Source organism: Delftia sp. HK171, from assembly GCF_001886655.1.
GTDB classification, from domain to species: domain Bacteria; phylum Pseudomonadota; class Gammaproteobacteria; order Burkholderiales; family Burkholderiaceae_C; genus Comamonas; species Comamonas acidovorans.
The window spans coordinates 4,723,866-5,632,662 of sequence record NZ_CP018101.1 but is presented as its reverse complement, the minus strand read 5'-3'; the positions used below and the strand labels follow the sequence as shown (position 1 = coordinate 5,632,662).

The window sequence follows — 908,797 nt, the reverse complement described above, 5'->3', positions numbered from 1 at the left end:
TGCAGGACCTTTGGAGCGGCAAGCTCGTGCAGCACCGCGAAGTGGTGAACTACGCCCTGTCAGGCGACGCTCTGCACATCCACATGCAGCTGGCCGTGCTCGATGGCCATGCAGATGACTGGGGGCTGGTGCTGCTGTCGCTGGTGGACATCACGGCGCGCAAGAAGGCCGAGGCCTACCTCGAATACCTGGGCAAGCACGATGTGCTGACCCAGTTGCGCAATCGCGCCTTCTATATCGAGGAACTCAATCGCCTGGCACGCAAGGGGCCCTGGCCGCTGGCGGTGATTGCCATCGACATGAATGGCCTCAAGGAGGCCAATGACGAGCATGGCCATGCTGCAGGCGACGACATGCTGCGCCGCGTGGGCGAAGTGCTGACCAAGGCCGTGGATGCGCCTGCCTGCGCGGCGCGCATAGGCGGCGACGAATTCATGGTGCTTTTGCCGGCTTCGGACGAGCGCGGCGCCGAGGCGGTCAAGGAGCGCATCCTCTCGCTGCTGGAGCTCAACAACCAGTTCTATCCGGGCCAGGCGGTCAGCCTGTCCATGGGCGTGGCCTGCTGCGATTCGGGCAGCCAGGTCGAGGCCACCGTCTCGCGCGCCGACCAGGCCATGTATGCCGAAAAGGCGCGCTACTACAAGGAAAGAATGCTGGACCGCCGCGCGGGCCGCGCTTAGCGGTCTTGCACCGCAGTGCCTGTCAGGCCTCCGAGGCGTGCCGCCCGATTTCGGGCCAGCGGTGGTGCAGGTAGATCCAGGACGCCAGCCCGATCAGCATCATGCTGATCGAGCCCAGGGCCAGCAGTACGGTCGAATGCATCACCAGCGGTGCAATCATGCCGGCCACGATGCCATTGGCCGTGGAGCCGACCACGGCCTGCAGCGATGAGGCCAGGCCGCGCCGCTCCGGGTGGATGTCCAGCACCAGCAGCGTGACCACGGGCACCATCATGGCCCAGCCGAAGGCGAACACCCCCACGGGAATCAGCGCCCAGCTCACGTGGGCGGGCCAGATCAGGTTGGCGACCAGGTTGATGATGGACACGACGAACATGATCAGAAAGCCATGGCGGATCTGGTGCTTGGGCGGAATGCGCCCGGCCAGACGGCCGCTCACCCATGCGCCGCCCATGATTCCCGAGATCGAGATCACGAAGAACCAGAAGAACTGCTGCGGCTGCAGGTGCAGCAGGTCGCCCAGGAAGGCGGGCGCCGACAGCACATACAGAAACATGCCGTTGAACGGCACGCCGCTGGCAAAGGCCAGCAGCACAAAGCGCGGATCGCTGCACAGCTCCTTGTAGCCGTGCATCAGAGGCTTGAAGCGGAAGGGCTGGCGCTGCGCCTGTGGCAGGGATTCCGGCAGGAATCGCCAGTTGATGCCCCACAGCAGCACGCCCACCAGGGTCAGGAACCAGAACACTGCCGCCCAGCCCAGGTGTATGAACAGCCAGCCGCCCATCACAGGGGCCAGGGCTGGCGCTATGCCAAAGAAGATGGTGATCTGCGCCATCACGCGCTGGGCCTGGGCGGGTGGAAACAGGTCGCGCACCACGGCGCGCGACACCACGATGCCGGCACCCGTGGACAGGCCCTGCAACGCGCGAAACAGCACCAGCTGCGTGATGTTCTGCGACAGCGCACAGCCCGCCGATGCCAGCGTGAATACGGCCAGCCCCCACAGCACCACGGGCCGGCGGCCAAAGCTGTCGGCCATGGCGCCGTGGAAAAGGTTCATGAAGGCAAAGCCGAACAGATAGGCCGACAGCGTCTGCTGCATCTGCAGCGGCGTGGCGTTCAGGGCCTGGGCGATGCCGGAGAAGGCGGGGATGTAGGTATCGATCGAGAACGGCCCCAGCATGCCCAGGATGGCAAGCAGGACGGCCAGGGCCCAGCGCGGGCCCTGCCAGAGCGGGGAAACATTTTGTGGCATGCAGGCGAGGCGGTTGTGCGTTGCGGGAGACCGCAGGCGCAGAAAAAGGCCGCGCGCCCTTGCGCCTGCGGCAGGGTGACACTGTAGCGGCTTGGCTGGAATCCGGTGTGACGGATGGCTTGGCGAATGACCTGGGCGATGGAATGGGTCGATAGTTTGTATCTAAATGATGTAAATATCGATAGAATTTATCTTTTGCGCCAGCATGCACAGGTCCGCCGTGGGGTGGATGGCATGGTTCTGGGCGCTTTCGCCAAGGATCTTTCATGACTGTTTCTCGCCGCACGTTGATATCGGGTCTGGCCCCGGCTGCGTTGCAACTGACCGCCGGCGCTGCCTGGTCCAAGGGCCGCCGACTGCAGCTGTCGGCGGCCTATGGCGATGGCATCTTCCACACGCAGAACCTGCGCAACTTCGCGGCGCGCGTGGGTGCCGATACCCAGCAGGCGCTGGAGATCGATGTGGTGTCCAACTCTGCGCTCAAGCCCATGGCGCAGGTGCTTCCTGCGCTCAAGCGCAATGAAATCCAGTTCGGCGAAGTTCTCATGTCGTCCTATGTGGATATCCATCCGCTGCTGGCCATGGACTCGCTGCCTTTCATCGTGCGTGGCTTTGACGAGGCCGCGCGCCTGTGGCAGTTGACCCGTCCCGTGCTGCAGGAGTTCTTGCTGGCCCAGCAGGGCGCGCGCCTGCTGTTTGCCGCGCCCTGGCCGGCGCAGGGTCTCCTGAGCCGGCGCCCGGTCCACAGCATCGCGGATCTCAAGGGCCTCAGGCTGCGCGTGCAAAGCGATGCGACCAAGCGGTTGGCCGAGCTCTGGGGGGCGCAGCCGGTGGTGATTGCCGCAGGCGATCTGGGTGCCGTTGTGGAGCAAGGTGGCATCGATGCCATGATTACCTCCAGCGCCACGGGCGCCGACATCCAGGCCTGGAAGGCCATGAAGGTGTTTCTGGATATCAAGGCCTGGATTCCCAAGAACATGCTTTGCGTCAGCGAACTTGCCTGGAGGGGCTTCACCGAGCCTGAGCGCCAGGCCATCGGCCGCGCTGCCGAGTCGGCTGAAAAAGAGGGCTGGGCGCTCGCCCAGCAGGCCGATGAGCTGGGCAAGAAGATCCTTGCCGACAACAAGGTATCCGTGGCCGCGCCTTCGGCGGATCTGCGCCACATGCTGGATCTGGTGGGCGAGCGCTTTGGCCGGGAGTGGGTGGCCAAGGCTGGCAGCAGCAATATGTCTGTGCTGATGGAATACAACAAGAAAAGGCACTGAGCGCTGTCGCGCCGAGTGCCTTGTTCTGGGTATTGGTGGTGGGCCCTGAGTGATTCGAACACTCGACCAACGGATTAAGAGTCCGCTGCTCTACCAGCTGAGCTAAGAGCCCACGTATTTCTGCGTGGATGCCTGATGAGATCAGGCAAAAAAATTCTTGGTGGGCCCTGAGTGATTCGAACACTCGACCAACGGATTAAGAGTCCGCTGCTCTACCAGCTGAGCTAAGAGCCCCCTCGGGTATTCCGAAGGAATCAGCCTGGATGAATCCAGGCTGAAAAGGAATTTTTGGTGGGCCCTGAGTGATTCGAACACTCGACCAACGGATTAAGAGTCCGCTGCTCTACCAGCTGAGCTAAGAGCCCCAAAAACAAGTCTGCGCTGCAAACGAGACCGCAATTATGCGGCATTTTTTGTGCGCTTGCAGGAAGACGCGCCAAATTTTTAGTTCATGGCCTGGTGGCACTGAGCCGGGCCCGCGTGCCGCCCGGTGCGCAGCCGCAAAAAAAGGCGGCCGATGCCGCCTTTGGGGTGCTGGCGCGCAGCGCGCTTACATCAGCAGATGTTCGCCTGCGTTGTCACCGCCCAGGATCACGTAGTTGACCTTGCGGATGTCCATCAGCTTCTTGCCGCCGGAGTAGCTGATCGAGCTTTGCACGTCCTGCTCCATCTCGATCAGGGTGTTGGCCAGAAGGCCCTTGACGGGTTCGAGGATGCGCTTGCCCTCCACGTGCTTGTACTCGCCCTTGTTGAAGTCCGAGGCCGAGCCGTAGTACTCCTTGAAGCGTTGGCCGTTTTCCTCGACGGTCTGGCCCGGCGATTCCTCGTGGCCCGCGAACAGCGAGCCGATCATCACCATGGTGGCGCCAAAGCGCACGCTCTTGGCGATGTCGCCGTGGCTGCGGATGCCGCCATCGGCAATGATGGGCTTGGTCGCCACGCGCGCGCACCACTTGAGCGCCGACAGCTGCCAGCCGCCCGTGCCAAAGCCCGTCTTGAGCTTGGTGATGCAGACCTTGCCGGGGCCGATGCCGACCTTGGTGGCGTCAGCGCCCCAGTTCTCCAGGTCGATCACGGCTTCGGGCGTGCCCACGTTGCCGGCGATCACGAAGGACTTGGGCAGCTTTTCCTTGAGGTAGCCGATCATGTTCTTCACGCTGTCGGCATGGCCGTGGGCGATGTCGATGGTGATGTATTCGGGGCACAGGCCTTCGGCGACGAAGCGGTCCACGGTGTCGTAGTCGGGCTTCTTGACGCCCAGTGAAATGGAGGCGAAGCAGCCCTTGCCCTGCATCTCGCGCACGAACTGCACGTTGTCCAGGTCAAAGCGGTGCATCACGTAGAAGTAGCCGTTCTGGGCCAGCCAGGTGCAGATGCTCTCATCCACCACCGTCTTCATGTTGGCCGGCACGGCCGGGATGCGGAAGGACCGACCGCCCAGCTCCACGCTGGCATCACACTCCGAGCGGCTTTCCACGCGGCACTTGCGCGGCAGCAGCAGGATGTTGTCGTAGTCGAAGATTTCCATTTGATTCCAAGCTCCATGAAAGGTCGCGGCAGGAACATCCCTCCGCGATGGGGCGCTTGGCTTGGAGGCCGGTCTTGCGGGCGGCGCGGGCGGGCCGCGTCGCCAGGGCGGCTGTGGCCCGGGCACAAAAAACCGGACCGCAAGAAACTTGGGCCCGGTGATTGATTCTATACGTTGCCGGCGACGGGCCTGGGCACCCTGTCGATATAGCGGTTATAGGGATGGCGTTATGAACCTGCAAGGGCGCGCTGCGCGGGCCTATTGCGGCCAGATCGCGGGCAGATTTCGGGCAGATTGCGGGAAATGCGGCATCGGTTTCCCTGGGGAGCGAGGTGCTTTCTACAATGCCAGGATGTTCCCGATCGATCTGCTCGACGGCGCCTCCGGTGCCGCGCCCGCCCCCAACTCCCCTTTGCTGACCCACCTCAATGAGGAGCAGCTCGCTGCCGTCACGCTTCCGGCCGGCCACGCGCTGATCCTGGCCGGTGCGGGCTCGGGCAAGACGCGGGTGCTGACCACGCGCATCGCCTGGCTGCTGCAGACGGGCCAGGCCACGCCGGGCTCCATCCTGGCCGTGACCTTCACCAACAAGGCGGCCAAGGAAATGCTGGCCCGCCTGTCGGCCATGCTGCCCTACAACGTGCGCGGCATGTGGATCGGCACCTTCCACGGCCTGTGCAACCGGCTGCTGCGCGCCCACCACCAGGCGGCAAAGCTGTCGTCTACCTTCCAGATCCTGGACACGCAGGACCAGCTGTCGGCCGTCAAGCGCCTGTGCAAGCAGTTCAACGTGGACGACGAGCGCTTTCCGCCCAAGCAGCTGCAGTACTTCATTGCCGGCTGCAAGGAAGAGGGCATGCGCCCCGGCGACGTGGTGGCCAATGACCCGGACACGCGCAAGAAGGTCGAGATCTACCAGCTCTACGAGGAGCAGTGCCAGCGCGAAGGCGTGGTCGATTTCGGCGAGCTGATGCTGCGCTCCTACGAGCTGCTGCGCGACGATGCCGCGCTGCGCGCCCACTACCAGCGGCGCTTTCGCCACATCATGGTCGACGAGTTCCAGGACACCAACAAGCTGCAGTACCAGTGGCTCAAGCAGCTGGCGGGCGACATGGTGGATGGCCGCCTGCAGGCCACGGGCAGCGTGATCGCCGTGGGCGACGACGACCAGAGCATCTACGCCTTTCGCGGTGCGCGCGTGGGCAACATGCAGGACTTCGTGCGCGAGTTCGACGTGCGTCAGCAGATCAAGCTGGAGCAGAACTACCGCTCCTACAGCAACATCCTCGACTGCGCCAACGCGCTCATCAGCCACAACAGCCAGCGCCTGGGCAAGAACCTGCGCACCACCCAGGGCCCGGGCGAGCCCGTGCGCATCTACGAAGCGCCCACCGACATGGCCGAGGCGCAGTGGATGGTCGAGGAAATCCAGCAGCTTGTGAAAAAGGACGGCTGGCAGCGCCAGGAAATCGCCGTGCTCTACCGCAGCAATGCGCAAAGCCGGGTGATCGAATCGCAGCTGTTCAATGCCGCCATTCCCTACCGCGTGTACGGCGGGCTGCGCTTTTTCGAGCGCGCCGAAATCAAGCATGCGCTGGCCTACCTGCGCCTGCTGGAGAACCCGCACGACGACACCAGCTTTCTGCGCGTGGTGAACTTCCCGCCGCGCGGCATCGGCGCGCGCAGCGTGGAGACGCTGCAGGACGCGGCGCGCAGCGCGGGCTGCTCGCTGCACGATGCCGTCTCGGCGGTGCCGGGCGCGCCGGGCACCAAGCTCGCAGGCTTTGTCGCCAAGATCGACGTGCTGCGCGAGCAGACCCAGGGCCGCACGCTGCGCGAGATCATCGAGGCCATCGAGGAAGAAAGCGGCCTGCTCGAGCACTACCGCAACGAAAAGGAAGGCGCCGACCGCATCGAGAACCTGCAGGAACTCGTGAACGCGGCCGAGAGCTTTGTCACCCAGGAAGGCTTTGGCCGCGATGCCGTGGCCCTGCCGCTGGACGAGCACGACGGCGCCAGGGCGCTGACGCAAAGCCCGGCCAGCCAGGGCCTGGACCCTGCGCTGCCGCTGCTGGACACGCCGCTCACGCCGCCGGCCGGCACCGTGGCCGGCATGGTCGATGCCGATACCGGCGAGACACTGTCGCCGCTGGCCGCCTTCCTGACGCACGCGGCGCTGGAGGCTGGCGACAACCAGGCCCAGGCCGGCCAGGACGCTGTGCAGCTGATGACCGTGCATGCCTCCAAGGGGCTGGAGTTCGACGCCGTCTTCATCGGCGGCGTGGAAGAGGGCCTGTTCCCGCATGAGAACGCCATGATGGACCGCGGCGGCCTGGAGGAAGAGCGCCGCCTGGCCTATGTGGCCATCACCCGCGCGCGCAAGCGCCTGTACCTGAGCCATTCGCAGACGCGCATGCTGCACGGGCAGACGCGCTACAACGTCAAGAGCCGCTTCTTCGACGAGCTGCCCGATGAGGCGCTCAAGTGGATCACCCCCAAGCAGGGCGGCTTTGGCAGCTACGCGCCCCGCCCCGGTGGCGGCGGTGGTGGCGGCTATGGTTCACGCGATCGCGGCGGCTTCGGCAACAAGGCCGAAGGCTGGCGCAGCGAGGTCTTCGCCAGCCCGCCCGTGCCGCCGCAAAAGGCCGCTCCGGGCCACGGCCTGCGCGTGGGCCTGAACGTGTTCCACAACAAGTTCGGCGAAGGCAAGGTGCTGGCCCTGGAAGGCACGGGCGACGACGCGCGCGCCCAGGTCAGCTTTGGGCGCCACGGCACGAAGTGGCTGGCGCTTTCCATTGCCAAGCTCACGGTCGTGGAGTGAGGCGCGGGCTGCCGCGCGCGGCGCTCAGGGCTTGACTTCGAAGCTCAGCGTCGTGGTGTGGCGCACGTCGGTGTACTTCTTGCCGTCCAGCGTGACCGAGCCGTTGTCCACGCGCGCCGTCACCTCCAGCACGTACAGGCCCGGGAAGTAGGGCTTGAAGCTCACCGTGCCGTCCTGCGATGGCGTGAGCGTGCGGTACCAGCCCTCGCTGGTCTGCACATTGACCTGGCTGGCCGCGACCTTGCGGCCCTTGAACACCAGCTGGAACGTATCGCCGCCCGCTGTGGTCGGCACCAGCTCCAGGTCGTTCACGGCCTTGGTGTCATTGCGGCCGAAACGGGCCTGGTAGTACGTCAGCACGCCATTGGCGCCGGGGCGCGTGGCGGCGATGCGCACATCGCCCTGGCCTGCGTCCGCGGTGAAATGATTGGCATCGGCCTTCAGGGGAAGGCTCTTGCCGTCGGGCAGGACCTGCTTGGCGTCTTCCAGGGCCGGCAGCTGTTCCAGCGGCTTGCGCAGCTCTCCGGCATAGGCCCGGGCCTGTCCTGCGTCCTGCTGCAGCCAGAGATAGTCGGCATGCGCGGCCGGCACCGCCAGTGCGGCGGCGGCGGCCAGCCATGCGGCGGTGCTGCGAAGGATGCGGGAAGGTTCGGTCATGGAGTCTCTCCTGTGGTGTGGCTCTGCGTGCGCCTGCCGGGCCTTGAGGAGCGTGATCCGGCGGGGCTGAAGATGGTGCGATGGCGGGCGAGCGACGCCGCAATGCATCAGAAATTATAGCGATCAGGTGAGAATGACTCTTGTTTTGCACGCTAAGAGTCGGGTTCATGACATCCATGCAATTGCGACGCAGACATGAAAAAAGGCCATGGAAATCCATGGCCTTTGTGTGGCTGCGCCACGCGCCGCAGGGCGGCGGGGCGCTGGGGCAGCGGTCAGGCCGACAGCTTGGGCTGGGCAGCGGAGCCGGTCAGGTAGCCGACGGCGGCGCCGAACTTGCCGCGATAGTTGGCGCTGATCAGCGGGTCCAGCGTGGGCTTGACCACGTTGTGGATGGCGCCCCAGTCACCGGCGTGCTGGAAGTTGCTCATGATGTAGGTCCAGCCGTTGATCTCGTCCACGGCATGCAGGCCGGTGGATTCGCCGCCGGCGGGAATCGACATCAGGCGCGACAGCTGCTTGGTGTCGATGTTGTAGGCCCACAGGAAGTTGTTCACGTGCTGGCCGCTGTCCTCGCCGATGAACAGGGTGCGCATCTTCTCCGAGAACTTGAGGTTGTCGGGGTTGCAGATCTTGTTCGGGTTGCCGGTGTTGCCCAGCGCGTCGGCGCTGATGTCCTCGCCCGCCAGCAGGGCCTTGGTGTCCACGGGCATCCACTCGCTGTTGATGGCGGCGCCTGCCGTGTCCTTCTGGCCGCCGCGCAGGTTCAGTGCCATCACGGCGCCGGCCTTGAGCTGCTTGGGGATGGACACGCCGTTGCCGGCCACGTTCAGCGCATCACCGGCCACCATGGACTTTTCGCAGTTCTGCAGGGCCGAGTAGGCCACCTTGTCCTTGGCGTTGACGGTCGTGCCTTCCATCTTGGTGAAGCCCATGCTCGCGCCCTTGAAGGCGGCGTAGCGGTGGGTTTCCAGGAAGGCGGCAGCCTTGTCCATGCCGGGGTTGATCTTGATCCACTCGACCTTGCCGTTGGCCGTGATCTTGGTGTAGCTGGCGTCGCCCGGATCGGTCTTGGCCACGGTCATGATGTCCGTGGGCTTGAGCGTGTTGGCCAGCTGCTCGATCTCGGCGCTGGTGGCCGAGCCCAGCTTGATCCAGGTCAGCGCGGCGGCGCTGCCCGATGCGGGGTCGATGGAGAAGCCCGCGCCCACCTTGGCCACGTACAGCGAACCCGAGGACAGGTCCTTTTCCTTGTCGGCCACGAAGACGAAGTAGCCGCTGTTGGTGGCGTCGTCGCCCATCAGCGCCGTGCGCTGGTCGGGCATGACCTGGACCAGCTCGTGCGAGATGCGGCCCATGCAGAAGTGCTTCTTGATGCTGGCCGTGCCGTCCGCGTTGACCGTCACTTCGGGCATGTGGCCGTAGTGGTAGGGGTTGGCCTTGGTCTGGTCGCCATACAGGTTCTGGCTGAAGGCCTGCAACTGCGCATTGCCGGTGGCGAAGGCGTCGGGCTCGTACTCTTCGCTGGACAGATGGGTGCCCCAGGGCGACAGGCTGGCGCCGCAGGTGATCCACAGGCCGTGCACCTTGGAGGTGTCCACGTTGTGGTACTTGACCAGGCTGAGCTTGCCCGTGGTCTGGTCCTGGTCCAGCGTCAGCACGGCGATGGGCGAGGGCAGCTTGCCGTACATGTCGGTCTTGCCGTCCTGCGCCCAGGTGGTGTATTCGAACTGCACCACGGCGAACACGGGCTTGCCCTTGACGCCGTCCACCTTGGCATTGGGCACGGTCAGCAGTGAGGTGCCGTCGGGCGAATCGGAGAAGAAGTGGCGCTCGCTGCCGGCCACGGTGCGGTCGATGATCTTGTTGTTGTTGATGTCGTAGTAGCCGCCGGCCAGGATCTTGCCGCCCTTGCCGTCGGACACTTCATCGCCGGTGACGAAGAAGGGCTGGTAGCCCAGGTCGAAGCTCTGCTCGCTGTTGTCGCTGAACTGCACCTTGAGCTGCGAGGCCACGGTCATCCTGGCCATGGCCTGGGGGTTGGCCAGCGTGGGCGCTGCCATGGAGGTGAAGCTGGCCGCCACATAGTTCTTCGCGGGGCCGTCGTCACCGCCGCCGCAGGCGGTCAGCAGGCCGGTGGCGGACACGGCGGAGCCGAGCGGCAGCAGGGGGGCGCCGGTCAGGAATTGCAGCGCCTTGCGGCGGGAGAGCATCGTGGATTGGGACATGGGGCTTCCGTTATGGGTTTGTCAGCGTCAACCCATCGGGGGCGGGATGGGCCGGGATGCCGCCGCGCACTCGCTGGCTTGACATCCGCACGGCATGCTAGGCAGCCGGTGTGACACAGCGATGGCATCCGCATGACGAAACCGTGACAGCGTCATATGACAGCCGCCAGGCGAGGGGTACCAGGCGATGCGGCCAGTCAAAAAAACAAAGAAGAGGCGCGAAGAGGGAGCCGAAGAAGGGCCCGAAGAAAGGTCCAAAGAAAAAGCCCCTTGAAAGAGGCTTTGTGGGGTGCAGTGGCGAAGCGCTCAGCCGGACAGTCCGGGCGGCGCAGGCGGCTCGGTGCCGATGGCGTCGCTGCCATCGCTTTCATCGGGCGCTGCAAAGCAGTCGCGGAAGGTGAAGACGATGGAGGTGAAGAACATGGCGGCCAGCAGCATGGCCGTGCCGATCATCAGGCCGTTGGCAATGCTGCCCAGCACCTGGGCCAGCACGGCCGAGATCAGGGCCATCACGATGCCGGCCACGATGAACACGCCCATCCAGCTCAAGCCGAAGACCACCAGCGCGCCGATGTTGCGCACACAGGCCACCAGGCTGAAGAACACGGCCTTGACCGGGGGCACGTTGTGCCAGTGCACCAGCCCCGGCGCGTGCCAGAACAGCAGTGACAGCGGCAGGTACAGGCCCATGCTCAGCCACATGGCGGCCTGGAAGTCGGGCGACTCGGCGATCTCGCGCGTCAGCGGCTCGCCGCCCAGGTAGACGTTGGCAAACTGGCCGTCGTCCACCAGCATGGACAGGCCCATGATTAGCAGGAAGCCTGCCGCATACATGGCGCCCAGCGTGAGCATGGAGTTCAGGCGCTGGCGCCCGGTACGAAAGGCCACCAGCAGCAGGGCCGGCGTGGGCGCACGCCCGTGCGATGCCTCGGCCGCCGCCACCATCATGGCCAGCGAGGTGGCCGGCAGCAGGCCCAGCGCGATCACGGGGCCGATCAGCGGCAGCACCGTGACCAGCGACATGGCCGCCATCGACAGAAAGAACAGCGCCGCCAGTGCCAGCGGCTGCTGGCGGAAGGTGCGGATGCCCTGCTGCACCCATTGCAGGCCGGTACGGGCGGGAACGATGAGAAGTTTCATGGGGTGAGGAAGTCGGGGCGCCTGGATGGGGCATGGCCTCTGGCATGGGCCGCGCCGCTGGCGCCCGAACGGGGACTGTACCCGAGGACGCGCGGCCCGTGGACCGCAAAGCCCTCTGTCGGCCGCGCTGTGGCGGTCTTCGGACGTCAGTCCAGCGCCACCGGGTGGGCCAGGCGCTGGCGCAGCACGCGCTCGAAATGGGTGGGGTCGTGGGGCACGAGCATGGAGGCCTCGCGCGGCAGGTGGAAATCCCACAGGCGGGAAATCCAAAAGCGCAGCGCGCCCGCGCGCAGCATGGGGTTGAACAGCTCGCGCTCGGCGGCGGTCAGGGGGCGTACCGACTGGTAGGCGTCGATCATGGCCCTGGCCTTGGTGGCGTCATGGGCGCCGGTGGCGTGTTCGATGCACCAGTCGTTGAGGCACACGGCCAGGTCGAACAGCCAGCTGTCCACGCCTGCGAAGTAGAAGTCGAAGAAGCCGGTCAGGCGCTCGCCCTCGAACATCACGTTGTCGCGGAACAGGTCGGCATGCACGGGGCCGCGCGGCAGCGCCGCATAGGCGGGCGAGGCGGCCACATGGTTCTGGAAGGCCAGCTCGGAGCGCAGCAGGTCGGCGGTGGGGGCGTCTATGTGCGGGATGACCGTGGGCACGGTCTCGTTCCACCAGGGCAGGCTGCGCAGATTGGGCTGCTGGCGATCGTAGTCGCGTCCGGCCAGGTGCATGCGCGCCAGCATCTCGCCCACGGCGGCGCAGTGCGCGGGCTGGGGCGCCAGCTCGCTCTTGCCGGGCAGGCGGTTGACGATGGAGGCCGGCTTGCCGCACACGCTCAGCAGGATGTCGCCGCTGCGCGTCTCGGCCTGCGGGTCGGGCACGGGAATGCCGGCCTGCGCCAGGTGCTTCATCAGGTACAGGTAGAAGGGCAGTTGCTCGGCCGTCAGGCGCTCGAACAGCGTCAGCACCCACTCGCCCTGTTCGGTGGTGAGAAAGTAGTTGGTGTTCTCTATGCCGCCCTGGATGCCGCGCAGCTCCTTGAAGGAACCCAGGGACATGCGGCGCAGCAGCTCGCGCGCGTCTTTGTCGGAGACTTCGGTGAAAACGGCCATGTTGCATTGCCGGCCTTCAGGGCGCGGCGGAAATCGTTGTCGTCAGATATGGAAAGAGGGCAGCGCCGTCAGGTGCTGCCCCCTGGGATGCCGCCGGGCCGGGGGCCCGGACAGTCCGGTGAGGATCAGAACTTCTTGAGGTTCCAGACGCGCGTGCCATTGGTGCCGTCGCCATCGCCGCGGTTGCGCGAGGAACGGGCGCCGTCGTTGGACTGCACTTCATACGAAGGCATGTCGCCGACCTTGGGCTGCACGGTGATGCTGCGGGTCTGGCCGCCCACGCGCAGCTCGTCAACGCGGCTGCCGCCATCTTCCACATGGATGTGTTCCACGCGCTGGTTGGTTCGGTCGCGCCCCTCGGGCTTGGCCGTGTCCGGCGCGGTCTGCTCGGTCGCCGCCGCAGGAGCGGTGGAGGCAGCCGGGGCAGGCGTGGGGTTCTGGGCCAGCACGGAGCTGGCGGCCAGGGTCAGGAAGATGAAAAGTGGAGCGGCGCGCATAGGCTCCATTGTAGAACTTGCAGCGGGCGCTGTCCCGCCCTGTCACCCTGCCGGCGCGTGCACAATCGGCGCATGAGCAATTCCAAGACCCTGGTGCTGATCGACGGCTCCAGCTACCTCTACCGCGCCTACCACGCCATGCCGGACCTGCGCGCCGAGCCCGGCAACCCGGAAAGCCCCGCCACGGGCGCCATCCGCGGCATGATCAACATGCTCCAGGCGATCAGGAAGGAAGTGGCGGCCGACTACGCCGTCTGCGTGTTCGATACCAGCGGACCCACCTTCCGCGACACGCTCTACCCCGAATACAAGGCGCACCGCTCGCCCATGCCCGACGATCTGCGCTCGCAGATCGAGCCCATCCATGAAGTGGTCCGCCTGCTGGGCTGGCCCGTGCTGGCCATCCAGGGCGTGGAGGCCGACGACGTGATCGGCACCCTGGCCAAGACGGCCGCCGCCCAGGGCGTGAACGTGGTGATCTCCAGTGGCGACAAGGACCTGTCCCAGCTGGTGGACTCCCACATCATGGTGATGGACACCATGAGCGGCAAGCGCCGCGACGTGGCCGGCGTGACGGCCGAGTTCGGCGTGCCGCCCACGCAGATGATCGACTACCAGGCCCTGGTCGGCGATGCCGTGGACAACGTGCCCGGCGTGTCCAAGGTGGGCCCCAAGACGGCCGTCAAGTGGCTGGCCGAGCACGGCTCGCTCGACGGCCTGATTGCTGCGGCCGACGGCATCAAGGGCGTGGCCGGCCAGAACCTGCGCGATGCCATCGCCTCGGGCCAGCTGGCGCTGAGCCGCCAGTTGGTCACCATGAAGACCGACTGCGACCTGAGCGCCGAAGTGCCCACCCTGCCGGTGCTCGACGCGCTGGCGCCGCGCGAGCCCGATACCGCGCCGCTGCGCGACTTCTATGAGCGCTACGGCTTCAAGGGCCTGGCGCGCATGCTCGGCGGTGCCGCGCCCGAGCCCGATGCGCTGGAAGCCGTCAAGGCCGGCCGCAAGCCAGCGGCCAAGCCGCGTGCCGACCAGTCCACGGGCGACATGTTTGCCCAGGAGCAGGCCGAATCCGACGAAGCCACCACCGAGGCCGAGGCCGTCCAGCAGCGCCCGCTGGACTATGACGTGGTGCTGACCTGGGAAGCGTTCGACCAGTGGCTGGCCAAGATCAACGCCGCCGAACTCACGGCCCTGGATACCGAAACCACCTCGCTGGACGAGATGCGTGCCGAGATCGTGGGCATCTCGCTGAGCGTGGAGCCCGGCGCCGCTGCCTACATCCCCCTGCGCCATGCCGGCCCCGACGCGCCCGAGCAACTGCCGGCCGACGAAGTGCTGCAGCGCCTCAAACCCTGGCTGGAGGATGCGGCCCGGCCCAAGCTGGGCCAGCACATCAAGTACGACCGCCATGTCTTCGCCAATGCCGGCATCGAGGTGCAGGGCTATGTGCACGACACCATGCTGCAAAGCTATGTGCTGGAAGTGCACCGCCCGCACGGCCTGGCCAGCCTGGCGCTGCGCCACACCAACCGCACGGGCATCAGCTATGAAGACCTGTGCGGCAAGGGCGCCCACCAGATCCCGTTCGCCCAGGTGCCCGTGGACAAGGCTGCCGCCTATGCCTGCGAGGATGCCGACCAGACCCTGGACGTGCACCGCGTGCTGTGGCCGCAACTGCAGGCCAACGACGGCCTGCGCGGCGTCTACGAGCTGGAGATCGCCACCAGCGAGGCCCTGTTCCGCATAGAGCGCAACGGCGTGCTCATCGATGCCGCCACGCTGGCCAAGCAGAGCAACGACCTGGGCCAGCGCATCGTGCAGCTGGAGCAGGAGGCCTACGACATCGCGGGCCAGCCCTTCAACCTGGCCAGCCCCAAGCAGCTGGGCGAGATCTTCTTCGACAAGCTGGGCATGCCCGTGGTCAAGAAGACGGCCACCGGCGCACGCAGCACCGACGAAGAGGTGCTGGAGAAGCTGGCCGAGGACTATCCGCTGCCCGCCAAGCTGCTGGAGCACCGCAGCCTGTCCAAGCTCAAGGGCACCTATACCGACAAGCTGGCCCAGCTGGCGCTGCCGCGCACGGGCCGCGTGCACACGCACTACGCCCAGGCCGTGGCCGTGACGGGGCGCCTGTCCAGCAACGACCCCAACCTGCAGAACATCCCCATCCGCACGCCCGAAGGCCGGCGCGTGCGCGAGGCCTTCATTGCCGCGCCCGGCCATGTGATCGCCAGCGCCGACTACTCGCAGATCGAGCTGCGCATCATGGCCCACCTGTCGGGCGACGAGTCCCTGCTGCGCGCCTTCCACGAAGGCCGCGACGTGCACCGTGCCACGGCATCGGAAGTCTTCAACGTGGAGCTGGAGCAGGTCAGCAGCGAGCAGCGCCGCTATGCCAAGGTCATCAACTTCGGGCTGATCTACGGCATGAGCAGCTTTGGCCTGGCCAAGAACCTGGGCATAGAGACCAAGGCCGCGGCCGCCTACATCGACCGCTATTTCCAGCGCTATCCGGGCGTCAAGCGCTACATGGACGAGACGGTGGAATTCGCGCGCGACCACGGCTACGTGGAAACCGTCTTCGGCCGCCGCCTGTACCTGGTGGACATCAACGGCGGCAGCGGCCCGCGCAAGAAGGCGGCCGAACGCCAGGCCATCAACGCGCCCATGCAGGGCACGGCGGCCGACCTGATCAAGAAGGCCATGGTGGCGGTGCAGGCCGAGCTCGATGCCAGGCAGTCCGAGGTCCGCGTCATCATGCAGGTGCACGACGAACTGGTGTTCGAGCTGCCCGAAGGCGAGTCGGACTGGGTGCGCACAGAAATCCCGCGCCTGATGGCCGGCGTGGCCGACCTGAAGGTGCCGCTGCTCGCCGAGGTGGGCCTGGGACCCAACTGGGACAAGGCACATTGAGCTTCACGCAGGCATCGTAGACTTGGCCGGTTCTCAACCACCACCAAGGAGAGATGCATGCGTGATGATCAGCAGCAAGACCTGAAGGCCCTGGTTCCGGGGCGCAGCAGCGAAGAGGGGCCCACGCGGCGCCTGGCATTGCAGACGGCCCTGGGCCTGGGCTATGCCGCAGCGGCCACGCCGCTCATGGCGCAGACCGCCATCTCCACGCCGGCTGACGGCCTGACGGCCGGCGAGGTGCATTTCACCGTGAACGGCTTCAAAGTGCCGGCCTACCGCGCCGCGCCCGCCGGCAAGAAGAATGTGCCCGTGGTGCTGGTGATCTCCGAGATCTTCGGCGTGCACGAATACATTGCCGACACCTGCCGCCGCCTGGCGCGTGCCGGCTACCTGGCCATTGCCCCCGATCTGTATGCACGCCAGGGCGACCCCAAGACCTATACCGACATCGCCAAGCTCATGAGCGAGCTGGTCTCCAAGGTGCCCGACGAGCAGGTCATGGCCGACCTGGACGGCGCCGTGCAATGGGCCGGCACCCAGGGCGGCGATACGGCGCGCGTGGCCATCACGGGCTTTTGCTGGGGCGGGCGCATTACCTGGCTGTATGCGGCCCATGGCCCGGTCAAGGCCGGCGTGGCCTGGTACGGCCGGCTGGAAGGCGCCAAGACCGCGCTGCAGCCACGCCATCCGCTGGAGCTGGTCTCCAGCCTCAAGGCGCCGGTGCTGGGCCTGTATGGCGGGCAGGACACGGGCATTCCGCTGGAATCCGTGGAGCGCATGCGCGAGGCGCTCAAGCAGGGCTCGGCAGCGGCCAAGGCCTCGGAGTTCGTGATCTACCCGGAGGCGCCCCACGCCTTCCATGCCGACTACCGGCCCAGCTACCGCGAGCAGGCTGCGCGCGACGGCTGGCAAAAAATGCTGGCCTGGTTCAATAAGCATGGGGTGACCCCCTGAGCGGCTGCGCCGCTTCCCCCGTTGCACGGCGCCCTCTCTCGCTTCGCGGGAGGGGGGCGTCCGGGCAACCGGCGACACCCTCGGTGCGGGGCGGCGCGGCCGGCGTAGGCCCTTCCTCGGTGTCCCTGGTGTGAGGACGCGCCAGTTTTTAAGGTATTGCTGACTGGCTTTCAACTTTATTCGCGCAGGGGGGCTTGACAGCTTCTGTAGGCTGAAACCGAGGGCACCCGACACCGTGGCCTGCTTCCTTCATGGGATCGCAGGCCACGGCTGCGATGGGGCCTGTCTTTCTGCGAGAATTCGCGGGTTTCGCCTGCAAGGGCATACGGTTGAAGCACAAATCGCTATGACATTGGTAGCAATCATTCTGGCCACCCTGGCCGCCGGTATTGGCAGCGTCTGGGTGGCCGCGTTGTTGATGGGGCTGGGAGGCAATCGCTCGCCGGGCATGATGCCGCAGCGGCTGTTGAGCCTGGCGGCGGGCGCACTGCTGGCCACGGCCTTCATGCACCTCTTGCCCGAAGCCTTCGAGAGCGAGGCCGGGGCGCATGACCTGTTCGTGACGCTGCTGGTGGGCCTGGTGTTCTTTTTCCTGCTGTCCAAGGCCGAGCTGTGGCACCACGGGCATGAGCACGGCGCGCCGCCGGCCCATGAGCACGATCACCACGAACATCACGATCACCAGGGCCACGCCCATGACCATTCCCATGACCACCATCACGGCCACCGCCACCGCCACGGCGGCTGGGCGGTGCTGACCGGCGACAGCGTGCACTGCTTCGGCGATGGCGTGCTGATCGCCTCCGCCTTCATGGCCGACATGCGCCTGGGGCTGATCGCGGCGGTGTCGGTGCTGGCCCACGAGGTGCCGCACCACATGGGCGACATCGTGGTGCTGCGCCAGTCCAGCTCCAACCGGCGCGTGGCGCTGATCAAGGTGTCCATGGCCGGGGCCGTGACCACGCTGGGTGGCATTGGCGGCTATTTCCTGGTGGGACAGCTGCAGGAGCTGCTGCCGTACTTCCTGGCCGTGGCCTCCAGCAGCTTCATCTACGTGGCGCTGGCCGACCTGATTCCCCAGCTGCAAAAGCGCCTGAGCGCGCACGAGACCGTGGCCCAGGTGGGCTGGCTGATGCTGGGCATCGTGCTGGTCACCGTGGTCAGCCGCGCGGCGCACGCGCACTGAGGCTGATGTTGAGGCTGAGGCGCGGGTCCTAGCCTGCGCGGGCCTCCTGGGGTGTCGTCCCCAGCAGGTCGGCGTAATCCACCGCGTACTTGATGAAGGCCGCATGGCCGTCGATGCGCAGCTTGCGGCGCAGGTGCAGGCGGTGGGTTTCCACGGTACGCACCGAGGTGCCCATCAGCGCGGCGATTTCCTTGTTGGAGCGGCCCTCCGAGATCCACTGCAGCACGCTGGCCTCGCGCGGCGTGAGGGCGCGTCGGGGCCCGGACGCGCTGCCGTCTTCTTCGGCCACGGGCTGCAGGCCGGGGCTGAAATACAGGCCGCCGGCGTAGACCCGGTCTATGGCCTCGATGAGCTGCTGCGCAGGCGCGTCCTTGAGCACATAGCCGCGCGCGCCCAGCGCCACGGCGCGGCGCACGTATTCGGGATCCTCATGCATGGACAGCACCAGCACGCGCACCAGCGGGAACTGATCGCGGAACAGCGCGGCCAGGTCGATGCCGCTGGCGCCCGGCATGCGGATGTCGGTGACCACCAGGTCGGGCGACAGCTCGCGGGCCAGCGGCAGGGCCTGGTCCACGCTGGCGGCCTCGCCCACCACACGGATATGGTCCGTGGCCTGCAGGCGCATGGACACGCCGTCGCGCACGAGAGGGTGGTCGTCCACCAGGAGGATGCGGATCATGGGGTTCATGCAGCGGCCCGTGGTAGTTCGAATTCCGGTGAGGGAGACAGCGGCATGCCGCCATCGCGGTAGAGCACGGCGACCAGCCGGGTGCCGCGGCGCCCCGAACTGATGGACAGGTGGCCGCCCAGGCCTTCGATGCGCTCGCGCATGTTGCGCAGGCCGATGCCGCCCTGGCGGTCGCGCTGCACGCGGCGCATGTCGAAGCCCTGGCCGTCGTCGCTGACCTGCAGCACCACGCGGCGGCGCTGAAAGTGCAGGCTGACATCGATGCGCGTGGCCTGGGCATGGTTTTGCGCATTCGTCACGGCCTCCTGGGCCACGCGGAACAGGGCCGTGGCATGGCTGGGCGGCAGAAAGCGGGTCTCGCCCCGGCAGCCGAACTGCATGCGCAGGCCATCCTCGGCCTGCATTTGCTGGCTCATCAGCGCCAGGGCCGGGGCCAGGCCCAGGTCGTCCAGCAGGGCGGGGCGCAGGCCGTGGGAGACACGCCGTATCTCCACCAGCGCGTGGTTGAGCTGCTCCAGGCCCTGGTCCACCATGCGCTGGGCCGTGGCCGGGTCCTGCGCGGCCAGCCGCCTGAGCTGGGCCTGGGCCGTCTCCAGCAGGAACTTGGAGGAGACCAGCACCTGCACCACGCCGTCATGCAGGTCGCGCGCCACGCGCGTGCGTTCCTCTTCCTGCGAATGCACCACGCGCTGGGCCAGCCGCTGCAGCTTGTTGCTGGACACGCGGTGATCGCTGAGATTGAACACCAGCCCCGCCACGCCGATGAGCACGATGCACAGCGCCGCAATGCCGAAGATGCGCCAGCGCGTGGCCGCGATGTTGGCCTGGGCGCTTTCGTCGATCTGGCGCAGCGCCTGCTCCACATCGTCCAGGTACAGGCCCGTGCCCAGCGACCAGCCCCATTCGGGCACCGTGGCCACATAGGCAAGCTTGGCCTCGGTACGCAGCGATGACGGTTTTTGCCACTGGTAGCGCACCAGGCCGCCGCCGCTGCGCGCGGCGTCCAGGATGATCCGGGCGGGTCCTGCGCCGCCCGGGCTGTTGGGATCGCACAGGTCCACGCCCGACAGGCCCATCTGGCGCGCATCCAGCAGCACGTTGCCGTGTTCGTCGTAGACAAAGAAGTAGCCGTCCTCGCCGAACTGCATGCGCGCCAGCGTATCCAGCGCCTGGCGCCGCTGCACGGATTGCTCCTCGCCGCTGGACTTGATGCGCGTCAGCGCCGTGGTCGCCAGCTGGACGTAGTGGCGCAGCTCCGTCTCCTTGCTGTGCAGGTAGGCGGTCTCGACCAGTTCGCGTTCCTGGTGGGCCAGCTCCAGGGTCTGGTGCTGCACGGTCGCCGCGACCAGGCCCAGGGCGAGCGCGATGGCGGCAATCGACAGAAGTGCAAGTTTCAGCGGAAGTTGCATGGGAGCCTGTGTGGGGTGCACCGACGATCTTTTCCGCCCAGTGGCCGGGCCTTGTCAACAGGGCTTGCGCGCATGCCGCCAGCGCCAGGGCGGCGGCCTTTGAATGGCAGGCGCTGTATTTTCCAATGGCCTGCGCGCCCCGTATATCCACACGGATTCACGCGCGCGTGAAAAGGCGTTTGAATATCCCAAGGGAAACGCCATGGAAAATGGTTTTTGGGCGCGAAACAATATCCCATGGATACTGGAAATACGAGATGCATTTTCTTGGTGCGTACTCCCCTTTTTGGGGTTTTTGATAATCGTTTTGCCGTATTGTGGTGCGCCGTCCCTCTGATGCCTGATGTGCTGCTTGTTGTTGAGCAGATTCCGTGCCAAACCATTGTTTTCAAAGAATGTTGAAGGGTTGCGTAGCACTGCGTGGGTCCGTGTGCGTAGTGGTGCGTAGGGGAAAATTCATTATCGAATGCCCCAGATCCCTGCCTAGAATTTCTCCGTGAGATCACGAATTCGAATCATTTTGTATCGATGATTCAGGTCACCTCTGAGGACTGGGTTAATGGTGACAAAGTGTTTCCATAACGCCAATGCAGTAATGCGTGGCACGGCAGTGGCAGCTTGTATTTTTGTTTGAGAAGGGCAATACCATGGATATTCGAACGAACCTGGGGCGCATGGCGCTGGCATGCGGGGTGGCGGTGACGGCGGCGGCGCTGGTGGGTTGCGCTGCGCCCAACAAGCGCGAGGTGCTGTCCACCACGCAGATCTACCCGGCCATCGGCCCGTACTCGCAGATGGTGGCGCATGGCAACACCATCTACTTCTCGGGCGTGCTGCCGCTGAACGCACAGGGCACGGCCATCCAGGGCGCCACCATCGAAGAGCAGACGCGTGCCGTGCTCGACCACATCGGCGCCAAGCTCAAGTCCCAGGGACTGGGCTATGAGGATGTGCTGTCCACCTCGGTCTTCATGAAGGACCTCAACGAGTTCGCCGCCATGAACAAGGTCTATGGCGAGTACTTCAAGACCGGCGCCCCCGCTCGGGCCACGGTGGAGGTGGCGCGCCTGCCGCGCGATGTGAAGATCGAAATCTCGGCCATCGTCGGCCGCCGCTGACCGCTTGCGCAACGACAGGAGGACCGCATGAACGCACGACACCCCCAGATCGCGGCCGAGCAGGCCACATCCCTGACCGCCACTGCGGCCGCCGGCGAATCCGGCTATCCCGCGCGCTGGACTTCCAAGCGCCGCGACTTCCTGCGCATGCTGGGCTACGGCACCGGCGCCGCCACGCTGGGACCGCTGCTGGCCGCCTGCGGCAGCGGCAACGCCCAGACCTCGGCCGCCGCGCTGCGCGAGCAGCTCATGCGCGACGAGGCCTTCTGGACCGACGTGCAGAGCATGTTCATCCTCAAGCCCGAAAAGACCTACATGAACATCGGCACGGCCGGCTCCATGCCCAAGCTGGTGCTCGACGTGTTCGATACCGAAAACCGCAAGAAGGCCGCCGACTCGGGCAACGGCTACAGCAACCTGCTGGACCTGCGCAAGCAGGTGGCGCCGGGCTTTGGCGTGGATGCCGACGAACTGGCCTTCTCTGCCAACACCTCCTCGGGCATGTGCCATGCCATCCTGGGCATCGACTGGCAGCGTGGCGACGTGGTGGTCACCACCAACCACGAGCACGGAGGCGGCGACACGCCGCTGAAGATCGCGCAGGACCGCTACGGCATCGAGGTCTCGCGCATTGCGCTGCCCGTGGGCAACAACCAGACGGCGGCCACCTACGTGAACCTATTCGACGAGCGCATCCGCGCGCTCAAGGCCCAGGGCAAGCGCGTGCGCGCCATGATGTGGTCCTCGCCCACCTACAAGACCGGCACCATGCTGCCCATTGCCGACCTGATGGGCGTGGTCAAGGCGCATGGCCTGATCAGCATCGTGGACGGCGCCCACCTGCCGGGCATGATGGCCTACAACTATGCGGAGCTGGGCATGGACTTCATGTCCGGCGCGGGCCACAAGTGGCAGTGCGGCCCGGGCTCGACGGGCATCCTCATCATCCGCAACAAGATGCGCGCCTCCAACCCGCTGCCCCTGCCCAAGTGGTACCCGGTGCACACCAGCGCCTACCCGGCGCTGGAGCGCACGACCACGGCCAAGGAGACCTACGACATCGCCGCCTCGGTCACCTCCTGCGGCAGCGTGCACACGCCCATGTTCATGGCGCTGGCCCAGGCCTGCGCGCAGTGGGACAGCATCGGCCGCAAGAAGATCGAGACCTATGACCTGACGCTGTCGTCCTACCTCAAGGAAAAGATCGTCGAGCGCTGGGGCGTGGACTCGCTGTACTCGCCCAAGGACGATCCCAAGCTGCTGTCGGCGCTGACCTGCTTCAACCCGTTCCAGAACAAGGACGACGTGATGAACGGGACCAAGTCATCGACCTTCGTGGCGCGCATGCTCAGCGACTATCCGCAGGGCTTTGTGATCCGCAACTCCAACTTCCCCGTGATCGGCGCGGCGGCAGACCACTACGGCGTGCGCGTGTCCACGCACCTGTGGCATGACGCGCGGGACGTCGATCTGCTGGTGGATGCGATGTGGGATCTGTCTAGAAAGATGGCTTGACCCCCTGAGCCGCTTCGCGGCTTCCCCCTTCTCGCTTCGCGGAGGGGGACGACACCCTCGCTGCGGGGCGGCGCGGCCGGCATAGGCCCTTGCTCGGTGTCCCTCGCGTTGGGCCATGCTTGTGTTGGGGGCGTGCTTTCTGGCGCAGGGGGCTGTCTTGGGCCGGGCTTCTTGAGCCCTGCGCCTCAGCCGGGCTGTCCTTCGTCGCGGATGGCGGCGCGGACCTGGGGGAGCTGGCGGCGGGAGACCATGAGCAGTTCGGGGATGCCGTGCAGGCGCAGGGCCCAGCCTTCGCCTTCGGTGGGGTCGTCGTGGCGTTCCAGGGCGCGCAGGGCGCTGCGGGCCACCAGCGCGTTGCGGTGCACGCGCAGCAGGTGGTCGGCGTGGCGGGTTTCCAGGTCGGCCAGGGCGCCGTCGAGGATGTAGCTGCGGCCCACGGTGCGCACGGTCACGTATTTCTGTTCGGCCTTGAGGTAGAGCACTTCGGACAGGGGCAGGCGTACGGTGGTGCCCCGGTCCTGTATCAGCAGCACGGGGCCGCTGTCGCGCTCGGCCGTCTGGTGCACCGCCGTGCGTGCGGCCTTGGCCAGGGCCTGCTGCAGGCGCTCGCGGCGCACGGGCTTGGTCAGGTAGTCGGCGGCGTCCAGGTCGAAGGCCTCGACCGCATGGCCGGCATGGGCGGTGACGAAGACCACGGCAGGCGGCAGCGGCAGGCGGCGCAGTGCGTGCGCCAGGGCCAGGCCGTCCTGGCCCGGCATGTGGATGTCCAGCAGCGCCAGTTCCACGGCGCGCGGGCCCGGCGCCTGCAGCACGGCCATGGCCTGGCGCGCGTCTGCCGCTTCACTGACCTGGTGCGGGCCGGTGCCCGTGCAGGCTTCCACATCGGCCAGCAGGGTGCGCAGTCGCGCGCGGGCCAGGGCTTCGTCGTCAACGATCAGGATGTGCATGGTCCTTCTTCTTCGATACGGCCTTCGTGGGGTGGCTGGCAGGCGCAGCCAGCGGCAGGCTGATGCGCACCACGAAATGGCCCTTGAGCGTGCGCGCCGTGAGGTGGGCCTGCAGGTCGTGCAGCAGCGACAGCCGGGCGCGCACATTGGCCAGCGCAATGCCGTTGCCGCGCGTGCCAGCTGCGCTGGCGGAATCGATCTCGGTGGGCAGGGTGTTGGTGATGCGCACCTCCACCAGATCGCCACGGCGCTCGGTGCGCACCTGCAGCTTGCCGCCGCGTGCGCTGGGCTCCACGCCATGGCGTATGGCGTTTTCCACCAGCGGCTGCAGCAGCAGCGGCGGCAGCAGGGCGCCGTGGGCGGCAGGGTCCAGTTGCCAGCGCACCTGCAGCCGTTCGCCGAAGCGCACCTGCTCGATGGCCAGGTAGCGCTGGGCCAGCTCGATCTCCTCGGCCAGCGTGGTCGTGCTGTGCGGCTCGGCCAGCGCGTAGCGGAACAGGTCGCTGAGGTCTTCCAGCAGGGCCTCGGCCTTGGCGGGCTCGGCACGCACCAGGGCGATGGCGCTGTTGAGCGTGTTGAACAGGAAATGCGGACGTATGCGCGACTGCAGCTCGGCCAGCCGCGCCTGCGTGTCGGCGGGGGTGTGGCCGCGTGCGCGCAGCACCAGGGCGGCCACCAGCAGGGCCGCCAGCAGTCCGCCGGACATGGCGCTGGCCAGCCAGGGGGCGCTGGTGCCGCCGGCCAGTTGCAGCATGGCGCAGGCATACAGCCCGGCCGCCATGCCCAGCAGCACGCCGGCTGCGTACTGCCCGGTGGACGGCAGGCGCTGCAGCGGATGCTTGAGCAGGCAGGCCGCCACCAGCCAGACCAGGGTGCCGGGCAGGCTGGCGCCGGTCAGCAGGGCCATGTTCTCCAGCCACTGCAGCAGCGAGTCGGCGCCGAACATCGCGGCCGTGGCCGCCACGGCCTGCACGAAGAGCACGGCGCGCAGCACCACGCCGACGTTGCAGGCGTCGAAGACCAGCGCCGCAGGCAGGGGCGGCGGGGCGGTGGTGGGGGTCGGCTGGGTCGGCAAGGGGCGGCAGGTAGTGTTTCGGCGGGTGGGGTTCGCGCCGCATGCCCGGATTATGGTCATGCCGGGCGGGCCTGCACAGCGGTCACACCGCCCATGCAGGCCCCTGCACGGGCGTGGCGCCGCCCAGGTCGATAGAATCTTCGCTTCCTGCCCGCGCGGGGGCGTGCCGCCCGCCGCCTGCACCGCCTAATCGAAGATCGCGTCCTCACATGTCTGCCAATCAACCAACGTCCGCCTCGCACAACCAGCTCGACACCAAGGCCCAGGCCTGGTCCGCTCTCTTTGAAGAGCCGATGAGCGATCTGGTCAAGCGCTATACCTCCAGCGTGTTCTTCGACAAGCGCCTGTGGCAGGCCGACATCACGGGCAGCCTGGCGCATGCCGAGATGCTGGCGGCCCAGGGCATCATCGCCGCCGCCGACCACGAGTCCATCCGCAAGGGCATGGCGCAGATCACGCAGGAGATCGAGTCCGGCCAGTTCGAGTGGAAGCTCGACCTGGAAGACGTGCACCTGAACATCGAGGCCCGCCTGACCCAGCTGGTCGGCGACGCCGGCAAGCGCCTGCACACGGGCCGCAGCCGCAATGACCAGGTGGCCACCGACGTGCGCCTGTGGCTGCGCGGCGAGATCGACCTCATCGAAGGCCTGCTCGGCGAGCTGCAGCTGTCCCTGGTCGAAGTGGCCGAGAAGAACGTTGACGTGATCCTGCCCGGCTTCACCCACCTGCAGGTGGCCCAGCCCGTGAGCTTCGCCCACCACCTGCTGGCCTATGTGGAAATGTTCAAGCGCGACGCCGAGCGCATGCTGGACCTGCGCCGCCGCGTCAACGTGCTGCCGCTGGGCAGCGCCGCCCTGGCCGGCACCACCTACCCGCTGGACCGCGAGCGCGTGGCCCGCACCCTGGGCATGGAAGGCGTCTGCCAGAACTCGCTGGACGGCGTCAGCGACCGCGACTTCGCCATCGAATTCACCTCGGCCGCCAGCCTGTGCATGGTGCACGTGAGCCGCCTGTCGGAAGAGCTGATCATCTGGATGAGCCAGAACTTCGGCTTCATCCGCATCGCCGACCGCTTCACCACCGGCTCGTCGATCATGCCGCAGAAGAAGAACCCCGACGTGCCCGAGCTGGCACGCGGCAAGACCGGCCGCGTGGTCGGCCACCTGATGGGCCTGATCACCCTGATGAAGGGCCAGCCCCTGGCCTACAACAAGGACAACCAGGAAGACAAGGAGCCGCTGTTCGACACGGTGGACACCCTGAAGGACACGCTGCGCATCTTCGCCGAGATGATCGGCGGCCAGGCCGACCCGGCCACGGGCGGCAAGAAGGGCGGCATCACCGTCAACGCCGAAGCCATGCGCGCCGCCGCGCTCAAGGGCTACGCCACGGCCACCGACCTGGCCGACTACCTGGTCAAGAAGGGCCTGCCCTTCCGCGACGCGCACGAGACCGTGGCCCATGCCGTCAAGCTGGCCTCGCAAAAGGGCGTGGACCTGACCGAGCTGCCGCTGGCCGAACTGCAGGCCTTCAACCCCGGCATCGAGGCCGATGTCTTCGAGGCGCTCAGCCTGGAAGGCTCGCTCAATGCGCGCAACACCCTGGGCGGCACGGCGCCGGCCCAGGTGCGCAAGCAGCTCGCAGGCCACCAGGCGCGCTTGAATGCACGCCTGAACGCACGCCTGGGCTGATCCCCCCGTTCGCCGGAGCCGCGCCATGACATCCTCCCGCCGCCAACTGCTGACCGGGGCGCTGCGCGCCGCCGGCGCAGTGACTGCCGTTGCCGCCTCGTCGGCCCTGGCTCCGCTGGCCTGGGCACAGCCCGGGCAGGCCATCCGCATCCTGGTGGGCTTTCCGCCGGGCGGCGGCACGGATGCCATCGCGCGCCTGCTGGCCGACCGGCTCAAGGACGTGCTGGGCACCACGGTGCTGGTGGACAACCGCCCCGGCGCGGGCGGGCAGATCGCGGCGCAGCAGCTCAAGGCGGCTGCGGCCGATGGCCACACGCTGTTCCTCACGCACGACCACACCATCTCCATCCTGCCCCAGGTGGTGAAGAAGCCGGGTTTCGACCCTGGCCATGACTTCGTTCCCGTGGCCGGCTTTGCCACCTTCGTGAACGCGCTGGCGGTCTCCGCCAACACGCCGGCGCGCAACCTTGCCGAGTATGTGGAGTGGGTGCGCCAGGGCGCAAAGCGCGGCAGCATCGGCATTCCCGCGCCCGCGTCCACGCCGGAATTCCTGGTCAGGCTGCTGGGCGAGCACTACAAGCTGGACCTGGTGGCCGCGCCCTACCGGGGCAGCGCGCCCATGCTGGCCGACATGCTGGGCAACCAGATTCCGGCCGGCATCGCCTCGGTGCAGGACTTCATGGAAAACCACAAGGCCGGCAAGCTGCGCGTGATCGGCGTGCTGGGCACGCGCCGCCAGGCCACCATGCCCGAAGTGCCCACGCTGGCCGAGCAGGGCGTCAAGGGCTTCGAGGACACGCCCTACTACGGCATCTACGCGCCGCGCGGCACGCCCCAGGCCTTCATCGACCGCTTCTCCGCCGCCGTGGCCACCGTGCTCAAGCAGCCCGATGTGCACGAGCAGCTCACCGCCCTGGGCCTGACCGTGGGCCACATGCCACCCGCGCAACTGGCCGAGCGCGAGCAGGCCTATACCCAGGTCTGGAAACGCATCATCCAGACCAGCGGCTTCCAGCCGCAGTAAGCGCGCGTCCAGCGGTCCCGCATGTTCTACGCGATTCCGCTGGAGGACCGGCCCCGCTGGAGCAATCCGCCGTGGATGACGCTGCTGATCATCCTCGTGAACGTGCTGGTGTTCTTCGGGCCGCAGCGCTCCGAGGAGCGTGCCCAGCAGGCGGCGTCGCAGTTCTATGCCGCCAGCGCGCTGCCGGGCATCGAGTTGCCGCGCTTCGTGGACTGGCTGCAGCGCACGGATTCGCCGATGGCAAAGCAGGCAAAGGCGCTGCAGAAGAGGGGCCTGGTCGAGCCGCTGTTGCAGCGCATGGAGCGGGAGCCGAAATTCCTGGCGCTGCTGCGCAGCGGGCAGATCGTTGTGGCCAGCGATCCCCTGCACGGACAGTGGCAGACGGACCGCAGCCGCTACGAGGCCTTGCAGCCGCCGCCCTTCACCACGCGCTGGGCGCAGGACTATGGCGAGGAAGCGCCGCTGCGCCCGGTGACCTGGATCACGTCGGCCTTCCTGCATGCCAGCACGGGCCATCTGGTCGGCAATATGCTGTTTCTCTTCATGTTCGGCTTTTCGGTGGAGCTGGCACTGGGGCGGGCCACCTATCTGCTGTTCTATCTGCTGGGGGCCGTCGGGGCTTCGCTGCTGTCCTCCTGGGTCCATGGGGGTGCGGGCGTCTATGGTCACGGGCTGGGCGCTTCGGGCGCGGTCGCAGCGCTGATGGGCATGTACGCCGTCATGTACCGGCTGCGGCGCATCCGCTTTTTCTACCAGTTGTTCTTCTACTTCAACTACGTCACGGCACCGGCCCTAATCCTGTTGCCGGCCTGGATTGCGAATGAAGTGCTGCAGCACTTCTTCAGCGGTCGGGGCGTGGACTACATGGCCCATCTGGGCGGTCTGCTGACGGGCGCAGCCCTGATGGCCCTGCATCTGCGCCGCAAGCCACGGGCGGCGGTGGTGGGCCGCCATTCGGCGCCGGACGATGGCTTCGACACGCATGTCGCCAACGCGCGACGCCTGGGCCAGGCGCTGGACATGGAGGGCGCCCTGCGCGCCTGGCGCGCCGCCGCCCAGCTGCGGCCTGCCGACACCGAGGTGCTGCGCGCCTGGTTTGCCGCAGCCCGCTATGCGCCTGCCAGCGAGGACTTCCACCGTGCGGCCCGGCGCATCTTCAGGCTGCCGGCCCGTGATGCCGCCACCCTCGCCTGGCAGCACGCCAGCTACCGCATCTACCTGGACCTGGCCCGCCCAGGCGCCAGGATCGCGCCCGAGGACATGGCCAGGCTGGTGCGCCGCTTCACGCGTGCCCGTGCGTTCGACGATGCCGAGAAGCTGTGCCACGCGCTGCTGCAGGCAGCACCCGGCCAGCCGGGCCTGGGCGAGACGCTGTGCCTGCTGGTCAACGGCCTGCTGCAGCAGGGGCTGGCACAGCGCGCCCGCGCCTGGCTGCCACAACTGCAGCGCTGGGCGCCCGATGAGGCCGTGACCCGGCTGTTGCTCGACGGGCAGGCCCGGTCCCAGGCCACGGCGTGATCAGTGCGGGGCCGGGCGCGGGTCCGGTCCCTGTTCCGGTTCCGGGTCACGCAGCAGCCACCGCACCTCCTGCGTGGCCTCGCTGTCGGGATGGCGCGCCTGCAGCGTGGCCAGGATGCCCTGGGCCATGTCCCGGCGCCCGAAGCCCTGCAGCATCAGGCGCGCCGCCAGTTCATAGGCATGGGGCACGGCGGCATGGCCCTTGAAGCGTTTGTCGAAGCCCGAGATCAGGGTCAGCGTCGCCTGTGCATCGCCCGCGCGCCAGGTGCTGCGCGCCAGGGCCAGTGTCTGGTCGGCATCGTCCAGCGCAAAGCTCGCTTCCTTGGCGCGGCAGGCCTGGAACACCTTGAGCGCCTCGGCGGTCTGGCCCTGGCGCAGCAGCAGGGCGATGAAGCGCCGGCCGTGGTCCAGCAGCGTGGCCGTCTTGTCCGACAGCAGCAGCAAGCGGTGGTAGCGGCGCTGGGCATGCGTGTCGTCGGGGTGGGTGCGCTGGTCCTCGTAGGCCAGGCCCAGCGCGGCGGCCAGGTCGCCAGCGGCCACGTGCTCGGCCACGTCCTCGTCCAGCTGCTGGCGGGCGATCTGTTCGGGCGTGCGCGCAGGCGCCCCGTCGGGCCCGCTGTCTGCCTGGGGCACGGCGTCGATGCCCAGCGCCTCATGGTGCTGGTACATCACATAGCCCAGCAGGCTGGCCATGACCCAGCCGAAATAGATCATGGCGAAGTTGAACAGCGGCAGCAGGATCAGCCCGCTGAACAGCGGCAGCAGCAGCGACATGGCGATCTGCGCACCGCTGCTCAACAGGAACAGAAAAAAGCACAACAGTGCATAGGGCTTGCCGATGATGCGCACCGTGTCCAGGATCAGCAGCGGATTGAGTGCGGAGAAAAAGCCCGTCGTCTGCACCAGCACGATGATGCTGGCCGGCAGCAAAAAGGACAGCAGCAGCAGGGCCAGCTGCGCCATGCCCAGGCTCACCCGCGCACACCAGCCGACGATGATGCCGTGCACCACCAAAATGGCGAACAGCTTCCAGGGCAGATGGGTCCAGTCCGGGTCCAGGTGGCGAGGATAGTCCGCAGCGCGCGATATGCCCTGCGAACCCAGCGCTGCCACCTTGAAACCATAGCGGCTGGCGGCCAGCAGGATACCGATCTGCACCAGCCCGATGGCCAGGGGTGCGGGCAGGAAGAACAGCGCCTTGAACAGCAGGCTGCCCAGCGACAGCAGCAGCGCATAGCCCAGCGGCTGTGACTGGAACGGAAAGGCGAAGAACTGGTTGATCCGGTGCCAGAACGGCTGAGGCACGGCAACGTGGTTCGGCTTCATGGACGGACTCTCTCCCTGTGTTGTATCCGCGCAGTATAGGCAGCACGCTTTATGTAGTCTGACGGGGCCTGTGTTGGGAGGTGAGCCCTGTGATCGCACGGATATGACGTGTTGATGCGTCGATGTCTTACAGATGGATACACCGCAGACCCGGTTCCGGGCACCCGCAGCAGGGCCTGCAGCGGATGCGGGCCGGTATCATCCCGCGCAGTGGTTTTCAGCCGCAGCGGATGCGGCCCTGCATTCGGTGCATGCGGGCGACAGGCCTGCGCCTTGTTCCAGCCCTTGCCGCCGAGCCCTGCCTGCAACGCAGGGTTTTTCATTTGCAGCGTGTCATGCGGACAGCTCGCGTCGCAGTGCTGAAAGCCTGCTCATTCCAAGAAAACAGCGGGCCATCTGAGCCCGACAGAAGGGATTGCCATGGGGGTGCTTCGCAAGAAAGCGATCGGTGGGTTGCAGGGGGCTCCGGCGCACAGCCGGCCCTGGGGCCGGTGGGGTTTGGGCCTGCTGCTGGGATCGGCGGCGCTGACGGCGCAGGCCGTGGGCGTGCGCCAGTTCAGCCCGCAGGGAGAGGTGGCCAAGGTCGAGCAGGTGGTGGTGCAGTTCGATGGCACGGCCGTGCGCTTTGGCGACCCCAAGGCGGCCGCGCCGGTCACGCTCAGCTGCAGCGATGCGGCGGCCACCCAGGGCACGGGCCGCTGGAACAGCGACCGGGAATGGGTGTTCGACTTCAAGCAGGCCCTGCCGCCCGGCGTGCGCTGCACGGCCCAGCTGGTGGCCGGCTACAAGTCGCCTGCGGGCACGGCCGTGACGGGCGCTGCCAGCTACCAGTTCCAGACCGGCGGCCCGGCCGTGCTGGACATGGCGCCCGACACCTATGAACAGATCGACGAGGAGCAGTACTTCGCGCTGCGCCTGTCGGGCCCGGCCACCTTGCAAAGCCTGCAGCAGCACATGTGGTGCACGGCCGAAGGCGTGGGCGAGCGCATACCCGTGCGCCTGATCGAAGGCAAGGAGCGCGACGAGCTGCTCAAGCACCGCGGCTGGGACAAGGCCGCCGCCAAGAACCCGCTGCAGTACGCCACGCTGGCCTGCAACCGCCGGCTGACGGCGGGCACGACCATGAAGCTGGTTTTTGGCGCCGGCATCGCAACGCCCAATGGCGTGGCCAGCCGCCAGGACAAGCGCTTCGAGTACCGCGTGCGAGAGCCCTTCGCGGCCGAGTTCAGTTGCGAGCGCGAGAACGCCCAGGCCGCCTGCCTGCCGATCCGTCCCATGCGCCTGAACTTCAATGCCCCCGTGCCGCGCAAGCTGGCCGAAGGCATTCGCCTGAGCAGCGGCGCCTCCAAGGTGGCGCCCGTGATCGACGGCGAATACGGCGAAAAGCTCAGCGAGGATTCGCTGGTGCAGAACCTGAGCTTCCCGGCCACCATGCAGGCCCAGGCGCGCTACACGGTGGAGCTGCCTCCGCAGTTCAAGGACGCGGCGGGCCGCAGCCTGAGCAATGCCGACATGTTCCCGCTGCAGGTGGCCACGGGCGCGCTGCCGCCGCTGGCCAAGTTCGCGGCCTCGCCCTTCGGCATCGTCGAGCGCTATGCCGAAGGCCCGGACGGCCCGGCCCTGCTGCCTGTGACGCTGCGCAATGTGGAGTCCGAGCTGGCCACCAAGTCCCTGGATGCCAGCCGCGTGAGCACCAAGCAGCCCGGCAGCGATGCCGAGATCATCGCCTGGATGCGCCGCGTGGCCGACTACGAGTCCTCCGACATGGACCGCAAGCGCGCCTCGCGCGACATCAAGGGCCCGCTGCCGCCCGTGATCGACAACGAAAACCGCGACTATGTGCAGACGCGCATGCTGTCGCTGCTGGCCGGGCAGGGCGACGTCAAGACGCTGGAGCTGCCCAAGCCCGTCAAGGGTGATCCGCGCCCCTTCGAGGTGGTGGGCATTCCGCTCACGCCGGGCTTTCACGTGGTCGAGATCGCCTCGCCGCTGCTGGGCCAGTCGCTGCTCGATGAGCGCTACGGCTCGGCGCGCAGCATGTATGTGCGCACCTCCGCCCTGGTGACCAACCTGTCCGTGCACTTCAAGCTCGGCCGCGAGAACGCGGCCGCCTGGGTGACCACGCTGGACAAGGGCCAGGCCGTGGCCAATGCCAAGATCCAGGTCTCCGACTGCAATGGCAAGGTGCTGACCTCGGCCACCACCGACGCCAGCGGCGTGGCCCGCCTGGAAGGCCTGTCGCCCGAGCCTCCCCAGTGCACGGGCGGTGTCGGCTACCGCTCGCCGGCCTATTTCGTCAGCGCACGCGCCCAGGGCAAGGACGGCCAGCAGGAGCTGGCCTTCACCTGGAGCGACTGGCAGCGCGGCATCGAGTCCTGGCGCTTCAACGTGCCCACCAGCCGCAGCGCCCAGCGCGACGAGGTGGCCCACACCATCTTCGACCGCACGCTGCTGCGCGCCGGCGAGACCGTGTCCATGAAGCACCTGATGCGCACCCAGACCGGCATCGGCCAGGGGCAGGGCGGCTTTGCGCTGCCCGAGCAGCGGCCCACGCAACTGGTCATCACCCATGAAGGCAGCGGCCAGCAGTACACGCAGCCGCTGCAGTGGCGTTCCACGGGCACCGGCGGCCTGAGCGCCGAAAACAGCTTCTCCGTGCCCAAGGGCGCCAAGCTCGGTTCGTACTCCGTGGAGCTGCGCGGCGATGGCAATGGCTCGCGCGGGCGCAACAGCCGCTTCGGCACGGGCAGTTTCCGTGTCGAGGAATTCCGCCTGCCCGTGCTCGAAGGCCGCGTGGGCCCCGAAGGCAAGCAGGCCCTGGTCGGCGTCTCCAGCCTGCCGGTGCAGGTGCAGGTGAACTACGTCTCCGGCGGCCCGGCCGCCAACCTGCCGGTGCGCGTGTCCGCCCTGGTGCGCTCCACCTGGATGGACCGCAGCGACTGGCAGGGCTTCAGCTTCTCGGCACCGCGCAGCGCCCAGGACACGGGCCAGAGCGATGACGAGGAGGCCACGGCCTCCCAGGACAGCAAGGTGGTGGCCGACAAGCTGCCCGTGACGCTGGACCGTGAAGGACTGGGCAAGCTCAAGATCGAGAACCTGCCCAAGCTGCGCGAGCCGCGCGAGCTGCTGATCGAGGCCACCTATGCTGACCCCAATGGCGAGGTGCAGACCCTGCGCAGCACGCAGATGCTGTGGCCTGCGGCCATCGTGGCCGGCGTGCGCGCCGAAAGCTGGATCACCACGGGCCGCAAGCTGCAGTTCCAGGCGCTGGCCCTGGGCGTGGACGGCAAGCCCCAGGCCGGCGTGCCGGTCAAGGTCGAGGCCATCTCCCGCGTCACCACCAGCAGCCGCAAGCGCCTGGTGGGGGGCTTTTACAGCTACGACAACCAGACCACGCTCAAGTCCATGGGCACGGTGTGCACGGGCAACAGCGATGCCCAGGGCATGGTGCAGTGCGAGGCCCAGCTGTCGCAGCCCGGCGAGGTGGAGCTGATCGTCACCGCCTCCGACAAGGACGGCCGGCCCGCCCAGGCCGCCTCCAGCGTCTGGGTCACGCGCCAGGGCGAACTGTGGTTCGGCGGCGAGGACCATGACCGCATGGACGTGCTGCCCGAAAAGCGCAGCTACGAGCCCGGCGAGACCGCGCGCTTCCAGGTGCGCATGCCCTTCCGCTATGCGACGGCCCTGGTCGCCGTGGAACGCGAAGGCATCGTCAGCACCCAGGTCATGCAGCTCAATGGCCAGAACCCCACCGTGGAGCTGAAGGTCCAGCCCGACTGGGGCCCCAACGTCTACGTGAGCGTGCTGGCCCTGCGCGGGCGGCTGCGCGAGGTGCCCTGGTACAGCTTCTTCACCTGGGGCTTCAAGGCGCCGCGCGAATGGTGGAACGCCTTCTGGCACGAGGGCAAGGAGTACATCGCGCCCACGGCCCTGGTCGATCTGTCCAAGCCCGCCTACCGCCTGGGCATGGCCGAGATCCGCGTGGGCACCAAGGCCCACCGCATCGACGTCAAGGTCACGGCCGACCAGGCCAGCTACCAGGTGCGCGGCACCGCCAAGGTCACCATCAGCGCCACGCTGCCCGACGGCAAGCCCGCCGCTGGCGCCGAGGTGGCGCTGGCGGTCGTGGACCAGGCCCTGCTGGAGCTCATGCCCAACACCAGCTGGCAGCTGGCCGACGCGATGCTGCGCCGCCGCGAGTGGGGCGTGCAGACCTCGACCGCGCAGATGGAGGTGATCGGCAGGCGCCACTACGGCCGCAAGGCCGTGGCCGCTGGCGGCGGCGGTGGCCGCAGCCAGACGCGCGAGCTGTTCGAGACGCTGCTGCTGTGGAATCCGAGCGTGGTGCTCGATGCCCAGGGCAAGGCCCAGGTCAGCGTGCCGCTCAACGACTCGCTGACCACCTTCCAGGTGGTGGCGGTGGCCGACCATGGCGTGTCGATGTTCGGCACGGGCCAGGCGCCCATCCGCACGGCCCAGGACCTGCAGATCATCAGCGGCCTGCCGCCGCTGGTGCGTGAGGAGGACCAGTTCCGTGCCATGGTCACGCTGCGCAACACCTCGGCCAAGGCCATGAAGGTGCAGGTCACGCCGCGTGCCACGCTGCTGGAGCTGGCAGCGCAGACCGTGGAGATTCCCGCGGGCGAGGCGCGCGAGGTGGCCTGGAACGTCACGGCGCCGGCCCAGCTGGGCCAGACGCGCGCCGAGGCGCTGATCTGGGAGATCGAGGCCCGCGACACCGCAGGCGGCGACAAGCCGGCCAGCGACAGGCTGAAGGTCAGCCAGCGCATCATCCCGGCCGTGCCGCTGACGGTGCAGCAGGGCACGCTGATGCAGGTCGATGGCAGCATCAACCTGCCCGTGCAGCTGCCGGCCGATGCACTGTCCGGCCGCGGCGGCCTGCGCATGTCGCTGGCGCCCAAGCTGGCCGAAGGCCTGCCCGGCGTGCGCGACTGGTGGGCGCGCTATCCCTACAGCTGCCTGGAGCAGGTCACCAGCAAGGCTGTGGGCATGAGCGACGCCACGCTGTGGCAGTCCACCATGGGCCAGCTGCCCAGCTACCTGGACAGCGACGGCCTGGCCAGCTACTTCCCGCTGGCGGGCGACGGTTCGGGCCGTGCGGCCCGCGGCAGCGATACGCTGACGGCCCACCTGCTCAACCTCTCGGCACTGGCACAGGGCGTGGACAAGCGCTTCGTGCTGCCGGCGGCCGAGCGCGAGCGCATGGAAAACGGCCTGATCGCCTTCGTCGAAGGCCGCATCCAGCGCAGCTTCTGGAGCCCGCGCAAGGATCTGGACATGCGCAAGCTGGCCGCCATCCAGGCGCTGGCGCTGACGGGCCGCGCCAATCCGCGCATGCTCGACAGCATCACCATCGCGCCCAACGACTGGCCCACGCATGCCGTCATCGACTGGGTGGCCCTGCTCAAGCACATGCGCGAGCTGCCCCAGCGCGAACAGCAGCTGGCCCAGGCCCAGCAGATCCTGCGTGCCCGCCTGAGCTACCAGGGCACGCGCGTGGCCTTCAGCAATGAGCAGGACGACCAGTGGTGGTGGCTGATGCAGGGCCCCGAGGTCAACCTGGCCCGCCTGATGCTGGTCAACATGGACGACCCGACGTGGAAGGAAGAGCTGCCGCGCCTGGCCAACGGCTTCATCTCGCGCCAGAGCAACGGCGCCTGGGGCACGACCACGGCCAACCTGTGGGGTGCGCTGGCACTGCAGCGCTTCTCGCAGCAGTTCGAGGCCACGCCCGTGACGGGCGCCACCCAGGCGGCTTTGGGCGCGTCCCAGGCCCGCGTGGAGTGGAGCCAAGTCACGCGCATGCGCGCCAGCGACACCGAGGGCGCAGCCCACCAGGCGTCCAGCTTCGGCGCGACCACGGTGGTCGGCGGCCTGCGCAACAACACCATGTTCCTGCCCTGGAGCGCGGTGGGTGATGCCCGCAAGGGCCAGCTGACGGTGACCCAGCAGGGCACCGGCAAGCCCTGGCTCACGCTGCAGTCTGTGGCGGCCGTGCAGCTGAAGGCGCCGTTCAGCGCCGGCTACACCGTCACGCGCACGGTCAAGCCCGTGGAGCAGGCCGACAAGAGCCTGCCCGCAGGCCAGTACTCGCGCGGCGACGTGCTGCGCGTCACGCTGGAGGTGCAGGCCCGCACCGACATGACCTGGGTGGCCATCACCGACCCCGTGCCCACGGGCGCCACCATCCTGGGCGGCGGTCTGGGGCGCGACTCGGAGATCGCCTCGGGCGGCGAGCGCGCGGAAGGCGCGGGCTGGCTGGCTTATGAAGAGCGCAGCTTCGAGGCCTACCGCGCCTACTACCAGTACCTGCCCAAGGGCAATACGCGCGTGGAGTACACCGTGCGGCTGAACAATGCCGGCGACTTCGCGCTGCCGCCCACGCGGGTGGAGGCGCTGTATGCGCCCGAGATGTTCGGCGAGGTTCCCAACGCCCGCATCAAGGTGAGCGACAAGCGCTGATGCAGCGTTGATGGCGCCCTGACAAGGGGGCGGCCCTGCGGCCTATGATGGCTGCAGGACCGCCCCCTTTTTTCATCACCCTCCGCTCCATGGCACAAGTCATCCTCTCCCCGGTTCCCGCAGGCAGCGCCCTGCAGGACCGCCTCAAGACCGCCTATTTCCACGACAGCTACCAGCTGCAATTGCCGGACGACGGCAGCAGTCCCATGGCGCTGTACCTGCGCTGCGTGGGCCGCACGCCGGGCTGGATCGACTTTCTGATGCGCCTGCGCAACCGCGTGGTGGCGCCCTTCGGCATCAAGGACCTGGGCACGCTCAGCGGCGTCGATGCGCAGCGCCAGCCATCGAGCTACCGCGTGGGCGACCGCGCCGGCATCTTCCGTGTCCATGCCCTGAGCGACAGCGAAGTGGTCCTGGGCGACAGCGACCGGCACCTGGACGTGCAGGTCTCCCTCATGCGGCTGCCCAGCCCCGAGGGCGCGCCGTCCGGCACCTTCACCGCCGCCATGTCCACCGTGGTCCATGTGCACAATGCGCTGGGCCGCATCTACATGCTGGGCGTGGCGCCGGCCCACCGCGTCATCGCCCCGGCCGTGGTGGCCAAGCTGGCCGGCTGAAAGCTGCGGATGGAGCCGTCGGCTGTCCAGACCATCAAAATGGCCGTCATGGGTGCCTCGGGGCTGTCCAAGGACGCCTTGCATATCTACGTGGGCCTGACGGTGGCGCTGGCCGCCTGCGCCGTGCTGCGCAGACCCCTGGGCAGCTGGACGCCCCTCCTGGCGGCCCTGGCGGTGGCCATGACGGGCGAGCTGCTGGACATGCGCGACGATATCGCGAGCCTGGGGTATTGGCGCTGGGGCGCCAGCCTGCACGACATTGCCAATACCGTGTTCTGGCCCGCCGTACTGGCTGCGCTGGCGCGCTGGAGCAGCGTGCTGGGGCGTCGGCCCTGAAGTCAGCAAATCGGAAGCCTTTGGCGTTGGCGTCCGACGCCTGCTTCCACGCCGCCCCTTGCATACTTGCGGCCTTTGCCCGGCGGACATCCCCCGAGCAGGGAACGGGGCCCGCCCCACAAGGGCAGGGCCGCCACCATTGCGAATCGGTTCCCGGGCACACCATTGATCACAAGAGAGAGGGTATATGCCAGACACGACCACCGATCCCCGACCGGCGCCACCCGCGCCACCGGATGCACCGCAGGCGGCCACGCCATCGCCTGCCGAGCCTGCACCGCGCATCACGTTCTCCGGCCCCGTCGTCATTCCTTCCCTGCTGGTGCTGGGCCTGCTGCTGCTGTACTGCGGCCTCATGCCCGACAGCGCCGACCGGCTGTTCTCCAGCGCCCAGGCCTGGGTGGTGGGGCACATGGACTGGTTCTATGCCGTCTCGGTCACGCTGTTCCTGGTCTTTCTGATCTTCGTCGCGTCCAGCCGTTTCGGTGATATCCGCCTGGGTCCCGATGATGCGGAGCCCGAGTTCAGCTTCATCTCCTGGACCGCCATGCTGTTCGCCGCCGGCATGGGCATCGGCCTGATGTACTTCGGCGTGGGCGAGCCGCTGCAGCATTTCCTCAAGCCGCCCACGGCCGTGCCTTCCACGCCGGCTGCCGCGCGCGAGGCGCTGCAGTCCACCTTCTTCCACTGGGGCTTTCATGCCTGGGCCGTCTACGGGACCATGGGCCTGGTGCTGGCGTACTTCGGCTTTCGCTACAACCTGCCGCTGACCATGCGCTCGGGCCTGTACCCGCTGCTGGGCAAGCGCATCAACGGCCCCATCGGCCACAGCGTGGATGCCTTCGCGCTGGTGGGCACCATCGCGGGTATCGCCACCACGCTGGGCTATGGCGCGCTGCAGCTGGCCGCCGGCCTGCACACGCTGACGGGATGGGACACCTCCACGGCGCTGTTCCGCATCTCGGTCATCGTCATCGTGGTCGGCCTGGCCGGGCTGTCGGCCGTCTCGGGCCTGGACAAGGGCGTGCGCCGCCTGAGCGAGTTCAACCTCGTGCTGGCCTTCATCCTGCTGGCCTTCGTCATCGTGGCCGGGCCCACGGTCTTCCTCTTCGAGGCGCTGAGCGAGAACATCGGCAACTACCTGTCTGGCCTGGTGCAGCTGTCGTTCCGCACCTTCGCCTACGAGCCGCCCAGCCAGGAAGGCTGGTTCGGCGGCTGGACCATCCTCTACTGGGCCTGGTGGATCTCCTGGTCGCCCTTCGTGGGCATGTTCATCGCGCGCATCTCGCGCGGGCGCACCATCCGCCAGTTCGTGACCGGCGTGCTGCTGGTGCCCACGGCCTTCAACCTGCTGTGGATGACGGCCTTCGGCAACAGCGCCATCTGGATAGACACCCACGTGGCCATGGGCGCGTTGGGGCAGACGGCCTCGAACGTGGATGCGCTGCTGTTCCGCTTCTTCGAGTACCTGCCCTGGTTCAAGCCCGTGGCTTGGCTCACCATCGTGCTGATCGCGGTGTTCTTCGTCACCTCGGCGGACTCCGGGGCCTTCGTGGTGGACAACATCGCCTCGCGCGGCCATGCGCGTTCGCCGGTCTGGCAGCGGCTGTTCTGGGCTGCCGTGCTGGGCGTGACGGCCATGGTGCTGATGCTGGCCGGCGGCCTCAAGGCGCTGCAGGCCATGACCCTGGTGGCGGCCCTGCCGGTGGCCGTCATCATGCTGGCCCTGTGCTACGGGCTGTGGCGCGGCCTGCAGGCCGACCGCGCGCACTTCTCGCCCGACCTGGCTCCGGCCACCAGCTTCTGGAGCGGCCAGCACTGGCGCAAGCGCCTGGAGCAGATCGTGCACCAGCCCTCGCGCGCCGATGTGCGCAGGTTCCTGGCTGGCGTGGTGCTGCCGGCCATGAACGAGGTGGCCGCCGAGATGCAAAGGCGCGGCGTGCAGGCCGTGGTCACCGAGGACCTGGATGGCGAGGGCGCCGTGCGCCTGACCGTGCCCGATCCCTCGCTGCGCGACTTCGTCTACGGCGTGCGCGCCACGCGCCGCACGGTGCCCACCTTCCTGGTGAGCGAGGCGGCCAGCGAGCAGGAGCGCCGCCATGTCTACGAGCCCATCACCTTCTTCGAGGACGGACGCCTGGGCCACGACATCCAGTACCTGCGCAGCGAGGAAGTCATCGCCGACATCCTGCGCCACTACGAGCGCTACCTGTCGCTGAGCGCCGACCAGCGCACGCATCTGCTGAACCGGGCTCCGGGCCACAGCTGAGCCGTGCCTGGCAGCGCCGCCGTCGCGGCACCCCGGGCCTTTGGGTAAACACCGGGGTGCCAGCCGGCGGCCGCCTGCGGATACTGGGCGCTGCCATGCAGCTCGAATACTCTACCCATTCGCAGGAGCCACGCCATCGTTTCGACTACTGGCACGAGGTGGTCTGCCGCCACTGCATCCCGGCCGACAGCCACCGCGCGCAGGGGGATGGTGCAGGTCCCGGCGGCTTCGGGGCCACGCTGTCCGTGCGCTCCCTGGGACTGCTGGAGATCAGTGCCATGTCGGCGCCCAGCCACCGCTGGGTGCGCAACGCAGCCCACCTGCGCCTGCATGCCCGCGATGAGCTGTGGCTGGGCTATCTGCTCCAGGGCCAGGCCGAGGTGCGCCAGGGCGGGCAAGTGGCCCGGCTGAGTGCGGGCAATCTGGTGCTTTATGACGCTGCGCAGCCTTTCGAATTCTCGGTGGCGCCCCGCGATATCCTGCTGATGCGCATTCCGCGCAGCGAATTGTTGAATCGCTTTGCCCGTGCACCCTTGCACGCGGGCCGGGCGCTGCATGGCCATGCCCCGGCCGTGGCGCCGCTGCGGGCCATGCTCGGCGAGGCCATCGCCATGCCGCCTGCGCCGCACGGTGATGCCTTGGCGCAGCGCTTCGGCATGGCGCTGCTCGATGTGCTGGCCCTGGCGCTGGAGATGCAGGAAATGGCCGTGCAGCCCCGCTCGGAAAGGGACCTGCACGGCCGCATCCAGGCGTTCATCCAGGACAACCTGGGCTCGCCCGAGCTGTCGCTGCAATGGCTGGCGCAGCAGCACAACGTCTCGCCGCGTACCGTGACGCGGGCCTTTGCGCGGCGCAACCAGACGCCCATGGGCCTGGTATGGCAGCTGCGGTTGCAGGCCAGCCGCCAGGCCCTGATGCAGGGGCGCTGCTCCAGCGTGACCGAGGCGGCCTTCGCGCATGGATTCTCCGATGCGGCGCACTTCAGCCGAGCCTTTCGCAAGGCGTTCGGCTGCACGCCCCGCAGCCTGCTGGCCGCCTGAGCAAGGTCGCTGTCCCTCACGAACAAGCGTCGGGGCTGCCGGCTCCCTAGCATGGATCTGCCGTGCGTCCCGTGCGGCTTTTCCAGTGCAACAACGGTGGCGCCCCGGAGCCGGGCGCCGGGAGACATGCCATGAACGACAGCGAACTGCACCATCTCGAACTGCTGGAGGTGGGGCGTGAGATCCAGTCCCGCCGCATTTCCTCGGAAGAGGTGACCCGCCACATGCTGGCGCGCATCGAGGCCGTGGACGCGCGGCTGCACAGCTACGTGACGGTGATGGCGCAGCAGGCGCTGGAGGACGCCCGCCGCGCCGACGCCGAGATCGCGCAGGGCCGCCGCCGTGGTGCGCTGCACGGCGTGCCGCTGGCGCTCAAGGACCTGCTGTGGACCCGGGGCGTCCCCACCACGCATGGAATGACGCTGCACCGCGACCATCGCCCCACGGAAGATGCCACCGTGGTGCGCAGGCTGCGCGAGGCCGGCGCCGTCATCCTGGGCAAGCTGCAGCAGACCGAAGGCGCCTTCGCCGACCACCATCCCGAGATCACTGCCCCCGTCAACCCCTGGGGCGCCCAGCTGTGGCCCGGCGCCTCGTCCAGCGGCTCGGGCGTGGCCACGGCGGCGGGGCTGTGCTTCGGATCGCTGGGCACGGACACCGGGGGCTCCATCCGCTTTCCATCGGCCGCCAACGGCATCACGGGGCTCAAGCCCACCTGGGGCAGGGTGAGCCGCCACGGCGCCTTCGAACTGGCCGCGTCCCTGGACCACATAGGCCCGATGGCGCGCAGTGCTGCCGATGCCGCAGCCATGCTCGCGGCCATCGCCGGGGCGGACCCGCTGGACCCTACGGCCAGCCAGTGCAGCGTGCCCGACTATCTGGCCATGATGACGCGCGGATTCTCCGGCCTGCGCCTGGGCATGGACCGGCAATGGGCACTGGACGGCGTGGATGCCCCCTCCCGCCAGGCGGTGGAGCAGGCCCTGGCGGTGGCGCAGCGCCTGGGGGCCAGCGTGCAGGAAGTCCGCTTTCCCGATGCCACCCAGGCGGTGGAGGACTGGCCGGCGCTGTGCGCGGTGGAGACCGCCGTGGCGCACGGCGCCACGTTCCCTGCACGGCGCGAGGCCTATGGCCCCGGGCTCGCCGGGCTGATCGACCTGGGGCTGGGCCTGTCCGCCACCGACTACCAGCGGCTGCTGCTGCGCCGCGCGGACTTCACGGGCCGGGTGCGTGCACTCTTCGCGCAGGTGGATCTGCTGCTGGTCCCCGCCACGGCCTTTGCGGCCCCCACGCTGCAACGCATGGCGCATTTCGGCTCCGATGCCGAGCTGTTCTCGGGCATGCTGCGCTACACCTGCCCGTTCGACCTCACGGGCAGCCCCACGATCACGCTGCCCGGCGGACGCACTTCTGAGGGCGCGCCCGTGGCCTTCCAGTTCGTGGCCCCCGACTTCCGCGAAGACCTGCTGGTGCGCGCGGGCTGGGCGTTCCAGCAGGCCACGGATTGGCACAGACAGCACCCTGCTGCCTGAGCTGCATGGGGCGCCAGGCCGGTGGCGCGACACGGGCCTGTCACACAGCCTTCCTAGACTGGCGTGATGTCCTTGATCGAGATGGAAGGTGTCGCCAAGTCCTGGGGCGGCACCACGGCACTGCAGGCGCTGGATCTGCGCATTGAACCCGGATCCTTTTGCGTGCTGCTCGGTCCCTCGGGCTGCGGCAAGTCCACCACGCTGCGCATCATCGCGGGCCTGGAAAGCGCCACCTCGGGCCGCGTGCGCATCGATGGCCAGGACGTCACCCACCTGCCGCCCGCACGGCGCGGCATTGCCATGGTGTTCCAGAACTACGCGCTGTTCCCGCACCTGACGGTGGCGCAGAACATCGGCTTCGGCCTGTCCGTGCGCAAGGTCCCGGCGGCCGAGGCGCGCCGGCGCATCGACGAGGCCGCCGCGCTGCTGGGCCTGGACGCGCTGCTGGCGCGCCGGCCCGGCCAGCTGTCGGGCGGCCAGCAGCAGCGCGTGGCGCTGGGCCGCGCCCTGGTGGCTCAGGCCCGGGTCTGCCTGATGGACGAGCCCCTGTCCAACCTCGACGCCCAGCTGCGCCAGGAAATGCGCACCGAGCTGCGCGAGCTGCAGCGGCGCCTGGGCCTGACCGTGGTTTATGTCACGCACGACCAGGCCGAGGCCATGGGCATGGCCGACCAGGTGGTGCTGCTCAGCCAGGGGCGCGTGGAGCAGTGCGCCGCGCCCCAGGAGATCTACAGCCGGCCCGCCACCACCTTTGCCGCGCGCTTCATCGGCACGCCGGCCATGAACATCGCGCGCCTCGACGGCCTGCACATCGCGGGCAGCCATGCCAGCGCCGCGCCCGCCGGCCTGCAGCAGCCGGGCCAGGCGCGCTGGCTGGGCGTCAGGCCCGAGGACATGCGCCTGTCGCTCCAGGGCGATGTCGGCAGCGGCCCCGTGGTGGCTGCCGACATCGAAAGCCTCGAATACCTGGGCGCCGATCTGGTGCTGCGCTGCCGCGTGGGCAGCGAGCAACTGATGGTGCGCACCGCTGGCAGCCAGCTCGGCGGCCTGCAGCCGGGCCAGCTCGTGGGCCTGCGCTGGGCGCGCGAGGCCACGCATTTCTTTGACGAAAAGGGGCGGCGCTGCACGGCCTGATTCCGAGGCACCGGCCCCCAATTCCTTCGCCAATTCACCGTTTCAGCCGTTTCAGCCGTTCCGGCTTTCGCACCCGAAGCACCTTCCAGGAGAGTCCGCCATGCAACGCCATGCCTTCCTCAAAACCCTCGCAGCCGCAGCCGCCCTGGCCGCCACGGGCCTGCTGAACACCTCCAGCGCGCAGACGCCGCTGGAGGTGCCGTTCTACTACCCCGTGGCCGTGGGCGGCCCCATCACCAAGGTGATCGACGGCTATGCGGCCGAGTTCAACAAGGCCCATCCGCAGTACCGGATCACGCCCGTCTATGCGGGCACCTACCAGGAGACCATCGTCAAGGCGCTGACGGCCCACAAGTCGGGCAAGCCGCCGGCCAGCTCGGTGCTGCTGTCCACCGACATGTTCACGCTGATCGACGAGGACGCCATCGCCCCCATCGACGACTTCGTGAAGACCGATGCCGACCGGGCCTGGCTCAAGGGCTTCTATCCGGCCTTCATGGCCAACAGCCAGACGGGCGGCAAGACCTGGGGCGTGCCCTTCCAGCGTTCCACCGTGGTCATGTACTACAACAAGGAAGCCTTCAAGGAAGCCGGCCTGGACCCGAACAAGGCGCCGCAGAACTGGAAGGAACTCAAGGAAGCCGCCCACAGGCTGACGAAGAAGGACGCCAGCGGCAAGGTCGTGCAGTACGGCATACAGATCCCGTCCACCGGCTTTGCCTACTGGATGCTGCAGACCCTGACCACGCCCAATGACGTGCTGCTGGCCAACGAGGCCGGCACCCAGGTCACGCTGGACAGCCCCAAGGTAGTGGAGGCGCTGGACTTCTGGGTGGGCCTGGTCAAGGAGGGCGTGCACCCGGCCGGCGTGGTGGAGTGGGGCACTACGCCCAAGGACTTCATGGAAAAGAAGGCCGCCATCATCGTCACCACCACGGGCAACCTGACCAATATCCGTGCCAATGCCAAATTCGACTTCGGCGTGGGCCAGATCGCAGGCAATGTGCGCAAGGGCTCGCCCACGGGCGGCGGCAATTTCTACCTGTTCAAGAAGGCACCCCGGGAGCAGCAGGAGGCGGCCTTCCAGTTCATGAAGTGGGTCACCCAGCCCCCGCTGGCCGCGCAGTGGAGCATGGACAGCGGCTACGTGGCCGTCTCGCCCGCCGCCTATGACACGCCCGCGCTCAAGAAGTACGGCCAGGACTTCCCGCAGGCCCTGGTGGCGCGCGACCAGCTGCCGGTATCGGTGGCCGAGTTCTCCACGCATGAGAACCAGCGCGTGACCAAGGTGCTCAACGACGCCGTGCAGGCCGCCCTCAACGGCAGCAAGACCTCGGCCCAGGCCCTGCAGGATGCGCAAAAGGAAGCAGACCGCATCCTGCGCCGCTACAAGTGATGGCGCAGTGCCGCTGACCGCATGAGCTACGCTCCCGCCTCCCTTGTCCGCGGCCGCCAGGCCGTCCATGCCTGGCTGATGCTGCTGCCGGCGCTGGTGCTGCTGGTGGCCTTCACGCACTGGCCGGCCGTGGCCACGCTGATCGACAGCCTGCATGCCACGCCGCGCGGCGGCCAGCCGGGGCCATGGGTGGGGCTGGAGAACTACGCCGTCATGGTGGACGACCCGGTGTTCTGGCAGGCCGTGCGCAACAACCTGTGGTTCGCGGCGGCCACGATTCCGCTGTCCATGGCACTGGCGCTGGCCATGGCGCTGTGGGTCAACGAGAGGCTGGCCGGCCGCGCCTTCATGCGCATGGCGTATTTCACGCCCACGGTGCTGCCCATGATTGCCGTGGCCAACATCTGGCTGTTCTTCTACACCCCGCAGTACGGACTGCTGGAGCAGCTGCGCGGCGCACTGGGCCTTCCCGCGCACAACTGGCTGGGCGACCCGTCCACGGCGCTGGCCTGCGTGACCGTGGTGGCGGTGTGGAAGGAGGCGGGCTTTTTCATGATCTTCTACCTGGCCGCGCTGCAGACCCTCAACCCCAGCCTCAAGGAGGCGGCGGCCATCGAGGGGGCCTCGCGCTGGTACTTCCTGCGCCGCGTGCAGTGGCCGCTGCTGATGCCGACCACGCTGTTCGTGCTGGTCAATGCGGTGATCAATGCCTTCCGCCTGGTGGACCACCTCTTCATCCTCACGCGCGGCGGGCCGGACAACGCCTCCACGCTGCTGCTCTATCACCTGTACGAGGTGGGCTTCAAGTTCTGGGACACGGGCTATGCGGCGGCCCTGACCGTGGTGCTGGTCGCCGTGCTGGCGGCCGTGGCGCTGCTGCAGTTCTTCGTGCTCGACAAGAAGGTGCACTACCAATGAGCGCCGCACCCATTGCCCCGCGCCATGCGCCGCCCGCGCTGTATGGCGCCACATGGCTGGACACGCTGGCCGCCTGGCTGCTGGCCCTGCTGTGGATACTGCCGCTGGCCTATGCGTTCTGGACGGCCTTCCATCCGCCCGAATACTCGGCACGCTTCGACCTGGCCGCGCCCTGGACGCTGGAGAACTTTCGCCGTGCCTGGCAGGCCGCGCCCTTTGCGCGCTATTTCCTGAACACGGCCGTGCTGGTGGTCATGATTTTGGCGGCCCAGCTGGTGCTGGGCACGCTGGCCGCCTATGCCTTTGCGCGCTACCGCTTTCGCGGCCAGGGCCTGGCCTTTGCCCTGGTGCTGGTGCAGCTGATGATCATGCCGGACATCCTGCTGGTGGCGAACTACCAGACCCTGTCGCGCCTGGGCGCCGTCGATACGCTGCTGGGCATCGGCCTGCCGTACTTCGCATCGGCCTTTGCCATCTTCCTGCTGCGCCAGACCTTCCTGGGCATTCCCCGGGAACTGGACGAGGCCGCGCGGGTGGAGGGCGCCAGCACCCTGCAGATCCTGTGGCGCGTCTACGTGCCGCTGGCGCGGCCCGTGTACCTGGCGTTTGCGCTGGTGTCGGTGAGCTTTCACTGGAACAACTTCCTGTGGCCGCTGATCATCACCAACAGCGTGCAGGCGCGCCCGCTCACCGTGGGGCTGCAGGTGTTCTCCAGCGTGGAGTCGGGCGTGGAGTGGGCCACCATCACGGCCGCCACGCTGATGAGTTCGGGCCCGCTGCTGGTGGCCTTCGTGCTGTTCCAGCGCCAGTTCGTGCAGAGCTTCATGCGTGCGGGGATCAAGTGAGGGCGGTGCTAAAGTTCCTTGTCCCAGCCTTTCACCCCGAGGTCCACCATGTCCGGTCCCGCATCCGCAGGTCTGTTCATCTACGCCAAGCAGCCTGACCGGCTGGCGCTGTTCTACATGGAGGTGCTGGCCATGCGCATGCTGCACCACACGAGCGAGCTCATGGTGCTGCAGTCGCCGGACCTGCAACTGGTGCTGCACGCCATTCCCGAGGCGATTGCGCGGCACATCACCATCACCGAGCCACCCCAGCCGCGCGAGAACGTCGCCCTCAAATTCTTTGCCACCGTGACCAGCTTCGCGGCCGTTCGTCCCCTGGTCATCGCCCATGGCGGCCAGCTGTGGGAGCAGTCCTGGCAGGGTCCTGGCTTTCGCGTCTGCAACGCCATGGACCCCGAAGGCAACCTGTTCCAGCTGCGCGAGCCGCTGCCCGCATGATGCAGATCCTCACCTGGAACACCCAATGGTGCCTGGGCCTGGACGGCCGCATGGACCCGGAGCGCATCGTGGCGCATGCGCTGTCCATGGCCGATATCGACGTGCTGTGCCTGCAGGAAATCGCCATCCACTATCCCGGCCTGGAGGGCGCGCCCGGCGACCAGGTGGCGCAGATCCGCCAGGCCCTGCCCGAAGGCTGGAAGGTCTTCTTCGGCGCCGCCGTGGACGAGTTCACGGCCGTGGGCCGGCAGCGCTTTGGCAACCTGGTGGCCACGCGCCTGCCGGTGCTGCAACTGGCCCACCACCGCCTGCCGTATCCGCACGATGGCGGCGTGCGCAGCATGCCGCGCTGCTGCACGGCAGTGACCGTGATGGATGCCGCACTGGGCCCCGTGCGCGTGATGAGCACCCACCTCGAATATTTCTCGCGCCGCCAGCGCATGGCCCAGGCGCTGGCGCTGCGTTCTCTGCAGATCGAGGCCCTGGGCCAGGCCGAGGCGCCGCCCCAGCCCGCCAGCGACGGCTCGCCCCAGCAGACCAAGCCGCACACGCCGCATGCCGTGCTCTGCGGCGACTTCAACTTCGAGCCGCATGAGGACGAGTACGCCGGCCTGTCCGCCCCCTGGGCGGCCGGCGAGCAGGGCGCCCTGAGCGCCGGCCAGTGGCACAACAGCTGGAGCGTGCTGCACCCGGACCAGCCCCAGCCACCCACCTTCCGGTTGTTCGACCGCCAGTGGGGTCCCGAGCCCGGCGCCTGCGATTTCGCCTGGGTCAGCGACAGCCTGCGCGGCCATGTGCGTGGCTGGGCCGTGGACAGCGACACAAGGCTCTCGGACCACCAGCCCGTGCTGCTGCAACTGGATTGATCCAGGTCAGGGTCCGCCGCCAAGCCGGCCTTGGCCTACAGACAGTGTTGCGGGCCTGCTCCAAGGTCATGGGGACTGTTTTGAAGGAGCATCCATGAGCCCCAATCCGCTGTCCACGATTCTTCACCGCACCTGGTGGGTGCTGCTGCTGCGCGGCCTGGTCGCCATCGCCTTCGGCGTGCTGACCTGGGCGCAGCCGGCGGTATCGCTGGCGGCGCTGGTGCTGACCTTCGGCGCCTTCACCTTTGTCGATGGCCTGCTGGGCGTGTACTCGGCCATCCAGGGGCGCGACCAGATGCGCCATTGGTGGGTGCTGCTGCTGTGGGGCCTGGCCGGCGTGGTGGTGGGCGTGCTCACCGTGGTCGCGCCCGGCGTCACGGCGCTGGTGATGACGCTGTACATCGGCGCCTGGGCCCTGGTCACGGGCCTGCTGCAGATCGTGGCGGCCGTGCGGCTGCGCAAGGAGATCACGGGCGAGTGGCTGCTGATCCTGGGCGGCGTGCTGTCCGTGCTGTTCGGCGCCTTCGTGCTGGCCCAGCCAGGCGCGGGCATGATGGCCATGCTCTGGGTGCTGGCCACGTATGCGGTGGTCTTCGGCGTGCTCATGGTGCTGCTGTCCTTCAAGCTCAAGAAGGGCATACGCCATTCTTCCTGAGCCGCGGGTGCAAAGGCGGACAATGCCGGCTCCATGATCGAATCCCGGCGACCTTCTCCCTTCATGCGTCTTCCCCGCGCGGCCCTGGCGGCCGCGCTGCTGTTCGCGGCGGCCGGTGCCGCCCAGGCGCTGCCCAGCTTTTCCGAGGTCCGCGAAGGCCACCGCTCCTCCGAGACCGAATTGCTCTCGCGCGAGGGCGAGGTGCTGCAGCGCCAGCGCACCGACGCCAGCGTGCGCCGTGGCGACTGGGTGGCCCTGGCCGACATCTCGCCTGCGCTGCGCACGGCTCTGGTGCTCAGCGAGGACAAGCGCTTCTACGAGCACAGCGGCGTGGACTGGGCGGCCGTGTCCTCCGCCGCCTGGGGCAACCTCTGGAACCAGCGCACGCGCGGCGCCAGCACCATCACCATGCAGTTGGCGGGCTTGCTCGACGGCGACTGGCGCCAGGGCCCGGGCGGGCGCAGCGTAGTACAGAAACTGGGCCAGACCGTGTCGGCCCAGGTGCTGGACCGGCGCTGGCGCAAGGACCAGATCCTGGAGGCCTACCTGAATCTGGTGCCCTTCCGGGGCGAGATCGTGGGCATCGATGCGCTGTCGCGCACCCTGTTCGGCAAGGCCGCGCACGGGCTGGACGCGCGCGAGGCCGCCATTGCCGCCGCCCTGGTGCGCGCGCCCAACGCCTCGCCCGAGCGCGTGGGCCGGCGCGCCTGCGGCGTGCTGCAGTCGCTGGCGCCCGAGGACGCGGCGGCGCGCGATTGCACGGCCATGGAACTGCTCACCGCCAGCGTGCTGCTGCGCCGGCAATGGGCGGCCAGCGAAGGCCAGGCCCCGCATCTGGCGCGCCGCTTGCTGGCCGAGCCGCAGTCCAAAGGCCAGGCCCGCGTGCGTTCCACGCTGAGCGCGCACGTGCAGCGCTTTGCCGTGCAAAGCCTGCAGCAGCAACTGCGTGAGCTGCAGGGCCGCAACGTGGAGGACGGCGCCATCGTCGTGCTGGACAACGCCACGGGCGAGGTGCTGGCCTGGGTGGGCTCGTCGGGCGAATTGAGCCAGGCGGCCGAGGTGGATGGCGTCACGGCCATGCGCCAGCCCGGCTCCACGCTCAAGCCCTTTCTCTATGCCCAGGCCATTGCCGAGCGGCGGCTGACGGCGGCCTCGCTGATCGAGGATTCATCGGCCCACATTCCCACGCAGAACGGGCTCTACATCCCGCAGAACTACGACCGGCGCTTCAAGGGCTGGGTCTCGGCGCGCACGGCGCTGGCGTCGTCGCTCAACGTGCCGGCCGTGCGCACATTGGTCATGGTTACACCCGATGCCTTCTTCTCGCAACTGCAGCGCCTGGGCCTGCCCCTGCGCGAAAGCGGCGGCTACCACGGCTTCAGCCTGGCGCTGGGCAGCGCCGAGGTGCCGCTGCTGCAGCTCACCAACGCCTACCGCGCCCTGGCCAACGGCGGGCAACTGACGCCCGTGCGCTGGGCGGCGCAGCCCACGGGCGCGGGGTCCGCAGCGCAAAAGTCGGCTGCGCCCGTGCAGGCCATCGACGCACGCGCGGCCTTCATCGTGGGCGACATCCTGTCCGATCCCATGGCGCGCGCGCCCACCTTCGGCACCGACAGCGTGCTGGCCACGCGCTTCTGGTCGGCCGTCAAGACCGGCACCAGCAAGGACATGCGCGACAACTGGGCCGTGGGCTGGTCGCAGCGCTACACCGTGGGCGTGTGGGTGGGCAATGCGCGCGGCGAGGCCATGCACTCGGTCAGCGGCACCAGCGGCGCGGCACCTGTCTGGGCCGCCGTGATGGGCTTCCTGCACGCCCACACGCCCAGCCGCGCGCCCAAGGCGCCGGCGGGCGTGCTGCAGCAGGCCGTGCGCTTCGGTCCCGATGCGTCGGGCCTGCCGCTGGAGAGCGCGCGCAGCGAATGGTTCGTGGCGGGCACGCAGCAGAGCCTGTTCGCCATGGCGGGCAGCGGCCTGCCTGTCGCATCCGCATCAACACGCGGGACTTCGGCCGCCTCGCCCGTGCGCATTGCGCGCCCCGCCAACGGCACCATCCTCGCGCTGGACCCCGACATTCCGCCAGACCGCCAGCGCGTGCAGCTGTCGGCCCGCCCCGCAGGCACGGCCGCCACGCAGGAATGGCAGGACGCCAGCCTGCGCTGGCGCATGGTCAGTGCTGCCGCGCCCGGCGCGGCCGAGCCGCCGCCCAAGGAGATCGGCCGGGGTGCTGCCGCCGCCTGGATGCCCTGGCCCGGCCGCCACCGGCTGGAACTGGTCGATGCCAAGGGGCAGGTGCTGGACAGCGTGCAGGTGGAGGTGCGCGGCGCCGGCGTGGTGGCTCCGCGCGCGGGCGGGCGCTGATCAGGCGCCGGTCGTGATCACTGCGCAGCGCGGGGGCCCGCCGCGCGGATGCCCGCCGCACGGAAGCCCGCCGCAGTGAAGGCCACCAGCTCGTCGATCACATGCTCCACGGGGTCGGCGCGGTGGCCGCCGCCCAGCATGCGGCTGACTCGGCCGTTGTCGGAGCGGATGTACATCATGGCGCCGTACATGCATTCCAGGCGCCACTGGAAATCGTGCTGCGACAGCTGCGGCAGAGCCTGGCGCAGCAGGGCCGCAAAGCGTTTGGCAGCCTCGTCGTAGGCGGCAAAAACCACCTCCCTGACTGCCTGGTCGGGATCGACCGAACACAGGGCCGTGACGCGGTTGAAGTCGGCCTCGCCCTCGCTGTGGGCGGCGCGCAGCGCGGGGGCGATGAAGGCCCGAAGAATGTCCTCCACGGCGGGCTGCGGCGACTGCTGCTCCAGCCTTTGCAGCAGCGCATGGCGCTGTCCGTTGACGGCCATCACGCGCTGCTCGAACAAGGCTTTGAGCAGGCCCAGCTTGTTGCGGAAGTGGTAGTGGATGGCGCCCGTGTCCACATCGGCCAGCGCCATGACGGCGCGCAGCGACGTGCCCGCGTAGCCATGCCGCGCAAACAGCTGCTCGGCGGCTTGCAGAAGGCGTTCGCGGGCCTGGGCGCGGGGTTCCTCGGCCGCGGTGTCATCGGTGCTGGACGTCATGGCTGCGGATCATAGACAGCGCCAGGCCCTTGCCGCACCAAACCATGGCATGGTGGTGGCATGGATTGATTCAGTCGACTGACTGAATTAACATGCGCAGCCATCACACAACGACAAGGAGACACAGCATGACCACCCGCAAGTGGCTCGGCGCCCTGATGGCGCTGGGCTGCACCCTGGCCACCGCGCAGGAGCCGTTCCCGTCGCGGCCGCTGACCCTCATCAACCCCTGGGCGGCGGGCAGCTCCACCGATGTGATGGCGCGTACGCTGGCCGAGGAATTCCGCAAGCAGCTGGGCCAGAGCGTGGTCGTGGTCTCGCGCGATGGGGGCTCGGGCGTGATCGGCATGAATGTGCTGGCCCAGGCGCCGGCCGACGGGCTGACGCTGGCCTTCACGCCCATGACCCCCATCACCGTGCAGCCCCACTACGTCAAGGGCCTGAAGCTGGGGCCCGACAGCGTGCAGCCGCTGTGCGGCGTGACGGAGAATATCCTGGGCGTCAGCGTGCGCGCAGACAGCCCTTTCAAGACGATAGGCGAGCTGGTGGCGGCGGCGAAGAAGGGCTCGCTGAGCTACGGATCGCCGGGACCGAACTCGGCGCCCTTCCTGGCCATGGACCAGCTGGAGCGCGACCAGGGCCTCAAGCTTGTGCATGTGCCCTACAAGGGCGATGCCGGCTCGATACAGGAATTGCTGGCCGGGCGGCTGGACTTCGTCAGCAGCATCGCGGCCTCGGCTGCGCCCCAGATACGCGCGGGCAAGCTGCGCCTGCTGGCCGTGGCCTCGGAGCGCCGCCACCCGGCCTTCCCCGAGGTCCCCACCTTCAAGGAACTGGGCATGGCGGTGCAGGAGGAATCGTTTGCGGGCCTGTTCGTGCCGCGTGGCGTGCCCGAGGCGGTGCTGGGCCGGCTGGACGCTGCCTGCGCCGCTGCAGCTCGGTCCGATGCCGTCAGGCAGGTGGCCCAGCGCGGCGACCAGGTGGTCTTCCACCAGGACCGCCGTCAGTGGGACCGGCGCATCCACGACGAATTCCGCAAACAGGGCGCAGCGGCCGAACGCCATGCGCAGTGACCTCCTTTCCCCCATCTCTTCATCCATGACCGATTCCAGCCTGCCCCCCATCCGCCGCGTGATCACGGCCAACGACGCACAGGGCCGCTCCTTCATCGCCGAGGACGGCGCCTCGCCCGCCGTGCGCCTGGTCGAGGAACGCCCCGGCTACCGCATCACCAACCTGTGGCGCACCGATGCCTCACCCGCGCAAATCAATGCGCCCGACACCATTGCCATCCACCAGGGCGTGGCACCGCCGCCCTATGGCACGGTGCTGCGCATCCTGGACATTCCGCCCGAACCTGCCGATCCGCAGGAGCTGGCGCGTGCCCTGCATGCCACCTTTACACGCATGTACGGCGACGCCCACCGCAACGTGCAGCCCGGCGAGCATCCGGGCATGCACCGCACGGATACCGTGGACTACGCGCTGATGCTGGAGGGCGAGCTGGTCGCCATCCTGGATCGCCAGGAAACCGTGCTGCGCGCCGGTGACGTGCTCATACAGCGCGGCACCAACCATGCCTGGGCCAACCGCTCGGGCCGGCCTGCGCGCATTGCCTTCGTGCTGGTGGCGGGCGAGCAGGGCTCCTGACTCAGGGGGCCTGGACTGCCCATGCCGCCACGCCAGGGCGTGGCCGCACGAAGCGCTGCTCGATCACGGTCTCGCCCCATTGCTGGCCTGGCCATTCCTCGGCCAGGGTGAAGCCTGACGATTCGTAGAGCCGGCGTGCTGCATCCAGGCCCCGGAAGGTCCACAGCTGGGTGGCCTCGAAGGCCTGCTGGTCGCAGAACGCCAGGGCCTGCTGCAGCAGCTTGCGCCCCGTGCCGGCGCCGCGCAGGCCGTCTTCCAGGATGAACCAGCGCAGGTGCGCCTGGCGGCCCTCGGGGTGCTTGCCAAGGTCCTCTCCATCGATGGCCACGGAGCCCACGACGCGGTCGCCGTCCAGCGCCGTCCACAGCTGGTTGCAGGGCTTGTCCAGCCGGCCGGCGAACTCGGCCAGGCCGCTGGCCACGCGGCTTTCGAAGAAGACGCCAAAGCCTGCGTGGCGCGCATAAAAGCGCGCATGCATGTCCACGATGCGGCCCAGGCAGCCGGGCCGGTATCCGGGCAGGACCTGTATCTGTGCGGGTACGGGCTGGGGCTGGGGCAGGGGCTCCTCCTGCCGGTGCGCCTGCAGCGCCCGGGCGTACAGTGCCAGCCCTTGGGCGACGGCCTGCTGCTGCGGCGCCTGCATGCGGTCCAGCGCCGCCGTCACCTGCTGGCGCCCGAAGGCCTCGATGGCGGCCAGCGTGCGCCGGCCCTTGGCGGTCAGGGCCAGCTGCTTGACGCGGCCATCCTCTCCATCGGCGGCCTCCTTCAGCTCGCCCGCCTCCACCAGCTTGCGCACCATGCGGCTGACGCTGGATTTCTCCAGCCCCAGGACCAGTGCCAGCTGCGAGGCCGCCATGCGCCCCTGTGCGCCGATCTCCAGAATGGCATGCACGGCCGAGGGCGGGTAGTCCGTGGCCGCCAGCGTGGCCTGCATGAAGCCCAGCTCGCGCACCATCTGGCGCGAGGCGGCGCGGATGCCATCCACCAGGGAAAGATCGTGCTGCGGCATGGGTGCTCCTTGGGGCCGTGCAGGGTTTGAATATGGTTGCATGGTACAACCATAAATGCCGCTGCGCATCTGTTGATGCAGCGATGCCTACCCCAGGCGTAAAAAAGCCGCCCGGCGCATGCGGGCGGCTGTAGCCTGGCGCAGATGCGCAGGGCTCAATTGACCATCAGGCGGAACGGCCAGACATAGGCCTGCAGCGTCACGAAGATGCCCATCAGGCAGGCCAGGGCGACGGAGTGGAAGAACACGTAGCGCAGGATGTCGCCCTCATGGTTGAACCAGCGCGTGGCCGTGGAGGCGACGACGATGGACTGCGCATCGATCATCTTGCCCATCACGCCCCCCGAGCTGTTGGCCGCGCCCATGAGGTTGGGCGACAGGCCCAGCTGCTCGGCCGCCACCTTCTGCATGCCGCCGAACAGCACGTTCGATGCCGTGTCCGAACCCGTCAGCGCCACGCCCAGCCAGCCCATCAGGGTGCCGAAGAAGGGGTAGAACACGCCCGTGTTGGCGAAGGCCAGGCCAAGCGTGGTGTCCGTGCCCGAGTAGCGCGTCAGCGTGCCCAGGGCCAGCATCAGCACGATGGTGATGAGCGAATAGCGCACCAGCCAGATGGTGCGCACGAACTGGCTGACCAGTTGCACGGGGTTGTACTTCATGACCAGGCCGCCCACGATGGCCGACAGCAGGATGCCCGTGCCCGTGGCCGACAGCAGGTTCAGCGTGTAGATGGCGCCTTCCTTGGTGGGCTGGCGCACGACGGGCGGCACCTTCTCGATCAGGTTGTGCAGGCCTTCCATGGGAAAGGCGGGGGCGAACAGGCCGTTGAGCGCGGCCTTGACCGAGGGCAGGCCCCAGATGAAGACGAAGACCGTGAGGATGGCCCAGGGCGTCCAGGCGCGGATCACGTCGGCGCGCGGGTGCTGGGTCACGGCGCGGGGCGCCTGGGCCTCGCCGCCGCTGTTCTCATGGCCCTTGAGCGAGGTCGAGCGCCAGATGGTCCTGGGCTGCCACATGCGCAGGAAGCCCACCGTGCAGACCATGGAGACAATGGCCGCGATGATGTCCACCAGTTCGGGACCGATGAAGTTGGACACCAGGTACTGCGGAATGGCGAAGGACACGCCGGTCACCAGGATGATGGGCCAGATCTCCATCATGGCCTTGCGCCCGGCAAAGGCCCAGATCAGCCAGAACGGCACCAGCACCGAGAAGAACGGCAGCTGGCGGCCGACCATGGCGGTGACCTCCATCAGGTCGTAGCCGTGCACCTTGGCCAGCGTGATCACCGGCGTGCCCAGCGCGCCGAAGGCCACGGGCGCGGTATTGGCGATCAGCGACAGGCCCGAGGCGGCCAGCGGCGAAAAGCCCAGCCCGATGAGGATGGCCGCCGTCACGGCCACGGGCGTGCCGAAGCCGGCCGCGCCCTCGAAGAAGGCGCCGAAGGCGAAGGCGATCAGCAGCAGCTGGATGCGCCTGTCCTCGGTGATGCCGGCAATGGAGTCCTGCAGGATCTTGAAGCTGCCGTTCTTCTCGGTCAGCTGGTGCAGGAAGATGATGTTCAGGACGATCCAGCCGATGGGCAGCAGCCCCGTGAAGCCGCCGAACAGCGCCGCGCGCCCGGCCATGCCTGCCGGCATGTTGTAGACGAAGACCGCGATCACCAGCGCCGCAATCAGCCCGGCGCCGGCCGCCAGGTGGGCCTTCATGTGCAAAAAGCCCAATCCCACCAGCATGACCACGACCGGGATGGCCGCGAGCAGTGTGGACAGCCACATGTTGGAAAGAGGGTCGTAGACCTGCTGCCAAACCATAGGAGCGTCTCCTGAAGAGTTTTTAGGATGTTGTGCGGGGCGGATCGTCGCTCTCATGGCTGGTTGGCACACTAGCGTTAGCCCTCGGTTGGGCTGCGAGAGAGAAAATTTCAATCGGCGCACAAATCACTTCAAACCCGAACGGGTGACTGGAACGCGCCCTGCGCACTACCATGCTCGGCAGTCCCGCGGCATGCGGGTTCCAGAAAGCCAGAAAACGTGTCCACCGACCTTTCCAAAATCACCTGCATCGAAGACCTGCGCGTCGTGGCCCAGCGCCGCGTGCCGCGCATGTTCTATGACTACGCCGACTCGGGCTCCTACACCCAGGGCACCTACCGCGCCAACGAGGACGACTTCCAGAAGATCAAGCTGCGCCAGCGCGTGGCCGTGAACATGGAGGGGCGCAGCACGCGCACCACCATGATCGGCCAGCAGGTGGCCATGCCCGTGGCCATTGCGCCCACGGGCCTGACCGGCATGCAGCACGCCGATGGCGAGATCCTGGGCGCGCGCGCGGCCCAGGCCTTCGGCATTCCGTTCACGCTGTCCACCATGAGCATCTGCTCCATCGAGGATATTGCCGAACACACGGCCCGCCATCCGTTCTGGTTCCAGCTCTATGTGATGCGTGACCGCCGGTTCATGGAGCGCCTGATCGAGCGTGCCCGTGCAGCCAACTGCTCGGCCCTGGTGCTGACGCTGGACCTGCAGATCCTGGGCCAGCGCCACAAGGACATCAAGAACGGCCTGTCCACGCCCCCGAAGCCCACGCTGCGCAACCTGGCCAACCTGGCGACCAAGCCGCACTGGTGCCTGGGCATGCTGGGCACCAAGCGCCGCACCTTCGGCAACATCGTCGGCCATGTGGATGGCGTGGCCGACATGAGTTCGCTGTCGTCGTGGACCGCCAGCCAATTCGACCCCAGCCTGAACTGGGGCGATGTGGAGCGCATCAAGAAGCTCTGGGGCGGCAAGCTCATCCTCAAGGGCGTCATGGACGCCGAGGACGCGCGACTGGCGGCCGACAGCGGCGCCGATGCGCTCATCGTCAGCAACCACGGCGGCCGCCAGCTCGACGGCGCACCCTCGTCCATCGAGGCGCTGCCCGGCATTGCCGAGGCGGCGGGCAAGGACATCGAGGTCTGGATGGACGGCGGCATCCGCAGCGGCCAGGACGTGCTCAAGGCGCGTGCCCTGGGCGCCCAGGGCACCATGATCGGCCGCAGCTTCCTCTACGGCCTGGGCGCCTACGGCCAGGACGGCGTGACGCGTGCACTGCAGATCATCCAGAAGGAGCTGGAGACCACGATGGCCTTCTGCGGCCATACGCAGATCGATACCGTGGACCGCAGCATCCTGCTGCCCGGAACCTATCCGGGCGCCGTGCGCTGAACCGGCAAAAGCCGCACGAGAAAAGGACCGCCACGGCGGTCCTTTTTTCCTTTCAGGCTGCGCCTCAGGCTTGGGCAGGTACGCGCCGGCTTTCCGGCTGCGCCGCCACCAGCCGGCCCGCCGCATGCAGCACGGCCAGGATGGACGCGGTCACGATGTTGGCATGGCGCCCCGCACCGAAGCGCGTGCCCGCCACGCCGGGCAGGGCGGCCTCGACGATGGCCAGCGCCATGGCCCCGGCGCCCTGGCCCAGGCTGCGCTCCTCGTAGTGGTCAATGCGCAGCGCCACGCCCAGGTGCTGGCCGAGGGCGGCGGCCACGGCATCGATGGGGCCGCTGCCTTCGCCATACAGCTGCAGTCGAAGGCCGTCTGGCCGCACCACTTCCAGCGCAATGCCCTGGCCCTGGGCGCTGTCGAACAGGTGGTGGCTGCGGTAGTGCCAGGGAAGCTGCAGGGGTGCGAGGTAGGTCGCCTCGAACAGCTTCCACAGGTCGTCGCTGGCCAGCTCGGCCTCGCAGGCGTCCGCCTGTTTTTGCACCACGGCGCTGAACTCCACCTGCATGCGGCGCGGCATGGTCACGCCATGGTCGCGCTGCAGCAAAAAGGCAATGCCGCCCTTGCCCGACTGGCTGTTGACGCGAACGATGCTGTCGTAGGTGCGGCCCAGGTCCTGCGGGTCGATGGGCAGGTAGGGAACGCGCCAGGGCGCATCGGGCCGCTGCGCCGCAAAGCCCTTGGCGATGGCGTCCTGGTGCGAGCCCGAGAACGCCGTGAACACCAGGTCGCCTACATAGGGGTGGCGCGGATGGATGGGCAGGGCCGTGCATTCCTCCGCAATGCGCGCCACGGCGGCGATGTCCGAGAAATCCAGGCCCGGCGCGATGCCCTGCGTGTAGAGGTTCAGCGCCAGCGTCACCACATCGAGGTTGCCGCTGCGCTCGCCATTGCCGAACAGGCAGCCTTCCACGCGCTGGGCGCCGGCCAGCAGCGCCTGCTCGGCGCAGGCCACGCCCGTGCCCCGGTCGTTGTGCGGGTGCACGGACAGCACGATGTGCTCGCGCCGTTCCAGGCGGCGGTGCATCCACTCGATCTGGTCGGCGAAGACATTGGCCGTGCTCACTTCCACCGTGGTCGGCAGGTTGATGATCATGGGCCGCGCGGGGCCTGCATCCCAGGCGCGGATGGCCGCGTTGCACACGGCCAGCGACACGTCGAGCTCGGCCATGCAGAAGGTCTCGGGCGAGTACTGCAGCACCCATTCGGTCTCGGGGTGGGCATCGGTCAGTTCGCGCAGCAGGGCGATGTGGTGCTCCACCATGGCGATGATCTCGGGCACCTGCATGCCGAAGACGATCTCGCGCCAGGCCGGGGCAATGGCGTTGTAGAAGTGCACGATGGCGCGCCGCGCTCCGGCCACGCTGTCCACCGTGGCGCGGATCAGGTCCTCGCGCAGCTGGGTGATGACCATGGGCGTCACGTCGCCGGGGATCAGCCCGTTGTCGATCAGGTGGCGCACGATGCCGTAGTCGGTCTGCGAGGCCGAGGGAAAGCCAACCTCGATCTCCTTGAAGCCTATGCGCACCAGTTCGTGGAACAGGCGCAGCTTGCGCTCGCGGTTCATGGGCTCGAACAGGGCCTGGTTGCCATCACGCAGGTCGGTGGACAGCCACACGGGCGCCTGGCTCAGCTGGCGTGAGGGCCATTGGCGCTCGGGCAGGTCGATGGCGGGGAAGGGAAGGTATCTGGACGCGGGATTCTTCAGCATGCGGGCCTCGCAGGAAACGCTGGGGTTTGCAGCCACCGGATCGGCCGGCGGCCCCGCTCTCCTGGCTTCCCGGTGTGGGAAGCTGCGCCAGGCCGGGATCAGGGAGAGTCGGTGCGAAATGCGGCGCCTGCGCAGGCGCCCGGACCCCGGCCATGGGCCAGGGGTGGTAGGGAGGGCGAGGGCAGGCGGTGCATGGTGCGATGGCGGTGAATCACAGGGAACGGGTGCCAGTTTGCGGGCAGGGTGCTTGTCTGTCTTTATAGAATTTCTCATTTTCTATATGGATCTGGACAATATGCGCACGACCCATGTCCCGGCTTCGGCAGCCTCCGTTCCCTGCAGCCATGCCGGGCTGCCCGAGCTGCAGGCCGCCGCACCGCTGCCGGTCACGGGCGTGGCCGCCGACTATCCGGCGGGGCTGGAGGTGGAGGAACACTCCCACGAATGCTGCCAGCTGCTCTATGCCGTGCAGGGGGTGCTGGAGGTGCGCGCAGGCAGCGGGCGCTGGGTGGTGCCGCCCACGCGCGGCGTCTGGCTGCGCTCGGGCGTGCCCCACGGCCTGCGCATGCGCGGCGCGGTACAGGTGCGCAGCCTGTTCGTCGATGCGCAGGCCGCTGCAGCCCTGCCGGGTACGGACTGCGTGATCGAGGTCTCTCCCCTGCTGCGCGAACTCATCAGCGAGGTGGCGCGCTGGCCTGCATCGGCACCGCCGGGGCGGCGTGAATCCATGGTGGTCGAGCTATTGCTGCAGGAGCTGCGCCAGCCGCCCGTGGTGCCGTTTCACCTGCCCTGGCCGCAGGATGCGCGCATGGCTGCTGTCTGCCATGCGCTGGCCGAAGGAGACGGGGCGGATGGCTTTGCCGCCACAGCCGCCGGCTGGGCTGCACGGCTGACCATGGGCGAGAAGACCTTCCATCGCCACTTTCTACAGGCCACGGGAATGAGTTTTGGCCGCTGGCGTCAGCGCGCACGGCTGCTGTCATCCATGCAGGCGCTGCTGGCCGGAAGGCCCATCGTGCAGGTGGCGCTGGAGGCCGGCTATGAAAGCCACAGCGCCTATTCGCTGGCCTTCAGGCGCCAGTTCGGCATGCCGCCCTCGGCCTTCGGGGCCAGGGGCGACAGGCCGTAGGGGGGGGGCCGGGCCGCGTCAGGCGGCCTTCCAGATGATGTAGTCGGCCTGGTACTGCACGACCTGCTTCTGGCCCAGCGTGGAGCTGTTGCAGGCCATGGAAGGGGCCACGCCGCCGCGCGTGGCCACGCGCTGGATATAGGTCACGCCCTGCATGGCGCCCATGCCGGTGGCGGGCTCGGCCTTGACAAGTTGCATGGGGATGTTGCCCGCGCTGGACGGAGCCACGGCGACCTGGGTGGCCGTGACCTTGGAGCCGTCCTGGTGCGCCCAGGTGGCGGGCGGGCCGAAGTAGCGGCCGATGACGCGGCCCTGGCGGTCCGTCAAACGCGCATCGGGGCCGACAAAGGCCCATTCCTGCTCCATCGCCTGGTCCTTCTTGGCGCGGCATTCATAGGTGATCTGGCCTATGCCCACCGTCTCCATGGCAACCTTGTGGCCTGCGGGCACCTGCACGGCGGCCGGCAGGTCGGTCTGGGAATAGCTCTTGCCCATGTCCATGGAGGAGCAGGCGCCAAGGGTCAGTGCGGCCATGGTGGCCAGGCCGAGGGGGAGGATGTAGCTCATGAAGGTCTCCAGGTCGATGGGTTGAGGGGTGTCGCCTTGAACCGCTGTCCGGGGCGCGACACAGGGAATACGCAGCAAGGCAGCGGCTGGATTCACCTGGATGGAAAAAAATTTATCCGCATCCGGTTCGCAATGCGCTGCGTATTGCTCACGGAGAGCCGGTGCAAGCCGGGAGACCCCTGCCAGACCTTCTGCAAACCCCCGGCTGAGCACCGATATGCCCCTTGAATCCGATCGAAAGACAGAACAAGCCCCCGGGCGGCCACGCAACAGTGCGGGCCACGGGGCCGCCCGCTCGCCCACAATGCGTGCATGGGCACCACACCAACCGACCAAGAGCTGATGGACCTTCTGGACCGCATCGCAGCGCAGGACGAGCCCGCGCTCCGCAGCCTGTACGAGGCCACCTCGTCCCGGCTGTACGGGCTGGCGTTGCGCATCCTGCGGCACAAGGACTGGGCCGAAGACGTGCTGCAGGACAGCTACCTGCACATCTGGCGCAGCGCCTCGGGCTACCGGGGCACGCTCAGCCCGCCGTTGGCCTGGATGGGCCTGGTGGTGCGCAGCCGGGCCCTGGACTTTCTGCGCCGTCGCCGCGCCGAACGCCTGCACCTGAACGAAGAGTTCGACGAGGCGCAACTGGCGGCCCATGGCGGTGGGAACGATGAAAGCCAGGGCCCGCTGCAACTGGCCGAGGCCAGCGAACAGGCCGTGGCGCTGTACCAGTGCCTGGAGCGGCTGGAAGGCCGCCAGCGCGAGGTGGTCAGCCTGGCCTATCTGCGCGACCTCAGCCATGGCGAGCTGGCGGGCCAGCTGCAACTGCCGCTGGGCACGGTCAAGACCTGGATACGGCGCGGCCTGGAGCAGCTGCGCCGCTGCCTGTCACGCCATGCGTGAAGCAGTTGACATGCTCTGAGCGGCCAAAGGATTTGCCATGAATATTTCCCGACACCCCGAACTGCTGGACCGGCTGGCCGCCGCTTACGCCCTGGGCACGCTGCGGGGCGCGGCACGCCGCCGCTTCGAGCAACTGGCCCGTGACCAGGCCCCGGTGCGCGCTGCCGCCCTGCTGTGGCAGGGCCGCTGGTCGGCCCTGTCCGAAATGCAGGCGCCCGTACGCCCTGACGATGCGGTCTGGGTCCGTATCGACAACCTGCTGCAGGCCGAAAAGGCCCGCGCCGCCCAGGCGCACCGGCGGCGCGCCGACGATGCGCCTGGCATGGCCCGGCGCACGGAATCCGCCGTGGGCCGCGCCCTGGCCTGGTGGCGCGGCGCCGCCGTGCTGGGCGCCTGCGCCACCGTGGCGGCCGTGGCCGTGGGGCTGTGGTCGCACCAGGACCTGCGCCAAAGCGGCGAGCGCCAGCTGGCCGTGCTGAACAACCAGTTGCAGGCCACCCAGGCTGCGCTGCAGGCCGCGCCCCAGATCCAGTATGTGGCCGTGCTGGCCGACGACAAGGCCGATGCCTCCATGCTCGTGACCTTCGACCCCGGCAAGAACACCCTGGTGCTGCAGCGCGTGGGCGACTTCCATGAGGCCTCCGACAAATCACTGCAGCTGTGGGCCCTGCCGCCCCAGGGCGGCCCGCAATCGCTGGGCGTGCTGGGACGCGACAAGCTGGTCAAGCTGACCGCTGCGGCTGCCGAGGTCCAGGGCGTGCCTGCCCTGGCCATCAGCCTGGAGCCCAAGGGCGGCGTGCCCAGCCAGACCGGGCCCACGGGACCGGTGCTGTTCAAGGGCGCTCTGATCCGGCGCGACCTGTAGCGCGCAGCGCAGGCCCGCTCGCCATTGGCGACGGCCGTGCTGCTGCACAACGCAGCCTGCTTGCCCTGGCCAGAGCAGGGCGCGCGTGCAGCGCTGGCTGGCCGGCCTCTGTTTCGCTGCCGGGCGCGGCAGCCTTCTCCAAGCGCGTGCGCCTGGTGCCCGACCGGCGGCTATGCTGGCCGGCACTCAGCCGCCCGCGCCTTGCCGGCGGTGCCTTCCCTTTTTTGCCGACATGCTTTCTTCCCTCCAAGACCTGACCTGGCTGTGGGTGCCCGTGGTGCTGTTCGCCGCAGCCGCCCAGACTGTGCGCAACACGGCGCAGCGCTCGCTGACCGCCGAGCTCGGCACCCTGCCGGCCACCCTGGTGCGCTTTCTGTACGGCCTGCCGTTTGCAGGCATCTACCTGCTGGCGCTGTACCTGGGAGGCGATGGCGCCTGGTCGCTGCCCCGGTTCTCCTGGGCCTATCTCGGCTGGATCGCGCTGGGGGCCTTCTTCCAGGTCGCGGCCACGGCGGCGCTGCTGCTGGCCATGAAGGAGCGCAACTTCGCCGTGGCCGTCACCCTGTCCAAGACCGAGGTGCTGCAGGTGGCCCTGTTCGCCGGCATCTTCCTGCATGAGTTGCCCACCGCCGTGGCGCTGGCGGCCATGGCGCTGGCCACCTTCGGCGTGCTCATCCTGTCGCTGCCGCCGCGCGGCCAGATGCTGTCGCTGTCGGCCTGGGCCAGCCGCTCGGCGCTCTACGGCCTGGCCTGCGGTGCCTGCTTTGCCATCGCCACCGTGGGCTACCGGGGTGGCGCCGTGGAACTGGCGCGCCTGGGCGAGATATCTCCCTGGCTGTCGGGCGCCTGGGGCGTGCTGATCGCCCAGCTCATGCAGACCCTGGGCCTGGGCGCCTGGATCGCGCGCACCCACGCGCAGGGCCTGCGCCCCATCTTCCGCGCCTGGCGCGTCTCGCTGCTGGCCGGCGGCATGGGCGCGGCCGCCTCGCTGGCCTGGTTCACCGCCTACGCCATGCAGGGCGCGGCACCCGTGCGCACGCTGGGCATGGTCGAGGTGGTGTTCAGCTACATCGTCTCGCGCCGCGTGCTCAGCGAAAGCCTGAGCCGCCAGGAAATGATCGGCATGGCTCTGATGGTGCTCGGACTGGTGCTGATCTGCCTGCAGGGATGAATGGTCCAGGGCCTGTGTGAACAAGCCTTGCAGGCTGTATGAATGCACAGTTGCCGCAATAATGGCGGCGTGCCTGAAACGACACCCACGACACCCCCGACACCCGCAAGCCCTGCCGATGCTGCGCCCCCGCGCCGCATCGCCCACCTGGACATGGACGCCTTCTATGCGTCGGTGGAACTGCTGCGCTATCCGCAGCTCAAGGGACTGCCCGTGGTCATCGGCGGCGGACGCCGCGCGCACGACGAGGCGCTGGATGCGCGCTACGCCGGCCGGCTGCACGAGATTCCGGTGGACGAGTTCTCGCGCCTCAAGGACTACGTGGGCCGGGGCGTGATCACCACGGCCACCTACCCGGCGCGGCAGTTTGGCGTGGGCTCGGCCATGGGCATGATGAAGGCCGCGCGCCTGTGCCCCCAGGCCATCCTGCTGCCCGTGGACTTTGCCGAGGTGCGGCGCTTCTCACGCATGTTCAAGGAAATCATCGTCTCCATCGCCCCGCTGATGGAGGACCGCGGCGTGGACGAGGTCTACATCGACTTCACCGACGTGCCTGGCGGCCAGCGCGAAGGCGGGCGCGTGCTGGCGCGGCTGATCCAGAAAACCATCACCGACGCCACAGGCCTGACCTGCTCCATCGGCGTGGCGCCCAACAAGCTGCTGGCCAAGATGGCCAGCGAATTCAACAAGCCCAACGGCATCTCCATCGTCCAGCCCGACGATCTGCAGGCCGTGATCTGGCCGCTGGCCTGCCGCAAGATCAATGGCATAGGCCCCAAGGCCGATGCCAAGCTGCAATCGCTGGGCATACAGACCATTGGCGAGCTGGCCAAGCAAAGCCTGCCCCAGCTCGTGCAGTGGTTCGGCCGCGCCTACGGCAACTGGCTGCATGGCGTGTCCTGGGGGCGCGATGAGCGGCCCGTGGTGACGCACAGCGAGCCCGTCTCCATGAGCCGCGAAACCACCTTCGAGCGCGACCTGCACGCCGTGCGCGACCGGGCCGAGCTGAGCGCCATCTTCACCGACCTGTGCGAACGCCTGGCCCAGGACCTGCAGCGCAAGGGCTACATGGGCCGCACCGTCGGCATCAAGCTGCGCTACGACGACTTCAAGACCGCCACGCGCGACCACACGCTGGAGCTGCCCATGGCCGATGCCGCCACCCTGCGCCGCGCCGCAGGCCAATGCCTCAAGCGCGTGCCCCTGGCCAAGCGGCTGCGCCTGCTGGGCGTGCGCGTGGGCAACCTCGTTCGCACGGCCGACTGGAACGCCACCGCCCACGACCCGCTGGCGCGCGAGCAACTGCTCAGGGGACCGGCACAGGCCGCGCCGGACAGCGATCCCTTTACACCTCAACTGTTCTGAATCATCACCACAAATCTGGCGCACACGCTGTAAACCCATGCACCAGTTCCGAGCATGAGACTGCGGTTGCCGTGCTGTGAGATGATTTGGAAATGTGAATTTGTGTTTCCGTTTGATGGATTCCGGTGGCTTCAGAGCGTTTCGCCATGCCATTTCACAAGAACAAGAGACATCCCAAAGGAGTGGTACCCATGCGCGTGAATTTGCCCGTCAGCCAGCTCAACTACGACTTTCCGGGCGATGAGCTGCTGGTATCCGTCACCAACACCAAGGGCGAGATCACCCATTGCAACCCGGCCTTCGTGCGGGTCAGCGGCTATTCCTACGAGGAACTGATCGAGCAGCCGCACAACCTGATCCGCCACCCGGACATGCCGGCCGCCGCCTTCAAGGACATGTGGCGCACCATCGCCCACGGCTACCCATGGACTGCCCTGGTCAAGAACCGGCGCAAGAACGGCGACCACTACTGGGTGCGCGCCAACGTCACGCCCATCATGGAAGGCGGCCGGCCACGCGGCTACCTGTCGGTGCGCACCAAGCCCCGGCCGGACGAGATCGAAGCCGCCGAAGCCCTCTATGCCCGCATGCGCGCCGAAGCCGATGCCGGCCAGGAAACCCTGCGACTGCGCGGCGGTGAACTGCGCCGCCTGGGCCTGGCAGGCCTGTGGGACCGCCGCAGCGACCTGGGCCTGACAGCCCGCATGGCGCTGATGCTGGGCGGCGTGGGCCTGGCGGCCATGCTGCCCGACCTGCTGGGCTGGCAGGGCGCCGCAGCCTGGGGCACGCGCCTGGCCGCCTTGCTGGCGGGTGGCAGCTTTGTGCTGTGGCGCTTCCAGCAGCGCTGCGTGGCGGGCCTGGAGCAGGCCAGCGGCTTTGCCGCCGACATTGCCAGCTGCCAGCTGGGCACCAACATGCAGCACGACTACAGCGGCCCCATGGGCGCCCTGATGCAGCGGCTGCAGCAAATCCAGATCAACCTGCGCGCCGTGGTCGGCGACGTGCGCACCGAAATGCGCGGCTTTGCCACCACCGCCCACGAGATCGCCCAGGGCAGCTTCGACCTCGCGCAGCGCACAGAATCCCAGGCCACCAGCCTGCAGCAGACGGCGGCCTCGATGGAAGAGATATCAGGCACCGTGGCGCAGACCGCCGACACGGCCCAGCTCATGGCCCATGAAAGCGACCAGAGCCGCCAGGTTGCCGGCAAGAGCGGCGCCGCCATCCAGGAAGTGGGCGCTGCCATGGAGCACATCCGCGGCTCCTCGCGCCGCATGGGCGAGATCATCGGCGTGATCGAAAGCATTGCCTTCCAGACCAACCTGCTGGCCCTGAATGCCGCCGTCGAAGCAGCACGCGCAGGCGAGCAGGGCCGCGGCTTTGCCGTCGTGGCGGGCGAAGTGCGCGCCCTGGCCCAGCGCAGCGCCTCAGCCGCCAAGGAAATCAGCGGCCTCATCAACCGCACCGTGGACGGCATCAACGATGGCAACGCCCGCATGGACGCCGCAGGCCGCACCATCGACGGCATGGTCGACGCCGTGGGCCGCGTCAGCGATCTGGTCCACCAGATCAGCATCGCCACGCGCGAACAATCCGTAGGCATCGCCCAGGTCAACGACGCCGTGGCCCAGCTCGACTCCGTCACCCAGCAAAACGCCGCCCTGGTCGAACAATCGGCCGGCGCGGCAGGCTCGCTGCGTGCCAGCGCCCAGTCGCTGGAGCGGTCGCTGGAGGTGTTTACGTTGCGGTGAGGGGAAGGGCCGGCAGGATGACGCCGGCTTGGGGCAGGCCACGGTCAGGTCATGGCCTGTGGCTGCCTTGAAATGCCAGGGCAGTTCAGAAATCCCGGCTTTCAATGAAACAGAATTCGGTGCGATTGGCGCCTGAGTCGGTCTTGAGGCGAGAGTCCGCGCTCACGATATGCAGCTCGTTGCCATAAGCATGCACGTAGTTGAAATCATTGCCGGATGCCACTACACCTGATTCTGTATCTATGCTTGTATGGACTGATTGGTCTTGATGACTGATGCGGTGTACTAGGAGCTTCCTATCATTTACGCCAACCCAGGCAATGTCTTTGCCCACCTCTACCATCTTCCCAAAAATGGAAGCGATGTTCTGACGTTGATGAAGCTTGGTTCTCCCTAGAAATCCAAAATTCTAAGATCGTTTTTCTACATAAAGCTGCTAGCCGATCTAGTAGCTGATGGCCAGATATCCGCGATGGAGTGCAATGCCTGTGGTTGCAATTTCCGCTCAAAGGCTATTTCCATGTTCTGTATTGACTCTCCTATTGGCTTTGTTTAATTTCGAAATGTGATTTGGTATTCTTGAGAAGGTCATGGAAATCTCAATTAATAAAAAGTATCTGTTAATTGTTTTTGAATGTGAATCGTTAAATGATTCTTGAATTAATTTGATATGTGTTCATATTCCATTCTGTAATCCTTTGTTGTCTTGCATCATCTTGTTCGAATTTTTTGAGTTGCCGTAGGAAATGTTGAAATATTTTTACCATTTCAGATAATTTATGATGTTTTCAAGTATGTATACTAATTTTCGCTTGTATACATGTCTTGCAAAAAGTGGTGGAGAATAATTATTTTAATTTAACATATCCAGGCATTCTTTCTTTTTTTCTGAGTTTGATTCTGGAAATGATTCTTTGATTTCATTCATTATATAATCATTAATCATTTTGTATTCTTCCGTTTTTCTTGACGCGGCTTGCTGTTCCTTTGTTGTGTCGCTATATGAGGTTTCCATCTTTTTCTTCCATTTCTCGAACGCCTCAGGCGTGACTGATTTGCAATAATGCTCATATGAGTCGGTTAGTGATAATTTATATTCCAAAGGAAAATCAAAGACGGCAAAGCTTGGTGTGTGTGTAAGCAATAATTTCATTAAAATATAGAATCCGAAAAGATGCCGAGTTGAGGAAATTTTCTTGTGCATGATGGTTTTGATAATTTGAATGGATTGATGTTTTTTTGCTTGAGTGAAGATTAATAATTATTCTAATTAAAGAAGACGGTTATTTAGGGTTTGGCTAGGGTGTGCACATTCTATGTCATGCAGTTTTTTATTTTCATGATGTTTTTTGTTGAGTTGCATCAAATTTTCTTGTGATAGTTTTATATTCGGTTGATTATTTCTGCTGCGGCATCGCCACCTATAAGGCTTTGCGATTATCTTGGCCTTATCTTCCTTGAAAATTACCCTCATCAATAACTGGGTATTTATGTGATCTGGTTGGACTTGGGTGACACGCTCTAAGGTAGGCAATGGCACGTGTGCCCGCCTGCAGATCGCTAGGCGTCAGATCCTGCTGGTCTAGGATGCGCCGGCCTTCCTCGTCATATGCGGGATTGTTGCAAGCGTATCAATTCATCGCCATTTATAAGGTTCCGCAGTAATTCCCACCTTGTCATCTCGAAATATGATAATCATCTTCAATTGGGTGTTCAGGCGGTCTGCTTGGATTTTTTCAATAAGCTCTGGATTCAATATAGATGTCAGGTCTACACGTTGTATATGGTGGGCATTTGTGGCCTGTAGTTTCTTGTAAATTTCATCACTTGCGCTGGAGTATTTTATTTCGCTTGGAGTATTGTTTGACCAATCGGAGAATTCTTTGCTATGTAGAAACCACTCTACTTCTACCGATTGCGGTATTCCGCCTTTAGTATCTCCTGGCATGAAGCTCATCATTGCTCCTTCGGTATTACTTGGGCCTAAATAGCCAGGTATTGGCCCTCTCTTTCCATCAAAATCAAACCTTCTGGTTGTTAGCGGGCGAAGACCTTTATTGTAAAATTCCAGTGATAGACCAATACCATCCCTACGACTGGCGCAACCGATTGCTGGAAATATTGTTGCTGCAAAAAAACAGCTTATTGCAGTGCGACGGTCAGTCCGTAATTTTCTTTCAACCATTTCGCATAATCCTTCATATCTATATCGCCGGTGATTGTTGATGAGCCATCCCTGTCAAACCCAGGTCTGTCTCTGTATTTGATGAATCTTTGGCTTTCAGCATGCGTCATTCCCTCTATTTTGGCAACACGGCGGTGCGTACATTCGCCTGTTTTTTCGTTGTTCTTCTTCAGGCAAAATAGACTATCTTCTGGAATGCCGCCAGATTGAGTTAAGCTTTTGTCGTGCAGAACTGGTTCGGTTATGGCGCCCCATTTTTTGTCGCCAGCGGCCTCCCAGCCTTTCATTGTCAGACCACTTTCCTTCGCCTTCTCAGCGATCCAGTTCAACGCCACATTCGATAAATCCCCGGTGCCAAAGCTGCCACCAATGTCTGCATGGCTGCCTATGAATCCAAGTTGAGTACCCCGATCTATAGATTCCCCCGGGAATAATTGGCGATGTTCATTGAGTGCGACTGCTTGAAAAACATGCTGCACTTCCGGAGGAATGGCCAGTTGCCATTGATCATTGAGGCGTCCGGTTGCACCGAACTGTGCCACCGTATCCCATAGGCCTAGAAACCGTAGCTCCATGCATTCGGATTTCTCTTTCCACTGCTGTTCTTTGATACGGGTGGCAACCCGGTTCGCAAAGTCCCGGCCCATGGCTGCACCACGGCTGAAACCCACGATATCGATGCTGACCTTTTTGCCGTCTGCAAACGTATGTTCCTCCATGAATTTGTCCAGATTTTTCAGCATATGGTCTACGCGCGCACGTGCGGTACTGGCTACCATGTGGTCATTCCATGGTGCTGTAATTTTGCTTTCGTCGTCATAGCGGCCAATGCCATTCATATACCATCTTCTTCCGTTCTTTTCTTGGTCATAAGCTAAATAGAATTTGTAAACGTTGGACCAAGTGTCTTTTCCTGGCGGAGGATTGGAATTACCTGTCCCATCAAACGCAAAAAGAATCAGCCCTTCCGGATCCACATACCTCAGCGGATTACCCCGCACATAGCTGTAAGGATTGGGTCCATCCGGCATGCCCAACGGATCGGGTGTGAGGTATTGGCCCCGGTCCGGGTCGTAGTAGCGGTGCAGGTTGTAGTGCAGCCCGGTTTCGGCATCGTGGTACTGGCCCGGCAGGCGCAGCGGCATTTCAAAGCCCGGGGCTGAAGGTTGGGACATCACCTGCTGCCGGCCAAACGCCGTGTAGCGTGCACGCCAGATCAACTGGCCCTGCGTGTCGGTGGCCGCTTCCACGGCACCCAGGTGGTTGGTGTGCAGCCAGGCCAGGCGTTCGCCGCCGCCGCCCAGCCAACGGCCCGCGATGGTGCCCAGGTCCTGCACGATGCGCCCCAGCGTGCCGGCGCCATCCGCAGGCTTGCGGCCTTGGGGCGTGTCGATGACGGCCAGGGGCCACTGGCCCAGGTGGATGTACTGGCGCGTGATGCGGCCCTGGGCATCGAGTTCGGCGCCGAGTTGGCCAGATTCGTAGAGGTACGCCCGGCTGCCTCCTTGGGCCTTGCCGGTGTGTTTTGCAATGCGCTCGCCCCGGTGGTTGTAGCGGTAGCGGGCCAGCGGGGCGCCCTGTTCGTTGACCTGTTCCAGCCGCCCCAATGCGTCCCAGCGGTAGCTGCGCGGGCCTGCCTGCAGGGGCTGGCCGTTGGCGTTGTACTGGGTGCGCTGGGTGGTTGTGTCTTTCTGGTCCGCTGCACGCTCGGCACTCCAGCGGTGGCTGCCTGGCAGGTAGGCGATGGCCCGCGTGCCCGCCTGCAGATCGCCGGAGGCCACGTTCTGCTGGTCCAGGGTGCGCCTGCCGGCCTCGTCATAGTGGTAGCGGCTGGAACGCAGTTCCTGGCCCGTGCGCTGGACCTGGACGATCAGGCGGTCGTGCATGTCGTAGGCATGGCTGTCCTGGTGCAAAGTCTGCGGGGCTTGGCTGTAGTGGTCCTGGCGCAGCAGCAGGTTGCCTTGGCTGTCCCACAGGTAGCGCATGTCCAGCAGGGCTTGGGGGTCGGTGGGCTGGCCCAGGGCTCCGGGCTGGTCGGGCGCCGGTTCGGCTGTCGTTTGCGCGGCAGTTGCTGCAGTGGCCTGTGCCTTGGCTTGCATGGGCTCGGCCGCATGGGCCGGGGTCAGGCCTAGCAGTTGCTCTGCAATGTCGGTAGGCCGGGCGCCCAGCATCCAGTCATGGGATGTGCCAGAGGCAGTGCGTGTGTTGTTCTTGCCGGTCTGGCGGTAGACGATGCGCGCCAGCAGGCCTTCGCGGCTGCGCTGATAGCGGGCCTCGATGCCGTTGCCTGCCTGCCAGCTGCGCAGTGCCACCAGATCGCGCTCGAATCCGGTGGCAATGGTTTGCGCCGGGCTGAGCCAGCGCAGCCAGGGAGTGCGCACGCGCTGCCGCTGCAGGCCGGTGATCTGGCCATGGCCGTCGCGCAGGTAGTGCAGCCAGCTGCCGTCGGGAAGGCTGGCGGCGGAGAGTCTGCCGTGGCTGTCGTATTCGTAGTGGAGGGTGTGGTGCTGGCTGCTCTCCCCGCTTTCACCGTTTGCACCGCTTTCTTCATGGCGGGTGATGCGCTTGCGCACGCGCAGGCCCCTGTCGTTGTATTCGTAGGCCTCGCTTTGCTCGGGATGCTCCAGCGCCACCAGCCTGGGGCCCTGGTAGCGCCAGCGGGTGGTGGTGGTGCGTGGCCGCGCGCCATCTTGCGGCAGTTGCGTGATGGTCTGGCGCAGGATGCGGCCGCGCAGGTCGTATTCGTAGCGCGCCTGCTGGCCCAGGGCGTCGCGGCCCGAGACCAACCGGTCGGTGGCGTCGTAGCCGCGAATGCTCAGGCCGCTGTCGGGGCTGAGGGTGGCGACGCTGCGGCCGAAGTCGTCGTAGAACTGGCGTGCCTGCGGTGCAGGTTCAGTGCCGGCCTCGTCTGCGGCGGATGGCGGCTGCTCTGGCGCGCCGGGCTGGTAGGTCTGCACCTGGGCCATGAGGCGGCTGCCGTCATCGGCGCGACCACCGTAGCGACCGGACTGCAGCAGGCGGCTTTCCGTGTCGTAGCGGTGCTGTGTGAAGCTGCCTCGGACATCGGCGCTCCACAGCAGGCGGCCCAGGGCGTCATGGTGCTGGCGGCTCTGGGCCGCATAGGCGGCATTGCTCGTCTTGTCCCCGTTGCCGGGCCAGCCGCCGGTGCCGGTTTCCGTGAGGTGGCCCAGCGCGTCGTAGCGCCAGCTTTGCTCTTGCAGCACGCTGGCGTCGGGGGCCAGGCTGCGCATGGCCACCAGTCGGGCCTGGGCGTCGTGGCGCAGTTCGGTGCGCCAGCCCGTTTCATCCTCCTTGGCCGAGGGATCCCGGCTGTGCATCTGGATGATGCGCCCGGCCTGGTCATGCTCCAGCGCCACGGCGGTGCCATCGGGCTGCAGCACGCGCGTGACGTGGCTGCCGCTGCGGTCCCAGCGCAGCCGCGTGAGATCGTTCTGCGCCGGGCTGCCGTCGTCATAGCCTGCCAGCGAGGTGGGCAGCGGCCCGTCGATGTCCACCAGCACGCTGCGGCCGTTGATCTCGGTGTAGCGGTAGCGCGTGCTGCGTTCGATGGGCGTGGCGCCGTCCGCATTGCCTGCGGGCTGGCCCTGGGCGTTCAGCGGACTGAAGCCCGCCTCGGTGATCTGCAGCGGCTGGCGGCTGCTGTTGTAGCGGATGAGGATCTGGTGTTCGCGCCCGGGCACGACGCTGGGCCGGGCGATGAGTTCGGGCGCGTATTGCTTCCAGGGGTCCTTGCCGTAGCCGTAGCGCACCTGCAGCTGCGGGGCCCGGGCTTGGCCTTGTGTGTAGGCGATGCGGTACACGGCCAGCGGGCGGCCGAAGGGGTCCAGGTCCGTGCGCGTGCCTTCCAGCGGGCGGCCTGCGGGATCGAGCTGCGTGGCTTCGGTCAGGCGCCCTTGCGCGTCGTACCGGTAGCGCATGTCGCCGGGGCCGCAGCTGGCGCAGCCCGGGCCGCGTACTTCAAGCAATCGCCATTGCCCGCCGATGGTGTCGTAGTGGTAGGTGGTTGTTTGCCCAAGGCTGTTGGTGAGGGTGTTCTTCCAGGGCTGGCTGAGGTCCAGGGTGACTTTTTCCTGCTGGCTGTCCGGCGGGCCGCGCACGCTCAAGATGGCGCGGCCGGTGTCGCCGTAGGCGTAGCTGGCGATGCGCTCGTCCATGGGCTTGCCGTCGCTGCCCTGGCCCTGGACGCTGATGCCGGTGAGCAAGGTGGGGTGGCGCGGGTCCTCATAGTGGTAGTGGCGCTGGACCGGGGCTTGGCCATCGGCCGATGTGAGGCTGACCTGCACGAGGCTGGCGTTCAGCTTGGCCTGGGGCTGGGTGCTGCCGGGCAACGGTGCGCTGCCGTGGCGGTAGTCGATGCGGCCCAGCGGAGTGTCGATGGCCTGCACGCCGGTGAAGCTGCCCTCGCCCGAAGATTGGGCGTAGTGCAGGCGCAGGCTGCGGCCCTGCGGATCGGTGACCTTGAGCAGGCGGTTGCCCTTGGCGTTGTAGTCCAGGCGGACCTGTTCGCCCGAGGGTAGGCTGATGCGGGTCAGGCGCCCCCGGTGGTTGAAGCGCAGCTCGCGCCCGTCCATCCACTGCCAGGTGTAGTGCCTGTCGGGGCCGGCTTCGGCGGCCTTGGCACCCTGGCCTTCGATGCGCACGATGCCGTTGCCCGGCTGCTCGCTGGCGCACAGGCTGGGGTGCTCGCGCAGCTTGCTGAAGATGATGCGGGTGCCGTCGGCCTGCACGACCTGCAGGTTGGTGGGGTGGTCGTAAAGGCGGGCCTCGTAGCTGAGCAGCCAGCCGCGGCCGAGCAGGCCCGGGGGCACGTAGGCCCGGCTGTAGCTGCTGTTGTAGTGGCGCACGACTTCCAGGCCGAGCAGGCCGGGCAAGGCGGGCATGTCCACTTCACGCTGGTATTTGTTGCCGTTGATGAGGTGGATGGGGTTGCCTGCGCCCTGGTGGGTGCTGCTGGAGTTGCCCTGGGTGGCGGGGCCTGCGCCGCCGCAGGGGCTGCCGCCGGGCGTGGGGGTGCAGGTGCCGCCGCCCGAGCCGCCACCGCCACCGCCGAGGTCGATGCCGCCGCCCGTGCCGGGGGCGCAGCTTTGCACGGTGGGGTCGCATTTGCTGGAGCCGCCGCCCAGATTGGGGGCGGCAGTCGCCAGGGTGGGCATGGCCTGGGCCAGCAGTGCAGCGAGGCACAGCAGGGCGCTGTGCAGCAACTGAATGAGGTACGTCCTAGTGAGCATCATGCTTTCCCCTCGCAACTGGGGCATTCGGCCCCTTTGCAGTCCTTGTCGTTTCCATCGCCATCGCCTTCATTGCCTCCATCTCCATCTCCGCCACCGTCACCGTCACCGCCACCGTCACCGTCTTCTTCACCCTCATCGCCCGGCCCCGGCGGCCCGACCGTGGTGCAGCCCACGGTTTCGCAATCGGGCGGTTCACCGGGTTCCGATGTATCGGGCTGGCCTGGGTCCTGCGGATTGCCCTTGTTGCCTTTGTCGGGAATGGATACCGTGGCATCGCTTTGCATGGCGTCGCTTTGCATGTGCAAGGTGGCTTGCGCGACGATGGGCAGCCGTCCGTGCCGTATGAGTTCGGTGTGGAAGGGGTCGCTGCCGTCGTCCAGCCAGCGCAGGTAGTGCTGGTAGATGCCGCGCACCAGCGGGATCTTGAGTTCGTAGCCGTGGGTGACGCGGATCTTGAGCAGGTTGGCGTCCTGCACGCTCTGGCCCGACTTGCTGCCAATGTCTTTTTTGTCTCGGTGCGCCAGGCCGGCGTTGGGGATGGCGGGCACGCCATATTTCTCTTTCAGGTGGGGCTCGCTCCAGTCCTCGAAGCTCTCGCGCGTGGGGTTGATGAGGTCTATGCGCAGGTGGCCTTCAAGGTCGGCCTTGGCCTTTGTCTTGGCATCCGCCAGTTCGTCACTGTTGCTGCCACCGCCATACAGCGGAACCATGGCGCGCAGATAGGCGTCACGGATATCGTCCATGCGCGCATGGGCCATGGTGCCCGCGCGGGCGGCCATGAAGCTGGCGTGATTGATCTGGTTCTTGTTGAAGAAAACCAGGCCGTACTGCAGCAGGGCCAGCCCCAGCAGGGTGATGATGGGGCCGACCACGGTGAACTCGACCATGGCGCTGCCGCGCTGGCGCGGCCTGCGGAATGAGGTGCTCTGGCGCATGAGGATGCCTGCAGGTTTGCGGCCGGCGGACGGGCTTGTATCCACCCGCTGGCCATGCTTCAGGGCCTGTTTGGGTGTGGCAGGGGGATGTGGATGGGCACGTCCGGTCCGGCCTTGTCCTTGCGCATCAGCATCAATTGCATGGTGCCCTGGGGGCCGGCGCCGAGGATGTGGATGATCTCGGCCTGCTTGCCGGTGATTTCGCCTTCGAGGCCATCGAGGGTGTAGTCCTGCCGGGTGAGGGGTGTGTCGGGCCGTGGAGCATCTGCGCGGACGTCGCTCGCAGGGCCTTCCAGCACGACGTTGATGCGTTGGCTGCGCGAGTCAGGGATCAACTGCGAGTTCACAAACGTCAGCTCTGGCACTTCCATCACTGTGCGCCTCTGGCTTTTGGGGTCTGTGTAGTCGATCTTTACGCCAGTGAGCTTGCCCGTGGCCGTATTGAATTCCGCCTCGTAGTTGACGCCGGTGTCCAGTATGTCGGTGGTGTACGGGTCCAGCCGTTGTGCCGTGCCGGCCAGCGTGCTGACACTGCCGATATAGGTCACGGTCGACTCGCTCGGCGCCTGGCTCTGGTCGGTGAGCAGTCTGATGGCGGAAATCCAGTTGGTGTTTTCGCTGCGCATGTTGGGCATGCGGCCGACCATGCTGAGGTTCTGGCCTTCCGAGAAGGTGGTGCCCCAGATGCCTTCCTCGTGCTGGTCCGGTGGTCCTACGAGGAAGATGACGCCTGCATCGCCGCTGATGTTCTTGTAGTGGCTCTGGCCCGCCTCCGGGTAGTGCGTGACCTGCGGGTACTGCCTGCCCTGCACGATGAAGGTGTTGCGCCCTACCTGGAAGTCGCGCCTTGCCATGCCGTAGGAGCTGTAGATGAAACTGCTTTCGATGGCCTGGCCCGGCTGCTGGCTATAGGTGAGTGTGGTGTTGTGGATCACACCCACGCCGCTGAAATCGATCAACGACGTTTGTGCATCGGGATCGGTGATGAGTTTGATCAGGTCAGACTCCTCAATGGCCGATGAGGTGGGTTGCAGACAGTTGCCCGTGCTGCTGAGTTTGGTGCACAGCGGGCCTGAGGGGGCGATGAAGACGCCGGAACTGGCGGTGCCTCCGGGGCCTGGGTCTCCCGCGCCGCCTTCGTTGCCGGAGCCGCCACCGCAGGCGGTCAGGGCCAGGCCAGCGGCGCAGGCCAGTAGCCAGGATGAAGGGTGTGTCAGCCGCATGTGCGTGGCACCGTGGTCTGTGGGAGAGGTGATGGATGGATGGTGCATGTCCGTAGGTTTTTCAATGCGTAGTGGAGGAAGGCCGGCAGGGCCGGCTGGCAATTCACTTTGGTGTGTTCTGGGCAATGCGTTGTGTGGGCACCTCCGCGGCGTTGCATTAGGAGTTGGACCCGTCAGGGGTGAAGGCGCAGACGTTCAGCGCAGCCCCGGCACCTTCGATGGGCCAGGGCTGCAACTGCATGCCCGGCACCAGGCCCTGGCAGGCGATGGCACCTGCACGCATCTCCAGCACATGGGCGCTGCCGCGTCCGCCCCGGCTGAAGCGCCAGGGGACAACGCCAGGGCGCAGGCCGGTGATGCGGCCCTGCCGGTCGAGGTAGACGATGTCGATGGCCTGCCGCATGAAGCAGGTGTGCACGCTGGTGCAGCGCGCGATGAGCAATGCGCAGCGGGCGGCGGGTTGGGCCTGGCCCATGAGGCCGGCAAGGCGCTGCCAGAAGCCGCAGGCCTGGCGCACCAGGAAGGGGGAGGGCGGCATCTGCATCACAGTCCCGAGTTCAGCAGCTTCATCGCTATGGGGAACAGCAAGACGATGAAGGTGCAGGGAAAGATGAAGGCGATCAGCGGAAAGAGCATCTTCACGGGCGCTTCCATCGCGAGTTTTTCCGCGCGCATGAAGCGTTCGGAGCGGCGCTGATCGGCCTGTGCCCGCAGCACGGGGCCGAGGTTCATGCCCATGCTCTCTGCCTGGATCACGGCGGAGGTGAAGTTGGCGACGCTCGGTTCGTTCAGGCGCTCGGCCATGCCGCGCAGTGCTTCGGCACGCGCCTTGCCGGCGCGTATATCGCGCAGCACGCGCTGGAATTCGTCGCGCACCAGTCCCTGGGGACCTTTGGCCACGGCCTGGGTCATGGCGCCCTGCATGTTCAGGCCGGCTTCCACGCACAGCGTGATGATGTCCAGGAAGAAGGGCAGCATGCGCAGCAGTTCGCGCCGGCGCACGGCGATGCGATCCCTGAGCCAGATGGCGGGGTAGGCCCAGCCCAGCAGTGCACCTGCGGCCATGGCCTGCAGATAGATGGACAGGGCGATGTGGCGCGCGCCGCCATCGGCGCCCCGGGGCAGGCCGTCGAAGCTGGAGACCAGCCACCAGGCCGCCAGCGCGGCCATCCCGGCGCCAACGATGCGGCTGGCGATGAACTGCGCAGGACTGAGCGCGTAGTCCAGTCCCGCCTGTCGCAACCGCAGTTGCACGGCTTGCGCGGTTCTGCCCGTTCCGAGCCGGGGCGACAGGTGGTGGCTGATCCACTGGATGGGCCACCAGACCATGCGCAGGGCCAGTGGCGGCGGATCCTTGTAGCTGCGGTCCTCGGCGGGAACGCTGCTCATCGAGTGGCCCAGGAGCCAGGCCACCAGGGCAGCACTGAGTCCGGCTGCCACAGCGATCAGGGCGAGTATCACGGTGTTGGAGTCCATGGCACGGCCTTCAGACGTCGATGGCGACGATCTTTCGGATGACATAGATGCCCATGGTCTCGAAGCAGGCGATCACGGCCAGCGCCCCCCAGCCCACGCGGGAGTGCCAGAGCATGGACATGGCTTGCGGCTCCATCCGGTCGAGGATGAGCATGAGGACGAGGGGCAGGGCGCCAACGACCCAGGCCTGCAGTTTTCCCTGGGCGGTGAGGGAGCCGATCTTGGCTTCCATTTGCAGCCGGCTGCGCACGGTGGAGGCCGTGCGTTCCATGGTCTCGGCCAGGCCGCCTCCGGTTTCGCTGGCGATGCGCATGGCCGAGGTGATGAGCACGGTGCTCTGGGTGGGCACGCGCAGGCTCAGGTGATTGAGTGCCTGTTCCAGGGATACGCCCAGGCGCTGCTCGCGCAGCATCAGCGAGAACTCCTGGCTCAGCGGCGGGCGGGACTCGGCCACAAGCTGGGCGATGGCGCTGCTCAGGCCAATGCCGGCGCGCAGGCCGCCGCTGAGCATCATCAGCGCATCGGGCAACTGCTCTTCAAACTTGCGCAGCCGGCGCTTGCGCATGTGCCGGTACAGCAGCCTGGGCAGCAGCCCCAGCGCGAAGAAGGCGGGCACAGCCAGCAGATGGCTGCCGCTGACCAGCCACACCAGGACGCCGCCCAGCGACATGACTGCCAGGTTGGCCAGGAAGAGTTTGCGCGGGTCGATGAAGAGAAAGAATTCCGCTGCCTGAAAGCCGGCGCGCTCCGTGAAGCCGGCCCGGTAGCGCTTGAGCGTGGAGCCTCCCAGGTCCAAGGCCAGCCATGTCAGTAGACCGACGCAGAGGGCGACCACGGCCGTGATCAGGGCCAGGACGGTGTCTGGCGAGAGCCCGCTCATGGCCGCTCTCCGGCATGCAGGTCCGCGCTCTCGGAGCCCGGACGGAAGATATCCAGGTCCAGCGCATGGCCGCTGGCGCGCAGTTCGTCGTAGAAGTGGGGAACGACGTCGCAGCCGGTGAACAGGCCCTGCACCTTGGCCAGGCCGTTGGCCTGGGCGGCGTAGCCTTTGTTGGCAAAGCGGAACAGCTCCTGCAGCTGGATCTTTCCGCTTTCCATGCCGCTGACTTCGCAGATGTGGGTGACCAGGCGTGTGCCGCAGGCAAAGCGGGTCTGCTGCACGATGATGTCCACGGCGCTGGCGATCTGCTCGCGTATGGCCGCCAAGGGCAGTTCCATGCCGGCCATCAGCACCATGGTCTCCAGCCGGGCGAGCCCGTCGCGCGGGGTGTTGGCGTGCAGCGTGGTCAGAGATCCCTCATGGCCCGTGTTCATGGCCTGGAGCATGTCCAGCGCCTCGGCGCCGCGGCATTCGCCGACCACGATGCGGTCCGGGCGCATGCGCAGGGTGTTGCGCACCAGTTCTCGGATGGGCACGCCGCCCTTGCCTTCCACATTCGCGGGGCGCGACTCCAGGCTGATCAAATGCTCGTGGGCCAGCTTGAGTTCGGCGGCGTCCTCGACGGTGATCACGCGTTCGCCGGACGGGATGAAGTTGGACAGGATGTTGAGCAGCGTGGTCTTGCCAGACCCCGTGCCGCCCGAGACGATGATGTTCTTGCGGGCCTCCACGCAGATGCGCAGGAAGTCGGCCATTGCCGGGCTGAGCGCGCCGAACTGCACAAGGTCGGCGGCGTTGAGCTTGCGCCTGGCGAACTTGCGGATGGTCAGCGTGGAGCCCTTGAGTGCCAGCGGCGCGATGATGGCGTTGACGCGCGAGCCGTCCTTGAGCCGTGCATCGACCATGGGCGAGGATTCGTCGATGCGCCGGCCCAGCGGTGCCACGATGCGCTCGATCACGCCCATGACGGCGCGATCGCTGGTGAAGCTCAGGGCATGCTTTTGCAGGCGCCCCGCGCGCTCGACATAGATTTCGTCGAAGCGGTTGACCATGATTTCGCTGACCGTTTCGTCGGCCAGCAATTCCTCCAGCGGCCCCAGTCCCACGGCCTCGTCCAGAACCTGCCTGCGCAGCGCGTTGCGGTCCAGCTGGGCCGGTATCTCGTCGTCCATGTCCTGCAGCGTTCTGGCGATGAGCCGGTCCGCCTCGGCGCGCAGGTGTTCGTCGGACATGCTGGAGACGTCATGGCGGCGCAGGTCCATGGTGTCGATGAGCTTGGTGTGCAGGCGCTTGCGCCATTCGAATTGCAGCGCCTGCAAGTGGGCGTCCCCGGGCTCGGCTGCCGCAGGCTTGGGCGCGTCGGCAGGCGCTGCCAGCGGCGTGTCCTGTGTGCTCTGCATGGGCGCTGTGGTGGCGGCATGCGCTGCGGCCGGTACAGGAAAAGGCGCGGCTTGCGGCTCTTCACCGCTGTTCAGGATGCGCAACTGGAACGGGCCAATGCCGATGAGGTCGCCGTTTTGCAGCGGGCCGTATTGGGCGGTGATGCGCTGACCGTTGACCAGCACGCCCCCGAAGCTGCCTGCGTCGTCGATCAGCACGCCCGAGGGGCTGGTGAAAAGGCGTGCATGCTCCTTGGCAAGGCGCCAGTTGTCCAGGCGGACTTCGCACTGGGAGCCTTTGCCGATGGAGCACATATCGGGCACGCTCAGCGGCTGGCGCCGGCCGTCGGGGTGGATGATTTCAAGGTCGATCATTGGGGGCTGCCGGTTGCGGAGGTCAGGGGTGAAAGCCACTGGGTCTCGGCCCAGCCCAGCCGGTCATCAATGCGCACGGCCGAGAACTGGGCCTGCGGGGCCTGGGGCAGCACTTGCACAAGGCTGCCCACGGGCAGGTTCTGGAGGACGGGGGCGTTGATGTCGGGGGAAACGCGAAGGGCCAGCCCATCAAGGCCCACGCGGTAGATGCCTGGTGCGGAGTGGCGCGTGGTGGCGCCGGATTCATGGGGCGTGAGAGCCCGGCCTTGCCGCGCCTGGCGCGCATGGGGTCCGTCGGGTGCGGGCTGCATGCCGGGAACGTGCGCGACGGGCTGCAGGCTTTCATCGCGCACCCAGCCCGTCAGGGCTGCGACCGCCACCGCGCGCCAGCCGGAGTGCGGGTTGTGGGCGGCAGATGAACCGGGTGCGGCACGCACGAAACTGCCTTGGCCCAGTTGCAGCAGGGTGTCGCTTTGCGCCCGAGGTTCGGCATGCAAGGCCAGCCCGTCATGCACCACGCGCCAGTGGTTGACCAGCGGCTGGTCCGCTGCTGCCGCGGAGGCCAGCGGGTTGCCGGTGTGCGGCAGGGCGGGCCAGTGTTCGGGCAGGGTCGCGGTGGCCGGTGCGGGCAGGGGCCGCACTGGCACGGGGAGTTCCTGCACAGGCGCCGCGATGCTGGCGCTTGCGCTGGCCACAGGCAGGGGCGCCAGCCGGGGAGGATGCTCGGGCGCAGGGCCGGGTTCGGTCAGGTAGGGCTGGGGACCGTAGCGCTGGCCCAGGCGCGCACCGGCGTCTTCCACGCGCTGCAGCAGGCCCGGCGAGCGGCTGTTGATCACCGTGGGCGTGACGAAGACCACCAATTCGGTCTCTTCGTTCTGGAATCGCTGGGACCGGAACAGGGCACCCAGCACGGGCAGGTCTCCCAGGAAGGGAACCTTGTCGACGTTGTCGCCACCCTTGCGTGACAGCAAGCCGGCCAGCACCATGGTCTCGCCGTCCTGGACGTTGAATTCGGTGAAGGTGCGCCGAGTGCTCAACCCGGGCCCCGAGGGCGTGGAGAACGATGGGTCGATGTTGCTGACCTCGCTGTCGATCTCGGCCCTGATGACGCCGTTGCGGTCAACGCGCGGCGTGATGCGCAGCTTGACGCCGTAGGGCTTGAACATGACCACGGGGCCGTAGATCGTGGCCACGGAGTACGGATATTCGCCACCGGCCAGGAACTCGGCCTTGGAGCCATTGCGCGCCGACAGCTGGGGCTGGGCAAGAATGCTGGCCTTTCCGTCACGGGCCAGCAGGTCCAGCCTGGCTGTCAGGCCCATGTTGACGGCGGTGAGGACGTTCAGGCCTCGGGGCAGCGGGCCTTTGTCACCGCTTTCCGGGGTGATCGGTGGGTTCTGGACGCCGATGACCAGACCGGGCTGATGGCCGCGCCGCGCCGGCGCCCAGATGCCTCCCACGCTGGCCCCGCCCTGGGCGGTCCAGCGCAAGCCGAATTCGCGCAGCTCATTGACCGGGAATTCGACCACCTTCACGTCCATGAGCACCATCTGCTCCCAGCCGATCTGGTTGGTGAAGTTGATGATCTGCGGGTAGTGCTTTCTGAGGTCTTCGATCTTCTTGAGATCGACATCGCTGAGATGGTCACCTTCGACCACCACCTTGTCACCAATGATGGAGGCCAGCGCGTTGGGGATGGTGCTGAGAAAGGCTGCGATCTCGCGCGCATGGCGGCTTGTGTCGCCGCGCACCACATGGATCTTGACGCGCTGATATCGGCCGTCGGCGTTCCACACGAACAGCGAGGAGGTGCCAACCTCGTTGGCGAAGATGATGACCTCGCGCTCGTCCAGCGCGGCGGCCGTCAACACCCGGCCATTGCCCACGGCAATGCGCGCCACGCCGGGGCTGGGGAAGACGCGCGATTCGCCCACGAACATCTCGATTTCCGGCACCTGAGCCTGGTCGTCCGGTTTCTGTATGGGGCGGTACGGCTGGCCTGCCGCTGCCTCGCGGCTGGGCACGCCCTGCAGCATGGGCGCGAATCCACCCGGCATGCCGAGGGATTGCGCAGAGCCTGTTGCATCCTCTGGTATCTGGGCTGTTGCCGGGCCGGCCAGGCTCCAGCCCAGTGCCAGCACGAAGCCGCAGCGCAAGGCATGCAGAAAGGGCGTTGGACTGGAGCAGGCGGACAGGGATGCAGTGGGGGCTGAACGGATGGACATTGGGATCAGGCGCATGGAGCGATGAAAAAGGCAGGAGCGGGTGAGACGCCTTCAGCGAGGCAACGCGCTTGGCTGGATCGGGAAGGACGCAGGGAAAAGAGGAGCCTGGCCTGGTTGCAGTGCGGCTTGCGGAGCCGGTTGAACAGGCGTGGGGGCTGCGGCTGCCTCGGGCGGGCCTTCGCCGGCATCGTGGGCCTTGTCCTGGCGCAGCAGCAGGTCTTCGGGCTTGAAGTCCATGCGGCGTCCGCCATAGAGCACGGGAACGGCTCGGCCCGGCGATTGCGCTGCGCCCGCTGTCTGAATCAGGGACTGCACGTCGCCTGCCAGGCCCAGCAGGGCGGCCATGGCAGCGCTGTCTTCTTCGACAACCTCCGAGTCCTTGGGATTGCGCAGCAAGGCGGTGATCTTTCCCGCCTCGCGCGCGATGATCACGCTCCGGGCCTGCGCCTTGGAGGTGTCCAGCGTGACCGTGGAGTACTGGCGCCGCTCACCGCTTCTGGGGTCATCCACGGACCGCTGGCCGGTGGCCATGACCTGGACGTTCTGCAGCAGTGGAAAGGTGGTCTTGCGGCCTTTCTGATCCAGGGTGAGCATCAGGTCGATGGCATCCCCCGGCTCCAGCAGGCCCGAGATGGAGTTGATCTCGTCCACGTGCACGGTGATGGCTCGCCTCCCTACCTCGATGCGGGCCGAGAAGGTCGGCACCTTGTCGCCTTCGAGCAGGTTCCACAGCAGGATGTCGCCGTGCTGCATGCCATGCTCCAGCGCGCGGCCTGCAATGCGGGAAAAATCCTCGGGGCCGATGGCTAGCGAGTGCGCGTAGTCATGGGGAACGTTGCGCACGGCAATGGTCTCCTTGGAGATGGGATCGCCTTTGCTGAGATTGCGCTTGGCAACGATCAGCGGCCGGGTTTTGCTTTTTCCGCGCGCTTCTATGGCCTCCATCTGGCGATGCAGGTAACTGCGTGCAATGACGGCTGCGCCCAGGCCGATGGCCAGGGCCATGGCAAGAGCGACCCAGGTTTTGTTGGGACGCAGGGCGGTGATTCGGGCGAGTGCGGAGTTCATGGCTGACGGGTCAAATGGGCAGGGAGAGGGCGAAGCTGAACTTCTGGTAGGCAGCCTGCAGGGCGAGCAGCAACTGGTGCAGCACGCTGTTGCTGTCCACCATGCCGACGCCCAGCGCGAAGGCCAGGGCCGCGCAGACCACGGCGTACTCCACCGAGGACTGGCCGCGCAGGCGATGGGCAAGCTTCATGGCGTGGTCTCCACCGCCACGCTGGTGACGAGAACGATGCTGGTGAGGCCCAGCGCATTGCGGGAAATGACGGCCGTCGCCTCTTTGCCCGGGCCGCGCATCAGCACCGTGATGGCGCCGGTCTCAGAGCCGAACGCGTGTCCCTTGGTGTCTGTTGCGGCGTCGAAGCGGCGTTCCAGCGCATAGCCCTGCTCCTGCAACGCCGCCGTGAGGCGCTGCGCATTGAGCGCCTCGCCATGCCGGTTTGTCGCAACGAGATGGGTGGACAGCCAGCCACCGTCCTGGGTGTTCAGCAGGCTGGCGATCTCGGTGCCCGCAGGCAGCAGGCGCTGCCAGCGGGCTCTTTCATCCTGGCTGCGTGCCTGGCCGCGCAAGGCTGCGCGCAGGTGGGTGACTGCCATGAGGCCGCGCGTGCCGCCGCCGGGGGCGGGTTCCAGTCGGATGGTGAGGTAGTGCTCGCCCTGGGCGCGGCCCAGAATGCGCTGGCCATCGCGCTGGTCGTCCATCAGGGGCTGGCCCAGGGTGCGCACAAACCAGTCGCCGGTCTGCCTGGGTGTGCTGCGGGTGGCGAAGCCGGTCAGCCGCATGGGCAGGCCGTCCAGGTCCATCTGCTGGCCGATGTGGTAGCTCCTGGCGTGTTCGGGCAGCGGGATTTCGGGCCAGTTGGCCTGGGCAAAGGCATGGGTGAGCCCTGGCGTCAGCAGGCCCAGGCAGATGGAACGGAGCATGCGAGCCGTTGTCATCATTCGGCCCTGAGCCTGTCTGCCGGAACAATGTCCTGCCACTTGTCCAGGCGTCCGAACTTGGGGGCCGGCACCTCCATCAACTCGAAGACCGGTATGGCCACATCCAGCAGCGTCTCCACCGGGGAGAACAGGCTGTTGAGCGGCGCCAGCCGGCCGAACCGGTCCATGGTCTGCTCCACGGAGCGCGAGGCCCAAGGCTCGATGAGCACGCTGGTGTGGCGTGTGACGCGCAGGTCCAGTTGGTCGAAGGGGGTGTAGCTTTGGATGCCTGCGGGCAGGTTGGCCAGTGGCACGGAGATGTTGGCGCGGTAGATGCCTGGGGCGTTCAACCCGATGCGTCCGTGGTTCGCCAGAGGCACTATGCTGAAGGGTACGCCGTCTGGGCTGGCCGTGAAGGCATCTCTGTGCGCTGTGGACTGGCTTTCTCCAAAGCTGACCGAAATGTCTGAAAAGCGCGGGATCAGCGGATTGCCTGCGGGGTCCGTCCACAGCGGATTGCGGTGTGCGTCGAAGTCGCCTGCCGTATCGTCCGTCTTGATGGGGGCGTCGGGTCGGCTGAAGTAGCGCCTGCGCACCTCGGCTGCCAGTTGGGCAGGCGGCTTGTAGCTGCCCGCCGCGTCGTTGTGTACCGTGGCATCGAAGGCCGCATAGCGGCTGGCCATCTGGGTGGCATGGGCAATGTCCTGGTACTTGCCGATCATGGGCATCAGCAGGAACAGGCCCAGCAGGGGCGCCGCCATGGCCAGGAATTCGACCAGGGCCTGGCCTGCCTGCCGCCTTGGGTAGCGGGCGCGGTTCAGGAGGTTCATGGGATCAGCCCTCGCTGGCGCATCTGCTGGCCAAGTACATCGGGTTGGGAGTGGATCAGGCGCACCTGCCAATACGGGTTGAACAGGCTGGGCAGCTCCAGGGGGAGACCCTGGCTTGCGCCATAGCGGTTCTGACGCTGTGCCAGAGGGCGCTCGAAGAACACTTCGGACGTGGCAACGGCCACCATTTCGCCTTTGGCGACCTGGCTCTGATAGGCGTTGATGCGGCTGTCCGGCGTGCCGCTTATTTCGCTGGCGCCATCGGAGGTGCGCAATTCGCTGCGCGCCCGCGACAGGCGCACACTGAACCGCAACGTGGGGTCGTCGTCCTTGGTCAGTTGCGGCTTGCTCAGGTCGTAGTAGCTGGGCAGGCCGGTGTATTGGCGCCACTTGTTGGATGAGGCCTGGCTGGACGCCTTTGCGTTGGTGCGCGCACCTCCCAACCATGCGCCTGAATCATCCTGATCCTCGGGGTGGGCCTGCTGTTCGCCCCAGGCGATGGGCTCCTCCCTGAGCCGGCAGCGTGGAATGAGCCCGCCCTTTCGCTGGGCGCGCCAGAACGACTCGGTGTCTTCGGCGATCCACTCGTCGTAGTTGACCAGTTCGGTACCGCCGCGTCGGCGCACCTCGCTTTTGCGCCACATGAGGATGCAGATTTCGTCTGGGCCAGGCACTTCTGCCTCGGCCGTCCAGACACGCTCCTTGGTGAATCTGTCGCTATGCGCCGCATACACAGCCAGTTTGGCCATGCGGCCTCGGTCCTTGCCGCTGTAGCTTTGGGTGAAGCCACCAAGGTCGTCGGTCAGCGCTACGGCGGCACCGGGGCCTATGGGCTCCACCTTTACGCTGCCATCGCCCGCGTAGTTGGCCTGGGCCACGTCCTTCATCACACTGCTGCGTATGTCCTGCAGGTAGGAGCGGGCGTGCAGCAGGTTGTGCGCCTTCTGTATTGCCTGTTTGTTGGCCTCCACGGCTGTGACCGTATCGAATGCCAGCGACGGCACCATCTGGGCCATCTGCCGGATGTACTGGCCCGCGTACTGCACGGTGGCGTAGCACATGATCGCGTACATCTCGTTGTAGTGGAATGCAGCACCGATCAATGCGCCCCAACCGGTGTAGTCAGCACATTCGGGGAACTGCGTGGGCAGGTTCTCCGCGTGGGTCTGTGCGTATTGCGCCCACGAGGACAGGCTCACCATCTGCGCCACCAGCACCTCGTTGGCGATCAGGGCGCGATTGCCGTAGGCCTTGAAATTCATCGCCCGCGCGTGCATCACGCCGGCGCTGTAGGCCACGGCATCGGCCGTGCTGACGAGCTTGGTTTTTTCCTGGGAGAGCTGGCCGGTGTTGAACAGAAAGAACAGCGAGGCCAGTGCACCGATCAGGACAAAGATGCCGTAGATCAGTGCCTGCCCGCGCTGCCTGTCCCGCCTCTGTATTCGACCGCCGCGCAGGGTGGTGATGGTGGACATGGGCAGGCCCGCTTACTTGTTCTCGTAGGCGTCGAGGCCTTTTTCCTTGCGCTCTCCATCGGCCTTGCCGGCTGCAGTGCCTGCCGCCTGGATGGCCGTCTTGGCTGACTTGCCGGCCACTTCATTGGCAATGCCGGAAGTCTGGGCGCGGATGGTTTCGCCAAAGTACTGGTAGACGGCAATGGCGGCCACGCCAATCAGGGCCACGATGATGATGTACTCGGTCATGCCCTGGCCGCGTTGCTTGCGAGATTGAAGTGAGGTATTGAAGGTGGTCATGCAAAAGCTCCTGTGCTGGTGGAAGAATCTGTAGGGACGTAAGCAGGCGGACGCAGGGCTGCAGCCGTGCATCACGGAAACGGGAAAAAGGGAAAACGCAATTCAGGAATAAGCGGGCACCAGGGCGGTGGCTGGCGGTTCTTCCGAATTGCGCATGTGCAGGGAATAAGCCGCGCCCAGGCACAGGGCCTTGGCGTCAGCGCACTGCGTCAAGGCGCTGAATGAAAGCGATGCATGGATGGTCTCTCCCTCAAGGTTGGCGGTGGACTGCCGCTTTGGCGCTGCGCGCCAGGACAGTTCTGCGTGGGGCATTGGCAGGAAAAAGGCGCCTGCATATGCCTGATTTTCAGGTGGCGATTCATTGCGCCCCGAAGTCATTTCTTGTGCCGCCAAGCCTATGAATTTTTTTCTCGCATGTCTCTAAGACAACTCCTGACGATGTTTCTGAATGCATCGATGGAGATTTTTGCTGTCATTTCAATAGCAAGCTATTTAGTGAATTCCGTGTTTTCGACGATCCATCCGTTTCAGATAAATCGAGGCGAAATAGGCCCAAATAGGGTGATCTGAAAAGTCAATCTGAATCGATGCAGGACGATTCCTATTTTTCAGAATTCAGGTGCGGGCCGCCGACAGGAGCCTGGGCGGGGGGCTCGATGGGCGGGAGTGCGGGCATGCCGCTGCGGCGTCGGCATGCCGGTGAAAAGCTTGAAATGACGGCCGGCTTGAGGATGGCCGGCCGCCTCTTTTACTGCCGCGCCGAGCGCACGTTGGCCGGCAAGGCGCCAGGATGGCTGGTGCGGAATGGGTTGATGTCCAGGCCGCCACGGCGCGTGTAGCGTGCGTAGACCGAGAGCTTGAGGGGGCGGCAGCGGGTCCAGATGTCCATGAAGATGCGTTCCACGCATTGCTCATGGAATTCGTTGTGGTTGCGGAAACTCACCAGGTATTGCAGCAGGCCTTCCTGGTCGATCTGCGCGCCGCTGTAGCGGATCTGCACGCTGCCCCAGTCGGGCTGGCCCGTGACCAGGCAGTTGCTCTTGAGCAGGTGGCTGACCAGGGTTTCGGTGACGGGGCCTTCTTCATGGTTGGCGCGCAGCAGCTCCGGGGCGGGCTGGTATTGCGTGCACTCCACATCCAGGCGGTCCAGCAGCAGGCCGTCGAGCTCCTGCACCATTTCCTGGTCGAAGCGGTCCAGGCCGATGATCTTCACGCCGATGCTTCCCTTTTGCTCGCTGCCGCGCCACAGCGCTTCGGCCAGGTCGGTGCGCAGGCGTGCCTGGACTTCGGCCGCGTCGGCCAGGCGGGTGTTGTTGAAGCTGTTGAGGTAGAGCTTGAAGGACTTGCTTTCGATGAGATTGGGGGTCTCGCAGGGAATCGTGAAATGCACGAGCGCCACCTGCGGCTTGCCGCGCAGGTTGAGCCAGGACAGCTCGAAGGCCGTCCACAGGTCGGCGCCGAAGAAGGGCATCTGGCTGCCTTGAATGCCGATTTCTTCGCGCTTGGGCGCGCGGGGCAAGGGAAACAGCAGCGAGGGGGCGTACTGGTCGATGTAGGCAGAGCTTTTGCCCAGCTGGGATTGTTCGGGAGTGTTCATGGAAAAAGGGCCGGCCGTGCCGGCGCTGGTCAGGCCTGGACGGTCCGCGCGGAGCGCGTGGACCCAGGCTTTGAAGCTAACTGAATTTCCATGCCCGCAGGCATGGGCGGCCATATAAGGTCAATAAGGGGCGGTGCGCCCGGGTTCGCTGGCTCTTCAGTGGAATTCGCGTTCGCGCAGCCATTTGGTGGCGATCCATTTCTCGCCGGCCAGCACGGGCGCGCCGCCGTGCAGGGTGCGCGTGGAAGGGTCGGGGCGCTCATAGCTGAAGAAGACGGCGTTGCCCCGGCGCGGCACGACCTGCAGCGGCACTTCGGGAAAGATGGTGGCGCCGCCCCGTTCGGGCTCGTTCAGGTAGATGACCAGGGTGCCCACGCGCTGGCCGCCGCGCTTGAGGATGGTGGGCGTGCCGGGTTCGCCGGGCGCGAAGTAGTCGTGGTGGGGCTTGTATTCGGCGCCCGGGCCATAGTGCAGCACCTGCAGGCCTTCGCCATGGTCCAGCGGCCAGCGCAGCAGGCGGGCGATGCGTTCTTCCAACTGGCTGACGATGCCGGTTTCCCCACGCTGGAAGAACATGCCGTTGCTGGTTCGGTCGTCATTGATCTCTTCACCGCCGCTTTGCGTGGCCACGGTGAGCGAGCGCGCCATGCGCGGACGCGCGGCGGCGATGATGGCGTCGCACTCCTCGTGCGAGAGCAGGTTGCCGAAGACCACGATGCGCGGGTTGCGCATGCTCACCAGCACCTGGACCTGGCGGTCGCCGACATCGATGCTGCTGGGGTCCTGGGCAAGGTCCGGTTCGGGCAGGCTCGAGGCCGAGATGACGACGGCCGGTGGCGACACCTCGCCCTGTTCGGGCAGGTCCAGCGCCCGCCTTGCCAGTTCTTCGCTCCAGCCCACGTCGCGCATGGAGCGCAGCAGGGCCGCAGGCCCTATGCCGGATGCGCGCTGGTCGCGCACCCATTGCATGAGTTCAGGCGTGAGACCGACGGGCAGGTCCTGCGCGGTGGTCTGGGAATCTGGTGAGGATTTGAGGCTCATGGCGTGCAGTGCGGCCCTTGCCGCAGTGAATGGACTCCAAAGGCATCGAGGCCGGGGCCGGCCGGTGGCCGGCGAGGCTCAGTCAGCGGTCTTGCGACGGAACACCAGGCGCGCAGGCGTCGAGGAAGCTGGCGCCAGCGCGTAGCCCTCCAGATCGAAGGCTTCGAGTTCAGCCGCGCTGCGAGCGCGTCGTTGTATGGCAAATCGTGCCATCAGCCCGCGCGCACGTTTGGCATGGAAGCTGATGATCTTGTAGGCGCCGTTCTTGTAATCCTCGAATGCGCATTCCACCACCGGGGGCTTGAGGTGCTTCAAGTCTACCGATTTGAAGTATTCCTGCGAAGCCAGGTTGACGATGACGCGCTCGCCCGCCGGCTGCTTGGCCGCGCGCTGGTTCAGGTGCTCGGCAATGCGGCTGCCCCAGAACTGGTAGAGGTTGCTGCCATGCGCGGTTTCCAGCCGCGTGCCCATTTCCAGGCGGTAGGGCTGCATGCGGTCCAGCGGGCGCAGCACGCCGTACAGGCCGCTGAGGATGGCCAGGTGCTGCTGGGCCCAGTCCAGGTCCTCGGCATCCAGGCTGCGTGCCTGCAGGCCCTCGTAGACATCGCCGTTGAAGGCGAGCAGCGCCTGCCGGGCGTTGGTGGCCGTGAAGCGCGGGCTGAAGGCCTCGTAGCGCGCCACGTTGAGCGCGGCCAGCTTGTCGCTGATACCCATCAGTTCCGACAGTTGCTGGGGCGACTGGCGGCGCAGCACTTCGATCAGCTCCAGCGGCTGTTCGGAGAAGACGGGCAGCGTGTGCGGCAGTTTCGGGGGCAGTGGCGTGTCGTAGTCCAGCGATTTGGCGGGGGAGAGCAGCAACAGCATGGCGGGACGGAAGCTCCTGGAAAGAGGTGGACGGAAGGCGTGGGGAGACAGATGAGGTGAGGGCGGAGGCGGAAACAAACAGGGGCCGCGAGGGCCCCTGTGTTGTCACTGTCTGTGGTCAGACCTGGGCCGCGCCCTGTGGCTGCGGCTGCTGCTCGAACGGCAGCTGCAGTTCGCTGAGGTCCTTGCGTGTTTCCACGAGGATCAGCGGGCCGTCATCCAGAGCGACCACGGGCGGGCGCTCGCGCACGACGCGCTCGGGCTGCGGTTCGGCGGCGATGGCTGCCTGGGCTGCCGCCACCTTGTCGGCATCGGAGCCCACCCATTGCAGGCCCGAAGCGGCGGCCAGCGCCTGCAGCTCGGACATGGGCAACTGGTAGGCCTGGACCTTGGGCAGGCCGCGTTCGGCGGTTGCTTCAACGGCCTTGGCTGCTGCGGGCGCGACTGCCACTGCGGCAGGAGCGGCCACGGGTGCAGGTGCTGCCACGGGTACCACCACGGGGGCGGGTGCGACCGGCGCGGGGGTCACCGCAGCCACAGGCGCGGGAGCGGCAATCTGCTGCTCGGGCACGGGGGCCGCGACGGGTTGCTGCACCGCTTGGGCTGCTGCGGCTGCTGCGGGCTGCGCAGGCACTTGCGCTTCGGCCATGGCTTCAGGAGCCTGGGCTTCGGCGGCAGGGCTGGCTGCGTTGAAGTAGCTGCGGCGGGCAGGCTGGTCCTGCTCGGGAGCGGCGGCTTCGAAGGACTGGACGGCTTCGCCCTCCGCTTCGCGCGGTGCGCGCTCTGCACGGTCACCGCGATCGCCACGCTCGCGGCGGTCACGGCCATAGCGGTCGCGCGAACGGCGCTGGCGCGGCTGCTCTTCGCCGGAGGCGGGGGCAGCGTTGTCCAGGGACGGGTCCTGTTGCTGGGCCTGGTTGTCCAGGTTCTCTTCGGTCTCGGGAGCGACTTCGAACTGGCGGGGCTGGCGCTCGCTGCGTTCGGCGCGTTCACCACGTTCACCGCGCTCGCCACGTTCGCGGCGGCCTTCACCGCGCTCCTGGCGCTCGCCACGCGGGGCGCGCTCGGGACGCTGCTCGATGGTGCTGCCATCTGCAGCGACAGCGGCCACGCCGTTCACGGCTTCCAGCGGCTGGCGGCTTTCACCGTCACGGCTGCGTTCACCACGGCCACGGCGTTCGCCGCGGTCGGCGCGCTCACCGCGCTCGCCGCGATCCGGGCGCTCTCCACGCTCCGGGCGTTCACCGCGTTCAGTGCGCTCGCCACGCTCGGCATTGCGGCGGTTGCGGTCGCCGTTGCCGGCCTGGCGTTCGGCATTGGGGGCGCCAGCGCGCTCGCCATTGCGCTCCGAGCGCTCGCCACGCTCACCATTGCGTTCGTTGCGGCGGCCACGGTTGTCGTTGCGGCCATCACGGCGTGCTTCGCGAGCGGGGGCTTCGGCGGCCGGAGCGGGCGCTGCGACCGGCGCAGGTGCCGCGCTAAAGCCGAACAGGCTCTTGAGCCAGGCAAAGAAGCCTTGCTCGCGGACCACGACGGGGGCGACGGCCGGTGCGGGCGCTGCAGCGGTTGCCGCAGGCTTGGCATCACGCTGCTGGCCGTTGGCCGGGCGGTTGCGGCTGCCTTCGGGACGGGGCTCGGCGATGGGGGCCGGCATGTCGGGCAGCACGCCCTTGATCATGGGCGTCTGCTTGTTGGTGGGCTCCTGCGAGCGGCGCGTCACCGTGGTTTCCGCGTCCAGCTCCTCGGCCAGCTTGTAGCTGGCTTCCATGCTTTCCAGGCGCACGTCGTCGTGCTTGAGGCGCTCGAGCTTGTAGTGCGGCGTGTCCATGGACTTGTTGGGAACCATGATCACGTTGACGCGCTGCTTGAGTTCGATCTTGGTGATCTCGCCACGCTTTTCGTTGAGCAGGAAGCTGGCCACTTCCACGGGCACCTGGCAGTGCACGGCGGCCGTGTTGTCCTTCATGGACTCTTCCTGGATGATGCGCAGGATCTGCAGCGCCGAGCTTTCCGTGTCACGCACGTGGCCGGAGCCACCGCAGCGCGGGCAGTTGATGTGCGCGCCTTCGGACAGGGCCGGCTTGAGGCGCTGGCGGCTCATCTCCATGAGGCCGAACTTGCTGATGGTGCCGAACTGCACGCGGGCACGGTCCTGGCGCAGCGCGTCGCGCAGGCGGTTCTCGACCTCGCGGCGGTTCTTGCTCTCCTCCATGTCGATGAAGTCGATGACGATCAGGCCGCCCAGGTCACGCAGGCGCATCTGGCGCGCGACTTCGTCGGCGGCTTCCAGGTTGGTGCGTGTGGCGGTTTCCTCGATGTCGCCGCCCTTGATGGCGCGGGCCGAGTTCACGTCGATGGAGACCAGCGCTTCGGTGTGGTCGATGACGATGGCGCCGCCCGAGGGCAGGGTCACGGTGCGCGCGTAGGCCGATTCGATCTGGTGCTCGATCTGGAAGCGGCTGAACAGCGGGGCGTCGTCACGGTAGCGCTTGACGCGGGCGGCATGCTCGGGCATGACGTGCTGCATGAACTGCTGCGCCTGCTCGTAGATGTCGTCGGTGTCGATGAGGATGTCGCCGATGTCGCCGTTGAAGTAGTCGCGGATGGCGCGGATCACCAGGCTCGATTCCTGGTAGATCAGGAAGGCGCCCTTGGCCGACTTGGCGGCGCCGTCGATGGCGTTCCACAGCTTGAGCAGGTAGTTCAGGTCCCACTGCAGCTCGGGCGCGGTGCGGCCGATGCCGGCGGTGCGCGCAATGATGGACATGCCCTTGGGGTACTCAAGCTGGTCCATCGCCTCCTTGAGTTCGGCACGGTCCTCGCCCTCGATGCGGCGCGAGACGCCACCGCCGCGCGGGTTGTTGGGCATCAGCACCACGTAGCGGCCGGCCAGCGAGATGAAGGTGGTCAGGGCCGCGCCCTTGTTGCCGCGCTCTTCCTTCTCGACCTGGACGATCAGTTCCTGGCCTTCGCGGATGACTTCGTTGATGCGGGCCTGGCTGGGGGAGACGCCTTCGGCGAAATACTGCTTGGAGATTTCCTTGAAGGGCAGGAAGCCGTGGCGGTCCTCGCCGTAATCGACGAAGCAGGCCTCGAGGCTGGGCTCCACGCGCGTGACCACGGCCTTGTAGATGTTGCCCTTGCGCTGCTCGCGCCCTTCGATTTCGATTTCGTAGTCGAGCAGCTTCTGGCCATCGACGATGGCAAGGCGACGTTCTTCCGACTGCGTGGCGTTGATGAGCATCCGTTTCATGATGCGTTTCCTTTATTCGTTTTCTCTGGGGCGCGCCGGAGTGCAGCCTCTGCTGCCAGACCGTCACGCCTTTGACTCGTAATCAAAGACAGGCTCGCGAGGGAGCCGAGATGCCGGACTGACGCGTCGAAACGAAAGGAATCGCCGGATGCCCTGATGCTTGAGACCTGGCTCAAGTCAGCAATGGGGGCAAGGGCAGGGGGACGAGAGCGATGAGAGAGGCACGCCGTCCAGCTTCAAGCGAAGCTGCTGCACGTGCGGGGCAGGCGGGAGGCTTGGGGGCGGCAATGATCCTGGGCGCAGGCGTTTTCCTGCTCCACAGCGTGACCATCCATGCCCAAAAGATCCACATGCTCGCTTTTGATCCGCTGGCAGCGGTGGACGCCGGGTCCGACCCCTTCTGCCAGCTTGAGATTCCGTATCAGTGTTTCAATTCGTCAGCCACAACCGATGCAACGACGAACTTCGCAGGCCATCTTTTCCTGCTGTTTCGCGTGCATGACACCGGATGGCATCGACCTGCCTGTGCGGGGAAATGGCTGTTTGGACTAAACTCCATGAGAATCAACCACTTATAAATAGTTCGGCACAGGTGAAACACATTATAGAGGGCAAACCGGCAGACGACCGTTCCCTGAACGCAGCCACTGCCGCAGTGCGGCTGATCGAAGTCGATGACGATTCGGCCGGACAGCGGTTGGACAACTTTCTCATACGCCATCTCAAGGGCGTTCCCAAGACCCATGTCTATCGCATCATCCGCAGTGGAGAAGTGCGCATCAACAAAGGGCGCGTCAGTGCGGAGACCCGCGTTTCGACCGGCGATATCGTCCGCATACCGCCCGTGCGCATTTCCGAAAAAGTCGCCGAAAAGGCCGAGCGGCCAGCGCCAGCCAGGGATTTCCCCAGTCTGCTGGAAGACGAGCACCTGATCGCCATCGACAAGCCCGCCGGTGTGGCCGTGCATGGCGGCTCGGGTGTGAGTTTTGGTGTCATCGAGCAACTGCGCCAGGCGCGGCCGCAAAGCCGTTTTCTGGAGCTGGTGCATCGGCTCGACCGCGAGACATCCGGCATCTTGCTGGTGGCCAAGAAGCGCTCGGCGCTGACGCATCTGCAGGACCAGTTCCGCGAGCGCGAGACCGGCAAGACCTACCTGGCCCTGGTCCAGGGCACCTGGCCGGCCAACCACAAGGTGATTGATCTGCCGCTGCACAAATACCTGCAGGCCGACGGCGAACGCCGCGTGCGGGTGACCACGGCCGATGATCCTGACGGCATGCGCTCCGTCACGCTGGTGCGCGTTCGCAGCACGCTGGCGCCCCAGCCCCTGCTGGGACTGCCGGCCATGAGCCTGCTGGAGGTGACCATCAAGACCGGGCGCACGCACCAGATCCGCGTGCACCTGTCCAGCCAGGGGCATCCGATTGCGGGCGATGACAAATATGGCGACTTCGACCTGAACCGACGCCTGCAGAAACAGGGTCTCAAACGCATGTTCCTGCACGCATGGCGGCTACAGTTCACCCACCCGGCCAGTGGCGAGCGGGTGGAGCTGCGCGCCGAGCTTCCCGAAGAACTGGCCCGTTTCGCCGGCTGACGCTGGCTATGACTCCTTGTAGATATGACAAATCCTGGTTCTTCCGAGATGCACCGTGCGCGCCGCTTCGATCTCATTGCCTTCGACTGGGATGGGACGCTGTCGGATTCCACCGCGGTGATCGTCAAGTGCATTCAGGCGGCCGTGGCCGATGTGGGGGGCACGCCTCCCAGCGATGAGGCGGCGTCCTATGTGATCGGCATGGCGCTGATGCCCGCATTGGCGCGTGCAGCGCCCGATGTGCCGCCCGAAAAATACCCCGAGCTGGGCAACCGCTATCGCCACCATTTCATCAAGCACCAGGACGACATCAGCCTGTTCGCCGGCGTGCTGCCCATGCTGGCGGCGCTGCGCGAGCGAGGGCACCTGCTGGCCGTGGCCACGGGCAAGAGCCGCCGTGGTCTGAATGATGCGCTGCAGGACCCGCAGTTGCGCGGCATGTTCGACAGCTCGCGCACGGCGGACGAGACCGCCGGCAAGCCGAATCCGCTGATGCTGCAGGAGCTGATGGCCGAATTTGGTGCGGACCCTTCGCGGGTGCTGATGATCGGCGACACCACGCACGACCTGGAACTGGCCCGCAATGCAGGCTGTGCCAGCGTGGGCGTGGGCTATGGCGCGCATCCCACCGACGGCTTTGGCGTGCTGAAGCCGTTGCATGTGGCGCAGAGTGTTGCGGATTTGCATCAGTGGCTGTTGGCCCATGGCTGAGTCGTCATGCCCGCGTCAGCGCGTGGATTCATGCTCGTGAGGTGTGCCGTTGACCGTTGAACGCATCGTTCTGTGCGCCAGCGATGCCCTGCAGGAAGGGGCGAATGCCGTGCCTTTCGACGTGGTCTACGCGGGTCATGCCTGCCGCGCATTCGCCATCCGCTTCGAGGGACAGGTGCATGCCTATCTGAATCGCTGCACCCATGTGGCCATGGAGATGGACTACCAGCCGGACCGCTTTTTCGATGACACCGGACGCTGGCTGCTGTGCGCCACCCATGGAGCGGCCTACGCGCCCGACAGCGGCGCCTGCGCTGGCGGGCCCTGCCGTGGCGGCCTTGTGAAAATCTCCCTGAGCGAAAGCGCGGGGGTGGTGCACTGGCATACTGCCGATAACCTGAAACCCGTCGAGTTCTGACATGACTTCCCCCATACCTCCGGAAAATCCTGGCTCCGCATCGCACCCATCCCCAGGGGCGGACCTGTGGGCCCGGGCCACGCCTGCCACGGCGGCTGCCGATGCGCGCACGGCGGCATCGAGCGGCTGGGAGCGGGAGGTGCTGGAAAGGCTGGTCTTCGCCACCATCAACGAGCAACGTGCCTCGCGCCGCTGGCGCCTGTTTGGCCGCCTGCTGTGGACGGCGCTCATCCTCGTGGTGCTGTGGGTGCTGTTTGCCAAGGACACGGCGACCACCACCAGTTCCTCCCCGCACACGGCCGTGGTCGAGGTCAAGGGCGAGATCGCCGCAGGTGCCGACGCCAGCGCGGAATTCGTGGTGGCCGCCATGCGCAGTGCCTTCGAGGATTCGGGCTCGCGCGCCGTGGTGCTGCTGATCAACTCGCCGGGCGGCAGCCCTGTGCAGGCCGGCATCATCAATGACGAAATCGTGCGGCTCAAGGGCAAGTACGACAAGCCCCTGTATGCCGTGGTGGAAGAAACCTGCGCTTCGGCCGCCTACTACATTGCCGCCGCCGCCGATGAGATCTTTGTGGACAAGGCCAGCATCGTGGGCAGCATCGGCGTGCTCATGGATGGCTTTGGCTTCACCGGCGCCATGGAAAAGCTTGGCGTGGAACGCCGCCTGCTGACGGCTGGCGAGAACAAGGGTTTCCTGGACCCGTTCAGCCCCATGTCCGAAGGGCAGCGCGAACATGCCCACAAGATGCTGGGCCAGATCCACTCGCAGTTCATCAACGTGGTCAAGGCTGGCCGTGGTGACCGCCTGCATGAGACGCCCGAGACTTTCAGCGGCCTGTTCTGGACCGGCCAGCAGGCGGTGGAGATGGGCCTGGCCGACAAGCTGGGCAGTCTTGACTATGTGGCCCGTGAAGTGGTCAAGGCGGAAGAGGTGGTGGATTACACGCGCCGCGACAACGTGGCCGAGCGCCTGGCCAAGCGTTTCGGCGCGGCCTTTGGCGGCGGTGCGGTGCAGGCACTGCGTTCCAGCCTCCCGGCTCTGCGCTGATTCTTGCGGGGTTTCCCGCTCGGTCTGCCAAGACGAAAAAGCCCGCCTTCCTGTCGAAGGCGGGCTTTTTCGCTGGTGGGCGGCTTCAGCGGCCGATGGAGAACACCACCGGCGTGCGGTTGTCCGGCGCTTCCTTGTGCTGGCGCCACTCGCGCACCAGCCGGCTTTCGATGCGGGCGCTCTCCAGCGTCAGGCCGCAGGCCAACGCCAAACGGGTATGGGGTTGCAGCGTCTGCAGCAGGGCTTGCCAAAGCGCGGCGTTGCGGTAGGGCGTCTCGATGAACTGCTGGGTCTGGCCTTGGCGCAATGCCAGGGCTTCAAGCTCCTTGATGCGCTGTACCCGTCCGCCGGCATCCTGGGGCAGGTAGCCCACAAAGGCATAGTTCTGTCCGTTGAGCCCGCTGGCGGCCAGCGCCAGCAGCAGCGATACGGGTCCGATCAGCGGCACGACACGTATGCCCAAATCGTGCGCGGCGCGCACGATGGAGCTGCCGGGGTCGGCCACGGCGGGCATTCCGGCCTCGCTGACCAGTCCCATGTCGTGTCCGGCCAGCAAGGGGGCGAGCAGTGGCTTGGCGTCAAAGACGGCGGCACCCTTGTCGCCATGGTCCCCCTTCTTGTGGGCCTCGCGCGGCAGCTCGGTGATCTGCTGGGTCTGCAAGGGCTGGGCCAGTGCATGCAGCGCGTCGATGCGCTTGAGATAGGCGCGTGTGCTCTTGGCGTTTTCGGAGATCCAGTGGGTCAGCCGTGCAGCGGTGCGCAGTGTCCCGTCGGGCAGGACCTGCGTCAGCGGCGTTTGCTCATCGCAGCCGAAGTCCAGCGGAGCGGGCACCAGGTAGAGCGTTCCTGTCAGGGGCTTGGTGATGGCGTCGCTCATGGCAGCACGGCTCCTGCGGCGCGCAGCAACTGGCACGTGCGGATCAGCGGAAGGCCGATCAGTGCCGTGGGGTCGTCGCTGACGATGGCGTCGAGCAGGGCAATGCCCAGGCCCTCGCTCTTGGCGCTGCCTGCGCAGTCATAAGGCTGCTCGGCGCGCAGGTAGCGCTCGATTTCCGCATCGTTGAGATCGCGAAAGCGCACCTGAACCGTCACCACGTCGGTCTCGGAAAAGCCGGTTTCCTGGCAGACCACGCTCACGGCAGTGTGGAAATTCATCTGGCGCCCGCTCATCTGGCGCAACTGTTCGGTGGCGCGTTCATGGTTGCCGGGCTTGGACAGCGGCAGGCCATCGAGCTCGGGCACCTGGTCGGAGCCGATGACAACGGCGCCGGGGTGCAGCGCAGCCACGGCCTGGGCCTTGGCCAGGGCCAGGCGCAGGGAAAGGGCGTGCGGTGTCTCTCCTGCCAGAGGTGTTTCATCGACTTCCGGGGAGACGGTCTGGAATGGCAGCCGCAGCCGCTCCAGGAGTTCGCGGCGGTAGCGTGAGGTGGAGCCAAGGATCAGGGGACGCGCCAGGCCGGGAGCCTGGGCTAAGGCGGGGTGGGGAGCTTGCATGCCCGGATTCTCTTACACTGCCCGCATGAGCAAGGAATTTTCTGCGGCCCGCCTCGATGTTCGCGCTTTCGCGCAATCGCAGGGCCATCTTCAGGACCAGACAACACTGTCAGTCTTCCCGCGTCTGGCCCAGGATGCGCAGCCGGATGCCGGTGATACGCACGGCCAGGTGCACTGGCAGGCGGACGGCGAGCTGGTCGAGCAGACCGGCGGCCCTGGTCAGGTGTGGCTGCATCTGCAGGCCGATGCCGTCGTGCCCATGGTGTGCCAGCGCTGCCTGGCCCTGGCGCCCATCACCCTGCAGGTTGATCGGTCTTTTCGCTTTGTTGCGGATGAAGCCACGGCCGAGTCCGAGGACGATGAAAGCGATGAGGACCTGCTGGTGCTCAGCCGCGAGTTCAATCTGCTCGAACTCATAGAGGACGAGTTGCTCATGGAACTGCCCGTGGTGCCGCGTCACGACGTCTGCCCCGAGTCTGTGAGCTTGCAGTCCAGCGACGCGGACTTCGAGCAGGCCATCGAGGACAAGCCCAATCCGTTCGCCGTCCTTCGCGGCCTGGATGTGGGCAAATCCGCAGACTGATCGAGATGCCCGGAAAAAAGGTCGAGGCCGGGAAAAGCGATTGCGCTATAATCAAGGGCTTCGCGCGAAACCCCCTCGTGTCTTTAATGGGCTGATCGCGTTTTTTACCAACCCTTTTCAGATACACAGGAGCCATCATGGCTGTTCAGCAGAACAAGAAGTCCCCCTCCAAGCGCGGTATGCACCGTTCGCACAATGCACTGAATGTGCCTGGCATCGCCGTGGAACCCACCACGGGTGAAACCCACCTGCGTCACCACATCAGCCCCAACGGCGTGTACCGCGGCCGTCAAGTGCTGAAGAACAAGTCCGAAGCCTGACCTTCGACCGTTCCCGCAGAGCCCGCGGCTACAGTTTTCGTAGCGCGGGCTTTTGTTTTTTCTGATGGCCGCTCCTATCTTTCCAGGCCTTGCAACAGGCTTGCCAGTCGCTCATGATCACTTTGGCCGTTGACTGCATGGGGGGTGATCACGGCCCCCGCGTCACGCTCGCGGCGTGCCGCCAGTTCCTCGATTCCCATTCCGACGCCCGGCTGCTGCTGGTCGGCCAGCCCGATGCGCTGGCTGGCTTTGCGCATGAGCGCGCCAGCGTGGTGCCGGCCTCGGAAGTCGTCGGCATGGATGACCCGATCGAGGTGGCGCTGCGCAGGAAGAAGGATTCCTCGATGCGCGTCGCCATCCAGCAGGTCAAGGATGGCCAGGCTGCTGCTGCCGTGTCGGCTGGGAATACGGGTGCGCTGATGGCCATCTCGCGCTACCTGCTCAAGACGCTGGATGGCATCGATCGCCCAGCCATCGCTCCCCAGTTGCCCAATGCCAAGGGTGGTGCCACCACGGTGCTGGACCTGGGTGCCAACGTGGATTGCTCGGCCGAGCATCTGCTGCAGTTCGCCGTCATGGGCTCGGCCCTGGTGTCTGCGCTGAACAACGAAGAGGCGCCCTCGGTGGGCCTGCTCAATATCGGCGAAGAGCAGATCAAGGGCAGTGAAGTCATCAAGCGTGCGGGCGAACTGTTGCGCGCGGCAGGCAAGGCCGGTCACCTGAACTTCTACGGAAACGTCGAAGGCAACGATATCTTCAAGGGCACGACCCAGGTCGTGGTCTGTGACGGCTTTGTGGGCAACGTGGCCCTCAAGTCTTCCGAGGGGGTGGCGTCCATGATCTCCAATGCCCTCAAGCAGGAGTTCAAGCGCAACATCTTCACCAAAATGGCTGCAATCGTTGCCTATCCGGTGTTAACTGCGCTGATGAATCGCGTGGACCATCGGCGTCACAACGGTGCGGCGCTGCTGGGCCTTCGTGGGCTGGTGTTCAAAAGCCATGGGTCAGCCGATGCCTTGGCTTTCGAGCACGCGCTGAACCGCGCGTATGATGCGGCCCGCAACAACCTGCTCGACCGTGTCCGTACCCGCATCTCCGCAGCCCTGCCTCTTTTGCTGGCTGCGCAGTCGGAATCGGGACCGTCGGCGCCCTAATACAGATGAGACGCTACGCACGCATCACCGGCACGGGCAGCTACCTGCCACCCCGCCGACTCACCAATCACGATCTGGCAGCCGAGCTGGCCCAGCGTGGCATAGAGACCTCGAACGAGTGGATCGTTGAGCGCACTGGCATCCATGCCCGTCACTTTGCCGCGCCCGACGTGGCCAGCAGCGATCTGGCCCTGGAGGCGTCGAAGAAGGCGCTGGAGGCCGCTGGCTGCCAGCCACAGGACATCGACCTGATCATCGTCGCCACCTCGACGCCCGACATGGTCTTCCCGTCCACTGCCTGCATCCTGCAGAACAAGCTTGGCGCCAACGGCTGCGCGGCCTTTGACGTGCAGGCTGTGTGCAGCGGCTTTGTCTACGCTCTCACGGTGGCCGATGCCATGATCCAGTCCGGCGCCGCAAGCCGCGCGCTGGTGGTGGGTTCCGAAGTCTTCAGCCGCATTCTTGATTTCAATGACCGCACGACCTGCGTGCTGTTCGGCGATGGCGCCGGCGCGGTGGTGCTGGAGGCGTCCGAGCAGCCTGGGATCCTGGCGTCCGACCTGCATGCCGATGGCAAGCATGTCGGCATCCTCTGCGTGCCGGGCAATGTGTCCGGCGGACAGGTGCTCGGTGATCCGCTGCTGAAGATGGATGGACAGGCCGTGTTCAAGCTGGCGGTTGGCGTGCTGGAAAAGGCCGCCCGCGCGACGCTGGACAAGGCCGGGCTCACCGATGCCGACATCGACTGGCTGATCCCTCACCAGGCCAACATCCGCATCATGCAAAGCACGGCGCGCAAGCTCAAGCTGTCCATGGACAAGGTGGTGGTGACCGTGGACCAGCATGGCAATACCTCGGCCGCCTCGATCCCGCTGGCGCTGGACCACGGCGTGCGCAATGGCCAGGTCAAGCCTGGGCAGACCGTGCTGCTGGAAGGCGTGGGCGGTGGCTTCACCTGGGGTGCGGTGCTTCTCAAGATGTGATGCGGGATGCTTGCCTGTCGGCAGGCTCCCATGGCGCGGCTTTTATTTTTGAAAATATGAAGAAGTTTGCATTCGTCTTTCCTGGCCAGGGCTCGCAATCGGTGGGCATGCTCGACGGATGGGGTGACCATCCTGTCGTGGCGCAGACGCTGGCCGAAGCGTCCGAGGCGCTGGGTGAAAACATCGGCCAGCTGATCCAGCAAGGACCGAAGGAAGCCCTGGCGCTCACCACCAACACCCAGCCCGTGATGCTGGTGGCCGGTGTGGCCGCCTGGCGCGTGTGGCAGGCCGAAGGCGGCGCGCTGCCCGATGTCGTGGCAGGCCATTCGCTGGGCGAGTATTCCGCCCTGGTCGCCTCGGGCGTGCTGACGCTGGCCCAGGCTGCCCCGCTGGTGCGCCTGCGTGCTGCAGCCATGCAGGAGGCCGTGCCCGTGGGCACGGGCGCCATGGCGGCCATCCTGGGTCTGGACGCCGACAAGGTGCGCGCAGGCTGCGCCGAGGTCACGGCTGCCCTGGGTGGCGCTGAAGTCGTCGAAGCTGTCAATTTCAACGATCCTTCGCAGACCGTGATCGCCGGCAGCAAGGCTGCTGTCGAAAAGGCCTGCGAAGCCCTCAAGGCCGCAGGCGCCAAGCGTGCCCTGCCGTTGCCCGTGTCGGCGCCGTTCCATTCCAGCCTGATGAAGCCTGCGGCCGAAAAGCTCAAGGCGGCGCTGGCTGCCACGGCGCTGGCTGCGCCGCAGATTCCCGTGCTCAACAACATCGACGTGGCGGTCGAGCAAGACGCCGACGCCATCCGCGATGCGCTGTATCGCCAGGCCTTTGGCCCGGTGCGCTGGGTGGAATGCGTTCAGGCCATGAAGGCGCGCGGCATCGTGCATCTCGTCGAGTGCGGTCCCGGCAAGGTGCTCATGGGCCTGACCAAGCGGATTGACGCGGACCTGACGGCCGCTGCCCTCTATGATCCGGCCACGCTGGCCGACGTGAAAGAATCCCTCGCATGACTGACAACCAGAACAAGCCCCAGGTTGCCCTGGTGACGGGTGCCTCGCGTGGCATTGGTGCTGCCATTGCCCAGGAGCTGGCAGCGCGCGGCTACCGCGTGATCGGCACGGCCACCACCGACGGTGGCGCGGAAAAGATCGGCCAGGCGCTGTCGGCCCATGAGGGCTGCCGCGGCGTGAACCTCAATGTCACGGATGGGGCGGCCGTCGACGCCTTGATCGACAGCATCGTCAAGAATGACGGCGGCCTGCATGTGCTGGTCAACAACGCCGGCATCACACGCGACACGCTGGCCATGCGCATGAAGGACGACGACTGGGATGCGGTGATCGACACCAATCTCAAGGCCGTTTTCCGAGTCAGCCGTACGGCCATTCGGCCCATGATGAAGCAGCGTTTTGGCCGCATCATCAACATCACCAGCGTCGTTGGCGCCTCCGGCAACCCCGGTCAGGCCAACTATGCAGCCGCCAAGGCCGGCGTTGCCGGCATGACGCGCGCGCTGGCCCGTGAACTGGGCAGCCGCGGCATCACGGTCAACTGCGTGGCGCCTGGTTTCATTGCCACCGACATGACGGCGGAGCTGCCCGAAGAGCAGAAGAACGCGCTCAAATCGCAGATCGCCATGGGCGATCTGGGCCAGCCCAGCGATATCGCCCATGCCGTGGCCTACCTCGCATCTGCGGGTGCGGGATACGTCACCGGCCAGGAATTGCACGTCAACGGCGGCATGTACATGTAAGTGCTGCGGCGGCTTCGGGCAGACCCCTGCCAGAAGCCGGCGTTGCTTGCAACAGAAGAGGCCGTTTCCTCGCGACGGCCGGCTGAAGAGGGCCTGAGGCCCGAAGCAGCTAGAATCGCGGGTTCATTCACAACCCCCAGAGGGAAACCATGAGCGATATCGAAGCACGTGTCAAAAAAATCATTGCCGAACAACTCGGCGTTGAAGAGTCTCAAGTCACCAACGAAAAGGCCTTCGTGGCTGATCTGGGTGCTGACTCCCTGGACACGGTGGAGCTGGTGATGGCCCTGGAAGATGAATTCGGCATCGAGATCCCCGACGAAGACGCGGAAAAGATCACGACGGTGCAAAACGCCATCGACTACGCCAACACCCACCAGAAGGCCTGATAGGGCCCTGACCCGAGCGATCAGCAGAAGGTTTTACGCATGAGCCGTCGTCGCGTTGTCGTGACCGGCCTGGGTTGCATCTCCCCCGTGGGTAACACGGTGGGCGACGCCTGGGCCAATCTTTTGGCCGGCCAGTCCGGCATTGACCTCATCACCAAGTTCGATGCCTCGAACTTTGCCTGCAAGATTGCGGGTGAGGTCAAGGGATTCGATGTGGAGTCGTACATGAGCGCCAAGGATGCGCGCTCCATGGACACCTTCATCCATTACGGCATCGCTGCTGCGGCGCAAGCCGTGCAGGACTCAGGTCTGCCCACGGGCGAGGCCTTGTCGGATGATCTGGCCACGCGCATCGGCTGTGTGATCGGTTCGGGCATCGGCGGCTTGCCGCTGATCGAGAACACCCACGCGGAACTGGCTGCGCGCGGACCGCGCCGCATCACGCCGTTCTTCGTGCCTGCCTCCATCATCAACATGGTGGCTGGCCATGTGTCCATGCGCTTCGGCTTCAAGGGGCCGAATCTTGCTGTTGTGACTGCCTGCACGACCGGGCTGCACTGCATAGGCGAGGCGGGACGCATGATCGAATACGGCGATGCCGATGTGGTGGTGGCTGGTGGCACGGAAGCCACGGTCTCCCCCTTGGGCGTCGGCGGCTTTGCCGCCATGCGCGCCCTGTCCACGCGCAATGATGATCCCAAGGCCGCTTCGCGCCCCTGGGACAAGGACCGCGACGGCTTCGTGCTGGGCGAAGGCGCGGGCGTGCTGGTGCTGGAAGAGTACGAGCATGCCAAGGCCCGCGGTGCCAAGATCTACGCCGAACTGTGCGGCTACGGCATGAGTGCCGATGCCGGCCACATGACGGCACCCAACATGGACGGCCCGCGCCGCGCCATGCTGGCAGCTTTGCGAAATGCCGGCATCAATGCCGACCAGATCGACTATCTGAACGCGCACGGCACTTCCACGCCGCTGGGCGACCTCAACGAGACCAACGCCATCAAGGCGGCTCTGGGCGATCACGCCAAGAAAATCGTTGTCAGTTCGACCAAGTCCATGACAGGCCACCTGCTGGGCGGTGCTGGTGGCATCGAGAGCGTCTTCACCGTGCTGGCACTGCACGAGCAAAAGATTCCTCCGACCATCAACCTGGACAACCAGGACCCGGAGTGCGATCTCGACTACTGCGCCAATACGGCGCGGGACGCGACGATCGAGGTGGCGGTGAAGAACAACTTCGGCTTCGGAGGCACCAACGGAACGCTGGTGTTCAAGCGGATCTGAGGCCTGCGCAACGCACATGAAAAGCCCGCCCCGCAAGGGAGCGGGCTTTTTTATTTCGCGCATGTGCCAGGTGAAAGCAGGATAAATGTCGGTCATGCTGCGGTTTTGCGACACTGCAGGCATGCCGTCTCGCCATGCGCCGCCCGCAGTTCGCCATCCGCTGAAGCCATCGCGCACCGTGGCAGTGTGTCTTTGTGCGCTTTGGCTGCTGGCCGCCATGCTTTTGCTGGCATGGGCCTTGAATCTCCAGTCAGGGTGGTGGCCTGCAGCCGTGGCCGTTGCGGTTTGCCTGGTTGCTGCTGCCGGCATGTGGCATGGATGGCACAGCCTGGGTAAGGGTTTCATCGCCTGGGATGGCGTGCAGTGGTCGATCTGCGAGTCGGACCCAGGCCAGGCTGCGCAGCCGGTGCTGCTGCAGGTGCGCGCCGATGGTGGATCGTGGTTGTGGGTGCAGGTCCGTCCCCTGGTTTCCATGGTGCCGGCGGGGCCCTTGCGTTGGCGTAGCTCCCGCTGGCTTCTCCTGTTGTGCAGGCAGAGTCCGGAAACCTGGGGTGATTTGCGGCGTGCTGTATATTCCCCGGCCAGACCTACAGAACGGGCGCAATGACTGCGCCAGGGCCGCCGCGGCCCGTCTTCACCGATTTCATGACGCCTCCCGAATTCCCGCCTTCTTCTGCCGATAGCGACCTGGCTCTGGTCGAGCGCACCAACGCAGGAGACATGCGGGCCTTCGAGCTACTGGTCATCAAGTACCAGCGCCGCATCGAGCGCCTCATCGGCCGCATGGTGCGCGACGTGGACCTGGTGCCGGACATTGCGCAGGAAACCTTCATCCGCGCCTATCGTGCCCTGCACCAGTTTAGGGGTGATGCCCAGTTCTATACCTGGCTGTACCGCATTGCCGTGAATACTGCCAAGAAGGCGCTGCTGGACATGAAGCGCTCGCCGCTGATCACCGAAAGCGCGTTACACAACGGGGATGACGATGATGAAACTTCCCGGGTCAGCCAGGAACTAACCACCGAAGAAACGCCCGAAACGATCCTGGCAGCCCAGGAAATTGCCCAGGCAGTCAACGCCGCCATGGAGGCTTTGCCCGAGGATCTCCGACAGGCTGTCACGTTGCGCGAAATTGAAGGCCTGAGCTACGAGGAAATCTCGAACGCCATGGGTTGCCCCATCGGCACCGTGCGCTCACGGATTTTTCGCGCACGGGAAGCGATTTCAGCCAGGGTCAAGCCTTTGCTGGAGCGCCAGTCGGGCAAGCGTTGGTAGGCGTGATGGGTTGTGGCCGCCGGTGGCGCATTTTTTGGGTACAGGGTCTCAAAGCAGACAAGCAGGTGATTGATCATGAATGACGATCTGACGAAGCGCGAACAATTGTCGGCATTGGCTGATGGTGAACTCTCTGCCGCAGAGTTGCAGGCCGTGCTGGCCTATGCGGAAAGCGATGCAGGCCAGCAGGAGTGGCGCATGTACCACCTCGTGGGCGATGTGCTGCGGTCCCCGGAATTGGCGCATCACAGCCGGCACGATGTGCTCTCCGGAATCCGCGCCCAACTGGCCAACGAGCCTCGTCGTCCGCTGGTTTCCGTGGCCACTGAAGAGCTGGCGCAAATTGCGCATCCGGCGCAGGACCGGGCCGTGATCAATGGCGCGCCGCTGCGCGATGCGGCCAATGCCTCGGTATTCCGCTGGAAGATGGCGGCGGGCTTTGCCTCCGTGGCGGCCGTGGCTGCCATTGGTTGGAGCGTGATGCTGGGCGCGCCTGCCGGTCCCGGCGTGGCGCCGGGCCGGGCCCTGGCGGCCCTTGAGACGGGCGCTCCTTCGGCGCCGGTTGCGGTGGCTGGCAATGCCCAGGACTTCCCGCTTGGCGATACGGCCCAGTCTTCCTCGGTCGTGGCGGTGGCCGGACCCTACGGGCAGAGCGTGATGCTGCGTGATCCGCGCCTGGATGCGCTGCTGGCCTCCCATCCGCAATACAGTGGGCCCGCCACGTTGCAGATGCCTGCCAGCTTCTTGCGCAACGCCAACTTCGCCTCGGCACCGCGCGCCAACCAGCGCTGAATCTCACAGGAGAGCATGGCTCTCCTGCCTTCTTTTGCACCCGCCTCCAGCCTTTCGGCATTGAAATGGACGCGGGTGCAGTCATTTGTGCTCCATGCACGGCGGCCCGCGCCCCATGCATGCTGCCGATTCGGGAACTAACCGCGTCTTTCAGGCTTCTGAGCCATCGTCTGGCCGATGCTCGCCAGGACTACGCCAGAATGTGACGTTCGTCCGAAAGCAAGTCGGCTGCCATGTGTCCGAACAAACCGCCTGGGCGCGATGGCGTCGGGGCAACGTAATGATTGAGATGGAAAGGATGACCATGACCACTGTTCGATGGAAGACGCTGCAGTCCTGCACACTGGCCGGCGTTCTGGCGCTGGCTGCAGGCAGCGCAGGAATGCTGGTGCCGGTGAGTGCCGCCCATGCGCAAAGTGGCGCCGTGGTGCGGGGGCTGCCGGACTTCACCGATCTGGTCGAGCAGGTCGGCCCTTCCGTGGTCAACATCCGCACGCTGGAGAAGGTGTCGGCCAACTCTGCCGAGGCGCTGGGCATGGACGAGGACATGCTCGAATTCTTCCGCCGCTTTGGCCTGCCCGTGCCCAATGTGCCGCGCCAGCGCCCACAGCCGCGTTCACAGCCTGACGAGGAGCAGCCGCGCGGCGTGGGTTCCGGCTTCATCCTGACGGCCGATGGCTTTGTGATGACCAATGCCCACGTGGTCGAAGGCGCTGACGAAGTCATCGTCACGCTGACCGACAAGCGTGAGTTCAAGGCCAAGATCGTGGGCAGCGACAAGCGCACCGACGTGGCCGTGGTCAAGATCGACGCCACAGGGCTGCCGGCCGTGAAGATCGGCGATGTGAACCGCCTCAAGGTCGGCGAGTGGGTGATGGCCATCGGCTCGCCCTTCGGCCTCGACAACTCCGTCACGGCGGGCATCGTCAGTGCCAAGCAGCGCGATACGGGCGACTATCTGCCGTTCATCCAGACCGATGTGGCCATCAACCCCGGCAACTCGGGCGGCCCGTTGCTGAATATGCGCGGCGAGGTCGTGGGCATCAACAGCCAGATCTATTCGCGCTCCGGCGGCTTCATGGGCATCAGCTTCGCGATTCCGATCGATGAGGCCGTGCGTGTCAGCGACCAGCTGCGCGCCACCGGCAAGGTCACGCGAGGCCGCATTGGCGTGCAGATCGGTCCGGTCACCAAGGACATTGCCGAATCCATTGGCCTAGGCAAGGCACAGGGCGCACTGGTGTCGGCCGTCGAGCCGGATTCGCCCGCTGCCAAGGCGGGCGTCGAGGCTGGTGACGTGATCATCAAGTTCGACGGCAAGGCCATCGACAAGGTGGCCGACCTGCCGCGCCTGGTGGGCAATACCAAGCCCGGCACACGCAGCACCATCACCGTCTTCCGTCGCGGCGCAGCCAAGGATCTGACCATGGTGATCGCCGAGGTCGAGCCGGACGGCGCGGCTCCGCAGGCCAAGGCCACCGGCAAGGGCAGCACCCTGGTTTCCCAGCCGCTGGGCCTGACGCTGGCCGAGCTCACGGATGCCCAGAAGAAGGAGCTGGGCATCAAGGGCGGCGTGCGCGTGACGGCGGCCGTCGAGGCTGCGGCACGTGCGGGCCTGCGCGAAGGCGACGTGATCCTGCAACTGGCCAATGTCGAGATCACGGGGCTCAAGAGCTTCGAGGCCACGCTGGCCAAGGTGGACAAGAGCAAGCCGGTGAACCTGCTGGTGCGCCGTGGGGAATGGGCACAGTACGTGCTGATCCGTCCGACGCGCTGAGGCCGCAGGGGAGGGCGGTTTTCCGGATCCTGGGGAATACCCTCGGAATCCTGACCCGGAGCCGCCCATGCCCCTTGGGGCATTGGGTAAAATGCCCCACCAAAGCGTGACGGCTCAAGGCGTCAGAAACCTGTTTTCAAAGGGGATTGTTGCGGTGCAAAAGCACCGCGCTATCCGGTGATCGACGGGCGAGAAATGGCTCGGCGGTTCTGTTGATAAACTGTTGATAAATAATTGTGACAGATCAAGCCCGGACCTTTGCAGGCCTTGTCAGGGCTTGGTTTTCAGCCCGTTTTGCCTACAATAAAGTCCCAACTATCGCAGTTGCCAGAGATTGTTGGTTCGGGGCGCGTCGTTCATGGACGCGCCCTTTTTTCTTGCGCGCCGGCCCTGTCGTTTTCCACTTTCACTAGCAGTCCTTCCCGTTGATGAACCACATCAGAAATTTTTCCATCATTGCGCACATCGACCATGGCAAGTCGACGCTGGCTGACCGCCTCATCCAGCGTTGCGGAGGCTTGGCTGACCGTGACATGGAAGCCCAGGTGCTGGACTCGATGGATATCGAGAAAGAGCGCGGCATCACCATCAAGGCGCAGACCGCAGCCCTGCAGTACAAGGCCAAGGATGGCCAGGTCTACAACCTCAACCTCATCGACACGCCCGGCCACGTGGACTTCTCGTATGAAGTCTCGCGTTCGCTGTCCGCCTGCGAGGGTGCACTGCTGGTGGTGGACGCCTCGCAGGGCGTCGAGGCGCAGACCGTGGCCAACTGCTACACCGCGCTGGAACTCGGCGTGGAAGTGACGGCGGTTCTCAACAAGATGGATCTGCCCCAGGCCGATCCCGAAAATGCCAGGGCCGAGATCGAGGATGTCATCGGCATCGATGCCAGCGACGCCATTCCCTGCTCGGCCAAGACCGGCATGGGCATCGAAGAGATCCTGGAGGCGGTGGTCGCCAAGGTGCCGCCGCCAAAGGGCGATCCCAATGGCCAGCTGCGCGCCATGATCATCGACAGCTGGTTCGACACCTATGTCGGCGTCGTGATGCTGGTGCGCGTGGTCGATGGTGAACTCAAGCGTGGCGAGCGCTTCAAGATGATGGCCTCGGGCGCTGCCTATGAAGCCAACAACCTGGGCGTGTTCACCCCGGCCGACGTGCCGCGCGACGTGCTGCGCGCCGGCGAGGTGGGCTACATCATTGCCGGCATCAAGGAGCTCAAGGCAGCCAAGGTGGGCGACACCATCACGCTGGAAAAGAAGCTTCCCAACAATCTGGGTCCTGCCACCGAGGCCCTGCCCGGCTTCAAGGAAATCAAGCCCCAGGTGTTCGCGGGTCTGTACCCCACCGAAGCCAGCGAATATGACCAGCTGCGCGATGCGCTGGAGAAGCTGCAGCTCAACGATTCGTCCCTGCAGTTCGAGCCTGAAGTCTCGCAGGCGCTGGGCTTCGGCTTTCGCTGCGGCTTCCTGGGCCTGCTGCACATGGAAATCGTGCAGGAGCGCCTGGAGCGCGAATTCGACCAGGACCTGATCACCACCGCGCCCAGCGTGGTCTACGAAGTGGTCAAGGGCGATGGCGAGGTCATCCAGGTCGAGAACCCGTCCAAGATGCCCGATGCCGGCCGTATCGAGGAGGTGCGCGAGCCCATCGTCACCGTCCACCTGTACATGCCCCAGGACTATGTGGGCCCGGTGATGACGCTGGCCAACCAGAAGCGCGGCGTGCAGATCAACATGCAGTACCACGGCCGCCAGGTGATGCTCACCTATGAGATGCCGCTGGGCGAAATCGTGCTGGACTTCTTCGACAAGCTCAAGTCGGTCTCGCGCGGCTATGCCTCCATGGACTATGAGTTCAAGGAGTACCGCGCCTCCGATGTGGTGAAGGTGGACATCCTGCTCAACGGCGAGAAGGTCGATGCGCTGTCCATCATCGTGCACCGCTCCCAGGCCACGTACCGCGGCCGGGCCGTGGTGGCCAAGATGCGCGAGATCATCAGCCGCCAGATGTTCGATGTGGCCATCCAGGCCGCCATCGGCGCCAACATCATTGCGCGGGAAACCGTCAAGGCCATGCGCAAGAACGTGCTGGCCAAGTGCTACGGCGGCGACATCACCCGCAAGCGCAAGCTGCTGGAAAAGCAAAAGGCCGGCAAGAAGCGCATGAAGCAGATCGGATCGGTGGAAGTGCCCCAGGAGGCCTTCCTGGCCATCCTGCAAGTGGAGGATTGATGCAAGCCATGCAATGGATTACGGCCGTCGTACTCGCGGCCTTCGTGGGCTATATCGGCGCCTGGTACACAGGCTTCATCGAGGGCAACTTCGCGCTGCTGCTGTTCCTGGCCACCGTGGTCACGGGCCTGTACTGGGTGGCCGAGCGGCTGTACTTCCTGCCGCGCCGCCGCCGCGCTGCCGTGGCCATCGAGGAGGCTGCCGTGGCACGCCGCGCAGAACTCGACCGCATGGGCATCGCCAAGACCGACATCGAGGTGTCGGAAGAGGCCAAGGGCCGCATCCTCATGCAGCCCTGGTGGCTGGACTGGACGGCAGGCCTGTTCCCGGTGATCGCGATCGTCTTCGTGCTGCGCTCGTTCCTGTTCGAGCCGTTCAAGATCCCGTCTGGCTCCATGATCCCCACGCTGCTCGTGGGCGACCTGATCCTGGTGAACAAGTTCACCTATGGCGTGCGCCTGCCGGTGATCAACACCAAGATCACGCAGGGAACGCCGCTGCAGCGTGGCGATGTGGTGGTGTTCCGCTACCCGCCCCAGCCCAGCCTGGACTACATCAAGCGGGTGGTGGGCCTGCCGGGCGACGAGATCGCCTACCTGAACAAGCGGCTGACGATCAATGGCAAGGAAGTCCCGGTCAATGCACTGCCCGACTTCTTCGACAAGGATGCGATGCGTTACTTCAAGCAGTACGAGGAGTCGCTGGGCGACAAGCCGCACCGCATGATCGTGAACCAGGACGTGCCCGCCTTCATCCAGGGCGCCAGCGGCTTCGAGTTCCGCGAGAGCTGCCGCTACAGCGTCGAAGGCATCACCTGCAAGGTGCCGGAGGGCCAGTACTTCATGATGGGCGACAACCGCGACAACTCGCTGGATTCGCGCTACTGGGGCTTTGTGCCCGACAAGAACATCGTGGGCCGGGCTTTCTTTGTCTGGATGAACTTCGGGGATTTCAAGCGCATCGGCAGCTTCCATTGATCACATCACATCACATGCATGCCTGAGGACCGCAGTGGCCCGGGCATGCGCGAGGGATTCACATCGGAGGAGGAAAAAGCATGTTGACATCGAACAACCGGCGTTCGCGCCAGCGCGGCCTGTCCTTTCTGGGACTGGTGTTTGTGATTGCCCTGGGCGTGGGCGTGGTGGCCGTGGGCGCACAATCCGTGCCGGTCTTCCTGGAATACCAGGCCATCGTCAAGGCCGCCAACAAGGCGGCCCGCGAGGGCAATTCCGTGGCCGAGGTGAAAGCCAGCTTCGAGCGTTCCGCTGCCATCGATGACTTCACGTCCGTCAAGGGTGGCGATCTCGAAGTGACCAAGATCAATGACCGCGTGGTGGTGGGGTTCGAATATTCGCGCGAGATCCATCTCGTGGGCCCCGCGTACCTGACTTACCGTTTTAAGAAGCAGACCCAATAGGTGCCTCCCTTACTGAATGCGCTGCAGCTGAGGCTGCAGCATCAATTTGCCGAGCCTGCATTGCTGCAGCGTGCCGTCACGCACCGCAGCTTCTCGGCAGACAACAACGAGCGCCTGGAATTCCTCGGTGACTCGGTGCTGAACCTTGCCATTTCCAGCCTGCTCTACCAGCGGCTCAGTTCCATGCCCGAGGGCGATCTGTCCCGCGTGCGCGCCAACCTGGTCAAGGAAGGCACGCTGCACCAGATCGCGCTGAGGCTGCAGTTGCCCGATCTGCTGCGCCTGGGCGAGGGTGAATCCAAGTCGGGCGGCAAGCAACGCCCCTCCATCCTGGCCGATGCGGTCGAGGCCCTGATCGGCGCGGTCTATCTGGATGCCGGCTACGCGGCGGGCGAGAAGGTGGTACACCATCTTTTCGAGGGCGTGGACATCAACCCCCACATGCGCGCAGCCGAAAAGGATGCGAAGACGGCCCTGCAGGAATGGCTGCAGGGACGGCGCATGAAGCTGCCGCAGTACGAGGTGGTCGCCACCACGGGAGCCGCCCACCGCCAGACCTTTGAAGTGGCCTGCGCGATTGCCGAGCTGCAATTGCAGGCCCGGGGAACGGGTGCCTCGCGCAGAGCCGCAGAGCAGACGGCTGCCACAGCCATGCTGGAACTATTGAAAGCAAGACACGCATGAACCAAGACAAACCTCCGGCGCCGGCACAGACCGCCGCCGAACTCGATGCCCTGCTGGCTGCGGCCAAGCCCGGCGCCGGCGCAGCACGCACGGCATCCGCCCCTGATGAAGCCCAGGCGCCCGAGGTGCCGACAGGCCCGCAGCGCTGCGGCCTGATCGCCATCGTCGGCAAGCCCAATGTGGGCAAATCCACGCTGATGAATGCGCTGGTGGGCCAGAAGATCAGCATCACCTCGCGCAAGGCGCAGACCACGCGCCACCGCATCACGGGCATTCGCTCGCGCGCCGCGACGCAGTTCATCTTCGTCGATACACCGGGTTTCCAGACCAAGCACAGCACGGCGCTGAACAAGTCGCTCAACAAGACCGTGATGGGCGCCATCGGCGACGTGGACCTGATCCTGTTCGTCGTGGAAGCCGGCCAGTTCACGCTGGCCGATGCCAAGGTGCTGTCGCTGTTCAAGCCCGGCATTCCCACGCTGCTGATCGCCAACAAGCTCGATACCGTGGGCCGCCGTGCCGAGATCGCCCCCTGGCTCAAGAGCATGCAGGAGCGCCATCCGTTTGCCGAGTTCGTGCCCATGTCGGCCAAGAGCAAGGGCGACATCGAGCGCCTGTTCGGCATCTGCGAGAAGTACCTGCCCGAGCAGGACTGGATGTATGCGCCCGACGAGCTGACCGACCGCAGCGAGAAGTTCCTCGCCTCGGAAACCGTGCGCGAGAAGCTGTTCCGCTTCACGGGCGACGAGCTGCCCTACACCTCCACGGTGGTCATCGACAAGTTCGAGGAAGAGGCCAGCAAGCAGCACAAGCGCTTCATCCGCGTGGCGGCGACCATCGTGGTCGAGCGCGACGGACACAAGGCCATGATCATCGGAGAGAAGGGCGAGCGCCTCAAGCGCATCAGCACCGAGGCCCGCCAGGAGCTGGAAAAGCTCATGGATGCCAAGGTCTTCCTCGAAGTCTGGGTCAAGGTGCGCTCGGGCTGGGCCGACGACGAGGCCCGCGTGCGCTCCTTCGGCTACGAGTGAGAAACCTCCCCGCAAGGCCCTCTGTCCATGGCTAGCGCCAAGCGTGTCTCGGATGAGCCGGCCTATGTGCTGCACAGCTATGACTGGAGCGAGTCCAGCCTGATCCTCGAGGTCTTCACGCGGCACCGGGGCCGCGTGGCGCTGGCGGCCAAGGGCGTCAAGCGCCCGACCTCGAACTTTCGCCCCGTGCTGCTGCCGCTGCAGCCGCTGAGCCTGAGCTACAGCCTGGGCGGCGAGGGCAATGCCGAGATCCACACCCTCAAGGGCGCCGAGTGGGTGGGCGGCCATGTCATGCCCCAGGGCGACGCCCTGATGTCGGGCCTGTACCTCAACGAGCTGCTGATGCGCCTGCTGGCGCGAGACGATCCCTATGCGGCGCTGTTCGACATCTATGCCGGCGTGGTGCGCGTGCTGGCGGGCCAGCATGGCGATGCCATCGAGCCCGTGCTGCGCACCTTCGAGCTGCTGCTGCTGCGCGAACTGGGCCATCTGCCCGCCTTGAATGAGGAAAGCGCCACGCTGGCGCCGCTGGCCGAAGGCCGCCGCTATGCGCTGGTGGCCGAGGGCGGCCTGCGCCCGGCGCTGCAGGGCGAGCGCGCCGTGCTGGGCGCTGCGCAATGGCAGGCCATTGAAAGCGCGCTGCAGGCCCGGCAGGCCTTCAACGCCACGCTGCATGTGGTGGCTCAACCCGAGCAGGCGCTGGCCCTCAAGCCCCAACTGAGGGCCCTGCTGCAATACCATTGCGGCAGTCCCATGCTGCGCACCCGCCAGCTGATGATGGATCTGCAATCGCTATGAATCTTTCCCACGCTTCGCAGCGCACGGCGCTGTCGGTCAATGTCAACAAGGTTGCGCTGCTGCGCAACACGCGCCACCTGGGCATTCCCAGCGTGACGCGCGCCGCGCGCATCTGCCTGGAGGCCGGTGCCCAGGGCATCACCATCCATCCGCGTCCCGACCAGCGCCATATCCGCAGCGAGGATGTCTATGAACTGCAGGCGCTGATGACACAGTGGCCGCAGGCGGAGTTCAACATCGAGGGCAACCCGACGCAGAACCTCATGGACTTCATCCGCGACACACGCCCGCACCAGGCCACCTTCGTGCCCGACAGCGAGGACCAGTTCACCAGCGACCATGGCTGGAACTTCCCGCAGGACGCCGAGCGCCTGAAGCCGCTGATTGCCGAATGCCGCCAGCTGGGCGTGCGCGTCAGCCTGTTCATGGACCCCGTGCCCGCCCAGATGGCCGCTGCGCGCGCCGTGGGCGCCGACCGGGTCGAGCTGTATACCGAACCCTACGCAGCTGCCTGGGGCACGGCAGACCAGGACGCGCAACTGCAGGCCTATGCGGCGGCGGCCCAGGCGGCTTTGGATGCCGGGCTGGGCATCAATGCCGGCCATGACCTCAGCCGTGACAACCTGGCCGCCTTCGTGGCGCGCGTGCCGGGCCTGCTCGAAGTCTCCATCGGCCATGCGCTGATCGCCGACGCGCTGGAGCTGGGCTACGCCGAAACCGTGCGCGCCTACCAGCAGTGCATAGACCAGGGCATGGCGGCGCGCGCCTGAAGCTTTCGCGGAGCGAATCCATGATCTACGGCATCGGTACCGACATCTGCGACGTGCGCCGCATCCGCGCCAGCCTGGAGCGCCATGGCGACCGTTTCGCCGAGAAGGTGCTGGCCGAGGGCGAGCTGGCCACCTGGCGTGCCCGCCGCGCGCGCTGGCCTGAGCGCGGCATCCGCTTCGTGGCCACGCGCTTTTCCGCCAAGGAGGCCTTTTCCAAAGCCATAGGCATGGGCATGGTCATGCCCATGACCTGGCGCAGCTGCGAGGTCGTCAAGCTGCCCAGTGGCCAGCCTGCCATCGTGCTGCACGGCGCGCTCAAGGAATGGTTCGAGGCGCGCAACCTGCAGGTGCACCTGTCCGTGACCGACGAGAGCGACTACGCGGCCAGCTTCTGCGTGGTCGAGCGCCGCGCCTGATACCCGGCCAGCGTGACGCTGGCTTTTTTGACTCCACAGGATTCATAGGAACTCCCGGCATGACCGAGCACGCACCCCTCATCATCGACATCGCCGGCAAGGCACTCACCGATGTGGACCGCCAGCGCCTGGCGCATCCGCTGGTCGGCGGCATCATCCTCTTTGCCCGCAACTGGGAAAGCCGCGAGCAGCTGGTGCAGCTGTGCGCCGATATCAAGGCGGTCAAGCCCGATTTGCTGATCTGCGTGGACCATGAGGGCGGGCGCGTGCAGCGTTTTCGCGCTGACGGCTTCACGCACCTGCCGCCCATGCGCGCCTTCGGCCAGATGTGGATGGACGACGGCCAGGGCAGCAAGCACCGCGAAGGCAGCGGCGCCCTGGCCGCCATGAATGCCGCCACGGCGGCCGGCTACGTGCTGGGCACCGAGCTGCGCGCCTGCGGCGTGGATTTCAGCTTCACCCCGGTGCTGGACCTTGACTACGGTGCCAGCAGCGTCATCGGCGACCGCAGCTTCCACCGCGACCCGCGCGTGGTGGCCGCGCTGGCCCGCAGCCTCATGCACGGCCTGCTGCAGGCCGGCATGGGCAACTGCGGCAAGCACTTTCCCGGCCACGGCTTCGTCAAGGCTGATTCGCATGTGGACATTCCGGTCGATGGCCGCAGCCTCACCGCCATCCTGGGCGAGGACGCTGAGCCCTATCCCTGGTTGTCCAGCGTGCTCACGGCCGTGATGCCGGCCCATGTGATCTACCCCAAGGTGGACAAGCGCCCGGCCGGTTTTTCTGCAAAGTGGCTCAAGGACATCCTGCGCAGCCGCCTGCGCTACGACGGCGCCATTTTCAGCGACGACCTGAGCATGGAGGGCGCGCGCCGCATCGACGGCCAGCTCATCGGCTATACCGACGCGGCCCTGGCCGCGCTGGAGGCGGGCTGCGACATGGTGCTGCTGTGCAACCAGAGCCTGGGCCTGGGCGAGCATGTGGACGAGCTGCTGGCCGGCATGGAGGCCGCGCAGCGCAGCGGCCGCTGGCAGCCCGATGCCGACAGCGAATCGCGCCGCGTGGCCCTGCTGCCGGAGACCGTGCCCCAGCCCTGGGACGACCTCATGCGCCAGCCTGCCTATCTGCAGGCGCTGGACCTGCTGCCTTGATGGATTGAAGAATGCCGCCGCTGGCCGCTCCGAGGGCCAAGGCGGGCTTTGCAAAGGCATGTGCGTGTCGTAAAGGGCGCGTCGGCCGGTGTTTCACAGGAGAGTTTTCCCATGCGCGTTGGCGTGCTGACCGGAGGTGGCGACTGCCCCGGCCTGAATGCGGTGATCCGTGCGGTCACCAAGTCCCTGATCAACCACGGCCAGTGCGAGGTGCTGGGCATTGCCGACGGCTTCGAGGGCCTGATGCTCGACCCGCCCGGCGTCAAGCCGCTGGGCTGGGACGAGGTCTCGGGCATCCTGCATGTGGGCGGCACCATCCTGGGCACCAGCAACAGCGCCAACCCCCTGCGCGATGCGGCCACGCTGGAGCATGTGGGCCGCAATGTCCGGGCGCTGGGCCTGGACGTGGTGGTGGCCATCGGCGGCGACGGCACCATGAGCCTGGCGCATGGCCTGGCCGAACAGGTGGGGCTGACCTGCGTGGGCGTGCCCAAGACCATAGACAACGACATTGCCAATTGCGAGCGCAGCTTTGGCTTCGACACCGCCGTGGCCACGGCCACCGAGGCGCTGCGCCGCATCGAGAGCACGGCCAACAGCCACCACCGCGTGATGATCGTCGAGACCATGGGGCGCCATGCTGGATGGCTGGCGCTGGAGGCCGGCATTGCCGGTGCGGCCGACGTCATCCTGCTGCCCGAGATCGATTACGACCTGCAGGCCATCGTCGACTTCTGCCGGGGCCGCGAGCAGCGCCAGCGCTACACCATCATCTGCATCGGCGAGGGCGCCAAGGAAAGCGGCGCCAGCCTCACGGTGCGCGAGCGCATCGAGCAAAGCCCCGACCCGGTCCGCCTGGGCGGTGTCGGCCATGTGCTGCGCGAGCGCCTGCAGCCCCACCTCAGGAGCGAGGTGCGCACCACGGTCCTCGGCCATGTACAGCGCGGCGGCGACCCCACGCCCTTTGACCGCGTGCTGGCCACGCAGTACGGCCACCATGCGGCGCAACTGGTGCTGTCGGGGCGCTTCGGCCGTATGGTCACGCTGCAGGGTGGCGAGATCGGCAGCGTGGAAATCTCCCGCGTGGCCAACACCCAGCGCACCGTGCCCCTGGACCACGGCCTGCTCACCATGGCGCGCGACATAGGCATTTGCCTGGGCGAGCCATGCAAGCAGGATGCGCGGCCGGCCGCAGCCGGCAGCCACTGAGCATGCCATGCGGCAGCAGGGACGTCTCACCGGCTGGAAGGACGAGCAGGGCTTTGGCTTCATCGAGCCCGATGGAGGCGGCGCGCAGGTCTTTGTCCATATCAAGTCCTTCACCGATCGCCGCCGCAGGCCCGAGGGCGGCGAGCGTGTCAGCTACGTGCCCAGCCGCAACGCCCAGGGAAAATGGCGCGCGCAGGATGTGGCCTTCATTGACGAACCAAGGACCGGCCGCCCGCAGCCTGCGCGGCGAAGCCGTGCCGGCATGCCTTCGCGGCCTCTACCGCCTGTGCGAGGCCCGGTGGCGGTAGGCCTGGCCGCTGCCTTCTTCTGCGTGTTGCTGGCTGTTGCCTGGAGCGGCCGCATGCCCTGGACACTGGTCGGCCTGTATTCGGCGGCAAGCTTTGTGACCTTCATGGTCTATGGATTCGACAAGTCCGCCGCCAGGAACGACCGCTGGCGCACCAGCGAAAGCCGTCTGCACCTGCTGGCACTGCTGTGCGGCTGGCCCGGCGCGCTGCTCGGGCAAGGGCTGCTGCGGCACAAGTCCAGCAAGGCTTCATTCCAACTGGTGTTCTGGATCACCGTGGTGCTCAACTGCGGCCTGCTGGCATGGCTGCTGTCATCGGCAGGTGCGCCGCTGCGGGCGCTGGCGCCCGGCATCTTCTGAAAATTGAAGGAACTGGCGATGACCCATGCTGGACCACGGGCCAAAATGCCCACCGCAAACGATGCATCGCTGCAGACCTGGCAGGCGTCTTGGGAGAGCGCCTGGTCCGCACTGGGTGCCAGCGCATCGCAGACTGTGCTGGCCGAGTTGCTGCAAAGCTACAGCGAGCCCCAGCGCCACTACCACACGCTGCAGCATCTGGGCGAGGCCATGGGCCTGCTGCAACCGGCGCTGGGCCTGGCCGAGCACCCCGGCGAGGTGGCACTGGCGCTGTGGTTCCATGACGCTGTCTACCAAACGCAAGCCAAGGACAACGAGGCGCGTAGCGCCGACTGGGCCGTGGCCGTGGTGCGCGGGCAGGGTCTGCCTGCAGATATAGCTGAGCGCGTGCATGGTCTGATCATGGCGACCTGCCACGCTGCACAGCCGTCCGGAATCGACGCCCAACTGCTGGTGGATGCCGACCTGGGCATTCTGGCGGCCGACCCTCTGCGGTTTGCCGAGTACGAGGTACAGGTGCGGGCCGAGTACGAATGGGTGCCCTTGCCGCTGTACCGCGCCAAGCGCCGCGAGGTGCTGCAGGGCTTCATGCAGCGCGAGGCCATCTACTGCACTGACTGGTTCCGGCAACGGCTGGAGGCGCGGGCGCGGCGCAACCTCGCGCAGGCGCTGGGTTTGTAGGCGGCGCCTGCGTCGGCGTCCTATGATCGGGGGCTGCTGCGGGCCGTGCAGGCCTGCCTCCCTCTCTTTCTTATCTTGCCCAGGCTCCGCCTGGCTCACAGGACGCGCAGATGACCACCCTTGGAACCCCTTACTCCCCCCATGCCACCAAAGTCATGCTGCTGGGCAGCGGCGAACTCGGCAAGGAAGTGCTGATCGCGCTGCAGCGCCTGGGCGTGGAAACCATTGCCGTGGACCGCTACGAGAACGCGCCCGGCCAGCAGGTGGCCCACCACGCGCGCACCATCACCATGAGCGATCCGGCCCAGCTCAAGGCCTTGATCGAGGCCGAGAAGCCCGACCTGGTCGTGCCCGAGATCGAGGCCATTGCCACGCCCATGCTCGAAGAGCTGGAAGCAGCCGGTGTGGTCACCGTGATCCCCACGGCCCGCGCCGCGCGCCTGACCATGGACCGGGAAGGCATCCGCCGCCTGGCCGCCGAGACGCTGGGCCTGGCCACCAGCCCTTATCGCTTCTGTGATTCGCAGCAGGAGCTGCAGGCCGCCATCGACGGCACCGATGGCCAGCCCGCCATCGGTTTCCCCTGCGTGGTAAAGCCCGTGATGAGCAGCTCGGGCAAGGGCCAGAGCAAGCTGGACGGCCCGGACGACGTGGCCAAGGCCTGGGACTACGCCATGGCCGGCGGCCGCGTGAGCCATGGCCGTGTGATCGTTGAGGGCTTCATCGACTTCGACTACGAAATCACCCAGCTCACGGTGCGCGCCAAGGGTGCGGACGGCCAGGTGCAGACGCATTTCTGCGATCCGATCGGCCACATCCAGCAGTCCGGCGACTATGTGGAGAGCTGGCAGCCCCATCCCATGCACCCGGCGGCGCTGCAGAAGTCGCGCGACATCGCCAAGGCGGTGACCGATGACCTGGGCGGCCTGGGCCTGTTTGGCGTGGAGCTGTTCGTCAAGGGCGAGCAGGTCTGGTTCAGCGAAGTCTCGCCGCGCCCGCACGACACGGGGCTGGTCACGCTGGCCACGCAGTGGCAAAGCGAGTTCGAGCTGCATGCGCGCGCCATCCTGGGCCTGCCCGTGGATGCCTCGCTGCGCAACCCCGGAGCCAGCGCCGTGATCTATGGCGGGCAGGATGCCGAAGGCCTGGTGTTCGACGGCGTGGACGAGGCCTTGGCCGTGCCGGGCACGGACCTGCGCCTGTTCGGCAAGCCAGAGAGCTTCGTCAAGCGCCGCATGGGCGTGGCCCTTGCGCGCGCCCAGGATGTGGAGCAGGCGCGCACCAACGCCAAGCTGGCCGCCAGCAAGGTCCGGCCGCGCAAGCCCTGAGGCGCGCTGCTCAATGGCGAAGCCGCCGTCCCTTTGCCGGGCGGCGGCTTTTTTCATGCGGTGTCGGCCTTAGTTGGTCGTGTGCATGGGCGGCTGCGAGGGCTGGGCATCATGCGGCGTGGTCAGCCGGATGGCGCGCTCCTCCTCGCCATGGCTGGCATGCTCGCCATCCACACCCAGGCCGCCCTTCCAGCGCCGGACCACGCGCTGGAAGATCAGCGAGTTGGGGATCTGCAGCAGGTTGGGTGAGCCATCGGGCGCATGGGCGTCCTGCAAGGTGGTGTAGAGCATGTTGATGTCGATCACGCGGCCCTTGGCACCGGGCTTTTCGGCCGTGTCCAGCACCTCGATGTAGTCACCCAGGCGAAAGGGCCCGACGATGACGATGAGCAGGGCGCAGAACAGGTTGGACAGCACGCTCCAGGCCGCGAAGAAGGCCACGGCGCCCACGGTGGCAAAGCCGGTGAAGGCCGTCCACAGCACGGTGGCCGAGACGCCCAGGCGCTCCAGTACCAGCGGCACGGTGGCGGCGATGAGAATCCAGCGGAACACGCCGCGCAGCGGCACCAGCAGCTCCGGCGGCAGGCCGTAGTGCCGGCCCGCGCGTGCGATCAGCCGGCGAACCAGGCGATTGAGCAGCCAGGCCGCGCCGATGATCAGCAGGATCTGGGCACCGGGGATGATGAACTCCAGCCAATCCTGCATCCAGGTGGGCAGGTGCGCTTGAAAACGACGCATAACTTCAAACATTCAGGAAACAGGAATCCGCTTTCGGGACCCGGATGCGCAGCTCGCGCGCGCCCGGCGTTGAGCTGCGATCGTAAGCGCAGGCGCAAGGCCCGGCAGTCAGGTGCGGCGCTGCTCCACCGTGTCCATCTGCATCTCGAAGCTGAAGAAGCGGTCTCGCCCCTGCGCCTTGGCCGCGTACAGTGCCTGGTCGGCGCGCATGAGCATGGCTTCGGCGCTGGTGTATTCGTCGGGAATGCAGGTGGTGATGCCGCCCGACAGCGTGAGACCCGATTCATGGGGCGAATCGGGGTGGCGTATGCGCAGCACGCGCAGCATCTGGCCCACGGCGCGCGCAAACGTCATGGCGCCCGAGCGCGGCGTGCGCGGCAGGATGAGCGCGAATTCCTCGCCGCCATAGCGCGCCGCCACGTCACGGGGGCGTACGCAGACCTCGCGCAGCAGGCGTCCGATCTGTTTCAGGCATTCATCGCCATGCACGTGGCCATAGGTGTCGTTGTAGCGCTTGAAATGGTCCAGGTCGCAGAGCATCAGCGTCAGCGGCTGGCCTTCGCGGCGGGCCGAGGCGATCTCTGCATGCAGGATGCGGTCGAAGCCTCGGCGGTTGACCAGGCCCGTGAGCTGGTCGAGCTCGACCATTTCGTTGAGCTTCTGGTTGGCCTCGTGCAGCTCGGCCGACAGCGATACCAGGCGCCGGCGCATGTCCAGCAGGCGGCGCATGGCGCGCAGCTTGGCCACGAGCACGATGGGCTTGACGGGCTTGACCAGGTAGTCGTCGCCTCCGGCCTCGATGCCGCGCCACACATCCAGGTCATTGTCCAGGCCGGACAGGAAGATGACGGGCGTCCACTCGCCGGGCTCGGCCTCGCGCAGCTGGCGGGCAACCCAGTAGCCATCCTCGCCGGGCAGGCGGATGTCCAGCAGCACCAGGTCGGGGCGCTGCTCGCGGAACAGCACCAGGGCGCTGGGGCCATCGGCGGCCTCCAGCACGCGGGTCACACCCGCGTGCAGCAGCTCGCTGACCAGGCTGGTGCGCACCGAGGCCTGGTCTTCCACGACCAGCACGCAAAAGGGCGCGGACTCGTCCGTTGGCTTGGCGAAGCGTGCTCCGCTGGGCTCGATGGCGGGGGAGTCGGCGCTGTCGGTGGGCAGGGGAGGTGGGGCGGGGGGCATGGCCTTCATGGTTGCGAAACCAGGAATGGATCAAGGGGCCGCGCAGTGCGCGGCGGGGGATGGCGCCAGTGTAAGTCGGGTGTCGCGTCCGTGTGCGATTGTGTGCAACGGGGCTTTTGCTAGGCCAGCGGCAGATCCGTGCGGGCGCGGCTGGCCTCGTCATGCCACTGCACAAAGGCGTCGGCAGCCGGGCAGATGCGCGGGTTGCCCAGTTGCTGCAGCAGCCTGCAGGCAGCAAAGCACTGGGCTTTGCTGTCATAGGCAAGTGCCCACTGGCGGCGCTCCTCTTGCCGGTCTTCGGGAATGGGCCAGCTGCGCAGCGAGGTGGATAGGCCGGTCAGGCCCATGCGCCAGGGCTTGCCGGAGACACGTGCGCGAAAGCATTGCTGGCGCTCGCACAGCAGGGCATAGAGCGGATCCACCTGCAGGGCGTCGAACAGCCGCCCGACGGCCGGATCGTCCGATGCGAAATCGGCATGCGTGACGATGACGCGCAGGCCCTTGGGTGTTTCGTAGACGCGCAGGCCCCAGTCGGGGTGGCTTTGTTGGAAGGTCTGCACGCGCTCCATGGCGCGGGTGGCCGGCGAGTCCGTGGCCGCACGCTGGCGCGCCTGGCGTGCTTCCCACCAGCGCTGCACGCGCCGCATGGCCAGGAACAGCAGCAGCACGACCAGTGCCGTGGCCACCATCCGCGAATTGTTCTTGTGCGGTGCCAGCCGGGCCAGCCAGATGGCGACCGAAGCCAACAACAGCAGGGTCACGACGGGAAAGCGCACGGCGCTGGGCGGCTCGGGCAGGTCGATATCGGCGATGGCCACGCCCTCGGTGTTCAGGCAGTGGGCGCCGTAGCTGTTGCGCGTCATCACCGTGCCGTCGCGGCGCTGCAGGACTTCTTCGCGGATGGGGGTGGTGAAGCCGTCGAGCGCGTACTCGTTCTTCCATTCCATGCGAGGCTCGCCCTTTGGAAGCGCCGCATTGCGGGCGGCTTCCAGGGCCTTGGCGGCACGCTCCTGGGCGTGGGCCTGGGCGGCTTCCTGGCTGGTGTCGGACCATCCCCAGCGCTGGACGGTGATGCCGTGGGTGGGGCGGCTTTCATGCCGCAGGCGCGCCTGCGCCCAGTAGGTGGGGATGTGCATGGCGAGCCAGTATAGGGAAAAGCCGCCTGGCTCCCAAGGGAACGCAGGCGGCTTCAGTTGGTAACGCGCGCAGGCGCTGGATGCCGTGGGTTTTACTGTTCGCGGCGCAGGGCAGGGAACAGGATCACGTCGCGAATGCTGGCGCTGTCGGTCAGCAGCATCATCAGGCGGTCGATGCCGATGCCGCAGCCGCCCGTGGGGGGCATGCCGTACTCGAGGGCACGCACGAAGTCGTGGTCGAAGTACATGGCTTCGTCGTCGCCACCGTCCTTGGCCTGGACCTGGGCATTGAAGCGCGCGGCCTGGTCCTCGGCGTCGTTGAGCTCGGAAAAACCGTTGCCGAATTCGCGGCCCGTGATGTACAGCTCGAAGCGCTCGGTGACCTCGGGGCGCTCGTCATTGGCGCGCGCCAGCGGCGAGATCTCGGTGGGGTGCTCCATGATGAAGGTGGGCTGCCAGAGCTTTTCTTCCACCACTTCCTCGAAGTACAGCACCTGCAGGCTGGCCAGGGTGCGGGCGGACAGGCGGTCCTTTTCTTCCGTCATGCCCAGCTTGCGCAGCGCATTGGTCAGCCATTCGCGGTCGGCCACCTTGTCGCCGGCTTCGGTGAACTTGACGATGGCCTCGGGAATGGTCAGGCGCTGGAAGGGCTGGGACAGGTCCACGGGCTTGCCGCCGTAGGTCAGCTGCAGCGTGCCCACGGCCTTTTGCGCGGCGTCGCGCACCAGGGCCTCGGTGTAGTCCATCAGGTCGCGGTAGTTCCAGTAGGCCGCGTAGAACTCCATCATGGTGAACTCGGGGTTGTGGCGAACCGAGATGCCTTCGTTGCGGAAGTTGCGGTTGATCTCGAACACGCGCTCGAAGCCGCCGACCACCAGGCGCTTGAGGTACAGCTCGGGCGCGATGCGCAGGTACATCTCCTGGTCCAGCGCGTTGTGGTGGGTGACGAAGGGCTTGGCGTTGGCGCCGCCGGGAATGGGGTGCAGCATGGGCGTTTCCACTTCCAGGAAGCCGTGCTCCACCATGAATTCGCGGATGCCCGAGACGGCCTTGCTGCGTGCGATGAAGCGGCGGCGGGCCTGCTCATCCATCATCAGGTCCACGTAGCGCTGGCGCACCTTCTGCTCCAGGTCGGCCATGCCGTGGAACTTGTCGGGCATGGGGCGCAGGCTCTTGGTGAGCAGGCGCAGCGTCTGCACCTTGACCGACAGCTCGCCGGTCTTGGTCTTCATCAGCGTGCCCTCTGCGCCCAGGATGTCGCCCAGGTCCCAGCGCTTGAAGGCCGCATAGACCTCCTCGCCCACGGTGTCGCGCGTAATGTACAGCTGGATGCGGCCGTGCGTGGGGCCCAGCGATCCGTCCTGGATGGTGGCAAAGCTGGCCTTGCCCATGACGCGCTTGAGCATCATGCGGCCGCCCAGGCTGACCTGCACGGCTTCGGCGTCCAACTGCTCGGCGCTCTTGTCGGCATGGGCCTGCTGCAGCGCCTCGGCGCGGTCGGCGGGCTTGAAGTCGTTGGGGAAGGCCACGCCGCCCTGTTCACGGACCTGTTCGCGCAGGGCCTTGAGTTTTTCGCGGCGCTCGGCGATGAGTTGGTTTTCGTCCTGGGGAGCGGTCTGGTCCGCTGCGGATGGGGTGTTGTGTTCGGTCATGACAATGAGCGCCAGCGCAAAACGCCGAGGGGCCGGAAAAAAGCCGGAGGAAAAAAAGCGGGAAAAGCCGAAAAAAGCCAGGCGCAAAGGGCTGGAGGGCGCAGAGGCGGCAGCAAATGCCACCGGCAAGCCCCGCAGCTGGCGGGCTGAATCCGCGATTTTAAGTTTTTTGGCGCGCTTTCGGTGCGCGGTGCTGCCAATGTGCCGGACGCCGCTGCGGTATGACGCCGCAGTCCTGCCAAATCGTCAGTGCCCGGCGGAAGGGGAGCCGGGTGCCGGGCCCTGGGCATGGCCTATGCCGCTGCGCTCCAGCACATCGGCCACGAGCTCCAGCCGCACCAGCGGGCTGTCCAGCGCCATCAGTTGCTGTTTGATGGAGATCGGCATGGGCAGCAGCTCGGTCCAGCGGTTGGCCACCCAGCCGCAGTCGCCCATCTGTTCGGCGCTGGGCAGCCGGGCATGGTCGGCGTCTGTGGAGCGCGCGTGCAGCTGCATCAGCACCTGGGCCAGGGCCTGGGCGGTGGCGAGCAGGTGGCTGGGGATGGGCACGGCGGCATCGGCAGGCAGCATCTGCACATCGGCCACCCACAGGCCGTGGGGCAGCTGGCGGTGCTCCTGCATGCGAAAGCGCTGCGTGCCTTCGCACTGCAGGTGCAGCAGGCCGGGCTGGGGCTGCTGCAACTGGACGATGCGGGCCAGCGTGCCCACGGCGTGCAATTGCTCGGCGGCCGCGCCGGCCTTGCGCACTTCGCTGCCGGCCTGCAGCGCCACCACGCCGAAGGGAGCGCCCGTGCGCTCGCACTTGCGGATCATGTCCAGGTAGCGGACTTCAAAGACGCGAAGGCTCAGCAGGCCTTGGGGAAAGAGGACGCTGCCCAGGGGGAACAGCGGCAGGGAGTGCAGTGCGGTAGGGGCGGTCATGTGATGGGCGGGATGCGGCAGCTATCATCCCATGCTGTGCCAAGGCCGGATGGCCGTGGTCCGATCTTCCTCCCGCAGTCCTACAACGCCATGCTTTTTCAGATCGTTTCCTTTTTGCTCGACGTGGTCGTTGGCCTGTTGACCGGCGTCTGCCTGCTGCGCATGTACATGCAGGCCCAGCGCGTGCCCTTCGGCAACCCCGTGGGGCAGCTGGTGTTTGCGCTGTCCGACTGGATCGTGATGCCGCTGCGCCGCATCATCAAGCCGGCCGGGCGCTGGGACATGTCCAGCCTGATCGCCGCCTTCCTGCTGCAGATGCTGCAGTTCGTGCTGCTGTGGCTGTTGATGGGTGGGCAGTCCACCGTGGTTGCCCTGCCCTGGCTGGCGCTGTGCGGCCTGGCGCGCGTGGCGCTGTCGGGCATGGTGGGCGTGCTGCTGATCTATGCCATCTTGTCGTGGGTGCAGCCGCAGTCGCCGATGTATGGCGTGCTGCAGCGCCTGTCCGAGCCGATGCTGCGGCCCATCCGCCGTGTTGTTCCGCTGATCGGCGGTATCGATCTGTCGGCACTGGTGGCTCTGGTGCTGCTGCAGATCGCGCTGATGGTGCTGGGGTATATCCAGGGATCGGGCCTGATGCTGCTGGCCTGATTTCCCCGGTTTCCCTGGTTTCTTGGACGTGAAAAAGCCGCCGCAGGCATCAACCTGCGGCGGCTTTTTTTGTGTCTGCGCGAGGCTTTACTGGACCGCGTCGGCCGGCAGGCGCTGCAGCATGGCAAGCGAGGCGGCGATGCGGTCGCGCAGCTCGCGGCGGTCCACGATCATGTCCACGGCGCCCTTGTCCTGCAGGAACTCGGCGCGCTGGAAGCCTTCGGGCAGCTTCACGCGCACGGTGGTTTCGATCACTCGCGGGCCGGCGAAGCCGACCAGGGTCTTGGGCTCGGCAATGACGATATCGCCCACGAAGGCAAAGCTGGCGGAGACGCCACCGAAGGTGGGGTCGGTCAGCACCGAGACGTAGGGCAGGCCCTTCTTGGCCAGGCGCGTGAGCGCTGCATTGGCCTTGGCCATCTGCATCAGGCTCAGCAGGCCTTCCTGCATGCGCGCACCGCCCGTGGCGGTGAAGCAGATGAAGGGGACCTTCTGCTCGATGGCGGTCTCGACACCGCGCACGAAGCGCTCGCCGACCACGGAGCCCATGGAGCCGCCCATGAACTCGAACTCGAAGCAGGCTGCGACCACATTGACGCTCTTGATGGCGCCGCCCATGACGACCAGGGCATCGGTCTCGCCGGTGTTCTCCAGCGCTTCCTTGAGGCGCTCGGGGTACTTGCGGCTGTCCTTGAACTTCAGGGCGTCGACGGGGATGACTTCCTGGCCGATTTCATAGCGGCCTTCGGCATCCAGGAAATGGTTCAGGCGGGCGCGGGCGCCGATGCGGTGATGGTGGCTGCAGCTGGGGCAGACGTTCTGGTTTTTCTCCAGATCGGCCTTGTAGAGCACGGTCTCGCAGCTCGGGCACTTGATCCACAGACCCTCGGGGATCTGCTGGTGGCGATCCGTGGGGTTGGTTTGCTGGATTTTGGCAGGCAGGAGTTTTTCAAGCCAGGACATGGTGTTTCCTTTTCAGGCGCAGGGCATGCGGCACCGGGCCGCATGCAAGGGCTGCATTATGCGACCTACGCGTCGAGTGCCTTGCGCACGCCGCGCAGGAAGTCGATGGTCAGGGGGACGATCTTTTCGTGGGGCTGGCCGTCCAGCATCTCGATGATGCGGCTGCCGATGACCACGGCATCGGCCACCCGGCCAATGGCCTGGGCCGTGGCCGCGTCGCGGATGCCGAAGCCCACGCCCACGGGAATGCTCACATGCTCGCGGATGCGCGGCAGCATGGCTTCCACGGCCGCCGTGTCGAGCGTGCCTGCTCCGGTCACGCCCTTGAGCGAGACGTAGTAGACATAGCCGCTGGCCACGCGCGCCACCTGCTGCATGCGCTCGGTGGTGGAGGTGGGCGCCAGCAGGAAGATGAGGTCCATGTCGCGCGCACGCAGTTGCGCGGCGAATGCCTCGCACTCCTCGGGCGGGTAGTCCACGATGAGCAGGCCGTCGACGCCGGCCTCGGCCGCATCGTCCACGAAGCGGTCATTGCCGTGGATCTGGTCGTAGCGCTCCACCGGGTTGGCGTAGCCCATCAGCACCACGGGCGTGGTCTGGTTCTTCTGGCGGAACTCGCGCACATAGGCCAGCACCTGCACCAGGCCCACGCCATTGGCGATGGCGCGGTCGCCTGCCTTCTGGATGGTGGGGCCGTCGGCCATGGGGTCCGAGAAGGGCACGCCCAGCTCGATCACGTCGGCGCCGGCCTCCACCATGCCGTGCATCAGCGACGGCGTGATGGCTGCGAACGGGAAGCCTGCGGTGATGTACGGGATCAGGGCCTTGCGGCCTTCTTCCTGGAGTTTGGCGAAAGTCGTGGTGATGCGGCTCATTGAGCTGCTCCTCCCTTGACCGTGAGCCCGCGCATGGAGGGACGGTCGTAGTAATCGGCGCCCGAGAGGTCGGCCACGGTGCCGATGTCCTTGTCGCCGCGACCGGACAGGTTCACGAGGATGGACTGGTCGGCGCGCATGGTCTTGGCCAGTTGCATGGCATAGGCCACGGCATGGCTGGACTCCAGGGCGGGAATGATGCCTTCGGTGCGGCACAGGTAGTGGAAGGCCTCCAGCGCCTCCTGGTCGGTGATGCCCACGTACTGGGCCCGGCCCAGTTCCTGCAGCCAGGCGTGCTCGGGGCCGACGCCGGGGTAGTCGAGGCCGGCGCTGATGCTGTGCGTCTCGGTGATCTGGCCGTTCTCGTCCTGCAGGATGAAGGTGCGGTTGCCGTGCAGCACGCCGCTGCTGCCGCGCTGCAGCGAGGCCGAGTGCTTGCCGCTGTCCAGGCCTTCGCCGGCAGCCTCCACGCCGATCAGGCGCGTGTTCTCGAACGGGATGTAGGGGTGGAAGATGCCCATGGCATTGCTGCCGCCGCCCACGCAGGCGACCACGGCATCAGGCTGGCGGTCGGCGCCCAGGAATTCGGGCATCTGCGTCAGGCATTCCTCGCCGATGACCTTCTGGAAGTCGCGCACCATCGCCGGATAGGGATGGGGGCCGGCCACGGTGCCGATGATGTAGAAGGTGTTGTCCACGTTGGCCACCCAGTCGCGCATGGCCTCGTTGAGCGCGTCCTTGAGCGTGCGGCTGCCCGACTCCACCGGCACCACGGTGGCGCCCAGCAGGCGCATGCGGTAGACGTTGGGGCTTTGGCGCTTCACGTCCTCGGCACCCATGTAGACGATGCATTCGAGGCCGTAGCGCGCGCAGATGGTGGCCGTGGCCACGCCGTGCTGGCCGGCGCCCGTCTCGGCAATGATGCGGGGCTTGCCCATGCGCCGGGCGAGCATGGCCTGGCCGATCACGTTGTTGATCTTGTGCGCGCCCGTGTGGTTGAGGTCTTCGCGCTTGAGGTAGATCTGCGCGCCGCCCATCTCGCGCGACATGCGTGCCGCGTGGTAGACGGGCGAGGGACGGCCGACGAAGTGGGCCAGCTCGGACTGGAATTCGGCAACGAATTCCGGGTCGTTCTGGTACTTGGCGTAGGCGTCGCGCAGCTCGGTCAGAGCGTGTGTCAGGGTTTCGCTGGCAAAGCTGCCGCCGAAGCGGCCGAAGTGGCCGGATGCGTCAGGGTACTGGTATTCGAACATGGCTTGTCTGCAAAAGTTGGTCATCGGCCGCGCGCACGGCGGCGATGAATCGGTGTATCTTGCCGGCGTCCTTGATGCCCCTGAGGGGCTTGCCGTCGGGACCATCGGCCTCGACGCCGGAACTGACATCAACGGCCAGCGAGAGTCCTCGCGGGCGCACTTGCAAGATGCCATCGGTCACGTTTGCAGGCGTGAGTCCACCAGACAAAACGAGGTGAGAGGCGACGTTTGGTGGAAGGAGTGACCAATTGAATGCTTTTCCGCCACCACCATAGCCGTCGACATGGGCGTCGAGCAGTATGGCCTGGGCTTTCGAGTAACGCTGGGCATATTCTACGAGGTCGAAGCGCGCGGCGTCGGGACCAAGGGGAATGCGTGCGGCGCGCAGGAAGGCGCGGGTGCCGCCCGATGTGGCGGCAAGGCAGTCCTCGGGGGACTCGTCGCCGTGGAACTGCACGCAGGCGCCCGGGATGGCGGCGCAGGCAGCCATCACGTTGGCGGCGCTTTCATTGACGAACAGCAGCACCGGGGTCACGAAGGGCGGCAGGCGCCGCGCCAGTTCTGCAGCGCGCTGCACCGTCACGGCGCGCGGACTGGGGGCGTAGAGCACAAAACCCACGGCATCGGTGCCCGCAGCCACGGCGGCGTCCACGTCCTGTTCGCGGGTGAGTCCGCAGATCTTGATTCGAGTGCGCTGCATGGGGGCTGAAGAATGGGGGAGGGCTTGTCCGTTCAAGGGAGCCAATCATAGGCCGGGCTGCGCGAAGGAAGGCCCCATGAAGGATCGTATACGGGGCCCAGAAAGTACAGGCCGTCGGGCGAGAAGGTGGGCGCGGCGGCATCGCGGGAACGGGCGTCCAGTACCTGCTGCATCCACTGCGGCGCATATGCGCCCTGGCCGATGGCGATCAGGCAGCCCATGATGTTGCGCACCATGTGGTGGAGGAAGGCGCTGCCTTCGAACTCGAAGCGCCAGTAGCAGCATTCCATGGCCGCGTCGCCGGGCCGCATGGAGCTGGCTGCGGCCATCTGGGCGCCATCGCCTGCCATGCGGCGGGTGATGGACAGGCGGTGCAGCGTCTTGACGGGGGACTTGGCCTGGCAGCCCGATGCGCGGAACGAGCTGAAGTCGTGCTCGCCCAGCAGGTGCCGGGCGGCGGCCTGCATGGCATCACCATCGAGCGCATGGAACACCCAGCCCACGCGCCCGGCCTCCACGCTGGGGCGCACGGGCGATTGCAGCAGCACATAGGCATAGCGCCTTGCCGTGGCACAGGCGCGCGAATGGAAGGCATCGGGCACGGGCTGGGCCCATTGCACGGCAATGTCCGGCGGCAGGAAGGTGTTGGTGCCACGGACCCAGGAGAACGGGGCCCTGTCCAGCGGCGTGTCGAAGTGGACGACCTGCATGAGGCCGTGCACGCCGGCATCGGTGCGGCCCGCGCAGAGGGTGTGCACCTCCTGAGCGGCAAAGCGGCCCAGGGCCGCTTCGAGATGGTCTTGAATGGTGTTGCCAGACAGCTGGCTTTGCCAGCCGCTGTAGCGCTGGCCGTTGTAGGCGACGCCGAGGGCTACGCGCATTGCGAGGCCTCCGGCATGGGTTGGGTGTGCATCAAGTTGTCAGTTTTCCATGGCGGCTTGCACCACCCTGTCACGCGAAACCGGTGCGGCGCCTGGGCAGGTGCCGCCGGGCTTCAATCTATCTCGGCCAGCAGGCGCTGGGCCTTGGCTTTGAGATCGCCGTGGGCCTCGGCGATCACTTCCTCGATCAGTGTACGGGCTCCGTCACTGTCGCCGATGGCGTTGAATTCCTGGGCCAGTGCGAGCTTGGTGGCCAGCGGGTCTTCAGGGGCCGAGGGCGGGGTTGCCACGGCAGGGGTGTCGTTGCCCAGGTCCAGGGACAGGCTGCCCAGGTCGAATTCCAGCGACTCGGCCGGTTCCGGCTTGGCCTTGGCCGCCGTCTCCAGCACGCCGCCTGCCTGGGGTGTTGCCGGCGTTGGGGCGGGTGCCTCCGTGCTCAGGCCTTCCAGGTTGAACTCCATGGCGTCCAGCGACAGCAGCTCGGTCTTGGCATGGCTGTCGTCCGTGGTGGAGCTGGTCAGGGGCGAGGGCTCGGTGGCCGGGAAGCTGTCGGACGCCTGCGTGCCGGGCATGTCCAGCGACAGCATCTCGGTCGGCTGCATGCCGTCCATGGCGTTGCTGTGGTTCAGGGCGTCCGTCAGCGAGGCGTGGGCCGTGGGCTGGAAGCCGGGCATGTCCAGCGATGCAACGGGTGGCTCGACGTGGGGCTCGATGCGAGGTGTGTCGTCCTTTGCGGAGGGCGTGGCTTCCAGCGGCGCGCGCAGCGTGGGCTCCAGCGCTGCGAAGTCCTGTTCGCTGGGCATGGGGGCCGGTGCGGGCAGGGGGCTGGCGTGCTGCGCGGGCAGGCTGGCATCGGCCAGGCCGCCGGGCAGGTCCATGTTGAGGTCCATGTCCAGGTCCATGGGCAGGGTGGCAGGGCCTTCGCGGTGCGCGTCCATGTCCAGGGGGCGGCTGGCCAGCGAGGCGGCAGCCAGCCCTGCAGCAGCCACTGCGGCGCCACCGGCAACGGTGCCAGCAGACAGGGGCGCGGCGCCTGCAGGCTGGTAGAGAGCGTTTTCCGGGTCCAGGATGCGGCCCTGGTCGGCCAGGCGCTGCCAGTCCACGCCCTTGCCCTGGGTCAGGCCATGCAGGGTCTGCGCGACGGCCTCGAAGGCCTTGCGGTCATGGCGCTTGGCGTAGATGTCGGCCAGCTTCTGGTGCAGTGCGGTGCGGTTGGGGTCGGTGCGCAGCGCTTCCTTGAGGATTTCCTCTGCCTGCAGGTCGCGGCCATAGGCCAGGTAGACGTCGGCCTCGGCCACGGGGTCCACATCGCCCGCATCAAGCTGGCTGGGCGAGTAATGCATGGAGGTGCCGGACAGCTGGCTCGAAGTGCCGGTGTCCACGCGTTGGCCGCCGCTGGCGCCAAAGAAGGAGTCGGCTGCCAGCTGGCTGTCGCCAAAGGCGCTTTCGCTGGAGGCTGCAGCGGCGCGGCGGCGCTGCATGACGCGGTAGCCGCCATAGCCCAGCAGCAGGGCCAGCAGGGCAGCACCGGCCAGCGGGATGGTGGGGTCTTCCAGCAGCGTATCGATGAAGCTGGGCTCGGCGATCGGCGCGACGGGGGCGGGTGCCGGCTTGGGCTTCGGCGGCTCGGCCGGAGCGGGCGTGGCGGGCGCGGCTTCTGCTGCGGGCGCTGCCGAGCCGGCTGCATTGGCTGCGGCGTCTGGAGCAGCGGCCGCAGCAGCTGCATCGGCAGGCGCTGCCGGGGCCGCGGGAGTTGTCTGGGGTGCTGCAGCTTCAGGCGCTGCAGGCACGGTCGGCGCGCCCGGCACAGCGACGCCGTTTGCCGTGCCGCTGGCTGCCGAGGCAGGTGCTGCAGCAGCACCTTCGGCGGGCTTGGTGGCGGCGGCGATCTGGCTCAGCTCGGACATGTTGCGCTGCAGCTCGGCCGTGCGCGATGCCTGGTCGTCCGACTGCTTTTGCTTGGCCAGGCGCTCGTCGGCCTCCACGCCCTTGACGGCGCCCTTGGACAGGGTGAGCTTGTCGGGTGCTGCGGTGGACGGCTTGCGGTCTTCGACCTGGGCCTGGACGCTGCCCGATGCTTCACGGTTGGCCGATGCCACGGGCGCGGCCGGCGCGGCGCTGGCCAGCTGGCGGCGGAACTGGTTGAAATCGCGGGACTGGGCGGCAACGATCTGGCGCGCTTCGCGCGGCGAGGTGGCCTGGGCCGTGGCTTCGTCCGGCACGGTGAGCACGGCGCCGGAGCGCATGCGGTTCACATTGCCGTTGATGAAGACCTTGGGATTGGTGCGCAGCATGGCCACCAGCATCTGGTCCAGCGAAACGCCGGCTGGCAGGTGGGCGGCGGCGATGCGGCCTGCCGTGTCCCCAGCCTTGATGCGGACTTCGGAGGCCTCGGACGGCGCGGGAGCCGCTGCGGCGCGCTCGCGGGCTGCCGGGGCGGCACGGCGCGCGGCTGCTGGCGCGGGGCGGCTTTCCTCGGTGTTGCCTGCAGCGGCTTGCGATGGAGCTTGCGAGGGGGTGGGGGCTGCGCGGCGCGGCGCTGCGGCGGGCTCGGGTGCCGAGGCCTGGGCTGCAGCCGTCACGGCAGGCGGGAGCTTTTGCAGGGTGGGCGGGTCCAGCAGCAGGGTGTAGTTGCGCTGCAGGTTGCCCGAAGCCCAGCTGGCGTCGATCACCAGATCGACAAAGGGTTCATTGACGGGCTGTGTGCTTGTGAGGCGCAGCACGGCCGAGCCATCCGCGCGGCGCTGCACGCTGACGCGCACCTGGCTGGCGGTGGCGTTGTACTCCATGCCCTGGGTGCGGAAGACGCCGGGAGAGGCCACGCCCACGCGCAGGCCTTCGGCTTCAGCGGCGGTGATCTGGGGGATTTCGACTTCGGCACGCAGGGGCTCGCCCAGGGCCGATTGCACGTTAACCCGGCCCAGAGCCAGTGCCCAGGCCTCGGAGGCGGGCAGTGCGACCGAGACGACGGCCGCAGTGGCCAGCACAGAGAGTTTCCAGCGATGCATAAAGCGTCAAACCTGTGTGGATGCAATTGGGCAGGCACTATTGTTATTGTGGGAATGCCCGCGCTTGCACATGTAATTGAAATTTACCCGGGGATAGATGGCACGCCATCTACCAAGGTGCTTGGGTCGCATTGTCGGCCACGCTATAGGATCGCAAGCGTCTGGTTGCCGGCGAACGCCAATAGTTGTTGTCGAACGGCAACGAGAAGAAACACAATGTATCTTTGGTGATTGTAGGCAACCACCTACAGCCAATGGACAAGAGACCTGGGCATTGTGCCCAATTGCCCAGGGCTTAAAGCCGAAAAAAGCGCCATGTCCCGGCCCGGGACATGGCGCTTTTTGTGTTGGCTCAAGCCGGCGATGCTCAGGCGGCGAGCAGGATGCGCAGCATGCGGCGCAGCGGCTCGGCGGCGCCCCACAGCAGTTGGTCACCGATCACGAAGGCCGACAGGTACTCGGGGCCCATGTTCAGCTTGCGCACGCGGCCCACGCCGACTTCCAGGCCGCCGGTGATGGCGGCAGGGGTCAGTTCCTTGACGGTAATGGCGCGGTCGTTGGGAACCCACTTCACCCAGGGGTTGCCGGACTTGATGATGGCTTCCAGCTCTTCCAGGGGCAGGTCCTTCTTGAGCTTGAGGGTCAGCGCCAGGCTGTGGCAGCGCATGGCGCCGATGCGCACGCACAGGCCATCGACAGGGATGGTCTGCTCGGTGCCCAGGATCTTGTTGACCTCGGCCTGGCCCTTCCACTCTTCCTTGGACTGGCCGTTGTCCAGTTGTGCATCGATCCAGGGGATCAGACCACCGGCCAGCGGTGCGCCGAAGAATTCGGTGGGCACGTCGGTGCGGATGGTCTGGGCCACCTTGCGGTCGATGTCCAGGATGGCGGATGCGGGCGTGGCCAGTTCGTCGGCCACGGCAGCGTGCACCACGCCCATGCCCTTGAGCAGTTCGCGCATGTGGTTGGCTCCGCCACCGGAGGCTGCCTGGTAGGTCATGGAGCTGACCCATTCCACGAGACCGGCCTTGAACAGGCCGCCCAGGCCCATCAGCAAGATGGAGTTGGTGCAGTTGCCGCCAATCCAGTTCTTGCCGCCCGCGGCGAGCTTGGACTGGATCAGGCCTTCATTGACGGGGTCGAGCACGATGACGGCATCGCCTTCCATGCGCAGCGACGACGCGGCATCGATCCAGTGGCCGTTCCAGCCCGAGGCGCGCAGCTGGGGGAAGACTTCCTTGGTGTAGTCGCCGCCCTGGCAGGTGATGATGATGTCGCACTTGGACAGCTCTGCAATGTCGTTGGCATTGCGCAGCTCGGTGTGGGTCTTCGCCATGGCCGGGGCCTTGCCGCCGGCGTTGGAGGTGGAGAAGAACACGGGCTCGATCAGGTCGAAGTCGCCCTCTGCCTGCATGCGGTCCATCAGCACGGAGCCGACCATGCCGCGCCAGCCGACGAGGCCTACCAATTGCTTGCTCATTTTTGAAACGCCCTTTCAGTGTGAAAACAGTGCTTGATCAAGACTGTTGTCGCCCGGCTCGTCTAGGCCAGGTGAGGGCGCACGACGAACCGGGCTGGGTCAGCCTTTGATTGTCGTAATGGTTGTGGAGGTGATTGCGCGCGCAGCCACACCAGCCAGGGCGGCGGGTGCAATGTTCAGCAGGAGGAACGGGCGGGCGGCAAACATAAGAGACGTCATTCTATCGAATACGCCAGGAAAGAGAATGTCTGTTTTGATGAATATCTTCGTCGGACCGGCGAAAACTGGACGTCTATTTTGACGTTTTGCCATGTTGTGGCGAAGCAGGGCAGCACCTGCCCGCCACAGGGACGGCCGCAAACCTGGAGGCTGGCGGCCGTCATGGACTTCAGGCCAGTGCGGCCACCACGGCATCGCCCATCTCACGGGTGGAGACCTTGGTCGTGCCTTCGCTGTAGATGTCGGCCGTGCGCAGGCCCTGGGCCAGCACCTTTTGCACGGCGGCTTCGATGCGCTGGGCGGCGGCTTCCTGGTTCAGCGAGAAGCGCAGCATCATGGCGGCCGACAGGATGGTGGCCAGCGGATTGGCAATGCCCTTGCCGGCGATGTCGGGGGCCGAGCCGTGGCTGGGCTCGTACAGGCCCTGGCCCCTGGAGTTGAGCGATGCCGAGGGCAGCATGCCGATGGAGCCGGTCAGCATGGAGGCTTCGTCGGACAGGATGTCGCCGAACATGTTGCCCGTGACCACCACGTCAAAGCGCTTGGGTTCCTTGACCAGCTGCATGGCGGCGTTGTCCACGTACATGTGGTCCAGTTGCACATCGGGGTACTGCTGGCCCACTTCGGTGACCACGTCCTTCCAGAACTGGAAGGTTTCCAGCACGTTGGCCTTGTCCACGCTGGTCACGCGCTTGCTGCGCTTTTGCGCGGCCTGGAAGGCGACATGGGCGATGCGCTCGATCTCGGGCTTGGAGTAGCGCATGGTGTCGAAGGCTTCCTCGGCACCGGGGAAGTGGCCGTCGGTGGCCACGCGGCGGCCGCGCGGCTGGCCGAAGTAGATGTCGCCGGTCAGCTCACGGATGATGAGGATGTCCAGGCCCGCGACCAGCTCGGGCTTGAGGCTGGAGGCGTGGGTCAGTTCCGCATAGCAGATGGCCGGGCGGAAGTTGGCGAACAGGCCCATGTGCTTGCGCAGGCCCAGGATGGCCTGCTCGGGGCGCAGCGGGCGGTCCAGCGTGTCGTACTTCCAGTCGCCCACGGCGCCGAACAGCACGGCGTCGGACTCCATGGCCAGCTTCAGCGTGGATTCGGGCAACGGGTGGCCGGCAGCTTCGTAGGCAGCGCCGCCCACGGGGGCCGTCTGCATGTCGAAGTCCAGGCCCAGGGCGCCCAGCACCTTCACGGCTTCCGCAACGATTTCGGGGCCGATGCCATCACCGGGCAAGACTGCGATTTTCATGGTGTTCCTTTTGAGAGACTGTTCGGATGGTGGAAGGCCGCCGGCGGCTGGTTCAGCAACGCCTGCGGCCCATTGATGCGCGCAAGTGGAGATCGATCAGCGCTGCACCAGCGTGTGGGCCAGCCAGGGCTTGGTGGCCAGGCGCTCGGCCTCGTAGGCGCGGATCTTGTCGGCGTGGCGCAGCGTCAGGCCGATATCGTCAAAGCCGTTGAGCAGGCAGAACTTGCGAAAGGCGATGACATCGAAAGGGATCTCCTCGCCCTGCGGGCGCACGATCACCTGGCGATCCAGATCAATGGTCAGCTCGTAGCCAGGGAAGGCCGCGATCTCGTTGAACAGCATGTCGATCGTGGCCTCGGGCAGCACGATGGGCAGCAGGCCGTTCTTGAAGCAGTTGTTGAAGAAGATGTCGGCAAAGCTGGGCGCCAGGATGGCGCGAAAGCCGTACTGGTCCAGGGCCCAGGGCGCGTGCTCGCGGCTGGAGCCGCAGCCGAAGTTCTTGCGTGCGACCAGGATGGAGGCGCCCGCATAGCGCGGCTGATTGAGCACGAAGTCGGGGTTGGGCTTGCGCGAGGCCGGGTCCTGGCCGGGCTCGCCATGGTCCAAGTAGCGCCATTCGTCGAACAGGTTCACGCCGAAGCCGGTCTTCTTGATCGACTTGAGGAACTGCTTGGGAATGATGGCGTCGGTATCGACGTTTTCGCGGTCCATGGGGGCGACAAGGCCCTTGTGCACGGTGAATTGTTGCATGGCTGTATCGGATTCAGGGTTCAGCGGGCGGCGCGTTCGATGGCGCTGCCCGCGCTTTGCACGTCCTGGCCAATGCCCTTGACGGTATTGCAGGCGGCCAGGGTGAAGGCCAGGCCGATCAGGAGGATCGAGAAGGAGGGCTTCATGGTGTGCAGGCGGGGCAGTTGCGGGATCGGATCAGGAGAACCTGCGGATGTCCACGAAGTGGCCGTGGATGGCGGCGGCCGCAGCCATGGCCGGGCTCACCAGGTGGGTGCGTCCGCCCGCGCCCTGGCGGCCTTCGAAGTTGCGATTGCTGGTGGAGGCGCAGCGCTCGCCGGGCTCCAGGCGGTCGGCATTCATGGCCAGGCACATGGAGCAGCCGGGCTCGCGCCATTCAAAGCCTGCCGCCTTGAAGATCTGGTCCAGGCCTTCGCGCTCGGCCTGTTCCTTGACCAGTCCGGAGCCGGGCACGACCATGGCCAGCTTGATGTTGCGCGCCACCTTCTGGCCCAGCTTCTTGACCACGGCGGCGGCCTCGCGCATGTCTTCGATGCGGCTGTTGGTGCACGAGCCGATGAAGACCTTGTCCACGAAGATGTCGTCGATCGCCTTGCCGGGCTCCAGCGCCATATAGGTCAGCGCGCGTTCGATGGCGCCGCGCTTGCTGGCATCCTTTTCCTTGTCGGGGTCCGGCACGCGGGCATCCACGCCCAGCACCATCTCGGGTGAGGTGCCCCAGGTGACCTGCGGCACGATCTCGCTGGCCTGCAGCTCGACCACGCGGTCGAACTTCGCATCGGCATCGGAGTGCAGCGTCTTCCAGTAGGAGACGGCGGCATCCCATTCGGCGCCGGTGGGGGCCAGCGGGCGGCCCTTGACGTACTGGATGGTCTTGTCGTCCACAGCCACCAGGCCTGCGCGCGCGCCGCCTTCGATGGCCATGTTGCAGACCGTCATGCGGCCTTCCATGCTCAGGTCACGGATGGCTTCGCCGGCGAACTCGATGGTGTAGCCCGTGCCGCCGGCCGTGCCGATTTTGCCGATGATGGCCAGCACGATGTCCTTGGCCGTGATGCCGGGGGCCGCCTTGCCGCTGACGTTGATCAGCATGTTCTTGGCCTTCTTGGCCAGCAGGGTCTGGGTGGCCATCACGTGTTCGACCTCGGACGTGCCGATGCCGTGGGCCAGTGCGCCGAAGGCGCCGTGCGTGGACGTGTGGCTGTCGCCGCAGACCACGGTCATGCCGGGCAGGGTGGCGCCCTGCTCGGGGCCCATGACGTGGACGATGCCCTGACCCTTGTCCATGAAGGGGAAGAAGGCCGCAGAGCCGAACTCGCCGATGTTGGTGTTCAGCGTGGTGATCTGTTCCTTGCTGATGGGGTCGGCAATGCCGTCATAGCCGCGCTCCCAGCCGTCGGTGGGGGTGTTGTGGTCGGCCGTGGCGACCACGGAGCTGATGCGCCACAGCTTGCGGCCGGCCATGCGCAGTCCTTCGAAGGCCTGGGGGCTGGTGACTTCGTGCACCAGGTGGCGGTCGATGTAGAGGACGGCGGTGCCGTCATCCTCGGTGTGGATGACGTGCTCGTCGAAGATCTTGTCGTAGAGGGTGCGTCCCATGGCGTTCTCGAATGGTTGGTGTCGTGGGGAAATTTTTGGGGCATCCAGCGGCCAAGTGGCCTTCAGGATGCGCTGGCCGGCGGGCTCAGGTGCTCGACCAGCAGGCGGGCCGTGACGGGTAGCGCGTCGAAGTCACGCGCCACGATGCTCAGCTCGCGCCGAGCCCAGTCGTCGCTGAGCTCCAGTGCGCGCAGATGGCCCACGCCGTGCATGAGCTCGAAGGCGCGGTCGGGGATCAGTCCCACGCCCAGGCCGTTGTCGATCATGCGGCACATGGCATCCAGGCTGGTGACCTGGATGCGCTGGTGCAGCGCATGCCCCGCCTGTGCGGCGGCCGCACGCATGGCCAGGCTGATGGAGGAGCCGGCCTGCAGGCTGACGATGTCCCATTCGAGCACATCGGCAAAGGCCACGCTGTCGCTGTGCGCCAGCGCGTGCTGCTCGGGCACCACGACGACCAGGCGATCCTCGCGGTAGGGGCGGTGCTGCAGTACGGGAGTGGCCTGGCCATTGCCCAGCGGCATGTACGCCATGGAGCAGATGCCGATGTCGGCCGTGCCTTCCTGTACGGCAGCCAGTACGGCGGGGCTGAGCTGCTCCTGCAGGTCGATCTTGACCTGGCCGTGCTTGCGCGCGAACACGCCCAGGTCTTCCGGCAGGAACTGCACGATGGCAGACATGTTGGCGTGGATGCGCACATGGCCGCGCACGCCATCGGCGTACTCGGACAGCTCGCCCTGCATGCGCTCCAGGCCGTACAGCACGTTGCGGGCATGGTGCAGCAGGCTTTCGCCGGCCGGCGTCAAGGTCACGCCACGGCTGTGTCGGTACAGCAGGGCTGTGTCCACCGTGGCCTCGAGATCGGACAGGCGCTTGCTCACCGCCGAGGCTGCAATGAACTCACGCTCGGCCGCGCGGCCGATGCTGCCAAGTTCGCAGACAGCCACGAACAGCTGCAGGGAGGTAAGGTCTATGCGCCGTGCAAAACTGCGCTCTGAATTCTTCATGTGGTGGGGTTCAGGCTTCTCATTAGGAGAAGTTGGATGGATTTTCTCGCACAAGTCATCGATCTGTCATCTTCAAGCGCGATGTCTTTGGTGATGTCGTGCGATTTCATGGAGATGGGGGTCATGTCCCCTGGCGATGGCTGCGGTCGGCCTTTCCTGTCGGAACGCCGGTTGCATACTGAAAGAATTTGTCAATCTTTGCGCCAGTCGCCTGCATGGATTGCTGCAAAAATAAGAGCATATGAACGATCGATACCCGACGGGCCTGCGAGCCCTGCCTGCAGGCCTGTCATTGCTGCTGGCCGCAGCCCTGTCCTGCATGGCCGTCCCGGCGTCTGCCAAGCCGCAGCCACCAGCGAAGAACACGGCCAAGAGCGGTGCTAAGGCACCGGCCAAACCTGCCGCCAGACCTGCAGCCAAAGCGGCAGCCAGGCCAGCGGGCAAGGCCGCCGTCAAGACCGGGGGCAAGTCGGCGCCCTCTCCAACCCGCAATGCGCCGGCCAAGGCCGCCGCCGCTGGCGTGGCGGCAGGGGCCGTTGCGGCCGGAACTGCCGCAGCCGCAGTGGGCCATGCCCCAAGGGCGAGCCCGGCCTGAGCGCGGCCGAGGTCGCAGCGCTGCACCAGCATGCCGAGCAGGGCGAGGCCAGCGCCCAGTACGCGCTGGGCTCGCTGTACAAGCGCGGCCAGGGCGTTGCCCTGAGTGCCGAGACGGCGGCCCAGTGGTATGAGAAGTCTGCGCAGCAGGGCTATGCGCCAGCCCAGTCCGACCTGGGGTTGATGTATGCGAATGGCCGTGGTGTGGCGCGTGACGATGCCCAGGCCGTGCAGTGGTATCGCAAGGCTGCCGAGCAGGGCGATGCCGTGGCCCAGAACAACCTGGGCCTGATGCTGGCCGAGGGGCGCGGAGCCGCCAAGGATCCCGCGCAGGCCGTGCAGTGGTTCCAGCGCTCCGCCGAGCAAGGTGAAGCGGCCGGTCAGTACAGCCTGGGCGTGATGTATGCCACGGGCCGGGGCGTGGCCGAGGACGTGGCGCAGGCGCTGCGCTGGTTTGTGGCGGCGGCAGGCCAGGGCCATGCCGATGCGCAATTCAATGCCGGCATGCTCTATGCCGAGGGTGGCGTGGTCGATCGCGATATGGCGCAGGCCGCCCACTGGCTGGAGAAGGCGGCCGAGCAGGGCAATGCCGCAGCCCAGTCCAACCTGGGCGTGCTGTATGCCAATGGCCAGGGCGTGCCCGCCAGCGACGAGAAGGCCGCGCGCTGGCTGGAGCGTGCCGCCCAGCAGGGCGATGCGCTGGCGCAGTCCAATCTCGCCAGTCTTTATGCGTCGGGCAAGGGCGTGGAGCGCAGCCCGTCCCAGGCCTATTTCTGGATGCTGCTGGCGGCGGGCAGGGACAGCTCGCTGGCCGCCAAGCGTGACAGCATGGCCCAGCCGCTGAGCGCGGCCGAGCGTGCACGCACCGAGCGCCAGGCGGCGGCCTGGAAGGCCAAACCCGCTCCCTGAGCCCTGTTGAGCATGCACCAATGAAAAACGCCTCGGAAGAGGCGTTTTTGTTGGGGGCTCAGTGCTGCATCAGCTGAAGAAGCTCTTGAGCCTGTCGGTCCAGCTCTCGCCGCTGGGCGAATGCTTGGCGCCGCCCTTCTTGAGCGATTCCTCCAGCTCGCGCAGCAGCTTGCGCTGGTACTCGGTCAGCTTGACGGGCGTCTCGACCACGATGTGGCAGTAAAGGTCGCCGGGATAGCTGGAGCGTACGCCCTTGATGCCCTTGCCGCGCAGGCGGAACTGCTTGCCGGCCTGGGTGCCTTCGGGGATGTCGATGGCCGCCTTGCCCGACAGGGTGGGCACCTCGATCTCGCCGCCGAGCGCCGCCGTGATGAAGCTCACGGGCACGTTGCAGTGCAGGTCGTCGCCGTCGCGCTCGAAGATGTCGTGGTCCTTGATGCGGATCTCGATGTAGAGATCGCCCGCCGGTCCGCCATTCGTGCCGGGTTCGCCATTGCCGGAGGAGCGGATGCGCATGCCGTCGTCGATGCCGGCTGGAATCTTCACTTCCAGTGTCTTCTGGCGCTTGACCTTGCCCTGGCCGCCGCAGCTGGTGCAGGGCTCGGGAATGATCTTGCCCGTGCCCCGGCAGTGCGGGCAGGTCTGCTGCACGCTGAAGAAGCCCTGGCGCATCTGCACGCTGCCCATGCCGTTGCAGGTGGTGCAGGTCTTGGCACTGGTGCCGGGCTTGGCGCCGCTGCCGTGGCAGGTGTCGCAGCCATCCCAGCTGGGGATGCGGATCTGCGCATCCTTGCCGTGGGCGGCTTCCTCCAGCGTGATCTCCATGGCGTAGCTGAGATCGTTGCCGCGGTAGACTTGGCGGCCGCCACCGGCGCCGCCGCGTCTGCCGCCACCTTGGTTGAACATGTCGCCAAAGATGTCGCCAAAGGCTTCGGCAAAGCCACCAAAGCCTTCGGCGCCGCCGCCCATGCCGCGGTTGGGGTCCACGCCCGCATGGCCGTACTGGTCGTAGGCCGCGCGCTTGTTGCTGTCGGAGAGCATCTCGTAGGCCTCCTTGGCCTCCTTGAATTTCTCTTCCGCCCCGCTTGCAGCATCCCCCTGGTTGCGGTCAGGGTGGTACTTCATCGCCAGCTTGCGATAAGCCTTCTTGATGTCGTCGTCCGAGGCGTTCTTGGCAACGCCGAGGACCTCGTAAAAATCGCGTTTGGACATGGTGTTTGCTAGCCAGTCAGTGAGAACAGGAACGCCGCGTCAGCCCCTTGGCAGGGCCGAGCGCGGCGGCAAGCGGTCGTCAAGGGACCACGCGCTGGGTTCAGTCCTTCTTGACTTCCTTGACTTCGGCGTCAACGACGTTGTCGTCAGCGGCTGCTGCACCGGCCGAGGCGCCTGCTGCACCGGCCGCTGCGGCGGCTGCTGCTGCCTCGGGGCCGCCGGCTGCCTGCGCATCGGCGTACATCTTCTCGCCGAGCTTCTGGCTGGCCGTCATCAGCGCCGTGGTCTTGGCGTCGATGGCGTCCTTGTCCTCGCCCTTCAGGGCCTCTTCCAGGTCCTTGACGGCGCTCTCGATGGCGGTCTTCTCGCCAGCGTCGAGCTTGTCGCCATGCTCGCCCAGGCTCTTCTTGACGCTGTGCACGGCAGCTTCGCCCTGGTTGCGGGCCTGGACCAGTTCCAGCTTCTTCTTGTCGTCGGCTGCGTTCAGCTCGGCGTCCTTCACCATCTTCTGGATCTCGTCCTCGGACAGTCCCGAGTTCGCCTTGATGGTGATCTTGTTTTCCTTGCCCGATGCCTTGTCCTTGGCGGACACGTTCAGGATGCCGTTGGCGTCGATGTCAAAGGCCACTTCGATCTGGGGCACGCCACGCGCTGCGGGCGGAATGCCTTCGAGGTTGAACTCGCCCAGCATCTTGTTGCCCGAAGCCATCTCGCGCTCACCCTGGAACACCTTGATGGTCACGGCCGGCTGGTTGTCGTCGGCCGTCGAGAAGGTCTGTGCGAACTTCGTCGGGATGGTGGTGTTCTTCGTGATCATCTTGGTCATCACGCCACCCAGCGTCTCGATGCCCAGCGACAGCGGCGTCACGTCCAGCAGCAGCACGTCCTTGCGGTCGCCCGACAGAACCTGGCCCTGCACGGCGGCGCCCACGGCCACGGCTTCGTCGGGGTTCACGTCCTTGCGGGGTTCCTTGCCGAAGAATTCCTTGACCTTCTCCTGCACCTTGGGCATGCGGGACATGCCGCCGACCAGGATCACGTCATCGATGTCGGACACGGAAACGCCTGCGTCCTTGATGGCCGTGCGGCAGGGCGCAATGGTGCGCTCGATCAGGTCTTCGACCAGGCTTTCCAGCTTGGAGCGGGTCAGCTTGATGTTCAGGTGCTTGGGACCCGAGGCATCGGCCGTGATGTAGGGCAGGTTGATGTCGGTCTGGGCCGAGTTCGACAGCTCGATCTTGGCCTTCTCGGCGGCTTCCTTCAGGCGCTGCAGGGCCAGCACGTCCTTGGCCAGATCAACGCCCTGGTCCTTCTTGAACTCGGTGATGATGTAGTCGATGATGCGCTGGTCGAAGTCTTCGCCGCCCAGGAACGTGTCGCCGTTGGTGGACAGCACTTCGAACTGCTTTTCGCCGTCCACATCGGCGATTTCGATGATGGACACGTCAAACGTGCCGCCGCCCAGGTCATACACCGCGATCTTGCGGTCTCCCTTGTCGATCTTGTCCAGGCCGAAGGCCAGCGCAGCTGCCGTGGGCTCGTTGATGATGCGCTTGACTTCCAGGCCGGCGATGCGGCCGGCATCCTTGGTGGCCTGGCGCTGGGCGTCGTTGAAGTACGCGGGCACGGTGATCACGGCCTCGGTCACGGGCTCGCCCAGGTAGTCTTCGGCGGTCTTCTTCATCTTGCGCAGCACTTCGGCGGAAATCTGCGGCGGGGCCAGCTTCTGGCCGCGCACTTCCACCCAGGCGTCGCCGTTGTCGGCACGCGAGATGGTGTAGGGCATCAGGTCGATGTCCTTTTGCACTTCCTTCTCGTCGAACTTGCGGCCGATCAGGCGCTTGGCGGCGTAGATGGTGTTGCGGGGGTTGGTGACGGCCTGGCGCTTGGCCGAGGCGCCGACGAGGATCTCGCCGTCTTCCTGGTAGGCAATGATCGACGGCGTGGTGCGTGCACCTTCGCTGTTCTCGATCACGCGCGTGGTGTTGCCGTCCATGATGGCCACGCAGCTGTTGGTGGTGCCCAGGTCAATACCGATGATTTTTCCCATTTTGAGTTCTCTCCGCGTTCTGTGAAATGTTTGAATGACTGCTAACTTGTGGCCGGCAGGCGCTGCTTCAAGGGGCTTTGCCTCTTTTTTGTCAGCGATGCCGTGAGCGCACGCTTACTGGGGCTGGGCCACGGTCACGAGGGCCGGGCGCAGGATACGGTCGGCAATCAGGTAGCCCTTTTGCAGCACCGACACCACGGTGTTGGCTTCCTGCTGGGCAGGCACCATGCTGATGGCCTGGTGCAGGTTGGGGTCGAATTTCTCGCCGGCTGCCGGGTTGATGGTCACGACCTTGTTGCGCTCCAGGGCCGAGGTCAGCTGGCGCAGCGTGGCGTCGGCGCCTTCGCGCAGCTGCTCTGGCGTGGCCTGCTGGATGGCCAGTGCGGCATCCAGGCTGTCGCAGACGGGCAGCAGGCTTTCGGCAAAGCTCTCGATGCTGAACTTGCGGGCCTTGGAGACTTCGTCTTCCGCGCGGCGGCGCACATTCTCTGCCTCGGCCTTGGCGCGCAGGAACTGGTCGGCCAGCTCGGCGCTCTTGGCCTTGAGTTCGGCCAGCTCGGCCTGCAGGCGCTGCAGCTCGTCGGCGGCGTTGGCCGCCATGGCGGCTTCGATTTCTTCCGGGGCTGCGTCTTGAAAGGGGTTGGAGTTTTGTTCGGACATGGATGGAGACTTCAGCTACAAAACAAAAAGATCGCCGCGCTGGAGGCCAGGCTTGGCGATTGCACGATCTTGAATCGAGATGCGAGCGGATCGGTGTATTTTCAAGGGCTTTGTGCCTGTGCATGCGCACTGCAGGTGCACACGGTGGGGGCAAAAGCCGGGCGAAGGGGCAAAAGCCCCACACGAATCCGGGGTCTCGGACAGTGCGGAGTGTACAGATGGAAGAGGGCTGCGCTAGAATCCAATGCTTTGCCTTGCCGCACCGCTACAAGACGCAGTGGGCGGCGTTTTCCCAAAAGGAGTCGATATGCGTCATTACGAAATCGTTTTGTTGATCCACCCGGATCAGAGCGAGCAGGTTCCCGCCATGCTGGAACGCTACAAGGGCATGATCACCGCTGGCGGTGGCAAGGTCCATCGCGAAGAAGACTGGGGCCGTCGCCAACTGGCTTACATGATCAACAAGCTCGCCAAGGCCCACTACCTGTGCCTGAACATCGAAGCCGACCAGGCTGTGATGGCTGAGCTGGAGCATGCCTTCAAGTTCAACGATGCCGTGCTGCGTCACCTGACGGTTCAGAAGAAGAAGGCCGACACTGCGCCTTCCTCGATGATGAAGACCGTCGAGCGTGAAGAAGCCCGCAAGGCCAGCCAGACCGAACAGGCCTGAGCCCAGCCCTTTCAGAACCTGAAGGAGTGGAGAACCACGTTGCACTGACGGCCGCCATCGCAGAGCTTCAAGCACTGCGCTACACGCCGGCAGGGCTGCCCGCCCTTGAACTGCGACTCGAACACGCGTCGCGGCAAAAGGAAGCAGGAAGCGAACGCAGCGTGACGGCATCTGTCAAGGCGGTGGCCTTTGGCGCGCTGGCTGAAAAGCTGGCCCGCCAGGCGCTCGGCAGCCAGTGGAAGTTCCAAGGCTTCCTGGCAACGCCCCGCAACGGCAAATTGCTGGTTTTCCACATCCAGGACATTCAACAAAACTAATTTTCAAGAGGTCCAGAAATGGCCACGTTCAAGAAATTCAACAAGGACAAGCGCCCCAAGCGCAACACGCAGTCGCTGCTGTTCAAGCGCAAGCGCTTCTGCCGCTTCACCGTCGCCGGCGTCGAAGAAATCGACTACAAGGATGTGGACACCCTGCGTGACTTCATCGGTGAAAACGGCAAGATCGTGCCCGCTCGCCTGACCGGCACGCGCGCCATCTACCAGCGTCAGCTGAACACGGCCATCAAGCGCGCCCGCTTCCTGGCTCTGGTTCCTTACTCTGACCAGCACAAGATCTAAGGAATACAACCATGCAAGTCATTCTGCTCGACAAGGTTGTGAACCTCGGTGGCCTCGGCGACATCGTCAAGGTCAAAGACGGCTACGCCCGCAACTTCCTGATCCCCACGGGCGCTGCCCGTCGTGCCACGGCTTCCGCCAAGGCCGAGTTCGAAGCCAAGCGCGTCGAACTGGAAAAGCAAGCGGCTGAAAAGCTGGCTGCTGCTCAGCAACTGGGCGAAAAGCTCAACGGCGCAAACGTCAAGCTGACCCAGAAGGCTGGCGTTGACGGCCGCCTGTTCGGCTCGGTGACCAACGCCGACATCGCCGAAGAACTGACCAAGGCCGGCTTTGCCGTTGCCAAGTCGCAAGTTCGCCTGGTCAACGGTCCCATCAAGACCGTGGGCGACGCCACCGTGGTCGTGGCACTGCACACCGACGTCAGCGTCGAAGTGACGGTGTCGGTCTACGGCGACCACTCCTGATCCGGGGCTTGTCCCGTATCACCAAAAAGCCGCCTTAGGGCGGCTTTTTGCTTTGCCGTGCCAGGGTTATGACGCCGGGTGGCGCGGCCTTTTGCCAGCCGCTACGATGGCGGGCTCATCTCCAGGAATTCCATGTCGTCCGTAATGCCCCCGCTCGATCTCGATGATGCGTTCGCACCGCTGCCTGCTGGCGACCAGCAGGTGGCCCAGTTGCGCGTGCCGCCGCATTCGATGGAGTCCGAGTCCAGCGTTCTAGGGGGGCTGCTGCTGGACAACAACGCCTGGGAGCGTGTTGGTGATCTGCTGGTGGATGGTGATTTCTACCGCCATGAGCACAAGCTGATCTACGAGGCCATCGGCAAGCTGATCAACGGCAGCAAGCCGGCCGACGTGATCACGGTCTACGAGCATTTGCAGAGCATGGGCAAGGCCGAGGAAATCGGCGGCCTGCTGTACCTGAACCAGCTGGCGCAGTACGTGCCCAGCGCCACCAACATCCGGCGCTATGCGGAGATCGTGCGGGAGCGCTCCATCCTGCGCAAACTGGTGACCGCCAGCGACGACATCGCCACCAATGCCTTCAATCCGCAGGGCAAGACGGTCGATCGCATCCTGGACGAGGCCGAGCAGAAGATCCTGGCCATCGGCGAGGAGGGTGCGCGCAACAAGCAGGGCTTTCAGTCGCTCGACACGCTGGTGGTGGACTTGCTGGACCGTGTTCAGGAGATGGCTGACAACCCCATGGACGTGACCGGCGTGCCCACGGGTTTCGTCGATCTGGACCGCATGACCAGCGGCTTGCAGGCCGGTGACCTGGTGGTGCTGGCTGCCCGTCCCTCGATGGGCAAGACCTCGTTTGCGGTGAATATCGCCGAGCATGTGGCGCTCAACGAGGGCCTGCCGGTCGCCATTTTCTCCATGGAAATGGGCGCGGCCCAGCTGGCGGTTCGTATCGTCGGCTCCATCGGTCGCGTCAACCAGGGCAATCTGCGCACGGGCAAGCTCAACGACGACGAGTGGCCGCGCCTGACGGAAGCCATCGAGCGGCTGCGCACGGTATCCCTTCACATCGACGAGACGCCAGGCCTGTCCCCCACGGAACTGCGCGCCAATGCGCGGCGCCTGGCGCGCACCTGCGGCAAGCTGGGCCTGATCGTGGTGGACTATTTGCAGCTGATGAGCGGCTCGGGTTCGGCTGCCAGTTCCGACAACCGTGCGACCGAGCTGGGCGAGATTTCGCGGGGCCTGAAAATGCTGGCCAAGGAACTGCAGTGCCCGGTGATTGCCCTGTCCCAGCTCAACCGCTCGGTGGAGCAGCGCACCGACAAGCGTCCCATGATGTCCGACCTGCGCGAGTCGGGTGCCATCGAGCAGGATGCCGACATCATCATGTTCATCTACCGTGATGACTACTACAACAAGGACAGCAAGGAGCCGAACATTGCCGAAGTCATCATCGGCAAGCAGCGTAACGGTCCCACGGGAACGGTGAAGGTGTTCTTCCAGAAGAACCAGACGCGCTTCGAGAACCTGGCTGTGGGCTACGGTGGCGGCGACGAGTACTGACCGGAATACCCCGGCTTTGTGCCCGCAATGAAAAACGGCCCCGAGGGGCCGTTTGCTTTGGGTGGTTGGCGATCTACATGCGCCAGACCTGGATCAGCAGGCCCGCCACGCAGACGCCAAGGATGGCGCATGCCCAGGCCAGCCGCTGGGCGCCCGTGCGCAGCGCGCCCACGGTGGCCACGATCTGGGCGTTCTGCTCCGCCAGCTTTTCGATCAACTCCAGCGACTGGCGCTGGGATTGTTCCAGTTGCACGATGCGTGCGTCCTGGGCCTGGATCAGCTGCAGCGCCTGTTCGCCAGCCGAGCGCGGCGGTGCCAGCGGCTCGACGGCCGCAGGCTGCTGTGCATCGAGCTCCTGCGCAGCGTCCTTCTTGCGCAGCAGGTTCTTGGCGGCCTTGACGACCAGGGGCGTGGCCTCGATGACATCGCCCCAGGGCACCAGCTTCAACGCGGTGATCCAGCTGATCGCCATGGCTTAGAGCACCTCGCTGGCGAAGTCTGCCAGGCGTGAACGCTCGCCGCGCGCCAGCGTGATGTGGCCGCTGTGCGGCCAGCCCTTGAAGCGGTCCACGGCGTAGGTCAGGCCCGAGGAGCCTTCGGTCAGGTAGGGCGTATCGATCTGCGCCAGATTGCCCATGCAGATGATCTTGGTGCCGGGGCCGGCGCGCGTGATCAGGGTCTTCATCTGCTTGGGCGTCAGGTTCTGGGCCTCGTCGATGATGACGTACTTGTTCAGGAAGGTGCGGCCGCGCATGAAGTTCATGCTCTTGATCTTGATGCGGCTGCGGATCAGCTCATTGGTGGCCGCGCGGCCCCATTCGCCGGCATTGCCGCCATCGCCCTTGGCCAGGAATTCGAGGTTGTCGTCGAGGGCGCCCATCCAGGGGCCCATCTTCTCTTCCTCGGTGCCGGGCAGGAAGCCGATGTCCTCGCCCACGCTCACCGTGGCGCGCGTCATGATGATCTCGGTGTAGCGGCGGTCGTCCAGCACCTGGGACAGGCCGGCGGCCAGGGCCAGCAGGGTCTTGCCGGTGCCGGCCGTGCCGGTCAGCGTGACCAGGTCGATGTCCGGGTTCATCAGCAGGTTCATCGCGAAGTTCTGCTCGCGGTTGCGCGCCGTGACGCCCCAGACGGCGTACTTGGGATTGCCGAAGTCCTTGAGCGTCTTGAGCACGGCCGTCTTGTCGCGGATCTCGGTCACGCGCATGAACAGGCTGGGCTCGCCCGGAGCCTCGTGGTAGACGAACTGGTTGATCATCAGCTGGTCGACGATGGCGCCGCTGATGCGGTAGTAGGTGATGGCGCCTTCCTGCCAGCTCTCGACGTTCTTGCCCGCCTTGGCCCAGAAGTCCTGGGGCAGGGCCAGGGCGCCTGCGTACAGCAGGTCGCCGTCGTCCAGTACCTTGTCGTTCTGGTAGTCCTCGGCCGCCAGGCCCAGCGCGCGTGCCTTGACGCGCATGTTGATGTCCTTGGACACCAGCACGACTTCGCGCTCGCTGAACTTCTTGCGCAGCGCGGCGACCACGCCCAGGATCTGGTTGTCCGCCTTGCCCTGGGGCAGGCTGTCGGGCAGCGAGGTCTCCAGCGGTTCCGTCTGGAAATACAGCATGCCCGTGGCGCTGCGCTGGCCCGTGGCATTCAGCGGCAGGCCCTTGTCCAGCGTTTCGGAGGGCTGGGAGGCGACCAGCGAATCCAGCGTGCGGCTGACCTGGCGGCCGTTGCGCGCCACTTCGGTCATGCCCTTCTTGTGTCCGTCGAGTTCTTCCAGCACCACCATGGGCAGGAAGATGTCGTGTTCCTCGAAGCGGAACAGGCTGGTCGGGTCGTGCAGCAGCACGTTGGTGTCGAGCACGAACAGCGTCTTCGGCCCTGTGCGAGTGCGGCGCGGGCGAACCGGTGCTGCCAGCAGTGCTGCCGGCTTGGCTTCAGTGGAGGACCTTTTTGCCGAGCGGGCGCTGGACGGCGCTGCCGTTGCGTTGGAATTGTCAGTTGCGCGGCGCTGCCGATTGGCAGGGGCCGCAGTCGCGGGCGCAGGAGCTGGTGCCGGTGATGCGGGCTTGGTGTTGCGGCCGCGCGCCGGTGCGGGCTTTGCAGTTGTAGCGGTGTTGTTGGAGGCGGCGGCTGGGGCCGGCTTGCGCTTGCGCGTCGCGGCGGCAGCTACGGCCTCGGCTGCATCGGGAAGATCGTCAGCGGGCAGGGGGTCTGCGTGCTGGGCACCGCGCACGGGAAGAAAGGCTTCGGGGGAGAGCTTGGCGGCACGGCGGCCGGGTGCGGGGGGCAGGGGCATAGTGGACGAACCGTTCCTCAACAGGTATCAAAAAGCACAAAGCCGCCTGGAAACCGAGGCGGCTTTGGTGGGGTGACAGGGAAAAGCGTCTTTGCTAAGAGGCATCGTCCCATTATGCATAGGCTGATGGCCTGAATATGTCGGCCGGCGCTTTGTCGCCTGTCAGATTGTCGCTATCAGGCGGCCTGCTTCAGTGCCTTCAGGGTCTTGACAGCCTTGAGCACCTCGTCAACGTGACCGGGGACCTTCAGGCCGCGCCATTCCTGCACCAGCAGACCATCGGTGCCCACCAGGAAGGTGGAACGCTCGATGCCCTTCACCTTCTTGCCGTACATGATCTTGTTCTTGACCACGCCGAACATGTGGCACATCTTTTCTTCCGTGTCGGCGATGAGCTCGAACGGCAGTTCCAGCTTTTCCTTGAAGTCGTCGTGCGACTTCATGTTGTCGCGCGAGACGCCAAACACGGTGGCACCAGCTTTCACGAAGTCCTTGTACTTGTCGCGGAACTGCATGGCTTCAGTGGTGCAGCCAGGCGTATTGTCCTTTGGGTAGAAATACAGGATCAGAATCTGGCCCGTGTGGGAGGTGTTGGTCACCTTGATCCCGCCGGTAGCGTTGGCTTCAAATTCGGGAAGGGGTTTGTTGACAACGATCGCCATGCGCTTATATCTCTCGGGTGTAGTCGTTGAAATGCCGAGGGCCGTGTTTGTGTTTTTGCTTTTATCGGAAATGCCCCCAACCGCAACCTGCAATTTTACCCTGAAAACGGGATTTCACCCAATCAGGGGGGCAGGAGTCTACTCCAAGAGTAGGGCCGCGACGACGTTACGGCCTTCGCTGGCAAGGATGTTGTAGGTGCGACACGCGGCCTGCGTGTCCATGCTTTCCAGGCCTATGCGCCGGGCCATGAGGGGGCGCAGCCAGGCCGCCGGCGGGAAGCGGTTGCGCTGGCCGCTGCCCAGGATGATGACCTCGGCATCCAGTTGGGACAGCGCCTCGAAATGCTCGGGCGTCAGGTCCTCGAAGCGGACGCAGTCCCAGGCTTGGCGCAGGCCCTTGGCGCCTACCAGCAGGCTGTGCTCGAATTTTTCCCTGTCCACGGCGACCCAGCCGGGGCCATAGCCCGTGATGCTCTGTGCTTCGGATTTGTCGGCGTGGAATTTCATGGATGAGGGTGGCGCGGTCTGCGCGAAGGGGGTGGCCGCCACATGGCCGGGGCCAGGGCGATGCTGCATTGCGGAACTGTGGTCAAATTATAGGTTTCACCAGGGTGCATGGGGCACTTTGGCGTGCATGAAGGCCGCAAGCCCGCGCCGGCCACTTTCATATTCTCAGCATGAAAACCGTTCTCAAATCCGCAAAACTAGCCAACGTCTGTTATGACATCCGCGGGCCCATCATGGACGCGGCGAAGAAGATGGAAGAGGACGGGCAGAAGATCATCAAGCTCAATATCGGCAACCTGGCCGTGTTCGGCTTCGATGCCCCCGAGGAAGTGCAGCAGGACATGATCCGCAACCTGCCCAATTCGGCAGGCTACTCGGACAGCAAGGGCATATTCGCAGCGCGCAAGGCCGTGATGCACGAGACCCAGCGCCAGGGCATCCTGGGCGTGACGCTGGACGATATCTACCTGGGCAATGGTGCATCCGAGCTGATCAGCCTGGCCACGAACGCGCTGCTGGACGACGGCGACGAGATGCTGCTGCCGGCGCCCGACTATCCGCTGTGGACTGCCGTCACCAGCCTGTCGGGCGGCACGCCCGTGCACTATATGTGTGACGAGTCCAATGGCTGGATGCCCGACCTGGAAGATATCCGCGCCAAGATCACGCCGCGCACCAAGGGCATCGTCGTCATCAATCCCAACAACCCGACGGGCGCCCTGTACAGCAAGCAGCTGCTGCAAAGCATCGTGGCGCTGGCCCGCGAGCATGGGCTGGTTATCTTTGCCGACGAGGTCTATGACAAGGTGCTGTACGACGATGTCGTGCACACGCCGCTCGCCAGCCTGTCCACCGATGTGCTGACGCTGACCTTCAACTCGCTGTCCAAGGCCTACCGCAGCTGCGGCTACCGCGCCGGCTGGATGGTGGTCTCGGGCGACAAGAAGGCGGCCCGGGACTATATCGAGGGCCTGAACATGCTCTCCAACATGCGCCTGTGCGCCAATGTGCCCGGCCAATGGGCCGTGCAGACGGCGCTGGGCGGCCACCAGAGTATCGACGAGCTGGTGCAGGAGGGCGGCCGGCTGCGCGTGCAGCGCGATCTGGCCCACAAGCTGATCACCGAAATCCCCGGCGTGAGCTGCGTCAAGCCGCAAGCCGCGCTGTACATGTTCCCGCGCCTGGACCCCGAGATCTACCCGATCAAGGATGACCAGGCGTTCTTCCTGGAAGTGCTGCAAGAGACCAAGGTCATGCTGGTGCAGGGAACAGGCTTCAACTGGCCGCACCCCGACCATTTCCGCATCGTCTTCCTGCCGCACGACACCGACCTGCGCGAGGCCATCCGCCGTCTCGCAGTGTTCCTCGAGAAATACCGCAAGCGCCACGGCACGGACCGCGGCTGAGCTGTGCGGGCCGGTGGAGGAGAGGGCCTTCCGCCGGCCATTGCTTTTTACCGGCTGCCGGCGCGCACCCTCTGGGCGCCGCAGCGTTTTTTGACTGGCAAGTAGTTTATGAAACCGATCCAAGTAGGCCTTCTGGGCATTGGCACCGTGGGCAGCGGCACCTTCAACGTGCTGCAGCGCAATCAGGAAGAGATCCGCCGCCGTGCGGGCCGCGGTATTGAGATTGCCATGGTGGCCGACCTGGATACGGAACGCGCCCGCTCCGTCGTGGGCGACACGGCCAAGGTGGTCGGCGATGCGCGCGAGATCATCGCCAACCCCGAGATCGACGTGGTGATCGAGCTGATCGGCGGCTACGGCATTGCCAAGGCCCTGGTGCTGGAAGCCATTGCCGCCGGCAAGCATGTGGTCACGGCCAACAAGGCCCTGCTGGCCGTGCATGGCAGCGAAATCTTCAAGGCCGCCGCCGAGAAGGGCGTGATGGTGGCCTACGAAGCGGCCGTGGCCGGTGGCATCCCCATCATCAAGGCGCTGCGCGAAGGCCTGACGGCCAACCAGATCCAGTGGGTGGCCGGCATCATCAACGGCACGACCAACTTCATCCTGTCCGAAATGCGCGACAAGGGCCTGGACTTCGACGTGGTGCTCAAGGAAGCCCAGCGCCTGGGCTATGCCGAAGCCGATCCGACCTTCGACATCGAAGGCGTGGACGCCGCCCACAAGGTCACGCTGATGAGCGCCATCGCCTTCGGCATTCCCGTGCAGTTCGACAAGGCGCATGTGGAAGGCATCACCAAGCTGTCTGCGGCCGACATCAAGTACGCCGAGCAACTGGGCTACCGCATCAAGCTGCTGGGCATCACCAAGCGCACGGACAAGGGCATCGAGCTGCGCGTGCACCCCAGCCTGGTGCCGACCAAGCGCCTGATCGCGAACGTGGAAGGCGCGATGAACGCCGTCGTCGTCCATGGCGATGCCGTTGGCACCACGCTGTACTACGGCAAGGGTGCGGGCTCCGAGCCCACGGCCAGCGCCGTGATCGCCGATCTGGTGGACATCGCCCGCCTGCACACGGCCGATCCCGAGCACCGCGTGCCCCCGCTGGCCTTCCAGTCGAACACGCTGGTCGCCGCAGGTGGCGAGCTGCCCGTGCTGCCCATGAGCGAGGTGGTCACCAGCTACTACCTGCGCATCCGCGTGGCCGACGAAGCCGGTGTGCTGGCCAAGATCACCAGCATCCTCGCGGGCATGGGCATCAGCATCGACGCCCTGCTGCAGCGGGAGGCCGGCGAAGTGAGCGGCGACAGCGAAGGTAGCCAGGGCGTGCCGCAGACCGACCTGATCATCCTGACCCATGCCACGCGCGAAGGCGATATGGACACGGCTCTGGCCCAGATCCAGCAACTGCCCACGGTGCTGGCTCCTATCAACCGCATCCGCAAGGAAGAGTTGAACTAAGACACCCCCTGAGCGGCTGCGCCGCTTCCTCCTCTCTCGCACGCGGGAGGGGGACGACGCCCTCGCTGCGGGGCGGCCCTTGCTCGGCATCCCTGGCATCGGCCGCGCCCCGTCTCACAGAATACTGACGAGGAAGCGACATGCTTTATCTTTCCACGCGCGGCCACGCGGACCGCAAGCGCTTTTGCGACATCCTGCTCGAGGGCCTGGCGCCCGATGGCGGGCTGTACCTGCCCGAGCACTATCCGCAGATCGATGCCGCCCGCCTGGGCGAGCTGCGCAGCATCTACAAGGAGCAGGGCTACGCGGCGCTGGCCTTCGAGATCCTGAGCCTGTACATCGACGACATCCCGGCCGAGGATCTGCGCGCCCTGTGCGCCAAGACCTATACGCAGCAGGTGTTCGGCACGGCCGAGATCACGCCGCTGCGCCAGCTGGAAGACGGCTTGTGGCTCGAAGCCCTGTCCAACGGCCCCACGCTGGCCTTCAAGGACATGGCCATGCAGCTGCTCGGCAACCTGTTCGAGTACGAACTGGGCCGCCGTGGCGAGGAACTGAACATCCTGGGCGCCACCAGCGGCGATACCGGCAGCGCGGCCGAGTACGCCATGCGCGGCAAAAAGGGCGTGCGCGTGTTCATGACCAGCCCGCGCGGCCGCATGAGCCCCTTCCAGCAGGCCCAGATGTTCAGCCTGCAGGACGCCAACATCCACAACATCGCCATCGAGGGCGTGTTCGACGACTGCCAGGACATCGTCAAGGCCGTCTCCAACGACCACGCCTTCAAGGCGAAGTACAAGATCGGCACGGTCAACTCGATCAACTGGGCCCGCCTGCTGGCCCAGGTCGTCTACTACTTCGCCGGTTACCTGCAGGCCACGCAGAGCAATGACCAGAAGGTCAGCTTCACGGTGCCCAGCGGCAACTTCGGCAACATCTGCGCCGGCCACGTGGCGCGCCAGATGGGCCTGCCGATAGCGCGCCTGGTGGTGGCAACCAACGAGAACGACGTGCTCGACGAGTTCTTCCGCACGGGCGCCTACGTGGTGCGCGGCAGCGAACATACCTACGAGACATCGAGCCCCTCGATGGACATCTCCAAGGCCAGCAACTTCGAGCGCTTCGTGTTCGACCTGCTGGGCCGCGATGGCCAGGCCACGCGCGAATTGTTCGCCGAGGGCGTGGCACGCCAGGGCCGCTTCGACCTGGGCGGCAATCCGCTGTTCCAGGAAGCTGCTGCCCGCTACGGCTTCGTCAGCGGCAAGAGCACGCATGCCGACCGCCTGGCCACCATCCGCGATACCTTCGAGCGCTTCGGTACCATGATCGATACGCATACGGCCGACGGCGTCAAGGTGGCGCGCGAGCAGCTGCAGTCCGGCGTGCCCATGATCGTGCTGGAGACGGCACTGCCCATCAAGTTCGCCGCCACCATCGAGGAGGCCCTGGGCCGCCTGCCCGATCGCCCGGCCAAGTTCGAAGGCATCGAGGACCTGCCCAAGCGCGTGACCGACTTGCCGGCCGACGCCGAGCAGGTCAAGGCCTATATCGCCCGGCATTGCGACTGATGCGGCAGCCGGGCTGCCCAAAGGTCCGCAGCAGGAGTGCATGGCGATGAAGGTCATAGGCTTCGCCGGCTACTCGGGCTCGGGCAAGACCAGCCTGGTGGAGCCCCTGATCACGCTGATGCGTGCGCAGGGGCTCAGCGTTTCGGTGGTCAAGCATGCCCACCACCATTTCGATGTCGATCACGAGGGCAAGGACAGCTGGCGCCACCGCAAGGCGGGCGCCTATGAAGTGGTGCTGGCCTCGGATCGCCGTCTGGCGCTGATGCGCGAATTCCCCCGTCCCACGGAGCTGTCGGTGCACGACATGCTGGCCGAACTCGATCCGCGCGTGGATTGGGTGCTGGTCGAAGGCTTCAAGCACGCCGACCTGCCCAAGATAGAGATCTGGCGCGACCAGCCCGAGCGCGCCAGCGCCGGCAAGACCCAGGCGCCCCTGTATCCGCACGACCCCCATGTGCTGGCCATTGCCACCGACGCACCGCAGCGCCTGCCAGAGCCGCCGCGCCAGCCCGTGCTCGATCTCAATGCGCCAGGGCAGATACTGCAATGGCTGCTGGAGCATGCGCAGCAACTGCGCTACCGTGCCCCAGGCCTCCCTCGAAATTAGGAAAACACCATGCGAGCCCCGCTCAAGCCCCTTGACGAAGCGCTGGCCGAATTGCTGGCCCAGGCACTGCCGCTGGCCGGCGATGACACCGTGGACAGCTTCGATGCCGATGGCCGTGTGCTGCTGGCCGATGCCGTCTCTCCGCTGCAAGTGCCGCCCCAGGACAACAGCGCCATGGACGGCTACGCCGTGCGCAGCGCCGAATGCACCCAGGGCAATGCCGAGCTGCCCGTCTCGCAGCGCATCCCCGCAGGCGCCATGGGCCAGCCGCTGGGCGTGGGCATGGTGGCGCGCATCTTCACGGGCGCTCCGGTGCCCGAAGGTGCCGATGCCATCGTCATGCAGGAAGACTGCGAAGTCCTGGAAGACGGCCGCGTGCGCATCAAGGCGCGGCCCGAGGCCGGGCAATGGATACGCCGCTCGGGCGAAGACATCCGGCGCGGCGCCACCGTCATCGCGGCCGGCACGCGCCTGTCGCCGGCCGAGCTGGGCCTGGCGGCCAGCATCGGCCTGGCCTCTTTGCGCGTGGCACGCAAGCCGCGCGTGGCCCTGTTCTCCACAGGCGACGAGCTGGTCATGCCGGGCACCGTGGCGCCCGAGCAGATGCCGCCCGGCAGCATCTACAACAGCAACCGATTCTTCCTTCGCGCCCTGCTGCAGCGCATGGGCTGCGAGGTCACCGACTTCGGCATCGTCCCCGACCGGCGCGAAGCCACTGTGGATGCTCTGCGCGAGGCGGCCCGCGCGCATGACCTGATCCTGACCAGCGGCGGGGTGTCTGTCGGCGAAGAAGACCATGTCAAGCCCGCCGTGCAGGCGCTGGGCCAGCTCGACCTCTGGCAGATCGCGGTCAAGCCCGGCAAGCCCTTCGCCTATGGCCGCGTGAACCGCGATGGCGAAGGCTTTGCCCACTTCATCGGCCTGCCCGGCAACCCTGTCTCCAGCTTCGTCACCTTCCTTTTGCTGGTACGCCCCTTCGTGCTGCGCCTGCAGGGCGTGCAGCAGGCGCTGCCGCGCTCGGTCGAGGTGCGCGCCGACTTCCATTGGCCGCGCGGGGACAAGCGCCGCGAATTCCTGCGCGTGCGCTACAACGACAGCGGCGGGCTGGAGCTGTTCCGCAACCAGAGTTCGGGCGTGCTGACCTCGGCGGCCTGGGGCGATGGCGTGGTGGACAATCCGCCGGGCCAGGCCATTGCGCCGGGCGACCGGGTGCGCTTCATCGCCTTTTCGGAGCTGCTGTCATGAGCCAGGCCGTCCCCATCGCCATCACCGTGCGCTATTTCGCCTCCATCCGCGAAGCCCTGGGCACGGGCAGCGAAACCCTGTCAACCGAGGCAGCCACCGTGGGCGCGCTGCGTGAAGAACTGATTGCGCGTGGCGGTGCAGCCGCCGAAGCGCTGGCCCCTGGCAAGGCCGTGCGCATGGCGCTGAACCAGGTCCTGTGCGATGCCGGTGCCGCCATTCGCCAGGGGGACGAGGTGGCTTTCTTCCCTCCCGTGACCGGAGGTTGACCCAAATGACCTTCGACAAGCCCGTGGACCAGGCCATCAGTGCACGCACGCGCAAGGCCCTGTCCGAAGCCAAGGCGCGCGGCGTGCAACTGGGCCGCGCAGGCGCAGACAACCTGCGCGCCACCGTGGAAAAGCGCAAATCCACGGCCGATGCCTTCGCCCAGCAGCATGAGGCGCTGTTCGCCGAACTGCAGGCGCGCGGCCTGACGCACCGCGCCATGGCTGCCGAACTCAATGCCCGCGGCATTGCCGCGGCCCGGGGCGGCGAGTGGACGCACGGTCAGGTGCAACGCATCCTGAACCGCTATGCCGACCTGCGCTCGGCAGCACCATCTGCAGACGGCAGCAGCGGCAGCTGAATCCCGGCCAGCCGCTGCGCCAGCGCGGCCGATGCCGGCTGCATGGGCGCCCGCAGCGTTGCCCGCATTCGGCCCTGCTGCGCCAGCAAGGCCTTGATGGGTGCGGGATTGGGCTCGGCAAAGCAGGCGGCGATGTGCGGCTGCAGCGGCTGCCACAGCGCACGGGCAGCGGGCAGGTCGCCGCGCTCCAGGCATTGCATCAACTCGACGAAGTGCCGTGTATGCGCGTGCGCGCTGGCAGCAATCGCTCCCGCACCGCCCAGGGCCAGCGTGGAAAAGATCTGCGCGTCTTCGCCGGCCAGCACCTGCAGTTGCCCATCGGCGATCAGTGCCTGGGTCTTGGCGGCATCGCCCCCGCAATCCTTGATGGCCACGATGCGCTCATGTGCGGCCAGCGCACGCAGCGTGGCCAGCTCCAGCACCACGCCGGTGCGGTAGGGAATGTCGTAGACGATGACCGGATGGGCGCTGCGCTCGGCAATCGCCGTGAACCACTGCAGCAGGCCTGCCTGCGACGGGCGTATGTAATGCGGCGCGGGCACCAGAATGCCGGCCAGCGGCAGGGCGTTCAGTGCCTGGACACGGGCCAGCGCATGCCCCAGGTGGCAGTCCGAAACGCCCATGACCACGGGCATGCCCTGGGCCGCTGAGAGGATGGTGGACAGGGCGGCATCGTGCTCCGCTTCGCTCAGCGCGGCGGCCTCGGCGGTCGAGCCGCAGGCCACATAGCCGGCGATGCCGCTGGCGTTGTAGTGCTGCACAAGGGCGCGCAGCGCCCCGTGGTCCACCGCCGCCTCATCTCCAGGAAGAAAGGGCGTGACCAGCGGAAGCCACAGCCCCTGGAATCGGGCTTGCGGCGAGGTGGTGGAAGGCAAAGACATGGAAGATCCCTTCGGGTGATTCAAACAATGAACGACCGGACGCAGCCACCGGCCAGACCGAGGGCGGAAAGGCAGGCGCCTGAAGGGATGCGGGAAGGGGAGATGGAGGCTGCCGGGCCGGTTCCGTCGCTCATCTGGACGGAACCTCAGCTCCGGTCAGACGAGCTGGGGTTTGCAGGCTTTGCCCAGGCACAGGCGCACGGCATCACCGTGGCATGTGGGGAAGGCAAAGATTGCAGGCATGGCGCGCAGTGTAGCGTGCCTGAGCGCCTGAGCGCCTGAGCGCCTGAGCGCCTGAGCGCCTGGGTGAGGGGTGGCGGGTGGCCTTCAGGCTGCGCCGTCGGCGCCGGGAGGGGGTGATGCATCGGGCAGCAGCGGTGCCTGCCACTCCAGCAGCTCGGCCAGGCGCTGCACGATCCAGCGCGCCTCGCCAGGGCTGACGATGGAGCCCTCGGCCGCCAGGCCCGCGTGCATGCCCAGCAGCACGCCTTGCTCCGAGGAGTTGCCGGAGTGATAGAGCGTCTGCGCCTGCTCGACCAGGTGGCTGGCCAGGTCCTCGCACAATTCATAGCGCCCGACCACGTCTGCAATCGATGCCTTGAGCCGGCCGTGCCGGTCGGCATACAGGGCGGCAAAGCTCGGCGGCGGCTGTATCTGGCTGGTCTCGTCCATGGCGCGCCTCAATCGGGTTCAAACAGGCGCTCGAAGCGTGCAAGGTCTTCGGCCAGCTCGCAGCTCACGAGCTGGCCCATCTTGCCGTCGGCCAGGCGGTGGGCTGCGAACAGCGTGGCCTTGCCGCGAAAGTTGTAGTCGGGCAGATGGATGATGGTGTAGGGATGGGACACGAACAGCTGATGCTCGTAGACCACGCGCTGCTCGTTGCGCGGCGACGGGTAGAGCGTGTATTCGGGGGTGGTGATCGTGAGTGTGGCCATGCATGGCCCGCTGCAGCAAAAGGCCGGCGGCGGGGGAGGGCAATGCTACCGCGTTCATCACACCCTGGTGCGCCGCCGCCTGCGACAATGCGGGCATGCAAGCAGCCCGTGTATCCATCCAGACCGAGGATTTCGACGTATCGGCCGAACTCGCCGCCCTGCGCGGTGGCGACGCGCGCGTGGGCGCGGTCTGCAGCTTCATCGGCACGGTGCGTGACCGCAACGAGGGCGCCGCCGTGGCCAGCATGGAGCTGGAGCACTACCCGGGCATGACCGAGAAATCCATCGAGGCCATCATCGACGAGGCGGTCCAGCGCTTCGGCATCCATGGCGCGCGCGTCATCCACCGCATCGGTCCGCTGCAGCCCATGGAACAGATCGTGCTCGTGGCCGTCACCGCCTCGCACCGGGGCATGGCCTTCCAGGCCTGCGAATACATCATGGACTACCTCAAGTCGCTGGCGCCTTTCTGGAAGAAGGAACAGACGCCCGAGGGCGCGCGCTGGGTGGATGCGCGCGTCAGCGACGAAGAGGCGCTGGCGCGCTGGCGCCAGTGAAGCGGCGGGGCTTCAGGCCTTGAGCGCAGCACCCCGCAACCATTGCGGCGGGCGGAACACCAGCAGGTTTCCGAGCATCACCAGCAGCAGCCCGCCCACGGCCAGCGGCGTCCAGACATAGCCCTCGAACAGGGCCGAGATGCTGAGCGCAACAATGGGGAACAGCACCGTCGCATAGGCCGCCTTCTCTGGGCCCAGCCGGCCCACCAGGGTCAGGTAGGCCGTGAACGCAATCACCGAGCCTGGAATGGCCAGGTACAGCCAGGAGCCCACATAGGTGCAGCTGGCATCGAAGCGCCAGGGCAGGCCTGCCACCAGCGCATAGCCGGTCAGCAGCAGCGTGCCGGCCAGCATGCCCCAGGCATTGGTCTGTGCGGGCCGCCAGCCCATGGACTGCAGCGACGCAGACAGCATGTTCCCGCAGGAAAAGCACAGCGTGCCCAGCACCGCCCAGGCCAGGCCAGGCAGGCTGGCATGCCGGCCTGCGCGCAGCTCGGGCCAGAACAGCGCCACCAGGCCTGCAAGGCCAAAGAGGCTGCCGGCCAGCACATGGGGAGCCAGCCTGCGGCCGTGGATGATGCGCGCCAGCAGCGCGTTCCAGAGATTGGCGCTGGAGAACACCACGGCGGCCAGGCCGCTGGCCAGCGTCTCGCTGGCATGCATGAAGCACACGAAGTTGAAGCTGAACAGGCACAGGCCCTGCGCCAGCACGCGCGGCAGCGCCGGGCCGCGGGGCACGCGCAGCTGCCGCGACCAGGCCAGCCAGGCGAACATCAGCACGGCGGCCAGCGCAAAGCGGTAGGCAATGGACAGCTCCACGGGCACGGCGCCCAGCTGCAGCTTCAGGGCGATCCAGGTCGAACCCCAGATCAGCACGACCAGGGCATAGAGGGTGGCAGTCATGGCCGGTGATGATGGCGCCGCAGGCTGGGCGGGCATGGCAGATTCCTGCGGTTTGATGGCCTGGCGCCATGCGTCGGTATGGCTGCGGGACCACAATCGCTGCCATGACGCCCACGCCGCTGCCCGAGCTGCCCTCCAGCCACCTGTGCCAGGTGCTGTCACGCTCCAAGGCCCGGCTGCAGCGGCGCGTGCGCCTGAGCGAAGGGGTGGAGCTGGCCGTCTGGGCCAATGTGGACGACGAGGTGCGCTACTGCCAGCCCGGTCACCACACGCTGTCGGTCTACCTGGCCGGGGGCGAGGGCTCGCAGCTCAAGGCGCGGCCCGAGGCCATGGGGGCGCCGGGGCGCATCTGCATCTTCACGCCAGAGGACGAATCGCACTGGCTGGTGCGCTCGCCCGTGCAGTTCCTGCACCTGTATGTGTCCGACCTGGCCTGGGCGGGGCGCGTGGTCCGCATGCTGGATGCCGAGCCCCGCTCGCGCACCTTGCGTGCGCAGATCTACGGGGATGATCAGGCCTTCCACGCCGGTGCCCGTGCGCTGATGCAGCTGGACTGGCAGGACCCGCAGCAGCAACTGGCGGCCGATGCCATTGGTCAGCAACTGGTGGATCGGCTGGTGCTGCAGTCCGCCACGCCGCGCCAGCTGCAGGCGCTGCAGCGGCCGCTGGGCGGGCTTTCTGCGGCCATGCGGCGCAGGGTGTTGGCCCATGTCGAGGCGCATCTGCATGACTCCAAGGCCGTGTCGCTGCCGGCACTGGCGAGACAGGCCTGCCTCTCCGAATTCCATTTCGCACGCATGTTCCGCCAGAGCATGGGCTGCACGGTGCACGAATGGGTGCTGCAGCAGCGCCTGGCCCAGGCACGGCGCGCCCTTTCTGCGCGCAACGTGCCGCCGTTGGCCGAGCTGGCGCTGGATTGCGGCTTTTCCAGCGCCAGCCACCTGGTGCGCAGCTTCCGGGCGCATTTGGGCGTTACGCCTACGCAGTTCTCGATCTTTCAGCGCAATGCTTGAGAAGGATGGCCGGTCTCGCCGGCCTTGATCTGGCGCAAGCGTCTGCCCTTGCAGGCCGGGCATGGCTTGAAATTTGCCCTGCCGGTATCAGATAAATCGCAATGACCCTGTTTCAGGAGCGAAAAGAAACACCATGCGAATCGACAAACTGACAACCAAGTTCCAGGAAGCCCTGGCCGACGCGCAAACGCTGGCCCTGGGCGGTGACCAATCCAATATCGAACCCCTGCACCTGCTCGTGGCGCTGCTGCGCCAGGACGATGGTCCGCGCTCGCTCTTGCAGCGCGCCGGCGCCAACGTGGGCCAGCTGCAGGCCGCGGCCGAGAAGGCCCTGGCCGATCTGCCGCGCGTGCAGCACCAGGACCAGGTGCAGGTCGGCTCCGAGCTGGGCCGGCTGCTGCAGGCGACCGAGAAGGAAGCCCTCAAGCGCGGCGACCAGTTCATTGCCAGCGAGCTGTTCCTGCTGGCGCTGACCGACAGCAGCGGCTCCTCCACGCGCGCAGGCCAACTGCTCAAGGAAAGCGGCGTGACGCGCTCCAGCCTGGAGTCGGCCATCAACGCCGTGCGCGGCGGCCAGACCATGGACAGCGCCGAAGGCGAAGGCCAGCGCGAGGCCCTCAAGAAATACACCATGGACCTGACCGAGCGCGCGCGCATCGGCAAGCTCGATCCGGTGATCGGGCGTGACGACGAAATCCGCCGCTCCATCCAGGTGCTGCAGCGCCGCAGCAAGAACAACCCCGTGCTGATCGGCGAGCCCGGCGTGGGCAAGACCGCCATCGTCGAGGGCCTGGCCCAGCGCATCGTGGCCGGCGAGGTGCCCGAAAGCCTCAAGAACAAGCGCGTGTTGTCGCTGGACATGGCGGGCCTGCTGGCCGGCGCCAAATACCGTGGCGACTTCGAGGAACGCCTGAAGTCCGTGCTCAAGGAAGTGGCCCAGGAAGAGGGCCGCATCATCCTGTTCATCGACGAGATCCACACCATGGTCGGTGCCGGCAAGGCCGATGGCGCCATGGACGCGGGCAACATGCTCAAGCCGGCCCTGGCGCGCGGCGAGCTGCACTGCATCGGCGCGACCACGCTCGATGAATACCGCAAGTACATCGAAAAGGATGCGGCGCTGGAGCGGCGCTTCCAGAAGGTGCTGGTCGAAGAGCCTTCCGTGGAGGACACCATCGCCATCCTGCGCGGCCTGCAGGTACGCTACGAGGCCCACCACGGCGTGGACATCACCGACCCGGCCATCGTGGCTGCGGCCGAACTGAGCCACCGCTACATCACCGACCGCTTCCTGCCCGACAAGGCCATCGACCTGATCGACGAGGCGGCGGCCAAGATCAAGATCGAGATCGACTCCAAGCCCGAGGTCATGGACAAGCTCGAGCGCCGCATGATCCAGCTCAAGATCGAGCGCGAGGCCATGAAGAAGGAAAAGGACGAGGCCTCGCAAAAGCGCCTGCAACTGATCGAGGAGGAACTCGGCAGCCTGGAGCGCGAGTACGCCGACCTGGAAGAGGTCTGGAAGAGCGAGAAGGCCAGCGCCCAGGGCTCCGAGCAGATCCGCAAGGAGATCGACCAGATCCGCATCCAGATCGAGGAGCTCAAGCGCAAGGGCGACTTCAACAAGGTGGCCGAGCTGCAGTACGGCAAGCTGCCCTCGCTGGAAAAGCAGCTCAACGAAGCCCAGGCCAACGAGCAGGGGCAGGGCGGCGCGCCCGCCCACAGGCTGCTGCGCACCCATGTCGGCGCCGAGGAAATTGCCGAAGTGGTCAGCCGTGCCACCGGCATTCCCGTGGCCAAGATGATGCAGGGCGAGAAGGACAAGCTGCTGCGCATGGAAGACCGGCTGCATGACCGCGTCGTCGGCCAGGACGAGGCCATCTCGGCCGTGGCCAATGCCATTCGCCGCTCGCGCTCGGGCCTGTCCGATCCCAACCGGCCCACCGGCTCCTTCCTGTTCCTGGGCCCCACGGGCGTGGGCAAGACCGAGCTGTGCAAGGCGCTGGCCGGCTTCCTGTTCGACAGCGAAGACCATCTGGTGCGCATCGACATGAGCGAGTTCATGGAAAAGCATTCCGTGGCCCGCCTGATTGGCGCGCCGCCGGGCTACGTGGGCTACGAGGAAGGCGGTTACCTGACCGAGGCCGTGCGCCGCAAGCCCTACAGCGTGTTGCTGCTCGATGAGGTGGAAAAGGCCCACCCCGACGTGTTCAACGTGCTGCTGCAGGTGCTGGACGATGGTCGCCTGACCGATGGCCAGGGCCGCACCGTGGACTTCAAGAACACGGTCATCGTGATGACGAGCAACATAGGCTCTTTGCTGATCCAGGCCATGGTCGGCGAGGATTACGATGATGTGAAAGATGCGGTCTGGGGGGAACTCAAGAACCATTTCCGACCCGAATTCCTCAACCGCATCGACGAAACCGTGGTCTTCCACGCGCTCGACGCGAAGAATATCGAGTCGATCGCAAGGATTCAGCTCAAGCTGCTGGAGCGTCGTTTGGAGAAAATGGACCTTGCGCTGCAGGTGTCCGACCAGGCACTGGCCGAACTGGCCAAGGTGGGCTTCGATCCCGTTTTCGGGGCCCGGCCGCTCAAGCGCGCGATTCAGCAGCGGATCGAGAATCCGCTGTCGAAACTGCTGCTCGAAGGGCGCTTCCCGCCCAAGAGCACGATTGCGGTACATGTGGACCCGGTACAGGAGCCGGGCGTATTCCGGTTCGATGCGGCAGACCCCGCCTGACGCACCGGGCCAGCCAAGAAAGGCTTTGCTTTGAACGATTTTGTCGCCACCCTGACCCGCTGGGCCGTTCGCATCCTGCTGATGCTTGTGGGCCTGGTCTTCTTTGTCAGCCTGCTGACCGCCGCGGCGCTGCTGGCCCTGGTCTGGGCCGTGAGAGCGCTGTGGGCCAGGCTCACCGGCCAGCCGGTGATGCCCTGGGCCATGCGCATGAGCCCGCGGGCGGGCTGGCAGACTGTGTACCGCTCCGGCTCCGAGTGGATGGCACAGCGTCCGCAGCGCGCCTATGGCGCTGCCGAGGGCGGTGGTCGCCGCGCCGGTGCCGGCGTACTGCCGGGTGCGGGCGAGGTGACCGACGTTCAGCCCCGTGAAGTGCGCGAGCCCTGAAGCGTCTTGCTGCAGCCTTTACGCGGCCTGCGCATCTTCGTGCCCAGGCCGCGCGTGGCGGCCCGTATAGTCTGAAACCCTCGGGAGCCCGTGCAAGGCTCCCTTTTTTTTCCTGCCGCTGCATGCCAACATGTGCCGCGCCGCATCCTTGGAATGCGGCGCATGCAAGTGTCTTCTTACCATTGAGCCTATGACCCAGCTGGATCTCCACCGCGTCTTCGACCTTCAGTACCAGGCCAGCCGGGCGCAGGTGGACGTGCCCCTGCTGGTACGCCGCGAACGCCTGCTGCGCATGCAAAAGCTGCTGGACGAGCACGGCCCCGTGCTGGCTGCCGCCGTGCAGGCCGACTTCGGCATGCGCTCGCCACGGCTGACCGAGATGGTGGAGCTGTTCGTGCTGCGCAACCTGCTTAAGCACACGCTGCGCCATCTGGCGCGCTGGTCGGGGCGCCAGCGGGTGCGAACGCCGCTGATGCTCATGCCCGGCCGGGGCTGGATAGAGCGCCAGCCGCTGGGCGTGGTGGGGGTGATTTCCCCGTGGAACTATCCGGTGCAGCTGGCGCTGGGGCCGGCCATCACGGCCCTGGCGGCGGGCAACCGCGTCATGCTCAAGCCCAGCGAACTCACGCCGCACACATCGGCCCAGCTGGCGGCGCTGGTGGGGCAGTTTTTCGCGCCCGAGGAATTCGCCGTCATCGAAGGCGATGTGAGCATTGCCACGCAGTTCTCGGGCTTGCACTTCGACCATCTGCTGTTCACCGGCTCGACTGCCGTGGGCCGGCGCGTGGCCCAGGCGGCGGCGGCGCACCTGACGCCGACGACGCTGGAGCTCGGTGGTAAGTCGCCCTGCATCATCTCCACCGACTGCGACCTGAAGGAGGCCGCGCTCAAGATCGCGCATGGCAAGCTCGTCAACGCGGGCCAGACCTGCATCGCCCCCGACTACGTGCTGCTGCCGCGCGGGCAGGAGGCGGAGTTTGCCGAGGCCTTCCGCACCGCGGCACGGCAGCTGTTCCCGCGCTTTGCCGGCAATCCGGACTATGCGGCCATCCTCACCAAGCGCCACCTGGCGCGCCTGCGGCAGATGCTGCGCCAGGCCCAGGGCATGGGGGCGCATGTCGAATGGATGGAGGACGGCGGAGCCGGCCAGGAGAGCGCCGACATGGCCTGGGGCGATGCCGTGGAGCGCCAGATGGCGCCGGCCCTGGTCTTCAATGCCACCAGCCAGATGCAGCTCATGCAGGAGGAGATCTTCGGCCCCATCCTGCCCGTGATCAGCTACGACAGGCTGGATGACGTGGTCTCGGCCATCAATGCGGGGCCCAGGCCGCTGGCGCTGTACTGGTTCGGCCGCGATGAGAAAGTGCGTGATGCCGTGCTGTCACGCACCATCAGCGGCGGGGTGACGGTCAACGACACCCTGCTGCACTTCGCCCATGAGAACCTGCCCTTCGGCGGCGTGGGCGACAGCGGCTGGGGTGCCTACCATTCGGAGCAGGGCTTTGCACGGCTGAGCCATCAGAAGGCGGTGTTCGTGCAGTCGCGCTGGTCGGGGGCTTCGATGCTGTATCCGCCCTATGGCGCAAGGTTCGACCGCATCATGGAGTTGATGCGCCGCTGGCTGTGAGCGAGGGGGTGATTTCTCACCGTTGCCGGGCTTGCCTGCATCGTGAGAAATTGTCAACTGATTCCTTGCCAAGCCTTGTGTCGCATGAACCAGCTGCTCTTTTTTGGAGAGCACATAGCACATCCCAATGCCGAGGGCAAGAAAACGAGCACAGCCGTACTTGCGTGCATGGCTAAGAGCCGCAACGCACGCAAAAAGCGCGATTCCTGTGAAAATCACGCCCTTCTATTTTCACCTGTTTTCGTTTCGGTTTTTCCATGTCTAGTATCCAGGTTCGTCCAGCCACTCTCCGCGATGCAAAAGCGATTGCCCAGATCCATACTGCTTCCGCCATGGAGGCTTATCGCGGTCTGGTTCCCGATGACCAGCTCAAGAGCATGTCGTCGGTAGAAAAACGCCAGGCCTATTGGCGCGAAGCCATCGAATTTTGCGAACCCCAGGTTCAGGTTGCCATCGACGGCGACAAGATCGTCGGCTTCGTCGGTTTCGACCGCTCGCGCGATGAAAAGTCGCGCCAGACCACCGGTGAAATTTGGGCCATCTATGCCTCTCCCACGCACTGGAATCAGGGTGTGGGCGTGGCCCTGTGGGACGCCGCACGCGACGGCCTGCTTGAAGAAGGCTGCACCAATGTCACCTCGTGGGTGCCGCTGCGCAATGAACGCGCGCTGCGCTTCCATGAGCTCGCCGGCTTCAAGCGCGAAATGTCCACCGCCAAGACGGCCCAGGTTGGCGCTCTCAAGATCGAGGAAGTGCGGCTCAAGCGCGCACTGAACTGATCGATTCGCCAAACCATCCACCCATCACTCACGGAGCAGCAGGCCTTGTCCTCTTCCCAGAACTGGTCCCTGCTGCAGTGGCAGGAGCACGAGGCCACCCAGGTTGCCCTGTGGCGCGCGGACAGCACCATGACCGCACCGCGCCGCATCGTCATCGCTGACGACAGCCTGGCCGCCGACAGCGCCTACCGCCTGGCCTGCGAAGGCCAGGCCATGCTGTGGCGCGGCGATTTCCAGAATGCCCGGCAGTTGCTGTCGGCCCTGGGCCGCCGCCTCGACAAACCCGCACGTGAGACTTCCGCCAAGGCGCGCCATCGCCGCGCCGGCAAGGAAGACGCCAAGCCGGTCTTTCCCCACGCCTTCCACCTGCACCGCCAGGCACTGGCGCAGCGTGCGCGCATCCTGTCCAGCGTGATGATCGAGCTCGATACCCGCTGGCACTGCGCCCTGCGCCGCGCACCGGACTGGAGCGAAGCCTGTCGCGAAGCCTGGGGCGAGATTCCCGCCGACCAGGGTGCTCAAAGCGTGATCGTTCCCCTGCGTGAACTGCTGGGTGCCCTGGGCGCACATGAGTGGCGCAAGAAGGGCGTGGCCCTGGCCGTGCCGGGCATGCCGGAGTTCAGCATTCACCCGCACTACGGCGTGTTCTCCCCGGTGCGCGGCGAGTACCTGGATCTGGTGGCCCAGGCGCCCCTGCCTGCCGCAGCCCAGCAGGCCGATGCCGCGGTCTGGGATATCGGCACGGGCACGGGTGTGCTTTCCGCTCTCTTGCTGCACCGTGGCGTGCGGCAGGTGGTGGCCACTGATCTGAGCGACCGGGCACTGGCCTGCGCGCAGGACAACCTGCAGCGGCTGGGTCTGGCGCAGCGCGTGAGCCTGCGCAAGGCGGACCTGTTCCCTGAAGGCCGGGCCGCCTTGGTGGTCTGCAATCCGCCGTGGCTGCCGGGCAAGGCCAGTTCCTTGCTGGAGCAGGCCGTCTATGACGAAGGCAGCCGCATGCTGCGCGGTTTTGTCGAGGACCTTGCTGCACATCTGCTGCCGGGCGGCGAAGGCTGGCTGATCCTGTCGGATCTGGCCGAGCACCTGCAGTTGCGCTCGCGCGAGGAACTGCTGGGCTGGATCGATGCCGCAGGCCTCCAGGTCCTGGGCCGCGAGGACATCCGCCCGCGCCATGGAAAGGCTGCGGACTCCACCGATCCGCTGCACGCGGCACGCGCCGCCGAGCTCACCTCGCTGTGGCGCCTGGCGCCGCGCTGATCGCGCGCGCGTCCACCCTTCGATTCCGTCTAGGCGCCCTGTGCCGTCGCTGCCTCCTGGGGCAGCAGATGCCGCAGGCGCTCGCGCAGGGCATCGGCGCGCTCGTCGCCCGCATGTTCCTGCACGGTCTGCAGCAACTGCAGGGCGGCGGCCTGCAGTGCCTCAAGATCGCGCGCCTCGCGCAGCAGATGGCGCAGCACCTGGGCCTTGTCCTCATGGCGGTTGGCAAACATGCGCTCGCACATATCGAACAGGTACATGCGTGTGCCGGCAAGATTCAGCGTGGCAGCGGGGCCGGGCGGGGTGGATTCCTTCGCAGCGGCCGGTGCCATGGAAGGGGCCTGGGGCGATGACGCGGCGGCTTGGCCAGTCAGGCGCTGCAGGTGGCCGCTGGCGATCAGTTGCTCGATCAGTTCGCCGGCCTGTGCGCCCAGGACCTGCTGCAACTGCTCCTCGGTGCGGCCATCGGCCATCAGCAGCACCGAGCGCTCGCGCAGCGGCAGGCTGCGGCGGCCGGGCTGCAGCTCTTCAAGGGCCTTGGCAGTTTTTTGCAGCAGCATGGTGGGGGCAGGGAGTCTGACAAGCCCCGATTGCACGTTACATGAATGACCGTGGCGTGAAGAAGCCATGACAACTGGTCCACCCGGTGTTCTGCGGCAAGCGCACAATCGCCTGCCATCGCATGGGCGGGCGCTGATTTCCAGAGGCTGGCGGCCGATGCCGGTCTCAGAAATATTGTTTGATCTGTAACAGGAAGACGGGGCGCAGGCCCCGCGACATAGGTGATGAGACTGTTGCTGGCGCCCATGGAGGGCTTGCTTGATTTCGTGCTGCGCGATGTGCTCACGCGCGTGGGCGGCGCAGACCGCTGTGTCTCGGAGTTCATCCGCGTCACGGGGACCGTGCTGCCCGACAAGGTGTTCCTGCGCACCATGCCGGAGCTCAACAACGGCAGCCGGACGCTGACAGGTGTCCCTGTGCGTGCGCAGCTGCTGGGCTCGGACCCGGACAGCATGGCGGCCAATGCGGCCAATCTGGCGCGCCTGGGTCCGGAAGGCATCGACCTGAACTTCGGCTGCCCCGCCAAGGTGGTCAACCGCCATGGCGGCGGTGCTGCGCTGCTGCAGGACCCTGAGCAGATCGCGCGCGTGGTGGGGGCCGTGCGTGCTGCCGTGCCGGCGGCCATGCCTGTGTCGGCCAAGATGCGCCTGGGTTTCAACGACACGGCCCTGATGACCGAATGCGCCCAGGCCATGCAGGCCGGTGGCGCCTGCGAGATCGTCGTCCACGCCCGCACCAAGCTCGACGGCTACCGTCCGCCTGCCTACTGGGACATGATCCCGCGCATCTGCGAGTCCGTGACCGTGCCCGTGGTGGCCAATGGCGAGATCTGGACGGTGGAGGATGCGCTGCGCTGCCGCGAGCAATCGGGCTGCGGCGATCTGATGCTGGGCCGGGGAATCGTTGCCGACCCAGGCCTGGCGCTGGCCATTCGCGCTGCCGTGGAAGGCGGGCAGGCACCGGTGGAACAGCTTGCAGCACAGGTGGTCTGGAGCGATCTGGTCCCGCAGGTGCAGCGTTTCTGGGACATGGTCTGCGAGGATCTGGAGCCGCGCCAGCGCGCAGGCCGCCTCAAGCAATGGCTGAACCTGCTGCGCCGCCGCTTTCCCGAAGCCGAGCAGGCCTATCAGGAAGTGCGCACGCAGACTGACCAGCGCGAGATCACGCTGTGGGTACAAGCGCTGGCGCGGCGCCAGGAGTGGGCCGGGCTTTAGCGCGATCGGCCGGTCACAGCAGATGGTCGGGCGCCAGCGGGCCAATGAGCTTGAGCATCAGGCGCAGACCCCAGCTGGCATCGGGCTCGCTGTGCTCGTCACCGCGCTCACTGTCTTCCGAAGCCCGCCACACCAGCTCGCCATCCTTGTCGAGCTCGACGCGCCAGCTGCCATCCTGCAGGCCCTCGTCAATGCTTTGCGTGGCCAGGCGGCCGAACTCGCGGCTGGCGATGAGCAGGGCAATCTCGGTGTTCTGCAACTGGGAGCGCAGATCCAGGTTCATCGAGCCGACTGCCACCAGATGCCCGTCCACCACCAGCAGCTTGGAGTGAAGCATCGCACGTGAGGCGCCTGTCGAGCCGGAAGGACCGCCACCGCCCGTGCTACCCGAGCCGAATGCAGAGCGGACGCTGGCCGCCGTGCTGCGCATCTCGTAGAGTTCAACGCCCATCTCCAGCAGTGCCTTGCGGTGGCGCGCGTAGCCGGCATGGGCCAAAGGTGCATCGTTGGAGGCCAGCGAATTGGTCAGGATGCGCACGCGCACTCCGCGTTGCCGCGCGCCACGAAACGCCTCCATCATGTCCGGGCCTGGCACGAAGTAGGGAGAGACCACCAGCAGATCGCGCCGGGTCTTGCGCACCAAGGCCAGCAGACCATCGACCACCGAATCGGCCTCCAGCACCGGACGCGCCGCCTGGCGCAGGGCGCCAGCCGGCTGGCCCATGGGCAGCGTGCCGGCAGGCCTGGCCTGCGGGCTGTGCGGAGCGGGGCTGGCCTGTGCGGACGCATCCGTGCCAGCGCCTGTGCCGGAGCCTGGGCCGTCATCCCTGTCCAGCGGAATCTTGGCGGGCTCATCCACCAGCACGGCGGCCGATGCCCAGGTCCAGCGAGCTTTGCGCAAATCCATGGGATGCTGGTCCCAGATGATCCGGCGCTGCTCGGCCGTCTGGTCATCTGCCTTTGCCTCCTTCGGGGGAACGGCAGGCGTGGGGTCCTCCTCCTGCGCCTGGTCATCATCGCCCGCAAAGCGCTCGCGCAACTGCTTGAGTTCCTTGAGGCTGATCAGCGACTGGACGGGATAGGCGCGCTGGTTGTTCCAATAGCTGTCGAAGCTGCGTGACAGGTCGTTGACCACCGGCCCCGCCGCCAGCACGTCGAGGTCCACGAAATTGCTGGCGCTGTCCGCATCGAAATACGCATCGCCCAGATTGCGTCCCCCAATCACGCCCATGGCGTTGTCGGCGATGAACAGCTTGTTGTGCATGCGCTGCTGGGCCCGCTGGAAATCCGTCAGCAGCGTATAGGCCCGGCCCAGCGCCGAGCTGCGCGCGCCCGCCAGGGGGTTGAACATGCGCATCTCGATACCCGGCACAAAGGCCAGGCGCATGACCTGCGCATTCGCGCCCGTGCTGTGAAAATCGTCCAGCAGCACGCGCACGCGCACGCCACGCCGGGCTGCCTCAACCACGCCGCGCAGCAGGCGCTGCGTGCTCTCGTCGGCATGGATGGCGTAGTACTGCAGGTCCAGCGTCTGCTGCGCTCCCTCGACCAGTGCCAGCCGGGCGCCATAGGCGGCCTGGGCGCCGGACAGGAGGGTGAAGGCGGAGGTTTGAGGCTTGACGCTGGCAGGCCGCAATTGCTGAGCCAAAGACCCCAATGGCGTGCTTTGCGGGGCTTCCAAGGCTGCAGTGACGGGGCGATCGACCTGGGAGGGCAAGCTGCTTGCGCAGCCGCAGACCACGGCGGACACCAGCAGGACAAGCGTGGTCCGCAGGCCTCGAAACAGGCTGGTGGATGGAAGGGGCTGTAAGTTGCGAGCGCCGGACATGATTGGAAGATTTGGCCCAAGGATCGGTCAATCGGGTGTCGGACGGCTGCGCCAGCCGGTGGTCCAGGAAGCCGCTGTTCGCGTCAGAAGCTGGCGCGGTCCACAACGCGGGCCACAACGCGCAGATCTGGCCCGATGCGGTGCACATCATGCAGTGCCAATGCAAGGGCCTCGGACAGCGCGTCCAGCGGCCCGAAACTGGCGATGCCCATGCCACCCGTGCCCAGCAGCTTGGGGGCCAGGTACAGCAGCAGCTCATCGACCAGCCCCTCGCGTACCAGCGAGCCATTGAGCTTGAAGCCGGCTTCCACATGCAGCTCGTTCGTGCCGCGCGCCGCCAGGTCACGCAGCATGGCGCACAGGTCCACCTTGCCGTGCGCGTTGGGCATGGGAATGACGGTCGCGCCCAGGTCCTGCAGTGCACTGGTTTTCGATGCATCCCGGCTGCTGGTGTAGATCAGGCAGCCGGCCGGGGCCTGGAGTACCTGGGCGGTGAGCGGCATGTCCAGCCGGCTGTCCACAACAGCGATGCGCGGCTGGCGCGACGTAGCCACATCCCGCACGTTCAGGCGCGGGTCATCTTCCAGCACCGTGCCTATGCCCGTCAGTACGGTGCATGCCCTCGCACGCCAGGCGTGGCCATCGGCGCGTGCCTCGGGGGATGTGATCCATTGGCTGGTGCCGTTGTGCAACGCGGTCGCCCCGTCAAGGGAACTGGCCGCCTTCATGCGCACCCACGGTATGCCGCGCAGCATGCGGCTGAAGAAGCCGATGTTCAGCTCCCGGGACTCGTCTGCACCCGGCCCCACCACCACATCCACGCCTGCCGCGCGTAGGCGCGCGAAGCCCTGGCCGGCGACCTGGGGATTGGGGTCCGTCAGTGCGCCTACCACCTTGGCAACGCCAGCGGCGATCAGGGCATCGCAGCAGGGACCCGTACGGCCCTGGTGCGAGCAAGGTTCCAGCGTCACATAGGCGGTAGCTCCGCGCACATCCTCGCCTCGGGCCACGGCATCGCGCAGTGCCATCACTTCGGCATGTGGGCCGCCAGCCTGCTGAGTGAACCCTTGGCCGACGACTCTGCCATCAGGTGCCGCCAGCACGCAGCCCACGCGCGGATTGGGCGAGGAAAGAAAAAGCGCCTGGGCGGCGAGCCCAAGCGCTTGGTGCATGTGTCGAGGGGAATCTGCCATGGCCAGCATGGTAAGGCAGCTTGGCTGTGTGTCTTACTTGCCCCAGCAATCGGCTTTGAATGCCGAGTCCGACGAGACCTTTCCATCGGCGCCGCGCAGCCCGGTGTTGCTCAGCGTATAGGTTCCGCATTTGTCACCTGTCTGCGGGCCACGGGGCACTGCCGTCAAGGTGTAGCTTGCATTGCTATTGTTTGCTGCGAATCCGATGGTGTAGCGCTTGCTGTTGTCGCCTGCCCAGGTGAGGGTGGTCGGCAGTGCAGTGGGATAGACGCCTGTGGCGGTAGAAGCCCTTTCCAACCACTGCTGGGCCTGCAGCAGCCCCGCACGGGCATCGGCCCTGTGTCCGCGGCGTATGTACTCGGAGTAGCTGGGTATGGCAATGGCCGTGAGGATGCCGACGACCGCCACCACGATCATCATCTCGATTAAGGTGAAGCCTTGGTTCTTGCGTTTCATATATGGCTGCTCAACTGGGACGAAAGATAACATCCGCAAGCCTACTTGATGTGGCGCCAACTGGGGCGCAGGGATTCTTCAGGCATGGGTGCGAGCTTCTCCTTCTCGTTTTTCGAATCAATGTCGATATTTATCTTGCTGCTGGAGAGCACGGTATGCGATCCCTTGCTGACCTGTGCGCGCGAGACACCGCCATCATTGACATTGAAAAAGCCATCTTTGTTCTTGTCCACGATCTGCACGGTCGGCCGCTTGCCGTCCATGATGTTGATCAGCGTTCGGTACTGGCGCTCCTCATCCACGGAAGTGGACTCGCAGCTTTCCACGCTGAGATCCACGTTCGAACCTTTGGCCGGCACCTGCGTGTACATCGTCAGGATGTTGCTTCCGTCATAGAACTCCATTGGCTTGAGCAGGCGTTCCCCAATGGCGGGCATGTCCATGAACCAGCCGTTGTAGTTTGCCCAGGTTTCCTTCTTGAGTTCGTTTTCCGCATTCCTTGCATCCACCGTACCGTATTCGCCGTTGCCGAGTTCGCTGATTTTCTGTTCGGCCAGCTTGGCATTGGCTACGCCTTCGCCCAAGGCCAACGGTGAAGGCACGCAGGTGGTTGCTGACGGCGCGCAGACCCCGTCGCCAGGGTGCACCTCCAGGCGCTTGCCTTTGGCGGTGTCGATGATGCGGTAGCGTGTGTTGTCAAGAACTGAGTAAAGGCTTTGCACCTGTACGCTGTTGGGATCGTCCTGGGTGACGTTGCGGCCCGTGCCGAACGCGATCATCATGCCGGTTACGGGGACCGTCTTGGCATTTGTTCCCGTGCCTATCGTCATGGTGCGGTCATTGGTGCGCACCGTAGGTGCGACCGTGATGGGCTGTACATTGGTGCGTGCGGACGAGTTCAGTGCGGTCGGCCCCTTTGCCGTGAATAAGGGCTGACCTCTGAAGGCCACGTTCCAGTTGGAATCGTTGATGCTGGTCACATCGAACTTCCAGAGATTGCCCAGGTTGTCTCCGGCATAGATGACGTCGGGTCGGCCATCGCCGTCGATGTCCACCAGGCGCGGGGCCGACAGGCCGTTGTCTGCCGCCTTGCCTGTGCCAGCCGTTTCCGTGGTGACGGGGATACGCACCAATTCCTGTGCGCCATCCAGATACTGGACCAGCAGCACGGGGCGTTGATTGGCACTGTTGTAGCCATTGCCCATCACCACGGCCCAGCGGTTGTTGTTCATGCGTGTGATCTGTGTGGTGCGCATGGGGTCGTTTTCGTCGAGCACGGGGCGGGCGGTAATATGGCCGATATCCCTGTCCTCTTCCACAGCTTTCAGGCATGCGGCCTTCTCGGACACGCCTATACCCGTTCTTGCACAGTCAAGCACCGTCTCCCCAGCGCCGCGGGTACGGTCGAGTTTCACCAGTTGCGAGGCATTGGCTTCGGTGAAGCCCAGAGCGCCATCCGTAGTGCTGGCTGAGTTTGGATTGGTGACATCCAGCACGAAATAGCCCTTGCCTCCGGCGCCAAGGGCTCCCACCAGCAGCGTACGCCATTTGGCCGTGTAGTTGATCGCATAGTTGGGATCGTCGGTCGCCTGGATGCCAGTGCCCAGGTCCACATCGCCAGTCATTGGCGAGCCATCCACGAAGTATTTGTGCGTGCTGTTGTAATCGGGAGATGTCAGCAGCTTGAGGTTGGGAATCACGCCGCGGGGGACATAGGCAATTTTCTCGCTGCCGTCGGCGGCCGAAAAACCGTGCAGCATGCCATCGTTGCCGCCCACATAGATCATGGCGGGGCGATCGGCATTGTTGCGTGTGAATTCGGCATAGCCGGTCAGGGCGTAGCTGCTCGAAGGCTTGCCGAGATACCACACCACGGAATTGATTATGTCGCCCTGGCGGCTCTTGCGTTCGCGGAATGGTTGGGATGGGGTGTAGCCATTGTTGTCGGAGCCTTCCAGGCTGCGGTCGCCCCGGATGAAGTTGAGCCGGTTCTGTCCGTTCGTTGCCACGGTGACACTGGTGTCGCTGGGGTTGAGCCCCAGCATTGCCTTTTGCGCCGTGCTCAGATTGGCCTCATCGTTGGCCCATTTGAAGGACGCGCCTCCTTTGTATTTGGTGGTGTCCCATTTGTCGCTCCAGCTCAGGATCAGACGGCTGGCCACGCTGGTCAGCGCATCGAGCTTGTCTGCCGTATTTTTTCCGCCCCATCCGGGAGCAGAAACCGTCGTGCCATCCTTTTGCACGGTCTCTGCCGTCACGAAGCCCTTCCAGGCGTTTTGCGGCTCATAGGCACCGGTGAATTTGCCGACATCGTTGCGTGAGGTGTTGGAGCCACTGGTGGCAGTGGATGTCAGGTCGGGTTCGGTCTGCGTGTTGATCTGACCAAAGATCTCACGGAAGGCCTTTTCCAGATCCTCGCCTTTTTCCACGGCATAGAAGCGTCCGCGACCATTGAGTGCCGCATGCCACAGATCCAGGGCATTGCGCGACTCCGTGCTGGCGGTCAGGTCAGGCCAGCCGATGGCGCCGTTGGCCAAGCCTGGGAAACTTCCGTCGTAGCCAAACGGTACCATTTGTGTCGGACGCGTGATGGATGAATAGCTCCATTCGAACGCCATCTTGCTGAAGCCGATGGTGTAGGTCACCATATGGGGCCAGGTGGCCGGGTTGTAGCGTGGATTCCAATAGCGATCCAGTGTGGCAGAGGTGCCGCTGGCACTGGTGAAGGTTTCGGTGGAGGATGCCTTGCGGTAGTCGGCGGTAGGCTGCATGGTCCCTGTCAACCCCGAAGTCTGCAGCGGATTGGCCCAGCTGTAGAACGCCCAGTCGGCCAAGGTCGTACCTTTGGATTCGTCACGGTAGAGGGCGGACTTCTTTTGGTCCGCTGTGCTGCCGCCGTACACCATGTTGTCGTTGAACTTCAGGTTGGTCGCATTGTCTCTCCAATTCGTATTGGGGACACTGGTAGCTGTGCCATTCCAGCGGCCATCGGTCATCATGATGTGGTAGTTGCGTCGGCAGGCAAGGTAAGGCGCGCCGGTATTGCCTGGATCGCTGGCCCACGGCCCGTCCTTGCTGACTGCGCGGCGCATGTAACTGTCCGCCTGACTGAACATCAGGTGCGACGGTGTGCCGTTGTTGGGGCTCAGGTTGTTGATGAAGGAGATGAAGTTCGTGCGATGCGAGCCTTGCAGCGGGCGCATAGAGTTCGTATTCATCTGGACGGCGCTTCTGCCACTGCCGCTGTCCACATTGCCGGCATCGGAAGAGCGACCGTTGTTCCACATGGCCTGCCAGGCCAACCGAATTTTCTTGTCGGGCAGCAGCGTGGTGTCTCGGAAGATGCCGCCGGATCCATTGTTTCCGATGAGTGCGTACTTGAGTACGTTGACACGGCGGCTGCTCATGGGCCAAGTACCATCCGAGTTGGGTGTGGTCTGGTTGCTCGCGCCGCTGGTGCTTTCGCTGTCGAGCCGGAAATTCATACTTCCCGAATCGTCAATGGAGATGATGACGTTGGGTGAAACGTAAGGTTCCTTGGTGCCGGGTGGCGACTGCGAAAGATCCAGCGCCATGGCGCCTTGCGGCAGCAGCGCGGCTGCCGCGGCCAGCGAAAGCAAAGTCCGGGGGAAGGTGTGCAGCGAAACGGGGGGCTTGCATTTCATGGCGCTTGCTCCTCTTGGTGTCAATATGGTGGATGTGGAAGGGTTTGCAGGCCTTGGCGGATGGCAGGGCGTGGGGGCCTAGTTCTTGCGTTTTTGCTGTGCGTAGGTCTGCTGCAGGACCACCATGGTGTTCGGCTTGCGCCCATAGGCCAGCGCCGTGACGCGATACACCACGAAGGGCTTGAGGTTCAGCGGCAGCAGGTTGTGCGGGCCGCCCATGATGAGGCTAGAGTTCTTGTTGTCCTGGTAGGGAAGAACCTCCATCCAGTACCAACCTCCCCGATTGGTGCTGCCTGTGTCCGTCAGGATAGGGTTGGCGGGCTCGGAACTGGAGCCTTTCGCTGCGCCCGTGTACTGGCCATAGCGCGCACCGACCGTACTGGCCGTCATCTGTGCCAACGTGGGCCCCTGAGATTCGTCCGAGTTGTTCCAGAAATCCTGCTTGCCCGTGCGCTTGGCGCAAAGGCCATTGCGGCATCGGGTCGGCTGTGCTTCCAGTTGGCCCAGCAAAGGAGTGACGTCCTGTGCCTCCAGAGGAATCTTGTCTGCGGTCGTCTTGCGGCAGACATCGCCGCTGCCGCTGCATTCCGCGCCGTTGGACTGTTCGCCGCGTATATCCAACTCGGCATCCTGCAGCAGTGCCTGGGCGGCCTCATAGGCGCGCTGGTAATCGGCATCGTTGCCGACCACCATCTCATTGAACAGCGAGGTGCGGGTGGCCCACAATGCCAGGAGCATAGAGAGCATGACGAACACGAGGACGACGAACAGCGCCACGCCACGCTGCCGGCGGTACATTGGATAGAGTTGCATGCGCAGGTGCATGGAGGAGTTGGCAAAAAAGGTCACAGCACGGTCCCGACCAGCCCTTGGCTGCGGAGCTGGTAGACACTGCGGAACGTCAGGTGCATGCGTCGGGTCCGAGGGGCGGCCAGCGCCGTCATGTCGACGGCCGTACCGTTGCAGTTCACATAGGTGCTTCCGGCGGGCATTTCCACGGGCTCGTTGCCATAGATCTCCAGGCATATCTCTACCGCCTGTACCTTGCCCCAGTTGTCCACGTTCGTGGCGGCCACATACTGGATCTTGGGTTTGCCCAAGGTCGTGTTGTCCTGCAACGAGTAGCGCACCTGGAAGCTGGCGACGTTTTGCGCCAGGGTCTGAGGGGTTGACCCGTTACCCTGGCATTGGAGTTGGCTGCCACTGAGCTGGAACACACTTTCCACGCGCTGATCGGTGCTGGCATTGGCCGGGCCTCCCAGGCAATTGCGCGCCAGCGATTGCTCGTCGGCACTGCTGTAGACAGGCTCCTTGTAGCGGCGATAGCCCACCGAGAGTGTGGTCGGGCTGGCTGTGCCCAGAATGGCATTGGTGACCGGATCGAAGGTATTTCCCTTGTTCACTGACTCCGCCTTGGTCTCGAATGCCACCGGAGCGGCGGAACTGTTGGCCGCGATCGCGCTAGTCGGGTTGAGGTTGAGATACAGAGAGCCGGACTGGCGCAGCTGTAGGCCGATGACGCGTAAGGCGTAGGCGGCCTGCTGCTGCAGGCCGCTGGCATCGCTCACCGTGCCGGAGACGCCGCGCGACACCATCAGTGCCGCCATGGACACAGCCACGACCAGCAGGCCTATGGCAATGCCCACCATCAATTCAATCAGGGTAACGCCGCGTTGCGCCATGGCGCGCCGAGGGCCTGCAAGCATAGGCTTAGCACTTAGTGCGCCGGGCCGCGGGGTTTTAAAGAACTGGATTCGTGTGGCCATGGTTAGGCTCCCGGGCAGTAGAACTGGACTGGATTGCCTAGAGGTTGGTAAGGCGCGCAGCGGGCAGCTATGGGGATGTATTGCAGATGGCAGGTGAATCCATCCGGGCAGGTGGCGGCTGTGCCTGCCCCGGAACTGAGGGTGCCGTCGGCTGCCCGCACCTGGGTGGCGTCTATGTTGTCCTTGTAGGTTTTCTTGTCGGCTGCATTGGCAATGTCCCGCTCGTTTTCACGCCAGCCGACCATAACGCCCAGTTGCCGACGATTCGTGGCGGAAGTATCTGCTGGTGCAATGAACACATTGGCCCGGCCCAGCGGAAGTGTGTCTCTGACGGACTGCTTCCATGAGCCGATGTCATAGGTGGACAGCAGATCCTGAGTACACGCAGTGTTGCGGCAGTCGCCGGGCGAAGGGCTACTGGAGAAGTCGGAAACGTAAGCGTCAAGACTGGCCAATGCGTTGGGGTTGACCCTCATCCGCTCGCTCAGGTCTTCTATCAGTCGAATGGCCTGCGCGCGGCGCAGGGTGGTTTGCGTATCGGTCAGCGTACGCATCTGTGTGCCTAGAATGCCAAGAATGCCCAGGGCAGCCACCACGATGGCCACCAGGGACTCGACCAAAGTGATGCCGCCCTGTCGGCGGTGCGGGGTTGGCCGGGTGTGTTTCGGCTGGTTCATGGAATGGTCTCGGGTTGAGTTCAGGGGCATGCCTCGCTGCCCTTTGCTTGAACGATTCGTCCGCCCGTGCCTGCACACAGGCGGATCGCGCTCTTGTCGCTGACATCTTTGCCTTTGGGGACGATGACGAACTCCATCGCCATGGCTGTGGCGTCTGCGCCACCGCTAGTCAGCATGCCCCAGCGGTCCACGGCAATGCTGCCCGTGAGGTTGGTCAGGCTGACTTCTACGCGGTTGGGCGCAGGGCTTTGCTGTATCACGGTGCCGCCGCTGGTTACTACGCGCCAGCCGCAGTCCCAGGAGGTGTTGCCGACGGTGCTGGTGCAGCCATTGCCGCTGGCTAGTTTGTCGATGAGAACGTTGCCACCGCGCTTGATGGCCTCAGAGCGCGCAAGGTAGATCGTCGCTTGCAGGTCCTCAACCACCCCGCGCGCGCGCCAGCGTTCGACGATCAAGGTGAAGCTGGGCACGGCAAGCGCTGTGAGTATGGCCAGGATGGCTACCACCATCATCAGTTCCAGGGTGGTGAACCCTCTGGCGCCCTGGTTGGGAGACCTGACTCGTGGTGGCCGTCGCGGAGACAATGCATGCATACCCGGATGCTAGGCATTGTGTCCAGAGGCTGGCGAAGGAGCCGGATGAATGGATGCAACCTCGGGATGAGTGGCTGGTGGAACTGCCTGGTGGTTCCCGCATCACGAGGGTGCATGGGGCCCGTTGATCGCAATGGACCCTGGATGATTGCCTGGGAAACAGGGCAAGTATGCGCAGGGTTATCTGCCCCAGCATTCAGCGGCTGTGGTGCTGGATGCCACATTCGCTCCACTGCGCTCTCCGGTATGGGTCAGTGTGAAATCGCCGCATCGGTCGTTGAGCTGGGAGCCACGGCGCGTGGCGATCAGGGTGTAAGTGTCGTCGTCGTGGCCGCTGGTTGCCAAAAAGTCGATGGTGTAGCGCTTGCTGGAGTCGCGGGCCCAGGTCAGATCGACGGGGAGCTTGGTGGGGTAGACCCCGTTGGCCGTGGCTGCGCGCTCCAGCCATTGCTGGGCCTGAAGCAGGCCGGCGCGGGCATCGGCGCGGTGGACTCCGCGAATGTATTCGTTGTAGCTGGGCACGGCGACGGTGCCGAGGATGACTATGACGGCTACGACGATCATGAGTTCTATGAGTGTGAAGCCCGGGGGAGGAGGGTGGCGCATTGTGCGGCTCATTTCATTTGGCGCCAGCTGGGGCGCAGGGATTGCTCGGGCATGCGGGCGAGGACGTTGCGGCGGCCATCGGTGTCGTAGCCAATGGCGTGATGGCCTTTTTTGAGCAACGTCTGGGATCCCCCGGAGACGGTTGCGCGCGAGGCTTCCTGATCCGCCGTGTCGTAGACGCCGTCGCCGTTGCTGTCCATCAATGGAACACTGGGCCGCTTGCCATCCATGATGTTCATGAGCGTCAGAAATTGGCTTTCCTCGCTCACATTGCAGGCGTCAGCGGGGCGGCTTATGGCTTCACCAGGACGCCTGGAGGATCTGGCGGGTATCTGGCTATAGATCGCGAGGAGGTTGCTGCCGTCGTAGAAACTCATCGGCTTGAGCAGGCGCTCGCCTGACAGGGGAAGGTCCATGTACCAGCCTTTGTGCCGCGTCCAGTCGAGGTCGGTGGTGGAGTCCACTCGCCAGGTGCCACGGCCTACGATCCCTTGCGTCTGAGGGTTCACCGAGCGTTTGGCCAGCTCATCGATGCCGGATACAGGGGCTGGACGCTGCCCTGCAGGCAGCTTGCACTCAGAGTCCGAGTCACCCGTGCAAGGCTGTACCCGGCCGTCCGCGAGCAGCTTGTAGCGGGTGTTGTCGAGGATGGAATAGATGCTCTGCACCGCCGTGTTGCCAGTGTCCTGCTGGGTGATGTTGCGTCCTGTGCCGAATGCCACCAGCATGCCGCCCACAGTCACGCGTTCATCGCTTCCTTTGGGTTCTGTGGTGACGCTGTACCGGTCATTGGCGCGTACGGACGCAGGGGCGGTAATGGGCTGGCGCAGCGCGCGAGAGGCAGTTGGCGAACTGCCACCCATGGCGGTGTACAGCGGCCGGCCGTCGAAGGCCATGCCCCAAGCGGAAGAGGCATCGCTGGCGATGATGAATTTCCACAGATTGCCCTGGAGGTCGCCCGCATAGACCACATCGGGCCGGCCATCGCCATTGATGTCCACGAGGCGTGGGGCAGAGAGCCCATTGTTGGTGGTATCCGGTGTGGTGCCGGTGGGGATGTCGCCTGTGGCCACGATGCGCAGCAGCTCCTGGTTGCCATCGAGGTACTGGATCAGCAGCACGGGTCGCTGGTTGATGCTGTGGTAGCCGTTGCCTGTCACCAGAGCCCAGCGGTTGTTGTTCAACTGCGTGATCTGGGTGCTGCGTTGCGGGTTGGCATCGTCCCGTACGGGCGCTGCAAGGATATGGCCCAGGTCCCTGTCTTCCTGGCAAGTGGTGCGCTGCCAGAGGTCGGCGGAGATGGCGCAGTCACCGGGATCGCTGTTGCGGGTCTGGGTGCGGTCCAGCAGGACCAGCGTGCCGGCGCCGTGTTCGTTGAAAGCCTCTGGGTGCGTGATGTCCAGCACAAAGTAGCCTTTGGCACCGGCGCCCGGCATGCCTGCCAGCACGGTGCGCCACTGCGGGGATGCATGGCTGCCTGAGTTGATGTCGCCGCTCATGGCAGAGCCATCCACGAAGTAGCGATGCCGGGTGTCGTAATCGAGATCGGAAAGGCGTGGCAGCCCCGAAATCACGCCACGGGGGATGTAGGCGATCTTCTCGCTGCCGTCAGTGGCAGAAAAGCCGTGCAGCATGCCGTCGTTGCCGCCCACGTAAATCATGGGCTGGCGCTTCTGCTGGGCGAGTGCATAGGCCGCGTAGCCCGGCAAAGGCGAGTTGTCCACGGGGTGGCCGGTGTGCCAGATCTGGGAGTTGACGATATCGCCCTGGCGCGAGCCGCGTTGGCGAAAAGGGTGGGCCGGGTCAGGGCGCGGCGGTTGTCCCGCAGCTTCCATGCGGCGGTCGCCACGTATGAAGTTGAACCTGTGCTTGCCCAGTTTGTCTGCCCTGCCTTCGGCATCGACGCTGAAAGAAGCCTTTTGGGGGCGGTCCAGCTCATGCCATTGGAAAGACACGCCCCTTTGCAGTCTGTCACTCCAGGTCAGGATCAGGCGTTCATTGAGTACCTGTTGATCACTGAGTGCATCCAGGTGGTCAGCCGTGCTTTTGCCTTGCCAGCCGGCTGCTGCGGTGATGCTCCCGTCGGCTTGGACCGTTTCTGCGTTGATCCAGCCGCTCCAGGCAGCTTTGGCACTGTAGCGGGCCGTGAATATGTCCACGCCTGCCTGTGCAATCACGCTGCCGTTGGAGGTGGCGGAGCTGCTGCGGCCCTTGGCATTGGCTGGCTGGCCTGTCAGGCAGTCTTCAATGGGCGTGGCAAATTCTTTGTCTTCTTTCTGCGCCAGGGAAACTGGCGTGCCTGCCTCAGAGAAACTTTGGGCCTGGCTGTTTTGCGCGGCCAGGACTGCGGCGATCACGGCTGGCAGCAGGAGGGGGCGGAACCCAGGGTGGAAGAGATAAGGCATGTCAGACGTTCTGAATCAGTCGCGGCGCTTCTGGCGGACATAGGTCTGTTGCAGCACCACCTGGGTGCCGCTCTTGCGGCCGTGAGCGATGGCTGTGATGCGATAGATCACCTGGGGCTGCATGTAGAGGGCCAGACGGGGTGAGTCATTGGCGATGAGGCCTGAGTTCCCTGCGTTGGCGTCATAGGGCAGGATCTCTATCCAGTACCAACCCCCCTTTCCTGTCTCACGGCTTGCCAGGATGGGATTGCTCTTGCCTCCAGAAATGGCGCCCGTGAACTGGCCGTAGCGTGCGGCTACATCGGTGGCGGTCATCTGGCTCAGCGTGATCCCTTTGGTCTCGTCCACGTTGTTCCAGAAGTCCTGAGGCCCTGTGCGCTTGGTGCACAGGGCGTCTCTGCAGCTTGTGGGGGTGGCTTGGTTCAGGTTGGCCAGCAGCAGACCTACCTGCTGGCTTTCCTGGGGAAACTGGGTGATGGTTGCAGCGTTGCGGCAGACGGATGGCTGGCTGCTGTTGGCGATGCAGGCGGCGCCGTTGGCCTGTTCGCCTCGAATGTCCAGTTCGGCATCCTGCAGCAATGCCTGTGCAGCTTCGAGGGCGCGTTGGTAGTCGGCATCGTTGCCCACGAACATCTCGTTGAACAGGGCGCTGCGCGATGCCCAAAGTGCCAGCAGCATGGAAAGCATGACCAGGGTGATCACGATGAACAGTGCGACGCCTTTCTGGCGCTGCGTGGCAGAGGTGTGGGCATGCCGCATGCCTGCTGCTTTGGCGGTCATCCAGCAATCCCCTGGCTGCGCAACTGATACACGCTGCGAAAGACCATGTGCAGGCGCCGGGTCCTGGGCGCCGGCAGCGTGGTCATGTCGATGGATTCGGCTGCGCCGTCACTGCTTGCGCAATCGGTGTAGCGGCTGTCGGCGGGCATGTTGATGATTTCGATCCCGAAAAGCACCAGACAGACCTCGGCGGCAACGACGCGTGACCAGTCCTGGCCCACGGCGGCTGCGTTGACGTACTGCAGGCGTGCATCACCTTTCGGCGACTGGATCAGATAGCGCACCTGGAAGTTTGCGACGTTCTGGGCCAGTGGCTGGGCTCCCGCAGAGGGTGCTCCGGTGCAGCGCAGGGTGTTTTTGCGGGCGTCCAGCGCAAAGCGGCTCAGGATCAGGTTGTGGCTGTTGGCCTGGCCCAGGCAATTGCGCTGCAGTGAAGTTTCGATGGCCGAGCCGTGTAGCGGTTGCGTGTAGTTGCTGTAGCCCACGGTGAGCTTGTATTGAGCGCGGCCTGGCGCATCAAGGCCCAGGATGGTGTCGTGCACAGGGTCGAAATCTTGTGCGCTTGCCTCGAATGCAACGGGGTCCGCCACGTCAACGGTGTCTGTTCCCTTTTTTGCAGACGAGAGAAGCAGCCGAAGAGACCCCGCCTGCCGGATCTGCCGGCCCATGACGCGGAAGATGTGGGATGCCTGCTGCTGCAGCTGGCTGGCATCGCTGACGGTGCCGGAGACGGCGCGTGATGCCATGAGTGCGCCCAGGGCCACGCCGATGATCAACAGTCCCAGGAGAAGGCCCACCAGCAGTTCGACCAGGCTCAGGCCCCGTTGACCAGGCTGCACCAGCGTTGCGGCGGCGATGCGGGTGTGCTTCATGGGCTTGCGCAGAAGAACTGGACTGCGTTGTTGGCAAGATATGGCGCGCAACGAGCGCTGAGCGCTATGTATTGCAGGTGGCAGGTTCTGCCGGTGGGGCAGGCCATGGCTTCGTCGCCGTGTGTGCCATCGCTATGGAGTCCGATGGGTTTTTTGTAGTCGGCTTTGCTGGATTTCTCGTTTTCACGCCAGCTGATCACGATGCCCAGGTGCCGTCCGTTGCTGGTGTCGTCTGCTGCAGGGAAGACCTTGGCGGCTCCGCCTGGCAGCAGTTGGTGCACGGAAGCCTTCCACAGCGCGAGGTTGTAGCTGGCCAGCGTTTCCGGGTCGCATGGTGTGGAGCTGCAGTCGGCGGTGGATTCAGGGGTGTGATCCCAATCGGATTCGTAATTGCCCATCTGCCCGAGGGAGTTGGGATTGGCGTGGGTGCGCTCGCTGAAGTCTTCGATCAGCCGGATGGCCTGAGCGCGGCGCACGCCGCTTTGGGTGTCGGCCAGGGTGCGCATCTGCAGGCTCAGGATTCCCAGAACACCCAAGGCCGTGACGACGGTGGCAACCAGGGTTTCGATCAGGGTGAAGCCTTTGGCGTGCCGAGCGTGGGTACTTGTCAGGCGCATGGAATGCCCTCCCGGCCGACCACCCGGATGCGTCCGCCGGACGAAACGCAGATGCCTTTCGCTGCAGCAGAGACGAGGCCGGCGGAAGACGGGGCGACAGCGAAGCCCATGGCGGTGAATCCACCCATTTGTCCCCATCGGTCCACACTGATGATGGCGGCGGATCTGGAGCGGATGACAAGGATGCGAGCGGGAGTGTCGAAGCGCTGCAGTTCTTCCCGGGGATCCCAGCGCTTGTTGCCATTGCGGTCAACGAACACTACCCAGCCACAGCCCCAGTCCGCATGACGTGCAGCCAGAGTGCAGCCGTTGGTGCCTTGGGGTAGTTTCTGGATGAAGACGCCGCCCCCGCGCCGCACGGCTTCGGAGCGCGCGTATTGCAGCGTCGACTGCAGGCCCTCGACGGTCTGGCGAACACGCCATCGCTCAATGATGAGGTGGAAGCTGGGTGCTGCCAGCGTGGTGAGCACGGCGAGGATGGCGACGACCACCATCAACTCGATGGCCGTGAAGCCTTTTGCGCCCGGGTGGGCCTGAGGCCAGGTCGATGACATGTCTTGAATCCCTCCCCGTCGATCTGCTTGCGAAGCGCTGGTTGTCCTTGCGCGCCGCTCAATCTATTGGGGTTGTTCGTACATGTCTTTCAGACAAATCTGTTTCTGCCCTCAACAATTAGGAGTCGTGCCGTTGGTGCAGGGTCATCCGGCATGACTATGCGTCAAAAAATCCAATGGTGACAAGGTATTGCCGGCTTTGCCGCTATCGGACTCCGGGGTAGGACTGTTTTTTGTTGGGGGAACGTTCAGCGCCGCTGTCTGCCGGGTGGCGGCCGGGTATATCCGGCGCATGCCCCGGCGTTGTGCCTGCCCTGGCATTCGCGGTACAGCCGCTTGTCGCGTTGCTCGGACGATTCCTCGGAGCTGCTGCGCTGGGTTGGAACACGGACCCGCTGTCCGCCTTTTTTGCGCTTGGCGCCTTGCGCGGCCGATGTGTCGGAGCGGTGAGGGCTCGCCTGGGCCGGCAGGGCCAGGCATAGGGCCGCGACCAGGCTCAGCAGGGCGCATTGCTGCCGATGTGCGCGCCAGGTTGCAGCAGTGAATGAAAAACGCGTCGCCATGGTGTTGCTCTCCCGTGATCTATGAATGTCTGCAGGCTTCGCGGCATTCTGGGCGGGCTGTCGGCCGGCGCGGTGTGGGGCCACAAAGCATGTGTGGATGCTGGACAGGGCGCGCTTGTTATAATCCCAGGGTTTTGCATGGTGCAAGACGCACGTCGGGGCCTTTCCAGTCCCGGCGCAAGTAACCAAGGCTGCCTCCCTGCTTTTGTCTGTGAGGGGCCAATTTCAAAGGAAAAAAAATGATCGCATCTTCCGTGAAGGCTGAAGTCGTCAAGTCCAACGCACGCTCTGCCAACGATACTGGCAGCCCAGAAGTGCAAGTGGCCCTGCTGACCGCACGCATCAACGAGCTGACCCCTCACTTCAAGCAACACGCCAAGGACCACCACGGTCGTCGCGGCCTGCTGCGCATGGTGAGCCGTCGTCGCAAGCTGCTGGACTACCTCAAGTCCAAGGACGCTGATCGCTACACCGCACTGATCGCCAAGCTGGGCCTGCGCAAGTAAGCACGGTGGGAGATCAAAACGCCTGAGTTAGCCTGTCTAGCTCAGGCGTTTTTTACTTCGGAGAATGCAAGACAGAGCGAAGCTGTGTCATTCCAATGCTGCTGATTTGATAGCAGTGAATCCAGCACTGGAATGGCATCGTGTTCTGAATTGCTCTCCATCATGGCCCGATGAGTGCGTCGGTCCACCCATTCCAAAGGAGCAACAATGTCCATCTTCAACAAAGTCACCAAGACCTTCCAGTGGGGCCAGCACACGGTCACCATGGAAACCGGCGAGATCGCCCGCCAGGCTTCCGGCGCCGTGCTGGTCAACATCGATGACACCGTGGTGCTGGCCACCGTGGTGGCGTCCAAGCAGGCCAAGTCCGGCCAGGACTTCTTCCCGCTGACCGTCGATTACATCGAGAAGACCTACGCTGCAGGCAAGATCCCCGGCAGCTTCTTCAAGCGCGAAGCCAAGCCCAGCGAACTCGAAACCCTGACCAGCCGCCTGATCGACCGCCCGATCCGCCCGCTGTTCCCCGAAGGTTTCTACAACGACGTGCACGTGGTCATCCACACCGTGTCGCTGAACCCCGAAGTCGATGCCGACATCGCCGCCCTGATCGCCACCTCGGCTGCCCTGTCCGTGTCGGGCATTCCCTTCAATGGCCCCATCGGTGCTGCCCGCGTGGGTTACATCAATGGCGAGTACGTGCTCAACCCCGGCCAGACCCAGCGCAAGGATTCGCAGATGGATCTGGTCGTGGCCGGTACCGAAGCCGCCGTGCTGATGGTGGAGTCCGAAGCGCAGCAACTGCCTGAAGACGTGATGCTGGGCGCCGTGGTCTTTGGCCACGAGCAAGGCCGCATCGCCATCGAAGCCATCCACGAGCTGGTGCGCGAAGCCGGCAAGCCCGTCTGGGACTGGGTTGCTCCCGCCAAGGATGAAGAGCTGATCGCCAAGGTGGCTGCACTGGGTGACGAAGCCCTGCGCACGGCCTACCAGATCCGCAACAAGCAAAGCCGCACGCAAGCCTGCCGCGAAGCCTACGCCGCCGTGAAGGCTGGCCTGACGGCCCAGGGCGTGGAGTTCGACGGCGTCAAGGTCGAAGGCATGCTGTTCGACATCGAGGCACGCATCGTTCGCAGCCAGATCCTGGCCGGCGAGCCGCGCATCGACGGCCGTGACACGCGCACCGTGCGCCCCATCGAAATCCGCAACTCCGTGCTGCCCCGCACGCACGGCTCGGCCCTGTTCACGCGCGGCGAGACGCAGGCCCTGGTCGTGTCCACGCTGGGCACCGAGCGTGACGCGCAGCGCATCGACGCGCTGGCTGGCGAGTTCGAGGACCGCTTCCTGTTCCACTACAACATGCCTCCCTTTGCCACCGGCGAAGTGGGCCGCATGGGCTCGACCAAGCGCCGCGAAATCGGCCACGGCCGTCTGGCCAAGCGCGCCCTGGCGGCCTGCCTGCCCAGCAAGGAGGAGTTCCCCTACACCATTCGCGTGGTGTCGGAAATCACCGAGTCCAACGGTTCCTCGTCCATGGCTTCGGTCTGCGGCGGCTGCCTGTCGATGATGGATGCAGGCGTTCCGATGAAGGCCCACGTGGCCGGCATCGCCATGGGCCTGATCAAGGAAGACAACCGCTTCGCCGTGCTGACCGACATCCTGGGTGACGAAGATCATCTGGGTGACATGGACTTCAAGGTGGCTGGCACGACCAGCGGCATCACTGCGCTGCAGATGGACATCAAGATCCAGGGCATCACCAAGGAAATCATGCAGGTCGCCCTGGCCCAGGCCAAGGAAGCGCGCATGCACATCCTGGGCAAGATGCAGGAAGCCATGGGCGAAGCCAAGGCCGAGATCTCGTCCTTCGCTCCCAAGCTGTACACGATGAAGATCAACCCCGAGAAGATCCGTGACGTGATCGGCAAGGGTGGCTCCACCATCCGTGCGCTGACCGAAGAGACCGGCACGCAGATCGATATCGGCGAAGACGGCACCATCACCATTGCCTCCAGCGATGCCGCCAAGGCCGACGAAGCCAAGCGCCGCATCGAAGAGATCACGGCCGAAGTCGAAATCGGCAAGATCTACGAAGGCCCGGTCACCAAGATCCTGGACTTCGGTGCTCTCGTGAACCTGCTGCCCGGCAAGGACGGTCTGCTGCACATCAGCCAGATCGCCCACGAGCGCGTGGAGCGCGTCGCCGACTATCTGCAGGAAGGCCAGATCATCAAGGTCAAGGTCATGGAGACCGACGAAAAGGGGCGTGTCAAGCTGTCGCTGAAGGCGCTGACCGAGCGCCCTGCCGGCATGGAGCGCAGCGAGCGCCCCGCGCCTGCCGAGCGTGAGTTCCGCCAGCCGCGTGAGCCCCGCCAGCAGCGCGAGTTCCGCGAGCCGCGTGAACCCCGCGAGCCCCGTGACGGCGGCCGTCCGGCTGCCGAGGGCGAGCAGCAACAGCAACAGCAGCAGTAATGCCCGGCAAGGCCATTCCCCAAAAGGGGGTGGCCTTGCAGGTGCGTGTGGTGACTGGCAAAAAGCGCTGACCTGTTCAGCGCTTGTGGCATTTTTGACAGGGATTGCGAGGTCGAAAGATGGAAAAGCAAATCATGCGTGCCGTGGAACTCACGGACTTTGGTGCTCCCGAGGTATTGCGCCTGGGCGAGCGTCCGCTGCCCGTTGCGGGTGCGCAGGAGTTGCTGATCCAGGTGTCGGCCAGTGGTGTCAATCGCCCTGATGTGTTGCAGCGCAAGGGGCACTATGCTCCGCCGCCGGGCGCCTCCGATCTGCCCGGGCTGGAAGTGGCTGGGGTGATCGTGTCGGGCGACGACGAAGCCATGCGGCTGGCAGGCCTGCGCGTGGGAGACCGCGTGTGCGCGCTGCTGGCCGGCGGTGGCTATGCGGAGTACTGCGTTGCGCCCGTGGCCCAGTGCCTGCCCATCCCGGCGGGGCTCAGCGAGGTGGAGGCTTCGGCATTGCCCGAGACCTTCTTCACCGTCTGGAGCAATGTGTTCGACCGCGGTGCCTTGCAGGCGGGCGAAACCCTGCTGGTGCAGGGCGGCAGCAGCGGCATCGGCGTGACGGCCATCCAGCTGGCCAAGGCGCGCGGCGCCACGGTCATCGTGACCGCTGGCTCCGATGCCAAGTGCGCCGACTGCCTCAAGCTGGGTGCCGACCATGCCATCAACTACCGTACCCAGGACTTTGCCGCGGAGGTGCAGCGCATCACCGAAGGCAGGGGCGTGGACGTGATCCTTGACATGGTGGCGGGTGGCTATGTGGCGCGCGAAGTGCAAAGCCTGGCAGAGGATGGCCGCCTGGTCATCATTGCGGTGCAGGGTGGCATCAAGGCAGAGTTCGACGCGGGCCTGGTCCTGCGTCGCCGTCTGCTGGTGACGGGCTCCACACTGCGTCCGCGGCCTGTGGCTTTCAAGGCAGCCATCGCCCAGGCCCTGCGCCGCGAGGTCTGGCCGCTCATCGAGGCAGGCGACATTCGTCCTGTGATCCATAGCACCTTTGCTGCCGCTGATGCCGACAAGGCGCACGCGCTGATGGAGTCGAGTCAGCACACCGGCAAAATCGTTTTGACGTGGTAACCATGAAGAAGAAACTCATCGTCGGCAACTGGAAGATGAATGGCAGCCTGGCTGCCAATGCCGTTTTGCTCAAGGCCCTCAAGGAGGGTCTGCCCGAGGGGGGCAATGCGGGCGTGGCTGTGGCCGTGCCTGCCGTCTATCTGGCCCAGGCCCAGGCCGAGCTTGAAGGCTCGGCCATCGGCGTGGCCGCGCAGGACGTGTCGCAGCATGAATCGGGTGCCTATACGGGCGAGCTGTCGGCCGCAATGCTTCGGGATTTTGGCGTGCGCTATACGCTGGTGGGGCACTCGGAGCGTCGCCAGTACCATGGCGAAACCGATGCCGTGGTGGCGCTGAAGGCGCAGGCTGCGCTGGCCAAGGGCGTCACGCCCATCGTCTGTGTGGGCGAAACGCTGGCGGAGCGCGAGGCGGGGCAGACCGAAGAAGTGGTCAAGCGCCAGCTGGCGGCCGTGATCCACCAAGTGGGTCAGTGCATCAATGAGCTGGTCGTGGCCTATGAGCCCGTCTGGGCCATTGGCACCGGCAGGACCGCCACGCCGGAGCAGGCCCAGCAGGTGCATACCGTTCTGCGCGCCCAACTGGCGGCTGCCAGCCAGCAGGCCGATCGCATCGCCTTGCTGTACGGTGGCAGCATGAATGCCTCCAATGCGGCCCAGCTGCTGGCCCAGGCCGACATTGACGGTGGCCTGGTGGGTGGAGCGTCGCTCAAGGCGGCCGATTTCCTGACCATCATCGCTGCGGCCCAGTAAGCCGGGGCGGTTTTTCCATTCGCTTTTTTAGCTCTCGCGTTACTAGCAGGTACAACCAATGAATGCATTCGCAAGCGTGATCCTCGCCGTTCAGATGCTGTCGGCTCTCGGCATGATCGGCCTGATCCTGATTCAACACGGCAAGGGTGCCGACATGGGCGCCTCGTTCGGCAGCGGCAGCTCCGGCAGCCTGTTCGGTGCCTCCGGCAGCGCCAACTTCCTGTCGCGCTCCACGGCAGGCCTGGCCACGGTGTTCTTCGTGGCCACGCTGGCGCTGGCCTATCTGAGCAATGCGCGTCCCGTCAGCTCGGGCAGCGTGCTGGAAGGTGCCGCACCCATCACGGCGCCGGCTCCTGCGGCCTCTGGCGCTGCTGGCGAAGTGCCTGCTCCTGCTGCAGGCCAGGCGCCTGCTGCCGGTGCTGAAGGCGCCGCCCAGATCCCCACGAAATAATTTCGAACAAAGTCCTCGGTCCTCCGGGTCCGAGGGTTTTTCAGAGTAGAATCTAGAGATTGTTCGGTAGGCGGAATCTTTGCAACGGAGATAAAGAGCCAGCCGAAATCAAGACTTGCCGTCGTGGTGAAATTGGTAGACACGCTATCTTGAGGGGGTAGTGGCGAAAGCTGTGCGAGTTCGAGTCTCGCCGACGGCACCAAGATATAACTAAGAGCCTGCCCTGCTGATCAGGCTGATCGGTGCGGGCATGCCTTTCAAGGTAGCCGCACACGATGAACATCGACCAGTATCTTCCCGTTCTTTTGTTCATTCTCGTCGGCATGGGTGTCGGCGTGGTCCCCCTGGTACTGGGGTATGTGCTGGGTCCGAACCGACCCGATGCCGCCAAGAACTCCCCCTATGAATGTGGCTTCGAGGCCTTCGAAGACGCACGCATGAAGTTCGATGTGCGCTACTACCTCGTCGCCATCCTGTTCATCCTGTTTGATTTGGAAATCGCCTTTCTGCTGCCCTGGGCCGTTGCGCTTCGGGACGTGGGTGGGGCTGGTTTCGCCGCTGTCCTTATTTTCCTGACCGTTCTCGTCGTGGGCTTTGTCTACGAATGGAAGAAGGGTGCGTTGGACTGGGACTGAAGCGGGTTCACTAAGGAAACACGATGATCGAAGGCGTGATGAAAGAAGGCTTCATCACCACGAGTTACGACTCTGTGGTGAACTGGGCCAAGACGGGCTCGCTGTGGCCCATGACATTTGGTCTGGCCTGCTGCGCGGTGGAGATGATGCACGCTGCGGCGGCGCGTTACGACATCGGTCGCTTTGGCTCGGAAGTCTTCCGTGCCAGCCCGCGGCAGTCGGACCTGATGATTGTGGCCGGCACCCTGTGCAACAAGATGGCGCCCGCCATGCGCAAGGTCTATGACCAGATGTCCGAGCCCCGCTGGGTCATCTCCATGGGCTCGTGCGCCAACGGCGGCGGCTACTACCACTACAGCTATTCCGTGGTGCGCGGCTGTGACCGCATCGTGCCGGTCGATGTCTATGTGCCTGGCTGCCCCCCCACGGCGGAAGCCCTGATCTACGGCATCATCCAGCTGCAGCAGAAGATCCGCCGCACCCATACCATCGCTCGCGTCTAAGGGCTAGATGATGACTGCTATTGCGATTCACCCCGAAGTGCTTCGGGATGTGGTGGCTGCTGCCTTGGGCGACAAGGCGCGCAGCGTGACCGTGGCCCTGGGCGAGGTGACGGTCGAAGTGTCCGCCGCCCAGTATCTGGAGGCCATGCAGGTTCTGCACACCGCCCCGGATTGCCGGTTCGAGGTCCTGGTGGACCTGTGCGGCGTGGACTACTCCACCTATGCAGAAGTCGGGCGTGAAGGCCCGCGCTTTGCCGTGGTATCCCACCTGCTGTCGATCAGCCTGAACCAGCGCCTGCGCGTTCGTGTCTTTTGCACCGACGACGATTTCCCGGTGGTGGCTTCCGTCACTTCCGTTTGGGCGGGTGCGAACTGGTTCGAGCGCGAAGCGTTCGACCTGTTCGGCATCGTCTTCGACGGCCATGACGACCTGCGTCGCATCCTGACCGACTACGGCTTCATCGGCCATCCCTTCCGCAAGGACTTCCCGCTGTCGGGCCATGTGGAAATGCGCTATGACCCCGAGCAACAGCGCGTGGTGTACCAGCCGGTCACCATCGAGCCCCGCGAGATCACGCCGCGGATCATCCGCGAAGACAACTACGGGGGCCTGCACTGAAGGCGCTCCAGGCGCCTTTTTGATGGACGACCATGGCTGAAATCAAGAACTATTCCCTGAACTTTGGTCCGCAGCACCCGGCAGCGCACGGCGTGCTGCGCCTGGTGCTGGAGCTCGACGGTGAAGTGGTGCAGCGCGCAGACCCGCACATCGGTCTGCTGCACCGTGCCACAGAAAAACTGGCAGAGAGCAAGACCTACATCCAGTCGCTGCCCTATATGGACCGGCTGGACTACGTGTCCATGATGTGCAACGAGCACGCCTACTGCCTGGCCATCGAGAAGCTGCTGGGCATCGAGGTGCCCATCCGCGCCCAGTACATCCGCGTGATGTATTCGGAGATCACCCGCATCATGAATCACCTGATGTGGCTGGGCTCCAGCGGCAACGATGCGGGCAGCTCCACGACGCTGATCTACACCTTCCGTGAGCGCGAAGACCTCATGGACATGTACGAGGCGGTTTCGGGCGCGCGCATGCACGCGGCCTATTTCCGTCCGGGCGGCGTCTACCGCGACCTGCCCGACACCATGCCGCAGTACAAGGCCAGCAAGGTGCGCAATGCGCGCTCGGTCGAGATCATGAACCGCAACCGCCACGGCTCGTTGCTGGACTTCATCGACGACTTCACGCAGCGCTTCCCCAAGTGCGCCGACGAGTACGAGACCCTGCTGACCGACAACCGCATCTGGAAGCAGCGCAACGTGGACATCGGCGTGGTGACGGCCGAGCGTGCCATGAACCTGGGCCTGACCGGCCCCATGCTGCGTGCCTCCGGCGTGGCCTGGGACATGCGCAAGTCGCAGCCCTATGAGGTCTATGACCGCATGGACTTCGACGTGCCCGTGGGCAAGACCGGCGACTGCTACGACCGCTACCTGGTGCGCGTGGCCGAAATGCGCCAGTCCAACCGCATCATCAAGCAGTGCGTGGACTGGCTGCGTGCCAACCCGGGCCCGGTGATCGTGGACAACCACAAGATTGCCCCGCCGCCGCGCGAAGGCATGAAGTCCAACATGGAAGAGCTGATCCACCACTTCAAGCTCTTCACCGAAGGTTTCCGCGTGCCCGAAGGCGAGGCTTACGCGGCCATCGAACACCCCAAGGGGGAGTTCGGCATCTACATCGTGAGCGATGGGGCCAACAAGCCCTACCGCCTGAAGATCCGTCCGCCGGGATTCGCCAATCTGTCCGCCATGGACGAAATGTGCCGAGGCCACATGCTGGCCGACGCCGTGATGGTGCTGAGTACCCTGGACATCGTGTTTGGAGACGTTGACCGATGATTACCGAAGCGACCAAGGAGCGCTTTGCGCGCGAGGTGGCCAAGTACCCGGCCGACCAGAAGCAGTCTGCCGTGATGGCCTGCCTGTCCATCGTGCAGCAGGAGCAGGGCTGGGTCAGCGCCGAGAGCGAGGCCGTGATTGCCGAGTTCCTGGGCATGGCCGAGATCGCGGTGCATGAAGTCACCACGTTCTACAACATGTACAACCAGCGCCCCACGGGCACGTACAAGCTGAACGTCTGCACCAACCTGCCTTGCCAGCTGCGCGACGGCTACAAGGCGCTGCATCATCTGGAATCCCGCCTGGGCATCAAGATGGGCGAGACCACGCCTGACGGCATGTTCACGCTGCAGCAGTCCGAGTGCCTGGGCGCCTGCGCGGATTCGCCGGTGATGCTGGTGAACGACCGCTGCATGTGCAGCTTCATGAGCAACGAAAAGCTCGACGAATTGATCGACGGCCTGCGCGCCGCGGAGGGCAAGGCATGAACGCCGCCGCACAATCGGTCCTGGCCAAGTTTGCCTCTTCGGGCAGCGAAACCTGCTTTCACGACCGCCACATCAATCCACAGATCTACGCCGACCTGACCGGCGCCAACTGGTCCATCAAGGACTACGAGGCACGCGGCGGCTATCAGGCGCTGCGCAAGATCCTGGGCAAGGATGGCAGCGAAGGCCTGACCCAGGATCAGGTGATCGCCACCGTCAAGGAATCGGGCCTGCGCGGCCGCGGCGGCGCAGGTTTCCCCACGGGCCTGAAGTGGAGCTTCATGCCCCGCCAGTTCCCGGGCCAGAAGCACCTGGTCTGCAACTCGGACGAAGGCGAGCCTGGCACCTGCAAGGACCGCGACATCCTGGTGCACAACCCGCACATCGTGATCGAGGGCATGATCATCGCCGCCTACGCGATGGGCATCTCCCTGGGCTACAACTACATCCACGGCGAAATCTTCGAAGCCTATGAGCGCTTCGAGGCCGCGCTGGAGGAAGCCCGCGCCGCCGGCTACCTGGGTGACAACATCATGGGCAGCAGCTTCAGCTTCCAGCTGCACGCGCACCATGGCTTCGGCGCCTACATCTGCGGCGAAGAGACGGCGCTGCTGGAGTCGCTGGAAGGCAAGAAGGGCCAGCCGCGCTTCAAGCCGCCGTTCCCGGCCAGCTTCGGCCTGTACGGCAAGCCCACCACCATCAACAACACCGAAACCTTTGCGGCCGTTCCCTGGATCATCCGCAACGGCGGCGCTGCGTACCTGGAGTGCGGCAAGCCCAACAACGGCGGCACCAAGATCTTCTCGGTCAGCGGCGACGTGAACCTGCCCGGCAACTACGAAGTGCCGCTGGGCACGCCCTTCAGCAAGCTGCTGGAGCTGGCAGGTGGCGTGCGCACGGGCCGCAAGCTCAAGGCGGTGATCCCCGGTGGATCGTCCTCGCCCGTGCTGCCGGCTGACATCATCATGGAATGCACGATGGACTACGATTCCATCGCCAAGGCCGGCTCCATGCTGGGCTCGGGCGCCGTGATCGTGATGGACGACTCGCGCGACATGGTCGAAAGCCTGCTGCGCCTGTCCTACTTCTACCAGCACGAGTCCTGCGGCCAGTGCACTCCCTGCCGCGAAGGCACGGGCTGGCTGTGGCGCGTGGTCAACCGAATCGAGCACGGCGAAGGCCGTCCTGAAGACATCGAGCTGTTGGACTCGGTGTCCGTGAACATCATGGGGCGCACGATCTGTGCGCTGGGCGATGCGGCAGCGATGCCTGTGCGCGCCATGATCAAGCACTTCCGCCACGAGTTTGAAGCGAAGATCCAGAACGCTTCCAAGCAGACGGTCCACGCCGCCTGATCGCGAGAAAAGCATATGGTTGAAATTGAACTGGACGGAAAAAAGGTGGAGGTCGCCGAAGGCTGCATGGTCATGCATGCAGCCGAGAAGGCAGGCACCTACATCCCGCATTTCTGCTATCACAAGAAACTTTCCATCGCCGCCAACTGCCGCATGTGCCTGGTGGATGTGGAAAAAGCCCCCAAGCCCATGCCCGCCTGCGCCACGCCCGTGACGCAGGGCATGATCGTGCGCACCAAGAGCGAGAAGGCGATCAAGGCACAGCAATCGGTGATGGAGTTCCTGCTCATCAATCACCCGCTGGACTGCCCGATCTGCGACCAGGGCGGCGAATGCCAGCTGCAGGATCTGGCCGTGGGCTACGGCAGCTCCGCCTCGCGCTACGAGGAAGAAAAGCGCGTGGTCTTCCACAAGGACGTGGGCCCGCTGATCTCCATGCAGGAGATGAGCCGCTGCATCCACTGCACCCGCTGCGTGCGCTTCGGACAGGAAGTGTCCGGCGTGATGGAGCTGGGCATGATCAACCGCGGCGAGCACTCCGAGATCACCACGGTGGTGGGCGATACGGTGGACTCCGAGCTGTCGGGCAACATGATCGACATCTGCCCCGTGGGCGCGTTGACCAGCAAGCCCTTCCGCTACAGCGCCCGCACCTGGGAGCTGTCGCGCCGCAAGTCGGTTTCGCCCCATGATTCCACGGGTGCCAACCTCATCGTCCAGGTCAAGAACCACAAGGTTCTGCGCGTCGTGCCCTTCGAGAACGAAGAGGTCAACGAGTGCTGGATCGCCGACCGCGACCGCTTCTCCTACGAAGCCCTGAACAGCGACGAACGCCTGACCCGCCCCATGCTCAAGCAAGGCGGCGAGTGGAAGGAAGTCGATTGGCAGACCGCCCTCGAATACGTGGCCAACGGCCTGCGCCAGATCAAGAACGACCATGGCGCCTCCGCCATCGGTTCGCTGGTCAGCCCGCACAGCACGCTGGAAGAGCTGTACCTGGCAGGCAAGCTGGTGCGTGGCCTGGGCAGCGAGAACATCGACTACCGCCTGCGCAATGCCGAGTTCACCGCCGCCCAGGGCGTGCAGTGGCTGGGCACGCCCATCGCGTCGCTGTCCAAGCTGCAAGGCGTCCTTGTGCTGGGCTCCAACCTGCGCAAGGACCATCCGCTGTTCGCGCAGCGCATCCGCCAGGCTGCCAAGCAGGGCTGCGCCGTGCTCGCCATCAATGAGCGTGTCTACGACTGGGCCATGCCGGTGACGGCGTCCATCGTGGCTGCCCCGGACTGGGCCCAGGCGCTGGCCGATGTGGCCGCCGCCGTGGCGCAGGAAAAGGGCGTTGCCGCTCCCGTGGCCGCCGCCGACGTGCATGCCGAGGCCCAGGCCATCGCTGCCGCGCTGCTGCGCGGCGAGCGCAAGGCCATCTTGCTGGGCAATGCCGCTGCGCACCACGCACAGGCATCGACCCTGCTGTCTCTGGCCAACTGGATTGCCGAGCAGACCGGCGCCTCGGTCGGCTACCTGACCGAAGCCGCCAACACGGTGGGCGCCCAGTGGGTGGGTGCACAGCCTGCCGCTTCGGGTCTGAACGCAGGCCAGATGCTGGCCGGCGGCCTCAAGGCCGTGCTGCTGCTGAACAACGAACCCGTGTTCGACTCCGCTGCCGGCGCCCGCGCCGCAGAGGCACTGGGCAAGGCCGAGATGGTCGTGACCCTGAGCCCCTTCAAGGCCAACATGGAATTCAGCGACGTGCTGCTGCCCATCGCCCCGTTCACGGAAACCTCGGGCAGCTTCGTCAATGCCGAAGGCCGCCTGCAGAGCTTCCACGCCGTGGTCAAGCCGCTGGCCGAAGCCCGTCCGGGATGGAAGGTGCTGCGCGTGCTGGCCAACCTGCTGGGCGTGCAGGGCGTGGACTACGAGACGTCGCAGGACGTGCTCGCAGCCGCCACGGCCGCTGCCACCAGCGTGCCGGCCAACCTGCTGGGCAACGGTGCGCCTGCCGTGAATTCCATCGCCAACGGTGCCGGCCATGCCGCGCCCGTGGTGGCCAGCATTTATCAGCTCGACAGCATCGTGCGCCGCGCGACATCGCTGCAACTGACGGCAGATGCACGTCAGGCTCGTGAGGGAGGCGCCGCATGATTGACGCACTCAAGACGGCCGGTGCCGGCCTGATCGCCGCACCCTGGTGGACCGACGTGGCCTGGCCCGTGCTCTGGATCCTGCTGGGCATCGTTGCCATCGTCGCCCCGCTGATGGGCGCCGTGGCCTACCTGACGCTGTGGGAACGCAAGCTGCTGGGCTTCATGCAGGTTCGCATGGGTCCCAACCGCGTGGGTCCCTTCGGTCTGCTGCAGCCTCTGGCCGACGGCCTGAAGCTGCTGACCAAGGAACTGATCCAGCCCACGGCTGCTGCCAAGGGCCTGTTCTACGTGGGCCCGGTGATGGCCATCATGCCCGCCCTGGCGGCATGGGTGGCGATCCCCTTCGGTCCCGACGTGGCCCTGGCCAACGTCAATGCCGGCCTGCTGCTGATCATGGCCATCACGTCCATCGAAGTCTATGGCGTGATCATTGCGGGCTGGGCCTCCAACTCCAAGTACGCCTTCCTGGGCGCGCTGCGTGCCTCGGCACAGATGGTCAGCTATGAAATCGCGCTGGGCTTCTGCTTCCTGGTGGTGATCATGGTCACGGGCAGCATGAATCTGACGCAGATCGTGCTGAGCCAGGGCCAGGGCCAATTCGCCAGCATGGGTGTCAGCGTCCTGTCGTGGAACTGGCTGCCGCTGCTGCCGATCTTCGTGGTCTACCTGATCTCGGCCGTGGCCGAGACCAACCGCCACCCCTTCGACGTGGTCGAAGGCGAAGCCGAAATCGTGGCCGGCCACATGGTCGAGTACTCGGGCATGGGCTTTGCCATCTTCTTCCTTGCCGAATACGCCAGCATGTGGCTGGTGTCCATTCTGGCCGTGGTGATGTTCCTGGGCGGCTGGCTGCCTCCGTTCGACTTCCTGTCGTTCATCCCCGGATGGATCTGGCTGGCGGCGAAGACTTTCCTGGTCGTGTCCATGTTCATCTGGATCCGTGCCACCTTCCCGCGCTTTCGCTATGACCAGATCATGCGTCTGGGCTGGAAGATCTTCATTCCCGTCACCCTGGTGTGGCTGGTCGTCGTGGGTGGCTGGATGCACTCGCCTTGGAACATCTGGAACTGAGCGGAGCAAGAATGTCTGCGGTTGCTGCTACCCCATTTTCGATCAAAGATTTCCTCAAGAGCTTCATGCTCTGGGAACTGGCCAAGGGCATGGCCCTGACTGGCCGCTACACCTTCCGCCGCAAGGTCACGGTGCAGTTCCCCGAGGAAAAGACACCCCTGTCGCCGCGTTTTCGCGGACTGCACGCCCTGCGCCGTTATGACAACGGCGAAGAGCGCTGCATTGCCTGCAAGCTGTGCGAGGCGGTGTGCCCGGCCATGGCCATCACCATCGAGTCCGATGTGCGTGACGACGGCTCGCGCCGCACCACGCGCTACGACATCGACCTGACCAAGTGCATCTTCTGCGGCTTCTGCGAGGAAAGCTGCCCGGTGGACTCGATCGTCGAGACGCATATCTTCGAATACCACGGAGAAAAGCGCGGCGACCTGTACTTCACCAAGGACATGCTGCTGGCCGTTGGCGATCGCTACGAACCCGAGATTGCCGCCGCCAAGGCTGCGGACGCCAAGTACCGCTGAAGCGGCTCCTTGATCACTTGAAAAGATTCGATCCATGGACGCCAAAACTGGTTTCTTCTATCTGTTCTCGGTCGTGCTGCTGTTTGCAGCCTTCCGGGTCGTCACGGCACGCAACCCCGTGCATGCCGTGCTCAACCTGATCCTGGCCTTCTCGCAGGCTGCCGGCATCTGGCTTCTGCTCAAGGCCGAGTTCCTGGGCGTGACCCTGGTGCTGGTCTACCTGGGCGCCGTGATGGTGCTGTTCCTGTTCGTGGTGATGATGCTGGACATCCGCATCGACGCCGTGCGCCAGGGGTTCTGGAAGCATTTCCCCTTCGCTGCCCTGATCGGCGCACTGATTGCCTTTGAAATGGGCATGGTGCTGATGGGCGGCTTCAGCGGCGTCGAGGAGCCCAAGGCCATTGCGGCCACGGTCAACGCTGCCGGCCAGACCGTGCAGTACTCCAACACCCAGGCCCTGGGCAAGCTGCTGTACACCGAATACCTGTACCCCGTCGAGATCGCTGCCGTGATCCTGCTGGTGGCCATGATTGCCGCCATCGCCCTGACCCTGCGCAAGCGCAAGGACAGCAAGGCAGTGAACCCGGCCCAGCAGATCCGCGTGCGCGCAAAGGATCGCCTCGAGCTGGTCAAGGTGCCGGTCACCCAGGCGCCGCAGGCACCGGCCGCCGAGGCAACCCCCGCCGTGGAGACAAAAGCATGACGTTGACTTTGGGCCATTATTTGACGCTGGGCGCCATGCTGTTCGCGCTCTCCGTCGTTGGCATTTTTCTGAACCGCAAGAACCTGATCGTGCTGCTGATGGCCATCGAGCTGATGCTCCTGGCCGTCAACACCAACTTCGTGGCGTTCTCCAGCTATCTGGGTGACATGCACGGCCAGGTGTTCGTGTTCTTCATCCTGACAGTGGCAGCCGCCGAGTCGGCCATCGGTCTGGCGATCCTGGTGCTTCTGTTCCGCAACAAGACCAGCATCAATGCGGAAGATCTCAACTCCCTCAAGGGTTGAGTCCGCCGTAACTTGCAAGGTTCTTAAGAATGAGTCAAACACTCTCTGCATCCATGCTCCTGGCGGTGCCGCTGGCACCGCTGGCGGGCTCCGTGCTCGCGGGCATCTGGGGCACGGCCTTCGGCGGCAACAAGATCGGTCGCGGCGGCAGCCATACCCTCACCATCGCGGGCGTGCTGATCGCCTTCATCCTGTCGGCCATCACGTTCAACAGCGTGATCTTCGACGGCGCGCGTTTCGACCAGTCCATCTATACCTGGATGGAAATCGGCGGCCTGAAGATGGAGGTCGGTTTCCTGATCGACAGCATCACGGCCATGATGATGTGCGTGGTGACCTTTGTGTCGCTGATGGTGCACATCTACACCATCGGCTACATGCAGGAAGATGACGGCTACAACCGTTTCTTCTCCTACATCTCGCTGTTCACCTTCTCCATGTTGATGCTCGTCATGAGCAACAACCTGCTGCAGCTGTTCTTCGGCTGGGAAGCCGTGGGCCTGGTGTCCTACCTGCTGATCGGCTTCTACTACAACAAGCCCACGGCCATCTTCGCCAACATGAAGGCCTTCCTGGTCAACCGTGTGGGTGACTTCGGCTTCATCCTGGGCATCGGCCTGATCGCTGCCTACACCGGCACCATGAACTACGGCGAAATCTTCGCCAAGCTGCCCGAGATCCAGAACACCCTGCTGCCGGGCACTGGCTGGCTGCTGGTGACGGTGACGGCCATCTGCCTGTTCATCGGCGCCATGGGCAAGTCGGCACAGTTCCCGCTGCACGCCTGGCTGCCCGATTCGATGGAAGGCCCGACCCCCATCTCGGCACTGATCCACGCCGCCACCATGGTGACGGCCGGCATCTTCATGGTCTCGCGCATGTCGCCGCTGTACGAGCTGTCGGACACGGCACTGAGCTTCATCCTGGTGATCGGCTCCATCACGGCGCTGTTCATGGGCGTGCTGGGCATCATCCAGAACGACATCAAGCGCGTGATCGCGTACTCCACGCTGTCGCAGCTGGGCTACATGACCGTGGCCCTGGGTGCCTCCGCCTACTCGGTGGCCGTGTTCCACCTGATGACCCACGCCTTCTTCAAGGCCCTGCTGTTCCTTGGCGCCGGCTCGGTGATCATGGGCATGCACCACAACCAGGACATCCGCTGGATGGGTGGCGTGCGCAAGTACATGCCCATCACCTGGATCACCTTCCTGCTGGGCAACCTGGCGCTGATCGGTACGCCGTTCTTCTCGGGCTTCTACTCGAAGGACGCCATCATCGAAGCCGTGCACGCCACGAACCTGCCGGGCGCTGGCTTCGCGAACTTCGCGGTGCTGGCCGGCGTGTTCATCACGGCCTTCTACTCCTTCCGCCTGTACTTCATCGTCTTCCACGGCAAGGAGCGCTACGACCAGAACCCGGACGCGCACCACGATGACCACCACGGTCACGATGACCACCACGGCCATGGCCACGATGCCAAGCCGCACGAGTCGCCCCTGGTCGTGACCGGCCCGCTGATGCTGCTGGCCATCCCCTCGGTGGTGATCGGTGCCATCGCGCTGATGCCCATGCTGTTCGGTGACTTCTTCAAGGGCGTGATCCACGTCGATGGCGCAAAGCACGGCGCCATGGCCGAACTGGCCGAGAAGATCCACGGCTGGGTGCCCATGGCACTGCACGGCTTCACGGCCGCGCCGTTCTGGCTGGCACTGGCAGGCGTCGTCGTCTCCTACCTGTTCTACATGGTCAAGCCCGAAGTCCCTGCGGCCATCAAGTCGGCCATGCAGAAGATCGGTGTCTACCAGGCACTGGAAGGCAAGTACGGCGTGGACTGGGTCTACGAAAACATCTTCGCCCGTGGTGCTCGCGCCTTCGGCAGCTTCTTCTGGAAGGTCGGCGACCAGGCCATCATCGATGGCGCCATCGTCAACGGTTCGTGGAAGCTCATCGGCCGCATCGGCCAGTGGGTGCGCAAGCTGCAGTCGGGCTATCTCTATCACTACGCGTTGGTCATGCTGCTGGGCGTGTTCGCTCTCATGACGTATTTCGTGTGGCTCAACAAGTAGTAGAGGAAGAACAAAAATGCATTGGTTGAGTCTTTCAATCTGGGTGCCGATCGCATTCGGCGCCCTCCTGCTGGCCCTGGGCCGCGAGGATCAGGTCAAGGCAGTGCGCTGGCTGGCCCTGGTCGGCGCCCTGGCCGGCCTGGCGGTCACGCTGCCGCTGATCCAGCAGTTCGACAACAGCACGGCTGCGATGCAGTTCGTGGAGAAGGCGCTGTGGATCGAGCGCTTCAACATCTACTACCACCTGGGCGTGGATGGCATCTCGTTCTGGTTCGTGCCGCTGACGGCCTTCATCACCGTGATCGTCGTGATCGCGTCGTGGGAAAACATCACCGAGCGCGTGAACCAGTACATGGGCGCGTTCCTGATCCTGTCCGGCCTGATGGTCGGCGTGTTCAGCGCACTGGACGGCCTGCTGTTCTACGTGTTCTTCGAAGCCACGCTGATCCCGATGTACCTGATCATCGGTATCTGGGGCGGACCCAACCGCATCTATGCGGCCTTCAAGTTCTTCCTGTACACGCTGATGGGTTCGCTGCTGACCCTGATCGCGATCATCTATCTGTACACCCAGTCCGGTGGCAGCTTCGAGATCCTCGACTGGCACAAGCTGCCGCTGTCCATGACGGCCCAGACGCTGATCTTCTTCGCCTTCTTCGCGGCCTTCGCCGTGAAGGTGCCGATGTGGCCGGTGCACACCTGGCTGCCCGACGTGCACGTGGAAGCGCCCACCGGCGGCTCCGCCGTGCTGGCAGCCATCATGCTGAAGCTCGGTGCCTACGGTTTCCTGCGCTTTTCCATGCCCATCGCCCCTGATGCATCGCACAAGTGGGCCTGGCTGGTCATCGCGCTGTCGCTGGTCGCCGTGATCTACGTGGGTGTGGTCGCCCTGGTGCAAAAGGACATGAAGAAGCTGGTGGCCTACTCGTCCGTGGCCCACATGGGCTTCGTGACCCTGGGCTTCTTCATCTTCAACCCGCTGGGCGTTGCCGGCGGCATCGTGCAGATGATTGCCCACGGCTTCGTGTCGGGCGCCATGTTCCTGTGCATCGGCGTGCTCTATGACCGCGTGCACTCGCGTGAAATCGCCTCCTACGGCGGCGTGGTCAACACCATGCCCAAGTTCGCGGCCTTCGCACTGCTGTTCGCCATGGCCAACTGCGGCCTGCCCGCAACGGCCGGCTTCGTGGGCGAGTGGATGGTGATCCTGGGTGCCGTCCAGTACAACTTCTGGATCGGCCTGGGCGCTGCCACGGCGCTGATCTTCGGCGCCGCCTACACCCTGTGGATGTACAAGCGCGTCTACCTGGGTCCGGTCACCAACGACAATGTGCGCGGCCTGACCGACATCGGCAACCGCGAGTTCCTGGTGCTGGGTCTGCTGGCCATCGCCGTGCTGTACATGGGTCTGTATCCCAAGCCCTTCACTGACGTGATGGATGTGTCCGTGGCCGAGCTGCTCAAGCATGTGGCCATGAGCAAGCTGCAGTGACCAGACTGAAACGAGAGAATCGAGATGATTGACAACATCAGCTGGCTGGCCATCTATCCGGAGATCCTTCTCCTGGTCATGGCCTGCGTGATCGCCCTGGTGGACCTGGGCGTCAAAAGCCCGCGCCGCACGGGCACCTATGTTCTGACGCTGCTGACCCTGGGCGTGGTGGCCGTGCTGCAAGGCATGTACGCCTCCAGTGGCAACACGTTCTATGGCTGGGGCAACATGGTGGTCTCCGACGCCATGGGCAACTGGCTCAAGTGCTTCGCCACCGTGGCCATGATGGTCACCCTGGTCTACGGCCGCCCCTACGCCGCCGACCGCGACATGCTGCGCGGCGGCGAGCTGTTCACGCTGGCCATGCTCGCGCTGCTGGGCATGTTCATCATGATCTCGGGCAACAACTTCCTGGTCATCTACCTGGGCCTGGAGCTGCTGACGCTGTCCAGCTACGCCCTGGTGGCCCTGCGCCGCGACCACACGGCGTCGGTCGAGGCCGCGATGAAGTACTTCGTGCTCGGCGCCATGGCCAGCGGCTTCCTGCTGTACGGCATGTCCATGCTCTACGGAGCGACTGGCTCGCTGGACATCGGCCAGGTCTTCAAGGCCATCAACTCGGGCGAGATCAAGCACCAGGTGCTGGTGTTCGGCCTGGTCTTCGTGGTCTCCGGCCTGGCCTTCAAGCTGGGCGTGGTTCCCTTCCACATGTGGGTTCCCGACGTCTACCAGGGCGCTCCCACGGCCATCACCACCATGATCGGTGGCGCGCCCAAGCTGGCCGCCTTCGCGATCGTCATCCGCCTGCTGGTGGATGGCCTGCTGCCGCTGGCCATCGACTGGCAGCAGATGCTGGCGGTGCTTGCCATCGCCTCGCTGCTGGTCGGCAACCTGGCCGGCCTGCAGCAGACCAACCTCAAGCGCATGCTGGCCTACTCGACCATCTCGCAGATGGGCTTCGTGCTGCTGGGCCTGATGTCGGGTGTGGTGGATGGCAAGGTCGATCCGGCCACCATCGAGAACGCCTACAGCTCGGCCATGTTCTACGTGGTGACCTACGTGCTGACCACGCTGGCCGCCTTCGGCGTGATCCAGCTGCTGGCCCGCGAAGGTTTCGAGAGCGAAGAGGTCGCCGACTTTGCCGGCCTCAACCAGCGCAGCCCGCTGTATGCCGGCGTGATGGCGATCTGCCTGTTCTCCATGGCCGGTATCCCCCCCCTGGTGGGCTTCTACGCCAAGCTGTCGGTGCTGCAGGCGCTCGTGGCATCGGGCCACAGCCTGTACATCGCGCTGGCCGTGTTTGCCGTGGTCATGTCGCTGATCGGCGCCTTCTACTACCTGCGCGTCGTCAAGGTCATGTACTTTGACGAACCCATCACCGCCACCAGCGTTTCCGCTTCGCTGGACGTGCGCGTGGTGCTGACCCTCAACGGCGCCCTGGTGCTGGGGCTGGGCCTTCTGCCGGGTGGCCTGATGGCCCTGTGCGCCGACGCCGTCGTGCGCGCCCTGGCTTCATGATCCACTTTCCCGATGCGGGGCCCTGCATGCAGGGCTCCGCGGTGAGGACATCGGCTTGTCGCAAACCGCTTCGATCTGGCTCGTGATATTGGCTGCCCTTGTGGCAGCCAATTTGCCTTTCTTCAACGCCCGCTGGCTTCAGCTGGGGCCGCTGCGCGCCCAGCGCAAGCCGCTGGCCATGTGCCTGCTGGAGATGGTGCTGCTGTACTTCATCGTCGGCGGCGTGGCGCTGCTGCTGGAGCGCCGTGTGGGGCAGATCGCGCCCCAGGGCTGGGAGTTCTATGCCGTCACGGGAGCGTTGTTCCTGACGCTGGCCTTCCCCGGTTTCGTCTATCGTTTCCTGATTCACCGCCGCGGCTGAGGCTGCGGTGCCGGTTGTCTCATGGGTGGGGGTGCGTGATGAAAGTGCTCGACCTGCATTGCCCGCACGGCCATCTGTTCGAGGGCTGGTTCGCCTCGGAAGATGATTTCCAGGGCCAGCTGCAGCGCCAGCTGGTGCTGTGCCCCGTCTGCGGCCACAGCGACATCACCAAGCGACTGAGCGCCCCCCGCATCAATCTTGGCGCCAAGCCCTCAGCCACGCCCCCGACTGCGGCGGCTGAGCCTGCTGCAGCCGCCTCGGCTGCCAGTGCGGCAGCCGTTCCCTCACCGTCCATGCCGCCCCAGGCGCGCGAGCAGCTGCAGGCCATGCAGGCCGCCTGGCTGAAATGGTCGCGCCAGGTGGCGCAGCAGACCGAGGACGTGGGCGAGCGCTTTGTCGATGAAGCCCGCCGCATGCACTACGGCGAGACGGACGAGCGCGCCATCCGCGGCAAGGCCAGCCCCGAGCAGGCCATGCAATTGCTGGATGAAGGCATTGCCGTCCTTCCATTGGCCTTGCCCGAAGGCAGCAAGGAAACGCTGCAGTAAGTGGCGACTGGCACGTGCTGTCTTGGCGACGACAATTGCGCCCATTGCAATGGATTGGCAATCTCCAGGCCAGGCCTTTGCTTGTTGCTATTGATTGAGTAGCGCTAAAGCTGACTTTGTCGTCCTTCAATTGAAGAGGCGACAAACTCAAGCATATCCGCGGCTTTTCGCATAGTGACTGAGCAGGCCACAGGGAGATTGCCGACCTGGGTGTTTCCCGTAAGGCAGCGGACATTGGCCGCTGCCCTGTAAGTCGCAAAAAGGGTAGTTTGCTATCGCTTTGGAAGCGCTCTGGCCTTCCGTGTGGGCCGCGCCGGGCCGAGATGCTGGAGAACCCTAGGCCCTGCCTGCCACCGCGGCACCTTACAGCCCCGTCTGTGCTTGATTATTTCAAGTGTGAGTGGTTGCTTCTTTCGTTTGCGAAGGCCAGGCTTGATGCGCCATGCTGCAGTGCGGGGCAGGGCCTGTGCTTAGGAGCACCTACGTAGGCGTTTTCCCGCTGCGGTGCACAACGTCGGCAAGCCTACGATGCGTCCGACCCTGCACAACGCCCGCCAGAGCCTCTGGCGACGCGTTGGGGGCTGGCAGCATCAACGGAGCAGGCGAAGCGCACATGAGCGACGTTATTCTCGAAACCCGGAACCTGACCAAAGAGTTCAAGGGATTTACGGCGGTGAGCAAGGTGGACCTTTCGGTGCGCCGTGGCTCCATCCATGCCTTGATCGGCCCCAATGGCGCAGGCAAGACCACCTGCTTCAATCTGCTGACCAAGTTCCTGGAGCCCACCTCCGGCACCATCCGTTTCAATGGCGAGGACATCACGCGGGAAGCACCGGCGCAGATTGCGCGCCGTGGCGTGATCCGGTCCTTCCAGATCTCGGCCGTGTTCCCGCATTGCACGCTGCTGGAGAACGTGCGCATCGGCCTGCAGCGCAAGCTGGGCACGGAGTTCCATTTCTGGCGCAGCGAGAAGAGCCTGTCGCAGCTCGATGACCGCGCCATGCAGTTGCTGGCCGAAGTGGGCCTGCAGGATCTGGCCGACGAGGTCACGGTCAACCTGCCCTATGGCCGCAAGCGCGCGCTGGAGATTGCCACCACGCTGGCCATGGAGCCTGAGCTGATGCTGCTGGACGAACCCACGCAGGGCATGGGCCACGAAGACGTGGACCGCGTGACCCAGCTGATCAAGAAGGTCTCGGCCGGCCGCACCATTCTCATGGTGGAGCACAACATGAAGGTGATCTCCACCATTGCCGACCGCATCACGGTGCTGCAGCGCGGCGCCGTGCTGGCCGAGGGGCCGTACGAGGAAGTTTCGCGCAACCCGCAAGTGATGGAAGCGTATATGGGCACCACCGACGGCCAGTTGCAGGGAGCGCATTGAGATGACTGCACCGGCATTGGAAATCAAGGGCCTGCAGGCCTGGTATGGCGAATCCCATGTGCTGCACGGCATGGACCTGGTGGTCCAGCCCGGCGAGGTGGTCACGCTGCTGGGGCGCAACGGCGCGGGCCGCACGTCCACGCTGCGCGCCATCATGGGTCTGACGGGCGCGCGCAAGGGCTCCATCCGGATCAACGGCGTGGAGGCCATCCACCTGCCCACGCACCGCATTGCCCACCTGGGCGTGGGCTACTGCCCTGAAGAGCGCGGCATCTTCTCCAGCCTCTCGTGCGAAGAGAACCTGATGCTGCCGCCGCCGCTCAAGACCGGCCAGCCGGGCATGAGCGTGGATGAGATCTACGCCATGTTCCCCAACCTGGCCGAGCGCCGCCACAGCCAGGGCACGCGCCTGTCGGGTGGCGAGCAGCAGATGCTGGCGGTGGCGCGCATCCTGCGCACGGGCGCGCGGCTGCTGCTGCTCGACGAAATCTCGGAAGGCCTGGCACCCGTCATTGTGCAGGCGCTGGCCCGCATGATCACCATGCTGCGCACCAAGGGCTACACCGTGGTCATGGTGGAGCAGAACTTCCACTTCGCGGCGCCGCTGGCCGACCGCTTCTACGTGGTCGAGCACGGCCATGTGGTCGAGCGTTTCGGCGCGTCCGAACTGCAGGCCAAGATGCCCGTGCTCAACGAGCTGCTCGGAGTCTGACCCGGATATCCATCGTGGCCGGCGCCTGGGGCTCGCCGGCTGCATTCCTGCCATGGCCCTGTGACAAAAACCCAAGACATCAACGCGAAGGAGACACCAATGAAAGCAAAACTGACCGCACTGTCGTGCATGCTGGCTGCGGCCGGCCTGGCCAGCCCGCTTGCCATGGCACAGGAGAAGGTGAAGATCGGCTTCGTGACCGACATGTCCAGCCTGTATGCGGACGTGGAAGGCAAGAACGCCGTCACCGCCATGCAGATGGCCATCGATGACTTCGGCGGCAAGGTGCTGGGCCAGCCCATCGAGCTGCTGAGCGCCGACCACCAGAACAAGGCCGACATCGCCGCCTCCAAGGTGCGCGAGTGGGTGGACACGCAAGGTATCTCGCTGGTGTTCAGCGGCACCAACTCCGGCACGGCCCTGGCGGTGTCGCAGGTGGCCAATGAGAAAAAGCGCGTGCACTTCAACAGCGGTGCGGGTTCCTCGGCACTGACCAACGAGCAGTGCAACGCCTACACCGTTCACTACGCCTATGACACCGTGGCCCTGGCCAAGGGCACGGGTACGGCCGTGGTCGAGCGCGGCGGCAAGGACTGGTTCTTCCTGACGGCCGACTACGCCTTCGGCCACGCGCTGGAGAACGACACCACGGCCGTGATCAAGGCCAAGGGCGGCAAGGTGGTGGGCGGCGTCAAGCACCCGCTCAATGCCTCGGACTTCTCGTCCTTCCTGCTGCAGGCGCAGGCCTCCAAGGCCCAGATCCTGGGCCTGGCCAACGCCGGTGGCGACACCATCAACGCCATCAAGGCCGCCAAGGAATTCGGCATCAACAAGAGCATGAAGACCGTGGGCCTGCTGGTGTTCCTGACCGACATCCACAGCCTGGGCCTGAAGAACACCGAAGGCATGCAGTTCACCACCAGCTGGTACTGGGACCAGAACGATGCCACGCGCAAGTTCGGCGAGCGCTTCTTCGCCAAGACCAAGCGCATGCCCACCTCCATCCAGGCTGCCGACTACTCGGCCGTGACCAGCTACCTCAAGGCCGTGCAGGCCGTGAAGTCCACGGATGCCGACAAGGTCATGGCCTACCTCAAGAGCACGCCCATCGACGACTTCTACGGCAAGGGCTCGATCCGTCCCGATGGCACCTTCGCCCACGACATGTACCTGGTCGAGGTCAAGAAGCCCGCCGAGTCCAAGAAGCCCTGGGACTACCTGAAGGTCGTGGCCACGCTGCCTGCCGACCAGGTCTGGACCACCAAGGCCGAGACCAAGTGCGCGCTGTGGAAGTAACGCTGCGCCGCCACTGACCCCCAACCGCCACCCGGCCAACCACGACAGCTGCATCCCATGGAAATCTTTGGTGTTTCCCTGCCAGGCCTGATGAGCCAGCTCCTTCTGGGGCTGGTCAACGGCTCGTTCTACGCCATCCTCAGCCTGGGGCTGGCGGTGATCTTCGGCCTGCTCAACGTGATCAACTTCGCCCACGGCGCGTTGTTCATGCTGGGCGCCATGGTCACCTGGATGGCCATGAGCTACTTCAACATCAACTACTGGGTGATGCTGGTGCTGTCGCCGTTGCTGGTGGGCCTGCTGGGCGTGCTGATCGAGCGCTTTTTATTGCGCTGGATCTACAAGCTCGACCACCTCTACGGGCTGTTGCTGACCCTGGGCCTGTCGCTGCTGATCGAGGGCCTGTTCCGCTCGGTCTACGGCGTCTCGGGCCTGGGCTACGACACGCCCGAGCTGCTGGAAGGCGCGACCAACCTGGGCTTCATGATCCTGCCCAACTACCGCGCCTGGGTGGTGCTGGCCTCCATCGTGGTCTGCGTGGCCACCTGGTTCATGATCGAGAAGACGCGCATCGGCGCCTACCTGCGGGCCGGCACCGAGAACCCGCGCCTGGTCGAGGCCTTCGGCGTCAACGTGCCCGTGATGATCACGCTGACCTATGCCTTCGGCGCGGCGCTGGCGGCGTTTGCTGGCGTGCTGGCGGCGCCCGTCTACCAGGTCACGCCGCTGATGGGGCAGAACCTCATCATCGTGGTCTTCGCCGTGGTGGTGATCGGGGGCATGGGCTCCATCATGGGCTCCATCCTCACCGGCCTGGGCCTGGGCGTGATCGAGGGCCTGACCAAGGTCTTCTGGCCCGAGGCTTCGTCCACCGTGGTGTTCTTCATCATGGTCATCGTTTTGCTCATCCGCCCCGCCGGCCTGTTCGGCAAAGAGAAATAACAAGAACGAGGACAAGGGGCCGACCACATGAAATCCAAGACTCTCGTTCAACGCATCGCCCCCTGGGGCTATGGCCTGCTGCTGCTGGGCCTGCTGGCGGCGCCCATGCTGGGTGCCTACCCGGTGTTCGTGATGAAGCTCATGTGCTTCGCACTGTTCGCCTCGGCCTTCAACCTGCTGCTGGGCTACACGGGCCTGCTGTCCTTCGGCCACGCGGCCTTCCTGGGTGGTGCGGCCTATGTGACGGGCTACGCCATCAAGGGCTGGGGCTTCACGCCCGAGCTGGCCATGCTGGCCGGCACGGCCGGGGGCGCGCTGCTGGGGCTGATCTTCGGCTGGCTGGCCATCCGCCGCCAGGGCATTTATTTCTCGATGATCACGCTGGCGCTGGCCCAGATGCTGTTCTTCGTGTGCCTGCAGGCGCCCTTCACGGGCGGCGAGGACGGACTGCAGGGCGTACCGCGCGGCAAGCTGTTCGGCCTCATCGACCTGACCAGCGACCTGACCATGTACTACGTCACGCTGGTCATCGTGGTCCTGGCCTTCCTGCTGATCGTGCGCACCATCCACTCGCCCTTCGGCCAGGTGCTCAAGGCCATCAAGGAGAACGAGCCGCGCGCAACCTCGCTGGGCTATGACGTGGCGCGCTTCAAGCTGCTGGCCTTCGTGATCTCGGCCGCGCTCACGGGCCTGGCCGGTTCGCTCAAGACCGTGGTGCTGGGCTTTGCCACGCTGTCGGATGTGCACTGGACCACCTCCGGCCACGTGATCCTGATGACGCTGATGGGCGGCCTGGGCACGCTGTCCGGCCCCATCCTGGGCTCGGCCGTGGTGGTCATGCTGGAGAACAAGATCGGCGAGTTCGGCAGCTTCCTGCAGCGCCTCACGGGCGTGGAGTGGTTCTCCACGCTGGGCGAGTCGGTGACCATCGTCACCGGCCTGATCTTCGTGGTCTGCGTGCTGCTGTTCCGCAAGGGCATCATGGGCGAGCTGATCGCCTGGCTGCAGAAAAAGCGTACTCCTTGAGAGCCTGAAGACCGCACCGAGCGGCGGGAAGGGCAGGCCACCAGGACCGCATCTGATCCTGGTGGCCTGCCCTTATCCGTTGTCGGGTTCCTGCATCCATGCCGGTATGTCCCGCTGGCCGTGCAGCACACGCCATACATCGACGTGATGGGCGTGCTCCACATAGAACACCATGTACGGGTAGCGCGTCAGCGGCCAGGCGCGCAGACCGGGCAGATGGAGTTCATGGGCATAGCGCAGCGAGCCTGTGGAGGGGTGGCGGCCTATGTGTGCGTAGGCCTTCTCCAGCGCGTCGATGAAGCCCAGGGCTGCATGTGCTGCCTCCTCGTCCAGGTACCAGGCAAGTATCTCTTCGACGTCCCGGGTGGCCTGCTCGCGGGGGACGATGGCCTTGGCCTTCACCTCCTGGCCTTTGCCCGCTCACGCAGTCCATCGAAATAGCCCGCATCCACCGCGGCAGCCGGCGCCGAACCCGCTCCAGCCAACAGCAGGTTGCGCAGTTGCTGGCGCTCCTGATCCCTGCGGATCAGCTCGCGGACATACTCGCTGCTTGTGCCGTAGCCACGCTGGCTGACCTGCTCATCCACGAAGGACTTGAGGGCGTCAGGCAGGGAAATGTTCATGGTGCTCATGGCGCCAGTGTGGGTCGCTTGGCAAAAATTGGCAAGATTCCCATTCAGCCACTGCAGTTTGAAGAGGTTTTCATAGCTGCAGCGGCCGGGCGTAGCCCGTCATCTCCAGGTATCCCTGACCGGCTCGCGCCTCCTGGCCCGGGCCGGTGGGCTTTTGGAGGCTGCACAGGCCCTCCCAGTAGATGGCGCCGGTGGAGGCGCTGCTGTCCAGCTCCTGGTCATCGACCAGGGCGTTCACGGTGAAGCGGCCAGCGGGCGTTTCCACCTGCCATTGCACGGGGTAGCGCGCGCCGCTGGCGGGGCTGCTCCAGTGGCGCAGCGGTGTGAACCGAACGGCATCGTGGGCGAAGACCTGTACCTTGCCATCGGCGCCGCGCAGCGAGCCTCCGGCCCACAGCGCGCTGCCATCGCTGCGGCGCACTCTGAAGGCAGTGAGCGCGCCGCCGTCGAACAGGTTCATGCCTATCCAGTCCCAGCCCACGGCCTCGGGGTGCATCAAGGCCTGGCTCCATTCATGGTCCAGCCAGGCGCGGTTGTCACCGGGTTCGCGTGCGGCTTCTATCGCCATGCGCTGGCCTGCCAGCTCCAGCGTGCCGCTCACCTGCAGCTGCGGGCGGCTGTAGTAGTAGCTGGCCTGTTCGGGCTCCGGCCCCTTGCGCGAGAGGCCGGCGCGGCCCTGCAGCAGCGGGTGCTCGCGGGTTTCGAAGCGCAGGTCCAGTGCGAATGCGGTGCTGCGTATGCTGGTGGTGTAGCGTTCGGCCTCGCCGTTACCGGTGCCTTCATCGGTGCGCTGCAGCGACCAGTCCTGCAGCCGCACGTCGGCATCGGTCTCGCTGGCCTGGGCAATGCCAAAACCTGCGCGCGCGATGCGCTGGTCGTGGTGCAGGCGGGCGCCCTGCACATCGCACAGCGCCGCATGGGCAAACAGCAGCTGGCGCGCCGCAAAGGCGGAGCGCAGCTCCTGCGTGGCCTGCACGCGCGACCGAAAGAAGGTGATCTGGAAACCCCAAGCCCGGCCCGCCGCGCGTGCCTGGCCGGTGATGTACCACCACTCGGTGCGCAGCCCGGGGTGGCTGCTATGGTCGCGCGGGAAGACCAGCGTGCGTGGCGGCAGTGCCTGGGCGGGCAGTCCTGCCGCCCCCAGGCCCAGGCCTGCAGCCAGGCCCAGCAGATGGCGGCGGGGCAGGGGCATCATGGATCAGCTTTGCAACTGCGCGATGCGCGCCTGGGCCGGCCCGCAGTCGCCGATGCGCTGCATCACCCAGTCCGCATCATGGTAGGTGGGCAGGTAGCGCTCGCCCGCATCGCACAGCAGCGAGAGGATGGAGCCCTGCTCGCCGCGCTGGCGCATCTCGCTGGCCAGCCTGAGCATGGCCACGTAGTTGGTGCCCGTGGACGGCCCCACGCGCCGGCCCAGCAGTGCGGACAGGCTGCGCATGGCGGCCAGGGAATCGCAGTCCGCCACCTCCTCCATGCGGTCCACCAGGGTGCGCACAAAGCTGGGCTCCACGCGCGGGCGGCCTATGCCCTCGATGCGCGAGCCCGGCGCGGTGAGGGTGGCATCGCCCGTGCGGTGGTAGGCGGCGAACACCGAGCCCTCGGGGTCGGCCACGCAGATGCCCGTGGCATGGCGCTGGAAACGCACGTAGCGGCCAATGGTGGCACTGGTGCCGCCCGTGCCCGCGCCCACCACGATCCAGCGCGGCACGGCATGGCGCTCGCGCAGCATCTGGGTGAACATGCTCTCCGCAATATTGTTGTTGCCACGCCAGTCGGTGGCGCGCTCGGCATAGGTGAACTGGTCCATGTAGTGGCCGCCGGTCTGCGCGGCCACGGCGCGTGCCTCGTCGTAGACCTGGCCTGCGCTGTCCACGAGATGGCAGCGACCGCCGTAGAACTCGATCAGCGCAATCTTCTCGGCCGAGGTGCTGCGCGGCATCACGGCCACGAAGGGCAGGCCCAGCAGGCGCGCGAAATACGCCTCGCTCACGGCCGTGGAGCCGCTCGATGCCTCGACGATGGTCGAGCCCTCATGCACCCAGCCATTGCACAGCGCATAGAGAAACAGCGAGCGCGCCAGCCGGTGCTTGAGGCTGCCCGTGGGGTGGGTGGATTCGTCCTTGAGGTAGAGGTCGATCCCCAGGTCGGCAAAGCCGGGCAGGGGCAGCGGGATCAGGTGCGTGTCGGCACTGCGCTGGTAATCGGCCTCGATGCGGTTGATGGCCTCATGCAGCCAGGAAGAGGTGGTGTGCGGCATGGCGGCCATTGTCGCAGGCTGCTTCCTACCAATCCTCCTTGACCGCCAGCACTGCCTCGCGCCCTGCAGCCGCACGCCCGGCCAGCCAGGCCGTCAGCGTGCCTGCTGCGATCACGCTGGCAGCCAGCGCCAAAAGGCGGGGCCACGGCAGGGACAGCTCCATGGTCCAGTGAAAGCTTTGCGGATTCACCACATGCACTAGGATCACGGCCACGCCCAGGCCCAGCAGGCTGCCGGCGATGGCGCCCGCCGTGGTCCAGGCCATGCCCTCGCCAGCCACCACGGCCAGGATGTCGCGCCGCGTCAGGCCCAGGTGGGCGAGCAGGCCGAATTCCTTGCGCCGTGCCAGCACCTGGGCGCTGAAGCTGGCCGCGATGCCGAACAGGCCGATGCCGATGGCCACGGCCTGCAGCCAGTAGGTCACGGCAAAGCTGCGGTCGAAGATGCGCATGGAGCGCTCGCGCAGCGCGCCGCTGCTGGCGAACTCCAGTGCCTGCGCGGCGCCCGGACCGGTCAGCAGGGACTGGATGCGCGCCTGAAGCTGTTGCGCCGTGGCCGTGTCGTCGCCGTCCGGCCAGATGGCGATTTCGGTGGGGCCTGCCGTGGTGGCGCTGCCCTTGGCGAGCTGTTGGTAGTCGTCCCAGTCCATGGCGATGGCGCCGAACTGGCGCACATAGTCGCGCCAGATGCCGGCCACAAACACGCGGGAATCTTCCGACGGCAGGGCCTGGGCCAGCAGCGGCCACTCCTGGCCCGGCCGCACGTCATAGAGTTGGGCCACGGCTTCACTGACATAGACGGGCGTGCTGCCAGCGGGCGCTTGCACGGGGCCTTGTATCCACGGCAACTGCTGGCCCTGGGGGCCATGCAGCGGACGCAGCAGCAGGCTGACGGCGGGGCGATCCGGGCTGAGCCACAGGCTGGTGCTGCGCATGGGCTGGGCGCGCTGCACGCCAGGCAGGGCGGCAATGCGCGCGGCCAGATCGGCGGGCAGGGGCGCGGCATCGGCACGGCCTGCGCTGCCGGCCGTGCGCAGGTACAGCGGGGCGGGCAGCACGGCATCCAGCCAGGCGATCATGCTGTCCCTGAAGCTGGCCACCATCACGGTCAGCGCCACGGCCAGGCTCAGGCTGGCCACCACGCCGCCCACGGCCACCGTGGTGCTGCGGCGCATGCGCCGTGCGCGCTCCACGGGCAGCAGGGCCAGCGGCTGGCGCAGCAGCGATTGCGGCACCAGGCGCAACAGCTGGCCCAACAGCCAGGGCAGGGCGGCCATGCCGCCCAGCAGCAGCAGGGCCACGGCGGCATAGGCGGCCAGGGGAATGCCGGCCACGGGCGGCACAAAGGCCAGGGCCACGCTGGCTGCCATCAGCAGCAGGGCCGGCAGGCCGCGCGCCGCGCGTTCGGAGCCCGCGCCCTGGCCCTTGAGCGTGGCGGCGGGCGGCAACTCCATCGCCTGGCGCGCCGGCCACCAGCCGCCAGCCACGGTGGCGGCCACGCCCAGCAGTCCAAAGGTCAGCGCGGCGCCGGCGCTCCACTGCAGTGCAGGCTGCACGCCGGCAAAGTAGCCGCCGCCCAGGTCACCGCCCAGCAGGTGCAGGGCCAGCCAGGCCAGGCCCGCGCCCAGCGCAATGCCGGCCGCGCTGCCCACCATGCCCAGCAGCAGCGATTCCAGCAGCACCAGGCCCAGGCGCTGGCGCGGCGTCAATCCCAGCACGGCCAGCAGGGCGAACTGCGGCGCGCGCTGGGCCACGCTGAGCGCCAGCACCGAGAACACCAGGAACGCCCCCGTGAACAGCGCCACCAGGGCCAGCACCGTCAGGTTGACGCGGTAGGCGCGCGACATCTCGGCAATGCGCTGCTGGTCGTCGCCGGGGCGGCTGGCCAGGGCCTGGGCGGGCCAGTCGGGCAGGCGGCGCAGCTCGGCCAGCAGGGACTCGCGCGTGGCGCCTTCGGCCAGCAGCACATCGATGCGGTCCACCTGGCCCCAGCGCTGCAGGCTGTCCTGCAGCGCACCTATGTCCATCACGGCCAGCGGCGGGCCGGATGCGGCCACCGTGCCCGCGATGCGCAGGGTCTGCGCGCGCCCGCCCAGTTGCCATGGCAGGGGCGTGTGCCGCGCCTGCTCCGGCGTCAGGCCCAGGGCTTCGAGTGCCGTTGCATTGAGGAAGACCGCATCGGGCGCGAACAGGTCCAGCCGCCCGCCGCCATCGAACAGCCGGGGCATGAGCGCAGGCGCTACGGGCGCCAGCCGCAGCGCATCGCCGCCCAGCACGCGCAACTGCACCGGCGTGGCGGTGCCGGCCAGGGCCGTGGCTTCGATCCAGGGGGCGGCCAGGCTGACCTGGGGCTGCTGCGCAACACGGCCATACAGCGATTCGGGCAGGCCGCCCTGCATGGCACGCAGCTCCAGGTCCGGCTGGCCGCTGACCGTGCGCACGGCGCGCGAGAACTCATCGAGCGCGGACTGGTTGATCACATGCACGGCAAAGCCCAGCGCCACGCCCAGCATGATGGCCACCAGGGCGGTGGCCGTGCGCCAGGGATGCTGGCGCAGCTCCTGCCAGGAAAAGGTGCGAAGCAGGGCGAGCATGGGCGAGCGATCTTTGGCGCTAGGCGGGCTGCATGCCCTGTGCGGTCAGGCGCAGCACGCGGTCGGCACGGCGCGCGGCCTCGATGGAGTGCGTGACCAGCACCAGGGCGGCCTGGTGTTCCCGGGTCTGCTGCAGCAGCAGTTCCATGACCTGTGCGGCCGTGCCGGGGTCCAGGTTGCCGGTGGGCTCGTCGGCCAGCAGCAGGGCCGGGCCGTGGACCAGGGCACGTGCAATGGCCACGCGCTGCAGCTGGCCGCCGCTGAGCTGCCAGGGCAGGCGCTGCTCCAGCCCCTGCAGCCCGACGGCCTGCAGCAGTTGCTGCACGCGCTGGCGGCCCGCCGCATCCAGCCGCTGCAGCAGCATCAGCGGCAGGGCCACGTTGTGCCAGACATCCAGATGGGGCAGCACATGGAAGGCCTGGAACACGAAGCCCACATGGCTGCGCCGCCACAGCGCGCGGCCGGTTTCATCCAGGGCCGACAGGTCCTGGCCTTCGTGCAGCACGCGGCCCTGCTGCCACTCATCGAGCCCGGCCAGGCAGTTGAGAAAGGTGGACTTGCCCACGCCCGAGTCACCCACGATGGCCACGAACTCGCCGCGCGCCACGCTGCAGTCCACGTTCTCGAAGACGGCGGTTTCCGTGCCGCCGTCGTTGCGGTAGCGCCGCGCCAGGCCCTGGACCTGAAGCAGCGGCGGCTGAGTCAGCGGCGTGTTGTCCTGGGGCGCGGCAGTCATGAAGGCGGTTTCCTGTTCAGCCGTTGCGGGCCTGGGTTGCTGCGGCCACCACGGCCATCGCTGCCTGCAGCAGTTGCTGCTGGGCATCGGGCGCATCGCAGGCGATGGCATGGCGGGCGGGCATGCTGCGCAGCCAGGTGATCTGGCGCTTGGCCAGCTGGCGCGTGGCGGCAATGCCGCGTTCGCGCAGCGAGTTCATGGAGTACAGGCCGTCCAGCGATTCCCAGGCCTGGCGGTAGCCCACGCAGCGGATGGAGGGCAGGTCCAGGTGCAGGTCGCCGCGCGCGCGCAGTTGCTGCACTTCGTCGATGAAGCCGGCGTCCAGCATGGCGTCGAACCGCTGGGCAATGCGTGCATGCAGCCAGGCGCGGTCCTGCGGCTCCAGCGAGAAGAAACCGCCGGGGCTGATCAGGCCCTGTTCGGCATTCTTGCCACTGCGCGTATGAAAGCTGGACAGCGGTTTGCCCGACACATGCCAGACCTCCAGCGCGCGCTGTATGCGCTGGCTGTCGGCCGGCGCCAGGCGCGCGGCCGTGGCGGGATCGACCTGGGCCAGCAGCGCATGCATGGCGGGCCAGCCGATCTGCGCGGCCTGGGCGTCCAGCCGCTCGCGCACGGCGGGGTCGGCGGCCGGCATGTCGTCAATGCCATCCTGCAGGGCCTTGAAATACAGCATGGTGCCGCCCACCAGCAGCGGCAGGGCGCCGCGCGCGCGGATCTCGGCCACCAGGCGCTGCGTGTCCTGCACGAATTCGGCCGCGCTGTAGGCCTGCAGCGGGTCGCGGATATCGATCAGGTGATGGGGGCAGGCAGCCAGTTCTTCGGGCGTGGGCTTGGCCGTGCCGATGTCCATGCCGCGATAGACCAGGGCCGAGTCCACGCTGATGATTTCTGCGGCCTGGCCCCGTTCGGCCAGCAGCCTGGCCAGGGCCAGGGCGGCAGCGGTCTTGCCTGAAGCGGTGGGGCCGGCGATGGCCAGGCAGGGGAGCGGGGAAGCGGTGGACATTCGAGAAACGGGAACGCAGGAAAGTGGAATCAGCGGTGGCCATCGACCCGGCCGTGGCGGCGCACCAGCCCCCAGGCGACCAGGGCCGTGCACACGCCCCAGAACCAGATGCCGAAGGCCATGGGCCGGGTGGACTGGCCGTCCAGGTGCAGGCCCAGCCAGTGTCCCATGGCAAAGGCGATGAGCATCATGGTGAAGCCGTTGAGCGCCGAGGCCGTGCCCGCCGACTGCGGGAAGGGCGCGATGGCATTGCTCTGGCCGCAGGGCATGTGCACGCCATGGGCGATCTGGAATATATAGAAGGGCAGGGCATAGGCCCAGAGGCTGCGCGCATCGGCCAGCGCCGCAATGCCGATGGCCGTGGCCGACAGCAGGCTGGCCAGCCCGGCAATCTGCACGGCGCGCCGCACATCCATGCGCTGCAGCAGCCAGCGGCACAGGAAGGTGCCCGCGATGTAGCACAGCGCATTGCTGCCCATCAGCAGGCCGTAGCCCGTGCGGCTCACGCCCAGCACATGGATATAGGTGAAGGAAGATGCGGCCAGGTTGGTGAACAGGGCTGCATAGGTGCAGCAGGTCAGCAACTGGTAGGACTGGAATCCCGGGTGGCGCAGGATAGTGATCCAGTTGCGCGCCAGGGCCAGCGGCTGCAGCGCCGTGGGATTGGTGCGGGCCAGTGTCTCCGTGAAGCGCAGGGCCACCAGCAGCAGGGCCAGCGCACCCATCACGGCCTGGGCCAGCATGGTCGAGCGCCAGCCCAGCGAATCCACCAGCAGGCTGCCGCTGACGGGGCTCAGGAAGGCGATCACGCCCAGCCCGGTCAGCGCCTTGGACATGACCTGGGCGCCCAGGTGCGGCGCGAACAGGTCGCGCACCATGGCGCGTGCACACATCACGCCGGCGCCCAGCGATGCCCCCTGCAGCGCGCGCCAGGCGATCAGCGACTCCATGGTCTCGGCACTGGCGCTGCCCAGCGCGGCCAGCACGTAGATGGACATGCCCGCCAGCAGGATGGGCCGGCGCCCGAAGCGGTCGGACAGCGGCCCCCAGGCCAGCTGCGAGCAGCCGAAGGCCAGCAGGAACGCCGTCAGCGTGAGCTGCACCTGGGACACCTGGGTGGAGAAGGCCGCCTGTATCGACGGCAGGGCCGGCAGGTACAGGTCGGTGGCCAGCGGCTGCAGTCCCAGCAGCAGGCCGAGCAGGACGACGACCAGGACGGGGGACATGGCCGGCTGCGCTTGCGCGGCGGCGGGAGACAGGGGCGCTGACATAGGCGACCGAGGGTAGCAGAGAACAAGGGGTGTCGCTGTCCATGTTCGGGCGGTGCATATCCATCTGCGGATTGCGCAGTTGGGAACCGGCCGGGCCCTGCCTACATTGCATTGCAGAGGAATCAACCCGATCAACGCAACTGTGAACAAAGGACCGCAATGGCAACGCTGACCGCTTTCTCCTCCCTTCCCGCCGCGCTGCGCCAGGGGGCGTGCACCCTGCTGTGGGGCGTGGCCCTGGTCGGTGGTGCGGCCCATGCCAATGCGCCTGTGCCCGAAGGCCCGCTGGTCAGCACCGAATGGCTGGCGGCCAACCTCAACCGCGCCGATGTGCGCATCGTCGAGGTCAGCGTCAACCCCGGCCTGTACGAACGCTCCCATGTGCCGGGGGCCGTCAACTTCTCTTGGCACAACGACCTCAATGACAAGGTGCGCCGCGACATCGTGGGCAAGGAGCAGTTCGAGAAGCTGCTGTCCCAGGCCGGCGTGAAGGAAGGCAACACGGTCGTGCTGTACGGCGATACCAACAACTGGTTCGCGGCCTGGGGGGCCTGGGTCTTCGACATCTATGGCGTGCAGAACGTCAAGCTGCTGGACGGCGGCCGCAAGAAGTGGGAGGCCGAGAACCGCCCCCTCAACAACCGCGCCCCGGAATATGCGGCCACCACCTATCGCGTGGGCAAGGTCAACACAGCGCTGCGCGCGCGCCTGACCGATGCGCTGGCCTCGGCCGAGGGACGCAGCGACGCCAGGCTCGTCGACATCCGCTCGGCCGACGAATACCAGGGCAAGGTCTTCGCCCCGGCCGGCGTGCCGGAGCTGGCCATCCGCGCAGGCCACATCCCCGGCGCCGTCAACGTGCCCTGGGGGCAGGCCGTGCGCGAGGACGGCAGCTTCAAGTCCGCCGAAGAACTCAAGAAGCTCTATGCGGGCGTGGGCATCGACGGCAGCAAGCCCGTCATCACCTACTGCCGCATCGGCGAGCGCTCCAGCCACACCTGGTTTGCGCTGTCCAAGATCCTGGGCTACCAGGTGCGCAACTACGACGGCTCGTGGACCGAATACGGCAACTCCGTGGGTGTGCCCATCAACAACCCGGCCGGCACGGTCTGGGCCGCGAAATGAACCTGCAGTCGATCAACCTGTCTTGAAGGCGGGGGCCGGGCGAGGGGTGTCGGTGCTCTTGGTTTGACGGATCAGGGGTGGTGACGAGTGGCTTTGGCAAAAGCTCGGCTCCTTTGGGGCCCGCAGACTGCGGGCCCCTTTTTTTATGCGTGGATGGCAACAAAGGGGGCAGGAATGACAAGCGTGACCGGTGAGCACACGCAGAACGTGAATGGCGGGCACAGGGCAAGGGACTGGACCAGATGGCTGCCCTTGGCCGCCGTGCTGGTCGCAGCCTGGCTTGTGGCGGCGCAGCTGCAGCTGCAAGGCGGCGGGCGCACCCTGGTCTTTGCGCTGGCGCTGGGCCTGCTGCTGGGGCTGGTGCTGCAGCGCTCGCGCTTTTGCTTTTACTGCCATGCGCGCGACTGGTTCGAGTTCGGCGACCCGCGCGGCGTGCTCTCCATCCTGCTGGCGCTGGCCGTGGGATCGGCGGGCATGACCGTGGTGCTGGGCAGCTGGGTGGCCGTGCCCCAGCCGGGCCAGTTGCCGCCCGACATGCACATAGGTCCCGTGAGCTGGGTGCTGGTCCTTGCGGGCCTGGCCTTTGGCGCGGGCATGTCGGTCTCGGGCTCGTGCATCAGCGCCCACTGGTACCGGCTGGGCGAGGGCTCGCCCGTGGCGCCGTTTGCCCTGGTCGGCACGGGCCTGGGCTTCGTGCTGGGGTTTCGCAGCTGGAACCCGCTGTACAGCCTGGCCATTGCCGATGCACCCGTCATCTGGCTGCCGGCGCATCTGGGCTATGGCGGCGCGCTGGCGCTGCAACTGGCCGTGCTGGGACTGCTGGCGGCCTGGGTCTGGGGCATTCATGGGCGCTCGGGTCGCGCACAGCCACGGCCTGCGGCAGAACCGGCGCAGCCACCGGGCCTGCGCCAGCTGTGGCTGTCACTGTGGCAAGGCCGCTGGAACGCCGCGCTGGGCGGCCTGGCCGTGGGCCTGATCGCGGCCGCCGCCATCGTGCGCATGCGGCCGCTGGGCGTGACCACCACGCTGGGCAGCACCGTGCGCGGCTGGGCCCAGGCGGGCGGCTGGGTGCCCGAGCGCCTGCACGGCCTGGACACCCTGGGCGGCTGCGCCACGGCCGTACTCAACAGCCTGCTCACGCCCCATGCCGTGCTGCTGCTGGGCCTGGTGGCCGGTGCCTGGGGCGCTGCCGTGGCCAGCCGCCAGTGGACGCCGCGCCGCCCCACCTGGCGCGATGCGGCACGCGGCCTGGCCGGTGGCGCCTTGCTGGGATGGGGCGCCATGACGGGGCTGGGCTGCACCATTGGCACGCTGCTGTCGGGCAGCATGGCGGGCGCGCTGTCGGGCTGGGTCTTTGGCGCGGCCGTGTTCACGGCGCTGTGGGCGGGTTTCGTGCTGCGGCGCTGGCAGGCCAGCCGGGACTGAGGGCCTTCAGCCGGCAGCCACCCCCAGCAGCAGATCCGCGATCTCCTCCGGATACCGCTGCCGGCTTCCGTCGATGAGCACGCAGCCGGGCGCCTCGGGGTCGGGCCTGGCCAGGGGCATGCCGTGGTCGATGAGGGCCTGGGCGCAGCCCAGCCAGTCGCCGCCGCCGGGTTCCGTGGATTCGGGCCGGTTCAGCGATGCCCAGCACAGGGTGCCTGCGCAGTTGTCGCCATAGGCGTGGCGTTCGGTCCACTGTGCGCCGTGCTCCAGCAGGAAGCGCGCCATGGCGGCATCGCCACGGAACACGGCCTGGTTCAGTGCGGATGCATCCCAGTCGCCGCCGCGCGCGGCGATGGGCCAGCCCAGTTCCACCATGCAGCGCACGGCGTCCATGCAGCCCAGGGCCGCCAGTTCGGGCAGCATGCGCAGTTGTTCGGGTGCCAGGCCCTGGAGCAGCCCGGGGTGGGCTGCGGCAAGACGGCGAGCCTGTGCTGCGTCGCCCACGGCGCAGGCGGCCAGGAGCTGCTCCTGCGGCGTGGTGGGCTCGCTGCCCGCCGCCTGTTCCAGCAGGGCGGCCACGTCGGCCAGGCCAAAGCGCCGCGCCAGTGCAGCGGCACGCAGGCCCTGCGGCGTGCGGACCGACGGATCGGCGCCGGCATCCAGCAGCGCCTGCACATGGGCGGGCGAGCGGCGCCGGCGGATGGCCCACAGCAGCGGGCGGCCCCATTCGCCCTGGCCGTTGTCCTCGTTCGGATCGGCGCCGTGGTCCAGCAGCAGGCGCAGGGCCTGCACATCGTCCAGGTCCAGCACGCGGAACAGGGCATTGCTGCCGTCCGCGCGTGCGCCGGCTTGCAGCAGCAGCCGCGTGCATTCGCGGCTGGCGGGCGTGCCTTCCAGCGAGTGGTAGAGCGATTCGCCGTCGTTGGGGTCGGCGCCGGCCTGTAGCAGCATCTGCGTCAGTTGCGCATCATGGTTCTGGCCTGCTGCGCCATAGAGGGCCGACAGCCGCTCGGTATCGGAGGGGGTCTGCAGCGAGGCGGGGGGCCAGCGGTTGCCTATGGTCTGCAGCGGGTCGGCGCCCGCGTCCAGCAGCCAGCGCGCGCATGCGTGCAGGTGCTCGGTGAATTCGGGCAGGCGCAGCAGGCAGGAATGGGTGACGGCCATCAGCGGCGGCAGCGCCAACGGCCCGCCTGCTCGGCGCAGCCAGCCGGGGTCGCTGCGCTCGGCCTCGCGCAGCACGGCCAGATTGCCGGTGGCGCAGGCTACCCAGGGATCACTGCCCGCAAGTTCCGGCCGCTCGTCCAGCAGGCGCCGGGCCAGCGCGGGCTGCGCGCGGTGCGTGCCGCCCGCCACATCGCCGGCATAGACCAGGGCCAGCCAGTGCAGCCGGGATTTCTCGGGGTCCGCCGCCAGGCGCTGGCATGCCTCGACGTAGCCTGACAGCTCGCTCCATGAAGCGAAACCGTGTTCGCGCGCCACGCAGGACTGGGCGTCGTGCAGCCGCAGGTCCTTGGCGGCGAGCGCCTCATCGGCAAGGCCTTTGGCTGCTGGCAGGTGGGAGCGCAAGGACTCCATGGCCTGGGCCGAGCCTGAGCGATAGGCGGCCAGCAGTTGCTTGGCCTGTTTCTTGAGGTGGCCCATGTCGGGCCGGGCGGGAATGCGTTTCACAGGGATACCTCCGTGCACGAAGGCCAATGACCTGCAGCTTGGCGCACAAAGGCATGTGGCAAGAGAAAAACGCCGGGAGGCGCATACAGGTGGGTTCAACCCTTCCCGCAGGTCCGGGTGCGGCCTGCACCGCAAGCGCGGATGTTAGCGCAAGGCGACAGTCATCTGGGTGACAGCCGGCAGCCCCTGCTTGCGGGTTCCTACCCGCATGGCGGGCCAGTTGTCTGGCATAGGCTGCGTCGGCAATCCCGCTTGAACCTGATTTTTTTGCGCGCGTTCCCCTCAACACCTTCATCCCAAGGAGACAGTCTTATGCGAGCCCTGCGTTGGAATCGTTGGAAGTATCTCGGTCTGCTGGCGGCCACGGGCCTTGCGGCCTGCGGCGGGGGGGACGGTGATGCGCCCGAGGAGACGCGGGCACAGGACAGCCGCAGCTTTGCGCCGGCCAATCCTTCGGCCACCAGCTTCGACGCGCTGGCCGCCGCTTCGGGCGATGTGGTCGACAACGCCAGCACCAGCCGCTGGGCCGGTGTGCTGGAAGGCGCGGCCTACCGCATCGAGGTGCCGGCCAACTGGAATGGCCGCCTGGTGATGTATGCCCACGGCTATGCGGGCGAGGGCAGTGCGCTCAACGTCACCAATCCGTCCATACGCCGGTACCTGATCCAGAACGGCTATGCCTGGGCGGCGTCCAGCTACAGCAAGAACTACTACGACGTGCGCGCCGGCGTGGAGGACACGAATGCGCTGGCGCTGGCCTTCAACCGCCTGGCCGCATCCCACGGCCGGCCGCTGGCGCAGCCGCAGCGCCTGTACATCACCGGCCATTCCATGGGCGGCCATGTCACGGCGGCGGCCATCGAGGCCGAGGCCCAGGCCACCGCGAGGAACAAGGTGCGCTACCAGGGCGCCGTGCCCATGTGCGGCGTGACAGGAGATACCGAACTGTTCGACTACTTCGCCGCGGCCCAGGTCACCGCGCAGGCCATGGCCGGCGTGGCCCAGCGCCCTGTCACCGAGTGGGCCGCCATCCAGGGCCAGGTGACCTCGGCCCTGTTCACCACCTTTCCGTCGGCTCCCACCGCGACGGGGCGCGCCTATCTGTCGGTCATCCAGAACCTCACGGGTGGCCCGCGCCCGCTGTTCGATCTGGGCGTGGCCGTGGGCGGCTCGTTCGCGCCGGTCTGGGGCGTGTTCGGCAGCGATGGCTCGGTCAACGGCATCCTGAACCGCAATGTGACTGATACCAACCGCTTCACCTACCGCATCGACGGGGATGCCGCGGCCTCGGCCGCGCTCAATGCCGCTGCGCAAAAGCGCACGGCCGCGCCCGATGCCAACCGGCCGCGCCGCGACGGCCTGCGCTGGATTCCCGTGACTTCCGGCGATATCAACATTCCCGTGGTGACCCTGCATACGCTGGGCGATCTGTATGTGCCCTTCAGCATGGAGCAGATCTACCAGCGCCGCGTGGCCGACAAGGGCCGGAGCCAGTGGCTGGTGCAGCGCGCCATCCGCGGCGCATCGCACTGCGACTTCACCGTGGCCGAACAGGTGGAAGCCTTCGATGCCATGGTGCAGTGGGAGCAGGGCGGCGCCAAGCCGGGCGGTGACGATGTGCAGACGGCCGCCACGGTGGCCGCGCCCACCTATGGCTGCCGCTACACGCGCAACACGCTGGGCCCGGATGACAGCACCACCACGCGGCAGTTGCGCGCCGTGATCTCGCAGAACGCAGCAAGCTGCCCGTAGCGCGGAAGGCGGCGCCGGCTGCGCCGCTCAGCGCGGGCTTGCTGGCGCTGTGGGCGCCTGTGCGAGCAGGCGCAGCCCGAACAGCTCGTCCAGCGCCTGCCGGTATTGCTCCATGGCGCGCGACTGGGTGTTGTGGTGGTTGCCGCCTTCGATGAGTACAAAGCGCTTGGGCTCGCTGGCCGCCTCGAACAGCTGGCGGCCCAGCGTGGCGGGGATCAGCGGATCGGCGCTGCCGTGCACGACCAGCAGCGGCGAGCCTATGCCGGCCACCTTGTCGATGGAGGCAAAGCGCTGCGTGATCAGCGGCCCCACGGGCAGCCAGCCCCAGCGGAAGCTGCGGACCACGTCGGGAATGCTGGTGAAGGTGGCCTCGACCATGACGCCGGCCTCATCCTGGACGCTGCGCGCCAGGTCGATGGCGATGGCACCGCCCAGCGAATGGCCGAAGATGAAGCGCGGCCGGCCCGGAGCGTGCCGGCCCAGCCAGTCCCAGCCTGCGCGTGCGTCCTCGGCGGCCGATTCCTCGGACGGCAGGCCGGCGCTGCTCTTGCCAAAGCCCCGGTAGTCGATGGCCAGCACCGAAAAGCCCAGTTCGTGCAGCCGCCGGATGCGCGGCGAGGAGCCGGCAACGTTCCAGCGCGCGCCATGCAGGTACAGCAGCACGGGGGCGTTGCCGGCCGTGGCCGGCTGGGGCAGCCACAGCGCATGCAGGCGGGCGCCGTCCTGCGCTGGCATGTCGATCCAGACATCTTCCATGCCGGCCGTGTTGGCGCCGGGCCAGCTGCGGTCGCTGGGCTGGAAGATCCATTCGCGCTGCTTGGTGTCCAGCACGGAGCAGCCGCTGGCCGCCAGCAGCGCGGCCACGCCCAGCGCCGCCGTGATCCGGTGCAGGCGCCTTCGGGGCCACAGAAAGGGAAGCATTGAGGGCATGACGCAACAATGGATGCACGGGCCGGCCAAAAGTTCAGCGCCGCTGCCCTGCGGGCCGGCGCTGTCATGGATTGGCGCTATTCTTGCCGCTGGTTCGCGGGCCGACAAGGCGATGCGGACCTCTCCCCACTGTTGATGAGTGAACCTGTATGCCGATACGCCTGGGCCTGGCCGCCAACCGAATCCACCACCAAACCGAGGATGCCGCACTGTTCGGCTGGCTGCGCGCCTGCGAGTCCGGCATCCGCGAGCTGCAGCTGGGCCTGCATGCCGTGGGCCGTACCTTCGACGCCATCCAGGCCGCCGGCATGCTGGCGTCCTACCGGGGCCTGCGCCGCTATCCCTATGGCCGCGAAGGCGGGCTGATGAAGCTGGTGGCCGAGGTGGTGGGCGTGGAAGGCGACGAGCGCACGATTGACGGCGCCATTTATCTGACCGACCCGGTCGATCCGTCCTCCATCTTCCCCGAGGCCGTGGCGCTCAAGCGCCAATGCGTGATCCACGGCAAGCCCTTCCTGTCCACCGTGGCCTCGGCGCGCGACTGGATCGAGATGGAGCGCATCCATGCCGGCCTTCCCAGGGATGCGGGCGCGCAGCGCTTCCATGACTATGCGCAGCAGACGCTGGCGCTGATCGCCCACGATGCGCTCAAGCCCACGATGCTGGATTTCGCGGCGCGCAACTTCGAGCTGCTGTCGCGCTTTGGCCGGCGCGTGGGCACGGGCACCACGGGCCAGCGGCTCAACGAAATGGCCTGGAGCCGTGGCTGGCCCGAGGACCGGCCCTGGGTGGACCGCTACAACAGCGGCCCGCTGGGCGGCGATGCGCAGATCGCCGACCTGGTGCTGGACCGCCGCTGCCAGCGCGTGATCTTCTTCGAGGACCCGCATGTGGCGCGCCAGCACGAGGCCGACATCCAGCTGCTGGAGCGCGCCGTGACCACGGTGACGCACGACACGGTCTGCACCACTTCTCCGGCCGTGGCGCAGCGCTGGTGCGATGCGGCCTTGATGCGCCGCTGAAACCTTCGTCGCGCAGACGACAGCCTTGCGGCCTGCGGGCGGGCGAACACCCGTGACCGGCCGGGGGCTTTCTGCAAGACTGGCCGTTTCCAAAACCAAGGAGACAACGATGGTCAGTCCGCTCTTTCGGCGTTCCCGGCATGCCATGGCCCTGCTGGCCCTGCTGGCGCTACAGCCCGGCTGGGTGGCGGCCCAGGCACAGGCCCCCGCAGCGCCCGCGCTGCCGCCGCCCGACAGCGTGCGCCTGGAGCAACTGGGGCTGATGCAGGGCTTTCCGCCGGTCGCAGACAAGCGTGTGGACGTGTCCAACGGCTACCGCTATCCGCAACTGCGCTGGGTGGTGCAGCACCTGCGCGAAATCCAGCCCACGCAGAACATCCGTCGCGGCGCGGCGGCGCCCTCGGCCCTGCCCGAAGCGCCCATGGCCCTGGGCGGCCTGCGCTTTGACGACGACAAGGGCCAGCCCGTCACCGTGGACCAATGGCTGGACCGCACCTATACCGACGCCATCGTGGTGCTGCACAAGGGGCGGGTGGTCTTCGAGCGCTACCAGAACCAGATGCAGGCCAGCTCGCCGCACCTGCTGTTCTCGGTCACCAAATCGTTCACCGGCCTGATGGCCGCGCAACTGGCCCACGAGGGGCGCATCGACCCCCAGGCGCTGGTGACGAAATACGTGCCCGAGCTGGAAGGCTCGGCCTGGGGCGACATGACGGTGCGCCAGGTCATGGACATGACGGGCGCCGTGCGCTTTCGCGAGGACTACACCGACCCCAAGACCGAGATCTTCGGCTACTCCTGGGCCTCGGGCATGCTGCCGCGTCCGCCCGGCTACGCGGGGCCGACCAATGTCTACGACTTCCTCAAGACGCTGCCCAAGGAAGGCACGCATGGCGAGGGCTTTGTCTACCGCACCGTGCACTCCGAGGTGCTGGGCTGGATCGTCTCGCGCGTCACGGGCCGGCGCTGGAGCGATCTCATGAGCGAGAACATCTGGCAGAAGCTGGGCATGCAGGAAGACGCCTATGTGATGGTGGACAGCACCGGCACGCCGCTGCAGGGCGCGGGCCTGAACGCCACGGCGCGTGACTTGGCGCGCGTGGGCGAGATGCTGCGCCTGGGCGGCAGCTTCAACGGCCAGAAGATCTTCGACAAGGCAGTGCTGGACGACATTGCGCGCGGCGGCGACCGCGAGCAGTTCAAGTTCCGCGGCATCCAGGCCGCGCGGCCCGGCTACAGCTACCGCAACCAGTGGTGGGTGCTGCACAACGCCGACGGCGCCTACGAGGCCGCCGGCATACACGGCCAGTTCATCCACGTGAACCCGGCCGCGCAGATGGTGGTGGTCAAGCTGTCATCGCACCCGGTGGCGGGCGCGGCCTTCACGCATGCGCTGACGCTCAAGGCCTGGGCGGCGCTGGCCGATGCGGTGCGCGACAGGTAGCAGGAACAGGCAGCAGGAACAGGTCGCAGGCAGCAAAAAAGGCAGCGTGCGCAAACACGTTGCCTTCGGCCCGTGGGCAGGCCGGGCCGGCTTCTGATCGCCTGGCACGGCCCGCAATGGAGCGCACGCGTCAGACCTGGCGGCGCCGCATCCGGGTCATGCCGAACAGGGCCAGCAGGGCCGACATGGCTATCAGGCACCACTGCGACAGGGTGGGCACCGCGGTGGTGGTGGCGGCTGCCGCAGGCATGGCCACGACCACGGGGTCGAGGATGGCGCCGTCCTGGGCTCCGTCATCGTCGCCATCGCCGCCGTCCGTGACGGTGTAGCTGGCAGTGCCACCATTGAAGCTGGAAATCTTCACCCACTGGGCAGGCGTTGCCAGCGGCTTCCATTTCAGCAGAACGGCACCTGCGGGCACGTCTGCATGCGTCACCTGCATGGTCAGCGTGTCGCCGACGGTGCAGTCCCGGGTCTCAAACTCCAGCACGGGCCTGGGCATGTCGGGCACGGCCGTGAAGCCGGCGGGCAAGGGGCCGGGCAGGGCGCTGGTGAATGCGACATGGCGGAAGGTGCAGGTGCCATTGGGCTGGCCTTGCGTGAACTGTGTCCTGCTCGTTCCATCGGCGTGCTGTGTGAGGCCGAGAACAGTCACGGAGACGGTGCCGGTTGCGGCTGCGTAGTTCAAGGGATCGCTGCTGGCCTTGGTCCCTCGCACGACGCAGGTGCCGGTGGCCGTGCCGGTCAGCTGGTTGCCGCTGACCGTACATGGCCCGCTCAGGAGCTGGAAGGCGGGGACGGCATTGCCTATGCCGCCGCTCAGGGCCAGGGTGGTGGTTTCGCCCACGGCGACGGCTGTCGGCGTCGCGGTCACGGTGGCTGCCTGGGGCTCGGGGATCTTGATGGGATTGAGCGTGTAGCTGCGGTCCAGCGTATTGGCTTTGCTGTCGGTGACCCGGACCGTGAACGAGGTGCTGCCTGCGGCCGTGGGCGTGCCGCTGATCGTGCCTGTGGCGGGGTCCAGTTCAAGGCCTGCAGGCAGCGCTCCGCTTTGCAGTGCAAACGTGTAGGGTGCGCCCAGGCCGCCGGTTGCCGTCAGCGTCCGGGAGTACAGGCTGCCGACCTGGGGGCTGGGCAAGGTCGAGGGGCTGATGCTCAGGGGAATAAAGGGCTCGACGGAAACGGACTGCAGAGCCGCACCCACAATGTCGGCGGCCGAGAAAGTGATTTTCACGGTGCTGCTGTTGGTGATGGGCTCGTCCAGCGCAATGGTGGAGATGCCCACCGGTGCCGTCTTGGTGTACGTCACGGCGCCCGATGTGATGGTCAGTGGCAACGGATTGGCCGTGCTGTTGCGCATCACGAATGACTGGAAATTGATCTTTCCGGAGAGAGCGGTCACGGACCAGGAGGCAAAGGGATAGGCCGCGTCGCTGATGCGAAAGCTCATCCAGCCGCTGCTGTCGGTTCCGCAGCGGATGACGCCACTGGTCATCTGTGCAGAGAAAAGATAGCTGGGCGATGAAGGCGTCGTGTCAGTCGTGGATATGCAGTAGCCGTTGGCATCCAGATTGGGTTTGAAGCCGAGGGATTCATAGGCGAAGGCATTGCCCAGTGACAGGGCAGCGGCGCCGACGAGCAGCGCTTTGGTGATGGGTCCAGGGAGCATAGGGAACGGGGGTGGAGACAGGGCGCGCTGAGTGTCCTCTCCCGTTAGCCGGCGAATCTGAGCAATTCTGAGAATTGGCTTTCAGTGGCCAAGGCCGTCGCACTTTCTGTGGTGCGGCCCAGCCATGAAAAAAGCCCATGCAGCAGGCTGCATGGGCTTTCGTCAGGGATGGGGAGCGCTGATGCTCAGATCACGCCCTGGGCCAGCATGGCGTCGGCCACCTTGACGAAACCGGCGATGTTGGCGCCGTCGATGTAGCTGACCGTGCCGTCCTCGCGCTTGCCGTACTTCAGGCAGGCGGCGTGGATGCCTTGCATGATCTGCAGCAGGCGGGCATCGACTTCCTCGGCCGGCCAGGACAGGCGGGCCGCGTTCTGGCTCATCTCCAGGCCCGAGGTGGCCACGCCACCGGCGTTGCTGGCCTTGCCCGGGGCGTACAGCACGCCGGCCTTCTCGAAGGCCTTGGCGGCTTCGATGGTCGAGGGCATGTTGGCGCCTTCGGCCACGCAGACCACGCCGTTGGCGATCAGCACCTTGGCGTCTTCCTCGGTCAGTTCGTTCTGCGTGGCGCAGGGCAGGGCCACGTCCACCTTCAGGTGCCACGGCGTCTTGCCGCGCAGGAATTCGGCGCCCACCAGCTTGGCGTACTCGTCCACGCGGCCGTAGCGGTGGTTCTTCACATCCATCAGGATGGCCAGCTTCTCGGTGGTGAAGCCGTCCTGGTCATACACGGTGCCCGAGGAGTCGGAGACCGACACCACCTTGGCGCCCAGTTGCAGGGCCTTCTCCACGGCGTACTGGGCCACATTGCCCGAACCCGAGACGGAGACGGTCTTGCCTGCGAAGGACTGGCCGCGCGTGGCCAGCATTTCCTGGGCGAAGTAGACGGTGCCGTAGCCGGTGGCTTCGGGGCGGATCAGCGAGCCGCCGAAGGACAGGCCCTTGCCCGTGAACACGCTGGCGGCGCTGTTGGACAGCTTCTTGTACATGCCGGCCATGAAGCCCACTTCGCGGCCGCCCACGCCGATGTCGCCTGCCGGCACGTCGGTGTCCGGGCCCACGTGGCGGAACAGCTCGGTGACGAAGGCCTGGCAAAAGCGCATGACTTCAGCGGGGCTCTTGCCCTTGGGATCGAAGTCCGAGCCGCCCTTGCCGCCGCCCATGGGCAGCGTGGTCAGCGCGTTCTTGAAGGTCTGCTCGAAGGCCAGGAACTTGAGCACGGACAGCGTGACCGAGGGGTGGAAACGCAGGCCGCCCTTGTAGGGGCCGATGGCCATGCTGTGCTGGATGCGGAAGCCGCGGTTGACCTGCACATGACCCTTGTCGTCGGTCCAGCTCACGCGGAACATGACCACGCGCTCGGGCTCGACCAGACGCTCCAGCAGGCCGAGTTCGGCGTACTTGGGGTTCTTCTCGATGAAGGGCCAGAGGCTTTCCATCACTTCGGTGACGGCTTGCAGGAATTCGGGCTGGCCGGGGTTGCGTTGCGCCACTTCTTCAAGGAATTGGCCGACGGACTCGTACTTCATGGAAAAACCTCTGACTAAAAAACGGCTGCGGGAAGGGGTGAGTGCAAACCAAAATTATGCCAAAAAGTTATGCCGTCATGCATCGTTTTGGTGAACGGTGCCCGTGCTTGGTGCCTGAATGCCGTTTTTCGGTGCATTTCCAGAGAGGTGCCGACGGTATTTGGTGCATGGGCAGGGCCTGCGTGCCGCAGTGAGCGGGCAGGCTGCGGCCTGGATCAGCCGTATCCGGTGGCGTGCATGGTCATGGCGAATGGGAATGGCTGGCGCCATGCCAGTCGACATGAAGAGTGGCTAGGAAGGCCTTGTAGCCGGACGGGGCTTGGGCCCGCCCGGCCATCCCATCGACGGCCTTTCAGCTGCGCTGCAGCTGGGGATGGCGCGCGAACAGGTCGGCCGCCCAGTCCACGAAGGCCCGCACCTTGGCACTGAGGTGGCGATTGGGCGGATAGACCACGTGAATGGGCAGCGGCGGCTGGGTCCATTCCGGCAGCACCTCGACCAGTTCGCCGCTGTCGATCAGCGGCTGGGCAAAGGCCGTGACCAGCTGCGCGATGCCGAAGCCCGCCAGCACGGCGGCCGTGTAGGCATTGCTGTCGTTGGCCGCGATGCGGTAGTTGCCCGCCACCTCAATGGATTCATCGCCCCGCTGGAATTCCAGCGGGTACATGCGCCGCGTATGGCCCGCGAAGAAGGCGACGATCTGGTGCTTCGTATCCAGCTCGGAAGGGTGCTGGGGCACGCCGTGGCGTGCCAGGTAGGCGGGCGAGGCCACGGTGACCCAGTTCATCGAGCCGATGCGCCGCGCCACCAGGGATTGGTCGCTGAGCTCGCCCCCGCGGATCACGCAGTCCACGTTGTCGCTGATCAGGTCCACCAGGCGGTCGCCCACGCCCAGGTCGATCTGTATGTCGGGGTAGCGTTCGCAGAATTCGGTCAGCGCCGGAATGATGATCAGCCGGGCCATGGAGCTGCCCACGTCCAGCCGCAGCCGCCCGCTGGGCGCGGTCTGGGTGTTGACCATGCTGGCTTCGAGATCGTCGAAGTCGTTGAGCAGGCGTGCCGCGCGTTCGTAGTAGGCCGCGCCATCGGGCGTGACAGTGACGCGCCTCGTCGTGCGGTTGAGCAGCTTGACGCGCACGCGCGCCTCCAGCGCCTGTATCTGTTTGGTGACCGTGCCCTTGGGCAGGTCGAGCGAATCGGCGGCGCGGGTGAAGTTGCCGGCTTCCACCACGCGAACGAAGACACGCATGGCCTGGATCTGGTCCATGGAAAGTTGCTCCTGCAGCGCCCGGCAAGGGAATGCCGGCTCGGCGGAATTCTCACATGCGCGGTATCGGGCGATTGTTCGTGAAACGGAAACAGAGCGATGGCTGCGTTGCTATTTCAGACATGGCCGGCGCCGCCTATATTCCAACCATCGACCATTGCCGCAGGTTCGCGCCATGTCCACTTCCCCGTCGCTTCCGAACGGCCCCGCCGCCGGGGCGCAGATTGCCGAAACAGAATTCTCCATCGAGCTGCCCGAGCACGGCACCGTGGCTGCGCGCGCCTATGGCCAGCGCAGGCCCGGCACGGTCTCGCCGCTGGTGCTGCATTTCCATGGCGGCACCTTTGTCTGCGGCACGCTGGACAACGGGCGCTACATCGGCCGGCTGCTGGCCGAGGCGGGCGCCGTCGTGGTGTCGCTGGCCTACCCGCTGGCGCCCGAGCATCCGTTTCCCCAGCCCATCGAGGTGGGCTACGCCGTGCTGCAGTGGCTGTACAAGCACCGCGTGAAGATGGCGGGCAAGGGCGCGCCGCTGTTCCTTGCGGGTGAAGAAGCCGGCGGCAACCTGGCCGCCGCCGTGGCCGTGATCTCGCGCGACCGGGGCCATCCGCCGCTGGCGGGCCAGATCCTGGTGTCGCCCATGCTCGATCCCTGCACCGGCACCGCCTCGCAGCGCGAGGCCACGCCCGAGGCCGGCGAATGCCGCTGGGCCACGGGCTGGCGCGAGTACCTGAGCTGCCCCAAGGACGCCATGCATCCCTATGCCGTGCCCGGCAGCTCGCTGCGCCTGGCCCAGCTGCCGCCGGCCCTGGTGCTGGTGGGTGGTGACGACCCGCTGCGCGACGAGGCCCAGGCCTATGCGGCCCGCCTGCGCGCGGCCGGGGTGACGGCCAGCAGCCATGTGCTGCCCAGCGCGTCGAACTGGCCGCAGGCCCTGTCCGAGGCCGAGGCCTGTACGGCCTGCAGCGCCGCCGTGTTCCAGCATGTGCATGACTTCTTCGAGGCCACCATGAACAAGCCCGCAGCACCGGGCTAGGCCCCGCGCCGCCGCAGCCGGCGACACCTGCTGCCCCGTTTTCCCCTTCCGCCTTCCCGGCGCGTTCAGGCGCCGGGCGGGCATCGTGTTCCCTGAATTTCGCAAAAAAACACCATGTCCACCGAATCCACCTCATCCTCTTCTTCCCCTTCTTTCGCTTCGGCCCAGCGCAAGGGCTGGAGGCTGCCTGCCGCCGCTGCGGCCATCCTCGCCGTCAGCGCCGGCCTGTTCGGCCTGCATGGCTTCGACGCCAAGGCCGATGACGCGCCCGCCAGCGCCCAGCCCGCCGCCACGCCCGTGTCGGTGGCCACGGTCGCCGAAAGCGAGGTCACCGCCTGGGACGAGTTCTCGGGCCGCCTTGAAGCCGTGGAGCGCGTGGACATCCGCTCGCGCGTGGCTGGCGCCGTGCAGGCCGTGCACTTTCGCGAGGGCGCGCTGGTCAAGCAGGGCGATCTGCTGATCACCATCGACCCCGCACCGTATGCGGCCGAGGTCGAACGTGCCGAAGCCCAGGTGGCCTCGGCCCAGGCGCGCCAGTCCTATGCGCGCAGCGAGCAGGAGCGCGCACGCCGCCTGTGGGACGAGCGGGCGATTGCCCAGCGCGAGCTGGACGAGCGCATCAACGCAGGCAGCGAGGCCGAGGCCAATCTGCGCGCGGCCCAGGCGTCCCTGCAATCGGCGCGGCTGAACCTGGGCTACACCCAGGTGCGCGCCCCCGTGTCGGGCCGCATCGGCAAGCGCGAGATCACCGTGGGCAACCTGGTGGCCGCAGGCCCGGGCGCGCCGGTGCTGACCACGCTGGTCTCGGTCAGCCCCATCTATGCAAGCTTTGATGCCGATGAGCAGGTCATCACGCGCGCGCTCAAGGAGCTGGGCGGCGGCGCGGGCAACCGCGCCAAGATCGACAGCATTCCCGTGCAGATGGGCACGGCCACGGCCGGCAGCACGCCCTTCGAGGGCCGGCTGCAGCTGATCGACAACCAGGTCGATGCCCGAAGCGGCACGGTGCGCGTGCGCGCGGCCTTCGACAACAAGGACGGCGCCCTCATGCCCGGCCAGTTCGCCCGCATCCGCATGGGCCAGGCGCGCGACAGCAGCATGCTGCTGGTCAGCGAGCGCGCCATCGGCACGGACCAGAGCAAGAAGTACGTGATGGTGGTGGGCGGCGACAACAAGGCCGTCTACCGCGAGGTGGCCCTGGGCGCCTCGGTCAACGGCCTGCGCAACGTGACCCAGGGCCTGCAGCCCGGCGAGCGCGTGGTCGTCAACGGCCTGCAGCACATCCGCCCCGGCGCCCTGGTCGCGCCCAAGGAGGTGTCCATGGATGCGCGGGCCGATGCCCGCCAGCCGGGCACCCGGCAGGCAGCCGAACAAGTGGCTGACGCAACCAAGTCCTGATCTAGCCGCACACCTTTCCTGCCTCTGAAATGCCGCCTGACCGCAGGCGGCATGGGCCGCGCTTTGCCGTGGCGGAGCCAAACACCATGAACCTATCCAAATTCTTCATTGACCGGCCGATCTTCGCAGGCGTGCTTTCGCTGCTGATGCTGATCGCCGGCCTGATCGCCATGGGCGGGCTGCCGATCTCGGAATACCCCGAGGTCGCGCCGCCGTCCGTGGTGGTGCGCGCCCAGTACCCGGGCGCCAATCCCAAGGTGATCGCCGAGACCGTGGCCACGCCGCTGGAAGAGCAGATCAACGGCGTCGAAGGCATGCTCTACATGGGCAGCCAGGCCACCAGCGACGGCGTGATGACGCTGACCGTCACTTTCCGCCTGGGCACCGATCCCGACAAGGCGCAGCAGATGGTGCAAAACCGCGTCTCGCAGGCCGAGCCGCGCCTGCCGGAAGAGGTGCGCCGCCTGGGCATCACCACGGTCAAGAGCGCACCCGACCTGACCATGGTGGTGCACCTGGTCTCGCCCAACCAGCGCTATGACATCAACTACCTGCGCAACTACGCGGTGCTGAACGTGAAGGACCCGCTGGCGCGCATCGAAGGCGTGGGCCAGATCCAGATCTTCGGCGGCGGCGACTACGCCATGCGCGTGTGGCTGGACCCGCAGAAGGTGGCGCAGCGCGGCCTGTCGGCCAGCGATGTGGTGGCTGCCATCCGCGGCCAGAACGTGCAGGCTGCGGCCGGCGTGGTCGGCGCCTCGCCGGGGCTGCCGGGCGTGGACATGCAACTGTCCATCAACGCCCAGGGCCGCCTGCAAAGCGAGGAGGACTTCGGCGACATCATCGTCAAGAGCGGCTCCGACGGCGCCGTGACCCGCCTGCGCGACATCGGCCGCCTGGAGATGGGCGCGGCCGACTATTCGCTGCGCTCGCTGCTGAACAACGACCCGGCCGTGGGCATGGGCGTGTTCCAGGCGCCGGGCTCCAATGCGCTGGAGATCTCGGCCAACGTGCGCAAGACCATGGAGGCCCTGAACAAGAACATGCCCGAGGGCCTGGAGTACCGCATCGCCTACGACCCCACGCAGTTCGTGCGCGCCTCCATCGAATCGGTGGTGCACACGCTGCTGGAGGCCATCGTGCTCGTGGTGCTGGTGGTGATCCTGTTCCTGCAGACCTGGCGCGCCTCCATCATCCCGCTGCTGGCCGTGCCGGTGTCGGTGATCGGCACCTTCGCCGTGCTGCATCTGCTGGGCTTTTCCATCAACGCGCTGAGCCTGTTCGGCCTGGTGCTGGCCATCGGCATCGTGGTGGATGACGCCATCGTCGTGGTCGAGAACGTGGAGCGCAACATCGAGGCGGGGCTGACGCCGCGCAACGCCACCTACCGCGCCATGCGCGAGGTGTCCGGGCCCATCATCGCCATCGCCCTGGTGCTGGTGGCGGTGTTCGTTCCGCTGGCCTTCATCAGCGGCCTCACGGGCCAGTTCTACAAGCAGTTCGCGGTGACGATCGCCATCTCCACGGTGATCTCGGCCATCAACTCGCTGACGCTGTCGCCCGCGCTGGCGGCCCTGCTGCTGCGCGGCCACGATGCGCCCAAGGACGCGCTGACGCGCGGCATGGACCGGGCCTTCGGCTGGCTGTTCCGCGGCTTCAACCGCATGTTCCACCGGGGCTCCGAGGCCTACAGCGGCGGCGTGGGCCGCGTGATCTCGCGCAAGGCGCTGATGCTGGCCATCTACCTGGCGCTGATCGCCGTGACCTTCGGCCTGTTCAAGGCCGTGCCTTCGGGCTTCGTGCCCGCGCAGGACAAGCAGTACCTGATCGGCTTTGCCCAACTGCCCGACGGTGCCACGCTGGACCGCACGGACGAGGTGATCCGCCGCATGGGCGAGATCATGAAGGACAACCCCAACGTGGAGGACACCATCGCCTTCCCGGGCCTGTCCATCAACGGCTTCACCAACAGCTCCAACTCGGGCATCGTCTTCGCCACGCTCAAGCCCTTCGACGAGCGCAAGCGCGCCGACCAGAGCGGCGGCGCCGTGGCCGGCCAGCTCAACCAGGCCTTCGCAGGCATCCAGGACGCCTTCATCGTCATGTTCCCGCCGCCACCCGTGGCGGGCCTGGGCACGACGGGCGGCTTCAAGCTGCAGCTGGAAGACCGCGCCTCCCTGGGCTATGACCAGATGGATGCGGCCGTGAAGGCCTTCATGGCCAAGGCCTACCAGACGCCCGAGCTGACCGGCATGTTCACCAGCTGGCAGGTCAACGTGCCCCAGCTGTATGCCGACATCGACCGCACCAAGGCGCGCCAGCTCGGCGTGCCGGTGACGGACATCTTCGACACCATGCAGATCTACCTGGGCAGCCTGTATGCGAACGACTTCAACAAGTTCGGCCGCACCTACAGCGTCCGCGTGCAGGCCGACGCGCCCTACCGCGCGCGTGCCGAGGACGTGGGCATGCTCAAGGTGCGCTCCAGCTCGGGCGAGATGATTCCGCTGTCGGCGCTGATGAAGGTGGACTCCAGCTTCGGCCCCGAGCGCGCCATGCGCTACAACGGCTACCTCACGGCCGACATCAACGGCGGTGCCGCACCGGGCTTCTCTTCGGGCCAGGCGCAGGATGCCATCAAGCGCATCGCGGCCGAGACCCTGCCCAAGGGCATCGATTTCGAATGGACCGACCTGACCTACCAGGAGATCCTGGCCGGCAATTCGGCGGTGATCGTGTTCCCGCTGGCGCTGCTGCTGGTCTTCCTGGTGCTGGCCGCGCAGTACGAGAGCCTGACCCTGCCGATTGCCATCATCCTGATCGTTCCCATGGGCCTGCTGGCGGCCATGACCGGCGTCTGGCTGTCGGGCGGGGACAGCAATGTCTTCACGCAGATCGGGCTCATCGTGCTGGTGGGGTTGAGTGCGAAGAACGCCATCCTGATCGTGGAGTTCGCGCGGGAGCTGGAGTTCGAGGGGCGCACGCCCATACAGGCCGCCATCGAGGCGAGCCGGCTGCGCCTGCGCCCCATCCTGATGACCTCGCTGGCCTTCGTCATGGGCGTGCTGCCCCTGGTGCTGTCCACGGGCGCGGGCTCGGAAATGCGCCGCGCCATGGGCGTGGCCGTGTTCTCGGGAATGATCGGGGTGACGGCCTTCGGCCTGTTCCTGACGCCCGTGTTCTACGTGCTGATGCGCCGCCTGGCAGGCAACCGGCCGCTCAAGCAGCATGGGCCCGAGATGGAGGAAGAGGCCCCTGCACATGCACCCGCCCACGGCCATGCCTCGGGTGGCGGCGCGCTGCCCATGCCCTCTGCTGCGCGTGGCGAGCATGAATGAGCCCACACCACAAGAACAGGAACCGATCATGAAGATCCCATCGCTTTCGAAACTGTCCAGGCGTCTGCTGCCCCTGGTGGCGGCGCTGGCCCTGGCCGGCTGCGCCAGCGTGTCCCAGAGCCTGCCAGAGCTGCCGGCCGCCCCTGCCTTCAAGGAGCAGGGCGCCGCACCGCAGGCGGGCTGGACCCAGGCCCTGCCCGCCGAAGCCCAGGCACGCGGCCAATGGTGGCTGGCCTTTGCGGATCCGGCGCTGAACGCGCTGGTGGACAAGGCCACGCTGGACAACCAGAGCATCCAGGCCGCGGCCGCACGCCTGGCCGAGGCCCGTGCCCTGGCGCGAAGCGCCAATGCCGAGCGCCTGCCCCAACTGGGCCTGGGCGCAGGGGCCACGCGCGGCGCGGGGCTGGACAAGGCCTCGGGCACGCGGCCTGCCACCCTGGTCAATGCGGGACTGAACCTGTCCTATGAGGTCGATCTGTTCGGCCGCATTTCCCAGGCGGCCGACGCATCGCGGCTGGACGCCGAGGGCCGCGAGGCCCTGCTGCAAAGCACGCGGCTGGCCGTGCAGGCCGAGGTGGCGCAGACCTATCTGCAGCTGCGCGCGCTGGACGCCGAGCGCGCCCTGATGCGCGAGACCGTGGAGGCCTACCGCGACACGCTGCGCCTGTCGGAGCGAAGGCTGCAGGCCGGCGACATTGCCGAGCTGGACGTGGCGCGTATCCAGGCCGAGCTGTCGGCCACCGAATCGGATGCGCTGGCGCTGGACCGTCAGCGCGCCCAGGTCGAGCATGCGCTGGCCGTGCTGGTGGGTGACTCGGCCTCGCGCTTCGGCCTGGGCGAAGGCGCCTGGACCACGACGCTGCCCTCCATCCCAGCCGGCGTGCCGGCCACGGTGCTGATGCGCCGGCCCGACATCTCGGCAGCGCAGCGCGCCGTGTTCGCCGCCCAGTCGCGCGTGGGCGTGGCCAAGACAGCCTGGTTCCCCAGCATCTCGCTGACCGGCGCGGCCGGCCATGCCTCGCCCGAGGTCGGTGACCTGTTCAAGTGGTCCATGCGCTCCTGGGGCGTGGGCGCCCTGCTGTCGCTGCCGCTGTTCGACGGCGGCCGGCGCGAGGCCGGCGTGCAGGCCGCAGGCGCGCAGCTCGATGCCGCGCTGGCCGCCTACCGCCAGCAGGCGCTGGTGGCCTTCCAGGAGGTGGAGGACCAGCTGTCATCCATCCGCATCCTGCAGGAGCAGTCCACCGTGCAGGGCCAGGCCGTGGTGGCCGCCAAGCGTGCCACCAGCCTTTCGGACACGCGCTACCGCAATGGCTACGTCAGCCAGCTGGACCTGCTGGATGCGCGCCGCAGCGAACTGCGCAACCGCCGCCAGGCGCTGCAGGTGAAGTCTGCGCAGTACCAGGCAGCCGTGGGCCTGATCCGCGCGCTGGGCGGGGGCTGGGATGTGCCGGCTGACGTGCCGGTGGCCCAGGCCGCGCTGCGCTGAGGCTCCCTCAGGCCAGTACGTCAATGGAGCGGAACACGCGCTGCAGCACCGGGTCCGGGCTGTGGCGGCAGGCGTGGACCTGCTCCATGAGGTGGTGCACGAAGCGCTCGGCCACCCAGGGCAGGGGGCCGTGGCCGCGCTGGACCACGCCCACCGTGTGGGGCTCGAACTGCTCGCGCAGGGACAGTGGCACCAGGGTGCCCTGGGGCACGCCCGATTCGATCAGCGGCCAGGGGCACAACGAGAGCATGTCGCTGTGCGCGATCAGGTGCAGCAGCAGCGATGCCGAATGCACCAGGTGGATGTGGCCCACGGGCACGGGCAGGCCGTGGCGCAGGAACAGGCGCCGCACCAGATCGTCCTCTTCGGGCGGGGTGTAGTTGAGCAGCCAGTCGCAGTCCATCAGCTCGGCCAGCGAACGGGCGCCTGCCAGCGGGTGGCCGGTGCGGGCCACGACGGTGGCGTCATAACGGAACAGCGGCGTGCCATGCAGGTCGCCGCCCGAGGGGCCCGAGGGCACGCGGCCGATCAGCAGGTCCAGCGTGCCTTCGCGCAGGCGCGGATGGGCCACGGCCGACAGGCCCTCGAACAGTTCCAGCCGCACCTGGGGCAGTTCGGCGCGGAAGGCGCGCAGCACATGGGGCAGCAGGCTCTGGCCCACCCAGGGCGTCACGCCCACGGACAGGCGCGCCACGGCGCAGGTGTCGCGCAGGCGGGCCATTTCATCCTCGGCCTGGGCCATCTGCCCGGTGATCAGCTGGGCGTGGCGCAGCAGCGTGCGCCCGGCCGGCGTGAGGACGATGCCGCTGCTCTGGCGCTCGAACAGCGCAAGGCGGTGGCCTTCCTCCAGTTCGCGCAGGGCCTGGGTGATGGCCGACTGCGTGATGCCCAGCGCCCGTGACGCGGCGCGCACGCTGCCACAGCCGGCCACGGCGACGAGGTAGCGCATCTGGTGCAGCTTCATGGCGGGACCGGCATCGGGGTGGGGCTGGGAATGCATGGGCCGATCTTGCAGGTTTCGTGCCATGTCTGCCATCCCTGCCATTGCTGTGATCGGCGCATGCCGGGGATGACAGGCAATGCCTGGCAGGGCAGGCGCTGGCGGTCTTCCGCCCGCTGCCCACGCTTCCTAGACTGCGGGCATGAACATTGAACCGCCCGCTTCCACCACGGCCGAAGCCGCCGATCCGGTGCTTGCCGGCATACGCGCTACGCAGGCCGAGATGGTGGCCCTGCGCCATCACCTGCATGCCCATCCCGAGCTGGCCTTCGAGGAGTTCGCCACCAGCGACTTGGTGGCCGAGCGCCTGGCCTCCTGGGGCTACGAAGTGCACCGGGGCCTGGGAGGCACGGGCGTGGTCGGCACGCTGCGGGTCGGGGCAGGCACGCGCCGGCTGGGCCTGCGTGCCGACATGGACGCGCTGCCCATCCACGAGCAGACCGGCCTGCCCTATGCCAGCCGCCACGCGGGCCGCATGCATGCCTGCGGGCATGACGGCCATACCGCCATCCTGCTGGCCGCCGCGCGCGAGCTGGCCCAGGCACGCGGCTTCGACGGCACGCTGCACCTGATCTTCCAGCCGGCCGAGGAGGGCCTGGGCGGGGGGCGCAAGATGGTGGAGGATGGCCTGTTCGATCTTTTCCCCTGCGATGCCATCTTTGCGCTGCACAACATGCCGGGCTTTGCCGAGGGACAGTTCGGCTTTCGCGAGGGCTCGTTCATGGCTTCGTCGGACACGGTGATCATCACCGTGCGCGGCAAGGGCGGCCATGGCTCGGCCCCCCATCTGTCGGCCGACCCGGTGGTGGCGGCGGCCCACCTGGTGCTGGCGCTGCAGACCGTGGTCTCGCGCAATGTCGATCCGCGTGACATGGCCGTGGTCAGCGTGGGCGCCATCCATGGCGGCGATGCGCCCAACGTGATCCCTGGCGAGGTGGAGCTGCGCCTGTCCGTGCGCGCCTACCGGCCCGAGGTGCGTGCCCTGCTGCGCGAACGCATCACCGCGCTGGCCCATGCCCAGGCCGCCACGCTGGGGGCCGAGGCCGTGGTGGACTACCGCTGGCGCTATCCGGCCCTGGTCAACGATGCGGCCAGCACGGCCTTCGCCCGCGAGGTGGCGCGCGACTGGCTGGGCGAGCAGGGGCTGATCGCCGACCTGCAGCCGCTGACGGGCAGCGAGGACTTCTCCTTCATGCTCGAACAATGCCCGGGCAGCTACCTGATCGTGGGCAACGGCGTGGGCGACACGCATGGCACGGGCGGCTGCATGGTCCACAACCCCGGCTACGACTTCAACGACCGCATCCTGCCGCTGGCAGCCACCTACTGGGTGAAGCTGGCCCGGCGTTTTCTGTCCGCCGCCTGAGGCGCCGCGCCCGCACCGGATTCCTTTCACGACTTCACCTGCGATTGCCACCATGCGCACTGTATTTCCTCTCTCCTCCGAGGCCCGCCAGGTCCTGAGCCGCCGCAGCCTTCTGGGCGCCGCTGCGCTGGGGCTGGCCCTGCCGGCTGCTGCACAGGTCGGCTTTCCTGCCAAGCCCTTGAAGCTGGTCGTCGGATACCCGGCCGGTGGTTCGGTGGACCTGGTCGCCCGCGTGGTGGGCGATGCGCTGGCCGCGCGGCTGCGCGGCACGGTGGTGGTGGACAACGTGGGTGGGGCGGCCGGCGCCATTGCGGCCCAGCGCGTGGCCTCGGCACCGGCCGATGGCTACACGCTGCTGGTGGGGGCCAGCAACGAGCTGGTGGCCACGCGCATCGTCAACCCCGCGCAGCGCTACGACGGCCGCCGCGATTTCACGCCGCTGGGCCTGGTGGCCACCGGCCCGCTGATCCTGGCCGCACGCCCGGGCCTGGGCGTGAAGAGCATGGCCGACTTGCTGGAGCTGGCGCGCCGCCAGCCCGGCAAGCTCAGCTACGGCAGCTCGGGCGTGGGGTCGACCCTGCATTTCGCGGGAGAGCTGTTCAAGCAGCGCGCCGGTGTTTCCATCACCCATGTGCCCTACCGCGGCGTGGCGCCGTTGACCAGCGACCTGGCGGGCGGCAGCCTGGACCTGGCCATGCTCTCGCCCACGGCGGCGCAACCGTTTCTGCAGAGCGGGCGCATCGTGCCCCTGGCGGTCACCAGCGCGCAGCGCCTGTCCGCCTTGCCCCAGGTTCCGGCCATGGCCGAGCTGGCGCCGCTGCGCGGTTATGAATTGGTGGGCTGGTTTGCGCTGATGGCGCCGCGCGGGCTGCCCGCCGCCACCGCGCAGCACATCACGGCGGCCCTGCAGGAGGCGCTGGCCGAGCCCGCCGTGCGCAAGCGCCTGGAAGATGCCGGCATGGTGCCCGCCTCGGGCCGCGAGGACCTGGCGCGCCTGATCGCCGAGGAAGACCGCAAGTACGAGCAGCTCGCGGCCTTCGCGAACATGCGCGACTGACGGCGTTGACGGTGTAGACGGTGCTGACGGCGCTGGCGGCAGCCGCGCAGGTTCAGCGACCGCGCAGGAACAGCGCGTCCAGCTCCTTCATGCTCATCTGCCGCCAGGTGGGGCGGCCGTGGTTGCATTGGTCGGAGCGCTCGGTGACTTCCATCTGGCGCAGCAGGGCGTTCATCTCGTCCAGCGTCAGGCGGCGGTTGGCGCGCACGGCGCCGTGGCAGGCCATGGTGGCCAGGATCTCATTGCGCGCGCGCTGAACCACGGTGCTGGCGTCGTGCTGGGCCAACTCGGCCAGCACGCTGCGCGCCAGCTCCACGGCATCGCCCTGGGCCAGGGTGGCGGGCACGGCACGCACGGCCAGCGTCTTGGGCGAGAAGGGGGAAACCTCCATGCCCAGGGCCTGCAGCGTGTCGCCATGGGCCTCGGCCGTGGCCACCTCCTCGGGCGTGGCGGCGAAGGTGGCGGGAATCAGCAGCGGCTGGCTGGGGATCTGCTCTGCCGCGTTGACGGCATTCTTGAGCTGCTCGTAGACGATGCGCTCGTGCGCCGCATGCATGTCCACCACGACCATGCCCTGGGCGTTCTCGGCCAGGATGTACACGCCGTGGATCTGGGCGACGGCGCGGCCCAGGGGCCAGATGGTTTCCTCGGCAGCGGCAGGGGTGTCCGCTGCCGGGGGCGTGAAGTTCGCAGGTGAAGGCTCGGTGACGGTGACTGGCCGGGGCTGTGCGGCGGGTGCGTAGCTGGCGGGCACATCGCCGGCAGGCCATTGCACGCCGGGCGTGTCCACCGCGACTTCGGCGGCACCGGCAGCCTGCATGGCCGTCTGGGCAGGAAGCGCCACGGGGGCCGGCGCGGCTTCGCGCATGGGTGCCCACAGGCCCGCCATGTTGCTGACCTTGTGGCCGCCCTGTTCATCGCCAAAGCTCATGCGCGCCTGGGGCCAGGCGGGAGCCGCCACCTTGGGTGCGGTGGCCGGTGCGGCAGGGGCCAGCTCCGGGGTGCGGGCGGCTTCCTCGGCGGCAGCGGCGGCGGCGGCCGCCGCCGCGCGGGGGGCGGCCAGCGCGTTCTCTATGGCGTGGCGCACGGCCTGGTGCACCTCGCGGCTGTCGCGAAAGCGCACCTCGATCTTGGTGGGGTGCACGTTCACGTCCACGCGCGCAGGGTCGATCTCCACATACAGCGCATAGACAGGCTGCTTGTGGCCGTGCAGCACATCCTCGTAGGCGCTGCGCGAGGCGTGGGTCAGCACCTTGTCGCGCACGAAGCGGCCATTGACGTAGCAGAACTGGTGGTCGGGCCGGGAGCGCGCCGCATCGGGAATGCCCGCGCGGCCCGTGACGTGGACGGCGCCCGACCAGTGCTCCACCGTCACGGAGTTCTGCACGAAGGCGTCGCCCAGCACATCGCCCAGGCGGCGCGCAAGGGCTTCATCCGACATGCCGCCGGCGGCACGCCACTGCTCGACCAGCTTGCCTTCGTGCCAGATGGCAAAGCCCACGTCGGGCCGGGCCAGCGCATGGCGGCGCACGGACTCGATGCAGTGGGCCAGCTCCGTGGCATCGCTCTTGAGGAATTTGCGGCGGGCCGGCGTGGAGAAGAACAGCTCCTTGACCTCGACCGTCGTGCCCTGGTTGCGGGCGGCGGGGCGCAGCTCGCCGCTGCGCGCATCGAGCAGATAGGCCGAGTCCTGGCCCGCAGGGCGCGAGAGGATGGACGCCTCCGACACCGAGCAGATGGCCGCCAGCGCCTCGCCGCGAAAGCCCATGGTGGCCACGGTCTCCAGGTCGTGCAGGTCGGTGATCTTGCTGGTGGCATGGCGGCGCAATGCCACGGGCAGCTCATCGCGCGGGATGCCGCCGCCGTCGTCCTCCACCGAGATCAGCCGCACGCCGCCGGCCAGCAGCCGCACGTTGATCTGGCGGGCGCCCGCATCCAGTGCGTTGTCCACGAGTTCGCGCACCACCGAGGCAGGGCGCTCGACGACTTCGCCGGCCGCGATCTGGCTGATCAGCTCGTCGGGCAGGTCGCGGATGGGGCGGCGGGGGAGGGTGTCGGAGGAGGAGATGGATGCGTTCACGCGGCAATTCTAGGGGCTCGCATCCACCGCTTGCGGGCTGTGGGAATGGGGTGTGCGGCGCCGGCGCCCGCAAAAAAAGGAGCCGCGAAAGCGGCTCCAAGAGGCGTCCCCGGCAACAAAGGCCGGAGCCGGGGGCACTCTTTGAATGAGGGTGGCTGCAGGGTCAGCGGCGGCGGCCTGCGCGGTCGCTGTTGCTGCCCATCTGGTTGCCGACCAGCGCACCGGCCGCGGCGCCGCCCACGGTGCCCAGCGTGGTGCCGAACAGCGCGCTGCCCAGCACGCCACCGGCCACGGCGCCCACGCCCGTGCCCAGTTGCGCATTGTTGGGACGGTGGGCACAGCCGCCCATCGCGAGCGCGCCGGTCAGCAGGGCGGCGATGGCCAGGGTGCGGCCCATCGTGGAGCCGGACTGGCGTTCGGACTTGTGCGCGAAAGTGCGAAGGGTCTTGTTCATGGCTTGCTTCCTTGTGTCTTGGCGATGGTGGTGAGGCCGGGCCGGCATTGCCGACGGCATGGAAGCACTTTGCCTGCAAAAAGCTGACGCACTCATGAGTTTTTCGTAGAGTTTTATCAAGTTGTGTAACAAAACAAGCTTGATTTCAAGCATTTGTAGATTCCTGCAAGCGCCGGTGTGTGCGATGGCGTGACCGGCTCCGGCTCGGCCGTGGGGGCATGCCGGCGAAGTACAGTACGGGCCGGTGCGGCGCCCGCCGCGGAGGACTCTCTTTTGGAAATCATTCAGTTCCTGATCGACTTCATCCTGCACATCGACAAGCATCTGGAGGCCTTTGTCGTGGCCTATGGACCCTGGGTGTATGCGCTGCTGTTTCTCATCGTCTTCGTGGAGACGGGCGTGGTGGTCATGCCCTTTCTGCCTGGCGACTCGCTGTTGTTCATCGTCGGCGCGCTGTGCGGCGCGGGCCTCATGGACTATTCGATCGCCTGCACCGTGCTGCTGGTGGCGGCCGTGCTGGGCGACCAGTGCAACTACACCATCGGCCGCTACATAGGGCCCAAGGTGTTCCAGTGGGAGGACTCGCGCTGGTTCAACCGCCGCGCCTTCGACCAGGCCCACGCGTTCTACGAGCGCTATGGCGGCATCACCATCGTGCTGGCCCGCTTCATGCCGTTCATCCGCACCTTTGCGCCCTTCGTGGCCGGGGTGGCCGCGATGAACCGGGGCAAGTTCACGGCCTTCAATGTGGGCGGGGCGATTGTCTGGGTGTTCGGCATCAGCGCAGCCGGCTATTTCTTCGGCAACCTGCCCTGGGTGCGCGAGAACCTGGAGAAGATCATCTGGGGCCTGATCCTGGTGCCGGGCCTGATCGCCATCTTTGGCGCCTGGCGTGCGGGGCGCGCGCCCAAGACGGCTGCCTGAGCTTTCAGCGCATAGAAAAAACCCCTTGCACCTTCATGGCGCAAGGGGTTTTTTCGTGGAGCGGGAGTGGGGATCAGCGGCGGTCGTTGCGCTTGCCCACCTCGTTACCGATCAGTGCACCGGCGGCTGCACCGCCCACGGTGCCCAGCGTGCTGCCGAACAGGGCATCCCCCACGACACCACCGGCCACGGCGCCTACGCCGGTACCGATCTGTGCACTGCTGGGATTGGTGGAACAGCCGGCAGAGAACAGGGCAATGGCTGCTGCGGCGGCAATGGAATAAAGGCGTGTCTTCATGTTCATCTCCTGTGATGGCCTGCCTTGTCGCCGTGAGTGGCGTGTGGCGCAAGCACTGTGTGGAACATGTTTGCATGCTCTCATTCAGGGCTTGCGTCAGCGGTAGGAGATCTGCCCGAGCTGCCGCCGGGCGGCTCGGAAGTGTCGCGTCTTTACCGTCCGACAGCGGCTGCGGGCGGCATCGCCCGCGGCCTTCGCCTGGCTCTGTCAGACGGAGCGGCTGCGTGCCAGCGGCGGGTTGTGCGCGAAGTAGTTGCGGATGCCGCGCATCAGCGCGTCGGCCAGTTGCACCTGGTAGGCGCTGCTGCGCAGCCGGGCCTCTTCCTCGGGGTTGCTGATGAAGGCGGTTTCCACCAGCACGCTGGGAATGTCGGGCGCCTTGAGCACGGCAAACCCGGCCTGCTCCACGCGCGGCTTGTGCAGCTTGGCCATGTTGCCGATCTCGCCGAGCAGGGCGCCGCCGAGCTTGAGGCTGTCCTTGATCTGCGCCGTGGTGCTCATGTCCAGCAGCATGCGCTGCACATGCTGGTCCTGCGAGCCCATGTTCAGGCCACCGACGATGTCGGACTGGTTTTCCTTGTTGGCCAGCCAGCGCGCGGCCGTGCTGGAGGCGCCCTTGTCGCTGAGCGCAAAGACGCTGGCACCACGCGCGGCCGGCGTGGTGAAGGCGTCGGCGTGGATGCTGATGAACAGGTCGGCCTGCACGCGCCGGGCCTTTTCCACGCGCGTGGCCAGGGGCACGAAGAAGTCGGCATCGCGCGTCATGAAGGCGCGCATGGGGCTGCCGCCGATGCGGGTGTCGTTGATGCGGTCGCGCAGCAGGTGGGCGATCTTGAGCACCACGTCCTTTTCGCGCGTGCCGCTGGGGCCGGTGGCGCCGGGGTCCTCGCCGCCGTGGCCGGGGTCCAGCGCCACGATGATGATGCGGTCGGTCTGGCGCGAGGTGGCGATGTTGGGCGCGGCAATGGGGGCAGGGGCCGGAACGGGCGCAGGCGCGGGAGGGCGGGGCGCCGGGGCCGGAGCGGCTGGGGAAGGTGCCTGTGCCACCACGGCGGGCGGTGCAGGCGTCTTGCCGCCGGAGCCGCTGCTGTGCTGGGCGATCAGGTCGCCCAACGGGTCGGGGGCTGGCGCCGTGGGGCCTGAGGGCCGGGGCAGCGGTGGTGGAGGCGGCGGCGGTGCCGATGCGACAGCGGTATCGTCGCCGGAGGCATCGCGCAGGCGCTCGCTGATCAGCGCCTCCAGCGGGTCCACGGCCTTGGCGGGGTACAGGTCGAACACCAGCCTGTGCTTGTAGGCCGCCACGGGCTGCAGCGTGAAGACCTGGGGCTTGGCGGGCTGCTTGAGATCGATCACCAGGCGCACCACGCTGGGCGAGTTCTGGCCCACGCGGATGGAGGCGATGTTGGGATCGTCGGAGCGGACCTTGGCCACCAGTTCACGCAGCGCGGGATTGAGGTCGATGCCCTCGATGTCCACGGCCAGCCGCGGGGGCTGGTCCACGAAGAACTGCTTGGCAGCCAGCGGCCGGTCGGACTCTATGGTCACGCGCGTGTATTCGGGCGCGGGCCAGACACGCACGGCCACGATGGTGGCGCCGTGCGCGATGTGCTGGCGGCCCAGCAGCAGCACGATGGAGCCCGCCTGCAAAAGATTGCGGCGCGACAGGCCGGACGGATAGGAGGAGGAGTTGGCGTCGCTCATGCCTTGAGTGCTTGGATCACGGCGCGTCCGACGGGCGTGCCGGCGAGCAAGGTCACCTGGCGCTGCGTCTCGTCGATTGCTTCGATATGAATAGCTATATCTGCCGCAGGCGTAAGCGCTGCGGCCTTTTCGGGCCATTCTGCCAGCTTGAGACCGGGGCTGGCGAAAATATCGCGAAATCCTGCATCCTCCCACTCGCGCGGATCATCGAAGCGGTAGAAGTCGAAGTGCCAGATGGCCAGGTCCGGCGCCTCATGCGGCTCCACCACGGCATAGGTGGGGCTTTTGATGCGGCCCTGCACGCCCAGTGCGCGCAGCCAGTGCCGCACCAGCGTGGTCTTGCCTGCGCCCAGGTCGCCGTGCAGCGTGACGTAGGCGTTGCGCAGCGCGGGATGGTCTGCAAGCTGCTGCGCAAACCGCTGCGTGTCTTCCTCGCTGCCCCATATCCAGCGATGGCCCGCAGTTTCCGCATCCTGCGGCTGGGCGCTTTCTACAATCGAGGGAGTATGTTGTGCAGCAGTCAATTGGTTCCTTTGATGCAAGGCTGGGCCCGCGAGCTGGGATTTTCCCAAATTGGCGTGGCCGGCGTGGATTTGTCTTCTGCGGAGCCGGGTTTGATGCAGTGGCTGGCCCAAGGGTTCCATGGCGAGATGGACTATATGCAGGCCCACGGCCTGCGCCGCGCCCGGCCTGCCGAGCTGGTGCCGGGCACGGTCAGCGTGATCACGGCGCGCATGGACTACCTGCCGCGCGACACGCCTGCCGATGCGCCGGGCGCCTGGCAAGCGGTGGAGTGGGCGCGGCTGCAGCGGCCCGACGAGGGCATTGTCTCCGTCTATGCCCGGGGGCGCGACTATCACAAGGTGCTGCGCAACCGGCTGCAGAAGCTGGCCGAGCGCATTGCACAGGAAGTCGGCCCCTTCGGGCACCGCGCCTTCACCGACTCCGCGCCCGTGCTGGAGGCCGAGCTGGCCCGGCGCAGCGGCCAGGGCTGGCGCGGCAAGCACACGCTGGTGCTCAATCGCGAAGCGGGCTCCATGTTCTTCCTGGGCGAGATCTATGTGGACCTTGCGCTGGAGCCCACGGAGCCGGTGACCGCGCACTGCGGCAGCTGCGCGTCCTGCATCACGGCCTGCCCCACAGGCGCCATCGTGGCGCCGCACCGGGTGGACGCGCGGCGCTGCATCTCCTATCTGACCATCGAGCACGCGGGCGCCATTCCCGAGGAGCTGCGGCCGCTGATGGCCAACCGCATCTATGGCTGCGACGACTGCCAGCTGGCCTGCCCCTGGAACAAGTTCGCCCAGCCCAGCCGCCTGCCCGACTTCGATGCGCGCGAGGCCCTGTCCGGCGGGCAGCTGGTGCACTTCTTTGCCTGGGACGAGCCGACCTTTCTGCGCCTGACCGAAGGCAGTCCCATCCGGCGCATAGGCCATGCGCGCTGGCTGCGCAATGTGGCCGTGGCGCTGGGCAATGCCTGGCGTGAAACCGGCAACGCGGCATTGCAGCAGGCGCTGGCCAGCCGCGCCCAACATCCGGACGCCCTGGTGCGCGAGCACGTGGCCTGGGCGCTGTCGCAAAGATCGGATTGAGCTGATAAGACCAGGGCGCTTGTGTGTGAAACAATTGTTGCGCTCTGTCGGAGTGCCCCCCGGCGGCCTGTTGCGGGCCACTGCCCTTGAAGGCGCGGGGCCTGTGTGACTCAACATGATGTTTGATATGCGCGCAAAGCCTCCCCGCAGCCTGTCCCGCCTGCTGAACGCAGAACCGCTGACCCAGACCACTGTGGCCGTCTGGGTGGGCCTGTGCTGCGTGCTGCTGGCCACGGTGGCGTACTGGACGGTGCTGGTGGACAGCCACCGCACGCAGCGCAGCTTTACCGAGTCCCAGTCCTGGCTGCGGGTGGGGCAAATGTCGCATGCGGTGTCGGTGCAGGTGCAGACCCTGCTGTCCGGCCTGGACTACACCATGCGCGGCCTGGAATCCGACTTTGCCGATGGCGATGTCGACGGGTTCCGGCGTGCCGTGCAGACCACGTTCGACGCCTACCCGGCCGGCACCTTCCTGCAGATCGCCGTGGCCGACGAGAAAGGGGACATCGTGTACTCCAACCTCCAGCAGGAAGCGGAGACGCGGGCTGCCAAGGTCTCCATCCGGGACCGCGAGCATTTCCAGGTGCATGCCAACCGCGAGAACATGGGCATGTTCATCGGCCGCCCCGTACAGGGGCGTGTCTCCCACAAATGGACCATACAGCTGAGCCGCGCGCTGTACCGCCAGGGGCAGTTCTCGGGCGTGCTGGTGCTGTCGCTGTCGCCCGAATACATTTCGCGCTATTTCCAGTCCATCTTCGATGGCGCCAACGACGTCATCCTGCTGCTGCGCACCGATGGAGCCTACCTGGCGCGCTCGCAGGGGCAGGAGCAGGTGATGGGCCGCTCGGTCTCCGATGTGCGCGTGGCGCTGTTCGCACCGGCCCTGGAGCGCGGCACCTACGAGGCCGAATCGTCCGTCGATGGCGTGCAGCGCATGTATGCCTGGAGCCGGGTGGAGGGTTATCCGCTGATCGTCAGTGCAGGGCTGGACAAGAAAGCCATCTTCGAGTCGCTGGAGGCATCGCTGGAGCGCGGCCTGCTGCGCAACGGCATAGGCACGGCCGTGCTGCTGCTGGGCATGCTGCTGACGCTGTGGCTGGCGCGCCAGCGCCAGCTCAGCGAGCGCATGCGGCTGCAGGGTGAGCGGCGCTTCGCGCGGCTGGCGCAGGAGGTGCCGGGCGGGTTGTTCCAGTTCCGCATAGGCGCGGATGGACAGTTCCGGTTCCCTTTCACCAGCCCCGGATTCTTCGAACTGCATGGCGCCAAGGCCGATGCCGCCAGGTTTGCCGACCATGAACTGCTCAAGCGGGTCCACCCCGAGGATTTGCCGGCCCTGGCGGCCTCGGTGCAGGCCAGCGTGGGCAGCAAGGGTGTCTGGGAGCACAAGTACCGCGTCTACGGCCCTGCAGGCGAGCTGCGCTGGCTGCATGGTCACGCCCGGCCGCAGCAGGAGGAAGACGGCTCCCTGCTGTGGCATGGCTATGTGCACGATGTGACGCAGGACCAGGCCATGCAGGAATCCATACGCCACAGCGAGGAACGCCTGCGCCTGACCGTGGGCGCCGTGCGCGACGGCCTGTGGCAGTGGGACTGCCGCAGCGGCCATGTGGAATGGGATGCCCGCTGCTACCAGATGCTGGGCTTCGAGGCCGCGCAGTTTCCCATGAACTATGACGCCTTCTGCGCCATGGTCCATCCCTCGGACAGGGCGCGGATGCTGGCGCGGCTGCAGCGCCATGCCGAGGCCGGGGCCGATTTCCGCGTGGAGATGCGGCTGCGCAGCTCGGCCGACAGCTGGCTGTGGGTGGAGTCGCGCGGCGAAATCACCCAGCGCGATGCCGACGGCAAGCCCGTGCGCATGCTGGGCACGCACACCGACATACAGCAGCGCGTGGAGCAGTCCCGGCTCATCAAGGCCTTGCTGGACCGGGGAAGCGCCCTGATCGTCATGGCCGGTCCCCAGCGCGAAATCCTCTATGCCAACGAGCGCGCGGTGCAGACCTTCGAGATCGAGACAGACCGGCTGCCCGGCGGCGTGAACTTTCGCGCCCTGCATGTCAGCGACGAGAGCTTCGAGCGCTTCGGCCAGCTCTACGCACAGCTCAACGCACGCGGCACGGTGCGCACGGAATGGATTTTGCGCATGCCTTCGGGCTCGGGCCACTGGTTCGACATGCAGGGCTCGCTGCTGGACCCCGACGAGGACGACGGCCGCGTCATCTGGACCATGATCGATACCGACGCGCGCCGGCGCGCCGAGACCGCGTTGGCCGAGACCCAGCACCGGCTGGAGGCCATCATCGACCGCTTTCCCGCAGGCATTCTGGTCACAGACGCCCAGGGCCGCCAGGTGCTGGCCGCCAACCGCATGCTGGCGGCCGCGCTGCGGCTGGACATGGCGCCTGCCGCCCTGGTGGGGCTGGGCATGCCGGCGCTGATCCAGCTGCTGCCGCCTTCGGTGGCTGGCGTGCTCAGTGCCGGGCCCGTGGCTGGCCGGTCCTTGCATGCGCTGCCCGACGACCACTATGTGGAGATCGAGGGCATGCAGCTGCGCGACGGTGACCGCTCCATCGGCCACTGCTGGGTCTTCCACGACGCGACGGAGCGGCAGCAGCGCGAATCCCAGCTGGAGACCCTGGCGCTGACCGACGCGCTGACCGGCATTCCCAACCGCCGCGCCTTCATGGAGCGGCTGGCGATGGAGCTGGACCATCTGCGCAGCGGACTGGTGGCGCACTCCACGCTGATCATGCTGGACATAGACCACTTCAAGCAGGTGAACGACGGCTACGGCCATGCGGTGGGCGATATCGTGCTCAAGGAGCTGCTGGCCTCGGTGGCGCAGGAAATGCGCAAGGAAGACATGGTGGGCCGGCTGGGCGGCGAGGAGTTTGCCGTGCTGCTGTCCGACACCGATGCCGAGGTGGGCCTGCGCCGCGCCGAAAGCCTGCGCGAAACCGTTGCCGCGCGCGCCATCGATGCGGGCCTGGCCGGCGATCTGCGCATCACCATCAGCCTGGGCGTGTACGAGCTGCAGCGCAGCGATGCCTCGGCCCAGGGCTGCCTGGAGCGTGCCGACGCCGCGCTGTACTACTCCAAGCGCAACGGCCGCAACCAGTCCACGCTGTGGAGCGAGCGGCTGCCTGCCATCGCGCGCTGATACGCGCTGATCCGGGCTGGTGCGGCGCACAGGCCTAGGAATTCACCCCGGTGAATTTTCAGAATCATCCAATGGCCTGATCGGGCCGCAATCCCGAAAATCCTGGGTTCATGCTGTCGCGTGGACCTGCCGCCTCTTGCCTGGCCCCAACACTCGGGTGCGGCCGACTCTCCGTGCAACCCATCACAAAAGGAGGCTGCGCGCCGAGCGCAGGGCGAGGAATGTATGACGTACAACCGCTGGTCCACGGTGCATATCGCGCCGCTTTCGCGAGCGCAGTTCTGGAGCGATGCCAGCCGCGAGGCGCAGATGCCGCACACGCCCTTGGTTGCGCAGCCCGAGCGCTTCGAGGCCGTGCTGACATCGCGCGGCGTGGGCGCGGTGGTGCTCAACCGCATCCAGATGGCGGCCGAACATGGCATGGAGCGCCTGCATGACGATGGCCAGCGCGCAGGCCCGCCCTGCCTGCTGTGCGTGCTCTATGCCAAAGGTGGAGCCCAGGTATTCGCACCGGATGCACCTGACGTACCTGACCTGTCGGACGTGCCGGACGTACCGGATGCCTCGGCGTCATCCGGGGAGCCGGGCATGGCGGTTGCGGGCAGGAGGCTGCAGGCGCAACCCGGCCAGCTGTTCCTGCTGGATGAGCGGCGCGGCTACCGCATCTGGCAGAAAGAGGCCGTGGACCTGGTGGTGCTGGCCGTGCCGCTGGCACTGATCGATTCGCGTGGCGGCCTGGCTTCGCAACTGCTGGCACGCAGCCTGCCCGACTGTGCATCGCTTCAACTGCTGGTCCAGCAGATGCAGTTGCTGGCCGCGTGGCAGGACCCCTTGCCCGAGGCCGAATCCGCCAGGCTGTCCGACTTGGTCATCAACACCGTGAAGACCGTGCTGCAGGCCAGCGCCGACATGGCGACGGCCCGACCCGGCGCGCCCATGCACGTGCTGTTGCGCAGGGTGCGCCAGCTCATTGCCCGCCAGTACCCGGACCCGGCGCTGGGGCCCGAGCGCGTGGCGTCCAGGCTGGGGCTGTCCGTGCGCTCGCTGCAATCCCAGCTGTCGCGCGAAGGCACCAGCCTCAGCGCCGAACTCATGGCCTATCGCCTGGAACGCGCCCATGCGCTGCTGCGTGGCACGGAGCCGGGAACGCTGGGCATCGCGGAGATCTCGCAGCACTGCGGTTTCAGCTCACCCGCGCATTTTTCCCGGCGGTTCAGGGCACGCTACGGCAGCACGCCGCTGGGGCTGCTGCGGGATGCGGAGGGCGGGCAGGGGGCCTAGGCAGGCTGGGCGGAGCCACTCCCGGCTTGGCGTGCGCAGATCAGGCCGAGGATTTCGAACATCATCTGCGCGCCTGCGTGGGCGGTGTTGGTGGTGGCGTCGTAGGCTGGCGACACCTCCACCACATCGCCGCCCACGATGTGGATGCCGGCCAGGCCGCGCACCATGGCCTGTGCCTCGCGCACGGTGAGTCCACCGACCTCGGGCGTGCCCGTGCCGGGCGCAAAGGCCGGGTCCAGGCAGTCGATGTCGAAGGAGACGTAGACGGGCGCATCGCCCACCACCTCGCGTGCGCGGGCAATGACGCCGTCCACGCCCAGCGCGGGAATGTCTTCGGCATGGATCACGGTCATGCCCGACTCATAGGAAAACTCCCAGAGATATTCGGCCGCGCCGCGTATGCCGATCTGAATGGTCCGCGTGGGGTCGAGCACGCCGTCCAGCACGGCCTGACGAAACGGGCCGCCGTGGTGAAAGCGGCTGCCGTCGAAGGGGCCCCCGGTGTCGCAGTGGGCGTCGAAATGCACCAGGGCCAGTGGCCGCTCGCGGCCCAGTGCGCGCAATATGGGCAGGGTGATGGAATGGTCTCCACCAGCGGCCAGCGGAATCACGCCGGCCGCATGGATCTTCGCGAAGGCCGACTCTATGTCGCGGTGCGACTGCTCCAGGCTGTAGCGGCTGGACAGCGGCACGTCGCCGATGTCCGCCACGCGCAGCTCGCGTGTGGGAGCGGATCGAAGCACATGGTTGTAGGGGCCCACGCGTTCGATGGAACGCAGGGCCCGGGGGCCGAAGCGGCAGCCGCTGCGGTTGCTGATGCCCAGGTCCATGGGCACGCCGATCAGTGCGGCCTGGAGGTCGCCGAAATCCGGGCGGCTCCAGTCCAAGGGACGCATGGGTGCGTCCAGCAGCGTGGGCATGCCTGCGTAGGGTGCGTTGCGCGTGCCGCTGGCATCGATGATGTGGGCGGCCACGGCGCGGAAATGCGGGTCGTGGATCACAGACTCGTTGGCGCCGCCGAAGCGTGCGCGCAGCGCCTGCAGCCTGTCTGGTGTGAAAAGCGTCATGTCGTCTCCGATTCAGTGCCGGATTCAGGATTGAATGCCCGACAGCGAACGCTGCTGCGTGCGCTGCGCCAGGCTGATGAGGATGAAGCTGGCCGTGCTCACGGCCAGGCTGGCATAGATGGGCGTGTTGGACGCCAGGCCGTCCCTGACCATGAAGGCGACGGCCGTGGCGCAGCCCAGCAGCATGCTGGCGATGGCGCCCGCCGTGGTGGCCCGGCGCCAGTAGATGGCGCCGATCAGCGGCACCAGCATGCCGCCCACCAGCAGGTTGTAGGCGGTGGTCAGGGCATTGAGCACATCGTCCACCACCAGGGCGATGCCGAGCACGGCCAGCCCCACCAGCAGCGTCAGCAGCCGGTGCCAGCGCACATCGACCAGCGGCCGGCCGCCCCGCAGCAGGGGCACGAGGTCCTCGGCCAGCACGGTGGAGCCGGCCAGCATGGCGGCGCTGGCGGTGGACATCATGGCCGCCAGTGCGGCAGCGATCACAAGGCCGCGGATGCCGTCCGGCAGGCTGGCCTGCACGATGGCGGCAAAGGCATTGTTGGCGTTGTCCAGGTCCGGCAGCAGCACGCGCGCTGTCATGCCCACCAGGGCGCCGACCAGTCCGTAGACCACGCAGTACACGCCGGCGAGGCTGCCCGCCACGGCGGCCACCCGTTCGCTGCGGGCCGTGAACACGCGCTGCCACACGTCCTGGCCGATCATGATTCCGAAGAAATAGATGACGAAGTAGGTGGCGATGGTGTCCCAGCCGATGTGGGTGACATCGAAGCTGGACGCAGGCAGCCGTGCAACCAGCTGGTCCCAGCCGCCCACGCGGTACAGGCAGATGGGCAGCAGGATCAGCATCAGGCCCGCGGTCTTGATCACGAACTGCACGATGTCCGTCAGCGTCAGCGACCACATGCCGCCCACGGCCGAGTAGATGACCACGACGCCCCCGCCCACCAGGATGGAGATCCACAGCGGCAGGTCGAACAGCACCTGCATCACGGTGCCGATGGCGATCACCGACGTGGCCGCCAGCATCAGCGAGTAGGCCAGCATCACCAGGGCGCTGGCCTGCTTGGTACGGGCGCTGTAGCGCCGCTCCAGCACCTGGGTCACGGTGCAGATGCGCAGCCTGAGAAGGGGCTTGGCCAGGAACAGGTTGAGCACCAGCAGGCCCGCGCCCAGCGCCGCGCACAGCCAGAATCCGGAGATGCCGTACACATAGCCCAGGCGCACCGTGCCCACGGTGCTGGCGCCGCCTATCACCGTGGCGGCCATGGTGCCCATGTACAGGCCGGGCCCGAGGTTGCGGCCGGCCACGAGAAAGTCCTCCTGCGTCTTCGCGCGGCGCATGCCGTACCAGCCCAGCAGCAGCATGGCCGCCGCGTAGATCACCACGACCGAGATATCGAGCAACATGGTTTGTCTCCCTTTTGTTGCGGCCCTGTTGGCAGGGGCCTCTTGAAACAGCGGTATCCATGGAAGTGAATCCCCTGGACCGCCCCTCTTGTTCTGTATTGCAGTCCCTCTTTGTTCAATCCAGATGTGCTGCAACAGCCGTGGATGCTAGACAGCAGCCCGGATTGCATCCATTTCAAGTTCCATTTACAAACATCGATAAGAATCGATCTTTTCCGAGTGAAAACCCCATGCTCCATACCGTTTCAGACTTGGACCTGCGGCTGCTGCGCGTGTTTCTGGCCATCGTTGACGCGGGCGGCGTGTCGGCGGCGCAGGCCAGCCTTGGCGTAGGGCAGTCCACGCTCAGCAGTCAGCTGTCCACACTGGAGACGCGGCTGGGTTTCAGTTTGTGCGAACGGGGGCGCGGCGGCTTTCGCCTGACGGCCAAGGGCCGGCGCTTCGTCGATATGGCTCGCACGGCCCTGCAGGGACTGGAAGGCTTCAGTGCGCAGGCGCGCAACATGCACCGGCAGCTGGTCGGCAGCCTGGCCATCGGCCTGATCGGCAATGCACCCATGGAATACAACGCGCTGATGGGGCGGGCCATACAGCGCTTTCGCCAGCGCGACGAGGCTGTGCGCCTGTCGGTGCTGGTGCGCGGGCCGCGCGAGCTGGAGGAAATGCTGCTGCGCGACGAGCTCCAGGTCGCCGTGGGCTATTTCCTGCACCGTGCGCCGGCGCTGGAATACACGCTGCTGTTCAGCGAAAGGCAGGTGGCCTATTGCAGCGCCAGCCATCCCTTTGCCGCACGCGCGGGCTGCATCGGCGCGCAGGAGGCGGGCGAGGCCGACTGGACCTGGCGCACCTATCCGCTGCCGCAGGCCCCGCTGACGGGGCGCCCGCGCCATGTCACCTCAGAGGCGGACAACATGGAGGCGGCCGCCATCCTCATCCTGTCAGGCGCCCACCTGGGCTACCTGCCAGAGCACTACGCGGCGCCCTATGTGGCTGCCGGCCTGCTGCAAGCGCTGGACGAATCCCTCTTCAGCTATGACGTGGACATCACCATGGTGGCCAAGAAGCGCGCACGCCAGGACGACATCACGGCCGCCTTCACGGACGACATGCGTGCCGTGCTGTAGGGGCGCCGCGGCACAGCGGCATCAGAACTGCAGCAGGCTCAGCGCAAACGGCAGGCTGAGCACGCCCAGCAGCGTGGACAGCGTGACCAGCCCCGCCACATACGAGCCGTTGTAGCCCATGCGCGCGGCCAGCACATAGCACGACGATGCGGTGGGCAGGGCCGAGAAGGCCATGAGGATCAGCGCCTGCGCACCGCTCAGGCCAAACGCCCGCACCATGGCATAGGCGATCAGCGGCTGCACCAGATGCCGCACGGCCAGCAGGCACACGGCCAGCAGCTTGCCGGCGGCCAGCGCGCCGAACTGCATGCCGGCGCCGGCCGACATCAGGCCCAGCGCGATGGAGGCTGCGCCTATGCGGGAGATCGACGGCTCGATCAGCGCGGGCAGCTTCAGCCCCAGCGCGCTGAACACCAGGCCCGACAGCGTGCCCACGATCAGCGGATTGCGCACCAGCTGCCCCAGGAAATGCTGGTTGCTGCCGCGCGCCATGGGCCAGACGGCCGCGATATTGCACAGCGGCACGCTCACGCCGATCAGCACCGAGATGAACAGCAGGCCCTCAGGCCCCGCCAACCGGCTGGCCAGCGCCAGGCCGATGAAGGAGTTGAAGCGAAACGCCACCTGCACGGCGCCGGCATGCTCGCGTGTGTCGATCCGGCCGCGCAGGCCCGGCCACCAGGGCAGGCTGTAGGCTAGGCCGATGCCGACCACGGCCGCGCACACGCCAGCGGCCAGCAAGTGGGAGGTGGCCCCCCAGTCCACCGGGCTCTTGACGATGGAGTGGAACAGCAGCACCGGGAACAGCAGGTAGTACACCAGCGCCTCCACTGCCTGCCAGACCGTGCGGTTGAGCTGTGTGAAGCGGCACAGCACGTAGCCAAGCACGATGAGCGAAAAATCGGGGAAGAGCAGCACGGCGTAGTTCACGGGGGCAGAGCATAAGCGCAACCCCGCAGTCGCCGCGTCTCCCGAGAAACCATGGCGCGAGGCTAGGGGTAAACACCGGGAAATCAGTGCTGCGACAAACTGTGACAACCGGGCCCCGGGCCTTAGCATCGCTGGGGTCCACACAGCCGATCCGAAAGCGCAGGTCCTGACGACCGTCAAGCGCGCAGCGGGCTCCAGGCCCCACCATGGCTGTTCCGTGGCAGCGTTTGCGAGCCTTCGTTTCGCAGACCATCCATCCGCAGGCACGGCCTTGCGGATGTCCATGAAACCTTCTTCGTCAACACGACCCCCAAAAGGAGATCTTGTATGAATCGTCGCAGCTGGATGGGCCTGACCCTGGTCCTCGCAAGCACCGGAGCCCTGGCCCAGGCCTATCCCACCAAGCCGATCAAGCTGGTGGTGCCCTTCGCCCCCGGTGGCACGACCGACATCATCGCCCGCGTGATCGCCGAACCCCTGACCAAGGAACTGGGCCAGCCCGTGGTGGTGGACAACCGCGGCGGCGGCGGTGGCGTCATCGGCGCCATGGAAACCGCGCGCTCGCAGCCCGATGGCTACAGCCTGGGCATCGCCACGGTCTCGACCACGGCGACCAACCCCGCGATCAACCCCAAGATCTCGTACAACACGCTGACGGACTTCACGCCCATCATCAACGTGGCGGCCACGCCCAACGTGATCGCGGTGAACCCCAAGTTCCCCGCCAAGGACTACAAGAGCTTCGAGGCCGAACTCAAGAAGTCCCAGGGCAAGTACTCCTATGCCTCCTCGGGCACGGGCGGCATCCAGCACATGCTGATGGAGCTGTACAAGAGCCTGACCAACACCTTCGTCACCCACATCCCCTACCGCGGCGCGGGCCCGGCGCTCAACGACGTGGTGGCGGGCCAGGTGCCCATGGTGCTGGACAACCTGCCCTCGGCCCTGCCGTTCATCAAGGACAACCGCCTGGTGCCCATCGTGGTGGCCGCGCCCCAGCGCCTGGCCGTGCTGCCCAATGTGCCCACCTTCAAGGAAGTGGGCCTGGAGCCGGTGAACCGCATGGCCTACTACGGCATCCTGGGCCCCAAGAACATGCCCAAGGACGTGGTGGACAAGATCAACGCCGCCGTGCGCAAGGTGCTGCAGGACCCGGCCGTGCGCAAGCGCATCGAGGACACGGGCTCCCTAGTCATCGGCAACTCGCCTGAAGAGTTCGCCAAGCAGATCAAGGACGAGTACGAGACCTACAAGAAGGTGGTTGCTCAGCAAAAACTCACGCTGGAGTAAGCACCGCCTTGAGCGGTTGGCTCAGAACCCGAGGCTCCTTGCGGACCTCGGGTTTTTTCGTTGTAGGCTTGATGGGATGTCCCAAGTGCCTGTTGCTTCCATCGCTTCCCCATCGGCTGCCGAAGCCGAATCTGCTGCCGATCCTGCATCCTGGCCGGCGCCGCTGCCTGCCAGCCTGGATGCGCTGGACCTGTTCATGGATGCGCTGCTGCTGGAGGACGGGCTGTCGCGCAATACGCTGGCGGCCTATCGCCGGGATCTGACGGCCTGGGGGCGGTGGCTGGCGCACCAGCAGCCGCCGCTGGCGCTGGATGCGGCGGGCGAGCTGGAGCTGCAGGGCTATTTCGCGGTGCGGGTGGAGCAGACCAAGGCCAGTTCTTCCAACCGGCGGCTGACGGTGCTGCGCCGCTACTACCACTGGGCGCTGCGCGAGCAGCGCATTGCCGCCGATCCAACGGCACGCATGCTGGCGGCCCGGCAGCCGCCGCGCGTGCCGCATACGCTGACGCAGGCGCAGGTGGAGGCACTGCTCAGGGCGCCCGATGTCGATACGCCACTGGGCCTGCGTGACCGTGCCATGCTGGAGCTGATGTATGCCAGCGGCCTGCGCGTGAGCGAGCTGGTGGATCTGCTCTTGCATGGCATCGATCTGCGCTCGGGCGTATTGCGCGTGACGGGCAAGGGGCAAAAGGAAAGGCTGGTGCCCTTCGGCCAGGAGGCGCACTGGTGGCTGGAGCGCTACCTGGCCACGGCGCGCGGTGCCATCCTGGGCGGGCAGCGCAGCGATGCGGTCTTCGTGACCCAGCGCGGAGCAGCCATGAGCCGCGTGATGTTCTGGGTCATCGTCAAGCGCTGCGCGCAGGTTGCGGGCGTGACGGCACCGCTGTCGCCGCACACGCTGCGCCATGCCTTCGCCACCCACCTGCTCAACCATGGCGCAGACCTGCGCGTGGTGCAGATGCTGCTGGGCCATGCCGACATCTCCACCACCACCATCTACACCCATGTGGCGCGCGAGCGGCTCAAGGCATTGCACGCTTTGCACCATCCGCGTGGTTGATTGGGTGTGGAGGGTTCGCCGGTTTGGGCGTTTCTGCCGTTGAAATCGTCGAAGTGGCAAAGCCTGTCCCGGGGATATGCGCTTTGCAGAACAATCACCGCCGTGTTCGATGTGTTTCTGCGGAGTTTTCGATGACTGATTTCCTGCGCCGGCATGTGCTGGTGACTTCCATGCTGGCGGCGACGGTCGCTGCTGCGGCCTTGCCGATGTCCGCGTCGGCCGCCGATGCCGCCTGGCCCAGCCGGCCCATCCGCGTGGTGGTTTCCTATCCGGCCGGTGGCGTCAGCGACGTGGTGGCGCGCGCCCTGGGCGAGAAGCTGGCCGCCCGCCTGGGCCAGCCCGTGGTGGTGGACAACAAGGCCGGCGCCGGCGGCGCCATCGGCCTGGACCTGGTGGCCAAGGCCGCACCTGATGGCTATACGCTGGGCTTTTCCTCCATCAGCCCGCTGACGCTGAGCCCGCACCTGGGCAAGCCGCTGTTCGATCCGCAGCGCGATCTCGTGCCCGTGACCAGCGTGATGTATTCGCCCGTGCTGCTGCTGGGCACGGCCCGCTCCACGGCGCCCGATTTCAAGGCACTGGTGGCGCAGGCCAAGGCCCAGCCCGGCGAAGTCCGTTGGGCCACGGCAGGCCTGGCATCGCTGGGCCACATCATGCTCGAGCAGATCATGTATGCCTCGCAGGCCAAGATCACGCACATCCCCTACAAGGGCGGCGGCCAGCAGCTCAATGATGGCCTGAGCGCCCAGTTCGAGGTGCTCTCCACCAACGCCGGGCCGGCCGTGCTGCAGCACATCAAGGCGGGCAAGTTCAAGGCCCTGGCCGTTGGTGCTCCCCAGCGCCTGGAGTCGCTGCCCGGCGTGCCCACGCTGGCCGAGCTGGGCTACAAGAGCGCCAACATGACCTCGGTGTTCGGCATCTTCGCGCCCGCAGGAACGCCCGCGTCCGTGCTGCAAAGGCTCAATGCCGAGATCAACCAGGTGCTGACCCAGCCCGACATGCGTGCCAAGCTGGAGGCCACCGACAACGTGGCCACGGGCGGCAAGGCCGAGGATTTCGCGCGCCAGATCGAGGCCGAGTCCCAGTCCAACGCGCGCATCATCCAGGCTGCAGGCATCAAGCTGAACTGATACTGCTGCGGCGCGTGGCATGCAAAAAGGGCTTGCGGCTTCCCGGCCGCAAGCCCTTTGCCATGGTGGCTGGCCCGTTCAGACCGTGGCGTCGTCCGCCGTGAGGTTGTCGGCCCAGGCCAGTGCCTGCAGATGCGCCCAGTTGACCTGGTGGTTGGACAGCTGCAAGGCGTTGGCAGCGCGCGCAAAGCCTTCGTCGTCGCCGCTTTCGCAGGCGCGCGTCAGCTCCAGGAAGGGCGCGAACACGCCCTTGTTGTGCACCAGCGCATCGATCACGGGCTGGGGCAGGGCGATGGATTCCAGCGCCTTTTCCATGGGCTGGCCCAGCATCACGTCCAGCAGCGAGAACACGCCCACCACGAAGGCGTTGTCGCATTCCTCGGGCGAGAGCAGCTCGGCCGTCAGCAGCTCCATCAGGCGTCCGCGCACCACGGCGGTCTGGCCCACGGCCGGCGGCGTGCCGCCCGCGCGCGAGGTGGTCAGCAGCAGCGCGGCCCAGCGGAACAGCTTCTTGAGGCCCAGGATCATCACCGCGTGGCGGAACGAGGTGATCTCGCAGGACAGGCCGAATCCCGAGGAGTTGATGAAGCGCAGCAGGTTGAAGGACAGCGTGGGGTCCTTCTTGAGCAGGGCCTCGATCTCGTCCGTGCTGGCCTGCTGGCGCACCAGGTTGATCAGCTGGATGATGGTGGCCTGCGTGGGGCGGATGGTGCGCGCCTGCACCAGCTGCGGCTGGGCGAACCAGAAGCCCTGGAACAGCCGCACGCCCAGGTCGCGCATGCGCTCGAACTGCTCGGAGGTCTCGACCTTTTCGGCCACGATCTGGGCATTGGTATGGGCGCGCGCGAAATTCACCAGGGTCTCGGCATCGGCCAGTGCAAAGGTCTGCATGTCCAGCTTGATGAATGCGGCCGCAGGCAGCCAGCTGGCATAGGCGCGGCGCAGCAGGTGCTGGTTGAAGGCCAGGCGGAAACCGCGCTGGCGCAGGGCCTGGAAGGTGGGCAGGCGCTCTTCGATATCGGCTGTGGTGGCGTTCTCGCCCAGCGTGGTCACTTCCAGCACCACCTTGTCGGGGTGGATCAGTTCCAGGTGGCCGCCGGCCAGGCTGTCATGCGTGCAGTTGATGAAGACCGTCTTCTTGCCCACCAGCGCCTCGGCTCCCGCATACGACAGTGCGTTGAACAGCAGGGCGGCATCGGAGGCCGCCGTGTGCGCATGCTGGGCTGTGGAGCGATCGAAGAGTTCATAGCCGAAGACATCGCGCGCCTCGTTGACGATGGCCTGGCGCGCAATGACGGCCACCTGTCCGTCCTCCACTCCTTCTGGCAGGGGTGGTGGCGGAGCGGAGGAGTTGTCGTTGGTAGTCATTTGGAAGCTGAGAAAGATGAAGGAGCGGCGGCGTTGAGTTGCGTGCGATAGCTCATGACTATAGCGAGCTGTCTGCCAGTTGGTCGGTCCAGGCCAGGGCCTGCAGATGGGCCCAGTTGATCTGCTGGCTGCTCAGGCGCAGTGCGTCTGCGCTGCGGTTGAAGGCTGCGTCGTCGCTGGCTTCGCAGGCCTGGGCCAGGATCAGCAGCTCGCCCAGCACGCCTTCATGGCGCAGCACGGCGGCGGAGACGGCATCGGGCACGGGGATCAGGCTCATGGCCACGTCCTGGGGCAGGTCCAGCATGCTGCCCAGCAGCGAGAAGATGCCGACGACGAAGGCCTGGTCGGAGTCTTCCTCGCTCAGCGATTCCTGGGCCAGCAGCTCCATCAGCCGCCCGCGGATCACGGCGGTCTGGCCGATGGCCGGCGGCGGGCCGCCGTTGCGCGATGCGGTCAGCAGCATGGCCGCCCAGCGGAACAGCTTCTTGAGGCCCATGAGCATCACGGCCTGGCGGAAGGAGGTGATCTCGCGTTGCACGCCAAAACCCACGGAATTGATCAGGCGCATCAGGTTGAAGGCCAGGCCCGCATCCTTCTTGAGCACATCCTCGATGGCATCGGTGCTGGCCTGCTGGCGCACCAGATTCAGCAGCTGGACGATGCTTTGCTGCGAGGGCGACAGCAGCTTGGTGCGCACCACCGTGGGCCGCGCAAACCAGAAGCCCTGGAACAGCTGTATGCCCAGGCGGCCGACCTGCTCATGCTGCTGGGCGCTTTCCACCTTCTCGGCGATCAGCTCGGCGCGCGTGTGGCGGCCAGCGAAGTTGACCAGCACGGCCAGTTGATCGGGGGCCAGCACGGACAGGTCGAACTTGATGTAGTCGGCCAGGGGCAGCCAGGCCGCATAGGCGGACTCCAGCACCGTGTGATTGAAGGCCAGGTTGAAGCCGCGCGCGCGCAGATTGCTGAGGATGGGCAGGCGGGCCTGCACCTCTTGTTGTGCGGCCAGGCCCAGCGGCGGGATCTCCAGCACCACCTTGTCGGGGTTGAGCAGCTCCAGATGTCCGCCGGCCAGGCTTTCATGCGTGCAGTTGACGAACATCAACTTGGTGCCGACCAGGTCCTCTTCGCCGGCATGCGACAGGGCCGTGAACACCAGGGACACGTCCGAGGCCGCCGTATGGTCCGGGTAGGCGCGCGAACGGTTGAAAAGCTCGTAGCCGATGATCTGCTGCACCCCGTTGACGATGGCCTGGCGCGCGATCATTCCCCGGTCTGTGGACGCGGGGCTGGCCGCAGGGGCATCGTTGAAGAGATGGACAGGCAATTCGGTCATGGAGTGTTCGGTCGAAGAGGCACGGTAAGCAGCAGATCTGATTGTAGGAATGTTCTGAATAAATATGCCGACAGGCAGTGTCTGCTGGGACAAGTCCGATTGCGGAGTCGGACCCATCCTAGTTTGTAAACCATTGTGCGGCCATGCGGACGGGACGGGCCCGTCCGCGCGGCTGTGGCGGTCTTTCTTCAGACCTGCTGCAGCCAGGCCAGTTCGGTATCGGTGAAGCCAGCGGCACGGCGTGCGCGCTCGTTGAAGGGCGGGCGCAGGCGCGGTGCCTCGTAGCGCTGCGTCAGGTGCTGGTAGTGCGCCTCCGGCTCCAGGCCTTCACGCTCGCACAGCCAGCGGTACCAGTGGTTGCCTATGGCCACGTGGCCCACTTCCTCGCGCAGGATGATGTCGAGGATGTCCACGGCCGCCAGCGCATCGGGCGCGCGCGTGTTGCGCAGCTTGTTCTGTATCTGGGGCGTGGCGTCCAGGCCCCGTGCCTCCAGCGTGCGTGGCACCAGTGCCATGCGGGCCACCACGTCATGCGCGGTCTTCTCGCACATGGTCCACAGGCCCTGGTGGGCAGGGAAGTCGCCATAGTCGTGGCCCAGGTGCGCGCGCAGATGCTCGCGCAGCAGGCGAAAGTGCTTGGCCTCCTCGGCGGCCACCTGCAGCCAGTCCAGGTAGTACTGCTGCGGCATGCCGTCAAAGCGCCAGACGGCATCCAGCGCCAGATTGATGGCGTTGAACTCGATGTGGGCAATGGCGTGGATCAGCACGGCCCGGCCTTCGGGCGTGGCCGGCGAGCGCCTTGCAACGGCGGTGTGGTGGCGCAGCTCGGGCCGCAGCGGGCGGCCCGGCAGGTCCGGTGCGGGATCGGGCAGGGCCGGTGCCTGCGCTGCTATTGAATAAAGCGCCTGCCGTGCATACATGTCCAACGCGGCGGCGGCCTTTTCTTCGGGGTCCGGGAGGCACAAAACCTCAAGGGCGCGGTGACGTAACTCCATCCCTACAATTCTAGGTTTCCTGCCATCACCAATAATTGACGGAGACAAAGACCCATGGCGATTTATGAACTGGATGGAGTGGCCCCTGAAGTGGCAGCATCGGCCTGGGTGGCCGACAGCGCCGAGGTCATGGGCAATGTGCAGCTGGCCGAAGACGCCAGCATCTGGTTCGGCGCCGTGCTGCGCGGCGACTGCGAGAGCATTTCCATCGGCGAGGGAAGCAACATCCAGGACGCCAGCGTGCTGCATGCCGACCTGGGCAAGCCGCTGGTCGTGGGGCGCCATGTGACCGTGGGCCACCAGGTCATGCTGCATGGCTGCACCATCGGCGACGAGTCGCTGATCGGCATCGGTGCCGTGGTGCTCAACGGCGCGAAGATCGGCAGGAACTGCCTGGTCGGCGCAGGTGCCCTCATCACCGAGGGCAAGGAGTTTCCCGATGGCTCGATGATCATCGGCAGCCCGGCCAAGGCCGTGCGCCAATTGACGCCCGAGCAGATCGAAGGCTTGCGCCGCAGCGCCCAACACTATGTCGATAATGCGCGCCGGTTCAAGACCGGGTTGCGCAAGCTGGGCTGAGCGAGGCCCGGCACTTTTTTACGGAATCCATCAGCGTGTCTGAACTGCATAAATTCATCTTCGAAGGCCTGCCCGTGCGCGGCTCCATCGTCCGCCTCACCGACGCCTGGCAGGAAATCCTGCAACGCCGCGCGGGAAACGGCGAGACCGGCGCCTACCCCGCCGCCGTGCGCGAACTGCTGGGCGAAATGGCGGCTGCCGGCGTGCTCATGCAGTCCAACATCAAGTTCAACGGCGCCCTGGTCTTCCAGGTCATGGGCGACGGCCCGGTCAAGCTGGCCGTGGCCGAGGTGCAGTCCGACTTCGGCCTGCGCGCCACCGCCACCCTGATCGGGGAGGCGCCCGAAGGCGCCACGCTGGAGCAACTGCTCAATGTGAACGGTGGTGGCCGCTGCGCCATCACGCTGGACCCCAAGGGACGCCAGCCGGGCCAGCAGCCCTACCAGGGCGTGGTGCCGCTGCAGGATGCGCAAGGCCGCAGGTTCTCCAAGGTGTCCGATGCTCTGCAGCACTACATGCTGCAGTCCGAGCAGCTGGACACCGTGCTGGTGCTGGCCGCCAATGACCAGTTGGCTGCCGGCCTGCTGATCCAGCGCATGCCGGTCAAGGGCGAGGCCAACCTGGCCTCCGCCACCGAAAGCGAGCAATCGGGCCAGGACGCCATCGGCCTGAACGAGGACTACAACCGCATCGCCACGCTGGCCGCCAGCCTGACGCGCGACGAACTGCTCACGCTGGATGTGGAAACCATCCTGCGGCGCCTGTTCTGGGAAGAAAAGCTGATGCGCTTCGTCCCCCAGCAGGACGAAGAGCGCCCGCGCTTTGCCTGCACCTGCAGCCGTGAGCGCGTGGGCGCCATGCTGGTCTCGCTCGGCATTGAAGAGGTGGACAGCATCCTGGAGGAGCGCGGCAATATCGAGGTGGGCTGCGACTTCTGCGGCAAGCAGTACGAGTTCGATCCCATCGATGCCGCTCAGCTGTTCACCGAAGCCGGCAAGCAGCCGCCGACCTCGACGAACGTCCAGTAAATACGCTCGAAGTCAGTCTCGCCCGCTGCGCAGCGCGTCGAACAATCGCCGCTCGCAGTCCGGGTCGCTGCACTGCTCGCAGCCGTAGGGGCGAAGGCGCGCGCTGCCTTGCGCGGGGCTTGCGGGCAGCCAGGACCAGTCCATTTGCGGAGCCTTGAGCCTGAGCGACTCGGCCAGCTGTTGCCATTGCCGGGCGGTATTGCCGTAGAGCACCACGTAGTCGCGCGACTGGCTTTGCAATTGGTCGCGCCAATGCTGGAGCTGTGCGGCAGGGCCATTGCTCACTCCTTCGTGCTCGGTGACGGAGGCTCTCCAATCCAGTCCCAGCAGGTAGACGGCCCCATGTTCCGGCAGAGACTGCCCCGGCTCGGCCGCCAGGCATTGCCAGTCAGTGGGAGATGCTCCGTGGTGCCGCCAGGCCTGGCGCAATGCATGGGCCATTGAAAGCGCGAGCGCGGGCGGCGATCCCAGAAGAATCACCGGGGGCGGGGGCAAGCGGGCTGTGTCCAAGTACCTGTCTCGGCTTGCGCGCAGGCCCGGTTAAGGGGCGCAGGCGCCTTGTTGCAAAAGCACAAGGCCGGCATGAAGCCGGCCCTGATGCAAAAAATCCCAACCCTCAGCGCCGCACGATCTGCACGAAGATCTCGTTGGGCTTGACCATGCCCAGCTCACTGCGGGCCTTTTCCTCGACCATGGCCAGGCCGTCCTTGAGGTCGTTGACCTCGGAGGCCAGGCGGTCGTTCTCGGCCTTTTCCAGGGCATTGGCCACGTTCTGGTCGTGGATCTGCTGCTGCAGTTCCTTGACGTAGGCCACGCTGCCATGGCCCAGCCACAACTGCGCGTGCACGGCGGCGAGCAGGGCGAGCAGGACAAGGGGGACGACGCGGTTGACCATGGCAGCAGATGTTGCGGAAAGGAAAAAGGCTTGCAGGCCGGATGGCTTGCAAGCCTAACGCTTTTCAGCGCAGGTTGTAGAAAGCCTCGCGGCCGGGGTAGTGGGCGATGTCACCCAGGTCTTCCTCGATGCGCAGCAGCTGGTTGTACTTGGCGATGCGGTCCGAACGGCTCAGCGAGCCGGTCTTGATCTGGCCGGCATTGGTGCCCACCGAGATGTCGGCAATCGTCGAATCCTCGGTTTCACCCGAGCGGTGCGAGATCACGGCGGTGTAGCCTGCGCGCTTGGCCATTTCGATGGCGGCAAAGGTTTCGGTCAGCGTGCCGATCTGGTTGATCTTGATCAGGATGGAGTTGGCGATCTTCTTGTCGATGCCTTCCTTCAGGATCTTGGTGTTGGTGACGAACAGGTCGTCGCCCACCAGCTGGACCTTGGCGGCCAGGCGGTCGGTCAGGATCTTCCAGCCATCCCAGTCGCCTTCGGCCATGCCGTCCTCGATGGAGATGATGGGGTACTTGTCACACCAGCCGGCCAGCATTTCGGTCCACTGGGTGGCGGTCAGCGTCAGGTTGCCTTCACCGGCCAGCACGTACATGCCGTCCTTGTAGAACTCGCTGGCGGCGCAGTCCAGGCCCAGGGCGATCTGTTCGCCGGCCTTGTAGCCTGCATTTTCGATGGCCTGCAGGATCAGCTGGATGGCGGCTTCGTGGTTTTCCACGGAAGGCGCAAAACCGCCTTCGTCGCCCACGGCCGTGCTCATGCCCTTGTCGTGGATGATCTTCTTGAGCGCGTGGAAGACTTCGGCACCCCAGCGCACGGCTTCGCGGAACGAAGGCGCGCCCACGGGGATGATCATGAATTCCTGCAGGTCCAGGCTGTTGTTGGCGTGCGCGCCGCCGTTGATGACGTTCATCATCGGCACGGGCAGCTGCATGCCGCCCATGCCGCCCAGGTAGCGGTACAGCGGCAGGCCGGCTTCTTCGGCAGCGGCGCGGGCCACGGCCATCGAGACGGCCAGCATGGCGTTGGCGCCCAGGCGGCCCTTGTTGTCCGTGCCGTCCAGGTCGATCAGGGTCTTGTCCAGGAAGGCCTGCTCGGAGGCGTCCAGGCCCAGAACGGCTTCGGAGATCTCGGTGTTGATGTGCTCGACGGCCTTGAGCACGCCCTTGCCCAGGTAGCGGCTCTTGTCGCCGTCACGCAGTTCGATGGCTTCGCGCGAGCCGGTGGACGCGCCCGAAGGCACGGCGGCGCGGCCCATCACGCCCGATTCCAGCAGCACGTCGCATTCGACGGTGGGGTTGCCGCGGCTGTCCAGCACTTCGCGGCCTACGATGTCAACGATTGCACTCATGGCATTTCCTTTGCGGTTTTTGAAATCGGTGTGCAGGCGGGTTCCGGTGAGGTTGCGCCCTGGTGCTTGCCGGGCAAGCGGTATGGGTGGTCGATGGCGTGGCTGGCTGCCGTGCCACCAGGCACAGCCGTGCTCCGCGGCGCAGTATCTGCGATCGGGCGGCGGCTATTGTGCACAAATTGGTTGTATGGCTTTGTATGCGCTGCGCTCTTGACGAGCCGGGGTGGCTGGCCGTCAGACGCCTTCCACGCAGACCATGCGCATGATGGATGCGCCTTCACGCGCCTCGCGGGCACGCAGGTACTCGGGCGTGTCGTAGAAGGCCCGGGCTGCCTCGAAGCTGGGGAACTTGAGGATCACGGTGCGGCCGGGGTTCCAGTCGCCTTCGAGCACTTCGACCTTGCCGCCGCGCACGCAGACTTCGGCGCCATGCACGCGCATGGCCTCGGTGCTCCACTTGCGGTATTCCTCGTACTGCTCGGGCTTGGTGACGGTGACGGACGCAATGATGTAGCCGCTGGCCATGGGTCAGACTCCAAAGTCGTTTTCGAGGAAGCCGTTCTTCTTGGTCACGTCGTCGAGCGCGACCAGGGTTTCGAGCAGGGCCTTCATGTGCTTGAGCGGCACCGCGTTGGGGCCGTCGCTGAGGGCGCAGGGAGGGTTGGGATGGGTTTCCATGAACAGGCCCGCCACGCCCACGGCCACGGCCGCGCGCGAGAGCACGGGCACCATCTCGCGCATGCCGCCGCTGCTGGTGCCGTTGCCGCCGGGCAGCTGCACGCTGTGCGTGGCGTCGAAGACGACGGGCGCGCCGGTCTCGCGCATGATGGACAGGCTGCGCATGTCCGAGACCAGGTTGTTGTAGCCGAAGCTGGCGCCGCGCTCGCAGGCCATGAAACTGTCCTCGGGCAGGCCGGCTTCCCTTGCAGCCGCACGGGCCTTGTCGATGACATTCTTCATGTCATGCGGGGCCAGGAACTGGCCCTTCTTGATGTTCACCGGCCGGCCCGACTGGGCGACGGCGCGGATGAAGTCGGTCTGGCGGCACAGGAAGGCCGGCGTCTGCAGCACGTCCACAACCTGGGACACGGCCGGGATTTCGGACTCGGTGTGCACGTCGGTCAGGATGGGGACCTGCAAGTCCTTCTTCACCTTGGCCAGGATCTCCAGGCCCTTGTCCATGCCCGGGCCGCGAAAGCTGGCGCCCGAGCTGCGGTTGGCCTTGTCGTAGCTGCTCTTGAAGATGAAGTGGATGCCCAGGGCCGCCGTGATTTCCTTGAGATGCCCCGCCACGTCCATCTGCAGCTGTTCGGACTCGACGACGCAGGGGCCTGCAATGAGAAAGAAGCGCCGGTCGAGGCCGACATCGAAGCCGCAGAGTTTCATGGTGGGGATTCCTTGGGAAATGGTGGGCGGCGTTGCGGGGGTCAGGACTTGCGCGGCGCCTTCTGGCGTTCGATCGCAGCCTTCACGAAGGCATTGAACAGCGGGTGGCCGCTCCACGGCGTGGACTTGAACTCGGGGTGGAACTGCACGCCGATGTACCAGGGGTGAACTTCCTTGGGCAGCTCGACGATCTCGGTCAGCTGCTCGCGCTGCGTCAGCGCCGAGATCACCAGGCCCGCTTCGCGCAACTGGTCCAGATACTGGACGTTGGCTTCATAGCGGTGGCGGTGGCGCTCGGTGACCACATCACCGTAGATGCTGTGGGCCAGCGTGCCGGCCTGCACGTCGGAGGACTGCGCGCCCAGGCGCATGGTGCCGCCCAGGTCGGAGTTCTCGTCGCGGGTCTTGACCGTGCCGTCGGCATCCTTCCACTCGGTGATCAGGGCGATCACGGGGTTGGCGGACTTGGGGTCGAACTCGGTGGAGTTGGCGCCTTCGAGGCCGGCCACATGGCGGGCGTATTCGATGGTGGCCACCTGCATGCCCAGGCAGATGCCCAGGTAGGGCACCTTGTTCTCGCGGGCGTAGCGGGCCGTGGAGATCTTGCCTTCCACGCCGCGCGAGCCGAAGCCGCCGGGCACGAGGATGGCGTCGTACTGCGAGAGCTTGTCGCGCGCATTGGCGTCGCTGATGGTCTCGGAATCGACGTGGGTGATCTTCACTGCCACATGGCTTTGCATGCCGGCGTGCTTGAGCGCCTCGTTGACGGACTTGTAGGCGTCCGACAGCTCGACGTACTTGCCGACCATGGCGATCTTGACCTCGCCCTGCGGGTGCTCGGTCTCGTGGACCAAGTCGTCCCAGCGCTTGAGGTTGGTGGGCGGCGTGTTCAGGCGCAGCTTGTCGCAGATCAGGCCGTCCAGGCCCTGCTCGTGCAGCATGCGGGGCACCTTGTAGATGGTGTCCACGTCCCACATGGAGATCACGCCCCACTCGGGAACGTTGGTGAACAGCGAGATCTTTTCCTTCTCCTCTTCCGGCACCTGGTGCTGCGCGCGGCACAGCAGGGCGTCGGGCTGGATGCCGATCTCGCGCAGCTTCTGCACGGTGTGCTGCGTGGGCTTGGTCTTGAGCTCGCCGGCCGTGGCAATCCAGGGCAGGTAGGTCAGGTGCACGAAGGCCGTGTTGTTGGGCCCCTGCTTGAGGGCCAGCTGGCGAACGGCTTCGAGGAAGGGCAGGGACTCGATATCGCCCACCGTGCCGCCGACTTCGCAGATGGCGACATCGACAGCGTCAGGCGTGCCCAGGCCGGCGCCGCGCTTGATGTACTCCTGGATTTCGTTGGTCACGTGCGGGATCACCTGCACGGTCTTGCCCAGGTAGTCGCCGCGGCGCTCCTTTTCCAGAACGCTCTGGTAGATGCGGCCGGTGGTGAAGTTGTTGGACTGCTTCATGCGCGTTTCGATGAAACGCTCGTAGTGGCCAAGGTCCAGATCGGTCTCGGCGCCATCATCGGTCACGAACACTTCACCGTGCTGGAAGGGCGACATGGTGCCCGGGTCCACGTTGATGTAGGGATCCAGCTTGATGAGGGTGACTTTGAGGCCGCGCGATTCGAGGATCGCAGCAAGGGAGGCTGAGGCGATTCCCTTGCCCAGGGAAGACACCACACCGCCTGTGACGAAGACAAATTTGGTCATGTCTTTTATTGGTGGTGGTAAAGCAGGATTATAGATGCGCCGCCGAATTCGCCGCGCCGCGCGGGGCTGCTCGGATGCTCCGGCTCTGCTAAATTGCGCGCCATGACTGAAGTGTTCGCAGGTAAACATCTGGTGCTCGGCCTCTCCGGAGGCGTGGCTTGTTACAAATCTGCCCAGCTGGTGCGCCTGCTGGTGCAGGCCGGGGCCACCGTGCAGGTGGTGATGACCGAGGCGGCAGAGCAGTTCATCACGCCGGTGACCATGCAGGCGCTGTCGGGCCGCCCCGTCTATGGTTCGCAGTGGGACGCGCGCGAGCCCAACAACATGCCCCACATCAACCTCAGTCGCGAGGCCGATGCCATGCTGATCGCGCCCTGCAGCGCCGACTTCATCGCGCGCCTGGTGCAGGGCCGCTCCGACGAGCTGCTGAGCCTGATGTGCCTGGCGCGCCCCATGGACCGCGTGCCCCTGTTGCTGGCGCCTGCCATGAACCGCGAGATGTGGGCGCACCCGGCCACGCAGCGCAACCTGGCGCAGGTGGCGGCCGACGGTGCGCTGGTGCTGGGCGTGGGAACGGGCGACCAGGCCTGTGGCGAGGTGGGCGACGGCCGCATGCTGGAGCCCGAGGAAATCATGGAGGAGCTGGCTGCCTTCTTCACGCCCAAGCTGCTGCAGGGCCGCCAGGTGCTGGTCACGGCGGGCCCGACCTTCGAGGCCATCGACCCCGTGCGCGGCATCACCAACCATTCCAGCGGAAAGATGGGCTTTGCCATTGCGCGCGCCGCACGCGAGGCGGGCGCCCAGGTGACCCTGGTGGCCGGGCCCGTGCACCTGCGCACGCCGCGCGGCGTGCAGCGCATCGACGTGCAATCGGCGCAGCAGATGTTTGATGCCGTGCACCAGCAATTGCCGCAAGCCGGCGTGTTCATCGCCACGGCGGCCGTGGCCGACTGGCGCCCGGCCACGGCGTCAGACCAGAAGATCAAGAAGGACGGCTCGGGCCAGACCCCCACGCTGACCTTCGTCGAGAACCCCGACATCCTGGCGGCCGCCGCGCAGTCCGAGCCTGCGCGCAGCGGCCGACTGTACTGCGTGGGCTTCGCCGCCGAAAGCCATGACCTGCTGCAGCACGCCAGCGCCAAGCGCCTGCGCAAGCAGGTGCCGCTGCTGGTGGGCAATATCGGTCCCGCAACCTTTGGGCGGGATGACAATGCCCTGCTGCTGATCGACGAGGCCGGCACCATGGAGCTGCCGCACGCCTCCAAGTCCCTGCTGGCGCGCCAGCTGGTGGCCGAGATCGCCCGGCGCCTGCCGCCCGTCCGTTGACACCACCGAAGGCCCGCATGTCACAGAACACCTACGAAGGCCCCCGCCACGGCGACTATGTGCGCTATGTGGATGAGCTGCTGCGCGCCAGCCCCCTGTACCGCTCTGCGGCCCACGGCTGGATGGCGCAGGGACGCAGCGATTTCACCGATGCGGTGGCCACGCCGGGCGCGCAGTCCCAGTCCGTGGTCGAGCGCGTGCGCGAGCAGGTGCAGGCTGCGGCCGAGAAGGCGCGCATCGCCGCGCAGCAGGCTTCGGTGCCCGCCCTGCCGGGGCGCCAGCCATCTGCAGGCGACAGGAATGGTGGCAGGGCCGATCGCGGCCGGCAGGCGGCCCGGGCACAGCAAGCCCAGGCCTCCTCCGCCGCCAAGGCTGTCAAGAAGACGGTCTTCAAGATAGGTCCGGGCCAGTTGCTGGGTATCGTGATCGGCCTGATCCTGGCCGTGGTGATTCCGGGCATCGGCCCCTTCATCCTGCTGCTCACCATCATCAATGCCATCGTCAAAGGCTTTCGCAGCGGGCTCAAGTCGTCCGGGTGACGGCGCGGGGCACAATGCGCGCTTTGCTTTTCAAGAGAGCCTGCCGTGAGGCGCTCCCCAGATTGTTTCCATGAACGTTGATATCAAGATCCTTGACGCGCGCCTGCGCGAGAACATGCCCGCCTACGCCACGCCGGGAAGCGCGGGCCTGGACCTGCGCGCCTGCATCGATGCGCCTTTGATGCTGGAGCCCGGCCAATGGCAACTGGTGCCCACGGGCATGGCCATGTACCTCAAGGACCCCGGCTACGCGGCCATGATCCTGCCGCGCTCGGGCATGGGCCACAAGCACGGCATCGTGCTGGGCAACCTGGTCGGCCTGATCGACAGCGACTACCAGGGCCAGCTCATGGTCAGCGCCTGGAACCGCTCGACCACGGCCTTCACGCTGCAGCCCATGGACCGCCTGGCCCAGCTGATCATCGTGCCCGTGGTGCAGCCCAGCTTCAATGTGGTCGAGGAGTTCGAGTCGGCTTCCGAGCGCGGCGCGGGCGGCTACGGCTCTACAGGCAAGCAATAAGGCGCTCAGCCAGAAAACGCCCGCAGCCGCGCTGCCCGGGCATCGCTCCAGGGAGGAATCCGCATGGCCAGGCCATCCCGGCGCACGCGCCACCGCCCATCCGCATCATGGACGCGCGTGATGCTGACGCAGGAAGACCGCATGCGCCGCCGCCTGCAGCAGCGCCACTGGCTGCGCCTGCATGCGGCACTGACGGGCGGGTTGAGCCTGGCCGGCATGTCGCTGTTGAGCCTGGGCCTGCTGCATGCGGGCATGCACAGCATGGCGCTGCGCTATGGCGTGGCCCTGGCCTGCGGCTATCTGCTGTACCTGCTGCTGCTGCGCCTGTGGGCCGAATGCATGCTGCGCCGCGACTGGGAGGTGTCCGATGTTCCCGATGTGACGCCCGGCGGCAGCGGTTCTTCACCGGCCCGCACGCCGGAGGCTGGCGGATTCGACAGCGGGCAGGGCGGCTCGTATGGCGGCGGTGGCTCCAGCGGCAGCTGGGATGACGGCGGCGCCATGTCCGAGGCCGCTTCCTCGGCCTCGCAAGGCTTTGATGTGCCGGGCATCGATGGGCTGGACGAAGGCGCCGTCGTCCTGGTCCCGGTGCTGCTGGTGTTTGCGGCGCTGCTGGTCGCGGTCACGGGGGCAGGGTCGCTGCTGTGGCTGGTCTTTGGGGCCGACCTGTTCCTGGCCGTGGCGGTGGAGGTGGCCTTTGCGCTGCTGATGGCGCGCACGCTCTACGTGGTGGAGCGCGAGGGCTGGCTGCTGGCCGCGCTGCGCCTGAGCTGGAAGCCGGTGCTGGGCGCACTGGTGGCCGCCGTGGCGCTTGGCGCGCTGGCCGACTGGCTGTTTCCCCAGGCAGACACCCTGGTGCAGGTGCTGCGCGCGCTGAGAGGACACTGAAAGGACCCTGAGAGGGCACAGAGCCGCTGCTGCGCGGCTCCTGCCGTCACGCCTGTCTTTTTGCCCCCGGCAGGCGCAGCTGCATGCGCAGGCCGCCCAGCGGCGAGCGGCTGGCCGCGATGCTGCCGCCATAGGTCTGCACCAGGTCACGCACGATATCCAGGCCCAGGCCTGCGCCGGGCCTGCGTTCGTCCAGGCGCTCGCCGCGCTCGAAGATGCGGCCAAGGTCGGCGTCTTCGATGCCGGGCCCGTCATCGTCCACCGTCAGCAGCAAGGGGCCGCCGGCCTGATCGTGCTCCAGGCCCTGGACTTCCAGGCTCACGGCCTGGGCCGCCCATTTGCCGGCGTTGTCCAGCAGGTTGCCCAGGATTTCCATCAGGTCCTGGCCATCGCCCAGAAAGTCCCAAGGCTGCGCATCGCCCTTCAGCGCGAAGCGGATGCCGCGGCCGGCGTGCAGCCGCTCCATGGTGCGCACCAGCGAGGCCAGCGGCGGCTCCAGCGGCGTGCGCAGGCCTGTGGCCTGGCGGGCCGCAGCGCGGGCGCGTGCCAGATGGTGGTCCACCTGGCGGCTGGCGCTGGCGACCTGCTCGCGAACCAGTTCGGCCAGCGCCCCGCCTTCCTGCGCGGCGGCATTGCCGAGGATGGACAGCGGCGTGTTCACCGCATGGGCCAGGTTGCCGGCCTGCGTGCGCGCGCGCTGCACCATGTCGGCGTTCACATCCAGCACATGGTTGAATTCCTGCACCAGGGGGCGCAGTTCCTGCGGAAACCGGCCTTCGAGGCGCGGCGTTGCCCCCTTGCGCACGTCGGACAGGCCTTTGCGCAGCAGCTGCAGCGGCCGCAGCGCCAGGCGCAGCTGCAGCACCACGGCCAGCACCAGCCCGGCCGCCAGCGTGCCCAGTGCGGCGATCAGCATGGTGGTGAAGCGCTGCATGGGCTCGGCCAGCAGGGCGCTGTCGGCCGCAACGATCAGGCGCAACGGCGGCGCGTCGGCTTCGGGCAATTGCAGGGGGCGTGCCACGGCCACGAGCTGGTGGCCCTGGCCATCGGGCAGCATGCCGGTGTTCAGCGCCGTGTCCTCGTGGTGCTCATCCGGGCGGCCGGCATCGGCGCGGAACTGGTGCCAGTCCAGCGTCTGGTCCCACAGCGAACGAGAGCGCAGCAAGCCGGCCTTCTCGGGCGGACCCGCGCCATCGCTCACCTGGTCGATCTGCCAGTACAGGCCTGACAGCGGCTGCGCCAGGCGCGGATCGCCCACGGCCAGTCCGACTTCGATGCGCCCTCCGGGCAGGCTGTTGACGGCTGCGCTGAGCTGGTCGAGCTGCATCACCAGCTGCGCCTGCAACTGCTGCGCGATGTGGTCGCGGAACAGGCCGCGCAGCCCCCAGCCCGCCAGCAGCACGGCCGCCAGCACCCAGGCCAGCGTGCCGGCCAGCAGGCGCAGGCGCAGCGAATCGCCAAGCCGGGATACCTGTCTTTCCTGTGGCGCGTTCATGCAGCGGGCGCGCCTTCCACCAGCCGGTAGCCCAGTCCGCGCACGGTCTCTATGCTGCCGGCCGGCAGCTTCTTGCGCAGGCGGCCGACGAAGACCTCGATGGTGTTGGAGTCGCGGTCGCTGTCCTGCGGGTAGATGTGTTCTGACAGTTCGGTGCGCGATATCACCTGCCCCACGCGCTGCATCAGCAGGGCCAGCACCTTGAATTCATGGCTGGTGAGCGTCAGCGGCTGGCCGGCGACGCTCACGCGGGCATGGCGCGAGTCCAGCACGATGGGGCCGCATTGCCACTGGGCGCTGGCGTGCGGGCTGAGCCGGCGCAGCAGGGCTCGCAGGCGGGCCATCAGCTCTTCCATGTGGAAGGGCTTGGCCAGATAGTCGTCGGCGCCGGCATCCATGCCGGCCACCTTCTCATGCCAGGCGCCGCGCGCCGTGAGGATCATCACGGGCATGACCCGCCCTTGTTCGCGCCAGGCGCGCAACACCGTCAGGCCATCGCGCACGGGCAGGCCCAGGTCCAGCACGGCGGCGTCGAATTCCTCGACCTCGCCCAGGTACTGGGCCGTTGCGCCGTCCGCGGCCGTCTCCACCGTATGGCCTGCCTGCTGCAAGGCCTGTACCAGTTGCCCGCAGAGCGTGGGCTCGTCTTCCACCACGAGGATTCGCATCTGCGTCTAGTCCTTGCGCTTGAAGCTCAGCACCTTGCCATCGCGCGCATCGATCTTGAGCTTGGCCACGCGGCCGCCCGATTGCAGCAGCCGGATCTCGTAGATGAAGCGGCCGTCGTCATGCTCGAACTCGACCTTGATGACCTGGCCCTGGTAGTCGCGCTCGACCTGGTCGAGCACGGTGCGCAGCGGCAGCACGCGGCCTTGCTGCAGGGCCTGGCGAGCGAGTTCATGGTCGCTGTCGCCGGCATCCGAGGGCGTGGTCCAGGAGGCCAGGGCCGCCGCCATCAGCAGCAGTGCGGCCAGCAGCATCCAGGACCTGCGAGGAATGGAGAAGGATGGAGTGGGCATGGAAAACTTTATAGCCCAGCGTGGATGAACCTCGGATGAACGGCTGCTTCAGCTTGCGTTCATGGCCTGCATCGAACAATGGCTGCACGCCGTCGCAATCCACCGGAAACGAAGGCGCAGCAGCCGGCAGATGCGGCCTTTTCAGATGCAAATCGCCGACCCAATCGCCGGCCCAGTCGCCGACCTTCACATGCCAAGGAGAACCTCATGCCTTCCATCCGACAACTGATTTCCCGCGCTGCACGCCATGGCCTGACGGGCCTGGGCATTGTTCTGATCGCCACTGCCGGGCTGGTCGCCCAGGTGCAGGCCCAGGCCGCTGCCACGGGCGGGCCTTCCGTGACCGTACAGGCCGGCGAGGCCGTGGCCACCACGGTGGCCTCCGTGCGCGGCGCCTTCCAGGGGCCGGGGCTGAGCATCCGCGAAGTCTTCGAACGCATGGAAGTCCTGGGCTACCGCGACCTGCGCGAGATCGAGTGGGAGGACGGCCTCTACCAGGTCAAGGGCCAGACCGGCGATGGCCGCCCTGTGAAGCTCTACGTCGATGGCAACAACGGCAACGTGCTCAGCATCCGTGCACGCAATTGAGGCCGGGCGGGCAGGCTGATTTTTGTCAGCAAGTGTTCTGTCCGGTCGGCAGGCATGCGGCCTGGGACGTTGAAGCGGTATGCAGCCGCCGGCCTGTCCGGTGGCTGCCCTTGATCGATCCACGGACAGTACACAGGAGATTCTCATGCCTTCCATTCATCGCTTGAGCGCCATGGGCGCCGGCTGCATTGCCGCGCTGATGCTCAGCGCCTGCGCGGGCTACCCCCAGCAGGGCGGATATCCGGGTGGCGGCTATCCGACCAGCGGCTATCCAGCCGGGGGCTATCCGACCAGCGGCTACCCCAGCGGTGGCTATCCCAACGGCGGCCAGCCTGGCACGGCCTACCCGGGCGGCGGTGGCTATGTGCAGCAGGGGCGCGTGACCAATGTGCAACTGGTGCAGATCCAGCAGCCCAGCGGCATTGGCGGCTCGGGCATAGGCGCCGGGGCCGTGGTGGGCGGCGTGGTCGGCGGGGTGCTGGGCCGGCAGGTGGGCAAGGGCAGTGGGCGCGACATCGCCACCATTGCGGGCGTGGTGGGCGGTGCCATGGCGGGCAATGCCATCGAGAAGAACACCGGCCCTGGCGACCTGCGCGATGTCTACCGCGTCACCGTGCAGTTGAACGACGGCAGCACGCGCGTGTTCGACTACCAGAACAATCCGCAGCTGCGCATAGGCGAGAGCGTGCGCGTGGACAACAACCAGCTGATTCGCTGAGTACCAGGCTCGCTCCATGCAAAAGGGCTCCCCGCAGGGAGCCCTTTGCCATTTCAGCGCGGCAATTTCAGTGCAGCGTGTCGTTGCCCGGTGCCATGGGCTGGATGCGGAAGAATCCGGTGCCGGCCGAGCCGCGGCCGATTTCCTCCTCGGTGGCTTCGCGCACGCTTTCGACCTTCAGGTGCAGGCGCAGCGCAATGCCGGCCAGCGGGTGGTTGCCGTCCAGCACCACATGCTCGGGATAGATTTCCGTGACGGTGTAGAGCAGGTCGGGCTGCACGGCGCTGCAGCCCTTGGGCAGGGCGCTGGCCTCGAAGCTCATGCCTTCCTCCAGCTCGGCCGGGAACAGGGCGCGCGGCTCCAGGAAGATCAGGCTTTCGTTGTAGTCGCCAAAGGCTTCCTCGGGCTCCAGGTGCAGGTCCAGGGTCTTGCCCTGGCCGTGGCCTTGCAGGGCTTCCTCGATGCGCTTGAGCAGATCGTCGCCGCCGACCAGGAACTCCACGGGCTCATCGAGCACGTCCAGTTCCTCGCCCAGGGTGTCCTTGAGGGTCCAGGTCAGAGCGACCACGCATTGTTCTGTGATTTCCATGGTGTGCAGCTTGTGCGGCCCATGCCGCGGTGGGGAAAAAGAAAGACCGCCGCGCGCGCCCGTGTTTGACGAAGGCATGCCGGCGGCCGCGTTGGCGCGATTTTCCCACGGCTGCCCGGCTGCTGCGCAGGCCGGGCGGCGAGTCCTGCCGATCAGAACGGATAGTGGCGGGGGGTGGTCTGCATGGTGATCCAGCGCGTCTCGGTGAAGGCATCGATGCCTGCCTGGCCGCCGAAGTGGCCGTAGCCCGAGTTTTTCACGCCGCCAAAGGGCATCTGGGCTTCGTCATGCACGGTGGGTCCGTTGACGTGGCAGATGCCGGCCTCGATGCGCGCGGCCACGCGCCAGCCGCGTGCGGTGTCGCGGGTGTAGACGGACGAGGACAGGCCGAATTCGTTGTCATTGGCCATGGCGATGGCCTGCTCCTCTCCGCGCACGCGCACGATGGCCTTGACGGGGGCGAAGGTTTCCTCGCGGAAGATGTCCATCTCGGGCGTGACGCCGTCGATCAGCGTGGCGGCCATCAGGGTGTTGGTGGCCTTGCCGCCGCACAGCAGTTTTGCGCCCTTGGCCAGCGCGTCGTCGATCAGGCGGTTGGCGCGCTCCACGGTGGCCATATCCACCACCGAGCCCAGCACCACGGGGCCCTTGCGCGGATCGCCCAGCGGCAGCGAGGTGGCACGGGCCACCAGCTTGTCCAGGAAATCACCGGCCACGGACTCGTCCACGATGATGCGTTCGGTGGACATGCAGATCTGGCCCGAGTTGGCGAAGGCACCGAAGGTGCAGCCGGCCACGGCGGCGTCGATGTCGGCATCGTCCAGCACCACGAAGGGCGCCTTGCCGCCCAGCTCCAGGATGGCGGGCTTGAGGTACTTGGCGCAGGTCTGGCCGAGGATGCGGCCCACGCGCGTGGAGCCGGTGAAGTTCACGCGGCGCACGGCCGGGTGGGCCACCATGGCTTCGACCACGGCCCCCGCATCTTCGGGCGCATTGGTCACGAAGTTGACCACGCCGGGCGGCAGCCCGCCTTCCTGCAGGGCCTCGATGATCAGGCCGTGCGTGGCGGGGCACAGTTCCGAGCCCTTGAGCACCACGGTGTTGCCGCAGGCCAGCGGCGTCGCAATGGCGCGCACGGCCAGGATGACGGGCGCATTCCAGGGCGCAATGCCCAGCACCACGCCAGCGGGCTGGCGCACGGCCATGGCCAGGCTGCCGGGCACGTCAGAGGGAATGATCTGGCCATTGATCTGGGTGGTCAGCGATGCGGCCTCCAGGAACATGTTGGCGGCCAGGTGCACGTTGAAGCCGGCCCAGATGCCCGAGGCGCCGGTCTCGGCGGCCATGGCGGCGGCAAACGCCTCGGTCTTGGCCTCCAGCGCCTGCGATGCCTTCATCAGCATCTGGCGGCGTTCGGTCGGGCCCAGTGCGGCCCAGGCGGGGAAGGCCTTTTGCGCGGCCTCGACGGCGCGCACGGCATCTTCGGGCGTGGCGGCCGGGGCGCGCGTGGCCACCGATCCGTCCAGCGGGTTGCGGCGCTCGAAGGTGGCGCCATTGCCGGCCTGTGCGGCCTGGCCTGCGATGAGCATGGTTTGTTCGATCATGACTGTCTCCTTGGTATGCGGTTGTGGCCTGGGCGTTGGCGCAGCCGGGCGTGCCGGTCATCGTAGAAGCAGGCGATGGCGCAGGCAGCCCGCTGCGCGCACAAAGCGCATGACGGATCGTGCACAGGCTCCGGGGTTTACCCTTGTCCTGGCTGTCCGCGGGGAAAGCCATGGGGCGCGACGGGCCTGCACTTTCCCATAATCACGTCCATGGCCGCACACAGATCCTTCACCCGTGCGGCGAGCAGGAGAGACCGCACATGACCGATGCCATGGTGTTGAGCACCGACGGACTGCCGCCCGGCGAGACGGCGTCGGCCTGGCACGCCTGGATGTCGCGCCTGTTTGCGGGCCTGGACACCGATGTCTATGGCGATCGCCTGTTCGAAGGCCATGTGCGCGTGGCCAATGCCGGCGATGTGGTGCTGACCCGTCTGGAGGCGGGCCGCCACCGCGTCATGCGCAGCATGCAGGGCCTGCGCGCCCATGAGTCCCCCTATCTGAAGATCGTCGCGCCCTGGGAGGGCGTGGCCAGCGTGCGCCAGCACAACCGCGAGGCCAGCGTGCGCAAGGGCAGCTGGGTGATCTATGACACGGCGCAGGAGTACGAGGTCACCAACCCCGAATGGTCCGAACACCTCATCGTGATGCTGCCGCGCCAGGCCATCGTGGAACGGGGCATCCGACTGGAAGGGCTGATGGGGCGCAATGTGGGCGGCAGCTCGGGCATTGCCCGCATCGCGCTGGAAACCATGCGCAGCACCTACCAGGAGCTGCCCGGCATGGCGCCGCATCTGGCGCGCCGCGCGGGCGAGCTGCTGGTGGACATGGTCCATCTGTCGCTGCAGGAGCTGGCCGGGCAGGGCACGGCAGGCACGCAGCAACTGGCGCTGCAGGACCGCATCCGCGCCCATGTGGCGGCCCATCTGCGCGACCCGGGCCTGTCGGTGGAGTCCGTGGCCGCCGCCCTCAACTGCAGCAAGCGCCATCTGCACAACGCCTTTGCGGACAGCCAGACCAGCCTGGGCGCCTTCATACAGCACAGCCGCCTGGAGCTGTGCATGCGCGAGCTGCTGCAGCCCGCCCAGGCGCAGCGCACCATCACCGAGGTCGCCATGGATTGCGGCTTTGGCAGCACCGCGCATTTCAGCCGCGCTTTCAAAATCTATACGGGCCTGTCGCCCTCGGATTTCAGGGCCATGCGCAAGCCGGCCGGCTGACTGCCACGAAGCCATTGCGGGGCAGCTTGCGCTGGCGCCAGGACAGGGCAATGCCCGCATAGGACAATGCCGCCCTGTCTCTTCGCTCACTTCGGACCATTTCATGGACACCAACACACCGCTTGCCCTGCTGGGCGGGCTTACCGCTTCCCAATTCATGCGCCGCCACTGGCACAAGAAGCCCTTGCTGGTGCGCCAGGCAATCCCGGGCTTCAAGCCCCTGATTCCCCGCGCCAGGCTGCTGGCCATGGCAGGCGAGGACGGTGTGGAATCGCGCCTGATCCAGCAGCAGGACGGTGGCCACTGGAAGCTCAGCCACGGCCCGCTGTCGCGCCGCAGCCTGCCCTCGCTGCAAAAGCCCGGATGGACCGTGCTCGTGCAGGGCGTGGACCTGCACGACGACGGCGTGCACCAGCTGATGCAGCAGTTCCGCTTCGTGCCCGAGGCGCGGCTGGACGATCTGATGATCAGCTTTGCCACCGACCAGGGCGGCGTCGGCCCGCATTTCGACAGCTACGACGTCTTCCTGCTGCAGGCGCATGGCCGTCGGCGCTGGCGCATCGGCCGCCAGAAGGACCTGTCGCTGCAGCCCGATGTGCCGCTGAAGGTGCTCTCGAATTTCGAGCCCGAGGAGGAGTTCGTGCTCGAGCCCGGCGACATGCTCTACCTGCCGCCCAAGTGGGCCCATGACGGCATCGCCGAGGGCGAATGCATGACCTACTCCATCGGCTTTCGCTCGCCCGCGCGCGACGAACTGGCCCGCGAGCTGCTGCTGCGCATGTCCGACGAGCCCGATGAGCCCGAAGCGCCCATGGTCTACCGCGATCCCGACCAGCCCGCCGTCGAGGCCCCGGGCGAGATTCCGTCGAGCCTGCACGACTTCGCGCGCAAGGCGCTGGAGCGCGCGCTGGCCGAGCCGCTGGCGCTGGAGCGCGCGCTGGGCGAGTACATGACCGAGCCCAAGGCCAATGTCTGGTTCGAGCATGGCGAGGAACACGGCATGTTCGAGAGCGTGGTCCTCGATCGCCGCACGCGCATGATGTATGACGCAAAACACATCTTCATCAACGGCGAAAGCTATCTGGCCGGTGGCCGCGATGCCACCCTGATGCGCAAGCTGGCCGATACGCGCGCCCTGTCACGCGCCGATCTGGCCAAGGCCAGCGATGACGCGCTGGAGCTGCTGTCCTCCTGGTTTGACGCCGGCTGGGTGCGAGGCGGGCCGCTGTCCTGAACCGGGTAGACGCTGTGACGCAGTCATGCTAAGTTCGGGCATTCACCGTTGACAGCGTTCTGCTGATTCAAGGCGGACTCCGATAGATTTGTAAAGAATTGTCTTGGGTTCGTCAGTAAATTGACAGCAACCTGGTTTTGTTACACAGTGGACGCCAAGGCAGCTTCTTGCTGCCCCATTCGGACTTGGCAAGAGGATTTGTGCGGAATTGTTCAGAGGTTGTCAGTTTCAGTCAGCCTCGAAAAAATCTCCCTATAATTCGCTCCAAGTCGAATGAATGTGTTTGACGTGGCCTGGCCGCCGCGTACCGGTTGCCCGCATCCGGTGGCGCAAGTGGCGGGGCCCCTCCTGTGTACTGTCTTCTTACCTACTCTCTAGGAAACTGTGATGAAGAACTCTCTGATCCTGGCTACCGTGATCGCTGCTGCAGCTCTGGCCGCTTGCGGCAAGAAGGAAGAGGCTCCGGCCCCCGCTCCCGCACCCGCCGTTGAAGCTCCCGCACCGGCAGCTCCCGCTCCCGCAGAAGCTCCTGCTGCTCCCGCCGCCGACGCTGCTGCTCCCGCAGCGCCTGCCGCTGACGCTGCAGCACCTGCTCCCGCTGCTGACGCTGCCGCTGCAGACGCCGCCAAGGCTGCTGCCGACGCTGCCGCCAAGGAAGCCACCAAGCAGTAATTCGGCCCTCGCCGATGGCAGAGGTTTCGGCCTCTGCCGCGAAAAAACCGCATCCTTCGGGCTGCGGTTTTTTTTCGCCTTCGCTTTGCTTTGGTCCAGTAAAAAAGCCACCGGCAAATGACTGCGCGGTGGCTGCAAGCCAAGGGCAGACGCTGCCGCCCCAAGGCCCGAAAAGAGGCTTGCTTACTTCATGTCGTCGGTGATGACGCGCACGATGCGCTGGGCATTGGCCGATGTCTCGGGCTGGCCCTGGGTGTTGAGCACGGTGACGGTGGACTTGTCGCCTTCGCTGCGCACCTGGATCTGGTACTTGACCGGCGCGGCCGCATCGGGCGAGCGGCTGAACAGCTTGCTGAAGAAGCCCTTGGGCTCGACCTTGGCGTCAGGCGCGACATAGCGCACGAAGTAGATGCCGCGGCTGCGGTCACGGTCCTCCACGGTGAAGCCCGTGCGGTCCAGGGCCACGCCGACACGGCGCCATGCGCGGTCAAAGCCTTCGTCGATCTGCAGCACAGGCTGTCCGTTGGCGGATTCCATGCGCACGCTGCCGGTGGCGGCTGCCGTGGTGGTGTTGGCCTTGGCCACGGCATCGGCCTGCTCCTGGCTCACGCCGAGCTTGACCATCAGGCGGCGCAGGAATTCGGTTTCCAGTTCCGGATCGGAGGGGCGCGGCTGCCAGATGGTCTGGTCCTTCTGGGCGCTGGTGTAGACCTCCTGCATGCCGCGGTGCGTGATGTAGACCTCGGTGGAGCCATCGGCCGAGCGCTCCAGGCGTGTGCGGAAGCGGTCGCGCTCGCTGGTGGAGTACAGGCCGTCGAAGACCTTGCCCAGCGTCTTGCGGATCACGTCCTGCGGGATCTTGGCGCGGTTCTCGGCCCAGTCGGTCTCGATGATGCCCAGCTGGCGGTCTTCGGTGGTGAAGATGAAGCCATTTTCCAGCCAGAAGTCACGCACCGGCTCCCACAGCTGGTCGGCCGGGCGCTTGATCACCAGCCAGCGCTGTTCGCCATTGCGCTCGATGCGCACATCGCCCATTGCAACGGTGGCCGTGCGGCCTTCGCTGGGCTTTTGCGCCTTGGAGTTGGCTTCCATGGCTGCGGCGGAGACCACGCCGCCGGGCACGGCATAGCGCGAATCCGTGGACAGCTGGGTCAGGTCCGGGGGGACTTCCAGGGTGGGTGCCTGCTGCTTGCCGGCGCTCTTGTAGTCGATCTTGCTCTCTTGGAACGTGGTCGTGCAGGCTGTCAGGCCGATGGCCAGGCTCAGCAGGCTCAGACGTGCAATGGGCTGTTTCACGCGAATATCCTTGGTGCGTTCGGTCGGTGGGGCGGGGCGCCTCACAGCAGGCCAGCGGAGCCCAGGGCGGCTTCCACGGTGGCTTCCAGGTTCTTGCTCAGAGGTGTCATCGGCAGGCGCATGGCCGGGCCGCACAGGCCCAGGCGCGCTGCGGCCCACTTGACGGGAATGGGGTTGGCCTCGACGAAGAGGTTCTTGTGCACGGGCATCAGGCGCAGCTGGATGTCCATGGCGGTGCGCACATCACCGGCCAGGGCCGCCTTGCACAGATCGCTCATCAGGCGCGGTGCCACGTTGGCCGTGACGCTGATGTTGCCATGGCCGCCGCACAGCATCAGGGCCACAGCGGTCGGATCATCGCCGGAGTACACGCCGAAGTCCTTGGGCACTTCGCGGATCAGCCACTGGGCGCGCTCGATGTTGCCCGTGGCTTCCTTGATGCCGATGATGGCGGGGATCTGCGCCAGGCGCAGCACGGTGTCGTGCTGCATGTCGGCCACGGAGCGGCCGGGCACGTTGTAGAGCACCACCGGCAGGTCGCCCACCGCTTCGGCAATCGCCTTGAAGTGCTGGTACTGGCCTTCCTGCGTGGGCTTGTTGTAGTAGGGCACGACCTGCAGCTGGCTGTCGGCGCCGACCTTCTTGGCGTAGCGGGCCAGCTCGATGGCTTCGTGCGTGCTGTTGGCGCCGCAGCCGGCCATCACGGGCACGCGGCCTGCGGCCTGCTCGACGGACACGCGGATGATTTCGCAGTGCTCCTCCACGTTGACGGTGGGGGATTCACCTGTCGTTCCCACCACGCCGATGCAGTCCGTGCCTTCGGCCACATGCCAATCGATGAGTTTTCGCAGCGCCGGGTAGTCAACACTACCGTCCTCGTGCATGGGCGTGATGAGGGCAACGATGCTGCCAGTGAGAGCGACGGAGGAGGATGTCATGTCCGCAAGAAAAAACGGGAAAGGATCATTCTAACGAGTGTCGGAGGCAGGCCCAAGGCGGGCGCCTGTAGGGATTCAGGCGATTGCAGAGCCTGACGCCTTCTGATGCGCCAGCATGGCCACGGGTTCCCGGCCTGTTGCATCGGGGCGCAGCGCCGCAATGCGCTGGACCATGCGATCGGGCTCGCCCAGCTGGCCGTGCTCGTAGGCCACGATGTGCCAGCCCGCGCAGGCCTGCAGCAGCTCGCCGGGCGCCAGCAGGAAATCGGGGCGGGAAGGCTTGCCGAAAGCCTCATTGCCCTGGGCAAAGGTTTCGTACAGCAGCACGCCGCCGGGGGCCACGCTGTCCAGCAGTGCCGGCCACAGCGGGCGCCACAGATAGTGGGTCACGACCACGGCGCCGAACTGCCGGCCGGGCAGGGGCCAGGGGCCGTTTTCGATGTCGGCGCACAGCAGCTCGCCCACGCCCTGCAGGCCGGCCAGGGCCTGGGCGTCGCGGTCCACGCCGGTGACGGCGTGGCCACGCCCATGGAACCAGCGCATGTGCCGGCCGGGCCCGCAGGCCACGTCAAGCACCGAGGCCTGGGGTGCCAGAAGGTGCGACCAGCGTTGGATCCAGGACGAGGGCGGCGTGGCTGCGTGCATGTGCAATTTTGGAAATAAAGTGAAAGCGGCCGACATTGTGCCGCCAGGCCTTCGCCGCTGCCGCTTCCATTTCAGAAGCAGGCCCAGATCTGGTCTGCCATGCCCAGCATGAACTGCGGCTGCAGGTAGAGCATGAAGACCAGGCCCAGCACCAGCAGCACGGCGGCCCACAGCGCCAGCCTGCGCAGGATGCGTGGGCGGGGCCTGGTGGATGTGGTCATGGATGTCGTCATGTCAGGCAGCGGCCTGGGCTGCGCGCAACCGTGCCACGGGGGCTTCGCGTATGGGCAGGTTCAGCAGGCCGGCGGCCACGCCCAGGCCGATGGCCAGGTACCAGACCACCTGGTAGCTGCCCGTGTGGTCATAGAGATAGCCGCCCAGCCAGACGCCCAGGAAGCTGCCCACCTGGTGGCTGAAGAACACCATGCCGCTCAACATGGACAGATGCTGCACGCCGAAGATCTGGGCCACGGTGGCATTGGTCAGCGGCACGGTGGACAGCCACAGCAGGCCCATGGCGGCAGAGAAGATGTAGACCGACCAGGGCGTCAGCGGCGCCAGCAGGAAGAGCACGATCACCACCGAGCGCGTGAAGTAGATGGTGGACAGCAGGTAGCGCTTGGGCAGGCGCTGGCCCAGGTTGCCGGCCACGTAGGTGCCAACGATGTTGAACAGCCCCACCAGCGCCAGCGAGATGCTGGCCACCTGCGGCGCCAGGCCGTAGTCCTTGAGGTAGCTGGGCATGTGTACGCCGATGAACATCACCTGGAAGCCGCAGACGAAGTAGCCGGCCGTCAGCAGCACGAAGCTGGGCGTGCGCAGCGCTTCGGCGACGGCCTGGCCCGCGCTCTGGTCGCGCACGGGACGGGCGTTGCCGGGCTGGAAGCCCGGCTCGCGCAGGCCGAAGGCCAGCGGAATGATCATCAGCGCGCACAGCGACAGCAGCAGCAGGGCGTTGGACCAGCCGAAGTTCGAGATCAGGCTGCCTTCCACGGGCACCATGAAGAACTGGCCGAAGGAGCCCGCCGCCGCCGTCACGCCCATGGCCCAGCTGCGCCGCGCCACGGGAATCTGGCGGCCCAGCACACCGTAGATCACGGCATAGGTGGTGCCTGCCTGGGCTGCGCCGATCACCACGCCGGCCGTCAGGGCGAACCAGGTTGTCGTGGGCGCCATGGCCATGCCGGCCAGGCCCAGCGCATACAGCAGCGCGCCCACCAGGAGCACGCGGAAGGCGCCGAAGCGGTCGGCCAGCATGCCGCCGAAGATGCCGAGCACGCCCCAGGACAGGTTCTGGATGGCGATGGCCAGCGCGAAGGACTCGCGCGTCCAGCCCATCTCCTGGGTGATGGGCTGCAGCCACAGGCCGAAGCCGTGGCGGATTCCCATGGACAGCGTCACGACTGCGCCCCCGCACAGCAGTATCTGCACCATGGACATGGGTTGGTTGTTTTTTTGCATGCGGCAAACTTTAGCGAAACTCCGGGTTTTGCGCTGTGCCGCTTGGGTCGCCCATGCGCCAGCGCGGCCCTTGATGGCAGCGGCTTTTTCGGGATAGTCAATGTCAATGACTGTGAATGCATCCAGCACTGAGCCGGGCCGCGCACTACAATCCGCCCCCATGGCAGTCAAACCATCTCCCACTTCCGCCAGCGAATACTCCGAAGGCTCGATACGCGTGCTCAAGGGCCTTGAGCCCGTCAAGCAGCGTCCCGGCATGTACACGCGCACCGACAACCCCCTGCACGTGCTGCAGGAGGTGATCGACAACGCGGCCGACGAGGCACTGGCCGGCTTCGGCAAGAAAATCCGCTTCACCCTGCATTCCGACGGCTCCTACAGCGTCGAAGACGACGGCCGGGGCATCCCCTTCGGCATGCATCCCGAGGAAAAGGCGCCCGTGGTGGAGCTGGTCTTCACCCGGCTGCATGCGGGCGGCAAGTTCGACAAGGGCAAGGGCGGCGCCTACAGCTTCTCGGGCGGCCTGCACGGCGTGGGCGTCTCGGTCACGAATGCGCTGGCCACGCGCCTTGAGGCCTGCATCCACCGCGAGGGCAAGGTGGCCACCATCGCCTTCTCGGGCGGTGACGTGGTCGAGCCCCTGCAGTCGCGGCCGCTGGCCGCTGGCGAACGCAAGCAGGGCACGACCGTGCGCGTGTGGCCCGATGCCCGCTATTTCGAATCGCCCCAGTTGCCCATGGGCGAGCTGGTGCATCTGCTGCGCAGCAAGGCCGTGCTCATGCCAGGCGTGTCGGTGACCCTGGTCAACGAGAAGACGCGCGACACCCAGACCTGGCAGTTCAAGGGCGGCCTGCGCGACTACCTGCAGCAAAGCCTGCATGGCGAGGCGGTCATCCCTCTGTTCGAGGGCGAGGGCTTTGCCGACCGCCACCACGACAGCTTTGCCGAAGGCGAGGGCGCCGCCTGGTGCGTGGCCTTTACCGAGGACGGCGCACCGCTGCGCGAAAGCTATGTCAACCTGATCCCGACCACCGCCGGCGGCACGCATGACAGCGGCCTGCGCGACGGCCTGTTCCAGGCGGTCAAGGCCTTCATCGAGATGCACTCGCTGCTGCCCAAGGGCGTCAAGCTCATGCCGGACGACGTCTTTGCGCGTGCCAGCTATGTGCTCAACGCCAAGGTGCTGGACCCGCAGTTCCAGGGCCAGATCAAGGAGCGCCTGAACTCGCGCGATGCCGTGCGCCTGGTCAGCGGCTATGTGCGCCCCGCGCTGGAGCTGTGGCTCAACGAGCACGTGGAATGGGGCCGCAAGCTGGCCGAGATCGCCATCAAGGCCGCGCAGACCCGCCAGAAGGCGGGCCAGAAGGTCGAAAAGCGCAAGGGCTCGGGCGTGGCCGTGCTGCCGGGCAAGCTCACCGATTGCGAAAGCCGCGACCTGAGCCTGAACGAGGTCTTCCTGGTCGAGGGCGACTCGGCCGGCGGCAGCGCCAAGATGGGCCGCAACAAGGAAACCCAGGCCGTGCTGCCCCTGCGCGGCAAGGTGCTCAACACCTGGGAGGTGGACCGCGACCGGCTGTTCGCCAACAACGAAATCCATGACATCTCGGTGGCCATCGGCGTGGACCCGCATGGCCCCAACGACACGCCCGACCTGTCGGGCCTGCGCTACGGCAAGGTCTGCATTCTTTCGGATGCCGACGTGGACGGCTCGCACATCCAGGTGCTGCTGCTGACGCTGTTCTTCCGCCATTTCCCCAAGCTCATCGAGGCCGGCCACATCCATGTGGCGCTGCCGCCGCTGTTCCGTGTGGACGTGCCTGCGCGCGGCAAGAAGCCTGCGGCCAAGATGTACGCGCTGGACGAGGGCGAGCTGACCGCCATCCTGGACAAATCGGCCAAGGACGGCGTGCCGCGCGAGAAATGCCAGATCAGCCGCTTCAAGGGCCTGGGCGAGATGAATGCGGAGCAGCTGTGGGAGACCACGCTCAACCCCGACACGCGCCGCCTGCTGCCCGTGCAGTTCATGAACCTGGACTTCGCGGCGGCCGAGCAGGTCGTCACCAAGCTCATGGGCAAGGGCGAGGCCGCAGCGCGCCGCGAGCTCATGGAGCTCCATGGCGACGCCATTGAAGTCGATATCTGACCCATGACTGTGCTCCGTGCCGCCCTGAAGCACCGCCCGCACCTGGCGCGCGGCGCCGGGGTGCGCGCGCTGGCGGCGCTGGGCCTGGCCCTGGCGCTGTGGGGGCTGGCGCGGCCGGCGCATGCCGATCTCTGGGCCTTCGTGGACGAGCGCGGCATCACGCACTTCGCTGCCGAGGCGCTGGACGAGCGCTACAGGCTGTACTTTCGCGGCTCGGTCTATGACAGCGCCGAGCAGGGGCTCAAGCCCCCGATGGTGCAGGCCGAGGCCGCTGCCGACGCTGACGGCAGCGGCGATGCCGGCCGCAGGCTGCAGGCGCATACGCGGCTGCAAAGCTTCTTCGACATCTCGCCGCGCTACAAGAGCGTGCGCGGCCATCTGCGCAAGGCGGCGGACCACACGGGCGTGGACTACGACCTGCTCAAGGCCGTGATCGCCGTCGAGTCGGGCTTTGACGCGCAGGCCATCTCGCCCAAGGGGGCGGTCGGCCTGATGCAGCTGATGCCGGCCACGGCCCAGCGCTTCGGCGTGGAGGCCAGCCGCCAGCGCAGCGTGCAGCAGCAACTGGCCGATCCGGCCGTCAACGTGCCGGCCGGCGCGCGCTACCTCAACCATCTGATGGGGCTGTTCCCCGGCCGGCTGGACCTGGTGCTGGCCGCCTACAACGCAGGCGAGGGCGCCGTGCGGCGCGCGGGCCAGGCCATCCCTCCCTTCCAGGAAACCCGCAATTACGTGAAGGCCGTGCTCGGCATCTACGAGCAGCTGCAGGGCGGGCGCGAGCGCGCGGGCCCTGCAGCGCCTGCAGCAGCGGCGTTGCCGGGCACCACGCCCCGGGTGCGCATGACGCTGCCCACAGGACTGCCCACGCCGCAATGAGCGGCATTCATTGCATTTTTTGAGATCACGAATTTCTTCATGAGCGACCAAACCTCTCTGGATCTGGCACAACAGGCGGCCGGCGATGCACTGGACCTGGGCCAGTACGCGCAACGGGCCTATCTCGAATACGCACTGTCCGTGGTCAAGGGCCGGGCACTGCCCGATGTGACCGACGGCCTCAAGCCCGTGCAGCGGCGCATTCTGTACGCCATGGACCGCATGGGCCTGAGCTACAGCGGTCCCAACCACAACACGGCGGCCAAGCCCGTCAAGAGCGCACGCGTGGTCGGCGATGTGCTGGGCCGCTTTCACCCGCACGGCGACCAGTCGGCCTACGACGCGCTGGTGCGCATGGCGCAGGACTTCAACCAGCGCTATCCGCTGGTCGATGGCCAAGGCAACTTCGGCAGCCGCGACGGCGACGGCGCAGCCGCCATGCGCTACACCGAGGCGCGCCTGTCCAAGATCACGGGCCTGCTGCTCGACGAGATCGACATGGGCACGGTGGACTTCGTGCCCAACTACGACGGCAGCACGCAGGAGCCGCAGCAACTGCCCGCGCGCCTGCCGTTCGCCCTGCTCAATGGCGCCAGCGGCATTGCCGTGGGCCTGGCCACGGAAATCCCCAGCCACAACCTGCGCGAGGTGGCCGACGCCTGCGTGGCCCTGATCAAGCGGCCCCAGCTCAGCGACGAGGAACTGTTCCAGATCATCCCCGGCCCCGACTATCCGGGTGGCGGGCAGATCATCAGCAGCGCCTCCGACATCCAGGACGCCTATCGCACGGGCCGTGGCAGCCTCAAGCTGCGCGCGCGCTGGAAGATCGAGGAGCTGGCGCGCGGCCAGTGGCAGATCGTGGTGACCGAGCTGCCGCCCGGCGTCTCGGCGCAGAAGGTGCTCGAAGAGATCGAGGACATCACCAATCCCAAGGTCAAGACCGGCAAGAAGGCCTTGAGCCAGGAACAGACCCAGCTCAAGGCCAGCATGCTGGCCGTGCTCGACGGCGTGCGCGACGAGTCCAGCAAGGATGCGCCGGTGCGCCTGGTCTTCGAGCCCAAGACCGGCAAGGTGCCGCAGCAGGAACTGATCACGGCGCTGCTGGCGCATACCAGCCTGGAGTCGTCCAGCTCCATCAACCTGACCATGATCGGCCTCGATGGCCGCCCGGTGCAGAAAAGCCTGCGCCTGATGCTCGAGGAATGGATCGCCTTCCGCCAGACCACGGTCACGCGGCGCAGCCAGCACCGGCTGGCCAAGGTGCTGGACCGCATCCACATCCTCGAAGGCCGCCAGGCCGTGCTGCTGAACATCGACAAGGTCATCGCCATCATCCGGGCCAGCGACGAGCCCCGGCAGGCGCTGATCGATGCCTTTGCGCTGTCCGAGCGCCAGGCCGACGACATTCTTGAAATCCGCCTGCGCCAGCTGGCGCGGCTGGAGGCCATCAAGATCGAGCAGGAACTCAAGGAACTGCGCACGGAGCAAGGCAAGCTCGAAGACATCCTGGGCAGCGAAAGCACCATGCGCCGCCTGATCTGCAAGGAGATCGAGGCCGATGCCAAGCAGTTCGCCGATGCGCGCCGCACGCTGATCCAGGAGGAAAAGAAGGTCGTCGCCGAAGTCAAGGTGGTCGATGAACCCACCACGGTCATCATCTCGGACAAGGGCTGGGTGCGCACGCGCCAGGGCCATGGCGTCGATGCGGGCACGCTGAGCTTCAAGGCCGGCGACAGCCTGCACGGCACCTTCGAATGCCGCACCGTGGACCAGTTGCTGGCCTTTGGCAGCAACGGCCGCATCTATTCGGTGCCGGTGGCCCAACTGCCCGGCGGGCGCGGCGATGGCCAGCCCGTGACCACGCTCATCGAGCTGGAGGCCGGCACCCAGATCCTGTACTACTTCGCCGGTGCCGAGGGCACGGCGCTGCTGCTGTCGGGGTCGGGTGGCTACGGCTTCGTGGCCATGGTGAGCGACATGGTCTCGCGCCAGAAGGCGGGCAAGGCCTTCGTCACGCTGGCCGACGGCGAGACGCTGTGCGCCCCGTCCACGGCCTACGGCGTGCCCATGGGCGCACGTGCGGAGCCGCAGGAAGGCGAGCAGGGCGCGGGCCTGTTGCTGCCGGCCACGCATGTGATCTGCGCTTCCACGGGTGGCCGCATCCTCACCTTCGAGATCGCCAGCCTCAAGCACATGGCCAAGGGCGGTCGCGGGCTGATGCTGCTCGATCTGGAGGACAAGGACACGCTGGCGGGCGCTGCCGCCTACACGCGCAGCATCCGCATCGATGGCGTGGGCCGCGGCGGCAAGGAGCGCAGCGAGACGCTGGAGATCCGCAGTCTCAACAATGCCCGTGGCACGCGCGGCCGCAAGGGCAAGTCGGCCGACCTGGGCTTCAAGCCGCAAAGCGTGACGCGCGTGGAGTAAGAGCGCGGCCGCCCCTGCAATGCCCTCCGCGAAAGGGGCGGATCAGGGGTTTCCTCTGGGTTTTTCCGCCCACCAGGCCTTCTTCCAGGCCTCAACATGGAGTCTTCCAAAATGAGGGAGACTGGATATGCTGCGACTTCGCATGGCACACAAGCTGTGGCTTGCAGTGGCCGCCATCGTGGTGGCGCTGGTGGGCGTGGTCGGCTTGTCGGGCTATCGCTCGGCCCAGGTCCAGGCCCGGTCCGAGGCGGTGACCCAGGAGATGCAGGCGCGGGTCCAGGCCGCCGTGCGCTGGATGGGGCTGACCGAAACCAACGCGGCCCGCACCCAGGCAGTGGTGGTCAGCAGTGATGCCGCTGTCGAGGCCGAGTTCAAGGACGTGATCAGCGCCACCTCGGCGCGGATCACCGAGGTGCAGAAATCACTGGAAGCCATGCCCCTGTCCGACGCAGACAAGGCGCAGATGGCCAGGATTGCGGCAGCCCGCAAGACCATGATCGAACTGCGTGCCCAGGCACGCCAGCTCAAGGCCGATGGCCGGCAGGAGCAGGCGTTGGCCCTGGTCAAGCAGTCCTACAACCCCGCCGTGGATGCCTATCTGCAGTCGCTGCGCGACTTCGTGCAGATGCAGGAGCAGGTGGCGCGTACCAGCCAGCAAGAGATGGCCGCCTCGCGCAGGCTCACCGTGGGCTTTGCCGCTGCGGCCGTGGGCCTGCTGCTGCTGGGCATCGTCATCGGCGCCCATTTCCTGATTGCCAGCATCCGCCGGCCCCTGGCCGAGGCCAGCGAACTGGCCGAACGCATTGCCGCAGGCGACCTGAGCGCAGGCGTGCAGGGACAGGCACAGCGTGCTGATGAATTCGGCGACCTGCTGCGCTCGCTGCAGGCCATGAGCGAATCGCTGTCGGGCATGGTGCAGCAGGTGCGCCAGAGCACGGACAGCATCGCCATCGCCAGCGCCGAGATCGCCACCGGCAACCAGGACCTGTCCGTGCGCACCGAGCAGACCTCCAGCAACCTGCAGGAGACGGCTGCCGCCATGGAACAGTTCACCAGCACGCTGCAGCAAAGCGCCAGCAGTGCCCAGCAGGCCAGCAGCCTGGCGGCGGGCGCGTCACAGGTGGCCCAGCGCGGCGGCGAGGTCGTGGCCCGGGTGGTCGAGACCATGAAGGGCATCAACGACAGCAGCCGGCAGATTGCCGACATCGTCGGCGTCATCGACTCCATTGCCTTCCAGACCAATATCCTGGCGCTGAACGCCGCCGTGGAGGCGGCCCGCGCCGGCGAGCAGGGCCGTGGCTTTGCCGTGGTGGCCAGCGAGGTGCGCACGCTGGCACAGCGCAGCGCGGCGGCTGCCAAGGAAATCCGCCAGCTCATCGGCGCCTCGGTGGAGCGGGTGGAGGACGGCGCCCGCCTGGTGGGCGACGCGGGCACCACCATGGAGGGCATCGTGCAGTCCGTGCAGCGCGTGGCCGACACCATCAGCGAGATCACGGCGGCCTCTTCGGAGCAAAGCGCGGGCGTGGCCCAGGTCAATCAGGCCGTGGGACAGCTGGACCAGATGACGCAGCAGAACGCGGCCCTGGTCGAGCAAAGCGCGGCCGCAGCGCAAAGCCTGCGAGAGCAGGCCGAGCAGCTGTCGCGCACGGTGGCGGTGTTCAAGGTGGCGCACCTGGCGCCTTCGCCGACGACGCTCGCAAGGCAGGCTGCGCCGGCGGCGCGCACTTTGCACAGCGCTGCCGCAGCGCCAAGGCGGCCGGCAGCAGCCGTGGCGCCTGCGGCTGCCGGGCCGGTTGCCGCGCGGCCTGCCGCAGCAAGGGCGGCGGCGCCCAAGCTGGCCTCGGCGCCCCGGCCTGCCGCACCGGCAGCCGAGGATGGCCAATGGGAGAGTTTCTAGCCGCCTGCGAGCACGGCGGCGCCGTGCGGCGGCATGCTGCCGATCAGGCCAGTTCGGCGATCAGCTCGATTTCCACGCAGGAGCCCAGCGGGATCTGGGCCACGCCGAAGGCGCTGCGCGCATGCGTGCCGGCATCGCCGAAGACCTGGCCCAGCAGCTCGCTGCAGCCGTTGGCCACCAGGTGCTGCTCGGTGTAGTCGCCCGTGGAGTTGACCAGGCACATCAGCTTGACGATGCGGCGCACGCGGCCCAGGTCGCCGCCGGCGGCATGCTGCAGCGTGCCCATCAGGTCGATGGCGATGGCGCGCGCGGCCTGCTGGCCGTCGGCAGTCTGCAGATCACGGCCCAGCTGGCCGGCCCAGACCTTGCCGTCCTTGCGCGCGATATGGCCGCTCAGGAACACCAGATTGCCCGTCTGCACATAGGGCACGTAGGCCGCCGCCGGGATGGCAGGCGACGGCAGTTCGATGTTCAGGGCCTTCAGTTGTTCGTAAACGCTCATCGTTGATTCCTTCGAGACAAGAAAAATCCGGCGCCAGTGCCGGGGTGGCGGACAGTGTGACACAGCCCCTTGCACCCTGGCATGTCAGGGCCTGGGCTTCCGCCAGTCTGATTGTTGTCTGAATCCGAGGCGCTGCATGGTGGCTGCGCGGCATCCGCTCCTAGCATGTGTGGATGCACCCTGCGGCAGCTGCCCAAACCCTCTCGCCGTCTTCCTGGACGCCCCTGCTGCTCGGCTGCGTGGCCGGTGCGGCCTGGCAGGTCACGCAGCCGCGCCTGTGGCCGCTGTGGATGTATCTGCTCTTGGCGGGCATGGGGCTGGCAGGCCTGGCCTGGAGGGCGTGGCGGGCATGGGCAGGCCGGCGCTGCCGTGGTGTGCACCGCCTGTGGGCCGCCGTCTGCGCCGCCTTGCTGGTGGGCGGGTTGACCGGCTGGCGGGCCCAGGACTTTGCGGGCCAGGCGCTGTCTGCGCCGTTGGAGGGGCGTGACCTGCGCATCGTCGGCGTCGTGGCATCGCTTCCCCAGAACATGGCCCAGGGCATGCGCTGGCGCATGGAGGTGGAGCAGGCTCGGATCGTCGGCAGCGAAGAGGTCTTGGCGCCGTTTCCTGCACTGATCGAACTGTCCTGGTACGCCCCCCGGGGCCGGCAGTCCAGGGGTGTTGCCATGCTGCCCGATCTGCGGCCAGGCCAGCGCTGGGCGCTGACCGTGCGGCTCAAGCGCCCGCATGGCGCGCGCAATCCCCATGGTTTCGACTATGAGCTGTGGCAGTGGGAGCAGGGCGTGCAGGCCACGGGCCATGTGCGCGAACAGCCCGCTGCACGCCAACTGGCCGACACCGGCAGCCATGCCCTGCAGCGCTGGCGCCAGCAGATGCGCGACGCCATCCTGGGCCGCACATCCGCGCTTGCGGCATCCCTACAGCGCATCGGCCTGGACCCTGCCCATGCGCCGCGCATGCTGGGTGTGGTGGCCGCCCTGGCCATGGGCGATCAACAGGCCATTGCGCGGGATGACTGGGCGCTGTTTAGGCATACCGGCGTGGCCCATCTGATGAGCATTTCCGGCCTGCACATCACCTTGTTCGCCTGGCTGGCAGCACTGGTGGTGGGGCGGCTTTGGCGCTGCAGCGCACGGGCCTGCCTGTGGTGCCCGGCGCCGCAGGCGGCCCTGCTGGCCGGCGTGCTGCTGGCGGGCGGCTATGCGCTGTTCAGCGGCTGGGGACTGCCGGCGCAGCGCACCGTCTGCATGCTGGCCAGCGTGGCTGCGTTGCGCGGCGCCGGACTGCGCTGGCCCTGGCCCGCCGTGTGGTGCCTGGCGCTGGCCGTGGTCGTGGTGCTGGACCCCTGGGCCCTGTGGCAGGCCGGCTTCTGGCTGAGCTTTGTGGCCGTGGGCGTGCTGCTGGCCACCGATGCGCGCATGCAGGGCGCGCAGCGGCCTTCGCTGCCTGCCCGTGCGCTGGCCCTGTGGGGCGAGCAATGGCGCATCTCGCTGGCGCTGGCGCCGCTGGGCCTGATGCTGTTCGGCCAGCTGTCGCTGTCGGGGCTGCTGGCCAATCTGGCGGCCATTCCCTGGGTGACCTTCGTGGTCACGCCGCTGGCCCTGCTGGGTGCCTTGTGGCCGCCCTTGTGGACAGGTGCGGCGCTGGCGCTGGCCCCGCTGCTGGAGCTGCTGCAATGGCTGGACCAGTGGGCATGGGCCGTGGTGCAACTGCCGCAGCCGCCGCTGTGGGCAGGGCTGGCTGCGCTGTGCGGTGGCCTGGCGCTGGTGGCTCCGGTGCCTGCCGGATGGCGCTGCTGGGGCCTGGCCATGTGCCTGCCGGTCCTGTGGTGGCCGTCGCCATCACCGGCGCATGGCGAGTTCGACCTGATGGCCGTGGACATAGGCCAGGGCAATGCCGTGCTGGTGCGCACGGCGCGGCATGCCTTGCTGTATGACGCGGGGCCGCAGTACGGCATGGACAGCAATGCCGGCGACCGGGTGCTGGTGCCGCTGTTGCAGGCTCTGGGTCTGAGGCTGGATGCCCTGTGGCTCAGCCACCGTGACAATGACCACACGGGCGGTGCATTGGCCGTGCATGCCGCGCAGCCGCAGGCGGAGGTCTGGGGATCGGATTCCGTGATCCTCGACCCTGCGCTGGCCGGCCTGGGCGCTGTGCGCCGCTGCCAGGCGGGCCAGCACTGGGAATGGGATGGCGTGCGGCTGGAGGTGCTGCATCCGTCTGCCGGCGAACGGTTGCCCTCCGCACGGGCGCTGGCCCATGCCAATGCGGGCAGCTGCGTGCTGTTGCTGCGCTCTGCATCTGGCGTGCAGGCCTTGCTGGCCGGTGACATCGAGGCTGCGCAGGAGCGGTCACTGGCAAGGGCCGGCGCCCTCGCGCCCGTGCAGTGGCTGCTGGTGCCCCACCACGGCAGCCGCACTTCATCGAGCACCGCCCTGGTGCAGACCCTGGCACCGCGCTGGGCCATGGTGCAGGCGGGATATCGCAGCCGCTATGGCCATCCTGTCCCCGAGGTGGTGCGCCGCTATGAGGCCCATGGCGCCGGCGTGGTGCAGTCGGCCCGCTGCGGCGCGGCGCACTGGCGCTCTTCGGACCCCGTGCACCTGGTCTGCGAGCGGGAAAGGGCGCGCCGCTATTGGGATGTGCACGTCACGCAGGGGCAGGGCGGATAGGGCGTGCGCCGATGGCGGAGCAGGATGCATATGCTGGATACCGCTTGTCCGGATTGAGGTTACCTATCGCTACACTGGTGCGATACGAGGGCTGGCCCGTAGCTTGCTAGACCCCGTACACATGCAGCGACAGGAGGTGACGAATGCATCCATTTGACGAGATGTACACGATGACGCCGTTCGACGGCAGCGATGTGCGCCTGCACTACAAGGACTACGCGCAATGGCTTGCGCGCCAGTCCGAACAGACGCTGCGAGCGCGCAGCGCCGAGGCCGAGATCATCTTCCGGCGCGTCGGCATCACGTTCGCCGTCTACGGCGACAAGGACGAAAGCGGCGCCGGCAACGAGCGCCTCATCCCCTTCGACCTGATACCGCGCGTCATTCCCGCACATGAGTGGTCGCGAATGCAGGCGGGCCTGGTGCAGCGCGTGACGGCGCTCAACCGCTTCCTGCACGATGTCTATCACGACCAGGAGATCCTGCGCGCGGGCCTGGTGCCGCGCGAACTGGTGCTGAACAACAGCCAGTACCGGCCCGAGATGCGGGGCCTGGCGGTGCAGGGCGGCATCTACGCCCACATTGCCGGCATCGACATCGTGCGCGCCGCCAATGCCCAGGGCGAGGGCGTGTACTACGTGCTGGAGGACAACCTGCGCGTGCCCTCGGGCGTGTCGTACATGCTGGAGAACCGGCGCATGATGATGCGGCTGTTCCCGGACCTGTTCTCGCGCCATCCCGTGGAGCCCGTGGCCCACTATCCCGACATGCTGCTGGAGACGCTGCGCGCCAGCGCGCCGGCCGGCACGCCCGAGCCCACGGTGGTGGTGCTGACGCCCGGCATGCACAACAGCGCCTACTTCGAGCATGCCTTCCTGGCCCAGCAAATGGGCGTGGAGCTGGTCGAGGGCCAGGACCTGGTGGTGGACAAGGACGTGGTCTACATGCGCACCACGCGCGGCCCGCAGCGCGTGGACGTGATCTACCGGCGCGTGGACGATGATTTTCTCGACCCCGAAGTCTTCCGCCCCACCTCCACGCTGGGCTGCCCCGGCCTCATGCGCGCCTACCGTGCCGGCAACGTGAGCATCTGCAATGCCGCGGGCACGGGTGTGGCCGATGACAAATCGGTCTACCCCTATGTGCCGGAGATGATCCGCTTCTACCTGGGCGAGGAGCCCATCCTGCAGAACGTGCCGACCTGGCTGTGCCGCAAGCCCGATGACCTGCGCTACGTGCTCGACCACCTGGACGAACTGGTGGTCAAGGAAGTCCACGGCGCCGGTGGCTACGGGATGCTGATCGGGCCTGCCGCCTCGCGCGGCGAGATCGAGGATTTCCGCCGCGCGCTCATCGCCAATCCCGGCGGCTATATCGCGCAGCCCACGCTGGCGCTGTCCACCTGCCCCACCCTGGTGGAGCAGGGCATCGCACCAAGGCACATCGATCTGCGGCCCTTCGTGCTCAGCGGCAACCAGGTGCGCATGGTGGCCGGCGGCCTCACGCGCGTGGCGCTCAAGGAGGGCTCGCTGGTGGTCAATTCATCACAGGGCGGCGGCACCAAGGACACTTGGGTGCTCGGGGCCGGTGAGTCAAATGAGGGAGGACATTGAATGCTCAGCCGTACTGCCGATCATCTGTACTGGATGTCCCGCTACACGGAGCGTGCGGAGAACACCGCCCGCATGCTCAACGTCTCCTATGACACCTCCATGCTGCCCCAGGCGCCGCAGGTGGCGCGCAAGGCCTGGCAGGGTGTGCTGTCCATCAGCGAGCTGATCCCCTCCTACGCCGCCCGCCACGGCGAGGTGCAGCGCGAGGCCGTGCTGCACTTCATGGTGCGCGACGAGAGCAACTCCTCGTCCATCGCCTCCTGCCTGCGCGCTGCGCGGGAGAACGCGCGCGCCGTGCGCGGCGCCCTGACCACCGAGGCCTGGGAGACCCAGAACCAGACCTGGCTGGAGCTCAAGCGCCTGCTGGCCGAGGGCGACTGGGAGCGCGATCCGGGCCAGTTCTTCGAATGGGTCAAGCACCGCTCGCACCTGTCGCGCGGCGTGACGCTGGGCACCATGCTGCAGGACGAGGCCTTCCACTTCCTGCGCCTGGGCACCTTCATCGAGCGCGCCGACAACACGGCACGCCTGCTGGACGTGAAGTTCCACGCCATCGAGCGCGACTACCACGGCAGCGCACGCAACGGCGCATCGGGCAAGGCGGCCACGCCGTTCGACTTCTACCACTGGAGCGCGCTGCTGCGCAGCGTCTCGGCCTTCGAGGTCTACCGCAAGGTCTACCGCGACGTGATCACGCCCGAGCGCGTGGCCGAGCTGCTGATGCTGCGCAGCGACATGCCGCGCTCGCTGCTGGCCAGCATGCTGGAGGTGGTGGCCAACCTGGAAAGCGTGGCCAACGCCCAGTCGCGCGAGACCCAGCGCAAGGCAGGCCGCCTGCTGGCCGACCTGCGCTATGCGCGCATCGACGAAATCCTGGCCACGGGCCTGCACGCCTATCTCACGCAGTTCCTGGACCGCGTGCACGACCTGGGCCAGGGCATCAGCCGGGACTTTCTGGTACCGGCCTGAGGCCGCCCGCCGCCATGCAGCACAAAGCCGCCCTCGGGCGGCTTTGTTCATTGGTTCATTGGGTGGGCCGAATTCAGGCCTGCACGCTGCCCAGGTCCAACACAACGCCCTCGGCGCCGCCGATGGGCAGCACGTCGCAGTTGTCGCCAGGGCCGCCACGGTCGATCACGATGAAGCGCGCCGGCGCATTCAACGCGATCAGCGAGTGGTGCCAGACGCCGCGCCGGTAGTTCACGCCCTGGCGGCCGTTGGTGATGAAGGCGCGCAGGTCGGCGGTTGCCACCTGTTCGCCCAGGGGGGCCACCACCACGATGAAGGGCTGTGCATCCAGCGGCATGAAGGCCTGGCTGCCCAGGGGGTGGCGCTCCATGCTGGTCAGCCGCAGGGGCAGCGCATAGGGCCGGGCATGGAACAGGTTGATCAGCCCATGGCCTTCGCTGCCGCCCGTGTCCACGCGGGCCAGGGCGTGGTAGCGCTCGGTCATGCCATCGTTGATGAGCAGCGGTGTGTGGCCTGTGCTGTCCAGGACCTCGCCAAACTCGGCAAAGGCCTCGGCGGTCAGCGGCTGGGCGCGCAGGCAAAGGCTGGCGGGGCGGGTCTCTGACAAGGTGTTCACGAAGTTTTGCCTCTTGTTTTCATACTGGTAATACCAGTCTGCAGCTGGACCGGATTTTTGTCAAACCTCGGGGAATTAGTTTTGCTTGCGTTGAATTGGGGTAAATGCGAGTGCACATGGCAAAGCGCTGGAGGTACCGTTCGCTTCGTAATTCATACCGGTAATACCAGTTGGTCGCAACTCCTCAACCAAGGACTCCCTGATGTCATCTCTTCCCGCATCTGCCGAGGTCGCCGGCGCGGCGCCGGCGCTGGCCAGCGAAACGCCGGCCGAGGCCGCCGTCTACCGCAAGGTGGCCTGGCGCCTGCTGCCCTTCATCATGGCCTGCTATGTGGCGGCCTACCTGGACCGGGTGAACGTGGGCTTCGCCAAGCTGCACATGCTGGCCGACCTGCAGTTCAGCGAGGCCATGTACGGCCTGGGGGCGGGGCTGTTCTTCATCGGCTACTTCTTCTTCGAGGTGCCCAGCAACATGCTGATGCACCGCATAGGCGCCAAGGCCACCATCTCGCGGATCATGATCATGTGGAGCCTGATCTCGGCGGCCATGATGTTCGTGAGCACGCCCACGCAGTTCTACGTGCTGCGCTTTCTGCTGGGCGCGGCCGAGGCGGGCTTCTACCCCGGCATGATCCTGTACATGACCTACTGGTTTCCGTCGTACCGGCGCGCCCGCATGGTGGCGCTGTTCATGTGCGCGATTCCGGTCTCGGGCATCCTGGGCGGACCGCTGTCGGGCGGCATCATGGACCTGATGCAGGGAGTGGCGGGGCTGCGCGGCTGGCAATGGCTGTTCCTGCTCGAGGCCATTCCCTCGATGATCCTGGGCCTGGCCGTGCTCTGGTACCTGGACAACGGCATCCGCGCCGCACGCTGGTTGACCGAGGCGGAAAAGACCCTGCTGGAGCGCAACATCGCCCGCGAGAACGCCAGCAAGAGCGATAGCCATGTGACGCTGCGCGCGCTGTTCTCCGACCCCCGCATCATCAAGATGGCCCTGATCTGCTTTTGCACCGTCATGGGCCAGTACGGTCTCACGTTCTGGCTGCCCAGCCTGATCCGCCAGTCGGGCGTGGAGGGGGCCTTTCACATCGGCCTGCTGACGGCCGTCCCGTTCTCGGTGGCCGTGGTGTCCATGAACCTGGTCAGCCGCAGTTCGGACCGCATGCGCGAGCGCCGCTGGCACCTGATCGTGCCGTTCTGCGTGGGCGCAGCGGGCCTGATGCTGTCGGCCATTTTCAGCGGCAACGTCTATCTGTCGCTGGCCGCCCTGGCGCTGGCCGCGGGCGGCAGCCTGGCGACCTCTCCGCTGTTCTGGAGCCTGCCCACGGCCATCCTGTCCAGCGCGGGTGCGGCAGCCGGCATTGCGCTGATCAACTCCTTTGCCAACCTGGCCGGCTTCATCAGTCCCTACATGATCGGCCTCATCAAGGATGCGACACAGAGCACCAATGCCGCCATGTTCGTGCTGGCCGGCGTGCTGCTGTTCGGCGCCTTCCTGACCTATACGGTGCCGGCCAAGCTGGTCAACAAGTAGAGGCACCAACGCTGCACGACCCACGACCACACGACCCACGACCATGCGGCAGCGGTGCGCAGTCGCTAAGATCAGCGCACCTGCCGCCCCCGACCCCGAGACCTGCCAACGCATGGAACCCAGCACCGCTTCCAGTCCTTCCGCCAGCACCGCCGTTGCCGGCAATGCCGCCCGCGTGATCCGCGAGTGGATCGAGGGCGGCGTGTATCCGGTGGGCGCGCTGCTGCCGTCGCAGCGCGACCTGTCGGAGCAACTGGGCATCAGCCGGACCTCGCTGCGCGAGGCGCTGTCCACGCTGCAGGGGCTGGGCCTGGTCGTGGCGCGGCCCGGCAAGGGCATGTACGTGACCGAGGCCACCGACGCCCCGGCCTCTGGCGCAGAGGCCTGGCGCTTTGCCGACTCGCATGCGCTCACCGATGTCTATCAGCTGCGCTATGCGCTGGAGGGCTTTGTCGCACGCCTGGCCGCCCTGGTGGTGCAGCCCGAAGACGTGGCGGCCCTGCAGGCCAACCTGCAGGCCATGCAGCAAAGCATCGAGCTGGCCGATTTCGTGCAGGCCACGCGCCTGGATTTCGAGTTTCACCTGCAGATTGCCACCATCTCGGGCAACCATGCGATTGCCGACGTGCTGCGCGGCAGCGGCGAGGTCATGCAGGAAAGCCAGCGCCTGCCGTACTACAAGCGCGGCGCGCGCCATGCGACCGCCGAGGAGCATGCCGCCATCATCGAGGCCCTGTCCCAGGGCCGGCCCGAGCTGGCGCAGCAGGCCATGGCCACGCACATCGTGCAGGCTGCCCAGCGCGCGGGCGTGCACTTTCCCACCGGCCTGTAGGCGCGCCGGCACGAGCCCGATCGGCCGGGTTTTTGGCCTTACCATCCTTGGCGCAACGCATTTTTCCCCTCTCCACAGACCGCCACGGATGCCGATCCATGACAAGCCAAGGAAATGAACTCTGCAGACTGGCAGACGCCCTTGCGGCGCAGCGCGAAGGACTCTTGCAGACATGGCGCAAGGCCGTCAGGCGGGACCCGGCACTGACCGCCGGCGAGGCGCTTCCCCGCACCCAGTTGAACGATCACATTCCGGCCGTGCTGGCCGCGTTCGAGCAGCAATTGCGGGCCCTCGGCGGTGCCCCGGCAGGCGCTGCCGAGCCGCCGGTCGATGGCGAGCAGGCCGCCGCCCACGGCCTGCACCGCTGGCAACAGGGCTATGACCTGCATGAAGTCGTGCGCGAGCTGGGCCTGCTCAACGAAGTCATGGTGGCGCAACTGGAGGCCTATGCCGAGGAGCATCCCGATGCGCATGGCGCCATGCCCGTTGCGCGCAAGGCCTGGGCCGCCACCTACACGCGCGACGTGCAGGACAGCAGCACCCAGTATTTCCGCCTGCAGCAGCAGGAGGCCGAGGGCCATGTCCGGGACCTGGAAGCGGCGCTGCATGACGTGAGCACGCTGGACCTGCAGCGCTCGCAACTGTGGGAGCAGGTCGCGCATGACCTGCGCAGCAACGTCGGCGTGGTGGCCAATGTGACGCATGGCCTGGGCATGCAGCATGCGCCGGCGCAGTCGCGCGAGAAACTCCTGCGCATGCTGGACCGCAACGTCCAGTCGCTGCGCCATCTGCTGGATGACGTGACGGAGCTGGCCAAGCTGCACGCCGGGCGCGAGCATCGCCAGCTGACCTCCTTTGACGCAGCCGAGGTGATCACCCATCTGTGCGAGGGACTGCAGGCCCTGGCCAACGATCGCGGCCTGTACCTGCACCTGCAGGGGCCGGGGACGATGCCGGTGGAAGGGGATGCCTTGAAACTGCGCCGCATCGCGCAGAACCTGATACTCAACGCGCTCAAGTACACCCAGGAGGGCGGTGTCACGGTGAAGTGGGCTCTGGGTGATGGGGAGGACCGGCGCCGCTGGATGCTCTCCATCGGGGACACGGGCCCTGGCATGGCGCCTGCGGCGCCTTTGGTTGCCGCCCTCAAGCAGGCCACGGACATGGACCCTTCGGGCCACCTGGGGACGGCGGCGTCCGGGGAGGTCCGCACCGGGGGCGCGCCGCAGCAAGGCGGTGCGGCGGCCAGCTACCGCAGCGGCGCAGGCGAGGGGATCGGCCTGTCCATCGTCAAGCGGCTGGCGGAATTGCTGGACGCCACCATCGAGGTGCAGTCGGCCGCGCAGACCGGCACGACCTTTCTTCTGTTGTTTCCGCTGCGATACGCCGACGAGTGACCGATAGCCGGGCCAGAAGATGAAAAAACGGGCACACAGGCCCGTCGTTTCGAGTGCGGGGTGCGGCCTGTGCCGCCACCCCTGAGTCCGATGCTCAGGACTCTTCGTCCATCTGCGACTGCAGGTAGTTCTGGATGCCGACCTTGTCGATCAGGTCCAGCTGGGTTTCGAGGTAGTCGATGTGCTCCTCGGTATCGTCCAGGATCTTTTGCAGCAGATCGCGCGAGACATAGTCGCGCACGCTTTCGCAGTGGGCGATGCCGTCCTTGATGGTCTGCTGCGCGGTTTTCTCGCTGCTCAGGTCGCAAGCCAGGGCTTCGGGCACATCCTCGCCGACTTGCAGCTTGCCCAGGTCCTGCAGGTTGGGCAGGCCGTCGAGCACGAAGATGCGGTCCATGAGCCAGTCGGCGTGCTTCATCTCGCCGATGGACTCCTTGTATTCCTTCTTGGCCAGCCTGTCGAAGCCCCAGTGCTTGTACATGCGGTAGTGCAGGAAGTACTGGTTGATGGCCGTCAGCTCGTTCTTGAGCTGGGCTTGCAGCCAGGTGATGACTTGTGCGTCGCCTTGCATGGGGAACTCCTTTGTTGTACGTGGGGGACCGCGCCGATCGCCGGCCGCTATAGGGGTGGATTGTCTAGGGTTTCTGCGTCAGATCAAGCAAACCCCTGTTATCGCGCATTGGCTGCTTATGAGGCGCGTTCTCGTTTGCGGGCCGGCTGCCGACGCGGCTGCGGGGTTGCTGCATTGCCTTGTCATATTTCGGCCCAAAATAGCCTCTTCAGGCCGGTGGCGGGCTGGTCAAGCCCGCAGGCCTGGAGACCAAGGATGTTCACATAGTTTTTGGCAATCGGATGAATTCAATCAATTCATTGGATCAATCGGTTGCCTGGGCCTAGACTTCGTCCTGTGTTCACTCACCAACCACAAAGGAAACAGCAATGTCCGTGATCAACACCCAAATCAAGCCCTTCAAGACGCAGGCCTTCAAGAATGGCAAGTTCATCGAAGTGACCGAAAAGGACGTCCTGGGCAAGTGGGCCGTGTTCTTCTTCTACCCCGCTGACTTCACCTTCGTGTGCCCCACCGAACTGGGCGACGTGGCCGACCATTACGACGAACTGCAAAAGCTGGGCGTGGAAGTCTTCTCCGTGTCCACCGACACGCACTTCGTGCACAAGGCATGGCACGACACGTCGGACACCATCCGCAAGATCAAGTACACGATGCTGGGCGACCCCACCTGGGAAATCAGCAACAACTTCGAAGTCCTGCGTCCCGGCCAGGGTCTGGCTGACCGCGGCACCTTCATCGTCGATCCCGATGGCGTGATCCAGGCCGTGGAAATCACCGCCGAAGGCATTGGCCGCAACGCCGTCGATCTGCTGCGCAAGGTCAAGGCTGCCCAGTACGTCCGCAACCACCCGGGTGAAGTCTGCCCCGCCAAGTGGGAAGAAGGCGACAAGACCCTGGCTCCCTCGCTCGACCTGGTCGGCAAGATCTAAGCGGTACACCGCTTCCTGTTCACAGTTGAACTGTTGAAGACGCCCGGGTGCCTGGCGCCCGGGCTTTTTTTTCCGAAAATTCGTATTTCCCTAGGAGTCCGACATGCTTGACAACAACCTGAAAGCCCAATTGCAGGCCTACCTGGAGCGCCTGCAGCGTCCGGTGGAGCTGGTGGCTTCGCTGGATGACAGCCAGGGTGCGCGCGAGCTGAAGGAACTGCTGCTGGAAATCCGCGAGCTGAGCGACAAGATCACCGTCGTCGAGCACAACGACGCCGAGGTGCGCAAGCCCTCGTTCCTGATCACCAATCCCGGCGTGGACAGCGGCGTGCGTTTCGCAGGCGTCCCCCTGGGCCATGAATTCACCTCGCTGGTGCTGGCCCTGCTGCAGGTCGGCGGCCATCCGTCCAAGGAATCGGCCGAGCTGCTGGAGCAGGTGCGCAATATCGACGTGCCGCTGCACTTCGAGACCTATTACTCGCTGTCCTGCCACAACTGTCCCGACGTGGTGCAGGCGCTGAACCTGATGTCCGTGCTCAATCCCAAGATCAGCCATACCGCCATCGACGGCGGGCTGTTCCAGAAGGAAGTCGAGCAGCGCGAAGTCATGGGCGTGCCCACCGTCTTTGTGAACGGCGAGCGCTTCGGCCAGGGCCGCATGGAGCTGGCCGAGATCGTCGCCAAGGTCGATACCGGCGCCGCTTCGCGTGAAGCGGCCAAGATTTCCGCCAAGGATGCCTTCGACGTGCTGATCGTCGGCGGCGGCCCGGCCGGCGCCGCGGCTGCCATCTATGCGGCACGCAAGGGCATCCGCACCGGCATCGCCGCCGAGCGCTTCGGTGGCCAGGTGCTGGACACCGTGGACATCGAGAACTTCATCTCGGTCTCCAAGACCGAAGGCCCGCAACTGGCCGCCGCCATGGAGCGCCATGTGCGCGACTACGAGGTGGACATCATGAACCTGCAGACGGCGTCCAAACTGATTCCGGCCGCCACGGAAGGCGGGCTGATCGAGGTGCAGACCGCCTCGGGCGCCAGCCTCAAGGCCAAGACGGTCATCCTCTCGACCGGCGCGCGCTGGCGCAACATGAATGTGCCGGGCGAGGACAAGTACCGCACCAAGGGCGTGACCTACTGCCCGCACTGCGACGGTCCCTTGTTCAAGGGCAAGAATGTGGCCGTGATCGGCGGCGGCAATTCGGGCGTGGAAGCGGCCATCGACCTGGCCGGCATCGTGCGCAGCGTGACGCTGCTGGAGTTCGCCAGCGAGCTCAAGGCCGACGCCGTGCTGCAAAAGAAGCTGCGCAGCCTGCCCAACGTCACGGTCATCCTCAACGCCCAGACCACCGAGGTCAACGGCGATGGCAAGAAGGTCACCGGCCTGACCTACAAGGACCGCACGACGGAAGAGGTCAAGACCGTGGCGCTGGAAGGCATCTTCGTGCAGATCGGCCTGCTGCCCAACACCGACTGGCTCAAGGGCACGGTGGAGCTGACACGCTTCGGCGAGATCGTGATCGACGCCAAGGGCCACACCAGCGTGCCCGGCGTGTTCGGCGCAGGCGACTGCACCAACGTGCCGTACAAGCAGATCATCATTGCTGCCGGTGCCGGCTCCACGGCTGCACTGTCGGCCTTCGATCACCTGATCCGCCACTGATCAGCCATTGACCAGTTGCTGCTCCGCCATGGTGCGGAGCAAGCCGGAGAAAGGGCCCGGATGCCATGGCATCCGGGCCCTTTTTTCATCGCCCTGCCAGGGGCAGAAGGCCTGGCGCAGCAAGGGGAGGGCAGGGGCTGTTTTTCATGCCCGCGTCTTCAGGCGCGGGCCTTGTCGCTGTGGGTGTCGCACAGATAGCTGCCTGGCGGCACACGGCGCCAGCAGGGTTTGTTCCGGGGCCCATGCGCCAGATCAAATCAATAAATGAGAACTATTCGCATATAATTTTTCTTCATCCAGCCAGCACATGACGCGCCAACGGCTGGCGGGCCACCCGCCAGCCGCTGCAAGCAGAAGCCAGCTCTCGCACATCCATGTTGATCAGAGAGAGAGGGCTTCGCAATGGCTTACGACTTCGCAATGCAATCAAGCGCCCGGCGGGCGCGCCATCCCCTGGCCGCCGCCTGCGCGCTGCTGTGCGCCTCCGCTGCCCTGGCCCAGGATCCGGGGCAGGCCGCCGCAAACGTTGCAAATGCCGGGGATGCCGACACGCAATTGCTGGCGCAGGCCGCGTCCGGGGTACGGACCCGTGCCCCTGCTCTCAAGGAGATGGTGATCAGCGCCTCGCGCGAGGTGCAGGACCCTGACACCCTGCCCATGAGCATCGACGTGATCGACGCCGGCCGCATGGAACGCGAGCAGGCCAGCGACATCCGCGAGATGGTCAACCTGCTGCCCAATGTCGAGGTGCCGCGCGCCCCGGCGCGCTTCTCGCTGGCGACCTCGTCGGCCGGGCGTGACCAGAACAGCGGCTTCAACATCCGTGGCCTGGATGGCAACCGCGTGCTCATGCTGGTCGATGGCGTGCGCCTGCCGCGCAGCTACAGCTTCAGCGCCAACAGCTTCGGCCGCGACTACCTGGACCTGGGCCTGGTGCAGCGCGTGGAAATCCTGCGCGGGTCCACGCCCGCGCTGTATGGATCGGACGGCATGGGCGGCCTGGTCAACTTCGTGACCGTGCAGCCGGACGATCTGCTGGGCAAGGACAAGCGCATCGCCGGCCGCGTGGCTGCCGGCTACGACGGCTCGGACAACGGCCGCAAGCTGGGCGCCACCGTGGCGGGCCGTGCCAGCCCCGAATGGGCATGGCTGCTGTCGGCGGGCCTGGGCCGCTCGCACGCGCTGGAGAACATGGGCACGAACAACGTGACGGGCGCGGCGCGCACCACGCCCAATCCCGAGAAAGACCGCAGCGAATCGCTGATGGGTCGCCTGGTCTTCACGCCCAGCGCCGTGCAAAAGCATGTCTTCACCTTCGAGAACGTGGACAAGCGCGCCGACTACGCCCTGCTGTCCGCGCGTTCGGCCACCGTAGCCAATTCCGACTCGCGCACTGACATGAAGCGCTGGCGGGCCAGCTGGCAGGGCCAGTGGCAGCAACTGGGCACGGCGCTGGCCGACGAACTGCAGCTGATGGCCAGCTACCAGAAGTCCGACGCGCGCGAATTCGTCACCGAGACGCGCATCGGCCTGCCCTACCGCGAGCGCGACGTGACCTATGACGAGGACGCGATCCAGCTGCACGCACAGGCCAGCCGCCTGCTGCGCTGGAGTTCCTCGGCCAGCGGCAAGTTCACCTATGGGCTGGACTACCTCCGCAACAAGGTGGTCAACGCGCAAAACGGCATCACGCCGCCCGTGGGCGAGAGCTTCCCGCTCAAGCGCTTCCCCGACACCACCGAAAGCGCCACCGCCCTGTTCGCCCAGGCCGAACTGCACAACGGCCCCTGGAGCGTGACCCCGGGCCTGCGCGCCGAGCACTACAGCATCAAGCCCCGGCAGAACGGCTTTGTGCCCACCGTGGTCAGCAACTCGGACTCCGCGCTCTCGCCCAAGCTGGGCGTGATGCTGCAGGCCAGCCCGGCCTGGTCCGTCTATGGCAACTATGCGGCGGGCTTCCGGGCGCCCAACGCCGGGCAGATCAATGCCTTCTTCGAGAACCCGGTGGCGTTCTACCGGAACATTCCCAACCCCAACCTGCGGCCCGAAAAGAGCCAGACCTTCGAGCTGGGCCTGCGCGGGCGCATGGAAAGGCTGCGCCTGGACGCCGCCGTGTTCACGGGGCGCTACAAGGACTTCATCGTCGACCAGCAACTGGTTGCGGGCCAGCCCGGCAACGCGGCCAACCCCGCCATCTACCAGTCCATCAACGTGGGCCGCGCCCGCATCAGCGGCTTCGAACTCAAGGCCGACTACGACTGGGGCCGCTGGGCCGGCGGCGACTGGCAGACGCGCCTGGCCTACGGCTACACCGACGGCAAGGACACGCAGTCCGACAAGCCGCTGGACACCATCTCGCCCCAGCAACTGGTGCTGGGCGTGCGCTACGAGCACTCTGCCGTGGGCGTGCAGTTCAACGTCTCGCACTGGAGTGGCAAGAAGGCCGGCGACGTGTCCAACGGCAGCGCCGCCTGGCTCAGTCCCTCGGCCACCGTCGCCGACCTGAGCGCCCAGTGGCGCATACGCCCCGACCTGCGCCTGAACGCCGGCATCTACAACCTGACCGACAAGAAGTACTGGCGCTGGGCCGATGTGCGCGGTCTGGCTGCCAGCACGGCGATTGCCGACGCCTACAGCCAGCCCGGCCGCCATGTGCGGGTGTCGATGGTCAAGGATTTCTGAAGCATGCGCCTGTGGCGCGGGCGCATGCATGTGCAACGCTGCCAACTGAAACGCAAGGAGAACCCCATGCATCCATCCAAGAGTGAGAGCCTTGCCCAGGACGAGGAATACCTGCTGCCCGAGAACGAGGCCGCGCTGGCTGCCACGCTGGCCCTGATGACCGGCTTCGGCCACGGCTGCTGCGACACCCATAGGCCGGCCATGGCCGCCCGGGTGGCCGAGCAGCTCGAAAACCTGGCCTGCGCGGGCGGCTTGTCCCATGACATGCGCGCCCTGCTGGGGCGGCTGCAGCAACGCTGGCAGGCAGTGGCCGATGCGGGCGCGCCGTCGCGCTCGCACCGCGCCGTGTCCGATGCCGGAGTGTCCCTGCCTGGAGCCCATGCAGCCCATGCAGCCCAGCCGGTGCCCCATGCGCTCTGGCACGCACCGCTGGACACCCTGCAATGAGCAGCGCCGTCCACGATGCCGAGGAGGGCGGTCTCCTGATTCCCGTCGATGCTCCCGCAGTCCGCCAGCGCTTTGCGCGGGCGCGCCAGGGTGGCCTGCGCGCCAAGGAGGCCGCCGATTCCCTGGGCCTGCCGGAAGGCGCCGCCATTGCCGCGCATGCGGGCCAGCATGAGGGCAGCCTCCAGGCCGTGCCGCTGCGCGCCGAATGGCTGGCCATCCTGAAGGGCTTGCAGGACTGCGGCCCCGTGATGGCGCTGACGCGCAACGAGTCCACGGTCCACGAAAAGACCGGGGTCTACCAGAAGCTTTCGGCCAACGGCGGCGTGGGCCTTGCCCTGGGCCGCGACATCGACCTGCGAATGTTCTTTGCCCAATGGCATGCCGGCTATGCCGTGACCGAGCAGCCTGCCCATGCCGGCAGGCCGGCCATGCGCAGCCTGCAGTTCTTCAATGCGCAGGGCCGTGCCGTGCACAAGGTCCATGCGCGCGAGTCCACCGACCTGCAGGCGTGGGAGGCGCTGGTGCAGCGTTTCGCCGAGCCCAGCGCTGGTTACCTGTTCCGCCATGCCCGCCCGCGTGCGCTGCCGCAGGCCGACGAGGCCATCGACGTGCCCGGCCTGAGCACTGCCTGGGCCGCCATGCAGGACACGCATGAATTCTTCGATCTGCTGCGCCGGTTTGGCGCCGAGCGCCAGCAGGCCTTCCGCCTGGTGCCCGGCCACTGCGCGCGGCTGGCGCCCGAGTCCGTGGCCCAGTTGCTGGGCGATGCGGCCGTGGACGGCCTGCCCATCATGGTCTTCGTGGACAGCGGCGGCTGCATACAGATCCACACCGGCCCCGTGCACAACATCCAGCCCATGGACACGCCCGGCGGCGCACAGTGGATCAATGTGATGGACCCGAATTTCAACCTGCATCTGCGCTGCGACCTGATCGCCAGCGTCTGGGCCGTGCAAAAGCCCACGGCCGATGGCGTGGTCACCTCGGTCGAGGCCTTCGATGCCCAGGGCGACCTGATGGCCATGTTCTTTGGCGAGCGCAAGCCGGGCCGGGCCGAGTTGCCCGGCTGGCGCGAACTGGTGGCGGGCCTGCCGCGCCTGGCAGTGCAGGCGCTGGCCTGAGCGCACCCAGGCCCTGAAAACAACGGTCCGGCCCTGCGACGGGCCGCGTCAGAGATGCACGGTGGCGGCCACCAGCTTGCCCACCAGCGGACGCACCACCATCACGCAGACAAAGGCCACGGGCATGGCCAGCACATAGGCCTGTATCACGCGCCGCAGGTAGTCGGCGCCCAGGCCACTGTTGGCGCCGACGATGGCGCAGCACATCAGAAACGCCATGATTGCCGACATGTAGAAGGCAAAGACGATGGGTGCGAAGCGGCGGTGCAGCTTGCGGCTGCGGGGGGCTGCAGGGGAAATGGAGGCAGAGGCAGAGGTAGATGCGGAGGTAGGAGGCATGGACACGGATCCGGTCAGGCCGCTTGTCGATTCGGCGCGGCAAGTGCAGGACTGTAGGCAAGGCCCGTGCTGCCGTGTAGAGGGCTGCAGCTTGGTGCACTCGTAAGCTATATTGATGAATCCATTTTTCATCCATAGTTTTTTGTGCCTAATCTGCGCTCCATCGAGACCTTCGTCAAAGCCCTGGAAGGCGGCTCCATTGCCTCGGCTGCGCGCCAGCTGGGCATTTCTCCGGCGGCGGCCAGCCAGAACATCGCCCGGCTGGAGCGCGAGCTGGGCACGCGGCTGATCACGCGCACCACGCGATCCATGGCGTTGACCGAGGCGGGCGAGCGCTATCTGGCGCGCGTGGGCCCCGTGCTGCAGGAGCTGGAAAAAGCGCAGTCCGACCTGTCCCAGCTGCACGGCGAGTTGCAGGGCCGGCTGCGCATCGCCTGCATGGCAGCCTTTGGCCGCCATGTGCTGGCGCCGCTGCTGCCGGCCTTTGCCGCGCAGCATCCCCGGCTGGAGCTGGAGTTGCTGGTGGTGGACCGGCAGGTGGATGTGCTCAAGGAAGATGTGGACATCAGCGTGCGTTACCGCGATGTGCTGGAGCCCGGCATGGCCGTGCGCCAGCTGGCGGCCGTGCCGCGCGTGCTGTGTGCATCACCGGCCTATCTGCAGGCCCATGGCAGGCCACGGACGGCCCAGGATCTGCTGGACCATGCCTGCCTGCTGTACCGGCGCGAGGCCGATGGCCGCTTCATGCGCTGGCCGTTTTCACGCGACGGCAAGCGTGTGGACCCGCAGCTGCGCGTGACCGCCATCGCCAGCGATGTCGATGCACTCACCGAGATGGCCGTGGCCGGGGGCGGCATTGTCTGGATCGGCAGCTTCATTGCCCACCGCTACATGCGCGAAGGACTGCTGCAGCCGCTGGCCCTGGGCCCGGCGCGCAAGGGGCAGCTGCATTTCGAGGACACCACGCTGGATTTCTTCGCCTGCTTTCGCGACCGCCAGTACGTGCCGACCAAGGTGCGGGCCCTGGTGGACTACCTGGTCGAGACGCTGCCGCAGCAGCCCATGCTGCGCTGGAACGTCCCGGCCTGAGCAGCGCAGGGGAGGCTAGTGCCCCAGGTGCTGGGGCAGCACCTCCTGCAGGATGGTGGTGGCGATTTCCTCGATGGACTTGGTCGTGCTCGACAGCCACGGTATGCCGCTGCGGCGCATCATGGATTCGGCCTCGGCCACCTCGTAGCGGCAATTGACGAGGCTGGCGTACTTGGAGTCGGGCCGGCGTTCGTTGCGGATGCTGGACAGGCGCTGCGGATCGATGGTCAGGCCGAACAGCTTCTTGCGCGAGGGCACCAGGGCGGGCGGCAGCTGCTTGCGCTCGAAATCCTCGGGGATCAGCGGGTAGTTGGCCACCTTGAGGCCGAACTGCATGGCCAGGTACAGGCTGGTGGGGGTCTTGCCGCTGCGCGAGACGCCGACCAGGATCACGTCGGCGCCCGTCAGGTCCTGGTGGGTCTGGCCGTCGTCATGGGCCAGCGTGTAGTTGATGGCCTCCATGCGCTCCAGGTACTCCTTGCTCTCGCTGATGTCGGCGAAGCGGCCCACGCGGTGCAGCGATTTCTGGCCCAGCTCCAGCTCCAGCGGCCGCACGAAGGTGCCGAACATGTCGAACACCTTGCCCTTGCACTGGCTCTCGATCAGGTCGAGCATGTCCTGGTTGACCAGGGTGGTGAAGACGATGGGCTTGTGGCTTTCCGACTCGGCCACATGGTTGATCTGGCGCACGGCCTGGTGCACCTTGTCCATGGTGTCCACGAAGGGGATGCGGACCAGGCGCGACTTGGTGTCGAACTGGGCCATGATGGCCGTGCCGAAGGTCTCGGCTGTAATGCCAGTGCCATCGGAGATGACGAAGATGGTGTGGGTGTGCATGGTGGTCGGACTCTGGACAGGGGGGCTGCCGTCGGTTCACGGCAAACGCCTACAATGGCGCCCATTATTCCCAATTTCCCATCCATGCTCGCTGCCGGCCTCCAACCAGAACAGCAAAGCCTCGCGCACGCCTGCGTGGATGGATCGACCGTGCCCGGCTTTGGCAGCCGGGGCGGCGCACGACGGTTTTCAACTTCTGGAGCTTTCCCATGTCTCAACTGTTCGAGGCCACCGCCCTCGTCGTTCCGTTTGAACAACTGAGGATGACCGATGTCGAGTCCGTAGGCGGCAAGAACGCCTCGCTCGGCGAAATGATCTCGCAGCTGCCGCAAGGCGTGCGCGTTCCCACGGGCTTTGCCACCACGGCCCACGCCTTCCGCCAGTTCCTGGCCCACGACGGCCTGGCCGACAAGATCAGCGCCAAGCTGGCCGCCCTGGACGTGGAAGATGTCCGCGCCCTGGCCCAGGTCGGTGCCGAAATCCGTGCCCTGGTCGAGAACCAGCCCTTCCCGGCCGATCTGGAGCAGGCCATCCGCGAGGAATTCGTGCGCCTGCAGGGCGGCAACGAGGCGGCCTCGTTCGCCGTGCGCTCCTCGGCCACGGCCGAAGACCTGCCCGACGCTTCGTTCGCCGGCCAGCAGGAAACCTTCCTGAACGTGGTGGGCATCGAGTCGGTGCTGCACAAGATGAAGGAAGTGTTCGCCTCGCTGTACAACGACCGCGCCATCTCCTACCGCGTGCACAAGGGCTTTGCCCACGACGTGGTGGCCCTGTCGGCCGGCGTGCAGCGCATGGTGCGTTCCGACCTGGGCGCGGCCGGCGTGATGTTCACCATCGACACCGAATCGGGCTTCGAGGAAGTCGTCTTCATCACCTCCAGCTACGGCCTGGGCGAGACCGTGGTGCAGGGCGCCGTCAATCCTGACGAGTTCTATGTGCACAAGCCCATGCTCAAGGCCGGCAAGAAGGCCCTGATCCGCCGCAACCTGGGCTCCAAGCTGATCCAGATGGTCTTTGCCTCGCCCGAGGAAAAGGCCGCCAGCGGCAAGCTGGTCAAGACCACCGACGTGGCCCATGAGCTGCGCAACCGCTACTCGCTGTCCGACGAGGACGTGCAGCAGCTGGCCCACTATGCCCTGGTCATCGAGCAGCACTATGGCCGCCCCATGGACATCGAGTGGGGCAAGGACGGTACGGACGGCCAGCTCTACATCCTGCAGGCCCGCCCCGAGACCGTGAAGAGCCAGGCCAAGGGCCAGGCCGAGCAGCGCTACGCCCTCAAGGGCACGGGCAATGTGCTGGCCGAAGGCCGCGCCATTGGCCAGAAGATCGGCACGGGCCCCGTGCGCCTGGTCAATGACATCGCCAACATGGACCAGGTCCAGCCCGGCGACGTGCTGGTGACCGACATGACCGATCCCAACTGGGAGCCGGTGATGAAGCGCGCCTCGGCCATCGTCACCAACCGTGGCGGCCGTACCTGCCACGCGGCCATCATTGCGCGCGAACTGGGCATTCCGGCCGTGGTCGGCTGCGGCAACGCCACCGACCTGCTCAAGGACGGCACCCTGGTCACCGTGAGCTGCGCCGAAGGCGATACCGGCAAGATCTACGACGGCCTGATCGAGACCGAGATCACCGAAGTGCAGCGTGGCGAGATGCCCGCCATCAAGACCAAGATCATGATGAACGTGGGCAACCCCCAGCTGGCCTTCGACTTCGCCCAGCTGCCCAACGAGGGCGTGGGCCTGGCCCGCCTGGAGTTCATCATCAACAACAACATCGGCGTGCACCCCAAGGCCATCCTGGACTACCCCGCCGTCGATGCCGACCTCAAGAAGGCCGTCGAGTCCGTGGCCCGCGGCCATGCCTCGCCCCGTGCCTTCTATGTGGACAAGGTTGCCGAAGGCGTGGCCACGATTGCCGCCGCCTTCTGGCCCAAGCCCGTCATCGTGCGCATGTCGGACTTCAAGTCCAACGAGTACCGCAAGCTCATCGGCGGCAGCCGCTACGAGCCCGAGGAAGAGAACCCCATGCTGGGCTTCCGTGGCGCCGCGCGCTACATCTCCGAGGACTTCGGCGAGGCCTTCCGCATGGAGTGCGAGGCACTGCGCCGCGTGCGCGAGGACATGGGCCTGACCAACGTGCAGATCATGATTCCCTTCGTGCGCACGCTCAAGCAGGCCGAGCGCGTCACCCAGCTGCTGGCGGCCAACGGCCTCAAGCGCGGCGACAACGAACTCAAGCTCATCATGATGTGCGAGGTGCCCTCCAACGCCATCCTGGCCGACGAGTTCCTCGAGTTCTTCGACGGCTTCTCCATCGGCTCCAACGACCTGACCCAGCTGACGCTGGGCCTGGACCGCGACTCTGGCCTGGAGCTGCTGGCTGCCGACTTCGACGAGCGCGACCCCGCCGTGCGCAAGATGCTGTCGCGCGCCATCAAGGCCTGCCTGGACCAGGGCAAGTACGTGGGCATCTGCGGCCAGGGCCCTTCGGACCACCCGGACTTCGCCCAATGGCTGGCTGACGAAGGCATTGCCTCCATCTCGCTGAATCCCGACAGCGTGGTCGCCACCTGGCAGCGCCTGGCGCAGTAAGGGCTGGCAGCGTCGCCATGCATACGCCGAAAGCGCACTTGCATGACGACGCGGTCGGGGGACCGTCCGAAGGCGAGACCTTCGCCCCCGACCTGCACGACATCCGCCATCTCTGGCTCAAGGCCGTGCTGTTCGCGGTCTGGGTGGCTGTCTCCTTTGGCGCCTGCTACTACGCGCGCGACCTGCAGGCGCTGATGCCGGACTGGCCGCTGGCCTACTGGTTCGCGGCCCAGGGGGCAGTCCTGATGTTCCTGGCCATCGTCATCGTCTATTGTCTGTCCATGGACCATTTCGAGCGCCGCGAGGCCCGGGCCGCTTTTGCAACGGCACCGGCTCCCGCATCCCCATCGGCCGATACGCAACCGTCCGCTCAGCCATCGCCTCCCGGCCATGGCTGAGCGCGCCCCGCTGACGGCGGCCTCCCACTGGCGGCTGCACCGCATCGTGGCCCTGTACACGCTCGGCGTGCTGGGTTTTCTGGCCCTCATGTTCTGGGCCGAGCAGCAAGGCCTGTCCCGCCACTGGATAGGCCCCATCTTCCTGTTCTTCACCGTCATGGTCTATGCGGCCATCGGCGTGTACCTGCGCACCAGCGACCCCGAGGAGTACTACGTCGCGGGCCGGCGCATTCCGCCCTTCTACAACGGCATGGCGGCTGCGGCGGACTGGGTCAGCGCGGCCTCGTTCATCAGCCTGTCGGGGGCGCTGTACCTGCAGGGCTTTGCCGGCGTGCCGGGCCAGGCCGGCGGACTGGCCTACCTGCTGGGCTGGACGGGCGGCTTTTGCCTGGTTGCCATGCTGATCGCGCCGCACCTGCGGGCGATGAAGCTCTACACCATTCCCGATTTCTTCCAGCAGCGCTACGGCGGGCGCTGGCCGCGCGTGATCGCGGCGCTGGCGGCCGTGATCTGCTCGTTCACCTATGTGGTGGCGCAGATCTACGGCGTGGGGCTGATCGCCTCGCGGCTGACGGGCGTGCAGTTCGAGATCGGCATCATGCTGGGCCTGGGCGGCGTGCTGCTGTGCTCCTTCCTGGGCGGCATGCGCGCCATCACCTGGACCCAGGTCGCGCAGTACGTGGTGATCCTGCTGGCCTTTCTGATCCCCGTGTCCTGGCTGGCCTACCGGCAGATGGGCAATCCCGTGGCGCCGCTGGCCTATACGGCCCAGCTCAGCCAGATTGCGGAGATGGAGCAGCGCCTGCTGGACTCGCCGGCCGAGCAGGAGGTGATCGCCGCCTACCGCCTGCGCGCCGAGGTGCTGGAGGACAAGCTCAAGGACGTGCCGCGCGTTCTGGCCGCCGAGCGCCAGGCGCTGGCCGAGCGCATACGCGATCTGCGCACGCGCAGCGGCGATATCGGCGCCATCATGGCCGCCAGCCGCGAACTGGCCGCCATGCCGCGCGACGAAGCCGCCGCGCGCGCGCTGTGGACACGCCAGCTGCAGGAAATGCGCGAGCGCGAGAAGCCGCTGGGCGGCATCCCGCTGCACAGCCTGCCATTCGCCGGCAACCCCGACGGATCGCCCCAGGAGCAGCAGGTCTACGAGGACAGCCGGCGCAACTTCCTGGCGCTGATGTTCTGCCTCATGGCCGGCACGGCCGGCCTGCCGCATTTGCTCACGCGCTACTACACGGCGCCCTCGGTGTCGGGGGCGCGGGCCTCGGTGGGCTGGACGCTGTTCTTCATCGGCGTGCTGTACATGAGCGCGCCGGCCCTGGCCGTGCTGGTCAAGTTCGAGGTCATGAACAACCTCGTGGGCATCCGCTTTGACGAGCTGCCCAACTGGATGGCGCAGTGGGCCAGGGTGGATGCCTCCTTGCTGGCCGTGGAGGATGTCAACGGCGACGGCGTGCTGCAGTTCGGCGAAATCCGCATGGGCGCCGACCTCATCATGCTGGCCACGCCCGAGCTGGGCGGCATGCCCTACGTGGTCTCCGGCCTGGTGGCGGCCGGCGGCCTGGCTGCGGCGCTGTCCACGGCCGATGGACTGCTGCTGACCATCAGCAACGCGCTGGTGCGCGACCTGTACTTTCGCGAGCGCCGCCGCCGCGCCTCGCCCGAGCAGCGCGTGATCCTGTCCAAGTTCGCACTGCTGGTGATGGCGCTGTCGGCCGCCTTCGTGGCCTCACGCCGTTCCTCGGACATCCTGCCCATGGTCACGGCATCGTTCTCGCTGGCGGCCTCGGCCTTCGTGCCGGCCATGGTGCTGGGCATCTTCTGGCGTGGCACCACGCGCCGGGGCGCCGTGGCCGGCATGCTGGCCGGGCTGGGCGTCACGCTGTACTACATGGTCTCGCATGTGCCGGCACTGCAGCCCGTGCTGCCCGAAGCGCTGCACGCGCGCCTGTGGTGGGGCATACAGCCGATTTCATCGGGCGTCTTCGGCGTGCCGGCCGGCCTGCTGGTGACCTGGCTGGTCAGCTGCCTGGACCCGCGCCGCCGGGCCCCGGCGCGTTCCGTGCCCGCAAAAGCGTCCTGACGGGCAGAGGCCGCCGGGCGGGAGGATGGCCATTTTCTGCCCCGTTTTTGCGCTTTTGGCAGATCTGGATCATTGCCGGCCCCACTGAAGCCCGTGCGTGCTGGAAAACCCGCTTTTGGGAGCCGGAGGCTCATGACACGCTGCGAGCCGTGTCCGATCCGATCCCTTGCAGAGAATCCCGTCCGCCATGCATTTTGTGAAAACGTCCGCCGGCCAACAGGCATTCAAGGAACGCCATGCCGATCTCTCGCCCCGGTTGCGCTCGGCCTTTTTGCTGTTTGACGGGCAACGCAGCCTGGCGCAGGTGCTGCAGGCCGTGGCCGGCATGGGCGTGACGCAGGACGAGATCCTGGCGCTGGTGGAGCGCGAATGGCTGGCACCGCGCGACGCGGCCGAGCCCCGGCTGGGCGTGGTGGCCGTTGCGGTGCCTTCGGTCCCTGCCGCGCCTGCTGCAGCGGCTTCGTCCACGGATTCGACTGGCGATGCCCCCGCGCAGTCCGAGCCATCGCTGGCCGTGCGCTATCGCAACGCCTATCCGCTGGCCGTGGCCATCACGGCCAACCTGGGCCTGAAGGGGTTCCGGCTCAACCTTGCCGTGGAAGCGGCCATGGGCTACGACCAGCTGGTGGCGCTGGCGCCGCGCCTGCGCGAGGCGGCCAGTCCTGCCAGCTACCTGCCGCTGCATGAGGCGCTGTTCGGCAAGGCGCCTTGAATGAGGAATTGCACTCACGCGCGCCAAGGGTGCGCTTTTCATCTTGGGGTGGCCCGGCAATGAAAAAGGGCAAGGCGCCTTCGCACCTTGCCCTTGCATGAACCTGTGGGTGCAGGCTCAGACGGCCAGCAGCTCCACGTCGAACTTCAGCGTGGCGTTGGGGGGATCACGCCGCCGGCGCCGCGGGCGCCATAGCCCAGCTCGGCCGGGATGATCAGGGTACGCTGGCCGCCCACCTTCATGCCTTGCACGCCTTCATCCCAGCCCTTGATCACCATACCGCCGCCCAGGGGGAAGACGAAGGGATCGTTGCGGTCCTTGCTGGAGTCGAACTTGGCGCCCTGCACGCCGTTGTTGTAGAGCCAGCCCGTGTAATGCACGGTCACGCTGCGGCCGCGCTGGGCTTCGGCGCCGTCGCCCACGACGGTGTCTTCATACTGCAGGCCGGATGCGGTGGTGGTGAAAGCCATGGTGGTATTCCTTGAGAGAGAAACGGTAGGGGGAAAGGAGACGACCCGGCGGGCCGGTGGCCCTGCGCGGGAAGAGGCCGTGGCGCCTGGTGCCGCGCCCGGCCTGACATCACTTCTTGGCGCGCGCGGCCACCCAGCGGTTGGCAAAGGCCTGCACATCGGACAGGCGCTTGAGCAGGTCCTGGCCGGCCAGCGTCACGGTGTAGCCGTCGGAGCCATGCTCCAGCAGCCCGCACTCGCGCAGCTCCTTGATGCGGGTGTTCAGCGTGTTGGGCGTGATGCCGCCCACGCTGTCTTGCAGCAGTCGAAAGGTCTGAGGATGACCGTCACGCAGCGCCCACAGCACGCGCAACGCGTAGCGGCATTCGAGTTTCTCGAACAGCTGGTTGATGGCGGCGTTTTCCTTGGAGCTCATGACGCTTCTCCTTGCGCAATGGTGTGGGTGAGCCGGCGGGTGCGTCCGGGTGGGACGCGCGCCGAGCCAAGTCCCGGGGAACTATAGCTCTGGATCCATTCTGCTACAAGTTTGGTAGCTCAAAACCCACAGCGGCAATGCCCCACGCTAGAGGAATACGCGTATGACCAAGCCAGTGTTGCAGGCCCGCCACGTGGTCTGCCCGCTGCGCGGCGGTTTCTCAGCTCTTGAGTTTGAGCAGATAGGTCATCACGCTGGCCGTGGTGTGCTCCAGCTCCAGAAAGCCGTTGAAATCGCGGCCCGCCTGCCAGGAAGGCTCCCAGCGGTTCTGGCGCAGGGCGCGTTGCCAGCTCTCGTGCTGCGTGGCCTGCTCCACGGCGCCCAGCAGGGCCTGGGCACGTGCGGCGCTGACCTGCTTGCCGGTGAAGACGGCGCGCCAGTTGGCCATGTCCGCATCCAGCCCCTGCTCGCGGAACGAGGGCAGGCCGAACAGGCTGCGGCGCGAGGACACGCCGATGGCGCGCAGCTTGCCGCTGGCCAGCGCCTCGCTGAACTCGCTGTAGCCGGACACGCCCATGCGCGCATCGCCCTTGAGCAAGGCCTCCACCACCTGGGCGCCGCCAGGAAAGGGCTTGTAGACCAGTTGCTCGGGCGCCGCCTTGGCCGCGCGCGTGAGCAGGCCGGCGAACATGTGGTCCACGCCACCGGCCGAGCCACCCGCAAACGACTGGTGGGCCAGGTCGCTGCGCAGCGCGGCCACCAGGTCCTTGGCATTGCGGATGGGGGAGTCGGCCGGTACGGCCACGACCAGGTAGTCGCTGGTCAGGCGGGCAATCGGCTGCACATGCGACATGTTGACGGCCGGCTTTTGCAGTGCCACCGCACCGACCATCACCATGCCGCCGATCAGCAAGGCGTCGGGGTCCTTGCCATGGCGCTCGGCAAACTGGGCCAGGCCGATGGTGCCTCCCTTGCCGCCCACGTTTTCATACTCCACGCGCTCGGCCGCGCCGCTGGCCACCAGGGCCACGCCCAGCGCGCGGCCGGTCTGGTCCCAGCCGCCGCCGGCATTGGCCGGAATGACGATGCGCAGGCTGGTCGCCACGCGCTGGGCGGTGCCGGCAGCCCGTGGCGCATGGGCTGCAGGTGCTGCCGCTGGCGGTGCGGCATGGGCCAGAGGAGAGCACAGCATGGCCAGGGCAGCGCCCTGGGCCAGCATCTGGCGGCGGTTCTGGCGCGTTCCATCGGCGGTATGGGCGGCGGTATGGGCGGCGTTGGCGGCGGTTTGCGAAAAGCTCGGAAGGCGCATGCAGTCTCCAATCGGGTTCGCGCGCCATTGTGGGCGCAAATGAATCAGAAAGGCAGATTATGTAAGCATGTGCGTCAGCTGCTTGACACAACACAGTACAGCGCAGTCCGGCCCGCGCGGCTCTGGGGTTCCTGGGCCGGTGCGGTCCTTCAACGCTCAGAAGTCGTAACGCATGCTCACGTTGACGCTGCGCGGCGCACCCCAGGTGTAGTACAGGCCCTGGGCATTGAAGTTGGTCACGCCAGAGAAATAGTGCTTGTCGAACAGGTTGTTGACGTTGGCCGCGATGCTGAGATGGCGGTTGATCTGGTAGCGCGCCATCAGGTCCATCACCCAGTAGGCGTCCTGGCGCAGCGTGGCGGCGCCGCGGCTGGTGGAGATGGCGCTCTGCCAGCGCGCGGCGCCACCCACGGTCAGGCCGGACAGCGCGCCCTGCGCGAAGCGGTAGGTGGTGCCCAGCTTGAACTGGTGGCGCGGGCTGGTGGCGGCGTTGTCCAGATTGCTGTTGATGGTCACGTAGCTGCCCTGGGCCTGCCAGCCCTTGGCCAGCTCGCCGGACAGTTCCAGTTCGAAGCCGCGCCTGCGCGCGCCCTGGACCGCGCGGTAGGCCGTTTCGCCATTGGGCATGAGCCCGTCTTCCACGGCCGTGTTGTCGGTGCGCATCCAGAAATGGGCGACGCTGGCGTTCAACCGCTTGTCGAAGAATTCGCCCTTGGCGCCGATCTCGTAGGTCAGGCCCTCCTCGGGCGGCAGGGTGCGTTCCTGCAGATCCTTGGCGCTTTGCGCCTTGAAGATGCTGGCGTAGCTGCCATACAGCGAGATGTTCGGGCTGACGTCATACACCAGGCCCGCATAGGGCGTGACCACGCCGTGCTCGCGCATGTTGTAGTTGTACCAGCTGATGTCGGTCACATCCTTCTGGTCGTAGTTGGTCACGCGCAGGCCGGCGATCAGCTTCAGCGGATCGGCCAGATTGAGGCGTGCCGCGCTGTAGAGATAGCTGCGCTTGTTGCTGAACAGGTCGTTGGAATAGGGGATGTTGTCCGCTGGCGCCGGGATGGCTGCGCCGCCCTGGCTGAAGTCCACCTGCGGCAGGTCCAGGCCGGGGCGCGCGCCGCGCAGCAGCGTGGTGCGGTTGCGTGCGGCGCCCGCGCCCACCAGCAACTCATGCTGGCGGCCGAACAGCGTGAACGGGCCCTGCACGTCGATGCTGATGTTCTGGTTGCGGGACTCGATGTCCTTGTAGGCCGCGAACTGGGCCGAGCTGGGCAGGGCGTAGCGCAGCAGGCCGATCTGCATGTCGGGCGTCTTCACCTCTTCATGCGACATCTGCAGCTTGGCCTTCCAGCCGCTGGCAAAGCGGTGCTCCAGGCGCGCGAAGCTGTTGAGCGACTCCTGCTCGTAGCCCGACCAGGGCGCGGCGATGTTCAGCGAGCGCGGCATCCAGCCGACGAACTGGCCGGTGCCCGTATAGCCCTGGATGGGCGTGGTGCCGCCCGAGCCGCGCAGCTCGCGCTGGCGGTAGGTGATGCCGGCGCTCAGCAGGGTGTCGGGGGTGAGGTCGTATTCCAGCGTGCCGTACAGCATGGAGCTGTTGCTGTGCTGGTGGTCGCGGAAGCTGTCGCCGCTCTTGCGCGAGGCCACCAGGCGGCCGCGCAGGCTGCCTTCCTGGTTCAGCGGACCGGCAATGTCGGCATCGGCGCGGTAGGTGCCCCAGCTGCCCGCGCTGGCCATTGCGCTGGCCTGGAAGTCGCGCGTGGGGCGCTTGCGGATCAGGTTGACCGTGGCTCCGTAGGCGCCGTCACCATTGATCAGGCCCGACGAGCCCTTGAGCACTTCAACGCGGTCGATCTCGGCCAGATCGTCCAGCGAGTACATGATGTGCGTGTTCCAGCCCCAGCCATTGGTGAGCTGGCGGCTGCCATCGGTCTGCAGGTTGACTCTGGAGCCGCGCACGTTGAAGGTGGTCATCTCGCTTTGGCGGACCACGGCCACGCCGGGCGTCTGCTCCAGCACGTCGGTCAGCGTCTCCAGCTTGAAGTCGTCCATGCGCTGGCGCGTCATCACGCTCACCGACTGCGGCGTCTCGCGCAGCGACAGGCCCAGGCCCGTGGCCGTGCTGCTGGCTCCGGTCGCGGTGTAGGCGCCCGTGCCTTCCGTGGCGCTGCCGACCTCGGCCTTGGCGGTGACGTGCACCGCGCCCAGCGTGGTGGCGCCCACGGCTGAGGCGGCAGGCGCTGTCGAGGACGCAGGCGATGCCTGCGAGCGGCGCAGCGTATAGCCGCCGTTGCCCGAGGTCGCGGCCGCCAGGCCCGAGCCCGCCAGCAGGCGGGTCAGCGCCTCGGCCGGCGCATGGCTGCCCTGCAGGCCCGGGCTTTGCAGATCGCGCACCAGCTCGGGCGTATAGGCCAGCAGCACGCCCGAGGCCTTGGCGAAGCGCGTGAGCGCGGCCTCCAGCGGTCCTGCCGGAATGTCGTAGGCCTGGGTGCGCTCGGTACCTGTCTGGCCCTGGCCCTGGGCATTCGCGGGCAAGGGCAGGGCGGACAGGCTCGCCAGTGCGGCGGCCAGGGCCAGGGTCAATGCGGACAGGTGGAACACGGGCGCAGGCTGCGCGGGGCGGAGGACGCGTGCCGCCGCGGTAGCGAGGCGGCGCTGGTGATGGAGGTCGGACATGTTGGTGCGGTCTTTGGATCAGGGAGGAAACATGGCGCCGCAAAGCGCCTCTCCCCTGCTTGTCACGCGAGATGGGAAAAGGTACAGACCGATGTCACCGGGCCGCGTTGTCCCGCCGCCTTCTCTTCATGCCGGACCTATGCGCACCCAGTAGCGCACCGGCACATGGATGCGCACGGGCAGCACCTGTACCAGGGACTGCAGGATGCGGTCCGTATCGGCGAGCGGGAAGACGCCCGACAGGCGCAACCCGGCCACCTCGGGTGCCAGCGTGATCAGCCCGGGTCGGTAGCGGCGCAGTTCGTCGATGAAGCGGTCCAGGCGCATGTCCGAGGCCACGAGCACGCCTTCGTCCCAGCCCGGCCCCTCGCCGGCCGCGCCGGCCGGCAGCGCCTGCGTGGCACTGAGCCTTGCGGCTTCGCCGCTGTCGACACGCAGCAACTCGCCCGTGCGGCTGCGGGCCTCGACCGCACCCTCGAAAACGGCCACGCGCGTATCCGCAGTCTCCATGTCATGGCGCACCGTGAAACGCGTGCCCAGGGCGCGCAGCCTGCCCGCGGGCGTGTCCACCACAAAGGGGCGCGCGGGCTGGGCCGTGTCATGGGCGGTGGTGACCATCAGCTCGCCGCGCAACAGCAGCACGCGGCGCAGCTGGTCGTCGAAGGCAAGGTCCACGGACGTCTCGGTGTTGAGCAGCAGCTGCGTGCCATCGGGCAACTGCAGGGAGCGCCGCTCGCCCTTGGCGGTGCTGACATCGGCATTCCAGGCCTGCCAGGGCAGGCGCTCATGCGCAGTCCATGCCGCAGCACCTGCGCCGGCCAGGCCAGCGACGCTGGCCAGCAGGCGGCGGCGTGCCTGGGAGGTCTTGAGGCTGCGCGCCAGCGTGGCCGTGGCAAGGGGTCCATTGAGGGGACCGCTGTCCGGGCGTGCGTCAGGCAGCCTGAGCCGCGCATTCGTGGCCTCGATGCGCTGCCAGGCCCGCTCATGCAGCGGATGGGCCGCGCGCCAGTCCAGCCATTGCGCGCGTTGTTCCTCTGTGCACTCGCCTGACCACAGCTGCACCAGCCAGTCCACGGCGCTGTGGACCACGTCAGGCGGCAGCGCGGGGTCGGCACTATGGGTGGAGCCATCGGCGCCATGGACGCGCCCGGCAGCGCAGCGCTGTGTCATGCCGCATGTTCCGGGAAGTAGCAATGCCGGATGGCGCGCGCCATGTACTGCTTGACCGAGCTGACCGAGACCTGCAGCAGCAACGCGATCTCGGCATAGGCCATGCCGTCCAGCTGGGCGTGCAGAAAGGCCGCGCGCACCTTGGGCGGCAGGCCGTCGAGCAGGCGGTCCAGCTCGCACAGCGTCTCCAGCACGATGGCGCGTTCCTCGGGCGAGGGCGCCAGCGGCTCGGGCTGCAGCGCCAGCGTGTCCAGATAGGCGCGTTCAATTTCTCGGCGGCGCAGGTGGTTGGCCATCACGCGCTTGGCCACCGTGGTGAGGAAGGCGCGGGGCTCCCGGATCTCGGACAGTTCGGTGCGGGACTCCATCACGCGCACGTAGGTGTCCTGTGCGAAATCTGCCGCATCGCCTGCATGGCCCAGCCGGCGCTGCAGCCAGGTGCGCAGCCAGCCATGGTGCTGCTGGTAGAGATGGGCAAGGGCCTGGTGGGGAGTCACGGCGGGACAGGACACGAAGGGGGTGAAGAGGGGGAGATGCAAGTGATAAGCATTCTTATTTTACTTTGAGTGATGCTGGCACCGCCTTGGCGTGGCGCACGATTAAGCCGGTAAAGCTTGTGTAAATGCGATCAATTCTTATTTGTGGGCGGTAGAATCCCCGGGCCTTTCCTTTCCTGGGCTCCCGTGCCCGCCATCCGTGATGGTTGACGCCGCGTGGCGCTGCCGCCTTTTTCTGTTGCGATGACATCCCCCAAACCGGACCCTCGGCGCCGTTCCTACTGGCTCAAGACACTGCACGAGTGGCACTGGGTCAGCTCCGCGCTGTGCCTGATCGGCATGCTGCTGTTTGCCGTCACGGGGTTCACGCTCAACCATGCGGGGCAGATCGAGTCCAAGCCGCGCATCGTGCGTGGCGAGGCGGCATTGCCCGATGCGCTGCGCGTGCAGTTGGTCCAGCAGCAGGCCAGCCAGCCGCGCGACCGGGCGCCCGTGCCTGCGCCGTTTGCGGACTGGGTGCGCGGCCAGTGGGGCCTTGAGGCCGAGGGCCGCGAGGCCGAATGGACGGCCGACGAACTCTATGTCTCCCTGCCACGCCCTGGCGGCGATGCCTGGGTGCGCGTTGCCCTGGCCGATGGCGAGGCCGAATACGAGCGCACCGACCGGGGCTGGATCGCCTATCTGAACGACCTGCACAAGGGCCGCAACACGGGCGCCGCCTGGAGCTGGTTCATCGACATCTTTGCCGCAGCCTGCCTGGTGTTCACCGTCACGGGCCTGTTCATCCTGAAGATGCATGCAGGCAACCGCCCCTTCACCTGGCCCATGGTCGGCATGGGGCTGGTGATTCCCATGCTGCTGGCCCTCCTGTTGATCCACTGAGAACCGAAAGAGCCTTGCCAATGAATCCGCACTTCTCTCTGCGCTACACCATGGCGCTTGGCGCCTGCCTGGGCGCGGTCCCGGTCTTTGCCGCCGGCCTGAACGTGGGCGTGGAAATTCCGCGCCTGGATGTCGCCGAATACCACCGCCCCTACGTGGCCGTGTGGATCGAGCGCGCCGACGCTTCGGTGGCCTCCACGCTGTCGGTCTGGTACGACGTGAAGATGCGCAATGCCGAAGGCACGAAGTGGCTCAAGGACATGCGCCAGTGGTGGCGCCGCACGGGCCGTGACCTGACCCTGCCGATCGATGGCGTGACCAGCCCCACGCGTCCCGTGGGCAAGCACCAGCTGAGCTTCACCGAAGGCGCCAACCCCTTCGCCAAGCTGCCGCCCGGTGAATACAAGCTCGTGGTCGAGGCCGCGCGCGAAGTCGGCGGCCGCGAAGTGGTTACCGTGCCCTTCAAGTGGCCCGCGGCCAAGGCCGAGCAACTGAGCGCCAAGGGCAGCAGCGAGCTGGGCGAGATCAGCGTCGAGCTCAAGCCTTGAAATTGAAAGCCGCTGAGGCGCTGTGCGCCTTCCCCCTCACGAGGGGGACGACGCCATCGCTGCACGTGCCAGACCCATCCACGAACCAAGGAGATTTTTCATGAAGTCCAAGACCCGCTTTGCCGTCCGTCTGGCTGCCAGCCTCGCCATTGCCTGCGGCGCCTTCCAGGCCGCGCAGGCCCACAACCTGTGGCTGCTGCCCTCGACCACGGTGCTGTCCAAGGCCGAATGGATCACGGTGGATGCCGCTGTCTCCAACGACCTGTTCTTCTTCAACCACGTGCCGCTGGGCCTGGACAACCTCGTTGTCTCGGCGCCGGACGGCTCGGCCGTCGCGCCGCAGAATGCCCATCGCGGCAAGCTGCGCAGCGTGTTCGATCTGGACCTGCAGCAAAGCGGCACCTACCGCCTGGCCATCGTCAACGACGGCCTGTTTGCCTCCTGGAAGGACAAGGCCACGGGCCAGAACCGCCGCTGGCGCGGCTCGCCCGAGAAGTTCGCCGCCGATGTGCCCGCCGACGCGCAGGACCTGAAGGTGACCCAGTCCGTGGGCCGCATCGAGACCTTCGTGACCGTGGGCAAGCCCAGCGCCGTCAAGCCTTCCGGCAAGGGGCTGGAGCTGGTGCCCGTGACGCATCCCAACGACCTGGTGAAGGGCGAGAAGGCCACCTTCGCCTTCCATGTGGACGGCAAGCCCGCCGCCAACATGGAAGTCGTGCTGGTGCCCGGCGCCACGCGCTACCGCGACAACAAGGGCGAGATCAAGGCCACGACCGACGCCAAGGGCGAGTTCAGCGTGACATGGCCCACCGCCGGCATGTACTGGGTGGATGCCGACGCGCAGGACAGCAAGACATCGCTGCCCCAGGCCAAGGAGCGCCGCCTGTCCTACGTGGGCACGTTCGAGGTGCTGCCCTGAGCCTTGCGTCCCCACCCGGGGCTCCGTCTGCGCCCGTGCCCGTGCCCGTGCGCGTGAGCTTCGCGCCCGCCCTGTTGCAGGGCAGCGCAGGCCGGGGCCTTGCCACGCCTGTGCCCACAGGCGCGGCGTCCTTTGCCGTCTCCGGCTACGCGCCGCAGGCGGTGCGGCGGGCAGACCCCGCCGCGCTGCAAACACTCACCGGCGAGGCCATGGGCACGACCTGGAGCGTGCGCCTGCACAACCCGGATTTCCGCCCGCTCGATGAGGCGCGCCAGGCCATAGAGGCTGCGCTGGCCCTGGTCGTGCGCCAGATGAGCAACTGGGAAGCCGGCTCCGACATCTCGCGCTTCAACCGCGCCGAGCCTGGCAGCTGGCATGCACTGCCGCCCGAATTCTTCACCGTGCTGGCCTGTGCACTCGATTGGGCAAAGGCCAGCGGCGGCGCCTGGGACCCTACCGTGGGGCCGCTGGTTGATCTGTGGGGCTTCGGCCCGCGTGCGGAAAAGGCGCAGGGCGCCGGCATCCCCGATGCCGATGTGCTGCGGCGGGTGCGCGAGCGCGTGGGCTACCAGCGCATCGTGCTGGACCTGGCGGGCCGGCGCGCGCTGCAGCCCGGCGCCGTCCATGTGGACTTCAGCGGCATCGCCAAAGGCTATTCGGTGGACCTGGTCGCCGAGCGCCTGCAGGCGCTGGGCCATACCGATTTCCTCGTCGAGGTGGGAGGCGAGCTGCGGGCCTGCGGTCAGCGCCCTGGCAACCAGCTCTGGCGCGTGGCCGTGGCCAGCATGGCGGACCCGTCCACGCCGCTGGCGCTGCCGCTGCGCGACATGGCCATCGCCACCTCGGGCGACCACTGGCATGCCTTCGAGCAGGGCGGGCGCCGCTACTCCCACACCATCGATCCGCGCAGCGGCGAGCCCGTGGCGCATGGCCTGACCAGCGTCACCGTGCTGCATGCCGAATGCATGCAGGCCGACGCCCTGGCCACCGTGCTCACCGTGCTGGGGCCGCGCGAGGGCCTGGACTTTGCCGAGCAGCGCGGCGTGGCGGCGCTGCTGTGCGAGCGCACTGCCCAAGGCCCTGCCATGGCGATGACAACGGCTTTTGCCGCGCTGCTGCCGTGAGCGTTTCCTTCCCTTTTTCCGCCGTGTAGATTTCCGGTTCCCGCCATGACCTTGTCCGAAACCGGGCTGCGCGTACTCGCAGCCGCCGTGCTGGTCCTGCTTTATGCGGCCATGTGCGCCGCCGTCTGGTGGCGCGAGCGCCGCCAGCGCATGCGGGCCCGGCAGGAAGCGGCTGCGCTGACCAGCGCACGCGAGGGCGCGCTGCCCCTGCTCGTGGCCTATGCCAGCCAGACCGGCCAGGCCGAGGAACTGGCGCGCGAAACCGCCCGGCTGCTGCACACGGCCGGAGAAAGCGTGCACCTGTGCGCCCTGGACGCTGTGGATGCCGACCTGCTGGCGCGCACGCAAAGGGCGCTGTTCATCGCCAGCACCTATGGCGAAGGCGACCCACCCGACAACGCGGCGCTGTTCCTGGCGCACGCCATGGCCGATGCACGGCCGCTGTCCCATCTGCAATACGGTCTGCTGGCGCTGGGCGACCGGCAGTACGCGCAGTTCTGCGGCTTTGGCCGCGCGCTGGACAGCTGGCTGCGTGCCGGTGGCGCCAGGCCCTGGTTCGAGCGCATTGAAATGGACAACGGCGCGCCGCAGGCGCTGACCGCCTGGCAGCACCAGCTGACCCAGATCAGCAGCCTGGGCGACATGCCGGCATGGGAGCAGCCGGTCTTCAGCGAATGGACGCTGGCCGCGCGCCGGCACATGAACCCGGGCAGCGCAGGCGAGCCGGTGTTCCACATCGAGCTGCAGCCCCCTGCAACGGAGCCCGCGCTGTGGGAGTCCGGCGACCTGGCGCAGGTCTGCATTCCTGCGGACCCGCAGCATCCGCGCGAGTACTCCATCGCCTCCATCGCCCAGGATGGCTGCGTGCACCTGCTGGTGCGCCAGGCGCGGCGCGAGGATGGCTCGCCGGGCCTGGCCTCGGGCTGGCTCACTCAGGGCGCCCCCCTGGGGGCAGCCATCACCCTGAGGCTGCGTGCGCACCGCAATTTCCGACTGGAAGACAACCTGCAGCGCCCGCTGGTGCTGATCGGCAACGGCACGGGCCTGGCGGGCCTGCGCAGCCACCTGCGCGCGCGTGCTGCGGCGGGCCTGGGTCCCAACTGGCTGCTGTTCGGGGAGCGCAATGCGGCGCACGACCGGCTGTACGGCGACGAGCTTCAGGCATGGTGCGATGGCAGCGTGCTGCAGCGCCTGGACCTGGCCTTCTCGCGCGACCGCAGCGAAGGCGCGCCGCGCGCCTATGTGCAGGACCTGCTGGCGCAGTCCGGCGATGTCTTGCGCCAATGGGTGGCGCAGGGCGCAGCCATCTACGTGTGCGGCAGCCTGCAGGGCATGGCCCAGGGCGTGGACCAGGCGCTGCACGCCGTGTTGGGCGAGGCGCAGATGGAGCTGCTGGTGCGCAGCGGCCGATACCGGCGCGATGTGTACTGAACCCCGCTTGCGCCAGCGCAAAGATGGGCCGGTTTGCTCCTAGGAACGTAGCATCGGCACGACAGATAAATCCTATTGTGATCATGAGAATGGAAATGATTCTCAATGTTCATATAATTTCGTTACATATCCCCATCCCATCGCATAACCAAACATTTCAAAGCGAGTTTCACGGGCCCCACAGCCCGTTTTCCGTTTCTGGAGTGTTTGCATGTCGTATCGCGATCTGCGCGGAGTTCTTCCGTCGCGTCCTTCCCATCTGGCCCTTGTGGTGGCTGCCGTCTGCGCTTCGGGTGCCGTCTCTGCACAGACGGCAACAGGCAATGCCGCGCCCGCCACGGAGCTGCGCGAAGTCGTGGTCTCCGCCTCGGGTTTCGAGCAGGACATCAAGGAGGCGCCGGCCTCCATCACCGTCATCCCGCGTGAGGAACTGGCCAAGGGGCGCTTCGGCAGCCTGACCGACGCGCTGGAAAGCGTGGAAGGCATCGACGTGGGCGCCCCCGCAGGCAAGACCGGCGGCATGAACATCAGCATCCGCGGCATGCCCAGCGACTACACGCTGGTGCTCATCGACGGCCGCCGCCAGAACTCGGCCGGCAACGTCACGCCCAACGGCTTTGGCGAGACGCAGACCAGCTTCATGCCGCCCATCGGCGCCATCGAGCGCATCGAGGTCATCCGCGGCCCCATGTCCACGCTCTACGGCTCCGACGCCATGGGCGGCGTGATCAACATCATCACCCGCAAGGTCGGCAAGACCTGGACGGGCAGCGTCAGCGCCGACTACACGCTGCAGGAAGAGTCGGAGTTCGGCGACATCAAATCCGGCAAGTTCTACCTGAGCGGCCCCATCAAGCAGGACCTGCTGGGCCTGTCGATCCGCGGCAGCACGCAGCGCCGGGCCGCTTCGGACATCACCTATGCGGGCGCCAACGGCCAGCCCGCCGTTCCCCTCATGGGCGGCAACCCTGTCAAGTCCGAGATCAACAACCTGGGCCTGCGCCTGGCGCTCACGCCCAACAGGTACCACGACATCACGCTGGACCTGGACTCGGGCCGCCAGACCTATGACAACTCGCGCGGCCAGCTCGGCACGCTGGGGCTGCAGGGCGGCTACGGCCCCGAGCAGAAATACAACCGCGACCAGCTCACGCTGGCGCACACGGGCCGCTTTGGCTTCGGAACCTGGGACACCAGCTTCATGGTCAACCGCACCGAAACCATGGGCCGCACCGTTCCCCCGGGAACGCCGGGCGCGACACCGGGCGCTGCGCGCACGCTGGAGGTGGAAAGCAAGGTGCTGGACAGCAAGCTGGTCCTGCCCTGGGGTGCCCACCTGACCACGCTGGGCGGCCAGTGGTGGGATGCCGAGATGAAGGACGGCGTGGCGCCGAACAAGTTCGCCTTCACGCAGAAGGCCCTGTTTGCCGAGGACGAATGGAGCCTGACCGACGCCTTCAAGCTCACCATGGGCGCGCGCTATGACCGCCACAGTCTCTTCGGCGGCAAGCTCAGCCCGCGCATCTACGGCGTGTGGAATGCCGCGCCGCAGTGGACCGTGAAGGGCGGCATCAGCAACGGCTACAAGACGCCGCGTGTGGAGCAGCTGGCGCCCGGCATCAACGGCTTCGGCCAGCAGGGCCGCCTGCCGCTGGTGGGCAGCCCCAACCTCAAGCCCGAAACCAGCCGCACCACCGAACTGGGCGTCTATTTCGACAGCCCCACGGGCTTTGCAGGCAGCGCCACGGTGTTCAACAACGAGTTCAAGGACAAGATCACCAGCGGCCCGGGCCTGATCAACTGCGACTTTGCGGCAGCGCCCAACCGCCCCGGCTGCGTGAGCTTCGGCAACTGGCCCCTGGTGGATGCCTTCGGCCAGTCCATCAACGTGGACGAGGCCGTCACGCGCGGCCTGGAGCTGAGTGCGCGCATGCCGCTGGCCCAGGGCTGGAACGCCAGCGCCAACTACACCTTCACCAAGAGCGAGCAAAAGAGCGGCCCCAACCGGGGCAACCCGCTGAGCGACACGCCCAAGCATGCGCTCAACGCCCGCCTGAACTGGGAGCCGGGTGCCCAGTGGAACCTGTGGCTGCGTGCCGAATACCGCAGCGAACGCTTCCGCGACCCCGGCACCAGCGCCAGCTCCCAGGCCGCCAAGGCCGCGCTGGGCAACTACAAGGCCTATACCCAGTTCCACCTGGGTGGCAGCTACCGCGTGAGCAAGCAGTTCACCATCAACGCGGCCATCTACAACCTGTTCAACAAGGATTTCGTGGACTACCAGCCCTACAACGTACCGGGCCAGGTCCAGGGTACCGTGATCTTTGGCAACCGCTACGCGAACAACCAGGAAGGCCGCCGCCTGTGGGTGTCCGCCAACTACGAGTTCTGAGGCGGGTTCCGGGGCGCCTGGCTGGCCTGCACGCGTGACGGGGCCAGCCTGACCAGCACCTGCAGCGTGCGGTTCAGCGGCACGGGCACGCCCAGGGCCTCGCCGCGCCGCACCACATAGCCGTTCAGGTGGTCGATTTCGCTGGGCTTGCCCAGCGCCAGATCCTGGGCGGTGGATGAGAACTGGCCCGGCATGGTGGCCGGCAGGCCCCGCACGGCAGCGGGCACGTCGCCGGGCAGGGCCACGCCGTCGGCCCTGGCCACGGCCAGGCATTCGGCCACCACGTCGTCCACCACGTGCGCCACGCCGGGCGCCTGCACCAGCGGGCCGTAGGGCAGCTGGCACAGCGCCGACAGCGCGTTGTAGGCGCAGTTGATCACCAACTTGGCCCACAGCGCGCCGCGCACATCGGGCGATAACTGCACGGCAATGCCCGCCGCGCCAAATTGCAGGGCCACCTGTTCGCTGAGTGCAGAGGGCGCGATGACCAGTTCGCCACGCCCGAAGTGGCGCACATGGCCGGGACCGGCCATGGCCGTGGCCACATAGACCACGGCGGCCGCCACGGCAACGGACGGGCCCAGCACGGCGCGCACGCGCTCGTCGTTGTCCACGCCGTTTTGCATGGTCAGCACCAGGGCGCCCGGCGCCAGGTGCGGCTGCATCTCGCGGGCCGCTTCCTCGGTGGCCGTGGACTTGACGCAGAACATCACCACATCGGCATCGCGCACGGCGCTGGCCTCGGTCGATGCCTGCATGGGCACCTGGATGTCCAGTGCCGCCGTCTCCAGCCGCAGGCCATGCTGCTGCACGGCCTGCACATGGGCGGGACGGCCAATCAGCGTGACCTGGTGGCCGGCGCGGGCCAGCAGTGCGCCGAAATAACAGCCCACGGCGCCTGCGCCCATGACGGCGATGCGCAGCGGCGCGGTGGGGGAGGAGGGGCTGGCGGAAGAAGCGTCCATGGTGCGAATCGGATAGGCCTTTGATGGCGCCCAGTCTAGCCAGGCTGCCGTCAAGGGCCCATGCTGTCTTCCCTGCCGGGAGGCACTGCGGACTTCAGGCCGTCCTCATGCCGTGCTCATACCGTGCTCATGCCGTCTGCAGGCACAGGTACTTGGTTTCCAGGTATTCCTCGATGCCGTGGCGCGAGCCCTCGCGGCCCAGGCCGGACTGCTTGACGCCGCCGAAGGGCGCGACCTCGTTGGAGATCAGGCCGGTATTGATGCCCACCATGCCGTACTCCAGCGCACGCGATACGCGCCAGATGCGGCGGTTGTCGTTGGTGAACAGATAGGCGGCCAGGCCGTAGATGGTGTCGTTGGCGCGGCGCACTACTTCGTCCTCGTCATGGAAGCGGAACAGCGGCGCCAGCGGGCCGAAGGTTTCCTCCTCGCAAACCCGCATGCTGTCGTTCACATCGGCCAGCAGCGTGGGCTCGAAGAACAGCTTGCCCGGCACCGGGCGCCTGCCACCGGCCAGCAGGCGTGCGCCCTTGGACAGCGCGTCGGCCACATGGCTTTCCACCTTCTGCACGGCGGCCTCGTTGATCAGCGGGCCATGCGTCACGCCGGGCTCCAGGCCGTTGCCGACCTTGAACTCCGCCATGGCCCGCGCCAGGCGGCGGGCCAGTTCGTCATGGATGCGGTCGTGCACATAGATGCGGTTGGCGCATACGCAGGTCTGGCCCGCGTTGCGGAACTTGGAGGCCAGGATGCCGGCCACGGCCTGGTCGATATCGGCATCGTCAAACACGATCAACGGCGCATTGCCGCCCAGCTCCAGCGACAGCTTCTTGACCGTGTCGCTGCACTGGCGCATCAGCAGCCGCCCGGTGGCCGTGGAGCCCGTGAAGCTGAGCTTGCGCACCACGGGGCTTTGGGTCAGCGCCTGGCCGATGTCCTGCGGGTGGCCGGTCAGCACCTGGAAGACGCCGGCGGGAATGCCGGCCTCCTCGGCCAGCACGGCCAGGGCCAGGGCCGTGAAGGGTGTGCTTTCGGCCGGCTTGACCAGCATGGTGCAGCCGGCGGCCAGCGCCGGGCCGGCCTTGCGCGTGATCATGGCGGCCGGGAAGTTCCAGGGCGTGATGGCGGCGCACACGCCAATGGGCTCGCGCAGCGTCAGCAGTTGCTGGCCGGCCGTGGGCGACTGCAGCAGTTCTCCGTCCACGCGCTTGCCTTCCTCGGCAAACCATTCGATGAAGGAGGCCGCGTAGGCGATCTCGCCGCGTGCCTCGGCCAGGGGCTTGCCCTGCTCCAGGGTCATCAGCCGCGCCAGATCGTCCTGGTGCGCCAGCATCAGGTCGAACCAGCGGCGCAGGATGCCTGCGCGCTGCTTGCCCGTCAGCGCGGCCCAGGCGGGCAGGGCGCGCTGTGCGGCGGCAATGGCGGCTTCGGTCTCGCCGGCCTGCAGGGCAGGCACCTGGCCCAGGCGCTCGCCCGTGGCGGGGTTGAAGACGTCGATGGCGGGGCCGGAGCCCACGGCTCGCCAGCCCTCGGCGAGCAGGCAGGCCTGGCGGAACAGATCGGGGCGTTGCAGTGAAAGACTCATGGTGCGGCAGGGTGTGGCTGGGATGGGGATTCAGGCGGCGACTGGCTGGGACGCGCTCTGGGTGATGGCGCTGTCGATGATGTCCAGGGCCCTGGCGAACAGCGGCTGTGGAATCGTCAGCGGATAGAGAAAGCGGATGGCGTTGCCGTACAGGCCGCAGGTCAGCAGCAGCAGGCCCTGCTCCTGCGCGTGCCGGACGACGGCGGCCACGCGCTGCGCGTCGGGCTCGCCGCTGCCGGGAAGGCGGAACTCCACGGCCAGCATCGAGCCCAGTCCGCGCACGTCGGCAATGCCGGCATCCTGCGCCTGCAGGGCTTGCAGGCGCGCGCGCAGCTGGTTGCCCAGTGCGTGGGCGCGCTCGCACAGCCGTTCTTCATCGATCACGTCGAGCACGGCATGGGCCGCGGCCACGGCCAGCGGGTTGGCGGCATAGGTGCCGCCCAGGCCGCCGGGGTGGGGTGCGTCCATGACGGCCGCGCGGCCCACCACGCCCGAGATCGGCAGGCCGCCGCCCAGGCTCTTGGCCATGGTGATCAGGTCGGGCTGCACGCCGTAGTGCTCCATGGCGAACAGCTTGCCCGTGCGAGCGAAGCCGGTCTGCACCTCGTCGGCGATCAGCAGCATGCCGTGCTGGTCGCACAGCTGGCGCAGGCCGGTGAACAGGGCGGCAGGCACGGGGTGGAAGCCCCCTTCGCCCTGGACGGGCTCCACGATGATGGCGGCCACGCGCTGCGGGTCCACCGAGGTCTTGAGCAGCATGGCAATGGCGTCCAGCGACTGCTGCACGCTCACGCCGGCCTGCTCGCTGGGGAAGGGCGCGTGGAAGACTTCGCCCGGCATGGGGCCGAAGCCCTGCTTGTAGGGTGCCACCTTGCCCGTCAGTGCCATGCCCAGCTGGGTGCGGCCATGGAAGGCGCCCTGGAAGGCGATCACGGCCGAGCGGCCCGTGGCATGGCGCGCGATCTTGACGGCGTTCTCCACGGCCTCGGCGCCCGTGGTGAAGAAGGCGGTCTTGGCCGGGCCGGCGATGGGCGCCAGCGCATTGATGCGCTCGGCCAGCGCAATCGCGCTTTCGTAGGGAACGATCTGGAAGGCCGTGTGCGTGAAGCGCTCCAGTTGCTGCTGCACGGCCTGGACCACGCGCGGATGGCGGTGGCCCGTGTTGAGCACGGCAATGCCGGCCGCGAAATCGATGTACTGCCGGCCCTCGGCATCGGTCAGCAGGGCGTTGTCGGCCTGCACGGCATGGAAGCCGCACATCACGCCCACGCCGCGCGGCATGGCGGCGTTGCGCCGGTTCTGGAGTTGCTGGTTCGGGGAAGAGGCGGTGGCGCTGGACATGAGAGGGTTCTCCGTTGATGGGGATGCAAGGCTTCCCGTTATAGTGGCCATTGGTTCCATGAGTGGAGCCATCTTTTGAAAAGATGGTGGTGCCAATTGAGAGCGCCTCCACCTCCACCTCTATCCTCACTCCACCAAGGCAGGCATGGCAAAACCCTCCGTGTGCGCGGATCTCATCCTCCAGATGGACTGGCGCGGGCTGGGCGGCGACCGCACCCATCTCAACCGGGGCCTGTACCTGGCCATCCGCCAGGCCATAGACAGCGGGGCCCTGTTGCCGCGCAGCCGTCTGCCTGCCTCGCGTGACCTGGCGCGCGAGCTGGGCGTGTCGCGCAATACCGTCAACCACGCCTACGAGCAGCTGCAGGTGGAGGGCTATGTGCGCAGCCAGGTGGGGCGGGGCACGCATGTGGTGGACACCCTGCCTGCGGCCGTGCTGCTGAGCGGCGGGCGTGCGCCCGCACGCCGCGCCACCGCCACGGCGCCCGCACCGGGCGGCGGCCTGTCTGCACAGGCGCAGGCCCTGCTGAAAACGGCCCAGGCCTCCGAGCAGCAATGGGGCGCCTTCATGCCCGGCGTGCCCGATGTGACCGAATTTCCGCGCGCCACCTATGCGCGCATCCACAACCGCCTGCTGCGCCACGCCGGGCCGCAACTGCTGACCTACGGCACGCGCGGCGGCGTGGAGGCGCTCAAGCAGGCCCTGGCCGAGCACCTGCGCGTGGCGCGCTCGGTGGACTGCGGGCCGGGCCAGGTGCTGATCACCGAAGGCGTGCACCAGGCCATCGATCTGGTGGTGCGCAGCCTTGCCGATCCCGGCGACTGCGTGTGGATGGAGGAGCCCGGCTACTGGGGCATTGCCAACGTGCTGCGCATGCAGCACGGGCTGCACCTGCACAGCGTGCCCGTGGACGAGGAGGGCATGCAACTGCCCGAAGGCCTGCCCGCGCCCCGGCTGATCTTCGTCACGCCATCGCACCAATATCCCTTGGGCGCCGTCATGAGCATGGCCCGGCGCCGTGCGCTGATTGCCTATGCACGCCGCGTGGGCGCCTGGATCGTGGAGGACGACTACGACAGCGAATTCCGCTTCTCCGGCAGTCCCGTGCCCAGCATGCAGGGCATGGAGGAAGGTGCGCCCGTGATCTACATAGGCACCTTCAGCAAAACCCTCTATCCGGGGCTGCGCATGGGCTACATGGTGCTGCCACCGGCCCTGGCCGAGCCCCTGCGGCGCATCCATTCCGAGCTGTACCGCGAAGGGCACCAGCTGCCTCAGCAGGTGATTGCCGAGTTGATCACCGAAGGCCACTACGCCGCCCACATCCGCAAGATGCGCCTGCTCTACGGCAAGCGCCGCCGCATGCTGCTGTCCCTGATCGAGCGCTACCTGGGCGCCGACCACCTGCCCTGGGTGGAAAGCAGCGCAGGCCTGCATTTCGTGATGCAGCTGCCGGGCCAGGACGACGATGTGGCGCTTGCCGAGGATCTCCGGCAGGCGGGCATCTTCGTCAAGCCGCTGTCGCGCTATTACGCAGGCCCGCACAAGCGGCGCGGCCTGCTGCTGGGATACGCCTGCGTCTGCGAGGAGGAGATCGGTGCCGCCTTCTTCCGTATGCTGGCGGTGCTCGCAGCCCGGCATGGCCGGGGCTGAGGTTCTCTTTCCCAACCCCTTCGTCTGACGCAGAAGGCTCCATGATCTCCATCCGCCCCCTTGACCCCCATGAATGGCCGCAGTACCGCGATATCCGCCTGCGTGCCCTGCGCGACGCCCCCGACGCCTTCGGCAGCACCTGGGCGGCAGAGGCTGCAAGGGCTGACGCGGACTGGGCTGCACGGCTGCAGGCCGCTGCTGCCGGGGGCAGGGACAGGCTGCTCTTCGCTGTCAACGGCGAACAGGCCTGCGGCCTGGTCTGGTGCAAGCTGTGTGCCGATGAGCCCGGCGTGGCCGACCTCTTTCAGATGTGGGTCGATCCTGCCGCGCGTGGCCGGGGCGCGGGCCAGGCGCTGCTGGCGCAGGCCGTCGCCTGGGCCTGGCAGATGAGCATGCGGCGTGTGCGGCTGGGCGTGACCGCAGCAGACTCTCCCGCCATGCGGCTGTATTTGGCGCACGGCTTCCGGGCGCAGGGCGGTCTGCAGCCGCTGCGCGAGGGCTCCGGATTGCAGGTGCAGGCCATGGCCCTGGACCGCGCCGGCGGCTGAACCGCTGCACGGCGCAGGCAGTTCCGGCAGTCAGTCCCGGCAGTCAGTCCCTATAGCCCCGGGGCGTCCACAGGGCCGTCCTGCGTCAACCCGGCAGCAGGGCCGGTGAGGGCAACTGCCGGGTCTTGGCCAGTTGCGAATTGCTGTAGCGCAGGTCGGAGGTGACCTCCGCGCCCAGCCAGGCGGGCGATGGCGGCTGGATATCCTCGCTCGCCAGTTCGATCTCGGCCGTGACCAGGCCGGCCAGGGGGCCTTCGAACACATCGACCTCGAAGTCGAAGCCGTCCACCGGCACGATGTAGCGCACCTTGTCGATGGCGCCATGCGCGCAGTGCTGGGCCAGCAGCGTCTCGGCATCGGCCAGCGGGATCCGGTATTCGAATTCGGCCCGGCTCATGCCGCGTGCCGGGCCCTTGAGCGTGAGAAATCCGGTGTCTCCGGCGATGCGCACCCGCACCCACATGCCGTTGTCGGCGATGTATCCCTGCGCCATGCGCACGCCGGTCAGGCCCGCCACGATGCCAGGGTCGGCCACCAGGTATTTGCGTTCGATTTCGAGAGCCATGCTGTTGCCCGTGCAGACAAAGGCGGCAGTCTATCGCGCCACCGTCGCCCTGCCCGGCAGATGGCCCGCCACAAACAAAAAGCCCCGCAGGGGAGTGCGGGGCTTTCCAGGGGGCGGTTGCCGGCCCGGGGGCCGGCATCCACAGCGCCTTACAGCGAGTCGATGAAGCTGCGCAGCTTGTCCGAGCGGCTCGGGTGCTTGAGCTTGCGCAGGGCCTTGGCCTCGATCTGGCGGATGCGTTCGCGCGTGACGTCGAACTGCTTGCCCACTTCTTCCAGCGTGTGGTCAGTGGACATTTCGATGCCGAAGCGCATGCGCAGCACCTTGGCTTCGCGCGGGGTGAGGCCGTCGAGGATGTCCTTGACCACGTCGCGCAGGCCGGCCTGCATGGCGGCGTCCACGGGAGCGGTGTTGTTGGTGTCCTCGATGAAGTCGCCCAGGTGCGAATCGTCGTCGTCGCCGATCGGCGTTTCCATGGAGATCGGCTCCTTGGCGATCTTCATGATCTTGCGGATCTTGTCCTCGGGGATCTCCATCTTGGCCGCCAGGATGGACGCATCGGGCTCGAAGCCGAACTCCTGCAGATGCTGGCGCGAGATGCGGTTCATCTTGTTGATGGTCTCGATCATGTGCACCGGGATGCGGATGGTGCGCGCCTGGTCGGCGATCGAGCGCGTGATGGCCTGGCGGATCCACCACGTGGCATAGGTCGAGAACTTGTAGCCGCGACGGTATTCGAACTTGTCCACCGCCTTCATCAGGCCGATGTTGCCTTCCTGGATCAGATCCAGGAACTGCAGGCCGCGGTTCGTGTACTTCTTGGCGATGGAGATCACCAGGCGCAGGTTGGCCTCGATCATCTCCTTCTTGGCGTCACGGCTGGCGCGCTCGCCATCGTTCATGCGCTTGTTGATGCGCTTGAGCTCGTCCAGCGGCACGACCACGCGCGATTGCAGGTCGATCAGGTTCTGCTGCAGCTCCTGCACGGGCGGGATGTTGCGCTCCAGCACATTGCTCCAGGGCTTGCCGGCCGCGACCTGCTGCACCACCCACTGCAGGTTCAGCAGGTTGGGCGGGAACTGGGCGATGAAGGTCTCCTGCGGCATGCCGCACTTGTCCACGATGATCTTGCGCAGCTCGCGTTCCTTCTTGCGCACGTCATCCACCTGGGCGCGCACGAGGTCGCACAGCTTCTCGATGGTCTTGGCCGTGAAGCGGATGGTCATCAGCTCTTCGGTCAGGGCCTTCTGCACCTTCATGTACACAGGCGTGCCGTAGCCGTCCTTGTCGTACACCTTGTGCATCTTGTCGAAGTTCTCGCGCATGGCGTCGAAGCGGCGCAGCGCCTCGTTCTTGAGTTCTTCGAGCTTCTTGGTCAGCGCCTTGGAGCCGCCCTTGCCGTCGTCGTCGTCCTCTTCGTCGTATTCGTCGAAGTCTTCTTCGGCCACGTAGTCGTCGTTCTCATTGGCGTTGACGAAGCCGTCGACGATGGTGGAGATGACAACCTTGCCTTCGCGGATTTCCTCGGACATGGCCAGGATCTCGGCGATGGTGGCAGGCGAGGCCGAGATGGCCTCCATCATGTCCATCAGGCCGCCTTCGATGCGCTTGGCGATTTCGATTTCGCCTTCGCGCGTCAGCAGCTCGACCGTGCCCATTTCGCGCATGTACATGCGCACGGGGTCGGTGGTGCGGCCGAACTCGGAGTCCACCGTGGACAGGGCGGCTTCGGCCTCTTCCTCGGCTTCCTCTTCGGTGGTGGCGGACTGGCCCGTGTTGTTCAGCAGCAGGGTTTCCGCATCGGGCGTCTGCTCGTAGACGGCCACGCCCATGTCGTTGAGCATGGAGATCACGACTTCCAGCGTCTCGGCATCGACCAGCTTGTCGGGCAGGTGGTCGTTGATTTCGCTGTGCGTCAGGTAGCCGCGCGTCTTGCCCAGCTTGATCAGCGCCTTCAGGCGCTGGCGGCGGGTGGACATTTCCTCTTCGGTCAGGACGGTTTCGTCCAGGCCGAATTCCTTCATCAAGGCGCGTTCCTTGGCCTTGCTGATCTTCATGCGCAGGGGCTTGACCTTTTCGGCCGGGGCCGAAGTGGTCTCGACCTCGACTTCCACTTCGGTCTCGACCTCGGACTCGCCTTCACCTTCGCCGTCGATGTCGCCATCGATGTCGGACAGGTCGGCATCATCGATGTCGTCGCCGCCTTCCTTGGCCTTGGGCTTGCGGCCGCGCTTGGCGGGGGTCTTGGCAGCGGCGGTGGAGCTTGCGGCTGCCTTGGCCGGCGCCTTCTTGGCGGCGGCAGGCTTCTTTTCGGTCTGGGCGGGGGCGTCGTCGCCTTCGGCTGCCTTCTTGCGGCCGCGCTTGGGGGTCGCGGCGGCGAGCAGCTCGTCGGCCATGGCTTTGAGTTCGGCTTGGGACTTGGTTACCACGTCGGTATCTTTCTTTGCTTTGGCCGCAGATGCGGCGCTCTTCGGTCCTGCAGCGGCTTTGCCGGCACCGGCCTTGGCCGGGGCTGAAGAGGTTGTCGAAGTCTTGGGCTTCGCTGGAGCTTCGGGGGCCTGCTTGGACTTCACGGACTTTGAAACGGGCATGAACACCTCACGGTCAGGAGCGAACACACACAAAGGGAAACTCAAACAAGCGCCGCCTAGGCGCACGCGCGGACGGACTAGGTCCGCCAGGGAAGCGAAAAACGTTCCAGGCAAGATGTCTGGGCGAACATTTGGTGTGCAGTCCTTGCGGGAAATTGGGCCGTGCAGTTGCTGCAATCACGTGAGTTCTTCACGGGGCCCGGTCCGGAGGTGCTGCTGTCGCTCTTGCCGATAGCCCCTAATTATATCTGCTTACCTCGATTTCAAGAGGAAGTACGCATCTGGTTTTCCAGGACCTGCTGTCGGGCAAAGAGATCGCGATAGCGCTGGGCGGCGCTGGGGTCCCGTGCCATGTCGCGCACGGCTTCGTCGATCTGGGCCTTGATGTGGTCGATGACGATGCGGTTGAGCACGCCCCGCAGCTCGCGGCGCAGCTCGGACAGCTCGCCTTCGGGATGGGCGTGGGGGCCGCTCATCAGCTTGTCGGCCAGCACTTCATGGGGCAGGCCGCGCAGCTGCTCGCGCAGCACGGCGAAGGGCCGGGGGCCGGATTCCTGGAACTGTGCTTCCATCCAGCGGAACAGCGCGCCGTGCCCGGCGGCGCAGCGCGCCAGCGCCTCGAAGTCCTCGTGGGTGAGTTCTTCCATGAACTCCATGTGCGCCATGAGCAGGCGCGCCGCCTGGTCCGTGCGTGTGGCGGGGGCTACGCGCGGCCCCATGGGCGGCGGGTTGAAGTCGCCGCGGCCATTTTTGTCCCAGGGCTTGCGCGGCCAGGGCTTTTTGCCGCCGCGCCCGGGCTCGCCGCCACGCCAGCCGCCTGTGCCGCCGCCCTGGCTGCCCCCCTCGGGCCAGCCCGATGGGGCGCTGTATTCGGCCGGCTGGCCCCAGTCGGCCGCGGCCGGTGCATGGCTGGCCTGGCCCGGATGGTGGGCGCCACCGGCCATGGAGCCCCGTGCGGGGCCGCTGCGGGCGGCTTCCTGCGACCACAGGTCCGAGAGATCGCGCGCATCCAACTGCACGAGTTCGGCGATCTCGCCCAGCAGCTGGCGCTTGAGGGCGCCGTCGGGCAGTGCCGTCCACAGCGGGCGGGCATTGCTGGCCATGTGGGCACGGCCTTCGGCCTGGCCCAGGTCGCAGCCTTCGCTGGCGGCTTCGATGAGAAAGCGGCTCAACGGCAGCGCGTCGCCCACGTAGCGGGCAAAGGCTTCGCTGCCGTATTCGCGGATGAAGCTGTCCGGGTCATGCTCGGCGGGCAGGAAGAGGAATTTGACGCTGCGCGTGTCGCTGGCATAGGGCAGGGCCGCATCGAGCGCCTTGCGCGCGGCGCGCCGGCCCGCCGCGTCGCCGTCGAAGCTGAAGACGACGGCTTCAGTAAATCGAAACAGTTTGTGAATATGGTCGGGCGTGCAGGCCGTGCCCAGCGTGGCGACGGCGTTGGCAAAGCCCAGCTGGGCGAGGGCCACCACGTCCATATAGCCTTCGGTGACCAGCGCATAGCCCATGTCGCGCAGGGCGGTGCGGGCCTCGAAGAGGCCGTAGAGCTCGCGCCCCTTGTGAAAGACCGGGGTTTCGGGCGAATTCAGGTATTTGGGCTTCTCGTCGCCGAAGACGCGGCCGCCGAAGCCGATGCACTCGCCCTTGACGTTGCGGATGGGAAACATCAGCCGGTCGCGGAAGCGGTCGTAGCGCTTGTCGTCGCCCTCGCCAACGATGACCAGGCCCGATTCTTCGAGCTGCGGATCGTCGTACTGCGGGAACACGCTGGCCAGCGACCGCCAGCCCGCAGGCGCGTAGCCCAGGCCGAAGCGCTTGGCGGTCTCGCCCGAGACGCCGCGGCGCTTGAGGTAGTCGATGGCCTGGGGCGATGCCTTGAGGTGCTTGCGGTAGGCGTCGCCTGCCTTCTCCAGCACGTCGGTGAGGGTGGCCTGTTTCTGCTTTTGCGCGGCCTGGCGCTCGCGCTCGGCGGGGCTGATGTCGTCCTGCGGCACCTGCAGGCCGACCTGGCCGGCAAGATCCTGCACGGCTTCGACGAAGCCCATGCCGGCATGGTCCATCAGAAAGCCGATGGCGTTGCCATTCTTGCCGCAGCCAAAGCAGTGATAGAACTGCTTGCTGGGACTGACGGTGAAGGAGGGCGACTTCTCGCTGTGGAACGGGCACAGGCCCATGAAGTTGGCGCCGCCCTTCCTGAGCTGCACGTAGCGTCCCACGATATCGACCACGTCGACGCGCGAGAGCAATTCCTGGATGAACGATTGGGGAATGGACACCCGCGTATTGTGCCTTCGCGGGGCCATCCGGCCGTGCCCCGGGGGCACTGGCCGGCGGTGCCCGGCCCTCAGCCCAGGCGCTGGAAGGTCAGCGTGAAGGCCACGCCATCGCGCGTGTTGTGCGCCTTGATCGTGCCGCCCATCTTCGCCATGTAGGTCCTGGCCACGAACAGGCCCTGGCCCCGGTGCTCGGCGCTGCCGGCGGCCGCCGGCTCCTGGGGGGCGGACACGCCCAGCTCGAAGATGCGCTCCAGCAGGTCCTCCGCAATGGTGGCGCCCTGGTTGTGCAGCGTGGCGCTGGCGGCGGACTCCGAGGCCGACAGCGACAGCGTGATGGCCGTGCCCGCGGGCCGGTAGCTGTCGGCATTGCGCAGGATGTGGGTGACCACGTCTTCCAGCGCAAACTCGTCGGCGCGCACGATCACGGCGCCCGTGACGTCCCTGTTCCCGCCCCCGCTCCCGCCTTCGTAGACCACGTTGGCAATGCCCGCGAAGTGCGCGTTGGCGGCCACGTGGGACAGGAAGGCGTTCAGGTCCAGCCGGCCTTCGGGCACGTTGGCGGCCTGCAGCGCCTCGGCCGGCGATGCCGTGCCGTAGAGCACATGCACGGCCTGCTGCATGCGCTGCACGTAGCGGTGGCCGGGGTCGTCGGGCCCGTACAGCACCATCAGCGATTGCAGGGGCGACATGATTTCGTGGCCCACGGCATGCCACATGTCGCGTTCCTGCTGGGCGCGCAGCTGTTCGCGCTGCAGGTCGTCCTTCACGCGCTGCAGCAGGTCGGCCAGTCCGCCGGCCAGAATGCCCAGCTCGTCGGAACCACGAAGGTCCGACACTTCGAGGTCGCCCAGGCGCGGGCCGACATGGCCGTCCTGCACGTTGTAGGACACGGCGGCGGCGCGCCGGGTGAGGGCGGTCACGCGGCGGATCAGCCCCAGCTCGACGATCAGCCAGGCCAGCGCAATGGCGGCCAGCATGGCGCCCAGGTACCAGGACAGGCGCGTGGCCACGGCGGCCAGGCCCTGCTCCACATCGCGCGGGTGGCCGGTGAAGCTGACGGTGTAGTTGCCCGTGGGCGTGTCCAGAATGTCCTGGCCCGTGGGCACGGCCGGGGTCATGGTGGCGGCGGAGACGCCGGCCGCATCCAGCGGCAGCCAGCTGATCAGGCGCAGCAGCCAGGGCGCCGACGGCGCGGCCTGCACATCCACGCCCTTGAGGGTGATGGCGCTGGCTTCGTCGGCGCCCACCTTGCGGATCTGCACGCGCTCGCCGGGCAGCAGGCTGCGCGAGATGTCGTTGAGCGAGGCGGCAAGCTGCGCCCCAGGCGAGTTGCTGTCGAACAGCGGCGGCTCCGTGTCCCCGGGGGCCAGCATTTCCACGCGCACACGCATGCTGCCCAGGTCTTCAGGCGGCCAGACGGGGCGCACGTCCCTGCGGAACAGGGCTTCGCGGAACAGCTCGACCGGCAGGCGGATGGAGTAGTGCGTGCGGCGCAGGCAGTCGGCTGCAGGGGGTGTCTTGTCATTGCCCGCATGGCCCTGCACGCCAGGCGGCAGGTCGCGGCAATGGCCGTTCTGCCAGAGCCAGCCACGGAAATCGCGCACGGGCCGCGCGCGGGCCTCAAGCTGGGGCGTGCCGTTGTCCACAAAGCCGGTGAGCCGGCCGTGCTCGCCGTTGCCGGACTTGTTGCCCTGCTGCGGCATGGCCTCATAGGGCGCGATCCAGCGGTAGGTGCTGCCGCGCATGTCCAGCGTGATGCGGGCGCGGTGTGCCTGGGCGGGCTCGCGCGAGCCGCGCTCGCGCGGTGTCAGCTCGCCTGCGAAGAAGCTGCCCACCAGATAGATGAATCCGCCTGCGTAGGGATTGTTGCCGATGGCTGCGCACAGCGAGGCGCCATCGGGATACTGCACCGAGCAGCCGGCCATCTCCACGGCCTGCTGGGACTTTTGCGGATCGTCGAAGTCGATGGCCGCGTAGGGCAGCAGCAGCGGCGCCAGCGGCGTCACGCCCTGGCCCAGGTGGCCGGCGTTGAGCAGGGCCAGCCGGCCCGAAGGATGGCGCAGCCGCGCCATGACCTCGGCCTGGCTGCGCACAAAGCCGTGCTGGTAGGCCTGCCAGGCGCGTTCCTTCTCGTCCTTGAGCACCACCACGCTCAGCGCCACCGTGGCCACGGCCAGCAGCACGAACACGCCGCGCAGCAGGATGCGCTGGCGGAAGGCGGCCAGGCCCAGGCGCGGCACTTCCAGCCGGGGCAGCTCCAGCCTGGGGTTGAGCAGGCGCTTCATGTGCGGACGGCGGCGCCGGCCTGGCCCACCCAGCGAAAGCCGCGCATGGGCACGTTCTCTATGCCTTCGAAGCCCGGGTCCACCTCGCGCAGGGCCTCGCGGATGGTGCTCACGTGCTTGCGCACGTTGTCGCGGTTGCGGCCGCTTTTGACCACCTCAAACAGCTCGTCGTAGGACACCACTTCGCCGCTGCGCTGATGCAGCGTGGCCAGGATGCGCTGGGCCGTCAGCGGCAGGTTGATGCGCTCGCCGCGCCAGGTGGGCGTGCGCTGCCACAGCGGGTCCAGCACCAGGGCGTCGCCTGCGGGCGCTGCGGCGGCCTGCGCGGCCACGGGCGCCGCGCGCTGCGTGGTGCGCAGGATGTCCAGGAAGGTCTCGATGAAGTCCGCCTCCTCGAACGTGGTCTTTTGCAGGTAGTCCCAGGCGTCCAGCGCCTTCATGATGCTGCGGTAGATGGCGGCCGGCATGGCCGAGACCACCAGCACCGGCGTGCCCTGGCCCAGCTTGTTGATGGCGTTGATCAGGGCCACGCCCGCATGGCGCTCGCGGCCCAGCTCGATGTCCAGCACCACGGCGTCGTAGTGCTCGCGGGCCAGGGCGGCCTCGGCCTCGTCGCGCGTGAACCACTGGTCGATCACGATGCCGCTGCGCGCACTGCGTATCCATCCCGCCAACTGGTTGCTGGTGGGCAGGTCGTCTTCGATTACGGCGATACGGGTCATGGGGCTGTGCAGGGGTGGGGTCGGGGAGGCCGCCGTGGCGGTGTTCGCGGGATTATCTCGGCCCTGCGCCGGCCCGGGTGTGAGTTTTTCTTCCGGGGCCGGAGCGTTTGCGCCGCCGGTGTGAGCGCTTTGGTCCGTGCGCCGCGTTGTTGCTTCCGGGGGAGATCCGAACAATCGGTCCTCAATGAGCCACCCCTGTTTCCGGTGCCTCAGAAACAGCCAACAACAGCCAACAACAGTCATCACAGCCGAGAGAGAGAACACCATGAAAGCCACCTGGAACCGCATCATGCAGGCCCTGACGGGCCGCAAGTCCGCCCGCCTGGATGGAGCCGGCCCTGCCGATTCCTCCGAGCCTGCAGCAGACGCCGGCACGCTGCCGGGCAACGCGCCCCGCCGCCAGCCCGTGGACTGGGCGGTCCTGCTGCCCACGGCACGTACCGTGCGCTGGCTGGCCATCGGTGCCGTGGTGGTGGCGGCAGGTCTGGTGGTGGTGCGCAACCCGCCCGTGCAGCACCTGGAGCAGGGCACGCTGGGCGTGCGCCTGAACCAGTTCACGGGCTCGGTCAGCCTGTGGCGCGATGGCAGCGTGTGGGTGGTGCCGGGCCTGCACACGGTGCGCGTGTTCTCCCTGCGCGACCAGAGCTACCGCCCGGAGGCCATGCGCCAGGCCAATGGCAGCGCACCCCTGCAGTCGGTCGAGGGCCTGTCCCTGGGCCTGGACCTGAACGTGCGCTATGCGCTTGATCCCGCATCGCCCGCCGTCAAGGCCGGCAACCTGCCTCTGGACATAGGCGGAGACATCGTGGAGCCCGCCGTGCAGGGCCTGGTCTACAAGGTGTTTGCGCGCTACACCGTGCGCGAAATCTTCTCGACCAAGCGCGCCGAGATCGCACAGATCATGGAAACAGAACTGCGCACGCGCCTGGCGGCCGACGGCGTCACGCTGCGCAGCATCCAGATCGGCAAGGTGGACCTGCCCGCCGAGTACCGCCGCGGCATGGACAGCCTGCTGGCCGAGGAGCTGGCCTCGGAGAAGATGCGCTACACGCTGGAGCTCAAGGACAAGCGCGTCAAGGAAACCGAGCTGGACGCCAATGCCGACAAGGTGCGCCGCGAAGTGGCCGCCGAAGCCGCCGCACGCGAGCAGGTGATTGCGGCGCGTGCCCAGGAAGAGGCCATGAAGCATGTGCTGCCCTTCAAGCAGCGCCAGATCGAGCAGCGCCAGCTGGAGGCCGAGGCCGAGCGCGTGGCCCGCGTGAAAGCCGCCGAGGGCAGCGCCCAGGCCCGCCGCATCGAGGCCAATGGCGAAGCCGATGCACGCCAGAAGCTGGCCGAGGCCGAGGCCTTCCGCATGGACCGCCTGGGCAAGGTCAACGCCGAGCAGATGGCGCGCGAAGGCACCCTGGTCACGCGCTACCCGCTGCTCATCCAGAAGACGCTGGCCGACAAGCTCTCGGACAAGATCCAGGTCATCATCGCGCCCCCGCCGACCAATGGCGACTTCATCGGCGCGGCCCTGCTGGGCAGCAGCCGCAATGCACAGGCCGGCGCAGCCTCCGTGGCGGCCGAAGATGCCAACGCAGCCGTTCAGGAGCAATAAGCCATGCTGACCGTATCGACCTTGGCCGCCGCAGCGCTGGCCACCGGCATGGGCAGCGCCATCGTGGTGCAGGACCAGGCCAGCCTGCGCGCCGCGCCGCGCGATGGCGCCCAGCAGCAGGCCAGCCTGTGGCAGGGAGAGGTGCTGGAGATCAGGGGCGAACGCCTGGACTACCTCCAGGTCTGGGACCACAAGCGCGAGCGCGGCGGCTTCATCCGCGCCGGCGATGTGCGCCGCGTGGCCATGACCGAGGCCGATGCCCCCGCCTTGCTGGCCGTGCTGCGCTTCGTGCAGGACACGCCCGGTGCCGAGGCGCTGGGCATCGGCCTTGCGGCCGCCTACCTGCAGGCCGCGCCCGCCAGGACCCTGGCCGGCGCCGAAGGCGCGCAGGCCTTCGACGCACTGGGCGGCTTTGCCGACCGGCTGGCGCGGCGCGCCTCCGCCGCTGCGCCCGGCAAGGCCTCGGGCGCCACGCTGTCGGCCCACCTGGATGTGGCCAACGGCTACGGCCTGCGCTTTGCGACCTATGAGGTCGAAGGCCGCATGCAGGTCTGCTATGAAGGCGAATTCTTCCGCCGCGTGCTGGCCATGCCCGCCGCCGACGCGCCGCAGCGCGCCCGCGCCGCCCTGGCGCTGACACGGCCCGAATGCGTGGACCCCGATCTGCCGGCCCATGAGCGCGCCCGCATGCATGCCTGGCAGGCCGATGTGCTGGAGCGCGTGGACGTGACCGGCCTGCCGCCCTACCTGCGCGGCCGCGTGCAGATGCGCCGCGCCAGCGTGTGGGCGGCGCTGGCCTTTCAGCAGGCGCGCAAGAGCATGGCCGACCCTGCCGTGGCGGCATCGGCCGCCCGGGCGCTGGCCGAGTTCACGGGCGTCAGCAAGTCCGAGCTGCCCGATGAAGACCAGAGCGCCTACAACGACGCGGCCATGCGGGTGAGCGCCGTGCGCTGGGCGCTGTCGCCTGTTGCTGCTGCGGCTCCTGCTGCCGGAGCCCGCCCGACGCTGCTGACCGAGCCCGGTGCTGCCGGCGAAACCTGCGTGCTGCTGGTGGACGCCCAGCACGGCGCCAAGGCCCCTTTGTTGCGCCGCTGCACCTATGGCGTGGTGTGGGCCGCATCGGCCAGCACCAACCGCGAGGGCACGGCCGTGGCCCTGGCCGTGCAGCCGCTGGAAGGCTGGCGCGAACTGTGGGTGCTGCGCAAGACCGAAGGCGGCTGGCTGGCCGACGTGCTGCCCCCGGCCGCCACCGCCCCGGAGACCGGCGTGGCCGAATGGGCGGGCTGGGTGCCTGGCGGCCAGCTGATGCTGGTGGCGCGCGAGGCCCGTGGCCAGGGCCGCTACCGCAAGAGCTTCGAAGTGGTGCGGCTGGACGGCCTGGCCACCGAGCGCGTGACCGGCGATGTGTCTGCCCTGCCGCTGTTCCAGCGCTGGCAGGACCCGGCCTGGAAGCGCCAGTCCCTGAGCCTGCGCTGAAGCAAAAAAAAGCCTGCACCGGTGGGGTGCAGGCTCGTCTCCAACGATGCCTGGAGCGTTGCCAGGCGACTCCTCTAGGAACTCCTTGTTCGCCTTCCAGCGGTGCTGGCCGGCGAATCCAAGCGGCGATTCTACGAGTGAAGCCGGGGCCGTGCGGCCGAGTCATCTGATAAATGATGTCTTATAGAGGACTGTGGTTGTGCAGTCGCCTGGGGGACAGGTTGGGGCGCGTCTGCAGGCAGCTCAAGTGATTGTTCTGCATAAGTATTTTCAATTTCCATGAAATTCTGAAAGTCGTGATGCCCTGCAAAGACCATGCATGCCGCTTTGGTTATCCGGGCCTGTGCGGTGGCGAGCCGGGTGGATGCGCATCAAGCTTGTGTAAGCCTGTCTTGCTATATCTTCAGGTTTCGCCAGCCTGCGGCGGCAGGCGGGCATCTCACCAGAAAACCCAGCGAACCGGAGACCACGATGACCCACATTTACGACCAGCATCTGGAGCGCAACAGCGCCAACCATGCGCCGCTCAGCCCCTTGGGCTTCATCGCCCGCACGGCCGAGGTCTATCCCGAGCGGCTGGCCGTGGTCCACGGCACGCTGCGCCGCAACTGGGGCGAGACCTATGCGCGCTGCCGCCAGCTGGCCAGCAGCCTGCACAAGGCGGGCGTGGGCAAGAACGACACCGTGGCCGTGATGCTGCCCAATACGCCGCCCATGGTGGAGGCGCATTTCGGCGTGCCCATGGCGGGGGCCGTGCTCAATGCGCTGAACACGCGGCTGGATGCGGAAACCATTGCCTTCATGCTGGACCACGGCGAGGCCAAGGTGCTGATCGTGGACCCGGAGTTCACGGGCGTGGTGGCCAAGGCGCTGAAGCTGCGCCAGCGCAGCGCGCCGCTGCTGGTGATCCAGGTCGAAGACGCGCTGTACGGCCCGGCCGCCGAGCAGGTGGGCAGCCTGGACTACGACGATTTCGTGGCCGGTGGCGATGCCGGTTTCGACTGGCAGCTGCCTGCCGACGAGTGGGACGCCATTGCGCTGAACTACACCAGCGGCACCACGGGCAACCCCAAGGGCGTGGTCTATCACCACCGGGGCGCGGCCATCAATGCCATCAGCAATGTGCTGGAGTGGGACATGCCCAAGCACGCCGTCTACCTGTGGACCCTGCCCATGTTCCATTGCAACGGCTGGTGCTTTCCGTGGACGGTGGCGGCGCGCGCGGGCGTCAACGTCTGCCTGCGTAGGGTGGAGGCGCAGGCCATCTTCGACGCCATCCGCAACCACGGCGTCACGCATTACTGCGGCGCGCCCATCGTGCACGGCCTGCTGGTCAATGCGCCGGCCGCCATGAAGGAGGGAGTGCCCGCCGGGGTCAAGGCCATGGTGGCAGGCGCCGCGCCACCGGCGTCGATGATCGAGGGCATGGAGCAGCTGGGCTTCGACATCACCCATGTCTACGGCCTGACCGAGGTCTACGGCCCGGCCACGGTCTGCGCCAAGCACGCAGCCTGGGATGCGCTGGACATCGGCGAACGCGCGCGCCTCAATTCCCGCCAGGGCGTGCGCTACCACCTGCAGCGCTCGGCCAGCGTGCTCGATCCGGAGACCATGGAACCCGTGCCCCATGACGGCCAGACCATGGGCGAGATCATGTTCCAGGGCAACATCGCCATGAAGGGCTACCTGAAGAACCCGCAGGCCACGGACGAGGCCTTCCGCGGCGGCTGGTTCCACACGGGCGACCTGGCCGTGCAGCATCCGGACGGCTATATACAGATCAAGGACCGCAGCAAGGACATCATCATCTCGGGCGGGGAGAACATCTCGTCCATCGAGGTCGAGGACGTGCTCTACCGCCACCCGGCCGTGCTGGCCGCCGCCGTGGTGGCCAAGCCCGATCCCAAGTGGGGCGAGACGCCCTGCGCCTTCATCGAGCTGAAGGCCGGCGCGCAGACCACGGCCGAAGACATCGTGGCCCACTGCAAGAAGCACCTGGCCGGCTACAAGGTGCCGCGCGCCGTGGTCTTTGGCGAGCTGCCCAAGACCAGCACGGGCAAGATCCAGAAGTTCGAGCTGCGCCGGCAGGCCGGATCGGTCCAGGCCATCACGGGCTGAGGGCCGGGCCGCAGCGCGGGCAGCGGCTCAGTGTCCGGCCGTCTTGGAAAACAGCTGGATGACCAGCACGCCCGCCACGATCAGGCCCATGCCCGCCAGCGCGGGCAGGTCCAGCGTCTGGCCCTGCCAGAGCCATCCGACCAGGGAGATCAGCACGATGCCCGCGCCGGACCAGATCGCATAGGCCACGCCCGTGGGCACGGTGCGCAGCGTCAGCGACAGGAAGTAGAAGGCCAGCGCGTAGCCCAGGACCGTGACCACGCTGGGCCACAGCCGCGTGAAGCCTTCGGACTGCTTGAGGCAGGAGGTGGCCGCCACCTCGGCGACGATGGCCAGGCCCAGGTACAGGTAGTTGGACGCCATGCTCAGATGGCCGCGTAGCTGCCCGTGCCCTCGGGCCAGCGCGTGAGCACGTCGAAGCCCGTGTCGGTCACCACCACCATGTGCTCCCACTGGGCGGACAGCGACTTGTCGTTGGTGATCACCGTCCAGCCGTCGGCCAGTTCGCGCGTGGCCGCCTTGCCGGCGTTGAGCATGGGCTCGATGGTGAAGATCATGCCGGCCTCCAGCACCATGCCCTGGCCGGGCTGGCCGTAGTGCAGCACCTGGGGGTCGTCGTGGTAGACCTTGCCGATGCCGTGGCCGCAGTACTCGCGCACCACGCTGAAGCGCTCGCGCTGGGCCACGGTCTGGATGGCATGGCCGATGTCGCCCAGCGTGGCGCCGGGGCGCACGGCGCGGATGCCGGCCAGCAGGGCCTCGTAGGTGGTCTCCACCAGGCGGCGCGCCTGGTTGGAGGGCTGGCCCACGTAGTACATGCGGCTGGTGTCGCCGATCCAGCCCTCGGGCGTGGTCACGGCCACATCGACATTGAGGATGTCGCCCTCGCGCAGGACCTGCCGGGCGTCGGGAATGCCGTGGCAGACCACGTGGTTGGGCGAGGTGCAGACCGTCTTCGGAAAGCCGTGGTAGCCCACGTTGGTGGGTACGCAGCGCAGTTCATCGACGATGAAGTCATGGCAGAGCTTGTCCAGGTGCTCGGTGCTGACGCCCGGCTGCACGTGGGGCACCAGCATCTGCAGGACACGGGCGGCCAGGCCACCGGCCTTGCGTGATTGCCCGATATCGAGGGCGTCGTGCAGCGGAACGCTGCGCAGCTTGGCACCCCTCATTGCAGGCCTCCCGACAGGCGCACGGGGCGCGGGCGGCGTGCTGCCGTATCGGCGGGAGCCGGTGCCGCTTCAGGCTCGCCCAGCTTCAGCGTGGCCGCGGCCTCTTGCAGCAGCAGGGCGCAGATGCCTGCGTAGTCGAGATGGGGATGGTGTTCGGCCAGCTGGCCGACACGCAGCCAATGCTCGGCCTGGGCGTTGATGGATCGACCCAGGGCCGCGCTGGACAGGCGGATCTGGTCGTGCAATTGGTCGGATATTTTGACGATTCCCATGGGGTGGCGATCATACGGGGAATATACGTTTCGTATATTGACAATCGCAAATCGCGGGCGCGGCGGCGGGGCATTCGTGCAGGCCTGCAGATGCAGGCCGCCATGTCGTCGTCGATGCTGCGTGACGGACGGGGCGGATGCTCTTGTGTTGATAGCGCAATGATCACGTCCGGCTGGCCATCCGGCAGGGATGATGTTTTTCCTGCAGCGCGGTCCTGTACAAGACTGGGCCTTGCGCGATCGGCGGTCTTCTATCAGATATCTGTTGCAGATCTGGGGCTTACCCCTAGCAAGTCGCCTGCTACCCAAACTGACAAGAATCAAGACTGTCTGGAAGCGAATGTCCTGCAAGCCGGCGCATGGTGCGGCCGGCCGGGCCTTCCGGCAGGGAGCAGCAATGGGCAAGGAACAAGAAGCGGGTTCGGCAACGGGATCGGGCGGGGCGCGCATCGTCGTCGTGGGCGGTGGCGTGGCGGGGCTGGAGATTGCCACGGCGCTGGGCAAGGGGCGCACGGACGCCATCGGCTCCGTGACCCTGGTGGACAGCGATTCGGCCCATGTCTGGAAGCCCATGCTGCACACCATTGCGGCCGGCACGCGCGACCTGGCCCAGCAGCAGACCACCTACCTGGCCCAGGCCAGCGACGCCAGCTTTGCCTACCAGCCCGGCGAAATGTGCGGCCTGGACCGCGAGGCCCGCGAGGTGCTGCTGGCCCCCATCGAGGCGCCCGATGGCCGCGAGATCGTGCCGGGCCGGCGCATTGCCTACGACAGGCTGGTGATCGCCGTGGGCAGCGGCGCCAATGATTTCGGCACGCCGGGCGTGGACGAGCACTGCTTCATGATCGACTCGCGCCGCAAGGCCGATGCCTTCAACAGCGAGATCCGCCTGCGCATGGTGCGCTGCATGACCAGCGGCGAGCAGCTGCGCGTGGCCATCGTGGGCGGCGGCGCCACGGGCGTGGAGCTGGCGGCCGAGCTGGTGCAGCTGGCCGAGAGCGCCCGCGCCTACGGCGCGCTGGGCGAGGCCGCGCGCTTCGGCATCGTGCTGATCGAGGCCGGGCCGCGCCTGCTGCCCGGTTTTCCTGAAGAGATTTCCGAAGCCACGCGCCTGCGTCTGCAGGCCCTGGGCGTTTCGGTGATCGTCAACGGCCGCGTGCAGTCGGCCAGCGAAGAGGGGTTCGTGCTGGCCAGCGGCGAGTTCGTCCCCGCAGGCCTGCGCGTCTGGGCAGCGGGCGTGAAGGCCCCGGCCTTCCTGGCGCAGCTGGGACTGGAGACCACGCAAGGCAACCAGCTCAAGGTCAACGGCCAGCTGCAGACCAGCGACCCCCATGTCTACGCCGTGGGGGACTGCGCCAGCTTCACCCTGCCCGGTGCCAGCGTGCCGCTGCCGCCCACCGCCCAGGTGGCGCACCAGCAGGCCCGCTATCTGGTGGAGACGCTGCCGCGCCTGCTGAAGGAGCCGGGTTTCCGCCCCGAAGGCTTTGCCTACCGCGACTTTGGCGCCCTGGTGTCATTGGCCCATTACGACGCCTATGGATCGCTGGGCAAATTCGGCCTGTTCAACGGCGGCGTGATCCGCGGGCGCATGGCCATGCTGAGCCACATCATGCTGTACCGCTCGCACCAGGCGCGCATCTACGGCTTTTGGCGCGGCGGGCTGCTGTGGCTGATCGATTTGATGAATTCGCGCCTGCGCCCGTCGATCCGGCTGGACTGAGCGGCCGGGCCCGGCATCAAAGCAGCCCCTCGATGGGCAGCCAGCCCAGCACGCGCAGCATCAGGCGCTTGAATGCACTGCTGCCGGGCTCGGTGGTGGTGGTGAGTGGCTCAGGCGGCGTGCCGCTTTCCGTGGTCCAGCTCAGGCGGCCCTGTGCATCGATCTGCACGTGGTAGGCGGCGGACGGCAGGCTCTGGTCGAGCATGCGGCTCATCTGCGAAGCCATCTCGGGGCTGTCGATCAGCAGGCCCATCTCGGTGTTGAGATGTGCCGAGCGCGGGTCGAAGTTGAACGAGCCCACGAAGATGCGCTCGCCATCGACCGCAAAAGTCTTCGCATGCAGGCTGGAGCCCGAGCTGCCGGGGCGGCTGCCCGAACCCACGCCCGCCTTCCCTCCCGACTTCCCGCCCGAGGACGCGGCGGGCGATGGCAGCCCCTGCCGGGGCACGCCTGCATCGGCGGCGGGCGTGTCCGGCTCGCCGATCTGGCGGCGCAGCTCGTACAGCTGCACGCCTTCCTCGATCAGCGGGCGCCGGTACCGGGCATAGCCGGCATGGACCACGGCCACGTCGGTCGCCTCCAGGCTGTTGGTGAGCACGCGCACGGCAATGCCCTGGCGGCGCAGGCCGGCCAGGGCGCGCACACCGGCCTCGGTGGGCACGAAGTAGGGCGAAACCAGGTCCAGCTGGCGCTGCGGCTGGCCGATGGCGGGTGCCAACTGCGTGATCAGCAGCCCCTGCCTGGGCACCTGGCCCAGCACCTTGGCCGGGTCGTCGCTGACCAGGGTGGTGCGGGCCCATTGCAGTGGCAGGCGGCCGGCCAGCAGCTCTTGCGTGAACGGGCTTTGCGCCACGGCGCGCACATAGGCCTGGGCCTCGGGCCGCTGCACCTCGGTGGCCAGGGCCTCGCTGGCGCGCGCCACCGCATAGTCGGGCAGCGGCGGCAGCAGGCTGGCCACGGGGTAGGCCGAGGCGCTGGCCCAGTACTGGTCGAACGAGTGCGCGATATCGGCCACCACCGGCCCCATGGCGACCACGTCCAGGTCGGCGAACAGCACGCCGTCGGTGGCCGCGAAGTACTCGTCGCCGATGTTGCGTCCACCCACGATGCTGGCCTGGCTGTCGGCCGTGAAGCTCTTGTTGTGCATGCGCCGCTGCGTGCGCGAGAAGTCCGTCACATAGCCCAGCGCCTTGGGCGTGCGCTGCGCAAAGGGGTTGAACAGCCGCACCTCGATCTGCGGATGCCGGTCCAGCGCGCTGAGCTGCGTGTCCAGCCCCGCCGTGCCGCCGTCGTCCAGCAGCAGGCGCACGCGCACGCCCCGGTCGGCGGCCTGGCGCAGTTCGTCAAGCAGCAGGTGGCCCGTGGTGTCGTCACGCCAGATGTAGTACTGCACATCCAGCGTGCGCTGGGCCACGCGGGCCAGAAGGGCACGCGCCGCGTAGGCGTTGCGTGCATCGGAAAGCGCGTGGATGCCGGTAAGCCCCGGATGCTGGTCCAGCAGCGGTGCCAGCGCTTGGCCCAGCAGCGTGGCCTGGGCGGCCTCGGGCGGCAGCGCCGTGGATTCGCTGCGGCCAGCCAGCGGCGGCAGGCTGCAGCCTGCCAGCAGCAGGGCCAGGACGAGCGCCTGGGTGGTGGCAAGGGCGCGGCGCAGCAGGGGCATGGTGCGTTCAGTGTTGGCGGTGGTTAGTGCAGCCAGCGGATGAACAGCTGGATCACCGTGGCATTGACGATGTCGACGAAGAAGGCGCCCACCATCGGCACGATGAGGAAGGCCTTGTGCGAGGGGCCGTACTGGTTGGTGATGGCCTGCATGTTGGCCACGGCCGTGGGCGTGGCACCCATGCCGAAACCGCAGTGGCCGGCGGCCAGCACGGCCGCATCGTAGTTGCTGCCCATGATGCGGAAGGTCACCAGCGCGGCATACAGGCCCATCACCAGGGTCTGGGCCGCCAGGATCACCATCAGCGGCGCCGCCAGCCCCGCCAGCTCCCACAGCTTGAGCGACAGCAGGGCCATGGCCAGGTAGATGGACAGCGAGGCATTGCCGAAGACGTCGATGGCCCGGTCGAATACCTGGAAGTGAAAGACATAGTCCAGCGTATTGCGGATCACGACGCCGCCTGCCAGCGCCCAGACGAAGGTGGGCAGGGAGAACAGGGTGCCGGCGGTGAACTGCGCCATGAACTCGGCAAAGCCCAGGCAGCCTGCGAACAGGGCCAGTGTTTCTATGGCCGCGCTGGTGGTGATCAGGCGCGTCTGCTCGGGGTTCTCGAAGCCGCCGTGGCTTGCACTTTCGCCCAGCGGGGGCTGTTTTTCGGGGGCGGCTGCGGGGTCATGCACGGCAAGCCTGCGGCGCGTGATCAGGGCCTTGGCCAGCGGGCCGCCGATCAGGCCGCCGATCACCAGTCCGAAGGTGGCACAGGCAATGCCCAGCGTGACCGCGCCCTGGATACCGTATTCGCGCTCGAAAACCTGGCCCCAGGCGCCTGCCGTGCCATGGCCGCCCGTCAGGGTGACGGAGCCTGCGATCAACCCGAACAGCGGGTCGAGCCCGAGCATCGTGGCCAGGCTCACGCCCACCAGGTCCTGCAGGCCGATGAAGACGGCGACCACGGCCAGGAACAGCAGCAGCGAACGGCCGCCTTCGCGCAGCTTGGCGAAATTGGCGCTCAGCCCGATGGAGGAGAAAAACACCAGCATGAAGGCCATCTGCAGCTCGCTGCTGAAGCTGAAGGTGTAGCCCAGGGCCTGGTTGAGCACGAACAGGGCGACGGCGACGACCAGACCGCCGGCCACGGGCTCGGGGATGTTGAATTCGCGCAGCAGGCGCAGGTGCTGCACCAGCCATTTGCCCAGCAAAAGGACGAGGGCGGCGAAGATCAGGGTGTAGTAGGCGCTGAAAGTCAGGTGCATGGCTTCCGTGTTCTGGTGGGCGGGGCAAGGCAGCTCACCATACGATAGGCGGCATGCCGGGTGGCGATGTCAGGATAGCCACTGATTCCGAGGCCTGCTGAAAGTGCCCTTCGGTCGTGCCCTGTGTCAGTGCCCTGTCAGCTGGCTACGGGGCCGGGCCGCCTGTCCTCGACGGTGAAGCGGGCCAGCGTGTAGATACGGCTGTCGGCGCGCATGGGGTTGGCCACGGCACGCAGCTCGCTGGTCCAGCGTTCGGGCGTGATGTCTGCCAGGCCATAGCCGCGTTCCTCGCAGCGTGCGTACAGCACCTGCGGGTTGTGGGCGACGATGGCATCGACCTTGGCCTGTGTGGTGCCGCTGCGCGAGGTGATCGAGGTGCTGCAGAACTCGCTGGCCACGATGGGGTTGCGCCGTTCGGGCGCGGCCTCGGGATCGGCATGCACGGCACAGACGTAGTTCTGGTGCAGGTCGCCGCCCAGCAGCACGCTGTTGCGCGGCGTGGGCTGGGCGCCCGGCGTGAGGTGGCGCACCAGGCGCTGGCGCGCGGCCGGGTAGCCGTCCCAGCTGTCCGTGGCCTGCGATCCCGAGGGCGGCCGGTGCGCCGACAGCAGGGTGGGCTGGGCCAGGATGCTCCAGCGCGGCCCCTCGCTGCCCTGGTGGCGTGCGTCCTCGGCCAGTTGGCGGTACAGCCACTGCTCCTGCGTCCAGCCCAGGAAGCTGCGCGCCGTGTCCGACAGGGCCGCACATTGCGCAGGGCGCACGCTGCCCTTGTCTGCCTCGCCCTCGATGCGGCAGGCCTGGGCGCTGCGGTACTGGCGGCCGTCCAGCAGATGCAGCCGGGCCAGCCGGCCCCATTGCAGGCTGCGGTACAGCTGCAGTCCGCCGCCGCCATGCGATGCCCCGGCGCCCGTCAGCGCGCTGGCACGCAGCGGCATGTTTTCGTAGAAGGCCTGCCAGGCGGCCATGCGCCGGGCCAGGAAACGCGCGGCATCGCCCTGGCCCTGGTCGCCCGCGTAGTTGTTCTCCACCTCATGGTCGTCCCAGCCCACGGACCAGTTGCACAGGGCATGCGCGGCCTGCAGCAGCGGGTCGCTCTTGTGCAGGGCGTAGCGGTCGCGGTAGTCCTGCAGGGTCTGTGCGGCGCGCAGGCTGTGCGTGCGGGCCAGGCCCAGCGTCATGGCGGGCGTGGCGTATTCGTAGATGTAGTCGCCCAGGAAGATCACCAGGTCCGGCGCATCCTGCACCACCTGGCGCCAGGCCGCGTAGTAGCCGTGCTCCCAGCGCTGGCAGGAGGCATAGGCCAGGCGCAGGCGCTGCGGCATGCTGCCGGGGGCGGGTGCCGTGCGGCAGCGGCCCGTGCCGCTGACCGCCTGTCCCAGCATGAAGCGGTAGTGGTACCAGCGGTCGGGCGCCAGTCCTCCCACCTGAACATGCACGCCGTGGCCCCATTCGGGCTGGGCCATGGCCTCGCCGCTGCGCACGATCTGGCGGAACAGCGGGTCGTGCGCCAGCTCCCAGCGGATCTTGAGCGCAGGCATGGCCGTGGTGTCGGTCTCGCCCAGCTGGGCCAGCGGTGGCGTCAGCCGCGTCCACAGCAGCACGTTGTCGGGTTCGGGGTCGCCGCTGGCCACGCCCAGCGTGAAGGGGTTGTGCGCAGGCCGCTCGCCCAGCCGGGCCCAGGCAGGCAACTGGCCCAGCGCCGTGGCCAGGCCCGAGCCGACCAGAAACTGGCGCCGCGGTGCAGGGACGGAGGCGCTGAAGGGCAGGTGCATGGCGGTTCGGGGCAGGTGGCGCAAAAAAGCGGGGAAAGACGGGGCGTGGCCTTGGGGTGGATCAAAGGCCGGTGCCTGCATTTCCAACTGGCTGCCATTGTGCGCCTGATGCCGTGGCAATGCAGTGCTTGCCGCGCTCCTTGGCCTGCAGCATGGCGGTGTCGGCGCGGCGCAGCACGTCCATGCCGTTTTCGTGGCCTTGCAACTGGGCCACGCCCGCGCTGAAGCTCAGGGGCCGGGGCGCGGGCTGGCCTGGGGGCTGAGCAGATGCGGGCAAAGGCGCCTGCTCCAGCAACTGCAGAAGACGCTGCAGTGCCTGGGCGCCCGCCGTCTCCGGGGTCTGCGGCAGCAGCAGAACGAAGGCCTGGCCTTCATAGCGGCCCACCACGTCTTCCGGGCGCAGCCCTTGGCGCGCCAGCTGGGCCACATGCACCAGCGCGGCATCGCCCATGGCATGCCCCAGCTCGGCATTGAGGGCCTGCATGCCGTCCATATCGACCAGGGCAACGCTCAGCGGCTGGCCATGGCGCTGTGCGCGTGCCACCTCGCGGTCCAGTGCCTCGCTCACGCCCAGGCGGTTGAGCTGGCCGGTCAGCGGGTCGTGGCGTGCGCGGCGCGCGGCCTCGTCCAGCTCCTGCTGCAGTGTTTCGATGCGGGCCTCGCAGGCATCGACATGGGCGCGCAGCGCCTGCAGCTCCTCCTGGGCCACGCGGCTGCCGGCGGCCATGGTGCGCGTGGCCTCCAGCACCTGCTGCAGCAGCGGGGCTGCGTCTTCCAGGCGCTGGATGCCGTCCAGCTGGCGTGCCGCCTCTTCCATGCGGGCGCCCAGCGTTTCGTTGCTGCTCGTGATCTGCGCCAGGTGCTGCACGAAGCCGCCCAGCATGTCCCTGAGCGCCTGCTGCGCGGCGGCCATGCCGTCCTGCAGCTGCAGGCGCCGGTGGATCACGGTCTGCAGCTCGCGCCGTGCATCGGCCAGAGGCGCGGGCGACAGCGGCGGGGTGATGGCCTGCTCGATGGCCGTGAGCTGCTGCACCAGCCAGCTGCCATGCGTGGGGTCCTGGGCCAGGTGCTGCACCAGGGTCTGCAGCAACTCCTGCATCAACTGCAGGACCTGAAGCTGGTCGGCGATGGCGAACGACAGCTGGTAGTGCTGGTCGTGCAGGCGCCGCGCCAGGGCCTTGGCATCCACGGGCGGCGATTGCAGTTGCTCCATCAACTGCTGGTGCAGTTGCCCGGTTTTGGTGTCCTGGGTGTCCAGCAGCGTGGACAAGGCCTCGAAGCGCCGCGCCAACTGCTGGGTCAGGTCGTCGGGCAGGGCCTGGACGGGCGGCGGCACGGGCAGCTCCACGGGCCGGGCCTCATGGGCAGGCGGCTGCAGGGCCGCGTTGGCATAGGCGGTGATGACCTGCTGCAGCCCTTGCCAGTCGCTGCGCTCTATGGCGGCGCCCAACTGGTCGCGCAACCGCTTCTGTCCGGGCGTCTGCGCTGGCAAAAGCGCATGGACATGGCGCAGCGGGCCCTGGGGAAAGCTGGCGGGGCCGGGCTCGCCGGCCGCCTGTTCATAAAGGCGGGTGTAGTTTTCCGGGGTGGGCGGCAGGCGGTTCAGCGCCAGCTGCCGCAGGGTTTCGCGTGCCAGTTCGGAAGCGGAGCGCTCGGCCATGGGTGGGCAGTTGTTTCAGAATGCAATGCCCTCCAGTGTGGCATGGCCAGCGCCCGGTTCACTGCTCGTTGACCATCACCAGCTTGCCCTGCACCTGGCGCGATCCCATGCGCGCATAGGCGGCGTGCAGCTCGGCCATGGGCATGGTGCGGTCGATCACGGGCTTGATCTTTCCCTGCCCGTACCACTGCGCCAGCTCCTGCATCATGGCCGCATTGGCCTTGGGTTCGCGCCGGGAGAACTCGCCCCAGAAGACGCCCACCAGCGATGCGCCCTTGAGCAGCGGCAGGTTCAGCGGCAGGGCAGGAATCGGGCCTGCGGCAAAGCCCACGATCAGATAGCGGCCGCGCCAGGCGATGGAGCGGAAGGCTGGCTCGGCGAAGTCGCCGCCCACGGGGTCGTAGACCACGTCCGGGCCCTTGCCGTCGGTGGCTTCCTTGATGGCGGCGCGCAGATCGCCCTGGCTGTAGTTGATGGTGGCATCGGCGCCCTGTGCCTTGCACAGCGCGCACTTTTCGTCGGTGGAGGCCGCTGCGATCACACGCGCACCCGCCGCCTTGGCGATCTGGATGGCGGCCGTGCCCACGCCGCCCGCCGCGCCCAGCACCAGCACGGTCTCGCCCGCGCGCAGCTGGCCGCGGTCGATCAGCGCATGGTGCGAGGTGGCATAGGTCATGATGAAGGCCGCAGCATCGACAAAGCTGAAACCGTCTGGCAGCGGCATGCACAGCGCGGCCGGCGCCAGCGTATGGGTGCCGAAGCCCCCCGTGCCCGACAGGCAGGCCACGCGCTGGCCCACGGCCAGGTGGCTCACGCCTTCACCCACGGCCTGGACCACGCCCGCGTATTCCGAGCCCGGCACGAACGGCAGCTCAGGCTTCATCTGGTACTTGTTCTGCACGATCAGCAGATCGGGAAAGTTCAGGCTGGCCGCCTTCACTTCGAGCAGTACCTGCCCCGGGCCCGGCGTGGGCGTGGGCAGCTGCGTCCACTGCAGTTGATCGACGCCTGTGGGCGTGGTGCAAAGCCAAGCGTGCATGGTGTTTGTCTCCTGTGATTGAATGCCTGGCCGATGATAGGAGTGTGGTGGGAATGCCTCCTGTCCCTCGGGCGACGAGACGCCCGCCTACAATCGCCCGCAATCCCTGCTGTATCCATGAAGATTCTCATTTGTAACGACGACGGCTACCAGGCGCCCGGCATCCAGGCCCTGTACGAGGCGCTGCGCACGGTGGCAGACGTCGAGGTGGTGGCACCGGAGCACAACAACAGTGCCAAGTCCAACGCCCTGACGCTGAACGCGCCGCTGTATGTGCACCAGGCCCACAACGGCTTTCGCTATGTCAATGGCACGCCTGCGGACTGCGTGCACATCGCCCTGACCGGCCTGCTGGGCTACCGGCCCGACCTGGTGGTCTCGGGCATCAACAACGGCGCCAACATGGGCGACGACACCATCTATTCCGGCACCGTGGGCGCCGCCATGGAAGGCTTTCTGTTCGGCATTCCCTCCATTGCCTTCTCGCAGGTGGACAAGGGCTGGTCCGAGATCGAGGCCGCTGCCGCCGCCGCGCGCCAGCTGGTCATGGACATGCAATCGCAGGAACTGATCGGCCTGTCGCCCTGGCTGCTCAACGTGAACATTCCCAACATGCCCTTGTCCGCGCTCAAGCCCCTCAAGCTGTGCCGGCTGGGCCGCCGCCATGCGGCCGAACGCGTCATCACCCAGGAGAGCCCGCGCGGCGAAATGATGTACTGGATAGGCAGCGCAGGCGCGGCCAAGGATGACTCGGAGGGCACGGACTTCCACGCTACGGCGCACGGCCATGTGTCCGTCACGCCGCTGAAGGTGGACCTGACCGACCACGACAACCTGGGCTACTGGGCACAGACGGCGGCCAGGCTGGCGTCGGCCGGCCAGGGCGGGGCGGTGCAACCGTGAGCGAGCGCCGTCCCGGAGTTCCCTCGTGGGTGGCGCGCTCGGTGCAGACCCCTGCGCCGGCCTCGCGCGCGGCGCCTGCGCGCTCTGCGCTGGCGCCGGCCGGTGCCCGTGTCCCGCAACAGCCCTCGGGCATCGGCCTGGACTCGGCCGCCGTCCGCGCCCGCATGGTGCAGCGGCTGGCTGCCACCGGCATACAGTCGCCGGCCGTGCTGGCCGCCATGGGATCGGTGGAGCGCCACCGCTTTGTGGACAGCGCCCTGGTCAACCAGGCCTATGAAGACACCAGCCTGCCCATTGGCCTGGGCCAGACGATCTCCAAGCCCAGCGTGGTCGCCCGCATGACCGAGCTGCTGCTGGGTTCGGAAGCCGCGAAGTCGGGCCTGGGCCGCGTGCTGGAAATCGGCACGGGCTGCGGCTACCAGGCGGCGGTGCTGGCGCGCGTGGCACGCGAGGTCTATTCGATCGAGCGCCTGCGCGGCCTGCACGAGAAAGCGCGCAGCAACCTGCGGCCCTGGCGGCTGACCAATGTCCATCTGATCTTTGGAGATGGCATGGAAGGCTATGGCAGCGGAGCGCCGTATGCGGGCATCATCTCGGCCGCTGGCGGCGAGAGCATGCCCTCGGCCTGGTGCGACCAGCTGGCCGTGGGCGGGCGGCTTGTCGCGCCCATGGTGGTTACGGGTGGTAAGCAGGCACTGCTGGTGATTGACAAGAGTTCACACGGGTTTACGCAGTCGATTTTGGAGGCCGTGAACTTTGTCCCCCTAAAATCGGGCATCGCCTAGAAGGGAATAACTTATGTTGGTATCGCGAAGTCTTGGGGCTTGGGGAACGGTGGTGCTTGCCGGCATGGTTCTGGCAGGCTGCACATCCCAAGTGAACAGGGCTCCCGTGGAGGACCGTGGAACGACCACCACCTCCTCCACCTCTTCCTCGCCATCGGCAGCCGTCAAGCCGCTGCCCGGCGTCGAAAACGCCGGCAAGCCCGGCTACTACACGATCAAGCCCGGTGACACGCTGATCCGCATCGGCCTGGAAACCGGCCAGAGCTGGAAGGACATCGCGCGCTGGAACAATCTGGAGAACCCCAACCTGATCGAAGTCGGTCAGGTGGTGCGCGTCGTGCCTCCGACCAGCTCGGACAGCGTCGGCACGCGCCCCTCGTCCACTGCCTCCTCCACGCCCAGCGGCTCGCCCGTGGTGGCAACGCCGCTGCCGCCCGTGGCATCGTCGGGCGGCTCCACGGCAACGCCTGCACCCGCACCGACCCCGGCACCCGCCCCTGCACCCGCAGCCGGCAAGGGCGCCGACGATGTGGACTTCATCTGGCCTGCATCGGGCAGCCTGATCGCCGGTTTTGACGAGGCGCGCAACAAGGGTTACGACATCGCAGGCAAGGCCGGCGATCCCGTGATGGCCGCTGCCGATGGCCGCGTGGTCTATGCCGGCGCCGGCCTGCGTGGCTATGGCAACCTGATCATCCTCAAGCACAACAACACCTACCTCACGGCCTACGCGCACAACCAGACGCTGCTGGTCAAGGAAGACCAGACCGTGCGCAAGGGCCAGAAGATCGCCGAGATGGGCAGCACCGACGCGGACCGCGTGAAGCTGCACTTCGAGGTGCGTCGCCAGGGCAAGCCTGTCGATCCTTCGCGCTACCTGCCTTCTCGCTGATGAGCCGCAGCACCAGGCAAACCGGACAAGCCCCTGCCCCGCAGGGGCTTGTTTCTTCTGCGCCCGGCGAATCGCCGTGGGAGCCGGGCGAGGACGAGGCCGAAGGCGGCGAGGTCGAGGCTGCCGCAGCCGAGCTGCGCGAGATCACCGTGCCGCCGGCCCAGCACGGCCTGCGCGCCGACAAGGTGCTGGCCGAATGCGTGGCCGAGTTCTCCCGCAGCTATCTGCAGCAACTGCTGGCGCAGGGCGCGGTCACGCTCAATGGGCGTGTGCTGGTCAAGCCGGCCACCAAGGTGGCCGCCGGCGACCGGATGGTGCTGGAGATGCGGCCCACGCAGCAGAGCATGGCCTTCCAGCCCGAAGACATGGCGCTGGACGTGGTGTATGAGGACGAGCACCTGCTGGTCGTCAACAAGCCGGCTGGCCTGGTCGTGCACCCGGCTCCGGGCAATTGGACGGGAACCCTGCTCAACGGCCTGCTGGGGCGCGACCCCAAGGCGCGGGAGGTGCCGCGCGCCGGCATCGTCCACCGCCTGGACAAGGACACCAGCGGACTCATGGTGGTGGCGCGCAGCCGCGCCGCCATGGACGCGCTGGTGGCCATGATCGCCGCGCGCGATGTCAGCCGCCAGTACCTGGCGCTGGCCCACAAGGCCTGGGGCCCGCGCAAGCGCCGCGAGGTCGATGCGCCCATCGGCCGCGACCCGCGCAACCGCCTGCGCATGGCCGTGGTCGACCTGGCGCAACATGCAGGCAAGACCGCGCGCACCGACATCGACCTGCTGGCCGGCAACGAGGAAGTCAGCTTGGTGCGCTGCACGCTGCACACGGGCCGCACCCACCAGATCCGCGTGCACATGGCATCGCTGGGCCACCCGCTGGTGGCCGATGCCGTCTACGGCGGCAAGGAGGCTGGCGGCATGGCGCGCCAGGCGCTGCACGCCTTCCGGCTGGCCTTCACCCATCCCATGACAGGCCAGGCCCTGGTGCTGCGCGCGCCGCTGCCGCCCGATATGGCACAGGCGCTGGAAAATTGGGGGCTGAGCTACAATCCCGCCGAAAGCCTCTGACCATCTCTCGCATGGCATCCGTGGAGCGCTTGCTTCCTCTTCTTTGATTCGGCGCACCCTGGCTGCCACCTCTGGTGGCACGCGCGCCTTTGTTCCCGAGACGCTGAGCCATGAATACGGTAGATGCCAAGCGGGTCCTGGAAACTGCATTGATCTGTGCGCCGCAGCCTGTCACGCTGCGTGAGCTGCGCTCGCTGTTCGATGACGTGCTGGGCTCCGACACGCTGAAGGACCTGCTGCTGGACCTGCAGAAAGACTGGGCGCAAAAGGGTGTGGAGTTGGTGCAGGTGGCGTCTGGATGGCGCTTCCAGAGCCGGCCCGAGATGCGGGTCTATCTGGACCGGCTGCATCCCGAAAAGCCGCCACGCTACACCCGCGCGACCCTGGAGACGCTGGCGATCATCGCCTACCGCCAGCCAGTGACGCGCGGCGACATCGAGGACATACGCGGCGTGACGGTCAACAGCCTGCTGATCAAGCAACTGGAAGACCGGGGATGGATCGAGGTCATTGGCCACCGGGAAACCGTGGGCCGGCCCTCTTTGTTCGCCACCACGCGCCAGTTTCTGGACGACCTGGGCCTGCAGTCGCTGGACCAGTTGCCCATGCTCGAGGAGCCCGAATCCCAGCAAAGCCTGTTCAAGGCGCTGGAAGAGTCGGGTGCGCAGGAATTGGCAGCGGACGAGGCCGCGCCAGCCGGTGACGCTCCCTTGCCGGAAGAGCCCCAGGGCGAGGCAGATGCCACGGAATCGGACGGGGCAGATGCCGCAATGGCAGCAGATACGGCTCAAGCAGATACAGCAGACCTGGCGGATGCGGCAGACGCAGCGGATGCGGCAGAGGCAACAGACGCAACGGATACAGCGGATACAACGGATACGGACGGCACTGCAAAGCAGGCCGAAGAAGGAAAGCCATGACGGGTAGTGATATCTCCAAAGACCAGGACGCCCAGCCGGCGTCCGATGAGGCCGGCGCGCAGCGCAAGGCCCGCCCCGCGCGCTCGCGCGCTCCCAAGGCCGGGGCGCGGCCCGGCGCCAAGCCTGTGCGCAAGCCGCGTCCGGCCGCCGAGGCGTTGCATGCCGAAGACACCGTGCAAGAGCTGGTGCCGGCTGATGCATCAGAGTCAAGCGACTCAGGGTCTGTCGAAGGCTACGGTTTTGCGGACGTCATCTCGGGCGAGCTCGACGCTGCCGAAGAGCGCGACGATGCCGCGCCTGCCAAGCGCGTGCTGCTGCCCCAGGTCGATTCGCCCAAGCTGCACAAGGTGCTGGCCCAGGCCGGGCTGGGATCGCGCCTGGAAATGGAGCAGCTCATTCTTGAAGGCCGCATCTCGGTCAACAACGAGCCTGCCCACGTGGGCCAGCGCATCCAGTTCGGCGACCAGATCAAGGTCAATGGCCAGCCCATCCGCTTTCGCATCGACCCGCCGCCGGCGCGTGTCATCGCCTATCACAAGCCCGTGGGCGAGGTCGTCACGCATGACGATCCGCAAAACCGTCCCACGGTGTTCCGCAAGCTGCCTCGCCTGCAGCATGGCAAATGGCAATCGGTGGGTCGCCTGGACCTGAACACCGAAGGCCTGCTGCTGTTCACCAGCTCGGGCGAGCTGGCCAACTCCCTGATGCACCCGCGCTTCGGCCTGGAGCGCGAATACGCGGCCCGCGTGCTGGGCGCGCTCAGCAAGGAAGAAAAGCAGCGCCTGACCGACGGCGTGCAGCTGGAAGACGGCGTGGCCGCTTTCGGCTCCATTGAAGACGGCGGTGGTGAAGGCGCCAACTGCTGGTACCGCGTGACCATTTCCGAAGGCCGCAACCGCGAAGTGCGCCGCATGTTCGAGGCGGTGGGCCATGCCGTGAGCCGGCTGATCCGCATCCGCTACGGCGCCATGGTGCTGCCGCGCGGCCTCAAGCGCGGCGCCTGGGTGGAGCTGGACCAGGCCGACATCCAGTCCCTGGCTTCGGCAGCCGGCATGCAGGCGCGTGCGCCCGCTGCACCCAAGCCCCCGGCCGGAGGCCGCCGTGGTGGCCCGGCAGACCGCAACACCGTTCGCCGCGAAGGCGGCGGCCGCTACTTCGACGGCAATCGCCCGGCGCCCAACGCCATGCTCGACGGCCCGCGTGCCAAGCCTGCCGCCAAGGGCGGCAAGGCTGACGGCGGCCAGGGACAGGGCAAGGGGCAGGGCGGTGCAGGCGGGCGGGGCAAGGGCGGCGGCAGCCAGCAGCCCGATCCGATGCGTACATCGGTGGGCTACATCGGCTCCGACAGCCTGTCGCGTGCACGCCAGAACGCCAAGCGCAAGCCGGGAGGACGCCGCTGAAAGGCGGCCGGGCCGTCCGCCTTCTGGTTCATCCAGAGGTGGTCGGCCCGCCCTGTAAGCCTGCCATTTGGCAGCACCATGTCATCAAGGACTTTGATGGCACAGCTAGAATCAACGGTTTTGTCCAATTGACAAAAATCCATAGTAACCCTGATTAGGAACCATTCAAATGGCCATCGAACGCACTCTTTCCATCATCAAGCCCGACGCCGTTGCCAAGAACGTGATCGGCCAGATCTACGCACGCTTCGAAGGCGCTGGCCTGAAGGTCATCGCTGCCAAGATGGTGCACCTGTCGCGCGGCGAAGCCGAGCAGTTCTACGGCGTCCACAAGGAGCGTCCTTTCTTCAAGGACCTGGTGGACTTCATGGTCTCCGGCCCCGTGATGATCCAGGCTCTGGAAGGCGAGAACGCCATCCTGAAGAACCGCGAACTGATGGGCGCCACCGACCCCAAGAAGGCTGAGAAGGGCACGATCCGCGCCGACTTCGCCGACAGCATCGACGCCAACGCCGTGCACGGCTCTGACGCCGCTGAAACTGCAGCCGTGGAAGTGGCTTTCTTCTTCCCCGGCATGAACGTCTACTCGCGCTAATCCCCGCGTCTTCCGCGGCCGTCATGGTCTGTCCGGTGCAGGCCGTGCCTGCCGCGGAAGAGCCGAGAGCGGCGTGGCACCGGCCTGCCGACATGAATACCAATTTGCTAGATTTTGATCTCGACGGACTTGCCGCTTACTGCGAGCAACTCGGCGAGAAGCGTTTCCGCGCGACGCAGCTGTTCCGCTGGATCCACCAGCGAGGCGCCAGCGACTTCGACCAGATGAGCGATCTGGCCAAGTCCCTGCGCGAAAAGCTCAAGGCGTGTGCCCACATCACGGCCCTGCCGGTTCTGACCGAGCATGTGTCTGCCGATGGAACAGTCAAGTGGCTGTTCGACGTGGGGGGCGGCGATGCCGTCGAAGCCGTTTTCATTCCCGAAGATGACCGGGGCACGCTGTGCGTGTCGTCCCAGGCGGGCTGCGCCGTGGGCTGTCGCTTCTGCTCCACGGGTCACCAGGGCTTCAGCCGCAACCTCAGCACGGGCGAGATCCTGGCCCAGCTGTGGTATGCCGAGCATGCGCTGCGCAAGCGCCTGGGCACGGGCGGCGAGCGCGTCATCTCCAACGTGGTGATGATGGGCATGGGCGAGCCGCTGCAGAACTACACGGCCCTGGTGCCGGCGCTGCGCGCCATGCTCGATGACCATGGCTACGGCCTCTCGCGCCGCCGTGTGACCGTGTCCACCTCGGGCGTGGTGCCGATGATCGACCGGCTGTCCCAGGACTGCGCCGTGGCCATGGCCGTGTCGCTGCACGCGCCCAATGACGAGCTGCGCGACCCGCTGGTGCCGTTGAACCGCAAGTACCCCATCCACGAGCTGCTCGATGCCTGCGAGCGCTACCTGGAATTCGCGCCCCGTGACTTCATCACGTTCGAATACTGCATGCTCGATGGCGTCAATGACCAGCCTGAGCATGCGCGCCAACTGATAGAGTTGGTCCGCGCGCGTGGCGATGGCCGCAGCTGGTGCAAGTTCAACCTGATTCCGTTCAATCCGTTCCCGGCCTCGGGGCTGCTGCGTTCACCCGCAGCGCGGGTGACGGAGTTCGCCAGCCTGCTGAGCAATGCCGGCATCGTGACCACGGTGCGCAAGACACGTGGCGACGACATCGATGCAGCCTGCGGACAGCTGGCTGGCGATGTCAAGGACCGCACGCGCGCTGCCGAGCGCATGGCCAGGCAGCGCACCATTGTTCTCAAGCAGGTGCCTTGAGAAGACCTGGGGCATGCCTGGCATGCCCCGACGGAACAAAGGACAGTTCATGAAGTCAGTGGCTCGGCGGCTGCGAACGGGGGATTTCGGTACAGGCATGCGCTGGGCAGTGCCCGCGCTGGTTCTTTTCTTGGCGGGCTGCGCAGGCAAGCAGCCTTTGGTGCCCCCGACGAATTCTGGCTCCGGCAACGCTTCCTCCGTCTCCAATGCCTCGATGGCTTCTGCCGCCGAGGCCGATCCCCGCCGCCGCGCAAGCATCCGCCTGGAGCTGGCGGCTTCCTATTTCCAGGCTGGCCGCATCGATGTGGCCCTGGAAGAGGTGAACCAGGCGCTGGCCGCTGACCCCAGTTCCGCCGACGGCTACGGCCTGCTGGCCCTGATCTACATGCGCAACCAGGACTGGGACCAGGCTGACGCCAGCCTGCGCAAGGCGATGTCGCTGCGTCCCCAGGACGGCGACCTGCAGCACAACTACGGCTGGCTGCTGTGCCAGCGCAAGCAATACGCGCAAGCCCAGGAATGGCTGGACAAGGCCCTGGCCCAGCCCGGCTACCTGGAGCGCCCCAAGACCTGGATGGCCAAGGGCCTGTGCCTGCAGCAGGCCGGCCTGCTGGTCGAGGCCCAGCAGGCGCTGCTCAAGGGCTATGAACTCGATCCCGCCAACCCGGTGATCGCCTACCACCTGAGCAACGTGATGCTGCAGGGCGGCGACGCCAAGAGGGCGCAGTTCTACATCCGGCGCCTGAACAGCAGTCCCCAGTCCAATGCGGAAAGCCTGTGGCTGGGGATCAAGATAGAGAGGGCGCTGCAGCAATCTGCAGCGATGCGGCAGCTGGCTGACCAGCTGCACCAGCGCTTCCCGAGTCCCGCCAATGGCTGGCCTACGAGCGTGGAGCATTCAATGAGTGAGGTGTTGGCGGTGCATGACGAAGCAGGTACGCAAGGCGAGAACGCACAAACTTCCATGACGGCGGGCACGCTGCTGCGCCAGGCGCGTGAGGCGGCGGGTCTGTCTCTGGCCGGGCTGGCGGCGGCACTCAAGGTGCCAGCCCCCAAGCTTGAGGCGCTGGAGGCGGATGACTACGCCGCATTCCAGGACCATGTCTTCATGCGGGCCCTGGCGCAAAGCGTCTGCCGCACGCTGCGCATGGACTCGGCATCGGTGCTGGCCCTGCTGCCGCGCACCCAGCTCAAGAGCCTGGCCGATGATCGCGGCAGCATCAACGCCACGTTCAAGGAGCGCTCCTTCAAGGCCACCGGAACATCGCTGGGACGTGAAAACGGCTCGCGCAAGGTGGCCATCATCGTGCTGCTGCTGCTGGCCGCTGCCGCTGCCGTCTACTTCCTGCCCAAGCATGAAGGCGACGCCGAAGAGCCGCAGGCCGGCGCTTCCGATGCCGCTGCCCTTGTGCAGCCAGCAGGGACTGTGTCCGAGCCCGTGGCCGCCCAGGAGCCCGTTGCGCCTGCGGCGACGACGCCGGCCGATGTGCCGGCTGCATCTGCATCCGCATCTGCATCTGCACCGGCAACTTCAGCGCCTGCAGCGGCAGCCGTTCCGGCTCCTGCGTCCACCGCAACGCCTGCTGCCCCTGCCGCCGATGCGCCTGCCGAGGGCGCAGCAGCGACATCGGCAGCCACCGCAGGGCAAACGCCTGGTGGCGTGCTGGTCATGAAGGCCAACGCACAATCGTGGGTACAGGTCAAGGATTCCAGCGGCCGCGTGGTGCTGCAAAAGACGCTGGCGGCCGGTGAATCCATTGGCGCCGAGGGCGCGCTGCCGCTGTCGGTCATCGTCGGCAATGCCAGCGGCACCGAGGTACGTGTGCGTGGCGAATTGCTGGAAGTCGCCAAGACCACCCGCGACAATGTGGCCCGCTTTGAGGTGAAGTGACCGTGCAAGATCTCCCCATCACGCAGCAGCCGATAGCGATTGCCTCGCCGCTGCCGCGCAAGTCCCGCCAGGCCCGTGTGGTCTGGCGCAACAACGTCGTCACCGTGGGTGGCGATGCGCCTGTGCGCGTGCAGTCCATGACCAACACCGATACGGTGGACGCGGTCGAGACGGCCATTCAGGTGCGCCAACTGGCCCAGGCCGGCTCGGAGATGGTGCGCATCACCGTCAACACGCCCGAGGCGGCCGCCGCCGTGCCCTATATCCGCGAGCAGCTGGACCGCATGGGCGAGTACGTGCCGCTGGTGGGTGACTTCCACTACAACGGCCACCGCCTGCTCACCGAATACCCGGCCTGCGCCGAGGCACTGTCCAAGTACCGCATCAACCCCGGCAACGTGGGCAAGGGCGACAAGAAGGACAAGCAGTTCGGCCAGATGATCGAGGCGGCGGCCCGCTACGACAAGGCCGTGCGCATCGGTGTCAACTGGGGCTCGCTGGACCAGGAACTGATGGCCCGGCTGATGGACGAGAACTCGCGCCGCGCCCAGCCCTGGGACACGCGCCAGGTCATGTTCGAGGCGCTGATCTCCTCGGCCGTCGATTCCGCGCGCCTGGCCGAGTCCATGGGGCTGAACGGCGACAACATCATCCTGTCGTGCAAGGTCAGCGGCGTGCAGGACCTGATCTCGGTCTACCGGGCCCTTGCGCAGCGCTGCGACTATGCGCTGCACCTGGGCCTGACCGAAGCCGGCATGGGCACCAAGGGCACGGTGGCCTCGGCCGCCGCGCTGTCCGTGCTGCTGCAGGAAGGCATTGGCGACACCATCCGCGTCTCGCTCACGCCCCAGCCCGGCGAAGCGCGCACGCAGGAAGTGGTGGTCGCCTCCGAAATCCTGCAGGCCCTGGGCCTGCGCATCTTCGTGCCCAGCGTCACGGCCTGCCCGGGCTGCGGCCGCACCACCAGCACCATCTTCCAGGAACTGGCCAAGCAGATCGATGACTATCTACGTGGCCAGATGCCGCTGTGGCGCATGAAGTATCCCGGTGTCGAGGCGATGAAGGTGGCCGTGATGGGCTGCATCGTCAACGGTCCCGGCGAGAGCAAGCACGCCAACATCGGCATCAGCCTTCCCGGCACGGGCGAGGCGCCCGCCGCCCCCGTCTACATCGACGGCGAAAAGGCGCTCACGCTGCGCGGCGAGCGGATTGCCGAGGAATTCCAGGCACTGGTCGAAAATTATGTGGCGCGCACCTATGGCGCCACCGCCGCTGCACCCGCCTGATCGGCTGTATCGAGCATTGCAGTTATTGCAAAATAGATAGCGCACCACGCTTTGCCTCATTGGCTCTCACGCGAAACAGGCGTTGAGAGCATGGGGCGAAAAAAGCGGGGCCAGCGCCTGTTTCCGAGCATTCATCGAACGAGAACAACGTGGCCAAACCCGAAAAACTTTCCGCCGTCAAAGGCATGAACGACATTCTTCCCGCCGAGTCCGCTCGCTGGGAATGGCTGGAAGCGCAGGTGCGTGAATTGATGGCGCGCTTTGCCTACCGCAACGTGCGCACGCCCATCGTCGAGCATACGCAGCTGTTCGTTCGTGGCATCGGCGAGGTGACGGACATTGTCGAGAAGGAGATGTACTCCTTCGAGGACAAGCTCAACGGCGAGCGCCTGACGCTGCGCCCCGAAGGCACGGCCAGCCTGGTGCGCGCCACCATCGAGAACAACCTGCTGTACGACGGCGGCAAGCGCATGTGGTACATGGGCCCCATGTTCCGCCATGAGCGCCCGCAGCGCGGCCGTTACCGCCAGTTCCACCAGATCGGCGCCGAGGCCCTGGGCTTTGCCGGCCCCGATGTCGATGCCGAACTCATCATGCTGGCCGTTTCCCTGTGGAAGCAGCTGGGCCTGACCCAGTGGCGCCTGGAAATCAACAGCCTGGGCCAGCCCGAGGAGCGCCAGGCACACCGCCAGGCCCTGATCGCCTACCTGGAGCAGCACCAGGACGTGATGGACGAAGAGGCCAAGCGCCGCATGTACAGCAACCCGCTGCGCGTGCTGGACACCAAGAACCCCGCCATGCAGGAAATGGTCAACGGCGCGCCGCGCCTGCTGGACTTCCTGGGCGAGGGCTCGCTGGCCCACTTCGACGGGCTCAAGGCCATCCTGGACGCCAACGGCGTGCCATGGACCGTGAACCCGCGCCTGGTGCGCGGCCTGGACTACTACAACCTGACGGTGTTCGAGTTCATCACCGACATGCTGGGCTCGCAGGGCACCATCTGCGCGGGCGGCCGCTACGACTACCTGATCGAACAGGTGGGAGGCAAGAGCGCGCCTGCCGTGGGCTGGGCATTGGGTGTGGAGCGTGTGCTGGAACTCGTCAAGGAGCTCGGCACCGACATCCCCGCGCCCACGCTGCATGCCTACGCCATCGTCCCCGACGTGGCCGCCATGCCCGTGGCGCTGCGCACCCTGCAGCAACTGCGTGAGGCCGGTGTGCGCGTGCAGATGCATGCGGCCAGCGCCGAAGGCATGGGCAGCATGAAGTCGCAGTTCAAGAAGGCCGATGCCAGCGGCGCACATTTCGCGCTGATCTTCGGCTCCGATGAGCTGCAGCAGGGCCTGGTCACCGTCAAGTCGCTGCGCGACGGCGCGGGCCAGCAGGTGCAGCAAGCCCTGGCTGATGCGGCCCAATGGGCTGCCACCCTACAATCGGCGGTTTGACCAGCATCCGCAGCTTTTCAAGCGACCGCTCCAGCGGCGACCTCCATACATAAAGCGACACAGGCGATCCATGGCAAACCATTTCGATCTCGAAGAACAAGAGCAGATAGAGCAGCTCAAGCATTTCTGGAATACCTGGGGCACGTTGATCACCGGCGTGCTCGTGGTCATCTTCGTCGGCTTTGCCGGCTGGAATGGCTACCAGTACTGGGAAAAGCGCCAGGCCACGCAGGCTGCCGCTCTGGCGCATGCCGTTGACGTGGCGCTGGCTGGCAAGGACGCGGCGCGCGCCGGCCAGGCCTTCGCCGATCTCAAGGACAAGTACGCCGGCACCACGCAGGCGGCCCAGGCCGGCCTGCTGCTGGCCAAGGCTGCAGTGGACGAAGGCAAGCTCGATGACGCCAAGGCAGCCCTGAGCTGGGTGGCCGACAAGGGCGACGAAGGCTACAAGGCCCTGGCCAAGCTGCGCCTGAGCGCCGTGCTGGAGCAGCAAAAGCAATACGACGAAGCCCTCAAGGCGCTGGAAGGCAGCATGCCCGAATCCTTCGCCGGCATCGTGGCCGATCGCCGTGGCGACATTCTTGCGGCCCAGGGCAAGCAGGCCGAGGCCATTGACGCCTACCAGCGCGCCCATGCCGCCCTGGACAAGGGTGTGGACTATGGCCGTCTGATCGAGTTCAAGCTCAATGCGCTGGGTGCTGAACCCACCGTGCTGGCACAGGCCAAGACGTCGACTTCGGAGAAGCAACCTTGAAAACCTCGGCTGATCAATTGATGGCGATTTCGCGCCCGCGCGGCGTTGCGCGCTGGATGGCTCTGGGCCTGCTGGCCGGTGCCCTGGGTGGCTGCTCCACCGTGTCCTCGTGGTTCAGCAGCGACACCAAGCCCAAGCCCCAGGAGCTGGGTGCCAACCCCGGCCTGCTGGCCGTGCACCAGGCCTGGACCGCCAAGCTCGGCGCCGAAGTGCCGCTGGCCACCGACATCCATGTGCAGGGCGACACGCTGCTGATCGCTGCCAAGGACGGCAGCGTCACTGCACTGGACGCACGCAACGGCAGCCAGCTGTCGCGCTTCACTGTTGGCGAGCCGCTGACCGCAGGCGTGGGCGGTGACGCCGAGCGCCAGGCCGTGCTCACGCGCAGCAACCAGGTCATCGTCTACTCGCAAGGCAAGCAGCTGTGGAAGCAACCGCTGCCCGCAGCCGCCTACACGCCGCCGCTGGTCGCGGGAGGCCGCGTCTTCGTGCTGGCAGCCGATCGCTCGCTGGCCGCTTTCGATGCCGCCAACGGCCGCAAGCTGTGGACCGCACAGCGCCCGGGCGAGCCCCTGGTGCTGCGCCAGCCCGGCGTGCTGATCGCCGTGGGCAACACGCTGGTGGCCGGCCTGTCGGGCCGCATGGTGGGTATCGATCCCGACACCGGCGCCGTGCGCTGGGAGGCCCCGCTGGCCAGCCCGCGCGGCACCAATGACGTGGAGCGCCTGGTGGACCTCGTGGGCCGCGTCAGCCGTGTCGGTGACAGCGTCTGCGCGCGTGCCTTCCAGGCTGCCGTGGGCTGTGTGGATACGCAAAACGCATCGGTGCGCTGGACCCAGCCGTCCAAGGGTGCCGATGGCATCGACGGCGATGGCGATGCCGTGTTCGGCGCCGAGAGCAATGGCACCGTCCAGGCCTGGCGCCGCGGCGACGGCTCGCGCGTGTGGTCCATCGACCAGCTGCAGCACCGCCGCCTGACGGCGCCGTTGATGCTGGGCCGCTCGGTGGTGTTTGGTGATGACTATGGTGTGGTGCACCTGCTGTCCAAGACGGACGGACAGGCGCTGGCACGATTGAAGACGGACGACTCCGGCGTGGCCTCGCCCCCGGTATCGGCTGCCAATACGCTGGTGGTGGTAAGCCGCAGCGGAACTGTGTACGGCTTCAGGCCGGATTGATAGGTATTTTCGGGAATGAAGCCAGTTATTGCCCTGGTAGGGCGACCCAATGTGGGCAAATCGACGCTGTTCAATCGGCTGACCAAGTCGAGGGATGCAATCGTCGCGGATTTCGCGGGCCTCACGCGTGACCGCCACTATGGACAGGGCCGCCAGGGTAAGCACGAGTACATCGTGATCGATACCGGCGGTTTTGAGCCAGATGCATCCAGCGGCATCTTCAAGGAGATGGCACGCCAGACGCAGCAGGCTGTTGCCGAGGCTGACGTCGTGGTCTTCGTTGTCGATGCGCGCCTGGGCATGTCCGCCCAGGACCACGACATCGCCAAGTACCTGCGCCGGCTGGGCAAGCCCTGCGTGCTCGTGGCCAACAAGGCCGAGGGCATGAAGGAAGGCGTGCAGCTGACCGAGTTCTACGAACTGGGCCTGGGCGATGTGCTGCCGGTTTCCGCGGCACACGGGCAGGGCGTGCGCGACCTGCTCGACCTGGCCCTGGGCCAGCTCAACCTGCCCGAGCCCGAGGAAGACGACCCGTTCGACGATGTGGCCCAAAAGCCCATCCGCCTCACCGTGGCAGGGCGCCCCAATGTCGGCAAATCCACGCTGATCAACACCTGGCTGGGTGAGGAGCGGCTGGTCGCCTTCGACATGCCGGGCACCACGCGCGACGCCATCTCGGTGCCCTTCGAGCGCGCCGGCCAGAAGTTCGAGCTGATCGACACGGCAGGCCTGCGCCGCAAGGGCCGGGTGTTCGAGGCCATCGAGAAGTTCTCCGTGGTCAAGACGCTGCAGGCCATCGAAAGCGCCAATGTCGTGCTGCTGCTCATCGATGCCACGCAGGGCGTGACCGACCAGGATGCGCACATTGCCGGCTACGTGCTGGAAAGCGGCCGTGCCGTGGTGCTGGCCGTGAACAAATGGGATGCGGTGGACGACTACCAGCGCCAGATGCTGGAGCGCTCGATCGAGACGCGCCTGTCCTTCCTCAAGTTCGCTCCCATGCATTTCATCTCGGCGGAAAAGCGCCAGGGCCTGGGTCCGCTGTGGAACTCCATCATCCAGGCGCACAAGGCTGCCACCTGCAAGATGCCCACGCCGGTGCTCACGCGCCTGCTGATGGAGGCCGTACAGTTCCAGACGCCCAAGAAGACGGGCATCTACCGCCCCAAGATGCGCTATGCGCACCAGGGTGGCATGAACCCTCCGGTCATCGTCATACACGGCAATTCGCTCGAGCATGTGACGGAAGCCTACAAGCGCTTCCTCGAAGGGCGATTCCGCAAGGAATTCAATTTGGTTGGCACGCCGTTGCGGATCGAGTTGAAAACCTCTCATAATCCTTTTGCCGACAAGGACAAGTAACAAGCTACGGGATTTCGGGAAAACCCTTGTGCGAACAAGGGCCCCAAAACACTGTGGTAAGGTGTCGGTTTACAACAACACTCTTCGAACACGGAGAATATCGTGAGCAACAAAGGCCAACTCCTCCAAGACCCGTTCCTGAACGCGCTTCGCCGCGAACATGTTCCGGTGTCCATCTACCTCGTCAACGGCATCAAGCTGCAAGGCCAGATCGAATCCTTCGACCAGTACGTGGTTCTGCTTCGCAACACCGTCACGCAGATGGTTTACAAGCACGCCATCTCCACCATTGTTCCCGGCCGCGCCGTGAACTTCTCCACGGCCGAAGCTGCCGGCAGCGACGCCAGCGCTTGAGCTCGCTGCGCCCTGATGCCTCCCCGCACCGCCGGGGAGCTTCCTCACCCTTCGGGAGAGGTTTTTCTTGAGTTCTGAATCTTTTGACCGGTCCACGCCAACGCCAGTGCTGCTGGTGGGCGTGGATTTCGGCTTTCCCCATTTCGATGGCGAGTTGGAAGAGCTGGGCCTGCTGGCCGGCACGGCCGGCCTGCGTCCCGTTGCACGCCTGACCTGCAAGCGCAAGGTGCCCGATGCGGCGCTGTTCGTGGGCAGTGGCAAGGCCGACGAAATCCGCATGCTCGCCCAGATGCACGGTGCCCAGGAAGTGCTGTTCGACCAGGCCCTGAGCCCGGCCCAGCAGCGCAATCTGGAACGCCATCTGCAGATGCCGGTCAACGACCGCACTTTGCTGATCCTGGAGATCTTCGCCCAGCGCGCGCGCAGCCATGAAGGCAAGCTGCAGGTGGAACTGGCGCGCCTGCAATACGTGGCCACGCGCCTCGTGCGGCGCTGGACCCACCTGGAGCGGCAGATGGGCGGCATCGGCGGCCGTGGCGGCCCTGGCGAGAAGCAGATCGAGCTGGACCGCCGCATGATCGACGAGTCGATCAAGCGCACCAAGGAGCGGCTGCAGAAGGTCAAGAAGCAGCGCGCCACGCAGCGTCGGCGGCGCGAGCGCCATGGCATCTTCAATATCTCTCTGGTTGGCTACACCAACGCCGGCAAGTCCACGCTGTTCAATGCGCTGGTCAAGGCGCGCGCCTATGCGGCCGACCAGCTGTTCGCCACGCTGGACACGACCACGCGCCAGCTGTACCTGAATGAAGCCCAGCAATCGGTGTCCCTGTCGGATACCGTGGGGTTCATCCGCGACCTGCCGCACGGCCTGGTCGATGCATTCCAGGCCACGTTGCAGGAGGCGATCGATGCCGATCTTCTGCTGCATGTGGTCGACGCCTCCAATCCGAATTTCCCAGAGCAAATCCAACAAGTCCAGAAAGTTCTGAAGGAAATCGGTGCCCAGGAGGTGCCTCTGGTACTGGTTTTCAACAAATTGGACGCCGTCGATTCGGAGCGGCTTCCAGCGCAGTTGCAGGACCAGTACGAGCTTGACGGGCTGCCTGTTTCACGGGTGTTCGTCAGCGCCCGCTCCGGCGAGGGGCTGCCGCAGCTGCGGCAGTTGCTGGCCGAGCATGCGCTGCGCGCGGAGGCGGAACACGCCGAAGCGCACGGTGGTGATGAGCGGGATCAGGAGGAGGTGGATGGCGCGATGCCCCCTGGGCAGGACGCCGAATACTAGGGGCTAGCGCCCTGATTGGGCAAAATGCCGATTGGGTCCCTGTCTTTACCGAAGAAACCGAGACTTCTCGCATGAATCTTTCACAACGCGCCCATCGCTGGGCGATGCTGCCGCAGCGCCTTCGCGGGATGTTCAACCTGAATGATCCGCGATGGGGACGTGGCGACGACAAGAACGACGATGCTTCGCGCCCCGATGCCGACCGTCCCGCGCCGCCGCCCCCGCCTGCGGAGCCTGCACGCGACAACCGCGACAGCCGTGACAACCGCCCCTCGTCGGGCGGCGGCCAGCCGCCTGATCTGGATGAGCTGTGGCGCGACCTCAACCGCAAGCTCTCGGGCCTGTTCGGCGGCAAGCCGGGCGGCGGCCGTGGCCAGCCGCCCATCCGCAATGGCGGCGGCAGCCAGCCGCCGGACATGCGCAGCGCCGGCATGGGCGTGGGCCTGATCGCCGGCATTGCCTTCATCATCTGGATGGGCACGGGCATCTTCATCGTCCAGGAAGGCCAGCAGGCCGTCATCACCCAGTTCGGCAAGTACAAGAGCACGGTGGGCGCCGGCATCAACTGGCGGCTGCCGTACCCGATCCAGCGCCATGAACTGGTCTTCGTGACGCAGATCCGCTCGGCCGACGTGGGGCGCGACACCATCATCAAGAGCACGGGCCTGCGCGAGTCGGCCATGCTCACCGAGGACGAGAACATCGTCGAGATCAAGTTCGCTGTCCAGTACCGCCTGAGCGACGCGCGCGCCTGGCTGTTCGAGAGCAAGAACCCGTCCGAGGCCGTGGTCCAGGCCGCAGAGACTGCCGTGCGCGAAGTCGTCGGCAAGATGAAGATGGACACGGCGCTGGCCGAGGAGCGCGACCAGATCGCCCCGCGCGTGCGCGACCTGATGCAGACCATCCTGGACCGCTACAAGGTGGGCGTGGAAGTCGTGGGCATCAACCTGCAGCAAGGCGGCGTGCGTCCGCCCGAGCAGGTCCAGGCGGCCTTCGACGACGTGCTGCGTGCAGGCCAGGAGCGCGAGCGTGCCAAGAACGAAGCGCAGGCCTACGCCAACGACGTGGTGCCGCGCGCAGCCGGCTCGGCGGCGCGCCTGCTGGAAGAGTCCAACGGCTACAAGGCCCGCATCGTGGCCCAGGCCCAGGGTGATGCGCAGCGCTTCAGCTCGGTGTTCACCGAGTACCAGAAGGCTCCCCAGGTCACGCGCGACCGCATGTACCTGGAAACCATGCAGCAGATCTACGGCAACGTGACCAAGGTGCTGGTGGAATCGCGCCAGGGCTCCAACCTGCTGTACCTGCCGCTGGACAAGATCATGCAAGGCGTGAGCGGCAATGTGCCGGCAGCCGACAGCTCGGCGGCCCCCAGCACCCAGGCGCCTGCGCCTGCCGCCATTCCCGGCCTTTCGAACGATGCGCGCAGCCGCGACAGCAGTCGCAGCCGTGACCGCGAAGCACGCTGAGGAGCAGCCCAAGTGAACCGAGTTGGATTTTTCATCACCAGCATTCTTCTGGCGCTCGCGCTGCTCAGCTCCATGCTGTTCGTCGTCGATCAGCGCCAGTTCGGCGTGGTCTATGCCCTGGGTCAGATCAAGGAAGTGATCACCGAGCCGGGCCTGAACATCAAGATGCCGCCGCCGTTCCAGAACGTGCGCTACATCGACAAGCGCCTGCTCACGCTGGACAGCACCGACACCGAGCCCATGCTCACTGCCGAAAAGCAGCGCGTGGTCATCGACTGGTACGTGCGCTGGCGCATCTCCGATCCGTCGGAGTACATCCGCAATGTGGGCCTGGACGAGTCGGCTGGCGCCATGCAGCTCAACCGCGTGGTGCGCAATGCCTTCCAGGAGGAAATCAACCGCCGCACCGTGCGCGAACTGCTGTCCAGCAAGCGCGATGCGCTGATGAACGACGTCAAGCGCGAAGTGCTGGAGACCGTGCGCGGCGCCAAGCCTTGGGGCGTGGACGTGGTCGATGTGCGCATCACGCGCGTGGACTATGCCGAGACGATCACGGAATCGGTCTACCGCCGCATGGAAGCCGAGCGCAAGCGCGTGGCCAACGAGCTGCGCTCCACCGGCGCCGCCGAAGGCGAGAAGATTCGCGCCGAGGCCGATCGCCAGCGCGAGATCACCATCGCCAATGCCTACCGTGATGCCCAGAAGATCAAGGGCGAGGGCGATGCCGAGGCCGCCCGGACCTACGCCGAGGCCTTTGGCAAGGACCCGCAGTTTGCGCAGTTCTACCGCAGCCTGGAGGCCTACAAGGCCAGCTTTGCCAAGAAGAGCGATGTGCTCGTACTCGATCCTTCGCAGACCGATTTCTTCAAGGCCTACCGCAGTGGTGGAAGCTCTGGAAAATAAGCGCGCCTGAGCGGCAACGCCGCCCGGCCCCTGCACGGCGCCCCTGTTGGGGCGCCGTTTTTTCTTGCGCCGCCGCTGTCGCCCGTGCACCGAATCGATTCGGAATACCGAACACCCGCCGTGGGCCTTGGGTCACCCCCAATTTGGGCTGGCCCGCAACAGCCGGTAGAATCACGTTTTTAACAGCCTCCCCCTTTTCCATGTCTGCTTGGGTCCTGCCGGATCACATCGCCGATGTCTTGCCTTCCGAGGCCCGGCACATCGAAGAATTGCGTCGAGGCCTGCTCGATACAGCGCGTGGCTATGGCTATGAACTGGTCATGCCGCCCATGCTGGAGTACCTCGAATCCCTGCTCACCGGCACAGGGGAGGCGCTGGACCTGCAGACCTGCAAGCTCATCGACCAGCTGACAGGCCGCACCATGGGTCTGCGTGCAGACACCACGCAGCAGGTGGCCCGCATCGACGCCCATCTTCTCAACCGCAAGGGCCTCACGCGCCTGTGCTACTGCGGCCCCGTCGTCCATGCCCGCCCTGACCGCCCCCGCGCCACGCGCGAGCCGCTTCAGTTCGGTGCCGAGATCTACGGCCACCAGGGCATGGAAGCCGACCTGGAGGCACTGCACCTGGCGCTGGACTGCCTGCGCAGCGCAGGCGTCACCAACATCAATGTCGATCTGGCCGATGTGCGCATTGTGCGCAGCCTGCTGGCTGGCGTGATGGTGGACATGCAGGTGCTGCGCGGCGTGCACGCTGCGCTGGCCGCCAAGGATGCGAGCGAGCTCGAGCGCCTCACGCGCGACTTCCCTGCCGCATCGCGCGAAGGCCTGATGGCCTTGCTGCAGCTGTACGGCGGCATCGAGGTGCTGGACCGTGCCGAGAAGCTGCTGGCCCGCACCGCAGGCGTGCAGCCGCTGCTGGACCAGCTGCGCTGGCTGGCGCAGCGCCTCGAAGGCGTGAGCGTGAGCTTCGATCTGGCCGATCTGCGCGGCTATGCCTACTACAGCGGCACGCGCTTCGCCATCTATGTGCCGGGTGCCAGCGATGCGCTGGTGCGCGGCGGCCGCTATGACGAGGTGGGTGCGGTCTTTGGCCGCAACCGGCCCGCCGCCGGCTTCAGCCTGGACATCAAGCAGCTCGTCGCCGTCGTGCCCGAGCGCCCGCTCAAGGCTGCCATCCGCGCGCCCTGGGGCGACGATCCCCAGGTTGCGGCTGCCATTGCTGCATTGCGCCGGCAGGGCGAGACCGTGGTCTGCGTGCTGCCAGGGCATGAAAGCGAAGTGGACGAATTCCACTGCGACCGCGAGCTCGTGCAGGTTGCCGGGCAGTGGGCCGTGCAAGCCATCTGACGCATTTGTCAATTTCTTCGGATTTCATCGGATTTGAATATGAAAGCTACCAAAGGTCGCAACGTGGTCGTGGTCGGCACCCAGTGGGGTGACGAAGGCAAGGGCAAGCTGGTGGACTGGCTGACCGAAAGCGCCCAGGGCGTGGTCCGCTTCCAGGGTGGCCACAACGCTGGCCACACGCTGGTCATCAACGGCGTGAAGACCGCACTGCACCTGATCCCCAGCGGCATCATGCGCCCCGGCGTGAAGTGCTATATCGGCAACGGCGTGGTGCTCTCTGCCGCCAAGCTGTTCGAGGAAATCGAAGGCCTGGAGAAGGCCGGCGTGCAGGTGCGTGACCGTCTGCGCGTGTCCGAAGCCTGCCCGCTGATCCTGCCTTTCCACTCGGCGCTGGACGTGGCGCGCGAAGCTGCGCGCGAGCAGGGCGGCACCGAGAAGATCGGCACCACCGGCCGTGGCATCGGCCCCGCCTACGAAGACAAGATTGCCCGCCGCGCACTGCGCGTGCAGGACCTCAAGTACCCCGAGCGCTTCGCCACCAAGCTGCGCGAACTGCTGGCCCTGCACAACCACATCCTGGTCAACGTGCTGGGTTCGAAGAACTTCACCTTCGGTGACGCGCTCAAGCCGTACATCAAGGATGGCGAAGTGCAATTCGACGCGGTGTACGAAGAGGCCATGCGCCATGCCGAGCTGCTCAAGCCCATGATGGCCGATGTCTCCCGCGAGCTGAACGCCGCGCACGCCGAAGGCGCCAACCTGCTGTTCGAAGGCGCGCAGGGCACGCTGCTGGACGTGGACCACGGCACCTATCCCTATGTCACCTCGTCCAACTGCGTCGCCGGCAATGCGGCTGCAGGCTCGGGCGTGGGCCCCGGCATGCTGCACTACATCCTGGGCATCACCAAGGCCTACTGCACCCGCGTGGGCGGCGGTCCTTTCCCCACGGAACTGGATTGGGAAAAGGAAGGTACGCCGGGCTGGCACATGAGCACCGTGGGCGCCGAAAAGGGCGTGACCACCGGCCGCTCGCGCCGCTGCGGCTGGTTTGACGCCGCGCTGCTCAAGCGCAGCGCCCAGGTCAACGGCCTGTCGGGCCTGTGCATCACCAAGCTCGACGTGCTCGACGGCCTGCAGGAACTGCTGCTGTGCGTGGGCTACGAGCTCGATGGCGAGAAGATCGACCTGCTGCCCATGGGCGCCGACGAGATCGCCCGCTGCAAGCCCATCTATGAGTCCATCCCCGGCTGGACCGATTCCACCGTGGGCGTGACCGACTACGACAAGCTGCCGGCCAATGCCCGCCGCTATCTGGAGCGCATCGAGGAAGTGACGGGCGTGCCCATCGCCATGGTTTCGACCAGCCCCGACCGGGATCACACCATCCTGATGCAAAACCCCTACGCCGCCCAGTGAACTGCTGGCGGCTGAACCCCAAGATTGAACCAGGAGCCATTCCATGCTGACGGAAGACGGTCAACACCTGTATGTGAGCTACGACGAATACCACGGACTGATCGAAAAGCTCGCGATCAAAGTGCACCAGTCCGGCTGGGAATTCGACACCATTCTCTGCCTGGCCCGTGGCGGCCTGCGTCCCGGTGACATGCTCAGCCGCATCTTCGACAAGCCGCTGGCCATCATGTCCACCAGCTCCTACCGCGCCGAAGCCGGCACGGTGCAGGGCCATCTGGACATCGCGCGCTTCATCACCACGCCCAAGGGCGAGATCGCCGGCCGCGTGCTGCTGGTCGATGACCTGGCCGATTCGGGTCACACGCTGAACGCCGTGATCGCCATGCTCAAGACCAACTACCCGCCGATCACCGAGCTGCGCAGCGCCGTGATCTGGACCAAGGGCCTGTCGGCCTTCACGCCCGACTACTCGGTGGACTACCTGCCGACCAACCCCTGGATCCACCAGCCCTTCGAGCACTACGACACCCTGCGTCCCGAAAAGCTCATGGAGAAGTGGAAGATCTGATCGCCACTGCGCCTTTGGGCGCATGCCAGCGAAGGGAGCCTGTCGGCTCCCTTTTTCGTTGTGGCGGGTATTTCCATGCGCCGTCGTCATGCCTTGATGCAAGTCATGGATTGGCGCGCTTGCCGCGATATCTCGGGCCAACGTCGCGCAAATGTCGGTTTTTTGCACAGCAGCAAAGGCCGATGCCCCAGAGCGTCCGAGGGGCTGATTGGCGCAGCTACACTGCGCAGATTCTCAGAAGGTGGTGCTTTGTGAAACGTCTTTCCGTCGGGCGCTTGAGCGCGGCTGTGGCTTTGGTTGTGGGCGGCGGTGCGCTGGCCTGGCTGGCCGTGGCATCCCTGCCCGGATCCAAATCGGCCCGCGCGGCCTCGGCCACGTCTGCTGCCGTGCAGGCGCAAGCCGCATCGGCCCAGGCGGCGGCCGTTCCTGCCGCGCCTTCCGTTCCATCGGCTACGGCCGCTCCCGCGGCCCCGGTCGCGCGTGTCACGCCGCCACCGCAGACCCAGGGCCCCACGCCCATCTTTGTGCTCAACTCGCTTGATGCCAACATCAGCATCGTGGACCCGGTCACCTGGCAGGAGACGGCACGCATTCCCACGGGCAAGGAGCCGCATCACCTGTACCTCACGCCGGACGAGAAATCGCTGGTCGTGGCCAATGCGCTGGGCGACACCCTGACCCTGGTCGATCCGCGCACGGGCGAGGTGCAGCGCGTTATCCGCGACATCATCGACCCCTATCACCTGCGCTTCAGCCCGGACATGAAGTGGTTCGTCACGGCGGCCAACCGCCTCAACCACATCGACATCTACCGCTGGGATGGCCAGAACCCGCAGTTGGTCAAGCGCGTGCCCACGGGCAAGACGCCCAGCCATCTCTGGATCGATGCCAAGAGCACGACCATCTATTCCACCATGCAGGACAGCGATGCCCTGGTGGCCATCGACATCGCCACCCAGACCATCAAGGCCCGCGTGCCCACCGGCCCCATGCCGGCCGATCTCTATGGCAGCCCGGACGGCACCAAGCTGTTCATCGGCCTGACCGGCAGCGATGGCGTGGAAGTGTTCGACATCACCGGCCCAGAGCCGCGCAGCGTGGCCCGCATCAAGACAGCCGCTGGCGCCCACGCCATGCGCGCGGCCGGCGACGGCCGCCACCTGTATGTGAGCAACCGCGTGGCCAACACCATCAGCAAGATCGACATGCAGACCAACCAGGTCGTGGCCAACTACCCGGCACCGGGCGGCCCCGACTGCATGGACGTCTCCGCCGACGGCCGCTACCTGTTGGTCAGCTCGCGCTGGGCGCGCAAGCTGTCGGTGATCGACACCGTGGAAAAGAAGGTGGTCCAGCAGGTCAAGGTCGGCAAGTCGCCGCACGGCGTGTGGACGCTGGCCCACGCGCAACGCTGATGGACCGCCGTCTCTTTGCGCAATCGCTGGCCGGTGCGGCGGCTTTCGGCCTGCTGCGCCCCGCCTTGGCGGCAGGGCAGGGCACAGGCTGTGCCAAGACCGTGTATCTGACCTTCGACACGGGCCACATGGGCATTGCCGACCTGGTGGCCGATGTGCTCAAGCGCCATGCGGTGCCAGTGACGTTTTTCGCGGCCAACGAGCCCACCCAGCAAGGCGATGGCAGCCTGGGCGAGACCTGGGCGCCCTGGTGGCGCGCACGCGCTGCCGAAGGCCATGAGTTCGCCTCGCACACCTACGACCACATGTACTGGCGCGGTGATCTGCGCGCCTCGAAGAGCGGGCCGGTCACGGGTTTTCGCGTGCGCCCCTCGGCAGGGCCTCGCGCCAACGAGAACTTCACGGTCGATGCGGCAGGCTATTGCGACGAGATCCGCCGATCCGCACAGCGGCTGCAGCAGATCACCGGGCGCAAGCCCCTGCCGCTGTTCCGTGCGCCCGGCGGCAAGACTTCGCCCGCGCTGCTGGATGCCGCGCGGCAGTGCGGCTACATGCATGTGGGCTGGGCCAGCGCGGGTTTTCTGGGCGATGAGCTGCCCAGCGACCGCTACCCGAATGCGCAGCTGCTGGCCCAGGCGCTCAAGAACATCCGCAGCGGAGACATCCTGCTGGCCCATCTGGGCATCTGGTCACGCAAGGACCCCTGGGCACCTGCCGTGCTGGAACCTTTGATCACGGGCCTGCTCAAGCAGGGGTTCTGCTTCCGCACACTGCGGGAGCATCCCGACTATCGGGATTGGGTAGCAAAATTCGCATAGTGTCCGCGCGCGCAGCGCGGCGGGCGATGGGAGCGTGGTGTGGACTGGTGGATTCAGTGGTTCGGTAATGCGCAGCAGCGCCTGTTCGAGGGCGTTGTCCAGCCTGTGCTCTTTTGGCTGGGACAGGCCAGCCTGCTGGAGGATGCCTACGACGCCACAGGCTGGCTGCTGGTGGGCCTGCTGCAGATCTTCATCATGGTGGCGGTGATCGCGCCGCTGCAGTACTGGCGGCCGGTCGAGCCCGTCACCGACCGGCGCGCCATCCACGTGGACATCATCTACACCGTGGTCCACCGGCTGGGCCTGTTCCGGCTGGCCCTGTTCTTCACGCTGGACCCGCTGTGGGACGAGCTCATGGGCCGCCTGCATGTCTGGGGGCTGCCGAGCTTTCACCTCGACGGCGTGTGGCCCGGCGTCACCGACCTGGCCTGGGTCAGCCTGATCATCTACCTGCTGGCCTTCGACTTCCTGGACTACTGGATACACCGCGGCCAGCACAGCATCGGCTGGTGGTGGAAGCTGCATGCGCTGCACCACTCGCAGCGCCAGATGACGGTGTGGAGCGACAACCGCAACCACCTGCTCGACGATGTGATCCGCGACACCATCATCGTGCTCGTGGCCCAGCTCATCGGCGTGGCTCCAGGCCAGTTCGTGGCCATCGTGGCCTTCACCCAGCTCAGCGAGAGCTTCCAGCACGCCAACCTGCGCGTCTGGTTCGGCACCATCGGCGAGCGGCTGTGGATCAGCCCGCGCTTTCACCGCCGCCACCACGCCATCGGCATTGGCCATGAGCCCATGGCGCCCGTGCGCAACAAGAAGGCGCATGGCAACAACTTCGGCGTGCTGCTGCCCTGGTGGGACATGCTGTTCGGCACCGCCAACTTCGAGCTGCGCTTCGATCCCACCGGCGTGCGCGACCAGGTCCAGCCCAATGCCCAGGGCCAGCTGCGCGACTACGGCCAGGGCTTTTGGGCCCAGCAATGGCGTGGGTTCCTAAGGTTGATGGGTCGCGCTTGAGGCTGGGCTCGGGGTATGCTTGCCGGCATGGGCTTGCTACTCGATTCCTTCTGGCGTGCGACGGCGTATTGCCTGCATAAGCGGGTGATTGCATGGTCGCTGTTTCCCTTGCTCTTCATGGCCATCACGGCCTGGCTGCTGGGCTATTTCTTCTGGGCCGATGCCGTCGTCTGGACGGAAGGGGTCCTGCAGGGCGTGGGCTGGCTGCACACCGTCTGGTCCTGGATGGGCGTGCAATCGCTGCCCGAGCTGGTGGCGCCGGTGCTGGTCGTGCTCTCGGTCACGCCGGTGCTGGTCGTGGTCTCGCTGCTGCTGGTGGCGCTGTTCATGACGCCGGCCCTGGTCGAGCTGGTGGCCCAGCGGCGTTTTCCCGCGCTGGAGCGCAGGCAGGGCGCCACCCTGGTCGGCAGCCTGGTGTGGTCCGCAGGCTCTTCGCTGATTGCCTTGATCGCGCTGCTGGTGTCGGTGCCGCTGTGGTTCGTGCCGCCCCTGGTGGTGGTGATCCCGCCGCTGATCTGGGGCTGGCTGACCTACCGCGTCATGGCCTTTGACGCGCTTTCTGCCCACGCCAGCAAGCCCGAGCGCCGCAGCCTTTTCCTGCGCCACCGCCTGGCGCTGATGCTCATGGGCGTGGTCTGCGGCTATCTGGGCGCGGCGCCGGCCATTGTCTGGGCCTCCGGCGTGGTCTTCATCGCGGCCTTCTGGATACTGATTCCGGTGGCCATCTGGATCTATGCGCTGATCTTCGCTTTCTCCTCGCTGTGGTTTGCCCACTTCTGCCTGGCCGCGCTGCAGCGCATGCGCGAGGAGGAACCGGCGCTGCCCGACACCCCCATCGTGCCCTACGCTCCCGACGCGCCGCTCGGAGCCGGCGCGGCCTCTCCCCCCTCCACCCCGCAAGAAAAGACCTCATGACCCTTCAAGTAGGCGCACTCATCATCGGAGACGAAATCCTGTCGGGCAAGCGTGCCGACAAGCACCTTCCCAAGCTGATCGAGCTGCTGGGCGCGCGCGGCCTGTCCCTGGCCCATGCCGAGTACGTGGGCGATGACAGGGCGCGCATCACCGACGCCCTGCGCCGCGCCTTCGCATCGCAGGCCGTGGTCTTCAGCTTTGGCGGCATAGGCGCCACCCCCGACGACCACACGCGCCAATGCGCGGCCGAGGCCCTGGGCGTGCCGCTGGCACTGCACCCGGAAGCCGTGGCCCTGATCCGCGAGCGCATGCGCGATGTGGCCACCGAAGAAGGCAAGCCCTACGAACCCCAGCGCGCCGACAACCTGCACCGGCTGCAGATGGGCAACTTCCCCGAAGGCGCGCGCATCATCCCCAACGTCTACAACAAGATCCCTGGCTTTTCCTGCTCGGGTGCAGCGGGCACCGTGCACTTCGTGCCCGGTTTCCCTGTCATGGCCTGGCCCATGGTCGAGTGGGTGCTGGAGCAGCGCTACGCCAAGCATTTCCACAGCACGGTGCAGCGGGAGCATTCGGTCATCGTCTACGGCGGCATGGAGGCCACGCTGACGCCGCTGATGGTGGCCATAGAGCGCGACCACCCGGGCGTCAAGGTGTTCAGCCTGCCCAGCGTGGATGATTCCAAGCACGGCCGGCACATAGAACTTGGTGTCAAGGGCGAAGCTGGTGCCGTCACCAAGGCCTGGCCCACGCTGCTGGAAGGTTTGCACTCATTTGGTGCAAGTCTTGGCCCTGAATTGGTGCGCAATATCTGATTTACGGGCCGGTCCCTGAATCTGCACCGATTTGGTGAAGATGCCGGGCGGTGGATCGAATGCCGGCAGAGGCCTCAATGTCATCCACAAGCCCTTCCCAAGGCGGCAGAATCACGGGGCTGGCGCGCCAAGCAGGTGCCAGTCTGCAGGCATGCACTCAATGGATGCAGCCTGGCACGCAAACTGCTTAAGAGTATTTATCTTTTTTGATCAGCCAGATTGGCAGGAGAGATCTGATGGCAAAGACCGTTGCAGACGTGTTGAACATGGTGAAGGAGAACGAGGTCAAATTCGTGGACCTTCGTTTTACGGACACCCGTGGCAAGGAGCAGCACGTCACGGTGCCGGTGTCGCACTTCGACGAAGACAAGTTCACCTCGGGCCACGCCTTCGACGGCTCGTCGGTGGCAGGCTGGAAGGGCATTGAAGCATCTGACATGCAGCTGATGCCCGATCCCGCTACCGCGAACATCGACCCCTTCTTTGAAGAGACCACGCTGTTCCTGCAGTGCGATGTGATCGAACCCGGTGATGGCAAGGCCTACGACCGCGATCCCCGCTCCGTGGCCAAGCGCGCCGAAGCCTATCTGAAGGCATCGGGCCTGGGCGACACTGCCTACTTCGGACCCGAACCCGAATTCTTCATCTTCGACGGCGTGCGCTGGAACACCGAACCCGGCAGCACCTTCTACGAAATCGAAGAGTACGAAGCACCCTGGAATTCGGGCGCCAAGTTCGAATCCGGCAACCGCGGCCACCGTCCGCGCAACAAGGGCGGCTACTTCCCCGTGCCCCCCGTGGACAGCACCCAGGATCTGCGCGCCGAAATGGTGCTGCTGCTCGAACAGCTGGGCATTCCCGTCGAAGTGTTCCACCACGAAGTGGCAGGCGCCGGCCAGAACGAGATCGGCACCCGCTTCAGCACCCTGGTGGAGCGCGCCGACTGGACACAGGTCATGAAGTACGTGATCTGGAACGTGGCCAACACCTACGGCAAGACCGCCACCTTCATGCCCAAGCCCTATCCGGGCGACAACGGCTCGGGCATGCACGTGCACCAGTCCGTCTGGAAGGATGGCAAGAACCTGTTCGCAGGTGACGGCTACGCCGGCCTGTCCGACTTCGCGCTGTACTACATCGGCGGCATCATCAAGCACGCCCGTGCCCTGAACGCCATCACCAACCCCGGTACCAACAGCTACAAGCGCCTGGTGCCCGGCTTCGAGGCTCCGGTCAAGCTGGCCTACTCGGCCAAGAACCGCTCGGCATCGATCCGCATCCCCTACGTGGCCAACCCCAAGGGCCGCCGCGTCGAGGCACGCTTCCCCGATCCGCTGATGAACCCCTACCTGGGCTTCTCGGCCCTGCTGATGGCAGGTCTGGACGGCGTGGAAAACAAGATCCATCCCGGCGAAGCCGCGACCAAGGATCTGTACCACCTGCCCCCGGAAGAGGACAAGCTGGTGCCCACGGTCTGCCACAGCCTGGACCAGGCCCTGGAAGCGCTGGACGCGGACCGCTCGTTCCTGACCAAGGGCGGCGTGTTCTCGGACAGCATGCTCGATGCCTACATCGAGCTGAAGATGGGCGAAGTGACCCGTTACCGTCAGGCCGTGCATCCGGTCGAGTACGACATGTACTTCTCGCTGTAAGGCGAGTCGGCAAAAAGGCGGCGCAAGCCGCCTTTTTTGCTTTCGGCCAGGACCTGGGTATGCTGGGCGCGGAACCAAAAGAGGTTGGCCCGCTCAAGAAATGACGTCCAGCCCGGAAGATGGAGCGATACTTGCCCGGATAAGCCGGGCCCTTCCGATCTGGCTACCCGAGGGAATGGAATGAAGAAACTGTTTGTGTCACTGCTGCTGCCCCTGCTGTCGGTGGGAGCCTGGTCCCAGGATGTGATCTACCGCTGCGGCAACGAGTACACCAACAACGTCAGCCAGGCCAAGGCCAAGGACTGCAAGCCGGTGGACGGCGGGCATGTGACGGTGATCCATGGCGGCAGCAAGCCGGCGGCCTCGGGCGGCAGCCAGGCACCGCGCACCTCCGCCGCTCCGGCCGCAGGATCGCCCGCTCCGGCCAAGGTCAACAGCAGCGCCCAGAAGGCCCGCGACTCCGACGCGCGGACCATTCTGGAAAGCGAGCTGGCCCGCGCCCAGGAGAAGCTGACACAGCTGCGTCAGGAGTACAACGATGGCAATCCCCAGCGCACCGCATTGGAGTTGCGCAATCCCCAGGGCTATCTGGAACGTGTCGAGCAGCTCAAGAGCAGCATCTCGCGGCAGGAAGGCGATGTCGCCGGCATCCGCCGTGAGCTGGATCGACTTCCCAAGAACTGACGGGCCCGCGCGGCCCACCGGAGCCCGGCCATGATCCAGGACGACCGGCCGGCGCCCCCGGCCTCCTATCAGGCGCTTGACCTGCTGTGCACGCTGATGACCGTGCTCGACGAGCAGGGTGCCGTGCTTTTCGCCAACGCCGCCCTTGAAAACGCACTGGGCCTGTCGCGCCGCATGCTCGAAGGCAGCGAGCTGGCGGCCTGCTTCACCGAGCCTGCCTTGCTGGACAAGGCCTTGCGTGGCGCCCAGGACAACGACTTCGCGGCCCTGCGCTTCGAGGCCAGCCTGCACCGCGTGGGCGGCGATGCGCTGCCCGTGCACGTCACGGTCTCGCTGGCCGAGCGGCCCGGCCATGTGCTGGTCGAGTTCTGGCCGCTGGAGCAGCAGGCCCGCCAGGACCGCGAGGAGCGGCTGCGCGAGCAGGCCCAGGCGCACAAGGAGCTGATCCGCAACCTGGCCCACGAGATCAAGAACCCGCTGGGCGGCATCCGTGGCGCAGCCCAGCTGCTGCAGATGGATCTGGACGCACCCGAGCTGCGCGAGTACACCGAAGTCATCATCCACGAGGCCGACCGGCTGCAGGCGCTGGTGGATCGGCTGCTGGCGCCGCACCGCCATCCGCATGAGGTGGGCGACGTCAACATCCACGAAGTCTGCGAGCGCGTGCGCTCGCTGGTGCTGGTCGAGCACCCTGCCGGGCTGACCATCACGCGCGACTACGACATCTCCATCCCGGAGTTCCGGGGCGACAGCGCCCAGCTGATCCAGGCCGTGCTCAACATCGTCCAGAACGCGGCGCAGGCGCTGCAGGAGCGCATCGCCGCCGGTGATGCCGAGATCATTTTGCGAACGCGCGTGGCCCGGCAGGTAACTTTTGGTCGCCAGCGCTATCGGTTGGCATTGGAATTGCATGTGATCGACAACGGGCCAGGCGTTCCCGATGCCATCAAGGAGCGGATCTTTTATCCGCTGGTATCGGGAAGGGATGGCGGTTCGGGACTGGGGCTGACGCTGGCGCAGACCTTCGTGCAGCGCCACCAGGGGCTGATCGAATGTGAAAGCCAGCCGGGCCGCACGGATTTCCGCATCCTCATTCCCCTGCCTTGAGGCCCACGGAAGTCAACACTGCAACAAGGGAAGGATGCACCACCAATGAAACCGATCTGGATCGTGGATGATGACCCTTCCATCCGCTTCGTGCTGGAAAAGGCACTGGGCCGGGAAGGCTGGGCAACGCGCAGCTTCATCCAGGCGCGCGATGTGCTCACGGCACTGTCCGATGTCGATGCCGGCGACCCGGCGCGCCAGCCACCCCAGGTGCTGGTGAGCGACATCCGCATGCCTGGCGGCTCGGGGCTGGAGCTGCTCGAGCAGATCCGCGCCCAGCAGCCGGGCCTGCCCGTCATCATCATGACCGCGTACTCCGACCTGGACAGTGCCGTCTCGGCCTTCCAGCGCGGAGCCTTCGAATACCTGCCCAAACCCTTCGACCTGCCCAAGGCCGTGGAACTCATCCGGCGCGCCGTCGAGGAAAGCCTGCGCGAGGATGTGGCCGAGGCCCAGGCCCCGCTGCAGGCCGAGATGCTGGGCCAGGCGCCTGCCATGCAGGACGTGTTCCGCGCCATCGGCCGGCTCAGCCAGAGCCAGGTCACGGTGCTGATCACGGGCGAGTCGGGCTCGGGCAAGGAGCTGGTGGCGCGCGCGCTGCACAAGCACTCGCCCGTGGCGGGCGGCCCCTTCGTGGCCATCAACACCGCCGCCATCCCCAAGGACCTGCTGGAGTCCGAACTGTTCGGCCACGAGCGCGGCGCCTTCACGGGTGCCCAGACGCAACGGCGCGGACGCTTCGAGCAGGCCGAGGGCGGCACGCTCTTTCTTGATGAAATCGGCGACATGCCCTTCGACCTGCAGACGCGCCTGCTGCGTGTGCTGTCGGACGGGCACTTCTACCGCGTGGGCGGCCACCAGGCCGTCAAGGCCCATGTGCGCGTCATTGCCGCCACCCACCAGGACCTGGAGCAGCGCGTGCGCAACGGCGGCTTCCGCGAGGATCTGTTCCACCGCCTCAACGTCATCCGCCTGCGCCTGCCCGCGCTGCGCGAGCGCAATGAAGACGTGCCCATGCTGGCTCGCCACTTCCTGCAGCAAAGCGCGCGGCAACTGGGCGTGGAGCCCAAGCGCATGGGGGTCGATGCCATGCAGCGGCTGCAGACCTTCGCCTTCCCCGGCAACGTGCGACAGCTGGAGAACATCTGCCACTGGCTGACCGTCATGGCCCCTGCCCAGGTCATCTCGGTCAAGGACCTGCCCCCCGAGGTGCTGGGCGAAGCCGCCCCGCCCGTGGGCGGGGGCAACGGCGGCGTGCCTGCACCGGCCGCGCTGCCGCATGCGTCGGCACCGCTGGCGGACGAGGGCCTTGGCCGACTGGCCGTGCCCGTGTCCGCGCTGGCCCCGCCGCATGACACCGCCCTGGCCGCTTCCGACCTGGACTGGGTCCATCTGCTGGGGCAGCAGGCGCGCCAGCTGCTGGAGCACACCCACGCCCAGGGGCATGGTGAAGTCTGGGACCAGCTGTCCCGCCGCTTCGAGGCGCAGCTGATCCGCTCGGCCCTGGCCGTCACCCACGGCCGCCGGGTCGAGGCCGCCCAGCGCCTGGGCATTGGCCGCAACACCATCACCCGCAAGCTGCAGGAGCTGGGCATGGACGAGGACGCCTTCGAGTAAGGCAAGCCGGCGAGGCGGCCGGGCCCTTGCCTCGGCAAGGGTCCGGCTCCTACAGGCCGGCGCCCGGGGTGCTGACGGGCCGGGCCGCCCGGGCTTGGGACAATGGAGTCCTCTTCGCTGGAACGGCCTACGTCCCGACCTATCGTGCCCACAGTCCTCTCCAACCTCTGGCAAAAAGCCAAGCCCGCTCGTCCGGGCCTGATGTACCCATCGACACCGCGCACGCTTGGCGAGCCGGTCGATGCGTACTGGCATGACCGCTACTTCCTGGAGCCTTACTTCGTTGCGGGGCGTGGTTACGACCAATACCGTCCCGCCTACGCACTGGGCTGGAAAGCGTCACTTGAACCCGAGCACGCGCAGCAGGATTTCGACGATGTCGAATTCGAGCTTGAAGAGCGCTGGGAGCAGGTTCGGGGCAGCAGCCTGCTGCGCTGGAGCCAGGTGCGCGAGGCCGTCGAGGCCTCATGGCTGCAGGCGCGCCAGCGCACGCCCACACAGCCAGTGGCCACCACGCTGGAATTGCAGAGCACGGCCCTGCTCAATGCCGTGCTGGCCCTGGGCCGCCAGGCCCATGCACGCCTGGGTGAATGCATGAATCCCATGCCCCAGGGGTTGATCGGACAGGTGCTGGCGCGGCACTTCAATGCCAGCCAGATCCTGGTCGAGGACCTGGAACGTGCCATCGGCTCCAGTGGCGGCGTGGTCCTGCCCGTGCGCGACAGCCGTGCCGCACTGCGTCGCAACGCCTTCTGGGACGGGCTGCTGGGCAGGGAAGAGGGCGCGGACTACGTGCTGGACCAGGCCGAGTCCTGCCAGCAGCAATGGCTGAGCGCCTATGAGGCTGCCGAGCAGGTACGTCTGCCCAGGGCGCTCAGCGAGATTCTTCACCGCCAGTCCCTGATGCTGCGCGGCCATATCGAGGCCATCCACTGGCTGCGCCGGTACATGCTGTAGCCGGCTGGCTGCAATTCAGCCCAAGGTCACGACCACGGGTGCGTGGTCACTGGGCTGCGGGTTCTTGCGCGGCGCGCGGTCCACGCTGCAGGCGCTGACGCTGGGGCGCAATGCCTCGCTGACCAGGATATGGTCGATGCGCAGGCCCCGGTTCTTCTGGAAACCCAACATCCGGTAGTCCCACCACGAATAGCTTTTCTCGGGCTGGTCGAACATGCGGAAGGCATCGGTCAGGCCCAGCTGCAGCAGCGCCTGGAAATGCGTGCGCTCTTCCATCGTGTGGTGGATCGTGTCCTTCAGGCCGATGGGATCGTAGGAGTCGCGGTCCTCGGGCGCCACGTTGAAGTCGCCCACGAGCACCAAGCGCGGGTGGGTCGCCATTTCGCTTTTCACCCAGTCCTGCAGCGCCTGCAGCCAGCGCATCTTGTAGGCGAACTTGTCGGTGCCCGGCGCCTGCCCATTGACGAAGTAGCCATTGATCAGGCGCACCGGGCCGCCTTCGGCATCGAGGGTGGCGGCAATGATGCGGGCCTGCTCGTCATCCAGGCCCGGAATATTGCGCACCACGTCGCGCACCGGCGTGCGCGTCAGCCAGGCCACGCCGTTGTAGGTCTTCTGTCCATGGCTGACCGCGTGGTAGCCGGCCTCCTGCAGCGCCTGCAGCGGAAACTTGTCGTCGGTGAGCTTGAGTTCCTGCAGAGCCAGCGCATCGACAGGGTTGGCCTGCAGCCAGGCCAGCACCTGTGGCAGGCGCACGGACAGGGAATTGACGTTCCAAGTGGCGATTTTCATTTGAAGAATGGTCCTTTGATTTGATTGTCGCATCACGGGTGGCAAGGCTACGATCCCGATGCTGATCTGCCTGGAGGAGCTTTTGGGAGGGCACATCAGAACCGTCACACTCCATCGACAAGACTATTCAAGATGATGAACTGGCTCTCACAAGCCGCGCCCTGGCTGGCGCTGCTGGGCGCGATTCCCTTGCTGTATGCGCTCTCGCTGCTGCTGGCCACTTTGAACTGCATGCGCCTGCGCCTGCGTGCTGCGCCCATGGCCGTGGTGGAGCGCCAAGCGCTGGAGCCCGAATCACGGGCGGTGCTGGATGCCATGCAGCCGGAGTTGCAAGCCTTGGGCTTCACCTGGTGTGCCAGCCTGCAGGGCACGCATCCGCAGGCCATGGATCCCGACCTGCCTCTGGAGGTGGACTTGTTCGTCCATGTCGACGGGCGGGCCTGGGCGATGGTCCAGGCCGAACAGGCGGGAAGCGCCAGGCATGGCCGCACTGTGGGCTCCGTGACCTGGCTCACATTCTTTGCCGACGGGCGCAATTGGATGGGCTTCAATGGCCTACCTCAGACAAGCCTGCCTGCGCCGCCCGGCTGGACCTACCTGGACGATGCCCAGCCCGATACCGCATCGGCCTGGGCCGTCTACGCCGAGCGCCTGTCCGGCGACCGGGCTCCCGTTGTCCAGGGCCTTGACCAGGCGGTACAGCGCCTGGATGAGTGGGGCCGGAGCCAGGTCCCTGCACTGGTGGCCCAGGGCCGTGCGCTGCCTGCCGGGCCAGGGTTCTGGCGGCTCAGCTGGCGCGAGTCGCTGCGGCTGGCCTGGCGCGCCTTGCGCCAGGTGCGCAAGGAAGACAGGCCGGTGCCCGCCAGCCCATCTGCCGGCGCATGCCTTCATGGGCCGCAGGTCCGGCAAGTGTCCGAGGCGCTGCGCTTTCGCTACCAGAAAGCCGTGCAGCGCGGGCTGGGCATGGCGCACAACCGCCACCGCAGTTTCTGGATCACGGCGGCGCTGTTCCTGGCAGCAGGCGCCGTGCTGTTTTCATGGGACATGGCGTGGATGCTTCTGGTGGTGATCGCCGTGCATGAAGGAGGGCATTGGCTGGCCATGCGCTGGGCGGGCTACCAGCGTCAATCCGTCTTCTTCATTCCTGGCCTGGGTGGCATGGCCACCGGAGAAAAGGCGGACGCCACGCCGCTGCAAAAAGTGGGCGTCTATCTGGCCGGTCCCATGCCTGGGCTGTTGCTGGCTGTGGGAGCGCTGGCTGCCGTAGGCTGGGGCCTGGTCCCGCAGCCACCCGCCTGGACCATGCAATTGCTGCTGCTGACCTTGGTCGTCAACGCCTTCAACCTGTTGCCCCTCACGCCTTTGGATGGCGGCCGCGTGGTGGAGAGCCTGCTGTTCGCTCGCCTGCCCGCAATGCGGCTGGTGTTTGCACTGGCGGGCATGGCCGCGCTGGGTGGGCTGGCCTGGTTCAGCCGGGACCCCCTGATCTCCATCCTCACCGGCGTGCTGCTGATGGGGCTGCCGTGGCAATGGCGGGTGATGCAACTGGAGCGGGCCGTGCATCGCACCCTGCACACGCTTGCTCAACAGCAGGCATGCCAGGCCCCGGTCAGTGAGGCCGATGCCGTACACCGCGCATTCGGCGTGCTGCAGCAACCTGCTTTTGCGCGCTGGCCCTTTGTCCGGCGCGCGGCCGTTGCAGGCGCGCTGCTGCCTGCCTTGCAATCGCGTGCGCCCGGTTGGGCCGAAGGCGCAGCGGGCCTGGCAATCTACCTGGCCTGCCTGCTGCTGCCGGTGGCCATGGTCATGGGCATTCATCAAGCTGCGCCGCAGGGGCGGCAGGTTCTTGCTGCGCTGTGGGATGTGGAGCTGTCTGCCCGCCGTGATTACGTACCGGAGCAGCACCTGGCCGAGATCGAGGCCCGCCTGGCCCAGGCCGACCAACTGCCCCCGTCTGCCCAAGAGCAACGGGTGGAGATCTACCTGGAGGCCGCCCGGGAACTGCAACTCATGGACGACCATCCTCCGGCCGAGGCGCGCGCCAAAGCACTTTACCAATCGGCCTGGGCGATGACGCAGTCCCGGGCACAGAGTGATCTGCAGCGTGCCCATGCATTGAAAGGCATGGCCGACACGGCGGATACCGCCGAGCAGGCAACGAATTTGCGCCAGCAACTGGTGGCCGACCTGCAGGACGTGCAAGGCCCTGCACGCCGGGTGCTGGCCAGCGTGCAGGAAGTTCTTGCGTTCTGGGGACCGCCTGATCAGACCGTGGCGCAAAGGCTTGATCGGATGGTGCAGGCCGTGGAGATCCGCCGCGCCGACGCCGATGCGCCGGACGATTTCCTGCTGCTGCACGCGCGCATCAAGCTCGCCCGGTTGCTGGATGCCAGCGGCCACCCCGAAGCGGCGCAAGCCCAGTTGCAGGCCAATGTTGTCGCGCTCCAGGCCGCGCTTCAGGCAGCGTCGCAAGCTGCGCATGCCGTGACTGCGGATTCGGCTCAGCGCCGTGAATGGAAAATCTTCTCATTGATGCAGGCCGAAACCCTGCATGCTCGGTTCATGGCCGAGCACGGCCAGACTGGCGCTGCCGTGGCACTGGCCCGCCAAAGCGTGGAGCGCACCCCGCCGAAGAAGGCCGGCCACTACGCCTCCCAGGACAGCTGGATCGCCTGGCTCTGGATTGCCATAGGCATGGGTGATGCCGCTGAAGTGCGCCAGGCCCTGGCGCAACAGCTGCCTGCATCCCGTGCATATGCCGAAATCGGAATCGCCCAGGCCCGGCTGGCCGCCGCGCAACTGCTGAACGACGATGCCCTGCGCCTGCAGGCACTGGCCGCGTTGCAACCGCTGTCCCTGGCGCGCCACGTTGCGCTTTGCAGGCGCCCGCGCGTGGCGCGCGACCTTCATAGCGACTGGCAAAACCTGGAGCGCAGGCTTCAGCACGAGTCTGCGCAGGCCGCAGGACTGTGCCCCCGATAGGTATCGTCGGGGAGGGCGCGCGCATGCCGGCAGCGCAGGGCCAGCTATCCGCAGGCCCTGATGAAACCCCACCGAAAGAGAGCGCCGGGCCCTGCCCGCAGCATACGCAAATGCTTGATCTACTCGTCATTCACGCCACGCTGCCCGATGGCCGCCAGGACATGTCCATCGCCTGCCTCGCCACGACCTTCATGGCACCGGGCAGACCTTGAATCAGATTGATCTGATTTCATCTCGGATGAAAGATGTCTACGATTGAAAATTTTCCAAGGAAATGCGGCCTTGGAATTTTTTCATTATCCGAAGGTATTCAAAATGCATATATTCATAGGCGTTTTTTGCAGAATAAACAAGGCTGTCATGATATTTATTTTGGCAATGATGGCCACCTCCGCATGGTCCGCATGCGCAATTGAAAATACAACTGATGGGTCAGGCTATTACAAGTATGTGTTCAGTAATTTCAATCCTCCAGAATTCAATTCCAATGTGGCCAAGAATACGGTGATTTACTCAAAAACCGCTGTAGCGGTAATAAGTAATGGGCTTGGCGCTAGATTGATGAATTGTGTTCCATCGGTCACGGGCTATATTTTAGGTAAATCTACACCAGTCAATAATATATATCCGACGACAGTCGAGGGTATTGGCATGAGGGTTTCGACTAGATATGGTGCTGCGCCTGTAAGTGGTTTGGGGTATTCCAATCACAACGGATCTTTTGCATATCCACTTATCGATGTCACAGTTGAGTTGATCAAGACCGCAGATGGCGATATCACTGCAGGTGGCGTGCTGGACAGCGATTTCCTGTACGAACGCGCGAATGATGCATTTGGCCAGCTTCTCGCTCAATACAACTTTTCCTCGCCCGTCGTCCTCCGGCCCAAGGTGCCCACCTGTACCCCACAGGCGCCGGAGCCCGTGCGCATGGCCCAGACTGTCACTCAAAAACTCACCTCAATCGGCTCAACCGGTGCTCCCCGCTCCTTCCTCATCTCGTTGTTGTGCAAGGGCGGCATCCCAGGTTCGTTGACCAACGCCTATGTCACGCTGACGGATGTGGCAAATCCTGGAAATATCGGGAATGTTTTGACCCTGTCCAAAACCTCGGTGGCAAAAGGTGTGGGAGTCCAGATTCGCAAGGGTGAGCAGATCCTGGGATTTGGCCCGGACTCCAATGCCGCCGGCAACAGGAATCAATGGTTTGCAGGGGCTGTTGCCTACGGGCAGGCGCGGTTGGATATCCCGCTGACGGCGCGCTATGTCAAGACCGAAGAGAACGTGACCATAGGCAGTGCCAATGCGGCGGCGACCTTCACCATCAGCTACCAGTAGTTCCCCCTGATCCCTTGCGCTTTCGGTCTGACCGCTGGCAGGCCATTCAGCGTGGTCAGGCAAGTCTGCGGGTGCGCGGCCATGCCCGCAGAATACGCAGATGCTTGATCTACTCGTCATTCACGCCACGCTGCCCGACGGCCGCCAGGACATGTCCATCGCCGTGCAGGGCGGGCGCATCGTCGAGGTCGCGGCTGGCCTTTCAGCGCCTGCCCACCAGGTGGTCGATGCACAGCACCAGCTGGTGTCGCCGCCCTTCGTCGATCCGCATTTCCACATGGATGCCACGCTGAGCCACGGCCTGCCGCGCGTCAACCGCAGCGGCACGCTGCTGGAGGGCATAGCGCTGTGGGGCGAGCTCAAGCCGCTGCTCACGGCCGAGGCGCTGATCTCGCGCGCGCTGGAGTATTGCGACTGGGCGGCGGCCAAGGGGCTGCAGGCCATCCGCAGCCATGTGGATACCAGCGATGCCCGCCTGCTGGCCGTCGATGCGTTGCTGGAGGTCAAGCGCCAGGTGGCTCCCTATATCGACCTGCAGCTGGTGGCGTTTCCGCAGGACGGCGTGCTGCGCTCGCCCGGCGGCGTCGCCAACCTGCGGCGGGCGCTGGACAAGGGCGTGGACGTGGTGGGTGGCATTCCCCACTTCGAGCGCACCATGGCCGAGGGTGCCGACAGCGTCAGGCTGCTGTGCGAGCTGGCGGCCGAGCGCGGCCTGCTGGTGGACATGCACTGCGACGAGTCCGACGACCCGCTGTCGCGCCACATCGAAACCCTGGCCTTCGAGGCGCAGCGCCTGGGACTGCAGGGCCGCGTCACGGGCTCGCACTGCACCTCCATGCACAGCATGGACAACTACTACGTGAGCAAGCTGCTGCCGCTGATCTCCGAAAGCGGCGTGGCCGTGATTGCCAATCCGCTGATCAACATCACGCTGCAGGGCCGCCAGGACTGCTATCCCAAGCGCCGCGGCATGACGCGCGTGCCCGAGCTGCTGGCCGCAGGCGTCAACGTGGCCTTCGGCCATGACTGCGTGATGGACCCGTGGTACGGCATGGGCTCGGGCGACATGCTGGAGGTCGCCCACATGGGCCTGCATGTGGCGCAGATGACCAGCCAGGACGGCATGCGCGACTGCTTCGACGCCGTGACCACGCGCGCGGCGCGTGTGATGCACCTGGACGGCTATGGCATCGAGGCCGGCTGCGATGCCAGCTTCGTGCTGCTGCAGGCGCGCGATGCGGCCGAGGCGATACGGCTGCGCGCCACGCGCCTGAAGGTGTTCCGCAAGGGCCGGTTGCTGGCCGAGGCGCCTTCTGCAACGGCTGCGCTGCATCTGCCGGGCCGCCCGGCAAGAATCGACTGGCGCCGCTGAACCGCAGCTGAACCGGCGCCGGCCTCAGGCGCCGGCCAGGCTGGCCTCGCGCACGATGGTCTGCAGAGCCACCAGGTCCCTGACCACCAGGCCCTGGGCTTCCACACGAATGCAGTTGTCGCGCTCCATGCGCTTGAGCTCCTGGTTCACGCGCTGGCGCGAGGCGCCAAGCAACTGGGCCAGCTCCTCCTGCACCAGTTGCAGGCCTATGCGCAGCTCGCGCGGGTCGTCCAGCACCTGTGTGCCGTAGCTGCGCGACAGGTGCAGCAACTGCTTGGCCAGGCGTGCGCGCAGGGGCAGGGTGTTGAGGTCTTCCACCAGCCCGTAGGTCTGGCGTATGCGGTGGGCCTGCAGGCGCAGCAGGGCGTCGTAGAACTCCACATGCGTGGCCAGGATGGCGTGAAAGCTCTCCTTGTCCACGCACAGCAGCGTGGTGTCGCCATGGGCATAGGCATCGCGCGTGCGGGGCTCGTCAAGAAAGGTGGACATGGCGCCGAACCAGGCACCCGGCTCCACATAGGCCAGCGTGGTCTGCCGACCCGACAGGCTGGTCGAGCTCATGCGCACGGCGCCCTGCGCACAGGCATACCACCTGTGCGGCACATCGCCGCGTGCATAGATCAGTGCCCCGTCCTTGAGCCGCCGGACCGTGGTCTGGCGCAGGATGTCATGGCGCAGCGAGGGCGAAAGGCTGCAGAACCACTGGCCGGAATTGATGGCCTCGCGCTCGGCGGGGGTGAGCATGGGCTCGTGGGTACTCGTTTGCAAACCGCTTGTCTCCAATCGGCCGCAATTTTAGGGCGTGCGGGCCTGCGGATAGGCGTGCAATTGCTCGCGCAGCAACTGCACGAAGCAGTCAGCCCTTTCGGTGGGCGCGTATTGGGGGGGCAGGGCCAGCACCACCTCCACCGCGCAGGCTGGAAGCAGTGGCAGCACACGCAGGTCGCGCGCGAACACCGAGGCCACGTAGGGGTTGACCACGCCCAGCCCCAGCCCCTGTGCAGCCAGGCTGCAGATGGTGGAGGAGTAGGTGGTCTCCATGGTGGAGCCGGCCTCTATGCCCTGCTCCTGCATGGTGCTGCGCAGTTGCAGGTAGATGTCGTCATCGGCGTTGAGGGTCAGCAGCAGCTGGCCCTGCAGATCGCGCACATGCAGCCGCGTGCGCGTGGCCAGCGCATGGTCCGGGTGCATGACGCAGACGGCGCGGCTGCGGTGCAGCACGGTGGCATCCAGCTCGGGCGTGCTCAGCGCCATGGTGCTGACCACCAGGTCGAAGTGGCCATGCAGCAGGCCCTCGCGCAAGGGCGTGGAGCCCAGGGTCTGCAGGCTGATGTGGGTGCCCGGGTAGCGCTGCGCGAAGCTGCGCACCACGGCCGGGATCACGCTCAGGCCCAGGGCCGGCGTGCAGCCTATGCGCAGCGTGCCGGCGCCGGACTGGCGCAGTGCGGCCAGGTCGCGCTCTATGCGCTCGCGCCCCAGGAAATGCTGCTGCACGGTGGCGAACAGTTCCACGGCCTCGGCCGTGGGGCGCAGTCGGCCTTTGTGCATGTCGAACAGCTTGAGCCCTGCGGCCGCCTGCATCTGGGCCAGCAGCCGGCTGACCGAAGGCTGCGTGGTATGCAGCAGCCGCGCGGCGGCCGTGGTGGTGCCGGTCTGCATGACGGCACGGAAGGCCTCGATCTCTCGGGAGCTCAGGGGTCTGGACATGGCGATTCGGTCCTGCTCGGGGTGGCTGGCAATGTATATCTTTTCTGTATAGAGGCCACGGAAAAATGCATTTTTCCAAAGATGACAGGCTTTCTACACTGCCTCCATTGCATCGATTGCCCAGGCGCGGCAGCGCCGTCGAAAGGATTCCATGAACAAGACAACAGCACGCCGCACGGCCGCTGCATTAATCGCCGCCGCCGTGGCGGGCATGGTGCCGGCAGCCGCGCAGGCACAGGACGGCTTTCCCCAGCCCGGCCGGCAGATGCGCATCATCGTGCCGTTCACTGCAGGCGGCAGCTCCGACGTGCAGGCACGCATGCTGGCCGACCGCCTGAGCAGGCTCTGGGGCCAGCCGGTGGTGGTGGAAAACAAGCCCGGCGCGGGCGGTCATCTGGGAGGCCGATATGTGGCCGATCAGCCGGCCGACGGCTACACGCTGATGGTGGGCTCCATCGGCCTGCATGCCGCCTATGGCGTATACAGCAAGCTGGCCTATGACCCCGCAAGGGATCTGCGCGTGGTGACCGTGCTGGCCGAGATGCCGCATGTGGTGGTGGCCACGCCCAGCCTTGCCGCCAGCAACCTGGCCGAGCTGACGGCGCTGGCCAAAAAGGCGCCTGGCACGGTCAACTTCGGCTCGGCCGGCGTGGGCTCGTCCGTGCACATGATGGGCGAGCTGTACAAGCTGCAGGCGGGCGCGCCCATCGTGCACGTGCCTTATCGCGGCAGCTCGGCCGCGCTCAACGACCTGCTGGGCGGCCAGATCCAGCTCATGTTCGAGAACCCGCCCACGGTGCTGGCCCACATACGCGGCGGCAAGCTCAAGGCGTTGGCCGTCACGGGCAGCCAGCGCCTGGCGGCCCTGCCGGACGTGCCCACGGCGGCCGAGTCCGGGCTCAAGGACTTTGTGGCCACCTCCTGGACCACGGTGGCCGTCTCCTCCAAGGTGCCCGAGGCCATCGTCAAAAAGCTCAATGACGACATCCGAAAGGTCGTGGCCACGCCCGAGTTCCGCAAGGGCCTGCAAGAGCAGGGCATGAGCGCCGTCGCCAACAGCCTGCCTGAGGCGCAATCCTTCGTTGCCCGCGAAAAGCAGCGTTGGGACCGCGTGATCGCCGAAGGCCACATCTCCGCCCAATGAAACGCTTCATGACTTCGAACACCCCCGCATCCTTCGTCCCCTGCCGCCGCCTGGGCGATGGCCGCCAGCACCACTTCTTCGGCTACTACAACAAGTCCAGCTGGGACCGCAGCAACCGCCTGGTGCTGGCGCAGCAAACGCCGTGGATGGACCAGTACCTCACGCCCCAGGCGCGGGCGTCCATCGGCTACTTCGATACCGAAAACAGCGACCGCTTCCACGCCGTGGGCGAGACCGGCGCCTGGAACTGGCAGATGGGCAGCCAGCTGCAGTGGCTGGACGGGCTGGCGGGCCGCCAACTGATCCACAACGACAGGACGGCAGATTCCGGGGGGCGCTATCCGGGGTTCGGCTCCGTGGTCATCGATGTGGACAGCGGCGAGCGGCGCACCCTGCCCATGCCCGTCTATGTGGTGGCGCCCAGCAGCGCCTGGGCGCTGTGCGTGGACTACCGTCGCCTTTACATCACGCACGAAACCATCGGCTACAGCGAAGAGGGTGGTCCCTTCGCCTTGCCCTTGGCGCCCGAGGACGACGGCATCTGGCGCATGGAGGTCGCGACGGGCGAGGCCAGGCTGCTGGCCAGCTATGCGCGGCTCAAGGCCTTTCATCACCGTACATCGATGGACAAGGCCATCCACTGGGTCAGCCATATCGAGGTCAACCCGTCGTCATCGCGCATCCTGTTCCTGCACCGCTGGACCGAACGCGTCAAGGACGAAACCTGCTTTCTGCACCGCCTGATCACCATGGCGCCCGACGGCTCCGACATGCGCCTGCTCGAATGCTCGGACCATCCGCTGCCCCAGCTGGCCGACGACTTCGACCCGATGGCCGTGGGTACGTTCGACTACGAAAAGTCCGAATACCAGATCTCGCATCCGCTATGGCAGGACGACAGCCACATCATTGTGTGGGGCCCGCATGCCGGGGAGATCCACTATCACCTCTATGACGATGTGGAGGGCGGTGACGTGCAGGTGGTGGGCGCCGGCGTGCTGGTGGAGAACGGCCACATGAGCTTCTCGCCCGTGGACACGCGCTGGCTGCTCAGCGATACCTACCCCGACGACCGCACGCACGAGCGCTTCCTGTTCCTGTACGACATGCACACGGGCGAGCGCCACGACCTGGGCAGCTTCTACGCCTCGCCCGATCTCAGCAAGGAAAACCGCTGCGACCTGCACCCGCGCTGGAGCCGTGACGGGCGCCAGGTCTGCATCGACTCCGTGCACGAGCACCAGCGGCAGATGTATGTGCTGGATGTGTCGGGGATCGTGGAGGCTTGACTCGGGTAGTCGGGGGCGCGTGAGCAGCCCCCGGCTACAGCGTACGACTCAGCGCGGCTTGCGCATTCGCGTGCGGCGTCCGGCCAGGACTGCGACGCCCAGCATCAGCGCTGCCAGCATCCACTGACCCCATTGCGAAAGCGTGGGAATGGCCGCGGGGCTGCCGCCGGCAGCGGCGGCCACCACGGCCACGCCGCCCGGGTCACTGATGAAGGCGTTCACATCCAGGTCGTCATCGCCGTTCCTGCCGTCTTCAATCGTCAGCGTCACGCTGTTGTCGCTGGCGTTGAACTGCGCGCCGGTGAAGTGATACCAGTGCGGCGTTGCGTTGTCGGACGTGGGGCCGTACTTCCAGTACTGTGCATTGCGGGGCAGATTGTTCGGGAACGTGAGCTTGATGCTCACCGTGGATCCCGGCGCACCGTTGTGGACAGCGAAATCGAACAGGCCCAGCGGGAACTGAAGATTGGCAGGCGGTGCGTCGGCAGGTGACCTGATGTGCCCCTGCAGCGGGATGAAGCCCGCAGTCTGCGCCGGGCCTGTTCCCATGGGTGTGAAGACCCATGGGCTTCCCGCAGCAATCTCTGCTGAGACCGTCGTTCCGCCCACGGCACCGGTGATGGTGCTCAGAGAGTGGGGGGGCAGGGTGATCGTGAAGGTCTGGTTCACGGGCGTTGCCGCGGCGTACTCGGCATCGCCGGCCTGGCTGGCCTGCAGCGTGCAATCTCCCGTGCGCATCAGCCGCAGCGAGGTGCCGGTGACCACACAGGTCTGAGGCGTGAGGCTGCTGAAGCTGATCGGCAGGTTGGAGTTGGTTCCGGCGGCGTTTGCCAGCGACAGGGCCTGGGGGCTCAGATAACGCAGGGACGAGAAATCGAAGGTGATGTTCTGGATCGCCTTGCCGACTGCAATCTGTACCGAGCCGGTGGCCTGTGCATGGTTGGCATCGGCCGCCTTGGTCGCCGTCACCGTGCAGCTGCCTACGGCCGTGCCGGTGACGGTGTTGCCGAACAGCGTGCAGTTGCCAGCGCCTGCCGTCAGCGCCAGCGTGAGCACACCGCTGCCGCTGCCGCCAGTGACGGTGACCGTGCTGGAGTCGCCTTTGGGAATGCTGGCGGGTGATGCCACCACGGACAGGGCCACCTGGCTTGCCTGTGACACCGTCACCGAAGTGCTGGCCGTGGCCTCTTCATGGTCGGCATCCGCTGCCTTGGTGGCCGTGACCGTACAGGTTCCGACACCCAGGCCGGTGAGCGTGGAGCCCGCGATGCTGCAGGGGCCCGCGACGCTCAAGCCGATGGCGCCGGTGCCCGAGCCGCCCGTGGTGCTCAGTTGCGAAATGCCGCCAAAGCTGATGGCTGCAGGACTGGCCTGCACCGACAGTGCTGTCTGTCCAGCCTTGGCCACGATGACGGTGGTGCTGGCGCTGATGGCCTGGTGGTTGATGTCGCCAGCCTTGGTGGCCGTGATGGTGCAACTGCCGGCGCCAATGGCACTCAACTGGTTGCCGGTCACCGCGCAGAACTGGGCACCACCCGTCACGGCGTAGGTGACGGCGCCGCTGCCCGAACCCCCAGTGGTCGCCAGGGTTGCCGTGGCGCCGAAGGTCAGGGTCGACGGCGTGGACTGCACGCTCAGGGTGACCTGGGCTGCAGGAGTCACGGTCACCACGGTGGTGGCCAGCGTGTCCTGGTAGTTGGCATCGCCCAGCTTGGTGGCGGTCACTGTGCAGGTGCCCGTGCCTTCCGCAGTGAGCGTGTTGCCGTTGACGGAGCAAAAGGCGGCTCCATCCGTGATGGAAAAGCCCACGGCGCCGGACCCTGCGCCGCCACTGGTTGACAGCGCGGCCGTGCTGAAGGCCGCCAGCGTGCTGGGCGTTGCCGTCGCCGTCAGAGCAGGCTGCTGGGCCTTGATCACCGAGATGTCCACGGTGGTCGTGGCGGCCAGGTAGCTGGCGTCTCCCGCCTTGGTCGCCGTCACGGTGCAATCGCCCACGGCCGTGGCTGTGACCGTGTTGCCTGTCAGGGCGCAATAGGCCGCGCCTGCGGTTACGGCGTAGCTGATGGCGCCTGCGCCAGAGCCGCCGTTGGTGCTCAGCGTGGTGGTGCTGGCATAGGGCAGGGTCTGGAGTGCTGCACTTGCCGTCAGTGCAGCCTGCGGGCTCTTGTCATTGGTCAGCGAGAACGATGTGCTGGCCGCCCCTGCCTGCGCCGTCACGGTATAGCTGCCGGCGAACAGGTTGGCCGTGGCACTCAGCGATGCGATGCCCTGGGCGTTGGTCGTGACCGAGGTTCTTGTGGCAAAGGTGGTGGATGGCCCCGATGCGGCAGGCGCATTGAAGTCCACCATGATGCCGGCAAGCGGCTGGTCGTCGATGTCGGTGACCTTGACCGACAACGGCGTGGCAAAAGGCTGCTGGATGCGGGTGGACTGTTGAGAGCCAGTGAGCACCGCCATGGCCGCAGGTGGGCCGAAAGGATCGATGCGAAATACCAGGCCATTCGAAAGGCTCTCGTTTGCGCTGAGGGCGCTGTTCGCAGGGTTGGTCAGGCCGTTGGTGCCCGATGTGGTGGTGGCGCCGCCCACGGAAAGAAGGGTCCTGCCCTGCACATTGGTTGCGGCCAGGCTGCGCATGGCCTCGTTTTCCGAGGTGCCCAGGAACCCGGCATAGTCCCAGCTGTTCGGATTGTTGGTTGCGACGCTGACCAGGAAGCCGTCCTGCTTGCCACCTGGCGTGGTGGACAGGCCGCTTTGAGCCTTGACGGGAAAGCCTGCGCCATTGTTGGTGCTGCCCGTGGCGAACCAGCTCCTGCCGTCGCTGGCCAGCCCTTCCACGCTGTCGTAGCCATTGCCACCCAGGTAGGTGGCGTCCAGCACCTGGTTTCCTGATGCATTCAGGCGCAGTACAAAGCCGTCCATGCCGGTGCTGCGCGCGATCTGCGGCCCGAGGCCCTGGCGCCGTCCGCTATTGTCGGCGGGAAAGTTGTCGGACCCGGTCTCCCCGCCCACGAGCAGTGAGCCGTCATACATCAGGTTCAGGGCCAGTGCACGGTCCGCACCGGCGCCCGAGCCTGTCAGCAGCGTGAAGTAGTCGAAGGCGCTGCCGTCGGCCCGGATCTTGGCGACGAAGCCGTCTGATCCATCGATGGCGCGCGAATTGATTTGTGTCCTGAGGCCCGTGGCGCCCGGCATCCCCGAGACAGAGTCGGTCGCGCCAGCCACATAGGCCGCGCCGGTGCCGTCCACGGCAATGGCATATCCGATGTCGGCGCCGCCGTCGCCGCCGATGTATCCGGCGTACTCCAGCCCGCTGCCTGAAGCGTCGATGCGGGCCACGAAGGCATCCCGCATTTCTGACTGCGCAGGGCCGGAGCCGTGGTTGAGCTGCGGTCCGCTCACGGCAGGAAAGCCTTTGCCTTCCGTGAATCCGGTCACATAGACCCGGCCAAGGGTGTCCAGAGCCAGGGCATTGGCCTGATCGTCACCCGTTCCACCAATCAGGCCCGAATACAGAATGCCGGCACCGTCTGGTGCCAGGCGCATGACGAAGGCATCCCTATCCGTCGTGCTCTTGCTGCGCCGAAAGCGTTGGTTGGCATCTGTGCCAAGCAGGGGGAAGCCGGTGGATTCCGTGCTGCCCGCCAGGTGGATGCGGTTTTGTATGTCCACGGCCAGGCCGTTGCAGGCGTCGTCTTCCGATCCGCCCACATAAGTGACGCTCATGGGACACCCTTGGGATCGAATCTGACGACGAAGGCATCCTCGCCACCTTTGCTGCTGCCCGCGTTGGGCAGGTCGGACGATTGCGTCACGCCACAGGCGTAGGTGTTGCCGTCGCTGTCTCGCGCCACGGCGTTGACCTGGTCGGCCGAGTTGCCTCCGACCAGGCCCGAGTAGCCGGTCCAGGCCGGATCGATGACCAGCGGCAGGCCTTTGTCATGGCTGCCCAGCTCAAAGCCCACGCGCCAGGTGGTGGCGTCCACCTGCTCCAGCCGATAGCGGGCGGGCACGTCCACGCGGCCATTGCCCCGGGGTTGGTAGACCAGCGGTGCATCGTCGGTGAAAAGGTCGTTGCCTATGCTCCACTGCAGCGCTCCCGTGGGCAGGATGCGTGCATCCGTCGCACCTTCCACGCGCAGCCAGACCTGTGCGGCATCGGCACCAGGAGCCAGTTCAAACTGGTACTTCAGACCGCCGGGCTCGCCCTGGAAAACGGCATCAATGCCTGGCCAGACGCTGCGGTAGCCCAAGGCACCGAAGCTGCGCAGGCCCGTGCGCCATTGCGCGGCTTCGCCGACCAGCCAGTGGTAGAGCGTGGGCGAAGGGTGCAGGCCCTGCGGGGCCGACATCGATGCGTTCTCGAAGCTGTAGCGCAGGCGCGAATCCGGGCGCAGGCTCAGGCTCCGGGCCACGCCGGATGCGGCCACCGACCGGCCTTGCACGCCGTTGATCTGGCCGGGCAGGTCGATGCTCATGCCTTGCGCATCGAAACTGATGCGCTTGCCTGCGGCCATGGCGCGAAAGCCGGCACCGGGTATCTCTATGAAGCGGTTGTCCCTGCCGGAGAATTCGCGTTGGACCAGGGGATCGGCCTGGACCCCCGTGGTCAGGGCCAACATGGTCAGGGCCGCAATGGAACTGCGCATAGGTGTACTCAGCTCCGTGCGGGGAAGATGCCCTGCAAGGCGATGATGAAGTTCATGACCAGGTAGGGCGGAAGATTGTTGTGTGGCTGGCTGCCGCCCGCAGGTTGAGGGGGAGCCATGGTGACCGCAGAGGTGTTGGAGGCTGGCGCGATGTAGGGGCGCGTCGGTGCGGTGCCCAGGACGGCGCCTGCCGGGCTTGCTACAGCGGGATCCGCAGGCGTGCCCGCTCGGGCCAGATGGCTGTGGACGGGAATTTCCGATGCCTGCAGCGTCACGGTTTCAACACCGCCGGATTCGCCCAGATCGCGCAGTGACAGTCCAGGTCCTTGGCCCGGGTGCATGGGCATGCGGCCCTGCAAGTCGGGAAGCGCGAAGTTGGACTTGCCATCTCCACCATATGCCGTTCCCAGCAGGGAAAACAGCGCCGTGTTCTGAGAAAGCGGCAGGAGCTGACCATCGCAAAAGGCCCAGCCCTTGGGTGCGAAGTTGAACCCGCCAAGGCGGATTTCGGCGACGAAGGGATCGGACATGGTCTTCAGGTCTGAGAAGGAAAGAGGCCTTGCATGGCCATGCAAAAGCTCAGTGCCAGATAGGGCGGCATATTGAGGTGTGGCTGGCTGCCGCCCACATTGGCCAACAGGGCGGGCATGGTCGTATTGCCGCTTTGCGCATAGTGGCCGCGCGCCGCTGCAGGCAGGTTGCCGTTGCCCGATGTCGCCTGGCCCGTGGTGCCGGAAGCGGCCATGGCGTGGCTGTGCTGCGGTATCTCTGGCAGGGTCAGGGTATGGGCTTGCTCGCCTGCTCTCTCTCCCAGCGTATGGCCGGCTCCCATGTGCATGGGCATGCGGCCGCGCAGGTCGGGCAGTGCAAAGGTGGTCTGCCCGTTGCCACCGTAGGTGGTGCCCAGCAGCGAGAACAGTGCCTGGTTCTGGTTGATGGGCAGCAATTGCCCATTGCAAAGGGCCCAGCCTTTGGGGGCGAAGTTGAAGGAGAAGACGCGAACCTCTCCGAGAAAAGGGGTAGACATCAGGTGGGTAAGGGATAGATGCCGAACAGCGAGATGATGAAGTTCACGCAAAGATAGGGCGGCATATTGGTATGCGGCTGTGACCCTCCTGCCGAACTCACCATCGATGTAGCCATGTACGTGGCGGGGGCGCCGTTCACAAAGGCCTTGTGATCCCTGTGCTTGGCAAACACTGCGTCGGCGGGCGAGGCCAGAAAGCCGGTGCCGGAGGAAGCGGGAACGCCGTGCGTGTGGGCTGGAATCTGATTGACGGTCAGCGTGACCTCTTCGACTCCAGCGGCCTGGGCCAGCGTGAATTCGTTGCCTGCGTGCAGGGGGATGCGGCCACGCATGTCTGGCAGGGCGAACGTGCTTTGGCCATCACCGCCGTATGTCGTGCCGATCAGATTGAAAAGGGTTTCGTATTCCGAGATGGGGATTTGCTGCCCTTCGCAGAACATCCAGCCTGATGGCGCGAAGTTGCCGGCAAACATCCGGATTTCCCCAACGTAGGGTTGAGCCATGGCAAAGTGGGGTGAAGTTAGCAAACGTTAATAATTGCAAAATAGTTTAGTATGCCAATCTGTTGCGCAGCAAAAATATTTTGCTGCCGTTGCTTTGGCAGGAAGGGCCACGATGAAGACAGGACGCCGTGCTTTCATGCAGGTTGCAGGGGCCTTGCCCGCTGCAGCGGCTGCTTCCAGCATTCCGATGGGCGTCAGCGCTGTGGCCATGGAGTTGCGCCGCAGCCACTTTCAGCCGCTGCTTGGCCACAATTTCTCGGTCGCCGGGGAAGCGGCTGAGTTACGTTTGGTTGCGCTGAGCGCGCTGCCGCACGCTCTGCAGAGTGACCGGTCTTTCAGCGCCCTGTTTGAGTTGTCCCGCCCAGGTGCCTTGCCACAGAACACCTGGGAAATCGCTCACCCGGCTCTGGGACGCCACGCTGTCTTCCTGAGTCCCAGCGACGCGCAAGGCGGTCTGCTGGAAGCCGTGTTCAACCGCGGCTGAGCGCCGCGGTCCTGCGCATGCGCAGGTAGATGCCTTCCTGGTCCTGCTCGACAAAGCCCAGGCGCGTATACAGGCGCCGGGCTGGATTGTTGGCTTCCACGAACAGCTGCATGTCGCGCCCTTCTTGATCTGCCCAGCCGGCCAGCCATTGCATGAGGGCCGTGCCCAGTCCCTGGCCTTGAACAGCGGCGTCGAGCGAGATGTCCATCACTCCCAATGGCCCGGGTGCGAGATTGAGGTAGAGCCGGCCTATAGGCAGACCTGCCCTCTCGATCACGAAAAACGCGCTGTGTGCGTAGTGCTTGCGGTAGTGCTGGTCCTGCAAAGCGAACTGCGAATCGCAGAAGGCATGCTTTTCAGCTTCGCTCCAGGGCACGGGCGCCAGTTCGGCAGCGCGTACCTGGCGGTACAGGGCGCGGAGAAAAGCGTAGTCGGCTTCTTCGGCCAGGCGCAGCCGCACATCCTCCAGATTCAGCGGTGGCAGCTCGGGCACGAACGGCTCAGACGGCATGGGAAAAGCAGGCCTCGTAATCGACATGGCCTGCCGACTGCGCAATGGGCGTGATGAAGATGGCGTAGTCACCGAGCTGCGCATGGCGCACGCGGTAAGTGCGCTGCGGCAGCTGCGGCTGGCGCGGACCGCGAAACACCAGGGAGAACTGCAGCATGCCGGGTGTATCGGTCGATGTCTGCGTTGCGCCGAGCACTTGCATATCGATGCCGATGGTGTGCTCGCCTTCGCGCATGAAGAAGCTCACGGTCTGCTGGGCCAGGGCCTGTGCGTCGCTCCAGGTCAGGGCTCTTGCATACAGCGCGTCGTCCAGCTCGAAGTCGGAAGGGGGCAAAGAGGTGGCGGACATGGGCGGCAGTCGATTCATTGGGGCTGGGCAGGCAGAGCGGCAGCATAGCCCATGCGCAGGCGGCTGCAGCCCTCTGGTGCCCCTCTAATGCGCCCCCAACAACCCAATCCCTCAGCGCCCCCAGCGCAGCACCAGCGGATCGAGCCGCCGCGCAATGTCCAGCAACTGGCGGCGCACCTCGGGGTGCATGGGCGGCCAGGGCGCGCGCGGCGCGTCGCAGGCGATCACGCCGCCGGCCTTCATCAGCGCCTTGGCGGCCAGGAAGCCGGCCTGGCGGTTTTCGTGGTTGATCAGGGGCAGCCAGCGCTGGTAGAGGGTGAATGCGGTGTCGGGGTCGCCGTTTCTGTGCGCTTCGATGATGGGGCGTATGCCGTCGGCAAAGCCGCCGCCCGTCATGGAGCCCGTGGCGCCGGCCTGCAGGTCGGCCAGCAGGGTGATGGCTTCCTCGCCATCCCAGGGGCCTTCGATGGCGTCGCCACCCAGCGCGATGAGCTCGCGCAGCTTGCCGGCGGCGCCTGCGGTTTCCATCTTGAAGTAGCAGACCTGCTCGATCTCGCGGGCCATGCGCGCGAGGAAGGCGGGGGACAGCGGCGTGCCTGCGGCCGGCGCGTCCTGGACCATGATGGGAATGGCGATGGCATCGGACACGGCCTGGAAGAAGCCCTGGATCTGGGGCTCGCCGAAGCGGAAGGTGGCGCCGTGGTAGGGCGGCATGACCATCACCATGGCCGCGCCCATGTCCTGCGCGCGGCGGCTTCGCTCGGCGCACACGCGCGATGAGGTGTGCGTGGTGGTGACGATCACGGGGACGCGGCCCGCCACATGCTCCAGCGCCGTGCGCGTGAGGATCTCGCGCTCGTCATCGGCCAGCAGGAACTGCTCGGAGAAGTTGGCCAGGATGCACAGGCCGTCCACGCCCGAGTCGATCATGAAGTCCAGGCAGCGCTTCTGGCTGGCCAGGTCCAGCGTGCCGTCCTCGTGAAAGGTGGTGGGTACCACGGGGAAGACGCCGCTGTAGCGCGGCCGAGAAATTCCGGGCATGGCGTGCTCCCTCATTCGACGATGCGGAACTGGTCCAGGTACTCGGTCTTGAGCGTGAGGCCCAGGCCCGGCACATCGTCCCTGAGCTGCAGGAAGCCGTTCTCGGCCACGGGCTCGCCGTCGAAGATGTACCAGAACAGCTCGTTGCCCACCTCCACGTCGAAGATGGGGAAGTACTCGGCCATGGGCGAGGCCAGCGTGCTCATGGTCAGGTGGTAGTTGTGCATCTGGCCCGCATGCGGGATGACGGGCACGCTGAACGCCTCGCACAGCGCATTGATCTTGTGCGCGGCCGTGATGCCGCCCACGCGGTTGGTGTCGTACTGCACGACGCTGACGGCCTTTTTGTCGAGCAGCTGCTTGAAGCCGTAGAGGCTGAACTCGTGCTCGCCGCCCGAGATCGGAATGCTGGTGAGCCGGTTGAGTTCGGCGTAGCCGTCGATGTCGTCGGCGATCACGGGCTCCTCCAGCCAGCGCGGCTCGAACTTCTCCAGTTTGGGCAGCATGCGCCTGGCGTATTCCAGGTTCCAGCCCATGTAGCACTCCAGCATCAGGTCGCAGTCGTAGCCTATGACTTCGCGCACGGCCTCGACCGAGCGCAGGTTCTCGCGCACGCCTTCCTGCAGATGGGCCGGGCCGTAGCCGAAGCGCATCTTGAAGGCCTTGAAGCCCTGGTCCAGGAATTTCTGCGCCTCTTCCTGCATGGCCTTGAGGTCGGTGCGGTAGAGCTTGCTGTAGTAGCAGGGAATCCTTTCCTTGGTGCGCCCGCCCAGCAGCTTGAACACAGGCTTGTTCACGCTCTTGCCCAGAATGTCCCAGATGGCCAGGTCCACGGCCGAGATGGCGGCCATGGTCACGCCCTTGCGGCCCCAGGCGTGCGTGGCGCGGTACATGCGCTGCCACAGGTACTCGTAGTCCCACGGGTCCTGGCCGATGACCAGGGGCGCCAGGTACTCGTCGATGATGGCCTTGGCGATGCGCGGCGCCAGCGCCACGTTGCCCAGGCCGACGATGCCGTCGTCGGTCTCGATCTCCACCACCGTCCAGGAATGGAAGCGGAAGGTGGACATGGTCTCCTGCGGCGCATAGAGCAGGTCCATGGCGTTGGAGCAGAAGTTGCCCTGGGGCGGCACGGTCTTGCCTTGCCATTCGTAGACGCGGGCGCGGACGGATTTGATTTTCATGATGGTGATGGCGAGGGAGTGAAGTCAGTCAGCACAGGCGCGCGGCGCCCATGCGGCAGGCGATCAGGAAGGCCTGCCACGTGGCCTCCACGCTGGCCCGGCCCTGGCCCGCGATGTCATAGGCCGTGCCGTGGGCCGGCGTGGTGATGGGGATCGGCAGGCCGCCCTGCACGGTCACGCCGCGCGAGAAGCCCAGCAGCTTGATGGCGATCTGGCCCTGGTCGTGGTACATGGTCACGATGGCCTGGTACTCGCCCGCCTGGGCCTTCAGGAAGATGGTGTCGGCCGGGAAGGGGCCGTGGAACGGATCGGGCGTGGGCCAGTCGCGGGCCTGCAGCGCACGCACGGCCGGCGCGATGATGTCGATCTCCTCGCGCCCGCAGGTGCCGCCGTCGCCGTTGTGCGGGTTGAAGCCCGCAATCGCCACCTTGGGGGCCGCCATGCCGCTGGCCAGCAGCGCGCGGTAGATCAGCTCGGCCGCCTGCGCGATGCGCTCCTGGCTCAGATAGCCGGCCACGTCCCTGAGCGGCACATGCGACGAAATGCGCGAGGTCCACAGATCGCCCAGCGTATTGAATTCGCAGAAATAGCCGGTCACGCCCAGGTGCTCGGCAAAGTGGTGCAGCTCGTCCTCATGGCGCAGGCCGCCCAGCTTCATGGCCTGCTTGTTGAGCGGCGCAAAGCAGATGGCGTCGATCTGGCCGGCCTGGGTCGCGTCCATGCACCGGTCCAGCACCTGCAGCACCGAGCGCCCGCCTGCGGCTTCGGCACGGCCCTGGTGCACGGCTTCGGCGGCCACCGTGTCCAGGGCCAGGAAGGCGGGCAGGGCGGTATCGGTGCGGCCCCGTGCATGGGCCATGCTGGCGATGGGTGTGGTGGCCACCTGCAGGCCCGCGATGCGCTGGCCCTGCTGCCACAGCCAGGGGTCGCCGGCCAGCACGATGTTGGCCTTTTGCATGGCCTCGGGCCGCGCCAGCAGGCGTGCGATCAGTTCGGCGCCTATGCCGGCGGGATCGCCCAGGGTCAGGGCGACGACGGGAAGTTCGGATGCGGGCATGTGCGGCTCAGTCGATCTTGATGTGGTTCTTGCGGATGATTTCGCCGAAGCGCTGGTACTCGGCGTTGTGCAAGGCGATGAACTCCGCCTGGCCCATGGGCTGCAGCTCGGCGCCCACGGCCTCCAGGCGCGTGCGCGTCTCGGGCATGGCCAGCACCTTGTTGACCTCGTCGTGCACCCGGGCCTGCACGGCGCGGGGTGTGGCCGCTGGCATGTAGATGCCGTACCAGGCGCCTATCTCCACGCCGGGCAGGCCGGCCTCGGCCAGCGTGGGCACCTGGGACAGCTGGGCGTTGCGCCGGGCCGATGTCACGCCCAGGGCGCGCAGCTTGCCGGCCTTGATCTGGCCGATCACCGAAGGCATGGTGTCGAAGCTCATCTGCACCTGGCCGCTGACCAGGTCCACCAGGGCGGCGGCGCTGCCCTTGTAGGGCACGTGGGTCAGTTCAATGCCGGCCGCGTCCTTGAACATCTCGGCCGCGATGTGCTGGGTGCTGCCCGTGCCGCTGCTGGCGAAGTTGATCCTGCCGGGCTCCTTGCGGGCCAGGGCGACCAGTTCCTGCACCGAGTTGGCGGGCAGGTTGTTGCCCACCACCAGCACATTGGGCACTGCGCCCACATAGGCCACGGGCACCAGGTCGCGGTTGCTGTCGTAGCCCAGCTTGAGCAGGTGCGGGGCAATGGCATGGGCCGTGACCACGCCCATCACCATGGTGTGCCCGTCCGTGGACTTGGCCGTCATGTCCACGGCCAGGGTGTTGGAGACGCCGGGGCGGTTTTCCACGATCACCGGCTGGCGCAGCAGCGGCGCCAGCCGGTCGGCCACGGCGCGTGCCATGGCGTCGGTGCCGCCGCCCGGGGCCGAGCCCACAAGCATGCGCACAGGCCGCGTGGGCCAGTCCGGCGGGGTTTGTGCCAGGGCGATGGCGGGCAGCAGGGCAGCTGCGGCCAGCAGCAGGGGGCGGCGTTGCATGTCTTGTCTCCGGTGCTTTTGTTGTGAACCCATGCTAGGCAGATGATTGATTGCCGTAAACTGAAAGTTGCTGATGAATCAATAACCTTGGGTAATCAATTCACGGGATATTGCTATGGGCTCCATCGACCGCAGGGACAGCACGCCGCAACTGCTCAACCGCCTGCGCATGCGGCAGGTGGCGCTGATGCTGGCCATCGACCAGAAGGGCACGCTGCGCGGCGCCGCAGCCGAGCTGGGACTGAGCCAGCCGGCCGCCACCAAGATGCTGCATGAGCTGGAAAGCGCGCTGGGCCTGACCCTGTTCGACCGCGTTGGGCGCGGCCTGCAGCTGAACGCGGCGGGCGAGCGCGTGACGGGCTACTTCCGCCACCTGCGCGGCGGCATGGAGGCGCTGAACCGCGAGCTGCAGGAACTGCGCGAGGGCAGCGCGGGGCGGCTGGCCGTGGGCAGCATCATGGCGGCCTCGCCGGGGCGGCTGACACAGGCGCTGCTGGCGCTCAAGCGCCAGTGGCCGCTGCTGTCCATCGAGGTGGCCGTGGACACCAGCGACCGGCTGCTGGCCCAGTTGCAGGACGGCGTGCTGGAGGTGGTGGTGGGCCGGCAGACCGGGCAGGCCGATCCCGCCCATCTGTTCCGCACCATAGATGACGAGGCCCTGTCCATCATCGTGGGCTGCAACCATCCGCTGGCGCGTGCCCGCAGCGTGGGCTTTGCGCAGCTGCAGGCCCATGGCTGGGTGCTGCAGCCGCCCGGAAGTCCCATGCGCGCACTGATCGACCAGGAATTCCAGGCCCACGGCCTGCCGCTGCCGCGCGGCCTGATCGAGACGGGCTCCATCCTCACCACCATGAACCTGGTGCGCAACTCCGATCTGGTGGCCGTGATACCGCAGGCCGTGGCCCGCGACCATGCCGCGCACGGCATGGTCCGCATCCTGCCCTATCGCATGCGCCGCAACCTGCAGGCCTACGGCAGCCTGGTGCGCCGCGACCGGCCGCTGAGCCAGGCGGCCGCCAGCTTTCTGGCGCTGCTGCACGGGCAGGAGCCGCCGCCGGCATCCGCGCCCTAGCCGATGTACCGCGCCAGATGCGGGCTGACCCGCTTGCAGTAGCTCTTGCAGACGCGGCGCAGCACCTGGGCAGTGTCGGTGACGCCGGGCGACGGGCTCTTGGGGTACCAGGTGGTGATGCGAAAGGAAGGCGGCGTGGGCAACTCCAGCTCCACCAGCTCCCCGCTTTCGAGCTGCGGCGCCACCAGCATGCCGTGCATGATGGCGACGCCCAGCCCTTCTCGCACCAGCGAGACCAGGGCCGCCAGCGAGGGCGATCCCGAGATGCGCAGGTCGCTGGAGACCATGCCGCTTTGCACGGCCAGCTGCTGTGCCATGGCCACGGCCTGCTCGTAGGGGCCGGTGCCGCGCATCTGGGTCAGCAATTGCTTGCCCAGCGCCTTGTGCAGTCCATCCTTCCTGGGCACCAGGCCCCGCCTGGCAATCCAGTGCACGGGCACTTCCAGCAGGTTCTCGACCACGGCGAATTGGGGGTCCACGCCGCTGCCGGTGCGCACGATCAGGTCCAGGTCGCGCCGCATCATCTGCTCCGACAGGTGGGTGCTCAGATCGACGGTCAGGTCCAGCTCGATATGCGGCAGGCTGGCGCCCATCGCCTTGACGAATTCGGGCAGGAAGGTGTGTACCGCCGTCTCCAGCACGCCGACCCGCAGGCGGCAGCCGATGGCGTCGTCGGACCTGGCGGCACGCTCCAGGGTGCGTGTGGCTTCGATGACGGCTTCCGCATGCCGCAGCAAGCGGGCGCCGGCATCGGTGATCTGCAGCGTCTTGCGGTCCCAGTGGAACAGGGTCACGCCCAGGTCCGACTCCAGCCCGCGGATGCGCATGGAGACGGCGCCGGGGCTGGCATGCACCAGTTCGGCCACGCGGCGCACGCTGCCGATGCGTGCCAGCAGCACAAAGGTTTCCAGAAAGCGGATGTTCATGGGGAGGCTGCGCGGGCTGCAGTGGCTGTTCAGTTTTCCTGGGGGAGGCTGCGCACAATTCCTGAATGGACCGGTGGCCTGCTGCTTTTTACATTGGGGGGCATCTCCATTCAATAGAGGCTCCCCCATGACGCATTGGACCCATCCGACCGAATTCCGCCAGGAGGTGCGCGCCGGACGCTTTCGCGGGCAGACGGCCGGGCAGTGCCCCGGCTACACCCAGGGCAACCTGGCGATACTGCCGCGCGAGTGCAGCGAGGAGTTCCTGCGCTTTGCACGGCTGAATCCCAAGTCCTGCCCGCTGATCGGCGTGACCGAGCCCGGCAGCAGCCGCGTGCCCGAGCTCGGCGATATCGATCTGAAGACCGACCTGCCCTCGTACTGGGTGTTTCGCGATGGTCACAGGGCCGAGCAGGTGAATGACCTCACGGACCTGTGGCGCGATGACCTGGTGGGCTTCGTCATCGGCTGCTCCTATTCCTTCGAGGACGCGCTGCGCGATGCGGGCGTGCCCATGCGCCATATCGACGAGGGCCGGGGCGCGCCCATGTTCATCACCGACATTGCCAACGGCCAGGCGGGCCGGTTCGGAGGCCGGATGGTGGTCAGCATGCGGCCCATGACGGCCGCCCAGGCCATCCGCGCGATCCAGGTGACTTCGCGCTTTCCCAGCGTCCATGGGGCGCCCGTGCACCTGGGCGACCCCGCGCAGATCGGCATTGCCGATATCGAGCGGCCGGACTTCGGCGAGCCCATGGCGCTCAACCCCGGGGAGATCCCCGTGTTCTGGGCCTGCGGCGTGACGCCCCAGCAGGCCATCCGCTCGGCGGCCCTGCCATTCGCCATCACGCACGAGCCGGGCCACATGCTGGTGACGGAGTTGCGCAACAGCCATCTGGCCGCGTTCTGACGGCCTGCCTGCCTGGCATGGGGCCCGCTTCGGCGGGCCTTTTTTTTTGCGTTGACGGCCGGCAAGGGGCCGCTCCTGTTCAGTTTTCGTGAACAGAGGGGGCGAAAACTTCTCGATGGACGCGGTCCAGGTGCACTTTTAGATTGGACGCCAGTGGTGGGCACCGGCGGAGGGCCGTGCTCCAGGCCACGGTTTTCCTGACTTCAACTTCGAGACAAACGGGTTCCGACACCATGCAAGAACGCTCCACTCCCCATGACAGGCGCTGGCAATTCTGGATAGACCGCGGCGGCACTTTCACCGACATCGTGGGCAAGCGGCCCGATGGCAGCCTGGCCACGCACAAGCTGCTGTCGGAAAACCCCGAGCAGTACCGTGATGCGGCCGTGGCCGGCATCCGCCACCTGCTGGGCCTCAAGCCCGGCGAGCCGGTCACGCCGGACCTTGTGGAGTGCGTGAAGATGGGCACCACGGTGGCCACCAATGCGCTGCTGGAGCGCAAGGGCGAGCCCACGCTGCTGGTGACCACGCGGGGCTTTCGTGATGCGCTGCGCATTGCCTACCAGAACCGCCCGCGCCTGTTCGACCGGCATATCCAGCTGCCCGAGCTGCTGTACAGCGAGGTGGTGGAGGCGCTTGAGCGCGTGGATGCCCATGGGCAAGTGCAGCAGGAACTGGACGTGCTGCACCTGCACACCGCGCTGCTGCAGGCCCATGCCCGGGGCCTGCGCAGCGTGGCCATCGTCTTCATGCATGGCTACCGCTACATGCGGCACGAGCAGATTGCGGCGCGCATTGCGCGGCAGGCGGGATTCACGCAGGTCAGCACCTCGCACGAGACCAGCCCGCTGATGAAGTTCGTGAGCCGGGGCGACACCACGGTGGTCGATGCCTACCTCTCGCCCATCTTGCGCCGCTATGTACAGCAGGTCGCTGGCGAGATGCCGGGCGTGCGGCTGTTTTTCATGCAGTCCTCCGGCGGGCTGGCCGATGCGGGCAGCTTCCAGGGCAAGGATGCCATCCTGAGCGGGCCGGCCGGCGGCATCGTGGGCATGGCCCGCACGGCGGGGCTGGCCGGGCACGACAAGGTCATCGGCTTCGACATGGGAGGCACCTCCACCGATGTCAGCCACTACGCTGGCGCCTTCGAGCGCGAGTTCGAGACCCAGGTGGCCGGTGTGCGCATGCGCGCGCCGATGATGAGCATCCACACGGTGGCCGCCGGTGGCGGCTCGGTACTGGCCTATGACGGCTCGCGCTTTCGCGTGGGACCGGAGAGCGCGGGTGCCAACCCCGGCCCCGTGAGCTACCGCCGTGGCGGGCCCCTGGCCGTGACCGATGCGAACGTGATGGTGGGCAAGGTCCAGCCCCGCCACTTCCCCAGCGTGTTCGGCCCGGCCGCCAACGAGCGGCTCGATGGCGAGGCCGTGCGGGCGCGCTTCGATGAACTGGCGGTGCAGACGGGGCGCAGGCCCGAGCAAGTGGCCGAAGGCTTCATCCGCATCGCCGTGCAGCAGATGGCCAACGCCATCAAGAAGATCAGCGTGGCGCGCGGCTATGACGTGACGCGCTACACGCTGCAGTGCTTTGGCGGTGCGGGCGGCCAGCATGCCTGCCTGGTGGCCGATGCCCTGGGCATGACCCGTGTGTTCGTGCATCCGCTGGCCGGCGTGCTCAGCGCCTACGGCATGGGCCTGGCGGACCAGACCGTCATCCGTGAACAGGCGATGGAGGTGGCGCTGTCTGCGGCGGCCTTGCCGCTGATCGCGGAGTCGCTGGATTCGCTGGGCGACGCGGCAAAGGCCGAGCTTGAGCGCCAGCAGGTCGGCGCCAGCCCCGTGCAGGTACGCTACAACGTGCATGTGCGCTATGAGGGCACGGATTCCGCCCTGGCCGTGCCCTTCGGCGGGCTGGACGACATTCAGGCTGCCTTCGAGTCGGCCTATCGCCAGCGGTTCGCCTTCCTGATGGCGGGCAAGGGCCTGGTGGTGGAAGCCGTTTCCGTCGAAGCCGTGATTGCGGGCGATGCGCCCAGCGAGCCGGTGCTGCAGGAGCATCCGCCGCGCGCGCATCCGCGCCGCGAAACCGTGCGCATGTACTCCGACGGTGCCTGGCATGACGCGGCCCTGGTGGTGCGCGAGGACCTGCGGCCCGGCGACGCCATCCCCGGCCCGGCCATCATCGCCGAGCGCAATGCCACCACGGTGGTCGAGCCCGGCTGGCTGGCGCGGCTCACGGCGCTGGACCATCTGGTGCTGGACCGCGTGGTCGCGCGCAAGGCCGAGTACGCGGCCGGCACCTCGGTGGACCCGGTGCTGCTGGAGGTCTTCAACAACCTGTTCATGAACATCGCCGAGCAGATGGGCCTGCAGCTGCAGAACACGGCCTACTCGGTGAACATCAAGGAACGGCTGGACTTCAGCTGCGCGCTGTTCGACGCCGAGGGCCATCTCATCGCCAATGCGCCGCACATGCCCGTGCACCTGGGCTCCATGGGCGAGAGCATCCAGACGGTGATCCGCAAGAACGCCGGGCGCATGGCCCAGGGCGATGTCTATGTGCTCAACGACCCCTACCAGGGCGGAACCCACCTGCCCGACATCACGGTCATCACGCCCGTGTACGTGGCCGACGAGGCCTCCCCCACCTTCTACGTGGGCAGCCGGGGCCACCATGCCGACGTGGGCGGCATCACGCCCGGCTCCATGCCGCCGTTTTCCACGCGCATCGAGGAAGAGGGCGTGCAGATCGACAACTTCAAGCTGGTCGATCGCGGCGTGCTGCGCGGCCAGGAGATGGTCGAGCTGCTGCAAGGCGGCGAGTACCCGAGCCGCAACCCGCACCAGAATCTGGCCGACCTGAAGGCCCAGATCGCGGCCAATGAAAAAGGCGTGCAGGAGCTGCGCAAGATGGTGGCCCAGTTCGGCCTGCCCGTGGTGCAGGCCTACATGGGCCATGTGCAGGACAACGCCGAGGAGTCGGTGCGCCGCGTCATCACGCGGCTCAGGAACGGGCAGTTCACGCTGCCGCTGGACAACGGCGCGCAGATCCGCGTGGCCGTCACCGTGGATACGGTGGGCCGCAGCGCGGTCATCGACTTCTCGGGCACCAGTGTCCAGCAGACCAACAACTTCAATGCGCCGCGCGCCGTGTGCATGGCGGCCGTGCTGTACGTGTTCCGCACGCTGGTGGACGACGACATCCCGCTCAACGCGGGCTGCCTCAAGCCCTTGAAGGTCATCATTCCCCAAGGCTGCATGCTCAACCCCAATGCACCGGCCTCGGTGGTGGCGGGCAATGTGGAGACCTCCACCTGCATCACCAATGCGCTGTTCGGCGCGCTGGGCGTGATGGCGGGCAGCCAGCCCACCATGAACAACTTCACCTTCGGCAATGCGCGCCACCAGTACTACGAAACCATTGCCGGCGGCAGCGGCGCGGGCGCGGTGCTGGACGCCGAGGGCCGGGTGGAGCGCGGGTTCAACGGCACCAGCGTCGTCCAGACGCACATGACCAATTCGCGCCTGACAGATCCGGAGGTGCTGGAGTTCCGCTTCCCCGTCATGCTGGACAGCTATGCCATCCGCGAAGGCTCGGGCGGCAGCGGGCGCTGGCATGGGGGCAGCGGCGGTGTGCGGCGCGTGCGTTTCCTGGAAGCCATGACGGCCAGCATTCTGTCCAACGGACGCCTGAACCCGGCCTTCGGCATGGCGGGCGGCCAGCCGGGGCAGCCGGGCATCAACCGTGTGCTGCGCGCCGATGGCCAGGTCGAGGCGCTGGAGCACATCGGCGCCGTGCAGATGCAGCCCGGCGATGTGTTCGAGGTCTGCACGCCGGGGGGCGGCGGCTACGGAACGGCGGCCTGACACGCCGCCTGCAGGGGTCTGTCCGGGTGGTAGATGAGGGCCGCCCGGCCAGGCCTGGTTCATCACCGATGCAATGCCATTGAAGGCAAGACGCTTCTGCATACCGAAGCGCAAGGAGACTGAAAAATGACAAGCCTTGAAAATGCCAAGCCCCTGGCTGGCGAACAGTCGCAGGGCAGCTGGCTGGGCCAGCTCGAACCCCGGGAAAAACGCGCACTGACGGCCTCGTTCGGCGGCTACGCGGTCGATTCCTTCGACTACTACACGCTGCCCCTGGTCACGCCCATCCTGCTGTCGCTGTGGGGCATGAGCAAGACCGAGGTCGGCCTGATCGGCACCTCGACCCTGGTGGCCTCGGCCATCGGCGGCTGGATGGCCGGCATCCTGGCAGACCGCTACGGGCGTGTGCGCGTGCTGCAGTGGACCATCCTCGTGTTCGCGCTTTTCACCTTCGCCTGCGGCCTGGCGCAGACGCCGGACCAGTTGCTGCTGGCCCGCACGCTGCAGGGGCTGGGCTTTGGCGGCGAATGGGCCGTGGGCTCGGTGCTGATCGCCGAGACCATACGGCCGGCTTTCCGTGGCAAGGCGGTGGGGCTGGTGCAAAGCAGCTGGGCCATAGGCTGGGGGGCGGCCGTGCTGGTGTCCATGGCGCTGTTCTCGTTTCTGCCGCCCGAGATCTCATGGCGGGCCATGTTCCTGCTGGGCCTGCTGCCGGCCTTGCTGATCCTGTTCATCCGCCGTTCCGTCAAGGACCCCGAGGTCTACCTGAAGACCCGCGCCGCCGTGGGCCGGGGCGAGCGCAGCGGGCACTTCCTGGACATCTTCAAGGGCGGCATGCTCAAGACCACGGTGCTGGCCAGCCTGATGTTCACGGGCATGCAGGGCGGCTACTACGCCATTGCCGTGTGGCTGCCCACCTTCCTGAAGAACGAGCGCCACCTGACGGTGCTGGGCTCGGGCGGCTACCAGTTCATGTTCATCTTTGGAGCCTTTGCCGGCTACCTGTGCGGTGCCTACGCTTCCGACCGGCTGGGCCGGCGCCTGGCCTTCACGCTGTTCGCCATCGGCGCCGGCAGCTTGGCCTATGCCTATACGCTGCTGCCCATCACCGATGCCTGGATGCTGGTGCTGGGCTTTCCGCTGGGCTTTTTCATGTCGGGCATCTTCAGCGGCGCCGGAGCCTTCCTGGCCGAGCTGTTCCCCAACGAACTGCGCGGCTCCGGCCAGGGCTTTTGCTACAACTTCGGCCGCGGCATCGGGGCCACCTTCCCCGCGCTGGTGGGCGTGTTCAGCGACCGGCTGGGCCTGTCGCTGGGCACGGCCATCGGCATCTGCGCCACGGCCGGCTACGTGATGGTGGTGATGTTCGCCATGTGCCTGCCGGAGACGCGGGGCCGGGATCTGGCCGCGCAGTGAAGCGCAGGCCAGACCGGCCACGGCACGCTCAGTAGCTGCCCATGTAGTCGCGCTTGCCGACCTCGACGCCGTTGTGGCGCAGCAGGGCATAGGCGGTGGTCACATGGAAGAAGAACTGCGGCAGGCCGTAGTGCAGCAGGTAGGCGCTGGCGCTCAGCTTCTTTTCCTTGGGCGTGCCGGGGCGCAGCACGATCTCGCGGGACTCGCTTTGCGCGAACTGCTCGGGCGCGAACGAGCCCACATGGTCCAGCGCCTTGGTGATCAGCGCCTGCAGGTCGGCAAAGCTGGTCTGCGTGTCGGGCCACGAAGGCACCTCGGCGCCGGCCAGGCGCGAGGCGATGCCCTTGGCGAAGTCCGCAGCAATCTGCACCTGGCGCACCAGCGGGAACATGTCGGGGAACAGGCGGGCCTGCAGCAGGGCGTCGGGATCGATGTTCTTCTGCGCGGCGTGTTCCTCGGCCTTTTTGAGCACGTCGGACAGGGCCTTCAGCATCTGCTGCAGGACGGGAATGGAGGCGGTGTACAGGGGGCTGGTCATTGCGGGCTCGCTAAGAATTGTGAAGGGCTGGCAATCGCATGCATCTGCATCCATCGCCAGCCGGCACAGGCTAACAGCAACTGCTTTCACTTGCCGCCTGCGCTAGCATGCGCGCCATGCAAATCCCTGAAGCCGCTCCCTCGTTCGCAGGCCTTGGCCAGGCCGGATTCGGCGCCGCCATCTTCGACATGGACGGCCTGCTCATAGACTCCGAGCCCTTCTGGAAGCGTGCCGAACGCGAGTCCTTTGCCGAGGTCGGCATCGACATCACGGCCGAGATGTCCCGCGTGACGGCGCCCATGACCACGGCGCAGGTGGCCGCGCACTGGTATGCCCACCGGCCCTGGCAGGGGCCCAGCCAGCGCGAGCTGGAGAGCCGCGTGGTCGCGCGCGTGGCGGCCCTGGTCAGCGCGCATGGACAGGCCCTGCCCGGCGTGCGCGAAACACTGAGCGCCTGCCGCGCCCTGGGCTGGCGCGTGGCGCTGGCCTCGAACTCTCCTTTGTCTTTGTGCCACCACACCCTGGACGCGCTGGGCCTGCGGCCGGCGTTCGACGCCATCGTCTCGGCCGAGCAGGTGGTGCGCGGCAAGCCCGCACCCGACATCTACCACTTCGCGGCGCAACGCCTGGGCGTGCCGGCCGGGCGCTGCCTGGTGTTCGAGGACTCCGTCACGGGGACACATGCGGCGCGGCAGGCCGGCATGACCGTCATCGCCGTGCCGTCCGAGGACCAGTGCTTCGACGGGGCGCAGCCTGCGCCGCACTGGGTGGTGCCCACGCTGGTGGCGCTGCATGGGGCAGCGGGCTGGTAAGGCATCCGCAGCACTCGCATCGCATGGTGCGTGCCGGCCGCAAAGGTGTTGATGAGAACCATTCTCAGTACAATCGCCGCCCGTGCCGTTCTTCTTCGTCCTGTCCGTTTCCCATGCTGGAGTGCCTGCCCGCGTCCAGACCGCCGTGCCGGGAGCCTGCCCGTGAGCGCGCGCGTGCCTGGTGCGGACGATGATGCCGCTCCCTCGCTGCTGGCCCGCGTGTATGCGCGCTGGCACCAGCCTCTGCGCCGCCTGCTGGGCCGGCAGATGCGCAACCGCGAGGATGCCGAGGATGCGGTGCAGGAGGTCTTCGTGCGCTATGCGGCCTCGGGCAAGGCCCTGCCGCCCGAGGAGCAGGAACCCTATCTGCGCGTGATCGCCCGCCATGTCTCGCACGATGCCTGGCGCCGCTCGGCGGGCGCGCCGGGGCGAGAATCGGTCTCGCTGGATGAACACATGGAACTGGCGCAGCAACTGCCGGCCGGCGAGGGGTCGGACCCCCTTCAGGCGGCGCACCACCGCGAGCGCCTGGGCCGGCTGGAGCAGGCCATGGCCGAGCTGCCCGAGCGCCGCCGCGAGGCCTTCGTGCTGCACAGCATCGACGGGCTCACGCAGACCGAGGTGGCGCAGCGCATGGGCATTTCGCGCCGCATGGTGCACAACCATGTGACGCTGGCCATGGCCTATTGCGAACTGCGCGTGCAGTACGGCAGCGCCGAAGACATGCGCCTGATGCAGGGCCTGCTGGCGCAGGCCGCGACGGACGGGGAGGGCCGGGAATGACGCTGACCCCCGAACGCCTGCAGTTGCATACCCGCGCCGCCGACTACTTCGCCCGCCGCCGCGAAGCCGACTGGACCGGCGCCGACGAGCGCGAACTCGACGCCTGGCTGGCCGCCGACCCGCAGCACCGCAGCATCTTCGAGAGCCTGGGGCGCACGGTGCTGGACCTGCAGCAGTTGCGCAGGCCGGCGCTGGCCTGCGACGCGGCTGCTGCGCCGCAAGCCAGGGCGAGCGGGCCGCGTGCGCAGACACAGGCCCACTTGCCCGCGCCGGCACGTCAGCGCCCACGCCGCGGCCTGATGCCTGCGTTGCTGTCGGTGGCTCTGGTCACGACGCTGGCCGTGGGCGGGGGCTGGTATGCCTGGGACAACCACGCAAGCCATGTGATCGAGATGGCCACCGGCCCCGGCGAGGTGCGCGAGGCCGAACTGCCCGATGGCACGCGGGTCACGCTGAATTTTTCCTCCAGGCTGCAGGTGCGCTACTACCCGCGCCGCCGCGAGACGGTGCTGGACCAGGGTGAGGCCTTCTTCCAGGTCGCCGCCGACCGCTCGCGGCCCTTCACCGTGGACAGCGGCGCCAGCCAGGTCCGGGTGGTGGGCACGGCCTTCAATGTGCGCGCCGGGCCGCCCGCGCTGGTGGTGAAGGTGCTGGAGGGCAAGGTGGAACTGCGTCCCGACCGCCATGCTGCGGACGGCAGGCGCCTGCTGCTGGGCGCGGGTACCGGCATGTCCGTCGATGCCCGCGACGGCACGCAGCATCCGCTGGCGGCCGGCGCGGACACAGTGGGCGACTGGCGCAGCGGCCAGATGGTGTTCCAGCAGGCAACGCTGGCCGAGGTCGCCGCCGATCTGTCGCGCTACCTGGGCCAGCCCGTACGGGTGGATGGCGATGCGCGGCTGGCCGCGCTGTCCGTGTCCGGCGTGGCGCTGACCGGCAAGCCCGAGGTGTTTCTGCGCTCGCTGCCGCACTTGTTGCCGGTGCGTGTGCAGGCCGAAGCGCAGGGCGGCTGGCGAATCTCGGCGCATTGAGTGGCTTGTCTATTTGTAAATTAATGTAAACAACTCGCTTTCTCGGTTCGGCCACATTCCCACTTTGGCGCGGTAGCGGGTTTTACCTTCATGGAGGCCGGGTTTTCTCGCGCCTCCATGGTTGCCAGCCAGGCCGCTGCCCAGTGCACAGCTCAGCCAACAACCGCGACGGCCGCGCACGCGCGTGGCGGGTGGACGCTTAACTGTCTGCCCGCCACCCACCGCGCACACCGCGACAGCGGGCAATGGACACAGTGCAGCAGGAGCAGGGATGCAAGCAGGAAAAGAACACGGCAGCGCCGCCATGGGCGCGGGCATTTGGGGAGGAGAGTTTCAGCACAGGGGCAGGCCATGGCGGCGGGCAAGGATGCCGTCGCTGGTGGCCGCAGCCCTGGTTGCGCTGGCGCAGCCGGCGGTGCAGGCGCAGCAGCCATCGTCCGTGCAGGCGGGGCAGGCGGGCCAGGCAGGGGAGCTGGCCTTCAGCATCGCGTCCCAGCCGCTGGCTGGCGCGCTGCGCCAGTTCACGCAGCAGGCCCAGCACCAGGTGCTGTTCGATCCGCAGATCGTTGCAGGCCGCACTTCACCGGCCTTGCAGGGCCGCTTCACGCCGCGCCAGGCGCTGGACCGGCTGCTGGCCGGCACGGGCGTGACCGTGATCGACGCCGTACCGGGCGCCTACACGCTGAAGGCACCGCTCAGGGAGCCGTCGCCGGCAGCCGATGCTGCGCTGGGCACGGTGCTGGTCACGGCCCAGGCACACGCTGGCGATACCACGGAGGGTTCGGGCTCCTATGCGGCCTCGCGCGTGTCGCTGGGCAAGGGGCAGAGCGTGCGCGAGACGCCGCAGTCCATCTCCGTGGTCACGCGCCAGCGCATCGAGGACCAGGGCCTGGTCTCCGTGGGCGACGTGATGCAGCAGACCACGGGCGTGACGGTGGACTACGCGGGCTCGGGTGGCCTGGGCGGCACGGCCAACAGCTTCTACGCGCGGGGCTTCCAGATCAGCAATGTCCAGATCGACGGAGCGGCGGTGGATGCCTTCAGCCAGGGCACCTTCGACCCCAACATGGCCATGTACGACAGCGTGCAGGTGATCCGCGGCGCGGACGGCCTGTACAGCGGCAATGGCGAGCCCGGCGGCTCCATCAACCTGGTGAGAAAGCGCCCCACGGCACAGCCGCAGGTGCTGGCCTCGGCCTCGGTGGGCAGCTGGAACCAGCGCCGTGCAGAACTTGATGTGGCGGGCCCCCTGGCTACCGATGGCCGGGTGCGCGGCCGCGCCGTGCTGGCGCACAGCGACCGCGAGTTCTTCTATGACTACGCCGATGCGCGCAACACCTTGCTCTACGGCATCGTGGAAGCCGATCTTACGCCGGCGACCAAGCTGACCCTGGGCGGCAGCTACGACAAGTCGGCCAGCCTGCCTTGGCGCGGTGGACTGCCGCGCGCGGCCAATGGCGACGATCTGCACCTGCCGCGCCATACGGCACTCATGGCGGGCTGGGGCCATTACGACAGGACCAACAAGGAGCTGTTCGCCCAGCTGGAACAGAAGCTGGAGGGCGACTGGCGCGTCCGCGCCCATGCCAACTATGTCAAGGTGGACAGCGACAGCCGGTTGGCCGACGTCACCGGCGCGGTCGATCCGACGACGGGCCTGGGAGCCACGCTCAACGGCTTCTCCAACGACTTCTATTCCACCAAGAAGGCGCTGGATGCCAACGTCAGCGGAACGTTCTCCCTGCTGGGGCGCAGGCACCGGCTGCTTTTGGGCGCGGACTGGGCCAAGATCCGTGACACGCAGGACACCTTTCTGTCCGAGGTGGACATGCCGGGGGGCATCAACGTGTTCGGCTTCGACCCGGGCGCCATTCCCCTGCCCAGCTTCGTCTGGAAGACGCGCAGCTTCGCGGGCTATGGCGCCACGCAGAAAGGGCTGTACGGCCGGCTCAACCTGAGCCTGACGGACCGCCTGACCGCCATCGTCGGCGCGCGCCGCGCCAGCTACGACACGCAGACGCCCTGGCTGCGCTTCGACCGGACCGGCAATCTCACCAGCCGCATCGTGTCGTCCTATGGCGAGAGCGGCATCTTCACGCCCTACGGTGGCCTGGTCTACGACATCGACGACCGCTGGACTGCCTACGGCAGCGTCGCCGAGATCCACAAGTCCCAGGCCGACAAGCTGGGTGGGCCCTTGCCAGGCACGCCGCTGGACCCCATCAAGGGCCGCAATTTCGAGCTGGGAACCAAGGGCGAGTTCAACGAAGGCCGGCTGATGGCCTCCATGGCGCTGTATCGCATAGAGCGCAATGGCGAGGCCGTGGCCGATCCCTCCTACCCCAACACCGACATCGGCGACGCGGGACTGAACTGCTGCTGGCTGAGCAAGGGCAAGGTGGTCAGCCAGGGCGTGGAAGGCGAGATCTCGGGCGAGCTGGCGCGCGGCTGGCAGCTGTTTGCCGGCTACACCTTCAACCGCAACCACAACAAGACGCCGGGCATCGAAGGCATCTACCACTCCGTCACGCCCAAGCATCTGTTCAAGCTGTGGAGCACCTACCGCCTGCCGGGCGAGCTGTCGCAATGGACGATTGGCGGCGGCGCCAATATCCAGAGCGCGCATTTCGTGAGCGGCTCGGCCAATGCCTTCAATCCTGACACGGGCAAGTTCGATGGCGCGGCCGTGCCCTTCAAGTTCAGCCAGGGCGGCTATGCCGTGTGGAATGCCAGCGTGCAGTACCGCATCAACCGCAACTGGCAGGCCGTGCTCAACCTGAACAACCTGTTCGACAAGGTCTACTACCGCACGGTGGGCACCAGCGGCGGCAACAACTGGTATGGCGAGCCACGCAATGTGATGCTGACGCTGCGCGGTAGCTTTTGAAGACCCCCTGATGCGCTGCGCGCCTTCCCCCTGAAGGGGGACGACACCCTCGGTGCGAGGCGGCTCTTCCTCGGTGTCTCTGGTTCTGGAGCGCGCCGGTTTGCGAAGGGGAGGGCATCAAGGCCTAATCCTTATAGAATGAGAATCTTTCTCATTCATGTTGCGCACGCCTGCACGTGCTGCCGCACCAGGAGCCTGTCTTGCCCGCCGCCCCCGCTGCTTTGCACCAAGAGGTCGATACGCTGTACCGCGTCCACCATGGCTGGCTCCAGGGCTGGCTGCGGCGGCGATTGGGCAATTCCACGGAGGCGGCCGATCTGGCGCAGGACACTTTCATGCGCCTGCTCACGCGCAGCGAGCCCATTGCCGCACGCGAGCCGCGTGCCTTTCTGACCACGGTGGCGCAGGGCGTGGTGGCCAATTTCATGCGGCGCAGGCAAATCGAAGAGGCGTACCTGGCCACGCTGGCGCATTTGCCCGAGCCGCAGGTGCCGGGCCCCGAGACGCGCGCCATCCTGCTGGAGACGCTGGTCGAGCTGGACCGCCGCCTGGACACGCTGGCACCCCCCGTGCGCCGTGCCTTCCTGCTGTCGCAGCTCGACGGCATGAAGCAGGCCGACATCGCGGCCGAGCTGCAGCTGTCGCTGGCCACGGTGCAGCGCCATATCGCCAAGGCCGCGCACTGCTGCTTCTTCGGCGGCTGAGCGCCAGCCCATGACCGAATTCCGCCACGCATCCACCGGCCTGCCCGTTTTTGAAGGCCCACCCGTTTCAGAAGCCGTGAGCCTGCAGGCCGTGCAATGGCTGGTGGCCCTGCAGGCCTGCGATGCCGGCGAGGACACGCAGGCCTCGTGGCGGCGCTGGCGTGCCGATCATCCCGACCATGAGCGCGCCTGGCGGCACATCGAGGCCTGCGGCCTGCACCTGCGCGATCTGCCCGCACCGCTGGCGCATGGGGCGCTGCAGCCGCGCCGCAGCCATGCGCGCGGCCGGCGCCAGGCCATGAAGCTGCTGGCCCTGGCCGCGTTCACGGGCAGCAGCGCCTGGTGGATACAAGGCGGCGATTGGCGCGAATGGTCGGCCGACCACCGCACGGCCACCGGCGAGCGCCAGGCACTGACCCTGGCCGATGGCACGCGCATCCACCTGAACACGGCCAGCGCCATCGACGTGCGCTTTGACGCCAGCCAGCGCCTGCTGCGGCTGCTGGGCGGCGAGGTGCTGGTCACCACGGCCAGCGACCCGCATGCCCGCCCCTTTCTGGTTGAAACCGCGCAAGGGCGGCTGCGTGCGCTGGGCACGCGCTTTGCGGTGCGCCAGCGCGATGGCGCCAGCCATGTGGCCGTCTATGAGGGCGCGGTGGAGGTGCGGCCGGCCAACGCCCCGCAGGCCGTGCGCATTCTGGCCGCGGGCGAGCAGGCCGGCTTTGACCGCCTTGCCGTGGACGTGCCCCAGCCCGCCGACGAACTGGCCGCCGCCTGGAGCACAGGCCTGCTGGCCGCGCGGGACATGCCGCTGACCGACTTCATTGCCGAGCTGGCGCGCCACCGCAGGGGCCGCCTGGCCTGCGATCCCGCGCTCGCCTCGCTGCGCGTCTCGGGCATGTATCCGCTGGACGATACCGACCGTGTGCTCGACATGCTGGTGCGCACCCAGCCCATCGAGCTCACCGGCTTTGGCCGCTACTGGCTGACCGTGCGCGCCCGGCAGAACCGGACATGAGCCAAGACAGGCTGGATGGTTGTTGTTGCGAATTGTTGCAATTTGATCGATGCCTGGACCCGTTGGCATGAGGTGTTTTCTTTTCTCGCGTGGCAAGTCCTGAAGAAGCCACTTTTCAGGGAAGAGATATTTCATGGTCCAACGACTTGCTCACACTGCGGCACCGGCCTTCCGGCGCCATTCGCTGGCACTGGCTGCCAGCACCACGCTGGCGCTGTGCGCCGTCAGCGCAGCCCTTGCGCCGCAAACCGCGCAGGCCCAGGCCCAGTCAACCTCCGAAGTGCGCAGCTACGCCATACCGGCAGGCCCGCTGGAGGGCGCGCTGGCCCGCTTCGCCCAGGAAAGCCGCGTCATGCTGTCGTACACGGCGGCCGACATCGCGGGCAGGCGCAGCGCGGGCCTGAGTGGAAACCATGCAGCGCCTGCGGCCCTGGATGCGCTGCTGGCCGGCTCGGGGCTGGCCGCCCATGCGCAGCCCAATGGCGGCTATGCGCTGCGCCCCTTGCCCGAGGTGCGCACATCGCGCGGCCAGGCTGCCGCTGGGGCAGAGGCGGGCCTGCCGGCCGTCATGGTGACCGATACGCGCATCCGTGACGGCGTCACCGAAGGCTCGGACTCCTACACCAGCGGCACGGTCACGCTGGGCAAGACCGCGCAGGCGCTCAAGGACATTCCGCAATCGGTCAGCGTGCTCACGCGCCAGCGCATGGATGACCAGGGCATGACCAACCTGCCCGACGCCATCCACAACGCCACCGGCATGGTGGCCGTGCAGGGCGTGGGCGCGGGCCTGGCCATCAATTCGCGCGGCTTCGCCGTGGACTCGCTGCAGTACGACGGCCTGCCGTTCACGCGCAATACCTACAGCCTGGGCAACTGGGAGCAGGAGTCGCTGGTGTTCTATGACCGCGTGGAAATCCTGCGCGGCGCGGCCGGCCTGCTGCAGGGTGCGGGCAGCCCCGGCGGCGCGATCAACCTGGTGCGCAAGCGCCCGGGCCGCGAGCGCTCCGTGGTCTTCACGGGCAAGCTCGGCTCCCATGACCACTACGGCCTGCAGATGGATGCCAGCACGCCGCTCAATGCCGAAGGCACGCTGCGCGGCCGCGTGGTGCTGGACGGGGACTACAGCCACGGGTTCACCGAATACACGCGCGACCGCGTGCGCAACATCTACGCGGCGCTGGACTACGACATCAGCGCCAGCACCACGGTGGGCCTGGCCGTGGGGCAGCGCCACAGCCGCTCGCGCCCCATGATCGTGGGCCTGCCGCGCTTTGCCGACGGCAGCGACATCGGCCTGCCGCGCTCCACCTACACAGGCGCCATGTGGAACCGCGCAGGCAATGACCAGAACATGCTGTTCGCCGACCTGGAACACCGCTTCAATGCGGACTGGCGCTTCAAGATGGTGGGCATGGCCATGAACGAGAAGAACACCAACGTGCACCAGCGTGCCGTGGGCCCCATCAAGCCCGATGGCAGTGGCATGAGCTACGGCGATTTCGGCGTGGACTTCAACAACCAGCAGCGTGGCCTGGACATGTCGCTGTCGGGCCGCTTCAAGGCGCTGGGCATGGAGCAGGAAGTGCTGCTGGGCGCCAACTACGCTGGCTACACCACCAGCGACCGCTTCGTGCGCGCCTGGACCGCGGGCGGCAACATCTTCGATATAGACCACAACCGCCCCTGGCAGGACATGGAAAGCATCGCCGCGCGTGGCGCGGATGTGCGCAGCAATTACGACATCACGCAAAAGGGCCTGTACGGCACCTGGCGTGTCAGGCCCACGCAGGCGCTCACGCTGATCGCCGGGGGGCGCCTGGGCTGGTATGACTTCGCCTACCGCGCGCAATCGGGCGATTCTTCCACCAGCAAGACCACGGGGCGTTTCATCCCCTACGCGGGTGCCGTCTATGCGCTCAACGACAACTGGTCGCTGTACAGCAGCTACTCCACCGTCTTCGAGCCGCAGACCGCGCGCACGGTGCAGGGCGACCTCATCAAGCCGGTGCAGGGCCGCAACTACGAGGCCGGCATCAAGGGCGAGATGGCCGACGGCCGCCTGAACATGGCGCTGGCCGTGTTCCGCTACGAGCACAAAAACCGCGCCGTCAACGACTACGACAGCGGCTTTGCATGTGATGACTGGTACTGCTCGCGCTCCTCGGGCAAGGTGCGCAGCCAGGGCCTGGAGGCCGAGATCTCCGGCAAGGTCGCAACAGGCCTGGAACTGGCAGCCGGCTACACCTACAACACCACGCGCTACCTGTCCGACCCCGACTACCAGGGCCAGATCTTCAACACCTGGACGCCCCGGCACATGCTGCGCCTGTGGGGCAGCTACCGCCTGCCGGGCGAGCTGGGCCGCTGGACGGTGGGCACGGGCGTGAATGCGCAGACCGACACCCTCAGCTCCGACCGAGCCTTTCGCCTGGCAGGCTTTGCGCTGTGGAATGCACGCGTGGCCTACCAGGTCTCGCCCGAGCTGAGCGTGGCGCTCAACGTCAGCAACCTGCTGGACAAGCGCTACTACGTGCCTTCTTACAACACGGTGTCGGGCAACAACTACTACGGTGCGCCCAGGTCGCTGTTGCTGACGCTGCGCTACGCGCCGCGGATCTAGCGCGTGTTATGCGGCAGCGGCTGCCGCAACGCCGAACTCCTCGCTGTCCGCCTGGGCACCGTCGTCGAACACCAGGCGGCGCTCGGGCCAGCGCATGGCGGCGAGCTTGAAGCGCTGCTGCGGGTCCTCGCCGGCCAGGCGGGCGTTCCAGCGGCCGCCGACCGAGTAGTCCACGCAGAACACATTGCCGCGCCGGCCGTGCCAGGACAGCGGACCGGTCTGGCCGAACAGGTTCTCGGCCTGGGCGCCATGGAAGGACGGGCCGCCCCGGTTCAGGCGCCGCCAGTAGTGGCCCACGACCACGGCCTGGGCATCCTCATATTCGTTCCACCATGCCACGCGCTCGACGAAGCGCCACTTGCCGCCCGCGTAGAAGGGGTTGCGGCATTCGCGCTCCACGCCCGAGGTCAGCACCTTCAGCGGATTGACCATGGCCTTGGCCAGTTCGCTCTCGCTGTGCGCGGGCAGGAAGGGCGGCAGCCAGTTGCGGTCTTCCAGGTCATGCGGCCATTGCTGGCGTTCGGCACGCATGCGCTCGGCCACCTTGTTGACCTGGGCCTGCTGGGCGGCCAGGGCCTCGTAGTGGTCATAGGCGCTGCGTGCGCTGCCCAGCGGCAGCTCGCGCGCCATGGCGATCTGCTGCGGGCGCCAGGCCGCATGGACCACGCGCAGGTCCTCGCGCTCCATGGCAATGGGCAGGCGTTCCAGCAGGGCCAGGGTGTCAGGGATATCGCACAGCGGCATGCGCGCGAACGGCGCGTACTTGGGCGTATCGGAGGCCACGCGGCTGTCGAAGAACCAGCCGGAGCCGTCCTTGGCATCCTCGCGCAGCAGATTGATTTCATGGTTGCCGAGCACGGCCAGCGCATGGCCCGACTCCAGCATGGGCACGACGCGGGCGAGCACGCCCGGGCTGTCGGGCCCCCGGTCGCAGAAGTCGCCGACGAAGACCAGGCGCCGACCCTGGGGATGGCGGCCCAGCGCGTCGTAGCCCAGGTGCCCCAGCAGTTGGTCCAGCGCCTCGGACTCTCCATGGATGTCGCCGACGATGTCGAGCGGACCGGGGGGCAAGGGCTGGACGAGGCTCATGGCGAAGAGGCGCGAAAGACGGCGAAGGCGTGGAAAAACGACATTATTTGCACAGACCCGCCGCGCCCGCCAGCCCCGTGTGCGACAGGGGTATGTCAGCGTCGTTGCAGGCGCACAAAGCTGTAGGGCAGCCCGTTGGCGGCCACATGGCGGCTGCGTGACGCTTCCTGCCACTCGGGGCCGAGCGTGGGGGCGAAGGCATCGCCTTCGTAGTCGCGCTCTATCTCGGTCACCTCGATGCTGTCGGCCAGCGGCAGGGCCTGGGCGTAGATCTGGGCACCGCCCATGACCCAGACGTCGGCCGATGCCTGGCGGCCCAGAGCCAGGGCCTGCTCCAGGCTGGTGGCGTGCAGCACGCCGGGGGCGGCCGGCTCGGGCGCCCAATCCGTCTGTCGCGTGACCACGATGTTGGTGCGCCCGGGCAGCGGCCTGAAGCGGGCCGGCAGCGAGTCCCAGGTCTTGCGGCCCATGACCACGGCAGAGCCCTGGGTCAATTGCTTGAAGTGCGCCAGGTCCTCGGGCAGGTGCCAGGGCATGGCATTGTCCTTGCCGATGACGCCGTTGGCGGCGCGTGCGTAGATGAGATGGATGGCCATCGGGCGGGTCTTTCTGCAGCCTCAGACGGCCACGGGGGCCTTGATGGGCTCGTGGTGCTGGTAGCCGACGACCTCGAAGTCCTCGTACTCGTAGCCGAAGATGGAGTCGGGCCGGCGCTTGATCTGCAGCGTCGGGTAGGCGAAGGGCTGGCGCGCCAGCTGGGTCTCGACCTGGGCGAAATGGTTGTTGTAGATATGGCAGTCGCCGCCGGTCCAGACGAAGTCGCCCACCTGCAGGTCGCATTGCTGGGCCAGCATGTGGGTCAGCAATGCGTAGCTGGCGATGTTGAAGGGAACACCCAGGAAGATGTCCGCGCTGCGCTGGTACAGCTGGCAACTGAGCTTGCCGTCAGCCACATAGAACTGGAAGAAGGCGTGGCAGGGCATGAGCGCCATCTGCGGCAGGTCGGCCACGTTCCAGGCGCTGACGATGATGCGGCGGCTGTCCGGGTTGCTCTTGAGCTGCTTGACCACTTCGGCGATCTGGTCGATGTGGCCGCCGTCCGGCGTGGGCCAGTTGCGCCATTGCACGCCGTAGACCGGGCCCAGGTCGCCGTCCTCGCGTGCCCATTCGTTCCAGATGGTGCAGCCGCGCTCCTGCAGCCAGCGCACGTTGCTGTCGCCGCGCAGGAACCACAGCAGTTCCAGGATGATGGATTTGAGGTGCACCTTCTTGGTGGTGACCAGCGGAAAGCCTTCGGACAGATCGAAGCGCATCTGGTGTCCGAACACGCTGCGCGTACCCGTTCCGGTACGGTCGGTCTTGGACACGCCATGTTCGTAGACATGGCGCATGAAATCTTCGTACTGTGAGCGGGCAGGGCGGGGCGCGGCAGTCATGTTCATGGCGGGGATTATCCCTTGATGAATACGGCGCCTTGTCCGACGGTATCCATGCCCCTCGAAACAAGGTTTGCAACCCCCGGTGCGAAAATGGCTGCCGACGGGCGCCGGTGTCTTGCCTGGGCTTTCATACCGGCGCCATGGTTTTTTCGCATCCGCTTTGACAAGGAGCTTGCGCATGTCTTCCATGCTCTCCCCCTGGCAGGCCGGAATCGCACTGGGTGCCGCCATGCTGGCGCTGACAGCCTGTGATCCGCGCTCTCCCACCGTTCCCACTCCCAAGGCCGTGCAGTCCGTGGCACTCGATGTGGCCGCGCCCGCGCCCGCATTGACGCTGAACTTTCCCGAGCGCACGCGCCTGCCGTCCACCGCCAAGGCGGGGGAGCCCGGCCTGGACAGCCTGGCCGAGTACGTGGGCAAGTATCCCTACGACGGCACCAACTACCTGGAGCAGGGCGTGCTGGCCGACCGGCTCAAGGCGCTGCTGGGCACCAGCTACCCGACCCTGCTGAGCAATATGCGCACCGTGGGCCCTCTGACCAAGGAAGGCGATGTGTGGAGCATCGTCGGCCTGCGCCCCCACCAGGGCGGCGAGGAGATGGGCGCCATCGTGATCGATCCCGCGCGCAACGCACTGCGCGTGTGGCTGCTGACCGATGGCAAGCAGACCGACTTCTCCGACGCGGCCGGTGCCGACATCGCCTGGCCCAGCCAGGTGCAGAAGTCCTTCGCCGTGGTCGAGAGCAACAAGCCCGCTTCCTGATCTGCACCTGGCCGCACCGGGCCGCACTTGGCCGAGTTTGGCCGCACCTGACCGCGTTTGGATGCAAGAACGGGCAGCGCCGCGCTGCAGCACTGCCCGTTCCTGAAAAGCCGGCGCTGCCCGATCAGGCGCGCGCCAGGATGCAGCCGGGATTCATCAGGCCTTGAGGATCCAATGCCTGCTTGATGGCGCGCATCATGCCCAGGGCCACGGGCGACTGGTACTTTTCCAGCTTGTCCACCTTGAGCGCGCCCACGCCGTGCTCGGCAGAGAACGAGCCGCCGAATTCGGCCACGGCTTCATAGACGAGGTGGTTGACCAGGTGCTCTCGCTCGTTGAGGAAGGCCTTGGCGTCACCGCCCTCGGGCGCCTGCACGTTGTAGTGCAGGTTGCCGTCGCCCAGGTGGCCGAAGTTGACCAGGCGCACGCCAGGGATCTCGCGCTGCAGCACGGCATCGGTGTGCTCGACGAAGGCGGGGATGCGCGATGCGGCGATGGAGATGTCGTGCTTGATGTTCAGGCCTTCCTCGGCCTGGGCCAGCGGAATGCTTTCGCGGATGTGCCACAGCTCATGGGCCTGCGACAGGCTTTCGGCCACCACGGCGTCGAGCACGCAGCCATCCTCGAAGGCCAGCTCCAGCAGCGCCTCGAAACGCTCGCGCGCATGCTGCTCAGACTCGCTGTCCGAGTTCTCGACCAGCACGTAATAGGGCGGCGCGCCGTCCAGGCCCGCAAAGGGCACGCGCAGCTGGGGCATGTGCTTGATCACCAGGGACAGCGCGAACTGGCCCATGACCTCGAAGCCCGTCAGCCCCGCGCCCAGATGCCTGTGCGCCATGCCCAGCAGGCGCACGGCCGCTTCCATGGACGGCACGGCGGCAAAGGCCGTGAGCTGGGCCGCAGGCTGCGGGAACAGCTTCATGGTGGCGGCGGTGATGATGCCCAGCGTGCCTTCGCTGCCGATGAACAGGTCGCGCAGGTCGTAGCCGGTGTTGTCCTTGCGCAGGCCCTTGAGGCCGTCCCAGACCTCGCCCTGCGGCGTGACCACTTCCAGGCCCAGGCACAGCTCGCGCGTGTTGCCGTAGCGCACCACCTGGGTGCCGCCGGCGTTCGTGCCCAGGTTGCCGCCAATGGTGCAGCTGCCTTCGGCGGCCAGCGACAGCGGGAACAGCAGGCCCTCTTTCTCGGCAAGCTCCTGCAGGCTTTGCAGGATGCAGCCGGCCTCGACGGTGAAGCTCAGGTTGTCGCGATCGATGTGGCGCACGGCATTCAGGCGCGTGAGGCTGAGCACGACCTGCGTGCCGCTGTCGTCCGGCGTGGACCCCACCGACAGGCCGGTGTTGCCGCCCTGGGGAATGATGCTGGTGCCTGCGGTCGCGCATTCGCGCACCACGGCAGCCACCTCGGCCGTGCTGGCCGGGCGCACCACGGCCAGGGACTTGCCGCGCACGCGGCGGCGCCAGTCCTGTTCATAGGCGACGAGGTCGCCCTCGGTGAGGACATGGGCTTCGCCGACGATCTGGCGCAGGCGTTCAAGCAGTGCAGTCATGTTGCAACTTCTTTCAAAGACGTGAAGGCATGAAAACGGGGACTCAGCCGCCGGCCGCCTGGGCCGCGCGGCGCGCGCTGCGCTGGCGCCAGCGCACATGCAGGGCGCAGGCGGTGAACAGCATCAGGCACAGGAAAACTTCGAGCAGCGCCAGCCAGCGGCCGGGCGCCGGGTCGCTCCAGGCGCGCACGACGCCCTCGGTGAAATAGATCCACACCAGCAGGCTGACCCAGCGGTAGGTATACATGCGGTGCTTGAGCAGGCCGATCAGCGGAATCGCCAGCGGCAGGGCCTTGAGCACCAGCCAGGAGCCCCCGGGCCGCATGGGCGCCAGCCACAGTTCCCAGGCCAGGCTCAGCACGATCAGGCCCATGAGGCTGGAGACCGCCAGCCAGCGGGTGGCGGCGACATCGGCGCCGGGGCGAGAAATGGAATCAGTCATCGGGGTGGCATCATATCGGCCATGGTCTTGTCCTTTGAACATGTGATTGCTTGGATGGTCACGCGCGTTCCCGTTTCAGGCACGCGCGTTGCAGCGGAGATATGGCGATGAGCGGCGGCCCCGGGCAGGAGCCTGCCGGTGGCCTGGAGGACGGTGCCGTTGCACTGCCCGCACCCGAACAGGAGCGCAGCCTTTCGCTGATGGAGCGGCCCGAGCCTGTGGTGCCCCCATCCTGGCGCGAACGCCTGCGCTGCTTTCCCTGGCGCAATACCGCGCACACGCTGCGCGAACGCTTTCGCGAGGACCGGCTGGGCGTCACCGCCAGCAGCCTGACCTTCACCACGGTGCTGGCCCTGGTGCCGTTCTTCACGGTGGCGCTGGCGCTGTTCACGGCGTTTCCCATCTTCTCGCGCGTGCAGATCGTGCTGGAGCGCTGGCTGATCGACAGCCTGATCCCCGAGACCATTGCGCGCCAGGTGCTGGGCTATCTGACGCAGTTCGCCTCCAAGGCCAGCCAGCTGGGCATGGCCGGTTTTTCCATTCTGGTGATCACGGCGGTCGCGCTGATCCTCACCATAGACCGCACGCTCAACAACATCTGGCGCGTGCGCCAGCTGCGGCCGCTGGGCCAGCGCGTGCTGATCTACTGGGCCGCGATCACGCTGGGCCCGCTGGTGCTGGGCCTGAGCCTGGTGCTGTCGTCCTATGTGATGTCGGCCTCGCGCGGGCTGGTCAATGCGCTGCCCGAAGGCTTGCGCTTCATCTTCGATTCCATCGAGTACCTGGCGCTGGCCGCTGGCATGGCGGGCCTGTACCACTACGTGCCCAATACGGCGGTGCGCTGGCGCCATGCCTGGGTGGGCGGCCTGTTCGTGGCCACCTGCATGGAGCTGGCCAAGAAGGCGCTGGGCCTGTACCTGGCCTCGGTGCCTACCTATTCGGTCATCTACGGCACCTTTGCCACCTTGCCGATCCTGCTGATCTGGATCTACATGGCCTGGATCATCGTGCTGCTGGGCGCCGTGGTCACCGCGTATCTGCCCATCGTCATGGCCGGCGTGCAGCGCATGCCCGGACAGCAGGGCTGGCAGTTCGAGATGGCCGTGGAAATCCTGCAGTACCTGGAGCAGGAGCGCGAGTCGCCCGCCAAGGGCCTGTATGCCAGCGATCTGGCACGCCGCCTGCATGTGGACTGGCAGCAGATCGATCCGGTGCTGCAGGCGCTGTCCGTGCTCGACTGGGTGGGAACGGTGCAGGCGCCTGGCGTTGCGGCGGGCAGCGAGGGCACCGAGCCCCGCTACATGCTGCTGGTGGACCCGCAACACACGCCCTTGGCCCCCCTGGTCGAACGCCTGCTGCTGGCTCCTTCCGCGGCCGTGCAGCCGTTGTGGGAGCGCACGGGCCTGGCGGGCATGACGCTGGCCAGCCTGCTGGAGAGCCGGCCCCGGCCGTAGTGCCCGGCGCGGCGCTTTAGAGCGCAATGCGTCCGGTGAGGATGTCGCGCCACATCACCCAGTCGCCGCGAAAGCTGTACAGCGGGCGCTTGAAGCTGGCGGGCCGGTTTTTCTCGAAGCCGAAGTGCCCTATCCAGGCAAAGCCGTAGCCGAACAGCAGGCCGCCGAGCAGGAACCAGAAATTGCCGGTCAGGAACAGTGCGAACAGGCACAGCAGCGCCAGCGTGGAGCCGACGAAGTGCAGGCGCCGGCAGGTACGGTTGCTGTGTTCCTGAAGGTAGAACGGATAGAACTCGGCAAAGCTCTTGAACTGGCGCGGGTCCACGGCAGCCTGTGCGGCGCCGGGCAGGGGAGCGGAAGCGTGTGACATGGCAGGCCTTCGCGTGCATGGGGTGGCTTCAACTTATACGCCGCTGCCTGGCCTTTCACCATCGGAGGAACCCGCGCGCCCGGGTTCGCAAAAGCTGCCCCGAGAGAGACAAAAGCTGCCGCATTCCGCCCCGCGCGTCGCCACGGTGTCGCCCTCTGGCGGCATGCAGGCGCATGATGTCTGCCGGGCCGGCGCCGACCGGCATGGAGTTTTTTTCGATGCCTTCCTCGTGCATGACCGACATCCCCGCATCCTTGAACGAAATCCGCATTCCCACACCGCAGGGCAGCATCTACGTCAGGCGCTGGCAGGCGCCGGCGGCCGGCGAAGGCGAACAAGGCCCGGCGCGCGCGCCCATCGTGCTGCTGCACGACTCGCTGGGCTCGGTGGCGCTGTGGCGCGATTTCCCGCAGCAATTGGCCGAGGCCACGCGCCGCGATGTGCTGGCCTATGACCGGCTGGGCTTTGGCCAGTCCGATCCCTATCCGGGCACGCTGGGGCCGGGCTTTGTGGCCCGGGAGGCAGAGACCGTGTTTCCGGCCGTGCTCCAGGGGCTGGGCCTTGGGGATTTCATTGTGCTGGGCCACAGCGTGGGCGGCGGCATGGCCGCCATGGTGGCGGCCCGATATGGCGCGCAGTGCAAGGCGGTCGTCACGGAGTCCGCCCAGGCCTTTGTGGAAGATCGCACCTTGCAGGGCATTCGCGCGGCCCAACAGGATTTCGCCCGGCCCGGCCAGCTGGCGCGCCTGGAGAAATACCACGGCGACAAGGCGGCCTGGGTGCTGTCTGCCTGGGTCGATACCTGGCTGTCCCCGCCTTTTGCCGACTACCGGCTGGACGAGGCGCTGGAGCGCGTGCGCTGCCCGGTGCTGGCCATCCATGGAGAGCTCGACGAGTTCGGCTCCCTGGTCCACCCCGAGCGCATCCGCGACCGCGCCAGCGGCCCGGTGGAGGTGGAGATCGTGGCCGGCGGCGGCCACGTTCCCCACCGCGAGCAGCCCGAGCGCATCGCCCAGCGCATCGCGCGTTTTCTGGCACGGGTCTGATCCCGGGCGGGCTTCATTGGCCCGCCTGGGCGGACGCCGAGAGTTCCGGCGGAAACAGCGCCTTCTTGATCACGGCGTGCACGCCCCAGTTGCCGTCGACCACCTGCGTCACGGCGAAGTCCACGGCCACGGAGATCAGCGATACGGCTTCGTCCTCGTCCAGCCCATGGGCCAGCATCAGATAGCGCCTTGTCTTGTGGAAGGCGTCACGCATGGCGCCTTCCAGCGATGACTTGCGATAGACCTGGGACTGCGCCTGGCTGCCCAGTTCGGCCAGGTGGTCGGTGAAGCTGAAGCCCTGTATCACCCATTCGGAGCCGGTCTCCAGGAAAGGGTGGTCCAGCTCTGCAAGGAAGCGGTTGTCCAGCGCGGCGCGCTTGTGCACCCGCAGCTCGAAGCTGCCGGTCAGCGAACATTCGATGGCCGTGCCGCACAGTTCCGAGTCGCCTTGGGATGCATGCGGGTCTCCCACCGAAAACAGCGCGCCTGGCACCGATACGGGCAGGAAGAGCGTCGCGCCCTTGCCGGCGCGCCAGTTGTCCAGGTTGCCGCCGAAGTAGCTCGGCGGTATGGAGTCGATCAGACCGGCCTCTCGCGGTGCCACGGCCAGCATGCCGAAATGCGGACGCAGCGGCACGCGTGCCTTGTCCAGCACACCAAAGCGCCGGGTGATGCTGGCGGGGTCCACGGGCACGCCCGGGTAGTCGATGGTCGGATGGACCACGCCGAAGGGGTCGGTCTGCGGCGTCCAGCGGTAGTTGTAGACAGCGCGGGCCGTGGGCTCCTCGGGCAGTGCGTGGTCGATTTCGTAGATGGTGACCACTTCGCGCTGGCGGGGCTCCGTGATCTGGTCGCGGTAGTGAAAGCCCCACCAGGCGGCGGCGTTGCTGCCGAAGACACGGCCGTGGTGGGCAGGGCTGCAGCTGGGGCGTGGCTGCACGTCGAGGATGCGTATCTCCAGCAGGTCGCCGGGTTCGGCCTCATGCACATAGACGGGGCCGGTGCAGATGTGCACGCCGAAGCCCTCGCCCGCGCCGCGGCCGTAGATCGAGGCATCCATCGGGCCCGCGCCGCGCCGGTCCACGGCCTTTTGGGCTGCGGTCCAGTGGAACACGCTTTCGGCGCCCGGATCGCCTTCGATCATGCGCTCCCAGTCGTCCGAGGCATGCTGGGTCAGCGTCTCCATGGTCACCACGTCACCCGAGCGCACCGAAAGCACGGGCTTGAGTGAACGGCTCAGGTAGCCCCAGTGCACGGTCTTGTCGGAGACCGGAAGGTAGTAATGCTGGGGCGACGCACCGCCATTGTCTGCGTGCGCCGAGCGCTTGGGCACAAGGGCCAGCGCCTGGGCGTAGCGTGCATGGTCGCGCAGCAGGGCCTGGAACGGGCTGTGTGCCAGGCGCGCTGCGGCCGGTTCTGTACCCTGCGCAGCGCTCTCGGCGGGCGAGGGGCGTCCGCGCTGGCCGGGCGGCGCATCCTGCACGCGCGCCGGACTGGCGCGATAGGCCTTGGGGGACAGACCATAGCGGGCCGTGAAGGCACGGCTGAAGTTGGCGGCATCGCCAAAGCCCCAGCGAAAGCACAGCTCGGCAATGGAGAAATGCTGCAGCGAGCGGTTGCTCAGGTCCATGCGGCAGCGCTCCAGCCGGCGTTCGCGCAGGTAGGTGCTGAAGCTGGTGGCCGCTCCCTTGAACAGCTTTTGCAGATAGCGCGTGGACAGCCCCTCGGCTTCGGCGATGGCATCGATGGACAGCTCGGCATCGCCCAGCCGGGTTTCGATGGCGCGGCAGATGCGGCGCAGATGGCCAAGCTGTACGGCGCTTGGTGGCTCGGTCGCCTCGGCCTGCTCCTGGTCGGGATTGCCGGCGCGCGGTGTCAGGCAGGTGACCAGCATGTCGGTGAGCGTGGCCTCCACCGACAGTAGATCGTCCTGTGCCAGTGCGTCGATCTGCTCTGCCAGTGAGGCCGCCATTGCCATGCACATGGCCCCCACGCCGCCTGTCCCGCCGATGTGCCTGGCCTCGGGCGGGCACGAGCGCAGCAGGCGCAACAGAAAGCTCGAGGACTCCAGCCGCGCAAGCAGCAGGCGGCCGTCGCCGGGCAACTGCAGCTGCCAGTCCCGGTCTGACTCCAGCAGCAGGGCCGAGCCGGCCTTGAGCGGGAACGCGGCGTCCTCGATCACCGCATCGGCGCTGCCTTGCAGCAAGGCGCACAGCAGCAGGCCCGGGCCGCGCAGCCGCTTGGCCACGGCCCGCAGCGTCAGCGGCGAGGTGGCCAGCGTGATGAACACCGATCCCAGTGGCGAGCTGCGCAGCGCCAGGTGGGTGGCCGGTGGCGTGGGCGCTTCGCCATGGATGTCTGCCCTGGACAGCGCCTCATTGAGCGCAGCCTGCCGCAAGGCATCGGGAAATGCGTGGGTGGAAAAGCGTCTTGGATCGTCGTGCATCAGGGGCGAACTATGAACTGCCGCGTACTGCCTGTCCAAGCCCGGCGCACCGGATGGCAGCCGCGACAAGTTTTTGTGCGCGCAGGAACAACCGGCCTGGACATGCTCGCCTGGACACTGGCGCTGCCGGCACCGATCCACAACAGCAGGAGTATTTTCGATGACCATCCCCCACCAAGAACATATCTGCGGCCCAGGCTGCCAGCACGGTGCTTCGCCAGCCGACGAGAAGCTGATCCGCGAGGAATTCCAGGTTGCACGCCGTTCCTTCCTGCGCGACGCCATGGTGGTCGGTGGCGGCGCGGTCTCGGCCGGCGCCATCAGCGGCGCGATGGCACCGTCCCGGGCCTTTGCCCAGGGCGCGCCTGGCGCCCGGGCCGGCCAGGGCATGGCCAGCCACTACTACATTCCCGCCTCTGCCAACACCGTGCTCTGGGGCTACTTCAGCAGATCGGCCAAGCCGGTGGTCGAAGTCGAATCGGGTGACTACGTGACCATGGAGACGCTCACCCACCATGCCAATGACGATGCCGAACGCATGGTCCGGGGCGACCCGGGCGCCGAGAGCGTGTTCCACTGGGACAGCCAGCGCAAGAACGTCGATCGCCGGGGCGCCGGTCCCATGGATGCCAAGAACGGCGCAGGCGGAGGCCAGGGCGTGCACATCTGCACGGGGCCGGTCCGCATCAAGGGCGCACAGCCCGGCGATGTGCTGGAAGTGCGCATCATTGATGTGGTGCCACGCCCCTCGGGCAACCCGCAGTTCAAGGGCCGGACCTTCGGCAGCAATGCGGCGGCGAACTGGGGCTTTCACTATGGCGACACGCTCACCGAGCCCCGAAAGCGCGAGGTGGTCACCATCTACGAGGTGGATGCGACCGGCGAGCGCAACTGGGCCCGCGCCGTCTACAACTACCGCTGGACGCCGCAGACCGACCCCTTTGGCGTGGTTCACCCGACCATCGACTATCCGGGCGTGCCCGTGGACCACCGCACGATCAGCAAGAACGAAAACGTGCTGCGCAATATCCGGGTTCCCGTGCGCCCGCATTTCGGCACCATCGGCGTGGCGCCGGCCGAGGTGGAGATGGCCAGCTCCATTCCACCCAACCACACGGGCGGCAACATCGACAACTGGCGCATCGGCAAGGGGGCGACCATGTATTTCCCCGTGGCCGTGCCAGGGGCCAACTTCACCGTGGGCGATCCGCATGCCTCGCAGGGGGACTCCGAGCTGTGCGGCACGGCCATCGAGTGCTCGCTGACCGGCACCTTCCAGCTGGTCCTGCACAAGAAGGCGGACCTGCCTGGAACGCCGCTGGCCGAACTGGCCTATCCGCTGCTCGAAACCCAGGACGAATGGCTGCTGCACGGCTTCAGCTACGCCAACTACCTGGCGGAGCTGGGGCCGGATGCGCAAAACCAGATCTTCAAGAAGTCTTCCGTGGACCTGGCGCTGCGCGACGCCTATCACAAGATGCGCCACTTCCTCATGACCACCCAGGGGCTGGGAGAGGACGAGGCCATCTCGCTGATGTCGATTGCCGTGGACTTCGGCATCACCCAGGTGGTGGATGGCAACTGGGGCGTGCACGCGCTCGTGAAAAAGAGCATCTTCCCCGCGCGCGGCGCGTGAGTGCGTCCGGGCCCTGCGGGCAGGACCCGGCCGGGCTCAGCGCGCCAGGAAATCCCGGATGGCGAACAGCGTCTGGTCGGGCGCCTCGGTCATCTGGTTGTGGCCGCTGGGCAGGTGCACGATGCTGACCTGGCGCTGCGCGCCCCGGGCCGCCTCGATCAGGCCCTTGGCGGCCTTGGGCGGCGTCATCTGGTCCTGCTCGCCCAGGGCGAACAGGACCGGACATTGCAGCGCCGCCATGGCCGCCTCGCCGCCCGCGTAGCTGTCGCAGGCCTTGAAGCCGGCGTGCAGCAGGTTGGTGCGGTCATTGCTGGCCAGCACGCGCCGGCCCAGCGCCATGCCGGCGCCGAACACCCAGCTGCCTGCGCCGCTGGGTGGCGCCAGCGTGGCGCGCGAGAACACATTGACCATGCGGATGGCCTGCTCTGGCGTGCTCAGTGCGGAGTCCAGCAGGGCGGGCGAGACCTTCATCGGATAGGCCGTGCCCACCAGCACCAGGTGGCTGACGCGCGCGCCCAGCCGGGCGGCCGCTTCCATGCCGATCAGGCTGCCCCAGCTGTGGCCGACCAGCGCGGCCTTTTCGATGCCTGCCGCATCCATGAGCTGGCCGATGAAATCCGCTGCCGCCTCCACGCTGGCCGGCGCATCGCCTGCGCTGCGGCAGTGGCCCGGCAGGTCTATGGCCAGCACGTTCCAGCCGTGGTTGGCCAGGTAGCGGCTTTGCAGGGCCCAGACGCTGTGGTCGCACAGCACGCCGTGGATGAGGATGGCCGTGGGCTGGGCGGGGTTGAAGGCCTTGCCGCCGGTATAGGCGTAGATGGCGTGGCCCTGAACATCGATCTTCATTGTTGGTGTCTCCCTTGTCGGCTCACGCTGCCTTTTCAGCGGCCTTGAGGGCGCGCTTGAGGTCATCGATCAGGTCGTCGGCATCCTCCAGTCCGATGGACAGGCGTATCGTGCCCTGGCCGATGCCGGCCTGGGCCAGTGCTTCGTCGCTCATGCGGAAATGCGTGGTGCTGGCCGGATGGATCACCAGGCTGCGGCAGTCGCCCACGTTGGCCAGGTGGCTGAAGACCTTGAGCGTCTCGATGAACTTGCGCCCCTGGTTGCGGTTGCCCTTGATGTCGAAACTGAACACCGAGCCCGCGCCGCGCGGCAGCAGCTTCTTTGCCAGTTGGTGCGAGGGATGGGTCTCCAGCAGCGGGTGGCCCACGCGGCCCACCAGCGGATGGCTGGCCAGGAATTGCACCACCTTCTCGGTATTGCGGATGTGGCGCTCCATGCGCAGCGGCAGCGTCTCTATGCCCTGCAGGATCAGCCAGGCCGTGTGCGGGCTCATGCAGGCGCCGAAGTCGCGCAGGCCTTCGCGCCGCGCGCGCAGCAGGAAGGCGCCGGTGCTGCTTTCCTCGCTGAACACCATGTTGTGGAAGCCGTCGTAGGGCTCGGTCAGCTCCGGGAAGCGTCCCGACTTTTCCCAGTCGAAGCTGCCGCCATCCACCACGATGCCGCCGACCACGGTGCCGTGGCCGGACAGGAACTTGGTGGCCGAGTGGTAGACGATGTCCGCGCCATGCTCCAGCGGCTTCATCAGCCAGGGCGAGGTCAGCGTGGAGTCCACCAGCAGCGGCACGCCGGCTTCATGGGCTATGGCGCTGATGGTGGGGATGTCGAGCACATCCAGGCCCGGGTTGCCCACCGTCTCGCCGAAGAACAGCTTGGTGTTGGGGCGCACTGCGGCGCGCCAGCCGTCGATGTCGCCGGGCTTGACGAAGGTGGTTTCTATGCCGAAGCGCGCCAGCGTGTAGTGCAGCAGGTTCTGCGAGCCGCCGTACAGCGCCGTGCTGGCCACGATATGGCTGCCCGCGCCCATGAGCGTGGCCACCGACAGGTGCAGCGCCGCCTGCCCACTGGCCACGGCGATGGCGCCCACGCCGCCTTCCAGGGCCGAGACGCGCTGCTCCAGCACAGCATTCGTGGGATTGGAGATGCGGCTGTAGACGTGGCCGGGGCGCTCCAGGTTGAACAGCGAGGCCGCATGGTCGCTGGACTCGAACACGAACGAGGTCGTGAGGTGGATGGGCGTCGCGCGCGCTCCGGTGGCGGGGTCGGGCTGTGCGCCCGCGTGCAGCGCCAGGGTGTCAAAGCCGGGGTCCGAGTAGCCGGGCATTCCTGTCTCCATGGTTGTCAAGGCAAGCGGGCATTGTGGGCTATATTTCCTGTCAGACACGGGCTTGCCGCAACCACGGCGACACAGACAAATTTGGAGATACGGCATGAAAGTAAGTGACATCCTGCGCGTCAAGGGCAACACCCTCTACACGGTGTCGCCGGACGAAAGCCTGGCCAGCGCGGTGCAGGTGATGTCGGAGCGCGATATCGGCTCCCTCGTGGTCATGGAGCATGGCGACGTGGTCGGCATGCTGACCTTCCGCGAAGTGATCCAGGGCTTCGTCAAGCACGGCGGGGTGGGCGAGACGCTGGTGCGCTCGGCCATGGACGACGCTCCCATGACCTGCACCATGGAAACCGACATGGACGAGGTGCGCCGCATGATGCTGGACCGCCACGCACGCTACATGCCGGTGATGGACAAGCGCATGCTCATGGGCGTGATCAGCCTGTACGACGTGGCCAAGGCCGTGGTGGACAGCCAGAACTTCGAGAACCGCATGCTCAAGGCCTACATCCGCGACTGGCCCGAGGGCGAGCGCCAGGGCGCGGACTGATCATCGGGTCGATATCTACCGACCGTTCGACCGTTTCACTTTGAGCAGCAAGGCCTCCGAACGCAAAATGCGGCGGAGGCCTTTGTCGTTGCGCGCAGGGCGCAAAGCTGACAGTCGCGTGAACAGCGAATGGATGGGCAGCAGGACCTGTCAGTGCACGCGGCGGCGTTTGGGCTTGAGCAAGGCGCTGGGCGGCACGTCATAGGCCTGTCTGAAGACACGGCTGAAGTGCGAGAAGCTGGTGAAGCCGCAGGCCAGCGCCACATCGGTCACGCGCCGCGCATTGTCTGCCCGAAGCAGCAGGTGCGCCTGGGCCAGCCGTTCGTTCCAGAGCCAGCGGCTCGGGGTCAGGCCTTCGGTGGCAAACAGCCGCGCCAGGCTGCGCAGCGACATGCCCATGTCCCGAGCCACCTGCAAGGGCTTGAGCTCGGGGTCGTCGAGCCGGGCCCGCATGTACTGCTTGGCCTGGGCAAGCCTATTGCGGGTTCTGAAATCGCCAGGGCTGGACGATGTCAGCAGTACATTCAGCAGCGAGGGGCGAAGGTCCTGCTCCTCGTCCTTGGGCTGAAGGCCTGGCGATGCCGGCGGAGTGCTGCGCGCAGGGTCGCTGTGATCCTGGCTTTGCGTTGAGTCGTAAGAGGCCTGCATTTCACGAACCTCCCGCAGTTTGCGGCTGGTGCCTGTGTGGTGATCCGCAGGCGGTTGAAAAAGGGTGGATTGCAATTTTAACTATGAATATTTGCAATCCGATAGCTATATTTGTTATCGCCGGGCGATGGCTGCCTGCGCAATGCACCGCCGCCGCAGGCACGGCGCTTGCGGGCTACCCGGGCATAATCGTCGGCCTATGAGCGGCAACACCTTCGGCACCCTATTCACTGTCACCAACTTCGGCGAATCGCATGGCCCGGCCATAGGCTGCGTCATCGACGGCTGTCCGCCCGGCATGGCGCTGAACGAAGCGGATATCCAGCAAGAACTGGATCGCCGCCGTCCCGGCACCAGCAAGTTCGTGACCCAGCGCAACGAGCCCGATGCGGTGGAAATCCTCTCGGGCGTCTACGAAGGCCGCACCACGGGCACGCCGATCGCGCTGCTGATCCGCAATACCGACCAGCGCAGCAAGGACTACTCCAACATTGCGCAGAGCTTTCGTCCCGGCCATGCCGACTACGCCTACTTCCAGAAATACGGCATCCGTGATCCGCGCGGCGGCGGCCGTTCCTCGGCACGGCTGACGGCCCCCACGGTGGCCGCTGGTGCCGTGGCCAGGAAGTGGCTCAAGGAAAAGTTCGGCACCGAGTTCCGCGCCTGCATGACCCAGGTGGGCGAGTTGTCCCTGCCCTTCGAGAGCTGGGAGCATGTGCGCAACAACCCCTTCTTTGCGCCGGTGGCCGATGTGTCCCAATACGAGGAATACATGGATGCGCTGCGCAAGTCGGGCGACTCCTGCGGCGCCGCGCTGCGCGTGCAGGCCAGCGGCATGCCGGTGGGCTTGGGCCAGCCGCTGTATGACCGCCTGGATGCCGACGTCGCCTACGCCATGATGGGCCTGAACGCGGTCAAGGCCGTGGAGATCGGTGCCGGTTTCGACAGCGTGGTCCAGCGCGGCACCACGCACGGCGACTCGCTGAGTCCCGAAGGCTTTCGCAGCAACAACGCCGGTGGCATCGTCGGCGGCATCAGCACGGGTCAGGATCTGGAAGTGCGCATAGGCATCAAGCCCACCAGTTCCATCATCACGCCGCGCGAATCCATCGACGTGCAGGGCCAGAGCACCGAGGTCATCACCAAGGGCCGCCACGACCCCTGCGTCGGCATCCGCGCAGCGCCCATCGCCGAGGCGCTGCTGGCTCTGGTGGTGATGGACCATGCGCTGCGCCACCGCGCACAGTGCGGTGACGTGGATTCGGGCCTGGCTCCCATCCCTGCCGCCGCACCCTGAAAGCACTGCCAGGCCACCAAAGAAAAAGCCGCCCAAGGGCGGCTTTCTTGCGTCCTGCCGGCCTGATCAGCCGGGATTGCGCACCTCATCCATGACGTTCTTGAAATCGTCCACATCCTCGAAGCTGCGGTAGACGCTGGCGTAGCGGATGTAGCCGACCTTGTCGAGCAGCTTGAGCTCGCGCATCACCATCTCGCCCAGGCGGCTGGAGAGCACTTCGCGCTCGCCCAGGTTGCGCAGCCGCTCCTCGATGCGCTCGATGGCGGCATCGATCTGCTCTGTGCTCACGGGGCGCTTGCGCAGCGCGATCTTGAACGAGCCCAGCAGCTTGGCGCGCTCGTACTCGATGCGCCGCCCGTCCTTCTTGACGATGGCGGGAAAGCTGACCTCGGGCCGCTCGTAGGTGGTGAAGCGCTTGTCGCAGCCGCCGCACTGGCGGCGGCGGCGGATGAAGCCCCCATCCTCGGCCTCACGGGTCTCCACGACCTGGGTGTCCGGATGGCTGCAGAACGGGCACTTCATGGCAGGCCTCTATGCGTGCAACTCAGGCGCCGTAGACCGGGAAGCGGGCCGTCAGCTCGGCCACCTGGGCGCGTACGCGGGCCAGGTTGGCTTCGTCGGCGGGGTTCTCCAGCACGTCGGCAAGCAGGTTGGCTGTCAGGCGGGCTTCCTCTTCCTTGAAGCCGCGCGTGGTCATGGCGGGCGTGCCCACGCGAATGCCGCTGGTCACCATCGGCTTTTCGGGATCGTTGGGGATGGAGTTCTTGTTGATCGTCATGTGGGCGGCACCCAGCGCGGCTTCGGCCGCCTTACCGGTGATGCCCTTGGCGCGCAGGTCCACCAGCATGACGTGGCTTTCCGTGCGGCCGGAGACGATGCGCAGACCGCGTGCCGTCAGCGTTTCCGCGACAACCTTGGCGTTCTTCACGACCTGTTCCTGGTAGGTCTTGAACTCGGGCGACAGCGCTTCCTTGAAGGCCACGGCCTTGCCGGCAATGACATGCATCAGCGGGCCGCCTTGCAGGCCGGGGAAGATGGCGCTGTTGATGGCCTTCTCGTGCTCGGCCTTCATCAGGATCACGCCGCCGCGCGGGCCGCGCAGGCTCTTGTGCGTGGTGGTGGTGACCACGTCGGCGTGGGGCACGGGGTTGGGGTACACGCCCGCGGCGATCAGACCGGCGTAGTGGGCCATGTCCACCCAGAAAATGGCGCCGACTTCCCGGGCGATCTTGGCGAAGCGCTCGAAGTCGATGGCCAGGGCGTAGGCCGATGCGCCGGCCACGATGATGCGGGGCTTGTGCTCGCGCGCCAGCGCTTCCATCTTGTCGTAGTCGATGGCTTCTTCGGCATTCAGGCCGTAGGAGACCACGTTGAACCACTTGCCCGACATGTTCAGCGGCATGCCGTGCGTCAGGTGGCCGCCTTCGGCCAGGCTCATGCCCATGATGGTGTCGCCGGGCTTGGCAAAGGCCATCAGCACTGCCTGGTTGGCCTGGGAGCCGGAGTTGGGCTGCACGTTGGCGGCTTCGGCGCCGAACAGCTTCTTGACGCGGTCGATGGCGAGTTGCTCGACCACATCGACGTTCTCGCAGCCGCCGTAGTAGCGCTTGCCCGGATAGCCTTCGGCGTACTTGTTGGTGAGCTGGGAGCCCTGGGCTTCCATGACGGCAGGCGAGCAATAGTTCTCGCTGGCGATCAGCTCGATATGTTCTTGTTGACGCAGGTTCTCGGCCTGGATGGCGGCAAAGACTTCGGCGTCGACCTTCTCGACGGTATTGGTGCGTTGAAACATGGCAGTCCTGTGAACTTGAAATTCCCTTGAGGCCAAGGGCTGCCCAGGCGAACGGCGGAACACTCCAGATCCCGCGTGCGCATGGAGGCTGGGCGGTACGCTCCCCGGTGGTTCACAGAAGGTGGTCCTTCTCGGGCCTTCTGCTGGTTTCCACGTCAGCGGCAGCGGTGCGTGAAGCGGCTGCGCCTATCGCCAGTTGCGTACCCCGCTAGTGTAGCTGAGCCGGTGGCGCCGAAGACCTGGCAGGGGCGTTGCAGAAGGCGTTTGCGTGGGCCACCTGCAGTTGGATCGGGCATGAAAAAAGCTGGCCTTGGCCAGCTGTGCATTCACTGTGCCGGGAAGTCAGGCTACAGCGCCGGCTCCTGGGACTGAAGGGCCACCTGCTCGGAGCGGGCAGAGGTGTTGCTCGAGCTGACCGGCACGGCTGCAGGCGCAGCCGCTGCTGCCGGGCCCGTGGCCTCGGCCACGGGGGGGGCCGGCTTGGTGGAGGCAATCTGTACGGCCTGCCGGGGCTGATCGACCTTGGCGGTCATCAAAGGCACGGCACGCAGGCCGGCGGCCATGCGCAGGCGCTGGTGCTCGGCCAGCACCTTGGCGGCGTAGCCACCATCGGTGGGCAGGTTGGCCGCGCCCACGTAGTAGCGCAGGCCTCCTTCGATGGAGCCTGCGCGCTCGATGCATTCCTTGAGCACGCGCACGCCCACGCGCAGATTGCTGACCGGGTCGAAGGCAGCATTCTGGCCACCGAAGTTCTCATACTTGTCGGTATGCACCGTGGTCATCACCTGCATCAGGCCCTGCGCGCCGACAGCGCTTTGCGCAAACGGGTTGAAGCTGGACTCGATGGCCATGATGGCCAGGATCAGCGTCGGGTCCAGGCGGTTGACCTTGCCCAGGTCGTAGGCCTCGCTGACCAGTGCCGCGATGGGCTCGGGCGCCACGCGGTACTTCTTGCTGAGCCAGAAGGCCACGGCCGCCTGATCCTTGGGCAGGTTCTTCGGGTTGGTCGCCGTCGCGCGGTCGCTGGCCGCGAGTTCGACGGGCGCACCCAGCTCGGCCATCTGGCGAGCGGTCAGCCAGGAGCGCAACTGGCTCTCTCCGGCATCGCGCAGGTCGGGACGGGCGAACAAGGTAATGGCCAGGAAGGCCACAGCCAAGCCCAGAAGGGCGAAGCTGTTGTGGATGATGGCAAGAAAACCGTTGGCCACATCGATGGCGAACGTTCGCGCGGCGGCGAAAAATTTTCCTGACGCTGGCATAGCTTTTTCCTTTCTAGGGGCACCAACCCGAAACGGCCTTCGCCGAAGCGAAGGCCGGTGAGGCTGACACCCTGGATTGGGTGCTGCGGATCCGGGAGGCTGGCGCTTGGTGCGCCATTGCGTTGTAGGCCTGCGGGATCTGCTCAGTCGTGAGGCAGCAGAAACAAAAAACGCTCTATTCGAGCGCTGGCGGATTCTAGGAGTTCACCAAATACACGGTCAACACTATGAAATTAATCTTTTAGATCAATGAATAATAACAAACCATGGATGCAAACACAGTTTTGAGGTCTTGAAGAGCGGGTGGCGTGCTACCGATGTACGCCGTTTCCGCCGTTTTCAGAGTGCGTCATGAAATTGCAATGAAATGCAAAAGCACTGGCAGGCCGACCCTGCGTCCTTCTATATTGGAGGCGACTGCTCCTGCAGTCGTCTCGCCAAGGTGGAAGACAGGTAAAAGTGGTGTTCGATAGTGCGGACACCGTGGTTCAAGTCTTCTTCCGCGGCCTTCCTGGAAGCAATCTCTTGCTTCCAAGCAGCAAGGACCATCCTCTCCTTGACTGCGGAAAACGGTCGGGACTTGTGCCCGCCGTAAAGCCCGGAAGCCGGTTCACGGCTTCCGGGCTTTGTCGTTCAAGGATGGCCGCAACGTCAAGAAATGTGCCGTGGTGCGGACCCAGCCGTTGCTGCCGCCCCAATTTCTGGTGCAATGCAGCCGTTGCCCTGTCCTGTGTCCCAGGATGGGCTGTACTAGTTACCAGAGCCCCATGCAATCTCTCTTCAAGCACCGCTGGCTGCGCAGGCTGGCCATCGCCCTTGTGGCGTTCCTTTTGCTGTGGCTGCTGCTGTGGGCGCTGGTGCCCGTTGTGGCCAAGAGTCAACTGGAAAAGCAGGCATCGGCCAAGCTGGGCCGTCAGGTCCGTGTGGGTGCAGTGGAGTTCCGGCCCTGGTCGCTGGAGCTGACCCTGCGGGACCTGAGCATTGCCAGGAGCCAGGCGGAAGGCGCGGCTCCGGAGTCTTTGCCGTCATCATCTTCGTCCCCCCAGCTTCAGATCGACCGTATCTATGTCAATGCCAGTATCCAGTCGCTGTTTCGGCTGGCGCCGGTGCTGGATGCCATCGAGGTCGATGCGCCGGTGCTGCGCCTGACCCAGCAGAGCCTGGGGCATTTCGATGTGGACGATGTGCTGGCCAGGCTGGCCGAACCCGGCGACACGCCGCCCTCCAAACCCGTGGGCTTTGCGCTGTACAACATTGCGCTGCGCGACGGCCGCGTGCAATTGCAGGACGAGGTCCAGCAGCGCCAGCACATGCTCGAGCAGTTGCAGCTGCGCCTGCCCTTCATCAGCAACCTGGAGTCCAAGCGCGAGATCAAGGTGCTCCCGCACCTGTCCTTTGCGCTCAACGGCAGCCGGTTTGAATCCAGCGCCCAGAGCACGCCCTTCACCGAGCAGCGCCAGACCGCTGTCGATCTGAACTGGCAGGGCGTGGACCTGACACCTTATTTGGGCTATGTGCCCGTCACCGCGCCTGTCAAGCCGCGTTCCGGTGTGCTGGATGCCAACCTGCACATCTCCTTTGAGCAGGCCGAGCAGGCCGTGGTCCGCATCACCGGGGAGGTCAGCCTGTCCGGCGCCGAGCTGCACGACTGCGACGGTGCCCCCCTGCTGCGCTTCGAGCGCCTGGCCGCCGTGCTCAAGAACGTGCAGCCGCTGCAATCGGTTGCGGAGCTGGAGTCCGTGCAGTGGAGCGCTCCCGAGATTTTTGCGGCCCGCGATGCGCAAGGCCGCATCAATTGGACGGCGATGGGGGGTGCTTCCTCCCCGGATGCCAGGCCGGCAGCGGAAAAGCCTGCCTCCGACGCGCCCCAGCCGTGGAAGGTCAGCCTGGACAGGCTGTCCGTTGCCAATGCCACGGTGCACTGGCGCGATGCCGCTCCCGACGCTGGAAAGTCGGGCGCTGCGCTGCAGGCGCGCGAGCTGTCGTTGCAGGTGCGCGATATCCGCTGGCCCCTGGAGCAACCGCTGCAGCTTGCTGCCAGCATGCAGGTGCAGCCCGAATCGGCGGGGGAGGGGGCGAAACCTGCCGAGTTGCAGCTGAGCGGGGCCTTGACCGACAAGCAGGGCCAACTGGCCATCTCCGCGCGGCAATTGCCGCTGCAACTGGCAGCACCGTACCTGTCTGCCCATCTCAAACCCGAGCTGACGGGTCTGTTGAGCACCGACGCCGGCCTGGGCTGGAACGGTTCCGCCATGGTGGTTCAGGTGGCCGGGCTGGGCGTGGAGCAGTTGAGCCTTAAGGACAAAGCCGCGCCCGTCGATATCGCGCACCTGCAGCTGGAGCAGGTGCAGGTCAATCTGGCTAGCCAGCAGGTCTCCGTTGGCCGCCTGGCACTGCAAAAGCCGCAGCTGGCCGTGTTGCGCGATGCCCAGGGCCGGTGGATGTACGAGCAATGGCTGCCGCCCGCCTCCTCGGCACCCGCATCGCAGGACGCCGGCAAGGACAAGTCCCGGCCCTGGGGCCTGAAGCTGCAGGCGGTGGAGGTCGATGGCGGCGCCATTGCGCTGCGTGACGAAGCGCCCGTGCGCAACGCGGATTCCGCGCGCACCGTGTCGCTTGACCTGGGTTCACTGCGCCTTCGCATGGGCGCCATCGAGCCGCTGGCCGCCAAATCCGCGCCCACGCCGCTGGAGCTGTCCGCCCAGGTCGGCTCGGGCCGGCGTGTCCAGGCGGGCTCGCTGAGCCTGCGGGGGGATCTGGGGCTGGCGCCGCTGTCGCTTCAGGGCAAGTTGCAGGCGCGCAGCCTGCCGCTGCATGCGCTGGAGCCCTACTTTGCCGACATGCTCAATGTCGAGTTGGTGCGTGCCGACGGCAATTTCCTCGGACAACTGCGCTTTGTCAGCCAACCGGCCGGCCCCGAGCTGGCGGTGCAGGGGGATGTCGAGCTCGTGGATCTGCGCATGCGCTCCGCACTGGCCTCTCCCGTGCAAGCGGCGGGCGAGGCTGCAGGGCAGGGCGCGCCACGCACGGCGGCAGGCGCCGTGGCTGCCGTGCTCAGCGAGTCCACGGCCGACCGGGCCAAGGCCCAGTCGGTTGCCTTGGGACTCGGCCTGCGCGATGAACTGGTGGCCTGGAAGACGCTGGCCGTGCGCGGCCTGGACCTGCAGATGCAGCCTGCCCAGCCGCTGCGCCTGAGCGTGCGCGAGACGGCTCTCAGTGACTTCTTTGCGCGCGTCATCGTGCAGCGCAACGGGCGCATCAACCTGCAGGACATCGTCAAATCGGCGAAGTCCCAGCAGTCCCTGGAGCAGAACGCCGCGCCGGCTGCGGATGGCACGGCGGCTTCCGCCGAACCGGCGCCGCCGCAGGCTGCCTCCGGGCCTGCGCCCGTCATCAAGATCGGGCCGATTGCGCTGACGGGCGGCAGGGTCCAGTTCTCCGACTACTTCATCCAGCCCAACTACTCGGCCGACCTCAGCGAGCTGGCGGGCCGCCTGAGCGCCTTCTCGTCCGAGCCGCCTGCCAGCCAGCAGGCGCCGCAACTGGCGGATGTGGAACTGCGCGGCCGCGCCCAGGGCACGGCTTCGCTGGAGATCACCGGCCAGGTCAATCCCCTGGCCAAGCCGCTGGCCCTGGACATACGTGCCCAGATGCGCGATCTGGAACTGCCCCCGCTGTCGCCGTACTCCATCAAGTACGCGGGCCACGGGATCGAGCGCGGCAAGCTCAGCATGGACGTCAACTACAAGATTGAGCCCGATGGCCAGCTCACGGCGCGCAACAAGCTGGTGCTGCATCAGCTCACTTTCGGCGAAGCCGTCGAAGGTGCGCCCGCCTCGCTGCCCGTGCGCCTGGCGGTGGCGCTGTTGGCTGACCGCAACGGAGTCATCGACCTGGACCTGCCGGTCAGCGGCTCGCTCAACGATCCGCAATTCAGGCTGGCGCCGGTCATCTTCAAGATCATTGGCAACCTGATCATGAAGGCCATCACCTCGCCGTTCTCGCTGCTGTCGGGCGCTTTTGGGGGCGGCAGCGAATCGGGCGTGGTGGCCTTTGCGCCGGGGCGTGCCCAGATCGACGGCAAGGCCCGCGAGAGCCTGGACAAGGTGGTTGCCTCCCTCAAGGATCGCCCGGCCCTCAAGCTCACCGTGATCGGCGAGGCGCGCGAGGCGCAGGACAAAGAGGCCTGGAAGCAGGCGGAGCTCGATCGCCTGCTGCTCGCCCAGAAACGCCGCCAGGTGCTGCGCGACGGCAAATCGGCAGAGTCCGTGACCGAGTTGCCTGCCTCCGAAGTGCCGGCCTTGACCAAGGCGCTGTACAGTCGCGCCGACTTTGCCAAGCCGCGCAATGTCATCGGCATGGCCAAGGACCTGCCCACCGACCAGATGCGCAGCCTGCTGCTGGAGCAGATTGCCGTGCCCGACGACGCCATGCGCGAACTGGCGCTGGCCCGCGCCGTGGCCGTGCGCGACTACCTTGCCCAGCAGCAGTTGCCGCTTGAGCGCCTGTTTCTGGGGGCTCCAAAACTGGACTCCGACGACCAGGAATGGAGCCCGCGCGCCCAGCTCAGCCTGTCCACGCAGTAGCCCGGTTTTGGCTCCGCTTCAAATAACGGCGAGAATATGGTTTTCCCGGTCCGGCTAGCATGCCCGCATGCGGCCTGGCCGGCCGCGTCTGGCGGCCCGCGGCAGCCAGACATTCAACGATTGATTCATGTCTTCTCTTTCCCCCCGCAGCACCATGTCCGATGCACCTGAAGTGAGCCCTGCTTCTGCCAAGAATCCCGAACAACACCCCTTGGATGTGCTCACGGGCGGTGCCTTCTCCGCCGAAACCTCGGGTGATCGCGCCGCGCGTATCCGCGACTGGCTGGCAACCCAGCCTTCGGTCGAGCAATTGCAGGACGTCCTCAAGGAACTGAGCGCGCGCGACAAGGGCGCGGCCCGTGCCGTGCGTGAGCGCCTGGACGAGATCCGCCGCACCAAGGACCAGGAAAAGATCGCAGTGGAGTGGGCTGAAAAGGCCCAGGCGCTGCTGGTCGCATCGCCCTTCAATGCCGCCGACGCCATTGCCTGGCAGCGCGACGCCGCCAAGGCGGGCGCCCCGCTGTCGCGTGAACCTCTGTCGCAGCACAAGGCCCAGCTGGCCGAGCGTGTCAAGGCCATCGAGGAGCTGCAGCACCGCGTGCAGGTCCAGCGCGAAGTGGCCGTTTTGCTGGCCCAGCGCATCGAGGTCCTGTCCACCAAGCCCTGGCGCGATGCCCAGGCTGTGCTCGACAACCTGCGCGCCGACGTGGCCCGTTGGCAGGAGCAGGCCGGCGAACTGACTGGCGATGACAACTGGGCCAGCGTGGACGGACGTTTCCCGCCCCAGCTGGAAGCCGCCAGCGCACAGCTGATCCTGGTCTGGGATGCCTTCCAGTCTGCACTGGCGCTCACCGAAGCTGCCGCCGCCGACGAAGCCGCTCCGCTGCCCACCGTGCCCGTGTGGGCCGATGAGCTGCGTGTGGCGCGTGGCCTGCCTCCCGAGGCAGCGGCTGCCGAGCCGTCCAAGCCCGCTCCCGCAGCCCGCAGCGCAGCCCAGCCCAAGGCGAAGACATCGCCTGAGCAAGTGGCTGCCGCCAGCAGTGCTCTGACCCAGGCGCTGGAGCAGCTCCAGGCCGAGACGGCTGCCGGCGAAAGCAAGGCCGGTTCCGCCGCCGTGCAGGCCGTGCGCGCCGCCATCAAGGCCCATGGCCGCCTGGTGGACGATGCACTGGTCACCAAGGTGCATGAGGCCCTTCTGGCCGCTGGCGAGTCCGAAGGCTGGCCGCGCCAGAACGCCGACAAGCTGCGCGAGGAACTGGTTGCCAAGGCCGAAGCCCTGCTGAACCGCCCTGAAGGCCAGGCGCTGGGTGGCCGCAAGATCCAGGAATCGCTGCGCAGCCTGCGCGAGCAATGGAAGCTGGCCGACCAGGGCAGCGCAGCCAACCACGCACTGTGGAAGAAGTTTGACGAAGCCTGCAACACGGCCCACAAGGTGGTCGAGTCCTGGCACGACAAGCTGCGCACCGAAACCACCCAGTCCAAGGCGCAGCGCCTGGCGCTGATCGAAGAGATCAAGGCCTGGGCAGCACAGCAGTCCGCCAGCGAAGATCTCAAGGGCGCGGCGCGCGCACTGCGCCAGTTCGCTGAACGTTGGCGTGAAAGCGGCCACATCGGCGAGAAGCTGTTTGCCGAACTGCAACCCCAGTTCAAGCAGGCCATGGCCCTGGCCGAGGCCCCGTTGCATGCTGCGCAAAAGGCCAGCCTGCAGCGTCGCCACGCCATGATCGACGAAGCCACCGCGCTGGGCGCAGCGCCCAACTTGCGCATCGACGCCGTCAAGGCCCTGCAGCAGCGCTGGCAGGCCGAGGCGCAGGCTGTGCCTCTGGACCGCAAGCATGAGCAAAAGCTCTGGGATGCCTTCCGCAAGCCACTGGACGAAGCCTTCAATCGCAAGGGCACCGAGCGGGGCCCCCGTGCTGCAGCCGTGGCGCTCAGCGACCATGATCGCCGCGTGCTGGAAGCGTCGCAGGCCGTGGAAGCTGCCAACACCTCGGGTGATGTGCAGCAAATCCGCGCTGCGGTGGAGGCCCTGGAGCAAGCGCTGCGTGGCCGTGCCGATGCTTCCGTGAATGCGGCCCAGCCAGTACAGGAACCTGCCGCTGCTGTAGCGGGTTCGGAAGAGTCCGAAGCCAAGCCGGTGCCGGTGCGCCCCGTGGTTGCCGTGCGCGGTGACGATCGTCCTGGCATGAAGAAGGAAGAGAGCGGTGCACGCGCTGCCCGTCCTGGCGACCGCCGCGATGGTGGCCGTGGCCGCGACGACGGCCGGGATGGCCGAGACAGCCGCGACAGTGGCCGTTTCAGCCGCGAGCCGCGCGAAGAGCGCGGACCGCGCCTGGCGGACCCCGCCTTCCGTGCCCAGCGTGAAGCCATGGAACATGCCCAGGACGCCCTGCGCAAGCTCGCGGCCCAGGCCCATGGTGAGGCACTGACCCAGTTGATGGCGGCGTGGGAGTCGCGTGATGCTGCCCAGATGCCGGCTGCCCAGCAGCTTGGTGGCCGCGTGTCTGCACAAGTGCGCAGCGCCTGGTCGCAGGCCCTGGGTCAGGCACCCAAGGGAGACGCGGGCGAAGCCCTGCTGCGCCTTGAAATGGCCGCCGACGTTCCCACACCTGCGGAACATCTGAGCGCCCGCCGTGCCCTGCAGCTGCAGCTGCTGACGCGCCGCAACGATCCTGCTCCGCAGGAAACCTGGGGCAACGATGCCGCCCGGGTGCTGGCATCGCCGCGCGATGATGCCAGCGCGCGCCGCCTGCAGAACGTGCTCAAGCAACTGCTGCGCAAGTGATGCGTGGGAGGTGATCCTCTCATCCAGGAAGGGAGCCGCTGGCTCCCTTTTTTTTGCGCCATGGATGCGGTCTTCTGGGGTCGATGCGTCTGCAGCGCCCAAGAAAAAAGGCCGTTGCATGTGCAACGGCCTTTTCATGTTTGGTGCCCAGGAGAGGACTCGAACCTCCACGGAGTTACCCGCTAGTACCTGAAACTAGTGCGTCTACCAATTCCGCCACCTGGGCATTTCAGAGTGAGCAAATTATATAGCGCGAAATCTCCGTCTGAAGCCGATTTCCCAAGTTTTTGAGAAATTTCTGTGGGATGGTGGAGGGGCCTGCGACGGTGCCGGCGAGGCAAAGAAAAAAGGCCGTTGCACACGCAACGGCCTTTTCATGTTTGGTGCCCAGGAGAGGACTCGAACCTCCACGGAGTTACCCGCTAGTACCTGAAACTAGTGCGTCTACCAATTCCGCCACCTGGGCATTTCAGAGTACGCAAATTATATAGCGTGAAAGCGATGTGCCGGGCAGGTTTGCAAAGATTTTCCTGAACTTTTCTTGGCGAGATGCCCTTGCCATCGGCTTTCAGCGATCAGAAAAGAAAAAGGCCGTTGCGTGTGCAACGGCCTTTTCATGTTTGGTGCCCAGGAGAGGACTCGAACCTCCACGGAGTTACCCGCTAGTACCTGAAACTAGTGCGTCTACCAATTCCGCCACCTGGGCTTGCTGAAGCTGAAATTCTACTGCATTTTTTGCAGAAGCATCCCGATCTTCGATTTTTTTCTTGAGACTGTCATCTGCCAAGTCATGAAGCCAGGGAACTGCCTTCTGCTGAAGATAGTTCCTTAGTTCGCCGCAACCTCTGCAGGTTGTCGTTAAACTTGGTGCCCAGGAGAGGACTCGAACCTCCACGGAGTTACCCGCTAGTACCTGAAACTAGTGCGTCTACCAATTCCGCCACCTGGGCATCTCAGGAAAGATTTAGATTGTATACCAAGAAAATGAACCCTCACGCCAAAAGCGCCGATGTGAACGACGAAATCGAGGGCAGTGTGCAGGGGCACCGCGACGGACATGGCTTCGTCATCCGCGATGACGGCGAAGGCGACATCTTCCTCCCCCCCAATGAAATGCGTGCCGTGCTGCACAAGGACCGTGTGAAGGTCCGCATCGTGCGCCAGGACCGCCGCGGCCGGCCTGAAGGCCGTGTGGTCGAGATCATCGAGCGCCCTGCGCACAACATCATTGGCCGCTTCTTGCAGGAAAGCGGTGTGTGGCTGGTGGCGCCCGAGGACAAGCGCTACGGCCAGGACATTCTGATCCCCGCCAATGCCACAGGATCGGCCAAGATCGGCCAAGTGGTGGTGGTGGAGCTAACCGAGGCGCCTGCGCTGTTCGGCCAGCCCGTGGGACGCATCATCGAAGTGCTCGGTGAAGTCGATGATCCCGGCATGGAGATCGAGATCGCGGTGCGCAAGTACGGCGTCCCGCATGTGTTTTCCGATGCCTGCCTGGCGCAGGCCAAGGCGCTGCCGGACAGGGTGCGGCCTGCCGATTGCAAGAAGCGCATCGACCTGACCGATGTGCCCCTGGTGACCATCGATGGCGAGGACGCGCGCGATTTCGACGATGCCGTCTACTGCGAGCCCGCCAAGGTCGGGCGCAGCAAGGGCTGGCGCCTGCTGGTGGCGATTGCCGATGTGAGTCACTACGTGACCACGGGCAGCGCCATCGACATCGATGCCTATGACCGCGCCACCAGCGTCTATTTCCCGCGCCGCGTGATCCCCATGCTGCCCGAGAAGCTGAGCAATGGCCTGTGCTCGCTCAACCCCGATGTGGACCGCCTGTGCATGGTCTGCGACATGCTGATCACCGCCAAGGGCGAGATCCATGCCTATCAGTTCTATCCGGCGGTGATGCACAGCCATGCGCGCTTCACCTATACCGAGGTGGCGGCCATCCTGGCCAATACGCGCGGCCCGGAGGCTGCGCGGCGCTCGGAGCGCGTGGGTGACTTGCTCAATCTTCATGGCGTCTACCAGGCGCTGCTCAAGTCGCGCGAGGCGCGCGGCGCCGTGGACTTCGAGACCACGGAGACGCAGATCGTCTGTGACGAGAACGGCCGCATCGAGAAGATCGTGCCGCGCACGCGCAACGAGGCGCACAAGCTGATCGAGGAGGCCATGCTGGCTGCCAATGTCTGCAGTGCGGACTTCATCGAGCAAAGCGGTCGCGTCGGCCTGTTCCGCGTGCACGACAAGCCCTCGCTGGAAAAGCAGGACATTCTGCGCAACTATCTGAAGGCCATGGGGGTTGGTGTGGCGCTGAGCGAGAACCCGGCCACGTCCGAGTTCCAGGCCATTGCCAACGCCACCAAGGACCGTCCCGACTCCCAGCAGATCCACACCATGCTGCTGCGCTCAATGATGCAGGCCTTCTACACGCCCGAGAATTCGGGCCACTTCGGCCTGGCATTCGACGCCTATACGCACTTCACCAGCCCGATCCGCCGCTATCCCGATTTGCTGGTGCACCGCGTGATCAAGGCCGAGCTCGAAGGCACGCACTATCGCCTGCCCGAACTGCCCACCCCCGGAGAAGCCGAGGCCAAGCTGGCCAAGCGTCTGGCATCACGCGTCAGCCCACCCGGCCAGAAGCCGCGCAAGCGCGCGCCCGCCGCCGAGGTCCAGGCCTGGGAGGCCGCCGGCCTGCACTGCAGTGCCAACGAGCGCCGGGCCGACGAGGCCAGCCGCGATGTCGAAGCCTGGCTCAAGTGCAAGTACATGCGCGAGCATCTGGGCGAGGAGTTCGGCGGCATGGTCTCTGCGGTGACCACCTTCGGCATCTTCGTCACGCTCGACGCCATGTATGTGGAGGGGCTGGTCCACATCACCGAGCTGGGTGGCGACTATTTCCGATTTGACGAGGCGCGCCAGGAACTGCGCGGCGAGCGCTCGGGCATTCGCTATGGAATCGGCACGCGGCTGCGCGTGCAGGTCAGCCGCGTGGACCTGGATGGCCGGCGCATCGATTTCCGCCTGGTGCGCGATGGCGAAGAGCAGCCGGCCTCGGGCCGGCCCGGCAGGACGCCGGCGCGCACGGAAACCCATCAGGGCGAAAAATGGGGCCGCCGCGATGCCAAGGAAAAGCGGGCGCAGCGCAACTCGGGAGGCTCCGGCGGTGCAAGGCCTGAGTCTGATGCAGCGGCGTCGGCCGGCAAGCAGGGACGCAAGGCGTCTAAAAAGGCCATGGTCAAGGGTGTGAACCTGGCCGCGCTGGAAGCTGAATATGCGAATGCCCAGCCGCGCCCGGCTACCTCGGCGCGGCAGAGCGATATGGGCGAGGCGGTTGCGGAGCCATCATCCGCTGGCTCCGCTGCGCGACCCCGCAGAGGCCGGGCGTCCGAGGCACGCAAGCCTGCGGCCACGGATGCTGCCGCCCACGGCCTGCCGCAGCTGCCTCCACCGTCGCCGGTGCAGGCACTGCGCGCCTTGGGCAAGAAGGCCTTGGGCGCCGTCAAGTCCAAGGTGACGGGCAACACATCCAAGCCCCGGCGCAAGTCCTGAGGGTTTTTATGCTCCGAGCTGCTGGGCCAGTGCACTGGCGCTGAACGGGATGTGCGCAGGCCAATGGTCTGCTGCAAATCCATGGCGCCAGGCCGCCAGGGCTGCTGCCTGCGTGGGCTCCAGGCCTTGGGCCCACAGCGCAGCAATCAGCCCGGCCAGCACATCGCCGGTTCCTCCGGTCGACAGGCGGGCGTTTCCCGTGGGATTGATCCAGCAAGGCGGTGCATCACCCTCTCCCTGAGGCCCGGCGATCACGGTGCCGGAGCCTTTGAGCAGCGCGGTGCAGTCGAAGCGTTGCGCCAGCTGCCTGGCGGCGTGCAGCCGCTGTGCCTGGATCTGTGCGGTGTTCGTCTTCAGCAGGCGGGCGGCCTCCAGCGGGTGGGGCGTCAGCACCGTGTGCAGGTCGCGCTGGCGGCGCTCTTTCAGGAGCGAGGCCAGCGATGCATCTTCGGCAACGGCATTCAGTGCGTCTGCGTCCAGCACCAGCCTGGGGGCTTGTTCCAGTATCTGGGGCAGCCATGCGCGCACCGCCACGCCGCCCCCGCATCCGCACGCCACGGTGGTGCTGCGCCAGTCCTGCGCTTCAGGGCTGCGCAGCATGATTTCGGGCCAGGGCGCGGTGGCCTGGCCTGACCCGGCCGAGGCATCGAGCAGAGCGAGCATCACGCGCCCCGCGCCACCATGCAGTGCGGCCAGGGCAGCCAGCCAGGCGGCGCCGGTCATGGAAAGGCCGCGCTGTCCCAGCCCCTCTCCGCCAAGGATGGCCACGTCGCCAAAGCTTCCCTTGTGGCTGGCATGCGGGCGCGGGGCGCTGGCGCCTGGTGAAAACAGTTGTGCGCAGGGCGGGGGAGTGAGGATTGGCCCGCCTTTCGCCAGTCCCGTGTCCAGGTCATCCCACCATATCTGGCTGCAGGCATCGCGGCCACTTCCTGTGAACAGTCCGGGCTGCAGCGTCAGCAGCGCCAGCGTGTGCCGTGCGCTGGCTGGGGCATTCGGGGGTGCGAATCCAGGCAGGTACTGCCCGGTGTCGGCATCCAGTCCGGAGGCTATGTCCGCGCACAGGACTGGGCTGGTGCTGGACTGCAGGCTGCGCAGCAGAGTGAGCAGGCGCTCATTCGTGCTGGTGCGCGGGCTTGCGGCGTCTGGCTGGCGCAGGCCGATGCCCAGCAATGCGTCAATGCACAAGTCCTGTGGCCCCATGTCGGCGGGCATGTGCTCGGTCCATTGCACGCCGGCTTCGTGGGCGGCGTCCCAGGCGGCGCGTGCATCGTCTGGCATGTGGGTGCGTTCGCGCACGCAGCTGACCAGAATGCGGCAACTGCGGGCCTTTTCTGGCGCCGCATTCAGGCTTTGTTGCAGCCAGGCGGCTGCCTGCAAACCATCGCCGCCGTTGTTGCCGGGGCCACAGGCTATCCAGATGCAGCGTGCATGGGGAGCGATAGCGCGTGCCAGGCGTGCCAGGCCCGCGCCCGCGCGTTGCATGAGGCTGTGCGCGGGCAGTCTGGCTGCCGCCTGCTGTTCCAGGGTGCGAGTGGCCGCCGTATCAAACAGCGGCAAGGCGGTGGATGTGGGAATGCGCAGCATGGACCGAGCATAGCGGTCCGCCGCCGGGTGGCAGAGGAGGGGGTGCCGGTCAGCCGAAGCGGCGCGGGTCTAGCAGTGCGCTGTCCAGGAAGCTGGCGCGGTTGTCTATCAGGTCGCTCAGCATGCTTGCGCACCCCTGCGCGATGGCGGCGCCGCAGCTGCCGTGTCCCAGGTTGAGCCAGATGCCGGGCAGTCCGCTGGCGCCCACCAGCGGCAGTCCATCGGCCGTGCACATGCGCGTGCCATGCCAGATCTGTACGCCCGAGGCCAGCACCGCGCTGCCGGGAAAAACCATGTTGAGGCGGTGATACATGCGCTGCAGCGTGGCCTCATGCATGGGGCTGCGGCGGCCCAGCTCTGCGCCGGCCACGATGCGCATGCGCTGGCCCAGGCGGACCAGGGTCATCTGCTCACTCCAGTCCACGATGGCGTGGCGGGGGGCATAACCTTGTTCGCGCAAAGGGGCGCTGACGCCATAGCCGTGCAGGGCGATCATCGGTGGGCGCAGGCCCAGCGGCGTGAGCAGGTTCGCGGCCTCGGCGCCGGCGCAGACGACGATGGCGTCGTGCGAACGGGGGGTGTCTTCGCCCAGCAATTGCAGGCGTGCGGTGCGCCCGGCGCCGCCGGGCTGCAATTTCTGCACCAGGCGCTGCGTCTCGAATCGTGCTCCTGCCGACTGCGCTGCCTGGCGTTGCATCAGCGTGGCAAGGCGGCCATTGGCTGCGCCTGCCTGTGGAAAATACAGGGCGCCTGCGAGCGTGGTTTCCTCGCCCAGGGCGGGTTCGCGCAGCCGGGTCTGGGCGGCATCCAGTGCCTCGCAGCGTGTGCCGGCCTCGGCCAGTGCGTCCAGCGCAGGCTTGAGTTGTTCGTGCTCGGCCTCGCTGCCCAGCAGCACCAGGCTTCCGGCGACATATTCCGGGTCAAACTCCCATTGCCTCCACAGCGATTGCTGGAACTGCTGGCTGCGCTGCGTGAGCGCCTCCAGCGCCGCCATGGCGGCTGTGGGCACGTTGCCTTTGCGCAGTTGCCGCCCGGCCTGGCGCCATTGCCATAGCCAGCGCAGCTGGGCTGCGAGGTTTCCGGAGCCCAGTCGCGGCAGGGCCTGCCGGCCGGGAAGGGCGGGGGAGCGTTCGGCGGTTGAAAGGCCGGGTACGCTCCAGGGCTGGAGCAGGCTGGGGCCCAGCCAGCCGGCATGTCCGAAGCTGGCTTCTTCGGCTGCGGTGCCGTGACGCTCGTAGACGGTGACCTCGTGGCCGGCCTGTGCCAGTGCGTGGGCTGTCGCAACGCCAATGCTGCCGGCGCCCACAATCGCGATGTTCATTTTTGGGTGGAATCTGCTGAAGTGCCCGGATTATCAAGCGGATGCAGCTATCACTACAGGAGTGTGTGCATGTTGCGCAACTGCCGCGACCGTGAGGGGTGGTGAGCGCGCTTTGAGAGCGAAGCCTCGGTTGAAGGGTGGCGTGTGCTAGAATCTTGCGGCTTTGCTAGGGGTTCCCCCTGATTTTCCCCGGGATTGCCGGGGGTCAGGTGAAAGCTTTTGGGTGCGGGGTGTTCGTCAAGAACGCCTGCCCATGCTTGGGGATCCTGCGCAAAGTCAATCGCAAACCAGTCCCTTCAAGGTGTTGCGCCCTGTGTTTCAGGGGGCAATTGTCGGGCTGGATTTTAGACCTAACCTTTGAGGTATTCATATGTCCGTCACTATGCGCGAGATGCTGGAAGCAGGCGTCCACTTCGGTCACCAGACCCGTTTCTGGAACCCCAAGATGGCCCCCTTCATCTTCGGTCACCGCAACAAGATCCACATCATCAACCTGGAAAAGTCGCTGCCGATGTTCCAGGACGCCCAGAAGTTCGTCAAGCAACTGGCGTCCAACGGCGGCACGATCCTGATGGTCGGCACCAAGCGCCAAGCCCGCGAGATGGTGGCTGCTGAAGCCCAGCGCGCTGGCGTGCCCTTCGTTGACCAGCGTTGGCTGGGCGGCATGCTGACCAACTTCAAGACCGTCAAGACGTCCATCAAGCGTCTGAAGGAAATGAAGGCCCAGCAAGAAGCCGGTCTGGAAGCCATGAGCAAGAAGGAACAGCTGATGTTCGTTCGCGAACTGGAAAAGCTGGAAAAGGACATCGGCGGCATCCAGGACATGAACAGCCTGCCCGACGCCATCTTCGTGATCGACGTGGGCTTCCACAAGATCGCCGTGGCCGAAGCCAAGAAGCTGGGTATCCCCCTGGTTGGCGTGGTTGACTCCAACCACAACCCCGAAGGCATCGACTATGTCATCCCCGGTAACGACGACTCTGCCAAGGCTGTGCAACTGTACGCCCAAGGCATCGCCGACGCGATCCTGGAAGGCCGCGCTGCTGCACTGACCGACGTGGTCAAGGCTGCATCCGGCGAGAGCGGTGACGAGTTCGTGGAAGTGGAAGAATCCGCTGCCTGATTGAGCTTGTCCGGCTGAGCGACCTCGTCGCTGAATAAGAAGCGGGGCTCAGGGTAGCCCCGTTTTTTTAGCCGAAATCCTGTAACGAATCGAACTGACATTGGAGAAATACGATGGCTGCAATTACCGCAAGCATGGTGGCTGAACTGCGCGCAAAGACTGACGCGCCCATGATGGAATGCAAGAAGGCTCTGACCGAAGCAGAGGGCGATCTGGTCAAGGCCGAAGAGCTGCTGCGCGTCAAGCTGGGCACCAAGGCTGGCAAGGCTGCCTCGCGCGTGACCGCCGAAGGCGTGATCACCGCCTTCATCGATGGCAACAAGGGTGCCATGATCGAAGTCAACAGCGAAACCGACTTCGTGTCCAAGAACGACAGCTTCATCGCGATGGCCAATGCCGCCGCCAAGCTGGTCGCCGAGCAAAACCCCGCTGACGTGGCCGCGCTGAGCGCCCTGGCCTATGAGCAGGACGGTTTCGGCCCCACCCTGGAAGACGTGCGCAAGGGCCTGATCGGCAAGATCGGCGAGAACATGTCCTTCCGCCGCTTCAAGCGTTTCGACGGCACCAGCCTGGCTTCGTACCTGCACGGTTCGCGCATCGGCGTGATCGTCGAGTTCGAAGGCGATGCAACCGCTGCCAAGGACGTCGCCATGCACGTGGCCGCCATGAAGCCCGTGTCCGTGACCAGCGCTGACGTGCCTGCCGAGCTGATCGAAAAGGAACGCACCGTTGCTGCCGCCAAGGCTGCCGAATCCGGCAAGCCTGCCGAGATCGTCGCCAAGATGGTCGAAGGCTCGGTTCAGAAGTACCTGAAGGAAGTCTCGCTGGCCGACCAGGTCTTCGTGAAGGCTGCCGACGGCAAGCAGACCGTGGCCCAGATGCTCAAGGCCGCCAACACCAACGTCAAGGGCTTCACCCTGTACGTGGTCGGCGAAGGCATCGAAAAGAAGGTTGACGACTTCGCTGCCGAAGTGGCTGCCCAAGTGGCCGCTGCCAAGGCTGGCGCCTGATTCGTCTGAGCGCCTGAACCGTTCCCTTCACCATCCACCACCATCCACCTTTCGGAGAAACACCATGTCCAACGCCGCACCGGCCCACAAGCGCATCCTGCTCAAGCTGTCCGGTGAGGCGCTCATGGGCGACGACTCGTTCGGCATCAACCGTGCCACCATCGAGCGCATGGTCTCCGAAATCGCCGAAGTCACCCGCGTGGGTGTCCAGGTGGCCGTGGTGATCGGTGGAGGGAATATTTTCCGTGGCGTGGCTGGTGGTTCGGTCGGAATGGACCGCGCCACCGCCGACTACATGGGCATGCTGGCCACCGTGATGAATGCCCTGGCTCTGGCCGATGCCATGGACAAGCAGGGCCTCATCGCCCGTGTCATGTCGGCCATTGCCATCGAGCAGGTCGTGGAGCCCTATGTGCGCCCCAAGGCCCTGCAGTATCTCGAAGAGGGCAAGGTGGTGGTGTTCGCCGCCGGCACCGGCAACCCGTTCTTCACGACCGATACGGCCGCGGCACTGCGCGGCGCGGAGATCGGTGCCGAAGTGGTGCTCAAGGCCACCAAGGTCGATGGTGTCTACACCGACGACCCGATGAAGAATCCCAACGCGACCCGCTATCACAAGCTGGCTTTCGACGAGGCCATTTCGCGCAACCTGGGCATCATGGACGCCACTGCCTTTGCGCTGTGCCGCGATCAGAAGCTGCCGATCCGGGTGTTCTCCATCATCAAGCCCGGCGCGCTCAAGCGCGTGGTCATGGGCGAGGATGAGGGCACGCTGGTGTACGCTTGAGCGTTTTGATCCCGCGTTTCACAGCTCTTCAAGGAACAAGAACATGACGATTGCAGACATCAAGAAGACCACCGAGTCCAAGATGGGCCAGTCCATCGAAGCGCTCAAGAACAATCTTGCGCGTGTGCGTACCGGCCGTGCCAACCCCTCGCTGCTGGACTCCATCCATGTGGATTACTACGGCTCAATGGTGCCGCTGTCCCAGGTGGCCAACGTGAACCTGCTCGATGCGCGCACCATCAGCGTGCAGCCCTGGGAAAAGAGCATGTCCGCCAAGGTGGAGAAGGCCATTCGCGAAAGCGATCTGGGTCTGAACCCTGCCTCGCTGGGCGATCTGATCCGTGTGCCCATGCCTCCGATGAGCGAGGAACGCCGCAAGGAAATGACCAAGCTGGCCCGCAACGAAGGCGAAGCTTCCAAGATCGCCGTGCGCAACCTGCGCCGCGACGCCAACGAAGCCGTCAAGAAGCTGGTCAAGGACAAGGAAGCCTCGGAAGACGACCAAAAGCGTTGCGAAGCCGATGTCCAGAAGATGACCGACAAGCACATCACCGAGATCGACGCGCTGGTGGCTGCCAAGGAACAAGACATCATGGCGGTCTGAGGCGTACTGCCTCGCTTGCCTCAGGGCCCGTACCTTTGACAAACCAAGACTCCGGCGCGGTGCCGCGCCATATTGCCGTCATCATGGATGGCAATGGACGCTGGGCCAATCGCCGCTTTCTGCCGCGACTGGCCGGCCACAAGCAGGGCGTGGAATCGCTGCGCCGCTGTGCCCGCGCCTGCGTCCAGCGCGGCGTGCAGGTCCTGACCGTCTTCGCCTTTTCTTCCGAGAACTGGAACCGCCCCGAAGAGGAGGTTTCCGGTCTCATGGGCCTGCTGGCCAATGCCCTTGCCAAGGAAGTGCAGCAGTTGAGCCGCGATGGCGTGCGCCTGCACTTCATCGGCGACCGCAGTGGCCTGAGCGAGAAAGTGTGCGCAGGCCTGGCCCAGGCCGAGCAGGTCACGGCACACAACAACCGCCTGGTGCTCAATGTCTGCTTCAACTACGGCGGGCGCTGGGACATTGCCCAGGCCGCAGCCCGGCTGGCAGAGCAGGGCGAGCCCATCACTCCGCAGAGCCTGGACCGCGCACTCGCGCTGTCCCATGTGCCCGACCCGGACCTGCTGATCCGCACTGGCGGGGAGATGCGCATCAGCAACTTCCTGTTGTGGCAGGCCGCGTATTCAGAGCTCTTCTTCAGTGCCAGCCTGTGGCCTGATTTCGACGAGGCCTGCCTGGACGAGGCCATTGCCGCCTTCACTTCGCGCGAGCGGCGCTTTGGCCAGACCTCCGCGCAAGTACACCAATCACAATCGAAGTCGTCCCATCAACAGACGACCTGAACAAGGGGGAGCCATGCTCAAGCAGCGAGTCATCACCGCCCTGATCCTGCTGGCCATCTTGCTGCCTGCGCTGTTCTATCCGACGGGCGTTCCGTTCGCCGTGGTGGTGCTCGTGCTCATGGCGGCGGGTGCCTGGGAATGGGGCCGTCTCAACGGCTTTGGCTCCGCTGGAGCCATCGGCATAGGTGCCATCTGCACGGCGATGTGCGTGGGGACCTGGGCCGCGGGCTGGCTGGAGCGTCCTCTGACCGCGGTCTGGGTGGTCGCTGGCTCCGCCTGGGTGCTGGGCGGCGCGGCACTGCTGCGCGCAGGCGTGGCCGGCTGGCCGCGCATTGCGGGGCCTGTGCGTCTGGTCGGCGGAGTGCTGGCCCTGTGGCTGGCCTGGGTGGCCGTGGTGCAGGCGCGCATGATGGGCATCAACTTCCTGCTGTCGGTGCTGGTGCTGGTCTGGGTGGCCGATGTCTTTGCATATTTCGCAGGCCGGACCCTGGGCCTGAAATTCACCAAGTCCAAGCTCGCGCCGTCCATCAGTCCCGGCAAGAGCTGGGAAGGCGTGTGGGGCGGCATGGCCGGCGTGCTGGTGCTGGCCTTGGCCTGGGTCTGGGCGGACCGCCACTACGCGGTGGCCGTGCCCAGTTTCTATTCGTTGCTGTTGGCGCGCGGGGCCTGGTTCCTGCTGCTGGCGGTTGTGTTCATGGCCGCGATGAGCGTGGTCGGCGACCTGGTCGAATCCCTGGTCAAGCGCAGCGTGGGCGTCAAGGACAGCAGTGGTCTGCTGCCCGGCCATGGCGGCGTGCTTGATCGCGTCGATGCCCTGCTGCCGACCCTGCCGCTGGCCATGATGCTTTCCTCTTTCGCGCATTCATGAAGCAGAAAATCACCGTCCTGGGCTCCACGGGCTCCATCGGTACCAATACGCTGGACGTGGTGGCGCGCCACCGCGAGCACTACGAGGTCTTTGCACTCAGCGCGGCCACGCAAGTGGACCTGATGCTGCGCCAGTGTGCCGAATTCAAGCCCCGCTACGCCGTCATGGCCAGCGCGCCACACGCGAAGCTGCTGGCTGAACAGCTGCGCAGCAATGGATTGGCGACCGAAGTGCTGCAGTCGCCAGACGCGCTGGAGCAGATCGCCTCGCATCCCGAGGTCGATGCCGTCATGGCGGCCATCGTCGGTGCGGCGGGCCTTGCGCCTTGTCTGGCGGCCGCGCGCGCGGGCAAGCGCCTGCTGCTGGCCAACAAGGAGGCTCTGGTCGTTGGCGGCGCACTGTTCATGGACACGGTCAAGCGCCATGGCGCGACCCTGCTGCCCATAGACAGCGAGCATTCGGCCATTTTCCAGTGCCTGCCGGAAGACCGAGCCAGCTGGCCCGATCGCGTGGACAGTCTGCTGCTCACGGCGTCGGGTGGACCCTTTCGCCTGCGCGATCCGGCCACCTTGTCCGAGATCACGCCGGAGCAGGCCTGCGCGCACCCGAACTTCTCCATGGGGCGCAAGATCTCCGTGGACTCGGCGACCATGATGAACAAGGCGCTGGAGGTGATCGAGGCACGCTGGCTGTTCGACATGGCTCCCGACAAGATCAAGGTCGTCATCCACCCGCAGCAGATCGTGCACTCCATGGTGCAGTTCAAGGATGCCTCGGTGCTGGCGCAACTGGGCACGCCCGACATGCGCGTGCCCATCGCCTGCGGCCTGGCTTGGCCACGGCGCATCGCCAGCGGCGCGGCGCCCCTGGATTTCGCGAAGCTGTCGGCCCTGACTTTCGAAGAGGCGGATGCCGTGCGCTTTCCGGGCCTGCATCTTTCCTGGCAGGCGCTGCTCGCCAGCGAGGGAACTACGGCGGTTCTCAATGCTTCCAATGAAGTCGCCGTTGCCGCCTTCCTGGAGCGACGCCTGGCGTTTGACCGTATCCACGCTGTGAATTTGCGCACTCTCGAAACCTTGCTGCCGCCTACACTGGGCAGCCTGGACGACCTGCTGGCCCTGGACGCCCAGGCTCGCGAAATCGCGCACACCGTGGCGCGGCAGTGGCAGCTGTAATGCCGGCTTCGCGGGCCAGACCGGGTTTCTCGGTGGGCCTGCGGCGGTATCCAGGTGCGCATTGGATTCAAAGGAGTATCAATTGTTGCTGACCGTAGTTGCATTCGTGGTCGCGCTGGGCGTGCTGATTGCCGTCCACGAGTGGGGCCACTACCGCGTCGCTGTGGCCTGCGGCGTGAAGGTGCTTCGGTTTTCCGTCGGCTTCGGTCGCCCCATCCTGCGCTGGAAGCGCAAAGGTTCGGACACGGAATTCGTCATCGGTGCACTGCCGCTTGGCGGCTATGTGCGCATGCTCGACGAGCGTGAGGGCGAAGTCCCTGCCGATCAGCGCCATCTGGCATTCAACACCCAGCCGCTGCGGTCACGTGCGGCCATCGTGGCGGCAGGCCCGGTGGCCAATCTCGTGCTGGCCATTGCGCTGCTGGCCATCGTCAATTGGATGGGCATGCAGGAGCCCGTGGCGCGATTGGCCACGCCGCCGGCGGGCACGGTGCTGCAGATGGCGGGCGTGCAGGGCGGTGATCGCGTGCTGCGCATCGCCTTGGGCGACCAGGAGTGGGAAGAGGTCCGCTCCATCAATGATCTGCGTTGGACACTGACGCGCGCCGCGCTCGATGACGAGTCGGTGCGCATGGAAGTGCTCCAGGGCCGGCGCACCGCTCCGTCCGAACTGCGGCTGGCGCTGGCCGGGCAGGTGCAGGGCGAGCCCGATGCCGCTTTCTTCGAGCGCCTGGGCCTGCTGGGGCCGTGGACACAGCCCGTGCTGGACAAGGTGATCGCCGGTGGTGCCGCCGAAAAGGCCGGCTTGCGCCAGGGCGACCTGGTGCTGCGCGTGGGCAGCACACCGGTGGATGATGGCACCCAGCTGCGCAATCTCATCCGCAAGATGGGTGCATCGGGCCAGGTCCAGCAGCAGGTCTGGCTGGTGGAGCGCGATGGCAGGCAACTGCAGATCCCCGTGCTGCCCGATCTGGGTCGCTCGGAAGATGGCAAGGAGAGCATTGCCCGCATCAGTGCCTACATCGGCAGCGCTCCCGAGATGGCTCTGGTGCAGCGCGGTCCGCTGGAAGGCCTGTGGGCTGGCGTGCAGCGCACCTGGGAGCTGTCGTCGCTGACGCTGCGCATGATGGGCCGCATGGTGATAGGCGAGGCATCGCTCAAGAACATCAGCGGCCCCTTGACCATTGCCGACTATGCGGGGCGCTCGGCCAGCATGGGCCTGGTTCAATACCTCTCGTTCCTGGCGCTGATAAGCATCAGCCTGGGGGTTCTCAACTTGCTCCCCCTGCCGGTGCTCGATGGCGGGCACCTGATGTATTATCTTTGGGAGGGCGTGACTGGCCGAAGCGTGTCGGAAGTCTGGGCCGGACGCTTGCAGCGTGCAGGCGTGGCGGTTTTGATGATGATGATGTCCGTCGCCTTTTTCAACGATATCAACCGGCTTTGGGGCTAACTTTTCAGCCGTTTTCGGCAAGCCGCAGCGGCGGCAAATCCATTCATGACTAAACGTATCAATCGCCTGGGCGTGCGCGCTGCATCGACCCTGGCTGCCATGGTTTTGGCTGCCAATGCAGCCTGGGCGCTGGAGCCCTTCCGGGTACAGGACATCCGCATCGAAGGCCTGCAGCGCGTGGAGCCGGGCACGGTCTTCGCATCCATCCCGCTGCGCGTGGGCGACCAGTATGACGATGACAAGGGCGCAGCTGCGATCCGCTCGCTGTTCGCGCTGGGGCTGTTCAAGGACATCCGCCTCGAGGCCAATGGCAACGTGCTCGTTGTCGTCGTCGAAGAACGCCCGACCATCGCCGAGGTGAACTTCGCCGGCACCAAGGAGTTCGACAAGGAAACCCTGCAAAAGGCCATGCGCGATGTGGGCCTGGCAGAAGGTCGTCCCTTCGACAAGGCCCTGGCCGACCGTGCCGAGCAGGAGCTCAAGCGCCAGTACATCAACCGCAGCCTTTATGGCGCGGAGGTCGTCACCACGGTCACGCCCATCGAGCGCAACCGCGTCAACCTGACCTTCACGGTGACCGAGGGCGATCCGGCCCGCATCAACGAGATCCACATCGTCGGCAACAAGGCCTTCAGCGAATCCACGCTCAAGGACCTGTTCGATCAGGACACCGGCAACTGGATGAGCTGGTACACCAAGTCGGACCGCTATGCGCGCAACAAGCTCAACGCCGACCTGGAAACGCTGCGCTCGTACTACCTGCAGCGTGGCTACCTGGAGTTCCGCGTGGACTCCACCCAGGTAGCCATCTCGCCCGACAAGCAGACCATCTCGCTCACGCTCAACGTCCATGAAGGCGAGCGCTTCGTGGTCTCCGGCGTCAAGCTGGAAGGCAACTACCTGGACCGCGACGACGAATTCAAGTCCCTGGTCAAGATCAAGCCCGGCGAGCCCTACAACGCCGACCAGGTCACGGCAACGACCAAGGCCTTCACCGAGCACTTCGGCAACTTCGGCTTTGCCTTTGCGCGCGTCGAGGCCGTGCCGGACATTGACCGTGCAACCAACCGGGTGGCCCTGGTGCTGCACGCCGAGCCTTCTCGCCGCGCTTATGTGCGACGCATCAATCTCAGTGGCAACAACCGCACGCGCGACGAAGTGATCCGCCGCGAATTCCGCCAGTACGAAGCTTCCTGGTATGACGGCGACAAGATCCGCCTGTCGCGCGACCGTGTGGACCGCCTGGGCTTCTTCACCGAGGTCAATGTCGAGACCCAGGAAGTGGCGGGTTCGCCCGACCAGGTGGATCTGGTCATCTCGGTGGCTGAAAAGCCCACCGGCTCGCTGCAGCTGGGCGCTGGTTTTTCCAGCGCTGAAAAGGTTTCGCTGTCGTTCGGCATCAAGCAGGAAAACGTGTTCGGCTCAGGCAACTACCTGGGCGTGGACGTGAACACCAGCAAGTACCGCCGCACCATGGTGCTGTCCACCACGGATCCGTACTTCACGGACACCGGCATCTCGCGCACCTACGACCTGTACTACCGCACTGACCGTCCCTACTACGACGATGCGGCCTACAAGATCGTCACCTCGGGCGGCAGCGTGCGCTTTGGCGTGCCCTTCAGCGAGATCGACACGGTGTATTTCGGCGGCGGCGTGGAGCGCTCCGAAATCAAGCCCGGCACCTACCTGCCTCAGGCGTACAAGGACTATGCCGACAAGTACGGCTATTCCAACACCGGCATTCCGCTGACCCTGGGCTGGTCGCGTGACAGCCGTGACAGCGCGCTGGCGCCCAACTCGGGTCTCTACCAGCGCCTGAACACCGAGTGGTCGGTGGGTGGCGAGGCCCGTTATGTGCGCGCCAACTACCAGATCCAGCAGTACATTCCGCTGAGCAAGAAGTACACGCTGGCACTGAACGGTGAACTGGGCTACGGCAAGGGCCTCAATGGCCGTCCGTTCCCGCTGTTCAAGAACTTCTTCTCGGGTGGCCTGGGTTCGGTGCGTGGCTTCGAGCAGGGCTCGCTGGGTCCGCGCGACACCAAGGAAAACCTGGCGCTTGGCGGCTCCAAGAAGGTGACCTTGAACGCAGAGTTCATGATTCCCTTCCCCGGTGCCGGCAATGACAGGACTTTGCGTCTTTTTACATTCCTCGATGTGGGCAATGTCTACGGGGCCAACGAGAACTTCGATCTCGGGGAGCTGCGGGCTTCCACGGGCCTGGGCATCAGCTGGATTTCCCCGCTGGGCCCCCTGCGTCTCGCCTTTGCTCAACCCATCCGCAAGCAGACCGGGGATAAAATCCAGCGACTGCAATTCCAAATCGGAACCTCTTTCTAATGAAATCTCTATCTAGCCATTTTTCCCTGGCTGTGCTGCTTGGCGCCATGGCTGTTTCTGCGCACGCTCAAGAGTTCAAGGCCGGCTTTGTGAACACAGACCGCATCTTCCGTGAAGCGTCGACGGCCAAGGCTGCGCAGTCCAAGCTGGAGCAGGAATTCTCCAAGCGTGAGAAGGAACTGGTCGACCAGGGCAATACGCTCAAGAGCGCTTCGGAGAAGTTCGAGCGTGAAGCGCCCACCATGGCCGAAAGCCAGCGCGTCTCCCGTCAGCGTCAGCTGGTGGACCAGGATCGCGAGTTCCAGCGCAAGCGCCGTGAGTTCCAGGAAGACCTGAACTCCCGCAAGAACGAGGAACTGGCCCAGGTGCTGGAGCGCGCCAACAAGGTGGTCAAGCAAGTGGCCGAATCCGAGAAGTACGACGTCATCCTCCAGGAAGCCGTCTACATCAACCCCAAGTACGACATCACTGACAAAGTGATCAAGGCGCTGAACGGCGGCGGCAAGTAAGCCAGCGTCCAGGGCTGCATGCCGTGAGCGTATTGTTGGGTCAGATCCTCGATGCACTCGGTGGCGAACTGGTCGGTGGCGACAGGGAGATGCCCATCTCCCGCATCGCCCCGCTGGATTCCGCCGGGGCCGGGGATCTAAGTTTTCTGAGCAACCCCCGCTACCGCCAGCAACTGGCCGCCTCCGAGGCGGCCTGCGTTATTGTGGCGCCCGCCATGCGTGAGCTGGCGCAGCAGCGGGGTGCCTGCATCGTGGTCCCTGACCCGTATGCCTACTTCGCCAGGGCCACGCAGTGGTGGAAGCGGAACTGCAGGTCTGTGGCGCCGGCCGGTATCCATCCAAGCGCGGTGGTGCACGAGAGTGCCATCGTTGATGCCTCTGCCACGATCGGCCCGCTCTGCGTGGTTGAAGAGGGTGCCACCATCGGTGCCCACACCGTGCTCAAGTCGCGCGTCACCATTGGCGAGAACTGCCATGTGGGCGCGCGCTGTCTGCTGCATTCCGGCGTGGTGCTGGGAGCGGACGGCTTCGGGTTTGCGCCCGAGAACGGAGCATGGGTGAAGATCGAGCAGCTCGGTGGCGTGCGGATCGGCGACGATGTGGAAATCGGCGCCAACACTTGCATAGACCGGGGAGCGCTGGACGACACGGTGATCGAGGACGGGGTCAAGCTCGACAATCTGATCCAGATCGGTCACAACGTGCACGTCGGCAAGCATACGGCCATGGCCGGTTGCGTGGGGGTGGCCGGCAGCGCACGCATTGGCGCGCATTGCACCGTGGGAGGCGGCGCCATCGTGCTGGGCCATCTGCAGCTGGCCGACAGGGTGCATATTTCGGCAGCGACGGTAGTGACCCGTTCGCTGACACAATCAGGTGTTTACACGGGCATGTTTCCCGTGGATGAAAACGCCAAATGGGAAAAAAATGCTGCGACGCTGAAGCAGCTGCACTCCATGCGCGATCGCATCAAGGCCCTGGAGCGGCAACTGCAGCAATCGGCGGATCAAGGCCATAACGGAACGCAATGATGGATATTCACGCAATTCTCAAGCAACTGCCCCACCGCTACCCCTTCCTGCTGGTGGACAAGGTCACGGAGCTTGAGCGCAATACACGCATCAAGGCGATCAAGAACGTCACGTTCAACGAGCCCTATTTCATGGGCCATTTCCCAGGCCGTCCGGTCATGCCGGGCGTGCTCATCCTGGAGGCGCTGGCGCAGGCTGCCGGCCTGCTGGCCTTCGATGCCATGGGCCAGGTTCCCGACGAAAACAACATCTACTATTTCGTGGGCATCGACGGTGCGCGCTTCAAGCGCCCCGTGGAGCCGGGCGACCAGCTGGTGCTGGAGATCACCATCGATCGCGTTCGCGGCGGCATCTGGAAGTTCAAGGGCGTGGCCCGCGTCGAGGACGAAGTGGCCTGCGAAGCCGAGCTGATGTGCACCATGCGCAACGTGGGCTGACGGGCGCATGGCTGGCATTGAACGCATCCATCCCACGGCACTGATAGATTCCGCTGCACAGCTGGATTCATCGGTGTCGGTCGGCCCCTATGCCGTCATCGGGCCGCATGTGGAAATCGGCGCCGGCACCACGATTGGCGCGCATTGCGTTGTCGAAGGCCATACCCGCATTGGTTGCGACAACCGGATTTTCCAGTTCGCGTCCCTGGGCGCGCAGCCCCAGGACAAGAAGTACGCAGGCGAGCCCACGCGGCTTGTCATCGGTGACCGCAACACGGTGCGCGAGTTCTGCACCTTCAATGCGGGCACCGTGCAGGACCAGGGTGTCACGGTCATAGGCCATGACAACTGGATCATGGCCTATGTGCATGTGGCCCACGACTGCGTCGTGGGCAGCCACACCATCCTGGCCAACAACGCCACCCTGGCTGGCCATGTGCATGTGGGCGACCATGTGATCCTGGGCGGCCTGACGGGCGTGCACCAGTTCACCAAGGTGGGCGCCCATGCCATGGCGGGCTTTGCCAGCCATATCTCGCAGGATGTGCCGCCCTTCATGATGGTGGATGGCAATCCCCTGGCCGTGCGTGGCTTCAATATCGAAGGCCTGCGCCGGCGCGGATTCGGGCCGCAGCGTATCCAGGCCATCAAGCAGATGCACCGTCTGCTGTATCGCCAGGGGCTGACCCTGGAGGCCGCGCGCGACGCCATTGGAGCGCTGGCTGGCGAGCAGCCCGAGGCCGCTGCCGATGTATCGCTGATGCTGGATTTTCTGGCCGCTTCGACCCGGGGCATTGCGCGCTGATTCGGCGCGCGAAAGGACGGCATGACAGAGAACGCGGCGCCATTGGCGCGCCTGAGTCCATCGATTGCCATGGTCGCCGGAGAAACCTCAGGGGACCTGCTGGCGTCCTTGCTCCTGGGTGGGCTGCAGGCCCGCTGGCCCGAGGCTTCGGCCTTTGGCATCGGTGGGCCCCAAATGCAGCAGCGCGGTTTTGAAGCATGGTGGTCCTGCGAGCGGCTGGCCGTGCATGGTTACAGCTTGGAAGTGTTTCGCCGACTGGCCGAGATTCTGAACATCCGCCGGCAGTTGCGCCAGCGCCTGCTCAAGCAGCCGCCAGCCGTTTTTGCCGGCATCGATGCGCCCGACTTCAACCTGGGCCTGGAGACCGATCTGCGGGCTGCGGGCATCAAGACCGTGCATTTCGTCTGCCCTTCGATCTGGGCCTGGCGTGCCGATCGCGTCGAGAAAATCCGGCGTGCGGCCGACCATGTGCTGTGCATCTTTCCCTTCGAGCCCGAGTTGCTGGCCCGTCACGGCATAGATGCCACCTACGTGGGCCATCCCCTGGCCAGCGTGATTCCGCTGCAGCCCGACCGTGCCGCCGCGCGCCGTCGGCTGGGTCTGCCGGAAGATGGTCTGGTGCTGGCCGTGCTGCCCGGCAGCCGACGCTCCGAAATCCGCTATCTTGCAGCCCGTTTCTTTCAGGCTGCAGCTTTGGTCCGGAAGGCGCTGCCAGCTATTAAAATAGTAGTGCCTGCCGTGCCTTCGCAACTGGACGAGTTGCGGCGCATTGCCCAGGAGTCCGGCATGGCCTCGTCGCTGCACATCGTGCGCGGCCAGTCCCATGATGCATTGGCAGCCTGCGACGTGACGTTGATCGCCAGCGGCACAGCCACGCTGGAAGCCGCGTTGTACAAGCGTCCCATGGTGATCGGCTACAACATGCACCCCTGGAGCTGGCGCCTGATGCGTGGCAAGCAGTTGCAGCCCTGGGTGGGCCTGCCCAACATCCTGTGCGGCGATTTCGTCGTGCCCGAGCTGATCCAGGATGCGGCAACGCCCCAGGCGCTGAGCGCGGCTGTGCTGCAATGGCTGCAGGCGTGCGAACATTCCCCTTCAACCGTCGAGGCGCTGGTACAGCGCTTCACAGCGCTGCACCATGAATTGCGGCGCGATACTGCCGAACTGGCCGCCCATGCGATCGAGAAAATCATTGCCCCCACTGCCGCCTGAACAGGCGTGCCTGCCCTGGCATCCGCCGGGGTTGGTTGCGGGCGTGGACGAAGCGGGCCGCGGCCCGTTGGCCGGCCCTGTCGTGGCCGCTGCTGTCATTCTTGACGATCTCAATCCCATCGAGGGCCTGAACGATTCCAAGAAGCTCACGGCTGCGCGCCGCGAGGCACTCTATGACGAGATCCGTGCCAAGGCGCTGTGCTGCAGCATTGCCGAGGCCTCGGTCGAAGAGATTGATCGCCTGAACATCCTGCAGGCCACGCTGCTGGCCATGCGCCGCGCGGTGCTGGGCCTGCGCCTGAAGCCGGTGCTCGTGCTGGTGGATGGCAACCAGCTGCCCGTGCTGGATGTGCAGGCCGAGGCCATCGTCAAGGGGGACTCCCTGGTGCAGGCCATCTCGGCCGCCTCCATTCTGGCCAAGGTCACGCGCGACCGCTGGTGCGAACGGCTGCATGAGCAATATCCGGAATACGGCTTCGACGGCCACAAGGGCTACGGAACGGCGGCCCACCTTGCGGCGCTGCGCCTGCACGGCGCCTGCGAGGAGCACCGGCGAACCTTCGCGCCGGTGGCCCATGTCGTGAGCATTGCTCGCATGGCCGAGCCTCTGGCCGCTGCCCGCGTGGCAGCTGCGGCGCAGGGCGCGCAAGCCTTGCTGCTGTCGGCCTGATTGCCTTTGCCGTTTCTTTCTGCGCCCGTGGCGCGCTGTTCCCTTTGCCCGAAAGCCTCACCATGAGCCGACAACCCGCCGCCACATTGATCCAGTCCCGTGACAACGTCCTGGTCAAGGATTTGCGCAGGCTTGTCCAGGACAGTGGGGCCTACCGCAAGCAAGGGCGCGTCTGGCTGGAGGGGGACCATCTGTGCCGTGCCGCGCTGGCGCGTGGCATGCAGCCCTCCGTAGCCGTGGTGGCCGAGTCCTTCTGGCCGCTGGTGCCGCTGGAATGGGTGCGGGGCGCAGGCAAATGCGTGGTGCTGGCAGATGCCCTGTTTGCCGAAGTCAGCGGCCTGGAGTCCCCGGCGCGCATCGGTTTTCTGATGGACTGGCAGGCATCGGCGGTCATCCGTGCCGGCGTGGCCACGGTGGTGTTGGATCGCGTGCAGGACGCAGGCAACGTGGGCTCCATCCTGCGCAGTGCCGCTGCCTTCGGCTTCAGCCAGGTCGTGGCCCTGAAGGGCACGGCTGCGCTGTGGAGCCAGAAGGTGCTGCGCGCCGGCATGGGGGCGCATTTCGGTCTGCAACTGGTCGAGTCGGCCTCGCCCGAAGACCTGGATGCGCTTGGCTTGCCCCTGATCGTGACCAGTTCCCATCAGGGCGAACTGATCCAAAATGCCGCGCTGCCCTGGCCTTGTGCCTGGGCCATGGGCCATGAAGGGCAGGGCGTTGGCGAGGCGCTGATGCAGCGGGCAGCGCAGCATGTGCGCATCGGCCAGCCAGGCGGTGAGGAGTCGCTGAACGTGGCTGCTGCAGCGGCGATATGCCTGCACGCAAGCAGCGTGAGTGCCGGCTCACGTCAAGGGTAATCCCGCCTCCTGTCAGGAGGCTGAAGCACGACCAGCCTATAATGGGCGGCTTTCAAGCATTCCACACTACGCCTAGCGACGCTTCCTCGCCACCCCCTGCAGACAAGCTATAACCCGCCCGGATCCGTCCGTGCGGCACGCTGGGCGTAACCGTAATTAGAACCGGAGAACCCAGTGCTTTTGTCTCTCAAGGGAGCATTCCCATCCGCCATCCTGGCGCTCGCAGACGGCACGGTCTTTGTTGGCAACTCGATCGGTGCGCAAGGCACCACGGTTGGTGAAGTCGTTTTCAACACGGCAATCACCGGCTACCAGGAAATCCTCACCGACCCCAGCTACTGCCAGCAGATCGTGACGCTCACGTATCCGCACATCGGCAACTACGGCGTCAACGCAGAGGATGTCGAGGCTGGCAAGGTCCATGCGGCGGGCCTGATCATCAAGAACCTTCCGCTGCTGGCCAGCAACTTCCGCAAGTCCGAGACCCTGCCCGACTACCTCACGCGCAGCGGCACGGTGGCGATTGCCAACATCGACACGCGCAAGCTCACACGGCTGCTGCGCGACAAGGGCGCACAAAACGGCGCCATCGTCGGTTTGGCCGCTGGCGAAGAAGTGACCCAGGCGCGCATCGACGAGGCACTGGCTGCGGCCAAGGCGGCCCCCAGCATGAAGGGCCTGGATCTGGCCCAGGTGGTGAGCGCCGCCCAGCAGTACGAATGGACGGAAACCGAGTGGAAGCTGGGCGAAGGCTACGGCCAGCAGCAGGCCCCGCGTTTCCATGTGGTGGCCTATGACTTCGGCGTGAAGTTCAACATCCTGCGCATGCTGGCCGAGCGCGGCTGCAAGCTGACCGTGGTGCCGGCCAAGACGCCCGCCAAGGATGTGCTGGCACTCAACCCCGACGGCGTTTTCCTGTCCAACGGCCCTGGCGACCCGGAGCCCTGCGACTACGCCATTGCCGCCACCAAGGAACTGGTGGAGTCCGGCAAGCCCGTCTTCGGCATCTGCCTGGGTCACCAGATCATGGCCCTGGCCGCTGGCGCCAAGACCTTCAAGATGGCCAACAGCCACCACGGCGCCAACCACCCCGTCAAGGACCTGGACAACGGCCGGGTCAGCATCACCAGCCAGAACCACGGTTTTGCCGTGGAGATGGAGTCCCTGCCCGACACGCTGCGCGCCACGCACATCAGCCTGTTCGACGGCACGCTGCAAGGCCTTGAGCACAAGGACAAGCCTGCGTTCTGCTTCCAGGGCCACCCCGAGGCTTCGCCCGGCCCGCACGATATCGCCTACCTGTTTGACCGCTTCACGGCGCTGATGGAGAAACACAAAAATGCCTAAGCGCACCGACCTCAAAAGCATTCTGATCATTGGCGCCGGTCCCATCGTCATCGGCCAGGCCTGCGAGTTTGACTACTCCGGCGTGCAGGCCTGCAAGGCGTTGCGCGAAGAGGGCTACAAGGTCATCCTGATCAACAGCAACCCTGCCACGATCATGACCGACCCGGCCACGGCCGACGTCACCTACATCGAGCCCATCACCTGGCAGACGGTCGAGAAGATCATCGCCAAGGAGCGTCCCGACGCCATCCTGCCGACCATGGGCGGCCAGACCGCGCTGAACTGCGCGCTGGACCTGTGGCGCAACGGCGTGCTGCACAAGTACAAGGTCGAGCTGATCGGCGCAACTCCCGAGGCCATCGACAAGGCCGAGGACCGCCTCAAGTTCAAGGATGCGATGACGCGCATCGGCCTGGGTTCGGCACGCTCGGGCATCGCCCATTCGATGGACGAAGCCTGGGCCGTGCAAAAGGAAATGGGCTTTCCCACCGTCATCCGCCCCAGCTTCACGCTGGGCGGCACGGGCGGCGGCATTGCCTACAACCCCGAAGAGTTCGAGACCATCTGCAAGCGCGGCCTGGAAGCGTCCCCGACCAATGAGCTGCTGATCGAGGAATCGCTGCTCGGCTGGAAGGAGTACGAGATGGAAGTCGTCCGCGACAAGGCGGACAACTGCATCATCATCTGCTCCATCGAGAACCTGGACCCCATGGGCGTGCACACCGGCGACTCGATCACCGTGGCACCCGCGCAGACGCTGACCGACAAGGAATACCAGATCATGCGCAACGCCTCGCTGGCGGTGCTGCGCGAGATCGGTGTGGACACGGGCGGCTCCAACGTGCAGTTCTCGGTGAATCCGAAGGACGGCCGCATGATCGTCATCGAGATGAACCCGCGCGTGTCGCGTTCCTCGGCGCTGGCCTCCAAGGCCACGGGCTTCCCCATCGCCAAGGTCGCTGCCAAGCTGGCCGTGGGCTACACGCTGGATGAACTCAAGAACGACATCACGGGCGGCAAGACGCCCGCTTCGTTCGAGCCCTCGATCGACTACGTGGTCACCAAGATCCCGCGTTTCGCGTTCGAGAAGTTCCCCGCTGCCGACAACCGCCTGACCACGCAGATGAAGTCCGTGGGCGAGGTCATGGCCATTGGCCGTACCTTCCAGGAGTCCTTCCAGAAGGCGCTGCGCGGCCTGGAAGTCGGCGTGGACGGCATGAACGAAAAGACCCAGGACCGCGAAATTCTCGAAAAGGAACTCGGCGAGCCAGGTCCGGACCGCATCTGGTATGTGGGCGATGCCTTCGCTGCCGGCTGGACGCTGGACGAGGTGCACAACATCACCAAGATCGACAAGTGGTTCCTCGTGCAGATCGAAGAGATCGTGAAGATCGAACTCGAGCTGGACCAGGTCTACGAGGAAAAGGGCGATGCCGCGCTGGCCGCACTGGACGCCACCACGCTGCGCACGCTCAAGCAAAAGGGCTTCTCCGACCGTCGCCTGGCCAAGCTGCTGCACAGCAATGAGAAGGCCGTGCGCGAGGCACGCAAGGCACTGGGCGTGCGCCCCGTGTTCAAGCGCGTGGACACCTGCGCTGCCGAGTTCGCCACCGACACGGCCTACATGTACTCCACCTATGACGAGGAGTGCGAAGCCGAGCCGACGGACAAGAAAAAGATCATGGTGCTGGGCGGTGGCCCGAACCGCATCGGCCAGGGCATCGAGTTCGACTACTGCTGCGTGCATGCTGCGCTCGCCATGCGCGAGGACGGCTATGAAACCATCATGGTCAACTGCAACCCCGAGACCGTGTCCACCGACTACGACACGTCGGACCGCCTGTACTTCGAGCCGCTGACGCTGGAAGACGTGCTCGAAGTCGTGGCTGTCGAGAAGCCTGTTGGCGTCATCGTGCAGTACGGCGGCCAGACGCCCCTGAAGCTGGCGCTGGGTCTTGAAAAGGAAGGCGTGCCCATCATCGGCACCACGCCCGACATGATCGACGCGGCCGAAGACCGCGAGCGCTTCCAGAAGCTGCTGCATGAGCTGGGCCTGCGCCAGCCGCCCAATGCCACGGCCCGTACCGAGCCCGAAGCGCTGGAAAAGGCGGCCGGCCTGGGCTACCCCCTGGTCGTGCGTCCCAGCTATGTGCTGGGTGGCCGTGCCATGGAAATCGTGCACGAGCAGCGCGACCTGGAGCGCTACATGCGCGAAGCCGTCAAGGTCAGCAACGACTCGCCCGTGCTGCTGGACCACTTCCTGTCCAACGCCATCGAGTGCGATGTGGACTGCGTGCGCGACCGCGAAGGCGCCGTCTTCATCGGCGGCGTGATGGAGCACATCGAGCAGGCTGGCGTGCATTCGGGCGATTCCGCCTGCTCGCTGCCGCCTTACTACCTCAAGCCCGAGACCGTGGCCGAGATCAAGCGCCAGACTGCCGCCATGGCCAACGCGCTGAGCGTGGTCGGCCTGATGAACGTGCAGTTCGCCATCAAGGAAACGGCCGACGGCGACGTGATCTACGTGCTGGAAGTCAACCCGCGCGCCTCGCGCACCGTGCCCTTCGTCTCCAAGGCCACCGGCATCCAGCTGGCCAAGGTGGCTGCACGCTGCATGGCCGGCGACACGCTGGCCCAGCAGGGCATCACCAAGGAAGTCACGCCGCCGTACTTCAGCGTCAAGGAAGCCGTCTTCCCGTTCGTGAAGTTCCCTGGCGTGGACACCATCCTCGGCCCCGAGATGAAGTCCACTGGCGAAGTCATGGGCGTGGGCAAGACCTTTGGCGAAGCCTTCGTCAAGAGCCAACTGGGCGCCGGCGTCACGCTGCCGACCCAGGGCAAGGTCTTCCTGACCGTGAAGAACGCCGACAAGCCGCGTGCCGTGGCCGTGGCCAAGGAACTGGCTGCGATGGGCTTCGTGCTGTGCGCCACGCGCGGTACGGCAGCGGCCATTTCCGAGGCCGGCATCGAGGTGCAGCTCGTCAACAAGGTGACCGAAGGCCGCCCCCACATCGTGGACATGATCAAGAACGGCGAGATCGCCATGGTCATCAACACGGTGGAGGAGCGCCGCAATGCCATCGCCGACTCGCGTGCCATCCGTACCAGCGCCCTGCTGGCGCGTGTGACCACCTTCACGACCATCTTCGGTGCAGAAGCTGCCGTCGAAGGCATGAAGTCCATGGGCAACATGGACGTGCACTCGGTCCAGGAATTGCACGCCCAACTGCAGGCTGCCTGAGATCCTTCCATTGCCGCTGCGCCTGTTTTTTGATGGCGCGCAGCGAGCGGCACTGTCCGACAGTGCCGCCGGGTTATCCCACCATTTCGGGTGGGTAAACACGGCATAATGGAACGAATCATTCGATGAAACCGCCGCGCGGCAACGTGCGGCGGTTTGCTTTTGGGGTGCAGGTCTAGCCGCAAAGTCGCCGGCCCGCCTGTACCAAAGAAACCGCGCAGCGCGCGGCGTTCGCTGAACATGGAGACTTTTCAATGGCCACCATTCCCATCACCAAGCGCGGAGCCGAGAAGCTCAAGGACGAACTGCACCGCCTGAAAACCGTGGAGCGTCCCTCCATCATCCAGGCCATCGCCGAGGCACGTGCCCAGGGCGACCTGAGCGAAAACGCCGAATACGAGGCCGCCAAGGACCGCCAGGGCTTCATCGAAGGCCGCATTGCCGAGGTCGAGAGCAAGCTGTCGGCTGCCCAGATCATCGATCCCTCTTCCGTGGATGCCGGTGGCCGCGTGGTCTTCGGTGCAACGGTGGAGCTCGAGGATGAAGACAGCGGCGACACGGTCAAGTACCAGATCGTCGGCGAGGACGAGGCCGACCTCAAGCTGGGCCTGATCAACGTCTCCAGCCCCATCGCGCGCGCGCTGATCGGCAAGGAAGAGGGCGATACCGCCGTCGTGCAGGCACCGGGCGGCGAGCGCCGCTATGAAGTGGTGTCGGTGCGCTACCTCTGATGCGTCAGCGCCTGTGCCTCGATCATTGAGGAAGGCCTAAGCCCATGAGCAACCTGTACGAACGCGTTCCCCTGCTGGCTGCTGCCCTGTGGTGGGGCAGCCTGTCGGCCATCGGCTTCATGGCCGTACCCCTGCTGTTCGCCCAATTGCCCACGCCGGCTGTCGCGGGCTTCATGGCAGCCAAGCTGTTTGCCGCGCAGACCTGGGTGTCCATCGCCTGCGCGGCCCTGCTGCTGGTCCTGTCCCGGCGCAACAAGGAGCAGGTCCTGCAGCCCTGGGCCAAGGCCTGTCTGGGCTTTGTGATCGCAGGCATGCTGCTGGCATTTCTGGTCCAGTACGGCGTGTCGCCGCGCATCGTTGCACGCGACAACCTCAAGCTGTGGCACAGCGTGGGCACGGTGATGTATGCGCTGCAGTGGCTGTGTGCGCTCGTCGTGCTGTGGCGCATAGGCAGTCCTCCGTCTCAAGCGAAAGCCGAGGCCACGGCCTGATCCCGGTCCTGCCGGTCCGGCACCATGCCAAACGAAAACGCCCGCAAGCGCGGGCGTTTTTTTGTGGGCCGAGCTGCTCACTCGTGCCAGTGCTCGGCCACCCAGGTGGCAGGCCGGATATAGCGAAAGCGCCGATTGCGCCGGCCGGCCAACGCGTCGGGCGGGTTGCATTCTCCGTGGAAGATCACCACGCGTGCACCATCCGGCACGAAGGGCGGCTTCCAGTAGTTCGTCGGCCATGCGGGAATGCAGTGGTACTTGAAGCTGGGGCACCAGGCCTGCGGCCAGTACTTGAGCTTGCCCTGCTTGTGCAGCATGTCGGACAGGTAGGCCTGTTCGTTGCGGAAGCTGCTGCGGATCTCTTCGAAATGCGTGCGGAAGTAGTCCAGTACCTCGGGGTGTGCACCCAGCTCGAAGCGGTACACCGAGGAATTGCCCGTGATGCGCCAGGGACGCTTGTAGTCGTGGATGATCAGGAATTCGCCGGGCTCGGTGAAAAAATCGTCCAGCGGCCCGGTGATGACCACGTCCACGTCAAGAAACAGCGCCGTGCCGCGCAGGCCATGCAGGTCGGCGCTGAAGGTGGCCAGCTTGTTCCAGCCGCGCTCGGGAATGCCGGCGGGCAGGTTCAGCGGCGGAATGGGCAGGCATTCGACTTCGTCACGAATCCCCACGCCGTCATCGGTCAGGCAGACAAGGCGAAAATCGCCCTTCAGATGCCGACGCACCATGGCGTAGAGCCTGTTGACATACTCCGGACCGTACTTCTTGCCCCACTTCATGCAGATCACGAAGCGCTGCTGCGCAGAGGGGGAGGCGGAGGGCGGTTGCGCGGCCTGGGCCACGCTGGGGGCATGGGATGCTACGGTCATGGATGCGGCGGACTCAGTCTGCCTGGCGCTTCTTGACCGACTTTTGCTTGGGCTTGGCGCGCTTGACCTGGCCACCTGCCGTCAGGCGCTGGTTGCCCAGCACGCGGATCTGCTTGACCTCGGGCTTTTGGCCGGAGCGCTTGCTGAACTTGAGCAGCTTGACATCGCGAGGACCGGGCATGCGGTTCTCGTCGATGGCTTTTTCCTTTTCCGGCATGGGGCGCCAGAGCACCAGCAGCTTGCCGATGTGTTGAATGGGTGCAGCGCCAAGTTCGTCGCACAGCTGCAGATACATCTGCTCGCGTGCGGCGCGGTCGTCGTTGAAGACACGGACCTTGATCAGGCCATGTGCGTTAAGGCCGGCGTTGACCTCCTTTTGCACGGCAGCCGTCAGGCCGTCACCTCCGATGAGGACCACGGGGTCCAGGTGGTGTGCGTTGGCGCGGTGTTCCCGGCGCTCGGCGGGAGTCAATTGAATTTGGGGCATGGCCGTATTATCGAGGCTGAAAGAATCCAGCATGAAAGTCAACACAAAAAGCAAGAAGGTCAACAAGGCTTGGCTCAACAGCCACGTCAACGATCCTTACGTCAAAGCCGCCCAGAAGGACGGCTACCGCGCTCGCGCGGCCTACAAACTCAAGGAGATAGACGAGCAGCTCAAGCTCATCCGGCCGGGTGCCACGGTGGTGGATCTGGGCTCTACGCCAGGGGCGTGGAGCCAGTATGTGCGCCGCTGCCTGTCGCCAGAAGGTGCGGCGGTGGGCGCGCTCAATGGCCGGATCATCTCGCTGGATCTGCTGCCCATGGAGCCCATCGAGGGCGTGCAGTTCATTCTGGGCGATTTTCGCGAGGAGCCGGTGCTGGCGCAGCTGCAGGAAGCGCTGGGCGGTGGCAAGGCCGATGTGGTGGTCTCCGACATGGCTCCGAACCTGTCGGGCAACGGTACGACGGATGCGGCGCGCATTGCGCTGCTGGTGGAGCTGGCGGTTGATTTCTCCATCCACCATATGAAACCTGAAGGGGCCCTGGTCGTGAAACTCTTCCACGGCGGGGCCTACGACGACCTGGTAGCGCTGTTCCGGCAGACCTTCAAGGTGGTCAAGCCGATCAAGCCCAAGTCCTCGCGCGACAAGTCTTCGGAGACGTTTCTGGTGGGCATGGGGCTCAAGTAGCCCTGCACAGCCGCCCGGCGCGGCCCTGACGCGGGTCAAGACCGCATTCAAGCTATGGCTGCTATAGAGGGATATAGGCGACCAGCCAGCTTGAAACACCTAAAATGGACCGCAAATACGCTTCGAGCACGCTGGAAGTCGTTTTATCTGTATCCCCATTGGAGCCCCGCTTGAACAATCAGTGGTTTTCAAAAATTGCCGTCTGGCTGGTCATCGCCATGGTGCTGTTTACGGTGTTCAAACAATTTGACACCCGTGGCGGCGCCGGCGCGTCCCATGTCGGTTACTCCGAGTTCCTGGAAGAGGTGCGAAGCAACCGCATCAAGAGCGCCACCATCCAGGAAAGCCCCGGCGGCACCGAGATCGTGGCCACGACCAACGATGACCGCAAGGTGCGCACCACGGCCACCTACCTGGATCGCGGGCTCGTGGGCGATCTGATCAACAACAACGTCAAGTTCGACGTCAAGCCCCGCGAAGAAGGCTCGGTCCTGATGACCCTGCTCGTCAGCTGGGGCCCCATGCTGCTGTTGATCGGCGTGTGGGTGTACTTCATGCGCCAGATGCAAGGCGGCGGCAAGGGCGGTGCTTTCAGCTTCGGCAAGAGCAAGGCGCGCATGCTGGACGAGAACAACAACACCGTGACCTTTGCCGACGTTGCAGGCTGCGACGAAGCCAAGGAAGAGGTCAAGGAAGTCGTGGACTTCCTGAAGGACCCCAACAAGTTCCAGAAGCTCGGCGGCCGCATTCCGCGTGGCCTGCTGCTGGTCGGGCCTCCGGGTACCGGCAAGACGCTGCTGGCCAAGTCCATTGCGGGTGAGGCCAAGGTCCCGTTCTTCAGCATCTCGGGCTCCGACTTCGTGGAAATGTTCGTCGGCGTGGGCGCGGCCCGTGTGCGCGACATGTTCGAGAATGCCAAGAAGAACGCACCCTGCATCATCTTCATCGATGAAATCGACGCCGTGGGCCGCCAGCGCGGCGCAGGCCTGGGCGGTGGCAACGATGAGCGTGAACAGACCCTGAACCAGATGCTGGTCGAGATGGACGGCTTCGAGACCAACCTCGGCGTGATCGTCGTGGCTGCGACCAACCGTCCCGACATCCTGGATGCCGCCCTGCTGCGTCCCGGCCGTTTCGACCGCCAGGTGTATGTGACGCTGCCCGACATCCGCGGCCGCGAGCAGATCCTCAATGTGCACATGCGCAAGATTCCTGTCGGCCAGGACGTGAATCCGGGCGTGATCGCCCGCGGCACGCCCGGCATGTCGGGCGCCGATCTGGCCAACCTCTGCAACGAAGCAGCCCTGATGGCCGCGCGCCGCAATGCGCGTACCGTCGAGATGCAGGATTTCGAGAAGGCCAAGGACAAGATCATCATGGGCCCCGAGCGCAAGAGCATGGTCATGCCCGAGGAAGAGCGCCGCAACACGGCCTACCACGAGGCAGGCCACGCACTGATCGGCAAGCTGCTGCCCAAGTGCGATCCCGTTCACAAGGTCACCATCATCCCGCGCGGTCGTGCGCTGGGCGTGACGATGAGCCTGCCCGAGAAGGACCGCTACTCCTACGACAAGGAGTTCATGCTCAACCAGATCGCCATGCTGTTCGGTGGACGCATTGCCGAAGAAGTGTTCATGAACCAGATGACCACGGGCGCGAGCAACGACTTCGAGCGGGCCACGCAGATCGCACGCGACATGGTCACGCGCTACGGCATGACCGACGCGCTGGGTCCCATGGTCTATGCGGAGCAGGAAGGCGAGCCTTTCCTGGGCCGCTCGATGAGCAAGACCAACAGCATGAGCGAGCAGACGATGCAGAAGGTGGACCAGGAGGTTCGCCGCATCATCGACGAGCAGTACGGACTGGCGCGCAAGCTGATCGAGGACAACTCCGACAAGATGCATGCCATGGCCAAGGCCATGCTCGACTGGGAAACCATCGACGCCGAGCAACTCGATGACATCATGGCTGGCCGAGAGCCGCGTCCTCCCAAGGACTGGGTGCCGCGCAACCCGCCGTCTTCCGACGGTGGCAACTCGTCCGGCGGCACGCCGGCAGTGGATGCCGACCCTGCGCCCACCACGGCCTGATCTGCTTGCCGCAGAATCTGCCAATCCCATGCAAAGGGCCCCGAGGGGCCCTTTTGCTTTGCTTGCAGGATGTGCTCAATCGCCCGCAGCGGTGGCCGAGCGAGGGGCCCGGTCCGGCAAGCGCCTACCTTCAGGAAATCCCATGCCGCATCAATGGCAGACTTCGCGCTTTGTTCTAGACCTTCAGCGTCCACTGGTCATGGGCATCGTCAATGTGACGCCCGACTCGTTTTCCGATGGCGGGCGGCACAACACGGTGGAGCAGGCCTTGCGGCATGCAGAGCAGCTGGTCGGTGAAGGCGCGCACATCCTCGACATCGGTGGCGAGTCCACCAGGCCCGGATCGCCGGCCGTGCCGCTGGACGAGGAGTTGCGGCGCGTGCTGCCCGTGGTGCAGGGCGCGGTGCAACTGGGCGTGCCTGTCTCCGTCGATACCTACAAGCCCGAGGTCATGCAGGCCGTGCTGGATCTGGGGGCCGACATCGTCAACGACATCTGGGCGCTGCGCCAGCCGGGCGCGCAGCAGGTGGTGGCCGCGCACCCGAGCTGCGGCATCTGTCTCATGCACATGCATGGCACGCCGCAGGACATGCAGACCATGCCCATGCAAGGCGATGCCGTGCCCGCCGTGCGCGATTTCCTGCAGTTGCACAGCGATGCCCTGCTGGCCCGGGGCGTGGCGCGCGAGCGCATTGTCTGGGACTACGGCATCGGCTTCGGCAAAAGCGTGGCACAGAATTTTTCGCTGCTTGCGCGCCAGCATGAATTGCTGGGCCTAGACTTCCCGCTGCTGGCAGGCTGGTCGCGCAAGGGCTCGCTCGGGCAGGTCAGTGGCCTTGCGCAGGGCCAGCGCATGGTGCCCAGTGTGGCGGCGGCGCTGCTGGCAGTGGAACGGGGCGCGCGCGTGGTGCGCGTGCACGACGTGGCCGATACGGTGGCGGCATTGACGGTCTGGCAGACCATGCACGACAACAACTGAACAACAAAGGAGCACTATGGCACGCACATATTTTGGTACCGATGGAATTCGCGGCCTGGTGGGCCGCTCGCCCATCACCCCCGACTTCGCGCTGCGCCTGGCGCACGCCGTGGGCCGTGTGCTGCGGCGCAAGGAAGCCCGCCCCATGGTGCTGATCGGCAAGGACACCCGGATCTCGGGCTACATGCTGGAGAGTGCCCTGGAGTCCGGCTTCAACTCGGCCGGTGTGGACGTGATGCTGCTCGGTCCCCTGCCCACCCCGGGCGTGGCCTACCTGACGCGCGCCCAGCGAGCCAGCCTGGGCGTGGTCATCAGCGCCAGCCACAACCCTTATTACGACAACGGCATCAAGTTCTTCAGCGCCCAGGGCACCAAGCTGCCAGATGCCTGGGAGGAAGAGGTCGAGCAGGCCTTGACCGAAGATCCCGTGTGGGCCGACTCTGCCGCTCTGGGAAAGGCCCGGCGCCTTGAAGACGCGGCAGGGCGCTATATCGAGTTCTGCAAGAGCACCTTTGACCATGCACTCACGCTCAAGGGCGTGAAGATCGTTGTCGATGCGGCTCATGGCGCGGCCTATCAGATCGCACCCAAGGTCTTCCATGAACTGGGGGCCGATGTGGTGGCCATTGGCTGTGCGCCCGATGGACTGAACATCAACGAAGACGTGGGTGCCACGCACCCTGAGGCTCTGGTGCTGGCCGTGCGCGCCAACAAGGCCGATTTCGGTGTGGCGCTGGATGGCGATGCCGACCGGCTGCTGCTGGTCGATGCGGCAGGGCGGCTCTACAACGGCGACGAGCTGCTGTATCTGCTGGCAGCCGACCGGCTGGCGCGCGGCGAGGCCGTGCCGGGCGCCGTGGGCACGCTGATGACCAATATGGCCGTGGAGGTGGCGCTGAAGTCCCAGGGCGTGGGCTTTGTGCGTGCCAAGGTGGGCGACCGCTATGTGCTGGAAGAGCTGCACCGCCAGGGCTGGACCCTGGGCGGTGAGGGCTCGGGCCATTTGCTGGCGCTGGACAAGCACACCACGGGCGACGGCCTGGTCAGCGCGCTGCAGGTGCTGCAGGCCTGCGTGCGCTCGGGCAAGAGCCTGTCGCAGTGGCTGTCGTCCGTGCAGCTGTTTCCCCAGGTGCTGCTCAACGTGCGGCTGCAGCCGGGCCAGGACTGGAAGCGCAACACCCAATTGGAAGAGGCCACCGAGGCCGTCCAGGCCGAGCTGGGCGATACGGGGCGCGTGCTCATCCGCGCCAGCGGCACCGAGCCTTTGCTGCGCGTGATGGTGGAGGCGCGCGATGGCGACCAGGCCAGCCGCTGTGCCGAGCGCCTGGCCAGCGTGGCCAAGAATTCGCCGGTTGCCTGAGCGGTTGCGCGCTCCTGTGCATGGAAGGCCGAGGCTTCATGCCTCGGCTTTTTTCGTCTGGATTCCGGTGCGCGAGGTGATGCGATGCGCGCGGTGATGCGGCCCGGTCAGCCCTGGCTGCGCAAGAAGGACTCCAGCGCCTCTGGTGCCAGCGGGCGGCTGAAATGGTAGCCCTGGGCCTCATCGCAGCCTTGCTCGCGCAGGAACTCCAGCTGTGCCTCGGTCTCCACGCCCTCGGCCGTGGTCTGCATGCCCAGGGCCTGGGCCATGCGGATGATGGCGCTGACAATGGCGCGGTCGTTGCTGTCGTGATCCAGGTCCTGGATGAAGGACTGGTCGATCTTGAGCTTGTAGATCTGAAAGCGCTTGAGCTGGCTCAGGGATGAATAGCCGGTGCCGAAGTCATCCATGGCCAAGCGCACGCCGTGCTCGCGCAGCCGGTCCATGGTGGCCGTCGCCTGGCGCGGATCATGGATGGCCACGCCCTCGGTCAGCTCCAGCTCCAGAGAGTCGGCCGGCAGGTCGCTGTCGAGCAGGATGCGGTTGATGATCTCGGGCAGTTGCTGCTGATGGAACTGGATGGCCGAAAGATTCACGGCCACCTTCAGGTCGCAAAGGCCCGCATTGCGCCAGACCTGCAACTGCTGCATGGCGCTGCGCAGCACCCATTCGCCGATCTGCAGGATCTGGCCGCTGTCCTCGGCCACGGGAATGAACTCGGCCGGTGAGACCGAGCCCAGTTCCGGGTGCTCCCAGCGCAGCAGCGCCTCCACGCTGCGCACGCGGCCCGTGCTCAGCGTGATCTGCGGCTGATAGTGCAGATACAGCTGATTGCGCTCCAGCGCCCGGCGCAGCGCGTTCTCCAACTGCAGGGCGCGCAGGGACTGTGCCTGCATCTGCGGCGTGAAGAAGCGGTAGGTGTTGCGGCCGGCCTGCTTGGCGTGGTACATGGCCGCGTCGGCGGCCTGTGTCAGCGAGTCGATGTCGTGGCCGTCGCGCGGGTACAGCGCAATGCCCATGGACGGCGCAATGGTCAGCTCATGGCGGTCGATCTGGTAGGCCTGGCGCGACGCCTCCTGCAGCTTGCCGGCCACGCGGGCCGCGCCCTGGGCATTGGCGCCGGGCAGCAGCAGCACGAATTCGTCGCCGCCGATGCGGGCCACCGTATCGCGGTCGCGCACGACGGCACGCAGGCGGCGGGCAATCTCCACCAGCAGGGCATCGCCCACGCGGTGGCCCAGCGAATCATTGACATGCTTGAAGTGGTCCAGGTCCAGGAACATCACGGCCAGCGGCGTGTCGTTGGCCTTGGCCAGCTCGATGGCGCGGGCACTGCGCTCGGCCAGCAGCGTGCGGTTGGGCAGGCCGGTGAGCGCGTCGTAGTGCGCCATCCAGTAGATGCGTTCCTGGTCCAGCTTGCGGTCGGCAATCTCCCGGTGCAGGTTCTCCACCGTGGCGCTGAGTTCGCGTGTGCGGTCGCGCACCTGCTGCTCCAGCAGTTCGTGGGCCTGGCTCAGGGCCTGCTGGGCGCGCAGGCGGTCGTCGATATCGCTCACGATCCAGATCGATCCCTCGCGCGCATCGCCCGGATTGATGAGCCGCCCCGTGAGCTCGCCCCAGAACAGGCTGCCGTCCTTGCGGCGCAGGCGGCGCTGCGTGCGAAAGGACAGGCCGGCGCTCAGCGTGCGGTAGGCCTCGCGTCCCAGGCTGCGCAGCTCATCGCGGCTGGGATGCAGATGTTCGCTGTTGATGCCCACCAGCGCATGCTCGCCCGCGTAGCCGAAGATGTCGGCGTAGCACTGGTTGCAGCGGACGATGACGCGTTGGCGAATGAAGACGATGCCGACGCCGGCATTGTCGAGCAGGGCCTGCTGCTCGCGCAGGCTGCGTTGCAGGGACGCCGCCATCATCGAAGACGGACGTTCGAGTACAGGGTCGTACGCAATCGTCGGCGCGGACATGGCGAAGCGGTGGGGCGGTAATGAAGGGAGGGTGGGAAGCTTACAAAGTGTAGCACTTGTGCGGAAAACACTCTATCGGCCTTCCCTGACGCAAGCAGGGCCTGGGCCGTCATGGGCCGGGTGCAACTTGCCTGCGCCTGCGTTTTCCGGAGGCTTCGGCATCCAGCCGATCGGCCAGCTCATACAGCACGCCATGCCGCAGGGCGCCATGCGTCACGCGCATGCGCTCGATGCCCAGGCTGGAGAAGATCGCCCGCATCACGCTCATGCCGCCGCCGATCATGGGACGCAGTTCTTCCTTGAGCCCGTCCATGTTCACGCGGCTGACATGCCCTGCACGCAGCAACTGCGCCTGCAGCCAGTCCAGTCCCTGCCGCGTGATCCAGCCGGCCGTGCCATCGGGTGCATGGGCCAGCACCTTGACGATGGCGCCGGCCGTGCCGGAGGACCCATAGGCATGGCTCCACTGCCCGGCGGCAAACCGCGCGGCTTCGGGCGCAATGATGTCGGCCACCGCCGCTTCGGCCTGGGACAGTGCCTGGGCCGACAGCTCTCCATCGGGAAAGTGGCGCAATGCCCAGGTCACGCTGCCGAAGGCGAAGGAGCGTGCCTGCAGCACCTGCCGCTGCTGGCCAAGGCACAGCTCGGTCGATCGGCCACCGATGTCCACCACCAGCCGCCGCTGGGGACCGGGCGGCAGCAACTGGGCGACGCCGCGATAGATCAGGCGCGCTTCTTCCTCGCCGTCGATGACTTCGATGGCGCAGCCCAGGATGCGCTGGCCTTCGTCCAGGAAGACCTGGCGGTTCGATGCCTCTCTCAGCGTCTGCGTGGCCACGGCACGAACGCGGTGGCGGGGCAGGTCGCCCAGCACCTGCGCATAGCGCTCCAGGCAGGCCCAGCCACGCTGCATGGCCTCCAGGCTCAGGGCTCCCTGTGCGTCCAGGGCGCTGCCCAGGCGTATGGCTTCCTTGCGGTGGCTGAACAGCTGTACCTTTGCGCCGTCGCTGCGGGCCATGGCCAGCAGGCAGCTGTTGGAGCCAATGTCGATGGCGGCCAGGCGGCTTTCGGGGGGATTGGAAGAGGGCATGCGCGACAGGCGGACGACGACACGGCTGCGGCAGGTTTGCAGCAGCCAACGCCATCCAGGGGGATGGCAGTGAGCTTAGCACCCTGGCGATACAGCGTGGCCCTCGTGGCTGCGTGACCTGGTCATGACCTTTGCATGACAGCGCCAGCGCAGCCATTCCTTGCCGGAAGTCGCTTGTATGACAGGTGTCATGCGTGGGCGGGATTTATGTCATGAACATGTCACAAACCCGGGGCAGACTGCCAGAATCCCCGGTCCACGGGGTGACTACCGGGTCCTGCACAGGCCGGGCCCCTGCATCCATGCCCCAGACATTCACGCCGATTCCCGCCAGCGCCTCTGCCGCGCCTGCCGAACCAGAACATGAACAGGGGCTGCGCACCATGCCCGCAGGGCCGGCCTCGCTGGGCATGGCCCGCGAGACAGCGCCCATACCCGTCTCTGCACCCTTGAATGTCCCGATGATGCCCCTGGCCAAAAGCCTTTCCACCGCCCTGCTGGAATTGCAGGGCCAGGCGATGCCAGCGTCTGCCCCGGTCTCTGCTGCGGGGCTGGCCGCCGCGGCATACACTGGCCTGTACGCCACAGCCGAAAGCGGCGAAGTGCAAGAGCAACAGCAGCAGCAACAACAGTTTCTGGACCGCGACCATTGCATCCTGGCGTTCAACGAACGCGTGCTGGACTGGGCTGTGCGCGAGGATGTGCCGCTGCTGGAGCGGCTGCGCTACCTGTGCATCGTCTCTTCCAATCTCGACGAATGGTTCGAGGTGCGCTGCGCCCCCCATGTGACGGCGGCCAAGGCCGGCGACGCCAAGGGCCTGTATACGCTGCAGAGCTTTCGCTCGCTGATGGACAAGGCGCATGAGCTGGTATTGCGCCAGTACACGCTGTACAACCAATCGCTGATTCCTGCCTTTGCGGGGCAGGGCATACGCGTGGTCTCCCATGGCGAGCGCAGCAGCGCCCAGCGCAAATGGGTGCGCGAATACTTTCTGCGCGAAGTCCAGCCCCTGCTCATGCCGGTGGGCCTGGACCCATCCCATCCATTTCCCCAGGTGGCCAACAAGGCGTTGAACTTCATCGTGCGCCTCAAGGGTGTCGATGCCTTCGGCCGCGCCAACGAGGTGGCCATCGTCAAGGTCCCGCGTGCCTTGCCTCGCCTGGTGCGCCTGCCGGAGAAGATCGCGGGCAAGCAGCGCCTGTTCGTGAGCATCTCCAGCATCGTGCGCGCCCATCTGGTCGAGCTGTTCCCGGGGCGTGAGGTGGCGGAGTTCGCGCAATTCCGTGTCACCCGCCATTCGGATCTGGCGGTGGATGAGGACGATGTCAGCGACCTGCGCATGGCGCTGCGCCAGGGTCTGCACCACCGCCACTACGGCCAGGCCGTGCGGCTGGAGGTGTCCTTTGCCTGCTCGCCCATGTTGTCCGACCTGTTGCTGGGCCAGTTCGGCCTGCCGACCGAGGCACTGTTCCGCGTCAAGGGGCCCGTGAACCTGGTGCGCCAGTCGCAGCTGGTCGATCTGGTCGATGACCCCGCGCTGCTGTTCCCGCCGTGGCGGCCGGCATGGCCGCGCCAGCTGCAGCCGGGCCGCTCGGTGATGGCCCAGATCCGCAAGCGTGACGTGCTGATCCACCAGCCTTTCGAGAGCTTCGACGGCGTGCTGGAGCTGCTGCGCGAGGCCGTCAACGATCCCGAGGTGCTGGCCATCAAGCAGACCATCTACCGCACCGGGTCCGACTCCGAAATCATGCAGTTGCTGGCCGAGGCCGTGCGCCGCGGCAAGGAGGTGCTGGCCGTGCTGGAGCTCAAGGCCCGCTTTGACGAAGAGGCCAACATCAACTCCGCCGAGAAGCTGGAGGCCCTGGGCGCCCAGGTGGTCTACGGCGTGCTGGGCCTGAAGACGCACGCCAAGATGCTGCTGATCACACGCCGCGAAAAGCGCAGCGGGCAGCTCAAGCGCTATGGACACCTGTCCACCGGCAATTACAACGTGCGCACGGCGCGCCTGTACACGGACATCAGCCAGCTGACCTGCGATGCGCAGATCACGGCCGATATGGATGCCGTGTTCAGCCACCTGTCCAGCCACAACCGCCTGCCCAAGCTGCACCAGCTGGTGATTGCGCCGTTCCAGCTGCACGACCGCATGCTGGCGCTGATCAACCAGGTGGGCGAGGCGGCGCAGCGCGGCGAAGAGGCGCGCATCGTGCTCAAGATGAATGCGCTGACCGACGAGCTGCTCATGCAGGCCCTGGTGCGTGCCGGCCAGCAGGGCGCGCGCATCGATCTCATCGTGCGCAGTGCCTGCATGCTGCCGCCGCAGCGCAAGGGCTGGACCGACAACATCCGCGTGCGCTCCATCATCGGCCGTTTCCTGGAGCACTCGCGCGTCTTCTACTTTGCCTGGGGCAAGCAGCAGGAGCTGCTGCTGTCCAGCGCCGACTGGATGAACCGCAACATGATGCGCCGGGTGGAACTGGCCTGGCCCGTGCGCGACCCCGTGCTGCGCCAGCAGGTGATAGACGAATGCCTGGTCGCTGGCCTGTATGACAACCGCGATGCCTGGACCCTGGAGGCCAATGGTGCCTACCAGCGTGCACCCTATCCGACCACGGGCCTGGGTGCGCAGCGCGCCTTGATGGAGCGCTACGGGCCCCAGGTCTGAGCTGCGTCACGGCCGGCGGGCCGGCTGCCCCGCGCCATCCCGGCGCAAGCCGAAGCGGGTGGCCGTGCTCAGTGCAGATGCAGCTGCAAGGTCCAGGGCGTCTTCTGCCAGGCCACGGCCTCGGTGCGCAGCAGCTGGGCGGACTGGGGATAGCTTTTGGCCCAGCCTTCCGGCACGGTCAGGTGAAAGACGCTGTCCGAGCGATGCAGCCGTATGCCCTGCAGATCGGGGTCACGCCGGGCATGGCACAGCTGCACGGCCAGCCGCAGTGCGAGCAAGGGCCAGGCCACGGCCTGGTCCTCGATGGCGGCTTCCAGCTTGCGCAGCTTGCCCTGGTGGCCGAGCACGAGCTGGGTGATGCGCGCGCGCAGCTCCACGGGCCATGTCGCGGCACCGCAGTGCTCGGTGATGTAGGCGCCGTGCCGGTGGTAGGCGCTCAGGGAGATGCGCATGCCGATCTCGTGCAGGCTGGCGGCCGTGTCCAGTGCATGCATGGACAGGGCATCGGGCGGTTGTTGTGCGTGCAGCGATTGCCAGGCCCAGCGTGCGACCTTGCGCACGCGCAGCGCATGCGGGGTGTCAATGCCGAAGTCCTGCTGCAGCGCGGCAATTTCGGCTGCCTCGCGGTCGGCGGGGGCTCGTGCTCCAGCAGGTCGTGCAAAACGCCCTGGCGCAGCGCGCCCTGGGCGACTTCCAGTTCATTGATGCCCAGCAGGCCCAGGGCCGCAATCAGGATGCTCAGGCCTCCGGCGATGACGGCGCGGCGGTCTTCCTTGAGTCCGGCCAGCCGGATGCGGTCCACATGGCCGGCCTCCATCAGCTGCTCATGCAGCCAGCGCAGGCTGTCGGGCGTGATCAGCCCGCCGGAATATCCGTTGGCAGCCAGGATGTCGCCCACGGCGTTGGCCGTGCCCGACGAGGCATAGGCGCAGTCCCATGCAGTGGCCGGGTAGGCCGAGACGGTCTGGGTGAGAGCCGCCTGCGCGGCCTTGATGGCGGCCGAGAAATGTGCGCGCGACAGCGTGCCTTCGCCAAAGAATTGCGTGCTCCAGGCGACGCTGCCTATGGGGTAGGAGGCCACCTGACGCGCCTCGCCATGCTGGCCGATGATGACTTCGGTCGAGCGGCCGCCAATGTCCACCACCAGGCGCCGCTGCTGCGAGGGCGGCAACAGGCTGGAGACGCCGCGATAGATCAGCCGGGCCTCTTCCTCGCCCGAGATGACCTCGATGGGAAAGCCCAGCAGGGCGCTGCCGCGTGCGATGAAGACATCGCGGTTGCGGGCCTCCCGCAGGGTTTGCGTGGCCACGGCGCGGACCTGGTCGGCAGGAAAGCCGGCCAGGCGCTCGCCAAAGCGTGCCAGGCAGTCCCAGCCGCGTTGCATGGCCTCGTCGGTCAGCTCATGGTGCTCGTTGAGCCCATTGCCCTGGCGCACGGTCTCCTTGAGATATTCCACGCGCTCTATGCGCTGGTGGCTGCCGACGCGGCCTATTTCTAGGCGAAAGCTGTTGGATCCGAGGTCAACGGCGGCGAGCAGGGATTCTGGTGCCATGAAAGAAACGCCAATCAAGATTCGTCGAGCAGGAGTGCGCAGCGGTGCCGGGTGGCAGGGCTGCGCTTGTCTGGTGCCAGCTCGTGCGAGGCACAAGACTAAGACGGAATTGTGACACCGCGATGACCCGGGTCTTACAGACTATGGCCCAGCATTTGTGACGCCTTTTCTCCGTGTCATATCAATGTCACAAAGCCTTCTTACAGTCCAGCCATCGCATCTTTCAACCCCTAAGAGGTCTGTACATGAAGTTGTCTGTGATTCACATTCTGGTGGCTGGTGCTCTGTCTGCGGGCGGTATGGGCCAGGCCCTGGCCCAGCAGGAAGCCACCGGCGCCGGCGCCAGCTTCCCTGCGCCGCTGTACTCGAAGTGGGCCGCCGATTACCACAAGGCCACCGGCGTGAAGATCAACTACCAGTCCGTGGGCTCCAGCGCCGGCATCAAGCAGATCGAAGCCAAGACCGTGGACTTCGGTGCTTCGGACGAGCCGCTCAAGGACGACGAACTGGCCAAGAAGGGCCTGGTGCAATTCCCCACCGTGATCGGCGGCATCGTGCCCGTGGTCAACATCAAGGGCATCCAGCCCGGCCAGCTCAAGCTGACCGGCCAGGTGCTGGGCGACATCTACCTGGGCAAGATCACCAAGTGGAACGACGAGGCCATCAAGGCCCTGAACCCCGGCGTGACCCTGCCTGACGCCACCATCGCTCCCGTGCGCCGTGCTGACGGCTCGGGCACCACCTTCGGCTTCACGAACTACCTGTCCAAGGTCAATGCCGAGTGGAAGGAAAAGGTTGGCGAAGGCAAGGCCGTGAACTGGCCCACGGGTGCCGGCGGCAAGGGCAATGAAGGCGTGGCCGCCTTCGTGGGCCGCCTGCCCAACTCCATCGGCTACGTCGAGTACGCCTATGTCAAGCAAAACAAGCTGACCTACACGCAGCTGCAGACCGCTGGCGGCGCCTTCGTGTCGCCCGACGACGCCACCTTCAAGGCCGCTGCCGCCGGTGCCGACTGGGCCAAGAGCTTCTACCAGATCCTGACCAACCAGCCCGGCAAGGATGCATGGCCCATCACCTCGGCCACGTTCATCATCATGCACAAGGCCCAGGACAAGCCCGCACAGGCCGCTGCCTCGCTGAAGTTCTTCGAGTGGGCCTACAAGTCCGGCGACAAGACCGCCACCGACCTGGACTACGTGCCCATGCCTGATGCCGTCAAGAACGTGATCTTCCAATCCTGGGGTCAAGTCAAGGACGCCTCGGGTACCGCGATTTCCCTGAAGTAAACCCTGAAAAGGGGCCGTGGCGCACCGCCGGCAGGTGCATCATGGCCCCCCTGATCTCCCCACAAACCGCGAATAAAGGCGCCTCACGTGTCCACAACGTCGCCCTCGAACTCGCTGGCCGCCTCTGCACAGGCTTCCCAGCGACGCACACCTTCTCCGCTACGCCCCCCGATGCTGTCGGGGCGCGTGGCGGATCGCTTGTTTGGCGCTCTCGCGCGTCTGGCCGCGCTGCTGACGCTGGGCCTGCTGCTGGCCATCCTGGCTTCGCTGCTGGTCGGCGCCTGGCCCGCCATCTATGAATACGGCCTGAGCTTTCTGGGCCGCAGCGTCTGGGACCCCGTTCGCAACGAATATGGCGGCCTGGTCATGATTTACGGCACGCTGGCCACCTCGGCCATCGCGTTGCTGATTGCGGTGCCCGTGAGCTTTGGCATCGCCCTGTTCCTCACCGAGCTGTCGCCCGCCTGGCTCAAGCGCCCGCTGGGCACTGCCGTCGAGCTGCTGGCTGCCGTGCCCTCCATCGTCTACGGCATGTGGGGCCTGATGGTCTTCGGTCCCGTGCTCTCCACCTATGTGCAGCAGCCGCTGCAAAAGCTGTTTCAGGGCGTTCCTTATCTGGAGGCCTTCGTGTCCGGCCCGCCCGTGGGCATCGGCATCCTGTCGGCCGGCATCATCCTGGCCATCATGATCATCCCCTTCATCGCCTCGGTGATGCGCGATGTGTTCGAAGTCACGCCGGCCCTGCTCAAGGAGTCGGCCTACGGCCTGGGCTCCACGACCTGGGAAGTGGTCTGGAAGGTCGTGCTGCCCTACACCAAGACCGGCGTGCTCGGTGGCGTGATGCTGGGTCTGGGCCGTGCGCTGGGCGAGACCATGGCCGTCACCTTCGTGATCGGCAACATGAACCAGCTCAACTCTCTGTCGGTCTTCGAGGCTGCCAACAGCATCACCTCGGCGCTGGCCAACGAGTTTGCCGAAGCGGGCGAAGGCCTGCACCAGGCTTCGCTGATCTATCTGGGCCTGGTGCTGTTCTTCATCACCTTCGTGGTGCTGGCCTGCTCCAAGGTGCTGCTCAACCGTCTGCAGAAGAATGAAGGAGCCCGCTCGTGAGCAGCACCTCCACCAAGATGATCAATGCCGCCGAACTGACGCGCGTGCGCCAGGCCAAGTACGCCAAGCGCAAGCGCGTGAACCAGGTGGCGCTGACCCTGTCGCTGGCTGCCATGGCCTTCGGCGTGTTCTGGCTGGTCTGGATCCTGTGGGAAACCATCACGCTGGGTATCGGCGGCCTGAGCCTGGCGCTGTTCAGCGAAATGACGCCTCCGCCCAATGAGGCGGGCGGCATTGCCAATGCCATCTTCGGCTCGCTGATCATGGTGGCCCTGGCCACCTTCGTCGGCACGCCCATCGGCGTGATGGCCGGTGTCTACCTGGCCGAATACGATGCGCGCGGCTGGCTGGCCAATACCACGCGCTTCGTCAACGACATCCTGCTGTCGGCACCTTCCATCGTGATCGGCCTGTTCGTCTACACCGTGGTCGTGGCGCGCTTCAAGAGCTTTTCCGGCTACGCGGGCGTGGTGGCGCTGGCGCTGATCGTGATTCCCGTGGTCATCCGCACCACCGAGAACATGCTGGTGCTGGTGCCTGCCAGCCTGCGCGAAGCGGCCTATGCACTGGGCACGCCCAAGTGGAAGGTCATCATCATGGTGACGCTGCGTGCAGCGCGTGCCGGCGTGATCACCGGCGTGCTGCTGGCCGTGGCCCGCATTGCCGGGGAAACCGCTCCGCTGCTGTTCACGGCGCTGAACAACCAGTTCTGGAATGCCGACCTGTCCAAGCCCATGGCCAGCCTGCCGGTGACGATCTTCAAGTTCGCGATGAGCCCCTACGAGAATTGGCAGCAACTGGCCTGGGCCGGCGTGTTCCTGATCACCGTGGCGGTGCTCGGTCTCAATATCCTGGCGCGGTTCCTGACCCGCCAGAAGTAATGCAGCAATAAGCAATCAACAAGGACAAGGATCACGCAATGACTGCGACCTCTTCCACCGCGCTGAACTCCTCCAAGCTGACGGTTCGCGACCTGAACTTCTACTACGGCAAGTTCCACGCCCTCAAGGGCATCAACCTGGACATCCCCGAAAAGAAGGTCACGGCCTTCATCGGCCCGTCGGGCTGTGGCAAGTCCACGCTGCTGCGCACCTTCAACCGCATGTTCGAGCTGTACCCCGAGCAGCGCGCCGAAGGCCAGATCATGCTGGACGGCGAGAACCTGCTGACCAGCAAGCAGGACGTGGCGCTGATCCGCGCCAAGGTGGGCATGGTCTTCCAGAAGCCCACGCCGTTTCCCATGTCCATCTACGACAACATCGCCTTCGGCGTGAAGCTGTTTGAAAACCTCAGCTCCTCCGACATGGACGACCGTGTCGAATGGGCACTGCGCAAGGCCGCGCTGTGGGGCGAGGTCAAGGACAAGCTGCAGCAAAGCGGCTCGGGCCTGTCCGGCGGCCAGCAGCAGCGCCTGTGCATCGCGCGCGGCATTGCCATCAAGCCCGAAGTGCTGCTGCTCGATGAGCCCTGCTCGGCCCTGGACCCGATCTCCACGGCCAAGATCGAGGAGCTGATTGCCGAGCTGAAGAACGACTACACCGTCGTCATCGTGACGCACAACATGCAGCAGGCAGCGCGCTGCAGCGACTACACGGCCTACATGTACCTGGGCGATCTGGTGGAATTCGGAGACACCGAGCAGATGTTCTTCAAGCCCCAGCGCAAGGAAACGGAAGACTACATCACAGGCCGCTTCGGCTGAGCAGGAGCAATCGATGAACGAAAAACACCTTTCCAGCCAGTTCGACAGCGAACTCAACCGCGTCTCTGCGCGCGTCATGGAGCTCGGCGGCCTGGTCGAGTCCCAGATCCGCCAGGCGGTCTATGCGCTGTCGCGCTTCAGCATCGAGGCCGTGGAGCAGGTCGATGCCGCGGAAAAGCGCGTCAACGCCATGGAAGTGGAGATCGACCACGAGCTCTCGTCCATCATCGCCCGGCGCCAGCCCACGGCGCGCGACCTGCGCCTGCTGATCGCCTTCTCCAAGGCCACGGCCAATCTGGAACGCATGGGTGACGAAGCGCACAAGATGGCGCGCATGGTCAAGTCCATCATCGAAAGCGGTGCTGCGCGCTCCCTGCCCACGGGCGACCTGCGCACGGCGGCCGAGATGGCCTCGGGCCTGCTGCGCAAGACGCTGGACGCCTTTGCACGCCTGGACACCAAGGCGGCCGTGGCCATCCTCAAGGAAGATGATCTGATCGACCAGGAGTTCGACGGCTTCGTGCGCAAGCTCATCACCTACATGATGGAAGACCCGCGCACCATCTCGGCCAGCCTGGACCTGCTGTTCCTGGCCAAGGCCATCGAGCGCATCGGCGACCATTCCAAGAATGTGGCCGAGCTGATCATCTATCTGGTGGAGGGCAAGGATGTCCGTCACCAGACCATGGATGCCATTGAGTCGGCAGTGCTGTAAGTGCCGGAGGCGAACAACGGATGAAGAAGATGCCCATGGTCCTCATCGTCGAGGACGAGCCCGCCATCGCGGAGCTGATCGCTGTCAACCTGCGGCACAACGGCTTCCAGCCGGTCTGGGCCGAGGATGGCGTGACGGCTCAGCGCGAGCTGGATGCCGTGTTGCCCGACGTGATCCTGCTTGACTGGATGCTGCCCGGCGCCAGCGGCCTGTCCCTGGCGCGCAAATGGCGCGCGGACAGCCGCACCAAGGCCGTGCCCATTCTGATGCTCACGGCGCGCGGCGATGAACCTGACAAGGTGGCGGGGCTCGATGCAGGCGCCGATGACTACATCACCAAGCCCTTCTCGACCCAGGAGCTGCTCGCGCGCATCCGTGCCGTGCTGCGGCGCCGTGCGCCCGAGCAGATTCAGGACAAGGTCAATATCGGCGAGCTGGTGCTCGATGCCGCCGCGCACCGCGTGAGCTGGCAGGGCGACATGATCAAGGTGGGGCCCACCGAGTTCAAGCTGCTGCACTACCTGATGAAGCACCCCGAGCGCGTGCACAGCCGTGCCCAGTTGCTGGACAAGGTCTGGGGCGATCACGTCTTCATCGAGGAGCGCACGGTGGACGTGCACGTCAAGCGGCTGCGCGAGGCGCTGGGCATGGCCGGGGCATTGATCGAGACGGTACGCGGCGCCGGCTACCGGCTCAGCGCGCAGGCGCTGGCCTGAGGTCGTTTTTTCCGCATGAATCCACGCATGGCCTTCGCGGGTCATGCCAGGGCGCCGCTGCCCAGGGCAGCGAATACAACGCAAAGAAGGCGCAAGTATGGGTTGGCGAGGTTTTCGCTTGTTGGCGTCCCAGATCGCGGGCGCATTGCTGGGCTGGTGGCTCTGGGGCGTCATGTCCGCCTCCAGCCCCGGCATGGCTGCCCAGGCCGTGGCGGCCCTGACGGGGGCGCTGTGCGCGGGCTGGATCTGGTGGCTGGTGGACAGCTGGAACGCCATGCGCCTGCTGTCCTGGCTGCGCCAGTCGGAGTTGCGGGAGGCGCCCGAGCTCAGCGGCATCTGGGGTGAGGCCAGCGTGCGCATGCGCCGGTGGCTGCGCCAAAGCGTGCAGCAGGTGCAGCAGGGCGATCAGCGCCTCAACGACATTCTTTCCGCCCTGCAGGCCAGCCCCAATGGCGTGGTCCTGCTGGACGCCGATGGGCGCATCGAATGGTGCAACCAGATCGCGGCGCGGCAGTTCGGCTTCGATGCCGAACGCGACCTGCTGCAAAGCATTGGCAACCTGGTGCGCGACCCCGAGTTCAGCGCCTATTTCGCCACCCAGGATTTCTCACGCGACCTGGTCATGCAGGGCCGCGAGAGCACGGCCTCGCGGCCCGTCAAACTGTCGGTGCAGCTGTATGGCTATGGCGAAGGGCGCAAGCTGCTGCTGGCGCGCGATGTCACCGCGGTGGAGCAGGCAGAGGCCATGCGCCGCGACTTCGTGGCCAATGTCTCGCATGAAATCCGCACGCCGCTGACCGTGCTCGTGGGCTTTGTGGAGACGCTGCAGAACCTGCCGCTGGAGCCCGAGGAGCGCAACCGCTACCTGGGACTGATGGCCCAGCAGGCCGAGCGCATGCAGCATCTGGTGGAAGACCTGCTGGCGCTGTCGCGCCTGGAGGGCAGCCCCTTGCCCAGCAGCAACGAATGGGTGCCCGTGGCCCAGCTGATGCAGCGCTGCGAGAACGAGGCGCGCGGCCTGTCTTCCATGCTCACGCGCAAGCAATCCCTGCCGCATGCGCTGAGCTTTCCGTCGGCCGAGATGCTGGCGCAGGCCGGTGAGGTGGCCGGCGCCAGCGCCGAGCTGCAAAGCGCTTTCTCCAACCTGCTGGCCAACGCCATGCGCTACACGCCGGCAGGCGGGCGCATCGAGGTGACCTGGGAGAGCCTGCCTGATGGATCGGCACGCTTTGCCGTGCAGGACTCCGGGCCAGGCATCGAACCCAAGCACCTGGCACGTCTGACAGAACGCTTTTACCGTGTGGACCGCAGCCGTTCGCGCGACACCGGCGGCACGGGCCTGGGCCTGGCCATCGTCAAGCATGTGCTGCAGCGCCATGGCGCCAAGCTGGGCATCACCAGCGCGCCGGGCCAGGGGTCGGAGTTTTCCGTGACCTTTCCGGCCAGCCGCGTCCGCATCGCGGCCCCAGGCACACGCGAAGTCGGCGAGGCCCGCGAAAGCCGCGCCGCATAGGCGTGGCCCAGTGTGAACAGCCGTTGCCGTTCAGCGGCTTGTGGCTTTGCGCACGATGGCGCTGAACACCAGGGCCGTCACCAGCAGCGCACAGGCACTGCTGGCCCAGAACGGGGCGGGCGTGCCATGGTGCAGCCAGGCGGGCAGGGCGCTGTCCGTGCCGTAGGCCAGCCAGTATCCGCCGGCCAGTCCGCCGCCCCACAGCAGCAGGCAGTAGATGACCAGCGGCGCCACGGTGATGCGGTAGCAGCGCAGCACGAAGAGACAGAAGGTCTGCACGGCGTCGGCCACATGGTAGGCAGCCACCCAGGCCAGCAGGCTGGCGGTAGTGGCCACCACCTCGGGGTTGCTGCTGTAGATGCGGGCCAGCCCCTCGCGGGACAGGAACAGTGCCGAGGCCAGCACCAGTCCACCCGTTGCCGCAAGCCGCCAGCCCATGGTGACAAGGCGGCGCGCCATGGCCTCGTCCCCCGCGCCGCGCCAGTAGCTGATCCGCGCGCTGGTGGCAATCGCCAGCGACAGGGGCACCATGTAGCACAGCGCCGCAAGATTGGCAGCAATCTGGTGGCTGGCCGAGGACAGCGTGCCCTGGCGTGCCACGAACAAGGCCATCAGCGTGAACGAGGTCACCTCCACCAAAATTGCCAGCCCTGCAGGAACGCCCAGTCGAGCGAACTGCGCCAGTTGCGGCCAGTCCGGGGGCTCCATGCGCTGCCACAGCGCCAGGGGCGCATACAGGCTCTGGCTGCGCATCAGCACGAATGCGAGGGCAACCATGGCGTAGTTCACCAGCAGCGTGGCCCAGGCACAGCCCTCGGCGCCCAGCGCAGGCAGGCCGGCGCCGCCGAAGGCCAGCCAGATCGACAGGGGGATTTTCAGCAGCAGCGACAGCAGCTGCAGCCAGGTCACCAGCAGGGGATGGCCCAGCGCCTGGTTCAGTGTGCTGTAGATGCGAAACAGCAGCGCGGCCGGAAGGCTCCAGGCCAGCACCGAAAGATAGGCCCGCACCTCCACCTGCAGCGGTGGCGGCACATCGGCCCAGCGCAGCAGCGCATCGGGAAACAGCAGCACGCCCATGCCCAGGGCGCAGGCGGCCAGCAGCATGTACATGGCCTGGCGCAGCGTGCGGCCTATGGCCTCGGGCTGTCCGGCGCCGCGATGCTCGGCCCACAGCGGCAGCAGGGCCTGGAAGATGCCCATCAGCGAGACATAGACACTCACGAAGATGGCCGAGCCCACGGACAGCGCTGCCAGCGCCTCTTCGGCGTAGCGGCCTGCCACGATGGTGTCGGTCACGCCGAAGGCCATCACCGCCAGCTGCCCGGCCAGCACGGTCAGCGCGTGCTGGGCGATGGTGCGCCGTTCGGTGCCCAGTGGCGCGCGCGCGGGCTGGCTCATGGCCTGGCCTGGGCGCGGCTCGCCTCGGGCCTGCGCTTCAAGACCAGCAGGAAGTCCTTGCGATCGGTAGGGCGCACCACGCGGGCCACGGTTTCCCAGGTGCCCTGCAGGCGTGCGCTGTGCGGGTCCAGCCAGGTTTCTTCCTCGGCCACCATCCAGTCGCAGCGGGCGGAGCCGGCCATGCTCAGGCGTTGGGTGTCGATGTCGCCGTAAAAGCGCAGCGCCGCAATGTGCGCGCGGGGCAGGCCATAGGTTTGCACGCAGCTGCCGTCCTTGGGCAGTTCGGCCAGCACCTGGCGCATCTGCGGCTCGAAGCTGCGCGCGTGGTCCAGCAGCGGCAGCCACAGCGTCATCAGCAGCAGCCAGCCCAGCGTGGCCCCGCTGGCCGGCAGCACCAGGCTCTTCCAGATGGCGGCGCGGTTGCGCGATGTGCGCCAGGCGACGAGCACGCACCAGGCCAAGGTGGCGGCAACCGCCACGGCGAAGGAGAGCACCGAGAATTCCGGCGTGAATTGCGGAGCCAGCCTGGCCACATTGGCGGCCGGCTTGGCGGGAATGCCTGTCTGCAGCGAGAGCCAGATCACCCAGATGGCAATGGCGGCGGCGCTGAAGAACAGCAGGGTGAACCAGTCGATCAAGGCGCTGATGCTGCGGCGCAGCGTCGGCAGGGCAAAGGCTGCCAGCGTGGCGATGGCGGGCAGGCCCAGCAGCAGGGCACGGTCCGCAGGCAGCGTGCTCAGCGAAGCGATCACCGGAATGACGGCAAACCACAGCGGCAGCGCCAGATGGGGATAGCGGCGAGGCGCGGCGATCTGGCGGCGCCAGACCCACAGGGTCCACATGGCCAGCGGCCAGGCCGGCCAGCTGAACCACAGCAGCAGCCTGACCAGGCTTTGCCATTCCTTGGCGGTGCCGCTGTCCACAAGGCGCCAGGCCCATTGGTCCAGCCACCAGGACAGTGCAGCCGCCAGCAGCGTGACGCCCAGCCACAGCGCGGTCCAGATGCGTGCCTCGCGCGGCGCAGGCGAGGGCTCGTCACCCCAGGTGCGCGAGAAAAACGCCATGGTCGCACCGCCCAGGCCGAACAGCGTGGCCACGGTCGGCGCGCCGCTCAACGCCAGGCCCGGCAGGCCCAGCAGCAGCGCCAGCATGGCGGTGCGGCCGTGGTAGGGCATGGCTGCGGCGGCAAAGAACAGCAGGGCCGCGCAGCCCAGCTGGGTCATGTAGCTGGTGGTTTCATGGGAAAGCTGGGCCAGGCCCAGGCAGGCCACCAGGGCCAGCAGGCCGCCATCGGCCATGGCGCGCGCATAGTCGGTGGGCTGTGCCTCGCCGCCAAAGGCAAAGGCCACGGGGCGCGCGCCCGGCGTGCGCGCCAGGTAGTACACGCCCCACCAGGTGGCCGTCAGCGTGAGCACCAGCATGGCGATGAAGGGCAGGCGTGCCGCCATCTCCAGATGCAGCCAGGAAGGCGCGCCCTGCATGGCCAGCGCGCCAAGCCAGTACGACAGCAGGCCCTCGGATTCGGGCAGCAGGCCCGCCATGCGCGGTGCCAGCCACGAGGTATGGCCCAGGGCCAGCTCCCGCATGTAGCCGAAGGCCTCCATGTCGGCCATGCGCCAGGGGCTGCGCCCCACATATCCGGGCACGACATAGGCCAGGCACAGCAGCAGCAGCGACCAGCGGGGCAGGCGGCGCACGGCGCTTTGGGCAACGATGGCAGGGGTGGGCTGGTTCACTCACAGGACTTTCTGCAACGGAGGGCGCAAGAATACGCGAAGCAAGGGCCTCGAAAAGCGTGGAACATGGCTGGCCGGCAGGGATTGGCCGGACTGCGAAAAACAAAAGGGCAGCGCGGTTGCCCGTGCTGCCCTTCTGGCCGGAGAAGCAGGATTTACTTCTTGCCGAAACGGTTGCGGAAGCGCTCCACACGGCCGCCCATGTTGTCCACCGACTTTTGCGTGCCGGTGTAGAACGGGTGCGACTCGGACGAGGTGTCCAGCTTGAACAGGGGGTAGTCCTTGCCTTCGAAGGTGTCGGTTTCCTTCGTGTTCACGCAGGAGCGGGTCACGAACTTGAAGCCGTTGGACAGGTCCACGAACAGAACTTCGCGGTAGTTGGGGTGGATGCCTTCTTTCATGATCTTTCCTTCTGATGCAAGTGCGGTAGCCGTGCCTGACCCGCTGCAACCTTTGTAGCGGTTCAAATCAAGCGTACTTTCCGCAAGAAAAAGCCCTGCATTATCGCATAGTGCTCAGTTGCGTGCCAAGCCGGCGGGCCTGGGGCCCGTGTACGCAGCGCGTGGCCGAATGATCTGCCGTGTGGCGCGCTGCTCCAGCGCCTGTGCCAGCCAGCCCGCGCAGCGGCCCAGCGCGAACAGCCCGAAGGCGCTGCCCGCCGGCAACTGCAGGTGCCGCCGCAGGGCCACCAATGCGAAATCGACCGAAGGGGCCAGGCCGGTGAGTGCCATCACTTCGGCCGCCAGGGCCGCCGCCGGTCCCTGCCTGGGCAGCATTTCCAGCAGCAGGGCGGCGCGCACATCGCCTTCGGGGTAGAGGTGGTGGCCGAAGCCGGGCAGGGTCTCGCCGCGCGCCAGGCGCTGGCGCAGGCGTGCCGGGGCCTGCGCCTCGCCCAGCTCGTCCCAGAGCGCCTCGACGCGCGCGGTCGTGCCGCCGTGGCGCCCGCCCGTCAGGGCGGCAAGGCCCCCCACCACGGCGGCCCGCAGGCTGGCTCCCGTGGATGCCACGCAGCGCGCCGTGAAGCCGGAGGCGTTGAGTTCATGGTCGGCGCACAGCACCAGGGCCATGCGCACCAGGTCGGCGCCTTGTGCGTCCAGCGCCCAGGCCTGGGCGCATTGCAGGTGGATGGGGGTCTTGTCCGGCGCCGTGCCCAGCAGGCAGGCTGCCAGCAGGCGCAGGAGCGCTCCGCAGCCTGCCGCCAGCCGTTCTGGCGATTGCTGCCATGCGGCAGTGGCCGCGTCATCGCTGGCGACGGTGAACAGGGCCAGCAATGTGTTTTCGCAAGGCTGGCCGGCCATGCGCTGCTGCAGGTCGGGCAACACAGGGGCGGCCTCCACGGCGTGTGCGGCGAAGGCGGCATCGGCCGGGTATTGCCAGAGCAGGGCGGCGGTCTCTTCCAGCGTGTGCGAGCGTGCCCAGTCCACGGCGTCCTCGCCACGGTAGTAGAGGCGGCCCTGTTCTATCAGCGTGATCGATGACTCCAGCACCGGCAGGCCCCAGTTGAGCGCGGCCTGGGCGACTTCTCGGGGTTTGCGGCCCTGGCCGCGCTGGCGCGCGAGCTGCTCGACCTCTTCGCGCAGGTAGCGGCTTTCGCGCGGCGTGTCTGCCGCATGGGCATGGAGCAGACCCCGGCTGACATAGGCATACAGCGTGGCGCGGCTCACGCCCAGCAGTGCGGTGGCTTCGGTCGAGTTTAGGTAGTCGGGCATGGATGTGATGATATGTTGATTTATTTAATCAATATTGACAATATTTTCTGGAAATCTATGGTGCGGGTTCCAACCCTTGTTTCCGTTGCCAGGAGTGCTCCATGTCCAGTCTTCCTTCTCCTTCCGCTTTTGATCACTGCGCCGCCCAGATCTGGGTGGCACTGGGAGGTGCCCAGGGCGCGCTGCACCGTCTGGAGATGCGCGGGCAAGGTGCCTTGGCCTCGGTGTTCCCGGTCTCCGATCTGGCGGCGGCCAGCCTGGGTGTGGCAGGCCTTGCCATCTCCGAGCTGGTGGCCCAATGCGGCGCTGCCGTGCCGCAGGTGGTGGTGGACCGCAGGCTCGCGTCCCTGTGGTTCGGCAGCAGCCTGCATCCGCTGGGCTGGGAGATGCCCGCGCTGTGGGACGCCGTGGCCGGCGACTACCGCACGGCCGATGGCTGGATCCGCCTGCATACCAATGCGCCCCACCACCGCGCAGCGGCGCTGGCCGTGCTCGACGCGCCGGCTGACCGGGAGGCTGTGGCGACGGCGGTCAGGCGCTGGACGGCGCATGAGTTGGAGTCGGCCGTTGTCGCGCAGGGTGGCTGTGCCGCCGCCATGCGCGGGCTGGCTGCCTGGGCTGCGCATCCGCAGGGGCAGGCCGTGCAGCAGGAGCCTTTGCTGGCGTGGCAGGTGCATCCGCAGCCGGGCCAGCCCTTCAGTTTCAGTGCTGGTGCGTGGCAGCCATCGGCGCAGCGGCCGCTGCAGGGGCTGCGCGTGCTGGATCTGACGCGCATCCTGGCCGGTCCCGCCGCCACGCGCTGGCTGGCGGGCCATGGTGCCGAGGTGCTGCGCATCGATCCGCCCGGTTGGGAGGAGCCGGGTACGGTGCCTGAAGTCACGCTGGGCAAGCGCTGCGCCCGGCTGGACCTGCGGGCGCCCCAGGATCGTGCCGTGTTCGAGCAACTTCTGGCCGGCGCCGACGTGCTGGTCCACGGTTACCGGGACGGTGCGCTGGAGGGGCTGGGATTCGGGGCCGCGTGGCGCCGTCGGCTGAATCCCTCACTCATCGATGTGTCGCTCAACGCCTATGGATGGAGCGGGCCCTGGCAGCAGCGGCGCGGCTTCGACAGCCTGGTGCAGATGAGCGCCGGCATTGCCGATGCAGGCATGCACCGGCTGGGCCGTGACCGACCCACGCCGCTGCCGCTGCAGGCGCTGGACCACGCCACCGGCTATCTGATGGCTGCCGCCGTGGTGATGGCGCTGGTGCGGCGCATGCAGGGGCAGGGCGGCAGCACGGTGCGCGCCTCGTTGGCGCGCACGGCCCATCTTCTGGCAGGGCATGGCGTGGGCGACCCGGATGCCTGCCCGCTGGCGCCGGTGAACGGTGCCGAGGATTTCAGCGCGGCGATCGAGGCGACCTCCTGGGGCGCGGCGCGGCGTCTGCGGGCGCCGGTGGAGGTGGCGGGTGCGCCCATGCATTGGGAGCGCGCGGCCTGTGCGCTGGGCACGTCTGTCGCAGCGTGGTGAGACGGGCGGCTGGAATGCAAAACGCCCCGCGTGAGCGAGGCGTCTGTGGGTGCCGTGGGCTGGATCTGTGCGATCAGCCGCCGCGGCGCATCATGTCGAAGAAGTCCACGTTGGTCTTCGTGGCCCGCATGTTCTTGATCATCAGCTCCATGGCCTCGATCTCGTCCATGTTGTACATGAACTGGCGCAGGATGCGGGTCTTTTGCAGGATCTCGGGAGCCAGCAGCAGTTCTTCGCGGCGTGTGCCGCTCTTGTTGAGTTCGATGGCGGGGAACACGCGCTTTTCGTAGAGGCGGCGGTTCAGGGCCAGTTCGCTGTTGCCCGTGCCCTTGAACTCTTCGAAGATCACTTCGTCCATGCGGCTGCCGGTATCGACCAGGGCCGTGGCGATGATGGTCAGCGAGCCGCCTTCTTCCACATTGCGTGCCGCGCCGAAGAAGCGCTTGGGGCGCTGCAGGGCGTTGGAGTCCACGCCGCCCGACAGCACCTTGCCCGACGAGGGCACGACGTTGTTGTAGGCGCGGGCCAGGCGGGTGATGGAGTCCAGCAGGATGACTACGTCCTTCTTGAGCTCGACCAGGCGCTTGGCGCGCTCGATCACCATCTCGGCCACGTGCACGTGGCGCGTGGCGGGCTCGTCGAAGGTGGAGGCGATGATTTCGCCCTTGACCGAGCGCTGCATCTCGGTCACTTCTTCGGGGCGCTCATCGACCAGCAGCACCATCAGGTGCACGTCGGGATGGTTGGCCGTGATGGAATGGGCGATGCTCTGCATCATCATGGTCTTGCCGCTCTTGGGCGGTGCGACGATCAGCGCGCGCTGGCCGCGGCCGATGGGGGCGATGATGTCGATGATGCGGCCGGTGATGTTCTCCTCACCCTTGATCTCGCGCTCCAGGCGCAGCTGCTGGGTGGGGAACAGGGGGGTCAGATTCTCGAACAGCACCTTGTGCTTGTTCTGCTCGGGCGAGCCGCCGTTGACGGAGTCGAGCTTGGTCAGCGCGAAGTAGCGCTCGCCATCCTTGGGCGTGCGCACTTCACCTTCGATCATGTCGCCGGTGTGCAGGTTGAAGCGGCGGACCTGGCTGGGCGAGATGTAGATGTCGTCGGTGCTGGCCGTATAGCTGGTGTCGGGGCTGCGCAGAAAGCCGAAACCGTCCGGCAGGATTTCCAGCACGCCGTCGGCGAACACTTGTTCGCCTGCCTTGGCTCGCTTTTTGATGATGGCGAACATCAACTCTTGCTTGCGCATGCGACCGACGTTTTCGATCTCAAGCGCTTCGGCCTGCTTCAGGACTTCAGACACGTGCAGTGCCTTGAGTTCATTAAGGTGCATGGAGTGACTCCAGAACGGAGTGGAAAGAAACCAGGGGAAGGCGTTGAGCCAAGCGAAACACTGTGGAAGTGGGCTGGCTTGCCTGAGGGTCTCAGCGCGGCCTTCAATGCATAAGGCCGGTGATGAAGGGCATTATGACAGGAAAAAATCCGAAGGTCACAGGGAAATTTGCGCTGGCGCCTCGTTTATGCGCCAGTGCGATGCGGTGCTGCGGCCAACGCCGGCCCGCATCTGTGACGGCCCCGTGTGCGGGGCCGTCGGGGGAATCAGGCCAGGTGCTGTTCCAGGAAAGCGGACAGCTGTGCCTTGTTGAGGGCGCCCACCTTGGTGGCGGCCAGCTGGCCATCCTTGAACAGCATCAGCGTGGGAATGCCGCGGATGCCGAACTTGGCGGGGATCTCGCGGTTCTCGTCCACATTCATCTTGGCGATGGACAGCTTTTCCTTGTAGGTCTGCGCTGCTTCGTCGAGGATGGGGGCGATCATCTTGCAGGGGCCGCACCATTCGGCCCAGTAATCGACCAGCACCGTGGTGCCAGGCTGCAAGACGTCGGCTTCAAAGCTTGCGTCGGAGATGTGTTTGATCAGTTCGCTGGCCATGGGTGGAGTCCTTGATTTTTCGCAATGAGGAAGGCGCAGGAAAATCCGCACCGCAAAAAGATTGTGACAGAAACCTATCACCTGCTGCACCGTATGGGCGGTAGCTCAATGCTATGACTGTCATAGCTGTTTATGGGGTGGCGACAGGGTTGCCGGGACTCCGGGAATTAGTGGCGCCTGCGCGCAGACCGGCCTGCGGCAGGGTATTCTGCGCGCCCGCGCTGCAGGCATATGTGCCGGCCGGCAGCGCCAAGTTGAATGCGAGCATGGAATGGAAACTGATGTGATGGATGCTTTTGAACCCGGTGCGGCAGCGCGCACGATGGACTGCGATGTGGCGGTGATCGGTGCGGGGCCTGCGGGCCTGATGGCGGCCGAAGGGCTGGCCGGCAAGGGGCTGGATGTCCATGTGTTCGAGGCCAAGTCCTCCGCTGGGCGCAAGTTCCTCATGGCAGGCAAGGGCGGGCTCAACCTGACCCATTCCGAAAACCTGCCCGCCTTTGTCTCCCGCTACGGCGAGCGCAGTGCCGAGGTGTCGCGCTGGCTGGAACTGATGTCCCCGGATCAACTGCGTGCCTGGGCCGGTGAACTGGGCGTGGAAACCTTTGTGGGCAGCTCGGGCCGCGTATTCCCCAAGGACATGAAGGCTGCGCCCTTGCTGCGTGCCTGGCTGGTGCGTCTGCAGACCCAGGGCGTGGTGCTGCACACGCGCCACCGCTGGGTGGGCTGGCAAGACGGCGATGCGCTGGGCTTTGATACACCCGAAGGGCGGCTGCAGGTGCGGGCAAGGGCCGTGGTGCTGGCATTGGGCGGTGGCAGCTGGGCGCGCCTGGGCTCGGATGGCGCCTGGCTGCCCTTGCTGGAGCAGCGCGGTGTTGAAGTCGCTTTGTTGAAGCCTTCCAACTGCGGGTTCGATGTGGGTCTGGATGGCGCGGCTTCGGGCGGACAGATCGATCGCCGGGAGTTCATGGCCGAGCTGCTGGGCGCCAGCCCCCAGCCTGCGCGCGGCTGGAGTCCTTATTTCACTGAGCGCTTTGCGGGCCAGCCGTTCAAGTCTGTTGCGCTGTCCTTTGATGATGGCAAGGGCCATGTTTTCTCGCGCAAGGGCGAATTCATTGCCACGACCACGGGCGTGGAAGGCAGCCTGATCTATGCCGTCTCTGCGGCGCTGCGCGAAGCCATTGCGCGCGACGGGCAGGCCACCGTACATCTCGACCTGCTGCCCCAGTTGACGCCCGAGCGCGTGCTGGTGGAAGTGCGCCATCCGCGCGGCTCGCGCAGCCTGGCCAGCCATCTGAAGGGGCGCCTGGGCCTGGACGGCATCAAGGCCGCCGTGCTGCATGAGGTGCTGGGCAAGGAAGGTGTGGCCGACCCTGTGCGGCTGGCCCATGCCATCAAGGCCCTGCCCATCACCGTGGTGGCGGCCCGACCCATTGACGAGGCCATCAGCACGGCAGGTGGCGTGCGGCTGGAAGCTCTGGACGCCAACGGCATGTGCGCAGCCGCTCCTGGCGTTTTCTGCGCCGGCGAGATGCTGGACTGGGAGGCTCCCACGGGCGGCTACCTGCTGACGGCGTGCATGGCCAGCGGCCTGCAGGCGGCGCAAGGCGTTGCGCGCCATCTCAAGGTGGATGGCGCAGAGCGTTAAGGAGGAGAGGGTGCCGCAGCGGGCCTGGACGGGGCAGGCGCCCGCAGGGCCTGCTGTTCAATGAAGGTGACGAGCCTTGCCCTCGGCACTGGTTTCACGGTTAGGGCTGCTTGGTTCCCCACCTGACCCGGTTGGCCGCTTCCCCATGCGAGGAGGCCCGTCACTCTCGATTATAGGGGCAAACACCGGGCCGCCCGGACGACATGGCCGGCCAAACCCGGGTCGCCTCGGGCAAGGGCGCCCAGCCCCGTAGAATCGCGGGATGTCTTATCTTGTGCTGGCCCGCAAATACCGCCCCCGCAATTTCTCTGAAATGGTGGGGCAGGAGCATGTCGTTCAGGCGCTCACCAATGCCCTGACGCAGCAGCGCCTGCACCATGCCTATCTGTTCACCGGCACGCGCGGCGTGGGCAAGACCACGGTCTCGCGCATTCTGGCCAAGTCGCTCAACTGCCAGGGCGCCGATGGCCAGGGCGGCATCACGGCAACGCCCTGCGGCGTCTGTGCGGCCTGTACCGAAATCGACAGCGGGCGCTTTCCCGACTACACGGAGTTGGACGCTGCCTCCAACCGTGGCGTGGACGAGGTGCAGAGCCTGCTGGAGCAGGCTGTCTACAAGCCGGTGCAGGGACGCTTCAAGGTCTTCATGATCGACGAAGTGCACATGCTCACGAACACGGCCTTCAACGCCATGCTCAAGACGCTGGAGGAGCCGCCCGAATACCTGAAGTTCGTGCTGGCCACCACCGATCCGCAGAAGGTGCCCGTGACCGTGCTCAGCCGCTGCCTGCAGTTCAACCTGCGGCCCATGGCGCCCGAGACCGTGCTGGAGCATCTGGGCCAGGTGTTGGGGCAGGAAGGCGTGGCCTCCGAGCCCCAGGCCCTGCGCCTGCTGTCGCGCGCCGCGCGTGGCTCCATGCGCGATGCGCTGTCGCTGACCGACCAGGCGATTGCCTTTGGCAGCGGACAGCTGCAGGAGGCCACGGTGCGCCAGATGCTGGGCAGCGTGGACCGCAGCCATGTGTTCCGCCTGATCGAGGCACTCGCCCAGGCCGATGGCCAGGTGGTGGTGGAAACCTCCGAGGCGCTGCGCCGCAATGGCCTGTCCGCTGCCTCCACGCTGGAGGAAATGTGCGCCGTGCTGCAGCGCATGGCCGTGGCACAGGCCGTGCCGCAGATGGCCGCCGACGCCAGCGATCCAGAAGCCGCAGAGATCGCCCGCCTTGCGGTGCTGATGCCGCGCGACGAAACCCAGCTGCTCTACAGCATCTGCCTGCATGGCCGGGCCGAACTGGGCCTGGCACCCGACGAGTACGCGGCGCTGACCATGGCGCTGCTGCGGCTGCTGGCGTTCAAGCCGCAATCTGCAGAGCCTGCCCAGGGCGCGGCTGAAAAAAAAACTCCAGCGCTGACCCCCTCCACGGCGAAGCCTGAATCTACCGCGCCCGTGGCGCAGGCGCGGCCCGCACAGCCCGCTGTGCCTGAGGCTCTCGCTGTGCCCGAGGCGCCCGCTGCCCCAGCCAAGGCGGCCATGCCCGTCCCGCTCGCGCCTCCTGCTCCTGTCGCGCCTGTCGCATCTCCAGTGACCGCTGCGCCCGCCGTGGTCACTCCCGTGGTGCAGGCCGTTGTGGCTGCAGCGCCTGTTCAGGCGCCCGTGGCCGTGGCCGCAGTTGCCAGGCCGGAACCTGTGCTTGCGCCTGTCCAGGAGGCCAGGCCTTCCGCTGCTCCAGAGGTGAAGCCGGCCGCCGGTGTCGCCCAGGAGCCCCTGGACGAGCCTGTGGATGAGCCCGTGGACGATGTGCAGGAAGACGAAGACTCTTCTGCCGATGAGGCGCCGCAGGCGCAGGATGCCGATGCACCGGACGAGGGTGCCTGGGCCGGGATGCCCGATGAAGGCTGGGCCGACGAAGGCCGCTGGAGCGATGACGGAGATCTGGCCCTGGAGCCGCCTGCCGCTGCCGTGGTACGGCAGTCCGAACCGCAGATCGACACTCAGATCGATGTGCAGGACTTCGCTCCCGAACGTGGCCGCCAGTCCCCCGGTACGCCTCCCGCGCCGACCGTGGAGCGCACGCCCGATGGCGATGTCTGGCACGCTGCCGTCCAGCAACTGGTGCAGGCCGAGGCCGTCACGGCGCTGGCACGGCAACTGGCGCTGCAGTCGCAACTGGTGGCGCGCGATGGCGATGCATGGACGCTGCGCGTGGAAAGCAGCTCGCTGGCCCAGCCCGCCACGCGCGAGCGCCTGCGTGCGGCGCTGGAGGCCGCTGGCCTGGCGCGGCAACTGCATGTCGAGCAAGGCGCCGTGGCAGACAGCCCCGCGCGGCGCAATGCGGTGGCCAGCCATGAGCGCCAGCGCATTGCAGAAGACATCGTGATGAACCATTCTCTGGTGCAGACCCTGATCCGCAGCCATGGCGCGAAAATCGTGCCCGGCAGTATCAAGCCCGTATCCATTCAGCCCTGACACGCTCTAGAGCGTTTCGTTTTTACCCTACAGAAGAAGGAACTCACATGTTCAACAAAGGACAACTGGCCGGCCTGATGAAGCAAGCCCAGGCCATGCAGGACAACCTCAAGAAGGCCCAGGATGAACTGGGCAACATCGAGGTGGAAGGCGAGTCTGGCGCGGGCCTCGTGAAGGTGGTCATGACCTGCAAGCACGACGTCAAGCGCATCACCATCGACCCCAGCCTGCTGGCCGAAGACAAGGACATGCTGGAAGACCTGGTGGCTGCCGCCTTCAACGCCGCCGTGCGCAAGGCCGAAGAGACTTCCAACGAGAAGATGGGCAAGCTCACGGCCGGCATGCCCGGCCTGCCGGGCGGCATGAAGTTCCCGTTCTGAGGCAGGCCCCAGCGGTTGTGCCGAACAGCCTGGAGAGGCCATGCCGGCTTCTCCAGCTGCCCACTCCTGTGGAGTGGCCATCGAGCGATCTGCCCCTGCAGATCGCTTTTTTTCTGAGACCCTTCTCCATTGAAAGGAAGCTGCCATGTCGGACGTGCAATCGCTCGATGGCCTGATCGAGGCCTTGCGCAGGCTCCCGGGTGTGGGCATCAAGTCGGCGCAGCGCATGGCCTTCCACCTGCTGCAGCGCGACCAGGACGGCGCGCGGCAACTGGCCCGTGCCCTGACGATGGCCGTGGAGTCGGTCACCCACTGCGAGCGCTGCCATACCTTCACCGAAGGCCGCATCTGCTCCATCTGCCAGGACGAAGGGCGTGACGCGGCCCGGCTGTGCGTGGTGGAGGCGCCCGCCGATATGGCGGCCATGGAGCGCACGGGTGCCTACCAGGGCTATTACTACGTGCTGATGGGGCGGCTGTCGCCACTCGACGGCATAGGTCCGCGCGATCTGAACCTGTCATCCCTGCTGGAGCGTGCCGGCGACGGCAAGGTGCAGGAGGTGATCCTGGCCACCAGCTTCACGGCGGAAGGCGAGGCCACGGCCCATGCGATCAGCGAGGCCCTGAAGGCGCGCGGCATCCATGTGACGCGGCTGGCGCGCGGCGTGCCCATAGGCAGCGAACTCGAGTACGTGGACCTCGGTACGATCGCCCATGCGCTGGTGGACCGCCGGTAGTGGCCGAGGCGGCTGGCGTTTCTTGTCTATTCATCAGGAGCCTGTATGCCGACCTCTGTCATCCTGCCGCCTGGCGGCTTCTCCATAGCGCATTGGTGCCTGCTGGTGGCGGCCCTGCTGCCGCTGGCCTGCGCCTACATCGCCAAGGCGCCCGGCATGAAGCACCGGCCGGGGCAGCGCGGTTTCGACAACCACGAACCCCGGGCCTGGCTGGCGCAGCAGACGGGCTACCAGGCACGGGCCAACGCGGCGCAGGCCAATAGCTTCGAGTGCCTGCCTTTCTTCATTGGCGCCTTGCTGGTTGCCTGGCAATTGGGTGCACCGTCCGCGCGTGTCGATGGCCTGGCCGTGGCCTTTGTTGTGTTGCGTATTGCCTACATCGCCTTCTATGTGACGGACCGCGCCACGCTGCGCAGTCTGGCCTGGGCGCTGGCGCTGGTGGTGAATCTGCTGCTGTTTTTCGCGGGCTACCGCTGAGGCCTGGGTGAGGGCCGGGCGCGTGTTCACCGCGCGCCGTGCTGGCCCTGAAGCCTACGGTGTTTCACATACGGGCAAGCACCGATGCTGTGCATGCGGGCTCTGGGCATGATCGTGTTGCACTGCAGCAAAATAACCACCATGTCTTCCCACGTGCTTGATCGCCGAACCTTGTTGAGCCTCATGGGGCTGGGTTCCCTTTGGTCGTTTCCTTCCCTCGGTTCGGCCGAGCTGGTGACGATTTCCGTGGGCGGTCAGGGCCTGCTGTATTACCTGCCGCTGGTGATTGCCCAGCAACTGGGGTACTTCGAGGCCGAGGGCCTGACCGTGCGCATCGATGACTATCCGGGCGGGTCGCAGTCGCTGCAGGCGCTGGAATCGGGCGCCGCCGATGTGTGCGCGGGTGCCTATGAACACACGCTTGTCGCGCAGCAGCGCGGCAGTGTGCTGCGTGCCTTCGTCGTGCAGGGGCGTGCGCCGCAGATTGCGCTGGGCGTGTCCTCGCGCTGGATGCCGCGCTACCAGACGCTGGCCGACCTGCGCGGGCGGCGCGTGGGCGTGTCCTCGCTGGGCGCATCCACGGCCCGGGCCGTGCAACTGATGCTGCTGGGCGATGGTCTGGAGGCCGATCTGGTGCAACTGGTGGGTGTGGGCTCGGGGCCTGACGCCATGGAGGCGCTGCGCACCGGGCGCGTGCATGCGCTGTGCCATGCGGACCCGCTGATGAGCGTGCTGGAGGACAAGGGAGCCGTGCGCATCGTCAGAGACCTGCGTGATCTGCGCAGCAGCGCACAGCTGTACGGCGGCTCCATGCCCTCGGGCACGCTGTACGCGACCCAGGCCTTTTTGCGCAAGAACCCTGCCAAGGCCCAGGCGCTGAGCAATGCCATGGTCCGATCGCTCAAGTGGCTGCAGACCGCCGCGCCCATGGATGTGCTCAGGGCCGTGCCTGCACCCTATCTGCTGGGCTCGCGGCGCGCCTATCTGTCGGCCTTCGAGCACATGCGCACCACGATCTCCCCGGATGGCCTGATGCCCGATGACGGGCCTGCCACGGCCCTGCGCGCCCTGGTCCGGCTCAACCCTGCGCTGGCGCGCAGCGGTATCGACCTGGAGCGCTCGTTCACCAACGAATTCGTGCGGCAGTCCCGCCAGCGTTTCCATACCTGAGCCCCGGGCCGCACGCAAAAGAGCCCGCGAAAGCGGGCTCTGTGGAGGGGGCAGTGAGGGTGCCTTCAGCGCCTTTCGCGCCTTCAGCGCTTTTTCACCTTGGATGGCTTGCCGCCACGCGGCGCCGTGGTGACCGACACCTTGGCATTGCGGTTTTGCGGCTGCACGGCTACCTTGCGCGCGGTTCCGGTGGACTTGGCCGCCCGGGCATTGCCGCCGCTGCTGGCGCGCACCGGCAGGTAGGCCACCAGCGATTGGCCGGCATGCAGGGTGGCGGAGGACTTCAGGTCATTCCAGTCCGCCAGATTGGACGCGCTGACGCCGTAGCGGTTGGCCACGCTGATCAGCGTGTCGCGCTTGCGGGCCTTGATGGTGGTGCGGCGCGTGACGATCTCGGGGGCAAAGCTGATCTGGCCGTTGTCGGCCACGTGGCCGGCCACGTCGGCACGCACATTGGCGCCGCGCGGCACCATGAGCGCGGAGCCGGCCTTGATCAGCATGCGGGGCGGGATGTTGTTGAGGGCGCGCAGGTCGGACTCGCCCAGGCCCACGCGCTGGGCCGCCTCGGCCACGCTGATGGTGGAGGGCACGGTCCACACGGTCCAGCTCGCGTACTGGCCTTCGTCGAAGGCCTGCATGTTGCGGCGGAACACCTTGGCGTTGTCCCAGGGCAGCAGGATCTCCGGCGTGCCGGCGGCAAAGATCACCGGCTTGCGGAAGCTAGGATTCAGCGCCTTGAAGTCATCGGTCGACACGTCGGCCAGCTTGGCCACCAGTTCCACGTCGATGTCACGGGTGATGGTGACGGTCTGGAAGTAGGGGTGGTTCTCGATCAGCGGCAGCTCGGTGTTGAATGCATCGGGGTTGGCCACGATGTTCTTGACGGCCTGCAGCTTGGGCACGTACATGCGGGTCTCGGCCGGCATCTGCAGGTCGGTGTAGCCCGTGGGCAGGCCCAGCTTCTCGTTGCGCTTGATGGCGCGGCCCACACTGCCTTCGCCCCAGTTGTAGGCGGCCAGGGCCAGGTGCCAGTCGCCGAACATGTCGTAGAGCTTTTGCAGGTAGTCCAGCGCGGCGCGCGTGGAGGCCAGTACGTCGCGGCGGTCGTCGCGGAAGGCGTTTTGCTTGAGGTCGAAATAGGTGCCGGTGGCCGGCATGAACTGCCACATGCCGGCCGCCTTGGCGGTGGAGACGGCCTGCGGGTTGAAGGCGCTCTCGATGTAGGGCAGCAGCGCCAGCTCGGTGGGCATGTTGCGCCGCTCCAGTTCCTCGACGATGTGGAACAGGTACTTGCTGGAGCGCTCGGTCATGCGCTGTATGTAGTCGGGCCGGCTGGCATACCACTGCTCGCGGTCCTTGACCAGATCCTGGTCCAGGTCGGGCATGGCGAAGCCCTGGCGAATGCGTACCCACAGATCGCCCGTGGTCTCCAGCGAGGCCACGCCGCCGTTGCCGGCGCTGCCTGTGCCCAGCGGGCTCAGCGGTCCGTTGGGGTACATCGGGGAGTGCGGTGCGGTGCTGGGGGCGGGGGCCGTGCTGGCCAGGTCCGGGCTGCTGGTGGTGGCGCAGCCCGCAAGAGCCAGCAGGCTGCCCAGCAGCAGGGTGTGTAGCAGTTTCATCAGAAGACGTTTTTCCATTGGCGCAGGCCGGCCAGCACGCTGGCGGGGTCCTGCTGTCTCACCTGTGCGTCGAAGCCTGCGGCGGCGGCGGCCACTGCGGATTCGCGCGTTCTAAGAAAGGGATTGATGGAGCGCTCGGTCTCCATCAGGGAAGGCAGCGTGGGCCGGCCGGCCTCGCGCAACGCCTGACAATGCCTCTGGTAGTGAGCCAGGGCCTGGTTGTTTGGTTCCACGGCCTGCGCAAAGCGCAGGTTGGACATTGTGTACTCATGTGCGCAGCAGACCAGGGTGTTGTCCGGCAGCGCGGCCAGATCGTCCAGCGATTGCTGCATCTGCTGCGGCGTGCCTTCGAACAGGCGCCCGCATCCCCCTGAAAACAGCGTATCGCCGCAGAACAGCACGGGCTGCGCCTGCGCCGCCGTGCTGTAGAAGGCGATGTGGCCGCTGGTGTGGCCGGGCACGTCAATGACCTGCCAGGGGCCGCCCAGGGCCTGCACGGTATCGCCACCCTGCACGCGCTGCACGGGCTCGGGCAACTGCTCGTAGGCGGGGCCCCAGACCTGGGCGCCCGTGGCCTGGCGCAGCTGCGCCACGCCGCCGACATGATCGGCATGGTGGTGGGTGACTAAAATGCCCTGCAACTGCAAGTCCAGCTGGCGCAGGCTGGCCAGCACGGGCGCTGCATCGCCGGGATCGACGACCAGGGCCTGCCCTGCGTCGTACAGCAGCCAGATGTAGTTGTCGGAAAAAGCGGGGATGGGCAACAGGTTCATGAGCAGCAAAATTATAGGGACGCATCACTGGACGCAATCTGCCCTCGGCCACTACCTGCTGGAATGGGAGCAGCAGCGCTGCGACGAGGCGGTGGCCGATATTTTCGGCTATCACAGCCTGCAGTTGGGCATGCCCATGCTCCAGGGGCTGCGCGCCAATCGCATGCCGCACCGCTGGCTGGCCCTGGATTCCATGCAGGATGCGGTGCCAGCCGAGGCAGTGCCGCCGCTGGAGGTGCCCGTGGCGCTGCTGGCCGATCCGGCCGCGCTGCCGTTTTCCGAGGCCAGCCTCGACCTCGTCGTCATGCCGCACACGCTGGAGACCTCGCCGGACCCGCATGCCGTATTGCGCGAGGCGGCCAGGGTGCTGATGCCCGAGGGCCGTATCGTCGTGTGCGGGCTCAACCCCGCCAGTCTGCTGGGCGTGCAGCGCCGTGCCGAGCGCGGCGTGTATCTGCCCGATGTGGGCTGGGGCGTGGGCTACTGGCGGCTGCGCGACTGGCTGCGATTGCTGGCCTTCGAGATCGAGGCCGTGCAGTTCGGCTGCTATCGTCCTGCCGTGCAGACGGATCGCTGGCTGCGGCGCTGGCAGTTCATGGACCGCGTGGGGCGGCTGGGCTGGCCCATGCTGGGCGGCGTGTACTGCGTGGTGGCCGTCAAGCGCGTGCCGGGCGCACGCATGCTGGAGCCTGCCTGGCGTGGCCGCGCAGCCGTGTCGGGCGCCTCCGTGCCTGTGGCCCACCGCATGCCGGCGCAGGCGGTGCAGGGCAGCGATTCGCATTCCAACCGGCCTGAAGGCCGGGCCATTCAACCCAAGGAAATTTTTTGAATCAAGTTGTTATCTACACGGACGGCGCCTGCAAGGGCAATCCGGGTCCCGGCGGCTGGGGCGTGGTGCTGGAGGCCGGCAGCGCCAGGAAAGAGCTGTTCGGCGGCGAGCTGAACACGACCAACAACCGCATGGAGATGATGGCCGTGATCGAGGCGCTGTCCGCGCTCAGGCGGCCCTGCGATGTGGTGCTCTACATCGACAGCCAGTACGTGCTCAAGGGCATCACCGAATGGATCCATGGCTGGAAGGCCAAGGGCTGGAAGACGGCCTCCAAGGAGCCCGTCAAGAACGTGGAGCTGTGGCAGCGGCTGGACGCCCTGGTCCAGGGCGGCGGCCACCGCATCGACTGGCGCTGGGTCAAGGGCCACGCAGGCGACCCTGGCAACGAGCGGGCAGACGCCCTGGCCAACAAGGGCGTGGACCAGGCACTGGGGCGCTGAGCGCCTGGTGCGGGGGCGGGTGCAATGCCCGTCCCTTGCTTCCACCTCCCGAGACCTACCTACAACGCGGTAGATGAAAACCCCAGAACCAGAATTCGGCCCGCGCAGCTAATATTTCCATAAGTGGAAATTAATTCGCGCCTTGCCAGGCATCTTCCGTGGCGTGGTGTTCAAAATTGCCACTTGTGGAATTTTTTTACCCATCTCACGATGAAAGAGCCTTGCGATGAAATACAAAGCAATTGCCGCATTGGCGATGCTGGGCGGCGCGGGAGCGGCGCTGGCCCAGAGTTCGGTGACGCTGTACGGCAGCATGGACCTGACCATGCCCTGGATCAGCGATGTGCGCGGGAGCCGGCTGACGCGCATGGATTCGGCCATTTCCCAGCCTGACCTCTGGGGCCTGCGCGGCTCGGAGGATCTGGGGGGCGGCATGAAGGCCTCGTTCCAGCTGGAGAACGGATTCCTCACGGACATCGGCTCGCCGATCTCGCCGACCAGCTACTTCAACCGGGCTTCCTGGGTGGGTCTGGACAGCGCGTCGATGGGCTCGGTACGGCTGGGTCGCCAGGTCGATTTCACGGCCGGCACGCTGAGCCAGTGGGGCAACGGCTACCAGCTCTACAACTTCTATCTCTACCACCCCGGCAATCTGGACGGCCTGTCCAGCCAGTTTCCGGTGGACAACTCCGTGGTCTACCTGACGCCCAGCATGGGCGGCATGCAGTTCGGCGCGCAGTACGGCTTTGGCGAGGTGCCGGGCCGCTCGCAGGCCAACCGTACCTACAGCGTCATGGGCAGCTATTCCAGTGCCAAGCTCAATCTGGCCGTGGCCTACACCGATGCGCGTGGCCGTGCCTTCGATATCGCCGGGCGCACGGGCCTGGCGAACGCGCTGGGCCAGGACCTGGTGGCGGGCCGGCCGCTGGTGCTCGACACCTTCCAGGTGCTGGGCATCGGCGGCGGTTACCAGCTCGATGCGCTTCCGGTCCGGCTCAACGCGCTGCTGACGCGCTCCACGCTCAAGTACGGCGGGGCCTCCAGCAACATGAGTGCCCTTGACCTGGGCCTGGCCTGGCAGACCAGCCAGTCCGTGACCATCAACACGGGCTACTCCTTCAGCCGTTTCGAGCAGACGAAGTGGAACCAGGTCCACCTGGGCGCGCGCTACGCCTTCTCCAAACGCACGCAGCTGCATGCCTCGGTCACGCACCAGCGCGCCTCGGATGGCGTGGCGGCGATGAACTCCGTGGGCGTTGCCAGCGGGCGCACGCAGACCGTGATTGCGGCAGGCATACACCACTCGTTCTGAGAGGCATGAGACATGCAGCCCCGGCGACGCGGGCGCATTGGAGACTCCACGATGAAATTCACCCTCAATTCCCGAAGCGTTGCCTTTGACGGCGACGGGCAGACCCCGTTGCTGTGGGTGCTGCGCGATCACTTCAAGCTGCCCGGCACCAAGTTCGGCTGCGGCATCAGCATGTGCGGGGCCTGCACGGTCCATGTCGATGGCGAGCCGGTGCGCTCCTGCGTGCTGCCCGTCTCGACGGTGGGCGGCAAGGCGGTCACGACCATCGAAGGGCTGTCCAGCAACCGTTCCCACCCCATCCAGAAGGCCTGGATGGACAAGGACGTGCCGCAGTGCGGCTACTGCCAGTCCGGCATGGTCATGGCCGCTGCCGCGCTGCTCAAGACCCATCCACAGCCCACCGATGCGCAGATCGACGAGGCCATGACCAATCTGTGCCGCTGCGCCACCTACCACCGCATCCGGGAGGCCATCCATGCCGCAGCGTCCAAGCAATGAACGGGGCCGCACGGCCGGCTCTGCCATCTCGCTGCGGCGCAGGCATCTGCTCCAGAGCGCTGCTGCGCTGCTGGTGGCGCCTGCTGCCGGCAGCCTGCTGATTCCGCTGGCGCAGGCCGCGCCAGCGGAGGCCGGTGCAGCGGCAGCAACGGCCTCCTCCATCGGCGACTGGGTCTGGATCGAGCCTTCGGGGCAGGTGGTGATCGGCGTGTCGCAGTGCGAGGTGGGCCAGGGCATCTACACGGGCCTGCCCCAGGTGCTGGCCGACGAGCTCGATGCCGACTGGGCCAGCGTGACCGTGCGCTTCGTCACCGGGCGCGACGCCTATCGCAACGATGCGGGCGAGATGCCGTTCCAGCAGTTCGTGGGCGCGTCGATGTCGATGAACTATTTCTACGAGCGCATGCGCCTGGCCGGTGCCCAGGCCCGTGATGTGCTGCTGCGTGCCGGCGCGGCCCGGCTGGGCGTGCGGGCATCCCAGTGCAGCACGCGCGCCGGCCGCGTGCTGCACTCCGCGACGGGCCGCAGCGTGGGCTACGGCGAGATCGTGGCCGATGCCTCCAGGCTGCCCCTGGCCGCGCGCCCGCGCATGAAGTCGGCTTCCGAGCAGGGCCTGATCGGCCGCAACCTGCGCCGGGTGGACACCCCGGCCAAGGTCGATGGCAGCGCGGTCTTCGGCATCGATGTCGAGGTGCCCGGCATGCTGATCGGCGCCGTGCGCATGGCGCCCAGCGTGACGGGGCGCATCGTGCGCATCCGCAACGAGGGCGAGGTGCGCGCGCGCCCCGGCGTGCATGCCGTCGTGCGCACCACGCAGTGGCCCGACCCTGAGCCCAGCACCGTGGTGGTGGTGGCCGATTCGTACTGGATCGCCAAGCAGGCCGCCGACGCGCTGGACATCGAATTCGACGCCGGCGCGGCGGCCGGCGTGGACAGCGAGCGCATCCATGCGCAATTCGTTGCAGGCCTGGCCAGCGACAAGGCTGTCGTGGCCCGCAGCCTGGGCAAGCCGCGCGAAATGCTGGCGGCGGGCAAGCCGATCACGGCCGACTACCACTCGCCCTACATCACGCACGCCACCATGGAGCCGCTGGCCGCCACTGTCCATGTGCGCGACGGCGAGGTCGAGACCTGGGGGCCCTACCAGGGCCAGGACTTCCTGCGCGGCGAACTGGGCAAGGCCTGCGGCGTGCCTGCGGACAAGGTCATCGTGCACACCACCTTCCTCGGAGGCAGCTTCGGGCGCAAGTACATGCCCGACTTCGCCTTGCATGCGGCAGCGGCATCCAAGGCCGTGGGCCGGCCCGTCAAGGTCATCCGCTCGCGCGAGGACGACATACGGCATTCCTACTACCGGCCCGGTGCCTCGGGGCGGCTGAGTGCCGTGCTGGGCGCCGACGGCATGCCGGCCGCGCTGCATGCACGCATCTCGGGCCAGTCGCTGTACGGTGCCATCAACCCCAAGAAGATGGCCGATGCCGGCGGCTGGGACGAGACCATGGTCGAGTCCATCTACGACCTGATCTACGGCGTGCCCAACCTGCTGGTGGATGCCGTGGACGTGCAGCAGCCCATACCGCTGAGCTATCTGCGCAGCGTGGGCACCACGTCCAGCGTGTTCTTCCTGGAAAGCTTCATCAGCGAGCTGGCCCACACCGCAGGCGTGGACGACTACCAGTACCGGCGCCGCCTGCTGGCCGGCCAGCCGCTGGCGCTGGGCGTGCTGGATGCGGCGGCCAAGGCAGCGCGCTGGGAGCAGCCCGCGCCGGCAGGCCTGCACCGCGCCATGACCTTCAACGTCTACACGGGGCGGGGCGAGAGCTTCCAGACCTTCGTCGCACTGGTCATGGAATTGCGTGTTGTGGAAGGCCGCGTGCGGCTGGAGCGCGCCATCTGCGCCATCGACGCGGGCCGCGTGGTCAACCCGGGACTGGTCAAGGCCAATGTCGAAGGCGGCATCGGCTTTGCGCTGACCAACACCTTCAAGAGCCGGCTGGGCTTTGACAAGGGCGTGGTGCAGCAAAGCAATTTCCACGACTACCCGCTGCTGCAACTTGCCGAAATGCCCCGCGTGGAGGTGGTCCTGGTCGAAAGCGACCGGCCGCCCCAGGGCTGCGGCGAAGTGGCCCTGGGCCCCACGGCGCCTGCCGTGGCCACGGCCCTGTTCCATGCCACCGGCCGCCGGTTCCGCTCCATGCCGCTGCCGCAGGACATCGCGTCCACCTGATCACCACCCCAACCCGTTTTTTTCGAGAAAAGGAATTTCATGCAAGTCGAACACATCACCCCGTGCATAGGATCGGAGATCTACGGCATCGATCTCTCGGACCCGGCGCAGGTGCATGACCATGCGGACGCGCTGCGCCGGCTGCTGGCCGAGCGCCAGGTCATCTTCTTCCGCGACCAGACGCTGGACCCTGCGCAGCAGGTGCGCGTGGCCCAGGTGTTCGGCAAGGTAGAGCCCGTGTCCTCCACCTTTCCCTCGCACCCGGACGATCCCCATGTCGAGCTGCTGATCAGCCAGGGCACGCGCACCGGCACCGACATCTGGCATGCCGACCTGACCTGGCAGACCAAGCCGCCCGCCGGTGCCTGCCTCTACGCCGTGGACGTGCCGCCCACGGGTGGCGACACTATGTGGGCCAGCATGACCACGGCCTTCGCCTCGCTGGCGCCCGAGCTGCAGGCCTATCTGCGCAAGCTGCGCGCCACCCACAACTGGGAGGCGCCAGCGCTCAGGCAAAGCCTGATGCGCCGAGATCCGTCTGGCGAGGCCTATCGCGCCACCCGCCTCAAGCATCCGCCGCTGGAGCAGCCCGTGGTCCTGGAGCACCCGGTCACCGGGCTGCCTGTGGCCTTTGTGAACTCGCTCTACACCACGCACATAGAAGGCGTGACCAGCGACGAGAGCGCGGCCCTGATCGCCATGCTCAGCGGCCTGGCCAAGGTGCCTGAATGGCAGGTGCGCTTTCGCTGGCGCAAGGGCTCGGTGGCCATCTGGGACAACCTGGCCACGCAGCACTACGCGGTCAATGACTACCACCCCGCAGCGCGGCGGATGCACCGTGTGGCGATACGCCAGGCGTGAGCCCGGCAACGACCTTTGCTGACAATGAAAAAACCACGATGAAAGCCCTCTCCATGAAAGCGAAACGCAGAACGCTCGCCCTGGGCGCGGCCATGGCCCTGGCGCTGCTCGCCGGTCCGGCGCAGGCCCAGACCTACCCCCACAAGCCGGTCACCATCGTCGTGGCCTACCCCGCAGGCGGCGATACCGACGCGCTGGCGCGGCTGCTGGGCGAGAAGCTGTCGGCCCGCATCGGCCAGTCCGTGCTCGTGGACAACCGCGCGGGCGCAAGCGGCACCATAGGCAGCAGTTTCGTGGCCAAGGCACCGGCCGATGGCTACACGCTGCTGCTGGCGCCCAATACCTTTGCCATGGCCCAACTGGTGCTCAAGCTGGGCGCGGGCCACGGCTACGACGTGCTCAATGGCTTCACGCCCGTGATCGAGGTCGGCTCCACTTCGCTGTTCCTCGTCGCCGGGCCCGGTGCGGGCGTGCGCAGCTTCAAGGAGGCCATCTCCTCCAGCCAAGGCCGCTCGCTGGGCTATGCCACGCCGGGCAACGGCTCGCCCATGCACTTCCTCGGCGAGATGGTCCGGCGCGCCACGGGCGCCCGCTTCGAGGCCATACCCTACAAGGGCGTGGCCCCGGCCGTCACCGATGTGGTGGGCGGCCATGTGCCCTTCACCTACAGCACGCTGGGCTCCATCGCTCCCTACCTGCCCGGCGGCAAGCTGGTGGCGCTGGCCGTGGCCGACGCCCAGCGCTCACCGCTGGCGCCCGACGTGCCCACGCTGGCCGAACTGGGCTACAAGGACGTGGAGCTGACTGCCTGGTATGGCCTGTTCGGCCCCAGGAACATGCCCGCCGAGGTGGTCAAGCTGCTGAATACGCACCTCAACGAGATCCTCAGGATGCCCGACGTGGTGGCGCGCATGGCCACGCTGGGAACCGTCCCTGTGGGCGGTCCGCCCCAGCGCCTGGGCAAGACCAATGCCGGCGATTTCGAGCGCTTCGGGCGGCTGGTCAAGGAACTGGGCATACAGCCGGACTAGATCGAACAGGCGCTGAACGAAAGGAGGGAGGAAGCAGCGGGCGCCGGCGCAAGTCATCCCGGGTGGTGGCCCGGGGAAGGAGGGTGGTCTTGCGCCGGCGCATCCTGCCTGATGCGCTCGGCCAGCAGGTGGGACATGAAGCGCAGGTAGCGCTCGATCTGCTGGTCTGCCTCGGGTCCCTCACCGAACAGCTCGGCCAGCAGCGGCCGTGCCGTGGGCAGGAAGGCCGAAATGCTGAGGATGGCCAGGTGGATGAAGCGCGGGTCCACCTGTGCCGGGTGGCTGGCCTGTGCTCCGTTCATCAGCATGGTCGAGGTCAGCTCCAGCCCGCGCCGCGTGATGCGCTGCAGCGGCGTGCCCGAGGGCGGCGGCTCTTCTTCGCTTTCGTAATGGTAGATCTCGGAGAGCGCCAGCCGCTCGAACTGCGGGTGCTCGCGCATGAAATCCAGCCGCAGCAGCAGGCGCTGGTAGACGCGCTCTTCCACCGTACCCTGCGTCCTGAGCGCCACTTCCATGCGGTTTTGCAACTCGCGCATCAGGGACTCCGTCACCTCTTGCAGCAAGCCCTTGAGGCTGCTGAAGTAGTAGCGCACCAGGGCACGCGTGACACCGGCTGCCGCCGCGATTTCCAGAATGCTCAGCTGCTCCGGTGTGCGGGTCTTGAGCAGGTTGACCGTGGTCTGCAGGATGATGTCCCGTCCCACGGCATCGTCGGCCAGCGGGCGGCCGCTGTTGCGGCGGGGCTTCTTGGGCGCGGATTCGGTTGGCTTCTTTTGAGGCGGCATGCGGGCCATTGTCGGCGATACACAGGCAGCGGCCGCGCCGCAAGCGTCAGGGCTGGGCGGTGATGCGGGCCAGCGCGTCCGCGATCTCGCGGGCCTGCTGGGGCCGCACCAGCCTTTGCACCTCCTGCCCGTCACGCAAAAAGATCAGGGTGGGCCAGAGCTTGACGCGGTAGCTGCGACCCAGGGCCCGGCCGGGGCCGTCTTCCACCTTGATGTGGGCCACCTGCGGGGCGGCCTCCAGCGCCTGGGCAATCAGCGGTTGCGCGCCCTGGCAGTGGCCGCACCAGGCGGTGCCGAACTCCAGCAAGGTAGCGCCGGGCAGCGTGTCGACGGTGCTGCGATCGGGGGCGTCGGTCAGGTGCTTGGACTGGAAGGGCATGGGAATCTCCTGTCAGGGAAAGGCCTGCAGCGGCAGGATGGACACGGTTTCGCCGGCTTGCACGGCACCGCGCTCATGTTCGAGCACGATGAGGCAGTCCGCCTCGGCCATGGAGCGCAGCACGCCCGAACCCTGCGGCCCGGTGGTGCGCACCAGGCAGCGGCCATCGGCGCCTGTGGACAGAAGGCCGCGCTGGTACTCGGTGCGGCCCGGCCGCTTGGACAGCGCATGGGCAGCCACGGCCTGGGGCAGGGCGGCCGGCTCGGCAGCCGCCTGCGCAGCGCCCATGAGCTGCAGCAGCGCCGGACGGACAAAGACCAGAAAGCTGACCATGGCGGCCACGGGATTGCCAGGAAGGCCGATCAGCACCGTGGTGCGTGCAGGCGTGCGGCTTGCGGCAAACGGCGTGCCCGCATCGGGCTGCAGCAGGCCCACGGCCAGCGGCCGGCCGGGCCGCATGGCCAGTCGCCAGAAGTGCACGCAGCCCATGCGCTGCAGCATGGCGCGCGTGTGGTCGGCCTCGCCTGCGCTGATGCCGCCGCTGGTCAGCACCACGTCGGCCAGGGAGGCGGCTTCGCGCAGGCGCTCCTGCAGGGCCTCGGGCTCGTCGGCCACCACGCCCAGGTCCAGCACCTGCACGCCCATGCGCTGCAGCAGGCCGATGAGGCTGAAGCGGTTGCTGTCGTAGACCGCACCCTCGCGCGGTGCCGTGCCGGGGTGGAGGATTTCATCGCCCGTGGAGAAATAGGCCACGCGCAGCCGCCTGCGCACGCGCACCTGGGGCTGGCCCAGGCTGGCGATCAGGCCCAGGGCCGCGGGATGCAGGCGCTGGCCCGCCGACAGGGCCACGCGGCCCAGGCTCAGGTCCTCGCCGCGCAGGCGCCGGTTGTCCCCGGCACGCACGCTGCCTGCCGGAATGCCGATGTGGTCAGCGCCTGCGGACACGGTGCGTTCATGCGCGACCACCGTGTCCAGCCCGCTCGGCAACACGGCGCCGGTCATGATCTTGATGCACTCGCCAGCCTGCACGGTGCCATGCCAGGGTTTGCCGGCCAGGGCCTGGCCGACCACGCGCAGCACCAGCGGTGCAGCGGGCGAACCGGCGTGAGCTGCCTGCAGCTGGCCGCCATCGAAGGCATAGCCATCCATGGCGGCGTTGTCATGCGCTGGCACATCGACGGGGGAGACGATGTCTTCGGCCAGCACGCGGTCCAGCGCATCGGCCAGCGCCAGCGTCTCCATCTCTGCCACCGGGCCCAGGGGCTGAAGCAGGCTGGCCAGCTGTGACAGGGCCTGATCGACCCTCAGGTCCTGGGTGGATGCGGTGGTGGGGGATGCGGGCTGGAAGGATGCTGTCATCAGAACGGAATCCGGTTGGGCAAGGCGGCGTGCGGGCCGGCGGCGCGGGGCACTACGACGGGGTGGCTGCGGCGCGCGCCAGCGCCTGCAGCTCCTGCTGCGTGTTGGCGTTGGCAAAGGCCAGCGGGCTGTCGCCTGCGCGGTCGAAGAGGGCCGTGGCGCAGCGGTGCTGGCCCGTCCATGCATCGATCTTGCGGCCGCCCGAGCGTATGAACGATTGCAGACTATCACGCAGCGATGACCGCATCAGGCAGAACACGGGCTGTGCCCGCAGCAGGGATTGATCTGCGTCAAGCGAGCGCTCCCAGCCATGGGCGACGACGATGTCGGCCGCAGGCTGCTGCGACAGCGCCGCCTGCACAAGCCGCTCCACAAGGTCCAGCGGGAACAGCGGCGTATCGCAGGGCACGCAGACCAGCCAGGGCGTCCGGCAGTGCATCAGGCCGCTCAGGAAGCCGGCCAGCGGGCCGGGATAGTCGGGTTCGGCATCGGGCCAGACCGGCGCACCGTGGGCCGCGCCCAATTGCGCATAGGCCTCGGCATGGCGGTTGGCGTTGATCAGCAGATGCCCGACCTGGGGCGCCAGGCGGTCCAGCGCATGGGCCGCCAGCGGCTGGCCCAGAAAGGGCTGCAGCCCCTTGTCGATGCCGCCCATGCGCATGCCGCGCCCGCCTGCCAGCACGCAGCCCGTGATGTCGTTCAGGGGCAGGGGGGCGTGCAGGGGAGCGGGATGGGAAGAAGGGGGCATGTGGGGCGGGAGGGAGCAGCGGGAAAAGGAGTAGGGGGCGGGGCGGCGATGGCAGGGCGCCGACGCCCCGCGCACGCCGCACGGATCAGCCGCCGATGTAGCTCATCTCGATGCGCCTGCGCTGCGTGCCCGTGCTGGCCGGCAGGCTGGCGCGCAGCTCGGAGTAGCGGTCGCTGCGCTGCTGCCAGATGGGGGCCAGCGCGGAGGCGACCTCGGCATCGCTGGCGCCGCTGCGCAGCAGGCTGCGCAGGTCCCAGCCTTCGGAGGCGAACAGGCACAGGTACAGCCGGCCTTCGGTGGACAGGCGCGCGCGGTTGCAGTCGCCGCAAAAGGCATGGGTGACGCTGCTGATCACGCCGACCTCGCCCAGCGACGGGTCATGCAGGCCGCGCGCGTCGGCATAGCCCCAGCGCACGGCCGTCTCGCCGGTGGCGCTGGGCTGCAGCGGCACCAGGGGCAGTTCGGCGCGCAGCCGGGCGATGACCTCGTCGGAGGGCAGGACCTCGTCCATGCGCCAGCCGTTGGTCGCGCCCACATCCATGTATTCGATGAAGCGCAATGTCACGCCCGTGCCCTGGAAGTGGCGCGCCATGGGCAGGATCTGGTCTTCGTTAGTGCCGCGCTTGACCACCATGTTGACCTTGATGTTGGTCAGGCCCGCAGCCTGAGCCGCCTCGATGCCGGCCAGCACGTCGGAGACCGGGAAGTCCACGTCGTTCATGCTGCGGAACACCGCGTCGTCCAGCCCGTCCAGGCTCACGGTGACGCGGTTCAGGCCGGCGTCCTTGAGCGCGCGGGCCTTGCGGGCCAGCAGGGAGCCGTTGGTGGTCAGCGTCAGGTCCAGCGGCTGGCCGCCGGGCGTGCGCAGGGCGGAGAGCTGCTCCACCAGCGTTTCCACGTTCTTGCGCAGCAGCGGCTCGCCACCCGTCAGCCGGATCTTCTGCACACCGTGCTGCACGAACAGGCGCGCCGTGCGCGTGATTTCCTCGAAACTCAGCAGCGAGCCGTGCGGCAGGTAGCTGTAGTTCTTGTCGAAGACTTCCTTGGGCATGCAGTAGCTGCAGCGGAAGTTGCAGCGGTCGGTGATGCTGATGCGCAGGTCGCGCAGCGACCGGCCAAGCCTGTCCTGCAGATCGCCGGTGGGCGTCTGCAGCAGACTTGGCACGGCGGCCGGGCGCGTGGGGGAGCGCTCGTCGACCAGGGGGATCACTCGTTCTGCCATGCCTGCGATTTTGCCCGAATGCCTATGTCCAGGCACTGCGCAAGCCTGCAGTTCTTGATCTGTGTCTAGACGCAGCGCGCTCCGTCCACCTCGATGCAGGTGCCGCTGATGAAGGCGGCCTCGTCGCTGGCCAGATACAGCGCGGCATTGGCCACGTCCAGCGCTGTGGAAAAGCGGCCCAGCGGAATCGTTGCGCGAAAGCGCGCGCGGCGCTCTTCGTCCACCGGGCCGCCGGCAAACTCGGCGGCCAGGCCGGTGTCGGGGTTGAAGACGGGGTTGATGCAGTTGACGCGGATGTTCTCGGGCCCGAGCTCGGCCGCCATGGACTTGCTGGTGATGATGACGGCACCCTTGGAGCCGTTGTACCAGGTCAGCCCCGGCCGAGGGCGCAGGCCTGCCGTGGAGGCGATGTTGATGAAGCTGCCGCCGCCAGGGCGGCCATCGGCCAGCGCCGGGTTGGCGCGCATGGCGGGCACGCCGTGCACGGCAGAAAGGTAGATGCTCTTGACGTTGATGGCGTAGACGCGGTCGAACTCGGCCTCGCTGACTTCGAGCATGGGGCGGTTGCGGTGCGTCCAGCCCGCGTTGTTGATGAAGGCGTCGAGCCGGCCATGCGCCTGCAGCGTGGCCTGCACCAGGGCCTTGACCTGTTCGCTGCGTGTCATGTCCGCCTGCACGAAAAGTGCCCGGCCGCCTTCGGCGGTGATGGCCTGTGCCACGCGCGTGCCGGCCTCGCGGTCGATGTCGTTGACGATGACCCGGGCACCTTCGGCGGCCAGCCGCTGGGCGATGCCGGCCCCGATGCCGCTGCCGGCGCCTGTGACGATGATGGATTTGTCCTGGACACGCATCGGGCTTTGCTCCTCGGTCGGGGGTCAGGCCCCCTGGGTTTCGGTGGTTGCTGTGGTCGCCGGGATCTGGGGCGCGCCGCCTGTGCCGGGCTGCCAGCCCACGAATTGCGGGTAATAGCGGGCCACGCCGGGGCCGTTGAAGTCCCAGCCCAGGCACTGGCCCAGGTGGCGTGGCGGCTGGCTGGGTTCGGCATCGCCAAAGACGCCCGGTACGGACTGGAAGGCGGCCGTGGCCATGTTGAACAGCAGCTCGCGCAGATGCGTGCAGCTGGCCACGCCGCCCAGGTTCTCGTTGATAGCCTTGCGCCAGCCGCGCGCCATGCTGCAGCCCACCATTTTCTGCAGGGCCCGCGTGGCCTCGGGGCAGTGGCCCAGCGGGTGGGAATCCATGACGACTTCGATGGCCTGCACCGCCAGGCGGGCATCGACCGTGGTGCGTATCCACATGTGGTGTATGGCCGTGCCGGCGGGCATGTGGCGGCCGCCGCTCAGTTCGATGTCATGGGTCTTGCTATCGCGCAGCTCGCCTTCGATATCCCAGAGGCCGTCGGCGCGGGCGTAGCTGCGGTAGCGCACGTCGCGTTCATGCTGGGGCGTGCGGTCGGGAATGGGGGACAAGGGCATGGGGGAAGCTGTTCTTTCTGTCGCGGGCTGCCGGCTGGCGCCGGGCATCCCGCGATTTTCCGTCATGCGCGAAGATCAGCCATGCCGTATGGCGACGGTCTTCAGCGTGGTAAAGCCGTAGAGCGCCTCGAAGCCCTTTTCGCGGCCATGGCCGCTGGACTTGACGCCGCCGAAGGGCAGCTCCACGCCGCCACCCGCCCCGTAGTTGTTGACGAAGACTTGGCCGCAGCGCAGGCGCCGCGCCAGACGCAGCTGGCGCGCGCCGTCGCGCGTCCACAGGCCGGCCACCAGGCCGTAGGCCGTGCCGTTGGCCAGTTGCACGGCATGGTCCTCGTCATGGAAGGGCATGGCGCAGAGCACGGGGCCGAAAATCTCTTCCTGCGCCAGCCGGTGCTCGGGCGGCACGTCGCGCAGCAGGGTGGGCGCCTGGTAAAAGCCGCTGTCGGGCGCATCCTCGACGATCTGGCCCTGCGCCACCACGGCAATGCCGGCCACCTGGGCGTCGGACAGGAAATCCCAGACGCGCTGCTGCTGGCTGGCGCGGATCAGCGGCCCCAGGTCCAGGTCCATGGCGGCCGGGCCCACGCGCAGCGCCTCGAAGGCCTGGCCCAGGCGTTCGAGCAGCGGCTCGTAGATCAGCGAGTCGATCAGCACGCGCGAACCTGCCGAGCAGGTCTGGCCCGCGTTCTGCACGATGGCGTTGACGATGGCGGGCACGGCGGCATCAAGGTCCGCGTCTGCAAACACGATCTGCGGGCTCTTGCCGCCCAGCTCCAGCGTGACGGGGCAGTGGCGCTCGGCAGCCGCCTGCTGGATCAGCGTGCCCACGCCGGGGCTGCCTGTGAAGCTCAGGTGGTCTACGCCGGGATGGCGCGCCAGGGCCTCGCCCACCTCGTGACCCAGGCCGGTGACCACGTTGAAGGCGCCGGCTGGAAAGCCTGCCTCGGTGGCCAGCCGCGCCACGCGCAGCACGGACAGGCAGGCGTCTTCCGAGGGCTTGACCACACAGGTATTGCCCGCGGCCAGCGCCGCGCCCACGCTGCGGCCCAGAATCTGCATGGGATAGTTCCAGGGCACGATGTGGCCGGTCACGCCGTGGGGCTCGCGCCAGGTCAGGGCGCTGTAGCCCTGCTGGTAGGGCAGGGTCTCACCGTGCAGCTTGTCGCAGGCGCCGGCGTAGAACTCGAAGTAGCGCGCCAGCGCCAGCACATCGGCACGGGCCTGGCGCGTGGGCTTGCCGCAGTCGCGCTGCTCAATGGCCGTGAGCTCATCGGCATGCTGGAGCACGCTGCCCGACAGGCGCATCAGCAGGCGCCCGCGCTCTGCGGCAGAAAGCTTGCTCCAGACGCTGTCCTGGCACTCGCGCGCCGAACGCACGGCCAGGTCGATGTCCTGGGGCGAGCCGCGCTGCAGCTCGTCGAAAGCCTGCCCGTCCGACGGGTCCAGCACGGGGATCGTGCGTCCCGACTCCGTGGGCACGGACGCATTGCCGATGTAGTGGTATTGCATGGAGCCCGATTGTGGGGTGCCCGCGCCGCTTGTCCAGTCCCGGGCGTTGCTGCGTCCCCTCGATCGCCTTGGTGGCTCCAGCGGCTTCAGTGGCTTCAGTCCTCGGGCCAGCCCGCGTCGCGCAGGCCCTGCCGGTCCAGCACCTCCATCTTGCCGCGCCGCAGTTGCAGGCAACCGGCCTGCTGCAGCTCCTGCAGGATCTGGTTGGTGGTCTGGCGCGACAGGCCCAGCATGCGCGCCAGCTGTTCCTGGGAAACATCCAGCTCGCGGCGCCAGCGCTGGCGGCCCTGGCCGTCCGGCTGCCACTGGTCAAAGCCTTCGGCCATGCGCACCAGGCGCCGCGCCAGGCGCTGCGGCGCAGGCAGCAGCGTGTGCTCCTCCAGCGCCATCAGGCACACGCGCAGCTTGTCGGTCAGCAGCAAGGCCAGCACCTGCCAGTGTTCGGGATGGGCCGCCAGCCATGCCTGCAATGGGGCCTGGGGCACGTGCAGCACGGTGCAGGCCGTGGCTGCCTGGGCATCGTGGGTGCGCTCGGCTCCATCGAACAGCGCGATTTCCCCCAGCCACATGGGCGGCTCCACCAGGGTCAGCAGCGCCGTGCGGGCTTGCTCGCCGCAGGCGGCCGTTCCCGAGATGCTGAGCGCACCACGCGCCACCGCATAGAGGCCGCAGGGCGGGTCGCCGCGCCGGAACAGCCAGTCGCCTGCCGCCAGCGTGCGGGGCTGGGCCAGTGCCTTGAGCTGTGCGCCCAGCTCCGGCGGCAGGGCGTGGAACCAGCGGCCCGCCTCGATGGTGGCCCAGAGATCGGCCATGCCCGGCGGGCCGGCCGCAGCACGGCGCCGTACGCCGCGCGGGGCGGCGTGGGCTGCCGGAGCTGCCGGGGCGGGTGCGGGTAAGCCCGAGGTGTGCGATGAGGCTTGTGTCGGATCCATGACAGACGCCAATCCTTGATGACACCACCATGGTTGCGCAACATCCACCGCAGGTGCAGCCTATGAAAACCCTCATCGACCAACTGTCCCAGTACGCGGACTATCACCGTGATCCGCGCAACATCCTCACGCACTTCGTCGGCGTGCCGCTGATCATGTGGGCGGTGGTGATTTTGCTGGCCCGCCTGCAGTGGGCTGCCCCCTTGGGCGATGGCCTGCCCGAGCTGCCATTGAGCCTGGCCCTGCTGGCGGCACTGGCGGCAGGCATCTACTACTGTCTGCTGGACCTGCGCTACGGCATCGCCATGGCCCTGGTGCTTGCCCTGATGCTGGCGCTGGCCCAGCCCATCGCCATGCTGCCGATGGGGGCTTGGCTGGGCTGGGGCCTGGGCATCTTCGCCGTGGGTTGGGTGATCCAGTTCGTGGGCCATTACTACGAGGGCCGCAAGCCGGCTTTCCTGGATGACATCGTGGGCCTGGTCATCGGGCCGCTGTTCGTGCTGGCCGAGCTGGGCTTTGCCCTGGGCCTGCGCCGCGAAGTGCAGCATGCGGTGGAGCTGCGCAGCGGGCCCGTGCAACGGCGCGCGGGCGGCGCACACGCCTGAAAACGGCCCGGGCGCTGCAAGCTTGGCGCAGGCTTGCCGCCGTAGCATGGCAGGCGTTCCTGCGGAGCCATCCGTGGGGGCGTGTGCCTGCGCCTAAAATCACGCTGCTATCCCCCTGCGGGGGCTTTTTTGTTTCAACTCTCCTCATCCATCATGTCTTTCGACAAAGTCACACCGGGCAAGAACGCTCCTGAAACCTTCAACGTGGTCATCGAGATCTCGGCCAACTCCGATCCCATCAAGTACGAAGTGGACAAGGAAAGCGGCGCCGTCTTCGTGGACCGCTTCATGGGCACGGCCATGCACTACCCGGCCAACTACGGCTATGTGCCCCAGACGCTGTCCGGCGACGGCGATCCGGTGGACGTGCTGGTGATGACTCCCTTCCCGCTGCCCCCGGGCGTGGTCGTGGCCTGCCGCCCCATCGGCATCCTGCTGATGGAAGACGAGTCCGGCGTGGATGGCAAGGTCCTGGCCGTGCCCACGCAAAAGCTGCTGCCGGCCTACGACAAGATCAACACGCTGGAAGACATCCACGAGATCACCCTCAAGCAGATCCAGCATTTCTTCGAGCACTACAAGGACCTGGAAAAGGGCAAGTGGGTCAAGGTTCTGGGCTGGAAGGGCGTGGACGAGGCCAAGAAGGAAGTCGTGGACGGCATCGCCAACTACAAGGGCTGATCCCTTTCACTCCCGTTGAGGGAGTCTCAACTGCGCTGAGGTAAATGCCCGCTTCGCAGTTGATACAATTTGAAACGCACCCGTTGCCTACGCGCCGGGTGCGTTTTTTGTTTTGTCGTGGATCAAGGTTTTGGCAGATCAATCAGGCGCTGATGGGGACATCGGCCCGGGAGCGAGCAAATGAAGTTGGCAGATTGGCGCATGGGCACGAAGCTGGGCATGGGATTCCTCGTCATGGTCCTGTTCTCGGCCATCCTGGGGGCGGTGGCCTGGTTGCAACTGGCGCAGATGCACCGCAACGCATTGCATTTGTCGGATGTGGCCCTGCCCAGCATGTTCCATGCGGGCGCCATGCGCTCCGAGTACAACCGCCTGCGCCGCCACGAGGCCGGCATCGCCTCGGCGCGCAGCCTGGGCGAGGTCGATGGCTTTGCCAAGCAGGTGCAGGACCGGCTGCAGACCATCGGCGAGCACGAGACGGCGCTGCGTGCGCTGATCGACCAGCAGGCCCTGCGCGCGGCCTTTGACGACTACCTCGGCTTCAAGCAGCAGTTCCTGGCCATGCATGCGCGCCTGCTGGAGCGCGCGCGTGCCGGCAACTATTCGACCACCGAGGAGCAGGCCTTCATGGCCGACGAGATGGGGCTGATGTTCGCCGGCGAGTCCGAGGCGCAGTTCGGCAAGCTGGCCGAAAGCGCCGGCCGCCTGCTGACCCTGCAGCGCGAGGCGGGCGAGCAGGCACGCCAGCAGGCGCAGGCCGGCTTTGACCTCGCCCGCATCTGGGTGCTGGGCACGCTGGCCGTGGTGGTTGCCATTGCAGCCCTGGTGGGCTGGGCCATCACGCGTGCCGTGACCGGCCCCGTCGCCCAGGCCGTCCATGTGGCGCGCAACGTGGCGGCCGGCCATCTGGAGACGCCGGTCACCAGCCGCCGCCGCGACGAAATGGGCCAGCTCATCAACGCACAGGAAGACATGCGCCGCAAGCTCGCCGAGCTGGTGGGCGAGGTGCGTGGCAACGCGCAGGGCGTGGCACTGGCCGCCGGTGAGATCGCCCAGGGCAATGCCGATCTGTCGGCGCGCACCGAAAGCCAGGCCAGCGCGCTGGAGGAAACGGCGGCCTCCATGGAGCAACTGGGCGCCACCGTGCGGCAGAACGCCGACAGCGCGCGCCAGGCCAACCAGATGGCGGCCTCCGCATCGGGCATCGCCGCGCGTGGGGGCGAAGTCGTGGCCCAGGTGGTGGACACCATGAAGGGCATCAACGACAGCAGCCGCCAGATCGCGGACATCATCGGCGTGATCGACGGCATTGCCTTCCAGACCAACATTCTTGCGCTGAACGCGGCCGTGGAAGCGGCCCGCGCAGGCGAGCAGGGCCGGGGCTTTGCCGTGGTAGCGGGCGAGGTCCGTTCGCTGGCCCAGCGCAGCGCCGAGGCGGCCAAGGAGATCAAGGCGCTGATCCAGGCCAGCGAGCAGCGCGTGGAGCAGGGCACGCAGCTGGTGGACAAGGCCGGCGAGACCATGTTGGAAATCGTCACCGCCATCCGGCGCGTGACGGACATCATGGGCGAGATCAGCGCGGCCAGCAGCGAGCAGAGCGCGGGCGTTGCCCAGGTGGGTGATGCCATCACGCAGATGGACCAGGCCACGCAGCAGAACGCGGCCCTGGTGGAGCAAAGCGCCGCCGCCGCCCAGTCGCTGCAGCAGCAGGCACAGGCCATGGTGGCCTCGGTCTCGGTATTCCGCACGGCGGCTGCCGATGCGCCAGCTGTCACTGTGGCGACTGCCGCAGCATCGCGCGCAACGGTTGTTGCCTCCCTGGCATCGCGTCCGGCCCTGGCTCCCATGGCCGCCGGGCCGGCGCAACAGCTCGCTGCGGCCACCCCGGCCAAGGCCACCAAGGCCACCAAGACGACCACCGAGACGACCACCGCCGACGATGAGGAGTGGGCCGCGTTCTGAGGTCTCACGCGCAGTTCAGCTTCCTTTTCTGGCGGCTCCATGCTTTGCATGGGGCCGCTTTCCTTTTGTGTCTGCCGCTGAGCTGGCGCAAGACGGGAGCGAGAGGCTGTGGCACAAATCTGCCAGTGAAGGTTTCTGCCTACTACCAGTACCTGAACTTGTCCTGAACAATGCCTGGATACTGGCAGAATGTAAGTGGATGTAGTCCTATTCTTACAGCGTGAACAATGGCGGCTTCTGGCGCCGCTCCCTAGGAACGAAGGGGTATCCCGTGATCACCTTGTTCTCATGGCCGCCACGCCTGGCGGCAATCAGTCTTCCAGCGGACCGCGCCACCGCGGTGGCTCTCCCTCTCCAATCCTTGCCCACAAGCCGACTTGCGCGGTTGCGGCAGATCTGTTTTTGCGAAGTCCGCGCCGGGCCTGGCTGACGCCTGTCCATGGCGCAACACAAAGCTAGGCACAACAAGATGGCAGGACTTCGACAAGAAAGACGAACGTGAAAAACCTCAAGATCTCAACGCGCATGCTGGGCACCTTCGGCCTGCTGGTGGTGCTGCTGCTGGCCGTGGTGGCCGCAGCCCTGGTGCAGTTGCGCGCCATGCGCGCCAGCATGGAAGTCATCACGGGCAACGCCATGCCCAGCGTGGAAGTGATCAACCAGATCGGCACCGATGTCGTGCGCACGCGCCTTCTGGAAGTGCGCCATGTCAACAATGACGATGCCGCCTACAAGACCGATTCGGAAAAGCAGCTGGAACAACTGCAGCGCCGCCTGGCCGAGCGCAAGAAGGCCTATGAGCCGCTGCTGTCATCGGACGAAGAACGCAGACTCTACGCGCAACTGGTCCAGGAACGCGAGCGCTACCAGCAACTGAGCCAGCAGGTGCTGGCGCTGTCGCGCCAGGGCGAGAAGGAAAAGGCCCAGGCGGTGCTGGGCGGCGAGTCGCTGAAGCTCTACAACGATTCGTCGAACACGCTGGACCTGCTGGTCAAGCTCAACAGTGATGCCGCCTTGCAGGAAAGCCGCAATGCCGAGGCCGTGTACGGGCGCTCGGTCGTCGTCCTCAGCGTGGCGGCGCTGGCGGCCGTGCTGCTGGCCGTGCTGGCCGGCCTGTGGCTGACGCGCTCCATCCGCGCGCCGCTGGCGCATGCGGTCGATGCCGCAGACCGCGTGGCCAACGGCGACCTGGGCGGGACCATCCGCATCGACCGCAATGACGAAACCGGCCTGCTGCTGGGCGCGCTGCAGCGCATGCAGTCCAGCCTGGTGCAGACCGTGCGCAGCGTGCGCCAGAACGCCGAAGGCGTGGCCTCGGCCAGCGCGCAGATTGCCTCCGGCAATGCCGACCTGTCCAGCCGCACGGAAGAGCAGGCCAGTGCCCTGGAGCAGACGGCAGCCTCCATGGAGGAGCTGGGCTCCACCGTGCGCCAGAACGCCGACAACGCACGCCAGGCCAATCAACTGGCGCTCAATGCATCCAGCGTTGCGCGCCGTGGCGGCGACGTGGTGGCCGAGGCCGTGGAGACCATGAAGGGCATCAACGACAGCAGCCGGCGCATCGGCGACATCATCGGCGTGATCGACTCCATTGCTTTCCAGACCAACATCCTCGCGCTCAATGCCGCAGTGGAGGCGGCCCGCGCAGGTGAGCAGGGCCGGGGCTTTGCCGTGGTCGCGGGCGAGGTGCGCTCGCTGGCGCAGCGCAGCGCCGAGGCGGCCAAGGAAATCAAGGCGCTGATCACGGCCAGCGTGGAGCGTGTGGAGCAGGGCTCGCAACTGGTGGACCGCGCAGGCACGACCATGACCGAAGTGGTGGCCGCCATCGGCCGGGTCACCGACATCATGGGCGAGATCAGCTCGGCCAGCACTGAGCAGAGCTCCGGCGTGGCCCAGGTTGGCGAAGCCGTCACGCAGATGGACCAGACCACGCAGCAGAACGCGGCCCTGGTCGAGGAAAGCGCGGCCGCCGCTGCCTCGCTGCGCAAGCAGGCGCAGGACCTGGTCGAGGCCGTGGCCGTCTTCCAGTTGCCCCGTGGCGCCACGGACAGCCATGCGCATGTGCCGCACAGGGTGGCGGCACCGGCCAGCCCCGCAGCGCGCCCCGCAGCCCCGCCTGTCCGGCCTGCCCCACCCGCCAGCCCTGCGCGGCCTGCGGCCCTGGGCGGCGGCGGTGCGCCTGCAGGCGGCGAGACGCTGGCACGCCGGCTTGAGCGCGATGCCACGCCCCCCATCCGGCCGCGCGCCGGACCCACGCAGGCCGGCAAGCCGGCACCACGCCAGCCCGGTCAGGGCGATGACGACTGGGAAACCTTCTGAGCCTTGGCCCTCGCCTTACCCCTGGCGCAGCGGGCTGTGGGCCTGAAGCTCCTGCAGATAGCCGGCCATGCCCTCGCCCTCGCGGTCCAGAAAGCGCGAGATGGCATCGGCAAAGGACGGGTGGGCAATCCAGTGGGCGCTGGGGGTGACCACGGGCAGCAGTGCCCGTGCCATCTTGTGCTCGCCCTGGGCGCCTCCCTCGAAATGCGCAATGCCGCGTTCTATGCACCAGGCGATGGGCTGGTAGTAGCAGGCCTCGAAATGCAGGCAATCCACGCGCTCCAGTGCGCCCCAGTAGCGGCCGTAGGCCGTTCCCTGCGGGGCTTGCGGCGCGTGGGCGCGCCCGTCCGGATGGCCCGCTGACAGCCTTGCGGCCGCAGCGTCCAGCGCGATCAGGCTGCAGGCCATGGGCCGGCCGTCGCGCTCGGCGATGAACATCAGCCAGGCCTCGGGCATCTGGCGCGCCATGGCCTCGAAGAAGGCCGGTTCGAGGTACGGGGCGTTGCCATGCTCCAGGTAGGTTCGCTCATGGCAGCGGTAGAAAAAGGCCCAGTCCTCTGTGCCCATGTCCGGCCCGTGCAGGGCGCGAAAGCGCACGCCGGCCTCATGCACCTTGCGCCTTTCCTGGCGTATCTTCTTGCGCTTTTCCTGGTTCAGCGTCGCCAGAAAGTGGTCGAAATCGCTGTGCCCGGCGCCATCGGCGCCCTGGTTGCTCCAGTGGAACTGCACGGTGCTGCGCTGCATCCAGCCGTCGGCATCGCAGGCTGCCAGATCCTCGGCATCGCTGAACAGCAGGTGCAGCGAAGACAGCTGCTGCGCCTGGGCCCATTCGCGCACCGCGCGCACCAGGGCTGCACGCAGCAAGGGCGTGCGCGCCAGCAGGCGGCTGCCCGGCACGGGCGTGAAAGGCACGGCCAGCACGCCCTTGGGGTAGTAGTCCAGCCCATGCTGGGCGTAGGCACGTGCCCAGGCAAAGTCGAACACGTACTCGCCATAGGAGTGCGCCTTGGCGTAGACCGGGCAGGCGGCGACCAGCTCGCCGCCCTGCCAGAGCGTGACCACGCGGCCGGCCCAGCCGGTTTGCGGCACGGCGCTGCCGCTGGATTCCAGCGCGCTCAGGTACTCGTGGCGCATGAAGGGAGTGGGCGCGGCCTGCGATGCCAGCAGCGCATTCCAGGCCTGGGCATCGAGCTGCTGCACGCTGTCCAGCACGCGGGTGATAATTGCGGTTTCAGCCATGCCATTCCTTGCAGGCCGGTGTGACGCGCGCTGCCGCCTTTCGCTGTGGGGTGGCCTTGTCGGCCCTGTTGGCTCCATTGCATTCCATGACGCTCTCCATCTGCACTGCCCAGCTCAACTTTGTCGTGGGCGACCTGCCCGGCAATGTCCAGAAAATCATTGCCGCAGCCCGTGAAGCTTATGCCACGGGAGCACGCTTGCTGCTGACGCCCGAGCTTGCCCTGTGCGGCTATGCGGCCGAAGACCTGTATCTGCGCCCCGCCTTTCTGGATGCCTGCGACCAGGCCGTGCAGCAGCTTGCGCTGGAGACCGCGCAATGGCCGGGCCTGGCGCTGGTGCTGGGCCATCCCTGGCGCGACCAGGGCGCCGTTGGCGCGTTGCGCAATGCGGCCAGCGTGCTGCGCGACGGGCGCGTGGAATGCAGCTACGCCAAGCAATGCCTGCCCAACTACGGCGTGTTCGACGAGCAGCGCTACTTTGTGGCCGGCCAATCGCCCTGCGTGATCGAAGTGCAGGGCGTGCGCGTGGGCCTGCTGATCTGCGAGGACGCCTGGCATCCCGAACCCGCACGCGCCGCCGCCCAGGCCGGCGCGCAATTGCTGGCCGTGATCAATGCCTCGCCCTTCCATGAGGGCAAGCAGGTCGAACGCGAAGCCACGCTGGCCGCGCGTGCGCGCGAGACCGGCCTGCCCCTGGTCTACGCACATCTGGTTGGCGGCCAGGATGAAATCGTCTTTGATGGCTGCTCCTTTGCCGTGCAGGCGGACGGCTCCATTGCCGCGCGCGCGCCGGCCTTTGCCGAGGCCTTGCCGCGGGTGGAGGTCCGCACGGGCGGGCATGCGCTGGTGCTGGCCGGCGAGGTGATTGCGCAGCCAGGGCACCTGCCGGCGCTGTGGTCCGCCCTGGTGCTGGCCGTGCGCGACTACGTGGGCAAGAACCGTTTCCCTGGTGCCCTGCTGGGCCTGTCGGGCGGTATCGACTCGGCCCTGGTGCTGGCGATTGCAGTCGATGCCCTGGGAGCGGACAAGGTGCATACGGTGATGATGCCTTCGCCCTACACGGCCGACATCAGCTGGATCGATGCGCGTGACATGGCCGAGCGCGTGGGCGTGCGCTATGACGAAATCTCCATCGCACCGCAGTTCGAGGCCTTCAAGGCCGCGCTGGCCCCGGCCTTCGCGGGCCGCGCCGAGGACACGACCGAAGAAAATCTGCAGGCCCGCATACGCGGCACCCTGCTGATGGGCCTGTCCAACAAGTTCGGCTCCGTGGTGCTGACCACCGGCAACAAGAGCGAGATGTCCACCGGCTACTGCACGCTCTATGGCGACATGGCGGGCGGCTTCGCGGTGATCAAGGACGTGCTCAAGACCGAGGTTTTTGCGCTGGCGCGCTGGCGCAATGCCAACGATCCGTTCGGCACGGGGCTGGACCCCATTCCGGATCGCATCATCACGCGCCCGCCCAGCGCCGAACTGCGCCCTGACCAGAAAGACCAGGACAGCCTGCCCGCTTATGAGGTGCTCGATGCCATCGTGCGCCGTTACATGGAAAATAACGAAAGCATCGCCTCCATCGTGGCCGACGGATACGCCAGCGCCGATGTGGAGCGAGTGACGCGCCTGATCCAGATCAACGAGTACAAACGCCGCCAGGCGCCCGTGGGGCCGCGACTGACGCGCCGCAGCTTCGGCAAGGATTGGCGCTACCCCATCACCAACCGCTTTCGCGCTTGAAATGAATATCCCCCTGAGTCGCTTCGCGCCTTCCCCCTCTCGCTTCGCGGGGGAGACGACAGCCTCGCTGCGGGGCGGCCCTTGCTCGCTGTCCCTGACTTTGGGGCGCGCCAGTGACTTGGGTCTTGCCGATCTTGTGTGGCCCTCACATTTGTAATACCTAGGAGTTCACCCCATGAAAATGATCACCGCCATCATCAAGCCGTTCAAGCTGGAAGAGGTCCGCGAGGCACTGGCCGACTGCGGCGTCAACGGCCTGACCGTCACCGAGGTCAAGGGCTTTGGCCGCCAGAAGGGCCATACCGAGCTTTACCGCGGTGCTGAGTACGTGGTGGACTTCCTGCCCAAGGTGAAGATCGAGGTCGTGGTCCGCACCGAGGACGTGGACCGCTGCGTGGACGCCATCGTCAACGTGGCGCGCACGGGCAAGATCGGTGACGGCAAGATCTTCGTCACGGCCGTGGAGCGCGTGGTGCGCATCCGTACCGGCGAGCTCGACGACGGAGCCATTTGAGTCCGAGAGCAGGGCAGGGCGCATTCGGCGCCGTGCATTCCTGATATCTCGACGCTGGCGGCCATCCTCTCAAGGGTGGCCGTTTCCGTTTCCGCTGCTGTTCAGATCACGGCGCGCAAGGGCGCAGTCTCCAGGCCCGTGCCGGCGTTCTGCACCAGGGATTGCAGCAGCGTGGGGATGTCGCTGCCGCTTTCGATCAGTCCCATCTGCCACTCGCCCATGAAGCCATGGCCCACGCAGGTCTGCAGGAACTGCAGCATGCTGTCGTAGTAGCCATCCACATTGAGCAGGCCGATGGGCTTGTCGTGATAGCGCAGCTGGCGCCAGGTCCAGACCTCGAACAATTCCTCGAAGGTGCCTATGCCGCCGGGCAAGGCGACGAAGGCATCGCTGCGCTCGGCCATCATGGCCTTGCGCTCGTGCATGGTCTGAACGATGTGCAGTTCATCGCAGGCATGGTTGGCCAGTTCCTTGTCCACCAGCGCCTGCGGAATCACGCCCACGACGCGGCCGCCGGCCTGCCGCGTGGCCTCGGCCACCTCGCCCATCAGGCCGCTGCGGCCGCCTCCATAGACCAGCTGGCCGCCGTGCTCACCGATCCAGCGGCCTGTGGCGCGGGCCGCCTCGATGAATCCGGGCTGGTCGCCGGGGCGCGAGCCGCAATACACACAAATGGAAAACGTGGGATTTGTCATGCAATGAACCGTTGATAGAGGGCGGCCAGCCAGACGCCAGCGCACAGCAGCAGCGCCAGCATCACGGCCGCGCTGCCCATGTCCTTGGCCTGCTTGGACAGAACGTGCCATTCGGGGCCTATGCGATCGACCACGGCCTCGATGCCGCTGTTGAGCAGCTCCACGATCAGCACCAGCAAGACGGTGCCCGCCAGCAGTGCGACCTCGATCCAGCTGCTTCCCAGCCAGAAGGCGGCAGGGATCAGCACGATGGCGGCCAGCGCTTCCTGGCGGAAGGCTTTTTCATTCCATCCGGCGCGAAGGCCTGAGAGCGAATAGCCTGCTGCGTGCCAGACACGCGTCAGGCCTGTGCGGCTTTTCTGGGGATTGACAGGTGCACTGTCGGTCGGGTCGGGAGATGCGGCGGGCATGCTTGCGAGTGTAGGAGATGCGACGCTGCCTCTGGGGCTGTCAGCGCTTTTTCCTGGGTGCCGGGGCCTGGTGGATCAACTGGGTGCCGGCCCATGCGTCATGCCAGAACTGCCGGCGCGGATGAAAGCGGCTGAGCAGCGCCCAGAGCGCCACCCACAGCACCAGCAGCATCAGCGTGGTCAGTGCAGGCACGCCGGTCGAATAGGCCGCCAGTGGCGGCAGCAGCCAGATCCAGCTGAACACATAGCGCCGCAGCGCGCGCAACTGGCTGACGGGCTGGCCTGCCGCATCCACCAGGCGGATGTGCCAGGTCTTCATGGCCAGCGTCTGGCCCTTGGACCAGAACCAGACGAAATAGATGCCCAGCACCACGAACATGAAGGCCTGCAGCGCATGGCGGTTGTCCATGGCATTGCGTGTCTGCGACAGGGTGCCGAACAGATAGCCTGCAATGAAGACGACGCCGAACAGCAGCATGCCCTCGTAGAGCCAGCAGGCCATGCGCCGCGCGAGTCGCGGGGCCATCTGTGGAGAGGCTGCGATTGCGGCTGCCGTGGTGGAGGCGGGGGATGAGGCGTTCGTCATGCGGACGGGGAGATCGGTGCGTCAGTGCGTCAATGCGAGAGGGGCGCTTCGCCGTGCGATGGCTGGGATGCAGCATCGGGACTGTCATGCAGTTCCATGGGCGGCAAAGGCATGGGCGTGGCCGAGGGCACTTCCACCGGCGCCGTCTCCACCAGCGCCGGCGGGCGCACGGGGTGGGTTTCCACACCTGTAGGGGATGGGGCCGGAGGTACGGGGAGCGGCGGGTTGTAGATGGTGGCGGGCGGAATCTTCGGCGGATTCGGAATGGTGGCCGGAGCCACCGAGGCCGCCGGAATCCTCGCCAGCCGCTTGGGGGCTACGGGCTCTATGGCGGTGGCGGCGCCCTTGGCCTTGGGCGCGGCGCGCGCGGCCAGCAGGCGTTTTTCCTCGTCGCTGAGCGCCTGGTAGGCCTCCCACTGGGCGCGCTTGTCCGTGGCCAGGCGGTTGGTCAGGGCGAAATTCAGGCGGGCCTGGCTGCGCTGCTGGGCGCTGAGGCTGGACCAGGTCTGCATGCGATCACGCAGCTTTTCCTGCTCTTTCTCGCTGAGCTTGTCCCAGCCCTCGGCCAGCGCCATCCAGCGGCGCTTTTGCAGCGCATCCATCATGGACCAGCGCTCGGACAGGGGTTCAAGCACGCTGCTCTGCGCCGGTGTCAGCTCTGCCCAGCGCGGGCCGGAGGCCAGGTCCGTGGCGCGCTGGCGTGTGGCTGCATCACCGTGCAGGGTCTTGGAGGCTGCGATCGTGGCCGGCGAGACGGTGCTGGGTGCCAGTCGTACCTGCTGCACGACGCGCCAGCCGGTCCAGGCCAGCGCCATCAACAGCACCGCCGCCAGGATGGCGGCGGCTGAGCGGTGGAACGCGGCGCGTGAATCAGTGGGCATGCAGGCAGGCAAGGCGGGGATCAGCGTTCCGTGTTGGTGGCCGAAGTCTTCAGGTACTGGATGAAGCCGGGGTCGGCGTAGGCGGCGGGCGGCAGATCATCGGTCAGCAAGGCGGTATCCACCTCGGCAACCTCGGTTAGACCTGTCTGGTCCGTCTGCACGTTGACGACCACCAGGCCAACGATCAACGCCAGCACCGGCACGGCCGAGATCAGCGCGCGCCACCAAGTGCCGCCCTCGTCGCCGGAGCCCAGCGTCAGCGTGCCGCCCTGGGCCTGGGTTGCGCTGGCAGCCTGCACGGGCGCAGCGCGCAGCTCGCGCCGGCGAACGGACAGGGCGCGCTCGCGCCCAGCGCGCAGCCGTTCGGTGATGTCGTATGGCAGCAACGCCTCGCCGTCACCCAGGCGCGCGGTGATCCGGCGTGCGATGCGGTCGGCCGCCATTTCGCTGTGGAGAGTGAGAGTGGGCGCAGTCTTCATAGCTCGATTCCTTTGGCCTTCAGTGCCTTGCTCAATGTCTGGATGGCGCGGAAACAATGTGTTTTTACACTTCCTTCGGAACACCCCATCGCGGCAGCGGTCTCCGCGACGTCCATCTCTTCCCAATAACGCATCAGGAAAGCTTCGCGTTGACGTGCTGGAAGCTCCTGTATCTCTTTTTCAATGCTTTGCAAAATCTGGGCCCGCTCGGTCAGATCTTCGGCGCTGCGGGCGGTTTCGCCGTTCTGGCCGGAGTCGGCGTAGGTTTCGAGCCAGTCGAAGTCCGCATCGTCGCCGGCCGACGCCTCCAGATCGCTCATGCGGGTGAAGAGGGCGTTCTGCGTTTTTTGCCTGCGAAACCAGTCCAGCGTGCTGTTGGACAGGATGCGCTGGAACAGCATGGGCAGCTCGTTGATGGGCTTGTCGCCATAGTGCTGCGCCAGCTTGAGCATGCTGTCCTGCACGATGTCCAGCGCCGCCTCCTCATCCCGGACGTGAAAAAAGCTGCGCTTGAAGGCTCGCTTTTCTACGCTTTTGAGGAAGTCGGATAGTTCTTGCTCGGTTGCCAAAAGGAACGCAGGCCCGGATGAGGGGCTCGTTGATGAGGGGCTGAACGGGTGCGGGGCCTGATTATCGCACCGCACTGTCAATTTTTTTCGCAGGATGGCGCGCAGGCTTGTTGCAGTGCGATAATGTCTGCTGCAATTCAAAAAGGCAAACGGGTCACGGTCCGGCGTTTACTCACTCGCCCATGTCTGTTGGTCCTAAGTCCCGCACCGGCCTCACAAGGGCTTCAGGCAAGGGGCACCCAAGGTTTTTCGTTAGAGAAATTCACAAAGGTTGATCATGGAAATTTCCAAAGCCGAGTACTCCAGCGCGGCAGCAGCGGCGTCGCAGTCCCATGCATCCCAGGAGCTGATGGGCTCCGAGATCCTCGTCAAGTCCCTGCAGGCCGAAGGCGTCAAGCAGCTTTGGGGCTATCCGGGCGGTGCGGTTCTGTACATCTACGACGCCCTCTACAAACAAGATTCCATTCAGCATGTGCTGGTGCGCCATGAACAGGCGGCCGTGCATGCGGCAGACGGTTTTGCCCGGGCCACGGGTGAAGTCGGCGTGGCCCTGGTGACCTCGGGTCCCGGCCTGACCAACGCCGTGACCGGCATTGCCACCGCCTATACCGATTCCATTCCCCTGGTCGTGATCAGCGGCCAGACCTCGACGGCCTACATCGGCACCGATGCGTTCCAGGAATGCGACACCGTCGGCATCACCCGCCCCATCGTCAAGCACAACTTCCTGGTGAAGGATGTGCGCGAGCTGGCGGACACGATGAAGAAGGCCTTCCACATCGCGCGCACCGGCCGTCCCGGCCCCGTGGTGGTGGACATCCCCAAGGACGTGTCCTTCAAGAAGGCGCTCTACGCCGGCTACCCCGACAAGGTGGAGATGCGCTCCTACAACCCGGTGCGCAAGGGCCATGCCGGCCAGATCCGCAAGGCGCTGCAGTTGCTGCTGGCCGCCAAGCGACCCTATATCTACACGGGCGGAGGTGTTCTGCTGGGCAATGCCTGCAACGAGCTGCGCACGCTGGTGGACATGCTGGGCTACCCGGTCACGCATACGCTGCTGGGCCTGGGCGCCTATCCGGCCAGCGACCGCAAGTTCCTGGGCATGCTGGGCATGCACGGCACCATCGAAGCCAACAATGCCATGCAGAACTGCGACGTGCTGCTGGCGGTGGGTGCACGCTTCGATGACCGCGTGATCGGCAACCCCAAGCATTTCATGTCGGTGGAGCGCAAGATCATCCACATCGACATCGATCCCTCTTCCATCTCCAAGCGCGTGAAGGTGGACGTGCCCATCGTGGGCGACGTCAAGGAGGTGCTGACCGAGCTGATCTCCATGATCCGCGAGGCAAGTGCCCGTCCCGACGCAGCGGCCCTGGGCCAATGGTGGGAGACCATCGAAGGCTGGCGCAGCCGCGACTGCCTGCAGTACAGCCGTGGCGATGGCTCGGTCATCAAGCCGCAGTACGTGGTGGAGACGCTGTGGAACATGACCCGCGACGCCGATGCCTACATCACGTCCGATGTGGGCCAGCACCAGATGTGGGCTGCGCAGTACTACCGCTTCGACGAGCCGCGCCGCTGGATCAACTCCGGCGGCCTGGGCACCATGGGCGTGGGCCTGCCCTACGCCATGGGCATCAAGCTGGCCAAGCCGGAATCCGAGGTGTTCTGCATCACGGGTGAAGGCTCCATCCAGATGAATATCCAGGAGCTGGCCACCTGCCTGCAGTACAACACGCCGGTCAAGGTGGTGTCGCTGAACAACCGCTACCTGGGCATGGTGCGCCAGTGGCAGGAGATCGAGTATTCGGGCCGCTACAGCAGCAGCTACATGGACTCGCTGCCCAACTTCGTGAAGCTGGCCGAGGCCTATGGCCACGTGGGCATGCTGATCGAGCGCCCCGAGGACGTGGAGCCCGCCCTGCGCGAGGCACGCAAGCTCAAGGACCGCACGGTGTTCATGGACTTCCGTACCGATCCCACCGAGAATGTGTTCCCCATGGTGCAGGCCGGCCGTGGGATCACCGAGATGCTGCTGGGAGCTGACGACCTCTGAGCATGGTCCCTTGCGGGATCTGCCCGGGTTCATTCCTGCCGCATCCGTTCCAGTGAGCCGTCCTCGAGGCGGCCCCTTTGACGAATCTATTGCCTGCCAAGCCCGACGTTTACCGGCGCCGGGGGAGGGCAGCGAAAAGAGGAATCTTTCTTTCATGAAACACATCATTGCCGTGCTGCTCGAAAACGAGCCGGGAGCCTTGTCGCGCGTGGTGGGCCTGTTCTCGGCCCGCGGCTACAACATCGAATCGCTGACCGTGGCCCCCACGGAAGACGCATCGCTGTCGCGCATGACCATTCAGACGAATGGCTCCGAAGACGTGATCGAGCAGATCACCAAACACCTGAATCGCCTGATCGAAGTCGTCAAGGTCGTGGACCTGACCGAGGGCTCCTATACCGAGCGCGAACTCATGATGGTCAAGGTCCGCGCCGTGGGCAAGGAACGCGAGGAGATGAAGCGCATGGCGGACATCTTCCGCGGCCGCATCATCGACGTGACCGAAAAGAGCTACACGGTCGAGCTGACCGGCGACCAATCCAAGAACGACGCCTTCCTGCAGGCGCTGGACCGCACGGCCATTCTGGAAACCGTGCGCACCGGCTCCTGCGGCATCGGCCGCGGCGAACGCATCCTGCGCGTTTGATGCGCTGCAACGCACCTGAAACCTGTCCCCTTCCCCTTTTCAACCCCTACACACACGAAGCCTGGAGCCAACATGAAAGTTTTCTACGACAAGGACTGTGACCTGAGCCTGATCAAGGGCAAGACCGTTGCCATCATCGGCTACGGCAGCCAGGGCCACGCACACGCGCAAAACCTGAACGAAAGCGGCGTGAAGGTCGTGGTCGGCCTGCGCAAGGGCGGCGCTTCCTGGGACAAGGTCGCCAAGGCTGGCCTGACCGTCGCGGAAGTCGATGACGCCGTGAAGTCCGCCGACCTGGTCATGATCCTGCTGCCGGATGAGAACATCCCCGAGGTCTACAACAACAACGTGGCCCCCAACATCAAGCAAGGCGCCACGCTGGCCTTTGCTCACGGCTTCAACATCCACTACAACCAGGTCGTGCCCCGCGCCGATCTGGACGTGATCATGGTCGCCCCCAAGGGTCCTGGCCACACCGTGCGTTCCGAGTACCTGAAGGGCGGCGGCGTGCCCTCGCTGATCGCTGTGTACCAGGACAAGTCCGGCAAGGCCCGTGACCTGGCCCTGTCCTATGCCATGGCCAACGGCGGCGGCAAGGGCGGCATCATCGAGACCAACTTCAAGGAAGAAACCGAGACCGACCTGTTCGGCGAGCAAGCCGTTCTGTGCGGCGGCGCGGTGGAACTGGTGAAGATGGGCTTCGAGACCCTGACCGAAGCCGGCTACGCTCCCGAAATGGCCTACTTCGAGTGCCTGCATGAGCTCAAGCTCATCGTGGACCTGATGTACGAAGGCGGCATCGCCAACATGAACTACTCGATCTCGAACAACGCCGAATACGGCGAGTACGTGACGGGTACCGAAGTCATCAACGACAAGTCGCGCGAAGCCATGCGTGCTGCCCTCAAGCGCATCCAGACCGGCGAATACGCCAAGATGTTCATCCAGGAAGGTCGCACCAACTACCCGAGCATGACGGCCCGCCGCCGCATGAACGCCGACCACGCCATCGAGAAGGTCGGTGGCCAGCTGCGCGCCATGATGCCCTGGATCTCCAAGAACAAGCTGGTTGACCAGAGCCGCAACTGAGATTGCTGCATTCCATCTTGCCTGGGTCGCGCAAGCGGCCTACGCAAGGTACAGGACAAGGCCACCCCGACGGGTGGCCTTTTTCGTGCAGGGAAGGGGTGCGGCGCGCAGGTACACTGACCCTTTCGGGGCGGCGCGGTCCGCTCCCTTAGAATACTATCGTTTTAATAGCTGCCCGCGCCCGTAGGCGCTGTGCTGGAGGCTGGATTGATGCAAAACCACAATGAGTCCAACGAGATTGAGGGCGTGGTGGTGCGCAAGCGCCGCAAGGGTATCTACATCCTGCCCAACCTGTTCACGCTGGCTGCGCTGTTCGGTGGCTTCTATGCCATCGTGATGGCCATGAATGGCCGCTTCGAACTGGCTGCCGCAGGCGTGTTCTGCGCCATGGTGCTGGACAGTCTTGACGGCCGCGTGGCACGCATGACCAATACGCAAAGCGCCTTTGGCGAACAGATGGACTCGCTGTCGGACATGGTGTCCTTCGGCGCCGCTCCCGCCTTGATCGCCTATGAGTGGGCGCTCAAGGGCATTGGTCGCTGGGGCTGGATTGCCGCCTTTGTCTATTGCGCCTGCGCCGCCCTGCGGCTGGCGCGTTTCAACGTGAATACCGGCACGGTGGACAAGCGCTGGTTCCAGGGCCTGCCTTCGCCTGCCGCGGCGGCGCTGGTCACGGGCTTCATCTGGCTGCTGGACGAGGCGGGCCTGCTGCGCGGTCAGGATGCCTGGCTGAGCTGGACGCAGATCACCTGGATCATGTTCTTCCTGACGCTGTACGCGGGCCTGACCATGGTCACCAATGTGCCGTTCTACAGCTTCAAGGACGTGCACTTCAAGAAGAGCGTGCCGTTTGCCGCCATCGTGCTGATTGCGCTGGGCATTGCCATCATCAACATCCACCCGCCCATCGTGTTGTTCGGCGTGTTCCTGCTCTACGGTTTCTCGGGCTATGGCGTCTACGCCTGGCGCAAGGCCAAGGGCCAGCGCACCAGCGTCATCAGCACCTCGACCGACGAGCCCGAGGAGCGCGGCCTGCACAAGTGATGCGGCGCAGCATCTTCACAGCCTTTGTGAACCTGTGCTAAAGTCGTCCGAATGCAATACCTGTCGCTAGCTCTACTACTGATGTCCAACGGGCAGAGACAGTAGCGCGCGCGTACATACCTACTTTCACGGCCCGTTTGCACCAGCGACGGGCCGTTTTGCATTTGTGGGGTCGCTGGAGCAGGTGGGTCTTGTTTTTACCTAGACGATAGAAAGCACTTCAGCCATGTTGCAAAACCCTTCGACCAAGTACCGTCCGTTCGCTTTCGCTCCCGTGCGTCTGCAAAATCGCAGCTGGCCCGACGCGACGATTACCAAGGCTCCGATCTGGTGCAGCGTGGATCTGCGCGATGGCAACCAGGCGTTGATCGAGCCCATGGACATCGATCGCAAGATGCGCATGTTCGAGCAACTGGTGAAGATCGGCTTCAAGGAGATCGAGGTCGGTTTTCCCTCCGCTTCGCAGGTGGAGTTCGACTTCATGCGCAAGCTCATCGAGGAAAACCGCATTCCCGATGACGTGACCATCCAGGTGCTGACCCAGGCGCGCGAGCACCTCATCCGCCGTACCTTCGAAGCGCTCGAAGGCGTGCCCCGTGCCATCGTCCATCTCTACAACGCCACCGCGCCCGTGATGCGCCGCGTGGTGTTGAACATGAGTGAAGACGAGATCGTCGAGCTGGCCACCACCAATGCCCGCATGTTCAACGAGATCGCTGCCGGCTACCCCCAGACGCAGTGGACCTTCCAGTACTCGCCCGAGATGTATTCGGACACCGAGCTGGAGTTTTCCAAGCGCGTCATCGATGCCGTCACCGATGTATGGCAGCCCACGCCCGAGCACAAGTGCATCATCAACCTGCCCACCACGGTGGAGCATTCCACGCCCAATCTGTTTGCCGACATGGTGGAGTGGACGCACCGCCACATCCAGCGCCGTGATTCCATCGTGCTGTCCGTCCATCCCCACAACGATCGCGGCACCGGCACGGCGACGGCCGAGCTCGCGCTGATGGCCGGTGCCGACCGCCTCGAAGGCTGCCTGTTCGGCAACGGCGAGCGCACGGGCAACCTCGACGTGGTCAACGTGGCGCTGAACATGTACATCCAGGGCGTGTCGCCCGGGCTGGATTTCTCCGATATCGACGGCATCCGCAGCACGGTCGAGCATTGCAACCAGTTGCCCGTGCACCCGCGCCATCCCTACGTGGGCGACCTGGTCTACACCTCGTTCTCTGGCTCGCACCAGGATGCGATCAAGAAGGCCTTCGCCGACCGCAAGGAAGGCGACGTCTGGGACATGCCCTATCTGCCCATCGATCCCAAGGACCTGGGTCGCAGCTATGAGGCCGTCATTCGCGTCAACAGCCAGTCGGGCAAGGGCGGCATCGCCTATCTGCTTGAAAGCGAATATGGCCTCCAGTTGCCACGCCGCCTGCAGATCGAGTTCAGCCAGGTCGTGCAGCGCGAGATGGATGCCAGCGGCAAGGAATTGGCTGCCGCCGACCTGTGGAATCTGTTCCAGCGCGAGTATGGCCTGCAATCCGTGCAGGCGCCGCACTACCGGCTGAGCGAGAACGATGGTGTGGTCAGCCTGTCGGCCGACCTGGCCGTCGAGGGCGGCAAGCGCACGATTGAGGCCGAGGGCACGGGCCCGATCGATGCCTTCGTGCAGGCGCTGAGCGAGCACAGCGGCCGCGCGGTGCGCGTGCTGGACTATGCCGAGCACGCCATTGGCGAAGGCGCCAACGCCAAGGCCATCGCCTATGTGGAACTGCGCGTGGACGAGTCCCACGTGTGCTACGGCGTCGGGGTCGATGCGAATATCGTCTCTGCCTCGTTCCGGGCCATCATGTCGGGCTTGCAGCGTGTTCCCTCCGCCGAGAATGCGGTGGCGCAGGAGGCGGTCGCCGCCTGAATTTCGTTCCCGAGCCGGTGCAGCCACAAGCGCACCGGCTTTTTTCATCGCCTGCCCGTGGGCAGGGGCTTCGCATCCACAAGAAAGACGAGACTCCCCATGACCGACCAATTGATCATTTTCGACACCACCTTGCGTGACGGCGAGCAGTCGCCCGGTGCCTCCATGACCCGCGACGAGAAGCTGCGCATCGCGCGCCAGCTCGAACGGCTGAAGGTCGATGTGATCGAGGCCGGTTTTGCGGCGAGCTCCAACGGTGACTTCGAGTCGGTGCAGGCCATTGCGCGCGCCATCAAGGACTCCACCATCTGCTCGCTGGCGCGGGCCAATGACCGTGACATCGCCCGTGCGGCCGAAGCTCTGAAGGACGCCAACCGCGCGCGCATCCACACCTTCATTGCGACCAGCGCGCTGCACATGGAGAAAAAGCTGCGCATGACGCCCGAGCAGGTGCTGGAGCAGGCGCGCCAATCCGTGCGCTTTGCGCGCAACCTGATTGCCGACATCGAGTTCAGCCCGGAGGACGGCTACCGCAGCGACCCGGATTTCCTGTGCCGCGTCATCGAGACCGTGATCGCCGAGGGCGCAACCACGATCAACGTGCCCGACACTGTGGGCTATGCCATTCCCGAGCTCTACGGCGCCTTCATCAAGAACCTGCGCGAGCGCGTGCCCAACAGCGACAAGGCGGTCTGGAGCGTGCACTGCCACAATGATCTGGGCATGGCCGTGGCCAACTCGCTGGCCGGCGTCAAGCTCGGAGGCGCCCGCCAGATCGAATGCACCATCAATGGCCTGGGTGAGCGCGCCGGCAACTGCTCGCTGGAAGAGGTGGTGATGGCCATCAAGACGCGCAAGGACTACTTTGGCCTGGACGTCAACATCGACGCCCTGCACATCGTGGCCGCCAGCCGCATGGTCAGCCAGACCACCGGCTTCGTGGTGCAGCCCAACAAGGCCGTGGTGGGGGCCAACGCCTTTGCCCACGCCTCCGGCATTCACCAGGATGGCGTGCTCAAGGCGCGCGACACCTACGAGATCATGCGTGCCGAGGACGTGGGCTGGAGCGCCAACAAGATCGTGCTGGGCAAGCTCAGCGGCCGCAACGCCTTCAAGCAGCGCCTGCACGAGCTGGGCGTGGAGCTGGACAGCGAAGCTGCGATCAATACCGCCTTCGCCGCCTTCAAGGAGCTGGCCGACCGCAAGAGCGAGATCTTCGACGAGGACATCCTGGCCCTGGTGACCGAGCAGGACGCGCATCAGCAGGCCGACCCCTTCCAGTTCATCTCGCTGGCCCAGCAAAGCGAGACAGGTGAGCGCCCACACGCGTCGGTGGTGTTCAGCCGCGACGGCCGAGAGATCAAGGCCCAGTCCGACGGCAATGGCCCGGTCGATGCCTCGTTCAAGGCCATCGAGTCCGAGGTGAAGAGCGGTGCCGAGATGCTGCTGTACTCGGTCAACGCCATCAGCGGCTCCACCGAAAGCCAGGGCGAAGTGACCGTTCGCCTGCAGCGCAGCGGGCGCGTGGTCAACGGCGTGGGCGCCGACCCTGACATCGTCGTGGCTTCTGCCAAGGCCTATCTGAGCGCGTTGAACAAATTACACAGCAATGCAGAGGTCGTGGCTGCGCAGGGGTAAGCACTCGCCTTATAATTTCACTTAAATTATCGAAAAGTCGCACAAGTTATTGTCACAGTGCGACTTTTTCGATTAATGTAAGGTCTAGTCACAAATTCTTGCTGCTTGGAGCATTTCTCATGCCCACCCTACGCCGTGCCCGCCTCGGTCGATTTGCTCAGGTCATGTCCTTTCTGGCCCTGAGTTGTGCTCTTGCTGCTCCGGGCGCATATGCCGCGCCCGCCAAGAAAGTTGCCAAGAAACAGGTGGCCGTGGCCCCTGTCAAGAAGAAGGCGGTGAAGGAGCGCGCCACGGCCGCTCCCCAGGGCAAGCGCGTTGCCAAGAGCGCGCGCCAGCCCAGCCGCGTCGCTGCACGCAGCGTGGCCAGCCCCATTCGCGCCGTTGCCTACGAGCCACGCCTGTCCTTCGGCCAGATGGCCGGTCTGCATGCGGTGGCCGATCCTCTGGATCTCAAGAGCAGCGTGGCCCTGGTTCTGGACCAGGACACCCATGAGGTGCTGCTGAGCAAGAACGACCACGCCGTCTTGCCCATCGCCTCGTTGACCAAGCTGATGACCGGCCTGCTGATTTCCCAGGCCCATTTGCCGATGGATGAAACCATCACCATCACGCAGGACGACGTGGATACCGAAAAGGGCAGCAGCTCGCGCCTGGCCGTCGGCACCACGCTCACGCGCGGTGAAATGCTGCACCTGGCCCTGATGTCCAGTGAAAACCGCGCTGCCCACGCCCTGGGCCGCACTTTCCCTGGTGGCCTTGATGCCTTTGTCCAGCAGATGAACGCCAAGGCCCGTCTGCTGGGCATGACCGATACCCGCTACGTGGAGCCCACCGGGCTGTCCAGCCGCAACCAGTCCAGCGCCCGTGATCTGGCCGTGCTCGTCAATGTGGCGCACAGCGATCCGCTGGTGCGCGAGTACACCACCTCGCCCGGCTATGAGGTGGCTGTGGGCCGCCGCACGCTGCAGTACAACAACACCAACCGTCTGGTGATGAGCCCCACCTGGGACATCGGTCTGCAAAAGACCGGCTACATCTCCGAGGCAGGTCGCTGCCTGGTCATGCAGGCGCAGGTGGCTGGCCGCAAGATCATCATGGTCTTCCTGGATTCGGCCGGAAAGTTCAGCCGCCTCGGCGATGCCGAGCGCGTGCGCCACTGGGTGGAGTCCATGGGGCAGGTGGCTGGCGATCCCATGATCCACAAGGTCAAGGGCTGAGTTTTCTTTCCCCTCACGACAAAGGCGCCGATGGCGCCTTTGTCGTTTCTGGTGCGCAGAGGTGTGTGTTGCCAATGGCCCCTGGCCAATGCCAATGGGGCCGATGGCTGTTCAGTGGCTGCTGCGCGCGTAGGGGTTGGGTGGCGGTGCCGCCGGGCGGGTTGAGTTGAAGCCCAAGGCGCCCGAGATCTCCTGTGCGGTGGACTGGAGCTTGGACATCCAGCTTTCGTCCAGCCGGTCGGCGGGAGCGGAGATGGACAGGCCGGCCACCAGCTTGCCCTGGTCGTCGTAGATGCCGGCGGCCATGCAGCGCACGCCCAACTCCAGCTCTTCGTTGTCGCGGGCCACGCCATGGTGGCGTACCTTGTCCAGCTCGTTTTCCATGTCGGCCAGCCGCGTGATGCTGAAGTGCGTCTTGCCGGGCAGGCCGGTGCGCGTGGCGTAGGCGCGGACCTGTTGCGCATCGTCGGCCGCCAGGAACAGCTTGCCGTTGGACGTCAGGTGCAGCGGCGCATGGCCGCCGATGGCGCGAACCACCTGCATGCCGGAGCGCTCGCTGTAGGCGCGTTCCACATAGACGATTTCATCGCCCTGGCGCACGCTGAGGCTGACCGGCTGCTGGATCTGCTTGTGCAGCTGGCGCATGGGGATCAGGGCCGCTTCGCGCACGCTCAGGCGGGCCTTGACCAGATTGCCCAGTTCCAGGAAGCGCATGCCCAGGCGGTAGCTGCCCGATTCGGGGCGATCGACAAAGCGGCCAATGGCCAGATCGTTGAGGATGCGGTGCGTGGTGGAGGGGTGCAGGCCGGTGCGCTCGCTGATCTCCTTGAGCGATACCGCTTCCTCGCGCGAGGCCAACACGTCGATCAACGTGAACATGCGTTCCAGGACCTGGACGCTGGGCTTGGGGGAGGCCGCGTTATCGTTTTTTTTCATGAGGCGGAGTGGAGTTTCGGCATTCGGTCATTCTAGCGGCGGCCATGGCATGGCGGCATATGTGCCGCCAGCAAACAGCGGCTATGCGCATAAGAAATGTCGCTGAAAAGGCGTGGAGTGACGCTGTATCAGCGCGGCAACTGATCCACGCGCTGCCAGCGCTCGTCAACGCGCACTTCATGGGGCAGGAAGCGCGCCTTGTAATTCATCTTCTGGCTGTCGGCGATCCAGTAGCCCAGGTAGACATAGGGCAGGCTCATGGACCGGGCCTGGTCGATCTGCCACAGCACATTGAAGGTGCCGTAGCTGGCGGGGTCGTTGGGTTCGTAGAAGGTGTAGACGGCAGACAGTCCGTCTTCCAGCACATCGAGGATGGAGACCATCTTCAGCGTGCCGATGCCGCCATCGGCTGCGGGCGTGCGGAACTCCACAAGGCGCGAGTTGACGCGGCTTTGCAGCAGGAACTGGGTGTACTGGTCCACGCTGTCATGGTCCATGCCTCCGCCGCTGTGGCGGCTTTGCTGGTAGCGCAGGTACAGCTGGTAGTGCTCGTTCGAGTAGTGCAGGCGCTGGATCGATGCCGTGAGGTCGGCATGGCGCGCGGCGGCGCGGCGCTGGCTGCGGTCGGGGCGGAAGTCGTGGACCAGGATGCGCATCGGCACGCAGGCGCGGCATCCGTCGCAATACGGCCGGTAGGTGAACATTCCGCTGCGGCGAAAACCCAGTGAAACCAGCTCCGAATAGGCGCTGTTCTGGATCAGGTGGCTGGGCGTGGCCACTTGCGAACGCGCCAGCCTGCCATCGAGATAGCTGCAGGGGTAGGCGGCGGTGGCATAGAACTGCAGGGCCTGCAGCGGAAGATCGTTCGGGTGCGTCATGGTGTGCTGGCGGCAGCCGGTGATGTGTCGCCAGCCTCACCGGACGGTGGCAGCAACGCGTCCCAGTATACGTTTTCGAACCGCCAGCGCATGGGCGGCAGCTGGCTTTGCTCGGCCACGGTTTGCAGGAACCGGGCGCGCGGCATTTCGCGCGCCCCCAGCGAGGCCAGATGCTGCGTGGCCTGCTGGCAATCGATCTGCGCGGCGCCTTGGTGTCTGCACAGCGCAACCAGGGCCGCCAGCGCGATCTTGGATGCGTCGGTGGCATGCGCGAACATGGATTCGCCAAACACGGCGCGGCCCAGTGCCACGCAATACAGGCCGCCTACCAGGCGTCCGTCCACCCAGGTCTCCACGCTGTGGGCTGCACCCTGGTGGTGCAGGTCGGCATAGGCGTCAAGAATTTCCTGCACGATCCAGGTGCCATCCTGGTCGTGGCGCACCGTCTGGGCGCAGTGCTGCATCACGGTCTCGAACGCGCTGTCGATGCGGATCTCGCAGCCTGGCGTGGCACGAAAGCGCTGCAATGTCTTGCGCAGGCTGCGGTGCAGCCGGAACTGCGATGTCTGCAGCACCATGCGGGGATCGGGCGACCACCACAGCGTGGGCTGGCCTTCGCTGAACCAGGGAAAAATCCCCTGGCTGTAGGCGATGCGCAGGTGCGCCGCATCCAGCGTGCCGCCTGCGGCCAGCAGGCCCGGGATGGGGTCGTTGGGGCCCCATGCCGTTTCCACAGGAGGGAAGGCCTGGTGGGGGATGAGCCATGGGAGGGGATGGGACATGATCGGGTGCGGACGGAGGAAATGGATTCGTATTCTCTGCAGCCGCAGTCTTGCACAAACCATGCGCAAGAGGGCTGCGTGGATGCGAGGGCATCGCCTGGCCGGGGTAAGTGAACCTCCTACGCGGCCTTGTCGCGCCAGGGGACAATGCCGCCTGGCAGGCTTGGGCTATGCTGGTTCCGTCTTCTTGCGGATGCTTGGCTTTCGCTGTGAAGGCATCGAAGGAGGATGAGCGATGTTTTTCAGCAAAATCTTTGGCGCAAGCCTTGCCGAGCCGCGCTATATCCGTCGCACCCGGGCTTACCTGCAGGAAGCCCGCATGGCGATGCTGGAGCACACCATTGCCGCGGAGTACTACAAGTCCTCTGCTGACATGTATGCGGAACGTGCCGCACGGCTGGAAGAAGAGCTGCGCGCATGGGAAGAGGGTGTCGAGCAATCCCGTGCTGCCCATGGTTCGCGCCGCGCACATGCCAGGCACAGCAAGCCCGTCACCGTGGAGCCCACCGCAACTCCATCGCCACCGAACACGCCCACCGTGGGCATGGTGCGTGCAGCCTGACCCAACAAAAAAGCCCGCATGCGTTGGCATGCGGGCTTTTCATCTGGCTCCTCAACCTGGGCTCGAACCAGGGACCTACGGATTAACAGTCCGGCGCTCTACCAACTGAGCTATTGAGGAATATGTTGGCGTTGGGTCTTGTGCGATTGCAAGGCCACTGAAATTTGGCTCCTCAACCTGGGCTCGAACCAGGGACCTACGGATTAACAGTCCGGCGCTCTACCAACTGAGCTATTGAGGAATACACGTCTATCGACAGAGATCTTGTGCGGTTGCAAGATCTTGAAATTCTTTTGGCTCCTCAACCTGGGCTCGAACCAGGGACCTACGGATTAACAGTCCGGCGCTCTACCAACTGAGCTATTGAGGAACAAGACCTAGATTATATGACGTAAAAAACACGTCACAGAAAACTCGGAGGAATTTTTTCAGGAAGGCCGGCTGCAGGCCTTCATTCTCACGGCTCGGGCCTGAACCACAGCCATACCAGCACGCAGCCCATGGAGGTCAGCGCCACGGCCTGCACCCAGGCGGGCGGGCGAGTCCACAGCAGTATGACGGCGCACAGGCTCATCATGGCGCTGGCGCTCCATTTGGCGCGCCGGCTCACGCAGCCGCCCCGTGCCCAGTTGCGCAGCATGGGGCCGAACAGGCGATGGCGCCACAGCCAGGTGTGCATGCGCTGCGAGCTGCGCGCCGCGGCCCAGCCGGCCATGAGCACGAACACCGTGGTGGGCAATCCTGGAATGAAGATGCCGGCAATGCCCGTGGCCAGGCTCAGGCAGGCAAACAGCTGCAGCGCCCAGCGCAACGGGGCGGCCGGCATGCGGTGCAGGGGAGGGGGATCGTCACCATGGAAGGCTGGCGCCGTGCCTGCCTGCGCAGTGGCCTCGGGCTCCAGGGTCTGTGCCGTGGGTATTTGCTGCGCGCCTGCCTCACGGTCCTCTGGGGACGCGGTGGATGACTCTCTGGCGGTGCTGGGCATGCTGCGATTGTGCCAGCGCGCTGTGGCCATGGCGGCCAAGAGGCGGCCAAGAGGTGGCCAGGAGGCAGCCGGGAGCCGGGCGGCAGCTATGCTTGGCAACCCACATTTACATGCATAGCCTTGCACTGCCATGACTGTCCGCACCATTTTGAAGATGGGCGATCCGCGCCTGCTGCGCGTCGCCCAGCCCGTGACCGAATTCGACACCGACGAACTGCACCTGCTGCTCAGCGATTTGCTGGACACCATGCATGCAGCCAACGGCGCGGGGCTGGCCGCGCCGCAGATTGGCGTGGACCTGCAGATGGTGGTGTTCGGCTCCGGCCTGCCCAATCCGCGCTACCCCGATGCGCCCGTGGTGCCGCGCACCGTGCTCATCAACCCGGTCATCACGCCCATGGGCGAGGACGAGCAACTGGACTGGGAAGGCTGCCTGTCCGTACCCGGAATGCGCGGCATGGTGCCGCGCTGGAACCATATCCGCTACACGGGCTTCGATGTGTTTGGCGATGCCATCGACCGCACGGTGGATGGTTTTCATGCGCGCGTGGTCCAGCATGAGTGCGATCACCTTTGGGGAAAGCTCTATCCCATGCGCATGCGTGACTTCAGCCAGTTCGGTTTCACCGATGTGCTGTTCCCCGGCATCAGCGCGGCCGAGGACGACTGAGCGGGCGGGCGCTGCCCGTATTCAAGGATCTTCGGTCAGGTCTTTGTATACAAATCGGTAGACAATTTTTCCATGCTGGCGCCGTACATTGGCACTTCCCGCCAAGGCGGGGATTGTGTGCGTTCGCCCGCCAAGAGCTGCTAAGCAGCCACCGGGCTTCGCGATGCAGGATGCAGGAGAGCGCGGCCTATCGGGTCGGCGGCAAAAGGTGCGCGGGGGCGCGCCTGCCGCCATCCGGCTGCCGCGTACTTGTCCGGCGTTCTGTGAACAAGAGGACAAGGAGACAGCGATGGAAAAAAGTTCTGGCAATGCGCCGGCCCTGGGTACAGACATCCGCCCGGAGGACGAGCAACTCGGCCTCACGGCCAACACCCTCTATGGTTTGCAGCATGTGCTGACCATGTACGGAGGCATCGTGGCCGTGCCCCTGGTCATGGCCAATGCGGCCGGCATGTCGGCGGCCGACACGGGCCTGCTGATCACGGCCTGCCTTTTCATGGGCGGGCTGGCCACGCTGCTGCAGACGCTGGGCATTCCGTTCTTCGGCTCGCGCCTGCCGCTGGTGCAGGGTGTGTCCTTCTCGGGCGTGGCCACCATGGTCAGCATCCTGCACACGGGCGGCGGCATGCAGGGCGTGCTGGGCGCCGTGCTCTTTGCCTCGGTGTTCGGCCTGATCATTGCGCCCATTTTTTCCAAGCTCACCCGGTTTTTCCCGCCGCTGGTCAATGGCTGCGTGATCACCATCATCGGCCTGTCGCTGATGCCGGTGGCGGCCCACTGGGCCATGGGCGGCAATCCCCAGGCGGCCGACTACGGCAGCATGGGCAACATCGGGTTGGCGGGCCTGTCGCTGGTCATCGTGCTGGCGCTGAGCAAGCTGGGCAACGCCATGATCTCGCGCCTGTCCATCCTGCTGGCCATCGTCATCGGCACGGCGGTGGCGGCCATGATCGGCAAGTCCGACTTTTCCGAGGTGGGCAGCGGCGCCTGGTTTGCCGTGCCCATGCCGCTGCACTTCGGCTGGCCAACCTTCAGCCTGGCGGCGACCCTTTCCATGTCCATCGTGATCCTGGTGACCCTGGTGGAAACCTCGGCCGACATCCTGGCCGTGGGCGACATCGTGGGCACCCGCGTGGATTCGCGCCGCCTGGCCGACGGCCTGCGCGCCGACATGCTGTCCAGCGTGGTGGCGCCGTTCTTCGGCTCGTTCACGCAGAGCGCCTTTGCCCAGAACGTGGGCCTGGTCGCGGTCACGGGCATCAAGAGCCGTTATGTCGTGGCCTTCAGCGGGCTGATCCTGATCGCCTTCGGCCTGCTGCCCATCATGGGGCGCATCGTGGCCTGCGTGCCTCCCTCGGTGCTGGGCGGCGCGGGCCTGGTGCTCTTTGGCACGGTGGCGGCCAGCGGCATCCGCACGCTGGCCAAGGTGGACTATCACAACAACATGAACCTGATCATCGTGGCGGCGTCCATCGGCATGGGCGTGCTGCCCATGGTCAAGCCGGACTTCTATCACCACTTCCCGGACTGGTTCGCCACCATGTTCCATTCGGGCATCAGCTCCACGGCGGTGACCGTGCTGCTGTTGAACCTGGTCTTCAACCACTTCAAGCAGGGCAATCCCGAGGAGCCTTCGGTATTCGGCGCAGGTTCTGAGCGCGTGCTCAGCGAGGCCGTGCTGTCTGCCCTGGCCGATGGCGACCGGGTGGTCGACGGCAAGCTCTATGACCGCGAGGGCAAGGAAGTGGCCACGGTGTCGGCGCCTGCGGCCGCCATGCACTGACGGCTGCACCCGAGCCCGCGCCTGGACGCAAAAGGCCCGCCCTGGTTGACAGGGCGGGCCTTTTTTTGCCGCAAGCTCAGACCGCCAAGGCCTGCAGCAGCTCGGTTTCTATGAGCAACTGGCGCTGGTTGTTCTGCAGTTCGGCGCCCTCGATCAGAAAGCTGTCTTCCACGCGCTCGCCCAGCGTGCTGACCTTGGCCAATTGCACGCTCAGGTGGTGCTGCGCCAGGATGCGCGCCACGGTGTAGAGCAGGCCGGCGCGGTCCGTGGCCGAGATGGACAGCAGCCAGTGCTGGGCTTTCTCGTCGGGCTGCAGCGTGACGCGCGGCGCAAAGGGGAAGCTTTTGACGCGACGCGACAGGCGCCGGGGGGATGGCTCGCGCAGCGGCCCGCCTTGCATCAGCGCGGCGACCAGGTCGTTCTCGACCATGTGCATCAGCTCGCGGTACTGCTCCTGCATGGCGGGCGCGACCACCTGGAAGGTGTCCAGCGCATAGCTGTTGTGGGCCGTGTGCACGCGCGCATCCAGAATGGAGAAGGCCGCCCGGTCGAAGTAGCCGCAGATGCGCGCGAACAGATCGGGCTGGTCAGGCGCGTAGACCAGCACCTGCAGCCCCTCGCCGGCCAGGGAGCGGCGCGCGCGCACCACGGGGCGGGTAGTGCCCACGTGGCGGGACAGGTGGCGCGTGTGCCAGGCGATGTCGGCCGCCTCGTGGCGCATGAAATAGTCCACGCCCAGCGTGTCCCAGAGCTTCTTGTGCGATTCGAAGGGCTGGGCTGTCAGTGCCAGCTGCACCAGGGCCTCGCGGCGGCGGGCCTCGATTTCGGCGGCAGCATCGGGCGCGCGTCCGCCCATGACGCGCAAGGTCAGGCGATAGGTGTCCTCCAGCAGCTTGCCCTTCCAGGCACTCCAGACCTTGGGGCTGGTGCCGCGGATGTCGGCCACGGTCAGCAGGTACAGGGCCGTGAGGTTGCGCTCGTTGCCCACGCGCTCGGCAAAGGCCTGGATCACCTCGGGGTCCGACAGGTCCTGCTTTTGCGCAACCTGGCTCATGGTCAGGTGCTCGCGCACGAGGAATTCGATCAGCTCGGCGTCGGCGCGCGCAATGCCGTGGGCGCGGCAAAAACGCTTGGCCTCCACGGCGCCGATGATGGAGTGGTCGCCGCCCCGGCCCTTGCCGATGTCGTGGAACAGCGCGGCCACGTACAGCAGCCAGGGCTTGTCCCAGCCGCTGGCCAGCTGGGAGCAGAACGGGTACTCATGCGCATGCTCGGCCATGAAAAAGCGCCGCACATTGCGCAGCACCATGAGGATGTGCTGGTCCACCGTGTAGACGTGGAACAGGTCATGCTGCATCTGGCCCACGATGCGCCGGAAGGGCCACAGGTAGCGCCCCAGCACCGAGGTCTGGTTCATCAGCCGCATGGCGTGCGTGATGCCGCTGGGCTGCTGCAGGATCTTCATGAAGGTGGCGCGGTTGACCGGGTCGCGCCGGAAGGCCGCGTCCATCAGGTCACGCGCGCCGTACAGCGCGCGCAGCGTGCGCGCCGACAGGTCGGTGAGGCCCACATGGGTCTCGTACATCAGAAAGGTTTCGAGGATGGCGTGCGGCTCGCGCTCGTAGAGATCGTCGCTGGCCACCTCGATGGTGCCGGCCTTCTCGTAGAAGCGCGAGTTCAGCCGGATGCGCGGCGTGGGGCGCGGGTTCAGCCGCTCCTCGATGTTCAGCCGCAGGATCTGGCACAGCTGGGTCACGGCCTTGGCCGCCCAGTAGTAGTGGCGCATCAGCGTCTCGCTGGCGCGCATGGCCAGCTTGCGCCCCTCGGCCGAGGTGGAGCGGTAGCCAAAGGCCTCGGCCACGGCGGTCTGCTGGTCGAAGACCAGGCGGTCCTCATGCCGGCCCGCCACCGCATGCAGGCGAGCCCGTATCAGGCTCAGCAGGGCTTCGTTGTCCTCGAGCTGCCGGCGCTCGAAATCGGTGATCAGCCTCTTGCCGGCCAGGGCCTGCCAGCTGCTGCCCAGGCCTGCGGCACGGGCCAGCCAGATCATGGTGTGCAGATCGCGCAGGCCGCCGGGCGATTCCTTGCAGTTGGGCTCCAGCGAGTAGGGCGTGCTCTCGTACTTGTTGTGGCGCTGGCGCATTTCCAGCAGCTTGCCGGACAGAAAGGCGTGCGCATTCATCTGGGCCTGGTAGCGCGTCTGGAACTCGGCGAACAGCGGCTCGCTGCCGCAGATGCGGCGTGATTCGAGCAGGGCGGTCTGCACCGTCAGGTCGCGCTCGGATTCCTCCAGGCATTCGGCCAGCGTGCGCACGCTGGAGCCGATCTCCAGGCCCGCGTCCCAGCAACTGCCGATGAATTTCTCGATGCGCGAGGCCAGCTCGGCATCTGCTGTGCCGGCGGCTGGCAGCAGCACCAGCACGTCGATGTCGGAATAGGGAAACAGCTGGGCGCGCCCGAAGCCGCCCACGGCGGCCAGGCAGGCCTCGGGCGGCATGCCGGCACGATGCCACAGCGCGCGCAGCAGCGTGTCGGCCAGATCGCTCAGGTGCTGCAGCACCAGGCGCACGCCGCGCCGGCCCATGGTGGGCGCCAGCAGCGAGCCTATCCAGCGCCCGCGATCCCGGGCGTACTGCACGCGCAACTGCTCCAGCGAGTCCGGGGCAGAGGGCGCAGCGTGGGAAGGAGTGTGGTCAGTGGTCTGTTTCATGCGCGGCGAGGGCAGGGAAGGCGCCGGGAGCGGGTGCCCCGGACGCCATGCCATTTTGCCTGCGCATCACGCAAGAAACATGCCGAGCCTCAGCAGCTCGTGGTGGTAACGAAGGGGGGCAGCGCGGGCGAGCCGGCCGACAGGGTCATGACTTCGTAGCCCGTCTTGGTCACCACCAGGGTGTGTTCCCACTGGGCCGAGAGGCTGTGGTCCTTGGTCACGATGGTCCAGCCGTCCTTGCCCAGTTCCTTGATCTCGCGCTTGCCCAGGTTGAGCATGGGCTCGACGGTGAAGACCATGCCTTCTTCCAGCACGGTGCCCGTTCCGGGGCGGCCGTAGTGCAGGATCTGGGGCTCTTCGTGGAACTTCTGGCCGATGCCGTGGCCGCAGAACTCGCGCACCACCGACAGGCCGTGGCCTTCGGCAAAGGTCTGGATGGCGTTGCCGATGTCGCCCAGCGTGGCGCCGGGCCTGACCTGCTGGATGCCCAGCCACATGGCGTCGAAGGTCAGTGCCGACAGGCGCTTGGCCGCGATGGAGCACTCTCCGATCATGAACATGCGGCTGTTGTCGCCGTACCAGCCGTCCTTGGTGATGACCGTGACGTCCACATTGACGATGTCGCCCTTCTTGAGCGGCTTGTCATTGGGAATGCCGTGGCAGACCACATGGTTGACCGAGGTGCACAGGTGTCCGGGGTAGGGAGGGTAGCCGGGCGGCTGGTAGCCGATGGTGGCGGAGACCGTGCCCTGCTGCGCCATGCATTCGGCGCCCAGGCGGTCGATCTCGGCCGTGGTGATGCCGGGCTTGATGTGGGGGGTGATGTAGTCCAGCACTTCCGAAGCCAGGCGGCAGGCCACGCGCATGGCTGCGATGTCTTCAGCGCTCTTGATGGTGATGCTCATGCCCGCAATTATCCCATTGCGCCTTCGGGCGTGCAGGGGTAAGGGGCGGCTGTCGCCATCGGGACGGCTCAGCCCGGTAAAATAGCGGCCTCACCGATTCAGCGCCTTGCAGCCAGCCCCCGGAGGGCGGGGCCGCAGGGCGCTTTTCACAAGCCTCCTCACCCAACAGGCCGCCACGTGACCTTGCATCTGACACAGTTGGAGGGTGGAAACGCTCTCAGCTCGTTCCGCGCCCAGCAGCTCCTGACCGAACTGGTCTCCATCCATCCCAAAATCACCGGCATTGCCGCGCGCTTCGTGCACCTGGTGGCCACGGACGCCGCACCCACGCCCGCATTGCAAGAGCGCCTCCAGGCGCTCTTGACCTATGGAGACCCCTATGAAGGCCCGGCCGACGGTGCCGCCCTGGTGGTCACGCCGCGCCTGGGAACGATCTCCCCCTGGGCCTCCAAGGCCACGGACATTGCCCGCAACTGCGGCCTGGGCGTGTTCCGCGTGGAGCGCATCACCGAATACCGCATCGCCTTCAAGACCGGCCTGCTGAGCAATGTGCTGGGCAGCGCGCCTGAACTTTCGGCCGAGCAGACTGCACGGATCGCCGCCTTGCTGCACGACCGCATGACCGAGTCGGTCTTCGCCACGCGCGCCGAGGCCGAGCAACTGTTCTCCGCCCTGGACGCCGCTCCCATGGAGTTCGTCGATGTGCTGGGCGGCGGCCGCGCCGCGCTGGAGACCGCCAACCGCCAATGGGGCCTGGCCCTGGCCGACGACGAGATCGACTACCTGGTCGATGCCTTCAAGGGCCTCAAGCGCAATCCCACGGACGTGGAGCTGATGATGTTCGCGCAGGCCAACAGCGAGCACTGCCGCCACAAGATCTTTAACGCCCAGTTCACCATCGACGGTGAGGCCCAGGACAAGAGCCTGTTCGGCATGATCCGCAACACGCACCAGGTCTCGCCCCAGCACACGGTGGTGGCCTACTCGGACAACGCCTCCATCATGGAAGGCCATGAGGTCGAGCGCTTCGTCGCCACCTTCGAGGCGGCCCTGGACAAGATCAAGGCGCCCAGCTACCAGAAGAAGCAGGCCGTCAACCATGTGCTGATGAAGGTGGAGACGCACAACCACCCCACGGCCATCTCCCCCTTCCCCGGCGCATCGACCGGCGCGGGCGGCGAGATCCGCGACGAGGGCGCCACGGGCCGCGGCTCCAAGCCCAAGGCCGGCCTGTCGGGCTTCACGGTCTCCAAGCTGTGGGGCAGCGAAGTGGGCAAGCCCGAGCACATCGCCAGCCCGCTGCAGATCATGATCGAGGGCCCGCTCGGTGGCGCGGCCTTCAACAACGAATTCGGCCGTCCCAACCTGACCGGCTATTTCCGCGAGTACGAGCAGCAGGTCGGCGTGGGTGCCGATGCCGTGATGCGCGGCTACCACAAGCCCATCATGATCGCGGGCGGCCTGGGCGTGATCGACTCCGAGCTGACTCAGAAGATCGAGTTCCCCGCCGGCACCCTGCTGATCCAGCTGGGCGGCCCCGGCATGCGCATCGGCATGGGCGGCGGCGCTGCCAGTTCCATGGCCAGCGGCACGAACGCGGCCGAGCTGGACTTCGACTCCGTGCAGCGCGGCAATCCCGAGATCGAGCGCCGCGCCCAGGAAGTCATCAACCACTGCTGGGCCCAGGGCGACAAGAACCCCATCCTGGCTATCCACGACGTGGGTGCCGGCGGCCTGTCCAATGCCTTCCCCGAGCTGACCAACGATGCGGGCCGTGGCGCGCGCTTTGACCTGCGCGCCGTCAACCTGGAGGAATCCGGCCTGGCGCCCAAGGAAATCTGGTCCAACGAAAGCCAGGAACGCTATGTGATGGCCATCGCTCCCGAATCGCTGGCCGAATTCACGGCCTTCTGCGAGCGCGAGCGCTGCCCGTTCGCCGTGATCGGCACGGCCACGGAAGAACGCCAGCTGGTGCTGGAGGACACGGCGGTGGCCTCGGGCGACCAGAAGTTCCCCGTGGACATGCCCATGAACGTGCTGCTGGGCAAGCCGCCCAAGATGCACCGCGACGTGGCCACCGTGCAGCGCGAGCTGCCGCCCATGGACCTGACCGGCGTGCCCCTGGAAAAGGCCGTGATCGACGTGCTGGCCCACCCCACCGTGGCCTCCAAGCGCTTCCTGATCACCATTGGCGACCGCGCGGTGGGCGGTCTCACGCACCGAGACCAGATGGTCGGCCCCTGGCAGGTGCCCGTGGCCGACGTGGCCGTGACCCTGGCGGACTACCGAGGCTTCAAGGGCGAGGCCATGGCCATGGGCGAGCGCACGCCGCTGGCCTCCATCAACGCCCCGGCGTCGGGACGCATGGCCGTGGCCGAGGCCATCACCAACATGCTGGCCGCGCCCATCGAGCTGTCCAAGGTCAAGATGTCGGCCAACTGGATGGCGGCCTGCGGCGAGCCCGGCGAAGACGCGGCGCTCTACGCCACCGTCAAGGCCGTGGGCATGGAGCTGTGCCCGCAGCTGGACATCTCTATCCCCGTGGGCAAGGACAGCCTGTCCATGCGCACCCAGTGGAACGAGGGCGGCCAGGTCAAGAAGGTGACCTCGCCCGTCAGCCTGATCATCACGGGCTTCGCCTCCATCGACGATGTGCGCGGCACGCTCACGCCCCAGCTGGACGCCTCGGAAGACGACAGCACCCTGGTCCTGGTGGACCTGGGCCGCGGCAAGATGCGCATGGGCGGCTCCATCCTGGGCCAGGTGCTGGGCCAGTCCGGCAATGAAACGCCTGACCTCGATGACGCCAAGGACCTGATCGCCCTGGTCGATGCCGTCAACGACCTGCGCGCCAAGGGCCAGATCCTGGCCTACCACGACAAGGGCGACGGCGGCCTGCTGGCCACCGTGGCCGAGATGGCCTTCGCCGGCCATGTGGGCGTGGCCATCAACGTGGACATGCTGGTCACCGAAGGCGACGGCATCAGCGACAGCCGCATGGACTCGGGCGAAGGCAAGAACTGGGCCTCCCAGATCAGCGGCCGCCGCGACGACATGACGCTGCGCGCACTGTTCAACGAAGAGCTGGGCGCCGTGCTGCAGATCCGCACGGCCGACCGCGCCGCCGTGCTGCAGACCCTGCGCGAGCATGGCCTGTCCACCTGCAGCCACATCATCGGCAAGACGCGCCCCGTCTCGTCCAAGGTCGATGCGGGCAAGGGCGAACTGCAGGTCTGGCGCGATGCCAAGTCCGTCTTCGGCGCCTCGCTCAGCGACCTGCACCAAGTCTGGGATGCCGTCAGCTGGAAGATTGCCCAGCAGCGCGACAACCCGGCCTGCGCCGACAGCGAGCACGCCGCAGCCGGCGAGCCTGCGGACCCGGGCATGCACCTGCACCTGACGTTCGACCCGGCCGAGAACCCCGCCGCACCCTTCCTGAACCTGGGCGCGCGCCCCCGCGTGGCCGTGCTGCGCGAGCAGGGCGTGAACTCCCATGTGGAAATGGCCTACGCCTTCACCGAAGCCGGCTTCGACGCGGTGGACGTGCACATGACCGACCTGCAAAGCGGCCGCGCGCAGCTGCAGGACTTCGCCGGAGTGGTGGCCTGCGGCGGCTTCAGCTACGGCGACACGCTGGGCGCCGGCATCGGCTGGGCGCGCTCCATCACCTTCAACGACAGCCTGTCCGCGCAGTTCCAGCAGTTCTTCGGCCGCAGCGACACTTTCGGCCTGGGCGTGTGCAACGGCTGCCAGATGTTTGCCGAGCTGGCCGACATCATTCCCGGTGCGCAGGACTGGCCGCGTTTCACGCAGAACCAGAGCAACCGCTTCGAGGCGCGCCTGTCCATGGTGGAAGTGCTGGAGTCGCCCAGCCTGTTCCTGCAGGGCATGGCCGGCAGCCGCCTGCCCATCGCCGTGGCCCACGGCGAAGGCTTTGCCAACTTCCGCTTCCGCGGCAATGCGGACAAGGCCATCGCCTCCATGCGCTATGTGGACAACCACGGCAAGGCCACCGAGCAGTACCCGTTCAATCCCAATGGATCGGCCGGCGGCCTGACGGCAGTGACCACGGCCGATGGCCGCTTCACGGCCATGATGCCCCACCCCGAGCGCGTGTTCCGCAACGTGCAGATGAGCTGGACCAACGGCGACAAGTCGGAATTCAGCCCCTGGATGCGCGTGTGGCGCAACGCCCGCAAGTGGCTGGGTTGATGCACTGAGCGACGCTGCAAAGCAGACAAAGGCCCTTCGGGGCCTTTGTCTTTTGCGTCTGTCCTTACTGCTCCAGCATCTGCCCTGTGCGCGCGCGGGCCTGCTGGACCAGGGTGGAGATCAGCACCGTCTCGGGCAGGTTGTGCCAGTAGCGGCGCGGCATCTCGCGCAGCATGGCCTGCTCCTTCAGGCGCGCCGGGTTGAAGGTGCTGGCGTAATAGGTCAGCCACAGGGCCTCGCCCGCGTCGGCTGGCGGGGCATCGCTGCGGCGCGCGCCGGGCGCCAGGCGCAGCGCATGGCCGTCCCAGTGCGCGCTGCATTGCGGCGTGAGGATGGCCCAGTGCATGTTGGCAAAGCGCTTGCAGAAGAAGGGCGCTGCCGCGCGCACGATGTGGTGCTCGGGCTCGAACCAGGCAATGTGCAGATCGGGCTGGTCCGGCCGCTGCGTCGTCCGAAAGCGCACAAAGGCGTGCATCTTGTGGATCTCGCGCGAGACGGGGCGGGCCAGGGCCTCGATGGCGCGCCAGTCCGCATCCAGCGCATCCAGCCGCAGTTCGGGCCGGGCCTGCATGCGCGCCAGCCAGCGGTGGCATAGCTCGAAGCGGCCTGCCGCGCGGTGCATGCAGGCATGGCGCAGCGCGGACATCTGGGTGTCCGACAGGGACAGCCCTGCCTCGCCTGGGCCGGCCAGCCCGGCGAGTGCCGAGGCGGGCATGGCCTGCTGCGGCGCGCTGGAAAACAGGTCCACGCCCGCGCCAAGTTGCTGCGCACCCCGCGTGTCGGGCCACCGCCAGCGCACCAGGGCGGGGTTGGCGCCATGGGCCAGCAGCGCCCGGCAGGCTGCGCGAAAGCCGGGCCAGTCGTCGGGGCTGTCGAGTTCGATGGTGAGAGCCTGTGCTTGCATGGCGTGCTCCAGGCGCTAGAACAGGCTGGCCTGCAGCGCGCTTTGCACGCGCATGCCGCTGTGCCGTGCCTGGGCCTGGCTGGCCTGCGACTGAGCGATCAGCCGGGTGCGCAGCGCGGCCGAGTCGGTCTCGCCCAGCAGGGGCCGGTGGCCGTCGATCAGCACGAAGGGCAGGGCCTTTTGCACGGGGGCGCGCAGCCGCAGCAGATCGTCCAGCCGCAGCCTGCGCACGCGGCGCGCCGCCAGCAGGCGGTCCACCGTCTGCGTGCCCAGGCCCGGCACGCGCAGCAGCAGGCTGCGCGGCGCACGGTTGAGGTCCACGGGGAACTGCTGTCGGTTGGCCAGTGCCCAGGCCAGCTTGGGGTCGATCTCCAGGTCCAGCATGCCGTGGCGGCTGGCCGCCGCGATCTCGCCCGCCCGGTAGCCGTAAAAGCGCATCAGCCAGTCGGCCTGGTAGAGCCGGTGCTCGCGCATGAGGGGTGGCGCCTGCGGCGGCAGATCGCGCGAGGCATCGGGAATGGGGCTGAAGGCCGAGTAGTACACGCGGCGCAGGCCGTACCCCGCATACAGCGTGTGGCTGGATTCGAGGATGTCGGCATCGGTTGCGCGGTCGGCGCCCACGATCATCTGCGTGCTCTGCCCACCCGGCGCAAAGCGCGGCACGGCGGCGCGCTGCGCGGGCGCGCCGGGCAGGGACTGCGCCTGGCGCTGCTCGCGCGTGGCCGCGCGCCAGGCCTGCACATGCCGGTCCACGCCCTGCATGGCCTGGCGTATGCGCTGCCCATCCTTTTCAGGCGCGAACTGCGCCAGGCCGCTGGCCGTGGGCAGTTCCACATTGATGCTCAGGCGGTCGGCATGGCGGCCTGCCTGGGCCAGCAATTCGGGGGCGGCATCCGGGATGGTCTTCAGATGGATGTAGCCGCGAAAGTCATGCTCCTCGCGCAGGCGGCGCGCCACTTCCACCAGTTGCTCCATGGTGTAGTCGCTGGAACGGATGATGCCGCTGGACAGGAACAGCCCCTCGATGCAGTTGCGCCGGTAGAAGTCCAGCGTCAGCTGCACCACCTCGGCCACCGTGAAGCGGGCGCGCTGCACGTTGGAGCTCTTGCGGTTGATGCAGTAGCGGCAGTCGAAGATGCAGACATTGGTCAGCAGGATCTTGAGAAGCGAGATGCAGCGCCCGTCGGGCGCATAGCTGTGGCAGATGCCCATGCCGGTGACCGAGCCCATGCCCTTGCCGTCCAGCGAGTCGCGCCCCTGCGATCCGCTGGAGGCACAGCTGGCGTCGTACTTGGCGGCGTCGGCGAGGATGAAAAGTTTGCGTTGCAGCTCCATGACTGTATAAATATACAGTATATTTGCCTGGCACGTCCGGTTTTCTGAGAGCCCATCCCCCAGCCAGGGTCTGGTCCGGCCTTGCCTGGCTGCGGGTCGAACGCACTGTCGCGCTATCGCAATGGCCAGCGGATTGCAATGGTTGCCAGTGCAATGGAATGAAACCGTTTTCAGTGCGGAATGAGTGCTTGCTTTCAATGGGTGGCGATGTGCATCGCAGGAAATGGTGAATGCGTGTTTTCTGCGTCTTTCGCAATGCCTGAAGGCTGGCATGGCTTGGTGCCATCAATGCACGCGCTGATATAGCGCAGCTGACTTCGCGCCATGGGGGTTTCCCGTTCATGGGAGAGAGGTTGGGTGTTGTTGTGAATTGTTTCAAATTGCCGATAACTATTGCTGATAGGCTTTCAGGTTTGCCGGGCAGTGCCGTTTCATTCAATGCGCCCGGCGATGACAAACACTTGGAGAGGGAGCTTCGGTGTCGCGTGTATTAGGAACAGAGAGCGAAGTGCTGGCGCTGTCGCCGGACGCCTCATCCAGCAAGGCCGCCAAGGGCCTTCAATCGCCCGCCAAATGGCCCGCCATGGGCGCCAATGATGTGGCGGTCTGGGGTGAATGCCAGGGCAGCGGCAGCAAGCCCTACCAGACCCAGGTGGACCTGTCGGGGCCTTCCTTCAAATGCTCTTGCCCCAGCCGCAAATTCCCCTGCAAGCACGGGCTGGCGCTGATGCTGATGCGTGCCGGCGGGCAAGTCCCCGAAGGCGTTGATCCGCCCGCCTGGGTACAGACCTGGCTGGACAGCCGCCAGGAAAAGGCCGAGAAGAAAGAGGCCAAGGCTGCCGCCGCAGCGGCCGAGCCGCCACCCGATCCCGAGGTCGCGGCCAAACAGCAGGCCAGGCGCGAGGACAAGCGCTGGGACAAGGTCGAAGCCGGCCTGCAGGAGCTGTCGCTGTGGATGCAGGACATGGTGCGTGCGGGCCTGGCCAACCAGGCCAGCGACACGCAGATGCGCCAGCGCTGGAACAACATGGCCGCGCGCATGGTCGATGCGCAGGCCACGGGCATGGCGGCGCGCATCAAGGATTGCAGGGATCTGGTGGACAGCCACCGCGACTGGCCGCGCGACATGCTGGTGCAGCTGGGCCACTGGCAGTTGATCATCGACGCCGTTCGCCGCCGCGAGTCGCTCAGCCCCGAGGTCAAGGCCGACGTGATGGCCGCGCTGGGCTGGCCCATGGACAAGGCCGAGGTGCAGGCCAGGGGCCAGCTGGTCGAGGACGAATGGCTGGTGGCCGGCCTGCGCATGATCGAGCGCGAAGGCCGGCTCATGGAGCGGCGCGTCTGGCTGCAGGGGCAGCGCACGGGGCGCATGGCCCTGGTGCTGGACTATGCGCAGGGCGGGCGCGGCTTTGAATCGGCCTGGGTGCCGGGCCATCGCTACGGCTGCGCGCTGAATTTCTATCCGGGCCATGCGCCGCTGCGCGCCATTGCGGCCAATGGCAACGGGCCTGCGCTGCCTGCCGATGGCGCCAGCCCGCTGGCCACATCGGCCGTGGGCGACGTCCTGCAACTGCTGGGCCAGCGCATTGCCGCCAACCCGCTGCAGGCCACGCAGCCGCTGTGCCAGGACCGGCTGCGGCTGGTGCCCGCCCAGGGCCAGTGGTTCGCGGCCTGGCCCCAAGCGCCGGATGCATCGCCGGTCGCCCCTGGCACGGCGGCGCCAGTGCAGCCCGTTCCCGTGGCGATTGACGATGCCGAGGCCTGGCGCCTGCTGGCGCTCAGCGGCGGTGCGCCCATGCAGCTGTTTGGCGAATGGGAACCCGGCCCGGCCGTGGGCCGCTGGCGGCTGCTGAGTGCCTGGCAGGCCCGCGAGGGCGAAACCGCCCAGCAATGTATCTGGCAGAACCAGGGTGATCCGGTATGAGCAACGCACAACTTTGGGCTGCGCTGCAGCAATCGGCCATGGTCGGCTCGGACCGGCTGGCCGTGCCGCCTGCGCTGGCTTCGGGCGTGGACCCGTCCGCAACCGGGTCGCAGCAGGCCGTACAGGCCGCGCTGCTGCCCCGCGCTGACGTGGCCGGTGACTCGCCCGCCCAGCAACTGCTGCGCGCCAGCGCCGTGGCGGCCGTGTTCGAGCGGGCCGGCTGGCAGCCTGGCGCGCTGGTGCGCCTGACGGCACCGCTGGCCGTGCCGGCCGCCGCGCCTGCGGAGTCGCGCACCGCGCCTGCCGATGCGCGCCTGCACACCCTGATGGGCGACGTGCTCAAGGACGGCCCATTCGAGCTGCAGGCCTCCATGCTGCGCACCCTGGACCAGGCCGGCCAACGCCTGCCCCATGACCTGCTGGTCCCTGCGCTGGAGCAGGGCCGCCAGTCCGTGGAGCTGCGCCAGTGGCTGGCCCCCGTGCTGGGCGAGCGCGGGCGCTGGCTGGGCGCGCTCAACCCGCAATGGGGCTATGCCAGCGGCGTGGAGGAAACCGCCGACCCCGAACTGGTCTGGCAGGAGGGCTCGGTGGAGCAGCGCGTGGCCCTGCTGCGCAGCGAGCGCGCAACCGATGCCGCCAAGGCCCGCACGCGGCTGGAAGGCAGCCTGAAGGAGCTGGGCGCCAAGGAGCGCCTGCCCCTGGTCCAGGCCCTGGCCGTGGGGCTGGGCATGGACGATGAGCCGCTGCTCGAAAAACTGCTGTCCGACCGCAGCAAGGAGATCCGCGAGAACGCCGCGCAAATGCTCTCGTGCCTGCCGGACAGCGCGCACAGCCAGCGCGTCATGGGCTGGATGCAGTCCATGCTGCAGCAGGACGACAAGGGCCAGTGGATCGTGGAGCCTCCCGAAGAAGGCCTCAAGGAATGGGAGCGCGACGGCATCACGCTCAAGCCCGACGCCTACCACCGTGGCGGCAAGAAGGCCTGGCTGCTGGAGCAGATGGTGCAGCTCACGCCCGTGTCCTTCTGGACCCGCGCCCTGGGCCTGACGCCCCTGGAAGTGATGGAGTGGAGCCGGCGCAGCGACTGGAAGTCCTCGCTGCGCCAGGGCTGGGTGCAGGCCCTGCAGTACCAGCTGGACGTGGAATGGATCGATGCCGCCCAGACCATGGGCCGCGACATGCGCCACGACGCCCTCCTGCCCGCCCTCATGGCCCGGTTGTCCCGCGAGGAACGCGAGTCCCGCTGGATTGCCCAGTTCGAGCGCGACAGGCACAAGCTCATCGATGCCATCGAAGGCATGTCCCAGTCGCTGGGCGGCGCCGAACTGCTTTCGCCAGCGCTGTCGGCGCGGCTGACCGAGGCACTGCACGTGGCCGTGGGCGGCAAGCAGATCACGGGCAACTGGCACAGCTACCGCGCAGACCAGGCCCTGCTGTCCTGTGCGCGCATGCTGGACGTGACCGCGCTGGAGCGCTTTGCCGAACTGTGGCGCAAGCCCTCGGTGCTGGATGCGCAGCCCGAGCCTGAGCCCGAGCCGCAAACCGAACCTGCTGCTGCTGCGGCAGCAGTCACGGCCACCGCTGCCGCCACAGCCGCTGCAGTTGCCGCACCGGCAAGCATTCCCCTCACGCCCCAGCAGCAGGCGCGCCTTGAACGCAGCCGCGTGCGGCCCTGGGACGAGGAGCGCATGCGCGGCCATCTGGAGCGCATCGTCGATCTGCGCCTGGGCCTGCACCAGGCCTTTGTTGCCCTGCGCGGCCCGGCCTGAGCCGCGCCCGTCCTGCCGCATACCCCGAACCGAACCGAATCCAACCCTTATCCCTTCCCGGAAGCACACCATGAGCCAAGTCCTGCGCCAGCATGCCGAACAGCAATTCGCCGAAGAACTCGAAGCCCTGCGCAAGGTGGACGACCGTCCGCGTCCGCCCAACTGGAAACTCTCGCCCTGGGCCGTGCTCCAGTACCTGATGGGCGGCAAGCTCGGCAACGGCTTCGAGGTCAGCCCCAAGTACATCGGCAATCCGCGCCTGATGGAAATCGCCGTCTCCACCCTGGCCACCGACCGCGCCCTGCTGCTGTACGGCGTGCCGGGCACGGCCAAGTCCTGGGTGTCCGAGCACCTGTCGGCCGCCGTCAGCGGCGACTCCACCATGCTGGTGCAGGGCACGGCCGGCACCAGCGAGGAGCAGCTGCGCTACGGCTGGAACTACGCCCAGCTGCTGGCCCACGGCCCGTCCGAGAAGGCGCTGATCCCCAGCCCCCTGGTCAATGCCATGAAGCTGGGCAAGATCGCCCGCATCGAAGAGCTGACCCGCATCCCGGCTGACGTGCAGGACACGCTGATCACCGTGCTGTCCGAAAAGACCCTGCCCGTGCCCGAACTGGGCAGCGAGGTGCAGGCCGTGCAGGGCTTCTCGGTCATCGCCACGGCCAACAACCGCGACAAGGGCGTGAACGAGCTGTCCAGCGCGCTCAAGCGCCGCTTCAACACCGTCATCCTGCCCGTGCCGGCCTCGCAGGACGAAGAGGTGCAGATCGTCACCAAGCGCGTGGCCGAGCAGGGCCGCGCCCTGGCCCTGCCCGCCGAGCCGCCGGCCCTGCAGGAAGTGCGCCGCGTGGTGCAGATCTTCCGCGAACTGCGCAACGGCCAGACCGAAGACGGCAAGACCGTGCGCGTCAAGTCGCCCAGCAGCACGCTGTCCACGGCCGAGGCCATCTCGGTCATCAACAGCGGCATGGCGCTGGCCGGGCATTTCGGCGACGGCGTGCTGCGCGCGGGCGATGTGGCCTCGGGCCTGCTGGGCGCCGTGATCAAGGACCCGGTGCAGGACAGCGTGGTCTGGAAGGAATACCTGGAGACCGTGGTCAAGGAACGCAGCGACTGGAAGGACCTGTACCGCGCCTGCCGCGAGCAGCTCTGAAGCCCGCACTCCCGCACCGCTGACCGACCGCATCTTCTGCGCATCTCCTGCGCACTTCCCGTATGGCCACCTCTGCCAATCCGCTTCATTTCTTCGGCATCCGCCACCATGGCCCGGGCTGCGCGCGCAGCCTGCTGCAGGCCCTGGAGCAGCTGCAGCCCGACTGCCTGCTGGTGGAGGGACCGCCCGAGGGCGAGTCCCTGCTGCCCATGCTGCAGCATGCCGACCTGCAGCCGCCCGTGGCCATGCTGGTCTATGTGCAGGACAGCCCGGCCCATGCCGCCTTCTATCCCTATGCCGAGTTCTCGCCCGAATGGCAGGCCCTGCAATGGGCGGCGCGCCAGGGCGTGGCCACGCGTTTCATCGACCTGCCCCAGACCCACCGCATGGCGCTGGACATGGCCGAGCAGGAGCGGCGCCGGGCCGAGGCGGCGGCAGCAGATGCAGCGGATGCGGCCGATGGAGGCCAGGATGCAGATGCCGACACCGGCTCCGGCTCCGGCTCCGACACCGACACCGACACCGGCTCCGGCTCCGGCTCCGGCTCCGGCTCCGGCTCCGATTCCGTCGCCGCTGTGGCAGACGGAAGCCAGCTCCAGAGCAATGCCGCCGAGGCCCTGGACCGCGACGACACCACGCAGTCCGTGCCGGCTGCCGACCTGGCCGTCGATCCCTCGGCACCGTCCCCGCAGGACTGGCACGATCCGCTGGACCTGCTGGCCGAGGCCGCTGGCTACCCCGACGGCGAAAGCTGGTGGAACCGCATGGTCGAGGAACGCGGCGACGGTGCCACCCTGTTCGAGGGCATTGCCGAAGCCATGACCGTGGTGCGCGCCGAGCTGCCCAACGAAGTGCGCGGAGAACGCCATGCCCAGCGCGAGGCGTTGCGCGAAGCCTGGATGCGCCAGTGCATGCGCGAGGCCGTCAAGGCCGGCCACCAGCGCATTGCCGTGGTCTGCGGCGCATGGCATGTGCCTGCCCTGCAGGCCCAGGTCACCGCCAAGGCCGATGCCGCCGCGCTCAAGGGCCTGCCCAAGGCCAAGGTCCAGGCCACCTGGGCTCCCTGGACCTACCGCAACCTGTGCGCGTCCAGCGGCTATGGCGCGGGCGTGGATTCGCCGGGCTGGTATGAACATCTGTGGCGCTGCTCCGAGCCTGTGCCCGAGTCCTTGTCTCAGTCCGCACCTGCTGCCGACCCGGCACGCGCCAGTACCCAGCGCACCGTCGGCTGGCTGGCGCGCGTGGCCCATCTGCTGCGTTCCAAGGACCTGGACTGCTCCAGCGCCCACATCATCGAGGCCACGCGCCTGGCCGAAAGTCTGGCGGCCCTGCGCGGCCACGCCAGCCCCGGCCTGCCCGAGCTGGACGAGGCCATCGTCACCGTCATCAGCATGGGCGAGCGCACGCCGCTGCGCCTGATCGAGCGCGAACTCAGCGTGGGCGACCGCATCGGCGGCGTGCCCGCCGACGTGCCCCAGGTGCCGCTGCAGCGCGACATCGAGCAGCAGCAAAAAAGCCTGCGCCTCAAGCCTGAGGCGGCCGCCAAGGTCCTGGCCCTGGACCTGCGCAAGGACACGGACCGCGAACGCAGCCACTTCCTGCACCGCCTGCGCCTGCTGGGCATAGAGTGGGGCAGCGTCACCACCGACCAGCAGCGCAACCGCGGCACCTTCCGCGAAAGCTGGCAGCTGCAGTGGGAGCCCGAGCTGGCCGTGCGCATCATCGAGGCCAGCCGCTACGGCGGCACCCTGGTGCAGGCCGCTGCCGCCAAGGTGCGCCAGGCGCTGACGCCCGAGACCCCGCTGCCCGAGCTGGCCAAGACCATCGACGACGCCCTGCTGGCCGACCTGCCGCACCTGGTCGATGCCCTCATGCACGACCTGGCCGACCGCTCGGCCAGCACCGGCGATGTTTCCCAGCTCATGCAGGCGCTGCCGCCGCTGGCCAATGTGCTGCGCTACGGCAGCGTGCGCCAGACCGACACCCAGGCCCTGGCCACGGTGATCGACAGCATGGCGTTGCGCGCCGCCATCGGCCTGCCCCTGGCCTGCATGGCGCTGGACGAAGACGCTGCAAGACACATGCAGGCCACGGTGCTGCAGGCCCACGAGGCCCTGCGCCTGCGCGATGCCGAAGAGCCGCGCGAAGCCTGGTTCGGTGCCCTGCGCAGCATTGCCATGGGCGACGCGGGCGCCGCCTTGCTGCGCGGCGCGGCCTGCCGCCTGCTGCTCGATGCCCACCGCCTGGACAGCGAGGCCGTGGCCACGCAACTGGGTCGCAATCTCTCGCTGGGCGTGCCGCCGCTGGACGCTGCCGCCTGGCTGGACGGCTTTCTCAACCGCCAGGCCCTGGTGCTGCTGCACGACGACGCCATCTGGGGCGCCGTCGATGCCTGGCTGGCGCAGCTGGGCGAGACCCAGTTCACCCAGATCCTGCCCCTGGTGCGCCGCAGCTTCTCGGCCTTCTCCAACCATGACCGCCAGAGCCTGGGCGAAAAGGCCCGGCGCGGCCAGGGCAGTGCGGCCGTGGCGGCCGCATCCGCAGGTGCCACGGGTGCCGCAGGCGCGGCAGGCGATGGGGACGACGGCGCCTGGAACGAGGCGCGTGCCGTGCTCGCCATTCCCGTACTCGATCAACTGCTGGGCCTGAACCTGCCCGTGCAACCGCTGACCCGCCTGCAGGAGGCCCAGCCATGAACACCGCTGCCACCGTGAACGATGCATCCCTTACCGGCGCCGACCCGCAGGAGACCGCCCCCAGCCCACCACCCGCCTGCAACGCTGGCGCCTGGTGCTGGGCCAGCCGTCCGAGGCCAGCTGCGGCGGGCTGGGCCCCAAGGGCAGCTCCATCGACGAGATGGACAAGGCCCTGGCCGCGCTCTACGAAGAGGACAACAAGGACGGCGGCCTTTCGCGCCGCGGCGGGCGGGGCAACTCCTCGCCCAGCGTGGCGCGCTGGCTGGGCGACATCCGCAAGTACTTTCCCAGCCAGGTCGTGCAGGTCATGCAGCGCGACGCCATGGAGCGCCTGAATCTGCGCGAACTCATGCTCCAGCCCGAAATGCTGGAGCATGTGCAGCCCGACGTGCACATGGTGGCGGACCTCATCTCCCTGGGCTCCGTCATCCCGCAGAACACCAAGGAGACCGCGCGCATCGTCGTGCGCAAGGTGGTGGACGACCTCATGCGCCGCCTGGAAGAGCCCATGCGCAGCGCCGTCTCGGGCGCGCTGGACCGCAGCCAGCGCAACCGCCGCCCGCGCCATTCCGAGATCGACTGGAACCGCACCATCCGCGCCAACCTGCGCCACTGGCAGCCCGACTACCGCACCATCGTGCCCGAGACCCTGGTCGGCTACGGCCGCAAGGTGCGCCGCCCGCAGCGCGAAGTCATCCTGTGCATAGACCAGAGCGGCTCCATGGCCAACTCCGTCGTCTACTCCAGCATCTTCGGTGCCGTCATGGCCAGCCTGCCGGCCGTCGCTACCCGTCTGGTGGTCTTCGACACGGCGGTGGTGGACCTGACCGACAAGCTCTCCGACCCCGTGGACGTGCTCTTTGGCGTGCAGTTGGGCGGCGGCACCGACATCAACCGTGCCGTGGGCTACTGCCAGGGCCTGATCAGCGAGCCGCGCAACGCCATCGTCGTGCTCATCTCCGACCTCTATGAAGGCGGTGTGGAAAGCGGCCTGCTGCGCCGCGCCTCCGAACTGGTGGAGTCGGGCGTGCAGTTCATCACGCTGCTGGCGCTCAGCGACGAAGGCGCCCCTGCCTACGATGCGCAACTGGCCGCCAAGCTGGCCGCGCTGGGCGTGCCCTCGTTCGCCTGCACGCCGGATGCCTTCCCGCAGCTCATGGCTGCCGCCATCCGCCGCGACGACGTGGCGGCCTGGGCGGCAGGGCAGGGCTTCAAGACCAGCAAGTGACGCACGGCCGGTCGGCCCCGTGACCGGGCTGGCCGCCGGGCATCTCCTACATGGGCAGGACATGCCCAGGCCCCATGATGGCGCCCAGGCAAAAAGAAGTTCCCCGAACAATTCACTGGAGTAATGCGATGGCTGGTGCTGGTTTGCTGATGCTGCTGGACGATATTGCAGCGATCCTGGACGACGTGGCCCTCATGACCAAGGTGGCGGCACGCAAGAGCGTGGCCATGGCCGACGATGTGTCTGTCATGACCAAGGTGGCCGCGCAGAAGACGGCCGGCGTGCTGGGCGATGACCTGGCCCTGAACGCCCAGCAGGTCACGGGCGTGCGGGCCGAGCGCGAGATTCCCGTGGTCTGGGCCGTGGCCAAGGGCTCGCTGATCAACAAGGCCATCCTGGTGCCTGCGGCGCTGCTCATCAGCGCCTTCATTCCCTGGGCTGTCACGCCGCTGCTCATGGTCGGCGGTGCCTTTCTGTGCTTTGAGGGTTGCGAGAAGCTGGCCCACAAATTCCTGCATTCGCCCGAGGAAGATGCCGTGGAGCGCGAACGCCTGACCCAGGCCAATGCCGATGCGGGCGTCGATCTCGTCGCCATGGAAAAGGACAAGATCAAGGGCGCCGTGCGCACCGACTTCATCCTCTCGGCCGAGATCATCGCCATCACGCTGGGCACCGTGGCCTCGGCGCCGTTCGGGCAGCAGGTCGCCGTGCTGGCGGGCATTGCCCTCATCATGACCGTGGGCGTCTATGGCCTGGTGGCCGGCATCGTCAAGCTCGATGACCTGGGACTGTGGCTGGGCCAGCGTGCCAGCGCCGCGGCCCGCGCGCTGGGCCGGGGCATCGTCGCCGCCGCGCCCTGGCTGATGAAGGGGCTGTCCGTTGCGGGCACGGCCGCCATGTTCCTGGTGGGCGGTGGCATCCTCGTGCACGGCGTGCCTGCGCTGCACCACGCCGTGGAAGGCCTGGGCGAGGCCGTGGCCCAGGGCGCGCTGGGCGGCCTGTGGCGGGTGCTGGCCGTCAATGTGCTCAATGCGGTGGCCGGCATCGTGGCCGGTGCCATCGTGCTGGCGGCTGTCGAAGGCATCAAGCGCCTGCGCCGCCGCTGAGTCGCGGCAAACATCGCCGGCCGGCCCTGCAGCCGGCAAGGCACGCCACGGGGGCCGGACGGCCCCCGTTTGCATGGAATTTTCGCTTTGGCGCATCGCATTTGACTGTGGGCGCAAGCACATGCATTCCCCCTGGAACTCCGCAAGGCCAGGCGTCCTCCTGTCCCTTGGCGGCGGCGCAACGCGTTTGCGCCTGCCGGCCGCCGAGGCTCCGGGAACGGCCTATTGCCGCAGCGGAGCCGTTGTCGGGACCGGGCGGCTGAATTCGCATCCGCACCGGTCCCTGGGTGTTCATCAGGGGGACTTCATGATTTCCAACCTCACCAAGGCCAGCGTGCTGCGGTCCGTCATCGCCGGCTGCACGCTCGCACAAGCGGGCAGGGCCGAGAAACTCAGCACCGAGCGCGCGCGCACGGCGCTCAACCGCATCTGCGAGCTGCTGCATCTGCCCAACGACCTGGCCGCCATCCACGCGGAGCCGCAGCTGTACCTCGAATCCCTGGCCCACTTCGAGAGCCTGCCCCAGTTCGAGCTGCGCACGCCGCTGGTGGCCAAGCTCAAGCAGGTGCTGGGCCTGCGCTCGTCCAGGCAACTGACGCCGGCCGTGCTCGCGCAGGTCAGCGCGTCACAGCTCATCAACCAGGGCGTCTCCATCATCGCCCTGGCCGATCTGCAGGAGTGGCTGCTCAAGCATGACCTGTCGCTGATGCATGGCCCGCCCATCACGGATATCGACTTCAGGGAGGCCAGAAAGGCCATTGCCTTGCTCGACGCCTTCGACTTCGACACCGAATCGCTGGAATGGCAAATGAATCACCTGGCCCGCAAGCGCGGCCGGGCCAGGAGCCGGCCTGCCCCGCCTGCCTGCGCAGTGGAATCCCTGCCTGCCGTCAGCACCACAGGGGCTGCGCCCTAATATCGGGGCTTCCCAACAAGGCCCGATACACCATGAAGTTCTCCTTGCTTGCTGCCGCGGCTGTGGCATTGCAACTGCTGGCGCCGGCTCCTGCCCTGGCGGCCGACGACATCGTGTTCAAGGACAGCGCCGGCCGCGTGCTCAGGCGCAGCGACCTGGACAAGGCCGATGGCCGCTTCAGCTGGGAACTGCCCTCCGCCACACCCGTCAACCAGGCCGCGCGCGATGCCCATGCCTTGGGCCGCGCTGCAGGGCAGAACGGCGATTACCGCGCCGCCCTGGCACATTTCGAGACCGCCTCGAAGCTGGCGCCCCGCTGGCCCTATCCCATCTACGACGCTGCATTCACCTACCTGCTGCAAAAGGACTTTGACGCGGCCTATCGGCATTACCGGCGCGTGGATGCACTGGCGCCCAGGGGCTTCTTCACCGCCAAGACGGCCGTGCACAGCCTGCGCATGGAGCGTGACGGCAAGCTCCCCCAAGGCACCTACCTGCGCTACCTTGCCCTGGAATGGGAAACCGACCGCGACAAGACGCGCCAGGCCGCCTTGGCCATGACCCGTGAGACGCCCGGCTTCGCTCCCGCCTGGAAGACCGCTGCCCATCTGGAGGACGACCCCGCAAAACGTCTCGCCCTGCTGGACAGCGGCCTGAAGGCCGACCCCGATGCCGAGACCCGCGGCTTTCTGCTCCTGAACAAGGCCATGGTGCTGCGCGAACGCAACCGGATCCCCGAGGCCATGGTGATGCTGGGAGAGCTTGCGGTAGACCCGCAGTCTCCGCTGGATGTCGAGGCCCTGGCGCGGCACACGCTGGCGCAGTGGGCGCGGCCTTGACGCTGGCACCTGCACATTCCGCCCTGCAGCCCGCTCAGCGCAGGGCGAGCTCCACGGCCTCCGCAGACAACCCGTAGGCCTCCACGAAGACCTCGATGCGGTCCTGCGTCTGCGCGTTCACAAACGTCTCCATGCCCACGCTGTCCATCTCCCCTGACAGCATCTGGCCCGTATTCACGGGGCGGGTATCGAGCTGCTGCGCCAGCACGCAGCTGTCCTCTCCCTCCGGCTGCAGGCCGATGAGCCCTGTCTGGTTGTTGATGGCAATCACCCTGGCTTGTCTTTGCATGCTCCACCCTGTCGTCTGAATCCGTCGTTTCTGGAATGGCGAGAAGGCGTCGCCTTGTGCAACGCCCCTGCCTGTCCTGGCGACTGTAGGCAAGGCTTGGGGACGGCGGTAGAGGCCCGGGGCTTGGTGGACTGCCAAGGGGAATTTACGAATGGCTGTCTGGTTTTTTGTTTTTGCTAGTGAATGTGTGTGGAAGATTGCAGCAACAGCTGATTTGAGATTGCCTAGAATAGGTCGGCAAGTGACCTCAAAGGAGCAAAAGATGACCATCATCCGTACTACCGTGGATGACAAGATCTACGACAGCGCTGCCGACATACTTTCTACGCTGGGCATGGATGTGAACGCCGCCGTGCGCATGTTTCTGCAGGGCGTTGTGCTGCACAACGGCATTCCCTTTGACCTGCGGCTGACTGCGGAGCAGGTGCAGGCGATGCGGCTGCGTCGCGAGACAAACCGGCAGGCCACTTTGGAGGCGAGAGAAATCGCCAGAGGCGGTGAACCTGGACATGCCTCTGTTGAAGCCATGCTGCAGGCCCTGGAAAAGGATGAAGCCTGATGGCCGGCAAGAAGGGCTACAGGCTGCGCACCATCGCGTACACCAAGACCTTCAAGAAGGACTACCAGCGCATGGCGGCATCAGGCCGCTACGACATGACACTGGTGAACCAGGTCGGCGGCCTGCTCATCGCCCACACGGCGCAGCAGGTGCTGTCGGCGCAGTGGAGCGATCACGCCTTGATCGCCGACGATGAATGGGACGCGGGCGATCGGGATATTCATCTGGGGGGCGACTTCCTGCTGATCTACCGCATTGATCCGCATCCCGAAGCCAAGGACATGGAGATCGTCATCTTCAAGCGCCTTGGAACCCACAGCGATCTGTTTGGCTGAGCGCGGCCATCGCAGGCCGCGGGCAGCCTCCCCTCTCAGCTTCCCAGCGCCCCGCGCACGGCAGCGCGCTCGCCCATGCGCTTGAAATGCGCCTGCACCTTGGGGAAGCCGGCGATGTCCACGCCGTCGCCTTCCAGCCAGCCGGCAATGGTGAACAGATAGGCGTCGGCCACGGAATAGTCCGAGCCCAGCACCCAGGGGGCATCGCCCAGGTAATGGCGTTCGATCACTCCAAAGCATTCGGCCATGTTGGCTGCCACCTTGCGCTGCATGGAGGCAATGGCCGCTTCGTCATCGGCCCAGCGGCCTGCGCGGCGCCCGTGGGCATGGGCCACGTGCACGGTGGAGGACAGGTAGCTGTGGAAATCCTGCATGTGGGCAAAGGCATACGCATCGTCGAGCGGGGCGAGCCGGGCCTCGGGGAAGCGGCGCGCGACGTAGGCGAGCAGGGCAGGCGTTTCGGTGAGCACGCCGCGCTCGGTCACCAGGGCGGGCACGCGGCCCTTGGGATTGATGGCCAGGTATTCGGGGCTGCGCTGCTCGCCCTTGGGGAAGTCGAGCTTGATGACTTCGTGCGGCGCATTGGCTTCGATCAGGGCGATGCGGGTGGCCAGGGCGCAGGTGCCGGGCGCGTAGTAGAGCTTGAGGGTGGTCATGAAAGAGACGGGCAGGAATGGGATACGTGCAGATTCTGCAGCCGGCGCCGATGGCCGGGCCGGCCCTCCAACTTAGTGCGTATCGCACGGCCGTGCAAGCGGCATCTGCGTCTTTGCTTATGCCGGTCCGGGGTGTTACAGCGCCCGGCTTCCTGTCCTGTCGAAAGGAGCCGTCAATCGCCGGCCGGGTCACTGCCCTGACCGATCACCTTCATGCGCTTCTCCACATCCTTGATCAATGCAGACGGCGTGATGTCCAGGGCATCGCAAAGCTGAAACAGCATGCGGATGCTTGGGCTGTTGCGGCCCAACTCTATCAACGACACATAAGAACGGTCCATGTCTGCGCGCAGAGCCAAGTCTGTCTGCGACCAATTGCGCTTTGTTCTCAGGCTGCGCAGCGCCTGTCCGAATGCCTGATCTGGTTCCACGTTGCTTGCTCAAAATATTCAGCAAGGTTCGCTCTAGGCAATTGGTGATTTGTTGAATATATTCAGCAAAATAATTGGCTTCGATAGATTGAGCCAAATATGTTGGCGCGCGCCAAAAAAGCCTTGGCAAGAGTTCACGCAAATCAGGGGGAGGACGTAGTCAATGCACCAATGCAACTGCGACGGCGCAATGCCATGCGATTGCGAAGAGCAGGTCAACGATGCGCTGTGCCAGATGGGCGCTGCACTGAGCGTGCTGGAGATGCATGCCGAGCGCGTGCAAAGCCCGGAAATCTCTGCTGTCCGTGATCTGCTGCACCGCTACCACGAAGAGGCCCACCATGCGGCGGGCCTGGTGCACATGGCCGCGCCGGTGGTCTGCCTGCTGAACGATCTGTCTCTGAACCTGCGGCGGATCATCGCCCTGGTCGGGCGGCTCCATGGCGACGACAACGACGATCCCATCCTCTACGCGGTGAGCTATCTGTTGCTGTCCGCCAGGCGTTTTGCCGAGGGCGGGGCCTGCACGGAGGCCCTCCTGGCCGGCAGCAATGGCCGCGCCGAGAACCAGTAAGCCGCAGCCACGGCCTCGCACCTAGAACCCGGCATCACACATCGGTGGCCGCTGGCCTGCCGCGCAATGCGTTGCATGCATCCAACGCCATCCGATCCAGGCGAGCAGGTCCGCGATGCGCTGTGCCGGATGGAAGCCGCACCGAGCGTGCTGCAGATGCATGCCGAGTGGGCTGTCTGTTGCTGTCCGCCAGGCGTTGTTCCAAGAGCGGGGCCTGCATTGGTCCCGCCCTGGCGGGCGGCAATGGAGGCACTCAGAACCGATAGGCCGCAGCCACACGCACCTCGCGCCCAAAGCCCAGCGCGCAAAATTGCGCGCCGCCACGGAAGGTGTTGCATTGCGTGCGGTACTGCCTGTCGGTGAGGTTGCTGAGGTTGACCGAGAAGCGCCACGGGCCGGTGGTGTAGGCGGCCATGGCGTCCCACAGCGTGTAGGCGTCGTTCATGGGGGTCTTCACGCCGTCCATGGGCAGCTCGCCAGGCGTGGCGCTGATGTGGCGCAGGCCCAGGCCCAGCTCCAGGGCGCCGCGCTGGTACTTGCCCCACAGCGATGCGGCATGGCGCGGCGTGGCGCCGGGGCGCGCGCCGATCTCGATGGCGTTGTTGCTGCGCGTGACCCTGGAGTCGAGGTAGGTATAGGCCGCAATGGCCGAGAAGCCGCCGCCGATCTCGCCCTGGGCCTGCAGCTCCAGCCCCCGGTTGCGCACTCCGCCGGTCTGCACGTCGAAGCGAGGGTTGAGTGTGGATGGCGTGCGCACATTGCGCTTGCGCAGGTCGAACACGGCGGCGCTGAGCGTGTAGCCGGCCGATGGCGGCGCGTAGCGCAGGCCGGCCTCGAACTGGCGCGCGGTCTCGGGCTCGTAGGGCCTGCCGTTGGCGTCGGTGGCCGTGACCGTGGTCAGCGGCGGCTGGAAGGAGTTGTTGAAGGACACATAGGGAGCCAGGCCGCTGGGCGCCAGGTAGATCAGGCCCAGTCGCCCGGTGACGGCGCTGTCGGTGCGGCGCACGGTGGTGATGGCGAAGGGCGCGTTGGCTGCGGCGCGCGCGTCGTAGTCGGTGTCTATGCGTGCGCTGTCGCGGCGCAGGCCGGCGCTGAGCACCCAGCGCTCGCCGAACTTGATCTGGTCCTGCACGTACAGACCTGCCTGGTGCGTGCGGGCCAGCGCGCGGTCGCTGAGGTAGTTGTCATTCCAGTTCGGCGCGATGTGGATGGGGTTGACCAGGTCCAGCGGCGCCACGGCGCCGTTGAGCGAGTAGATGCGCCAGTCGAGCCTGGAGCGGTAGTAGTCGAAGCCCACGGCCCACTGGTGCGAGACGGCACCCGTGTGGTGGCGCCCTTCGATCTGCGTGTCCATGACCCAGGTCTGTTCGGCGTCGGGCCGCACCATGGCCAGGCGTGCCATGCCGCGCTGGTCGGCCGTCAGGCCCCGGTTGCGCATCTCGCGCCGGTCGTTGCGGCCGTCCAGGTAGCGCAGGTTGTTGCGCAGCGTGAGCTGGTCGTTCAGGCGGTGCTCCAGCAGCCAGCCCACGCTGGCATTGCGCTTGTGGTGGCCAGATCCCGGTCCGCTGACGTTGATGTCCGTGGCCGACCAGCCCGCAGGCGTCTGGCGGTAGTAGGGGATGACGAAGCCGGTTTCGTCCTCCTGGTACTGCGCCAGCAGGGTGAGGCTGGTGCGCTCGCCCAGCAGTGTGAAGGAGGGGGCGATGTAGCTGCGATCGGCGCGCAGGCCATTCCACTGCGTGCCCGATTCGCGCTTGAGCACGGTCAGCCGGGCCAGTGCCGTGCCCTGTTCATTGATGGCGCCACCGATGTCGGCCGTGAGCTGGCGCCGGTCGTGGCTGCCGAATTCCACGCCCACTTCGCGCTGCATGCCGGCGCGCGGGCGCTTGGTGACGGCATTGATCAGGCCACCGGGCGCGGACTGGCCGTACAGCACCGAGGCCGGGCCATGCACGACTTCCAGCCGCTCCAGCCCATATGGCTCCAGGTTGGTCATGAAGCCGTTGTGGACCATGCGCATGCCGTCGCGGTACAGGCCCGTGCCGGTCAGATAGAAACCGCGCACGGCCACGTCGTCATCGGTGACGCCGTAGTCCATGGGACGCACGCCCGCGCTGTAGCGCACGGCCTCGGCCACGCTGGAGATGGCCTGGTCGCGGATCTGGGCCTCGCCGATGATGCTGACCTGCTGCGGCGTCTCCAGCAGCGGCACATCCATCTTCATGGCCGAGGCGCTGCGGCGCGGTGCGTATCCGGGCACGGCGCCCCAGGCGCTTTCATGCTCGGCATCGGCCAGCACGTTCACGGTAGGCAGTGCATGCTCGGCCGCGGCCCCGGGCCGCGCACGGTGCACGGCCCAGCCGCCTTCGGCCGTGCGCGTGGCCTGCAGCTGGTGCGGGGCGAGCAGGGCGGCAAGCCCTTCTTGCACGCCACGCGTGCCGCTCAGCGCCGCCGACTGTCGGCCCTGGACCAGGGCTGGATCGAACGAGAGGGTGATGCCTGCCTGGCGCGCAAGGCTGTGCAGGCTGGTCTCCAGATCACCGGCCGGCAGGTCGAACCGGATGGACCTGGCATCCGGGGCGGAGCTCGGGCTCTGGGCCAGAGCGGTCGCTGGCAGGCCCAGCGTGATCAACAGGCCCAGCGCCAAGGCCTGCGTGGCCAGGGCCGTGGGGCGTGTGCAGGAGGGCGGATGGGCAGCGTGGCGGGTACTGGGCAGGCTGGGCATGGAGGCAGTCCTTGAGAAGCGGCAAAGGAAAAAGCGATGTCTTTGCTCCTATGCCGAACGGGCGGTGTGAAACCCGTAATGACTGCCTGAAAAAAATTCCGGCTCAGGCTTTGACCAGGCGCATGGCGCTGTGGGCACCGCTGGCCGCACCTTGTCCGCGCTCCACACGCACAGGCAGCGTGCGGGCAATGGCGGCCAGCGCACGACCCGCCGGATCCGGCCCGTCCAGCTGGAATACGCCTGAAACATGCAGGGCAGCCACGTCGTCGGCGCATTCCATGGGAATGCCGGTCTGGCGTGACAGCTCGGTCATGAAGGTGTCCAGGCGCATGCGGCGGGCGACAAGCACGCCGTCGGTCCATGCGTCGGGCACCAGGCCTTCGTCGGGCAGGCGCACAGGGCGGTGCTGGCCGGCGTGCAGCACATGGGATTCGCCGGAGGTGGCGACGATGGCGTCCAGGGGGTCTGGCGCAGTGCCTTCCAGCGCTCTGACATGGATGGCCACGCGGCCCTCGGTGACGTACAGGCGCGTGGCCGTGTCCGGGTGTTTTTCGTGGCGCACGCCGAAGCTGGTGCCCAGGGCCTCGAAGCGGGCCAGCGGCGTTTCCACCCAGAAGGAGCGTCGGCCCGCGAGGGAGCGCGGGTCGCTGCCGGTGTCGATGAAGATCTCGCCGCGTGCCAGGCGGACCACGCGGCGCAGCAAGGTGAAATCCACCTGCACCAGCGTGTCCGGTGCAAGGTGCAGGCGGCTGCCGTCGGCCAGCAGGGTGCTGCGGCGCTCACCGATGGCCGTGCCCAGTGCGATCTGCTCGCGCGGTGCAGCCCAACGCCATGCCATGGATCCCAGCAGCAGGGCAGCAGGGCCCAGGAACAGCAGCCGCTGCAGGCTTGCGCGCCGGCCTCGCGCCGGACCTGGACCAGCGGACCGCAGCACGCCGTGGGCCAGTCCCGCCTGGCCGGCGGGCAGGGCGAACTGGGCCTCCACCGCCTGGACCTGTTGCCAGGCCTGTTCGTGCGCGGCGTGGCTGCTGCGCCATGCCTGGCAGGCGGCGCGGTCGGCATCGGTGGCCGTGCCGGAGGCCAGCCGCACGGCCCAGGCAATGGCCTGTTCCAGCGCCTGGGGGGCCTGGTCTGTGCTCACACCGTCAGTTCCCTGCGCAGGGCAAGGCAGTGGCGTATGGCGGCGGCCATGTATTTCTCGACCGAGCTCAGGCACACGCCCAGCTGCAGGGCGATTTCCGGGTAGCTCAGGCCTTCCAGGCGGGAGAGCAGAAAGGCGCTGCGGGCCTTGGGCGGCAGGCCGGCCAGCAGGTTGTCCATGCGCACCAGGGATTCGATCAGCAGATGGCGCTCCTCGGCCGAGGGCGCCAGCGGCTCGGGCAGGCTGGCGATGGCGTCCAGGCAGGCGCGCTCCAGCGCGGCGCGGCGGGTGTGGTCCACGACCAGGCCGTAGGCGATGGTGGTGAGCCAGGCGCGCGGCTCGCGCACGCCATGCAGGGACTGGGGCTTGCCCAGCACGCGAACGAAGGTGTCCTGGGCCAGGTCGGCCGCATCGCAGGGATTGCCCAGCCTGCGCCTGAGCCAGCCCACCAGCCAGCCGTGGTGGTCGCTGTAGAGCAGGGCGATGTCGGGGTGCGAAGGCGCGGCGGCCATGGGCGGGTTCCTGGGAATGCGGATTTGATAATGATTCGCATTCTATTTGAGCAATGGCTGCAGCCTGCCCGCAACTGGCCCGCCGCGCAATGCGTTGCATGCATCCAACGCGATCCGGCCATGCGGGGCTGCGCACCTTCGGGTTTGAGCTAGGACAAGATCGGCCACGTCCGCCCCTGATGCAATACAGCTACGGGATTTGCCCCGGGCTACTCCAAGACTCTCCATCATGAAAAGAACTCTGCTCGCCGTTGCTGCCGTTTGCGCCCTGTCGTCGGGTGCCGCGTTTGCGCAGCAGGCCGAAGGCCCCTGGATGGTGCGCGTGCGCGCCGTGAATCTGGACAGCGCCAACAAGGACAGCACGGGTCTGGGTCTGTCGATCAACAACAAGTGGATGCCCGAACTGGACGTGTCCTACTTCTTCACGCCCAACATCGCGGCCGAGCTGGTGCTGACCTACCCGCAAAAGCACGACCTGCGTGCCAACGGCCTGGGCCAGATCGGCAGCCTCAAGCACCTGCCGCCCACGCTGCTGGCGCAATACCACTTCACCAATTTCGGCGCCTTCAAGCCCTACGTCGGCGCCGGTGTGAACTACACCCGCTTTTCGAGCGTGAGCTTCAACCCTGCCGTGCAGGCCGCGCTGAACCCCTCGATCAAGAAGAACAGTTTCGGCGGCGCGCTGCAGATCGGTTTCGACTACGCGCTGGACAAGAACTGGTCGCTGAATTTCGACGTGAAGAAGGTCTTCATTGAAACGGACGTGAGCTCCGCCGGCACCAAGGTGGGCACCTTCAAGGTGAACCCGGTGCTGGTCGGTGTGGGACTGGGCTATCGCTTCTGATCTCCGGATCATGAGTGAGGCACGCGCTGCTTCATCCGGCAGCGCGTAGTGAGGCAAGGATGGGTACTTGGTCCGGTATGCCGTTCGCGGCATACCGGATTTTTTTCGTCCGAACCGGCGCTTTCGCCTGCTGCGGACATGCTGCGGCGCACCACCGGACAGGTCACGAAAAAATCACGCGCGGGGGAAACTGTCCTACCCGCATGCCATGGGCAGGCGCCTAGGCTGGTGCCTCGGCCTGCCGGTGCGAGTCTTGCGAGGCTCGCTTGCCGTTTGCAGGCGTCAGTCACCATTGGCTGTCCGCCCCTTGGCGACCGCGCCCTGCTGCAAGCCGGGATGCGGCATTCACCATGCTGCGGCGGGCGGCGCACAACGCGAGGCCCCCACCATGCTGTCTGCCCACGATTCGACCGTGTCTTCCTCTGCCCTGGCATCGCGCGCCCAGCGCGTGCCGCTGCCTTTGCCTTCGGCGCCGCGTGCGCCAGCCCAGGGCGGCAGGCGCGAGGCGGCCCCGGAATGGGCGGACCACGCACTGCGCGCGACCCGCGCCGAACTGCAGCACGGGCTGATGCAGCCCCAGGCCCAGGTCTCTCCCAAATACCTCTACGATGCGCGCGGCTGCGACCTGTTCGAGCAGATCACGCGGCTGCCCGAGTACTACCCCACGCGCACAGAGGCCGCCATCCTGGCCGACTCTGGCGCCGCCATGGCCGAGGCCCTGCGCGGCAGCGAGGTGCTGATCGAGCTGGGCGCCGGCAATTGCGAGAAGGTGCGCGGCCTGTGCCGCAGCCTGCGGCCACGGCATTTCGTGGGCGTGGACATTGCGGGCGCATTCCTGCGCCAGTCCGTGCGGCGGCTGGCCGAGGAGTTTCCGCAGCTGCAGGCCCATGCCGTCACGGCCGACATCACCGAGCCGCTGATGCTGCCGCCCCATATCCCGCAGGCCGGGCGGCTGCTGTTCTATCCGGGCTCGTCCATCGGCAATTTCGACCCGGTACAGGCCCAGCGCATGCTGGGCCAGATGCGTGCCATGGTCAACGACGACGGCGGCCTGCTGATCGGCATAGACCTGCCCAAGTCCACGCAATGGCTGGAGCCCGCCTATGACGATGCACAGGGCGTGACGGCGCGCTTCAACCTGAACCTGCTCAGCCACGTCAACAGCCTGCTGGGCAGCGACTTCAACCCGGACGACTGGGAGCATGTGGCCTTCTTCAACGCCGAGCATTCGCGCATCGAGATGCACCTGCGCGCGCGCCGCCCGCTGATCGTGGGCTGGCCTCAGGGGCTGCGGCATTTCTCCGCCGGCGAGACCATCCACACCGAAAACAGCTACAAGTACCCGCTGCCCGAATTCCTGGGCATGCTGGCCTGCGCGGGCTTCGGGCCCTGCCAGGTCTGGACGGATGAGCGCCAGTGGTTTGCCGTGATCCATGCCCATGCGTGAAATGCCCGCCGTCTTCCGCTGGGTGCAGCGCTACGAGGCCGTGCGCCAGAGCACCGTGCTGCTGGCCGCGCCCCTGTCGGCCGAGGATGCCTGCGTGCAGTCCATGCCAGACGCCAGCCCGGCCAAATGGCATCTGGCGCATACCACCTGGTTCTTCGAGACCTTTGTGCTGGCCGAGCACGCGCCCGGCGTGCCGCCGTTCGATGCCGACTTTCGCGTGCTGTTCAACTCCTACTACCAGCAGGTGGGCGAGCGGCATCCGCGTGCCCAGCGCGGGCTGCTGACGCGCCCCTCGCTGGCGCGGGTGCTGGCCTACCGCGAGGCCGTGGACCAGCGCATGCTGCAGATGTTCGAGGACTGGGGCACGCAGCCGCCTGCACGGCTGGCCGCGCTGCTGGAGCTGGGCCTGCAGCATGAGCAGCAGCACCAGGAACTGCTGCTGACCGACATCAAGCACCTGCTGTCCTGCCACCCGCTGTGGCCTGCCTACCGGGCGCAGGAAGAGGGCGTGCCTGCGCCGCAAGAGCCCGATGGACTGCCCCCGCCGCTGCAGTGGCTGACCGTGCCGCGCGGCATGCATGCCGTGGGCCATGCGGGCGAGGGCTTTGCCTTCGACAACGAGCGCCCGCGCCACGAGGTGTTCCTGCAGGGCTGCGAGATGGCGCAGCGGCCCGTGAGCAATGCCGAGTTCCTGCGCTTCGTCAAGGATGGCGGCTATGCCCAGCCGCAGTGGTGGCTGGCCGAAGGCTGGGACTGGCGCTGCGCGCAGCAGCTGGAGCACCCGTGGTACTGGCGGCGCCAGGCCGGTGGCGTGATGGACGGCATGTGGCAGGAATTCAGCCTGCATGGCGCGCTGGCGCTGGACGGGCGCAGGCCCGTCTGCCACCTCTCGTACTTCGAGGCCGATGCCTATGCGCGCTGGGCCGGCGCGCGCCTGCCCACCGAGGCGGAATGGGAGGCGGCCCTTGCCGCGCAGATGGCGCAGCGCCCGCAGCACGGCGAGCCGCCCGGCCCCGTGCACCCGCGCGCCATGCAGCCCGGCAGCCATGCGCTGGGCGAGGTCTGGGAGTGGACCCAGTCGGCCTACACCGCCTACCCGGGCTTTGTGGTGGCCGAGGGCGCAGTGGGTGAATACAACGGCAAGTTCATGGTCAACCAGTACGTGCTGCGTGGCGGCTCCTGCCTCACGCCGCCCGGCCATGCGCGCGCCAGCTACCGCAATTTCTTCCCCACCCAGGCGCGCTGGCAGATGACCGGCCTGCGGCTGGCAAGGGATCTGGCCTGAGCCTGCCCGTGCCGCGTTGCCTGGCATTGCATCGCGCGCCGGCGCATGCAGTAGCATCGTCGGCCTCAATGATCCGAGGGAGTTCCATGTTGTTGCGTTCGCTTGTTCTTGCCATGCCGCTGTCCCTGGTCCTTGCCGGCTGCGCCACTGCGCCGCCCCAGGCACCGGCGCCCAGCCAGCCACAGGACCAGCCCCTGCCCGAGGTGCCTGCCAAGGCCCCGGCCGATGCGCCGCACGCCGAACCCGAGGTCGCCAACCTCACGCCCCTGCCCAGCCTGCTGCTGATCGGCGAAGACGCTGCCGGCCGCTACTACTCCATGGTGGCCAAGGCCACGTTCACCATCGAGGCCGATGGCCGCCTGAGCCTGGCCGACCAGGGCGGCGGCCACGGCGGCGAGCCCATGGCGCCCCAGGCCGACATGCAGGACCAGAGCATGTCCACCGAATGCAAGCCCTATGGCGCCGTGGCCAACCAGCGCACCACCTGGTTCCCGTACACGGGCGTGTTCGTGCGCGGCGGCACGCTGGTTGGCGCCAGGGCCGACGGTGCGGACGTGGCCGCCAAGGCGCTCACCGAGCATGAAGATGCCCAGATGCTCTACACGGGCAAGGATGCCGACGCCACCGAGTACTACTACGCGCCCTGCGTGGGTGCGCAGCGTGTATCCACGGGCTGGCGGCTGGACCGCTACCTGCCCGACGGGGGCCAACTGCGCGTGCGCGCCGATGCGCGCGGCGGCAAGGGCCAGACACTGGAGCTTAAGATTCCCAAGCCCTTTGCGCCCTTCGTGCTGGTGCGCTACCAGTCGGGCGCCATGATTCCCGTGCCCATGCGCGCCGTGCTGGCCACGGTGGACCTGGCCGAGCGCCGCGTGGTGATGCAGTACCAGGGCACCTATGCCGTGGAGCCTGCCATCCGCAAGATGGAGCTGCGCCTCATCGTGCCCGGCAGCCGCCCGTCCGAAGGCGAGACCGCCGCGCGCCACGCCGAACGCACGCAGGCCCAGTTGCGCGACCTGGCCCGCTGCGCCCCGCCCAAGGGCCATGCCATCGAGCCCTGCGCCAACCCGCAACGCACGCCCGATCCGCTGATCTTCTACTCCTCGCAGCAAGCGCGGGAGCGCGCCAAGCGGCGCTGACAGGCCAGGAGCCTGCCTGCAAGGGCCGGGCCGCCGCGCAGTCCGGCCCGCCCTTGCGCGGGAATCAGACCTTGGCCAGCGCCTGCTCCAGGTCGGCCAGCAGGTCGCTGATGTGCTCGATGCCCACGGACAGGCGCACCATGCCTTCGGTCACGCCGGCCTTGGCAAGCTCCTCGGCGTCCAGCTGGCGGTGCGTGGTCGATGCCGGGTGCGTGGCCAGGGACTTGGCGTCGCCGATGTTGACCAGGCGCGTGAACAGCTGCAGCGCATCCAGGAAGCGCGCACCGGCGGCGCGCGTGTCGCTGTCGCCGCTGCCGTTCTTGAGGCTGAAGGAGAGGATGCCCGAGGCGCGGCCGCCCAGCTGCTTCTTCACCAGGGCGTGGTCGGGATGGTCCTGCAGGCCGGCGTAGCGCACCCATTCGATCTTGGGATGCTTTTGCAGCGTCTCGGCGATCTTCTGGGTGTTCTCGCAGATGCGGTCCATGCGCAGGGCCAGCGTCTCGATGCCCTGCAGGATGAGGAAGGCGTTGTGCGGCGACAGGGCGGCGCCGGTATTGCGCAGCGGCACCACGCGCACGCGGCCGATGTAGGCGGCCTCGCCCAGGGCCTCGGTGTAGACCACGCCGTGGTAGCTGACATCGGGCTCGTTCAGGCGCTTGAAGCGTGTCTTGTGCTCGGCCCAGGGGAACTTGCCGCTGTCCACGACGGCGCCGCCCACGCTGTTGCCGTGGCCGCCCAGGTACTTGGTCAGCGAGTGCACGACGATGTCGGCGCCGTGCTCGATGGGGCGCAGCAGATAGGGGCTGGGCACCGTGTTGTCCACGATCAGCGGCACGCCATGGGCATGAGCCACGTCGGCCAGCGCGCGGATGTCGGTGACATTGCCCAGCGGGTTGCCGATGGACTCGATGAAGATGGCCTTGGTCTTCTCGTCGATGTACTGGGCGAAGCTGGCCGGGTCGCGCGGATCGGCAAAGCGCACGGTGATGCCCTGCTGCGGGAAGGTGTGGGCGAACAGGTTGTAGGTGCCGCCGTAGAGCGTGCTGGCCGAGACGATGTTGTCGCCGGCCTCGGCAATCGCCTGGATGGCATAGGTGATGGCGGCCATGCCCGAGGCCACGGCCACGGCGGCAATGCCGCCTTCCAGCGCCGCGACGCGCTTTTCCAGCACGTCGGTGGTGGGGTTCATGATGCGCGTGTAGATGTTGCCGGCCACCTTGAGGTCGAACAGGTCGGCGCCATGCTGGGCACTGTCGAAGGCGTAGGCCACGGTCTGGTAGATGGGCACGGCGGCCGACTTGGTGGTGGGGTCGGGCGAGTAGCCGGCGTGGACGGCCAGGGTTTCGATGCGCATGGAAGATTGCCTTTCTGGTGACGGCTTACGCAAGAGGGGCACGGGCGGGCCATTTGCCATGGGGGAGCGGCGCGTTCCCGCATCCTGTTTGCGTAAGTCCTGAGGTTTTACTAGCGGAGGACGGTTGGCATTGTGGCGTGCCGGCCTCCGGTGCCCAACGATGCGTTGGTTACGAACATATACGCCGCAGCCCGGTTGCTCCTCTGCCACGCGCAGATATGCCCGGCCTGCCATCGCCAGAATCGTGAGTGAATGTGTATTTTTGTTAACGACGTGTTGTAACGTGACCTGATCGCTAGACTCCATCAGGGAGTTGATGGTGACGTTGACAGCAAGACATCTTCTGGCGCTGGCGGTGCCCCTGTGCACCTTGCTGCTGGCCGGCTGTTTCTATGTCTGCTGGCGGCATCTGCGTGCCCGGCGCGAGTTGCGCAGCATGTCCTTCGCCTTCACCGGCTTCAGCCTGGCGCTGCTGCTGCAGATCCTGGAGCGGCCCGCGGCCGTTCCGGTCAATGCATTGACGACGGCCGCGCTGCAACTGTGCGCGGCCTGGTTCATCACCGAGGCCATGGCCATACGCCAGGGCGTGCGCCCCGATGCACCGCTGGCGGCCGGCTTTGGCGGCGCGGTGCTGGTGGTGCTGGGCTACTACGCCTGGGCCGTGCCCGATGCCCAGGCACGCCAGCATGTGCTCAATTTCGGCCTGGGCCTGCAGCTGGCCCTGCCGCTGTGGCGGCTGCCACGCAGGCATCCCTGCACAGGCTGGGACCGGCTGCTGCTGTGGGTGTTCGTGGTCTTTGCGCTGAGCTTTTTCGTCCGCACGCTGTGGGTGACGCCGCGTGCTGCTTCGGTATCGGCCAGCGCAGCCGGGGAATGGCTGGGCATTTCTTCCTCGTGGATGGCGCTGCAGCTGAGCCTGCTGGTGTTCGGCCTGCTGTTTGCCATGCTCTTCCTGGCCGCAGCGGTGCGCGACACCGTGCAGGAGCTGCACGAGGAGCGCGACCGCGATCCGCTGACCGGGCTGCTGAACCGGCGTGCCTTCAAGGAGGCCGTGCAGCGCCGGCTGGCCGAGCAGCCGCAGCTGTCGGCCGCCGTACTGGTGTGCGACCTGGACCATTTCAAGCGGGTCAACGACGGCTGGGGCCATGCGGCGGGCGACGAGGTGCTGCAGCGCTTTGCGCGCCTGCTGCTGCGCAGCACACGCCAGCAGGACCTGGTTGCACGCTTTGGCGGGGAGGAGTTCGTGGCCCTGCTGCCGCACGCCGACCCGCTGGCCGCGCAATGGATCACCCGGCGCATCCAGACCCAGCTGCGCCTGATGGGCTTCAGCGCGCTGCCCGACGACATACGCATCACGGCCAGCTTTGGCGTGGCCTGGATGGCCCAGGGCCAGACGCTGGAGCAGGCGCTGGCGCGTGCCGACGCCATGCTCTACGAGGCCAAGCGCGCAGGCCGCGACCGGGTGCGGCTGGTGCCGCACGAGGAGGAGGCCTAGCCCGGGCTTGGCTTGCCCGGTGTGACCGGCGCCTGCAGCAGGCGTGGAGTGCGGGAAGGGCGTGGCGATGAGCGCGGGGCGCTGGACTCGCGCGGTGCATGTGGATCGTTCGGCTTGTGCGGCTCGTGCGACACATGCGGCTCATGCGACACATGCTGCTCGTGCGACACATGCGGCTCGCGCGGTGCGTCCTGCTCGCGTGGCGCGTGGGCCCTGCGTGGTCCCCGCGGGCCGCTGGAGCTGCCGGGGCCGCGGGGTTCAAGCGCAGGCTTGGCGGGCCTTGCGGGGCGTTCGGCCACGGCCGGCTGGCGCTGTTCCCAGGCGGGCAGGGCGGCATGCACCACGGCGGCGCCGTGGGCGTCGTTGGCCGCGTAGTGGCGCTGGGCCAGGCTCAGCTGCGGTGCAGCCCAGTTGGAGGTGGAGATCTTCTTGGACTTGTGGAAGTTCTGCCCCAGCACCAGGGCCACGGCCGCGCGCACGCCCACCGAGCTGGCATAGCCGTGGCGCTTGAACACGCGGTCCAGGTCGATCACGTTGTGCAGCGCAACGCCCAGGCGCGCGGGCAGCGCGCTGCGGTCATGGTCCAGGCCGAAACCGGCCTTGCAGATGGACTCGCTGGCCAGCACGTCGGCCGCAAGCGCGCGTGCCTGCGCATGGTGCAGCTGCAGCAGCCAGGCCTGGTCGCAGGTGGCCAACTGCACCACATGGGGGCCGGTGTCGGTCTGGTGGGCGTGGAACAGCGGCTTGCTCTCGGTATCGAAACCGAGCACGGGAGCCGCCATCAGCGCGGCGCGTGCGGCCGCGAATTCGGCGTCGGTGGCGGGCACGTGGATGCAGCGCTCGGGCAGGGCGGCAAAAGGCGGCAGCAGGCGGCTGTCATCCTTGCTGGGAGCGTGCAGGCGGGGCATGGGAAAAGAGGGGGAAGCCGAGGCAAGCCGTCAAGTATGCCTGCACTTGCATGCCCCTCAGGCACCGGGTTTTTATCCCCGGTGCGTGTGGACGGAGTTGTGGAAAACTCCGGGTGTAACTTGCCGAATCCGCGCCCTGCAAGGCTTTCCACGGAATGCCTAAAAAATCAGCGCAGTGGCGAAAGGGCGTCGAATAAGGGTATTTGCGGATGGCTGCGCCGGACCCCGATGCAGGGTCCGGCGGCTGTTTCAAAAGGTGTCTAAAGGCCTTGATCGTTGAAGACCGGCACCCGCTTTTCCAGGCCGGCGCGCACGGCCTCGGCCTGGTTGGAGCTGCCCAGAAGAGCCTGCTGCTCCTGCGCCTCGGCCAGCAGGATGTCTGCGGGAGAAGCGGTTTCGCTGAGCTGCATCAGCCGCTTGGATGCGCGTATGGCGTGCGGGCTGCTGGCCGCGATCTGGCGGGCCAGGTGGCGCGCTTCCTCCAGCGGCGCAGCGCTCACGCGCGTGGCCAGGCCCAGGGCCACGGCCTCGGGGCCGGGCACGATGCGGCCTGTGTAGACCAGCTCGCGCAGCACATCGCCGCGCACCAGCGGCGCGGCCAGCGCGCAGCCGGCCATGTCGGGCACCAGTCCCCACTTGATTTCCATGATGGACAGCCGCGCATCATCGGCCACCAGGCGGATGTCCGCACCCAGGGCCAGCTGCAGGCCGCCGCCGTAGGCCACGCCATGCACGGCGGCGATCACGGGCACGGGCAGCTCGCGCCAGCCCCAGCAGATCTGCTGGAAGCGGTTGGCCATGCCGTGCGTGCGCGCGGCCAGGTCCGTCATGTCCGCCGTCTGCTGGCCGTCGGCAATGCCGGCCATGCTGCCCATGTCCAGGCCCGCGCAGAAGGCGCGCCCTTCGCCATGCAGCACCACGGCGCGCAACCCGGGCGTGTCCCGCAGCCGCGCCAATGCGTCGATCAGGGCGTCGAACATGGCGGGGTCCAGCGCATTCATCTTGTCGGGCCGGGCCAGGGTCACCTCGGCCACGCCGTGGTCCACCGATATGCGCACGCGTTCTTGGCTCATGGCTTGTCTCCTTGTGTCTATGCGGTTCTTTGCTGGCGGTCGGCCGCGTTGCGCGATTCGATGGCGCTGCGCGCATTCGCCCAGTCCTGGTCGCTCCAGCTGGCCAGCCCGGCGAAGTTGCCGCCCGTCGCCTGGTATTGTCCGCCGTCTATGGCAATGGTCTGTCCCGTCAGGTACTCGGCCTGGGTGCTCATGAGGAAGACGGCCAGGTTGGCCAGCTCGGGCATGCGGCCGTTGCGGCCCATGGGGTTGTCGGCGCGTACATGCTCGCCGCCCTGCGGGTTCAGCCGCGCGCTCATGCCTTCGGTGGGGAACAGGCCCGGCGCGATGGCGTTGAAGCGTATGCCCCGGTTGCCCCATTCCACGGCCAGCGACTGCGTCATGGCATGCACGCCCGACTTGGCCATGGCCGAGGGCACGGTGAAGGCCGAGCCGTTCCAGACCCAGGTGGTGAGGATGGACAGCACGCTGGCCTTGCGGCCCTCGGCCAGCCAGCGGCGGCCGCACTCCAGCGTGAGGTTGAAGCTGCCGCGCATGACGATGTTGGCCACGGCGTCGAAGGCGCGCATGGACAGGTCCTCGGTGCGGCTGACGAAGTTGCCGGCCGCGTTGTTGACCAGGCCCGTGAGCGCGCCGCCGTCGGCCCAGATGGCCTCGATCATCTGCTCCACGGCCTCGGGCTGGCGCACGTCGCAGGCATGGCCCGTGGCCCGGCCGCCGTGCTGTTGCACCAGCTCCTGCGCTGTCTGCTCGACCACGGCGCCGCGCCGGCCGCACAGGTGGATGTCGGCGCCCATCATGAGAAAGGCCTCGGCCATGACACGGCCCAGGCCGGTGCCGCCGCCAGTGACGAGGATGCGTTCGCCCTTGAGCAGGCCGGGCTTGTAGATGAGGTCGTCGAGGGTCATGGCTGCTGTCTCCTGTGCTGCCGGGGAAGGGATAGGGGTGACTGAGGCAGCGCTTGGCGCCGCCAGGGGATCAGAGCGTCAGAGCACGCGCGAGATCACTTCCTTCATGATTTCGCTGGTGCCGCCGTAGATGCGCTGCACGCGCGCATCGGCGTACATGCGGGTGACCATGTATTCGTTCATGTAGCCGTAGCCGCCGTGCAGCTGCACGAGTTCGTCGAGCACGCGGCCCTGCGCTTCCGAGCCCCAGAGCTTGGCCATGGAGGCCGTGGCCGTGTCCAGCGTGCCGGCCACCAGCTGCTCCACGCAGCGGTCGATGAAGGCGCGGCCCACGGTCAGCGTGGTGGCCACCTCGGCGAGCTTGAACCGGGTGTTCTGCATGTCGGCAATGGCCTGGCCGAAGGCGCGGCGCTCGCGCACATAGGCCAGCGTGGCCTCGTAGGCGCCTTCCATGCAGGCCAGGGCGGCCAGGCCGATGATCAGCCGCTCGTAGGGCAGGTCGCCCATGAGCTGGTAGAAGCCCTGGCCTTCGCGCCCGCCCAGCAGCGCGTCCTGCGGCACGGCCACGTCGTCGAAGAAAAGCTCCGAGGTGTCCTGGGCCTTCATGCCCATCTTGTCGAGCACGCGGCCCACGCGAAAGCCCGCGCAGTCCCGGGTCTCCACGATGAGGATGGAGGTGCCGCGCGCGCCCTGGGCCGGGTCGGTCTTGCAGACCACGAGGATCAGGCCGGCCAGCAGGCCGTTGGTGATGAAGGTCTTGCTGCCGTTGATGCGGTAGCGTCCGTCCCTGAGTTCTGCGCGCGTGCGCACGCCCTGCAGGTCCGAGCCGGCGCCGGGCTCGGTCATGGCGATGGCACCCACCAGTTCGCCGCGCGCCATGGCGGGCAGGTACTTGCGCTTTTGCGCCTCGGTGCCGTGGTTGAGCAGGTAGTGGGCCACGATGGAGTGCACGGAGTTGCTCATGCCCGAGAGGGCGCGGCGCGCCATCTCCTCGTGGATCACGGCCTCGTGGCGGAAGTCGCCGCCGCCGCCGCCGTATTCCTCGGGGATGTCGGTGCACAGCAGGCCCAGCTCGCCGGCGCGGCGCCAGATGGCATGGCCCACGTTGCCGCGCTGGCGCGCGGCCTCGTCCTGGGGCTGCATTTCGGTTTCCAGAAAGCGCACGGCGGTGGCGCGCAGGCTTTCCAGCTCGGGGGTGCTCCAGGAGCGTGTCAGTTGCAGTGGCATGGCGTGGCCTGGTGGTTCGTGGGGGTCAGTTGATGCGGCGTTCGCGGCCCTGCCAGTAGGGTTCGCGCAGCTGGAATTTCTGCAGCTTGCCGGCGGCCGACAGCGGCAGCTCGCTGCGGAACTCCACCGAGCGCGGGCACTTGTAGCCCGCGATGCGTTCGCGGCAGTGGGCGATGACCTCGGCCTCGGTCAGCGGCTGGCCCTCGCGCGCGACGATCACGGCGTGCACGCGCTCGCCCCAGCGTTCGTCGGGCACGCCGATGACGGCGCACATGGCGACCTGGGGCAGCTGGGCGATGGCGTTCTCGACCTCGGCCGAGTACACGTTCTCGCCGCCGCTGACGATCATGTCCTTGAGCCGGTCCACGACGAAGAGGTAGCCGTCGGCATCCAGCCGGCCCATGTCGCCCGTGTGCATCCAGCCGTCCTTGAGCGCGGCGGCCGTCTCGGCGGGCCTGTTCCAGTAGCCCTGCATGACCATGGGGCCGCGCGCCGTGATCTCGCCCACCTCGCCAGGCGGCAGTTCGCGGCCCTCGCCATCGACGATGCGCACCTCGGCAATGGTCACGGGCCGGCCGGCCGCGCGCAGCAGGCGCTCGCGCTGCGGGCCGGGGCGGTGCTCGGCCGGGCCCATGGACACGATGGTGGGCGACAGCTCGGTCATGCCGTAGGCCTGGGCGAAGTCGGCGCCGGGCAGCGCCTGCATGGCGCGCTCCAGCAGGCTGGCGTCTATGGGCGCTGCGCCATAGAGCATGAGGCGCAGGCTGGACAGATCGAATTCGGCCAGGCGCGGATGCTCGATCAGCCGGCGGATCATGGTGGGCACCAGGAACAGCTCGTTCACGCCGTGCTGCTGCACGCCGGCGAGGATGGCCAGCTCGTCGAAGGCCGGCACGATGACCTGGGGCACCAGGCGCTGGGCCATGAGCAGGGTCAGGCCGCAGCCGGCCACATGGAACATGGGCGTGACCACCATGCCCACCTTCACATGCTGGCGTGGCACGTTGCTGGCATTGGACAGGGCGTTGATGAACAGGTTGTCGTGGCTGAGCATCACCCCCTTGGGCCGGCCCGTGGTGCCGCCCGTATACATCACGGCAGCCAGGTCGTTGCCGCTGCGCAGCACGTCGGCGCAGGGCGTGGCAGCGGCCAGCAATTGCTCGTAGTGCAGAGCGCCTTCGGGCGCGGCGCCCGTGCCGCAGAACACCACGGTGCGCAGGCTGGAGGACAGCTCGCGCAGCCGGGGCACCAGGGGCGCGAAGGCATCGTCCACGAAGAGCACGCGCGTGTCGCAGTCGTCCAGCGAGTAGGCCACCTCGTGCGCGCTCCAGCGGATGTTGACGGGGTTGACCGCGGCGCCTGCCCACCAGCAGCCATAGAAGTATTCAAGGTAGCGGATGGAGTTCAGGCCCATCATGCCGACGCGGTCGCCGGGCGCCACGTCCAGCGCCCGCAGCAGGCCGGCACAGCGTTCGATGCGCTGCGCAAGCTGCGACCAGCTGGCCTGCTCTGCGCCGCAGATGGCCGCCGTGGCGCCGGCCTTTTCGCGGCGGCCCTTGTGGATGGCCTGGGTGAGATACATGGACATGGGGTTTCCTCAGGAGCGGGCATTCCAGGCGGCCAGCGTGTCCTGCAGGCTGGCGGCGCGCGGGGGGCGGGGCTGCTCGGGCACGCTGCGCGAAAAACGCGGCGCCGGCGCGGGCTGGAGCACGCCACCGGCCTCGGTGAACGTGCCGCGCGCGCGGTTGTGGGCGTGCTGGGGCGCCTCGTCCCAGTCGAGCACGGGGGCGAAGCAGGCATCGCTGCCTTCCAGCAGCTCGCACCACTGCTGGCGCGTGCGCGTGCGGAACACGTCGGCCAGGCGCAGCTTGAGCAGGGGCCAGCGTGCGGCGTCCAGCTGCGCGTCGAACAGCGGGTCCTGTATGCCGCAGCGCTGGCGCAGCTCGGCGTAGAACTGCGGCTCGATGGCGCCTATGGCGATGTATTTGCCGTCGGCGCAGGCATAGGTGTCATAGAAGTGCGCGCCGCCGTCCAGCAGGTTCTCTCCGCGCTGGTTGCTCCACTGGCCCTTGGCCTTGAAGCCGTACATGAAGGCCGACAGCAGGGCCGTGCCATCGGTCATGGCCGCGTCGATGACCTGGCCCCGGCCGCTGCGCCCGGCCTCGTGCAGTGCGGCCAGCAGGCCCACGGCCAGCAGCATGCCGCCGCCGCCGAAGTCGCCCACGTAGTTGAGCGGCGGCACGGGCGCCTCGCCCGCGCGGCCGATGGCGTGCAACGCGCCGGAGATGGCGATGTAGTTGATGTCGTGCCCCGCCGAATGCGCCAGCGGCCCGTGCTGGCCCCAGCCCGTCATGCGGCCGTAGACCAGGCGCGGGTTGCGCGCCAGGCAGGGCTCGGGCCCCAGGCCCAGGCGCTCCATCACGCCGGGCCGAAAGCCCTCGATCAGCAGATCGGCGCGTGCGATCAGCGCCAGGGCCGAGGCCAGGCCTTCCTCGCCGCGCAGGTCGATCTCGACCTGGCTGCGGCTGCGCGTGGTGATGTCCTGTGCATCGACCGGCGTGCCGGGCCGCGCGATGCGCAGCACCTCGGCACCCATGTCGGCCAGCAGCATGGCGCAGAACGGCCCCGGGCCCAGGCCCGCGAACTCGACAACGCGCACGCCTTCAAGCGGTCCTGGCATGGAGGTCTCCTTTCAGGCCGTGGGCAGTGGATGGTTCTTGTACTGCTCGCGCAGCTTGGTCTTTAGCAGTTTTCCCGTGGCCGTGTGCGGCAGCTCGGCCACCTGCAGCACATCGTCGGGCAGCCACCATTTGGCGATGCGCGTGGACAGGAAATCGAGCATGGACTCGCGGCTGACGCTGTGGCCTGCGCGCGGCACCACCAGCAGCAGCGGCCGCTCCTGCCACTTGGGATGGGCCACGCCGATGATGGCGGCCTCGGCCACGCCGGGATGGCCCATGGCGGCGTTCTCCACGTCGATGGAGGAAATCCACTCGCCGCCCGACTTGATCACGTCCTTGGCGCGGTCCACCAGCTGCAGGAAGCCGTCGGCATCGATGGTGGCCACGTCGCCCGTGGTGAAGAAGCCTTCCTCATCGACGGGCGAGCCGCCTTCGCCCTTGAAGTAGCCGCTGGCGATCCAGGGGCCGCGCACGCGCAGGTGTCCCCGGGCCTGGCCGTCCCAGGGCTGGGGCCGGCCGTCGTCGTCCACGATCTTGAGGTCCACGCCCCAGACGCCGCGCCCCTGCTTGAGCTTGACCTTGACCAGTTCCTCGCCCGACAGCGCGTCGTGCCGGGGCAGCAGCTTGCTGACCACGCCGATGGGGCTGGTCTCGGTCATGCCCCAGCCCTGCACGACCTGGGCGCCGAACTGGTTCTCGAAGCGCTCCAGCATGGCGCGCGGCACGGCCGCGCCGCCGATGCCTATGCTCTTGACGCCCAGCGCGCGCGGGTCGATGTCGGGATGCGCATCCAGGTACTGGAACAACATCAGCCACACGGTGGGCACGCCCTGCGAGAAGGTGACCTTCTCGTCGCGCATGAGCTCGTAGACGCTCTGGCCGTCCAGGTGGGGGCCGGGCAGCACCAGCCGTGCGCCGGCCATGGCCGCCGCATAGGGCGTGCCCCAGGCGTTGGCATGGAACATGGGCACGATGAGCATCACGGTCTCGCTCGCGTTCAGGCCGAAGGTGTCGGGCGCCAGCTCCATCAGCGTGTGCAGCACGGTGGAGCGGTGCGAGTACAGCACGCCCTTGGGGTGGCCCGTGGTGCCCGAGGTGTAGCACAGCGAGGAGGCCGTGCGCTCGTCGAACTCGGGCCAGTCGAAGTCCTCGCTCTGGTTGCCCACCAGCTCGTCCCAGCAGTGCAGGCCGGGCAGGTCCAGCGCGGGCATGTGCTCGCGCGAACTCATGCAGACATAGGTGGTGACGGTCTTCAGATGCGGTGCGAGCTTTTCCACCAGCGGCGCGAAGGTCACGTCGAAGAACAGCACCCGGTCCTCGGCATGGTTGGCGATGTATTCGATCTGCTCGGGAAACAGGCGCGGGTTGATGGTGTGCAGCACCGCGCCGCTGCCCGAGACGCCGAAGTACAGCGCCAGGTGGCGCCAGCTGTTCCAGGCCAGCGTGCCCACGCGTTCGCCAGGCTGCACGCCCAGCGACTGCAGGGCGTTGGCCACCTGGCAGGAGGCGCGGCGCATGCCGGCCCAGTCGGTGCGGTGCAGGCCACCGTCCCGGGTTTCCGGCAGGCGCGAGACGATCTCGGTGTGCGGGTGAAAGCGCGCTGCATGCTCGATCAGCGACGAGATCATGAGCGGGCGGTCCTGCATCAGTCCTTGCAAGGCGGGCATGGGGTGTCTCCTGTCGTTGTCCTGAAGGCCGGGGTCATTGCACGGGCGCGTAGCGGCTGCCGTCGAAGCGCACGAGCTGCATCTTCTTGATGGGGAAGAAATCGTCCCCACCGGTCTGCAGGCTGATGCCCGGGTAGAGCATGGGCAGGTCCATCTTCAGGCTGGCGGCCTGCTTCATGATGTTGGCGCGCGTGAGCTCGTCGCCGGCCTGCCTGAGCACCTGCACCAGGGTCTGGGCCTGGGAGTAGCCGATGACGTTGAGCGAATCGTTGGGATCGCCCGCCGGGTAGAACTGCTTCATGAAGGCCAGGTAGCCGGCCAGCTCGGGCGTGCCCTGGTTGGTGGGGTCCGAGGGCTCGCGCAGGTAGCTGGCCGTCATCACGCCGCGCGCGTTGTCCAGGCCCGCAGGCTTGAGCACCGAGCTGATGGACAGCGAGACGCTGACCAGGTAGTGCGCAGGCTTCCAGCCGATGTCGGCGGCCTTGCGTATGGACTGGGCCGCGAACTTGGGCGTGCTGATGTTGATGAAGGTGTCCGCTCCCGAGCCCTTGAGCGCCACCATCTGGCTGTCCACCGTGGGGTCGCCGACCTCGTAGGTCTGCTGCACGACGATGCGCTGCTTGGCCTGCTCGCCAAAGCCGTCGAGCACGCCCTTGAGGTAGTCCTTGCCGAAGTCGTCGTTCTGCATCAGGACGGCCACCTTGGCCTGGGGCCGCGTGGCCAGGATGTGCTGGGCGAAGGTGCGGCCTTCGAGCTGGTAGGTGGGCTGCCAGCCCATGGTCCAGGGGAAGTTCTTCGGATCGCCCCAGCGCGTGGCACCCGTGGAGACGAACAGCTGGGGCACCTTGCGCTGGTTCATGTAGCGATGCACGGCCTGGTTGTGCGAGGTGCCCAGCGCGCCGAACATCAGCAGCACGCCGTCGCGCTCGACCAGCTTGCGCGTCTGCTCCACGCTCTGCGCGGGGTTGTAGGCGTCGTCGGCCGAGAGGTAGGTGACCTTGCGGCCGTTGATGCCGCCTTCGGCATTGATCTTGGCGAAGTAGGCCGCATGGGCCTTGCCGATGGTGCCGTAGGCCGACACCGGGCCCGAGTAGGGCACGAAGTTGCCGATGCGGATCTCGGTGTCGCTGGCGCCGGTGTCGTACTTCTTCTGTGTCTGGGCCTGGGCTGGCGCCTGGGTGATGGCCGGCAGGGCCAGCGCCAGGCAGGCGATCAGGGCCCAGGGGCCCCGGGCGATGGTGTTGCGCATGGTTGTCTCCTGGCTTGCGGGCGCCGTGCCCGCTTTTCTTGTGGTGGCCGGTCCATGGTAGGAACCGGCCCGGCGCGCGCCCATCGTCGATTCCGACGAATGCATGTGCGGGCGCAGCAAGGTGCGTCGGGAAGGTGCGGCGGGAAGGCTTGGCGGTCAGCCCGGCTGGCGGGGCGCGAACACGGGCTCGCGCTTTTGCATGAAGGCCTGCACGCCTTCCATGAAGGCCGGCGCGCCCACCAGCTCGCGCTGGCGTTCGGCCTCGTAGTGAAGCTGCTGCTCCAGCGTGGAAGCGGCTGCGTGGTCCAGCGCGCGGCGGGCTTCCAGCACGGCACCGGCCGGCAGCCGCGCCAGGCGGGCGGCCGTGGCCAGGGCCTGCTCGCGCAGGGCCCCGTCGTCCACGCAGGCCCAGACCAGGCCCCAGTCGGCGGCCTGCTGCGCGCCCAGCCTGTCGCCCAGCAGGGACAGGCCCAGGGCGCGCGCACGGCCCAGCCGGCGCTCGATGAACCAGGTGGTGCCCAGGTCCGGCACGATGCCCAGGCGCGGCAGGAAAGGCAGGTAGAAGTAGGCCGAGCGCGCCGCCAGCGCCACGTCGCCGGCCAGGGCCAGGCCCACGCCGGCCCCGGCTGCCGCGCCGTTGATGGCGCAGACCACGGGCACGGGCAACTGCTGCAGGTCCAGGATGAGGCGGTTGGACAACTGCTGCATGTTGTCGGCGGTCTGCTCGCCCAGCGTGCGGCCATCGGCCTGGGCCCCGCCTTGTGCCCCACCTTGTGCCCCGCCTTGTGCCCCGCCCATGGACGACAGGTCCGCGCCCACGCAAAAGCCCCGGCCCTCGGCGGTGAGCACCAGGGCGCGGAGGGAGTTGTCCTCGCGCACCTCGGCCAGCAGTTCGCGCAGCCGCAGCTGCAAGGGCCTGCCCAGCGGATTCATGCGGGCGCTGTCCTGGAGGACGATGAGGGCGATCTCGCCGTTGTCGGCGTTGTCGCCGTTGTTGCCGTGGCGTTCCATGCGGACGGCCGGACTGGAATTCATGGGGGACTCCTGTGGGTGGGGATGGAAAGTCAGGCACGCGGCCGCTGCCGGGGCAGGCGCCGGCCCGGCCGGTCCAGCCGGTGCAGCAGGCCCATCACGCCGCCGGGCATGGCGAACATGAAGACGATGAGCACGGTGCCGTAGACGGCCCAGGGCGCGGCCTTGGACACCTGCTCGGCCAGCCCCGGGATGAACATGATGAACAGGGCGCCGAACAGCGCGCCCCACAGCGTTCCCACGCCGCCCACCACCACGCCCACCAGCAGCGAGATCGACAGGAACATGGTGAAGGAGTCGGGCGCCACGAACTGCACGGCAATGGCCGACAGCGCGCCGCCCACGCCCGTGTAGCCGGCTGAAATCGCAAAGGCCATGGACTTGCAGTGCGCGTTGTCCACGCCCATGGCCTCGGCCGCCATGGCGTGGTCGCGGATGGCGCGCAGCGCCAGGCCGCTGCCGCTGTCTATGAGGTTGCGCGCCATCCAGAACAGCAGCGCCGCCACGGCCAATGCATAGAGGTAGAACCACTGGTCGGCATCCAGCGGCAGGCCCCAGGGCGCCTCGGGCTTGGTCAGCACGATGCCGCCCACGCCGCCGGTCCAGGCTTCCAGGTGGCGGTACTTGAGCAGCTGGGGCATGGCTACGCCCAGCGCAAAGGTGGCCAGCGCCAGGTACAGCCCTTCCAGCCTGAGCGCGGGCCGCCCGAACAGGTAGCCCGCCGCCAGGCTCACCAGGCCCGCTGCAGGCACGGCCAGCCAGTAGGCCAGGCCCGCGCGGTCCATCAGGATGCCGGCCGCATAGGCGCCTATGGCGAAGAAGGCGCCATGGCCCAGCGAGATCTGGCCGCTGTAGCCCGTGAGGATGTTCAGCCCCACCAGGGCCACGGCATAGGCCAGCACCATGGTGGCCTGGAACAGCTGGTAGCCCTTGGCCACGAAGACCAGCGAGCAGGCCGCCAGCGCCAGCGCCGCGATCAGTACCGTTCCCAGGGGCAGGGGGCGGGGCGCGCTGGTGGCGGCGACCAGTGCGTCAGACGAGGAGGCGGATCGTGTGGACATCATTGTTCTCCAGGGCGTTGGGCACAAAACTGGCGTGGCCCAAAAGCGAGGGACACCGAGCAAGGGCCTACGCCGGCCGCGCCGCCCCGCCGCGAGGGTGTCTTCCCCCTCCCGCGTAGCGAGAGAGGGGGCGCCGTGCAACGGGAAGCGGCGTCCGCCGCTCAGGGTGGGCATTGTTCAAACCCTCCTGACGACTTTGCGGCCCATCAACCCGGCCGGCCGCACGATGAGAACGCCCACGATCAGCACCAGGGCCACAGAAAGCTTGAGTTCGGTGCCGACGACGTAGCTGCCCACGAGGTTTTCAAGCACGCCCACGATGAAGCCGCCCAGCACGGCGCCCGCGGGGCTGTCGATGCCGCCCAGCAGCGCGCCCGCAAAGGCATACAGCAGCACGCCGCTCATCATGTGCGGATCGAGGAAGACCACGGGCGCCACCATCATCCCGGCCACCGCGCCGATGGCGCCGGCCAGGCCCCAGCCCAGCATCAGCATGCGTCCCACGGAGATGCCCACCAGGCGCGAGGAGGCCGGGTTCTGCGCGGCCGCGCGCATGGCCAGCCCCAGCGGCGTGAGCCGGAAGAAGGCAAACAGCAGGGCCACGATGGCCAGGGCCACGAAGATGGTGCCCACCTCATGGGCCGACATCAGTGCGCTGCCATACCAGGCGTCGGCCGGGAACGGGCTGGGAAACTCCTTGATGGTGTAGCCGAAGATCCAGCCGGCCAGGCTGTGGAAGACGATCAGCAGGCCGATGAAGACCACCACCTGGGCCAGGTCCGCCGCCTTGTGCATGGGGCGGATGATGGCGAACTCCACGGCCGCGCCCAGCACGAAGGACAGCGCCACCGTGGCCAGGAAGGCCCACCAGTACGGCAGCCCCGCCTGCAGCAGCGCCCAGGCGATGAAGGTGGAGAACATGGCCATCTCGCCCTGCGCGAAATTGATGTGGTGCGTGGCCTGGTAGATCATGACCAGGGCCAGGGCCACGGTGGCATAGATGCCGCCCGTGGCCAGGCCGGCCAGCAATTGGTGGATGAAGGCATCCATGGCCGCTACTCCCCGAGATAGGCCTGGCGCACCGCGTCGTTGCGGCGCATGGCTTCGCTGGGGCCGTGCAGCACGATGCGGCCGGTCTCTAGCAGGTAGGCGCTGTGCGCCAGCTCCAGCGCCAGGCGCGCGTTCTGCTCCACCAGCAGGATGGTCGTGCCCTGTTCCTCATTGATGCGCCGCAGGATGCCGAAGATGTCGCGCACCACCAGCGGCGCCAACCCGAAGGAGGGCTCGTCCAGCAGCAGCAGGCGCGGGCGGCCCATGAGGGCGCGGGCAATGGCCAGCATCTGCTGCTCGCCGCCCGACAGCGTGCCGGCCTGCTGGGCGCGGCGCTCGCGCAGGCGGGGGAAGTAGCCGAACATGCGCTCCATATCGCTGCCCACGTCAGCACGGGCAGCGCGAGTGGGCCGGGCCTGCGCACCCAGGCGCAGGTTCTCCTCGGCGCTGAGCTGGGCGAAGGTGCCGCGCCCGTCGGGCACATGGCCCACGCCCTGGCGCGCGATGCGCTCGGTGCTGTGCCGGTCTATGCGTTCGCCGGCCAGGCGCACCTCGCCGCGCGTGTCCACGAGGTGGCGGCAGATGGCGCGCAGCGTGGTGGTCTTGCCCGCGCCATTGGCGCCCAGCAGGGCCGTGACGCGGCCTTCGGCCAGGTCCATGTCGATGCCGTCCAGCACGCGCACCGACCCGTAGGCCGCATGCAGTCCGCGGATTTCAAGCAGTGCCGGCATGCGCCACCTCCCTGTCCTGATCCTGCGGCTGCATGTCCGAACCCAGGTAGGCGCGGATGACTTCGGCATGGGCGCGAACCTCGCCCGGCGTGCCCTCGGCGATCTTGCGGCCGAAGTTCAGCGCCACGACCTTGTCGCTCACGCGCATGACCAGGCCCATGTGGTGCTCCACCAGCAGCACGGTCAGCCCCAGCCGGTCGCGCAGCGACAGGATCAGGTCGCCCAGGCCGGCCAGCTCCTCATGGTTGAGGCCGCAGGCCGGCTCGTCCAGCAGCAGCAATTGCGGGCGGCAGGCCAGGGCGCGCGCCAGCTCCACGCGCTTTTGCGTGCCGAAGGGCAGGTCGGCCACGCGGCGCTCTGCCACGCCCGTCAGGTCCAGCAGGGCCATCAGCGACTGCGCCTGGGCGCGGGCTTCTTCCTCGCGCCGGCGCACGCCGGGCAGGCGCAGGGCATCGCGCACAAAGCCGGCGTGCTGGTGGCTGTGCGTGCCCAGGCGCACGTTGTCGGCCACCGTCATGCTGGAAAACAGGGCCAGGTTCTGGAAGGTGCGGCCCATGCCCAGCGCGGCCATGCGGTGGCGCGCCAGCGTGGCCAGCGGCTGGCCGCGAAAGCGGATGTGGCCGGCCTGCCAGGCATACAGCCGAGACAGGCAGTTGAACAGGCTGCTCTTGCCTGCGCCGTTGGGGCCGATGAGGCCGCAGATCTGGCCTGCCGCAACATCGAAACTCACGCCGTCCAGCGCGATGATGCCGCCGAAGCGCAGCGAAACGCCTTCAATGCGCAGCAGGGGCTGCGAGTCCTGGCTCATGGCTTTCCCTCCCCCGATGGTGGGCGACCGGCGCGGGCGGCGCCGGCCGCACGGTGGCATGGCGGCGCCTAAAGACGCTCGATGATGGTGACGTTGGCCATGCCGCCGCCCTCGCACATGGTCTGCAGGCCGTAGCGCCCGCCGCGTGCGTGCAGGGCGTGGATCAGCGTGGCCATGAGCTTGGTGCCCGAGGCGCCCAGCGGATGGCCCAGCGCAATGGCGCCGCCGTTGACGTTGAGCCGCGCCGGATCGGCGCCCGTGGCCTGCAGCCAGGCCAGGGGCACGGGGGCAAAGGCCTCGTTGACTTCGTACAGGTCGATGTCGGAGATGCGCATGCCGGCCTTCTTCAGCGCGGCCTGGGTGGCGGGGATGGGGGCCTCCAGCATGATCACCGGGTCATGCCCCAGCAGGCTCATGTGGTGGATGCGCGCCAGCGGCTGCACGCCCAGGGCCTTGAGGCCGCGCTCGCTGACCACCATGACGCCGCTGGCGCCATCGCAGATCTGGCTGGCCGTGGCGGCGGTCACGCAGCCGCCTTCGCGGATGGTCTTGACGCCGGCAATGCCCTCCAGCGTGGCGTTGAAGCGTATGCCTTCATCCACCGTGTGCGGCTGGCCTTCCCCCTCGGCACCGCCTTCGGCGCTGCGCGCCTGCACGGCGAGGATCTCGCGGTCGAAGCGGCCCTCGCGCGCGGCCTGCACGGCGCGCTCATGGCTTTGCAGCGCATAGGCGTCCAGCTGGTCCTTGGCCAGGCCGTACTTGCCGGCCATCATCTCGGCGCCCATGAACTGGCTGAACTCCACGCCCGGATAGCGCTGCTGCATGGCCGGGCTCATGTAGACGCCCAGGCCGGCCTTGGCGGGCAGGGCGTTGGGCGTGCCCATGGGCACGCGCGACATGCTCTCCACGCCTGCGGCGATCACCATGTCCATGCTGCCCGACATCACGGCCTGGGCCGCGAAATGCAGTGCCTGCTGGGACGACCCGCACTGCCGGTCCACCGTGGTGCCCGGCACGGACTCGGGCAGGGCCGAGGCCAGCACCGCGTTGCGCGCCACGTTCGTCGCCTGCTGGCCGACCTGGCTGACGCAGCCCATGATCACGTCCTCGATCTGGGCCGGGTCGGCCTGGCTGCGGCGCACCAGCTCGTCCAGCACCTGGGCTGCGAGATCGGCCGGATGCCAGCCCGAGAGCTTTCCGCCGCGCTTGCCGCCCGCCGTGCGCGTGGCGGCGACGATGTATGCCTGTGCCATGGATATGTCTCCTGTTCCTGTATTCCTGGGGGATGGTGGCCCGGCCGGCGCGGGCCGGGCATCGTCGCAAGCGACGATTCCGGCCAGGGAAAACGCTGGGACGGCGCCTGCCGTGGTGACTGGGCGGTACGCCTAGCGCGGCGCCATGCGGATGGCGCCGTCCAGGCGCACGCACTCGCCGTTGAAGTAGCCGTTGGTGATCATGGTCTCGGCCAGGTGGGCGTATTCGTCGGGCTGGCCCAGCCGCTTGGGGAAGGGCACGGAGGCGGCCAGCGCGGCCTTCACGTTGTCGGGCGCCCCCTGCAGCAGCGGCGTGTCGAAGATGCCGGGCAGGATGGTGTTCACGCGGATGCCCTCGCCCATGAGGTCGCGCGCGATGGGCAGGGTCATGCCCGTGATGCCGGCCTTGCTGGCCGAGTAGCTGGCCTGGCCCATCTGCCCGTCCTGCGCCGCCACCGAGGCCGTGTTGACGATGGCGCCGCGCTCGCCGTCGGCCAGCGGCTCCAGCGTGAGCATGCCCGCCGCCGACTTGGCGATGCAGCGGAAGGTGCCCACCAGGTTGATCTGGATGATGCGGTCGAAATTGGCCACAGGCAGGTGCCGGATCTCGCCCGTGGCCTTGTCGCGGCTGGCCGTCTTGACGGCATTGCCCGTGCCCGCGCAGTTGACCAGGATGCGCTCCTGCCCATGGGCCGCACGGGCCTGGGCAAAGCCCGCGTCCACGCTGGCCTCGTCGGTCACGTCCACGCGGCAGAACAGGCCGCCTGTCTCGCGCGCCAGCGCCTGCCCGGCCGTCTCGTTGAGGTCGAACAGGGCGACGCGCACGCCCCTGGCGGCCAGGCGGCGCGCGGTGGCCGCGCCCAGGCCCGATGCCCCGCCCGTGACGACGGCGCTGATGCTTGCGTCAAGCTGCATGTGAAGGTCTCCTTGGTTGGTGCGTTGGCGGCGCGCCGTTGCCTGTCGCCTTGGATCGGGACAGGGGGCAGTTCGCCACCTATGATCTGCCTTCAAGTCTAGGAATCGCCCCGTCTTGCCGCCATCGTCGAAACCGACGAAAGTGCCCGGTGCCTCACCCCTTCACAGTGCCTCCTGCCTGCATGCAGCCCCCAGCGCCCACCCCTTCCTCCGGCCCCGGTCCGGGTTCCGGCTACGTGCCGCAGGCCAAGCTGAGCCCGCCGCGCGCCGCTGCCGCCCAGGTGGCCCGGCTGGCTGTTGCCGCGCGCTGGCCCGAGGCCTTGCGCGCCCGCGTGGTGCTGGTGCGCGCGCCTGCCGGCTTCGGCAAGACCACGGCCATGCGCCAGATGCGCGAGCGCCTGCAGGCCGAGGGCCAGGCCACGGCCTGGCTGACGCTGGATGCCGCCGACAACGATGTCTCGCGTTTTCTGCAGTGCCTGGGCGCGGCCGTGCGCACCCTGGGAGTGGGGCCGTCGCAAGGCGCCGGCGAGTTGTCCCAGGCCCTGCATGCGCTGGCCGGCGAGGGCCGCTCCTTTGCGCTGTTCATCGATGATTTCGAGGTGCTGCACAACGATGCCGTGCTCGGTCTGGTGCGCCAGCTCATGGAGCAGCTGCCCGAGCGCGGGCGCCTGGTCATAGGCTCTCGCGCGCTGCCGGCCCTGGGGCTGGGGCGGCTGCGCACCAGCGGCCAGCTGCTGGAGATCGATGCGGCGCTGCTGCGCTTTTCCGTGGGCGAGGCCGAGGAGTTCTTTCGCCTGCGCGGCTGCCCGCTGCCGCGCGAGGCCCTGGCGCGGCTGCTGGACAAGACCGAAGGCTGGATAGGCGCGCTGTGGCTGGCCTCGCTGGCGCTGGAGCGCCATGGCCCGCACAGCGATTTCATCGAGCGCTTCTCGGGCTCGGAGCGCGCCGTGGCCGACTACCTGGCCGAGGATGTGCTGGCCCAGCAGCCCGCGTCCGTGCGCGACTTCCTGCTGCGCACCAGCATCCTGCGCACGCTGGATGCCCAGGTCTGCCAGGCCCTGGTGCCGCGTGCCGACGGCGCCGCCATGCTGCAGGCGCTGGAGCAGGCCCACCTGTTCTTGGTGCCGCTGGCCGACGAGGCGCAGGGTGGCCAGGGCGGGCACAGCTGGCGCTACCACAGCATGTTTGCCGACTTCCTGCGCGCACAGCTGCTGCGCGAGCAGCCCGGTGAATTGACGCGCCTTCACCTGGCGGCCAGCGGCTGGTACGAATCCTGCGGCCGGCCCGTGCCCGCCATCGAGCATGCGCTGGAAGGCGGCGATCTGCCGCATGCCCTGTCCCTGCTGGCGCGCCATGCCGAGGCGCTGATGGAGCAGGGCCGCATGCGCCTGCTGTCGCGCTGGTTCTCGGCCATGCCGGCGTCGCTGATGGCGCGCGAGCCGCTGCTGCAGGCCGTGGCCGCCTATGCCGACTGCTTCACGCGCGGCCCCTGGCAGGCGCAGCAGCGGCTGGACGCCTTGCGGCCCCGCATGGCCGCAGACCCCGCCGCGCAGGCGCTGGTCATGGCCCTGCAGCCGCTGCTGCTGGCCATGATGGACCGCGTGGAAGAGGCGGCGCCCCTGGGCCGCCAGGCGCTGGCCTGCCTGCCCAGCTGCCGGCCGTTTGCAGACAGCTCGCTGACCAATGCCATGGCCTACGTGGTGTCGGTGCTGGGCGATGCCGAGGAGGCCCACCGCCTGCTGGACGCGGCGCGCAGCACCCAGGCCGGCAGCCTGTTCAGCCGCATGTACACCGAGGCCATGGAGGGCGTGCTGGACCTGTCGGGCGGGCGGCTGCGGCAGGCGGCATCGCGCTTTCGCGTGGCGCTGGCCGCCACGCCGCGCAGCGCCTCCTACAACCCCACCAACGGCAATGCCTGGGCAGGCGTGCTGCATGCCGGCGTGCTCTACGAGACCAACGACCTCGACGGCGCCGACCACCTGCTCAACGTCTACCTGCCGCTGGCCCGCGACGTGGGCCTGCCCGACCATGTGATCTCCAGCTACCGCATGCGTGCGCGCATTGCCTTCGTGCGCGGCGATGTGGATGCGGCCTTCGGCCTGCTGACCGAACTGGAGTACCTGGGACATGAACGCCAGCTGCCCCGCGTGACGGCCAGCGCCCGGCTGGAGCATGCGCGCATCTTCGTGCTGCAGGGCAACCGGGCCGCCGCGTCCGAGGCGCTGGAGCGTGCCGACGATCCCGGCGTATGGCCGCGCGTGGAACGCCTGCGCCTGCCCCCGCACGAGGTGGAGGACATCGCCATCGCCCGGCTGCGCTGGGGGCTGCACTTTGGCGACTGCCGTGCCGTGCGCGATGCCATCGCCCCCTTGCTGGCCGATGCGCAACTGCGCGGGCGCCGCCACCGCAGCCTCAAGCTGCAGGTGCTGTGCGCGCTGGCCGAGGCGGGCTGCGGCGACTTGGACGCCGCCGCCGCCATGCTGGCCCAGCCGCTGCGCCACGGTGCCAGCGAAGGCTTTGTGCGCCTGATGCTCGATGAGGGGCCGCTGCTCGCGCCCGTGCTGCAGCGTGTGCTGTCGCCCTCACTATCGCCTTCACTGACGCGCCGCACGGAACCGGCGGAGCCGGAGGCGGCCGCCCATGCGCATCGGCTGCTGTCTGCCCTGGGCGAGCCTGCCGAGCCCGCCGATACACCCGAGCTGCAGGCAGCGGATGCTCCCCAGGGCCCGGCGCCGGCCACGGCGCTTGCCGAGCCCCTGACCCGCAAGGAGCTGCGCGTGCTGGAGCTGCTGGCCTCGGGCTATTCCAATGCGGCCATGGCCGAAAAGCTCTTCGTCTCCGACAGCACGGTGCGCACCCACCTGCGCAGCATCAACCTCAAGCTGGGCGCGCGCAGCCGCACCCAGGCCGTGGCGCTGGCGCGGGAGCTGCGGGTTTTGCGCTAGGCCGCTGGCGGCTCAAGCCTGCAGATGGCGCGCATAGGTCAGGAACACTTCGTCACGCACCCAGCCCAGCGACTCGTACAGCGCCTGGGCGCGCAGGTTGTTGCGTGCCGTGGTCAGGTCCATGCGCGCATGGCCCGTGGCGCGGGCATGGGCTTCGGCCGCCAGCAGCAGGGCGCGGCCCACGCCCAGGCGGCGCGCATCGGGCGCCACGAAGAGGTCGTAGAGCACGTAGATTGGCGCGGCCAGCACCGAGCAGAACGAGGGATAGAGCTGGCAAAAGCCCATGGCGCTGCCGTCCGGTCGGCGGGCCAGCAGAATGACGGATTCGCCGCGCTCCAGCCGCGCCGTGATGAAGGCCAGCGCCGCGTCGGCATCCGCAGGTTGCTCGTAGAACTGGCGATAGGCGTCGAACAGCGGGGCGATCAGCGCGGCGTCTTCGGGGATGGCGGTGTGTATGGCTGTGGAGTTCATCGGTGGTCCGGGGCTGAGGTTGCCAGCATGGCGCAGGGCAAGGATGCCGTGCTCATATCTTTGCTGAATCTCTCCATTTGGAGATGTGATTTGACCTGGATCATGGACAGGCGGAACACTTCCGGCCCATGTCCGAACAAAAGATCGAGTTCTACAAGGGGGCCGCTGGCGGCTGGGGCGCATTGCGCAGCGTGAGCCAGGCCCTGATGCGCCAGGATATCGCCGTCAAGGGTGCCAAGACGCTGCTGTCGGCCAACCAGCCCGACGGCTTCGACTGCCCGGGCTGCGCCTGGCCTGACCGCAACCACCATTCCACCTTCGAGTTCTGCGAGAACGGCGCCAAGGCCGTGGCGGCCGAGGCTACGGCGCGCCGCGTGACGCCCGAATTCTTTGCCCGGCACACGGTGGCCGAGCTCATGGCGCAAAGCGATTTCTGGCTGGAAGACCAGGGCCGGCTCACCGAACCCATGGTGTACGACGCGGCCAGCGACCGCTACCGGCCGATCGCCTGGGACGACGCCTTTGCGCTGATTGCCCGCCACCTGAACGCGCTGCCCGACCCTGACCAGGCCATCTTCTACACCTCTGGCCGCGCCAGCAACGAGGCAGCCTTTCTCTACCAGCTGTTCGTGCGCGCCTACGGCACCAACAATTTCCCCGACTGCTCCAACATGTGCCACGAGCCCAGCGGCAGCGGCATGAAGCCGCAGATCGGCGTGGGCAAGGGCACGGTGCAGCTGGCCGATTTCGAGCAGGCCGATGCCATCTTCATCTTCGGCCAGAACCCTGGCACCAACCACCCGCGCATGCTGGGCGAGCTGCGCGCAGCCCACAAGCGCGGCGCGCGCATCCTGAGCTTCAACCCGCTGCGCGAGCGCGGGCTGGAGCGCTTCCAGGACCCGCAAAGCAAGCTGGAGATGGCCACCCTGGGCGCCACGCCCATCAGCACGCACTACTTCCAGCTGCGCGTGGGCGGCGACATCGCGGCCGTCAAGGGCATCATGAAGCATGTGATCGCGCAGGACGATGCACTGGGGCAAGGGTGCGGCGGCGTGCTGGACCATGCCTTCATCGCCGAACACACGACCGGCTTCGAGGCCCTGGCCGAGGACCTGCGGGCCGAGGACTGGGGCCTGCTCGAGGCCGAGTCCGGCCTGAGCCGTGCGCAGATGCAGACGGCGGCCGAGGTCTACATCGCCGCCCGCAGCACCATCGTCTGCTGGGGCATGGGCATCACGCAGCACATGCATTCGGTGGCCGCCGTGCAGATGCTGGTCAACCTGCTGCTGCTGCGCGGCAACATCGGCCGCCCGGGTGCGGGCGCCTGCCCGGTGCGCGGCCACAGCAATGTGCAGGGCGACCGCAGCATGGGCATCTGGGAAAAGCCGCCGGCCGCGCTGCTGGACCGGCTGCAGCAGGTCTTCGGCTTCGAGCCGCCGCGCGCCCACGGCGTGGACGTGGTCGAGTCCATACGCCTCATGCTCGAGGGCCGGGGCAAGGTCTTCTTTGCGCTGGGCGGCAACTTCGCGGCGGCCACGCCCGACACGCATGCCACCTGGCAGGCGCTGCGCCGCTGCGACCTGATCGTGCATGTGACCACCAAGCTCAACCGCAGCCATCTGGTGCACGGCCGCGAGGCGCTGATCCTGCCCTGCCTGGGCCGCACCGAGATCGACATGCAGGCCACCGGCCCGCAGGGCGTGACGGTGGAGGACTCCATGGGCATGGTCCATTTCTCCAGCGGCATCAACCCGCCTGCGTCGGAGCACCTGCTCAGCGAGATCGCCATCGTCGCGCGCCTGGCCGCCGCCACGCTGGGCGCGCAGCGGCCCGTGCCCTGGCTGGAGCTGGCTGGCGACTATGCACGCATACGCGAGCTGATCGAGCAGGTCTTCGACGACTTCCACGACTTCAACGCGCGCGTGGCCGTGCCGGGCGGCTTCAAGCTGCGCAATGCGGCGAGCGAGCGTATCTGGGAGACGCCCCGGGGCAAGGCCGGCTTCTTCGTGCACGCCGTGCCGCGCGACACGCCCGTGCACCGCGCACGCGCCGCGCGCAGCCCCGGCGCATCGCCGGTGTTCACGCTGTTCACCACGCGCTCGCACGACCAGTACAACACCACCATCTATGGCATGGACGACCGCTACCGCGGCGTCTTCGGCCAGCGCCGCGTGGTCTTCATCCATGCCGAGGACATCCGCGCCCTGGGCATGAAGGATGGCGACTGGGTGGACCTGCAGACGGTGTGGGATGACGGCCAGCAGCGCAGCGCCGAGCGCTTCAGGCTCGTGGCCTACGACATTCCGCGCGGCTGCATCGCTGCCTACTATCCGGAGACCAATCCGCTGGTGCCGCTGTCGGCTACGGCCATCGTGGCGGGCACGCCCAGCTCCAAGTCCATTCCCGTGCAGCTGGTGGCGCACAGGCTGCCTGCCGTGCCGTCTCCCGCGCTGGAAGAAATGGCGGCCTGAAGTGCAAGGCATGGAAGAACTGGCCGCCGCCATCCTGCGCGAATTGGCCACCGAGCCCGCACCCATGTCCCTGCCCAGGCTGGGCAAGCGCCTGGGGCAGGGCGCCAGCGTGCTCATGCGCTGCCTGGCGCTGATGGGCGATGCGCCCATTGCCGGCACACCGGGGCCGGGCTGGGTCAGGCTGGAGCAGGAAGAGGGGCGGTGGCTGGCGGCCCTGACGGAGCGCGGGCGCTTGTGGGTGGAGGCCGAGGCCTGTCAGGCGCTGGCCGAAGGCACGGGACGCGTGCGGTAGAACTGCATCGGAAACTCCTGCATTTCCTTGGCGTGCTGGTTGATCACCGCGCGCTTCATCTTGCCGACCACATGCATCTCGCAGGGCTTGCAGTCGAAGCGCAGCGTGAGTTTTTCCTTGCCGTTGATCAGCTGCAGCGGCTCGGCCTTGATGGTGCCCTTGACGCCGATGACGCCCTTGGCCTGCTTGGGGCACAGGCTCATGGAAAAGCGCACGCAGTGCTTGGTGATCATCAGGCTGACTTCGCCTTCTTCTTCCTTGCTCTCGTAGGCCGCGTCCATGACCTTGACGCCGTGCTTGATGTAGAAGTCGTGCGCCTTCTGGTTGTAGACGTTGGCCAGATAGGTCAGCGTGTCCTCGGGGAAGGGCACGGGCGGCTCCACGGGCAGGGCGCGCGGCAGGCGCACGAAGCCGGCCTGGCGCGCGGCCTCCAGCGCGGCGACGGCGTCGCGGCGCAGCTGGTTCAGGGCCGAGGCCGGCACGAACCAGGGCTGGCTCAGCTGCAGGCCGATGTCATGCACGGAGAAGATGGTGGCGCCGAAGCGGCCCAGCTGCTCGCGCAGCGTGGCCTCGGCACGGGCTGCGTCGGTGGCGGCCTGGTGTTCCTGCGCGATGGCGGCAGTGGCGGTGAAGCCGTCCTCGTCGGTCAGCGTGAGCGCAAAGCCGTCGGGCGTTTCCTTGAGTTCGGCCCACAGGCCGATGCGGCGGTCGCTGGACTTCTTGTCCAGCGTGCGCACCCAGGCCATGTCGCGGTTTCGGTTGACCTCCAGGCCCTTGCGCAGGTCCTTGAAGCCGGCGATGGGATCCTTGGGGAACAGGCGCCACAGCGACTTCTTCGCATCCACCGACTCGGCGCGGTTGATCTGCAGGCCCACCAGTTCCTTTTGCAGGTCGTAGTAGCACAGGCCGTCGCCGTTGTGCAGTTCGGTGTCGCGGCTCGAGGTCTCGATCTCCACGAAGTTCTCGCCCACCTTGGTGACCCAGCCGATGGCGCGGCCCGGTGTCTTGGGCGTGTCGAAGGCGCCGATGTCGTCCTTGCGGCCGTTGACGAAGTAGTCGGTGAACTCGCGGTTGAAATTCTGGTCGGGGTCGGGCGTGAAGCTGAACGTGGTGCTGCCCGAGGATGAGCGCGCCAGGGGCGTGTCGGAGAACTCGCGCTCCTCGATGATTTCGTCCAGCAGCTTGCGGTAGTGGGCCGTGATGTTCTTCACGTAGCCCATGTCCTTGTAGCGGCCCTCGATTTTGAAGCTGCGCACGCCGGCGTCGATCAGGGCGCGCAGGTTGTCGCTCTGGTTGTTGTCCTTCATGGACAGCACGTGCTTTTCGTGGGCGATGATGCGGCCGCTCGCGTCCAGGACCTCGTAGGGCAGGCGGCAGGCCTGGTTGCAGTCGCCGCGGTTGGCGCTGCGGCCCGTGTGGGCGTGGGTGATGTAGCACTGGCCCGAGTAGGCCACGCACAGCGCGCCGTGCACGAAGAATTCGATGGTGGTGCGCGCCGGGTCGGTGGCCGCGCGCACGGCGGCGATCTGCTGCAGGTCCAGCTCGCGCGCAACGACGATCTGCGACAGGCCGGCGTCCTGCAGGAAGCGCGCCTTCTCGGGAGTGCGGATGTCGGTCTGGGTGCTGGCGTGCAGCTGGATGGGCGGCAGGTCCAGCTCCAGCAGGCCCATGTCCTGGATGATCAGCGCGTCGGCACCGGCCTCGTAGATCTGCCAGGCCATCTTGCGCGCGGCCTCGAGTTCATCGTCGCGCAGGATGGTGTTGAGCGTGATGAAGATGCGGCTGCCGAAGCGGTGCGCGTGGTTGATCAGCCGCTGCAGGTCGCGGATGTCGTTGCCCGCCGTGGCGCGTGCGCCGAAGGCCGGGCCGCCGATGTAGACGGCGTCGGCGCCATGGTTCACGGCCTCGATGCCGATGTCGGCATCGCGCGCGGGTGACAGGAGTTCGAGCTGGTGGGGCAGGAGGGACATGGGGCTTTGTGGTGTTCTGTGTTCGTACCCGCACCGGCGTGGGGGCCGGGCGTCGGGCGCAATGCGGGGGAAACTGGCCCCCACGCTACCCTTGCTGCGCAAGGTCCGCTGCCCCCCAAGGGGGCCGCTTTTTGTCTTGGGGCGGCCCGGCGACAAAAAAAGGCCCCCACTCTTGGGGCGGTCCGGCGACGAAAACCTCGCAGCCCGCTTGCGGTGAGGCGCAGCATTATCGCCGCAGCACCGAAAAAACGCGCGCCAGGGGGTATGCGCCCGATGCCCTGGCGGGCGGCGCCGGTTTTTGCCTATCCTTTAGGATGCGCACTGCACGGGCCGGGCCGCCATGCCGGATACTCCGGCCCGTGCCTGCCCCGCCCCGGGCCTGATGCGCGCTTTCTGCGCCAGGCCTTGCCCGGCCGGGCAGCGCCCAAGTGGGCCACGCCGCAGCGGATTTCGTTTGCCAGGGCGCCTGTTTCACAGATTGACCGTTTTTTCCAGGAGTTGCCATGCACGCCTCGATTCGCCATTTCCCGTGGGCCGGCCCGGCCCTGCTGTGCACCCTGCTGGGCAGCGGCGGCCTGGCCTGGGCGCTGCCGGGAAGCGGCCCGGCCAACGGGCAGTCGGCAGGGGCTTCCGCTGCGGCGGCTGCACCCGGTACGGCCGCTGCGCCTGCTGCTCCCGGTACAGCCGATGCGCCCCTGGTGGTGCGCATTGCCCATGCGGGGCCGGTGTCCGGCCCCATCGCCAGCCTGGGCAAGGATGAGGAAAACGGCGTGCGCATGGCCCTGGACGATCTCAACGCCAAGGGGCTGGAGATCGGCGGGCGCAAGCTGCGCTGGAAGCTGGAGGCCGGCGACGATGGCGGCGACCCCGGCCAGGCCGTGGCCCTGGCCCGGCGCCTGTGCGACAAGAAGGTGGCGGCCGTGGTCGGCCACCTGCAGTCGGGCACCACGCTGCCGGCCACATCCATCTACCACGACTGCGGCATCGTCATGGTCACGCCCGCAGCCAGCAACCCGGCCATCACCCAGGCGGGCTACGACACCACCTACCGCGTGATCGCCGACGACCGCGCCATGGTCGATGCGCTGGTCGCGCACGCCGTGGGCAAGCTGGGCGTCAAGCGCGCGGCCATCATCGATGACCGCTCGGCCTACGGCCAGGGCATCGTGGCGCTGTTCGAGGCCGAGGCGCGCGAGCAGGGCATCGAGATCGTGGACAAGCAGTTCACCGGCGACAAGGCCACCGACTTCGTGCCCATCCTCACCGCCATCAAGGGCAAGAAGCCGGACGCCATCTTCTTCGGCGGCCTGGACGCCCAGGCCGGCCCCATGCTCAGGCAGATGGCCCAGCTGGCCATGGACAAGGTGCGCCTGCTGGGCGGCGACGGCCTGTGCACGCTGCGCCTGCCCGAGCTGGCGGGCAACACGTCCCCGCTGCGCAATGTGACCTGCGCCGTGGGCGGCAGCCCGCTGGAGCGCATGCCGGGCGGCGCTGCCTGGAAGCAGCGCTACGACCAGCGCTTTCCAGACCAGTACCAGGTCTTCAGCCCCTACGCCTACGACGCCACCATGGTGCTGGCCCAGGCCATGGTGCGGGCCGACTCCATCCGGCCCGATGCCTATATCCCCTATCTGCGCCAGACCCGGCATGACGGCGTGACGGCGCCGATTGCCTTCACGCCCCAGGGCGAGCTGCAGGCGCCGGTCGTCACGCTCTACCAATATGCGCAGGGCGTGCGCAAGCCGCTGCCCTGACCCCCTGTCGCCCGGACACTGTGACACCTTGACTGCCGAGCACCGTCCACTGCCGCAGGCCGACGACGAGGCCTGGATGCGCGCCGCCCTGGAACTGGCGCGTGCCGCCGCCCAGGCGGGCGAGGTGCCCGTGGGCGCCGTCATCGTCAAGGACGGCGCCATCGTCGGCCGGGGCCGCAATGCGCCCATCGCCCAGGGCGACCCCACGGCCCATGCCGAGGTGCTGGCGCTGCGCGACGCGGCCGCGCGCCTGGGCAACTACCGGCTGGACGATTGCACGCTCTATGTGACCCTGGAGCCCTGCACCATGTGCAGCGGCGCCATGCTGCATGCGCGCCTGGGCCGCGTGGTCTATGGCGCGGCCGAGCCGCGCACGGGCGCGGCCGGATCGGTGCTGGACGTGTTTGCGCTGCCGCAGATCAACCACCACACGCAGGTGACGCGCGGCTTGCTGGCCGGCGAATGCGCGGCCCTGATGTCGGACTTCTTTCGCACGCGCCGCGCCGAGCAGCGCGCGGCCCAGCCGCATCCGCTCAAGGACACGGCGCTGCGCCATGCGGATTCCACCTTTGGCGGCTTTGCCCAGCCGCAGTGGCGCAGCGACCTGCCGGCGCTGGCAGGCCTGCGCTTGGCCGTGGTCGATGAAGGACCGCGCGATGCACCGCTGACCTGGCTGTGCCTGCACGGCAGCCCCTCATGGGGCCATCTGTTCCAGCCCATGCTGCCCGGCTGGCTCCAGGCCGGCCATCGCGTGGTGGTCCCCGACCTGCCGGGCTTTGGCCGCAGCGACCAGCCCAAGAAGGAGAAGGCGCACAGCGCGGCCTGGCATGTGCAAGTGCTGCGCGAGCTGGTGCTGGCGCTGGACCTGCGGAACATCGTGCTGGTCGGCCATGACGATGGCGCGCACCTGGGCCTGGCCGTGGCGCAGGCCGAGCCCGCCCGTTTTTGCGGCGCCTGGATCATGAATGCCTGGCCCGCAGGCCCGGCGCCCGATGCCTGGGTGCAATGGTTTGCGCAGGCGGCGCGCAAGCCGTCATGGCCCGTGGGCCGCGCCATGCACGAGGCGGGTGAGGAGGCCGGCGCACAGCCGCAGGCCTGGAACCTGCCGTTTTCCCAACCCGGCCACCGCGCCGCGCTGCAGGCATGGCCCCGCGTGCAGGCCGAAATGCCGGCCCTGCCGATGGCGTTGCTGGCGCAGTGGAGCCAACAGCAACGCCTGTGGGTGCAGGGCGGAGAGCACGATGCGCTGCTGCCTGCGCCCGCATGGCGCCAGGCCTGGCTGCAGGCGCTGCCACAGCTGCCGCCAGCGCAGCTGCGCCTATCCCCGTGCGGCCATTGGGTTCCCCTGTGCGCTGCCGGCATGGTGGCCGACGCTGTGGAATACTTCCGCCCGTAGGCCTGCGCCGCCGGCCCCTTGCCGGGGCTGCGCAGCGGCAGTGCCCCGTCTTCACTCCCCTTGCAATATGGAGCATGCCGGCCAGGGCCGGCATGGAACCACCTTGGCCACTTCGCGCAGTTCCCGCTCTTCCAGCACGCCCGGCACACCCAGCACATCCGGCACGCCCCGCAAAAAGGCAGCCGCTGCCGCGCCTGCACCCGTTGATCATGCGCACGAACATGTGCATTCCGCCGACGGCACCTGCTGTGCCCACGGGCACGAACATCCACATGGCCATGACCGTGCACAGGAGCATTCGCATGCTGCGGCGCATGACCATGGCGCTGCCCACAGCCACGAGCACGATCACGATCACGGCCATGTGCATGCCGCGGACGGCAGCTGCTGCGGCCATGCGCATGACCAGGGTCCGCGCCACATCTATATCTACTCGCCCGCCGGTGCCGTGCGCGACAAGGCCGGCTTCAAGCGCGGCGTGCGCCGCCTGGAGGCCATGGGCCATCAGGTGGAGATCGATGCCGATGCACTGAGCAGCCACCAGCGTTTTGCAGGCGACGACGCCACGCGCCTGGCGGCCATCGAGCGTGCGGCGGCCAGCGGTGCCGACCTGGCGCTGCCCACGCGCGGCGGCTACGGCCTCACGCGCATCCTGCCGGGCATCAAGTACAAGGCCGTGGCCAAGGCCATCGCAGGCGGCACGCGCTTCGTGGGCCTGAGCGACTTCACGGCGCTGTCGCTGGCCCTGCTGGCCAGGACCGGCGCCACCACCTGGGCCGGCCCGCTGCTGGTGCACGACTTCGGCCGCCCCGACGACGAGGGCGGCGTGGACGACATCATGCTGGACTGCTTCAACGACCTGCTCAGCGGCCAGGGCGAGGGCGCGGGCTGGCAGATGCCGAAGATCGGCCTGCGCGAAGACGGCAAGCCTGGGGTCAAGGACTTCTACATCAGCGGCGGCGCCACGCTGTGGGGCGGCAACCTGGCCGTGCTGGTCTCCCTGCTGGGCACGCCTTACTTCCCGCAGATCAAGGGCGGCATCCTGTTCCTGGAAGACGTGGGCGAGCATCCCTACCGCGTGGAACGCATGCTGACCCAGCTGCTGCATGCCGGCGTGCTGGCCCAGCAAAAGGCCATCGTGTTCGGCCAGTTCAGCGAGTTCAAGCTCAGCTCGCATGACAAGGGCTTCAAGCTGCAGACCGTGATCGACTGGCTGCGCAGCCAGGTCAAGTGCCCCGTGCTGCAGGGCCTGCCCTACGGCCATGTGCCGACCAAGGTGATGCTGCCCGTGGGCGCGCCCGTGTCGCTGTCGGTCGAAGGGCGCGATGCGCTGATCTACTGGGGCCACGTGCACTGAGCGGCAAGGAGCGGACGGCATGCTGCAGATGTGGGAGTTCGCGGCCTACCCGCTGCTGGCGCTGATGTTCGTCGGCATCTTCACGCGCGAGGTGATCGCGCCGGCCTCGCGCAACCATTGCGACCGGCGCTGGCTGATCCTGTCCACGCTGCTGGGCCTGGGCACGCTGGCCACCACCTTGGCGGTAGGCCATCTGTTCTCGGACAGCATCCGCCGCCATGCGTTGCTGGACGTGGGCCGGCAATGGCCGGCCTGGGCCGTGGGCGCGCTGAGCTTTGTGCTGACCAGCTTTGTCTTTTACTGGTGGCACCGCGCCACGCACCGGTCGGACACGCTGTGGCGCCTGTTCCACCAGCTGCACCACAGCGCGCCGCGCGTGGAGGCGCTCACGGCTTTCTTCGCCCACCCCATGGACACGGCGGCCGCCGTGCTGCTGAGCGCGCTGTCCAGCTACTGGGTGCTGGGGGCCAGCCCGCTGGCTGCCGCCTTCGCCATCGGCCTCACGGGGGCGTTCGATCTGTTCCTGCATGCCGACATCCGCACGCCGCGCTGGCTGGGATACATCGTGCAGCGGCCCGAGATGCACACCGTGCACCACCAGTACGGCCACCATGCGCAGAACTACGGCCTGCCCGTCTGGGACCTGCTGTTCGGCACCTGGGCCAATCCGGCCGAGCGGGTGGAGCGCCTGGGCTTTGATGACGACAAGGCCGAGCGCGTGACCGACATGCTGCGCTGGCAAGACGTGCACAAGCAGAACTCCCCCTGAGGCGCTGCGCGCCTTCCCCTCTCGCTTCGCGGGGGGACGACAGCCTCGCTGCGGGGCGGCGCGGCCGGCGTAGGCCCTTGCTCGCTGTCCCTTGTTCTTGGCCGCGCCAGTTTTTGAGGCTCTGTACGGTGGCGGTGGGGGCTGACTGCTATTCGAGATACCGGCCGTTTTCCTTGCGGCGGGCGCGCATGCCGGTGCGCAGGAAGAGCACGGTGCCGCCTTGCTCGGCCAGCGGCACGCGCGTGTCGCCGGACAGGTGGGCGTCCAGGCGCTGGGGCAGGTTCTCCAGCAGGGAGTGGATGGCGGACAGGTCGGTGTCGGCGGCCTCGGGGTGGTCGCGCACGAAGCCTTCAAGGTAGGCGCGGGCATCAGCCTCCAGCTGCTCGCGCGTGGTGGCCAGCGAGACGTAGCTGACGCCGGCCTGGCCCGGCGCCTCGGTGCCCAGCAGGTAGCAGCCGATGTAGTCACCACGGGGCTGGCCCACGGGCGGGTCCTGGGTGAGCTTCTTCAAGAGGCTGAAAGGCCACATTCCACGTACTTCCTGTTTCTGTCGGTTGCCCTGCATCCATGCGCGCAGGGCCGGCAGTGATTGTCGCCTGAAGCCTGCGCCCCGCAGGCGCGGCTTTCTGTCGTGAGCAATGTGAGCATGTCGCGCGCGCATATGCTACAAACTGCAACACTACGATACGAAAAAAGCAGAGGGTGGGGAAAAGAATGGGAATCATGCGAATCCTGAACTCGCGGTGGTGGGGTGTGGGCGCCGTGGCGGTGGTCGGCTCGGCCCTGCTGGCCGGCAGCGCGCTGGCCATCTATGCCGTGCGCGTGCAGCCGGTGCTTGACGGACAGCTCACGCTGGCCGGGCTGGAGCAGCCCGTGCGCGTGCGGCGCGATGATGCCGACGTCACCCATATCAGCGCCTTCTCGCCGCAGGACCTGTGGCGTGCCCTGGGCCATGTGCATGCACAGGAGCGCGGCTGGCAGCTGGAGTTCAACCGCCGCCTGATGCATGGCACGCTGTCCGAGATCCTCGGCCCGGCCACGCTGGATACCGACAAGCTCATGCGCGCGCTGGACATACGCGGCGCGGCGCGGCGCCAGTACGCATCCCTGCCCGCCAACGCGCGCGAGGCGCTGCAGGCCTACAGCGAAGGCATCGCGGCCTTCTACGCGGCGCTGCCCATGCGCCAGCACCCGCAGGTGCCCGAGTTCATGCTGCTGGACACGTCACCGGGCGGCGGCGACAACTCGGCCTGGGCGCCCGAGGACAGCGTGGGCTGGGCGCTGATGATGGCGCTGGACCTGGGCGGCAACTGGGGCAATGAATTCGCGCGGCTGGCCGCGCTCTCGCAACTGGACACACAGCAGCTGTGGCAGCTGATGCCGCCTTATCCGGGCGAGGCGCCGGCCACCTCCACCGACCTTGCGGCCCTCTACCGGGGCCTGGGCGTGTACCGCCAGGAGGCACAGGCTGCGTCTGCGCCCAAGGTGGCTGCCGCCAGCGAGGCGAGCGATGCCTGGGCCCGCTGGTCCCGCGACATGGTGCGCGATGCGGGCACCAACGACGGCAAGGGCAGCAACAACTGGGTGCTGTCGGGCAGCCGCACGGCCAGCGGCAAGCCGCTGCTGGCCAACGATCCGCATCTGGGCCTGAGCGCGCCCGCCATCTGGTACTACGCGCGCCTGCAGTCGCCCGCCGGCCAGGCGCAGGACGGCACGCCGCTGTCGCCCATCGACGTGGTCGGGGCCACCCTGCCGGGCCTGCCCTTCGTGGTGCTGGGGCGCACGCGCGAGGTGGCCTGGGGCTTTACCAACACCAATCCCGACGTGCAGGATCTGTACCTGGAGCAGATCGATCCAGGCAACCCGGGCCGCTACCGCACGCCGGACGGCTGGGCGCCTTTCACCGAGCGCAGCGAGCGCATCAGGGTCAAGGGCCGGGCCGATGTGCAGCTCACGCTGCGCAGCACGCGCCACGGCCCCGTGATCAGCGATGTGCAGCCCCAGTACGAGGCCGTGCTCGACAAGCGCCGCTACGCCGTGGCCCTGCGCTGGGCCGCGCTGGACACCGACAACCTCACCGTACAGGCGGGCCTGCGGGCCAACGAGGCGCGCAGCGTGGTCCAGCTGTTCGAGGCCTTTGCCGACTACCACTCGCCCATGCAGAGCATCGTCGCGGCCGATGTGCATGGCGCCATCGGCTTCAAGGCCGCAGGCCGGGTGCCGCTGCGTGCGGCCGACAACGACCTGCGCGGCGTGGCGCCCGCGCCGGGCTGGGAGGCACGCTACGACTGGCAGGGCTGGCTGCCCTACGACCAGGCCCCGCAGGACGATGGAACGGCGCTGGGCTATCTGGCCACCGCCAACCAGCGCATCACGCGCGAGGGCTATGCCCACTTCCTCACCCAGGACTGGAGCCTGCCGTACCGCCACCGCCGCATCTCCGAGCTCATCGAGGCGAAGGACAGACACGACATGGTCAGCATGGCCTCCATCCAGAACGACCAGACCTCGCTGGCCGCCCGCGCCCTGTTGCCGCAAATGCTCAAGGCCCTGGACGAAGCGCCGGCCACACATCCGCTGGCCCCGCAGGCGCGCCGGGTGATGGCGCAGTTCGACGGCCGCATGGACGCTGCGCAGGCCGCGCCCCTGATCTTTGCCGCCTGGGTGGACGAACTGACGCGCGGCCTGGTGATCCCGCGCATTGGCGCCCAGACCTTTGCGGCCACCTATGGCAAGCGCGACTACCGCGCAGGCATCGAAGGCATGCTGGAACGCCGCGACGGCTGGTGGTGCGCGGCTGCAGGCTGCAGTGCCCAGGTCAGCCAGGCGCTGGACCGGGCGCTGGTGCGCCTGCAGTCCATGCAGGGCAGCGACCTGGGCCGCTGGCGCTGGGGCACGGCGCATGCGGCCCTGAGCAGCCACCGGCCGCTGGGCAGCGTGGGGCTGCTGGCGGGCATCTTCAATGTCAGCGTGCCTTCGGGCGGTGACAGCTACACCGTCAACGTGGGACAGTACCTGCCCGGTGATGCCAGGGCGCCGTTCGCCAACCGCCATGCGGCATCGCTGCGCGCCATCTACGACCTGGCCGAGCCCGAGCGCTCGCTGTTCATCTACCAGACCGGCCAAAGCGGCGTGGCCCTGTCCAGCCGCTATGCGGACATGTCTGCCGAATGGGCCGACGGCCGCTACCGGCCGCTGCAGATGGCGCCCGCGCGCTGGCGCCATTCCATGATGCTGCGGCCGCAGTAGGTTGCAGTAGGTTGCAGTAGGTTGCAGTAGCGGCGCGCGCAGGACTCAGGTGCTGAGGAATTGCTCGATCAGCCCGGCCACGTCCGCCGGCTGGTCGTGGTGCAGCATGTGGCCCGCGTCCTGAACCACGGCCGTGCGGCAGTCGGCAATCTGCCCGATGCGCTCGTGGTACTCGGCCAGCGTGTAGCGGTCCTTCCACCACATGCCCAGGCTGTCGTCGCTGGCCTCGACGGCCAGTACCGGCGCCGTGATGGCACGGTACAGGGCCAGGATTTCTTCCACGCGGAACAGCTGGGCGCTGATGAGCTTGTGCGCCGTGTCGCCCAGGATTTCCCAGCGGCCCTGCGCATTGGGCGCTGCCCAGTGGTGGGCCAACCACAGCGCCTTGTCCCCGGGCAGGCGGCGGTTGGTCTTCATCAGCCTGCGCGCCACGTCCTGCACGCTGTCGTAGCTCTTGAGCGCCATGCCGCCGTTGCGCAGCTGGCGCAGCTCGTCCATCCACTGCGCGTAGCGTGCGGGCGCCTGGTCGGGCCGGGTGGCCGGCATGCCGAAGCCCTCCAGATTGACCAGCCGGCGTATGCGCGCAGGCCGCGCGCCCGCGTACATCATGGACACGTTGCCGCCCATGCTGTGGCCCACCAGGTCCACGGGCGTATCGCCCACCAGGGTGTCCAGCAGGTGGTCCAGGTCACCCAGGTAGTCGGCAAAGTCATGCCGGTCGGCAGGCCAGGCCGGCCGGCTCAGGCCGAAGCCGCGCCAGTCCGGCGCGATGATGCGGCGCCCCGCCATGAAGGCCTCGCCAAAGGCATCGACCACGAACTGGTAGGAGGCCGCCACATCCATCCAGCCGTGCACCAGCACCAGCGGCGCCAGCGCGGGATCGCCATCTACGGGTCCCCACTCGCGCACGTGGTACTCCATGGTGCGCACCGGCACCATGCGCGAGCGCCAGGGGCGTGTGGGAGCGTAGATGGGCGCTTCTTCAGCGGCCGTGGCGGGGAGGGAAGAGGGGGCTTGCAGCATCCCGCCGATTATTCCGGTTTGCTGCTGTGCAGCAGTCAGGGGCGGGACAGCGGTTGCGCGGGATTTCCCTGTGGCGGCAGACCCGCAGGTAGTAACCCGAGCGCCGCCGCCGCTGATGCACGGCATCAGAAACAATGATTGGCCGGCAGGGCCGGCGCTGCCTACAGTGGGTTGCAGATTGACCGCACAACAACCCGAAGGAGACAGCAATGCAGCAACGCAGATGGCTGACGGCCGCCATGGCCGCAGGATTGTGGGGCGCCGCCATGGCGGCCCAGGCCGGCACGGTGACGGTGCTTACCTCGTTTCCCAAGGAGCTGACCACGGCCTACCAGAAGGCCTTCGAGGCGGCCAATCCGGGGATCAAGATCGAGATCCTGAACAAGAACACCACGGCCGCCGTGGCCTATGTGCGCGAGCTGCCCGAGGGCCAGCGGCCCGACATCATGTGGGCCAGCGCCCCTGATGCCTTCGAGGTGCTGGCGCGCAACAAGCTGCTGACCGCCGCGCCCGAGACGCGCAATCCGGCCGCGCCCGCCAAGATCGGCAACTACCCGCTCAACGACCCGCAGGGCCTGTACTACGGCCAGGCGCTGGCCGGCTACGGAATCATGTGGAACACGCGCTACCTGAAGGCGCACAAGCTGGCGGCGCCCAAGGAGTGGAGCGACCTGACGCGGCCCGAGTACTTCGGCCACATCGCCATCTCCTCGCCCTCGCGCTCGGGCACCACGCAGTTGACGGTGGAGACCATCCTGCAGGGCGAGGGCTGGGACAAGGGCTGGCGCCAGCTGCTGTCCATGATGGGCAATGCCGCCGCCGTGACCGACCGCAGCTTTGCCGTGCCCGATGGCGTGAACAACGGCCAGTACGGCATAGGCATCGTGATCGATTTCTTCGGGCTGGCGGGCAAGTACTCGGGCTTCCCGGTGGACTTCGCCTACCCGGCGATGACGGCCGTGGTGCCGGCCAACATCGCGCTGATCGCGGGTGCCAAGAATGCCGATGAGGCACGCAAGTTCATGGCCTTCACCATGTCGGTGCCGGGCCAGCAGCTGCTGTTCGATCCCAAGATCAGCCGCCTGCCCATCCTGCCCTACAGCCAGCTCAAGGCGCCGGCCGGCTACCCCGTGCCGCAGGAGGTGGCGCAGCGCGCCAAGGTGCAGTTCGACGCCAACCTGTCCGAGTCGCGCTATGCCGTGGTGATCAGCCTGTTCGACCAGATGGTGACCTTCCGCCTCAAGGAACTGCAGGCGGCCACGCGCGCCATCCAGGAGGCGCACAAGGCCCTGCAGGCCAAGCCCAATGCCAAGGGGCAGGAGCTGCTGGCGCAGGCGCGCGACATCGCCTACTCGCCGCTGGTGGGCGAAGCCAATGTGAAGGACGAGCAGTTCCTGGAGCTGTTCCGCAAGAGCCGGCGCGATGTGGCCGTGTCCAAGGAGCTGACGGGCCTGGAGCAGATGTGGGCCGACAAGGCGCGTGCCAACTACGAGCGCGCAGGCAAGCTGGCCGCCGAGGCGCGCGGCCTGGCCCGGTAAGTGGCGGGAGCAGGGGCCCGGCACCGGGCGCCTGCATGCACTCCCCTTGACAGTCTCTTTCGCTGCGGAGCATTCGCATGAGCATCGATTCCATGGCGGCGTCCGGCGCCGCCCCCCTTGCTGCGCGCGCACGGCGCATTCCGTCGGGCTGGGGGCCGTGGCTGGCCTTCGCGCTGATCCTGGCCTTTTTGCTGGCCTTTCTCATCGTGCCCGTGGGCATGGTGGTCTACACCGCCTTCGTCAATGAAGGCGGCGGGCTCACGCTGGGGCACTTCGGCAATTTCTTCGGCCAGACCGTCTTTCGCGAGTCGTTCTTCAACAGCCTGGGCGTGTCCCTGGCCAGCGTGTTCTTCGCCAGCCTGATCGCCGTGCCGCTGGCCTACCTGACCGTGCGCTTCGAGTTCCGGGGCGCGCTGCTGATACAGACGCTGGGCGTGCTGCCGCTGATCATGCCGCCCTTCGTGGGGGCGGTGGCGCTGCAGCTGATCTTCGGGCGCAGCGGCTCGGTCAACCTGCTGCTGGACGACTGGTTCGGCTTCACCGTGCCCATCATGGAGGGGCTGACGGGCGTGATCTTCGTGGAGAGCATCCACTACTTCCCGTTCATCTTGCTCAACCTCGTGGCGGCCATGCGCAATATCGACGGGGCCATGGAGGAGTCGGCGCTGAACCTGGGCTCGCGCGGTTTCCGGCTGTTCCGGCGCGTGATCTTTCCGTTGGCCATGCCCGGCTACCTGGCGGGCGCGGCCCTGGTGTTCGTGAAAGTGTTCGACGACCTGGGCACGCCGCTGGTGATGGGCGTGACCAATATGCTGGCGCCCCAGGCCTATCTGCGCATCACCTCGGTGGGGCTCGATGATCCGCTGGGCTATGTGATCAGCGTGATCATGATCGCGTTCTCCATCGTCGCCCTGTGGCTGGCCGCGCGGGTGATGAAGGGCAAGGACTACGCCACCTTGCAAAAGGGCGGCAGCGCGCTGCAAAAGCGCCGGCTGTCGGCCTGGGAGGCGCTGCTGGCCTATGGCTGGATCGCCCTGGTGCTGCTGGTGGTGCTGGCGCCGCACATCGGCATCTTGCTGATGTCGTTCTCCAAGGTCTGGAGCTTCTCGGTGCTGCCCGACAGCTACACGCTGGAGCACTACGCCACGGTGTTCACCGACTCGGGCTACATGATCGGCAACACGCTGCTGTACTGCCTGATGGCGGCGGGCATCGACGTGGTGATCGGCACCGCCATCGCCTACCTGATCCTGCGCACCCGGCTGCCTGCCCGGCAGTGGCTGGACTACCTGGCCTCGGTGGCGCTGGCGATTCCGGGGCTGGTGCTGGCCATCGGCTACCTGCGGCTGTTCAAGGGCGTGAACCTGCCCTTCACCGATACGCCCATCGTCACCACCTGGGTGCTGATCATGCTGGCCTATGCGGTGCGGCGGCTGCCGTATGCGCTGCGCTCGTGCATGGCGGCGCTGCAGCAGGTGCACATCTCGCTGGAGGAGGCCGCGCAAAGCCTGGGCGCGGGCCGCACCAGCGTGATACGGCGCGTGATGGTGCCGTTGATGGCCGGCGGCATCCTGGCCGGCTTCGTCACCAGCTTCATCACGGCGGCGGTGGAGCTGTCGGCCACCATCATGCTGGCCTCGGCCCAGAGCCAGGCGCCCATGAGCTACGGCATCTACCTGTACATGCAAAGCATCTCGGGGCGCGGGCCCGGTGCGGCATTGGGCGTGCTGGCCGTGGTCGTGGTCGGCCTGGGCACGTATTTCTCGCACCGCTTCGTGGAGCGCTCGCGCGCCACCGTGCAATCGACTTCGGAGTGAAACGCCATGCACCTGGACCCTGTCTCCCTCGAATGCAGGCACATCAGCCTGAGCTACGGCAGCAACGAAGTGCTGCGCGACGTCAACCTCAAGATCGAGCCCGGCGAGTTCTTCGCGCTGCTGGGGCCTTCGGGCTCGGGCAAGTCCACGCTGCTGCGGCTGATCGCGGGCTTCAACCGGCACCAGCGCGGCGAGCTGCTGGTGGGCGGGCAGGACATCACGGGCGTGCCGCCGCATGCGCGCAACATCGGCATGGTGTTCCAGAACTACGCGCTGTGGCCGCACATGACGGTGTACGACAACGTGGCCTTCGGCCTGGTCGAGCGCCGCGAAAGCCGCGACACCATCCGCCGCAAGGTGGGCGAGGTGCTGGAGCTGGTGGGCCTGTCGCAGTACGCGCAGCGCCGCCCGGGCCAGCTGTCGGGCGGGCAGCAGCAGCGCGTGGCGCTGGCGCGCACCGTGGTGATCGCGCCCAAGCTGCTGCTGCTGGACGAGCCGCTGTCCAACCTCGACAAGCAGCTGCGCGTGCAGATGCGCGAGGAACTGCGCAGCCTGCAGCGCAAGCTGGGCCTGACCACCATCTTCGTCACCCACGACCAGGAAGAGGCCATGACCACGGCCGACCGCATGGCCGTGCTGGACAAGGGAGTGCTGCAGCAGGTGGGCTCGGCGGCGGGGCTGTACGACTATCCGGCCAACCGCTTCGTGGCGGGCTTTGTCGGCACGGCCAATGTGCTGGAGGGCGAGGTGCTGCCGACGATAGGCGAGTCGCTGGTCTTCAAGGTGCCTGGCCTGGGCACGCTGACCCTGCCGCGCCCGGCCCAGCCGCCCGTGCCGGGGCGCGCGGCGCTGGCCTTCCGGCCGCACCAGGTGCAGATTGCGGTGCGCGACGATGCGGGCGATGCCTCGCGCGTCTGGGTGGAAGGGCAGATCGAGAGCGCCGAATTCCTGGGCGAGTTCTCGCGCTACCGCGTGCGCGTGGGCGAGGTGGCCGTGGTCGCCGACCAGGCGCACTACGCGGGCATTGCCATGTTCCCCATGGGCATGCCGGTGCGCCTGGGCATCGAGCCCACGCAGCTGCGCTACCTCGATGAGTGAACGATGAGACGGCTAGGGATGTTCCCTGACACCCGGGCCTGCCCGGGCCGCAGGCCCCGGCGCCTGCGCTAGGCTGGCCGCCCATGGAGATGTATCAGCTGCGCGCCTACGTCACGGCGGCCACGCTGGGCAGCGTCACGCGCACGGCCGAGGCCCTGCACCTGACCCAGCCCGCCATCACGGCCCAGATCAAGGCGCTGGAGGAAGAGCTGGGCGTGGCGCTGTTCGACCGGCGCCCGGGCCGCATCAGCCTCACGCGGGCCGGCGAGGCCCTGATGGAGCCCGCCCGGCAGGTGCTGGATGCGGCAGGACGCCTGCAGGGCCAGGCCCGCGAACTGCAGGGCGAGATCACCGGCCAGCTGCTGCTGGGCACGGTGGCCGACCCCGAGGCGCTGCGCCTGGGCTCGCTGCTGCATGGCCTGGTGGAGGCGCTGCCGCTGCTGGACATCAAGACACGCCAGGGCTGGGCCGAGGAGCTGCGCGCGCAGGTCGCGGCCGGCGGCCTGCAGGGCGCGTTCTACATCGGCGCGCACATGCCGCGCGACCTGGGCGCGCTGGTGCTGCAGACACTGCACTACCGCGTGGCGGCGCCGCCCGCGCTGCGCGAGCGCGTCCTGCAATCGGGCTGGAAGGACCTGGCGCAACTGCCCTGGATCGGCGCGCCCGCGCAGCACCATGAGCAGGCCCTGCTGCTGGCGCTTTTCGCCCGCCAGGGGCTGAGCCCCAATCAGATCGTGGAAAGCGATGCCGCCGCCGCGCCCGAGAGCCTGGTGCGCGCCGGCCTGGGGCTGGCGCTGCTGCGCGAGGACCGAGCCCTGGCCGCGGCCGAGCATGGCTGCGTGGCCATCTGGCCGCATGCGCGCGTGTCGGCGCAGCTGGGCTTCATCCATCCGCGCGAGGCCGAGCATGATCCGGCCCTGGTGGCCACGCTGTCGCAACTGCGCAGGGTCTGGGGGCTGACCGAGGTTCAGGCGGCGGCGCCGCCGCCGGCCTGAGGGGTGCCTGCCTGGACGATGGCCTCGACCAGCGCATCGAGGCTGCCCTGGCGTTCCTGCTCGCCCACCTCGAACAGCTCCAGCACGCCGGTGCCGCGCAGGATGGCGAAGGCCATGGCCGCAAAGCCCTGGGGGCGGGGATGGTGGGCCGCGATCTCGGGGAAGACGTCCAGGAAGCGGGTGTAGAACACGCTGTCCACATGTACCCGGCGCGCGTCCACGCGGTCGAACAGCGAGGGGGAGGCCTTGCAGCCGAAGAACATGCTCCAGGCCGCCTGGTAGTTGGCCGCGCCGAAGATGTTGTCCCAGGCCAGGGTGACGAAGGTCTGTGCGCGCTCGCGCAGAGGCAGGGCCTTGTCGGGCCAGACCGTGCCCTGGTCGCTCAGCGGCTCCATGACCTCGATAACCAGCCGCTCCATCAGCGCATCGCGGCTCTCGAAGTGGTGCTGCAGCGCGCCCAGCGACACGTCGGCGCCGCGCGCGATGGCCTGCAGCGTGGCGCTCTTGAAGCCGCCCTCGCGCAGCAGCGCCAGGGCGGAGTCGATGATCTTGCGTTGCGTTGTCTCCACACGCTCGGTCTGCGGCGTGCGTGCGCGCCGCTGCGTGGCGGACGTCGTCATGTTCTGGGCTCCAGAGGGCAAAAAAATAATAGTAGATTGTTTTTGTTTGTTGCGGGCGTTCAACCGTTGCCGCAGTGCGGCATGGCGGGTGGCAATGCGTCGATCGCCTTCGCTACTCCTTCTTCTTGGGCTTGTCCATAGGGATAAATTACAAGAAATAATAATTTATTGTTTTTTATAGTTGATACCCATCAACAAGGGGCGCACAACGCCCCGCATTCCAACAGGCACCCCACGAGGAGACATTGCCGTGAAGACCACCGAAGTGTTCCAACCCCTGCGCCGCCGCGCGCCTTGCTGAGAGCCGGAGCACCCCCTTGATGCACAGTTCTTCTTCGCAGGGCCATCTGGAGCGCAGGCTCAAGAACCGCCATATCCAGCTCATCGCGCTGGGCGGCACCATCGGCACGGGCCTGTTCCTGGGCTCGGCCGGCATCATCGAGCTGGCCGGCCCGTCCGTGCTGCTCGGCTACGCCATTGGCGGGCTGATCATCTTTTTCATCATGCGTTTCCTGGGCGAGATGCTGGTCGAGGAGCCCAACGCGGGCTCGTTCAGCTATTTCGCCAACCGCTACCTGGGCCGCTTCGCGGGCTTTCTGGCGGGCTGGAACTGTGTGGCGCTGTATGTGCTCGTGGGCATGCTGGAGCTGACGGCCGCAGGCAAGTTCATCCAGTTCTGGTGGCCCGGCATACCCACCTGGGTGACGGCGGCGGTGTTCTTCGTGCTGATCAACGGCGTGAACTTCATCAACGTCAAGGCCTATGGCGAGTTCGAGTTCTGGTTCGCGCTGATCAAGATCGCGGCCGTGCTGGCCATGATCGCTGCGGGCGTGTATCTGCTGGCCAACGCCGACCGGCCCGAGCAGACCGTGCGCAACCTGTGGACGCACGGCGGCTTCTTTCCCAACGGCCTGTCCGGCCTGGTGATGGCCTTCGCCTTCATCATGTTCGCCTTCGGCGGCGTGGAGATGCTGGGCTTCGCGGCGGCCGAGACCGACCAGCCGCGCACCGTCATCCCCAAGGCCGTGAACCAGCTCATCTACCGCGTGCTGGTGTTCTACATCGGCTCCATGGCCGTGCTGATGTCGCTGATGCCCTGGACCGACCTGCTGGGCCAGCTCAAGGCCGGCGGCGACACCTACAGCAGCAGCCCCTTCGTGCTGGTGTTCTCGGGCCTGGGCGAGAACACGGCCGCCCATCTGCTGAACTTCGTGATCCTCACGGCCACGCTGTCGGTCTACAACAGCATGGTCTACAGCAACAGCCGCCTGCTGTACGGCATGGCCAGCGAAGGCAATGCGCCGCGCTCGCTGATGCAGGTCAACCGCCGCGGCGTGCCGGTGCGGGCCATCGTCTATCCGGCCATCTTCACGGCGCTGGCCATCGTGCTGAACTATGTGGCGCCGGCCGGCGTGCTCGAGTTGCTGATGTCGCTGATCGTGGCGGCCCTGGTGATCACCTGGACCATCATCATCGTGGCGCACTGGCGCTTTCGCCGGGCGCATGTGGCGCGCAAGACCGTGCTGGGCTTTCCCGCACCTGCCGCGCCGCTGACCAATGCCATCTGCCTGGCTGCCATGGCCCTGGTGGTGGGCGTGATGCTGCTGACACCGTCGGTGCGGTCCTCCGCGCTGGCCATTCCGATCTGGGTCCTGGTGGTCTACGGGGCCTATCGCCTCGTGTTCCGCCAACGTCCCACGCCTGTGCTGGAATCCGTACTGGAACCCGCGCACATCCCCCGTTGAAACCTTCAAGGAGAACCAACCATGGCAGACCTGTTCGACAACCCGATGGGCCTGATGGGCTTCGAATTCGTGGAATTCGCGTCGCCCGCGCCCGGCGTGCTGGAGCCGCTGTTCGAGAAGCTGGGCTTCACCCTGGTGGCCAAGCACCGTTCCAAGAACGTGCTGCTGTACCGCCAGGGAGGCATCAACTTCATCATCAACAATGAGCCGGGGCAGGCCGCCTATTTCGCGGCCGAGCACGGCGCCTCGGCCTGCGGCCTGGCCTTCCGCGTCAAGGACGCGCACCAGGCCTACAAGCGCGCGCTGGAACTGGGCGCCCAGCCGGTGGAGATCCCCACGGGTCCCATGGAGCTGCGCCTGCCGGCCATCAAGGGCATCGGCGGCGCGCCGCTGTACCTGATCGACCGCTTCGACGAAGGCAAGTCCATCTACGACATCGACTTCGAGTTCCTGCCCGGCGTGGACCGCAACCCCAAGGGCCACGGCTTCCACGTGGTGGACCACCTGACGCACAACGTCTACCGCGGCCGCATGACCTACTGGGCGGACTTCTACAGCAAGCTGTTCAATTTCCGCGAGATCCGCTACTTCGACATCTCGGGCGAGTACACCGGCCTGGCCTCCAAGGCCATGACCGCGCCCGACGGCCTGATCCGCATTCCGCTGAACGAGGAATCGCGCCAGGGCGGCGGCCAGATCGAGGAGTTCCTCATGCAGTTCAACGGCGAGGGCATCCAGCACATCGCCCTGCTGACGGACAACCTGCTGGACTCCATCGACCAGCTGCAGATGGCCGGCATTCCGCTGCTGACCGCGCCCAACGACATCTACTACCAGAACCTGGAAGGCCGCCTGCCCGGCCACGGCCAGCCTGTGGGCGAGCTGCAGGCACGCGGCATCCTGCTGGACGGCACGACCGAGGGCGGCCAGCCGCGCCTGCTGCTGCAGATCTTCTCCCAGCCCATGCTGGGCCCCGTGTTCTTCGAGTTCATCGAGCGCAAGGGCAACTACCGCGAGGGCTTCGGCGAAGGCAATTTCAAGGCCCTGTTCGAGTCCATGGAGCGCGACCAGATCAACCGCGGCGTGCTGCAGGCCGAGGCACCGCAGGGCGCCTGATCCCGACGGACGCAGCGCGCCCGCCCGGCCCTGGCCGGGTGGGCGCGCTGTCGTCAGGGTAAACACGGGCGGCCCTACACTCGGTGCCCATGAATTCCCCCTCGATGCAACCGGTGGCGCTCGGTCAAAGCGCATTGCAAGTCAGCCCCATCTGCCTGGGCACCATGACGTTCGGCGAGCAGGTCGGCGAGGCCGAGGCCTTCGCCATCATGGACCGCGCGCTGGAGCGCGGCGTGGACTTCTTCGACACGGCCGAGATGTATGCCGTGCCCGCACGCGCCGAAACCTGCGGCGCCACCGAAACCATCATCGGCCGCTGGTTCGCCCAGCGCCCCGGCGCGCGCGCCAAGGTCGTGCTGGCCACCAAGGTGGCCGGTCCTTCGCGGGGCATGCCCTGGGTGCGCGAGGGCAAGGGCATGACGGCGGCCGACATCGCCGCCTCCTGCGAAGGCAGCCTGCGCCGCCTGGGCACGGACGTGATCGACCTCTACCAGATCCACTGGCCCGAGCGCAACGTGCCGGCCTTCGGCCAGCTGTACTACGACCCGTCCAAGGAAAGCTCGCAGACCGGCATCCACGAGCAGCTCGAGGCGCTGGGCCGCCTGGTCCGTGAAGGCAAGGTGCGCCACATCGGCCTGTCCAACGAAACGCCCTGGGGCGTGCACGAATTCGTGCGCCTGGCCGAGCAGCACGGCCTGCCGCGCGTGGCCTCGGTGCAGAACGCCTACTGCCTGCTCAACCGCAGCTGGGAAAACGGCATGGACGAAAGCTGCCACCGCCTGGGCGTGTCGCTGCTGGCCTATTCGCCGCTGGCCTTCGGCCTGCTCACGGGCAAGTTCGACGTGCATGCGCCCACCGATCCCGCTGCGCCGCAGGCCGCACGCATTGCGCGCTACGAGTCCGTGCGCAAGCAGCGCTGGGGCCGGCCCGAAGCCCTGGCCGCCGCGCGCCGCTACAACGCGCTGGCGCGCGAGCATGGCATGACGCCCACGCAGCTGGCGCTGGCGTTTTGCTACACCAAGTGGCAGGTGGCCAGCACCATCATCGGCGTGACCTCGGTGGCCCAGCTCGATGAGGACCTGAACGCCTGGGGCACGCAACTGTCGCCCGAACTGCTGTCGGCCATCGACGCCATCCGCTGGGAAGTGCGCGACCCTGCGCAATAGGCCTCAGCCCCGCGCCTTCAGCGGCTGCACTCGCCCTTGAGCGCAGCGGCCGCCAGCATGGGCAGGCTCAGCAGGCCCATGCCGCCGCCCTTGAACTCGCCCTTCATGCAGTCGCCCTGGGCGGCCTCGCGCATGCCGCTGGCCAGCGGGTCCTCGCGCTGCGCATGGATCTGGGGCCTGACCAGGCCCTGCCGGGCCGCCGACTGCACGGCCTCGCGGCCTGCGGCCGAGTCCAGCAGGCGGCCCATGGCCCTGGCGCTGCGCGCGGTGTCCGGGACGGCCGCGGTGTCGGCGGGCACAGGCGCTTGCGGCGCGGCGGCTGTCGCGGCTTCCTCCATGGCCTTTGCCGCCCCTGCGCTTTGCCTTGATGGCGGTGCGACGGCGGCGGTGTCCGGCCGTCGCGTAGGCGGGGACGCGGGCGCGGGCGCCGGTCCGGGCCGGGCAGCCGCTGGAGCAGGAGCAGGAGCAGGAGAGGGCGCCGGCGTCGGCATCGAAGTCGGTGTCTCGACCCAGACCACCTGAAGGCGGCGCGCCTCGGCCTGCCCGGTGCCGGGCCGCGCAATGTCCGGGGCCAGACCCTGCCACAGCAGCATCCCATGCAGCAGCAGCGACAGCAGCAGGCCTGCGATCAGCCGCAGCCGCCCGCTGCTCAAGCCTCGGGCCCAGCCACCCATTCCAGCAGGTCGCCGGGCTGGCACTGCAGTGCCTCGCAGATGCGCTCCAGTGTGTCGAAGCGCACGCCGCGCACCTTGCCGCTCTTGAGCAGGGAAATGTTCTGTTCGGTGATGCCGACCATCTCGGCCAGTTCGCGCGAACGCATCTTGCGGCGCGCCAGCATCACATCGAGGTGGACGATGATGGGCATGCTCAGACGAATCCCGCGTTCTCGTCGGCGATGCGCCGCGCCTGCAGCATCACATGGGCGATGGAGACCAGCACCACGCCGAGCAGGACCAGCAGGCCATCGTGCCAGTACAGGCCCAGCGTGACGAAGCGCTGCCCTGGCGGATTGCCCATGCTGGCCGCCACCGACATCAGCGCGCGCGTGAAGGGCAGGGCCAGCGCGCCCGCCAGCACCGTCCAGGCAAAGCGCATCAGGGCGTGCTGCGCCTGCTGGCCGAAGACACGGCCCTGCAGATACTCGCCGAACAGTGTCCACAACTGGCGCAGCGCATACAGGCCGCAGCCCACGGGCAGCAGGCTGACCAGTGCGGTGCGCCAGCGCGCAGCCATGTCCAGCGGCTGGCCGGGCGGCATGCCCAGCAGGCCTTCCGCCTGGCCCGAAAGATCTTGCGGCGACAGCAGGGCGGCTGCCGGCAGGGCCAGCAGCGCGACGGCACCGAGGGCAATCAGGATGCGCGCCGCCTGGGAGTGGCGCCTCAGGGCGTTGCCCGCGGCGTGGGGCGTATAGTTCATGGCACAGCCTTGTATTGATGAATCGATAAAAAATTATTGTAAAACGATAAAAAATTCATGTCCAAGAAAAACTCTCATGTCAGCGAGACACCGGCCACGCAGCTGCTGCGCGCCCACAAGGTGGAGTTCACCGAGCACCCCTATGAGTACCTGGAACACGGCGGCACCGAGCACAGCGCGGCCAGCCTGGGCCTGGACGAGCACATGGTGGTCAAGACCCTGGTGATGCAGGACCAGGACGCCAGGCCGCTGATCGTGCTCATGCACGGCGACTGCAAGGTCTCCACCAAGAACCTGGCGCGGCAGATCGGCGCCAAGAGCGTGGAGCCCTGCAAGCCCGAAGTCGCCAACCGCCACAGCGGCTACCTGGTCGGCGGCACCTCGCCCTTCGGCACGCGCCGGGACATGCCGGTCTATATCGAAGAGAGCATCCTGGCGCTGCCGCGCATCGCCATCAACGGCGGGCGCCGGGGCTTTCTGGTGCAGCTGGACCCGCAGGTCTGCGTGCAGCTGCTGGATGCACGGCCCGTGCACTGCGCGCTGGCAGAATAGATGCCCTGAAGAAATGAACATGACTTGCGCACACGGGAAGGCGGCCACCGCCTCCAACGGGTTCGCGCAGGTCCTGATGAAAAACATGTGTCGGCGATCAGGGAGGGCGGGCCATCATGGCTGGCCGGATCGCGCGCCGGCGCTCCACAGACCGGCCAAGGACTTCAATTGAACGCGCTCTACCCCCTTCTCGCCACCGTGGCGGCCTACCTGATCGGCTCGCTGTCGTTCGCCGTCATCGTCAGCCGGGCCATGGGCCTGAATGATCCGCGCACCTACGGCAGCGGCAACCCCGGCGCCACCAATGTGCTGCGCTCCGGCAGCAAGGCGGCCGCAGCCGTGACCCTGCTGCTGGACGCCGCCAAGGGCTGGCTGCCCGTGGCCCTGGTGCAATGGTTCGGCAGCCGCTTCGGCCTGGGCGACGGCACGGTGGCCATGGTGGCGCTGGCCGCCTTCCTGGGCCACCTGTACCCGGTGTTCTTCCGCTTCAAGGGCGGCAAGGGCGTGGCCACGGCCCTGGGCGTGCTGCTGGGCATCAGCGTCTGGCTGGGCCTGGCGGTGGCGCTGACCTGGCTGATCATTGCCGTGTTCTTCCGCTATTCCTCGCTGGCGGCCCTGGTGGCCTCCGTGTTCGCCCCCGTCTACTACCTGCTGTGCAGTGGCGTGGTCTGGTATGCCGAGACGCCGATTGCCGCCGCCATCGTCGCCATGGCGGCCCTGCTGATCTGGCGCCACCGCGAGAACATCCAGCGCCTGATGGCTGGCAAGGAATCCAGGCTGGGCAGCAAGAAGGCCGACCCGGCAGCCGCCGCGGCCAAGCCCGGCACGGCCAAAGGCAAGCCGCATTGACCGCCGCCACCGCGCTGCGCTCCACGGGCGCAGCTTGCGTGAATGGCGTGGCCCGCCAGCCGCGCTCCAGGCCCTCTCACCACTGACGACCTTCTTACATGGCATCGAGTCCATCGCAGCGCGTCTATCGCGCACCTTGCCCCGGCTGCGGCGCGCCCGTGGAATTTTCCAGCGCCCAGGCCAGCTACGCCGTCTGCGAGTTCTGCCGCAGCACCGTGGTGCGCCAGGGCGATGTGCTGCAGCGCCGCGGCTCCATGGCCGAGGTCTTCGAGGACTACAGCCCCCTGCGCATCGGCGCCACGGGCCAGATGCTGCGCAACGGCAAGCCCGAGCACTTCACCCTGGTCGGGCGGCTGCAGCTCAAGAGCGAGGCGGGCGCCTGGAGCGAATGGGTGGCCGCGTTCAGCGATGGTGCGCTGGGCTTCCTGAGCGAGGACAACGGCCAGTTCGTCTGGTCCTGGCCCTGGGAGGCCGAGGCCCTGCGCAACGGGCCGTTCAAGGCCTCCGACTGGCTGCTGGGCTCGCAGCGCGTGCTGGGCGGCAAGAGCTTCACGGTCAGCAGCGTGCAGAACGCGCGGCTGGTATCGGCCCAGGGCGAACTGGCGCAGCTGCCCGAGCCCGGCACGCCGTACCGGCTGGTGGAGCTGCGCAGCGAGCAGGGCCAGGTCCTGTCCGTGGACTTCTCGGCCCAGCCGCCTGCGCTGAGCCTGGGCGAACGCGTGGTGCTGGACGACCTCAGGCTGCAGGGCCTTCGCGACGGCGCCTCGCTCAAGGGCGAGCAGGGCAGGCACTTCAACTGCCCCAAGTGCGGCGCCGTGGTGCCCGTGCGCTTTTCCACCACCAAGAGCCTGAGCTGCTCCAGTTGCGGATCGCTGGTGGACCTGAGCCAGGGCATTGGCAAGGAACTGTCCTATGCCGAACAGAACGAGCCCGTGCGCCCCGCCATCCCCCTGGGCAGCAAGGGCGCATTGGAAGGCCTGCAATGGCAGGTGGTGGGCTTTCAGCACCGCATGGGCGAGGAGGCCGGCGACGACGAGAGCTTTGGCTGGGAGGAATACCTGCTGTTCAGCCAGAAGGCCGGCTTCGCCTTCCTGGTCGATTCCTCCGATGGCTGGAGCATGGCCCGCGTGACCACGGGCGTGCCCAAGCTCTCCAAGAACCGCAGCACGGCCAAGTACATGGGCCGGCAGTACCAGCTTGAATCGCGCTACACGGCCGAGACCACCTATGCGCTGGGCGAGTTCTACTGGCCCGTGCAGCGCGGCCAGACCACGCGCAATGTGGACTATGTGAGCGCAGGCGCGCAGAACAAGGCCTTTCTGGCCAGCGAGACCGAGAACGGCGAGACCACCTGGTCCCATGGCAGCGCCGTCTCGGCCACCACGCTGGCAACGGCCTTCGGCCTCAAGCAGCTGCGGGACCGCTCGCAGGTCGGCGTGATGTCGGGCAGCCGCTTCGGCCTGTGGACCATCGTCATCGGCGTGGTCATCCTGTGGCTGGTGTTCGTCATGCTGCGCGGCTGCATGTCGCGCCCGAACTGCAACCCGAACACCGATCCCAACTGCAACAGCTACACCCGCAGCAGCGGCGGCTCCTGGGGTGGCTACACCTCGGGCGGCAGCCACAAGTAAACAACGGAGAAACTGATCATGAACTTCGACTGGTTCAACCCCGCCGCCTTCTTCGGCTCGATCCTCTATGCGCTGGTGGGCGTGGTGGTGTTCTGGCTGTGCTTCATCATCATCGACAAGATCACGCCCGTGGACATGTGGGCCGAGATCGTCGAGAAGCACAACAAGGCGCTGGCCATGGTGGTGGCCGCCATGTGCCTGGGCATCAGCATCATCGTCGCTGCCGCCATCCACTGAACGGGGCCGCCTGGCCCCCCGCACTCCCCATCTCCCGCCGACACGCAGCCCGCCTGAAAAGGTGCGGCTGCGCTGCGCATGGTGGCGTTGCTGCGTCGCAACAAATTCCTTGTTGATAGTGAGTTTGCAAATGATATTCGTTTGCATTCTAAATAGAATCGCCCCCTTCATTCGAAGAGAGGGTTTCCATGACAGACCATCAAGCCGCCCGCAGGGCAAGGCTTTCAGCGGGTGTGACCGCTGGCATCATCACCACCGCGCTGGCGGGCGCGGTCCATGCCCAGGAGGCCGCTCCAGCCGTTCCTGCCGATCCGGCCCAGGCACAGACGCAGCCGCAGACGCAGACGCAGCCTCAACAGGCCCACACCCTGCCCACGCTGCAGGTCAACGCTTCCCAGTACGACCCTGACGACGTGCGCCCCGAAGGCGTGACCACGGCGACCAAGACCTACCTGGCGCCCAAGGACATCCCGCAGACCATCGATACGCTGGAGGTCAACAAGTACAAGAGCTACGGCATCAACGACCTGGCCACCATGCTGGACGGCGTGCCGGGCGTGAACACCACCTACGACATGCGTGGCGAGGGCGTGTACATCCGCGGCTTCAAGGCCGACGAGAGCGATATCTACCGCGACGGCGTGCGCGAAAGCGGCCAGGTGCGCCGCAGCACGGCCAATGTGGAGCGCATCGAGATCCTCAAGGGACCGGCCTCGGTGCTCTATGGCCGCAGCGCGGGCGGCGGCGTGGTCAACATGGTGAGCAAGCAGGCGCGCTTCGACGCCAAGAGCAGCATCACGCTGCGCGGCGGCTCCTGGAACAACGTGGGTGGCACCATCGACATCAACCGCGTGCTCAACGAGAACGTGGCCGTGCGCCTGACGGCCGACCGCGAGCAGGCCCACAGCTTCCGCGAAGGCATACGCAACCGCAACGAGATGGTCTCGCCCAGCATCCTGGTGGACACCCGCACGGGATGGCGCTGGACCGGCCAGTACACCTATGACAACGTCTGGCGCGTGCCCGATCGCGGCCCGGTCTATGACCAGTTGCCAGCCGGCGTTTCCATCCGCAAGGGCTTCGCGGCACCGGGCGACTACGTGGAAGATCGCCTGCGCGTGCTGCGCTCCGACCTGTCCTATGACTTCAACAACCGCTGGAGTCTGCGCTGGGTGGCCAGCAAGCGCGAGGCCAGCCAGGACTTCGACCACTATTTCGCCGGTACCTACCGCGCCGCGACCGGCAAGATCACGCCCAACTACGCTTGGCAGCAGACCCGCAACACCACGCTGTCCAACACGCTGGACCTGACGGGCAAGTTCAGCACGGGCAGCATCAAGCACGACCTGCTGGTGGGCCTGGAGGCCAGCGAGGAAGAGCGCGCGCCGCGCGTCGGCCAGCCCGGCAGCACCTTCTCCTACGATCCGTTCCAGCCCATCGTCTGGCCCAGCCGTCCGGCGCAGGGCAATCCGACCCAGGACAACTATCACAAGGGCAAGGGCCAGGCGCTGTACATGCAGGACCTGGTCAGCCTGACCGAGCAGTGGAAGCTGCTGCTGGGCCTGCGCTACGACAGCTATGACTTCCAGAGCACCAACAAGATCGCCAACCTCACGCGCAAGACCGACGGCAACGGCTTCAGCCCGCGCGTGGGCGTGGTGTGGCAGCCGGTGCGTGAGCACAGCTTCTATGCGTCCTGGAACAAGAGCTATTCGCCCTATGGCGGCCGCGGCATCCTGTCCGTGGAAACCGCCGTGGGCGCGGTGCCGGACGACGAGCCCCAGTACTCGCGCCAGTCCGAGGTCGGCGTCAAGAGCGACTGGCTGGGCGGCGCGCTGTCCACCCAGGTCTCCGTCTACCAGCTGGAGAAGTACAACATCCGCTACCGCCCCGATCCCGAGAACGATCCCTACACCTGGGCCATCCGGGGCAAGGACCGTTCGCGCGGCATCGAGTTCAGCGCGGCCGGCCGCGTGGCCAGTTCCTGGTATGTGCGCGGCGGCGTGGCCTTCATGGAGGCCAAGGTGGCTGAAGACGCGCAAAACCCCGCCAACGTGGGCCTGTACCTGCGTGACACGGCCAAGCGCAACGGCAACCTGTTCCTGCGCTATGCGCCCAAGGGACCCTGGTACGGCGAAGTCGGCGTGACCTACACGGGCAGCCGCTTCACCAACGCCGCCAACACGGCCCTCCTGCCCGGCTACACGCGCTGGGATGCGCTGGTGGGCTGGCGCCAGGACGCCTGGACGGTGACCGTGGCGCTGTCCAACCTGTTCGACAAGCAGTACTGGCGCTCCAGCTCCATGCCAGGCGCACCGCGCAGCGTTCTGGTCAGCGCCAACTACCAGTTCTGACGGCGGCGCCCGAGGCGCTGCGCTCCTTCCCGCTTTGCACGGTGTGCGTTGCACGCGGGAAGGGGCGCATCGCGCACAATACCGGCCGTGCAAACCTCAGCCCCTCTTGCCGGCGCGCAGCCGGCGCGTCCCATCGACATCGCCCTGCTGGTCAGCGTCTTCGTGATCGCGGCCTGCGGCCTGCTTTACGAACTGGCTGCAGGTGCGCTGGCTTCCTATCTGCTGGGCGACTCGGTCCTGCAGTTCTCCACCATCATCGGCAGCTATCTGTTCGCCATGGGCATAGGCTCCTGGCTTTCGCGCTATTTCGAGGACCATCTGCCCGCGCACTTTCTGCGCATCGAGCTGATGGTGGCCCTGGTCGGCGGCGCGCTGCCGGCCACGCTGTTCATTGCCAACGCCTACGCGCCCGGCGCGTTCCGGTTCCTGCTGTACGGCATGGTGCTGGTGGTGGGCACGCTGGTGGGGCTGGAGATTCCGCTGGTGATGCGCATCCTCAAGCGCAATGTGACGCTCAAGGACCTGGTGTCCCAGGTGCTGACCTTCGACTACCTGGGCGCGCTGGCCGTGTCGCTGGCATTTCCGCTGCTGCTGGTGCCCAAGCTGGGCCTGGTGCGCACAGGGCTGCTGTTCGGCTTCATGAATGCGGCGGTGGCGGTCTGGGCACTGCTGCTGTTTCGCCATGAACTGCGGCGCCCGCGCGCCCATGCCCTGGCCTGCGCGGCCGTGCTGGCCCTGCTGGGCACGGGCATCTGGGGCGCCGACCATCTGACGCGCCTGGCCGACGACCATTTCTACCAGGACCGCATCGTGCTCTCCAGCAGCTCGCCCTACCAGCGCATCGTGGTGACGCAGGGGCGCCAGGGCGCGCGGCTGTACCTCAACGGCAACCTGCAGTTCGCCCAAAGCGACGAGTACCGCTACCACGAGGCCCTGGTCCACCCCGTGATGGCCGCGCATGGTGCGCCCAAGCGCGTGGCCGTGCTGGGCGGCGGCGACGGCATGGCCGTGCGCGAGGTGCTCAAGTACCCCTCGGTGGAGTCGGTCACCCTGGTGGAGCTGGACCCGGCCATGACCGACCTGTTCAAGGACAACGCCATGCTGCGCCGGCTCAACGGCGAAGCGCTCAGCGATGCGCGCGTGCACATCCTCAATACCGATGCCTTCCACTGGCTGCAGCAGGGCGGCGATACCTTCGACGTGGTCATCGTCGATTTCCCCGATCCGACCAATTTCGCCATCGGCAAGCTGTTCACCAACAGCTTCTATGCCTTGCTGGACAAGCGCCTGGCGGCCAGCGGCTACGCCGTGGTGCAGACCACCTCGCCCCTGATCGCACGCAAGAGCTACTGGACCGTGGTGCAGACCATCGAATCCATCGGCCTGCAGGCCACGCCCTACCACGCGCATGTGCCCAGTTTTGGCGAATGGGGCTTCGTCATCGCCAGCCACCGGCCTTGGCGCGAGCCCGATGCCCTGCCTGCGGGCCTGCGCTTTCTGAGCGCGCAGACCATGGCGCTGATGTTCGACTTCCCGCTGGACATGGCGCGTGTGCCGGCCGAGGTCAACCGCCTGTCGAACCAGGTGCTGGTCAATACCTACGAGCGCGAATGGGGCAGGGTGGAGCGTTGAGCACCGGCCTCTTGCCCCTGTGGAGCCGGCGCCAATGGCTGCAGGGCTTGGCCGGCGGCGCGGCCCTGGGCCTGGGCCTGTCCGGCTGTACGCCAACGCCACCGCGGCTTGAGGACCTGCCCGGCGGATTCAGCGGCGTGGCGCTGGAGCGCGGCCATGCCTTGCGCGCGTTCTGGCAGCGCCTGGCCCAGGGCCTGGCGCTGCCGCCGCCGGCCGTGGTGCACCGTGCCAAGGTGGTGATTGCCGGCGGCGGCATGGCAGGCCTGGCCGCCGCGCGCGCACTGGAGCTGGCGGGAGTGCAGGGCGTGGCCCTGCTGGACACGCAGCAGGCCATGGGCGGCAACAGCCAGGGCGGCAGCATTGCGGGCCTGCCCTGTCCGCTGGGTGCCCACTATCTGCCCCTGCCCGGCGACGATGCGGCCGAGGTGCAGGACTGGCTGGAGGCCCTGGGTCTGCGCCAGCGCCGCGCGGGCCGCTGGCAGTACGACGAGCGCCATCTGTGCCACAGCCCGCAGGAGCGCCTGTTCTGGCAGGGCGCCTGGCATGAGGGCCTGCTGCCCGTCGATGGCGTGGCGCCGCGCACGCTGGAGCAGTACGAACTCTTTGCGCGCAGCGTGGCCCAGGAGATGGACAGGGCGGCCTTTGCCATGCCGTCCATCCGTGTCTGGCAGCGCGAGGGCCGTCTGCCCGCCGCCCATGCCGCGCTGGACGGCCAGACCATGCAGGCCTGGCTGACGAGCCAGGGCATCGATGATGCGCAGCTGATCTGGTATCTGGAGTACTGCTGCCGCGACGACTTTGGCGCGGGCCTGGCGCGCGTATCGGCCTGGGCAGGCATTCACTATTTCGCCAGCCGCCATGGTTTCTCGGCCCCGCGCCGCCAGGACGAGCGCACTGCCGAAGAGGCGGGTGATGCCGTGCTGACCTGGCCCCAGGGCAATGGCTGGCTTTCACAGCAGCTGGTGGCAGGGCTGGGCTCCACCGACCTGCAGACGGATTGCAGCGTGCTATCCATCGCCGAAGGTGCCGACGGTGTGGAGATCGACGTCTACCACCATGGCCGCCAGCAGCACGAGCGCTGGCTGGCCGCGCGCTGCGTCGTGGCCCTGCCCAGCTTCATCGCGGCACGCGTGGTGCGCGATGCGCCGGACTTCCTGCGCGCGGTGGCGGGCCGGCTGGACTGGGCGCCCTGGCTGGTGGCCAACATCCATCTGCAGCGGCCGCTGGCTGACCGGCCCGGCGCCGATCCTGCCTGGGACAACGTGCTCTTTGCCGATCCGAATGCGGGCGGTCTGGGCTACGTGGACGCGGGCCACCAGGGCCTGGACCGGCTCACGCCCCGGCCCACGGTGCTCAGTTACTACCAGGCGCTGGGCGACTGGCCTGACGGGCGTGCGCAACTGCTGGGCCAGCCCTTCGGCTTCTGGCGGGACCGCATCGTCGGCAGCCTGCTCGTCCCCCATCCCGACCTGCTGCACAAGGCCACGCGCATGGAGATCACGCGCTACGGCCACGCCATGGCCATTCCCCGGCCTGGCGACCAGCAACTGCTCAGCCAGGTGGCGCTGCAGTCGCTCCACCGGGGCCGCAGCGCGCAGTGCGCCGGCGAGCGCGTGGCCCTGCTGCCCACGCCGGGCACGAGACGCCTGTGGTTCGCGCATTCCGACTGGGCCGGCTACTCGGTGCTGGAAGAGGCCTTCACGCGCGGCCACCATGCGGGCCTGTGGGCCGGCGCCTGATCTCCATACCGACCTCTTTCGTGGATTCCTGATCGCCGGGCAAGCTGCTGCCGGTTCGTCGCTGGCCGCGTCCGCCAGCGGGTTTGCCCTTGTCCGTGTGCCGTAGATGCCTGACTATAGTTCTATTTGATAGATCTTAATTCTGTTAGATAGAACTTTGAAAAAGGGTACGAAACGCACATGGGCAACTATCTACCGGTGAGGCCGGATTGGCTGGGCCTGCACGAGGAGGAGATCCTTGAGCCATCGCTGGCCATCGTCGATGCCCACCACCATTTCTACGATCGACCGGGCTGGCGCTACCTGGCGGACGAGTACCTGGCCGACGCGGGCTCGGGCCACAGGGTCCGTGCCTCGGTCTACATGCAGGCACTGACGCGCTACCGCACTGCCGGCCCGCAGGCGATGCAGCCGGTGGGCGAGACCGAATTCGTGGTGCAGGCGGCGCAGGACGTGCAGGAGCACAGGCAAGGCCATGCGGCCTGTGCCCTGGCGCAGGGCATCGTCGGATATGCGGACCTGCGCGCCGGTGCGGCGGTGCGCGAGGTGCTGCTGGCCCATCTGGAGGCCGGCAAGGGGCGCTTTCGCGGCATCCGGCACCTGGCGACCTGGGACGCGGACAGTTCCCTGGTCAATCCCCTGACCGCCGCGCCGCAGGGCCTGCTGCTGGACCAGGCCTACCGGCAGGGCGTGGCGCAGTTGGCGCCGCTGGGGCTTTCCTTCGATGCCTGGCTGCTTTTTCCGCAGCTGCCGGAGCTGCTGGACATGGCACTGGCCTTTCCGCAGACGGCCGTGATCATCAACCACTGCGGGGGCGTGGCGCGCATCGGCGCCTATGAAGGCCGGCATGCCGATGTGTTCGAGCGCTGGAAGGCCTCCATGCAGGCCCTGGCCCGGCTGCCCAATGTGTACGTGAAGCTCGGCGGGCTGGGCATGCGCATCAACGGATTCGGCTTCGAGAAAGCGGACAGGCCTGCGGCCTCGGAGCAACTGGCTGCGGCCTGGAGACCGTGGATGGAGACCTGCATCGAGGCATTCGGCGCCGACCGCTGCATGTTCGAGAGCAATTTCCCGGTGGACAAGGGCTCCTTCAGCTACGCCACCTGCTGGAACGCCTTCAAGCGGCTGGCGGCGGGCGCAAGTGCCGCCGAGCGCCAGGCCCTTTTCGAAGGAACGGCAAGCCGCGTGTACCGGCTGGGCCAGGCGCAGCCCGAATGACGCTGCATCACCGGAGCCATCTGCCTCGCCTGCCCCATCGATCCCATCTCACCCGACTCACCCGATTCACCCGACTTATTCGTCCAAGCCATCATTCCAAGGAGACCGCCATGCCATCCCTCATCTCTCGTCGCGCCATGCTGGCGCTGGCCGGCACAGCCTGCCTCGGCCCCACCTGGGCGGCGGCCCAGGGCAAGCCCGTGACCATCATCGTGCCGTATGCGCCAGGCGGCAGCGCCGATCTGGTGACGCGCGTGATCGCGCAGTTCGCCGCGCCGGGACTGGGCTCTGCCTTGGTGGTGGACAACCGCACCGGCGGTGGCGGCGTGGTGGGCTGGAGCGCGGCCGCACGTGCCGCGCCCGACGGCCAGACGCTGCTGACCGTGGAGCTGTCCTATGCCATTGCAGCCGGCCTGATGCCGAACCTGCCCTTCGATCCGCGCAAGGCGTTCACCCAGGTCACCACGGCGGTGAAGGTGCCCCATGTGCTGGTGGTCAACCCCCAGGTGCAGGCGCGCAGCGTGGGCGAGTTCATTGCGCTGGCCAGGGCGCAGCCCGGCAAGCTCAACTACGGCTCTGGCGGCAACGGCACCAACACCCACCTGGCCGGCGAGCTGTTCAAAAGCGCAACGGGCGCGGACCTGGTCCATGTGCCTTACAAGGGCGCGGGCGCCGTGCTGGCCGACCTGATGGGCAACCAGGTGCAGGCCCTCATCACTTCGGTCCCCACGGCGCTGCCCTACATCCGAAGCGGCAAGCTCAGGGCACTGATGGTGACGGGCTCGGAGCGCAATGCAACGCTGCCTGATGTGCCTTGTGCCAAAGAGGCCGGCATCCCCGCCATGGACATCGACTACTGGATTGGCATAGGCGCCCCGGCCGGCACGCCTGCGGCCGCCGTCGCCCGGTTGAACAAGGAATTCAACGCGGCACTGGCCCAGCCGCAGGCCAGCCGGAAGATGGCGGAGATGGGGCTGTCCGTGGTGGCGAACACGCCCGAGCAGGCCACGCAATGGGTGCAGAACGAGATACAGCGCTGGAGCGCCGTGATCCGGCAGGCGGGCATCAAGGCCGATTGATGGCCGATGGACGGCAGATGGTCGACCGACTGACGGCCGGCAGTGCGCTACAGCGGACCCGGCACCTGCACCATGCGGTACAGCGACTGGCTGCCGCGTGCGGCCAGCACGCCCAGCTGCGCCAGCGTGCGCGGGTCCAGCTCCAGCGTGATGGCGGCGCGCGCCAGTGCCGAGCGGATGCGGGGGCCGTCCTCGCCTTCATGGATGACGGGCGGGTAGAGGCTGGCGCCGTCGGCGCCGATCACGCTGGCCACCAGCGGCGGCTGTGGCGGCTCGCCACGGCGCAGCACCACGGCGATATCGCCGTTGTCCAGCCGCACGTAGGTGCCCGGCGGGCACAGGCCCACGGCGCGCACCAGCGCGAAGCCCACCTCGTCGGAGTAGCGCTGCTGCTGGGTGAGCGCGCGCAGCGACTCGGCGGCGCTGCGGCCTTCGCGTGACTTGCGCGGGCTGATCAGGGCCGCGTAGCGGTCCACCGTGCCCAGGATGCGCACCAGGCGCTGCACCGGGGGCAGTGTGGCCAAGGGCTGCTGGGGCACGGCTTCATGGTGGCGGGCCACCAGTTCCAGCCACTGCGCGTCGTTGACGAACAGACGCGCCAGCAGGGCCTGGCTTTGCAGCGGATGGCGCTGCACGGCCTGCTGCTGGGCGGGGGTCAGCGGCTCGCGCTGCAGCGCCAGTTCGTCCTGCAGCGCGTTCATGCCGATGTTCATGGTCAGCGCGCCGCGTACCAGGGTGCGGTGCTCGGTCTCGTTCAGGCGCAGCTCGCGCGCCAGCACATGGCACAGGCAGGCGCAGACCAGGGCATGGGAGGCGCTGTAGCCCACGGTGGAGGAGCAGGCGCGCTGGAACATCAGGTACAGCGCGGCATCGCTGTCGTGGGCGATCAACTCCTGCAGCCACAGGTCGATCTGCTGCAGCTTGACCAGGAAGCCCTGCACCTGCAGCGGCGCGGACAGCAGCACGGACAGCGCGGCCTCCAGGTCGGACCACAGGCCCAGCAGGTCTTCGTAGGAATCGTCGGGGCGTCGGCTCATCGGTGGCGGGGTGCGGAAAACGGGGCGCGTGCAGGCCGCATCAGCGCCGCTCCAGCACCATCTCGCTGCCCTGGCGGGTCATCTGGACGTGGGCCAGAAAGCTGTTTCCCAGCAGCACATAGGGCATGGCAAGAGGGGCGACCACGGCGTCCACGCCAAAGACCTCGACATCGCCCACGCGCACCGAGTCCAGCCGCAGGCTCCAGCCCTGGGCGTCGCCGTTGGCGGTGCGCATCATCACGGGCTGGCCCTTGAGAAAGGGCAGGCCCATGCGTTCGGCGTCGGACCGGCCTATGGCGACCGAGCTGGCGCCCGTGTCCACCATGTAGACCATGGTCTTGCCATTGATCTGGCCGCGTTCGATGAAATGGCCCCGGTTGTCGGCCTTGAGCACCACGCGCCGGCCAAGCGCGGGATCGCCCGCTGCCGCGCCCCGGCCGCCCAGGCTGATGGGCGCTTCGCCCAGGCGCAATGTCTGGCGGCGGCCCTTGATTTCCACCTCGGCCGTGTCGCCCGATACCTGCAGCACGCGCACGTCCTGCAGGCTGTCGCCGGCCGCCAGAGCGCGTGGCGTGCCGCCATCGATGACCAGCAAGGCCTTGCTGCCCAGCACGCCGCTGAGTGCCACGGACTGCGCTGCCGCCAGCGGCGGAAGCGCAGCGGCCACGCCGGCCAGGCTCAGAAGTACGGCACGCAGGTGGCGCATGGGGCTTGTGGTGCAGGGGCGGAGGCCGGGCGATCAGTCGCGGAAGTTGTTGAATGACAGGGGATGGTCGGCCAGGTCCTTGCGGATCAGGGCCATGGCTGCCTGCAGGTCGTCGCGCTTGGCGCCCGTGACGCGCACGGCGTCGCCCTGGATGGCGGCCTGCACCTTGAGCTTGCTGTCCTTGATCAGCTTTTGCAGCTTCTTGCCCAGCTCGGCCTCGATGCCGTTCTTGACCTTGATGGTCTGCTTGAGCTTGTCGCCGCCGATCTTCTGGGCCTTCTGGATGTCCAGGAAGCGCACGTCCACGCTGCGCTTGGTCAGCTTGTTGCGCAGGATGTCCTCGACCTGCTGCAGCTGGAAGTCGGCATCGCCGAACAGCGTGATTTCCTTGTCCTTGAGTTCGATGGCGGCCGAGGTGCCCTTGAAGTCGAAGCGCGTGCCGATTTCCTTGGCGGTGTTCTCCACGGCGTTCTTCACTTCGACGAAGTCGGCTTCGCACACGGTGTCAAAAGAAGGCATGGCAAATATTTCCTGTAAATGTTCTGAAAAAGTATCGCAGCGCGGGACCGGGCGATGCGGGCGCGGTGCCGGAGGCGTGGGGACGCGGTGCGACAATCCGGCTGATGTTAGTCGAGAAAAATGTTCCGCTGCAGCATTGCAACAGCTTCGGCATCGCCGCCCGTGCCCACACCCTGGTGCGTGTGCGCAGCGATGAGGATATTCGCCATTTCCTGGCCGATCCGCTGTGGGGCCGCCAGCCCGTGTTCGTGCTGGGCGGCGGCAGCAACGTGGTGATCACGGGTGATGTCGATCCCGTGGTCCTCAAGATGGAGATAGCGGGCATGCGCCTGCTGCGCGAGACCGAGCGCCACTGGATCGTCGAGGCCGGTGCCGGCGAGCGCTGGCACGACCTGGTGGCCTGGACCCTGTCGCAGGGCTATGGCGGCCTGGAGAACATGGCGCTGATTCCGGGCACCGTGGGCGCATCGCCGGTGCAGAACATCGGCGCCTACGGGCTGGAGCTGCAGGACCGCTTCGAGTCGCTGGATGCCATCGACCTGGCCACGGGCGAGTCCTTCACGCTGGATGCCGCGCAATGCGCCTTCGGCTACCGCGACTCGGTGTTCAAGCACGCCCCGGCCGAGCCCACGCCCGTGGCGCGGGCGCGCATGAGCGGCGTGCCGCCGCGCGGCATGGGCCTCAAGGGCCGCGCCGTGATCACGCGCGTGCGCCTGGCCCTGCCCAAGGACTGGAAGCCCGGCCTGGGCTACCTGGACCTGCAGCGCCGCCAGGCCGAGGCTGGCGTGGCCGAGCCCACGGCCCGCCAGATCTTCGACTGGGTCTGCGAGATCCGCCGCGCCAAGCTGCCCGACCCGGATCAGATCGGCAACGCCGGCAGCTTCTTCAAGAACCCGACGGTGACGCCCGAGCAGTGCGCCGACATCATTGCGCGCGAGCCCAAGATCGTGCACTACCCCATGGATGACGGCTCCATCAAGCTGGCCGCCGGCTGGCTGATCGATGCCTGCGGCTGGAAGGGCAAATCCATGGGCCGCGCCGGGGTGTATGACAAGCAGGCCCTGGTGCTGGTCAACCGGGGCGACCGGCACAGCGTGGACCGCAGCGTCACCGGCGGCGAGGTCATGACGCTGGCCGGCGCGATACAGACCAGCGTCTACGAGCGATTCGGCATCCGCCTGGAGCCCGAGCCCGTCGTGGTCTGATCGATCGACGGCCTCAAAAAAACAGCGGCCCGCAGGCCATGAAGGCCTGCGGGCCGCTTTGCTTGCTTTGTATCAGCGCTTCAGTGCTTCAGCGCATCAGTGGGCGGAGTGGCTGCTGCGCCAGCTCATGTAGTCCTTGTCGGTCATCAGCACCCACAGCGCCAGCACCATGACCACCACGCCGGACACCACGGCATTGCGCATGGCATCCATCTGGCCGGCAAAGCCCAGCGCCCAGGGCGAGATCACCATCCACAGTCCCAGCAAGCCTTCGGTCCATTCCTCCCACGCGCGGGGCATGAAGATGGCCCCCAGCGCAGCGGCAATCAGCGCCAGGCCGATGACCACGCCATTGGCCGTGGGCGCCATCTGGTCCTGGAACCCGAGCACCCAGGGCGAGACCGCCAACCAGGCTCCCAGCAGGACATTGATCGGGTCCTGCCAATGCTTCATGTATTTCATGGCTGCACCTCCTGCCGCCACGACGAATGAGGGCGGCAATTCGTTGGATCAAGGCCGCGGCATGCAGGTTCCATGAGGATTTTTGTGAAAGTGCCTGCTTACCAGGGCATCTCGCCCTTGTTCACCTTGGCGCCAATGTCCAGCGACAGCGCCATGCCGGCCTGCGGGTAGGCCTGCTTCATGGCGCCGATCAGCTCGGCACTGTTTGTGGCCTTGGCGGCGGCGGCCTCGAAACGCTGGAGATAGTCGCGTGTATAGGCGATGGCGCTGGCGTCCATGGCGGTGCCGGCCTGCATGTGGCCGGGCACGACGACGGCGGGCTTGAGGGCCTGCATCTCGTCCAGCTGCGCCAGCCAGGCCTTGCGCTCGGCGCTCTTTTGCGTGTCCGCCGTCCAGACATGCAGGTTGCCGAACACGCCCACGTTGCCGACGATGGCCTGCAGCGCAGGCACCCAGACATAGGGGCGATGGGCCAGCGGGCCGGTGGTGCCGCGCAGCTCCAGCGTCTGGCCGTCCACGGTCACCGTATTGCCCTGCAGGGCTTCGGGCAGCACGGGATGGCTGGGGGCGTTGGCGCCCATCTTGGGGCCCCAGAAGGCCAGCTTGCCCTGCAGCTTGGACTCGATCTTCTCGCGCACGGCGGGCGTGGCCACGACCTTGGCCTGCGGGAACAGGTTCTTCAGCACCTCGGCGCCGAAGTAGTAGTCGGGGTCGGCATTGCTGATGAGGATGGTGGTCAGCTGCTTGCCGCTGTCCAGCACATTGGCGGCAATGCGCAGGCCGTCGGCGCGGGTGAAGCCGCTGTCCACGACCACGGCCTCCTTGGCGCCGGTGATCAGGGTGGAGGTCACGGCAAAGCTGTGTTCGTCGGCCTGGTAGACCTTCATCTGCAGCGGGGCGGGCGCCTGGGCATGGGACAGGCCGGCCGACAGGGCCAGGGTGAGCGAAAGCACGGTGGTGCGAAGCATGTCGATTTCCTTTGAAAAAAGCACAAGACAGAAAACGGGTGGCAGCGCCGTGCTGCCATGGGTGGTACTTTAGTTTTTGAAATCGAGCAGATAAACCGCAGAATATGCGCTTGTTTGTTGCAGAAATCGAGCAGATCCATGGACCGATTGCTGGCGATGCAGGTGTTTGCGACGGTGGCCGAATGCGGCAGCTTCACGGCGGCGGCCGAGCGGCTGGACCTGTCGCGTGCCATGGCCACGCGCCATGTGGAGTCGCTGGAGCAGTGGCTGGGCGCGCGCCTGCTGCACCGCACCACGCGCCGCGTCTCGCTCACCGATGCCGGTGCGCAGTGCCTGCGCTACAGCCAGCAGATGCTCGCCCTGGCCGATGAGGTGCAAGGCGAAATGCGCACGGGCGACAGCCAGCTGCGCGGCCTGCTGCGCGTGACCTGCAGCATGTCCTTCGGCCATGCGCAGATGGCGCCGGCCATTGCGCAGTTCATGCGGCTGCACCCGCACCTCAAGATCGACCTGCTGGTGGACGACGGCGCGCTGGACCTGGTGCAGCAGCGCATCGACCTGGCCATACGCATCAGCGCCGATCCGGGCGCCGCACTCATCGGCCGGCCGCTGGCCGTGTGCGAATCGGTGCTGGTGGCTTCGCCTGCCTACCTGGACGCGGCAGGGCGGCCGCAGACACCGGCCCAGTTGCAGGCCCACCGCTGCCTGGGCCATATGCGCGTGGGCCGCAATGTCTGGCAATTGGCGCGGCGTGACGACGAAAGCGATGAGCAGCAGATCGCCGTCACCACCTGGTTCAACGCCAACGAAGCCACCGTGCTGGCCGCCGCTGCCGTCGAGGGTGCGGGCATCGCCTTCCAGCCCACCTACCTGGTCCAGCCCATGCTGCAGGCCGGCCAGCTGGAGCTGGTGCTGCCGGACTGGCGCCCGCAGCCGCTGACCGTGCATGCGCTGTACAGCTCGCGCCGCCACCTGCCGGTGGCCGTGCGCGCGCTGCTGGATTTTCTCGTGCAGCGCTTCGAGGGCGCGCGCTGGTAGCGAGGGCGTAAAAAAAGCCGCCTTGCGGCGGCTTGTGGGATGCAAGTGTGCGATTTTCTGGCCCATGGCGTCGCGTGCTTGGCGGGCGCGTCCCATGCCAGGGACGCCGAGCAAGGGCCGCCCCGCAGCGAGGGCGTCGTCCCCCTCCCTCGCGAAGCGAGTAGAGAGGGGGAAGCGGCGTCAGCCGCTCAGGGGGTGTAGGTCATTCCTTGCCGCCCAATTGGGGCAGGGCGGTGCTGGTGCCCAGCGACAGCAGGCCGGCCTTGGAGTAGATGGCCAGCTTGTCGCGCGTGTCCATCAGGTCCAGGTTGCGCATGGTCAGCTGGCCAATGCGGTCGGCGGGGCTGAAGGGCGCGTCCTCGACCTTTTCCATCGACAGGCGCTCGGGAGCGTAGGTCAGGTTGGGCGATTCGGTGTTCAGGATGGAGTAGTCGTTGCCGCGGCGCAGTTCCAGCGTCACGGTGCCGGTCACGGCGCGGGCCACCCAGCGCTGGGCGGTTTCGCGCAGCATGATGGCCTGCGGGTCGAACCAGCGGCCCTGGTACAGCAGGCGGCCCAGGCGCAGGCCGTTGATGCGGTACTGCTCGATGGTGTCCTCGTTGTGGATGCCGGTCACCAGGCGCTCGTAGGCGATGTGCAGCAGGGCCATGCCGGGGGCTTCGTAGATGCCGCGGCTCTTGGCTTCGATGATGCGGTTCTCGATCTGGTCGCTCATGCCCAGGCCGTGGCGGCCGCCGATGCGGTTGGCTTCCAGGAACAGCTCCACGGGGTCGGCGATTTCCTTGCCGTTGATGGCCACGGGGCGGCCTTCGTCAAAGGTCACCGACACTTCCTCGGCCTTGACCTCGACTTCGGGCTTCCAGAACGCCACGCCCATGATGGGGTTGACGATGCGGATGCCGCTGTTCAGGAACTCCAGGTCCTTGGCCTCGTGCGTGGCGCCCAGCATGTTGCTGTCGGTCGAGTAGGCCTTCTCGGCGCTCATCTTGTAGCCGAAGCCTTCCTTGGTCATGAAGGCCGACATCTCGGCGCGACCGCCCAGCTCGTCGATGAAGGTCTGGTCCAGCCAGGGCTTGTAGATCTTCAGCGCGGGGTTGGTCAGCAGGCCGTAGCGGTAGAAGCGCTCGATGTCGTTGCCCTTGAAGGTCGAGCCGTCACCCCAGATGTTGACGTCGTCTTCCTTCATGGCGGCCACCAGCATGGTGCCGGTCACGGCACGGCCCAGGGGCGTGGTGTTGAAGTAGGTGATGCCGCCCGTGGAGATGTGGAAGGCGCCGGCCTGGATGGCGGCAATGCCTTCGCCGGCCAGCTGCGAGCGGCAGTCGATCAGGCGGGCCTGCTCGGCGCCGTACTCCATGGCCTTGCGGGGGATTTCGTCGTAGTCGGCCTCGTCGGGCTGGCCCAGGTTGGCCGTGTAGGCGTAGGGCAGGGCGCCCTTGTTCTTCATCCAGCGCAGGGCAGCGCTGGTGTCCAGGCCGCCCGAGAAGGCGATGCCGACCTTCTGGCCGACGGGAACGTTTTGCAGGATGGTTTCCATACGATGCTTCTCTCAATAACGATGGCGGCTGGCGTGCGGGACGCGGCTGCCGGAAAACACGGAAGGCGCCTTGGCGCCGTCAGGTCGAATGCGTCGGTCTGCTCAGGCGCTCAGGCGCTTAGGCGTAGTGGCAGATGTAGTGGTAGGCCTCGGTCACGCGGATGTCGAACTTGGAGTTCGCAGGCACCTGGAAGGACTCGCCGGCCTTGGAGGTCAGCCACTGGTCCGAACCGTCGAGCTTGTACTCGCAGGAGCCGGCCACGCATTCCATGATCTCGGCAGCGGCCGTGCCGAAAGTCAGCTGGCTGGGCAGCACCACGCCGGCAGACTTCTTCGTGCCATCGGCCAGCGTGAAGCCGTGGCTGATGCATTTGCCGTCGAAATAGACATTGGCCTTGGTGGTCAGGGTGATGCCAGAGATGGTTTCGGTGGTCATGGAAGCTGGGCAGAGGGTGGACTAAACCGCCCATTTTAGGCCAGCACCCGGCCGCTGCCCGTACGTGCTGGCCGCCGCCATGCAAAAAGCCCCTTGTCGGGGCTTGCGGGGTGAGCGCATGGCGGCCTCAGCGGCGCCAGCCATGGCGGTAGCCGCCGCGCCAGCCGTGATAGCTGGGGCGCGAGGCGTAGTACACGCCGGCAGCAAGGGCTGCGCCAATCACCACGGGCGCCACATAGTCACCGGCCGAATACACCGGTTGCACCGGCTGGGCCGGGTAGTAACCACCGTCGTAGTAATTGTTTTCATAGACCACGGGCGGCGGCACGGGCGTGGTGGAGTACGCGGCCTGGGGCGGCTGGTTGGTGCTGTAGTAACCATTGCTGCCGTAGGCGCCGCTGTTGGCTGCGGGCTGCACGCTCAGTGCAATCCAGTCGCCAGGCGGCGTGGCGGTCCGCGTCGTGTAGTTGCGGCCCGCGTACTCATAGACCACGTCGTAGGCCACGGCGCGGTTCTGGTAGTAGGTCTGGGTGGTGCAGTTGCGCACCGTCTGGTATTGGGGCTGCTGTCCCGAGGCTTCAGCCTGGTTGCCCAGCATGGCGCCGCCAATCACGCCGGCTGCCGTGGCCGCAGCGCGTCCGCCGCCGTGGCCGATGGCGTTGCCCACCACGCCGCCCGCCAGCGCACCCAGCACGGCGCCCGCGCCCGAAGTGCTGCGCTGGCCCGAGTAGACGTTCTCATCGCGGCAGACCTGCTGGGGCACGGCCACTTGTTGCGTCACCGGGGTCACGGAAAGCACCCGGCCTTGCTCCTGGGCCAGGGCTACGGTGGCGGTCGTGGCCGCCAGCGTCAAAAGAACCAGGGATTTCATGATTGCACTCCTGTTGCGCTGGCGGTACTTCCTGCCAGGCTCCATGCAAGTGTATTCCTCGGGCCCGAAAAGCAGTTTGCGGCCGCGTAAATCCACGTAATAAGCTGTTCCAGGCTTGACGGCAGTGTTAGCGCTTGCCCTCGTGGGCCAGCTCTGCCCAGGTATCGGGCGCAAAACCCACGGTGATGCGTCCCTGCGGCCATTGGACGACCGGGCGCTTGATGACGCTGGGCTGCTGCTGCATGAGGGCTGCGGCACCGGCAGCATCCTGGGCGCCGGCCTGGGTGTCGGCGTCGAGCTTGCGCCAGGTCGTGCCCTGGCGGTTGAGCAGCTTTTCCCAGCCCACGGCCTGCATCCAGGCAGGCAGTTGCGCGGCAGGGACGCCCTGTTTCTTGAAGTCGTGGAATTCGTAGGCGATGCCCTGGTCGGCAAGCCAGGCGCGGGCCTTCTTGACGGTGTCGCAGTTGGGAATGCCGTAGAGCGTCACAGTGTTTGAGGTGGTCATGATTGGTTGCAGTTGCCGCAGTCCGCGGATGGCGAGGACCCCATAAGGACACTGTCCCTGGGTAACAATAGCGCGCAGTATGCACACCTCATTTCCCACATTGGATGCATGGCTCGCATATTGCGAGCGCCTGCACCCCAAGAATATCGCGCTGGGCCTGGATCGCGTGCGCGAAGTCGCCCAGCGCCTGGACCTGCGTTTCGACTGCCCCGTGATCACGGTGGCGGGCACCAATGGCAAGGGCTCGACCTGCGCCATGCTGGAGGCCGTGGCGTTGCAGTCGGGCTTTCGTCCCGGCGTCTACACATCGCCGCATCTGGTGCATTTCGAGGAGCGCTGCCGCGTGGGCGGCGAGATCGTGAAGGCAGCCGAGCTGCTGCCGCAGTTCGAGGCCGTGGAGCAGGCGCGCGTGCAGGGCACGGAAGTGGCGCTCACCTATTTCGAATTCACCACGCTGGCCATCCTGCGGCTGATGAGCCAGTCCAGGCTGGATGTGGCGATTCTCGAGGTGGGCCTGGGCGGGAGGCTGGATGCCACGAACGTGATCGACGCCGATTGCGCCGTCATCACCAGCATCGACATCGACCATGTGGAATTCCTGGGCCCGGACCGCGAGAGCATCGGCCGCGAGAAGGCCGGCATCATGCGCGCCGGTCGGCCGGTGGTGGTCAGCGATCCCATGCCGCCGCAAAGCGTGCTGGACCATGCACAGGCCATTGGCGCCGATCTCTGGCGCCTGGGCCAGGACTTCAATTTCTCGGGCGACAAGCAGCAGTGGGGCTGGGCCGGACGCGGGCGGCGCTATGCGGGCCTGGCCTATCCGGCGCTGCGCGGCGCCAACCAGCTGGTCAATGCATCGGGTGCGCTGGCCGCGCTCGAAGCCATTCGCAGCCGCCTTCCGGTCACGGCCCAGGCCGTGCGCACGGGGCTGGCCATGGTCGAGCTGCCAGGGCGTTTCCAGATTATTCCGGGCCAGCCCACGCTGGTGCTGGACGTGGCGCACAACCCGCATTCGGTGGCGGCGCTGACGGCCAACCTCGACGCCATGGGTTACTTCCCCTGCACGCATGCGGTGTTCGGCGCCATGCACGACAAGGACCTGGCGCCCATGCTGGGCAGGATCGCACCGCTGATCGACCGCTGGTACCTGACCGACCTGCCCACGCCGCGTGCCGAAAGCGCCGAAGTGCTGCGCCAGAAGATCGAAGCCCTGCCGCCCGCGCCCGGCGTGCCCCGCGAGCTGTCGGTGGCCACCTTCGCAAACCCGCAGCTGGCGCTGGATGCAGCGGTTCTGGCCGCAGGTCCCACTGATAGAATCGTGGTCTTTGGCTCGTTCTTCACGGTGGGCGGCGTGCTGCAGGACGGCCCGCCCCGGCTGAACGCCAAGCATCTGGGCACCTGAATCCAGTGATCCGCACCGCAGGCGGCCATCGTGGCCGCTGTGGTGGCCGATATGAACGAGTCCGCACTCCATGGCATTTTTCAATTTTCGTTGGCCCGGCAAAAAAGACGACGGTGATTCGTCGTCCGCATCGAGGCGGCCCACACGGCTGGGACAGGCGGAAAGCGTCGATGTCATGCGCCGCCGGGCGCGCCACCGCCTCATCGGCGCTGCCGTGCTGGTCCTGGCGGGCGTGGTGGGTTTCCCCCTGCTGTTCGACACCCAGCCGCGTCCGATTCCCGTAGACATCCCCATCGAGATTCCTGACCGCGACAAGGTTGCGCCCCTGGTCGTGCCCGGCGCCAATGCCGTGGACGCCCATTCGCATGGCGCGGCTGCGCCGACGGGCCGCGTGTCGGCCCAGGCCTCGCTGGGTGCCGATGAGGAAGAGGTTCCGATGGGCAGGCCTTCGGCGCCGTCCGTGCCGTCCGTGCCTGTGGCCCCTCCCGTTTCCCAGGTGGCTCCGGTCAAGCCTGAAGCGAAGCCCGAGGCAAAGCCGGAGCCCAAGCCCGCCGCCAAGCCTGAGACCAAACCCGAGCCCAAGCCGGAACCTAAGCCCAAGCCTGAGCCGGCCAAACCCGAGCACAAGCCGGAGCCCAAGCCCGAGCCGAAACCCGAGCCCAAGCCAAAGCCCGAACCCAAGCCCGAGCCGTCCAGGAGCGACGATGCCGCGCGTGCCCGTGCCCTGCTGGAAGGACGCAGCGCGCCCGCCGCTTCAACGGCGGCCGCGGCGACGGACGAACGCTTCATCGTGCAGGTCGGTGCCTTCTCCGACGCCGGCAAGGCCCAGGAAATCCGCGCCAAGCTGGAGCTGGCGGGCCTGAAGACATTCACGCAGGTGGTGGACACCAAGGACGGCAAGCGCACGCGGGTGCGTGTGGGCCCGTTCAACGGCCGTGCTGAAGCAGACAAAGCGGCGGCGCGCGTCAAGGGCCAGGGCCTGCCGGCGTCGGTGATCAAGCTCTGACGCGGTGACGTACATCTTGCAAAGCAGCACGGACGCACAGAAATAGCGTATGTCCACGGTGGACTGGGTTTTGCTGGCCTGCGTGCTGGCCTCGATGCTGCTTGGCGCCTGGCGCGGGCTGGTGTACGAGGTGCTGTCTCTGCTGGGCTGGCTGGTGGCCTTTGTCGTGGCTCGCATCTGGGCGGCCGACGTGGCGCTTTGGCTGCCCATGCAGGACTGGGACATGCAGCTGCGCTACGCCGCAGGCTTTGTGCTGTTGTTCGTGCTGGCGCTGTTCGGCTGGGGCCTGGTGTCCTGGCTGTCGCGTCGGCTGATCGAGGCGGTGGGGCTGAGGCCCGTGGACCGCACGCTGGGCGCGTTGTTCGGCGTGCTGCGCGGGGCGCTGCTGGCCCTGGTGGCAACGATGGTGATCAGCTACACGCCGCTGCACCAGGGGCAGTGGTGGCAGGATTCAGCCCTGGCGCCATGGCTGATGCAGGCGCTGGCTGTGGTTTTGCCACAGCTGCCGCAGGAATGGGGACGCTATCTGCCGGCTGCATGACAAGGCGCTGCAGCGCAGGAGTCGGCTGGCAGAAACAGTTTGGATAGAGAAATCGGGCGCAGGCGTGGCCAATGGGTGGCTGCTACGGCCCAGACAGCGAAGGGCGACCTTCGCAAACGGATGGAACGCAACTATGTGTGGAATCGTTGGTGTAGTCAGCACCGCGCCCGTGAATCAACTGATCTATGACGCCCTGCTGCTGCTGCAGCACCGTGGCCAGGATGCCGCAGGCATCGTGACCCAGCAGGAGCGCAAGTTCTTCATGCACAAGGCCAAGGGCATGGTGCGCGACGTGTTCCGCACCCGCAACATGCGTGCCCTGCCGGGCACGGTGGGCCTGGGTCAGGTGCGCTACCCGACGGCCGGCAACGCGACCAGCGAGGAAGAGGCCCAGCCCTTCTACGTGAACGCGCCCTTCGGCATCGTCATGGTGCACAACGGCAACCTCACCAATGCCAAGCAGCTGCGCGAGGAGCTGTCCGACACCGACCACCGCCACACCAACACCGAGAGCGACTCCGAAGTCCTGCTCAACGTGCTGGCCCACGAGCTGGCCCGCGCCAGCAGTGGCGCGCCGCTCAAGAGCGAAGACGTGTTCCAGGCCGTCAGCGCCGTGCACAAGCGCATCAAGGGCTCGTATGCCGTGATCGCGCTGATCGCCGGCTACGGCCTGCTGGCCTTCCGCGACCCGTTCGGCATCCGCCCCCTGTGCATGGGCCGCGGTGCCGACGGCTCGGTGATGCTGGCCAGCGAGTCCGTGGCCCTGGAAGGCACGCTGCACCAGCTCGAGCGCGATGTCGCCCCGGGCGAGGCCGTGTTCGTGCACAGCGACGGCCAGGTCGAAACCCGCCAGTGCGCTGAAAAGAGCGAGCTGCACCCCTGCGTGTTCGAGTACGTGTACCTGGCCCGCCCGGACTCCGTGCTGGATGGCATCTCCGTCTACCAGGCCCGCCTGAACATGGGCGAGACGCTGGCCAAGCGCGTGGTCTCCACCGTGCCCCCCAACGAGATCGACGCCATCATCCCGATTCCCGAATCCAGCCGCCCCAGCGCCATGCAGCTGGCCCAGCTGCTGGGCATTCCGTACCGCGAAGGCTTCGTCAAGAACCGCTACGTGGGCCGGACCTTCATCATGCCGGGCCAGTCCTCGCGCAAGAAATCGGTGCGCCAGAAGCTCAACGCCATCGGCAGCGAGTTCAAGGGCCGCAAGGTGCTGCTGGTGGATGACTCCATCGTGCGCGGCACCACCTCCAAGGAAATCGTGCAGATGGCGCGTGATGCCGGTGCCGTCAAGGTCTACCTGGCCTCGGCAGCGCCTCCGGTGCGCCATCCCAACGTCTACGGCATCGACATGCCCACGCGCGCCGAACTGGTGGCGCATGGCCGCACGGTCGAGGAAATCCGCCAGGTCATCGGTGCCGACGCGCTGATCTACCAGGACGTGGCCGCCATGAAGCAGACCGTGGGCAAGATCAACCCGCAGGTGCAGGGCTTTGAGGCCTCGTGCTTCGATGGCGTCTACATCACGGGCGACATCTCCGAGGACGAAGTCACGGCACTCAATGAAGGCCGCAACCGCGGCGGCGAGGAAGAGTCCAGCGACGCCTCGCGCCTGTCCCTGCCCAACGCCCAGGAAGCCTGAGCCCGAGCCCGAGCCTGAGCGATCGGGCTTCAGTGACAATACGGGGGCGGGCCTGAGGCCCGCCCTTTTTTGACAAATGAGCTAAAAGCGCTGGTGCTGGAGGACTGCAGGCTGCAACGCCCAGCAAGTCCCCAGGTGACAAGTGTTTCTAGCTCCTTTTTTCCGGGCACCGCCGCCATCGGCGGGCCGCGCCCGACCCCAAGGACCATCAACGTGACGAACAAGACACTTCCCGAAGGCCTGCATCCCGATACGCTGGCCCTGCGCGTGGCCGTGGAACGAAGCCAGTGGGGCGAGCACAGCGAAGCCCTGTACATGACCAGCAGCTTCGTGCAGCCTGACTGCGCAACGGCAGCGCGCCGCTTCGCCAACGAAGAGCCCGGCTACACCTACAGCCGCACCTCCAATCCTACGGTGACCAGCTTCGAGCAGCGCCTGGCCGCCATGGAAGGCACGGAATGCGCCGTGGCCACGTCCACCGGCATGTCGGCCATCTTGCTGGTGGCGCTGACCACGCTCAAGGCGGGCGACCATGTGATCTGCTCGCAGTCCATGTTCGGCTCCACCATCAAGCTGCTGGGCGGCGAGATGGCGCGCTTCGGCATCGAGACCAGCTTTGTCTCGCAGACCGATGTGCAGGCCTGGAAGGCCGCCATCCGTCCCAACACGCGATTGCTGTTCGCCGAGACGCCGACCAACCCGCTGACCGACCTGTGCGACATCGCCGCGCTGGCCGAACTGGCGCACGCCCATGGCGCGCTGCTGGCGGTGGACAACAGCTTTGCCTCGCCCGCGCTGCAGCGGCCCGCCCAGTTCGGTGCCGACCTGGTCGTGCACTCCGGCACCAAGCTGCTGGACGGCCAGGGCCGCGTCATGTCGGGCGCGGTCTGCGGCACGACGGCGCTGGTGGACAAGGTCATGGGCACCTTCCTGCGCAGCGGCGGCCTGAACCTGGCGCCGTTCAACGCCTGGGTGGTGCTCAAGGGCCTGGAGACGCTGTCCCTGCGCGTCAAGGCGCAAAGCGCCGCCGCGCTGGAGCTGGCCACCTGGCTGGAGGCCCATCCCAAGGTCGCCCGTGTGTACTATCCGGGCCTGGCCAGTCACCCGCAGCACGAGCTGGCCATGCGCCAGCAAAACGGCATGGGCGGCGGCGTGCTTTCCTTCGACGTGGTGGGCGAGGGCGCCGAACAGCTGCGCGCCAACGCCTTCCATGTGGCCGACAGCACCCTGGTGTGCTCGATCACGGCCAACCTGGGCGACGTCAAGACCACCATCACCCACCCGGCCAGCACCTCGCATGGCCGCCTGAGCGAAGAGCAGCGCCGTGCCGCCGGCATCGGCCAGGGCCTGCTGCGCATCTCCGTCGGACTGGAATATCTGGGCGACATCAAGAACGATCTGTCCCGCGGACTGGATACCCTGCAATGACACAAAAAGTACGAACCCGTTTTGCCCCGTCTCCCACGGGCTTCATCCACCTGGGCAACATCCGCTCGGCCCTGTATCCCTGGGCCTTCGCGCGTGCCACGGGTGGTGATTTCATCCTGCGCATCGAGGACACCGACGTGGAGCGTTCCACCCAGGCCTCGGTGGACGTGATCATCGAAGGCATGGCCTGGCTGCAGCTGGACCATGACGAAGGTCCGTTCTATCAAATGCAGCGCATGGACCGCTACAAGGAGGTGCTGGCCGGCCTGCAGGCCTCGGGCCATGTCTACCCCTGCTACATGAGCGTGGAAGAACTCGACGCCCTGCGCGAGCGCCAGATGGCCAACAAGGAAAAGCCGCGCTACGACGGCACCTGGCGCCCTGAAGAAGGCAAGGTGCTGCCGCCCGTGCCTGAAGGCGTGCGTCCCGTGCTGCGTTTCAAGACGCCGCAGGGCGGCGTCGTGGCCTGGGAGGACAAGTGCAAGGGCCGCATCGAGTTCCAGAACAGCGAGCTGGACGACCTGGTGATCGCGCGCCCCGATGGCACGCCCACCTACAACTTCTGCGTCTGCGTGGACGATATGGACATGGCCATCACCCATGTCATCCGTGGCGATGACCACGTCAACAACACGCCGCGCCAGATCCACATCTTCGAGGCGCTGGGCGCCAGCGTGCCTGTGTTCGCCCACCTGCCCACCGTGCTCAACGAGCAGGGCGAGAAGATGAGCAAGCGCAACGGCGCCAAGGCCGTCACCCAGTACCGCGACGAAGGCTACCTGCCCGACGCCATGGTCAACTACCTGGCCCGCCTGGGCTGGAGCCATGGCGACGACGAAATCTTCAGCCGCGCCCAGTTCCTGGAGTGGTTCAACCTCGACCACCTGGGCCGCAGCGCAGGCCAGTTCGACGAGGCCAAGCTGCGCTGGGTCAACGCCCAGCACCTGAAGGCGCTGGACGATGCGGCCCTGGCAGAGCTGGTGCGCCCCTTCGTGCTCAAGACCGGTCTGGACCAGGCGCTGCTCGATGCCGATGACCGCCTGCCGCGCATCTGCGCCCTGTTCAAGGACCGCTGCGAAACCCTGGTCGATCTGGCCGGCTGGGTGCGCCTGTTCTATGTGGACGCCTTCGACCGCAACGCCGAAGACCTGGCCAAGCATGTGACCGACGCCGTGGCGCCCGCCCTGGACGCCTTCGCCGAAGGCATCGCCTCGGTGGAGTGGAGCAAGGAAGCCATTGCCGCTTTGATCAAGGAAGTGCTCAAGGCCCAGGGCCTGAAGATGCCGCAACTGGCCATGCCGGTGCGCGTGCTGACGCTGGGCACGGCGCACACGCCTTCGGTGGACGCGGTGCTGGAGCTGCTGGGCCGTGAAAAAATTCTGGCCCGTTTGAAAAACCGCTAAAAACCTGTCTATAATTCGAGTCTCTGATGCAAACGCAGCAACTAACAAGAAGCAGCGATTGCAGCATGAAGGGGGTATAGCTCAGCTGGGAGAGCGCTTGCATGGCATGCAAGAGGTCATCGGTTCGATCCCGTTTACCTCCACCAAAATTGAGACTTGAGTATTTACGCAAGTTCTAGGATTGACCCTATCGTCTAGAGGCCTAGGACATCACCCTTTCACGGTGAGTACCGGGGTTCGAATCCCCGTAGGGTCGCCAAGTTTGCAGCACTTGGCTCGAAAGAGCGCAAAAGCTGTCTGCCAGGAGTGGTAGTTCAGTTGGTTAGAATACCGGCCTGTCACGCCGGGGGTCGCGGGTTCGAGTCCCGTCCACTCCGCCAAAATTTGCCGCTTGGTATGTAAGCGCCTTTGAAAAACGAAGGCGCTTTTTTATCGGCGGATCATAGGCTGTGACCCTATCGTCTAGAGGCCTAGGACATCACCCTTTCACGGTGAGTACCGGGGTTCGAATCCCCGTAGGGTCGCCAAGTTTGCAGCACTTGGCTCGCAAGAGCACAAAAGCAGCCTGCCAGGAGTGGTAGTTCAGTTGGTTAGAATACCGGCCTGTCACGCCGGGGGTCGCGGGTTCGAGTCCCGTCCACTCCGCCAGTATCGGATTTTTGGGGGTATAGCTCAGCTGGGAGAGCGCTTGCATGGCATGCAAGAGGTCATCGGTTCGATCCCGTTTACCTCCACCAAAAATTGAGACTTGAGTATTTACGCAAGTTCTAGGATTGACCCTATCGTCTAGAGGCCTAGGACATCACCCTTTCACGGTGAGTACCGGGGTTCGAATCCCCGTAGGGTCGCCAAGTTTGCAGCACTTGGCTCGAAAGAGCGCAAAAGCTGTCTGCCAGGAGTGGTAGTTCAGTTGGTTAGAATACCGGCCTGTCACGCCGGGGGTCGCGGGTTCGAGTCCCGTCCACTCCGCCAGATTCCTTGTGCAAGCCTCTGGCCTGCGCAAACAAGAAGCCACCGCAAGGTGGCTTTTTTGTTTCTGCCGCGCGCAGCTCGCCTGCATGGCTGCCTCGCTTGGTGGCAGGCAAGCATGTGCGAAAAGCGGGCTTTGCCACAGATTTTTTAAGGGCAAACCCGGAACTTTGCCTCAACATTCGTAACAATAGATGGTGTCCCGATCACGGGACATTCACTTTCACTGCTCCCGCCTTCGTCTCGCCCCATGCGCCTTGCGCCATCGTTCCTGTTTTCCTTGCTGATGCTGTTGTCCATCTTCTGTGGACAGGTGGCGGCGTCGGCATCGTCCGATGGACTGGAAAGCGATGGCTTGCTGGCGCACCACCCCATCGTGACCATCGATGAGGAATTCCTCGAAGAGCTCGCGGAAGTCGAGGAAGACGACGAGACGGAGTTTGCCGAGCTGACGGCACACGGCGGCAATACCCGCCAGCTGCTGGCCCTGCTGGCCTGTGGCGAGGACCGCTCCGCCGAGATGTACTGGCCGCCCGAGCCCATCGCCGTGCAGGTGGTGTCGCTGTGGGCCCCGCCTTCGACCTATTCCCAGGCGCACCTGTCGCCCGCTCCGGGCCAACTGCTGCGCCCTCCAAGACCTTCCCTGCTCGGCTGACCGCATATTGCGGCGCAGGCATGCCCTGCGCCCCTTGTCGGCTGACGCATCCCACTGCCTGATCACTGCTCGTGCGCGCCTTGCTGGCGCGCATGCCATGCCGTCGTCCGCGCGCTGACTGCGCACGGCCCGGCCATGCCCGTTCCCGCGTTGTCCGCAGGGGAGGGCCCATCTCTTACTCAACCCCTCGACTGTCGTTTCGCGGCAGATGCATGCCATGGTGAATCCAACGGTATTGGCGGGAATGGCCCCCGCTCGTTTTCCATCCTTTTCGCGCAAGGCCTTGCAAGGCGCGATCTGCAGCCTGCTGGTGGGCTGGAGTGCCGGTGCCTCGGCACAGGCATCCCAGCCTCCCATGACCCAGGCGGCACCCGCCGCGGCTGCCGCCGCCGAGGCCGCAGCGGCCCGCGTCCCGGTCACGCCTAAGGCCGCATCGACAGCTTCAACGGCTTCTGTGGCTTCGGCCGCCGCACAGCGCCTGCCCCAGCTGAGCCTGAACGAGGTCGTTCGCGCCGTGCTGGACCACAACCCCGATCTGCGCGCTGTCGAGCAGTCGCGGACCACGGCGCGCGCAGGCGTGGTCAGCGCCTCGGCGCTGCCCAATCCCAAGCTCGAATGGAACCAGGGCCGCAACAGCGCCCGCGTGCCCGGCGCGGCGGCCGGCACGGTGCAGGGCTGGGCCGTGGCGTTGCCCATCGAGAACCCCGCCGTGCGCGGTGCACGCGTGGAGGCCGCCAAGGCAGGCGAGCAGGGGTCGGTGCACTTCGTGGCGACCACGCGCAATGCGCTGGTGGCCCAGGTGCGGCTGCGCGCCTACGAGATGGTGCTGCGCGAGGCGGAGGTCGAGGCTGCCAAGGAGGCGGTGCGCCTTCTGGAGCAGGCCCATGAGCGCGTCCGCGTCCGCGTGGACAGCGGCGAGGCGGCCCGCTACGAAATCATCAAGGCCGATGCCGAAATCATCCAGGCGCGCCAGCAGGAGCAGACCGCAAGGCTGCGTGCCGAGCAGGCGCAGCTGTCGCTGGGCCGCCTGGCCGCAGGCCAGCTGCCCGTGCGCTTCCGCCTGGATGTGTCGCTGGAGGATCCGTTGCGCATCGAGGACATGGGCGAGATCGATCCCATGGAGCATCCCGAACTGCGCCAGCTCAAGGCGGAGGTCGAGCGTGCCCAGGCGCGGCTCGACGGTGCCAAGGCTTCGCGCTGGCCGGGCGTGGAGCTGCGCTACGGCCAGACGCGCGAGCCCGACGTGCGCCTGAACACGGTGGGCGTGAGCATCCAGATCCCCTTGCTCGACCAGCACCGCGGCCCCATCGACGAGGCGGCCTCCGAGCTGGAGCGCGCGCGTCTGCAGCTGGAAGGCCGGCAGATCGAGCTGCGCCAGCAGACGCTGCAGGCCTGGAAGGAGCTGGAGATGGCACGACTGCGCACCCAGGCACTGAGCCAGGGTTCGGTGCGCGAGGCCGAGTCGGCCCTGCGCGTGGCCGAGGCCGCCTACCGCTTCGGCGAGCGCGGCATTCTTGATGTGCTCGATGCGCAGCGCGTGCTGCGCTCCATCCGTGCAGACCTGCTCGATGCGCGCTACCAGCTGCAGGCGGCGCGCATACAGCTCGAATACCTCGCGGGCCGCTACGACGATCCGTCCGCGCTGTGAAGCGCGCCGTCCCTGCCTCACACCCGAAATCAGAAACGAACATGTCCTTGAATATGCATCCGAAACCCATCGCCGCCCGCGCAGGCAGCAGCACCTTGGTGAACTCCCTGGCCCTGGCCGGCCTGCTGGCCGCAACGCTGGCGCTGAGCGCCTGCGGCAAGAACGAAGAGGTCGAGGCCAAGGCGGCGCCCGCGGCGGCCGCTGCCCAGGAGCAGGACCCGATGGAGGTCCGTGTGACCGCCGAGATGGCTCCCAACTTTGCCGTCAAGCCCGTGGCGCAGGCGCAGATCGCGCTGCTGCAGGAGGTATCCGGCCGCATCGAGGCCAATGAGCGCCAGGTCACCCGCATTGGCGCGGCCGCCACGGGGCGCGTGACCGAGGTGCTGGTCGAAGTGGGCGACCGCGTGCGCGCGGGCCAGGTGCTGGCCCGCGTGGCCAGCCCCGAGCTGACCACCGCCCAGCTGGCCTATCTGCGTGCACACTCCGCCGCCACGCTGGCCGAGCGCGGCGTGGAGCGCGCGCGCCAGCTGATCGCCGCCGACGTCATCGGCTCGGCCGAGCTGCAGCGCCGCGAGTCCGAGCTGTCGATTGCCCGCGCTGAGCAGCGCGCTGCCGGCGACCAGTTGCGCCTGATCGGCATTCCCGACAGCGCCATCGCCCAGCTGCGCGACAAGGGCACGCTGCAGTCGCATGCGGCCGTGCTGTCCACAGGGGCCGGCGTGGTGATCGAGCGCAAGGTCAGCTCCGGCCAGGTGACCCAGCCCGGCGATCCGCTGTTCACCGTGGCCGACCTGAGCAGTGTCTGGGTGGTGGGCGCGATTCCCGAGCAGATGGCCAGCGGCGTGCGTGCCGGCCAGGCCGTGGAGATCGCCGTGCCCGCCCTGGGCGAGCGCGTGCTGTCCGGCCAGATCGTGCATGTGGGCGATACCGTGACGCCCGAGACCCGCACCGTCACCATCCGCACCCAGGTGGACAACACCGAGCGCGACCTCAAGCCCCAGATGCTGGCCACCATGCGCATCCAGGGCGAGGTGCGCCAGCTGCTGGCCGTGCCGGCCGAGGCCGTGGTGCGCGAGAACGATCGCGACCATGTCTTCGTCAAGAAGGGCGAGAACCACTACCGCCTCACGCCCGTCGAGCTGGGCACCGCCAGCGGCGGCATGCGCCCCGTGAACAAGGGCGTGGCCGATGGCACGGTCATCGTCACCACGGGCGCCTTCCACCTGAACAACGAGCGCAAGCGCGCAGAGCTGGAGTAAGCCCATGATCGCTTCCATGATCCGGGCCGCACTGAGCCAGCGACTCATCGTGATCGTGCTCTCGCTGGTGCTGTGCGGCTTTGGCCTGCGCGCCGCCATGAATCTGTCGGTGGATGCCTTTCCTGACGTGACCAACGTCCAGGTCCAGGTCGCTACCGAGGCGCCAGGCCGCTCGCCCGAGGAAATCGAGCGCTTCGTGACCGTGCCGCTGGAAATCGCCATGACCGGCATGCCGGGCCTGGTGGAGATGCGCTCGCTCAACAAGAGCGGCCTGTCCATCATCACCCTGGTCTTCACCGATACCACCGACGTGTACTTTGCGCGCCAGCTCGTCACCGAGCGGCTGATGGAGGTCACGCCGCGCATGCCCGAAGGCATCATCCCCGTGCTGGGGCCGGTGTCCACGGGCCTGGGCGAGGTCTACCAGTACACGCTGGACCATCCCGACGACGGCAAGCGGGCCCTCACGCCCGAGGAGCTGACCGAGCGCCGCACCATCCAGGACTGGGTGGCGCGCCCGCTGCTGCGCTCCATTCCCGGCGTGGCCGAAATCAATTCGCAGGGCGGCTACGTCAAGCAGTATCAGGTGGAGGTCGACCCCGGCCGTCTGCGCCACTACGGCCTGTCCGTGCGCCATGTGGTCCAGGCCATCGCCGACAACAACGCCAACGCCAGCGGCGGCATCCTGCCCCAGGTGACCGAGCAGTACCTGATCCGCGCCGTGGGCCTGATCCAGTCGCTGGAGGACATCGGCAACATCGTCCTCAAGCAGGATGGCGGCGTGCCGGTCTTCGTGCGCGATGTGGCCGAGGTCCAACTGGGCCAGGAAGTGCGCCAGGGCGCCATCATCAAGGGCGGCTATACCGAAGGCGTCTCCGGCATCGTGCTGATGATGCGCGGCGGCAATGCCAAGGAAGTGGTCACCCGCGTGAAGGAGCGCGTGCAGGAGATCAACTCCAAGGGCATGCTCCCCGGCGGCCTGCAGATCGTTCCCTACTACGACCGTACCGACCTGGTCGACTCGGCGCTGTGGACCGTGGGCAAGGTGCTGATCGAGGGCATCCTGCTCGTGGTCGTGGTGCTCTTCATCTTCCTGGGTGACGTGCGCTCCAGCCTGATCGTGGTGGCCACGCTGATCATCACGCCGCTGACCACCTTCATCATGATGAACCGCTGGGGCATCTCGGCCAACCTCATGTCGCTGGGAGGGCTGGCGATCGCCATCGGCCTCATGGTCGATGCCACCGTGGTGGTGGTGGAGAACGTGTTCCACAAGCTCGGCCAGGCCGGCGACAGCATGGGCGCACGCGTGCGCACCGTGCTCTCGGCCACCACCGAGGTGGCCACGCCCACCATCTTCGGCATCGCCATCATCATCCTGGTGTTCCTGCCGCTGATGACGCTGCAGGGCATCGAAGGCAAGATGTTCGGCCCGCTGGCACTGACCATCGCGGTCTCGCTGGCGGTCTCGCTGGCCGTGTCGCTGTTCCTGTCGCCCGTGCTGTGCTCGTACTTCCTCAAGGGCGGCGCGGACCATGACACGCGCCTGATCGCCTTCCTCAAGCGTCACTACCTGCGCCTGCTGGACCTGGCCACCGCGCGCAACCGCGCCACGCTGGCCGTGGCCGTGGCGCTGCTGCTGGGCTCGCTGGGACTGTTCCCGCTGCTGGGCAAGTCCTTCATGCCCACCATGAAGGAGGGCGCGCTGACGCCGCAGATCAACCGCGTGCCCAGCATCTCGCTGGACGAGTCCATCCGCATGGAAATGGCGGCGATGAAGGCCGTGGCCGAGGTGCCCGGCGTGCTCAGCGTGGTCTCCAAGCTCGGACGCGGTGAATCGCCGGCCGATCCCGCAGGCCCCAACGAGTCCGACCCCATCGTGCTGCTGGACCCCGAGTCCGACCGCACCCAGGACGAGATCGACGAAGACATCCGCCAGCGCCTGTCCTCGATCCCGGGCGTGCAGATCGTGCTGTCCCAGCCGATCTCCGAGCGCGTGGATGAAATGGTCACGGGCGTGCGCTCGCAACTGGCCATCAAGGTCTTCGGCGACGAGCTGGACGATCTGCGCGATGTCTCCGAACAGGTGGCCCGCATCCTCAAGAGCGTGCCGGGCAGCACCGACATCCGTGTCGAGCGGCTGTCGGGCCAGCAGGCGCTCACGGTGGATATCGACCGCAAGGCCATTGCCCGCCACGGCCTGAACGTCACCGACGTGCAGGGCGTGATCGAGTCGGCCATCGGCGGCAAGGACGTGACCACGGTCTACGAGGGCGAGCGCCGCTACAACGTGGTCGTGCGCTTCCCCGAGCCCTTCCGTGGCTCGCCCCAGGCTGTCGGCGCCACCTTGCTGACCACCAGCACCGGCGCGCAGGTTCCGCTCAACAGCGTGGCCCGCATCGAACTGGTGGACGGACCCGCGCAGATCAGCCGCGAAGGCGGCAAGCGTCGCGTGGTCGTGGGCGCCAACGTGGAAGGGCGCGACCTGGGCGGCTTCGTGACCGAAGTGCAGCAGCGCATCGACAAGGAAGTGCAACTGCCCGACGGCTACTACTTCAAGTACGGCGGCCAGTTCGAGAACATGGAGCGCGCCATGGGCACGCTGCAGGTGATCGTGCCGCTGACCATCGTGGCCATCTTCTTCCTGCTGTTCGTTCTGTTCAATTCGGTCAAGCTGGCCGGGCTGATCATCCTGGTGCTGCCCTTCGCCTCCATCGGGGGACTGATAGGCCTGTTCGTCACGGGCGAATATGTGAGCGTGCCGGCATCGGTGGGCTTCATTGCGCTGTGGGGCATTGCGGTGCTCAACGGCGTGGTGCTGGTCAGCTGCATCCGCAAGCTGCGCGAGGATGGAATGGACGTGGCCGAGGCCGTGCGCGAAGGCTGCGTGCAGCGCTTCCGCCCCGTGATGATGACGGCCACCGTCGCGCTGCTGGGCCTGGTGCCCTTCCTGTTCGCCACCGGCCCCGGCTCGGAGGTGCAACGCCCGCTGGCCATCGTCGTGATCGGTGGCCTGATCTCGTCCACCCTGCTCACGCTGGTGGTGTTGCCGACCCTGTACCGCTGGTTTGACGAAAAACCGCTGGAAGCCTGATGAAGGAGACACTGCAATGACCATGAAGGAAATCCGGGCCATCGTGCGCCCCAGCCGCCTGGAGCGCCTGCGCGACGCGCTGCGTGCCATTCCCAACTTCCCCGGCGTGACGCTGTTCCGTGCCGAGGGCTTCACGGCCCCGGCCGCCATCGACAAGCGCAGCGTGAAGGAGGAGTTGACCGACTTCTCCGACAAGATCATGGTCTGCGTGCTGGCCGAGGCCTCCATGGTCGAGCCCATCCGTGCGGCCATCACCACGGCCTGCCATTCGGGCCAGGTCGGCGACGGCCTGGTCTGGGTGGTGGACATCGCCGAGATCCACCGCATACGCGATGGGCAAAGCCTGGCCTGACCCGGGCTTGAGCAGGGCGCCGGAATGCAGGGCGACATAAAAAAGTCATGCATTCCGGAATTGCCCCAAAAACGCTGTGCTACAATTTTTGAATCGCAGCAACGAAGCAGTGCAACGTTGCAGCAAGGGGGTATAGCTCAGCTGGGAGAGCGCTTGCATGGCATGCAAGAGGTCATCGGTTCGATCCCGTTTACCTCCACCAAAAATTGAGACTTGAGTATTTACGCAAGTTCTAGGATTGACCCTATCGTCTAGAGGCCTAGGACATCACCCTTTCACGGTGAGTACCGGGGTTCGAATCCCCGTAGGGTCGCCAAGTTTGCAGCACTTGGCTCGAAAGAGCGCAAAAGCTGTCTGCCAGGAGTGGTAGTTCAGTTGGTTAGAATACCGGCCTGTCACGCCGGGGGTCGCGGGTTCGAGTCCCGTCCACTCCGCCAGATTCCTTGTGCAAACCAAGCGTCTGCACAGACAAGAAGCCACCGCAAGGTGGCTTTTTTTCGTCTGCAGGTTGCAGCAGCAGGCTGCGCTCCTTTCGCTTTTCCTGCCTGCGCACCCAGCCCTTCGGTGCCCCCGCGCTGCGCTTGGGGCATCACCAGTCCGTCATGAACCAGGCCCATCATCCATGGCGAGGGAAAGCCATGGGGACGGGAATCCATAGGCATCGGCTGCCGATTTTCCAGTGCCGATAGCCGTGTCTTCGTTTGCCTTGGCGGGACGTCTTCCAGACAGGTACGAGATGCCGATCCAGACCCGGTTTTGTCGCCGGAGCTGTTAATGCTTCTCATTTCATGTTCTGGAAAACGTTAAAGGAGCACCACTGCATGCCTTGGTCCCGGTTCAAGTTTCAGCACGTCTGCAAGGCCGCACAGCCCTTGCCGATCCTGTTCCAGGACGCATGGGCCCGGCGAGGTCGGCCGCCGCCATGAAGCCGGTATGAGGCCGATCTAAGGCCCGTCTCCCCAAGTCACGCCGATGCGCATCGGCGTGCACTGATGCCCTGCGGTCAGCGGTTGTGCCGCCGCTTTCCGCCTGTGCCGAGTCCCGTTCCCGTCTTTTTGCACGGGCGGCGCGCCGGCAGTCCATCGACCTGCGGTCGACATTTCCCCTTGACGTTCTTGCCTAGCTTGCGAGAGGAACTGCATCGTGTCCTTGAATCACACACATTCTTCGCTGGAAGAGGTTTTCATTGCTTCGCGTGGACAGTTGGTGAGGGTCGCGCGAAGAATTCTCAGGAATCCCGAACTGGCCGACGACGCCGTGCAGGACACCTATCTGCGCGTTGCGGAGATGCGCAGCGATGCCGAGATCGCCAAGCCTGCCGCCTACTGGACGCGCGCCGTCTGCAACATGGCGCTGGACTACCTGCGCCGCCAGGAGCGCGAGAACAGCTACCGCATCCACGGCGTGGATGTGGAGACGCTGGAGATACCGGACAGCCGCTCGCCCGAGCGCCTTTTGTTCGAGTCCCAGGCCATACGCCTGATCGACCAGGCCCTGGACGAGGTGCCGCCCAAGACCCGCGAGACATTCGAGCTGTACCGCATCAAGGGCCTCACCCAGCGCCAGATCGCCGAGCACATGGAGTGCGCGCTGGGCCTGGTGAACGCCAGGATTGCCGACGCCTGCAAGGCCATCCATGTCCACCGCTCGCTGCTGGACCACCATTGAACGGTGCAGCCCCGCGCATGACCCGGAACCGGCGCGCACGCGGCGTGAACAGTTTCGGGTTCGGAACGTCATGTTCAACAGAGGCGCAGTACCGGGTCGCCGCGATCCGGTACTGGCCTCACCGATGTTCAACCGCATAAAGGACGCCTGCATGTCTACAAGCTGCTTCGACCGCGAAGACGAAACCTTCATCGTTCTGGTCAACCACGAGGAACAGTATTCCATCTGGCCGCACTGGAAGGCCGTGCCCGGCGGCTGGACCGCCGTGGAGGGCGTGAAGGGCGACAAGAAAACCGTGCTCGACTACGTGGACGCCACCTGGACCGACATGCGGCCCAAGTCGCTGCGCGTGTGGATGCAGCAGCAGGAGCAGGCGGGTGCCGGCGCCGCGCTGCAAAGCGATACCGATACCGTGATCGAAACCGCAGCGGGCTGACGCGCATGCACGCGCCGCTGACCCTGCTGTGCCTGCCGTGCGCGGGCGCCAGCGCCACCATGTACCTGCGCTGGCGCAGGCTGCTGCCCCACTGGATCCGCATTGCGCCGGTGGAGCTGCCGGGGCGGGGCAGCCGGCTGGGCGAGCCTGCGGTCGAGGACTTCGGGCAGCTGGTATCGCTGCTGTGCGCCGAGCAGCGCCAGGCCATGCGCGGCCGCTTTGCGCTGCTGGGCCACAGCATGGGCGCGCTGCTGGCCTTCGGCATGGCGCGGCAATTGCGCGAGGAGGGCAGGGAGCTGCCGCTGGCCCTGATTGCCTCGGGCAGCCCGGCACCGGCCTGCCGCGATCCCGAGCGCTTTGCGGGCAAGGGCGACGATGCGGCGCTGATTGCCGATCTGCGCAGGCAGGGCGGCACGCCCGAAGAGGTGTTTGCCAGCCCCGAGCTCATGCGCATCACGCTGGATGTGCTGGGCTCCGACTACCGCGTCTGCGAGAGCTTCGGCCATGTGCCCGCTGCGGGCCTGCCGCTGCCGGTGCACGTCTTTGCGGGGCGGCAGGACGACATCGAGGCGCCCCGCGTCCAGGCCTGGTCGCAGGAGGCCGCCGAGGCCTTCACGCTGGACTGGTTCGAGGGCGGGCATTTCTTCATCAAGCAGCGCGAAGGCGATGTGCTGGCCGTGCTGGCGCAGCGCCTGGCCGAGTCCCAGTCACTCCAGGGAGGCATGCATGCAGCTCGTGTCCGTGCGTGAGGCCATGAGCCAGGGCATCGAGGTCTTCAGGCTGGACCTGGACCTGAGGGCCGAACTGAGCGACAGCCTGCCGCACCTGACCCCTGAGGAGCGCGGTCGCGCCGCGCGCTTCGTGCGGGCCGCCGACCGGCTGCGCTTCGCGCAGACGCGCGCTGCCACGCGGCGGCTGCTGGGGCGCAGGCTGGGCTGCTGCCCGGCCGATGTGCCGCTGGCGGTCGGCGTCCACGGCAAGCCCTTTGTCGACGAGGACCCGCTGCGGGCACCGCTCTTCAATGTCTCGCATTCGGGCGGCCATGCGCTGATCGCGCTGGCCGACCCCGGTGGCGTGCTGCACCTGGGCGTGGACATCGAGCAGCACAAGCCCGACCTCGATGCCGAGGTCATGCTCGACGCCGTCTGCACCGACCAGGAGCGCGCCAGCGTGCGCCGTGCGCCTGATCGGCTGGCGGCCTTCTACCAGCGCTGGGTGGGCAAGGAAGCCGTGCTCAAGGCCATCGGCATCGGCGTGGCCGACCACCTGCGCTCCATAGGCATCAGCCCGGGAGGGGGCGGACGGCTGGCCATCGCCTGCGCGGTCCCCGACTGGAATGGTTTTCAAGCGATGGCGCTGCCAGCGCCGCCGGGCTACGCGGCAGCTCTTGCGTGGCGCACCAAGGAATCGACATGAACGAAACCCTCCAGCGCTTCGAGCGCAAGGCCCCCGCGGGCTCGCTGCTTCCCCAGCTCATCACGCCCGCCCAGCCGGGCCAGGACCTGCTGGCCGCGCTGCCGCCGCTGCGCCGCGACATCGACGAGGCCCTGCTGACCACGGGCGGCGTGCTGCTGCGCGGCTTTGGCGTGCCCGATGTGGAGACCTTCCAGCGCTTCGCCTCGGCCTTCGGCCATCCGCTGCTCAAGTACGAATTCGCCTCCACGCCGCGCAGCGCGGTCGAGGCCTCCAGCGGCGCGGGCGTCTACACCTCCACCGAATACCCGGCCCACCAGAGCATTCCGCTGCACAACGAGCAGGCCTACACGCGCGAGTGGCCCATGAAGATCTGGTTCCACTGCGTCACCGCATCGCCCGAGGGCGGCGAGACGCCGATTGCCGACAGCCGTGCGGTCTACCGCCGCATTCCGGCGCGCATCCGCGAGCTGTTCGAGCCCGGAATCCTGTACGTGCGCAACTTCGGCGAGATGGACGTGCCCTGGCAGAAGGTCTTCAACACCGAAAGCCGCGCCGAGGTCGAGGCCTTCTGCCGCCATGCGCGCATGGACTGGGAGTGGAAGGAGGACGACGGCCTGCGCACACGCCAGCTCTGCCAGGCCATGGAAAGCCACCCCGTCACGGGCGAAATGGTCTGGTTCAACCAGGCCCACCTGTTCCACATCTCGGCGCGCGAGCCCGAGGAGCGCGAGGTGCTGGAGGAGGTCTACGGCATCGAGAACCTGCCGCGCAACACCTTCTTCGCCGACGGCTCCACCATCGGCGACGACATCTTCGCCGAGGTGCGCGCCGCGCTGGACGCCGAGACCGTCAGCTTCCCCTGGGAGCAGGGCGACGTGCTGATGCTGGACAACATGCTCGTGGCCCATGCGCGCTCGCCCTTCAAGGGGCCGCGCAAGGTCATCGTCGCCATGGCCGAGCCGCGCAGCAATCTGGACCGTTTCTGAGAACCCGGGAGGCAGCTGACATGCTGAGTGGACAAAGTGCAATCGCGGCAGCAGGCCAGGCGCCGGCCAGCCTGGTCGAGCATCTGAGGGGCCTGGCGCAGCAGCGGCCTGACGACATCTGGCTCACCGTGGCCGCCGTGCAGGACGGCCGCGTGGTCGAGCGCAGCCACAGCTATGGCGAGTTCGACTGCCGCGTGCGCGCGCTGGCCGCCCGGCTGCAGCAGCTGTGCCCCGTGGGCGCGCGCGCCCTGGTGATGATGGACAACGACGAGCACTACGCCGCCAGCATGCTGGCCTGCTTCTACGCGGGCGTGATCGCCGTGCCGGTGCCGCCGCTGGAATCGCTGCGCGTGCAGCACCTGGAGCGGCTGCTGGGCATCGTGGGCGACGCGGATGCGGCCTGCGTGATCAGCACGGCCGCAGTGATGCAGGCCCTGCCCGGCGCCGATGTGCGCTTTGCCGGCATTGCCGCCGTGGCCGCCGACCAGGTGGACCTGGCCGATGCCGGCGCCTGGCGGCCCCATGCGCCGGCTGCCGACGACATCGCCTTCCTGCAATACACCTCGGGCTCCACCTCGGCACCCAAGGGCGTGATGGTCAGCCACGGCAACCTCATCGCCAACGAGGCCGCCATCCAGCAGCGCATGGACATCGGCGCGGGCGACCGCTTCATGTCCTGGGCGCCGCTGTACCACGACATGGGCCTGATCGGCGGACTGCTGCAGCCGCTGTACAGCGGCCTGCCGCTGGTGCTGACCTCGCCGCGCCTCTTCCTGGAAAGCCCCGTGCGCTGGCTGGAGCTGATCTCGCGCCACCGCGCCACCATCAGCGGCGGCCCCGACTTCGCCTACCGCATGTGCCTGGAGCGCATCAAGCCGTCGCAACTGGCGCAGCTGGACCTGTCGAGCTGGCGGCTGGCCTATACCGGAGCCGAGCCCGTGCGTGCCGACACCGTCACGGCCTTCGCGCAGCGCTTTGCCGCCTGCGGCCTGCGGCCCGACGCGGCCTATGCCTGCTACGGCCTGGCCGAGGCCACCCTGTTCATCACCGGCGGCAGTTGCGGCGCGGGCGCCACGATCACGTCCTTCGATACCGAGGCCCTGGCGCAGGGCCGGGCCGAGGAAAGCTCCGGCGCCTCGCAGACCACCCCGCTCGTGGGCTGCGGCCCCGCCGTTCCCGGCCATGCCGTGGCCATCGTCGATCCGCACGGCCTGCAGGTGCTGGAGCCCGGGCGCGTGGGCGAGATCTGGGCGCACGGCCCCAGCATCAGCCAGGGCTACTGGGGCAAGCCGCAGCAAACGCAGCAGGCCTTTGTCGAGCATGTAGGCCGGCGCTGGCTGCGCACGGGCGACCTGGGCTTCGTGCACGGCGGGCAGGTCCATGTGGCGGGCCGCATCAAGGACCTGATCATCGTGCGCGGGCACAACCTCTACCCGCAGGACATCGAGCGCGTGGTCGAGGCCGAGGTCGAAGCCGTGCGCAAGGGGCGCGTGGCCGCGTTTGCGGTGGAAGGGCCGTCGGGCGAGGGCATAGGCGTGGCCGCCGAGATTTCGCGCGGTTTGCAAAAGCTGGTGCCGAGGGATACGCTGGTCGACGCACTGGCTGCCGCCGTGGCCACGGTCTTTGGCGAGGCGCCTGCCGTCGTGGTCCTGCTGGAGCCCGGCGCGCTGCCGCGCACATCGAGCGGCAAGCTCCAGCGCCAGGCCTGCAAGAAGGGCTGGGCGCAGCGCAGCCTGGAGGCCTATGCGGTCTGGGAGAACGGCGCCTTTGTGGACGCAACGGCGGACTCTGTGGCAAATGACGGTGCAGACCCAGCCGTCCCACTGCGCGATGCGACCGAGACTGCGCTGGCCATGCTCTGGTGCGAAGTGCTGCGCCGTGCCGAGCTGCCTGCGGGCGATCCGCAGTTCTTCCTGCTGGGCGGCAACTCCCTCTCGGCCGTGCAACTGGCTGCACGCGTGTCGCAGCAGTGGGGCGTGGACTTTGCGCCAGGCCTGCTCTTTGACCGGCCCCGGCTTTCGGCGTGCGCGGCTGCATTGCGCGAACTGCAGACGGCAGGACCCGGAACTGGCATCCCTCGTCCTGGCCCTGTGGCGCGCGGCCCCGGTGCAAGCCAGCCCCTGTCCCACGCCCAGCAGCGGCAGTGGTTTCTCTGGCACCTGGATCCTGCGGGCACGGCCTACCACGTGGCGGTGGAGCTGCAGCTGGGCGGCACGCTGGATGCGCAACGGCTGCACACGGCCCTGGAGCGCCTGGTGGCACGCCACGATGCGCTGCGCACCGTGTTCCTGCCTGCCGCCGACGGGTCGGCCCGGCAGCATGTGCTGGATAGCGGCGGCCTGGAGTTCCAATGGCTGGACCTGGACCACGAGCCGCAGCGTGCCCCTGAAGAGGCACGCCGCCTGCACGCCAGGCCCTTCGACCTGGGCAAGGGCCCGCTGCTGCGTGCGCTGCTGATGCGGCTTGGGCCGGATGACCACCGTCTGGTGCTGGTCATGCACCACATCGTGTGCGACGGCGTATCCCTGCAGAACCTGCTGGACGAGCTTGCGCAGCAATACCTCCATCTGGGTGATGCGGCGGCGGCCGCCGAGCCCGCTGCCCCCGCATTGCAATACGCCGACTACGCAGCCTGGCATGCGGCCTGGCTGGATGGCGGCGTGCGCGAGCGGCAACTGGCCTACTGGCGCGGGCAACTGGGCAGCGAGCATCCCGTGCTGGCCTTGCCCAGCGACCGGCCGCGCGCAGCCGTGGCCCGCTACTCGGCTGCCCGGCATGGCTTCGCGCTGCCTGCGCCGCTGGTGGACGCGTTGCGCGCGCGTGCCGCCGAAGCCGGCGCCAGCCTGTTCATGGTGCTGCTGGCAGGCTGGCAGGCCGCGCTGCACCGCCATACGGGCCAGCAGGTGCTGCGCCTGGGCGTGCCCGTGGCGGGCCGCCAGCATGCGGGCACGCAGGGCCTGATCGGGTTCTTCGTCAACACCCTGGTGCTGCAGGCCGAGGTCGATGGCCGCACCCCGCTGGCCCAGGTGCTCAATGCGGCCAGGCGCGCCACGCTGCAGGCCCAGGAGCACCAGGACCTGCCTTTCGAGCAACTGGTGGAAGACCTGCAGCCCCAGCGCAGCCTGGCGCATCCACCGCTGTTCCAGCTGATGTTCAACCATGTGCATGAGGACTTGCGCGGCTTCGAGCGCATGACGGGCTGCATGGCCGAAGCGGCTTCCGTGCCCGGAGGCACGGCGCAGTTCGAGCTGTCGCTGGAAGTGCGTGAACGCGCAGGCGGCGCCGTGCGCGTGGGCATGGACTATGCGGCCGAGCTTTTCCTGCCCGCCACCATGGAGCGCCTGGGCCAGCACTATCTGCGCATGCTCGAGGCCCTGGCCCATCACCCCGAGGCCACCGTGGGCGAGGTGGATCTGCTGTCCGATGAAGAGCGCGCACAGCTGGCGTCCTGGCAGACCGGCCAGGGCGGGCAGGGCGGCTATGCCGTGCCCGAGCTGGTCCATGCCGCATTCGAGCAGCAGGCGCGTCGCAACCCGCAGGCCACGGCCCTGGTCTTCGGGGAAGGCGCCTGGAGCTATGGGGAACTCAATGCGCGTGCCAACCGCCTGGCCCACCATCTGATCGCGCACGGTGTGCGGCCCGAGGTCCAGGTCGGCATTGCCATGGAGCGTTCGCTGGACATGGTGGTCGGCCTGCTGGCCATCCTGAAGGCCGGCGGCGCCTATGTGCCCATGGACCCCGAGCACCCGGCCGAACGCCTGCGCTATATGGCCGACGACAGCGGTATCGGCCTGCTGCTGACCCAGTCGGGCCTGGTCGCACGGCTGCCGCCCGCGCTGCAGCCGCTGTGCCTGGCGGTGGACGCCATCGATCTGTCCTCCCGTCCGGCCCATGACCCGGGCGTCGCGCTGCACGGCGAGAACCTGGTCTACGTCATCTACACCTCGGGCTCCACCGGCCGGCCCAAGGGCGCGGGCAACCGCCACCGCGCGCTGTGCAACCGCCTGGCCTGGGGCCAGCAGCACCAGCCGCTGGCCGCGCAGGACACCGTGCTGCAGAAGACGCCGTTCAGCTTCGACATCTCGTTCTGGGAGTTCTTCTGGCCGCTGTCCACAGGCGCCCGGCTGGCGCTGGCTGGGCCCGGGGAGCATCGCGATCCTGCGCGTATCGCGGCCCTGGTCGAGCGCCATGCCGTCACCTGCATCCACTTCGTTCCGTCCATGCTGCAGGCCTTTCTGTCCAGCGGCCATGCCCCGTCCTGCACCGGGCTGAAGCACATCGTCTGCAGCGGCGAGGCCCTGCCGGCCGAGCTGCGCGACCGCGCACTGGCCCTGTTGCCGGGCGCGCGCCTGCTCAACCTCTACGGACCGACCGAAGCCGCCATCGAGGTCACCTACCACGACTGCCGCGAGCCCGGACCGCAGGCCGTGCCCATCGGGCGGCCGCTGGGCAACGTGCAGGTGCATATCGTCGACGCTGGCCTGCAGCCCGTGCCGCGCGGCGTGGCCGGCGAGCTGCTGCTGGGCGGCCTGGCGCTGGCGCGCGGCTACTGGGGCCGGCCCGCGCTCACGGCCGAGCGCTTTGTGGCCAGCCCTTCGGCGCTGGCCGGCGAGCGTGCCTACCGCACGGGCGACCTGGTGCGCTGGAACGAGCACGGCGAGATCGAGTACCTGGGCCGGCTGGACCACCAGGTCAAGATCCGTGGCTTCCGCGTGGAACTGGGCGAGATCGAAGCCGCCCTGCTGGCCGTGCCAGGCCTGCGCGAGGCGGTGGTGGTCGCAGACTCTGCCGAAGGCGGCAGCCGGCTGGTGGCCTACCTGGCCGGTGAAGGTGCCGCGCTGCAGGACCTGGCTGCACTCAAGGCGCAGCTGGGCCGCAGCCTGCCCGACTACATGGTGCCCTCCCTCTTTGTGCGCCTGGACACGCTGCCGCTCAACAGCAACGGCAAGGTGGACCGCAAGGCGCTGCCGGCGCCCGCGCCCCTGCCTGCATCGGGCGATGGTGCGCAGCCGTTCGAGGCGCCCGAAGGCGGTGTGGCCGAGACCATTGCCACCATCTGGCGCGAGCTGCTGCAGCTCGAACGCATAGGCGCCAACGAAAGCTTCTTCGACCTGGGCGGGCATTCGCTGCTGCTGATACGCGCGCACCGGCGGATCGAGGATGCGCTGGGCAGCGGGCTTTCTGTGATCGACATGTTCCAGCACCCGACCGTGGCCACGCTGGCCCGCCGCATCGAGGCGCAGCGCGGCGCCGGGGCGGCGCAGGAAGGGCTGCAGAACCAGCAGGCCGACGAACGCGCCCAGCGCCGCCGCGCCGCGCTGCTGGGCCGCCGTGGTCTGACCGAGGAGGTGAACTGATGCGTGCTCAGGATGCGGGCTACAGCGGCGTGGAGATCGCCATCATCGGCATGGGAGGGCGCTTCCCGGGCGCGGACAGCGTGGACGCGCTGTGGCGCAACATCCGCGAAGGCCGCGAATCCGTGACCGCCTTCAGCGACGAGGCCCTGCGCCGCCAGGGCACGGAACAGGCCCTGCTGGACGATGCCGCCTGCGTGAAGTCCGGCGTGGTGCTGGAAGGCCTGGACTGGTTCGATGCCGGCTTTTTCGGCTACACGCCGCGCGAGGCCGGCCAGATCGATCCCCAGCAGCGCGTCTTCCTCGAATGCGCCTGGCAGGCGCTGGAGCATGCGGGCTATGACGCCGAGCGGCTGGATGTGGCGGCCGGCGTGTTCGCGGGTGCGGGAGCCAATCTCTACCTCATGCGCCATCTGCTGGGACGGGCCCGGTGGAGCGGCGGCATCGCCGAGCTGATTGCCCTGCTCAACGGCAACGCGGCCGATGCCCTGTGCACGCGCGTGGCCTACAAGCTCAACCTGCGTGGCCCGGCCGTGACCGTGCAGACGGCCTGCTCCACCTCGCTGGTGGCCGTGCACATGGCCTGCCAGTCCTTGCTGGGCATGGAGTGCGACATGGCCCTGGCCGGCGGGGTGTGGCTCAACCTGCTGCAAGGCGCGGGCTACCTGCACCAGCCGGGCGCCATCCTGTCCTCGGACGGCCATTGCCGCGCCTTCGATGCGCGCGCCGACGGCACCATGCTGGGCAGCGGCGCAGGCGTGGTCGTGCTCAAGCGCCTGGACGAGGCGCTGCGCGATGGCGACACCGTCCATGCCGTGATCCGGGGCAGCGCCGTGAACAACGATGGCGCGCGCAAGATCGGCTACAACGCGCCCAGCGTGGACGGCCAGGCCGAGGCCATACGTGCCGCCCAGGCCATGGCTGGCGTCGATCCCGCCTCAGTGGGATATGTCGAGGCCCATGGCACGGGCACCACGCTGGGCGATCCCATCGAGATCGCGGCGCTGACCCAGGCCTTTGGCGGGGCTGGGGGACTGACTGGGCGTGCGCCCGGTCACTGCGCCCTGGGATCGGTCAAGACCAATGTGGGCCACCTGGACGCCGCTGCCGGAGTGACCGGCCTGATCAAGGCCGTGATGGCGCTGCGCCACCGCACCCTGCCGCCCAGCCTGAACTTCTCCACGCCCAACCCGCGCGTGGACTTCGCTGCCGGCCCCTTCCGCGTCCAGACCGCGGCGCAGGACTGGCCTGCCGGCCCGCTGCCCCGGCGTGCCGGCGTGAGCTCCTTCGGCATGGGCGGCACCAATGCGCACATGGTGCTGGAGGAGGCTCCGGCCTCGTTGCCGGCCGATGCATCGGAAAAGTCAGTGCAGGCCCCCCAATTGCTGCTGCTGTCGGCGCGCACGCCGCAGGCGCTGCAGGCCTCGGCCAGCCAGCTGGCCAGACATCTGGAGCAGCACCCGGACCTGGCCCTGGCCGATGTGGCCCACACCCTGCGTGTGGGCCGCAAGCGCCATGCGCACCGGCTGGCCGTGCTGGCCCATGGAGTGACCCAGGCCATCGAGGCGCTGGACCATCCGGCGCCCCTGGTGCATTTCACCGGCAGCGTGCTCACGCCCCAGCCCGGCCTGGCCTTTCTGTTCCCGGGGCAGGGCGCCCAGCACGCGGGCATGGCACGCAGCCTGCATGCGCAGGAGCCGGTGTTCCGCGACATCGTGGACCGCTGCTGCGAGAGGGTGAGGACGCAGACCGGCATGGACCTGCGGCCCTGGCTGCTGGCGCAGGCCGACGATGCCCAGGCCGCGCAGGCGCTGGCGCGCACCGAGGCCACGCAGCCTGCGCTGTTCATCGTCGAGTACGCCATGGCGCGGCTGTGGATGTCCTGGGGCCTGCAGCCCGAGGCCATGCTGGGCCACAGCATCGGCGAGTATGTGGCGGCCTGCATCGCCGGGGTCTTCTCGCTCGACGATGCGCTGGACCTGGTGGTCGCGCGCGGCCGCATCATGCAGGCCACCGAGCCCGGCGCCATGCTGGCCGTGGGCCTGCCTGAGGCCGCGCTGCAGGACTGGCTGTGCCGGGGCTGCGATCTGGCCGCCGTCAATGCGGCCGATCTGTGCGTGCTCTCGGGCCGGCCCGACGCCATTGCGGCCGCCGAGCAGGCCCTGGCCGGCACGGGCGTGCTGCTGCGCAGATTGCAGGTGTCGCACGCCTTTCATTCCTCGCTGCTCGATCCCGTGCTCGACGCCTTTGCGCACCAGCTGGCCAGCGTGCGGTTCAACCGACCTGCCATGGCCTTCATCTCCAACCTCAGCGGCCGCTGGATCCGCGACGAAGAGGCCCAGGACCCCCGCTACTGGCTGCAGCATCTGCGCGGCACGGTGCGCTTTGCGCAGGGCCTGGACACGCTGCTGGACCAAAGCGACCGCATCCTGCTGGAAGTGGGCCCGGGCCAAGGCCTCAGCGGCTTGGCCCGGCGCCATCCCAAGGCTGGCGCACGCACCGTGCTGGCATCGCAGGCAGCCGCCAACCGCGAAGAACTTCAGGCCGACCAGCCCGCGCGCTGCCTGGCCCAGCTTTGGGCGGCGGGCGTTGGCGCGGCCAAGGCACCGCTGCTGAACAGCGCACAGGGCGCGCGCCGCGTGCCCTTGCCCGGCTATCCGTTCGAGCGCGAATCGCACTGGGTTGCCGCCACGGTGCCGGCCTCTGAGGCCGCTCCTGCTGCTCCCGGTGGTCTGCACGGCACCGATCCCCGGGGTTGGCTGTATGCCCCTGTCTGGCAACGCTCAGCGCCCGTTGTACGGGCCGCCGCGGTACCCGCCGGCGGCTGCATGCTGCTGCTGGCCGAGGCCGGATCGACACTGGCCGAATCCCTGGCGCAGGCCTGGTCCGATACCCAGCCCGCGCCCGTGGTCCGCATCGAACCCGGTCCGCTCCATGAACGCTTGGGGCCTGCCCGCCATGCGCTGCGCATGACCGAGCGCAGCGACTGGACGCGGGCCCTGGGGCAGATAGCGGCCGAGATCGGCCCGGTGGCCTGCATCTGCGATCTGTGGAGCCTGGGCACGCTGGATGACGCACAGGCGGCTGAGCGCTGCCTGCTCGGCCCGCTGGCCCTGGCCCAGGCGCTGGAGGCCGTGCCTGCCGCATCCGCTGTGGGCGCTGCTGGCCGGCAGCAGATGCTGCTGGTCACGGATGGGCTGGAGGACGTGACAGGGACCGAATCCCTGCAGCCCGCCAAGGCCATGCTCCATGGCCCCTGCCTCGTGATTCCCCAGGAGCTGCCGGGCATGGCCTGCCGCATCGTCGATGTGCTGCCTGTGCAGAGCGGGCATGCCCAAGGGATGGCAGCGCTGGCGCAGCGCATCCTGGCCGAGTTCAGCGAGCCCGCACCGGCCTGCGTGGCCTTGCGCGGCCCGCACCGCTGGACCCGGCGTTACGAGCGCATTGCGGGGCAGACGGCACCCGCCGTCACGCCAGCTGCGCCAGCCACCGCGCCGCGCCTGCGCCGTGGCGGCTGCTATCTGATCACGGGCGGCCTGGGCGGCATGGGGCTGGCGCTGGCCCGGCACCTGGCCGAGCACTGGCAGGCCCGGCTGGTGCTGCTGGGCCGCTCGGCGCTGCCTGAACGGGGTCAGTGGCAGGCACTGGCGCAGGATGCGCAGACGGAACCTGCGCTGCGTGCCCGGCTGCAGCAGTTGCTGGAGCTGGAACGGCTGGGCGCCCAGCTGTGCCTGGTGCAGGCCGATGTGGGCAGCGAAGCCCAACTGCGCACCGCGTTGGAACAGGCGCAGCGCGCGTTCGGCGGAATGCATGGCGGCATCCACGGCGTCATCCACGCCGCCGGCCTGGCCGGCGACGGCATGCTCGCGGACAAGCGGGCACACGAGGTGATGCAGGTGCTCGCGCCCAAGCTCCAGGGCACGCGGGCCTTGCTGGCCGCACTGGCCGGGCAGCCGCTGGACTTCATGCTGCTGTGCTCTTCCCTGGCCGCCGTGGCGGGCGGCCTGGGCCGCATCGACTATGCGGCCGCCAATGCCTGCCTGGATGCGCTGGCCGTGGCCCATGGCCGCACGGCCGGCTGGCCGCTGATTTCCGTGGGCTGGGACGGGTGGCGCGGCGTGGGCATGGCGGCAGGCACGTCCATGCCCGAAGGTGTGGGCATCGCACCGGAGCAGGGCGTGCATCTGTTCGAGCGCATTCTGGCCGGCCCTTTGCAGCCCCTTGTCTGCGTGTCCACCACCGATCTGGAAACGCGTCGCCATGCGGACCTCGCCGAGTTGCTGGACCAGGCCCTGCCTGCAGCAGCGACAACGGCAGCGACGGCCGGGCCTGCGCCCACCCAGGTGCGGCCCGGTGGTATGGCCGGCTTCGTGGCGCCCGAGGGCGACCTGGAGACCGGTCTGGCCGCGCTCTGGAGCGGCTTCCTGGGCGTGGCTCCCGTGGGCGCCGAGGACAACCTTTTCGAACTCGGCGGCGACTCGCTCATGGCCATACAGCTGCTGGCGCGCGTGCGCCAGGCCTATGGCGTCGAAATCCATCCTGCGGCCTTGCTGCGCACGCCCACGGTGCGGCGCCTGGCCGAACTCGTTGAAACCCGGTTGATCGAGGAAATCCAGGCGCTGGACGCCGAAGCCGAGCCCGCCCCGACCACCGCATCGCCGATTTATTCGTGAAGATCGCCATGACAGCACCGCAAGATATTCAGTCCCTGCGCGCCCGGCTCAGCCCCGAGCAGCGTGCCCAGCTCGATGCCCGCCTGCGCGGCGGCGGCAGCCCGGCCGTGCGCGCTGGCCAGGACATTCCACGCCGCGATCCGGCCAGCCCTGCCCTGCTGTCCCATGCCCAGCGCAGCCTCTGGCTGACCTGGCAGCTGGCGCCCGACAGCCCGGCCTACAACCTGGCCGGCAGCCTGGACATGGAAGGCCCGCTGGACGCGGGGGCGATGGCTGCGGCGCTGGACGATCTGGTGGCGCGGCACGACATCCTGCGCACGCGGATCACGGCCGGCGACGATGGCCAGGCGCTGCAGGCGGTGCAGCCGATGCAACCGGACGGGGCCACGTCGCTGCAAATGCCTGTGGTCGATATGCCAACGCAGGCTGCGCTGGAAGACGCATTGGCCGGCTTCGCGCAGACGCCTTTCGCCCTTGACCGCCAGGCGCCGCTGCGCGCCTGCCTGTACCGCCTGGACGCGCAGCGCCATGTGCTGGCGCTGTCGCTGCACCATATCGCGGCGGACGGCTGGTCGCTGCGCATCCTGGTCGACGAGCTGCTGCACTGCTACGAGGCCCGCTTGCGCGCGCAGCCCCCCGCACTGGCACCCATGCCCATCCAGTTCGCCGACTACGCGGCCTGGGAACGCCAGCGCCTGGACGGCGGCGAGCGCGAGCGCCAGCTGCGCTACTGGCGCGAACGCCTGGGTCAGGAACACGCGCCGCTGGAGCTGCCCCTGAGCCATGCGCGCGGCGCCGTGACCGGCGCGGCCGAGGGCCGGCACCGCTTTGTCTGGCCCGCCGAGCTGTCCGATGCGGTGCGCGCGCTGGCGCGGGCGCGCGGCGCCTCGCTGTTCATGGCCATGACGGCCTTGCTGGACCTGTTGCTGTACCGCCTGAGCGGCCAGCGCCGCATCCGCGTGGGCACGCCCATTGCCAACCGGGGCAAGGCCGAGACGCATGGGCTGATCGGTTATCTGCTCAACCTGCAGGTGCTGCAGGTCGATGCCGCACCGCAGATGGGCTTTGGCGAACTGCTCGAACAGGTGCGCCAGGCCGTGCTGGATGCGCAGCAGCATGCGGACCTGCCATTCGACATGCTGGTCGAGGCGCTGGCGCCCGAGCGCCTGCCGGGCGTGCATCCGCTGTTCCAGGTCAAGTGCACGCAGCAGGACGCCATGGAGCGCGAGCGCAGTGCCGCCGGCGTGCGCGTGCGCATGCAGACACTGACGGCAGGCCAGGCGCATTTCGACCTCAGCCTGGACTTCACCGACCGGGCCGAGGGCATCGAATGCGTGTTCATCCACGACACGGGCCTGTTCGATGCGCAGCGCATCGCCGTCTTCGCGGACAGCCTGACCCGCTGCGCCCGGCAGGTGGTGGCCGCGCCCGATGCCGCGCTGGCGGCCATCGCGCTGGCCGACCCGGTTGACGTGGCTGACGGCGGCGAGGCTCCCCAGGCCGCAACCGTGCTTGCGCTGTGGAATGCCGCTGTTGAACGCCAGGGCCTGGGCATGGCGCTGCGCGCCGAAGCGCGCACCGCATCCTTCGTGCAGCTGGACCGCGCGGCCAACCGCCTGGCCGCGCAGCTGCGCGCGCAGGGCCTGGGACAGGAAACCCGCATCGGCGTGCTGGCGCCACGTTCGCCCGAGCTGGTGCTGGGCATGCTGGCCGTGCTCAAGGCCGGCTGCGTCCATGTGCCGCTGGACCCCGAGCTGCCGGCCGAGCGCCTGGCCTACCAGCTGCACGACTGCGGCGCACGCCTGCTGCTGGCGGCGCAGCCCGTGGCGTGGCAGCCGGCGATTCCTGTCTGGCCGCTGGCACTTTCCGACGACATGGAGCCTGAAGCCACCACGCAGGAGCCCGTCACGCTCCACCGCGACCAGGCCGCCTACCTCATCTACACCTCGGGCTCCACGGGCCAGCCCAAGGGCGTGGTGATCAGCCACGGCGCGCTGGCCAACTATGTGCAGGGCGTGCTGGCCCGGCTGGACCTGCCGGCCGGCGCCTCCAGCATGGCCATGGTGTCCACCGTGGCCGCCGACCTGGGGCATACGGTGCTGTTCGGCGCGCTGTGCTCTGGGCGCCTGCTGCACCTGATGGCCCCCGAGCGCGCCTTCGATCCCGATGCCTTTGCGGACTACATGCACACGCACCAGGTCGATGTGCTCAAGATCGTGCCCAGCCATCTGCAGGCCCTGCTGAACGCTGCCCGGCCCGCGCAGGTTCTGCCACGCCATTGCCTGGTGCTGGGGGGCGAGGCGACGGGCTGGGCGCTGCTGGAGCGCATCACCGCGCTGCAGCCCGCTTGCCGCGTGCTCAACCACTACGGCCCCACCGAGACCACGGTGGGCACGCTGACCCAGTCCGCAGACCAGGCCGACCGTGCAGCCGCCAGCCTGCCCATGGGCGTGCCGCTGGGCGGCACCGTGGCCCATGTGCTGGATGCGGCGCTGCAGGCCGTGCCTGCGGGCCTGCCGGGCGAGTTGTTCATTGGCGGAGCGGGTCTGGCGCGCGGCTACCAGGGCCGGCCTGCGCTCAGCGCGGAACGCTTTGTGGCCAGCCCCTTCGAGCCCGGCCTGCGCCTGTACCGCACGGGCGACCAGGTGCGTCAGCGTGCCGACGGCAGCCTCGAATTCCTGGGCCGTCTCGACGGCCAGGTCAAGATCCGTGGCTTCCGTGTGGAGCCCGGCGAAGTTGCCCAGGCGCTGCGCGAGCAGCCTTCCGTGCGCGAGGCCGAGGTGCTGGCTCTGGCCAGCGAAGACGGCCAGCTGCGGCTGTGCGCCTATCTGGTGCGCGAACCGGACCAGCCGGGCGACCATGACGGCCTGCGTGCAGCGCTGGGCGCCCGGCTGGCCGACTACATGCTGCCAGCGCACTTTGTCGATCTGCCTGCCATGCCGTTGACGGCCAACGGCAAGCTTGACCGCCGCGCGCTGCCAGCTCCTGTGCCGCAGGCGGCAACGGCTGCCACCGACGGGGGCCAGGCGCCCCAGGGAGCCACCGAGCAGCTGCTGGCCGAGATCTGGGCGCAGGTGCTGCGCACCGAGGCGCCCGGCCGCCATGACAACTTCTTCAGCCTGGGGGGCGACTCCATCCTGGCGCTGCAGATCGTGGCGCGCGCACGCAAGCGCGGCCTCAAGCTCACGCCCAGGCAGCTCATGGAGCAGCAGACCATTGCCGCGCTGGCCGCAGCCACGGGCGGTGCCGTGGCGGCCGCACCAGCTGAGACCACCGCCCCGGCAGCCCCGGCCGCTGAAGCCGGTGCAGCATTTGGCCTGACGCCTGTGCAGCACTGGTTCTTCGAACAGGCCTTTGCGCAGCCCCACCACTGGAACCAGTCTGTGCTGCTGACTTTGGGCGAGGTGCCGGACCTGGCGCGCCTGCGCACGGCGGTCGATGCCGTGGTCACCCAGCATGAGGCGCTGCGCCTGTGCTTCGCCTGCAAGAACGGGCGCTGGACGCAGTGCGTGGGTGCCACCCCCGCGCAGGCGCCGTTCGAAACCCAGGACCTGTCGGCCGAGCGTGACGCGGGTGCGGCCATTGCGCGCACCGCCGCAGCGCTGCAGACGACGCTGAGCCTGGAGCGGCCATTCAAGGCCGTGTGGCTGGATCTGGGCGGCACGCGCTCGGGCCGGCTGCTGCTGATCGCCCACCATCTGGTGGTGGATGCCGTCTCCTGGCGCATCCTGATCGAGGACCTGCAGACCGCCTATGCGCAGCTGGGCAAGGCCCAGGCTGTCGATCTCGGCCCGCGCACCAGCGCCTTGCGGGAATGGGCGCAAGCGCTGCAGTCGCGCGCCGCACAGTCCGCAACGCAGGCCGAACTGGCCCATTGGACCGAGACGCTGGCGCAGGCCGGCGCGCCGCTGCCCGGCCACGCCGCAGGCAGCAACACCGTCGCGGACACGGTCACGGTGGAGTGCAGGCTGGGCGAGGACCTGACCGAACAATTGCTCAGCGAAGTGCCGCCGGCCTACCGCACCCAGATCAACGACGTGCTGCTGACGGCTCTGGCACGCACGCTGTGCGCCTGGGACGGGCGCGACAGCGTGCTGGTCGAACTCGAAGGCCATGGGCGCGAGCCCTGGAGCGAGGACATGGACCTGGCCCGCAGCGTGGGCTGGTTCACCACGCTGTACCCGGTCTGCCTGCGACCGGGTGCCGACGCCGAGCCGGGCGCGGGCCTCAAGGCCATCAAGGAGCAGCTGCGCGCCGTTCCCGGCAAGGGCCTGGGCTACGGGCTGCTGCGCCATCTGGCCCCCCAAGGAACGCAGCTGCCGAAGCTGCAGCCGCAGCTCACCTTCAACTACCTGGGCCAGCTGGACCAGGCGCTGGACGGTGGCCTGGGCTGGCGGCTGGCGCGTGAGCCGGTGACCGGCCAGCGCGCACCGCAATCGTCGCGGCGCGCCTGGCTGGAAGTGGTGGCCTGCATACAGCGCGGCGAGCTGGTGCTGCAGTGGCACTACAGCGCAGCCGTGCACGATGGGGCGACGGTGCAGGGTCTGGCCGATAGCTTCCTGGGCGAGCTGCAGGCGCTGATCGCGCACTGCGTGGACGGCGGGCGCGGCGTGACGCCCAGCGATTTCCCGCTGGCCGGGGTCTCGCAGCAGCGGCTGGACAGTCTGCCTTTGCCTGCTGCGCAACTTGCCGATCTGTATCCGATGGCGCCGCTGCAGGCGGGCATCTTCTTCCACAGCGTCACGCAGGAGCAGGGATCGGCCTATGTCAACCAGTTGAGGCTGGACATGCGCGGCCTTGATGCGCAGCGGTTCCGGGCAGCATGGGAGGGCGCCTGTGACAGGCACGATGTGCTGCGCACCGGATTCTTCCAGGACACGCAAGGCCTGCTGCAGTGGGTGGCGCGCAAGGCGCAACTGCCCCTGGTGCAGCTGGACTGGCGCGAAGGTCCCGGGGGCGCTGCCACGGATCTCGATGATCTGGCCAGGCAGGAGCGCGAACGCGGCTTCGACTTTGCCGCACCGCCTCTGATGCGGCTGTGCCTGGTGCAACTGGGGCCGGACAGCTTTCATTTCATCTGGACCCGCCACCACCTGCTGCTCGATGGCTGGAGCACGGCCCGCCTGCTGAGTGAAGTCATGGGCCACTATGGCGGCGCCGCCGTGCCTGCACCGGCGGCGCAGTACGGCAGCTATATCCGCTGGCTGGGCCGCAGGGACTGTACCGCCGCGCGAAGCTATTGGCAGCAGCGAATGGCCGCGATTGCCGTTCCGACACGACTGTCCGATGCGCTGGCAGGTGATGCCGTTTCCGGCTATGGCGAACGGACGACGTTGCTGGATGCCGCAGCGACGGCTAGGCTGGCCGCCTTTGCGCGCGCCGAGCGCGTGACCCTGAACACCCTGGTTCAGGCAGCCTGGGGCCTGACCCTGGCGCATTGCCTGAGGCAGACGACCGTAGTGTTCGGCGTGACGGTGTCGGGCCGGCCTGCGGATCTGGCCGGCGCCGAGGAAATCCTGGGACTGTTCATCAACACTCTGCCCATCGTCCTGGAGGTGAACGAGAGCTGCTGCATCGGCGATTGGCTGCGCGCCGTGCAGTCGTTCAATGTGCAGGCGCGGGAACACGAGGCCATTCCCCTGCACGAAATACAGCAACTGGCCGCCTGTCCGGGACAGGACCTGTTCGACAGCATCGTGGTGTTCGAGAACTATCCCGTGGATGAGGCCTTGAGGCAGAAGGGGCAGGACGGCCTGGTCCTGGGCGATCTGTCGAGCCGGGACGAGACGCACTATCCGCTGACCCTGGTGGTGAACCAGGGGAGTCGGCTGTCCATCGGCTACGGCTATGCGAAAGACAGGATTGGCGATGCTGCGGTGGCCCAGATCGCAGCCCGCCTCGAACAGATTCTGCAGGCCCTCACGTCGCCGGGTGCCGAAAGCCTGGGAGCGCTGGATCCCGTGCCGCAGGAGCAGCTGCGTGCACTGAGGGATTTGGGTGCGCCGGGGCAGGCCCCGCCGGGGTCCGGAGACATCTGCCGGCTGCTGGACGAGCAGGCACGAAGGCAGCCGGATGCCGAGGCCCTGGTATTCGGAGACCTCCGCCTCAGCTATGCGCAGCTGCACCAGCGCGCCAACCGCTTGGCGCATGGCCTGATCGGGCTGGGCGTGGGGCCAGATACAAGAGTCGGCGTGGCCACGGAGCGGTCGGCCGACACGGTCATCGGCATGTTGGCCGTGCTCAAGGCCGGCGGCGTCTATGTGCCGCTGGACCCGGACTATCCCCAGGAGCGCCTGGCCTACATGATCGAAGACAGCGGCATTGCGCTGCTGCTCACCCAGAGTGCGCTGCAAGACCGCATCCCTGCCGCGCCATCGCTGCGCCGCCTGTCCATCGATGTCCTGGCGTTCAGCTCCGAGCCCGATCAAGCGCCGCAGCGGACCATCCATGGGGACAGCCTGGCGTATCTGATCTATACCTCTGGCTCCACGGGCCGCCCAAAGGGCACGGCCGTGCCGCACAGGGTAGTTTCGCAACTGGCGGCCTGGCAGATGCAGCGCCTGCCGGGCGCATTTCGCACCCTGCTGTTCGCGTCGCCATGCTTCGATGTGAGCGTGCAGGAAATCATCTGCGGCCTGAGTTCGGGCGCTACCCTGGTCCAGACCTGCGGTGACGACCGCCATGACTTCTCGCTGCTGCTTGATCTCGTGGCGCGCCAGGCGGTCGAGAGGCTCTATTTGCCGTTCGCCGTTCTGCAACTGTTTGCCGAAGCCGCGCTGGCGCGCGGCGAGTCCCTGGGCCATATCCAGGAAATCATCACGGCCGGCGAACAGCTCAAGCTCACGCGGCCCTTGCTCGACTGGTTGGACAGGCATCCGCAATGCCGCCTGGTCAATCACTACGGCCCCACGGAATCCCATGTGGTGAGCGATTTCATCGTCGATCCCTGCAACGCCGCGGAGCTTCCGCCGATTGGCCGTGCGGCTTCCCAGGCCCAGCTGTATGTGCTGGACGGCCAGCTGCGTCCGGTACCCCAGGGCATGCCTGGAGAGCTGCACATCGCGTCCACCGTTCTTGCACGGGGCTACTTCCGCAGGCCCGCCATGACGGCCGACAAATTTGTGGCCGACCCCTTCGACGGTGCAGGCGGTCGCCTGTATCGCACTGGTGACCTGGTGCGATGGAATGCCGCAGGCCAGCTCGAATATCTGGGGCGCCTCGACCATCAGGTGAAGATCCGCGGCCACCGCGTGGAACTGGGGGAGGTGGAGGCCAGGCTCTCTGCCTGTGTCGATGTCAGGGAGGCGGTGGTTGTGGCGCGGCGGGCCGGGGCGGCCGTGCAGCTTGTGGCCTATGTCTCGCTGTCTGAAGACGCAGGGTGCGGCGCGGACGCGCTGAGGCAGAAGCTGGCGCAGTCATTGCCCGACTACATGGTGCCGGGCCGCATCGTGGTGCTCGATGCCCTGCCGCTGAATGCGAATGGAAAGGTCGACAGACACCGGCTGCCCGAGCCTGCAGACCTGCCGAGGGAGGGCTATGAGCCGCCCCAGGGGGCTCTCGAAAGCGCCATCGCACGCATCTGGGAGGACATTCTGGGTATGGAGCGGGTGGGGCGCAGCGACAACTTCTTCGAGCTGGGAGGACATTCGCTGTTGGCGCTGCGCTTGTTGGAAAACCTGCGAGCGCAGGGCATGGACGCGCAGGCGCGCATGCTGTTCCAGAACCCTGTGCTGGCCGGCTTTGCCCATGCCGTGCAGCAGCAGGGGGCGAGGCGCCGGTTCGTCATTCCCGAGAACCTGATTCCACAGGACTGCAGCGCGCTGCAGCCCGACATGCTCGGCCTGGTGGCGCTAAACGCGCAGGAGATCCGCACCATCGAATCCCAGGTCCCCGGGGGCGCGCCCAACATCCAGGACATTTACCCGCTGGCCCCGCTGCAGGAAGGCATCTTCTTTCACCATCTGCTGCAGCCGCGCGGCGATGTCTACATCGTTTCGCATGCGCTGGGCTTTCGCAGCCGGGAACTTCTCGAGGGATTCATCCACGATCTGGACCAGGTCATCGCCCGCCATGACGTGCTGAGAACGGCTATTGTGTGGGAGGGCTTGAGGGAGCCGGTCCAGCTCGTTTGCAGGCGGGCGCAACTGAAGCTGCACTGGATGCAGGACGATGAGTGCGCGCAGCTGGCTGAACCGTCCGGCGACCTGCTGCAAGGCCTGAAGAACCATATCCATGGCGGTGACTTCCGCATCGATGTGAGGCAGGCGCCCTTGATCGAGGCATTCGCGGCCCATGACGTGCCTGCCGGACGATGGCTGCTGGTCTTCGCCAGCCACCACATCGTGCTCGACCATGCGACGCTGGATCTGGCGATGGACGAGATCGCGCTGATCCAGCAGGGCCGCCATGGCGAATTGCCTGAGCCGGTGCCTTTCAGGAACTTTGTCGCCCATGCACGGCATGGCATCGCCGAGTCCGAGCATGAAGCCTTCTTCAGCGACATGCTGGGCGACGTTGACGAGCCGACCACGCTGTTGGGCATGTCCGATGTCCTGGGCGACGGCCGCGATGTCGAGGAAGTGCGCGCTTCGCTGGAGGACGGGCTCGCTGCGGCCGTGCGCCTGCAGTCGCAGCGGCACGGCGTGAGTTCGGCCACGCTGTTCCACTTGGCCTGGGCCCAGACGCTTGCGCAGTTGACGGGCAAGGACGACGTGGTCTTCGGAACCGTGCTGTTTGGCCGCATGGACAGCGGGCAGGGCGCGCACCGCTCCCTGGGCCTGTTCATCAATACCTTGCCCATGCGCGTGCGCCTGGGGTCGCGCAGCCTGCGATGCTGCCTGATGGATACCCACGGTACGCTGGCTTCCCTGCTGCACCATGAACATGCCAGCCTTGCCCTGGCCCAGCGCTGCAGCAGCCTGCCTGGCGACGTGGCCCTGTTCTCCTCGTTGCTGAACTACCGCTACAGCCGCACCGAGGGCGTGCGTGCCGAGCACCATTGGGAGGGCATGGAGTCGCTGGGGTCCAGGGACCGCACCAACTACCCGGCCACGGTAGGCGTCGACGATCTCGGCCAAGGCTTCTCCCTGGCCGTGCAGGTCATCAAGGCGATAGGCGCAGCGCGCGTGCATGCCGTGCTGCTCCAGGTCCTGCATGAAATCACCTCGGCGCTGGCCGAGCGTCCCGATATGGCCGCCTGCGAAATCAAGACCATGCCGGCCGACGAATGGGCCGGGCTGCTCGATGCCGGCTCCAACACCGAGCGCCATGCGCATCCGCTGCCCGTGCACGAACTCATGGAGCGCCAGGCCCGGCTGCGTCCCCGTGCCCCGGCCTTGGTCTGCGGTGATGTACGCCTTGACTACGGCACGCTCAACGCCCGCGCCAACCGCTTGGCCCGCCATCTGGTGCGGCAGGGTCTGCGGCCGGGTGTCCGGGTCGGCCTGTGCGTGGAGCGCAACGCCGACATGGTCCTGGGCGTGCTGGCCGTGCTCAAGGCGGGCGCCGCCTATGTGCCGATGGACCCCGAGCATCCCGCGCAACGTCTGCTGGCCATGGCGCAGGACAGCGGTCTGGGCCTGCTGCTGGTGCACGGGCATCTGCGGCCGCATTTTGCGGGGCTGGGTCCCGATGTTGCCGTGATGGCGCTCGACGGCCTGGATCTGAACACCGAATCCGATGCCGATCTCGGTCTGGCCCTGCATGCCGAACAACTGGCCTATGTGATCTACACCTCGGGATCAACAGGCAAGCCCAAGGGCGTGATGGTGCGGCACGCGGCACTGTCCCAGTTCATCCTGAGCATGCAGTCCCGCCCTGGCATGCAGGCCGACGATGTGCTTTTGGCCGTGACCTCGCTGTCCTTCGATATCGCAGCGCTCGAACTCTATCTGCCCCTGTCCTGCGGCGCACAGATAGTGCTGGCTCCACGTTCGGCGGTGCGCGACGGCCAGGCCCTGGCACGGCTTGTGGAGGCCAGCGGCACCACGGTGCTGCAGTCGACGCCGGCCGGCTGGCGCTTGCTGCTTGCGGCGGGCTGGCCTGCCAGACCTCCAATGCGCCTCAAAGGCCTGTGTGGCGGCGAAGCGCTGCATGAGGACCTGGCGCAGGAACTGCAGACGCTTGGTGTGGAGCTGTGGAACATGTATGGGCCCACGGAAACCACCATCTGGTCCAGCGCCCAGCCTGTCGTGCAACAGGCCGTCCCCGAGGTGGGCCATGCCATCGCCGACACGCGTCTGCTGGTGCTGGATGCAGGCTTGCGTCCTGTGCCAGAAGGCGTGACCGGCGAGCTCTACATCGGGGGCGCCGGCCTGGCGCGCGGCTATTCCGACCGTCCGGGTCTGAGTGCGGAGCGCTTTGTTGCGGACCCATTCAGGGATGCCGGCGAGCGGCTGTACCGCACCGGGGATCTGGTGCGCTGGACGGCTCCGGGCAGGCTGCAGTATCTGAGCCGCATGGACCATCAGGTCAAGGTGCGGGGCTTTCGCATCGAACTCGGCGAGATCGAGGCCCAACTGCTGGCCCAGCCCGAAGTGCGCGAGGCCGTCGTCGTGGCCCGGCCAGACCCTGAGGGGGCAAGACTGCTTGCCTACGTGGTGGCCGCTGCGGACACGTGCATCGACGCGGCGCAGCTGCGCCAGAGGCTGGGCGAGCTGCTGCCCGACTACATGCTGCCTTCGGGCATAGGCGTGCTAGAGGCCTTGCCTCTGAACGTGAATGGAAAGGTGGACCGCCGCCGGCTGCCCGCCGTGGAGTTCGAGGCGCAGCAGGTCTACGAGGCGCCGAGCACGGAGGCCGAGCAGATGCTGGCCGGCATCTGGACCCAGCTGCTGGGCGTCGAGAAGGTGGGCCGCAACGACAGCTTCTTTGCCATGGGCGGTCATTCGTTGCTGGCCGTGCAGCTGGTGGCCCGCGTCCAGGGCGCCATGCAAGGCGACATGGAGATACGCGACGTTTTCCAGAACCCGGTGCTCAGCGACATGGCCGCATGTCTGCGGCCTGTTGCTGCAGCCACGGATGCCAAGCAGGCCTTGGCAGACATTGATTCCTTTATAGACAGTATCGAGGGGAGCCTTTGATGAACGAAATCTCGACACGCCGCATTGCCGAGCGTTTCGCCCAATTGCCGCCAGAGCAGCGCCGCATGGTCTATCAGAAGATCAGTGCCGAAGGCATGCGGATTGGGCAATTCCCCATTCTGGCGTGCGAGGCTGCGGTCCAGGAATGCAGTGCCCTGTCCTACGCGCAGCGCCGGCAGTGGTTTCTGTGGCAGCTCGATGCCACGAGTTCGGCCTATCACATCGCGCAGGCCACGCGGCTGCTGGGTGAGCTGGATCTGCAGACGTTGCGCGCATGCTTTCAGCTGCTGGTGGATCGCCATGCCGCGCTGCGCACCGTCTTCACCGCCGGCGGTCCGGCAGGCGTGGAGCAGCGGGTTGCGCCCGGCCTGGCCCTGGACATTCCGCTGATCGATCTGAGCGGATGTGATGACGACCGGCGCGATGCCTTGGTGGACGAGGCGGTGGCCGCAGTCAACCGGCAGCCGTTCGACCTGGCCCGGCAACCGCTGTTGCGAGCTGCCGTGGTGCGCCGGCATGCGCGCGAGCATGTGCTGGTGGTGGTGATGCACCACATCGTGTCTGACGGCTGGTCCATGCGGGTGCTGCTCAAGGAGTTCCTGCAGGCCTATGACGCGATGTCGCGCGGCGAAGCGCCTGTGCTGGAGGCGGCTCCCATCACCTATGTCGACTACGCCAACTGGCAGCGGCAGTGGCTGGAGGCCGGGGAGAACGAGCGCCAGCTGGCCTATTGGCGGGGCCAGCTCGGCGACACGCATCCGGTGCTGCAACTGCAGACCGACCATGCGCGGCGCGCCGATGGCCGCTACACCGCAGCACGTTGCACGGTGCTTGCCGACGAGCCACTGACCCGGCGCCTGCAGGCGGCTGCGCAGTCCCGTGGCGCATCGCTGTTCATGGCCTTGCTGGCAGGCTTCCAGGCGCTGCTGCATCGCCATACCGGCGAGTCCGACATTCGTGTCGGTGTGCCCAATGCCAACCGCAACCGCGTGGAGACCGAGCAGGTGGTCGGCTACTTCGCGAACACCCAGGTCTTGCGCGGCCGCCTCGACGGCCGCACCACTCTGGGCGAATTGCTGGACCAGGCAGTGCGCACCACGCTGCAGGCCCAGGATCATCAGGACCTGCCGTTCGATGTGCTCGTGGAGTCTCTACAGCCGGAGCGCGGCAGCGGACACAGCCCGCTGTTCCAGGTGATGCTGAACTTCCAGCAGGCGCAGGCGGCCTCTCTTGCAAACCTGCCGGGGCTTGGGCTTGAGGCCTGCGAGATCGGCGACCAGGCTGCGCAGTTCGAACTGACGTTGGACATCGGGCTGGACGGCTCCGGGCAGATGCGGCTGACCCTGATCTATGCACGAGAGCTGTTCGAGCCAGAAACCATGCGCAGAATGGCCGGCCACTATGTGGCGCTGCTCGAAGCCCTGTCCGGCGATTTGGCCCTGGCCCTTGGCGAGGTCCCGCTGCTGGACCCTGCCGAGCGGCAATTGCTGCAGGCCCGGGGCATGGGACACGACCTGGACCGTGCGCCGGCTGCCGGCGGGCAGTCGCTGATTCACCATCTGATAGAGGACCAGGCGCGGCGGCACGGCGCGGCCGTTGCCGTGACCTGCGAAGGGCAGGCGTTGAGCTACGCCGAACTCAATGCGCGCGCCAACCGCCTGGCACACCACCTCATTGCGTGTGGCCTGGTGGTTGAGGCCAAGGTCGGATTGATGGTCGAGCGTTCGCTCGACATGGTGGTTGGCCTGCTGGCCATCCTCAAGGCCGGCGGTGCCTATGTTCCGCTGGATCCCCGGTATCCGGCCGACCGGCTGGCCCATATGTTGCAGGACAGCGATATCTCGCTGCTGCTGACACAGCAGGCGCTGGCCCCGGCTTGCCCGCAGCGCAGCGGCATGGTGATGCTGGCCATCGATGGGCTGGATCTGGAGGGGGAGTCCGATCTCGATCCGGCCCTAGCCCTGCATGCAGACGGCCTGGCCTATGTGATCTACACCTCCGGCTCCACGGGCCGCCCCAAGGGCGCGCAGCTGAGCCACCGCAACGTGGCGCGGCTGCTGGACGCCACCGAGGCCTGGTTCGGCTTCGGGCCTGACGATGTCTGGACGCTGTTCCACTCCTACGCCTTCGACTTCTCGGTCTGGGAGATCTTTGGCGCGCTGTGCACGGGCGGGCGCCTGGTGGTGGTGCCGTACTGGGTCAGCCGCTCGCCCCAGGAATTCCTGGCTTTGCTGCGTGCGGAGAACGTAACGGTTCTCAATCAAACACCTTCGGCCTTCGGGCAAATCATGCACAGCCCGGCGCTGCATCGTGGCGAAGGCCTGTCGCTGCGCTGTGTGATTTTTGGCGGCGAGGCGCTGGAGCCGGCAACGCTGAAGCCCTGGTTCGACCTTTTCGGCGACCAGAGCCCCAGGCTGATCAACATGTACGGCATCACCGAGACCACGGTGCATGTGACCTACCGGCCGATCACGCGGGCGGACCTGGACCGTGGGCGCAGCGCCGTGGGCCTGCCCATTCCCGATCTCGGCCTGCGCGTGCTCGATGCCGACCTGAATCCGGCGCCCATGGGCGTGGCCGGCGAACTCTACGTGGCCGGTGCGGGCCTGGCCCGGGGCTATGGCGGCCGTGCGGACCTGACGGCGCAGCGCTTCATCGCCGATCCGTTCGGTGCGCAGGGCCGTCGTCTTTACCGGACCGGCGATCTGGTGCGCTGGAGCGCCGAAGGAGAACTGGAATATCTGGCCCGCATGGACCAGCAGGTGAAGATCCGCGGATTCCGCATCGAGCTGGGCGAGATCGAAGGCCAGTTGCTCGCGCAGCCCGAGGTGAACGAAGCCGTGGTTCTGGTTCGGCCATCACCTGCGGGTGAGCGGTTGGTCGCCTACGTGTCCGCAGCCCGGGACTGCGAACCCGATCCGGCTGCGCTGCGTGCGAGGCTGGAGGCGGGCTTGCCCGACTACATGGTTCCTTCCGCCATCATCGTCATGCCCGAGGGCCTGCCCCTGAATGCGAACGGCAAGATCGACCGCAAGGCCCTGCCCGAGCCCGATGCCCCCAGGACCTTGGATACCAGGCGCCTGCGGAGGGCGCCGAGGCCGCCATCGCAAAGATATGGGCCGAGGTGCTGGGCGTGGAGCGCGTCGGGCGGCGCAGCAGCTTTTTCGAACTGGGCGGGCACTCGCTGCTGGCGATACAGCTGCTGGAACAGGTCCGCAACCAAGGTTGGGCTGTGGAAGTGCGCACGCTGTTCCACAAGCCTCGGCTGGCCGATTTCGTCCAGGCCCTGCAGCCAGTGGCCGAGGCAGCGGTCTGCGCCGTGCGGGAGGATGCCGGCGGCATGGGCATTCCTGCAGGCTGCCAGCGAATCGAACCCGACATGCTTGCCCTGGTCCGGACAACGCCCTCACAATTGCGCGCCATCGAGGCCGCCGTGCCCGGCGGGGCGACCAACATCCAGGACATCTACCCGCTGACGCCCTTGCAGCAGGGCATTCTGTTCCACCACCTGCTGCAGTCTCAGGGTGACACCTACATCACCTCCCACACCCTGGCCTTCGACAGCCGCCAACGCCTGGAGCGCTTCGTCGAGAGTTTCGACACCGTGGTTGCGCGCCACGACATCCTGCGCACGGCAGTCTTCTGGGAAGGCCTGGAGACCCCGGTGCAGGTCGTTTGCCGCGAGGCCAGGCTGCAGATATCCTGGCTCGCGGAGCCAGCCAGCGGCGCGCCCGCGCAGGATCCGGAAGCGAGGCTGGAAGATGCCGCCGAGGGATACCGCATCGATTTGCGCCAGGCGCCCCTGATCCACCTGGTGGCGGCTCATGATGCCGCCCGGCAGCGCTGGCTGCTGCAGATCCTCGCGCACCACATGGTGGACGACAACACCACGCTCAAGCTGGTTGTGGGCGAAATCGCCCTGATCCAGCAGGGGAGGGTGCAGGAACTGCCTGCGCCGCTGCCGTTCAGGCGCTTTGTCGCCCATGCGCAAGCCGGCGTCGGCACGGCTGAACACGAGGCCTTCTTCCGCGCCATGCTGGGCGATGTGCAGGAGCCGACGGCACCTTTCAACCTGCTTGATATCCAGGGCGACGGCTCCCTCGTGGACGAGGCCCGGCAAACGCTGGATGCGGAACTGGCAGTGCGGCTGCGCCGTCTGGCGCAGCGGCATGGCGTGAGTGCGGCCGCCGTGTTCCACCTCGCCTGGGCCCTGGTCGTTGCCAGGACAAGCGCTCGTGACGATGTCGTGTTCGGCACCGTGCTGTTTGGCCGCATGCAGGCAGGGCAGGGCGTTGCGCGTGCGCTGGGCATGTTCATCAATACCTTGCCATTGCGTGTGCGCCTGGGCCGGCGCAGCGTGGCCGAATGCCTGCGCGACACACAGGACGCACTGACCGACCTGTTGCACCACGAACATGCCAGTCTGCCGCTGGCCCAGGGCTGCAGCGGGCTGCGCGGCGGCGCGCCGCTGTTCACGGCCTTGCTGAACTACCGGCATGCGCAGGCCCATGACGAAGCGGCTGCGCAGACCTGGAACGGCATGGAGATACTGCACAGCCGGGAGCGTACGAACTTCCCCGTGGGCCTTTCGGTGAACGATACGGGTGACGACTTCACCCTGATCGCCCATGTGCTGCGCTCGGTGGGCGCCCAGCGAATTTGCGGCTACATGCACCAGGCCCTTGCCGGCCTGGCGCAGGCGCTTGCCGAGCATCCTGCCCAGCCGATCGCGCAGATACCGCTGCTGCCGCCTGGCGAGACGCAGCAGTTGCTGCAATGGAGCATCAACGGGCAGCGCCATGCCCAGGCCTTGCCCGTGCACCGCGAGTTCGAGCGGCGCGTCAGCGAGCAGCCGCAAGCCGTGGCCCTGGTCCATGACGGAGAAGTGCTCAGCCGCGCCGAGCTGGACCGGCGCGCCAATCGCCTGGCACACCGGCTGATCGGTCTGGGCGTCGGTCCCGAGGTGCGCGTGGGCATTGCCGTGGAGCGCTGCATCGACATGGTGGTGGGCATACTGGCCATCCTCAAGGCCGGCGGCGCCTATGTGCCGCTGGATACCGAGTACCCGCCCGAACGCCTGGCCTACATGGCGCAGGACAGCGGCATAGCGCTTGTGCTGACACAGAGCCATACACGAGGGACCTTGCCGTTTGCGGAGGCATTGCGTGTAGTCGAACTCGACGGCCTGGACCTCTCGGCCGAATCGGCACAGGCGCCGGACGTGAAGTTGCATGGGCACAACCTGGCCTATGTGATCTACACCTCGGGCTCCACGGGAAGACCCAAGGGCGCAGCCAACCGGCATGCGGCCCTGGCCAACTGCATGGCATGGATGCAGGACCACTACGGCCTGGGGCCGGACGACGCGGTACTGCACAAGGCGGCTTTTGGCTTCGACGTTTCCGCTTGGGAAATCTTCTGGCCACTGACAGCCGGCGTGCGCCTGGTCCTGGCAAGGCCCGGCGACCACCGCGATCCCGAGCGCATCGTCGACCTGATACGCAAGCACCAGATCACCACGCTCAATTTCGTGCCCCCCATGCTGCAGGCCTTTCTGGCCCACGAAGGCATTGAGGAGGAAACCCGGCTGCGCTACGTGATCTGTGGCGGCGAGGCCATGCCGGCGGAGACACAGCGCGAGGCCTTGACCCGCTTGCGCGGCGTCAGCCTGCAAAACCTCTACGGTCCCACCGAGGCGGCCATCCACGTGACGCATTGGACCTGCCGCGACGATGGCCGCAGCCAGGTTCCCATAGGCCGTCCCATCAGCGATACCCGGGCCCTGGTGCTGACCCAGGACCTTGCGCTGGCGCCGACGGGCGTGGCCGGCGAGCTGTATCTGGGCGGAGAGGCGCTGGCGGCCGGCTATCTGGACCGGCCAGGACTGAGCTCGGAGCGCTTTGTGGCCGATCCTTTCGACGGCGCGGGAGGCCGCCTGTACCGCACTGGCGATCTGGTGCGCTGGAACGATGAGGGGCAGCTCGAATATCTGGGCCGCATCGACCATCAGGTCAAGATCCGGGGCTTTCGCATCGAACTGGGCGAGATCGAGGCGCAGTTGCTGGCCCAGCCCGAAGTCAGGGAGTCGGTGGTGGTGGCACGGCGCGGGCCCGCCGGCATGCAACTGGCCGGCTATGTCTCCCTGCACGATGCAGTGGCCTGCAATGCGGCAGAACTGCGCATGCGCCTGGGCCGAATCCTGCCCGACTACATGGTGCCCGGCACTCTCACGGTGCTCGAAAGCCTGCCCTTGACGGCCAACGGCAAGGTGGACCGCAAGGCCTTGCCCGAGTCCGAACTGACCGGTGCGCAGGTCTACGAAGCGCCGCAAGGTGAGGTGGAGCAGATGCTGGCACGCATCTGGGCCGAGGTGCTGGGCGTGGAGCGCGTGGGCCGGCAAGATCATTTCTTTGAGCTGGGCGGGCACTCCTTGCTGGCGCTGAAACTGCTGGAGCGGCTGCGCGCCCAGGGCTGGGCGACACAGGTGCGCACGTTGTTCCAGCACCCAGGGCTTGCGGATCTTGCGCAGGCACTGCGCGAGGACCAGGAACAGCCGGAACCGGCGCTGAACATCCCACCCAACGGCATTCCCGAAGACTGCACGGCAATCACCCCCGCCATGCTGACCCTGGTGGCGCTGGACGCGCAGGAGATTGCACGGATCGTCGCAGCCGTGCCCGGTGGTGCAGCCAACATTCAGGACATCTACCCGCTGGCACCGCTGCAGGAAGGCATTCTTTTCCACCACATGCTGCACCAGCAAGGCGATGCCTACGCCACGCCCAACCTGCTGAGCTTCGATACGCGCGAGCGGCTGGAAGGCTTCGTGGACAGCCTCAACCAGGTGATCGCAAGGCACGACATCCTGCGCACGGCCGTGCTCTGGGAGGGATTGGCCGAGCCCGTGCAGGTGGTCTGGCGCAAGGCGCAGGTGGTTACTGAATGGGTGGAGGTGCAGGCTGGCGCCGATGCAGCGGCGCAGTTGCACGAGCGGCTGGACCCGCGCGTGCAGCGCATCGAAGTGCGCAAGGCACCGATGATCCGCGCCGTGGCGGCGCAGGATGCGCCGCAGGGCCGCTGGCTGCTGCAGCTGCTGACGCACCATCTGGTGCTGGACCACACGACGCTGGAGCGCATCGTCGAGGAGATTGGTTTGATCCGCCAGGGGCGCGAGCATGCGCTGCCCCAGCCGCTGCCGTTCAGGCGCTTCGTGGCCCAGGCACGGCTGGGGGTGAGCGCCAGGGAGCACGAAGAGTTCTTTCGCGCCATGCTGGGCGATGTGGATGAGCCCACGGCGCCGTTCGGCCTGTTGGACGTGCAGGGTGATGGCAGCGGGGTGCAGGAGGCGCGCCATGTGCTGGATGCGAGGCTGGCACGCGCCGTGCGCCTTGCAGCGCAGCGCCAGGGCGTGAGCGCGGCCAGCCTGTTCCATCTGGCCTGGTCGCTGGTGCTGGGCCGGACCACGGGCAGGGACGACGTGGTGTTCGGCACGGTGCTGTTCGGGCGCATGCAGGGTGGCGAGGGGGTGGAGCGTGCGCTGGGCATGTTCATCAACACCTTGCCGCTGCGCATACGGCTGGGAGAGCGCAGTGTGCAGGCGTGCCTGCGCCAGACACATGAGGGTTTGTCGGGGCTGATGCACCATGAGCACGCGACGCTGTCGCTGGCGCAGCGCTGCAGTGCGCTGGAGGGAGGCACGCCGCTGTTCTCCACCCTGCTCAACTATCGCTACAGCGTGGCGCAGGACGTGGACACTGCCGCCAGAACCTGGGAAGGCCTCACGGTCCTGGGTGGTGAGGAACGCACCAACTACCCGGTAACAGTATCGATCGATGATCTGGGCGAGGGCTTCGGCATCGTGATGCAGGCCAGCGAGTCCATTGGTGCCCAGCGGCTGTGCGGCTATATGGACGCGGCCATCGAAAGCATCGTTGGGGCGCTGGAGCAGAATGCGCAGGCCGTTCTGGGCCGGCTGGACGTACTGGGCGTCGCGCAAACGCAGCAGTTGCTGGGCAGCGGCCAGGCATCAGGGCATTTCCCCGCCAGCCATCCCCTGCACTGCCGCATCGAGCAGCATGCGCGCCGGCAGGCCCATGCGCCCGCTCTGGGTTGCGGAGCACACAGCCTCAGCTATGGCGAACTCAACGCCCAGGCCAACCGCCTGGCCCACCGTCTGATCACCCTGGGCGTACGGCCCGAGTCGCGTGTGGGCATTGCCATGCAGCGCTCGGTGGAGATGGTCGTGGGCCTGCTGGCCATCCTCAAGGCCGGTGGCGCCTATGTGCCGCTGGATCCGGACTATCCGGCCGACCGGCTGGCGCACATGGTGGAGGACAGCGGCATTGCCCTGGTGCTGACGCAGGCTGCGGTGCGCGAGCGCATTCCCGGCGCTGTCGCCTTGCAGGTGCTGGAGATCGACACGCTGGACCTGTCTGCCGAATCGGATGCCGATCCGCAGGTGCAGGTCTCGGCCGACAGCCTGGCCTACGTGATCTACACCTCGGGCTCCACGGGCCGCCCCAAGGGCGCGCAGCTGAGCCACCGCAACGTGGCGCGGCTGCTGGAGGCCACCGAGGCCTGGTTCGGCTTTGGGCCTGACGATGTCTGGACGCTGTTCCATTCCTACGCCTTCGACTTCTCGGTCTGGGAGATCTTTGGCGCGCTGTGCACGGGTGGCCGGCTCGTGGTGGTGCCGTACTGGGTCAGCCGCTCGCCCCAGGACTTCCTGGCGCTGTTGCGTGCCGAGCGCGTCACGGTGCTCAACCAGACGCCTTCGGCGTTTGGCCAACTGGTCCATGCGGTGGAGCAGGATGAGGAGGGCGGCTCCGGCCTGTCGCTGCGCCATGTGGTCTTTGGCGGCGAGGCGCTGGAGCCCGAGAGCCTGAGGCCGTGGTTCGATCGCTTCGGGGACGAAAGCCCCCGACTCATCAACATGTACGGCATCACCGAGACCACGGTGCATGTGACGTACCGGGAGATCACCAAGACAGATTTGGACGGTGGCCGCAGTCCCGTGGGAACTGCCATTCCGGACCTGGGCCTGTACGTGCTGGACGGCAGTCTGAACCTGTTGCCGCAAGGCGTGGCGGGCGAGCTGTTCGTTGCGGGCGCGGGCCTGGCGCGTGGCTACCTGAATCGGCAAGGCCTGAGCGCGGAGCGCTTCATCGCCAACCCCTTCACGGACGATGGCAGCAGGCTGTACCGCACAGGCGACCTGGTGCGCTGGAACGCGCAGGGCGAGCTCGAATACCTGGGCCGGGTCGATCAGCAGGTCAAGATCCGGGGCTTCCGCATCGAGCTGGGCGAAGTGCAGGCCCAGCTGCTGGCGCAGCCGGAGGTGCGTGAGGCCGTCGTGCTGGCCAGCCAGGGGCCGGGCGGGGCGCGCCTGGTGGCCTATGTCTCGCTGAACGAGGAAGTCGAAGATGGGCTGCTCAAGGAGCGGCTGGGTCAGGGGCTGCCTGACTACATGGTGCCTTCGGCCATCGTGGTGCTCGATGCCCTGCCGTTGACGGCCAATGGCAAGGTGGACCGCAAGGCCTTGCCTGAACCGGAAATGGCAAGTACCCAGCAATACGAGGCGCCGCAGGGCGAACTGGAAGAGGCGCTGGCGCGCATCTGGGCCGAGGTGCTGGGCGTGGAGCGCGTGGGACGCCATGACAGCTTCTTCGAGCTGGGTGGTCATTCGTTGCTGGCCCTGAAGCTGCTCGAACGCATGCGCGCCAGGGGGCTGGCGGCCCAGGTGCGCAGCCTGTTCCTTCAGCCCAGGCTGGCCGACTTTGCGCAGGCCCTTGGTGGCGAACAGGCCGATGCTCGACCCGAGGTGCAGGTGCCGCCCAACGGCATTCCCGAAGACTGCACGGCCATCACCCCGGCCATGCTGACCCTGGTGGCGCTGGACGCCCAGGAGATTGCACGGATCGCCGCAGCCGTGCCCGGTGGTGCAGCCAACATCCAGGACATCTACCCGCTGGCACCGCTGCAGGAAGGCATTCTTTTCCACCATATGCTGCACCAGCAGGGCGATGCTTACGCCACGCCCAACCTGCTGAGCTTCGATACGCGCGAGCGGCTGCAAGGCTTTGTGGACAGCCTCAACCAGGTGATCGCAAGGCACGACATCCTGCGCACGGCCGTGCTCTGGGAGGGATTGGCCGAGCCTGTGCAGGTGGTCTGGCGCCATGCGCAGGTCCAGACCGAATGGGTGGATGTGGTGGCGGGCGCCGATGCGGCGGCGCAGTTGCACGAGCGGCTGGACCCGCGCGTGCAGCGCATCGAAGTGCGCAAGGCACCGATGATCCGCGCCGCGGCGGCGCAGGATGCGCCGCAGGGCCGCTGGCTGCTGCAACTGCTGACGCACCATCTGGTGCTGGACCACACGACGCTGGAGCGCATCGTCGAGGAGATTGGTTTGATCCGCCAGGGGCGCGAGCATGCGCTGCCCCAGCCGCTGCCGTTCAGGCGCTTCGTGGCGCAGGCACGGCTGGGGGTGAGCGCCAGGGAGCACGAAGAGTTCTTTCGCGCCATGCTGGGCGATGTGGATGAGCCCACGGCGCCGTTCGGCCTGTTGGACGTGCAGGGTGACGGCAGCGGGGTGCAGGAGGCGCGCCATGTGCTGGATGCGGGGCTGGCACGCGCCGTGCGCCTTGCAGCGCAGCGCCAGGGCGTGAGCGCGGCCAGCCTGTTCCATCTGGCCTGGTCGCTGGTGCTGGGCCGGACCACGGGCAGGGACGACGTGGTGTTCGGCACGGTGCTGTTCGGGCGCATGCAGGGTGGCGAGGGGGTGGAGCGTGCGCTGGGCATGTTCATCAACACCTTGCCGCTACGCATACGGCTGGGAGAGCGCAGTGTGCAGGAGTGCCTGCGCCAGACGCATGAGGGGTTGTCGGGGCTGATGCACCATGAGCACGCGACGCTGTCGCTGGCGCAGCGCTGCAGTGCGCTGGAGGGAGGCACGCCGCTGTTCTCCACTCTGCTCAACTACCGTTATCTGGTTCAGGATGACGGGACTTCCAGCGCATGGGAAGGCCTCACGGCACTGGGTGGACAGGAGCGCACCAACTACCCGGTAACGGTATCGATCGATGATCTGGGCGAGGGCTTCGGCATCGTGATGCAGGCCAGCGAGTCCATTGGTGCCCAGCGGCTGTGCAGCTACATGGGGGCCGCCATCCAGGCGGTCGTCGGGGCGCTGGAGCTGGCTCCACACAGCAATGCGGGGGCGCTGCAGATTCTGGGTGAGACGGAGCGGACGGCGCTTGAGCGCTGCGGCAGCAGGCAGCCATGCCTTGCGCATGCCGTGCCGCTGCAGCACGCGATCGAAGAACAGGCGCGTGTGCGGCCCGGGGCGAAGGCCCTGGTATTCGAAGCACAAAGCCTCAGCTACGGCGAACTCAACGCCCAGGCCAACCGCCTGGCCCACCGCCTGATCGCCCTGGGCGTGCGCCCCGAGTCGCGCGTGGGCATTGCCATGTCGCGCTCGGTGGAGATGGTGGTCGGCCTGCTGGCCATCCTCAAGGCCGGTGGCGCCTATGTGCCGCTGGACCCGGACTACCCGGCCGACCGTCTGGCGCACATGGTGGAGGACAGCGGCATTGCCCTGGTGCTGACGCAGGCTGCAGTGCGTACGCGCATTCCGGGCGCAGACCGCTTGCAGATTCTGGAGGTCGACACGCTGGACCTGTCGGCCGAATCGGATGCCGATCCGCAGGTGCAGGTGTCGGTCGACAGCCTGGCCTATGTGATCTACACCTCAGGCTCCACGGGCCGTCCCAAGGGCGCGCAGTTGAGCCACCGCAACGTGGCGCGGCTGCTCGATGCCACCGATGCCTGGTTCGGCTTCGGCCCGGACGATGTCTGGACGCTGTTCCACTCCTACGCCTTCGACTTCTCGGTCTGGGAGATCTTTGGTGCGCTGTGCACGGGTGGCCGGCTCGTGGTGGTGCCGTACTGGGTCAGCCGCTCGCCCCAGGACTTCCTGGCGCTGTTGCGTGCCGAGCGCGTCACGGTGCTCAACCAGACGCCTTCGGCGTTTGGCCAACTGGTCCATGCGGTGGAGCAGGAGGAGGAGGGCGGCTCCGGCCTGTCGCTGCGCCATGTGGTCTTTGGCGGCGAGGCGCTGGAGCCCGAGAGCCTGAGGCCTTGGTTCGATCGCTTCGGGGACGAAAGCCCCCGACTCATCAACATGTACGGCATCACCGAGACCACGGTGCATGTGACGTACCGGGAGATCACCAAGACTGACCTTCAAGGAGGACGCAGCCCCGTTGGAGTGGCGATTCCCGACCTGGGCCTGTATGTGCTCGATGGCAGTCTGAACCTGCTGCCGCAAGGCGTGGCGGGCGAACTGTTCGTTGCGGGCGCGGGCCTGGCGCGTGGCTACCTGAACCGGCAAGGCCTGAGCGCGGAGCGCTTCATCGCCAACCCCTTCACGGACGATGGCAGCAGGCTGTACCGCACGGGCGACCTGGTGCGCTGGAACGCGCAGGGCGAGCTCGAATACCTGGGCCGGGTCGATCAGCAGGTCAAGATCCGGGGCTTCCGCATCGAGCTGGGCGAAGTGCAGGCCCAGCTGCTGGCGCAGCCGGAGGTGCGTGAGACCGTCGTGCTGGCCAGCCAGGGGCCGGGCGGGGCGCGCCTGGTGGCCTATGTCTCGCTGAACGAGGAAGTCGAAGATGGGCTGCTCAAGGAGCGGCTGGGTCAGGGGCTGCCTGACTACATGGTGCCTTCGGCCATCGTGGTACTCGATGCCCTGCCGTTGACGGCCAATGGCAAGGTGGACCGCAAGGCCTTGCCCGAGCCCGAACTGGCGGGTGCACAGGTCTATGAAGCGCCGCAGGGCGAGGTGGAGCAGATGCTGGCAGGCATCTGGGCCGAGGTGCTGGGCGTGGAGCGCGTGGGCCGCAGCGACAACTTCTTCATGCTGGGCGGCGATTCCATCCTGAGCCTGCAGATCGTGAGCCGGACGTACCGTGCTGGCTGGCGCATCACGCCCCGGCAATTGTTTGAGCGACAGACGGTGGCCGAACTTGCGGCCGTGGCAGAACGTGCGGACCAGGGTGCGGCGGTGGCCGTGGCCACATCGGCCGGGCAGCGTGGCCGTCTGGTGGACTTTTTCGATGCACAGGTCCTGGCGGGCCTGCCGTTCGCCCAGGACGATGTGGAGGATGTCTATCCGCTCACTCCGACGCAGGAAGGCATGTTCTTCCATGCCATGGAGGAGCCGGGAACCGGGCTGTATGTCAACCAGCTCGGGGTGGACCTGTCCGGGGTCGATGCCGAGCGCCTGGCCCGCGCCTGGTCGGCCATGGTGCAGCGCCACGCCATGCTGCGCACAGCCTTTGTCTGGCAGGCTGGCATCCAGCGACCGCTGCAGGTGGTGCTGCGCCAGGCAACGGCAAAGTTCGTGCAGCATGACTGGCGTGGGCTTGATGATGCGGTCGAGCGCGCGGACCGCCTGGGCAGGGAGGAGTTGCGCAGGGAGACCGACTGGCTGGCTCCGCCGCTGGTCCGCATCCACCTGATCCGCATCTCGGACACGGGTTACCGGCTGCTGTGGACCCAGCACCACATCCTCTCGGACGGCTGGAGCGATTCGCGGCTCTGGGGTGAATGGCTGCAGAGCTATGCGGGCGAGCAACTGCCCGCACAGCCTCCCGCCTACGGGGACTTCCTGCGCTGGCTGCAGCGGCAGGATGCCGAGGCTGCCAAGGCCTTCTGGCAAGGGGAACTGGCCGGGCTCGAGGGGCCGGTTCTGCTGGCCGACCCCCAGCAGCGCACCGGCACCGACGGCTATGCCAAGCTTTTCACGCGCCTGGATGCGCAGCGGACAGCCGCCCTCGTGGGCCTGGCCCAGCGCGAGCGCGTGACCATGAACACCCTGGTGCAGGCCGTCTGGTCGCTGGTGTTGCAGCGGCAGGCCGGCAGCCGGCAGGTCGTCTTCGGCGCCACAGTGGCCGGCAGGCCTGCAAGCCTGGAGGGCGCCGAGCAGATGCTGGGCCTGTTCATCAACACCATTCCGATCGCCGTATCGGTGCGCGCTGGGCTGTCCATCGGCGAATACCTGCGCGCGGTTCAGTCCGGCAATTTGCGAGCCCGGGAGTTCGAGCATTCGGCACTGGCCGACATACAGCGCTGGGCAGGATCCGCAGGTCGGCCCTTGTTCGACAGCATCATCGTTTTCGAGAACCATCCGATGGACCAGACCATGAAGCGCCTGGATCAGTTCGGTTTGGAATTCGGTGCCGTGGCCGGCAGCGGCCTGACCGGGTACGCCATGGATTTGCAGGTCACCGTGGGTGAGGTGCTGGAAATCGAGTACTGCTATGCGCGCCAGTCCTTCGACGAAGCCCGTGTGGCGGACATGCGGCAGCTGGTCGAGCATTTGCTGCACCAACTGCTGGCTCTGGATGTGGACCAGCCCCTGGGGCAGATGGGGTGGCTGGGCGCTTCGCAGCATGCCGGCATGCTGGCACTGGGCCGCTCCGAACCGCTGGCTCCCCAGGGACCGCGCAGCACGGTGCATGCGCTGATCGCGCAGCAGGCGAGCGCGCGGCCCGAGGCCATCGCCTTGAGGATGGGCGATGCGCACATGAGCTATGCACAGCTCGACGCCCAGGCCAATCGCCTGGCACGCCATCTGGTGGAGCTGGGGGTGGGGCCCGACAAGGTGGTCGGGGTGGCGCTGGAGCGCTCCATGGACATGGTGGTTGCCTTGCTGGCCGTGCTCAAGGCCGGTGGTGCCTACGTGCCGCTCGATATCGCCTATCCCTGCGACCGGCTGGCCTTCATGCTCCAGGACAGCGGGGCCATGCTTCTGATCAGCCAGAGCAGCGTGCAGCCCCGGTTGGCCGCGCTGCACGTGCCGACACTGCGCATGGAAGACGTGCCCTATGGCCAGCTGGAGGCGCACGGCTTGGCGCCGCGCTGCGACGCCGATCATCTGGCCTACGTGATCTATACGTCGGGCTCCACCGGGCTTCCCAAGGGCGTGGCAGTGTCCCACGGCCCGTTGGCCATGCACTGCCTGGCCACGGCGCAAATCTATGGGATGACGCCCGCATCCTGCGAGCTGCACTTCATGTCCTTCTCGTTCGACGGTGCCCATGAGCGCTGGCTGACGCCCCTGTGCGTGGGAGCCAGCCTGGTGCTGAGGGACGGCGAACTCTGGACGGCCGAGCAGTCCTATCAGGCGCTGCAACGCCATGGCGTGACCACGGCGGCCTTCCCGCCTGCCTACCTTGGCGAGATCGCCGATTGGGCCGCGCCGCGCGACGATGTTCCCGAGGTAGAACTCTATGTCTTTGGCGGAGAGGCCATGCCCAAGGCAGCCTACGACAAGGTGTCCACCCATCTGCGGCCGCGCTGGCTGATCAACGGCTATGGACCCACGGAAACGGTGGTGACGCCGTTGATCTGGCGCACCGGCGGCGATCAACGCTTCGAGTGCGCCTATGCACCCATAGGCAGGCCCGTGGGCGAACGTTCCGTCTACGTGCTGGACGAGGACATGCAGCTGTTGCCGGCCGGCAAGGTGGGCGAGCTGTATATCGGAGGCTACGGTCTGGCGCGCGGCTATCTCGGGCGCAGTGCACTGACCGCCGAGCGGTTCATCGCCAATCCGTTCGATGCGCAGGGCGGGCGCCTGTACCGGACCGGCGACCTGGTGCGCTGGATGGATGACGGCAATATCGAGTACATAGGCCGTGCCGACCATCAGGTCAAGATCCGGGGCTTCCGCATCGAACTCGGCGAGGTGGAGAAGGCCGTGCGCGCGCTGGCCGGCGTTGCCGATGCCGCCGTGGTTGTGCAGGAGGCTGCCTCGGGCCGTCAACTGGTGGCCTATCTGGTGCTGGACGGCCTGGCAGCGGACAACCGTGCAGGTCAGCGCATACGCCAGCAGCTTTCCGAGCGCCTGCCGGACTACATGGTGCCGGCGCATTGCGTGCCGCTGCCCGCCCTGCCTCGTCTTGTCAGCGGCAAGCTGGACCGCCATGCGCTGCCCTTGCCCGCGGCCGATGGTGCGAGAGCTTTCGTGCCGCCCTCGACGGACGAGGCCCGTGCGCTGGCCAAGGTATGGCAGGAGGTGCTGGGCGTGGACCGGGTGGGCGAGACCGACAACTTCTTCGAACTGGGCGGAGATTCGCTGCTCAGCCTGAAGATGCACGCCAAGGTGCGCAAGCTCGGCAACCGGCGGCTGGATTTCAAGCTGCGCGATCTGTTGCAACGGCCCACGATCGCCGGCCTGCTGGGTCTGGGCGCCGAACAGGAGACACGCGCTGCAGGCCTGATCGCTCTCAATGCCGTATGCGAGGGGATGCCACCGCTTTTCTGCATCCATGCGGGCTTTGGCACCATCTTCGACTACCAGCCGCTGGCCAGGGCGCTCAACGGCGTGCGGACCGTGTATGCGATCGCCTGCCGTAGCCTGTCTGCACCAGACCACTTGGACCATTCGCTGGAACAGATGGCCGATGACTACTGCCGCATGGTCCGCGCCGTTCAGCCCAGCGGACCCTACCACCTGCTGGGATGGTCATTGGGCGGCAGCCTTGTGGCCTTGATGGCATCCCGGCTGGAGGCCCAGGGCCAGACGCTGGGACTGCTGGGACTGGTCGATCCCTTCGTTCCCGAGGCCGGGCAGACCTTGTCCGATGACTGGTGGCCGGATTTCCTGGCCTTTGTGAGCCACCTGCTTCCCCACGCAGATATCGATGATGTGGCCGAGGTCCGCACCGTCCCCCAGCCCAGCGCCGACCTTCTGGCGGGGCCTCTGGGACGTGCTGCGGCCCGAGCAGGCGCACAGCTGGCCGAAGGCAGCGTACCCATGGAGGGGGCTGATCTGGCCCAGACCTTCATGACGGCGCTTCATCTGAAGCGCCTGTCATTGCAAACCGAGAGGCTCAGGCCGGTGGCTGGCGCGGCGCAGCTGTGGTGGAGCGAGGGCCGCAATGCCAGCGACCGCACCAGGTTGCAGCAGCAACTGCGGCAGGACGATGTCCCGGGCTCGGAGATCGAGGCCGACCATTTCTCCATGCTGCGGGATGCCGGCCTGCTTGCGCAATTGTTCGAGCTGCTGACCTGCGAGTTCGAGCCAGGATGATCCGCGCCGCCCCTTGGCCTTGCTGTTGCCGCGCCAAGGGGGCTGCGGGGCCGCAGTGCCTGCTTGATCCGGTCGTTGCCCCGTTACAGATTGTCTCCATTTTTGGCGCGCGTACGTCTTACAGGCCAGGATGTGTTGGTTCAGGCACCAGGCTGAATGCGCATCTGGTTGGTAATCAATCTTGTTCAATGAATCTGAAGCCCGTCAATCATGTGTCCTATGCCTCGTCAACATCTGCTGAGCATTGCTCTGGCCGCCGCCTTCGGCTCGGCCTCGCTTTGGTCTCCTCTTGCTGCTGCCCAATCGCCCGGGCAGAGTGCTGCCCAGGTCTTTGAAATCAACATCCCGGCGCAGTCGCTCGCCTCCGCGCTCAATGAGCTGTCGCGTCAGACCGGAGCCCAGATGTTCACTGCCGGCGATCTCGTGGCAGGGGTCCAGTCGCGGGCGGTGTCCGGCAAACTGAGTTCGGAGCAGGCCTTGCGTGAGATGCTTGCAGGGACTTCGCTGGAGGCCACGAAGACCGCAAACGGCGGTTTTGCGGTGCGTCGTTCCGCGGGCACGCCAAGTTCTGCATTCACCTTGCCCACGGTGACGGTCACGGACAGCGAAGCCGCAAGCGGCCCGCTCAAGGGCTATGCCGCCAAGCGCAGTGCAACCGGTACCAAGACCGATACGCCGACTCTGGAAACGCCGCAATCCATCACCATCATCGGCGCCTCGGAAATAGAAACACTCAAATACCAGAGCCTGCAGGATGCGCTGGGATATGCCGCTGGCGTCAACCGTGCCGAGGGTCTGGACAGAACCACGGACAGCCTGTTTCTTCGAGGATTCCGCACGGACGGAATTTATCGGGATGGCACGCTGTACACGGTAAATATCTATAACGGAAGACAGGAGCCGTATGGACTGGAGCGCATTGAACTGCTCAAGGGCGCGTCCTCGGTACTTTATGGATCGGTCGCTCCTGGCGGGGTGATCAATACGGTCAGCAAGCGGCCCACGGCTGAAACTATTCGTGAACTGAATGTGGAAATTGGCAGTTTCAACCACAAACAGGTTTCAGGTGACTTTTCAGGATCGCTGGACAAGACTGGAGAGCTGACCTATAGAATAACGGCCCTGCAGCGTGATAGCAATACGTTCATAGACCATACCCCGGATGATAGAACGTACATTGCCCCCTCCCTGAAGTGGCAGCCCAATGCGGCAACCTCGCTGACCTTGCTCATGGAGTATCAGAAAGACCGCACTGCCTACGTCAACGGCCTGCCGGGACCGGGAACGGTGCTGCCCAATCCCAATGGCAGGATTCCTCCGGAAAGATTCACGGGCGAGCCAGGCTTCGACAAGTACGGGCTGGAGCGATACTCCATTGGCTACCTGCTGGAGCATGCATTCTCGGAACGCCTGAAACTCAGGAGCAGCATGCGTTACTTCGATGCGAATGTGACCTACCGGAGTGCAGCGGGATGGGGACTGAGCAGCGACCAGAGATCGCTTGTGGGACGCGCAGCACAGACGCGCTGGGACAGGTCTTCTGCCTTCGTGATGGACAACTCCCTGGAGTACAAGTTGGACCAGGGCAACGTCCGGCACACGATATTGGCTGGCTTCGACTACACGTTGCCAAAGCATGAGTCTGAGCGCTACAGGCAGTCATTGCCGAATCTCGATGTTTTCAATCCGATATATGGAGGGCCTTTCGGGCCCATCAGCCGGGTTGATGGCTCATGGAAATCGGATATGAAACGTCTGGGTGTTTATGCTCAGGATCAGATAAAGATATCCAATAAATGGGTGTTTCTGGTCGGCGGGCGATATGACTCCGTTCGCTACAACGAAAGCAGTTTCTTCACGGGTGAGTCCATTGCAGACAATGAGAAAACCACAGCATTTACCGGGCGCCTTGGCCTGGTTTATCTGGCAGAAAACAATGTCGCTCCCTTTGTGAGCTTCAGCCAATCGTTCGAGCCCACAGCGGGTCGGGACCGCCTTGGCAGCCGCTACAAGCCCACCAAGGGCGAGCAGGTTGAAGCGGGTGTCAGATACCAGCCTCGTGAAATGAATGCCACGTTCTCTGCCGCGGTATATCAACTGACCAGAAACAATTTGCTGGTAGCCGATCCCCAGGATCCCACCGGAAGTTTCGGCATCCAGGCCGGAGAAGTTCGCTCGCGCGGCTTTGAGCTGGAGGCGCGGGGATCTGTGGGACGCAATGCCAACATCATTGCCGCCTATGCCTATACGGATGCGCGCACGACTGAGGCCAGCCCGCTGCAGCCAGGCGAGGTCGGCAAGAGGCTGGTCAATGTGCCCTACAACCAGTTGTCGCTTTGGGGTGACTACAGCTTTGGTGACTTCGGCGTGCCGCAGCTCAAGGTCGGACTTGGTGCACGCTACATAGGCCGCACCCGTGGCATGGCGCACAGCGTCCCCGTGTCGGTTCCCGCGTTCACCGTCTTTGATGCCATGGTCAGCTACACCACAGGCCCGTGGCGCCTGGCCTTGAATCTGACCAACTTGACGGACAAGACCTATGTCTCCGGTTGCACCTACGGCTGCTTCTACGGCGAGCCCCGCAAGGTGATCGGCACGGCCACCTATCGCTGGTAAGCGGGCATGGGCGATGGGCCACGGCTGGAGCGATCCGGCCGTGGCCTTTTCTTTGTCGGGGAACCGAAGGCGCCGTTCAGAGCGCCTGCAGCTGCACGCTGCCATCGGCCTGCGCGCGCACCCTCAGCGGCAGGATGGAGGGCAGCACGGCCAGCAGGCCGGCCGAGTCGTTGGCGCGAAAGCGCCCGGTCAGGCGCAGCGCGGCCACGCGCGCATCGGCGGCTTCTATGGGCTGGGTGCGGTAGGCGTTGACCGTGGCCAGGGCCTCGGCCAGCGGGGTGTTCTCGAAGACCAGCCAGCCCTCGCGCCAGGCGGACAGGGTGGCGGCATCGGCCTGGCGCACGGCCTCGGCCTGGCCGTTGCGGATGTCCACGATCTGGCCGGGCAGCAGGTCCAGCGTTGCCGCCGCCGGGCCCGTCGCATCCTGCGCATCCCTGCCCAGCACACGGACCCTGACATGGCCATGCTCCACGCCCACGGTGACGGGGCCGCCGCGGTCGCGCACGGTGAAGACCGTGCCCACGACCTCGATGCGCGCCTCGCGCGTGATGACCTCGAAGGGCCGGTCGGGATCGGGGGCCACGTCGAATCGCACTTCGCCCCGGGCCATGGACACGCTGCGGCGCTGGCGGTAGAGCGTCACGGCAATGGCGCTCTGGGGCGCCAGTTCCACCAGGCTGGCCTGCAGCGGCAGCTTGCCGTCGGCCAGAGTGATCTTGAGGATCTGCGAGTTGCGCGTGGCGTAGGCCGAGGTGTGTATGGGCTGCTGCCAGTACCAGTAGGCGCCCCGGCCCGCCAGCGTGCCTGTGCCCAGCAGCCCGGCGAAGGACAGCAGCAGCTTGCGGCGCCGGACGGCCTGGGTGGAGCGCGAGGCCCGGTCGGCCAGCAGGGCGGTTTCCTGGAACTGCTCGCGCAGGCCGCCGGACATGCCGCCCAGCAGGTTCCAGCGCAGGTGCGCCTCGCGTGCGGCGGCATCGTGCCGGGCTGATTTCCCGCGCCATTCGCCCAGGGTCAGGCGGGCCTGGTCGGCCACCGGGTCGGGAGCGATTTCGCTTTGAACGATCAGCGTCAGCGCATGCTCGACCATGCGCTCGCTAGGTGCACTTGCCATGGAAAGGGGGAGTCAGGATGCGTCGTCGGTCAGTGTACTGTTGTCGAAATCCATGGCGCTGCCCAGCGTATGGTCCTCGATCAGTTCGGAGCGCAGCTGGGCCAGCACGCGCGAGCAGTCCAGCGTGGCGCGCACCATGTGCTTGGCGACGGCCATTTCGGTGATGTTGAGCTGATCGGCGATTTCCGCGCGCGTGTAGCCATGGGCGCGAAAGAGGATGAAGACTTCTCGCCGGCGCGGCGGCAGGCTTTCCAGCGCCTGGACGACGCGGTTCAGGATCTGGCGCTGGGCGGCCAGGGTTTCGCTGGAGGGCGCACTGTGCTGCACCACCATTTGCTGGCGCGTCCATTCCTGGGCGGTCTTGCGCTTGCGCGCATCGTCGATGCACAGATTGCGCGCCACGCGAAACAGCAGCGCGCGTGGGGATTCGATGCCGGCATCGGGCAGGGTTTCGGCTTTCTTGCCGCTGCGCAGGCCCAGGGCGTGCACATAGACCCGCTCGAAGCTCGATTGCGCGATGTCGGCCGCATAGTGCGGATCTCGGAGATCGCGCGTGAGCTGGCGGCGCAGATCGCCATAGTGAGCCACGAGTTCCTGGATCAGGTCACGCATCCGGATACCTGCCTTTCCGCAAGGGCGATGGGTTGGAACCCCTGGGTCCGTACAGAGAAGGGCCTACCAGATGCTGCAACCCCGGCCAGGGCCGGGGCGGTGCAGCAGCGGGTATGGGATTCAGCGGCGCAGGTGATTCAAATTCAAATGCAAATGGTTTGCATTCAAATTATGGCATGGGAGATCCCTGCGCCATCATGCCCCGTGCGATCTTTCAATCCTGCAGCGCCAGCTGTTCTGTGCGCGCAACATCGGGTCTTTGGGCTTGCGCTGCCAGCAGGGCTTCACCGATTTCGCCGGTGCGCACCGAAGTGACGGACAGCAGGGTGTCGCTGAGGCCGTGGGAGCCCTCGCAGGCGCCCTGCAGGAAGATGGCGGGGCGAAAGTCCGGCGTGGTGTGCACCTGGTAGTCGCGGCTCACGGAGAAGTCGCCCAGGTAGGGGGCCAGCGGGTCCAGCAGGGTCTTGTGGTGCTCGCGCGCATAGCCGGTGGCCAGCACCACCACGTCGTAGCGCGATGCATGGTCGATGCCGCTGTTGAGATCGCGCAGCCCCAGGTGGATGCCGTCGCTGGCGGCGCGCACGTCCTGCACCTCGTGGCGGCGCAGGAAGCGGTGGCGCGTGTCGCCGACGACCTTCTGTTCATAGAACACCTTGAAGATGCTCTCGATCAGTTCCAGGTCGGGACAGGCGTAGTTGGTGTGCCAGAACTCGCGCAGCAGGGCGCCGCGCTCGTCGTGCGGGCGGCTGTAGACATGGTCCACGAAGTCGGCGTTGAAGATTTCGTTGACGAAGGGGCTGTCGTCCGAGGGGCGGATGGAGCGGGCGCGCATGACCAGGTCGATCTCGGCCGTGGCGTAGCGGCCATGCAGGTCCATGAAGATTTCCGCTGCGCTTTGGCCCGCACCGACCACGGCGATGCGCAGCGGCCTGGCATGCTCGGCAATGCTGCGCAGGTAGGCGCTGGAGTGGAAGACGCGCGCGTCGCCGCGCAGGGGCTTGAACTGCTCGGGAATGCTGGGCGTGCCGCCGATGCTCATGACCAGGTTCTGGCCCAGGCGCTCATGCACGTTGCCGGCCGCATCGCGCGAGCGCACGCGCAGCAGTTCCACCTTGCCGTCGCGTTTTTCAGGCAGCACCTCGATGACTTCCTGGCCGTAGACGCAGCGGTCCTCGAACTTGGAGGCGGCCCAGGCCAGGTAGTCGTTGAACTCGTGGCGGCTGGGAAAGAAGGTCTTGAGGTTGATGAAGTCCTGCAGCCGGCCCTTCTCGTGCAGGTAGTTGATGAAGGTGAAGCGGCTGGTGGGATTGCGCAGCGTGGCCAGGTCCTTGAGGAAGGACACCTGCATGTGGGCCTGCTCCAGCAGCATGTCCCGGTGCCAGGCGAAGCGCGGCTGCTTTTCGATGAAGACGGGGTGCATGGCCCGCGCGGCGGTTTCGCGCTCCTTGAGGGCGATGGCCAGGGCAATGTTGGAGGGGCCGAAGCCGATGCCGATCAGCGGGTGGGTTTGCATGGAAGGTCCTTTCATTGGGTCGATGCGTCCAGTGCGTCCGGCGCGGCTGCGTCGGTCTGCGGTATCCACAAGGCGTCTGCGAAAAAGCGTTCCCTGAGCAGGACTCCCAGCACGGCGCGCTTGTGCGGGAAGTCGAATTCCTTGACCAGCGCATAGCCGCAGCGCGGCAGGCTTTTGCGCATCTTGCGGTTGTCGGCGCGCGGCTCCACGACGATGCGCTGCGTGCGGCAGTCGTCCAGAAAGAGGTAGTGCGACAGCGAGGGCAGCCAGGCCGTCAGGTAGGGCTGGCCGCGAAACCGCGCCTCCCCTACCAGCGCATGCCAGCCCCGGTCATGGTCGCCCGCGTCATAGAAGGGGGCGATGCGGTCTTCCTTGGCCCAGTAGGCCTCGAAGTAGCCGAAGGGCTCGCCGTCGAAGCAGCCGATGAGGCCCAGCGCATGCGGGTCGCCGGCCATGCGCTGCAGGTAGGCGCGGTGGTGGGCGAGGTCGCCGCTTTCCTCCCAGAAATGAGCGACGACCGGGTCGTTCATCCAGCGGTGGATGAGGGGCAGGTCGGCCTCGGGATCCACGGTGCGAAAGCTCAGCGTGCGGCCCAGCCAGGGGATGAAGCGGCGGTAGACCTCGCCGCGCGGCTTGTGCAGGCGCACGGGGTGGCGGCGGCCTTCGCTGATCGTGTAGTGCAGGGCATAGGGCGGACGCGGCCCAGACAGCCACAGCGGCTGCTGCCAGAGCACGTCTCTTGCCACGCGCGGAGCCTGGCCCGGCTGCACTGTGGCGATGCTGTCGCGCAGGCCCGGGGGCAGGCGGGGCAGGGACAGCTCGATTTCCCGGGCATCCGGGTGAAGGCCGAAACCGGCCTGCAGTGCGGCCAGCAGTTCATCCGTTTCGGGCATGCCCGAGCAGGGGCCCAGCCATTGCAGCTGCATCAGGCCTGGCGCGGCCGTGGGCGACAGGTTCCAGAGACTGTGCTTGCCGGGCCTGCCGGCATCCACGGACCCCGAACGCTCCAGGCGCAGCCGCTGTCCATCGCCGAAGACGCTGATCGTCTCGGCGCCTGCATGCGCAAGGTAGCTGGCGCCGGAGGCGTCTGGTGACGGTGTAGCGGTGGCTTCGACTGGACGCACGTGGACTCTTTCAGATGGAGTGCCCCGCGTGCGGGACACGGGTCGGGGCTCGGGCAAGGGCGCAAGGGACACAAGGCAGCCTCATGACCGGGATGACGCGCAGGCGCGGCAAATGTTCATGCCAGGGCCGTTCATGCCAGGGCCGGGCTGCGGGCCGCCTGGAAGGCATGGGCCAGTGCCTTGCAGAGCCGGTCGCGCAGCACCTCGGTCTCTTCGGTGAGGGCGCCCAGCCGCGCAAAGTCATGGACCATGCCGGCGTAGATCTGCAGGTCCACGGCCACGCCGGCGGCCTGCAGCCGCTCGGCATAGCGCTTTCCTTCGTCGATCAGCGGGTCGTACTCGGCCAGCACCATCAGCGTGGGGGCCAGCCGGCCCAGGTCGGATGCCTGCAGGGGGGCAAAGCGCCAGTCCTGCCGGTCCGCATCGCTGCGCAGGTATTGGCCGAACATCCAGGCCAGGGTGTCACCTTCCAGCAGATGGCCGGTGGCCAGGCGCGCATGCGAGTCGCTGTCCTGCCGTGCTGCCGTGCAGGGGTAGAGCAGCAACTGCAGCAAGGGCTGGGGCATGCCCGCGTCGCGCGCGGCGATGCACAGGGCCGTGGCCAGCGTGCCCCCGACGCTGTCGCCGCCAATGGCCAGGCGCTGCGCGTCCAGGCCATGGCGGCCGCCGTGCTCCAGCAGCCAGGCCAGGGCGTCCTGTGCGTCGAGGAAGGCTGTGGGAAAGCGGTGCTCTGGCGCCAGCCGGTAGTCGATGGCCAGCACATTGCAGGGCGTGCCCAGCGCCAGGCTGCGGCACAGGCTGTCATGCGAGTCGAGCCCGCCCAGCACGTAGCCGCCGCCGTGAAAGAACAGCAGGCAGGGCGCGGCAGTGTGTTCAGGGGCTGCGCGGTAGAGCCGGGCACGGATACGCGCGCCGTCGCGCGTGGGCAGATCCAGGTCCTCGGTGGGCAGATCGTCGCCCGGCAGGTCCAGCGCCAGCGTGGCGTTGTCGTAGGCGGCGCGCGCCTGCGCTGCCGTCATCTGGCTCATGCGCGGGCGGCTGGATGCCTGGGCGTTGGCGAGTTCAAGAAATGCTTGCAGGTCGGGGTGGAGAGCCATGGCGTCCTTCGGGTGTGCGGCAGACAAGGCAAAGCGGGCCGGTGCAGGGCAGGGCGCCCGCGCTGCCCCTTCTTCGTGATGACGCAGGGCGGCGGAATTTGTTCATCGCCTGGGCGGTGAACATTTCTGGCGCACGCACGTCTTGCAGGGAGTAGGGAGCGCTCGCCGTGCGCCGCGCTCCAGGAAACGCCGGGCCGCGCCGGCATTGCAAGGTCATGCGCCCACGGGCGCCAGAGGAATCCCTTATGGAAAACGCCAGCCGACCGCCCTCCGAGGTACTGCGCCTGCTCAGGCCCTTCCTGCCGTGGATGGCGCTGTCCGTGGTCACGGGCATTTGCGCGGGTGGGGCCACGGTGGCGCTGCTGGCGACCATCAACCAGGTGCTCAACCGCCCCGGTGGGCTGGCGGGCGGGCTGCTGCTGACCTTCATCGCCCTGTGTGCCACCGTGCTGGTGTGCCGGGCCACGTCGGACATGTCGGGCAATTTCGTGGGGCAGCGCCTGGTGGCGCAGCTGCGCAAGGAGCTGGCCAGCAAGATCCTGGCCGCGCCCATCGATGCGCTGGAGCGCTACCGCACGCACCGCCTCATGCCCGTGCTCACGCAGGACGTGGACATGATCAGCGACGTGGCCTTCGTACTGGCCTCCAACGTGATCGCCCTGGCCATTGCGCTGGGCTGCCTGGCCTATCTGGCCCTGCTGTCGCCGCCGCTGTTTGCCATGCTGGTGGTGGCGCTGGTGCTGGGCGTCAGCCTGCAGGCGCTGGCGCAGTCACGCGGCGTGGCGGGGTTCTGGAAGGCGCGCGATCACGAGGAAGTGCTGCACAAGGCCTACCGCGCCATCAGCGAAGGCGCCAAGGAGCTGCGCATGCACCGCGCGCGCCGCGGCCGCATCTTCGACGGGCAGATTGGCTCCACCGTGGATGCCATCCGCCGCATCAACAGCCGCGCCATCAACACCTATGTGCTGGCCTCGGCCTTCGGTTCGGCGCTGTTCTTTCTGTTGATCGCCCTCATCCTGGGCTGGGCCGCGCTGCGCACCACCGAGCCCGTGGTGCTCAGCGGCTTCGTGCTGGTGCTGCTGTTCCTCAAGGGCCCCATGGACCAGATCGCGGGCGCGCTGCCCAACCTGGGCCGTGCCAAGGTGGCGCTGCAGCGCATTGCCGACCTGTCGGCGCGCTTTGCCAGCCCCGAGCCGCACCTGCACCTGGACAGCCCGCCCGGCGAGGTCCGCCTGGACCACGGCCTGGAGCTGCGGGGCGTGCGCTATGCCTTCGATGCGCCCGAAGGCGGCAAGGCCTTCGAGATCGGCCCCATCGACCTGAAGCTGGGCAAGGGCGAACTGGTCTTTGTGGTGGGCGACAACGGCTCGGGCAAGACCACGCTGATCAAGCTGCTGCTGGGCCTGTACGCGCCCCAGCAGGGCGAGATCCTGCACGACGGCCAGCCCGTCACGGCGCAGACGCGCGACGACTACCGCCAGCTGTTCACCACGGTGTTCTCGGACTTCTACCTGTTCGAGGACCTGGTGGCCGGCGGCGAAGAGGGCCAGGCCGCCGCGCTGCCCGAGGCCGCGCTGCCCTACCTGCAGAGGCTGGAGATCGCCCACAAGGTCAGCGTGCGCAACGGCAGCTTCAGCACCATCGACCTGTCCACCGGCCAGCGCAAGCGCCTGGCCCTGGTCCACGCCTATCTGGAGGGCCGGCCCGTGCTGGTCTTCGACGAATGGGCGGCCGATCAGGACCCGAGCTTCCGCCACCTGTTCTACACGGAGCTGCTGCCCGAACTGCGCGCCAGGGGCCACCTGCTGGTGGTCATCTCCCATGACGATCGCTACTTCCACCTGGCCGACCGCATCGTGCGCATGGAGGCCGGCCGCATGGTCCTGCCGCAAGACGGGGCGCAGCCGGTGGCGGCTGCATCGGCCAGTCCCGCCAGTCAAGGCGCGCTGGCCGACATCTGAATTCCTGCTGAATCCACGAACATGGCAAAGACAAAACTCGTCTACATCTGGTCCCTGAGAAACGCCGCCGCCGACCAGGCCGGCCAGCACATCGCCTACAAGGGCGCAACGCGCTACATGAAGTCGCCGCTCGAATACCTGGGCGAGTTGCTGGACACCAGCCCGCTGGGCGATATCTACAGCCTGGAGGCCGTGATCCACGACGACGACGAGGCCTCGCCCCGCGACCGGGAAAAAATCGGTGACTACGGCTTCAGCTACCAGCCGGGCGGTCGCTGGTTCTATCCGCCGGACCTGCGCATCCAGGGGCGCAGGGTCAATGACCTGCTCATGGCCGTGCCGTCCTCCTACCGGCGCCTGCCGCTGAACGATCCGCAGCGCGCCGCGGGCAAGCAGATGTTCGAGGCACAACTGCAGGACAGGCTGGTGCAGCTGGGTGCCGAGCGGGTGGTGCTGGACGGCCTGCTCGTCATCCTGGACCGGCTCGTGCGGCCCGGGGCCCTGTTCCACCGCAGGATCGCCAACATCCACCCTGGCATCACGCGGCTGGAGTCACCCTATGAACGCCGGGGCGCCTGCGCCACGCTGGACGCGCTGCATGGCGCACAAGGCTACAAGATCGTGGACTGGAAGACCATGGAACAGCGCCCGGTCCCGCCCCTGTTCAAGACCGGCGCATCCTTTCACTACGTGGACAACGGCATCGACTCCGGCGAAGTCATCGCCGACGTGCTGGGCACCGACATCGATCCCGAAGACACCATCCTCGAACTGCGCTGGAACAATTTCCAGCACAGCCTGTTCCCTGCATTGCGCAAGGGGCTGGAGATGATGGCCAGAGCGCCTGCAGACACGCCTGCAGACACCACGGTGTGACAACGCGCGTATCTCAAAAACCGGCACGGCCCAAAGCGAGGGACACCGAGCAAGGGCCTATGCCGGCCGCGCCGCCCCGCCGCGAGGGTGTCGTCCCCCTCCCGCGCGAAGCGAGAAAGAGAGGGGGAAGCGGCGCAGCCGCTCAGGGGGTGCTTACTTCGGCGCCAGACGAATGGCCCCATCCAGCCGGATCACCTCGCCATTGAGCATGTCGTTGTCCAGAATGTGGCGCACCAGCTTGGCATAGTCCTGGGGCGTGCCCAGGCGGCTGGGGAAGGGCACGCCGGCGGCCAGCGCGTCCTGCACTTCCTGCGGCATGCCGAACAGCATGGGCGTGCCGAAGATGCCGGGGGCAATCGTCATGTTGCGGATGCCGTTGCGCGCCAGGTCGCGCGCAATGGGCAGCGTCATGCCGACCACGCCGCCCTTGGACGCCGCATAGGCCGCCTGGCCGATCTGGCCGTCGTAGGCGGCCACGCTGGCCGTGGAGATCAGCACGCCGCGCTCGCCCGTGCTCTCGGGCTCGTTGGCCGACATGGCGGTGGCGGCCAGGCGGATCATGTTGAAGCTGCCGATCAGGTTGACCGTGATGGTCTTGGAGAACAGCGCCAGGTTGTGCGCGCCGTTCTTGCCCACGGTCTTCTCGGCGGGCGCAATGCCTGCGCAGTTGACCAGGCCTGCCAGCTTGCCCAGGCTCACGGCCTTGTCCACCACGGCCTGGCCATCGGCTTCCTGGCTCACGTCGCATTTGACGAAGACGCCACCGATCTCGCGCGCCACGGCCTCGCCCTTGTCCGCCTGCATGTCGGCAATCACCACCTTGCCGCCCTCGGCCGCCAGCATGCGCGCCGTGCCTTCGCCCAGCCCGGAGGCGCCGCCCGTGACGATGAATACCCGGTCCTTGATCTGCATGGAATGTCTCCTTGGTTATCTGACGTTGACGTAAACGTAACTCTCAAATTATGCATGCAGCCCCGGCCGCAGCCATGCCGCGCCCAAGAAAAAGCCCGGCAGTGCCGGGCTGGTGATGGGCGCGATGGGGGTTACTGGAACCCGGCGCGGTCCAGCATTTGCTGGACCTTGGTCATGTTCTTGCCCACGGCCGTGATCGGGATGGTCTCGCTCTTGAAGGGCTTGCCGCCGGTCATTTCCTTGAGTGCGGGATTGTCCAGTTCCACGCCCTTGGCTGCGGGCCACTCGTTGTTGCCGTTGGCAAAGTAGTTCTGGGCGGCGGGGCTGGCCAGGTACTCCAGGAACTTGACGGCGTTGTCCTTGTTCTTGGCATGGCGTGCCACCGCGCCGCCTGCGATGTTCAGGTGCGTGCCCCAGCTGGACTGGTTGGGGAAGACCACGCCGATCTTGCCGACCACGGCCTGGTCCTCAGGCTTGCCCGAGCGCATCATGCGCGCCAGGTAGTAGCTGTTGGTCACGCCGATGGTGCATTCGCCCGAGGCCACGGCCTTGATCTGGTCGGTGTCGCCACCCTTGGGCGGGCGGGCCAGGTTGGCCTTCATGCCCTGGATCCAGCCTTCGGCCTTCTGGTCGCCCATGTGCTCGACCACGGTGCCGAACAGGCTCAGATTGTAGGGATGCGAGCCCGAGCGGATGCACAGCTGGCCCTTGAACTTGGGGTCGGCCAGCGATTCGTAGTTCTGCACGTCGGCGGGCTGGACCTTGGCCTTGTTGTAGACGATGACGCGGGCACGTGTGGACAGGCCGAACCAGCTGATGCCATCGGCCGTGGGCTGGGCGCGCAGGTTGGAGGGGATGGCGTCTTCCAGCAGCTTGGAGTGGATGGGCTGGAACAGGCCATCGACCTCGCCGCGGTACAGGCGTGCGGCATCGACCAGCAGGATCACGTCGGCCGGCGAGGCCTGGCCCTCGGCCTTCAGGCGCGCAATGATGCCGGCGTCGTCGCCGTCCACGCGGTTGATCTTGATGCCGGTGGCCTTGGTGAAGCCGTTGTACAGCTCCTCGTCCGTGGAGTAGTGGCGCGCGGAGTAGAGGTTGACGACCTGGGAGTCGGCAATGGCTGTGCCGGCAGCCACCAGGGCGCAAGCGGCAAACAGGGCTTTCAGGGATTTCGACATGAAGACAGGCCTCTCTTTGTTGGCAAAGCGCGATGATAGGTCAAACGCGAATTGTTCTTAATAAAGGGTGGGGCCCGTCTAAGGGCTTGTGCGCGGTGGTCCCTGGTGGGCCGTGAGCCAAGGCGCGCGAAAAGCGCACGAAAAAAAACCCAGTCCAAAGACTGGGTTTGAAAGGATCCAGAAACGGGGGTTTCAAGAGGATCCAAGGAGACAACTGGTCAGGTCTTTCGACCCGGGATGCGTGCAATTATGCGGGTAATCACTGATTCTTGCACGAAGCCCCGTTGTAAGACAGCGTGATCAACGCTTGCGGGTCTGGGCCGACTGGACGGCTTCGTTGGCGGTGTTGGTCACGGCCGTGAAGTTGGCTTCCGCCAGGTCCGAAGCCTGCTTGACGGCCTTTTGCACCGACTCGAAGGCATTGTTGGCAGCCGACACGGCGCTCTTCATCACGGCAACGGCGGTCTCGGAACCGGCGGGTGCGTTCTTGGCCGTGGTGTCCACCAGGGCGCTGAAGTTCTTTTGCAGGTCGGAAGCCTGGCTTTCGAAGGTCTTGGCCAGTTCGGCGCCGGTGCCGCTGGCGATGTCGTACAGGTGACGGCTGTAGGCAGCGGTCTTTTCAGCCAGGGGCTGGAACAGGTTGGCCTGCAGCGACAGCAGTTCCTGTGCGTCCTTGACGCTCAGGACAGCCTGGGTGTGCTGGGCAGCTTCGGTCAGTGCGGCGCGCGAGGCGGTCACATTCAGTTCCACCAGCTTTTCAACGCCTTCGAAGGCCTTGCTCGTCAGGCCGAACAGGGTTTCCAGGTTGGCCTTTTGTGCGCTCAGGATTTGGTCAGGGGTCAAGCTCATGTCAGTCTCCAGAAAAACGGACCACAGGGGTCTCGGGTTACGGGGAATTGCCTGCGCTGACCTGACTGAGTGTCATGTTGCAGTGCAGCATGGGTCTTATTGTAGGGATTGCAAAAAAGGAATCAAGTACCTGATGCTGCGGTGCAGCAAAAAAAATCGGAAAGCTGTGGGTTTTTTGTAAGTCTTTGATTTTGAATTGGTTTTATGTCGGTTTGACGACATTTTCAGTTGGCATGCTTACTCGCCTGGCGAGTGATTGGCAGCAGTGCGCGTCGTGATGGCGACAGTGGCCGGGGACAGGGCGCATTCGGCCGGCGGCACAATGGCCGCCATGAATGAATCGCCCCCGAGCCGCCCCGCGCCGCAGCCCCGTTCGGCCTATGCGGCATTCCGACGCATCAGCACGCGCTGGTCGGACAACGATGTCTACGGGCACGTCAACAACGTCGTCTATTACAGCTGGTTCGATACGGCGGTGAATGCCCATCTGATAGAGCAGGGCGCGCTGGACATTCATGCGGGCGAGACGATAGGACTGGTCATAGAGACCCAATGCAATTACTTCGCCCCGCTGGCCTTTCCGCAGGAGGTGGAGGCCGGCATCCGCGTGGCCCGCATCGGCGGCTCCAGCGTGCGCTACGAGGTGGGGCTGTTTGCGCAGGGTGAGCCGCTGTCGGCCGCAGCCGGGCATTTCGTCCATGTCTATGTGGACCGGCAGACGCGCCGGCCTGCCCAGATTCCGCAGGCGCTGCGCCGGGTGCTGGAGCCGCTGCTGCGCGGTTGATGGCGTTCGGGGCGCATGCAAGGCGCCCGCTCGCAGCGCGGCGGCGTGTGGATGGCCTACACTCGAAAGCTGTCTGCCATCTGACCGCTTGGGCGCCTACCGCCCGGCTCTGTCCATGATCATCACCAGCCTGCTCGATACCGACCTGTACAAATTCACGATGATGCAGGTGGTGCTGCACCAGTTTCCCGGGGCACAGGTCGAGTACCGTTTCAAGTGCCGCAATCCCGGCGTGCAGCTTGCGCCCTATGTGAACGAGATCCGGGCCGAGATCCGCTCGCTGTGCAGCCTGCGGTTCCAGGATGCAGAGCTGGCCTACCTGAGCTCGCTGCGCTTCATCAAGAGCGATTTCGTCGATTTCCTGAGCCTGTTCCATCTCAACGAGAAGTGCGTCACGGTGCAGGCGCTGCCCAATGGCGAGATCGACATCACCATCCGCGGGCCCTGGCTGCACACCATCTTGTTCGAGATTCCCGTGCTGGCCATCGTCAACGAGGTGTACTTCCGCAACACCCAGCCGGTGCCCGATTTTCCCGAGGGCCGGCGCCGGCTGGATGCCAAGATCGCGCTGCTGCAGCAGCCGGGCCTGGAGCAGCTCAAGATTGCCGACTACGGCACGCGCCGCCGCTTTTCGCGGGCCTGGCATGAAGAGGTGCTGCGCGTGCTGTGCGCACGCCTGGGCCGGCCCGGCGCATCCGCGGAGTCCGAGGGGCAGTTCGCGGGCACCAGCAACGTGCTGTATGCCATGAAGCTGGGCGTGCGGCCCCTGGGCACGCTGGCCCATGAATACCTGCAGGCCTGCCAGTCCCTGGGCCCGCGCCTGCGCGACAGCCAGATCTTCGGCTTCGAGTCATGGGCGCGCGAGTACCGGGGCGACCTGGGCATTGCGCTGTCGGATGTCTACGGCATGTCGGCCTTCCTGCGCGATTTCGACCTGTACTTCTGCAAGCTCTTCGATGGCGCGCGCCATGACAGCGGGGACCCGTTCGAGTGGGGCGAGCGGCTGCTGGCCCACTACCGCGCCAACCGCATCGACCCGCTGACCAAGACGCTGATCTTCAGCGACGGCCTGACGGTGCCGCGCACCATCGAGCTGTTCCAGCGCTTCCACGGGCGCTGCCAGCTTGCCTTTGGCATCGGCACCAACCTGACCAATGACCTGGGCGACGCGCCCGACCATGTGCCGCTGCAGATCGTCATCAAGATGACGCGCTGCAACGGCCAGCCCGTGGCCAAGCTCTCGGACACGCCGGGCAAGAGCATGTGCGACGACGAGAAATACCTGGCCTATCTGCGCCAGGTGTTCGAGATCGCGGCGCCCGCGGCACAGACTTGATCGCTGCGCGGCCCGCTGCCAGGAGGGGACAGTGAATACAGAACAAAGAGGAGACGGGACCATGAAGGCCTTGCGTGGATTGTTGGTGCTGCTTGTCGCCAGCGTGCCCTCCTGGGCCCTGGCGGCCGAGATCGATGGCGGCCAGCTGTCGGTGCTCTGGGCCGTGCCCTTTGCGGGCATGCTGCTGTCGATTGCCCTGGTGCCGCTGGTGGCGCCCCATTTCTGGCACCGGCATTTCGGCAAGTTGACGGCGGCCTGGGCGCTGGCCTTCCTGCTGCCCTTTGCAGCGGTGTTCGGTGCGGGTGCGGCCCTGGCCAACCTGGTGCATGCGCTGCTGGCCGAGTACCTGCCCTTCGTGATCCTGCTGACGGCGCTGTACACGGTGTCTGGCGGCATCTATGTGCGCGGCAATCTCAAGGGCTCGCCGGGGCTGAACACCGCCATCCTGGCCATCGGCGCCGTGCTGGCCAGCTTCATGGGAACCACGGGCGCATCGATGCTGCTGATCCGGCCGCTGCTGCGCGCCAACGACAACCGCAGGCACCAGGTGCATGTGGTGGTGTTCTTCATCTTCATCGTCTCCAATGCCGGGGGCTCGCTGACGCCGCTGGGCGACCCGCCGCTGTTCCTGGGCTTTCTCAAGGGCGTGGACTTCTTCTGGACGGTGCGCCACATCTTCACCGAGACCCTGTTCCTGGTCGGCGTGCTGCTGGCGCTGTTCTACGCGATCGACACCTGGCTGCTGCGCAAGGCCGGCGAGGCGGACCTGCCCGATCCCACGCCCAGCATCGACGCCTCGGGCCGCGCCAGCCGCCTGGGCTTCGATGGCAGCGTGAACTTCGCGCTGCTGCTGGCCGTGGTGGCCCTGGTGCTGATGAGCGGCCTGTGGCGCACCGATGCAGGGCTGGTGCTGGCCGGCACGCATGTGGGCCTGCCGGGGCTGGTGCGCGATGCTGGGCTGATCGTGGTGGCGCTGCTGTCCCTGCGGCTCACGCCGCGCAGCGTGCACCAGGCCAACGAATTCGGCTGGGGGCCGATGCAGGAAGTGGCCAAGCTGTTCGCGGGCATCTTCCTGACCATCATCCCCGTGATCGCCATGCTCAAGGCGGGCACGGGCGGGCCGTTCGGCGCCATCGTGGGTGCCGTCACGCGCGCCGACGGCACGCCCGATCCGCTGATGTACTTCTGGGCCACGGGCCTGCTGTCCTCCTTCCTCGACAACGCGCCGACCTACCTGGTGTTCTTCAACACCGCAGGGGGCGATGCCGCGCAGCTGATGACCACGATGGCCTCCACGCTGGCGGCCATCTCCGCGGGCGCGGTGTTCATGGGTGCCAACACCTATATCGGCAACGCGCCCAATCTGATGGTCAAGGCCATTGCCGAGGAGCGCGGCGTGAAGATGCCCAGCTTCTTCGGCTACATGGCCTGGTCGCTGGGCATTCTGGTGCCGCTGTTCGTATTGATGAGCTTCATCTGGTTCCGCTGAAGAACCGCCTCCCGCCAAGACAAGGAAAGAGACAGACATGGCAAGCAAACCCCGCATCCTGATCGCCCGCGCCATCCCGCCCGAGGTGGTGCGCAAGCTGGAGCAGCACTTCGAGGTCGAGTCCAACCAGGACGACGTGGTCTGGAGCCCGCAGGAGCTGGCCGCGCATCTGCAGGACAAGGACGGCGTGCTGACCACAGGCTCGCAGACCATCGATGCGGCACTGCTGGCGGCCTGCCCGCGGCTGAAGGTCGTGGCCAACATGGCCGTGGGCTACAACAACTTCGACGTGCCTGCGATGACGGCTGCGGGCGTGCAGGGCACGAACGCGCCCGACGTGCTGACCGAGACCACGGCCGACTTCGGCTTTGCCCTGCTCATGGCCACGGCCCGCCGCGTGACCGAGAGCGAGCACTACCTGCGCGCCGGAAAGTGGAACTCCTGGCGCTACGACCTGTTCGCCGGCTCGGAAGTGCACGGCAGCACGCTGGGCATCATCGGCATGGGCCGCATCGGCCAGGGCATTGCCCGGCGCGGTGCGCATGGCTTCGGCATGAAGGTGGTCTATCACAACCGCTCGCGCCTGTCGCCCGAGCTGGAAGCCGAATGCAAGGCCGGCTACGTGGGCAAGGACGAGCTGCTGGCCATGGCCGACCATGTGGTGCTGGTGCTGCCCTACACCAAGGAAAACCACCACACCATAGGCGCGGCCGAGATCGCAAGGATGAAGCCCACGGCCACGCTGATCAACATCGCGCGTGGCGGCATCGTCGATGACGCGGCGCTGGCCAGGGCGCTGCGCGACAGGACCATTGCCGCCGCCGGCCTGGACGTGTTCGAGGGCGAGCCCTCGGTCCATCCCGACCTGCTGACCGTGCCCAATGTCGTGCTGACCCCGCACATCGCCAGCGCCACCATGGGCACGCGCAGCGCCATGGCCGAGCTGGCAGCCGACAACCTGATCGACTTTCTGAGCGGCAAGGGCCCGCGCACGCCCGTCAACCAGCCCGAGGCGGCGGCCGCAGGCGCGCGCGCCAAGGCCTGAGTGCCGTATTCCGACAATCGCGGGAAGGCTGGCCCTGGCCGCTTCCCGCTGCATGGAGCTGAAGCAAGATCTTGACCCAGATATCCGGAGTGTGGTGGGCGGCATGGGCCGTGCTGCTGTTGGGGCAGGCGGCCGTGATCTGGCTGCTGTGCAGGCGCTCGGCGCAGCGCGATGACGGGGTGGCGCCGCAGCAGTTGCTGCAGGCGCTGCAGATGCTGGATGTGCGGCTGCAGCAGCTCGAGCGCGGCGCCCAGGCCACGCAGATGGCCGTGGCCAAGAGCGACGGTGGTCTGGACCGCGTGTCGCAGCAGCTGCAGGCCCATCTGGCCCAGGCCCAGCTCGATGCACAGGCCGCGCGGCGCGAGCAGGGCGAGGCGCTGGCAGCCTTTCGCATGGAACTGGGCCGGCTCACCGTGCGCCTGGCCTCCGACAGCGCCCAGGCCCGCGAGGCCCAGGGCGAAAGCACGCAGCGCTTCAACGCCCATGTGCAGGAGCGTTTCGAGGCGCTGGCGCAGACCACGCGCAGCACGCTGGACTCCCTCAAGAACGACATCCAGCAGCAGCTGGGCGGGCTGGCGCAGTCCAGCCAGGTCCATGCCGAACAGCTGCGCGGCACGCTCAACGAGCGCCTGGCCACCATCCAGTCGGACAACGCGGCGCGGCTGGAGGAGATGCGGCGCACGGTGGACGAGAAGCTGCATGCCACGCTGGAGCAGCGCCTGGGCGAATCGTTCAAGCTGGTCAGCGACCGGCTGGAGCAGGTGCACAAGGGCCTGGGGGAGATGCAGACGCTGGCCGGCAGCGTGGGCGATCTCAAGCGCGTGATGACCAATGTGAAGACGCGCGGCACCTGGGGCGAGCTGCAGCTGGGCGCCATCATCGAGAACGTGCTCACGCCCGAGCAGTACGCGCGCAACGTCAAGACCGTGCCCGGCAGCGACGACATGGTGGAGTTCGCCATCCGCCTGCCCGGGCGCAGCGACGAGACGCCGGTCTGGCTGCCCATCGATGCCAAGTACCCGGTCGAGCAGTACCAGCGCCTGCTCGACGCCCAGGATGCGGCCGACAAGGCGGCAATTGCCTCGGCCGGCAATGCCTTCGAGGCATCGATCAAGTTCGAGGCCCGCAAGATCCATGGCAAGTATGTGAGCCCGCCCCACACCACGGACTTTGCCGTGCTCTACCTGCCCACGGAAGGCCTGTTTGCCGAGGTCATGCGCCGCCCCGGCCTGGTCGAGGCCGTGCAAAACGGCTGCCGCGTGATGGTCACCGGCCCGGCCAATCTGGCGGCCATGCTCAGCAGCCTGCAGATGGGCTTCAAGACGCTGGCCATCGAAAAGCGCTCCTCCGAGGTCTGGGCCGTGCTGGGCCAGGTCAAGACCGAGTTCGCCAAGTTCGGCGAGGTGGTGGATGCCACGCGCAAATCCATCGATGCCGCCGCCAAGCGCTTCGAGCAGGTGGGTGTGCGCACGCGCGCCATCCAGCGGCAATTGCGCGATGTGCAGGAGCTGCCCGCGCCGGCCTCGAGCGCAGGGCTGCCCGGTCTGCCGGACGACAAGGACACGGCGGCAGGCATGGAGCCAGGGTCGGAGCAGGACTGAGATGAATCTGGCGCTGTTCAAAGTCATCATGGCCCAGGTCAGCGTGCACGCCACCATGGCCGGCATGCGGCTGGCCGCGCCTTTGCTGGCGCTGCAGCAGGGCTACAGCGCGGCGGCCGTGGGGATCTTGCTGGCGCTGTTTGCGCTGACCCAGGTGTTCCTGGCGCTGCCGGCCGGGCGCTTTGCGGACAAGCATGGTTTTCGCAAGCCGTTTTTCCTGTCCATGCTGGCGGCCAGCGGCGGCTGTGCGCTGGCGCTGGCGTTTCCGGTCTATCCCGTGCTGTGTCTGGTGGCGCTGCTGACGGGCGGTGCCAGCGGCGCGGTGGTGATTGCCGTGCAGCGCCATGCGGGGCGGGTCACCCACGATGCGTTGGCGCTCAAGAAGGTGTTCAGCTGGCTGGCCATAGGTCCGGCCATCTCCAATTTCATCGGGCCCTTCAGCACGGGGCTGCTGATCGATCACGCGAATTTTGGCGGCGAGGGCAGCACCATGGGCTACCGCGTCGCCTTCGGCCTGCTGGCCCTGGTGCCCGTGCTGGCCTGGAGCTGGGTGCGCCACACGCAGGAGCTGCCGCCCGTGCGCGCGCCCATCGGCGGCCCCAAGCAGCATGCCTGGGACCTGCTGCGCGACCGCAACTTCCGCAACCTGCTGCTGGTCAACTGGTTGCAGTCGGCGTGCTGGGATGTGCACACCTTCGTGCTGCCGCTGCTGGGCCATGAGAAGGGGCTGAGCGCCTCGGTCATCGGCACGCTGCTGGGCATTTTTGCCGTGGCGGCCGCCGCCATCCGCCTGGCCATGCCGCTGGTGGCCGAGCGCCTGCGCGAAGGCGCCGTGATCTCCGGCGCCATGGCCATCACCGCCTTCGTCTTTGCGCTGTACCCCTTCATGGACTCGGCACTGACCATGGGCGTGTGCTCGGTGCTGCTGGGCTTTTCGCTGGGCTCGGTGCAGCCCATGGTCATGAGCATGCTGCACCAGATCACGCCCGAGCACCGCCATGGCGAGGCGCTGGGCCTGCGGCTCATGGCCATCAATGCCTCCAGCGTGGCCATGCCCGTGCTGTTCGGCTCGGCGGGGGCGCTGATCGGCGTGTCTGCGCTGTTCTGGGTGGTGGGCGCGGCCGTGGCCTCGGGCATCCGCACGGCCTGGTTCATGGGGCTGCCGCCGCGCAAGCCGGAATGAAAAAGGCGACCTGCGCCTTGGTGCGCAGATCGCCTTGCGATGCGTTGGCGGCCTGCCGGCCGCTGCGGCTTACCAGCCGCCAGCGTGGAACTGCTTGATCAGCGCCCAGGCCTCCACCGGATCATCGGTATACCGGAACAGCTGCAGGTCCTTGGGCGAGATCGTGCCTTCCTCGATCATCAGGTCGATGTTGAGCAGGCGCTTCCAGAACTCGGTGCCAAAAAGGATCACAGGCACGGAATGCGTCTTGCCGGTCTGCATCAGGGTCAGCACCTCGAACAGCTCGTCCAGCGTTCCGAAGCCGCCGGGGAAGGCCACCAGGGCCTTGGCGCGCATCATGAAATGCATCTTGCGCAAGGCGAAGTAGTGGAACTTGAAGCTCAGGTCCGGCGAGATGAAGCGATTGCCGTTTTGCTCGTGCGGCAGCTCGATGTTCAGGCCGATGCTGGGCGCGCCCACATCATGGGCGCCACGGTTGGCCGCCTCCATGATGCCGGGGCCGCCGCCGGTGCAGATATAGAGCCGCTCCTCGGGCGGCTGGTTCAGGCTGTCGGCGGCCACGATGCGCGTGAAGGCGCGGGCCTGCTCGTAGCGGTGGGCGTTGCGCACGGCGCGCTCGGCCACTGCAATGCGCTGGGCATCGCCGCTGGCCTGCGCGTCGGCCAGTTGCTGCTCGGCCTGCTCCAGGTCCACGAAGCGCGCGCTGCCATAGACCACGACGGTGTTTTCTATGCCGCGTTCGATCTGGGCCAGGTCGGGCTTGAGCAGCTCCAGCTGCATGCGGATGCCGCGGGTCTCGCGGCGGAACATGAATTCCGGGTCCGCGAAGGCGAGGCGATTGGAATTCTGCTGCAATGCCATGCCGTTGTGCGCCTGGTTGTGAAGGGCCGACCAGCCGTTGGCCAGATCGGTATCGGTCAGGGGGAAGAGATTTGCATGAACCCTCGTACACAGAAAAACCCAGGGCGGCCACGCCTGTGGCCGTTCCATCAAATGCGTTGCCAGCGCAGATGATGACTGCACTATACGCTCACAAACTCATAGCCGCGGGGCTCGCGTATCCGTTGCTTTGCGCATTGACGGGGCCGGTGGCAGATTCGTATGCTGAGCAGTTGGGCAGGGCTTGGGCCTGGGGCCCGCCACCAGCGATGGGCGGGCATTTTCAGGCGCCGCAAGCGATTTCAGACGTCCGGGTGCTCGGCCGGTTCGTTGCGCACGACGGTGCTCAGCGGCGGCGGCACGTCCTGGCCCGCACGGCGCGCGCGGAACAGGGCTGCGCGCATCAGGAAGATGGTGGTGATGGGCACGGTCACGGAAATGAAGACCGCAATCAGCAGCGCATGCACGGCCAGGCTCTGGCCGCTGACGGAAAAGTAGATCCAGGTGGCATGCATGATCAGCCAGCAGCCCATGGTGGCGATGATGGAGGGCGCATGCACGCGCTCGAAATAGCTGCCCAGCCGCCACAGTCCCATGGAGCCCAGGAAGGCGATGATGGCGCCGCCCAGCGCCAGCGCGGCAACCAGGATCTGGCACCACAGCGGCAGTGTGGTCTCCGGCGTCATTCGATCACCTCGCCGCGCAGCAGGAACTTGGCCATGGCGGTGGAGCCCACGCAGCCGAACAGTGCGACCAGCAAGGCCGCCTCGAAGTAGCTTGTGCTGTCGTAGATGATGCCCATGAGCAGCATGGCCAGCATGCCGTTGAGGTACATGCAGTCCAGCGCCAGCACGCGGTCCTGGGCGTGCGGGCCCTTGAGCAGGCGCAGCACGGCGCAGCCCATGGCCGCGACCAGCAGGCCCAGCGCGAACATCAAAGTCCAGTGGAACCAGGGCATCATTCGAAAATCTCCATCAGGGGGCGCTCGTAGCAACGCTTGACGTGCTGGACGATCTCCTCGGGATCATCGACCTCCAGCACATGCAGCATGAGCTGCGAGCGGTCGCGCGAGATCTCGGCCCAGGCCGTGCCGGGCGTGATGCACACGATCATGGCGAGCACGGCCAGGCCGTTGGGGTCGCGCAGTTCCAGCGGGATGCGCACGAAGTTGGCCGGGTGCTTGCGCATGCCCGGAAACAGCATGAAGCGCACGACGTTGAAGTTGGACACCGAGGTGTCCCAGACCACGCGCAGCGCCAGGCGCAGGATGGTCAGCGGATGGCGCACCCGCACGGGCAAGGGGCGCAGGCCGCGCAGCAGCAGCGGCAGCAGCAGGCCCAGCAATGCACCGAGCAGGATCTGTCCACTGCTGAACGAACGGTTGAGCAGCAGCCACAGCAGGAACAGCGCCACCGACAGCAGCGGCGCGGGCAGCAAGGTTTTCATCATCGGGAATCCTCCTTGCCCGCCGTCGTGCCTGCATCGCCTATGCCTGCGGGTATGGGCGCGCCACTGGCCTGGGCCGCGGCGCGTGCCGCGCCTTCGGGCCCGGCTTCCAGGCGGGCCTTCTTTTCTGCCGGGCTGGGCTCGGGCTGCGTGCCCATGACGGAGCGTACATAGACATCGGGCGCCAGCAGCGCATCGGCCGCGCGCTGGGTGTAGCCCATCAGTTCGCCGCCGCGCATCGTCAGTGCCACGCAGCAGGCCAGCAGCAAGGCGATGGGCAGGCCTTCGACCACGCGCAGCGAGGGGGAGTTCTGCTCCTCGGTCGCCCAGAAGTGGCGTATGCCGGCGCGCACCAGCGACAGCAGGGCCAGCAGCCCGGTGATGATCATCAGCGCCACCAGCACCCAGCCGGCCCAGCCGGCCTGGAAGCCGCTGGAGTTGCCCAGGCCCAGCGGGTTGAGCAGGGCAGACAGCATGGCGAACTTGCCCACGAAGCCCGACAGCGGGGGCAGGCCGGTAACCACCAGGGTGGCCAGCATGAAGCTCAGGCCGATGAAGGCGGCTGCGGCGGGAATGGCGCGGCCGATCAGCACCTCTTCGGATTCGTCAAGGTTGAATCCCTCGGTGGGAAGCAGCTCGGCGTTGAGGAAGGGCGCCTCATCGTCTTCATAGGGCTCGCCCGCGTCGTCGTCCACGCGCCAGCGGTCCACCACGTCGGCAATCAGGAAGAGCGCGCTCACGGCCAGGGTGGAGCTGGGCAGGTAGTACAGCAGCCCCGCCGTCAGCGCGTTCTGGCCAAAGCCCGTGGCAGCCAGCAGGGTGCCTGACGACAGGATGGCCGCAAAGCCCGCGATATGCGTCAGGCGCTGCGAGCCCAGCATGCCCAGGCCGCCGAAGGCCATGGTCAGCATGCCGCCGACGATCAGCCAGGTGCTGCCGAACAGGGCGGAGGACCCGGCCTCGGAGCTGAACAGCAGCGTCCACAGCCGCAGCACCACGTAGACGCCCACCTTGGTCATGAGCGCGAACACGGCACCGACGGGCGCGGTGGCCGCGCTGTAGGCCGGCACCAGCCAGAAGTTCAGCGGCCACATGGCCGCCTTGGTCAGGAAGGCGATGCCCAGGATGGCCGCTGCCGAATGCAGCAGCCCGCGGTCGGCACTGCTGATCTGGGGAATGGCGCGCGCCAGGTCGGCCATGTTCAGCGTGCCGGTCAGGCCGTAGAGCATGGACACGCCGATGAGGAACAGCGACGAGGCGGCCAGGTTGATGGCGATGTAGTGCAGGCCCGCCTGGATGCGCGCCCGGCCCGAGCCATGCAGCAACAGGCCGTAGGAGGCCGCGAGCATGATCTCGAAGAACACGAACAGGTTGAACAGGTCCGCCGTGAGGAAGGCGCCGCTCAGGCCCATCAGCTGGAACTGGAACAGCGAGTGAAAGTGCATCCCCGCGCGGTGCCAGCGGGCGCTGGAGAAGATCAGCGAGGCCAGGGCCACCGTGTAGGTCAGCACCAGCATCATGCCGGTCAGGCGGTCCAGCGCCAGCGAGATGCCGAAGGGCATGGGCCAGTTGCCCGGCATGTAGACGCCCAGGTTGACGGGTGCGCCGGCCTGGTCGGTCCACAGCATCAGCAGCACGGCCACGCCCAGGCCCAGCACGGTGGACACCAGGCCAAGGGCGAACTTCACGCGCTGGCGCTCCTCGCGCAGCAGCAGCATCAGCGCTGCCGAGAGCATGGGCAGCACGATGGGCGCCAGCATCAGGTGCGGCATGAGACGGGCGGTCAGCTCGTTCATGGCATCTCCTGCTCGGTGCGGGAATGGGCTCCGTCCACATGGTCGGTGGCGGTGGTGCCGCGCGAGGCCAGCAGCACCACCAGGAACAGCGCCGTCATGGCAAAGCCGATCACGATGGCCGTGAGCACCAGCGCCTGGGGCATGGGATCGGCATAGTGCGCGAGATCCTGCGGTACGCCGGCCCGCAGCACGGGCTCCTTGTCAATGGCCAGGCCCTGGCGGCCCATGCTGAAGATGAACAGGTTGACCGCATACGACAGCAGGGCCAGCCCCATGATGACCTGGTAGGTCCGTGGGCGCAGCAGCAGCCACACGCCCGAGCCGGTCAGTACGCCGATGGCAATGGCAAGCACGACTTCCATCAGAAACCTCCTCGCGCCAGGGCTGCGGCGGTGGCTTGCTGCACGGCGGCTTCGGCCTCCTCGGCCTGTTGTTGCTGCTCCTCCAGCAGGCGGGCGTGGTAGCGGTGGCTGCGCACCGATTGGTGGGCGATGGCCGTCAGAATGAGCATGGTTGCGCCCACCACCAGCGAGAACACACCGATGTCGAAGAACAGGGCGCTGGCGAGATGCACGTCGCCGACGACTGGCAGGGTCATATGGAAGGTGTGGCTGGTGAGGAAGGGATAGCCGGCCACGATGGAGCCCATGCCGGTACCCAGTGCGAACAGCAGGCCGACACCGATCCATCGGCGCGGGAAGATCGGCAAGTGGGCCTCGACCCACTGCGTGCCGGAGATGATGTACTGCATCAGCAAGGCGACCGAGAACACCAGGCCGGCGACGAAGCCGCCTCCGGGTTCGTTGTGGCCGCGCATGAAGATGTAGACCGAGACCAGGGCCGCGAAAGGCAGCAGCAGGCGGACCAGCACGGCGGGCACCATCAGGTAGCCCACGGCCGTATCGCCGGCATTGCGCGGATTGAACAGATCGGTCTGCAGGTCGCCTGGCACGTAGCGCTGCTGTTCGGGCAGGTCCAGCGTCTCGCGGGCCGGGCGGAAGCGCCGCAGCAGGGCATAGACCACCAGGGCCACGATGCCCAGCACCACGATTTCGCCGAAGGTGTCGAAGCCACGGAAGTCCACCAGCATGACGTTGACCACATTGGTGCCGCCGCCGTCGCTGAGCGCATGTTCGAGGAAGAAGGTGGAGGCGCCGTCATAGAAGGGGCGGCTCATCATGGCGAAGGCCAGCCAGGCCATGCCGCCCCCGGCCACCAGCGACAGCAGCAGGTCGCGCATACGGCGCGAGCGGGCACGCAGCTCGGCGGACAGCACGGGAATGTGCAGGCTCTTGTCGCGCTTGGGCATCCAGCGCAGGCCCAGCAGCATCAGCACCGTGGTGGCGACTTCGACCACCAGCTGGGTCAGCGCCAGATCGGGCGCCGAGAACCACAGGAAGGTCAGGCAGGTGCACAGGCCGGCACCGCCCAGCATGATCAGCGCGGTCAGCCGGTGGTACTTGGCCTTCCAGGCCGTGCCCAGGGCGCAGAGAATGCCCACCGACCACAGCAGCACGAAGGCGGGCGACAGCGGCAGCATGCCCCGATCGCCCAGCTTGATGCCCTGCAGCCACAGCGGCAGAACGCCCGCCAGCACGGCGGTGCACACCAGCCACAGCATCTGCCACTGCAGGCGCATGGTGGACAGGCGCCGGCGCGACCAGCGGCCCAGCAGGGACAGGCGGGCCAGCAGGTTCTCGAAGATGCGCTGGCCGCTGAGCGTGCCCACCAGCGGTGCGGTATCGATATGGCCGGCCTGGCGCTGCCAGCGCAGCAGCATGTACAGCAGGATGCCGCCAATCAGGGCGACCAGGCTCATGATCAAGGGCATGTTCCAGCCGTGCCAGATGGCCAGGCTGTACTCGGGCAGATCGCCGCCGACCACGGGCGTGGCGGCCGCTGCGAGGAAGCTGCCCACCGCCCACGCCGGCAGCATGCCCACCACCAGGCAGGCCAGCACCAGCAATTCGACGGGCACGCGCATCCAGTGCGGCGGCTCGTGCGGCTCGTGCGGCAGGTCGGTGGCCTTGGGACCGAAGAAGACGTCGATGGTGAAGCGCAGCGAATAGGCCACGCTGAACATGCCCGCCACCGTGGCGGCCACCGGCAGGGCCGTGCGCACCCAGGGGGCAGCGTCCAGGTAGACGGTCTCGGCGAAGAACATCTCCTTGGACAGGAAGCCGTTGAGCAGCGGCACGCCCGCCATGGCCGCACTGGCCACGCAGGCCAGCGTGGCCGTGATGGGCATCATGTGCCGCAGGCCCGAGAGGCGGCGGATGTCGCGCGTGCCGCTTTCATGGTCAACGATGCCTGCGGCCATGAACAGCGAGGCCTTGAAGGTCGCGTGGTTCATGATGTGGAACACCGCAGCCACGGCGGCCAGCTTGCTGTTGAGGCCCAGCAGCAGCGTGATCAGGCCCAGGTGGGAAATCGTCGAATAGGCCAGCAATCCCTTGAGATCGTGCTGGAACATGGCCAGATAGCCACCGATGAGCAGCGTTGCCGCGCCGGCTCCGCCCACCAGCCAGAACCAGGCATCGGTGTCGCCCAGCACGGGCCACATGCGCGCCAGCAGGAACACACCCGCCTTGACCATGGTGGCGGAGTGCAGGTAGGCCGACACCGGCGTGGGCGCGGCCATGGCGTGCGGCAGCCAGAAGTGGAAGGGGAACTGCGCGCTCTTAGTCAGTGCGCCCAGCAGGATCAGCACCAGGGCGACCAGGTACAACTGGTGGTCGCGCACCTGCTGGCCGGCGATGAGCACGTTGTCCAGGTCATAGCTGCCCACGATGTGGCCCAGCACCAGCATGCCGGCCAGCATGGCCAGGCCGCCCGTTCCCGTCACCGTCAGCGCCATGCGCGCGCCCCGGCGTGCATCCTTGCGGTGGTGCCAGTATCCGATCAGAAGAAAGGAGAAGAGGCTGGTCAGCTCCCAGAAGAAGGCAATCTGGATGATGTTGCCCGACAGCACCACGCCCGCCATCGCGCCCATGAAGGCCAGAAAGAACGAGAAAAAGCGCGGCACGGGATCCGCCGGCGACATGTAGTAGCGCGCATAAAGCACCACCAGCGAACCGATGCCCAGCACCAGCATGCAGAACATCCAGGCAAAACCGTCCATGCGGATCACCAGATTCAGCCCCAGTGCCGGCAGCCACTCGATCTCCTGGCGCAGCACCTCTCCATCGGCGATCTGGGGGAACAGCAATGCCGTCTGGATGGCGCAGCCGAGGGCAATGACGCCGGCCAGAGTCGATTCCGTATTGCGCGCATTGGCGGGCAGCATCGCGGCAATCAGGCTGCCGATGAAGGGTAGGAGGATGAGGGTGATCAGGGGCATGGGCGGTTCATTTTACGGGCAAGGTTTTTTGCTTCGCTATGAAAACCTGAGCATGTTTCAGGCTATGGCCGCGCATACCCCGAGGGTAGTACGCATGAAAAACCCGCCGAAGCGGGTTGGATAGAGACAGTTGGCGTACTCAGGAGGCCGCGCCGGCCTTGGCCGGCGTGGCCGGTTTGGCGGCCTGGTCCTTGGTCGGCTTGGCGCCTTTGGCTGCCGTGTCCTTGGTGTCCTTGGCCGCCGTGTCCTTTGCATCGGGCTTGGCTCCCTGGCCCTTGTAGCTGGCGCCATTGACCGTCAGGCCGTCACCCGAGAACTTGGCGGCGGTCGGTTCGCCCACGCCTTTGACGCGGGCAATGAAATCGGGCCAGTCCTTGAAGGCGGAGGATTTGCGCTCCTCGAGAATGCGTGCCGACATGGCCGGGCCAATGCCCTTGATGGATGTCAGTTCGGCTTCATTCGCCTTGTTGACTTCCACGGCAGCCAGGGCCATCACGGACCACAGCAGTGCAATGAAGCCAGCCATCAGTTTTCTGAACATACAAACCTCCTGATCCCAAAATGTTGAGGGCCGCAACATTGCGACCCAGAGGCATCTTATGCAGGGCCTTGGCGTGCGGCTAGGCGGTGAAGGGGGCCAGCAGGCCCGTGCAGGCATGGCCGAACGTGTGCAAAGTCAATGGCCATGCGCCTGCCAAGGCGGTTTCTAGGAATACTCTGAAAATACACCGTCCATGCCGTGTTTGCCAATGGGGGTGACGCGATGCAGGGGGTGGAGCTGCCTCTCGCGCCTGCCCCGCATCACAGCTCCTCGACGCGCCGGGCCGGATAGCTGTCCCAGCTCTGGCAGCCGGGGCAATGCCAGAAATGCTGGCGTGCCTCGAAGCCGCAGGCCGCGCAGCGGTAGCGGGTCAGCGGCTTGGCCGCGTGGTCCAGCGCGCGTTGCACGGCCGGGTGGTACTGCTCCTCGGCCAGCTTCTCGCCTGCCAGCCACTGCGCGGCAGCCACCAGGGAGGGCTCCCTGTCCAGATGCTGGACCAGGCGTGCGCGTCCCGGTGCCTTGGTTTCACCATCGTTGCTCTGTTCTTCAATTTGAGCGTCCAGCGCGACCAGGGCCTGCAGCAGATCCAGCGAGGGTGCCTGCTCGTACTGCTGGCTGAGCAGTTGGTGGATGTGCTGGCGCTGGCCCGTGGCGGCGGCAATGTCCACCAGCAGCTGAGCCGCCAGCGGCAGCGAGGCTGGGGACTGCTCGGCCAGGCTTTCCAACGTGTGCAGGGCCTGGGCCGATTGCCCCATGCGGTGCTGCAGCTGCGCGTGCTCCAGGCGCGGGCGTGCGGCCTGTGGGGCGGTGGTGATGGCCTGCTGCAGCCGCTGCAGTGCCTCGGCCTGCTGGGCCTGGGTCAGCAGGGCCTGGGCGTCTTCGCAGAGGTAGTGGGCCAGGCGGCCGCTGAAGTCGCCCTGGTTGGCTTCCTGCATGCGGCGCGCAATGGCGGCGGCCTGTGTCCAGTCGCGTGAGCGTTCGTAGATGGCCAGCAGGGCCAGGCGGGCTTCGGCCTCGAAGGCCGTGCCTTCCAGGCGGCGCAGCGCGTCCTCGGCACGATCGAGCAGGCCTGCCTTCAGAAAGTCCTGGGCCAGCGCGTGCTGGGCGCGGTCGCGGTCCACGCGGCTGAGGTCGCCGCGCGACAGCAGGTGTTCGTGCACGCGCACGGCGCGGTTGTATTCGCCACGGCGGCGAAAGAGGTTGCCCAGCGCGAAGTGCAGCTCCGAAGTGTCGGGGTCGTTCTGCACGGCTTCGATGAAGGCGTCGATGGCCTTGTCCTGCTGCTCGTTGAGCAGGAAGTTCAGGCCCTTGAAATAGGCCTTGGGCGCCTGGCGGTTTTCGGCGCGAATCTGCCTCAGGTCCCAGCGCGAGGCCAGCCAGCCCAGCACGAAGGCGACGGGCAGGCCCAGCAATATCCAGCTCAGATCAAATTCCATGCACGTCGCCCGGCAGGATGGGGGATGGGGCGGGCTTGGGCGCCGTGGCCGCTGCCGGTGCCTCGGCTGCGGCAGGCACTGTGGCCTGGGTCGAGCGCGCGGCGTTGCGGTGCTTGAGCCAGCGCGGCACCATGCCCAGAACGCCCACGATCAGGCCCAGTGCGAAGGCGGCCAGCACCACCAGTACCAGCGGCGCAGTCCAGGAGGTGCCGAAGAAGAAGTGCACCGTCGCGTCCTGCTGGTTGTTCAGGGCGAAAGCGAACAGCGTAAAAAAAATGGCCGCCTTGAGCAGCCACAGGAAGTACTTCATGTGTTCCCTTGTGTGACGGGAACGATTCTAGAGCCTGGCGGAGAGGGCGGCTGCGGCGCGCGCAGCCGGTCAGCCCGCTTTCAGGCGGCAGGGCCGGTGCCTGTGCCGGAGCCTGTGTTGTCTGTATCGATGGCCGCGCCGGGGCGCAGGTCCACGGCTTCGCGAAGGGCCTTGCCGGGCTTGAAGTGCGGCACGCGCTTGGACGGAATGTGGACAGCCTCGCCACTGCGGGGATTGCGGCCCATGCGGGGCGGGCGATGGTTGACCGAGAAACTGCCAAAGCCGCGGATTTCGATGCGATGGCCTCGCACCAGGGCATCGCTGACGGCGTCAAGAATCGTCTTGACGGCCTGCTCGGCATCGCGCTGGCTCAGTTGGCCAAAGCGGGCGGCGAGTTCTTCGACGAGATCGGATCGGGTCATCAAGGATAGGAATCAGGGGTTGAAATGGCGACGGGCGCCCGGAGGCGCCCGTCGCATCCGACCTTCAGCGGTCAGCAGACTGGCTGCTGATTACTTGTCGGAGTTGTCCAGCTTGGCGCGCAGCAGGGCGCCCAGGCTGGTCGTGCCGGCGTTTTCCTTGGCCGACTGAGCGGACAGGGAAGCCATGGCTTCTTGCTGGTCGACCTGGTCCTTGGCCTTGATCGACAGCTGGATGTTGCGGGTCTTGCGATCCACATTGACCACCACGGCGGTGATCTCGTCGCCTTCCTTCAGCACCGAGCGGGCATCTTCCACGCGGTCCACGGCGATTTCCGAAGCACGCAGGTAACCGATGATGTCTTCGCCCAGGTCGATTTCAGCACCACGTGCGTCCACCGTCTTGACCTTGCCCGACACGATCTGGCCCTTGTCGTTCACGGTCACGAAGGTCGTGAAGGGATCGCTGTCCAGCTGCTTGATGCCCAGGGAGATGCGCTCGCGCTCGACGTCCACGGCCAGCACGATGGCTTCGACTTCCTGGCCCTTCTTGTAGTTGCGCACGGCGGCTTCGCCGGGCTCGTTCCAGGACAGGTCGGACAGGTGCACCAGGCCGTCGATGCCGGCAGCCAGACCCACGAACACGCCGAAGTCGGTGATCGACTTGATCGGGCCCTTGACGCGGTCGCCGCGCTTGGTGTTCTGCGCGAACTCTTGCCAGGGGTTGGCCTTGCACTGCTTCATGCCCAGCGAGATGCGACGCTTGTCTTCGTCGATCTCCAGCACCATGACTTCGACTTCGTCACCCAGGGTAACGAGCTTGGTCGGAGCAATGTTCTTGTTGGTCCAGTCCATTTCGGAGACGTGCACCAGGCCTTCGATGCCGGGTTCCAGCTCGACGAACGCGCCGTAGTCGGCAATGTTCGTGACCTTGCCGAACAGGCGGGTGCTCGAGGGGTAGCGGCGCGAAACGCCCATCCACGGGTCGTCGCCCATTTGCTTCAGACCCAGCGAGACACGGTTCTTCTCGGTGTCGAACTTGAGGATCTTGGCGGTGATTTCCTGGCCAGCCTGCACGACTTCCGAGGGATGACGCACGCGGCGCCATGCCATGTCGGTGATGTGCAGCAGGCCGTCGATGCCGCCCAGGTCCACGAACGCACCGTATTCGGTGATGTTCTTGACCACGCCTTGAACGATGGCGCCTTCCTTCAGCGTTTCCATCAGCTTGGCGCGCTCTTCGCCCATCGAGGCTTCGACCACGGCGCGGCGGCTCAGCACCACGTTGTTGCGCTTGCGGTCCAGCTTGATGACCTTGAACTCCATCGTCTTGTTTTCGTACGGAGTCAGGTCCTTGATCGGACGGGTGTCGATCAGCGAACCGGGCAGGAAGGCGCGGATGCCGTTGACCAGCACCGTCAGGCCGCCCTTGACCTTGCCGGAGGTCGTGCCGGTCACGAATTCGCCCGATTCCAGGGCCTTTTCCAGAGCCAGCCACGAGGCCAGGCGCTTGGCGGTGTCGCGCGACAGGATGGTGTCGCCGTAGCCGTTTTCGATCGAGCCGATGGCGACCGACACAAAGTCGCCCACCTGGACTTCGATTTCTCCCTGGTCGTTCTTGAATTCGTCGATTGGCACGTAGGCTTCCGACTTCAGGCCAGCGTTCACGACGACGAAGTTGTGCTCGACGCGCACGACTTCAGCGGTGATGACCTCGCCAGGACGCATTTCCGTGCGTTGCAGCGATTCTTCAAACAGGGAGGCAAAAGATTCAGACATGTATTTCCTTGCCCGCAAACAGGTTTCCGCCGGCACTATTGCCAGGCGTTTCTAGGACTGTTTGCGGAGGTGTTGTGGGTTCAACCACGGTGTTGGAGTCTATGGACCTCGGGCCGTACATGGGGCGGTGCCGCCATGTCTGGGCCCGGAGGGCGGGTTTGCCGACCGTGCGGCGCAACTGGCAATCAGTCGCGGCCGAACGGCTGGCGTTCCTGCCACCATGAAAGCACCTGCTCTGCCACCTCTTCGATGGAGAGTTCGGAGCTGTCAAGCAGCATGGAATCCTGGGCGGGCTTGAGCGGTGCGACGCTGCGGTTCATGTCCCGCGCATCGCGTGCTTCAAGGTCAGCCCGAAGGGCGCTTATGTTAGCGGCAATTCCTTTGGAAATCAACTGCTTATGCCGGCGCTCGGCGCGACAGGCGGCGGAGGCCGACAAATAGACCTTGAGGGGAGCATGGGGAAAGATCACCGTGCCCATGTCGCGGCCGTCGGCAACCAGCCCCGGAAGCTGCTGGAAGGACAGCTGCAGGTCCACCAGCGCGTCGCGCACGGCAGGCAGGGCCGAGACGCGCGAGGCGTTCATGCCCGACTCCTCGCTGCGCAGGATGAGGGTGACATCCTCGTCACCCAGCCAGATGCGCTGCTCGGCGTCAAAGCGCACGGGCAGCTCGCGCGCCAGCACGGCGATCTGCTGGGCGTGCGGTTCGTCCAGCACCAGGCCGACGCGCGATGCGGCCAGCCCCGTGAGCCGGTACAGCGCGCCCGAGTCCAACAGGTGGTAGCCAAGAGCCTGGGCGACCTCGGCGGCAATCGTGCCCTTGCCCGAGGCCGTGGGGCCATCGATGCAGATCACGGGAATGCGCGCGCGGGCCGTCTCGCAGACCGAGAACAGGGCCTCGAAGTAGTCGGGGAAGGTCTTGGCGACGCACTTGGGGTCTTCGATGCGCACGGGCAGGGCGGCCGGGTTGAAGGCCGCCAGCGAGAAGCACATGGCCACGCGGTGGTCGTCATAGGTGTGGATGCTGGCCGCACGCCATGCGGCGGTGGATGCGGGCGGAGTGATGCGGATGAAGTCCGCACCCTCCTCGACGTCGGCGCCCAGCTTGCGCAGTTCCTTGGTCATGGCCGCGATGCGGTCGGTTTCCTTGACACGCCAGCTTGCGATATTGCGCAGCGTGGTCGTGCCATCGGCATACAGGGCCATGACGGCCAGCGTCATGGCGGCATCGGGGATGTGGTTGCAGTCCAGGTCGATGGCCTTGAGCGGCCATGCGCCACGGCGGATGCGCAGCCAGTTGGGGCCGCCTTCCACCTCGGCGCCCATGGCGCGCGCGGCCTCGACAAAGCGGATATCGCCCTGGATGGAGTCCAGTCCCACGCCGAGGATGCGGATGCCTTCGGCGCTGTCCGAGGCGATGGCGCCCAGTGCGATGAAGTAGCTGGCCGACGAGGCGTCTGCCTCGACATGGATCTCGCCAGGTGAGCTGTAGCGGCTGCCGGCCGGGATGGTGAAGCGCTGCCAGTTCTCGTTGTGCACGGCAATGCCGAAGCGGGCCAGCAATTCCAGCGTGATGTGGATGTAGGGCTTGGAGATCAGCTCGCCCACGACTTCGATGGTGATGTCGCGCGTGCTGGCCAGCAGCGGCAGCGCCATCAGCAGCGAGGTCAGGAACTGGCTGGAGACATCGCCACGCACCTGGATGGGGCTGTGCGGCAGCTGCGAGAAATCGGGCTGGCGGATGTGCAGCGGAGGAAAGCCCTCGTTGCCCAGATAGTCGATGCGGCAGCCGAGCTGGCGCAGCGCATCGACCAGATCGCCGATGGGGCGCTCATGCATGCGCGGCACGCCGCTGAGCTTGAAGTCGCCGCCCAGCACGGACAGGGCTGCCGTCAGCGGCCGCATGGCCGTGCCGGCGTTGCCCATGAACAGTTCGGCACTGGCGCCGGAGGGCAGGACGCCGCCCAGGCCGGTGATGCGCACGGGCTGGCCGAGGGTGATGGTCGCGGGCTCCACCGTGCAGCCCAGTTGCTGCAGGGCCCGGAGCATGACGCGCGTGTCGTCCGAGTCGAGCAGGTCGTGGACCACGGTCGTGCCCTGGCTCAGTGCCGCGAGCAGCAGCACGCGGTTCGAGATGCTCTTGGAGCCCGGCAGGCTCACCGTGCCCTGCGCGCGGGAAAGAGGGGGGATATCGAGGAAGGCGGTACTGAACATGGCAATTCGGAGGCAAACAGGCTGTCGGGAGGCATTGCGGCCGCGCCGGCCGCAATGCACAGGAGCGCTTTGGGTGCGCCGGGCTTGCGTCTGGCGCTTGCCCTGCGTTGCGCGTCAGCGGCGCGGAGCGCCCATGCGCCAATGGGCGCGCGCGGCGCTGGCCAGGGTCAGGCGGTCTTCAAGACCTTGTCCGTCACCGCCCTGGATCAGGGATTCGAGTTGCTGCAGCGCCTGCTGGAACTGGCGTGACTGTGCCAGAACCTGCTCGCTGTTGGCCAGCAGCACATCACGCCACATCTTGGGATCGCCTGCGGCAATGCGCGTGAAGTCTCGGAAGCCGGGGCCGGCCAGGGACAGCACGTCGTCGGAGTCGGGCTGGGTGATCACGCTTTGCATCATGGCGAAGGCCAGCAGATGCGGCAGGTGGCTGACCGTGGCAAAGGCACTGTCGTGGGCTTCGGGCGACATGGCGCGCACGCGGCAGCCCAGCAGCTCCCACAGGGAGCGGGCCTTTTGCAGGTGGTCGGTCAGCGTGCGTTCGGTGGGCGTCAGGATGACCTGTGCGCCCTTGTACAGCTGGGGGTCGGAGTGCTCGACGCCCGAGACTTCCTTGCCTGCAATGGGGTGGGCCGGGACGAAGGAGCCGAGCTGGTCGCGCAGGGCCGAGCGGGCGGCATGCACCACATCGACCTTGGTGGAGCCCACGTCCATGATCATCATCTCGGGCGTGACCAAGTGCTTGATGGACTTGAGCGTGGCCTCGGTCGCCGCCACGGGCACGGCCAGCAGCACCAGGTCGGCACCGGCGGCGGCCAGCAGGGCGGAGGGGGCCTCCACATCGATGACGCCCATCTGGCGAGCGCGTTCGGTCGTCGAAGGCGACTTGCTGTAGCCCACGACGCGCTTGACCAGCCCTGCCTGCTTGAGCGCCAGGGCGAACGAGCCGCCCATGAGGCCGCAGCCGATCAGGCCCAGTTGTTCAAAGGGCTGCATCACTTGGATACCGGGTAGGTGCCCAGCACCTTGTAGAAGGCGCACAGGCCGCGCAACTCTTCCAGCGCGCTGGCCACGTTGGGCTGTGCCGGGTGGCCTTCGAGGTCGATGTAGAAGTAGTACTCCCACTGGCCGGTGCGCGCGGGGCGCGACTCGAAGCGCGTCATCGACACGCCGTGCCTTTTGAGCGGCACCAGCAGGTCATGCACGGCGCCGGGGCGGTTGGGCACGGAGATGATGATGCTGGTGCAATCCTGGCCGCTGGGCGAGGGCGTGGCCAGCGTGTGCGGCAGGCAGATGACGGCGAAGCGCGTGCGGTTGTAGGCATCGTCCTGGATGGCATGCGCCACCACATGCAGGCCGAATTGCTGGGCTGCGCGTTCGCTGGCCAGGCCGGCGATGTTGGGATGCAGCGCTGCCAGGCGGGCGCCTTCGGCATTGCTGGACACCGGGCGGCGCTCGGCATGCGGCAGGTGCTTGGCCAGCCAGCCCTGGCACTGGGCCAGGGCCTGGGGATGGGCTGCCACGACCTCGATGCCCTCGGTCGTGTTGCTGCTGCGAAGCAGGTTGTGGCGCACCAGCAGGCTGACCTCGCCCACCACGTGGCAGGGCGTGTGCAGGAACATGTCCAGCGAGCGCGTGACCACGCCTTCGTTGGAGTTCTCCACGCCCACCACGCCGTACTGCGCGCTGCCTGCGGCCGTGGCGTGGAACACCTCGTCGAAGCTGTTGCAGTACATCAAATCGGCCGCGCCGCCGAAGTACTGGATGGCGGCTTCCTCGCAGAACGTGCCCGCCGGGCCCAGCACGGCCACGCGCTGGGGCGACTCCAGCGCCAGGCAGGCCGACATGATCTCGCGCCAGATGGCCGAGACATGGCCGTTCTTGAGCGGGCCGGGATTGGCGGACTCGATCTTCTGGATGACCTGGGCCACGCGGTCCGGGCGGAAGAAGGGCGTGCCTTCACGCTTCTTGACCTCGCCGACCTGCTCTGCCACGCGGGCACGTCGGTTCAGCAGGTCCAGCAGTTGCTGGTCGATATCGTCGATCTGCACGCGCAGATGCGCCAGATCGGGAGATGCTTGGGGTGTGGTGCTCATGGGCGGGAGTGTGGTCGGTCAGGCGTTGCGCTGTTCGAATTCGCGCATGTACTCCACCAGCGCCTGCACGCCAGCGATGGGCATGGCGTTGTAGATGCTGGCACGCATGCCGCCGACGGACTTGTGGCCCTTGAGCTGCAGCAGGCCGCGTTCCCGGGCTCCGGCCAGGAAGGCGTCATTGCGCGATTCGTCGCGCAGGAAGAAGGGGATGTTCATGCGCGAGCGGCAATTGGCAGCGACCTTGTTCACGTAGAACGAGGACTGGTCCACGTACTGGTAGAACAGGTCGGCCTTGGCGATGTTGCGCGCCTCCAGGGCGGCCACGCCGGTCAGGCCGCCTTCGGTCTGGCGCTTGATCCATTGGAACGTGAGGCCCGCGATGTAGATGCCCCAGGTCGGAGGCGTGTTGTACATCGACTGGTTGTCGGCCACGGTCTTGTAGTCGAAGGCCGAAGGGCAGGCCGGCAGGGCGTGGCCCAGCAGATCCTCGCGCACGATGACCAGGGTCAGGCCGGCAGGGCCCAGGTTCTTTTGCGCGCCGCCGAATGCCAGACCAACGCGGCTCCAATCGACGGGGCGCGAGGCCACGTGCGAGGAGAAGTCAACCACCAGCGGAGCATCGCAGCCCAGCGCCTTCAGGTCGGGCAGCTCCTGGAACTCCACGCCATGGATGGTTTCGTTGCTGCAGATGTGCACGTAGCTGGCGCCCCGGCTCAGTTGCCAGCTCTCGGGGGCGGGCAGGGCGGTGAACTTGCCGTCTTCGCCGCTGGCTGCGATGTGCGCGTCGGCCACGTACTTGCGTGCTTCCTTGGCCGACTTCTGGCTCCAGCTGCCGCTGAGCACGAAGTCCACCGTGCCTGCGCGCGAGAGGTTCAGGGGAACGATGGCGTTCTCGGCCAGGCCGCCACCTTGCATGAACAGGATCTTGAACTCGGGCGGGACGGCCAGCAGCTCGCGCAGGTCGGCCTCGGCCTGTTCATAGATGGAGATGAACTCCTTGCCGCGGTGGCTCATCTCCATCACGCTCATGCCGGACCCGTGCCAGTCGAGCATTTCGGCGGCTGCCTGCTGCAGCACTTCGGCGGGAATGGCGGCGGGGCCGGCGGAGAAGTTGTAAGGGCGGTTCATGGAGTTCACTGTCAAGTCACGCACAGGCGCCAGTTCGGGCGGTGCCTGCAACTGTCAAAAATCTGAGCCGCCGCTGGGACTGAGCTCCCGGTGCGGGAGGCAGCCCCAGCGGCGGCTGGGTCATCAGGCGGGCTCGCCCGTGCCTTCGGCAGCGGCTTCATCGCCGCCTGTGGCCTCCTCGCCCGTAGCCTCGTCCTCGACTTCGTTGGCATCGTTTTCAACGATGCGCTGCAGGCCGCCGAGCTTGGCGCCTTCGTCCAGGGAGATCAGCGTCACGCCCTGGGTGGCGCGGCCCAGTTCGCGGATTTCTGAGACCCGGGTGCGCACCAGCACGCCAGTGTCGGTGATCAGCATGATTTCGTCATCGGCATGCACCAGGGTGGCGGCGACGACCTTGCCGTTGCGCTCGGACTGCTGGATGGCAATCATGCCCTTGGTGCCGCGGCCATGGCGCGTGTACTCCACGATGGAGGTGCGCTTGCCGTAGCCGTTCTCGGTGGCCGTGAGCACGCTTTGCGACTCGTCCTCGGCCACCAGCATGGCGATTACGCTCTGGCCTTCTTCCAGGTTCATGCCCTTGACGCCACGCGCGTTGCGGCCCATGGGGCGCACGTCGTTTTCGTCGAAGCGCACGGCCTTGCCGCCGTCGCTGAACAGCATCACGTCATGCTTGCCGTCGGTCAGGGCAGCGCCGATCAGGAAGTCGCCCTCGTCCAGGCCCACGGCGATGATGCCGGCCTTGCGCGGGTTGGAGAACTCGTCCAGCGCCGTCTTCTTCACGGTGCCCATGCTGGTGGACATGAACACATAGTGGTCGGCCGGGAAGCTGCGGTACTCGCCCGTCAGCGGCAGCACCACGTTGATCTTCTCGCCATCCTGCAGCGGGAACATGTTGACGATGGGGCGTCCGCGCGAGCCGCGCGAACCTGCAGGCACTTCCCAGACCTTGAGCCAGTACAGGCGGCCGCGGTTGGAGAAGCACAGCAGGTAGTCGTGCGTGTTGGCGATGAACAGCTGGTCGATCCAGTCGTCTTCCTTGGTGGCCGTGGCCTGCTTGCCGCGTCCGCCGCGCTTTTGCGAGCGGTACTCGGACAGCGGCTGGCTCTTGATGTAGCCCGTGTGGCTGAGCGTGACCACCATGTCGGTGGGCGTGATCAGGTCCTCGGTGGACAGGTCCTGCGCGCTGTACTCGACCGTGCTGCGGCGGGCGCCGACCTTGCTCTGGCCGAACTCGGCCTTGATCTGCTTGAGCTCGTCGCCAATGATGGCCGACACGCGCTCGGGCTTGGACAGGATGTCCAGCAGGTCCTCGATGACGGACATCACGTCCTTGTACTCGGCGACGATCTTGTCCTGCTCCAGGCCGGTCAGTCGCTGCAGGCGCATCTGCAGAATTTCCTGGGCCTGGGTTTCGGACAGGCGGTACAGGCCATCGGCCTGCATGCCGAATTCGCGCTCCAGCCCGTCGGGGCGGTAGTCGTCGGCGTTGACCACGCCGCCATCGGTGCGGGTGCGCGTGAGCATCTCGCGCACCAGCTTGCTGTCCCAGTTGCGCGTCATCAGCTCGGCCTTGGCCACAGGCGGCGTCGGCGCGTTGCGGATGATGGCGATGAAGTCGTCGATATTGGCCAGCGCGACCGCCAGGCCTTCCAGCACATGGCCGCGCTCGCGCGCCTTGCGCAGCTCATACACCGTGCGGCGCGTGACCACTTCGCGGCGGTGCTGCAGGAAGACCTCGACCAGATCCTTCAGGTTGCACAGCTTGGGCTGGCCATCGACCAGCGCCACCATGTTCATGCCGAAGGTGTCTTGCAGCTGGGTCAGCTTGTACAGGTTGTTGAGCACGACCTCGGGCACTTCGCCGCGCTTGAGCTCGATCACCAGGCGCATGCCCGACTTGTCGGACTCGTCCTGGATGTGGCTGATGCCTTCGATCTTCTTCTCGTGCACCAGCTCGGCCATGCGCTCCTGCAGCGTCTTCTTGTTGACCTGGTAGGGCAGCTCGTCAACGATGATGGCCTGGCGCTGGCCGCGATCGATGTCCTCGAAGTGGCACTTGGCGCGCATCACCACGCGTCCGCGACCCGTGCGGTAGCCTTCCTTGACACCGTTGATGCCATAGATGATGCCGGCCGTGGGGAAGTCAGGCGCGGGAATGATCTCCATCAGCTCGTCGATGGTGGCCTGAGGCGTCTGCAGCAGGTGCAGGCAGGCATCCACCACCTCGTTGAGGTTGTGCGGAGGAATGTTGGTGGCCATGCCCACGGCAATGCCCGAGGAACCATTGACCAGCAGGTTGGGCAGCCGCGCGGGCAGCACCAGCGGCTCGCGCTCGCTGCCGTCGTAGTTCGGGCCGTAGTCCACCGTCTCCTTGTCGATGTCGCCCAGCATCTCGTGGGAGATCTTGGACAGGCGGATTTCGGTGTAACGCATCGCCGCCGCGCTGTCCCCGTCCACCGAACCGAAGTTGCCCTGCCCGTCGACCAGCATGTGGCGCAGCGAGAAATCCTGTGCCATGCGCACGATGGTGTCGTACACCGCGCTGTCTCCGTGCGGGTGGTACTTGCCGATAACGTCGCCGACGATACGCGCCGACTTCTTGTACGGCCGGTTCCAGTCGTTGTTGAGCTCGTGCATGGCGAACAGCACGCGCCGATGCACAGGCTTGAGACCATCTCGCGCATCGGGCAGCGCCCGGCCCACGATCACGCTCATTGCGTAATCGAGATAGCTGCGACGCATCTCCTCTTCGAGGCTGATGGGCAGGGTTTCTTTAGCAAACTGGGTCATGTGTGGCGATACTCTGACGGCGGGAAAAGGCCCATTTTAGGTCGAATGACGTGTAGCAGCCGAGCAACATAACCCTGGAATTCCGCCGCTGTCCTACTTGTTGGCGCCCGCTTGGCGGTCCGTCTGCTTGTGACGTATGGCACAATCAATTCAACGTTTTTGGTGATGGTCACTGATAACGTCCACAGATTCGCAGCCCTGCTGCGGCTTTTTCCCCAAGAGGAGAACCATGAAGAAACTGAACAAAGTGGCGATGTTGTTTGCCTCTGCCGCCCTCGCAACGGCTGCTGGCGCACAAGTGAAGGCTGCTGACGGTGGCAAGACCATCGACAACTGGCAAAACGGCACCAGCGAACTGGTGTGGAAGAACGGCACGAACGAACTGTGCTGGCGCGATGCCAACTGGACGCCCGCCACTGCAGCAGCTGACTGCGACGGTGCCCTGAAGCCTGTGGCAGCCGCTGTGGCTCCTGCCGCAACGCCCGCTCCGGCAGCTCCCGCTCCGGCACCGGCACCCGCTCCGGCCGTGGCTTCCAAGGTGACCTTCTCTGCTGACGCTTTCTTCGACTTCGACAAGTCGGTTCTGAAGCCCGAAGGCAAGGCCAAGCTGGATGACCTGGCCTCCAAGGTCAAGGGTATCAACCTGGAAGTGGTCATCGCCGTCGGTCACACCGACTCCGTTGGCTCTGACGCCTACAACCAGAAGCTGTCGGTTCGCCGCGCTGAAGCTGTGAAGGCTTACCTGGTGTCCAAGGGCATCGAAAAGAACCGCGTCTACACTGAAGGCAAGGGCGAAAAGCAGCCCATCGCCGACAACAAGACCAAGGAAGGCCGCGCAAAGAACCGTCGCGTGGAAATCGAAGTGGTCGGCACCCGCGCCGCTCAGTAATCTTTCGATTGCTTCCCGCAAAAGCCCCGGCAACGGGGCTTTTTTTATGGCCGAACGGTCGTCGCAATCACCGACAATCGAGCCATGAGCAACGCAATCAACGTCAATGCCGACCCGGCGGAGCTGGAGAAATTCTCCAGCCTGGCCCATCGCTGGTGGGACCCGGAAAGTGAGTTCAAACCTTTGCATCAGATCAATCCGTTGCGCCTGGACTGGATTGATGCGCAAGCTCCCTTGAAGGGACGCAGGGTTCTTGATGTCGGCTGCGGTGGCGGCATCCTCGCCGATTCCATGGCCCGCAAGGGGGCGAGAGAGGTGGTGGGCATCGACCTGGCCACCAAGGCATTGCGTGTGGCCCAGTTGCATGCGCTGGAAACGGGTACTCCGAACATCCATTACCACGAAGTCAGCGTGGAACGTCTGGCCGAGGAGCAGCCGGGCTCCTTTGACGTGGTGACCTGCATGGAGATGCTCGAGCATGTGCCCGATCCCGCTTCCGTGGTCGCGGCCTGCGCCGAGCTGGTCAAGCCCGGAGGCTGGGTGTTCTTCTCCACGATCAACCGCAGTGCCAAGGCCTTTGGTCTGGCCATTGTGGCGGCGGAGTACCTGCTCAAGATGATTCCCAAGGGGACGCATGAGTACGCCAAGCTGATCCAGCCCAGCGAACTCGCCATGTTTGCCCGTCAGGCTGGCCTTGACCTGCAGGCCAGCAAGGGTCTGCAGCACAACCCCATCACCGGGCGCTACTGGCTCAGCGCGGACACGTCGGTGAACTACATGCTGGCAACGCGCCGGGCAGAAGGGTGAGCCGCATGTGGCAAGAAGTCCGAGCTGTTCTGTTCGACCTGGACGGCACCTTGATCGACAGTGCACCCGACCTGGGTGCGGCCGCAGACAGGATGCGCATTGACCGTGGCCTGCAGTCGCTTCCCTATGAGCGGTATCGGCCCATGGCGGGCGCCGGGGCACGGGGGATGCTGGGCGTGGGCTTCGGGCTCACGCCTGACTCGCCGGAGTTTCCGGAGATGCGCGAGGAGTTTTTCCGCAACTACGAGCAGTGCATGACCGAGCGCACCTATGCGTTCGATGGTGTCCCGGAGCTCATTGAACAGCTTCAGGCGGCATCCATGCCCTGGGGTGTGGTCACCAACAAGTCCATGCGTTTCACCGACCCGCTGACGCAGCAGATGCCGCTTTTCGCGAGCGCTGGTGCCATCGTCAGCGGTGATACCACGCCCCACGCAAAGCCCCATCCAGCACCGTTGCTGGAAGCTGCCGCGCGTATCGGCCTGCCTCCGCAGTGTTTTGTCTATGTGGGTGATGATGAGCGCGACATCGTTGCAGGCAAGGCCGCAGGCATGAAGACCGTGGCGGCCTGCTACGGCTACCTCGGCGCAGCGGGCGATACGCTGCAGTGGCAGGCGGATGCGCAAATCTATTCTCCACTGGAGCTCTTGAAACTGCTGGAAAGAGGCTAAGATAGGAGCCTTGGGGCTGTCCTGGTTTCGACGTGGGTTCGGGACCGGTGTGGTGCATGTCGAGCTTGAGTGACGCTCGTAAATCTCCATTCAAAAAACTAACTGCAAACGACGAACGTTTCGCACTCGCCGCTTAAATCCGGTGAGCCTTGCAACAGCACGCTGATGGGCTGGGCAAGGGGGTAGCAATACCTCCCGGCTGCAAGGGAATTTACATCAGCTGGCTGCGTGCTGGGCTTCTTAGTACGTGGCAAGATCCAAGGAAGCTGGCATCCCGGGTAGCGTGCGCCTGCGCGACTTGGGAGGCGAGACTCAAAACAGAACGCTAAACATGTAGATCTGCCCGGCGAAGGCTTGCGGACGCGGGTTCAATTCCCGCCAGCTCCACCATCCAAGACACCGCCACACACTGATGACCTCAGCGTGTGGCGGTTTTTTTTGCCTGCAAGTGTCCTGCGGTGTCGTCGGAATCGCACGGATTTCGCACGGGCTGCGGGAGCGGGCTCGGCAAGGAGGCTGGCCCAGGGTTGATTCAGCTGCTGCCCATGTCGGGCATGGGCTGTTGCGACAGTTCCTGGATCAGCGTGAGGCGGAAATGCGCCAGGGCCTTGGCGCCGTGCTGTATGTGGTGCAGGTCTGCCACCCCGCCGATGCCCGAGACCAACAGCTCTGGTTTGTTGGACAGGATGACTTCTATGAAGTGGTCAGCCAGTTCTGCTGCCAACAGGGTTTCTGTGCTCTGTTTGCTCATGTGCGTTTCCTCCTTGTGTTGGAAATCGCATGGTATGGCAACGCGGCGAAATAGGGGGCGCCGACTGGGAGGCATGGCCGGCGCCCGGTGTCGATTCTCAGATGGCGAGGCTTGCGCGGTCCTTGCCTTCTATCCACTTGGGCGGCTTGCCGCGGCCTGTCCAGGTGGCGCCGGTTTCTGGGTTGCGGAATTTGGGCTCTCCCACGCTGTGCTTGCCGGGCTTGCCGGATTTGCTCTTGGCGGAGGGGAAGACGTCTTCCTTCGTCAGGCCATATTGCTGCACCATCGCCTTTGCTTCAGCGATCGCATCGGTTTTCGCGTGCTGGATGAGTGCGTCGATTTTTTTCTCAAGCTCCGCTTTTTGTTGCAGCAGGGCCTTGTAGTCGGATGTCATGGCAATGATGATTTTCAGTGGGAGATGCGCGTGTATATCACGGGCATGAATATTTTGTAAGTTATGAGTAAGAAAAAGAGTGTGCGAATGCAGGAACGGTCACCAGCGACGTAGCGCGTTCAGAACAGGTGATGGGGATGGTTGGGGCGACGAGGTGCGCCCAAGAAAAAGGCCAGCGGCTTGCGCTGGCCTGGGAAGAAAGAGCCGGTGCTTTTTGAAAGCTTCCTGGGGGAATGAGAGGGAGGGAGGAGGAAATGCCCCAGACCCGGCAATGAAACGGTGCAGAAACTGATGGCGATGATGCCTGCCGTGCGCAGGCCGGCCGATGGGTGAGAGGCGAGTCTGCACGTAGGACGGGGGAGCATCTGCCGAGTCACAGGCTGGTCATCTCCATGCGCGATAAACCGGGAGTTGCGCAACCATGGGGGGAGCGCATTGTTTTTTTATTGCGCATCCATGTCCATTGCTGCCACGCTGATTCCATTTGTTTTCAACCCGGCCAATCCGATGAGTGCGCCATTGCAGCGCCATCGTTGGCGTCTGTATGGTGCGGGCCTGCTTCTTTCAGCGTCTGCCGGGGTATGGGCGCAGGTTCCCTTCAACGGCACCTACACGCAGGATTTCGACACCCTGGCCGCGTCCGGGGCGGGGCTGGCCTGGGCCAATAACAGCACCTTGCCGGGCTGGTTTCTCTTCAACAAGAGCCTGGCATCCATCACCTCTTATGTGGCTGGCAATGGTGCCTCCAACACCGGCAGCTTCTACAGCCTGGGGCTGAGCACGGACCGCGCCTTGGGGGGCGTGGCATCAGGCGGGGCCTACTTTGGCAGTCCGGCCCAGGGCGCTGTAGCGGGTTGGATTGCGCTGGCGGTGCGCAATGACACGGGTGGCTCGGTCGATGGCATCACCTTGCGATTCAACGGCGAGCAATGGCGCAACGGTGGCAATACGGAACCGCAGCCCATGGTGCTGGAGTACGGCATGGGAGCCGCCTTTGCCGACGTGCCTGAATGGCTGCCTGCCGGCGCGAACTTCAATTGGCAATCGCCTGTTGCCACTGGCACTGCTGCCGCCGTGGACGGCAATGTGGCCGGGCGGGTGAACAATGTGGGCGGGGATCTGCGCGGCCTGGGCTGGGCGCCAAGTGCCACGCTGTGGCTGCGTTGGGTGGAACTCAATGATGTGGGCAACGACCACGGCCTGGCCATTGATGACGTCTCCATCACCCTGGCGCTGCCCGACACCACGGCGCCCACGTTGCAGGCAAGCATTCCCGCGGCGGCGGCAACCGGGGTGGCGCTGAATCCCGAAATCAAGCTGAGTTTCGATGAGGCGGTGAAGCCCGGTAGCGGCAGCTTCGAACTGCGCCAGGGCGGCACGGTGGTGGCAACGCTGCAGGCTGGCGATGCGGCACAGGTGAAATTCAGTGGCTCGACCATCACGCTCAACGCGGGTGTGCGGCTGGCGGTCAATACGCCCTACAGCCTGGTTTCCGTGGGCGAGCCGGTGTTGGATACCTCGGGCAATGTGTGGATCGGCACGACGCTGGGCTTCACGACAGGAGACGAGCCGCCGGTCACCAGGATTTCTGCGGTCCAGGGCTCTGGCGATCAGTCTCCGCTGGTGGGGCAGAAGGTGACGGTGAGTGCCGTGGTGACGGCCTATATGCCTGGACTGAGCGGCTTCTTCGTGCAGGAAGAGGCGGCAGACTCCGATGGAGACGCTGCTACCTCGGAGGGCGTCTTTGTCTACTACGGCAACGCCAATCCTGGCGTGGATGAGAGCACGGTGGGCAAGCTGGTGCAGATTTCCGCCTCGGTGAGCGAGTTCCGCAATCAGACCCAGCTCAGCGCCATCACGGACTTCGTGGTTCGCGGCGCGGCGGCCTTGCCGGAGCCGGTGCGCATCGCACTGCCTGTCAGCGACATGGGGCAATGGGAGCGTCTGGAAGGCATGCGTGTGGAGGTGGCATCCGCCACCGCAGGCGGCAAGCTGGTGGTGAGCGACAACCGCACGCTGGGCCGCTACGGCAATGTCACGCTGTCTGCCGATACGCCGTTGGCGCAGTACACCGAAGTCAACGCTCCCAGCGTGGCGGGCTATGCAGCCTACGTGCAGACGCTGCAGCGCAGCCAGATCATTCTCGATGATCGCTCGGGGACCCAGAATCCCGAGTTCGTGCCGGGTCGTGGCGGCTTGCCGCTGTCGGCGTCCAACACGCTGCGCGCTGGCGATGGCGTGGATCGCGTCATCGGCGTGCTCGACCAGTTCTTTGATGCTGCCGCCAGCGAGCCCTATCTGACCAGCTACCGCGTGCAGCCCACGCAGACGCCGCAGTTCACGGGGGCCGCGCGACCTTCAGCTGCTGAATTGCAGCAGGCCGTGGGAGCGGCCACGCTCAAGATCGCATCGGCCAACGTTCTCAATTTCTTCAACCTGACCGGTGCCACAAGCGGCTCTTCCCAGGTGATGTTCAACACGCCGCTGGGCAACCAGCAGGGCATTCGCGGTGCCAACAGCATTGCCGAACTGGACAGGCAGCGCGCCAAGATCGTGGCCAATCTGCTGGGGCTGGGCGCCGATGTATACGGCCTGATGGAGGTGCAGAACAATGGCTTTGGCCCGGGCAGCGCCATCCAGGACCTGGCCGACGCCTTGAACGCGAGTGCGGACAAGCCTGCCGGCGCCGTGTATGCGGTGGTCAAGGCACCCTTCAGTGAGGCTGCAGGCACGGTGCCAGGCGCGGGCACGGATGCCATTACCGTGGCCATCCTCTATCGCAGCGACCGCGTCACGCCGGTGGGCAGCGCAGCGGCACCCAATGTCTCTACCTACGATGCCTTCAACGGAAGCATCGGCGGAGCCCGGGTGCCGATTGCGCAGACCTTTGCCGTGGGCGGCAGCACGGAGCAGTTCACGCTGGTGGTGAACCATTTCAAATCCAAGGGCAGCGTGCTCGGTGGCGTGGGCAATGCGGACGTGCTCGACGGCCAGGGCGCCAACAACGCGGCGCGCGTGAAGACGGCCCAGCAACTGAGCAGTTGGCTGGCAACCCGGCCCACAGGCGCGACCAGCCCCCACGTGGTGCTGGTGGGCGATTTCAACGCCTATGCAAAGGAAGACCCCATCACCACGCTGGAGTCCGGCGGCTATGTCAAGGTCTCCCAGGGGCTGTCCTATGCATTCGACGGAATGTGGGGTTCGCTGGACCATGTGCTGGTGAGCGCCAGCCTGCAGCCCAGCGTGGGGCGTGCGGTCAAGTGGGCCATCAATGCCGAGGAGCCCGAGGTGCTCGACTACAACGTCGAGTTCAAGTCGCTCGATCAGCAGGCCAGCTTCTATGCGCCCACTGCCTATCGTTCCAGTGATCACAACCCCATCCTCCTGGGGCTGAATTTCGGTGGCCAGGCGCCCTCGTTCAGTGGCGTGCCTGCCAATGCGCAGGCGGTGGTGGTGGGACAGGCGGCCGATCTGGCGGACGTGGTGGTGGCCGATGCCGACAGCCCCGTCGTGACACTGTCCATCGTCGCCAGCGGCGGACAGGTGCTGGGCCTGGAGGATGCTGATGCTGCACAGCCCGGCATACAACTGCGCGGCAGCCCCGAACAGGTGTCGCAGCAATTGCGCGCCGCCATGTACATGGCTTCGGTGGCCGGCCCGGCCAGCCTGCAACTGAGCGTGAGCGATGGCGTCCATGCGGCTGTGACTGCCAGCTATCCGCTGCTGGCGACCGCCGCGGGCGCAGTCGACCCGGCCAATCGATTCAACATCACCGGAGCAAGCCAGATTGCGGTTGCGGGCGAGGTCGTGGGCGGTGGCGCCAACTGCCGCCTGGCCGAGCCGCCGCAGGTCATGGCGGCACCGGGTACTCCACGTCCTGGGGCGGTGGTGCCACACGGGCTGCTGAAGCTCAATACCGATGGCTGTGATGCGGGCGCGCTCGTGACGGTCAGGCTGACCTATCCGAACGATTTGCCCAGTGGTGCTGAATACTGGAAGTGGGGCCGCACGGCAGATAACACCACGCAGCACTGGTACCGCATACCTGCAACGCTGCAGGGGCGCGTCGTCTCCTTCGTGTTGCGCGATGGCGGCCTGGGCGATGACGATCTGCTGGCCAATGGCCGTGTGGAAGACCCTTCGGCCCTGGTGCTGCCTGCCGCGGTCGGTGGCGGTACGCCGGCGGCGATTCCGTCACTGAGCGAGTGGGCGGTCGCGCTGCTGAGCCTGATGATGGGTGGGCTGGCCATCCGTCTGCGCCGACGCAACCCTTGATGCTGCCGTGAAAAAAGCCCGGCCTGCACGTGGTGCAGACCGGGCTTTTTGCTTTGGGGCAGGGGAAACTGCAGACAGGCATTTGCCCGACTGCGTGCAAGAGGGATAGGTGGGAGAAGATCTTGGTGTGCAACCGCAGGCCGATGCTTGATGATGGCCGGGCTGGGTGCGAAAGTGGCGCGTCTGCTGCTGCGGGCGCCGTCTCGGTGCAAGGAATGAGAGAGATATCCAGAAACGATCGTGCTTGAAAAAGAGCCTGGCTAACCGGCATACCGCTGGCTGGCAAAAACGACTGCAGGCTGAACTGGCCTGACGAGTCGCCCCACGATGAAACTGAACTGCTGCAACACCATGAATGCTGCAGCATGGGTTGTATGATATACGCAAACAAGAATCATTCTCAAATAAACCCAGAACTTTCTCTGGAATTAGAAAAAGCTTGTGTTTTGCGGTTTTCGCCTGCTGGGCTGGTATCTGGCGTGGTGCCGCTCAAGAAAAAACGCCCCGGCTGCGGAGGCGGCCGGGGCGCTGAATGGAGCGTTCCATGCGATCAATCCAGGAAGGACACATGCTAGGGGTTTTGAATGAGAGCGCTTGCGTCTGCGTCTCCGGTCCTTCCTGGTTGTCAAGTGTAAATTGAAACAAGGTGCTTGATGGGGTCAAAGCAGCCGAAGTTGCATGCATCTGAGCCGTAAAGCTGTTTTTTTGTATTCCGATGCGACCGCCTCAAGCCAAATGCGCCGTGCAATGCAAAAAGCCCGCTGTGGAGCGGGCTTTTTTCTGGGAATGTGGACGATGGTTCTTACGCGACCATCGTTTTACGGCAGAACGTCTCTGCGGCTGTCACCGTTGTTTTTTTCGTCGTAGTGCACGACGCGCCGGCGTGAGATACAGCATTGCCTGCGCAGACAACCACGGGATTATAGCAGAGGCAGAATTTGCCGCTGGAGCCATGGGCCTGTGTTGCCGCAGAAGGGGTTTGAAGATGAATGAAATGACGCAAAGGCTTGAGGGCCTGCTCGCATCCGGCAAGGACTCGGCCCTGCTGCGCTGTACCTTGGGCAAGACCTATCTTGAAAACGAGGCGCCTGAGGTGGCCCATTCACACCTGGAGCGGGCCACTGAAATCGATCCAGGCTATTCAGTGGCGTGGAAGCTGCTGGGCCGGGCATTGCTGGCGCTGGGCGACGCTGCTGGAGCGCGGCGGGCGTGGAATACGGGATTGGCCTGCGCGCAGCAGAAGGGGGACGCCCAGGTCGTAAAGGAGATTGGCGTGTTCCTCAAGCGCCTGGACAGGCAGCAGGCGGCCTGAGTCGAGACCCTGCGTAAGGGTGTGTGTGTGGGTGCGGGTGCGGAGCGGGATTCACGCCTGCAAAAGAGCTTCCCTGGCCAGGGCGTCGGCCTCGGTGTTGCGGTGGCGGGGTATCCAGCGCAGGTGCACGTGCTCGAACCCGGTCAGCATGGTGCGGGCCTCATCAAAGAGGTCTGCCAGGCGCGCGATGGGCTTGATGGGGCGTGGCGATGGAGTCAACTGCTCCACCAGGATGCTGCTGTCCGTGAAGATGGTCAGGCGGCGCGCCTGCAGGACTTGCAGGGCCTGCAGCGCGGCCATCAGGGCGCGCAGTTCGGCTTCGTTGTTGCAGCCTCGCTCGGGGCAGGGCTCGGACAGAAGGTGGCGGCGTCCGTCGGGTGCGGTGATGACGGCGCCCATGGCCATGCGTCCGGGGTTGGGTACGGCGCTTGCATCGATGTAGGCAGTCCAGAGGTCGGCATCTGAAGGCGCGGGGCCGCAGGCGCTTGGGCGTGATGAGGGCTTTTCCAGGGGCATGCCCGCATCATGCGGCAGCGGTGGAGGTTCGGTCGCATTTCTTGTCGGATGGCGCGGGACAATGCAGGTCTGCAAATCACCGAAACCGAAGAAGGCAGCGAATGATCAGGATTCTGGGCAAGTCATCGTCCATCAATGTGCGCAAGGTGCTGTGGCTTTGCGTGGAGTTGGGAATTTCTGTCGACCAGGAGGAATGGGGTTCAGGCCATCGATCGACGCATGAGCCGGGATTTCTGGCGCTCAATCCGAATGCGATGGTTCCGGTGCTGCTTGATGGGCCGCTGGTGCTGTGGGAGTCCAATACCATCTGCCGCTACCTGGCGTCCCGCCATGACCGGCAGGACCTGCTGCCGGCAGCGCCCGCCGAGCGCGCGCTTGTCGAGCAGTGGATGGATTGGCAGGCCACCGAGCTGAACAATGCCTGGCGCTATGCCTTCATGGGATTGGTGAGGCACAGCCCCGAGCACCAGGACCCCGTGCAACTGGCTGGCAGCATCGCGAACTGGCATCGCCACATGCGCATTCTGGAAGACCAGTTGTCGCGCACCGGCGCCTTTGCTGCTGGCGCGCAATTGAGCCTCGCCGATATCGTGCTGGGTCTGTCCACGCACCGCTGGATGTCGGCGCCCATGGAGCGCCCTGAATTGCCTGCAGTCCGTGCCTACTACGAACGGCTTTGCGAGCGGCCGGGCTTTCGCCTGCATGGCGCCAACGGCATGCCTTGACGGCGGTCTGGCGCCCTGCGTGACAAAGCCCGCCAGGTTTCCTGCGGGCTTTGGTTGTTCAAGGAGTGGGGTCAGGGGGCGACACGCACCAGCATCATGTCGGCCTTCGAGCCTGCACCACGGGTCAGCACCGGGTGGACGGTGTCATTGATGAAGATGAGTTGGTTGCCCTGGGTAATGCGTGAGGTGACCGTGTACTGCGAGGCAGGATTCAGGCGGCTGGGCTCGACGGGCAGCTTGAAGCTGTAGGGCGGCTTGAGGCCTTCGAGCCGCATGGACTGCTGGGATATCACCGGGGCGGGAGCATCGGCGCGCGAGGTGTCCTGCAATTCGACGACCAGCACGGCATCGGGCGCAAGCGGAGCGGGCTCCCTCAGGTCAACCGTTCCCATGACCGCAGTGACGGGCGCATTGGGCGCCGGCTGGGTCTGGGCGCATGCACCCAGCAGTGCTGCGGACATCACGAGGGCCAAGGCTGTGCGGCGCTGAAGGCTGTTGGAATTCATTGGAGCTCCTTCTTGATTTGGGAGTCCCAGTCTGGCCTGACGCGGCTTGAGGGGCTGTAGGAGCAGGCTCAACGCAAGCTGCTGCCATTTCCCAAAGTCGCATGGGCCGATCTGCTGGCTGGTTGCCAGTCTTGAGGCAAGGGCGTGAAAGGTTTGTGCTAGTGCTGCGGGCGCTGCGCTGGCGACGCCCGGTTGAACACTTGCGATCTGGACAGACAAAAGCCCCTGGCTCTTTTGAACCAGGGGCTTGAATCATTTGGTCGGAGCGGCGGGATTCGAACTCGCGACCCTCTGCTCCCAAAGCAGCCGCTGCAATTAATGAAATCAATGACTTGCGCTGCTTTCTTCTAACACGCGCTTCTGCAAATAGGGTGTTGGGCTATAGGCATAGCAGACGCGCGTTAGAAGAATTTCAGCGTGTCGCGTCCACCTTCAGCGCGCGTTTGTGACGCACATAGTCGGCGGTCTGGGCCTGGGTGGAGTGGGCTCCCATGCGCTGCGCCTCCATGATCCCGCGCCCTCGGTCCACATCGGTCAAGGCCTTGCCGCGCAGGTCATGGAAATGGCAGTCCTTCACGCCAGCCCGCTTCACTGCCCGCTTCCAGGCGGTTGATGCGCCCGAGTAGGTGTAAGGCTGGCCCTGCAACGTGCAGAACACGAAATCGGGGCTCTGGTTGGGCAGTGCCCGCAGGCGGTCCACAACATCGTGCAGGCGCCGTGTCCATGCGATCAGGACCTGGGCGCCGGTCGAGCCCTCGGTTTTGGCTGGCTGGAACGTGATGCCCTGCTTACCCACATCGCTCCACCGCAGGGTCAGCAGGTCGCCAATGCGCTGCCCGGTCAGGTACGCCATGTCGATCAGTGCACAGATCGTGTGGCCGGAGCGCGTGCGCTTGCCATCGTCCCCGTACATCACGGCCACCTTGATGCGGCGCACCTCGGAATCCGTGATGTACCGCGTGCGTGCCTTCACGGACATGGTCTTGAGGCTGTCCACTGGGTTAGTGCCGGGCGGCCGGTAGCCTTTCTCTTCGGCGAACCGCATCAGCTCTCGCAGCATGGAGCGGTAGGCGTTGTAGGTGCGCGGCTTGTCGCTGAAGTGTTTCAGGAACTCCACGATGGCCGGCGCGTTGACCTCCTGCGCGCGAAACTCCTGGAACGATTCGGAGATCGTGCGCGTTTGGTAGGCGTCGTTGGCCTGCGTTTTCACGCTGTGTCGGCTGCCAACCTCCGCGAGCCAGTCCGCGATCAGCGCGCCCATACTGTCCCGGGCCTGGTCTGCCTGCTCCATATCGGCCAGGGCACGGTACAGCGCAGGCAGGCCGTCACGGATGGTGGACAGGCGCGTCCAGATCCGCTTTTTTCCTTCGGCGCGGACATGCCAATAGGCGCCGCCCTTTTCATAGACACGCTTGGGCAGGTCGCTGCGGCGCTTGCTCATGCTGGCCTCCGCATCTGCGGCGGTCGCACGCGCGGCACGGTGGACGGAGCTGGCCCAGCGCACACGGCCAGATAGTGGTCGCGCTCCAGCAGCACCTTGCCCGTGCGCTCGCTGATGCGGGCTCGGAAGAACCCGCGCTTGTGCAGCGCCTTGAGCTGCATGGAGGGCCATTGGTAGTGGGTGAGCTCCCTGATTTCGTCTTCAGAGAGGGTCAGGCTGATGCTCATGGTGGGCACCTTTCAAAAACAAAGGCCAGCGCGTGCTGGCACTGGGGTTGGGGCGGACTCTTGGGGTGGATATGAAAAAGCCCGCGAATGCGGGCAATGTCAGGACAAATGGCGTACCCTCTCAGCCGAAAAGGAGAGGGCAATGGCGTATTGGTGGGTCAATCACAAACAGACTTTCAAGTCCGAAATCGAAGGCGGGTACATCTGGAGCCCACAGCGCAAGGCCAACGGCGGCTACAACCAGACCTATGAGAACCTGCGCCTGGTGAAGAAGGGCGACACGGTGATCTCGTATGCAGACGGCCAGGTCAAAGCGATTGGTGTAGCTACGTCCGGATACCGAGACGAGGGTAAGCCCGACGATTTCGGTAAGGCTGGCGACGCTTGGCACGCAGATGGATGGCTGGTGCCTATCGCATGGGAACGGCTCGAAATCCCGGTTCGGCCCAAGCAACACATGGACGTATTGGCTAGCGATCTGCCAGAGAAGTACTCGCCCATCCGTGCCAGCGGAGATGGCAACCAGGGGGTGTACCTTGCATCAGTGTCTCAGGCGCTGGGCGAGAAGATCTTGGGCCTGGCAGGCAAGGCCAACGATGCCGCGCTGGAGCTGCACGATGAGCAGCTCTTGGAACTGGAAGCAGACCAGGTCCAGCTGGAGCTCAGCGAATCCCCTACGCTTTCATCCACAGAGATCGAGCAGTTGGTGAAAGCGCGCCGTGGGCAAGGCATCTATCGCATCAACCTCATGCGGGTTGAAAAGCACTGTCGTCTCACTGGAGTTGCAGACCCACGGCTGCTTGTGGCAAGCCATATCAAACCCTGGAAGGACTCCACGAATAAGGAGCGACTGGATGGCCATAATGGGCTGCTGCTTTCGCCTCACGTGGACCGTCTATTTGATCGTCATCTGATCAGCTTTACGGACGAGGGGCAGCTTATTGCGGCAGGGTCCTGGGTGGTGATAGCCATGCTCAACTGGGGTCTTGATCCGAATATGAACGTGGGGCTGTTCACCCCGAAGCAACGGCAGTACCTTGAGGTGCATCGGGCCAAGCTCGCCCAACAACCATACTGAATCTTGAGTCTTTTGAGTGCTAGATCGGATTGCGCGAGGCAGGCTCCGGGTCGTTGCGCTATGTTCTATTCAGAATGAGAGGGATATATGGAGAAAGTTAGTTCAAAAATAATCATCCCAATTTCAGATACTCAGGCTGCTATTGGCGCTGGCGCAATCATGTCTTTGTTTGTTGTTTGGGCATTAGTTGCTGGATTGGGCGATGATTTTATTTGCTGGATAGGCGGCAAGGGGAATTTATCTGGTTGGGTGCAAGCAATTGGATCAATTGGGACGATTGCTGTGGGTGTCTGGGCTGTTCAGCATCAGCTCCGAGAGCAGAGAAAAGATTTTCGAAAAATTGCATTGGAAAATGAGCGCACCAGGATAGTTAAATCGTCGCAGTTTTTGCTTAGCTACACAGCTGATGCGATGTTGATTTGCGAAAAAATGCTTCACCTTATAAATCAAGGTGATGTGAATTGGACTAGGTTGGCAGAGCTTTCTGGTCTGCTTGTGAAATCGTTGGACAACGTGTCTTCTGGTGATTTGCCATCGCCGGCTGCAGGATTATTGTTGACGGGAATTAGATCGCCAATTGCTACGGTGTCTATTCAATGTCGATGGAATCTTGAGAACAGTGAAAAAAGAAAGGAAAAAATCAAAGAGGTAAGAGATGTTGTTCGAGAAGTCTTGCGTGCTGCATCGAATGGCGATGCTTGGCTGAAGCAGCATATATTATCAAATGCTACTGAGGAAGAATTGACTTATCTTAGAGATGCTTTAAATACATTTAAAGGAGAGTTGACCAAGGATGGTAAATCTGAAGTCGCCTAGTTTATAGAACATTTTCTGAAATAAATTTTGGAAAAATTGCGCAGATTGAGGAAGATGGTAGAGTTTGCTTTTTGATGCTGATGATTGTATTTTGTCCCTCTCATTTTTTCGGTAGTGTGTGAGCTGTTTAATGGGTATCAATTATGGAAAATAACCAATATTATGGATTTGATTGGAGGCGGCTTAAGGTGGGGGATGTGCTTTTAAGCCGTGGAGCTAGCAAACAAGCAAGCTTGATTTCTAATCTTACAGGTGGGGATTTTTCTCACGTTATGCTCTTCGTGGGAGGAACACTTATCCATGCAGACGGAGATGGGGTTTATTCGAAAAATCCAAGGAGGATCATCAGAAATGATAAAAATAATCTGGCTGTTTACAGATTAATTAATGACGTTTCTTCGGAAAATCTTAAGAGAATGTGTAAATTTGCTAGGGGGGAGATTGGGAAATTGTATGACGTTAAGGGGGCCATAGCTTCGATTCGAAGTGGAGCTGATAAATCAAGTAAAGATAAGCAGTTCTGTTCAAGATTGGTGGCAGAGGCGTTTAAGAGTATTGATATAGATTTTGGTAAGTCTACGGATAAAATTACACCAAACGATTTCTGTAGATTCAATACGATTTTTGCAAAGCTTGAACAGCTGGTAGTCCCTCTGAAAAATGCTGATGTCTCTTATGCAAATAGCCCAGACTACAATCTTGTGCTCCAAGAGGAAACTTTTCAATGGCTTGGGAGGGTTAGGGATTTTGCTGCTTCAAAGGGATTTTCTATTGGTTCGATGAATGATGTGATTGATTATTTATTTGAGCACCCTGAGGATGATGAAAAGATCTGTGAGATAGTAGATCAGACCAGATATTATGGTTTTGTAGATATTGATGAAGATAAAAATCCATATAAATACGATCTTCTCCAATTGGAGTTGGAAATGTCCAATAAAGATCTTGATTCAAGAGAAGAGATCTTCAGTTCGTTGATTCACGGTATCGAGGAGGAATGTGAGAATAGGAAAGAAAACTATTACTCTTCGATAAGAAATGTCACTCTGAAAGATTTGAAATTCTTTAGAAAAAGTCATGATTTAAATAAAAGACTATACTGGAATGTTGTTAGGAGAGCTCATGTTATAAAATGCTGGATGGAGTATCAAAAATTCTGTTTGAAAATTATTGAAAGAGATAAATTATCGGAGGAATAAATTTCTTGCCTCCTTTGCGTCTAGCGAATTCTTGATCCCCAGGTTAGAGGCCTGCTGCTCCACATGCCGTTCGGTGCCAGCATTTTCGCGGCGACATCAGCCTTGGGCTGGGTCAAATGGTGCGCTCACAGGTAGGCGTCATCCTCGGCCCGCCATGGCGTGTTCTTGCTCATTGCGGTAGTCCGACCTGCTGCCCCTTGATCTGCAGCACGCGGCGTGCGGCGTTGCCGACTTCGGCGGTGACCGAGTAGCCGTACCCATCAGGGTTGATCAGCTCGCGGATCAGGTCGAAGGCCTCGGCCACATCCGGCGCCAGGTGGTTGGCGTCGTAGGTGGTAGTTTCGAGGTTGGGCAGGTGCTGGGCCATGCGCAGCAGCTCCAGTGCGGCCGCGTCCTCGGTGTGCAGGCCGCGCCCAGGCACGGGCCGGGGCAGGTTGGTGGTCAGGGCAACGCGGCCCTCGTCGTCGGCGGAAATGGCAATGATGATCTGGCGGGCCATGGTGGTCTCCTGTGAAGTGGCGGGGTTAGGACGGGGTGCCGTCAAGGTGCAGAAGGCGGTGGATCTGGTCGCGCGAGCGGTCGAACTGGACAGCCCACGCGGCACGCTGGGTGATGGGTGGCCTGCTGGCGTGCTCTGCCGCCAGGGCGTGGGCGTCGGCCAGCGCTAAGGCGTGGCGCAGCGCGTAGTGCCAATCGCTGGCCCAGTGGTGGTCGCGGTCAGCGGTGGCAGATGACGACATAGGGCCGGTCTCCGAATTGCTCCAGCGCCCAGGCGCATGCGTCTTGCGTGCAGGCGCCGACGAATTGCTGCTGCGTGCAGCCGCATTTGATGGTGAAGGTGCGCATGTGACTCCAGTAATCAGAGGGAGGGCAGTTCCAGCGGGATCTGCTGGAGCTTGGTTGCGGCGGGCGCATCTACGGCGCTGGCCTTGCGGCTGCGGCGCTTGGGTGGAGCGGCAGCAGCTGCGGAGCTGGCCAGCTGCTCGCGCGCCCTGGCGAAGGTCTGGGCCACGTTGGTGTGCTCGCTGCGGCGGTAGACAAAGGCCTGATCGGTGATCGGCGTGGAGGGCGGGTGATGCGGGCAAGCTGCATGCGGCTCTCCTGAATGAGTACGGCCCGCTCAGTGGCGGGCCGTTGGTTGGTCAAAGAAGGTGGTGCCGCACCAGGCGTAGAGCAGCATTCCGCTGTGCCTGGCCTCGTCCAGCGCCGCATATCCCGCGTTGCTCAGCAGCGCGCATGCGCTCCAGATCAGCGGGTGGCCGGCGCCCTCGCGCTCCATCACGGCGCCTTCGGCCAGGTCGCGGAAGTAGGTGGCCAGCCAGAACGGCCCGGCAGGGGTTGGCGGCGGTGTCTCGGGATAGGGAGGGCTCATGGCTGGTCTGGGCATGCCTCGAAATACCTCGTCCCAGACCAGGCGAAGAGCAGGAACCCCTCTTTCAGAGCGTGCGACAGGGCTTCGCTGGCGCGCTCATGAATCAGGACAGCCGCGAAATGCAGTGCGTCAGTCGTGATGCCGTCGCGGCGCCTGTTCTGCTTGATCAGGCTCTCTATGGCCGATTCCCGTGCTACATGGCGGAAGTAAGCGGCGATCCAGAATCGGCCCTTTGACGTGTCGTAGTCAGGCGGTGTTTTTGGGCGTGCGATGCCCTGATGCTCGACCGTGGCCTTGCGTGGAGGGCGACTCGGTGGGATGGCATTTGCCATGGCAGATCTCCAGTGGTGGGCGAAGAAAAGGGCCGGTGCCGCGTGGCGGCTGCGTGGGCGAGATGGCTGGTGGTTGCGAAGAAAGAAGCCCAGGCCCGGCGAAAGGAAAGCCACATGTGCCATTCAGAGCTGAAGTGCTCCAGCGAGGGCATGGCTGTGTGGCGTGACAACCTGTAAACTCAGGTGTCAAAAGTTTGGAGCAGATATGAATTTGAGGACGGTTGGCAGCACCATTGCCCTGAGCATTCTTCTCACCGCTTGCGCTACTACTTATGAAGATAGGGCGATTAGGGATAAGAATTATTCTGGTGCTCTGTACTCGGTCAGTTACTACGAGGCCAAGGCCGGCAGAGACGACGTTGATAAGCTGGTGGCAAGAATCAAGGATGCCGCCGGTTCTCAGTATCAACTGCAGTTCTACGAAGACACCAAAAAATTCATTCAATATAAAGAAAAGAATCGCGCCTTCTTCAAGGACATGGTCCTGTATATGGCCAATGCTCAAAGAGGTGGTTTGCTGGACGCGGGGCAAGCGGCCGATATAAACCAAATTCTTTATAAGGAATTGGCGCAGCAAGCGATCTTGAAGCCCACGATTTTGAATGCTGAGCTGAAGGAGAGTTATCCAGATTTGCCGAAGTACATGGGCGCAGCGTACGAGTCTGAGTATCGCCGAGCTCTCAATGGAGAACTGCCGGATATGGAGGCGTATGCGTCCGTTTACTCGGCCATGAAGAATAGTGACAATGCAAAGGCTGCTGCGCTTTTGCCGGTTGTGCGCACAAAAATGGCTGACCTGATCAAGTCAATGGGGCCGGGTGCGTGGCGCGATCTTGCTGGAGTTCTTGCCGTCTACACAGCGACGCGTGACCCAGTGATTGAACAACATGTTCTGCAGTTCGTCACGCGCGCAGACCTCTCGAAAAAGCAGCTCAAGGAAGAGGTGGCGACTGTCCTTCCCGACTTGGCCGCCAAGGCAAGGGCAGAGAGAGAGCTTCAAGTGAAGATCGTTTCCGACAGCAACGATCCGTTCATAGATGAGCTTCCCAAGGCGCTTGAAGATTTTGATGAGTGGATAACTGTTGAAGACGAGGCAAAGCGAAAGCTGACCATTGCCCGGTTGCGCATTACTGAGCGGCCTGGAAATCCTCTTGTCAGAACGCAGACGGTTAGCGATCTGGATTTTGCTACGAGACTGCTGATTCCGAAGAATGCCAGCGTTCTTTACGATACCACCACAACCAACTATGAGATCAGTTGGAGCATGAATGTCAGCGATTCTGCTGGCAAGGGATCAAAAGTCATATCTGGCAAGAAATCTGAGCAGAAAATTGAATGCTCCAACATCCGATATAAAAATGTGTTTGGCGGTGAAGGCGAAGTTGGGTTGATCCCAACCAGCATCCAAGGCGTATGTAACAGGAAGAGCGGCATAAACTTTGATGCCATCCGCTCCGAGGCTGTCAAGGAAATTGCGGGAGAAATCGTGCAGCTGCTGCGTAAGGACCAAAAGGTATCCGGTACTACGCGCAGTTAATAGTCCTCAGTCCTTTGTGATCTTTTCGTATTTCACAGCGTCATTGACAGGCCCAGCACCTTAAGTGCCGGGCCTTTTTGTTGCCCGTTCTTTCCGGGCCGTCAGCCATCGCTGGCTGGGGTTTTCTGTTCTTGGCAACCCTGTTTGCCTCACCTGGTCGCCCGTCTACCGCGCTTTGGCAGGACTGGGCCGGGCAGGACTACCCGCGCAGAGCAGCGGCCCATGCCCGCTGGTGCTTGTGCCGGTCTGCCCCGCAGGTCGGGCAGACATCATCGGCGTGCAACTTTTGAAAGACCGGGGCTTGCCCGGTCGATGCCGTGGTGCCCAACTTCCCCTCCGTGCCGCGGAAGCGGGGGAGGACGTCGGGATCGATTGAATCATGATTCACTTCTTTGGTCAATCATGATTCAGTATTTTTTGAACTAGTGTTCACTTTTGCCACTTTGTGGCAAGGTTCCGAGGGTGGTGCCTGCCTTAGGTTGAGCGCAAAGAAGCCCGCGTTTGGCGGGCTCGGGCTCGGGCTGAGGATCGAGGGACGGCGGAGGCCTGTGCCGGCGCGTAGTGGTGGCTTGTCTCGGTCTCGTTGGACTGAGGCTAGCTATCCGCTATCACCTACTAGATGCTCTACATGCTCCATCGGAGCACGATATTTTCAAAATTGTGCCATCTTGGCATTCAAGTACATACAAGGCGAAATTCTTCTTGATCTGTTCTGGAGATATTCCTGATTTTGGATGGCACTGCTCGCTTCTTGCAACATTGGTGACCGCAGTCCTCAGTGCTGGTCCGGAAAACTCCATGTATGTCGAACTGGCACTTTGTGGAGTTAGGTCGTTCTTAGTTTTAGTGACGGAAGACCGATTATCTAAGTAATCAAATGCTGAGTCTTCGTAGTCTTTTGCAAGTGCTAGGATTTTTTCGCGTGCTGCGTCAGCGTCTATTCCGGTTTCTATGCCCCAGACATCTGCTTTTACCGTTGCTAGATTATATCTGTCAACAATCCATTGTGAATCTGTTAATCTAATCGGAAGCGCGCCTCTATAAGTTGTTGAATTCCCATTCTTTGTGAAAAATTCAATCGATCTTACCCACAATATCCCAGCATCCTTATAGGCTCTTAGAGAATTATCTAGGGCAAGAAAAGATTCTGGATTCTTTATGAGAACGTTTTGTTTGAAGTTTTCAATTGATTTTGACAGCTCAATAATGGAAGATTGGTAACCATTGTAGGAAATGCCCGCGCTTAGTCCCGCTCTTATATCAATGAATGATTTTTTTAATGATGATGCCGGATTCTCCGAGCTGGATTGTCCCTTCGCCATCGCAGATTTTAGACATTCTAGTCTCTTGGCTGCATCAGGAAACGCGTTGCATGCCTCAATTAAAATATCAGAAGGCTGAGATAGTGCAATCAATGGATATGATATCAGTGCAGCAATAAAATAGCAGGTTCGCATTAGAGTGCCTTGTTGGAAAATCGCGCTAGATGCGTTCACTCTGTTTGTGAACGATTTCACCAATTAACTTGACATCCTCATGGCATACCTTTCGGGGATATCTCCTTTGGTCTGGATTGTCCGATGAAAGCCACCATTGGCCATCATCACGAATAAGGCGCTTGACGACCATTTCTCCTTCATAATTCACTGCAAAAACTACGCCATCTTTTGGCTGAGTCTGAGCGGTGTTTACGATTACGGTATCCCCGTGATACAGACCCGGCTCCATACTTCCATTAACAATCGTGGTTGCTAATAAATCACTGGGCCTGTATCCACGCTGTTCGTACCAGTCCTTCCGGAAAGCCAATGGATTTCCTGATTCATCTGAGAGATCGACGCCGAAGCCGGTTACGCCAGCTGAAAGTTTGAACCGTACGCGCCGAATTGCTGGGTAATCGGGGTTGTTCTCTAAATCGATCTCGGCCGGTTCTGACCTGGAAAGCTCCATAGAACCTAACCCTGTAGCGAGCCAGTCTGGGCTGACGCGCAGGAAGGCCGCAGCCTTGGCATTGTTCTCCGCGCTGAAGGACTTCGAGAGACCATCAAGTACGCGTTTTACGGCTTGGTAGGTAACACCCATGCCGCGAGCCAGTTCAGTCACGGTCACGCCGCGCGCATCTATCGCCTGCCTAAGGCGTGCAGAAAATTCAACCATGGTTCAAATGTGCGTCGGCGCGAGTGAATTGTGATTGCTTTGTGTACTGAATCATGATTCAATGATTGCTATGAACAAGACCGAAGCAATCCAACAGCTGGGCGGCTCCGTCGCAGCAGCCGCCAAGGCTGTCGGGGTAACGTACCAAGCGGTGAACCAGTGGCCGGAGCGTTTGTCCCGCCGCGTGGTTGATCGTGTCGAGGCCGCACTTTGGCGAGCTCAACGCGCCGCCGATCCGCTTGGTGGGTGTCAAGCCATGGAGCCAACTGCAGGGCAGGCGCAGCCCGCAACCCAGGTTGAGGAGGTGCCCCATGGTTGATGCATTCGCCCTTGAGGTCCTGCGTGCCTTTGATGGTGGCAACGTGCGAGGAGTTGCCCGGCGCTTCGGCGTCAGTTTGAGGGTCGTGTACTGCTCTTTGCTGGAAGCTCGTGTGGAGCGAGATCGTTTGCTTACGCTGCAGGCGGGTTGCGATATTGGCGTAGAGCAAAGCGAGCTGCTTGCTTTGCTGCTTCGTCTGCTTCCGGTTGACTGCCCTCGACAAGCTGAAGCCTCTCGCACAGCTGGGCAAACACTACCTGCGACCGCGCGTGCGCAATGCCGTGATGCCGTTCCCGCTCGCGGCAGAGTGCGATCCAGTCCACCAGGGCCTCTGCTGTGAAGTTGGGCTCGGCTTCCATGAGAAATATCAAGTGGCCCAGCATTGTCTCGATGGCGTCCAGGCGCTCGTCTGGCGTGGCTGAGTGCTTTTCGTTTTCCTGCATGTCCGCCCTCCTTGGCGATATTGGTGGTGGTGTGAGAGCTTCCATCGTACCCAGGGCATGGGCGGGCGCCTGCTGGGGGCGTCACGCAGCGACCCGAGAGGCAATTGCGCGCAGCTGTGCGATCACCCCTGGCGTGGCGCTCCCGGTCTCCTGCAGGCGCTGGCAGCACAGTTCGCTCCAGCGGGCCAGCGCGGCCGCGCTGAATCCGGCACTGCCTTCGCCCTCCAAGACTTCGAGAATCTGGCCCAGGAACAGCTCCAGGGCCTGCGCCCATTGGGGGCTGCCGATGGTGTCTGCTGTGGGCGTTGCGGGTGCTGTGCTGTGGGTCATGTCGTTGGCTCGTAAGGGGTTGTGCTGATGAGTGCAACTTTCTCAGTTGGCATCGCCCCTGGCTATGTCGAAAGTGAGCCTCAAGCCGACATTGCCGCCGGCATGGACGTGCTCGACGCGGCTTATCTGATCGCGCAGACCAGCCAGGGCGGCATCAAGGCCCTGGCGGTGCGCATGGGCATCAACGCCGGCACGCTGCAGCACAAGCTCAACACCAACAACGACACCCACCACCTGACGCTGCGCGAATCCGTGCGGCTGCAGGTGGTGACGGGCAATGCAGCGGTGCTGCATGCAATGGCCAGCGAACTCGGTTTCGAGTGCCGGCGCAGCCTGCCAGACCAGGCCGAGGGCGATCCGGTGGAGGCCTTCATGCATTTCCAGTCCGCCGTGGCCGAGGTCACGCGCGCCGCAGCTGATGCGCACCGGCAGCCGTCGCGCAATGCCGTGCGGCGCCTGGATCGCCAGGTGCAGGAACTCACGGTCATGGCGCAGTACCTGGCCCGCTCGGCACAGCAGCGCCTGGCTGCCACCCCTGGAGGTGGCAATGCGTATTGATATCAAGCCTGAGGGCGGTGATCGGTACAAGCGTGCCCTGGCCGGCCTGGATGGCGGGCAGATTGCTCAGGCCACGGCCGAGGCCATCAACATGGGTGCGGGCCGCGTCAAGAATTCCATGCGCTCTGAAATGCAGAGCGTTTTTGACAGACCCACAGGCTACGTGCTGCAGTCCGTGCAGGTGGTCAAGAAGGCCACGGCCGGCGATCTCAATGCCCTGGTGGCGCCTACCTACATGGGCGGCAAGGGTGTGGACCCGCAGCAGATCCTCGCCGCTCAGGAGGATGGCGGCCGGCGCCGTGACAAGCGCAGCGAGAAAGCTCTGCGCACAGCCGGCATCCTGCCCATTGGCTACCAGACCGCGATCCCCGCCACTCCCTACCCGGGAAGCGATGACGGGCGCGGGAATCTCAAGGGCTCGACCCTGGTACAGCTGATTGCCTACTTCCAGGCCTTCGGCGAGCAGGGCTACCGGGCCAACATGACCAAGGGGCGCATGCAGGCCCTGCACCAGCGCGGCGGCAAGGGCGCGCGCTTCATGGGGCCGGTGAAGGGCATCCGCTACATCGTGGCCTATGGCCGCCTGCGTGGCGGTGCACGGGCTACGGCACGCGGTGAGTACGACAGGCGTGCATCCAATCTGCCGCCTGGCATCTGGGCGGTGACCGGCACCGGCGGCGCAGACGTTCGGCCAGTGCTGATGTTCGTGCGCGGCGGCAACTACAAGCCCCGCATCAGCCTGGACGGGGTGCGCAAGCGCTCGGGCATCGATGAGCTGATTCCCCGCTGGGTCCGTGGCCGCGTCTACGACGCATTCAAGAAAGCCAGTCAGGGCTGACGGCCCGGCAGATATCAGGAGAGATAGACATGCAACACACCACCCATCAGGTGACCTCGCATGACACCAAGGCGGATTCGTTTTCCGCCATTGGCAATGCCACGCGGGTACGCCTCAACGAACGGCTGTACAGCAGCCTGGCCGAGGCCCACCGCCGGGGGCAGCTCGCCCTGAGCCGGCGAGAGCTGCGGGACTTCCACAACGAGTGCACGGGCGAATGGCTGGAGATCTCCAGCGTGGCCAGCACGGTGAATGCGCTGGTCGCGGCCAAGCGCGTGGAAGAGGTGGCGGCGCGGGCCTGCTCCCTGCCGCCGCATCGCCTGGTCAAGCCTGTGCGCTGCCGCCTGCAGCAGGCGACGTTGACAGACTGAATTGATATCGAAGGTTGAGCAGGCATGAATCACTACCCCCACCACATCGGCGACTTCAACACCGCGACACGGCACTTGTCAAAGTTGGAGCGGGCCATCTACCGTGACATGCGTGACATGTACTGTGACACCGAGGCAGCGCTGGACGGCTCCAGTTTCGATCTGCTGGCGCGGCGCCTGCTGTGCCGGTCACCGGAAGAGATCGATGCCCTGCAGTTCGTGCTTGCCGAGTTCTTTACGCAGCTGCCCGATGGCCGATATCAGAACGACGAATGTGAGCAGATCGTGGCCCAGTTCCGCCAGCAGCAGGAGGGGCGCAACGAGGTCAAGAGCAATGAGCACCTGCGGCAGAAGCGCAGCAGGGCTAGGCGTAGTGCTATCTTTTCTGCGTTGCGTGCCCTGGGTGTCGTGCCTGCTGCCAAGGCGAAGGCTGCAGATCTGATGGCTCTGTGCCGTCAGCATGGAATCGTCGTGACAGATACCAGTGTCACGTTGAATGGCACGGACTGGCTTGGTGGTGATACGGGCAATGTCACGCCACGTCACGGTGATGTCACGGGTGGTGTCACGCCTCGTCACGGCGATGACACGGGTAACCAGAACCAGAACCAAAACCAATACTTACCCCCCAACCCCCCTGCAGGGGGGGCGAACGGTGGATTGGCTATCGCCACGGCACTTGCAGGCAGCTTCCCGGAGCAGCGGCGCACTCGCTTGGTGGACGTGGCCGACGCCGTGGCTGATGCCATCGCTCGTGGCGACGTGACGGCCGAGGAGCTGCTGGCTGCCGCTGAGCAGCAGCGTGGACTGCTGGCGGCGAAGGATGGCAAGGCCTGCCCCAGCCTGCTGCGCTGGGTGCGTGAGCAGCGTTGGAAGGACGTGGTGATGCTGGCCTCTGCGGCAGGCGACGGGCAGCAGCCCGACAACTGGGCAGACACGCGCAGTGGCGTCGAGGGTATGGCGGCCAGCCTGGGCATGTCGGGCTACGACGACTGGTGCGATGCGCGAGCGGGGCAGGGCCTGCGACGGGCGTTCGCGGACTACGAGGCGGCAGTCCATGCGCTGCTGGCCGAGCGTCAGGGGGTGTCGGCATGACGGTGCGCACCCTCATCGGCGCGGCGGCGCCCCTCTCGACGTGCTCAAAAAATAGGCAGAATCGCGGGTCCTTTTTGGCCCACTTGGAAGCGGGTAATTCGAGCCGCGCTCTCGGACTGTTGCGCAACCTTCCTAAGGGGGTTAAGTGAAGGTCCTGCCTTACTTTGATGCTCCTATTTCGCAAGCAGAATTTGCGGCTTTGATCGGTGTCAGCGAGGCCCGCGTGAGCCAGCTGGTGAGCGAAGGCGCGATTGTTCGGGGCGATACGGGCCACGAATGGCTGCTGGGCTACTGTGAGCGCCTGCGCGACCAAGCGGCGGGCCGGGCCTCGGCTGGATTGGGTGGTCTGGACCTGGTCCAGGAACGTGCGGCGCTGGCGCGCTCGCAGCGCGAGGCCCAGGACCTGAAAAACGCCGTCGCCCGTGGCGAATTCGCGCCCATCGGCGCGCTGGCGGACGTGCTTGGCCTGGCCAGCTCGGCGGTGGTGGACCGCATGGACCAGATCGAGGGCCAGTTGCGCAAGGCCTGCCCGGATCTGCCCGAGGATGCCCGTGTCACGGTGCTGCGCGTGCTGGCCGATGCCCGCAATGAGTGGATTCGGGTCACGTCCAAACTGATCGGCGAGCGCGTGGCGGCCATGGCCGAGGCACCAGACGAGGATGAGCTGGACGAGGAGGCTGCATTTTGAGCGCACCCCTGTCGAGAGAGGCGATTTCCGCCATCCAGACCGCTGCGCAGCTGGGCCTGTCCAGCCTGCGGGCCGATCCGCCCCAGACCCTGTCCGAATGGGCAGCCGACCACTTCCTGCTGGCCGGCGAATCCAGCCACCAGAAGGGCGGTTGGGTGGCATGGCCGTTTCAGATCGGGATCTTGGACTTCATGTCCGATGACCGCATCGAGGAACTGGCCGTCAAGAAGTCCAAGCGCGTCGGCTACTCCAAGATGATTACCGCCTTCGTCTGCTACAACATCGCGCACCGCCGACGCAAGCAGGCGCTGTGGCAGCCCACGGACGACGACCGTGACAGCTTCGTCAAGACCGAGATCGAGCCCCTGCTGGACAGCAAGGACGGCGTGCCTTCGGTGATCGCGGCCCGCAAGCAAGGCAGCCGGGTCGAGGAGACCATCAAGTACAAGCCTTTCCGCGACAGCGTGCTGCACCTGCTGGGCGGCAAGGCGGCTCGGGCCTATCGCCGGATCACGGTGGCCGTGGCCATCCTGGACGAATGGACGGCGTTCGACCAGACCATCGGCGGCAGCAAGGACAAGTCGGCAGGCTCGCCCGGCACCTTGGCCAAGGGCCGGCTGGAGGGCGCTCCTTACCCCAAGTTCATCGGCGGGAGCACGCCCGGCATCAAGGGCCTGTGCCACGTCAGCCGCGCCTGCGAGGATTCCGAGGACGAGGTCGATTACCTGATCGAGTGCCCGCGCTGCGAGGCAGAGCACCCCCTGACCTGGGGCGGCAAGGAGGCCATGCACGGCTTCAAATGGGAGGCCGGCAAGCCCGAGACGGTGCGCCACATGTGCCCCCACTGCCGCGAGTCCATCAGCCAGGCCGAATACCTGCCCGGTGGCTGGCCGCTGACGGGTGCCTGGGTGTGCCGGCGTTCTGGCCGCCGCTTCGGCGCCGACCGCATCTGGCGCACTGCCGATGGCGCGCCATGCAGGCCCCCGCGCACGCTGGGCGTGCACATCTGGGCCGCGTACAGCCCGCAGCGCACCTGGGCGTCCACCGTGGACGAGTTCGAGAAGGCCCACCGCGCCCTGCAGGAGGGTGATGCAGGCCCCATGACCTCGTTCACCAACGAGACGCTGGGCCAGGCCTGGGAACTCAAGGGTGAGGGCACCGACGACCATGTGCTGCAGGCCCGCGCCGAACCCTATGCCATCGGCACGGTGCCCGTGGGCGGCCTGGTCCTGACGGCCGGCGTGGACGTGCAGCGCACTTGGTGGCAGATCAACGTTTGGGCCTGGGCGCGCGGCATGGAAAGCTGGATCGTGGACCGCCACATCATCGAGGGCAATCCTTCCAGCGAGGGCGACTGGGCGCCTGTGACGGCCTACCTGCAGCGCCGTTACCGCCAGGCCTGGCACGGTGGCAGCCTGGGCCTGAGCGCCATCAGCATCGACTCGTCCGACCAGACACAGGCGGTCTACAACTATGTCCGCACGCACCAGCACATGCTGCCCAACCTGCGCGCCATCAAGGGCGACAACAACGACAACCGGCCCATCGTCGGGCCGGCCAGCATGCAGGACATGGACTGGCGCGGCCAGAAGATCAAGCAGGGCATCAAGCTCTGGCTGGTGGGCGTGGACAACGCCAAGGATCTGCTGCTGGGCCAGCTGGCGATCACGGACGCCGGCCCGGGGTGCGTGCACTTTAGCGAGGATCTGCCGCGCGAGTTCTTCGAGCAGTTGACCGCCGAACAGCGCATCCTGGCCAAGGTCCAGGGCCGCGAGGCCTACCGCTGGGTCAAGCGCCGCCAGCGCAATGAGGACCTGGACTGCCGCAACTACGCCATCCACGCGGCCATGGCCCAGGGCCTGCACAAGTACACCGATGCGCGCTGGTCGCAGGTCGAGCAGATGGTGCAGCCTGCCCGCGACCTTTTTAGCCCACCCGAGGCGCCCGCCAGCGTGGCGCCGCCGGCTCCCACGGCTGCGACCACGTCGGACGCGCCACCCGTTTCCACCACCACCGCGCCCCGTGCGCCGGCCCCCGCGCCGCGCCGTGCGGCACCCGTTCGCCGCAACGGCGGTTTCTCCCGTTCCTGGTAGCCCCATGACCCCAAAGACCAACGCCCCAGCACCCCACATGGCCCCCGATGCGGCCAAGAGTTCCGCAATGCCAGAGGCCGATTTCGCGCCCGATCTGGTGGATCGCATGTTTGACTATCTGGTGGAGCTGTTACCCGAGCTGCGCGGCAGCCCTGCCGCGATGGAGCGTATCCAGCTTCAGCTGCGCCGGGAGTTCGCCGGCCAGGATGCCTACATCCCTGCCAGGTCCTCGGTGGACAAGGCCGAGGAGCGTCGGCAGGTGCTGCGGCTTTGGAATGGGCGCAATGCCACGGCCGTGGCGCGCACGCTGGGCATCAGCCGTGCCACGGTGTACCGGCACCTGAAGCAGCCCGGCTGAAACCGTCTCAGGTTTCCGGGAAATGAGACAGTTGCCCCGGTAGCGTGCGGCATATGAGCACGCTCCAAGACCTTCAGATGCGCCTCGCGCGCCTCAATGCCGCCATCCACAGTGGTGAGCGCACCATCACGACCGAGGATGGCGCCTCGGTCACCTATCGCAGCCTGGACGAGATGATGGGCGCGCGCCGCGATCTGCACACGCAGATTTCGGCCTTGGCCGGCACCGGCCAGCCGCGCGCCCTGGTGGCGCGCTTTCGCTTCGCCGGCCTGCGGGACCGTTGATCATGCAGCGCCGTACCGTGCCCCGCAGGGCAACCCCTACGCTGGTTGACCGTGTTGTCGGCTATTTCTCGCCCGCGCAGGGCGTGCGCCGCCAGGTCGCCCGCGAAATGCTGGTGCGCGCCTACGAGGGTGCCAGCCGCGCCGATGGCTGGCGCGTCAAGCGCTCGGGGGCCAGCCCCACTGCCGACCACGCCGCCGATGCGCGCGAGTTGCGCATGCGTGCGCGCTCACTCGCGCAGAACGTGCCGAACATCGTGCGCGCCGTCAATGCCGTGCTCGCCATGCGCGTGGGCCAGGGCATCGTGCCGGTGTGGGCCGACGATGGCTTGGCCAAACGCTGGCGCGAATGGGTGCCCCATGCCGACTATGACGGTCTGCTGGACTTCTACGGCCTTCAGTACAAGGCCGAGCGCACGCGCGACGTGGACGGCGCCGTGCTCATCCGCAAGCACATCCAGCGCATGGGCTCCACGGTGCCGCTCAAGCTGCAGCTGTTGGAGATCGATTTTCTGGACGTGGAGCGCAACGGCGTGCTGGCCGGCGGGCGCGAGATCATCCGGGGCATCGAGTACGACAAGCGCGGCCAGCGCCTGGCCTACTACTTGTTCGACCGCCACCCCGGTGATGCCGGCATGTGGACCCTGGGCCGCAGCGGCACCAGCCAGCGCGTGCCGGCCGAGGAAATCATCCACTTCTTTGATCCCGAGCGCGCCGGCCAGCAGGACGGCATCACGCGCCTGGCGCCAATCATCGCCAAGGTGCGCGACTTGCATACCTACGGAGATTCCGAGCTGCAGCGCAAGCAGCTGGAATCTCGCATGGGGGTGCTGGCCGAGATGGAAGGGGCTGGCGGCATGCCGCCGCTGCTGCCCGAGGAGGCTGGGGGGCAGAAGCCCGGCCTCATGGACCTGGGAGATCTTGCTGGCGGCGGCATCGTGGGCCTGCCGCCGGGCATGACCAATCCCACCTTCATCGAGCCGAAGGCCGTGCCGGGCTTTGGCGACTACATGAAAGGGGGTTGGAAGGAGGTGGCCGCAGGCTATCGCTGCCCCTACGAGCTGATGACGGGCGACCTGACGGAGGTGAACTTCAGTACCTCGCGCATGAGCATGAACCAGTTCCGGGCCGAGGTCGAATCCGAGCAGTGGCGCGTCACCGTACCGCGCCTGTGCGCGCCCATTGCGCGTTGGTTCCTGGCGGCCGTGGATCTGGTTGCCACGGTGCCGGCCAACGTGGCTGCGCCGGACTGGAGCACGCCGCGCTGGGCCAGCCCGAACCCTGTGCAGGACGTGGCCAGCGACCTGAGCGCCGTCAAGGGCGGCATGCAGAGCATCAGCGAAGTCATCCGGCGCAGGGGCTATGACCCTGAGGCCGTTTTCAGCGAGCTGGAGGGCGACCTGGTGCAGCTGCGTGATCGCGGCATCCTGCCCCTGCTGGCTGCGCTGTGGGGCGCGCAGAACCCCATTGACTTAGTGGCCCAGATGGAGGGGCAGGGGCAGAAGTGAAATCGTCTCAGTTTTCCGGGATTTGAGACAGTCAAACCGGAAAACTGAGCGCCATGCCACAAGCCAACGCCCAATCTTCCGCGCCCCAGATCCACGATTTGCCGGTGCAGACGCGCGCCGCAAGCCTGGTTCCCGACACCTACAACGAGGCCGACGGTACGGTCGAGGTGGTCTGGACCACGGGCGCCATGGTGCGCCGCTATGACTGGTGGAACGACCGTCCCTACGACGAGGACCTGCAGATCACCCCCGAAGCCGTGGACATGGCCCGTTTTGACGCCGGCACTGTCCAGGTGCTGGACGGTCACCGCGCCTATGGCGGCGTGGCTGCCATCCTCGGCATTGCCGAGCGCGGCTGGATCGAAGGTGGTGAAGGCCGGGCCGTGATCCGGCTGAGCCAGCGTCCCGAGCTGGCCGGCATCGTGGCCGACATCCGCGCCGGGATCATCCGCGCCATCAGCTTCGGCTACAGCGTCCAGCGCTACGAAATCACCCGCGCCCAGGACCGCACGGACGGCATCAACGTCGATCTCTACCGCGCAGTCGCCTGGACTCCGCAGGAAATCTCTTTCGTCACTGTGCCTGCCGACCCCAACGCCGGCACGCGCAGCGCACCCACTTCCCAGGCCCCGTCCGGTGCAGCGCCCCAGGGCGGCATGCCGTGCGAGTTCTTTCAACGGGCAGCCGCCCAACCCACCACCCAGGAGCACCAACGTATGCCCCAAGCAAACCAAGCCGGTGAAGGCGGCCAGACCGCCAACACCACTCCGGCCGCCAACGTCGCGCAGAACCCGCAGAACCGTCAAGCCGAGGGTGGCCAGCAGCACGCGCCCGCCGCAGTTTTCGACGGCCAGCGCGCCGCCGACATCGTTGCGCTGTGCCAGCGCCACAACCTGGCCGATCTGCAGACCGAACTGCTGCGCAACCAGTCCACCATGGACCAGGCTCGCGCCGCCGTGCTGACGGCGCTGGACCAGCGCAGCCAGGCCAACGCCAGCGGACCCACAACCACCATCCGCACCGTGGGCGACGAGCACGAAACCCGCATGCGCGGCATCGAAAACGCGCTCATGCACCGCCTGGACCCTGGCGCGCAGCTGGACGACAACGGCCGCCAGTACCGCTCGCTGTCGCTGGTGGAGATGGCGCGCGAGGTGGCCGAAGGCCTGGGCCAGAAGACACGCGGCATGAGTCGCGCCGAGATCGTCAACGTGGCGCTGCGCGTGCGCTCCGGCATGTTGGGCACGGGCGACTTTCCTGCGCTGCTCGGTGGCGTGGGCCAGCGCGTGCTGCGTGCGGCCTATGACGAGGCGCCCAGCACCTACCAACTGTGGGCGCGCCGTGCCTCCAACCTGCCGGACTTCCGCATCCGCCAGGCTATCGGCGTGGGCGGTGATGTCGAACTCAAGAAGCTCAACGAGCACGGCGAGTACACCTACGGCAGCCTTTCCGAGGATGTCACGGGCTACCGCGCCTTCACGTTCGGCCGCTCGCTGGCCATCACCCGCCAGATGATCGTCAATGACGATCTGGACTCCCTGACACGCACAGGGACCAAATTTGCCGCCGCAGCGCGGAGCCTTGAAAACCGCCTGGTCTATGGACAGATCCTGGGGAACCCGGTCATGTCGGATGGAGAACCTCTGTTCGGTGCCGAGCACAAGAACCTGCTGACCGGCGCAGGCGCCAAGTTCTCGCTGGAAGCACTGTCCAGCCTGCGCACGCTGATGCGCAAGCAAAAGGGCCGGGACGAGGAGGCGCTGAACATCGCTCCGGCCTACCTGCTGGTCCCCTCCGACCTGGAGACCCTGGCCTACCAGTTCACCAGCCCGAACTACCAGCCCACCAAGTCCGGCGACATCAACGAGTTCCGCACGGGCGGCCGCACGGCGCTGGAGCCCATCGTGGAGCCGCTGCTGGATGACGTGTCCAGCACCGCGTTCTACCTGGCGGCCCGCGCCGGCCAGATCGACACCGTCGAGTACGCCTACGTGGACGGCTACGAGGGTCTGCGCACCGAGACCTTCTCCAGCGAAGACGTGGACGGCGTGAAGCTGCGCGCCAGCCTGGACTTTGCGGCCAAGAGCCTGGACTGGCACGGCCTGGCCAAGAGCAACGGCGCCTGAGCGCGCCGCCATCCACTCACACGCTTTCAGGAGTCCAACCCATGAAAAACTACCAACAGCGCGGCCACGTCATCGAGGTCCTGGCAGCTGCCGCCTCAGTGGCTGCTGGCCAGCCCGTGGCCATCGGTGCCATCCTCGCCGTGGCCAATGGCCCGGCCCAGGTCGGCGAGCCCTACAACGCCGAGCGCGTGGGCGTCTTTGTCCTGCCCAAGGCTGCAGGCACCGCGTGGACGCAGGGCCAGCCCCTGCGCTGGGATGTCGAAACCGGCGTATTCGCCGTTGGCGGCGCGGCCACGGCTGGCGACGTGACTGGGGCGGCGTTCGCCTTCGAGGCGGCCGACAGCGCGGCCACGCAGGGCGCCGTCTGCCTGCCCGGCGTCATCGGCACCGTCGCGGCCTGAGCGGAGCGGGTACTGGCATGACGTTCCTCCTCATCCCAGGCGCCGAGCGGGCAGGGCGCGTGCGCTCAGCCCAGCAGCGGCACCACGCCAATGCGGTGGCCGTCTGGCAGGGCGGCGAGCCCTTCGGCGTCATCCTGCGGCGCGGCCCGCGCGAGGCCTTGGGCATGGTGGGCGCCTATGTCCTGGCCTGCCGGCTGCCCGCAGACATGGTGCCTGGCATCGCCCAGGACGAGCCCATCGAGATCGACCAGGTCACCTACAGGATCGCCGAGCCGCCCCAGCCCGACGAGTCCGGCTGGGTGCTGCTGCAGCTGGAGGAGGCCTGACATGGCGCAGCACATGCAACAGCAGATCCTGGCCGCCTGGCGCGTGGATCTTGTCCTCGCGGCCACCCTGGCTGGCGACAAGGTCCGCATCGAAGGTCGCAACGCATATCCGGTAAGTGCCCTGCCAGCCATTGATATCAGCGCGGCAGATGAGGGCATCGAACCCCTCTCGGGTGGGCGCGGTGGCCTGGCCACGCTGCACCGGGAATTCCTGGTCGATGTCACCAGCATCGCCACGGGCGACCAGGCGCGCGAGCAGGCCATGGAGCTGCATGCGCAGATCGAGGAGCGCATGGGGCCTGCTGCTGATGGCGTGCTGCACGGCCTGCTGATCGCCCCACCGCGCCTGCGCGGCATCCGGGGGCAGTGGGACGACGCCGCTACCCAGCCCATCTACATCGTGCGCGGCATGTGGCTGTGCCGATACCTCACCGCCGAGGGCGCCCCGCGCGGCCCGGCATCCCATCCCTGAAAGGAAACGACCATGGCAGTCCAAAACGTTCGTACCTCGGCCGGCAGCAAGCTGCTGATCTGCGCCGCCCGGCCAGCATCCTACGATGCTGCCGGCTTCCAGGCCCTGGCCTTCAAAGAGATCGCAGAGATCACCGACCTGGCCGAACTGGGCCGGGAATACAACCAGGCCACGCATTCGCCCCTGGCAACCCGCCGCATCGTCAAGCGCAAAGGCAGCTTCAATGATGGCAGCCTGTCCGTGCCCATGGCCCGCGACATGAACGACGAGGGCCAGGTTCTGCTGAAGGCCGCCTCCGTGTCCGACGACAGCTACAGCTACTGCATCCGGCTGCAGGACGGTTCGAGCCACTACTTCACGGCGCAGTGCATGAGCTTCAAGCTCAACGTGGGCAGCGTCGATTCCATCACGGCGCACACGGCACAGCTGGAAATCGACAACGACATCATCGAAGTGCCGGCCATCTCGTTCACCCTTGCCTACACGGCAGGCGCCAATGGTTCCATCGTGGGCGTCGCAGGCCAGACCGTGCTGCAGGGCGCCACGGGCAAGCCCGTGTTCGCGCAGGCCGCGGCCGGCTTCAAGTTCGAGGAGTGGAGCGATAACAGCACGGACAACCCGCGCTCCGATGCCAACGTGCTCGCCAACGTGGCCGTGCAGGCCAGCTTCATCCCCGAGTAATTCGCCGCTGCCTTGCCCGGCTGCGGCCGGGTGGCATGCCCCTCTGTCTTTCTTTCATCGCCACCACCATGCTCAAACTTTCCCAACTCCGCGTTGCCGACACCGCTGCCCTGCATCTGAAGGATGCTGCCGGCGAACTCCTGTACTTCAAGGACCCCGCCAAAGGCGCTGGGGCTGTGGAGCAGCCCGTGCTGATCCATGTGTACGGCCCCGGTTCGGAGCCCTACCGCAAGGCCCAGCTGGGCGCCCAGCGCCGCGTCATGGCGCTGGTCAAGAAGAACCGCCGCGCGCTGGAAGAGCGCACGCCCGAGGAGCGCACTGCCGACACCGCAGCGCTGCTGGCGGACATCACGCATTCCGTCGAAGGCCTGGACCTGGAAGGACGCCCTGTGCGCGAAGGGATGCAGGCTCTGTATGCGGACCCCGCTGCCGGCTGGGTAGCTGACCAGGTCAACGCCTTTGCGGCGGACTGGGCAAATTTTTCCAAGAGTGCGCCGAAGGACTGAGCCTCTACGTGCGCACATGGGCGTGGCTCAACGCCCCGCTCAAGCCCAAGAACGGAAAAAAGACCCAGCAGCAAGATGATGAACCCAGGATCACACGCATCGAGGAAATCATGGCAGAAGGCCGTGAGCCTGACTTGCCCGACCCTGGCCCGGCCGGCTATCTCCTCGAAGTGTTCTTCGACCTGGGGCCCTTCATCAAATCGGCCATGGGCAGCATGCCCATTGGCTATGAACAGTTGGTTGCTTGGCAGTCCATCCACGGCGTGCGGCTCAGCCCGTGGGAGGGCAAAGCGCTGTGTGCACTTTCCCGCATTTGCCTGGACGCCGTTGACGCAGCAAAGGACCCTGGCGCCCCACGGCCAGGTAGTGTCGATGAGTCGCCCGAGCAAGCGGAGGAGCGGCGCGAGCGCGTGTCCAGCGGCCTGGGCGACATGCTGCGCTCGTTCCGGCGCGCGCCGAAGTGACCTGCAGGGGGCTGCATGATCGGCTCCAGCAACATCAACTACCTGCGGTTCCTGATCACGGGCGACAGCTCTCAGCTGCAGGCCGAGGTCGAGAAGTCCAAGCGCACCGTCACGGGCATGGTCGATGGCATGGCCGGCTCGCTGGGGCGTCTGGGCACGCTGCTCGGTGGAGTGTTTGCCGGCGTGTCCGTCACGGCGTTCGTCGGCAAGCTGGTATCGGTGCAGCGCGAATTCGACGTGCTCAACAGCTCGCTGGTCACGGTCACGGGCAGTGCCCAGGCCGCTGGCCGGGAGATGGCCTGGATCAAGACCTTTGCCAAGGACACGCCCTATGGGCTGGCCCAGGCTACCGAGGCTTTCGTGAAGATGAAGGCCATGGGCCTTGATCCCACCCAGGCCAAGCTCACCAGCTTCGGCAACACGGCGGCCGGCATGGGCAAGAGCCTCATGCAGATGATCGAGGCCGTGGCGGATGCGGCCACGGGCGAATTCGAGCGCCTCAAGGAATTCGGCATCAAGGCGTCCAAGCAGGGCGACATGGTGGCGTTCACCTTCCAGGGCGTCACGACCCGGGTGAAGAACTCGGCCAAGGACATCACCGACTACCTGGAGAACATCGGAAACACCGCCTTCGGCGGCGCCATGGAGCAGCGTGCCAAGACCCTGGACGGCGCCATTGCTGCCCTGGGTGACTCCTGGGACGAACTGTTCCGCACCATCAACGAGAGCACGGGTTTTTCGGAGAAGGCTGCCGGCGGCGTGCGCCTGGTCACGGACGCCATCGATGGGCTGGGCAAGATGGTCGAGAACCACCAGGGTGTGGTGATGACCTTCCTGGGTGCTGCTGGCGGCGCGGCTGCAGCGGCGGGCCTGGTGGCCGTGGGCGGGGCCATCGGTGTGGTCAAGGGCGCCATCGTCACGCTGGCGGCTGTGCTGGCCGCGAATCCGGTGACGCTTGCGCTGCTGGGTGTTGGAGTGGTGGCTGGTGCTGGCGTGGCGGCAGTCAATATGTACGCCAAGACAGCTGCGGGCATCGAGGACGCGATTGCCACCTTGCGCGTCGAGAACGAGCGGTCCGAGGCGGCCATGGCGCGCGCCGTGGCGGGTGGCCGCACGGCTGGCGCGGACAACATCGCCAAGACCATCGAGGCGCGCAAGGACCAGATCGCCAAGCTGCGGGCCGAGCTGGACATGCTCAACGCCAGCAGCAAGGGCGCTGGCGGCGGGCGTGGCTCCATCAATCCGCCCACCGCTGCAGAGGCTGCCGCGAAGAAGGCCCAGGAGGATGCGGACGCGGAGCAGGCTCTGCTGGAGATCCGCCAGAAGCTCTACGGCGTCAACAAGGACTACCTGCCGCAGCTGCAAAAACTCAACGAGCTGCGCCAGGCCGGCCGCATCACAGAGGCGACGTATGTGGACCTGGTCAGCAAGCTGGCCAAGGAAAACTACAAGGAGGACGAATCGTCCAAGGCCCGTGCCAGCTCGGCCAAGCAGCTGCACACGGCCTATGGCAACCTGGTCGATTCCATCGAGGAAAAGATTGCCTCCCAGCGCCTGGAGATCTCCGGCGGGGAGAAGCTGGGCGAAGCCGACAAGCTGCGCATCAAGTATTCGCAGGATCTGCTGGGCTCGCTCAAGGGGCTCAATGCGGGAGAGCGCGCCAACATCGAAGCCAAGCTCAAGACCCTCAAGACGCTGGAGAAGGAAAACGAGGCCCGGCAGAAGGCCCTGAAGCTGGCCGAGGAGGAACGCAAGTACCGCCAGGAGTGGATGACCACACAGGGCAAGACAGTCGAGGAGCTGACGGCCAGCAACCAAGCGCTGCGCGACGAGATCGAGCTGATCGGGCTGAGCGCCGAGCAGCAGCGCGTGGTCATCGAGCAGCGGCAGATGGCCATCATCCTGAGCAAGGAGCAGCAGCTGGCCGAGATGGAGCGCTCGGCCGCGCTCACCGGCACCATGACCATGGAGCACGCGCTGCTCCAGCAGGAAATCGAGCTGCTGCGCGAGCGCCTGGGTCTGACCTCGGTGAAGGCTTCGCGCGAAGCCTCAGCCGACGCGGCAAAGGCCAGCACCTCGGAGTGGCAGAAGGGTGTGGACCAGATCGGGCAGAGCCTGGCTGACCAGTTGATGCAGGGCGGTCAATCATTCGGTCAATACCTGAAGAATCTGGCGCGCACGCTGGTGTTCAAGCCGTTGATCCAGGCCACGGTCCAGATCGCTGGCGGTGCCCTGGGCAGTTTGTTTGGCGCCCCCGCTGCTGCTGGCCAGAGTGGTGGTGCAGGCATGGGCATGCTCAACAACCTCGGCGCGCTGGGTGCAGGTGCCCAGGCAATGTGGGGCTTCCTGCCGGGCGCCTCGGCTGCCAGCCTTGCTGGTGCCAATGCCGTTGGCATGGTTGGCGGTGATGCCCTCGGTGCCTTGATCGCAGGCAATGGCAGCTGGGCCGGTGTCGGCAGCAGCTTCGGCTCGCTGATGTCTGGCATTGGCGCTGCGATGCCCTGGATTGCGGGTGCCATCGCCATTTTCTCGCTGCTCAAGGGCGGATTGTTTGGTTCGCGCGGTGCCAACCACGTTGGCGCGGCCTACAGCACAACGGGTGCGGGCAATGACAAGGCTGCCGAGATGCTGTTCGATCGTGCGGGCGGTGACTGGTATGACGACCTGACCAAGCGCCATAACGCTGATCTTGAGAAGCAACTTGGCAAGACCGTGGATTCGCTGTCCGATGTCTATAAGCGTCTCGCGCGATATGCCGGTGACAGCGCCAAGCAGATCGATATCGTCGCGGGCTTTGCGTCGAATCCCAAGTACGACGACGAGGATTCCTACGGCTACTTCAAGCTGATCGACAAGGTGACCGGCGAGGTCCTGAACAGCTATACCAAGCGCGATGGTGCGCTTGGCACGGACCCCACCAAGGCCTATGCCCAGTTCATTGCGGACATGGGCGGTGCCCTGATCGAGCAGTTGAAAAAGGCTGATATCCCCAGCTGGATGCGCAATGTCTTCGATGACATGGGCGAGGAGATCACGCTGGAGAGCTTCAACGCTGCAATGCAGACCGTGGAGCTGACGGGCGCGGCCATCGAGGGCTGGACCCGCAACATCACCAATTTCGGCAAGTTGGGTGACGAAGCCATTGCCAAGCTCATCAAGAGTGCGGGCGGCATCCAGGACCTGATCACTGGCATGGATGCTTTCTACACGAGCTTCTATTCAGAGCGGGAGCGCATCGAGAACGCGGCCAAGGCCGTGGACAAGGCGCTGAAGGATCTCAAGATCGACATCGATCCACGCATGGGCCAGGACGCCAAGGCCAAGTTTCGCAAGCTCATCGAGGACGCCATGGCGGCCGGCGACGTGGAGCTGCTGGCCAAGCTCATCCCGCTGGCCAAGGAATTCGGCGCCGTGGCCGATGCCGCTGGCCAGGTGCTGGACACGCTCAAGAATGAGCGCCGGCAGTTGGAAGCCGAGTATCTGCGCGCCACGGGTCAAACCGACAAGTACCGCGAGGCCCTGCGCAAGCTGGCCACCGAAGGCATGAGCGAAGCGGAGAAGGCTGCATGGGACTACAACCAGGCCCTGCGCGAGGAGATCGCGCGCCTGGACCAGCGCACGGATCTGGAGCGCAGACTGCTGGAACTGCAGGGCAACACTGCCGAGTTGCGCAAGCGTGAGCTGGCTGCGCTGGACCCCAGCAATCGGGCGCTGCAGGAGCGCATCTGGGCCATCGAGGACGAGAAGGCCGCGCAGGCTGCTGCCTATGACATGTTCCGGCGTGCGGTGGACCGCGACCGGGAGGAACTGCAGCAGCGCGTATCCGTGGTCCAGGAGACCATCAACGCCATCGCCTCGTCGGTGGACGTTCTCAAGGGCGCTGCTCAGGAGCTGTATGGCACCGTCGATTCAACGGCCCAGCTCGCGGCAGTCCGCGGGATGGTCTACATCGAGCAGGCTCTGGATGGGGTGAGGGCGGGGCGCAAGCTCTCCGAATACACCGATATCGGCGGGGCCGTGCAAGCCACCCGTGCTGGCTTGGCGTCGGGTGTGTATGCCACGGACTTCGAGCGCCGCCGCGATGCGCTGGTGTGGGCTGGCAAGTTCTCCGAGCTGGGTGACCTGGGCGAGATCCAGTTGAGCGTGGAGGAGCGCTCGCTCAAGGCGCTGCAGTCCCAGCTCCAATCCCTGGATACGCTGGCCAAGCGAGCTGATGACCTGGTCAACGGCACTGCGGCGCTCACTGGCACGGTGGACGAGCATTTCAACAAGCTCATGGCTTTCTTGAATCCGGCCAAGCCCGATCAGCCGGCTGCTGGCGGTGGTGGCAGCGGTGGCGCTCAATTGGGCGGTGGTGGTCCCAGTACCGTAGGCACGCCAGTCTTCGATCCTGATGCGGGCACGCTGACCTATCCGGACGGCAGCGTGGCGCACTTGACGCCGGACGAGGTGTATTGGCACAAGCTGATTCGCGGGGATGACTGGAAGGGGCCAGTGTTTGCCACAGGGGCAGCTTTTTCCAGCGGCGTGGTATCGCGGCCCACCGTCTTTGACATGGGCCTGATGGGTGAGGCTGGGCCGGAAGGCATCCTGCCTTTGGCCAATGTCGGCGGCAGGCTTGGCGTGTATGCCGCGACCAGCTCTGGCAGCGATGAGCTGACGCAAGCGCTGTTGGCGGAGATCAGGGCCATGCGCGCTGAGCTGTCGGAGCTGCGGCAGTCATCCGCCCAGACGGCGCGTAACACGGCCGGTGCACCGCAACTGGTCGAGCAGTTCGACCAGGTCAGTGGTGGCGGCCAGCGCCTGCGCGTGAGCGCACCTGCAGCAGGGAAGGTGACGGCATGAACATTCTTCTGCCAAAAACCATTGTGGCCGAGATGTTCGGCCCCGGCACCACCGTGCCCGAAGTCGATACCGTCATGGGCGAGCAGGCCTGGGTCAGTGGCGTCGATGCCGTTGTGGGGGCTCGGCGTGTCTGGAAAGGGTCAACCTACGAGTGTGTGGGGGCTGTGTCTGGTGCGCCGGCAAACACCTATGAGCCAGGCACAACCAATGCCGCGTCGTTCTGGGAGCGCGATGAGGGTGCGCCGAGCAATCGCATGGCGCCTTTCGACAAGTACCTCTTCACGAAAACCCGCCGGCCTGGTTCTTTCACGTTCGTTCTCAAGCCCGGTTTCATCAACGGCCTTGCGATCTATGGGCTTGAGGCTGACATGCTCGACATCACCGTGCGGGCTGCGGGTGTAGACCTGATCGAGCCTGTCCATGTGGAGCTGTGGCAGCAGGCCTTCGGTGAGTGGGAATACCTCTTCGGCGATCTGCAGCGGGGGACGTATTTCACGCTCAAGGATCTGCCCATCCATCCAGATCTGGAGATAAGCATCACTGTCGCGCGCAGCAGTGCGCAGGCTATTGCCGCCGTGGGCTACATCAGCGTCGGCAATTGGAAGCGCCTGCTGTTCCCGGGCCGTACAGACATGGGGGGCACGCAGTTTGGCGTCGAAGCCAGCACTCGCGATTACTCCTACCTTGATGAGCGCAAGGACGGCACCTATACCGAGGTCGAAGGGCGCAAGGCCACCAACATCAATTTGAGTTGCGTCATCGACGCTGACCAGGCGCCGGCGGCCAAAGCGCTGCTGGACCAGATCCTGGGCAAAGCAGTCGCTATCGAGGTTGATCAGCTGCCTCGCTATGGGCACCTGGCCACCGTTGGCAAGGTAACGGGCGCTGTGCGCTCGACAGATTGGACTTCGGCGCAGGTCGATCTGCAAATCAAAGGAAACGTATGACGTCTATTGTTCCAACCCCAGCGGCTCCGACAGTGCCGATATATCCAGCGCTGGGTAGCGCTGCTTTCAACCAGGAAGCTTACGCATATGGCACTGCAATGCCCTCCGTGTCGCTGCGCATTTGGGAGATCGGCAGGTCCAGCGAGATTAACGCGACTGCTTCGTACGAGTGGGCAATGGCATCGACAGATCTTCGCGACCAAGCCCAAGCCGCTGCGGGCACCTCCGTGGCAAAGGCCGGCGAAGCAGCCGCTAGCGCTGCGGCTTCGGCCGGCTCTGCAACTGCTGCATCCACGTCGGAAGGCAATGCTGCAGGCTCGGCCACGTCGGCCTCAGGATCTGCGACGGCAGCCGCTGGCAGTGCCACAGAGGCGGCGGGGTCTGCCACGGCGGCGAATACCGCGAAGACTGGGGCGGAGTCAGCGCGCGACGCTTCTCAGGCCTACCGTGACCAAGCGGCCGTGTTCGCCACTCAGCAGATCAAGGGAAGCAGCACGACGAGCGTGACGCCGGGCGCTGGGGCCAAGACCTTCACCATCGAGGCCAGCCGCTCGTTTGTGACCGGCATGTATGTTGTGGCCACGTCCACCAGTGACCCAGCAACCCAGATGAGCGGCTACGTGCAGAGCTACAACCTGACCACGGGCGCGCTGGTCATTGGCGTTGACATGTACAGCGGGACGGTGGCGAAGGCCGATTGGGTCATTGGTGTTGCTGCCCCTGGCGCGGCCGATTCAATGACCACGCAGGTTCTGACTGCATCCGCTACGGCTGTGCCTGGGGTGCATTACGTGCTGGCCACTGCGGGCATCACGCTCACCATTCCCACGAATTTCAGCGCTGGCCAGGCAATCGGCTTCGGCATGTCGCGTGGCATTGCGACCGCGTATGTGGACTGGCTGACGAACAAGGTCAAGGGACGCACGCCCGGGGTGATGCAGCTGCTCAGCCCGAACGACTCTGCTGTGTGCCGCAAGGTTAATGAGACAGATGGATTTATGGAGGCCGCATGAGCTTTTTCTCTGAATTTTTCGGTGGTGGCGGCGGCGGCAGGCTGCGCTACCAGGACTTCCAAACCTCCGGCACCTTCACGCCATCGGCGATCCTGCAGGCCAATGGCGGGCCGTGTGTTGTGGTGTTGGTCGGCGGGGGTGGCGGGGGTGGTGGCTCGACGGCAAGCTCCGGTGCGGGCGGCGGTGGAGGAGGTGGTGGTGCGGTTCGCATCCAGCCGCTGACGATTACCACTGCGCAGACCGTGACCATTGGCGGCGGCGGCGCGTCTGGCACCGCTGGCAGCCCGTCCAGCATCGGGTCGCTGCTGACCGCTGCTGGGGGCGGTGCGGGCGCCGTTGGCAACGGCTCCACAAATATCGGTGGGGCTGGAGCCAGCGGAGGAGGTGGTTCGCGGGTCTGTGCGGGTGGCGGCGGCGGCGCTGGTGCGCCCGGTCAGGACTTCACAAACTATTCAACAAGCTCTCCGGCCAATCTGGCGGCTGGAGGCTCCGCCTCGTATGGCTCCTCCGGTGGCTATGGTTCCGACGCCAACGGCGCAAACGTCAGGAGTGGCGATGGTGGTGCCGGTCTGGAGGGATTCGGCGGCGGTGGTGGGGGAGGCGGCACGGGATCAGCGCGCCCAGGTCGTGGGTGCCACGGAGGAGGCGATGGCGGGCCAGTCGGCGGCGGTGCTGGAGGGGCAGGGCGCGCCAACTCTGGTGGCGGGGGTGGCGGCGCCGGCACGCAGGCTGGAGCGGCAAACAGCGGCGGCGCGGGTGGCTCCGGCTTCTGCCGCATTTACTGGTGGGAGTAAGGACGATGGAGTACGCACTTATCAAGGACGGAGTTGTCGTGCGCTGCATCGTTGCTGATGCGGAGTTTGTCGATGGCATCCGCGACATGTGGGACCGCATCGAACCCGTTGCAGCCGGTGTGGGCATTGGCTGGGCCTGGACTGCAGAGGGCTACTCACCGCCGCCGCCTGCGCCTGCCGAGCCGGAGCTGCCAGCCGAGGCGCCGCACTCCTGCTCGCGTCGCCAGGGCCGGCTCGCACTGCTCATGCTGGGCCTGCTCGATACAGCCGAGGCGGCCATTGCCGCGATGCCCGAGGGGAGCGACAAGCGCGGGGCCCAGATCGAGTACGAGGCCGACACCTGGGAGCGGCACAACCCGTTTCTGTCGGCCCTGTGGGCGCAGCTGGGCGGCACGCCGGATTCGCTCGACGAGGCCTTTGCGCTCGCCGTATCGCTGTAGGAGGATCAATGCAAGACGATTTCGGAAATGCAATAAACCCTCACACGGCGCGCAACATCAATGCCCGGCTCGATGAGGGCGATGTGCGAATGACGCGCATTGAAGCAGAGCTGCGTGTCAACACCGAGGCCACGGAGATGGTCCGCGCCAACACGGCGGAGATGTTGGAGGTGTTCAAGGCCGCGCAGGGCGCTTTCCGCGTACTCCAGTGGATCGGCAGGGCGGCCAAACCCATCACCTACATCGTGATGCTTGGCACGGCCGGTATCGCGTTCTGGAAGGCTTTGATGGTGGGCGGAGGTGGCCGATGAACGAGACACTTCGCAATCGACTCCTGGCCTCGGCAGCGGGCTTGGCAGCCGCCGCTGCCGGCGGCTATGTCGCCACGCAGGAGGTCGGGCCCAGCCCCGCTGTGACGCTGGCCCGCGAGATCGGGCTGCACTACGAAAGCAGCGGCCGGCACATCGGCACGCCCTACATCGACCGCCTGGGCAAGGGGCAGCCGCTGACCGTCTGCGCGGGCGTCACAGGCCCCGAAGTTGTGGCGGGGCGCTACTACAGTCCCGAGGACTGCGAGCGCCTGGAGCGTCCCAAATACCGCGAGGCCGAGCGCCAGGCGCGTCGCGCGCTGCGGCACTGGGACACATACAACGTGTGGGTGCAGGCCAGCTTTATCGACATGGCCTACAACGTGCCCTCGGCGCTTGCTCCTGACACAACGGTCGTGCGGCTGGCGAACGCCGGGCAACTCGATGCTGCATGCCTGCAGATGCCTCGATGGGTCTATGGCACCGTGAACGGCGTGCCCACGCGGCTGCCTGGTCTTGTTGATCGCCGCGATGCCACCCGCGAGTTGTGCGCGCAGTGGGGCAGGGACGGGCATTTCAGCGCAGCCCTGGTCGCGGCAAAGGCGGCGCCATGATCGCCGGTCTCAAGGCCTATGCGTGGCAGGCGCTGGCCCTGCTGCTCGCGGCTCTGCTGGCCTGGCAGGCCATGGCACGGTTGGGCGCTGAGCGCGATGCGGCCCTGGCCCGCGCCGAACTGGCCGGCGAGCGCGAGGCGTCGGCCACAGCCGCGCGCCAAGCATCTGAGAAATACCGCAAGCTGGAGGACAAGAACCGTGACGACATGCACAACATCGACACCCAGGCCCGGCAGGACTTGGCGCGCTTCGCAGCTGACGCTGACGCTGCTCGCGCTGCTGCTGGCCGGCTGCGCGGCGACCTCGCCACCTACATCACCGCCCACCGTGCCGCCGCCCAGGCTCGCAACACTGCCGGACAGTGCGCGCCAGACACCGCAGCCCTCGATCTGCTCGCCGAGTTGCAGCGCCGCGCTGACGAGCGAGCGGGAGCGCTGGCGCGCATTGCTGACGATGCCCGTGGCCGAGGCGGCGCCTGCGAGCACGCCTACGACACCGGCAGCGCAATGATGGAGGCGGCGCGGTAGGGTCCGAGTGCTCGCCGCGCTGATGGCGTGCACGGCGCCGCTGACGCCGCGCTGATGTGGGATGCATGGCCGACCGTCTCGCGCTGAACGGTTTTTGTTTCTGTTGCGCGTGCGGTAGTGGACCGCTCTCGGACAATTGCCGCCAGTGGCGAGAAAGACAAGCGGCCGTTCAACTTGAACGTGAGGGCCCCAGAAGCGCGCGGAAGCGTGCCTCGAGAACATATGTGTCTATTGGTCTTTTATTCCTTCGTGGGCACTGCGGTCAAAAAGCCATTGGGCACATCGATTGGAAGCTCTGGTAAATCGTTCGAAAAAATTTCGTTTAGGGGTCTATCGGCCATCCCGAACGCGGACAGGAAAAGCTCCGCGCCGTGCGCCGAAGGTTGACAAACGATCCCTCCATCGGGTGCCGCAGTAAAAAGCTGGGCCATGTGTTCCTTCGGGCCGTACTGAAACTGTTCTCCGATGAGGTTGTCCCTGTGCAAGCCAAAGAAGATATGGCTCAATAACTGGGAGAACTGTTGCCGCTCACTTTCGTCGAATGCCATGGAAGTCGCAAAATCTTCATGGCTTACGAAGAATTGCATCTTCGGACGAGTTTCCACATTGAAGGGCAGTTCCTTGCTCATGAAAAGGCGTCGCACAGTCGCGTAAATAAGAAAGTGGGCACGTAGCTGATATGTAGACATTGAATCAACGATCTTCGCCAGCCTTGCGCCTCTGTCATCCCGACCGCCCTCAGTACGGGCGGAAGCTAGAATGCCACCAAAATATTCAACGGCAAGTGGATCATTCGCGTACGAACCTTCATTTATTACGTTTTTGAGTACCTTTGGAGGCACCTCGCCTGGAGTGTCAGCCTTGGCACCCAACTTCCCCTGCGCCGACGCAAAGATTCGACCAACGGCTTCAGCTCGCTTTTGAGTGAAGTCCTTTAGCCCGTTGCCTAGGTAATCCGCTGTGGGACCTAGGAGTTTCTCTAAACCGTCCTTGCCTAGGTATGCAACCACTGCACCAAGACCAACCGCTGTTATTGGATCTGCCATAAATCTTCCTTAATTTATTACTTAATGCTGACCGCAACGAGCCACAGGTCATATCTGGCACTTTCGGTCTGAGCAGGTTCGTGAGCGAATTCGTTTCAAACGCAAGAACTATAGCCTGTGCACGGAGTTGGTTCATGCAACACATGCTTCGTATGCCATCAAATGGCCGCTTTGCAGGTCTTTCCTGAAGAACTGCTCAGGGTCGCATGCGGCAGTCGAGAGCCGATACCCTGCCGCCCCGAGGGCTGCGAGGTGCGGCTGCTGTCCGCGCTGATGGCGTGCACGCGGCCGATCAAGCGGTAGGCTGAGTTATTAGTCAACGAACCATTGCATCGGGACGTTAATGAGAGTCTTGCCTATCAGAGAACCGTCGCTCAGTCGGATCTGCGCCTGAGAGAACTGCCCCCGGGTGTTGATCATGGTGCTCACGCTTTGTGGAGGGCTGGACACGTTGGAAAATTGCGCCCCAATGGAGTTATCGGCGGCTAGAACGGGATTGTTCGCACATACCACCGCTTGTGAAGCATCGTATTTCACTGCTGCTACGGCACATTGCACCGACCAAGCATGTTTCCCGGCGTCATCCGACACGACTTTGACAGATGCGCCATTGGTCACTGCTGTTCTCAACGACTGCAGCGAGCCAGCAGTCGCATTGCCGGCAGCGTCATTTGCGTACACGAGGGTCCATGCGTGCGATGCGCCTGCGCTGAGCGCTATAGCTGCAACCGCGAGAGTTCGGGTGAAGAGCATGATTGTTTCCATATGTATATGAACCAGCATTGTATGCAGGCTTACTCTGCCAATCAGCCCTCCGGGCAGATCTCCATGGCCCAATCCAGCGCATCAGCCGCAGTAGGGTGCGGCCCGTCGAACGCGCGGATGCCGCGCTCATCGTCCCAGAGTGCTCCGCTCCATCGCCGCGCAGTAGGGAAGGGCAGGTGGCCGTAGTCCACGACACAGGCGTACCAGCCTGGCGCCGTGGGCTGGCCACCCCACATGAGCGAGTCCATGTAGCTCAGCCAGCGGGTTGCTCCAGTTGCACGGCTCCACGACCACACCAGTGCCAGAAATGATTGCGGCCGTGCGAATAGCGCTGCAGTTCAAAAGTGATGCGCACTCGGCCTGCAAGCAGGGTGTCAATGTCACTGGTTATGTACTGCGGCTGCCCACGCTCGGGAGGGGGCAGCAGGCGCTGAGCTGCCGACATCTCTTCGCCGCGCACTTTGGCGATTACGCCGCGTTCGATCTGGCTTTGGTTTTGCATGGTGAGCTTTCAGAAAGGGGCCGGCGACCGGTCAACGGAGACCGGGCCACAGCCGCTGTACACACGGTCGTCTCCCGGCCCCCAAACGACGAACCAATCGCTGTGGATTTGCTCGATGCGATAGTCCTCAGGCAGCCCTGGCAGCACCTGCTGTGTTGGCCAATCCAGCCATTTCGGGTAGGTGAGCAGCGTCGGAAATTCTTCGTACTTGAGCATGCCGAACTCCATCAGTAGTCGAACTCGCAGGACCACTCCTGCGCGTGCCATGCGCGGTCACAGTGCTCCAAACCGCTGAACTTCATCTTGCCCGCGCACGCGTAGATCAGCCGCGGCTCGAACAGTTGGTTCTTGCCGTCGTCTCCGAGGATGCGCAGCACGGGAACGGTCCGCTTCTCGCCAGGCACGGGTGCGTGCAGCAGGTCCAGCTCGCCCTTGATGTACTGCAGCGGGCCGCGGTGATAGCTGCGCGCGCCTGCCTCGCGGAGGATGGTGACTTTGACTTTCATGACTGTATAAATATACAGTTATCTGGCAGAGCGAGAAAAGTTAGCATCCACTTATGTGCAATCGATATAACACCCCGCGTGAGATCGAAGTTGAGCGCATGTGGCGGGTCGGCCGGCAGGCGCCACTGCCATGGTGGAAGCCGCACGTCACGCCGCTGGCCCTGGGGCCGTACATTGCTGCAGGCGGCGTGCTGGAGGTGGGGCAGTGGGGGATGATTCCGCGCTCATCCAAGACTCGCCGGCCCATGACCGCCGACGGTAAGCCCATGTCAACGAACAACGCCCGGCGCGAGACCGTAGCAAAGTCATGGACCTATGCCCCTGCCTGGCGCGCCGGACAGCGCTGCTTGATTCCAGTGGAGAGCTGGGTGGAACCGTACTGGGGCCTGGGCAGCCGCAATGTCTGGTGGTCGTTCCGCCGGGCCGATGGGGAGCCTGCGGCCTTGGCCGGCCTGTATTCGGAGTGGGTGGATCCGGCGACTGGCGAGGTCGTGCCGAACTACACGATGATCACCCAGCCGGCGGACGGGCACCCGGTGCTGTCGATGATGCACAGGCCCGGCAAGGAAAAGCGCGGCGTGGTGATGCTTGAGGAGCCGGACTGGGATGCTTGGCTGCACGGCACGCCGGACCAGGCCGACGCACTGATCAAGCTGCCGCCGCTGGGCGTGCTGAGGAGCGGAGCTGAGAAACCAGAGGAGGAGGCGCTGCTACCAGCCGAGCAGCTGGCGGAACTGAAGGCCGAAGGGTAGAGCGCCGGCCCACACTTGGCGATGTTGATTTTTCCCGGGACGGATGTAGGCGCTTCAAAACGCAAAAAAGCCCCCTCGGCTGCCATTACGGCGCCGAGGGGGCTTTGTCTTTTTTGCGCCTTCTGGTTAGAAGACCCTGAATTTGGTTAGAAGAAAGGGGTTAGCCCTTTCGAGCTAACCCCTTGATTCATTGGTCGGAGCGGCGGGATTCGAACTCGCGACCCTCTGCTCCCAAAGCAGATGCGCTACCAGGCTGCGCTACGCTCCGACTAAAACGCTATTGTAGCGTCAAAAAAATGGGTATTTTCGCAATGGGCGAATTTTTTGCTCAACGCGAGCCAGGTCCCGGGCCGCGGTTGGCCAGGTGACGGAAGGTGATGCGGCCCTTGGTCAGGTCGTAGGGCGACATCTCCAGCGACACCTTGTCGCCAGCCAGGATGCGGATGTGGTGCTTGCGCATCTTGCCGCCGGTGTAGGCGATCAGCTGGTGTCCGTTTTCCAGCGTCACACGAAAGCGAGAGTCAGGCAGGACTTCCGTGACGGAACCCTGCATTTCAATCAGTTCTTCTTTGGCCATGTGTTCAATCTCTCAGGTCTGGGTCGGTTGCGGCACTCACTTGTCGGAACCACGAAGGCCTTGCCTGGCCCACAGAACATGGGGTACGTGGGCCGAGGCTGAAAAAGCAGTGGATGTTCTGCGCAAGAGGCGCAGACCGAACGGAAGGCCAGGTCACAATGGTGTCGCAAAGGCAAAGCCCGGCAACAGCTAAACCTCCCAATTCTACAGCGTTGCATTCCTGCGCGTGCGCGGCCCAATGCGGCCGTCGCACGCAAAACACAGGTTGGATTTTTGCTGGAACGGTGCTGCCTTTTGTCATCTGCGTTTCATCCGCGGCCTCCGGAAATCGTGCGCGTGGCTTCAAGGCGGGTATGACAAGTGCTGAAAGCGGCGGGAGGAGTGGAGGGCGAGGGGTGTGGGTTGGCTAGAATCCGCCCACAACTTCTATTACTTTCATAGCAAAACCTCGATGTCTGATCGACTTGCCGTTCTCTCCCAGTATCTTTTGCCCAAGCAGGCGCTGACTGCCGTCATGGGGCGCCTGGCCCAGGCGCGTGCTGGCGACCTGACCACGGCAGTCATCCGCCGCTTCATTGCACGCTATGGCGTGGACATGTCGGAGGCGGCCGATTCCGATCCTGCGGCCTATGCCAGCTTCAACGAGTTCTTCACGCGGGCGCTCAAGCCCGGTGTGCGGCCGCTGGCTTCGGCCGACTGGGTCTGTCCGGTGGATGGGGCCATCAGCCAGATCGGCGCCATCGAGGGCGAGCAGATCTTCCAGGCCAAGGGACACAGCTACAGCGCCACGGCGCTGGTTGGCGGCGATGCGCAGTTGGCGCGGCAGTTCGACAACGGGCATTTCGCCACCATTTACCTGAGCCCGCGCGACTACCACCGCATCCACATGCCCTGTGCCGGCCGGCTGCGGCGCATGATCTATGTGCCGGGCGAACTGTTCTCGGTCAACCCGGTCACGGCGCGCGGCGTGCCGGGCCTGTTTGCGCGCAACGAGCGCGTGGTCTGCGTTTTCGATACCGACCATGGCCCCATGGTGCTGGTGCTGGTGGGCGCCACCATCGTGGGCAGCATGGGAACGGTGTGGCACGGCATCGTCAATCCGCCCCGTCCCGGACGCATCCAGGACTGGCGCTATGACGACCAGTCCATCGTCCTGGGCCAGGGCGAGGAAATGGGGCGCTTCCAGCTGGGCTCCACCGTCGTCATGCTGTTTCCCGCATCGGCAGGGCTTCGCTTCAACGGGCAGTGGACGCATGCTGCGCCCGTGCGCCTGGGCCAGAAGATGGCCGGGCGCAACGAGGCCTGAGCCTGGATGGATGATCGATGAGACCGGGCCCAGGCCCGGTTTCTTTCAAAGGATCCAGCTCAGGGCTTCAGGGCGCCTCTGTGTGGTGAACATCGAAGGCGTGATGCTCAGCCGTTCAGGCCTGACGGGGTCTTCATGGCCGACCAGGTAGACCATCAGTTCGCGACGGCGCAGTATCACGTGGCTGACCTTCTCGGCCTTGCCGTTTTGCGTGACATGCGTGCCGGGGCGAAACAGCGGCATCTGGAAGGTGAAGCTGCGCGGATCGGCCGGTGGCGCGATCGCGGTGCTGGGAGGGGCTTCGAGTGTGGCAACCATAGGCTTGATGTGCATGAGTGGACGCTGCCAACTCTATCGACACTGCCGCGCCAAACTGTAGGGCCGCCGGGGGGCGGCCACGAGGAATCATGCCTGCGGGTGGGAAACGCCAAGGATGGCGTGCAGCCGTGCGCTGGTCGTCGTGTACTGCAGCAGCGGTTTTTCGCCCTGCAGATACTCGGCGGCGGCAAAGGCCGCCATGGTGGCTTCATGGAAGCCGCACAGGATCAGCTTGTGCTTGCCCGGGTAGCTGACGATGTCGCCAATCGCATAGATGCCTGGCGCATCGGTGGCCTGGGTTGCGGGGTTCACCAGCAGCTGCTTGCGTTCCATGGCCAGGCCCCATTCGGCGACCGGGCCCAGGCGGGGGGAGATGCCCAGGCAGACGACCAGTTGCTGCGCCGCCAGTTCGTGCTCCTGGCCTTCGCCATCCATCCACTGCACGGCGCGCAGTTGGCCTGCATCGGCATACAGTTGCGTGATCTGGCCGATCACCACGCGGATGGCGCCGCTGTCGCGCAGCTCCTGCAGGCGCTCCAGCAGTGCGGCCGAAGCCTGGAAGGCGTCGCGGCGGTAGAGCAGGTAGGTGGCCTGGGCCCTATCGGCGCAGGCAATGGCTGCGGCCACGGCCTCTTCGTCGCCACCGTGGACGATGGCGGTCTGACCGCGCACCATTTCCAGATCGGCAGGATGGTAGTGAAGCTGGCCTGCAGCCAGCAGCTCCACGCCGGGCACCTTCAGCGCCTTGGGCACAAAGGCGCCCACGCCAGCCGCAATGAAGACGCTGCGCGCGTGCAGTTCAAGGCCTTGCGAGGTCTGCGCCAGCCAGCGGCCATCGTCCATGCGCTGCAGCCGGGCGACCTGCTGGGAAAGGTGCAGTTGCGCATCCATGGGCGCGATCTGCCGCTGCAGCAGCTGGACCAGTTCATGGCCCGTGCATACCGGAATGCCGGGAATGTCGTAGATGGGCTTGTCGCCGTACAGCTGCGCGCACTGCCCGCCCACATGGGGCAGGGCATCGACGACATGGCAGCGAATGCCTTGCAGGCCCAGCTGAAACACCTGGAACAGGCCCGCCGGGCCCGCGCCTATGACGAGGGCATCGGTCTGGATCGGTTGCGTGCCGGAGGTGTCTTGCATGGGCTGCGCGGCTTCAGCGTTCGAGCTGGTCCAGCTTGCCGGGCTTGCCGTTCCAGTCGTCGGCGTCGGGCAGCGAGGCCTTGCGCTTGGTGATGCTCTTCCAGCCCTTTTCCAGCGACAGCTCGGCATTGAGCTTGATGAAGGCCAGTTGGTCGGCGGGGACGTCTTCCTCGGCAAAGATGGCATTGGCCGGGCATTCGGGGATGCACACGGCGCAATCGATGCACTCGTCAGGATCGATCACGAGGAAGTTGGGGCCTTCGCGGAAGCAGTCCACGGGGCAGACATCCACACAATCTGTGTATTTGCACTTGATGCAGTTTTCGGTGACGACGTGAGTCATGGGAGTCTTTTATGGCAGTGTGAATGTCGGTATCAACCCGGGATTCTAAAATTTTTCAGGAGCCAGTCCCGCACATGGCAAGGATTCTGGCGCGGACTGCTGCGGTTTTCCGAAAGCCCACGAGCCGGCATGTGCCGGCTCGCGAAGCGGGACTGTCCAGTTGCTCAATCCAGCAGTGCAGCGCCTGCGGTAGCGTGGCTGGCCGTGTCCACAAGGATCAGCGCACCCAACTGGCGGGCCTGGGCGAAGGGCGCTGCGGGAATGCTTTCCTGCAGCAGCAGCTCCACGCGGCCGATGGCGTTGGGCTCCAGCTGGGTGGCCTCTTCCTGGGCCAGCGTGTGGATGTTCAGGCGGTGCACCACGCGGCGGGCCTTGACCTTGATCCAGCGGTGGCCGTGCAGCGCCAGGTAGGTGCGGCCGGGGACCAGCGGCTGCTCGTCCATCCAGGCCACGGTGGCGGTCAGCTCGCGCTTGCTGGGCCATGCGGGCTGCGCTTCCTGGGCGTCGAAGTCGTCATCGGCAGCGACCGCTGCAGCCGCAGGGGCTGCGACGAGCCAGTCGCCGCGCGAGACATCGACCTCGCGGTCCAGCGTGATGCCGGCCGACAGGCCTGCGTCGATGGAGCCGGGGACGCGGGCATGGTCCAGCACCTGGGCAATCACGGCCTGCTGGCCGCTGGGCAGGATCTGCACGGCGTCGCCCACGCGTGCGCGGCCTGCGGCCACGCGGCCCCAGAACACGCGGCGGCCCTGGCTGGTATCGGCCGAGGACGAGAATTTCTCCACCCATTGCACGGGGAAGGCCAGCGCCAGGCCGGTGTCGGTCGGCGTGTTGGGCAACTGCTCCAGCAGTTGCAGCAGGCTGGGGCCGTCGTAGCCGGCCCAGCCGGGCTCGGCGTTGACCACATTGAAGCCCTTGAGGGCAGACACAGGTACGGTGGCCGCGGAGGCAATGCCGGCCTCGGCCGTGAAGCGCTCCAGCGCGCCGCGGATGTGGACGAAGGCCTGTTGCGGGTCTTCGACGGCGTCGAGCTTGTTGACGGCAAACACCAGCGAGTGCACGCGCAGCAGGTGGGCCAGCAGGCTGTGGCGGCGCGTCTGCGGCAGCAGGGTGAGCTGCGGGTTCTTCCAGTCGAGCTTGGTGGCATCGACCAGCACCACGGCGGCGTCGGCGCTGCTGGCGGCGGTGACCATGTTGCGCGTGTACTGCTCATGGCCCGGCGCGTCGCCGATGATGAACTTGCGGCTTTCGGTGGCGAAGTAGCGGTAGGCCACGTCGATGGTGATGCCCTGCTCGCGCTCGGCCGACAGGCCGTCGGTCAGCAGCGCCAGGTCGGTCTCGCCGCTCTTGGTGACGCCGGCCAGCTGGTCCTGCAGCACGGCGCGCGTGTCCACCAGCAGGCGGCCGATCAGCGTGCTCTTGCCGTCATCGACGGAGCCGCAGGTGATGAAGCGCAAGGCCGAGGCGTTGGCGGCGGTCTGCTGTGTGGCCTGGCTGGCCTGGGTGGCCGTGGAATCCGCGACGGCTGCGTCGGCGGCAATGCTTGCGGTGGTCATCAGAAATATCCGTCCTTCTTGCGCTTTTCCATGGAGGCGTCGCTGGTCTTGTCGTCCATGCGCGTGGCGCCGCGTTCGCTGACTTCGGCGGCCAGGGTTTCGAGCACGATGTCGGCTGCCGTGGCGGCTTCGCTTTCCACGGGGCAGGTGCAGGTGATGTCGCCCACGGTACGAAAGCGCACGTCGCGCACCACGACTTCCTCGCCGTCGCGTGGGGGCGTGAGTTCGGTCACGGGCACCAGCAGGCCGCGGCGCTCCACCACTTCGCGCTTGTGCGTGTAGTAGATGCTGGGCAGGGCGATCTGCTCGCGCTCGATGTATTGCCAGACATCGAGTTCAGTCCAGTTGCTGATGGGGAACACGCGGAAGTGCTCGCCGGGGGCCAGACGCGTGTTGAACAGCGTCCACAGCTCGGGGCGCTGGGCCTTGGGCTGCCATTGGCCGAAGCTGTCGCGGTGGCTGAAGATGCGTTCCTTGGCGCGGGCCTTTTCCTCGTCGCGGCGCGCGCCGCCGATCAGGGCGTCGAAGCGGAATTCATCGATGGCCTCCAGCAGCGTTACCGACTGGTGGACGTTGCGGCTTTCGCCCGGATGGGCCAGGCGCACGGTGCCGCGTGCCATGGAGTCCTCGACGCTGCGCACGATGAGTTCGGCGCCGAGCTCTTTGGCACGCAGGTCGCGGAAGTCGGTCACTTCCGGGAAGTTGTGGCCGGTGTCGATCATCAGCAGCGGATAGGGGATGCGGCCCTTGCCGAAGGCCTTTTCGGCGCAGCGCAGCATGACCAGCGAGTCCTTGCCGCCCGAAAACAGCAGGGTGGGGCGCTCGAAGGCGGCGGCCACTTCGCGCAGCACGAAGATGGTTTCCTCTTCGAGGGCGTCGAGGTGGCGGTTGCTGAGATGGCTCAGCACGGAGGTGTCCACACGGGCATTCATTTCTTGGTTTCCAATCAAATCGGTGTCAAACCCTGCAGGCTTCACTTCTTGGCATGCAGGCCGCATTCCTTGGCCGCTTCATCCTCCCACCACCAGCGGCCGGCGCGGAAGTCCTCGCCAAGACTGACCGCGCGCGTGCAGGGTGCGCAGCCGATGCTGGGATAGAACTGGTCGTGCAGCGGGTTGTAGTCCACACCATGGCTGGCGATGTAGTGCCAGACATCGCCCTGGGTCCAGTCGGTCAGCGGGTTGAACTTGGTCAGGCCCTTGGTCTCGACCTCGCTGCGGTCCACGGCGGGCACGTCGGCGCGGGCGTTGGACTGCTCGCGGCGCAGGCCCGTGATCCAGGCGCTCTTGCCAGCCAGCGCGCGCGCCAGCGGCTCCATCTTGCGCACGCCGCAGCAGGCCTTGCGCAGCTCGATGCTGCGGTACATGGCGTCCTGGCCGTTGTCGCGGATGAAGTGGATCACCGATTCGAGCTGCGGCCGGTAGACCTTGACGCTCAGGCCGGGCAGCGACTGGGTGCGCTCCAGCAGGGCCAGGGTCTCGGTGTGCAGGGCGCCGGTGTCCAGCACGAAGACGGGGATGTCCAGGCCCAGGCGGTGGATGATGTCGGTGATCACCACATCCTCTGCGCCCAGGCTGGAGGCCTGCGTCACGGCCTCGGCGCCCAGCGCCGCAGCCTCGCGCAGCAGGGCCTCGGTGGCGGCCAGCTTGTCGGCAAAGCCGCTGCTGGCACGGCCGTTGACCTCGGTGGCCTTGGCCGATGCCTGTCGCGACAGAAAGCTTTGCGCACCCATGTCAGGCCGCCTTGACGAAGTGGGGCTCGGGATGGACGGCATCGCCCTGGTAGAAGCCGTGGAAGCGGTCGAGCTGGCGCTGGGCGTCGGCGATGTCCACGCCTTCGCGCAGCACGGCCACGTCGAAGCCGCAGCGCTGCATCTGCACCAGCTGGTCGATCAGCACGTCGCCGGTGGCGCGGATTTCGCCCTGGAAGCCCAGGCGCTTGCGCAGCAGGCGGGCCTGGCTGAAGGCGCGGCCATCGGTGAACTTGGGAAAGTTGAGGTCGATGCGCTGCACGCCGGTCAGATCCAGCGTGAAGGGATCGGCGTCATTGGCCGGGGCGATGATGGTCTGCTGGCCTTCGGCCGGGCTTTGGTGCTCTTGGGTGGCGATGATTTTCATGGGGATCTCCTGCGGCTCTCACCTGGGGTCAGGCGGCCGCCTCCTCGGTGTGCTTGGCGGGGTGGCGGGCGGCATTGCCGGCGGCCTTGAACGGGTCGATGCCCACGCGGCGCACGGTGGCGATGAAGGTCTCGAAACGGCCGCCTTCGCTTTGGCGCTGCTCACGGTAGGTGGCCAGCAGGGCTTCGATCACGCCGGGCACTTCGGCGGCGCTGAACGAGGGGCCGATGATCTTGCCGGGCGTGGCCGGACCGGACAGGTGGGAGCCGTCGGCGCCGCCCAGCGTGATCTGGTACCACTCCTTGCCGTCCTTGTCCACGCCCAGGATGCCGATGTGGCCGCTGTGGTGGTGGCCGCAGCTGTTGATGCAGCCGCTGATGTGCAGGTCGATCTCGCCCAGGTCCCACAGCTCGTCCAGATCCTGGTAGCGCTCGGTGATGGCCTCGGCAATGGGCAGGGAGCGTGCATTGGCCAGCGAGCAGAAGTCGCCGCCAGGGCAGGCGATCATGTCGGTCAGCAGGCCGATGTTGGGCTTGGCCAGGCCCAGGGCCTTGGCCGCCTTGTACAGCTGGGGCAACTGGTCGCGGCGCACCCAGGGCAGCAGCAGGTTCTGCTCGTGGGTGACGCGCATCTCGCCGGCCGAGAACTGGTCGGCCAGCGCGGCGGCGGCATCCATCTGGTCGGCCGTGGCGTCGCCGGGCGCGTAGCCCAGGCGCTTGAACGACAGCAGCACGGCGCGCAGTTGCGGGTGGCGGTGCGGGCGCACGTTGCTGATCAGCCAGCGGCCGAAGTCCTTGTCTTCCTCGGCGGCCGTGCGCAGCAGGGCCAGGGTCTCGGCCTCGGCATTGGCGGGCGACAGGTCCAGCTCGGGCTCGCGGAAATTGGCGGCCACGCGGTCGTACTCGGCTTGCGTGATGGTGTGGGGACCACCCTCGACCTCGACGATCTGGCGGAATTCCTCATCGACTTGGTCGATGAAGTTCTGGCCCTCGGACTTCACGAGGATCTTGATGCGCGCCTTCCAGGCGTTGTCGCGGCGGCCGTAGCGGTTGTAGACGCGGATCACGGCTTCCAGGTAGTTCATCAGCTGGTTCCAGGGCAGGAACTCGCGCAGCACTGGGCTGATGGTGGGCGTGCGGCCCATGCCGCCGCCCACGCGCACCTTGAAGCCCAGCTCGCCAGCCTCGTTCTTGAGCAACTGCAGGCCCACGTCGTACCAGCCCAGCGCGGCGCGGTCTTCCTCGGCGCCGCTGATGGAGACCTTGAACTTGCGCGGCAGGAAGCTGAACTCGGGGTGCAGCGTGCTCCACTGGCGCAGGATTTCGGTGAAGGGGCGGGGGTCGGCGATCTCGTCGATGGCAATGCCCGCCAGCGCGTCGCTGTTGATGTTGCGGATGCAGTTGCCGCTGGTCTGGATGCCGTGCAGGTTGACGCTGGCCAGCAGGTCCATCACGTCGGCGGCCTTGGACAGCGGAATCCAGTTGTATTGGACGTTGGTGCGCGTGGTGAAGTGGCCGTAGCCGAACTTCAGGTCGGAGCCGATGCGGCGGCCGTCGTGCAGCGGGATGTCGCCCAGCCGGTCCTGGGTGGCGCGGGCCTCGGCCAGCAGGGCGGCGTCGGGCTGGTCGTACTCGCGGGCCACGCGGGCCAGAACGCGCAACTGGGCGCTGGACAGTTCGCCGTAGGGCACGGCCACGCGCAGCATGGGCGCGTAGCGCTGCACATACCAGCCGTTTTGCAGGCGCAGGGGCTTGAACTCATCCTCCGAGAGCTTGCCGGCCTGCCAGCGTTCGAGCTGGTCACGGAACTGCTCGGCGCGCAGGCGGATGAACTGTTTGTCGAATTCGGTGTATTGGTACATGGCGCTTCGGATGTGGGGTCTTCGACTGCCGCCAGTGGCGGCGGTGCAGGGGTTCATTGCGTGGCACCGAGGCACTTGCGGGAAACGCGCGCAGAACCCTGCATGGACGGAAATGTAAGCAATGGCCTTATAGAAGCAAACGATTGTTTTGTCCTGCAAGTATGTGGATATGGATATAAGTGAATGGCAGCAGGCTTTGTGGGGCTGGGCATGTCAAACGCATGGGCGGCCGATATGCTTTCCGGCCAGAGGGAGGATTTCAGAATGCGAAACCGTTGTGCCGCCATCGGGCTGGCCTTGGCATTGGCAACTGCTGCTCAGGCGCAGGCCCAGAAGCCGGCACCGCCGCCGTCCCCGTTGTCAGCAGCGCACACAGCTGACACGCCTGAACCCGACGAATCCGCACAGGAATCAGCCTGGGATGCGTATCTGCATCGCGTGGCGGCGCAGTTGGCCGGTTCCGGCAGCGGGCGCGATCTGGCCTTTGCGGCCATCCTGATCAATCTGTCGCCCCGCGACAAAAGCGCTGTCAGCCAGGCCGAGGGCTGGCGCCAGGACGCGCTGGAGCGGGCAGGGCAGGATGCGCTGGCCTATCAACTGCTGGCCTCCAAGGCCCCTGAGGACGAAGGCGAAGTGCGCTCCGAGGCTGCTCGCCGCTGGCTGGCGCTGGAGCCCAGCAATTTCTCTGCGCTGATGCAGCAGGCGCTGGGACCGCAGGAACTGCTGGTTGCAGCGCGCGAAAGCCGCTATGCGGACCTGCACATGTATGACGGCGTGCGCTGGATGCAGTCCGCTTTGCTGCGCCATCCGCCCACGGCACAGGAGCTGCAGGCGCTGGGTGGCAGTCCGAACTACCGGCTCGAGGAAGGCGCGGTGATCACTGCAATAGGTATCTGGACAGCCTTTCCCTTGACGGGCTACAAGGCGCTGCTGGATGCCTGCAAACCCGAAGCGATGGGCAAAACCCCGGCGCGCGAGGCCGACTGCCTGCATGTAGCCCACCTGCTGACGCAGCGCTCATCGACCGTGCTGGACGAGGGCTTTGGGCTGGCGATTCAACGCCGGCTGGCCAAAACCCCGACCGAGCGCGCCGCGGCCCAGGCCCGGCGCCGCCAGTTGGAGTGGCTGATGCAAGCGTCCGCCCCGCTCGGCATGCAGGACGGAGGAGCCCAGTTTGCCCGGCTGCTGGCCGATCCTTCCATCCACAGCGAGCAGCAATTGCTGCAGCGCTTGCTCAAGGATGCAGGCCGGCCCTTGACGCCGCCGCCGTGCTGGAAGTGGCGCCCGCCCAGACCTTAGGGATTGCCGGCAGCCGCGCCGCCACCGCCGCCTCGCTCACCCCATAGAGCGCAGCCAGCGCGGCCGGTGTCGCCACTTGCGCCGCCGCACCGCAGGCCTGCAGGCCGCCGCGGCCCAGCAGGGCGATGCGGTCGGCCACCTGCAGCGCATGCTCGGGCTGGTGGGTGGACAGCAGCACGGCCATGCCGCGTGCACGCAGCGCGGCAATCTGGTCCAGCACGCGGATCTGGTTGCCGAAGTCCAGGCTGGCCGTGGGCTCGTCCATGACCAGCAGCGCGGGCTCCTGGGCCAGGGCGCGTGCGATCAGCACCAGCTGGCGCTCGCCGCCGCTCAGCTCGGTGTAGGGGCGCAGCGCCAGATGGGCGATGCCCAACTGCTCCAGGCAGCCCAGCGCCAGGGCACGGTCGGCACTTGAAGGCCGGGCCAGCGCAGGCAGGCGCGCGGCACGGCCCATGAGCACCATGTCCAGCGCTTCGAAGCCGAAGACGCCGGCCTGCGCCTGGGGCACATAGCCCACGCGCCGCGCAAACTCGGCTCGCGGCCAGCTGTGCACGGGCTGGCCCTGCACGCGCACCTCGCCGGCCAGCGGCGCCAGCAGGCCCAGCACGGTGCGGAACAGCGTGGTCTTGCCGCAGCCGTTGGGGCCCAGCAGGCACAGCACCTCGCCTGCGGTGATGGCCAGGTCCAGCCCCTGGCTGACGCGCCGGCGCCCATGGCCCGTGGCCAGGGCCAGCGTCTGCAGCACGGGTGGGGCCTGCACTTCAGTCATTGCGCCCCGTGCGCGACAGCAGGTAAAGAAAGAAGGGCGCGCCGACCAGGGCCGTGAGAATGCCCAGCGGCAGCTCGATGCGTGCCGCGCTGCGCGCCAGCGTGTCGGCCGCAACCACGAAGCCCGCGCCCAGCAGCGCCGAGGCCGGCAGCAGGCGCACGAAATTGGGGCCGACCAGCAGGCGCGCCACATGCGGCACCACCAGCCCCACCCAGCCGACGATGCCGGCCAGCGACACGGCCGCCGCCGTGCCCAGCGTGGCACAGGCCACCAGCAGCAGGCGCAGGCGTGCCACGGGCACGCCCAGGGCCAGCGCCTCCTCGTCGGGCAGGCCCAGCAGGTTGATGCGCCAGCGCAGCAGCATCAGGGGCAGCAGGGCGCACAGCATCACGGGTGCCGTGGCACCCAGCTCGGGCAGGGTCACGGCGCTCAGGCCGCCCATGAGCCAGAAGGTGATGGATGGCAGCTGCGTATTGGGGTCGGCCAGCGTCTTGACCAGTGCGATGCCCGCGCCCAGCAGCGCGCCCAGCGCAATGCCGGCCAGCACCAGAACCAGCACCGGGTCATGCCGGCGCACGCTGGCGCTGATGGTCACCACCACGGCCACTGCGGCCAGCCCGCCACCACAGGCCAGGGCCTGAACGGCCGCCATGGACCAGCCCAGGAAGATGCCCAGCACCGCGCCCAGGCCGGCACCGGCCGAGACGCCCAGGATGTCGGGCGAGACCAGCGGGTTGCGGAACATGCCCTGGTAGGCTGCGCCTGCCGCCGCCAGCGTGGCGCCCACGGCCAGGCCTGCGGCGATGCGTGGCAGGCGGATGTTCCAGAGCACGGTCTCGGCGCTGGCGGACAAGGGGGACGCCGTGCCCGTGGCGCGCGCCAGCAGCGACTGCCACAGCTGCTGCGGCGCGATGGAGAACTGACCCACCGCCAGCGCCCACAGCAGCACGGCGGCCAGCAAGGCCAGCGCGAGCACCCAACCCATGCGGCGGCCTGTGGCAAGCATCAACGCGCAGTCTCCATCAGCCTGCCCAGCGCTGCGGGCGACAGGTCGGCGCCATAGAACAGGCGGTAGAAGTCGCGCACCTCGCGTTCCAACGGCGGCAGTCCCTGCAGGGCCGGCGCCTGTGGGTGGAGTTTTTCCAGCAGCCAGCGCACACCGATCAGCCGGTTGACGCCGGGCGGACCATCCAGCCAGCCGAAGGGCCAGACCGGCGCGCAGTGCACGCGGCCCGAGCGCACGGCGGCCAAGCCGCGCCACAGCGGGTCCTGGCGCATGCGCTCGGCAAGGCCGGGTTCCTGCGTGACGATGACCTGCGGGTCCCAGGCCAGGATCTGCTCCATGGACACGCGCGTGAGCCCGCCACGCCCTGCATCGGCGGCCACATTGCGCCCGCCCGCATATTCGACGGCTTCCACATTGATGGAGCCCGCCAGCCCCGTTTCCAGGCCGTTGGCGCTGCGCGCGAAGTACACGCGCGGGCGCTCGGCCGGTGCCAGGCCCTGGGTGGCACGCTGAGCCAGCGCCGCCACGGCATCGGCATGGCGGGCCAGGGTTTCGCCACGTGCGGCCTCGCCCAGCAAGGCGCCAACCTCGCGCAACTGGCGTGCGTGGTCGGCCAGCGAGCCCTGGATCAGCACGCAGGGCAGGCCGGTCTGGCGCGCCAGCCGCTCGGTGGCCGAGATGTAGGTGGCATCGGCCGTGCCGGCGTCCAGCACCAGGTCGGGCTGCAGCTTCAGCAGCGACTCCAGCGGCATGGTGCTGCCGCGCCCGGACAGGCGGCCCAGATGCGGCAGCGCCTGCAGTGTGGGCCCCAGATAGGCGCGCGAGACATCGTCCAGCTGCTGGGGCCAGCCCAGCAGCTTGTGCGGTGCCAGCGTGGCCACCAGCACGCCTGCGGGCGGGCCGGCAGCAAACACCCGGCGCAGTTTGGTCGCGTCCGGTATCTGGCCTATGCGCGCGGCAATGGTCGTGGTCTGGGCATGGCCGGGAACAAGAGCCGATGAGGCCAGTGCCGCCATGGCCTGGCCCAGCCAGCGGCGGCGGGTGAACAGAAGATCGGTCATGAAAGTCAGGGGATGGGGCTGGCGCGGCCACGGCGCTCAAGCTGTGCCTGGCACCATTGCTCTATCTGCACCTCATCGGCTGCCAGCTCGGCATGCAGGCTGCCGGTGTACCTGCGCCAGTCTTCAAGATGGCGGGCCGCGACGGCCGTGAGCACGGGCGTGCCGGCCTCGACAAAGGCCGCGAATTCGGCGGCAAAGCCCTGGCCCGAGGCCTCGACGATGCCGAAGCGGTTGATCACCACCAGATCCACGCCATCGTCCAGCGCCTGGCGCAGCACGGCGCTGGCCTGGGCCAGGGCCTGGGGGTTGAGACTGCAGGCGCGCGAGGCGCAGCCCAGGTCCTGGGATAGCTCGAATTGGCGGTCACTGCGCAGGTCGAACAGCTGCATGCGCTTGTTGCCGTTGGCATAGCGGTCCTGGCGATGCACCAGCCCGCCCACGCGCCAGCCCGCGCCTTGCAGGCGGCGTGCCACGCGTTCGAGCAGCAGCTCCATTGCATGCTCGTCGTCGGGATGGACCAGGGCGGCCAGGGGCAGGGTGGCAGGTGAGTTCATGGCATGCGGTGCTTGTGGAATCCAGGCAGGTTTTTACTCCTGGCCGCCGCCGGTGTCGTTGACCAGGGGCATGCTGTCGCGCCCGAAGATCCAGGGACCTCCGGCTGCCACATTGGCCAGCGCCAGTTCCTGCTGGCCCGGTGCGGACAGCAGATGCTCGGCCAGCCGTTGCGCGCTGCGGCGCTGGCCAGCGTCGGCCGGATGGCGCGGCCCGGGCGTGAGCAGCACATAGGGCCGGCGCATCAGCGGGTCGCCGTGCAGCAGCAGCTCGATGCCGGGCGCGCCCATCTTGCCGAAATGCAGCGGGATATGGCCAACCACGGCATAGGCCTGGAGCTCGGCCGCCAACTGCAGCACGGCCTGGGGGCGCGGCCCGGTATCGGCGCGCAGCCAGCGGGCGTCCGGCCGTATGCCGGCGCGGCGCCACAGCCGCTGGACCACGGTATAGCTGCCGGGGTCGCGCAGCGCGATGAAGGGCGAGCCGCTGGCAACGATGCGGCGCATGGCCTGCACCCCATCGGCCGCACTACGCACCCCGGCCGGATCATGCGCTGGGCCGGCGAACACATGCTCGTTCCAGCCCCAGACCCGCGCGGCCGATGCCAGGCCGGCAGCCTCCAGCGACATGGCTTCGTCGCTGGCGTGGATGAGCAGCAGCTGGGCGCGGCCCTGGGCCATGGCGGGGATCACGCCCTCCTTGGGCGCGGCAACGGCGGTGCGCACGGACAGGCCCAGGCTGCGGCCCGCCGCGTCGGCCAGGCGCGGCCACACACCGCACAACGACAGGCCGCCGACCACGGCCACGTCGACGCTGACAGCTTCTGCCGGCAGGCTGGCGCAGCCGCTCAGGGCTGCCAGCGCGGGCAGGGCGCCCAGCAGGCGGCGGCGAGCGTGGCAGATCGGTTCCATGAAATCGGGCACGGGCACAGTCTCCGACCCGGTTTCAGAAGCGATAGCCCAGGTTGACATACCAGCTGCGGCCCGGCATGGGCAGGCCGTCATCGAACTGGTACCACTTGTCGCCGATATTGGCCACGCCGAAGTCCACGGTGATGTCGCTGCGCGGCTTGTAGCGTGCGCGCAGGTTGGCAATGCCGTAGCCGGGCAGCTTGAGCGTCTGCAGCTGGCCGCTGCCCGACAGCGGCACGTAGCGGCCCTTCTCGGTCTCGACCTCGGCATTGAATTCCCACTGCGCCAGCGGACGCCACTGGACACCGGCCAGCAGGCGGTGGCGCGGCGTGTTGGTCAGCGTGATGCTGGAGTCGCTGGTGTTGCGGCGGTTCAGATAGGTGTAGCCGGCGTTCACGCCCCATTGCGCGGACAGTTGCTGGGCCAGGGACAGCTCCATGCCGATGTTGCGCGTGCGCCCCACGTTCTGCGCCTGGTTGCAGGTGGTGCCGCCGCATTCGGCCGAGGCCACGACCACGGTCTGGATCTGGTTGCGCACGCGGCTGTAGAACAGCGCGGCCAGGCCCTGGCCGCCCTGCCAGGGCGAGCCGCTGACGCCCAGCTCCAAGTGGTTGGCCGTCTCGGGCTGCAGGTCGGGGTTGGCCAGGGCCGTGCCCATGCGTGCCGAGTAGCGGTCCTTGATGGTGGGAAAGCGCGTCTTGTGCGAGGCGATGAAATACGCCTCGCTGCCGCCGCCCAGCGCATAGCCGAGCTTGGCCACGCCATTGGTGGCGCTGGCGGAGCCCGTGGGCCACTGGTAGACCTCGCGCGCATCGCGCTGGTCGTGGCTGAGCGCCAGGTTCAGGCTCCAGCGCTCGGCCAGGGAGATCGTGTCCTCGATCACCAGGGAGCGCGTCACGTCGCGGTAGTGCTTGCTGGGGTCCTTGGCCGAGGCAGCGTCGGTGTGCTCGTCGATCTTGTAGTGCGCGCCCAGGCGCAGCGCATGGCCCTTGAAACTGTAGTTGGCCCACTCGACGCTGGCGCCCTGGCTCACGTCCTTGTAGCTGCTGGTGGGGTCATGGCGCGAGTAGCTCGCGTCCGTGTACATGTCCAGGCCGTTTTGGTAGGTGTCGTGGTAGATGCGTGTCTTGAGCAGGTTGTCGGCATTGATGCGCGTGGTGCTCAGAAAGTACACGCTGTCCTTGTCCCAGTAGGGCCAGCGCCAGTAGCGGATGACGTTCTTGCCCGTGGCGCTGCCGGTATACACGGGGTTGCCCTTCTCGCCTTCCTGGCGCACATAGCCCAGCGCGTATTCGTCCGTGGCATTGGGCGTCAGGCCCAGCTTGAACGACAGCCGCTTGTCCGTGCGGTAGGCGTTGTCGCGGTAGTTGCCCGTGTCGGTGGGCTGCTTCTTGAAGTCCTTGAAGCCCTTGGGCAGCGGAAAACTGTCCGCGTCCAGGTAGGAGGCGCCCAGCTGGTAGTACCAGGTGCCCAGGTTGCCGCCCAGGTTCACGGCGGCCTTGCGTTCGCCGCCTGCGCCTGCGCCGATGCGCGCATCGCCCTCGAACGATTTGACGGGCTTGCGCGTGACCAGGTTGATGGCGCCGCCCAGCGTATTGGGGCCATACATCAGCGAGGCGCCGGCCTTGGCCACGCGGATCTCGGACAGGTCGAAGGTGGTGAAGCGGCCGAAGTCCACATAGCCGTCATAGGGCACGTACAGCGGCACGCCGTCCACGAAGACCGGCACCTGGCGCGGATCGAAGCCGCGCAGGTAAATCATTTCCTCGTTGCGATTGTTGCGCGACAGCGTGGCGCCCGGCAGCAGGCGCACGGCGTCGGCCACGGTGTCGGCATTGCGCTGGCGCATCTCGGCGGCGCCCAGTCGCTGTTCATCGCCGGATATGGCCTCTGCCTCATCACGCGCACCGTGCACATCGACCGTGCCCAGCTGGAAGGTCTGCGAAGCCGGTGCTGCAGGTGCACCCGATTGGGCCTCGACCTGGGCTTGCGCCTGCGTGCTGGCGGCCAGGCCTGCGAGCAGCAGGGCTTGTGTCAGTGCGGAGCGAAGGCGGAACGAGGGTGAGCAGAGGGCGGGTGAAGATGCGGGAGCGCAGGAGCGGGGCTGGCGGGTCACGGTTTCAGGTTCTTGTGTGGTTGAACGCGGGGAGCGGCTGGTTGTTTCCTTTTGAAAACAGGTTCCGGATTCTAGCGATATGCACTAGCAAACATAACGAGTGACAAAAAACCGTCTGCGGGAAGACTCGGGTTTTCTTTCAGGCCGTTGTGTGAATGCCCGGCCGTCCAGCGGCCGGGCGGTTCAACGGCTCAGCGCCTGCGGCCCAGGCGTTCGCTGGCCAGGGCAGCCGCCAGCCTGGCATCCAGGGGCAGCGGTTCGTCGTGCAGGCGTGCTGCCAGCAGTTCGCCGCACAGCAGCGACAGGGTGAGCCCGCGCGAGCCCATGGCCGTCAGCGCCCACAGGCCGGGAGCCTGATCGGACACCGGTCCGACCACGGGCAGCCGGTCTGGCGAGGCCACGCGCACGGCGCCCCAGGTGGCGCGCGGTGGCGCGTCGAAGAAGCCTTGCAGGCCCTGGTAGGCACGTGGCAGCAGCTGCGCCAGCTTGGCGCCATTGGCTGCATGGGCGGCGGCCTGGTCTTCGGGACTTGGCGGCAGCACGGTCTCGTCGCGCTCGAAGGTCGATCCCATGACCCAGCCTGGCCCGGCTGCATCGCCGGGCAGCGGCATGGCAGGCACCAGGTTGCCATGGCCGTTGACGGGAAAGGGCGGCATGGCCTGTGCGCTGGCTGGGGTGTGCACATCCCAGCTGACCTGGCCGCGTATGGGCTGCAGCGGCCAGGTGGCCTGCGCACCCAGGCTGCGCTCCAGCAGCGTATTGGTTGCGGGGCCCAGTGCGAGAACGACCAGTTCAGCCTCGGCCAGCAGATTGCCCTGTGCATCCAGGGCCTGCCAGACGGGCGCGCCACCGGCTGTGTCGGTGCATGCAAGACGCGCCACGCAGGCGCGGCCCTGCCAGCGCACGCCGGGCAGCGCCAGCTGCGCCTGCACCAGCCGCGCCGGGCGCACCCAGCCGGCCTGCGCATGCCAGCAGGCCGGGGCGTCGGCGGGCAGGCCGGCCGCCGAGAGTTGATCGGCGCTTGCGGGCCGGCTCCAGTGGTCGCCAGGGCCGGGGGATTGCCAGTCGCGCGGCAGCCGCGGGGCGGCTTCCACGCCGTGCTCCAGCACGCCGGTATCGCACCAGTCCGTGCCCGGTTGCAGCAGGCCCTGGCCGGAGAGCATTTGCAGCTGCGCCAGGGTCAGGCGTGCGCCGTCGCGGCTCAGGCGGGACAGCAGGCTGTCATCGGGCGAGACATGGGGGCAGAACAGGCCCGCGGGCAGGGCCGAGGCGCCTGCTGCAGGCGCCTCGGCAGCATCCAGCACGGTGACCTGCCAGCCACGGCGCGACAGGCTGGCGGCGGCGGCCGCACCGGCGATGCCTGCACCTAGCACCATGCAGCGCCGTGGGGTGATGGCTTCCTGCGGCTGTGCACGCGGCCCGCGCGGCCCGCGCGGCCCACGCGGTTGCCAGGCCGGGTCAAACACGGCATGCAGGTTGTGGCGCTTGGGGCGCACGCCATCCACCTTGCGGACCTGAAAGCCGTGCTGGGCCAGGCCATCGCGCACCGTGCGCGCCACGCACCAGGTGGACAGCTGCGTACCGCGCCGGCAATGGCGCGCCAGCGCGCGCAGGGTATCGGCACTCCAGAGGTCGGGGTTGAGTTCCGGCGTGAAGCCGTCCAGGTAGATGCTGTCGGCCGTCAGCTGCTGGCGCCTCAGCATGGCCTGGGCATCACCGATGTACAGCGTCAGCAGCACGCGGCCCTGCTCGAAGGCGAGGCGGTGCACGCCGGGCAGCAGGCCCTGGAACCGGGTGGCCAGCTCCTCGGCCAGCAGGCGCAATCCTGGCTCGCGCGGCATGGCCTGGCGCATGGCGTCGGCACTGACGGGAAAGGCCTCGGCCGAGACGAAATGCAGCAGCCTCGGGCGCCGGGGATCGGCCTTCCAGGCTTCCCAGGCCACGAGGAAATTCAGCCCGAACCCGAAACCGGTCTCCAGGATGCGCCATTGCGGCGCATCGGCCCAGGCCGCCGGCAGGCCGCAGCCGCCCAGAAAGACATGGCGGGCCTGGTCCAGGCCGCCGAGTTCGCTGTGGTAGCGGTCGCCGAAGCGCGGGCTGTAGGGCGTGCCATCGGGCAGCCAGTCAATGGGTTCGGACATGGGCAAGGGGCAGAACTACTCCTCCCAGCGCTGCTGGTAGGAGAACACGGGCAGCCGCCACTTGAAGCGGATGGCAGCCAGGCGCAGCGTGAGTCCGCCGGCAAAGCAGACGACGGTGCTGAGGTTGGAGCCCACTTCCAGCGTGCGCAGTCCCAGGAACAGCAGGCACACGGCCAGCGACACGCTGGCGTACAGCTCGCGCCGGAAGACGACCGGCACCTGGTTGCACAGCACGTCGCGCAGAATGCCGCCGCTGATGCCGGTCAGCATGCCCGACATCACCACCACCACGGGCGGGTAGCCAAGCTCCAGCGCCACGTTGCAGCCGATCAGCGAGAAGGCGATCAGCCCCATGGCGTCCAGCAGCAGAAAGACCTGCTTGAGATGGTGCATGTGGCGTGCCACGACGATGGTCAGCAGCCCGGCCGAGATGACCAGGTAGACATATTCAGGGTGCTGCGTCCAGCCGATGGGGTAGTGGCCCAGCACCATGTCGCGGATGGTGCCGCCGCCCAGCGCGGTGACGAAGGCGATCACGGCCACGCCGAAGATGTCCATGTTGCGCCGGCCCGCCGCCAGCGCGCCCGACATGGCTTCGGCCGTGATGGCCACGAGGTAGATCACCAGCATGACGGTGAACTGCGATGCCTGGAACGATTCCAGCAGGGAGACGGATGGAAGCACGGAAAACCTCGGGTGAAGACCGGCCCGCGCCGCAGGGTGTGCGGCCACTGCGCCGTCCAGCGCAAGAAGGCGGGCATTGTAGGCGGTCTCTGGGCGGCGGCCGTTTGCGGCACCGCAAATGAAACCGCCCCCGGCGCGGTGCGACGGGGGCGGTGAAAGGGCGCGAAGCGGCTCAGGCCGTAGGAGGCACGTAGCCGGCCGCCGCATCGGCGCCGCCGCCGAAGAAGTGGTTTTCCATCTGGCGGGCCAGGTACTGGCGGGCGCGGGCGTCGGCCAGGTTCAGGCGGTTTTCGTTGACCAGCATCGTCTGGTGCTTGAGCCAGTCGGCCCAGGCCTGCTTGCTCACGCCTTCAAAAATGCGCTTGCCCAGCTCGCCGGGGTAGGGCGGGAAATCCAGGCCTTCAGCGTCAACGCCAAGCTTGATGCAGTGAACGGTACGTGCCATGGGGAATTGAGTCCTTGTCTTGTGGAGATTCAGATGTTTTGGGAATAACAAACTGAAATCTTATTGGTTTGAGTTTTAAGAGTTGACTTTGAGAATGCTTTCCACGGCACCAGACCGTCGTCTCCACTCTCTACCGACACTCCAATGAAAATTCGCCGCCACTTTATCAAGTTTCCTGTCGCCGCCGGCCTGATCGCGGGCTTGACCCTGTCGGCTCTGCCGGCGTTGGCCCAGTCGGTGCAACTGCTCAATGTCTCCTACGATCCGACGCGCGAGCTGTACGTGGAATACAACCAGGCCTTCGCCAAGCACTGGAAGGCCAAGAGCGGCCAGGACGTGAGCGTCAAGCAGTCGCATGGCGGCTCGGGCAAGCAGGCGCGTTCCATCATCGACGGCATCGACGCCGACGTGGCCACGCTGGCGCTGGCCGGCGACATCGACGCCCTGGTCAAGAACGGCAACCTGCTCAAGGCCGACTGGCAAAAGCGCCTGCCGCACAACTCGGCGCCCTACAGCTCCACCATCGTCTTCCTGGTGAAGAAGGGCAATCCCAAGAACCTCAAGGACTGGGACGACCTGGTCAAGCCCGGCGTGCAGGTGATCACGCCCAACCCCAAGACCAGCGGCGGTGCGCGCTGGAACTACCTGGCCGCCTGGGAATTCGCCAAGCGCAAGTACGGCGGCGACGCACAGGCCAAGGACTTCATCGGCAAGCTGTTCAAGAACGTGCCCGTGCTGGACACCGGCGCGCGCGGCGCCACCATCACCTTCGTGCAGCGCGGCGTGGGCGATGTGCTGCTGGCCTGGGAGAACGAGGCCTTCCTGGCACTCAAGGAGTTCGGTCCCGAGAAGTTCCAGATCGTCGTGCCTTCGCTGTCCATCCTGGCCGAGCCTTCGGTGGCCGTGGTCGACAAGGTCGTGGACAAGAAGGGCACACGCGCCGTGGCCGAGGAGTACCTGAAGTACCTGTACTCCGAGGAAGGCCAGCGCATCGCCGGCCGCAACTACTACCGTCCCACGGATGCCAAGGTCAAGGCCGAGTTTGCGGACAAGTTCCCCAAGCTGGAGCTGGTCACCATCGACCAGGCCTTCGGCGGCTGGGCCAAGGCCGACAAGGACCACTTTGCCGACGGCGGCAGCTTCGACCAGATCTACACCAAGAAGTGAGTGCGGCGCGCCGGCCCGGCCGGCGCCTACCCACTGATTCACCCGCTTTCCCAGACCCCTGCCAACCCCCACGATCCGCCATGTCCATCTTCCTGACCTCCCGCCACTCTTTGCAGGCCGCGCGCCGCACGACGCAGGCAGGCGTGCGGATGCACAAGGCAGGAGTGGCAGGCAAGGCAGGCGTGGTGGCATCCAGCTCTTTTCCTCGCTTCGAGACCATGGCCTTCGCCAGCCGGCGATGTAGCACCTGACGACTCCGTGCGGCGCGTCTGCAGGCCTGGTCCTGCAGGCGGCTGCCCCTTGCTCCGCCTTCCCTTTTTTTGTTTTCTGGCTGCATGCCGCGCGCATGCATGGGCAGCGCTTTGCCTGCGCCACGCACCACGCACCACTCTTCCAAGGATGTCCGTCATGGTCTCGTTCGATTCTTTCCCCCGACACACAGCCAACTGGCGCCGACGCCAACTGCTGGGCGCGGGTCTTGCCGCAGCAGTCGCCACGGTGGGCGGCCCGGCCCTGGCCCAGGACAAGGCGGGTGACCGCGTGCTGCGCGTGGGCCACCAAAAGGGCTGGCTGTCCATCCTGAAGAGCCGGGGCACGCTGGAAAAGCGGCTGGCGCCGCTGGGCGTATCCGTGCGCTGGATCGAGTTCAACGCCGGCCCCGTGCAGTTGGAGGCGCTGAACGTGGGCTCCATCGACTTCGGCGATGTGGGCGAGGCCCCTCCCATCTTTGCGCAGGCCGCAGGCGCACCCCTGGTCTATGCGGGCGCCACCGTGCCGCGCCCCGGGCTGGAGGCGGTGATCGTGCCCAAGGATTCGCCCATCCGCAGCGTGCAGGACCTCAAGGGCAAGCGCGTGGCCTACAACAAGGGCTCGAACGTGCAGTACTTCCTGGTCAAGCTGCTGGAAAAGCACGGCCTGAAGTACGGCGATGTGCAGTCCGTCTTCCTGGCGCCGGCCGATGCGCGCGCCGCCTTCGAGCGCGGCTCCGTCGATGCCTGGCTGATCTGGGACCCCTTCCTGGCTGCCGCGCAAAAGACGCTGGACGCCCGCCTGCTGGCCGATGCCACGGGCGTGGTCAACAACCGCGCCTACTACTTCACCTCGCGCGATTTCGCCACGCGCAATGCCGATGTGCTGCGCATTGCCATCGAAGAGGTCGATGGGATTGACCGCTGGGCCTCGAAGAACCAGACGGCGGCGGCCGCCGAGCTGTCCAGCATCCTGGGCCTGGACAAGTCCATCACCGAGCTGTACCTGAGCCGTGCCCGCTTCGGCACCTCGTCCGTGACGCGCGAGATCCTGGCCGAGCAGCAGCAGATCGCCGACACCTTCTTCGAGCTCAAGCTCATCCCCCGCAAGCTCAACCTGCTGCATGCCGCGCCCGTGGACCTGATCGCGTCGCGCCCCTGAGCCCACTGCAAGGAGTCCGCACCATGAATGCCAATTCCAAGAAGCCCCGCCTGGACCGCGTGCGCCGCCAGGCCCTGCAACTGCTGGGCACCACCGCCTTCAGCTGGAGCCTGGCCGGCCAGTACGCACGCGCCGAGACGCCGGCCGCCGTGGCCGGGCCCGAGCAGTTGCGCATCGGCTACCAGAAGTCGGCCGTCAACCTGGTCATCCTCAAGCAACAGGGCGTGCTGGAAAAGCGCTTTGCGGGCACCAAGGTCAGCTGGCTGGAGTTTCCGGCCGGTCCCCAGCTGCTGGAGGCCCTGGCCGCAGGCAGCCTGGATTTCGGCCTGACCGGCGATTCACCCCCGGTCTTTGCCCAAGCCGCGGGCCGCGACCTGCTGTACGTGGGCGCCGAGCCGCCCAAGCCCGAAAGCTCGGCGATTCTCGTGCCGTCGGACTCGCCGCTGCGCGCCCTGGCCGACCTCAAGGGCCAGCGCGTGGCGCTGCAAAAAGGCTCCAGCGCCCATTACCTGCTGGTGCGTGCGCTGGACAAGGCGGGCCTGGCCTGGAACGAGATCCAGCCCGTGTACCTGGCCCCGGCCGATGCGCGCGCCGCCTTCGAGCGCAAGAGCGTGGACGCCTGGGCCATCTGGGACCCGTTCTACGCGGCCACCGAGCTGGCGATTCGCCCGCGCGTGCTGGCCAATGGCGAAGGCCTGTCGGGCAACGCCTCGTTCTACCTGGCCGCGCGCGGACTGGTGGAGCGCCATCCGCAGGTGCTGCGCGCGCTGTTCGACGAGCTCACGCGCGCCGATCGCCTGGCCCAGAGCGCACGCCAGGAGGCCGTGGCCCTGGTGGCCGGCTTCAGCGGCCTGGATGCGGCGGTGGTCAGCCGCTTCATTGCGCGCCGGCCCAGCTCCCCCGTGGGCCTGCTGGCTGCGCAGACCGTGGTGGACCAGCAGCGCGTGGCCGATGCGTTTTTTCGGCTGGGCCTGATTCCACGCCAGGTACAGGTGGCCGACATCGTCTGGCGGCCCTCGGCGGCCGAGTACGCGCGGCTGGCCGAGCCTGCGGCGGCACGCCCTTCTTCCGCCCTTTGATTTCCTTCCTCGATTCCGTCCCCTGACTGGAGCAGCGCATGCAGGTTTTCTGGTTCATTCCCACCCACGGCGACAGCCGCTACCTTGGCACGGCCGAGGGCGCCCGCCCGCTCAGCCACGACTATGTCAAGCAGGTCGCCATCGCGGCCGACAGCCTGGGCTACGAGGGCGTGCTGATTCCCACGGGCCGCTCCTGCGAGGACCCCTGGGTCGTCGCCTCCAGCTTGATTCCCGTCACCAAGCGCCTGAAGTTCCTGGTCGCCGTGCGGCCCGGCCTGCACCAGCCCAGCCTGGCGGCGCGCATGGCGGCCTCGTTCGACCGCCTGTCGGGCGGGCGGCTGCTGATCAACCTGGTCACGGGCGGCGACCGCGCCGAGCTGGAGGGCGACGGCGTCTTCCTCGACCATGCCCAGCGCTACGAGCAATCGGCCGAGTTCATCCGCATCTGGCGTGAGATCCTTGAGCGCAGCCATGAGGGCGGCACGCTCGACTACGAAGGTGAACACCTCTCGGTCAAGGGCGCCAAGCTGCTGTTCCCGCCGCTGCAAAAGCCGTATCCGCCCGTGTACTTCGGCGGTTCGTCCGATGCCGCGCACGACCTGGCCGCCGAGCAGGTCGATGCCTACCTGACCTGGGGCGAGCCCCCGGCCGAGGTGGCCAAAAAGATTGCCGATGTGCGCGAGAAGGCGGCGCGCCATGGCCGCAGCGTGAAGTTCGGCATCCGCCTGCACGTCATCGTGCGCGAGACCGAGGACGAGGCCTGGGCCGATGCCGATCGCCTGATCAGCCGCCTCAAGGACGAGACCGTGGTCCAGGCCCAGGCCGCCTTCGCGCGCATGGACTCGGAAGGCCAGCGCCGCATGGCCGCCCTGCATGCCGGCGGCAGCCGCCGCACGCGGGCCGAGCTGGAGATCAGCCCCAACCTCTGGGCCGGCGTGGGCCTGGTGCGCGGGGGCGCGGGCACGGCCCTGGTGGGCGATGCGCAGACCGTGGCCGACCGCATCAAGGAGTACGCGGACCTGGGCATAGACACCTTCGTGCTGTCCGGCTATCCGCACCTGGAGGAGGCCTACCGCTTTGCCGAGCTGGTCTTCCCGCTGCTGCCGCTGTCCGTGCGCGACAGGCTGGCTGGCGGCGTGGGCGGGCCCCTGGGCGAGACCGTTGCCAACCTGTACTCGCCGCGCGCGTCGCAAAGCTGAGGGAGTCACGCATGTCCGATGCACGTACCGTTACTGCGCTGCCGGCCTCCTCGGCCCCCCCGGCCGGCGATTCCTGGTCGCCGCTGCTGCGCTTTGCGGCCGGCGTGGGCCGCCGCCTGGTGCCCTGGCTGGTGCCGCTGGCGCTGATCGCCGTCTGGCAGGCCGCCTCGGCGTGGGGCTGGCTGTCCACGCGGGTGCTGCCCGCGCCGTTGGATGTGCTGCGCGCCGCGCAGGCGCTGGCCGAGTCGGGAGAGCTGCTCAAGCATGTGCAGGTGAGCGCGGGCCGCGCGCTGGGCGGCCTGGCCATCGGCGGCGGGCTGGGGCTGGCGCTGGGCCTGCTCACGGGTTCGCTGCGCTGGGCGGAGACGCTGCTGGACTCCACCATCCAGATGGTGCGCAACATCCCCGCGCTGGCGCTGATTCCGCTGGTCATCCTGTGGTTCGGCATCGACGAGAGCGCCAAGCTGTTCCTGATCAGCGTCTCGGTGTTCTTTCCCATCTACCTGAACACCTTCCACGGCATACGCAATGTGGACCCCGCGCTGATCGAGATGGGGCGCAGCTACGGCCTCACGCGCTGGCAGCTGTACCGCGAGGTCATCCTGCCGGGCGCGCTGTCCTCCATCCTCGTCGGCCTGCGTTTTTCGCTGGGCCTGATGTGGGTGATCCTCATCGTGGCCGAGACCATTTCGGCGCAGTCGGGCATCGGCTACCTGACCATGAATGCCCGCGAGTTCCTGCAGACCGACGTGGTGCTGGTCGGCATCCTGCTGTACGCCCTTCTGGGCAAGCTGGCCGACTGGTTTGCGCGTGCGCTGGAGCACTGGTGGCTGCGCTGGCATCCGGGCTACCAGCCCAAGTGACACAAGGAGCACGACATGAGCCGATGGAACCGCATGAAGACCACGCTGGCACAGGCCGTGGAGCTGAACACCACCGCGCCAGCGATGGCCTGGGAGGCCTCGTTCGATGCCGATGGCCTGGACGTCAGCGACCGCCTGGCCCAGAACGACGATGCGCCGCAGTCCGCATCCCCCCAATCCGCACCACGCCGTGGCGTGCGCCTGCAGGCCGGCGGGCTGACCAAGCGCTACGGCCAGCGCGAGGTGCTGCACGAAGTGCAGCTGCAGGTGGAGCCTGGCGAATTCGTCGCCATCGTGGGCCGCAGCGGCTGCGGCAAGAGCACCTTGCTGCGCCTGGTGGCTGGGTTGGAGCAGGCCACGGCCGGCACCTTGCTGCTGGACGGCGAGCCTGCCCGCGCCGTGCAGGGCGCGCAGGGCGGCACGCGCATCATGTTCCAGGACGCGCGCCTGCTGCCCTGGCGGCGCGTGCTGGCCAATGTGACGCTGGGCCTGCCCGCCTCAGCCCAGGAGCGTGGCCGCGAAGTGCTGGCCCAGGTCGGCCTGGCCGACCGCGAGGGCGAATGGCCGGCGCGCCTGTCCGGCGGCCAGCGCCAGCGCGTGGCCCTGGCGCGCGCCCTGGTGCACCGCCCGCAGCTGCTGCTGCTGGACGAGCCGCTGGGCGCGCTCGATGCGCTCACCCGCATAGAGATGCACCGCCTGATCGAAGGCCTGTGGCAGCGCCACGGCTTCACGGCCCTGCTGGTCACGCATGACGTGCAGGAGGCCGTGGCCCTGGCCGACCGCGTGGTGCTGATCGAGGACGGCCGCATTGCGCTGGATGAACGCATCGCCCTGCCACGGCCGCGCGTGCACGGCAGCGTGGCGCTGGCGGCCATCGAGCAGCGCATCCTCGGCCGCGTGCTGCAAAAGCCCGCCGCCGAGCCCGAATCCAACCCGCTGACCGACACCACGGCCTGGCCCGGCGTACCGGCCCATGGCCTGCGCTGGGCCGTCTGACTTTCCGTTTTCCCCAACCTTCCTTTGATTCCTTTTGATCCCCAGGAGAAAAACATGTCCATTCAAGCCATCAACGTACGCAACCAGTTCAAGGGCCAGGTGCGCGAAATCATCCGTGGCGACGTTGTCTCCGAAGTCGATGTGCAAACGCCCTGGGGCGTGGTCACCTCGGTGATCACCACGCGCTCGGTGGACGAGCTGGGCCTGGTCGTGGGCTCCGACGTGGTGGCCCTGGTCAAGTCCACCGAAGTGTCCATTGCCAAGCTCTGAGGCCAAGCTCTAAGGCCAGGCACTGAAGGCACTGCCGATGCTCAACCGCCCCAGAGCATCGGCTTGTTGACCATGAGGTAGTAGGTCACGGCCATGGCGATGAAGGCCGGGTAGCCCAGCGCCTCCCAGCGCCGGGCGTAGACGGCATACAGCGCGGGCAGGGCGGCCTGCGCTGCGTGCGCGCCGCGCGCCATGGCGGCCATGCGCACCTGCAGCCAGACCACGGGCAGCCAGCAGGCGCCGGCCAGCAGGTACAGGCCCAGCGACAGTGCCAGCCACGGCGTGGTCAACGGCCAGCCTGCCATGTGGGCCAGGGCAATGCCGCTCACAGGCTGTATGACCACGCAGGGCGTGGTGAACCACCAGTCCGCACGCACCACCAGGCGGCTGACCACGGCCTGGGCAGCGACGCTGCCGCTGCGATTGGCGAAGAACATGTAGAAGGCCGAGCCCAGGCCGGTGCCAACCAGCAGTACGCTGGACGCGATATGCAGCGTCTTGAGCAACAGGTAGAGATTCATGCGGACTCCTTGGACGTGATGGGCACCGACATCAGGTGCAGCAGCATGGCTGCGATCGGCAGGTTCTTGAGCAGCGGCCCCAGCGGATGCAGCCACAGCGTGGGCTGCAGCACCGTGGCCAGCACGGTCATGGCAGCCATCAGCAGCAAGGCCGCCAGATAGCTCTTGCGGCCGGGCTGCAGCCACAGCGCCAGGCCCACGGCCAGGTCGGCGAGCAGGCCGCTCCAGATCAGGAATGTCTGCCAGCGCGCATCGTGGATGCCGGCATCGGCCAGCACCTGCACGCTCAGGCCGCGGTGCTCTATGGCGCTGACCAGGGCCGTGCCCAGCCAGACGGCGATCAGGCTCAAGTGCATGGCGCGCTGTGAAGGGGGCACTTGGCGCAGGCGGTGTTCACCCATGGCGCAGCGTGGCCAGCAGCTGGGCGGGCGCAATGCCGGGCCGGCCCAGCAGGCCTTGCAATCCCGCCGGATCGGTGACGTTGTCGCTGGCCAGCATGGCCAGTGTCTCGCTGCACCAGGGTGAGGCGCTGACCCAGTCGCCAGCGCGTGCGCTGGCGCGGGTGAGCCAGCCGGGCAGGGTGCCCACGCGGGCCGGAGCGCGGCCCATTTGCGCGCGCAGGCTGGCAATCAGCGCGGCCAGCGGCAAGGGCAGGGGGCCGCCGATCTCGATCATGCCCACGGGCTCGGGGCGCGTCACCAGGCCGGCCACGACCTCGGCCAGGTCGCGCACGGCCACCGGCTGCACGCGGGCCTGCAGCACGGGGCGCGGCAGCAGCAGCGCCGGCAGACGCGCCATGGACAGGAACATCTCGCTGCTGGCGCCGCCGGCGCCGAACACTACGCTGGGGCGCACCACGCAGCCTTGCAGATGTCCGGCTGCCGTGAGTGCCAGCAGATGCTCGTCAGCGGCGCGCTTGGTGGTGGCGTAGCGCGTGGCACTGCCTTCTATGCCCAGGGCAGAGATCTGCACCACGCGCCGCACGCCGGCCGCCGCGCAGGCATCGAACAGGGCGATGGGGGCCTGGGCGTGCATGGCATCAATGGGCCGGGAGGCGCTGTCGCGCAGCACGCCCACGGCATTGACCACGGCATCCACGCCCGCCAGGTGCGGCAGCCAGGCCTCGGGCGTGGTGGCCTTGGCGTAGTCGAGCGCAGGCAGGGAATGGCGGCTGCGCGCCACGGGATCATGGCCGGCCAGGGCCAGCAGGTTGACGATATGGCGGCCGATGAAGCCGTTGCCGCCGCAGACCAGAATGCGCATGGTGACCTCCAGTTTCTCTTGTGACGGAAATTTCAGGCTCGGCGTCCGCGCTTGACGCGGGTGTCAGCAGCCTCGGAGCGCACGAAGCGCTGCACGCTGGCGCCCAGGCGCAGCAGCTTGTCCAGAGTGGAGGGCGACAGCCGCAGCATTTCATCGGTCCAGATGCCCAGCGATTCCATGAGGCGCAGCGTCTCGTGCACGCGGTCCTGGGTGTCGGGGGATTCGTCGTCGAAGCCAGGCTCGGCGATCAGTTCGCGCAGCATCTCCGAGGTCGGGTCGAACTCGCGCTGCTTGCGCTCTCGCACGATGGTGCGCAGCAGCTCCCAGACATCGGACGAGGTCTCGAAGTAGTCGCGGCGGTCGCCGGGCCTGCGGCTGGTGCGGATCAACTCCCAGCCTTGCAGTTCCTTGAGGCTGTTGCTCACGTTGGAGCGAGCGGCGCCCAGCGTGTCGGCAATCTCTTCCGCGTTGAGCGGGCGGCCATGGAAAAACAGCAGGGCGTGGATCTGGGCGACCGTGCGGTTCACCCCCCAGGAGCTGCCCATGTCGCCCCAATGGTGGATGAAACGGTGTGCGATGGGACTCAGTTGCATGGCCTCAGTGTCTGCAGGTCTGAAATTTCTGTCAAGAGAGAAATTTGAGAAAGCTGAAAAATCAAAACCGTCTGCAGCGCGGAGGCGGCACCTGGCGGGGCGCGGCATGTGCTGCTCCATAATGCTGGGCAGCCTGGCCTGCCACCCAGTACATACACAGGCGGGCCGCCGTTTTGAGGGGAACACCATGACTGCTGTGCAAAACCTGCGTGCCATCACCGTGCTGGCCGCCTGCGCGCTGGCGCAGGCCGCGTCTGCCGCCTGCTATTCCGTCTACACGCCCGAGCAGGAACTGATCTACCGCTCCAACCGCCCGCCGGTGGACCTGACCTTGCCGCTGCACCAGACCGTGGACAAGATCGAGCGCGGTGCCACCATGGTGTTCACGCTGGACGAATTCAACTGCATCACCGAAATCAATCTGCTGGCCGAACGCGAGCAACTGGCCCGGGCGCGCCAGGAGCGGCAGCGGGACCTGGGCCGCAGCAGCACTCCGCGGTCCTGAGAGGCAAAAGCGAGTTGGGGGCTTTTTTGGGGAGCCGCCAACAGGGCAAGGGGAGAGCCTGAGACAATCGTGCCCCATGAGTGAACCCCGCGACAACAAGATCCCCGACAACCTGCCCGAAGCCGACATCGACGCCCCTGCACTGCCCGAAGGCTGGCTGCAGGTGCTGTCCATGGATATGGACGCCCAGGGCGTGGCCCGCAAGAGCGATGGCAAGGTGGTATTCATCGACGGCGCCCTGCCTACCGAACTGGTCAGCGCCAACACCCATCGCAAGAAAAACAACTGGGAAGCCGCCAGCCTGACGGCCATCCACCGCGAATCTTCCCAGCGCGTGCGCCCCGGCTGCCCGAATTTCGGTCTGCACGCCGGTGCCTGCGGCGGCTGCAAGATGCAGCATCTGCACGTGGGCGCCCAGGTGGCCATCAAGCAGCGCGTGCTGGAAGACAATCTCTGGCATCTGGCCAAGGTCAAGCCCGAGACGCTGCTGCGCCCCATCGAAGGTCCGTCCTGGGCCTACCGTTTCCGCTCGCGCCTGTCGGTGCGCTATGTGGCCAAGAAGGGCAAGGTGCTGGTGGGCTTTCACGAGCGCAAGAGCCGCTACATCGCCGACATGGAGACCTGCAAGATCCTGCCGCCCCATGTGGACGCCATGCTGCTGCCCATGCGCGCGCTGATCGCCTCCATGGATGCACGCGAAACCTGCCCGCAGATCGAGGTTGCCTGCGGCGACTCCGTCACGGCCCTGGTGCTGCGCCATCTGGAGCCGCTGTCCGAGGACGACCAGGCCCGGCTGCGCGCTTTCGCAGTCGAGCACAACGTGCAGTGGTGGCTGCAGCCCAAGGGCCCGGACACCGTGCACCTCATGGAGCAGGGAGGCGCCCAGCTCGACTATGGCCTGCCCGATTTCGGCATCACCATGCCGTTCAAGCCCACGGACTTCACCCAGGTCAATCCGCACATCAACCGCGTGCTGGTCACGCGCGCGCTGCGCCTGCTGGATGTCAAGAAGGACGAGCGCGTGATCGACTGGTTCTGCGGTCTGGGCAACTTCACCCTTCCCCTGGCCACGCAGGCGCGCGAGGTGCTGGGCATCGAGGGCAGCGATACCCTGGTCAAGCGCTCCCATGAAAACTACGCGGCCAACAACGCACAGCGCGCAGAGGGCGACAAGCTCGCGCCCACGCGCTTTGTGGCGCGCAACCTGTTCGAGATGACGCCCGAGATGCTGTTCGCCGACGGCGTGGCCGGCAAGTGGCTGGTCGATCCGCCGCGCGAAGGCGCGTTTGCGCTGTCCAAGGCCCTGGCCGACATCCACCAGGCGCGCATCGGTGCCGAAGGCGCCGAGCCCCTGCCGGCAGGGCATGAGGCCTGGCGCTTTCCCGAGCGCATCGTCTATGTCAGCTGCAATCCCGCAACGCTGGCGCGCGATGCCGGCCTTCTGGTGCATTTGGCCGGCTATCGCTGTGTGTCGGCAGGCGTGGTCAACATGTTCCCCCACACGGCCCACGTGGAGAGCATGGCGGTGTTCGAGCGCTGCGCAGACTGACGGCCTGGCTGCCCGTGCCATGAAAAAAGCCGTGGAGCCCTCGGGCGGCCACGGCTTTTTGACGGGCGGATCCAGATCTCAAATCCGGATCTCAAAAGGGGTCAGCTGCGATTGCGGCCTGAGGTCGGCTCGGCAGGCGCCTCGTCCTTGTCGCTGCGGCGGCGGTCGCTTTGGCCCAGGACCGAAGGCGTGCCCTCCATCTTGTTGGCGCGCATGTATTCGTCCATATCCTTCCAGCCTGCAAACACCAGGGCCTTGGAAGATTTGGGGTTGAGCGTGTAGCAGTCCTCCAGCCCGCGCAGGGCATGGCGGCACGCCCCGCCGATGGCCTTGGCCTCGGCCTCCTTGGCGACGGTGCGGGGGTCCGGTCCCAGGCCCGGAATATCATCCAGCTTGCAGCCGGCGAGCAGCGTGGGCAGCAGCAGGATGGCGAAGGTGCGGGGAAGATTAGGCATGGTCATCTTGAGGAGATTATCGGCAGGCCCTGGAAGAAGTTGAGTCCGCTTTGCACAAATGATGATCCCGGACATGCAAAAGGCCTCCCGAAGGAGGCCTTTGGTGTGCGGCAGGGAAGGCGAAGCCTTCCGCGTGCGGCATCAGTCGCGTTCGCCGCCCATGATGCCCAGCAGGGCCAGCAGGCTCTGGAACACGTTGAACAGGTCCAGGTACAGAGCCAGCGTGGCGCTGATGTAGTTGGTCTCGCCGCCGTCCATGATCTGCTTGAGGTCATAGAGCATGTAGGCGCTGAAGATGCCGATGGCCGCCACCGAGATCGCCATCATGCCGGCCGTGGAGCCGATGAAGACGTTGATGATGGAGCCCACGAACAGCACCAGCACGCCGACGAACAGGAACTTGCCCATGCCCGACAGGTCGCGCTTGATCACCGTGGCCAGCGAGGCCATGACCAGGAACACGCCGGCCGTGCCTGCAAAGGCGGTCATGATCAGCTCGGAGCCGTTCTTGAAGCCCAGGATCATGCCGATCATGCGCGACAGCATCAGGCCCATGAAGAACGTGAAGCCCAGGAGCACGGGAATGCCGGCTGCCGAGTGCTTTGTCTTCTCGATGGCGAACATGAAGCCGAAGGCGCCGCCCAGGAAGACGATGAGCCCCAACCCGCCGCTCAGCGAGCGCGTGATGCCCGTGGCCACGCCCAGCCAAGCGCCCAGCACGGTGGGGAGAAGACTCAGGGCCAGCAGCCAGTAGGTGTTGCGCAATACGCGATTGCGCTCTTGCTGCGAGACACCGTAGCCCGCAGAGCCCAGTGTGGTGACTTGATCATTCATGTGGCCAGTCCTCCGAAGGAGTGTTGTTGCGACTTGCCCATTCTAGGTGGCGGCTTGCGCGCGACTTGCAATACCCCGAGCCGCCGCCATGGTTTGGTTTCGAATGTTTTGTTCTGCGCATGCATTGTCAGTCCTCATACGATTGCTATGCTTATAGGACATTTGTGATGGAATGGATAATTGGAATCTTATGAAGACCAAGCATGAACTCGAACTGGCCGACGTGAAGGCCATTGCCGCCGCCGCAGAAGCCGAGGCGCTGAAGAACAAGTGGGCCGTGACCATTGCCATCGTCGATGACGGCGGCCACCTGCTGTGGCTGCAGCGCCTGGATGGCGCCGCCGCCGTGTCGGCCCACATCGCTCCGTCCAAGGCCCGCTCGGCGGCCCTGGGCCGCCGCGATACCAAGGGCTATGAAGACATGATCAACAACGGCCGCACGGCCTTCCTGAGCGCGCCCACGCTGGACGGCCTGCTCGAAGGTGGCGTGGCCATCATGAAGGACGGCCAATGCCTGGGCGCCGTGGGCGTCAGCGGCGTCAAGGCCAGCGAGGATGCGCAGGTTGCCAGCGCCGGCATTGCTGCTCTGGGCCTGTAATAGCTCCTTGTGCACCCATGCTGCATGAATCGGTCCCTGGGGACTGATCCATGCAACCAAGAAAAAGCCCCTGTGCCGATGGACAGGGGCTTTTTCTTTGGTCAATCTGCGCTGCAGCGCGGGGAAAAAATGCTTGGCTACGCAAAATCCGAAGATTTTGTTGGCTGGCTAATCGACCTCTGAGACTGGAAGTCCCAAGGTCGCCCCACGATGAAACGAAGAAGCCGCCGGTCGGGCATCCGACGACGGCCGGAATCTTGCTTATTTGGTCAGGATGAGCTTGCCCAGCTTGGTGGCCTGCAGGCGGTAGGGCGTGCCGTTGTGCACGATGGTCACAGCCTTTTGTCCATTGAGCAGCAAGGTGCTGTCGAGTCCGCTGGCGGCCCCGGTCAGGGCTGCAGATGCTGCGGCCTGCAGCGCTGCAAAGGCCTGGGCGTTGGAGTTGCCGGACAGATGCGAGGTGGCGGCGGAAGTGGCAGACATGCAGGGAATTCCTCAAAAATTGGAAAGTTTTGTGAATGATAACAATTCTCAATTGAAAATCAAGTGAGACTTACTCGCATTGTGGTTTCTGGGACCAGTCCTATCCCTGCGACCCGATGCACTGCCAACGCAAAGAGAATGAAAAACGGCCCCGAAGGGCCGTTGTCGTTGATCGCCAGGCAAGGAATGCCTGCCACGGCCTACTTGGCCGGGTCCGTCACGAAGCCGATCTTGCGCACGCCTGCACGCTGCGCGGCGGCCATGGCCTGGGCCACGCGCTCGTAGCGCACTTCCTTGTCGCCCTGGATATGCAGGTCAGGTTGCGGCTCCTTGGCCGCCTCGGCCTTGAGGTTCTCCTCGAACTGCGTATCGCTGACGGCAACGCCATTCCAGTGGTACTGGCCATCGGCGGAGACAGCCAGGCGCACGGTGGCGGGCTTGACGTCCTCGGGCTGGTTGGTGGCGCGGGGCAGGTCCACGTTCACCGAATGCTTCATCACCGGCACGGTGATGATGAAGATGATCAGGAGCACCAGCATGACGTCGACCAGCGGCGTCATGTTGATCTCGTTCATCACCTCTTCGCCGTCATCGTCCATTGTTCCGAATGCCATGGCTTACGCGCCTTTCTTCAGCGGCAGCACGTTGCCGGCTTCCTTGCCGTCGATGGACACGCGGGCGCCGGTCACGAAGTAGGCGTGCATGTCGTGGGCAAAGCTGTTGAGGGCGTTGAGGATGGACTTGTTGCCACGCACCACGGCGTTGTAGCCGAGCACGGCGGGAATCGCCACGGCCAGGCCCAGGGCGGTCATGATCAGCGCTTCACCGATGGGACCCGCGACCTTGTCGATCGAGGACTGGCCGGACAGGCCGATGGCGACCAGCGCGTGGTAGATGCCCCAGACGGTGCCGAACAGGCCGATGAAGGGAGCGGTCGAGCCCACGGAAGCCAGAATGGCCAGGCCCGATTGCAGGCGAGCGGTGAACTCGCTGATGCCGTTGCGCATGCAGCGGGTCACCCAGTCGCTGATGTCCAGCGTGTCATGCAGGTGGGCGCTGGTCTTGCGGTGGTGGGCGGTGGCTTCGCGGCCTTCGAGCACCAGGTAGCGGAAGGGGTTGGAGCGGTCATCGCCCAGCTTTTCCAGGCCGCTGGCCAGGTCGGGGCTGTGCCAGAAGTCCTGGGCGTTGCGCGCCAGCTTCTTGAACTTCACGATGTCCAGGGCCTTGATGATCATCACGAGCCAAGAGGCCACCGACATGGCCAGCAGGATGATGGCGACGGCACGGGTGACGAAGTCTCCCTGCGTCCAGACGTGGGCAATGCCGAATTGGGAATCCATGGATACTCCTGAGAATCAATTGAGGGTGAATTTGACCGGGACGGTGACCCACATGGGGGTTGGCGTGCCGTTGCTCTTGCCGGGGACGAATTTCCAGTTCTTGACGCCGTCCACGGCCTGCTGGTCCAGACGGTCGTAGCCGCTGGATTTGCTGACCTCGATCTTTTGAGGCAGGCCTTGCGCGTCCACGAAAATGCGCAGCGTGACCGTTCCCTGTTCCCCCATGCGCCTGCTGATGGCGGGGTAGTTGGGGGCCGGGTTGTTGAGGTAGGCCGCGTTGTTGGACGGCAATTCGATCTTGGGCGGAGCCGGTGGCGCCGGGGGAGCGGGAGGCGCTGGCGGCGCAGGAGGGGCGGGCGGTGCCGGCGGTGCTTCCACCACGGGCTTGGGCTCGTCGTCCAGCGTGCCGCGCGGCGCCGCAGGTGCAGGCTTGGGGTCGGCAATGGCCTTGGGCAGCGGCGGTGCCTTCTTCACGACCGGCTGCGGTTTGGGAGGTGGTGGTGGAGGAGGGGGCTTGGGTGCCTCGGGCTCGGGAGCGGGTGGCGAAATGAATTCCGCAATCACCTGGGCTGGCACGATGACCTCTTCGGGTGCGCGCTGGAGCAGGCCATGCTGCATCGCCCAAAGGGTTGCTGCATGCAAGACCACGACCGAACCCGCGATGGCCACGTTACGGCCAAGGCCCCCGGGGGGCCAAAACGATCAGACTGGGACATAGAGACAGAAGGAGCGGTCAGCGTATGGGAGCCGGGTGCTGTCGCTCGGAAGACGGAGTATCAGCTGCGCAGAATCCACCAGGTGCATGTAACGACGAGGATCAGGCTGCCGACAAGTGCTGAGAGGAGGACCATGCTTTGCTCTCCAGAATGTTGTTGGCAAGCTGGACGGTCTGGGCCGCGACCTCGTTGTGGATGGCCGCCACGGGCTGGCTGGCGCAGCATTGCGCCACCACATCCCGGGCGCAGCTTTCGCAGCGGCCGCACTGCATGGCGATACCCAATTCGAACTGGATCTCGTCAAAGCTCATGCCCGCATGAGCGTGGCGTGCGATCTCACGGTCGGAAACCCGGCGGCATACACAGACGATCATGGCTACAGGCAGTAGTGGCTGGCTATTGATAGGATGAAAAATTATAAATGAGAATTCATCGCATTTGCAATTCTTGGTTGTCTGTAGGGCTGTATGGCGCTCGGCTTTACTCGGTATCCAGTAGTTCCACAGTGGCCTGGGCAAGGGTGGCACACCCTGTCAGCGCCATGGCGATCTCCAGTTCATCGCGCAGCAACCTGAGCACATGGGCCACGCCGGCGGCGCCCGCATTGACCAGCCCCCAGAGTACGGGGCGGCCTATCAGAACCGCCGTCGCCCCGAGGGCGATCGCCTTGAGCACGTCTGTGCCGCGCCGTATGCCCCCGTCGGCCAGCAAGGGAAGCTCGTGGCCCGCGCCGCGCACGGCCCTGGCCACGCGGGCTAGGGCTGTTGCGGTTGCCGGTGCGGTGTCCAGCGTGCGCCCTCCATGGTTGGAGACGATGATGCCCGCTACTCCCAATCTCGCGGCCTGCAGCGCATCGGCCGGGTGGAGCACGCCCTTGAGCAGCAGCGGCAGCCGTGTCTGCTGCTGCAGCCAGGCGACGTCATCCCAGGTAGGTGCATGGTGCAGCAGGCCGTCGAACAGGGGGCTTTGGCCTGGTGCGAGTTGCATGGCTGCAAGTGGCGCCATCCCCTGCAGATTGACGGCAGACACTCCCGGCGGAAGACAAAAGCGCGCGCGGCGTTCACGGTCCCGCACACCGCTGGTGGGCGCGTCCACCGTCAGCACCAGCGCTTCGTAGCCTGCGGCCTCTGCGCGCTTGATCAGTTGCGTGGTGAAGCCACGGTCATGCTGCAGATAGAGTTGGAACCACAAAGGGCCATGGCCAGGCGTGAGCCGTGCTGCCTGTGCCACTGTCTCCAGCGGCAGGCTGGCCTGTGTGCTGAGCACCATGCCCGCCCCCAGCGCCGCTGCGGCATAGGCCGTTGCAAGCTCTGCGTCCGCATGGGCCATGCGCTGAAAGGCCATGGGGGCCACCAGCAGCGGGCAGGCCAGCTCCCTGCCCAGCAACTGAAGCCGGGTATGGCCGCCTGCAAGGGGGCGGAGCACGCGCGGCCACAGTGTGAGCGCGTCCCAGGCGCTGCGGTTTGCCGCAAGACTGCGCTCATCGGCCGCGCCGCCCGAGAAATAGGCCCAGGCGTTGTCGTCCATCCGCTGCCGCGCATGCGCCTCGTGGTCGGCCAGATTGATGATGCCGTCGGGAACGGCTTGCAGCACGGGCACTTGACTCATGGCATTGGAATGTTGTCGGTGTGCAGCATCTTCGGCAAGAAGAGGAGATGGCATCCCGGAAAAAAGAAAAGCCGGCCCAGGGGCCGGCTTTCATCCGTCGTGGCGCAGGCCCGAGGATTACTTGACGTGCTTGCCGATCAGGCCAGCCATCTCGAACATCGAGACTTGGGGCTTGCCGAACACTTCCTTGAGCTTCGCGTCGGCGTTGATCATGCGCTTGTTGGCAGCGTCTTGCAGCTTGTTGGCCTTGATGTAGACCCACAGCTTGCTGATGATCTCGGTGCGGGGCAGGGGAGTGGAACCCACCACGGCAGCCAGAGCGGGGCTGGGGGTGAGGGGTTTCATGAAGGCGGCGTTGGGAGTGCGCTTCTTTGCGGGAGCTGCCGGAGCAGCCGTTGCCTTCTTTGCAGTTGCCATGTTGCTTGTTCCTAGTATGGAGTGGATTCTTTACCAGCGAAAAACCGTCGCTATCCACTGGCAGGCTGATGCTAATGGGAAAAAAACGCTCTTCCAAGCTTACCCGTCAAATTTTTGCCTCGATTTGTTGCTGTGGCGCTGTTTTTTGAGGAGTTTTTGCATTCTGGCTCGCTTTCGAGGGCCGCACTGGCAGGTTGGCCGTCGGCGGCGGCGTTTTCAGAAGGGGCTGGCACCGCTCGCGGAAGGGTGTTGTGCAAGGCGTTTTCTGCCCGGCCAGGTGGCCACAAGAATGCCCAGCAGGGCGATCGCAAAGGCCAGCGCCTGCATGGATGTGACCCGTTCGCCCAGCACGCACATGCCGACCACGGCAGCGCTGATCGGCAGCAGTACCGTAAAGGTGCCGGCCTGGGAGGCTGGCACGTTGCGCAAGCCTGTCATCCACAACCACACGGTCCACACGCAGGCGGCAAGGGCGTAGAACAGCAACAGACCCCAGATGCTCCATGCCACGCTGCCGAAGTCGAAGCGCCACGCCAGATACAGCCCGAAGGGCGTAGACAGCGCAAATCCCCAGAGATTGACGATGGATGTGATGCGCTTGGGTCCCAGGGATGTGGTCAGGCGCTTGCCTATGACGGCGTAGAACGCCTCGCAAAGCACGGCGCCGACCAGCAGCATCTGCCCCAGCCACGCCTGCGGTGAGGCTGATGCTGCCGAGGCGGCGCCAGCGTCCGGGCGGGACAGTGCATACAGGCCGATGCCCGCCACGGCCAGCGCAATGGCCAGCCAGGTGCGCGCAGCCACGCGTTCGCGCAGAAACAGCCAGCTCATCAAGGCCACGGCAGCAGGGATGGCAGCCATGGTCACGCCGGCCGTGACGGCGCTTGTCAGGCTCACGCCAGTCACCATGCAGATGGTGAAGAGAAAGTTGCCGAACAGCGACTCAAGAAACAGCAGGCCCTGCGTGCGCCGAGACAGGGGTGCCTCGTCAGCCGGCTTGCGCAGCCAGCGCAGCATGGCGATGGCCCCGATGCCAAAGCGCAGCCAGGCCAGCAGCAGCACCGGAAAAATGGCCGCCAGAGGCTTGGAGAGGGCGACATAGCTGCCGACCAGGGACATGCTCAGCGCCAGGCAGGCATAGGCAGATCTGCGATGGGAGGTGTTCACGGCAAGTGCAGGTTTGAGAGGCGGGAGCGCCACCTGAACGCGCGATGGTACCTGTGAGCGCGTCCGGTGTGCGTGACATGTGCCTGTCGCGGACGCTTGCCATGCTGTGGTGACTTTTCATGGCATGGAATTCATGTTTTGCATTGTGAAATATTGAAATGCTGCAATGCGCCAATTTTTCTCAATACGAGAAATGTGATTTCATATTGAAAAATATGAAAATAACTCGTTGATTTATATGATGAAAAATTTAGTCTTGTATAAGACACAAGATGTTGATGAGGTCTTCTATAAGACTTAAATTTGATCCCAAGGCCGACGCAAGAAAGCCGCTTGTTTCAACCACCTCCCAGGAGAGCAACATGCCCCAATCCCTGACCCAGCAACTGAGCCGTGAACAGCAGATTTCCGCCCTTGAGAAAGACTGGGCGCAGAACCCCCGTTGGAAGGGCGTCAAGCGCGGCTACAGCGCCGCCGACGTGGTGCGCCTGCGCGGCAGCCTGCAGCCCGAATACACGCTGGCCCAGCGTGGCGCGGAACTGCTCTGGGACAGGATCAACGGCGGTGCCAAGAAGGGCTATGTGAATGCCTTTGGCGCCATCTCCGCAGGCCAGGCCATGCAACAGGCCAAGGCTGGCCTGGAAGCGGTGTACCTGTCGGGCTGGCAGGTGGCTGCCGATGGCAACACCAGCGAAACCATGTACCCCGACCAGTCGCTGTACGCCTATGACTCGGTGCCCACCATGGTGCGCCGCATCAACAACACCTTCAAGCGTGCCGACGAAATCCAATGGGGCCGTGGCATCAATCCCGGCGACAAGGAATTCATCGACTACTTCCTGCCTATCGTCGCCGATGCGGAAGCCGGTTTTGGCGGCGTGCTCAACGCTTTCGAACTGATGAAGAACATGATTGCCGCTGGCGCAGCCGGCGTGCACTTCGAGGACCAACTGGCTGCTGTGAAGAAGTGCGGCCACATGGGCGGCAAGGTTCTGGTGCCCACCCAGGAAGCCGTCGAGAAGCTGATCTCCGCCCGCTTTGCCGCTGACGTGATGGGCGTGCCTACCATCGTGCTGGCCCGCACCGATGCTGAAGCCGCCAACCTGATCACCTCCGATCACGACGCCAACGACAAGCCGTTCCTGACCGGCGAGCGCACACAGGAAGGCTTCTACCGTGTCCGCAATGGCATGGAGCAGTCCATCAGCCGCGGTGTGGCCTATGCGCCCTATGCCGACCTGGTGTGGTGCGAAACCGGCGTGCCCGACATCGGCTTTGCCCGCGAGTTCGCCCAGGCCGTGCATGCCGCCTGCCCAGGCAAGCTGCTGAGCTACAACTGCTCGCCTTCGTTCAACTGGAAGAAGAACCTCAACGACAGCCAGATCGCCTCCTTCCAGGAAGACCTGTCTGCGCTGGGCTACAAGTTCCAGTTCATCACGCTGGCCGGCATCCACATCAACTGGTTCAACACGTTCAAGTTTGCCCACGCCTACGCCAACGGCGAAGGCATGAAGCACTACGTGAACATGGTGCAGGAGCCCGAATTCGCAGCCCGCGAACAAGGCTACACGTTCGTGTCGCACCAGCAGGAAGTGGGTGCAGGCTACTTCGACGACGTGACCACGGTGATCCAGGGCGGCTCGTCCAGCGTCAAGGCACTGACCGGCTCCACGGAAGAGGAGCAATTCCACTGAAGCGCGGCTTCGGTGAGTGCAACTTCAGGTAGATAGGGGTGAGAAAGCGTCCGGGGCTTGTGCTTCGGGCGCTTTTTCTTTGCTGGGGTTAAAATGGCGGAAGTTTTCAATTGACAACAACTGACAAGGGCGAGAAAGGCATCATGGTTATGACACCGCGAACTACATCGGAGATGTACACCGGCCGCTAGCGGCTGGCGGTTCGCGCCTGCACGAGATTCACTCGACCCCAAGAAAGCGCGGACCTGGCTCCGCGCTTTTTGCTTTTGGGGGATGCGCGCCCCCTGAGAAATATTTTAGGAATCCCATGATCCACATTACGCTTCCCGATGGTTCGCAACGTGAGTACCCCGGCCCGGTCACCGTGGCCGAAGTGGCCGCATCCATAGGCACGGGCCTTGCCAAAGCGGCACTGGCCGGCAAGGTGGGGGCTGGCGAGGACGCCAAGGTGGTGGACACCAGCTTCGTCATCGACAAGGACATGCCCTTGTCCATCGTGACGGCCAAGGACCCCGATGGCCTGGAGGTGATCCGCCATTCCACGGCCCACTTGCTGGCCTATGCGGTCAAGGAACTGTTCCCGGATGCCCAGGTCACCATCGGTCCCGTGATCGAGAACGGTTTCTACTACGACTTCTCGTACAAGCGCCCCTTCACGCCAGAGGACCTGGTCGCCATCGAAAAGCGCATGGCCGAACTGGCCGCCAAGGACGAGCCCGTGGTGCGCCGCGTGCTGCCGCGTGACGAGGCCGTTGCGTACTTCAAGGGCATCGGCGAGAACTACAAGGCCGAGATCATCGCCAGCATCCCCTCCAATGAGGATGTGAGCCTGTACCGCGAAGGCAGCTTCGAGGATCTGTGCCGCGGCCCGCACGTGCCCAGCACCGGCAAGCTCAAGTTCTTCAAGCTGATGAAGGTGGCTGGGGCCTACTGGCGTGGCGACCATCGTAACGAGATGCTGCAGCGCGTGTACGGCACGGCCTGGGCATCGAAGGACGACCTGCAGCAGTACCTGCACATGCTGGAGGAGGCTGAAAAGCGCGACCACCGCAAGCTGGGCCGCGAACTGGATCTGTTCCACATCGACGAGCATTCGCCGGGCACCGTGTTCTGGCACCCGAAGGGCTGGTCCCTGTGGCAAGAGGTCGAGCAGTACATGCGCCGCGTGTACCGCGACAACGGCTACCAGGAAGTCAAGGGTCCGCAGATCCTGGACAAGACCCTGTGGGAGAAGACCGGTCACTGGGACAAGTACCGCGAGAACATGTTCACGACCGAGTCGGAAAAGCGCGACTATGCGCTCAAGCCGATGAACTGCCCTGGCCACATCCTGATCTTCAAGCAGGGCATCAAGAGCTACCGCGACCTGCCGCTGCGCTACGGCGAATTCGGCCAGTGCCACCGCAACGAGCCCACGGGCGGCCTGCACGGCATCATGCGCGTGCGCGGCTTCACGCAGGATGACGGCCACGTCTTCTGTACCGAAGACCAGATCCAGCCCGAAGTGCTGGCCTTCACCACGCTGCTGCAAAAGGTCTACGCGGACTTCGGCTTCAGCGACATCATCTACAAGGTCGCCACGCGCCCCGAGGCTCGCATCGGCTCCGATGAAAGCTGGGACAAGGCAGAAGCGGCGCTGATCAACAGCCTGGAGGCTTCGGGCTGCGAGTACGTGATCTCGCCCGGCGATGGCGCGTTCTACGGCCCCAAGATCGAGTACACGCTCAAGGACGCCATCGGCCGCCAGTGGCAGTGCGGAACCATCCAGGTGGATTTCTCCATGCCCGAGCGCCTGGATGCAGAGTACGTGGGCGAGGATGGCGACCGCCATCGCCCCGTGATGCTGCACCGTGCCATCGTCGGCAGCCTGGAGCGTTTCATCGGCATTCTCATCGAGCAGCACGCTGGCGCCATGCCGACCTGGCTGGCTCCCGTGCAGGCCGCCGTGCTCAATATCACCGACGCGCAGGCGGACTATGTGCGGGAAGTCGCACAAAAGCTGCAAAAAGCATTTCCGAATCAAGGCCTTAGGGTGGCGACAGATCTGCGCAACGAAAAGATTACGTATAAAATACGGGAGCATTCGTTGCAAAAGCTGCCTTACATCCTTGTTGCTGGCGACAAGGAGAAGGCCGCTGGTGCAGTGGCAGTGCGCGCACGGGGCAACAAGGACCTCGGTGTGATGTCGGTTGATGCGTTCATTGAACTCGTGGCCAAGGACATCGCGGCGAAGGCCTGATGGAGCATCTCCAAAGGCGGTAGCCGCTTGCGTGTACTGCACACAAGCGGCTACGCTGTTGTAGCAACTTAAATCCAAGGGTGAGAACCATAGCTACTGAATTTCGTGATCGGCGCCACCGTGAAGAGCGCAAGCATCGTCTCAACCGTGAAATCATGGCGCCTGAAGTGCGTCTGTCCGGCCCGGAGAACGAGCCGCTGGGCATCGTGCCTCTGCAGGAAGCGCTGCGCATGGCGGGCGAGCTGGACGTGGATCTGGTGGAAATTGCCGCCACTGCCACTCCACCTGTCTGCCGGTTGATGGACTATGGCAAGTTCAAGTACCTTGAACAGAAGAAGGCTGCCGAAGCCAAGGCCAAGCAGACCGTCATCGAAATCAAGGAAGTGAAATTCCGCCCTGGTACCGACGACGGCGACTACAACATCAAGCTGCGCAACATCCGCCGTTTCCTGGCCGATGGTGACAAGTGCAAGATCACGCTGCGGTTCCGCGGTCGTGAAATCACGCACCAGCAGATTGGTCTGGACCTGCTGAACCGTCTGCGTGACGATCTGGCGGATTCCATCCAGGTGGAGCAGTTCCCCAAGCTGGAAGGCCGCCAGATGGTGATGATGATCGCCCCTGCGCGCAAGAAGCCCACAGCTGGCGGCAAGCCGGCAGAAGTTTCTGCTGCACCTGCGGTGGCTGATAAGGCATAATCGCGGTTTCGCCCTTCGTTGAGGGGCGACAGAATTTGCAGGCCGTGCGCGAGTCGATTGCGCGGGGCGTGCGATGCAAGGGACATGGTTTCCATGTCCCTTGTTCTTGCCGGCCTTCGGGCTGGCACAGAAGTGTCTCGGGGCCAGCAAGTGCGCGCAGTGTTGCGAGCCGCCTCACGAGCACAAACAACAGGAGCATTCAAATGCCCAAAATGAAGACCAAGAGCAGCGCGAAGAAGCGTTTTCGCGTTCGTCCCGGTGGCACCGTCAAGCGCGGTCAAGCCTTCAAGCGTCACATCTTGACCAAGAAGACCACCAAGAACAAGCGTCACCTGCGTGGTGCAGTGTCTGTGCATGAGACCAACATGGGCTCTATCGCACAAATGCTGCCGATGGCTGGCCTGTAATTCACTGACGAACAAGGAGAAAACACATGCCTCGCGTCAAACGTGGTGTAACGGCCCGCGCCCGTCACAAAAAAGTTCTGGCCCTTTCCAAGGGTTTCCGCGGCCGCCGCGGCAATGTCTTCCGCATCGCCAAGCAGGCGGTGATGAAGGCTGGGCAATATGCCTACCGTGACCGCCGTGCCAAGAAGCGCGTGTTCCGCCGTCTGTGGATCGCCCGTATCAACGCCGCTGCACGTGAACTGGGCCTGACATACAGCCAGTTCGCCAACGGCCTGAAGAAGGCAGCCATCGAGATCGACCGCAAGATGCTGGCCGATATCGCGGTGCACGACAAGGCTGCGTTTAGCAGCATCGTTGATCAAGTCAAGGCCAAGCTGGCTGCTTGAGATAACGGTCTGCGGCCATCCTCGTGATGGTCTGCAGCGCAAACAGCAAGGGCTAGGGCTTGAAAAGGCTGCTAGCCCTTGTTTCTTTTCACAGTCGATAAAGAGTCGATATGAACGAGTTGGATTCTCTGGTCGAGAGCGCGCAGCAGCTGTTCGCGCAGGCACAAACCCCCGCTGATCTGGAAAACGCCAAGGCGCAGTTTCTGGGCAAGTCGGGCAAGGTGACCGAGCTCATGAAGGGCATGGCGCAGCTTTCCGTCGAAGAGAAGAAGTCGCGCGGAGCCGCCATCAACGTGGCCAAGCAAGGCATCGAGGCCGCGCTGACCGCGCGCCGCAAGGCCCTGGCCGATGCCGAACTGCAGGCCCACCTGAAGGCCGAGGTGCTGGATGTGACCTTGCCGGGCCGCCGCCGTGGCCAGGGCGGCCTGCACCCCGTGTCGCTGACGCTGGAGCGCATCGAGGGCATCTTCGGCTCCATGGGTTTCGATGTGGCCGAGGGCCCCGAGATCGAGTCCGACTGGTTCAACTTCACGGCGCTGAACACGCCGGAAGACCATCCCGCCCGTTCCATGCACGACACCTTCTACGTGGAAGGCGGCACGGAACAGGCTCCCAATCTGCTGCGCACGCACACCAGCCCCATGCAGGTGCGCCACGCTGTGCAGCACGTCAAGAAATACCGTGAGCGGCTCGACGCCGGCCAGGGCATGCCCGAGATCCGCGTGATCGCGCCGGGCCGCACCTACCGCGTGGACAGCGATGCCACGCACTCGCCCATGTTCCACCAGTGCGAAGGCCTGTGGATCGGTGAGAACGTCAGCTTCAAGGACCTGAAGGTGGTCTTCACCGACTTCTGCAAGACCTTCTTCGAGAGCGACGACCTGGTGCTGCGCTTTCGCCCCAGCTTCTTCCCCTTCACCGAGCCCAGCGCCGAGATCGACATCCAGTTCCAGAGCGGCCCGCTGGCCGGCCGCTGGCTGGAAGTGGCCGGCTCCGGCCAGGTGCACCCCAACGTGGTGCGCAACATGGGACTGGACCCCGAAAAGTACATCGGCTTTGCCTTTGGCATGGGGCCTGACCGCCTGACCATGCTGCGCTATGGCGTCAACGATCTGCGACTGTTTTTTGACGGCGATATCCGCTTCCTGTCGCAATTCCGTTGATCCGGCTGCAAGCCTTCGCCAAAGAGTCCGCCAGCGCCACGGCGCGCGGACTGAACCAACGCCAAAGAGTCTGATATGCAATTTCCCGAATCCTGGCTGCGCGAGTTCTGCAATCCGCCGCTGACCACCCAAGAACTGGCCGACACCCTGACCATGGCCGGCCTGGAGGTGGAGGAGCTGGAGCCCGTGGCGCCGCCGTTCACCAAGATCGTCGTCGGTGAGATCAAGGCTGCCGAGCAGCATCCCAATGCCGATCGCCTGCGCGTGTGCCAGGTCGATGTGGGCGGACCCGAGCTGCTGACCATCGTCTGCGGCGCGCCCAACGCGCGCGTGGGCATCCGCGTGCCCTGCGCCACGGTGGGCGCCGAGCTGCCGCCCGGTGAAGATGGCAAGCCTTTCCTGATCAAGATCGGCAAGCTGCGCGGTGTGGAGAGCTTCGGCATGCTGTGCTCGGCACGCGAGCTCAAGCTGTCCGAGGACCATGGCGGCCTGATGGAGCTGCCGCTGGACGCGCCCCTGGGCCAGAACATCCGCGAGTACCTGAACCTGGATGACACGCTGCTCACGCTCAAGCTCACGCCCAATCTGGCGCATTGCCTGAGCGTCTACGGCGTGGCGCGCGAAGTGGCGGCGCTGACCGGCGCGCCGCTCAAGCCCCAGTCGTTCACGCCTGCCGCCGTGGGCGGGCAGGACAGGCTGGCCGTGAAGATCGAGGCGCCCGACCTGTGCGGCCGCTTCTCGGGCCGCGTGGTGCGCCATGTCAACACCCAGGCGAAGACGCCGCAGTGGATGGTCGATCGCCTGGCGCGCTGCGGCCAGCGCAGCGTGGCGCCGCTGGTGGACATCTCCAACTATGTGATGTTCGAGCTGGGCCGTCCTTCGCACATCTTCGACCTGGACAAGATCTACGGCGGCCTGCAGGTGCGCTGGGGCAAGGAAGGCGAGCAGCTCAAGCTGCTCAACGGCAACACCGTCACCGTGGATGGACAGGTGGGCGTGATCGCCGATGACCGCGAAGTCGAGTCGCTCGCCGGCATCATGGGCGGCGACGCCACGGCCGTGTCCGACGACACGCGTCACATCTACATCGAGGCCGCATTCTGGTGGCCCAAGTCGATTGCCGGCCGTTCGCGCCGCTACAACTTCTCCACCGATGCGGGCCACCGCTTCGAGCGGGGTGTCGATCCCGAACTGACGGTCGAGCACATCGAGCGCATCACCGAGCTGGTGCTGCAGATCTGCGGCACGCCCGAGACCGTCTGCGGCCCCATCGACGACCAGCAGGCCAACATGCCCCAGCCCAAGCCCGTCACGCTGCGCGTGGCGCGTGCGGCCAAGGTCATCGGCATGCCGCTCACGCAGCAGCAGTGCCACGATGCGCTGGCCGGCCTGGGCCTGCCGGTGGAGCAGGGCGATGGCGTGCTCACCGTCACGCCGCCCAGCTTCCGCTTCGACATCAACATCGAGGAAGACCTGATCGAGGAAGTGGCGCGCATGGTGGGTTACGAGAACCTGCCCACGACCAAGCCGCTGGCGCCCATTGCGCCCAAGCTGCGCGCCGAAAACCGCCGCAGCCAGTTCGCCGTGCGCCGCGCGCTGGCCGATCTGGGTTACCAGGAAACCATCAACTTCAGCTTTGTGGAAGCCGCGTGGGAGAAGGATCTGGCCGGCAACGCCAATCCCATCCAGCTGCTCAACCCCATCGCAAGCCAGCTCAGCGTGATGCGCTCCAGCCTCATCGGCTCGCTCATGCAGGTGCTCAAGTTCAATGCCGACCGCAAGGCCGAGCGCGTGCGCGTGTTCGAGCTGGGCCGTGTCTTCCTCAAGGATGACAGCGTTGTTGACAGCGACACCACGGTCAAGGGCTTCTACCAGCCCATGCGCGTGGCGGGCCTGGCCTGGGGTGCTGGAGAGCAGCTGCAATGGGGCCGCGCCGAAGCCAAGGTGGACTTCTACGACGTCAAGGGCGATGTCGAGACGCTGCTGGCGCCGCGCAAGCCCGTGTTCGAGCCGGCCGAGCATCCGGCCATGCACCCGGGCCGCTGCGCGCGCGTGCTGCTCGATGGCCAGTCCATCGGCTTCATCGGCGAGCTGCATCCCCAGTGGCGCCAGCAATGGGATCTGGCACAGGCGCCCGTGCTGTTCGAGCTGGAGCTCGATGCCGTGCTGGCGCGCGAGGTGCCGGTGTTCAAGCCCGTGGCCAAGCACCAGGCCGTGGAGCGCGACATTGCCGTGGTCGTGAACGAAAAGGCCACGCATGCCCAGCTGATGCAGGCGGTGGAAGCTGCCCAGACCGGCGGCCTGCTGCGCTCCGCCGTGCTGTTCGATGTGTTCCGCCCCAAGGCGCTCAAGGCCGGCGAGACAGCGGCACCGGGCGCGCTGGCGCAGGACGAAAAGAGCCTGGCCGTGCGCCTGACGCTGGGCCATGACGACAGCTCGCTGACCGATGTGCAGATCGAACAGGCCGTGCAGGCCGTGCTCGAACAGCTGCAGCAACGCCTGGGCGCGCGCCTGCGCGCCTGATGGAAGGCCCATGCCGTGAAAGGAGATCCCGTGATGGAACTGACGGTGGAAAGTCTTGATTCGCCCGCGCTGACCAAGGCGCAGCTGGCGGACCTGCTGTTCGACGAGATCGGCCTGAACAAGCGCGAATCCAAGGAAATGGTGGATGCGTTCTTCGAGCTGATCTCGCAAAGCCTGGTGACGGGCGAGGATGTGAAGCTGTCGGGCTTCGGCAACTTCCAGATCCGCACCAAGGCGCCGCGTCCGGGGCGCAACCCGCGCACGGGCGAGGCCATTCCGATCGAGGCACGCCGCGTCGTGACCTTCCATGCGAGCAGCAAGCTCAAGGAGCAGATCCAGGAAGGCACGACGGGCTCCGCGTCCTGAAGGGTCGTCCCCGGGGCCCGGCTTGCCGTGGTCCAGCTGTCGTCAGCCTGTCTGCCTTGCGGTGGATGGGCTGTTTTTACGACAGGGTGCTGGCCTGCAAGCGAGCTGTGCAGTAGGCTCGGCCTTCTTCCCGGATCGGCATCCGCGCACCAGCGGCATTGCACATCCTGACCTCATCCACATTTGCCATGGCTTCACTTCTGCCCCAGATTCCCGCCAAGCGCTACTTCACCATCGGTGAGGTCGCGGATCTGTGCGACGTCAAGCCGCATGTGCTGCGCTATTGGGAGCAGGAGTTCACGCAGCTGCGTCCCATGAAGCGGCGCGGCAATCGCCGCTACTACCAGCACCACGAAGTGCTGATGATCCGGCGCATCCGTGAGCTGCTGTACGAACAGGGCTTCACCATCAACGGCGCGCGCAACCGCCTGCGTGAGGCCTCGGGGTCTGCCGTGGTTCCCGCGCTGCAGGCCGGTGTCGTGGTGTCGGCGCCGGCTGCCGCGCCGCTGCTCGGCGGCGATGCCGCGGCCAGCGTTCCGCTGGAGCCGGAGGCCGTGCGTGAAGAGCTTTTGCAGATTCGTGCGCTGCTTTCTATTTGAGAGCAAAAAGCTGTATATAATTGAATTCTTCGGCGTGTAGCGCAGCCTGGTAGCGCACTTGCATGGGGTGCAAGGGGTCGCGAGTTCGAATCCCGCCACGCCGACCATAAATGAATACGGACCACAGCTTCTGGCTGTGGTCCGTTTTTCTTTGTGCCATCGCCAACCGCTACCAACCGCTACCAACCGCTACCAACCGCTGAAGGGGAGCGGCCGTTGCGCAGGAATCAACCCTGGGCGCAGGTTGCAAGCAGCCATTGCCGGAAGGCTGCCAGCGCCGGCAGTGTCGCGTTCCTCTCGGGATAGACCAGGTAGTAGCTGCGCTGGCTGGGGATGGCGTCTCCCACCACGTGCAGCTCACCGCGCGCCATCTCCTCTTCCACCAGCACCCGTGGCACCAGGCCCACGCCCATGCCTGCCAGCACGGCCTGTATCAGGTGCGAGGTCAGCTCGAAGCTCGGCCCTATCCGCATCTGCCGGTGATCGAGCCGATAGTGCGTGAACCACTCGCTCCAGGCCTGCCGGTTGCTGGCCACCGTGAGCAGCACCTGCTGGCCCGCCCAATCCGGCGAGGCTGCTGCCTGCCCGGCCTGCTGCAGCGCCTGCGGGCTGGCCACCGCCACCAGAAACTCGTGGTACAGGCGATGCGCGGTCAGCCCGGGCCAGTCTCCCGTGCCCACGGTGATGGCTGCGTCTATCTCTGCGCTGTCGAAATCGATATCGCCGATGCGCGAGTGGATGTGCATCGTCACCCCGGGCTGCGCCTGGTAGAAGCCATGCAGGTGCGGCAGCAGCCATTTGGAGCCGAAGGTGGGCAGGGTGGCCAGGTTGAGCGTGCCACCGCCGGACTGGCGTGACATGGCCTGCAGGGTGGCGCTGCGTATGCGGCCCAGCGCGGCGCCCAGGTCGATGAAGTAGCGGCGCCCCACGTCGGTCAGGCGCACCGTGCGCCCCTCGCGGCGGAACAGGCTGATGCCCAGCTGCGCCTCCAGCGTCTGCACCTGCCGGCTGATGGCGCTCTGGCTGAGCGACAGCTCCTCGGCCGCACGCGCATAGCTTTCGTGGCGCGCGGCCGCCTCGAAGACCAGCAGCAGGGACATGGAGGGCGTCAGGCGTCGGTAATTCATGAGTTTTATGCAGTGTTTGCGGCAGCAATTTTCGTTTGTTCCAGAGGAAGAGTGTAGAGATACTTGCGGCCATGGTCGGCCTGAAATCGTGTATTGCATGCATAGGTTTCCTGGGCTGATCGCCTGCAACAAATCTCCCCACCTTGCCTTCCATGTCGATTGCCCCACTGCCACACGCCAGCGCCCCCGTGCCTGCCCAATACCTTGAGTTTCTGGAAGCGTTGAAGGCCGCCGGCTTCGAGGGCGACGTGGACACGGACCATGCCAGCCGCACCGTGCTGGCCACGGACAACTCCATCTACCAGCGCATGCCGCAGGCGGCCATCTACCCGCGTCACGCCGAGGATGTGGCCAGGTCGGCGCAGGTGCTGGCGCGGCCTGAGTTCCGCGATGTGGTGCTGACACCGCGCGGCGGCGGCACCGGAACGAATGGCCAGTCGCTCACGCATGGCGTGACCATGGACTTGTCGCGGCACATGAACGGCATCCTCGAAATCAATGCCGAGCAGCGCTGGGTGCGCGTGCAGGCCGGCGTGGTCAAGGATCAGCTCAACGCTGCGCTCAAGCCATACGGACTGTTCTTTGCCCCCGAGCTGTCCACCTCCAACCGCGCCACCATCGGCGGCATGATCAACACCGATGCCAGCGGGCAGGGCAGCTGCACCTATGGAAAGACGCGCGACCACGTGCTGGCGCTGGACTTCGTGCTGCTCGGCGGCGAGCGCCTGCACAGCGTGCCGCTGGATGCCGAGGCGCTGGAGCGCATGTGCGCCGATTCGGGGCGCATCGGCAAGGTGCACCGCACGGCGCGGCGCATCAGCGAGGACCAGGCGGAGTTGATCGAGGCCAGATTCCCCAAACTCAACCGCTGCCTCACCGGCTATGACCTGGCCCATCTGCGCGAAGGTGACGGGCGCTTCAACCTCAACAGCGTGCTGTGCGGCGCCGAAGGCTCGCTGGGCTTCGTTGTGGAGGCGCGGCTCAACGTGCTGCCCATTCCCCGCTATTCGGTGCTGGTCAACGTGCGCTATGCGGGCTTCATGGATGCGCTGCGCGATGCGCGCGCGCTGATGGCGCACCGGCCGCTGTCCATTGAGACGGTGGATTCCAAGGTGCTGTTGCTGGCCATGAAGGACTTCGTCTGGAGCAGCGTGGCCGAGTACTTTCCGCAGGACGGCCAGCGCCCTACGCTGGGCATCAACCTGGTGGAATTCAGCGGCGACGATCCGCAGGAGGTCGATGGCCGCGTGCAGGCCTTCCTCGCGCACCTGGGCGCCGACGCCTCGGTGGAGCGGCTGGGCCACACGCTGGCGGCAGGCAATGCAGCGGTGCACCGCGTCTATGCCATGCGCAAGCGCGCCGTGGGCCTGCTGGGCAACGTGGCTGGCGAGGCGCGGCCCCAGCCCTTTGTCGAAGACACGGCCGTGCCGCCCGAGAACCTGCCCGAGTTCATTGCCGAGTTCCGCGCGCTGCTGGACAGCCACGGCCTGCAGTACGGCATGTTCGGCCACGTCGATGCCGGCGTGCTGCATGTGCGCCCCATCCTGGACATGAAGAACCCCGTGGACGCCGCCCTGGTGCGCCCCATCTCCGACGCGGTGGCCGAACTCACGCAGCGCCATGGCGGCCTGCTGTGGGGCGAGCACGGCAAGGGCCTGCGCTCCGAATATGTGCCGGCCTTCTTCGGCGAGCTGTATCCCTCGCTGCAGCAGCTCAAGGCCGCCTTCGACCCGCACAACCAGCTCAACCCTGGCAAGATCGCCACGCCTCCGGCCAGCAAGACCTTGCTGCTCAAGGTGGACGGCGTCACCACGCGCGGCGAGCTGGACCGGCAGATCGACGAGCGCGTATGGCAAAGCTATGGCGCGGCCATGCACTGCAACGGCAACGGCGCCTGCTACAACTTCGACCCGGACGATGCCATGTGCCCGTCCTGGAAGGCCACGCGCCAGCGCGTGCATTCGCCCAAGGGCCGGGCCTCGCTGATGCGCGAATGGCTGCGCCTGCAGGGGCAGGCCGGCGTGAACGTGCTGGAGGTCGCGCAGCGGCCCCAGCCCTTCCTGTCCAGCCTGGCCGCGCGCTGGCGCAACAGCCGCGCGGCGCGCCGCGGCGAGGCCGATTTCTCGCACGAGGTCTATGACGCCATGGCCGGCTGCCTGGCCTGCAAGTCCTGCGCCGGGCAGTGTCCCGTCAAGGTCAACGTGCCCGAATTCCGCTCGCGCTTTCTGGAGCTCTACCACCGCCGCTACCTGCGGCCCGTGCGTGACTACCTGATCGGCTCGCTGGAGTTCACCATGCCGTGGCTGGCGCGCATGCCCGCGCTCTACAACGGGGTGATGGGCTCGCCATGGATGCGCGATGTGCTCAGCCGTCGCATCGGCATGGTCGATGGCCCGCTGCTGAGCCGGCTGGACCTGGCAGCCACCTTGCGGCAATGGAAGGTGCGCGCGGCCGATGCGCAGGCGCTGGCCGCGCTCACGCCCGAGCAGCGCGCGCGCAGCGTGGTCATCGTGCAGGACAGCTTTACCCGCTACTTCGAGACCGGCCAGCTGCAGGTGCTGATCGAGCTGGCGGCGCGCCTGGGATTCCAGGTCTGGCTGGCGCCGCTGCTGCCCAATGGCAAGCCGCTGCATGTGCAGGGATTCATGGGCGCCTTTGCCAAGGCGGCCATCCGCAATGCCGCGCAGCTGGCGCAACTGGCGCAGTCCGGCGTTGCGCTGGTGGGGCTGGATCCGGCCATGACGCTGGCCTATCGGCAGGAATACCTCAAGGTGCCGGGCATGGGCGAGGTGCCGAAGGTCGCGCTGCCCCAGGAGTGGCTGCTGCAGGTGCTGCCCGAGGCGGTGACCAGCGTGGCCAGCGTGGCCTACCGGCTGCTGCCGCACTGCACTGAAAAGACCAACGCGCCCGACAGCGGCAAGCAGTGGACGCAGCTTTTCGAGCGGCGGGGGCTGCGCCTGAGCGTGGAGGCGACGGGCTGCTGCGGCATGTCGGGCACCTACGGGCATGAGGCGCGCAACCTCGAAACCTCCAAGACCATCTATGCCCAGTCATGGGAGAAACAGATCGAGAGCAAGCAGAACCTGGGCGAGCCGCTGGCCACCGGCTATTCCTGCCGCAGCCAGGTCAAGCGACTGTCTGCCCGCCAGCTGCGCCATCCGTTGGAGGCCTTGCTGGACCACGTGCGCGCCACGCATCAGGGGTGAGAAGATGCGGGGGCTGATCGTCGCCATTTCAGGAATTTGCAGACATTTTTGAAAAATCTCTGCGTTTTCCCTGAAGGCCTGTTTTTAGTCCCTATAATTCAATGCTTCGGCGTGTAGCGCAGCCTGGTAGCGCACTTGCATGGGGTGCAAGGGGTCGCGAGTTCGAATCCCGCCACGCCGACCAAAACGCAAAGCTCCTGACGGAAACGTCAGGAGCTTTTTGCTTTGTGCGTTCGTTTTTTGCGCGTTCGATTTTGCTTGCGATGGCGCCTTGCCGCGAAGAGCAAGGGCAAGTGCAAGTACAGCTTCGCCAGGCAGGTCCATCACGGATGGCGAGGGCAGCCAGCGCATGAAAAGTCCATGCACCGCGAAGATGCGCGTCCCGGTCTGGGCACGTAAAACCTGCACCTACAATGGCGTCTTTTGTAACTGACGATTTCTTCTTGGTCTCGCACATGATGGATGGACTGATTACCGGCAGACTCACCGGTACGCCCGAACACCGCAGCGACCGCAATCGGCGCCCCTTCATGGTGGCCCGCGTGCGCTCCGAGGCATCTGATGGCACCTCCATCCCGGTCAACGTGGTTGCATTCGATGCCCAGGCCTGCGAGGTGCTGCGCAATCTGATCGAAGGCGATGCCGTGGCGCTGCGTGGCAGCTTCACGCCCAAGGTCTGGATAGACCGCCAGGAGCAACCCCACCCTGTGCTGGACGTCGTGGCCCACCAGGTGATGGCAACGCCCGAGTTCCAGGACCGCTGACGCCCGCGCTGCGGCGCCGGTTGTGAGCTACTGAAAAAACTGTCTAGCCGCAGTGTGCCGGTACGGCCGCCGGGCGCTGTGTTGGCGCTACAGTGTGCGCCTGTGTTTTTGACAGGTTACAAGGAACCGCATCCATGCCCACCAAGCGCCATTTCCTCCGCCGCACGCTCACGGCCGCCGCGATTGCCAGCACCGCCGCCATGACCCTGCTGGCCATGCCCGCGCAGGCGCAGGACAAGCCCATCAAGGTCGGCGTCACGGCCGGCCCGCACGCCCAGATCATGGAACAGGTCAAGAAGGTCGCCGAGAAGAACGGCCTGAAGATCCAGATCGTGGAATTCGGCGACTACGTGCAGCCCAATGCCGCGCTGTCTGCCGGTGACCTGGACGCCAACAGCTACCAGCACCGCCCCTACCTCGACGCCCAGGTGCGCGACCGCGGCTACAAGATCGGCTGGGTGGCCGACACGGTGAATTTCCCCATCGGCATCTATTCCAAGAAGATCAAGCAGCTGGCCGACCTGCCCCAGGGCGCCAAGTTCGGCATCCCCAACGACCCCACCAACGGTGGCCGCGTGCTGCTGCTGCTGCAGGCCCAGGGCCTGATCAAGCTCAAGGAAAGCGCGGGCCTGAAGGCCACGCCGCTGGACGTGGTCTCCAACCCCAAGAAGCTGCGCTTCGTGGAGCTGGACGCAGCCCAGCTGCCACGCTCGCTGGATGACCTGGACGCCTCGGCCATCAACACCAACTTCGCGATCTCGGCAGGCCTGAACCCCAAGACCGATGCCATTGCGCAGGAAAACGCCAAGAACCCCTATGTGAACATCCTGGTCGCGCGCGATGCCGACAAGGGCAAGCCCTGGGTGGCGCAGCTGATCAAGGCCTACCACTCCGATGAAGTGCGCCAGTTCATCGATGTGCAGTTCAAGGGGTCGGTGATCCCTGCATTTTGATAGGAAGCACCCCCTGAGCGGCTGACGCCGCTTCCCCCTCTCTCGCTTCGCGGGAGGGGGACGACACCCTCGCTTCGGGGCGGCCCTTGCTCGGTGTCCCTCGCTTTGGGTTGCGCCGGTTTCGGTCGCCGTGTTCAGTGCGAGGGAGGGCTGAATTGCAAAAGCTGCCATTGGCAGCTTTTTTTCATTCCCCCAGCACTTTGAAATATTCGCCCAGCGGTGCGCGGGTGGTCTGGGTGCGGTTGACGGGGGCGGCCTCGTCGGGCCAGCCCAGGGCCAGGCCGCAGACGATGTGCTCGCCGGGCGGCAGGTCGAGCACGCGGCGCACGGTGTCGGGGTAGGAGGCCAGGGCGCCGATGGCGCAGCTGCCCAGGCCCTGGGCGGCTGCGGCCATTTGCAGGCCGTACAGGGTCATGCCCAGGTCCATGTAGCCGCCTGCGCCGAAGCGGGCGTCAATGCTCACGACCAGGGCCACGGGCGCATCGAAGAAGTGGTAGTTGCGGCCGAACTGCGCGTCGCGCCCGGCGCGGTCCTCGCGGGCCACGCCCAGGGCGCTGTACAGGGCCTGGGCCGACGCCACCTGGCGCTTGCGCAGCGCCATGGGCATGGGGCGGGGGAAGTAGCCGTAGTCCTCGCGCTCAGGTGCTCCGCCTTGCCAGTCGGCCAGCAGTGCCTGTGTGAGTGCACCGCGCAGGCTGCCGCGTACCTGGATGAACTGGCCGGGCTGCAGGTTGCCGCCGCTGGGCGCCCGGCGGGCCGATTGCAGCAACTGGTGCAGCAGCGCGTCCGGCACAGGATCGGGCCGGTAGGCGCGCACGGAGCGGCGCGCGTGCACCAGGGCTTCATGCGCATCGCCAAAGGGAAGGGTGTCGAACGGTGGTTTGGCGGACATGGGAAATGCGGAGTCCATGGATTCAAAGCGCCTGCACCAGGCAGGCCGCGCCTATGCCGCCCGCACCGGCAATGGCGGCCAGGCCCAGGGCCGGTCTGTGGGCTGCTGGCGTGCGGTGCAGGTCGCAGAGCATGCGCACCAGCGCAACCGCGCCCGATGCGCCTATGGGATGGCCGCGCGCCAGGCCACCGCCGCCAGCGTTGAGCTGCTGCAGCGGCAGGCCCAGGGTTTCGGCAAAGGCCAGGGCCTGCACGGCGAAGGCATCGTGCAGCTCCACAGCCTGGAGCTCTGCCGCAGTCAGGCAAGGCAGCTGCAGCGCTGCGGCTCCACGCTCCAGCACCTGCTGGGCCGCCAGTGCGGCGGCGACCAGCGGTGTTTCGGGCGCATGGCCCAGCGAGGCACTGGCCACCCAGCGGGCGCGTGGCTGCAGGCCCAGGCGTGCACAGGCCTGCGGCGTGGCCAGCAGCACCAGGGCTGCGCCATCGGCCTTGGGCGAGATGGTGGGCGTGCTCAGCGCATGGCGCTGGCGTGCATGGGCGTCAACGGCTCCGCTCGCTTCGGCCACCACGGGCATGCGGGCAACGCGGGCCGGGTTCAAGGCGCGCGGATAGGCGTCGTGGTCCAGCCCTGCCATGGGCACGATCTCTTGGGCCAGCCGGTCGCGGTGCGCGAGCGCCAGCGCGTGGCTGTGGATGGCATGGGCCTCCTGGACGGCGCGGGTGATGCCATGGGCCAGCGCATGGTCGGCGGCCGATTGCAGCAGGTCCGGGTCACGTGCGGGGTCGGGGGCGAACGCGGGGCGGTCATAGGTGACGGGCAACTCGTCTGCATGGCGCGGGCGTGTCTGGCGGATGGGGGCGCGGCTCCAGGCCTCGGCACCACCGGCCACCACGATATCGGCCTGGCCCGACAGCAGCAGGCCCGCAGCCAGGGCCACGCTGTCCAGGCCAGAGCAGCATTGAGTGTCCACGCTGTGGGCCGCGCAGCGCTCCGGCAGGCCCGCAGCCAGGGCCAGCATGCGGGCCGGGTTGCCGCCTGCGCCCAGGGCGTTGCCTAAGACCACGGCATCCACGGCCCGGGCAGGCAGGCCGGCCCGGGCCAGCAGGGCCTGGAGCACGGGCGCGCCCAGTTCGTGCGCGGCAAGTTCACGCAGCGCACCGCCCACGGGGGCGACGGGGCTGCGCGCCCAGGCCAGGATGACGGGGGCGTCTTGCGGGTTCATGGCAGGGGCAGCAGTGCGGGTTCGCCGGGCAGTGCCCGGCCAGTGTCCGTGTCCGTGGCGGTGGCGGTGGCAGTGGCAGTGGCAGTGGCCGCCAGCGCGCGCGCCAGCCGGCCATGGTCGGTCTTGCCGCTGGCGGTCTGCGGCCAGTCGGTGCAGCTCCACCATTGGCGCGGCAGCTTGTAGCTTTCCAGGCGCTCGCGCAGCCAGGCCGCCAGCGCCTGTGCGGAGCCTGCGGGCGCGGCGCCGTGCCATTGCACGACGGCGTGCACCTGCATGCCGCGCAGGGCGTCGGGCAGGCCTTGGATGGAGACCTGGGCCACGCCCGGGTGCGCGGCCAGCAGGGTTTCGACTTCCTCGGGGAACAGGTTCTTGCCCTGGGTGACGAGCATGCGGCTCTGGCGCCCGGCCAGGCACAGCTGGCCGCCGGCATCGATATGGCCCATGTCGCGCACGGACAGCCATTCGCCGTCGCGCAGTGCGGCCGTGCCGTCGCGCGCCTCGCCCACATAGTCCATGAACAGCATGGGGCTGCGCATGTAGATCAGGCCGTCCTCGCCTGGCTGCAGGGGCTGGTCGCCGGGCTGCTGCGTGGCGGGGCGGATCTGCAACTGCACATTGCTGAAGGGCCGGCCCACGGCCTGGGGCGGGGCCTGTTCGTCGGCCTCCATCCAGGCGATGAAGCTGGCCTCCGAGGCACCGTAGAACTCGATGATGCGTGCGCGCGGAAACAGCGCGCGCAGGGCCGGGGTCTGGGCGCGCATCCAGCGCGCGCCGCTGATCATGATCAGCTCCACCTCGGGGATGGGCGCCAGCGCGCGGTGTGCGGCCCATTGCAGCATCAGCAGCAACTGGCTGGGCACAGCGACCAGGCAGGGCGCCTCGCCGCGCGCCAGCGAGGCCAGGCAGCGCGCTGCCGAGAACCGCTCCTGCACCACGGCGCCTTCGCCGCACCACAGGCCCTGCATCACGCCGAACAGGAACAGCGAATGCGAGATGCGCCCGGGCGCCATGGTGCGCTGCGCGGCCACGGGGCCGAAGTCCTGCAGGCAGACGCGAAAGCTCTCTGTCCACGAACGGTGGTGGCGCATGAAGCCCTTGGGCAGCCCGGTGCTGCCCGAGGTGAAGCCGGTGTAGAAGGCGCCGGTGGCCGTGGCCTCGGCCAGCGGGCTGGGCGCGGTGGGAAGCCAGCCTTCGATGCGCTGGCGCACGGCCTCGGGCCAATCGGGGTCGGCAACGGCGGCGCAGCGGCCGCTGTGCAAGATGGCGAGGAATTCGACGATGGCATCCACGGTGCTGGCGCTGCCGCCCGTGTCCAGCAGCAGCATCTCTGGCGCCTGGCCGGCCACCAGCGCGGCCGAGCGCTGCAGCACGGCGGCATGCAGCGCGGCAAAGCTCCATTGGCCCGCCTCGCTTTGCAGCGCCATCGCATCGGGGCGCTGCCGGGCCCAATGCTCCAGCGGGCCATGGACCAGGGTCCACGGGTGCTGCAGCGGCGCGGCCAGCGGGTGGGGCGCGAGCGGCTCAACCATGCTGGCGGCCTCCGAACGGCCAGTCCGGCATGCCGCGCGCCACCGTGTGCACCACCAGGGCGCACAGCACGCACTTGATCAGATCTCCGGGCACGAACAGCAAGGTGGCCATGAAGGCCTGCGACAGGCTGAGCTTGGCCATCAGCATGAGGCCCAGCACGCCAAAGGCATGCAGGGCCACCAGCCCGCCCAGCGCCGAGGCTGCAAAGGCGCTGAACGCCGCGCGCCGGGGCGCGCCCTGGGGCAGCGCACGCATGACCAGGCCGGCAATGCAGGCCGCCAGCGGGTAGCCCAGCAGGTAGCCGGCCGAGGGCGCCATGAAGACGGCAATGCCGCCGCGCCCGCCCGACAGCAGGGGCAGGCCCACGGCCACGGCCGCAAGGAACAGCAGCATGGACTGCATGCCGCGCCAGGGGCCGAGCATCACGCCGGCCAGCATCACGCCCAGCGACTGGATGGTGATGGGCACGCCCAGCGGCAGGTCGATCTTGGGAATCAGGCCCATGACCGCCATCAGCGCCGCAAACAGCGAGACCTGGGCCATGGAGCGCGCGGAGGCGCGTGAGACGGTGGAGGGGGCGGTCATGGACGTTTCTCGGAAGGTTCTCGCAAGGCTCTTGCGTATGGATCGGTCGGGAAATGGGGCAGGGCAGGCCTCAGCGGCCCAGGCGCGCCCACAGCGCGTCGGACACGCGGCGCGTGGCCTGCAGCATGTGGATGGTCAGCGGCGCAATCAGGCGCAGGCCGCCGGCGCGGCCCGTGCGCAGCCTGTGGGCATCGTCCATGCGCTTCCACTGCACGAAGAAATGCTCGGTGAAACGCAGCATCAATGCCAGCTGCAGGGCCACCTGTTCGGAGGAGATGCCGATGCGCTCCAGCGGCGCCAGCAGCCGCTCCAGCACATCGACCAGATCGCTGGGGCGTGTGCTCACGGTCAGCGCCATGCCCAGCGTGGAGGCGCAGACCAGGCGCAGCGCGCTGGCGGCGGCCAGGGCGTAGTGCTGCATCCACACATGGAAGGCAGCGACCAGCAGGGCGGCCACGGTGACCGACAGCATGAGCCGCCGTGCGCCCTCGGTGGCGCGGCCCAGCGACAGCCACAGCAGGCCGCAGGCGGCGCCGGCCAGGGCCAGCAGCCACGGTGAATCGATGAGGAACAGGCCCGTTCCCAGCAGCGCCATGAGCAGCAGCTTGCGGCCCGCGCTCCAGGCATGGAGCCAACTGGTGTATTCGCTGTAGAGGCTTCCCATGGTGGCCCGCTCCTGCGTCAGTCCTGCGCTTGCAGCCGGCGTGCCACGTCGGCTTCATAGGCCGCGCAGACCTCATGGCCGGGGCCGTCTTCGCGCACTTTGCCGCGCTCCAGCCAGAGCACGCGGCCAAAGCTGCGCACGTGGTCCAGCACGTGGGTGGAGACCAGCACCTGCTGCTCGGCGGCCGCGATGTCCCGGGCCAGCCGCGCCTGGCCCGGCAGGTCCAGGCTGGCGAAGGGCTCGTCCAGCAGCAGCACGCGCGGCGCGGCAATGAGCAGGGCCAGCCAGCACACCTGCTGGCGCTGGCCCTGGCTGAGCCCGGCCACGGCGCGCGGTGCCCAGTCGGCCAGGCCGCGGCTGGCCAGCAGGGCGCGGGCGCGCTCCGTGGCCTCGCGCCGCGAGATGCCTGAAGGGCGCAGACCCAGGGCCAGCTCTTCCTCCACGGTGGGGAAGATGATCTGGTCGTCGGGGTTCTGGAACATCAGCCCGACCTGGCCCGGGCGCCGCGCACGGGCCTCGTGCAGTTCGGTGCCGTCCAGCAGTACGCGCCCGGCCTCGGGCGCATCCAGGCCGCACAGCAGGCGGAACAGGCTGGTCTTGCCGGCGCCGTTGTCGCCGATGAGGCCCACGCGCGGCTCGTCCAGCCTCAGGTCGAGGCCGTCAAAGACTGTTGTGATGCCGCGCCGCAGGCGCACGGCTTCCACGCGCAGGCTGGCGGCGCTGGCAGGACGGTCGGCAGTTCGGGAGGATTCGGGCATGGCAAAGGAAAGCGGGCACTTACCTGTAATGCACGCAACCGCAAGGGATCTTGCCGTTGTACAGGCCTGTCGGGGGCGGATTCTAGCAATGCCGTCCAGGCCGTACATCAAGGCTTGAAAGACGGCAATCGATATAAGCACCGTATTTTTTATTCTTTTGTTTGAACAACGTTTTGCAACACACTCGTTAGAACACTAATGACGGCAGATCCTGGGGATTCGCCTGTGCTTGGCGACGACGCAAGACAACGCATGGCCATCGGCTTGCAACTGCGTCCAACTCCTCAGCACAGGGCCCGGAAATTGCGCGCCATTGCCTGGAGATGGCGGTGCAAAGGCTGCCGTTGCCGATCCCAGGACCGTTTTCACTGCCGAACCGAGACTCCATGACCGTCCAGACCGCCCATTTGGCCCCGGAAAACGCGCTGATCCGCCTGCGCGACCTGCAAAAGAAATTTGTAACAGCCGATGGCAAGCACTTCGATGCCGTGCGCTCGGTATCGCTGGACATTGGCCAGGGCACGGTCTTCGGCCTGATCGGCAAGAGCGGTGCGGGCAAGTCCACGCTGCTGCGCCTGATCAACCTGCTCGAGCGTCCCGACAGCGGCGAGGTGGTGGTGGCAGGCCAGCGCCTGACCGACCTGGGCCGCCGCGCGCTGCGCGAGGCGCGCCAGAACATCGGCATGATCTTTCAGCAGTTCAACCTGCTGCAGAACGCCACCGTGTTCGAGAACGTGGCCTTTCCGCTGCGCATCCACGGTGGCCATTCGCGTGCCCAGATCGAGCAGCGCGTGCGCGAGTGCCTGGACATCGTCGGCCTGACTGACAAGGCGGCCAGCCATCCTGCCCAGCTGTCGGGCGGGCAGAAGCAGCGCGTGGCGATTGCGCGCGCCCTGGCGCCGCGCCCGCAGGTGCTGCTGTGCGACGAGCCCACCTCGGCGCTGGACAGCGAGACCACGCGCTCCATCCTGGCCACGCTGGCCGACATCAACAGCCGCCTGGGCGTGACCATCGTCATCGTCACGCACGAGCTGGCCGTGGTCGATGCGCTGTGCAGCGAGGTGGCCATCATCGAACAGGGCCAGGTGGCCGAACGCTTCACGCTGCCCGCCCTGCCGCAGGGCCGTGCCTACGAGGCGCCGCAGCGCGCCACGCTGCTGGGCAGCGAACTCGAGGCCCTGCGCGTGGAGCGCGCCGACAAGGCCCTGCGCGAGCGCGGCGCCACCCGCCCCGTGGTGCTGCGCGCCGTGGGCGGCTCCGAGCACTGATGGGGCTTTCGCCCGTTCCCGCTTTTCGCCTCTTCCTGTTTTTCCCTTCTTTTCGCTTCCGCATTCCCATGTCTGAAAACATCGTCGAAATCCTGCCCGAGCTGTGGCTGGCCATGGGCCAGACCCTTTTGATGCTGGGCATCGGCCTGTCGGCCGCCGTGCTCATTGGCGGCCCGCTGGGCGTGCTGCTGTTCCTGCTGGGCCCCGGCCAGTCGCTGGACAACCGCCCGGCCTTCGCCGTGCTGAACTGGACGGTCAACACCGTGCGGTCCTTCCCCTTCATCATCTTGCTGGTCGCCCTGGTGCCCTTCACGCGCTGGCTGGCCGGCACCTCCATCGGCCCGCTGGCTGCGGCCGTGCCGCTGTCCGTGGCGGCCATTCCCTACCTGGCACGCCTGGTGGACCAGTGCCTGCGCGATGTGCCGCGCGGCGTGATCGAGGCCGCGCACGCCATGGGCGCCTCGGAGCTGCAGATCGTCTGGCGCGTGCTCATCGTCGAGGCGCGTTCGGGCCTGGTGCTGGCGCTGACCGTGCTGGCCGTGAGCTTTCTGTCGTACTCGGCCATTGCCGGTGTGGTGGGCGGCGGCGGCATTGGCGATCTGGCCATCCGCTACGGCTACTACCGCTTCCAGACCGATGTGATGGTGCTCACCGTGACCATCCTCGTGGCCATGGTCCAGGTCATCCAGTTCGTGGGCAACACGGCGGCCCGCCGCCTGGACAAGCGCGGCTGAGCGCGCTGTCCAGACCCGCTTTCTTCTTTCTTCCCGCTCTCTCCCCAAAAAAGGATTCCGACATGACCGCATCCCTTTCCTTCGTGCGCCGCCATCTGCTGGCCTCGGCCGCCGCCCTTGCCGCTGCCAGCGTGCTGGCGCTGCCCGCCCACGCCCAGGCCGACAAGAAGCAGCTGGTGATCGGCGGCACGGCAGGCTCCAACATCGACCAGCTCAAGCAGGGCATCGTGCCGCTGCTGCAAAAGAAGGGCTATCAGGTCAAGCTGGTGGAGTTCAACGACTACGTGCAGCCCAACCTGGCGCTGGCCCAGGGCTCGCTGGATGCCAACTTCTTCCAGCACCGCGTCTACCTGCAGAAGTTCGCGGCCGACCAGAAGCTGGATCTGGTGGAGCTGGTGCAAGGCCCCATTGCCCCCCTGGGCGTGTATTCCAAGACCCGCAAGACCCTGGCCGAGGCCAAGGAAGGCGACCGCGTGACCCTGCCCAACGACCCCAGCAACCTGGCGCGCGCGCTGGTGCTGCTGGAGCAGGCCGGGCTGATCAAGGCCAAGCCCGGCATCGATCCGCTGCGCGTGTCTGAAAAGGACCTGGCCGAGAATCCGCGCAAGCTCAAGTTCATCCCGCTGGAAGCCGCACAGCTGCCGCGTTCGCTGGGTGACACCGAGTACGCCATCATCAACGGCAACTTCGCCATCTCCTCGGGCCTGAAGCTGACCGAGGCCGTCTCGCTGGAAAAGACCCCCGACCACTACCTGAACGTGGTGGCCATCAAGAAGAAGGACCAGGGCACGGCATGGGCCAAGGACCTGGCCGAGGTCTACCGCTCCGCCGAATTCAAGGCCGTGGTGGACAGCAAGTTCCAGGGCTACGCCAAGCCCTCCTTCCTACAGTGAGCCCGCTGAAGGCGGCCACATAATGGCTGCTTGCGGGAGGGGCGCCTCCCGCCCGTTTCCCGCCATTTCCTCCAGGAGCAATGCATGAGCCAGATCAAGGTCGCTGTCATCGTGGGCAGCCTGCGCAAGGATTCCTTCAACCGCAAATTCGCCGACGCCATTGCGCGCTTGGCGCCCGAAGGCCTGGTCTTCGAGCAGGTCGCCATCGACAGCCTGCCCCTGTACAACCAGGACCATGACGGCAATGAGGTGGATGTGGTCAAGCAGTTCCGCGCCCAGATCCAGTCGGCCCAGGCCGTGCTGTTCCTGACGCCCGAGTACAACCGCTCGATTCCCGGCGTGCTCAAGAATGCGCTGGACCAGGGCTCGCGCCCCTACGGCAAGAGCGTCTGGGCCGGCAAGCCCGCTGCCGTGGCCGGCGTCTCCGTGGGTGCCATCGGCACGGCGCTGGCGCAGCAGCACCTGCGCAATGTGCTGGCCTACCTGGACATGCCCACGCTGGCCCAGCCCGAAATCTTCATCCAGGCCAAGGATGGCCTGTTTGCCGAAGACGGCTCCATGGGCGCCGGCAGCCGCGACTTCGTGAACGGCTTCGTGCAGAAGTTCGCTGCCTGGGCGCGCAAGCACCAGTGAGCGGTGCGGCAAGGCCGCTCAAGACACAAAAAAGCCCGGCAATGCCGGGCTTTTGCGTTGGGGGGCCTGCGAGCGCAGAGCTCAGGAAGCGGGAGACGGGTTGGCAATCGCCGCAGCAGGGCGCGCGGCGGACGATGCCTTCTCGCGCGCCTGGGCCTGGTCGATGGCGTCGATGATCACCACGCCCGTCGACTTGACGCCGGGCGCCGAAAAGCCGGCACCGGGCGTCACGCCGGGATGGGCCAGCAGCTTGCGCGTCATTTCCTGGTTCAGCTGCTGCTGGCTGGGCTTGGCAGGGGTGGGCGTGGCGGCGGGCTGCTCGGGCTCCTCGGGCGCAGGTGCCTCGTCGGTGTTGCGCACATAGCTGCGGTACACGCGCGAATTGAGCTGCTCCTGATCCTGCTCGCGCTGGTACTGCAGGAACTGGTAGACGCCGATGCCCAGCACGGTAATGGCCAGCAGGGACACGGCAATCACCGTGATCACCAGGTTTTCATCGGACGGCGGGCGGACATGGACATGGACAGGGCCGCGGGGCCGGGCATGGGGACGGTGGCTTGTGGCTGGCATGGATGGAAGGCAGTGAATGCAATAAGGCTGCCTGGATATCGGCAGGTCCGCCGTCCTTCTGAAATACAGACGGTTCGTGTCGGACACAGCCGCGAATAGGGCGGTGATGGTTCAGCCTACCAGCTTCGTGTGTCTGCGAAAGCCCATCGCGCATTGCTTTTTTCAAAGGAGGTGCAGAGGCGGATACCTCTTTTATTCGCCACAGTCCATTGGGAGCATTCCGGACGGGTCGGCACGGCCGCTGTCGTGCCTATCCAAAAGCAAAAGCGCCTGGGCCGAAACCCAGGCGCTTGTCCATTCATTGAGCAGGCAGCCCCTGCGGGCTGCAATGGCCATCAGGCGGCGATGGCCGCTTCCTGATTGGCGGCAGCCGCTGCGCGCACGATGTCGCTGCGGGCCGATTCCAGGGCCTTGGCCTTGGACTCATCGCCCATGGCCACGCCTTCTGCGCGCACGATGCTCACATCGGTGATGCCCAGGAAGCCGAACACCGTCTTCAGGTAGCTTTCCTGGTGCTCCAGGGCCTGGCCCATTTCGCTGGTGGAGTACACACCGCCGCGCGTGGAGGCCACGATGACCTTCTTGCCCTTGGCCAGGCCTTCGGGGCCGGCTGCGGTGTAGCGGAAGGTGCGGCCGCCCTGGGCGATGCGGTCGATCCAGGCCTTGAGCTGGCTGGAGATGGTGAAGTTGTAGAACGGAGCGCCGACCACGACCACATCGGCCGCCAGGAACTGGCTCACCAGGGCTTCGGAGATGGCGTTCTGTGCGCGCTCGGCTTCCGTCGTGGCGGCCTGGCCGGTGCGAAAGCCCATGGACACTGCGTTCAGGTGGTCGGGGGCGTTCACGGCCAGATCCAGGTATTCGACCTTGGCGCCGGGGTTGGCGGCGACCAGGGCAGCCACCGTCTGGGCGGTCAGCTGGCGGGACACCGAAGCGGCGCCGGTGATGGAAGAGTCGATGTGCAGCACTTGCATGGAAAAGCTCCTGAGATGTCGGTTGGGATCGCGGTTGGGATCGGCCACTCGGGAAAGCTTGTAGGGCCGACGATGGGATCAATTGTGAATTTGGACAGAGTCTTTGATAAGCCGCCGAAATTGCGATAGATTGTCCTGAATTTGCAGTCAATGAGCACAGGGGAGGGACGCGCGACGTGATGGATCTCAACGACATGCTGTACTTCGCCGAGGTGGTGGAGCGCGGCGGCTTTGCCTCTGCCGGGCGGGCGCTGGGCATACCCAAGTCGCGGCTGTCGCGGCGCGTGGCCGAGCTGGAGGCCCGGCTGGGCGTGCGCCTGCTGCAGCGCACCACGCGCAAGCTCTCGCTGACCCAGGTGGGCGAGGCCTATCTGCGCCACTGCCAGGCCATGCGCGATGCGGCCCTGGCCGCCGCCGACACCGTGGCCGAGGTGCAGACCGAGCCGCGCGGCACCATCCGCGTGAGCTGCCCCGTGACCCTGGCCCAGACCGTGCTGGGCGAGCTCATGCCCCAGTTCCTGCAGCGCTGCCCGCTGGTGCATGTGGAGATGCAGGTGACCAACCGGCCCGTGAACCTGGTGGAGGAGGGCATCGACGTGGCGCTGCGCGTGCGCCCCAGCCTGGAGGACAGCGGCTCCATGGTCGTCAAGCGGCTGGATGTGGCGCGCCAGATCCTCGTGGCCAGCCCGGAGCTGCTGGAGCGCCAGGGCACGCCGCGTGCACTGGCCGACCTGCAGCACCTGGACAGCATGTCCATGTCGGCGGTGGATGGCCAGTCCAGCCTGCTGCTGGTCGGCCCCGAAGGCCGCGAGCAACGCCTGCAGCTGCAGCCGCGCTACGTGGTGGATGACCTGCTCACGCTGAAATTCGCGGCGCTGGCCGGCAGCGGCATGTGCTGGCTGCCCGACTACATGTGCCACGAGGAACTGGCCGAGGGCCGGCTCGTGCACCTGCTGCCGGGCTGGGAGCCGCCCCAGGGCATCGTGCACGCGGTCTTCCCCTCGCGGCGCGGCCTGGCGCCGGCCGTGCGGCATTTCCTGGACTTCCTCGGCGAGACCGTGCCGGGGCGCAACAGCCATGCCACGCGCGAGCCGGCGGCACGCTAGGGTTGGGTTGCACCTCGCCACGCCATAAGAAAACAACAAAACGTTCGTTGGGATAGTTGGCGGTGTTCTCCACAATCGGGGCCCATGTCCAGCAATGGACAGTCCAGGAGAACCCATGAATCCCCACCGCATCATCATCGTGCCCGGCTGGCGCAACTCCGGTCCTGACCACTGGCAAAGCCTGTGGGCGCAGCAGCTGCCGCATGCCGAGCGCGTGGAGCAGGACGACTGGCTGGTGCCCCATCGCGATCCCTGGGTGGCCGCGCTGGAGCAACTGGTGCTGTCCCGGCCCGAGCCCGTGGTGCTGGCCGCCCACAGCCTGGGCTGCATCACGGCCGCGCACCTGGGCCCCGAGGCCAGTGCGCGCGTGCGCGGTGCGCTGCTGGTGGCGCCGGCCGATCCCGAGCGCCGTGCCCAGCTGGCCGACTTTGCGCCCGTGCCCTATGCGCCACTGCCGTACCGCAGCGTGCTGGTGGCCAGCAGCAACGACCCCTACTGTCCGATCCGCCGGGCTGGCGCCTATGCGCGGGCCTGGGGAAGCGAGTTCGTGCGGCTGCAGAACGCGGGGCACATCAATGTCGAATCAGGCTTTGGCGACTGGCCCCTGGGCCTGGCGCTGCTGCAGTCGCTGATGCAGGGCGACAGCTGGCAGCCGGCCCAGCCCCGGCCTGCCGTGCGTTCGCCGCGCTCGCCGCGTCCGCCGCGTGTGGCGGCTGCGCATGCCTCCGTCTCTGCGGGCACTGGCGCTGGCGCGCCATGGGCTGCCGGTCTGTGACGGGCCGGCGGGTGACCGCGGGCAGGGCGGTTCTTTATATGGTGACAGGCCATTAACAAACAAAAATATATTCTTTTGAGTTTTAAGTCAGCGTTCGCACAATGTGACTGTCTGTGAATACACCGCAGAGATGTCCACTAATAAAAGGCAGCGAACCATGCATTCTTTGAAGCTCAAGACTTTGTTGGCCACCCTGGCGCTGGCCGCCGCGGGAACGGTATCGGCGCAGAACCAGCTGCTCAACGTTTCCTACGACGTGGCGCGCGAGTTCTACAAGGACTACAACGCCGCCTTCGTCGCCCACTACAAGAAGACCAAGGGCGTGGACATCAAGGTGGACCAGTCGCACGGTGGCTCCAGCGCCCAGGCGCGCGCCGTCAACGACGGCCTGGCCGCCGATGTGGTGACCTTCAACACCACCACCGACGTGCAGTTCCTGGCCGACAGCGGCGTGGTCGCCAAGGACTGGACCAAGAAATTCCCCAATGACGCCTCGCCCACCACATCGACCATGCTGTTCCTGGTGCGCAACGGCAATCCCAAGAACATCAAGGACTGGAGCGACCTGATCCGCCCCGACGTGAAGGTCGTGGTGGTCAATCCCAAGACCGGCGGCAATGGCCGCTACGCCTACCTGGCGGCCTGGGGCTCGGTGCGCGAGAAGGGCGGCACCGACGCGCAGGCGGCCGAGTTCGTGCAGCAGCTCTACAAGAACGTGCCCGTGCTGGGCAAGGGCGGCCGCGACGCGACCAGCATCTTCCTGCAGCGCAACATCGGCGACGTGCTGATCACGTTCGAGTCCGAAGTGGTTTCCGTGGACCGCGAATTCGGCAAGGGCAAGGTCGATGCCGTCCATCCCTCGGTGTCCATCGTGGCCGAGAACCCCGTGGCCGTGGTCGAGCGCACCGTGGCCAAGAAGGGCACGGGCCAGCTGGCCCATGACTACCTGGCCTGGCTGTACTCCGACGAAGCCCAGGAAATCGCCGCACAGCACGCGCTGCGCCCCCGCTCCGAGGCCGTGCTCAAGAAGCATGCCGATGTGTTCAAGCCCATCAAGCAGTTCACCGTGGCCAAGTATTTCGGCTCGCTGTCCGAAGCCCAGAAGGTGCACTTCAACGACGGCGGACAGTTCGACAAGATCTACGTCCCCGGCAAGTAAGCACGCAAGCAGGCATGAAGGCGGCGCAGTCCGCCTGAGGCCCCCTCCCCACACTGGCTGATTTGGAATCCAACATGGTGTCTGCCGTTCCGACCAGCCCAAGGCCTGGCGCCGACGCTCCTGTGCCCGCACCGTCCGGTGCGGCGCGCAAAGGGCGCGGCGCCAAGCGCGTTTTGCCCGGCTTCGGGCTGACCTTGGGCTATACGCTGTTTTATCTGAGCCTGATCGTGCTGATCCCGTTGTCGGCACTGCTGTTCAAGACCTTCTCGCTCACCTGGCCCCAGTTCTGGGAGGCCGTGGCCTCGCCGCGCGTGCTGGCCTCGTACCGGCTGACGTTTGGCGCCTCGTTTGCGGCGGCCTGCGTGAACCTGGTGTTCGGCCTGCTGATCGCCTGGGTGCTGGTGCGCTACAAGTTTCCGGGCAAGAAGATCGTCGATGCCCTGGTGGACCTGCCCTTTGCCCTGCCCACGGCCGTGGCCGGCATTTCGCTGACCGCCTTGCTGGCCGGCAACGGCTGGGTGGGCCAGTACCTGGAGCCCTACGGCATCCAGCTGGCCTTCAACCCGAACGGCGTGGTCATTGCGCTGATCTTCATCGGCCTGCCCTTTGTCGTGCGCACGGTGCAGCCGGTGCTGGAAGACTCCGAGAAGGAGCTGGAAGAGGCGGCCACCAGCCTGGGCGCCTCGCGCTGGCAGATCTTCTACAAGGTGATCCTGCCGGCCATCACGCCCGCGCTGCTCACGGGCTTTGCCATGGCCTTTGCGCGCGCCATCGGCGAGTACGGATCGGTCATCTTCATCGCGGGCAACATGCCCATGATTTCTGAAATCACACCGCTGATCATCATTGGCAAGCTGGAGCAATACGACTACGCAGGTGCCACGGCCGTGGCCGTGGTGATGCTGCTGTTCTCCTTCGTGATGCTGCTGGTCATCAACGCGCTGCAGGCATGGCAGCGCAAGCATTCGGGAGGGGCATGATGGCGTTGTCTCCACAGGAAGCCCTGCTTCTCAAGATCATTGGCGCGGTGCTGGTCGCCGTGCTGGTGCTGTACAGGCTCACCGCGCCCCCGAAGGGCCGGCGCGAAAAGCTCACCACCACCGAGCCGCGCGCCGTGCGCTGGATTCTCACGGGCATTGCGCTGATCTTCATCGGCCTGTTCCTCGTGCTGCCACTGGCGGCCGTGTTCACCGAGGCGCTGCGCAAGGGCTGGGATGCCTATGTCGCCGGCCTGCAGGAGCCCGATGCCTGGTCGGCCATCAAGCTGACCCTGATCACGGCGCTGATCGCCGTGCCGGTGAACCTGGTGTTCGGCGTGGCGGCGGCCTGGTGCATCGCCAAGTTCGAGTTCCGGGGCAAGGCCTTTCTGATCACCCTGATCGACCTGCCGTTCTCGATCTCGCCCGTGGTGGCGGGCCTGATGTACGTGCTGGTGTTCGGCGCCCATGGCTGGTTCGGCCCCTGGCTGGCCGAGCATGACATCAAGATCATCTTCG

Annotated in this window: 780 protein-coding genes, 25 tRNA genes, 2 other RNA genes, 7 pseudogenes and 1 riboswitch (2 of these 815 only partly in view); of the genes and pseudogenes, 454 read left to right on the top strand and 360 right to left on the bottom strand. The window is 66.5% G+C overall.

Going from position 1 to position 908,797, the window contains the following annotated elements; translation table 11 throughout:
- Window positions 1–680: the 3' end of a sensor domain-containing diguanylate cyclase gene (locus BO996_RS25165; protein ID WP_330873353.1), read on the top strand. The gene continues 790 nt to the left of window position 1, outside the view; 680 of the gene's 1,470 nt are visible here — the last part of the coding sequence; its start codon lies off the left edge, out of view; it ends in the stop codon at window positions 678–680.
- Window positions 681–702: 22 nt separating this feature from the next.
- Here the strand turns inward: BO996_RS25165 and BO996_RS25160 are convergent, their stop codons facing one another.
- Window positions 703–1,935, bottom strand: coding sequence for a multidrug effflux MFS transporter (locus BO996_RS25160; protein WP_012207132.1), 1,233 nt, complete (start codon window positions 1,933–1,935; stop codon window positions 703–705).
- Between the two features lie 266 nt (window positions 1,936–2,201).
- On the opposite strand from BO996_RS25160, the gene BO996_RS25155 reads away from it, so the two are divergent.
- Window positions 2,202–3,200, top strand: coding sequence for a TRAP transporter substrate-binding protein (locus BO996_RS25155; protein ID WP_071956675.1), 999 nt, complete (start codon window positions 2,202–2,204; stop codon window positions 3,198–3,200).
- 36 nt (window positions 3,201–3,236) lie between these two features.
- On the opposite strand, the gene BO996_RS25150 is transcribed toward BO996_RS25155, so the two are convergent.
- The 4 genes from BO996_RS25150 to BO996_RS25135 all read right to left on the bottom strand — a co-directional run bounded on the left by BO996_RS25150 (window position 3,237) and on the right by BO996_RS25135 (window position 4,728).
- Window positions 3,237–3,312: transfer RNA gene (locus BO996_RS25150), tRNA-Lys, on the bottom strand.
- Window positions 3,313–3,358: 46 nt separating this feature from the next.
- Window positions 3,359–3,434: transfer RNA gene (locus BO996_RS25145), tRNA-Lys, on the bottom strand.
- 55 nt (window positions 3,435–3,489) lie between these two features.
- Window positions 3,490–3,565: transfer RNA gene (locus BO996_RS25140), tRNA-Lys, on the bottom strand.
- 185 nt (window positions 3,566–3,750) lie between these two features.
- Window positions 3,751–4,728 (bottom strand): GMP reductase, encoded by a 978-nt coding sequence (locus BO996_RS25135; RefSeq protein WP_013800939.1) that lies wholly within the window; start codon window positions 4,726–4,728, stop codon window positions 3,751–3,753.
- 352 nt (window positions 4,729–5,080) lie between these two features.
- Here BO996_RS25135 and BO996_RS25130 point away from each other — a divergent pair, with 352 nt between their 5' ends.
- Window positions 5,081–7,549 carry a UvrD-helicase domain-containing protein gene (locus tag BO996_RS25130; RefSeq protein WP_071956674.1) on the top strand — a complete coding sequence of 823 codons (2,469 nt, stop codon included), beginning with the start codon at window positions 5,081–5,083 and terminating at the stop codon, window positions 7,547–7,549.
- Window positions 7,550–7,573: 24 nt separating this feature from the next.
- On the opposite strand, the gene BO996_RS25125 is transcribed toward BO996_RS25130, so the two are convergent.
- The 5 genes from BO996_RS25125 to BO996_RS25105 all read right to left on the bottom strand — a co-directional run bounded on the left by BO996_RS25125 (window position 7,574) and on the right by BO996_RS25105 (window position 13,174).
- Window positions 7,574–8,206 (bottom strand): hypothetical protein, encoded by a 633-nt coding sequence (locus BO996_RS25125; protein WP_013800941.1) that lies wholly within the window; start codon window positions 8,204–8,206, stop codon window positions 7,574–7,576.
- 275 nt (window positions 8,207–8,481) lie between these two features.
- Entirely contained in the window at window positions 8,482–10,434 is a 1,953-nt protein-coding gene (locus BO996_RS25120) for a PhoX family protein (RefSeq protein WP_071956673.1), read from the bottom strand.
- Between the two features lie 306 nt (window positions 10,435–10,740).
- The gene (locus BO996_RS25115; RefSeq protein WP_012207126.1) at window positions 10,741–11,574 is read right to left on the bottom strand and encodes a BPSS1780 family membrane protein; all 834 of its coding nucleotides are present in this window, start codon (window positions 11,572–11,574) and stop codon (window positions 10,741–10,743) included.
- A 146-nt stretch (window positions 11,575–11,720) separates the two neighbouring features.
- Window positions 11,721–12,677 (bottom strand): homoserine kinase, encoded by a 957-nt coding sequence (locus BO996_RS25110; protein ID WP_043825092.1) that lies wholly within the window; start codon window positions 12,675–12,677, stop codon window positions 11,721–11,723.
- 125 nt (window positions 12,678–12,802) lie between these two features.
- Window positions 12,803–13,174, bottom strand: a complete 372-nt coding sequence (locus BO996_RS25105) for a hypothetical protein (RefSeq protein ID WP_013800945.1) — start codon at window positions 13,172–13,174, stop codon at window positions 12,803–12,805.
- Window positions 13,175–13,246: 72 nt separating this feature from the next.
- Between BO996_RS25105 and polA the strand changes: the two genes are divergently transcribed.
- The 3 genes from polA to BO996_RS25090 all read left to right on the top strand — a co-directional run bounded on the left by polA (window position 13,247) and on the right by BO996_RS25090 (window position 18,230).
- On the top strand, window positions 13,247–16,090 hold the full coding sequence (gene polA, locus BO996_RS25100) for a DNA polymerase I (protein ID WP_071956672.1): 2,844 nt from the start codon (window positions 13,247–13,249) through the stop codon (window positions 16,088–16,090).
- A 57-nt stretch (window positions 16,091–16,147) separates the two neighbouring features.
- Window positions 16,148–17,044 (top strand): dienelactone hydrolase family protein, encoded by an 897-nt coding sequence (locus BO996_RS25095; protein WP_043825097.1) that lies wholly within the window; start codon window positions 16,148–16,150, stop codon window positions 17,042–17,044.
- 346 nt (window positions 17,045–17,390) lie between these two features.
- The gene (locus tag BO996_RS25090; protein ID WP_071956671.1) at window positions 17,391–18,230 is read left to right on the top strand and encodes a ZIP family metal transporter; all 840 of its coding nucleotides are present in this window, start codon (window positions 17,391–17,393) and stop codon (window positions 18,228–18,230) included.
- Window positions 18,231–18,258: 28 nt separating this feature from the next.
- Here BO996_RS25090 and BO996_RS25085 read toward each other — a convergent pair whose 3' ends face one another.
- Genes BO996_RS25085 through BO996_RS29340 form a run of 3 tightly spaced genes read right to left on the bottom strand, consistent with a single transcriptional unit; the run spans window position 18,259 to window position 20,747 of the window.
- The gene (locus BO996_RS25085) at window positions 18,259–18,921 is read right to left on the bottom strand and encodes a response regulator (RefSeq protein ID WP_071956670.1); all 663 of its coding nucleotides are present in this window, start codon (window positions 18,919–18,921) and stop codon (window positions 18,259–18,261) included.
- Window positions 18,918–20,330 carry a cache domain-containing protein gene (locus BO996_RS25080; protein ID WP_071956669.1) on the bottom strand — a complete coding sequence of 471 codons (1,413 nt, stop codon included), beginning with the start codon at window positions 20,328–20,330 and terminating at the stop codon, window positions 18,918–18,920. Before BO996_RS25080 ends, BO996_RS25085 begins: the two co-directional genes overlap by 4 nt.
- A gap of 54 nt (window positions 20,331–20,384) precedes the next feature.
- The gene (locus BO996_RS29340; protein WP_156898006.1) at window positions 20,385–20,747 is read right to left on the bottom strand and encodes a hypothetical protein; all 363 of its coding nucleotides are present in this window, start codon (window positions 20,745–20,747) and stop codon (window positions 20,385–20,387) included.
- A gap of 230 nt (window positions 20,748–20,977) precedes the next feature.
- On the opposite strand from BO996_RS29340, the gene BO996_RS25075 reads away from it, so the two are divergent.
- Window positions 20,978–21,448, top strand: coding sequence for a Rid family detoxifying hydrolase (locus tag BO996_RS25075; RefSeq protein ID WP_012207118.1), 471 nt, complete (start codon window positions 20,978–20,980; stop codon window positions 21,446–21,448).
- A gap of 27 nt (window positions 21,449–21,475) precedes the next feature.
- Entirely contained in the window at window positions 21,476–22,963 is a 1,488-nt protein-coding gene (locus BO996_RS25070; RefSeq protein ID WP_012207117.1) for an aminotransferase class V-fold PLP-dependent enzyme, read from the top strand.
- A gap of 185 nt (window positions 22,964–23,148) precedes the next feature.
- Here BO996_RS25070 and BO996_RS25065 read toward each other — a convergent pair whose 3' ends face one another.
- Both BO996_RS25065 and BO996_RS25060 read right to left on the bottom strand, forming a co-directional pair.
- On the bottom strand, window positions 23,149–23,910 hold the full coding sequence (locus BO996_RS25065) for a LytR/AlgR family response regulator transcription factor (protein WP_012207116.1): 762 nt from the start codon (window positions 23,908–23,910) through the stop codon (window positions 23,149–23,151).
- Window positions 23,891–25,045 (bottom strand): sensor histidine kinase, encoded by a 1,155-nt coding sequence (locus tag BO996_RS25060; RefSeq protein WP_065345621.1) that lies wholly within the window; start codon window positions 25,043–25,045, stop codon window positions 23,891–23,893. Before BO996_RS25060 ends, BO996_RS25065 begins: the two co-directional genes overlap by 20 nt.
- Window positions 25,046–25,194: 149 nt before the next feature.
- Here BO996_RS25060 and argH point away from each other — a divergent pair, with 149 nt between their 5' ends.
- The 3 genes from argH to BO996_RS25045 are packed head-to-tail and all read left to right on the top strand — an operon-like array spanning window position 25,195 to window position 29,218.
- A complete protein-coding gene (gene argH, locus BO996_RS25055) occupies window positions 25,195–26,676 on the top strand; it encodes an argininosuccinate lyase (RefSeq protein ID WP_012207114.1) in 1,482 nt (493 codons plus the stop codon).
- A 25-nt stretch (window positions 26,677–26,701) separates the two neighbouring features.
- The gene (locus BO996_RS25050) at window positions 26,702–27,700 is read left to right on the top strand and encodes a Bug family tripartite tricarboxylate transporter substrate binding protein (protein WP_013800951.1); all 999 of its coding nucleotides are present in this window, start codon (window positions 26,702–26,704) and stop codon (window positions 27,698–27,700) included.
- A 21-nt stretch (window positions 27,701–27,721) separates the two neighbouring features.
- Window positions 27,722–29,218, top strand: coding sequence for a rhomboid family intramembrane serine protease (locus BO996_RS25045; RefSeq protein WP_071956668.1), 1,497 nt, complete (start codon window positions 27,722–27,724; stop codon window positions 29,216–29,218).
- On the opposite strand, the gene BO996_RS25040 is transcribed toward BO996_RS25045, so the two are convergent.
- Entirely contained in the window at window positions 29,219–30,544 is a 1,326-nt protein-coding gene (locus tag BO996_RS25040) for a tetratricopeptide repeat protein (RefSeq protein ID WP_013800953.1), read from the bottom strand. It lies immediately after the preceding gene.
- Window positions 30,545–30,964: 420 nt separating this feature from the next.
- Between BO996_RS25040 and BO996_RS25035 the strand changes: the two genes are divergently transcribed.
- From BO996_RS25035 to pbpC, 14 genes are all read left to right on the top strand, one after another.
- Entirely contained in the window at window positions 30,965–37,027 is a 6,063-nt protein-coding gene (locus BO996_RS25035) for an alpha-2-macroglobulin family protein (protein WP_071956667.1), read from the top strand.
- Window positions 37,028–37,116: 89 nt separating this feature from the next.
- Window positions 37,117–37,644 (top strand): DUF2867 domain-containing protein, encoded by a 528-nt coding sequence (locus tag BO996_RS25030; RefSeq protein ID WP_013800955.1) that lies wholly within the window; start codon window positions 37,117–37,119, stop codon window positions 37,642–37,644.
- 39 nt (window positions 37,645–37,683) lie between these two features.
- Window positions 37,684–37,980 (top strand): hypothetical protein, encoded by a 297-nt coding sequence (locus tag BO996_RS25025; RefSeq protein WP_083571195.1) that lies wholly within the window; start codon window positions 37,684–37,686, stop codon window positions 37,978–37,980.
- A gap of 187 nt (window positions 37,981–38,167) precedes the next feature.
- On the top strand, window positions 38,168–40,249 hold the full coding sequence (locus tag BO996_RS25020; RefSeq protein ID WP_071956665.1) for a BCCT family transporter: 2,082 nt from the start codon (window positions 38,168–38,170) through the stop codon (window positions 40,247–40,249).
- A gap of 95 nt (window positions 40,250–40,344) precedes the next feature.
- Window positions 40,345–41,289, top strand: coding sequence for a helix-turn-helix domain-containing protein (locus tag BO996_RS25015; protein ID WP_071956664.1), 945 nt, complete (start codon window positions 40,345–40,347; stop codon window positions 41,287–41,289).
- Window positions 41,290–41,420: 131 nt separating this feature from the next.
- On the top strand, window positions 41,421–42,821 hold the full coding sequence (locus tag BO996_RS25010) for an amidase (RefSeq protein WP_071956663.1): 1,401 nt from the start codon (window positions 41,421–41,423) through the stop codon (window positions 42,819–42,821).
- Between the two features lie 66 nt (window positions 42,822–42,887).
- Window positions 42,888–43,955, top strand: coding sequence for an ABC transporter ATP-binding protein (locus BO996_RS25005; RefSeq protein WP_071956662.1), 1,068 nt, complete (start codon window positions 42,888–42,890; stop codon window positions 43,953–43,955).
- Window positions 43,956–44,055: 100 nt separating this feature from the next.
- Complete coding sequence (locus BO996_RS25000) at window positions 44,056–45,351, top strand: ABC transporter substrate-binding protein (RefSeq protein ID WP_071956661.1); 1,296 nt, start codon at window positions 44,056–44,058, stop codon at window positions 45,349–45,351.
- 21 nt (window positions 45,352–45,372) lie between these two features.
- Window positions 45,373–46,269, top strand: coding sequence for a carbohydrate ABC transporter permease (locus BO996_RS24995; RefSeq protein ID WP_071956660.1), 897 nt, complete (start codon window positions 45,373–45,375; stop codon window positions 46,267–46,269).
- On the top strand, window positions 46,266–47,114 hold the full coding sequence (locus tag BO996_RS24990) for a carbohydrate ABC transporter permease (protein ID WP_012207102.1): 849 nt from the start codon (window positions 46,266–46,268) through the stop codon (window positions 47,112–47,114). Before BO996_RS24995 ends, BO996_RS24990 begins: the two co-directional genes overlap by 4 nt.
- A 48-nt stretch (window positions 47,115–47,162) precedes the next feature.
- Window positions 47,163–47,552 carry a VOC family protein gene (locus BO996_RS24985; RefSeq protein WP_012207101.1) on the top strand — a complete coding sequence of 130 codons (390 nt, stop codon included), beginning with the start codon at window positions 47,163–47,165 and terminating at the stop codon, window positions 47,550–47,552.
- Window positions 47,549–48,418 (top strand): endonuclease/exonuclease/phosphatase family protein, encoded by an 870-nt coding sequence (locus BO996_RS24980; RefSeq protein WP_071956659.1) that lies wholly within the window; start codon window positions 47,549–47,551, stop codon window positions 48,416–48,418. Before BO996_RS24985 ends, BO996_RS24980 begins: the two co-directional genes overlap by 4 nt.
- Window positions 48,419–48,512: 94 nt before the next feature.
- Window positions 48,513–49,073: an HdeD family acid-resistance protein gene (locus BO996_RS24975; RefSeq protein ID WP_012207099.1), complete on the top strand. Its 561-nt coding sequence runs from the start codon at window positions 48,513–48,515 to the stop codon at window positions 49,071–49,073.
- Window positions 49,074–49,106: 33 nt separating this feature from the next.
- Window positions 49,107–51,431 carry a penicillin-binding protein 1C gene (pbpC, locus tag BO996_RS24970; RefSeq protein ID WP_071956658.1) on the top strand — a complete coding sequence of 775 codons (2,325 nt, stop codon included), beginning with the start codon at window positions 49,107–49,109 and terminating at the stop codon, window positions 51,429–51,431.
- Between the two features lie 17 nt (window positions 51,432–51,448).
- Here the strand turns inward: pbpC and BO996_RS24965 are convergent, their stop codons facing one another.
- Window positions 51,449–52,132: a TetR/AcrR family transcriptional regulator gene (locus tag BO996_RS24965; RefSeq protein ID WP_071956657.1), complete on the bottom strand. Its 684-nt coding sequence runs from the start codon at window positions 52,130–52,132 to the stop codon at window positions 51,449–51,451.
- A 128-nt stretch (window positions 52,133–52,260) separates the two neighbouring features.
- Here BO996_RS24965 and BO996_RS24960 point away from each other — a divergent pair, with 128 nt between their 5' ends.
- The gene (locus BO996_RS24960; protein ID WP_012207096.1) at window positions 52,261–53,205 is read left to right on the top strand and encodes a tripartite tricarboxylate transporter substrate binding protein; all 945 of its coding nucleotides are present in this window, start codon (window positions 52,261–52,263) and stop codon (window positions 53,203–53,205) included.
- A gap of 25 nt (window positions 53,206–53,230) precedes the next feature.
- Window positions 53,231–53,782, top strand: a complete 552-nt coding sequence (locus BO996_RS24955) for a cupin domain-containing protein (RefSeq protein ID WP_012207095.1) — start codon at window positions 53,231–53,233, stop codon at window positions 53,780–53,782.
- 1 nt (window position 53,783) lies between these two features.
- Here BO996_RS24955 and BO996_RS24950 read toward each other — a convergent pair whose 3' ends face one another.
- Window positions 53,784–54,791 (bottom strand): bifunctional helix-turn-helix transcriptional regulator/GNAT family N-acetyltransferase, encoded by a 1,008-nt coding sequence (locus tag BO996_RS24950; protein ID WP_071956656.1) that lies wholly within the window; start codon window positions 54,789–54,791, stop codon window positions 53,784–53,786.
- 155 nt (window positions 54,792–54,946) lie between these two features.
- On the bottom strand, window positions 54,947–56,605 hold the full coding sequence (locus BO996_RS24945; RefSeq protein ID WP_013800968.1) for an L-lactate permease: 1,659 nt from the start codon (window positions 56,603–56,605) through the stop codon (window positions 54,947–54,949).
- Between the two features lie 219 nt (window positions 56,606–56,824).
- Here BO996_RS24945 and BO996_RS24940 point away from each other — a divergent pair, with 219 nt between their 5' ends.
- Window positions 56,825–58,000 carry an alpha-hydroxy acid oxidase gene (locus tag BO996_RS24940; protein WP_034396710.1) on the top strand — a complete coding sequence of 392 codons (1,176 nt, stop codon included), beginning with the start codon at window positions 56,825–56,827 and terminating at the stop codon, window positions 57,998–58,000.
- Between the two features lie 64 nt (window positions 58,001–58,064).
- On the opposite strand, the gene BO996_RS24935 is transcribed toward BO996_RS24940, so the two are convergent.
- Entirely contained in the window at window positions 58,065–59,765 is a 1,701-nt protein-coding gene (locus BO996_RS24935; protein WP_071956655.1) for a 2-isopropylmalate synthase, read from the bottom strand.
- Window positions 59,766–60,060: 295 nt separating this feature from the next.
- On the opposite strand from BO996_RS24935, the gene BO996_RS24930 reads away from it, so the two are divergent.
- The gene (locus BO996_RS24930) at window positions 60,061–60,894 is read left to right on the top strand and encodes an AraC family transcriptional regulator (RefSeq protein ID WP_071957211.1); all 834 of its coding nucleotides are present in this window, start codon (window positions 60,061–60,063) and stop codon (window positions 60,892–60,894) included.
- Window positions 60,895–60,912: 18 nt separating this feature from the next.
- On the opposite strand, the gene BO996_RS24925 is transcribed toward BO996_RS24930, so the two are convergent.
- The gene (locus BO996_RS24925) at window positions 60,913–61,461 is read right to left on the bottom strand and encodes a DUF3455 domain-containing protein (protein ID WP_071956654.1); all 549 of its coding nucleotides are present in this window, start codon (window positions 61,459–61,461) and stop codon (window positions 60,913–60,915) included.
- Window positions 61,462–61,773: 312 nt separating this feature from the next.
- Between BO996_RS24925 and BO996_RS24920 the strand changes: the two genes are divergently transcribed.
- The 5 genes from BO996_RS24920 to BO996_RS24900 all read left to right on the top strand — a co-directional run bounded on the left by BO996_RS24920 (window position 61,774) and on the right by BO996_RS24900 (window position 67,510).
- On the top strand, window positions 61,774–62,358 hold the full coding sequence (locus BO996_RS24920; protein ID WP_013800973.1) for an RNA polymerase sigma factor: 585 nt from the start codon (window positions 61,774–61,776) through the stop codon (window positions 62,356–62,358).
- 37 nt (window positions 62,359–62,395) lie between these two features.
- The gene (locus tag BO996_RS24915) at window positions 62,396–63,223 is read left to right on the top strand and encodes an anti-sigma factor (protein WP_043821459.1); all 828 of its coding nucleotides are present in this window, start codon (window positions 62,396–62,398) and stop codon (window positions 63,221–63,223) included.
- A gap of 232 nt (window positions 63,224–63,455) precedes the next feature.
- Window positions 63,456–64,394: a DMT family transporter gene (locus tag BO996_RS24910; protein ID WP_043821460.1), complete on the top strand. Its 939-nt coding sequence runs from the start codon at window positions 63,456–63,458 to the stop codon at window positions 64,392–64,394.
- Between the two features lie 42 nt (window positions 64,395–64,436).
- The gene (dinB, locus tag BO996_RS24905; RefSeq protein ID WP_071956653.1) at window positions 64,437–65,759 is read left to right on the top strand and encodes a DNA polymerase IV; all 1,323 of its coding nucleotides are present in this window, start codon (window positions 64,437–64,439) and stop codon (window positions 65,757–65,759) included.
- A 191-nt stretch (window positions 65,760–65,950) separates the two neighbouring features.
- A complete protein-coding gene (locus BO996_RS24900) occupies window positions 65,951–67,510 on the top strand; it encodes a methyl-accepting chemotaxis protein (RefSeq protein ID WP_012207084.1) in 1,560 nt (519 codons plus the stop codon).
- An 853-nt stretch (window positions 67,511–68,363) separates the two neighbouring features.
- Here BO996_RS24900 and BO996_RS29335 read toward each other — a convergent pair.
- The 16 genes from BO996_RS29335 to BO996_RS24810 form a co-directional block, all read right to left on the bottom strand.
- A complete protein-coding gene (locus BO996_RS29335; protein ID WP_153053755.1) occupies window positions 68,364–68,714 on the bottom strand; it encodes a hypothetical protein in 351 nt (116 codons plus the stop codon).
- 432 nt (window positions 68,715–69,146) lie between these two features.
- On the bottom strand, window positions 69,147–69,695 hold the full coding sequence (locus tag BO996_RS29890; RefSeq protein ID WP_232240421.1) for a hypothetical protein: 549 nt from the start codon (window positions 69,693–69,695) through the stop codon (window positions 69,147–69,149).
- A complete protein-coding gene (locus BO996_RS28850; RefSeq protein ID WP_083571231.1) occupies window positions 69,653–74,944 on the bottom strand; it encodes a phospholipase effector Tle1 domain-containing protein in 5,292 nt (1,763 codons plus the stop codon). The genes BO996_RS29890 and BO996_RS28850 overlap by 43 nt, the downstream gene beginning before the upstream one ends.
- Complete coding sequence (locus tag BO996_RS24870) at window positions 74,944–75,882, bottom strand: TadE/TadG family type IV pilus assembly protein (protein ID WP_071956652.1); 939 nt, start codon at window positions 75,880–75,882, stop codon at window positions 74,944–74,946. Before BO996_RS24870 ends, BO996_RS28850 begins: the two co-directional genes overlap by 1 nt.
- Before the next feature lie 59 nt (window positions 75,883–75,941).
- A complete protein-coding gene (locus BO996_RS24865) occupies window positions 75,942–77,105 on the bottom strand; it encodes a hypothetical protein (protein ID WP_071957209.1) in 1,164 nt (387 codons plus the stop codon).
- A gap of 157 nt (window positions 77,106–77,262) precedes the next feature.
- Window positions 77,263–77,649: a DUF192 domain-containing protein gene (locus BO996_RS24860; RefSeq protein ID WP_071956651.1), complete on the bottom strand. Its 387-nt coding sequence runs from the start codon at window positions 77,647–77,649 to the stop codon at window positions 77,263–77,265.
- Window positions 77,649–78,581 (bottom strand): type II secretion system F family protein, encoded by a 933-nt coding sequence (locus BO996_RS24855; RefSeq protein ID WP_071956650.1) that lies wholly within the window; start codon window positions 78,579–78,581, stop codon window positions 77,649–77,651. The genes BO996_RS24860 and BO996_RS24855 overlap by 1 nt, the downstream gene beginning before the upstream one ends.
- 10 nt (window positions 78,582–78,591) lie before the next feature.
- Complete coding sequence (locus tag BO996_RS24850) at window positions 78,592–79,461, bottom strand: type II secretion system F family protein (protein ID WP_071956649.1); 870 nt, start codon at window positions 79,459–79,461, stop codon at window positions 78,592–78,594.
- Complete coding sequence (locus BO996_RS24845; protein WP_071956648.1) at window positions 79,458–81,215, bottom strand: ATPase, T2SS/T4P/T4SS family; 1,758 nt, start codon at window positions 81,213–81,215, stop codon at window positions 79,458–79,460. The genes BO996_RS24850 and BO996_RS24845 overlap by 4 nt, the downstream gene beginning before the upstream one ends.
- The gene (locus BO996_RS24840; RefSeq protein WP_071956647.1) at window positions 81,212–83,455 is read right to left on the bottom strand and encodes a pilus assembly protein N-terminal domain-containing protein; all 2,244 of its coding nucleotides are present in this window, start codon (window positions 83,453–83,455) and stop codon (window positions 81,212–81,214) included. Before BO996_RS24840 ends, BO996_RS24845 begins: the two co-directional genes overlap by 4 nt.
- Before the next feature lie 36 nt (window positions 83,456–83,491).
- Window positions 83,492–84,508, bottom strand: coding sequence for a Flp pilus assembly protein CpaB (cpaB, locus tag BO996_RS24835; protein WP_071956646.1), 1,017 nt, complete (start codon window positions 84,506–84,508; stop codon window positions 83,492–83,494).
- Window positions 84,509–84,518: 10 nt separating this feature from the next.
- Window positions 84,519–84,698 carry a hypothetical protein gene (locus BO996_RS24830; protein WP_016447814.1) on the bottom strand — a complete coding sequence of 60 codons (180 nt, stop codon included), beginning with the start codon at window positions 84,696–84,698 and terminating at the stop codon, window positions 84,519–84,521.
- Window positions 84,695–85,426 carry a hypothetical protein gene (locus tag BO996_RS24825; protein WP_232240419.1) on the bottom strand — a complete coding sequence of 244 codons (732 nt, stop codon included), beginning with the start codon at window positions 85,424–85,426 and terminating at the stop codon, window positions 84,695–84,697. Before BO996_RS24825 ends, BO996_RS24830 begins: the two co-directional genes overlap by 4 nt.
- A gap of 14 nt (window positions 85,427–85,440) precedes the next feature.
- Window positions 85,441–86,253: a TadE/TadG family type IV pilus assembly protein gene (locus tag BO996_RS24820; RefSeq protein WP_071956644.1), complete on the bottom strand. Its 813-nt coding sequence runs from the start codon at window positions 86,251–86,253 to the stop codon at window positions 85,441–85,443.
- Window positions 86,250–87,728, bottom strand: coding sequence for a pilus assembly protein TadG-related protein (locus BO996_RS24815; protein WP_071956643.1), 1,479 nt, complete (start codon window positions 87,726–87,728; stop codon window positions 86,250–86,252). Before BO996_RS24815 ends, BO996_RS24820 begins: the two co-directional genes overlap by 4 nt.
- Before the next feature lie 12 nt (window positions 87,729–87,740).
- Window positions 87,741–88,007, bottom strand: a complete 267-nt coding sequence (locus BO996_RS24810) for a Flp family type IVb pilin (RefSeq protein WP_071956642.1) — start codon at window positions 88,005–88,007, stop codon at window positions 87,741–87,743.
- Window positions 88,008–88,241: 234 nt separating this feature from the next.
- Here BO996_RS24810 and BO996_RS29505 point away from each other — a divergent pair, with 234 nt between their 5' ends.
- Complete coding sequence (locus BO996_RS29505) at window positions 88,242–88,577, top strand: hypothetical protein (protein WP_198041256.1); 336 nt, start codon at window positions 88,242–88,244, stop codon at window positions 88,575–88,577.
- 178 nt (window positions 88,578–88,755) lie between these two features.
- Here BO996_RS29505 and queF read toward each other — a convergent pair whose 3' ends face one another.
- The 4 genes from queF to BO996_RS24785 form a co-directional block, all read right to left on the bottom strand.
- Entirely contained in the window at window positions 88,756–89,604 is an 849-nt protein-coding gene (gene queF, locus BO996_RS24800) for an NADPH-dependent 7-cyano-7-deazaguanine reductase QueF (protein WP_071956640.1), read from the bottom strand.
- Window positions 89,605–89,760: 156 nt separating this feature from the next.
- Entirely contained in the window at window positions 89,761–90,645 is an 885-nt protein-coding gene (locus BO996_RS24795; protein ID WP_071956639.1) for a 2OG-Fe(II) oxygenase, read from the bottom strand.
- 78 nt (window positions 90,646–90,723) lie between these two features.
- The gene (gene yaaA, locus BO996_RS24790) at window positions 90,724–91,509 is read right to left on the bottom strand and encodes a peroxide stress protein YaaA (RefSeq protein ID WP_013800980.1); all 786 of its coding nucleotides are present in this window, start codon (window positions 91,507–91,509) and stop codon (window positions 90,724–90,726) included.
- Between the two features lie 118 nt (window positions 91,510–91,627).
- The gene (locus BO996_RS24785; RefSeq protein WP_071956638.1) at window positions 91,628–94,762 is read right to left on the bottom strand and encodes an Rne/Rng family ribonuclease; all 3,135 of its coding nucleotides are present in this window, start codon (window positions 94,760–94,762) and stop codon (window positions 91,628–91,630) included.
- A gap of 212 nt (window positions 94,763–94,974) precedes the next feature.
- Between BO996_RS24785 and BO996_RS24780 the strand changes: the two genes are divergently transcribed.
- From BO996_RS24780 to BO996_RS24760, 5 genes are read left to right on the top strand one after another with little or no spacing between them, the layout of a single operon-like run.
- The gene (locus BO996_RS24780; protein ID WP_224986162.1) at window positions 94,975–95,340 is read left to right on the top strand and encodes a hypothetical protein; all 366 of its coding nucleotides are present in this window, start codon (window positions 94,975–94,977) and stop codon (window positions 95,338–95,340) included.
- Window positions 95,298–96,359: an RluA family pseudouridine synthase gene (locus BO996_RS24775; RefSeq protein WP_198041304.1), complete on the top strand. Its 1,062-nt coding sequence runs from the start codon at window positions 95,298–95,300 to the stop codon at window positions 96,357–96,359. The genes BO996_RS24780 and BO996_RS24775 overlap by 43 nt, the downstream gene beginning before the upstream one ends.
- 24 nt (window positions 96,360–96,383) lie before the next feature.
- On the top strand, window positions 96,384–97,070 hold the full coding sequence (locus BO996_RS24770; protein ID WP_012207078.1) for an HAD family hydrolase: 687 nt from the start codon (window positions 96,384–96,386) through the stop codon (window positions 97,068–97,070).
- Window positions 97,071–97,119: 49 nt separating this feature from the next.
- Window positions 97,120–97,488 (top strand): Rieske (2Fe-2S) protein, encoded by a 369-nt coding sequence (locus BO996_RS24765; RefSeq protein WP_013800985.1) that lies wholly within the window; start codon window positions 97,120–97,122, stop codon window positions 97,486–97,488.
- A gap of 1 nt (window position 97,489) precedes the next feature.
- A complete protein-coding gene (locus BO996_RS24760; RefSeq protein WP_071956637.1) occupies window positions 97,490–98,536 on the top strand; it encodes a S49 family peptidase in 1,047 nt (348 codons plus the stop codon).
- Between the two features lie 85 nt (window positions 98,537–98,621).
- Here BO996_RS24760 and BO996_RS24755 read toward each other — a convergent pair whose 3' ends face one another.
- Entirely contained in the window at window positions 98,622–99,413 is a 792-nt protein-coding gene (locus BO996_RS24755; protein WP_071956636.1) for an SAM-dependent methyltransferase, read from the bottom strand.
- Entirely contained in the window at window positions 99,410–100,030 is a 621-nt protein-coding gene (locus BO996_RS24750; protein WP_063328139.1) for a Maf family nucleotide pyrophosphatase, read from the bottom strand. Before BO996_RS24750 ends, BO996_RS24755 begins: the two co-directional genes overlap by 4 nt.
- A 25-nt stretch (window positions 100,031–100,055) precedes the next feature.
- Between BO996_RS24750 and BO996_RS24745 the strand changes: the two genes are divergently transcribed.
- From BO996_RS24745 to purT, 24 genes are all read left to right on the top strand, one after another.
- Window positions 100,056–100,613, top strand: coding sequence for a YceD family protein (locus tag BO996_RS24745; protein ID WP_034396686.1), 558 nt, complete (start codon window positions 100,056–100,058; stop codon window positions 100,611–100,613).
- A gap of 137 nt (window positions 100,614–100,750) precedes the next feature.
- Window positions 100,751–100,933, top strand: coding sequence for a 50S ribosomal protein L32 (gene rpmF, locus BO996_RS24740; protein ID WP_012207072.1), 183 nt, complete (start codon window positions 100,751–100,753; stop codon window positions 100,931–100,933).
- A gap of 113 nt (window positions 100,934–101,046) precedes the next feature.
- Window positions 101,047–102,087 (top strand): phosphate acyltransferase PlsX, encoded by a 1,041-nt coding sequence (plsX, locus tag BO996_RS24735; protein ID WP_013800990.1) that lies wholly within the window; start codon window positions 101,047–101,049, stop codon window positions 102,085–102,087.
- Between the two features lie 5 nt (window positions 102,088–102,092).
- The gene (locus BO996_RS24730) at window positions 102,093–103,070 is read left to right on the top strand and encodes a beta-ketoacyl-ACP synthase III (RefSeq protein ID WP_013800991.1); all 978 of its coding nucleotides are present in this window, start codon (window positions 102,093–102,095) and stop codon (window positions 103,068–103,070) included.
- A gap of 56 nt (window positions 103,071–103,126) precedes the next feature.
- Window positions 103,127–104,071: an ACP S-malonyltransferase gene (gene fabD, locus BO996_RS24725; RefSeq protein ID WP_043796600.1), complete on the top strand. Its 945-nt coding sequence runs from the start codon at window positions 103,127–103,129 to the stop codon at window positions 104,069–104,071.
- Window positions 104,068–104,814, top strand: a complete 747-nt coding sequence (fabG, locus tag BO996_RS24720) for a 3-oxoacyl-ACP reductase FabG (RefSeq protein ID WP_013800993.1) — start codon at window positions 104,068–104,070, stop codon at window positions 104,812–104,814. The genes fabD and fabG overlap by 4 nt, the downstream gene beginning before the upstream one ends.
- A gap of 149 nt (window positions 104,815–104,963) precedes the next feature.
- Window positions 104,964–105,203, top strand: coding sequence for an acyl carrier protein (gene acpP, locus BO996_RS24715; protein WP_003058049.1), 240 nt, complete (start codon window positions 104,964–104,966; stop codon window positions 105,201–105,203).
- A 39-nt stretch (window positions 105,204–105,242) separates the two neighbouring features.
- Window positions 105,243–106,487 (top strand): beta-ketoacyl-ACP synthase II, encoded by a 1,245-nt coding sequence (gene fabF, locus BO996_RS24710; protein ID WP_013800994.1) that lies wholly within the window; start codon window positions 105,243–105,245, stop codon window positions 106,485–106,487.
- A 645-nt stretch (window positions 106,488–107,132) separates the two neighbouring features.
- Window positions 107,133–107,762, top strand: coding sequence for an RNA polymerase sigma factor RpoE (rpoE, locus tag BO996_RS24705; RefSeq protein WP_043783676.1), 630 nt, complete (start codon window positions 107,133–107,135; stop codon window positions 107,760–107,762).
- 75 nt (window positions 107,763–107,837) lie between these two features.
- Window positions 107,838–108,554, top strand: a complete 717-nt coding sequence (locus tag BO996_RS24700; protein ID WP_071956635.1) for a sigma-E factor negative regulatory protein — start codon at window positions 107,838–107,840, stop codon at window positions 108,552–108,554.
- Window positions 108,555–108,858: 304 nt separating this feature from the next.
- Complete coding sequence (locus BO996_RS24695) at window positions 108,859–110,331, top strand: DegQ family serine endoprotease (protein WP_063328587.1); 1,473 nt, start codon at window positions 108,859–108,861, stop codon at window positions 110,329–110,331.
- A gap of 428 nt (window positions 110,332–110,759) precedes the next feature.
- Window positions 110,760–112,568: a translation elongation factor 4 gene (gene lepA / locus BO996_RS24690; RefSeq protein WP_012207063.1), complete on the top strand. Its 1,809-nt coding sequence runs from the start codon at window positions 110,760–110,762 to the stop codon at window positions 112,566–112,568.
- A complete protein-coding gene (lepB, locus tag BO996_RS24685; protein WP_071956634.1) occupies window positions 112,568–113,545 on the top strand; it encodes a signal peptidase I in 978 nt (325 codons plus the stop codon). The genes lepA and lepB overlap by 1 nt, the downstream gene beginning before the upstream one ends.
- An 80-nt stretch (window positions 113,546–113,625) precedes the next feature.
- On the top strand, window positions 113,626–113,988 hold the full coding sequence (locus BO996_RS24680; protein ID WP_012207061.1) for a DUF4845 domain-containing protein: 363 nt from the start codon (window positions 113,626–113,628) through the stop codon (window positions 113,986–113,988).
- On the top strand, window positions 113,989–114,672 hold the full coding sequence (gene rnc, locus BO996_RS24675; RefSeq protein ID WP_012207060.1) for a ribonuclease III: 684 nt from the start codon (window positions 113,989–113,991) through the stop codon (window positions 114,670–114,672).
- Entirely contained in the window at window positions 114,669–115,703 is a 1,035-nt protein-coding gene (gene era / locus BO996_RS24670) for a GTPase Era (RefSeq protein WP_012207059.1), read from the top strand. The genes rnc and era overlap by 4 nt, the downstream gene beginning before the upstream one ends.
- A 27-nt stretch (window positions 115,704–115,730) precedes the next feature.
- A complete protein-coding gene (gene recO / locus BO996_RS24665; RefSeq protein WP_012207058.1) occupies window positions 115,731–116,501 on the top strand; it encodes a DNA repair protein RecO in 771 nt (256 codons plus the stop codon).
- Window positions 116,498–117,271, top strand: coding sequence for a pyridoxine 5'-phosphate synthase (locus BO996_RS24660; RefSeq protein WP_071956633.1), 774 nt, complete (start codon window positions 116,498–116,500; stop codon window positions 117,269–117,271). The genes recO and BO996_RS24660 overlap by 4 nt, the downstream gene beginning before the upstream one ends.
- 20 nt (window positions 117,272–117,291) lie before the next feature.
- Complete coding sequence (gene acpS, locus BO996_RS24655) at window positions 117,292–117,687, top strand: holo-ACP synthase (protein ID WP_013801000.1); 396 nt, start codon at window positions 117,292–117,294, stop codon at window positions 117,685–117,687.
- Window positions 117,688–117,746: 59 nt separating this feature from the next.
- Entirely contained in the window at window positions 117,747–118,838 is a 1,092-nt protein-coding gene (gene nagZ / locus BO996_RS24650; protein WP_071956632.1) for a beta-N-acetylhexosaminidase, read from the top strand.
- A 111-nt stretch (window positions 118,839–118,949) separates the two neighbouring features.
- Window positions 118,950–120,047 (top strand): 6-phosphofructokinase, encoded by a 1,098-nt coding sequence (locus BO996_RS24645; protein WP_063328133.1) that lies wholly within the window; start codon window positions 118,950–118,952, stop codon window positions 120,045–120,047.
- A 7-nt stretch (window positions 120,048–120,054) separates the two neighbouring features.
- Complete coding sequence (locus BO996_RS24640; RefSeq protein WP_071957207.1) at window positions 120,055–120,714, top strand: DUF1294 domain-containing protein; 660 nt, start codon at window positions 120,055–120,057, stop codon at window positions 120,712–120,714.
- A gap of 18 nt (window positions 120,715–120,732) precedes the next feature.
- Entirely contained in the window at window positions 120,733–121,395 is a 663-nt protein-coding gene (locus BO996_RS24635) for an HD domain-containing protein (RefSeq protein ID WP_071956631.1), read from the top strand.
- Between the two features lie 110 nt (window positions 121,396–121,505).
- Window positions 121,506–122,723, top strand: coding sequence for a formate-dependent phosphoribosylglycinamide formyltransferase (gene purT, locus BO996_RS24630; RefSeq protein WP_016451185.1), 1,218 nt, complete (start codon window positions 121,506–121,508; stop codon window positions 122,721–122,723).
- Between the two features lie 69 nt (window positions 122,724–122,792).
- Here purT and BO996_RS24625 read toward each other — a convergent pair whose 3' ends face one another.
- From BO996_RS24625 to BO996_RS24605, 5 genes are all read right to left on the bottom strand, one after another.
- Window positions 122,793–123,461: a mechanosensitive ion channel family protein gene (locus BO996_RS24625; protein WP_013801006.1), complete on the bottom strand. Its 669-nt coding sequence runs from the start codon at window positions 123,459–123,461 to the stop codon at window positions 122,793–122,795.
- A 108-nt stretch (window positions 123,462–123,569) separates the two neighbouring features.
- On the bottom strand, window positions 123,570–124,652 hold the full coding sequence (locus BO996_RS24620; RefSeq protein WP_012207049.1) for a GGDEF domain-containing response regulator: 1,083 nt from the start codon (window positions 124,650–124,652) through the stop codon (window positions 123,570–123,572).
- 110 nt (window positions 124,653–124,762) lie between these two features.
- A complete protein-coding gene (locus BO996_RS24615; protein ID WP_071956630.1) occupies window positions 124,763–125,779 on the bottom strand; it encodes a hypothetical protein in 1,017 nt (338 codons plus the stop codon).
- A gap of 92 nt (window positions 125,780–125,871) precedes the next feature.
- Window positions 125,872–127,431: a lysine--tRNA ligase gene (lysS, locus tag BO996_RS24610; protein WP_013801009.1), complete on the bottom strand. Its 1,560-nt coding sequence runs from the start codon at window positions 127,429–127,431 to the stop codon at window positions 125,872–125,874.
- 246 nt (window positions 127,432–127,677) lie between these two features.
- The gene (locus BO996_RS24605; protein ID WP_071956629.1) at window positions 127,678–128,352 is read right to left on the bottom strand and encodes an LON peptidase substrate-binding domain-containing protein; all 675 of its coding nucleotides are present in this window, start codon (window positions 128,350–128,352) and stop codon (window positions 127,678–127,680) included.
- 90 nt (window positions 128,353–128,442) lie between these two features.
- Here BO996_RS24605 and BO996_RS24600 point away from each other — a divergent pair, with 90 nt between their 5' ends.
- Window positions 128,443–129,000 (top strand): YggT family protein, encoded by a 558-nt coding sequence (locus BO996_RS24600; protein WP_013801011.1) that lies wholly within the window; start codon window positions 128,443–128,445, stop codon window positions 128,998–129,000.
- An 87-nt stretch (window positions 129,001–129,087) separates the two neighbouring features.
- Here BO996_RS24600 and accD read toward each other — a convergent pair whose 3' ends face one another.
- The 13 genes from accD to BO996_RS24540 form a co-directional block, all read right to left on the bottom strand.
- Window positions 129,088–129,963 (bottom strand): acetyl-CoA carboxylase, carboxyltransferase subunit beta, encoded by an 876-nt coding sequence (gene accD / locus BO996_RS24595; protein ID WP_012207044.1) that lies wholly within the window; start codon window positions 129,961–129,963, stop codon window positions 129,088–129,090.
- Between the two features lie 65 nt (window positions 129,964–130,028).
- Window positions 130,029–130,838: a tryptophan synthase subunit alpha gene (gene trpA / locus BO996_RS24590; protein ID WP_013801013.1), complete on the bottom strand. Its 810-nt coding sequence runs from the start codon at window positions 130,836–130,838 to the stop codon at window positions 130,029–130,031.
- Window positions 130,835–132,091, bottom strand: coding sequence for a tryptophan synthase subunit beta (gene trpB / locus BO996_RS24585; protein ID WP_071956628.1), 1,257 nt, complete (start codon window positions 132,089–132,091; stop codon window positions 130,835–130,837). Before trpB ends, trpA begins: the two co-directional genes overlap by 4 nt.
- Complete coding sequence (locus tag BO996_RS24580) at window positions 132,069–132,791, bottom strand: phosphoribosylanthranilate isomerase (RefSeq protein ID WP_013801014.1); 723 nt, start codon at window positions 132,789–132,791, stop codon at window positions 132,069–132,071. Before BO996_RS24580 ends, trpB begins: the two co-directional genes overlap by 23 nt.
- Before the next feature lie 32 nt (window positions 132,792–132,823).
- Window positions 132,824–133,672: a tRNA pseudouridine(38-40) synthase TruA gene (gene truA / locus BO996_RS24575; RefSeq protein WP_034396664.1), complete on the bottom strand. Its 849-nt coding sequence runs from the start codon at window positions 133,670–133,672 to the stop codon at window positions 132,824–132,826.
- 113 nt (window positions 133,673–133,785) lie between these two features.
- Window positions 133,786–136,680 carry a FimV/HubP family polar landmark protein gene (locus tag BO996_RS24570; protein ID WP_198041255.1) on the bottom strand — a complete coding sequence of 965 codons (2,895 nt, stop codon included), beginning with the start codon at window positions 136,678–136,680 and terminating at the stop codon, window positions 133,786–133,788.
- Between the two features lie 367 nt (window positions 136,681–137,047).
- Window positions 137,048–138,160 carry an aspartate-semialdehyde dehydrogenase gene (asd, locus tag BO996_RS24565; RefSeq protein ID WP_013801017.1) on the bottom strand — a complete coding sequence of 371 codons (1,113 nt, stop codon included), beginning with the start codon at window positions 138,158–138,160 and terminating at the stop codon, window positions 137,048–137,050.
- Window positions 138,161–138,259: 99 nt separating this feature from the next.
- Window positions 138,260–138,472: a hypothetical protein gene (locus BO996_RS29330; RefSeq protein WP_156898005.1), complete on the bottom strand. Its 213-nt coding sequence runs from the start codon at window positions 138,470–138,472 to the stop codon at window positions 138,260–138,262.
- 76 nt (window positions 138,473–138,548) lie between these two features.
- On the bottom strand, window positions 138,549–139,619 hold the full coding sequence (gene leuB / locus BO996_RS24560) for a 3-isopropylmalate dehydrogenase (RefSeq protein WP_012207037.1): 1,071 nt from the start codon (window positions 139,617–139,619) through the stop codon (window positions 138,549–138,551).
- 96 nt (window positions 139,620–139,715) lie between these two features.
- Window positions 139,716–140,369, bottom strand: coding sequence for a 3-isopropylmalate dehydratase small subunit (leuD, locus tag BO996_RS24555; RefSeq protein WP_012207036.1), 654 nt, complete (start codon window positions 140,367–140,369; stop codon window positions 139,716–139,718).
- A gap of 20 nt (window positions 140,370–140,389) precedes the next feature.
- The gene (locus BO996_RS24550) at window positions 140,390–140,515 is read right to left on the bottom strand and encodes an entericidin A/B family lipoprotein (RefSeq protein WP_012207035.1); all 126 of its coding nucleotides are present in this window, start codon (window positions 140,513–140,515) and stop codon (window positions 140,390–140,392) included.
- 31 nt (window positions 140,516–140,546) lie between these two features.
- Entirely contained in the window at window positions 140,547–141,968 is a 1,422-nt protein-coding gene (gene leuC, locus BO996_RS24545; RefSeq protein WP_034396655.1) for a 3-isopropylmalate dehydratase large subunit, read from the bottom strand.
- Window positions 141,969–142,030: 62 nt separating this feature from the next.
- A complete protein-coding gene (locus tag BO996_RS24540; protein WP_012207033.1) occupies window positions 142,031–142,975 on the bottom strand; it encodes a LysR substrate-binding domain-containing protein in 945 nt (314 codons plus the stop codon).
- A gap of 591 nt (window positions 142,976–143,566) precedes the next feature.
- On the opposite strand from BO996_RS24540, the pseudogene BO996_RS29980 reads away from it, so the two are divergent.
- Together BO996_RS29980 and BO996_RS29880 are read left to right on the top strand one after the other, a co-directional pair.
- Window positions 143,567–143,674, top strand: a pseudogene (locus BO996_RS29980) (hypothetical protein); the annotation flags it as partial.
- Window positions 143,675–143,752: 78 nt separating this feature from the next.
- Complete coding sequence (locus BO996_RS29880; RefSeq protein ID WP_232240418.1) at window positions 143,753–144,478, top strand: tetratricopeptide repeat protein; 726 nt, start codon at window positions 143,753–143,755, stop codon at window positions 144,476–144,478.
- A 69-nt stretch (window positions 144,479–144,547) separates the two neighbouring features.
- On the opposite strand, the gene dnaJ is transcribed toward BO996_RS29880, so the two are convergent.
- The 3 genes from dnaJ to grpE form a co-directional block, all read right to left on the bottom strand.
- Window positions 144,548–145,690, bottom strand: coding sequence for a molecular chaperone DnaJ (gene dnaJ / locus BO996_RS24530; protein WP_013801020.1), 1,143 nt, complete (start codon window positions 145,688–145,690; stop codon window positions 144,548–144,550).
- A gap of 100 nt (window positions 145,691–145,790) precedes the next feature.
- The gene (dnaK, locus tag BO996_RS24525; protein ID WP_034396649.1) at window positions 145,791–147,740 is read right to left on the bottom strand and encodes a molecular chaperone DnaK; all 1,950 of its coding nucleotides are present in this window, start codon (window positions 147,738–147,740) and stop codon (window positions 145,791–145,793) included.
- A 114-nt stretch (window positions 147,741–147,854) separates the two neighbouring features.
- Entirely contained in the window at window positions 147,855–148,400 is a 546-nt protein-coding gene (gene grpE, locus BO996_RS24520) for a nucleotide exchange factor GrpE (protein ID WP_013801022.1), read from the bottom strand.
- 307 nt (window positions 148,401–148,707) lie between these two features.
- On the opposite strand from grpE, the gene rpsF reads away from it, so the two are divergent.
- The 5 genes from rpsF (at window position 148,708) to dnaB (ending at window position 151,717) form a co-directional block, all read left to right on the top strand.
- Window positions 148,708–149,070, top strand: coding sequence for a 30S ribosomal protein S6 (rpsF, locus tag BO996_RS24515; protein WP_012207028.1), 363 nt, complete (start codon window positions 148,708–148,710; stop codon window positions 149,068–149,070).
- A 26-nt stretch (window positions 149,071–149,096) separates the two neighbouring features.
- Window positions 149,097–149,387: a primosomal replication protein N gene (gene priB, locus BO996_RS24510; RefSeq protein WP_012207027.1), complete on the top strand. Its 291-nt coding sequence runs from the start codon at window positions 149,097–149,099 to the stop codon at window positions 149,385–149,387.
- Between the two features lie 18 nt (window positions 149,388–149,405).
- Entirely contained in the window at window positions 149,406–149,687 is a 282-nt protein-coding gene (rpsR, locus tag BO996_RS24505; RefSeq protein ID WP_012207026.1) for a 30S ribosomal protein S18, read from the top strand.
- Between the two features lie 11 nt (window positions 149,688–149,698).
- A complete protein-coding gene (gene rplI / locus BO996_RS24500) occupies window positions 149,699–150,151 on the top strand; it encodes a 50S ribosomal protein L9 (RefSeq protein WP_013801023.1) in 453 nt (150 codons plus the stop codon).
- A 132-nt stretch (window positions 150,152–150,283) separates the two neighbouring features.
- Entirely contained in the window at window positions 150,284–151,717 is a 1,434-nt protein-coding gene (gene dnaB / locus BO996_RS24495; RefSeq protein WP_012207024.1) for a replicative DNA helicase, read from the top strand.
- A 73-nt stretch (window positions 151,718–151,790) separates the two neighbouring features.
- On the opposite strand, the gene BO996_RS24490 is transcribed toward dnaB, so the two are convergent.
- From BO996_RS24490 to BO996_RS24475, 4 genes are all read right to left on the bottom strand, one after another.
- On the bottom strand, window positions 151,791–152,189 hold the full coding sequence (locus BO996_RS24490; protein ID WP_071956626.1) for a hypothetical protein: 399 nt from the start codon (window positions 152,187–152,189) through the stop codon (window positions 151,791–151,793).
- A gap of 3 nt (window positions 152,190–152,192) precedes the next feature.
- The gene (locus tag BO996_RS24485; RefSeq protein WP_043819268.1) at window positions 152,193–154,004 is read right to left on the bottom strand and encodes a PhoH family protein; all 1,812 of its coding nucleotides are present in this window, start codon (window positions 154,002–154,004) and stop codon (window positions 152,193–152,195) included.
- A gap of 176 nt (window positions 154,005–154,180) precedes the next feature.
- On the bottom strand, window positions 154,181–154,666 hold the full coding sequence (locus tag BO996_RS24480; RefSeq protein ID WP_013801026.1) for a peroxiredoxin: 486 nt from the start codon (window positions 154,664–154,666) through the stop codon (window positions 154,181–154,183).
- 138 nt (window positions 154,667–154,804) lie between these two features.
- A complete protein-coding gene (locus BO996_RS24475; RefSeq protein ID WP_012207020.1) occupies window positions 154,805–155,173 on the bottom strand; it encodes an Mth938-like domain-containing protein in 369 nt (122 codons plus the stop codon).
- A 170-nt stretch (window positions 155,174–155,343) separates the two neighbouring features.
- Between BO996_RS24475 and BO996_RS24470 the strand changes: the two genes are divergently transcribed.
- The 7 genes from BO996_RS24470 to BO996_RS24440 all read left to right on the top strand — a co-directional run bounded on the left by BO996_RS24470 (window position 155,344) and on the right by BO996_RS24440 (window position 162,082).
- Entirely contained in the window at window positions 155,344–156,579 is a 1,236-nt protein-coding gene (locus tag BO996_RS24470; protein WP_012207019.1) for a pyridoxal phosphate-dependent aminotransferase, read from the top strand.
- A gap of 108 nt (window positions 156,580–156,687) precedes the next feature.
- The gene (locus BO996_RS24465; RefSeq protein WP_012207018.1) at window positions 156,688–158,037 is read left to right on the top strand and encodes a homoserine dehydrogenase; all 1,350 of its coding nucleotides are present in this window, start codon (window positions 156,688–156,690) and stop codon (window positions 158,035–158,037) included.
- A gap of 140 nt (window positions 158,038–158,177) precedes the next feature.
- A complete protein-coding gene (gene thrC, locus BO996_RS24460) occupies window positions 158,178–159,605 on the top strand; it encodes a threonine synthase (RefSeq protein ID WP_071956625.1) in 1,428 nt (475 codons plus the stop codon).
- A 46-nt stretch (window positions 159,606–159,651) separates the two neighbouring features.
- Entirely contained in the window at window positions 159,652–160,212 is a 561-nt protein-coding gene (mobB, locus tag BO996_RS24455) for a molybdopterin-guanine dinucleotide biosynthesis protein B (RefSeq protein ID WP_034396637.1), read from the top strand.
- A gap of 9 nt (window positions 160,213–160,221) precedes the next feature.
- The gene (locus BO996_RS24450) at window positions 160,222–161,457 is read left to right on the top strand and encodes a molybdopterin molybdotransferase MoeA (RefSeq protein ID WP_071956624.1); all 1,236 of its coding nucleotides are present in this window, start codon (window positions 160,222–160,224) and stop codon (window positions 161,455–161,457) included.
- The gene (moaD, locus tag BO996_RS24445) at window positions 161,454–161,723 is read left to right on the top strand and encodes a molybdopterin converting factor subunit 1 (RefSeq protein WP_071956623.1); all 270 of its coding nucleotides are present in this window, start codon (window positions 161,454–161,456) and stop codon (window positions 161,721–161,723) included. Before BO996_RS24450 ends, moaD begins: the two co-directional genes overlap by 4 nt.
- Before the next feature lie 5 nt (window positions 161,724–161,728).
- On the top strand, window positions 161,729–162,082 hold the full coding sequence (locus tag BO996_RS24440; RefSeq protein WP_071956622.1) for a recombinase family protein: 354 nt from the start codon (window positions 161,729–161,731) through the stop codon (window positions 162,080–162,082).
- On the opposite strand, the gene dapA (BO996_RS24435) is transcribed toward BO996_RS24440, so the two are convergent.
- From dapA (BO996_RS24435) to BO996_RS24420, 3 genes are all read right to left on the bottom strand, one after another.
- Window positions 162,028–162,963, bottom strand: a complete 936-nt coding sequence (gene dapA, locus BO996_RS24435) for a 4-hydroxy-tetrahydrodipicolinate synthase (RefSeq protein WP_071956621.1) — start codon at window positions 162,961–162,963, stop codon at window positions 162,028–162,030. The two genes, BO996_RS24440 and dapA (BO996_RS24435), sit on opposite strands and share 55 nt — an antisense overlap.
- A 327-nt stretch (window positions 162,964–163,290) precedes the next feature.
- Window positions 163,291–163,635 carry a hypothetical protein gene (locus BO996_RS24425; RefSeq protein ID WP_012207011.1) on the bottom strand — a complete coding sequence of 115 codons (345 nt, stop codon included), beginning with the start codon at window positions 163,633–163,635 and terminating at the stop codon, window positions 163,291–163,293.
- An 8-nt stretch (window positions 163,636–163,643) separates the two neighbouring features.
- Window positions 163,644–163,898 (bottom strand): hypothetical protein, encoded by a 255-nt coding sequence (locus tag BO996_RS24420; RefSeq protein WP_012207010.1) that lies wholly within the window; start codon window positions 163,896–163,898, stop codon window positions 163,644–163,646.
- A 95-nt stretch (window positions 163,899–163,993) separates the two neighbouring features.
- On the opposite strand from BO996_RS24420, the gene BO996_RS24415 reads away from it, so the two are divergent.
- Window positions 163,994–164,455: a molybdenum cofactor biosynthesis protein MoaE gene (locus BO996_RS24415; RefSeq protein WP_013801036.1), complete on the top strand. Its 462-nt coding sequence runs from the start codon at window positions 163,994–163,996 to the stop codon at window positions 164,453–164,455.
- Between the two features lie 12 nt (window positions 164,456–164,467).
- On the opposite strand, the gene BO996_RS24410 is transcribed toward BO996_RS24415, so the two are convergent.
- Window positions 164,468–165,394 (bottom strand): DMT family transporter, encoded by a 927-nt coding sequence (locus BO996_RS24410; RefSeq protein WP_013801037.1) that lies wholly within the window; start codon window positions 165,392–165,394, stop codon window positions 164,468–164,470.
- Between the two features lie 68 nt (window positions 165,395–165,462).
- On the opposite strand from BO996_RS24410, the gene BO996_RS24405 reads away from it, so the two are divergent.
- The 6 genes from BO996_RS24405 to BO996_RS24380 all read left to right on the top strand — a co-directional run bounded on the left by BO996_RS24405 (window position 165,463) and on the right by BO996_RS24380 (window position 173,164).
- Window positions 165,463–166,371, top strand: a complete 909-nt coding sequence (locus BO996_RS24405) for an AraC family transcriptional regulator (RefSeq protein WP_071956619.1) — start codon at window positions 165,463–165,465, stop codon at window positions 166,369–166,371.
- Between the two features lie 133 nt (window positions 166,372–166,504).
- The gene (gene clpB, locus BO996_RS24400; protein WP_034396613.1) at window positions 166,505–169,117 is read left to right on the top strand and encodes an ATP-dependent chaperone ClpB; all 2,613 of its coding nucleotides are present in this window, start codon (window positions 166,505–166,507) and stop codon (window positions 169,115–169,117) included.
- A 30-nt stretch (window positions 169,118–169,147) separates the two neighbouring features.
- Window positions 169,148–169,501 (top strand): hypothetical protein, encoded by a 354-nt coding sequence (locus BO996_RS24395; RefSeq protein WP_012207005.1) that lies wholly within the window; start codon window positions 169,148–169,150, stop codon window positions 169,499–169,501.
- 190 nt (window positions 169,502–169,691) lie between these two features.
- The gene (locus BO996_RS24390) at window positions 169,692–171,128 is read left to right on the top strand and encodes a coniferyl aldehyde dehydrogenase (protein WP_232240417.1); all 1,437 of its coding nucleotides are present in this window, start codon (window positions 169,692–169,694) and stop codon (window positions 171,126–171,128) included.
- Between the two features lie 257 nt (window positions 171,129–171,385).
- Entirely contained in the window at window positions 171,386–171,907 is a 522-nt protein-coding gene (locus BO996_RS24385) for a GNAT family N-acetyltransferase (protein ID WP_013801040.1), read from the top strand.
- A gap of 45 nt (window positions 171,908–171,952) precedes the next feature.
- Complete coding sequence (locus BO996_RS24380) at window positions 171,953–173,164, top strand: N5-glutamine methyltransferase family protein (protein WP_071956617.1); 1,212 nt, start codon at window positions 171,953–171,955, stop codon at window positions 173,162–173,164.
- A gap of 29 nt (window positions 173,165–173,193) precedes the next feature.
- Here the strand turns inward: BO996_RS24380 and BO996_RS24375 are convergent, their stop codons facing one another.
- Complete coding sequence (locus BO996_RS24375; RefSeq protein ID WP_071956616.1) at window positions 173,194–173,724, bottom strand: hypothetical protein; 531 nt, start codon at window positions 173,722–173,724, stop codon at window positions 173,194–173,196.
- Between the two features lie 225 nt (window positions 173,725–173,949).
- Here BO996_RS24375 and BO996_RS24370 point away from each other — a divergent pair, with 225 nt between their 5' ends.
- Entirely contained in the window at window positions 173,950–174,939 is a 990-nt protein-coding gene (locus BO996_RS24370; protein ID WP_071956615.1) for a tRNA dihydrouridine synthase, read from the top strand.
- A 13-nt stretch (window positions 174,940–174,952) separates the two neighbouring features.
- Here the strand turns inward: BO996_RS24370 and BO996_RS24365 are convergent, their stop codons facing one another.
- The 15 genes from BO996_RS24365 to BO996_RS24295 all read right to left on the bottom strand — a co-directional run bounded on the left by BO996_RS24365 (window position 174,953) and on the right by BO996_RS24295 (window position 191,514).
- Window positions 174,953–176,767, bottom strand: coding sequence for a phospholipase D family protein (locus BO996_RS24365; protein ID WP_071956614.1), 1,815 nt, complete (start codon window positions 176,765–176,767; stop codon window positions 174,953–174,955).
- 83 nt (window positions 176,768–176,850) lie between these two features.
- The gene (gene ribD / locus BO996_RS24360) at window positions 176,851–177,969 is read right to left on the bottom strand and encodes a bifunctional diaminohydroxyphosphoribosylaminopyrimidine deaminase/5-amino-6-(5-phosphoribosylamino)uracil reductase RibD (protein WP_083571194.1); all 1,119 of its coding nucleotides are present in this window, start codon (window positions 177,967–177,969) and stop codon (window positions 176,851–176,853) included.
- A 24-nt stretch (window positions 177,970–177,993) separates the two neighbouring features.
- Window positions 177,994–178,416: a type IV pilin protein gene (locus BO996_RS24355; RefSeq protein WP_071956613.1), complete on the bottom strand. Its 423-nt coding sequence runs from the start codon at window positions 178,414–178,416 to the stop codon at window positions 177,994–177,996.
- A 41-nt stretch (window positions 178,417–178,457) separates the two neighbouring features.
- Window positions 178,458–182,081 (bottom strand): pilus assembly protein, encoded by a 3,624-nt coding sequence (locus BO996_RS24350; protein WP_071956612.1) that lies wholly within the window; start codon window positions 182,079–182,081, stop codon window positions 178,458–178,460.
- A 78-nt stretch (window positions 182,082–182,159) separates the two neighbouring features.
- Complete coding sequence (locus BO996_RS24345) at window positions 182,160–182,906, bottom strand: pilus assembly PilX family protein (RefSeq protein ID WP_071957205.1); 747 nt, start codon at window positions 182,904–182,906, stop codon at window positions 182,160–182,162.
- A 20-nt stretch (window positions 182,907–182,926) separates the two neighbouring features.
- Window positions 182,927–183,847 (bottom strand): PilW family protein, encoded by a 921-nt coding sequence (locus tag BO996_RS24340; protein ID WP_083571193.1) that lies wholly within the window; start codon window positions 183,845–183,847, stop codon window positions 182,927–182,929.
- Window positions 183,848–183,849: 2 nt separating this feature from the next.
- A complete protein-coding gene (gene pilV / locus BO996_RS24335) occupies window positions 183,850–184,524 on the bottom strand; it encodes a type IV pilus modification protein PilV (protein WP_071957204.1) in 675 nt (224 codons plus the stop codon).
- 20 nt (window positions 184,525–184,544) lie between these two features.
- On the bottom strand, window positions 184,545–185,036 hold the full coding sequence (locus BO996_RS24330; RefSeq protein ID WP_071956610.1) for a GspH/FimT family pseudopilin: 492 nt from the start codon (window positions 185,034–185,036) through the stop codon (window positions 184,545–184,547).
- Between the two features lie 261 nt (window positions 185,037–185,297).
- The gene (locus tag BO996_RS24325; protein WP_083571191.1) at window positions 185,298–185,723 is read right to left on the bottom strand and encodes a type IV pilin protein; all 426 of its coding nucleotides are present in this window, start codon (window positions 185,721–185,723) and stop codon (window positions 185,298–185,300) included.
- An 8-nt stretch (window positions 185,724–185,731) separates the two neighbouring features.
- Window positions 185,732–188,128 (bottom strand): pilus assembly protein, encoded by a 2,397-nt coding sequence (locus BO996_RS24320; protein WP_071956608.1) that lies wholly within the window; start codon window positions 188,126–188,128, stop codon window positions 185,732–185,734.
- A 15-nt stretch (window positions 188,129–188,143) separates the two neighbouring features.
- Window positions 188,144–188,908 carry a pilus assembly PilX family protein gene (locus tag BO996_RS24315; protein WP_071956607.1) on the bottom strand — a complete coding sequence of 255 codons (765 nt, stop codon included), beginning with the start codon at window positions 188,906–188,908 and terminating at the stop codon, window positions 188,144–188,146.
- Entirely contained in the window at window positions 188,905–189,780 is an 876-nt protein-coding gene (locus BO996_RS24310) for a PilW family protein (protein WP_071956606.1), read from the bottom strand. Before BO996_RS24310 ends, BO996_RS24315 begins: the two co-directional genes overlap by 4 nt.
- On the bottom strand, window positions 189,777–190,397 hold the full coding sequence (pilV, locus tag BO996_RS24305; protein ID WP_071956605.1) for a type IV pilus modification protein PilV: 621 nt from the start codon (window positions 190,395–190,397) through the stop codon (window positions 189,777–189,779). The genes BO996_RS24310 and pilV (BO996_RS24305) overlap by 4 nt, the downstream gene beginning before the upstream one ends.
- Window positions 190,388–190,951, bottom strand: a complete 564-nt coding sequence (locus BO996_RS24300) for a GspH/FimT family pseudopilin (RefSeq protein WP_071956604.1) — start codon at window positions 190,949–190,951, stop codon at window positions 190,388–190,390. The genes pilV (BO996_RS24305) and BO996_RS24300 overlap by 10 nt, the downstream gene beginning before the upstream one ends.
- Window positions 190,952–191,199: 248 nt before the next feature.
- On the bottom strand, window positions 191,200–191,514 hold the full coding sequence (locus tag BO996_RS24295; protein WP_071956603.1) for a hypothetical protein: 315 nt from the start codon (window positions 191,512–191,514) through the stop codon (window positions 191,200–191,202).
- 239 nt (window positions 191,515–191,753) lie between these two features.
- Here BO996_RS24295 and rpsO point away from each other — a divergent pair, with 239 nt between their 5' ends.
- From rpsO to BO996_RS24160, 27 genes are all read left to right on the top strand, one after another.
- Window positions 191,754–192,020, top strand: coding sequence for a 30S ribosomal protein S15 (gene rpsO / locus BO996_RS24290; protein ID WP_012206984.1), 267 nt, complete (start codon window positions 191,754–191,756; stop codon window positions 192,018–192,020).
- 207 nt (window positions 192,021–192,227) lie between these two features.
- Window positions 192,228–194,489 carry a polyribonucleotide nucleotidyltransferase gene (gene pnp / locus BO996_RS24285; protein WP_013801059.1) on the top strand — a complete coding sequence of 754 codons (2,262 nt, stop codon included), beginning with the start codon at window positions 192,228–192,230 and terminating at the stop codon, window positions 194,487–194,489.
- Window positions 194,490–194,608: 119 nt separating this feature from the next.
- Window positions 194,609–195,610 (top strand): NAD(P)H-quinone oxidoreductase, encoded by a 1,002-nt coding sequence (locus BO996_RS24280; protein ID WP_083571190.1) that lies wholly within the window; start codon window positions 194,609–194,611, stop codon window positions 195,608–195,610.
- 2 nt (window positions 195,611–195,612) lie between these two features.
- Window positions 195,613–196,359 (top strand): triose-phosphate isomerase, encoded by a 747-nt coding sequence (tpiA, locus tag BO996_RS24275; protein ID WP_071956602.1) that lies wholly within the window; start codon window positions 195,613–195,615, stop codon window positions 196,357–196,359.
- Between the two features lie 58 nt (window positions 196,360–196,417).
- The gene (gene secG, locus BO996_RS24270; protein ID WP_012206980.1) at window positions 196,418–196,810 is read left to right on the top strand and encodes a preprotein translocase subunit SecG; all 393 of its coding nucleotides are present in this window, start codon (window positions 196,418–196,420) and stop codon (window positions 196,808–196,810) included.
- A gap of 117 nt (window positions 196,811–196,927) precedes the next feature.
- Window positions 196,928–197,012, top strand: a tRNA-Leu gene (locus tag BO996_RS24265).
- A gap of 73 nt (window positions 197,013–197,085) precedes the next feature.
- Entirely contained in the window at window positions 197,086–197,445 is a 360-nt protein-coding gene (locus tag BO996_RS24260) for an NADH-quinone oxidoreductase subunit A (RefSeq protein WP_012206979.1), read from the top strand.
- A gap of 23 nt (window positions 197,446–197,468) precedes the next feature.
- Entirely contained in the window at window positions 197,469–197,948 is a 480-nt protein-coding gene (locus tag BO996_RS24255) for a NuoB/complex I 20 kDa subunit family protein (RefSeq protein ID WP_012206978.1), read from the top strand.
- Between the two features lie 10 nt (window positions 197,949–197,958).
- The gene (locus tag BO996_RS24250) at window positions 197,959–198,567 is read left to right on the top strand and encodes an NADH-quinone oxidoreductase subunit C (protein WP_043783660.1); all 609 of its coding nucleotides are present in this window, start codon (window positions 197,959–197,961) and stop codon (window positions 198,565–198,567) included.
- Between the two features lie 32 nt (window positions 198,568–198,599).
- Complete coding sequence (locus tag BO996_RS24245; protein ID WP_013801061.1) at window positions 198,600–199,853, top strand: NADH-quinone oxidoreductase subunit D; 1,254 nt, start codon at window positions 198,600–198,602, stop codon at window positions 199,851–199,853.
- Window positions 199,850–200,341, top strand: coding sequence for an NADH-quinone oxidoreductase subunit NuoE (gene nuoE, locus BO996_RS24240; protein ID WP_012206975.1), 492 nt, complete (start codon window positions 199,850–199,852; stop codon window positions 200,339–200,341). Before BO996_RS24245 ends, nuoE begins: the two co-directional genes overlap by 4 nt.
- On the top strand, window positions 200,338–201,696 hold the full coding sequence (gene nuoF, locus BO996_RS24235) for an NADH-quinone oxidoreductase subunit NuoF (protein ID WP_034396578.1): 1,359 nt from the start codon (window positions 200,338–200,340) through the stop codon (window positions 201,694–201,696). The genes nuoE and nuoF overlap by 4 nt, the downstream gene beginning before the upstream one ends.
- A gap of 15 nt (window positions 201,697–201,711) precedes the next feature.
- Complete coding sequence (gene nuoG, locus BO996_RS24230) at window positions 201,712–203,835, top strand: NADH-quinone oxidoreductase subunit NuoG (protein ID WP_013801063.1); 2,124 nt, start codon at window positions 201,712–201,714, stop codon at window positions 203,833–203,835.
- On the top strand, window positions 203,832–204,908 hold the full coding sequence (nuoH, locus tag BO996_RS24225) for an NADH-quinone oxidoreductase subunit NuoH (protein ID WP_013801064.1): 1,077 nt from the start codon (window positions 203,832–203,834) through the stop codon (window positions 204,906–204,908). The genes nuoG and nuoH overlap by 4 nt, the downstream gene beginning before the upstream one ends.
- Before the next feature lie 11 nt (window positions 204,909–204,919).
- The gene (gene nuoI, locus BO996_RS24220; protein WP_012206971.1) at window positions 204,920–205,429 is read left to right on the top strand and encodes an NADH-quinone oxidoreductase subunit NuoI; all 510 of its coding nucleotides are present in this window, start codon (window positions 204,920–204,922) and stop codon (window positions 205,427–205,429) included.
- Window positions 205,430–205,463: 34 nt separating this feature from the next.
- A complete protein-coding gene (locus BO996_RS24215) occupies window positions 205,464–206,132 on the top strand; it encodes an NADH-quinone oxidoreductase subunit J (protein ID WP_012206970.1) in 669 nt (222 codons plus the stop codon).
- Window positions 206,129–206,437: an NADH-quinone oxidoreductase subunit NuoK gene (gene nuoK, locus BO996_RS24210; protein ID WP_012206969.1), complete on the top strand. Its 309-nt coding sequence runs from the start codon at window positions 206,129–206,131 to the stop codon at window positions 206,435–206,437. Before BO996_RS24215 ends, nuoK begins: the two co-directional genes overlap by 4 nt.
- A 53-nt stretch (window positions 206,438–206,490) precedes the next feature.
- Window positions 206,491–208,506: an NADH-quinone oxidoreductase subunit L gene (nuoL, locus tag BO996_RS24205; protein WP_043782670.1), complete on the top strand. Its 2,016-nt coding sequence runs from the start codon at window positions 206,491–206,493 to the stop codon at window positions 208,504–208,506.
- Window positions 208,507–208,522: 16 nt separating this feature from the next.
- Window positions 208,523–209,998: an NADH-quinone oxidoreductase subunit M gene (locus BO996_RS24200; protein ID WP_012206967.1), complete on the top strand. Its 1,476-nt coding sequence runs from the start codon at window positions 208,523–208,525 to the stop codon at window positions 209,996–209,998.
- A gap of 24 nt (window positions 209,999–210,022) precedes the next feature.
- On the top strand, window positions 210,023–211,516 hold the full coding sequence (nuoN, locus tag BO996_RS24195) for an NADH-quinone oxidoreductase subunit NuoN (RefSeq protein ID WP_012206966.1): 1,494 nt from the start codon (window positions 210,023–210,025) through the stop codon (window positions 211,514–211,516).
- A 55-nt stretch (window positions 211,517–211,571) separates the two neighbouring features.
- On the top strand, window positions 211,572–211,877 hold the full coding sequence (locus BO996_RS24190; RefSeq protein WP_012206965.1) for a DUF2818 family protein: 306 nt from the start codon (window positions 211,572–211,574) through the stop codon (window positions 211,875–211,877).
- A 38-nt stretch (window positions 211,878–211,915) separates the two neighbouring features.
- Window positions 211,916–212,425, top strand: coding sequence for a DUF1178 family protein (locus BO996_RS24185; protein WP_071956601.1), 510 nt, complete (start codon window positions 211,916–211,918; stop codon window positions 212,423–212,425).
- A gap of 613 nt (window positions 212,426–213,038) precedes the next feature.
- Window positions 213,039–213,809 carry an ABC transporter ATP-binding protein gene (locus BO996_RS24180; protein ID WP_012206963.1) on the top strand — a complete coding sequence of 257 codons (771 nt, stop codon included), beginning with the start codon at window positions 213,039–213,041 and terminating at the stop codon, window positions 213,807–213,809.
- A 1-nt stretch (window position 213,810) separates the two neighbouring features.
- On the top strand, window positions 213,811–214,521 hold the full coding sequence (locus tag BO996_RS24175; RefSeq protein WP_012206962.1) for an ABC transporter ATP-binding protein: 711 nt from the start codon (window positions 213,811–213,813) through the stop codon (window positions 214,519–214,521).
- Window positions 214,522–214,620: 99 nt separating this feature from the next.
- Window positions 214,621–215,817 carry an ABC transporter substrate-binding protein gene (locus tag BO996_RS24170; protein WP_012206961.1) on the top strand — a complete coding sequence of 399 codons (1,197 nt, stop codon included), beginning with the start codon at window positions 214,621–214,623 and terminating at the stop codon, window positions 215,815–215,817.
- Between the two features lie 57 nt (window positions 215,818–215,874).
- Complete coding sequence (locus BO996_RS24165) at window positions 215,875–216,759, top strand: branched-chain amino acid ABC transporter permease (RefSeq protein WP_012206960.1); 885 nt, start codon at window positions 215,875–215,877, stop codon at window positions 216,757–216,759.
- 27 nt (window positions 216,760–216,786) lie between these two features.
- Window positions 216,787–217,785 carry a branched-chain amino acid ABC transporter permease gene (locus BO996_RS24160; RefSeq protein ID WP_012206959.1) on the top strand — a complete coding sequence of 333 codons (999 nt, stop codon included), beginning with the start codon at window positions 216,787–216,789 and terminating at the stop codon, window positions 217,783–217,785.
- Window positions 217,786–217,857: 72 nt separating this feature from the next.
- Here BO996_RS24160 and BO996_RS24155 read toward each other — a convergent pair whose 3' ends face one another.
- The 8 genes from BO996_RS24155 to BO996_RS24120 all read right to left on the bottom strand — a co-directional run bounded on the left by BO996_RS24155 (window position 217,858) and on the right by BO996_RS24120 (window position 226,235).
- Window positions 217,858–218,187: a type II toxin-antitoxin system RelE/ParE family toxin gene (locus BO996_RS24155; RefSeq protein ID WP_071956600.1), complete on the bottom strand. Its 330-nt coding sequence runs from the start codon at window positions 218,185–218,187 to the stop codon at window positions 217,858–217,860.
- Entirely contained in the window at window positions 218,184–218,417 is a 234-nt protein-coding gene (locus tag BO996_RS24150; protein ID WP_071956599.1) for a type II toxin-antitoxin system ParD family antitoxin, read from the bottom strand. Before BO996_RS24150 ends, BO996_RS24155 begins: the two co-directional genes overlap by 4 nt.
- Before the next feature lie 70 nt (window positions 218,418–218,487).
- Window positions 218,488–219,612: a lipocalin-like domain-containing protein gene (locus BO996_RS24145; RefSeq protein ID WP_071956598.1), complete on the bottom strand. Its 1,125-nt coding sequence runs from the start codon at window positions 219,610–219,612 to the stop codon at window positions 218,488–218,490.
- A gap of 3 nt (window positions 219,613–219,615) precedes the next feature.
- Entirely contained in the window at window positions 219,616–220,683 is a 1,068-nt protein-coding gene (locus BO996_RS24140) for a PLP-dependent cysteine synthase family protein (protein ID WP_071956597.1), read from the bottom strand.
- Window positions 220,684–220,699: 16 nt separating this feature from the next.
- Complete coding sequence (locus BO996_RS24135; RefSeq protein ID WP_071956596.1) at window positions 220,700–223,267, bottom strand: FtsX-like permease family protein; 2,568 nt, start codon at window positions 223,265–223,267, stop codon at window positions 220,700–220,702.
- Between the two features lie 19 nt (window positions 223,268–223,286).
- Window positions 223,287–224,003: an ABC transporter ATP-binding protein gene (locus BO996_RS24130; protein ID WP_070080923.1), complete on the bottom strand. Its 717-nt coding sequence runs from the start codon at window positions 224,001–224,003 to the stop codon at window positions 223,287–223,289.
- 16 nt (window positions 224,004–224,019) lie between these two features.
- Window positions 224,020–225,009 (bottom strand): tRNA (adenosine(37)-N6)-dimethylallyltransferase MiaA, encoded by a 990-nt coding sequence (miaA, locus tag BO996_RS24125; RefSeq protein WP_071956595.1) that lies wholly within the window; start codon window positions 225,007–225,009, stop codon window positions 224,020–224,022.
- A gap of 29 nt (window positions 225,010–225,038) precedes the next feature.
- Window positions 225,039–226,235 (bottom strand): multidrug effflux MFS transporter, encoded by a 1,197-nt coding sequence (locus BO996_RS24120; RefSeq protein WP_071956594.1) that lies wholly within the window; start codon window positions 226,233–226,235, stop codon window positions 225,039–225,041.
- Window positions 226,236–226,439: 204 nt separating this feature from the next.
- Between BO996_RS24120 and BO996_RS24115 the strand changes: the two genes are divergently transcribed.
- Together BO996_RS24115 and BO996_RS24110 are read left to right on the top strand one after the other, a co-directional pair.
- On the top strand, window positions 226,440–227,405 hold the full coding sequence (locus BO996_RS24115; RefSeq protein ID WP_012206950.1) for a sulfurtransferase: 966 nt from the start codon (window positions 226,440–226,442) through the stop codon (window positions 227,403–227,405).
- 174 nt (window positions 227,406–227,579) lie between these two features.
- Entirely contained in the window at window positions 227,580–228,830 is a 1,251-nt protein-coding gene (locus BO996_RS24110; RefSeq protein ID WP_071956593.1) for a YeeE/YedE family protein, read from the top strand.
- Between the two features lie 6 nt (window positions 228,831–228,836).
- On the opposite strand, the gene BO996_RS24105 is transcribed toward BO996_RS24110, so the two are convergent.
- Window positions 228,837–230,498 carry an ankyrin repeat domain-containing protein gene (locus BO996_RS24105; RefSeq protein ID WP_071956592.1) on the bottom strand — a complete coding sequence of 554 codons (1,662 nt, stop codon included), beginning with the start codon at window positions 230,496–230,498 and terminating at the stop codon, window positions 228,837–228,839.
- A gap of 312 nt (window positions 230,499–230,810) precedes the next feature.
- Here BO996_RS24105 and BO996_RS24100 point away from each other — a divergent pair, with 312 nt between their 5' ends.
- The gene (locus BO996_RS24100) at window positions 230,811–232,250 is read left to right on the top strand and encodes an alpha/beta hydrolase (RefSeq protein ID WP_043819206.1); all 1,440 of its coding nucleotides are present in this window, start codon (window positions 230,811–230,813) and stop codon (window positions 232,248–232,250) included.
- Between the two features lie 27 nt (window positions 232,251–232,277).
- Here the strand turns inward: BO996_RS24100 and BO996_RS24095 are convergent, their stop codons facing one another.
- A complete protein-coding gene (locus tag BO996_RS24095) occupies window positions 232,278–233,180 on the bottom strand; it encodes an alpha/beta hydrolase (protein ID WP_034396513.1) in 903 nt (300 codons plus the stop codon).
- 149 nt (window positions 233,181–233,329) lie between these two features.
- Here BO996_RS24095 and BO996_RS24090 point away from each other — a divergent pair, with 149 nt between their 5' ends.
- Window positions 233,330–234,202: a methylglyoxal synthase gene (locus tag BO996_RS24090; RefSeq protein ID WP_012206945.1), complete on the top strand. Its 873-nt coding sequence runs from the start codon at window positions 233,330–233,332 to the stop codon at window positions 234,200–234,202.
- 109 nt (window positions 234,203–234,311) lie between these two features.
- Window positions 234,312–235,646, top strand: a complete 1,335-nt coding sequence (locus tag BO996_RS24085) for a serine hydrolase domain-containing protein (RefSeq protein ID WP_071956591.1) — start codon at window positions 234,312–234,314, stop codon at window positions 235,644–235,646.
- Window positions 235,647–235,776: 130 nt separating this feature from the next.
- Here the strand turns inward: BO996_RS24085 and BO996_RS24080 are convergent, their stop codons facing one another.
- The 3 genes from BO996_RS24080 to BO996_RS24070 form a co-directional block, all read right to left on the bottom strand.
- Complete coding sequence (locus tag BO996_RS24080; protein WP_071956590.1) at window positions 235,777–237,315, bottom strand: IPTL-CTERM sorting domain-containing protein; 1,539 nt, start codon at window positions 237,313–237,315, stop codon at window positions 235,777–235,779.
- Between the two features lie 185 nt (window positions 237,316–237,500).
- On the bottom strand, window positions 237,501–238,844 hold the full coding sequence (gene gdhA, locus BO996_RS24075) for an NADP-specific glutamate dehydrogenase (RefSeq protein ID WP_013801081.1): 1,344 nt from the start codon (window positions 238,842–238,844) through the stop codon (window positions 237,501–237,503).
- A 352-nt stretch (window positions 238,845–239,196) separates the two neighbouring features.
- On the bottom strand, window positions 239,197–240,111 hold the full coding sequence (locus tag BO996_RS24070) for a LysR family transcriptional regulator (protein ID WP_043819201.1): 915 nt from the start codon (window positions 240,109–240,111) through the stop codon (window positions 239,197–239,199).
- A 175-nt stretch (window positions 240,112–240,286) separates the two neighbouring features.
- Between BO996_RS24070 and BO996_RS24065 the strand changes: the two genes are divergently transcribed.
- The 4 genes from BO996_RS24065 to BO996_RS24050 all read left to right on the top strand — a co-directional run bounded on the left by BO996_RS24065 (window position 240,287) and on the right by BO996_RS24050 (window position 247,369).
- Entirely contained in the window at window positions 240,287–241,147 is an 861-nt protein-coding gene (locus BO996_RS24065) for an alpha/beta hydrolase (RefSeq protein ID WP_012206937.1), read from the top strand.
- Window positions 241,148–241,261: 114 nt separating this feature from the next.
- Window positions 241,262–242,545: an efflux RND transporter periplasmic adaptor subunit gene (locus tag BO996_RS24060; RefSeq protein ID WP_013801082.1), complete on the top strand. Its 1,284-nt coding sequence runs from the start codon at window positions 241,262–241,264 to the stop codon at window positions 242,543–242,545.
- Window positions 242,546–242,631: 86 nt separating this feature from the next.
- Complete coding sequence (locus tag BO996_RS24055) at window positions 242,632–245,883, top strand: efflux RND transporter permease subunit (RefSeq protein WP_013801083.1); 3,252 nt, start codon at window positions 242,632–242,634, stop codon at window positions 245,881–245,883.
- Between the two features lie 28 nt (window positions 245,884–245,911).
- The gene (locus tag BO996_RS24050) at window positions 245,912–247,369 is read left to right on the top strand and encodes an efflux transporter outer membrane subunit (RefSeq protein WP_071956589.1); all 1,458 of its coding nucleotides are present in this window, start codon (window positions 245,912–245,914) and stop codon (window positions 247,367–247,369) included.
- 7 nt (window positions 247,370–247,376) lie between these two features.
- Here BO996_RS24050 and BO996_RS24045 read toward each other — a convergent pair whose 3' ends face one another.
- Complete coding sequence (locus tag BO996_RS24045; RefSeq protein ID WP_043796609.1) at window positions 247,377–248,396, bottom strand: LysR family transcriptional regulator; 1,020 nt, start codon at window positions 248,394–248,396, stop codon at window positions 247,377–247,379.
- 115 nt (window positions 248,397–248,511) lie between these two features.
- Here BO996_RS24045 and BO996_RS24040 point away from each other — a divergent pair, with 115 nt between their 5' ends.
- Window positions 248,512–249,735 carry a M20 aminoacylase family protein gene (locus BO996_RS24040; RefSeq protein ID WP_071956588.1) on the top strand — a complete coding sequence of 408 codons (1,224 nt, stop codon included), beginning with the start codon at window positions 248,512–248,514 and terminating at the stop codon, window positions 249,733–249,735.
- A gap of 52 nt (window positions 249,736–249,787) precedes the next feature.
- A complete protein-coding gene (locus BO996_RS24035; RefSeq protein WP_071956587.1) occupies window positions 249,788–250,792 on the top strand; it encodes a Bug family tripartite tricarboxylate transporter substrate binding protein in 1,005 nt (334 codons plus the stop codon).
- A 52-nt stretch (window positions 250,793–250,844) separates the two neighbouring features.
- Here the strand turns inward: BO996_RS24035 and mutL are convergent, their stop codons facing one another.
- Window positions 250,845–252,872: a DNA mismatch repair endonuclease MutL gene (gene mutL, locus BO996_RS24030; RefSeq protein WP_071956586.1), complete on the bottom strand. Its 2,028-nt coding sequence runs from the start codon at window positions 252,870–252,872 to the stop codon at window positions 250,845–250,847.
- Between the two features lie 163 nt (window positions 252,873–253,035).
- A complete protein-coding gene (locus tag BO996_RS24025) occupies window positions 253,036–253,326 on the bottom strand; it encodes a glycine zipper 2TM domain-containing protein (protein ID WP_013801089.1) in 291 nt (96 codons plus the stop codon).
- Window positions 253,327–253,599: 273 nt separating this feature from the next.
- On the opposite strand from BO996_RS24025, the gene BO996_RS24020 reads away from it, so the two are divergent.
- Entirely contained in the window at window positions 253,600–254,250 is a 651-nt protein-coding gene (locus BO996_RS24020) for a DedA family protein (protein ID WP_071956585.1), read from the top strand.
- Window positions 254,251–254,323: 73 nt separating this feature from the next.
- On the opposite strand, the gene BO996_RS24015 is transcribed toward BO996_RS24020, so the two are convergent.
- The 3 genes from BO996_RS24015 to tsaE form a co-directional block, all read right to left on the bottom strand.
- Entirely contained in the window at window positions 254,324–254,548 is a 225-nt protein-coding gene (locus tag BO996_RS24015; RefSeq protein WP_012206927.1) for a glycine zipper domain-containing protein, read from the bottom strand.
- 207 nt (window positions 254,549–254,755) lie between these two features.
- Window positions 254,756–256,249 (bottom strand): N-acetylmuramoyl-L-alanine amidase, encoded by a 1,494-nt coding sequence (locus tag BO996_RS24010; protein ID WP_013801091.1) that lies wholly within the window; start codon window positions 256,247–256,249, stop codon window positions 254,756–254,758.
- The gene (gene tsaE / locus BO996_RS24005) at window positions 256,246–256,773 is read right to left on the bottom strand and encodes a tRNA (adenosine(37)-N6)-threonylcarbamoyltransferase complex ATPase subunit type 1 TsaE (protein WP_071956584.1); all 528 of its coding nucleotides are present in this window, start codon (window positions 256,771–256,773) and stop codon (window positions 256,246–256,248) included. Before tsaE ends, BO996_RS24010 begins: the two co-directional genes overlap by 4 nt.
- 12 nt (window positions 256,774–256,785) lie before the next feature.
- Here tsaE and queG point away from each other — a divergent pair, with 12 nt between their 5' ends.
- From queG to BO996_RS23990, 3 genes are all read left to right on the top strand, one after another.
- Entirely contained in the window at window positions 256,786–257,841 is a 1,056-nt protein-coding gene (gene queG / locus BO996_RS24000; protein WP_071956583.1) for a tRNA epoxyqueuosine(34) reductase QueG, read from the top strand.
- A 115-nt stretch (window positions 257,842–257,956) separates the two neighbouring features.
- Window positions 257,957–261,004, top strand: coding sequence for a diguanylate cyclase (locus BO996_RS23995; protein ID WP_071956582.1), 3,048 nt, complete (start codon window positions 257,957–257,959; stop codon window positions 261,002–261,004).
- A gap of 225 nt (window positions 261,005–261,229) precedes the next feature.
- The gene (locus BO996_RS23990; RefSeq protein ID WP_197485526.1) at window positions 261,230–262,285 is read left to right on the top strand and encodes a helix-turn-helix transcriptional regulator; all 1,056 of its coding nucleotides are present in this window, start codon (window positions 261,230–261,232) and stop codon (window positions 262,283–262,285) included.
- Here BO996_RS23990 and speB read toward each other — a convergent pair.
- Together speB and BO996_RS23980 are read right to left on the bottom strand one after the other, a co-directional pair.
- A complete protein-coding gene (gene speB, locus BO996_RS23985) occupies window positions 262,282–263,352 on the bottom strand; it encodes an agmatinase (RefSeq protein WP_071956581.1) in 1,071 nt (356 codons plus the stop codon). The two genes, BO996_RS23990 and speB, sit on opposite strands and share 4 nt — an antisense overlap.
- A 24-nt stretch (window positions 263,353–263,376) precedes the next feature.
- Entirely contained in the window at window positions 263,377–264,765 is a 1,389-nt protein-coding gene (locus tag BO996_RS23980) for a sodium:solute symporter (RefSeq protein ID WP_071956580.1), read from the bottom strand.
- A 230-nt stretch (window positions 264,766–264,995) separates the two neighbouring features.
- Between BO996_RS23980 and BO996_RS23975 the strand changes: the two genes are divergently transcribed.
- Window positions 264,996–265,889 (top strand): LysR family transcriptional regulator, encoded by an 894-nt coding sequence (locus BO996_RS23975; RefSeq protein ID WP_071956579.1) that lies wholly within the window; start codon window positions 264,996–264,998, stop codon window positions 265,887–265,889.
- A 21-nt stretch (window positions 265,890–265,910) separates the two neighbouring features.
- Here the strand turns inward: BO996_RS23975 and BO996_RS23970 are convergent, their stop codons facing one another.
- A complete protein-coding gene (locus BO996_RS23970; protein ID WP_071956578.1) occupies window positions 265,911–266,819 on the bottom strand; it encodes an AEC family transporter in 909 nt (302 codons plus the stop codon).
- 327 nt (window positions 266,820–267,146) lie between these two features.
- Between BO996_RS23970 and BO996_RS23965 the strand changes: the two genes are divergently transcribed.
- The 3 genes from BO996_RS23965 to BO996_RS23955 all read left to right on the top strand — a co-directional run bounded on the left by BO996_RS23965 (window position 267,147) and on the right by BO996_RS23955 (window position 270,299).
- Window positions 267,147–268,109 (top strand): tripartite tricarboxylate transporter substrate binding protein BugE, encoded by a 963-nt coding sequence (locus BO996_RS23965; protein ID WP_012206917.1) that lies wholly within the window; start codon window positions 267,147–267,149, stop codon window positions 268,107–268,109.
- A gap of 76 nt (window positions 268,110–268,185) precedes the next feature.
- Window positions 268,186–269,169, top strand: a complete 984-nt coding sequence (xerD, locus tag BO996_RS23960) for a site-specific tyrosine recombinase XerD (protein ID WP_071956577.1) — start codon at window positions 268,186–268,188, stop codon at window positions 269,167–269,169.
- Between the two features lie 131 nt (window positions 269,170–269,300).
- The gene (locus tag BO996_RS23955) at window positions 269,301–270,299 is read left to right on the top strand and encodes a Bug family tripartite tricarboxylate transporter substrate binding protein (RefSeq protein WP_071956576.1); all 999 of its coding nucleotides are present in this window, start codon (window positions 269,301–269,303) and stop codon (window positions 270,297–270,299) included.
- 78 nt (window positions 270,300–270,377) lie between these two features.
- Here the strand turns inward: BO996_RS23955 and BO996_RS23950 are convergent, their stop codons facing one another.
- From BO996_RS23950 to BO996_RS23940, 3 genes are all read right to left on the bottom strand, one after another.
- Complete coding sequence (locus BO996_RS23950; protein ID WP_012206914.1) at window positions 270,378–271,667, bottom strand: EAL and HDOD domain-containing protein; 1,290 nt, start codon at window positions 271,665–271,667, stop codon at window positions 270,378–270,380.
- 58 nt (window positions 271,668–271,725) lie between these two features.
- Window positions 271,726–273,003 (bottom strand): EAL and HDOD domain-containing protein, encoded by a 1,278-nt coding sequence (locus BO996_RS23945; RefSeq protein WP_034396453.1) that lies wholly within the window; start codon window positions 273,001–273,003, stop codon window positions 271,726–271,728.
- Between the two features lie 188 nt (window positions 273,004–273,191).
- Window positions 273,192–273,998, bottom strand: a complete 807-nt coding sequence (locus BO996_RS23940; RefSeq protein ID WP_013801101.1) for a ferritin-like domain-containing protein — start codon at window positions 273,996–273,998, stop codon at window positions 273,192–273,194.
- A 54-nt stretch (window positions 273,999–274,052) separates the two neighbouring features.
- Here BO996_RS23940 and BO996_RS23935 point away from each other — a divergent pair, with 54 nt between their 5' ends.
- Entirely contained in the window at window positions 274,053–274,577 is a 525-nt protein-coding gene (locus BO996_RS23935) for a gamma carbonic anhydrase family protein (protein WP_012206911.1), read from the top strand.
- A 35-nt stretch (window positions 274,578–274,612) separates the two neighbouring features.
- Window positions 274,613–275,605: an Hsp33 family molecular chaperone HslO gene (gene hslO, locus BO996_RS23930; RefSeq protein WP_012206910.1), complete on the top strand. Its 993-nt coding sequence runs from the start codon at window positions 274,613–274,615 to the stop codon at window positions 275,603–275,605.
- A gap of 12 nt (window positions 275,606–275,617) precedes the next feature.
- Here the strand turns inward: hslO and BO996_RS29875 are convergent, their stop codons facing one another.
- The 6 genes from BO996_RS29875 to BO996_RS23900 form a co-directional block, all read right to left on the bottom strand.
- The gene (locus BO996_RS29875) at window positions 275,618–275,890 is read right to left on the bottom strand and encodes a hypothetical protein (protein ID WP_232240414.1); all 273 of its coding nucleotides are present in this window, start codon (window positions 275,888–275,890) and stop codon (window positions 275,618–275,620) included.
- Window positions 275,891–276,221: 331 nt separating this feature from the next.
- On the bottom strand, window positions 276,222–276,500 hold the full coding sequence (gene ftsB, locus BO996_RS23920) for a cell division protein FtsB (protein ID WP_012206908.1): 279 nt from the start codon (window positions 276,498–276,500) through the stop codon (window positions 276,222–276,224).
- 64 nt (window positions 276,501–276,564) lie between these two features.
- Window positions 276,565–277,851, bottom strand: a complete 1,287-nt coding sequence (eno, locus tag BO996_RS23915) for a phosphopyruvate hydratase (protein ID WP_071956574.1) — start codon at window positions 277,849–277,851, stop codon at window positions 276,565–276,567.
- A gap of 234 nt (window positions 277,852–278,085) precedes the next feature.
- Entirely contained in the window at window positions 278,086–278,376 is a 291-nt protein-coding gene (locus BO996_RS23910) for a DUF1330 domain-containing protein (protein WP_012206906.1), read from the bottom strand.
- 3 nt (window positions 278,377–278,379) lie between these two features.
- Window positions 278,380–279,237, bottom strand: a complete 858-nt coding sequence (kdsA, locus tag BO996_RS23905; RefSeq protein WP_013801105.1) for a 3-deoxy-8-phosphooctulonate synthase — start codon at window positions 279,235–279,237, stop codon at window positions 278,380–278,382.
- Between the two features lie 41 nt (window positions 279,238–279,278).
- Entirely contained in the window at window positions 279,279–280,937 is a 1,659-nt protein-coding gene (locus tag BO996_RS23900) for a CTP synthase (protein WP_071956573.1), read from the bottom strand.
- Window positions 280,938–281,039: 102 nt separating this feature from the next.
- Here BO996_RS23900 and coaBC point away from each other — a divergent pair, with 102 nt between their 5' ends.
- The 4 genes from coaBC to BO996_RS23880 all read left to right on the top strand — a co-directional run bounded on the left by coaBC (window position 281,040) and on the right by BO996_RS23880 (window position 284,210).
- Complete coding sequence (gene coaBC / locus BO996_RS23895; protein ID WP_013801106.1) at window positions 281,040–282,263, top strand: bifunctional phosphopantothenoylcysteine decarboxylase/phosphopantothenate--cysteine ligase CoaBC; 1,224 nt, start codon at window positions 281,040–281,042, stop codon at window positions 282,261–282,263.
- A gap of 17 nt (window positions 282,264–282,280) precedes the next feature.
- A complete protein-coding gene (locus tag BO996_RS23890; protein WP_017404377.1) occupies window positions 282,281–282,802 on the top strand; it encodes a hypothetical protein in 522 nt (173 codons plus the stop codon).
- 70 nt (window positions 282,803–282,872) lie between these two features.
- Complete coding sequence (dut, locus tag BO996_RS23885; protein ID WP_071956572.1) at window positions 282,873–283,322, top strand: dUTP diphosphatase; 450 nt, start codon at window positions 282,873–282,875, stop codon at window positions 283,320–283,322.
- A gap of 63 nt (window positions 283,323–283,385) precedes the next feature.
- The gene (locus tag BO996_RS23880) at window positions 283,386–284,210 is read left to right on the top strand and encodes a hypothetical protein (protein WP_071956571.1); all 825 of its coding nucleotides are present in this window, start codon (window positions 283,386–283,388) and stop codon (window positions 284,208–284,210) included.
- A gap of 46 nt (window positions 284,211–284,256) precedes the next feature.
- On the opposite strand, the gene BO996_RS23875 is transcribed toward BO996_RS23880, so the two are convergent.
- The 3 genes from BO996_RS23875 to BO996_RS23865 are packed head-to-tail and all read right to left on the bottom strand — an operon-like array spanning window position 284,257 to window position 286,685.
- Window positions 284,257–285,705: a sensor histidine kinase gene (locus BO996_RS23875; RefSeq protein WP_071956570.1), complete on the bottom strand. Its 1,449-nt coding sequence runs from the start codon at window positions 285,703–285,705 to the stop codon at window positions 284,257–284,259.
- On the bottom strand, window positions 285,702–286,373 hold the full coding sequence (locus BO996_RS23870) for a response regulator transcription factor (protein WP_071956569.1): 672 nt from the start codon (window positions 286,371–286,373) through the stop codon (window positions 285,702–285,704). Before BO996_RS23870 ends, BO996_RS23875 begins: the two co-directional genes overlap by 4 nt.
- 6 nt (window positions 286,374–286,379) lie before the next feature.
- Window positions 286,380–286,685 (bottom strand): PepSY domain-containing protein, encoded by a 306-nt coding sequence (locus BO996_RS23865; protein ID WP_012206897.1) that lies wholly within the window; start codon window positions 286,683–286,685, stop codon window positions 286,380–286,382.
- 246 nt (window positions 286,686–286,931) lie between these two features.
- On the opposite strand from BO996_RS23865, the gene BO996_RS23860 reads away from it, so the two are divergent.
- Together BO996_RS23860 and BO996_RS23855 are read left to right on the top strand one after the other, a co-directional pair.
- Complete coding sequence (locus BO996_RS23860; protein WP_017404382.1) at window positions 286,932–287,312, top strand: PepSY domain-containing protein; 381 nt, start codon at window positions 286,932–286,934, stop codon at window positions 287,310–287,312.
- A 145-nt stretch (window positions 287,313–287,457) separates the two neighbouring features.
- Window positions 287,458–288,030 carry a glycine zipper 2TM domain-containing protein gene (locus tag BO996_RS23855; RefSeq protein ID WP_071956568.1) on the top strand — a complete coding sequence of 191 codons (573 nt, stop codon included), beginning with the start codon at window positions 287,458–287,460 and terminating at the stop codon, window positions 288,028–288,030.
- Between the two features lie 67 nt (window positions 288,031–288,097).
- On the opposite strand, the gene BO996_RS23850 is transcribed toward BO996_RS23855, so the two are convergent.
- Both BO996_RS23850 and BO996_RS23845 read right to left on the bottom strand, forming a co-directional pair.
- Window positions 288,098–288,619, bottom strand: a complete 522-nt coding sequence (locus tag BO996_RS23850; protein ID WP_071956567.1) for an FKBP-type peptidyl-prolyl cis-trans isomerase — start codon at window positions 288,617–288,619, stop codon at window positions 288,098–288,100.
- 152 nt (window positions 288,620–288,771) lie between these two features.
- Window positions 288,772–290,223 carry an aldehyde dehydrogenase gene (locus BO996_RS23845; protein WP_017404385.1) on the bottom strand — a complete coding sequence of 484 codons (1,452 nt, stop codon included), beginning with the start codon at window positions 290,221–290,223 and terminating at the stop codon, window positions 288,772–288,774.
- Window positions 290,224–290,483: 260 nt separating this feature from the next.
- On the opposite strand from BO996_RS23845, the gene BO996_RS23840 reads away from it, so the two are divergent.
- The 3 genes from BO996_RS23840 (at window position 290,484) to BO996_RS23830 (ending at window position 293,349) form a co-directional block, all read left to right on the top strand.
- Complete coding sequence (locus BO996_RS23840) at window positions 290,484–291,443, top strand: helix-turn-helix domain-containing protein (protein WP_013801114.1); 960 nt, start codon at window positions 290,484–290,486, stop codon at window positions 291,441–291,443.
- Window positions 291,444–291,546: 103 nt separating this feature from the next.
- Complete coding sequence (locus tag BO996_RS23835; protein WP_013801115.1) at window positions 291,547–292,677, top strand: cupin domain-containing protein; 1,131 nt, start codon at window positions 291,547–291,549, stop codon at window positions 292,675–292,677.
- A 387-nt stretch (window positions 292,678–293,064) separates the two neighbouring features.
- Window positions 293,065–293,349 (top strand): hypothetical protein, encoded by a 285-nt coding sequence (locus BO996_RS23830; protein WP_012206890.1) that lies wholly within the window; start codon window positions 293,065–293,067, stop codon window positions 293,347–293,349.
- Window positions 293,350–293,532: 183 nt separating this feature from the next.
- Here BO996_RS23830 and bamC read toward each other — a convergent pair whose 3' ends face one another.
- The 5 genes from bamC to BO996_RS23810 form a co-directional block, all read right to left on the bottom strand.
- Entirely contained in the window at window positions 293,533–294,645 is a 1,113-nt protein-coding gene (bamC, locus tag BO996_RS23825) for an outer membrane protein assembly factor BamC (protein WP_034396421.1), read from the bottom strand.
- Window positions 294,646–294,686: 41 nt separating this feature from the next.
- Window positions 294,687–295,583, bottom strand: coding sequence for a 4-hydroxy-tetrahydrodipicolinate synthase (gene dapA, locus BO996_RS23820; protein WP_012206888.1), 897 nt, complete (start codon window positions 295,581–295,583; stop codon window positions 294,687–294,689).
- 75 nt (window positions 295,584–295,658) lie between these two features.
- Entirely contained in the window at window positions 295,659–296,228 is a 570-nt protein-coding gene (locus BO996_RS23815) for a class I SAM-dependent methyltransferase (protein ID WP_071956566.1), read from the bottom strand.
- 71 nt (window positions 296,229–296,299) lie between these two features.
- Window positions 296,300–296,449 (bottom strand): hypothetical protein, encoded by a 150-nt coding sequence (locus BO996_RS29500; RefSeq protein WP_013801118.1) that lies wholly within the window; start codon window positions 296,447–296,449, stop codon window positions 296,300–296,302.
- A 13-nt stretch (window positions 296,450–296,462) separates the two neighbouring features.
- Window positions 296,463–297,689 carry an MFS transporter gene (locus BO996_RS23810; protein ID WP_071956565.1) on the bottom strand — a complete coding sequence of 409 codons (1,227 nt, stop codon included), beginning with the start codon at window positions 297,687–297,689 and terminating at the stop codon, window positions 296,463–296,465.
- A 160-nt stretch (window positions 297,690–297,849) separates the two neighbouring features.
- Between BO996_RS23810 and BO996_RS23805 the strand changes: the two genes are divergently transcribed.
- From BO996_RS23805 to BO996_RS23790, 4 genes are all read left to right on the top strand, one after another.
- Complete coding sequence (locus BO996_RS23805) at window positions 297,850–299,832, top strand: DNA topoisomerase IV subunit B (protein WP_071956564.1); 1,983 nt, start codon at window positions 297,850–297,852, stop codon at window positions 299,830–299,832.
- 3 nt (window positions 299,833–299,835) lie between these two features.
- The gene (locus BO996_RS23800; protein WP_012206883.1) at window positions 299,836–300,708 is read left to right on the top strand and encodes a lytic transglycosylase domain-containing protein; all 873 of its coding nucleotides are present in this window, start codon (window positions 299,836–299,838) and stop codon (window positions 300,706–300,708) included.
- 39 nt (window positions 300,709–300,747) lie between these two features.
- The gene (parC, locus tag BO996_RS23795; protein WP_065347955.1) at window positions 300,748–303,135 is read left to right on the top strand and encodes a DNA topoisomerase IV subunit A; all 2,388 of its coding nucleotides are present in this window, start codon (window positions 300,748–300,750) and stop codon (window positions 303,133–303,135) included.
- Between the two features lie 127 nt (window positions 303,136–303,262).
- Window positions 303,263–305,032 carry a methyl-accepting chemotaxis protein gene (locus BO996_RS23790; RefSeq protein ID WP_071956563.1) on the top strand — a complete coding sequence of 590 codons (1,770 nt, stop codon included), beginning with the start codon at window positions 303,263–303,265 and terminating at the stop codon, window positions 305,030–305,032.
- Between the two features lie 43 nt (window positions 305,033–305,075).
- Here BO996_RS23790 and BO996_RS23785 read toward each other — a convergent pair whose 3' ends face one another.
- Window positions 305,076–305,534, bottom strand: a complete 459-nt coding sequence (locus BO996_RS23785; RefSeq protein WP_012206880.1) for a RidA family protein — start codon at window positions 305,532–305,534, stop codon at window positions 305,076–305,078.
- Between the two features lie 173 nt (window positions 305,535–305,707).
- Here BO996_RS23785 and BO996_RS23780 point away from each other — a divergent pair, with 173 nt between their 5' ends.
- The 3 genes from BO996_RS23780 to BO996_RS23770 all read left to right on the top strand — a co-directional run bounded on the left by BO996_RS23780 (window position 305,708) and on the right by BO996_RS23770 (window position 310,788).
- On the top strand, window positions 305,708–308,206 hold the full coding sequence (locus BO996_RS23780) for a DNA internalization-related competence protein ComEC/Rec2 (RefSeq protein WP_071956562.1): 2,499 nt from the start codon (window positions 305,708–305,710) through the stop codon (window positions 308,204–308,206).
- A 143-nt stretch (window positions 308,207–308,349) separates the two neighbouring features.
- Window positions 308,350–309,819: a circularly permuted type 2 ATP-grasp protein gene (locus BO996_RS23775; RefSeq protein WP_012206878.1), complete on the top strand. Its 1,470-nt coding sequence runs from the start codon at window positions 308,350–308,352 to the stop codon at window positions 309,817–309,819.
- The gene (locus tag BO996_RS23770) at window positions 309,820–310,788 is read left to right on the top strand and encodes an alpha-E domain-containing protein (protein WP_012206877.1); all 969 of its coding nucleotides are present in this window, start codon (window positions 309,820–309,822) and stop codon (window positions 310,786–310,788) included.
- 73 nt (window positions 310,789–310,861) lie between these two features.
- Here BO996_RS23770 and BO996_RS23765 read toward each other — a convergent pair whose 3' ends face one another.
- Window positions 310,862–311,404 (bottom strand): ureidoglycolate lyase, encoded by a 543-nt coding sequence (locus BO996_RS23765; protein ID WP_071956561.1) that lies wholly within the window; start codon window positions 311,402–311,404, stop codon window positions 310,862–310,864.
- 202 nt (window positions 311,405–311,606) lie between these two features.
- On the opposite strand from BO996_RS23765, the gene BO996_RS23760 reads away from it, so the two are divergent.
- From BO996_RS23760 to BO996_RS23750, 3 genes are all read left to right on the top strand, one after another.
- Window positions 311,607–312,941 carry an MFS transporter gene (locus BO996_RS23760; RefSeq protein WP_013801125.1) on the top strand — a complete coding sequence of 445 codons (1,335 nt, stop codon included), beginning with the start codon at window positions 311,607–311,609 and terminating at the stop codon, window positions 312,939–312,941.
- Window positions 312,942–313,053: 112 nt separating this feature from the next.
- Window positions 313,054–313,773: a FadR/GntR family transcriptional regulator gene (locus tag BO996_RS23755; protein ID WP_034396394.1), complete on the top strand. Its 720-nt coding sequence runs from the start codon at window positions 313,054–313,056 to the stop codon at window positions 313,771–313,773.
- 164 nt (window positions 313,774–313,937) lie between these two features.
- A complete protein-coding gene (locus BO996_RS23750; protein ID WP_232240413.1) occupies window positions 313,938–315,170 on the top strand; it encodes a sensor histidine kinase in 1,233 nt (410 codons plus the stop codon).
- Window positions 315,171–315,264: 94 nt separating this feature from the next.
- Here BO996_RS23750 and bfr read toward each other — a convergent pair whose 3' ends face one another.
- On the bottom strand, window positions 315,265–315,741 hold the full coding sequence (bfr, locus tag BO996_RS23745; protein ID WP_012206872.1) for a bacterioferritin: 477 nt from the start codon (window positions 315,739–315,741) through the stop codon (window positions 315,265–315,267).
- Window positions 315,742–316,109: 368 nt separating this feature from the next.
- Here bfr and ahpC point away from each other — a divergent pair, with 368 nt between their 5' ends.
- From ahpC to BO996_RS23720, 5 genes are all read left to right on the top strand, one after another.
- Window positions 316,110–316,673, top strand: coding sequence for an alkyl hydroperoxide reductase subunit C (gene ahpC / locus BO996_RS23740; RefSeq protein ID WP_012206871.1), 564 nt, complete (start codon window positions 316,110–316,112; stop codon window positions 316,671–316,673).
- A gap of 103 nt (window positions 316,674–316,776) precedes the next feature.
- Complete coding sequence (gene ahpF, locus BO996_RS23735; RefSeq protein WP_012206870.1) at window positions 316,777–318,333, top strand: alkyl hydroperoxide reductase subunit F; 1,557 nt, start codon at window positions 316,777–316,779, stop codon at window positions 318,331–318,333.
- Between the two features lie 402 nt (window positions 318,334–318,735).
- Window positions 318,736–321,015 (top strand): TonB-dependent hemoglobin/transferrin/lactoferrin family receptor, encoded by a 2,280-nt coding sequence (locus BO996_RS23730; RefSeq protein ID WP_071956560.1) that lies wholly within the window; start codon window positions 318,736–318,738, stop codon window positions 321,013–321,015.
- A 66-nt stretch (window positions 321,016–321,081) separates the two neighbouring features.
- The gene (locus BO996_RS23725; RefSeq protein WP_071957202.1) at window positions 321,082–321,462 is read left to right on the top strand and encodes a hypothetical protein; all 381 of its coding nucleotides are present in this window, start codon (window positions 321,082–321,084) and stop codon (window positions 321,460–321,462) included.
- Entirely contained in the window at window positions 321,459–322,583 is a 1,125-nt protein-coding gene (locus BO996_RS23720; protein ID WP_071956559.1) for a hemin-degrading factor, read from the top strand. Before BO996_RS23725 ends, BO996_RS23720 begins: the two co-directional genes overlap by 4 nt.
- Before the next feature lie 48 nt (window positions 322,584–322,631).
- On the opposite strand, the gene BO996_RS23715 is transcribed toward BO996_RS23720, so the two are convergent.
- Window positions 322,632–322,922, bottom strand: a complete 291-nt coding sequence (locus tag BO996_RS23715) for a DUF2798 domain-containing protein (protein ID WP_071956558.1) — start codon at window positions 322,920–322,922, stop codon at window positions 322,632–322,634.
- A 144-nt stretch (window positions 322,923–323,066) separates the two neighbouring features.
- Here BO996_RS23715 and BO996_RS23710 point away from each other — a divergent pair, with 144 nt between their 5' ends.
- A complete protein-coding gene (locus BO996_RS23710; RefSeq protein ID WP_043819159.1) occupies window positions 323,067–324,011 on the top strand; it encodes a LysR family transcriptional regulator in 945 nt (314 codons plus the stop codon).
- 15 nt (window positions 324,012–324,026) lie between these two features.
- On the opposite strand, the gene ppsR is transcribed toward BO996_RS23710, so the two are convergent.
- Complete coding sequence (ppsR, locus tag BO996_RS23705) at window positions 324,027–324,848, bottom strand: posphoenolpyruvate synthetase regulatory kinase/phosphorylase PpsR (protein ID WP_012206864.1); 822 nt, start codon at window positions 324,846–324,848, stop codon at window positions 324,027–324,029.
- Window positions 324,849–325,057: 209 nt separating this feature from the next.
- On the opposite strand from ppsR, the gene ppsA reads away from it, so the two are divergent.
- From ppsA to BO996_RS23685, 4 genes are all read left to right on the top strand, one after another.
- Complete coding sequence (gene ppsA / locus BO996_RS23700) at window positions 325,058–327,448, top strand: phosphoenolpyruvate synthase (protein WP_012206863.1); 2,391 nt, start codon at window positions 325,058–325,060, stop codon at window positions 327,446–327,448.
- Between the two features lie 17 nt (window positions 327,449–327,465).
- Complete coding sequence (locus tag BO996_RS23695) at window positions 327,466–327,846, top strand: DUF4212 domain-containing protein (RefSeq protein ID WP_071956557.1); 381 nt, start codon at window positions 327,466–327,468, stop codon at window positions 327,844–327,846.
- The gene (locus BO996_RS23690; protein WP_071956556.1) at window positions 327,839–329,929 is read left to right on the top strand and encodes a VC_2705 family sodium/solute symporter; all 2,091 of its coding nucleotides are present in this window, start codon (window positions 327,839–327,841) and stop codon (window positions 329,927–329,929) included. The genes BO996_RS23695 and BO996_RS23690 overlap by 8 nt, the downstream gene beginning before the upstream one ends.
- Before the next feature lie 187 nt (window positions 329,930–330,116).
- Window positions 330,117–330,641 (top strand): hypothetical protein, encoded by a 525-nt coding sequence (locus tag BO996_RS23685; RefSeq protein WP_043819156.1) that lies wholly within the window; start codon window positions 330,117–330,119, stop codon window positions 330,639–330,641.
- A 117-nt stretch (window positions 330,642–330,758) separates the two neighbouring features.
- On the opposite strand, the pseudogene BO996_RS23680 reads toward BO996_RS23685, so the two are convergent.
- The 6 genes and pseudogenes from BO996_RS23680 to BO996_RS23655 all read right to left on the bottom strand — a co-directional run bounded on the left by BO996_RS23680 (window position 330,759) and on the right by BO996_RS23655 (window position 337,190).
- A pseudogene (locus BO996_RS23680) lies at window positions 330,759–331,111 on the bottom strand (FKBP-type peptidyl-prolyl cis-trans isomerase).
- Window positions 331,112–331,220: 109 nt separating this feature from the next.
- Window positions 331,221–331,526 carry a winged helix-turn-helix transcriptional regulator gene (locus BO996_RS23675; RefSeq protein WP_012206858.1) on the bottom strand — a complete coding sequence of 102 codons (306 nt, stop codon included), beginning with the start codon at window positions 331,524–331,526 and terminating at the stop codon, window positions 331,221–331,223.
- 220 nt (window positions 331,527–331,746) lie between these two features.
- The gene (locus tag BO996_RS23670) at window positions 331,747–332,835 is read right to left on the bottom strand and encodes a Bug family tripartite tricarboxylate transporter substrate binding protein (RefSeq protein WP_071956555.1); all 1,089 of its coding nucleotides are present in this window, start codon (window positions 332,833–332,835) and stop codon (window positions 331,747–331,749) included.
- Between the two features lie 156 nt (window positions 332,836–332,991).
- Entirely contained in the window at window positions 332,992–335,508 is a 2,517-nt protein-coding gene (locus BO996_RS23665) for a TonB-dependent siderophore receptor (protein ID WP_071956554.1), read from the bottom strand.
- A 126-nt stretch (window positions 335,509–335,634) separates the two neighbouring features.
- Window positions 335,635–336,678: a FecR domain-containing protein gene (locus tag BO996_RS23660; protein ID WP_071956553.1), complete on the bottom strand. Its 1,044-nt coding sequence runs from the start codon at window positions 336,676–336,678 to the stop codon at window positions 335,635–335,637.
- Window positions 336,675–337,190, bottom strand: coding sequence for a sigma-70 family RNA polymerase sigma factor (locus BO996_RS23655; RefSeq protein ID WP_013801139.1), 516 nt, complete (start codon window positions 337,188–337,190; stop codon window positions 336,675–336,677). Before BO996_RS23655 ends, BO996_RS23660 begins: the two co-directional genes overlap by 4 nt.
- Before the next feature lie 228 nt (window positions 337,191–337,418).
- On the opposite strand from BO996_RS23655, the gene BO996_RS23650 reads away from it, so the two are divergent.
- The 6 genes from BO996_RS23650 (at window position 337,419) to BO996_RS23625 (ending at window position 344,471) form a co-directional block, all read left to right on the top strand.
- Window positions 337,419–338,057: a PepSY-associated TM helix domain-containing protein gene (locus tag BO996_RS23650; protein ID WP_013801140.1), complete on the top strand. Its 639-nt coding sequence runs from the start codon at window positions 337,419–337,421 to the stop codon at window positions 338,055–338,057.
- A 20-nt stretch (window positions 338,058–338,077) separates the two neighbouring features.
- Complete coding sequence (locus BO996_RS23645) at window positions 338,078–338,605, top strand: DUF2271 domain-containing protein (RefSeq protein ID WP_034396360.1); 528 nt, start codon at window positions 338,078–338,080, stop codon at window positions 338,603–338,605.
- Window positions 338,606–338,705: 100 nt separating this feature from the next.
- Entirely contained in the window at window positions 338,706–339,524 is an 819-nt protein-coding gene (locus tag BO996_RS23640) for a DUF4198 domain-containing protein (RefSeq protein WP_071956552.1), read from the top strand.
- 47 nt (window positions 339,525–339,571) lie between these two features.
- On the top strand, window positions 339,572–340,648 hold the full coding sequence (locus BO996_RS23635) for an FAD:protein FMN transferase (RefSeq protein ID WP_071957201.1): 1,077 nt from the start codon (window positions 339,572–339,574) through the stop codon (window positions 340,646–340,648).
- A 45-nt stretch (window positions 340,649–340,693) separates the two neighbouring features.
- Complete coding sequence (locus BO996_RS23630; RefSeq protein WP_071956551.1) at window positions 340,694–342,079, top strand: sulfite reductase subunit alpha; 1,386 nt, start codon at window positions 340,694–340,696, stop codon at window positions 342,077–342,079.
- 211 nt (window positions 342,080–342,290) lie between these two features.
- A complete protein-coding gene (locus BO996_RS23625; protein ID WP_071956550.1) occupies window positions 342,291–344,471 on the top strand; it encodes a TonB-dependent receptor domain-containing protein in 2,181 nt (726 codons plus the stop codon).
- Here the strand turns inward: BO996_RS23625 and BO996_RS23620 are convergent.
- The 3 genes from BO996_RS23620 to gabT form a co-directional block, all read right to left on the bottom strand.
- Entirely contained in the window at window positions 344,459–345,436 is a 978-nt protein-coding gene (locus tag BO996_RS23620) for a ketopantoate reductase family protein (protein ID WP_071956549.1), read from the bottom strand. The two genes, BO996_RS23625 and BO996_RS23620, sit on opposite strands and share 13 nt — an antisense overlap.
- Window positions 345,437–345,563: 127 nt before the next feature.
- Window positions 345,564–347,021 carry an NAD-dependent succinate-semialdehyde dehydrogenase gene (locus BO996_RS23615; RefSeq protein WP_013801147.1) on the bottom strand — a complete coding sequence of 486 codons (1,458 nt, stop codon included), beginning with the start codon at window positions 347,019–347,021 and terminating at the stop codon, window positions 345,564–345,566.
- 30 nt (window positions 347,022–347,051) lie between these two features.
- Window positions 347,052–348,362: a 4-aminobutyrate--2-oxoglutarate transaminase gene (gabT, locus tag BO996_RS23610; protein WP_071956548.1), complete on the bottom strand. Its 1,311-nt coding sequence runs from the start codon at window positions 348,360–348,362 to the stop codon at window positions 347,052–347,054.
- Window positions 348,363–348,507: 145 nt separating this feature from the next.
- Here gabT and pdxR point away from each other — a divergent pair, with 145 nt between their 5' ends.
- Window positions 348,508–350,016 (top strand): MocR-like pyridoxine biosynthesis transcription factor PdxR, encoded by a 1,509-nt coding sequence (pdxR, locus tag BO996_RS23605; protein ID WP_071956547.1) that lies wholly within the window; start codon window positions 348,508–348,510, stop codon window positions 350,014–350,016.
- A 41-nt stretch (window positions 350,017–350,057) separates the two neighbouring features.
- Window positions 350,058–350,564 (top strand): GNAT family N-acetyltransferase, encoded by a 507-nt coding sequence (locus BO996_RS23600; protein WP_071956546.1) that lies wholly within the window; start codon window positions 350,058–350,060, stop codon window positions 350,562–350,564.
- An 85-nt stretch (window positions 350,565–350,649) separates the two neighbouring features.
- Here BO996_RS23600 and BO996_RS23595 read toward each other — a convergent pair whose 3' ends face one another.
- The 5 genes from BO996_RS23595 to BO996_RS23575 all read right to left on the bottom strand — a co-directional run bounded on the left by BO996_RS23595 (window position 350,650) and on the right by BO996_RS23575 (window position 358,997).
- Entirely contained in the window at window positions 350,650–351,129 is a 480-nt protein-coding gene (locus BO996_RS23595) for a CYTH domain-containing protein (RefSeq protein ID WP_043819133.1), read from the bottom strand.
- A 149-nt stretch (window positions 351,130–351,278) separates the two neighbouring features.
- A complete protein-coding gene (gene rpoD, locus BO996_RS23590; RefSeq protein ID WP_013801152.1) occupies window positions 351,279–353,720 on the bottom strand; it encodes an RNA polymerase sigma factor RpoD in 2,442 nt (813 codons plus the stop codon).
- 263 nt (window positions 353,721–353,983) lie between these two features.
- Window positions 353,984–356,017: a DNA primase gene (gene dnaG, locus BO996_RS23585; RefSeq protein ID WP_071956545.1), complete on the bottom strand. Its 2,034-nt coding sequence runs from the start codon at window positions 356,015–356,017 to the stop codon at window positions 353,984–353,986.
- Window positions 356,018–356,058: 41 nt separating this feature from the next.
- Complete coding sequence (locus BO996_RS23580) at window positions 356,059–358,275, bottom strand: sensor histidine kinase (protein ID WP_043819129.1); 2,217 nt, start codon at window positions 358,273–358,275, stop codon at window positions 356,059–356,061.
- Window positions 358,272–358,997 carry a response regulator transcription factor gene (locus tag BO996_RS23575; RefSeq protein WP_012206841.1) on the bottom strand — a complete coding sequence of 242 codons (726 nt, stop codon included), beginning with the start codon at window positions 358,995–358,997 and terminating at the stop codon, window positions 358,272–358,274. Before BO996_RS23575 ends, BO996_RS23580 begins: the two co-directional genes overlap by 4 nt.
- A gap of 265 nt (window positions 358,998–359,262) precedes the next feature.
- On the opposite strand from BO996_RS23575, the gene BO996_RS23570 reads away from it, so the two are divergent.
- The 3 genes from BO996_RS23570 to BO996_RS23560 all read left to right on the top strand — a co-directional run bounded on the left by BO996_RS23570 (window position 359,263) and on the right by BO996_RS23560 (window position 364,194).
- Window positions 359,263–360,600 carry an SPFH domain-containing protein gene (locus BO996_RS23570; protein WP_071956544.1) on the top strand — a complete coding sequence of 446 codons (1,338 nt, stop codon included), beginning with the start codon at window positions 359,263–359,265 and terminating at the stop codon, window positions 360,598–360,600.
- Between the two features lie 3 nt (window positions 360,601–360,603).
- The gene (locus BO996_RS23565; RefSeq protein ID WP_043819126.1) at window positions 360,604–362,076 is read left to right on the top strand and encodes a hypothetical protein; all 1,473 of its coding nucleotides are present in this window, start codon (window positions 360,604–360,606) and stop codon (window positions 362,074–362,076) included.
- A gap of 471 nt (window positions 362,077–362,547) precedes the next feature.
- On the top strand, window positions 362,548–364,194 hold the full coding sequence (locus tag BO996_RS23560; RefSeq protein WP_012206838.1) for an acyl-CoA synthetase: 1,647 nt from the start codon (window positions 362,548–362,550) through the stop codon (window positions 364,192–364,194).
- Between the two features lie 27 nt (window positions 364,195–364,221).
- Here BO996_RS23560 and BO996_RS23555 read toward each other — a convergent pair whose 3' ends face one another.
- Genes BO996_RS23555 through BO996_RS23545 form a run of 3 tightly spaced genes read right to left on the bottom strand, consistent with a single transcriptional unit; the run spans window position 364,222 to window position 365,638 of the window.
- Window positions 364,222–364,557: an SMR family transporter gene (locus BO996_RS23555; RefSeq protein ID WP_012206837.1), complete on the bottom strand. Its 336-nt coding sequence runs from the start codon at window positions 364,555–364,557 to the stop codon at window positions 364,222–364,224.
- A 2-nt stretch (window positions 364,558–364,559) separates the two neighbouring features.
- A complete protein-coding gene (gene map / locus BO996_RS23550) occupies window positions 364,560–365,366 on the bottom strand; it encodes a type I methionyl aminopeptidase (protein WP_046986652.1) in 807 nt (268 codons plus the stop codon).
- Entirely contained in the window at window positions 365,363–365,638 is a 276-nt protein-coding gene (locus tag BO996_RS23545; protein ID WP_012206835.1) for a ParD-like family protein, read from the bottom strand. Before BO996_RS23545 ends, map (BO996_RS23550) begins: the two co-directional genes overlap by 4 nt.
- Window positions 365,639–366,035: 397 nt before the next feature.
- On the opposite strand from BO996_RS23545, the gene BO996_RS23540 reads away from it, so the two are divergent.
- Window positions 366,036–367,358 carry an NAD(P)/FAD-dependent oxidoreductase gene (locus BO996_RS23540; protein WP_013801159.1) on the top strand — a complete coding sequence of 441 codons (1,323 nt, stop codon included), beginning with the start codon at window positions 366,036–366,038 and terminating at the stop codon, window positions 367,356–367,358.
- Between the two features lie 16 nt (window positions 367,359–367,374).
- Here BO996_RS23540 and BO996_RS23535 read toward each other — a convergent pair whose 3' ends face one another.
- The 5 genes from BO996_RS23535 to BO996_RS23515 form a co-directional block, all read right to left on the bottom strand.
- The gene (locus tag BO996_RS23535) at window positions 367,375–369,018 is read right to left on the bottom strand and encodes a phospholipase D family protein (protein ID WP_071956543.1); all 1,644 of its coding nucleotides are present in this window, start codon (window positions 369,016–369,018) and stop codon (window positions 367,375–367,377) included.
- Between the two features lie 23 nt (window positions 369,019–369,041).
- On the bottom strand, window positions 369,042–370,271 hold the full coding sequence (gltS, locus tag BO996_RS23530) for a sodium/glutamate symporter (RefSeq protein ID WP_071956542.1): 1,230 nt from the start codon (window positions 370,269–370,271) through the stop codon (window positions 369,042–369,044).
- A gap of 137 nt (window positions 370,272–370,408) precedes the next feature.
- The gene (locus BO996_RS23525) at window positions 370,409–372,043 is read right to left on the bottom strand and encodes an alkaline phosphatase D family protein (protein ID WP_065346023.1); all 1,635 of its coding nucleotides are present in this window, start codon (window positions 372,041–372,043) and stop codon (window positions 370,409–370,411) included.
- A 61-nt stretch (window positions 372,044–372,104) separates the two neighbouring features.
- Window positions 372,105–373,703 (bottom strand): GGDEF domain-containing protein, encoded by a 1,599-nt coding sequence (locus tag BO996_RS23520; RefSeq protein WP_071956541.1) that lies wholly within the window; start codon window positions 373,701–373,703, stop codon window positions 372,105–372,107.
- Window positions 373,704–373,761: 58 nt separating this feature from the next.
- Window positions 373,762–374,742 carry an NADPH:quinone oxidoreductase family protein gene (locus tag BO996_RS23515; RefSeq protein ID WP_012206829.1) on the bottom strand — a complete coding sequence of 327 codons (981 nt, stop codon included), beginning with the start codon at window positions 374,740–374,742 and terminating at the stop codon, window positions 373,762–373,764.
- 117 nt (window positions 374,743–374,859) lie between these two features.
- Between BO996_RS23515 and surE the strand changes: the two genes are divergently transcribed.
- From surE to BO996_RS23355, 32 genes and pseudogenes are all read left to right on the top strand, one after another.
- The gene (gene surE / locus BO996_RS23510; protein ID WP_043782596.1) at window positions 374,860–375,645 is read left to right on the top strand and encodes a 5'/3'-nucleotidase SurE; all 786 of its coding nucleotides are present in this window, start codon (window positions 374,860–374,862) and stop codon (window positions 375,643–375,645) included.
- Window positions 375,642–376,430, top strand: a complete 789-nt coding sequence (locus BO996_RS23505) for a protein-L-isoaspartate(D-aspartate) O-methyltransferase (RefSeq protein ID WP_013801166.1) — start codon at window positions 375,642–375,644, stop codon at window positions 376,428–376,430. Before surE ends, BO996_RS23505 begins: the two co-directional genes overlap by 4 nt.
- 13 nt (window positions 376,431–376,443) lie before the next feature.
- Window positions 376,444–377,322, top strand: coding sequence for a peptidoglycan DD-metalloendopeptidase family protein (locus BO996_RS23500; RefSeq protein ID WP_012206826.1), 879 nt, complete (start codon window positions 376,444–376,446; stop codon window positions 377,320–377,322).
- Window positions 377,322–378,392: an RluA family pseudouridine synthase gene (locus BO996_RS23495; RefSeq protein ID WP_043819111.1), complete on the top strand. Its 1,071-nt coding sequence runs from the start codon at window positions 377,322–377,324 to the stop codon at window positions 378,390–378,392. The genes BO996_RS23500 and BO996_RS23495 overlap by 1 nt, the downstream gene beginning before the upstream one ends.
- A gap of 110 nt (window positions 378,393–378,502) precedes the next feature.
- Complete coding sequence (gene scpB, locus BO996_RS23490; RefSeq protein WP_043819110.1) at window positions 378,503–379,312, top strand: SMC-Scp complex subunit ScpB; 810 nt, start codon at window positions 378,503–378,505, stop codon at window positions 379,310–379,312.
- Window positions 379,309–380,712: a pseudouridine synthase gene (locus tag BO996_RS23485; protein WP_071956540.1), complete on the top strand. Its 1,404-nt coding sequence runs from the start codon at window positions 379,309–379,311 to the stop codon at window positions 380,710–380,712. Before scpB ends, BO996_RS23485 begins: the two co-directional genes overlap by 4 nt.
- A 169-nt stretch (window positions 380,713–380,881) precedes the next feature.
- Window positions 380,882–381,307: a nucleoside-diphosphate kinase gene (gene ndk / locus BO996_RS23480; RefSeq protein ID WP_012206822.1), complete on the top strand. Its 426-nt coding sequence runs from the start codon at window positions 380,882–380,884 to the stop codon at window positions 381,305–381,307.
- 92 nt (window positions 381,308–381,399) lie between these two features.
- Complete coding sequence (rlmN, locus tag BO996_RS23475) at window positions 381,400–382,524, top strand: 23S rRNA (adenine(2503)-C(2))-methyltransferase RlmN (RefSeq protein ID WP_034396288.1); 1,125 nt, start codon at window positions 381,400–381,402, stop codon at window positions 382,522–382,524.
- Between the two features lie 49 nt (window positions 382,525–382,573).
- A pseudogene (gene pilW / locus BO996_RS23470) lies at window positions 382,574–383,433 on the top strand (type IV pilus biogenesis/stability protein PilW).
- The gene (locus BO996_RS23465; protein ID WP_071956539.1) at window positions 383,426–384,415 is read left to right on the top strand and encodes a RodZ domain-containing protein; all 990 of its coding nucleotides are present in this window, start codon (window positions 383,426–383,428) and stop codon (window positions 384,413–384,415) included. The pseudogene pilW and the gene BO996_RS23465 overlap by 8 nt, the downstream one beginning before the upstream one ends.
- A 2-nt stretch (window positions 384,416–384,417) precedes the next feature.
- The gene (gene ispG / locus BO996_RS23460; protein ID WP_071957200.1) at window positions 384,418–385,701 is read left to right on the top strand and encodes a flavodoxin-dependent (E)-4-hydroxy-3-methylbut-2-enyl-diphosphate synthase; all 1,284 of its coding nucleotides are present in this window, start codon (window positions 384,418–384,420) and stop codon (window positions 385,699–385,701) included.
- A gap of 185 nt (window positions 385,702–385,886) precedes the next feature.
- Complete coding sequence (gene hisS / locus BO996_RS23455) at window positions 385,887–387,146, top strand: histidine--tRNA ligase (RefSeq protein WP_212739077.1); 1,260 nt, start codon at window positions 385,887–385,889, stop codon at window positions 387,144–387,146.
- Between the two features lie 70 nt (window positions 387,147–387,216).
- The gene (locus BO996_RS23450) at window positions 387,217–387,900 is read left to right on the top strand and encodes a YfgM family protein (protein WP_012206816.1); all 684 of its coding nucleotides are present in this window, start codon (window positions 387,217–387,219) and stop codon (window positions 387,898–387,900) included.
- A 20-nt stretch (window positions 387,901–387,920) separates the two neighbouring features.
- Window positions 387,921–389,078 (top strand): outer membrane protein assembly factor BamB, encoded by a 1,158-nt coding sequence (gene bamB, locus BO996_RS23445; RefSeq protein WP_043819101.1) that lies wholly within the window; start codon window positions 387,921–387,923, stop codon window positions 389,076–389,078.
- Window positions 389,079–389,093: 15 nt separating this feature from the next.
- Window positions 389,094–390,440: a ribosome biogenesis GTPase Der gene (der, locus tag BO996_RS23440; protein WP_012206814.1), complete on the top strand. Its 1,347-nt coding sequence runs from the start codon at window positions 389,094–389,096 to the stop codon at window positions 390,438–390,440.
- Between the two features lie 102 nt (window positions 390,441–390,542).
- Complete coding sequence (gene hfq, locus BO996_RS23435) at window positions 390,543–390,794, top strand: RNA chaperone Hfq (protein ID WP_012206813.1); 252 nt, start codon at window positions 390,543–390,545, stop codon at window positions 390,792–390,794.
- Between the two features lie 67 nt (window positions 390,795–390,861).
- Window positions 390,862–392,076 carry a GTPase HflX gene (gene hflX, locus BO996_RS23430; RefSeq protein ID WP_071956538.1) on the top strand — a complete coding sequence of 405 codons (1,215 nt, stop codon included), beginning with the start codon at window positions 390,862–390,864 and terminating at the stop codon, window positions 392,074–392,076.
- 71 nt (window positions 392,077–392,147) lie between these two features.
- Window positions 392,148–393,542, top strand: a complete 1,395-nt coding sequence (gene hflK, locus BO996_RS23425; RefSeq protein ID WP_012206811.1) for an FtsH protease activity modulator HflK — start codon at window positions 392,148–392,150, stop codon at window positions 393,540–393,542.
- A gap of 12 nt (window positions 393,543–393,554) precedes the next feature.
- Complete coding sequence (gene hflC, locus BO996_RS23420) at window positions 393,555–394,445, top strand: protease modulator HflC (RefSeq protein WP_012206810.1); 891 nt, start codon at window positions 393,555–393,557, stop codon at window positions 394,443–394,445.
- 200 nt (window positions 394,446–394,645) lie between these two features.
- Window positions 394,646–395,794 (top strand): ATP phosphoribosyltransferase regulatory subunit, encoded by a 1,149-nt coding sequence (locus BO996_RS23415; protein WP_012206809.1) that lies wholly within the window; start codon window positions 394,646–394,648, stop codon window positions 395,792–395,794.
- A 39-nt stretch (window positions 395,795–395,833) separates the two neighbouring features.
- Window positions 395,834–397,210, top strand: a complete 1,377-nt coding sequence (locus BO996_RS23410; protein ID WP_012206808.1) for an adenylosuccinate synthase — start codon at window positions 395,834–395,836, stop codon at window positions 397,208–397,210.
- A gap of 43 nt (window positions 397,211–397,253) precedes the next feature.
- A complete protein-coding gene (locus tag BO996_RS23405) occupies window positions 397,254–397,778 on the top strand; it encodes a phosphoribosyltransferase (protein ID WP_012206807.1) in 525 nt (174 codons plus the stop codon).
- A gap of 182 nt (window positions 397,779–397,960) precedes the next feature.
- Window positions 397,961–399,193 (top strand): YncE family protein, encoded by a 1,233-nt coding sequence (locus BO996_RS23400; protein WP_012206806.1) that lies wholly within the window; start codon window positions 397,961–397,963, stop codon window positions 399,191–399,193.
- Entirely contained in the window at window positions 399,193–400,011 is an 819-nt protein-coding gene (locus BO996_RS23395) for a polysaccharide deacetylase family protein (protein ID WP_071956537.1), read from the top strand. The genes BO996_RS23400 and BO996_RS23395 overlap by 1 nt, the downstream gene beginning before the upstream one ends.
- Before the next feature lie 39 nt (window positions 400,012–400,050).
- Window positions 400,051–401,031 carry a sterol desaturase family protein gene (locus BO996_RS23390; RefSeq protein ID WP_013801177.1) on the top strand — a complete coding sequence of 327 codons (981 nt, stop codon included), beginning with the start codon at window positions 400,051–400,053 and terminating at the stop codon, window positions 401,029–401,031.
- A 15-nt stretch (window positions 401,032–401,046) separates the two neighbouring features.
- Window positions 401,047–401,946, top strand: a complete 900-nt coding sequence (locus tag BO996_RS23385; RefSeq protein WP_043782572.1) for an EI24 domain-containing protein — start codon at window positions 401,047–401,049, stop codon at window positions 401,944–401,946.
- Entirely contained in the window at window positions 401,943–402,761 is an 819-nt protein-coding gene (locus BO996_RS23380; protein ID WP_012206802.1) for a competence/damage-inducible protein A, read from the top strand. The genes BO996_RS23385 and BO996_RS23380 overlap by 4 nt, the downstream gene beginning before the upstream one ends.
- A gap of 236 nt (window positions 402,762–402,997) precedes the next feature.
- On the top strand, window positions 402,998–404,413 hold the full coding sequence (gene glnA, locus BO996_RS23375) for a type I glutamate--ammonia ligase (RefSeq protein ID WP_012206801.1): 1,416 nt from the start codon (window positions 402,998–403,000) through the stop codon (window positions 404,411–404,413).
- A 180-nt stretch (window positions 404,414–404,593) separates the two neighbouring features.
- Complete coding sequence (locus BO996_RS23370; protein WP_013801180.1) at window positions 404,594–405,097, top strand: hypothetical protein; 504 nt, start codon at window positions 404,594–404,596, stop codon at window positions 405,095–405,097.
- A gap of 30 nt (window positions 405,098–405,127) precedes the next feature.
- Complete coding sequence (gene glnL / locus BO996_RS23365) at window positions 405,128–406,204, top strand: nitrogen regulation protein NR(II) (RefSeq protein WP_012206799.1); 1,077 nt, start codon at window positions 405,128–405,130, stop codon at window positions 406,202–406,204.
- Window positions 406,205–406,249: 45 nt separating this feature from the next.
- The gene (gene ntrC / locus BO996_RS23360) at window positions 406,250–407,821 is read left to right on the top strand and encodes a nitrogen regulation protein NR(I) (protein ID WP_071956536.1); all 1,572 of its coding nucleotides are present in this window, start codon (window positions 406,250–406,252) and stop codon (window positions 407,819–407,821) included.
- A gap of 144 nt (window positions 407,822–407,965) precedes the next feature.
- Window positions 407,966–408,778, top strand: a complete 813-nt coding sequence (locus BO996_RS23355; protein ID WP_224986152.1) for a hypothetical protein — start codon at window positions 407,966–407,968, stop codon at window positions 408,776–408,778.
- Window positions 408,779–408,793: 15 nt separating this feature from the next.
- Here BO996_RS23355 and xth read toward each other — a convergent pair whose 3' ends face one another.
- Window positions 408,794–409,570, bottom strand: coding sequence for an exodeoxyribonuclease III (gene xth, locus BO996_RS23350; protein ID WP_071956535.1), 777 nt, complete (start codon window positions 409,568–409,570; stop codon window positions 408,794–408,796).
- A gap of 132 nt (window positions 409,571–409,702) precedes the next feature.
- On the opposite strand from xth, the gene BO996_RS23345 reads away from it, so the two are divergent.
- The 3 genes from BO996_RS23345 to BO996_RS23335 all read left to right on the top strand — a co-directional run bounded on the left by BO996_RS23345 (window position 409,703) and on the right by BO996_RS23335 (window position 415,262).
- Window positions 409,703–412,552: a site-2 protease family protein gene (locus BO996_RS23345; RefSeq protein WP_232240411.1), complete on the top strand. Its 2,850-nt coding sequence runs from the start codon at window positions 409,703–409,705 to the stop codon at window positions 412,550–412,552.
- Window positions 412,553–412,807: 255 nt separating this feature from the next.
- Window positions 412,808–413,890 (top strand): fimbrial protein, encoded by a 1,083-nt coding sequence (locus BO996_RS29325; protein ID WP_156898004.1) that lies wholly within the window; start codon window positions 412,808–412,810, stop codon window positions 413,888–413,890.
- 100 nt (window positions 413,891–413,990) lie between these two features.
- The gene (locus BO996_RS23335; protein WP_071956534.1) at window positions 413,991–415,262 is read left to right on the top strand and encodes an amidohydrolase family protein; all 1,272 of its coding nucleotides are present in this window, start codon (window positions 413,991–413,993) and stop codon (window positions 415,260–415,262) included.
- A gap of 24 nt (window positions 415,263–415,286) precedes the next feature.
- Here the strand turns inward: BO996_RS23335 and BO996_RS23330 are convergent, their stop codons facing one another.
- Window positions 415,287–416,006 (bottom strand): Crp/Fnr family transcriptional regulator, encoded by a 720-nt coding sequence (locus BO996_RS23330; protein WP_013801399.1) that lies wholly within the window; start codon window positions 416,004–416,006, stop codon window positions 415,287–415,289.
- A 51-nt stretch (window positions 416,007–416,057) separates the two neighbouring features.
- Window positions 416,058–416,969, bottom strand: a complete 912-nt coding sequence (locus tag BO996_RS23325; RefSeq protein WP_012206792.1) for a LysR family transcriptional regulator — start codon at window positions 416,967–416,969, stop codon at window positions 416,058–416,060.
- 151 nt (window positions 416,970–417,120) lie between these two features.
- Here BO996_RS23325 and BO996_RS23320 point away from each other — a divergent pair, with 151 nt between their 5' ends.
- Both BO996_RS23320 and BO996_RS23315 read left to right on the top strand, forming a co-directional pair.
- Window positions 417,121–418,113, top strand: coding sequence for a Bug family tripartite tricarboxylate transporter substrate binding protein (locus tag BO996_RS23320; RefSeq protein WP_071956533.1), 993 nt, complete (start codon window positions 417,121–417,123; stop codon window positions 418,111–418,113).
- Window positions 418,110–419,402 (top strand): hypothetical protein, encoded by a 1,293-nt coding sequence (locus tag BO996_RS23315; RefSeq protein WP_071956532.1) that lies wholly within the window; start codon window positions 418,110–418,112, stop codon window positions 419,400–419,402. Before BO996_RS23320 ends, BO996_RS23315 begins: the two co-directional genes overlap by 4 nt.
- Before the next feature lie 48 nt (window positions 419,403–419,450).
- On the opposite strand, the gene BO996_RS23310 is transcribed toward BO996_RS23315, so the two are convergent.
- Genes BO996_RS23310 through BO996_RS23295 form a run of 5 tightly spaced genes read right to left on the bottom strand, consistent with a single transcriptional unit; the run spans window position 419,451 to window position 425,548 of the window.
- A complete protein-coding gene (locus BO996_RS23310) occupies window positions 419,451–423,125 on the bottom strand; it encodes an IPTL-CTERM sorting domain-containing protein (RefSeq protein ID WP_232240410.1) in 3,675 nt (1,224 codons plus the stop codon).
- A complete protein-coding gene (locus tag BO996_RS29870; RefSeq protein ID WP_232240409.1) occupies window positions 423,122–424,048 on the bottom strand; it encodes a DUF7948 domain-containing protein in 927 nt (308 codons plus the stop codon). The genes BO996_RS23310 and BO996_RS29870 overlap by 4 nt, the downstream gene beginning before the upstream one ends.
- Window positions 424,049–424,056: 8 nt before the next feature.
- Complete coding sequence (locus tag BO996_RS23305) at window positions 424,057–424,578, bottom strand: phage tail protein (protein ID WP_071956531.1); 522 nt, start codon at window positions 424,576–424,578, stop codon at window positions 424,057–424,059.
- Between the two features lie 5 nt (window positions 424,579–424,583).
- Window positions 424,584–425,075, bottom strand: coding sequence for a phage tail protein (locus tag BO996_RS23300; protein WP_071956530.1), 492 nt, complete (start codon window positions 425,073–425,075; stop codon window positions 424,584–424,586).
- A complete protein-coding gene (locus BO996_RS23295; protein ID WP_071956529.1) occupies window positions 425,075–425,548 on the bottom strand; it encodes a phage tail protein in 474 nt (157 codons plus the stop codon). The genes BO996_RS23300 and BO996_RS23295 overlap by 1 nt, the downstream gene beginning before the upstream one ends.
- Before the next feature lie 142 nt (window positions 425,549–425,690).
- Here BO996_RS23295 and BO996_RS23290 point away from each other — a divergent pair, with 142 nt between their 5' ends.
- Entirely contained in the window at window positions 425,691–426,062 is a 372-nt protein-coding gene (locus tag BO996_RS23290; RefSeq protein WP_071956528.1) for a DUF6916 family protein, read from the top strand.
- On the opposite strand, the gene BO996_RS23285 is transcribed toward BO996_RS23290, so the two are convergent.
- From BO996_RS23285 to BO996_RS23260, 6 genes are all read right to left on the bottom strand, one after another.
- A complete protein-coding gene (locus BO996_RS23285) occupies window positions 426,049–426,573 on the bottom strand; it encodes a GNAT family N-acetyltransferase (RefSeq protein ID WP_013801408.1) in 525 nt (174 codons plus the stop codon). The genes BO996_RS23290 and BO996_RS23285 overlap by 14 nt on opposite strands.
- Window positions 426,563–426,922, bottom strand: coding sequence for a DUF6916 family protein (locus tag BO996_RS23280; RefSeq protein ID WP_071956527.1), 360 nt, complete (start codon window positions 426,920–426,922; stop codon window positions 426,563–426,565). The genes BO996_RS23285 and BO996_RS23280 overlap by 11 nt, the downstream gene beginning before the upstream one ends.
- Window positions 426,923–427,033: 111 nt before the next feature.
- A complete protein-coding gene (locus tag BO996_RS23275; protein ID WP_071956526.1) occupies window positions 427,034–427,963 on the bottom strand; it encodes a dihydrodipicolinate synthase family protein in 930 nt (309 codons plus the stop codon).
- A gap of 11 nt (window positions 427,964–427,974) precedes the next feature.
- Window positions 427,975–429,147 (bottom strand): L-rhamnonate dehydratase, encoded by a 1,173-nt coding sequence (locus BO996_RS23270; RefSeq protein WP_065345999.1) that lies wholly within the window; start codon window positions 429,145–429,147, stop codon window positions 427,975–427,977.
- A gap of 28 nt (window positions 429,148–429,175) precedes the next feature.
- Window positions 429,176–430,204 (bottom strand): 4-hydroxythreonine-4-phosphate dehydrogenase PdxA, encoded by a 1,029-nt coding sequence (locus BO996_RS23265; RefSeq protein ID WP_071956525.1) that lies wholly within the window; start codon window positions 430,202–430,204, stop codon window positions 429,176–429,178.
- A gap of 7 nt (window positions 430,205–430,211) precedes the next feature.
- Window positions 430,212–431,177, bottom strand: coding sequence for a Bug family tripartite tricarboxylate transporter substrate binding protein (locus BO996_RS23260; RefSeq protein WP_071956524.1), 966 nt, complete (start codon window positions 431,175–431,177; stop codon window positions 430,212–430,214).
- A 115-nt stretch (window positions 431,178–431,292) separates the two neighbouring features.
- On the opposite strand from BO996_RS23260, the gene BO996_RS23255 reads away from it, so the two are divergent.
- Entirely contained in the window at window positions 431,293–432,249 is a 957-nt protein-coding gene (locus BO996_RS23255) for a LysR family transcriptional regulator (protein WP_071956523.1), read from the top strand.
- Here BO996_RS23255 and BO996_RS23250 read toward each other — a convergent pair.
- Window positions 432,246–433,175 carry a LysR family transcriptional regulator gene (locus BO996_RS23250; RefSeq protein WP_034396231.1) on the bottom strand — a complete coding sequence of 310 codons (930 nt, stop codon included), beginning with the start codon at window positions 433,173–433,175 and terminating at the stop codon, window positions 432,246–432,248. The two genes, BO996_RS23255 and BO996_RS23250, sit on opposite strands and share 4 nt — an antisense overlap.
- A 127-nt stretch (window positions 433,176–433,302) precedes the next feature.
- On the opposite strand from BO996_RS23250, the gene BO996_RS23245 reads away from it, so the two are divergent.
- The 3 genes from BO996_RS23245 to BO996_RS23235 all read left to right on the top strand — a co-directional run bounded on the left by BO996_RS23245 (window position 433,303) and on the right by BO996_RS23235 (window position 439,367).
- A complete protein-coding gene (locus BO996_RS23245; RefSeq protein WP_071956522.1) occupies window positions 433,303–434,085 on the top strand; it encodes a putative hydro-lyase in 783 nt (260 codons plus the stop codon).
- A 233-nt stretch (window positions 434,086–434,318) separates the two neighbouring features.
- Window positions 434,319–437,951, top strand: a complete 3,633-nt coding sequence (locus BO996_RS23240; RefSeq protein ID WP_071956521.1) for a hydantoinase B/oxoprolinase family protein — start codon at window positions 434,319–434,321, stop codon at window positions 437,949–437,951.
- A gap of 126 nt (window positions 437,952–438,077) precedes the next feature.
- Window positions 438,078–439,367, top strand: a complete 1,290-nt coding sequence (locus tag BO996_RS23235) for an MFS transporter (RefSeq protein ID WP_071956520.1) — start codon at window positions 438,078–438,080, stop codon at window positions 439,365–439,367.
- 28 nt (window positions 439,368–439,395) lie between these two features.
- Here the strand turns inward: BO996_RS23235 and BO996_RS23230 are convergent, their stop codons facing one another.
- Complete coding sequence (locus BO996_RS23230) at window positions 439,396–439,905, bottom strand: DUF1993 domain-containing protein (RefSeq protein ID WP_012206773.1); 510 nt, start codon at window positions 439,903–439,905, stop codon at window positions 439,396–439,398.
- Window positions 439,906–440,021: 116 nt separating this feature from the next.
- On the opposite strand from BO996_RS23230, the gene hxpB reads away from it, so the two are divergent.
- From hxpB to BO996_RS23195, 7 genes are all read left to right on the top strand, one after another.
- Window positions 440,022–440,717 (top strand): hexitol phosphatase HxpB, encoded by a 696-nt coding sequence (gene hxpB, locus BO996_RS23225; protein ID WP_232240408.1) that lies wholly within the window; start codon window positions 440,022–440,024, stop codon window positions 440,715–440,717.
- Window positions 440,718–440,879: 162 nt separating this feature from the next.
- Window positions 440,880–441,500 carry an RNA polymerase sigma factor gene (locus BO996_RS23220; protein ID WP_013801422.1) on the top strand — a complete coding sequence of 207 codons (621 nt, stop codon included), beginning with the start codon at window positions 440,880–440,882 and terminating at the stop codon, window positions 441,498–441,500.
- Window positions 441,497–442,531, top strand: coding sequence for a FecR family protein (locus BO996_RS23215; protein WP_071956518.1), 1,035 nt, complete (start codon window positions 441,497–441,499; stop codon window positions 442,529–442,531). The genes BO996_RS23220 and BO996_RS23215 overlap by 4 nt, the downstream gene beginning before the upstream one ends.
- A 271-nt stretch (window positions 442,532–442,802) precedes the next feature.
- The gene (locus BO996_RS23210) at window positions 442,803–445,418 is read left to right on the top strand and encodes a TonB-dependent siderophore receptor (RefSeq protein ID WP_071956517.1); all 2,616 of its coding nucleotides are present in this window, start codon (window positions 442,803–442,805) and stop codon (window positions 445,416–445,418) included.
- 200 nt (window positions 445,419–445,618) lie between these two features.
- Window positions 445,619–446,122: a sigma-70 family RNA polymerase sigma factor gene (locus tag BO996_RS23205; protein ID WP_043819287.1), complete on the top strand. Its 504-nt coding sequence runs from the start codon at window positions 445,619–445,621 to the stop codon at window positions 446,120–446,122.
- A gap of 10 nt (window positions 446,123–446,132) precedes the next feature.
- Window positions 446,133–447,140 carry a FecR domain-containing protein gene (locus BO996_RS23200; RefSeq protein WP_071956516.1) on the top strand — a complete coding sequence of 336 codons (1,008 nt, stop codon included), beginning with the start codon at window positions 446,133–446,135 and terminating at the stop codon, window positions 447,138–447,140.
- Window positions 447,141–447,273: 133 nt separating this feature from the next.
- Window positions 447,274–449,763: a TonB-dependent siderophore receptor gene (locus BO996_RS23195; RefSeq protein ID WP_071956515.1), complete on the top strand. Its 2,490-nt coding sequence runs from the start codon at window positions 447,274–447,276 to the stop codon at window positions 449,761–449,763.
- A gap of 6 nt (window positions 449,764–449,769) precedes the next feature.
- Here the strand turns inward: BO996_RS23195 and BO996_RS23190 are convergent, their stop codons facing one another.
- From BO996_RS23190 to BO996_RS23180, 3 genes are all read right to left on the bottom strand, one after another.
- Window positions 449,770–450,852 carry a metallophosphoesterase gene (locus BO996_RS23190; RefSeq protein WP_013801428.1) on the bottom strand — a complete coding sequence of 361 codons (1,083 nt, stop codon included), beginning with the start codon at window positions 450,850–450,852 and terminating at the stop codon, window positions 449,770–449,772.
- Window positions 450,853–450,947: 95 nt separating this feature from the next.
- Window positions 450,948–451,448 (bottom strand): dihydrofolate reductase, encoded by a 501-nt coding sequence (locus tag BO996_RS23185; RefSeq protein WP_071956514.1) that lies wholly within the window; start codon window positions 451,446–451,448, stop codon window positions 450,948–450,950.
- Between the two features lie 21 nt (window positions 451,449–451,469).
- Complete coding sequence (locus tag BO996_RS23180; RefSeq protein ID WP_012206769.1) at window positions 451,470–452,294, bottom strand: thymidylate synthase; 825 nt, start codon at window positions 452,292–452,294, stop codon at window positions 451,470–451,472.
- 175 nt (window positions 452,295–452,469) lie between these two features.
- Here BO996_RS23180 and BO996_RS23175 point away from each other — a divergent pair, with 175 nt between their 5' ends.
- Complete coding sequence (locus tag BO996_RS23175; RefSeq protein ID WP_071956513.1) at window positions 452,470–453,054, top strand: hypothetical protein; 585 nt, start codon at window positions 452,470–452,472, stop codon at window positions 453,052–453,054.
- Between the two features lie 124 nt (window positions 453,055–453,178).
- Here BO996_RS23175 and BO996_RS23170 read toward each other — a convergent pair whose 3' ends face one another.
- Entirely contained in the window at window positions 453,179–454,603 is a 1,425-nt protein-coding gene (locus BO996_RS23170; RefSeq protein ID WP_071956512.1) for an FAD-binding oxidoreductase, read from the bottom strand.
- A gap of 43 nt (window positions 454,604–454,646) precedes the next feature.
- The gene (locus BO996_RS23165) at window positions 454,647–455,045 is read right to left on the bottom strand and encodes a DUF2069 domain-containing protein (protein WP_016451330.1); all 399 of its coding nucleotides are present in this window, start codon (window positions 455,043–455,045) and stop codon (window positions 454,647–454,649) included.
- Between the two features lie 107 nt (window positions 455,046–455,152).
- Between BO996_RS23165 and BO996_RS23160 the strand changes: the two genes are divergently transcribed.
- Entirely contained in the window at window positions 455,153–456,499 is a 1,347-nt protein-coding gene (locus BO996_RS23160) for a YihY family inner membrane protein (protein ID WP_013801433.1), read from the top strand.
- A gap of 16 nt (window positions 456,500–456,515) precedes the next feature.
- Here BO996_RS23160 and BO996_RS23155 read toward each other — a convergent pair whose 3' ends face one another.
- Complete coding sequence (locus tag BO996_RS23155) at window positions 456,516–456,869, bottom strand: DUF962 domain-containing protein (protein WP_012206764.1); 354 nt, start codon at window positions 456,867–456,869, stop codon at window positions 456,516–456,518.
- Window positions 456,870–457,087: 218 nt separating this feature from the next.
- Between BO996_RS23155 and BO996_RS23150 the strand changes: the two genes are divergently transcribed.
- Entirely contained in the window at window positions 457,088–457,915 is an 828-nt protein-coding gene (locus BO996_RS23150; RefSeq protein WP_071957198.1) for an alpha/beta fold hydrolase, read from the top strand.
- Between the two features lie 13 nt (window positions 457,916–457,928).
- Here BO996_RS23150 and BO996_RS23145 read toward each other — a convergent pair whose 3' ends face one another.
- Window positions 457,929–460,361, bottom strand: coding sequence for an acetamidase/formamidase family protein (locus tag BO996_RS23145; protein ID WP_071956511.1), 2,433 nt, complete (start codon window positions 460,359–460,361; stop codon window positions 457,929–457,931).
- A 160-nt stretch (window positions 460,362–460,521) separates the two neighbouring features.
- On the opposite strand from BO996_RS23145, the gene BO996_RS23140 reads away from it, so the two are divergent.
- Complete coding sequence (locus BO996_RS23140) at window positions 460,522–461,997, top strand: acetamidase/formamidase family protein (RefSeq protein WP_063325305.1); 1,476 nt, start codon at window positions 460,522–460,524, stop codon at window positions 461,995–461,997.
- A 36-nt stretch (window positions 461,998–462,033) separates the two neighbouring features.
- Here the strand turns inward: BO996_RS23140 and BO996_RS23135 are convergent, their stop codons facing one another.
- Window positions 462,034–462,843: an alpha/beta fold hydrolase gene (locus tag BO996_RS23135; protein WP_071956510.1), complete on the bottom strand. Its 810-nt coding sequence runs from the start codon at window positions 462,841–462,843 to the stop codon at window positions 462,034–462,036.
- Between the two features lie 22 nt (window positions 462,844–462,865).
- Window positions 462,866–464,164, bottom strand: coding sequence for an O-acetylhomoserine aminocarboxypropyltransferase (locus BO996_RS23130; protein WP_012206759.1), 1,299 nt, complete (start codon window positions 464,162–464,164; stop codon window positions 462,866–462,868).
- Between the two features lie 106 nt (window positions 464,165–464,270).
- On the opposite strand from BO996_RS23130, the gene BO996_RS23125 reads away from it, so the two are divergent.
- A complete protein-coding gene (locus BO996_RS23125) occupies window positions 464,271–464,723 on the top strand; it encodes a CBS domain-containing protein (protein ID WP_012206758.1) in 453 nt (150 codons plus the stop codon).
- A gap of 150 nt (window positions 464,724–464,873) precedes the next feature.
- Here the strand turns inward: BO996_RS23125 and BO996_RS23120 are convergent, their stop codons facing one another.
- Complete coding sequence (locus BO996_RS23120; protein WP_071956509.1) at window positions 464,874–465,371, bottom strand: helix-turn-helix domain-containing protein; 498 nt, start codon at window positions 465,369–465,371, stop codon at window positions 464,874–464,876.
- A gap of 199 nt (window positions 465,372–465,570) precedes the next feature.
- Between BO996_RS23120 and aroC the strand changes: the two genes are divergently transcribed.
- Window positions 465,571–466,668 (top strand): chorismate synthase, encoded by a 1,098-nt coding sequence (gene aroC / locus BO996_RS23115; RefSeq protein WP_013801440.1) that lies wholly within the window; start codon window positions 465,571–465,573, stop codon window positions 466,666–466,668.
- A gap of 66 nt (window positions 466,669–466,734) precedes the next feature.
- On the opposite strand, the gene nrdR is transcribed toward aroC, so the two are convergent.
- The 3 genes from nrdR to BO996_RS23100 form a co-directional block, all read right to left on the bottom strand.
- Window positions 466,735–467,190: a transcriptional regulator NrdR gene (gene nrdR, locus BO996_RS23110; protein ID WP_012206755.1), complete on the bottom strand. Its 456-nt coding sequence runs from the start codon at window positions 467,188–467,190 to the stop codon at window positions 466,735–466,737.
- Between the two features lie 22 nt (window positions 467,191–467,212).
- Window positions 467,213–468,460 carry a serine hydroxymethyltransferase gene (gene glyA, locus BO996_RS23105; RefSeq protein WP_034396192.1) on the bottom strand — a complete coding sequence of 416 codons (1,248 nt, stop codon included), beginning with the start codon at window positions 468,458–468,460 and terminating at the stop codon, window positions 467,213–467,215.
- A 34-nt stretch (window positions 468,461–468,494) separates the two neighbouring features.
- A riboswitch (ZMP/ZTP riboswitch) is annotated at window positions 468,495–468,670 on the bottom strand.
- Window positions 468,671–468,807: 137 nt separating this feature from the next.
- A complete protein-coding gene (locus BO996_RS23100) occupies window positions 468,808–469,719 on the bottom strand; it encodes a lytic transglycosylase domain-containing protein (protein ID WP_071956508.1) in 912 nt (303 codons plus the stop codon).
- A gap of 767 nt (window positions 469,720–470,486) precedes the next feature.
- On the opposite strand from BO996_RS23100, the gene BO996_RS23095 reads away from it, so the two are divergent.
- On the top strand, window positions 470,487–474,305 hold the full coding sequence (locus BO996_RS23095) for a DUF748 domain-containing protein (RefSeq protein WP_071956507.1): 3,819 nt from the start codon (window positions 470,487–470,489) through the stop codon (window positions 474,303–474,305).
- A gap of 154 nt (window positions 474,306–474,459) precedes the next feature.
- Entirely contained in the window at window positions 474,460–477,090 is a 2,631-nt protein-coding gene (locus BO996_RS23090) for a DUF349 domain-containing protein (protein WP_071956506.1), read from the top strand.
- 141 nt (window positions 477,091–477,231) lie between these two features.
- Here BO996_RS23090 and BO996_RS23085 read toward each other — a convergent pair.
- The 4 genes from BO996_RS23085 to BO996_RS23070 all read right to left on the bottom strand — a co-directional run bounded on the left by BO996_RS23085 (window position 477,232) and on the right by BO996_RS23070 (window position 478,040).
- Window positions 477,232–477,316: transfer RNA gene (locus tag BO996_RS23085), tRNA-Leu, on the bottom strand.
- 155 nt (window positions 477,317–477,471) lie between these two features.
- Window positions 477,472–477,556: transfer RNA gene (locus tag BO996_RS23080), tRNA-Leu, on the bottom strand.
- Window positions 477,557–477,711: 155 nt separating this feature from the next.
- Window positions 477,712–477,796: transfer RNA gene (locus tag BO996_RS23075), tRNA-Leu, on the bottom strand.
- A 159-nt stretch (window positions 477,797–477,955) separates the two neighbouring features.
- Window positions 477,956–478,040 (bottom strand) — tRNA-Leu (locus tag BO996_RS23070).
- A gap of 34 nt (window positions 478,041–478,074) precedes the next feature.
- Here BO996_RS23070 and rnr point away from each other — a divergent pair.
- On the top strand, window positions 478,075–480,642 hold the full coding sequence (gene rnr, locus BO996_RS23065) for a ribonuclease R (RefSeq protein WP_071956505.1): 2,568 nt from the start codon (window positions 478,075–478,077) through the stop codon (window positions 480,640–480,642).
- Between the two features lie 6 nt (window positions 480,643–480,648).
- On the opposite strand, the gene BO996_RS23060 is transcribed toward rnr, so the two are convergent.
- Window positions 480,649–482,226: an NAD(P)H-hydrate dehydratase gene (locus tag BO996_RS23060; RefSeq protein WP_071956504.1), complete on the bottom strand. Its 1,578-nt coding sequence runs from the start codon at window positions 482,224–482,226 to the stop codon at window positions 480,649–480,651.
- Between the two features lie 49 nt (window positions 482,227–482,275).
- Window positions 482,276–483,547 (bottom strand): FAD-dependent oxidoreductase, encoded by a 1,272-nt coding sequence (locus tag BO996_RS23055; RefSeq protein WP_071956503.1) that lies wholly within the window; start codon window positions 483,545–483,547, stop codon window positions 482,276–482,278.
- 370 nt (window positions 483,548–483,917) lie between these two features.
- On the opposite strand from BO996_RS23055, the gene rpsB reads away from it, so the two are divergent.
- The 20 genes from rpsB to BO996_RS22955 all read left to right on the top strand — a co-directional run bounded on the left by rpsB (window position 483,918) and on the right by BO996_RS22955 (window position 505,020).
- Window positions 483,918–484,670 (top strand): 30S ribosomal protein S2, encoded by a 753-nt coding sequence (gene rpsB, locus BO996_RS23050; protein WP_012206747.1) that lies wholly within the window; start codon window positions 483,918–483,920, stop codon window positions 484,668–484,670.
- A 113-nt stretch (window positions 484,671–484,783) separates the two neighbouring features.
- Window positions 484,784–485,680: a translation elongation factor Ts gene (gene tsf, locus BO996_RS23045; RefSeq protein ID WP_013801447.1), complete on the top strand. Its 897-nt coding sequence runs from the start codon at window positions 484,784–484,786 to the stop codon at window positions 485,678–485,680.
- A 64-nt stretch (window positions 485,681–485,744) separates the two neighbouring features.
- On the top strand, window positions 485,745–486,467 hold the full coding sequence (pyrH, locus tag BO996_RS23040) for a UMP kinase (protein WP_012206745.1): 723 nt from the start codon (window positions 485,745–485,747) through the stop codon (window positions 486,465–486,467).
- A 43-nt stretch (window positions 486,468–486,510) separates the two neighbouring features.
- The gene (gene frr, locus BO996_RS23035) at window positions 486,511–487,071 is read left to right on the top strand and encodes a ribosome recycling factor (protein ID WP_012206744.1); all 561 of its coding nucleotides are present in this window, start codon (window positions 486,511–486,513) and stop codon (window positions 487,069–487,071) included.
- An 83-nt stretch (window positions 487,072–487,154) separates the two neighbouring features.
- A complete protein-coding gene (uppS, locus tag BO996_RS23030) occupies window positions 487,155–487,853 on the top strand; it encodes a polyprenyl diphosphate synthase (protein WP_442856968.1) in 699 nt (232 codons plus the stop codon).
- A gap of 13 nt (window positions 487,854–487,866) precedes the next feature.
- Window positions 487,867–488,721, top strand: coding sequence for a phosphatidate cytidylyltransferase (locus BO996_RS23025; RefSeq protein WP_063325296.1), 855 nt, complete (start codon window positions 487,867–487,869; stop codon window positions 488,719–488,721).
- Window positions 488,718–489,896: a 1-deoxy-D-xylulose-5-phosphate reductoisomerase gene (gene ispC, locus BO996_RS23020; protein ID WP_071956502.1), complete on the top strand. Its 1,179-nt coding sequence runs from the start codon at window positions 488,718–488,720 to the stop codon at window positions 489,894–489,896. The genes BO996_RS23025 and ispC overlap by 4 nt, the downstream gene beginning before the upstream one ends.
- An 82-nt stretch (window positions 489,897–489,978) precedes the next feature.
- Window positions 489,979–491,349, top strand: a complete 1,371-nt coding sequence (gene rseP, locus BO996_RS23015) for an RIP metalloprotease RseP (protein ID WP_043795909.1) — start codon at window positions 489,979–489,981, stop codon at window positions 491,347–491,349.
- A gap of 45 nt (window positions 491,350–491,394) precedes the next feature.
- A complete protein-coding gene (gene bamA / locus BO996_RS23010; RefSeq protein WP_071956501.1) occupies window positions 491,395–493,692 on the top strand; it encodes an outer membrane protein assembly factor BamA in 2,298 nt (765 codons plus the stop codon).
- The gene (locus tag BO996_RS23005) at window positions 493,692–494,201 is read left to right on the top strand and encodes an OmpH family outer membrane protein (RefSeq protein WP_013801453.1); all 510 of its coding nucleotides are present in this window, start codon (window positions 493,692–493,694) and stop codon (window positions 494,199–494,201) included. Before bamA ends, BO996_RS23005 begins: the two co-directional genes overlap by 1 nt.
- Before the next feature lie 23 nt (window positions 494,202–494,224).
- The gene (lpxD, locus tag BO996_RS23000; RefSeq protein ID WP_012206737.1) at window positions 494,225–495,232 is read left to right on the top strand and encodes a UDP-3-O-(3-hydroxymyristoyl)glucosamine N-acyltransferase; all 1,008 of its coding nucleotides are present in this window, start codon (window positions 494,225–494,227) and stop codon (window positions 495,230–495,232) included.
- Window positions 495,229–495,669: a 3-hydroxyacyl-ACP dehydratase FabZ gene (gene fabZ / locus BO996_RS22995; protein WP_012206736.1), complete on the top strand. Its 441-nt coding sequence runs from the start codon at window positions 495,229–495,231 to the stop codon at window positions 495,667–495,669. The genes lpxD and fabZ overlap by 4 nt, the downstream gene beginning before the upstream one ends.
- Window positions 495,670–495,676: 7 nt before the next feature.
- On the top strand, window positions 495,677–496,474 hold the full coding sequence (gene lpxA, locus BO996_RS22990; RefSeq protein ID WP_013801455.1) for an acyl-ACP--UDP-N-acetylglucosamine O-acyltransferase: 798 nt from the start codon (window positions 495,677–495,679) through the stop codon (window positions 496,472–496,474).
- Window positions 496,475–496,495: 21 nt separating this feature from the next.
- Window positions 496,496–497,686: a lipid-A-disaccharide synthase gene (lpxB, locus tag BO996_RS22985; RefSeq protein WP_071956500.1), complete on the top strand. Its 1,191-nt coding sequence runs from the start codon at window positions 496,496–496,498 to the stop codon at window positions 497,684–497,686.
- Complete coding sequence (gene rnhB, locus BO996_RS22980; RefSeq protein ID WP_012206733.1) at window positions 497,649–498,356, top strand: ribonuclease HII; 708 nt, start codon at window positions 497,649–497,651, stop codon at window positions 498,354–498,356. Before lpxB ends, rnhB begins: the two co-directional genes overlap by 38 nt.
- A gap of 62 nt (window positions 498,357–498,418) precedes the next feature.
- Complete coding sequence (locus BO996_RS22975; RefSeq protein ID WP_071956499.1) at window positions 498,419–499,210, top strand: TrmH family RNA methyltransferase; 792 nt, start codon at window positions 498,419–498,421, stop codon at window positions 499,208–499,210.
- A gap of 174 nt (window positions 499,211–499,384) precedes the next feature.
- On the top strand, window positions 499,385–500,557 hold the full coding sequence (carA, locus tag BO996_RS22970; RefSeq protein ID WP_016447475.1) for a glutamine-hydrolyzing carbamoyl-phosphate synthase small subunit: 1,173 nt from the start codon (window positions 499,385–499,387) through the stop codon (window positions 500,555–500,557).
- A complete protein-coding gene (gene carB, locus BO996_RS22965) occupies window positions 500,550–503,798 on the top strand; it encodes a carbamoyl-phosphate synthase large subunit (RefSeq protein WP_013801459.1) in 3,249 nt (1,082 codons plus the stop codon). The genes carA and carB overlap by 8 nt, the downstream gene beginning before the upstream one ends.
- A gap of 254 nt (window positions 503,799–504,052) precedes the next feature.
- Window positions 504,053–504,529, top strand: coding sequence for a transcription elongation factor GreA (gene greA, locus BO996_RS22960; protein WP_012206729.1), 477 nt, complete (start codon window positions 504,053–504,055; stop codon window positions 504,527–504,529).
- A gap of 44 nt (window positions 504,530–504,573) precedes the next feature.
- Window positions 504,574–505,020, top strand: a complete 447-nt coding sequence (locus tag BO996_RS22955; RefSeq protein ID WP_071956498.1) for a DUF4149 domain-containing protein — start codon at window positions 504,574–504,576, stop codon at window positions 505,018–505,020.
- 77 nt (window positions 505,021–505,097) lie between these two features.
- On the opposite strand, the gene BO996_RS22950 is transcribed toward BO996_RS22955, so the two are convergent.
- Together BO996_RS22950 and BO996_RS22945 are read right to left on the bottom strand one after the other, a co-directional pair.
- Window positions 505,098–505,892: a glycosyltransferase gene (locus BO996_RS22950; protein ID WP_071956497.1), complete on the bottom strand. Its 795-nt coding sequence runs from the start codon at window positions 505,890–505,892 to the stop codon at window positions 505,098–505,100.
- A gap of 13 nt (window positions 505,893–505,905) precedes the next feature.
- Window positions 505,906–506,379, bottom strand: coding sequence for a YhbY family RNA-binding protein (locus tag BO996_RS22945; protein WP_012206726.1), 474 nt, complete (start codon window positions 506,377–506,379; stop codon window positions 505,906–505,908).
- A gap of 31 nt (window positions 506,380–506,410) precedes the next feature.
- Between BO996_RS22945 and BO996_RS22940 the strand changes: the two genes are divergently transcribed.
- The 4 genes from BO996_RS22940 (at window position 506,411) to glmM (ending at window position 511,496) form a co-directional block, all read left to right on the top strand.
- On the top strand, window positions 506,411–507,064 hold the full coding sequence (locus tag BO996_RS22940) for an RlmE family RNA methyltransferase (protein ID WP_012206725.1): 654 nt from the start codon (window positions 506,411–506,413) through the stop codon (window positions 507,062–507,064).
- A gap of 170 nt (window positions 507,065–507,234) precedes the next feature.
- The gene (gene ftsH / locus BO996_RS22935) at window positions 507,235–509,157 is read left to right on the top strand and encodes an ATP-dependent zinc metalloprotease FtsH (RefSeq protein WP_016447469.1); all 1,923 of its coding nucleotides are present in this window, start codon (window positions 507,235–507,237) and stop codon (window positions 509,155–509,157) included.
- A gap of 142 nt (window positions 509,158–509,299) precedes the next feature.
- Entirely contained in the window at window positions 509,300–510,136 is an 837-nt protein-coding gene (gene folP, locus BO996_RS22930; RefSeq protein WP_071956496.1) for a dihydropteroate synthase, read from the top strand.
- Between the two features lie 16 nt (window positions 510,137–510,152).
- Window positions 510,153–511,496, top strand: coding sequence for a phosphoglucosamine mutase (gene glmM / locus BO996_RS22925; protein ID WP_043819007.1), 1,344 nt, complete (start codon window positions 510,153–510,155; stop codon window positions 511,494–511,496).
- A 107-nt stretch (window positions 511,497–511,603) separates the two neighbouring features.
- On the opposite strand, the gene BO996_RS22920 is transcribed toward glmM, so the two are convergent.
- Both BO996_RS22920 and BO996_RS22915 read right to left on the bottom strand, forming a co-directional pair.
- On the bottom strand, window positions 511,604–513,457 hold the full coding sequence (locus BO996_RS22920; RefSeq protein WP_034396146.1) for an EAL domain-containing protein: 1,854 nt from the start codon (window positions 513,455–513,457) through the stop codon (window positions 511,604–511,606).
- 109 nt (window positions 513,458–513,566) lie between these two features.
- The gene (locus BO996_RS22915) at window positions 513,567–514,547 is read right to left on the bottom strand and encodes a Ppx/GppA family phosphatase (protein WP_071956495.1); all 981 of its coding nucleotides are present in this window, start codon (window positions 514,545–514,547) and stop codon (window positions 513,567–513,569) included.
- A gap of 212 nt (window positions 514,548–514,759) precedes the next feature.
- Between BO996_RS22915 and ppk1 the strand changes: the two genes are divergently transcribed.
- Window positions 514,760–517,213, top strand: a complete 2,454-nt coding sequence (ppk1, locus tag BO996_RS22910; RefSeq protein ID WP_071956494.1) for a polyphosphate kinase 1 — start codon at window positions 514,760–514,762, stop codon at window positions 517,211–517,213.
- A 68-nt stretch (window positions 517,214–517,281) separates the two neighbouring features.
- On the opposite strand, the pseudogene BO996_RS22905 reads toward ppk1, so the two are convergent.
- Window positions 517,282–518,765 (bottom strand): annotated as a pseudogene (locus BO996_RS22905) (Ppx/GppA phosphatase family protein).
- Window positions 518,766–519,010: 245 nt separating this feature from the next.
- On the opposite strand from BO996_RS22905, the gene pstS reads away from it, so the two are divergent.
- From pstS to phoR, 7 genes are all read left to right on the top strand, one after another.
- Window positions 519,011–520,051 (top strand): phosphate ABC transporter substrate-binding protein PstS, encoded by a 1,041-nt coding sequence (pstS, locus tag BO996_RS22900; protein ID WP_012206717.1) that lies wholly within the window; start codon window positions 519,011–519,013, stop codon window positions 520,049–520,051.
- Between the two features lie 171 nt (window positions 520,052–520,222).
- Window positions 520,223–521,161, top strand: a complete 939-nt coding sequence (gene pstC / locus BO996_RS22895; RefSeq protein WP_012206716.1) for a phosphate ABC transporter permease subunit PstC — start codon at window positions 520,223–520,225, stop codon at window positions 521,159–521,161.
- 17 nt (window positions 521,162–521,178) lie between these two features.
- Entirely contained in the window at window positions 521,179–522,042 is an 864-nt protein-coding gene (gene pstA, locus BO996_RS22890) for a phosphate ABC transporter permease PstA (protein WP_034398840.1), read from the top strand.
- Between the two features lie 38 nt (window positions 522,043–522,080).
- Complete coding sequence (gene pstB / locus BO996_RS22885) at window positions 522,081–522,863, top strand: phosphate ABC transporter ATP-binding protein PstB (protein ID WP_012206714.1); 783 nt, start codon at window positions 522,081–522,083, stop codon at window positions 522,861–522,863.
- A gap of 13 nt (window positions 522,864–522,876) precedes the next feature.
- Window positions 522,877–523,578: a phosphate signaling complex protein PhoU gene (gene phoU, locus BO996_RS22880; RefSeq protein ID WP_012206713.1), complete on the top strand. Its 702-nt coding sequence runs from the start codon at window positions 522,877–522,879 to the stop codon at window positions 523,576–523,578.
- A 20-nt stretch (window positions 523,579–523,598) separates the two neighbouring features.
- A complete protein-coding gene (gene phoB / locus BO996_RS22875; RefSeq protein ID WP_012206712.1) occupies window positions 523,599–524,294 on the top strand; it encodes a phosphate regulon transcriptional regulator PhoB in 696 nt (231 codons plus the stop codon).
- A gap of 118 nt (window positions 524,295–524,412) precedes the next feature.
- Window positions 524,413–525,807, top strand: a complete 1,395-nt coding sequence (gene phoR, locus BO996_RS22870) for a phosphate regulon sensor histidine kinase PhoR (RefSeq protein WP_012206711.1) — start codon at window positions 524,413–524,415, stop codon at window positions 525,805–525,807.
- 30 nt (window positions 525,808–525,837) lie between these two features.
- On the opposite strand, the gene BO996_RS22865 is transcribed toward phoR, so the two are convergent.
- The 4 genes from BO996_RS22865 to BO996_RS22850 all read right to left on the bottom strand — a co-directional run bounded on the left by BO996_RS22865 (window position 525,838) and on the right by BO996_RS22850 (window position 530,650).
- A complete protein-coding gene (locus BO996_RS22865) occupies window positions 525,838–527,205 on the bottom strand; it encodes an MATE family efflux transporter (RefSeq protein WP_071956493.1) in 1,368 nt (455 codons plus the stop codon).
- Window positions 527,202–528,941, bottom strand: coding sequence for a hypothetical protein (locus tag BO996_RS22860; RefSeq protein WP_071956492.1), 1,740 nt, complete (start codon window positions 528,939–528,941; stop codon window positions 527,202–527,204). The genes BO996_RS22865 and BO996_RS22860 overlap by 4 nt, the downstream gene beginning before the upstream one ends.
- A gap of 155 nt (window positions 528,942–529,096) precedes the next feature.
- Complete coding sequence (locus tag BO996_RS22855) at window positions 529,097–529,342, bottom strand: type B 50S ribosomal protein L31 (RefSeq protein ID WP_013801474.1); 246 nt, start codon at window positions 529,340–529,342, stop codon at window positions 529,097–529,099.
- Between the two features lie 114 nt (window positions 529,343–529,456).
- Window positions 529,457–530,650, bottom strand: a complete 1,194-nt coding sequence (locus tag BO996_RS22850; RefSeq protein WP_071956491.1) for a citrate synthase family protein — start codon at window positions 530,648–530,650, stop codon at window positions 529,457–529,459.
- Between the two features lie 101 nt (window positions 530,651–530,751).
- Between BO996_RS22850 and BO996_RS22845 the strand changes: the two genes are divergently transcribed.
- Entirely contained in the window at window positions 530,752–532,161 is a 1,410-nt protein-coding gene (locus BO996_RS22845; RefSeq protein WP_071956490.1) for a CoA transferase, read from the top strand.
- 73 nt (window positions 532,162–532,234) lie between these two features.
- Here BO996_RS22845 and rho read toward each other — a convergent pair whose 3' ends face one another.
- Both rho and trxA read right to left on the bottom strand, forming a co-directional pair.
- Window positions 532,235–533,497 (bottom strand): transcription termination factor Rho, encoded by a 1,263-nt coding sequence (gene rho, locus BO996_RS22840; RefSeq protein WP_012206705.1) that lies wholly within the window; start codon window positions 533,495–533,497, stop codon window positions 532,235–532,237.
- Between the two features lie 266 nt (window positions 533,498–533,763).
- Window positions 533,764–534,096, bottom strand: a complete 333-nt coding sequence (gene trxA / locus BO996_RS22835; RefSeq protein WP_012206704.1) for a thioredoxin TrxA — start codon at window positions 534,094–534,096, stop codon at window positions 533,764–533,766.
- A gap of 271 nt (window positions 534,097–534,367) precedes the next feature.
- Here trxA and BO996_RS22830 point away from each other — a divergent pair, with 271 nt between their 5' ends.
- Complete coding sequence (locus BO996_RS22830; protein ID WP_071956489.1) at window positions 534,368–535,744, top strand: TIGR03862 family flavoprotein; 1,377 nt, start codon at window positions 534,368–534,370, stop codon at window positions 535,742–535,744.
- Between the two features lie 65 nt (window positions 535,745–535,809).
- Here the strand turns inward: BO996_RS22830 and ffs are convergent.
- An RNA gene (gene ffs / locus BO996_RS22825) (signal recognition particle sRNA small type) lies at window positions 535,810–535,906 on the bottom strand.
- Window positions 535,907–536,006: 100 nt separating this feature from the next.
- Here ffs and dnaX point away from each other — a divergent pair.
- The 5 genes from dnaX to BO996_RS22800 all read left to right on the top strand — a co-directional run bounded on the left by dnaX (window position 536,007) and on the right by BO996_RS22800 (window position 540,974).
- Window positions 536,007–538,211: a DNA polymerase III subunit gamma/tau gene (dnaX, locus tag BO996_RS22820; protein ID WP_071956488.1), complete on the top strand. Its 2,205-nt coding sequence runs from the start codon at window positions 536,007–536,009 to the stop codon at window positions 538,209–538,211.
- Window positions 538,212–538,258: 47 nt separating this feature from the next.
- Window positions 538,259–538,591, top strand: coding sequence for a YbaB/EbfC family nucleoid-associated protein (locus BO996_RS22815; RefSeq protein ID WP_012206701.1), 333 nt, complete (start codon window positions 538,259–538,261; stop codon window positions 538,589–538,591).
- Between the two features lie 145 nt (window positions 538,592–538,736).
- On the top strand, window positions 538,737–539,327 hold the full coding sequence (gene recR, locus BO996_RS22810; protein WP_034396114.1) for a recombination mediator RecR: 591 nt from the start codon (window positions 538,737–538,739) through the stop codon (window positions 539,325–539,327).
- A 45-nt stretch (window positions 539,328–539,372) separates the two neighbouring features.
- Entirely contained in the window at window positions 539,373–539,804 is a 432-nt protein-coding gene (locus BO996_RS22805) for an MAPEG family protein (RefSeq protein ID WP_012206699.1), read from the top strand.
- An 84-nt stretch (window positions 539,805–539,888) separates the two neighbouring features.
- Entirely contained in the window at window positions 539,889–540,974 is a 1,086-nt protein-coding gene (locus tag BO996_RS22800; protein WP_012206698.1) for an ABC transporter substrate-binding protein, read from the top strand.
- Between the two features lie 83 nt (window positions 540,975–541,057).
- Here the strand turns inward: BO996_RS22800 and BO996_RS22795 are convergent, their stop codons facing one another.
- Together BO996_RS22795 and gloB are read right to left on the bottom strand one after the other, a co-directional pair.
- A complete protein-coding gene (locus tag BO996_RS22795) occupies window positions 541,058–542,593 on the bottom strand; it encodes a transglycosylase SLT domain-containing protein (RefSeq protein ID WP_012206697.1) in 1,536 nt (511 codons plus the stop codon).
- Entirely contained in the window at window positions 542,593–543,366 is a 774-nt protein-coding gene (gloB, locus tag BO996_RS22790) for a hydroxyacylglutathione hydrolase (RefSeq protein ID WP_012206696.1), read from the bottom strand. The genes BO996_RS22795 and gloB overlap by 1 nt, the downstream gene beginning before the upstream one ends.
- On the opposite strand from gloB, the gene BO996_RS22785 reads away from it, so the two are divergent.
- The 7 genes from BO996_RS22785 (at window position 543,365) to BO996_RS22755 (ending at window position 550,567) form a co-directional block, all read left to right on the top strand.
- Window positions 543,365–544,195, top strand: a complete 831-nt coding sequence (locus BO996_RS22785; protein WP_071956487.1) for a class I SAM-dependent methyltransferase — start codon at window positions 543,365–543,367, stop codon at window positions 544,193–544,195. The genes gloB and BO996_RS22785 overlap by 2 nt on opposite strands.
- Window positions 544,192–544,638: a ribonuclease HI gene (rnhA, locus tag BO996_RS22780; RefSeq protein ID WP_013801482.1), complete on the top strand. Its 447-nt coding sequence runs from the start codon at window positions 544,192–544,194 to the stop codon at window positions 544,636–544,638. The genes BO996_RS22785 and rnhA overlap by 4 nt, the downstream gene beginning before the upstream one ends.
- 226 nt (window positions 544,639–544,864) lie before the next feature.
- A complete protein-coding gene (locus BO996_RS22775) occupies window positions 544,865–545,950 on the top strand; it encodes a porin (RefSeq protein ID WP_047218951.1) in 1,086 nt (361 codons plus the stop codon).
- Window positions 545,951–546,001: 51 nt separating this feature from the next.
- Window positions 546,002–546,448: a (2Fe-2S)-binding protein gene (locus tag BO996_RS22770; RefSeq protein WP_012206692.1), complete on the top strand. Its 447-nt coding sequence runs from the start codon at window positions 546,002–546,004 to the stop codon at window positions 546,446–546,448.
- On the top strand, window positions 546,426–548,675 hold the full coding sequence (locus BO996_RS22765) for a xanthine dehydrogenase family protein molybdopterin-binding subunit (RefSeq protein WP_071956486.1): 2,250 nt from the start codon (window positions 546,426–546,428) through the stop codon (window positions 548,673–548,675). The genes BO996_RS22770 and BO996_RS22765 overlap by 23 nt, the downstream gene beginning before the upstream one ends.
- 39 nt (window positions 548,676–548,714) lie before the next feature.
- Window positions 548,715–549,536, top strand: a complete 822-nt coding sequence (locus BO996_RS22760; RefSeq protein ID WP_012206690.1) for a TauD/TfdA dioxygenase family protein — start codon at window positions 548,715–548,717, stop codon at window positions 549,534–549,536.
- 53 nt (window positions 549,537–549,589) lie between these two features.
- On the top strand, window positions 549,590–550,567 hold the full coding sequence (locus BO996_RS22755) for a Bug family tripartite tricarboxylate transporter substrate binding protein (protein ID WP_013801486.1): 978 nt from the start codon (window positions 549,590–549,592) through the stop codon (window positions 550,565–550,567).
- A 53-nt stretch (window positions 550,568–550,620) separates the two neighbouring features.
- On the opposite strand, the gene BO996_RS22750 is transcribed toward BO996_RS22755, so the two are convergent.
- The 9 genes from BO996_RS22750 to BO996_RS22710 all read right to left on the bottom strand — a co-directional run bounded on the left by BO996_RS22750 (window position 550,621) and on the right by BO996_RS22710 (window position 558,976).
- On the bottom strand, window positions 550,621–551,352 hold the full coding sequence (locus tag BO996_RS22750; protein ID WP_224986460.1) for a TetR/AcrR family transcriptional regulator: 732 nt from the start codon (window positions 551,350–551,352) through the stop codon (window positions 550,621–550,623).
- A 46-nt stretch (window positions 551,353–551,398) separates the two neighbouring features.
- Window positions 551,399–551,731: a thioredoxin family protein gene (locus BO996_RS22745; protein ID WP_012206687.1), complete on the bottom strand. Its 333-nt coding sequence runs from the start codon at window positions 551,729–551,731 to the stop codon at window positions 551,399–551,401.
- A gap of 12 nt (window positions 551,732–551,743) precedes the next feature.
- Window positions 551,744–553,090, bottom strand: a complete 1,347-nt coding sequence (gene moeA / locus BO996_RS22740) for a molybdopterin molybdotransferase MoeA (protein WP_071956485.1) — start codon at window positions 553,088–553,090, stop codon at window positions 551,744–551,746.
- Between the two features lie 52 nt (window positions 553,091–553,142).
- Window positions 553,143–553,838, bottom strand: a complete 696-nt coding sequence (mobA, locus tag BO996_RS22735; protein WP_071956484.1) for a molybdenum cofactor guanylyltransferase MobA — start codon at window positions 553,836–553,838, stop codon at window positions 553,143–553,145.
- Window positions 553,839–553,923: 85 nt separating this feature from the next.
- Window positions 553,924–555,060 carry a GTP 3',8-cyclase MoaA gene (gene moaA / locus BO996_RS22730; protein WP_013801490.1) on the bottom strand — a complete coding sequence of 379 codons (1,137 nt, stop codon included), beginning with the start codon at window positions 555,058–555,060 and terminating at the stop codon, window positions 553,924–553,926.
- Window positions 555,061–555,125: 65 nt separating this feature from the next.
- On the bottom strand, window positions 555,126–555,911 hold the full coding sequence (locus BO996_RS22725; RefSeq protein WP_071956483.1) for an SDR family oxidoreductase: 786 nt from the start codon (window positions 555,909–555,911) through the stop codon (window positions 555,126–555,128).
- 24 nt (window positions 555,912–555,935) lie between these two features.
- Entirely contained in the window at window positions 555,936–556,535 is a 600-nt protein-coding gene (locus tag BO996_RS22720; protein WP_071956482.1) for a DUF2889 domain-containing protein, read from the bottom strand.
- A gap of 75 nt (window positions 556,536–556,610) precedes the next feature.
- Window positions 556,611–558,044: an aldehyde dehydrogenase family protein gene (locus tag BO996_RS22715; RefSeq protein WP_047218958.1), complete on the bottom strand. Its 1,434-nt coding sequence runs from the start codon at window positions 558,042–558,044 to the stop codon at window positions 556,611–556,613.
- 95 nt (window positions 558,045–558,139) lie between these two features.
- The gene (locus BO996_RS22710) at window positions 558,140–558,976 is read right to left on the bottom strand and encodes a Crp/Fnr family transcriptional regulator (RefSeq protein WP_013801494.1); all 837 of its coding nucleotides are present in this window, start codon (window positions 558,974–558,976) and stop codon (window positions 558,140–558,142) included.
- Between the two features lie 62 nt (window positions 558,977–559,038).
- Between BO996_RS22710 and BO996_RS22705 the strand changes: the two genes are divergently transcribed.
- The 4 genes from BO996_RS22705 to BO996_RS22690 all read left to right on the top strand — a co-directional run bounded on the left by BO996_RS22705 (window position 559,039) and on the right by BO996_RS22690 (window position 564,543).
- Window positions 559,039–559,581 carry an Mpo1 family 2-hydroxy fatty acid dioxygenase gene (locus BO996_RS22705; protein ID WP_071956481.1) on the top strand — a complete coding sequence of 181 codons (543 nt, stop codon included), beginning with the start codon at window positions 559,039–559,041 and terminating at the stop codon, window positions 559,579–559,581.
- Window positions 559,582–559,734: 153 nt separating this feature from the next.
- Window positions 559,735–560,262, top strand: coding sequence for an inorganic diphosphatase (gene ppa, locus BO996_RS22700; RefSeq protein WP_012206678.1), 528 nt, complete (start codon window positions 559,735–559,737; stop codon window positions 560,260–560,262).
- Window positions 560,263–560,442: 180 nt separating this feature from the next.
- Complete coding sequence (locus BO996_RS22695; RefSeq protein ID WP_071956480.1) at window positions 560,443–562,224, top strand: methyl-accepting chemotaxis protein; 1,782 nt, start codon at window positions 560,443–560,445, stop codon at window positions 562,222–562,224.
- A gap of 525 nt (window positions 562,225–562,749) precedes the next feature.
- Entirely contained in the window at window positions 562,750–564,543 is a 1,794-nt protein-coding gene (locus BO996_RS22690; protein WP_013801498.1) for a methyl-accepting chemotaxis protein, read from the top strand.
- A gap of 15 nt (window positions 564,544–564,558) precedes the next feature.
- On the opposite strand, the gene BO996_RS22685 is transcribed toward BO996_RS22690, so the two are convergent.
- Window positions 564,559–565,782 (bottom strand): GNAT family N-acetyltransferase, encoded by a 1,224-nt coding sequence (locus tag BO996_RS22685; RefSeq protein ID WP_071956478.1) that lies wholly within the window; start codon window positions 565,780–565,782, stop codon window positions 564,559–564,561.
- 86 nt (window positions 565,783–565,868) lie between these two features.
- Here BO996_RS22685 and BO996_RS22680 point away from each other — a divergent pair, with 86 nt between their 5' ends.
- Both BO996_RS22680 and BO996_RS22675 read left to right on the top strand, forming a co-directional pair.
- Complete coding sequence (locus BO996_RS22680) at window positions 565,869–567,518, top strand: NAD+ synthase (RefSeq protein ID WP_071956477.1); 1,650 nt, start codon at window positions 565,869–565,871, stop codon at window positions 567,516–567,518.
- 175 nt (window positions 567,519–567,693) lie between these two features.
- On the top strand, window positions 567,694–568,032 hold the full coding sequence (locus BO996_RS22675) for a P-II family nitrogen regulator (protein WP_012206673.1): 339 nt from the start codon (window positions 567,694–567,696) through the stop codon (window positions 568,030–568,032).
- Between the two features lie 101 nt (window positions 568,033–568,133).
- Here the strand turns inward: BO996_RS22675 and BO996_RS22670 are convergent, their stop codons facing one another.
- From BO996_RS22670 to BO996_RS22645, 6 genes are read right to left on the bottom strand one after another with little or no spacing between them, the layout of a single operon-like run.
- Window positions 568,134–568,727: a TIGR00730 family Rossman fold protein gene (locus tag BO996_RS22670; protein ID WP_012206672.1), complete on the bottom strand. Its 594-nt coding sequence runs from the start codon at window positions 568,725–568,727 to the stop codon at window positions 568,134–568,136.
- Window positions 568,724–569,137: a diacylglycerol kinase gene (locus tag BO996_RS22665; protein ID WP_043819740.1), complete on the bottom strand. Its 414-nt coding sequence runs from the start codon at window positions 569,135–569,137 to the stop codon at window positions 568,724–568,726. Before BO996_RS22665 ends, BO996_RS22670 begins: the two co-directional genes overlap by 4 nt.
- Window positions 569,138–569,177: 40 nt before the next feature.
- Window positions 569,178–569,723 carry an RDD family protein gene (locus BO996_RS22660; protein ID WP_071956476.1) on the bottom strand — a complete coding sequence of 182 codons (546 nt, stop codon included), beginning with the start codon at window positions 569,721–569,723 and terminating at the stop codon, window positions 569,178–569,180.
- Window positions 569,724–569,752: 29 nt separating this feature from the next.
- The gene (locus tag BO996_RS22655; RefSeq protein WP_071956475.1) at window positions 569,753–570,604 is read right to left on the bottom strand and encodes a DUF3106 domain-containing protein; all 852 of its coding nucleotides are present in this window, start codon (window positions 570,602–570,604) and stop codon (window positions 569,753–569,755) included.
- A gap of 20 nt (window positions 570,605–570,624) precedes the next feature.
- Window positions 570,625–571,083, bottom strand: a complete 459-nt coding sequence (locus BO996_RS22650; RefSeq protein WP_013801504.1) for a DUF3619 family protein — start codon at window positions 571,081–571,083, stop codon at window positions 570,625–570,627.
- Window positions 571,080–571,652, bottom strand: a complete 573-nt coding sequence (locus BO996_RS22645) for an RNA polymerase sigma factor (RefSeq protein WP_013801505.1) — start codon at window positions 571,650–571,652, stop codon at window positions 571,080–571,082. Before BO996_RS22645 ends, BO996_RS22650 begins: the two co-directional genes overlap by 4 nt.
- 277 nt (window positions 571,653–571,929) lie before the next feature.
- On the opposite strand from BO996_RS22645, the gene BO996_RS22640 reads away from it, so the two are divergent.
- From BO996_RS22640 to BO996_RS22610, 7 genes are all read left to right on the top strand, one after another.
- Window positions 571,930–573,711 carry an acetolactate synthase 3 catalytic subunit gene (locus BO996_RS22640; protein WP_013801506.1) on the top strand — a complete coding sequence of 594 codons (1,782 nt, stop codon included), beginning with the start codon at window positions 571,930–571,932 and terminating at the stop codon, window positions 573,709–573,711.
- A gap of 154 nt (window positions 573,712–573,865) precedes the next feature.
- A complete protein-coding gene (ilvN, locus tag BO996_RS22635) occupies window positions 573,866–574,357 on the top strand; it encodes an acetolactate synthase small subunit (RefSeq protein WP_012206665.1) in 492 nt (163 codons plus the stop codon).
- Window positions 574,358–574,429: 72 nt separating this feature from the next.
- The gene (ilvC, locus tag BO996_RS22630) at window positions 574,430–575,446 is read left to right on the top strand and encodes a ketol-acid reductoisomerase (RefSeq protein ID WP_012206664.1); all 1,017 of its coding nucleotides are present in this window, start codon (window positions 574,430–574,432) and stop codon (window positions 575,444–575,446) included.
- 210 nt (window positions 575,447–575,656) lie between these two features.
- Entirely contained in the window at window positions 575,657–576,490 is an 834-nt protein-coding gene (gene pssA / locus BO996_RS22625; RefSeq protein ID WP_012206663.1) for a CDP-diacylglycerol--serine O-phosphatidyltransferase, read from the top strand.
- Between the two features lie 226 nt (window positions 576,491–576,716).
- Window positions 576,717–578,408, top strand: a complete 1,692-nt coding sequence (gene leuA / locus BO996_RS22620) for a 2-isopropylmalate synthase (protein ID WP_071956474.1) — start codon at window positions 576,717–576,719, stop codon at window positions 578,406–578,408.
- Window positions 578,409–578,507: 99 nt separating this feature from the next.
- A complete protein-coding gene (locus tag BO996_RS22615) occupies window positions 578,508–580,046 on the top strand; it encodes a 2-isopropylmalate synthase (RefSeq protein WP_071956473.1) in 1,539 nt (512 codons plus the stop codon).
- A gap of 119 nt (window positions 580,047–580,165) precedes the next feature.
- Window positions 580,166–581,263: a serine hydrolase gene (locus tag BO996_RS22610; RefSeq protein ID WP_013801508.1), complete on the top strand. Its 1,098-nt coding sequence runs from the start codon at window positions 580,166–580,168 to the stop codon at window positions 581,261–581,263.
- A 111-nt stretch (window positions 581,264–581,374) separates the two neighbouring features.
- Here BO996_RS22610 and BO996_RS22605 read toward each other — a convergent pair whose 3' ends face one another.
- The 3 genes from BO996_RS22605 to aat form a co-directional block, all read right to left on the bottom strand.
- A complete protein-coding gene (locus BO996_RS22605) occupies window positions 581,375–582,199 on the bottom strand; it encodes an IclR family transcriptional regulator (protein ID WP_071956472.1) in 825 nt (274 codons plus the stop codon).
- 128 nt (window positions 582,200–582,327) lie between these two features.
- Complete coding sequence (locus BO996_RS22600) at window positions 582,328–583,077, bottom strand: arginyltransferase (RefSeq protein WP_012206658.1); 750 nt, start codon at window positions 583,075–583,077, stop codon at window positions 582,328–582,330.
- The gene (aat, locus tag BO996_RS22595) at window positions 583,074–583,859 is read right to left on the bottom strand and encodes a leucyl/phenylalanyl-tRNA--protein transferase (RefSeq protein ID WP_071956471.1); all 786 of its coding nucleotides are present in this window, start codon (window positions 583,857–583,859) and stop codon (window positions 583,074–583,076) included. Before aat ends, BO996_RS22600 begins: the two co-directional genes overlap by 4 nt.
- Window positions 583,860–584,094: 235 nt before the next feature.
- Between aat and BO996_RS22590 the strand changes: the two genes are divergently transcribed.
- Window positions 584,095–584,421: a hypothetical protein gene (locus BO996_RS22590; RefSeq protein WP_071956470.1), complete on the top strand. Its 327-nt coding sequence runs from the start codon at window positions 584,095–584,097 to the stop codon at window positions 584,419–584,421.
- Window positions 584,422–584,465: 44 nt separating this feature from the next.
- On the opposite strand, the gene BO996_RS22585 is transcribed toward BO996_RS22590, so the two are convergent.
- From BO996_RS22585 to BO996_RS22570, 4 genes are all read right to left on the bottom strand, one after another.
- Window positions 584,466–584,541 (bottom strand) — tRNA-Asn (locus tag BO996_RS22585).
- Between the two features lie 45 nt (window positions 584,542–584,586).
- Window positions 584,587–584,662: transfer RNA gene (locus BO996_RS22580), tRNA-Asn, on the bottom strand.
- 53 nt (window positions 584,663–584,715) lie between these two features.
- Window positions 584,716–584,791: transfer RNA gene (locus BO996_RS22575), tRNA-Asn, on the bottom strand.
- Between the two features lie 87 nt (window positions 584,792–584,878).
- The gene (locus tag BO996_RS22570) at window positions 584,879–585,247 is read right to left on the bottom strand and encodes a YbaN family protein (protein ID WP_049801494.1); all 369 of its coding nucleotides are present in this window, start codon (window positions 585,245–585,247) and stop codon (window positions 584,879–584,881) included.
- A 289-nt stretch (window positions 585,248–585,536) separates the two neighbouring features.
- Between BO996_RS22570 and def the strand changes: the two genes are divergently transcribed.
- Window positions 585,537–586,076: a peptide deformylase gene (gene def / locus BO996_RS22565; protein WP_013801513.1), complete on the top strand. Its 540-nt coding sequence runs from the start codon at window positions 585,537–585,539 to the stop codon at window positions 586,074–586,076.
- A gap of 289 nt (window positions 586,077–586,365) precedes the next feature.
- On the top strand, window positions 586,366–587,859 hold the full coding sequence (locus BO996_RS22560; protein WP_012206653.1) for a nucleobase:cation symporter-2 family protein: 1,494 nt from the start codon (window positions 586,366–586,368) through the stop codon (window positions 587,857–587,859).
- A gap of 76 nt (window positions 587,860–587,935) precedes the next feature.
- On the opposite strand, the gene BO996_RS22555 is transcribed toward BO996_RS22560, so the two are convergent.
- Both BO996_RS22555 and map (BO996_RS22550) read right to left on the bottom strand, forming a co-directional pair.
- A complete protein-coding gene (locus tag BO996_RS22555; protein WP_198041254.1) occupies window positions 587,936–590,569 on the bottom strand; it encodes a [protein-PII] uridylyltransferase in 2,634 nt (877 codons plus the stop codon).
- Window positions 590,570–590,658: 89 nt separating this feature from the next.
- Window positions 590,659–591,474, bottom strand: coding sequence for a type I methionyl aminopeptidase (gene map, locus BO996_RS22550; RefSeq protein WP_034396030.1), 816 nt, complete (start codon window positions 591,472–591,474; stop codon window positions 590,659–590,661).
- Window positions 591,475–591,651: 177 nt separating this feature from the next.
- On the opposite strand from map (BO996_RS22550), the gene purL reads away from it, so the two are divergent.
- Entirely contained in the window at window positions 591,652–595,686 is a 4,035-nt protein-coding gene (purL, locus tag BO996_RS22545; RefSeq protein WP_013801515.1) for a phosphoribosylformylglycinamidine synthase, read from the top strand.
- A gap of 64 nt (window positions 595,687–595,750) precedes the next feature.
- Here purL and BO996_RS22540 read toward each other — a convergent pair whose 3' ends face one another.
- Together BO996_RS22540 and BO996_RS22535 are read right to left on the bottom strand one after the other, a co-directional pair.
- Window positions 595,751–596,590, bottom strand: a complete 840-nt coding sequence (locus BO996_RS22540; RefSeq protein ID WP_071956468.1) for a TIGR03915 family putative DNA repair protein — start codon at window positions 596,588–596,590, stop codon at window positions 595,751–595,753.
- Window positions 596,591–596,605: 15 nt separating this feature from the next.
- Window positions 596,606–597,925 carry a putative DNA modification/repair radical SAM protein gene (locus tag BO996_RS22535; protein ID WP_071956467.1) on the bottom strand — a complete coding sequence of 440 codons (1,320 nt, stop codon included), beginning with the start codon at window positions 597,923–597,925 and terminating at the stop codon, window positions 596,606–596,608.
- A 478-nt stretch (window positions 597,926–598,403) separates the two neighbouring features.
- On the opposite strand from BO996_RS22535, the gene BO996_RS22530 reads away from it, so the two are divergent.
- The 8 genes from BO996_RS22530 (at window position 598,404) to BO996_RS22495 (ending at window position 609,556) form a co-directional block, all read left to right on the top strand.
- Window positions 598,404–599,849 carry an SWIM zinc finger family protein gene (locus tag BO996_RS22530; RefSeq protein ID WP_071956466.1) on the top strand — a complete coding sequence of 482 codons (1,446 nt, stop codon included), beginning with the start codon at window positions 598,404–598,406 and terminating at the stop codon, window positions 599,847–599,849.
- Window positions 599,846–601,618 carry a DUF5691 domain-containing protein gene (locus BO996_RS22525; protein WP_071956465.1) on the top strand — a complete coding sequence of 591 codons (1,773 nt, stop codon included), beginning with the start codon at window positions 599,846–599,848 and terminating at the stop codon, window positions 601,616–601,618. Before BO996_RS22530 ends, BO996_RS22525 begins: the two co-directional genes overlap by 4 nt.
- Window positions 601,619–601,688: 70 nt before the next feature.
- Window positions 601,689–602,771: an AAA family ATPase gene (locus tag BO996_RS22520; protein WP_012206645.1), complete on the top strand. Its 1,083-nt coding sequence runs from the start codon at window positions 601,689–601,691 to the stop codon at window positions 602,769–602,771.
- Between the two features lie 62 nt (window positions 602,772–602,833).
- Window positions 602,834–605,467 carry a DUF5682 family protein gene (locus BO996_RS22515; RefSeq protein WP_071956464.1) on the top strand — a complete coding sequence of 878 codons (2,634 nt, stop codon included), beginning with the start codon at window positions 602,834–602,836 and terminating at the stop codon, window positions 605,465–605,467.
- Between the two features lie 25 nt (window positions 605,468–605,492).
- Window positions 605,493–606,695, top strand: a complete 1,203-nt coding sequence (locus tag BO996_RS22510) for a VWA domain-containing protein (protein WP_071956463.1) — start codon at window positions 605,493–605,495, stop codon at window positions 606,693–606,695.
- A 128-nt stretch (window positions 606,696–606,823) separates the two neighbouring features.
- Entirely contained in the window at window positions 606,824–607,801 is a 978-nt protein-coding gene (locus BO996_RS22505; protein WP_012206642.1) for a DUF808 domain-containing protein, read from the top strand.
- 307 nt (window positions 607,802–608,108) lie between these two features.
- Window positions 608,109–608,717 (top strand): hypothetical protein, encoded by a 609-nt coding sequence (locus BO996_RS22500; RefSeq protein WP_065346618.1) that lies wholly within the window; start codon window positions 608,109–608,111, stop codon window positions 608,715–608,717.
- Between the two features lie 32 nt (window positions 608,718–608,749).
- Entirely contained in the window at window positions 608,750–609,556 is an 807-nt protein-coding gene (locus BO996_RS22495; protein WP_071956462.1) for a hypothetical protein, read from the top strand.
- Between the two features lie 34 nt (window positions 609,557–609,590).
- Here the strand turns inward: BO996_RS22495 and BO996_RS22490 are convergent, their stop codons facing one another.
- A complete protein-coding gene (locus BO996_RS22490) occupies window positions 609,591–609,845 on the bottom strand; it encodes a hypothetical protein (protein WP_012206639.1) in 255 nt (84 codons plus the stop codon).
- A 262-nt stretch (window positions 609,846–610,107) separates the two neighbouring features.
- On the opposite strand from BO996_RS22490, the gene BO996_RS22485 reads away from it, so the two are divergent.
- The gene (locus BO996_RS22485; RefSeq protein ID WP_046986771.1) at window positions 610,108–610,404 is read left to right on the top strand and encodes a type II toxin-antitoxin system RelB/DinJ family antitoxin; all 297 of its coding nucleotides are present in this window, start codon (window positions 610,108–610,110) and stop codon (window positions 610,402–610,404) included.
- Window positions 610,404–610,739, top strand: coding sequence for a type II toxin-antitoxin system YafQ family toxin (locus BO996_RS22480; protein WP_012206637.1), 336 nt, complete (start codon window positions 610,404–610,406; stop codon window positions 610,737–610,739). Before BO996_RS22485 ends, BO996_RS22480 begins: the two co-directional genes overlap by 1 nt.
- 35 nt (window positions 610,740–610,774) lie before the next feature.
- Here BO996_RS22480 and BO996_RS22475 read toward each other — a convergent pair whose 3' ends face one another.
- Together BO996_RS22475 and BO996_RS22470 are read right to left on the bottom strand one after the other, a co-directional pair.
- Window positions 610,775–611,395, bottom strand: coding sequence for a glutathione S-transferase family protein (locus BO996_RS22475; protein ID WP_034396003.1), 621 nt, complete (start codon window positions 611,393–611,395; stop codon window positions 610,775–610,777).
- A 173-nt stretch (window positions 611,396–611,568) separates the two neighbouring features.
- Window positions 611,569–611,826 (bottom strand): helix-turn-helix domain-containing protein, encoded by a 258-nt coding sequence (locus tag BO996_RS22470; protein ID WP_034396000.1) that lies wholly within the window; start codon window positions 611,824–611,826, stop codon window positions 611,569–611,571.
- Between the two features lie 190 nt (window positions 611,827–612,016).
- Between BO996_RS22470 and BO996_RS22465 the strand changes: the two genes are divergently transcribed.
- Window positions 612,017–612,400, top strand: coding sequence for a hypothetical protein (locus tag BO996_RS22465; protein WP_083571187.1), 384 nt, complete (start codon window positions 612,017–612,019; stop codon window positions 612,398–612,400).
- A gap of 253 nt (window positions 612,401–612,653) precedes the next feature.
- On the opposite strand, the gene BO996_RS22460 is transcribed toward BO996_RS22465, so the two are convergent.
- From BO996_RS22460 to BO996_RS22450, 3 genes are all read right to left on the bottom strand, one after another.
- On the bottom strand, window positions 612,654–615,125 hold the full coding sequence (locus BO996_RS22460; protein ID WP_071956461.1) for a TonB-dependent siderophore receptor: 2,472 nt from the start codon (window positions 615,123–615,125) through the stop codon (window positions 612,654–612,656).
- Window positions 615,126–615,228: 103 nt separating this feature from the next.
- Window positions 615,229–616,266 (bottom strand): FecR family protein, encoded by a 1,038-nt coding sequence (locus BO996_RS22455; RefSeq protein ID WP_071956460.1) that lies wholly within the window; start codon window positions 616,264–616,266, stop codon window positions 615,229–615,231.
- Window positions 616,263–616,778, bottom strand: coding sequence for a sigma-70 family RNA polymerase sigma factor (locus tag BO996_RS22450; protein WP_071956459.1), 516 nt, complete (start codon window positions 616,776–616,778; stop codon window positions 616,263–616,265). Before BO996_RS22450 ends, BO996_RS22455 begins: the two co-directional genes overlap by 4 nt.
- Before the next feature lie 229 nt (window positions 616,779–617,007).
- On the opposite strand from BO996_RS22450, the gene BO996_RS22445 reads away from it, so the two are divergent.
- The 4 genes from BO996_RS22445 (at window position 617,008) to BO996_RS22430 (ending at window position 621,493) form a co-directional block, all read left to right on the top strand.
- On the top strand, window positions 617,008–617,622 hold the full coding sequence (locus tag BO996_RS22445) for an OmpW/AlkL family protein (RefSeq protein ID WP_013801530.1): 615 nt from the start codon (window positions 617,008–617,010) through the stop codon (window positions 617,620–617,622).
- A 388-nt stretch (window positions 617,623–618,010) separates the two neighbouring features.
- Window positions 618,011–619,069 carry an L-histidine N(alpha)-methyltransferase gene (gene egtD / locus BO996_RS22440; RefSeq protein WP_071956458.1) on the top strand — a complete coding sequence of 353 codons (1,059 nt, stop codon included), beginning with the start codon at window positions 618,011–618,013 and terminating at the stop codon, window positions 619,067–619,069.
- The gene (gene egtB, locus BO996_RS22435) at window positions 619,056–620,354 is read left to right on the top strand and encodes an ergothioneine biosynthesis protein EgtB (RefSeq protein ID WP_013801532.1); all 1,299 of its coding nucleotides are present in this window, start codon (window positions 619,056–619,058) and stop codon (window positions 620,352–620,354) included. Before egtD ends, egtB begins: the two co-directional genes overlap by 14 nt.
- Before the next feature lie 86 nt (window positions 620,355–620,440).
- Window positions 620,441–621,493, top strand: coding sequence for a hypothetical protein (locus BO996_RS22430; RefSeq protein WP_071956457.1), 1,053 nt, complete (start codon window positions 620,441–620,443; stop codon window positions 621,491–621,493).
- 64 nt (window positions 621,494–621,557) lie between these two features.
- Here BO996_RS22430 and BO996_RS22425 read toward each other — a convergent pair whose 3' ends face one another.
- Complete coding sequence (locus BO996_RS22425; protein ID WP_071956456.1) at window positions 621,558–622,847, bottom strand: O-acetylhomoserine aminocarboxypropyltransferase/cysteine synthase family protein; 1,290 nt, start codon at window positions 622,845–622,847, stop codon at window positions 621,558–621,560.
- A 316-nt stretch (window positions 622,848–623,163) separates the two neighbouring features.
- Here BO996_RS22425 and BO996_RS22420 point away from each other — a divergent pair, with 316 nt between their 5' ends.
- A complete protein-coding gene (locus BO996_RS22420; protein WP_071956455.1) occupies window positions 623,164–624,342 on the top strand; it encodes a GGDEF domain-containing protein in 1,179 nt (392 codons plus the stop codon).
- Here the strand turns inward: BO996_RS22420 and BO996_RS22415 are convergent.
- From BO996_RS22415 to BO996_RS22340, 15 genes are all read right to left on the bottom strand, one after another.
- Window positions 624,339–625,250 (bottom strand): 3'-5' exonuclease, encoded by a 912-nt coding sequence (locus BO996_RS22415; RefSeq protein WP_071956454.1) that lies wholly within the window; start codon window positions 625,248–625,250, stop codon window positions 624,339–624,341. The two genes, BO996_RS22420 and BO996_RS22415, sit on opposite strands and share 4 nt — an antisense overlap.
- A gap of 260 nt (window positions 625,251–625,510) precedes the next feature.
- Entirely contained in the window at window positions 625,511–626,323 is an 813-nt protein-coding gene (locus BO996_RS22410; protein WP_013801537.1) for a crotonase/enoyl-CoA hydratase family protein, read from the bottom strand.
- A gap of 17 nt (window positions 626,324–626,340) precedes the next feature.
- Window positions 626,341–627,231, bottom strand: coding sequence for an SDR family oxidoreductase (locus BO996_RS22405; protein WP_071956453.1), 891 nt, complete (start codon window positions 627,229–627,231; stop codon window positions 626,341–626,343).
- A 78-nt stretch (window positions 627,232–627,309) separates the two neighbouring features.
- Window positions 627,310–628,458 (bottom strand): acyl-CoA dehydrogenase family protein, encoded by a 1,149-nt coding sequence (locus tag BO996_RS22400; RefSeq protein ID WP_071956452.1) that lies wholly within the window; start codon window positions 628,456–628,458, stop codon window positions 627,310–627,312.
- 25 nt (window positions 628,459–628,483) lie between these two features.
- Window positions 628,484–630,046 carry a long-chain-fatty-acid--CoA ligase gene (locus tag BO996_RS22395; RefSeq protein ID WP_071956451.1) on the bottom strand — a complete coding sequence of 521 codons (1,563 nt, stop codon included), beginning with the start codon at window positions 630,044–630,046 and terminating at the stop codon, window positions 628,484–628,486.
- A 9-nt stretch (window positions 630,047–630,055) separates the two neighbouring features.
- Window positions 630,056–631,138, bottom strand: coding sequence for a CaiB/BaiF CoA transferase family protein (locus BO996_RS22390; RefSeq protein WP_071956450.1), 1,083 nt, complete (start codon window positions 631,136–631,138; stop codon window positions 630,056–630,058).
- A gap of 12 nt (window positions 631,139–631,150) precedes the next feature.
- On the bottom strand, window positions 631,151–632,806 hold the full coding sequence (locus BO996_RS22385; protein ID WP_043819689.1) for a long-chain-fatty-acid--CoA ligase: 1,656 nt from the start codon (window positions 632,804–632,806) through the stop codon (window positions 631,151–631,153).
- 34 nt (window positions 632,807–632,840) lie between these two features.
- Window positions 632,841–634,055 (bottom strand): ABC transporter substrate-binding protein, encoded by a 1,215-nt coding sequence (locus BO996_RS22380; RefSeq protein WP_071956449.1) that lies wholly within the window; start codon window positions 634,053–634,055, stop codon window positions 632,841–632,843.
- Between the two features lie 156 nt (window positions 634,056–634,211).
- A complete protein-coding gene (locus tag BO996_RS22375) occupies window positions 634,212–635,090 on the bottom strand; it encodes an enoyl-CoA hydratase-related protein (protein WP_071956448.1) in 879 nt (292 codons plus the stop codon).
- Window positions 635,091–635,119: 29 nt separating this feature from the next.
- Window positions 635,120–636,148, bottom strand: a complete 1,029-nt coding sequence (locus BO996_RS22370) for a branched-chain amino acid ABC transporter permease (protein ID WP_071956447.1) — start codon at window positions 636,146–636,148, stop codon at window positions 635,120–635,122.
- A gap of 177 nt (window positions 636,149–636,325) precedes the next feature.
- Entirely contained in the window at window positions 636,326–637,198 is an 873-nt protein-coding gene (locus BO996_RS22360) for a branched-chain amino acid ABC transporter permease (protein ID WP_012206619.1), read from the bottom strand.
- A gap of 5 nt (window positions 637,199–637,203) precedes the next feature.
- On the bottom strand, window positions 637,204–637,929 hold the full coding sequence (locus tag BO996_RS22355) for an ABC transporter ATP-binding protein (RefSeq protein ID WP_071956446.1): 726 nt from the start codon (window positions 637,927–637,929) through the stop codon (window positions 637,204–637,206).
- Window positions 637,913–638,737, bottom strand: a complete 825-nt coding sequence (locus tag BO996_RS22350) for an ABC transporter ATP-binding protein (protein WP_071956445.1) — start codon at window positions 638,735–638,737, stop codon at window positions 637,913–637,915. Before BO996_RS22350 ends, BO996_RS22355 begins: the two co-directional genes overlap by 17 nt.
- Window positions 638,738–638,805: 68 nt before the next feature.
- Complete coding sequence (locus BO996_RS22345; protein ID WP_071956444.1) at window positions 638,806–639,990, bottom strand: acetyl-CoA C-acetyltransferase; 1,185 nt, start codon at window positions 639,988–639,990, stop codon at window positions 638,806–638,808.
- A gap of 132 nt (window positions 639,991–640,122) precedes the next feature.
- Entirely contained in the window at window positions 640,123–640,905 is a 783-nt protein-coding gene (locus tag BO996_RS22340; protein WP_013801549.1) for an SDR family NAD(P)-dependent oxidoreductase, read from the bottom strand.
- 182 nt (window positions 640,906–641,087) lie between these two features.
- On the opposite strand from BO996_RS22340, the gene BO996_RS22335 reads away from it, so the two are divergent.
- Window positions 641,088–643,850, top strand: a complete 2,763-nt coding sequence (locus tag BO996_RS22335; protein ID WP_071956443.1) for a LuxR C-terminal-related transcriptional regulator — start codon at window positions 641,088–641,090, stop codon at window positions 643,848–643,850.
- Window positions 643,851–643,862: 12 nt separating this feature from the next.
- Here the strand turns inward: BO996_RS22335 and BO996_RS22330 are convergent, their stop codons facing one another.
- Window positions 643,863–644,321, bottom strand: a complete 459-nt coding sequence (locus BO996_RS22330) for a GNAT family N-acetyltransferase (RefSeq protein WP_071956442.1) — start codon at window positions 644,319–644,321, stop codon at window positions 643,863–643,865.
- A 128-nt stretch (window positions 644,322–644,449) separates the two neighbouring features.
- Between BO996_RS22330 and BO996_RS22325 the strand changes: the two genes are divergently transcribed.
- Both BO996_RS22325 and BO996_RS22320 read left to right on the top strand, forming a co-directional pair.
- Window positions 644,450–646,792 carry an FdhF/YdeP family oxidoreductase gene (locus tag BO996_RS22325; RefSeq protein ID WP_071956441.1) on the top strand — a complete coding sequence of 781 codons (2,343 nt, stop codon included), beginning with the start codon at window positions 644,450–644,452 and terminating at the stop codon, window positions 646,790–646,792.
- A 10-nt stretch (window positions 646,793–646,802) separates the two neighbouring features.
- Complete coding sequence (locus tag BO996_RS22320) at window positions 646,803–647,084, top strand: hypothetical protein (protein ID WP_012206611.1); 282 nt, start codon at window positions 646,803–646,805, stop codon at window positions 647,082–647,084.
- Here the strand turns inward: BO996_RS22320 and BO996_RS22315 are convergent.
- Window positions 647,048–649,054 carry a peptidase U32 family protein gene (locus BO996_RS22315; RefSeq protein WP_013801553.1) on the bottom strand — a complete coding sequence of 669 codons (2,007 nt, stop codon included), beginning with the start codon at window positions 649,052–649,054 and terminating at the stop codon, window positions 647,048–647,050. The two genes, BO996_RS22320 and BO996_RS22315, sit on opposite strands and share 37 nt — an antisense overlap.
- 503 nt (window positions 649,055–649,557) lie before the next feature.
- Between BO996_RS22315 and BO996_RS22310 the strand changes: the two genes are divergently transcribed.
- The 4 genes from BO996_RS22310 to BO996_RS22295 all read left to right on the top strand — a co-directional run bounded on the left by BO996_RS22310 (window position 649,558) and on the right by BO996_RS22295 (window position 654,330).
- Complete coding sequence (locus BO996_RS22310) at window positions 649,558–650,808, top strand: branched-chain amino acid ABC transporter substrate-binding protein (RefSeq protein WP_071956440.1); 1,251 nt, start codon at window positions 649,558–649,560, stop codon at window positions 650,806–650,808.
- A 76-nt stretch (window positions 650,809–650,884) separates the two neighbouring features.
- Window positions 650,885–652,204 carry a tRNA adenosine(34) deaminase TadA gene (gene tadA / locus BO996_RS22305; RefSeq protein ID WP_071957197.1) on the top strand — a complete coding sequence of 440 codons (1,320 nt, stop codon included), beginning with the start codon at window positions 650,885–650,887 and terminating at the stop codon, window positions 652,202–652,204.
- 364 nt (window positions 652,205–652,568) lie between these two features.
- The gene (locus BO996_RS22300; protein WP_071957196.1) at window positions 652,569–653,561 is read left to right on the top strand and encodes an LD-carboxypeptidase; all 993 of its coding nucleotides are present in this window, start codon (window positions 652,569–652,571) and stop codon (window positions 653,559–653,561) included.
- 19 nt (window positions 653,562–653,580) lie between these two features.
- Window positions 653,581–654,330 (top strand): sterol desaturase family protein, encoded by a 750-nt coding sequence (locus BO996_RS22295; protein WP_071956439.1) that lies wholly within the window; start codon window positions 653,581–653,583, stop codon window positions 654,328–654,330.
- 148 nt (window positions 654,331–654,478) lie between these two features.
- Here BO996_RS22295 and BO996_RS22290 read toward each other — a convergent pair whose 3' ends face one another.
- On the bottom strand, window positions 654,479–654,859 hold the full coding sequence (locus BO996_RS22290; protein WP_034395933.1) for a hypothetical protein: 381 nt from the start codon (window positions 654,857–654,859) through the stop codon (window positions 654,479–654,481).
- Between the two features lie 185 nt (window positions 654,860–655,044).
- Between BO996_RS22290 and BO996_RS22285 the strand changes: the two genes are divergently transcribed.
- The gene (locus tag BO996_RS22285; protein ID WP_071956438.1) at window positions 655,045–657,579 is read left to right on the top strand and encodes a penicillin acylase family protein; all 2,535 of its coding nucleotides are present in this window, start codon (window positions 655,045–655,047) and stop codon (window positions 657,577–657,579) included.
- 45 nt (window positions 657,580–657,624) lie between these two features.
- Here BO996_RS22285 and BO996_RS22280 read toward each other — a convergent pair whose 3' ends face one another.
- A complete protein-coding gene (locus BO996_RS22280) occupies window positions 657,625–658,602 on the bottom strand; it encodes an alpha/beta fold hydrolase (protein ID WP_071956437.1) in 978 nt (325 codons plus the stop codon).
- Window positions 658,603–658,811: 209 nt separating this feature from the next.
- Here BO996_RS22280 and BO996_RS22275 point away from each other — a divergent pair, with 209 nt between their 5' ends.
- The 4 genes from BO996_RS22275 (at window position 658,812) to BO996_RS22260 (ending at window position 664,050) form a co-directional block, all read left to right on the top strand.
- Window positions 658,812–660,140: an ABC transporter substrate-binding protein gene (locus BO996_RS22275; protein WP_013801562.1), complete on the top strand. Its 1,329-nt coding sequence runs from the start codon at window positions 658,812–658,814 to the stop codon at window positions 660,138–660,140.
- 77 nt (window positions 660,141–660,217) lie between these two features.
- Window positions 660,218–661,957: an ABC transporter permease gene (locus BO996_RS22270; protein WP_071956436.1), complete on the top strand. Its 1,740-nt coding sequence runs from the start codon at window positions 660,218–660,220 to the stop codon at window positions 661,955–661,957.
- A gap of 6 nt (window positions 661,958–661,963) precedes the next feature.
- A complete protein-coding gene (locus BO996_RS22265) occupies window positions 661,964–663,055 on the top strand; it encodes an ABC transporter ATP-binding protein (RefSeq protein ID WP_012206598.1) in 1,092 nt (363 codons plus the stop codon).
- Between the two features lie 83 nt (window positions 663,056–663,138).
- Complete coding sequence (locus BO996_RS22260) at window positions 663,139–664,050, top strand: LysR family transcriptional regulator (protein ID WP_016449232.1); 912 nt, start codon at window positions 663,139–663,141, stop codon at window positions 664,048–664,050.
- Here the strand turns inward: BO996_RS22260 and BO996_RS22255 are convergent.
- A complete protein-coding gene (locus tag BO996_RS22255; RefSeq protein ID WP_047218409.1) occupies window positions 664,023–664,670 on the bottom strand; it encodes a TetR/AcrR family transcriptional regulator in 648 nt (215 codons plus the stop codon). The two genes, BO996_RS22260 and BO996_RS22255, sit on opposite strands and share 28 nt — an antisense overlap.
- A gap of 320 nt (window positions 664,671–664,990) precedes the next feature.
- On the opposite strand from BO996_RS22255, the gene BO996_RS22250 reads away from it, so the two are divergent.
- From BO996_RS22250 to BO996_RS22240, 3 genes are all read left to right on the top strand, one after another.
- A complete protein-coding gene (locus tag BO996_RS22250) occupies window positions 664,991–666,415 on the top strand; it encodes an amino acid permease (protein ID WP_065348041.1) in 1,425 nt (474 codons plus the stop codon).
- Between the two features lie 21 nt (window positions 666,416–666,436).
- Window positions 666,437–667,531, top strand: coding sequence for a 4-hydroxyphenylpyruvate dioxygenase (gene hppD / locus BO996_RS22245; RefSeq protein ID WP_063325866.1), 1,095 nt, complete (start codon window positions 666,437–666,439; stop codon window positions 667,529–667,531).
- Window positions 667,532–667,635: 104 nt separating this feature from the next.
- On the top strand, window positions 667,636–668,697 hold the full coding sequence (locus tag BO996_RS22240) for an aldo/keto reductase (RefSeq protein ID WP_026062059.1): 1,062 nt from the start codon (window positions 667,636–667,638) through the stop codon (window positions 668,695–668,697).
- A gap of 17 nt (window positions 668,698–668,714) precedes the next feature.
- On the opposite strand, the gene BO996_RS22235 is transcribed toward BO996_RS22240, so the two are convergent.
- Genes BO996_RS22235 through BO996_RS22225 form a run of 3 tightly spaced genes read right to left on the bottom strand, consistent with a single transcriptional unit; the run spans window position 668,715 to window position 670,113 of the window.
- Window positions 668,715–669,371 (bottom strand): hypothetical protein, encoded by a 657-nt coding sequence (locus tag BO996_RS22235; RefSeq protein WP_232240406.1) that lies wholly within the window; start codon window positions 669,369–669,371, stop codon window positions 668,715–668,717.
- Complete coding sequence (locus BO996_RS22230) at window positions 669,347–669,562, bottom strand: helix-turn-helix domain-containing protein (RefSeq protein WP_013801570.1); 216 nt, start codon at window positions 669,560–669,562, stop codon at window positions 669,347–669,349. Before BO996_RS22230 ends, BO996_RS22235 begins: the two co-directional genes overlap by 25 nt.
- A 2-nt stretch (window positions 669,563–669,564) precedes the next feature.
- Entirely contained in the window at window positions 669,565–670,113 is a 549-nt protein-coding gene (locus tag BO996_RS22225; RefSeq protein ID WP_013801571.1) for a DUF2975 domain-containing protein, read from the bottom strand.
- Window positions 670,114–670,170: 57 nt separating this feature from the next.
- On the opposite strand from BO996_RS22225, the gene ybaK reads away from it, so the two are divergent.
- The 9 genes from ybaK to BO996_RS22180 all read left to right on the top strand — a co-directional run bounded on the left by ybaK (window position 670,171) and on the right by BO996_RS22180 (window position 681,404).
- Entirely contained in the window at window positions 670,171–670,665 is a 495-nt protein-coding gene (ybaK, locus tag BO996_RS22220; protein ID WP_012206589.1) for a Cys-tRNA(Pro) deacylase, read from the top strand.
- Window positions 670,666–670,833: 168 nt separating this feature from the next.
- The gene (gene plsY / locus BO996_RS22215) at window positions 670,834–671,514 is read left to right on the top strand and encodes a glycerol-3-phosphate 1-O-acyltransferase PlsY (protein WP_013801572.1); all 681 of its coding nucleotides are present in this window, start codon (window positions 670,834–670,836) and stop codon (window positions 671,512–671,514) included.
- 98 nt (window positions 671,515–671,612) lie between these two features.
- Window positions 671,613–673,145 carry a DUF4178 domain-containing protein gene (locus BO996_RS22210; protein ID WP_071956434.1) on the top strand — a complete coding sequence of 511 codons (1,533 nt, stop codon included), beginning with the start codon at window positions 671,613–671,615 and terminating at the stop codon, window positions 673,143–673,145.
- An 18-nt stretch (window positions 673,146–673,163) separates the two neighbouring features.
- Complete coding sequence (locus BO996_RS22205) at window positions 673,164–673,382, top strand: DUF350 domain-containing protein (protein ID WP_013801574.1); 219 nt, start codon at window positions 673,164–673,166, stop codon at window positions 673,380–673,382.
- A 188-nt stretch (window positions 673,383–673,570) separates the two neighbouring features.
- A complete protein-coding gene (locus BO996_RS22200) occupies window positions 673,571–675,736 on the top strand; it encodes a TonB-dependent receptor (RefSeq protein WP_071956433.1) in 2,166 nt (721 codons plus the stop codon).
- A gap of 87 nt (window positions 675,737–675,823) precedes the next feature.
- Window positions 675,824–677,368: a polyamine aminopropyltransferase gene (locus tag BO996_RS22195; RefSeq protein ID WP_034395892.1), complete on the top strand. Its 1,545-nt coding sequence runs from the start codon at window positions 675,824–675,826 to the stop codon at window positions 677,366–677,368.
- The gene (locus BO996_RS22190) at window positions 677,347–679,107 is read left to right on the top strand and encodes an FAD-dependent oxidoreductase (RefSeq protein WP_052155267.1); all 1,761 of its coding nucleotides are present in this window, start codon (window positions 677,347–677,349) and stop codon (window positions 679,105–679,107) included. Before BO996_RS22195 ends, BO996_RS22190 begins: the two co-directional genes overlap by 22 nt.
- Window positions 679,108–679,287: 180 nt before the next feature.
- Window positions 679,288–680,325 carry an amidohydrolase family protein gene (locus BO996_RS22185; protein ID WP_071956432.1) on the top strand — a complete coding sequence of 346 codons (1,038 nt, stop codon included), beginning with the start codon at window positions 679,288–679,290 and terminating at the stop codon, window positions 680,323–680,325.
- Window positions 680,326–680,435: 110 nt separating this feature from the next.
- Window positions 680,436–681,404, top strand: a complete 969-nt coding sequence (locus tag BO996_RS22180) for a Bug family tripartite tricarboxylate transporter substrate binding protein (RefSeq protein ID WP_071956431.1) — start codon at window positions 680,436–680,438, stop codon at window positions 681,402–681,404.
- A gap of 47 nt (window positions 681,405–681,451) precedes the next feature.
- On the opposite strand, the gene BO996_RS22175 is transcribed toward BO996_RS22180, so the two are convergent.
- The 3 genes from BO996_RS22175 to BO996_RS22165 are packed head-to-tail and all read right to left on the bottom strand — an operon-like array spanning window position 681,452 to window position 683,666.
- Window positions 681,452–682,441, bottom strand: coding sequence for an HD-GYP domain-containing protein (locus tag BO996_RS22175; protein WP_071956430.1), 990 nt, complete (start codon window positions 682,439–682,441; stop codon window positions 681,452–681,454).
- 40 nt (window positions 682,442–682,481) lie between these two features.
- Complete coding sequence (locus BO996_RS22170; protein WP_012206581.1) at window positions 682,482–683,147, bottom strand: retropepsin-like aspartic protease family protein; 666 nt, start codon at window positions 683,145–683,147, stop codon at window positions 682,482–682,484.
- Window positions 683,148–683,180: 33 nt separating this feature from the next.
- Window positions 683,181–683,666 (bottom strand): YajQ family cyclic di-GMP-binding protein, encoded by a 486-nt coding sequence (locus tag BO996_RS22165; RefSeq protein ID WP_012206580.1) that lies wholly within the window; start codon window positions 683,664–683,666, stop codon window positions 683,181–683,183.
- A 104-nt stretch (window positions 683,667–683,770) separates the two neighbouring features.
- On the opposite strand from BO996_RS22165, the gene murB reads away from it, so the two are divergent.
- Complete coding sequence (gene murB, locus BO996_RS22160; protein ID WP_043819630.1) at window positions 683,771–684,871, top strand: UDP-N-acetylmuramate dehydrogenase; 1,101 nt, start codon at window positions 683,771–683,773, stop codon at window positions 684,869–684,871.
- A 96-nt stretch (window positions 684,872–684,967) separates the two neighbouring features.
- Here the strand turns inward: murB and BO996_RS22155 are convergent, their stop codons facing one another.
- Window positions 684,968–685,333 carry an SPW repeat protein gene (locus BO996_RS22155; RefSeq protein ID WP_043819628.1) on the bottom strand — a complete coding sequence of 122 codons (366 nt, stop codon included), beginning with the start codon at window positions 685,331–685,333 and terminating at the stop codon, window positions 684,968–684,970.
- A gap of 98 nt (window positions 685,334–685,431) precedes the next feature.
- Entirely contained in the window at window positions 685,432–686,301 is an 870-nt protein-coding gene (locus BO996_RS22150) for an MBL fold metallo-hydrolase (RefSeq protein WP_071956429.1), read from the bottom strand.
- Between the two features lie 138 nt (window positions 686,302–686,439).
- On the opposite strand from BO996_RS22150, the gene BO996_RS22145 reads away from it, so the two are divergent.
- A complete protein-coding gene (locus tag BO996_RS22145; protein WP_071956428.1) occupies window positions 686,440–687,339 on the top strand; it encodes a LysR family transcriptional regulator in 900 nt (299 codons plus the stop codon).
- A 202-nt stretch (window positions 687,340–687,541) separates the two neighbouring features.
- On the opposite strand, the gene argG is transcribed toward BO996_RS22145, so the two are convergent.
- The 4 genes from argG to BO996_RS22125 form a co-directional block, all read right to left on the bottom strand.
- Window positions 687,542–688,876: an argininosuccinate synthase gene (gene argG, locus BO996_RS22140; protein WP_013801583.1), complete on the bottom strand. Its 1,335-nt coding sequence runs from the start codon at window positions 688,874–688,876 to the stop codon at window positions 687,542–687,544.
- A 118-nt stretch (window positions 688,877–688,994) separates the two neighbouring features.
- On the bottom strand, window positions 688,995–689,312 hold the full coding sequence (gene ppnP, locus BO996_RS22135; RefSeq protein WP_012206574.1) for a pyrimidine/purine nucleoside phosphorylase: 318 nt from the start codon (window positions 689,310–689,312) through the stop codon (window positions 688,995–688,997).
- A 127-nt stretch (window positions 689,313–689,439) separates the two neighbouring features.
- The gene (locus tag BO996_RS22130) at window positions 689,440–690,183 is read right to left on the bottom strand and encodes a glycine zipper 2TM domain-containing protein (RefSeq protein ID WP_013801584.1); all 744 of its coding nucleotides are present in this window, start codon (window positions 690,181–690,183) and stop codon (window positions 689,440–689,442) included.
- A 127-nt stretch (window positions 690,184–690,310) separates the two neighbouring features.
- A complete protein-coding gene (locus BO996_RS22125) occupies window positions 690,311–690,688 on the bottom strand; it encodes an ArsC family reductase (protein ID WP_063325854.1) in 378 nt (125 codons plus the stop codon).
- 79 nt (window positions 690,689–690,767) lie between these two features.
- On the opposite strand from BO996_RS22125, the gene folC reads away from it, so the two are divergent.
- From folC to BO996_RS21955, 34 genes and pseudogenes are all read left to right on the top strand, one after another.
- Window positions 690,768–692,090, top strand: coding sequence for a bifunctional tetrahydrofolate synthase/dihydrofolate synthase (folC, locus tag BO996_RS22120; RefSeq protein WP_013801586.1), 1,323 nt, complete (start codon window positions 690,768–690,770; stop codon window positions 692,088–692,090).
- Between the two features lie 70 nt (window positions 692,091–692,160).
- Window positions 692,161–693,096, top strand: coding sequence for an SPOR domain-containing protein (locus BO996_RS22115; RefSeq protein WP_071956427.1), 936 nt, complete (start codon window positions 692,161–692,163; stop codon window positions 693,094–693,096).
- A gap of 49 nt (window positions 693,097–693,145) precedes the next feature.
- Window positions 693,146–693,637: a CvpA family protein gene (locus BO996_RS22110; protein WP_012206569.1), complete on the top strand. Its 492-nt coding sequence runs from the start codon at window positions 693,146–693,148 to the stop codon at window positions 693,635–693,637.
- 133 nt (window positions 693,638–693,770) lie between these two features.
- On the top strand, window positions 693,771–695,279 hold the full coding sequence (gene purF, locus BO996_RS22105; RefSeq protein WP_034395856.1) for an amidophosphoribosyltransferase: 1,509 nt from the start codon (window positions 693,771–693,773) through the stop codon (window positions 695,277–695,279).
- Window positions 695,280–695,492: 213 nt separating this feature from the next.
- On the top strand, window positions 695,493–696,707 hold the full coding sequence (locus BO996_RS22100) for an O-succinylhomoserine sulfhydrylase (protein WP_013801588.1): 1,215 nt from the start codon (window positions 695,493–695,495) through the stop codon (window positions 696,705–696,707).
- Complete coding sequence (gene gltX / locus BO996_RS22095) at window positions 696,704–698,110, top strand: glutamate--tRNA ligase (protein ID WP_065347882.1); 1,407 nt, start codon at window positions 696,704–696,706, stop codon at window positions 698,108–698,110. The genes BO996_RS22100 and gltX overlap by 4 nt, the downstream gene beginning before the upstream one ends.
- A 70-nt stretch (window positions 698,111–698,180) precedes the next feature.
- Window positions 698,181–698,256: transfer RNA gene (locus tag BO996_RS22090), tRNA-Ala, on the top strand.
- Window positions 698,257–698,293: 37 nt separating this feature from the next.
- Window positions 698,294–698,369: transfer RNA gene (locus BO996_RS22085), tRNA-Glu, on the top strand.
- Window positions 698,370–698,413: 44 nt separating this feature from the next.
- Window positions 698,414–698,490, top strand: a tRNA-Asp gene (locus BO996_RS22080).
- A 71-nt stretch (window positions 698,491–698,561) separates the two neighbouring features.
- Window positions 698,562–698,637, top strand: a tRNA-Glu gene (locus tag BO996_RS22075).
- Window positions 698,638–698,681: 44 nt separating this feature from the next.
- A tRNA-Asp gene (locus tag BO996_RS22070) sits at window positions 698,682–698,758 on the top strand.
- Between the two features lie 13 nt (window positions 698,759–698,771).
- A tRNA-Ala gene (locus tag BO996_RS22065) sits at window positions 698,772–698,847 on the top strand.
- 38 nt (window positions 698,848–698,885) lie between these two features.
- Window positions 698,886–698,961, top strand: a tRNA-Glu gene (locus tag BO996_RS22060).
- A 44-nt stretch (window positions 698,962–699,005) separates the two neighbouring features.
- A tRNA-Asp gene (locus tag BO996_RS22055) sits at window positions 699,006–699,082 on the top strand.
- A gap of 283 nt (window positions 699,083–699,365) precedes the next feature.
- On the top strand, window positions 699,366–699,734 hold the full coding sequence (locus BO996_RS22050) for a hypothetical protein (RefSeq protein WP_224986538.1): 369 nt from the start codon (window positions 699,366–699,368) through the stop codon (window positions 699,732–699,734).
- A gap of 217 nt (window positions 699,735–699,951) precedes the next feature.
- The gene (locus tag BO996_RS22045; protein ID WP_071957195.1) at window positions 699,952–701,382 is read left to right on the top strand and encodes a TolC family protein; all 1,431 of its coding nucleotides are present in this window, start codon (window positions 699,952–699,954) and stop codon (window positions 701,380–701,382) included.
- 41 nt (window positions 701,383–701,423) lie between these two features.
- The gene (locus BO996_RS22040) at window positions 701,424–702,641 is read left to right on the top strand and encodes an efflux RND transporter periplasmic adaptor subunit (protein ID WP_071956426.1); all 1,218 of its coding nucleotides are present in this window, start codon (window positions 701,424–701,426) and stop codon (window positions 702,639–702,641) included.
- Between the two features lie 4 nt (window positions 702,642–702,645).
- The gene (locus tag BO996_RS22035) at window positions 702,646–705,735 is read left to right on the top strand and encodes an efflux RND transporter permease subunit (protein ID WP_071956425.1); all 3,090 of its coding nucleotides are present in this window, start codon (window positions 702,646–702,648) and stop codon (window positions 705,733–705,735) included.
- Between the two features lie 16 nt (window positions 705,736–705,751).
- A complete protein-coding gene (locus BO996_RS22030; protein WP_013801593.1) occupies window positions 705,752–706,087 on the top strand; it encodes a P-II family nitrogen regulator in 336 nt (111 codons plus the stop codon).
- 126 nt (window positions 706,088–706,213) lie between these two features.
- Window positions 706,214–706,289: transfer RNA gene (locus tag BO996_RS22025), tRNA-Ala, on the top strand.
- A gap of 38 nt (window positions 706,290–706,327) precedes the next feature.
- A tRNA-Glu gene (locus BO996_RS22020) sits at window positions 706,328–706,403 on the top strand.
- Window positions 706,404–706,447: 44 nt separating this feature from the next.
- Window positions 706,448–706,524: transfer RNA gene (locus BO996_RS22015), tRNA-Asp, on the top strand.
- 706 nt (window positions 706,525–707,230) lie between these two features.
- Window positions 707,231–707,755 carry a sigma-70 family RNA polymerase sigma factor gene (locus BO996_RS22010; protein ID WP_071956424.1) on the top strand — a complete coding sequence of 175 codons (525 nt, stop codon included), beginning with the start codon at window positions 707,231–707,233 and terminating at the stop codon, window positions 707,753–707,755.
- 151 nt (window positions 707,756–707,906) lie between these two features.
- Entirely contained in the window at window positions 707,907–708,191 is a 285-nt protein-coding gene (locus BO996_RS22005; RefSeq protein ID WP_034395838.1) for an MbtH family protein, read from the top strand.
- Window positions 708,192–708,196: 5 nt separating this feature from the next.
- Window positions 708,197–708,940, top strand: a complete 744-nt coding sequence (locus tag BO996_RS22000) for a thioesterase II family protein (protein ID WP_071956423.1) — start codon at window positions 708,197–708,199, stop codon at window positions 708,938–708,940.
- On the top strand, window positions 708,918–709,607 hold the full coding sequence (locus tag BO996_RS21995) for a 4'-phosphopantetheinyl transferase family protein (RefSeq protein ID WP_071956422.1): 690 nt from the start codon (window positions 708,918–708,920) through the stop codon (window positions 709,605–709,607). The genes BO996_RS22000 and BO996_RS21995 overlap by 23 nt, the downstream gene beginning before the upstream one ends.
- Complete coding sequence (locus tag BO996_RS21990) at window positions 709,604–710,593, top strand: TauD/TfdA family dioxygenase (RefSeq protein ID WP_016450666.1); 990 nt, start codon at window positions 709,604–709,606, stop codon at window positions 710,591–710,593. The genes BO996_RS21995 and BO996_RS21990 overlap by 4 nt, the downstream gene beginning before the upstream one ends.
- A 20-nt stretch (window positions 710,594–710,613) precedes the next feature.
- Window positions 710,614–715,950 (top strand): non-ribosomal peptide synthetase, encoded by a 5,337-nt coding sequence (locus BO996_RS21985; RefSeq protein WP_071956421.1) that lies wholly within the window; start codon window positions 710,614–710,616, stop codon window positions 715,948–715,950.
- Complete coding sequence (locus tag BO996_RS21980; RefSeq protein ID WP_071956420.1) at window positions 715,950–720,620, top strand: type I polyketide synthase; 4,671 nt, start codon at window positions 715,950–715,952, stop codon at window positions 720,618–720,620. The genes BO996_RS21985 and BO996_RS21980 overlap by 1 nt, the downstream gene beginning before the upstream one ends.
- An 8-nt stretch (window positions 720,621–720,628) precedes the next feature.
- Window positions 720,629–731,701, top strand: coding sequence for a non-ribosomal peptide synthetase (locus BO996_RS21975; RefSeq protein WP_156898003.1), 11,073 nt, complete (start codon window positions 720,629–720,631; stop codon window positions 731,699–731,701).
- Window positions 731,701–734,664: pseudogene (locus BO996_RS21965) on the top strand (amino acid adenylation domain-containing protein); the annotation flags it as partial. The gene BO996_RS21975 and the pseudogene BO996_RS21965, both read left to right, overlap by 1 nt.
- Window positions 734,665–734,825: 161 nt before the next feature.
- Window positions 734,826–734,930, top strand: a pseudogene (locus tag BO996_RS29865) (phosphopantetheine-binding protein); the annotation flags it as partial.
- A 3-nt stretch (window positions 734,931–734,933) separates the two neighbouring features.
- On the top strand, window positions 734,934–748,799 hold the full coding sequence (locus BO996_RS21960; protein WP_232240555.1) for a non-ribosomal peptide synthetase: 13,866 nt from the start codon (window positions 734,934–734,936) through the stop codon (window positions 748,797–748,799).
- Window positions 748,800–749,009: 210 nt separating this feature from the next.
- Window positions 749,010–751,415: a TonB-dependent siderophore receptor gene (locus BO996_RS21955; RefSeq protein ID WP_071956417.1), complete on the top strand. Its 2,406-nt coding sequence runs from the start codon at window positions 749,010–749,012 to the stop codon at window positions 751,413–751,415.
- Window positions 751,416–751,491: 76 nt separating this feature from the next.
- On the opposite strand, the gene BO996_RS21950 is transcribed toward BO996_RS21955, so the two are convergent.
- From BO996_RS21950 to BO996_RS21930, 5 genes are all read right to left on the bottom strand, one after another.
- Window positions 751,492–752,526 (bottom strand): FecR family protein, encoded by a 1,035-nt coding sequence (locus BO996_RS21950; RefSeq protein WP_071956416.1) that lies wholly within the window; start codon window positions 752,524–752,526, stop codon window positions 751,492–751,494.
- A 12-nt stretch (window positions 752,527–752,538) separates the two neighbouring features.
- Window positions 752,539–753,138, bottom strand: coding sequence for an RNA polymerase sigma factor (locus tag BO996_RS21945; RefSeq protein ID WP_071956415.1), 600 nt, complete (start codon window positions 753,136–753,138; stop codon window positions 752,539–752,541).
- A 214-nt stretch (window positions 753,139–753,352) separates the two neighbouring features.
- On the bottom strand, window positions 753,353–754,651 hold the full coding sequence (locus BO996_RS21940) for a lysine N(6)-hydroxylase/L-ornithine N(5)-oxygenase family protein (protein WP_063325842.1): 1,299 nt from the start codon (window positions 754,649–754,651) through the stop codon (window positions 753,353–753,355).
- Window positions 754,652–754,662: 11 nt separating this feature from the next.
- On the bottom strand, window positions 754,663–755,775 hold the full coding sequence (locus tag BO996_RS21935; protein ID WP_071956414.1) for a GNAT family N-acetyltransferase: 1,113 nt from the start codon (window positions 755,773–755,775) through the stop codon (window positions 754,663–754,665).
- Between the two features lie 131 nt (window positions 755,776–755,906).
- On the bottom strand, window positions 755,907–756,872 hold the full coding sequence (locus tag BO996_RS21930; RefSeq protein WP_071956413.1) for an alpha/beta hydrolase: 966 nt from the start codon (window positions 756,870–756,872) through the stop codon (window positions 755,907–755,909).
- 245 nt (window positions 756,873–757,117) lie between these two features.
- On the opposite strand from BO996_RS21930, the gene BO996_RS21925 reads away from it, so the two are divergent.
- Window positions 757,118–758,833: a cyclic peptide export ABC transporter gene (locus tag BO996_RS21925; RefSeq protein WP_071956412.1), complete on the top strand. Its 1,716-nt coding sequence runs from the start codon at window positions 757,118–757,120 to the stop codon at window positions 758,831–758,833.
- 21 nt (window positions 758,834–758,854) lie between these two features.
- A complete protein-coding gene (locus BO996_RS21920; protein WP_065345038.1) occupies window positions 758,855–759,709 on the top strand; it encodes a N(5)-hydroxyornithine transformylase PvdF in 855 nt (284 codons plus the stop codon).
- A gap of 153 nt (window positions 759,710–759,862) precedes the next feature.
- On the opposite strand, the gene BO996_RS21915 is transcribed toward BO996_RS21920, so the two are convergent.
- The 3 genes from BO996_RS21915 to BO996_RS21905 all read right to left on the bottom strand — a co-directional run bounded on the left by BO996_RS21915 (window position 759,863) and on the right by BO996_RS21905 (window position 762,648).
- Complete coding sequence (locus BO996_RS21915) at window positions 759,863–760,621, bottom strand: 3-hydroxyacyl-CoA dehydrogenase (protein WP_013801611.1); 759 nt, start codon at window positions 760,619–760,621, stop codon at window positions 759,863–759,865.
- Window positions 760,622–760,752: 131 nt separating this feature from the next.
- Window positions 760,753–761,799: a Fe(3+) ABC transporter substrate-binding protein gene (locus BO996_RS21910; RefSeq protein WP_012206542.1), complete on the bottom strand. Its 1,047-nt coding sequence runs from the start codon at window positions 761,797–761,799 to the stop codon at window positions 760,753–760,755.
- A 300-nt stretch (window positions 761,800–762,099) separates the two neighbouring features.
- On the bottom strand, window positions 762,100–762,648 hold the full coding sequence (locus tag BO996_RS21905; protein WP_013801612.1) for a phasin family protein: 549 nt from the start codon (window positions 762,646–762,648) through the stop codon (window positions 762,100–762,102).
- 322 nt (window positions 762,649–762,970) lie between these two features.
- Here BO996_RS21905 and BO996_RS21900 point away from each other — a divergent pair, with 322 nt between their 5' ends.
- The 6 genes from BO996_RS21900 to BO996_RS21875 all read left to right on the top strand — a co-directional run bounded on the left by BO996_RS21900 (window position 762,971) and on the right by BO996_RS21875 (window position 770,086).
- A complete protein-coding gene (locus BO996_RS21900) occupies window positions 762,971–763,432 on the top strand; it encodes an acyl-CoA thioesterase (protein ID WP_034394994.1) in 462 nt (153 codons plus the stop codon).
- Window positions 763,433–763,547: 115 nt separating this feature from the next.
- Window positions 763,548–764,768, top strand: coding sequence for a nicotinate phosphoribosyltransferase (pncB, locus tag BO996_RS21895; RefSeq protein WP_012206539.1), 1,221 nt, complete (start codon window positions 763,548–763,550; stop codon window positions 764,766–764,768).
- Window positions 764,769–764,829: 61 nt separating this feature from the next.
- Window positions 764,830–766,257: a sodium:proton antiporter gene (locus BO996_RS21890; RefSeq protein WP_071956411.1), complete on the top strand. Its 1,428-nt coding sequence runs from the start codon at window positions 764,830–764,832 to the stop codon at window positions 766,255–766,257.
- 37 nt (window positions 766,258–766,294) lie between these two features.
- Window positions 766,295–767,302 carry a 2-hydroxyacid dehydrogenase gene (locus BO996_RS21885; protein ID WP_034394999.1) on the top strand — a complete coding sequence of 336 codons (1,008 nt, stop codon included), beginning with the start codon at window positions 766,295–766,297 and terminating at the stop codon, window positions 767,300–767,302.
- 110 nt (window positions 767,303–767,412) lie between these two features.
- A complete protein-coding gene (locus BO996_RS21880; RefSeq protein ID WP_071957194.1) occupies window positions 767,413–768,903 on the top strand; it encodes a DNA recombination protein RmuC in 1,491 nt (496 codons plus the stop codon).
- A gap of 1 nt (window position 768,904) precedes the next feature.
- Window positions 768,905–770,086 (top strand): MFS transporter, encoded by a 1,182-nt coding sequence (locus BO996_RS21875; RefSeq protein ID WP_013801618.1) that lies wholly within the window; start codon window positions 768,905–768,907, stop codon window positions 770,084–770,086.
- 69 nt (window positions 770,087–770,155) lie between these two features.
- Here the strand turns inward: BO996_RS21875 and BO996_RS21870 are convergent, their stop codons facing one another.
- The 17 genes from BO996_RS21870 to gyrA all read right to left on the bottom strand — a co-directional run bounded on the left by BO996_RS21870 (window position 770,156) and on the right by gyrA (window position 790,256).
- Window positions 770,156–771,040: an LOG family protein gene (locus tag BO996_RS21870; RefSeq protein ID WP_071957193.1), complete on the bottom strand. Its 885-nt coding sequence runs from the start codon at window positions 771,038–771,040 to the stop codon at window positions 770,156–770,158.
- A 227-nt stretch (window positions 771,041–771,267) separates the two neighbouring features.
- The gene (locus BO996_RS21865; RefSeq protein WP_012206533.1) at window positions 771,268–771,651 is read right to left on the bottom strand and encodes a monovalent cation/H(+) antiporter subunit G; all 384 of its coding nucleotides are present in this window, start codon (window positions 771,649–771,651) and stop codon (window positions 771,268–771,270) included.
- Entirely contained in the window at window positions 771,648–771,926 is a 279-nt protein-coding gene (locus BO996_RS21860) for a K+/H+ antiporter subunit F (protein ID WP_012206532.1), read from the bottom strand. The genes BO996_RS21865 and BO996_RS21860 overlap by 4 nt, the downstream gene beginning before the upstream one ends.
- Window positions 771,923–772,414, bottom strand: coding sequence for a Na+/H+ antiporter subunit E (locus BO996_RS21855; RefSeq protein ID WP_012206531.1), 492 nt, complete (start codon window positions 772,412–772,414; stop codon window positions 771,923–771,925). Before BO996_RS21855 ends, BO996_RS21860 begins: the two co-directional genes overlap by 4 nt.
- Complete coding sequence (locus BO996_RS21850; protein ID WP_012206530.1) at window positions 772,411–774,207, bottom strand: monovalent cation/H+ antiporter subunit D; 1,797 nt, start codon at window positions 774,205–774,207, stop codon at window positions 772,411–772,413. Before BO996_RS21850 ends, BO996_RS21855 begins: the two co-directional genes overlap by 4 nt.
- Complete coding sequence (locus tag BO996_RS21845) at window positions 774,204–774,569, bottom strand: Na+/H+ antiporter subunit C (RefSeq protein WP_012206529.1); 366 nt, start codon at window positions 774,567–774,569, stop codon at window positions 774,204–774,206. The genes BO996_RS21850 and BO996_RS21845 overlap by 4 nt, the downstream gene beginning before the upstream one ends.
- Window positions 774,569–777,547, bottom strand: coding sequence for a monovalent cation/H+ antiporter subunit A (locus BO996_RS21840; protein WP_034395005.1), 2,979 nt, complete (start codon window positions 777,545–777,547; stop codon window positions 774,569–774,571). The genes BO996_RS21845 and BO996_RS21840 overlap by 1 nt, the downstream gene beginning before the upstream one ends.
- Before the next feature lie 139 nt (window positions 777,548–777,686).
- Window positions 777,687–778,088 carry a ComEA family DNA-binding protein gene (locus BO996_RS21835; RefSeq protein ID WP_071956410.1) on the bottom strand — a complete coding sequence of 134 codons (402 nt, stop codon included), beginning with the start codon at window positions 778,086–778,088 and terminating at the stop codon, window positions 777,687–777,689.
- 260 nt (window positions 778,089–778,348) lie between these two features.
- Window positions 778,349–779,524 (bottom strand): lipopolysaccharide assembly protein LapB, encoded by a 1,176-nt coding sequence (gene lapB / locus BO996_RS21830; RefSeq protein ID WP_071956409.1) that lies wholly within the window; start codon window positions 779,522–779,524, stop codon window positions 778,349–778,351.
- Entirely contained in the window at window positions 779,514–779,834 is a 321-nt protein-coding gene (locus BO996_RS21825) for a LapA family protein (protein ID WP_013801625.1), read from the bottom strand. Before BO996_RS21825 ends, lapB begins: the two co-directional genes overlap by 11 nt.
- Window positions 779,835–779,914: 80 nt before the next feature.
- The gene (locus tag BO996_RS21820) at window positions 779,915–780,256 is read right to left on the bottom strand and encodes an integration host factor subunit beta (protein ID WP_013801626.1); all 342 of its coding nucleotides are present in this window, start codon (window positions 780,254–780,256) and stop codon (window positions 779,915–779,917) included.
- 90 nt (window positions 780,257–780,346) lie between these two features.
- Window positions 780,347–782,032, bottom strand: coding sequence for a 30S ribosomal protein S1 (gene rpsA, locus BO996_RS21815; RefSeq protein ID WP_012206523.1), 1,686 nt, complete (start codon window positions 782,030–782,032; stop codon window positions 780,347–780,349).
- A 185-nt stretch (window positions 782,033–782,217) separates the two neighbouring features.
- On the bottom strand, window positions 782,218–784,245 hold the full coding sequence (locus BO996_RS21810; protein WP_071956408.1) for a bifunctional 3-phosphoshikimate 1-carboxyvinyltransferase/cytidylate kinase: 2,028 nt from the start codon (window positions 784,243–784,245) through the stop codon (window positions 782,218–782,220).
- A 114-nt stretch (window positions 784,246–784,359) separates the two neighbouring features.
- Window positions 784,360–785,238 carry a prephenate dehydrogenase gene (locus BO996_RS21805; RefSeq protein WP_043820638.1) on the bottom strand — a complete coding sequence of 293 codons (879 nt, stop codon included), beginning with the start codon at window positions 785,236–785,238 and terminating at the stop codon, window positions 784,360–784,362.
- A complete protein-coding gene (pheA, locus tag BO996_RS21800) occupies window positions 785,238–786,338 on the bottom strand; it encodes a prephenate dehydratase (RefSeq protein ID WP_013801628.1) in 1,101 nt (366 codons plus the stop codon). The genes BO996_RS21805 and pheA overlap by 1 nt, the downstream gene beginning before the upstream one ends.
- A gap of 18 nt (window positions 786,339–786,356) precedes the next feature.
- Window positions 786,357–787,466, bottom strand: coding sequence for a 3-phosphoserine/phosphohydroxythreonine transaminase (gene serC / locus BO996_RS21795; protein WP_012206519.1), 1,110 nt, complete (start codon window positions 787,464–787,466; stop codon window positions 786,357–786,359).
- Between the two features lie 123 nt (window positions 787,467–787,589).
- Entirely contained in the window at window positions 787,590–790,256 is a 2,667-nt protein-coding gene (gene gyrA, locus BO996_RS21790; RefSeq protein ID WP_034395021.1) for a DNA gyrase subunit A, read from the bottom strand.
- A 229-nt stretch (window positions 790,257–790,485) separates the two neighbouring features.
- Between gyrA and ompA the strand changes: the two genes are divergently transcribed.
- The 4 genes from ompA (at window position 790,486) to ssrA (ending at window position 793,013) form a co-directional block, all read left to right on the top strand.
- Entirely contained in the window at window positions 790,486–791,145 is a 660-nt protein-coding gene (gene ompA / locus BO996_RS21785; RefSeq protein WP_012206517.1) for an outer membrane protein OmpA, read from the top strand.
- A gap of 84 nt (window positions 791,146–791,229) precedes the next feature.
- The gene (gene ubiG / locus BO996_RS21780; RefSeq protein ID WP_012206516.1) at window positions 791,230–791,952 is read left to right on the top strand and encodes a bifunctional 2-polyprenyl-6-hydroxyphenol methylase/3-demethylubiquinol 3-O-methyltransferase UbiG; all 723 of its coding nucleotides are present in this window, start codon (window positions 791,230–791,232) and stop codon (window positions 791,950–791,952) included.
- 5 nt (window positions 791,953–791,957) lie between these two features.
- Entirely contained in the window at window positions 791,958–792,623 is a 666-nt protein-coding gene (locus BO996_RS21775) for an HAD family hydrolase (RefSeq protein WP_071956407.1), read from the top strand.
- A 12-nt stretch (window positions 792,624–792,635) separates the two neighbouring features.
- Window positions 792,636–793,013, top strand: a transfer-messenger RNA (tmRNA) gene (ssrA, locus tag BO996_RS21770).
- 142 nt (window positions 793,014–793,155) lie between these two features.
- On the opposite strand, the gene BO996_RS21765 is transcribed toward ssrA, so the two are convergent.
- Together BO996_RS21765 and BO996_RS21760 are read right to left on the bottom strand one after the other, a co-directional pair.
- On the bottom strand, window positions 793,156–793,374 hold the full coding sequence (locus BO996_RS21765; protein WP_013801634.1) for a hypothetical protein: 219 nt from the start codon (window positions 793,372–793,374) through the stop codon (window positions 793,156–793,158).
- 97 nt (window positions 793,375–793,471) lie between these two features.
- Window positions 793,472–793,768, bottom strand: coding sequence for an H-NS histone family protein (locus BO996_RS21760; RefSeq protein WP_071956406.1), 297 nt, complete (start codon window positions 793,766–793,768; stop codon window positions 793,472–793,474).
- A gap of 456 nt (window positions 793,769–794,224) precedes the next feature.
- Between BO996_RS21760 and BO996_RS21755 the strand changes: the two genes are divergently transcribed.
- Together BO996_RS21755 and BO996_RS21750 are read left to right on the top strand one after the other, a co-directional pair.
- The gene (locus tag BO996_RS21755) at window positions 794,225–798,043 is read left to right on the top strand and encodes an ExeM/NucH family extracellular endonuclease (RefSeq protein WP_071956405.1); all 3,819 of its coding nucleotides are present in this window, start codon (window positions 794,225–794,227) and stop codon (window positions 798,041–798,043) included.
- A 985-nt stretch (window positions 798,044–799,028) separates the two neighbouring features.
- Complete coding sequence (locus tag BO996_RS21750) at window positions 799,029–799,355, top strand: tetratricopeptide repeat protein (protein ID WP_071957192.1); 327 nt, start codon at window positions 799,029–799,031, stop codon at window positions 799,353–799,355.
- A 51-nt stretch (window positions 799,356–799,406) separates the two neighbouring features.
- Here BO996_RS21750 and BO996_RS21745 read toward each other — a convergent pair whose 3' ends face one another.
- Window positions 799,407–799,871: a ribonuclease HI family protein gene (locus BO996_RS21745; RefSeq protein WP_071956404.1), complete on the bottom strand. Its 465-nt coding sequence runs from the start codon at window positions 799,869–799,871 to the stop codon at window positions 799,407–799,409.
- Between the two features lie 101 nt (window positions 799,872–799,972).
- Between BO996_RS21745 and BO996_RS21740 the strand changes: the two genes are divergently transcribed.
- Window positions 799,973–800,596 carry a glutathione S-transferase family protein gene (locus BO996_RS21740; RefSeq protein ID WP_071956403.1) on the top strand — a complete coding sequence of 208 codons (624 nt, stop codon included), beginning with the start codon at window positions 799,973–799,975 and terminating at the stop codon, window positions 800,594–800,596.
- A gap of 71 nt (window positions 800,597–800,667) precedes the next feature.
- Here BO996_RS21740 and BO996_RS21735 read toward each other — a convergent pair whose 3' ends face one another.
- The 3 genes from BO996_RS21735 to BO996_RS21725 all read right to left on the bottom strand — a co-directional run bounded on the left by BO996_RS21735 (window position 800,668) and on the right by BO996_RS21725 (window position 802,770).
- Window positions 800,668–801,102, bottom strand: coding sequence for a YbaY family lipoprotein (locus BO996_RS21735; RefSeq protein ID WP_013801640.1), 435 nt, complete (start codon window positions 801,100–801,102; stop codon window positions 800,668–800,670).
- 412 nt (window positions 801,103–801,514) lie between these two features.
- The gene (locus tag BO996_RS21730) at window positions 801,515–802,543 is read right to left on the bottom strand and encodes a tyrosine-type recombinase/integrase (protein ID WP_071956402.1); all 1,029 of its coding nucleotides are present in this window, start codon (window positions 802,541–802,543) and stop codon (window positions 801,515–801,517) included.
- Window positions 802,540–802,770, bottom strand: a complete 231-nt coding sequence (locus tag BO996_RS21725) for a DUF4224 domain-containing protein (protein ID WP_046238249.1) — start codon at window positions 802,768–802,770, stop codon at window positions 802,540–802,542. Before BO996_RS21725 ends, BO996_RS21730 begins: the two co-directional genes overlap by 4 nt.
- A gap of 142 nt (window positions 802,771–802,912) precedes the next feature.
- Between BO996_RS21725 and BO996_RS21720 the strand changes: the two genes are divergently transcribed.
- The 3 genes from BO996_RS21720 to BO996_RS21715 all read left to right on the top strand — a co-directional run bounded on the left by BO996_RS21720 (window position 802,913) and on the right by BO996_RS21715 (window position 805,863).
- Complete coding sequence (locus tag BO996_RS21720) at window positions 802,913–803,848, top strand: HNH endonuclease (protein WP_071956401.1); 936 nt, start codon at window positions 802,913–802,915, stop codon at window positions 803,846–803,848.
- 87 nt (window positions 803,849–803,935) lie between these two features.
- On the top strand, window positions 803,936–804,664 hold the full coding sequence (locus tag BO996_RS29315) for a hypothetical protein (protein WP_156898002.1): 729 nt from the start codon (window positions 803,936–803,938) through the stop codon (window positions 804,662–804,664).
- A 143-nt stretch (window positions 804,665–804,807) separates the two neighbouring features.
- Window positions 804,808–805,863, top strand: a complete 1,056-nt coding sequence (locus tag BO996_RS21715) for a YiiX/YebB-like N1pC/P60 family cysteine hydrolase (protein WP_071956400.1) — start codon at window positions 804,808–804,810, stop codon at window positions 805,861–805,863.
- Window positions 805,864–806,032: 169 nt separating this feature from the next.
- On the opposite strand, the gene BO996_RS21710 is transcribed toward BO996_RS21715, so the two are convergent.
- The 6 genes from BO996_RS21710 to BO996_RS21695 form a co-directional block, all read right to left on the bottom strand.
- Window positions 806,033–806,362 carry a hypothetical protein gene (locus BO996_RS21710; protein ID WP_071956399.1) on the bottom strand — a complete coding sequence of 110 codons (330 nt, stop codon included), beginning with the start codon at window positions 806,360–806,362 and terminating at the stop codon, window positions 806,033–806,035.
- Between the two features lie 25 nt (window positions 806,363–806,387).
- On the bottom strand, window positions 806,388–806,603 hold the full coding sequence (locus BO996_RS21705; RefSeq protein ID WP_071956398.1) for a hypothetical protein: 216 nt from the start codon (window positions 806,601–806,603) through the stop codon (window positions 806,388–806,390).
- A complete protein-coding gene (locus BO996_RS29960) occupies window positions 806,581–806,709 on the bottom strand; it encodes a hypothetical protein (RefSeq protein ID WP_255247323.1) in 129 nt (42 codons plus the stop codon). Before BO996_RS29960 ends, BO996_RS21705 begins: the two co-directional genes overlap by 23 nt.
- A 13-nt stretch (window positions 806,710–806,722) precedes the next feature.
- Window positions 806,723–806,875 carry a hypothetical protein gene (locus BO996_RS28845; protein WP_232240404.1) on the bottom strand — a complete coding sequence of 51 codons (153 nt, stop codon included), beginning with the start codon at window positions 806,873–806,875 and terminating at the stop codon, window positions 806,723–806,725.
- A 108-nt stretch (window positions 806,876–806,983) separates the two neighbouring features.
- A complete protein-coding gene (locus tag BO996_RS21700; protein WP_071956397.1) occupies window positions 806,984–807,235 on the bottom strand; it encodes a hypothetical protein in 252 nt (83 codons plus the stop codon).
- Window positions 807,232–807,567: a hypothetical protein gene (locus BO996_RS21695; RefSeq protein WP_071956396.1), complete on the bottom strand. Its 336-nt coding sequence runs from the start codon at window positions 807,565–807,567 to the stop codon at window positions 807,232–807,234. The genes BO996_RS21700 and BO996_RS21695 overlap by 4 nt, the downstream gene beginning before the upstream one ends.
- A 205-nt stretch (window positions 807,568–807,772) precedes the next feature.
- On the opposite strand from BO996_RS21695, the gene BO996_RS21690 reads away from it, so the two are divergent.
- Window positions 807,773–809,104, top strand: a complete 1,332-nt coding sequence (locus tag BO996_RS21690) for a hypothetical protein (protein ID WP_071956395.1) — start codon at window positions 807,773–807,775, stop codon at window positions 809,102–809,104.
- Window positions 809,105–809,712: 608 nt separating this feature from the next.
- Here the strand turns inward: BO996_RS21690 and BO996_RS29310 are convergent.
- Window positions 809,713–810,561 carry a hypothetical protein gene (locus BO996_RS29310; protein ID WP_156898001.1) on the bottom strand — a complete coding sequence of 283 codons (849 nt, stop codon included), beginning with the start codon at window positions 810,559–810,561 and terminating at the stop codon, window positions 809,713–809,715.
- A 25-nt stretch (window positions 810,562–810,586) separates the two neighbouring features.
- Window positions 810,587–811,261, bottom strand: a complete 675-nt coding sequence (locus tag BO996_RS21685) for a LexA family transcriptional regulator (protein WP_071956394.1) — start codon at window positions 811,259–811,261, stop codon at window positions 810,587–810,589.
- 70 nt (window positions 811,262–811,331) lie between these two features.
- Here BO996_RS21685 and BO996_RS28840 point away from each other — a divergent pair, with 70 nt between their 5' ends.
- On the top strand, window positions 811,332–811,580 hold the full coding sequence (locus BO996_RS28840) for a hypothetical protein (RefSeq protein WP_156898000.1): 249 nt from the start codon (window positions 811,332–811,334) through the stop codon (window positions 811,578–811,580).
- A 131-nt stretch (window positions 811,581–811,711) separates the two neighbouring features.
- Here BO996_RS28840 and BO996_RS21680 read toward each other — a convergent pair whose 3' ends face one another.
- Together BO996_RS21680 and BO996_RS21675 are read right to left on the bottom strand one after the other, a co-directional pair.
- A complete protein-coding gene (locus BO996_RS21680) occupies window positions 811,712–812,023 on the bottom strand; it encodes a hypothetical protein (protein WP_071956393.1) in 312 nt (103 codons plus the stop codon).
- Between the two features lie 81 nt (window positions 812,024–812,104).
- Window positions 812,105–812,353: a hypothetical protein gene (locus tag BO996_RS21675; protein WP_071956392.1), complete on the bottom strand. Its 249-nt coding sequence runs from the start codon at window positions 812,351–812,353 to the stop codon at window positions 812,105–812,107.
- A gap of 27 nt (window positions 812,354–812,380) precedes the next feature.
- Here BO996_RS21675 and BO996_RS21670 point away from each other — a divergent pair, with 27 nt between their 5' ends.
- From BO996_RS21670 to BO996_RS21555, 24 genes are all read left to right on the top strand, one after another.
- Window positions 812,381–812,911, top strand: a complete 531-nt coding sequence (locus BO996_RS21670; protein ID WP_071956391.1) for a phage regulatory CII family protein — start codon at window positions 812,381–812,383, stop codon at window positions 812,909–812,911.
- Window positions 812,901–813,749, top strand: coding sequence for a hypothetical protein (locus tag BO996_RS21665; RefSeq protein ID WP_071956390.1), 849 nt, complete (start codon window positions 812,901–812,903; stop codon window positions 813,747–813,749). The genes BO996_RS21670 and BO996_RS21665 overlap by 11 nt, the downstream gene beginning before the upstream one ends.
- Before the next feature lie 29 nt (window positions 813,750–813,778).
- A complete protein-coding gene (locus tag BO996_RS21660) occupies window positions 813,779–814,120 on the top strand; it encodes a hypothetical protein (protein ID WP_071956389.1) in 342 nt (113 codons plus the stop codon).
- Window positions 814,121–814,144: 24 nt separating this feature from the next.
- Window positions 814,145–815,215 carry a YdaU family protein gene (locus BO996_RS21655; RefSeq protein ID WP_071956388.1) on the top strand — a complete coding sequence of 357 codons (1,071 nt, stop codon included), beginning with the start codon at window positions 814,145–814,147 and terminating at the stop codon, window positions 815,213–815,215.
- Window positions 815,216–815,414: 199 nt separating this feature from the next.
- On the top strand, window positions 815,415–815,903 hold the full coding sequence (locus BO996_RS21650; protein ID WP_071956387.1) for a hypothetical protein: 489 nt from the start codon (window positions 815,415–815,417) through the stop codon (window positions 815,901–815,903).
- On the top strand, window positions 815,900–817,996 hold the full coding sequence (locus tag BO996_RS21645; protein WP_071956386.1) for a phage terminase large subunit family protein: 2,097 nt from the start codon (window positions 815,900–815,902) through the stop codon (window positions 817,994–817,996). Before BO996_RS21650 ends, BO996_RS21645 begins: the two co-directional genes overlap by 4 nt.
- A gap of 67 nt (window positions 817,997–818,063) precedes the next feature.
- The gene (locus tag BO996_RS21640; protein WP_232240403.1) at window positions 818,064–818,354 is read left to right on the top strand and encodes a Mor transcription activator family protein; all 291 of its coding nucleotides are present in this window, start codon (window positions 818,064–818,066) and stop codon (window positions 818,352–818,354) included.
- 53 nt (window positions 818,355–818,407) lie between these two features.
- Entirely contained in the window at window positions 818,408–818,638 is a 231-nt protein-coding gene (locus tag BO996_RS21635; RefSeq protein WP_071956384.1) for a phage head-tail joining protein, read from the top strand.
- A gap of 2 nt (window positions 818,639–818,640) precedes the next feature.
- Window positions 818,641–820,143 carry a phage portal protein gene (locus tag BO996_RS21630; RefSeq protein ID WP_071957191.1) on the top strand — a complete coding sequence of 501 codons (1,503 nt, stop codon included), beginning with the start codon at window positions 818,641–818,643 and terminating at the stop codon, window positions 820,141–820,143.
- 53 nt (window positions 820,144–820,196) lie between these two features.
- A complete protein-coding gene (locus tag BO996_RS21625; protein WP_071956383.1) occupies window positions 820,197–822,269 on the top strand; it encodes a prohead protease/major capsid protein fusion protein in 2,073 nt (690 codons plus the stop codon).
- Window positions 822,270–822,310: 41 nt separating this feature from the next.
- Complete coding sequence (locus BO996_RS21620; protein ID WP_071956382.1) at window positions 822,311–822,670, top strand: DUF2190 family protein; 360 nt, start codon at window positions 822,311–822,313, stop codon at window positions 822,668–822,670.
- 17 nt (window positions 822,671–822,687) lie between these two features.
- Window positions 822,688–822,996, top strand: coding sequence for a head-tail joining protein (locus BO996_RS21615; RefSeq protein WP_071956381.1), 309 nt, complete (start codon window positions 822,688–822,690; stop codon window positions 822,994–822,996).
- 1 nt (window position 822,997) lies between these two features.
- Entirely contained in the window at window positions 822,998–823,468 is a 471-nt protein-coding gene (locus BO996_RS21610; RefSeq protein ID WP_071956380.1) for a hypothetical protein, read from the top strand.
- A gap of 12 nt (window positions 823,469–823,480) precedes the next feature.
- The gene (locus BO996_RS21605; RefSeq protein WP_071956379.1) at window positions 823,481–824,149 is read left to right on the top strand and encodes an InlB B-repeat-containing protein; all 669 of its coding nucleotides are present in this window, start codon (window positions 823,481–823,483) and stop codon (window positions 824,147–824,149) included.
- Between the two features lie 68 nt (window positions 824,150–824,217).
- On the top strand, window positions 824,218–824,655 hold the full coding sequence (locus BO996_RS21600) for a hypothetical protein (protein ID WP_232240402.1): 438 nt from the start codon (window positions 824,218–824,220) through the stop codon (window positions 824,653–824,655).
- A gap of 8 nt (window positions 824,656–824,663) precedes the next feature.
- A complete protein-coding gene (locus BO996_RS21595) occupies window positions 824,664–825,119 on the top strand; it encodes a hypothetical protein (RefSeq protein ID WP_071956377.1) in 456 nt (151 codons plus the stop codon).
- A 15-nt stretch (window positions 825,120–825,134) separates the two neighbouring features.
- Window positions 825,135–829,964 (top strand): tape measure protein, encoded by a 4,830-nt coding sequence (locus BO996_RS21590; RefSeq protein ID WP_071956376.1) that lies wholly within the window; start codon window positions 825,135–825,137, stop codon window positions 829,962–829,964.
- Window positions 829,961–830,911 carry a hypothetical protein gene (locus tag BO996_RS21585; protein WP_071956375.1) on the top strand — a complete coding sequence of 317 codons (951 nt, stop codon included), beginning with the start codon at window positions 829,961–829,963 and terminating at the stop codon, window positions 830,909–830,911. The genes BO996_RS21590 and BO996_RS21585 overlap by 4 nt, the downstream gene beginning before the upstream one ends.
- 461 nt (window positions 830,912–831,372) lie before the next feature.
- Complete coding sequence (locus tag BO996_RS29860) at window positions 831,373–831,924, top strand: hypothetical protein (protein ID WP_232240401.1); 552 nt, start codon at window positions 831,373–831,375, stop codon at window positions 831,922–831,924.
- Window positions 831,921–832,718, top strand: coding sequence for a glycine-rich domain-containing protein (locus BO996_RS29975; RefSeq protein WP_071956373.1), 798 nt, complete (start codon window positions 831,921–831,923; stop codon window positions 832,716–832,718). Before BO996_RS29860 ends, BO996_RS29975 begins: the two co-directional genes overlap by 4 nt.
- A 5-nt stretch (window positions 832,719–832,723) precedes the next feature.
- Window positions 832,724–833,158: a hypothetical protein gene (locus BO996_RS29850; RefSeq protein ID WP_232240400.1), complete on the top strand. Its 435-nt coding sequence runs from the start codon at window positions 832,724–832,726 to the stop codon at window positions 833,156–833,158.
- An 8-nt stretch (window positions 833,159–833,166) separates the two neighbouring features.
- A complete protein-coding gene (locus BO996_RS21565; protein ID WP_071956371.1) occupies window positions 833,167–833,469 on the top strand; it encodes a hypothetical protein in 303 nt (100 codons plus the stop codon).
- Window positions 833,466–834,080 (top strand): lysozyme, encoded by a 615-nt coding sequence (locus BO996_RS21560; RefSeq protein ID WP_071956370.1) that lies wholly within the window; start codon window positions 833,466–833,468, stop codon window positions 834,078–834,080. Before BO996_RS21565 ends, BO996_RS21560 begins: the two co-directional genes overlap by 4 nt.
- Window positions 834,077–834,607 carry a DUF2514 family protein gene (locus BO996_RS21555; protein ID WP_071956369.1) on the top strand — a complete coding sequence of 177 codons (531 nt, stop codon included), beginning with the start codon at window positions 834,077–834,079 and terminating at the stop codon, window positions 834,605–834,607. Before BO996_RS21560 ends, BO996_RS21555 begins: the two co-directional genes overlap by 4 nt.
- 239 nt (window positions 834,608–834,846) lie before the next feature.
- On the opposite strand, the gene BO996_RS29305 is transcribed toward BO996_RS21555, so the two are convergent.
- From BO996_RS29305 to BO996_RS21530, 6 genes are all read right to left on the bottom strand, one after another.
- Window positions 834,847–835,653, bottom strand: a complete 807-nt coding sequence (locus BO996_RS29305) for a hypothetical protein (RefSeq protein ID WP_156897999.1) — start codon at window positions 835,651–835,653, stop codon at window positions 834,847–834,849.
- Window positions 835,654–835,965: 312 nt separating this feature from the next.
- Window positions 835,966–836,406, bottom strand: a complete 441-nt coding sequence (locus BO996_RS29300; RefSeq protein WP_156897998.1) for a hypothetical protein — start codon at window positions 836,404–836,406, stop codon at window positions 835,966–835,968.
- A gap of 53 nt (window positions 836,407–836,459) precedes the next feature.
- Window positions 836,460–836,666 carry a hypothetical protein gene (locus BO996_RS21545; protein WP_071956367.1) on the bottom strand — a complete coding sequence of 69 codons (207 nt, stop codon included), beginning with the start codon at window positions 836,664–836,666 and terminating at the stop codon, window positions 836,460–836,462.
- A gap of 5 nt (window positions 836,667–836,671) precedes the next feature.
- Window positions 836,672–836,920 (bottom strand): hypothetical protein, encoded by a 249-nt coding sequence (locus tag BO996_RS21540; RefSeq protein WP_071956366.1) that lies wholly within the window; start codon window positions 836,918–836,920, stop codon window positions 836,672–836,674.
- A 9-nt stretch (window positions 836,921–836,929) separates the two neighbouring features.
- Window positions 836,930–837,136 (bottom strand): hypothetical protein, encoded by a 207-nt coding sequence (locus BO996_RS21535; protein ID WP_225970989.1) that lies wholly within the window; start codon window positions 837,134–837,136, stop codon window positions 836,930–836,932.
- 11 nt (window positions 837,137–837,147) lie between these two features.
- The gene (locus BO996_RS21530; RefSeq protein WP_013802143.1) at window positions 837,148–837,426 is read right to left on the bottom strand and encodes a hypothetical protein; all 279 of its coding nucleotides are present in this window, start codon (window positions 837,424–837,426) and stop codon (window positions 837,148–837,150) included.
- A gap of 53 nt (window positions 837,427–837,479) precedes the next feature.
- Between BO996_RS21530 and BO996_RS21525 the strand changes: the two genes are divergently transcribed.
- Window positions 837,480–838,178, top strand: a complete 699-nt coding sequence (locus BO996_RS21525; protein ID WP_071956365.1) for an SOS response-associated peptidase — start codon at window positions 837,480–837,482, stop codon at window positions 838,176–838,178.
- Between the two features lie 191 nt (window positions 838,179–838,369).
- Here the strand turns inward: BO996_RS21525 and BO996_RS21520 are convergent.
- Window positions 838,370–838,446 (bottom strand) — tRNA-Pro (locus tag BO996_RS21520).
- 60 nt (window positions 838,447–838,506) lie between these two features.
- On the bottom strand, window positions 838,507–838,755 hold the full coding sequence (infA, locus tag BO996_RS21515) for a translation initiation factor IF-1 (RefSeq protein WP_012206460.1): 249 nt from the start codon (window positions 838,753–838,755) through the stop codon (window positions 838,507–838,509).
- 451 nt (window positions 838,756–839,206) lie between these two features.
- Here infA and asd (BO996_RS21510) point away from each other — a divergent pair, with 451 nt between their 5' ends.
- Window positions 839,207–840,061 carry an archaetidylserine decarboxylase gene (gene asd / locus BO996_RS21510; RefSeq protein WP_012206459.1) on the top strand — a complete coding sequence of 285 codons (855 nt, stop codon included), beginning with the start codon at window positions 839,207–839,209 and terminating at the stop codon, window positions 840,059–840,061.
- A gap of 45 nt (window positions 840,062–840,106) precedes the next feature.
- Here asd (BO996_RS21510) and BO996_RS21505 read toward each other — a convergent pair whose 3' ends face one another.
- The 8 genes from BO996_RS21505 to BO996_RS21470 all read right to left on the bottom strand — a co-directional run bounded on the left by BO996_RS21505 (window position 840,107) and on the right by BO996_RS21470 (window position 847,396).
- Entirely contained in the window at window positions 840,107–840,379 is a 273-nt protein-coding gene (locus BO996_RS21505; RefSeq protein ID WP_224986237.1) for a hypothetical protein, read from the bottom strand.
- A gap of 87 nt (window positions 840,380–840,466) precedes the next feature.
- Window positions 840,467–841,519 (bottom strand): NAD(P)/FAD-dependent oxidoreductase, encoded by a 1,053-nt coding sequence (locus tag BO996_RS21500; RefSeq protein ID WP_071956364.1) that lies wholly within the window; start codon window positions 841,517–841,519, stop codon window positions 840,467–840,469.
- A gap of 13 nt (window positions 841,520–841,532) precedes the next feature.
- Window positions 841,533–841,862 (bottom strand): ferredoxin FdxA, encoded by a 330-nt coding sequence (gene fdxA / locus BO996_RS21495; protein WP_012206456.1) that lies wholly within the window; start codon window positions 841,860–841,862, stop codon window positions 841,533–841,535.
- Between the two features lie 164 nt (window positions 841,863–842,026).
- Window positions 842,027–843,418, bottom strand: a complete 1,392-nt coding sequence (locus BO996_RS21490; RefSeq protein ID WP_071956363.1) for a sulfate adenylyltransferase subunit 1 — start codon at window positions 843,416–843,418, stop codon at window positions 842,027–842,029.
- Window positions 843,418–844,350, bottom strand: coding sequence for a sulfate adenylyltransferase subunit CysD (gene cysD, locus BO996_RS21485; protein WP_013801646.1), 933 nt, complete (start codon window positions 844,348–844,350; stop codon window positions 843,418–843,420). The genes BO996_RS21490 and cysD overlap by 1 nt, the downstream gene beginning before the upstream one ends.
- 41 nt (window positions 844,351–844,391) lie before the next feature.
- Window positions 844,392–845,150: a phosphoadenylyl-sulfate reductase gene (locus BO996_RS21480; RefSeq protein WP_013801647.1), complete on the bottom strand. Its 759-nt coding sequence runs from the start codon at window positions 845,148–845,150 to the stop codon at window positions 844,392–844,394.
- A gap of 1 nt (window position 845,151) precedes the next feature.
- The gene (locus BO996_RS21475; protein ID WP_013801648.1) at window positions 845,152–845,535 is read right to left on the bottom strand and encodes a DUF934 domain-containing protein; all 384 of its coding nucleotides are present in this window, start codon (window positions 845,533–845,535) and stop codon (window positions 845,152–845,154) included.
- 28 nt (window positions 845,536–845,563) lie between these two features.
- Window positions 845,564–847,396 carry a nitrite/sulfite reductase gene (locus BO996_RS21470; RefSeq protein ID WP_013801649.1) on the bottom strand — a complete coding sequence of 611 codons (1,833 nt, stop codon included), beginning with the start codon at window positions 847,394–847,396 and terminating at the stop codon, window positions 845,564–845,566.
- 198 nt (window positions 847,397–847,594) lie between these two features.
- Here BO996_RS21470 and BO996_RS21465 point away from each other — a divergent pair, with 198 nt between their 5' ends.
- On the top strand, window positions 847,595–848,695 hold the full coding sequence (locus BO996_RS21465; protein WP_232240398.1) for a hypothetical protein: 1,101 nt from the start codon (window positions 847,595–847,597) through the stop codon (window positions 848,693–848,695).
- Here BO996_RS21465 and BO996_RS21460 read toward each other — a convergent pair.
- The 9 genes from BO996_RS21460 to BO996_RS21420 all read right to left on the bottom strand — a co-directional run bounded on the left by BO996_RS21460 (window position 848,631) and on the right by BO996_RS21420 (window position 858,380).
- Complete coding sequence (locus tag BO996_RS21460) at window positions 848,631–849,464, bottom strand: ABC transporter ATP-binding protein (protein ID WP_046985783.1); 834 nt, start codon at window positions 849,462–849,464, stop codon at window positions 848,631–848,633. The genes BO996_RS21465 and BO996_RS21460 overlap by 65 nt on opposite strands.
- Window positions 849,457–850,470, bottom strand: a complete 1,014-nt coding sequence (locus tag BO996_RS21455) for a FecCD family ABC transporter permease (RefSeq protein ID WP_071956362.1) — start codon at window positions 850,468–850,470, stop codon at window positions 849,457–849,459. The genes BO996_RS21460 and BO996_RS21455 overlap by 8 nt, the downstream gene beginning before the upstream one ends.
- Window positions 850,470–851,531, bottom strand: a complete 1,062-nt coding sequence (locus BO996_RS21450; RefSeq protein ID WP_071956361.1) for an iron ABC transporter substrate-binding protein — start codon at window positions 851,529–851,531, stop codon at window positions 850,470–850,472. Before BO996_RS21450 ends, BO996_RS21455 begins: the two co-directional genes overlap by 1 nt.
- Before the next feature lie 5 nt (window positions 851,532–851,536).
- Window positions 851,537–852,085, bottom strand: coding sequence for a DUF2478 domain-containing protein (locus tag BO996_RS21445; RefSeq protein ID WP_071956360.1), 549 nt, complete (start codon window positions 852,083–852,085; stop codon window positions 851,537–851,539).
- Window positions 852,086–852,118: 33 nt separating this feature from the next.
- The gene (locus BO996_RS21440; protein WP_232240397.1) at window positions 852,119–853,006 is read right to left on the bottom strand and encodes a tungsten ABC transporter permease; all 888 of its coding nucleotides are present in this window, start codon (window positions 853,004–853,006) and stop codon (window positions 852,119–852,121) included.
- A gap of 22 nt (window positions 853,007–853,028) precedes the next feature.
- Window positions 853,029–855,110 carry a TonB-dependent receptor plug domain-containing protein gene (locus BO996_RS21435; protein WP_071956359.1) on the bottom strand — a complete coding sequence of 694 codons (2,082 nt, stop codon included), beginning with the start codon at window positions 855,108–855,110 and terminating at the stop codon, window positions 853,029–853,031.
- A 191-nt stretch (window positions 855,111–855,301) separates the two neighbouring features.
- On the bottom strand, window positions 855,302–857,251 hold the full coding sequence (gene mnmC / locus BO996_RS21430; protein WP_071956358.1) for an FAD-dependent 5-carboxymethylaminomethyl-2-thiouridine(34) oxidoreductase MnmC: 1,950 nt from the start codon (window positions 857,249–857,251) through the stop codon (window positions 855,302–855,304).
- A 15-nt stretch (window positions 857,252–857,266) separates the two neighbouring features.
- Entirely contained in the window at window positions 857,267–857,935 is a 669-nt protein-coding gene (locus BO996_RS21425) for a trimeric intracellular cation channel family protein (protein WP_012206442.1), read from the bottom strand.
- A 172-nt stretch (window positions 857,936–858,107) separates the two neighbouring features.
- Window positions 858,108–858,380 carry an oxidative damage protection protein gene (locus tag BO996_RS21420; RefSeq protein ID WP_012206441.1) on the bottom strand — a complete coding sequence of 91 codons (273 nt, stop codon included), beginning with the start codon at window positions 858,378–858,380 and terminating at the stop codon, window positions 858,108–858,110.
- A gap of 144 nt (window positions 858,381–858,524) precedes the next feature.
- Between BO996_RS21420 and BO996_RS21415 the strand changes: the two genes are divergently transcribed.
- The 8 genes from BO996_RS21415 (at window position 858,525) to BO996_RS21385 (ending at window position 865,364) form a co-directional block, all read left to right on the top strand.
- A complete protein-coding gene (locus tag BO996_RS21415; RefSeq protein WP_013801660.1) occupies window positions 858,525–859,547 on the top strand; it encodes a sulfate ABC transporter substrate-binding protein in 1,023 nt (340 codons plus the stop codon).
- A gap of 80 nt (window positions 859,548–859,627) precedes the next feature.
- Window positions 859,628–859,798 carry a hypothetical protein gene (locus BO996_RS29295; RefSeq protein ID WP_156897997.1) on the top strand — a complete coding sequence of 57 codons (171 nt, stop codon included), beginning with the start codon at window positions 859,628–859,630 and terminating at the stop codon, window positions 859,796–859,798.
- A gap of 157 nt (window positions 859,799–859,955) precedes the next feature.
- A complete protein-coding gene (locus tag BO996_RS21410; RefSeq protein ID WP_016448337.1) occupies window positions 859,956–860,957 on the top strand; it encodes a sulfonate ABC transporter substrate-binding protein in 1,002 nt (333 codons plus the stop codon).
- Between the two features lie 23 nt (window positions 860,958–860,980).
- Window positions 860,981–862,036: an aliphatic sulfonate ABC transporter substrate-binding protein gene (locus tag BO996_RS21405; RefSeq protein ID WP_071956357.1), complete on the top strand. Its 1,056-nt coding sequence runs from the start codon at window positions 860,981–860,983 to the stop codon at window positions 862,034–862,036.
- 38 nt (window positions 862,037–862,074) lie between these two features.
- The gene (ssuD, locus tag BO996_RS21400; RefSeq protein WP_071956356.1) at window positions 862,075–863,235 is read left to right on the top strand and encodes an FMNH2-dependent alkanesulfonate monooxygenase; all 1,161 of its coding nucleotides are present in this window, start codon (window positions 862,075–862,077) and stop codon (window positions 863,233–863,235) included.
- Between the two features lie 11 nt (window positions 863,236–863,246).
- Window positions 863,247–864,098: an aliphatic sulfonate ABC transporter permease SsuC gene (ssuC, locus tag BO996_RS21395; protein ID WP_034395338.1), complete on the top strand. Its 852-nt coding sequence runs from the start codon at window positions 863,247–863,249 to the stop codon at window positions 864,096–864,098.
- Between the two features lie 15 nt (window positions 864,099–864,113).
- Entirely contained in the window at window positions 864,114–865,094 is a 981-nt protein-coding gene (locus BO996_RS21390; protein ID WP_071956355.1) for an ATP-binding cassette domain-containing protein, read from the top strand.
- Window positions 865,095–865,148: 54 nt separating this feature from the next.
- On the top strand, window positions 865,149–865,364 hold the full coding sequence (locus tag BO996_RS21385) for a TOBE domain-containing protein (protein ID WP_012206434.1): 216 nt from the start codon (window positions 865,149–865,151) through the stop codon (window positions 865,362–865,364).
- A gap of 41 nt (window positions 865,365–865,405) precedes the next feature.
- Here the strand turns inward: BO996_RS21385 and BO996_RS21380 are convergent, their stop codons facing one another.
- Genes BO996_RS21380 through BO996_RS21365 form a run of 4 tightly spaced genes read right to left on the bottom strand, consistent with a single transcriptional unit; the run spans window position 865,406 to window position 867,741 of the window.
- On the bottom strand, window positions 865,406–865,885 hold the full coding sequence (locus BO996_RS21380) for a DUF2269 family protein (protein ID WP_012206433.1): 480 nt from the start codon (window positions 865,883–865,885) through the stop codon (window positions 865,406–865,408).
- Entirely contained in the window at window positions 865,882–866,286 is a 405-nt protein-coding gene (locus BO996_RS21375; protein ID WP_071956354.1) for a DoxX-like family protein, read from the bottom strand. The genes BO996_RS21380 and BO996_RS21375 overlap by 4 nt, the downstream gene beginning before the upstream one ends.
- The gene (locus tag BO996_RS21370) at window positions 866,279–867,148 is read right to left on the bottom strand and encodes an NAD-dependent epimerase/dehydratase family protein (protein WP_071956353.1); all 870 of its coding nucleotides are present in this window, start codon (window positions 867,146–867,148) and stop codon (window positions 866,279–866,281) included. Before BO996_RS21370 ends, BO996_RS21375 begins: the two co-directional genes overlap by 8 nt.
- Window positions 867,149–867,180: 32 nt before the next feature.
- Entirely contained in the window at window positions 867,181–867,741 is a 561-nt protein-coding gene (locus BO996_RS21365) for a GbsR/MarR family transcriptional regulator (RefSeq protein WP_034395350.1), read from the bottom strand.
- Window positions 867,742–867,928: 187 nt separating this feature from the next.
- Between BO996_RS21365 and BO996_RS21360 the strand changes: the two genes are divergently transcribed.
- Both BO996_RS21360 and rlmD read left to right on the top strand, forming a co-directional pair.
- On the top strand, window positions 867,929–868,246 hold the full coding sequence (locus BO996_RS21360) for a hypothetical protein (RefSeq protein WP_013801667.1): 318 nt from the start codon (window positions 867,929–867,931) through the stop codon (window positions 868,244–868,246).
- Between the two features lie 76 nt (window positions 868,247–868,322).
- A complete protein-coding gene (rlmD, locus tag BO996_RS21355; RefSeq protein WP_034395354.1) occupies window positions 868,323–869,795 on the top strand; it encodes a 23S rRNA (uracil(1939)-C(5))-methyltransferase RlmD in 1,473 nt (490 codons plus the stop codon).
- 101 nt (window positions 869,796–869,896) lie between these two features.
- On the opposite strand, the gene BO996_RS21350 is transcribed toward rlmD, so the two are convergent.
- The gene (locus BO996_RS21350; RefSeq protein ID WP_012206427.1) at window positions 869,897–870,325 is read right to left on the bottom strand and encodes a hypothetical protein; all 429 of its coding nucleotides are present in this window, start codon (window positions 870,323–870,325) and stop codon (window positions 869,897–869,899) included.
- A 66-nt stretch (window positions 870,326–870,391) separates the two neighbouring features.
- Window positions 870,392–871,084, bottom strand: coding sequence for a Bax inhibitor-1/YccA family protein (locus tag BO996_RS21345; RefSeq protein WP_012206426.1), 693 nt, complete (start codon window positions 871,082–871,084; stop codon window positions 870,392–870,394).
- A 190-nt stretch (window positions 871,085–871,274) separates the two neighbouring features.
- On the opposite strand from BO996_RS21345, the gene BO996_RS21340 reads away from it, so the two are divergent.
- Window positions 871,275–871,682 carry a GlcG/HbpS family heme-binding protein gene (locus BO996_RS21340; RefSeq protein ID WP_063325750.1) on the top strand — a complete coding sequence of 136 codons (408 nt, stop codon included), beginning with the start codon at window positions 871,275–871,277 and terminating at the stop codon, window positions 871,680–871,682.
- 261 nt (window positions 871,683–871,943) lie between these two features.
- On the opposite strand, the gene hemP is transcribed toward BO996_RS21340, so the two are convergent.
- From hemP to BO996_RS21300, 8 genes and pseudogenes are all read right to left on the bottom strand, one after another.
- Window positions 871,944–872,165, bottom strand: a complete 222-nt coding sequence (hemP, locus tag BO996_RS21335; protein ID WP_012206424.1) for a hemin uptake protein HemP — start codon at window positions 872,163–872,165, stop codon at window positions 871,944–871,946.
- Window positions 872,166–872,365: 200 nt separating this feature from the next.
- Window positions 872,366–872,779 carry an ExbD/TolR family protein gene (locus BO996_RS21330; RefSeq protein WP_013801671.1) on the bottom strand — a complete coding sequence of 138 codons (414 nt, stop codon included), beginning with the start codon at window positions 872,777–872,779 and terminating at the stop codon, window positions 872,366–872,368.
- Window positions 872,780–872,782: 3 nt separating this feature from the next.
- Window positions 872,783–873,505: a MotA/TolQ/ExbB proton channel family protein gene (locus BO996_RS21325; protein WP_012206422.1), complete on the bottom strand. Its 723-nt coding sequence runs from the start codon at window positions 873,503–873,505 to the stop codon at window positions 872,783–872,785.
- A 15-nt stretch (window positions 873,506–873,520) separates the two neighbouring features.
- Window positions 873,521–874,221, bottom strand: a pseudogene (locus BO996_RS21320) (energy transducer TonB).
- Between the two features lie 101 nt (window positions 874,222–874,322).
- Window positions 874,323–874,595, bottom strand: coding sequence for a (2Fe-2S)-binding protein (locus tag BO996_RS21315; RefSeq protein ID WP_012206420.1), 273 nt, complete (start codon window positions 874,593–874,595; stop codon window positions 874,323–874,325).
- A gap of 106 nt (window positions 874,596–874,701) precedes the next feature.
- A complete protein-coding gene (locus BO996_RS21310; RefSeq protein WP_071956351.1) occupies window positions 874,702–875,829 on the bottom strand; it encodes an alpha-hydroxy acid oxidase in 1,128 nt (375 codons plus the stop codon).
- Window positions 875,830–875,946: 117 nt separating this feature from the next.
- Complete coding sequence (locus BO996_RS21305) at window positions 875,947–876,246, bottom strand: SWIB/MDM2 domain-containing protein (RefSeq protein ID WP_012206418.1); 300 nt, start codon at window positions 876,244–876,246, stop codon at window positions 875,947–875,949.
- A gap of 216 nt (window positions 876,247–876,462) precedes the next feature.
- Window positions 876,463–877,413: a DMT family transporter gene (locus tag BO996_RS21300; protein WP_071956350.1), complete on the bottom strand. Its 951-nt coding sequence runs from the start codon at window positions 877,411–877,413 to the stop codon at window positions 876,463–876,465.
- A 362-nt stretch (window positions 877,414–877,775) separates the two neighbouring features.
- Between BO996_RS21300 and aceA the strand changes: the two genes are divergently transcribed.
- From aceA to BO996_RS21250, 10 genes are all read left to right on the top strand, one after another.
- Window positions 877,776–879,107, top strand: coding sequence for an isocitrate lyase (aceA, locus tag BO996_RS21295; protein WP_013801675.1), 1,332 nt, complete (start codon window positions 877,776–877,778; stop codon window positions 879,105–879,107).
- Window positions 879,108–879,414: 307 nt separating this feature from the next.
- Window positions 879,415–881,346 carry a threonine--tRNA ligase gene (gene thrS / locus BO996_RS21290; RefSeq protein ID WP_071956349.1) on the top strand — a complete coding sequence of 644 codons (1,932 nt, stop codon included), beginning with the start codon at window positions 879,415–879,417 and terminating at the stop codon, window positions 881,344–881,346.
- Between the two features lie 80 nt (window positions 881,347–881,426).
- Window positions 881,427–882,044, top strand: coding sequence for a translation initiation factor IF-3 (gene infC, locus BO996_RS21285; RefSeq protein ID WP_012206414.1), 618 nt, complete (start codon window positions 881,427–881,429; stop codon window positions 882,042–882,044).
- A gap of 203 nt (window positions 882,045–882,247) precedes the next feature.
- Window positions 882,248–882,451 (top strand): 50S ribosomal protein L35, encoded by a 204-nt coding sequence (gene rpmI, locus BO996_RS21280; RefSeq protein ID WP_012206413.1) that lies wholly within the window; start codon window positions 882,248–882,250, stop codon window positions 882,449–882,451.
- A 26-nt stretch (window positions 882,452–882,477) separates the two neighbouring features.
- Window positions 882,478–882,837: a 50S ribosomal protein L20 gene (gene rplT / locus BO996_RS21275; protein ID WP_012206412.1), complete on the top strand. Its 360-nt coding sequence runs from the start codon at window positions 882,478–882,480 to the stop codon at window positions 882,835–882,837.
- A gap of 110 nt (window positions 882,838–882,947) precedes the next feature.
- Complete coding sequence (gene pheS / locus BO996_RS21270; protein ID WP_012206411.1) at window positions 882,948–884,000, top strand: phenylalanine--tRNA ligase subunit alpha; 1,053 nt, start codon at window positions 882,948–882,950, stop codon at window positions 883,998–884,000.
- 75 nt (window positions 884,001–884,075) lie between these two features.
- Window positions 884,076–886,523 carry a phenylalanine--tRNA ligase subunit beta gene (pheT, locus tag BO996_RS21265; protein ID WP_071956348.1) on the top strand — a complete coding sequence of 816 codons (2,448 nt, stop codon included), beginning with the start codon at window positions 884,076–884,078 and terminating at the stop codon, window positions 886,521–886,523.
- Window positions 886,524–886,556: 33 nt separating this feature from the next.
- Entirely contained in the window at window positions 886,557–886,889 is a 333-nt protein-coding gene (locus BO996_RS21260) for an integration host factor subunit alpha (protein ID WP_012206409.1), read from the top strand.
- Window positions 886,890–887,077: 188 nt separating this feature from the next.
- A complete protein-coding gene (locus BO996_RS21255; protein ID WP_013801679.1) occupies window positions 887,078–887,488 on the top strand; it encodes a MerR family transcriptional regulator in 411 nt (136 codons plus the stop codon).
- A gap of 30 nt (window positions 887,489–887,518) precedes the next feature.
- Window positions 887,519–887,595, top strand: a tRNA-Pro gene (locus BO996_RS21250).
- A gap of 120 nt (window positions 887,596–887,715) precedes the next feature.
- On the opposite strand, the gene BO996_RS21245 is transcribed toward BO996_RS21250, so the two are convergent.
- On the bottom strand, window positions 887,716–888,714 hold the full coding sequence (locus BO996_RS21245) for a LysR substrate-binding domain-containing protein (protein ID WP_071956347.1): 999 nt from the start codon (window positions 888,712–888,714) through the stop codon (window positions 887,716–887,718).
- 53 nt (window positions 888,715–888,767) lie between these two features.
- Here BO996_RS21245 and ydiJ point away from each other — a divergent pair, with 53 nt between their 5' ends.
- From ydiJ to BO996_RS21225, 4 genes are all read left to right on the top strand, one after another.
- Complete coding sequence (gene ydiJ, locus BO996_RS21240) at window positions 888,768–891,821, top strand: D-2-hydroxyglutarate dehydrogenase YdiJ (protein WP_071956346.1); 3,054 nt, start codon at window positions 888,768–888,770, stop codon at window positions 891,819–891,821.
- Between the two features lie 107 nt (window positions 891,822–891,928).
- Window positions 891,929–892,005 (top strand) — tRNA-Pro (locus tag BO996_RS21235).
- A 229-nt stretch (window positions 892,006–892,234) separates the two neighbouring features.
- Window positions 892,235–892,585, top strand: a complete 351-nt coding sequence (locus BO996_RS21230) for a single-stranded DNA-binding protein (RefSeq protein ID WP_012206405.1) — start codon at window positions 892,235–892,237, stop codon at window positions 892,583–892,585.
- A 134-nt stretch (window positions 892,586–892,719) separates the two neighbouring features.
- The gene (locus tag BO996_RS21225; protein WP_012206404.1) at window positions 892,720–893,538 is read left to right on the top strand and encodes a MetQ/NlpA family ABC transporter substrate-binding protein; all 819 of its coding nucleotides are present in this window, start codon (window positions 892,720–892,722) and stop codon (window positions 893,536–893,538) included.
- A 184-nt stretch (window positions 893,539–893,722) separates the two neighbouring features.
- On the opposite strand, the gene BO996_RS21220 is transcribed toward BO996_RS21225, so the two are convergent.
- The 6 genes from BO996_RS21220 to BO996_RS21195 all read right to left on the bottom strand — a co-directional run bounded on the left by BO996_RS21220 (window position 893,723) and on the right by BO996_RS21195 (window position 899,189).
- On the bottom strand, window positions 893,723–894,448 hold the full coding sequence (locus BO996_RS21220) for a nitroreductase (RefSeq protein ID WP_071956345.1): 726 nt from the start codon (window positions 894,446–894,448) through the stop codon (window positions 893,723–893,725).
- A 4-nt stretch (window positions 894,449–894,452) separates the two neighbouring features.
- Window positions 894,453–895,652 carry a thiolase family protein gene (locus tag BO996_RS21215; RefSeq protein WP_071956344.1) on the bottom strand — a complete coding sequence of 400 codons (1,200 nt, stop codon included), beginning with the start codon at window positions 895,650–895,652 and terminating at the stop codon, window positions 894,453–894,455.
- A complete protein-coding gene (locus BO996_RS21210; RefSeq protein ID WP_071956343.1) occupies window positions 895,649–897,181 on the bottom strand; it encodes an AMP-binding protein in 1,533 nt (510 codons plus the stop codon). The genes BO996_RS21215 and BO996_RS21210 overlap by 4 nt, the downstream gene beginning before the upstream one ends.
- Window positions 897,174–897,767: a biotin transporter BioY gene (locus BO996_RS21205; RefSeq protein WP_012206400.1), complete on the bottom strand. Its 594-nt coding sequence runs from the start codon at window positions 897,765–897,767 to the stop codon at window positions 897,174–897,176. Before BO996_RS21205 ends, BO996_RS21210 begins: the two co-directional genes overlap by 8 nt.
- Window positions 897,768–897,837: 70 nt before the next feature.
- Window positions 897,838–898,431 (bottom strand): energy-coupling factor transporter transmembrane component T family protein, encoded by a 594-nt coding sequence (locus tag BO996_RS21200; RefSeq protein WP_071956342.1) that lies wholly within the window; start codon window positions 898,429–898,431, stop codon window positions 897,838–897,840.
- A gap of 17 nt (window positions 898,432–898,448) precedes the next feature.
- On the bottom strand, window positions 898,449–899,189 hold the full coding sequence (locus BO996_RS21195; RefSeq protein WP_071956341.1) for an energy-coupling factor ABC transporter ATP-binding protein: 741 nt from the start codon (window positions 899,187–899,189) through the stop codon (window positions 898,449–898,451).
- Between the two features lie 386 nt (window positions 899,190–899,575).
- On the opposite strand from BO996_RS21195, the gene BO996_RS21190 reads away from it, so the two are divergent.
- From BO996_RS21190 to BO996_RS21175, 4 genes are all read left to right on the top strand, one after another.
- Window positions 899,576–900,457 carry a methionine ABC transporter ATP-binding protein gene (locus BO996_RS21190; protein ID WP_034395395.1) on the top strand — a complete coding sequence of 294 codons (882 nt, stop codon included), beginning with the start codon at window positions 899,576–899,578 and terminating at the stop codon, window positions 900,455–900,457.
- A 68-nt stretch (window positions 900,458–900,525) separates the two neighbouring features.
- On the top strand, window positions 900,526–901,191 hold the full coding sequence (locus BO996_RS21185) for a methionine ABC transporter permease (RefSeq protein WP_012206396.1): 666 nt from the start codon (window positions 900,526–900,528) through the stop codon (window positions 901,189–901,191).
- Between the two features lie 62 nt (window positions 901,192–901,253).
- A complete protein-coding gene (locus tag BO996_RS21180; RefSeq protein ID WP_013801689.1) occupies window positions 901,254–902,084 on the top strand; it encodes a MetQ/NlpA family ABC transporter substrate-binding protein in 831 nt (276 codons plus the stop codon).
- Between the two features lie 84 nt (window positions 902,085–902,168).
- Window positions 902,169–902,717 carry an NADPH-dependent FMN reductase gene (locus BO996_RS21175; protein WP_071956340.1) on the top strand — a complete coding sequence of 183 codons (549 nt, stop codon included), beginning with the start codon at window positions 902,169–902,171 and terminating at the stop codon, window positions 902,715–902,717.
- 81 nt (window positions 902,718–902,798) lie between these two features.
- Here BO996_RS21175 and BO996_RS21170 read toward each other — a convergent pair whose 3' ends face one another.
- Together BO996_RS21170 and BO996_RS21165 are read right to left on the bottom strand one after the other, a co-directional pair.
- On the bottom strand, window positions 902,799–903,287 hold the full coding sequence (locus BO996_RS21170) for a hypothetical protein (protein ID WP_063325740.1): 489 nt from the start codon (window positions 903,285–903,287) through the stop codon (window positions 902,799–902,801).
- 335 nt (window positions 903,288–903,622) lie between these two features.
- Window positions 903,623–904,261, bottom strand: coding sequence for an FMN-dependent NADH-azoreductase (locus tag BO996_RS21165; protein ID WP_012206392.1), 639 nt, complete (start codon window positions 904,259–904,261; stop codon window positions 903,623–903,625).
- 176 nt (window positions 904,262–904,437) lie between these two features.
- Here BO996_RS21165 and BO996_RS21160 point away from each other — a divergent pair, with 176 nt between their 5' ends.
- The 5 genes from BO996_RS21160 to cysW form a co-directional block, all read left to right on the top strand.
- Entirely contained in the window at window positions 904,438–905,367 is a 930-nt protein-coding gene (locus BO996_RS21160) for a LysR family transcriptional regulator (protein ID WP_012206391.1), read from the top strand.
- 115 nt (window positions 905,368–905,482) lie between these two features.
- A complete protein-coding gene (locus BO996_RS21155; protein ID WP_013801694.1) occupies window positions 905,483–906,142 on the top strand; it encodes an RBBP9/YdeN family alpha/beta hydrolase in 660 nt (219 codons plus the stop codon).
- Window positions 906,143–906,299: 157 nt separating this feature from the next.
- Complete coding sequence (locus BO996_RS21150; RefSeq protein ID WP_071956339.1) at window positions 906,300–907,301, top strand: sulfate ABC transporter substrate-binding protein; 1,002 nt, start codon at window positions 906,300–906,302, stop codon at window positions 907,299–907,301.
- Between the two features lie 74 nt (window positions 907,302–907,375).
- Window positions 907,376–908,281 carry a sulfate ABC transporter permease subunit CysT gene (cysT, locus tag BO996_RS21145; RefSeq protein ID WP_013801696.1) on the top strand — a complete coding sequence of 302 codons (906 nt, stop codon included), beginning with the start codon at window positions 907,376–907,378 and terminating at the stop codon, window positions 908,279–908,281.
- A protein-coding gene (gene cysW, locus BO996_RS21140) for a sulfate ABC transporter permease subunit CysW (RefSeq protein ID WP_083571227.1) crosses the window boundary here: on the top strand, window positions 908,281–908,797 show its 5' portion. Its footprint extends 482 nt past the window's final position; the window shows 517 of its 999 coding nt (coding positions 1–517); the start codon lies at window positions 908,281–908,283; the stop codon falls past the right edge of the window. Before cysT ends, cysW begins: the two co-directional genes overlap by 1 nt.

What these genes read in the sequence shown, in the direction of transcription:
- BO996_RS25160 (WP_012207132.1), bottom strand. Translation starts at nt 1,935, where the DNA reads ATGCCACAAAATGTTTCCCCGCTCTGGCAGGGCCCGCGCTGGGCCCTG.
- BO996_RS25155 (WP_071956675.1), top strand. Translation starts at nt 2,202, where the DNA reads ATGACTGTTTCTCGCCGCACGTTGATATCGGGTCTGGCCCCGGCTGCG.
- BO996_RS25135 (WP_013800939.1), bottom strand. Translation starts at nt 4,728, where the DNA reads ATGGAAATCTTCGACTACGACAACATCCTGCTGCTGCCGCGCAAGTGC.
- BO996_RS25130 (WP_071956674.1), top strand. Translation starts at nt 5,081, where the DNA reads ATGTTCCCGATCGATCTGCTCGACGGCGCCTCCGGTGCCGCGCCCGCC.
- BO996_RS25125 (WP_013800941.1), bottom strand. Translation starts at nt 8,206, where the DNA reads ATGACCGAACCTTCCCGCATCCTTCGCAGCACCGCCGCATGGCTGGCC.
- BO996_RS25120 (WP_071956673.1), bottom strand. Translation starts at nt 10,434, where the DNA reads ATGTCCCAATCCACGATGCTCTCCCGCCGCAAGGCGCTGCAATTCCTG.
- BO996_RS25115 (WP_012207126.1), bottom strand. Translation starts at nt 11,574, where the DNA reads ATGAAACTTCTCATCGTTCCCGCCCGTACCGGCCTGCAATGGGTGCAG.
- BO996_RS25110 (WP_043825092.1), bottom strand. Translation starts at nt 12,677, where the DNA reads ATGGCCGTTTTCACCGAAGTCTCCGACAAAGACGCGCGCGAGCTGCTG.
- BO996_RS25105 (WP_013800945.1), bottom strand. Translation starts at nt 13,174, where the DNA reads ATGCGCGCCGCTCCACTTTTCATCTTCCTGACCCTGGCCGCCAGCTCC.
- polA (WP_071956672.1), top strand. Translation starts at nt 13,247, where the DNA reads ATGAGCAATTCCAAGACCCTGGTGCTGATCGACGGCTCCAGCTACCTC.
- BO996_RS25095 (WP_043825097.1), top strand. Translation starts at nt 16,148, where the DNA reads ATGCGTGATGATCAGCAGCAAGACCTGAAGGCCCTGGTTCCGGGGCGC.
- BO996_RS25090 (WP_071956671.1), top strand. Translation starts at nt 17,391, where the DNA reads ATGACATTGGTAGCAATCATTCTGGCCACCCTGGCCGCCGGTATTGGC.
- BO996_RS25085 (WP_071956670.1), bottom strand. Translation starts at nt 18,921, where the DNA reads ATGAACCCCATGATCCGCATCCTCCTGGTGGACGACCACCCTCTCGTG.
- BO996_RS25080 (WP_071956669.1), bottom strand. Translation starts at nt 20,330, where the DNA reads ATGCAACTTCCGCTGAAACTTGCACTTCTGTCGATTGCCGCCATCGCG.
- BO996_RS25075 (WP_012207118.1), top strand. Translation starts at nt 20,978, where the DNA reads ATGGATATTCGAACGAACCTGGGGCGCATGGCGCTGGCATGCGGGGTG.
- BO996_RS25070 (WP_012207117.1), top strand. Translation starts at nt 21,476, where the DNA reads ATGAACGCACGACACCCCCAGATCGCGGCCGAGCAGGCCACATCCCTG.
- BO996_RS25065 (WP_012207116.1), bottom strand. Translation starts at nt 23,910, where the DNA reads ATGCACATCCTGATCGTTGACGACGAAGCCCTGGCCCGCGCGCGACTG.
- BO996_RS25060 (WP_065345621.1), bottom strand. Translation starts at nt 25,045, where the DNA reads ATGACCATAATCCGGGCATGCGGCGCGAACCCCACCCGCCGAAACACT.
- argH (WP_012207114.1), top strand. Translation starts at nt 25,195, where the DNA reads ATGTCTGCCAATCAACCAACGTCCGCCTCGCACAACCAGCTCGACACC.
- BO996_RS25050 (WP_013800951.1), top strand. Translation starts at nt 26,702, where the DNA reads ATGACATCCTCCCGCCGCCAACTGCTGACCGGGGCGCTGCGCGCCGCC.
- BO996_RS25045 (WP_071956668.1), top strand. Translation starts at nt 27,722, where the DNA reads ATGTTCTACGCGATTCCGCTGGAGGACCGGCCCCGCTGGAGCAATCCG.
- BO996_RS25040 (WP_013800953.1), bottom strand. Translation starts at nt 30,544, where the DNA reads ATGAAGCCGAACCACGTTGCCGTGCCTCAGCCGTTCTGGCACCGGATC.
- BO996_RS25035 (WP_071956667.1), top strand. Translation starts at nt 30,965, where the DNA reads ATGGGGGTGCTTCGCAAGAAAGCGATCGGTGGGTTGCAGGGGGCTCCG.
- BO996_RS25030 (WP_013800955.1), top strand. Translation starts at nt 37,117, where the DNA reads ATGGCACAAGTCATCCTCTCCCCGGTTCCCGCAGGCAGCGCCCTGCAG.
- BO996_RS25025 (WP_083571195.1), top strand. Translation starts at nt 37,684, where the DNA reads ATGGCCGTCATGGGTGCCTCGGGGCTGTCCAAGGACGCCTTGCATATC.
- BO996_RS25020 (WP_071956665.1), top strand. Translation starts at nt 38,168, where the DNA reads ATGCCAGACACGACCACCGATCCCCGACCGGCGCCACCCGCGCCACCG.
- BO996_RS25015 (WP_071956664.1), top strand. Translation starts at nt 40,345, where the DNA reads ATGCAGCTCGAATACTCTACCCATTCGCAGGAGCCACGCCATCGTTTC.
- BO996_RS25010 (WP_071956663.1), top strand. Translation starts at nt 41,421, where the DNA reads ATGAACGACAGCGAACTGCACCATCTCGAACTGCTGGAGGTGGGGCGT.
- BO996_RS25005 (WP_071956662.1), top strand. Translation starts at nt 42,888, where the DNA reads ATGTCCTTGATCGAGATGGAAGGTGTCGCCAAGTCCTGGGGCGGCACC.
- BO996_RS25000 (WP_071956661.1), top strand. Translation starts at nt 44,056, where the DNA reads ATGCAACGCCATGCCTTCCTCAAAACCCTCGCAGCCGCAGCCGCCCTG.
- BO996_RS24995 (WP_071956660.1), top strand. Translation starts at nt 45,373, where the DNA reads ATGAGCTACGCTCCCGCCTCCCTTGTCCGCGGCCGCCAGGCCGTCCAT.
- BO996_RS24990 (WP_012207102.1), top strand. Translation starts at nt 46,266, where the DNA reads ATGAGCGCCGCACCCATTGCCCCGCGCCATGCGCCGCCCGCGCTGTAT.
- BO996_RS24985 (WP_012207101.1), top strand. Translation starts at nt 47,163, where the DNA reads ATGTCCGGTCCCGCATCCGCAGGTCTGTTCATCTACGCCAAGCAGCCT.
- BO996_RS24980 (WP_071956659.1), top strand. Translation starts at nt 47,549, where the DNA reads ATGATGCAGATCCTCACCTGGAACACCCAATGGTGCCTGGGCCTGGAC.
- BO996_RS24975 (WP_012207099.1), top strand. Translation starts at nt 48,513, where the DNA reads ATGAGCCCCAATCCGCTGTCCACGATTCTTCACCGCACCTGGTGGGTG.
- pbpC (WP_071956658.1), top strand. Translation starts at nt 49,107, where the DNA reads ATGATCGAATCCCGGCGACCTTCTCCCTTCATGCGTCTTCCCCGCGCG.
- BO996_RS24965 (WP_071956657.1), bottom strand. Translation starts at nt 52,132, where the DNA reads ATGACGTCCAGCACCGATGACACCGCGGCCGAGGAACCCCGCGCCCAG.
- BO996_RS24960 (WP_012207096.1), top strand. Translation starts at nt 52,261, where the DNA reads ATGACCACCCGCAAGTGGCTCGGCGCCCTGATGGCGCTGGGCTGCACC.
- BO996_RS24955 (WP_012207095.1), top strand. Translation starts at nt 53,231, where the DNA reads ATGACCGATTCCAGCCTGCCCCCCATCCGCCGCGTGATCACGGCCAAC.
- BO996_RS24950 (WP_071956656.1), bottom strand. Translation starts at nt 54,791, where the DNA reads ATGCCGCAGCACGATCTTTCCCTGGTGGATGGCATCCGCGCCGCCTCG.
- BO996_RS24945 (WP_013800968.1), bottom strand. Translation starts at nt 56,605, where the DNA reads ATGGTTTGGCAGCAGGTCTACGACCCTCTTTCCAACATGTGGCTGTCC.
- BO996_RS24935 (WP_071956655.1), bottom strand. Translation starts at nt 59,765, where the DNA reads ATGCTGAAGAATCCCGCGTCCAGATACCTTCCCTTCCCCGCCATCGAC.
- BO996_RS24930 (WP_071957211.1), top strand. Translation starts at nt 60,061, where the DNA reads ATGCGCACGACCCATGTCCCGGCTTCGGCAGCCTCCGTTCCCTGCAGC.
- BO996_RS24925 (WP_071956654.1), bottom strand. Translation starts at nt 61,461, where the DNA reads ATGAGCTACATCCTCCCCCTCGGCCTGGCCACCATGGCCGCACTGACC.
- BO996_RS24920 (WP_013800973.1), top strand. Translation starts at nt 61,774, where the DNA reads ATGGGCACCACACCAACCGACCAAGAGCTGATGGACCTTCTGGACCGC.
- BO996_RS24915 (WP_043821459.1), top strand. Translation starts at nt 62,396, where the DNA reads ATGAATATTTCCCGACACCCCGAACTGCTGGACCGGCTGGCCGCCGCT.
- BO996_RS24910 (WP_043821460.1), top strand. Translation starts at nt 63,456, where the DNA reads ATGCTTTCTTCCCTCCAAGACCTGACCTGGCTGTGGGTGCCCGTGGTG.
- dinB (WP_071956653.1), top strand. Translation starts at nt 64,437, where the DNA reads ATGCACAGTTGCCGCAATAATGGCGGCGTGCCTGAAACGACACCCACG.
- BO996_RS24900 (WP_012207084.1), top strand. Translation starts at nt 65,951, where the DNA reads ATGCGCGTGAATTTGCCCGTCAGCCAGCTCAACTACGACTTTCCGGGC.
- BO996_RS29335 (WP_153053755.1), bottom strand. Translation starts at nt 68,714, where the DNA reads ATGCACAAGAAAATTTCCTCAACTCGGCATCTTTTCGGATTCTATATT.
- BO996_RS29890 (WP_232240421.1), bottom strand. Translation starts at nt 69,695, where the DNA reads ATGGTTGAAAGAAAATTACGGACTGACCGTCGCACTGCAATAAGCTGT.
- BO996_RS28850 (WP_083571231.1), bottom strand. Translation starts at nt 74,944, where the DNA reads ATGCTCACTAGGACGTACCTCATTCAGTTGCTGCACAGCGCCCTGCTG.
- BO996_RS24870 (WP_071956652.1), bottom strand. Translation starts at nt 75,882, where the DNA reads ATGCGCCAGAGCACCTCATTCCGCAGGCCGCGCCAGCGCGGCAGCGCC.
- BO996_RS24865 (WP_071957209.1), bottom strand. Translation starts at nt 77,105, where the DNA reads ATGCGGCTGACACACCCTTCATCCTGGCTACTGGCCTGCGCCGCTGGC.
- BO996_RS24860 (WP_071956651.1), bottom strand. Translation starts at nt 77,649, where the DNA reads ATGCAGATGCCGCCCTCCCCCTTCCTGGTGCGCCAGGCCTGCGGCTTC.
- BO996_RS24855 (WP_071956650.1), bottom strand. Translation starts at nt 78,581, where the DNA reads ATGGACTCCAACACCGTGATACTCGCCCTGATCGCTGTGGCAGCCGGA.
- BO996_RS24850 (WP_071956649.1), bottom strand. Translation starts at nt 79,461, where the DNA reads ATGAGCGGGCTCTCGCCAGACACCGTCCTGGCCCTGATCACGGCCGTG.
- BO996_RS24845 (WP_071956648.1), bottom strand. Translation starts at nt 81,215, where the DNA reads ATGATCGACCTTGAAATCATCCACCCCGACGGCCGGCGCCAGCCGCTG.
- BO996_RS24840 (WP_071956647.1), bottom strand. Translation starts at nt 83,455, where the DNA reads ATGCGCCTGATCCCAATGTCCATCCGTTCAGCCCCCACTGCATCCCTG.
- cpaB (WP_071956646.1), bottom strand. Translation starts at nt 84,508, where the DNA reads ATGAACTCCGCACTCGCCCGAATCACCGCCCTGCGTCCCAACAAAACC.
- BO996_RS24830 (WP_016447814.1), bottom strand. Translation starts at nt 84,698, where the DNA reads ATGAAGCTTGCCCATCGCCTGCGCGGCCAGTCCTCGGTGGAGTACGCC.
- BO996_RS24825 (WP_232240419.1), bottom strand. Translation starts at nt 85,426, where the DNA reads ATGCTCCGTTCCATCTGCCTGGGCCTGCTGACGCCAGGGCTCACCCAT.
- BO996_RS24820 (WP_071956644.1), bottom strand. Translation starts at nt 86,253, where the DNA reads ATGAACCTCCTGAACCGCGCCCGCTACCCAAGGCGGCAGGCAGGCCAG.
- BO996_RS24815 (WP_071956643.1), bottom strand. Translation starts at nt 87,728, where the DNA reads ATGTCCACCATCACCACCCTGCGCGGCGGTCGAATACAGAGGCGGGAC.
- BO996_RS24810 (WP_071956642.1), bottom strand. Translation starts at nt 88,007, where the DNA reads ATGACCACCTTCAATACCTCACTTCAATCTCGCAAGCAACGCGGCCAG.
- BO996_RS29505 (WP_198041256.1), top strand. Translation starts at nt 88,242, where the DNA reads ATGGATGGTCTCTCCCTCAAGGTTGGCGGTGGACTGCCGCTTTGGCGC.
- queF (WP_071956640.1), bottom strand. Translation starts at nt 89,604, where the DNA reads ATGAACACTCCCGAACAATCCCAGCTGGGCAAAAGCTCTGCCTACATC.
- BO996_RS24795 (WP_071956639.1), bottom strand. Translation starts at nt 90,645, where the DNA reads ATGAGCCTCAAATCCTCACCAGATTCCCAGACCACCGCGCAGGACCTG.
- yaaA (WP_013800980.1), bottom strand. Translation starts at nt 91,509, where the DNA reads ATGCTGTTGCTGCTCTCCCCCGCCAAATCGCTGGACTACGACACGCCA.
- BO996_RS24785 (WP_071956638.1), bottom strand. Translation starts at nt 94,762, where the DNA reads ATGAAACGGATGCTCATCAACGCCACGCAGTCGGAAGAACGTCGCCTT.
- BO996_RS24780 (WP_224986162.1), top strand. Translation starts at nt 94,975, where the DNA reads ATGAGAGAGGCACGCCGTCCAGCTTCAAGCGAAGCTGCTGCACGTGCG.
- BO996_RS24775 (WP_198041304.1), top strand. Translation starts at nt 95,298, where the DNA reads ATGGCTGTTTGGACTAAACTCCATGAGAATCAACCACTTATAAATAGT.
- BO996_RS24770 (WP_012207078.1), top strand. Translation starts at nt 96,384, where the DNA reads ATGACAAATCCTGGTTCTTCCGAGATGCACCGTGCGCGCCGCTTCGAT.
- BO996_RS24760 (WP_071956637.1), top strand. Translation starts at nt 97,490, where the DNA reads ATGACTTCCCCCATACCTCCGGAAAATCCTGGCTCCGCATCGCACCCA.
- BO996_RS24755 (WP_071956636.1), bottom strand. Translation starts at nt 99,413, where the DNA reads ATGAGCGACGCCATCACCAAGCCCCTGACAGGAACGCTCTACCTGGTG.
- BO996_RS24750 (WP_063328139.1), bottom strand. Translation starts at nt 100,030, where the DNA reads ATGCAAGCTCCCCACCCCGCCTTAGCCCAGGCTCCCGGCCTGGCGCGT.
- BO996_RS24745 (WP_034396686.1), top strand. Translation starts at nt 100,056, where the DNA reads ATGAGCAAGGAATTTTCTGCGGCCCGCCTCGATGTTCGCGCTTTCGCG.
- rpmF (WP_012207072.1), top strand. Translation starts at nt 100,751, where the DNA reads ATGGCTGTTCAGCAGAACAAGAAGTCCCCCTCCAAGCGCGGTATGCAC.
- plsX (WP_013800990.1), top strand. Translation starts at nt 101,047, where the DNA reads ATGATCACTTTGGCCGTTGACTGCATGGGGGGTGATCACGGCCCCCGC.
- BO996_RS24730 (WP_013800991.1), top strand. Translation starts at nt 102,093, where the DNA reads ATGAGACGCTACGCACGCATCACCGGCACGGGCAGCTACCTGCCACCC.
- fabD (WP_043796600.1), top strand. Translation starts at nt 103,127, where the DNA reads ATGAAGAAGTTTGCATTCGTCTTTCCTGGCCAGGGCTCGCAATCGGTG.
- fabG (WP_013800993.1), top strand. Translation starts at nt 104,068, where the DNA reads ATGACTGACAACCAGAACAAGCCCCAGGTTGCCCTGGTGACGGGTGCC.
- acpP (WP_003058049.1), top strand. Translation starts at nt 104,964, where the DNA reads ATGAGCGATATCGAAGCACGTGTCAAAAAAATCATTGCCGAACAACTC.
- fabF (WP_013800994.1), top strand. Translation starts at nt 105,243, where the DNA reads ATGAGCCGTCGTCGCGTTGTCGTGACCGGCCTGGGTTGCATCTCCCCC.
- rpoE (WP_043783676.1), top strand. Translation starts at nt 107,133, where the DNA reads ATGACGCCTCCCGAATTCCCGCCTTCTTCTGCCGATAGCGACCTGGCT.
- BO996_RS24700 (WP_071956635.1), top strand. Translation starts at nt 107,838, where the DNA reads ATGAATGACGATCTGACGAAGCGCGAACAATTGTCGGCATTGGCTGAT.
- BO996_RS24695 (WP_063328587.1), top strand. Translation starts at nt 108,859, where the DNA reads ATGACCACTGTTCGATGGAAGACGCTGCAGTCCTGCACACTGGCCGGC.
- lepA (WP_012207063.1), top strand. Translation starts at nt 110,760, where the DNA reads ATGAACCACATCAGAAATTTTTCCATCATTGCGCACATCGACCATGGC.
- lepB (WP_071956634.1), top strand. Translation starts at nt 112,568, where the DNA reads ATGCAAGCCATGCAATGGATTACGGCCGTCGTACTCGCGGCCTTCGTG.
- BO996_RS24680 (WP_012207061.1), top strand. Translation starts at nt 113,626, where the DNA reads ATGTTGACATCGAACAACCGGCGTTCGCGCCAGCGCGGCCTGTCCTTT.
- era (WP_012207059.1), top strand. Translation starts at nt 114,669, where the DNA reads ATGAACCAAGACAAACCTCCGGCGCCGGCACAGACCGCCGCCGAACTC.
- recO (WP_012207058.1), top strand. Translation starts at nt 115,731, where the DNA reads ATGGCTAGCGCCAAGCGTGTCTCGGATGAGCCGGCCTATGTGCTGCAC.
- BO996_RS24660 (WP_071956633.1), top strand. Translation starts at nt 116,498, where the DNA reads ATGAATCTTTCCCACGCTTCGCAGCGCACGGCGCTGTCGGTCAATGTC.
- acpS (WP_013801000.1), top strand. Translation starts at nt 117,292, where the DNA reads ATGATCTACGGCATCGGTACCGACATCTGCGACGTGCGCCGCATCCGC.
- nagZ (WP_071956632.1), top strand. Translation starts at nt 117,747, where the DNA reads ATGACCGAGCACGCACCCCTCATCATCGACATCGCCGGCAAGGCACTC.
- BO996_RS24645 (WP_063328133.1), top strand. Translation starts at nt 118,950, where the DNA reads ATGCGCGTTGGCGTGCTGACCGGAGGTGGCGACTGCCCCGGCCTGAAT.
- BO996_RS24640 (WP_071957207.1), top strand. Translation starts at nt 120,055, where the DNA reads ATGCGGCAGCAGGGACGTCTCACCGGCTGGAAGGACGAGCAGGGCTTT.
- BO996_RS24635 (WP_071956631.1), top strand. Translation starts at nt 120,733, where the DNA reads ATGACCCATGCTGGACCACGGGCCAAAATGCCCACCGCAAACGATGCA.
- purT (WP_016451185.1), top strand. Translation starts at nt 121,506, where the DNA reads ATGACCACCCTTGGAACCCCTTACTCCCCCCATGCCACCAAAGTCATG.
- BO996_RS24625 (WP_013801006.1), bottom strand. Translation starts at nt 123,461, where the DNA reads ATGCGTCGTTTTCAAGCGCACCTGCCCACCTGGATGCAGGATTGGCTG.
- BO996_RS24620 (WP_012207049.1), bottom strand. Translation starts at nt 124,652, where the DNA reads ATGAAGGCCATGCCCCCCGCCCCACCTCCCCTGCCCACCGACAGCGCC.
- BO996_RS24615 (WP_071956630.1), bottom strand. Translation starts at nt 125,779, where the DNA reads ATGCACATCCCCACCTACTGGGCGCAGGCGCGCCTGCGGCATGAAAGC.
- lysS (WP_013801009.1), bottom strand. Translation starts at nt 127,431, where the DNA reads ATGACCGAACACAACACCCCATCCGCAGCGGACCAGACCGCTCCCCAG.
- BO996_RS24605 (WP_071956629.1), bottom strand. Translation starts at nt 128,352, where the DNA reads ATGACCGCCCCTACCGCACTGCACTCCCTGCCGCTGTTCCCCCTGGGC.
- BO996_RS24600 (WP_013801011.1), top strand. Translation starts at nt 128,443, where the DNA reads ATGCTTTTTCAGATCGTTTCCTTTTTGCTCGACGTGGTCGTTGGCCTG.
- accD (WP_012207044.1), bottom strand. Translation starts at nt 129,963, where the DNA reads ATGTCCTGGCTTGAAAAACTCCTGCCTGCCAAAATCCAGCAAACCAAC.
- trpA (WP_013801013.1), bottom strand. Translation starts at nt 130,838, where the DNA reads ATGAGCCGCATCACCACGACTTTCGCCAAACTCCAGGAAGAAGGCCGC.
- trpB (WP_071956628.1), bottom strand. Translation starts at nt 132,091, where the DNA reads ATGTTCGAATACCAGTACCCTGACGCATCCGGCCACTTCGGCCGCTTC.
- BO996_RS24580 (WP_013801014.1), bottom strand. Translation starts at nt 132,791, where the DNA reads ATGCAGCGCACTCGAATCAAGATCTGCGGACTCACCCGCGAACAGGAC.
- truA (WP_034396664.1), bottom strand. Translation starts at nt 133,672, where the DNA reads ATGCGCGTAGCCCTCGGCGTCGCCTACAACGGCCAGCGCTACAGCGGC.
- BO996_RS24570 (WP_198041255.1), bottom strand. Translation starts at nt 136,680, where the DNA reads ATGCATCGCTGGAAACTCTCTGTGCTGGCCACTGCGGCCGTCGTCTCG.
- asd (WP_013801017.1), bottom strand. Translation starts at nt 138,160, where the DNA reads ATGAGCAAGCAATTGGTAGGCCTCGTCGGCTGGCGCGGCATGGTCGGC.
- BO996_RS29330 (WP_156898005.1), bottom strand. Translation starts at nt 138,472, where the DNA reads ATGGCAAAACGTCAAAATAGACGTCCAGTTTTCGCCGGTCCGACGAAG.
- leuB (WP_012207037.1), bottom strand. Translation starts at nt 139,619, where the DNA reads ATGAAAATCGCAGTCTTGCCCGGTGATGGCATCGGCCCCGAAATCGTT.
- leuD (WP_012207036.1), bottom strand. Translation starts at nt 140,369, where the DNA reads ATGCAACAATTCACCGTGCACAAGGGCCTTGTCGCCCCCATGGACCGC.
- BO996_RS24550 (WP_012207035.1), bottom strand. Translation starts at nt 140,515, where the DNA reads ATGAAGCCCTCCTTCTCGATCCTCCTGATCGGCCTGGCCTTCACCCTG.
- leuC (WP_034396655.1), bottom strand. Translation starts at nt 141,968, where the DNA reads ATGGGACGCACCCTCTACGACAAGATCTTCGACGAGCACGTCATCCAC.
- BO996_RS24540 (WP_012207033.1), bottom strand. Translation starts at nt 142,975, where the DNA reads ATGAAGAATTCAGAGCGCAGTTTTGCACGGCGCATAGACCTTACCTCC.
- BO996_RS29880 (WP_232240418.1), top strand. Translation starts at nt 143,753, where the DNA reads ATGTATGCGAATGGCCGTGGTGTGGCGCGTGACGATGCCCAGGCCGTG.
- dnaJ (WP_013801020.1), bottom strand. Translation starts at nt 145,690, where the DNA reads ATGTCCAAACGCGATTTTTACGAGGTCCTCGGCGTTGCCAAGAACGCC.
- dnaK (WP_034396649.1), bottom strand. Translation starts at nt 147,740, where the DNA reads ATGGGAAAAATCATCGGTATTGACCTGGGCACCACCAACAGCTGCGTG.
- grpE (WP_013801022.1), bottom strand. Translation starts at nt 148,400, where the DNA reads ATGTCCGAACAAAACTCCAACCCCTTTCAAGACGCAGCCCCGGAAGAA.
- rpsF (WP_012207028.1), top strand. Translation starts at nt 148,708, where the DNA reads ATGCGTCATTACGAAATCGTTTTGTTGATCCACCCGGATCAGAGCGAG.
- rpsR (WP_012207026.1), top strand. Translation starts at nt 149,406, where the DNA reads ATGGCCACGTTCAAGAAATTCAACAAGGACAAGCGCCCCAAGCGCAAC.
- rplI (WP_013801023.1), top strand. Translation starts at nt 149,699, where the DNA reads ATGCAAGTCATTCTGCTCGACAAGGTTGTGAACCTCGGTGGCCTCGGC.
- dnaB (WP_012207024.1), top strand. Translation starts at nt 150,284, where the DNA reads ATGTCGTCCGTAATGCCCCCGCTCGATCTCGATGATGCGTTCGCACCG.
- BO996_RS24490 (WP_071956626.1), bottom strand. Translation starts at nt 152,189, where the DNA reads ATGGCGATCAGCTGGATCACCGCGTTGAAGCTGGTGCCCTGGGGCGAT.
- BO996_RS24485 (WP_043819268.1), bottom strand. Translation starts at nt 154,004, where the DNA reads ATGCCCCTGCCCCCCGCACCCGGCCGCCGTGCCGCCAAGCTCTCCCCC.
- BO996_RS24480 (WP_013801026.1), bottom strand. Translation starts at nt 154,666, where the DNA reads ATGGCGATCGTTGTCAACAAACCCCTTCCCGAATTTGAAGCCAACGCT.
- BO996_RS24475 (WP_012207020.1), bottom strand. Translation starts at nt 155,173, where the DNA reads ATGAAATTCCACGCCGACAAATCCGAAGCACAGAGCATCACGGGCTAT.
- BO996_RS24470 (WP_012207019.1), top strand. Translation starts at nt 155,344, where the DNA reads ATGAAAACCGTTCTCAAATCCGCAAAACTAGCCAACGTCTGTTATGAC.
- BO996_RS24465 (WP_012207018.1), top strand. Translation starts at nt 156,688, where the DNA reads ATGAAACCGATCCAAGTAGGCCTTCTGGGCATTGGCACCGTGGGCAGC.
- thrC (WP_071956625.1), top strand. Translation starts at nt 158,178, where the DNA reads ATGCTTTATCTTTCCACGCGCGGCCACGCGGACCGCAAGCGCTTTTGC.
- mobB (WP_034396637.1), top strand. Translation starts at nt 159,652, where the DNA reads ATGAAGGTCATAGGCTTCGCCGGCTACTCGGGCTCGGGCAAGACCAGC.
- BO996_RS24450 (WP_071956624.1), top strand. Translation starts at nt 160,222, where the DNA reads ATGCGAGCCCCGCTCAAGCCCCTTGACGAAGCGCTGGCCGAATTGCTG.
- moaD (WP_071956623.1), top strand. Translation starts at nt 161,454, where the DNA reads ATGAGCCAGGCCGTCCCCATCGCCATCACCGTGCGCTATTTCGCCTCC.
- BO996_RS24440 (WP_071956622.1), top strand. Translation starts at nt 161,729, where the DNA reads ATGACCTTCGACAAGCCCGTGGACCAGGCCATCAGTGCACGCACGCGC.
- dapA (WP_071956621.1), bottom strand. Translation starts at nt 162,963, where the DNA reads ATGTCTTTGCCTTCCACCACCTCGCCGCAAGCCCGATTCCAGGGGCTG.
- BO996_RS24425 (WP_012207011.1), bottom strand. Translation starts at nt 163,635, where the DNA reads ATGGACGAGACCAGCCAGATACAGCCGCCGCCGAGCTTTGCCGCCCTG.
- BO996_RS24420 (WP_012207010.1), bottom strand. Translation starts at nt 163,898, where the DNA reads ATGGCCACACTCACGATCACCACCCCCGAATACACGCTCTACCCGTCG.
- BO996_RS24415 (WP_013801036.1), top strand. Translation starts at nt 163,994, where the DNA reads ATGCAAGCAGCCCGTGTATCCATCCAGACCGAGGATTTCGACGTATCG.
- BO996_RS24410 (WP_013801037.1), bottom strand. Translation starts at nt 165,394, where the DNA reads ATGCCCGCCCAGCCTGCGGCGCCATCATCACCGGCCATGACTGCCACC.
- BO996_RS24405 (WP_071956619.1), top strand. Translation starts at nt 165,463, where the DNA reads ATGACGCCCACGCCGCTGCCCGAGCTGCCCTCCAGCCACCTGTGCCAG.
- clpB (WP_034396613.1), top strand. Translation starts at nt 166,505, where the DNA reads ATGCGAATCGACAAACTGACAACCAAGTTCCAGGAAGCCCTGGCCGAC.
- BO996_RS24390 (WP_232240417.1), top strand. Translation starts at nt 169,692, where the DNA reads ATGACCCAGCTGGATCTCCACCGCGTCTTCGACCTTCAGTACCAGGCC.
- BO996_RS24385 (WP_013801040.1), top strand. Translation starts at nt 171,386, where the DNA reads ATGTCTAGTATCCAGGTTCGTCCAGCCACTCTCCGCGATGCAAAAGCG.
- BO996_RS24375 (WP_071956616.1), bottom strand. Translation starts at nt 173,724, where the DNA reads ATGCTGCTGCAAAAAACTGCCAAGGCCCTTGAAGAGCTGCAGCCCGGC.
- BO996_RS24370 (WP_071956615.1), top strand. Translation starts at nt 173,950, where the DNA reads ATGAGACTGTTGCTGGCGCCCATGGAGGGCTTGCTTGATTTCGTGCTG.
- BO996_RS24365 (WP_071956614.1), bottom strand. Translation starts at nt 176,767, where the DNA reads ATGTCCGGCGCTCGCAACTTACAGCCCCTTCCATCCACCAGCCTGTTT.
- ribD (WP_083571194.1), bottom strand. Translation starts at nt 177,969, where the DNA reads ATGCTGGCCATGGCAGATTCCCCTCGACACATGCACCAAGCGCTTGGG.
- BO996_RS24355 (WP_071956613.1), bottom strand. Translation starts at nt 178,416, where the DNA reads ATGAAACGCAAGAACCAAGGCTTCACCTTAATCGAGATGATGATCGTG.
- BO996_RS24350 (WP_071956612.1), bottom strand. Translation starts at nt 182,081, where the DNA reads ATGAAATGCAAGCCCCCCGTTTCGCTGCACACCTTCCCCCGGACTTTG.
- BO996_RS24345 (WP_071957205.1), bottom strand. Translation starts at nt 182,906, where the DNA reads ATGCACCTGCGCATGCAACTCTATCCAATGTACCGCCGGCAGCGTGGC.
- BO996_RS24340 (WP_083571193.1), bottom strand. Translation starts at nt 183,847, where the DNA reads ATGGCCACACGAATCCAGTTCTTTAAAACCCCGCGGCCCGGCGCACTA.
- pilV (WP_071957204.1), bottom strand. Translation starts at nt 184,524, where the DNA reads ATGAACCAGCCGAAACACACCCGGCCAACCCCGCACCGCCGACAGGGC.
- BO996_RS24330 (WP_071956610.1), bottom strand. Translation starts at nt 185,036, where the DNA reads ATGATGGTGGTAGCCATCCTGGCCATACTCACAGCGCTTGCCGTGCCC.
- BO996_RS24325 (WP_083571191.1), bottom strand. Translation starts at nt 185,723, where the DNA reads ATGCGCCACCCTCCTCCCCCGGGCTTCACACTCATAGAACTCATGATC.
- BO996_RS24320 (WP_071956608.1), bottom strand. Translation starts at nt 188,128, where the DNA reads ATGCCTTATCTCTTCCACCCTGGGTTCCGCCCCCTCCTGCTGCCAGCC.
- BO996_RS24315 (WP_071956607.1), bottom strand. Translation starts at nt 188,908, where the DNA reads ATGACCGCCAAAGCAGCAGGCATGCGGCATGCCCACACCTCTGCCACG.
- BO996_RS24310 (WP_071956606.1), bottom strand. Translation starts at nt 189,780, where the DNA reads ATGAAGCACACCCGCATCGCCGCCGCAACGCTGGTGCAGCCTGGTCAA.
- pilV (WP_071956605.1), bottom strand. Translation starts at nt 190,397, where the DNA reads ATGCGCCTGACAAGTACCCACGCTCGGCACGCCAAAGGCTTCACCCTG.
- BO996_RS24300 (WP_071956604.1), bottom strand. Translation starts at nt 190,951, where the DNA reads ATGTCATCGACCTGGCCTCAGGCCCACCCGGGCGCAAAAGGCTTCACG.
- BO996_RS24295 (WP_071956603.1), bottom strand. Translation starts at nt 191,514, where the DNA reads ATGGCGACGCGTTTTTCATTCACTGCTGCAACCTGGCGCGCACATCGG.
- rpsO (WP_012206984.1), top strand. Translation starts at nt 191,754, where the DNA reads ATGATCGCATCTTCCGTGAAGGCTGAAGTCGTCAAGTCCAACGCACGC.
- pnp (WP_013801059.1), top strand. Translation starts at nt 192,228, where the DNA reads ATGTCCATCTTCAACAAAGTCACCAAGACCTTCCAGTGGGGCCAGCAC.
- BO996_RS24280 (WP_083571190.1), top strand. Translation starts at nt 194,609, where the DNA reads ATGGAAAAGCAAATCATGCGTGCCGTGGAACTCACGGACTTTGGTGCT.
- tpiA (WP_071956602.1), top strand. Translation starts at nt 195,613, where the DNA reads ATGAAGAAGAAACTCATCGTCGGCAACTGGAAGATGAATGGCAGCCTG.
- secG (WP_012206980.1), top strand. Translation starts at nt 196,418, where the DNA reads ATGAATGCATTCGCAAGCGTGATCCTCGCCGTTCAGATGCTGTCGGCT.
- BO996_RS24260 (WP_012206979.1), top strand. Translation starts at nt 197,086, where the DNA reads ATGAACATCGACCAGTATCTTCCCGTTCTTTTGTTCATTCTCGTCGGC.
- BO996_RS24255 (WP_012206978.1), top strand. Translation starts at nt 197,469, where the DNA reads ATGATCGAAGGCGTGATGAAAGAAGGCTTCATCACCACGAGTTACGAC.
- BO996_RS24250 (WP_043783660.1), top strand. Translation starts at nt 197,959, where the DNA reads ATGACTGCTATTGCGATTCACCCCGAAGTGCTTCGGGATGTGGTGGCT.
- BO996_RS24245 (WP_013801061.1), top strand. Translation starts at nt 198,600, where the DNA reads ATGGCTGAAATCAAGAACTATTCCCTGAACTTTGGTCCGCAGCACCCG.
- nuoE (WP_012206975.1), top strand. Translation starts at nt 199,850, where the DNA reads ATGATTACCGAAGCGACCAAGGAGCGCTTTGCGCGCGAGGTGGCCAAG.
- nuoF (WP_034396578.1), top strand. Translation starts at nt 200,338, where the DNA reads ATGAACGCCGCCGCACAATCGGTCCTGGCCAAGTTTGCCTCTTCGGGC.
- nuoG (WP_013801063.1), top strand. Translation starts at nt 201,712, where the DNA reads ATGGTTGAAATTGAACTGGACGGAAAAAAGGTGGAGGTCGCCGAAGGC.
- nuoH (WP_013801064.1), top strand. Translation starts at nt 203,832, where the DNA reads ATGATTGACGCACTCAAGACGGCCGGTGCCGGCCTGATCGCCGCACCC.
- nuoI (WP_012206971.1), top strand. Translation starts at nt 204,920, where the DNA reads ATGTCTGCGGTTGCTGCTACCCCATTTTCGATCAAAGATTTCCTCAAG.
- BO996_RS24215 (WP_012206970.1), top strand. Translation starts at nt 205,464, where the DNA reads ATGGACGCCAAAACTGGTTTCTTCTATCTGTTCTCGGTCGTGCTGCTG.
- nuoK (WP_012206969.1), top strand. Translation starts at nt 206,129, where the DNA reads ATGACGTTGACTTTGGGCCATTATTTGACGCTGGGCGCCATGCTGTTC.
- nuoL (WP_043782670.1), top strand. Translation starts at nt 206,491, where the DNA reads ATGCTCCTGGCGGTGCCGCTGGCACCGCTGGCGGGCTCCGTGCTCGCG.
- BO996_RS24200 (WP_012206967.1), top strand. Translation starts at nt 208,523, where the DNA reads ATGCATTGGTTGAGTCTTTCAATCTGGGTGCCGATCGCATTCGGCGCC.
- nuoN (WP_012206966.1), top strand. Translation starts at nt 210,023, where the DNA reads ATGATTGACAACATCAGCTGGCTGGCCATCTATCCGGAGATCCTTCTC.
- BO996_RS24185 (WP_071956601.1), top strand. Translation starts at nt 211,916, where the DNA reads ATGAAAGTGCTCGACCTGCATTGCCCGCACGGCCATCTGTTCGAGGGC.
- BO996_RS24180 (WP_012206963.1), top strand. Translation starts at nt 213,039, where the DNA reads ATGAGCGACGTTATTCTCGAAACCCGGAACCTGACCAAAGAGTTCAAG.
- BO996_RS24175 (WP_012206962.1), top strand. Translation starts at nt 213,811, where the DNA reads ATGACTGCACCGGCATTGGAAATCAAGGGCCTGCAGGCCTGGTATGGC.
- BO996_RS24170 (WP_012206961.1), top strand. Translation starts at nt 214,621, where the DNA reads ATGAAAGCAAAACTGACCGCACTGTCGTGCATGCTGGCTGCGGCCGGC.
- BO996_RS24165 (WP_012206960.1), top strand. Translation starts at nt 215,875, where the DNA reads ATGGAAATCTTTGGTGTTTCCCTGCCAGGCCTGATGAGCCAGCTCCTT.
- BO996_RS24160 (WP_012206959.1), top strand. Translation starts at nt 216,787, where the DNA reads ATGAAATCCAAGACTCTCGTTCAACGCATCGCCCCCTGGGGCTATGGC.
- BO996_RS24150 (WP_071956599.1), bottom strand. Translation starts at nt 218,417, where the DNA reads ATGAGCACCATGAACATTTCCCTGCCTGACGCCCTCAAGTCCTTCGTG.
- BO996_RS24145 (WP_071956598.1), bottom strand. Translation starts at nt 219,612, where the DNA reads ATGATGCCCCTGCCCCGCCGCCATCTGCTGGGCCTGGCTGCAGGCCTG.
- BO996_RS24140 (WP_071956597.1), bottom strand. Translation starts at nt 220,683, where the DNA reads ATGGCCGCCATGCCGCACACCACCTCTTCCTGGCTGCATGAGGCCATC.
- BO996_RS24135 (WP_071956596.1), bottom strand. Translation starts at nt 223,267, where the DNA reads ATGCTCGCCCTGCTTCGCACCTTTTCCTGGCAGGAGCTGCGCCAGCAT.
- BO996_RS24130 (WP_070080923.1), bottom strand. Translation starts at nt 224,003, where the DNA reads ATGACTGCCGCGCCCCAGGACAACACGCCGCTGACTCAGCCGCCGCTG.
- miaA (WP_071956595.1), bottom strand. Translation starts at nt 225,009, where the DNA reads ATGTCCACCGCTTCCCCGCTCCCCTGCCTGGCCATCGCCGGCCCCACC.
- BO996_RS24120 (WP_071956594.1), bottom strand. Translation starts at nt 226,235, where the DNA reads ATGTCCCCCGTCCTGGTCGTCGTCCTGCTCGGCCTGCTGCTGGGACTG.
- BO996_RS24115 (WP_012206950.1), top strand. Translation starts at nt 226,440, where the DNA reads ATGGCAACGCTGACCGCTTTCTCCTCCCTTCCCGCCGCGCTGCGCCAG.
- BO996_RS24110 (WP_071956593.1), top strand. Translation starts at nt 227,580, where the DNA reads ATGACAAGCGTGACCGGTGAGCACACGCAGAACGTGAATGGCGGGCAC.
- BO996_RS24100 (WP_043819206.1), top strand. Translation starts at nt 230,811, where the DNA reads ATGCGAGCCCTGCGTTGGAATCGTTGGAAGTATCTCGGTCTGCTGGCG.
- BO996_RS24095 (WP_034396513.1), bottom strand. Translation starts at nt 233,180, where the DNA reads ATGCCCTCAATGCTTCCCTTTCTGTGGCCCCGAAGGCGCCTGCACCGG.
- BO996_RS24090 (WP_012206945.1), top strand. Translation starts at nt 233,330, where the DNA reads ATGCCGATACGCCTGGGCCTGGCCGCCAACCGAATCCACCACCAAACC.
- BO996_RS24085 (WP_071956591.1), top strand. Translation starts at nt 234,312, where the DNA reads ATGGTCAGTCCGCTCTTTCGGCGTTCCCGGCATGCCATGGCCCTGCTG.
- BO996_RS24080 (WP_071956590.1), bottom strand. Translation starts at nt 237,315, where the DNA reads ATGCTCCCTGGACCCATCACCAAAGCGCTGCTCGTCGGCGCCGCTGCC.
- gdhA (WP_013801081.1), bottom strand. Translation starts at nt 238,844, where the DNA reads ATGAAGTACGAGTCCGTCGGCCAATTCCTTGAAGAAGTGGCGCAACGC.
- BO996_RS24070 (WP_043819201.1), bottom strand. Translation starts at nt 240,111, where the DNA reads ATGGACCAGATCCAGGCCATGCGTGTCTTCGTTCGCGTGGTGGAAGCC.
- BO996_RS24065 (WP_012206937.1), top strand. Translation starts at nt 240,287, where the DNA reads ATGTCCACTTCCCCGTCGCTTCCGAACGGCCCCGCCGCCGGGGCGCAG.
- BO996_RS24060 (WP_013801082.1), top strand. Translation starts at nt 241,262, where the DNA reads ATGTCCACCGAATCCACCTCATCCTCTTCTTCCCCTTCTTTCGCTTCG.
- BO996_RS24055 (WP_013801083.1), top strand. Translation starts at nt 242,632, where the DNA reads ATGAACCTATCCAAATTCTTCATTGACCGGCCGATCTTCGCAGGCGTG.
- BO996_RS24050 (WP_071956589.1), top strand. Translation starts at nt 245,912, where the DNA reads ATGAAGATCCCATCGCTTTCGAAACTGTCCAGGCGTCTGCTGCCCCTG.
- BO996_RS24045 (WP_043796609.1), bottom strand. Translation starts at nt 248,396, where the DNA reads ATGGCACGAAACCTGCAAGATCGGCCCATGCATTCCCAGCCCCACCCC.
- BO996_RS24040 (WP_071956588.1), top strand. Translation starts at nt 248,512, where the DNA reads ATGAACATTGAACCGCCCGCTTCCACCACGGCCGAAGCCGCCGATCCG.
- BO996_RS24035 (WP_071956587.1), top strand. Translation starts at nt 249,788, where the DNA reads ATGCGCACTGTATTTCCTCTCTCCTCCGAGGCCCGCCAGGTCCTGAGC.
- BO996_RS24025 (WP_013801089.1), bottom strand. Translation starts at nt 253,326, where the DNA reads ATGAACAAGACCCTTCGCACTTTCGCGCACAAGTCCGAACGCCAGTCC.
- BO996_RS24015 (WP_012206927.1), bottom strand. Translation starts at nt 254,548, where the DNA reads ATGAAGACACGCCTTTATTCCATTGCCGCCGCAGCAGCCATTGCCCTG.
- BO996_RS24010 (WP_013801091.1), bottom strand. Translation starts at nt 256,249, where the DNA reads ATGAGCGACGCCAACTCCTCCTCCTATCCGTCCGGCCTGTCGCGCCGC.
- queG (WP_071956583.1), top strand. Translation starts at nt 256,786, where the DNA reads ATGCAAGGCTGGGCCCGCGAGCTGGGATTTTCCCAAATTGGCGTGGCC.
- BO996_RS23995 (WP_071956582.1), top strand. Translation starts at nt 257,957, where the DNA reads ATGATGTTTGATATGCGCGCAAAGCCTCCCCGCAGCCTGTCCCGCCTG.
- BO996_RS23990 (WP_197485526.1), top strand. Translation starts at nt 261,230, where the DNA reads ATGACGTACAACCGCTGGTCCACGGTGCATATCGCGCCGCTTTCGCGA.
- speB (WP_071956581.1), bottom strand. Translation starts at nt 263,352, where the DNA reads ATGACGCTTTTCACACCAGACAGGCTGCAGGCGCTGCGCGCACGCTTC.
- BO996_RS23980 (WP_071956580.1), bottom strand. Translation starts at nt 264,765, where the DNA reads ATGTTGCTCGATATCTCGGTCGTGGTGATCTACGCGGCGGCCATGCTG.
- BO996_RS23975 (WP_071956579.1), top strand. Translation starts at nt 264,996, where the DNA reads ATGCTCCATACCGTTTCAGACTTGGACCTGCGGCTGCTGCGCGTGTTT.
- BO996_RS23965 (WP_012206917.1), top strand. Translation starts at nt 267,147, where the DNA reads ATGAATCGTCGCAGCTGGATGGGCCTGACCCTGGTCCTCGCAAGCACC.
- xerD (WP_071956577.1), top strand. Translation starts at nt 268,186, where the DNA reads ATGTCCCAAGTGCCTGTTGCTTCCATCGCTTCCCCATCGGCTGCCGAA.
- BO996_RS23955 (WP_071956576.1), top strand. Translation starts at nt 269,301, where the DNA reads ATGACTGATTTCCTGCGCCGGCATGTGCTGGTGACTTCCATGCTGGCG.
- BO996_RS23950 (WP_012206914.1), bottom strand. Translation starts at nt 271,667, where the DNA reads ATGACTACCAACGACAACTCCTCCGCTCCGCCACCACCCCTGCCAGAA.
- BO996_RS23945 (WP_034396453.1), bottom strand. Translation starts at nt 273,003, where the DNA reads ATGACCGAATTGCCTGTCCATCTCTTCAACGATGCCCCTGCGGCCAGC.
- BO996_RS23940 (WP_013801101.1), bottom strand. Translation starts at nt 273,998, where the DNA reads ATGGAGTTACGTCACCGCGCCCTTGAGGTTTTGTGCCTCCCGGACCCC.
- BO996_RS23935 (WP_012206911.1), top strand. Translation starts at nt 274,053, where the DNA reads ATGGCGATTTATGAACTGGATGGAGTGGCCCCTGAAGTGGCAGCATCG.
- ftsB (WP_012206908.1), bottom strand. Translation starts at nt 276,500, where the DNA reads ATGGTCAACCGCGTCGTCCCCCTTGTCCTGCTCGCCCTGCTCGCCGCC.
- eno (WP_071956574.1), bottom strand. Translation starts at nt 277,851, where the DNA reads ATGAGTGCAATCGTTGACATCGTAGGCCGCGAAGTGCTGGACAGCCGC.
- BO996_RS23910 (WP_012206906.1), bottom strand. Translation starts at nt 278,376, where the DNA reads ATGGCCAGCGGCTACATCATTGCGTCCGTCACCGTCACCAAGCCCGAG.
- kdsA (WP_013801105.1), bottom strand. Translation starts at nt 279,237, where the DNA reads ATGAAACTCTGCGGCTTCGATGTCGGCCTCGACCGGCGCTTCTTTCTC.
- BO996_RS23900 (WP_071956573.1), bottom strand. Translation starts at nt 280,937, where the DNA reads ATGACCAAATTTGTCTTCGTCACAGGCGGTGTGGTGTCTTCCCTGGGC.
- coaBC (WP_013801106.1), top strand. Translation starts at nt 281,040, where the DNA reads ATGACTGAAGTGTTCGCAGGTAAACATCTGGTGCTCGGCCTCTCCGGA.
- BO996_RS23890 (WP_017404377.1), top strand. Translation starts at nt 282,281, where the DNA reads ATGTCACAGAACACCTACGAAGGCCCCCGCCACGGCGACTATGTGCGC.
- dut (WP_071956572.1), top strand. Translation starts at nt 282,873, where the DNA reads ATGAACGTTGATATCAAGATCCTTGACGCGCGCCTGCGCGAGAACATG.
- BO996_RS23880 (WP_071956571.1), top strand. Translation starts at nt 283,386, where the DNA reads ATGGCCAGGCCATCCCGGCGCACGCGCCACCGCCCATCCGCATCATGG.
- BO996_RS23875 (WP_071956570.1), bottom strand. Translation starts at nt 285,705, where the DNA reads ATGAACGCGCCACAGGAAAGACAGGTATCCCGGCTTGGCGATTCGCTG.
- BO996_RS23870 (WP_071956569.1), bottom strand. Translation starts at nt 286,373, where the DNA reads ATGCGAATCCTCGTGGTGGAAGACGAGCCCACGCTCTGCGGGCAACTG.
- BO996_RS23865 (WP_012206897.1), bottom strand. Translation starts at nt 286,685, where the DNA reads ATGCTGCTGGCCGCACTGCTGCTGATGGCGGCGGCCCTGGCCTCCTGG.
- BO996_RS23860 (WP_017404382.1), top strand. Translation starts at nt 286,932, where the DNA reads ATGCCTTCCATCCGACAACTGATTTCCCGCGCTGCACGCCATGGCCTG.
- BO996_RS23855 (WP_071956568.1), top strand. Translation starts at nt 287,458, where the DNA reads ATGCCTTCCATTCATCGCTTGAGCGCCATGGGCGCCGGCTGCATTGCC.
- BO996_RS23850 (WP_071956567.1), bottom strand. Translation starts at nt 288,619, where the DNA reads ATGGAAATCACAGAACAATGCGTGGTCGCTCTGACCTGGACCCTCAAG.
- BO996_RS23845 (WP_017404385.1), bottom strand. Translation starts at nt 290,223, where the DNA reads ATGATCGAACAAACCATGCTCATCGCAGGCCAGGCCGCACAGGCCGGC.
- BO996_RS23840 (WP_013801114.1), top strand. Translation starts at nt 290,484, where the DNA reads ATGACCGATGCCATGGTGTTGAGCACCGACGGACTGCCGCCCGGCGAG.
- BO996_RS23835 (WP_013801115.1), top strand. Translation starts at nt 291,547, where the DNA reads ATGGACACCAACACACCGCTTGCCCTGCTGGGCGGGCTTACCGCTTCC.
- BO996_RS23830 (WP_012206890.1), top strand. Translation starts at nt 293,065, where the DNA reads ATGAAGAACTCTCTGATCCTGGCTACCGTGATCGCTGCTGCAGCTCTG.
- dapA (WP_012206888.1), bottom strand. Translation starts at nt 295,583, where the DNA reads ATGACATCCTCCTCCGTCGCTCTCACTGGCAGCATCGTTGCCCTCATC.
- BO996_RS23815 (WP_071956566.1), bottom strand. Translation starts at nt 296,228, where the DNA reads ATGCACGCAGCCACGCCGCCCTCGTCCTGGATCCAACGCTGGTCGCAC.
- BO996_RS29500 (WP_013801118.1), bottom strand. Translation starts at nt 296,449, where the DNA reads ATGACCACATCCACCAGGCCCCGCCCACGCATCCTGCGCAGGCTGGCG.
- BO996_RS23810 (WP_071956565.1), bottom strand. Translation starts at nt 297,689, where the DNA reads ATGCAAAAAAACAACCAACCCATGTCCATGGTGCAGATACTGCTGTGC.
- BO996_RS23805 (WP_071956564.1), top strand. Translation starts at nt 297,850, where the DNA reads ATGGCAGTCAAACCATCTCCCACTTCCGCCAGCGAATACTCCGAAGGC.
- BO996_RS23800 (WP_012206883.1), top strand. Translation starts at nt 299,836, where the DNA reads ATGACTGTGCTCCGTGCCGCCCTGAAGCACCGCCCGCACCTGGCGCGC.
- parC (WP_065347955.1), top strand. Translation starts at nt 300,748, where the DNA reads ATGAGCGACCAAACCTCTCTGGATCTGGCACAACAGGCGGCCGGCGAT.
- BO996_RS23790 (WP_071956563.1), top strand. Translation starts at nt 303,263, where the DNA reads ATGCTGCGACTTCGCATGGCACACAAGCTGTGGCTTGCAGTGGCCGCC.
- BO996_RS23785 (WP_012206880.1), bottom strand. Translation starts at nt 305,534, where the DNA reads ATGAGCGTTTACGAACAACTGAAGGCCCTGAACATCGAACTGCCGTCG.
- BO996_RS23780 (WP_071956562.1), top strand. Translation starts at nt 305,708, where the DNA reads ATGCACCCTGCGGCAGCTGCCCAAACCCTCTCGCCGTCTTCCTGGACG.
- BO996_RS23775 (WP_012206878.1), top strand. Translation starts at nt 308,350, where the DNA reads ATGCATCCATTTGACGAGATGTACACGATGACGCCGTTCGACGGCAGC.
- BO996_RS23770 (WP_012206877.1), top strand. Translation starts at nt 309,820, where the DNA reads ATGCTCAGCCGTACTGCCGATCATCTGTACTGGATGTCCCGCTACACG.
- BO996_RS23760 (WP_013801125.1), top strand. Translation starts at nt 311,607, where the DNA reads ATGTCATCTCTTCCCGCATCTGCCGAGGTCGCCGGCGCGGCGCCGGCG.
- BO996_RS23755 (WP_034396394.1), top strand. Translation starts at nt 313,054, where the DNA reads ATGGAACCCAGCACCGCTTCCAGTCCTTCCGCCAGCACCGCCGTTGCC.
- bfr (WP_012206872.1), bottom strand. Translation starts at nt 315,741, where the DNA reads ATGCAAGGCGACGCACAAGTCATCACCTGGCTGCAAGCCCAGCTCAAG.
- ahpC (WP_012206871.1), top strand. Translation starts at nt 316,110, where the DNA reads ATGTCCGTGATCAACACCCAAATCAAGCCCTTCAAGACGCAGGCCTTC.
- ahpF (WP_012206870.1), top strand. Translation starts at nt 316,777, where the DNA reads ATGCTTGACAACAACCTGAAAGCCCAATTGCAGGCCTACCTGGAGCGC.
- BO996_RS23730 (WP_071956560.1), top strand. Translation starts at nt 318,736, where the DNA reads ATGGCTTACGACTTCGCAATGCAATCAAGCGCCCGGCGGGCGCGCCAT.
- BO996_RS23725 (WP_071957202.1), top strand. Translation starts at nt 321,082, where the DNA reads ATGCATCCATCCAAGAGTGAGAGCCTTGCCCAGGACGAGGAATACCTG.
- BO996_RS23720 (WP_071956559.1), top strand. Translation starts at nt 321,459, where the DNA reads ATGAGCAGCGCCGTCCACGATGCCGAGGAGGGCGGTCTCCTGATTCCC.
- BO996_RS23715 (WP_071956558.1), bottom strand. Translation starts at nt 322,922, where the DNA reads ATGCCTCCTACCTCCGCATCTACCTCTGCCTCTGCCTCCATTTCCCCT.
- ppsR (WP_012206864.1), bottom strand. Translation starts at nt 324,848, where the DNA reads ATGCACACCCACACCATCTTCGTCATCTCCGATGGCACTGGCATTACA.
- ppsA (WP_012206863.1), top strand. Translation starts at nt 325,058, where the DNA reads ATGTCTCAACTGTTCGAGGCCACCGCCCTCGTCGTTCCGTTTGAACAA.
- BO996_RS23695 (WP_071956557.1), top strand. Translation starts at nt 327,466, where the DNA reads ATGCATACGCCGAAAGCGCACTTGCATGACGACGCGGTCGGGGGACCG.
- BO996_RS23690 (WP_071956556.1), top strand. Translation starts at nt 327,839, where the DNA reads ATGGCTGAGCGCGCCCCGCTGACGGCGGCCTCCCACTGGCGGCTGCAC.
- BO996_RS23685 (WP_043819156.1), top strand. Translation starts at nt 330,117, where the DNA reads ATGCATTTTGTGAAAACGTCCGCCGGCCAACAGGCATTCAAGGAACGC.
- BO996_RS23675 (WP_012206858.1), bottom strand. Translation starts at nt 331,526, where the DNA reads ATGAGCTCCAAGGAAAACGCCGCCATCAACCAGCTGTTCGAGAAACTC.
- BO996_RS23670 (WP_071956555.1), bottom strand. Translation starts at nt 332,835, where the DNA reads ATGCGCCTTCCGAGCTTTTCGCAAACCGCCGCCAACGCCGCCCATACC.
- BO996_RS23665 (WP_071956554.1), bottom strand. Translation starts at nt 335,508, where the DNA reads ATGTCCGACCTCCATCACCAGCGCCGCCTCGCTACCGCGGCGGCACGC.
- BO996_RS23660 (WP_071956553.1), bottom strand. Translation starts at nt 336,678, where the DNA reads ATGACACAGCGCTGCGCTGCCGGGCGCGTCCATGGCGCCGATGGCTCC.
- BO996_RS23650 (WP_013801140.1), top strand. Translation starts at nt 337,419, where the DNA reads ATGACATCCCCCAAACCGGACCCTCGGCGCCGTTCCTACTGGCTCAAG.
- BO996_RS23645 (WP_034396360.1), top strand. Translation starts at nt 338,078, where the DNA reads ATGAATCCGCACTTCTCTCTGCGCTACACCATGGCGCTTGGCGCCTGC.
- BO996_RS23640 (WP_071956552.1), top strand. Translation starts at nt 338,706, where the DNA reads ATGAAGTCCAAGACCCGCTTTGCCGTCCGTCTGGCTGCCAGCCTCGCC.
- BO996_RS23630 (WP_071956551.1), top strand. Translation starts at nt 340,694, where the DNA reads ATGACCTTGTCCGAAACCGGGCTGCGCGTACTCGCAGCCGCCGTGCTG.
- BO996_RS23625 (WP_071956550.1), top strand. Translation starts at nt 342,291, where the DNA reads ATGTCGTATCGCGATCTGCGCGGAGTTCTTCCGTCGCGTCCTTCCCAT.
- BO996_RS23620 (WP_071956549.1), bottom strand. Translation starts at nt 345,436, where the DNA reads ATGGACGCTTCTTCCGCCAGCCCCTCCTCCCCCACCGCGCCGCTGCGC.
- BO996_RS23615 (WP_013801147.1), bottom strand. Translation starts at nt 347,021, where the DNA reads ATGAGTCTTTCACTGCAACGCCCCGATCTGTTCCGCCAGGCCTGCCTG.
- gabT (WP_071956548.1), bottom strand. Translation starts at nt 348,362, where the DNA reads ATGTCCAGCGCCACCGCCTCTTCCCCGAACCAGCAACTCCAGAACCGG.
- pdxR (WP_071956547.1), top strand. Translation starts at nt 348,508, where the DNA reads ATGGCAAAACCCTCCGTGTGCGCGGATCTCATCCTCCAGATGGACTGG.
- BO996_RS23600 (WP_071956546.1), top strand. Translation starts at nt 350,058, where the DNA reads ATGATCTCCATCCGCCCCCTTGACCCCCATGAATGGCCGCAGTACCGC.
- BO996_RS23595 (WP_043819133.1), bottom strand. Translation starts at nt 351,129, where the DNA reads ATGGCTCTCGAAATCGAACGCAAATACCTGGTGGCCGACCCTGGCATC.
- rpoD (WP_013801152.1), bottom strand. Translation starts at nt 353,720, where the DNA reads ATGCCCGTTTCAAAGTCCGTGAAGTCCAAGCAGGCCCCCGAAGCTCCA.
- dnaG (WP_071956545.1), bottom strand. Translation starts at nt 356,017, where the DNA reads ATGGCCCCGCGAAGGCACAATACGCGGGTGTCCATTCCCCAATCGTTC.
- BO996_RS23580 (WP_043819129.1), bottom strand. Translation starts at nt 358,275, where the DNA reads ATGAAGCGCCTGCTCAACCCCAGGCTGGAGCTGCCCCGGCTGGAAGTG.
- BO996_RS23575 (WP_012206841.1), bottom strand. Translation starts at nt 358,997, where the DNA reads ATGACCCGTATCGCCGTAATCGAAGACGACCTGCCCACCAGCAACCAG.
- BO996_RS23570 (WP_071956544.1), top strand. Translation starts at nt 359,263, where the DNA reads ATGAAAGCCACCTGGAACCGCATCATGCAGGCCCTGACGGGCCGCAAG.
- BO996_RS23565 (WP_043819126.1), top strand. Translation starts at nt 360,604, where the DNA reads ATGCTGACCGTATCGACCTTGGCCGCCGCAGCGCTGGCCACCGGCATG.
- BO996_RS23560 (WP_012206838.1), top strand. Translation starts at nt 362,548, where the DNA reads ATGACCCACATTTACGACCAGCATCTGGAGCGCAACAGCGCCAACCAT.
- BO996_RS23555 (WP_012206837.1), bottom strand. Translation starts at nt 364,557, where the DNA reads ATGGCGTCCAACTACCTGTACCTGGGCCTGGCCATCGTCGCCGAGGTG.
- map (WP_046986652.1), bottom strand. Translation starts at nt 365,366, where the DNA reads ATGAGGGGTGCCAAGCTGCGCAGCGTTCCGCTGCACGACGCCCTCGAT.
- BO996_RS23545 (WP_012206835.1), bottom strand. Translation starts at nt 365,638, where the DNA reads ATGGGAATCGTCAAAATATCCGACCAATTGCACGACCAGATCCGCCTG.
- BO996_RS23540 (WP_013801159.1), top strand. Translation starts at nt 366,036, where the DNA reads ATGGGCAAGGAACAAGAAGCGGGTTCGGCAACGGGATCGGGCGGGGCG.
- BO996_RS23535 (WP_071956543.1), bottom strand. Translation starts at nt 369,018, where the DNA reads ATGCCCCTGCTGCGCCGCGCCCTTGCCACCACCCAGGCGCTCGTCCTG.
- gltS (WP_071956542.1), bottom strand. Translation starts at nt 370,271, where the DNA reads ATGCACCTGACTTTCAGCGCCTACTACACCCTGATCTTCGCCGCCCTC.
- BO996_RS23525 (WP_065346023.1), bottom strand. Translation starts at nt 372,043, where the DNA reads ATGCACCTGCCCTTCAGCGCCTCCGTCCCTGCACCGCGGCGCCAGTTT.
- BO996_RS23520 (WP_071956541.1), bottom strand. Translation starts at nt 373,703, where the DNA reads ATGGCCGAGCGCTCCGCTTCCGAACTGGCACGCGAAACCCTGCGGCAG.
- BO996_RS23515 (WP_012206829.1), bottom strand. Translation starts at nt 374,742, where the DNA reads ATGCACGCTTGGCTTTGCACCACGCCCACAGGCGTCGATCAACTGCAG.
- surE (WP_043782596.1), top strand. Translation starts at nt 374,860, where the DNA reads ATGAAGATTCTCATTTGTAACGACGACGGCTACCAGGCGCCCGGCATC.
- BO996_RS23500 (WP_012206826.1), top strand. Translation starts at nt 376,444, where the DNA reads ATGTTGGTATCGCGAAGTCTTGGGGCTTGGGGAACGGTGGTGCTTGCC.
- BO996_RS23495 (WP_043819111.1), top strand. Translation starts at nt 377,322, where the DNA reads ATGAGCCGCAGCACCAGGCAAACCGGACAAGCCCCTGCCCCGCAGGGG.
- scpB (WP_043819110.1), top strand. Translation starts at nt 378,503, where the DNA reads ATGAATACGGTAGATGCCAAGCGGGTCCTGGAAACTGCATTGATCTGT.
- BO996_RS23485 (WP_071956540.1), top strand. Translation starts at nt 379,309, where the DNA reads ATGACGGGTAGTGATATCTCCAAAGACCAGGACGCCCAGCCGGCGTCC.
- ndk (WP_012206822.1), top strand. Translation starts at nt 380,882, where the DNA reads ATGGCCATCGAACGCACTCTTTCCATCATCAAGCCCGACGCCGTTGCC.
- rlmN (WP_034396288.1), top strand. Translation starts at nt 381,400, where the DNA reads ATGAATACCAATTTGCTAGATTTTGATCTCGACGGACTTGCCGCTTAC.
- BO996_RS23465 (WP_071956539.1), top strand. Translation starts at nt 383,426, where the DNA reads ATGAGTGAGGTGTTGGCGGTGCATGACGAAGCAGGTACGCAAGGCGAG.
- hisS (WP_212739077.1), top strand. Translation starts at nt 385,887, where the DNA reads ATGAACGACATTCTTCCCGCCGAGTCCGCTCGCTGGGAATGGCTGGAA.
- BO996_RS23450 (WP_012206816.1), top strand. Translation starts at nt 387,217, where the DNA reads ATGGCAAACCATTTCGATCTCGAAGAACAAGAGCAGATAGAGCAGCTC.
- bamB (WP_043819101.1), top strand. Translation starts at nt 387,921, where the DNA reads ATGGCGATTTCGCGCCCGCGCGGCGTTGCGCGCTGGATGGCTCTGGGC.
- der (WP_012206814.1), top strand. Translation starts at nt 389,094, where the DNA reads ATGAAGCCAGTTATTGCCCTGGTAGGGCGACCCAATGTGGGCAAATCG.
- hflK (WP_012206811.1), top strand. Translation starts at nt 392,148, where the DNA reads ATGAATCTTTCACAACGCGCCCATCGCTGGGCGATGCTGCCGCAGCGC.
- BO996_RS23415 (WP_012206809.1), top strand. Translation starts at nt 394,646, where the DNA reads ATGTCTGCTTGGGTCCTGCCGGATCACATCGCCGATGTCTTGCCTTCC.
- BO996_RS23410 (WP_012206808.1), top strand. Translation starts at nt 395,834, where the DNA reads ATGAAAGCTACCAAAGGTCGCAACGTGGTCGTGGTCGGCACCCAGTGG.
- BO996_RS23405 (WP_012206807.1), top strand. Translation starts at nt 397,254, where the DNA reads ATGCTGACGGAAGACGGTCAACACCTGTATGTGAGCTACGACGAATAC.
- BO996_RS23400 (WP_012206806.1), top strand. Translation starts at nt 397,961, where the DNA reads ATGCCCCAGAGCGTCCGAGGGGCTGATTGGCGCAGCTACACTGCGCAG.
- BO996_RS23395 (WP_071956537.1), top strand. Translation starts at nt 399,193, where the DNA reads ATGGACCGCCGTCTCTTTGCGCAATCGCTGGCCGGTGCGGCGGCTTTC.
- BO996_RS23385 (WP_043782572.1), top strand. Translation starts at nt 401,047, where the DNA reads ATGCTTGCCGGCATGGGCTTGCTACTCGATTCCTTCTGGCGTGCGACG.
- BO996_RS23380 (WP_012206802.1), top strand. Translation starts at nt 401,943, where the DNA reads ATGACCCTTCAAGTAGGCGCACTCATCATCGGAGACGAAATCCTGTCG.
- glnA (WP_012206801.1), top strand. Translation starts at nt 402,998, where the DNA reads ATGGCAAAGACCGTTGCAGACGTGTTGAACATGGTGAAGGAGAACGAG.
- BO996_RS23370 (WP_013801180.1), top strand. Translation starts at nt 404,594, where the DNA reads ATGAAGAAACTGTTTGTGTCACTGCTGCTGCCCCTGCTGTCGGTGGGA.
- glnL (WP_012206799.1), top strand. Translation starts at nt 405,128, where the DNA reads ATGATCCAGGACGACCGGCCGGCGCCCCCGGCCTCCTATCAGGCGCTT.
- ntrC (WP_071956536.1), top strand. Translation starts at nt 406,250, where the DNA reads ATGAAACCGATCTGGATCGTGGATGATGACCCTTCCATCCGCTTCGTG.
- xth (WP_071956535.1), bottom strand. Translation starts at nt 409,570, where the DNA reads ATGAAAATCGCCACTTGGAACGTCAATTCCCTGTCCGTGCGCCTGCCA.
- BO996_RS23345 (WP_232240411.1), top strand. Translation starts at nt 409,703, where the DNA reads ATGATGAACTGGCTCTCACAAGCCGCGCCCTGGCTGGCGCTGCTGGGC.
- BO996_RS23335 (WP_071956534.1), top strand. Translation starts at nt 413,991, where the DNA reads ATGCTTGATCTACTCGTCATTCACGCCACGCTGCCCGACGGCCGCCAG.
- BO996_RS23330 (WP_013801399.1), bottom strand. Translation starts at nt 416,006, where the DNA reads ATGCTCACCCCCGCCGAGCGCGAGGCCATCAATTCCGGCCAGTGGTTC.
- BO996_RS23325 (WP_012206792.1), bottom strand. Translation starts at nt 416,969, where the DNA reads ATGTCCAGACCCCTGAGCTCCCGAGAGATCGAGGCCTTCCGTGCCGTC.
- BO996_RS23320 (WP_071956533.1), top strand. Translation starts at nt 417,121, where the DNA reads ATGAACAAGACAACAGCACGCCGCACGGCCGCTGCATTAATCGCCGCC.
- BO996_RS23315 (WP_071956532.1), top strand. Translation starts at nt 418,110, where the DNA reads ATGAAACGCTTCATGACTTCGAACACCCCCGCATCCTTCGTCCCCTGC.
- BO996_RS23310 (WP_232240410.1), bottom strand. Translation starts at nt 423,125, where the DNA reads ATGAGCGTCACTTATGTGGGCGGATCGGAAGACGACGCCTGCAACGGC.
- BO996_RS29870 (WP_232240409.1), bottom strand. Translation starts at nt 424,048, where the DNA reads ATGCGCAGTTCCATTGCGGCCCTGACCATGTTGGCCCTGACCACGGGG.
- BO996_RS23305 (WP_071956531.1), bottom strand. Translation starts at nt 424,578, where the DNA reads ATGTCCGATCCCTTCGTCGCCGAAATCCGCCTTGGCGGGTTCAACTTC.
- BO996_RS23300 (WP_071956530.1), bottom strand. Translation starts at nt 425,075, where the DNA reads ATGTCTACCCCTTTTCTCGGAGAGGTTCGCGTCTTCTCCTTCAACTTC.
- BO996_RS23295 (WP_071956529.1), bottom strand. Translation starts at nt 425,548, where the DNA reads ATGTTTGCCGGCAACTTCGCGCCATCAGGCTGGATGTTCTGCGAAGGG.
- BO996_RS23290 (WP_071956528.1), top strand. Translation starts at nt 425,691, where the DNA reads ATGAAGACAGGACGCCGTGCTTTCATGCAGGTTGCAGGGGCCTTGCCC.
- BO996_RS23285 (WP_013801408.1), bottom strand. Translation starts at nt 426,573, where the DNA reads ATGCCGTCTGAGCCGTTCGTGCCCGAGCTGCCACCGCTGAATCTGGAG.
- BO996_RS23280 (WP_071956527.1), bottom strand. Translation starts at nt 426,922, where the DNA reads ATGTCCGCCACCTCTTTGCCCCCTTCCGACTTCGAGCTGGACGACGCG.
- BO996_RS23275 (WP_071956526.1), bottom strand. Translation starts at nt 427,963, where the DNA reads ATGCCCGGAATTTCTCGGCCGCGCTACAGCGGCGTCTTCCCCGTGGTA.
- BO996_RS23270 (WP_065345999.1), bottom strand. Translation starts at nt 429,147, where the DNA reads ATGAAAATCAAATCCGTCCGCGCCCGCGTCTACGAATGGCAAGGCAAG.
- BO996_RS23265 (WP_071956525.1), bottom strand. Translation starts at nt 430,204, where the DNA reads ATGCCCGCATCCGAACTTCCCGTCGTCGCCCTGACCCTGGGCGATCCC.
- BO996_RS23260 (WP_071956524.1), bottom strand. Translation starts at nt 431,177, where the DNA reads ATGCAACGCCGCCCCCTGCTGCTGGCCGCAGCTGCCCTGCTGCCCGCC.
- BO996_RS23255 (WP_071956523.1), top strand. Translation starts at nt 431,293, where the DNA reads ATGGGCTCCATCGACCGCAGGGACAGCACGCCGCAACTGCTCAACCGC.
- BO996_RS23250 (WP_034396231.1), bottom strand. Translation starts at nt 433,175, where the DNA reads ATGAACATCCGCTTTCTGGAAACCTTTGTGCTGCTGGCACGCATCGGC.
- BO996_RS23245 (WP_071956522.1), top strand. Translation starts at nt 433,303, where the DNA reads ATGACGCATTGGACCCATCCGACCGAATTCCGCCAGGAGGTGCGCGCC.
- BO996_RS23240 (WP_071956521.1), top strand. Translation starts at nt 434,319, where the DNA reads ATGCAAGAACGCTCCACTCCCCATGACAGGCGCTGGCAATTCTGGATA.
- BO996_RS23235 (WP_071956520.1), top strand. Translation starts at nt 438,078, where the DNA reads ATGACAAGCCTTGAAAATGCCAAGCCCCTGGCTGGCGAACAGTCGCAG.
- BO996_RS23230 (WP_012206773.1), bottom strand. Translation starts at nt 439,905, where the DNA reads ATGACCAGCCCCCTGTACACCGCCTCCATTCCCGTCCTGCAGCAGATG.
- hxpB (WP_232240408.1), top strand. Translation starts at nt 440,022, where the DNA reads ATGCAAATCCCTGAAGCCGCTCCCTCGTTCGCAGGCCTTGGCCAGGCC.
- BO996_RS23215 (WP_071956518.1), top strand. Translation starts at nt 441,497, where the DNA reads ATGACGCTGACCCCCGAACGCCTGCAGTTGCATACCCGCGCCGCCGAC.
- BO996_RS23210 (WP_071956517.1), top strand. Translation starts at nt 442,803, where the DNA reads ATGCAAGCAGGAAAAGAACACGGCAGCGCCGCCATGGGCGCGGGCATT.
- BO996_RS23200 (WP_071956516.1), top strand. Translation starts at nt 446,133, where the DNA reads ATGACCGAATTCCGCCACGCATCCACCGGCCTGCCCGTTTTTGAAGGC.
- BO996_RS23195 (WP_071956515.1), top strand. Translation starts at nt 447,274, where the DNA reads ATGGTCCAACGACTTGCTCACACTGCGGCACCGGCCTTCCGGCGCCAT.
- BO996_RS23190 (WP_013801428.1), bottom strand. Translation starts at nt 450,852, where the DNA reads ATGAGCCTCGTCCAGCCCTTGCCCCCCGGTCCGCTCGACATCGTCGGC.
- BO996_RS23185 (WP_071956514.1), bottom strand. Translation starts at nt 451,448, where the DNA reads ATGGCCATCCATCTCATCTACGCACGCGCCGCCAACGGCGTCATCGGC.
- BO996_RS23180 (WP_012206769.1), bottom strand. Translation starts at nt 452,294, where the DNA reads ATGAACATGACTGCCGCGCCCCGCCCTGCCCGCTCACAGTACGAAGAT.
- BO996_RS23175 (WP_071956513.1), top strand. Translation starts at nt 452,470, where the DNA reads ATGTCTTCCATGCTCTCCCCCTGGCAGGCCGGAATCGCACTGGGTGCC.
- BO996_RS23170 (WP_071956512.1), bottom strand. Translation starts at nt 454,603, where the DNA reads ATGACTGCACTGCTTGAACGCCTGCGCCAGATCGTCGGCGAAGCCCAT.
- BO996_RS23165 (WP_016451330.1), bottom strand. Translation starts at nt 455,045, where the DNA reads ATGACTGATTCCATTTCTCGCCCCGGCGCCGATGTCGCCGCCACCCGC.
- BO996_RS23160 (WP_013801433.1), top strand. Translation starts at nt 455,153, where the DNA reads ATGAGCGGCGGCCCCGGGCAGGAGCCTGCCGGTGGCCTGGAGGACGGT.
- BO996_RS23155 (WP_012206764.1), bottom strand. Translation starts at nt 456,869, where the DNA reads ATGTCACACGCTTCCGCTCCCCTGCCCGGCGCCGCACAGGCTGCCGTG.
- BO996_RS23150 (WP_071957198.1), top strand. Translation starts at nt 457,088, where the DNA reads ATGCCTTCCTCGTGCATGACCGACATCCCCGCATCCTTGAACGAAATC.
- BO996_RS23145 (WP_071956511.1), bottom strand. Translation starts at nt 460,361, where the DNA reads ATGCACGACGATCCAAGACGCTTTTCCACCCACGCATTTCCCGATGCC.
- BO996_RS23140 (WP_063325305.1), top strand. Translation starts at nt 460,522, where the DNA reads ATGACCATCCCCCACCAAGAACATATCTGCGGCCCAGGCTGCCAGCAC.
- BO996_RS23135 (WP_071956510.1), bottom strand. Translation starts at nt 462,843, where the DNA reads ATGAAGATCGATGTTCAGGGCCACGCCATCTACGCCTATACCGGCGGC.
- BO996_RS23130 (WP_012206759.1), bottom strand. Translation starts at nt 464,164, where the DNA reads ATGCCCGGCTACTCGGACCCCGGCTTTGACACCCTGGCGCTGCACGCG.
- BO996_RS23125 (WP_012206758.1), top strand. Translation starts at nt 464,271, where the DNA reads ATGAAAGTAAGTGACATCCTGCGCGTCAAGGGCAACACCCTCTACACG.
- BO996_RS23120 (WP_071956509.1), bottom strand. Translation starts at nt 465,371, where the DNA reads ATGCAGGCCTCTTACGACTCAACGCAAAGCCAGGATCACAGCGACCCT.
- aroC (WP_013801440.1), top strand. Translation starts at nt 465,571, where the DNA reads ATGAGCGGCAACACCTTCGGCACCCTATTCACTGTCACCAACTTCGGC.
- nrdR (WP_012206755.1), bottom strand. Translation starts at nt 467,190, where the DNA reads ATGAAGTGCCCGTTCTGCAGCCATCCGGACACCCAGGTCGTGGAGACC.
- glyA (WP_034396192.1), bottom strand. Translation starts at nt 468,460, where the DNA reads ATGTTTCAACGCACCAATACCGTCGAGAAGGTCGACGCCGAAGTCTTT.
- BO996_RS23100 (WP_071956508.1), bottom strand. Translation starts at nt 469,719, where the DNA reads ATGCCAGCGTCAGGAAAATTTTTCGCCGCCGCGCGAACGTTCGCCATC.
- BO996_RS23095 (WP_071956507.1), top strand. Translation starts at nt 470,487, where the DNA reads ATGCAATCTCTCTTCAAGCACCGCTGGCTGCGCAGGCTGGCCATCGCC.
- BO996_RS23090 (WP_071956506.1), top strand. Translation starts at nt 474,460, where the DNA reads ATGTCCGATGCACCTGAAGTGAGCCCTGCTTCTGCCAAGAATCCCGAA.
- rnr (WP_071956505.1), top strand. Translation starts at nt 478,075, where the DNA reads ATGAACCCTCACGCCAAAAGCGCCGATGTGAACGACGAAATCGAGGGC.
- BO996_RS23060 (WP_071956504.1), bottom strand. Translation starts at nt 482,226, where the DNA reads ATGCTGCGCATTCCCACATCCACCGCCTTGCCGCTGTTTGATACGGCG.
- BO996_RS23055 (WP_071956503.1), bottom strand. Translation starts at nt 483,547, where the DNA reads ATGAACATCGCGATTGTGGGCGCCGGCAGCATTGGCGTTGCGACAGCC.
- rpsB (WP_012206747.1), top strand. Translation starts at nt 483,918, where the DNA reads ATGTCCGTCACTATGCGCGAGATGCTGGAAGCAGGCGTCCACTTCGGT.
- tsf (WP_013801447.1), top strand. Translation starts at nt 484,784, where the DNA reads ATGGCTGCAATTACCGCAAGCATGGTGGCTGAACTGCGCGCAAAGACT.
- pyrH (WP_012206745.1), top strand. Translation starts at nt 485,745, where the DNA reads ATGTCCAACGCCGCACCGGCCCACAAGCGCATCCTGCTCAAGCTGTCC.
- frr (WP_012206744.1), top strand. Translation starts at nt 486,511, where the DNA reads ATGACGATTGCAGACATCAAGAAGACCACCGAGTCCAAGATGGGCCAG.
- uppS (WP_442856968.1), top strand. Translation starts at nt 487,155, where the DNA reads ATGGATGGCAATGGACGCTGGGCCAATCGCCGCTTTCTGCCGCGACTG.
- BO996_RS23025 (WP_063325296.1), top strand. Translation starts at nt 487,867, where the DNA reads ATGCTCAAGCAGCGAGTCATCACCGCCCTGATCCTGCTGGCCATCTTG.
- ispC (WP_071956502.1), top strand. Translation starts at nt 488,718, where the DNA reads ATGAAGCAGAAAATCACCGTCCTGGGCTCCACGGGCTCCATCGGTACC.
- bamA (WP_071956501.1), top strand. Translation starts at nt 491,395, where the DNA reads ATGACTAAACGTATCAATCGCCTGGGCGTGCGCGCTGCATCGACCCTG.
- BO996_RS23005 (WP_013801453.1), top strand. Translation starts at nt 493,692, where the DNA reads ATGAAATCTCTATCTAGCCATTTTTCCCTGGCTGTGCTGCTTGGCGCC.
- fabZ (WP_012206736.1), top strand. Translation starts at nt 495,229, where the DNA reads ATGATGGATATTCACGCAATTCTCAAGCAACTGCCCCACCGCTACCCC.
- lpxA (WP_013801455.1), top strand. Translation starts at nt 495,677, where the DNA reads ATGGCTGGCATTGAACGCATCCATCCCACGGCACTGATAGATTCCGCT.
- lpxB (WP_071956500.1), top strand. Translation starts at nt 496,496, where the DNA reads ATGACAGAGAACGCGGCGCCATTGGCGCGCCTGAGTCCATCGATTGCC.
- rnhB (WP_012206733.1), top strand. Translation starts at nt 497,649, where the DNA reads ATGCGATCGAGAAAATCATTGCCCCCACTGCCGCCTGAACAGGCGTGC.
- BO996_RS22975 (WP_071956499.1), top strand. Translation starts at nt 498,419, where the DNA reads ATGAGCCGACAACCCGCCGCCACATTGATCCAGTCCCGTGACAACGTC.
- carB (WP_013801459.1), top strand. Translation starts at nt 500,550, where the DNA reads ATGCCTAAGCGCACCGACCTCAAAAGCATTCTGATCATTGGCGCCGGT.
- greA (WP_012206729.1), top strand. Translation starts at nt 504,053, where the DNA reads ATGGCCACCATTCCCATCACCAAGCGCGGAGCCGAGAAGCTCAAGGAC.
- BO996_RS22955 (WP_071956498.1), top strand. Translation starts at nt 504,574, where the DNA reads ATGAGCAACCTGTACGAACGCGTTCCCCTGCTGGCTGCTGCCCTGTGG.
- BO996_RS22950 (WP_071956497.1), bottom strand. Translation starts at nt 505,892, where the DNA reads ATGACCGTAGCATCCCATGCCCCCAGCGTGGCCCAGGCCGCGCAACCG.
- BO996_RS22945 (WP_012206726.1), bottom strand. Translation starts at nt 506,379, where the DNA reads ATGCCCCAAATTCAATTGACTCCCGCCGAGCGCCGGGAACACCGCGCC.
- BO996_RS22940 (WP_012206725.1), top strand. Translation starts at nt 506,411, where the DNA reads ATGAAAGTCAACACAAAAAGCAAGAAGGTCAACAAGGCTTGGCTCAAC.
- folP (WP_071956496.1), top strand. Translation starts at nt 509,300, where the DNA reads ATGCCGCATCAATGGCAGACTTCGCGCTTTGTTCTAGACCTTCAGCGT.
- glmM (WP_043819007.1), top strand. Translation starts at nt 510,153, where the DNA reads ATGGCACGCACATATTTTGGTACCGATGGAATTCGCGGCCTGGTGGGC.
- BO996_RS22920 (WP_034396146.1), bottom strand. Translation starts at nt 513,457, where the DNA reads ATGTCCGCGCCGACGATTGCGTACGACCCTGTACTCGAACGTCCGTCT.
- BO996_RS22915 (WP_071956495.1), bottom strand. Translation starts at nt 514,547, where the DNA reads ATGCCCTCTTCCAATCCCCCCGAAAGCCGCCTGGCCGCCATCGACATT.
- ppk1 (WP_071956494.1), top strand. Translation starts at nt 514,760, where the DNA reads ATGAACATGTCACAAACCCGGGGCAGACTGCCAGAATCCCCGGTCCAC.
- pstS (WP_012206717.1), top strand. Translation starts at nt 519,011, where the DNA reads ATGAAGTTGTCTGTGATTCACATTCTGGTGGCTGGTGCTCTGTCTGCG.
- pstC (WP_012206716.1), top strand. Translation starts at nt 520,223, where the DNA reads ATGCTGTCGGGGCGCGTGGCGGATCGCTTGTTTGGCGCTCTCGCGCGT.
- pstA (WP_034398840.1), top strand. Translation starts at nt 521,179, where the DNA reads ATGATCAATGCCGCCGAACTGACGCGCGTGCGCCAGGCCAAGTACGCC.
- pstB (WP_012206714.1), top strand. Translation starts at nt 522,081, where the DNA reads ATGACTGCGACCTCTTCCACCGCGCTGAACTCCTCCAAGCTGACGGTT.
- phoU (WP_012206713.1), top strand. Translation starts at nt 522,877, where the DNA reads ATGAACGAAAAACACCTTTCCAGCCAGTTCGACAGCGAACTCAACCGC.
- phoB (WP_012206712.1), top strand. Translation starts at nt 523,599, where the DNA reads ATGAAGAAGATGCCCATGGTCCTCATCGTCGAGGACGAGCCCGCCATC.
- BO996_RS22865 (WP_071956493.1), bottom strand. Translation starts at nt 527,205, where the DNA reads ATGAGCCAGCCCGCGCGCGCGCCACTGGGCACCGAACGGCGCACCATC.
- BO996_RS22855 (WP_013801474.1), bottom strand. Translation starts at nt 529,342, where the DNA reads ATGAAAGAAGGCATCCACCCCAACTACCGCGAAGTTCTGTTCGTGGAC.
- BO996_RS22850 (WP_071956491.1), bottom strand. Translation starts at nt 530,650, where the DNA reads ATGCCCGACTACCTAAACTCGACCGAAGCCACCGCACTGCTGGGCGTG.
- BO996_RS22845 (WP_071956490.1), top strand. Translation starts at nt 530,752, where the DNA reads ATGTCCAGTCTTCCTTCTCCTTCCGCTTTTGATCACTGCGCCGCCCAG.
- rho (WP_012206705.1), bottom strand. Translation starts at nt 533,497, where the DNA reads ATGCACCTTAATGAACTCAAGGCACTGCACGTGTCTGAAGTCCTGAAG.
- trxA (WP_012206704.1), bottom strand. Translation starts at nt 534,096, where the DNA reads ATGGCCAGCGAACTGATCAAACACATCTCCGACGCAAGCTTTGAAGCC.
- BO996_RS22830 (WP_071956489.1), top strand. Translation starts at nt 534,368, where the DNA reads ATGGAAACTGATGTGATGGATGCTTTTGAACCCGGTGCGGCAGCGCGC.
- dnaX (WP_071956488.1), top strand. Translation starts at nt 536,007, where the DNA reads ATGTCTTATCTTGTGCTGGCCCGCAAATACCGCCCCCGCAATTTCTCT.
- BO996_RS22815 (WP_012206701.1), top strand. Translation starts at nt 538,259, where the DNA reads ATGTTCAACAAAGGACAACTGGCCGGCCTGATGAAGCAAGCCCAGGCC.
- recR (WP_034396114.1), top strand. Translation starts at nt 538,737, where the DNA reads ATGTCGGACGTGCAATCGCTCGATGGCCTGATCGAGGCCTTGCGCAGG.
- BO996_RS22805 (WP_012206699.1), top strand. Translation starts at nt 539,373, where the DNA reads ATGCCGACCTCTGTCATCCTGCCGCCTGGCGGCTTCTCCATAGCGCAT.
- BO996_RS22800 (WP_012206698.1), top strand. Translation starts at nt 539,889, where the DNA reads ATGCTGTGCATGCGGGCTCTGGGCATGATCGTGTTGCACTGCAGCAAA.
- BO996_RS22795 (WP_012206697.1), bottom strand. Translation starts at nt 542,593, where the DNA reads ATGAAACTGCTACACACCCTGCTGCTGGGCAGCCTGCTGGCTCTTGCG.
- BO996_RS22785 (WP_071956487.1), top strand. Translation starts at nt 543,365, where the DNA reads ATGAGCAGCAAAATTATAGGGACGCATCACTGGACGCAATCTGCCCTC.
- gloB (WP_012206696.1), bottom strand. Translation starts at nt 543,366, where the DNA reads ATGAACCTGTTGCCCATCCCCGCTTTTTCCGACAACTACATCTGGCTG.
- BO996_RS22775 (WP_047218951.1), top strand. Translation starts at nt 544,865, where the DNA reads ATGAAATACAAAGCAATTGCCGCATTGGCGATGCTGGGCGGCGCGGGA.
- BO996_RS22770 (WP_012206692.1), top strand. Translation starts at nt 546,002, where the DNA reads ATGAAATTCACCCTCAATTCCCGAAGCGTTGCCTTTGACGGCGACGGG.
- BO996_RS22765 (WP_071956486.1), top strand. Translation starts at nt 546,426, where the DNA reads ATGCCGCAGCGTCCAAGCAATGAACGGGGCCGCACGGCCGGCTCTGCC.
- BO996_RS22760 (WP_012206690.1), top strand. Translation starts at nt 548,715, where the DNA reads ATGCAAGTCGAACACATCACCCCGTGCATAGGATCGGAGATCTACGGC.
- BO996_RS22755 (WP_013801486.1), top strand. Translation starts at nt 549,590, where the DNA reads ATGAAAGCGAAACGCAGAACGCTCGCCCTGGGCGCGGCCATGGCCCTG.
- BO996_RS22750 (WP_224986460.1), bottom strand. Translation starts at nt 551,352, where the DNA reads ATGCCGCCTCAAAAGAAGCCAACCGAATCCGCGCCCAAGAAGCCCCGC.
- BO996_RS22745 (WP_012206687.1), bottom strand. Translation starts at nt 551,731, where the DNA reads ATGCCCTTCCAGTCCAAGCACCTGACCGACGCCCCCGATCGCAGCACC.
- moeA (WP_071956485.1), bottom strand. Translation starts at nt 553,090, where the DNA reads ATGACAGCATCCTTCCAGCCCGCATCCCCCACCACCGCATCCACCCAG.
- mobA (WP_071956484.1), bottom strand. Translation starts at nt 553,838, where the DNA reads ATGCCCCCTTCTTCCCATCCCGCTCCCCTGCACGCCCCCCTGCCCCTG.
- moaA (WP_013801490.1), bottom strand. Translation starts at nt 555,060, where the DNA reads ATGGCAGAACGAGTGATCCCCCTGGTCGACGAGCGCTCCCCCACGCGC.
- BO996_RS22725 (WP_071956483.1), bottom strand. Translation starts at nt 555,911, where the DNA reads ATGCGTGTCCAGGACAAATCCATCATCGTCACAGGCGCCGGCAGCGGC.
- BO996_RS22720 (WP_071956482.1), bottom strand. Translation starts at nt 556,535, where the DNA reads ATGCCCTTGTCCCCCATTCCCGACCGCACGCCCCAGCATGAACGCGAC.
- BO996_RS22715 (WP_047218958.1), bottom strand. Translation starts at nt 558,044, where the DNA reads ATGCAATACCACTACATCGGCAATGCGTCCGTGCCCACGGAGTCGGGA.
- BO996_RS22710 (WP_013801494.1), bottom strand. Translation starts at nt 558,976, where the DNA reads ATGGATCCGACACAAGCCTCATCGCACACCTCGGGCTTACCCGCACCC.
- BO996_RS22705 (WP_071956481.1), top strand. Translation starts at nt 559,039, where the DNA reads ATGAAAACCCTCATCGACCAACTGTCCCAGTACGCGGACTATCACCGT.
- ppa (WP_012206678.1), top strand. Translation starts at nt 559,735, where the DNA reads ATGTCTTTCGACAAAGTCACACCGGGCAAGAACGCTCCTGAAACCTTC.
- BO996_RS22695 (WP_071956480.1), top strand. Translation starts at nt 560,443, where the DNA reads ATGAAGTTGGCAGATTGGCGCATGGGCACGAAGCTGGGCATGGGATTC.
- BO996_RS22690 (WP_013801498.1), top strand. Translation starts at nt 562,750, where the DNA reads ATGCTGGGCACCTTCGGCCTGCTGGTGGTGCTGCTGCTGGCCGTGGTG.
- BO996_RS22685 (WP_071956478.1), bottom strand. Translation starts at nt 565,782, where the DNA reads ATGGCTGAAACCGCAATTATCACCCGCGTGCTGGACAGCGTGCAGCAG.
- BO996_RS22680 (WP_071956477.1), top strand. Translation starts at nt 565,869, where the DNA reads ATGACGCTCTCCATCTGCACTGCCCAGCTCAACTTTGTCGTGGGCGAC.
- BO996_RS22675 (WP_012206673.1), top strand. Translation starts at nt 567,694, where the DNA reads ATGAAAATGATCACCGCCATCATCAAGCCGTTCAAGCTGGAAGAGGTC.
- BO996_RS22670 (WP_012206672.1), bottom strand. Translation starts at nt 568,727, where the DNA reads ATGACAAATCCCACGTTTTCCATTTGTGTGTATTGCGGCTCGCGCCCC.
- BO996_RS22665 (WP_043819740.1), bottom strand. Translation starts at nt 569,137, where the DNA reads ATGCCCGCCGCATCTCCCGACCCGACCGACAGTGCACCTGTCAATCCC.
- BO996_RS22660 (WP_071956476.1), bottom strand. Translation starts at nt 569,723, where the DNA reads ATGACGAACGCCTCATCCCCCGCCTCCACCACGGCAGCCGCAATCGCA.
- BO996_RS22655 (WP_071956475.1), bottom strand. Translation starts at nt 570,604, where the DNA reads ATGCCCACTGATTCACGCGCCGCGTTCCACCGCTCAGCCGCCGCCATC.
- BO996_RS22650 (WP_013801504.1), bottom strand. Translation starts at nt 571,083, where the DNA reads ATGAAGACTGCGCCCACTCTCACTCTCCACAGCGAAATGGCGGCCGAC.
- BO996_RS22640 (WP_013801506.1), top strand. Translation starts at nt 571,930, where the DNA reads ATGGAAATTTCCAAAGCCGAGTACTCCAGCGCGGCAGCAGCGGCGTCG.
- ilvN (WP_012206665.1), top strand. Translation starts at nt 573,866, where the DNA reads ATGAAACACATCATTGCCGTGCTGCTCGAAAACGAGCCGGGAGCCTTG.
- ilvC (WP_012206664.1), top strand. Translation starts at nt 574,430, where the DNA reads ATGAAAGTTTTCTACGACAAGGACTGTGACCTGAGCCTGATCAAGGGC.
- pssA (WP_012206663.1), top strand. Translation starts at nt 575,657, where the DNA reads ATGCAAAACCACAATGAGTCCAACGAGATTGAGGGCGTGGTGGTGCGC.
- leuA (WP_071956474.1), top strand. Translation starts at nt 576,717, where the DNA reads ATGTTGCAAAACCCTTCGACCAAGTACCGTCCGTTCGCTTTCGCTCCC.
- BO996_RS22615 (WP_071956473.1), top strand. Translation starts at nt 578,508, where the DNA reads ATGACCGACCAATTGATCATTTTCGACACCACCTTGCGTGACGGCGAG.
- BO996_RS22610 (WP_013801508.1), top strand. Translation starts at nt 580,166, where the DNA reads ATGCCCACCCTACGCCGTGCCCGCCTCGGTCGATTTGCTCAGGTCATG.
- BO996_RS22605 (WP_071956472.1), bottom strand. Translation starts at nt 582,199, where the DNA reads ATGAAAAAAAACGATAACGCGGCCTCCCCCAAGCCCAGCGTCCAGGTC.
- BO996_RS22600 (WP_012206658.1), bottom strand. Translation starts at nt 583,077, where the DNA reads ATGACGCACCCGAACGATCTTCCGCTGCAGGCCCTGCAGTTCTATGCC.
- aat (WP_071956471.1), bottom strand. Translation starts at nt 583,859, where the DNA reads ATGTCCCATCCCCTCCCATGGCTCATCCCCCACCAGGCCTTCCCTCCT.
- BO996_RS22590 (WP_071956470.1), top strand. Translation starts at nt 584,095, where the DNA reads ATGTTTTTCAGCAAAATCTTTGGCGCAAGCCTTGCCGAGCCGCGCTAT.
- BO996_RS22570 (WP_049801494.1), bottom strand. Translation starts at nt 585,247, where the DNA reads ATGCCGGCCGCCCCGTTGCGCTGGGCGCTGCAGCTGTTTGCCTGCCTG.
- def (WP_013801513.1), top strand. Translation starts at nt 585,537, where the DNA reads ATGACTGTCCGCACCATTTTGAAGATGGGCGATCCGCGCCTGCTGCGC.
- BO996_RS22560 (WP_012206653.1), top strand. Translation starts at nt 586,366, where the DNA reads ATGGAAAAAAGTTCTGGCAATGCGCCGGCCCTGGGTACAGACATCCGC.
- BO996_RS22555 (WP_198041254.1), bottom strand. Translation starts at nt 590,569, where the DNA reads ATGAAACAGACCACTGACCACACTCCTTCCCACGCTGCGCCCTCTGCC.
- map (WP_034396030.1), bottom strand. Translation starts at nt 591,474, where the DNA reads ATGAGCATCACCATCAAGAGCGCTGAAGACATCGCAGCCATGCGCGTG.
- BO996_RS22540 (WP_071956468.1), bottom strand. Translation starts at nt 596,590, where the DNA reads ATGCAAGCACAGGCTCTCACCATCGAACTCGACAGCCCCGACGACTGG.
- BO996_RS22535 (WP_071956467.1), bottom strand. Translation starts at nt 597,925, where the DNA reads ATGGAGCTGCAACGCAAACTTTTCATCCTCGCCGACGCCGCCAAGTAC.
- BO996_RS22525 (WP_071956465.1), top strand. Translation starts at nt 599,846, where the DNA reads ATGAGCAACGCACAACTTTGGGCTGCGCTGCAGCAATCGGCCATGGTC.
- BO996_RS22520 (WP_012206645.1), top strand. Translation starts at nt 601,689, where the DNA reads ATGAGCCAAGTCCTGCGCCAGCATGCCGAACAGCAATTCGCCGAAGAA.
- BO996_RS22515 (WP_071956464.1), top strand. Translation starts at nt 602,834, where the DNA reads ATGGCCACCTCTGCCAATCCGCTTCATTTCTTCGGCATCCGCCACCAT.
- BO996_RS22505 (WP_012206642.1), top strand. Translation starts at nt 606,824, where the DNA reads ATGGCTGGTGCTGGTTTGCTGATGCTGCTGGACGATATTGCAGCGATC.
- BO996_RS22500 (WP_065346618.1), top strand. Translation starts at nt 608,109, where the DNA reads ATGATTTCCAACCTCACCAAGGCCAGCGTGCTGCGGTCCGTCATCGCC.
- BO996_RS22495 (WP_071956462.1), top strand. Translation starts at nt 608,750, where the DNA reads ATGAAGTTCTCCTTGCTTGCTGCCGCGGCTGTGGCATTGCAACTGCTG.
- BO996_RS22490 (WP_012206639.1), bottom strand. Translation starts at nt 609,845, where the DNA reads ATGCAAAGACAAGCCAGGGTGATTGCCATCAACAACCAGACAGGGCTC.
- BO996_RS22485 (WP_046986771.1), top strand. Translation starts at nt 610,108, where the DNA reads ATGACCATCATCCGTACTACCGTGGATGACAAGATCTACGACAGCGCT.
- BO996_RS22480 (WP_012206637.1), top strand. Translation starts at nt 610,404, where the DNA reads ATGGCCGGCAAGAAGGGCTACAGGCTGCGCACCATCGCGTACACCAAG.
- BO996_RS22475 (WP_034396003.1), bottom strand. Translation starts at nt 611,395, where the DNA reads ATGACCACCCTCAAGCTCTACTACGCGCCCGGCACCTGCGCCCTGGCC.
- BO996_RS22465 (WP_083571187.1), top strand. Translation starts at nt 612,017, where the DNA reads ATGCCATGCGATTGCGAAGAGCAGGTCAACGATGCGCTGTGCCAGATG.
- BO996_RS22460 (WP_071956461.1), bottom strand. Translation starts at nt 615,125, where the DNA reads ATGCCCAGCCTGCCCAGTACCCGCCACGCTGCCCATCCGCCCTCCTGC.
- BO996_RS22450 (WP_071956459.1), bottom strand. Translation starts at nt 616,778, where the DNA reads ATGGCCGCCGCGCCTTCGCACCCCGACATCGCCCTGCTCTACAGCGAC.
- BO996_RS22445 (WP_013801530.1), top strand. Translation starts at nt 617,008, where the DNA reads ATGAAAAGAACTCTGCTCGCCGTTGCTGCCGTTTGCGCCCTGTCGTCG.
- egtD (WP_071956458.1), top strand. Translation starts at nt 618,011, where the DNA reads ATGCTGTCTGCCCACGATTCGACCGTGTCTTCCTCTGCCCTGGCATCG.
- egtB (WP_013801532.1), top strand. Translation starts at nt 619,056, where the DNA reads ATGCCCATGCGTGAAATGCCCGCCGTCTTCCGCTGGGTGCAGCGCTAC.
- BO996_RS22430 (WP_071956457.1), top strand. Translation starts at nt 620,441, where the DNA reads ATGTTGTTGCGTTCGCTTGTTCTTGCCATGCCGCTGTCCCTGGTCCTT.
- BO996_RS22425 (WP_071956456.1), bottom strand. Translation starts at nt 622,847, where the DNA reads ATGCGCATCGAAACCCTGGCCGTCCACGCCGGCTACTCGCCCGACCCC.
- BO996_RS22420 (WP_071956455.1), top strand. Translation starts at nt 623,164, where the DNA reads ATGGTGACGTTGACAGCAAGACATCTTCTGGCGCTGGCGGTGCCCCTG.
- BO996_RS22415 (WP_071956454.1), bottom strand. Translation starts at nt 625,250, where the DNA reads ATGCCCCGCCTGCACGCTCCCAGCAAGGATGACAGCCGCCTGCTGCCG.
- BO996_RS22410 (WP_013801537.1), bottom strand. Translation starts at nt 626,323, where the DNA reads ATGAGCCAAGAACGCGTGCGCATATCGGTGGACCACGGCGTGGCCGAG.
- BO996_RS22405 (WP_071956453.1), bottom strand. Translation starts at nt 627,231, where the DNA reads ATGACCCTCGACGACCTCATCTACAAGCCCGGCCTGCTCAAGGGCGAA.
- BO996_RS22400 (WP_071956452.1), bottom strand. Translation starts at nt 628,458, where the DNA reads ATGCCACTGCAACTGACACGCTCCTGGAGCACCCCCGAGCTGGAAAGC.
- BO996_RS22395 (WP_071956451.1), bottom strand. Translation starts at nt 630,046, where the DNA reads ATGTCCATGTATCTCACCCAGGCCATCCACAAGGGCCGCCGCGAAAAG.
- BO996_RS22390 (WP_071956450.1), bottom strand. Translation starts at nt 631,138, where the DNA reads ATGCCAGGACCGCTTGAAGGCGTGCGCGTTGTCGAGTTCGCGGGCCTG.
- BO996_RS22385 (WP_043819689.1), bottom strand. Translation starts at nt 632,806, where the DNA reads ATGCCCGCCTTGCAAGGACTGATGCAGGACCGCCCGCTCATGATCTCG.
- BO996_RS22380 (WP_071956449.1), bottom strand. Translation starts at nt 634,055, where the DNA reads ATGCGCAACACCATCGCCCGGGGCCCCTGGGCCCTGATCGCCTGCCTG.
- BO996_RS22375 (WP_071956448.1), bottom strand. Translation starts at nt 635,090, where the DNA reads ATGAATTCCAGTCCGGCCGTCCGCATGGAACGCCACGGCAACAACGGC.
- BO996_RS22370 (WP_071956447.1), bottom strand. Translation starts at nt 636,148, where the DNA reads ATGTCCACACGATCCGCCTCCTCGTCTGACGCACTGGTCGCCGCCACC.
- BO996_RS22360 (WP_012206619.1), bottom strand. Translation starts at nt 637,198, where the DNA reads ATGGATGCCTTCATCCACCAATTGCTGGCCGGCCTGGCCACGGGCGGC.
- BO996_RS22355 (WP_071956446.1), bottom strand. Translation starts at nt 637,929, where the DNA reads ATGCCGGCACTGCTTGAAATCCGCGGACTGCATGCGGCCTACGGGTCG.
- BO996_RS22350 (WP_071956445.1), bottom strand. Translation starts at nt 638,737, where the DNA reads ATGAGCCAGGACTCGCAGCCCCTGCTGCGCATTGAAGGCGTTTCGCTG.
- BO996_RS22345 (WP_071956444.1), bottom strand. Translation starts at nt 639,990, where the DNA reads ATGGCACAGGCATACATCGTCGCCGCCACGCGCACGGCGGGCGGCAAG.
- BO996_RS22340 (WP_013801549.1), bottom strand. Translation starts at nt 640,905, where the DNA reads ATGCAGCTTGACGCAAGCATCAGCGCCGTCGTCACGGGCGGGGCATCG.
- BO996_RS22335 (WP_071956443.1), top strand. Translation starts at nt 641,088, where the DNA reads ATGCAGCCCCCAGCGCCCACCCCTTCCTCCGGCCCCGGTCCGGGTTCC.
- BO996_RS22330 (WP_071956442.1), bottom strand. Translation starts at nt 644,321, where the DNA reads ATGAACTCCACAGCCATACACACCGCCATCCCCGAAGACGCCGCGCTG.
- BO996_RS22325 (WP_071956441.1), top strand. Translation starts at nt 644,450, where the DNA reads ATGTCCGAACAAAAGATCGAGTTCTACAAGGGGGCCGCTGGCGGCTGG.
- BO996_RS22320 (WP_012206611.1), top strand. Translation starts at nt 646,803, where the DNA reads ATGGAAGAACTGGCCGCCGCCATCCTGCGCGAATTGGCCACCGAGCCC.
- BO996_RS22315 (WP_013801553.1), bottom strand. Translation starts at nt 649,054, where the DNA reads ATGTCCCTCCTGCCCCACCAGCTCGAACTCCTGTCACCCGCGCGCGAT.
- BO996_RS22310 (WP_071956440.1), top strand. Translation starts at nt 649,558, where the DNA reads ATGCACGCCTCGATTCGCCATTTCCCGTGGGCCGGCCCGGCCCTGCTG.
- tadA (WP_071957197.1), top strand. Translation starts at nt 650,885, where the DNA reads ATGCGCGCCGCCCTGGAACTGGCGCGTGCCGCCGCCCAGGCGGGCGAG.
- BO996_RS22295 (WP_071956439.1), top strand. Translation starts at nt 653,581, where the DNA reads ATGCTGCAGATGTGGGAGTTCGCGGCCTACCCGCTGCTGGCGCTGATG.
- BO996_RS22290 (WP_034395933.1), bottom strand. Translation starts at nt 654,859, where the DNA reads ATGTGGCCTTTCAGCCTCTTGAAGAAGCTCACCCAGGACCCGCCCGTG.
- BO996_RS22285 (WP_071956438.1), top strand. Translation starts at nt 655,045, where the DNA reads ATGGGAATCATGCGAATCCTGAACTCGCGGTGGTGGGGTGTGGGCGCC.
- BO996_RS22280 (WP_071956437.1), bottom strand. Translation starts at nt 658,602, where the DNA reads ATGCTGCAAGCCCCCTCTTCCCTCCCCGCCACGGCCGCTGAAGAAGCG.
- BO996_RS22275 (WP_013801562.1), top strand. Translation starts at nt 658,812, where the DNA reads ATGCAGCAACGCAGATGGCTGACGGCCGCCATGGCCGCAGGATTGTGG.
- BO996_RS22270 (WP_071956436.1), top strand. Translation starts at nt 660,218, where the DNA reads ATGAGCATCGATTCCATGGCGGCGTCCGGCGCCGCCCCCCTTGCTGCG.
- BO996_RS22265 (WP_012206598.1), top strand. Translation starts at nt 661,964, where the DNA reads ATGCACCTGGACCCTGTCTCCCTCGAATGCAGGCACATCAGCCTGAGC.
- BO996_RS22260 (WP_016449232.1), top strand. Translation starts at nt 663,139, where the DNA reads ATGGAGATGTATCAGCTGCGCGCCTACGTCACGGCGGCCACGCTGGGC.
- BO996_RS22255 (WP_047218409.1), bottom strand. Translation starts at nt 664,670, where the DNA reads ATGACGACGTCCGCCACGCAGCGGCGCGCACGCACGCCGCAGACCGAG.
- BO996_RS22250 (WP_065348041.1), top strand. Translation starts at nt 664,991, where the DNA reads ATGCACAGTTCTTCTTCGCAGGGCCATCTGGAGCGCAGGCTCAAGAAC.
- hppD (WP_063325866.1), top strand. Translation starts at nt 666,437, where the DNA reads ATGGCAGACCTGTTCGACAACCCGATGGGCCTGATGGGCTTCGAATTC.
- BO996_RS22240 (WP_026062059.1), top strand. Translation starts at nt 667,636, where the DNA reads ATGCAACCGGTGGCGCTCGGTCAAAGCGCATTGCAAGTCAGCCCCATC.
- BO996_RS22235 (WP_232240406.1), bottom strand. Translation starts at nt 669,371, where the DNA reads ATGGGTGGCTGGGCCCGAGGCTTGAGCAGCGGGCGGCTGCGGCTGATC.
- BO996_RS22230 (WP_013801570.1), bottom strand. Translation starts at nt 669,562, where the DNA reads ATGCCCATCATCGTCCACCTCGATGTGATGCTGGCGCGCCGCAAGATG.
- BO996_RS22225 (WP_013801571.1), bottom strand. Translation starts at nt 670,113, where the DNA reads ATGAACTATACGCCCCACGCCGCGGGCAACGCCCTGAGGCGCCACTCC.
- ybaK (WP_012206589.1), top strand. Translation starts at nt 670,171, where the DNA reads ATGTCCAAGAAAAACTCTCATGTCAGCGAGACACCGGCCACGCAGCTG.
- BO996_RS22210 (WP_071956434.1), top strand. Translation starts at nt 671,613, where the DNA reads ATGGCATCGAGTCCATCGCAGCGCGTCTATCGCGCACCTTGCCCCGGC.
- BO996_RS22205 (WP_013801574.1), top strand. Translation starts at nt 673,164, where the DNA reads ATGAACTTCGACTGGTTCAACCCCGCCGCCTTCTTCGGCTCGATCCTC.
- BO996_RS22200 (WP_071956433.1), top strand. Translation starts at nt 673,571, where the DNA reads ATGACAGACCATCAAGCCGCCCGCAGGGCAAGGCTTTCAGCGGGTGTG.
- BO996_RS22190 (WP_052155267.1), top strand. Translation starts at nt 677,347, where the DNA reads ATGGGGCAGGGTGGAGCGTTGAGCACCGGCCTCTTGCCCCTGTGGAGC.
- BO996_RS22185 (WP_071956432.1), top strand. Translation starts at nt 679,288, where the DNA reads ATGGGCAACTATCTACCGGTGAGGCCGGATTGGCTGGGCCTGCACGAG.
- BO996_RS22180 (WP_071956431.1), top strand. Translation starts at nt 680,436, where the DNA reads ATGCCATCCCTCATCTCTCGTCGCGCCATGCTGGCGCTGGCCGGCACA.
- BO996_RS22175 (WP_071956430.1), bottom strand. Translation starts at nt 682,441, where the DNA reads ATGAGCCGACGCCCCGACGATTCCTACGAAGACCTGCTGGGCCTGTGG.
- BO996_RS22170 (WP_012206581.1), bottom strand. Translation starts at nt 683,147, where the DNA reads ATGCGCCACCTGCGTGCCGTACTTCTGAGCCTGGCCGGCGTGGCCGCT.
- BO996_RS22165 (WP_012206580.1), bottom strand. Translation starts at nt 683,666, where the DNA reads ATGCCTTCTTTTGACACCGTGTGCGAAGCCGACTTCGTCGAAGTGAAG.
- murB (WP_043819630.1), top strand. Translation starts at nt 683,771, where the DNA reads ATGTTAGTCGAGAAAAATGTTCCGCTGCAGCATTGCAACAGCTTCGGC.
- BO996_RS22155 (WP_043819628.1), bottom strand. Translation starts at nt 685,333, where the DNA reads ATGAAATACATGAAGCATTGGCAGGACCCGATCAATGTCCTGCTGGGA.
- BO996_RS22150 (WP_071956429.1), bottom strand. Translation starts at nt 686,301, where the DNA reads ATGCTTCGCACCACCGTGCTTTCGCTCACCCTGGCCCTGTCGGCCGGC.
- BO996_RS22145 (WP_071956428.1), top strand. Translation starts at nt 686,440, where the DNA reads ATGGACCGATTGCTGGCGATGCAGGTGTTTGCGACGGTGGCCGAATGC.
- argG (WP_013801583.1), bottom strand. Translation starts at nt 688,876, where the DNA reads ATGGAAACCATCCTGCAAAACGTTCCCGTCGGCCAGAAGGTCGGCATC.
- ppnP (WP_012206574.1), bottom strand. Translation starts at nt 689,312, where the DNA reads ATGACCACCGAAACCATCTCTGGCATCACCCTGACCACCAAGGCCAAT.
- BO996_RS22130 (WP_013801584.1), bottom strand. Translation starts at nt 690,183, where the DNA reads ATGAAATCCCTGGTTCTTTTGACGCTGGCGGCCACGACCGCCACCGTA.
- BO996_RS22125 (WP_063325854.1), bottom strand. Translation starts at nt 690,688, where the DNA reads ATGACCACCTCAAACACTGTGACGCTCTACGGCATTCCCAACTGCGAC.
- folC (WP_013801586.1), top strand. Translation starts at nt 690,768, where the DNA reads ATGCACACCTCATTTCCCACATTGGATGCATGGCTCGCATATTGCGAG.
- BO996_RS22115 (WP_071956427.1), top strand. Translation starts at nt 692,161, where the DNA reads ATGGCATTTTTCAATTTTCGTTGGCCCGGCAAAAAAGACGACGGTGAT.
- BO996_RS22110 (WP_012206569.1), top strand. Translation starts at nt 693,146, where the DNA reads ATGTCCACGGTGGACTGGGTTTTGCTGGCCTGCGTGCTGGCCTCGATG.
- purF (WP_034395856.1), top strand. Translation starts at nt 693,771, where the DNA reads ATGTGTGGAATCGTTGGTGTAGTCAGCACCGCGCCCGTGAATCAACTG.
- gltX (WP_065347882.1), top strand. Translation starts at nt 696,704, where the DNA reads ATGACACAAAAAGTACGAACCCGTTTTGCCCCGTCTCCCACGGGCTTC.
- BO996_RS22050 (WP_224986538.1), top strand. Translation starts at nt 699,366, where the DNA reads ATGCTGTTGTCCATCTTCTGTGGACAGGTGGCGGCGTCGGCATCGTCC.
- BO996_RS22045 (WP_071957195.1), top strand. Translation starts at nt 699,952, where the DNA reads ATGGTGAATCCAACGGTATTGGCGGGAATGGCCCCCGCTCGTTTTCCA.
- BO996_RS22040 (WP_071956426.1), top strand. Translation starts at nt 701,424, where the DNA reads ATGTCCTTGAATATGCATCCGAAACCCATCGCCGCCCGCGCAGGCAGC.
- BO996_RS22035 (WP_071956425.1), top strand. Translation starts at nt 702,646, where the DNA reads ATGATCGCTTCCATGATCCGGGCCGCACTGAGCCAGCGACTCATCGTG.
- BO996_RS22030 (WP_013801593.1), top strand. Translation starts at nt 705,752, where the DNA reads ATGACCATGAAGGAAATCCGGGCCATCGTGCGCCCCAGCCGCCTGGAG.
- BO996_RS22005 (WP_034395838.1), top strand. Translation starts at nt 707,907, where the DNA reads ATGTCTACAAGCTGCTTCGACCGCGAAGACGAAACCTTCATCGTTCTG.
- BO996_RS22000 (WP_071956423.1), top strand. Translation starts at nt 708,197, where the DNA reads ATGCACGCGCCGCTGACCCTGCTGTGCCTGCCGTGCGCGGGCGCCAGC.
- BO996_RS21995 (WP_071956422.1), top strand. Translation starts at nt 708,918, where the DNA reads ATGCAGCTCGTGTCCGTGCGTGAGGCCATGAGCCAGGGCATCGAGGTC.
- BO996_RS21990 (WP_016450666.1), top strand. Translation starts at nt 709,604, where the DNA reads ATGAACGAAACCCTCCAGCGCTTCGAGCGCAAGGCCCCCGCGGGCTCG.
- BO996_RS21985 (WP_071956421.1), top strand. Translation starts at nt 710,614, where the DNA reads ATGCTGAGTGGACAAAGTGCAATCGCGGCAGCAGGCCAGGCGCCGGCC.
- BO996_RS21980 (WP_071956420.1), top strand. Translation starts at nt 715,950, where the DNA reads ATGCGTGCTCAGGATGCGGGCTACAGCGGCGTGGAGATCGCCATCATC.
- BO996_RS21975 (WP_156898003.1), top strand. Translation starts at nt 720,629, where the DNA reads ATGACAGCACCGCAAGATATTCAGTCCCTGCGCGCCCGGCTCAGCCCC.
- BO996_RS21955 (WP_071956417.1), top strand. Translation starts at nt 749,010, where the DNA reads ATGTGTCCTATGCCTCGTCAACATCTGCTGAGCATTGCTCTGGCCGCC.
- BO996_RS21950 (WP_071956416.1), bottom strand. Translation starts at nt 752,526, where the DNA reads ATGGCAAGTGCACCTAGCGAGCGCATGGTCGAGCATGCGCTGACGCTG.
- BO996_RS21945 (WP_071956415.1), bottom strand. Translation starts at nt 753,138, where the DNA reads ATGCGTGACCTGATCCAGGAACTCGTGGCTCACTATGGCGATCTGCGC.
- BO996_RS21940 (WP_063325842.1), bottom strand. Translation starts at nt 754,651, where the DNA reads ATGCAAACCCACCCGCTGATCGGCATCGGCTTCGGCCCCTCCAACATT.
- BO996_RS21930 (WP_071956413.1), bottom strand. Translation starts at nt 756,872, where the DNA reads ATGGCTCTCCACCCCGACCTGCAAGCATTTCTTGAACTCGCCAACGCC.
- BO996_RS21925 (WP_071956412.1), top strand. Translation starts at nt 757,118, where the DNA reads ATGGAAAACGCCAGCCGACCGCCCTCCGAGGTACTGCGCCTGCTCAGG.
- BO996_RS21920 (WP_065345038.1), top strand. Translation starts at nt 758,855, where the DNA reads ATGGCAAAGACAAAACTCGTCTACATCTGGTCCCTGAGAAACGCCGCC.
- BO996_RS21915 (WP_013801611.1), bottom strand. Translation starts at nt 760,621, where the DNA reads ATGCAGATCAAGGACCGGGTATTCATCGTCACGGGCGGCGCCTCCGGG.
- BO996_RS21910 (WP_012206542.1), bottom strand. Translation starts at nt 761,799, where the DNA reads ATGTCGAAATCCCTGAAAGCCCTGTTTGCCGCTTGCGCCCTGGTGGCT.
- BO996_RS21905 (WP_013801612.1), bottom strand. Translation starts at nt 762,648, where the DNA reads ATGAGCTTGACCCCTGACCAAATCCTGAGCGCACAAAAGGCCAACCTG.
- BO996_RS21900 (WP_034394994.1), top strand. Translation starts at nt 762,971, where the DNA reads ATGGCCGCCATGAATGAATCGCCCCCGAGCCGCCCCGCGCCGCAGCCC.
- pncB (WP_012206539.1), top strand. Translation starts at nt 763,548, where the DNA reads ATGATCATCACCAGCCTGCTCGATACCGACCTGTACAAATTCACGATG.
- BO996_RS21890 (WP_071956411.1), top strand. Translation starts at nt 764,830, where the DNA reads ATGAAGGCCTTGCGTGGATTGTTGGTGCTGCTTGTCGCCAGCGTGCCC.
- BO996_RS21885 (WP_034394999.1), top strand. Translation starts at nt 766,295, where the DNA reads ATGGCAAGCAAACCCCGCATCCTGATCGCCCGCGCCATCCCGCCCGAG.
- BO996_RS21875 (WP_013801618.1), top strand. Translation starts at nt 768,905, where the DNA reads ATGAATCTGGCGCTGTTCAAAGTCATCATGGCCCAGGTCAGCGTGCAC.
- BO996_RS21865 (WP_012206533.1), bottom strand. Translation starts at nt 771,651, where the DNA reads ATGACGCCGGAGACCACACTGCCGCTGTGGTGCCAGATCCTGGTTGCC.
- BO996_RS21860 (WP_012206532.1), bottom strand. Translation starts at nt 771,926, where the DNA reads ATGATGCCCTGGTTCCACTGGACTTTGATGTTCGCGCTGGGCCTGCTG.
- BO996_RS21855 (WP_012206531.1), bottom strand. Translation starts at nt 772,414, where the DNA reads ATGATGAAAACCTTGCTGCCCGCGCCGCTGCTGTCGGTGGCGCTGTTC.
- BO996_RS21850 (WP_012206530.1), bottom strand. Translation starts at nt 774,207, where the DNA reads ATGAACGAGCTGACCGCCCGTCTCATGCCGCACCTGATGCTGGCGCCC.
- BO996_RS21845 (WP_012206529.1), bottom strand. Translation starts at nt 774,569, where the DNA reads ATGGAAGTCGTGCTTGCCATTGCCATCGGCGTACTGACCGGCTCGGGC.
- BO996_RS21840 (WP_034395005.1), bottom strand. Translation starts at nt 777,547, where the DNA reads ATGCCCCTGATCACCCTCATCCTCCTACCCTTCATCGGCAGCCTGATT.
- BO996_RS21835 (WP_071956410.1), bottom strand. Translation starts at nt 778,088, where the DNA reads ATGTTCAGAAAACTGATGGCTGGCTTCATTGCACTGCTGTGGTCCGTG.
- lapB (WP_071956409.1), bottom strand. Translation starts at nt 779,524, where the DNA reads ATGGAATTTGATCTGAGCTGGATATTGCTGGGCCTGCCCGTCGCCTTC.
- BO996_RS21825 (WP_013801625.1), bottom strand. Translation starts at nt 779,834, where the DNA reads ATGAAGTACTTCCTGTGGCTGCTCAAGGCGGCCATTTTTTTTACGCTG.
- BO996_RS21820 (WP_013801626.1), bottom strand. Translation starts at nt 780,256, where the DNA reads ATGACCCGATCCGATCTCGTCGAAGAACTCGCCGCCCGCTTTGGCCAA.
- rpsA (WP_012206523.1), bottom strand. Translation starts at nt 782,032, where the DNA reads ATGTCTGAATCTTTTGCCTCCCTGTTTGAAGAATCGCTGCAACGCACG.
- BO996_RS21810 (WP_071956408.1), bottom strand. Translation starts at nt 784,245, where the DNA reads ATGTTCAGTACCGCCTTCCTCGATATCCCCCCTCTTTCCCGCGCGCAG.
- BO996_RS21805 (WP_043820638.1), bottom strand. Translation starts at nt 785,238, where the DNA reads ATGCAGCCCTTTGAACAACTGGGCCTGATCGGCTGCGGCCTCATGGGC.
- pheA (WP_013801628.1), bottom strand. Translation starts at nt 786,338, where the DNA reads ATGAGCACCACACCCCAAGCATCTCCCGATCTGGCGCATCTGCGCGTG.
- serC (WP_012206519.1), bottom strand. Translation starts at nt 787,466, where the DNA reads ATGAACCGCCCTTACAACTTCTCCGCCGGCCCCGCCGCCATTCCCGCC.
- gyrA (WP_034395021.1), bottom strand. Translation starts at nt 790,256, where the DNA reads ATGACCCAGTTTGCTAAAGAAACCCTGCCCATCAGCCTCGAAGAGGAG.
- ompA (WP_012206517.1), top strand. Translation starts at nt 790,486, where the DNA reads ATGAAGAAACTGAACAAAGTGGCGATGTTGTTTGCCTCTGCCGCCCTC.
- ubiG (WP_012206516.1), top strand. Translation starts at nt 791,230, where the DNA reads ATGAGCAACGCAATCAACGTCAATGCCGACCCGGCGGAGCTGGAGAAA.
- BO996_RS21775 (WP_071956407.1), top strand. Translation starts at nt 791,958, where the DNA reads ATGTGGCAAGAAGTCCGAGCTGTTCTGTTCGACCTGGACGGCACCTTG.
- BO996_RS21765 (WP_013801634.1), bottom strand. Translation starts at nt 793,374, where the DNA reads ATGAGCAAACAGAGCACAGAAACCCTGTTGGCAGCAGAACTGGCTGAC.
- BO996_RS21760 (WP_071956406.1), bottom strand. Translation starts at nt 793,768, where the DNA reads ATGACATCCGACTACAAGGCCCTGCTGCAACAAAAAGCGGAGCTTGAG.
- BO996_RS21755 (WP_071956405.1), top strand. Translation starts at nt 794,225, where the DNA reads ATGTCCATTGCTGCCACGCTGATTCCATTTGTTTTCAACCCGGCCAAT.
- BO996_RS21750 (WP_071957192.1), top strand. Translation starts at nt 799,029, where the DNA reads ATGAATGAAATGACGCAAAGGCTTGAGGGCCTGCTCGCATCCGGCAAG.
- BO996_RS21745 (WP_071956404.1), bottom strand. Translation starts at nt 799,871, where the DNA reads ATGCCCCTGGAAAAGCCCTCATCACGCCCAAGCGCCTGCGGCCCCGCG.
- BO996_RS21740 (WP_071956403.1), top strand. Translation starts at nt 799,973, where the DNA reads ATGATCAGGATTCTGGGCAAGTCATCGTCCATCAATGTGCGCAAGGTG.
- BO996_RS21735 (WP_013801640.1), bottom strand. Translation starts at nt 801,102, where the DNA reads ATGAATTCCAACAGCCTTCAGCGCCGCACAGCCTTGGCCCTCGTGATG.
- BO996_RS21730 (WP_071956402.1), bottom strand. Translation starts at nt 802,543, where the DNA reads ATGAGCAAGCGCCGCAGCGACCTGCCCAAGCGTGTCTATGAAAAGGGC.
- BO996_RS21725 (WP_046238249.1), bottom strand. Translation starts at nt 802,770, where the DNA reads ATGAGCATCAGCCTGACCCTCTCTGAAGACGAAATCAGGGAGCTCACC.
- BO996_RS21720 (WP_071956401.1), top strand. Translation starts at nt 802,913, where the DNA reads ATGGCGTATTGGTGGGTCAATCACAAACAGACTTTCAAGTCCGAAATC.
- BO996_RS29315 (WP_156898002.1), top strand. Translation starts at nt 803,936, where the DNA reads ATGGAGAAAGTTAGTTCAAAAATAATCATCCCAATTTCAGATACTCAG.
- BO996_RS21715 (WP_071956400.1), top strand. Translation starts at nt 804,808, where the DNA reads ATGGAAAATAACCAATATTATGGATTTGATTGGAGGCGGCTTAAGGTG.
- BO996_RS21710 (WP_071956399.1), bottom strand. Translation starts at nt 806,362, where the DNA reads ATGGCCCGCCAGATCATCATTGCCATTTCCGCCGACGACGAGGGCCGC.
- BO996_RS21705 (WP_071956398.1), bottom strand. Translation starts at nt 806,603, where the DNA reads ATGTCGTCATCTGCCACCGCTGACCGCGACCACCACTGGGCCAGCGAT.
- BO996_RS29960 (WP_255247323.1), bottom strand. Translation starts at nt 806,709, where the DNA reads ATGCGCACCTTCACCATCAAATGCGGCTGCACGCAGCAGCAATTCGTC.
- BO996_RS21700 (WP_071956397.1), bottom strand. Translation starts at nt 807,235, where the DNA reads ATGAGCCCTCCCTATCCCGAGACACCGCCGCCAACCCCTGCCGGGCCG.
- BO996_RS21695 (WP_071956396.1), bottom strand. Translation starts at nt 807,567, where the DNA reads ATGGCAAATGCCATCCCACCGAGTCGCCCTCCACGCAAGGCCACGGTC.
- BO996_RS21690 (WP_071956395.1), top strand. Translation starts at nt 807,773, where the DNA reads ATGAATTTGAGGACGGTTGGCAGCACCATTGCCCTGAGCATTCTTCTC.
- BO996_RS29310 (WP_156898001.1), bottom strand. Translation starts at nt 810,561, where the DNA reads ATGCGAACCTGCTATTTTATTGCTGCACTGATATCATATCCATTGATT.
- BO996_RS21685 (WP_071956394.1), bottom strand. Translation starts at nt 811,261, where the DNA reads ATGGTTGAATTTTCTGCACGCCTTAGGCAGGCGATAGATGCGCGCGGC.
- BO996_RS28840 (WP_156898000.1), top strand. Translation starts at nt 811,332, where the DNA reads ATGAACAAGACCGAAGCAATCCAACAGCTGGGCGGCTCCGTCGCAGCA.
- BO996_RS21680 (WP_071956393.1), bottom strand. Translation starts at nt 812,023, where the DNA reads ATGCAGGAAAACGAAAAGCACTCAGCCACGCCAGACGAGCGCCTGGAC.
- BO996_RS21675 (WP_071956392.1), bottom strand. Translation starts at nt 812,353, where the DNA reads ATGACCCACAGCACAGCACCCGCAACGCCCACAGCAGACACCATCGGC.
- BO996_RS21670 (WP_071956391.1), top strand. Translation starts at nt 812,381, where the DNA reads ATGAGTGCAACTTTCTCAGTTGGCATCGCCCCTGGCTATGTCGAAAGT.
- BO996_RS21665 (WP_071956390.1), top strand. Translation starts at nt 812,901, where the DNA reads ATGCGTATTGATATCAAGCCTGAGGGCGGTGATCGGTACAAGCGTGCC.
- BO996_RS21660 (WP_071956389.1), top strand. Translation starts at nt 813,779, where the DNA reads ATGCAACACACCACCCATCAGGTGACCTCGCATGACACCAAGGCGGAT.
- BO996_RS21655 (WP_071956388.1), top strand. Translation starts at nt 814,145, where the DNA reads ATGAATCACTACCCCCACCACATCGGCGACTTCAACACCGCGACACGG.
- BO996_RS21640 (WP_232240403.1), top strand. Translation starts at nt 818,064, where the DNA reads ATGCCAGAGGCCGATTTCGCGCCCGATCTGGTGGATCGCATGTTTGAC.
- BO996_RS21635 (WP_071956384.1), top strand. Translation starts at nt 818,408, where the DNA reads ATGAGCACGCTCCAAGACCTTCAGATGCGCCTCGCGCGCCTCAATGCC.
- BO996_RS21630 (WP_071957191.1), top strand. Translation starts at nt 818,641, where the DNA reads ATGCAGCGCCGTACCGTGCCCCGCAGGGCAACCCCTACGCTGGTTGAC.
- BO996_RS21625 (WP_071956383.1), top strand. Translation starts at nt 820,197, where the DNA reads ATGCCACAAGCCAACGCCCAATCTTCCGCGCCCCAGATCCACGATTTG.
- BO996_RS21620 (WP_071956382.1), top strand. Translation starts at nt 822,311, where the DNA reads ATGAAAAACTACCAACAGCGCGGCCACGTCATCGAGGTCCTGGCAGCT.
- BO996_RS21615 (WP_071956381.1), top strand. Translation starts at nt 822,688, where the DNA reads ATGACGTTCCTCCTCATCCCAGGCGCCGAGCGGGCAGGGCGCGTGCGC.
- BO996_RS21610 (WP_071956380.1), top strand. Translation starts at nt 822,998, where the DNA reads ATGGCGCAGCACATGCAACAGCAGATCCTGGCCGCCTGGCGCGTGGAT.
- BO996_RS21605 (WP_071956379.1), top strand. Translation starts at nt 823,481, where the DNA reads ATGGCAGTCCAAAACGTTCGTACCTCGGCCGGCAGCAAGCTGCTGATC.
- BO996_RS21600 (WP_232240402.1), top strand. Translation starts at nt 824,218, where the DNA reads ATGCTCAAACTTTCCCAACTCCGCGTTGCCGACACCGCTGCCCTGCAT.
- BO996_RS21590 (WP_071956376.1), top strand. Translation starts at nt 825,135, where the DNA reads ATGATCGGCTCCAGCAACATCAACTACCTGCGGTTCCTGATCACGGGC.
- BO996_RS21585 (WP_071956375.1), top strand. Translation starts at nt 829,961, where the DNA reads ATGAACATTCTTCTGCCAAAAACCATTGTGGCCGAGATGTTCGGCCCC.
- BO996_RS29975 (WP_071956373.1), top strand. Translation starts at nt 831,921, where the DNA reads ATGAGCTTTTTCTCTGAATTTTTCGGTGGTGGCGGCGGCGGCAGGCTG.
- BO996_RS29850 (WP_232240400.1), top strand. Translation starts at nt 832,724, where the DNA reads ATGGAGTACGCACTTATCAAGGACGGAGTTGTCGTGCGCTGCATCGTT.
- BO996_RS21565 (WP_071956371.1), top strand. Translation starts at nt 833,167, where the DNA reads ATGCAAGACGATTTCGGAAATGCAATAAACCCTCACACGGCGCGCAAC.
- BO996_RS21560 (WP_071956370.1), top strand. Translation starts at nt 833,466, where the DNA reads ATGAACGAGACACTTCGCAATCGACTCCTGGCCTCGGCAGCGGGCTTG.
- BO996_RS21555 (WP_071956369.1), top strand. Translation starts at nt 834,077, where the DNA reads ATGATCGCCGGTCTCAAGGCCTATGCGTGGCAGGCGCTGGCCCTGCTG.
- BO996_RS29305 (WP_156897999.1), bottom strand. Translation starts at nt 835,653, where the DNA reads ATGGCAGATCCAATAACAGCGGTTGGTCTTGGTGCAGTGGTTGCATAC.
- BO996_RS29300 (WP_156897998.1), bottom strand. Translation starts at nt 836,406, where the DNA reads ATGCTCTTCACCCGAACTCTCGCGGTTGCAGCTATAGCGCTCAGCGCA.
- BO996_RS21545 (WP_071956367.1), bottom strand. Translation starts at nt 836,666, where the DNA reads ATGGACTCGCTCATGTGGGGTGGCCAGCCCACGGCGCCAGGCTGGTAC.
- BO996_RS21540 (WP_071956366.1), bottom strand. Translation starts at nt 836,920, where the DNA reads ATGCAAAACCAAAGCCAGATCGAACGCGGCGTAATCGCCAAAGTGCGC.
- BO996_RS21535 (WP_225970989.1), bottom strand. Translation starts at nt 837,136, where the DNA reads ATGCTCAAGTACGAAGAATTTCCGACGCTGCTCACCTACCCGAAATGG.
- BO996_RS21530 (WP_013802143.1), bottom strand. Translation starts at nt 837,426, where the DNA reads ATGAAAGTCAAAGTCACCATCCTCCGCGAGGCAGGCGCGCGCAGCTAT.
- BO996_RS21525 (WP_071956365.1), top strand. Translation starts at nt 837,480, where the DNA reads ATGTGCAATCGATATAACACCCCGCGTGAGATCGAAGTTGAGCGCATG.
- infA (WP_012206460.1), bottom strand. Translation starts at nt 838,755, where the DNA reads ATGGCCAAAGAAGAACTGATTGAAATGCAGGGTTCCGTCACGGAAGTC.
- asd (WP_012206459.1), top strand. Translation starts at nt 839,207, where the DNA reads ATGTCTGATCGACTTGCCGTTCTCTCCCAGTATCTTTTGCCCAAGCAG.
- BO996_RS21505 (WP_224986237.1), bottom strand. Translation starts at nt 840,379, where the DNA reads ATGGTTGCCACACTCGAAGCCCCTCCCAGCACCGCGATCGCGCCACCG.
- BO996_RS21500 (WP_071956364.1), bottom strand. Translation starts at nt 841,519, where the DNA reads ATGCAAGACACCTCCGGCACGCAACCGATCCAGACCGATGCCCTCGTC.
- fdxA (WP_012206456.1), bottom strand. Translation starts at nt 841,862, where the DNA reads ATGACTCACGTCGTCACCGAAAACTGCATCAAGTGCAAATACACAGAT.
- BO996_RS21490 (WP_071956363.1), bottom strand. Translation starts at nt 843,418, where the DNA reads ATGACCACCGCAAGCATTGCCGCCGACGCAGCCGTCGCGGATTCCACG.
- cysD (WP_013801646.1), bottom strand. Translation starts at nt 844,350, where the DNA reads ATGAATGCCCGTGTGGACACCTCCGTGCTGAGCCATCTCAGCAACCGC.
- BO996_RS21480 (WP_013801647.1), bottom strand. Translation starts at nt 845,150, where the DNA reads ATGGGTGCGCAAAGCTTTCTGTCGCGACAGGCATCGGCCAAGGCCACC.
- BO996_RS21475 (WP_013801648.1), bottom strand. Translation starts at nt 845,535, where the DNA reads ATGAAAATCATCGCCACCCAAGAGCACCAAAGCCCGGCCGAAGGCCAG.
- BO996_RS21470 (WP_013801649.1), bottom strand. Translation starts at nt 847,396, where the DNA reads ATGTACCAATACACCGAATTCGACAAACAGTTCATCCGCCTGCGCGCC.
- BO996_RS21460 (WP_046985783.1), bottom strand. Translation starts at nt 849,464, where the DNA reads ATGACTGAAGTGCAGGCCCCACCCGTGCTGCAGACGCTGGCCCTGGCC.
- BO996_RS21455 (WP_071956362.1), bottom strand. Translation starts at nt 850,470, where the DNA reads ATGCTTGCCACAGGCCGCCGCATGGGTTGGGTGCTCGCGCTGGCCTTG.
- BO996_RS21450 (WP_071956361.1), bottom strand. Translation starts at nt 851,531, where the DNA reads ATGACCGATCTTCTGTTCACCCGCCGCCGCTGGCTGGGCCAGGCCATG.
- BO996_RS21445 (WP_071956360.1), bottom strand. Translation starts at nt 852,085, where the DNA reads ATGAACTCACCTGCCACCCTGCCCCTGGCCGCCCTGGTCCATCCCGAC.
- mnmC (WP_071956358.1), bottom strand. Translation starts at nt 857,251, where the DNA reads ATGTCCGAACCCATTGACTGGCTGCCCGATGGCACGCCCTACAGCCCG.
- BO996_RS21420 (WP_012206441.1), bottom strand. Translation starts at nt 858,380, where the DNA reads ATGGCACGTACCGTTCACTGCATCAAGCTTGGCGTTGACGCTGAAGGC.
- BO996_RS21415 (WP_013801660.1), top strand. Translation starts at nt 858,525, where the DNA reads ATGAAAATTCGCCGCCACTTTATCAAGTTTCCTGTCGCCGCCGGCCTG.
- BO996_RS29295 (WP_156897997.1), top strand. Translation starts at nt 859,628, where the DNA reads ATGTCCATCTTCCTGACCTCCCGCCACTCTTTGCAGGCCGCGCGCCGC.
- BO996_RS21410 (WP_016448337.1), top strand. Translation starts at nt 859,956, where the DNA reads ATGGTCTCGTTCGATTCTTTCCCCCGACACACAGCCAACTGGCGCCGA.
- BO996_RS21405 (WP_071956357.1), top strand. Translation starts at nt 860,981, where the DNA reads ATGAATGCCAATTCCAAGAAGCCCCGCCTGGACCGCGTGCGCCGCCAG.
- ssuD (WP_071956356.1), top strand. Translation starts at nt 862,075, where the DNA reads ATGCAGGTTTTCTGGTTCATTCCCACCCACGGCGACAGCCGCTACCTT.
- ssuC (WP_034395338.1), top strand. Translation starts at nt 863,247, where the DNA reads ATGTCCGATGCACGTACCGTTACTGCGCTGCCGGCCTCCTCGGCCCCC.
- BO996_RS21390 (WP_071956355.1), top strand. Translation starts at nt 864,114, where the DNA reads ATGAGCCGATGGAACCGCATGAAGACCACGCTGGCACAGGCCGTGGAG.
- BO996_RS21385 (WP_012206434.1), top strand. Translation starts at nt 865,149, where the DNA reads ATGTCCATTCAAGCCATCAACGTACGCAACCAGTTCAAGGGCCAGGTG.
- BO996_RS21380 (WP_012206433.1), bottom strand. Translation starts at nt 865,885, where the DNA reads ATGAATCTCTACCTGTTGCTCAAGACGCTGCATATCGCGTCCAGCGTA.
- BO996_RS21375 (WP_071956354.1), bottom strand. Translation starts at nt 866,286, where the DNA reads ATGGGTGAACACCGCCTGCGCCAAGTGCCCCCTTCACAGCGCGCCATG.
- BO996_RS21370 (WP_071956353.1), bottom strand. Translation starts at nt 867,148, where the DNA reads ATGCGCATTCTGGTCTGCGGCGGCAACGGCTTCATCGGCCGCCATATC.
- BO996_RS21365 (WP_034395350.1), bottom strand. Translation starts at nt 867,741, where the DNA reads ATGCAACTGAGTCCCATCGCACACCGTTTCATCCACCATTGGGGCGAC.
- BO996_RS21360 (WP_013801667.1), top strand. Translation starts at nt 867,929, where the DNA reads ATGACTGCTGTGCAAAACCTGCGTGCCATCACCGTGCTGGCCGCCTGC.
- rlmD (WP_034395354.1), top strand. Translation starts at nt 868,323, where the DNA reads ATGAGTGAACCCCGCGACAACAAGATCCCCGACAACCTGCCCGAAGCC.
- BO996_RS21350 (WP_012206427.1), bottom strand. Translation starts at nt 870,325, where the DNA reads ATGTCCGGGATCATCATTTGTGCAAAGCGGACTCAACTTCTTCCAGGG.
- BO996_RS21345 (WP_012206426.1), bottom strand. Translation starts at nt 871,084, where the DNA reads ATGAATGATCAAGTCACCACACTGGGCTCTGCGGGCTACGGTGTCTCG.
- BO996_RS21340 (WP_063325750.1), top strand. Translation starts at nt 871,275, where the DNA reads ATGAAGACCAAGCATGAACTCGAACTGGCCGACGTGAAGGCCATTGCC.
- hemP (WP_012206424.1), bottom strand. Translation starts at nt 872,165, where the DNA reads ATGTCTGCCACTTCCGCCGCCACCTCGCATCTGTCCGGCAACTCCAAC.
- BO996_RS21330 (WP_013801671.1), bottom strand. Translation starts at nt 872,779, where the DNA reads ATGGCATTCGGAACAATGGACGATGACGGCGAAGAGGTGATGAACGAG.
- BO996_RS21325 (WP_012206422.1), bottom strand. Translation starts at nt 873,505, where the DNA reads ATGGATTCCCAATTCGGCATTGCCCACGTCTGGACGCAGGGAGACTTC.
- BO996_RS21315 (WP_012206420.1), bottom strand. Translation starts at nt 874,595, where the DNA reads ATGATCGTCTGTGTATGCCGCCGGGTTTCCGACCGTGAGATCGCACGC.
- BO996_RS21310 (WP_071956351.1), bottom strand. Translation starts at nt 875,829, where the DNA reads ATGAGTCAAGTGCCCGTGCTGCAAGCCGTTCCCGACGGCATCATCAAT.
- BO996_RS21305 (WP_012206418.1), bottom strand. Translation starts at nt 876,246, where the DNA reads ATGGCAACTGCAAAGAAGGCAACGGCTGCTCCGGCAGCTCCCGCAAAG.
- aceA (WP_013801675.1), top strand. Translation starts at nt 877,776, where the DNA reads ATGCCCCAATCCCTGACCCAGCAACTGAGCCGTGAACAGCAGATTTCC.
- thrS (WP_071956349.1), top strand. Translation starts at nt 879,415, where the DNA reads ATGATCCACATTACGCTTCCCGATGGTTCGCAACGTGAGTACCCCGGC.
- rpmI (WP_012206413.1), top strand. Translation starts at nt 882,248, where the DNA reads ATGCCCAAAATGAAGACCAAGAGCAGCGCGAAGAAGCGTTTTCGCGTT.
- rplT (WP_012206412.1), top strand. Translation starts at nt 882,478, where the DNA reads ATGCCTCGCGTCAAACGTGGTGTAACGGCCCGCGCCCGTCACAAAAAA.
- pheS (WP_012206411.1), top strand. Translation starts at nt 882,948, where the DNA reads ATGAACGAGTTGGATTCTCTGGTCGAGAGCGCGCAGCAGCTGTTCGCG.
- pheT (WP_071956348.1), top strand. Translation starts at nt 884,076, where the DNA reads ATGCAATTTCCCGAATCCTGGCTGCGCGAGTTCTGCAATCCGCCGCTG.
- BO996_RS21260 (WP_012206409.1), top strand. Translation starts at nt 886,557, where the DNA reads ATGGAACTGACGGTGGAAAGTCTTGATTCGCCCGCGCTGACCAAGGCG.
- BO996_RS21255 (WP_013801679.1), top strand. Translation starts at nt 887,078, where the DNA reads ATGGCTTCACTTCTGCCCCAGATTCCCGCCAAGCGCTACTTCACCATC.
- BO996_RS21245 (WP_071956347.1), bottom strand. Translation starts at nt 888,714, where the DNA reads ATGCAATACACGATTTCAGGCCGACCATGGCCGCAAGTATCTCTACAC.
- ydiJ (WP_071956346.1), top strand. Translation starts at nt 888,768, where the DNA reads ATGTCGATTGCCCCACTGCCACACGCCAGCGCCCCCGTGCCTGCCCAA.
- BO996_RS21230 (WP_012206405.1), top strand. Translation starts at nt 892,235, where the DNA reads ATGGCGTCTTTTGTAACTGACGATTTCTTCTTGGTCTCGCACATGATG.
- BO996_RS21225 (WP_012206404.1), top strand. Translation starts at nt 892,720, where the DNA reads ATGCCCACCAAGCGCCATTTCCTCCGCCGCACGCTCACGGCCGCCGCG.
- BO996_RS21220 (WP_071956345.1), bottom strand. Translation starts at nt 894,448, where the DNA reads ATGGACTCCGCATTTCCCATGTCCGCCAAACCACCGTTCGACACCCTT.
- BO996_RS21215 (WP_071956344.1), bottom strand. Translation starts at nt 895,652, where the DNA reads ATGAACCCGCAAGACGCCCCCGTCATCCTGGCCTGGGCGCGCAGCCCC.
- BO996_RS21210 (WP_071956343.1), bottom strand. Translation starts at nt 897,181, where the DNA reads ATGGTTGAGCCGCTCGCGCCCCACCCGCTGGCCGCGCCGCTGCAGCAC.
- BO996_RS21205 (WP_012206400.1), bottom strand. Translation starts at nt 897,767, where the DNA reads ATGACCGCCCCCTCCACCGTCTCACGCGCCTCCGCGCGCTCCATGGCC.
- BO996_RS21200 (WP_071956342.1), bottom strand. Translation starts at nt 898,431, where the DNA reads ATGGGAAGCCTCTACAGCGAATACACCAGTTGGCTCCATGCCTGGAGC.
- BO996_RS21195 (WP_071956341.1), bottom strand. Translation starts at nt 899,189, where the DNA reads ATGCCCGAATCCTCCCGAACTGCCGACCGTCCTGCCAGCGCCGCCAGC.
- BO996_RS21190 (WP_034395395.1), top strand. Translation starts at nt 899,576, where the DNA reads ATGACCGTCCAGACCGCCCATTTGGCCCCGGAAAACGCGCTGATCCGC.
- BO996_RS21185 (WP_012206396.1), top strand. Translation starts at nt 900,526, where the DNA reads ATGTCTGAAAACATCGTCGAAATCCTGCCCGAGCTGTGGCTGGCCATG.
- BO996_RS21180 (WP_013801689.1), top strand. Translation starts at nt 901,254, where the DNA reads ATGACCGCATCCCTTTCCTTCGTGCGCCGCCATCTGCTGGCCTCGGCC.
- BO996_RS21175 (WP_071956340.1), top strand. Translation starts at nt 902,169, where the DNA reads ATGAGCCAGATCAAGGTCGCTGTCATCGTGGGCAGCCTGCGCAAGGAT.
- BO996_RS21170 (WP_063325740.1), bottom strand. Translation starts at nt 903,287, where the DNA reads ATGCCAGCCACAAGCCACCGTCCCCATGCCCGGCCCCGCGGCCCTGTC.
- BO996_RS21165 (WP_012206392.1), bottom strand. Translation starts at nt 904,261, where the DNA reads ATGCAAGTGCTGCACATCGACTCTTCCATCACCGGCGCCGCTTCGGTG.
- BO996_RS21155 (WP_013801694.1), top strand. Translation starts at nt 905,483, where the DNA reads ATGAATCCCCACCGCATCATCATCGTGCCCGGCTGGCGCAACTCCGGT.
- BO996_RS21150 (WP_071956339.1), top strand. Translation starts at nt 906,300, where the DNA reads ATGCATTCTTTGAAGCTCAAGACTTTGTTGGCCACCCTGGCGCTGGCC.
- cysT (WP_013801696.1), top strand. Translation starts at nt 907,376, where the DNA reads ATGGTGTCTGCCGTTCCGACCAGCCCAAGGCCTGGCGCCGACGCTCCT.